General features: G+C 63.5%; 826 protein-coding genes, 4 tRNA genes, 32 pseudogenes and 2 riboswitches (2 of these 864 running past the window's edge). Of the genes and pseudogenes, 385 read left to right on the top strand and 477 right to left on the bottom strand.

Annotated features, from left to right (window positions below; genetic code table 11):
- The 10 genes and pseudogenes from EJ078_RS04790 to EJ078_RS04835 form a co-directional block, all read left to right on the top strand.
- Positions 1-636 carry the 3' portion of a homoserine dehydrogenase gene (locus tag EJ078_RS04790; RefSeq protein ID WP_127403176.1) on the top strand. The gene continues 426 nt to the left of window position 1, outside the view, so the window shows 636 of its 1062 coding nt (coding positions 427-1062); its start codon lies beyond the left edge, outside the window; the stop codon is at positions 634-636.
- Positions 636-2045 (top strand): aldehyde dehydrogenase family protein, encoded by a 1410-nt coding sequence (locus EJ078_RS04795; protein ID WP_127403175.1) that lies wholly within the window; start codon positions 636-638, stop codon positions 2043-2045. Before EJ078_RS04790 ends, EJ078_RS04795 begins: the two co-directional genes overlap by 1 nt.
- 135 nt (positions 2046-2180) lie before the next feature.
- Positions 2181-2960, top strand: coding sequence for an ABC transporter ATP-binding protein (locus EJ078_RS04800; RefSeq protein WP_127215644.1), 780 nt, complete (start codon positions 2181-2183; stop codon positions 2958-2960).
- Between the two features lie 46 nt (positions 2961-3006).
- Positions 3007-3777, top strand: a complete 771-nt coding sequence (locus EJ078_RS04805; protein ID WP_127215643.1) for a transporter substrate-binding domain-containing protein — start codon at positions 3007-3009, stop codon at positions 3775-3777.
- Between the two features lie 161 nt (positions 3778-3938).
- Positions 3939-4661: an ABC transporter permease subunit gene (locus tag EJ078_RS04810; protein WP_067330484.1), complete on the top strand. Its 723-nt coding sequence runs from the start codon at positions 3939-3941 to the stop codon at positions 4659-4661.
- A gap of 10 nt (positions 4662-4671) precedes the next feature.
- Positions 4672-5361 (top strand): ABC transporter permease, encoded by a 690-nt coding sequence (locus tag EJ078_RS04815; protein WP_095800025.1) that lies wholly within the window; start codon positions 4672-4674, stop codon positions 5359-5361.
- Between the two features lie 114 nt (positions 5362-5475).
- A pseudogene (locus tag EJ078_RS04820) lies at positions 5476-6704 on the top strand (aminotransferase class I/II-fold pyridoxal phosphate-dependent enzyme).
- Between the two features lie 22 nt (positions 6705-6726).
- Positions 6727-8136, top strand: a complete 1410-nt coding sequence (locus EJ078_RS04825; protein ID WP_127215642.1) for an aspartate ammonia-lyase — start codon at positions 6727-6729, stop codon at positions 8134-8136.
- Positions 8137-8451: 315 nt separating this feature from the next.
- The gene (locus EJ078_RS30135) at positions 8452-8961 is read left to right on the top strand and encodes a phosphotransferase (RefSeq protein WP_245459114.1); all 510 of its coding nucleotides are present in this window, start codon (positions 8452-8454) and stop codon (positions 8959-8961) included.
- Positions 8958-9400, top strand: a pseudogene (locus tag EJ078_RS04835) (Lrp/AsnC family transcriptional regulator). Before EJ078_RS30135 ends, EJ078_RS04835 begins: the two are co-directional and overlap by 4 nt.
- A 119-nt stretch (positions 9401-9519) precedes the next feature.
- Here EJ078_RS04835 and EJ078_RS04840 read toward each other — a convergent pair.
- Together EJ078_RS04840 and EJ078_RS04845 are read right to left on the bottom strand one after the other, a co-directional pair.
- Positions 9520-10264 (bottom strand): annotated as a pseudogene (locus EJ078_RS04840) (amino acid ABC transporter ATP-binding protein).
- Positions 10261-10691, bottom strand: a pseudogene (locus EJ078_RS04845) (amino acid ABC transporter permease); the annotation flags it as partial. The pseudogenes EJ078_RS04845 and EJ078_RS04840, both read right to left, overlap by 4 nt.
- A gap of 925 nt (positions 10692-11616) precedes the next feature.
- On the opposite strand from EJ078_RS04845, the gene EJ078_RS04850 reads away from it, so the two are divergent.
- From EJ078_RS04850 to EJ078_RS04860, 3 genes are all read left to right on the top strand, one after another.
- Positions 11617-11693: transfer RNA gene (locus EJ078_RS04850), tRNA-Pro, on the top strand.
- Between the two features lie 64 nt (positions 11694-11757).
- Entirely contained in the window at positions 11758-12093 is a 336-nt protein-coding gene (locus tag EJ078_RS04855; RefSeq protein WP_067330472.1) for a hypothetical protein, read from the top strand.
- A gap of 295 nt (positions 12094-12388) precedes the next feature.
- Positions 12389-12655 carry a hypothetical protein gene (locus tag EJ078_RS04860; RefSeq protein ID WP_127215639.1) on the top strand — a complete coding sequence of 89 codons (267 nt, stop codon included), beginning with the start codon at positions 12389-12391 and terminating at the stop codon, positions 12653-12655.
- A gap of 36 nt (positions 12656-12691) precedes the next feature.
- Here the strand turns inward: EJ078_RS04860 and hdaA are convergent, their stop codons facing one another.
- Genes hdaA through EJ078_RS04875 form a run of 3 tightly spaced genes read right to left on the bottom strand, consistent with a single transcriptional unit; the run spans position 12692 to position 15138 of the window.
- Positions 12692-13396: a DnaA regulatory inactivator HdaA gene (hdaA, locus tag EJ078_RS04865; RefSeq protein ID WP_127215638.1), complete on the bottom strand. Its 705-nt coding sequence runs from the start codon at positions 13394-13396 to the stop codon at positions 12692-12694.
- 1 nt (position 13397) lies between these two features.
- Complete coding sequence (locus EJ078_RS04870; protein ID WP_067330460.1) at positions 13398-14609, bottom strand: AI-2E family transporter; 1212 nt, start codon at positions 14607-14609, stop codon at positions 13398-13400.
- Positions 14551-15138: a CDP-alcohol phosphatidyltransferase family protein gene (locus EJ078_RS04875; protein ID WP_127215637.1), complete on the bottom strand. Its 588-nt coding sequence runs from the start codon at positions 15136-15138 to the stop codon at positions 14551-14553. The genes EJ078_RS04870 and EJ078_RS04875 overlap by 59 nt, the downstream gene beginning before the upstream one ends.
- 302 nt (positions 15139-15440) lie before the next feature.
- Here EJ078_RS04875 and purM point away from each other — a divergent pair, with 302 nt between their 5' ends.
- Genes purM through EJ078_RS04890 form a run of 3 tightly spaced genes read left to right on the top strand, consistent with a single transcriptional unit; the run spans position 15441 to position 17750 of the window.
- Positions 15441-16520, top strand: coding sequence for a phosphoribosylformylglycinamidine cyclo-ligase (gene purM / locus EJ078_RS04880; protein WP_067330457.1), 1080 nt, complete (start codon positions 15441-15443; stop codon positions 16518-16520).
- A complete protein-coding gene (gene purN / locus EJ078_RS04885) occupies positions 16517-17224 on the top strand; it encodes a phosphoribosylglycinamide formyltransferase (RefSeq protein WP_066995863.1) in 708 nt (235 codons plus the stop codon). The genes purM and purN overlap by 4 nt, the downstream gene beginning before the upstream one ends.
- A 7-nt stretch (positions 17225-17231) precedes the next feature.
- Positions 17232-17750, top strand: coding sequence for a histidine phosphatase family protein (locus EJ078_RS04890; protein WP_067330453.1), 519 nt, complete (start codon positions 17232-17234; stop codon positions 17748-17750).
- Positions 17751-17872: 122 nt separating this feature from the next.
- Here EJ078_RS04890 and EJ078_RS04895 read toward each other — a convergent pair whose 3' ends face one another.
- From EJ078_RS04895 to EJ078_RS04905, 3 genes are read right to left on the bottom strand one after another with little or no spacing between them, the layout of a single operon-like run.
- Positions 17873-18079 carry a DUF680 domain-containing protein gene (locus tag EJ078_RS04895; RefSeq protein ID WP_067330449.1) on the bottom strand — a complete coding sequence of 69 codons (207 nt, stop codon included), beginning with the start codon at positions 18077-18079 and terminating at the stop codon, positions 17873-17875.
- A 54-nt stretch (positions 18080-18133) separates the two neighbouring features.
- Positions 18134-18340: a DUF680 domain-containing protein gene (locus tag EJ078_RS04900; RefSeq protein ID WP_066995857.1), complete on the bottom strand. Its 207-nt coding sequence runs from the start codon at positions 18338-18340 to the stop codon at positions 18134-18136.
- Positions 18341-18393: 53 nt separating this feature from the next.
- Positions 18394-18639, bottom strand: coding sequence for a DUF680 domain-containing protein (locus tag EJ078_RS04905; RefSeq protein WP_127216815.1), 246 nt, complete (start codon positions 18637-18639; stop codon positions 18394-18396).
- A 484-nt stretch (positions 18640-19123) separates the two neighbouring features.
- Between EJ078_RS04905 and EJ078_RS04910 the strand changes: the two genes are divergently transcribed.
- Together EJ078_RS04910 and EJ078_RS04915 are read left to right on the top strand one after the other, a co-directional pair.
- Positions 19124-19792, top strand: coding sequence for a response regulator (locus EJ078_RS04910; RefSeq protein WP_067330446.1), 669 nt, complete (start codon positions 19124-19126; stop codon positions 19790-19792).
- A gap of 4 nt (positions 19793-19796) precedes the next feature.
- Positions 19797-21194 carry a sensor histidine kinase gene (locus EJ078_RS04915; RefSeq protein ID WP_127216814.1) on the top strand — a complete coding sequence of 466 codons (1398 nt, stop codon included), beginning with the start codon at positions 19797-19799 and terminating at the stop codon, positions 21192-21194.
- Here the strand turns inward: EJ078_RS04915 and EJ078_RS04920 are convergent.
- The 6 genes and pseudogenes from EJ078_RS04920 to EJ078_RS04945 form a co-directional block, all read right to left on the bottom strand.
- The gene (locus tag EJ078_RS04920; RefSeq protein ID WP_067330441.1) at positions 21175-22050 is read right to left on the bottom strand and encodes an ABC transporter permease; all 876 of its coding nucleotides are present in this window, start codon (positions 22048-22050) and stop codon (positions 21175-21177) included. The genes EJ078_RS04915 and EJ078_RS04920 overlap by 20 nt on opposite strands.
- A 13-nt stretch (positions 22051-22063) precedes the next feature.
- Positions 22064-22918, bottom strand: a complete 855-nt coding sequence (locus tag EJ078_RS04925; RefSeq protein WP_067330438.1) for an ABC transporter ATP-binding protein — start codon at positions 22916-22918, stop codon at positions 22064-22066.
- 163 nt (positions 22919-23081) lie between these two features.
- Positions 23082-24068 (bottom strand): ABC transporter substrate-binding protein, encoded by a 987-nt coding sequence (locus tag EJ078_RS04930; protein WP_245459230.1) that lies wholly within the window; start codon positions 24066-24068, stop codon positions 23082-23084.
- A 204-nt stretch (positions 24069-24272) separates the two neighbouring features.
- The gene (dapB, locus tag EJ078_RS04935) at positions 24273-25052 is read right to left on the bottom strand and encodes a 4-hydroxy-tetrahydrodipicolinate reductase (RefSeq protein ID WP_067330434.1); all 780 of its coding nucleotides are present in this window, start codon (positions 25050-25052) and stop codon (positions 24273-24275) included.
- 112 nt (positions 25053-25164) lie between these two features.
- The gene (locus tag EJ078_RS04940; protein WP_095826470.1) at positions 25165-27270 is read right to left on the bottom strand and encodes a molybdopterin oxidoreductase family protein; all 2106 of its coding nucleotides are present in this window, start codon (positions 27268-27270) and stop codon (positions 25165-25167) included.
- A 248-nt stretch (positions 27271-27518) separates the two neighbouring features.
- Positions 27519-29391 (bottom strand): annotated as a pseudogene (locus tag EJ078_RS04945) (ABC-F family ATP-binding cassette domain-containing protein).
- 128 nt (positions 29392-29519) lie between these two features.
- On the opposite strand from EJ078_RS04945, the gene EJ078_RS04950 reads away from it, so the two are divergent.
- Positions 29520-29771 (top strand): hypothetical protein, encoded by a 252-nt coding sequence (locus tag EJ078_RS04950; protein WP_208721090.1) that lies wholly within the window; start codon positions 29520-29522, stop codon positions 29769-29771.
- A gap of 102 nt (positions 29772-29873) precedes the next feature.
- On the opposite strand, the gene EJ078_RS04955 is transcribed toward EJ078_RS04950, so the two are convergent.
- The 6 genes from EJ078_RS04955 to EJ078_RS04975 all read right to left on the bottom strand — a co-directional run bounded on the left by EJ078_RS04955 (position 29874) and on the right by EJ078_RS04975 (position 33077).
- Entirely contained in the window at positions 29874-30020 is a 147-nt protein-coding gene (locus EJ078_RS04955; protein ID WP_208721091.1) for a hypothetical protein, read from the bottom strand.
- Positions 30021-30164: 144 nt separating this feature from the next.
- Positions 30165-30605, bottom strand: a complete 441-nt coding sequence (locus EJ078_RS04960) for a MucR family transcriptional regulator (protein ID WP_066995912.1) — start codon at positions 30603-30605, stop codon at positions 30165-30167.
- 352 nt (positions 30606-30957) lie between these two features.
- Positions 30958-31176 (bottom strand): hypothetical protein, encoded by a 219-nt coding sequence (locus EJ078_RS04965; RefSeq protein WP_067330416.1) that lies wholly within the window; start codon positions 31174-31176, stop codon positions 30958-30960.
- Positions 31157-31576 (bottom strand): hypothetical protein, encoded by a 420-nt coding sequence (locus EJ078_RS30140; protein WP_245459116.1) that lies wholly within the window; start codon positions 31574-31576, stop codon positions 31157-31159. The genes EJ078_RS04965 and EJ078_RS30140 overlap by 20 nt, the downstream gene beginning before the upstream one ends.
- Positions 31504-32244 carry a hypothetical protein gene (locus EJ078_RS04970; protein WP_245459117.1) on the bottom strand — a complete coding sequence of 247 codons (741 nt, stop codon included), beginning with the start codon at positions 32242-32244 and terminating at the stop codon, positions 31504-31506. Before EJ078_RS04970 ends, EJ078_RS30140 begins: the two co-directional genes overlap by 73 nt.
- Complete coding sequence (locus EJ078_RS04975; protein ID WP_066995820.1) at positions 32244-33077, bottom strand: hypothetical protein; 834 nt, start codon at positions 33075-33077, stop codon at positions 32244-32246. Before EJ078_RS04975 ends, EJ078_RS04970 begins: the two co-directional genes overlap by 1 nt.
- Before the next feature lie 110 nt (positions 33078-33187).
- On the opposite strand from EJ078_RS04975, the gene EJ078_RS04980 reads away from it, so the two are divergent.
- Complete coding sequence (locus EJ078_RS04980) at positions 33188-34156, top strand: LysR substrate-binding domain-containing protein (RefSeq protein WP_127216510.1); 969 nt, start codon at positions 33188-33190, stop codon at positions 34154-34156.
- A gap of 250 nt (positions 34157-34406) precedes the next feature.
- Here EJ078_RS04980 and EJ078_RS04985 read toward each other — a convergent pair whose 3' ends face one another.
- Positions 34407-34589: a hypothetical protein gene (locus EJ078_RS04985; protein WP_067330410.1), complete on the bottom strand. Its 183-nt coding sequence runs from the start codon at positions 34587-34589 to the stop codon at positions 34407-34409.
- 125 nt (positions 34590-34714) lie between these two features.
- Between EJ078_RS04985 and EJ078_RS04990 the strand changes: the two genes are divergently transcribed.
- A complete protein-coding gene (locus EJ078_RS04990; RefSeq protein WP_082954124.1) occupies positions 34715-34870 on the top strand; it encodes a hypothetical protein in 156 nt (51 codons plus the stop codon).
- A gap of 161 nt (positions 34871-35031) precedes the next feature.
- A complete protein-coding gene (locus tag EJ078_RS04995; protein WP_127216509.1) occupies positions 35032-37113 on the top strand; it encodes an ATP-dependent helicase in 2082 nt (693 codons plus the stop codon).
- Between the two features lie 82 nt (positions 37114-37195).
- On the opposite strand, the gene EJ078_RS05000 is transcribed toward EJ078_RS04995, so the two are convergent.
- Both EJ078_RS05000 and EJ078_RS30145 read right to left on the bottom strand, forming a co-directional pair.
- Positions 37196-37981: a GGDEF domain-containing protein gene (locus EJ078_RS05000; protein ID WP_095823612.1), complete on the bottom strand. Its 786-nt coding sequence runs from the start codon at positions 37979-37981 to the stop codon at positions 37196-37198.
- Positions 37982-38167: 186 nt separating this feature from the next.
- A complete protein-coding gene (locus tag EJ078_RS30145) occupies positions 38168-38425 on the bottom strand; it encodes a hypothetical protein (protein WP_245457137.1) in 258 nt (85 codons plus the stop codon).
- A gap of 43 nt (positions 38426-38468) precedes the next feature.
- On the opposite strand from EJ078_RS30145, the gene EJ078_RS30150 reads away from it, so the two are divergent.
- On the top strand, positions 38469-38816 hold the full coding sequence (locus EJ078_RS30150; protein WP_245432978.1) for a hypothetical protein: 348 nt from the start codon (positions 38469-38471) through the stop codon (positions 38814-38816).
- Positions 38817-38971: 155 nt separating this feature from the next.
- On the opposite strand, the gene EJ078_RS05010 is transcribed toward EJ078_RS30150, so the two are convergent.
- Positions 38972-39481 carry a DinB family protein gene (locus tag EJ078_RS05010; protein WP_127404130.1) on the bottom strand — a complete coding sequence of 170 codons (510 nt, stop codon included), beginning with the start codon at positions 39479-39481 and terminating at the stop codon, positions 38972-38974.
- Positions 39482-39535: 54 nt separating this feature from the next.
- Between EJ078_RS05010 and EJ078_RS05015 the strand changes: the two genes are divergently transcribed.
- Positions 39536-40228: a glutathione S-transferase family protein gene (locus EJ078_RS05015; protein ID WP_095800044.1), complete on the top strand. Its 693-nt coding sequence runs from the start codon at positions 39536-39538 to the stop codon at positions 40226-40228.
- Between the two features lie 139 nt (positions 40229-40367).
- Here EJ078_RS05015 and EJ078_RS05020 read toward each other — a convergent pair whose 3' ends face one another.
- Entirely contained in the window at positions 40368-40583 is a 216-nt protein-coding gene (locus EJ078_RS05020; protein WP_067330396.1) for a hypothetical protein, read from the bottom strand.
- Positions 40584-40759: 176 nt separating this feature from the next.
- Between EJ078_RS05020 and ndk the strand changes: the two genes are divergently transcribed.
- The gene (ndk, locus tag EJ078_RS05025) at positions 40760-41182 is read left to right on the top strand and encodes a nucleoside-diphosphate kinase (protein WP_095823617.1); all 423 of its coding nucleotides are present in this window, start codon (positions 40760-40762) and stop codon (positions 41180-41182) included.
- A 143-nt stretch (positions 41183-41325) separates the two neighbouring features.
- Here the strand turns inward: ndk and crcB (EJ078_RS05030) are convergent, their stop codons facing one another.
- From crcB (EJ078_RS05030) to EJ078_RS05065, 8 genes are all read right to left on the bottom strand, one after another.
- Positions 41326-41727 carry a fluoride efflux transporter CrcB gene (gene crcB / locus EJ078_RS05030; RefSeq protein ID WP_245457165.1) on the bottom strand — a complete coding sequence of 134 codons (402 nt, stop codon included), beginning with the start codon at positions 41725-41727 and terminating at the stop codon, positions 41326-41328.
- A 32-nt stretch (positions 41728-41759) separates the two neighbouring features.
- Positions 41760-42152: a fluoride efflux transporter CrcB gene (crcB, locus tag EJ078_RS05035; RefSeq protein WP_067330731.1), complete on the bottom strand. Its 393-nt coding sequence runs from the start codon at positions 42150-42152 to the stop codon at positions 41760-41762.
- 97 nt (positions 42153-42249) lie between these two features.
- Positions 42250-42323: riboswitch (Fluoride riboswitch) on the bottom strand.
- Between the two features lie 208 nt (positions 42324-42531).
- On the bottom strand, positions 42532-42948 hold the full coding sequence (locus EJ078_RS05040; RefSeq protein ID WP_095800047.1) for a YbaY family lipoprotein: 417 nt from the start codon (positions 42946-42948) through the stop codon (positions 42532-42534).
- A 219-nt stretch (positions 42949-43167) separates the two neighbouring features.
- The gene (locus EJ078_RS05045) at positions 43168-43647 is read right to left on the bottom strand and encodes a molybdenum cofactor biosynthesis protein MoaE (protein WP_095800048.1); all 480 of its coding nucleotides are present in this window, start codon (positions 43645-43647) and stop codon (positions 43168-43170) included.
- A 1-nt stretch (position 43648) separates the two neighbouring features.
- Positions 43649-43906 (bottom strand): molybdopterin converting factor subunit 1, encoded by a 258-nt coding sequence (gene moaD / locus EJ078_RS05050; protein ID WP_067330385.1) that lies wholly within the window; start codon positions 43904-43906, stop codon positions 43649-43651.
- A gap of 1 nt (position 43907) precedes the next feature.
- Entirely contained in the window at positions 43908-44504 is a 597-nt protein-coding gene (gene pgsA / locus EJ078_RS05055) for a CDP-diacylglycerol--glycerol-3-phosphate 3-phosphatidyltransferase (RefSeq protein WP_067330383.1), read from the bottom strand.
- Between the two features lie 104 nt (positions 44505-44608).
- A complete protein-coding gene (gene uvrC / locus EJ078_RS05060) occupies positions 44609-46693 on the bottom strand; it encodes an excinuclease ABC subunit UvrC (RefSeq protein WP_127847258.1) in 2085 nt (694 codons plus the stop codon).
- Positions 46690-47454: an SDR family oxidoreductase gene (locus EJ078_RS05065; RefSeq protein ID WP_127403671.1), complete on the bottom strand. Its 765-nt coding sequence runs from the start codon at positions 47452-47454 to the stop codon at positions 46690-46692. Before EJ078_RS05065 ends, uvrC begins: the two co-directional genes overlap by 4 nt.
- Positions 47455-47866: 412 nt before the next feature.
- Here EJ078_RS05065 and EJ078_RS05070 point away from each other — a divergent pair, with 412 nt between their 5' ends.
- Positions 47867-48517: an outer membrane protein gene (locus EJ078_RS05070; protein ID WP_127217238.1), complete on the top strand. Its 651-nt coding sequence runs from the start codon at positions 47867-47869 to the stop codon at positions 48515-48517.
- A 93-nt stretch (positions 48518-48610) separates the two neighbouring features.
- Here EJ078_RS05070 and EJ078_RS30655 read toward each other — a convergent pair whose 3' ends face one another.
- The 5 genes from EJ078_RS30655 to EJ078_RS05095 form a co-directional block, all read right to left on the bottom strand.
- Positions 48611-48742, bottom strand: a complete 132-nt coding sequence (locus tag EJ078_RS30655; RefSeq protein ID WP_259979796.1) for a hypothetical protein — start codon at positions 48740-48742, stop codon at positions 48611-48613.
- 58 nt (positions 48743-48800) lie between these two features.
- Entirely contained in the window at positions 48801-49184 is a 384-nt protein-coding gene (locus EJ078_RS05080) for a TfoX/Sxy family protein (RefSeq protein ID WP_127217236.1), read from the bottom strand.
- A 111-nt stretch (positions 49185-49295) separates the two neighbouring features.
- Positions 49296-49892 (bottom strand): glutathione S-transferase, encoded by a 597-nt coding sequence (locus tag EJ078_RS05085; protein ID WP_095800053.1) that lies wholly within the window; start codon positions 49890-49892, stop codon positions 49296-49298.
- A 121-nt stretch (positions 49893-50013) separates the two neighbouring features.
- Complete coding sequence (locus tag EJ078_RS05090; RefSeq protein ID WP_208721092.1) at positions 50014-50472, bottom strand: GNAT family N-acetyltransferase; 459 nt, start codon at positions 50470-50472, stop codon at positions 50014-50016.
- A 248-nt stretch (positions 50473-50720) separates the two neighbouring features.
- Positions 50721-51059, bottom strand: coding sequence for a hypothetical protein (locus EJ078_RS05095; RefSeq protein WP_127403669.1), 339 nt, complete (start codon positions 51057-51059; stop codon positions 50721-50723).
- A 677-nt stretch (positions 51060-51736) separates the two neighbouring features.
- Between EJ078_RS05095 and EJ078_RS05100 the strand changes: the two genes are divergently transcribed.
- Positions 51737-52330, top strand: coding sequence for a TetR/AcrR family transcriptional regulator (locus EJ078_RS05100; RefSeq protein WP_067330364.1), 594 nt, complete (start codon positions 51737-51739; stop codon positions 52328-52330).
- Between the two features lie 20 nt (positions 52331-52350).
- Here the strand turns inward: EJ078_RS05100 and EJ078_RS05105 are convergent, their stop codons facing one another.
- The 5 genes from EJ078_RS05105 to EJ078_RS05125 all read right to left on the bottom strand — a co-directional run bounded on the left by EJ078_RS05105 (position 52351) and on the right by EJ078_RS05125 (position 55337).
- A complete protein-coding gene (locus EJ078_RS05105; protein ID WP_127403668.1) occupies positions 52351-53187 on the bottom strand; it encodes a DMT family transporter in 837 nt (278 codons plus the stop codon).
- Entirely contained in the window at positions 53184-53762 is a 579-nt protein-coding gene (locus EJ078_RS05110) for a TetR/AcrR family transcriptional regulator (RefSeq protein WP_127246191.1), read from the bottom strand. Before EJ078_RS05110 ends, EJ078_RS05105 begins: the two co-directional genes overlap by 4 nt.
- A gap of 201 nt (positions 53763-53963) precedes the next feature.
- Positions 53964-54416: a hypothetical protein gene (locus tag EJ078_RS05115; protein WP_127246192.1), complete on the bottom strand. Its 453-nt coding sequence runs from the start codon at positions 54414-54416 to the stop codon at positions 53964-53966.
- 110 nt (positions 54417-54526) lie between these two features.
- Complete coding sequence (locus tag EJ078_RS05120; protein ID WP_127246193.1) at positions 54527-54889, bottom strand: DoxX family protein; 363 nt, start codon at positions 54887-54889, stop codon at positions 54527-54529.
- Between the two features lie 25 nt (positions 54890-54914).
- On the bottom strand, positions 54915-55337 hold the full coding sequence (locus EJ078_RS05125; protein WP_127217095.1) for a VOC family protein: 423 nt from the start codon (positions 55335-55337) through the stop codon (positions 54915-54917).
- Between the two features lie 181 nt (positions 55338-55518).
- Between EJ078_RS05125 and EJ078_RS05130 the strand changes: the two genes are divergently transcribed.
- Positions 55519-56274: a helix-turn-helix domain-containing protein gene (locus tag EJ078_RS05130; RefSeq protein ID WP_127403667.1), complete on the top strand. Its 756-nt coding sequence runs from the start codon at positions 55519-55521 to the stop codon at positions 56272-56274.
- A 24-nt stretch (positions 56275-56298) separates the two neighbouring features.
- Here the strand turns inward: EJ078_RS05130 and EJ078_RS05135 are convergent, their stop codons facing one another.
- Genes EJ078_RS05135 through EJ078_RS05145 form a run of 3 tightly spaced genes read right to left on the bottom strand, consistent with a single transcriptional unit; the run spans position 56299 to position 58435 of the window.
- Positions 56299-57147, bottom strand: a complete 849-nt coding sequence (locus EJ078_RS05135; RefSeq protein WP_127403666.1) for a 23S rRNA (adenine(2030)-N(6))-methyltransferase RlmJ — start codon at positions 57145-57147, stop codon at positions 56299-56301.
- 7 nt (positions 57148-57154) lie between these two features.
- Entirely contained in the window at positions 57155-57778 is a 624-nt protein-coding gene (locus tag EJ078_RS05140) for a hypothetical protein (protein WP_095823631.1), read from the bottom strand.
- A gap of 12 nt (positions 57779-57790) precedes the next feature.
- Positions 57791-58435: a TetR/AcrR family transcriptional regulator gene (locus EJ078_RS05145; RefSeq protein WP_245457309.1), complete on the bottom strand. Its 645-nt coding sequence runs from the start codon at positions 58433-58435 to the stop codon at positions 57791-57793.
- Positions 58436-58571: 136 nt separating this feature from the next.
- Here EJ078_RS05145 and EJ078_RS05150 point away from each other — a divergent pair, with 136 nt between their 5' ends.
- From EJ078_RS05150 to galE, 3 genes are all read left to right on the top strand, one after another.
- Positions 58572-59039, top strand: a complete 468-nt coding sequence (locus EJ078_RS05150; RefSeq protein WP_095800063.1) for a carboxymuconolactone decarboxylase family protein — start codon at positions 58572-58574, stop codon at positions 59037-59039.
- A 794-nt stretch (positions 59040-59833) separates the two neighbouring features.
- Positions 59834-60895 carry a UDP-glucuronic acid decarboxylase family protein gene (locus EJ078_RS05155; RefSeq protein WP_127324484.1) on the top strand — a complete coding sequence of 354 codons (1062 nt, stop codon included), beginning with the start codon at positions 59834-59836 and terminating at the stop codon, positions 60893-60895.
- Positions 60895-62028: a UDP-glucose 4-epimerase GalE gene (gene galE, locus EJ078_RS05160; RefSeq protein WP_082954143.1), complete on the top strand. Its 1134-nt coding sequence runs from the start codon at positions 60895-60897 to the stop codon at positions 62026-62028. Before EJ078_RS05155 ends, galE begins: the two co-directional genes overlap by 1 nt.
- A 192-nt stretch (positions 62029-62220) precedes the next feature.
- On the opposite strand, the gene EJ078_RS05165 is transcribed toward galE, so the two are convergent.
- Positions 62221-62688, bottom strand: coding sequence for a DUF995 domain-containing protein (locus EJ078_RS05165; protein WP_245457221.1), 468 nt, complete (start codon positions 62686-62688; stop codon positions 62221-62223).
- Positions 62689-63201: 513 nt separating this feature from the next.
- On the opposite strand from EJ078_RS05165, the gene EJ078_RS05170 reads away from it, so the two are divergent.
- Genes EJ078_RS05170 through EJ078_RS05180 form a run of 3 tightly spaced genes read left to right on the top strand, consistent with a single transcriptional unit; the run spans position 63202 to position 66216 of the window.
- Positions 63202-64119, top strand: a complete 918-nt coding sequence (locus EJ078_RS05170; protein ID WP_127216986.1) for a lysylphosphatidylglycerol synthase domain-containing protein — start codon at positions 63202-63204, stop codon at positions 64117-64119.
- Positions 64120-64124: 5 nt separating this feature from the next.
- Complete coding sequence (locus tag EJ078_RS05175; protein WP_066995901.1) at positions 64125-65201, top strand: glycosyltransferase family 2 protein; 1077 nt, start codon at positions 64125-64127, stop codon at positions 65199-65201.
- Between the two features lie 31 nt (positions 65202-65232).
- Positions 65233-66216, top strand: coding sequence for an NAD-dependent epimerase/dehydratase family protein (locus EJ078_RS05180; protein ID WP_127216985.1), 984 nt, complete (start codon positions 65233-65235; stop codon positions 66214-66216).
- Between the two features lie 28 nt (positions 66217-66244).
- On the opposite strand, the gene EJ078_RS05185 is transcribed toward EJ078_RS05180, so the two are convergent.
- The 3 genes from EJ078_RS05185 to EJ078_RS05195 all read right to left on the bottom strand — a co-directional run bounded on the left by EJ078_RS05185 (position 66245) and on the right by EJ078_RS05195 (position 70388).
- Complete coding sequence (locus EJ078_RS05185) at positions 66245-68659, bottom strand: sulfatase-like hydrolase/transferase (RefSeq protein WP_164888307.1); 2415 nt, start codon at positions 68657-68659, stop codon at positions 66245-66247.
- A 334-nt stretch (positions 68660-68993) separates the two neighbouring features.
- On the bottom strand, positions 68994-69734 hold the full coding sequence (locus EJ078_RS05190; RefSeq protein WP_127215831.1) for a sulfotransferase domain-containing protein: 741 nt from the start codon (positions 69732-69734) through the stop codon (positions 68994-68996).
- A gap of 138 nt (positions 69735-69872) precedes the next feature.
- On the bottom strand, positions 69873-70388 hold the full coding sequence (locus tag EJ078_RS05195) for a hypothetical protein (protein ID WP_245299612.1): 516 nt from the start codon (positions 70386-70388) through the stop codon (positions 69873-69875).
- A gap of 231 nt (positions 70389-70619) precedes the next feature.
- On the opposite strand from EJ078_RS05195, the gene EJ078_RS05200 reads away from it, so the two are divergent.
- Complete coding sequence (locus EJ078_RS05200) at positions 70620-73295, top strand: DUF6212 domain-containing protein (protein WP_127215832.1); 2676 nt, start codon at positions 70620-70622, stop codon at positions 73293-73295.
- 237 nt (positions 73296-73532) lie between these two features.
- Positions 73533-73823 (top strand): hypothetical protein, encoded by a 291-nt coding sequence (locus tag EJ078_RS05205; RefSeq protein ID WP_127215833.1) that lies wholly within the window; start codon positions 73533-73535, stop codon positions 73821-73823.
- 33 nt (positions 73824-73856) lie between these two features.
- Here the strand turns inward: EJ078_RS05205 and EJ078_RS05210 are convergent, their stop codons facing one another.
- A complete protein-coding gene (locus EJ078_RS05210; RefSeq protein ID WP_164750494.1) occupies positions 73857-74810 on the bottom strand; it encodes a glycosyltransferase family 2 protein in 954 nt (317 codons plus the stop codon).
- Positions 74811-75067: 257 nt separating this feature from the next.
- On the opposite strand from EJ078_RS05210, the gene EJ078_RS05215 reads away from it, so the two are divergent.
- Both EJ078_RS05215 and EJ078_RS05220 read left to right on the top strand, forming a co-directional pair.
- Complete coding sequence (locus EJ078_RS05215) at positions 75068-78307, top strand: DUF6212 domain-containing protein (RefSeq protein ID WP_127215835.1); 3240 nt, start codon at positions 75068-75070, stop codon at positions 78305-78307.
- A gap of 107 nt (positions 78308-78414) precedes the next feature.
- Positions 78415-79191, top strand: a complete 777-nt coding sequence (locus EJ078_RS05220) for an OmpA family protein (protein WP_127215836.1) — start codon at positions 78415-78417, stop codon at positions 79189-79191.
- 192 nt (positions 79192-79383) lie between these two features.
- Here the strand turns inward: EJ078_RS05220 and EJ078_RS05225 are convergent, their stop codons facing one another.
- Both EJ078_RS05225 and EJ078_RS05230 read right to left on the bottom strand, forming a co-directional pair.
- A complete protein-coding gene (locus tag EJ078_RS05225; RefSeq protein ID WP_066995722.1) occupies positions 79384-79833 on the bottom strand; it encodes a DNA polymerase III subunit chi in 450 nt (149 codons plus the stop codon).
- 7 nt (positions 79834-79840) lie between these two features.
- The gene (locus tag EJ078_RS05230; protein WP_127404188.1) at positions 79841-81367 is read right to left on the bottom strand and encodes a leucyl aminopeptidase; all 1527 of its coding nucleotides are present in this window, start codon (positions 81365-81367) and stop codon (positions 79841-79843) included.
- A 349-nt stretch (positions 81368-81716) separates the two neighbouring features.
- Here EJ078_RS05230 and lptF point away from each other — a divergent pair, with 349 nt between their 5' ends.
- From lptF to rsmA, 6 genes are all read left to right on the top strand, one after another.
- Complete coding sequence (lptF, locus tag EJ078_RS05235; RefSeq protein ID WP_095779171.1) at positions 81717-82916, top strand: LPS export ABC transporter permease LptF; 1200 nt, start codon at positions 81717-81719, stop codon at positions 82914-82916.
- 2 nt (positions 82917-82918) lie between these two features.
- On the top strand, positions 82919-84001 hold the full coding sequence (gene lptG / locus EJ078_RS05240; protein ID WP_127403737.1) for an LPS export ABC transporter permease LptG: 1083 nt from the start codon (positions 82919-82921) through the stop codon (positions 83999-84001).
- Complete coding sequence (locus EJ078_RS05245) at positions 84001-86415, top strand: LPS-assembly protein LptD (RefSeq protein WP_164750553.1); 2415 nt, start codon at positions 84001-84003, stop codon at positions 86413-86415. The genes lptG and EJ078_RS05245 overlap by 1 nt, the downstream gene beginning before the upstream one ends.
- A 206-nt stretch (positions 86416-86621) precedes the next feature.
- Positions 86622-87548 (top strand): peptidylprolyl isomerase, encoded by a 927-nt coding sequence (locus EJ078_RS05250; RefSeq protein WP_127216277.1) that lies wholly within the window; start codon positions 86622-86624, stop codon positions 87546-87548.
- A 78-nt stretch (positions 87549-87626) separates the two neighbouring features.
- Positions 87627-88661: a 4-hydroxythreonine-4-phosphate dehydrogenase PdxA gene (gene pdxA / locus EJ078_RS05255; RefSeq protein WP_127216278.1), complete on the top strand. Its 1035-nt coding sequence runs from the start codon at positions 87627-87629 to the stop codon at positions 88659-88661.
- Positions 88658-89518, top strand: coding sequence for a 16S rRNA (adenine(1518)-N(6)/adenine(1519)-N(6))-dimethyltransferase RsmA (gene rsmA, locus EJ078_RS05260; RefSeq protein ID WP_127216279.1), 861 nt, complete (start codon positions 88658-88660; stop codon positions 89516-89518). Before pdxA ends, rsmA begins: the two co-directional genes overlap by 4 nt.
- A 48-nt stretch (positions 89519-89566) precedes the next feature.
- Here rsmA and gmk read toward each other — a convergent pair whose 3' ends face one another.
- The 8 genes from gmk to fabD form a co-directional block, all read right to left on the bottom strand.
- Positions 89567-90241: a guanylate kinase gene (gmk, locus tag EJ078_RS05265; protein ID WP_127216280.1), complete on the bottom strand. Its 675-nt coding sequence runs from the start codon at positions 90239-90241 to the stop codon at positions 89567-89569.
- Between the two features lie 5 nt (positions 90242-90246).
- Positions 90247-91137, bottom strand: coding sequence for a YicC/YloC family endoribonuclease (locus EJ078_RS05270; RefSeq protein ID WP_127242093.1), 891 nt, complete (start codon positions 91135-91137; stop codon positions 90247-90249).
- Positions 91138-91292: 155 nt separating this feature from the next.
- Positions 91293-92522, bottom strand: a complete 1230-nt coding sequence (gene mltG / locus EJ078_RS05275; protein ID WP_127216282.1) for an endolytic transglycosylase MltG — start codon at positions 92520-92522, stop codon at positions 91293-91295.
- 103 nt (positions 92523-92625) lie between these two features.
- Positions 92626-93888, bottom strand: a complete 1263-nt coding sequence (gene fabF, locus EJ078_RS05280) for a beta-ketoacyl-ACP synthase II (protein WP_067330280.1) — start codon at positions 93886-93888, stop codon at positions 92626-92628.
- A 34-nt stretch (positions 93889-93922) separates the two neighbouring features.
- On the bottom strand, positions 93923-94159 hold the full coding sequence (locus EJ078_RS05285; RefSeq protein WP_006203723.1) for an acyl carrier protein: 237 nt from the start codon (positions 94157-94159) through the stop codon (positions 93923-93925).
- 314 nt (positions 94160-94473) lie between these two features.
- Positions 94474-95211 (bottom strand): 3-oxoacyl-[acyl-carrier-protein] reductase, encoded by a 738-nt coding sequence (gene fabG / locus EJ078_RS05290; RefSeq protein ID WP_095800080.1) that lies wholly within the window; start codon positions 95209-95211, stop codon positions 94474-94476.
- A gap of 10 nt (positions 95212-95221) precedes the next feature.
- Positions 95222-95488, bottom strand: a complete 267-nt coding sequence (locus EJ078_RS05295) for a ribbon-helix-helix protein, CopG family (RefSeq protein WP_127216608.1) — start codon at positions 95486-95488, stop codon at positions 95222-95224.
- A gap of 28 nt (positions 95489-95516) precedes the next feature.
- Positions 95517-96458: an ACP S-malonyltransferase gene (gene fabD, locus EJ078_RS05300; protein WP_095800081.1), complete on the bottom strand. Its 942-nt coding sequence runs from the start codon at positions 96456-96458 to the stop codon at positions 95517-95519.
- Between the two features lie 257 nt (positions 96459-96715).
- Here fabD and EJ078_RS05305 point away from each other — a divergent pair, with 257 nt between their 5' ends.
- From EJ078_RS05305 to EJ078_RS05370, 14 genes are all read left to right on the top strand, one after another.
- Positions 96716-98662, top strand: a complete 1947-nt coding sequence (locus EJ078_RS05305) for an LTA synthase family protein (protein WP_082954121.1) — start codon at positions 96716-96718, stop codon at positions 98660-98662.
- A gap of 358 nt (positions 98663-99020) precedes the next feature.
- Positions 99021-99515, top strand: coding sequence for a 30S ribosomal protein S6 (gene rpsF, locus EJ078_RS05310; protein ID WP_066995640.1), 495 nt, complete (start codon positions 99021-99023; stop codon positions 99513-99515).
- Positions 99515-99763 carry a 30S ribosomal protein S18 gene (gene rpsR, locus EJ078_RS05315; protein ID WP_127403739.1) on the top strand — a complete coding sequence of 83 codons (249 nt, stop codon included), beginning with the start codon at positions 99515-99517 and terminating at the stop codon, positions 99761-99763. The genes rpsF and rpsR overlap by 1 nt, the downstream gene beginning before the upstream one ends.
- A 207-nt stretch (positions 99764-99970) precedes the next feature.
- Complete coding sequence (gene rplI / locus EJ078_RS05320) at positions 99971-100555, top strand: 50S ribosomal protein L9 (RefSeq protein ID WP_095779181.1); 585 nt, start codon at positions 99971-99973, stop codon at positions 100553-100555.
- Between the two features lie 230 nt (positions 100556-100785).
- The gene (locus EJ078_RS05325) at positions 100786-102069 is read left to right on the top strand and encodes a cyclopropane-fatty-acyl-phospholipid synthase family protein (protein ID WP_066995637.1); all 1284 of its coding nucleotides are present in this window, start codon (positions 100786-100788) and stop codon (positions 102067-102069) included.
- Positions 102070-102140: 71 nt separating this feature from the next.
- Positions 102141-102464 carry a YnfA family protein gene (locus tag EJ078_RS05330; RefSeq protein WP_067330256.1) on the top strand — a complete coding sequence of 108 codons (324 nt, stop codon included), beginning with the start codon at positions 102141-102143 and terminating at the stop codon, positions 102462-102464.
- 1 nt (position 102465) lies between these two features.
- The gene (locus tag EJ078_RS05335; RefSeq protein ID WP_128294383.1) at positions 102466-103431 is read left to right on the top strand and encodes a small ribosomal subunit Rsm22 family protein; all 966 of its coding nucleotides are present in this window, start codon (positions 102466-102468) and stop codon (positions 103429-103431) included.
- Positions 103432-103700: 269 nt separating this feature from the next.
- A complete protein-coding gene (locus tag EJ078_RS05340) occupies positions 103701-105191 on the top strand; it encodes a replicative DNA helicase (RefSeq protein ID WP_067330253.1) in 1491 nt (496 codons plus the stop codon).
- 229 nt (positions 105192-105420) lie between these two features.
- Complete coding sequence (radA, locus tag EJ078_RS05345; RefSeq protein WP_127404328.1) at positions 105421-106839, top strand: DNA repair protein RadA; 1419 nt, start codon at positions 105421-105423, stop codon at positions 106837-106839.
- A gap of 27 nt (positions 106840-106866) precedes the next feature.
- A complete protein-coding gene (locus EJ078_RS05350; protein ID WP_127404329.1) occupies positions 106867-107541 on the top strand; it encodes a CvpA family protein in 675 nt (224 codons plus the stop codon).
- A gap of 129 nt (positions 107542-107670) precedes the next feature.
- Positions 107671-109152 (top strand): amidophosphoribosyltransferase, encoded by a 1482-nt coding sequence (purF, locus tag EJ078_RS05355; RefSeq protein WP_095800085.1) that lies wholly within the window; start codon positions 107671-107673, stop codon positions 109150-109152.
- 27 nt (positions 109153-109179) lie between these two features.
- Positions 109180-109923, top strand: coding sequence for an SDR family NAD(P)-dependent oxidoreductase (locus tag EJ078_RS05360; RefSeq protein ID WP_067001369.1), 744 nt, complete (start codon positions 109180-109182; stop codon positions 109921-109923).
- A 76-nt stretch (positions 109924-109999) separates the two neighbouring features.
- The gene (locus EJ078_RS05365) at positions 110000-110641 is read left to right on the top strand and encodes a hypothetical protein (RefSeq protein ID WP_067330239.1); all 642 of its coding nucleotides are present in this window, start codon (positions 110000-110002) and stop codon (positions 110639-110641) included.
- 130 nt (positions 110642-110771) lie between these two features.
- A complete protein-coding gene (locus EJ078_RS05370) occupies positions 110772-110996 on the top strand; it encodes a hypothetical protein (protein ID WP_067001363.1) in 225 nt (74 codons plus the stop codon).
- Positions 110997-111084: 88 nt separating this feature from the next.
- On the opposite strand, the pseudogene EJ078_RS30155 reads toward EJ078_RS05370, so the two are convergent.
- Positions 111085-111183: pseudogene (locus EJ078_RS30155) on the bottom strand (OsmC family peroxiredoxin); the annotation flags it as partial.
- 239 nt (positions 111184-111422) lie between these two features.
- On the opposite strand from EJ078_RS30155, the gene EJ078_RS05375 reads away from it, so the two are divergent.
- The 4 genes from EJ078_RS05375 (at position 111423) to EJ078_RS05390 (ending at position 115514) form a co-directional block, all read left to right on the top strand.
- Complete coding sequence (locus tag EJ078_RS05375; RefSeq protein WP_095800086.1) at positions 111423-111899, top strand: VOC family protein; 477 nt, start codon at positions 111423-111425, stop codon at positions 111897-111899.
- Between the two features lie 119 nt (positions 111900-112018).
- Entirely contained in the window at positions 112019-113521 is a 1503-nt protein-coding gene (locus tag EJ078_RS05380; protein WP_127404310.1) for a peptidase S10, read from the top strand.
- 141 nt (positions 113522-113662) lie between these two features.
- Positions 113663-114559, top strand: coding sequence for a DMT family transporter (locus tag EJ078_RS05385; RefSeq protein WP_127217229.1), 897 nt, complete (start codon positions 113663-113665; stop codon positions 114557-114559).
- Positions 114560-114614: 55 nt separating this feature from the next.
- The gene (locus tag EJ078_RS05390; RefSeq protein ID WP_082954141.1) at positions 114615-115514 is read left to right on the top strand and encodes a DMT family transporter; all 900 of its coding nucleotides are present in this window, start codon (positions 114615-114617) and stop codon (positions 115512-115514) included.
- Between the two features lie 148 nt (positions 115515-115662).
- Here EJ078_RS05390 and EJ078_RS05395 read toward each other — a convergent pair whose 3' ends face one another.
- Positions 115663-116517, bottom strand: coding sequence for a LysR substrate-binding domain-containing protein (locus tag EJ078_RS05395; protein WP_128294474.1), 855 nt, complete (start codon positions 116515-116517; stop codon positions 115663-115665).
- 111 nt (positions 116518-116628) lie between these two features.
- Here EJ078_RS05395 and EJ078_RS05400 point away from each other — a divergent pair, with 111 nt between their 5' ends.
- On the top strand, positions 116629-117036 hold the full coding sequence (locus EJ078_RS05400) for a 4-oxalocrotonate tautomerase family protein (protein ID WP_066997323.1): 408 nt from the start codon (positions 116629-116631) through the stop codon (positions 117034-117036).
- 304 nt (positions 117037-117340) lie between these two features.
- Positions 117341-119563: an AMP-binding protein gene (locus tag EJ078_RS05405; protein WP_127404146.1), complete on the top strand. Its 2223-nt coding sequence runs from the start codon at positions 117341-117343 to the stop codon at positions 119561-119563.
- Between the two features lie 243 nt (positions 119564-119806).
- On the opposite strand, the gene EJ078_RS05410 is transcribed toward EJ078_RS05405, so the two are convergent.
- Both EJ078_RS05410 and EJ078_RS05415 read right to left on the bottom strand, forming a co-directional pair.
- Positions 119807-120550, bottom strand: a complete 744-nt coding sequence (locus EJ078_RS05410) for a phosphatidylcholine/phosphatidylserine synthase (RefSeq protein ID WP_245457363.1) — start codon at positions 120548-120550, stop codon at positions 119807-119809.
- Between the two features lie 75 nt (positions 120551-120625).
- Positions 120626-121363, bottom strand: coding sequence for a phosphatidylserine decarboxylase (locus EJ078_RS05415; protein WP_281058558.1), 738 nt, complete (start codon positions 121361-121363; stop codon positions 120626-120628).
- A 149-nt stretch (positions 121364-121512) separates the two neighbouring features.
- Between EJ078_RS05415 and EJ078_RS05420 the strand changes: the two genes are divergently transcribed.
- Complete coding sequence (locus EJ078_RS05420; RefSeq protein ID WP_245457090.1) at positions 121513-121671, top strand: hypothetical protein; 159 nt, start codon at positions 121513-121515, stop codon at positions 121669-121671.
- Here EJ078_RS05420 and EJ078_RS05425 read toward each other — a convergent pair.
- The 4 genes from EJ078_RS05425 to EJ078_RS05440 all read right to left on the bottom strand — a co-directional run bounded on the left by EJ078_RS05425 (position 121650) and on the right by EJ078_RS05440 (position 126088).
- The gene (locus EJ078_RS05425; RefSeq protein WP_127215985.1) at positions 121650-121991 is read right to left on the bottom strand and encodes an antibiotic biosynthesis monooxygenase; all 342 of its coding nucleotides are present in this window, start codon (positions 121989-121991) and stop codon (positions 121650-121652) included. The two genes, EJ078_RS05420 and EJ078_RS05425, sit on opposite strands and share 22 nt — an antisense overlap.
- A 131-nt stretch (positions 121992-122122) precedes the next feature.
- Positions 122123-124006, bottom strand: coding sequence for an ABC transporter ATP-binding protein/permease (locus EJ078_RS05430; RefSeq protein ID WP_095800092.1), 1884 nt, complete (start codon positions 124004-124006; stop codon positions 122123-122125).
- Between the two features lie 7 nt (positions 124007-124013).
- Positions 124014-124361, bottom strand: a complete 348-nt coding sequence (locus tag EJ078_RS05435; protein ID WP_127215986.1) for a metalloregulator ArsR/SmtB family transcription factor — start codon at positions 124359-124361, stop codon at positions 124014-124016.
- 131 nt (positions 124362-124492) lie between these two features.
- A complete protein-coding gene (locus EJ078_RS05440; protein ID WP_127215987.1) occupies positions 124493-126088 on the bottom strand; it encodes a LysM peptidoglycan-binding domain-containing protein in 1596 nt (531 codons plus the stop codon).
- A gap of 116 nt (positions 126089-126204) precedes the next feature.
- Here EJ078_RS05440 and EJ078_RS05445 point away from each other — a divergent pair, with 116 nt between their 5' ends.
- A complete protein-coding gene (locus tag EJ078_RS05445) occupies positions 126205-126816 on the top strand; it encodes a TIGR00730 family Rossman fold protein (protein WP_066997348.1) in 612 nt (203 codons plus the stop codon).
- Positions 126817-126886: 70 nt separating this feature from the next.
- Here EJ078_RS05445 and EJ078_RS05450 read toward each other — a convergent pair whose 3' ends face one another.
- On the bottom strand, positions 126887-127777 hold the full coding sequence (locus tag EJ078_RS05450; RefSeq protein WP_127215988.1) for a LysR substrate-binding domain-containing protein: 891 nt from the start codon (positions 127775-127777) through the stop codon (positions 126887-126889).
- Positions 127778-127893: 116 nt separating this feature from the next.
- Between EJ078_RS05450 and EJ078_RS05455 the strand changes: the two genes are divergently transcribed.
- Positions 127894-128184 (top strand): muconolactone Delta-isomerase family protein, encoded by a 291-nt coding sequence (locus EJ078_RS05455; RefSeq protein WP_066997354.1) that lies wholly within the window; start codon positions 127894-127896, stop codon positions 128182-128184.
- A gap of 294 nt (positions 128185-128478) precedes the next feature.
- On the opposite strand, the gene EJ078_RS05460 is transcribed toward EJ078_RS05455, so the two are convergent.
- From EJ078_RS05460 to EJ078_RS05470, 3 genes are read right to left on the bottom strand one after another with little or no spacing between them, the layout of a single operon-like run.
- The gene (locus EJ078_RS05460) at positions 128479-131697 is read right to left on the bottom strand and encodes an efflux RND transporter permease subunit (RefSeq protein ID WP_127847270.1); all 3219 of its coding nucleotides are present in this window, start codon (positions 131695-131697) and stop codon (positions 128479-128481) included.
- Positions 131694-134795, bottom strand: coding sequence for a multidrug efflux RND transporter permease subunit (locus EJ078_RS05465; RefSeq protein ID WP_127847295.1), 3102 nt, complete (start codon positions 134793-134795; stop codon positions 131694-131696). The genes EJ078_RS05460 and EJ078_RS05465 overlap by 4 nt, the downstream gene beginning before the upstream one ends.
- Positions 134796-134824: 29 nt before the next feature.
- Positions 134825-136303 carry an efflux RND transporter periplasmic adaptor subunit gene (locus EJ078_RS05470; protein ID WP_245457068.1) on the bottom strand — a complete coding sequence of 493 codons (1479 nt, stop codon included), beginning with the start codon at positions 136301-136303 and terminating at the stop codon, positions 134825-134827.
- Between the two features lie 462 nt (positions 136304-136765).
- Here EJ078_RS05470 and EJ078_RS05475 point away from each other — a divergent pair, with 462 nt between their 5' ends.
- Positions 136766-138118, top strand: a complete 1353-nt coding sequence (locus EJ078_RS05475; protein ID WP_095800098.1) for a hypothetical protein — start codon at positions 136766-136768, stop codon at positions 138116-138118.
- Positions 138119-138329: 211 nt separating this feature from the next.
- A complete protein-coding gene (locus tag EJ078_RS05480) occupies positions 138330-138617 on the top strand; it encodes a hypothetical protein (protein WP_095800099.1) in 288 nt (95 codons plus the stop codon).
- Between the two features lie 382 nt (positions 138618-138999).
- On the opposite strand, the gene EJ078_RS05485 is transcribed toward EJ078_RS05480, so the two are convergent.
- The 9 genes and pseudogenes from EJ078_RS05485 to cysS form a co-directional block, all read right to left on the bottom strand.
- Positions 139000-139686, bottom strand: a complete 687-nt coding sequence (locus tag EJ078_RS05485) for a glutathione S-transferase family protein (RefSeq protein ID WP_127215594.1) — start codon at positions 139684-139686, stop codon at positions 139000-139002.
- Between the two features lie 9 nt (positions 139687-139695).
- Positions 139696-140625: an EamA family transporter RarD gene (gene rarD, locus EJ078_RS05490; protein ID WP_095800101.1), complete on the bottom strand. Its 930-nt coding sequence runs from the start codon at positions 140623-140625 to the stop codon at positions 139696-139698.
- Positions 140626-140707: 82 nt separating this feature from the next.
- Complete coding sequence (gene cimA / locus EJ078_RS05495) at positions 140708-142324, bottom strand: citramalate synthase (RefSeq protein ID WP_127215595.1); 1617 nt, start codon at positions 142322-142324, stop codon at positions 140708-140710.
- Positions 142325-142389: 65 nt separating this feature from the next.
- Positions 142390-143355, bottom strand: coding sequence for a prolyl aminopeptidase (gene pip / locus EJ078_RS05500; protein WP_127215596.1), 966 nt, complete (start codon positions 143353-143355; stop codon positions 142390-142392).
- Positions 143352-143828: a GFA family protein gene (locus EJ078_RS05505; RefSeq protein WP_095800329.1), complete on the bottom strand. Its 477-nt coding sequence runs from the start codon at positions 143826-143828 to the stop codon at positions 143352-143354. The genes pip and EJ078_RS05505 overlap by 4 nt, the downstream gene beginning before the upstream one ends.
- Complete coding sequence (locus tag EJ078_RS05510; protein ID WP_095800104.1) at positions 143825-144316, bottom strand: GFA family protein; 492 nt, start codon at positions 144314-144316, stop codon at positions 143825-143827. The genes EJ078_RS05505 and EJ078_RS05510 overlap by 4 nt, the downstream gene beginning before the upstream one ends.
- An 18-nt stretch (positions 144317-144334) precedes the next feature.
- Positions 144335-144721 (bottom strand): VOC family protein, encoded by a 387-nt coding sequence (locus EJ078_RS05515; protein WP_066997387.1) that lies wholly within the window; start codon positions 144719-144721, stop codon positions 144335-144337.
- Positions 144718-145122, bottom strand: a complete 405-nt coding sequence (locus EJ078_RS05520; RefSeq protein ID WP_127215597.1) for a DUF559 domain-containing protein — start codon at positions 145120-145122, stop codon at positions 144718-144720. The genes EJ078_RS05515 and EJ078_RS05520 overlap by 4 nt, the downstream gene beginning before the upstream one ends.
- 281 nt (positions 145123-145403) lie before the next feature.
- A pseudogene (cysS, locus tag EJ078_RS05525) lies at positions 145404-146854 on the bottom strand (cysteine--tRNA ligase).
- A 388-nt stretch (positions 146855-147242) separates the two neighbouring features.
- On the opposite strand from cysS, the gene EJ078_RS05530 reads away from it, so the two are divergent.
- Positions 147243-147398 carry a hypothetical protein gene (locus EJ078_RS05530; RefSeq protein WP_082953737.1) on the top strand — a complete coding sequence of 52 codons (156 nt, stop codon included), beginning with the start codon at positions 147243-147245 and terminating at the stop codon, positions 147396-147398.
- 99 nt (positions 147399-147497) lie between these two features.
- On the opposite strand, the gene EJ078_RS05535 is transcribed toward EJ078_RS05530, so the two are convergent.
- Complete coding sequence (locus EJ078_RS05535; RefSeq protein ID WP_095800108.1) at positions 147498-148259, bottom strand: SOS response-associated peptidase; 762 nt, start codon at positions 148257-148259, stop codon at positions 147498-147500.
- Positions 148260-148372: 113 nt separating this feature from the next.
- Here EJ078_RS05535 and EJ078_RS05540 point away from each other — a divergent pair, with 113 nt between their 5' ends.
- From EJ078_RS05540 to EJ078_RS05555, 4 genes are all read left to right on the top strand, one after another.
- Positions 148373-148801 (top strand): NUDIX hydrolase, encoded by a 429-nt coding sequence (locus EJ078_RS05540; RefSeq protein ID WP_127215599.1) that lies wholly within the window; start codon positions 148373-148375, stop codon positions 148799-148801.
- Between the two features lie 69 nt (positions 148802-148870).
- Entirely contained in the window at positions 148871-149248 is a 378-nt protein-coding gene (locus tag EJ078_RS05545) for a TIGR02301 family protein (protein ID WP_066998125.1), read from the top strand.
- 338 nt (positions 149249-149586) lie between these two features.
- The gene (locus EJ078_RS05550; protein ID WP_066997401.1) at positions 149587-149844 is read left to right on the top strand and encodes a hypothetical protein; all 258 of its coding nucleotides are present in this window, start codon (positions 149587-149589) and stop codon (positions 149842-149844) included.
- 150 nt (positions 149845-149994) lie between these two features.
- Positions 149995-150789, top strand: coding sequence for a hypothetical protein (locus tag EJ078_RS05555; protein ID WP_095800109.1), 795 nt, complete (start codon positions 149995-149997; stop codon positions 150787-150789).
- 180 nt (positions 150790-150969) lie between these two features.
- Here EJ078_RS05555 and EJ078_RS05560 read toward each other — a convergent pair whose 3' ends face one another.
- Positions 150970-152301 (bottom strand): dihydroorotase, encoded by a 1332-nt coding sequence (locus EJ078_RS05560; protein ID WP_127216101.1) that lies wholly within the window; start codon positions 152299-152301, stop codon positions 150970-150972.
- An 85-nt stretch (positions 152302-152386) separates the two neighbouring features.
- Here EJ078_RS05560 and EJ078_RS05565 point away from each other — a divergent pair, with 85 nt between their 5' ends.
- The 3 genes from EJ078_RS05565 (at position 152387) to EJ078_RS05575 (ending at position 156095) form a co-directional block, all read left to right on the top strand.
- Positions 152387-153250 carry a folate-binding protein YgfZ gene (locus tag EJ078_RS05565; RefSeq protein WP_127216102.1) on the top strand — a complete coding sequence of 288 codons (864 nt, stop codon included), beginning with the start codon at positions 152387-152389 and terminating at the stop codon, positions 153248-153250.
- The gene (locus tag EJ078_RS05570) at positions 153250-153888 is read left to right on the top strand and encodes an HD family hydrolase (protein WP_095781517.1); all 639 of its coding nucleotides are present in this window, start codon (positions 153250-153252) and stop codon (positions 153886-153888) included. The genes EJ078_RS05565 and EJ078_RS05570 overlap by 1 nt, the downstream gene beginning before the upstream one ends.
- Before the next feature lie 65 nt (positions 153889-153953).
- Positions 153954-156095 carry an EAL domain-containing protein gene (locus EJ078_RS05575; protein ID WP_208721093.1) on the top strand — a complete coding sequence of 714 codons (2142 nt, stop codon included), beginning with the start codon at positions 153954-153956 and terminating at the stop codon, positions 156093-156095.
- A 13-nt stretch (positions 156096-156108) separates the two neighbouring features.
- Here the strand turns inward: EJ078_RS05575 and EJ078_RS05580 are convergent, their stop codons facing one another.
- Positions 156109-156999: a fatty acid desaturase family protein gene (locus EJ078_RS05580; RefSeq protein ID WP_127216109.1), complete on the bottom strand. Its 891-nt coding sequence runs from the start codon at positions 156997-156999 to the stop codon at positions 156109-156111.
- Positions 157000-157106: 107 nt separating this feature from the next.
- Here EJ078_RS05580 and EJ078_RS05585 point away from each other — a divergent pair, with 107 nt between their 5' ends.
- Positions 157107-158021 (top strand): LysR substrate-binding domain-containing protein, encoded by a 915-nt coding sequence (locus EJ078_RS05585; protein ID WP_127403688.1) that lies wholly within the window; start codon positions 157107-157109, stop codon positions 158019-158021.
- Positions 158022-158024: 3 nt separating this feature from the next.
- Here the strand turns inward: EJ078_RS05585 and EJ078_RS05590 are convergent, their stop codons facing one another.
- The 5 genes from EJ078_RS05590 to EJ078_RS05610 form a co-directional block, all read right to left on the bottom strand.
- The gene (locus tag EJ078_RS05590) at positions 158025-158297 is read right to left on the bottom strand and encodes a DUF3303 family protein (RefSeq protein ID WP_127216105.1); all 273 of its coding nucleotides are present in this window, start codon (positions 158295-158297) and stop codon (positions 158025-158027) included.
- A gap of 73 nt (positions 158298-158370) precedes the next feature.
- On the bottom strand, positions 158371-159834 hold the full coding sequence (locus EJ078_RS05595; protein ID WP_067321133.1) for a RimK family protein: 1464 nt from the start codon (positions 159832-159834) through the stop codon (positions 158371-158373).
- Between the two features lie 4 nt (positions 159835-159838).
- Complete coding sequence (locus tag EJ078_RS05600) at positions 159839-160936, bottom strand: GNAT family N-acetyltransferase/peptidase C39 family protein (protein WP_127216107.1); 1098 nt, start codon at positions 160934-160936, stop codon at positions 159839-159841.
- A gap of 207 nt (positions 160937-161143) precedes the next feature.
- Positions 161144-161938 (bottom strand): anti-sigma factor, encoded by a 795-nt coding sequence (locus EJ078_RS05605; protein ID WP_127403689.1) that lies wholly within the window; start codon positions 161936-161938, stop codon positions 161144-161146.
- The gene (locus EJ078_RS05610; protein ID WP_066998131.1) at positions 161935-162453 is read right to left on the bottom strand and encodes an RNA polymerase sigma factor; all 519 of its coding nucleotides are present in this window, start codon (positions 162451-162453) and stop codon (positions 161935-161937) included. Before EJ078_RS05610 ends, EJ078_RS05605 begins: the two co-directional genes overlap by 4 nt.
- Positions 162454-162698: 245 nt before the next feature.
- Here EJ078_RS05610 and EJ078_RS05615 point away from each other — a divergent pair, with 245 nt between their 5' ends.
- Both EJ078_RS05615 and EJ078_RS05620 read left to right on the top strand, forming a co-directional pair.
- A complete protein-coding gene (locus EJ078_RS05615; RefSeq protein WP_127216108.1) occupies positions 162699-162944 on the top strand; it encodes a type II toxin-antitoxin system VapB family antitoxin in 246 nt (81 codons plus the stop codon).
- The gene (locus tag EJ078_RS05620; RefSeq protein WP_127403690.1) at positions 162944-163372 is read left to right on the top strand and encodes a type II toxin-antitoxin system VapC family toxin; all 429 of its coding nucleotides are present in this window, start codon (positions 162944-162946) and stop codon (positions 163370-163372) included. The genes EJ078_RS05615 and EJ078_RS05620 overlap by 1 nt, the downstream gene beginning before the upstream one ends.
- A 3-nt stretch (positions 163373-163375) precedes the next feature.
- Here the strand turns inward: EJ078_RS05620 and EJ078_RS05625 are convergent, their stop codons facing one another.
- Positions 163376-166129 (bottom strand): DUF2339 domain-containing protein, encoded by a 2754-nt coding sequence (locus tag EJ078_RS05625; RefSeq protein ID WP_127216724.1) that lies wholly within the window; start codon positions 166127-166129, stop codon positions 163376-163378.
- A gap of 246 nt (positions 166130-166375) precedes the next feature.
- Here EJ078_RS05625 and EJ078_RS05630 point away from each other — a divergent pair, with 246 nt between their 5' ends.
- The gene (locus EJ078_RS05630) at positions 166376-166840 is read left to right on the top strand and encodes an NUDIX domain-containing protein (RefSeq protein WP_127216725.1); all 465 of its coding nucleotides are present in this window, start codon (positions 166376-166378) and stop codon (positions 166838-166840) included.
- Here the strand turns inward: EJ078_RS05630 and recO are convergent.
- Positions 166837-167601, bottom strand: coding sequence for a DNA repair protein RecO (recO, locus tag EJ078_RS05635; RefSeq protein WP_067321116.1), 765 nt, complete (start codon positions 167599-167601; stop codon positions 166837-166839). The two genes, EJ078_RS05630 and recO, sit on opposite strands and share 4 nt — an antisense overlap.
- A 287-nt stretch (positions 167602-167888) precedes the next feature.
- Between recO and EJ078_RS05640 the strand changes: the two genes are divergently transcribed.
- On the top strand, positions 167889-168698 hold the full coding sequence (locus EJ078_RS05640) for a type II CAAX endopeptidase family protein (RefSeq protein WP_127216726.1): 810 nt from the start codon (positions 167889-167891) through the stop codon (positions 168696-168698).
- Between the two features lie 19 nt (positions 168699-168717).
- On the opposite strand, the gene EJ078_RS05645 is transcribed toward EJ078_RS05640, so the two are convergent.
- From EJ078_RS05645 to EJ078_RS05670, 6 genes are all read right to left on the bottom strand, one after another.
- The gene (locus EJ078_RS05645; RefSeq protein WP_128294476.1) at positions 168718-169611 is read right to left on the bottom strand and encodes an aminoglycoside phosphotransferase family protein; all 894 of its coding nucleotides are present in this window, start codon (positions 169609-169611) and stop codon (positions 168718-168720) included.
- A gap of 40 nt (positions 169612-169651) precedes the next feature.
- Positions 169652-170584, bottom strand: coding sequence for a GTPase Era (era, locus tag EJ078_RS05650; RefSeq protein WP_189413605.1), 933 nt, complete (start codon positions 170582-170584; stop codon positions 169652-169654).
- On the bottom strand, positions 170569-171285 hold the full coding sequence (rnc, locus tag EJ078_RS05655; RefSeq protein ID WP_127404052.1) for a ribonuclease III: 717 nt from the start codon (positions 171283-171285) through the stop codon (positions 170569-170571). The genes era and rnc overlap by 16 nt, the downstream gene beginning before the upstream one ends.
- 4 nt (positions 171286-171289) lie before the next feature.
- Positions 171290-172039, bottom strand: a complete 750-nt coding sequence (lepB, locus tag EJ078_RS05660; RefSeq protein WP_127216069.1) for a signal peptidase I — start codon at positions 172037-172039, stop codon at positions 171290-171292.
- Between the two features lie 80 nt (positions 172040-172119).
- Complete coding sequence (gene acpS / locus EJ078_RS05665) at positions 172120-172533, bottom strand: holo-ACP synthase (protein ID WP_067321104.1); 414 nt, start codon at positions 172531-172533, stop codon at positions 172120-172122.
- A complete protein-coding gene (locus tag EJ078_RS05670) occupies positions 172530-173114 on the bottom strand; it encodes a DUF2062 domain-containing protein (protein WP_067321101.1) in 585 nt (194 codons plus the stop codon). Before EJ078_RS05670 ends, acpS begins: the two co-directional genes overlap by 4 nt.
- Positions 173115-173280: 166 nt before the next feature.
- Here EJ078_RS05670 and EJ078_RS30660 point away from each other — a divergent pair, with 166 nt between their 5' ends.
- Positions 173281-173412, top strand: coding sequence for a hypothetical protein (locus tag EJ078_RS30660; RefSeq protein ID WP_259979799.1), 132 nt, complete (start codon positions 173281-173283; stop codon positions 173410-173412).
- On the opposite strand, the gene EJ078_RS05675 is transcribed toward EJ078_RS30660, so the two are convergent.
- The 4 genes from EJ078_RS05675 to rpoZ form a co-directional block, all read right to left on the bottom strand.
- Complete coding sequence (locus EJ078_RS05675) at positions 173393-173773, bottom strand: VOC family protein (protein WP_066997467.1); 381 nt, start codon at positions 173771-173773, stop codon at positions 173393-173395. The two genes, EJ078_RS30660 and EJ078_RS05675, sit on opposite strands and share 20 nt — an antisense overlap.
- 74 nt (positions 173774-173847) lie before the next feature.
- Entirely contained in the window at positions 173848-174426 is a 579-nt protein-coding gene (gene pyrE, locus EJ078_RS05680; protein ID WP_095823682.1) for an orotate phosphoribosyltransferase, read from the bottom strand.
- 114 nt (positions 174427-174540) lie between these two features.
- Positions 174541-176769, bottom strand: a complete 2229-nt coding sequence (locus EJ078_RS05685) for a bifunctional (p)ppGpp synthetase/guanosine-3',5'-bis(diphosphate) 3'-pyrophosphohydrolase (RefSeq protein WP_066997471.1) — start codon at positions 176767-176769, stop codon at positions 174541-174543.
- 125 nt (positions 176770-176894) lie between these two features.
- Positions 176895-177296: a DNA-directed RNA polymerase subunit omega gene (rpoZ, locus tag EJ078_RS05690; RefSeq protein WP_066997473.1), complete on the bottom strand. Its 402-nt coding sequence runs from the start codon at positions 177294-177296 to the stop codon at positions 176895-176897.
- Between the two features lie 297 nt (positions 177297-177593).
- Here rpoZ and EJ078_RS05695 point away from each other — a divergent pair, with 297 nt between their 5' ends.
- Positions 177594-178175 carry an NYN domain-containing protein gene (locus tag EJ078_RS05695; protein ID WP_066997475.1) on the top strand — a complete coding sequence of 194 codons (582 nt, stop codon included), beginning with the start codon at positions 177594-177596 and terminating at the stop codon, positions 178173-178175.
- Positions 178172-178843, top strand: a complete 672-nt coding sequence (locus tag EJ078_RS05700) for a uracil-DNA glycosylase (protein ID WP_164747319.1) — start codon at positions 178172-178174, stop codon at positions 178841-178843. Before EJ078_RS05695 ends, EJ078_RS05700 begins: the two co-directional genes overlap by 4 nt.
- Here the strand turns inward: EJ078_RS05700 and EJ078_RS05705 are convergent.
- From EJ078_RS05705 to dapA, 3 genes are read right to left on the bottom strand one after another with little or no spacing between them, the layout of a single operon-like run.
- Positions 178812-179555 carry a GH25 family lysozyme gene (locus EJ078_RS05705; protein WP_127216070.1) on the bottom strand — a complete coding sequence of 248 codons (744 nt, stop codon included), beginning with the start codon at positions 179553-179555 and terminating at the stop codon, positions 178812-178814. The genes EJ078_RS05700 and EJ078_RS05705 overlap by 32 nt on opposite strands.
- A gap of 43 nt (positions 179556-179598) precedes the next feature.
- Positions 179599-180078, bottom strand: coding sequence for an SsrA-binding protein SmpB (gene smpB, locus EJ078_RS05710; RefSeq protein WP_067321086.1), 480 nt, complete (start codon positions 180076-180078; stop codon positions 179599-179601).
- Positions 180079-180103: 25 nt separating this feature from the next.
- Entirely contained in the window at positions 180104-180985 is an 882-nt protein-coding gene (dapA, locus tag EJ078_RS05715) for a 4-hydroxy-tetrahydrodipicolinate synthase (protein WP_095823685.1), read from the bottom strand.
- Between the two features lie 301 nt (positions 180986-181286).
- On the opposite strand from dapA, the gene EJ078_RS05720 reads away from it, so the two are divergent.
- Both EJ078_RS05720 and EJ078_RS05725 read left to right on the top strand, forming a co-directional pair.
- Positions 181287-183329, top strand: coding sequence for a lytic transglycosylase domain-containing protein (locus EJ078_RS05720; protein ID WP_128294477.1), 2043 nt, complete (start codon positions 181287-181289; stop codon positions 183327-183329).
- A gap of 291 nt (positions 183330-183620) precedes the next feature.
- On the top strand, positions 183621-184508 hold the full coding sequence (locus EJ078_RS05725; protein ID WP_208721094.1) for an alpha/beta hydrolase: 888 nt from the start codon (positions 183621-183623) through the stop codon (positions 184506-184508).
- Positions 184509-184577: 69 nt separating this feature from the next.
- Here the strand turns inward: EJ078_RS05725 and EJ078_RS05730 are convergent, their stop codons facing one another.
- The 4 genes and pseudogenes from EJ078_RS05730 to EJ078_RS05745 form a co-directional block, all read right to left on the bottom strand.
- Positions 184578-185651 (bottom strand): site-specific integrase, encoded by a 1074-nt coding sequence (locus EJ078_RS05730; RefSeq protein ID WP_127216113.1) that lies wholly within the window; start codon positions 185649-185651, stop codon positions 184578-184580.
- Positions 185652-185894: 243 nt separating this feature from the next.
- Positions 185895-187082 (bottom strand): porin, encoded by a 1188-nt coding sequence (locus tag EJ078_RS05735; protein WP_095828820.1) that lies wholly within the window; start codon positions 187080-187082, stop codon positions 185895-185897.
- A 100-nt stretch (positions 187083-187182) separates the two neighbouring features.
- Positions 187183-187424 (bottom strand): annotated as a pseudogene (locus tag EJ078_RS05740) (GIY-YIG nuclease family protein).
- 257 nt (positions 187425-187681) lie between these two features.
- Positions 187682-187772 (bottom strand) — tRNA-Ser (locus EJ078_RS05745).
- A gap of 442 nt (positions 187773-188214) precedes the next feature.
- Between EJ078_RS05745 and EJ078_RS05750 the strand changes: the two genes are divergently transcribed.
- The gene (locus tag EJ078_RS05750) at positions 188215-189408 is read left to right on the top strand and encodes a porin (RefSeq protein WP_095828819.1); all 1194 of its coding nucleotides are present in this window, start codon (positions 188215-188217) and stop codon (positions 189406-189408) included.
- Between the two features lie 269 nt (positions 189409-189677).
- Here the strand turns inward: EJ078_RS05750 and EJ078_RS05755 are convergent, their stop codons facing one another.
- Positions 189678-191360, bottom strand: a complete 1683-nt coding sequence (locus EJ078_RS05755) for a sulfotransferase (protein ID WP_095828818.1) — start codon at positions 191358-191360, stop codon at positions 189678-189680.
- 129 nt (positions 191361-191489) lie between these two features.
- On the opposite strand from EJ078_RS05755, the gene EJ078_RS05760 reads away from it, so the two are divergent.
- The 8 genes and pseudogenes from EJ078_RS05760 to EJ078_RS30165 all read left to right on the top strand — a co-directional run bounded on the left by EJ078_RS05760 (position 191490) and on the right by EJ078_RS30165 (position 199561).
- The gene (locus EJ078_RS05760) at positions 191490-192602 is read left to right on the top strand and encodes a pyridoxal phosphate-dependent aminotransferase (protein ID WP_095827203.1); all 1113 of its coding nucleotides are present in this window, start codon (positions 191490-191492) and stop codon (positions 192600-192602) included.
- A gap of 72 nt (positions 192603-192674) precedes the next feature.
- Positions 192675-192959: an acylphosphatase gene (locus tag EJ078_RS05765; RefSeq protein WP_127216112.1), complete on the top strand. Its 285-nt coding sequence runs from the start codon at positions 192675-192677 to the stop codon at positions 192957-192959.
- Positions 192960-193157: 198 nt separating this feature from the next.
- Positions 193158-194315, top strand: coding sequence for a CAP domain-containing protein (locus EJ078_RS05770; RefSeq protein WP_127216111.1), 1158 nt, complete (start codon positions 193158-193160; stop codon positions 194313-194315).
- Between the two features lie 104 nt (positions 194316-194419).
- Entirely contained in the window at positions 194420-196129 is a 1710-nt protein-coding gene (locus EJ078_RS05775; RefSeq protein WP_127246251.1) for a type I secretion system permease/ATPase, read from the top strand.
- 1 nt (position 196130) lies between these two features.
- On the top strand, positions 196131-197558 hold the full coding sequence (locus tag EJ078_RS05780; protein ID WP_127246252.1) for an HlyD family type I secretion periplasmic adaptor subunit: 1428 nt from the start codon (positions 196131-196133) through the stop codon (positions 197556-197558).
- 132 nt (positions 197559-197690) lie between these two features.
- Positions 197691-198341 carry a TetR/AcrR family transcriptional regulator gene (locus tag EJ078_RS05785; RefSeq protein WP_067321049.1) on the top strand — a complete coding sequence of 217 codons (651 nt, stop codon included), beginning with the start codon at positions 197691-197693 and terminating at the stop codon, positions 198339-198341.
- Positions 198342-198398: 57 nt separating this feature from the next.
- Positions 198399-199003 (top strand): annotated as a pseudogene (locus EJ078_RS30160) (acyl-CoA dehydrogenase family protein); the annotation flags it as partial.
- A gap of 18 nt (positions 199004-199021) precedes the next feature.
- On the top strand, positions 199022-199561 hold the full coding sequence (locus tag EJ078_RS30165; RefSeq protein ID WP_348627314.1) for an acyl-CoA dehydrogenase family protein: 540 nt from the start codon (positions 199022-199024) through the stop codon (positions 199559-199561).
- 17 nt (positions 199562-199578) lie between these two features.
- On the opposite strand, the gene EJ078_RS05795 is transcribed toward EJ078_RS30165, so the two are convergent.
- Positions 199579-199971: a hypothetical protein gene (locus EJ078_RS05795; protein WP_127216774.1), complete on the bottom strand. Its 393-nt coding sequence runs from the start codon at positions 199969-199971 to the stop codon at positions 199579-199581.
- Positions 199972-200215: 244 nt separating this feature from the next.
- Between EJ078_RS05795 and EJ078_RS05800 the strand changes: the two genes are divergently transcribed.
- The 4 genes from EJ078_RS05800 to EJ078_RS05815 all read left to right on the top strand — a co-directional run bounded on the left by EJ078_RS05800 (position 200216) and on the right by EJ078_RS05815 (position 204862).
- Positions 200216-201823 (top strand): carboxyl transferase domain-containing protein, encoded by a 1608-nt coding sequence (locus EJ078_RS05800; protein ID WP_067321039.1) that lies wholly within the window; start codon positions 200216-200218, stop codon positions 201821-201823.
- Positions 201824-201825: 2 nt separating this feature from the next.
- A complete protein-coding gene (locus EJ078_RS05805; RefSeq protein WP_127216773.1) occupies positions 201826-202356 on the top strand; it encodes an O-acetyl-ADP-ribose deacetylase in 531 nt (176 codons plus the stop codon).
- A 120-nt stretch (positions 202357-202476) separates the two neighbouring features.
- Positions 202477-202851, top strand: coding sequence for a hypothetical protein (locus EJ078_RS05810; protein ID WP_164747538.1), 375 nt, complete (start codon positions 202477-202479; stop codon positions 202849-202851).
- A 49-nt stretch (positions 202852-202900) separates the two neighbouring features.
- Positions 202901-204862: an acetyl/propionyl/methylcrotonyl-CoA carboxylase subunit alpha gene (locus tag EJ078_RS05815; RefSeq protein WP_127403697.1), complete on the top strand. Its 1962-nt coding sequence runs from the start codon at positions 202901-202903 to the stop codon at positions 204860-204862.
- Positions 204863-205024: 162 nt separating this feature from the next.
- On the opposite strand, the gene EJ078_RS05820 is transcribed toward EJ078_RS05815, so the two are convergent.
- Positions 205025-206146: an ABC transporter substrate-binding protein gene (locus tag EJ078_RS05820; protein WP_067321025.1), complete on the bottom strand. Its 1122-nt coding sequence runs from the start codon at positions 206144-206146 to the stop codon at positions 205025-205027.
- Positions 206147-206522: 376 nt separating this feature from the next.
- Positions 206523-206789 carry a sel1 repeat family protein gene (locus EJ078_RS05825; RefSeq protein ID WP_066997543.1) on the bottom strand — a complete coding sequence of 89 codons (267 nt, stop codon included), beginning with the start codon at positions 206787-206789 and terminating at the stop codon, positions 206523-206525.
- A 435-nt stretch (positions 206790-207224) separates the two neighbouring features.
- Between EJ078_RS05825 and EJ078_RS05830 the strand changes: the two genes are divergently transcribed.
- The 5 genes from EJ078_RS05830 (at position 207225) to EJ078_RS05850 (ending at position 210890) form a co-directional block, all read left to right on the top strand.
- Positions 207225-207566: a DUF2147 domain-containing protein gene (locus tag EJ078_RS05830; protein WP_127217155.1), complete on the top strand. Its 342-nt coding sequence runs from the start codon at positions 207225-207227 to the stop codon at positions 207564-207566.
- A 207-nt stretch (positions 207567-207773) separates the two neighbouring features.
- The gene (locus EJ078_RS05835) at positions 207774-207926 is read left to right on the top strand and encodes a hypothetical protein (protein ID WP_164747131.1); all 153 of its coding nucleotides are present in this window, start codon (positions 207774-207776) and stop codon (positions 207924-207926) included.
- A 32-nt stretch (positions 207927-207958) separates the two neighbouring features.
- Complete coding sequence (locus tag EJ078_RS05840; protein ID WP_067321018.1) at positions 207959-208153, top strand: hypothetical protein; 195 nt, start codon at positions 207959-207961, stop codon at positions 208151-208153.
- 127 nt (positions 208154-208280) lie between these two features.
- Positions 208281-209741 carry an AMP nucleosidase gene (locus EJ078_RS05845; RefSeq protein ID WP_245459120.1) on the top strand — a complete coding sequence of 487 codons (1461 nt, stop codon included), beginning with the start codon at positions 208281-208283 and terminating at the stop codon, positions 209739-209741.
- A 138-nt stretch (positions 209742-209879) separates the two neighbouring features.
- Positions 209880-210890 carry an endonuclease/exonuclease/phosphatase family protein gene (locus EJ078_RS05850; RefSeq protein WP_127403762.1) on the top strand — a complete coding sequence of 337 codons (1011 nt, stop codon included), beginning with the start codon at positions 209880-209882 and terminating at the stop codon, positions 210888-210890.
- Positions 210891-210934: 44 nt separating this feature from the next.
- Here the strand turns inward: EJ078_RS05850 and EJ078_RS05855 are convergent, their stop codons facing one another.
- Both EJ078_RS05855 and EJ078_RS05860 read right to left on the bottom strand, forming a co-directional pair.
- On the bottom strand, positions 210935-211528 hold the full coding sequence (locus EJ078_RS05855) for a DUF922 domain-containing protein (RefSeq protein ID WP_127215812.1): 594 nt from the start codon (positions 211526-211528) through the stop codon (positions 210935-210937).
- Between the two features lie 168 nt (positions 211529-211696).
- Positions 211697-213376 carry an electron transfer flavoprotein-ubiquinone oxidoreductase gene (locus EJ078_RS05860; protein WP_095823701.1) on the bottom strand — a complete coding sequence of 560 codons (1680 nt, stop codon included), beginning with the start codon at positions 213374-213376 and terminating at the stop codon, positions 211697-211699.
- A 251-nt stretch (positions 213377-213627) separates the two neighbouring features.
- Here EJ078_RS05860 and EJ078_RS05865 point away from each other — a divergent pair, with 251 nt between their 5' ends.
- The 3 genes from EJ078_RS05865 (at position 213628) to EJ078_RS05875 (ending at position 216162) form a co-directional block, all read left to right on the top strand.
- A complete protein-coding gene (locus tag EJ078_RS05865) occupies positions 213628-214266 on the top strand; it encodes a hypothetical protein (RefSeq protein WP_067321008.1) in 639 nt (212 codons plus the stop codon).
- 68 nt (positions 214267-214334) lie between these two features.
- Positions 214335-215258: a uracil-DNA glycosylase gene (locus EJ078_RS05870; RefSeq protein WP_095823702.1), complete on the top strand. Its 924-nt coding sequence runs from the start codon at positions 214335-214337 to the stop codon at positions 215256-215258.
- A 91-nt stretch (positions 215259-215349) separates the two neighbouring features.
- The gene (locus EJ078_RS05875) at positions 215350-216162 is read left to right on the top strand and encodes a helix-turn-helix transcriptional regulator (protein ID WP_095800144.1); all 813 of its coding nucleotides are present in this window, start codon (positions 215350-215352) and stop codon (positions 216160-216162) included.
- A 2-nt stretch (positions 216163-216164) separates the two neighbouring features.
- On the opposite strand, the gene EJ078_RS05880 is transcribed toward EJ078_RS05875, so the two are convergent.
- Positions 216165-217112 (bottom strand): DMT family transporter, encoded by a 948-nt coding sequence (locus EJ078_RS05880; RefSeq protein WP_127215813.1) that lies wholly within the window; start codon positions 217110-217112, stop codon positions 216165-216167.
- Positions 217113-217264: 152 nt separating this feature from the next.
- Between EJ078_RS05880 and pepN the strand changes: the two genes are divergently transcribed.
- Together pepN and EJ078_RS05890 are read left to right on the top strand one after the other, a co-directional pair.
- Positions 217265-219910, top strand: a complete 2646-nt coding sequence (gene pepN / locus EJ078_RS05885) for an aminopeptidase N (protein ID WP_127403760.1) — start codon at positions 217265-217267, stop codon at positions 219908-219910.
- 177 nt (positions 219911-220087) lie between these two features.
- The gene (locus tag EJ078_RS05890) at positions 220088-222409 is read left to right on the top strand and encodes a PAS domain-containing sensor histidine kinase (RefSeq protein WP_127215815.1); all 2322 of its coding nucleotides are present in this window, start codon (positions 220088-220090) and stop codon (positions 222407-222409) included.
- A 48-nt stretch (positions 222410-222457) separates the two neighbouring features.
- On the opposite strand, the gene EJ078_RS05895 is transcribed toward EJ078_RS05890, so the two are convergent.
- The 13 genes and pseudogenes from EJ078_RS05895 to EJ078_RS05955 all read right to left on the bottom strand — a co-directional run bounded on the left by EJ078_RS05895 (position 222458) and on the right by EJ078_RS05955 (position 236910).
- A complete protein-coding gene (locus EJ078_RS05895; RefSeq protein ID WP_189413603.1) occupies positions 222458-225436 on the bottom strand; it encodes a bifunctional [glutamine synthetase] adenylyltransferase/[glutamine synthetase]-adenylyl-L-tyrosine phosphorylase in 2979 nt (992 codons plus the stop codon).
- Positions 225436-226911, bottom strand: coding sequence for a HAMP domain-containing sensor histidine kinase (locus EJ078_RS05900; protein ID WP_067320986.1), 1476 nt, complete (start codon positions 226909-226911; stop codon positions 225436-225438). Before EJ078_RS05900 ends, EJ078_RS05895 begins: the two co-directional genes overlap by 1 nt.
- A gap of 96 nt (positions 226912-227007) precedes the next feature.
- Entirely contained in the window at positions 227008-227682 is a 675-nt protein-coding gene (locus EJ078_RS05905; protein ID WP_066997584.1) for a response regulator transcription factor, read from the bottom strand.
- Between the two features lie 356 nt (positions 227683-228038).
- Complete coding sequence (locus EJ078_RS05910) at positions 228039-229583, bottom strand: Do family serine endopeptidase (RefSeq protein ID WP_067320983.1); 1545 nt, start codon at positions 229581-229583, stop codon at positions 228039-228041.
- A gap of 120 nt (positions 229584-229703) precedes the next feature.
- Positions 229704-230165 carry a cytochrome c-type biogenesis protein gene (locus EJ078_RS05915; protein ID WP_127216812.1) on the bottom strand — a complete coding sequence of 154 codons (462 nt, stop codon included), beginning with the start codon at positions 230163-230165 and terminating at the stop codon, positions 229704-229706.
- The gene (locus EJ078_RS05920; RefSeq protein WP_127403758.1) at positions 230162-232153 is read right to left on the bottom strand and encodes a heme lyase CcmF/NrfE family subunit; all 1992 of its coding nucleotides are present in this window, start codon (positions 232151-232153) and stop codon (positions 230162-230164) included. The genes EJ078_RS05915 and EJ078_RS05920 overlap by 4 nt, the downstream gene beginning before the upstream one ends.
- Positions 232153-232596 (bottom strand): cytochrome c maturation protein CcmE, encoded by a 444-nt coding sequence (ccmE, locus tag EJ078_RS05925; protein ID WP_127246265.1) that lies wholly within the window; start codon positions 232594-232596, stop codon positions 232153-232155. The genes EJ078_RS05920 and ccmE overlap by 1 nt, the downstream gene beginning before the upstream one ends.
- A 3-nt stretch (positions 232597-232599) precedes the next feature.
- A pseudogene (gene ccmI, locus EJ078_RS05930) lies at positions 232600-233735 on the bottom strand (c-type cytochrome biogenesis protein CcmI).
- 116 nt (positions 233736-233851) lie between these two features.
- On the bottom strand, positions 233852-234289 hold the full coding sequence (locus EJ078_RS05935) for a hypothetical protein (RefSeq protein ID WP_127217064.1): 438 nt from the start codon (positions 234287-234289) through the stop codon (positions 233852-233854).
- Complete coding sequence (locus EJ078_RS05940; protein ID WP_156751019.1) at positions 234286-234453, bottom strand: hypothetical protein; 168 nt, start codon at positions 234451-234453, stop codon at positions 234286-234288. The genes EJ078_RS05935 and EJ078_RS05940 overlap by 4 nt, the downstream gene beginning before the upstream one ends.
- Complete coding sequence (locus EJ078_RS05945; RefSeq protein ID WP_127217065.1) at positions 234453-235841, bottom strand: ATP-binding protein; 1389 nt, start codon at positions 235839-235841, stop codon at positions 234453-234455. Before EJ078_RS05945 ends, EJ078_RS05940 begins: the two co-directional genes overlap by 1 nt.
- A 22-nt stretch (positions 235842-235863) precedes the next feature.
- A complete protein-coding gene (locus EJ078_RS05950) occupies positions 235864-236529 on the bottom strand; it encodes a response regulator transcription factor (protein WP_067320964.1) in 666 nt (221 codons plus the stop codon).
- Positions 236530-236610: 81 nt separating this feature from the next.
- On the bottom strand, positions 236611-236910 hold the full coding sequence (locus EJ078_RS05955) for a hypothetical protein (protein WP_095800155.1): 300 nt from the start codon (positions 236908-236910) through the stop codon (positions 236611-236613).
- 232 nt (positions 236911-237142) lie between these two features.
- Between EJ078_RS05955 and EJ078_RS05960 the strand changes: the two genes are divergently transcribed.
- Positions 237143-237529: an ester cyclase gene (locus EJ078_RS05960; protein ID WP_127217066.1), complete on the top strand. Its 387-nt coding sequence runs from the start codon at positions 237143-237145 to the stop codon at positions 237527-237529.
- Between the two features lie 115 nt (positions 237530-237644).
- Here EJ078_RS05960 and EJ078_RS05965 read toward each other — a convergent pair whose 3' ends face one another.
- Entirely contained in the window at positions 237645-238052 is a 408-nt protein-coding gene (locus tag EJ078_RS05965) for a DUF3168 domain-containing protein (RefSeq protein ID WP_095800157.1), read from the bottom strand.
- Positions 238053-238204: 152 nt separating this feature from the next.
- Here EJ078_RS05965 and EJ078_RS05970 point away from each other — a divergent pair, with 152 nt between their 5' ends.
- A complete protein-coding gene (locus tag EJ078_RS05970) occupies positions 238205-238468 on the top strand; it encodes a hypothetical protein (RefSeq protein ID WP_127216247.1) in 264 nt (87 codons plus the stop codon).
- Between the two features lie 36 nt (positions 238469-238504).
- The gene (locus EJ078_RS05975; protein ID WP_127403827.1) at positions 238505-239137 is read left to right on the top strand and encodes an NAD(P)H-binding protein; all 633 of its coding nucleotides are present in this window, start codon (positions 238505-238507) and stop codon (positions 239135-239137) included.
- A gap of 2 nt (positions 239138-239139) precedes the next feature.
- Here the strand turns inward: EJ078_RS05975 and EJ078_RS05980 are convergent, their stop codons facing one another.
- Both EJ078_RS05980 and EJ078_RS05985 read right to left on the bottom strand, forming a co-directional pair.
- Positions 239140-240693, bottom strand: a complete 1554-nt coding sequence (locus EJ078_RS05980) for a trimethylamine methyltransferase family protein (protein ID WP_127216245.1) — start codon at positions 240691-240693, stop codon at positions 239140-239142.
- Between the two features lie 12 nt (positions 240694-240705).
- A complete protein-coding gene (locus EJ078_RS05985) occupies positions 240706-243117 on the bottom strand; it encodes an FAD-dependent oxidoreductase (RefSeq protein WP_127403826.1) in 2412 nt (803 codons plus the stop codon).
- A 113-nt stretch (positions 243118-243230) separates the two neighbouring features.
- Here EJ078_RS05985 and EJ078_RS05990 point away from each other — a divergent pair, with 113 nt between their 5' ends.
- Together EJ078_RS05990 and EJ078_RS05995 are read left to right on the top strand one after the other, a co-directional pair.
- Positions 243231-243869 (top strand): TetR/AcrR family transcriptional regulator, encoded by a 639-nt coding sequence (locus tag EJ078_RS05990; protein WP_127403825.1) that lies wholly within the window; start codon positions 243231-243233, stop codon positions 243867-243869.
- A 168-nt stretch (positions 243870-244037) separates the two neighbouring features.
- Positions 244038-246194 carry a penicillin-binding protein 1A gene (locus tag EJ078_RS05995; protein WP_095800162.1) on the top strand — a complete coding sequence of 719 codons (2157 nt, stop codon included), beginning with the start codon at positions 244038-244040 and terminating at the stop codon, positions 246192-246194.
- A 57-nt stretch (positions 246195-246251) separates the two neighbouring features.
- On the opposite strand, the gene EJ078_RS06000 is transcribed toward EJ078_RS05995, so the two are convergent.
- The gene (locus EJ078_RS06000; protein WP_127403824.1) at positions 246252-247445 is read right to left on the bottom strand and encodes a DUF930 domain-containing protein; all 1194 of its coding nucleotides are present in this window, start codon (positions 247443-247445) and stop codon (positions 246252-246254) included.
- Between the two features lie 272 nt (positions 247446-247717).
- Here EJ078_RS06000 and EJ078_RS06005 point away from each other — a divergent pair, with 272 nt between their 5' ends.
- Together EJ078_RS06005 and EJ078_RS06010 are read left to right on the top strand one after the other, a co-directional pair.
- Positions 247718-248302 (top strand): DUF1214 domain-containing protein, encoded by a 585-nt coding sequence (locus EJ078_RS06005; RefSeq protein ID WP_067320932.1) that lies wholly within the window; start codon positions 247718-247720, stop codon positions 248300-248302.
- Positions 248295-248843 (top strand): DUF1254 domain-containing protein, encoded by a 549-nt coding sequence (locus EJ078_RS06010; protein ID WP_095827182.1) that lies wholly within the window; start codon positions 248295-248297, stop codon positions 248841-248843. Before EJ078_RS06005 ends, EJ078_RS06010 begins: the two co-directional genes overlap by 8 nt.
- A gap of 9 nt (positions 248844-248852) precedes the next feature.
- Here the strand turns inward: EJ078_RS06010 and EJ078_RS06015 are convergent, their stop codons facing one another.
- A complete protein-coding gene (locus EJ078_RS06015) occupies positions 248853-249041 on the bottom strand; it encodes a hypothetical protein (RefSeq protein ID WP_082953733.1) in 189 nt (62 codons plus the stop codon).
- Between the two features lie 187 nt (positions 249042-249228).
- On the opposite strand from EJ078_RS06015, the gene EJ078_RS06020 reads away from it, so the two are divergent.
- Positions 249229-250224, top strand: a complete 996-nt coding sequence (locus tag EJ078_RS06020) for a DUF2336 domain-containing protein (protein ID WP_127403823.1) — start codon at positions 249229-249231, stop codon at positions 250222-250224.
- A 59-nt stretch (positions 250225-250283) separates the two neighbouring features.
- On the opposite strand, the gene EJ078_RS06025 is transcribed toward EJ078_RS06020, so the two are convergent.
- From EJ078_RS06025 to EJ078_RS06035, 3 genes are all read right to left on the bottom strand, one after another.
- Positions 250284-250631: a DUF1491 family protein gene (locus EJ078_RS06025; protein WP_127403822.1), complete on the bottom strand. Its 348-nt coding sequence runs from the start codon at positions 250629-250631 to the stop codon at positions 250284-250286.
- A 68-nt stretch (positions 250632-250699) separates the two neighbouring features.
- Positions 250700-251482 carry a peptidoglycan-binding protein gene (locus tag EJ078_RS06030; protein ID WP_067320921.1) on the bottom strand — a complete coding sequence of 261 codons (783 nt, stop codon included), beginning with the start codon at positions 251480-251482 and terminating at the stop codon, positions 250700-250702.
- Entirely contained in the window at positions 251457-253199 is a 1743-nt protein-coding gene (locus tag EJ078_RS06035; protein ID WP_127403821.1) for a PAS domain-containing sensor histidine kinase, read from the bottom strand. The genes EJ078_RS06030 and EJ078_RS06035 overlap by 26 nt, the downstream gene beginning before the upstream one ends.
- A 531-nt stretch (positions 253200-253730) precedes the next feature.
- Between EJ078_RS06035 and EJ078_RS06040 the strand changes: the two genes are divergently transcribed.
- Entirely contained in the window at positions 253731-254123 is a 393-nt protein-coding gene (locus EJ078_RS06040; RefSeq protein ID WP_127215440.1) for a DUF5330 domain-containing protein, read from the top strand.
- Positions 254124-254234: 111 nt separating this feature from the next.
- Entirely contained in the window at positions 254235-254663 is a 429-nt protein-coding gene (locus EJ078_RS06045; RefSeq protein WP_127215444.1) for a SufE family protein, read from the top strand.
- Positions 254664-254794: 131 nt separating this feature from the next.
- On the opposite strand, the gene EJ078_RS06050 is transcribed toward EJ078_RS06045, so the two are convergent.
- Positions 254795-255223 carry a MucR family transcriptional regulator gene (locus tag EJ078_RS06050; protein WP_067320912.1) on the bottom strand — a complete coding sequence of 143 codons (429 nt, stop codon included), beginning with the start codon at positions 255221-255223 and terminating at the stop codon, positions 254795-254797.
- Positions 255224-255634: 411 nt separating this feature from the next.
- Positions 255635-256003 carry a hypothetical protein gene (locus EJ078_RS06055; RefSeq protein WP_067320909.1) on the bottom strand — a complete coding sequence of 123 codons (369 nt, stop codon included), beginning with the start codon at positions 256001-256003 and terminating at the stop codon, positions 255635-255637.
- A 120-nt stretch (positions 256004-256123) separates the two neighbouring features.
- Here EJ078_RS06055 and EJ078_RS06060 point away from each other — a divergent pair, with 120 nt between their 5' ends.
- Together EJ078_RS06060 and EJ078_RS06065 are read left to right on the top strand one after the other, a co-directional pair.
- Positions 256124-258223, top strand: coding sequence for a S9 family peptidase (locus EJ078_RS06060; RefSeq protein ID WP_127215441.1), 2100 nt, complete (start codon positions 256124-256126; stop codon positions 258221-258223).
- Positions 258224-258323: 100 nt separating this feature from the next.
- On the top strand, positions 258324-258713 hold the full coding sequence (locus EJ078_RS06065; protein ID WP_066998147.1) for an SET domain-containing protein-lysine N-methyltransferase: 390 nt from the start codon (positions 258324-258326) through the stop codon (positions 258711-258713).
- A 25-nt stretch (positions 258714-258738) separates the two neighbouring features.
- Here the strand turns inward: EJ078_RS06065 and EJ078_RS06070 are convergent, their stop codons facing one another.
- The 5 genes from EJ078_RS06070 to EJ078_RS06090 all read right to left on the bottom strand — a co-directional run bounded on the left by EJ078_RS06070 (position 258739) and on the right by EJ078_RS06090 (position 264607).
- Complete coding sequence (locus EJ078_RS06070; protein WP_127215442.1) at positions 258739-261336, bottom strand: AMP-binding protein; 2598 nt, start codon at positions 261334-261336, stop codon at positions 258739-258741.
- A gap of 131 nt (positions 261337-261467) precedes the next feature.
- Positions 261468-262412, bottom strand: coding sequence for a cytochrome c (locus EJ078_RS06075; RefSeq protein ID WP_067320899.1), 945 nt, complete (start codon positions 262410-262412; stop codon positions 261468-261470).
- A gap of 9 nt (positions 262413-262421) precedes the next feature.
- Positions 262422-262859, bottom strand: a complete 438-nt coding sequence (locus EJ078_RS06080; RefSeq protein ID WP_095823731.1) for a cytochrome c — start codon at positions 262857-262859, stop codon at positions 262422-262424.
- Between the two features lie 160 nt (positions 262860-263019).
- Positions 263020-263622 carry a superoxide dismutase gene (locus tag EJ078_RS06085; protein ID WP_066997682.1) on the bottom strand — a complete coding sequence of 201 codons (603 nt, stop codon included), beginning with the start codon at positions 263620-263622 and terminating at the stop codon, positions 263020-263022.
- 106 nt (positions 263623-263728) lie between these two features.
- Positions 263729-264607, bottom strand: a complete 879-nt coding sequence (locus EJ078_RS06090) for a branched-chain amino acid aminotransferase (protein WP_095800175.1) — start codon at positions 264605-264607, stop codon at positions 263729-263731.
- Between the two features lie 251 nt (positions 264608-264858).
- Between EJ078_RS06090 and EJ078_RS06095 the strand changes: the two genes are divergently transcribed.
- Entirely contained in the window at positions 264859-265521 is a 663-nt protein-coding gene (locus EJ078_RS06095) for a haloacid dehalogenase type II (protein ID WP_067320889.1), read from the top strand.
- Between the two features lie 172 nt (positions 265522-265693).
- Positions 265694-266512: a L,D-transpeptidase gene (locus EJ078_RS06100; protein WP_127215443.1), complete on the top strand. Its 819-nt coding sequence runs from the start codon at positions 265694-265696 to the stop codon at positions 266510-266512.
- An 11-nt stretch (positions 266513-266523) separates the two neighbouring features.
- Here EJ078_RS06100 and EJ078_RS06105 read toward each other — a convergent pair whose 3' ends face one another.
- Positions 266524-267951 (bottom strand): PLP-dependent aminotransferase family protein, encoded by a 1428-nt coding sequence (locus EJ078_RS06105; protein WP_127403714.1) that lies wholly within the window; start codon positions 267949-267951, stop codon positions 266524-266526.
- A gap of 77 nt (positions 267952-268028) precedes the next feature.
- Here EJ078_RS06105 and EJ078_RS06110 point away from each other — a divergent pair, with 77 nt between their 5' ends.
- Positions 268029-268652: an FMN-binding negative transcriptional regulator gene (locus EJ078_RS06110; protein ID WP_127216794.1), complete on the top strand. Its 624-nt coding sequence runs from the start codon at positions 268029-268031 to the stop codon at positions 268650-268652.
- Between the two features lie 34 nt (positions 268653-268686).
- A complete protein-coding gene (locus tag EJ078_RS06115; RefSeq protein WP_208721096.1) occupies positions 268687-269337 on the top strand; it encodes a LysE family translocator in 651 nt (216 codons plus the stop codon).
- 21 nt (positions 269338-269358) lie between these two features.
- Here the strand turns inward: EJ078_RS06115 and EJ078_RS06120 are convergent, their stop codons facing one another.
- A complete protein-coding gene (locus EJ078_RS06120) occupies positions 269359-270882 on the bottom strand; it encodes a helicase HerA-like C-terminal domain-containing protein (RefSeq protein ID WP_095800180.1) in 1524 nt (507 codons plus the stop codon).
- 268 nt (positions 270883-271150) lie between these two features.
- On the opposite strand from EJ078_RS06120, the gene EJ078_RS06125 reads away from it, so the two are divergent.
- From EJ078_RS06125 to EJ078_RS06140, 4 genes are all read left to right on the top strand, one after another.
- Positions 271151-272593 carry a methylmalonyl-CoA mutase family protein gene (locus EJ078_RS06125; protein WP_127216792.1) on the top strand — a complete coding sequence of 481 codons (1443 nt, stop codon included), beginning with the start codon at positions 271151-271153 and terminating at the stop codon, positions 272591-272593.
- Positions 272590-274713, top strand: coding sequence for a methylmalonyl-CoA mutase (gene scpA, locus EJ078_RS06130; protein ID WP_127403715.1), 2124 nt, complete (start codon positions 272590-272592; stop codon positions 274711-274713). The genes EJ078_RS06125 and scpA overlap by 4 nt, the downstream gene beginning before the upstream one ends.
- Positions 274714-274917: 204 nt before the next feature.
- Positions 274918-275148: an AbrB/MazE/SpoVT family DNA-binding domain-containing protein gene (locus EJ078_RS06135; RefSeq protein WP_067320863.1), complete on the top strand. Its 231-nt coding sequence runs from the start codon at positions 274918-274920 to the stop codon at positions 275146-275148.
- Positions 275145-275531 carry a type II toxin-antitoxin system death-on-curing family toxin gene (locus EJ078_RS06140; RefSeq protein ID WP_127214773.1) on the top strand — a complete coding sequence of 129 codons (387 nt, stop codon included), beginning with the start codon at positions 275145-275147 and terminating at the stop codon, positions 275529-275531. Before EJ078_RS06135 ends, EJ078_RS06140 begins: the two co-directional genes overlap by 4 nt.
- On the opposite strand, the gene greA is transcribed toward EJ078_RS06140, so the two are convergent.
- The gene (greA, locus tag EJ078_RS06145) at positions 275528-276010 is read right to left on the bottom strand and encodes a transcription elongation factor GreA (RefSeq protein ID WP_066997710.1); all 483 of its coding nucleotides are present in this window, start codon (positions 276008-276010) and stop codon (positions 275528-275530) included. The genes EJ078_RS06140 and greA overlap by 4 nt on opposite strands.
- Positions 276011-276116: 106 nt before the next feature.
- Between greA and EJ078_RS06150 the strand changes: the two genes are divergently transcribed.
- Positions 276117-277493, top strand: coding sequence for a TIGR03808 family TAT-translocated repetitive protein (locus EJ078_RS06150; RefSeq protein WP_127403716.1), 1377 nt, complete (start codon positions 276117-276119; stop codon positions 277491-277493).
- Here EJ078_RS06150 and EJ078_RS06155 read toward each other — a convergent pair.
- Together EJ078_RS06155 and EJ078_RS06160 are read right to left on the bottom strand one after the other, a co-directional pair.
- On the bottom strand, positions 277490-278494 hold the full coding sequence (locus EJ078_RS06155; RefSeq protein ID WP_127214776.1) for an asparaginase: 1005 nt from the start codon (positions 278492-278494) through the stop codon (positions 277490-277492). The two genes, EJ078_RS06150 and EJ078_RS06155, sit on opposite strands and share 4 nt — an antisense overlap.
- A 49-nt stretch (positions 278495-278543) precedes the next feature.
- Positions 278544-279710 (bottom strand): acetyl-CoA acetyltransferase, encoded by a 1167-nt coding sequence (locus EJ078_RS06160; RefSeq protein WP_095781573.1) that lies wholly within the window; start codon positions 279708-279710, stop codon positions 278544-278546.
- A gap of 188 nt (positions 279711-279898) precedes the next feature.
- Here EJ078_RS06160 and betI point away from each other — a divergent pair, with 188 nt between their 5' ends.
- From betI to betB, 5 genes are read left to right on the top strand one after another with little or no spacing between them, the layout of a single operon-like run.
- Positions 279899-280489 (top strand): transcriptional regulator BetI, encoded by a 591-nt coding sequence (gene betI / locus EJ078_RS06165; RefSeq protein WP_127214778.1) that lies wholly within the window; start codon positions 279899-279901, stop codon positions 280487-280489.
- Positions 280486-282015: a choline-sulfatase gene (gene betC / locus EJ078_RS06170; protein WP_127214780.1), complete on the top strand. Its 1530-nt coding sequence runs from the start codon at positions 280486-280488 to the stop codon at positions 282013-282015. The genes betI and betC overlap by 4 nt, the downstream gene beginning before the upstream one ends.
- Positions 282012-283016, top strand: coding sequence for a threonine/serine dehydratase (locus EJ078_RS06175; RefSeq protein WP_164750398.1), 1005 nt, complete (start codon positions 282012-282014; stop codon positions 283014-283016). The genes betC and EJ078_RS06175 overlap by 4 nt, the downstream gene beginning before the upstream one ends.
- The gene (gene betA, locus EJ078_RS06180) at positions 283009-284661 is read left to right on the top strand and encodes a choline dehydrogenase (RefSeq protein ID WP_095830375.1); all 1653 of its coding nucleotides are present in this window, start codon (positions 283009-283011) and stop codon (positions 284659-284661) included. The genes EJ078_RS06175 and betA overlap by 8 nt, the downstream gene beginning before the upstream one ends.
- 54 nt (positions 284662-284715) lie before the next feature.
- Positions 284716-286179: a betaine-aldehyde dehydrogenase gene (gene betB / locus EJ078_RS06185; protein WP_127404009.1), complete on the top strand. Its 1464-nt coding sequence runs from the start codon at positions 284716-284718 to the stop codon at positions 286177-286179.
- Positions 286180-286268: 89 nt separating this feature from the next.
- On the opposite strand, the gene EJ078_RS06190 is transcribed toward betB, so the two are convergent.
- Complete coding sequence (locus tag EJ078_RS06190; RefSeq protein ID WP_127404010.1) at positions 286269-288500, bottom strand: AGE family epimerase/isomerase; 2232 nt, start codon at positions 288498-288500, stop codon at positions 286269-286271.
- A 10-nt stretch (positions 288501-288510) separates the two neighbouring features.
- Positions 288511-290032: pseudogene (locus tag EJ078_RS06195) on the bottom strand (phosphomannomutase/phosphoglucomutase).
- A 200-nt stretch (positions 290033-290232) separates the two neighbouring features.
- On the opposite strand from EJ078_RS06195, the gene EJ078_RS06200 reads away from it, so the two are divergent.
- Positions 290233-290309 (top strand) — tRNA-Pro (locus EJ078_RS06200).
- A gap of 99 nt (positions 290310-290408) precedes the next feature.
- On the opposite strand, the gene EJ078_RS06205 is transcribed toward EJ078_RS06200, so the two are convergent.
- The gene (locus EJ078_RS06205) at positions 290409-290594 is read right to left on the bottom strand and encodes a hypothetical protein (protein ID WP_127335513.1); all 186 of its coding nucleotides are present in this window, start codon (positions 290592-290594) and stop codon (positions 290409-290411) included.
- The gene (locus tag EJ078_RS06210) at positions 290563-290910 is read right to left on the bottom strand and encodes a hypothetical protein (protein ID WP_127214790.1); all 348 of its coding nucleotides are present in this window, start codon (positions 290908-290910) and stop codon (positions 290563-290565) included. Before EJ078_RS06210 ends, EJ078_RS06205 begins: the two co-directional genes overlap by 32 nt.
- A 90-nt stretch (positions 290911-291000) precedes the next feature.
- Between EJ078_RS06210 and EJ078_RS06215 the strand changes: the two genes are divergently transcribed.
- Positions 291001-291225, top strand: a complete 225-nt coding sequence (locus tag EJ078_RS06215) for a hypothetical protein (protein WP_127214792.1) — start codon at positions 291001-291003, stop codon at positions 291223-291225.
- Positions 291226-291740: 515 nt separating this feature from the next.
- Here the strand turns inward: EJ078_RS06215 and EJ078_RS06220 are convergent.
- The gene (locus tag EJ078_RS06220; protein ID WP_208721097.1) at positions 291741-292334 is read right to left on the bottom strand and encodes an SOS response-associated peptidase; all 594 of its coding nucleotides are present in this window, start codon (positions 292332-292334) and stop codon (positions 291741-291743) included.
- An 89-nt stretch (positions 292335-292423) separates the two neighbouring features.
- A complete protein-coding gene (locus EJ078_RS06225) occupies positions 292424-292663 on the bottom strand; it encodes a hypothetical protein (RefSeq protein WP_208721098.1) in 240 nt (79 codons plus the stop codon).
- Between the two features lie 381 nt (positions 292664-293044).
- On the opposite strand from EJ078_RS06225, the gene EJ078_RS06230 reads away from it, so the two are divergent.
- The 6 genes from EJ078_RS06230 (at position 293045) to EJ078_RS30800 (ending at position 298362) form a co-directional block, all read left to right on the top strand.
- The gene (locus EJ078_RS06230) at positions 293045-293290 is read left to right on the top strand and encodes a hypothetical protein (protein ID WP_127214802.1); all 246 of its coding nucleotides are present in this window, start codon (positions 293045-293047) and stop codon (positions 293288-293290) included.
- A gap of 893 nt (positions 293291-294183) precedes the next feature.
- Positions 294184-294372: a DUF3606 domain-containing protein gene (locus tag EJ078_RS06235; protein WP_095780255.1), complete on the top strand. Its 189-nt coding sequence runs from the start codon at positions 294184-294186 to the stop codon at positions 294370-294372.
- Positions 294369-294599, top strand: a complete 231-nt coding sequence (locus EJ078_RS06240; protein ID WP_127335516.1) for a hypothetical protein — start codon at positions 294369-294371, stop codon at positions 294597-294599. The genes EJ078_RS06235 and EJ078_RS06240 overlap by 4 nt, the downstream gene beginning before the upstream one ends.
- Complete coding sequence (locus EJ078_RS06245; protein WP_245456936.1) at positions 294596-295684, top strand: manganese catalase family protein; 1089 nt, start codon at positions 294596-294598, stop codon at positions 295682-295684. Before EJ078_RS06240 ends, EJ078_RS06245 begins: the two co-directional genes overlap by 4 nt.
- 1062 nt (positions 295685-296746) lie before the next feature.
- Positions 296747-296914 (top strand): hypothetical protein, encoded by a 168-nt coding sequence (locus tag EJ078_RS06250; RefSeq protein ID WP_164748491.1) that lies wholly within the window; start codon positions 296747-296749, stop codon positions 296912-296914.
- A 728-nt stretch (positions 296915-297642) separates the two neighbouring features.
- Positions 297643-298362 (top strand): hypothetical protein, encoded by a 720-nt coding sequence (locus tag EJ078_RS30800; protein WP_348627289.1) that lies wholly within the window; start codon positions 297643-297645, stop codon positions 298360-298362.
- A gap of 58 nt (positions 298363-298420) precedes the next feature.
- Here EJ078_RS30800 and EJ078_RS06260 read toward each other — a convergent pair whose 3' ends face one another.
- On the bottom strand, positions 298421-298618 hold the full coding sequence (locus EJ078_RS06260; protein ID WP_127214810.1) for a hypothetical protein: 198 nt from the start codon (positions 298616-298618) through the stop codon (positions 298421-298423).
- A gap of 276 nt (positions 298619-298894) precedes the next feature.
- Here EJ078_RS06260 and EJ078_RS06265 point away from each other — a divergent pair, with 276 nt between their 5' ends.
- A complete protein-coding gene (locus EJ078_RS06265) occupies positions 298895-299077 on the top strand; it encodes a DUF3606 domain-containing protein (RefSeq protein WP_127214812.1) in 183 nt (60 codons plus the stop codon).
- Between the two features lie 315 nt (positions 299078-299392).
- Here EJ078_RS06265 and EJ078_RS06270 read toward each other — a convergent pair whose 3' ends face one another.
- A complete protein-coding gene (locus tag EJ078_RS06270; protein WP_245456938.1) occupies positions 299393-299596 on the bottom strand; it encodes a hypothetical protein in 204 nt (67 codons plus the stop codon).
- A 266-nt stretch (positions 299597-299862) separates the two neighbouring features.
- On the opposite strand from EJ078_RS06270, the gene EJ078_RS06275 reads away from it, so the two are divergent.
- Positions 299863-300615, top strand: a complete 753-nt coding sequence (locus EJ078_RS06275) for a Crp/Fnr family transcriptional regulator (RefSeq protein WP_245459122.1) — start codon at positions 299863-299865, stop codon at positions 300613-300615.
- 6 nt (positions 300616-300621) lie between these two features.
- Here EJ078_RS06275 and EJ078_RS06280 read toward each other — a convergent pair whose 3' ends face one another.
- The 3 genes from EJ078_RS06280 to EJ078_RS06290 form a co-directional block, all read right to left on the bottom strand.
- On the bottom strand, positions 300622-300984 hold the full coding sequence (locus tag EJ078_RS06280) for a hypothetical protein (RefSeq protein WP_127214814.1): 363 nt from the start codon (positions 300982-300984) through the stop codon (positions 300622-300624).
- Between the two features lie 156 nt (positions 300985-301140).
- Positions 301141-301434, bottom strand: a complete 294-nt coding sequence (locus EJ078_RS06285) for a hypothetical protein (RefSeq protein WP_127404070.1) — start codon at positions 301432-301434, stop codon at positions 301141-301143.
- Positions 301435-301540: 106 nt separating this feature from the next.
- A complete protein-coding gene (locus EJ078_RS06290; protein WP_127217546.1) occupies positions 301541-302392 on the bottom strand; it encodes a glycoside hydrolase family 108 protein in 852 nt (283 codons plus the stop codon).
- Positions 302393-302463: 71 nt separating this feature from the next.
- On the opposite strand from EJ078_RS06290, the gene EJ078_RS06295 reads away from it, so the two are divergent.
- Complete coding sequence (locus EJ078_RS06295; protein WP_245459124.1) at positions 302464-302709, top strand: DUF4335 domain-containing protein; 246 nt, start codon at positions 302464-302466, stop codon at positions 302707-302709.
- On the opposite strand, the gene EJ078_RS06300 is transcribed toward EJ078_RS06295, so the two are convergent.
- The 36 genes from EJ078_RS06300 to EJ078_RS06475 all read right to left on the bottom strand — a co-directional run bounded on the left by EJ078_RS06300 (position 302706) and on the right by EJ078_RS06475 (position 333959).
- Complete coding sequence (locus EJ078_RS06300; protein ID WP_127335092.1) at positions 302706-303722, bottom strand: contractile injection system protein, VgrG/Pvc8 family; 1017 nt, start codon at positions 303720-303722, stop codon at positions 302706-302708. The two genes, EJ078_RS06295 and EJ078_RS06300, sit on opposite strands and share 4 nt — an antisense overlap.
- 83 nt (positions 303723-303805) lie before the next feature.
- Entirely contained in the window at positions 303806-304036 is a 231-nt protein-coding gene (locus EJ078_RS06305; protein ID WP_127217002.1) for a tail protein X, read from the bottom strand.
- A gap of 30 nt (positions 304037-304066) precedes the next feature.
- A complete protein-coding gene (locus EJ078_RS06310; RefSeq protein ID WP_095800211.1) occupies positions 304067-304456 on the bottom strand; it encodes a response regulator in 390 nt (129 codons plus the stop codon).
- A 79-nt stretch (positions 304457-304535) separates the two neighbouring features.
- A complete protein-coding gene (locus EJ078_RS06315; RefSeq protein ID WP_208721099.1) occupies positions 304536-304955 on the bottom strand; it encodes a phage tail protein in 420 nt (139 codons plus the stop codon).
- The gene (locus EJ078_RS06320) at positions 304955-306907 is read right to left on the bottom strand and encodes a phage tail tape measure protein (protein ID WP_208721100.1); all 1953 of its coding nucleotides are present in this window, start codon (positions 306905-306907) and stop codon (positions 304955-304957) included. The genes EJ078_RS06315 and EJ078_RS06320 overlap by 1 nt, the downstream gene beginning before the upstream one ends.
- Positions 306907-307287: a phage tail assembly protein gene (locus EJ078_RS06325; RefSeq protein WP_127335094.1), complete on the bottom strand. Its 381-nt coding sequence runs from the start codon at positions 307285-307287 to the stop codon at positions 306907-306909. The genes EJ078_RS06320 and EJ078_RS06325 overlap by 1 nt, the downstream gene beginning before the upstream one ends.
- On the bottom strand, positions 307287-307820 hold the full coding sequence (locus tag EJ078_RS06330) for a phage major tail tube protein (RefSeq protein ID WP_127335095.1): 534 nt from the start codon (positions 307818-307820) through the stop codon (positions 307287-307289). Before EJ078_RS06330 ends, EJ078_RS06325 begins: the two co-directional genes overlap by 1 nt.
- A gap of 131 nt (positions 307821-307951) precedes the next feature.
- The gene (locus tag EJ078_RS06335; protein WP_208721101.1) at positions 307952-309484 is read right to left on the bottom strand and encodes a phage tail protein; all 1533 of its coding nucleotides are present in this window, start codon (positions 309482-309484) and stop codon (positions 307952-307954) included.
- A 74-nt stretch (positions 309485-309558) separates the two neighbouring features.
- A complete protein-coding gene (locus tag EJ078_RS06340) occupies positions 309559-310080 on the bottom strand; it encodes a DUF4376 domain-containing protein (RefSeq protein WP_208721102.1) in 522 nt (173 codons plus the stop codon).
- A 239-nt stretch (positions 310081-310319) separates the two neighbouring features.
- Positions 310320-311063 (bottom strand): hypothetical protein, encoded by a 744-nt coding sequence (locus tag EJ078_RS06345; RefSeq protein ID WP_208721106.1) that lies wholly within the window; start codon positions 311061-311063, stop codon positions 310320-310322.
- A 2-nt stretch (positions 311064-311065) separates the two neighbouring features.
- Positions 311066-312016 (bottom strand): hypothetical protein, encoded by a 951-nt coding sequence (locus tag EJ078_RS06350; RefSeq protein ID WP_127335099.1) that lies wholly within the window; start codon positions 312014-312016, stop codon positions 311066-311068.
- A 101-nt stretch (positions 312017-312117) separates the two neighbouring features.
- A complete protein-coding gene (locus EJ078_RS30170; RefSeq protein WP_348627315.1) occupies positions 312118-314262 on the bottom strand; it encodes a DUF4815 domain-containing protein in 2145 nt (714 codons plus the stop codon).
- Positions 314151-315356 (bottom strand): DUF4815 domain-containing protein, encoded by a 1206-nt coding sequence (locus tag EJ078_RS30665; protein ID WP_208721110.1) that lies wholly within the window; start codon positions 315354-315356, stop codon positions 314151-314153. Before EJ078_RS30665 ends, EJ078_RS30170 begins: the two co-directional genes overlap by 112 nt.
- 6 nt (positions 315357-315362) lie before the next feature.
- A complete protein-coding gene (locus tag EJ078_RS06365; RefSeq protein WP_208721112.1) occupies positions 315363-316490 on the bottom strand; it encodes a phage tail protein in 1128 nt (375 codons plus the stop codon).
- The gene (locus EJ078_RS06370; protein WP_208721114.1) at positions 316487-317350 is read right to left on the bottom strand and encodes a baseplate J/gp47 family protein; all 864 of its coding nucleotides are present in this window, start codon (positions 317348-317350) and stop codon (positions 316487-316489) included. The genes EJ078_RS06365 and EJ078_RS06370 overlap by 4 nt, the downstream gene beginning before the upstream one ends.
- Before the next feature lie 2 nt (positions 317351-317352).
- Complete coding sequence (locus EJ078_RS06375) at positions 317353-317745, bottom strand: GPW/gp25 family protein (protein ID WP_095781607.1); 393 nt, start codon at positions 317743-317745, stop codon at positions 317353-317355.
- Positions 317742-317921, bottom strand: a complete 180-nt coding sequence (locus EJ078_RS06380) for a hypothetical protein (RefSeq protein ID WP_208721116.1) — start codon at positions 317919-317921, stop codon at positions 317742-317744. The genes EJ078_RS06375 and EJ078_RS06380 overlap by 4 nt, the downstream gene beginning before the upstream one ends.
- A gap of 9 nt (positions 317922-317930) precedes the next feature.
- Positions 317931-318476 carry a phage baseplate assembly protein V gene (locus EJ078_RS06385; RefSeq protein WP_127215574.1) on the bottom strand — a complete coding sequence of 182 codons (546 nt, stop codon included), beginning with the start codon at positions 318474-318476 and terminating at the stop codon, positions 317931-317933.
- Complete coding sequence (locus EJ078_RS06390; protein ID WP_208721118.1) at positions 318476-319285, bottom strand: hypothetical protein; 810 nt, start codon at positions 319283-319285, stop codon at positions 318476-318478. Before EJ078_RS06390 ends, EJ078_RS06385 begins: the two co-directional genes overlap by 1 nt.
- Positions 319286-319376: 91 nt before the next feature.
- On the bottom strand, positions 319377-319769 hold the full coding sequence (locus tag EJ078_RS06395) for a hypothetical protein (protein ID WP_208721125.1): 393 nt from the start codon (positions 319767-319769) through the stop codon (positions 319377-319379).
- Positions 319770-319793: 24 nt separating this feature from the next.
- Positions 319794-320030 carry a hypothetical protein gene (locus EJ078_RS06400; protein WP_127246326.1) on the bottom strand — a complete coding sequence of 79 codons (237 nt, stop codon included), beginning with the start codon at positions 320028-320030 and terminating at the stop codon, positions 319794-319796.
- Positions 320031-320083: 53 nt separating this feature from the next.
- Positions 320084-321139: a major capsid protein gene (locus tag EJ078_RS06405; protein ID WP_208721127.1), complete on the bottom strand. Its 1056-nt coding sequence runs from the start codon at positions 321137-321139 to the stop codon at positions 320084-320086.
- Between the two features lie 64 nt (positions 321140-321203).
- Positions 321204-321980, bottom strand: a complete 777-nt coding sequence (locus EJ078_RS06410; protein WP_208721129.1) for a hypothetical protein — start codon at positions 321978-321980, stop codon at positions 321204-321206.
- 46 nt (positions 321981-322026) lie between these two features.
- Complete coding sequence (locus EJ078_RS06415; RefSeq protein ID WP_208721131.1) at positions 322027-323361, bottom strand: S49 family peptidase; 1335 nt, start codon at positions 323359-323361, stop codon at positions 322027-322029.
- Between the two features lie 8 nt (positions 323362-323369).
- Positions 323370-323642, bottom strand: a complete 273-nt coding sequence (locus EJ078_RS06420) for a hypothetical protein (protein ID WP_208721132.1) — start codon at positions 323640-323642, stop codon at positions 323370-323372.
- The gene (locus tag EJ078_RS06425; RefSeq protein ID WP_210212260.1) at positions 323642-325246 is read right to left on the bottom strand and encodes a phage portal protein; all 1605 of its coding nucleotides are present in this window, start codon (positions 325244-325246) and stop codon (positions 323642-323644) included. The genes EJ078_RS06420 and EJ078_RS06425 overlap by 1 nt, the downstream gene beginning before the upstream one ends.
- Entirely contained in the window at positions 325243-327243 is a 2001-nt protein-coding gene (locus EJ078_RS06430; RefSeq protein ID WP_245459125.1) for a terminase gpA endonuclease subunit, read from the bottom strand. The genes EJ078_RS06425 and EJ078_RS06430 overlap by 4 nt, the downstream gene beginning before the upstream one ends.
- A complete protein-coding gene (locus tag EJ078_RS06435) occupies positions 327240-327827 on the bottom strand; it encodes a hypothetical protein (protein ID WP_127335109.1) in 588 nt (195 codons plus the stop codon). The genes EJ078_RS06430 and EJ078_RS06435 overlap by 4 nt, the downstream gene beginning before the upstream one ends.
- Before the next feature lie 154 nt (positions 327828-327981).
- Complete coding sequence (locus EJ078_RS06440; protein ID WP_127215565.1) at positions 327982-328578, bottom strand: phage tail protein; 597 nt, start codon at positions 328576-328578, stop codon at positions 327982-327984.
- Positions 328579-328674: 96 nt separating this feature from the next.
- A complete protein-coding gene (locus tag EJ078_RS06445; RefSeq protein WP_208721137.1) occupies positions 328675-329511 on the bottom strand; it encodes a hypothetical protein in 837 nt (278 codons plus the stop codon).
- Positions 329512-329853: 342 nt separating this feature from the next.
- On the bottom strand, positions 329854-331665 hold the full coding sequence (locus tag EJ078_RS06450) for a phage/plasmid primase, P4 family (protein WP_245459127.1): 1812 nt from the start codon (positions 331663-331665) through the stop codon (positions 329854-329856).
- On the bottom strand, positions 331662-332915 hold the full coding sequence (locus tag EJ078_RS06455; protein WP_208721621.1) for a P4 alpha zinc-binding domain-containing protein: 1254 nt from the start codon (positions 332913-332915) through the stop codon (positions 331662-331664). The genes EJ078_RS06450 and EJ078_RS06455 overlap by 4 nt, the downstream gene beginning before the upstream one ends.
- A gap of 20 nt (positions 332916-332935) precedes the next feature.
- A complete protein-coding gene (locus EJ078_RS06460) occupies positions 332936-333169 on the bottom strand; it encodes a hypothetical protein (protein WP_127847788.1) in 234 nt (77 codons plus the stop codon).
- Positions 333159-333446: a hypothetical protein gene (locus EJ078_RS06465; RefSeq protein ID WP_127323480.1), complete on the bottom strand. Its 288-nt coding sequence runs from the start codon at positions 333444-333446 to the stop codon at positions 333159-333161. The genes EJ078_RS06460 and EJ078_RS06465 overlap by 11 nt, the downstream gene beginning before the upstream one ends.
- Positions 333424-333654, bottom strand: coding sequence for a hypothetical protein (locus EJ078_RS06470; protein WP_208721139.1), 231 nt, complete (start codon positions 333652-333654; stop codon positions 333424-333426). Before EJ078_RS06470 ends, EJ078_RS06465 begins: the two co-directional genes overlap by 23 nt.
- A gap of 56 nt (positions 333655-333710) precedes the next feature.
- On the bottom strand, positions 333711-333959 hold the full coding sequence (locus EJ078_RS06475) for a Cro/CI family transcriptional regulator (RefSeq protein ID WP_208721141.1): 249 nt from the start codon (positions 333957-333959) through the stop codon (positions 333711-333713).
- 81 nt (positions 333960-334040) lie between these two features.
- Here EJ078_RS06475 and EJ078_RS06480 point away from each other — a divergent pair, with 81 nt between their 5' ends.
- Entirely contained in the window at positions 334041-334745 is a 705-nt protein-coding gene (locus tag EJ078_RS06480; protein WP_095800219.1) for a helix-turn-helix domain-containing protein, read from the top strand.
- A 29-nt stretch (positions 334746-334774) separates the two neighbouring features.
- Here the strand turns inward: EJ078_RS06480 and EJ078_RS06485 are convergent, their stop codons facing one another.
- From EJ078_RS06485 to EJ078_RS06500, 4 genes are all read right to left on the bottom strand, one after another.
- A complete protein-coding gene (locus EJ078_RS06485; RefSeq protein WP_208721143.1) occupies positions 334775-337183 on the bottom strand; it encodes an SIR2 family protein in 2409 nt (802 codons plus the stop codon).
- 155 nt (positions 337184-337338) lie between these two features.
- Entirely contained in the window at positions 337339-338004 is a 666-nt protein-coding gene (locus EJ078_RS06490; RefSeq protein ID WP_245459129.1) for a thermonuclease family protein, read from the bottom strand.
- A gap of 333 nt (positions 338005-338337) precedes the next feature.
- Positions 338338-339195 carry a plasmid partitioning protein RepB C-terminal domain-containing protein gene (locus EJ078_RS06495; RefSeq protein ID WP_208721156.1) on the bottom strand — a complete coding sequence of 286 codons (858 nt, stop codon included), beginning with the start codon at positions 339193-339195 and terminating at the stop codon, positions 338338-338340.
- Positions 339192-340757 (bottom strand): recombinase family protein, encoded by a 1566-nt coding sequence (locus EJ078_RS06500; RefSeq protein ID WP_281060662.1) that lies wholly within the window; start codon positions 340755-340757, stop codon positions 339192-339194. The genes EJ078_RS06495 and EJ078_RS06500 overlap by 4 nt, the downstream gene beginning before the upstream one ends.
- Positions 340758-340822: 65 nt before the next feature.
- Here EJ078_RS06500 and EJ078_RS06505 point away from each other — a divergent pair.
- Positions 340823-341076, top strand: a pseudogene (locus EJ078_RS06505) (type II toxin-antitoxin system HicB family antitoxin); the annotation flags it as partial.
- A gap of 182 nt (positions 341077-341258) precedes the next feature.
- Entirely contained in the window at positions 341259-341576 is a 318-nt protein-coding gene (locus EJ078_RS06510) for a YMGG-like glycine zipper-containing protein (protein WP_095800226.1), read from the top strand.
- Positions 341577-341598: 22 nt separating this feature from the next.
- Here EJ078_RS06510 and EJ078_RS06515 read toward each other — a convergent pair whose 3' ends face one another.
- The gene (locus EJ078_RS06515) at positions 341599-343602 is read right to left on the bottom strand and encodes an HWE histidine kinase domain-containing protein (RefSeq protein WP_245459130.1); all 2004 of its coding nucleotides are present in this window, start codon (positions 343600-343602) and stop codon (positions 341599-341601) included.
- Positions 343603-343878: 276 nt separating this feature from the next.
- Between EJ078_RS06515 and EJ078_RS06520 the strand changes: the two genes are divergently transcribed.
- The 5 genes from EJ078_RS06520 to EJ078_RS06540 all read left to right on the top strand — a co-directional run bounded on the left by EJ078_RS06520 (position 343879) and on the right by EJ078_RS06540 (position 349411).
- The gene (locus EJ078_RS06520; protein ID WP_208721159.1) at positions 343879-344493 is read left to right on the top strand and encodes a methyltransferase domain-containing protein; all 615 of its coding nucleotides are present in this window, start codon (positions 343879-343881) and stop codon (positions 344491-344493) included.
- 154 nt (positions 344494-344647) lie between these two features.
- Positions 344648-345892 carry a diguanylate cyclase gene (locus EJ078_RS06525; RefSeq protein ID WP_208721623.1) on the top strand — a complete coding sequence of 415 codons (1245 nt, stop codon included), beginning with the start codon at positions 344648-344650 and terminating at the stop codon, positions 345890-345892.
- 156 nt (positions 345893-346048) lie between these two features.
- Positions 346049-347587, top strand: a complete 1539-nt coding sequence (locus EJ078_RS06530; protein WP_245457140.1) for an ATPase domain-containing protein — start codon at positions 346049-346051, stop codon at positions 347585-347587.
- Between the two features lies 1 nt (position 347588).
- Positions 347589-349043 carry an HWE histidine kinase domain-containing protein gene (locus EJ078_RS06535; protein ID WP_208721161.1) on the top strand — a complete coding sequence of 485 codons (1455 nt, stop codon included), beginning with the start codon at positions 347589-347591 and terminating at the stop codon, positions 349041-349043.
- Positions 349040-349411 (top strand): response regulator, encoded by a 372-nt coding sequence (locus tag EJ078_RS06540; RefSeq protein WP_127216528.1) that lies wholly within the window; start codon positions 349040-349042, stop codon positions 349409-349411. The genes EJ078_RS06535 and EJ078_RS06540 overlap by 4 nt, the downstream gene beginning before the upstream one ends.
- 29 nt (positions 349412-349440) lie before the next feature.
- On the opposite strand, the gene EJ078_RS06545 is transcribed toward EJ078_RS06540, so the two are convergent.
- Together EJ078_RS06545 and EJ078_RS06550 are read right to left on the bottom strand one after the other, a co-directional pair.
- Positions 349441-349800 carry a hypothetical protein gene (locus tag EJ078_RS06545; protein ID WP_208721163.1) on the bottom strand — a complete coding sequence of 120 codons (360 nt, stop codon included), beginning with the start codon at positions 349798-349800 and terminating at the stop codon, positions 349441-349443.
- Positions 349801-349869: 69 nt separating this feature from the next.
- Complete coding sequence (locus tag EJ078_RS06550; protein WP_128370221.1) at positions 349870-350211, bottom strand: hypothetical protein; 342 nt, start codon at positions 350209-350211, stop codon at positions 349870-349872.
- A gap of 152 nt (positions 350212-350363) precedes the next feature.
- Between EJ078_RS06550 and EJ078_RS06555 the strand changes: the two genes are divergently transcribed.
- The 3 genes from EJ078_RS06555 to EJ078_RS06565 all read left to right on the top strand — a co-directional run bounded on the left by EJ078_RS06555 (position 350364) and on the right by EJ078_RS06565 (position 353088).
- Complete coding sequence (locus tag EJ078_RS06555) at positions 350364-350876, top strand: hypothetical protein (RefSeq protein ID WP_127847779.1); 513 nt, start codon at positions 350364-350366, stop codon at positions 350874-350876.
- Positions 350873-351559 carry a hypothetical protein gene (locus tag EJ078_RS06560; protein WP_208721165.1) on the top strand — a complete coding sequence of 229 codons (687 nt, stop codon included), beginning with the start codon at positions 350873-350875 and terminating at the stop codon, positions 351557-351559. The genes EJ078_RS06555 and EJ078_RS06560 overlap by 4 nt, the downstream gene beginning before the upstream one ends.
- 233 nt (positions 351560-351792) lie before the next feature.
- Entirely contained in the window at positions 351793-353088 is a 1296-nt protein-coding gene (locus EJ078_RS06565) for a tyrosine-type recombinase/integrase (protein WP_127216523.1), read from the top strand.
- A 280-nt stretch (positions 353089-353368) separates the two neighbouring features.
- Here EJ078_RS06565 and EJ078_RS06570 read toward each other — a convergent pair whose 3' ends face one another.
- The 6 genes from EJ078_RS06570 to EJ078_RS06595 all read right to left on the bottom strand — a co-directional run bounded on the left by EJ078_RS06570 (position 353369) and on the right by EJ078_RS06595 (position 361109).
- Entirely contained in the window at positions 353369-355159 is a 1791-nt protein-coding gene (locus EJ078_RS06570) for an alpha/beta fold hydrolase (protein ID WP_127847777.1), read from the bottom strand.
- Positions 355156-357693 (bottom strand): glycoside hydrolase family 2 protein, encoded by a 2538-nt coding sequence (locus EJ078_RS06575; protein WP_245459132.1) that lies wholly within the window; start codon positions 357691-357693, stop codon positions 355156-355158. Before EJ078_RS06575 ends, EJ078_RS06570 begins: the two co-directional genes overlap by 4 nt.
- Before the next feature lie 37 nt (positions 357694-357730).
- The gene (locus tag EJ078_RS06580; protein ID WP_127325801.1) at positions 357731-358729 is read right to left on the bottom strand and encodes a DUF1839 family protein; all 999 of its coding nucleotides are present in this window, start codon (positions 358727-358729) and stop codon (positions 357731-357733) included.
- Between the two features lies 1 nt (position 358730).
- The gene (locus EJ078_RS06585) at positions 358731-359654 is read right to left on the bottom strand and encodes an amino acid--[acyl-carrier-protein] ligase (RefSeq protein WP_127214368.1); all 924 of its coding nucleotides are present in this window, start codon (positions 359652-359654) and stop codon (positions 358731-358733) included.
- Position 359655: 1 nt separating this feature from the next.
- Positions 359656-360795, bottom strand: a complete 1140-nt coding sequence (locus EJ078_RS06590; protein WP_127214384.1) for an acyl-CoA dehydrogenase family protein — start codon at positions 360793-360795, stop codon at positions 359656-359658.
- A 68-nt stretch (positions 360796-360863) separates the two neighbouring features.
- A complete protein-coding gene (locus EJ078_RS06595; RefSeq protein WP_066997751.1) occupies positions 360864-361109 on the bottom strand; it encodes an acyl carrier protein in 246 nt (81 codons plus the stop codon).
- 352 nt (positions 361110-361461) lie between these two features.
- Here EJ078_RS06595 and EJ078_RS06600 point away from each other — a divergent pair, with 352 nt between their 5' ends.
- The gene (locus EJ078_RS06600; protein WP_095800237.1) at positions 361462-361785 is read left to right on the top strand and encodes a hypothetical protein; all 324 of its coding nucleotides are present in this window, start codon (positions 361462-361464) and stop codon (positions 361783-361785) included.
- Between the two features lie 27 nt (positions 361786-361812).
- On the opposite strand, the gene EJ078_RS06605 is transcribed toward EJ078_RS06600, so the two are convergent.
- The 4 genes from EJ078_RS06605 to EJ078_RS06620 all read right to left on the bottom strand — a co-directional run bounded on the left by EJ078_RS06605 (position 361813) and on the right by EJ078_RS06620 (position 367254).
- Positions 361813-363429, bottom strand: coding sequence for an ABC transporter ATP-binding protein (locus EJ078_RS06605; RefSeq protein ID WP_095800339.1), 1617 nt, complete (start codon positions 363427-363429; stop codon positions 361813-361815).
- Between the two features lie 17 nt (positions 363430-363446).
- On the bottom strand, positions 363447-364571 hold the full coding sequence (locus EJ078_RS06610) for an ABC transporter permease subunit (protein WP_127214370.1): 1125 nt from the start codon (positions 364569-364571) through the stop codon (positions 363447-363449).
- Entirely contained in the window at positions 364564-365487 is a 924-nt protein-coding gene (locus EJ078_RS06615) for an ABC transporter permease subunit (RefSeq protein ID WP_066997760.1), read from the bottom strand. Before EJ078_RS06615 ends, EJ078_RS06610 begins: the two co-directional genes overlap by 8 nt.
- A gap of 174 nt (positions 365488-365661) precedes the next feature.
- Positions 365662-367254 carry a peptide ABC transporter substrate-binding protein gene (locus EJ078_RS06620; RefSeq protein ID WP_127214372.1) on the bottom strand — a complete coding sequence of 531 codons (1593 nt, stop codon included), beginning with the start codon at positions 367252-367254 and terminating at the stop codon, positions 365662-365664.
- A gap of 292 nt (positions 367255-367546) precedes the next feature.
- On the opposite strand from EJ078_RS06620, the gene EJ078_RS06625 reads away from it, so the two are divergent.
- Positions 367547-367993, top strand: coding sequence for a TadE/TadG family type IV pilus assembly protein (locus tag EJ078_RS06625; RefSeq protein ID WP_082980554.1), 447 nt, complete (start codon positions 367547-367549; stop codon positions 367991-367993).
- A 23-nt stretch (positions 367994-368016) separates the two neighbouring features.
- Positions 368017-369810: a pilus assembly protein TadG-related protein gene (locus EJ078_RS06630; protein ID WP_245459134.1), complete on the top strand. Its 1794-nt coding sequence runs from the start codon at positions 368017-368019 to the stop codon at positions 369808-369810.
- A 6-nt stretch (positions 369811-369816) separates the two neighbouring features.
- On the opposite strand, the gene EJ078_RS06635 is transcribed toward EJ078_RS06630, so the two are convergent.
- The 10 genes from EJ078_RS06635 to EJ078_RS06680 form a co-directional block, all read right to left on the bottom strand.
- The gene (locus tag EJ078_RS06635; protein ID WP_127214376.1) at positions 369817-371460 is read right to left on the bottom strand and encodes an alpha-glucosidase family protein; all 1644 of its coding nucleotides are present in this window, start codon (positions 371458-371460) and stop codon (positions 369817-369819) included.
- Entirely contained in the window at positions 371460-373460 is a 2001-nt protein-coding gene (gene glgX, locus EJ078_RS06640) for a glycogen debranching protein GlgX (RefSeq protein WP_208721167.1), read from the bottom strand. Before glgX ends, EJ078_RS06635 begins: the two co-directional genes overlap by 1 nt.
- A gap of 196 nt (positions 373461-373656) precedes the next feature.
- On the bottom strand, positions 373657-375285 hold the full coding sequence (locus EJ078_RS06645; protein ID WP_095823757.1) for an alpha-D-glucose phosphate-specific phosphoglucomutase: 1629 nt from the start codon (positions 375283-375285) through the stop codon (positions 373657-373659).
- Between the two features lie 3 nt (positions 375286-375288).
- A complete protein-coding gene (gene glgA / locus EJ078_RS06650; protein WP_095800242.1) occupies positions 375289-376734 on the bottom strand; it encodes a glycogen synthase GlgA in 1446 nt (481 codons plus the stop codon).
- Positions 376735-376801: 67 nt separating this feature from the next.
- Positions 376802-378067 (bottom strand): glucose-1-phosphate adenylyltransferase, encoded by a 1266-nt coding sequence (gene glgC / locus EJ078_RS06655; protein ID WP_067327922.1) that lies wholly within the window; start codon positions 378065-378067, stop codon positions 376802-376804.
- A gap of 14 nt (positions 378068-378081) precedes the next feature.
- Positions 378082-380316, bottom strand: coding sequence for a 1,4-alpha-glucan branching protein GlgB (glgB, locus tag EJ078_RS06660; RefSeq protein ID WP_067327921.1), 2235 nt, complete (start codon positions 380314-380316; stop codon positions 378082-378084).
- 114 nt (positions 380317-380430) lie between these two features.
- Positions 380431-382893, bottom strand: coding sequence for a glycogen/starch/alpha-glucan phosphorylase (locus EJ078_RS06665; protein WP_127214380.1), 2463 nt, complete (start codon positions 382891-382893; stop codon positions 380431-380433).
- A gap of 149 nt (positions 382894-383042) precedes the next feature.
- Entirely contained in the window at positions 383043-383825 is a 783-nt protein-coding gene (locus EJ078_RS06670; RefSeq protein ID WP_066997791.1) for an ATP-binding cassette domain-containing protein, read from the bottom strand.
- Between the two features lie 2 nt (positions 383826-383827).
- Positions 383828-384892 carry an ABC transporter permease gene (locus tag EJ078_RS06675; protein ID WP_066997793.1) on the bottom strand — a complete coding sequence of 355 codons (1065 nt, stop codon included), beginning with the start codon at positions 384890-384892 and terminating at the stop codon, positions 383828-383830.
- A gap of 161 nt (positions 384893-385053) precedes the next feature.
- Positions 385054-386088 (bottom strand): sugar ABC transporter substrate-binding protein, encoded by a 1035-nt coding sequence (locus EJ078_RS06680; protein WP_066998169.1) that lies wholly within the window; start codon positions 386086-386088, stop codon positions 385054-385056.
- A 211-nt stretch (positions 386089-386299) separates the two neighbouring features.
- Here EJ078_RS06680 and EJ078_RS06685 point away from each other — a divergent pair, with 211 nt between their 5' ends.
- The 4 genes from EJ078_RS06685 (at position 386300) to EJ078_RS06700 (ending at position 390290) form a co-directional block, all read left to right on the top strand.
- On the top strand, positions 386300-387526 hold the full coding sequence (locus EJ078_RS06685) for an ROK family transcriptional regulator (RefSeq protein ID WP_095781659.1): 1227 nt from the start codon (positions 386300-386302) through the stop codon (positions 387524-387526).
- Positions 387527-387528: 2 nt separating this feature from the next.
- Positions 387529-387975 (top strand): RbsD/FucU domain-containing protein, encoded by a 447-nt coding sequence (locus tag EJ078_RS06690; RefSeq protein ID WP_127214382.1) that lies wholly within the window; start codon positions 387529-387531, stop codon positions 387973-387975.
- A complete protein-coding gene (locus EJ078_RS06695; RefSeq protein WP_127403297.1) occupies positions 387972-388895 on the top strand; it encodes a carbohydrate kinase in 924 nt (307 codons plus the stop codon). The genes EJ078_RS06690 and EJ078_RS06695 overlap by 4 nt, the downstream gene beginning before the upstream one ends.
- Before the next feature lie 252 nt (positions 388896-389147).
- The gene (locus tag EJ078_RS06700) at positions 389148-390290 is read left to right on the top strand and encodes a DegT/DnrJ/EryC1/StrS aminotransferase family protein (protein WP_127216737.1); all 1143 of its coding nucleotides are present in this window, start codon (positions 389148-389150) and stop codon (positions 390288-390290) included.
- Between the two features lie 21 nt (positions 390291-390311).
- On the opposite strand, the gene cysQ is transcribed toward EJ078_RS06700, so the two are convergent.
- The 3 genes from cysQ to cysD are packed head-to-tail and all read right to left on the bottom strand — an operon-like array spanning position 390312 to position 393953.
- Positions 390312-391097 carry a 3'(2'),5'-bisphosphate nucleotidase CysQ gene (gene cysQ / locus EJ078_RS06705; protein ID WP_164757256.1) on the bottom strand — a complete coding sequence of 262 codons (786 nt, stop codon included), beginning with the start codon at positions 391095-391097 and terminating at the stop codon, positions 390312-390314.
- Between the two features lie 10 nt (positions 391098-391107).
- Positions 391108-393045: a sulfate adenylyltransferase subunit CysN gene (gene cysN, locus EJ078_RS06710; RefSeq protein WP_145992680.1), complete on the bottom strand. Its 1938-nt coding sequence runs from the start codon at positions 393043-393045 to the stop codon at positions 391108-391110.
- Positions 393046-393047: 2 nt separating this feature from the next.
- Positions 393048-393953: a sulfate adenylyltransferase subunit CysD gene (gene cysD / locus EJ078_RS06715; RefSeq protein ID WP_066997810.1), complete on the bottom strand. Its 906-nt coding sequence runs from the start codon at positions 393951-393953 to the stop codon at positions 393048-393050.
- A 455-nt stretch (positions 393954-394408) separates the two neighbouring features.
- On the opposite strand from cysD, the gene EJ078_RS06720 reads away from it, so the two are divergent.
- Together EJ078_RS06720 and EJ078_RS06725 are read left to right on the top strand one after the other, a co-directional pair.
- Positions 394409-395698 carry an O-antigen ligase gene (locus EJ078_RS06720; RefSeq protein ID WP_127216740.1) on the top strand — a complete coding sequence of 430 codons (1290 nt, stop codon included), beginning with the start codon at positions 394409-394411 and terminating at the stop codon, positions 395696-395698.
- Positions 395695-396630 (top strand): NAD-dependent epimerase/dehydratase family protein, encoded by a 936-nt coding sequence (locus EJ078_RS06725; RefSeq protein WP_127403307.1) that lies wholly within the window; start codon positions 395695-395697, stop codon positions 396628-396630. Before EJ078_RS06720 ends, EJ078_RS06725 begins: the two co-directional genes overlap by 4 nt.
- Here EJ078_RS06725 and EJ078_RS06730 read toward each other — a convergent pair.
- From EJ078_RS06730 to EJ078_RS06795, 16 genes are all read right to left on the bottom strand, one after another.
- Positions 396618-397112, bottom strand: a complete 495-nt coding sequence (locus EJ078_RS06730; RefSeq protein ID WP_127217553.1) for a sugar transferase — start codon at positions 397110-397112, stop codon at positions 396618-396620. The genes EJ078_RS06725 and EJ078_RS06730 overlap by 13 nt on opposite strands.
- A 45-nt stretch (positions 397113-397157) precedes the next feature.
- Positions 397158-397964 (bottom strand): glycosyltransferase, encoded by an 807-nt coding sequence (locus EJ078_RS06735; protein ID WP_245459135.1) that lies wholly within the window; start codon positions 397962-397964, stop codon positions 397158-397160.
- Between the two features lie 86 nt (positions 397965-398050).
- Positions 398051-400087: a nucleoside-diphosphate sugar epimerase/dehydratase gene (locus tag EJ078_RS06740; protein WP_164750690.1), complete on the bottom strand. Its 2037-nt coding sequence runs from the start codon at positions 400085-400087 to the stop codon at positions 398051-398053.
- A 244-nt stretch (positions 400088-400331) separates the two neighbouring features.
- On the bottom strand, positions 400332-401450 hold the full coding sequence (locus EJ078_RS06745; protein ID WP_127217164.1) for a glycosyltransferase: 1119 nt from the start codon (positions 401448-401450) through the stop codon (positions 400332-400334).
- Complete coding sequence (locus EJ078_RS06750) at positions 401447-402262, bottom strand: glycosyltransferase family 1 protein (protein WP_245459137.1); 816 nt, start codon at positions 402260-402262, stop codon at positions 401447-401449. Before EJ078_RS06750 ends, EJ078_RS06745 begins: the two co-directional genes overlap by 4 nt.
- Complete coding sequence (locus tag EJ078_RS30175) at positions 402259-402654, bottom strand: hypothetical protein (protein WP_245459139.1); 396 nt, start codon at positions 402652-402654, stop codon at positions 402259-402261. The genes EJ078_RS06750 and EJ078_RS30175 overlap by 4 nt, the downstream gene beginning before the upstream one ends.
- A complete protein-coding gene (locus tag EJ078_RS30180) occupies positions 402630-404057 on the bottom strand; it encodes a glycosyltransferase family 4 protein (protein WP_348627316.1) in 1428 nt (475 codons plus the stop codon). The genes EJ078_RS30175 and EJ078_RS30180 overlap by 25 nt, the downstream gene beginning before the upstream one ends.
- Positions 404039-405541, bottom strand: a complete 1503-nt coding sequence (locus EJ078_RS06755) for a glycosyltransferase family 1 protein (protein WP_208721169.1) — start codon at positions 405539-405541, stop codon at positions 404039-404041. Before EJ078_RS06755 ends, EJ078_RS30180 begins: the two co-directional genes overlap by 19 nt.
- A gap of 2 nt (positions 405542-405543) precedes the next feature.
- Positions 405544-406950, bottom strand: coding sequence for an FkbM family methyltransferase (locus tag EJ078_RS06760; protein WP_127216052.1), 1407 nt, complete (start codon positions 406948-406950; stop codon positions 405544-405546).
- On the bottom strand, positions 406950-407810 hold the full coding sequence (locus EJ078_RS06765) for an FkbM family methyltransferase (RefSeq protein WP_127216053.1): 861 nt from the start codon (positions 407808-407810) through the stop codon (positions 406950-406952). The genes EJ078_RS06760 and EJ078_RS06765 overlap by 1 nt, the downstream gene beginning before the upstream one ends.
- A complete protein-coding gene (locus EJ078_RS06770) occupies positions 407807-409042 on the bottom strand; it encodes an ABC transporter ATP-binding protein (protein ID WP_127216054.1) in 1236 nt (411 codons plus the stop codon). Before EJ078_RS06770 ends, EJ078_RS06765 begins: the two co-directional genes overlap by 4 nt.
- Positions 409043-409044: 2 nt before the next feature.
- Entirely contained in the window at positions 409045-409830 is a 786-nt protein-coding gene (locus EJ078_RS06775) for an ABC transporter permease (RefSeq protein ID WP_127216055.1), read from the bottom strand.
- Positions 409831-409855: 25 nt separating this feature from the next.
- On the bottom strand, positions 409856-410800 hold the full coding sequence (locus EJ078_RS06780; RefSeq protein WP_245457096.1) for a GDP-mannose 4,6-dehydratase: 945 nt from the start codon (positions 410798-410800) through the stop codon (positions 409856-409858).
- A gap of 38 nt (positions 410801-410838) precedes the next feature.
- The gene (gene gmd / locus EJ078_RS06785) at positions 410839-411825 is read right to left on the bottom strand and encodes a GDP-mannose 4,6-dehydratase (RefSeq protein WP_127216057.1); all 987 of its coding nucleotides are present in this window, start codon (positions 411823-411825) and stop codon (positions 410839-410841) included.
- 49 nt (positions 411826-411874) lie between these two features.
- On the bottom strand, positions 411875-413290 hold the full coding sequence (locus EJ078_RS06790; RefSeq protein ID WP_206518463.1) for a mannose-1-phosphate guanylyltransferase/mannose-6-phosphate isomerase: 1416 nt from the start codon (positions 413288-413290) through the stop codon (positions 411875-411877).
- 2 nt (positions 413291-413292) lie between these two features.
- Complete coding sequence (locus EJ078_RS06795) at positions 413293-414720, bottom strand: phosphomannomutase (RefSeq protein WP_127404006.1); 1428 nt, start codon at positions 414718-414720, stop codon at positions 413293-413295.
- 465 nt (positions 414721-415185) lie between these two features.
- On the opposite strand from EJ078_RS06795, the gene EJ078_RS06800 reads away from it, so the two are divergent.
- Positions 415186-416556, top strand: coding sequence for an IS1182 family transposase (locus tag EJ078_RS06800; RefSeq protein WP_127217539.1), 1371 nt, complete (start codon positions 415186-415188; stop codon positions 416554-416556).
- A 164-nt stretch (positions 416557-416720) separates the two neighbouring features.
- Here the strand turns inward: EJ078_RS06800 and EJ078_RS06805 are convergent, their stop codons facing one another.
- Positions 416721-417314, bottom strand: coding sequence for a biotin transporter BioY (locus EJ078_RS06805; RefSeq protein WP_127217399.1), 594 nt, complete (start codon positions 417312-417314; stop codon positions 416721-416723).
- A gap of 201 nt (positions 417315-417515) precedes the next feature.
- Here EJ078_RS06805 and EJ078_RS06810 point away from each other — a divergent pair, with 201 nt between their 5' ends.
- Entirely contained in the window at positions 417516-418424 is a 909-nt protein-coding gene (locus EJ078_RS06810) for an MBL fold metallo-hydrolase (protein WP_127217400.1), read from the top strand.
- A 1-nt stretch (position 418425) separates the two neighbouring features.
- Here the strand turns inward: EJ078_RS06810 and EJ078_RS06815 are convergent, their stop codons facing one another.
- Both EJ078_RS06815 and EJ078_RS06820 read right to left on the bottom strand, forming a co-directional pair.
- Positions 418426-419211, bottom strand: coding sequence for a DUF1499 domain-containing protein (locus EJ078_RS06815; protein ID WP_127217401.1), 786 nt, complete (start codon positions 419209-419211; stop codon positions 418426-418428).
- A 79-nt stretch (positions 419212-419290) separates the two neighbouring features.
- Positions 419291-420919 (bottom strand): fatty-acid--CoA ligase, encoded by a 1629-nt coding sequence (locus EJ078_RS06820; RefSeq protein WP_095800263.1) that lies wholly within the window; start codon positions 420917-420919, stop codon positions 419291-419293.
- 196 nt (positions 420920-421115) lie between these two features.
- On the opposite strand from EJ078_RS06820, the gene EJ078_RS06825 reads away from it, so the two are divergent.
- The gene (locus tag EJ078_RS06825) at positions 421116-421472 is read left to right on the top strand and encodes a hypothetical protein (protein ID WP_095813733.1); all 357 of its coding nucleotides are present in this window, start codon (positions 421116-421118) and stop codon (positions 421470-421472) included.
- Between the two features lie 153 nt (positions 421473-421625).
- Positions 421626-422015: a DUF427 domain-containing protein gene (locus tag EJ078_RS06830; protein ID WP_127217211.1), complete on the top strand. Its 390-nt coding sequence runs from the start codon at positions 421626-421628 to the stop codon at positions 422013-422015.
- Between the two features lie 77 nt (positions 422016-422092).
- Here the strand turns inward: EJ078_RS06830 and EJ078_RS06835 are convergent, their stop codons facing one another.
- The 3 genes from EJ078_RS06835 to ppdK all read right to left on the bottom strand — a co-directional run bounded on the left by EJ078_RS06835 (position 422093) and on the right by ppdK (position 426898).
- Entirely contained in the window at positions 422093-422836 is a 744-nt protein-coding gene (locus tag EJ078_RS06835) for a polysaccharide deacetylase family protein (RefSeq protein WP_189413839.1), read from the bottom strand.
- A gap of 152 nt (positions 422837-422988) precedes the next feature.
- The gene (locus EJ078_RS06840; protein WP_245459142.1) at positions 422989-424278 is read right to left on the bottom strand and encodes a glycosyltransferase family 9 protein; all 1290 of its coding nucleotides are present in this window, start codon (positions 424276-424278) and stop codon (positions 422989-422991) included.
- The gene (gene ppdK / locus EJ078_RS06845; RefSeq protein ID WP_127216922.1) at positions 424214-426898 is read right to left on the bottom strand and encodes a pyruvate, phosphate dikinase; all 2685 of its coding nucleotides are present in this window, start codon (positions 426896-426898) and stop codon (positions 424214-424216) included. Before ppdK ends, EJ078_RS06840 begins: the two co-directional genes overlap by 65 nt.
- Positions 426899-427116: 218 nt before the next feature.
- Here ppdK and EJ078_RS06850 point away from each other — a divergent pair, with 218 nt between their 5' ends.
- The 4 genes from EJ078_RS06850 to EJ078_RS06865 all read left to right on the top strand — a co-directional run bounded on the left by EJ078_RS06850 (position 427117) and on the right by EJ078_RS06865 (position 429779).
- Positions 427117-427461: a VOC family protein gene (locus EJ078_RS06850; RefSeq protein WP_127216923.1), complete on the top strand. Its 345-nt coding sequence runs from the start codon at positions 427117-427119 to the stop codon at positions 427459-427461.
- Positions 427462-427632: 171 nt separating this feature from the next.
- A tRNA-Gln gene (locus EJ078_RS06855) sits at positions 427633-427707 on the top strand.
- A 357-nt stretch (positions 427708-428064) separates the two neighbouring features.
- Entirely contained in the window at positions 428065-429012 is a 948-nt protein-coding gene (locus EJ078_RS06860) for an ABC transporter substrate-binding protein (RefSeq protein WP_127216924.1), read from the top strand.
- Between the two features lie 131 nt (positions 429013-429143).
- Positions 429144-429779, top strand: a complete 636-nt coding sequence (locus tag EJ078_RS06865; RefSeq protein ID WP_127216925.1) for a TetR/AcrR family transcriptional regulator — start codon at positions 429144-429146, stop codon at positions 429777-429779.
- Positions 429780-429840: 61 nt separating this feature from the next.
- Here EJ078_RS06865 and EJ078_RS06870 read toward each other — a convergent pair whose 3' ends face one another.
- Genes EJ078_RS06870 through EJ078_RS06880 form a run of 3 tightly spaced genes read right to left on the bottom strand, consistent with a single transcriptional unit; the run spans position 429841 to position 432687 of the window.
- Positions 429841-430512, bottom strand: coding sequence for a 4-carboxy-4-hydroxy-2-oxoadipate aldolase/oxaloacetate decarboxylase (locus EJ078_RS06870; protein ID WP_095800267.1), 672 nt, complete (start codon positions 430510-430512; stop codon positions 429841-429843).
- A 35-nt stretch (positions 430513-430547) separates the two neighbouring features.
- Complete coding sequence (locus EJ078_RS06875) at positions 430548-431570, bottom strand: amidohydrolase family protein (RefSeq protein ID WP_127215283.1); 1023 nt, start codon at positions 431568-431570, stop codon at positions 430548-430550.
- A gap of 19 nt (positions 431571-431589) precedes the next feature.
- Complete coding sequence (locus tag EJ078_RS06880; RefSeq protein WP_164750435.1) at positions 431590-432687, bottom strand: alcohol dehydrogenase catalytic domain-containing protein; 1098 nt, start codon at positions 432685-432687, stop codon at positions 431590-431592.
- A gap of 236 nt (positions 432688-432923) precedes the next feature.
- Here EJ078_RS06880 and EJ078_RS06885 point away from each other — a divergent pair, with 236 nt between their 5' ends.
- Both EJ078_RS06885 and EJ078_RS06890 read left to right on the top strand, forming a co-directional pair.
- A complete protein-coding gene (locus EJ078_RS06885; protein ID WP_066997887.1) occupies positions 432924-433277 on the top strand; it encodes a DoxX family membrane protein in 354 nt (117 codons plus the stop codon).
- Between the two features lie 28 nt (positions 433278-433305).
- The gene (locus EJ078_RS06890; protein WP_066997890.1) at positions 433306-433845 is read left to right on the top strand and encodes a cupin domain-containing protein; all 540 of its coding nucleotides are present in this window, start codon (positions 433306-433308) and stop codon (positions 433843-433845) included.
- Positions 433846-433899: 54 nt separating this feature from the next.
- On the opposite strand, the gene EJ078_RS06895 is transcribed toward EJ078_RS06890, so the two are convergent.
- Entirely contained in the window at positions 433900-434799 is a 900-nt protein-coding gene (locus EJ078_RS06895) for a LysR family transcriptional regulator (protein WP_095823777.1), read from the bottom strand.
- Between the two features lie 107 nt (positions 434800-434906).
- Here EJ078_RS06895 and EJ078_RS06900 point away from each other — a divergent pair, with 107 nt between their 5' ends.
- From EJ078_RS06900 to EJ078_RS06910, 3 genes are all read left to right on the top strand, one after another.
- Positions 434907-436286: an aminomethyltransferase family protein gene (locus EJ078_RS06900; protein WP_208721171.1), complete on the top strand. Its 1380-nt coding sequence runs from the start codon at positions 434907-434909 to the stop codon at positions 436284-436286.
- 156 nt (positions 436287-436442) lie between these two features.
- Positions 436443-437291, top strand: coding sequence for a formyltetrahydrofolate deformylase (gene purU, locus EJ078_RS06905; RefSeq protein WP_067327888.1), 849 nt, complete (start codon positions 436443-436445; stop codon positions 437289-437291).
- A gap of 16 nt (positions 437292-437307) precedes the next feature.
- Positions 437308-438192: a methylenetetrahydrofolate reductase gene (locus tag EJ078_RS06910; protein WP_067327887.1), complete on the top strand. Its 885-nt coding sequence runs from the start codon at positions 437308-437310 to the stop codon at positions 438190-438192.
- 181 nt (positions 438193-438373) lie between these two features.
- Here the strand turns inward: EJ078_RS06910 and EJ078_RS06915 are convergent, their stop codons facing one another.
- Positions 438374-438958 carry a YceI family protein gene (locus EJ078_RS06915; protein WP_067327886.1) on the bottom strand — a complete coding sequence of 195 codons (585 nt, stop codon included), beginning with the start codon at positions 438956-438958 and terminating at the stop codon, positions 438374-438376.
- A 34-nt stretch (positions 438959-438992) separates the two neighbouring features.
- A complete protein-coding gene (locus EJ078_RS06920; protein ID WP_127215281.1) occupies positions 438993-439820 on the bottom strand; it encodes a hypothetical protein in 828 nt (275 codons plus the stop codon).
- Positions 439821-440174: 354 nt separating this feature from the next.
- Between EJ078_RS06920 and EJ078_RS06925 the strand changes: the two genes are divergently transcribed.
- The 7 genes from EJ078_RS06925 (at position 440175) to EJ078_RS06955 (ending at position 446373) form a co-directional block, all read left to right on the top strand.
- Positions 440175-440969, top strand: a complete 795-nt coding sequence (locus tag EJ078_RS06925) for an ABC transporter ATP-binding protein (RefSeq protein ID WP_245322293.1) — start codon at positions 440175-440177, stop codon at positions 440967-440969.
- Entirely contained in the window at positions 440966-441676 is a 711-nt protein-coding gene (locus tag EJ078_RS06930; RefSeq protein WP_095823782.1) for an ABC transporter ATP-binding protein, read from the top strand. Before EJ078_RS06925 ends, EJ078_RS06930 begins: the two co-directional genes overlap by 4 nt.
- Before the next feature lies 1 nt (position 441677).
- Complete coding sequence (locus EJ078_RS06935) at positions 441678-441965, top strand: hypothetical protein (protein WP_067327883.1); 288 nt, start codon at positions 441678-441680, stop codon at positions 441963-441965.
- A complete protein-coding gene (locus tag EJ078_RS06940) occupies positions 441962-442843 on the top strand; it encodes a branched-chain amino acid ABC transporter permease (protein WP_067327882.1) in 882 nt (293 codons plus the stop codon). The genes EJ078_RS06935 and EJ078_RS06940 overlap by 4 nt, the downstream gene beginning before the upstream one ends.
- Positions 442840-443841, top strand: a complete 1002-nt coding sequence (locus EJ078_RS06945; RefSeq protein ID WP_095823784.1) for a branched-chain amino acid ABC transporter permease — start codon at positions 442840-442842, stop codon at positions 443839-443841. The genes EJ078_RS06940 and EJ078_RS06945 overlap by 4 nt, the downstream gene beginning before the upstream one ends.
- 14 nt (positions 443842-443855) lie before the next feature.
- A complete protein-coding gene (locus tag EJ078_RS06950; protein ID WP_245457028.1) occupies positions 443856-445070 on the top strand; it encodes an ABC transporter substrate-binding protein in 1215 nt (404 codons plus the stop codon).
- Between the two features lie 313 nt (positions 445071-445383).
- On the top strand, positions 445384-446373 hold the full coding sequence (locus EJ078_RS06955) for a membrane dipeptidase (RefSeq protein ID WP_127215279.1): 990 nt from the start codon (positions 445384-445386) through the stop codon (positions 446371-446373).
- Positions 446374-446416: 43 nt separating this feature from the next.
- Here the strand turns inward: EJ078_RS06955 and EJ078_RS06960 are convergent, their stop codons facing one another.
- From EJ078_RS06960 to EJ078_RS06985, 6 genes are all read right to left on the bottom strand, one after another.
- Complete coding sequence (locus EJ078_RS06960; RefSeq protein ID WP_245459144.1) at positions 446417-447043, bottom strand: aspartate/glutamate racemase family protein; 627 nt, start codon at positions 447041-447043, stop codon at positions 446417-446419.
- A gap of 108 nt (positions 447044-447151) precedes the next feature.
- Positions 447152-447388: a hypothetical protein gene (locus EJ078_RS06965; protein ID WP_067327877.1), complete on the bottom strand. Its 237-nt coding sequence runs from the start codon at positions 447386-447388 to the stop codon at positions 447152-447154.
- Positions 447389-447643: 255 nt separating this feature from the next.
- Complete coding sequence (locus tag EJ078_RS06970) at positions 447644-448975, bottom strand: HlyD family type I secretion periplasmic adaptor subunit (RefSeq protein WP_127215277.1); 1332 nt, start codon at positions 448973-448975, stop codon at positions 447644-447646.
- Entirely contained in the window at positions 448968-450701 is a 1734-nt protein-coding gene (locus EJ078_RS06975; protein ID WP_164748217.1) for a type I secretion system permease/ATPase, read from the bottom strand. Before EJ078_RS06975 ends, EJ078_RS06970 begins: the two co-directional genes overlap by 8 nt.
- Positions 450702-451290: 589 nt before the next feature.
- Positions 451291-452673 carry a calcium-binding protein gene (locus tag EJ078_RS06980; protein WP_095823789.1) on the bottom strand — a complete coding sequence of 461 codons (1383 nt, stop codon included), beginning with the start codon at positions 452671-452673 and terminating at the stop codon, positions 451291-451293.
- 647 nt (positions 452674-453320) lie between these two features.
- Positions 453321-453599, bottom strand: coding sequence for a hypothetical protein (locus EJ078_RS06985; protein ID WP_127217525.1), 279 nt, complete (start codon positions 453597-453599; stop codon positions 453321-453323).
- A gap of 3 nt (positions 453600-453602) precedes the next feature.
- On the opposite strand from EJ078_RS06985, the gene EJ078_RS06990 reads away from it, so the two are divergent.
- Positions 453603-455315: an HAD family hydrolase gene (locus EJ078_RS06990; protein WP_127323568.1), complete on the top strand. Its 1713-nt coding sequence runs from the start codon at positions 453603-453605 to the stop codon at positions 455313-455315.
- Positions 455316-455344: 29 nt separating this feature from the next.
- Here EJ078_RS06990 and smc read toward each other — a convergent pair whose 3' ends face one another.
- From smc to EJ078_RS07005, 3 genes are all read right to left on the bottom strand, one after another.
- Positions 455345-458803, bottom strand: coding sequence for a chromosome segregation protein SMC (smc, locus tag EJ078_RS06995; RefSeq protein ID WP_127217080.1), 3459 nt, complete (start codon positions 458801-458803; stop codon positions 455345-455347).
- A gap of 60 nt (positions 458804-458863) precedes the next feature.
- The gene (locus tag EJ078_RS07000) at positions 458864-459592 is read right to left on the bottom strand and encodes a DsbA family protein (RefSeq protein ID WP_067327871.1); all 729 of its coding nucleotides are present in this window, start codon (positions 459590-459592) and stop codon (positions 458864-458866) included.
- A 197-nt stretch (positions 459593-459789) separates the two neighbouring features.
- Positions 459790-460290 (bottom strand): DUF721 domain-containing protein, encoded by a 501-nt coding sequence (locus EJ078_RS07005; protein WP_067327870.1) that lies wholly within the window; start codon positions 460288-460290, stop codon positions 459790-459792.
- 31 nt (positions 460291-460321) lie between these two features.
- Here EJ078_RS07005 and mutY point away from each other — a divergent pair, with 31 nt between their 5' ends.
- Entirely contained in the window at positions 460322-461455 is a 1134-nt protein-coding gene (gene mutY / locus EJ078_RS07010) for an A/G-specific adenine glycosylase (protein WP_208721173.1), read from the top strand.
- Positions 461456-461465: 10 nt separating this feature from the next.
- Complete coding sequence (locus tag EJ078_RS07015) at positions 461466-462077, top strand: HAD family phosphatase (RefSeq protein WP_127217407.1); 612 nt, start codon at positions 461466-461468, stop codon at positions 462075-462077.
- Between the two features lie 45 nt (positions 462078-462122).
- On the opposite strand, the gene EJ078_RS07020 is transcribed toward EJ078_RS07015, so the two are convergent.
- Positions 462123-463256 (bottom strand): site-specific DNA-methyltransferase, encoded by a 1134-nt coding sequence (locus EJ078_RS07020; protein WP_127403150.1) that lies wholly within the window; start codon positions 463254-463256, stop codon positions 462123-462125.
- A 175-nt stretch (positions 463257-463431) separates the two neighbouring features.
- Between EJ078_RS07020 and EJ078_RS07025 the strand changes: the two genes are divergently transcribed.
- The gene (locus EJ078_RS07025; protein WP_208721175.1) at positions 463432-464121 is read left to right on the top strand and encodes an HAD family phosphatase; all 690 of its coding nucleotides are present in this window, start codon (positions 463432-463434) and stop codon (positions 464119-464121) included.
- Positions 464122-464151: 30 nt separating this feature from the next.
- Here EJ078_RS07025 and EJ078_RS07030 read toward each other — a convergent pair whose 3' ends face one another.
- Entirely contained in the window at positions 464152-464895 is a 744-nt protein-coding gene (locus EJ078_RS07030) for a hypothetical protein (protein ID WP_127403149.1), read from the bottom strand.
- Between the two features lie 128 nt (positions 464896-465023).
- On the opposite strand from EJ078_RS07030, the gene thrC reads away from it, so the two are divergent.
- From thrC to EJ078_RS07050, 4 genes are read left to right on the top strand one after another with little or no spacing between them, the layout of a single operon-like run.
- Positions 465024-466421 (top strand): threonine synthase, encoded by a 1398-nt coding sequence (gene thrC / locus EJ078_RS07035; RefSeq protein ID WP_127403148.1) that lies wholly within the window; start codon positions 465024-465026, stop codon positions 466419-466421.
- Between the two features lie 14 nt (positions 466422-466435).
- Positions 466436-467728: a pitrilysin family protein gene (locus EJ078_RS07040; protein WP_066997977.1), complete on the top strand. Its 1293-nt coding sequence runs from the start codon at positions 466436-466438 to the stop codon at positions 467726-467728.
- A gap of 16 nt (positions 467729-467744) precedes the next feature.
- Positions 467745-468341 (top strand): GNAT family protein, encoded by a 597-nt coding sequence (locus EJ078_RS07045; protein WP_066997979.1) that lies wholly within the window; start codon positions 467745-467747, stop codon positions 468339-468341.
- A 3-nt stretch (positions 468342-468344) separates the two neighbouring features.
- Positions 468345-471233, top strand: coding sequence for an EAL domain-containing protein (locus tag EJ078_RS07050; protein WP_095830423.1), 2889 nt, complete (start codon positions 468345-468347; stop codon positions 471231-471233).
- A gap of 139 nt (positions 471234-471372) precedes the next feature.
- Here EJ078_RS07050 and EJ078_RS07055 read toward each other — a convergent pair whose 3' ends face one another.
- Entirely contained in the window at positions 471373-471981 is a 609-nt protein-coding gene (locus EJ078_RS07055) for a YqgE/AlgH family protein (protein ID WP_066997984.1), read from the bottom strand.
- Positions 471982-472109: 128 nt separating this feature from the next.
- Between EJ078_RS07055 and EJ078_RS07060 the strand changes: the two genes are divergently transcribed.
- From EJ078_RS07060 to EJ078_RS07070, 3 genes are all read left to right on the top strand, one after another.
- Positions 472110-472916: a protein-disulfide reductase DsbD domain-containing protein gene (locus EJ078_RS07060; RefSeq protein WP_127215059.1), complete on the top strand. Its 807-nt coding sequence runs from the start codon at positions 472110-472112 to the stop codon at positions 472914-472916.
- Positions 472917-473055: 139 nt separating this feature from the next.
- Positions 473056-473538, top strand: a complete 483-nt coding sequence (locus tag EJ078_RS07065; RefSeq protein ID WP_127215060.1) for a peroxiredoxin — start codon at positions 473056-473058, stop codon at positions 473536-473538.
- The gene (locus EJ078_RS07070; protein ID WP_127215061.1) at positions 473538-474014 is read left to right on the top strand and encodes a DUF2938 domain-containing protein; all 477 of its coding nucleotides are present in this window, start codon (positions 473538-473540) and stop codon (positions 474012-474014) included. The genes EJ078_RS07065 and EJ078_RS07070 overlap by 1 nt, the downstream gene beginning before the upstream one ends.
- 15 nt (positions 474015-474029) lie before the next feature.
- Here the strand turns inward: EJ078_RS07070 and rnhA are convergent, their stop codons facing one another.
- The 11 genes and pseudogenes from rnhA to coxB all read right to left on the bottom strand — a co-directional run bounded on the left by rnhA (position 474030) and on the right by coxB (position 483097).
- Positions 474030-474563, bottom strand: coding sequence for a ribonuclease HI (gene rnhA, locus EJ078_RS07075; protein WP_127215062.1), 534 nt, complete (start codon positions 474561-474563; stop codon positions 474030-474032).
- Entirely contained in the window at positions 474560-475522 is a 963-nt protein-coding gene (locus tag EJ078_RS07080; RefSeq protein WP_127215063.1) for a homoserine kinase, read from the bottom strand. The genes rnhA and EJ078_RS07080 overlap by 4 nt, the downstream gene beginning before the upstream one ends.
- Positions 475523-475528: 6 nt before the next feature.
- Positions 475529-476533 carry a 4-hydroxy-3-methylbut-2-enyl diphosphate reductase gene (ispH, locus tag EJ078_RS07085; RefSeq protein ID WP_095781704.1) on the bottom strand — a complete coding sequence of 335 codons (1005 nt, stop codon included), beginning with the start codon at positions 476531-476533 and terminating at the stop codon, positions 475529-475531.
- A 73-nt stretch (positions 476534-476606) separates the two neighbouring features.
- On the bottom strand, positions 476607-477362 hold the full coding sequence (locus EJ078_RS07090) for an SURF1 family protein (RefSeq protein WP_067327858.1): 756 nt from the start codon (positions 477360-477362) through the stop codon (positions 476607-476609).
- Positions 477359-477745 (bottom strand): DUF983 domain-containing protein, encoded by a 387-nt coding sequence (locus EJ078_RS07095; RefSeq protein ID WP_067327857.1) that lies wholly within the window; start codon positions 477743-477745, stop codon positions 477359-477361. The genes EJ078_RS07090 and EJ078_RS07095 overlap by 4 nt, the downstream gene beginning before the upstream one ends.
- Before the next feature lie 82 nt (positions 477746-477827).
- Positions 477828-478709 (bottom strand): cytochrome c oxidase subunit 3, encoded by an 882-nt coding sequence (locus tag EJ078_RS30185; RefSeq protein WP_127215064.1) that lies wholly within the window; start codon positions 478707-478709, stop codon positions 477828-477830.
- A 69-nt stretch (positions 478710-478778) separates the two neighbouring features.
- Positions 478779-479336: pseudogene (locus EJ078_RS30190) on the bottom strand (cytochrome c oxidase assembly protein); the annotation flags it as partial.
- Between the two features lie 7 nt (positions 479337-479343).
- Complete coding sequence (locus EJ078_RS07105) at positions 479344-479526, bottom strand: hypothetical protein (RefSeq protein WP_067327855.1); 183 nt, start codon at positions 479524-479526, stop codon at positions 479344-479346.
- Positions 479523-480467 (bottom strand): heme o synthase, encoded by a 945-nt coding sequence (locus tag EJ078_RS07110; protein WP_127215065.1) that lies wholly within the window; start codon positions 480465-480467, stop codon positions 479523-479525. The genes EJ078_RS07105 and EJ078_RS07110 overlap by 4 nt, the downstream gene beginning before the upstream one ends.
- A 69-nt stretch (positions 480468-480536) precedes the next feature.
- Positions 480537-482186: a cytochrome c oxidase subunit I gene (gene ctaD, locus EJ078_RS07115; protein ID WP_066998019.1), complete on the bottom strand. Its 1650-nt coding sequence runs from the start codon at positions 482184-482186 to the stop codon at positions 480537-480539.
- Between the two features lie 38 nt (positions 482187-482224).
- The gene (gene coxB, locus EJ078_RS07120) at positions 482225-483097 is read right to left on the bottom strand and encodes a cytochrome c oxidase subunit II (RefSeq protein ID WP_245456982.1); all 873 of its coding nucleotides are present in this window, start codon (positions 483095-483097) and stop codon (positions 482225-482227) included.
- Between the two features lie 339 nt (positions 483098-483436).
- Here coxB and EJ078_RS07125 point away from each other — a divergent pair, with 339 nt between their 5' ends.
- The 4 genes from EJ078_RS07125 (at position 483437) to EJ078_RS07140 (ending at position 486719) form a co-directional block, all read left to right on the top strand.
- Complete coding sequence (locus tag EJ078_RS07125) at positions 483437-483970, top strand: invasion associated locus B family protein (RefSeq protein ID WP_066998026.1); 534 nt, start codon at positions 483437-483439, stop codon at positions 483968-483970.
- Positions 483971-484101: 131 nt separating this feature from the next.
- Positions 484102-485514, top strand: a complete 1413-nt coding sequence (tldD, locus tag EJ078_RS07130) for a metalloprotease TldD (RefSeq protein ID WP_067327853.1) — start codon at positions 484102-484104, stop codon at positions 485512-485514.
- Positions 485515-485593: 79 nt separating this feature from the next.
- Positions 485594-485869 carry an AbrB/MazE/SpoVT family DNA-binding domain-containing protein gene (locus tag EJ078_RS07135; protein WP_127215067.1) on the top strand — a complete coding sequence of 92 codons (276 nt, stop codon included), beginning with the start codon at positions 485594-485596 and terminating at the stop codon, positions 485867-485869.
- Positions 485870-486125: 256 nt separating this feature from the next.
- The gene (locus tag EJ078_RS07140) at positions 486126-486719 is read left to right on the top strand and encodes a transglutaminase-like cysteine peptidase (RefSeq protein WP_245456983.1); all 594 of its coding nucleotides are present in this window, start codon (positions 486126-486128) and stop codon (positions 486717-486719) included.
- Positions 486720-486868: 149 nt separating this feature from the next.
- Here EJ078_RS07140 and EJ078_RS07145 read toward each other — a convergent pair whose 3' ends face one another.
- From EJ078_RS07145 to EJ078_RS07155, 3 genes are all read right to left on the bottom strand, one after another.
- The gene (locus EJ078_RS07145) at positions 486869-489547 is read right to left on the bottom strand and encodes a caspase domain-containing protein (protein WP_127403147.1); all 2679 of its coding nucleotides are present in this window, start codon (positions 489545-489547) and stop codon (positions 486869-486871) included.
- Positions 489548-489718: 171 nt separating this feature from the next.
- On the bottom strand, positions 489719-490960 hold the full coding sequence (locus EJ078_RS07150) for a class I SAM-dependent RNA methyltransferase (RefSeq protein ID WP_127215636.1): 1242 nt from the start codon (positions 490958-490960) through the stop codon (positions 489719-489721).
- Positions 490957-491730, bottom strand: a complete 774-nt coding sequence (locus tag EJ078_RS07155; RefSeq protein ID WP_095800299.1) for a TlyA family RNA methyltransferase — start codon at positions 491728-491730, stop codon at positions 490957-490959. The genes EJ078_RS07150 and EJ078_RS07155 overlap by 4 nt, the downstream gene beginning before the upstream one ends.
- Before the next feature lie 114 nt (positions 491731-491844).
- Between EJ078_RS07155 and EJ078_RS07160 the strand changes: the two genes are divergently transcribed.
- Positions 491845-492246, top strand: coding sequence for a GFA family protein (locus EJ078_RS07160; protein ID WP_095823806.1), 402 nt, complete (start codon positions 491845-491847; stop codon positions 492244-492246).
- Here the strand turns inward: EJ078_RS07160 and EJ078_RS07165 are convergent.
- The 6 genes from EJ078_RS07165 to EJ078_RS07190 all read right to left on the bottom strand — a co-directional run bounded on the left by EJ078_RS07165 (position 492243) and on the right by EJ078_RS07190 (position 497293).
- Positions 492243-492527 (bottom strand): hypothetical protein, encoded by a 285-nt coding sequence (locus EJ078_RS07165; RefSeq protein WP_127403146.1) that lies wholly within the window; start codon positions 492525-492527, stop codon positions 492243-492245. The two genes, EJ078_RS07160 and EJ078_RS07165, sit on opposite strands and share 4 nt — an antisense overlap.
- 151 nt (positions 492528-492678) lie before the next feature.
- Positions 492679-494592 (bottom strand): 1-deoxy-D-xylulose-5-phosphate synthase, encoded by a 1914-nt coding sequence (gene dxs, locus EJ078_RS07170; RefSeq protein ID WP_127215634.1) that lies wholly within the window; start codon positions 494590-494592, stop codon positions 492679-492681.
- Between the two features lie 132 nt (positions 494593-494724).
- Positions 494725-495645 carry a pirin family protein gene (locus EJ078_RS07175; RefSeq protein ID WP_095777992.1) on the bottom strand — a complete coding sequence of 307 codons (921 nt, stop codon included), beginning with the start codon at positions 495643-495645 and terminating at the stop codon, positions 494725-494727.
- A gap of 8 nt (positions 495646-495653) precedes the next feature.
- Positions 495654-495920: a DUF2277 domain-containing protein gene (locus EJ078_RS07180; RefSeq protein WP_127215633.1), complete on the bottom strand. Its 267-nt coding sequence runs from the start codon at positions 495918-495920 to the stop codon at positions 495654-495656.
- Between the two features lie 191 nt (positions 495921-496111).
- A complete protein-coding gene (locus tag EJ078_RS07185) occupies positions 496112-496363 on the bottom strand; it encodes an exodeoxyribonuclease VII small subunit (protein ID WP_095778033.1) in 252 nt (83 codons plus the stop codon).
- A 3-nt stretch (positions 496364-496366) separates the two neighbouring features.
- Entirely contained in the window at positions 496367-497293 is a 927-nt protein-coding gene (locus tag EJ078_RS07190; RefSeq protein WP_066998053.1) for a histone deacetylase family protein, read from the bottom strand.
- Between the two features lie 114 nt (positions 497294-497407).
- Positions 497408-497586, top strand: a riboswitch (cobalamin riboswitch).
- Between the two features lie 42 nt (positions 497587-497628).
- Between EJ078_RS07190 and bluB the strand changes: the two genes are divergently transcribed.
- The 3 genes from bluB to EJ078_RS07205 all read left to right on the top strand — a co-directional run bounded on the left by bluB (position 497629) and on the right by EJ078_RS07205 (position 500935).
- Positions 497629-498360 (top strand): 5,6-dimethylbenzimidazole synthase, encoded by a 732-nt coding sequence (gene bluB, locus EJ078_RS07195; RefSeq protein ID WP_127215632.1) that lies wholly within the window; start codon positions 497629-497631, stop codon positions 498358-498360.
- 347 nt (positions 498361-498707) lie between these two features.
- Entirely contained in the window at positions 498708-499889 is a 1182-nt protein-coding gene (locus EJ078_RS07200) for an aminotransferase class V-fold PLP-dependent enzyme (RefSeq protein ID WP_127215631.1), read from the top strand.
- Positions 499890-500080: 191 nt separating this feature from the next.
- Entirely contained in the window at positions 500081-500935 is an 855-nt protein-coding gene (locus EJ078_RS07205) for a D-amino-acid transaminase (RefSeq protein ID WP_127215630.1), read from the top strand.
- 242 nt (positions 500936-501177) lie between these two features.
- Here EJ078_RS07205 and EJ078_RS07210 read toward each other — a convergent pair whose 3' ends face one another.
- Positions 501178-502158: a hypothetical protein gene (locus EJ078_RS07210; RefSeq protein ID WP_095777995.1), complete on the bottom strand. Its 981-nt coding sequence runs from the start codon at positions 502156-502158 to the stop codon at positions 501178-501180.
- 144 nt (positions 502159-502302) lie between these two features.
- Positions 502303-502893: a TetR/AcrR family transcriptional regulator gene (locus tag EJ078_RS07215; protein ID WP_066998060.1), complete on the bottom strand. Its 591-nt coding sequence runs from the start codon at positions 502891-502893 to the stop codon at positions 502303-502305.
- A 121-nt stretch (positions 502894-503014) separates the two neighbouring features.
- Here EJ078_RS07215 and EJ078_RS07220 point away from each other — a divergent pair, with 121 nt between their 5' ends.
- Positions 503015-504238 (top strand): MFS transporter, encoded by a 1224-nt coding sequence (locus EJ078_RS07220; RefSeq protein ID WP_127403145.1) that lies wholly within the window; start codon positions 503015-503017, stop codon positions 504236-504238.
- A gap of 25 nt (positions 504239-504263) precedes the next feature.
- On the opposite strand, the gene EJ078_RS07225 is transcribed toward EJ078_RS07220, so the two are convergent.
- The 3 genes from EJ078_RS07225 to aroC form a co-directional block, all read right to left on the bottom strand.
- Positions 504264-504800, bottom strand: coding sequence for a GNAT family N-acetyltransferase (locus EJ078_RS07225; protein WP_095800306.1), 537 nt, complete (start codon positions 504798-504800; stop codon positions 504264-504266).
- A gap of 31 nt (positions 504801-504831) precedes the next feature.
- Entirely contained in the window at positions 504832-505932 is a 1101-nt protein-coding gene (ribB, locus tag EJ078_RS07230; protein WP_067327840.1) for a 3,4-dihydroxy-2-butanone-4-phosphate synthase, read from the bottom strand.
- Positions 505933-506033: 101 nt separating this feature from the next.
- A complete protein-coding gene (aroC, locus tag EJ078_RS07235) occupies positions 506034-507134 on the bottom strand; it encodes a chorismate synthase (RefSeq protein WP_067327839.1) in 1101 nt (366 codons plus the stop codon).
- Positions 507135-507346: 212 nt separating this feature from the next.
- Between aroC and EJ078_RS07240 the strand changes: the two genes are divergently transcribed.
- Positions 507347-507604: a DUF1344 domain-containing protein gene (locus EJ078_RS07240; protein WP_066998075.1), complete on the top strand. Its 258-nt coding sequence runs from the start codon at positions 507347-507349 to the stop codon at positions 507602-507604.
- A 205-nt stretch (positions 507605-507809) separates the two neighbouring features.
- On the opposite strand, the gene EJ078_RS07245 is transcribed toward EJ078_RS07240, so the two are convergent.
- The 4 genes from EJ078_RS07245 to EJ078_RS07260 all read right to left on the bottom strand — a co-directional run bounded on the left by EJ078_RS07245 (position 507810) and on the right by EJ078_RS07260 (position 510865).
- On the bottom strand, positions 507810-508397 hold the full coding sequence (locus EJ078_RS07245; RefSeq protein WP_095800309.1) for a histidine phosphatase family protein: 588 nt from the start codon (positions 508395-508397) through the stop codon (positions 507810-507812).
- A 51-nt stretch (positions 508398-508448) separates the two neighbouring features.
- On the bottom strand, positions 508449-509267 hold the full coding sequence (gene fabI / locus EJ078_RS07250; RefSeq protein ID WP_059186698.1) for an enoyl-ACP reductase FabI: 819 nt from the start codon (positions 509265-509267) through the stop codon (positions 508449-508451).
- 107 nt (positions 509268-509374) lie between these two features.
- Positions 509375-510301: a DnaJ C-terminal domain-containing protein gene (locus EJ078_RS07255; protein ID WP_066998086.1), complete on the bottom strand. Its 927-nt coding sequence runs from the start codon at positions 510299-510301 to the stop codon at positions 509375-509377.
- Positions 510302-510400: 99 nt separating this feature from the next.
- On the bottom strand, positions 510401-510865 hold the full coding sequence (locus tag EJ078_RS07260) for an RT0821/Lpp0805 family surface protein (protein ID WP_067327836.1): 465 nt from the start codon (positions 510863-510865) through the stop codon (positions 510401-510403).
- 40 nt (positions 510866-510905) lie between these two features.
- Here EJ078_RS07260 and pdxH point away from each other — a divergent pair, with 40 nt between their 5' ends.
- Entirely contained in the window at positions 510906-511523 is a 618-nt protein-coding gene (gene pdxH / locus EJ078_RS07265) for a pyridoxamine 5'-phosphate oxidase (RefSeq protein WP_067327835.1), read from the top strand.
- Between the two features lie 20 nt (positions 511524-511543).
- Here pdxH and EJ078_RS07270 read toward each other — a convergent pair whose 3' ends face one another.
- Together EJ078_RS07270 and EJ078_RS07275 are read right to left on the bottom strand one after the other, a co-directional pair.
- Positions 511544-512296: a crotonase/enoyl-CoA hydratase family protein gene (locus tag EJ078_RS07270; protein ID WP_127215590.1), complete on the bottom strand. Its 753-nt coding sequence runs from the start codon at positions 512294-512296 to the stop codon at positions 511544-511546.
- A gap of 27 nt (positions 512297-512323) precedes the next feature.
- Positions 512324-514090 carry an acyl-CoA dehydrogenase family protein gene (locus EJ078_RS07275; RefSeq protein WP_127215591.1) on the bottom strand — a complete coding sequence of 589 codons (1767 nt, stop codon included), beginning with the start codon at positions 514088-514090 and terminating at the stop codon, positions 512324-512326.
- Between the two features lie 464 nt (positions 514091-514554).
- Here EJ078_RS07275 and EJ078_RS07280 point away from each other — a divergent pair, with 464 nt between their 5' ends.
- On the top strand, positions 514555-515715 hold the full coding sequence (locus EJ078_RS07280) for a glycoside hydrolase family 25 protein (RefSeq protein ID WP_127215592.1): 1161 nt from the start codon (positions 514555-514557) through the stop codon (positions 515713-515715).
- Between the two features lie 12 nt (positions 515716-515727).
- Here the strand turns inward: EJ078_RS07280 and EJ078_RS07285 are convergent, their stop codons facing one another.
- Positions 515728-516570 carry an AraC family transcriptional regulator gene (locus EJ078_RS07285; RefSeq protein ID WP_095801111.1) on the bottom strand — a complete coding sequence of 281 codons (843 nt, stop codon included), beginning with the start codon at positions 516568-516570 and terminating at the stop codon, positions 515728-515730.
- Between the two features lie 251 nt (positions 516571-516821).
- Here EJ078_RS07285 and EJ078_RS07290 point away from each other — a divergent pair, with 251 nt between their 5' ends.
- The 6 genes from EJ078_RS07290 to EJ078_RS07315 all read left to right on the top strand — a co-directional run bounded on the left by EJ078_RS07290 (position 516822) and on the right by EJ078_RS07315 (position 525802).
- Positions 516822-518288 carry an alpha-glucosidase/alpha-galactosidase gene (locus EJ078_RS07290; RefSeq protein WP_095800900.1) on the top strand — a complete coding sequence of 489 codons (1467 nt, stop codon included), beginning with the start codon at positions 516822-516824 and terminating at the stop codon, positions 518286-518288.
- A 108-nt stretch (positions 518289-518396) separates the two neighbouring features.
- Positions 518397-520481, top strand: a complete 2085-nt coding sequence (locus EJ078_RS07295) for an ABC transporter substrate-binding protein (protein WP_127215593.1) — start codon at positions 518397-518399, stop codon at positions 520479-520481.
- A gap of 110 nt (positions 520482-520591) precedes the next feature.
- Positions 520592-521599, top strand: a complete 1008-nt coding sequence (locus EJ078_RS07300; RefSeq protein ID WP_067327828.1) for an ABC transporter permease — start codon at positions 520592-520594, stop codon at positions 521597-521599.
- The gene (locus EJ078_RS07305; RefSeq protein WP_127216578.1) at positions 521600-522733 is read left to right on the top strand and encodes an ABC transporter permease; all 1134 of its coding nucleotides are present in this window, start codon (positions 521600-521602) and stop codon (positions 522731-522733) included. It begins immediately after the preceding gene.
- Positions 522734-522743: 10 nt separating this feature from the next.
- Complete coding sequence (locus EJ078_RS07310; RefSeq protein ID WP_127216577.1) at positions 522744-524414, top strand: ABC transporter ATP-binding protein; 1671 nt, start codon at positions 522744-522746, stop codon at positions 524412-524414.
- Positions 524415-524434: 20 nt separating this feature from the next.
- On the top strand, positions 524435-525802 hold the full coding sequence (locus EJ078_RS07315) for an alpha-glucosidase/alpha-galactosidase (RefSeq protein ID WP_067327825.1): 1368 nt from the start codon (positions 524435-524437) through the stop codon (positions 525800-525802).
- Between the two features lie 102 nt (positions 525803-525904).
- Here EJ078_RS07315 and purD read toward each other — a convergent pair whose 3' ends face one another.
- Positions 525905-527185 (bottom strand): phosphoribosylamine--glycine ligase, encoded by a 1281-nt coding sequence (gene purD, locus EJ078_RS07320; protein ID WP_067327824.1) that lies wholly within the window; start codon positions 527183-527185, stop codon positions 525905-525907.
- A 134-nt stretch (positions 527186-527319) separates the two neighbouring features.
- On the opposite strand from purD, the gene EJ078_RS07325 reads away from it, so the two are divergent.
- Positions 527320-527538: a hypothetical protein gene (locus EJ078_RS07325; RefSeq protein ID WP_067327823.1), complete on the top strand. Its 219-nt coding sequence runs from the start codon at positions 527320-527322 to the stop codon at positions 527536-527538.
- A gap of 51 nt (positions 527539-527589) precedes the next feature.
- Positions 527590-528573 (top strand): 4-hydroxybenzoate octaprenyltransferase, encoded by a 984-nt coding sequence (gene ubiA / locus EJ078_RS07330; protein ID WP_067327822.1) that lies wholly within the window; start codon positions 527590-527592, stop codon positions 528571-528573.
- Between the two features lie 164 nt (positions 528574-528737).
- On the opposite strand, the gene EJ078_RS07335 is transcribed toward ubiA, so the two are convergent.
- The 3 genes from EJ078_RS07335 to EJ078_RS07345 form a co-directional block, all read right to left on the bottom strand.
- Positions 528738-529304 carry a DUF6101 family protein gene (locus EJ078_RS07335; protein WP_067327821.1) on the bottom strand — a complete coding sequence of 189 codons (567 nt, stop codon included), beginning with the start codon at positions 529302-529304 and terminating at the stop codon, positions 528738-528740.
- 185 nt (positions 529305-529489) lie between these two features.
- Positions 529490-530920, bottom strand: a complete 1431-nt coding sequence (locus EJ078_RS07340) for an FAD-binding oxidoreductase (RefSeq protein ID WP_067327820.1) — start codon at positions 530918-530920, stop codon at positions 529490-529492.
- Between the two features lie 79 nt (positions 530921-530999).
- Positions 531000-531962, bottom strand: a complete 963-nt coding sequence (locus EJ078_RS07345; RefSeq protein ID WP_067328019.1) for an L-threonylcarbamoyladenylate synthase — start codon at positions 531960-531962, stop codon at positions 531000-531002.
- A gap of 276 nt (positions 531963-532238) precedes the next feature.
- Here EJ078_RS07345 and EJ078_RS07350 point away from each other — a divergent pair, with 276 nt between their 5' ends.
- Positions 532239-532721, top strand: a complete 483-nt coding sequence (locus EJ078_RS07350; protein WP_189413842.1) for a hypothetical protein — start codon at positions 532239-532241, stop codon at positions 532719-532721.
- Positions 532722-532778: 57 nt separating this feature from the next.
- Here the strand turns inward: EJ078_RS07350 and glyS are convergent, their stop codons facing one another.
- A complete protein-coding gene (gene glyS, locus EJ078_RS07355; protein ID WP_127216090.1) occupies positions 532779-535211 on the bottom strand; it encodes a glycine--tRNA ligase subunit beta in 2433 nt (810 codons plus the stop codon).
- Between the two features lie 69 nt (positions 535212-535280).
- Positions 535281-535682 (bottom strand): DUF559 domain-containing protein, encoded by a 402-nt coding sequence (locus tag EJ078_RS07360; protein ID WP_127216089.1) that lies wholly within the window; start codon positions 535680-535682, stop codon positions 535281-535283.
- 252 nt (positions 535683-535934) lie between these two features.
- Here EJ078_RS07360 and EJ078_RS07365 point away from each other — a divergent pair, with 252 nt between their 5' ends.
- A complete protein-coding gene (locus EJ078_RS07365) occupies positions 535935-536117 on the top strand; it encodes a hypothetical protein (RefSeq protein WP_095823826.1) in 183 nt (60 codons plus the stop codon).
- On the opposite strand, the gene EJ078_RS07370 is transcribed toward EJ078_RS07365, so the two are convergent.
- On the bottom strand, positions 536114-537058 hold the full coding sequence (locus EJ078_RS07370) for a glycine--tRNA ligase subunit alpha (RefSeq protein ID WP_082954005.1): 945 nt from the start codon (positions 537056-537058) through the stop codon (positions 536114-536116). The two genes, EJ078_RS07365 and EJ078_RS07370, sit on opposite strands and share 4 nt — an antisense overlap.
- Positions 537059-537230: 172 nt before the next feature.
- Between EJ078_RS07370 and EJ078_RS07375 the strand changes: the two genes are divergently transcribed.
- On the top strand, positions 537231-537692 hold the full coding sequence (locus tag EJ078_RS07375) for a GNAT family N-acetyltransferase (RefSeq protein ID WP_127216088.1): 462 nt from the start codon (positions 537231-537233) through the stop codon (positions 537690-537692).
- Positions 537693-537741: 49 nt separating this feature from the next.
- Here EJ078_RS07375 and EJ078_RS07380 read toward each other — a convergent pair whose 3' ends face one another.
- The 5 genes from EJ078_RS07380 to EJ078_RS07400 form a co-directional block, all read right to left on the bottom strand.
- Positions 537742-539517: a tetratricopeptide repeat protein gene (locus tag EJ078_RS07380; protein ID WP_127216087.1), complete on the bottom strand. Its 1776-nt coding sequence runs from the start codon at positions 539515-539517 to the stop codon at positions 537742-537744.
- Positions 539518-539703: 186 nt separating this feature from the next.
- On the bottom strand, positions 539704-540120 hold the full coding sequence (locus EJ078_RS07385) for a DUF1284 domain-containing protein (protein WP_127216086.1): 417 nt from the start codon (positions 540118-540120) through the stop codon (positions 539704-539706).
- Positions 540117-540725, bottom strand: coding sequence for a biotin transporter BioY (locus EJ078_RS07390; protein ID WP_095830456.1), 609 nt, complete (start codon positions 540723-540725; stop codon positions 540117-540119). The genes EJ078_RS07385 and EJ078_RS07390 overlap by 4 nt, the downstream gene beginning before the upstream one ends.
- Positions 540726-540923: 198 nt before the next feature.
- Entirely contained in the window at positions 540924-541589 is a 666-nt protein-coding gene (locus tag EJ078_RS07395; RefSeq protein WP_095800918.1) for a GntR family transcriptional regulator, read from the bottom strand.
- Positions 541590-541696: 107 nt separating this feature from the next.
- Positions 541697-542710: a polyprenyl synthetase family protein gene (locus EJ078_RS07400; protein ID WP_095801112.1), complete on the bottom strand. Its 1014-nt coding sequence runs from the start codon at positions 542708-542710 to the stop codon at positions 541697-541699.
- A gap of 162 nt (positions 542711-542872) precedes the next feature.
- Here EJ078_RS07400 and EJ078_RS07405 point away from each other — a divergent pair, with 162 nt between their 5' ends.
- From EJ078_RS07405 to moaB, 6 genes are all read left to right on the top strand, one after another.
- On the top strand, positions 542873-543097 hold the full coding sequence (locus EJ078_RS07405; RefSeq protein WP_066999078.1) for a DUF2007 domain-containing protein: 225 nt from the start codon (positions 542873-542875) through the stop codon (positions 543095-543097).
- Complete coding sequence (locus tag EJ078_RS07410; protein WP_067327811.1) at positions 543097-543891, top strand: methyltransferase; 795 nt, start codon at positions 543097-543099, stop codon at positions 543889-543891. Before EJ078_RS07405 ends, EJ078_RS07410 begins: the two co-directional genes overlap by 1 nt.
- A 108-nt stretch (positions 543892-543999) precedes the next feature.
- On the top strand, positions 544000-544857 hold the full coding sequence (locus EJ078_RS07415) for a S49 family peptidase (RefSeq protein ID WP_067327810.1): 858 nt from the start codon (positions 544000-544002) through the stop codon (positions 544855-544857).
- A gap of 84 nt (positions 544858-544941) precedes the next feature.
- Positions 544942-545127, top strand: a complete 186-nt coding sequence (locus EJ078_RS07420; protein ID WP_066999017.1) for a hypothetical protein — start codon at positions 544942-544944, stop codon at positions 545125-545127.
- 26 nt (positions 545128-545153) lie between these two features.
- On the top strand, positions 545154-546035 hold the full coding sequence (locus EJ078_RS07425) for a 4-(cytidine 5'-diphospho)-2-C-methyl-D-erythritol kinase (protein ID WP_127324102.1): 882 nt from the start codon (positions 545154-545156) through the stop codon (positions 546033-546035).
- Positions 546035-546583, top strand: a complete 549-nt coding sequence (moaB, locus tag EJ078_RS07430) for a molybdenum cofactor biosynthesis protein B (protein ID WP_066999023.1) — start codon at positions 546035-546037, stop codon at positions 546581-546583. Before EJ078_RS07425 ends, moaB begins: the two co-directional genes overlap by 1 nt.
- A gap of 14 nt (positions 546584-546597) precedes the next feature.
- On the opposite strand, the gene EJ078_RS07435 is transcribed toward moaB, so the two are convergent.
- Together EJ078_RS07435 and EJ078_RS07440 are read right to left on the bottom strand one after the other, a co-directional pair.
- Positions 546598-547572 carry a hypothetical protein gene (locus tag EJ078_RS07435; protein WP_095801114.1) on the bottom strand — a complete coding sequence of 325 codons (975 nt, stop codon included), beginning with the start codon at positions 547570-547572 and terminating at the stop codon, positions 546598-546600.
- Between the two features lie 196 nt (positions 547573-547768).
- Positions 547769-548272, bottom strand: coding sequence for a glycosyltransferase (locus tag EJ078_RS07440; protein WP_095800921.1), 504 nt, complete (start codon positions 548270-548272; stop codon positions 547769-547771).
- 148 nt (positions 548273-548420) lie between these two features.
- Here EJ078_RS07440 and EJ078_RS07445 point away from each other — a divergent pair, with 148 nt between their 5' ends.
- Positions 548421-549575 (top strand): PA0069 family radical SAM protein, encoded by a 1155-nt coding sequence (locus tag EJ078_RS07445; RefSeq protein WP_127216654.1) that lies wholly within the window; start codon positions 548421-548423, stop codon positions 549573-549575.
- 253 nt (positions 549576-549828) lie between these two features.
- Positions 549829-550527 (top strand): ribonuclease HII, encoded by a 699-nt coding sequence (locus tag EJ078_RS07450; RefSeq protein ID WP_127216653.1) that lies wholly within the window; start codon positions 549829-549831, stop codon positions 550525-550527.
- Between the two features lie 220 nt (positions 550528-550747).
- On the opposite strand, the gene EJ078_RS07455 is transcribed toward EJ078_RS07450, so the two are convergent.
- From EJ078_RS07455 to EJ078_RS07485, 7 genes are all read right to left on the bottom strand, one after another.
- A complete protein-coding gene (locus EJ078_RS07455) occupies positions 550748-551239 on the bottom strand; it encodes a F0F1 ATP synthase subunit B (RefSeq protein ID WP_066999035.1) in 492 nt (163 codons plus the stop codon).
- Between the two features lie 10 nt (positions 551240-551249).
- Positions 551250-551831 (bottom strand): F0F1 ATP synthase subunit B, encoded by a 582-nt coding sequence (locus EJ078_RS07460; RefSeq protein WP_066999038.1) that lies wholly within the window; start codon positions 551829-551831, stop codon positions 551250-551252.
- Between the two features lie 62 nt (positions 551832-551893).
- Positions 551894-552118 (bottom strand): F0F1 ATP synthase subunit C, encoded by a 225-nt coding sequence (locus EJ078_RS07465; RefSeq protein WP_066999040.1) that lies wholly within the window; start codon positions 552116-552118, stop codon positions 551894-551896.
- Between the two features lie 79 nt (positions 552119-552197).
- Complete coding sequence (locus EJ078_RS07470) at positions 552198-552959, bottom strand: F0F1 ATP synthase subunit A (RefSeq protein ID WP_127216652.1); 762 nt, start codon at positions 552957-552959, stop codon at positions 552198-552200.
- A gap of 65 nt (positions 552960-553024) precedes the next feature.
- On the bottom strand, positions 553025-553417 hold the full coding sequence (locus EJ078_RS07475; protein WP_066999046.1) for an AtpZ/AtpI family protein: 393 nt from the start codon (positions 553415-553417) through the stop codon (positions 553025-553027).
- Positions 553418-553707: 290 nt separating this feature from the next.
- A complete protein-coding gene (locus tag EJ078_RS07480; protein ID WP_127216651.1) occupies positions 553708-554889 on the bottom strand; it encodes a cell wall hydrolase in 1182 nt (393 codons plus the stop codon).
- Positions 554890-555029: 140 nt separating this feature from the next.
- Positions 555030-556304, bottom strand: coding sequence for an MFS transporter (locus EJ078_RS07485; protein WP_127246442.1), 1275 nt, complete (start codon positions 556302-556304; stop codon positions 555030-555032).
- Positions 556305-556422: 118 nt separating this feature from the next.
- Between EJ078_RS07485 and EJ078_RS07490 the strand changes: the two are divergent.
- Positions 556423-557296: pseudogene (locus EJ078_RS07490) on the top strand (LysR substrate-binding domain-containing protein).
- A gap of 108 nt (positions 557297-557404) precedes the next feature.
- Here EJ078_RS07490 and der read toward each other — a convergent pair.
- Positions 557405-558835 carry a ribosome biogenesis GTPase Der gene (gene der / locus EJ078_RS07495; RefSeq protein WP_127246444.1) on the bottom strand — a complete coding sequence of 477 codons (1431 nt, stop codon included), beginning with the start codon at positions 558833-558835 and terminating at the stop codon, positions 557405-557407.
- A gap of 6 nt (positions 558836-558841) precedes the next feature.
- Positions 558842-559507 (bottom strand): tetratricopeptide repeat protein, encoded by a 666-nt coding sequence (locus tag EJ078_RS07500; RefSeq protein ID WP_066999055.1) that lies wholly within the window; start codon positions 559505-559507, stop codon positions 558842-558844.
- Positions 559508-559708: 201 nt separating this feature from the next.
- Here EJ078_RS07500 and EJ078_RS07505 point away from each other — a divergent pair, with 201 nt between their 5' ends.
- On the top strand, positions 559709-560713 hold the full coding sequence (locus EJ078_RS07505) for a polysaccharide deacetylase family protein (protein WP_127216169.1): 1005 nt from the start codon (positions 559709-559711) through the stop codon (positions 560711-560713).
- A 69-nt stretch (positions 560714-560782) separates the two neighbouring features.
- Here the strand turns inward: EJ078_RS07505 and sbmA are convergent, their stop codons facing one another.
- The 3 genes from sbmA to EJ078_RS07520 form a co-directional block, all read right to left on the bottom strand.
- Positions 560783-562042: a peptide antibiotic transporter SbmA gene (gene sbmA, locus EJ078_RS07510; RefSeq protein ID WP_127216170.1), complete on the bottom strand. Its 1260-nt coding sequence runs from the start codon at positions 562040-562042 to the stop codon at positions 560783-560785.
- Between the two features lie 122 nt (positions 562043-562164).
- Positions 562165-563325: a YbfB/YjiJ family MFS transporter gene (locus EJ078_RS07515; RefSeq protein WP_127216171.1), complete on the bottom strand. Its 1161-nt coding sequence runs from the start codon at positions 563323-563325 to the stop codon at positions 562165-562167.
- Positions 563326-563397: 72 nt separating this feature from the next.
- Positions 563398-563595 (bottom strand): hypothetical protein, encoded by a 198-nt coding sequence (locus EJ078_RS07520; RefSeq protein WP_095800927.1) that lies wholly within the window; start codon positions 563593-563595, stop codon positions 563398-563400.
- A 95-nt stretch (positions 563596-563690) separates the two neighbouring features.
- On the opposite strand from EJ078_RS07520, the gene EJ078_RS07525 reads away from it, so the two are divergent.
- The 3 genes from EJ078_RS07525 to EJ078_RS07535 all read left to right on the top strand — a co-directional run bounded on the left by EJ078_RS07525 (position 563691) and on the right by EJ078_RS07535 (position 566372).
- The gene (locus EJ078_RS07525) at positions 563691-564605 is read left to right on the top strand and encodes a LysR substrate-binding domain-containing protein (protein ID WP_127216172.1); all 915 of its coding nucleotides are present in this window, start codon (positions 563691-563693) and stop codon (positions 564603-564605) included.
- A gap of 140 nt (positions 564606-564745) precedes the next feature.
- Entirely contained in the window at positions 564746-566002 is a 1257-nt protein-coding gene (locus tag EJ078_RS07530) for an aminopeptidase (protein ID WP_127847421.1), read from the top strand.
- A gap of 22 nt (positions 566003-566024) precedes the next feature.
- Positions 566025-566372: a DUF488 domain-containing protein gene (locus EJ078_RS07535; RefSeq protein WP_067327797.1), complete on the top strand. Its 348-nt coding sequence runs from the start codon at positions 566025-566027 to the stop codon at positions 566370-566372.
- A gap of 197 nt (positions 566373-566569) precedes the next feature.
- Here EJ078_RS07535 and EJ078_RS07540 read toward each other — a convergent pair.
- From EJ078_RS07540 to EJ078_RS07580, 9 genes and pseudogenes are all read right to left on the bottom strand, one after another.
- Positions 566570-566894 (bottom strand): annotated as a pseudogene (locus EJ078_RS07540) (ArsC family reductase).
- Positions 566895-567090: 196 nt separating this feature from the next.
- The gene (locus tag EJ078_RS07545) at positions 567091-567444 is read right to left on the bottom strand and encodes a nuclear transport factor 2 family protein (protein WP_066988871.1); all 354 of its coding nucleotides are present in this window, start codon (positions 567442-567444) and stop codon (positions 567091-567093) included.
- A gap of 99 nt (positions 567445-567543) precedes the next feature.
- Entirely contained in the window at positions 567544-568521 is a 978-nt protein-coding gene (locus EJ078_RS07550) for a 2-dehydropantoate 2-reductase (protein ID WP_067327795.1), read from the bottom strand.
- On the bottom strand, positions 568521-570050 hold the full coding sequence (locus tag EJ078_RS07555) for an acyl--CoA ligase (RefSeq protein ID WP_067327794.1): 1530 nt from the start codon (positions 570048-570050) through the stop codon (positions 568521-568523). Before EJ078_RS07555 ends, EJ078_RS07550 begins: the two co-directional genes overlap by 1 nt.
- A gap of 50 nt (positions 570051-570100) precedes the next feature.
- On the bottom strand, positions 570101-571687 hold the full coding sequence (gene ggt / locus EJ078_RS07560; protein ID WP_067327793.1) for a gamma-glutamyltransferase: 1587 nt from the start codon (positions 571685-571687) through the stop codon (positions 570101-570103).
- Between the two features lie 24 nt (positions 571688-571711).
- A complete protein-coding gene (locus tag EJ078_RS07565; RefSeq protein WP_067327792.1) occupies positions 571712-572512 on the bottom strand; it encodes an ABC transporter permease in 801 nt (266 codons plus the stop codon).
- Positions 572509-573432, bottom strand: a complete 924-nt coding sequence (locus EJ078_RS07570; RefSeq protein ID WP_067327791.1) for an ABC transporter permease — start codon at positions 573430-573432, stop codon at positions 572509-572511. Before EJ078_RS07570 ends, EJ078_RS07565 begins: the two co-directional genes overlap by 4 nt.
- Positions 573429-574511, bottom strand: coding sequence for an ABC transporter ATP-binding protein (locus EJ078_RS07575; RefSeq protein ID WP_067328014.1), 1083 nt, complete (start codon positions 574509-574511; stop codon positions 573429-573431). Before EJ078_RS07575 ends, EJ078_RS07570 begins: the two co-directional genes overlap by 4 nt.
- A gap of 76 nt (positions 574512-574587) precedes the next feature.
- On the bottom strand, positions 574588-575628 hold the full coding sequence (locus tag EJ078_RS07580) for an ABC transporter substrate-binding protein (protein ID WP_067327790.1): 1041 nt from the start codon (positions 575626-575628) through the stop codon (positions 574588-574590).
- 226 nt (positions 575629-575854) lie between these two features.
- Here EJ078_RS07580 and EJ078_RS07585 point away from each other — a divergent pair, with 226 nt between their 5' ends.
- The gene (locus EJ078_RS07585) at positions 575855-576556 is read left to right on the top strand and encodes a GntR family transcriptional regulator (protein ID WP_066988885.1); all 702 of its coding nucleotides are present in this window, start codon (positions 575855-575857) and stop codon (positions 576554-576556) included.
- A gap of 9 nt (positions 576557-576565) precedes the next feature.
- Here the strand turns inward: EJ078_RS07585 and EJ078_RS07590 are convergent, their stop codons facing one another.
- The 6 genes from EJ078_RS07590 to EJ078_RS07615 form a co-directional block, all read right to left on the bottom strand.
- Complete coding sequence (locus EJ078_RS07590) at positions 576566-577651, bottom strand: ABC transporter ATP-binding protein (protein ID WP_067327789.1); 1086 nt, start codon at positions 577649-577651, stop codon at positions 576566-576568.
- Complete coding sequence (locus EJ078_RS07595; protein ID WP_066988889.1) at positions 577641-578243, bottom strand: cupin domain-containing protein; 603 nt, start codon at positions 578241-578243, stop codon at positions 577641-577643. The genes EJ078_RS07590 and EJ078_RS07595 overlap by 11 nt, the downstream gene beginning before the upstream one ends.
- Positions 578244-578448: 205 nt before the next feature.
- Positions 578449-579519, bottom strand: coding sequence for an ABC transporter substrate-binding protein (locus EJ078_RS07600; protein WP_066988891.1), 1071 nt, complete (start codon positions 579517-579519; stop codon positions 578449-578451).
- 27 nt (positions 579520-579546) lie between these two features.
- Positions 579547-580368 (bottom strand): ABC transporter permease, encoded by an 822-nt coding sequence (locus EJ078_RS07605; RefSeq protein WP_067327787.1) that lies wholly within the window; start codon positions 580366-580368, stop codon positions 579547-579549.
- On the bottom strand, positions 580365-581252 hold the full coding sequence (locus EJ078_RS07610; protein WP_067327786.1) for an ABC transporter permease: 888 nt from the start codon (positions 581250-581252) through the stop codon (positions 580365-580367). Before EJ078_RS07610 ends, EJ078_RS07605 begins: the two co-directional genes overlap by 4 nt.
- Before the next feature lie 96 nt (positions 581253-581348).
- Positions 581349-582632 (bottom strand): FAD-dependent oxidoreductase, encoded by a 1284-nt coding sequence (locus tag EJ078_RS07615; protein WP_208721179.1) that lies wholly within the window; start codon positions 582630-582632, stop codon positions 581349-581351.
- Positions 582633-582828: 196 nt separating this feature from the next.
- Here EJ078_RS07615 and EJ078_RS07620 point away from each other — a divergent pair, with 196 nt between their 5' ends.
- The 5 genes from EJ078_RS07620 (at position 582829) to EJ078_RS07640 (ending at position 588159) form a co-directional block, all read left to right on the top strand.
- On the top strand, positions 582829-583986 hold the full coding sequence (locus EJ078_RS07620; RefSeq protein ID WP_067327784.1) for a fumarylacetoacetate hydrolase family protein: 1158 nt from the start codon (positions 582829-582831) through the stop codon (positions 583984-583986).
- A 271-nt stretch (positions 583987-584257) separates the two neighbouring features.
- Entirely contained in the window at positions 584258-585190 is a 933-nt protein-coding gene (locus EJ078_RS07625) for a substrate-binding domain-containing protein (RefSeq protein WP_067327783.1), read from the top strand.
- A 104-nt stretch (positions 585191-585294) separates the two neighbouring features.
- Complete coding sequence (locus tag EJ078_RS07630; protein WP_095776237.1) at positions 585295-586281, top strand: ABC transporter permease; 987 nt, start codon at positions 585295-585297, stop codon at positions 586279-586281.
- Positions 586282-586286: 5 nt separating this feature from the next.
- Entirely contained in the window at positions 586287-587081 is a 795-nt protein-coding gene (locus EJ078_RS07635; protein WP_095801117.1) for an ATP-binding cassette domain-containing protein, read from the top strand.
- 55 nt (positions 587082-587136) lie between these two features.
- The gene (locus EJ078_RS07640; RefSeq protein WP_095800936.1) at positions 587137-588159 is read left to right on the top strand and encodes a LacI family DNA-binding transcriptional regulator; all 1023 of its coding nucleotides are present in this window, start codon (positions 587137-587139) and stop codon (positions 588157-588159) included.
- 388 nt (positions 588160-588547) lie between these two features.
- On the opposite strand, the gene EJ078_RS07645 is transcribed toward EJ078_RS07640, so the two are convergent.
- A complete protein-coding gene (locus EJ078_RS07645; RefSeq protein ID WP_095823937.1) occupies positions 588548-589129 on the bottom strand; it encodes a TetR/AcrR family transcriptional regulator in 582 nt (193 codons plus the stop codon).
- A 250-nt stretch (positions 589130-589379) separates the two neighbouring features.
- Here EJ078_RS07645 and EJ078_RS07650 point away from each other — a divergent pair, with 250 nt between their 5' ends.
- The 11 genes from EJ078_RS07650 to EJ078_RS07700 all read left to right on the top strand — a co-directional run bounded on the left by EJ078_RS07650 (position 589380) and on the right by EJ078_RS07700 (position 605140).
- On the top strand, positions 589380-589616 hold the full coding sequence (locus EJ078_RS07650) for a hypothetical protein (RefSeq protein WP_095800937.1): 237 nt from the start codon (positions 589380-589382) through the stop codon (positions 589614-589616).
- Positions 589610-592804, top strand: a complete 3195-nt coding sequence (locus EJ078_RS07655) for a multidrug efflux RND transporter permease subunit (protein WP_095800938.1) — start codon at positions 589610-589612, stop codon at positions 592802-592804. Before EJ078_RS07650 ends, EJ078_RS07655 begins: the two co-directional genes overlap by 7 nt.
- A 14-nt stretch (positions 592805-592818) precedes the next feature.
- Positions 592819-593973 (top strand): efflux RND transporter periplasmic adaptor subunit, encoded by a 1155-nt coding sequence (locus EJ078_RS07660; protein WP_127215976.1) that lies wholly within the window; start codon positions 592819-592821, stop codon positions 593971-593973.
- Positions 593974-594134: 161 nt separating this feature from the next.
- Entirely contained in the window at positions 594135-594827 is a 693-nt protein-coding gene (locus EJ078_RS07665) for a GntR family transcriptional regulator (RefSeq protein ID WP_095827052.1), read from the top strand.
- A gap of 27 nt (positions 594828-594854) precedes the next feature.
- Complete coding sequence (locus EJ078_RS07670; RefSeq protein WP_127403330.1) at positions 594855-595958, top strand: mandelate racemase/muconate lactonizing enzyme family protein; 1104 nt, start codon at positions 594855-594857, stop codon at positions 595956-595958.
- A 326-nt stretch (positions 595959-596284) separates the two neighbouring features.
- Positions 596285-597949 (top strand): ABC transporter substrate-binding protein, encoded by a 1665-nt coding sequence (locus EJ078_RS07675; protein ID WP_127216429.1) that lies wholly within the window; start codon positions 596285-596287, stop codon positions 597947-597949.
- Positions 597950-598019: 70 nt separating this feature from the next.
- Entirely contained in the window at positions 598020-598973 is a 954-nt protein-coding gene (locus EJ078_RS07680; protein ID WP_127216430.1) for an ABC transporter permease, read from the top strand.
- Positions 598970-599854: an ABC transporter permease gene (locus tag EJ078_RS07685; RefSeq protein ID WP_095823939.1), complete on the top strand. Its 885-nt coding sequence runs from the start codon at positions 598970-598972 to the stop codon at positions 599852-599854. Before EJ078_RS07680 ends, EJ078_RS07685 begins: the two co-directional genes overlap by 4 nt.
- A complete protein-coding gene (locus tag EJ078_RS07690) occupies positions 599847-601868 on the top strand; it encodes an ABC transporter ATP-binding protein (protein ID WP_245457125.1) in 2022 nt (673 codons plus the stop codon). Before EJ078_RS07685 ends, EJ078_RS07690 begins: the two co-directional genes overlap by 8 nt.
- A 326-nt stretch (positions 601869-602194) precedes the next feature.
- Positions 602195-603517, top strand: coding sequence for a homoserine dehydrogenase (locus EJ078_RS07695; RefSeq protein WP_127216432.1), 1323 nt, complete (start codon positions 602195-602197; stop codon positions 603515-603517).
- 123 nt (positions 603518-603640) lie between these two features.
- A complete protein-coding gene (locus tag EJ078_RS07700; RefSeq protein ID WP_127216433.1) occupies positions 603641-605140 on the top strand; it encodes an FGGY family carbohydrate kinase in 1500 nt (499 codons plus the stop codon).
- Here EJ078_RS07700 and EJ078_RS07705 read toward each other — a convergent pair.
- A complete protein-coding gene (locus tag EJ078_RS07705) occupies positions 605130-606092 on the bottom strand; it encodes a sugar-binding transcriptional regulator (protein ID WP_095800946.1) in 963 nt (320 codons plus the stop codon). The two genes, EJ078_RS07700 and EJ078_RS07705, sit on opposite strands and share 11 nt — an antisense overlap.
- Before the next feature lie 212 nt (positions 606093-606304).
- Between EJ078_RS07705 and EJ078_RS07710 the strand changes: the two genes are divergently transcribed.
- From EJ078_RS07710 to EJ078_RS07805, 20 genes are all read left to right on the top strand, one after another.
- Complete coding sequence (locus EJ078_RS07710; RefSeq protein ID WP_082953999.1) at positions 606305-607318, top strand: ABC transporter permease; 1014 nt, start codon at positions 606305-606307, stop codon at positions 607316-607318.
- A gap of 113 nt (positions 607319-607431) precedes the next feature.
- Positions 607432-608370 (top strand): sugar ABC transporter substrate-binding protein, encoded by a 939-nt coding sequence (locus tag EJ078_RS07715; RefSeq protein WP_127214940.1) that lies wholly within the window; start codon positions 607432-607434, stop codon positions 608368-608370.
- 27 nt (positions 608371-608397) lie between these two features.
- Positions 608398-609906, top strand: a complete 1509-nt coding sequence (locus EJ078_RS07720) for a sugar ABC transporter ATP-binding protein (protein ID WP_095776247.1) — start codon at positions 608398-608400, stop codon at positions 609904-609906.
- A 108-nt stretch (positions 609907-610014) separates the two neighbouring features.
- Entirely contained in the window at positions 610015-610779 is a 765-nt protein-coding gene (locus EJ078_RS07725; RefSeq protein WP_127214939.1) for an SDR family oxidoreductase, read from the top strand.
- Between the two features lie 12 nt (positions 610780-610791).
- Positions 610792-611577 carry a glucose 1-dehydrogenase gene (locus EJ078_RS07730; RefSeq protein WP_067327767.1) on the top strand — a complete coding sequence of 262 codons (786 nt, stop codon included), beginning with the start codon at positions 610792-610794 and terminating at the stop codon, positions 611575-611577.
- Between the two features lie 187 nt (positions 611578-611764).
- A complete protein-coding gene (locus tag EJ078_RS07735) occupies positions 611765-612496 on the top strand; it encodes a helix-turn-helix domain-containing protein (protein WP_067327766.1) in 732 nt (243 codons plus the stop codon).
- Positions 612497-612796: 300 nt separating this feature from the next.
- On the top strand, positions 612797-613084 hold the full coding sequence (locus tag EJ078_RS07740) for a hypothetical protein (RefSeq protein ID WP_066988933.1): 288 nt from the start codon (positions 612797-612799) through the stop codon (positions 613082-613084).
- Between the two features lie 11 nt (positions 613085-613095).
- Positions 613096-613473 (top strand): hypothetical protein, encoded by a 378-nt coding sequence (locus EJ078_RS07745; protein WP_067327765.1) that lies wholly within the window; start codon positions 613096-613098, stop codon positions 613471-613473.
- A gap of 15 nt (positions 613474-613488) precedes the next feature.
- Positions 613489-613650 (top strand): hypothetical protein, encoded by a 162-nt coding sequence (locus EJ078_RS07750; RefSeq protein ID WP_082953998.1) that lies wholly within the window; start codon positions 613489-613491, stop codon positions 613648-613650.
- 14 nt (positions 613651-613664) lie between these two features.
- Positions 613665-615068: an amino acid permease gene (locus tag EJ078_RS07755; protein ID WP_067327764.1), complete on the top strand. Its 1404-nt coding sequence runs from the start codon at positions 613665-613667 to the stop codon at positions 615066-615068.
- A 45-nt stretch (positions 615069-615113) separates the two neighbouring features.
- Complete coding sequence (locus EJ078_RS07760; RefSeq protein WP_127214938.1) at positions 615114-615803, top strand: hypothetical protein; 690 nt, start codon at positions 615114-615116, stop codon at positions 615801-615803.
- Positions 615800-616129: a hypothetical protein gene (locus EJ078_RS07765; protein ID WP_127214936.1), complete on the top strand. Its 330-nt coding sequence runs from the start codon at positions 615800-615802 to the stop codon at positions 616127-616129. The genes EJ078_RS07760 and EJ078_RS07765 overlap by 4 nt, the downstream gene beginning before the upstream one ends.
- Before the next feature lie 84 nt (positions 616130-616213).
- The gene (locus tag EJ078_RS07770) at positions 616214-617110 is read left to right on the top strand and encodes a glutamine amidotransferase family protein (protein ID WP_067327761.1); all 897 of its coding nucleotides are present in this window, start codon (positions 616214-616216) and stop codon (positions 617108-617110) included.
- 4 nt (positions 617111-617114) lie between these two features.
- Positions 617115-617846 (top strand): GXGXG domain-containing protein, encoded by a 732-nt coding sequence (locus tag EJ078_RS07775; RefSeq protein WP_067327760.1) that lies wholly within the window; start codon positions 617115-617117, stop codon positions 617844-617846.
- Between the two features lie 6 nt (positions 617847-617852).
- Entirely contained in the window at positions 617853-619181 is a 1329-nt protein-coding gene (locus EJ078_RS07780; protein ID WP_066988947.1) for an FMN-binding glutamate synthase family protein, read from the top strand.
- A gap of 38 nt (positions 619182-619219) precedes the next feature.
- Positions 619220-620527, top strand: a complete 1308-nt coding sequence (glnT, locus tag EJ078_RS07785; RefSeq protein WP_067327758.1) for a type III glutamate--ammonia ligase — start codon at positions 619220-619222, stop codon at positions 620525-620527.
- A gap of 70 nt (positions 620528-620597) precedes the next feature.
- Positions 620598-621851: a sarcosine oxidase subunit beta family protein gene (locus EJ078_RS07790; RefSeq protein ID WP_127214932.1), complete on the top strand. Its 1254-nt coding sequence runs from the start codon at positions 620598-620600 to the stop codon at positions 621849-621851.
- A 10-nt stretch (positions 621852-621861) separates the two neighbouring features.
- A complete protein-coding gene (locus tag EJ078_RS07795) occupies positions 621862-622137 on the top strand; it encodes a sarcosine oxidase subunit delta (RefSeq protein ID WP_127214930.1) in 276 nt (91 codons plus the stop codon).
- Between the two features lie 234 nt (positions 622138-622371).
- On the top strand, positions 622372-625353 hold the full coding sequence (locus tag EJ078_RS07800; protein ID WP_127214942.1) for a sarcosine oxidase subunit alpha: 2982 nt from the start codon (positions 622372-622374) through the stop codon (positions 625351-625353).
- Positions 625346-625972, top strand: a complete 627-nt coding sequence (locus tag EJ078_RS07805) for a sarcosine oxidase subunit gamma family protein (protein ID WP_095823940.1) — start codon at positions 625346-625348, stop codon at positions 625970-625972. The genes EJ078_RS07800 and EJ078_RS07805 overlap by 8 nt, the downstream gene beginning before the upstream one ends.
- A gap of 102 nt (positions 625973-626074) precedes the next feature.
- Here the strand turns inward: EJ078_RS07805 and EJ078_RS07810 are convergent, their stop codons facing one another.
- The 4 genes from EJ078_RS07810 to EJ078_RS07825 all read right to left on the bottom strand — a co-directional run bounded on the left by EJ078_RS07810 (position 626075) and on the right by EJ078_RS07825 (position 633330).
- Positions 626075-629224 carry an efflux RND transporter permease subunit gene (locus EJ078_RS07810; RefSeq protein WP_127214926.1) on the bottom strand — a complete coding sequence of 1050 codons (3150 nt, stop codon included), beginning with the start codon at positions 629222-629224 and terminating at the stop codon, positions 626075-626077.
- 242 nt (positions 629225-629466) lie between these two features.
- The gene (locus tag EJ078_RS07815) at positions 629467-630633 is read right to left on the bottom strand and encodes an efflux RND transporter periplasmic adaptor subunit (RefSeq protein ID WP_127403863.1); all 1167 of its coding nucleotides are present in this window, start codon (positions 630631-630633) and stop codon (positions 629467-629469) included.
- A gap of 54 nt (positions 630634-630687) precedes the next feature.
- Positions 630688-631293, bottom strand: a complete 606-nt coding sequence (locus EJ078_RS07820; RefSeq protein WP_067327751.1) for a TetR family transcriptional regulator — start codon at positions 631291-631293, stop codon at positions 630688-630690.
- Between the two features lie 396 nt (positions 631294-631689).
- Positions 631690-633330, bottom strand: coding sequence for an acyl-CoA synthetase (locus tag EJ078_RS07825; protein ID WP_127403864.1), 1641 nt, complete (start codon positions 633328-633330; stop codon positions 631690-631692).
- A 202-nt stretch (positions 633331-633532) separates the two neighbouring features.
- Between EJ078_RS07825 and EJ078_RS07830 the strand changes: the two genes are divergently transcribed.
- From EJ078_RS07830 to EJ078_RS07845, 4 genes are all read left to right on the top strand, one after another.
- Positions 633533-634498, top strand: coding sequence for a sugar-binding transcriptional regulator (locus EJ078_RS07830; protein WP_095800960.1), 966 nt, complete (start codon positions 633533-633535; stop codon positions 634496-634498).
- Between the two features lie 84 nt (positions 634499-634582).
- Complete coding sequence (locus tag EJ078_RS07835) at positions 634583-636637, top strand: bifunctional aldolase/short-chain dehydrogenase (RefSeq protein WP_127216824.1); 2055 nt, start codon at positions 634583-634585, stop codon at positions 636635-636637.
- 216 nt (positions 636638-636853) lie between these two features.
- A complete protein-coding gene (locus tag EJ078_RS07840) occupies positions 636854-637468 on the top strand; it encodes a hypothetical protein (RefSeq protein WP_127216823.1) in 615 nt (204 codons plus the stop codon).
- Between the two features lie 18 nt (positions 637469-637486).
- A complete protein-coding gene (locus tag EJ078_RS07845; RefSeq protein ID WP_127216822.1) occupies positions 637487-638563 on the top strand; it encodes a D-alanine--D-alanine ligase family protein in 1077 nt (358 codons plus the stop codon).
- Positions 638564-638623: 60 nt separating this feature from the next.
- On the opposite strand, the gene EJ078_RS07850 is transcribed toward EJ078_RS07845, so the two are convergent.
- The 3 genes from EJ078_RS07850 to EJ078_RS07860 all read right to left on the bottom strand — a co-directional run bounded on the left by EJ078_RS07850 (position 638624) and on the right by EJ078_RS07860 (position 642302).
- Positions 638624-639676, bottom strand: a complete 1053-nt coding sequence (locus tag EJ078_RS07850) for a substrate-binding domain-containing protein (protein WP_067327739.1) — start codon at positions 639674-639676, stop codon at positions 638624-638626.
- A gap of 40 nt (positions 639677-639716) precedes the next feature.
- Positions 639717-640712, bottom strand: a complete 996-nt coding sequence (locus EJ078_RS07855; RefSeq protein ID WP_067327737.1) for an ABC transporter permease — start codon at positions 640710-640712, stop codon at positions 639717-639719.
- 78 nt (positions 640713-640790) lie between these two features.
- A complete protein-coding gene (locus EJ078_RS07860) occupies positions 640791-642302 on the bottom strand; it encodes a sugar ABC transporter ATP-binding protein (protein WP_127403865.1) in 1512 nt (503 codons plus the stop codon).
- A gap of 137 nt (positions 642303-642439) precedes the next feature.
- Between EJ078_RS07860 and mtnK the strand changes: the two genes are divergently transcribed.
- The 5 genes and pseudogenes from mtnK to EJ078_RS07885 all read left to right on the top strand — a co-directional run bounded on the left by mtnK (position 642440) and on the right by EJ078_RS07885 (position 647083).
- Complete coding sequence (gene mtnK / locus EJ078_RS07865; RefSeq protein ID WP_095823874.1) at positions 642440-643708, top strand: S-methyl-5-thioribose kinase; 1269 nt, start codon at positions 642440-642442, stop codon at positions 643706-643708.
- A complete protein-coding gene (gene mtnA / locus EJ078_RS07870) occupies positions 643705-644799 on the top strand; it encodes an S-methyl-5-thioribose-1-phosphate isomerase (RefSeq protein ID WP_127214206.1) in 1095 nt (364 codons plus the stop codon). The genes mtnK and mtnA overlap by 4 nt, the downstream gene beginning before the upstream one ends.
- 7 nt (positions 644800-644806) lie before the next feature.
- A pseudogene (locus EJ078_RS07875) lies at positions 644807-644956 on the top strand (6,7-dimethyl-8-ribityllumazine synthase); the annotation flags it as partial.
- A gap of 159 nt (positions 644957-645115) precedes the next feature.
- Positions 645116-646180 (top strand): class II fructose-bisphosphate aldolase, encoded by a 1065-nt coding sequence (fba, locus tag EJ078_RS07880; protein WP_067327727.1) that lies wholly within the window; start codon positions 645116-645118, stop codon positions 646178-646180.
- Positions 646181-646357: 177 nt separating this feature from the next.
- Complete coding sequence (locus EJ078_RS07885) at positions 646358-647083, top strand: MgtC/SapB family protein (protein WP_127214204.1); 726 nt, start codon at positions 646358-646360, stop codon at positions 647081-647083.
- 23 nt (positions 647084-647106) lie between these two features.
- On the opposite strand, the gene EJ078_RS07890 is transcribed toward EJ078_RS07885, so the two are convergent.
- The 5 genes and pseudogenes from EJ078_RS07890 to EJ078_RS07910 form a co-directional block, all read right to left on the bottom strand.
- The gene (locus tag EJ078_RS07890; protein WP_127214202.1) at positions 647107-648339 is read right to left on the bottom strand and encodes a VWA domain-containing protein; all 1233 of its coding nucleotides are present in this window, start codon (positions 648337-648339) and stop codon (positions 647107-647109) included.
- A gap of 162 nt (positions 648340-648501) precedes the next feature.
- Positions 648502-650589, bottom strand: a pseudogene (locus EJ078_RS07895) (DUF5682 family protein); the annotation flags it as partial.
- Between the two features lie 3 nt (positions 650590-650592).
- On the bottom strand, positions 650593-651672 hold the full coding sequence (locus EJ078_RS07900; RefSeq protein ID WP_095800970.1) for an AAA family ATPase: 1080 nt from the start codon (positions 651670-651672) through the stop codon (positions 650593-650595).
- A gap of 19 nt (positions 651673-651691) precedes the next feature.
- Positions 651692-653137: a DUF5691 domain-containing protein gene (locus EJ078_RS07905; protein WP_127214198.1), complete on the bottom strand. Its 1446-nt coding sequence runs from the start codon at positions 653135-653137 to the stop codon at positions 651692-651694.
- Positions 653134-654522 carry an SWIM zinc finger family protein gene (locus tag EJ078_RS07910; RefSeq protein ID WP_245456889.1) on the bottom strand — a complete coding sequence of 463 codons (1389 nt, stop codon included), beginning with the start codon at positions 654520-654522 and terminating at the stop codon, positions 653134-653136. The genes EJ078_RS07905 and EJ078_RS07910 overlap by 4 nt, the downstream gene beginning before the upstream one ends.
- A 164-nt stretch (positions 654523-654686) precedes the next feature.
- On the opposite strand from EJ078_RS07910, the gene EJ078_RS07915 reads away from it, so the two are divergent.
- Positions 654687-654854, top strand: coding sequence for an IclR family transcriptional regulator C-terminal domain-containing protein (locus tag EJ078_RS07915; protein ID WP_164750371.1), 168 nt, complete (start codon positions 654687-654689; stop codon positions 654852-654854).
- Positions 654855-654991: 137 nt separating this feature from the next.
- Here EJ078_RS07915 and EJ078_RS07920 read toward each other — a convergent pair whose 3' ends face one another.
- Together EJ078_RS07920 and EJ078_RS07925 are read right to left on the bottom strand one after the other, a co-directional pair.
- Complete coding sequence (locus tag EJ078_RS07920; protein ID WP_245456887.1) at positions 654992-655492, bottom strand: VOC family protein; 501 nt, start codon at positions 655490-655492, stop codon at positions 654992-654994.
- 33 nt (positions 655493-655525) lie between these two features.
- Positions 655526-655810 (bottom strand): annotated as a pseudogene (locus EJ078_RS07925) (aldehyde dehydrogenase family protein); the annotation flags it as partial.
- Here EJ078_RS07925 and EJ078_RS07930 point away from each other — a divergent pair.
- The gene (locus EJ078_RS07930; RefSeq protein WP_156751111.1) at positions 655794-655949 is read left to right on the top strand and encodes a hypothetical protein; all 156 of its coding nucleotides are present in this window, start codon (positions 655794-655796) and stop codon (positions 655947-655949) included. The pseudogene EJ078_RS07925 and the gene EJ078_RS07930 overlap by 17 nt on opposite strands.
- On the opposite strand, the gene hpaR is transcribed toward EJ078_RS07930, so the two are convergent.
- Complete coding sequence (gene hpaR / locus EJ078_RS07935) at positions 655935-656339, bottom strand: homoprotocatechuate degradation operon regulator HpaR (protein WP_095800975.1); 405 nt, start codon at positions 656337-656339, stop codon at positions 655935-655937. The genes EJ078_RS07930 and hpaR overlap by 15 nt on opposite strands.
- Positions 656340-656528: 189 nt before the next feature.
- On the opposite strand from hpaR, the pseudogene EJ078_RS07940 reads away from it, so the two are divergent.
- Together EJ078_RS07940 and EJ078_RS07945 are read left to right on the top strand one after the other, a co-directional pair.
- Positions 656529-656783: pseudogene (locus EJ078_RS07940) on the top strand (5-carboxymethyl-2-hydroxymuconate isomerase); the annotation flags it as partial.
- 115 nt (positions 656784-656898) lie between these two features.
- Positions 656899-657159, top strand: a pseudogene (locus EJ078_RS07945) (2-oxo-hepta-3-ene-1,7-dioic acid hydratase); the annotation flags it as partial.
- 235 nt (positions 657160-657394) lie between these two features.
- Here EJ078_RS07945 and EJ078_RS07950 read toward each other — a convergent pair.
- The 3 genes and pseudogenes from EJ078_RS07950 to EJ078_RS07960 all read right to left on the bottom strand — a co-directional run bounded on the left by EJ078_RS07950 (position 657395) and on the right by EJ078_RS07960 (position 659474).
- The gene (locus tag EJ078_RS07950; protein ID WP_127214192.1) at positions 657395-658414 is read right to left on the bottom strand and encodes an isopenicillin N synthase family oxygenase; all 1020 of its coding nucleotides are present in this window, start codon (positions 658412-658414) and stop codon (positions 657395-657397) included.
- Between the two features lie 229 nt (positions 658415-658643).
- Positions 658644-658736, bottom strand: a pseudogene (locus tag EJ078_RS07955) (ABC transporter permease); the annotation flags it as partial.
- Between the two features lie 48 nt (positions 658737-658784).
- Positions 658785-659474 (bottom strand): SDR family NAD(P)-dependent oxidoreductase, encoded by a 690-nt coding sequence (locus tag EJ078_RS07960; protein WP_066988999.1) that lies wholly within the window; start codon positions 659472-659474, stop codon positions 658785-658787.
- A gap of 211 nt (positions 659475-659685) precedes the next feature.
- Here EJ078_RS07960 and EJ078_RS07965 point away from each other — a divergent pair, with 211 nt between their 5' ends.
- A complete protein-coding gene (locus EJ078_RS07965) occupies positions 659686-660801 on the top strand; it encodes an anhydro-N-acetylmuramic acid kinase (RefSeq protein WP_095800978.1) in 1116 nt (371 codons plus the stop codon).
- Here the strand turns inward: EJ078_RS07965 and EJ078_RS07970 are convergent.
- Together EJ078_RS07970 and EJ078_RS07975 are read right to left on the bottom strand one after the other, a co-directional pair.
- Positions 660798-661220 (bottom strand): GNAT family N-acetyltransferase, encoded by a 423-nt coding sequence (locus tag EJ078_RS07970; RefSeq protein ID WP_127214190.1) that lies wholly within the window; start codon positions 661218-661220, stop codon positions 660798-660800. The two genes, EJ078_RS07965 and EJ078_RS07970, sit on opposite strands and share 4 nt — an antisense overlap.
- 59 nt (positions 661221-661279) lie before the next feature.
- A complete protein-coding gene (locus EJ078_RS07975) occupies positions 661280-662461 on the bottom strand; it encodes an MFS transporter (protein WP_127214188.1) in 1182 nt (393 codons plus the stop codon).
- Positions 662462-662509: 48 nt separating this feature from the next.
- Here EJ078_RS07975 and EJ078_RS07980 point away from each other — a divergent pair, with 48 nt between their 5' ends.
- Positions 662510-663049, top strand: a complete 540-nt coding sequence (locus EJ078_RS07980; RefSeq protein ID WP_208721181.1) for an Lrp/AsnC family transcriptional regulator — start codon at positions 662510-662512, stop codon at positions 663047-663049.
- 9 nt (positions 663050-663058) lie between these two features.
- On the opposite strand, the gene EJ078_RS07985 is transcribed toward EJ078_RS07980, so the two are convergent.
- Positions 663059-664345 (bottom strand): D-tagatose-bisphosphate aldolase, class II, non-catalytic subunit, encoded by a 1287-nt coding sequence (locus EJ078_RS07985; protein WP_127214184.1) that lies wholly within the window; start codon positions 664343-664345, stop codon positions 663059-663061.
- Positions 664342-665289 carry a sugar kinase gene (locus tag EJ078_RS07990; RefSeq protein WP_095776665.1) on the bottom strand — a complete coding sequence of 316 codons (948 nt, stop codon included), beginning with the start codon at positions 665287-665289 and terminating at the stop codon, positions 664342-664344. The genes EJ078_RS07985 and EJ078_RS07990 overlap by 4 nt, the downstream gene beginning before the upstream one ends.
- Before the next feature lie 219 nt (positions 665290-665508).
- Here EJ078_RS07990 and EJ078_RS07995 point away from each other — a divergent pair, with 219 nt between their 5' ends.
- Positions 665509-666531, top strand: a complete 1023-nt coding sequence (locus EJ078_RS07995) for a LacI family DNA-binding transcriptional regulator (protein ID WP_127214182.1) — start codon at positions 665509-665511, stop codon at positions 666529-666531.
- Positions 666532-666565: 34 nt separating this feature from the next.
- On the opposite strand, the gene EJ078_RS08000 is transcribed toward EJ078_RS07995, so the two are convergent.
- Complete coding sequence (locus EJ078_RS08000; protein ID WP_127214180.1) at positions 666566-667714, bottom strand: Gfo/Idh/MocA family oxidoreductase; 1149 nt, start codon at positions 667712-667714, stop codon at positions 666566-666568.
- A gap of 184 nt (positions 667715-667898) precedes the next feature.
- Between EJ078_RS08000 and EJ078_RS08005 the strand changes: the two genes are divergently transcribed.
- From EJ078_RS08005 to EJ078_RS08060, 12 genes are all read left to right on the top strand, one after another.
- Entirely contained in the window at positions 667899-668699 is an 801-nt protein-coding gene (locus EJ078_RS08005; protein ID WP_095823888.1) for a class I fructose-bisphosphate aldolase, read from the top strand.
- A 3-nt stretch (positions 668700-668702) separates the two neighbouring features.
- The gene (locus EJ078_RS08010; protein ID WP_127214178.1) at positions 668703-669653 is read left to right on the top strand and encodes a PfkB family carbohydrate kinase; all 951 of its coding nucleotides are present in this window, start codon (positions 668703-668705) and stop codon (positions 669651-669653) included.
- A gap of 89 nt (positions 669654-669742) precedes the next feature.
- Positions 669743-670888, top strand: a complete 1146-nt coding sequence (locus EJ078_RS08015; protein ID WP_095823890.1) for an ABC transporter ATP-binding protein — start codon at positions 669743-669745, stop codon at positions 670886-670888.
- Positions 670889-671008: 120 nt separating this feature from the next.
- Entirely contained in the window at positions 671009-672256 is a 1248-nt protein-coding gene (locus EJ078_RS08020; RefSeq protein WP_095800986.1) for a sugar ABC transporter substrate-binding protein, read from the top strand.
- Between the two features lie 129 nt (positions 672257-672385).
- Complete coding sequence (locus tag EJ078_RS08025) at positions 672386-673282, top strand: sugar ABC transporter permease (protein ID WP_095776286.1); 897 nt, start codon at positions 672386-672388, stop codon at positions 673280-673282.
- A gap of 5 nt (positions 673283-673287) precedes the next feature.
- Entirely contained in the window at positions 673288-674130 is an 843-nt protein-coding gene (locus EJ078_RS08030; protein ID WP_127214174.1) for a carbohydrate ABC transporter permease, read from the top strand.
- A gap of 63 nt (positions 674131-674193) precedes the next feature.
- Entirely contained in the window at positions 674194-675015 is an 822-nt protein-coding gene (locus EJ078_RS08035; protein ID WP_095801123.1) for a sugar phosphate isomerase/epimerase, read from the top strand.
- Between the two features lie 4 nt (positions 675016-675019).
- Positions 675020-676096, top strand: a complete 1077-nt coding sequence (locus tag EJ078_RS08040) for a Gfo/Idh/MocA family oxidoreductase (protein WP_127214172.1) — start codon at positions 675020-675022, stop codon at positions 676094-676096.
- A complete protein-coding gene (locus EJ078_RS08045; protein WP_127214170.1) occupies positions 676096-676914 on the top strand; it encodes a sugar phosphate isomerase/epimerase family protein in 819 nt (272 codons plus the stop codon). The genes EJ078_RS08040 and EJ078_RS08045 overlap by 1 nt, the downstream gene beginning before the upstream one ends.
- Positions 676914-677732, top strand: coding sequence for an alpha/beta hydrolase (locus tag EJ078_RS08050; protein WP_127324612.1), 819 nt, complete (start codon positions 676914-676916; stop codon positions 677730-677732). Before EJ078_RS08045 ends, EJ078_RS08050 begins: the two co-directional genes overlap by 1 nt.
- Complete coding sequence (locus EJ078_RS08055) at positions 677729-678451, top strand: ribulose-phosphate 3-epimerase (RefSeq protein WP_127217252.1); 723 nt, start codon at positions 677729-677731, stop codon at positions 678449-678451. The genes EJ078_RS08050 and EJ078_RS08055 overlap by 4 nt, the downstream gene beginning before the upstream one ends.
- The gene (locus tag EJ078_RS08060) at positions 678451-679509 is read left to right on the top strand and encodes an ROK family protein (protein ID WP_245322303.1); all 1059 of its coding nucleotides are present in this window, start codon (positions 678451-678453) and stop codon (positions 679507-679509) included. The genes EJ078_RS08055 and EJ078_RS08060 overlap by 1 nt, the downstream gene beginning before the upstream one ends.
- Here the strand turns inward: EJ078_RS08060 and EJ078_RS08065 are convergent.
- On the bottom strand, positions 679475-680032 hold the full coding sequence (locus EJ078_RS08065; RefSeq protein WP_245322304.1) for a hypothetical protein: 558 nt from the start codon (positions 680030-680032) through the stop codon (positions 679475-679477). The two genes, EJ078_RS08060 and EJ078_RS08065, sit on opposite strands and share 35 nt — an antisense overlap.
- A gap of 12 nt (positions 680033-680044) precedes the next feature.
- On the bottom strand, positions 680045-680224 hold the full coding sequence (locus tag EJ078_RS08070; RefSeq protein ID WP_245322305.1) for a hypothetical protein: 180 nt from the start codon (positions 680222-680224) through the stop codon (positions 680045-680047).
- An 84-nt stretch (positions 680225-680308) separates the two neighbouring features.
- On the opposite strand from EJ078_RS08070, the gene EJ078_RS08075 reads away from it, so the two are divergent.
- Positions 680309-681265 carry a LysR family transcriptional regulator gene (locus EJ078_RS08075; protein WP_127246505.1) on the top strand — a complete coding sequence of 319 codons (957 nt, stop codon included), beginning with the start codon at positions 680309-680311 and terminating at the stop codon, positions 681263-681265.
- Positions 681266-681299: 34 nt separating this feature from the next.
- On the opposite strand, the gene EJ078_RS08080 is transcribed toward EJ078_RS08075, so the two are convergent.
- From EJ078_RS08080 to tssH, 9 genes are all read right to left on the bottom strand, one after another.
- Complete coding sequence (locus EJ078_RS08080) at positions 681300-682007, bottom strand: GntR family transcriptional regulator (RefSeq protein ID WP_095823898.1); 708 nt, start codon at positions 682005-682007, stop codon at positions 681300-681302.
- Positions 682008-682125: 118 nt separating this feature from the next.
- A complete protein-coding gene (locus EJ078_RS08085; RefSeq protein ID WP_095823899.1) occupies positions 682126-682872 on the bottom strand; it encodes an aspartate/glutamate racemase family protein in 747 nt (248 codons plus the stop codon).
- Between the two features lie 11 nt (positions 682873-682883).
- Positions 682884-683606, bottom strand: a complete 723-nt coding sequence (locus tag EJ078_RS08090; protein WP_066989044.1) for an ABC transporter ATP-binding protein — start codon at positions 683604-683606, stop codon at positions 682884-682886.
- Positions 683603-684382 carry an ABC transporter ATP-binding protein gene (locus EJ078_RS08095; RefSeq protein ID WP_208721183.1) on the bottom strand — a complete coding sequence of 260 codons (780 nt, stop codon included), beginning with the start codon at positions 684380-684382 and terminating at the stop codon, positions 683603-683605. The genes EJ078_RS08090 and EJ078_RS08095 overlap by 4 nt, the downstream gene beginning before the upstream one ends.
- Positions 684383-684385: 3 nt before the next feature.
- Positions 684386-685363 carry a branched-chain amino acid ABC transporter permease gene (locus EJ078_RS08100; RefSeq protein ID WP_127217174.1) on the bottom strand — a complete coding sequence of 326 codons (978 nt, stop codon included), beginning with the start codon at positions 685361-685363 and terminating at the stop codon, positions 684386-684388.
- A 7-nt stretch (positions 685364-685370) separates the two neighbouring features.
- Positions 685371-686237, bottom strand: coding sequence for a branched-chain amino acid ABC transporter permease (locus EJ078_RS08105; protein WP_095800998.1), 867 nt, complete (start codon positions 686235-686237; stop codon positions 685371-685373).
- Positions 686238-686318: 81 nt separating this feature from the next.
- Positions 686319-687521 carry an ABC transporter substrate-binding protein gene (locus EJ078_RS08110; RefSeq protein ID WP_127216884.1) on the bottom strand — a complete coding sequence of 401 codons (1203 nt, stop codon included), beginning with the start codon at positions 687519-687521 and terminating at the stop codon, positions 686319-686321.
- 271 nt (positions 687522-687792) lie between these two features.
- Positions 687793-688086 carry a hypothetical protein gene (locus EJ078_RS08115; RefSeq protein ID WP_245459147.1) on the bottom strand — a complete coding sequence of 98 codons (294 nt, stop codon included), beginning with the start codon at positions 688084-688086 and terminating at the stop codon, positions 687793-687795.
- A 111-nt stretch (positions 688087-688197) separates the two neighbouring features.
- Positions 688198-691038 (bottom strand): type VI secretion system ATPase TssH, encoded by a 2841-nt coding sequence (tssH, locus tag EJ078_RS08120; RefSeq protein ID WP_127216885.1) that lies wholly within the window; start codon positions 691036-691038, stop codon positions 688198-688200.
- A 332-nt stretch (positions 691039-691370) separates the two neighbouring features.
- Here tssH and tssA point away from each other — a divergent pair, with 332 nt between their 5' ends.
- Genes tssA through EJ078_RS08205 form a run of 17 tightly spaced genes read left to right on the top strand, consistent with a single transcriptional unit; the run spans position 691371 to position 711281 of the window.
- Entirely contained in the window at positions 691371-692570 is a 1200-nt protein-coding gene (gene tssA / locus EJ078_RS08125; protein ID WP_067327623.1) for a type VI secretion system protein TssA, read from the top strand.
- Positions 692571-692575: 5 nt separating this feature from the next.
- Positions 692576-693112, top strand: a complete 537-nt coding sequence (gene tssB / locus EJ078_RS08130) for a type VI secretion system contractile sheath small subunit (RefSeq protein ID WP_066989057.1) — start codon at positions 692576-692578, stop codon at positions 693110-693112.
- A 3-nt stretch (positions 693113-693115) separates the two neighbouring features.
- Entirely contained in the window at positions 693116-694621 is a 1506-nt protein-coding gene (tssC, locus tag EJ078_RS08135) for a type VI secretion system contractile sheath large subunit (RefSeq protein ID WP_066989059.1), read from the top strand.
- 59 nt (positions 694622-694680) lie between these two features.
- Positions 694681-695130 (top strand): Hcp family type VI secretion system effector, encoded by a 450-nt coding sequence (locus tag EJ078_RS08140; protein ID WP_170950255.1) that lies wholly within the window; start codon positions 694681-694683, stop codon positions 695128-695130.
- The gene (tssE, locus tag EJ078_RS08145) at positions 695117-695869 is read left to right on the top strand and encodes a type VI secretion system baseplate subunit TssE (RefSeq protein ID WP_067327620.1); all 753 of its coding nucleotides are present in this window, start codon (positions 695117-695119) and stop codon (positions 695867-695869) included. Before EJ078_RS08140 ends, tssE begins: the two co-directional genes overlap by 14 nt.
- 1 nt (position 695870) lies before the next feature.
- On the top strand, positions 695871-697745 hold the full coding sequence (tssF, locus tag EJ078_RS08150; RefSeq protein ID WP_127216831.1) for a type VI secretion system baseplate subunit TssF: 1875 nt from the start codon (positions 695871-695873) through the stop codon (positions 697743-697745).
- Positions 697709-698791: a type VI secretion system baseplate subunit TssG gene (gene tssG / locus EJ078_RS08155; protein WP_127216832.1), complete on the top strand. Its 1083-nt coding sequence runs from the start codon at positions 697709-697711 to the stop codon at positions 698789-698791. Before tssF ends, tssG begins: the two co-directional genes overlap by 37 nt.
- Positions 698788-700236 (top strand): type VI secretion system-associated FHA domain protein TagH, encoded by a 1449-nt coding sequence (gene tagH, locus EJ078_RS08160; RefSeq protein WP_127323903.1) that lies wholly within the window; start codon positions 698788-698790, stop codon positions 700234-700236. The genes tssG and tagH (EJ078_RS08160) overlap by 4 nt, the downstream gene beginning before the upstream one ends.
- 3 nt (positions 700237-700239) lie before the next feature.
- Entirely contained in the window at positions 700240-700692 is a 453-nt protein-coding gene (tssJ, locus tag EJ078_RS08165; RefSeq protein ID WP_066989071.1) for a type VI secretion system lipoprotein TssJ, read from the top strand.
- Between the two features lie 37 nt (positions 700693-700729).
- On the top strand, positions 700730-702064 hold the full coding sequence (gene tssK, locus EJ078_RS08170; RefSeq protein WP_067327608.1) for a type VI secretion system baseplate subunit TssK: 1335 nt from the start codon (positions 700730-700732) through the stop codon (positions 702062-702064).
- A gap of 4 nt (positions 702065-702068) precedes the next feature.
- Positions 702069-703403, top strand: a complete 1335-nt coding sequence (gene tssL, locus EJ078_RS08175; RefSeq protein WP_127216945.1) for a type VI secretion system protein TssL, long form — start codon at positions 702069-702071, stop codon at positions 703401-703403.
- A complete protein-coding gene (gene tssM, locus EJ078_RS08180; RefSeq protein ID WP_127403399.1) occupies positions 703403-706945 on the top strand; it encodes a type VI secretion system membrane subunit TssM in 3543 nt (1180 codons plus the stop codon). Before tssL (EJ078_RS08175) ends, tssM (EJ078_RS08180) begins: the two co-directional genes overlap by 1 nt.
- A complete protein-coding gene (tagF, locus tag EJ078_RS08185; protein ID WP_127215017.1) occupies positions 706927-707466 on the top strand; it encodes a type VI secretion system-associated protein TagF in 540 nt (179 codons plus the stop codon). The genes tssM (EJ078_RS08180) and tagF overlap by 19 nt, the downstream gene beginning before the upstream one ends.
- Positions 707466-708566, top strand: a complete 1101-nt coding sequence (locus EJ078_RS08190; RefSeq protein ID WP_208721191.1) for a DUF2169 domain-containing protein — start codon at positions 707466-707468, stop codon at positions 708564-708566. The genes tagF and EJ078_RS08190 overlap by 1 nt, the downstream gene beginning before the upstream one ends.
- Entirely contained in the window at positions 708563-709585 is a 1023-nt protein-coding gene (locus EJ078_RS08195; RefSeq protein ID WP_127215019.1) for a 3-oxoacyl-ACP synthase, read from the top strand. The genes EJ078_RS08190 and EJ078_RS08195 overlap by 4 nt, the downstream gene beginning before the upstream one ends.
- Positions 709585-710544, top strand: coding sequence for a DUF4150 domain-containing protein (locus EJ078_RS30195; RefSeq protein ID WP_245456962.1), 960 nt, complete (start codon positions 709585-709587; stop codon positions 710542-710544). The genes EJ078_RS08195 and EJ078_RS30195 overlap by 1 nt, the downstream gene beginning before the upstream one ends.
- 11 nt (positions 710545-710555) lie before the next feature.
- A complete protein-coding gene (locus EJ078_RS08205; RefSeq protein WP_208721193.1) occupies positions 710556-711281 on the top strand; it encodes a hypothetical protein in 726 nt (241 codons plus the stop codon).
- 106 nt (positions 711282-711387) lie between these two features.
- Here the strand turns inward: EJ078_RS08205 and EJ078_RS08210 are convergent, their stop codons facing one another.
- Genes EJ078_RS08210 through tssI (EJ078_RS30200) form a run of 4 tightly spaced genes read right to left on the bottom strand, consistent with a single transcriptional unit; the run spans position 711388 to position 714505 of the window.
- Positions 711388-711744, bottom strand: coding sequence for a hypothetical protein (locus tag EJ078_RS08210; RefSeq protein WP_127215021.1), 357 nt, complete (start codon positions 711742-711744; stop codon positions 711388-711390).
- Entirely contained in the window at positions 711744-712169 is a 426-nt protein-coding gene (locus EJ078_RS08215; RefSeq protein ID WP_127215022.1) for a DUF6484 domain-containing protein, read from the bottom strand. Before EJ078_RS08215 ends, EJ078_RS08210 begins: the two co-directional genes overlap by 1 nt.
- Before the next feature lie 9 nt (positions 712170-712178).
- Positions 712179-713873, bottom strand: a complete 1695-nt coding sequence (tssI, locus tag EJ078_RS08220; protein WP_245459148.1) for a type VI secretion system tip protein TssI/VgrG — start codon at positions 713871-713873, stop codon at positions 712179-712181.
- Positions 713795-714505, bottom strand: a complete 711-nt coding sequence (gene tssI / locus EJ078_RS30200) for a type VI secretion system tip protein TssI/VgrG (RefSeq protein ID WP_245459150.1) — start codon at positions 714503-714505, stop codon at positions 713795-713797. The genes tssI (EJ078_RS08220) and tssI (EJ078_RS30200) overlap by 79 nt, the downstream gene beginning before the upstream one ends.
- Positions 714506-714803: 298 nt before the next feature.
- On the opposite strand from tssI (EJ078_RS30200), the gene tagH (EJ078_RS08225) reads away from it, so the two are divergent.
- From tagH (EJ078_RS08225) to EJ078_RS08255, 7 genes are all read left to right on the top strand, one after another.
- Positions 714804-715886: a type VI secretion system-associated FHA domain protein TagH gene (tagH, locus tag EJ078_RS08225; protein WP_127215024.1), complete on the top strand. Its 1083-nt coding sequence runs from the start codon at positions 714804-714806 to the stop codon at positions 715884-715886.
- A 494-nt stretch (positions 715887-716380) separates the two neighbouring features.
- A complete protein-coding gene (gene tssL / locus EJ078_RS08230; RefSeq protein WP_306462662.1) occupies positions 716381-717679 on the top strand; it encodes a type VI secretion system protein TssL, long form in 1299 nt (432 codons plus the stop codon).
- Between the two features lie 25 nt (positions 717680-717704).
- Complete coding sequence (gene tssM / locus EJ078_RS08235; protein ID WP_189413767.1) at positions 717705-721235, top strand: type VI secretion system membrane subunit TssM; 3531 nt, start codon at positions 717705-717707, stop codon at positions 721233-721235.
- Between the two features lie 153 nt (positions 721236-721388).
- Positions 721389-722153, top strand: a complete 765-nt coding sequence (locus tag EJ078_RS08240) for a protein phosphatase 2C domain-containing protein (protein ID WP_095826991.1) — start codon at positions 721389-721391, stop codon at positions 722151-722153.
- 5 nt (positions 722154-722158) lie between these two features.
- On the top strand, positions 722159-724792 hold the full coding sequence (locus tag EJ078_RS08245; protein WP_127215027.1) for a serine/threonine-protein kinase: 2634 nt from the start codon (positions 722159-722161) through the stop codon (positions 724790-724792).
- Between the two features lie 101 nt (positions 724793-724893).
- Positions 724894-725304 (top strand): DUF1036 domain-containing protein, encoded by a 411-nt coding sequence (locus tag EJ078_RS08250; protein WP_127215028.1) that lies wholly within the window; start codon positions 724894-724896, stop codon positions 725302-725304.
- A complete protein-coding gene (locus EJ078_RS08255) occupies positions 725301-727724 on the top strand; it encodes a M23 family metallopeptidase (protein ID WP_127215029.1) in 2424 nt (807 codons plus the stop codon). The genes EJ078_RS08250 and EJ078_RS08255 overlap by 4 nt, the downstream gene beginning before the upstream one ends.
- Positions 727725-727778: 54 nt before the next feature.
- On the opposite strand, the gene EJ078_RS08260 is transcribed toward EJ078_RS08255, so the two are convergent.
- Positions 727779-728312 (bottom strand): OmpA family protein, encoded by a 534-nt coding sequence (locus EJ078_RS08260; protein ID WP_189413772.1) that lies wholly within the window; start codon positions 728310-728312, stop codon positions 727779-727781.
- 174 nt (positions 728313-728486) lie between these two features.
- Here EJ078_RS08260 and EJ078_RS08265 point away from each other — a divergent pair, with 174 nt between their 5' ends.
- Positions 728487-729050 (top strand): hypothetical protein, encoded by a 564-nt coding sequence (locus EJ078_RS08265; protein WP_189413765.1) that lies wholly within the window; start codon positions 728487-728489, stop codon positions 729048-729050.
- Between the two features lie 28 nt (positions 729051-729078).
- On the opposite strand, the gene EJ078_RS08270 is transcribed toward EJ078_RS08265, so the two are convergent.
- The 7 genes from EJ078_RS08270 to EJ078_RS08300 form a co-directional block, all read right to left on the bottom strand.
- Positions 729079-729318, bottom strand: a complete 240-nt coding sequence (locus EJ078_RS08270; RefSeq protein ID WP_245457373.1) for a hypothetical protein — start codon at positions 729316-729318, stop codon at positions 729079-729081.
- A gap of 53 nt (positions 729319-729371) precedes the next feature.
- A complete protein-coding gene (locus EJ078_RS08275) occupies positions 729372-731921 on the bottom strand; it encodes a caspase family protein (RefSeq protein WP_127403484.1) in 2550 nt (849 codons plus the stop codon).
- A 253-nt stretch (positions 731922-732174) separates the two neighbouring features.
- On the bottom strand, positions 732175-733008 hold the full coding sequence (gene fghA / locus EJ078_RS08280; protein WP_067328005.1) for an S-formylglutathione hydrolase: 834 nt from the start codon (positions 733006-733008) through the stop codon (positions 732175-732177).
- Between the two features lie 404 nt (positions 733009-733412).
- Positions 733413-735692: a xanthine dehydrogenase family protein molybdopterin-binding subunit gene (locus EJ078_RS08285; protein WP_127215056.1), complete on the bottom strand. Its 2280-nt coding sequence runs from the start codon at positions 735690-735692 to the stop codon at positions 733413-733415.
- Positions 735693-735694: 2 nt separating this feature from the next.
- Entirely contained in the window at positions 735695-736717 is a 1023-nt protein-coding gene (locus tag EJ078_RS08290; protein ID WP_208721195.1) for a xanthine dehydrogenase family protein subunit M, read from the bottom strand.
- A 2-nt stretch (positions 736718-736719) separates the two neighbouring features.
- Entirely contained in the window at positions 736720-737289 is a 570-nt protein-coding gene (locus tag EJ078_RS08295) for a (2Fe-2S)-binding protein (protein WP_164750409.1), read from the bottom strand.
- A gap of 407 nt (positions 737290-737696) precedes the next feature.
- Positions 737697-737930, bottom strand: coding sequence for a KTSC domain-containing protein (locus EJ078_RS08300; protein WP_306462664.1), 234 nt, complete (start codon positions 737928-737930; stop codon positions 737697-737699).
- 93 nt (positions 737931-738023) lie between these two features.
- Between EJ078_RS08300 and EJ078_RS08305 the strand changes: the two genes are divergently transcribed.
- The gene (locus tag EJ078_RS08305) at positions 738024-738629 is read left to right on the top strand and encodes an alpha-ketoglutarate-dependent dioxygenase AlkB (protein WP_127215057.1); all 606 of its coding nucleotides are present in this window, start codon (positions 738024-738026) and stop codon (positions 738627-738629) included.
- 39 nt (positions 738630-738668) lie between these two features.
- Here EJ078_RS08305 and hydA read toward each other — a convergent pair whose 3' ends face one another.
- Positions 738669-740111: a dihydropyrimidinase gene (gene hydA, locus EJ078_RS08310; protein WP_127215054.1), complete on the bottom strand. Its 1443-nt coding sequence runs from the start codon at positions 740109-740111 to the stop codon at positions 738669-738671.
- 54 nt (positions 740112-740165) lie between these two features.
- Entirely contained in the window at positions 740166-742586 is a 2421-nt protein-coding gene (locus EJ078_RS08315) for an FAD-dependent oxidoreductase (RefSeq protein ID WP_127215053.1), read from the bottom strand.
- A gap of 500 nt (positions 742587-743086) precedes the next feature.
- Between EJ078_RS08315 and EJ078_RS08320 the strand changes: the two genes are divergently transcribed.
- From EJ078_RS08320 to EJ078_RS08365, 10 genes are all read left to right on the top strand, one after another.
- Positions 743087-744760, top strand: a complete 1674-nt coding sequence (locus tag EJ078_RS08320) for an ABC transporter substrate-binding protein (protein WP_127215052.1) — start codon at positions 743087-743089, stop codon at positions 744758-744760.
- A 77-nt stretch (positions 744761-744837) separates the two neighbouring features.
- Complete coding sequence (locus tag EJ078_RS08325; protein ID WP_066989127.1) at positions 744838-745851, top strand: ABC transporter permease; 1014 nt, start codon at positions 744838-744840, stop codon at positions 745849-745851.
- Entirely contained in the window at positions 745848-746729 is an 882-nt protein-coding gene (locus tag EJ078_RS08330; protein WP_245299494.1) for an ABC transporter permease, read from the top strand. The genes EJ078_RS08325 and EJ078_RS08330 overlap by 4 nt, the downstream gene beginning before the upstream one ends.
- Positions 746726-748804 carry an ABC transporter ATP-binding protein gene (locus EJ078_RS08335; protein WP_127403486.1) on the top strand — a complete coding sequence of 693 codons (2079 nt, stop codon included), beginning with the start codon at positions 746726-746728 and terminating at the stop codon, positions 748802-748804. Before EJ078_RS08330 ends, EJ078_RS08335 begins: the two co-directional genes overlap by 4 nt.
- Entirely contained in the window at positions 748801-750051 is a 1251-nt protein-coding gene (locus EJ078_RS08340) for an MFS transporter (protein ID WP_127215051.1), read from the top strand. Before EJ078_RS08335 ends, EJ078_RS08340 begins: the two co-directional genes overlap by 4 nt.
- Positions 750048-750812 (top strand): SDR family oxidoreductase, encoded by a 765-nt coding sequence (locus EJ078_RS08345; RefSeq protein WP_095801030.1) that lies wholly within the window; start codon positions 750048-750050, stop codon positions 750810-750812. The genes EJ078_RS08340 and EJ078_RS08345 overlap by 4 nt, the downstream gene beginning before the upstream one ends.
- A 30-nt stretch (positions 750813-750842) precedes the next feature.
- Positions 750843-751868 (top strand): NAD(P)-dependent oxidoreductase, encoded by a 1026-nt coding sequence (locus EJ078_RS08350; protein WP_127215050.1) that lies wholly within the window; start codon positions 750843-750845, stop codon positions 751866-751868.
- A gap of 11 nt (positions 751869-751879) precedes the next feature.
- Complete coding sequence (locus EJ078_RS08355; RefSeq protein ID WP_095801032.1) at positions 751880-752818, top strand: polysaccharide deacetylase family protein; 939 nt, start codon at positions 751880-751882, stop codon at positions 752816-752818.
- 8 nt (positions 752819-752826) lie between these two features.
- Positions 752827-754161, top strand: coding sequence for a dihydroorotase family protein (locus EJ078_RS08360; RefSeq protein ID WP_127403487.1), 1335 nt, complete (start codon positions 752827-752829; stop codon positions 754159-754161).
- Positions 754162-754171: 10 nt separating this feature from the next.
- Positions 754172-754942: a glucose 1-dehydrogenase gene (locus EJ078_RS08365; protein WP_127217246.1), complete on the top strand. Its 771-nt coding sequence runs from the start codon at positions 754172-754174 to the stop codon at positions 754940-754942.
- Between the two features lie 77 nt (positions 754943-755019).
- Here the strand turns inward: EJ078_RS08365 and EJ078_RS08370 are convergent, their stop codons facing one another.
- From EJ078_RS08370 to EJ078_RS08410, 9 genes are all read right to left on the bottom strand, one after another.
- Complete coding sequence (locus EJ078_RS08370; protein ID WP_164750713.1) at positions 755020-755922, bottom strand: SMP-30/gluconolactonase/LRE family protein; 903 nt, start codon at positions 755920-755922, stop codon at positions 755020-755022.
- Between the two features lie 34 nt (positions 755923-755956).
- Positions 755957-757501 (bottom strand): trimethylamine methyltransferase family protein, encoded by a 1545-nt coding sequence (locus EJ078_RS08375; RefSeq protein ID WP_127403488.1) that lies wholly within the window; start codon positions 757499-757501, stop codon positions 755957-755959.
- Positions 757502-757514: 13 nt separating this feature from the next.
- Complete coding sequence (locus tag EJ078_RS08380; protein WP_095826972.1) at positions 757515-758483, bottom strand: D-2-hydroxyacid dehydrogenase; 969 nt, start codon at positions 758481-758483, stop codon at positions 757515-757517.
- Position 758484: 1 nt separating this feature from the next.
- Positions 758485-759402: a dihydrodipicolinate synthase family protein gene (locus tag EJ078_RS08385; protein WP_208721202.1), complete on the bottom strand. Its 918-nt coding sequence runs from the start codon at positions 759400-759402 to the stop codon at positions 758485-758487.
- Positions 759399-759911 carry a hypothetical protein gene (locus EJ078_RS08390; RefSeq protein WP_164750667.1) on the bottom strand — a complete coding sequence of 171 codons (513 nt, stop codon included), beginning with the start codon at positions 759909-759911 and terminating at the stop codon, positions 759399-759401. Before EJ078_RS08390 ends, EJ078_RS08385 begins: the two co-directional genes overlap by 4 nt.
- 86 nt (positions 759912-759997) lie before the next feature.
- Positions 759998-762847, bottom strand: coding sequence for a 2Fe-2S iron-sulfur cluster-binding protein (locus tag EJ078_RS08395; protein WP_127217047.1), 2850 nt, complete (start codon positions 762845-762847; stop codon positions 759998-760000).
- Positions 762844-763101, bottom strand: a complete 258-nt coding sequence (locus tag EJ078_RS08400; protein WP_127239902.1) for a sarcosine oxidase subunit delta — start codon at positions 763099-763101, stop codon at positions 762844-762846. The genes EJ078_RS08395 and EJ078_RS08400 overlap by 4 nt, the downstream gene beginning before the upstream one ends.
- Before the next feature lie 2 nt (positions 763102-763103).
- Positions 763104-764345, bottom strand: coding sequence for an FAD-dependent oxidoreductase (locus EJ078_RS08405; RefSeq protein ID WP_127217458.1), 1242 nt, complete (start codon positions 764343-764345; stop codon positions 763104-763106).
- On the bottom strand, positions 764335-765735 hold the full coding sequence (locus EJ078_RS08410) for an MmgE/PrpD family protein (protein WP_095801040.1): 1401 nt from the start codon (positions 765733-765735) through the stop codon (positions 764335-764337). The genes EJ078_RS08405 and EJ078_RS08410 overlap by 11 nt, the downstream gene beginning before the upstream one ends.
- A gap of 167 nt (positions 765736-765902) precedes the next feature.
- Between EJ078_RS08410 and EJ078_RS08415 the strand changes: the two genes are divergently transcribed.
- Positions 765903-766796 (top strand): LysR substrate-binding domain-containing protein, encoded by an 894-nt coding sequence (locus tag EJ078_RS08415; RefSeq protein ID WP_095801130.1) that lies wholly within the window; start codon positions 765903-765905, stop codon positions 766794-766796.
- A 52-nt stretch (positions 766797-766848) separates the two neighbouring features.
- On the opposite strand, the pseudogene EJ078_RS08420 reads toward EJ078_RS08415, so the two are convergent.
- Positions 766849-767750: pseudogene (locus EJ078_RS08420) on the bottom strand (GNAT family N-acetyltransferase).
- Positions 767751-768000: 250 nt separating this feature from the next.
- Here EJ078_RS08420 and argE point away from each other — a divergent pair.
- The 6 genes from argE to EJ078_RS08450 all read left to right on the top strand — a co-directional run bounded on the left by argE (position 768001) and on the right by EJ078_RS08450 (position 774582).
- The gene (argE, locus tag EJ078_RS08425; RefSeq protein ID WP_095801041.1) at positions 768001-769125 is read left to right on the top strand and encodes an acetylornithine deacetylase; all 1125 of its coding nucleotides are present in this window, start codon (positions 768001-768003) and stop codon (positions 769123-769125) included.
- Positions 769126-769138: 13 nt separating this feature from the next.
- Positions 769139-770062 (top strand): glyoxylate/hydroxypyruvate reductase A, encoded by a 924-nt coding sequence (locus EJ078_RS08430; protein WP_127214249.1) that lies wholly within the window; start codon positions 769139-769141, stop codon positions 770060-770062.
- A gap of 23 nt (positions 770063-770085) precedes the next feature.
- Positions 770086-770439: a cupin domain-containing protein gene (locus EJ078_RS08435; protein ID WP_067328000.1), complete on the top strand. Its 354-nt coding sequence runs from the start codon at positions 770086-770088 to the stop codon at positions 770437-770439.
- Positions 770440-770588: 149 nt separating this feature from the next.
- On the top strand, positions 770589-772052 hold the full coding sequence (locus EJ078_RS08440) for an aldehyde dehydrogenase family protein (protein ID WP_127847332.1): 1464 nt from the start codon (positions 770589-770591) through the stop codon (positions 772050-772052).
- A gap of 10 nt (positions 772053-772062) precedes the next feature.
- Positions 772063-773106: a tartrate dehydrogenase gene (locus EJ078_RS08445; RefSeq protein WP_095825752.1), complete on the top strand. Its 1044-nt coding sequence runs from the start codon at positions 772063-772065 to the stop codon at positions 773104-773106.
- Positions 773107-773124: 18 nt separating this feature from the next.
- Positions 773125-774582: an NAD-dependent succinate-semialdehyde dehydrogenase gene (locus EJ078_RS08450; protein ID WP_127214251.1), complete on the top strand. Its 1458-nt coding sequence runs from the start codon at positions 773125-773127 to the stop codon at positions 774580-774582.
- Positions 774583-774595: 13 nt separating this feature from the next.
- Here the strand turns inward: EJ078_RS08450 and EJ078_RS08455 are convergent, their stop codons facing one another.
- Complete coding sequence (locus tag EJ078_RS08455; RefSeq protein ID WP_127403590.1) at positions 774596-775870, bottom strand: FAD-binding oxidoreductase; 1275 nt, start codon at positions 775868-775870, stop codon at positions 774596-774598.
- A 16-nt stretch (positions 775871-775886) separates the two neighbouring features.
- On the bottom strand, positions 775887-776555 hold the full coding sequence (locus tag EJ078_RS08460) for a haloacid dehalogenase type II (protein ID WP_067327464.1): 669 nt from the start codon (positions 776553-776555) through the stop codon (positions 775887-775889).
- Between the two features lie 320 nt (positions 776556-776875).
- Here EJ078_RS08460 and EJ078_RS08465 point away from each other — a divergent pair, with 320 nt between their 5' ends.
- From EJ078_RS08465 to EJ078_RS08495, 7 genes and pseudogenes are all read left to right on the top strand, one after another.
- Positions 776876-777715 carry a GNAT family N-acetyltransferase gene (locus EJ078_RS08465; protein ID WP_095801047.1) on the top strand — a complete coding sequence of 280 codons (840 nt, stop codon included), beginning with the start codon at positions 776876-776878 and terminating at the stop codon, positions 777713-777715.
- 14 nt (positions 777716-777729) lie between these two features.
- Positions 777730-779102, top strand: a pseudogene (locus EJ078_RS08470) (aspartate aminotransferase family protein).
- Between the two features lie 238 nt (positions 779103-779340).
- A complete protein-coding gene (locus tag EJ078_RS08475; protein WP_127214255.1) occupies positions 779341-780063 on the top strand; it encodes an HAD-IA family hydrolase in 723 nt (240 codons plus the stop codon).
- A gap of 63 nt (positions 780064-780126) precedes the next feature.
- The gene (locus EJ078_RS08480) at positions 780127-781737 is read left to right on the top strand and encodes an ABC transporter substrate-binding protein (protein ID WP_095776349.1); all 1611 of its coding nucleotides are present in this window, start codon (positions 780127-780129) and stop codon (positions 781735-781737) included.
- 86 nt (positions 781738-781823) lie between these two features.
- The gene (locus EJ078_RS08485; RefSeq protein ID WP_066989177.1) at positions 781824-782774 is read left to right on the top strand and encodes an ABC transporter permease; all 951 of its coding nucleotides are present in this window, start codon (positions 781824-781826) and stop codon (positions 782772-782774) included.
- Positions 782771-783622, top strand: a complete 852-nt coding sequence (locus EJ078_RS08490) for an ABC transporter permease (RefSeq protein ID WP_066989179.1) — start codon at positions 782771-782773, stop codon at positions 783620-783622. Before EJ078_RS08485 ends, EJ078_RS08490 begins: the two co-directional genes overlap by 4 nt.
- Positions 783619-785274 (top strand): ABC transporter ATP-binding protein, encoded by a 1656-nt coding sequence (locus EJ078_RS08495; protein WP_095776350.1) that lies wholly within the window; start codon positions 783619-783621, stop codon positions 785272-785274. Before EJ078_RS08490 ends, EJ078_RS08495 begins: the two co-directional genes overlap by 4 nt.
- Positions 785275-785302: 28 nt before the next feature.
- Here EJ078_RS08495 and EJ078_RS30805 read toward each other — a convergent pair whose 3' ends face one another.
- Positions 785303-786520 (bottom strand): FAD-dependent oxidoreductase, encoded by a 1218-nt coding sequence (locus tag EJ078_RS30805; protein ID WP_311202803.1) that lies wholly within the window; start codon positions 786518-786520, stop codon positions 785303-785305.
- Positions 786415-787356: a hypothetical protein gene (locus EJ078_RS30810; protein ID WP_306462661.1), complete on the bottom strand. Its 942-nt coding sequence runs from the start codon at positions 787354-787356 to the stop codon at positions 786415-786417. Before EJ078_RS30810 ends, EJ078_RS30805 begins: the two co-directional genes overlap by 106 nt.
- A gap of 94 nt (positions 787357-787450) precedes the next feature.
- On the opposite strand from EJ078_RS30810, the gene EJ078_RS08505 reads away from it, so the two are divergent.
- Positions 787451-788392 (top strand): LysR family transcriptional regulator, encoded by a 942-nt coding sequence (locus tag EJ078_RS08505; protein ID WP_067327442.1) that lies wholly within the window; start codon positions 787451-787453, stop codon positions 788390-788392.
- 49 nt (positions 788393-788441) lie between these two features.
- Here EJ078_RS08505 and EJ078_RS08510 read toward each other — a convergent pair whose 3' ends face one another.
- A complete protein-coding gene (locus EJ078_RS08510) occupies positions 788442-788918 on the bottom strand; it encodes an Lrp/AsnC family transcriptional regulator (RefSeq protein ID WP_066989429.1) in 477 nt (158 codons plus the stop codon).
- Between the two features lie 224 nt (positions 788919-789142).
- Between EJ078_RS08510 and EJ078_RS08515 the strand changes: the two genes are divergently transcribed.
- The gene (locus EJ078_RS08515; RefSeq protein ID WP_127214259.1) at positions 789143-790468 is read left to right on the top strand and encodes an FAD-binding oxidoreductase; all 1326 of its coding nucleotides are present in this window, start codon (positions 789143-789145) and stop codon (positions 790466-790468) included.
- Positions 790469-790521: 53 nt separating this feature from the next.
- Here EJ078_RS08515 and EJ078_RS08520 read toward each other — a convergent pair whose 3' ends face one another.
- From EJ078_RS08520 to EJ078_RS08540, 5 genes are all read right to left on the bottom strand, one after another.
- Positions 790522-791889, bottom strand: coding sequence for an FAD/NAD(P)-binding oxidoreductase (locus EJ078_RS08520; RefSeq protein WP_127214261.1), 1368 nt, complete (start codon positions 791887-791889; stop codon positions 790522-790524).
- Positions 791886-792188, bottom strand: a complete 303-nt coding sequence (locus EJ078_RS08525; RefSeq protein ID WP_095801057.1) for a (2Fe-2S)-binding protein — start codon at positions 792186-792188, stop codon at positions 791886-791888. Before EJ078_RS08525 ends, EJ078_RS08520 begins: the two co-directional genes overlap by 4 nt.
- Positions 792185-794170 carry a hydantoinase B/oxoprolinase family protein gene (locus EJ078_RS08530; protein WP_127214263.1) on the bottom strand — a complete coding sequence of 662 codons (1986 nt, stop codon included), beginning with the start codon at positions 794168-794170 and terminating at the stop codon, positions 792185-792187. The genes EJ078_RS08525 and EJ078_RS08530 overlap by 4 nt, the downstream gene beginning before the upstream one ends.
- A 4-nt stretch (positions 794171-794174) precedes the next feature.
- On the bottom strand, positions 794175-796253 hold the full coding sequence (locus EJ078_RS08535) for a hydantoinase/oxoprolinase family protein (RefSeq protein WP_127214265.1): 2079 nt from the start codon (positions 796251-796253) through the stop codon (positions 794175-794177).
- Positions 796254-796340: 87 nt separating this feature from the next.
- Positions 796341-797246, bottom strand: a complete 906-nt coding sequence (locus tag EJ078_RS08540) for a LysR family transcriptional regulator (RefSeq protein WP_127214267.1) — start codon at positions 797244-797246, stop codon at positions 796341-796343.
- Positions 797247-797355: 109 nt separating this feature from the next.
- Between EJ078_RS08540 and EJ078_RS08545 the strand changes: the two genes are divergently transcribed.
- Positions 797356-798474 (top strand): FAD-binding oxidoreductase, encoded by a 1119-nt coding sequence (locus EJ078_RS08545; protein WP_127214269.1) that lies wholly within the window; start codon positions 797356-797358, stop codon positions 798472-798474.
- 360 nt (positions 798475-798834) lie between these two features.
- Here the strand turns inward: EJ078_RS08545 and urtE are convergent, their stop codons facing one another.
- The 20 genes from urtE to EJ078_RS08645 form a co-directional block, all read right to left on the bottom strand.
- Positions 798835-799530 carry an urea ABC transporter ATP-binding subunit UrtE gene (gene urtE / locus EJ078_RS08550; protein WP_067327999.1) on the bottom strand — a complete coding sequence of 232 codons (696 nt, stop codon included), beginning with the start codon at positions 799528-799530 and terminating at the stop codon, positions 798835-798837.
- A gap of 70 nt (positions 799531-799600) precedes the next feature.
- Positions 799601-800347: an urea ABC transporter ATP-binding protein UrtD gene (gene urtD / locus EJ078_RS08555; RefSeq protein ID WP_127214271.1), complete on the bottom strand. Its 747-nt coding sequence runs from the start codon at positions 800345-800347 to the stop codon at positions 799601-799603.
- Positions 800348-800353: 6 nt separating this feature from the next.
- On the bottom strand, positions 800354-801577 hold the full coding sequence (gene urtC, locus EJ078_RS08560; protein ID WP_095830570.1) for an urea ABC transporter permease subunit UrtC: 1224 nt from the start codon (positions 801575-801577) through the stop codon (positions 800354-800356).
- The gene (urtB, locus tag EJ078_RS08565; protein ID WP_127403591.1) at positions 801574-803190 is read right to left on the bottom strand and encodes an urea ABC transporter permease subunit UrtB; all 1617 of its coding nucleotides are present in this window, start codon (positions 803188-803190) and stop codon (positions 801574-801576) included. Before urtB ends, urtC begins: the two co-directional genes overlap by 4 nt.
- 115 nt (positions 803191-803305) lie before the next feature.
- On the bottom strand, positions 803306-804616 hold the full coding sequence (urtA, locus tag EJ078_RS08570) for an urea ABC transporter substrate-binding protein (RefSeq protein ID WP_127215183.1): 1311 nt from the start codon (positions 804614-804616) through the stop codon (positions 803306-803308).
- A gap of 1190 nt (positions 804617-805806) precedes the next feature.
- Positions 805807-807186: a DUF6600 domain-containing protein gene (locus tag EJ078_RS08575; protein ID WP_127403290.1), complete on the bottom strand. Its 1380-nt coding sequence runs from the start codon at positions 807184-807186 to the stop codon at positions 805807-805809.
- A 171-nt stretch (positions 807187-807357) separates the two neighbouring features.
- Entirely contained in the window at positions 807358-807558 is a 201-nt protein-coding gene (locus EJ078_RS08580; protein WP_067327402.1) for a hypothetical protein, read from the bottom strand.
- 705 nt (positions 807559-808263) lie between these two features.
- Complete coding sequence (locus EJ078_RS08585; RefSeq protein ID WP_329609615.1) at positions 808264-808746, bottom strand: transposase; 483 nt, start codon at positions 808744-808746, stop codon at positions 808264-808266.
- Complete coding sequence (locus tag EJ078_RS08590) at positions 808652-810457, bottom strand: EAL domain-containing protein (RefSeq protein ID WP_245459151.1); 1806 nt, start codon at positions 810455-810457, stop codon at positions 808652-808654. Before EJ078_RS08590 ends, EJ078_RS08585 begins: the two co-directional genes overlap by 95 nt.
- 270 nt (positions 810458-810727) lie before the next feature.
- Complete coding sequence (ubiM, locus tag EJ078_RS08595; RefSeq protein ID WP_189350574.1) at positions 810728-811909, bottom strand: 5-demethoxyubiquinol-8 5-hydroxylase UbiM; 1182 nt, start codon at positions 811907-811909, stop codon at positions 810728-810730.
- On the bottom strand, positions 811906-812328 hold the full coding sequence (locus EJ078_RS08600) for a hypothetical protein (protein ID WP_164783627.1): 423 nt from the start codon (positions 812326-812328) through the stop codon (positions 811906-811908). Before EJ078_RS08600 ends, ubiM begins: the two co-directional genes overlap by 4 nt.
- A gap of 543 nt (positions 812329-812871) precedes the next feature.
- Entirely contained in the window at positions 812872-813027 is a 156-nt protein-coding gene (gene ccoS / locus EJ078_RS08605; RefSeq protein WP_084831491.1) for a cbb3-type cytochrome oxidase assembly protein CcoS, read from the bottom strand.
- On the bottom strand, positions 813024-815312 hold the full coding sequence (locus tag EJ078_RS08610; RefSeq protein ID WP_091595777.1) for a cation-translocating P-type ATPase: 2289 nt from the start codon (positions 815310-815312) through the stop codon (positions 813024-813026). Before EJ078_RS08610 ends, ccoS begins: the two co-directional genes overlap by 4 nt.
- A complete protein-coding gene (locus tag EJ078_RS08615) occupies positions 815309-815806 on the bottom strand; it encodes a FixH family protein (RefSeq protein WP_091595779.1) in 498 nt (165 codons plus the stop codon). The genes EJ078_RS08610 and EJ078_RS08615 overlap by 4 nt, the downstream gene beginning before the upstream one ends.
- The gene (gene ccoG, locus EJ078_RS08620; protein WP_029354962.1) at positions 815803-817362 is read right to left on the bottom strand and encodes a cytochrome c oxidase accessory protein CcoG; all 1560 of its coding nucleotides are present in this window, start codon (positions 817360-817362) and stop codon (positions 815803-815805) included. The genes EJ078_RS08615 and ccoG overlap by 4 nt, the downstream gene beginning before the upstream one ends.
- 166 nt (positions 817363-817528) lie before the next feature.
- Positions 817529-818392, bottom strand: coding sequence for a cytochrome-c oxidase, cbb3-type subunit III (gene ccoP / locus EJ078_RS08625; RefSeq protein ID WP_029354960.1), 864 nt, complete (start codon positions 818390-818392; stop codon positions 817529-817531).
- A 2-nt stretch (positions 818393-818394) separates the two neighbouring features.
- A complete protein-coding gene (locus EJ078_RS08630; protein ID WP_024502864.1) occupies positions 818395-818544 on the bottom strand; it encodes a cbb3-type cytochrome c oxidase subunit 3 in 150 nt (49 codons plus the stop codon).
- Between the two features lie 11 nt (positions 818545-818555).
- Positions 818556-819287, bottom strand: coding sequence for a cytochrome-c oxidase, cbb3-type subunit II (ccoO, locus tag EJ078_RS08635; RefSeq protein WP_091595781.1), 732 nt, complete (start codon positions 819285-819287; stop codon positions 818556-818558).
- Entirely contained in the window at positions 819287-820906 is a 1620-nt protein-coding gene (gene ccoN, locus EJ078_RS08640) for a cytochrome-c oxidase, cbb3-type subunit I (protein ID WP_091595783.1), read from the bottom strand. The genes ccoO and ccoN overlap by 1 nt, the downstream gene beginning before the upstream one ends.
- A gap of 499 nt (positions 820907-821405) precedes the next feature.
- A complete protein-coding gene (locus EJ078_RS08645) occupies positions 821406-822149 on the bottom strand; it encodes a Crp/Fnr family transcriptional regulator (protein WP_127323805.1) in 744 nt (247 codons plus the stop codon).
- A 151-nt stretch (positions 822150-822300) separates the two neighbouring features.
- Here EJ078_RS08645 and hemN (EJ078_RS08650) point away from each other — a divergent pair, with 151 nt between their 5' ends.
- Complete coding sequence (gene hemN, locus EJ078_RS08650) at positions 822301-823650, top strand: oxygen-independent coproporphyrinogen III oxidase (protein ID WP_091595897.1); 1350 nt, start codon at positions 822301-822303, stop codon at positions 823648-823650.
- A 236-nt stretch (positions 823651-823886) separates the two neighbouring features.
- Here the strand turns inward: hemN (EJ078_RS08650) and EJ078_RS08655 are convergent, their stop codons facing one another.
- The 13 genes and pseudogenes from EJ078_RS08655 to EJ078_RS08715 form a co-directional block, all read right to left on the bottom strand.
- Positions 823887-824129 carry a DUF2274 domain-containing protein gene (locus EJ078_RS08655; protein ID WP_029354949.1) on the bottom strand — a complete coding sequence of 81 codons (243 nt, stop codon included), beginning with the start codon at positions 824127-824129 and terminating at the stop codon, positions 823887-823889.
- A gap of 12 nt (positions 824130-824141) precedes the next feature.
- Positions 824142-825356 (bottom strand): TrbI/VirB10 family protein, encoded by a 1215-nt coding sequence (locus EJ078_RS08660; RefSeq protein WP_091595787.1) that lies wholly within the window; start codon positions 825354-825356, stop codon positions 824142-824144.
- Positions 825357-825367: 11 nt separating this feature from the next.
- Positions 825368-826380, bottom strand: a pseudogene (trbG, locus tag EJ078_RS08665) (P-type conjugative transfer protein TrbG).
- A gap of 45 nt (positions 826381-826425) precedes the next feature.
- Positions 826426-827112 (bottom strand): annotated as a pseudogene (gene trbF, locus EJ078_RS08670) (conjugal transfer protein TrbF); the annotation flags it as partial.
- Positions 827113-828435, bottom strand: a complete 1323-nt coding sequence (gene trbL / locus EJ078_RS08675) for a P-type conjugative transfer protein TrbL (protein ID WP_091595791.1) — start codon at positions 828433-828435, stop codon at positions 827113-827115. It abuts the pseudogene before it with no gap.
- A 33-nt stretch (positions 828436-828468) separates the two neighbouring features.
- Positions 828469-829194: a P-type conjugative transfer protein TrbJ gene (gene trbJ / locus EJ078_RS08680; RefSeq protein ID WP_091595793.1), complete on the bottom strand. Its 726-nt coding sequence runs from the start codon at positions 829192-829194 to the stop codon at positions 828469-828471.
- Complete coding sequence (gene trbE / locus EJ078_RS08685) at positions 829191-831641, bottom strand: conjugal transfer protein TrbE (protein ID WP_029354937.1); 2451 nt, start codon at positions 831639-831641, stop codon at positions 829191-829193. The genes trbJ and trbE overlap by 4 nt, the downstream gene beginning before the upstream one ends.
- Positions 831635-831907, bottom strand: a complete 273-nt coding sequence (locus EJ078_RS08690) for a VirB3 family type IV secretion system protein (RefSeq protein ID WP_024502852.1) — start codon at positions 831905-831907, stop codon at positions 831635-831637. Before EJ078_RS08690 ends, trbE begins: the two co-directional genes overlap by 7 nt.
- On the bottom strand, positions 831907-832215 hold the full coding sequence (locus EJ078_RS08695; RefSeq protein ID WP_024502851.1) for a TrbC/VirB2 family protein: 309 nt from the start codon (positions 832213-832215) through the stop codon (positions 831907-831909). The genes EJ078_RS08690 and EJ078_RS08695 overlap by 1 nt, the downstream gene beginning before the upstream one ends.
- Before the next feature lie 12 nt (positions 832216-832227).
- The gene (gene trbB, locus EJ078_RS08700) at positions 832228-833196 is read right to left on the bottom strand and encodes a P-type conjugative transfer ATPase TrbB (RefSeq protein WP_091595797.1); all 969 of its coding nucleotides are present in this window, start codon (positions 833194-833196) and stop codon (positions 832228-832230) included.
- Positions 833193-833606: a CopG family transcriptional regulator gene (locus tag EJ078_RS08705; RefSeq protein ID WP_029354930.1), complete on the bottom strand. Its 414-nt coding sequence runs from the start codon at positions 833604-833606 to the stop codon at positions 833193-833195. The genes trbB and EJ078_RS08705 overlap by 4 nt, the downstream gene beginning before the upstream one ends.
- A gap of 116 nt (positions 833607-833722) precedes the next feature.
- Complete coding sequence (locus EJ078_RS08710; protein ID WP_091595898.1) at positions 833723-835753, bottom strand: conjugal transfer protein TraG; 2031 nt, start codon at positions 835751-835753, stop codon at positions 833723-833725.
- 218 nt (positions 835754-835971) lie between these two features.
- Positions 835972-839436 carry a Ulp1 family isopeptidase gene (locus EJ078_RS08715; protein WP_236387764.1) on the bottom strand — a complete coding sequence of 1155 codons (3465 nt, stop codon included), beginning with the start codon at positions 839434-839436 and terminating at the stop codon, positions 835972-835974.
- A 922-nt stretch (positions 839437-840358) separates the two neighbouring features.
- On the opposite strand from EJ078_RS08715, the gene EJ078_RS08720 reads away from it, so the two are divergent.
- From EJ078_RS08720 to EJ078_RS08735, 4 genes are read left to right on the top strand one after another with little or no spacing between them, the layout of a single operon-like run.
- Complete coding sequence (locus tag EJ078_RS08720) at positions 840359-840655, top strand: DUF2604 domain-containing protein (RefSeq protein ID WP_024505654.1); 297 nt, start codon at positions 840359-840361, stop codon at positions 840653-840655.
- Positions 840648-841265: a putative metal-binding protein gene (locus EJ078_RS08725; protein WP_091595799.1), complete on the top strand. Its 618-nt coding sequence runs from the start codon at positions 840648-840650 to the stop codon at positions 841263-841265. The genes EJ078_RS08720 and EJ078_RS08725 overlap by 8 nt, the downstream gene beginning before the upstream one ends.
- Positions 841262-841750, top strand: a complete 489-nt coding sequence (locus tag EJ078_RS08730) for a Mov34/MPN/PAD-1 family protein (protein ID WP_091595801.1) — start codon at positions 841262-841264, stop codon at positions 841748-841750. Before EJ078_RS08725 ends, EJ078_RS08730 begins: the two co-directional genes overlap by 4 nt.
- A gap of 3 nt (positions 841751-841753) precedes the next feature.
- Entirely contained in the window at positions 841754-843313 is a 1560-nt protein-coding gene (locus EJ078_RS08735; RefSeq protein WP_091595803.1) for an E2 ligase fold family C protein, read from the top strand.
- A gap of 214 nt (positions 843314-843527) precedes the next feature.
- On the opposite strand, the pseudogene EJ078_RS08740 reads toward EJ078_RS08735, so the two are convergent.
- The 7 genes and pseudogenes from EJ078_RS08740 to EJ078_RS08770 form a co-directional block, all read right to left on the bottom strand.
- Positions 843528-845995 (bottom strand): annotated as a pseudogene (locus tag EJ078_RS08740) (S8 family peptidase).
- Positions 845996-846012: 17 nt separating this feature from the next.
- Entirely contained in the window at positions 846013-846996 is a 984-nt protein-coding gene (locus tag EJ078_RS08745) for an ATP-binding protein (RefSeq protein WP_127313442.1), read from the bottom strand.
- A 356-nt stretch (positions 846997-847352) separates the two neighbouring features.
- Entirely contained in the window at positions 847353-849323 is a 1971-nt protein-coding gene (gene rlxS / locus EJ078_RS08750) for a relaxase/mobilization nuclease RlxS (protein ID WP_126038545.1), read from the bottom strand.
- Between the two features lie 179 nt (positions 849324-849502).
- Positions 849503-850186, bottom strand: coding sequence for a lytic transglycosylase domain-containing protein (locus EJ078_RS08755; protein WP_024505647.1), 684 nt, complete (start codon positions 850184-850186; stop codon positions 849503-849505).
- Positions 850174-850722, bottom strand: coding sequence for a S26 family signal peptidase (locus EJ078_RS08760; protein ID WP_029354919.1), 549 nt, complete (start codon positions 850720-850722; stop codon positions 850174-850176). Before EJ078_RS08760 ends, EJ078_RS08755 begins: the two co-directional genes overlap by 13 nt.
- On the bottom strand, positions 850719-850988 hold the full coding sequence (locus EJ078_RS08765) for a helix-turn-helix domain-containing protein (protein WP_029354917.1): 270 nt from the start codon (positions 850986-850988) through the stop codon (positions 850719-850721). The genes EJ078_RS08760 and EJ078_RS08765 overlap by 4 nt, the downstream gene beginning before the upstream one ends.
- Positions 850989-851168: 180 nt before the next feature.
- Positions 851169-851492, bottom strand: coding sequence for a DUF736 domain-containing protein (locus EJ078_RS08770; RefSeq protein ID WP_029354915.1), 324 nt, complete (start codon positions 851490-851492; stop codon positions 851169-851171).
- Between the two features lie 1010 nt (positions 851493-852502).
- Here EJ078_RS08770 and EJ078_RS08775 point away from each other — a divergent pair.
- From EJ078_RS08775 to groL, 3 genes and pseudogenes are all read left to right on the top strand, one after another.
- A complete protein-coding gene (locus EJ078_RS08775; RefSeq protein ID WP_126089903.1) occupies positions 852503-852811 on the top strand; it encodes a hypothetical protein in 309 nt (102 codons plus the stop codon).
- A 101-nt stretch (positions 852812-852912) separates the two neighbouring features.
- Positions 852913-853206 (top strand): annotated as a pseudogene (gene groES, locus EJ078_RS08780) (co-chaperone GroES); the annotation flags it as partial.
- A 65-nt stretch (positions 853207-853271) separates the two neighbouring features.
- Complete coding sequence (gene groL, locus EJ078_RS08785; protein ID WP_208721204.1) at positions 853272-854918, top strand: chaperonin GroEL; 1647 nt, start codon at positions 853272-853274, stop codon at positions 854916-854918.
- Between the two features lie 156 nt (positions 854919-855074).
- Here the strand turns inward: groL and EJ078_RS08790 are convergent.
- From EJ078_RS08790 to EJ078_RS30215, 9 genes and pseudogenes are all read right to left on the bottom strand, one after another.
- Positions 855075-855326: pseudogene (locus EJ078_RS08790) on the bottom strand (zincin-like metallopeptidase domain-containing protein); the annotation flags it as partial.
- A gap of 147 nt (positions 855327-855473) precedes the next feature.
- Complete coding sequence (locus tag EJ078_RS08795) at positions 855474-856352, bottom strand: zincin-like metallopeptidase domain-containing protein (protein ID WP_127324849.1); 879 nt, start codon at positions 856350-856352, stop codon at positions 855474-855476.
- A gap of 217 nt (positions 856353-856569) precedes the next feature.
- Entirely contained in the window at positions 856570-858735 is a 2166-nt protein-coding gene (locus EJ078_RS08800) for an integrase (protein ID WP_127324848.1), read from the bottom strand.
- Positions 858732-860519, bottom strand: coding sequence for a hypothetical protein (locus EJ078_RS08805; RefSeq protein ID WP_127324847.1), 1788 nt, complete (start codon positions 860517-860519; stop codon positions 858732-858734). The genes EJ078_RS08800 and EJ078_RS08805 overlap by 4 nt, the downstream gene beginning before the upstream one ends.
- A complete protein-coding gene (locus EJ078_RS08810; RefSeq protein ID WP_127324854.1) occupies positions 860516-861832 on the bottom strand; it encodes a site-specific integrase in 1317 nt (438 codons plus the stop codon). Before EJ078_RS08810 ends, EJ078_RS08805 begins: the two co-directional genes overlap by 4 nt.
- 271 nt (positions 861833-862103) lie before the next feature.
- Positions 862104-862859, bottom strand: a pseudogene (locus EJ078_RS08815) (ArdC-like ssDNA-binding domain-containing protein); the annotation flags it as partial.
- 476 nt (positions 862860-863335) lie between these two features.
- Positions 863336-863530, bottom strand: coding sequence for a hypothetical protein (locus EJ078_RS30205; RefSeq protein ID WP_051695369.1), 195 nt, complete (start codon positions 863528-863530; stop codon positions 863336-863338).
- Positions 863531-863612: 82 nt separating this feature from the next.
- On the bottom strand, positions 863613-863891 hold the full coding sequence (locus tag EJ078_RS30210; RefSeq protein WP_329609616.1) for a thioredoxin domain-containing protein: 279 nt from the start codon (positions 863889-863891) through the stop codon (positions 863613-863615).
- Between the two features lie 856 nt (positions 863892-864747).
- Positions 864748-865719, bottom strand: a pseudogene (locus EJ078_RS30215) (cation:dicarboxylase symporter family transporter); the annotation flags it as partial.
- A gap of 710 nt (positions 865720-866429) precedes the next feature.
- Here EJ078_RS30215 and EJ078_RS08830 point away from each other — a divergent pair.
- Positions 866430-866819: a hypothetical protein gene (locus EJ078_RS08830; protein WP_029354905.1), complete on the top strand. Its 390-nt coding sequence runs from the start codon at positions 866430-866432 to the stop codon at positions 866817-866819.
- 488 nt (positions 866820-867307) lie between these two features.
- Here EJ078_RS08830 and EJ078_RS08835 read toward each other — a convergent pair whose 3' ends face one another.
- Positions 867308-868012 carry a Crp/Fnr family transcriptional regulator gene (locus tag EJ078_RS08835; protein WP_029354903.1) on the bottom strand — a complete coding sequence of 235 codons (705 nt, stop codon included), beginning with the start codon at positions 868010-868012 and terminating at the stop codon, positions 867308-867310.
- A 534-nt stretch (positions 868013-868546) separates the two neighbouring features.
- Between EJ078_RS08835 and EJ078_RS30220 the strand changes: the two genes are divergently transcribed.
- Positions 868547-868795, top strand: coding sequence for a DUF6074 family protein (locus EJ078_RS30220; protein WP_029354901.1), 249 nt, complete (start codon positions 868547-868549; stop codon positions 868793-868795).
- 364 nt (positions 868796-869159) lie between these two features.
- Here EJ078_RS30220 and EJ078_RS08845 read toward each other — a convergent pair whose 3' ends face one another.
- From EJ078_RS08845 to panB, 4 genes and pseudogenes are all read right to left on the bottom strand, one after another.
- Entirely contained in the window at positions 869160-869792 is a 633-nt protein-coding gene (locus EJ078_RS08845; RefSeq protein WP_029354900.1) for an acyl-homoserine-lactone synthase, read from the bottom strand.
- 92 nt (positions 869793-869884) lie between these two features.
- The gene (locus tag EJ078_RS08850; protein ID WP_029354898.1) at positions 869885-870604 is read right to left on the bottom strand and encodes a LuxR family transcriptional regulator; all 720 of its coding nucleotides are present in this window, start codon (positions 870602-870604) and stop codon (positions 869885-869887) included.
- 99 nt (positions 870605-870703) lie between these two features.
- Positions 870704-871612 carry a pantoate--beta-alanine ligase gene (panC, locus tag EJ078_RS08855; protein ID WP_127324114.1) on the bottom strand — a complete coding sequence of 303 codons (909 nt, stop codon included), beginning with the start codon at positions 871610-871612 and terminating at the stop codon, positions 870704-870706.
- Positions 871609-872444, bottom strand: a pseudogene (gene panB / locus EJ078_RS08860) (3-methyl-2-oxobutanoate hydroxymethyltransferase). Before panB ends, panC begins: the two are co-directional and overlap by 4 nt.
- Before the next feature lie 172 nt (positions 872445-872616).
- Between panB and EJ078_RS08865 the strand changes: the two are divergent.
- The 10 genes from EJ078_RS08865 to EJ078_RS08910 all read left to right on the top strand — a co-directional run bounded on the left by EJ078_RS08865 (position 872617) and on the right by EJ078_RS08910 (position 884043).
- Positions 872617-873579, top strand: a complete 963-nt coding sequence (locus EJ078_RS08865; protein ID WP_091595813.1) for a hypothetical protein — start codon at positions 872617-872619, stop codon at positions 873577-873579.
- 62 nt (positions 873580-873641) lie between these two features.
- The gene (gene nadA / locus EJ078_RS08870; protein WP_127324115.1) at positions 873642-874616 is read left to right on the top strand and encodes a quinolinate synthase NadA; all 975 of its coding nucleotides are present in this window, start codon (positions 873642-873644) and stop codon (positions 874614-874616) included.
- Positions 874613-876154 (top strand): L-aspartate oxidase, encoded by a 1542-nt coding sequence (locus tag EJ078_RS08875; RefSeq protein ID WP_029354892.1) that lies wholly within the window; start codon positions 874613-874615, stop codon positions 876152-876154. The genes nadA and EJ078_RS08875 overlap by 4 nt, the downstream gene beginning before the upstream one ends.
- A 4-nt stretch (positions 876155-876158) precedes the next feature.
- On the top strand, positions 876159-877037 hold the full coding sequence (gene nadC / locus EJ078_RS08880; protein WP_091595900.1) for a carboxylating nicotinate-nucleotide diphosphorylase: 879 nt from the start codon (positions 876159-876161) through the stop codon (positions 877035-877037).
- 207 nt (positions 877038-877244) lie between these two features.
- Positions 877245-878213, top strand: a complete 969-nt coding sequence (gene bioB / locus EJ078_RS08885; RefSeq protein WP_236370746.1) for a biotin synthase BioB — start codon at positions 877245-877247, stop codon at positions 878211-878213.
- Positions 878210-879349, top strand: a complete 1140-nt coding sequence (locus tag EJ078_RS08890) for an 8-amino-7-oxononanoate synthase (RefSeq protein ID WP_091595817.1) — start codon at positions 878210-878212, stop codon at positions 879347-879349. Before bioB ends, EJ078_RS08890 begins: the two co-directional genes overlap by 4 nt.
- Positions 879346-879981 carry a dethiobiotin synthase gene (bioD, locus tag EJ078_RS08895; protein ID WP_029354884.1) on the top strand — a complete coding sequence of 212 codons (636 nt, stop codon included), beginning with the start codon at positions 879346-879348 and terminating at the stop codon, positions 879979-879981. Before EJ078_RS08890 ends, bioD begins: the two co-directional genes overlap by 4 nt.
- The gene (locus tag EJ078_RS08900; protein ID WP_091595819.1) at positions 879981-881246 is read left to right on the top strand and encodes an adenosylmethionine--8-amino-7-oxononanoate transaminase; all 1266 of its coding nucleotides are present in this window, start codon (positions 879981-879983) and stop codon (positions 881244-881246) included. Before bioD ends, EJ078_RS08900 begins: the two co-directional genes overlap by 1 nt.
- Positions 881243-882226: a beta-ketoacyl-ACP synthase III gene (locus EJ078_RS08905; RefSeq protein WP_127324116.1), complete on the top strand. Its 984-nt coding sequence runs from the start codon at positions 881243-881245 to the stop codon at positions 882224-882226. Before EJ078_RS08900 ends, EJ078_RS08905 begins: the two co-directional genes overlap by 4 nt.
- A gap of 173 nt (positions 882227-882399) precedes the next feature.
- Complete coding sequence (locus EJ078_RS08910) at positions 882400-884043, top strand: MFS transporter (protein ID WP_029354881.1); 1644 nt, start codon at positions 882400-882402, stop codon at positions 884041-884043.
- Positions 884044-884273: 230 nt separating this feature from the next.
- On the opposite strand, the pseudogene hemN (EJ078_RS08915) reads toward EJ078_RS08910, so the two are convergent.
- Both hemN (EJ078_RS08915) and EJ078_RS08920 read right to left on the bottom strand, forming a co-directional pair.
- Positions 884274-885601 (bottom strand): annotated as a pseudogene (hemN, locus tag EJ078_RS08915) (oxygen-independent coproporphyrinogen III oxidase).
- 495 nt (positions 885602-886096) lie between these two features.
- Entirely contained in the window at positions 886097-886453 is a 357-nt protein-coding gene (locus EJ078_RS08920) for a hypothetical protein (RefSeq protein WP_091595902.1), read from the bottom strand.
- Positions 886454-887135: 682 nt separating this feature from the next.
- Between EJ078_RS08920 and EJ078_RS08925 the strand changes: the two genes are divergently transcribed.
- Positions 887136-888275 carry a porin gene (locus tag EJ078_RS08925; RefSeq protein WP_091595823.1) on the top strand — a complete coding sequence of 380 codons (1140 nt, stop codon included), beginning with the start codon at positions 887136-887138 and terminating at the stop codon, positions 888273-888275.
- A gap of 489 nt (positions 888276-888764) precedes the next feature.
- On the opposite strand, the gene EJ078_RS08930 is transcribed toward EJ078_RS08925, so the two are convergent.
- The 4 genes from EJ078_RS08930 to EJ078_RS08945 form a co-directional block, all read right to left on the bottom strand.
- Entirely contained in the window at positions 888765-890636 is a 1872-nt protein-coding gene (locus EJ078_RS08930) for an acyltransferase family protein (RefSeq protein WP_208721206.1), read from the bottom strand.
- 84 nt (positions 890637-890720) lie between these two features.
- Entirely contained in the window at positions 890721-891284 is a 564-nt protein-coding gene (locus tag EJ078_RS08935; RefSeq protein ID WP_029354878.1) for a CpaD family pilus assembly lipoprotein, read from the bottom strand.
- Positions 891285-891293: 9 nt separating this feature from the next.
- Positions 891294-892715 carry a type II and III secretion system protein family protein gene (locus EJ078_RS08940; RefSeq protein WP_051695798.1) on the bottom strand — a complete coding sequence of 474 codons (1422 nt, stop codon included), beginning with the start codon at positions 892713-892715 and terminating at the stop codon, positions 891294-891296.
- Positions 892716-892786: 71 nt separating this feature from the next.
- On the bottom strand, positions 892787-893473 hold the full coding sequence (locus tag EJ078_RS08945; protein ID WP_029354874.1) for a response regulator transcription factor: 687 nt from the start codon (positions 893471-893473) through the stop codon (positions 892787-892789).
- Positions 893474-894080: 607 nt separating this feature from the next.
- Between EJ078_RS08945 and EJ078_RS08950 the strand changes: the two genes are divergently transcribed.
- Positions 894081-894569, top strand: coding sequence for a hypothetical protein (locus EJ078_RS08950; RefSeq protein WP_164747350.1), 489 nt, complete (start codon positions 894081-894083; stop codon positions 894567-894569).
- Between the two features lie 579 nt (positions 894570-895148).
- On the opposite strand, the gene tdh is transcribed toward EJ078_RS08950, so the two are convergent.
- From tdh to EJ078_RS08985, 7 genes are all read right to left on the bottom strand, one after another.
- Positions 895149-896183 (bottom strand): L-threonine 3-dehydrogenase, encoded by a 1035-nt coding sequence (gene tdh / locus EJ078_RS08955; protein WP_091595827.1) that lies wholly within the window; start codon positions 896181-896183, stop codon positions 895149-895151.
- A gap of 65 nt (positions 896184-896248) precedes the next feature.
- Positions 896249-897343 carry an adenosine kinase gene (locus EJ078_RS08960; RefSeq protein WP_245316490.1) on the bottom strand — a complete coding sequence of 365 codons (1095 nt, stop codon included), beginning with the start codon at positions 897341-897343 and terminating at the stop codon, positions 896249-896251.
- Between the two features lie 19 nt (positions 897344-897362).
- Complete coding sequence (metK, locus tag EJ078_RS08965) at positions 897363-898538, bottom strand: methionine adenosyltransferase (RefSeq protein ID WP_063169265.1); 1176 nt, start codon at positions 898536-898538, stop codon at positions 897363-897365.
- Between the two features lie 57 nt (positions 898539-898595).
- Entirely contained in the window at positions 898596-899933 is a 1338-nt protein-coding gene (gene glyA, locus EJ078_RS08970) for a serine hydroxymethyltransferase (RefSeq protein WP_091595829.1), read from the bottom strand.
- Positions 899934-899970: 37 nt separating this feature from the next.
- Complete coding sequence (locus EJ078_RS30815) at positions 899971-900315, bottom strand: helix-turn-helix domain-containing protein (protein WP_091595831.1); 345 nt, start codon at positions 900313-900315, stop codon at positions 899971-899973.
- A 1056-nt stretch (positions 900316-901371) separates the two neighbouring features.
- Positions 901372-903183 carry an HrpF/NolX family T3SS translocon protein gene (locus EJ078_RS08980; RefSeq protein ID WP_236370748.1) on the bottom strand — a complete coding sequence of 604 codons (1812 nt, stop codon included), beginning with the start codon at positions 903181-903183 and terminating at the stop codon, positions 901372-901374.
- Between the two features lie 427 nt (positions 903184-903610).
- Entirely contained in the window at positions 903611-904309 is a 699-nt protein-coding gene (locus tag EJ078_RS08985; RefSeq protein WP_091595837.1) for a secretin N-terminal domain-containing protein, read from the bottom strand.
- Positions 904310-904495: 186 nt separating this feature from the next.
- On the opposite strand from EJ078_RS08985, the gene EJ078_RS08990 reads away from it, so the two are divergent.
- Both EJ078_RS08990 and sctJ read left to right on the top strand, forming a co-directional pair.
- Positions 904496-905005, top strand: a complete 510-nt coding sequence (locus tag EJ078_RS08990) for a nodulation protein NolB (RefSeq protein WP_029354864.1) — start codon at positions 904496-904498, stop codon at positions 905003-905005.
- Between the two features lie 36 nt (positions 905006-905041).
- A complete protein-coding gene (gene sctJ, locus EJ078_RS08995; RefSeq protein ID WP_281033078.1) occupies positions 905042-905878 on the top strand; it encodes a type III secretion inner membrane ring lipoprotein SctJ in 837 nt (278 codons plus the stop codon).
- A gap of 244 nt (positions 905879-906122) precedes the next feature.
- Here sctJ and EJ078_RS30670 read toward each other — a convergent pair whose 3' ends face one another.
- Positions 906123-906344: a hypothetical protein gene (locus EJ078_RS30670; protein WP_029354860.1), complete on the bottom strand. Its 222-nt coding sequence runs from the start codon at positions 906342-906344 to the stop codon at positions 906123-906125.
- A gap of 170 nt (positions 906345-906514) precedes the next feature.
- On the opposite strand from EJ078_RS30670, the gene sctL reads away from it, so the two are divergent.
- The 8 genes from sctL to EJ078_RS09040 all read left to right on the top strand — a co-directional run.
- Complete coding sequence (sctL, locus tag EJ078_RS09005) at positions 906515-907138, top strand: type III secretion system stator protein SctL (protein ID WP_091595841.1); 624 nt, start codon at positions 906515-906517, stop codon at positions 907136-907138.
- Complete coding sequence (gene sctN / locus EJ078_RS09010) at positions 907135-908493, top strand: type III secretion system ATPase SctN (protein ID WP_024505372.1); 1359 nt, start codon at positions 907135-907137, stop codon at positions 908491-908493. The genes sctL and sctN overlap by 4 nt, the downstream gene beginning before the upstream one ends.
- A complete protein-coding gene (locus EJ078_RS09015; RefSeq protein ID WP_091595843.1) occupies positions 908469-908981 on the top strand; it encodes a hypothetical protein in 513 nt (170 codons plus the stop codon). Before sctN ends, EJ078_RS09015 begins: the two co-directional genes overlap by 25 nt.
- Positions 908982-909070: 89 nt before the next feature.
- The gene (gene sctQ, locus EJ078_RS09020; RefSeq protein WP_187331393.1) at positions 909071-910099 is read left to right on the top strand and encodes a type III secretion system cytoplasmic ring protein SctQ; all 1029 of its coding nucleotides are present in this window, start codon (positions 909071-909073) and stop codon (positions 910097-910099) included.
- Positions 910092-910757, top strand: a complete 666-nt coding sequence (gene sctR, locus EJ078_RS09025; protein ID WP_029354851.1) for a type III secretion system export apparatus subunit SctR — start codon at positions 910092-910094, stop codon at positions 910755-910757. The genes sctQ and sctR overlap by 8 nt, the downstream gene beginning before the upstream one ends.
- A gap of 29 nt (positions 910758-910786) precedes the next feature.
- A complete protein-coding gene (locus EJ078_RS09030) occupies positions 910787-911035 on the top strand; it encodes an EscS/YscS/HrcS family type III secretion system export apparatus protein (protein ID WP_081714428.1) in 249 nt (82 codons plus the stop codon).
- Positions 911036-911043: 8 nt separating this feature from the next.
- On the top strand, positions 911044-911862 hold the full coding sequence (gene sctT, locus EJ078_RS09035; protein WP_091595845.1) for a type III secretion system export apparatus subunit SctT: 819 nt from the start codon (positions 911044-911046) through the stop codon (positions 911860-911862).
- Positions 911859-912892 carry the 5' portion of an EscU/YscU/HrcU family type III secretion system export apparatus switch protein gene (locus tag EJ078_RS09040; RefSeq protein WP_029354843.1) on the top strand. 4 nt of this gene lie beyond the right edge of the window, so the window shows 1034 of its 1038 coding nt (coding positions 1-1034); its start codon is at positions 911859-911861; its stop codon lies beyond the right edge, outside the window. The genes sctT and EJ078_RS09040 overlap by 4 nt, the downstream gene beginning before the upstream one ends.

Consider the following 912892-nt stretch of genomic DNA (forward strand, 5'->3'; position numbering starts at 1 on the left):
GCACCGCACGGCGTGATGTTTGAACATGAGGGGGCTGTCATGAGCGGCACCCCGGTCATTCGTATGGCCCAAAGGACGCTCGTGGGCGCCGGGCTTCATGGTTTCGAAGGGATTCTGAACGGCACCTCGAACTTTGTTCTTGGCCGCATGGAGGGCGGGCTTTCCTTCGCGGAGGCGGTAAAAGAAGCAAAGGACCTCGGTTATGCGGAAGCCGACCCTACTGCCGATGTTGAAGGTCACGATGTCCGGTTGAAAGTCGTCATCCTCGCAAATGAACTACTCGGTGGAAAGCTGACGCCGCAGGACGTGGACTGCAAGGGTATTTCGGGCCTGACCGTGGCCGATATCGACGCGGCGACGCGAGAAGGCTATCGCTGGAAGCTGATCGGCTCGGCCTCGGTTCGCCAGGACGGTGGTATCGCAGCCCGTGTGGGACCGCAGCGCCTTGCGCTCGATCATGCGCTCGCCGCCGTTGGCGGGGCGATCAACGCCATCTCGCTCAAGACAGACCTTCTCGGCGCGGTGACGGTGACCGGACCCGGCGCAGGCAGGGTCGAGACGGCCTATGCGCTCCTCTCGGACATCATCACCATCCATCAGTGCCGCCCTTCCGCCGACAAGAAGGAGGCCGCGTGATGACCGCTGCAAAATTGCGTGTCGCCGATGTGTTCGAGCAGATAGCCGTCAGAAATCCCTATGATGGAACGGTGATCGGCAGCGTCGAAAGCACGGCTGCCAACCAGATTGCGGCGCTCATAAATCGCGCCAAAACCGGAGCTGTCTTGTCGCGAGCGCTGCCGAGACACCAGCGAGCGACTATATTGGAAAAGGCCGCCCGCGCCGTCGAGCGCCAGAACGAGGATTTTGCCCGCTTGATTGTACGGGAAGCCGGCAAAACCATCGTCCAGGCCCGCAAGGAAGCCTCTCGGTGCGTCAACACGCTGAAGCTCTCCGCGGAAGAAGCAAAACGCAACGCCGGTGAGGTCATTCCGTTCGACGCTTACGCCGGTTCCGAGGCGCGTCAAGGCTGGTTCACGCGGGAGCCGCTAGGGATCATCGCAGCGATTACTCCTTACAACGACCCACTCAATCTCGTCGCCCATAAGCTCGGGCCGGCAATCGCTGGCGGCAACGCCGTCTTGCTGAAGCCGTCCGAACTGACCCCGCTTTCGGCGATCCGCCTTGTCGAAACGCTGGTCGAAGCCGGGTTGCCTCAGGAGATCGTCACGGTCGCTGTCGGCGGCGCCGACCTCGGCAGCGCGATCGTCTCGGCGCGCGATGTCCGAATGGTGTCGTTCACCGGAGGTTTTGCGACCGGAGAAGTAATTGCCAGGACAGCAGGGCTGAAGAAGCTCGCGATGGATCTCGGCGGCAATGCACCTGTCGTAGTCCTGGCGGATTGTGACTTCGCCAAGGCGGTCAATGCGTGCGTGTCGGGCGCGTACTGGGCTGCCGGCCAGAATTGCATCGGCACCCAGCGGATTATCATCCAGGCGCCGGTCTATGAGCGGTTCCGTGAAGCGTTCGTGGCTGGTACGCGCAACCTGCTTGCCGGCAATCCAGAGCGCGAGGATACCGACGTCGGCCCGATGATTTCGGAACAGGCGGCCAAACGCGCGGAGACGATGGTCGACGTCGCCATTACGGAGGGAGCAAAGCTCCTGTGCGGGCACTGTCGAGCAGGAACAGTCTATCAGCCAACCGTATTGGAAGGTGTGCCGAAGACATGTCGATTGTGGGTGGAGGAAGTCTTCGCGCCCGTCGTCCTCCTGCAATGCTTCGATACACTCGCCGATGCAATCGTGATGGCGAACGATCCCGAATACAGCCTGCACGCAGGCGTCTTCACCAACAACATCGGCGACGCATTGGATGCCGCTGGGCAGATCGAGGCAGGAGGAGTGATGATCAACGACTCTTCCGACTATCGATTTGATGCCATGCCGTTCGGCGGTTTCAAGTATGGCGCCATGGGGCGTGAAGGCGTTCGCTTTGCCTACGAAGAGATGACACAGCCAAAAGTCATCTGCATCAATCGCGCCTAGGCTGGCTTTTCCGCATAAGAGCTTGGTTGAGCGCTCATCTTCCGCGTATCTGATAACAAATACGCGGGAAGGCCGCATACCGGGCCGGCTACTATCCGGCAAAACCCAATAAGAATTCCTCAGGGAACTACAGGCATGACGAAAAAGGCCCCTCCTGCCTTGCTCGTGGACAATGTCCACAAGAGCTATGCCAACCATGAAGTCCTCAGAGGGATATCGCTGTCGGCTGAGAAGGGCGATGTCATTTCGCTCATCGGGTCTTCGGGGTCAGGCAAAAGCACCTTTCTGCGGTGCATCAACTTTCTCGAGATTCCGGATCGCGGCCGCTTTGTCATCAATGGCGAAGAGGTTCTCATGAAGTCCGGCCAAGGCGGACGGGGGTATCCGGCCAACTGGCGGCAGATCGAGCGTATGCGGACCGGCCTGGCCATGGTGTTCCAGAGTTTCAATCTCTGGCCCCACCTGACGGTGCTCCAGAATGCCATCGAGGCCCCGGTTCATGTGCTGGGGGTGAGCCGCAGCGAGGCGATCGATCGGGCCGACACTTTGCTTGCGAAGGTCGGACTTTATGAGAAACGGCACGCCTATCCGGCCTTCCTGTCGGGCGGCCAACAGCAGCGCGCGTCCATCGCTCGTGCCCTTTGTGTCGACCCGGCCGTGATGCTGTTCGACGAGCCTACTTCCGCCCTGGATCCTGAACTTGTCGGCGAGGTCCTGAAGGTTATCCGAGATCTCGCGGACGAGGGCCGAACGATGCTCCTCGTGACGCATGAGATGAAATTCGCTCGCGACGTCTCCAGTCACGTGATGTTCCTGCATCAGGGGCGCGTCGAAGAAGAAGGGTCGCCGGATCAAGTCTTCGGTGCGCCGATAACTGCCCGTTGCCGAGAATTTACCGGCGCGTTGAGCGGCTGACCCTCCCTGTTTCCAACCTGACGAAAACTCAAGAAAGGGGAATTGAATGAAATTGCTGTCCATCCTGCTGACAGGGGCCGCGCTCGCCCTGTCAATCGCCACTGCGAGTGCCGAAGTTCGCTTTGGCATCATGAACGAAGCCTATCCGCCCTTCTTCACCAAAGACCCCTCCGGCAAGTGGGTCGGCTGGGAAATCGAGCTGATGGATGCTGTCTGCGCCGAGATGAAGGAAACCTGCTCTGTCGTCGACATGTCCTGGGACGGCCTCATTCCAGGGCTTCAGGCGAAAAAATTCGATGTCATCTGGTCGTCGATGTCGATCACCGACGAGCGCAAGCAGACGATCGACTTCACCGACAAATACTACAACACGCCGAGCAAACTAATTGGCGCCAAGGATGGCACGACCGGAGCTTCGCCGGATGATGTTTCGGGAAAGACGATCGGCATCCAGGTGTCGACCATTCAGTCCGAATACTACAAGAAATATTTCGCCGACAAGGCATCGGAAAAAACCTACACGACGCTCGATGAGGCGTTCCAGGATCTTGCCGCTGGCCGGATCGACTACGTCTTCGGCGATTCCATACCGCTGTCGGAACTCCTCAAATCCGACTTCGGCAAGGAATGCTGCAAGGACATGGGAAATGTGAAAGACGATCCGGCCATCCTTGGATTGGGCATCGGCGGTGGACTGAGAAAAGGCGATCAGGCACTGCGCGAGAAGCTCAATGCAGCAATTACGGCTGTCCGAGCAAACGGAAAGTATGCGGAAATCTCGAAGAAGTACTTCGATTTCGACCCGTACGGTGAATGAGTGTGGCTACGGCAGACGACGTAAGCGCATCTGCCGTAGCCCGCTTGTCCGCCGGTTATGTCTCGGGTCATTGGCCGGTGCACCGCCGGCGTTGTTCGCCGGATGCGAAGCATCGCGCTTCGCGGCTCTCGTTCCCGCCCAAAAATCAAGGTTGAACTCAGATGTCGACCTCCCAGTCGATCCTAGAAATGCTTTCCCCCTATCCGCCTGGATGGGGCGGCGTGCTTCTCAAAGGCGCGCTTTCTACCATTTCGATATCGTTGGGTGCTTACCTTCTCGGGATGCTGATTGGTCTTGGCGGGGCTCTTGGCAAACTCAAGGGCAACCCGCCGGTCCTGCTTCTTCTCGACGTCTATACGACTGCGGTTCGGGCCATTCCCGAACTGATCCTGATTATCGGTCTGTACTATGCCGGCACTGACGGTCTGAACCGAATTCTCTCGAGCTTCGGGCTTCCCAATGTCGAGATCAACGGGTTTGTCGCGGCAATCGCAGTGCTCGGAATCGTCCAGGGCGCCTACATGACCGAAGTGTTTCGTGGCGCAATCCTGGCGATTCCTGTTGGACAGATCGAGGCCGCCAGTTCCTTCGGCATGCGCCCATGGTTGAGGTTTCGCCGTATCGCTCTGCCGGCATTGATCCCGAATGCCCTGCCTGGGCTTGCCAACCTCTGGATGTCGGTGACGAAGGACAGTGCGTTGATCGCGGTCGTCGGCTATCAGGAGTTGGCGCTCGCCACGCGGATCGCGGCCGGCAACACGAAGCACTATTTTCTGTTCTTCCTGGTCGCCGCTGCCGTCTATCTCGTCATCACGCTTGTCTCCAACGTCGTCTTCGGCCTCCTCGAGAGCCGCTATCGACGCGGGCAGCCGAAAACCGCTTAGGACGCTCGCGATGAATTTCTCATGGGTATCGTCCTATTGGCCGCTCATTGCCGCAGGCGCGGTTCAGACAGTCCTCCTTCTCGTCATTTCCGTCGGGGTCGGCTTCATTCTGGCGATCGGTCTTGCGCTCGCGCAGGTCAGCGGTCCGCGATGGCTGAAATGGCTTGCCCGTTGCTACTGCACCTGCCTTCGCGGCACGCCACTTTTGATCCAATTGTGGTTGCTCTATTACGGCATCGGTTCGCTGCTGCCGATGATACCAGGGCTGCGCGCGAGCTTCCTCTGGCCGATAGTGCGGGAGGGCTTCTTCTTCGCAGCGCTCAGTTTCACGCTCAACTACGCCGCCTATGAGGCCGAAGTCCTGCGGGGTGCGCTTCTCGCCGTCCCGAAAGGCGAGCTCGAGGCAGGTCGCTCGTTCGGTATGACTTCCTGGACGCTGTTGAGACGGATCTGGCTGCCTCGCGCCATACGTATCGCACTGCCGACGATAGCTGGCGAGGTGGTTCTGCAACTGAAAGCGACACCCCTCGCCTTCACCGTGACAGTGATGGATCTCTACGCCGTCGCGTACAAGGTGAGGCAGGACACCCTGCTCGTTTATGAACCGCTGATGATCGTCACGGTGTTCTACATCTTGCTGACGCTTCTGATCACCCGCACCTTCAGGCTCGTCGAGGCGCAAATCCCGGTTCGCAGCTGAATTATCAGCTCGGCCCCAAGACGATGAAATTCCAGGAATTCTGCAGGAAGGTCTTCCATGTCCTCGAACATCTCTACTCCCTTCGCAACTGACAGTTGGGGCTCGAATGCACGCATGACGCTGTTGCCGCCCGTAAGCGGCGGTGTCGTCCTACGTCGGGAAACCCTGGCGCTCGACGGCGGACTGATCATCGATCCGATCACGAAGGCTATCGCGCCCAACATCTCAATGTCGGTCAACAACATGTTGGTTCCTGGTGACGGCGCCTTTTCCGCGGACGGGGTATCAGACCTGACTGCTCTGCCGTTTCTGTATGCCCGCTGGACCAATCCGACCGTGCGGCAACTCGAGCAGCGCATGGCCGCACTCGAAGGTGCGGAGGATGCGCTCGCAACAGCAACCGGCGTGGCCGCGATCGCAGCCACCTTCCTGACCTTTCTCAAAGGGGGGACCATCTGATCATCAGCGACGTCTGCTATGCCGGCGCCTACGAACTGGCACACCGCATATTGCCCGAGTACGGGATCGAGGTGAGCGCCGTGAACATGTCGGTCATTGGCGACGTTGTCGCAGCCTTCCGACCCAACACGCGGCTCGTCCACTGCGAAAGCCCCTGCAATCCAATCCTGCGCCTGACCGATCTGGCCGAAGTCGCGAAGCTGGCACACGAACGCGGCGCGCTGGTTTCCGTCGATTCCACGCTTGCCACGCCGGTCGCGACCCGCCCGGCCGCACTCGGCATCGATCTCGTCATTCACTCCCTGACCAAGTTCATCAACGGGCACGGCGACGCCTTGGGTGGCGCCGTGTGCGGGCGCAAGGATCTGGTGGAAAAAATCCGCTCTCGTACTGGAGTTTATCTCGGCGCTTCTTTGTCTGCCCAGAATGCCTGGCTCATCATGCGCGGGATCGACACGCTCTTTCCCAGGCTCCGGACCATGTCCGCTTCTGCGATGCAGATCGCCCGTTTTCTCGCCAAGCATCCAAAAATCAGGTCTGTCACCTACCCCGGCCTGGAAAGCCATCCGCAGCGTGCCTTGGCAACACGTCAGATGGATGTATTCGGGGGAGTTCTGACCTTCCAGACCGACGACCCGCAGGCGATGGCAGCCCAACTCGCTGACAGGCTCCGCGTAGCGCACTACGCCTTTTCGCTTGGTCACCAGCGCAGCATCGTTGTCCTTCTCGATACGAACGAAATGATGAAATCGACTTACGGTCTGCGGGGCGCTCAGCTCGACGACTACCGCGCCTTCGCGGGAGACGGCGTCTTTCGCCTTTCCATTGGCCTGGAGTCGGTGGACGACCTGATCGAGGATCTTGACCAGGCGCTGCGTGCCTAAGGCTCTTGCGCGAGGGGATATGATGACCGTTGAGAGGACCGAAACCGATATGCTCGGCGAGCGGGATCTGCCCGCCGACGCGCTGTTCGGCATCCACACGCTGAGGGCAGCGGAGAATTTCGACGTATCCGGAATCCGCCTGCGGGACTTCCCGGAATTCGTTCAATCGCTTGCCATGGTCAAAAAGGCGGCTGCACGAACCAACAAGGAGCTGCAACTACTGGCTCCCGATGTTGCCGATGCAATCGATCGAGCCTGCGATCGACTGATCACCTGCGAGGACCTCACCGACCATTTCCCGATCGACATGATGCAGGGAGGCGCCGGGACCTCGACCAACATGAACGTCAATGAGGTGGTCGCGAACCTGGCGCTTCTGGAGATAGGCAAGGTGCCGGGCGACTACGCCGCGGTTCACCCCAATGACCATGTCAACCTGTCCCAGTCGACTAACGATGTCTATCCGACGGCCATCCGGGTAACGGTGATGCGCGGCTGCGCCGTCGTGCTCGAAGCGCAGCGAAGGCTGCGAGATACCTTTGGCAGAAAGGGTGAGGAATTCGCTAATATCGCCAAGGTCGGACGCACCCAGTTGCAGGACGCGGTTCCAATGTTCCTTGGTCAGGAGTTCGACGCTTTTGCCGAGACCATTGACGAAGACATAATCCAGCTTCGAAAAGCCATGGAACTGATGCGGGAAATGAACCTCGGAGGCACCGCCATCGGCACCGGCTTAAATGCGCCCGAGGGATTCTCAGTCAGCGCCTGCCGTCATCTTTCGGAAATTTCTCGGCTTGAAATGGTTCCGGCACGCAACTTCGTGGAAGCAACGTCCGACACCGGAGCCTTTGTGTCGTTTTCGGGCACGCTGAAGCGGATCGCTGTCAAGCTTTCCAAGATATGTAACGATTTGAGGCTGCTCTCCAGTGGCCCTCGGGCTGGCCTTGGTGAAATCAGATTGCCTCCGCGACAGGCCGGCTCGTCGATCATGCCGGGCAAGGTCAACCCAGTCATTCCCGAGATGATGAACCAGATTGGCTTTCAAATCATTGGCAACGATCTGACGGTGACACTGGCGGCGAGCGCTGGACAATTGCAGTTAAACGCGATGGAGCCCGTGATCGTTCTCAACATCCTGCAATCGATGCGACTTCTGGCGCGCGGCATGGATATCCTGCGCGAACGTTGCGTCGACGGCATCGAGGCGGATGCCGATCGCTGCCGCTTTCTCTATGATCAGTCGCTCATTCTGGCCGCATCGCTCAATCCAGTTGTCGGATATAGCAAGGCTGCACTCTTGGCCAAGGCGGCGCTCGCTTCCGGCACAAGCCTTCGCCAGGCTGCTGAGGCCGATGGCTCGTTCAGCCGTGCACAACTGGATCAGATTTTCGGCGTCGCGCAGTCCTCCTCTGTTGTGCTGAAACGCATTTAACTCCCGAATCGACCATGGCCGTATTTACCCAGCTTTCCGACGATGACCGCGAAGCGATTTCGGTCGCCTACGGCATAGCCCCGCTGACCTCGGTGATTGGCATTGCCGACGGAGATACCGAGACGACCTATCTCTTCCGGTCACAGCGGGGCGAGTACATCGTCACTCTGTTTGAAAACGGCGCTGAGCCGTTCGATCTTGAACGCGCGTTTCGGACCATGGAGTTGTTGTCGGCCGCGTGTGTTCCCTGCCCTAAAACGTTCCGCACCGAAACGGGCGGGGCGACGATCCGTCTTGTCCGGGAAGCTCGTGGCGGTGGTCGGCTTTGTCCAGGGCACGCAATCGGCTTGCGCAAGCCCGGCCCAGTGTTTCGATCTCGGGCGGCGCCTCGCGCAGATCCATCGAACGCTGATGCCTGCCTCTCCCGAAAAGAGGGAGGGACTGCCAAGGGGACCAATCCATGGGGCGCTGTTTCCGGACAATGTGTTTTTTCTCGGCGATTGCGTCAGTGGCATCATCAATTTCAGGCTTCGCCATGACGATGTCCTGATCGCAGAACTGGCAGACGTGTTGGTTCGATGGACGATGCTGAGCAACGGGGCGCTGGATGGGGAGCGCGCGGAGGCAATTCTCAAGGGATATTGCCGCGTCCGCCAGTTGCAAGACAACGAGCGCCAAGCACTGGCGGCCTTTGCTCTCGCTGCGGCTGCGACTTTTATAGCTGTTTCGGAAGGTAGTATTGATCTACGGGTTCGTGCCGAGAACGCGTTCCTATCAGCGCAAAGCCTGTTTGCAGCTAGAGAAACTCCTATTGGTGCCGCATGAAAAGGCTTCTTGACCGGGCAGACGAGCGTATTCTTATGGAACTGACCAGGAACGCGCGTATTTCGCATGCGGACCTGGCCGCGAGGGTCAATCTTTCTCGCAACGCCGTCCGCCAGCGGATTGAACGCCTGGAGCGGGATGGCCTAATTCGGGGATATACGATCGTTGCAGGCGAAGGACGCATCGCGACTTCAACGATTGCGGCACTGATGTTTGTTTATCGCAATGACCGGATGCGGGGGCCGACGTCATTCAAGCACTGCGACGGATCCCAGAGGTCGTCGCCTGCGACGTGATGAGCGGCGAATTCGACCTGGTCGTCCGTGTAGAGGCGACGGAGGCCGATCGCACACGGCAGATCTGGCAGGAGATTTCCGCATTGCCCGGTGTGCGAGACACCCTCACAGCGTTCGCGCTATCGTCGATGATCCGGCGTTGAACCTTTATGGATTCCCCTCCTTAGGCCGTGCGACCGATGGGAGGGATGTCCGACTTGGGGGCCGAGAGCGGGCTGTCCGCTTCTGCAAGAAAGTCGAAAAGCCACCTTCTCCCGGAAGGCTAGTGCTTCAAGATCTGGCTGAGGAACAATTTCGTTCGCTCGTGGCGCGGGTGACTGAAAAACTCGTCGGGCGTGCCCTCTTCGACGATCTGCCCAGCGTCCATGAAAATGACGCGGTCGGCCACTGCACGGGCAAAACCCATCTCATGCGTTACACACACCATGGTCATGCCGTCGCGGGCCAATCCAGTCATGGTCTCCAGCACCTCCGAGACCATTTCCGGGTCGAGGGCAGAGGTCGGTTCGTCGAAAAGCATGACGTCCGGTTTCATGCACAGGCTGCGGGCGATCGCGACACGCTGTTGCTGGCCGCCCGACAGCTGGACCGGGAACTTGTTCGCCTGCTCGGGAATACGGACCCGTTCGAGGAACTGAATAGCGGTCTTGCGTGCTTCCATGGCGGAAACACCTTTGACCCACATTGGCCCGGCCATGCAGTTCATCAACACCGTCATATGCGGAAACAGATTGAAGTGCTGGAACACCATGCCAACATTGGAGCGGACGGCGGCGACGTTCTTCATCTTGCCATGCAGAGCGACGCCGTTGACGACGATATCGCCGCCCTGATGCGCTTCGAGGCGGTTGAAGCAGCGGATCAAGTGTCGACTTGCCCGAGCCGGACGGCCCGCAGATGACGATGCGCTCGCCTTTGTGGACAGTCAGGTTGATGTCCTTCAGCTCGTGGAACTGGCCGTGCCATTTGGAAACTGCCCTGGCTTCAATGATAACCCGCGCGCTCATCGCACTTTGCTCCTGGCGTAGTGCCGTTCGATCCGCGACTGGATCAGCTCGAGGCAGATCGACAGCACCCAATAAATGATGGCGGCCGAGATCAGCATTTCCATGTGCTAGAAGGTCTTCTGGCCGAGCGTTCGTGCCAGGAACATCAGCTCCCAAACGCCGATGACGGAGACCAGCGAAGAATCCTTCAGCATCGAGATGAACTGGTTGCCGGTCGGCGGAATGATGACCGGCAATGCCTGCGGCAGGATGATGCGGCGCATGGTCAAGGCGAAGCCGAACCCATGGAGCGCGAGGCCTCCCATTGGCCCCGATCGATGCTCTGAATGCCGGAGCGGAATATCTCGGTCATGTAGGCGCCGTAGCAGAGCGACAGCGCCAGTATGCCGGCGGGCACGGCATTGATGACGAAGCCGAGCTGCGGCAGCATCTCAGGTTCGGGAGCGGCTCCGCCTTGCACAATCCGCAGATGAGGCGTTGACGGTTCTCGAAACTCAGCTGCTCCCGAGTTCCACCAATTTGCATATTTCCCCGGAGGGGTTGGAGTTGTCTCGTATGGGGATGCAGCGCTGCCTTGCGGGGCGCGGTGCGATGGCCTCATTTCCGAGCACCCCTGACCGCTACACACCGCGATGATGCCCGAAAACTTCCTCGTAGGCCCCCCGTTCCCCGGCTGTATTGGCGACGGGCGAGCCAGCGGGGCCACTAGGAACGCTGGAACTACGTGAGATGGCTGCGTGTGGACAATTGGGTGCAGTCTAGGCTTCGACTGGACGGGTGTCACACTACCGCATGGGAAGAGCGCTCTTTCTGGGAAGTAGACGAGAATGGTTAAGCCGAAGAAAAACGACAAGCCAGTTTCAAGGCAGTTCGAGTCTAACATTAACCGTGACAGCAGCTTGCTGCCGATGCTGATCGGCGGGCTTGTCCTGAATCATTATCGGGGCAACCGTCGTTATGATGTTCGTTTAGTTTCGCATGGGTACCGACGCGAATAGCGGCCGTGACCCACCCGCCATTAGGCCTGCTGATCAATTTGACAGGACTCTGGCCTCGTTACGTGGATGTGTGGTGACGCGAAGCTCAACGGCGGGCGCGGTCGATAGAGATGTTGCTAGGCGCGCATCCGTACGCCGCCGCGTATCTGCGCCTGCCCATCGCCCGCAGCCGACATCGAGACTTATTACATTTTTGACCTTCGGCTCGAAAGCAGGAGGGGGAACGACTGGGCAACACTGTGGGACTTTCCGTGGGACCTTTGCGTGCCGAACTCTGCCAATGTACGCCGTTCGTTCCGCTCTTCCATTTTGGGGCTTGCTCAAAATGGTTCGGAACCCTATGGGGATGCCGTTCGGAGTGTAGCGCAGCCTGGTAGCGCACCTGATTTGGGATCAGGGGGTCGCGTGTTCGAATCACGCCACTCCGACCAGTTTCCTGAACATCTTAGAGCCCGCGCTTCGGGAACCCTGTCGGCCTTCAGAAGTTCTGTTGCCATGGCCGACACTCCAAGGACCCCCACCATCGCCCGCATCTGGCGCGGCCGGACCTTGCCGGAAAAAGCCGACGATTATGAAGCTTACAATTACGAGACCGGCATCAAGCCGCTCATCGAAAAGGCAGTCGGCGTCCAGACATTTCGCGAGGACACGGCGACCCATTCCGAGTTCGTGACGATCTCCTATTGGGAGAGCATCGAGGCAATGGCGCGCTTCACCGGCGGCGGGCCGACCCAGGTCCACCACCTCGACCGCGACGCGGAATTCCTGATCGAGCTGCCGAAGAGCGTGCAAGTGCTGCGCTTGCTCACCAGCCATGGCAAGACGGGCTGAAGGTGTCCAGCATCGAGCAACAGGCCTTGATCTCTGTAGGGAGCCGTCGGCGTGGAACCGAGTAAACCCGCCGGGCGAGTCCCCAACAACCTCGAGCCCGGCGAGCCTACAACCCGATCTGCAATGTGACCGGGACCGGGATCAACCGGCCTCTTCCACACTGCAAGATGGATGCCAGGGAAATGGCTCGAAATGGGACAGCCACGATCGTCCCGCAACTCCGGACGGAAAACCGCTACGCACTTTTCCCGGAGTTGCTCTAGACTCCGGGCAAACGGGGCAAGGGGGACTCTGGATGCCTATTCTCGAGGCGCTGCTGTCGCTGATCGGCCCGGCCTATTTGGCCTATTATGGCTTCGCGGTTCCGGTCGCGGTCGCCTGGGCAATCCTGTGCGCTACTCTGTGGGTCTGGAACAACCGGCCGAGCAAGAGGCAGAATGGCAGCGTCGCCCCGTCGCGGATCGCCAGCCTGGTGCTCTTCGTCTTTGTCGCCGCATGCTACGTGGCGACGCATACGGGGGTCTATCTGCTGGCTCGGCATCTGGCCGGATTATGGGCGTAGAGAGCGCACAATCCCGGAACAGCCTTCCTCGACATCCTAAATATCGAACTCGCCCTGGCCCTCGTCCATGGCGCTGACGGTCTCGGCGGCGAGCGCTCGGGTGATCGGCGTCTTGCGCTCGAGAGCGGCGCGGTCGAGGCGCTCCACGACCCGCATGGCAGTCGCCAGCGAGCGTTCGATGCGCCGCACCAGATATTGCACGACATGCGGCTCCACCTCGACCTGGCGGTCGGCGAAGAGCTTGGTGATAACGCCGGCGAGCAGCAGGTCGTCCGGCTCGTGGATCTCGATGGTCGCAGCCGCTTTCAGCCGCGAGATGAGGTCCGGCAGCACGACGCGCCAGGCAGAGGGAAAGCGCCGCGCCGTCAGAAGCAGCGTGGAGCCGGCGCCGCGCACGGTGTTGATCAGGTGGAACAGGCCTTGCTCGTCGATCGGGAGCTTGTCGATGTCGTCGATCAGCGCGGGGCTCGCGCCAAGCCCGCCAATGTGCTCGCCGATGCTGTCGGGAGCGATGGCGACAGCGTGCGCATGCGCTTGCCAGATCTGGGCAAGATGCGTCTTGCCGGACCCGGGAGGGCCGGCGAGCACCACCACCGGCGCGGGCCAGTCCGGCCAGCGGTCGACCAGTGCTGCGGCCTGCGCATTGGCCCCGGAGACGACGAGCTCGTCGCGCGAGTAGCCGGTACCGTGGCCGAGATCGAGCGGCAGCTGGCGCGGTGGATCGGTTCGTTCGCCAGTCATTTCAGCCACGCGGCTGTGAGCGGCGGCCGCCGCCGCGATCCGCCGGCAAAGGAGGTGCTGGCTCTGTGGCATGGCCGTTGTAAAGCGGCGATTCGAGGTAGCGGGCAATCGCAAAGCGCACCAGCACGGCAATGGCCGCCGAAGCCGGCACCGCAATCAGCAGGCCGACGAAGCCGAACAGCGCACCGAAGGCAAAGAGCGCGAACATCAGCCAAACCGGGTGCAGGCCGACGCTTTTGCCGACCAGCCTCGGCTGCAGGATATTGCCCTCGATGAACTGGCCGACGAAGAACACGCAGACCACCGCCACGATCATCGTCCAATCCGGCCAGAACTGGACGAAGGCGACGCCGACAGCAAGCACCAGCCCGGTCAGCGAGCCCACATAGGGGATGAAGGAGATCAGCCCGGCGAAGAAGCCGATGAGGATGGCGAAGTTCAGCCCCGTCAGCGTCAGGCCGGTAGCGTACATGGCGCCCAGCACAAGGCAGAGCGTGCCCTGCCCGCGCACGAAGCCGGCGGTGGCGGTGTTGATGTCGCGGGCAAGCGCCCTGACCGTCTCGACATAATCTCGCGGCACCCAGCTGTCGACCACGGCCACCATCCGGTCCCAGTCGAGCAGCATGTAGAAGGCAACGACCGGGGTGACGACGAAGAGGCTGACCACCGAAACCAGCGCCACGCCCGAGCTCCAGATCGAGGTGAAGACGGTGGTGAGCAGCCCGAAGCCGGTGGTGAGCAGCGAGTTCAGTCCTTCGCGCAGGCTGGCCGCGTTGACGCCAAAACGCTGCTCCAGCCACTTCGGGTCGAAGCTGGTGATGAGCGACTGCAGGCGGGTGAGATATTCCGGCAGCTTGCGCGCGAAATCGGCCATCTGCGTGGCCAGCACAGGGACCAGAATAACGAAGGCGAGCACCACGACGACGACGAAGGCAATGAGGATCACCACCGTCGCCATCAGCCGGGAGAGGCCGAGCCGCTGCAGCCGATCGGCCACCGGATCGAGAAAATAAGCGAGCACCATGCCGGCGACGAAGGGCAAGAGGATGCCGGAGAAGACATAGAGGAACAGCGCCAGAAGCACGGCAACGATCAGCCAGAATGCGATCTGCCGGCGCAACGCGGTCGAGGCCGCGGCCGTCCAGGCTTCGCCGTCAGGTGTCCGTGCTGGAATTGCCCGACTTGGTGTTGCTCGTCCGGGAGCCTTCGCCATAGCCACTCATATGCCTTAGCCAGGCCACGAGATAGGCCGCGGCCGAAGCCACGGTCAAGACCCCGGAGAGCAATATGAGCGCCGGCCGGAGCGGATAGAGATGCATGGAAAAGGCAAGCTCGCCCAGCACAAGCGCCGCCAGCGCGATCTGCACGGCGGTGTTCACCTTGGAGACCAAGAGCGGCTTCATCTCGACCGGCTGCGCCATCACGCTGGACAAAAGCACCGCGCAGACGATCAGCGCGTCGCGCGAGACCATGGTCACGACAAGCCAGAGCGGCAGTTCCCCGGCATAACCCATGACGACGAAGACCGAGACCAGGAGGAGCTTGTCGGCGACCGGATCGAGATAAGCGCCGAGCCGCGAGAACAACCGGTAGCGGCGAGCGATGAAACCGTCGACGCCGTCGGAGATGCCGGCGACGAGGAAGCCGGTAAAGGCCCAGTCCCAGCGCGCCTGCAGCATGGCCAGCACCACGGCCGGCACCAGCAGCAGCCGCATGATCGTGATCATGTTGGGTATGGTCACGTGATGTCCCATCATGGGTTTTGTTGGAAGATAGTTGATGGAGATGAGAGGCGCACGCAAGGGAGGAGTTGCGGATCTCCCCGCTCGAGGGGGAAGATGGCCGGCAGGCCACAGGGGGTCGCCTCACGTCGATCGCCGACCTCCATCTCTGGCGCACAAGGCGCTGGAGCTCCACGCGAGGCGACCCCCCTCTGTCGCCTCCGGCGACATCTCCCCTCAAGGGGGAGATTGGCTCTCACGCGCCTTGCCCCTCGAAACCATTCATGCGATGAGCCCGCAATGGAAACAGGGATGAGCCGAAGATGAGCAACGGCGACAAGGCCAAGCGCAAGAACGGGCTCACCTATGCCGAGGCAGGCGTCGATATCGATGCCGGCAATCTCATGGTCGAGAAGATCAAGCCGCTCGTGCGCGCGACGCGCCGGCCGGGCGCCGACGGCGAGATCGGCGGCTTCGGCGGCCTGTTCGATTTGAAAGCCGCCGGCTTCACCGATCCGGTGCTGGTCGCGGCCAATGACGGGGTCGGCACCAAGCTCAAGATCGCCATCGATTCCGGCAAGCACGATACGATCGGCATCGACCTCGTCGCCATGTGCGTCAACGATATCGTCGTGCAGGGCGCCGAGCCGCTGTTCTTCCTCGACTATTTCGCCACCGGCAAGCTCGATCCGGACCAGGGCGCGTCCATCGTCGGCGGCATCGCGCAAGGCTGCCGTCAGGCTGGCTGCGCGCTGATCGGCGGCGAGACCGCCGAGATGCCCGGCATGTATCACGACAAGGATTACGACCTTGCCGGTTTTGCCGTGGGCGCGGCCGAGCGCGGCCAGTTGCTGCCCACCGACGACATCGTCGAGGGCGACGTGCTGCTTGGCCTCGCCTCCTCCGGCCTCCACTCCAACGGCTTTTCGCTGGTGCGCCGCATCGTCGACGCCAGCGGGCTTGGCTGGAGCGATCCGGCGCCGTTCAACGATGAGCTCAGCCTCGCCGAAGCGCTGCTCGAGCCGACGCGCATCTATGTGAAGTCGATCCTGAAGGCGATCCGCAACACGCATGGCATCAAGGCGCTGGCTCACATCACCGGCGGCGGTTTTCCGGAAAACATTCCGCGCGTGCTGCCCAAGGATTTCTCCGCCGAGCTCGACCTCGAAGCGATCGACGTACCGCCTGTATTCTCGTGGCTCGCCAGGACCGGCGGCGTGGCGCCGCAAGAAATGATGCGCACCTTCAACTGCGGCATCGGCATGATCCTCGCCGTTGCTTCCGGCCAGGCGGCGCAGGTGGCAGCGGTGCTGCAGGAAGCCGGCGAGACGGTGACGCCGATCGGCCGCATCGTGCCGCGCCGCGACGCCGGCGTCATCTACCGGGGCTCGATCGAACTATGAGCAGGAAACGCACGGTCGTCCTGATCTCGGGCCGCGGCTCCAACATGACGGCGCTGATCGCGGCAGCCAGCGACCCGACCTATCCGACCGAGATCGTCGGCGTCATCTCCGATCGTGCGAACGCCGCGGGCCTCGGCCTCGCGCAGTCGCGCGGCATCGCCACCAAGGTCATTCAGCGCGCCGACCATCCGAGCAAGGACGCACATGACGCTGCGATCGATGCCGCGCTTACCGGCTTCGGCGCCGAGATCGTGGCTCTGGCCGGCTATATGCGCATCCTCGGCCGCGGCCTGGTCGAAAAATGGCAGGGGCGCATGGTCAACATCCACCCTGCCCTTCTGCCTGCCTTCAAGGGGCTGGACACGCATGCGCGCGCCATCCGCGCGGGCGTGCGCATCCATGGCTGCTCCGTGCATTTCGTCACGCCCGAGATGGATGACGGCCCGATCATCGCCCAGGCCGCCGTGCCGGTGATGGTCGGCGACAACGAGGACACTTTAGCCGCGCGGGTGCTGAAGGTGGAGCACCGGCTCTATCCGCTGGCGCTAGGGCTGGTCGCCGAAGGCAAGGCGCGCATGGAAAAGGGCCACACCGTGCTTGCCCATTTCGCCGACGACGCCGACAACGCCACTTCAGTGGTGATGGCGCCCGACCCGCTGCGCGAGGAAACCGACCTCGAACAGCTGGCGCGCATCACGCCGTAGGACTGCCATGGCGACGCCCAGACAACTCCTTGTGCTGCGCCATGCCAAGTCGAGCCGGGACGATCCCAAGCTCGCCGATTTCGACCGTCCGCTCGCCCCGCGCGGGCTGAAGACGGCACCGCTGATCGGGCGCGAGCTTTCGCGGCGCGGCTGGCTGCCGGATCTGGCACTGGTCTCGCCGGCGCTGCGCACCCGCGACACCTGGCGACTCGTCGCCGCCGAATTGCCGAAGCATGGGCCAGCGGAATTCGCCGAGGAGCTCTACGCGGCGGCGCCGGCCGCCATCCTGGCGTGCGTGCGGCAGGCGAAAGCCACCAGCCTGATCGTGATTGGTCACAATCCCGGCCTGCAGAATTTCGTGCTGCGGCTCGCCGGCACCGGATCGGATGAGGGCGTGTTCAAAAAAGTCGAAGCGAAGTTTCCGACGGCGGCACTGGCCCGGTTCACGGTGAAGGAGGATTGGGCGAACCTCGACTTCGGCGGAGCGCGACTGACGCATTTCGTCAGGCCGAAGGATTTGGAATAGAGCGCCTCTGTGCGCAGCCGGGCCTATAGTCACGACACAAGCCGGCCTGCGGATAGCCGGCTCCATAAAAGCAGAGCGGCGGGACAAACCCGCCGCTTTCAGGTCTATCGACGATCGACCGTCTAGTGGTTGCCGAACAGATCGCGGTCGGCGCCCTGGGTAACCGGCTTCTGGACGTTCGCATCAGACTTCTTGACCGAAGCGGTGTACGAGGTATCGACCGAAGCAGCCGGCTGGTGGGCGTTGGCCGAACCGTAGTTGTCGGAACCGGCGAAAGCGGCACCGGTGGCAACGAGAAGGGCAGCGGCGGTAAGAGCGATCTTGGTCATTTCAGTTACTCCAGATTTGAGGGGTGAGTTTGAAGAGGTCGGGCTGGCGGCCGGTTAGTGGTTGCCGAACAGGTCGCGGTCGCTGCCCTGGGTGACGGGCTTCTGGACATTCGCATCAGACTTCTTGACCGAAGCGGTGTACGAGGTGTCGACCGAAGCAGCCGGTTGGTTGGCGTTAGCCGAACCGTAGTTGTCGGAGCCGGCGAAAGCAGCACCAGTGGCAACGAGAAGGGCAGCGGCGGTAAGAGCGATCTTGGTCATTTCAGTTACTCCAGATTTGAGAGTTGTGGTTCTGATCGGTTCGGGACGGAGGCCTAGCGGCCCCAAATGCCCTGGCCGGATTCCGGCTGGTTCTGATCGGGCGTGATCCTGAGATCGTGCTGCTCGAACTTGCGGATCGAACCGGTGATGCTGCGGTCGATGTTGTCGCCCGACCGCGGCGCAACCGACTGGGTGACGGCCGGCTGGTTGACGTTGTCGGAACCGTAATGGTCGCTGCCGGCGAAGGCGCTGCCCGTGGCAACGAGAAGGACCGCGGCGGTAAGAGCAATCTTGTTCATTTTAGGTACTCCAGATTTTCAAAATTCTGTCCGTCAAGTGGCGTGCCGTAATGGAAATTCGCGTCGCTCGGACCACCCCGAGATGGGTCGGTCCTATTGCCATTTCCAATCACGAAGATGTGCAAATCGAACCGTTCGGTTCGACCTTGAAATCGCGTGAACAGCGCGGCTGCCACATTCTTTTGTTTGAATATCAACTACTTGCAGTGTTAGCCGACGAGGTTTCACGGTCTGGACAACGAGCCAGCGTTCACCTGAGTTACACGAACCGTCAACATAAATTGAACCGAACCGTTCGGTTTTATCCATCGCGCGAGCGAATTGGGCCTTCAGGCTGACCGACGGAACCGATTTCAGCCGGCGTTTGCCTTGTCCGCGGATCGAGACTATCGATTGCTTTCAAACTGTCCGTTCGGACCGCCGGGCCGCGCTTGCGAAAGCCCGGCGCCACCCGGATGGAGGCATTGCCGAACAGCGATGGACGATGCGGCTCCTGCTTGTCGAAGACAATCGCGAACTGGCCGATTGGCTGAGCAAGACGCTGCGCCAGGCGAGCTACGTCGTCGACGTGGTACATGACGGCGAGGACGTCGAGCATGCGCTGGCGGCCGGCGACCATGCGCTGATCATCCTCGACCTCGCCCTGCCGCGCATGGGCGGGATGGAGGTGCTGAAGCGGCTGAGGGCACGCGGCAACCCGGTGCCGGTCATCGTGCTCACCGCCAACGCCAGTCTCGACGGCCGGGTGAAGGGCCTCAACGAGGGCGCCGACGACTATCTGGCTAAACCCTTCCAGATCGAGGAACTGGAAGCGCGCATCCGCGTGCAGCTGCGCCGTGCCAACGACCGGACAGCGCCCGTCATCTCCTGCGGCGACCTCGTCTTCGACACCAACACAAGGCTGTTCTCGCTCGGCGGCGCGGCGCTTTCGCTGACGCCGCGCGAACATGCGGTGCTGGAACAGCTGGTAGTCAAGGCGGGGCGCACGGTGAGCAAGGCGGCACTCTCGACGGCGATCTACGACTTCGACACCGACGCCGATCCCAGCGCCATCGAGATCTACGTGCATCGGCTGCGCAAGAAGCTGGAAGGCTCGCGCGTGCAGATCGCCACCTTGCGCGGCCTTGGCTATCTGCTCCGCCATGAAGATTAGGGCCATGAAAATTAGCAGCCTCCGCCTGCAATTGCTGGCCTGGGTGGTGCTGCCGCTGACCGCGCTGGTGACGGTCAATCTGTGGACCAGCCAGCGCAACGCGCTGGCGACGGCAGATCTGGTCACCGACCGGATGCTGGTCGGCTCGGCGCGCGCGATCGCCGAGCGGGTGGCGATGGCCGAAGGCGTGCTCGACGCCACCATTCCGCCGGCGGCGATCGAGATGTTCGACACCGGCGACCGCGACAGCGTCTACTACCGGGTCGAGACCGCCAACGGCCGGCTGCTGACCGGATATCCCGACCTCCCCCAGGCGTCGCAGAGCGGCAGCATCGAGGCTTCCTATCGCGATCGTCGGCTGCGTCTGACAACGCTCAGCCATGCCGTGATCGGCGCCGGCACGGATTCGCCGATCAGGGTCACGGTGGGCGTCACGCTCGCCGGCCATGACGCGATGGTGCAGCGGCTGTGGTTCAGCGCCTTTGCCCAGCAGCTGGCGCTGGTGGCGATCGCCGGCCTCTTCGTGCTGCTTGGCCTGCGCCGCGGGCTGGCGCCGCTGATGCGCCTGCGCGATACGGTGCGCTCGCCGGATCGCAGCGATCTCGACCCGGTCGAGGTGCCGGGCGCGCAAAGCGAGATCCGGCCGCTGATCGACGCGCTCAACGCCTATATGGAGCGCGTGCGGGCGCAGATGGCGGCGCAGCGCCGCTTCATCGCCAATGCCGCGCACCAGCTGCGTACGCCGCTGGCGCTCATGTCGACACAGGCGAGCTATGTGCTGCGCGAAAGCGCCGCCGACCGGCGCGAGGAGGCGCTGGTGGCCCTACAGGCAGGCTCCGGCCGGCTGGCGCGGCTGGCCGAACAGCTGCTCACGCTGTCGCGCGCCGAGCCGGGCAGCAGCCGGCCGCGTGCCGACCGCATCGACCTCACCGAAGCCGCCCGCGAGGTGCTGGAAACACATGCGCCGAAGGCCGTCGAGCGCAACATCGATCTTGGGCTCGAGGAAGCCGGACCTGTTCCCGTCATCGGCGACGGCACCATGCTGCGCGAGATGATCGTCAACCTGGTCGACAACGCGCTGCGATACACGCCAGCCGGCGGCACGGTGACCGTCCAGCTGGCCGCGATCGGTCGCGAGGGCGTGCTGACGGTCACCGACACCGGTCCCGGCATTCCGGCCGAAGAGCGCGAGCAGGTCTTCGAGCGCTTCTACCGCATTGCCGGTGCTGCCGAGGAAGGCAGCGGGCTCGGACTCGCGATCGTACGCGAGGTGGTCGAGAATGCCGGCGGCAGCGTTGCGCTTGGCGGGGCCGCCGGCAGCGGGCTCAGGGTCGAGGTCCGGCTGCCGCTCGCCGCGCCCCAGGACAGGCCGACTGGAGCGGTCAGGCCCCCTGCTCGTTGAACGGCGCCGGACGCCATTTGACGACGTAGTTCTCGAAACGGGTGATGATGAACTCCACCACCAGCGCCATCACCGCCAGGATAATCATGGCGGCGAAGACGCCATTGGCGTTGAACGCGCCCTGGGCGGTCGAGATCAGCAAGCCCATGCCCTGCTTGGCGCCGAGGAACTCGCCGACCACGGCGCCGACCAGCGCGAAGCCAAAGCTGACATGCAGGCTCGCCAGGATCCAGCTCATGGCCGAGGGAATGATGACTGTGGTGGTGATCTGATAGGGTGAGGCGCCGAGGATCTGGGCGTTGGCGATCATCGCCCTGTCGGCCTCGCGCACGCCCTGGAAGGCGTTGGCGAAGACCACGAAGAACACCATGACGACGGCCAGCGCCACCTTGGAGGCCATGCCGAGGCCGAGCGCTATGATGAAGACCGAGCCCAGCACGACGCGCGGCACCGAGTTGGCGATCTTGATGTAGATCGAGAAGACATCCGCCAGGAGCTTGTTGCGGCCAAGGATGATGCCGGCGGCGATGCCGCCGACGGCGCCGATGGCGAAGCCGAGGAAAGTTTCCTCGAGCGTCACATAGATCTGCAGCCAGAGCGGCCCCTGCGAGGTGCCCTCGGTGACCCAGGACCAGATCTGCTCCCAGATGCCGGAGGGGCTTGAGAAGAAGAACGGATCGATGACGCCGAGATCGGCGCCAAGTTCCCAAAGAGCGAGGAAGACGATCAGGATGGCGAGCCGCAGGCCGATGACCAAGGCATGGCGGCGGCGCAGCCGCGCCCTCGCCCGGGCTTCCGCGGCGACGATCGAGGTCGCGCGGGCGGCTTGGTGAGAGGCTGGAGAGATGGCGGTCATGGCAAGTCTCCTTTCAATGGCCGGTCTGCAGGCCGCGGCTCTGGCCGAGCTGCACTTCCTCGCGCAGGTCGTTCCAGATCACCTTGGCGATCTCGATGAATTTCTGATCGTAGCGGATGTCGGCCATGACACGCGGGCGCGGCAGGTCGATGCGGTAGACGCTCTTCACCGTGCCCGGCCCGGCGGTGAGCACATAGACCTTGTCGGCCAGCGCCACCGCCTCCTCGAGATCGTGAGTGACGAAGACGACGGAGGATTTGAGTTCCGACCAGAGGCCGAGCAGCTCGTCCTGCATGGCGGTGCGGGTCTGCATGTCGAGCGCGCTGAACGGCTCGTCCATCAGCAGGATCTTTGGCTGGTTGATGAAGGTTTGCGCTAGCGCGACCCGTTTGCGCATGCCGCCAGAGAGCTGGTGCGGATAGTGTTTCTCGAAACGCGCAAGGCCGACGCGGGCGATCCAGTCGCGCGCCCGGTCATAGGCTTGAGCCTTCGGCGTGCCGCGATAGAGCGGGCCGGCGGCGACGTTGTCGATGACGCTGCGCCACGGAAACAGCGCGTCTGCCTGGAAGACGAAACCGATGTCGCGGCTGATCTCGGTTACGGGATTGCTCATGACGCGGACATTGCCGGTCGTCGGCCTGAGCAGCCCGGTGACGAGGTTAAGCGTCGTCGACTTGCCGCAGCCGGTCGGCCCGACGACGCAGGCGAACTCGCCGCGCGCCACCGTCATGGTGAAATCGCGGATGGCCGTCATCATGTGGCCGTCGGGGGTGACGAAGCGCAGCGTCACATCGTCGATGGCGATCGCGGCATCAGCCGGCGGCGCGGCCGGAGACAATTTCTCGGCCGCCATGGTTTGCAACTGCATGGCACACTCCTGTAGCGATGGTGCGAGGATGACTGGGGCTCGAGCCCATGGGCCCGCCGCGCCTCGGTATCCGGAAAGGCGCCGCTGCCGAATTGATTCAGGCAAGCGGCGCAACTTGTTGTTCTTCAACGACCGAGCCGGCAGGCCCGGCTCCCTGTCGGCGCTACTTGGCGGCGTCGACGAATGCCGTGGTATAGGTCTTCGACAGGTCGATCTGCTTGCCCTGCAGGCTCTTCGAGAAGGTCGACAGCACCTTCAGCACCGTCTCCGGGCCATCGGCGGGCATGCGGCCGTCAGGCGTGAACATCGCCTTGCCGCCGGCCAACCCTTGCACATAGAGGTCCTTGTTGCCGGCGTAATAATCCTTCGGCATCTGGTCCGCGATCTCTTCGGCCGAATGGCTGGCGATATACTTCATCGTCTTGACGAAAGCGTTGGCGAGCTTCTGCGCCTCGTCCTTATGGCTCTCGATCCAGGCGGACTGGACATAGAAGGATGCCGCCGGATAGTCGCCGCCCAGCGCTTCCCTGGTCTTTTCGGGCGTGCGCATATCGACCAGCACGTTGGCCTCGCCGGTCTGAAGCAGCTTGGCGATGGTCGGCTCGGTGGTCATGCCGGCCTGGATCTGGTCCTGCTTGACGGCGGCGATGAAAGTGTTGCCGGCGCCCACCGGCAGCAGCGTGTAGTCGCCCGGCTTCAGGCCGTTGCGCACGGCGAGATACTGCGTCAGGAAATCGGTCGAGGAGCCAAGACCGGTGACGCCGAGCGTGGCGCCCTTGAAGTCGGCCGGCGATTTGATTTCCGGATGCTTGGCCGAAACCAGCTCGACCTCGCCCGGCGCCTGGCTGAACTGGACGATCGACTGGATGTATTTGCCCTTCGACTGCAAGTCGACGGTGTGATCATAGAAGCCGACGACGCCCTGCACGGCACCGGCCAGCAACTCATTCTCGGCCTCGACGCCGGCGCGGGAGTTGACCAGCTCGACATCGAGCCCCTCATCCTTGAAGTAGCCGAGCTGCTGGGTGAGCACGGCCGGCAGGTAGATCTGCTTTTCCATGCCGCCGACGATGATAGTGATCTTGTCGGCAGCCGATGCCGCCGTGGCGCCCGCGGCGACGATGGCAAACGAAAGCGCCGCCGAACGCAAGACGCACTTCGAGATGAAACCGGTCACGTAACTTCCTCCACCTGGGCGGCGTGCCACCAGGCCACGCCGCATTTCCTCCTTGCCGGCCCGCTCCCGGACCGATCCCGCGGCGAACGCCGCAAAAATGTCATGGCATGCCCAAGCTTTCAGCTGGCTTTCAGTCATTTTAGCGGCCGAAAGAGCGAATTCCGCAGCTATCGCTGGTCACGAAGCGGCGAAGCCAAGCACATCGTGCATGCCGTATTCGCCTGGACACTGTCCGGCCACCCAGAGTGCCGCCGCGATGGCGCCGCGAGCAAACATCGAGCGGTCGCCAGCCGAGTGCGAGAGCGTCAGCGCCTCGCCCTCGGCGAGGAAGCTGACGGAATGCTCGCCGATGATGCTGCCGCCGCGCAGCACGGCGAAGCCGATCTCGCCGGCAGGGCGTGTGCCGACAATCCCATTTCGAGCGCGCCGCGCCACTTCGTCCAGCCTGACGCCGCGTCCGCGCGCCGCCGCCTCGCCCAACATCAGCGCCGTTCCGGACGGCGCATCGACCTTGAAACGGTGGTGCGCTTCCAGGATATCGATGTCGCAATCGTCAGCCCCAAGCGCCCGCGCCGCCTGCTCCACCAGCCCGGTCAGCATGTTGAGACCCAGCGAGTAACTGCCGGAGCGCACGATCGCGATCGTCTTCGCCGCGTCGGCGATCGTCTCCAGCTCGGAACCATCTAAGCCGGTGGAGCCGATCACCAGCGCCGGACCGCCGCGCGCCGCGCATGCCTTTGCTAGTTCGACTGACGCCGCCGGCGTGGTAAAGTCGATGACGACGTCGGCAAGCGCCAGCGCCGCGTCGCGCGCGACCAGCCCCTCGCCCGTGCTGCCCGGTCGATGGAAGCGGGCGACAAGCTCCAGCCGCGGATCGACCTGCACCGCCTCCGTCATCTCCCGGCCCATGCGGCCGAGCGCGCCGGCGATGGCTATTTTCAATGGCTGTTGCGGCAAGGGACACCTCGCCCGTCGCTTCGCTCCTTGCTCCGTCCTTGGATGACGAAGCAACGGGCGTTTTCGGCTAATCTCCCGGGCATGTGACCTGCCGAGCTCGCGCCACAGACCATCACAGCGCCCTGAGCCAGACCTTGTTGTCGTGGAGGGCAGCACCGCCATACGGCGCCGGGGCGTCGGCACCGGTCAGCACGTTGATGCCTTCGCCGCGCTCATGCGCACTGTTCGGCCAGATGCCTTCCGCAATCACCACGCCGCGCTTCACGCCGTCGAAGAACCTGGCATGCAGCACCACGTCGCCGCGCCGGTTGCCGATCTCAACGCGGCCGCCGTCCTCGATGCCAAGCGCCGCGGCATCTTCCGGGTGCAGCAAAAGCTCCGGCCTGCCTTCCTTGGCTTTCGACACCGGCGTCTCGGCAAAACTGGAATTGAGGAAGTTGCGCGCCGGCGAAGTTGCCAGCCGGAACGGATGCTCTTCGTCCGCGACCTCGATCAGCTCGACATGGTCGGGGAATTGGGGCAGACGCTCGACCGGTCCGAACAAGCCCATGCTCTTCGGCGGCCGGTTGGGCGCTGACTGCCCGGTCCAATTGGGCCGGAAGTGGAATTTCTTGTCGGCATGGCCGAAGCCGTTGATGAAATGCGCGTCGTCGAAATCGGGTTGCAGGTCGACCCACTTCTGTTCCTTCAGGCTGTCGAAGCTGCCTAGCCCGCGCTTGCCGAGGATGATGTCGATATGTTCTTTCTCGGTCAGGCCAAAGCCCGGCCGGTCGCCGACGCCCAGCCGTTTGCCGAGCTCCTCATTGAGGTAGTGGTTGGTGCGCGGCCCCTCCGGCGGCTCGATCAGCTTGGGGCCGAGCGTGATGTGCTGGTTGCCGCCACCCTTGTAGATGTCGTCATGTTCCAGAAACATCGTCGCCGGCAGCACGACGTCGGCGAGCTTGGCCGTATCGGTCATGAACTGCTCGTGCACGCAGGTGAACAGGTCCTCCCGCAGGAAACCTTTTCTGACCAGCCGCTGCTCGGGCGCGACATTGGCGGGATTGGTGTTCTGGATCAGCATCGCCGTCACCGGCGGACCGCCATAAAGCGCATCCTCGGCACCGGTCAGCACCGGGCCAATGCGCGAATGGTCGAGATAGCGCACCTTCGGGTCGCGCATCGCGGTGCCTTCGAGCACATCCTGATTCAGCTTGAAGATGCCGGAATTGGAGTGAAAGGCGCCGCCTCCCTCATATTGCCAGGCGCCGGTAACCGCCGCGATGCATGAGGCGGCATGCATATTGACCGAGCCGTTGCGCTGGCGCGCAAAACCGTAGCCGAGGCGGAAGTAGGTCTTCTTCGTTGTGCCGACCAGATGCGCGAAGGTCTCGATCTCGGTGACTGTCAGACCCGTGATTGCCGCCGCCCATTCGGGCGTGCGCGTCCTCAGATGTTCTTGCAGCCCGCGCGGATCGTCGGTGTATTTTTCCAGATAGGCGCGGTCGGCCATGCCGTCGCGGAACAAGACATGCATGACCGCGCAAGCCAGCGCGCCGTCGGTGCCGGGTTTGAGCACCAGGCCGAGATCGGCCTGCTTCATGGTGGCGTTGTCGTAGATGTCGATGGCGACGATCTTGGCGCCGCGCTCTTTTCGCGCCCTCGTCGCATGGGTCATGACGTTGACCTGGGTAACAACGGCATTGGTGCCCCAGATCACCACGCAGTCGGACTTCGCCATCTCACGCGGATCGGGGCCGCGCAGAGCGCCCGCTCCCATCATCCAGCCGGTCCAGGCGAGATTGGTGCAGATCGAGCCGAAGAAGCCCGAATATCTCTTCGCGTGCCGCAGCCGCTCGATACCGTCGCGCTGCACCAATCCCATCGTACCGGCGTAAAAATAGGGCCAGACCGTCTCCGAGCCGTATTTCTCTTCGGCCGCGATGAACTTCTCGGCGACGAGGTCGAGCGCCGCTTCCCAACTGGCTTCCTTCCAGGCGCCCTCCCCCTTGCCGCCCGCGCGCACCAGCGGCTTCAGCAGCCGGTCGGGGTGATGGACGCGGTCCGCATATCGCGCGACCTTGGCGCAAACGACTCCTGCCGTGTAGCTGTTCGCTTTCGCGCCGTGGACGCGGCCGATGCGGTTATTGTCGAGCAGCTCCACCTCGAGCGCGCAGGTGGAAGGACAGTCATGCGGACAGGCCGAATGGCCGATCCCGAGCTTGGCGTGCTGGTTCATGCCAGGGTGTGTAGCGGGTTTTGCGGGAGAGGTGTAGGGCCAGATGGGGCTCCTCCTTCTCCCCTTGTGGGAGAAGGTGGCCGAGCGAAGCTCGGTCGGATGAGGGGTGTTGGAAGGATCGCTACGACAAAGAAATGGGCGATCGAAGCCGCCTGTTGTTCGGCGCGTCACTCCATCCAACACCCCTCATCCGTCTCGGCGCTTCGCGCCGATCCACCTTCTCCCACAAGGGGAGAAGGGGAACCGCCCTACTCCGCGATCCCCTCCTCATATTCCGCCGACATCGTCAGCCACTTGTCCTCGTTGAGGGCAAGTGTGTGGGCAAGCTGCGAGCGCTCCTTGGCCAGCCGCGTCGCGGTCGAGGGGTCCTTCTCGTAGATCGCCGGATTGGCGAGCTCGTCCTCGATCAGGTCGATGCGCTTGCGGATGCGGTCCATCAGCGCCTCGGTGGCGCGGATCTCCTTGGCTAGAGGCTCGAGCGCCGAGCGCCGGGCGGCGGCCTCGCGGCGACGGTCGGCCTTGGATGCCCTGTCTGCCTCCTTCTGCTCGCGGCGATTGGAGGAAACGCCGGTGACCAGCGTTTTGTAATCCTCCAGGTCGCCGTCATAAGGATTGACCGCGCCGTCCTTGACCAACCAGAGGCGATCGGCGGTGGCCTCGAGCAGATGCCGGTCGTGCGAGATGAGGATCACCGCGCCTGAAAAATCGTTGAGCGCATGGATCAGCGATTCACGGCTGTCGATGTCGAGGTGGTTGGTGGGCTCGTCGAGGATGAAGAGGTTCGGCCCCTCGAAGGCCGAGAGCCCCATCAGGAGACGCGCCTTCTCGCCACCGGACAGATCTCTCGCCGCGGTATTCATCTTCTCGGTCGAGAGCCCGAACTGCGCAACGCGGGCGCGCACCTTGGCTTCCGGCGCATCGGGCATCAGCCGGCGCACATGCTCATAGGCGCTTTCCTCGGGACGCAGATCGTCGAGCTGGTGCTGCGCGAAGATCGCCACCTTCAGGCCCGGCGCCACCGTCATCGTGCCGGTCTCGGCTTTGAGGCGGCCGGCGAGCATCTTGGCGAACGTCGATTTGCCGTTGCCGTTGGCGCCGAGCAGCGCGATGCGATCGTCGGCATCGATGCGCAGCGTCATCTTCTTCAGCACCGGATTGCCCTCGGTGTAGCCGACATTGACGCCGTTGAGCGCCACGATCGGCGAGGCCACCGTCTTCACCGGCTCGGGGAAGGAGAACGGCCGCACCGTGTCGTTCACCACCGCGGCGATCGGCTTCATCTTCTCCAGCGCCTTCAGCCGCGATTGCGCCTGCCTGGCCTTCGAGGCCTTGGCGCGAAAACGCTCGACGAAGGATTCCATATGCTTGCGCTGCGCTTCCTGCTTGACGCGGCTCTTTTCCTGCAGCTCGCGCTGCTCGGTGAGCTGGCGCTCGAACTGGTCGTAGCCGCCGCGCCAGAAGGTCAGCTTCTTCTGGTCGAGATGGACGATCGAATTGACCGCGCGGTTGAGCAGGTCGCGATCGTGCGAGATGAGCAAAACCGTGTGCGGATACTTTGCGACATAGTTCTCGAGCCAGAGCGTGCCTTCGAGGTCGAGATAGTTGGTCGGCTCGTCGAGCAACAGAAGATCGGGTTCGGAGAACAGCACGGCGGCCAAGGCCACGCGCATGCGCCAGCCGCCGGAGAAGGACGAAGCCGGGCGCTTCTGCGCCGCATCGTCGAAGCCGAGGCCGGCAAGGATGGTGGCGGCGCGGGATTCGGCCGAATGCGCATCGATGTCGGCGAGCCGTGTGTGGATTTCCGCGATGCGGTGCGGATCGGTCGCGGTCTTCTCCTCTTCCAGCAAGGCCTGCCGCTCGACATCGGCTTTCAGCACGATGTCGATCAGCGGCTCCTCGGTGCCCGGCGCTTCCTGTGCGACCTGGCCGATGCGGGTGTTTTTCGGCAGGCTGATCGAGCCGGTCTCGGAGGGGAAATCGCCGGTGATTGCCTTGAACAGTGTCGTCTTGCCGGTGCCATTGCGGCCGACGAGACCGGCCTTGGTGCCGGCAGGTCAGCGAGGCATGATCGAGAAGCAGGCGCCCCGCCATGCGCAGCGAGAGGTCGTTGATGATAAGCATGGGCGGGCTTTTGCACCGGACGTCGGCGCTTCGCAAGAGCCAGGCCTGGAGGACGGCTCGCCGTGTTCCGGGCGCCGGTCCCGAGCCCAATCAGGGAACCAGTTGCCGGCCGAAGCGTTCTGAGCCCCGTGATCCGCTATTTCGCCCTCGCCTTCATCTTCTTCCAGGTCGCCACGACCGCCGCGCTGGCGACGCAGGTGGTGCTGTTTGAGGGCGAGACGGCTGCAGTGCTCCCCTTAACCGACCCGGCAAGCGCGGCGCCGACGCTGCCATCTCCGCCCAAGTGGGGAGATGACCGGCAGGCCAGAGGCGGACGCGACGAAACACCTGCTGATCCAAATTTATCCTGGAAACAATCCCAGACTTCGCCTACGCAATGACCGATAGGCCGGCGGCGCAGCTCCGCTCTGGAATACCGCTCCTCCCGGATTCCGGAAAACCGCTGCGCGGTTGTCTCGGAACCGCCTTGACCATGCGCCTTTTCAGCCGCCGACGATGCCGTCCAGGACCGCGAGGCATCTCAGCCGTCGCGCAGCGACGACCGGCCGGTCGTCATGCTCGACGATGGCGCGCTCGAAATTGTCGAGCGCGTCGAGCGCGGTACGCAGATCGATGGCCGGCAGGTCCAATGAAACAGGACGCGCCGCGCCTTGACCCCCTCGCCGGCATCGGCGCAAGACTGGATGGCCACCCTGCGACGCAACGCGTCGAGCGCGGCAAAGCGGTCGGCCGACGGCGTGGCGCCGTCCGTAGCGGGCAGCATGACCTTCGGCTCAGGCCTTGGCTTTACGCTTGCCCCTGCCGGAATCCGCGGCCGGCTTCCGGCCCAGGCCGGAAGACTTGGCAAGCGCCGAGCGAGTGGCCGAATAACTGGGCGCCACCATGGGATAGTCCGCCGGCAGGCCCCATTTCGCGCGATATTCGTCCGGCGTCAGCCCATGGTCGGTCGACAGGTGCCGCTTCAGCGACTTGAACTTCTTGCCGTCCTCGAGGCAGACGATGTAGTCGGGGAATACCGAACGCTTCGGATTGACGGCCGGCGTCTGCGGCGCGCTTTCCTTCACCGGGGCGCCCCCGGCGAGCTTGCGCACGGAAGCGCTGACGCTGGCGATCAGATCAGGCAGGCCGGATGCCGGAAGCGGGTTGTTGCCCACATAGGCCGAAACAATGTCGGCGGTCAGCTCGATTGCAGTCTTGTCGTCGATATTGGACAATTTTTTCACCTTCTGCTGGCTCTCAAATGACCAGCTGTTTTTAAGACTTTAGTCTAGGTATCTTATTGGACCTGTCCCCCAACGGACGTCCAGAGTCAGTAAACGTGCGAGACTCAATACCGAAGGTATGTTTTCACCGAGGGCCGCGACCGCGCAAGTTAGGAATTCTAATACCTACAACAAACACTTTACAGCACCGAAGCTCTGCACGGGCGAGGAAATGACGCAACAGCACTTCAATTTCTACGAGTAATTCCTGCAAAAATTGGAATTCTGGACGGAAAGCCAATAATTGCGAGCAGCGCTGGCTCTCTGATCAATCGATCATGCCCGATTCGTTAGGGCAAGTCGCTTATTTCGCGGCAACGCCGCGCCGGAGATCGGTCGGGCCGTCGGCCAGAATCTCCAGCACGCGTTTCCAGCGGGCGCAGCGGCCGAAATCCTTCTGCTCGATGGCCTTCTCAGCCTTCATGGCGGCATAGAGCTGCGCCTCGGCGCCGAATTCCTTGACCAGCCAATGCGCCTCCTGTCTGGCCCGGCGTTCGTCGTCGTCAAGCCCGCTCCCTGGCATGTTTCCTGGTACGATCCCTGGCATGGTCTTCAGCCCTCCGGACGTTCGATGCCGACAGCAATGCAACTGCCGATGACAAGGACGGCGCCAGCCATGGCGTCATCGACAGGCTTTCGCCCGACAGCGCCAGCAAAAGCGTGGAAGCGATCGGCGTGAGATACGCCACGACCGCGAGCCGCCCACCCTGATCGAGGCTGAGCGCGCGCGACCAGAATAATAGCCGAGCCCATCGGCCCGGCGCCGAGATAGAGTCCGAGCAGCAGGTCCAAGCCGCCCAGGCGGCGACGCCGTCATGCAGGCACCATGCGAAGGTCAGCGCCACGCCGATCAGGGCCGAAGGCAGCAGAAGCCGATCCGGCGACACGGCAAGGCGGCCGACGGCAAGCGAGTAGAAGGCCATGCAAAGTGCCGAGCCGAAGGCGGCGCAATAACCGACGGGGCTACCTCCGAACCAGGCATGCGCGCCTCGCCGGAGATCACCAGCGCGACGCCGGTGAAGCCCAGCGCGGCGGTCAGTCCAAGCAGCAGCGGCCGTCGCGGGCGGCCGAGCACGATGACGGCGGCGGCGACCATCAGCGGCCAGGTGTAGGCAACGAGATTGGCCTCGATGACCGGCATCGAGGCGAAGGCGATGTATTGCAACGCCATGGTGCCGACCAGGCCGATGAAGCCGACGGCGCAGGCGCGCATGGTTCTCCCCTTATCCCCTTGGGGAACAAGGTGGATCGGCACGGAGCGCCGAGACGGATGAGAGATGTTGGAAGAAACTCCTGCGTCGGCGATCCGTCCGGCCCCCTTGATCACAAGGGGAGAAGGGAAGAACCTGATCAGCGCAAAGACCAGCGCGGCGCCTGAGAACTGCAGGAACTGCACCTCCGATACCGGGTGATTGGCAAGCAGCGTCTTGCCGACGAAAGCGTTAGTCGCCCAGAGCGCCACGGCGCCGAGGGCAAAGGCCAGCGCCACCGGGGGAGCAGCGCTGGAACGGTCGCTGCGCCTTTCGGCGGTGAGCGGGCCAAGGCTCAGCGATGCTGAAGGCGGCTGGCGACCGGCCGGATCGTCAGCCACTACCACGATTCCCTGGCTCCGCCGGAGACCGGATCGACAGCCGGCTTCGGCACGGGATGTTCTTCGGCGTGACGGCGATAGGCCGGCAGCTGGTTCGTCCAGACGTCCTCGGCCAGTTCGTTCACCCAGCCGCGGTCCTGGTCGTTGTCGGCGGCGAGGTAGAACATGCGGTTGTCGTCGACATAGGGCTTCGCCACCGAACGCTGGTTGAGCACCAGGGTGACCCGCGAGCCGAGCTGGATCGGCGCGGTGCGATGGAGCACGCCGAGGAACTGGCCGAGCGTGGCGTAATTCATCTTGTGGTCGATGCGCATGACCCTGTTGCGCGGCAGGTCGCTGCCGGATTCGAGGATGGCACGCCCCGTCTCGGAATCGTCGCAATAGATTTCAAGATGGCCGCCGATCAGAGGATCGCTGATCGAGAGCGGAATGAGTTCCGTCACCGGAACGCCATCGCAGTGCCAGTCGACGGCGCCGTCCTTGGGGTTCATGAAGGTGACGGTCGAGCCGACGATAGACAGCGGATAGGGTTCGAGCTTGGTGCCCATCATGTCGGACAGCCGTTCCAGCCGCAGCTTGTCGTTGAGCAGTTCCTTGATCTCGGGAATGTAGCGGTCCGCGCCGGTGATGAAGGTGAGGTCGAGATGCTTGTGCACGGCGTGGCTGGCCTTGAGCTTGAGCGCCGCCTCCTCGATCGCGGCGAGCAGTTGCGGGTCGTAGCCGTGAAGATACTGGGCGACGCCGAAGCTCGACACTTTCCACGCCGTATCATGACCGATGATGGCTTCACGGCTCATCGCATAGCGCAGTTCGGGGATTGTATGGGCGTTCATTCTACTTCTCCAAGGTGGGGGCAACACTTGGTAAACAGTCGATTGAGCACCCGCCCCTGTAAATTTAGGAATGCTGGTGCTACTTTAAGCATAGCTAAAGGTCGAACCCCGTGCGTCTGCTCAGCCAGGTCAACTTAAACTCGCTGAAAATCGTGGAGAGCGCCGCCAGGCACCGCAACTTCACGCGCGCGGGCGAAGAGCAGTTCATTACCGCCTCAGCCGTCAGCCAGCGGGTGAAGAGCCTGGAGGACCAGCTGCGCTTCAAGATCTTCCAGCGCGGCGGCAACGCGGTGTCGCTGACGCCGGAAGGCGAGACCTACGTGGCGCGCGTGCGCGAGGCGCTGGAGCGGATCGTGGCTGCCAGCATGGAGGCGACCGGCCAATCCCAGGCGCATGTGCTGAAGATCTGCGTCTTGCCGACCTTCGCGGCGCGCTGGCTGTTTCCGCGGCTTGCCACCTTCCAGCGGCAGTATCCGGATATCGAGATGCGGGTCTCGACTTCCTATGCCACGCATGAATTCGCGACCTCCGAATACGATCTCGAGATCCGCTATGGCGACGGCAATTTCCCCGGCCTCAACTCCGTGCTGCTGTTCAAGGAGGACCTGACGCCGGTGTGCAGCCGCAAGCTGTTCCGCGAGGTGCTGGGCGACAAGCCGCTGTCCAAGGTGACGCCGGAGGACCTCAGGCACTTCACCCTGCTCCACTCCGACACCTGCACCCAGAACTGGCAGTCGTGGCTGGCTTTTGCCGGCGCGAGTTTCGTGCTTGGCGAGACCAAGAGCATCTATTTCGATTCCTGCATGATGTCCTACGAGGCGGCCAATGCCGGCATGGGCTTTGCCGTTGCCAACCGCGCCTATATGGCAAGCGACATCCGAGCCGAGCGGCTGGTCGCCCCCTTCGCGGTCCACCATCCCAACACCGCCGGCTGGTATTTCGTCAGCCCCATCAAGGCGCTTGGCGCCCGCAAGGTGGAGCTGTTCAAGCAGTGGATCATGGCCGAAGCGGCGCTGACGCAGCGCCAGTTGGACCTGGAGATCGCCAACGTGCCGCTGGCGCGCGCCGCGATGGCGTGACGCGGCGGCGCAAGCGACGCAAACACACCCCTGAGATTCTCCGATCTTTGAAGGCCGACAAAGCGTTTGGACGGATACCTGTAGCCGGCTAGCGCGATCGCCCCATGACGCGGCGGAGAGACTCAGCTATCTTTGATCCTGCGGCGGGCCTGATTTTCCCGCTTGGCCGGCGCTTTCCAGCTTCCTCCCAAGCAGCGCCGGCCTTCTTCTGCGGCGCCGCCGCTTCGTCTCCCGACAACATCGTCCGCTCTCATTGCTTCGGCGGCGTGCCGGGCTGGTCGCCGCCGGTGGTCGATTGCGGCACCGGGTTCTTGTCGACCTGCGGGTTTTTGTCGACGGTGTCGCTTGGCGCCTTGGTGGGCTGTACGCTGTTGTCGCAGGCGGCGAGCCCGAGCCCTGCCGCGAGAGCCAGCAGCACAGGAAGTTTCTTCATGACGACCTCCTCTCGTTCGCCCCTTTCTTCGAAGCAAACGAGGCGGCGGCGGTTTGGTTGCGCCGTCCGGCGGGAACCAACGCGCCTGTCTCCGGTTGAACCTCGTTAACTCACGAGGAGATGTCATGATCCGTCTGCTGCTCGTCGGCCTGTTCGGCTACACGGCCTATCGCGTCACGATGAGGATCATCGAGGAGGCGTCCGGCGATCTCGCGCCGCCGGACGATCGGCGGTCGCTGCGGCGCCAGTCGGCGGCGATGGGCGTCGAGCCGAAAAGGTAGATCGGCCGTTCTCGCGCTTGTTGGGAAGATGGCCGGCCTATCCAGCACATGCCGGCGCGTACAGCGTCCCCTCTGCCCTGCCGGGCATCGCCCCCCACTTGGCCGCCTTTGGGCGAGATTAGCTGTATTGCGAACAAAGCGGAAACGATGCTTGATGGGCGATGAACATCGCCGCCCGTGATTCGTCCTTCGAAACTCCTGCCTATCTTGCCCGGCTGAACGACGAGCAGCGGCTGGCGGTGGTGCATGGCGACGGCAAGGTGGCCGCGCCGCTGCTGGTGATCGCCGGGGCCGGCTCCGGCAAGACCAGCACGCTGGCGCATCGCGTGGCGCACCTCATCGTCAAGGGCGCCGATCCGCGCCGCATCCTTTTGATGACCTTTTCGCGCCGCGCCGCGGCTGAAATGGCGAAGCGCGTCGAGCGCATCGCCGGCGAGGTGCTGGGCCGCGATGCCGCGATCATCGCCGATGCGCTATCCTGGGCCGGTACTTTCCACGGTATCGGCGCCAGACTCTTGCGCGACTATGCCGAGCAGATCGGCCTCGATCCGGCTTTCACCATCCACGATCGCGAGGATTCGGCCGACCTGATGAACCTTGCCCGGCACGAGCTCGGTTTTTCCAAGACCGAAAGCCGTTTTCCGACCAAAGCCACCTGCCTGCAGATCTATTCGCGGGCGGTGAACGCCCAGGCGCCGCTCGGCGAGGTGCTGGGCTCGGCCTTTCCCTGGTGCTCAGGATGGGCGGAACAGCTGAAGGAGCTGTTCGCGGCATATGTCGAGGCCAAGCAGGCGCAGAACGTGCTCGATTACGACGACCTTTTGCTCTACTGGGCGCAGATGGCGGCCGAGCCGGAGATCGCCGCTCACCTTGGCTCCCGCTTCGACCACGTGCTGGTCGACGAATACCAGGACACCAACCGGCTGCAGGCCTCTATTCTGTTGGCGCTGAAGCCGGACGGCGCGGGCTTGACCGTGGTGGGCGATGACGCACAGTCGATATATTCCTTCCGGGCCGCGGAAGTGCGCAACATTCTCGATTTCCCAAAACAGTTCGCGCAAGGCACCGAGATCGTCATGCTGGAGCGCAATTACCGCTCGACCGAGCCGATCCTAGCCGCCGCCAACAAAGTAATCGGCGAGGCAAGCGAGCGTTTCACCAAGAATCTCTGGACCGAACGCCGGTCGTCGCACAGGCCGCAACTGGTAAGCGTGCGCGACGAGGCTGAGCAGGCCAATTATGTCTGCCAGGCGATCCTTGCCGAGCGCGAGGCCGGCACGGCGCTCAAGGCGCAAGCCGTGCTGTTCCGCGCCTCGCATCACAGCGGGCCGCTGGAGGTGGAGCTCACGCGGCGCAACATCCCCTTCGTCAAATTCGGCGGGCTGAAATTCCTCGATGCCGCGCATGTGAAAGACATGCTGGCGATGCTGCGCTTTGCCGAGAACCCGCGCGACAGGATCGCCGGCTTCCGGGTGCTGCAGTTGATGCCCGGCATCGGGCCTTCGGCCGCCTCACAGATCGTCGAGGCGATGGCGACGTCGCTCGACGAGACGCTCGGCCTTGCACGCTTCCGGCCGCCGCAGCGCGCGGCCGAAGACTGGCCGGTCTTCCTCGACATCTACAGCGGGCTGCGCGCCGGCGCCAAATGGCCGGCGGACCTCGAGCGGGTCAGGCTCTGGTACGAGCCGCATCTGGAGCGCATCCACGAGGACGCGATCACGCGCCGGGCCGACCTGTTGCAGCTCGAGCAGATCGCGTCGGGCTATCCCTCGCGCGAGCGTTTCCTGACCGAGCTGACGCTCGACCCGCCCGACGCCACCAGCGACCAGGCCGGCCCGCCGCATCGCGACGAGGATTACCTGATCCTGTCCACGATCCATTCGGCCAAGGGCCAGGAGTGGAAGAACGTCTTCGTGCTCAACACGGTCGACGGCTGCATCCCGGCCGATCTCGGCGTCGGTACCAAGGAGGATATCGAGGAGGAGCGGCGGCTGCTCTATGTGGCGATGACGCGCGCCAAGGACAGCCTGCACCTGGTGGTGCCGCAGCGCTTTTATCCGCACAATCAGCCGGCCCGCGGCGACCGTCACGTCTATGCCTCGCGCACCCGCTTTATCCCGGCCTCGATGCTTTCGGCTTTCGAACAGTCATCCTGGGCGAGCGCGGCGATCACGGACGACCCGCGCCAAAAGCCGGGCGTCAAGGTCGATCTCGGCGCGCGCATGCGCGGCATGTGGAAATAGACGCCTACCCAAAGGCGGGACGACACTCCTACTCAGCCCCACCGCTGGTGAGGGCGCTCCGTTCCCTGCTGCGCGGGTTCGTTCAGTGGAACGTGCCGGCGGCCTCGCCGGATAGCCTGCTGCGCGGGCTTTCGAAGCTCACCTGGTCGCGTCCGTTCGACTTCGCCTTGTAAAGATGCCTGTCCGCGACCCGAAACATGTGGTGATAGGTGGTGGGCCCGCTGAACGCGACGCCGCCGATGCTGACCGAAAGCGGGCACGGCTGCCCGCCCGGCGCGAACTCGGCCTCGCGGATACGCAGTCTGATCGACTCGGCGACCAGGAAGGAGCGTGTCGCGTCGGCGCCCGGAAGGAAGACCGCGAATTCCTCGCCGCCGATGCGTCCAACGATGTCGGCGCCGTGGAGCTGGCTCCGGATCGTGCTCGCGATCAGCTTCAGCGCCTGATCGCCGCAATCGTGGCCGAGCCGGTCGTTGATCGATTTGAAATGGTCGGCATCGACGATCAGCAGCGCGCCGGCTTCGGCCACCGCGTGGCTGCGGGCCTTGTCGAGATAGGCCTCGACCAGCATCGAGAAAGCGCCGCGGTTGAAGACCGCCGTCAGGCTGTCGGTCGCGGCAATGATGCTGAGCTCCTTCTGGGCGATGGCCAGCTGGCGCATCTTCCACATTAGGAAGAAAAGGAAGGAGCCGCCAAGGATGAGCGGCAGGAACAGGTCGGTGAGCTTGGCCCAGAGCAGCGCTTCGGGTGACAGCGAGGCGAAGTTGAAGGAATCGACGAAGAAGGCCGCGGCAATGAAGAATGCCGTGCCGGCAACGGTGACCAGCGCGACCCTGCCCCAACTGGTGGGGGACAAATCGATGCGCATGGCATTGCTCCCACTACAACTGGCCTATTGTGGAGCGCGAGCGCAAACGAAGTCCTAATATATTGGCTTCAATGGGAATGTGGTTAACCAGGCGTCGAGCGCGCCGCACCGCGATACCAGCTGAAGAAGGCCCGCCGACGCAGCGGCGGGCTTTGCGATTGGCCAGAGGCGCTCGTCAGCGCGCCGTCAACGACGCGAAATCATCAGGCAGAGCGCCCTCAGATCACGATCATAGGTGCCATCGCTGCTGAGCACATCGACGCAGCGCTTCTTCATCCGCGACAACTGGCTGCTCGACATTTGCGCGACGGCGGAGGACAGGTTCGTCGTTCCCGGCGTCGCGCCGACGGTTCCAGGAACGGCGGCGCCAGCGCCGAGGGCGACGCCAGCGCCGTTCGCGCCGCCCGTCGTCACGTTGAGCGCGCTATTGGTGCCGTTGCCCAAAGTCGCATCGGCTCCAGCCCCGTTTGTCCCGCCGATCGATGCCGTGGCCGTGGAACTGCTGCCGCCGATGGTGACGGTTCCGCTGCCTCCGCTTGCGCCGCCGATCGAAACCCTGGCGCTGTTGTTGCTGCCGCCGAAGGATGCATTTCCGTCAGCCCCATTTGGGCCGCCCGCATTGGCGTCGGCTCTGTTGCCGCCTACGGATACGCCGCCGAGGCCGCCGACCCCGACGCTCTGGGCGTTCGCCGGCATGGCAAGAGCAACGACGATTGCACCACTCGCCAATGTGCTGGCGAACCTTTTTACGATACTGGCCATGACACTCTCCCTGTGGTTTTGTATTTCCGCCTTGCATCATTTGTTGCGCTTTTCTAGAGCGCGTAGCTTTTGAGACAAAAATACGCCGAGAGTGCCCTTTCGGTTTCTTTAGCTATTTCGCATATGACGAATCATAGTTTCCAAAACGATGCTTCTGCTTTAAAATATAGACGAAATTGTCGTGTTTTTTAGTTTTCCGGAATCGGCCAACCGGAATCCCTGCAAGCTTCAGGCGTAGGCGCGGCCTTCTTCGGAGCGCTGGAACTGCATCAGGTCAAGCGACACCGAGGGTCTGCCGAGGACGGTAAGGCACATATGCGCCTGGCCGCGATGGTGGGTCTGGTGATTGAAGAGATGGCTGAGCGCCGGCGCCAGCCGCTGCGAAACGGTGCGCATGTCGGTGGTCATATAGGAAAATCGCCCGGTGAGCGCCTTATCGGTCATGCCGCCCATCCAGTCGACGATCCTCCTGTCCTCGGCCTCGCGTGCCAGGCGCAAGCCCGGGAAGGCGCGATAGAGGATCGTCGCAAGGTTTGAGGGCGCGTCCCCCTCGCCCGTAAAGCGCTTCATCCAGACGCGGTCGGTGACGAGCAGGTGATTGAGCGTGGCCAGCGTCGAGCCGAAGAAGGCGCCGACATCGCGGCCGAGTTCCTCTTCGCTGAGATCGGCGGCGGCATCATAGATGCGCGTGTTGGCCCATTGATTGTAGGCCGCAAACATCATGAAATGCTGTTTCATTCTTCCACCCGGCTCGCAACGAATCCCGGCTCTTCGTAACCCGCAGGAACCGTAATGACCATTCTGTTCTATGATCTCGTCGGCCACGACGCAAAACGCCCCTTCAGTCCGCATTGCTGGAAGACGAAGATGGCGCTGGCCCACAAAGGGCTCGATGCCACCAAGGTGCCGACGCGCTTCCTGGAAGTCCCCAAGGTGGAAGGCGGCGCGTCGAAGACGGTGCCGGTGATCCGCGATGGCGAGCGCGTGGTGGCCGATTCCTTCGCCATCGCCCTTTATCTCGACGAAGCCTACCCCGAGCGGCCGACGTTGTTCGGCGGCGAAGGCGGCAAGGCGACGGCGCGCTTCATCGAACGCTGGTCGCAGCTCACCATCCATCCTTACCTCATGACGGTGCTGCTCACCGATCTGCACAGCATGCAGGACGAGGCGAACCGCGCCTATTTCCGCGAGAGCCGCGAGCAGCGGCTCGGCAAGCGGCTCGAAGAGGTGGTGGCCGGCCGCGACGAGGGGCTTGCCGGCTTTCGTGCCTCGCTCGAGCCGCTGCGCTCGATGCTCAGCTATCAGCCTTTCATCGGCGGGACATCGCCGCTGTTTGCCGACTACATCGTGTTCGGGGCGCTGCAATGGGCGCGCGTCGCCTCGCCCTACCAGCTGCTCGAGACGGGCGACGGCGTTGCCGAATGGTTCGAACGCTGCCTCGACCTGCATGGCGGAATCGGCCGGCAGGTCGCCGCGGCGGCGTAAGCGCTAATCTTCCTCTTGTGGGAAGATGTCGCCGAAGGTGACAGAGTGGGCGCCTCAACAGCTGCGGCGCCTACTTGCGAAAGAAGAAGTCGGCGTTTCACGCGCGGCGCCCCGCTCTGTGCTGCCGGCCATCTCCCCCTCAAGGCGGGAATTTTCCGGCTTCATCCTTTTCGACCAGCCTGACGCAGATCGGATCGCCCTCTCCCATGCGGGCGCATTGCCATTCCGGGCCGAAGCCGAAATTCTGCTGTCCGGTTTGTGGAAAGAACAGCAGGACGAAGACGATCACGGCAAGGACCACGGCCATCAAGAAAATGCCGGCGATATCGTCGCGTTTGAGGTAGAGCCGGTTCATCGCCTCCTGCTCCGCTGCCGCGGCGCTCCGGACTGCACGCGAAGCGCGCTCTCAGCCGTCCAATTATCCCGCAAACAGCCGGCCTTGACCAGAAGCCGCCTCCCCTTGGCAAGCCGCCAAGCGGCTTGTATAGAGCCCGCCACTCCAATTTCCATTCCCAGAATAAGGACGACCTAATGGCGATCGAACGCACCTTCTCCATGATCAAGCCGGATGCCACCAAGCGCAATCTGACCGGCGCCATCACCAAGATGCTGGAAGACGCGGGCCTCAGCGTCGTCGCGTCGCGTCGCGTATGGATGAGCCGCCGCGAGGCCGAAGGCTTCTACGCCGTCCACAAGGATCGTCCTTTCTTCGGCGAGCTGGTCGAATTCATGTCGTCGGGCCCGACCGTCGTGCAGGTGCTGGAGGGCGAGAACGCCATCGCCAAGAACCGCGAAGTGATGGGCGCCACCAACCCGGCCAATGCGGCCGAGGGCACCATCCGCAAGGTGCATGCGCTGTCGATCGGCGAAAATTCGGTGCACGGCTCGGACGCGCCGGAGACCGCCGCGCAGGAGATCAGGTATTGGTTCTCCGACACCGAGATCGTCGGCTGAGACGCTTCGGTCCCGGCAAGGCGGGCTCTCGGGCCGCCTTTTTGTTGGAGCGGGCCGGCCGTGCAGGCTTTAGGAACGGGCGATGCCCGCGGCTGCGCCGGAGGCCTCCGAGCCGGCGAGAAGTGCCATGCTCTCCTCCCTGATCACCTGGTGATCGGCAAGCGGTTGAACCTGGTCGCCATGAGATAGCCGAGCCAGGCCGACGCAAGCGACAGCACCACCACACTGACAAGATAGGTCGCCGCAAGGCCGAGGTCGCCCTCGAGAAGCAGGATGAAGGTGTCGAGGCTCATCGACGAAAAGGTGGTGAGACCGCCGCAGAAGCCGCCGGTCACGAACTGGCGGCCGGCCGGGCCGACCATCAAGCGTCCATCCGGCCGGGTCAGCGTGGAAAAGAACATGATGACCCAGGAGCCGACGACGTTGACGAACGCCGTTGCAAGCAGCGCGCTCCAGCCCAGCAGCGAGACGACGACGTAGCCGCATAAAAAGCGCGCCAGCGAACCGATGGCCGCGCCGCAGCCCACCGCCAGATAAAGCCGCATGGCTGTCTGTCTATCGTTTCCAAACATGCGCCCTACCCCGCCATCCGCACGACGGTCCAAAACCCAAAGGCGACGGCAAGCACGCAGAGCGCCGCCGAAGCCACGATGTTGAGAGCGGCGAGCCGCCGCTCGCCGTCGAGCGCGAGGTTGAGCGTCTGCAGGCAGAAGGACGAAACCGTGGTGTAGCCGCCGAACAGCCCGACCACGATCAGGTCGCGCACGAGTTCGGCGGAAAAGATGCCGCCGACGGCCCGCGCCGCGCCTGCGAAGGCGCCGATGGCAAGCGCGCCGGAGACGTTGACCACCAGCGTGCCCCAGGGAAAGGTCTCGCCGACGCTGCGGCCGACAAGGCCCGACAGGAAGAAGCGGGAAACACCGCCGAGGAAGCCGCCGATCAGGACCAGGGCGCAGGCCGCAAGGCTCATCGCTTCTTTGCCTTTCCACAAAGCGATTCCTCGCGGGAATCGCGCCATCAAGACAGGCGTGTGCGAGCGGAAAAAGAAATCCTGCCGCGCGAAAGCACGCCTGGCAGGAGTCATCAGCCCAGATGCGAAAAGCTCGGGCGGTTTCGGGGGAACCCCATCCCCATTTGACGAGGGAAACTAGGTGGTCGCGGGGTCGCGGTCAATCGGGGCCACTATGGTTGCGACGCGCTTCTTCGCGCCCCGTTAACATTTGCCGAATCCGTTATGGTGGCGGACGCGGTGGCGGACGAGAGACCGGAACTCCCGGGGCTGACGCAGAAGCGGCCGCGATCCCTCGTCTCTATGCGTTTCCGGCGTGTCGGAAATTTTGCGAACCAGGCTACGACGTGACCTTCTTCAGCACGATGGTCTGCGGCTTGCCGTCCAGCGGATCGACCTGGTGGCGAGTGTCGGTGAGGAAGATCAGCCGGTCATCGACCGTTATGCGGGCCTGCAGCGCGTAGGCCCTGCCGGGCTGGATTGCCTTGGGATCGAAGCCGATCTCGAATTTGATCGGCACCTGGCCGGCCACGACGATCTTGCGCTGGCCGACGAGCGTCGCCGGCGCGCCGGCCAGCGAGATGTCGGCGAGTTCGACCGAAAGCACGGCATTGGGCGGCAGCGCGATGCGCTCGCGATAGGTCACCTCGCCGGCAATCGTCTTTTCGGCGGCACTGGTGAACTCCGGCACGGCAAGCACGCCGACCACCAGCGGCACAAGGCCGAAGATGAAAAATTCCGCGATCCTGTCCAGCATAAGATTGCTCCCGCCCAGCAAATCAAACCGATTTGCAAGGTCGGGAAGGATTGCGGTCGTTCGATGGCCTTGGGGAGGAAATTTCGCCGGCTTGTCCCTCAGGCGGATTGCCAACCGAAATTGCGAAGAGCAGTTCGGGGCGACCCTCTTCTCCCCAAGGGGAGAAGGTGCTGCGAAGCGCGCCAGATGGGGCGATCGCCAAGGCAATGCCGTCCTGGCTTACTTGTCCGGGGTCTTCCAACGATCCGCGGCTTCGTCGTCGGCTTCCTTGGCCTCGACCCAGCCGCCTTCGGAGCCGTCGGCACGGTGCTCCTTCTTCCAGAAAGGCGCACGCGACTTCAGGTAATCCATCAGGAAATTCGCCGCCTCGAAGGCCGCCTGGCGATGTGCGGAGGCCGCGACCACCAGCACGATGTTTTCGCCCGGCGCGATTTTTCCATGGCGGTGTACGACGGTGAGCCCCTGCAGCGGCCAACGCCCGATGGCCTCAGTGGCGATGCGGCCGATCTCGGCCTCGGCCATGCCGGGATAGTGCTCGAGCTCGAGGGCGGCGAGCGCGCCTTTTTCGTCACGGCAGAGGCCGGAGAAGGTGACCACGGCGCCGATGTCGGCACGGCCTTCGGTCAGCGCGGCAATCTCGGCGGCGACGTCGAAATCCTCCCGCTGGACGCGGATGGCCGGCACGACCGTGCTCGCCATCTCAGCCCCCGGTCATTGGCGGAAACAGCGCGATCTCGCGCGCGCCCGCGATTTTCTCGCGGTGGCCGACATGTTCCTGGTTGATGGCGACGCGAATGACGTCCGGATATTGCAGCGCGTTTTCGTATTCCTCGCCGCGCGACTTCAGCCAGCGCAACAGGTCGGCGACGGTCTCGACGCCGGCGGGCAGTTCGACATGCTCTTCCGGCTTGCCGATCCGCTCGCGCACCCAGGCGAAATAAATGAGCTTGGTCGACATCTCACTCGTCCATGATGTGTTTCAGGCCGGCGCGGAAATAGTCGTAGCCGGTGTAGAGGGTGACAAGTGCCGCGATCCACAACAGCACCAGGCCGATTTGGGTGGTCAGCGGGAAGATCTTGTCGCCGGCCGGGCCGACGAGCAGGAAGGCGATGGCGACCATCTGGATGGTCGTCTTCCATTTGGCGAGTTGCGTCACCGGCACCGAGACCTTCAGCGCGGCCAAATATTCGCGCAGGCCCGAGACAAGAATCTCGCGGCACAGGATGATGATCGCCGCCCATAGCGACCAGCCGGCAATGCCGGCATGGCGGTCGGTGTCGGCGGCGAGCAAGAGCAGGCAGGTGGCGACCAGGAGCTTGTCGGCGATCGGGTCCAGCATCTTGCCGATGTTGGAGGTCTGCTGCCAGGCGCGCGCGAAATAGCCGTCGAAATAGTCGGTGATGGAGGCGAGCAGGAAGATGGCGAGCGCCGACCAGCGGGCAAAGTCGGAGGACTTCAGATGGCCCTCGAGAAAAAAGCACAGCACCACCAGCGGCACCGCGATGATGCGGGCGTAGGTGAGGATGTTCGGCAGGTTGAACGCGCGCTGGGCCATATCTGATCGGGATCTCTCTCCGCCTGCCTACTCAAATCAGAAGCCAATGTGGGGGGTCAACAGGCGAGATTCGATTGGTCAACCCAAAATAGGCGCAAGAATGGTCAGGTGTCATGAAAATGGTTGTAGACCAGCTTCGCCACGTGCTCGGAAATGCCATCGACCTTGACCAGGTCCTCGACCGCGGCGCGGCTGACCGCCTTGGCGGTGCCGAAATGGTGAAGCAGCGCCCGCTTGCGGCCTGGGCCGATGCCGACGATCTCGTCAAGCGGGCTCTTGACCATCTCCTTCTTGCGGCGGGCGCGGTGCGAGCCGATGGCGAAGCGATGCACCTCGTCGCGCAGGCGCTGGACGAAATAGAGCACCGGGTCGCGCACCGGCAGCGTGAAAGAGTCCCTGCCCTTGACGAAGAAGCGCTCGCGCCCGGCGTCGCGGTCCTGGCCCTTGGCGATGCCGATGGCGACGACCCGGTCCTCGATGCCGAGATCGGAGAGGATCTTGCGCACCGCCGTCATCTGGCCCTGGCCGCCGTCAATCAGGATGACGTCCGGCCATGCCGGGAAGCTGCCGTTTCCCTCGACAAGATCCTCGGCCGCATCGTCCTCGGCCTCCGCGCCCGCTCCGATTGAAGGCTGGACGTCGCCATGCTCCCTGAGGAGCCGCGAGAAGCGGCGCTCCATCACCTCGCGCATCATGCCGAAATCGTCTCCGGGCGTGATCTCGGTCGAGCGGATGTTGAACTTTCGGTACTGGTTCTTCACAAAACCTTCCGGCCCGGCGACGATCATGGCGCCGACCGCATTGGTGCCCATGATGTGCGAGTTGTCGTAGACCTCGATGCGCACTGGCGGCCTTGCGAGGCCGAAGGTCTCGGCAAAGCCTTGCAATAGCCGCGCCTGCGTCGACGTTTCCGCCAACCTGCGGCCGAGCGCCTCACGCGCGTTCTGCAGCGCGTGATCGGTGAGATCCTTCTTCTCGCCGCGCTGCGGCACCGAGATCGCTATCCTGCGCCCGGCGCGGGTTGACAGCGCCTCGGCGAGCAGCTCCTGCTCCTGCACCGGCTGGGAAAGAAGCAGCGTACGCGCCGGCAGCTTGTCGTCATAGAACTGCGCGAGGAAGGAGCCCAGCACCTCGGCCGGCTCCAGCGCCGGATCGGCCTTGGGGAAATAGGCGCGGTTGCCCCAGTTCTGGCCGGTGCGGAAGAAGAACACCTGGATGCAGGTCTGGCCGCCTTCCTGGTGGATTGCAAAGACATCCGCCTCCTCCACCGTCTGCGGGTTGATGCCCTGATGCGCCTGCACATGCGATAGCGCCGCGAGGCGATCCCGGTAGATAGCGGCCCGCTCGAAATCGAGCTCTTCGGAGGCTTGTTGCATGGCGGCCGAGATCTCGGTCTTCACCTTCTGGCTGCGGCCGGAGAGAAAGTCCTTCGCCTCGGCAACCAGCTCGGCATAGCCCCGATGCGATATCTCGCCGGTGCAGGGACCGGCGCAACGCTTGATCTGGTAGAGCAGGCAGGGCCGCGTGCGGTTCTCGTAGAAGGAATCCGTGCAGCTTCGCAGCAGGAAGGCGCGCTGCAGCGAATTGATGGTGCGCCCGACCGCGCCGGCGGAAGCGAAGGGCCCAAAATAGTCGCCCTTGCGCGAGCGCGCGCCGCGATGCTTATAGATACCGGGCGAGACATGGTCGCCGGTAAGCAGGATGTAAGGGAACGACTTGTCGTCCCGCATCAGCACGTTGAAGCGGGGCCTCAGCCGCTTGATGAGGTTGGCCTCGAGCAGCAGCGCCTCGATCTCGGTGCGGGTGACGACGAATTCCATCGTCGCCGTCTCGCGCACCATGCGGCCGATGCGGGCGGTGTGGAAGCGCCCCTGCGCATAGTTGGTGACGCGCTTCTTCAGGCTGCGCGCCTTGCCGACATAGAGCACGTCGCCGGCGGCGTTCATCATTCGGTAGACGCCCGGCTGGTTGGGCAGCCGCTTGACCAAAGTCTGGATCACCTCGGCGCCGACCATGCCGTCGGCGTCGCCGGCATGCGGCGTCCAGTCGATCGCGGTGAAAGCGACGTCGGGACCGGCGGCAACCGCCTCCGGCTCGACGATTTCCTCCGACGCCTCGTCCTCGATGTCGAGATCGGGCGGCAAATCATCGGCGGCGCCGAGGGGGCTGTGTTTATGGGCAGGACTCATTCCACCATGCCTGTCACATCGGGCGTCTGCCATGCAAGATGCTGGCCGCCGTCGAGCGCGATCATCTGGCCGGTGACGGAGCGCGCCTCCCAGAGATAGCGGATGGTGGCGCCGAATTCCGGTAATTGTGGGCCGCGCTTCAGAATCAGCCCTTCGACCTGCCTGCCGAAATCTTCGTCGTCCTGGCGCTTGTTCTTCAGTGTCGGGCCGGGGCCGATGGCATTGACGCGAATGCGCGGCCCCAGCGCCTGCGCCAGCATCTGGGTCTGCGTCCACAGGGCCGATTTCGACAGCGCGTAAGAGAAATAGCGCGGCGTCGGCCGCCAGACACGCTGGTCGATGACGTTGACGATCAGTCCCTCCGCGCCTTCCGGCAAGGCCCGAGCAAAGTTCTGCGCCAGCAGCGCCGGCGTCTTCAGATGAATGGCGAAGTGGCGGTCCCAGGCCTGCCAGTCGAAATCCTCGACACGGTCGTCGACGAACAAGGAGGCGTTGTTGACGAGCAGCGTGACCGGGCCAAGGGCAGCTTCGGAGCGGCCGACGAGATCGCCGACGGCTTTCATATCGGTGAGGTCGGCGACGAGCACGGCGGCACGGCCGCCCTGGTTCCTGATGCGGCTGGCCAGCGCCTCGGCCTCGGCTCCGGAACGATTGGCATGGATGGCCACGGCAAAGCCGTGCGCGGCAAGGTCCTCGACGATCGCCTTGCCGATCCTTTTCGCTCCACCCGTCACCAGCACCACGCCAAAGGCTTCTTTCATGTCGTCAATCCTCTATCGGCTTCACGATTCCGGGGAGCCGGCACAATATGACGGGCCAAGCGTTAAATGCCATTTTTACCCGGGGCAGGAATGTGGCGAAGCGGCCCGTACGCACGCTGCCGACCCGGATTGCGGAAGGTTCATAATGCAATATATGTCCCCGAACCCCTTGAACCAAGCGGTGTGCAGCGCAACATGACTAGCGTGCTGACATTCGCTGTTGCGAAGATGCAACGTCATCTTTTGGCCTCATTCGCGCCAGGGAATTACCCAAGTTCAGGTTCGCTTCAGCCGTATTTCAGCACGACATTTGGAACCGTTGAACGCCAGGCCCGTTTATCCCCCCGGACGGGCCGGGGGCATTCATGAACATAAAAAGCCTCGTGTCTTGTGGCTTAAGGAGTAAACAACAATGCAAGCTAATCTCAAGTTTGCGCGGCCGCTGGCGGTTGCGCTCGGGCTCTTCGCCCTCGGTGGTACCGCTTATGCCGCAGACGCCGTCACCGAAGAGCCGCCGGCACCGGCCCCGGTCGCCGAACTCCCCGTCGCTTCCTGGGCCGGCCCCTATGCCGGTATCAGCCTCGGCTACGGCTTCAGCGGCCATGCCGACGCCCGCGACGCCGGCGTCAATGTGAAGACCAAGGGCTTCATCGGCGGCGTCTTCGGCGGCTACCAGTGGCAGCAGGACAACTTCGTCTACGGCGCTGAAGCCGATCTCGGTTACAATGGCGTCAAGGGCGACAGCGCGGGCATCAATGCGAAGGGCGGCCTCGAAGGCTCGCTGCGCGCTCGCCTCGGCTATGCCGTGACCCCGGAAATCCTGCTCTATGGCACCGGCGGTCTCGCCGCCAAGAACCAGAAGATCGACGACGGCGTCAGCAGCGACAGCAAGGCGATGCTGGGCTGGACGGCCGGTGTCGGCACCGACATCAAGATCACCGACAACGTGTTCGGTCGTGTCGAGTACCGCTACACCGACTACGGCGACAAGAATTTCGACAATGTCGGCAACGTCAAGTCGAAGGACAACCGCGTCCTCTTCGGCGTCGGTATGAAGTTCTAAGTCGTCCAAGCCACGACACGGAAAAAGCCGGGCCGCGCGCCCGGCTTTTTTTGTGGTTGGCGTTGCCCCAGGCCGACACGTTTGGCCACGCCTTCAACGCAACCCGGTGGATGGCGCCTGCTGGAAAGCCTCATGGGCTGAAATCGACTGCAGTTGGTCGAGCCAATTCGCGCGCGAGCGCGTGAAGACCTGGGCGTCCGGACGGTAGTCGGCCGGGTCGGTCATGGTCGCGGCGTGAACGTGGATCTCACCGCCGATGTGAAGGATAGGCGGCGCGATCTGTTCAGGCTGGCCGCTTTGCGACCTTGGCCGGTTTGCCCTTCGGCGGCAGTGTCTCGACGAAAGCCAGCGCACGATCGATCCACTCGGCGAGATCTGCCTCGGTTGCAGTGCCTTCCGGCGCGACATGGACATAGCCTTCCATGGAACGCCCGCCCATTTCCATCGGCCGCGCATGGGGCCGTGCGGCTGCGGCCGCGTGCCCGTCCTTGCCGACACGCACAAGCAAACCGCGCTTCGAGGTGCCGACCAGCATATTGCCGTTGATCATGAAGCAGGTGCCGCCGAACATTTTCTGTTCCGTGAAAGCGCGCCGGCCAAGGGCCGCGCGCAGGCGCTCGACCATCGGATCGGGAGTGGTGCTGCTCTTGGTGACTGCCTTCGCCATGCTCAGCCCTCCGCGATTTGCGCGGCATCAGGCAAGCATGGAAGTGGGTCGAGGTTCAAGATGGGCGCGCGAACCGCCAGTCTCCTCGCTCATGGGGGAGATCAGCAGTCCTCACCCCGGCACGCAGCCCTTCAGTTCCGGAAACTTTTCGTCGAAGCGCGCGGCCCAGCGTGTAAGCCGGCCGCGGCCCTTTTCCCACTGGCCGCCGAAACGCAGCGCGAGATAGCCGAGGGTGGCACGCAGCGCCAGCTGGCCGGCGGTGATCTTCTTGGGCAGTTTTGGCGGGTTGGCGTTGAGCAGGTCGAGCGCGGCGGTGATCTTCGCCCACTGACGGTCGAGCCAGGGCTGATAGACCATGGCGTCGGGGCGCGTGCGCCGCTCATAGACCATCGACAGCGCGCAGTCGCAGATGCCGTCGGCCAGCGCCTCCAGCACCTCGGCCTCGAGCCGCTTGTCGGGGTTGCGCGGGAACAGCACGTTCTTCGACAGCCGGTTGAGATGCTGGGTGATCGCCCGGCTGTCGTGGATCGTGCGGCCGTCCTCCAGCACCAGCACCGGGATCTTGCCCAGCGGATTGGCCGAGATCAGCTCCGCCGGCTTGTCCTCCGTCTTGACCGGCACGAGGTCGATGGCGATGCCGGCATAGGCGGCGGCCATGCGGACCTTCGAACTATAGGGAGAGGTGGAGGCGTAGAGCAGCTTCGGCATGGATCGGGTTCCTGATTGTCCGCGCGCACTGTTGACCGAATGCTCTTGCCAGAGCAACGGCCAGCGTCGCCAAAACCTACCGCCAGTTGGCCGCACCTTGTTCGAGCGGCGCGTGCCGCCGCTACTTCAGGGACCGCTCCATCATGATGGTTCGTTCGTCGTCGTGGAAGGAGTCCCGGAGCGCGCGGAAGCCAAGTCTGAAATAAAATCGCTCCGTGGTGACCGAGGACGGCACCGTCAGCACCGTCGCGCCGTTTGCCCGCGCTGCTTCCTTGATCTCCAGCATCAGCCGGCTGCCGACGCCGCGTCCCTGAAATTCAGGATCGACGAACACAGATCGAACCGTTGTTCCGTCCAGCCCCGCGGTACCTACAACTTTGTCGCCGCAAATGGCGACAAAGACTTGGCGCTTCTTGAAAAGTTGCAGCACGGCCGAGGGGCTGAAGCTCTGCTCAACGCGGGCGATGATTTCCGGCCCGTAATCCCTGACGTTGTTTTTCCGCAGAGCGGCAACAATGACCCGGCTTACCGCTTCGGCATCCCCCTCGCCTGCCCGTCGAATTCCAAGCCACAAAGCCATGATCAACCCTTTCTACCTGATCGACGTGCGGCAGCAGCCGACATCGCCCGGACCAGAACGGATCGTGACGATGCGAGCCGGTCGCGCAATAAAAAAGCTCCCGGAAGTTTGCCGGGCGGCAAATTTCCAGGAGCTTTCAGGACAGGCCTTTGCCATCCACTTCGCCCGCTGTCTCGCCGAACTGGCGAGAGGGGCGCCTCGACGGCACCCACCCTCGCCTGTTCAGGCTCGCGAGCGAAGTTACGCGATTACTTCTTGGCCGGCGCCTTCTTGGCAGGCGCTGCCTTCTTCACGGCTGCCGTCGACTTGGCGGCTGCTGCTTTCATCGGCGCCTTGGCGGCGGGCTTGGCCGCTGCCTTCGCTGCCGGCTTCTTGGCGGCGGGCTTCGCTGCCGCCTTCGCGGCGGGCTTGGCTGCCGCCTTCGCGGCCGGCTTCGCCGCAGGCTTTGCCGCTGCCTTGGCCGGAGCCTTGGCGGCTGCCTTCGGTGCCGCTGCCTTCTTCGCTGCTGCAGGTTTCGCGGCAGCCTTCGGTGCCGCTTTCTTTGCCGGCGCTTTCGCCGCCGGCGCCTTGGTTGTCGTCTTTGCCATGCGATGCCCCTTGCGTTTTGCCCAAGGTCGTGAGTGACCCGGCGTGCTCATGCATATCTGACTCGCGGCTATCTAGCCAGCGAAGCAACACAATGAATTTCAGTTATTGAATTTTGGTTACGCAAGACGCGTTGACAAGGGCATCGGCGAAAAAAACGACAGAGAATCTTTGCCCTTCGAAGTGAAAATGCGCCGTCGAGAATTCCCGATGCTCTCTATCGCCGGATCATCCAGACATCTTGATGCTGCGCAGAGCGTAGAATGTGAGCGCATTGCTCATAATGGACAACGCACACCAAACAAAGCACCTCATCTTGTCCAGCGGAAAGATTTACAAGTCAAGGCGGAGCAGAACCGAACCGGCGAAGGGGCAAAGCTTGCGCGGCAAAAAGCGAGCTTACAGCTCACATTCAAAAAACTGCCGCTGGAGAGCTTGATCCGCTCAGGCTCCACTGCAGACGGCGTGAGGACTCCGCCGTTCCATGCTCCTCGCAAGTTCCGGGGGGAGAAAACCGTTGCGCACAGTCCTGGAATTGCTGTTCTTCCTGGTCGCAATTCCGGACGGAAACCGCTTCGCACTTCCTGGAATTGCTCTCAGGCCAAATGTGAGTATCCTGCTTATATTCTCGGGAGGCAGGTTGGGGATGTCTACTCGCATTGCAAAGCCAGCCCCGCGCATGCGCAAGGAGCCGCGCCAGGCGCGCTCGGTCGCCACCGTCGAGGCGATAATCGAAGCAGGTGCCCGCGTTCTAAGCGAGATCGGCTGGGCGGGCTTCAGCACCAACAAGGTGGCCGAGACCGCGGGCGTGAGCATCGGGTCGCTCTATCAATATTTCCCCGACAAGCTTGCGCTGGTCGACGCCATCCGACGCCGCCACTTCGACCATGTGCTGTCCGTCATTCGCGAAGCCGCGGCCGAGGAGAAGCCGCTCAGGCAATTCGCGCGCGAACTGGTGCGCGGCATGATCGCCGCGCACAGCATTCACCCGACGTTGCATCAGGTGCTGCTCGACGAGACGCCGGGCGACCGCGGCTCGCGCGCCGCGCATGCCTCGTTCCAAGCCCGCTATCTCGAGCACTATGCGGCGGCCGTCGCGCAATACCGCCGGCGCCTGAAGAATACCGAGACCGTGGCGCGCGTGCTCTCCTCCGCCGTCGAGGGCGTGATCCACAATGCGGCGCGCCGCAACATGCTCGATGCGCCGGAGCTGCAGAAGCAGCTCGGCGAGCTGATCTGCGCCTATCTGTCCGGCCAGGGCGCGCGAGCGTGACCAGCGCGATACCGACGCCGTCAGGGTCGATAGCCGAGGCAGATCGCGCCCAGCGCGACGACGGCACAGGCTCCGATACGGCGCGGCGTCAACTGCTCGCCGAGGAAGAAGCGGCCGATGAAGGCCGCGAAGACGACGCTGGTCTCGCGGATGGCGGTGATCGGCCCGGCCGGCCCCTGCGCGAAGGCGGCGACCACCGCGCCATAGGCCAGCAGCGCGAATAGGCCGCCGCTCAAGGCCTTGCGTGTTTCCGGCGCACGCAGGTCGACAGTGAGCCTGCCGCGCAGGCCGACGAAAGCCGCCGGCAGCAGGGCACCGTAGATCAGCAGTACCCAGGCGGTGTAGGCGGCGCTGTCGCCGGCGACGCGCACGCCGATCGCGTCGACCGTCGCATAGGCCGCGATGATGACGCCGGTGGCCAACGCGTAGAGGATCGATGTCACTGAGGCCCTGCCCCGCCCGACTGACAGACCCATAATGCCGCAGGCGACCAGCGCGACGCCGATGAGTTCCGGCGCGGCGAGCCGCTGGCCGGCCAGCAGGAAGCCGCCGAGCGCCACCAGCAGCGGCACGCTGCCGCGCACGATCGGATAAACCTGCCCGAGCTCGCCATAGCGGTAGGCGGCAACCAGGAACACGCTGTAGCCGACCTGAAGGACGGCCGATAGCACGACATAGGGCCAGGCAGCCGCAGCCGGCAGCGGATGGAAGAGCGCCAGGACAATAGCAGCGGCAGTGCTCGAGAAGCTCATGACCGTGACCGTCCACAGCCTGTCGACCCCGGTCCGTAGGAAGGCGTTCCAGCTGGCATGCAAAATGGCCGCGGACAGCGCGAGCCCAACGACCGTCGCGTTCATTGGGGGACCCGCGCGCCGGCGAGGATGGCGGAAGCCGCCTTGCGCGCATTGGCGATGGCGGCATCAGCCTCCCCCATCTGGGCCATCAGCGTCGCGCCCTCGATCAGCATCAGCAGCGCCGTGGCGACGCCCTCGGCCCGCTCCGGCGGCATCTCTTCTTCCAGGATGGCGCGCAGGCGCGCCCGCAAACCCTTCTTCTGGCGGCTGGCTGCCTTGAACACCGGATGATCGGGATCGCCGAACTCGGCGAGCGCGTGCGCGAACAGGCAGCCGTGGAAAGCCGGATCGCGAAACCAGCGTTCGTGCCAGTCCAGTATCGTGAAGATCTTCGCTTCCGCCGTGTCCGCCGACGCGGCCAGCCGGTCGAGCTGGCGTTCGAAACGCGCCGCGCGGTGCTCCAGCACCGCGACGATTAGATCGTCCTTCGCCGGGAAGTGGCGGTACATCGTCATCTTGGCGATGTCGGCCTCGGCGATAATGCGGTCGATGCCGGTGGCGTGGAAGCCGTCGCGCTTGAACAGCGAATACGCGGTGTCGACGACATGCTGGCGTTTGGCGGAGGGCGATGAGGGCATTCTGCTGCCTGGTGATGAGACAGGTCTGTCTCTTTTAGGCGACAGTTCGACAGTTGTCAATCGGCGGCCGATTAGCCGATTTGCTTCCGGCGATAGCCGGCAAGCTCACAATATTCGCGATCGGACTGATGCGGTCGGCGGGCCGCACTGAGTGTTCCTGGGGCCTGAAGGCCGCAGGCCGGGGAATGGATCGGCGGCTTCTTACCGAAGCACGCGGCAGCGGCCGTTATAAACCATCCAGCGGTCGAAGCCGGAGACGCAGAACTCGACATTGTCGCCGATCGAGGCGAAGCCCTGGCCTTCCTCGATCAGGTAGAAGATCGAGCGGTCGCGGCCGTCCGACAGGCTGACGGTGGCGCGGCAATAGTGCCGGCCGATCGGCCATCTCTCGCTCGACGGCAGATAACGATGCAGGCGGATGTTATGGAAATCGGTGATCGCGACATCCGGCAGGTGCGGCACATGATGAACCTGATAGCTGAAGCGATCGGTGATCCTGCTCAGCACCCAGGCCTCGGCGCAGACGCTGCCGTCATCCTCGGTTAAAACGGCAAGGTCGGCAGCCTGCGCTGCCTGGGTGAAACCAAGCGATGTGCCAAGCGGCGTCAGAAGCGAAATCAGCGCGGCAAGGGCGGAATGGGCGAAGCGAGTCATGACAGCCTCTCAAGGTCGGTTGCACGCACTGTGCGGATTCGCTTGACGGTGGTCAAGCGGTTGTGAAGACAATGGTTTCCCAAATCATCGTTCCAGATGCGGTCCGGCTGTCAGACGGTTCCCGCCACCAGCAGTCCGCCGACGACGGCCAGGTTGATCAGGAAGGCGCTGCGCAGCACCTGCCGCTCCGGCTCTTCGGACTCCCAGAAGCGCAGCAGCGCGACGTTCGTCGCCAGCGTGAACAGGACAAGCGCGCCGGCGGCGAAAGGCACGGCACGGCCGAGCGCGAGCATCAGGCCGGCGACGACTTCGAGCGCTGAGCCGGCTGCCAGCATGACAGCGGGAGCCGGAAACTTCCGGCTCGCCAGATAGTCGCACATCGCCTTGAATTTCAGGAAGTGCTCGATGCCGGCGAAGACGAACACGCCGCCGATGAGAAGCGCGCCTATCGCCTGAACGGTATCGATCGACATGTCGACCTCCTGCCAGGCTTCCGGGTCAATCCTTCGGGATGAAAGCGGGGTTGTAGACGACTTCCCAGAGATGATCGTCGGGATCCTGGAAATAGCCGGCATAGCCGCCCCAGAAGGTCTTTTGCGCCGGCTTGGCGACGCGCGCGCCGGCCTTGACGGCCTCGGCCATCGCAGCGTCGACCTCGGCCGCGCTCGACACGTTGTGGCCGATGGTGAACTCGGTCGGACTGCGGCTGCTCTGCGGCACGGTGGCGTCGAGGGCGATGCTCGCGCGCTCGAAGATCGCGAATTTCAAGCCGCCGGCAAGCTCGAAGAAGGCGACGGCGCCGTGCTCGAACTCGCGGCCGATGATGCCTTCGGTCGGCAGGCCCAGGCCGTCGCGGTAGAATTTGAGCGACGCCTCCAGATCGTCGACGCCAAGGGTAAAGACGGTGATGCGAGCTTTCATTTCTCTCACTCCCTTCTATATTCGTGACCACATCCGCGACCGGATGCGGCGCGGTGAAGGCGCTGGACGCGCCAAGAGGCTGCATCCGTTTTGCCACGGCGGAAGCGACCCGCATTGAAGATTTCGGCCAAAATGGCCGAAGCGGACCCGCCAGAGCACGCCGAAGCAGATCGGAGAAGATATGGAAGCGGTCCTGGCGCAGACCACCGGCTTCTTTCGGGAACGGCCCGCCCCGGGAGGCCTGGCCGGCGCCTTCTCCGCCGTCTGGGTGCATCGCATGGCGAAGCAGGACGTCCCCCCAATCGTCGTCACGCCGGACGCGACGATCGATCTGCAATGGATCGAAGGTCGCTTCCGCGTGGCCGGACCGGACAAGGAGCCGCAGATCGAGCGCCTTCCCCCCGGGTCGGTGATCATCGGCTTCCGCTTCCGGCCGGGCGCGGCCGCCGGGTGGCTCGGCGTGCCGGCCGGCGAAATCGTCGGCGGGCGGCTGAGCCTCCAGGACTTATGGGGTACGCGTGCCCGCGAACTGTCGGATCGCGTCAAGGCCGCGCCCGACCTCGCCGGCATGGTGCGGCAGCTGGAAAATGAAGTCGGCGCGCATACAGAGGGGCGCGATGCGCTCGATGCGCTGATGGGCAGGGCCTTCGACCTCATTGATGAAGGCCTGTCGCCGGAGATGCCGCTGGTTCCCTGTCTGCTCAACCGCCTCAACATGAGCGAGCGGACGCTGCGCCGGCGTTTCGAGGACGCTTTCGGCTATGGTCCGAAGACGCTCGACCGCATCCTGCGCTTCCACCGCTTCCGGCGCCTGCAGCGACGGCATAGCGATGCCTCGACCGCGCTGCTCGCCATCGAGGCCGGCTACGCCGACCAGGCGCATCTGATCCGCGAAACCCGGCGGCTGACCGGCGTGACACCCTCGGCGCTGGCGTAGGTCAGTCTTCGGCTGGTCCCGGTCTCACTCACCGGCCAGCCATTCGATCGTCCAGCGCGACGGCTGTTCGACGGCAAGCACTCCATGCAAGGCCGGCAGCATCAGCCGCAATTCGGCCTCCAGCGTGAAGGGCGGGTTCACCACCAGAAGGCCGCTGCCGTCGAGGCTCGGTTCGCTCGAGGCAGGCCGGATCTCGAAGCCGATGTCGAGCAGTTTTGGAATGCCAGTCTCCTTCAGCGCGGCGCGGAAGGCGGCGACCGCCTTGCGATCCTTGATCGGATACCAGAGCGCGTAGATGCCGCCCGGCCAGCGCCGGTGCGCTCGGCGCAGGTTCTCGACGAGACGCTGGAACTCGCCCTCCTCCTCGAAGGGCGGATCGACAAGCACGAGCCCGCGCTTTTCCTTCGGCGGCAGATGCGCGCCGAGCGCCAACCAGCCGTCGAGCTCGATCACCCTGGTCTGGATGTCGCCGGCGAAGACGGCTTTGAGCCGCGCAGCGTCCTCGGAATGCAACTCGATCGCCGTAAGCCGATCCTGCTGGCGCAGGAGATGGCGCACGATCAGCGGTGAGCCGGGATAGCGGCGGAGACCGCCGTCGGGATTTTCCAAGCGCACCGCTTCCAGATAGGGCTGAAGCAACGCCGCCGTCCGAGGCTCGAGCGCGGCCTCGGATAGCCGGCCGATGCCGCCCTGCCATTCACCCGTCTTGCCGGCCTCCACCGACGCGAGATCGTAGCGGCCGATGCCGGCGTGAGTGTCGATAACGCGAAAGGCCTTGTCCTTCTGCTTCAGATACTCGACCAGCCGGCTGAGCACCGCGTGCTTGACGACATCGGCGAAATTGCCGGAGTGGTAGGCGTGGCGATAATTCATGCCGCCTTCACCTTTGCGAACCGCCGCGGCCCCAGCGCGGCGGCGGGGGCTGCGAGTTGGGATTCTGCGGCGGCTTGTTGCCGCGCCCAAAGACCAGCGAAAGCACCAGTCCAGCCAAGCCGACTCCCATCAGCGTGTAACCGGCCGGCTGCGCGCGTTCGTCGACCGAGCCGGTGCCCGCACGCAAGATCAGGTCGACGGCGCGCATGTCGATCCCGTCCGCATCGCCCGGACCGACAGTGAAGACGTAAGCGCCCGGCGTGACCGTCTCTATCACACCGGCCTCGTCGCGAAAGATCTTGTCGGGCAGCTGCGGGCTCACCTGGCGTGGATTGTCGGTGTGGTTGAAGGAGAGCGTCGAGGCGAGCGCCGTGCGGCCGCCGCTTGCCGCGGTCAGCGTCAGCACCGTGTGCTGCTGCGAGGCGACGCGCTCGGCACGCGCGGTGAGGTCGACCAGCACGCGAACAGGCGCGTCGCGCGCAGCGAGCCGTACGGTCGCCGGCCGGAAGCGGCCGCCCTCGTAGACGCGCCAGGTGCCGATCGCATGGCCGGAGAAATTGCTCACCGCCCAGGGATAGAAGACCCCGATGGCAGCGCCGGCGATGAGGACAAGAACCGAGAGGAAGCGCATTGAAAGCCCTGGTTAGAGTTTCTTGCGGGCGCGATCGCCACTTTTGGCGGCCTCGTCCCGGGCAGCGTCGCGAATCCGCTCCATCTCGTCCAGAAACATCTCCAGGCCAAGCTCGAAAGTCTTGTCGAAACCGCTTGTGCCAAAATAAGCCGCGGCCGTCACGACACTGGGATAGTCGCGCGCCAATTCTTCGTCGCTGACCGTGGTGACCGCCGACGGCCCCTTGGCGTAGCCGGCGGTCTCGTCGAGGATCGCGCCCATCAGATAATAACCGGCGGCGCGGAACAGACGGGCGCTGAGCTCAGGTCCGAAGCCGCCATCCTCGAACAGGCCGATGATGGCGTTCAACTTGGCGAGGCAGGGCGGCGAGTTCATGCGATAGACGACGATGAACGGCGCGAAGGCCGGATGCTCCGTCGCCACACGCCGGAATTCCTGCATACCGATGCGCGCCCGCTCACGCCAAGGAAGGCTGTCATCGGGGATCACGAGCCCGCTCATCTGGCGATCGACCAGCGCCTCGTAGAGATGCGCCTGCGAGGGAAAGTGATGGTAGATGCTCATCGCCTCGCAGCCGAGCCTGGCGGCGAGCTTGCGCATCGAGAAGCCGGAGAGCCCTTCCCGCTCGATTACCTCAAAGGCCGCGTCCTCGATCATCTCGCGGGACAATTTTCCGCGGGTTCGGATTTTCTTGCTCGGTGAGTCCATGGCGCCGCTTGACAACTTACACTGTAAGGTTCATGTTCCAAATCACCTTACACCGTAAGGCTAACAAAAACCAGAGGAGAACACCATGCCTGTCATTCGCATCATCTCAAGCGCGCACTCCTGCCTTCGCTCCGCCTCGCTGCTCGCCGCTATCGCGTTCACCGCGGCCTTGACCATGCCTGCCGGCGCCGACGACTACGACGCCGCCATCAAGGACATCCAGTCGGCCATTGGGGGCGTGCCCGGCTTCATGAAGCAGTTCCCGAAAGCCGGTCTGCCCGGCGCGTGGGCAGAGGTCAAGGCAATCGAGATCAGCGACAAGACAGCGCTGCCGCCGAAGGTGAAGTCGCTGATCTCGCTGGCGGTCGCGGCGCAAATCCCCTGCAATTATTGTGTTTGGTCGGACACCGAGAACGCCAAACGCGCCGGCGCCACCGACGAGGAGATCCAGGAGGCAGTCGCCTTGGCCGCCTTGACCCGCCACTGGAGCACCATCTTCAACGGCATGCAGGTCGACTTCGCCCAGTTCAAGAAGGAGATGGGCGGAGAATAGGGAGAGGCTATGAGGAGTAGAAACAGGAATGCACGGCGTCCAGTTGTCCAACCTGCGCTGCTCCTTGTGCTCCCCTTTTTGGTGCACCTCAGAGTGGTGGCGATGCCGGGAGGCCATCTCGGCGTGCCGGACAGCACGGCTGCGGAGCCGTCGTCACCACGGCCGCCTAGCCCCGATCAATTCGGAAAGCGCGTTTCGCAGACAGGGCCTGCGGGCTCGCCATATCTACCTGTTGGCGAGCTAAGATATACTTGCGCAATTTTCTAGCCCGAAAGACCGGCCGCAAGAAATGCCAGAGCCCGAGAGACGGCGCCAGACGCGTTCCTTGTTCTTCACCTTGAAGCCTTCCGCCCTAACGCTCGACGAGTTTTGCGAAGACCGCGGCACGCGGTGTTTACCGCGGGAAAACCGGACGGAACCGCCCTTTTTATGACGCAAAAGGCGCGCCTGCCTACGCCTACAGTTAACCAACAGCAAAAGAGTAACGTTAACGAATCCCTAAATTAGTTGACTATGCGGCGCACAGGTATATCTTTCTATACGTTGGGTGTGCAATTTGGGCGAGCAGTCCGCGGTGGTGGCAACCATGTTCGTGGATCGCGACTTAGGGGCAAAGGGACGCTGAGCGGCAGCACATAAAGCCGTACGGCAACGACCCCGCTTACTCAGACAAAACACACGTTTCTGGCGAGTCCGCGCATGCGGAGGGATCGCCATGATTTCACCTGGTCGGGCAACGCTGTTGCCCCGGCCCGGAACGATGATGCGTGGGTGTGTGCGAGTATGAGGTCGCCATGGGTAGGGTCATCAAGGTTCTGAAGCTGGACACCAAGCCGGGACGGAGGCGTGCCGATCAAGGACGCGCGCTGGTCGCCGGCGGAGCAGGATTTCTGGGTTCTCATCTGTGCCAAAGGCTGCTTGCCGATGGATATGAAGTCATCGCGCTGGACAATTTCCACACGGGCAAGCGCTACAACCTGTCAGCGATAGCGCGTGACGCGACTTTCACCTGCATCAGGCACGACATCGTCGAGGAACTGCCGACGGACCTGGCTGTCGACGAGATCTACAATCTCGCCTGCCCGGCTTCTCCGCCGCATTATCAGGCCGATCCGATCCACACCTTCAAGACCAGCGTGCTCGGCTCGATCAACCTTCTGGAGCTCGCGCGGCGACACAACGCCAAGATCTTCCAAGCCTCGACTTCGGAGGTCTATGGCGATCCGCTGGTGCATCCGCAGCCCGAAGGTTACTTCGGCAATGTCAACACGCACGGTCCGCGCTCCTGCTACGACGAGGGCAAGCGCTCGGCCGAGACGCTGTTCTTCGATTACTCACGGACATACGGCATTGATGTCCGCGTCGCGCGCATCTTCAACACCTATGGCCCTCGCATGCGGCCCGACGACGGCCGCGTGGTGTCGAACTTCATCGTCCAGGCGCTGCGCGGCGACGACATCACCGTCTACGGCAGCGGCGCGCAGACGCGCTCCTTCTGCTTCGTCGACGACCTGATCGAAGGCTTCGTGCGCCTGATGAACGCCGCCGTGGCCCCCCAGCACCCGGTCAATCTCGGCAACCCCGTCGAGTTCACCGTCATGGAATTGGCCGAGCTGGTCATCGACTATACGAATTCACGCTCGCGCATCGTGCACCGGCCGCTGCCGGTCGACGACCCCAGGCAGCGCAAGCCCGATATCTCGTTTGCCAGGCAGCATCTCGGCTGGGAGCCGAAGGTTGCGCTGAGCGAAGGCCTCGCCCACACCACTGCCTATTTCGACGCCGTCCTAGGCGGACGCCGGTTCATCGCCCCGCGCAGGGTCCAGGCATCAACCGCCAGGGAGGCAACGGCATGATGACCCGGCGCCCCGTTCTGGTGACGGGTGGCGCCGGCTTCATCGGTAGCCATGCCTGCAAGCTGCTGTCGGCGGCGGGCTACTTGCCGGTGGTCTACGACAATTTGAGCCGCGGCAACGAGAAAGCCGTCGCCTGGGGGCCGCTGGTCGTCGGCGACATCCGCGACCCCGAAGCGTTGCGGCGGGCGATCGAGACTCACAGACCACAGGCGATCATCCATTTCGCCGCCCTTGCCTATGTCGGCGAGTCGGTCAGCGCGCCGGCGGATTACTATGCGACCAATGTCGGCGGCACCATCGCCGTACTGGACGCCGCGCGGGCAAGCGGCATCGACAAGGTGATCTTTTCCTCGAGCTGCGCGACCTATGGCGTGCCGGAAGCATTGCCGGTGAGCGAGGCCTCGCCGCAGAAGCCGATCAGCCCCTATGGCCGCAGCAAGCTGATGGGCGAAGAAATCATCAGGGACTATGCCGCTGCCTATGGAACGAGATACGCGATCCTTCGCTACTTCAACGCCTGCGGCGCCGATCCCGAAGGCGAGCTTGGCGAGTGGCATACACCCGAAACCCACCTCATTCCGAGGGTGCTGATGGCGGCGTCCGGCATGATCGAGGCGATCGAGGTCTTCGGCGCCGATTACGAGACGGCGGACGGCACATGCGTGCGCGACTACATCCACGTCAGCGACCTCGCGCGCGCGCATCTCATGGCATTGATGCATCTCGAGGCCGGCGGCGACAGCCTGTCCGTCAATCTCGGCGCCGGCCGAGGCATCTCGATAAAGGAGATCCTCGAGGCCGTCGGCCGCGTCACCGGCCGGACGGTCCCGGTCGCCTATAAACCGCGCCGGCCCGGCGACCCGGCCGGGCTGTTCGCCGATCCCAGCCTTGCACAAGAGCAGTTGGGCTTTGTGGCGGAACTTTCCGATCTAGACACCATCGTCAGGACGGCAGCGCCCTTCTTCGGGCTCCGACCGGCCCTGAAGCCGAAGGTTTTCAAAGCGTCCGCCGGCGTCTCGCGCGCGAAGCGCGCGCCGCGCGGCATGAACGCCGCGGAAAAACGCCAGCCTGCACGGCTGGCAGTCGTCCCTGTGAGTACTGTGTCGGGGCGTGGGCTCGCTGAGCTGGGTTGACGGCTTGTCTCAGCGAGCCTCTTAGATTTGATACGCCGGGACAATTCCGAGCGGAAACTGCTAGAGCAATTCCAGGACGTGTGCAGCGGTTTTCCGTCCGGAAATTGCGTGAGCAAAGAGATAGAGCGGGTCGGCGTTTCCGTGAAACGGCCAGCCGCTCTAGGCATTTTTCTGGACGTGCGCCAGCAGCGACTAACTCTTGGGATCGACCAACTTGCGGGCCTTTTCGAAATCGACGCTCCTGGTATCGCCCGCCTGAATTTTCTTGAACTCGTCGGCCGAATTGTCCGAAGCGTGCCTGAAGCTGTACCACCGGCCATCCGGATCCCTCCGTTGCTGGACGGTCCCGTTCAGGACGCGATGGCTGAAACAGGTGCGGATGGGCTGTGCCGTATAGGCCGTGGACCGCCAGACGAGCTCCATGCACATCTTGCCATCATTGCTGAGATGCCATGTACCTTCGGCGAAGGACGTTGAACCAGGCTTGGACGTCCAGGCACGCATGCGCCTGTCCTGGGCGAAATAGGCGGCTCCGTCCTCCCAGTTCCAGGTGCGGTCGGCATAGAACAACTGCAACTCAAATGCCGTCGGCGTGGTGCCTGCTTGTGCCGCTGCCGGAGACCCAGCGCCGGCTGCGTGAGCAACGCCGGACAGCGCCACTCCACCGCAGAAGAGCAGAAGCATCAGGTCCGCGCGCCGCGCAGAACGACGGCACCTCACGCTCCGCGCTGGTCTGGACGGCAATATTTTTCGAACTGCAGGAATGATGAGCGATAACATTTCGACGACGCCTTTCGATCTGGCGTCACTACCCAGATTGGGTATTCGATCCCAATGCGCAGCTACCGCCCCCACGTGATATTAACTGCCGCTCGAGGAATGGTGTCAACCTTCCCGTCGCAGCGAGCCAAGATCGCCCGCGGACGGTGATTGCGGCCGCGCCAAAGCTTGTGGATGGGCAAGCCGCTGGTTTATAGGATCGGCCGCTTATGATGGAGCAGAAACGTTGAACGGGCCGGCGACCACGGAAGGGCTCGGAATCTTGGCGCCTCGCCAGGCCATTGGAAGCCGGCAAGGGAGCCGGCGGCCTGGAGCCGTCACCTTCCGTGCGCCCGATTTCGAAATCGAAGCAATTACCCGGAGTGCGGCGGTCGGCGCCATTCGGAGAACTGGTTGAAAAAAGCATTCTCGATAATCGTCACACTGGCGCTGCTGGCCTGGCTTGCGGCAGACTCGCGCTGGAAGATGGTGGGCGACGCCTTCGCCAGCATCACGCCCGGCGCCTTCGCTGCGGTGACGCTGGCGCTGTTCGTCACTTATGTGCTGCGCGCGCTGCGGGTCTGCGACGAGTTCCGCGACGAGGTGAACGGCCGCTTCGGCGCCTGCCTGCGCGTCATCCTGATTCACAACGCCATGATCAACGTGGTGCCGTTCCGCGGCGGCGAGACCGCCTTCCCGCTGCTGTTGCGGCAGGTGTTCGGCATCTCGATCGTGCGCGCCGGCGCTTCGCTCCTGTGGTTCAGGCTGCAGGACGCCTTCGTCGTCGGTGTGCTCGCCTGCCTGGTGTGGCCCGGTCTTCACCCGGCCCTCAGGGCTGCGGCCATCGCGGCGCTGATTGCCGCCGCCTGGTATCTGCCGCGCTGGGCGCGCGCGCCGCATGACTGGGCCGGGCGCGGCAGCATCGTGTCGAAGCTCGGCAAGCTGCGCGATATCTTCACCGAGGCCACGGGGCGCTCCCGCTACGGCTGGTGGTGGACGGTCGCCAACTGGACGCTGAAGCTTGCCGTGCAGGGATGGCTGCTCGCCATGCTGCTCGGCACCTCCTTCCAGACTGCCTTTCCCGGCGCCGTCGGCGCCGAGGCCGCCGCCATCCTGCCGGTGCAGGGTGTCGCCGGTTTCGGTACCTATGAGGCGGGCGCGGCAGCGGCGCTGCTTTATTCCGGCATCGCCATGAAGGACGGGCTGCAGGCGGCGCTGGCGCTGCATCTGTTCATCCTCTGCTCGGCCGTTGCCACCGGTGCGATCGCCTGGCTGTTTCCCTCGAAATCGACGCTGCCGGAGACGCCGGCTACGGGACCCGCAAGGAAATGACCGCCCTGGACATGCTTCCCATTCCTCAGTCGGGGCTGCCTGCCGGTGCCGTCATGCCCGAGCACCAGCTTTCCATCGTCATCCCGATGTATAACGAGGCCGACAACGTCGAGCCGCTGATCGTGCGTATCCACCAGGCGATGGAGAATTACAGCCAGCCCTGGGAAGTGGTGCTGGTGGACGACGGCAGCACCGACGCCACGCCGAATGAAATTCGCCGCCTGGCGGCCGAATACGGTGCGCATGTGCACGCTGTGGAGCTGGTGCGCAACTTCAAGCAGACGGCGGCCATGCAGGCCGGCCTCGACGCTGCCCGCGGCGATGTCATAGCGACGCTCGACGGCGACCTGCAGAACGATCCGTTCGACATACCGCGCATGGTCTATCGACTGCTGACCGAGGACCTCGACCTCGTCGCCGGCTGGCGCAAGAACCGTCAGGAGGGTTTCTGGATGCGCCGGCTGCCGTCACGCATCGCCAACTCGCTGATCGCGCGCGTCACCGGGGTTCGGCTGAAGGACTATGGCTGCAGCCTCAAAGTGTTCCGCGGCAGCGTCATCCGCAGCGTCAGGCTCTATGGCGAAATGCACCGCTTCATCCCGGCCTGGCTGGCGACGGTGACGACGCCGCGCCGCATCGCCCAGGAGGTGGTGACGCATCACGCCCGCATCCACGGCCAGTCGAAATACGGCATCTCGCGCACCTTCCGCGTGGTGCTCGACCTGGTCTTCATGTTCTTCTTCATGCGCTACCGCACCAGGCCCGGCCATTTCTTCGGCGGCATCGGCATCGTGTTCGGCGTGCTCGGCTCGCTGATCCTTGCCTACCTGTTCAGCTTGAAGGTGTTTTTCGGACAGGACATTGGAACGCGCCCGATGCTGTTCACCGGCTTCTTCCTGGTCATCGCCGGCCTGCAGATGGTAACGTCGGGCGTACTCGCCGAGATGCTGTCGCGCGTCTATCTCGAGGCCAATGTTTCGCTCGCCTATGTGGCGCGCCCGCAGCCCGCGCCTGGCGAAGGTGATGGCTGGCGTTGGCCGAGCCCGCCGGCGCAAGCCAAGAAAGCCCCGAGACGGAAATGATCCCGCCCCTGCCCTCATCCGAGGTCCGCGCATGACCATCCTTGTGACCGGAGCCGCCGGCTTCATCGGCAGCCATGTCTGCGAGCGCCTGCTCGCCCGCGGCGACGCCGTTGTCGGCGTCGACAGCATGAACGCCTACTACGACCCGGCATTGAAGGCGGCACGGCTCGCTCGGCTTTCCGGCCGGCACGGATTTTCGTTCCAGCAACTCGACATAGCCGAGCCGGGCGCGCTGGCGGCGACGCTCAAGGGAACGCTGCTGAGCGGCATCGTGCATCTCGGCGCCCAGGCGGGCGTGCGCTATTCGCTCGAAAATCCGCGCGCCTATATCCACGCCAACATCGCCGGCCACCTGGAGGTGCTGGAGCTCTGCCGTGCATCGCCCGAGATCAAGCATCTGGTCTATGCCTCGTCGAGCTCGGTCTATGGCGGCAACACCAAGGTGCCGTTCGTGGAAAGCGACCGCGTCGACAATCCGGTGTCGATCTACGCGGCGACCAAGAAGGCGGACGAGCTGATCAGCTCGACCTATTCGCATCTCTTTGGGCTGCCGCAGACGGGCCTGCGCTTCTTCACCGTCTATGGCCCCTGGGGTCGACCGGACATGGCGGCCTGGATCTTCACCGAGGCGATGCTCTCCGGCAAGCCGATCCGCGTCTTCAACCATGGCGAGATGTGGCGCGATTTCACCTATGTCGACGACGTTGTCGAGGGCGTGATTGCGGTTCTCGACAAGCCGCCGGCGGCCGGCCGCGAGCGCCACCGCATCTACAACATCGGCAACAGCCAGCCGGTGCATCTCGGCCGCTTCATCGAGACGCTGGAAGGGCTGCTCGGCGTGAAGGCCATCCGTGAGGATCTGCCCATGCAGCCCGGCGATGTCGAGAAGACCTTTGCCGACACCAGCGCGCTCGAGCGCGACATCGGCTTCAAGCCGAAAGTGCCGATCGAGGAAGGACTGGCGAAATTCGTCGACTGGTACCGGCGGGAATGGCGGCCGGAGGGCAAGCTGTAAAGCGAAGCGCTGCCGCCGATGCGCTGCCCTACATGCATCCTTCGATAAACGGACCGCTGCCCCATAGCGAGCCGTTGGTATACATGGCGGTTCCGCTGTCGTCGGTGTAGCCATGGGATTGCTCGTCCACGTGCAGCTTGCTGTTGGGCACAAGCTGCCCGTTCACTTTTATGCTCTTGATGAAAAGGTTGCGATCGCCGGGCCGGCCGTCTCCGGCCCACTCGTCGTTGACATAACGAATTTCGATCGTCTTTGGATTGGGCACGCCGCTAAGGTCGATGTGGAACGGTTGCGCCTCGACGGCCGCCTCCGTCAGTTCCGCCACGCGCTGCTCGCCTGTCGAGGCCTTGCTCTCCTTGCCCTGGACGGCGATCTCGCCAAGGCGCTTGCCGTCGGCGAAGACGTCGAAGCGAGGCTGACCCTGGTAGTCGGTGCCGGCCGCGTCGATCTCCAAGCTTGTGGCTGTGCAGTGCCCCGCGTCTCCGGCCGCGTTGGCGACAAGTGTGGCTATGCGCCGCTTTTGCGATTGCACCCAGCCGGCAATCGGCTGCAGCAGCGCCGTTCGATCGCTCGAGCCTTCATTGAATAGGTTCGTCTTTTCGCCGGGATCGGCCTTAAGGTCGTATTCCTCGACCCTGCCGGTGGTAGCATTGAAGATCACCTTTCGATCATTGTCGCGATAACCGAGCAAGGAGCCGGCCCACGGATTGAAGAAGAAGGTCCTGTTTGGCCGTTGCTCGCTGAACAGGCTGCGGCCCTGCCACTGCTCGGGCAAAGGCAGCCCTAGTATGTCCATGATCGTCGGAGCGATATCGATGATGCCGCCGACCGGATGCGCGACTTCGTCATGGAAAAGGTGCTTGTTGATCATGATCAGCGGGATGTGGACGTTCTCGTCGTAAATCGCGGTGGCATGGACGTAGTCGCCATGTTCTCCGAACGCCTCGCCATGATCGCCAAGGACGACAACCAGCGTCGAATCGAGCTTGCCGGACTGCTTCAGTGAATCGAGGATTTCACCGAACGCCGCGTCGCCGACCTTCAGGGCGTTGAGATAGGCATTGAATTTTTCGTCATCGACGTAGCGCACCGGCCCGATGTCTTTGGCGGAAGGCACCATGTTCGAGAACATCGGGCTGCCGGTGATGTACGGATAATGCGTCATGGCCGTGAACATGATGCCGAAGAAGGGCTTCTGCGGATCCTTCCTCATCCAGTCGATGATCATTTGGGCCGTGCAGAGGTCACTGTTATAGTCCATGTTCTTCCACTGCTCGGTACTGAGCTTGAAGGTCGGGGTGGCGCATTTCTGCCCCCGATAGTCCTGGATGACGTCCAGTCCCTTGTTGAGCAGGAACTCGTCCACACGCTGGAAACGGGAATCGGCGCTCCAGAAGAACCCGGTGCGAAAATTATGCTTGGACAGGGCGTTGGAGATCGTCTCCAGCGGCAGGTACGGATATTTGGCAGTCATCCCGTAGAATGAGATGTCGTTGTACATCGAGGTCAGCAGCGAGAAGATCGAATAGTGCGTGGAAGGCGCATGCGCATAGATCTTGTCGAACCGAATGGAATCTCCGGCATAGCTCTTTATGTTTGGCGTGATCGGATACTGGCCGCCAAAGGTCTCAATGTATTTCGACGGCACCGACTCCATCAAGAAAATCAGCACGTTCTTGATCGGATTTGGCGTCGGCGCCTTGAGGCTTGAGGTTTCCGCCGGACGCTCCCCGACGCTGGCGACATCGGGATCATTGCCGCCGGCGCTCATCGCAAAAGTCACCGGCGTCGAACTGAACCACGCCGACTGAGCGAAATACACGATAGGATTGTCGACCTTGGATGCTGGCAGCGACTGAGCGCGCACATGATAGCCGCTGCCGACCAGGGCCGCGCCAACGCACAGAACCACAGCGATGAGAAACCTCTTGCGGCCTGCGGAACTCAGCCGCTGGCACAAACTGCCCGCGGCGTAGCCGAGGGCCAGCACCAGAACGATGGACCCGAAAAGGATCGCGGCATCCCTCACGTTGAGGGCGTCGCCCATCGCGCTCTTGGCGTCGGCATTCTGCAGGAAGTCGCCATAGACCAGCCACTGGAAGGTGAAAGGCTCACCCAGCATCTTGACGAGATTGATGTTGGCAAATCCCCAGCCGAGCGACACCAGGACCACGAGATAGAAAAGGGAGGCGACTGCCGCGGATGCGAGCCGGCTTGACTTTGTAAGGAAGAGCAGGATCAGCGTTGCCGCCGTCACCGATGTGATGAGTATCAGGTCGTAATAGCTTGCCGCCAATCCCATGGGAATGGACGCCAGGCCTCCCTGAAATGTCGTTTGCGGATCGACGATTACGGCCCGGTAGATGCCCAGCAGAAGCCATAACCACAGGCTGGTGCAAATGACGCGCAAGGACGTCCGCGTGAAGCGAAGTTCCTGCGTCAATGCAGGTTTCGTCCTCGATCCCGTCTGGCCGCCCTCGGACCGGCTCGCCGAGCCCATACCGCCGCCGATACTCATGAGATTGCCCACCGCCAGTTTGTGCTCCGGCCAGAAACCACGGCCGGCAGCTTTCAAACCTCGTGCGCAAAATCGGTTCGGGGCAGGAAAGAGTCAACAAAATCAAGTGTGCGTTAACGACGTCTCTTCAGAACTGGTTAACCGCAAACATTGAAAGACGATGGGCTTGCCAAAGCGCCGATCAGCATGGAAGCGGCCAACTTGCGGCAGCGAAGAAGGCTGAGACCGTGTTGCGGGCCGGCCCGGCTTCATTCCGACGTCAGCCGAACGCGTACAGATCGTCCGTCGAGACTGCCCTGAAATAGGTCACGAATTCCCAGTAATTCTCGATGCGGTCGACGAAAGGCCGCTGCGGCGGCTTCAGGATCTCGGTCTCGAAGTGGTCCAGTCGCTGGGAACCGCCGAGATAGGCAATGATTGCATTGCCAACCAGTGGATCGCCGATGTCGCTATAGTGGATCGGGAAATACGGCTGTCGGGTCTCGAACAGCACGGATCTGATCTTTGCGCGAAACAGATTCAGCTCGCGCAGAAACGCGTTGAAACGTTCTATGTCGAAATGCACCTTCTTTCTGGGGCTGTCGGCTGCGAACCGATCGGTGGCATGGACTGTCCATACTCCGGATGCTTCCGCTTCGAGCAGCGAGACGAAGGACGCGATCGGATTCCTGACAAGCCAGAGCTTCTTGACGCTTTCATCTTCCAACACGGGGAGTATGGCCGCGCGCGTCTGGTCGGGAAATATGTGAAAACCGACGAAGCGAGCCGACGGATCGTCGAAGATGCGCGCGGTGAACTGCTCCGGCTCGGCATCTCGCAAATCGACCCGATCGCGCGGCAGATCGATCTTCTCGTGATAGTCATGGCGCAAGCCGACGAAGCTCGGATTGAAGATTTCGCCGTGCAGGACCATCCCGTCATACTGGTTGAGATGGCGATTGAGCGCTTGAGAACCGGTTCGTGGCGAAGCGATCAGCACGAACTTCTGACAAGACTGCATTCACGCCACACCCGTTGGAGTTTGCCCGAACATACACAAACGACCTCTCCGTTCAAATGTGCGCGGCCGCTTGAAACGGCAACGGCGGGCGCCCTGAAGCACCCGCCGTCGTCGGTGTCCCAGCACTTGCTGCGGGGTTCAACCGCCGCGCAGGCGCGTTGGGCTGAGGCTCGCAATGGTCGATCGCTGTTCGGCGGGACAAGTCGGCAGGAACCGGCTCGCATCCGCATAAGTCATGGTGGTGACGGAGTTCTTCAGGCCGCCGCGCTTGGCGATCCAGCCGCGAACCCAGCCAGGGTAGTTCTTCATCATGAAGTCGGCCGCGACCTGGTTGCCGCGCGCCCCGGCGCCATACGGCAGGTGGAAGCCGAACGATGCGTTGCGCGTAACGCAGACCTTGCTCTTGGGCATCGCCAGGTAAAGCGTGCAGGCCGAATCGCACGCACCGTTGAAGCGCACGAAACCGCCGCTGCGGCGCATCTTCAGCATGCGGATGGCATAGTCGATTACATAGCCGCCGCGGTCGCCGCTGATCGTCTTGACGTAGCCCTTGCCAAGATTCATGCGCGGACGCAGCAATTGGTCTGCCGAGCTCGTCGAAATCATCGCGCCCGTCAAGGCGAGCGCAGCGAGAAACTTCAATATCGTTTTCATTCGCGCCTCCTGCTATGCCGTGAACGGTTAGCCGGGACGCGTAAAGATTGGTTATGCCGTGTCGATAAACTTGTAACAATCGCTTGATTGCACAGTCTTTTTAGGAGCCGCTTGATTGCATTGATTTATCAACGCCGCAGAAGGATGATCACTGAAAAGTAAATCCGGCATGGTCAAAGACCAGAGAAGCGTGGAAGCCTTGCCGGTCGATTTGGGTCAGAGGAACGTTCAATGACCGCTGGAAGCAAGCCGAAGCCGGAAGGCGGTCGTCGCCGCATCTGCGTGGTCACGCCTGCGATCCGGCGCGACGCCGATAAAGACGATGCCTCGGCGCCCGGCGAACTTGCAAGGCTCTTCGCCGAAAACGGAGACGACGTCACGCTGCTGTGGGTTGCCGGCCGGGACGTGCCATCCACGGACGAGGTAGCTGCCCGCCGGGCGGAGTTCGGGGCCGCCTCGGTCAAACTGGAGGTTCTCGACCGGTCCGACCAGCTGCTTCCCTCGCTGGCGACGCCCGAAAGCCGCTCCGCTGCGCTGCTGCATTATCTCGAGCGGTGCAGTTACGATCTGGTCTACGCGCCGCTGGAGGGTGGCCTGCCCTACTTCACCCTGCTCGCGGCTGAGACCGATGCCTTCGCCACGCCGCCGATCGTCCTCCTTGCCCGCGCTCCGCAAGAATGGGCGCATGAGGCCGACAAAACATTCATGGGCAGCACAGAGGCGATCGCCACGGCCTACATGGAAAAGTACTGCGCCGAGATGGCCGACAGGACGGTCTGTGCATCCGCCGCCCTGCGCCAATGGATGCTGTCGAGAGGCTGGAAGGTGAGAAAGGCGACGGTGCTGCCGCCACCGCTTCGGGCCGTCCGGACCGAAGCGCCGCAGCCACCCATCGCGAGCAAGGCGCGTGAGCTTGCCGCCCTGGCCGGATCGCGCTTTCGTGACGGGCTGACGCTGCTCTGCGACGCGCTCGACGTCCTCGCGCAATCGGCGCCCGAAGGGCTGACCCTCACCGCGTTCGGTCCATTCGGCAAGATCATGGGCGAGCACAGCGGCGGACTGCTTCTGCGGCGCGCCGAACGTTGGCCGTTCCGGCTCAAGCTGTTGCCGCGCGCGACCCTCGAGGAGAGGCTCGACTACCTCGCACGCAGCGGCGCCTTGGCCGTTGTCCCAAGCCTTGCCGCATCGACCGGCGAGGCCGTTGGCGCATGCACCGCGGCAGGGCTGCCCTTCGTCGCAACCAATGCCGGCGCGAATGCCGAAGCCTGGAAGGCTGAAGCCGGCCAGCCGCCGCTGGTCGAGCCCGACGCGGCGCAATTGGCGGCCGCCATGCTGGCGGCGCTCGAGAAGCCGCCCCGGCCACGGCGGATCGATATGACGGGGCCCGGCCGCAAGGCATGGCTGGATACGCGCCCTCTGCCCGCTGCCCGGAAGCGCATTCGCAAGCGGCCCCAACCGGCGCCCCTGGTTTCGGTGGTGATGGCGCATCGCAACCGGCCGCTCTATCTCAAACAGGCCATCGAAGCGGTCGAGGCGCAAACCTACGGCAATCTTGAACTGGTGCTGGTCGACGACGGAAGCGATCTGGAAGAAGCCAGGCAATTGCTGGATACGTTGGAACCAGGCTTCGGTAAGCGCGGATGGAGGATCCTGCGCCGGCCGCACAAGCATCTTGGCGCCGCCCGCAATGCCGGAGTGCGCGCCGCGCGCGGCGAGTTGGTCCTGTTTGTCGACGACGACAATGCGCTTTTTCCGGAAGCCGTCGAGCATTTCGTCCGTGGCATGGCGGCATCGGGCGCGGACATCTGCACGGCCTTCCAATTGCTCTTCTATGAGGATTTCGTGCCCGAGGACCGGGCCGACGGCCTGATCCAGTATCTGCCGCTTGGCGGCCCCGACGCGCTGGGCCTGATCCACAACGTCTATGGCGACGCCAATGCGATGGTGCGCCGGTCTGTTTTCTCGCAGATCGGATTTTGGCTTGAGGATCCCGGCTATGCCATGCACGACTGGGAGTTCTTCGCGCGGGCGTCACTCGCCGGGCTCAAGCTCAGGCCCATTCCAAAGCCGCTCTACTGGTACCGGTCGAAGCCGGACGGCATGTTCCGCACGTCGAATTGGTACGACAACCGCTTGCCTGTCCTGGAGGCGTTGCGGACGCTGCGATCCGATGACACCCGGCTGATCCACCAAATGGCCATCGCGCAGAACACGGCGCGTTCCGAAGTCAACAGCGCGCGCGAGAACCTGAAATATAAGCCTGCCGATCGCAAATATTTGGCTCTCAGCGACCTCGAGCCGAACGGCGAGGCAGCGATCGAGACGCTCGCCGGCATCGCCGCTTCTGTCGGCCGCCACGATACTGCCACCGCCTTGCTTGGAGACGGTCTCGCCAGGCCGCAGCCAGACGCATCAGGCAGAGCCGTGGCGGCCGGCGCTTCAGGCGCGCTCGCTTACGACGTGCTGAGGAGCGCAAGGCTGCTTACGCCGCGCACTGCAGCGCTGCCGTTGTTGCTGGTGGCGCCCGACGGCGGCGGCGTGTTCCTGCGCCCGCATGCGGAGGGTGCGGTCGCAGCATCGATCGATCATCAATTCCCGCCCTTCTTTCGCAGAATAGAGGCCGCCATCGAACTCGCCCATGCCGAGGCTCCGGCAATCGCGTTCGGCCTGGCGCTCGCCCGCCCGGACCGGCCTATAGACTGGCAGCAGGATGTCGGCGCGCAGACAATCGGCTTTTCCGGCTGGATGACGGTCCGCGACAGATTCGTGCGCCACGCCTTGGCGGCGACGGTCAATGTCAGGCGCAAGATGCCGCTTTCGATCGTGCTCGCGGTGCGCTTCGTGGAAGGACCGAACGGTGCTCCGAGCAACGCCTTCTTTCGGACGCTGACGGTGTTCAGCGACTAAAGCAGGACGTTCGAAATCTGAACTCGACATGCTGCCGGTTCGCCTGTTTTTCGGCGCCGCATTTCTGCGGCCACGACGCGATTCAGCCCCGTCGGCGAGAAATAGCCTTCACAGGCCCAAGCAGCCGCTCAAAGTTAACCATCTCTCAAGCCGATTTCTTCCGATATGGTTGACAAATTGCTAACAAATCAATAGTATCAACAGCCTATGGGGTATGTAGTGGCAAGGGTGGGCGTAATGCGTAAGATACAGTCGCTACTTCTGGGCGGACTCAGTCTGCTCGGGTTGAGCGTCGCGTTTTCGAATGCGGCGCAAGCGCAAATCGAAGTTGCTCCAATCAAGGAAGCCGAGCTCGCCTGCGAGCAGGCCCTCAAGATCGGCACCATCGAGGCGCTAGAGGACTACCTGCATCGTTATCCGAATGCGCCAACGGCCTGCAAAGCGCTTGCTTTGAACAGCTTGTCGCAGTTTGCCGGGGGCGGTGGGAACGGCAATGGCGGGGATGGCGGCGGCCGCTACGGCGGATAATTGCCGGCGGCATTTCGCCAATAGATCGTCAGATCAGCTGGCCGCGGTTTCCTGTAACCGCGGCCAGCCCGTCGCGACGAATTCGGCGTAGCGATCCGAGGTTTTCATCCAGCCGAGTTCCACGAGCTGGGTAGTGTCGCCGCGATAGCGCACGGACCGGTCGTTGCGAAGCGAGAGTTTCGGATTGCGCTCCAAGGCCTCCATATAGGCGGCGCGCTCTTCGAGCGTCTTTTCTTTCAGTTGCGCATTCTCGCCTAGCGAGGATGCCGATTTCTGCTGGAAGCCCCAAACAAATTTGAAGTGCAGCAGCGCGGCGCGGAGTTCGCTGAACCGCACCTTGCTGATGGTGTGCTGCGCCGCGTGATAATGTGTGTCCCTGCTCCACCGCACGATCGGCACCTTGGTCAGGCACGGTGGAAAGGTCTGCTTGAAGCGGCCGCGCCAGAAAACGCGCTCGCGCACCCCGCCGAACATTTGCTCGGGAGGATAAAGTCCATCCCGCGCGCGCAGCCATCCCGGCTCCGGATCGAAATAGGAGGATGCGTGCACCAAAGGGATGCTGCCGTCGTAGCTGCACTCCGCCAACGGTCCGTCCGGGTACATGTCGATCATGGATCCGATCACAGCTTCGGCGCCGGTCGACTCGAGATAATTGAAAAGCCGGCGCAGGCTCACGCGCTCGAGATCGGGATAGACAAGAAGCTCGTCGGCATCGACGGACAGACACCAGTGGCCGGAACCGAACACGCGCATCAATGTGTTGATCCATCGCGGCGGGGTGATGTTCTCGGCGAAATGCGACCCCTCCGTGTGGAAACAATGGCTGTCCGGCTGCTCCAGGACTAGTTCTCGCGTCCCGTCCGTCGAGCCGTTGTCCAGGAAGAAGAACCGGTCGACTCCGAGCCTTCGATAATGTTCGAGAAGATGCGGCAGCAACGTCCTCTCGTTGCGCAGTGCAACGAAGCACAGAATCTCGTCCTTGCGCACGTCAAGCGGCCTATGGTCCAGCCGCTCAAGGTGTTTTGGAGGTCGATGGGCAAGCATGCGAACGCCAATCAATACGGTTTGCGCGAGGAGCCTGGACAGGCTTGCGATGATTATCCCGGTCAGACGATTATCAAAGTGTTATCCACCTGTTGGCAAGACTGCTGCGGCTGAGGATCGAGGGGGACCGATTGAAGGTTGGTTCGAAGACGGGCGCAATCTCTACGCCTAAGCGGCAGTCAAGCCACAAACCCCGCAGGGTGTGTGTCGTTTCCGAAGTCGAGTTCGGCTCTACGGTTACCGCTGATCCAGGGTCGGCGACGTATGCGCTGGCGCAGCACCTGGCGAAAATCGGCGACACAGTCACGCTGCTATGGGTGCCGAGCCCGCTCGGCAGCCAGCCCGACGAGCAGGAGATCGACAGGCTCGCCAAATGGAGCTTCGATAATTTCCTGGTGCGCCTCGAGCTGCTGCCGCGGTCACCCGAATTGCTGCGTGGCCTGGAGTCCAGCGACAAGAATTCCGTAGCCGTCTACCACTACCTCAAACAGAACCCCTTCGATGTCGTCTATTTCGCGCTTGAAGGCGGGCTGGCGCATTTCCCCACCGTCGCCAAGCGCACGGGTGTCTTTGCCGACCCTCCCATCCTCGTGGTGCTCGCGCATGGGCCGCTCATGTGGGATCTGGAGGCTAACGCCAGGGCGATCGAACGCAAGGAGCAGATGACCGTCGCCCATATGGAGAGGACCTCCGCCGAAACCTGCGACCATCTCGTCGTCACAGGCCAGTCCCTGCTCGACTGGATGAACAAGGCGGGGTGGAGACTGCCGGCCAGCCAGCACATCGCGACGCCGTTGGAGCCCGAGGAGTGGCGTTCGAACTTCGCCGTCGATCACTACCGGCCCCGGGAAAAACCGGCCGCCGAGGTGGTTCATTTCTCGGGCACCAAGACGCGAAGCGGACTGACGCTGTTTTGCGACGCACTGGATCGCCTGGCCGAGAATGGCGTGACGGACCTGGCCGTGACCATCGTCGGCGCATTTGGTCATGTGCTCGGCGAGCATTCGGGCGGCATGATCCTGCGGCGCGCCCGGCATTGGCCCTTCAAGCTGAAACTGCTGCCCATCCGGGACGAGCCCGAGATCTTTCGTTACCTGCGGCAAACCCATGCGCTGGTGGCAATAACGCACTCGGCCGCGCAGCTCCCGCTGGATGTGGTGACGTGCCTTGACGAGAAGATCCCGTTCGTCACGACGGACGTCGGCAGCATGCGCGGGCTGCTTCAGCCGGAGTCCGCCGAGGCGGTCATGGTGGAGGCATCCCCCTCCGCGATCGCGGCCAAGATCCAATCCGTGCTCGAGAGCCGCTCGTTCGGTCCGGCAAAACCGTTGCTTGACCGGGAAGCGCGCGAGAAGGCCTGGAGCAAACTGCACGTCAAATTGTGCCGGCATCCGGCCAGAGCCGACGGCCCAAGCCGGAACCGCAGCCGACCGCCGCTGGTATCCATCATCACGGCGCACTACAATCGGGCGCGGCTGTTGCCGCAGGCGATTGCCTCGGTCCGGCGCCAGGACTACCCCAATATCGAACTGATCGTCGTCGATGACGGCAGCACGGATCCGGATGCAATTCGGCTGCTCAATGACATCGAGCCCGAGTTCGAGCAGCGCGGCTGGCGGATCATCTGGCAGAAGAACGGCTTCCTCGGCAAAGCGCGCAACACCGGTATTCGCGCCGCCAAGGGGTCCTTTATCCTGTTCCTGGACGACGACAACGCTCTCTTCCCCAACGCCGTCAGCACGTTTGTGGCCGGCATGCAAAAGTCCGGCGCCGATATCTGCACGACTTTCGCCAAATGGCTCAACGAGCCTTTCGTGCCGCCGGACACCAAGAGCGGCTATATGCTCTACTTTCCGGTCGGCGGTCCGCCGGACATCGCGCTGATTACCAATCCGTATGGCGACGCCAACGCGATGTTCCGGCGCGAGGTGTTCGACAAGGTTGGCTACCTCAACGAGGAGCGCGGCTTTTCGGCGAGCGATTGGGAATTCTTCCTGCGCGCCGATCTCGCGGGTCTGGAAATCGTCACCGTTCCGGAGCCGCTGTACTGGTACCGGTCTTCGCCGGCCGGCATGAACCGCAATGCCGAGTGGCTGAGGAATCGCCGGCCGATCATCGATGTGTTTCGAAAGCACAAGTTCGCGCACACCGACATGTTCGTACAGCTCGGCATCAGCTCGAACACTGCCGATCATGAGAAGGACCTCAACCTCTGGAATCTTGAACTGCGCGTCAAGGACGAACGGTATCTGCGGCTGAGCGCAGCCCCCCCCAACTCCGCGGACGCAGTGCAGTTGCTGGCCGAGATTGCGGCGCGAGAAGGCAGGGCCGACACGGCCATTTCGCTGCTCGCTCACGCCGGACGGTCCGACTTCACGCTGGGCGTCGTCGAACTGCTCAACGCCGCCGCTGAAGAAACAGTGCCGGAACTCCATTCCTCGCTCTACAGCGAGCGCTACCTCCCGGTCGAAGCCCTGCGCCGCGCCTATGTTGGCTCGCATCCGGCTGCCGATGCGGATCTCTTGAGCTATGTCGAGCAGTCGCCGGACCAGCTGTTTGTCCAAGCCACCGCCGGCACCGTCTCAATGGCGCTGCTGAAGGGCGTCTGTCCGGCGGGGACGATCAGCGCCAGCTGCTGGGTCTATCTCGATGAGGCACTGACCGCACCGGCGCAGTTCCAGATCGCGATCGTGGACGCGGAAAACCAGACCTTTGACCAGCTCGCCCGGCTCCTCGAGGATGGCGACGGGAACGGTTGGGCCGATGTCAGCCGCCCGCATGAACCACGCGAGATCGCAACGGGCGTCCACTCGCCTGCTCCCGGCAGACGCGACCTGCTGCTCGCCGTCAGATGCGGCGGCAATCGGCCGGACGCTCGGGTGCTCGGGGGCTTTTCAAGCATTCAGGTCCGAAATGTGGTTTCGACCGGCGGGAAGCACCCGCGTCTCAACGCGCCGCAAGAACGTCAACGCATGCGGCGGCTGACCGGCGAAGAGCTGAAGCGCGCAGCGCTTGTAACGAACTATCCGTCCGAGTTGCCGGCATTGCTGGTCGCCGGGGACAATGGCGGTATCTTTTTGCGGCCGAGCATCCATGGCCCGGTTGTCGCCGCCCTCAATTCGACTTTCCCGACCTTTGCCCGCAGTGTCATCGCTACGGTGGAGATCGCCCACGAGGATGCCTCGCCGTTCGAATTCGCCATGGCGCTGGGCCGGCCGGAAGAAAAACTGGGCTGGAAAAACGACACGCCGGTCGGCGCGCTGGCATTCTCCGGATGGACGCGGATTTCGAAACCTTTCGAGTTGCACGATTTGAAGGTTTCCGTCCGGGAGATCGACCGCAAATGGCTGACCATCTATCTGGCCATCAAACTGCCGCGCGGTTCGAAGCCGATGCCGTCCAACGCCTTTTGGCGCAAATTGCTGCTCGTCTGGGACTGAAGGGCGGGAGCCCGCCAATCGCGCGAACGTGACCTTTCATGGGTGCGATTCAAGAGTGCGAAGTGCGATAAGAACAGATCGGGTCAGTTTGGAAGGGCGCCAAAGAAATGAAAAGTATTGTCGGCCTTGTCCTGGGCCTTTTCATCATTCCCGTCAGCACCGCATTTTTCACAGCCGCCGCCCAGGAGCGCGACGTCGGGCCGAAGTGCACCCAGTGGAACTCGTACCGCGTCCTGTTCAAAAAGGGCGACAGCAAGATTTCCGACGAAACCGCGAAAGGGCTGGCGGCATTCGTCAAGGACGCCGGTCGCGATTGCGGCTACCGGCTCTACGCGACGGCCAGCAAGGAAGGCGCGTACGACAAGGCGGACAGCATTGCCGGCCAAAGGCTGAACGCCACACGCGCGTTTTTGAAAGCGCAGGGCGTCAAGCCCGAAATGGTGCTGGCGCTTTCTCATTGGGTCGACGATCGCGCCAGCGATAGGAACCAGGCGCGGAGCGCTATCCTGTATACCTTGCCGAAGCAAGGGATCTCCTGCCGGCAGTATGAAAAGCGAAGCCCTGCCCAGGTCGCCCTCTTCTTCGACAGCAGATCCTCGGTGATTTCACCCCCGGTCAAACGCGACCTCGAGAAGTTCGCCAACAGCATCAAGGATACGCGTTGCAACGTGGAACTGACGGCATTGGCCGCCAAGGAGATCACGGGCGCCAATGCGGCAAAGACGAACAAGGACCTGGCCAAGCAACGGATCAAGGCGATCATGGACATCATGACCGCGATTGGCATCGACAGCGACCGCCTCATCGATACGAATGTTGAGTATGTCGGCGACAAGAAGCCGAATACCGCCAAAAATCGCATGGCCACCGCATCGCTGATGTAGCGCGCCTGCCGCCGGCGAATGTTACGACTTTTGACGCCACCCGTGCTCGGAGGGGAAATGTCCGTCGAGCAAATCAAGAAGACTTGTCTAGAGGGTCAAGTGCATATCGCCGGCCAAATCCACCGACGGGCGAAGGACCTTCCGCCCAGCACGAAAATCAACAAGGCGACGATCAGCGACCGCTGATTACCCTCACGCCTTGCGCTCCCAGCGACGGTCGGGCGTCTGCTGCCAGTAGGTCACCGCGTGGCCGGCTTCCTTCATCGTCTTCCAGTGGCTGCGCGCGCCTTCGAGCTGCGCCGCGTCGTGGCCGTCGAACAGGAAGACGGCGCGCTCGTAGCCGGAAAGCTCGGGCGGGTGCGCACCATCGACCAGGAAGCGTATCTGGGCAGCGTTGGGGTTGCCCTCCCCCGTGGTGAGCAGGATCGGCTGCTCGGCCGGATAGGCTTCGCGGTCGGTGGCGTGCGCGAGGAAGGAGTCGTCGCGAAACGTCCACAAATGCTGGTCGAGCGCGTCCCGCCGTTCCTCCGTGCCGGTCTGCACGACCGCGCGCCAGCCGCGCTCGACACTGCGCTCGAGCAGGCCCGGCAGGGCTTCCTCAAGCGTCGATTCGGTCAGGTGGTAGAACAGGATGTCGGCCACGACAGCCTTACCCTTCGTAATGGTCGCGTACCAGCCTATCGAGCAGCCGCACGCCAAAGCCGGAGCCCCAGGATTGGTTGATCTCGCTCGCCGGCGCGCCCATCGCGGTGCCGGCGATGTCGAGATGCGCCCAGGGGGTGTCCTTGACGAAACGCTGCAGGAACTGCGCGGCGATGATGGCGCCGCCATAGCGGCCGCCGATGTTCTTCATGTCGGCGTTCTTGGACTCGATCAGCTTGTCGTATTCGGCGCCAAGCGGCATGCGCCACAGCCGCTCCTGCGTCGCTTGGCCGGCGCCGAAAAGCCTGCCGGCCAACTCGTCATTGTTGGAAAACAGGCCGGCATAGTGCTGGCCAAGCGCGACCATGATGGCGCCGGTCAGCGTCGCCAGATTGACCATGAATTTCGGCTTGAAGCGATCGTTGGTGTACCAGAGCGCATCGGCGAGCACCAAGCGGCCTTCTGCGTCGGTGTTCAAGACCTCGATGGTCTGGCCCGACATCGAGGTGACGATGTCGCCCGGGCGTTGCGCATGGCCGTCGACAGCGTTCTCGACCAGGCCGATGACGCCGACGATATTGGCCTTGGCCTTGCGGGCGGCCAACGCACGGATCAGCCCGGTGACCGCGGCGGCTCCGCCCATGTCGCCCTTCATGTCCTCCATGCCGGAGGCCGGCTTCATTGAATTGCCGCCCGTGTCGAAGGTGACGCCCTTGCCGATGAAGGCGATCGGCGCGTCCTTGGCCTTGCCGCCCTTCCATTGCATGACGGCCATGCGGGCGCCGCGCGGCGAGCCCTGCGCGACGCCAAGCAGCGAGCCCATGCCGAGCCTTTTCATCTCCTTCTCGGTGAGGATCTCGACCTCGACCCCGAGCCCTTCCAGTTCCTTCGCGCGAGCGGCGAACTCGACCGGACCGAGCGTATTGGCCGGCTCGTTGACGAGATCGCGCGCAAGCAGCACGCCTTCGATAACCGCCTCTTCCGCGGCGAAGGCCTTTTTGGCGGCGGAAGGGTCGGCGCAGTGGATGGTTATCTTGGCCGGCTTTGCGGTTTCGGCCTTTTTGCTCTCCGCCCCCTTCGCGTCGGATTGGCCGTCTTCCTTGTCCTTCCTGGTCTTGTATTTGTCGAAGCCGTAGCTGCGCAGGAGGATGCCGGCGGCAAGGTGCGCCGCCTGCCTGCCGTCCGGCTGGAGGTCCGGAAGATCGAGGATGACAGCGACTTCCACAGCCTTGCGCAGCGCGGCGGCAACCGCGCCGCCGAGCTTCAGCCAGGCGTAGTCGTCGAGGCTTGCGACCTTGCCGGCGCCGACGGCCACCAGCCGGTCGACAGAGGTTCCCTCCGGTGCCAGCACTTCCACCGAGCTCGCGAACTTGCCGGAGAAATCGGCGACCGGAAACGCGCGCGCCAATGCGCCAGCCGGGTCGCAGGCCTTCGCGGCATCGCCAAGGCCGCCGCCGTCGGCCGCAAGCACGAAGACGCTGCCTTTTTTGGGCGCGGCGAATTTGGCGAAGGCAATCGAAGGTCTCGAAGTCATCAGATCCTGCTTCCGGGGTGAGGCGCCGCGAACCGGCTTTTGAGCGTGCGCGACATTTGGTCGTTTTCGGCCATTTGGCAAGACTTTGGCCGAAATCGCTGTCTATATCGGCGCCGAAACCAACCAAGGATTCGTCGCGGCGGAACGCAAGCTTTATGCCGCAACCTGTTGTTAACCATCAATGTTTCCCATTTCTTATTCATTGACGCGGAGACTCCGCCGCGCCGGGCGCGTGGCGTGGAGAGGACAAACCAGATGAGCCGCCTATGGACGCGGTTGTGCAGGCGTCGGCGGATGACTACGTTGTCGGCGGGCATGATGCCGTTCGGCACAATCGAGAAAAGCCTTCATGAAGGTCGTTGAACGCTACATCATGCGTCGCGCTACGGCGATGTTCCTGGCGGCGCTGGCGTGGACACTGGCGATCGTGTGGACGACGCAGGTGCTCGCCAAGATCGACTTGGTCACCGACAGTGGCCAGTCGGCGTTGACCTTCTTCGAAGTCGCGGCCCTGATCATCCCCTCGATCGTCCCGATCGTGGTGCCGTTCGCGCTGGTGGTCGCGGTGGCGCAGACGCTGAGCGCCATGAACACGGATTCGGAGCTGGCGGTGATCAACGCCGCGGGCGCCTCGCGTTGGGCGATCGCGCGGCCGATCCTTCTGCTGGCGCTGGCGGCCAGCGTCTTTTCCTTTGCCGTCGATAACGGCGTCGATCCCTATGCCAGGCAGAAGAACCGGCAGCTGGTGGCGGCCTCGCGCGCCGACCTTCTGTCACTGATCATCCAGGAAGGCACCTTCCGTAAGATCGACGACGGCCTGTTCCTGCAGATCGGCGAACGGCTCCCCGACAACAAGCTCGGCGGCATCTTCGTCGCCGATTCGCGCGAGGAAGGCGCCAACCTCACCTATTACGCAAAGACCGGCAGCATCGTCGAAAAAGGCGACGAGAAGGTGCTGATGATGAATGACGGCGTCATCAACCGCAAATCGGTGACCGGCGACCTTTCCGTCATCCGTTTCACCTCCTACGCCTTCGACCTGTCGGCCTTCATGTCGGCGGCGAACGAGATCACGCTGCTGCCCAAGGACCGGACGACGCCATACCTGCTCGACCCGGATCCCAACGACAAGATGTACCAGCGCAATCCGGGCAGCTATACGGCCGAGGTCAACCAGCGCTTCTCCGAATGGTCTTATTCGCTGGTCTTCGCGCTGATCGCGCTTGCGGTCGCAGGCGACGCGCGCTCGCACCGCGAGGCGCGCATCCATCCGCTGATCACCGCAATCGCAATTGCCCTTTTCGTCCGCTGGCTTGGCTTCTTCGCCGCCGGCAAGGCCGACAAGGTTTGGTACTACGCTTATATGGTCTACGCCGTTCCGATCGTGGCGTCGGCGGTCTCCGCCTGGTTCATCGTATCGTCGCGGAGCATGGAACTGCCCGCCGCCTGGGCCGACTGGATGACGAATCTCGCCGGCCGCGTCAGCGAGGGCTGGACGGCGCTCAAGCTGTGGCTCGCCCGGCGCGGCACCTCCGGCCAGGGAGCCTGACGATGGGCTGGACGCTGGGCCGCTATTTCTTCTTCCGCTACGTGTCGATCACCATCTGGTTCTTCCTCGGCCTTTTGGCGCTGGTGTTCCTGATTGATTTCACCGAACTCTCGGGCCGCACGACCGGACTGCCGGGCTTCACCTACGGCACCGCCTTCGCTATTTCGGCGCTCAGGATGCCGATGATCATGCTGCAGACGGTGCCTTTCGTCGGGCTGTTTTCGGCGATGGCAACGCTGGTGTCGCTCAACCGCCGCTACGAGCTTGTCATCGCGCGCTCGGCCGGGGTTTCGGCCTGGCAGTTCCTGTTCCCGTGCTGCGTCGGCGCGCTGATGTTCGGCCTGTTGTCGGTCGGCGTGCTCAACCCGATCGCCGCGCACGGCTTTTCCTGGTCGGAGCAGATGGAAAACCAGTTGCGCGCCGGCAAGTCGAATTCCGTCGCGGAGGACACGACGCCCTGGCTGAGGCAAAAGACCAACTCCGGCGACACCATCATCGGCGCCCGGGCCATCCTCAACCAAGGACTGGAGATGGCGGACGCGGTATTCTTCGTCCTCGACCAGCAGGGCAACATCGTCGAGCGCAAGGACGCCGCGCGCGCCTTCCTGCGCGACGGCTACTGGGAATTGCAGGACGTCAAGCTGTTCAAGGACGGCAACATCCGTGCCGAGACCTCCGACCGCGTGGCCACCAACCTCAAGCCGGAATTCGTGCAGGAACGCCTGGCGCGCCCGGAAACCATCCCGTTCTACGATCTGCCGGCAAAGATCGAGGTTGCCCGCTCCTTCGGCCTCAAGGCAAATGCCTTCGCCATGCAGTTTGATTCGCTGGTGGCGCTGCCGTTCCTCCTCGTCGCCATGACGCTGATTGCGGCAACAGTTTCAATGCGATTTGCGCGGATGGGGCAGTCGGCGACGATGATTCTGGGTGGCGTCCTGGCCGGCTTTCTGCTTTATGTCGTTTCGGTACTGGTCAAGGCATTCGGGGTCGCCGGATTCGTGCCTACAATGGTGGCTGCATGGGTTCCGGTTGTCGTGGCTATGTTCTTCGGGGTGACTTTTCTGCTATACAAGGAAGACGGCTAGTGAGGGAGGCTGGTTTGCGCAGCCATAGGCAGGCCGGCCTGGCACGCCTTTATGGGGCGACAGCCTTGGCATGTTTGTTCGCTTGCGTGGTACCGACGGTGCCGGCGCTGGCGCAGACCATCACGGCGAAGCCTGTTCCCTCCGGCACACAGATGCTGCTGGCCGCCGATACGCTCGTCTATGACAACGACAAGCACACGGTGACGGCCGTCGGCGGCGTGCAGATCGACTATGGCGGCAACAAGCTCGTCGCCCAGCGCGTGGTGTACAACCGCGACACCAAGCGCCTCGTCGCCAGCGGCGCCGTCGAGCTCATCAACAGCGACGGCACCAAGATCAATTCCGAGCATATCGACATCACCGACGATTTCGCCGACGGCTTCGTGAACGCGCTGCGCGTCGAGACCGTCGAGAAGGCCTATTTCGCCGCCGAAAGCGCCGAGCGCATGGGCGGCGTGCTGACGACATTCCACAACGGCATCTACACCGCTTGCGAGCCCTGCGAGGACAAGCCCGACTCGGCGCCGACATGGCGCGTCAAGGCGAGAAAGATCATCTGGAACGGCGAGAAGAAGACGGTTCGCTTTGAGAATGCGAATTTCGAGTTCTTCGGCTATCCGCTTGCCTATTTGCCAGCCTTCGAAATCGCCGACCCGACGGTCAAGCGCAAGAGCGGCTTCTTGATCCCCGGCATCGTCTACAACAACAACCTCGGCGTCGGGCTCAAAGTACCCTACTATTTCGCGCTCTCGCCGACCTATGATCTGACCGTCACCGGCAGCGGCTTCACCAAGCAGGGCTTCCTCGGCGAGGCCGAATGGCGTCAGCGCTTCAACAATGGCGAATACAGCCTGAAAATCGCCGGCATCAATCAGCAGGATCCGGACGCCTTCATCGGCACGGGCAATCGCTTTACCGTCGATTCGGGAGAGCCAAACGATCCCAATAAGTTCCGCGGCATGATGGGCACCAAGGGCCAGTTCGCCATCAACGAGCGCTGGAACTTCGGCTGGGACGTGCTGCTGCAGACCGACAAGAATTTTTCGCGCACCTATAACATCGACGGCTACAACGACCTCGTCCACCAGTCGTCGATCTATCTGACGGGCCTGAGCGACCGTAATTATTTCGACGTCAGGGCAATGCGGTTCGAGGTGCAGGAAGACACACTGTCCAGCGACCCGACGGCGCGCTCCGCCAAGCAGCCCTGGGTCCTGCCGTCGTTCGACTACGCCTATATTCCCGACATGTCGGTGGCGGGCGGGCAGTTGTCGCTCAACGTCAATGCGCGGGTCATCAGCCGCGACCGGCTGGACGCGGTGCTGGCCGATCCGCTCGACGACAATTCCATCAACAACGTGCGCGGCCTCGAGGGCCAGTCCAGCCGGTTGACGGCGGAAGCCGAATGGAAGCGCACCTTCACCACCGATGACGGACTACAGCTGACGCCGTTGCTCGCCTTCCGTGGCGACGCCGGCTATGTGTCGACCACATCCGAATCGCTGGCGGCGGTCAACCAGATGGCGGCGAATCTCGGCGAGGATGTCGACATGCGCTCCTCGCTCGCCCGCTACATGGCCACGCTCGGCCTGGAGATGCGCTGGCCGCTCCTGTTCTCGATGTCGAACTCCAGTCATGTCCTGGAGCCGACAGCGCAGATCTTCGTGCGGCCGAACGAGCAATATGTCGGCGGGCTGGCCATTCCGAACGAGGACGCGCAGAGCTTCGTCTTCGACGCCACGACCTTGTTCGAACGCGACAAGTTCTCCGGCTACGATCGCATCGAAGGCGGCACGCGCGCCAATGTCGGCTTCCGCTACTCCGGCGCCTATGGAAACGGCTGGGGCACCAACGCCATCTTCGGCCAGTCCTACCAACTGGGCGGCGAGAACTCCTTCGACGCGCCGGACCTCGTCAATGTCGGCGCCTATTCGGGCCTGCAGACCGCAAAGTCCGACTATGTCGGCCTCATCGGCTTCAACAGCCCGAGCGGCTTCTCCGGCTCGCTCAGCGGCCGGTTCGACGAGCAGACATTCGAGGTCAGGCGCGCGGAGATCAAGGCGGCCTATTCCGGCCTGCCGGTTTCGCTCAGCGCCAAATATGCCTTCATCCAGGCGCAGCCGCTCTACGGCTTCGCCACGGACCGCCACGAGGTCACGCTCGGAGCCTCTACGCACCTGGCCGAGAGCTGGCGGGTCTTCGGCACCGGCACCTACGACCTGGAGACAAGCGTCCTGGTTAAGGACGGCGTCGGCTTCGCCTATAACGATTCCTGCTTCACCTATGTGATGACGTTCTCGCAGACGCGCGATACGGTCACCAAGGAGGTGTCGCAGAATATCGGCTTCAACCTGTCGTTCCGCACGCTCGGCGATTTCGGCTCGTCGACCAGCGGCGTCGACACGATCCAGTAAGCGGAGGCAGCGCCGGTCACGGCGTGCGCCGTCGCTGGCGTGAAGCTTGGTTTGGCGCGTGATCCTTCGAAAGTGGGGCCGATTCTCGGGGTCATGCGCCGGCGACATTGTTTCGCCGCATAGGACGGGCATGGGGTCGACCACGTAGCGCATGCGTTCGGAGGACGTGCGGCGCCGTCGTGGCGGATAGGAATTGGGAAGGTGAGATGAGGAAATACCTGTTTTCGGCAGGATTCGCGCTGCTGCTGGCGGCGACCTCGGTTTCGATCGCGGCAATGACGCCGCCGGCATTCGCCAGCCAGATCAAATATGTCGTCAACAACATACCGATCACCACCGGCGACATCGCCCATCGCGCCGCATTCTTCAAGCTGCAGCGCAAGAAAGGCGACGCGGCCAAGGAAATGATCGACCAGACGCTGCGGCTTGCCGAGGCCAAGCGGCTCGGCATCCGCATCACCGACCAGCAGGTCGACGCCGCCTATCAGCGTTTTGCCTCCAACAACAAGATGCCGCTCGCGAAGCTCGACGCCGTCATGGCGCAGTCGGGCGTCACCAAGGAGCATTTCAAGGAGTTCATCCGCGCGCAGATGGCCTGGAACCAGGCGCTTGGCGCGCGCTACCGCTCCGGCGAGGGTGGCTCGGTGACCGAGCAGGACGCGGTCCGCCGCATGCTCGACAAGGGCGGCTCCAAGCCGAGCGCCACGGAATATATGCTGCAGCAGGTCATCTTCGTGGTGCCTGCTTCCGAGCGCTCGGCCACGCTCGCCAAGCGCAAGCGCGAGGCCGACGCCATGCGTGCCCGCTTCAATGGCTGCAACACCACGCGCGAATTCGCCAAGGGGCTGATCGACGTCACGGTGCGCGATCTCGGCCGCGTGCTGGCGCCGCAATTGCCGTCGGACTGGGCCGAACAGATCAAGGCGACCAAGGTCGGAGGGGCGACGCCGACGCGCGAGACCGAACGCGGCGTCGAGTTCATCGGTATCTGTTCCTCGCGCGAGGTTTCCGATGACAAGGCCGCCCAGATGGTGTTCCAGGCCGAAGGCGGCAGCAACGACAAGGACGCCGACGAGCTCAGCAAGAAATATGTCGAGGAACTGCGCAAGAAGGCCACCATCGTCGAGCGATAGGCCGTTTCGGCGCATGACAGAACAAGGCTCGAGTCACCCGCCCTGCTTCGAAGCAGGTATGGCGCCCCGCGTGACGCCATGAGCGCAGGTAGGACCGATGCGCCGCTGGCGCTCAGCGTCGGCGATCCATCCGGCATCGGGCCCGAGATCGCCATCACCGCCTGGCAGGCGGGCGACAGCGCCGGCGTGCCGCCCTTCTACCTGCTCGCCGACCCTGCCCTGATCAAGGCGCGGGCGCGCGAGATCGGGGCCAACGTGGCGATCATGGAGACCTTGCCGGGGCAAGCGGCACATCACTTTCCCCGCGCACTGCCCGTTGTCCCACTCTACGCCCGGCATCTGGACAGTCCCGGAAAGCCGAATTCGGCCAATGCCGCGGGCACCATCGAAGCGATCGACCGCGCCGTCGCCGACTGCCTCGCCGGCCGCGCCGCCGCAGTGGTCACCTGTCCCATTGCCAAGAAGCCGCTCTACGACACCGGCTTTCGCTTTCCCGGCCACACCGAATACCTGGCGCATCTGGCCTCGCGCCACACCGGCGCCGAGGTGACGCCGGTGATGCTGCTTGCCGGGCCCGAATTACGCACGGTTCCGGTCACCATCCACATCGCGCTTGCCGAGGTGCCGAAGGTTCTGACGAGCGAGCTGATCGTGGCCACAGGACGTATCACCGCGGCCGACCTCGAGAGCCGCTTCGGCATCGCGCGGCCCAGGCTCGCCATAGCCGGGCTCAATCCGCATGCCGGGGAAGGCGGCGCGATGGGCACGGAGGATCTGTCGATTGTCCTGCCTGCGGTCGAGGCGCTTCAGGCCGAGGGCATCGATGCTGTCGGGCCGTTGCCGGCCGACACGATGTTCCATCCGCAGGCACGCGCCGGCTATGACGCAGCCCTTTGCATGTATCACGACCAGGCGCTGATCCCGGCCAAGACGCTGGCCTTCGACGAGGCTGTCAATGTGACGCTCGGCCTGCCCTTCATCCGCACCTCGCCGGACCACGGCACGGCGTTCGACATCGCCGGCAAGGGCATTGCACGCGCCGACAGCCTGATCGCGGCGTTGAGGCTGGCTCGCCGCCTCGCCGACAGCGGCCGCCGGACTGCGGCGGCATGAGGCTCGATTTGACCGGGGGGCGCACGACCATCGACGGATTGCCGCCGCTGCGCGAGGTGATCGAGCGCCACGGTTTGCAGGCGAAGAAGGCGCTCGGTCAGAACTTCCTGCTCGACCTCAATCTGACCAGCAAGATCTCGCGCGCGGCCGGCGACCTCAGCGAGACGACCGTGATCGAGGTCGGGCCCGGCCCCGGCGGGCTGACCCGGGCGCTGCTCTTCAACGGCGCCAAACGCGTGATCGCCGTCGAGCGCGACGAGCGCTGTCTGGAAGCGTTGGCGCAGGTGTCCGGCCATTATCCCGGCCGGCTCGAGGTCATTCCCGGCGATGCGCTGAAGACGGATTTTGCCGCGCTTGCCGGCACGACGGGCGGCAGCCCGGTGAAGATCGCCGCCAACCTGCCCTACAACATCGGCACGGAGCTTCTGATCCGCTGGCTGACGACGGCCGACTGGCCGCCCTTCTACCAATCGATGACGCTGATGTTCCAGCGCGAGGTGGCCGAGCGCATCACAGCAAGCCCGGGCAGCGACGCCTATGGCCGGCTTGGCGTGCTTGCCGGCTGGCGCACCGAGGCAAAGATCGTCTTCGACGTGCCGCCGCAGGCTTTCACTCCGCCGCCGAAGGTCACGTCCTCGGTGGTGCATCTGGTGCCGCGTGCATCTCCCCTGCCCACCGACGGCAAGAGGCTGGGGCGCATCACCGAAGCCGCCTTCGGCCAGCGCCGCAAGATGCTGCGGCAAAGCGTGAAGAGCTTGGGCGGAGAGGCCCTGCTCACCCGCGCCGGCATCGACCCGACGCGCCGGGCCGAGACGCTGAGTGTGGAAGAGTTCGTAAGGTTGACGAACGCGCTGTAGCCCGCCGGCCTTCTTCTCCCCTTGTGGGAGAAGGGGAGGCACTGCCTCTCACTCCGTCTTCTCGTCCAGCAAGCCCGAGATGAAATCGAACAGGCCCGGCCGACGGTCGCGGCGCAGGCGCTCGGCTGTAACGATTGCACGCACCTCGGCAAAGGCGCGGTCGAGATCGTCGTTGACGATGACGAAGTCATATTCCTTCCAGTGCTCGATCTCGACGCGGGCATTCTTCAGCCTGGTCTCGATGACCTGCTCCTGGTCCTCGGCGCGGCGCTTCAGGCGCGCCTTCAACTCCTTCATCGAAGGCGGCAGGATGAAGATCGAGACAATGTCGGCGCGCATCTTCTCCTTAAGCTGCTGGGCGCCCTGCCAGTCGATGTCGAACAGCATGTCGCGGCCTTCGGCAAGTGCTGCCTCGGCCGGCTCGCGCGGCGTCGCATAGAAATTGCCGTGCACCTCGGCCCATTCGAGCAGCGCGTCGGAATCGCGCAGCCGTTCGAACTCGCGCATGGTGCGGAAAAGATAATGGACGCCCTCGATCTCCGAGCCGCGACGCGGCCTGGTGGTGACGGAGACCGACAGCTCCAGGCTCGAATCGCTTTCCAGAAGATTGCGCGCAATCGTCGACTTGCCGGCGCCCGACGGCGACGACAGCACCAGCATCAGCCCGCGGCGGCGGATGCGGGACCCCAGATCCCTGGAGGCCGTAGGCTCCTTGGCAACCATCCCCGTCACTCCAGATTCTGAACCTGCTCGCGAAACTGGTCGACCACCGCCTTGAGCTCCAGCCCGATCGCGGTGACCGCGGCGGCATTCGACTTGGAACACAAGGTATTCGATTCGCGATTGAATTCCTGCGCCAGAAAATCGAGCTTGCGGCCGACGGCGCCGCCGCTGGAAAGCAGCGCGCGGCCTGATGCGACATGCGTCTTCAGCCGGTCGATCTCCTCGCGGATATCGGCCTTGGTGGCGAGGAAGGCCGCTTCCTGATGCAGACGGACCGCGTCGAGATTGGCCGACGCATCCATCAGCAGGCGGACCTGTTCGGTGATGCGCTCGCGGATCGCCGCCGGCTCGCGCGACGGGTCGGCCTCGGCCTTCAGCGTCAGCGCCTCGATGGCGTCGATATGGCCGGACAACAACTTGCGCAGCGCGGCACCTTCGCTCTGCCTTGCCTGCTCCAATCCGGCCAGCGCCATGTCCAGCGCCGACAGGATCGTCGCGTCGAGGGCGGCGCGCTCCTCCTCGGTCTCGACCGTCTCCAGGATGTCGAGCACGCCGCGCAGCGCCAGCAGACCGTCAGCCGTCGCCGGCGCGGTGCCGAACTGCTCCTGGAGGCGCTTGGCCAGTCCCGCCAGGTCCTTCAGGAACGCCTCGTTGACCACCGGCTGCGCCTGCTGGGCGGCGGCGCGCGCGACAGTCAGCGTTGCCTGGAAATTGCCGCGCGCGAAGCGCTTCTGCACGGTCTGCCTTACAGCGGGCTCCAGCCGGTCGAAACCCTGCGGCAGCCTCAGCCTGACCTCGACGCTCTTGCCGTTGACCGATTTGACTTCCCAGGCGATCGACGTGCCGTCGAGCTCAGCGACGGCTCGCGCGAAACCGGTCATGCTCTGCACGTTCATGATGCGTGTCACCCCTTGACGCAGGCCCGGCGCGATTGCCCGAGCATGCGCCCCTAGCAAGACGCCGGACCTCTGGCCAGCGTCGGATGTCCCCTCAAAACATGAATACGGCCCGGCGTCAAAGGAGGCGGGCCAGATCCGGCAATCAGCGCGGCCTACTGGGCCGCGTCGCCATTTTCGCCGCTGGCGCCTGCACTGGCACCGTCGTCGGGAGTGGCCGGCGCCGTCGTCTGGCCGGAGGCCTTGGCCGCCGCATCGGCCTGCTTCTTCTGCACCGCCCGATAGCGGGCGACGTTCTGGTTGTGCTCTTCCAACGTCGCGGCAAAGACATGGCCGCCATTGCCGTCGGCGACGAAATAAAGGTCGTCGGTCTTCGACGGATTGGCCACCGCCTCGAGTGCGGCGCGGCCCGGATTGGCGATCGGCGTCGGCGGCAGGCCCTTGATCAGATAGGTGTTATACGGCGTCTGCTTCTCGATGTCGGACTGATAGATCGGCCTGTCGGCCGGTTTGCCCTTGCCGCCGAACAGGCCGTAGATGATGGTCGGATCCGACTGCAGCCGCATGCCCTTGGCGAGCCGGTTGAGGAAGACCGCGGCCACGCGCGAGCGCTCGTCGCCCCTGCCCGTCTCCTTCTCGACGATCGAGGCCAGGATGACGAAGTCCTCCATATTGGCGATCGGCAGGTCGGGCGCGCGATGCGTCCAGACGTCCTCGACCAGCTTCTTTTGGTCCGCGACCAGCTTGTCGACCATCTGCTGCCGGGTGGCGCCCCGCGTGAAGCGCAGCGTGTCGGTCGCGATGCTGCCCTCGGGCGGCATGGCCGCCGGCATGTCGCCGGTCAGCGCCTCCTGCTCGGCCACGCGCTGCAGCGCCTGCTCAACCGTGAGCCCCTCTGGGATGGTCAGCGAATACATTACCGACTTGCCGCTCTTGAACAGCTCCATGATGTCGCGCATCGAGGCGCGCGGCTTGATGGCGTATTCGCCGGCCTTCAGCGCGGAATCGTTGCCTGTGGCACGCACCCCCAGCCTGAAGATGCGCGCATCGCTGACCAGGCCGCGCCGCTCCAGCTGGTCGGCGATCTCCTGAACGCCGGTGTTCGGCTTGACCATGAAGGTGTCGCCATTGGCCGACGGACCCGGCTCAATGAAGGCCTGCATGCCGAAATAGAGTGCGGCACCCGAGGCAAGCACGACCAGGATGACCAACGAAAGGAAGAAATTCAGGAATACGACGACCTGGCTGCGCGACGCGCGCGAGCGTTTTGACGGCGGCGGCGTGCCAGCCTCGGGGCGCAGCGCCTCGGCGGCTGTCTTGGGCACGATCGGTCCTTGCGCCTGACGCTGTCCGAATTCTCCACCGCCGCCCGGATTTGTATTCATGGCGCCCTACCGTCTGATCTTGCAACGAATCCCCTAGCCGAAGTGTAGGGGCAAATTTGGCAAAAATGACGGCAGGCGGCGGACCTGCCGGTAGGCTGAATGTTCAGCCATCGTAACGTTGGAAGACGAGCGAGGCGTTGGTGCCGCCGAAGCCGAAGGAGTTCGACAGCGCCACATCGATCTGGCGCTGGCGCGGCTTGTTCGGCACGAGATCGATCGCCGTCTCGCGTTCCGGATTGTCGAGGTTGATGGTGGCGGGGGCAATGTTGTCGCGGATTGCGAGGATCGAGAAGATCGCTTCCGCGGCGCCCGCAGCGCCCAGCAGATGACCGATCGACGACTTGGTGGACGACATCGAGATCTTGGAAGCGGCATTGCCGACCAGCCGCTCCACGGCGCCGAGCTCGATCGTGTCGGCCATGGTCGAGGTGCCGTGCGCATTGATGTAGTCGATGTCGGCGGGCGAGAGCTTCGCCCGATTCAGCGCCGCCGCCATGCAGCGGAAGGCGCCGTCGCCGTCCTCGGCCGGGGCGGTGATGTGATAGGCATCGCCGGTCAGGCCGTAGCCGGTGACCTCGGCATAGATCTTGGCGCCGCGCGCCTTGGCGTGCTCGAGCTCCTCCAGGACGACGACGCCGGCGCCCTCGCCCATGACGAAGCCATCGCGGTCGCGGTCATAGGGGCGCGAAGCGATCTCGGGCGCATCGTTGCGCTCGGTGGAGAGCGCGCGGCACGCGGCGAAACCTGCCATCGAAAGCCGGGTGATCGGCGCTTCGGCGCCGCCGGCCACCATGACGTCGGCATCGCCCCAGATGATCAGACGCGCGGCATCGCCGATGGCGTGCGCGCCCGTCGAGCAGGCGGTTACGACAGCATGGTTCGGGCCTTTCAGCCCGTGCCGGATGGAAACCTGGCCGGAGACCAGGTTGATGATCTGTCCGGGGATGAAGAACGGGCTGATGCGGCGCGGGCCGCGCTCCTTCAGGATCATCGCGTTCTCGGCGATGCCGTCGATGCCGCCGATGCCCGAACCGATCAGCACGCCGGTGGCGCACTGGTCCTCATGCGTCTCGGGCTTCCAGCCGGAATCGGCCAGCGCCTCGTCGGCCGCCGCGATGCCGTAGAGGATGAAGTCGCCGATCTTGCGCAGTTCCTTCGGCTCGAGCACGGCCTCGGGATTGAAGGTGCCGTTCGAGCCGTCGCCGCGCGGAATGACGTGGGCGATCTTGCAGGCAAGGTCGTCCACCTCGAATTCGGTGATGCGGCAGGCGGCGCTGCGGCCGGAAAGCAGTTCCTTCCAGCTGTGCTCGACACCCATGCCGAACGGCGAAAGCAGGCCAAGGCCCGTGACGACGACTCGCCTCATCGCAGGTCCTCCCCGGCGATACCCGCGGAAAGCCTCAGGCCGAGGCCTTATCGATATACTTCACGGCATCGCCGACAGTCAGGATGGTCTCGGCGGCGTCGTCTGGAATCTCGACGCCGAACTCTTCTTCGAACGCCATCACGAGTTCGACCGTATCGAGGCTGTCCGCGCCCAGATCGTCGATGAAGCTCGCCTGCTCCGTCACTTTGTCGGCATCGACGCCGAGATGCTCGATGACGATCTTCTTGACGCGCTCTGCGGTGTCACTCATTTGGGGCCTCGTCTTACGTTGTGTTGTCTTCGTTAGCGGGCGGAATGCCGCTAATCAAGCTGAAAGATGGTCTTGTGGGAAACGCAACGCCACAGGACCGGTTTTTGCCCGAACCGCCGGGTTGCCGGCCGCATTACACGAAAAACAGCGGGCGTCCAAGCCGAAATGGCTGTTTTCACAGGCGCCCGGGGCTCGGTCGCCCAGGTGTGTGAGATTCAGCTCAAGCCGAGCCGAAAATGGCGGCTTTCGAGGGCCGGAGCGGAAGCGCAGGAAGCCGCCGTTTGCAGGCCGGCATCACCTGAATCTCAAATACCCTAGATCATCGCCATGCCGCCATTCACGTGGATGGTCTGGCCGGTGACATAAGCCGCCTCATTGGACGCGAGATAGGCGACGGCCGAGGCAACCTCGGCGCTGGTGCCCATGCGCCGGGTGGGAATCGCCGCCATGATGGTTTCTTTCTGCTTGTCGTTGAGCTTGTCGGTCATGGCCGATTCGATGAAACCTGGGGCGACGCAGTTGACGGTGATGTTGCGGGTGGCGATCTCCTGTGCCAGCGACTTGGAAAAGCCGATCATGCCGGCCTTGGAGGCGCAGTAATTGGTCTGGCCGGGATTGCCGGTGACGCCGACCACCGAGGTGATGTTGATGATGCGGCCATGGCGGCGGCGCATCATCGGATGGGTGAGCTCACGAGTGAGCCGGAACACGGCGGTCAGGTTCACCTCGAGCACGGAATCCCAGTCGGCGTCCGACATGCGCACGAATAGGCCGTCCTTGGTGATGCCGGCATTGTTGACCAGGATGTCGACGCCTTCGAGATCGGCCTCCGCCTTATGGCCGAGCGCCTTGACCGCGTCGCGGTTGGTCAGATCCGCCGGGAAGAGCTTTACGCGGTCGCCGAGCTCGCCAGCCAGCGTTTCGAGCTTCTCCACGCGGGTGCCGTGCAGGCCGACGATCGCGCCCTGGCTGTGCAGCACCCTGGCGATCGCCTCGCCGATGCCTCCCGATGCGCCGGTGACGAGCGCCTTACGGCCGGTCAGTTCGAACATTGCTTCAACCTCATTCTTCCGGACGCCCCGCGAGCGACCCTCGTTCCGCATTTGTCATGTTGTCCAGGCCATACCAGAAGTTCTCGGCGCTCACGACCGATTCTTCACAAAGCCTGATCTGCTCCAGCACTTCCGCAGCCAGGTAATAGTCCTCGAGATCTTCGAGTCCACGCTCAACGAAGTCACGCAGGTATTCGGCTTTGCTTCGACCAGTCATCGCCACGAGATCGTCGAGGCGATGCTCGACTTCGGGAGAAAGACGGATGGAAGTAGGAATGCCGCACCTGCCAGCAAGAGTTCCCTGTTTATCCTGAAGTTGCCAGCGCCGCCTCGACTTCCGCCGCCGTGCCGATGGCGCCGGTCGCGATATCGCGGTTGATGCGTCGCGCCAAGCCCGACAGCACCTTGCCGGCGCCAACTTCGTAAAGCGTCGCGACACCTTTGGCGCCGAACCATTCCACCGTCTCGCGCCAGCGCACGCGGGCAACGACCTGCTCGACCAAGCGGCGGGCGATCTCGTCCGGGTCGCTGGTCGGCGTGACCGAAACATTTGAGACGATGGGAACCACTGGCGCGCTTTTCGCGACCCCGGCCAGCGCCTCGCGCATGATATCGGCGGCCGGCGTCATCAATGCCGAGTGAAAAGGTGCCGAGACCTGCAGCATCAACGCCCGCTTGGCACCCCTTTCGGTGCAGAGCTTCGCCGCCAGTTCGACGGCCGCCTTGGCGCCGGAAATCACCAGTTGGCCACCGCCATTGTCGTTGGCGATCTGACAGACAGAGCCTTGTGCCGCTTGGGCGCAGGCGGCTTCCACATCAGCCTGCTCCAGCCCGATGATGGCAGCCATGGCGCCCTCGCCCGCCGGCACCGCCGCCTGCATGGCGTTGCCGCGGGTGCGCAGCAGTCGCGCGGCATCGGCCACCGAAACGAAGCCGGCTGCGGCAAGCGCCGAATATTCGCCGAGGGAATGGCCTGCGACATAAGCCACCTTGTCCTTCAGCGAAAAACCGCGCGATTCCAGCGCCCTTACCGCCGCCAGCGACACCGCCATCAGCGCCGGCTGGGCATTGGCCGTCAGCGTCAGGGTTTCCTCCGGCCCCTCCCAGATCAGCTTCGACAGTTTTTCGCCGAGCGCCTCATCGACTTCCTCGAAGACATGGCGCGCCTCGGGAAAGGCATCGGCGAGGTCCTTGCCCATTCCGACGCCCTGGCTGCCCTGTCCCGGAAAGGTGAATGCGACGGCCATGTTAGCGTCTCCAGCGGCTGGTTTTTCCCTGCCTCTGGCGCAAGGCGGACGGCCAAGTCAAGCCCGCAAGCACCAGTTCAGCGGCTGTTCCAGCCGGGAGAACGGCCGAGTTCCCTGTTCTGAAAGGCTTTTTGGCGATCACACCTGATGAAAACCGCTCACGAATCGTTTGCTGGCTCTTCTTATTTCCGCCACAGGCGCTAGCTTTGTGTGACATTTCGATGACAGTGGCGTGACGCGAGTGGAAGACGCGTGACATGGGCCGGGGAAGCAAAGTGGCTAGGATCAGGAAAGGCGCGGCCAAACCCGCGCCGCAATTTTTGGAAGACGATCCGTCCACGGGCTATCTGCCGGGGCGCAGATGGCCGATTGTCCGCTATGGCCTGGCGACGCTGCTTGCCTCCGCCCTTCTGGTGTTCGCCATCGAATGGATCGTGCGCGGCGACTTCTTCGGCACAGTCGATTTCTTCCTGCAGCCCTTCAAGCCCGGCTGGACCACCATCATCGTTTTTTCGCTGGTGCTGATCGGGCTCGACGCCATTCTCGGCCGCAGCCATCAAAGCCTGATGATCGTCGCGCCGGTGACATTGGCATTGGCCTTTGTCGGTCACCAGAAATCGCACTATCTGGGCGATCCGCTCTACCCGACCGATTTCCTCTATGCCCGCCAGATCATGGCGCTGATGCCGCTTCTGGTGCGCGAGCGCCCCTGGACGGCCGTGCTGCTTGCGGCAGCGATCGTCGCCAGCCTCGCGCTGCTCGTCTATGGCTGGCGGCTCTGGCGCCGGCGTGTGCCGATCCTCAGCCGCAAGGGACGGCTGGCGCGCTTGACGCTTGCCGTGCCGCTGCTCGCCTTCTTCGTCTCGATCATGGACTACGCCACCTTCTCGTGGACGCGCGACAGGCTGCAGATCATCCCGATCATGTGGGACCAGAAGGAGAACTATGCCTCCAACGGCTTCGCGCTCGCCTTCGCGCTCAACGTGCCAATGGCGCATGTCTCGGCCCCGCCCGGCTATTCCGAGAAGACGATGGATGCGATCGCGCGTCCCGGGGTTGCCGCCTCGGTGCCGGACCAGAAGCCCGATATCATCGTGGTGATGAGCGAATCCTTCTGGGATCCGACGGAGCTTCCCGGCGTCAGCATCAAGCCCGACCCGATCCCGACGGTGCGCGCGCTGCGCTCAGGCTCGATGTTCTCGCCGGAATTCGGCGGCATGACCGCCAATATCGAGTTCGAGGCGCTGACCGGCTTCTCCAACGCCTTCCTGCCGGCGGGCTCGATTCCCTATCAGCAATATGTGCGCACGCCGACGCCGTCGCTGGCGACTTTCCTGAAGAGCGAAGGCTATAGGGCGCGCGCCATCCACCCGGGCACCAACTGGTTCTGGAACCGGGGCGCCGTCTACGCCGATTTCGGCTTCAGCGACTTCCGCTCGGAAGAGACGCTGCCGCCGATGGAGAAGCGCGGGCCGCTGGCCTCCGACGCGGCCATGACCGACGAGATCATGCGCGAGGCCGATGCCAGCGACGGGCCGGTATTCCTGTTCGCGGTCAGCCTGCAGAACCACGGGCCCTACGAGCCCTACCGCTATTACAATCCGACACATAGCGTCGACGCGCCGATCAGCACCTGGGCGCGGGAATCGCTGCTCTCCTACGCCGAAGGGTCGGCCGACGCCGATCGCGGCCTGCAGCGCCTGATCGACTGGGCGAAGAAGCGCGAGCGGCCGACCATCATCGCCTTCTTCGGCGACCACTTGCCGCCGCTCGGCCCCGTCTATGTCGAGACCGGCTTCCTCAAGGACAATGTCGCGCCGCGCAAGGAGCCGACGCCCGAGGCGGCGCTCGAGCATCACGACACGCCGCTGATCATCTGGTCGAACCGCTCCGGTCCGGTCGAGAATCTGGGCTCGGTGAGCCCCGCCTTCCTGCCCTATCATATCCTTACAACGGCCGGGATCACCCACCCCTATTACACCGGCTTCCTCGGCGCGCTGCGCGAGCACTACCGGGTGGTTGACCGCAACCTTTTGCTGTCGCCCTCCGGCGAGGCGACGCCCGACTGGGCGCGGCAGAAAAAGATCGATCCGAAGATCAACGATTTCCGGCTGATCCAGTACGATATGATGTTCGGCAAGCGCCGGGTCGCGCCCGACTTCTTCCCCGAGACGGTAGTCCCGCTCGTCGCGCATATGAGCTGAGTGGATCGCCTTCCGACGAAATGGCTGACCTGCGGCCGGCGGGTCAGCCAATTCCCACAAGCGCCGCCAGTCCTGCGACACTGCGGAGCCGCCGACCCTCTCTCCCGCCCTTGCCTTCCTCACGAATTGATGTATAGACGCCGGCAATCTGCCGGTCCTTGCTGGGGGCTGAACGGAGGGCCGTGGCCTTTGAGGGCCACGTCATGAAGCCAGAAGCGCTTTGGGCCTCCCGTGTCTCCGCTCTCGACCGTCTCGTGATGCTCCTTTCTTCCCCGCTCCTTCGCGAACGGGTCAGACAAGTTGCAGAGGCTTAGCCGCGAGGGCCGGTGAGAGAAACGAAGAAAGGCAGAAAAACATAATGGCTCTTTACGAACATGTGTTTCTTGCCCGGCAGGACCTGTCGCAGCAGCAGGTTGATGCGCTTGTCGAACAGTACAAGGGCGTCATCGCCGCCAATGGCGGATCGGTCGGCCGGATCGAGAACTGGGGACTGAAGTCCCTCACCTACCGGGTCAAGAAGAACCGGAAGGCTTACTACACGCTGATGGACATCAACTGCCCGCCAGCCGCGCTCAACGAAATGGAGCGCCAGATGGGCCTGTCGGAAGACGTGCTGCGCTTCCTCACCATCAAGGTCGAGGCGCATGAGGAAGGCCCCTCGGCGATGATGCAGAAGCGCGAAGAGCGCTCCGAGCGCGGCGGCTTCGGCGACCGCGACCGTGGCGACCGTGGCCCGCGTTCGTTCGGCGACCGCGACCGCGGCGACCGTGGCCCGCGCTCGTTCGGCGACCGTGATGGCGGCGACCGTGGTCCGCGCCGCCCGCGCGAAAACGTTGAAGGGGGTGCAGAATAATGGTCGACATCAACCAGATCCCGACCCGGCGTCCGTTCCATCGCCGCCGCAAGACCTGCCCGTTCTCCGGCGCCAACGCTCCGAGGATCGACTACAAGGACGTGCGTCTGCTGCAGCGCTACATTTCCGAGCGCGGCAAGATCGTGCCGTCGCGCATCACCGCCGTCAGCCAGAAGAAGCAGCGCGAGCTCGCCAAGGCGATCAAGCGCGCCCGCTTCCTCGGCCTGCTGCCCTACGTGGTTCGCTAAGCTATTGATGCGGGCGGCTTGCCGCCCGCTTCGGCCCACGGCGACGGGCGCCGCAACGGGCAGGCTCAAATCCCGAGTTGAGGCCATAAACCTCTAACTGCCAAAACAGGCAGGACAGCGACACCGGCGAAGACGCCATTTGCTTCCTGACCTGTTCCCAAAGAATCCGCCGTCATGCGCGATGGCGCCAACCAAAGGAACGAAACCATGGAAGTCATTCTCCTCGAGCGCATTTCCCGCCTCGGCCAGATGGGCGAAACCGTCAAGGTCAAGGATGGGTTCGCCCGCAACTTCCTGCTGCCGCAGGGCAAGGCGCTGCGCGCCAACGAAGCCAACAAGAAGAAGTTCGAGGGCCAGCGCGCCCAGCTCGAAGCCCGCAACCTCGAGCGCAAGTCGGAGGCTGCGCAGATCGCCGAGAAGCTCGACGGCAAGAGCTTCATCGTCGTGCGCTCGGCCGGCGAGACCGGCCAGCTCTACGGCTCGGTGTCGACCCGCGACATCGCCGAACTGCTGACCGCCGAGGGCTTCTCCGTCAGCCGCAACCAGATCGAGCTCAACCAGCCGATCAAGACCATCGGCCTCTCCAACGTGGCGATCGCGCTGCATCCTGAAGTCGAGGTCACGGTGACGCTCAACGTCGCCCGCTCGGCCGATGAGGCGGAGCGCCAGGCCAAGGGCGAGACGCTGACGACGGCCGAAGCCATCTATGGCGAAGACATCAACGACAACGCCCGGCCGGAAAACTTCTTCGATCCGAACGCCGAATTCGAAGGCGGCGAGGACAACGCCTGATCGACAAGGCAGGAGCCGCGCTCCGGCTCCTCCTGCGTCCAGCGCCGACTGGACCAACGCCCGGGTCTTCGACCCGGGCTTTTTTGTGCCAATAGGAACTTTTCTAATCCCCATATCTTGTTGCAGATTACGGCGTAGCGCGTCGATTGGACGCGGGCGATGCGGTGTGGCACTTTCGATTTGGCATTCGGTCCGACTGCCGGATGGTCCGTCTGAGGGGACATTTGGTCATGAACATCCTGTTGAAACACGTTCTCGAACGGCTGGTGCGGACCGGCGACCTCAAAGTGACCGGGCCGAAAGGCACGACGCATAAGTTCGGCGACGGCAGCGGCGAACCGGTACACATCCACATCAAGACCATGCATGCCGAGCGCGCGATCACCTTCGATCCGATGCTGGCCGTGCCCGAAGCCTATATGGATGGCGAACTGGACATCCCCGAGGGCGGCGTCCTCGGGGTGATGCGGATCGCTTTCCAGAACATGGGCAGCGGCGGCATCGACGTGACCTGGTCGAAGGCCATCGAAGGTCTGCGCCATGCCTTCCGCCGCCTGCAGCAGATCAACACGGCGTCGAGATCTCGCCGCAACGTGCAGCGCCACTACGACCTCTCCGGCGAACTCTACAAGCTCTTCCTCGACGAGGACATGCAGTATTCCTGCGCCTATTTCGAACAGCCCGACATGACGCTGGACGAAGCGCAGGTCGCCAAGAAGCGCCACATCGCCGCCAAGCTGAGACTCAAAGCCGGCCAGACGGTGCTCGATATCGGCTCCGGCTGGGGCGGCCTCGGGCTTTATCTCGCCAAGGCCTTCGACGTCGACGTGCAGGGCGTGACGCTATCCACCGAGCAGCAGGGCGTCTCCACCGACCGCGCACATGCACTGGGCCTGCAGGACCGCGCGCATTTCGACCTCAAGGATTATCGCGCGCTCAACGAACGCTTCGACCGCATCGTCTCGGTCGGCATGTTCGAGCATGTCGGCGTCAACCATTACCGGACTTTCTTCGACAAGGCGGCGACGCTGCTCAAGCCCGACGGCGTGATGCTGCTCCACACCATCGGCCGGTCCGGCGTGCCGTGGGCGACCAGCGCCTTCATCCGCAAATACATCTTCCCGGGCGGCTACGTCCCGTCGATGTCGGAAGTGCTGCCGGCGATTGAGAAATCGGGCCTTATCGTCACGGACATCGAGATTCTCAGGCTTCACTACGCCGACACGCTGAAGCATTGGGGCCAGCGCTTTGCCGCCAACCGCGACAAGGCTAAGGCTATCTATGACGAGCGCTTCTGCCGCATGTGGGAGTTCTACCTTGCGGCCTCGGAAGCCGCCTTCCGCTGGCAGGATCTGGTGATCTTCCAGTTCCAGATCGCCAAGAAGAACGACACGCTGCCGATGACGCGCGACTATATGGCCAAATGCGAGAAGGCGCTGGAATTGCGCGACCTCGGCCATCAGGAGCCGGCGACGCCCGCCGTCAAGCCGACCCGCCGCAAGAAGGTGGAATAGAACGGCGGCGATTGCCGCTTGCCATTGCGGCCTGACGCCACGAAAAAGGTCTCGTTCGCGAGGCCTTTTTCATGAACTACCTAATCTACATCGCGGCGGCACTTGCCGAGATCGCCGGCTGCTTTTGCTTCTGGGCCTGGTGGCGGCTGGGGAAGTCGCCGCTCTGGCTGGTGCCAGGTCTGGCGTCGCTGGCATTGTTCGGCTTCCTTTTGGCGCTGGTCGACACGAGCGCCGCCGGTCGCGCTTATGCCGCCTATGGCGGCATCTACATTGCCGCTTCGCTCGGCTGGCTTTGGCTAGCCGAAGGCGTGCGCCCCGACCGTTTCGACCTCGCCGGAGCCGCGCTCTCGATCGTCGGCGCCTCGGTGATCCTGCTCGCGCCAAGAGGAGCCTGAATTGGAACTGCCCACCGCGCTCCGGCAAGGCGTCGACAGCCTGCTCGAAAAAGTACCGCTGCCGGCGCTGAAACAGGCCGCGAGAACGCTTTCGGAACGCTATCGCGCCGAGTTGCGTGACGGCCGCCTGCATATGGGCGAAGACATGGCGGTGAAGGCTTACCTGGCGACCAGGCTGCCCGCCACCTATGCCGCCGTTCGCGCTTGCCTGGACGCGCTGGCGGACGCCCGTCCGGATTTCCAGCCGAAAAGCCTGCTCGATATCGGCGCCGGTCCTGGCACCATGCTTTGGGCCACGGCCGATACCTGGCCCGAGCTCGAACGGGCGGTTCTGGTCGAGGCAAGCGCGGCGGTGCGCAAGGTCGGCCAGTCGCTGGCCGCCGGCGCGATCGCTGCCCGCGCGAGCTGGGTAGCCGGCGACGCCACCATCGATCTCGACGGTCTCGACCCGGCGGACTTGATCAGCGTCGCCTATGTGCTCGACGAGATCGCGCCGGCCTCGCTGCCAAAACTCGTCGACCGGCTCTGGCGATTGACGGCCGACACGCTGCTGATCGTCGAGCCCGGCACGCCGGCCGGCTGGCAGCGTATCCTTGCCGCGCGCCGGCAGCTCATCGAAGCCGGCGCGCATGTCTCGGCGCCCTGCCCGCACGAGGCGCCCTGCCCGCTCGCTCCGCCAGACTGGTGCCATTTCTCGCGCCGCGTCGCGCGTTCGCGGCTGCATCGGCTCGCCAAGGACGCCGACGTGCCGTGGGAGGACGAGAAGTTCATCTACCTCGCCGCCTCACGTCTGCCGGCGCCGGCGCGCGCGTCACGGGTGATCGCGCCGCCAAAGGGCGGTTCGGGCAAAGTCGTGCTCAAGCTCTGCCAGCCCAACGGCCATGCCGGCGAGCGCCTCTCCAGCAGGCGCGACGGCGATGTCTTCAAGGCGGCGAGGCGGGCGGACTGGGGCGACACGCTTGGCTGAGCCGCTTGTGATTCAGGGGCGAGGCTACACGGCGCAGACAAGCTTGCCACGACTGACATAGCCGGCATCGCATTTTCCTGTTTTGTTCTCGTTCGAGGCCCGCTAGGGTTGCGCACTTCGATTCGAGTCAATGACGATTCTTTCCACGGAAAAATTTCGGTTGTGAATCGCGAGCATCGAAGCCGGTTGGAACCTCACTGTTGCAGATAAGTCAGCACCGATTTTTCCAGTTCTGATATCGAGGAAGCGGGATCGAAATCGGGGACATCATGGCTGAAGCAGCGCGCAAGCTCGGCGTGGCGGAGCAACCGCTCTACCGCGAGGCACCGAACAACATCGAGGCCGAGCAGGCGCTGCTTGGCGCAATTCTGGTCAACAACGACGCCTTCTACCGCGTCTCGGATTTCCTCAAGCCCGCGCATTTCTATGAGCCGCTGCACCGCAAGATCTTCGAGGTCGCGGCCGAGCTCATCCGCATGGGCAAGATCGCAACGCCGATCACGCTGAAGACCTTCCTGCCGGCGGAAGAGAAGGTCGGCGACATGACCGTGGCGCAGTATGTCGTGCGGCTCGCCGTCGAGGCGGTCACCGTCGTCAACGCCGCCGATTACGGACGCGCCATCTACGACCTCGCCACCCGCCGGGCGCTGATCACCGTCGGCGAAGACATGGTCAACATCGCCTATGACGCGCCGGTCGACATGTCGCCCTCGGAGCAGATCGAGGACGCCGAGCGGCGCCTGTTCGAGCTCGCGGAGACCGGCCGCTACGACGGCGGCTTCGAGAGCTTCAACGACGCGGTCAAAACCGCCGTCGACATGGCCAACGCCGCCTATATGCGCGACGGCCATCTGTCAGGCATCGCCACGGGGCTGCGCGACCTCGACCGCCGCATGGGCGGCCTGCAGCCTTCCGACCTGATCGTGCTTGCCGGGCGCCCCGGCATGGGCAAGACCTCTCTGGCCACCAACATCGCCTTCAATATCGCCGAGGCCTATCAACCGGCGCAGCAGGCCGACGGCACCTTCAAGGCGGCCAATGGCGGCGTGGTCGGCTTCTTCTCGCTCGAAATGTCGTCGGAACAGCTCGCCACCCGCATCATCTCCGAGCAGACCGAAATCTCGTCATCGAAGATCCGCCGCGGCGAAATCTCCGAGATGGATTTCGAGAAGCTGGTCGCCTGTTCGCAGACGATGCAGAAGATCCCGCTGTTCATCGACCAGACCGGCGGCATCTCGATCGCGCAGCTCTCCGCGCGGGCGCGGCGGCTGAAGCGCCAGCGCGGCCTCGACCTGATCGTCATCGACTATATCCAGCTGATGCAGGGCTCGAGCGCGCGCGCCTCGCAGAACCGCGTGCAGGAAATCACCGAGATCACCACGGGCCTGAAGGCTCTAGCCAAGGAGCTCGGCGTGCCGATCATCGCGCTGTCGCAGCTGTCGCGTCAGGTCGAAAGCCGCGACGACAAGCGGCCGCAGCTCTCGGACCTGCGCGAATCCGGTTCGATCGAGCAGGACGCCGACGTGGTGCTGTTCGTCTACCGCGAGGAATACTACCTCAAGAACCGCGAGCCGAAGCTCGGCACCGACGAATACATCAAGTGGGAAAACGAGATGAACGAGGCGCGCGGCAAGGCCGAGTGCATCGTGGCCAAGCAGCGTCACGGACCGACCGGCACCGTCAGCCTCGCCTTCCATGGCGAATTCACGCGGTTCTCGGACCTGGCCGAGGAGCATCATTTGCCGGAGAGGTTTGAGTAGTTTTTGGCCCACGTCAGCGCTCCATCACACCCCCCTCTGTCCTGCCGGACATCTCCCCCGCAAGGGGGGAGATTGGCTGTTGCCACGACCTTCGCCAATCGCCGCCGTTGCAAGAAGAGCACCGGCGGCCAAGCTGCTGATCTCCCCCCTTGCGGGGGAGATGGCCGGCAGGCCAGAGGGGGTGGGCGGGAACGCCGGCCTTCGAAAATTTGCGATCGGCCCAACGCTAATGGCCAAATCGCGCGTTCAGTTCATCTGTCAGAATTGCGGCTCGGTGCATCAGCGCTGGGCCGGCAAATGCGAGGCCTGCGGCGAGTGGAACACGCTGGTCGAGGAAGGCACCGCGGGCGGCATCGGCTCGGGGCCGGCCAACACCCGCAATGTGCGCAAGGGCCGCGCCGTGGTGCTCACCAGCCTCTCCGGCGACATCGAGGACGCGCCGCGCATCGTCTCCGGCATCGGCGAGCTCGACCGCGCCACCGGCGGCGGCTTCGTGCGCGGCTCCGCCCTTCTGGTCGGCGGCGATCCCGGCATCGGCAAGTCGACGCTGCTGACGCAGGCCGCAGCCGCTTTGGCCTCGAAAGGCCACCGCATCGTCTATGTTTCGGGTGAGGAAGCGGTCGCGCAGATCAGGCTGCGTGCTCAGCGCCTCGGTGTCGCCTCGACGCCGGTCGAACTCGCCGCCGAGACCAATGTCGAGGACATCCTCGCGACAATCGCCGACGGCAAGCGGCCCGATCTGGTGATCCTCGATTCCATCCAGACGCTGTGGACCGATCTTGCCGATTCGGCGCCCGGCACGGTCACCCAGGTGCGCGCGGCCGCCCAGGCGATGATCCGCTATGCGAAATCCACCGGCGCCGCGATCGTGCTCGTCGGCCATGTCACCAAGGAAGGCCAGATCGCCGGCCCTCGCGTCGTCGAGCACATGGTCGACGGCGTGCTCTATTTCGAGGGCGAAGGCAACCACCACTTCCGCATCCTGCGCACGGTGAAGAACCGCTTTGGGCCGACCGACGAGATCGGCGTCTTCGAGATGTCGGACAAGGGCCTGCGCGAGGTCGCCAATCCGTCCGAGCTGTTTCTTGGCGAGCGGCATGCGAAGTCGCCCGGCGCCGCCGTCTTCGCCGGCATGGAAGGCACAAGGCCGGTGCTGGTCGAGATCCAGGCGCTGGTGGCGCCCTCTTCGCTCGGCACGCCGCGCCGCGCCGTCGTCGGCTGGGACGGCGCGCGGCTCTCCATGGTGCTGGCGGTGCTGGAAGCGCATTGCGGCGTCCGCTTCGGCCAGCACGACGTCTATCTCAATGTCGCCGGCGGCTACCGCATCTCGGAACCGGCGGCCGATCTCGCGGTCGCCGCAGCATTGGTTTCGTCGCTCACTGGTCTTGCCCTTCCCGCCGATTGCGTCTATTTCGGCGAAATCAGCCTTTCGGGCGCGGTAAGGCCGGTTGCGCATGCGCAGCAGCGCCTTAAAGAGGCCGAAAAGCTGGGTTTCGGAAGCGCGGTGCTGCCGCTCGGCAGCGAGGAAGTCGTTGGCGGTAATGGGGCCGGGGGAATCGCGGCCGGCGCTTTCCAGCCCACCGAGCTTGCCGACCTGGTGGCGCGCATAGCCGGCTCACGGCGCAGCCGCGCCGACGAGGGGGAGTGATGCAGCTCATGATGTGGGGCGAAAGATATGCCGATTACGCTGCTTGACGGAATTCTCGTCGGCTTCACCCTCGTATCGGCGATGCTTGCCATGGTGCGCGGCTTTTCCCGCGAGGTATTGTCGGTGGTGTCGTGGGTAGCGGCGGCGGCGGCGGCCTTCTTCTTCTACAAGCCGGTCCTGCCCTACGTTCAGCCATATGTCGACAACGACAAGATCGCCATTGCCGCGGCAGCCGGCATCGTCTTTGTCATCGCGCTGATCGTCGTCTCGGTGATCACCATGAAGATCGCCGACTGGATCATCGATTCGCGCATCGGCGCGCTCGATCGCACGCTCGGTTTCCTCTACGGCGCGGCGCGCGGCATCCTGGTCGTCGCGGTGGCGCTATTGTTCTTCAACTGGCTGGCCGGCGCCAAGGCGCCCGCCTGGGTTGCCAATGCCAAGTCGCGGCCGCTGCTCGAGACGATCGGCGCCAAGCTCGAAAGCGTGCTGCCCGAGAACACGGAAGAGCTGGTCAACAAATACACGCGTAAGGGCACGCCCCAGGCCGGCGCGCCGGCGACCACCGACCAGCCCGCGGCCGAACCGCCGGCGACCGGCGACGACAGCGCGACGGCGCCCGACGACAGCGAAGGCGCAGCGCCGGCCGACAATGAGCCGGCTCCCGCCCCGGCTCCCGCCACCCCGGCGCCGGCAAACTGAGGCGCCGGCAAACTGAAACCAGGCCAGTTCCGGCACTGGCCTGGGGCATGTTATGGATGCGGCATCGCATGCGTTGCGTTCGATGAGCGATCGCCTTATATGGCGGTTTTAGCGGAGCTTGAGCCCCAGATGGCAGACTCAACGGCAGACGCAGGCAAAGTCCTTTCCGCCGAGGCCGATGACCATTTCCATGACGAATGCGGCGTGTTCGGCATTTTCGGCCGGCAGGACGCGGCAGCCATCGTCACACTCGGGCTTCACGCGCTCCAGCATCGCGGTCAGGAAGCCGCCGGCATCGTTTCCTATGACGGCACCCAGTTCCACGTCGAGCGTCATGTCGGGCTGATCGGCGACACCTTCACCAAACAGAACGTCATCGATCGCCTGCAGGGCAACCGCGCCATCGGCCACACCCGCTACGCCACCACCGGCGGCGCGGGCCTGCGCAACATCCAGCCCTTCTTCGCCGAGTTGGCCGAAGGCGGCCTTGCCGTCGCCCATAACGGCAACCTCACCAATGCGCTCACCGTCCAGCGCGCATTGCAGAAACAGGGCTCGATCTTCTCCTCCACCTCCGACACCGAGACGCTGCTGCATCTGGTCGCCACCAGCAAGGAGCGCGATTTGAACTCGCGTTTCATCGACGCCGTTCGTCAGGTCGAGGGCGCCTTCTCGCTGGTCGCGATGACGGCCAAGAAGATGATCGGCTGCCGCGATCCGCTCGGCATCCGTCCGCTGGTGCTCGGCGACCTCGACGGCGCCTGGATACTCGCTTCGGAAACCTGCGCCCTCGACATCATCGGCGCTCGTTTCGTGCGCGACATCAAGCCGGGCGAGATGGTGGTCATCACCTCCAAGGGCATCGAGAGCCTGTTCCCATTCGAGCCGCAGAAGACCCGCTTTTGCATCTTCGAATATGTCTATTTCGCGCGGCCGGATTCCTCGGTCGAGGGCCGCAACGTCTATGAGGTCCGCAAGCGCATCGGCGCGGAGCTGGCGCAGGAAAACCCGGTCGAGGCCGACATCGTCGTGCCGGTGCCGGATTCCGGCACGCCGGCCGCGATCGGCTTCAGCCAGGCCGCGGGCATTCCCTTCGAGCTTGGCATCATCCGCAACCACTATGTCGGCCGCACCTTCATCCAGCCGGGCGATTCCATCCGCCACATGGGCGTGAAGCTCAAGCACAACGCCAACCGCCGCATGATCGAGGGCAAGCGCGTGGTGCTGGTCGACGATTCCATCGTGCGCGGCACCACCAGCCAAAAGATCGTGCAGATGGTGCGAGACGCCGGCGCGAAGGAAGTGCATATGCGCATCGCATCGCCGCCGACCAGCGCATCGTGCTTCTACGGCGTCGACACGCCGGAGAAATCGAAGCTTCTGGCATCGCGCATGTCGGTCGAGGAGATGGCCGAGTTCATCCGCGTCGATTCGCTCGGGTTTTTGTCGATCGACGGGCTCTACCGCGCCGTCGGCGAGGCGCGCCGCGACAACGACCAGCCGCAATTCTGCGACGCCTGCTTCACCGGCCAGTACCCTACCCGCCTGCTCGACTTCGAAGGCCACGACAACGTGCGCACGCTGTCGCTGCTGGCGAGCGGCGGGTCGTAAGCCGGTCCACCCCACGGAATCCCTCACATGACCCTCGACCTTTCCGGCCGCGTCGCGGTCGTCACAGGCGCCTCGCGCGGCATCGGTTACTTCATCGCCAGGGAACTGGCTGCCGCCGGCGCGCATGTCGTCGCGGTCGCCCGCACCGTCGGCGGGCTGGAAGAGCTTGACGATGCGATCAAGGCCGACGGCCGCGGACAGGCCACGCTGGTGCCGCTCGACCTCGCCGACATGGCGGGCATCGACCGGCTGGGCGGCGCGATCCACGAGCGCTGGGGAAAGCTCGACATCCTAGTCGCCAATGCCGGTATACTCGGGGTGATCTCGCCGATCGGCCATGTCGAAGCAAAAACCTTCGATAAGGTAATGACCGTCAACGTCACCGCGACCTGGCGCCTGATCCGTTCGGTCGATCCGTTGCTTCGGCTCTCCGACGCCGGACGCGCGATCATCATGTCCTCCAACGCGGCGCACTCGGCGCGCGCCTTCTGGGCGCCCTACGCGGCTTCCAAGGCCGCGGTGGAGACGATGATGCGCTCCTGGGCGCATGAGACCGAGAGCCTGCCGCTTCGGGTCAACGCCGCCGATCCGGGCGCCACCCGCACCGCAATGCGCGCTCAGGCCATGCCGGGCGAGGATCCCGAGACGCTGCCGCATCCGTCCGAGATCGCCAAACGCATCGTGCCGCTGGCAAGCCCGGACTTGAAGGAAACCGGGCTGATCTTCCAGGCCAGGCACAACCGTTTCGTCGCCTATCGGCAACCGGAATAAACCTGCCTCAAGGCGGATGAAACAGGCCTCCGGCTACGTTCTTCGAATGTAGAACATTCGAAACCGGAGGACCGACATGCGCAGACTTCTTCTCGTTGCCGCCACCGCCATTACCGCCGCACTCGCCGCCACGGCAGGCGCGGCCCTGTCGCAAGACGCCAAGATGAGCTTCTTCGTCACCAGCGTCGGCTCCGGCAAGGGCGCCGATCTCGGCGGCCTCAAGGGTGCGGACGCGCATTGCGCCTCGCTGGCAGAAGCGGCCGGCGTCACCGGCAAGACCTGGCACGCCTATCTCTCCTCCAGCGCCGAGGATGCGCGCGACCGCATCGGCAAGGGTCCCTGGTTCAATGCCAAGGGCGAGAAGATCGCCGACGACGTCGCCTCGCTGCACAGCGACGCCAACGCCATCAGCAAGCAGACGGCGCTTACCGAGAAGGGCGAAGTCGTCAACGGCCGCGGCGACAAGCCCAACCGCCACGACGTGCTGACCGGCTCCAAGCCCGATGGCACCAAGATCGCCGACCAGACCTGCGGCGACTGGACGATGAGCGGCGCGGAAGGGGCAGCCATGACGGGCCATCACGACCGAGTCGGCCTCGACGAATCGGCCGCGGCGAAGTCGTGGAATTCCTCACATGCTTCGCGCGGCGGCTGCAGCCAGGAGGCGCTGAGAGGCACGGGCGGCGACGGCCTGTTCTACTGCTTCGCTGTCGAATAAGCGTCCGGCCAGCGGTCGTTCACGGGTCTGTGACCAGGGCGGGGGAGCGTATGCCGCCGCCCTGCTTTCGCCATTTGCTGGGAGTTGCTAGCATCGACCCGACTCCGACATCCAGCAAAGAGGAATTCCCATGGCTGCCACCCCCAGCGTAGCGTTGGTCTGGTATCTTGTGATCGCCGGCCCGCAGGGCGGCATGGCGGTGCTGCCCAGCACCTTCGACACCCGCGAACAGTGCACCAACGCGATTGCCGAATATCAGAAGCAACCGACGCCGCAGGGTTGGGCCGTGCAGTGCGTGCCGAGCGCCTCGCCTTTCACCGACGAAGGGGATGCGGAAGTGCCATCGGCACAGTAGCGCCAGCTGATCTCCCCCTCGTGAGCCCTTGTGAGGAGGAAGTGGCCGGGAAGCGGCCGGAAGGGGTCGTCGCGCGTGGCGCGCCGGCTCCTGTCGCCGAATGGAGTTCCGCCACCGCAAGCGCCTCCACCTTGCAGGCGATTAACTGACCGTCGAGCCTGCCTCTGGCCCCGAGTGTGATCAGCGCCTTGACCTGGTCGAGCCTCCTTCAGCGGTGCCTGCAGATGCGGTGGCGTCCATTTGCATCCCTTCCGCAGTTTTCGGTGCCTTGACAGCACGGAGATGCTGGCGGGACAGCGCGCCTCTGCCCCGCCGGGCATCGGACGACACCGTCGCCGATTTCCAAACTCGAAAGCGAGATACCCTGTCGGGTCGAGCGAAACTCGATCGTCCTTGGGCCGTTGCCAGACAGGAAGGAGATCCAGCATGGCCAAGGTGACCTCGCATCTGTGGTTCGAAAAGGACGCGCGGCAAGCGGTGGAATTCTATGTCGCCACCATTCCCAATTCAGCGATCGGCCGCACGACCGATGTGCCGGCGGACAATCCGAGCGGCCCCGCCGGCAGCGTCAAGATCATCGAATTCGTGCTCGACGACCAGAATTTCGTCGCGCTCGAAGCCGGTCCGCTCGATCCGTTCAACCATTCCTTCTCGATCCTCGTCGAGCTCGATAACCAGGCCGAGATCGACCGCATCTGGAACGCCTTTCTCGGCAATGGCGGCAAGCCCGAGCAATGCGGCTGGCTGAAGGACCGCTGGGGCCTGTCCTGGCAGATCGTGCCAAAAATCCTCGGCGACATGGCCGCACATCCCGACCGCGAACGCGCCAAACGCGCCACCGAGGCGATGCTGGGCATGGTGAAGATCGATGTCGCGGCGCTGGAGCGAGCGTTTGGGGGGTGAAGCTGCCAATCTCCCCCGCGACGGGAGAGATCGAAGTTCCAACGCAGCGCCAAGCCTATCCCCTTTGACTTCGGCCGCCCCGGCCATACCTTTGCGGGGGTCATTCCCGCGGAGGTCGCATGCGTCCCAAGTTGAAGCTCCTGCCCTTCATCCTCCTGGCGCTCACAGCCTTTGCGCAGCCAGTCGGCGCCGAAACACCTGAACGGCCGGCGCCGGCCGGCGGCGTGTTGTCGCTTTTGCCGCCGCCGCAGGTCACCGAGCATTCGATCACCCTTGGCGGGCGCAAGCTCGACTACCAGGCCAAGGCCGGCACGCTGTCGCTGCTTTCCGGCAAGGGCGAGGTCACGGCCGAGATCTTCTACGTCGCCTACACGCAGCAGTCGCCTGCCCCGGCCAAAGAGCGGCCGATCACCTTCGTCTTCAACGGCGGGCCGGGCGCGGCCTCCGCCTACCTGCATCTCGGCGCGATTGGCCCGCGCATCGTTGCGACCGCTGCCGACGGCCAATTCCTGCCGCCGCCACAAAGGCTCATCGACAATCCGGACAGTTGGCTCGACATGACCGATCTCGTCTTCGTCGATCCGGTCGGCACCGGCTACAGCCGCGAAGCGCCGGGCCAGGACACGAAAGGGTTCTGGGGCGTCGACCAGGACGCCAGCTCGGTCGGCGCTTTCATACGGCTCTATCTGGCGCAGAACGGCCGCACCGCTTCACCGCTCTTCCTCGCCGGCGAAAGCTATGGCGGCTTTCGCGCCGCGCTGCTCGCCAGGACGCTGCAGGAGGATGTCGGCTTGAGCCCCTCCGGCATCGTGCTGATCTCGCCGGCGCTGGAGTTCATGCTGGTGCGGCCGGACCAATTCGATCAATTGCATTGGGCGCTCGAACTGCCTTCGCTGGCGGCGGTGCGGCTTCGCGCCGACGGCGTCAGCGGCGAGGCGCTGCGCGACAGACTGGCCGAGGTCGAACGCTATGCGCTTGGCGACTATCTGACGGCTCTCGCCAGCGGGCTGGAGCAAGGCGGCAAGCTCGCCAGCGGGCGCGTGGCGGAAATCACCGGCCTGCCGCTCGATCTCGTCGAGCGCAATTTCGCCCGTGTCCCTACCGGCCTGTTCACCCGCGAGTTCCAGCGCGCCAAGGGCAAGGTGCTCAGCCCTTACGATGCCACGATCAGCACCGCCGATATCTCGCCGGGCAGCGCCCGCATAGAAGGCCCGGACCCGGTGCTTGACCGCAGTGTGCCGGTGCTGACCTCGGCCTTTGTCGCTTACGCCCGTAACGAACTGAATTATCGCACGGATGTCAGCTACCGGCTGCTCAACGGCGAGATCAGTCGCAATTGGGAGTACGGCACCTCGGGGCAAGGCTATGCCGGGGCGATGAACGACCTGCAGCGGGCGCGTTCGCTCAACCCCTCGCTCGGCGTCGTCATAATCAACGGCTATACCGACCTGGTGACGCCCTATCTCGCTTCGCGCTATCTGGTGAACCAGCTTCCCTCACTCGCCGACGCCAAACCGATCCGGCTCGATGTCGTGGAGGGCGGCCACATGATGTACCTCAGGCCCGACGGAAGGCGCGCGCTGAACGAGGCAGCCTCCGAGCTCTACCAGGCGACGCAGTAAGCGCTTCTCGATCGGCCACGAGGGCTCTGCCCCAACGCAAGCGCCGCGCTGGAACAGCGCCGTAGAAGCTTTCGCCCGTATAGCTGGCAGAAGTGGATCCGATGGGGCGGAGCCGCCTCCACGCTGGCAAATCGATACCGCATGGCCGATGTCGTCGTCCTCGAAAGCCGCGAAAGGGTGCTGGCCGGCATCCTGTTCACCGCGGCCGCCTATTTCCTGTTTTCGGCGCAGGACGCCTCGATCAAGCTGTTGGTGGCCGGCATGACGGTGTGGCAGATCATGTTCTTCCGCTCGGTCACCGTCCTTGCCGCCTGCGGCGCGATCGGCGGACGGACGCTGTTCGCCGACACCGCAAACTCGCCCATCGTGCGGCCGATGCTGGTGCGCAGCGCGTTCACGCTCGCGGCCTGGCTCTGCTACTACAACGCGGCACGCTCGCTGCAGCTCGCCGAGCTCACCACCATCTACTACGCCGCGCCGATCATCGTCACCGTGCTTTCAGTGGTGATGCTGGGCGAGACCGTGCCGCTCTTGCGCTGGGCGGCGGTGTTCGTCGGATTCGTTGGCGTCTTCATCGCCTGCGACCCGGCGCGTCTCGGCTTCTCCGTGCCGGTGCTGCTTGTGCTGGCGGCAGCGCTTTTGTGGGGCATCGCCGTGGTGCTCTTGCGCAAGACCGCGATGCAGGAGCGCACGACGATCCAGCTGGTGCTCAACAATTTCTACTTCTTGCTTTTTTCGGCCGTGCCGGCGCTGATCTGGTGGCGCATGCCCGACGCGCCGCAACTCATGCTTCTCATGAGCGTCGGCGCGCTCGGCGGCGTCGCGCAATACATGCTGTTCGAGGGCATGAAACGGGCGCCGGTGTCGATCGTGGCGCCATTCGAATACACGTCGCTGGTCTGGGCGTTTGCGCTGGGCTTCGCCATCTGGGGCGACGTGCCGAGAACCGAAGTTTTCATGGGCGCGGCTTTGATCATCGGCGCCGGCCTGCTGATCGTCGGCAACGAGCGTTTCCGCAAACGGGTCGAGGACTCATGACAGAAGGCTGTCAGCAGGAGCGGCATAGTCTGGTACCATGACGGATACGGTCGACATGCCTGAAAAGCTTGCCAAGGGCACCGCCGACGCCACAGCCGAGCGCATGCTGGGCGTGGTGCTAGTCTCGGCCTCGGCCGTCGCCTTCGCGCTCACCGGCGTGCTGACCAAGTCGATCCATGCCGATCCGCTGACCATCACCTGCTGGCGCGGCTTCTTCGGCTCGATCCTGATTGCTCTCTACGTGCTGTGGCGCCGCCGCCGCTCGGGCGGGCGCGAGAGCCTCAGGCTCGGCTGGCGCGGCTGGCTGCTTGCGGTCGAGGGGGCTGCCGCCAGCATCGCCTTCATCGCGGCGTTCAAATACACCTATGTCGCCAATGTCGCGGTGATCTACGCCACCTCACCCTTCATAGCCGCACTGCTTGCCTTGCTGCTGGTGCGGGAAAAATTCCGGCTGCAGACGATGCTGGCGGCGGCCGTGTCGCTATGCGGCGTCGCCGTCATGGTGGGCGGCGGCTTTGGCAGCGGCCACCTGTTCGGCGACGGGCTGGCGCTTTTGATGACCACCGGCAGCGCGCTCTACATGATCATGGTGCGCGCCTTTCGCGACTCGCCCGTCGTCTGGGCCGGCGCGGTGTCGGCCTTCCTGCTCTTCGTCCTCGGCTGGTTCGTCACCGACCCGGTTGCCGTTTCGACCCGCGATATGGTGCTGCTTGCCACCTTCGGCTGCTCCTTCGCGCTGGCCTCGATCCTGTGGACCGAAGGTTCGCGGCTTATCCCCGCCGCCGAATCCGGCCTGCTCGGCTCGGCCGAAGTGCCGTTCGCCATCCTGTTCGCCTTGCTGTTCCTCGGCGAATTCCCACCGCTGGCCAGCATCGTCGGCGGCGCGATCGTGCTTTGCGCGGTTTTCGCGCATGCCGCACGCGACTGGTCGAGAGCCAAATCGACGCGTTCGTAAATTTTTTTCGCGGTCACGGAACCATCACCCGACTCAGGCATTGTTAGATCGACGGGTCACCCCCCAAGTCCCCCCAAACCCCTCGACCCGTCCGACTAGAAGCCGACCCGCAAAAAGGTCGGCTTTTTCTTTGGGCGTTCCTTGCCGTTCAGGGCGGCAGCGCCAGGCCGGTGCCCAGAAGCTCCGCGAGATCCCGCGCCGGACGAGCCGCCTCGCGGGAGAGCCGGATGGCGAAGCCGGCCATTGGCAGCGGCGGCAGGTCGAGATCGGGGGACGCTTCCACGATACCGGAATGGGCAAGACGCCGGGTGCGCGGCGTCAGCGCGATGCCGGCATTGACCGCGCTGCGCAGGCCGGCAAGGCTGGAGCTGCCGGCAGCGATGCGGTAGCGGCGGCCGGCGGCGTCGAGTGCATTGAGAGCAGCCTCCCTGAAGCCGCAATAGGGATCGAGCAGCGCCAGCGGCACCACGTCTTGCCGCGTCGCCAAGCCTTTTTCCGAGCAGAGCCACAGCATCGGCTCGCTGATCAGGAACGCTTCATCCGGGGAAGGCGCATGGCGCATGGTGATCGCAAGGTCGAGCTGGCCCGCCTGCAAGGCTGACCCGAGCTCCAGGGAGCGGCCGACGCGCAGCTCGATCCTGACGCGCGGATGGCTGGCGGCGAAGGCGCGCAACAGCTCCGGCAGGCCATGATCGGCAAAGTCCTGCGTGGTGCCGATGGCGATGCGGCCGCCGACGCGCGCGCCTTTCAGCGCCAGCCAGGCCTCGGTGTGGACGGCAAGGATGCGCCTGGCGTGTCCGACAAGGTCCTCGCCGGCAGGCGTCAGCCCGCGCCCACGTCCCTGGGGCGCAAGCAGCGGCTCGCCGACGACCTCCTCCAGCCGCTGCATCTGCGCCGTGACGGCGGATGGGGAGCGGCCAACAGCGGACGCCGCCCTGGCCAGGGAGCCGCCATCGACGAAGGCGAGGAAGGTTTTGAGCAGGTCAGGATCGAGAGTTTCCATAATTCGATAATATCGAAGTAATTGTCAAAACAATTCGATTTTTTGACGCATGGCTAGTGGCATGGTCCCTTCATCGGCGGCGCGAAGCCGTCAGAAGCGAAGGAGAGAAAAATGCCGATCATCAATGTCAGCGTCACTGGCGAGCCCGACGCAAAGCGTTCCGCCGCGATCGCGAAGGAGATCACCGAGATTACGGCCACGCATCTGCGCAAGGACCCGACTATCACCGCGGTTGCGGTCAGCTACGTCGATCCGCAGCACTGGTTCGCCGGCGGCAAGTCGCTGGCCGAGCATGGCACGAGCACCTTCTGGCTCGACATCAAGGTGGTGGACGGCACCAACACCAAGCTCGAGCTCGAAGCCTATCTCAAGGCGATTTTCGACGCCTTCGGCCGCCTGCTCGGCGGCGTCCATGAGGAAAGCTACGCGCTGGTGCATGAGGTTCCGGCGGCGGCCTACGGCTTTGGCGGCAAGAGCCAGGAGTTCCGCTTCATCAGCGGGAGACTGAAGGTGGCGTAGCGGCACGCCTTTCCCCGCTCCCCTGTGCGAGACGGTGGGTCGGCGCGCAGCGTCGAGACGGATGAGAGGTTTTGGAAGAAGCACGGCCTGGAAGAATCGATTGCTTTCAGGTACTTACATCTCCAGCGAAGCGATCCGTGCAATACCCTCATCCGTCCGGGCTTCGCTCGGCCACCTTCTCCCGCAAGGGGAGAAGGGAGCGCCCTACCAGCCCCACATTGACCTTGCCCCCACTTCCGCTACCTTCTGCCACCGAAGCGGCCGCGCAAGAGCCGCACCGTGGAGGACGTTGGGAGAGAGCGGCATGATCCTGACATTGGCGCTGCTTGCCGGTCTTGTCTTTGCCTGGCTGCTGATTGGCGTGATCGAAAGGTTCCGGCTCGATCTGCGCTTTACCCAGGCGTTGCTCTACGTGCCGTTCAAGCTCGCCTACCGTATTGCCGACGACCGCATCCGCATTGCCCGCAATGCCCGCACGCCGGTGATCTATGTCGTTTCGCACCAATCGCGCATCGAGCCGGCGCTGATGCTGTCGCTCTTGCCTGACGACACGCTGCACATTCTGGACGAGGCCTCGGCCCGCTCGCCCTGGCTGGAGCCGTGGCGCGAGCTTGCCCGCACCATCGCCTTCAATGCCGAACATCTCTTCGTCAGCCGGCGGCTGGTGCGCGTGCTGAAGGGCAAGGGCCGGCTTGCGGTCTATCTGCCCGACGACGTCGAGCCGGACGTCAAGTCGTTCCGCCTGTTCCGCGCCATCACCCGCATCGCAATGCAGGCCGACGCCCGCATCGTGCCGATCTTCGTAGTCGGTGCGCGCGACCTGCCGATGTCGCTGACGCCGGCCGACAAGGCGCCGCGCCGCTGGTTCCCGCGCCTGTCGCTCAGCGTGCTGGAACCGATGACCGTGGCCGAGCTGGTGGCTCGCAACCCCGACATGGCGTCGAACACCAACGCGCTGTTCGACCGGTTTGCCGAGGCGCGGCTCTACGGCAGCAATCTCGACCGCGGCCTGTTCCTGGCCATGCGCGACGCGGCGGATCGCGTCGGTGCCTCGCATCCGATCATCGAGGACGTGATTTCGGGCGCGCTCAGCTATCGCAAGATGTTCATCGGCGCGCGCGTGCTCGGCCGCCGCTTCGAAGCGGTGACGGCGCCAGGCGAAGCGGTCGGCCTGCTCCTGCCCAATGCCAACGGCGTGGTGCTCTCCTTTGTCGGGCTTATCTCGGCGGCCCGCATCGCGGCGGTGATCAACTACACCGCCGGCCCGGCGAGCGTCACCGCCGCGATCCGCACGGCGGTCATTCGCACAGTGGTCTCTTCTCGCGCGTTCATCGAGAAGGCCGCCATCGACGACATCGTCGCCGCCGTCGAGGCGGGCGGCGCCAAGATGCTGTGGCTGGAGGATGTGCGCGAGAGCGTGACCTTGCTCGACAAGGTCGCGGCGGCGCTTTTCTGGCGTTTTCCGCTGCAGCGGCAGCAGGCGTCGAAACCAGCGGTGATCCTGTTCACCTCGGGCTCGGAAGGAACGCCGAAGGCGGTGGTGCTGTCGCACCGCAACCTTCTCGCCAACGCCATGCAGGCCGAGGCGCGCATCACGATCTCGCCGGCCGATATCCTGCTCAACGTGCTGCCCGTCTTCCATTCGTTCGGGCTGACCGGCGGCACTATCCTGCCGCTGGTAACCGGCGTGAAACTGTTCCTCTATCCCTCGCCGCTGCACTACAAGATCATTCCGGAGATCGCGCGCAAGGTGAAGCCGACCGTCATGTTCGGCACCGACACTTTCCTCGCCAACTATGCCCGCACTGCCAAGGACGGCGATTTCTCCAGCCTGCGTTTCGTTGTTGCCGGCGCTGAAGCGGTAAAGCCCGAGACAAGGCGCACCTACCGTGACCGTTTCCAGGCATCGATCATCGAAGGTTTTGGGCTGACCGAGGCGGCGCCAGTGGTGGCGGTGAACACCGCCATCCACAATCGCGACGGCACGGTCGGCCGGCTGCTGCCGGCGATCCGTATGAAGCTTGAGCCGGTCGAGGGCATCAGCGAGGGCGGCCGGCTTTGGCTCGACGGGCCGAACATGATGATGGGCTACATGACCGCCGACCGCCCCGGCGAGTTGCAGCCGCTCGAGGGCTGGCACGACACCGGCGACATCGTCTCGGTCGACCGCGACGGCTTCATCACCATCCGAGGGCGGGCAAAACGCTTTGCCAAGATCGCCGGCGAGATGGTGTCGCTGGGCGCGGTCGAGATGCTGGTGCAGTCGCTATGGCCGGAACAGCGCCATGCCGCGGTGGCGGTGCCCGATAAGAGGCGCGGCGAGCGCATCGTGCTGGTCACCACGGCCGACGATGCCAATGCCGAAGAGCTGCGCCAGTTCGGCAAGAAGGCGGGCGCGGCCGAGTTGATGGTGCCCAATGACATCATCAAGGTGGAAGAAATCCCGGTGCTGGGTTCCGGCAAGACGGATTACGTGTCGGCGCGGAAGCTGGCGATCGACCGGCTGGGATTGGGGGTAGCGGCCTAGCGCGGTTATTTCCCCCTTGTGGGGGAGAAAGCATTTTCCTGCATTCGCGAGCGGGCTTGTCCCCGAGCAAGTGCTTGGAAAATACCGGAGAAGGGGGTCTCGTAGGGCGCGGAGGCTGCTTCTTGTAGAGCGCCAACTTCTCATGTTAGGCGCTTTCCCCTCTCTTGCGATTTCCAACACTTAGCTTCGCTAAGATGTTGAAATGGCTATTTCCCCCACAACGGGGGAGATAGGGCGCAGTGCTTACCCGATATCGGAAGGCGGCACCTTCTCGCCTTCGCGCATGGCCCGCTTCGAATAGGCCCGCACCGAGAACGGCAGGAAGACGAGGTAGCCGGCGACCGATGCCGTCAGCGTGTACCAGGGATAGGCCATCAACAGCAGGATGTAGAGCACCACGCCGAGGATGACCGGAAGCACTCTGTCTCCCGGCACCTTGACGCTCTTGCCCGAATAGACCGGCAGCCGGCTGACCAAAAGGAAGGCGACGAGCACGGTGAAGCCGGTGGCGACGAAGGCCGCCGGCCGGGTCGGTTCCAGGCCGAGCCGCAGGAAGTAGAGATAACAGGGCAGCATGACCAGCACCGCGCCCGCCGGCGCCGGGACGCCGACGAAATACTCGGTTTGCCAGGCCGGCTGATCGGTGTCGTCGGCCAGCACATTGAAGCGAGCGAGCCGCATGCCGCAGGCGATGGTGAACAGGAGCGCCGCGATCCAGCCCGGCGAGCCGGCGCGGTCGAGCAGGAAGGCATAGAGCACCAGCGCCGGCGCGACGCCGAAATTGACGATATCGGCCAGCGAATCCATCTGCGCGCCGAACTTCGAGGTCGCCTTCAGCATGCGCGCCAAGCGGCCGTCGATGCCGTCGAGGAAAGCGGCGAGCAGCACCATGACCACCGCCGGCTCGAAGCGGTCCTCGAAGGCGAAGCGGATGCCGGAAAGGCCGGCGCAGATCGCAAGAACGGTCACCAGATTGGGCAGCACCATGCGCATCGGGATCTCGCGGATGCGCGGGCCGCCGCTGGCGTGTGCCTCGAACTTCTTGAAAGGCGCGCCCACCGCTCAGGAAATCCTGACCAGCGGGGCGACCGCCGCGCCGCCGAACTCGGCAAGCACCGTCTCGCCGCCTACCGCCGTCTGGCCGACGGCGACGCGCGGCACGGCGTTCGACGGCAGGAAGACGTCGACGCGGGAGCCGAAGCGGATCAGGCCAAAACGCTCGCCGATGCCGATCGAGCCGCCCTGCTCGGCCCAGCAGACGATGCGGCGCGCCACAAGGCCGGCGATCTGCACGGCGGCGATGGTGCCGTTGGGGCTGTCAATGACCAGGCCGTTGCGCTCGTTCTCGGAGCTTGCCTTGTCGAGCTCGGCATTGAGGAATTTGCCGGGACGATGCTCGATCCGCGTGATCCTGCCACGCACCGGCGCGCGGTTGATATGGCAGGAAAAGACATTCATGAACACCGAGATACGGGTCATTTCGCCCGTACCCAGACCAAGCTCGCGCGGCGGCACGGCAGGCCCGACCGCCGAAACCACGCCGTCGGCCGGGCTGACCACCAGCCGGTCGTCGACCGGCGTGACGCGCTCTGGGTCACGGTAAAAATAGATGCACCAGCCGGTGAGGATCAGCCCGAGCCAGAACAGGATCGAGGAGAAATAGCCGAGGAACAGCGTTGCCGCGCCGAAGGCGGCGATAAAGGGATAGCCCTCGCGATGGATCGGAACGAACGTATTCTTGATCGTATCGAGAAGAGTCATAGGGCTTGGGGCGGTCGCTGTTTCAGGTCCGGTCTGAATAGCGGAAAGCCCCCTCCCCGCAACGCAACAATGGGAGAGGCGAATAGCGAGGGACTCATAGCCGTGATTTTAGCGCCGGCCTGTGTCAGGGTGCGCGAGGGCGGTGCGAAATCGACAAGGTCGAGGTCGATCGGGGCTGCTTTGCCTGCATGCTGGGCGGTGCCGACGGCAGGACGCTGTTCATCACCGCCGCCGAATGGCGCGGCTTCGAGAACATGGTCGGCGACGCCCGCACCGGCCAGGTACTGGGCGTCGCCGCGCCTGCACCCGGCGCAGGCTGGCCGTCTTACACCTCCGGCACGCGCTGATAGTGCGCGATATCCGCCTTGACGCCGAGGCGGGCGATCGTTGCCTGAGGGCTGAAGGCGATGCGCTCGTGCGCGGCCTTGACGATCGGCACGACGTTGTCGACCGCGGCCTGGCTTTCCCATTCGACCATGGTGACGATGTTGAATTCGCCGGGGCCGGAGAACTGCTCGAGCAGGAAGTCCTGCACGAAGCCGTCCTGCTGGCGCAGCAATTCGTGCGTCATCCTGACCTTGCCGAGGATCTCGTCGCGCGCTTCCGCCGGCACGACGAATTTGTCGACCCGGAACACGCTGCCAGCGCGTTGATCTTTATTATTCATCGATCGGTCTCCGTTCTTGGAAGGCTTGCTTCGCAGGGGTTCGGAGCCGGTTTGCAAGCTCAAGCTAGGTTGAGGTCAAGGGGATTTTGCGCCGACTTCTCCTTCTCCCCTTGTGGGAGAAGGAAGAGGCGCTAGCTCACCTCCGACGTCCTTCTCCGTACGATCACGCCGAACTCGTCGCTTTCACGCGCAATGCGCAGGCGCTCCTCGGCTTCGGTGGCTTCGCGCTGGCGGTCCCACATCGAGGCATAGAGGCCCTGCTGGCGCAAGAGCGCGGCGTGGGTGCCGCGCTCGGCGATCTGGCCGTCCTTCAGCACGATGATCTCGTCGGCCGAAATCACCGTCGACAGCCGGTGGGCAATCACAAGGGTGGTGCGGCCCTTGCTGACGAGGTCCAGCGCCGCCTGGATCTCCTGCTCGGTCTGGGTGTCCAGCGCCGAGGTCGCCTCGTCCAGCATCAGGATCGGCGGGGCCTTCAGGATCGTGCGGGCGATCGCGACCCGCTGCTTCTCGCCGCCCGACAGTTTCAGGCCGCGCTCGCCGACCATCGAGCGGTAGCCGTCGGGGAGTTTTTCGATGAACGGCCCGATCTGGGCGAGCTCGGCGGCCTTGCGCACCTCCTCCTCGCTGGCGCCGATGCGGCCATAGCGGATGTTGTAGGCGATGGTGTCGTTGAAGAGCACCGTGTCCTGCGGCACCATGCCGAGCACCGCGCGCAGGCTCTCCTGCGTGACGTCGCGGATGTCCTGGCCGTCGATCAGCACCTGGCCGCGCTGCACGTCATAGAAGCGGAACAGAAGCCTGGAGATGGTCGACTTGCCTGCGCCGGAGGGGCCGACGATGGCGACCGTCTTGCCGGCCGGCACCTCGAAGGAGACGCCCTTCAGGATCTTGCGGTTTGAATCATAGGAGAAGTGCACGTCGCGGAACTCGACCTTGCCGGCACTCACCTTCAACGGCCTGGCGTCCGGCTTGTCGACGATCTCCTGAGGCACGTCGAGCAGGTCGAACATGTGCTCGATATCGGTCAAGCCCTGGCGGATTTCGCGATAGATGAAGCCGATGAAGTTGAGCGGCACCGAAAGCTGCATCAGCATGGCGTTGATGAAGACGAAATCGCCGACCGACTGCGTGCCGGCCTGCACCTCCAGCGCCGACATGCACATGACGACGACCGTGCCGAGGCCGAAGATGAGACCCTGGCCGAAGTTAAGCCAGCCGAGCGAGGTCCAGGTCTTGGTGGCGGCGGTTTCATAACGCGCCATCGAGCGGTCGAAGCGCTCGGCTTCCATGCGCTCATTGGTGAAATATTTGACCGTCTCGAAATTCAAGAGCGAGTCGATCGCCTTGGTATTGGCGTCGGTGTCGCTGTCGTTCATGTCGCGGCGGATCGAGATGCGCCAGTCGCTAGCCTTGACCGTGAACCAGACATAGATCCACACGGTGACCGCGACCACGGCGACGTATTTCCAGCCATAGGTGTAGGCGAAAATGCCGGCCGTCAGCGCGAATTCGAGAATGGTAGGCGCCGTGTTCAGCATGACGAAGCGCACGATCGTCTCGATGCCCTTGGTGCCGCGCTCGATGATGCGCGACAGACCGCCGGTGCGGCGCTCAAGATGGAAGCGCAGCGACAGCTGGTGCATGTGGACGAAGGTGCGGAAGGCAAGCTGGCGCACCGCATATTGGCCGACGCGGGCAAACAGCGCGTCGCGCAGCTGGTTGAAGCCGAGCTGGACCAGCCTCAGCACATTATAGGCAATGACCAGCATCACCGGCGCGAGCATGAAGGCGGGCAGCGGCGGCGGCGTCTTCGAGGCGTGGGCTAGCGCATCGGTTGCCCATTTGAAGAAATAGGGGCCGGCGACCAGGGTGACCTTGGCGACGACGAGAAGCAGCGTCGCCCAGGTGACGCGGGCTCTCAGGTCGGCACGGTCGGCCGGCCACATATAGGGCCACAGATTGCGCAGTGTGGTGAGGGTGCCGGTTTCGGCGGAGACGGTCTTGTCGGCCATTTTGTTCTTAGCTTTCTTTCATGCTTTCGCCGCAGCAGGAATCGACCAGGGCCGCGAGCGACGCCGAGACCTCGGCGAGCGTAGCGCGGTCCACCGCGTAGCGTGAACGCTGGCGATCCGCCTCGAAGCGGACGAGCCCTGCTTCGACCAGGATCTTCAGATGCTGCGAAACGGTCGACTGGGCGAGATCGAGATGATCGACCACCTCGCGGCAGGAGCAGCAGCTAGTAGCCGAGAGATGCTTCAGGATCTCGATGCGTGCCGGATGCGACAGTGCCGCGAACCGCGTGGCGATGCCGCGGCTGTCAAGGGCTCGGCTATTGAGGGCGCGGTTGTCGGATAGGGATTCGGTCATCGTTCATCGCCGATAAACGATGGAGGATGGGAGTGCAAGCCAGGCGGATGGGCAGCAGGTGGGAATGTCGAACGCCGGCGGGGCAGCGCCCCTCTGCCCTGCCGGGCACCCCACGAGAGGGGATTGCGCTCTTACTCCGTCTTTGGCGCCGTCATCTGGTCACCCATGGCTTTCATGTCGGCCGGCTCGCCTTCCTTCGACTTGCCGGGGACCTTGAAGACCTGACCGGGCCAGATGCGGTCGGGATTGCGGATCTGATCCTGGTTGGCGAGATAGATGGTCGAGTAGCGCACGCCATGGCCATAGACGCGCCGCGAGATGCGCCAGAGCGTATCGTTGCGGCGGATGATGACGGCTCCATCGACGTGTTCGAGCTTCGGCGCCATGGTTTCAGGCACGTCGGCCGCAGGATTCGCTTCGGCGACCTCGGCCGACGTGTCGGCGGTCGCGGCGGGCTTGCCCGCTTCTTCGGTAGCGGTGGCCGGCGCCGTCGTCTCGGCGGGATTGGCCGCCCCGGACTTCGCCTCCGCGGGCTGGGACCCCGCACCCTGGGCGAGCTTGCTGTCGGCGGGCTTGGTCTGGTTGGGCGCGACGGCGGCAATCGACTCGCCGGGCTCGCGTTCGAACGGGACAGCGGCGCGGGCGACGACCTTGACGCCGTCGTCGGCCAGGCCGTCGACATGAATGGTGTGGTTGCCGACCGGAATGTCGCGCGCCGCCTCGATCAGGAAATGGCCGTCAGGCGAAGTTTTCGCCTCGCCAAGCAGTACATCGTCGGCATAGGCGCGCACCTTGCGGCCGGGATCGGCCCTGCCCGCGACGAAGATCTTGCCGCCGTCGATCTCAACCGCCTCGACGGCGATCTTCGGTTCGTCTGCGGCGGCGTTCTGGGTCGCGGGAGCCGAAGCCTGATCCGTAGCTGCCGGTGCCGTTGCAGCCGGCGCCGCCGCCGGGGCAGACGCCGCCGGCGCGGTTGCGGCCGGGGCCTGCGCGTCCGGGTCGGCTGCCTGACCGGTGGCGGCAGGTGCCGCTGGCTTGGCCGCGGGCTGCGGAATGGTCAGCAATTCGGACGGCTTGCCCGGCTCCTCGACCATCGCCAGCACCTGGCCGGTCGGGCTCTGCGGCACCGAGACGACGGCGGTCTGCGCCGAGGCGACGGCGACGCCGCCAGCGGTCGAGCGCAGCGTGATCGTGTAGTCGCCGGGCTTCAGCGGATCGTCGAGCACAATGGCGAAGGCACCATCGGGACCGGCATCGGTCGAGCCGAGCACCGTGCCGCCGTTCAGGACCTCGACCTTGGCATTGGGCGCCGCGCTGCCGGCGACGACAATCGAGCCATTGCCTTCGACGCGCACGACATCGAAGGTTGGCAGTGTGGGTCCTGCGGCGGCCGGCGCCTGAGCGGCCGGGGCGGATTCCGCCGGGGCCGTCGCGTTGTTGGCAGGCGCCATTGCATTGTTGGCGGGCGCCATCTTGTTGGCCGGCGCCATCGTGTTGTTGGCCGGCGCCATTGTATTGGCCGGGGCTTGCGCCTGCGGTACGCGCGCCTCGGTGGAGGTGCTTGAGGATTCGGCCGGCTTCGTGCCTGCCTGCGGCAGCGACGCGACCTGCGGCGGATTCTGCTTGTTGATGTATGGGTCGAGCGCGCCCGACCCGTAGGCGACCGCCGCGACGACGGCAACGCCGCCCGCCGCGAACAAAAACGCCTTGGAAGAATTGATAGCCATAATCTTTTCTGCCCCTTAGCCACCTAACGCCGGTCTAGCGTGTTTTCACCAAGCTCACAAGAAAAAGCCCGTCCTTGGGCTTGACCGCGCCAACCGTCCCTATCACCAATCATGACATGAACACGATTCGATCCGTCTGCGTCTATTGCGGTTCGTCTCCGGGCCGCGACGAGGCCTATGTCAAGGCCGGCCACCTGCTCGGCCGCTCGCTGGCGAAGTCCGGCCTGCGCCTGATCTATGGCGGCGGCACCAAGGGAATCATGGGCGCCGTCGCAGACGGGGCACTCAAGGCCGGCGGCAAGGTGACCGGCATCATCCCGCGCTTCCTGATCAACAAGGAGGCGACCGAGACCGCTCTCGACAAGCTCGACGAGCTGGTGATCACCGACAACATGCACGAGCGCAAGCACAGGATGTTCGAGAAATCCGACGCCTTCGTGGCGCTGCCGGGCGGCATCGGCACGGTCGAGGAGATCGTCGAGATCATGACCTGGGCGCAACTCGGCCATCACCGCAAGCCGATCGTGTTCGCCAACATCAAGGCCTTCTGGGACCCGATGCTGGCGCTCATCGAGCACATGTCGGGCGAAGGCTTCATCCACACCGCACATAGGGTGAAGCCGCTGGTGGTCAACGACCCCGAGGCCATCGTCGCCGCCATCATGGTGGCGGGCTCGTCGGTCGACGCGCCGACGGAAGGTGTGCAGGCGGTGATCGACAAAATGTAAGGTGAATGGTGAATAGTGCGGATCGCGCGAGCCGAAATCTGTCCACCGCCAGATAGTAACTATTCGCTATTCACCATTCACCGTTCACCGTCCTCCTCAAATCCTCAATCACCGCCCTCCGGTCATTGCGCCGCCAGGCGAGATGGATTTCAACGCTGCGCTTGAACCATGGCAGGTCGCGAAAGACGATGCCGGCCGGCGCAGCGCTTTGCAGGCTTTCCTGTACCGTCGCCAGGCCCAGCCCGGCGCTGACCAGGCCGAGCGAGGTCAAGGGATCGGCCGTCTCGTAGGCGATGTCGGGCACGAAACCGGCCTCCATGCAGGCCGTCAGGAACTGCGCGCGGTTGGTGTCATCGGGTTGGCGCACGACGGTGATCCAGACGCGGGCGTCAAGATGGCGGGGCCTGATGTCGCTCGCATCGACAAGCGGATCGCCTTCGGGGATCGCCAGCACCAGCGGTTCGCGCCGCACCAGCATGCTCTCGATATCCGGATCGCCTTGCGGCGTCGGCGCGTAGACGAATCCGAGGTCGAGCACGCGCTGGCGCAGATCCTCGAACTGCGCGGCCGTGCGGCGGTTTCTCAGTTGCAGATGAAAATCCGGCCGCTCGCGGCGGAATTCCCTGAGCATCGCGGCGATCAGCCCGGCATGCACCGCCCCCTCGACGTAGCCGATGGCGAGGCTGCCGGTCGCGCCGCTTGCAAGCTTGCGGCCGAGCTCCTCCAGCCGCGCGGCATTGACGAGCAGAGCGCGCGCCTCGGCAAGGAAAGCCCTGCCCTCGGCGTTGAGATGGACGCGCTGCTTCGATCGCTCGAAAAGCGTGACGCCGAGTTGCTCCTCGAGGTGCATGATCTGCCGGCTCAAGGGGGACTGCGAGATATGCAACTGCTCGGCGGCGCGGCCGACATTGCCGGCCTCGGCGACGGCGACGAAATAGCGGATCTGCCGCAGGTCGAGCATTCTGCGTCTCTATGATTTAAGTCGTTCAAGGTCTGACCTTTATCCTAATCAGTCTTGGACAGTCTGACCAGCCGGCGCGATATCTTCCGCATCAACCGGCCACAAAGGAGACCGCCATGCAGTTCTTTGCCCTTCTCACCCGCAACACCGAAAAGTTCAGCGATAGCGATTTCGCGCCGCTGCTTCCGGGCGAAGCCGAGCAGCGGCGCACGCTCTATGCGCAAGGCGCCGTGCGCCAGGTCTGGAACCGCGGTGACATCCCCGGCAGCGGCATGATGTTCGAGGCTGCCGACGACAAGGAGGTGCGCGGCCATCTCGCCACCCTGCCGCTGGTCGAGGCCGGAATGATGGACATCGCGGCGATCGTGCCGCTCAATCCCTATCCCGGCTTCGGCCCGAAGCGCTGAGACCGGCATGAAGAGAGGTGCTGCCGCTCACCCGGCAGCACCTATAGACCAAAGATGCGACGCAAAAGGCCCGCTCGCGACGCCCCGGTGTAGCGCTCGGGCAATGGCCGGGTGAGCAGGAACTGGTCGCGCCCTTCGAGGGCGCATCCGATGATGAAGCATCTTGCCAGTTCACCAAGCGATGGCCCAGATCTCACGATCAACCGCCTCGGGTAGCGTTGAGGGAGATGAAGGCGCGCCAGGCCGAACTGTTTCGCTTCGCGCGGTCGAACAGTCCAAGGTCGCGGTGCCCGATCACTCCGCCGGCGCCACTCGCAGCATCGGTCTGCGGGCGCTGAGCCGGTCGAGATAGAGATAGACGACCGGCGTGGTGTAGAGCGTGAGAAGCTGCGAGACGATGAGGCCGCCGACGATCGCGATGCCGAGCGGCTGGCGCAGCTCCGCCCCAGTGCCGGTCTCGAGCGCCAACGGCAATGCGCCGAGCAAAGCCGCAAAGGTCGTCATCATGATCGGCCGGAAGCGCTGGAGGCTCGCCTTGTGGATGGCTTCTCGCGGCGCAAGCCCTTCCTGGCGCTCGGCCTGCAAGGCCCTGTCGATCATCATGATGGCGTTCTTCTTGACGATGCCGATCAACAGGATGATGCCGATCAGCGAGATCACGTCGAATTCCATGCCGGTGACGATGAGCGCGAGCAGCGCGCCGATGCCGGCCGAAGGCAGCGTCGACAGGATGGTGATCGGGTGCACGTAGCTTTCGTAGAGCACGCCGAGCACGACATAGATCGTGGCGAGCGCGGCAGCGATCAGCAGGAGCTCGTTGAGCAGGTTGGAGCGGAAGGCGAGTGCCGTGCCGGCAAGCGAGCCGTGGATCGACACCGGCATTTTCAGCTCCGCCATGGCGCGGTCGATTTCCGCCGAGGCGTCGCCGAGCGTGGCGCCATCGGCAAGGTTGAACGAGATCGTCGTGGCGACGAAGTGGCCCTGGTGGTTGACCGAAAGCGGCGTGGTCGCCGGACCGTAGGTGCTGAAGGCGGCGAGCGGCACCATGGTCTCGGCCGAGGTGCTGACGGCGGCGCCGCTCGAGGCGCTGCCGTGGCCGGTGACGGCGATCGCATTGGTCGCCTGATTCTGCAGCGAGCCCGACAGGCTGCCGGCCAGCGCGTTGGTCTTCTGCGTGCCGCTCGCCGCCGCGCCCGAGGTGCTGACATAGATGCCGTTGAGCGCGCTCGGATCCTGCAGATAGCGCGGCGCGACTTCCATCACCACGTGATATTGGTTGCGGGCGTTGAAGATGGTCGACACCTGGCGCTGGCCGAAGGCGTCGTAAAGCGTGTTGTCGATGCTCGCCGGCGTCAGGCCGAGCCGGGCCGCGCTCTCGCGGTCGACGGTGATGTTGGTTTCGAGCCCGGCCTCGTCGCGATCCGAATTGACGTCGGTTAGCTCCCGCGCCTGTTTCAGCAATTCGACGAGTTTCGGCGCCCATTCGTCGAGATCCGCGGTCGTATCGGCCTGCAGCGTGTATTGATAGGTGGCGAGGCTCTGGCGGCCGCCGACCCTGATCTCCTGGCGCGGGTTGAGGAAGAGCTGCGCGCCGGGCAATTGCCTGAGCTGCGCGCGCAGCCGCCCCAGCACCGCTTGCAGCGGCGCACGATCGCCCTTCGGCTTCAGGTTGACATAGACGAAGCCGGAGTTGGTCTGGCGGCCGCCGATATAGCCGACGACGTTCGCCACCGCCGGGTCGCTCTTCAGGATCGTCTCCAGCCGCTCGAATTTCTGCCGCATCAATTGGAAGGAAATGGCCTGGTCGGCGCGCAGGCCGCCGATCAGCTCGCCGGTGTCCTGCTGCGGGAAGAAGCCCTTCGGCACGATCGTATAGAGGTAGACGTTGAGCGCGACGGCCGCGATCAGGATGATGAGCATCGCCTCGGCATTGTCGAGCGACCAGGCTAGCGAGCGGCCGTAGCCGGCGCGGACGCGCTCGAAGACGCTTTCGCCGAAGCGGGCGAGGATGGAACGGCGCTCCGACCGGACTGCACCCGCGCGCAAAAAATGGGCGCACATCATCGGCGTCACCGTCAGCGACAGCACCAGCGAAATGGCGATGGCCAGCGACAAGGTCATGGCGAATTCCTGGAACAGGCGGCCGAGTATGCCGCCCATCAACAGAATCGGCAGGAACACGGCGACGAGAGAAGCGCTCATCGACAGAACGGTGAAGCCGACCTCCTGAGCGCCGACCAGCGCCGCCCGGCCGCGCGGCACGCCGTCCTCGATGTGGCGCATGATGTTTTCCAGCACCACGATGGCGTCATCGACGACGAAGCCGGTGGCGATGGTGAGCGCCATCAAGGACAGATTGTCGAGCGTGTAGCCGAGCAGATACATTGCCCCGAAGGTGCCGAGGATCGAGACGACCAGCGCCACGCTCGGGATCAGCGCCGCGCGCCAGTCGCGCAAAAAGCAGAACACCACAAAGACGACTAGCAGCACCGCCAGCACCAGCGTCAGCTCGGTGTCGCGCAGCGAGCCGCGGATGGTGAGGCTGCTGTCCGACGCGATGCTGAGGCGCGCATCCGCCGGCACCGAAGCCTGCAGTGTCGGGATCAGCGCGCGCACGCGGTCGACCGTGTCGATGATGTTGGCGTTGGGCTCGCGATAGAGCACCAAAAGCACGGCCGGCACGCCATTGGCGAGGCCGAGATTGCGCACGTCCTCGACCGAGTCCTCGACATCTGCGATGTCGGCGAGGCGCACCGCCGCACTGTTGCGCCAAGCGATCACCAGGTCGCGATAGTCGGCGGCATGGCTCGCCTGGTCGTTGGTGTAGAGCTGGTAGCGGAGCGCGCCGTCCTCCTCGAAGCCCTTCGGACTGCGGGCATTGGCCGAGGCAAGTGCGGCGCGCACATCCTCCAGGCCGATGCCGTAATGGAACAGCGCCCCCGGATTGAGCTCCACCCGAACGGCGGGCAGCGACGAGCCGCCGAGGTCGACATTGCCGACACCCTCGACCTGGGACAGGCGCTGCTGCAGCACGGTCGCGGCGGCATCGTAGAGCTGACCGGGTGTGAGTGTGCGCGAGGTCAGCGCCAGGATCATCACCGGTGCGTCGGCGGGATTGTATTTGCGGTAGGTCGGGTTGCTGCGCAGGTCGGACGGGAGGTCGGCGCGCGCGGCGTTGATGGCGGCTTGAACATCGCGCGCGGCGCCGTTGATGTCCCGATCGAGGTCGAATTGCAGCACAACATTGGTCGAGCCGGTGCCGGAGCGCGACGTCATCTCGGAAACCCCGGCGATCTGGCCGAGATGCCGTTCGAGCGGCGCCGCGACATCGGTCGACATCGTGTCGGGGCTGGCGCCCGGCATCGAAGCCTGCACCGAGATGGTCGGGAAATCCACCTTGGGCAGCGGCGCGACCGGAAGATTGACGTATGCGATCAGGCCCGCCGCCGCCAATCCGATGGCCAGCAGCGTCGTGGCGACCGGCCTGGCGATAAAGGGCGCGGAGAGATTCACGGCGTGAGCCCGCCGGCCGGCGCTCTCGCTTCACGTGCCCCCGACCGCGTCAGTCTATCGAAGGCAAGGTAGATCACCGGCGTGGTGAAGAGCGTCAGCACCTGGCTGACGATCAGCCCGCCAACGATGGTGATGCCGAGCGGCTGGTGCAATTCCGAGCCGGCAAGGCCGCCAAGCAGGAGCGGAAGCGCCCCGAACAGCGCGGCCATCGTCGTCATCAGGATCGGCCGCAACCGCAGCAAGCAGGCTTCGTAAATCGCCTCGCGCGGGTCCAGCCCCTGCAGGCGTTCGGCCTGCAGGGCGAAGTCGATCATCATGATGGCGTTCTTCTTGACGATGCCGACCAAGAGCACGATGCCGATGATGCCGATCACGTCGAGATCGTGGCCGGCGAGCATCAGCGCCACCAGCGCGCCCACGGTTGCCGAGGGCAGCGTCGAGAGGATCGTCAGCGGGTGGATGAAGCTCTCATAGAGCACGCCAAGCACGACATAGACGGTGGCGACTGCCGCAAGCACCAGCAGCAGCTCGTTGGAGAGCGAGCTTTGCAAGGCAAGCGCGGCGCCTTGGAAGCCGGTGACCAGGCCGGCGGGCGGCTGCATGTCATGTTCCGCCTTGCTGATCGCCGCGGTGGCGTCGCCGAGCGAGATGCCGGGCGCGAGATTGAAGGATATGGTCGTGGCCGGGAACTGGGCGAGGTGGTTCACCAGCAGCGGCGCCTGCCGGACACTGATATTGGCGATCGCCGATAGCGGCACCTGGCCGGAACCGGAGGACGGCAGGTACATCGAGCCCAGCGAAGCCGGCGTCTGGCCCACCGAGGGATCGGCTTCAAGGATGACGCGGTATTCGTTCGACTGGGTGAAGATCGTCGAGATGATGCGCTGGCCGAAGGCATCGTAGAGCGCGTTGTCGACGGTCGCTGGCGTAATGCCGAAGCGTGCCGCGGTGGCTCGGTCGATGGTGATGTCGACCGCAAGCCCGCTCTGCTGGCTGTCGCTGGCTACGTCGGCGAGCTCGGGAAGTGCCACCAGCGTATCGGTGAGCTTTGATGTCCACGTCGCCAGCTCGGCCGGATCCGAATCCTGCAGAACGTATTGGTACTGCGACGCGCTGGAGGTGGAGTCCACGCGCAGGTCCTGCACCGGCTGCATGTGCAGCGCGATGCCGGTCACGACGTCGGTCTCCCGAGCCAGCCGCCGGATGATCGCGCTGGCATCGGCCGCGCGCTCGTCGCGCGGCTTGAGATTGATCAGCATGTGGCCGCTGTTGGCGGTCATGTTCTGGCCGTCGACGCCGATGAAGGATGACAGGCTCGCGACATCCGGGTCCTTCAGGATGACATCGGCGAGCGCCTGCTGGTGCGCTGCCATGTCGGCGTAGGAGGCCGAGCCCGCGGCCTCGGTGACCGCCGAAATCGCGCCGGTGTCCTGAACCGGGAAGAAGCCTTTCGGGATGACAACATAGAGATAGACGGTGAGCGCAAGCGTGGCTGCGGCGACCAGCAGCGTCAGCGCCTGACGGTCGAGCACCCACCGCAAGGCGGCGGCATAGCCATTCGCGACAGCGTCGAAGCCGGCCTCGGCGCCGCGCGCCAGCGCGCCCTGCCTGCGTTCGGACGGCGGCTTGAGGAGCCTGGCGCACATCATCGGCACCAGAGTCAGCGAGACGATGGCCGAAATGACGATGGCGATCGCAAGCGTGATGGCGAATTCGTGGAACAGGCGGCCGACGACGTCGCCCATGAACAGAAGCGGGATCAGCACCGCGATCAGCGAGACGGTGAGCGAGATGATGGTGAAGCCGATCTGGGCCGAGCCTTCGAGCGCGGCGGTGACCGGATCGTCACCATGCTCGATGAAGCGCGAGATGTTTTCGATCATGACGATGGCGTCGTCGATGACGAAGCCGGAGGCGATGGTCAGCGCCATCAGCGACAGATTGTCGAGGCTGAAGCCCCAAAGATACATGACCGCGAACGTGCCGATCAGCGACAGCGGCACCGACAGGCTCGGAATGATCGTCGCCGGAATGTTGCGCAGGAACAGGAAGGTGACGAGCACGACCAGAAGCGCCGCCGTCGCCAGCTCGAACTCGACGTCATGGACTGAGGCACGGATGGTGGTCGTGCGGTCGGTCAGCGGCTCGACGGTGACCGCCGCCGGCAAGCCGGCGCGAAGCTGTGGCAGCAGCGCCTTCACCGAGTCGACGACGCGGATGACGTTGGCGCCGGGCTGGCGCTGGATGTTGAGCAGGATCGCCGGCGAGCGGTTTTCCCAAGCGCCCAGCTTCGAGTTCTCCGGCCCCTCTATGATATCGGCGACCTCGCCCAGCCTGACCGGCGCCCCGTTGCGGTAAGCGACGACCATATCCGCATAGGTCTTGGGATCGCTGATCTGGTCGTTGGCGTTGATGGTGTAGGAACGCGCCGGCCCGTCGAAGCTGCCTTTCGGCGTGTTGACGTTGAGCGTGCCGATGGTGGTGCGCAGATCGTCGATGTTGAGCCCCATGGCGGCCAGCGCCTTGAGCTTTACGCGGATGCGCACGGCCGGCCGCTCGCCGCCGGAGATGCTGACCAGCCCGACGCCCGGAAGCTGCGAGATCTTTTGCGCCAGCCGCGTCTCGGCATAGTTCTCGACTTCGGTCAGCGGCAGCGTCTTCGAGGTGATCGCCAGCGTCAGGATCGGCGCGTCGGCCGGATTCACCTTGGCGTAGATCGGCGGCGCCGGCAGGTCGGCGGGCAGAAGGTTGCCGGCCGCGTTGATCGCCGCCTGAACCTCCTGCTCGGCAATATCCAGGCTGAGGTCGAGGCTGAAGCGCAGCGTGATGACCGAGGCGCCGGCCGAACTCCCCGACGACATCTGCTCCAGCCCCGGCATCTGGCCGAACTGGCGCTCCAGGGGCGCGGTGACCGAAGTCGTCATGACCTCCGGGCTGGCGCCGGGATAGAAGGTCTGCACCTGGATCGTCGGGTAGTCGACCTCAGGCAAGGCCGAGAGCGGCAGGAAAAGATAGGCGATCATGCCGACCACCAGGATGGTCGCCATGATCAGCGTGGTGGCCACCGGCCGCAGGATGAAGGGCCGCGACGGGTTCAGCCAGCCGGAGACGAGACCGCTCGGCGTGCTCATTGGGCTTCGCCGGTGTCGCCACCATTTCCGCTGCTACCGCTATTGCCGCTGCCGTCGCGACGATGGTGGCGGTGGTGCTTGCGGCCGGCATCGCCCGATGCGTCCGCGCCGCCGCCTGCCGAGCCTTGGCCCTGGCTGCTCGAGATCGCGGGCGCGTTGCCGGGGTTGACGGCAGACGTATTGCTGGTCGCGGCGGCCCCGCTGCCCCTACCCTCCGCTTGCGGCTGCGCGGGAGATCCAGCGCCGGCGGTCGGCGCGGCGCTGTTGTCAGGCACGGTCACCTTGGCGCCGTCCTTCAGCCGGTCGACGCCATCGACGACCACCTTGGCGCCCGGCGGAAGGCCCGACAGCAATTGCGTGACCGACGCGTCGCCGGGGCCAAGGGAAACGGTCTTCACCGAGACAGTGCTGTCGTCGTTGAGCTGATAGACGAAAGTGCCTGGAGCGCCGTGCTGGATGGCGGCGTTGGGCAGCACCGTCACGCCGGTCAGCGTGCGCACCAGGAGATGCACGTTGACGAACTGGTTGGGATAAAGCCCGCCGTCGGCGTTAGCAAACACGGCGCGCAGCTTCACGGTGCCGGTGGTCGGATCGATCTGGTTGTCGATCGTCTGCAGCGTGCCTTCGGCGATCTGCTTGGTGTCGTTGCGGTCGAACAAGGTGGCCTTGAGCCCGGCATTGCCATGCGTCTGTTCCAGCACTTCGGCGAGGGTGTCTTCGGGCAGCGAGAACAGCACCGAAATCGGCTGCATCTCGGTGATCACCGCAATGCCGGTGCTGTCGGAAGGCGTGACGTAATTGCCCTGATCGACCAGCCTGAGGCCGATGCGGCCGTCGGCAGGTGCAACGATATGGCTGTTGGCGATATTGACCTCGACGGCCTCGATCTGCGCCTGGTCGGACATGACCGTGCCCTCGTCGGATTGCACGGTCGCGCGCTGCAGGTCGACCGCCTGCTGCGTGATGGCGTTGGAGGTCAGCTTCAGATCGCGGTCGAGGTCGAGCCTGGCATCGGTCAGCAGCGCTTGGTCGTGCTTCAATTGGCCCTGCAATTGATGCAGCGAGGCTTGGAGAGTGCGGTCGTCGACCTGGGCAAGAAAATCGCCCTTCTTCACCATTTCCCCTTCGGTGAAGGCGATCGCGGTGATCTGCCCGCTGACCTGCGGGCGCACGGTCACCGTCGACAGCGAGGTCACCGTGCCCAGCGCCTCCAGCGTGATCGGGATGTCGGCCTGCGTCACCGAGGCGACTGCGACCGGCTGCGCGCCGAGATCGCCGCCCCGGAATCGTTGGCCGCCGCGCGCGCCTTGCTGGTGCACCGGTGCTGGATGGAGCCAGAAGGCGACGCCCGCTCCAGCCGCCACCAGCAGCAGCGCGACCATCCAGCCGCGGCGCCGGCGACGCACGACCACCGGCTTGATGTCTGCCATCGGCTCACGGAGCGGCTGTAACCGGCTGGCGACTTCGTCGTCCACTTTGTCACCTATCCATCGAACCGCAAGCGGCCAGGTCGACCACGTCCTTGGCCAGCGTCACTGGCCCAAGACGCAATCCGGCCGGGAACATAACGCCGGAACCTGGCCATGCAATTGCGCCCGACATTAAATTCCCGTAAGAATTGAATGGGTTAGGTTGAAGACCACACTCAAAAATGCGCGCCCGGGCGAACTGTTCGGGGACCGTGCCCCCATCGCGTGAGAGTGACCGGCCGCGCCGCGCCGGCCAATGATGACAAGGCTTTAACGGGGTGAACCCGGCCCGCGCGGCGGACCGCCTTTCGACGGTCGGACGTCGTTCCCGTCCCGGCGCAAAACCGCAGCCTCCGAGCGGGACCCCACTCCAGCCCGCTCGCAAAGATGTGAACGCAGCGACGTGCGAAGCTGCCCTATTCCTCAGCTTTATCGGCAGCGGGCCGGATCGCGATCGAGAGGGAAGCCATGACCTTTGCCCGGCTGCTCGCCTTGCCCCTGCTCAGCCTGTTGGCGCTCGGCCACGCGACCGCGCAAAGTCCGGACGGGGTCACCTCGCATGACGCACAGGTCGAGGATCTGAAAGTCTTCCGCCATGACTTTCTCGAGGTCGACCGATCCTACTCGCAAGCCGCCCGCGCGGAAGCGGAACTTCGCCTGCAGGCCCTGGACGCAGCTGCGGGCTCGATCGATGCGGCGATGTTCACCGTTCATCTCTGCCAGATCGCGGCGCTGGCCGACAATGGTCACACGACCTGCAAGCTGCCGCGCGCCAATGGTGTGGCGATGTCTTTGCTGCCGATCGGCGGCGCCTTCTACGTCATAGCGGCCAGTCCGCAAAACGGCGATCTGCTGGGCAGCCGACTCGCCGGCATCGACGGCCATCCGGCTGCTGAAGTCTCCTCGGCGCTGCGCAGCCTGCATGGCGGCGTGGCGGCATGGCGCGACATCGAGGCGACCGACGCGATCGTCCGGCCCGACCTGCTCCATGCGCTCGGGCTCGCCAATGCCGCCGGTGACGCGACCTTTCGTTTCCAGACGCCCGACGGCCGCATCATCGACCGCAAGCTCAACCCGGAGCCGCAGCGCCGCGACTGGGTGAAGATTTTTCCCAAGGGCCGCGCGCCCTGGCCGCTGCAGGATCAGGAACAGCCGTTCCGCTGGCGCGATGCGCCCGAACTCGATGGCGTCGTCGCCGAGATCAGGCGCAACGTCGACGGCAAGACCGGGAAGATCGCCGATTTCCTGGCTGAGGTCGAAGCCGCCCGGGTCCGCCTCGGCCGCAAGAACCTCGTCCTCGACATGCGCTTCAACACCGGCGGCAACTTGATGCTGACCCGCGATGCGCTCAGTTCCTGGCCGTCCCGCGTCAGCCCACCGGGACGGCTGTTCGTGCTGGAAAGCCCGATTACCTTTTCGGCGGGAATTGTCGACGTCGCCTATCTCAAGCAGGCTGGCGGGGACAGGGTCACACTGGTCGGCGAAGCGCCCGGCGACCGCATGATGTTCTTCGCCGATCAGCAGCAGGTGACGCTGCCGCATTCGGGCGTCGTGCTGCAGTCCGCGACGCAGCGCTATGACCTTCAAAACGGCTGCAAGGCCTACGCCGATTGTTTCGTCGGCATGGCGCAACCGAGTTCCGCCACGGGCACGACGCCCGTGCTTGTCGCCACCATCGACAAAGGCAAGGGCCGCAAGCCGGTTGCGCTCAAGACGCTGGAGCCCGACATTGCCGCGCCATGGTCGATCGACGATCTGCTCAAGGGTCGCGATCCCGGAATGGCGGCCGTTCAGGCGGCGTTGGCGGGACAGCAGGAGTAGGACTGTTCAGTCTCGATGCTTTTATCACTGGCGCCAGCCGCGGGCTGGACTTGCCTTCGCGCAGGCGCCTGCCGGCGCTCGGGTCACGCTCGGCCTCGTCCGGTAGAGCACCGGCTCCTTCCTGGTCACCACCGGCTACAGCCAAGGGAACCGCCGCTTCCTTTCGCTGTTTCATAACAGAAGGGACATTGCCGCTTCCAGGAGATGATGAATGAAACGGCTTCTTCTCGCTTCAGCCATTGTGGCCATGTCCGCCGGCCTTGCGATGGCGCAATCCAGCAGCACCACCAGCGGATCGTCCACGACGACGACCACCACGACAACGACACCCAGCACACAGGACACCGACTCGACCACCACGGGCGCGACCAATTCGGCAAAGGACTGCGCGCCTGGCCAGCAGACCGGCAGCGCGAAGCAGGCAGCTCCCGGACAGCAGGATACCGATGCGAAAACGGCCGCGCCTGGCCAGATGAAAAAGACCACCGAAGGCTGCTAGCGAAGGCCAGCCCGTCCCAGATTGCCAGGGGCGGGCTTTCCCTTTCATGGGCGGCCCATCTTATCTGGTCTGAGCGGCAGCGGCTCGCTCAGACGTGGAGGCTTATCCTAACGGAAGCGATCGGCGATATGGCGGCAAGGCCGCGCGCATCCGCTGCATCATGACGGCGAGCAGCTGCAGGACGAGTCAATGGCGAAGCTGACCGAGCGGTCGAACCAGCTGCTCTACATCCTTCCGTCATGACCGCGGTGCTGCTGCCGATGACCATCATCTCCGGCCTGTTCGGCGTCAAATGGCGGGGGGCTGCCGCTGGTCGACACGGCGCTCGGCGTCGCCGGGATCGTCTACATGGTCGTGCGGCGGCTGGGCCGGGTTTAGCGTCCTATGCGCTTGCGCGCAGATCCTCGACGACCGTACCGGCCGCGCGGACTTCCGCCTCATGGTCCGGCTCGCGCCATGTCTCGGCGAGACCGGCCGCATACCATTCGCGCATGGCAGGCAGATCGAGCAACCGCTTGGGATAAGCAGCGGCGGCGCCCTCGAATGCCAGTCCATAGGACTGTGCCCGGAAAACGACCGGAGCGAAGAAAGCATCGACCGCGGTGAAGTGGTCTCCGGCTAGGAACGGTCCGCCGAAGCGCGCAAGGCCGTCGTTCCACAAGTCGCCCAGGCGGAAGAGATCGTGCTTCAGCGCATCGGACATCGATGCCAGCTTGACGCGCACGCCACAGCTCATCGGGCAGTCATTGCGCAGCGCGGTAAAGCTCGAATGCATTTCGGCGGCGGCGGAGCGCGCCCATGCGCGCGCTTTCGCATCGGCCGGCCAGACGCCTCGATGACGCTCTGCCAGATATTCGACGATCGAGAGCGAATCCCACACCGCCCAGCCATCGTCGACCAGGCAGGGTACGCGGCCATTCGGCGAGAATGACCGGAAGAGGCTGAAACTTGAACCGGTCGGGAACGGCGTCAGCCGCTCCTCGAAGCGAATGTCGAGGGTCCGCATCAGCAGCCAAGGCCGCAGCGACCAGGACGAATAGTTCTTGTTGCCGATATAAAGCTGGTACATTTGCCGCCCTCACCTCGTCGCGGGACCCGCCTGGCGAACCTCGCGCCCTCTGAACATCGACCAGCTGTACATGGCCAGCGCAGTCCAGATAAGGGCGAAAGCTATGGCCTGCGTGGTGCCGAACGGCTCATCGAAGATCAGGACGGCGATCAGGAACACCATCGTCGGCGCGATATATTGCATGATGCCGATGGTGGAGAGGCGCAAAAGCCTGGCGCCGAAGGCAAAGAGCAGAAGCGGCACCGCGGTCACCGGGCCGCAGCCGATCAGCAGCGCGGTGTCGGCGCCGGTGCTGGAGATGAAATGGTCCTGTCCCGCGGCGATCAGGTAGGCAATGTAGCAAAGCGCCGGCACCGACAGCAAAAGAACTTCAAGCAGAAAGCCCTGGCTCGGCCCGATCGGCAGCGTCTTGCGGAAGAAGCCGTAGGCGGCGAAGGAGAAGGCCAATGCCAGCGATACCCAGGGTAATTTGCCGGCCTCGACAGTAAGCACGGTCACCGCAATGGCGGCCAGCGCCACCGCCGCGATCTGCAGCCGGTCGAGCCGTTCGCCGAGGAGAACGGCGCCGACCACCACGCTGACCAGCGGGTTGATATAGTAGCCGAGCGCCGTCTCGACCGTGCGGTCGACTGCGATCGCCCAGACATAGATGCCCCAGTTGACCGAGATGAGCGTCGCCGTCAGCGCCGCCATGGCGAGGCTTTTTGGCGAGCGGATCGCGGCCTTAAAGTCGGCGGTGCGGCCGGCCCAAACCAGCACGGCAGCGGCGATCGGCACCGACCAAACGATCCGGTGCGAGATCACCTCGATCAGAGGCAGGTGCGCCACCGCTTTCATGTAGAAGGGCAACAGCCCCCAGAGGAAATAGGCGCCGAGCGCCAAAAGGAAGCCGCGGCGGGCCTTGGCATCTTGATCGAGATCGGCTGTTGCGGTGACCATGGCCCAACGCTATGGCCCAGCGGATCGTCCAAGACCATCGCAAAATTCTGATGGATCAATGGACTTTTGATGATGGTTCAACCTACTCTGCCGCGACCAGTCCTGCCATCTCGCGGTTCTTCATCAGCTTGTAGATGATTGAATCCATCAGCGCCTGGAAGGAGGCGTCGATGATGTTTTCCGATACGCCGACCGTCCACCAGCGGGCGCCGGTGGAATCGTGCGATTCGATCAGCACTCGGGTGATGGCTTCGGTGCCGCCGTTGAGAATGCGCACCTTGAAGTCGGCGAGCTCGAGGTCGACGATCTCGTTCTGATACTTGCCGAGATCCTTGCGCAGCGCGATGTCGAGCGCGTTGACCGGGCCGTGGCCTTCGGCCACCGACATCTTCTCCTCGCCGTCGACCATCACCTTCACGATCGCCTCGGACACGGTCTTCAGGTTGCCATTGGCATCGAAGCGGCGCTCGACCATGCAGCGGAACGAGGTGACGTTGAAGAACTCCGGCAGGCCGTGCAGCATCTTGCGGGCCAAGAGCTCGAAGGAGGCGTCGGCGCCCTCATAGGCGTAGCCTTCGGCCTCGCGCTCCTTGACGATGGCGATGAGCGCGTCGAGCCGGCTGTCGTCCTTCGGCACGTCGATGCCGCGCCGCTTCAATTCGGCGAGGAAATTGGCCTTGCCGCCCTGGTCGGAGACCATGACACGGCGGCGGTTGCCCACGGCTTCCGGCGGCACATGCTCGTAAGTCGCCGGCTCTTTGGCCAGCGCCGAGGCATGGATACCCGCCTTGGTGGCGAAGGCGGATGAGCCGACATAGGGCGCCTGAGCTTCCGGCGCGCGGTTGAGCAACTCGTCGAAAGCGCGGGAGAGCCGCGAAATGCCGGTCAGTGCTTCGGCCGAAATGCCTGTCTCGAAGCGATCGGCGAAGGCCGGCTTGAGCGCGAGCGTCGGGATGATTGTGACCAGATTGGCGTTGCCGCAGCGCTCACCGATGCCGTTCAGCGTGCCCTGGATCTGGCGCACACCGGCCTCAACGGCGGCAAGGGAATTCGCCACCGCCTGGCCGGTGTCGTCATGGGCATGAATGCCGAGATGGTCGCCAGGGATGCCGCCCGCGATCACCTTCTCGACGATGGCCCGCACTTCCGAAGGCTGCGTGCCGCCATTGGTGTCGCATAGCACCACCCAGCGCGCCCCGGCATCATAGGCCGTCTTGGCGCAGGCCAGCGCGTAAGCCGGATTGGCCTTGAAGCCGTCGAAGAAATGCTCGCAGTCGACCATCGCCTCCTTGCCGGCGGCGGCGGCCGTCTGGACCGAGACTTTTATCGAGTCAAGGTTCTCCTCGTTGGTGCAGCCAAGCGCCACGCGTACGTGATAGTCCCAGCTCTTGGCGACGAAGCAGATCGCGTCCGACTTCGATTGCACCAGCGCCGCCAGCCCCGGATCGTTGGAGGCCGAAACCCCTGCCCGCTTGGTCATGCCGAAGGCGACGAATTTCGCGCTTTCCGTGCGCTTCTGATGGAAGAAGGCGGTGTCGGTCGGGTTGGCACCGGGATAGCCGCCCTCGACATAGTCGATGCCGAATTCGTCGAGCAGCTTGGCGATCGCGATCTTGTCCTCGACGGAAAAGTCGATGCCCGGCGTCTGCTGGCCGTCGCGCAGCGTGGTGTCGAAGAGGTAGAGGCGTTGCTTCATCATGGCTATAGCTCGAAAAGTCGCGATCCTTCGCGCCGGGGGCGCCGTAGAGCACAAAACCTGCATGGTTATTTGCCGGCGTATTTATCCGTCGCCCGAATCAGCCGGTCCAGAATCCCCGGCTCCGAATACGAGTGGCCGGCGCCTTCGATGAGGTGGAAATCCGCCTTCGGCCAGGCCTTGTGCAGGGCCCAGGCATAGCGCGCCGGGCACGGCATGTCGTAGCGGCCGTGGACGATGGTGCCGGGGATGTCCTTCAGCTTCCAGGCATCGCGCAGCAGCTGTCCTTCTTCCAGCCAGCCGGCATGGACGAAATAGTGGTTCTCGATGCGAGCGAAGGCGATGGCATAGTCGTCCTGGCCGAAAGGCGTGCTGGTTTCCGGCTCCGGCAAAAGCGTGATCGTCTCGCCTTCCCACAGACTCCAGGCAAGCGCCGCCTCGACCTTCGCCTTGCGGTCGGTGCCCACCAGCCGCTTGCGGTAGGCGGCCATCATGTCGCCGCGCTCGGCCTCGGGGATCGGCGCCAAAAAACGTTCCCACTTGTCGGGAAACATCTCGGAGACGCCGAACTGATAGTACCATTCGAGCTCGGCGCGGGTGAGCGTATAGATGCCGCGCACGACGAGCTCGCTGACGCGCTCGGGATGCGTTTCGGCATAGGCCAGCGCCAGCGTCGAGCCCCACGAGCCGCCGAACACCAGCCATTTGTCGAAGCCCGCCACCTCGCGCAGGCGTTCGATGTCGGCGACGAGATGCCAGGTGGTGTTGGCTTCCAGCGAGGCGTTGGGCGTCGACTTGCCGCAGCCGCGCTGGTCGAACAGGATGACGTCGTAGAGTTTCGGATCAAACAGCCGCCGGTGTTTCGGCGAGATCGTGCCTCCAGGGCCGCCATGCAGGAACACGGCTGGCTTGGCGCCTTTGGTGCCGCAGCGCTCCCAATAGATGGTGTGGCCATCACCGACATCGAGCATGCCTGTTTCGGACGGCTCGATCTCGGGATAGAGCGTGCGCAAGGAGCTGCTGTGGATCGTCATAGTTTCAGTCCCTGCTGCGGCCAGTTGGCCGTCTCGTGATCGGGATGCTGGAAGGAGATGATCTGCTCCTGCCGTCGATAGTAGTCGGGGTCGTCGTGGACCGGCGCCTCGAAGATCTTCTCCACCCAGGGCAGCCGCACCGCGTAGTTGACCTGGATCTGCGGCGCCAAGTCCGAACGATCGTCGAAGGCACCGATGGCGATCTCCAGCCCGCCCGGCTGGCGGTAGGTGAGCGGCGTGCCGCAGCGGCGGCAGAAGCCGCGATCGATGTTGACCGAGGACTGGAAATAGCTCGGCTCCTCATGGGTCCATTCGATGCCATCCTTCGGCACCGTCACCAGGGCGCCAAAGAAATTGCCGAACTGTTTCTGGCACATGCGGCAATGGCAGATGGACGGGCGCCCGAGCTTGCCGTGGACGCGGAAGCGCACGGCGCCGCACTGGCAGCCGCCGGTTCGAATTTCATCGGTCATGGTTTTTCCTCCGGCGGCCATTGGTCCGTGTCGTGATCGGGATGTTGATAGGAGACGAGCTCGGCGAGATAAGGCGCCGACGAAATATCGCCCATCGTCTCCTCGGAGGGCAGTTTCGAAACGCCGTCGACATAGGGAAGCTTCGCTTCGACGCCCCACTGGATGGTTGGCGCGATGCCGGCCGGGTCGTCGAAGGCGGCGATCGCCAGCGCCACGCCGTCCGGCGCCTCGAAGGTCAGCGGCGTGCCGCATTCGGCGCAGAAGCCGCGCCATGCCGCGCTGGACGAGCGGAAGCGCTTCGGCTCGCCGCGCGTCCAGTCCAGCCTGGCGCCGCGCACCGAGACCAGCGGCAGATAGAAATTGCCGCTCGCCTTCTGGCACATGCGGCAATGGCAGACCGAGGCATCGCCCAGGGCGCCCTCAACGCGGAAACGCACGGCGCCGCACTGGCACCCGCCCGTATAGACCGGCCGGTTATCAAGGCTCATCGATCCCTCCCATCGAGCTCACTCCGGATCATGGCAGACCGCCTCGACATTGTTGCCGTCGGGATCGAAGACGAAGGCGCCGTAATAATTGGGGTGGTAATGCGGACGCAGCCCCGGCCCGCCATTGTCCTTGCCGCCGGCCGCAAGGGCCGCGGCATGGAAGGCGTCGACCTCGGCGCGGCTGCGCGCGGTGAAGGCGACATGCTGATGGTCCTTCGGCTTCTCCTTGCCCGCGCTCAGCCAGAACACCGGCCGGTCGCGGCCATAGCCGCCGACCTTGGCGCCGGCGGTATATTCCTCCGGCACCATGTAGAGCAGCGAAGCGCCAAGCGGCGCCATCGCCTTGTCGTAGAACGCCTTGGACTTTTCGAAATCGGAAACGCTGATGCCGAGATGATCGATCATGGAACGAGCTCCTGCGTTGCGGTCTCCGGCACTTCGGCGCCGGCCAGGCCGGCCGCAATGATGATGTGCTGGCAGACATTGTCGATATCGCGGATCACGTCGTCGTTCCAGAAGCGCAGGATGGTCCAGCCGCTTGCAGCTAGATAGCCACTTCTTGCCTCGTCACGGTTTAAGTGTTCCGCATCGCCATGCTGGCTGCCATCGACCTCGACTATGAGGCGATGGGCCGAGCACGCGAAATCAACGATATAAGGTCCGATCGGCACCTGCCGCCGGAAGCTCATGCCCATCAAGCGGTGGGCACGCAACTCGTTCCAAAGTTTCAGCTCGGCATCCGTCATGGCACGCCGCATGGACTTGGCGTTATTGCGCTGACGGGATGGAACGAGGTCGTGGCCCATAGCTACACGCCCTCACGTTTGCGATTAACGAAATCGCACGCCCGAGCTAATCTCCCCCCTTGCGGGGGAGATGTCCGGCAGGACAGAGGGGGTGCTGTCCCGCCGACGCAGCAACGAGAGAGTGCTGCCCTCCTAGGAAATAGCGGGTGTGTGAGTGGGAAAACTCAAACCCTGGAGTTCCTTCGCACCCCCCTCTGTCTTGCCGGACATCTCCCCCGCAAGGGGGAGATTGGACCTCACCGGCGCCTCCGCCAGTCCTGAAACGATCCCCTGCGCCACCCTCACCGCTTGATCTCCCAGGTCGTCACCCGCTGGCCGGTGAGAGGATCCTTGCCGTCCTTGAGCTGAACGCCCTGCGCCAGAAGCTCGTCGCGGATGCGGTCGCCTTCGGGCCAATTCTTATCGGCGATGAACCTCATACGCCTGGCGATCGCCGCAGCAATCGCTTCCTCGTCCACCTTCGCTGCGCCGACGTCGAAGCCGAGGAAGGCAAGCGCCGCTTTCAGCGAAGCCGCGGCGGCGTTCTCGCCGGCGCCAGTGAACTCCACCGCCTCGCCGGCAAGCTGGGTCAATCGCTGGAAGGCAGCGTAGGTGGCGAGGTCGTCGGACAACGCCTCCAGCACGTCTGCCGGGAGGTCCCTCGCCGCCGCGGGCGCTAGATCGGCCGCACGCTTCCATTTGCGCAGCGTGTTTTCCGCCTCCTCCAGCTTGCGCACGGAAAAGTCGATCGGCTCGCGGTAATGCGTCATCAGCATCGCCAGCCGCAGCACCTCGCCCGGCCACTTCCTGCCGCCGAAAGTCTCGGTCTCCAAGAGCTCATGGATCGAATAGAAATTGCCGAGGCTCTTCGACATTTTCTGGCCCTCGACCTGAAGGAAGCCGTTGTGCATCCAGACATTGGCCATGACTTTGGTGCCGTGGGCGCAGCGCGACTGGGCGATCTCGTTCTCGTGATGCGGGAAGATCAGGTCGAGGCCGCCGCCATGGATGTCGAAGATCTCGCCGAGATAGGCGGCCGACATGGCCGAGCATTCGATGTGCCAGCCCGGACGGCCCCTGCCCCACGGGCTTTCCCAGCCGGGCTCTTCCGGCGTCGAGAGTTTCCATAAAACGAAATCGCCGGGGTTCTTCTTGTGGGCGTCGACCGCGATGCGGGCGCCGGCCTGCTGCTCGTCGAGATTGCGCTTCGAAAGCTCGCCATAATCGGGCATCGAGGCGGTGTCGAAGAGCACCTCGCCCCGGCGACATAGGCGTGGCCGCGCTCGATCAGCTGCGCAATCAGCGACAGCATGTCGGCCTTGCCGTCGGCGCGGGGCGCGACGAATTCGGTCGCCCGCGGCTCGTGGGTCGGCTCCAAACAGCCGAGTGCCGCGACATCTTTGTGGTACTGGTCGGCGGTCTTTTCGGTGACGCGCCGGATCGCGTCGTTCAGCGAAAGCGTCCCGACTTCGATCTCGGCGCCGAAATCGCGCAGGGCGCGCGCATTTATCTTGTCATCGACATCCGTGATGTTGCGCACATACGTGACGTGCTTTTCGCCATAGAGTTGGCGCAGCAAACGGAACAGCACGTCGAAGACGATCGCCGGCCGCGCGTTGCCGATATGGGCAAAGTCGTAGACCGTCGGGCCGCAAACATACATGCGCACGTTTTGCGGATCGATCGGAACGAAACGCTCCTTCGCCCGCGTCAGCGTGTTGTAAAGGCTGAGGCCCTTCGATGCGTCAGACATTCGTGCTCTTCCGATCCCTTATGTTGGACGGAGCCTCCCCGCGCGCGGGCGCAAATCGGGCTCCAGCCTGCTGGCCGGGGCGTTTGTCCAATCTAGGGGAAGATAAGGCGAAAACGTCCGGACCAGCGCGAGGCTAGCCAATAATGCAAATGCCACAAATGGCGAAAGACGTTTTCATGCCCGGCTTTATCGCGTCCGCAGGTGTTGCCGTCAAGTCGCTCAACTCGGGAAAGCTGTCGTTCCATCACAGGTAAAAACGGGCCGAAACATTTTATTAAGCATCTCGGCACAGTGATGAAACATTATCGGACTAGACCGCCAAACGTCACGATTTGGTCCGAATCGACCACCAAACCCAGACACGAAAACGTTACCAGGGAAGAGAACAATGCCTCGAAGTAAGCAAGAACAAAGCCGACCGGCGCAGCAGCCGCTCGCCAGCCACTACCGCGCGATCGGCCCTGCGGCCATCGTCGCAGCCCTTCTTCACACCGCGAAGAAGAAGAAGCCGGCGCAGAAGATCATCTCGCCGCGCGCCGCTTGAAACGGCAGGACCGGCGCAGTCTCCGATGATCGGGGTGCCGGCAATGAGGGCGACGCCAATGCTCGCCCTGGAGATGAAGGCCTCCGCTAGCAGCCTTCGCTAAAACAGGGTCATCTGGTTTTCGTCCGCGCCGGGTTTCTGGCGCCTGACCTTGTCGGGCTGAGGCCCGACCATGCCCCGCTCCTGAATCTCCGGCCCGGTGTTGGCGACCTTGTTGACGAGGTCGGAAACCGGAATCGCCTCGAAGAAATCGGGCTCGGCGGGCTTGAGGAGGTCGAGCACGTCGCGCGGCTCCTGCGTGCGGCAATCCAACCAGCGGGCGAAATCGCGTTCCTCGATCACCACCGGCATGCGGTCGTGGATATGGGCGGTGCCGGCGTTGGCCCGCGTGGTGAGGATCGCGCCGGTGTCCATCTCGGAACCGCCCGGCTCGGCATAGGTCTCGATCAGACCGGCGAAGGCGATCACCCCGCCCCGCCGCGGCTGGATCCAGTAGGGCTGGCCCTTGGCGCTACCCGACTGCTGCCATTCATAAAAGCCGGAGGCCGGCACAAGGGCCCGGCGATGGCGCATGGCGGTCTTGAACGAGGCCTTCTGCAGCACGCCTTCCGAGCGCGCGTTGAAGAGCAGCGGAAATTCCTTCGTATCCTTGACCCAAGTCGGGATCAGGCCCCAGCGCACCAGCATCGCCTGGCGGTCTGGCAGGTTGGAGCCTGGCGCTCTTGGCGGACTGGCGAAAGCCATCAGCACCGGCTGCGTCGGAGCGATATTGTAGCGGGCCGGAAACGCCTCCAGCTCCGCCAGGCCAAGAATGGCGGCGGTCTGGTCCGGCGAGGCGGTCAGGGCAAAGCGTCCGCACATGGATTGGCTCTTCGGTCGGGATCGCCATGAAAGTGGCGATGGAACCGCCGCGCCGCAACCGCTAAAGCTGTCCGGTCCACAACCAAGCCGGCAGCCGGCGCGATTCGCAACGCATGAACAAGGTTCGCAAGATTATCCCGGCAGTCTCCGTCGCCGTCGTGCGCGGCAAGACGGTGCTGCTTGTCAAGCGGGCGCGGCCGCCTTCGCAAGGGCTCTACGCGTATCCCGGCGGCAAGGTCGAGCCGGGCGAGACGCTGGCGCAAGCCGCGGCGCGCGAACTCAAGGAGGAAACGGGGCTCCAGGCGAAGGATTACCACCCGCTGCGCGACATCCATATCGACGGCCGCGCTGAGCACCACGCGGTCGACTATCTGCTGACGGTGTTCGGCGCGGCCTATGTCGGCGGCGAGCCGGCAGCGAGCGATGACGCCGAGACGGCGGCGTTCTACACGCTGGCGGAAATGGCGGCGATGCCGCTGGCGGGCGATGTGTTTGAAGTTGCCGAGGAGTTGCTTGGCCCTGTGCAAGCCGCCGAGCGGTGACCCCAGAATGGCCTTGCAGGCGACAAAATGTTTCGCCACAAAGCCTTGCTCTTCCATCGCAAGGCCCTGATGACCCGCGCCTCCCCCTTTCTCGCCGCAAGCCTCGCCATCAGCATGGCCGTCACGGTGCAGCCGGCGTCGCCGGCCGAGGCGCCGTTCGAGCCCGGGCTGATGCGGCTTGCCGAGGTGCTGGGTTCGCTGCATTTCCTGCGCAATCTCTGCGGCGAGAAAGGCGACCAGTGGCGGCTGGAGATGGAAAAGCTGCTCGAGTCGGAAAATCCCGATCCCAACCGGCGCGCCCGCTTCATCGCCTCCTTCAATCGCGGCTACCGCTCCTTCAGCGGCACCTACACGCAGTGCACGCCTTCGGCCACCGAGGCCATTGCCCGCTACATGAAGGAAGGCGAGACGCTGTCGCGCGATATCGCTTCCCGCTACGGGAATTGAGGACCGGCATCGATCGCGACTATCCACCGACAAATCGCTCCAATGTGGCCGGCCTTATTGTATCAGGCTGCGCCTTGGTGCAATCATCTGTTGCGCTTGTGCAACAATGTTAATGAAACGTTAGTGGACAAATGCGGAATTAACTCAAACTGAAGGTTTTAATGCCGCAAGCTGGTCTAATCGGCTAAGCTCGGTCGGAATTGATCGCAGCCTTGCTCGATATGTAGATTGCGACTGCAGAAATGTCGTATTTACAAGCACTTGTACGAGCAGCGCATGAACTGGCAAGTCAAGCCCGGTGCCTTGCCGGACCGACGCTTGAAAAGGTGGACATCGCAATGGAACATGGCGTCAGCGACATCGACGCGTTGGTCAGGGAAGAAAAGCGCCTGACCGCCGTGGAGAGCCACAGTGAAGCCTGGGCGGAAGGATTGTCGGCCGGCATCGAGCCCGAAATCATCGCCGAGGCTGCGCTGGAAACCGCCTTCGGCGAGATGCTGCGCGCCAATGGTGAGACCTCAGCGCTGGCCCTGCTCGACCGCATGCGCGAAAAGGTGATCTCCGGCGCGTTCGAGCCGGAACGGCTCAGGCACTAGCCCGCCCGCTTTGGCTGCTTTTGACGGCGACGCGCCGTTTCGGCATCATACCCGCCGCCTAGCCATTAGTTTTTCGCAATTCCGGACGGAAACCATTGCACAGTTTTCTGGAATTGCCCTAGCGAGCCCGGAACCATGGAGAGGCAAGGGGTGAGATTTTCGTTGGCAGGCAGGCCGCGCGGGCTGGCCCTCGGCATCTGGATCACTGCTTCCTGCGCCGGGCCATTGGCAATCTGCCTCGCCAGCACGCCTTGCTATGCGCTAAGCGAGATCCAACGCGAGGAGTTGCCTTCGCCGGTCACTCCGTCCACCAGTGACGAAACGACCGCTCCGGGGACCACCGTGCCAATGCCGGCCGCGCCCGGCACCAAACCCTCCGACAACAGCCAGCCGGCCGACGAGACGGACAAGAGCGCGCCCGAAGCGCCAACCGGCAGCGGCGGCATCACCAGCCCGCGCTCCGACCCGGATTCGCCGCCGCCGCCCGTCGTCTACGACCTCGACAAGCTTCCCGAGCCGGTCAAACGCATGCACGGCCTGATCATCGAGGCCTGCAAGAGCGGCGATATCGAGAAACTTCGGCCGCTGATCGGCTCGGGCGAATCCATGACGCAGCTATCGCTCGGCGACATCGAGGGCGACCCGGTCGCTTTCCTCAAGGGACTCTCCGGCGACGGCGACGGCCAAGAGATTCTCGCCATTTTGGAAGAGGTGCTCAGCGCCGGCTATGTCCATGTCGACACCGGCACGCCGCAGGAGCTCTATGTCTGGCCGTATTTCTTCGCGCTGCCGCTCGACAAGCTGGATCCCAGGCAGCGCGTCGAGCTGTTCAAACTCGTCACCGCAAGCGACTATGACGACATGAAGCAGTTCGGCGCCTATATCTTCTATCGCGTCGGCATCACGCCCGCCGGCCAGTGGCTGTTCTTCGTCGCCGGGGATTGAGCCAGAAGCTCATCCCTTGCCAATTTTGGTCTGCGGCCATATGCGGTTTGCCTCCTCTCGCAGAGCCGGAATCGCATCGGCTCCCACCGTCGGCATTTGCAAGAAGAAAATCGACCAGGGCAAGTTCTCGCAGCTGCAGGCACTCATAATGCAGGGCGCGCTTAAGAAATCCAACGTGGCCTAAGCCGCCAGCGCCTCGGAAAACTCCACCGCCCTGCCCTGGCCGGGCGTGACGATCTCGCCGTCCCACATTACCCGGTTGCCGCGCACGATGGTGCCGACCGGCCAGCCGGTGACCTCTTTGCCGTCATAGGGCGTCCAGCCCGCCTTGGAGCCAGCCTGCGCGTTGGTGATGGTCTCGCGGCGCTTCAGGTCTACGACGGTGAAATCGGCGTCGTAGCCGGCGGCAATGCGGCCCTTTCCCGCCATGCCGAAGATGCGCTGCGGACCGTGACTGGAGAGATCGACGAAACGCTGCAAAGTGAGCCGGCCGGCGTTGACATGGTCGAGCATGATCGGCACCAGCGTCTGCACGCCCGTCATGCCCGAAGGCGAGGCAGGATAAGGCTTGGCCTTCTCGGCCAGCGTGTGCGGCGCGTGGTCGGACCCCAGGACATCGACGATCCCTTGCTCGATGCCGTGCCAGACGCCGTCGCGGTGGCGCGCCGCGCGCACCGGCGGGTTCATCTGGATCAGCGTGCCGAGCCGCGCATAATCGTCAGCTGAGAGCGTCAGGTGATGCGGCGTCGCCTCGCATGTAGCGACGTCCTTATGCCGCTCGAGGAAAACGATCTCCTCGGCCGTCGAGATGTGCAGCACATGGATGCGCGCGCGCGTCTGTCTCGCGATGCGCACCAGGCGCTCGGTGCAGCGCAGCGCCGCGATCTCGTCGCGCCAGACAGGATGCGACGAGGGATCGCCCTCGACGCGCAGACCGAGCCGCTCGCGCAGACGGAACTCGTCCTCGGAGTGGAAAGCGGCGCGGCGGCGGGTATTGCGCAGGATGGAGGCGACGCCTTCGTCGTCCTCGACCAGCAGGTCGCCGGTGGACGAGCCCATGAAGACTTTTATGCCGGCAGCTCCTGGCAGGCGTTCGAGCTCGCCGACATCGCCGGCATTGTCGCGCGTGCCGCCAACCCAGAAAGCGAAGTCGCAATGCATGCGGGCGGTGGCGCGCCGCACCTTGTCGGCAAGGGCCGCCTCGCTGGTGGTCAGCGGATTGGTGTTGGGCATCTCGAAGACCGCGGTGACGCCGCCCAAAACCGCGGCGCGAGACCCGGTTTCCAGATCTTCCTTGTGCTCCAGTCCCGGCTCGCGGAAATGCACCTGGCTGTCGACGACGCCGGGCAGGATGTGCAGGCCCGTGCAATCGATCGTCTCGCCGGCCGACGCTTGGCCGAGATCCCCTATCGCGGCAATACGCCCGGCCTTCACGCCGACATCGCGCCGGCCTTCACCGTCATGGTTGACTACCGTGCCGCCTGTCAGGATGAGGTCGAAGGTGGTTGCCATGGACTGGTCCAATCTCTTGCGGGGGGAGTGTGGCCGGCTTACGTAATGACCATCATTTTTGCAAGATCAGGCCGACTTCACGCCCATGCCCTTTGCCCTGCTGAAAGACCGCGCGCTCATTTCCGTGTCAGGCCAGGATGCCGAACATTTTTTGCAAAACATCCTCACCACCGATCTCGATGCGCTCGGCGCCGGCGAGGCAAAGCCCGGCGCGCTGCTTTCGCCGCAAGGCAAGATCCTGTTCGATTTTCTCATCTCTCGCGCCGGCGAGAACGGCTTCCGGCTGGAATGCCGGACCGACATAGCCGATGACTTCGTGCGCCGGCTGATGCTTTACCGGCTGAGGGCAAAGGCCGAGATTGCCAAGCAGGATCAGGCGCTTGTCACGGTTGCATGGGGCGATGATTCAACCGCCTCACTTGCCAATTCAACTTCCCTCGCCGACACGCGCTTCCGCGAGGTGGAGGTCAGGCGCAAATATGAGGGCGCAGTTCAGGACAGCGGCGATGCCGGCGCATGGCAGGCCCTGCGTATCGCCAACGGCATCGCCGAAAGCGGCAGCGACTACCAGCTCGGTGACGCTTTCCCACATGACGTTCTGCTCGACGAGACCGGCGGCGTCGGCTTCAAGAAAGGTTGCTATGTCGGCCAGGAAGTCGTCTCGCGCATGCAGCATCGCGGCACCGCGCGACGCCGCGTGCTGGTCGCCACAGCCGGGGGTTCCCTGCCTGCGACCGGTACCGAGCTCACCGTCGCCGGCCGGCCGGTCGGCACGCTGGGTTCGGTAAGCGGCGGACGCGGCCTCGCCATCGCCCGCATCGACCGCGTCAAGGCAGCGCTCGATGCCCGCGACCCGATCATGGCCGGCGACGTCCCGGTGACGCTCGCCATCCCGGGCTGGGCGAAATTCTCCTTCCCGCAAGACACCGTCAGCGCGGAGGAGGCCTGATGGCGGCCGACAGGGCGGGAGCGCCGCCGCGCGCCTGGCAGCGCATGCTGTCCGGCCGGCGGCTCGACCTGCTCGACCCCTCGCCGCTCGACATCGAGATCGCCGACATCGCGCATGGCCTCGCCCGCGTCGCCCGCTGGAACGGCCAGACCAGCGGCGAGCACGCCTTTTCGGTGGCTCAGCATTCGCTGCTGGTCGAGGCACTCTATGGTGAGCTGGTGCCGGCCGCCTCCGCCGAGGCGCGGCTCGCGGCGCTGCTGCACGACGCGCCCGAATATGTCATCGGCGACATGATCTCCCCCTTCAAATCGGTGATGGGCGGCTCCTACAAGGACTGCGAGCTCAGGCTGCAGCGCGCCATCCATCAACGTTTCTCGCTGCCGGCCGAGCTCGGTTCCACCTTGCGCAAGGACATCAAGCGCGCCGACCAGATCGCCGCCTATTACGAAGCGACGCTGCTTGCCGGCTTCTCGACCGCGGAGGCGACGGAGTATTTCGGCCGGCCGCGCAGCTTTTCCGCCGACCATTTCGACTTCACTCCACGCTCGGTGACCTGGGCGCAGGCGGCATTTCTGAAACGATTCGCGGCGCTGGAAGCTAAACGCCAGCCTTTTCTCGCTGCCAATTCCGTCAAATAAAAGAACGCTAAATTAACCGGCGGCCACGACAGTAAACTGTTCAGTCACGGTCGGCAGGCGCGCTCATGTCCGTTGCTCATGTCAAGGCTGGTTCGGCCGCAGTCAGGCGGAAGGCAACCGGTATTGGCCCGGTTCGACGAATAGCGGAGGAACTTCGCGCACAAAACGAGCGCTTTTCGGCCGCCGTCGAGAACATGTCGCATGGCCTGTGCATGTTCGACGCCGACGAGCGCATGATCATCTGCAACCGAAACTACATCGACCTCTTCCGCCTCGACGCCCAAGTCACGAAGCCCGGCATTCGCTTCTTCGACATCTTGCAGCACAGCGTCGAAATCGGCATCGCCTCGCAAACCGCCGAGCAGCTCTACGCCGTCCGCAAACCCTATATCGACGGCGCCAAGCCCTCGACTTATGAGGAGACGCTGGCGGACGGGCGCATCATCGTCATCTCGCATCGGCCGCTGGCCTCCGGCGGCTGGGTGTCGATCTACGAGGACGTGACCGTGCAGCGGCGCTCCGAAGAGGAACTGAAGGAGCAGCATCGCCGCTTCGACGCCGCTTTGGCCAACATGTCGCAAGGCCTGCTGATGTATGACGCCGACGGCAAGATGATCGTGCGCAATCAGCGCTTTCTCGAGCTCTACAACGTCGCCGCGACAGATTTCCCTTTTGGAACGACACACCGCGACGCGCTCAAACGACTGCTGGAACTCGGCATCTACACCAAGATCGACGTCGACAGCGAAGTCACCAGGACCGAAGCCTGCCTGCGAGCAGGGAAAATGCAGTCGGCTTACCGCTATCTTGCCGACGGCAGGACTTTTCTGGTGGTTCGGCAGCCGATGAGCGGCGGCGGCTGGGTCGTGACCTTCGACGATGTTACCGAGCGTCGCCGCGCCGAAGAGCGCATGACGCATCTTGCGCATCACGACACGCTGACCAACCTGCCCAACCGCTCGATGTTCCGCGAGCGCCTGGACCAGGCATTGAGCGAGGCCAAAGCCGCGCCGGTGGCGATCTTCTCGCTCGACCTCGACCGCTTCAAGGCCGTCAACGATACGTTCGGGCATCCGGCCGGCGACTGGCTGCTGAAAAGGGTGGCCGAGCGCCTGCAGCGCTGCCTGCGCAGCGACAAGGACGTGGTGGCGCGTTTCGGCGGCGACGAATTCGCCATCATTCAATCCAATATCAGAAACGCGGTCGACGCCGAAAAGCTGGCCAAGCGCATTATCGAGGTGATCGGCAAGCCTTATCGCGACAAGGGCCGCGAAATGCATGTCGGGGTGAGCCTCGGCATCGCGCTTTATCCCAGCGACGGGCAGGATGCGGATACGCTGCTCACCAATGCCGACATGGCGCTCTACCGGGGCAAGAGCGAGGGGCGCAACATCTACCGTTTCTTCGAGCCGGGCATGGATGCCATGGTGCGGGAGCGCCTGGCGCTCGAGGCCGACCTCGAAGCTGCACTCCCGAGGCGCGAGTTCGAACTGGATTTCCAGCCGATTCTCGACATCGCCTCCGGTGAGATCGTCGGCGCCGAAGCGCTGATGCGCTGGCGCTCGCCGTCGCGCGGGCTGGTGCCGCCGCAAGACTTCATCGCCGCGGCCGAAGAAACCGGGCTGATCGTGCAGCTCGGCGACTGGGCGCTGCGCAAGGCCTGCGGCGTGGCGGCGGGCTGGCCGCAGGACGTGCGCATGGCGGTCAACGTCTCGGCGGCCCAGATCAAGAGCGGCGGCTTCGCCCGCAGCGTGATTGCGGCGCTCGCCTTTTCCGGCCTGCCAGCAAGCCGGCTGGAACTCGAAATCACCGAAACGGTGATGATGGACGAGAGCGACAGCGTGCTGAGGACGCTCGGGCAATTGCGCGGGCTCGGCGTGCGCATCGCGCTCGACGATTTCGGCACCGGCTATTCTTCGCTCGGTTATCTGCGGCGCTTCCCGGTCGACAAGATCAAGATCGACCGCTCCTTCATCCACGATCTCGACAAGCGCGACACGGCGGCGATCGTGCGCACGGTTATCGGGCTCGGCGCCGAGCTCGGCATCACCGTCACCGCCGAAGGCGTCGAGGCCGAAGCGCAGCTCGACATGCTGCGCAAGGCCGGCTGCGGCGAGGCGCAAGGTTTTCTGATCGGCGCGCCTGCCAGGGCCTCGGAGATGAGCCGCCTGCTGCGCTCGCAGGAAAAGCTTCGCCGATCCGGTTGATGCCAGGCACCGGTCAGCGCAGCGTCTCGAAATATTTCTCGTGGAAGCTCACATAGCCGGGTTCTACCACTTTGAGATGCCGCGCGATCAGCCGATGAAAAGCCGGCAATTGATGGAACGGCACACCCGGATAGGCGTGGTGCTCGGCATGGTAGGGCATGTTCCAGGCGAGCTTGCGCACGAACCAGTTGGTCAGCGTCGTCCTGGTGTTTTCCAGCATATTGGCGACGAAGGGGCAGCGGCCATGCTCGGCCAACAGATAAAGCCTGAGAAAGGGCTGCCCGAGCAGCGCCGGTACGAGCCAGATGTAGAGGAGCACTGTCGCCTTGAGCGAGATCGCAAGCGTCAGCACGACGAGGTAGAAGGCGATCATCGCCCGCGCTTCGGCCTGGACTTTCGGCAAGCCTTTCGACGGCACATAGCTGTCCCGGCAGCGGCCGCTGGCATTTCTGTAGAGCGTCTTGAAATGACCCCACCACACCGGCAGGCCAGACACATGGACGATGTACTGTCGCAAGGTCTCGGGCTTCGGGAAAGCCAGCTCCGGATCGTTCTGCGGGTCCTGAGTGAAGCGATGATGGGCGAAATGGAAATAGCGGAACCAGTCGGCCGGCAGCGCGATCGCCAGGCTGCAGAGCCGCGCGACGGCATCGTTCAGCCACTGCGTTTCGAAGGCCGTCCTATGCACGGTCTCATGCAGCAGCGTGAACAGGAACACGATCAGGATGCCCTGCGGCAGCATCAGAACCGGCCAGTACGGCACCTTGGCCGCGATCAGCGCGCCGAGAGCGACGATGGCGCCGAGATGGACGGCGAATTGGATGATGCCCGGCAGATCGGACTTGCCGGTCAGCCGGCTGCGCTCCTCATTGGTCAGCGAGGCGATGACGTCGCGGTGGTCGATGGTGTGGTCGATGGCGCTCATGAGGCTACCGTACTGCAGAAAGAAAGCTTTCGAAAAACGAGGAATTCTGCAAAATAGATAAGCTTAGCTTATCTTTTCGGGTCGCCATGGTCGCACTTCCCTCCCTGCGCGGACTTCAAGCCTTCGAGGCGGCGGCGCGCAGCGGCAGCTTTGCCGCAGCGGCGGAAGAGCTGTCGATTTCGGCGGCGGCGGTCAGCCAGCTCATCCGCACCGTGGAAGAACAGATGGGCCGCAAGTTGTTCCACCGCGTCAACCGGCGCGTCCTGCTCACCGAAGCCGGCGTCGAGATGTTGCCGAGGCTTACCATGGCCTTCCAGGAAATCGGCAGCGTCGCGCGGGATGTAGGCGGCGATGCGTTCCGGCCGAGGCTCGTCATCTCGGTGCCGCCTTCGATGGCGATGGGCTGGCTTTCCGAACGCCTCGCCGGCTTTGTCGCCAGCCACGGCGCCGCGGATATTTCGCTGAGAGGCGAGGACGACCCTGTGCCGTTCGACCATGAGATGGTCGACATCCGGCTATCCTACGGCCGGCACTATCGCGAGCATCCGACCGAGGAGATCGCCCGGGATGCGGTCTATCCCGTCTGCGCGCCCAGCCTTGCCGGCGCAGCCAAGCCGGAAACTCTCGCCGGCCTGCCGTTGATCCACACCGACTGGGGGCCGACCGGTGCTGCCTTTCCGTCCTGGCGCAACTGGCTCGAGGCGGGGGGCATCGCGCCGGGCCGGTCGGCCCAGCGCGGGCTTTCGGCCAACTCGTCGCGGGCCGCACTCGATCTCGCCATGTCGGGATTGGGCGTGGCGCTGGCGCAAGGCATCTACTGCGCCCGGGCGCTGGAAGACGGCAGGCTGGTCCGGCCGGTTGCCCGAGCGCTGGAATTGCGCCAGCCTTATTGCCTGACGATCCCTGAACGCAGCGCAAGGCGCGATGTGGTGGCGGCGTTTCGCGAGTGGCTGATCGCGGAATGCGTGCGCGCGGTCAGGTCGCCGGCGCTCGGTGCCTAGCAGTCAGAGATGCCCGGCCAGGGCCGCGACCATGTCCTTGCTGGTTGCTACCGGAACGATCTCGAACTCCACCAGATCGGCCCATTCGATGACCCAACGCTGCAGCAGCGTGACGTCATCGGCCTCGACAAGCAGGAAGCAGCGGCTCATGTCGCCTGCGATCCAGCTATGGTGAACGACAAGCGCGTCCGGTTTCAGCCGGCCCCGATTGCGGAACCGCCGGTAGATTTCCTTGCGGTCGCAGCCGCGAAAATCCTCGACAACGAAAAACAGCATCTTGCCCCCATTCAGTTGATTGTCTTAGCCGGATTCAGCGACGCCAGGCGATCCCGTCCGGATGCAAAATGCTTTAGCGACCAGTGCGCTCCAGCCGCTCCAGGAACCATTGCGTAAGCCGCACCCAGAGCTCGTCCTTCTCGCCGGAATCCTCCCAGCCATGGTCGAGATTGGGGTTATCGTTGACCTCGATGACGAAGACGCCGTCCTTGGTTTCCTTGAGGTCGACGCCGTAGAGCCCGTCGCCGATGCAGCGCGCCGCCTTGACCGCCGTCTCGACCACGTGCGGCGGCGTCTGCTTCAGCGTGAAGGTCTTGATGCCGCCCTGATCGGGCTTGCCGTTGGCCTTGTGGTTGACGATCTGCCAGTGTTTTTTGGCCATCAGGTAATGCACGGCAAACAGCGGTTGGCCGCCGAGCACGCCGACGCGCCAATCATATTCGGTGGGGATGAATTTCTGCGCGATGAGGAGGTCGGAATCCTCCAGCCACTCGGTCGCCAGCTTTGTCAGATCGGCAAGGTTCTCGCATTTCTTGACCCCGCGCGAGAAGGATGAGTCCGGGATTTTCAGCACCAGCGGAAAGCCCAGCGTCTGGGCGGCGAGCTCCAGATCGGAGGTGCCGGCAATCATCACCGTCGGCGGTACCGGCACCTTGTTGTAGGTCATCAGCTCGTTGAGATAGACCTTGTTGGTGCAGCGGATCATCGACAGCGGGTCGTCGATCACCGGCATGCCCTCCTGCTGGGCGCGGCGCGCGAAGCGGTAGGTGTGGTTGGAGATGGATGTCGTCTCGCGGATGAACAGCGCGTCGTAATTGGCGAGCTTGGCCAAATCCTTCCTGGTGATCGGCTCGACCTCGACGCCCATCTTCTCCGCGATCCTCGCCCAGTAGCGCAGGGACGAAATCTCCGAAGGCGGCAATTCCTCATGCGGATCGACGAGCGTCGCGAACGTGTAGCGCGCCGGCGTGCGCCCCTTGGTGTCGCGCCACTCGCGGTTGGTGTAGGTCTCCAGGCATTGCAGGAAGACTTCTTCTTGCTCCTCGCTCATGCGCGCGAGCGGCAGGAAGCCGATCTTGCGGATCGAAGCCCATTCGGCGCTGTCCTTGATGTGGACCTCGAGCGCCGGCGCGCGAAACCAGTCGAACAAAAGCTTGGTGAACCGGTCCCAAACTTTCGAGGGCCCGATGCCAAAAAAGACTGCGACCTTCGTCGGAAAGGTTCCGTCGAGATCCTTGCGGCATTTGTTGAGAGCGAGCTCGAGTTCCGGCAACGCATGCTCATAGAGCTTGCGCTCCGACAGATCGATCATGGTCTCGACGGTCGGGATCACTTTGTGGCCGCGCGATCCGGCGAGCAGCGAGGCATAATAGCCGCGGCTCTGATAGCCGTAGTTGTTCGACAGGTTGATCACCTTAGGGCGCTGGCCGCGAAACAGCGCCGGATGCGCGAGATAGTCGCGGTTGGTGATGATCTTGTGCGGCGTCGCCACCTGGTCGAGATCGTTCTGCCTGCCTGTAAGGATGACCCAGGTCATTGTGTCAGCGTTTTCCCAGGTTGATGGCGGCGCGCAACCCGTCGCGGCCGAACTGAGCCATGTTCATGAAGATGCCATAGGGCACGGGAATGTTGGCGGCGTCGAGGATGGTTTCCTGCCTTTCGTCTTCGACCCAAGGATCGTGGATGAGGATATGGTCGCCGTCGTCGCCGATGGCCAGCACCCAATGCGGCACCTTCTTGCCGAACATCAGGAAGCCGCTGATCAACACCAGCACCAGCTTGCCCTCGGCAAGGGCGGCGCGGATGTCGTCGATGCCGAACGGACGGTAATTCACCGGGATGCCGTAAAGTTCCGCTCGCCGGCGGAAGTCGACCTGGGCGAGCTCCATCACCCGGCGCTTTTCCTCGCTGCGCACCGACTGCAGGAACAGCGCGCCGTGAAAGGATACGAAGATCTCGGCGGCGAGCCCGCTTTCATAGCCGGCAACCGCCAGGCCGAAAGGCTCGCAGCCGCCCGGCCCCGACATCATGAATACCGTGGTCGCCTCGCGCCACAGGCGTATTTCCATGACCGGATCGGGCACGAAGCCGGAATCGAAATTGGCCATTGCCATCATCAGGCAGCACGGACCGCAGGTGAACTCGCAGGTCTGCTGGTAAAACGGCACCCCGGTGCTGGTCGGGACATCGCCGCGCAGCGTCTTTTCGTAACGCAGCGCGGTGGCGCCGTCCTCGTAATAGTCGGGCTCGCGGCCGATTTTTCGGTAGCCTGCCTGCTCGTAGATGCCGATGGCGCGCTGATTGTCCTCGCGAACCTCGAGCCGCAGCATCATGCGATCGTGTTCATAAGCCGCCTCTTCGGCCGCGGCCAGCAGTTGGCGGCCGATGCCGAGATTGCCGAAGAACGGACCGACGGCGATGGAATAGAGCCGGGCCACGCCGCTGCCCTTGCGAAACAAGACCACCGCGTAGCCGGCGACATGGCCGTCATTCTCGGCCACCAGCATCTCGGCGGTCTCACGCTCGATCAACTGGCGAAAAGAGCGGCGCGACAGGCGATCGCTTGAGAAAACAGCCTTCTCGATGGCGGCGAGGTCATCGACGTCCGACGCGCGGGCCTTGCGGATCTCGGCAGGCATGCGGGGTTTGGGAGAACCTCGATTGGATTAAAGGAAACGGCCCCGGTCAAAAGCAGCACCCCGGCCGAAGCGCCGGTCTTCATCAAGCGCTATCGCTCCTTGATTAGGGCCGAATTGTGACAGGTTCCGCGGCGGCAGAAAAGCACCACGGCTTTGAACTGAACCACTAATTCGAAACAGCGTAGGCCGTTGAAAACAGCCGCCTCCTCAGCTCGAAATACCGGCCAGAAGCTGGCCATAGGCGCTCTTGGCGACCTCCGACAGACGCTCCGGCGGCAATGTGCCGACGACGGCGCAGCCATAGCCCTTGTCCAGCCAATACACCGCTTCCGGACCGTCAGCCTCGGCCGTATAGGTTCCCTTGGTGGTCTGCGATGATTCGGCGGTGACGAAGAGCGAGATGCGCTCGCCCTTGGCGTCCTCGTAAAGCAACATCGCGGCCTTGCCACGCTCGCCCGCCGGCAACAGCCGGCCGCCGACGAGTGCGAAGCCCTCGGCCGCGAGATCGGGCGCCACCAGCTTCAGCCCTACCCGGTTGGACAGCCAGGTCTGCAGATGGTCCTTGTCGCTTGCCGGCACCTCAACCGCGTGACGCTTCTCGGCGGCGTAGATGAGATGGGCGGAAATCGCCTGCTCCGCGAGTTGGTCGTCGCTCTGACCGCTGCGGCCAATGCCGTCGATGCCGGCGAGATAGCCACCGAACCCGCCGACCATCAGCACGGCTGCCGCCGCCGCCGAAAGCCACCAGCGCGAGCGCCAGGCAGGCGTCCGCGCCGGCGCTTCGCCAAGCACCGCGTGCCGTAGCCTTGCCGGCACCGGTTCGTCCATCACGCCGGCCAGGGCGGCGCGGAGCGCCGCACGGTCGGCTATGTAACGGGCGCTCTTCGCCTTCATTTCGGGATTGGCTTCGAGCCAGGCGTCATAGGCCATGCGCTCCTCGCCCGGCAGCTCGCCATCGAGGGCCATGTGGATATCGCGTTCGGTGAAATCGCGCCGGGTCATCGCTCGACGATCCTTATCGAGCGGCGGCGCGAGGAGTCGTCCAGCAGGCCGCGCAGTTCCTCGCGGCCGCGCGCGATGCGCGACATCAGCGTGCCGGCCGGCACGCCCAGGATGTTGGCGGCCTCGGCATAGGAAAAGCCTTCGATAGCGACCATGACCAATGCCGCGCGCCGATCGGGGCCGATCGCCTGCAGGGCATCCATGATCTCGCGCGAGGCTATGCTTTCGACCTGATCGGCGGGCGCGGCCTGGGCCTCGCCGGCTTCCAGAGGCAACATTGCCGCCTCGCCTCGCCGGTTAACCTTGCGCATCTGGTCGATGAACAGATGATGCATGATCGTAAACAGCCACCTCCTGGGGCTTTCTCCAGTTTGCCAGTTGTCGAGCCGCACAAGCGCCCGCTCGAGGCAGTCCTGGACGAGATCGTCGGCGGAATCGCGGTCGCGCAGCAACGAGCGCGCGTAGCGGCGCAGACGCGGTATCTCGCTCAGGATCGCTGCCTTCTTGTCGTCCATGACCGCTTGTTTCGTGGTCGTCTTCCATTCGATTGAACGCGCCTTCCCGGCGCGGCGCAAGCAGCCAGCACGAAGCGGACCACCCGCTCCGGTACCCAAGCACCTGGATAACGCCGGCGGATGCCGGTTTATTCCCGGCGCGAGCGGAAGCGGAACCAAGGTTGAATACCGGTTCCGGCCATCGTATATTCGTCATTGAATATCTTGCATATTCATCTTAGAATATACGCCGGAGGAATTCGACAATGTCTTTGTATATCCGCGATGACGAGGTTGACGCGCTGGCTCGTCAGCTGCAGTCCGCGATCAAGGCGCCCACGAAGACTGAAGCCGTGCGGATCGCGCTCAAGCGTGAGCTCGAACGGGCACATGCCGTCCTCCCACTAAGCGAGCGCATTAGAAAGTATCAGGACGCAGCGAGGGCGCTCGGTCCGGACGACCCGGACTTCAACATGAAGAAATTCATGGACGAAGGATGGGATGACCTCTGATGTTCCTCGATGCTTCCGCTATCATCGCTATCATATCAGAAGAGCCGGATGCGAACCGCCTTCTTAGGAAAATGGAAGCCGCCGAGAAGCTTTATTTCTCGCCGAGTTCCGCATTCGAGGCGATTGTTGGGATAGCTCGCAGGAAGTCCGTAGCGGAAAACGGCGACCAGCTTCCGACACCACCCGCCCTGATCGAAGGATGTAAAATGATCGTCTTGGGTTTCCTGGCCGAACTCAAGGCCGTTGAGGTCCCGCTGGACACGCGGATCCGAGAACTCGCTGTAAGGGCCGCGCAAGATTATGGTCGATATGTGGGCCACCCAGCCAAACTGAATTTCGGCGACTGCTTCAGCTACGCATGCGCCAAAGCCTATCGCGTACCTCTGCTCTACAAAGGCAACGACTTCTCGCAGACCGATCTGGCCTGACCTTTATTCGGCTCCTAACCTCGCCGCCCTTGTCAGCAGACGCTGATAGAAAAGTCCGATGCCGATCAGCACGGCGCCCAGACCGATGAAGGAGAGTGCGCGCAGCACGCCTTCCAGCTCCGACATGTCGAAGAGGAAGACCTTCAGCACGGCGACCGCTATGAGCACGGCCGAGGCAATGCGCAGCACCTGCGACCTCAGCCAGACGCCGGCGGTCAGCAGCGCCACGCCGATGACCAGCCAGAGCGCCGAATAGGTATAGGTCTCAAGCTGGCCGAGGCCGCTCCACAGGCCGATAAACTCGCCCTTGAACAGGCGCCGGACCGACAGCGTGGCGTAGGCGAAGGCGAGCAGCGAAGCGACCAGCGCCAGCATCGCGGCATACCATCTCGGGCGCCTCTCGCGGACATAAAGCGCCAATGCTCCTGCTGCGACCGCCGGCAGCAGATAGGCGAGCAACAACAGGTTGAAGAACGGGACGGCGCCGGTCGATTCATCCGTCAGCAGCGGGTTCAGCACCACGAAGTGCCGGATGAGGATGAAGGCGACCGAGAGCACGCCGGCGGCCATCGAGCCATAGCGCAACACCGGGCTCGGCGAGCGCAGGTCGATAGCGACCAGTATGGCGCCGGCGCCTAGCGCGATCAGCGTGTAGATCGCCTGCTCGGCAAGGGTGACGGGGCCGGTGTCGATGACGCCGCCATGCATGGCATGGCGCACCAGCATCGCAATCGTGAGCAGGCCGAACAGCGCCGAGGCCGCTTCCATGGCAAGACGCGGCCGTCCGTTGGTGGTGCGCGCGAGTTGCCAGGCGGCGAAGCCGAAGGCGAGCGCCGGAACGCCATAGCCCGGCAAGAGCCAATTGAAGACCGGCGTCGTCGACAGTGCCGCCGCGCCCACGATGGTTGGATCGAAGGCGACGCGGCCGAGCACGGCGACCGCCGCGCCGACCGCGATCCAGCCCAGCACCGGGAAGCTGCGCCAGCGCGTCGCGAGCGCCGGCACGACGGCGGCGGCGCCGAGCAGCACCGTCGTCCAGCTGGAGCCGAAGGCCATGTGCAGCATCAACAAGCCTGCGACGCCGCCGCCGCCGAGCGCGAAGGAGACGGCGGGGCCGCCGCGGAGCGGCGGTTCCTCGGCGCGCGCGATCCACTCGCCGCCGGCGGCAAAGACGAGCACCAGAAGCAGGGCCGGCAGCGCGTAGCCAAAATCGCGGTCGATGTCGCCGAAGGTGAGCCAGAGCGCGGTGAGCACGACCAGCGGCACAATGCCACCCCATGCCGCCCAGGACGCGGCGCGGATGGGCGCAGCAGCCGCAAAGCGGCGCGCGGCCCAGAACCCGACTGCGACGAAGACCAGGGCAAGCGCGATGCCGAGGCGGAAGGTCAGCGTGTCGGATGCGGCCAGCGGCTCGGCGCCCAGGCCGACATCCAGCGCATCGGCGCCGATGGTGGCGGGCGGGATGATGCCGAGATAGATCAGCGCGGTCGCCAGGCCGGCGGCGAAGAGGAGCGGCAAGGCGCGCGGCCGGTAGAGCGCCACTGCCAGCAGCGCGGCGAGCAGCACCGCGCCGTGCGAGGCATAACCCGCCTTGGCAAACACCGGATCGACCGACAGCCCGAGCGCGGTCAGCGCAACGAAGAAGCCGGGCGCGATTGATGGCCAGTCGAAGCCGGGCTCCGCGTCGTCGCGGCCAGCAGTCAAGAAATCGGCTAGCCAGACGAAGGCGAGCACGGCAAGCGAGGCCAGGCTGATGAACAGCACCGTCGAGAGATTCACCTCCGGTGCATTGGTCATGTAGACGATGGTCCAGATGCCGGTGCCGGCAAAGGCTGCCGCCACAAGCGCCTTCCAATCGCGGATGCGGGCGATAGCCGCCGTGGCGGCAAGCACGATCGCCAAATAGACGAACAGCGCCCACGGGTTCGGCGCCTCCGAGGCGACGAGCGCCGGCGTCACCATGGCACCGATGAGGCCGATGCCGGCCAGCGCCAGGCCGTGGACCAGCGAGACGGCAATGGTGGCGACGCCGATCGCGCCGAGCAGCGTGAAGGCGAGCGCCGGGCCGATAAAGCCGTAGATGCCATAGGCTGCATAGACGGTGCCGAACAGGATAAAGGCGCCAGCGCCCGTCAGAATCGCCGGGATGTAGGCGCCGGCAGCCCCCTGCACCGGCACCCGGAAGCCGGTGCGGCGGATGAACTCGGCGCCGGCAAGCAACACAAGACCGAGAACGCCGGCCATGGTCAGTCGCACGCCGGGGCCGAAAATGCCGGCCTCGATCGTGTAGCGGATCAGGAACAGGCCACCCAGCGCCAGCGCGATGCCGCCGACCCAGACCGCCCAACGCGTGCCGAGGGCCGTCTCGACATCGCGGGCGGCCCTTGCAGGTACTGCCGCTTCGGCCGGCGCGGCAGGTTGCGTCAATTGTCCCTCTCCGGCGGGTTCGGACGGACTCCCCTCGCCCGCTTGGGCTGGCGCTTCGGCTTTTGGTTCGTCGGGCGTCGCGGCGGCTGTGGCCTGCGGGGCTGCTTCACCTGCCGACGGCGCGGCCGCTGCGGCAATCACGGCGGTAGCTTCGCCTGCAGCAGCTTCCGCGACCTCGCCAGGCCGGGGCGCGGGCTGCGGGATGCCCGAAAGCACCAAGCTGCGCAGCGCGCCAAGCTCGCGCTCGATCAGTCCGAGGCGCGTTTGCTGGCGTGAAATGATAACGAATAGAGCGATGACGGCGGCAATGGCGATCAGGCCGAAAAACATGGCGGTTTCCCCTCAAAACCGTGCCAGTCGTGGCCGACAAATGCGGCGATGAGACGGCTACCCAATCAGCGCCCTGCCGGCCTGCAAGATCGAGCATGTTTCGGCGCCGATTGCCAGCGACCGCAGGCTTTATCCAACGGCGATACGTCGAAGCGGCTGAGGCTCGGGCCGCAAATTGCCGGCCGCTCGCCGCGGACCACTCGTGCTATCCTCGAACGCTAGCGGGAATTAACAAGAGGATGACCGATGCCGCAACGAAGCGCGGGCCTGCTGATCTTCAAGCAAACCGCCGGTGTGTTCGAGTTCCTGCTGGTCCATCCCGGCGGACCGTTCTGGGCAAGGAAAGATGAACGGGCCTGGTCGATCCCGAAGGGGCTGATCGACGATGGCGAGGACGATCTCGTGGCCGCTCGGCGTGAGGCCGAGGAGGAGCTAGGCGTCGCGATCGACGGCGATTTCCAGCCAGTCGGCAGCTACAAGCAGCCGGGCGGTAAAATCGTGATCGCCTGGAGCGTCGAAGCGGACATCGATGTGAATGCCGTCAGGAGCAACATGTTCACCATGGAATGGCCGCCAAGGTCGGGCGCCATGAAGGAATTTCCCGAAGTGGACAAAGCCGGCTGGTTCTCGCTCCCAGAGGCAGGTCTCAAGATCCTGGAAGGCCAGCGTCCCATCCTCGACGATTTTCTGGAACGACGGCGAGCCGATTAGATCCTCGCCTCATTCGCGGCAATCACCTTCACCGCCACCTGATGCCGGCGCAGCGCCGCGAGGAATCCAGCGCGGGCGTCGGGCGGCTCGATGCCGCGCGGCTCATAGACGTGGCGAGTGAAGAAGAAGCCGGTCAGCCGGAAGGCGTCCTCGAGCGCCGCGGCATCGGCGCGCACGCCGGTGCCGCGCTGCAGGAAGGCCGGCAGCGCCAGCATCTTGTCGTGCCAAGCCGCGCCCGCGGCGCGCGAGACGGCGCGTCCGGATTTCGGCGAGACATAGGCGAGATCCTGCCGTGATCCGGTCGCCGCGCACTGGCTGAGGTCGAGGCCGAAGCCGAGTTCATCCAGGATCAGCAATTCGAAGCGCGCCACCAACTCGCCCGCGGCATCGGCATCGCCCAGATGGGAGATCATCACCGCAAGAGCCTCGTAGAGGCCGCCATGGGCATCGCGTTCGGGCAGAAGCCTGAGATGCGCGGCCATGGTCTGCAGGCCGTAGACGGCGACTGCGCTGTCCATCAGCCGGGCGGCGTTCATCTCGATCGCCTCGGCCTGGAAGATGCCGAGATGCTCGTCGAGACGTGCCCGCCACAAAAGGTCGACGCGATTGCCGGGCTGCAGCACCGGCTGCTGCTTGCGCGAGCGGCCGCCCCGCACCAGGCCGAGATGCCGGCCATGGGCGCGCGTCATCACCTCGAGGATGGCGCTGGTTTCGCCATGCCTGCGGGTGCCGAGAATGATTCCCTCGTCGCGCCATTCCATACGTCGAGCTTTTCACCTGTTGGGCGGCGAAATCAAGATTGCCGCCCGTGACCCATAATCTGTTCCGACAGTGATGGCAGGCAACATCCGCCGCTGCCGCCGCGGCGGCAATATCGGAAAATTCTCAGAAACCGTTCGGGATTTTTCGGCCGCGCCAGCGCCAAATATCGGCGCGTTGACCGGATGAACCGGCGCAGACCGCCGAGCGGCTCGGCTGGCTATTTCCCGAAGCGTCGACCTCTCGGGCAGGCGACCACTCGCTACAATGGCCCGATGAGAGGATCGATATGAGCTCCTTCCTGGGCGTGGTGCGCGGGCACCAGTTGACCATCTTCTTTTCGCTGGCGCTCGGCCTGACATGGCTGGCGTTCATTCCCTTCTATCTGTCGTATGGCGAGAGCATTCCCTGGTTCACCTTCGGACCGGCAATCTCGGGCTTCACCGTCGCGGCACTCGCCGGCGGCTGGGGCGCGGTGAAGACCATCCTCGCCTCGATGGTGAAATGGCGCGTTCGCCCGATCTGGTATCTGGTGGCGGTCGGCCTACCGTTCGGGACACAGCTCGCCTCGATCCTGATCAATCCGTTCCTCGGTTCGGCGGAGCCGTCGTGGGGGAACATTCCTACCTTCTCCGAGGTGGCGCCCATGATCGCGCTCTATGCCGTATTCAGCGGTCCGCTGGGCGAGGAACCCGGCTGGCGCGGCTTCGCGACCCCGCATCTTCTTGGCCGTCGCCCCGCGCTCGCCGGCAGCCTGATCCTCGGCGTAATATGGGCAATCTGGCACTTGCCGCTCGGCCTGCTCGGCGATCTCAGCCTCTACAGCACGATCAACGTGGTGCTGGCCGGGATCGTCTTCACCTGGCTTTACCAGAACACGGGCAGCGTATTGCTGGCCATCCTGATGCATGTCTCACACCAGAACAGCGTACGCTTCCTCGCCAAGGTGTTCGTCGACGGCGACCATATCCAGCAGCAATGGCTCGGCGTCGCGATCTGGGCGGTCATCGCGGTCGCGATCGTTGCCTATTACGGCACGGAAAGCTTTGTACGGCGGCCTGCGAAGCGACTTGCCACTGCATGGATACTCGACCGGTGAGGGCGCCTGCTCGGCGCCGTCATCCCCATTTGCGATGATCGGCGAGCACTTCGTCGATCACCCGGCGCTGCCTCCCGACCTCGGCCTGGTTGGCGTCGTGACCGGCAACGGTGATGAGCGCCTTCCACAGCGTCCAGCCGCGTCCGCGCGCCCAGGTCGCGTCATCGACGGCGATGCGCGCGCGGAATGCCTCGCGGCTCTCGCCCTCGAACAGCGTCCAGGCAATCGCCAGATCGCAGGAGGGATCGCCGACGCCCGACGTGCCGAAGTCGATGACAGCGCTCAGACGGCCGTCCTCGACCAGCAGATTGCCTGAGGCGACATCGCCGTGGAACCAGACGGGCGAGCCGTGCCAGCCGGCAGCAAGCGCCGCCTTCCAGACGGCAGTGGCGGCTTGCGTATCGATCCGGCCTTCAAGCGCAGCGATGGCCTGTCTCGCCTCGCCGTCATAGACGGCCAGCGGGCCGCCGCGATAAAAATTGTGCTGGCCAGGTGCCGGGCCGGCGGTCGGATCAATCCGTTTCAGGGCAACGAGGAACTCAGCCAGCGAGACCGCGAACGCGCGAAGGTCGGCGATGTGCCCGGTTTTCGCCGTCTCGCCTTCGATCCAGCGGTAGACGGACCAGTGCCAGGGATAGCCCGCCGCCGGCTCGCCCATGGCGAGCGGCTCGGGAATCGGCAGCGGCAGAAGCGGCGCGAGCTTGGGCAGCCAGCGATGCTCCTTCTCGACCTGCAGCGCATAGTGAGCAGCACTTGGCAGCCTGACCGCCATCGTGTCGCCGAGATGGAAGGTGCGGTTGTCCCAGCCGCCGAACGCGACCGGCTTCACAGGCAGATGCCGCCATTCGGGAAACTGCGCGTCGACGAGCCGCCGCACGAGAGCGGTGCCGATATCCATCTTCGGGCTGTGCATGTCGTTATCCCAAAACTGCGTCGCTTTTGGGCGACATGGATCAGTTGGGAAACTCCAATCCCATCTCGCGATAGCGCTCGGGGTCGTCGCCCCAGTTCTCGCGCACCTTGACGAACAGGAAAAGATGCACCTTCTGCTCGAGGATCTCGGCGATCTCGGCGCGCGCGGCCTGGCCGATGGCGCGGATCGTCTCGCCCTTGTGGCCAAGCACGATCTTCTTCTGGCTCTCGCGCTCGACATAGATGACCTGCTCGATGCGCACCGAGCCGTCCTTCTTCTCCTCCCACTTCTCGGTCTCGATATGCGAGGAATAGGGAAGCTCCTGATGGAGCCTCAGATAAAGCTTTTCGCGCGTGATCTCGGCCGCGAGCTGGCGCATCGGCAGATCGGAGATCTGGTCTTCCGGATAGTACCAGGGACCGGCTGGAAGGGTCTCGGCAAGATAATCGAGCAGGTCCTTGCAGCCGGAGCCGGTGAGCGCCGAGACCATGAAGGTGCGCTTGAACGGCACTCTTTCGTTCGCTGCCGCGGCCAAAGCAAGCAGCGTCTCCGGCTTGACCCGGTCGACCTTGTTGAGGACGAGCAGCATCGGCTGCTTGACGTCCTTCAGCCGGTCGAGGATCGCGTCGGCGTCGCCTTTGATGCCGCGTTCGGCATCGATCAGCAGCACCACGACATCGGCATCCTTGGCGCCGCCCCAGGCGGTGCTGACCATGGCCGTGTCCAGCCGCCGCCTCGGCTTGAAGATGCCGGGCGTGTCGACGAAGACGATCTGCGCGTTGTCATGCGTGGCGATGCCGCGCACGATGGCTCGCGTGGTCTGCACCTTGTGGGTGACGATCGACACTTTCGCGCCGACCAGCTGGTTGACCAGCGTCGACTTGCCGGCATTGGGCGCGCCAATCAGGGCGACGAAGCCTGAGCGCGTAGGAGGCGTTTCGGAGGTTTCGGTGGCGGTCATGCAGCGCTCCATACGCCTTCGCGCAGCAGCAACGCGGCCGCCGCCGCCTGCTCCGCTTCCCGCTTGGAACGGCCGCTGCCGATCGCCGGCGCGAAAGAGCCGACCTTGACGCTGACGGTGAACAGCGGGTCGTGGTCGGGCCCTTCGCGAGCATCCACCCGGTAGGCCGGCACCGCGCCCGACGCCGCCTGGTGCGCCCACTCCTGCAACTCGGTCTTGGCATCGCGGCGGGCAGCACCGATCGCCTGCGAGCGCGGCTGCCAGTAGCGGTGGATAAACGCGCGGGCGGTCTCAAGGCCACCATCCAGATAAAGCACAGCGATCAGCGACTCCAGCGCGTCGGCACGCAGATTGGTTCGCTTGCGGCCTTCGAGATTGCGCACGTCGGAGCCGGCGCGGATCAGCTCCGGCAGGCCGATCTCCTCGGCGACCTCGGAGAGCGCCTCGGCATTGACCAGCGCGTTGAGGCGGAGCGACAGCTCGCCCTCGGCGGCATCCGGAAAGGCAGCGAGCAGCATGTCGGCCACGACCAGGCCGAGAACGCGGTCGCCCAAAAATTCGAAGCGTTCGTAGTCCACGCCGGCATGCGTCGAACGCGCGCTGGCATGGGTCAGCGCGCGCTGCAGACGCTGGCGGTCGGCGAAGGCGTGGCCGGTGCGCTCGACAAGCGCTTCGGCAAGGGCATCGGCGGTCAAACGCTTGGTCGCCGCCATAACCTTAGTGGACGAGATGGAACAGGCGGCCGGCACGCATCAGCGACGGCCACTTCCAGATTTCCAACGGGCTTGCGCCATCGGCGATCGAGAAGAAGATGACGTTGGCGCGGCCGACGAGGTTCTCGGCCGGCACGAAACCGACGGTGAAGCGGCTGTCGGAGGAATTGTCGCGATTGTCGCCCATCATGAAATAGTGGCCGGGCGGCACATCGAACTCGCGCGTGTTATCGCCGATCGAATTGGGCGTCAGATCGAGCGTGTCATAATTGACGCCGTTGGGCAGCGTCTCGCGATAGACGTCGACGGGACGGTCGACCTCGGTGATGTCGGGGTTGTCGATCTGGCCGACCTTTTCGCGCGGCACCGCGGTGCCGTTGATGAAGAGCTGGCCGTCCTTGACCTGGATCTTGTCGCCGGGCAGGCCGACGACGCGCTTGATGTAGTCGACGGACGGATCCGGCGGGAACTTGAACACGACCACGTCGCCGCGCTTGGGCTCAGAGCCCCAGATGCGGCCGGAGAAAATGTTGGGGCCGAAGGGCAGCGAGTAGCGCGAATAGCCATAGGCCCATTTGGTGACGAACAGATAGTCGCCTTCGAGCAGCGTCGGCCGCATCGAGCCGGAGGGGATGGAGAAGGGCTGGAACAGCAGCGTGCGGATGACAAGCGCGAGCAGCAGAGCCTGGATGATGACGGAAAAGGTTTCCCCAAGCCCGCCGGATTTCTTCTGCGATTTTTCAGCCACGCTCATGTCGTCCTCGATTGTGCGTTGGTTGGTATAGAGTCTCGGCGCGCGCTGGGCAACGTCATGCCGCCCGTGGTCAGATGGAATCAATGTGGCGCTTGTTCGGCGGGCACTGCCTCGATGATCACAAAGGCTTGAGCAAGTGGAAAATCGTCGGTGATAGTGAGGTGGATCAGCGCATGGTGGCCCTTGGGCAGGATTTTTTCCAGCCTGGCGGCAGCGCCGCCGGTGAGCGCCATGGTGGGCGCTCCGCTGGGCAGGTTGACCACGCCCATGTCGCGCCAGAAGACGCCCTCGGCCATGCCGGTGCCAAGCGCCTTGGCGCAGGCCTCCTTGGCGGCGAAGCGCTTGGCGTAGGAAGCGGCACGGGCCGCGCGCTTCTCCGACTTGGCCTGCTCGACCTCGGTGTAGATACGCTGGATAAAGCGCTGGCCGTGCCGTTCCAGGGACTTCTCGATACGTCTGATGTCGATCAGGTCACTGCCGATGCCGATGATCATTCCGCGGGAACTTCCCGTCCGCCCTGCCGGGCCTTCCTGGCTCGCTCGGTCATTCGCCGCTGCCGTTGCGCGCGAAAAGCGGTCATGCCCCACCGCGTGACACCATAGAAGACGAGCCCGAAGACCAAGCCGAGGGGCACCGCGCCGAGAAGCATCGGCTCCAGGATCGGGTGCCACAGCTTGGCGAAGGAAAGCGTGTGCATCATTTCCCCGAGATGCTCCGGCGGCCCATGCCTGGGCAGATGTTCATGCAGGATGAGCTTGCCAGTCTCCCAGGACGCGCCCCAGAGCAGCGGGAAGGACAGCGGATTGCCGAAGAACACCGCACCGAGGGCTGCCGCCACCAGATTGCCGGCGATCACCCAGCAGAGCACGGCGGCGATGATGAAGTGGAAGCCCAGCGGGAAGAAGGAGGCGAAAACGCCTGCCGCGACTCCGGCGGCCACCGAATGGGGCGTCGCTTTCAGCCGCAGAATGCGCTTGGAGAAATACTGAACGGAGCGCGAGAACGAGCGGCGCGGCCATAGGTAAGTACGCACCCGCTCCAGGAGGCCATCAGGCTCTCGGCGTCGAAAAAGCACTCTGTTTCGGTTCCTGGTCCAACACACGCTTCCCTGCCAGCCGGGTCGCGCCAACATTATCTTGCGCTTCACCGGCGCAGGAAGGCAACAAAACTTTGCTATAGCGGCGATTGCCAGACCACGGAACAGCGAAACGTCGCCGCGATGGTCTGCCGCAGGCTCTTACATGAGCGCCATTCTGGCGAAACTGAGGAAGACTGGGCAAAGCATGTTTGGCCATTCGTCCTTGCGCGACCGCGGCGCCGAGGTATCGGACGCGGTCAGCCTGGGCTTTTCAGCTAAGTTCGATATTCGCTGACCTCGACCAGGTTGTCGTCGGGATCCCGGAAATAGACCGACATCATTCTGCCGCGAGCACCGGTGCGCTCGACAGGTCCGACTTCGACCGCCACACCGTTGGCTTCGAGGCTGGCGCGGATGTCGGCAAGAGGCACCGCAGCAATGAGGCAGAAATCGCCGGAGCCCGGCGTCGGCGCCTTCGCCTTCGGCTCAAAGGTGCGAGCGACCTCGTGCAGATTGATCTTCTGCGATCCGAACAGAAGCGCGGTCGGCCGGCTCGGCTCGTCCAGCCGCCCCATGCCCAGCACGCGCTGATAGAAGTCGCAAGTCGCTTCGACAGACCGGACCGTCAGGACGAAATGATCGATGCCGGCTATCATGGGGCCTCTGCGCGCTTCGCTGGCAAAGAGATTCAACCGGCACCCTCAGGTGCTTGTTTTCATTCATCGCCAGGTCAGATATTTCGGCTTCCCGGCTTAACGGCAGGGATGGCGGCAAGTTCCGGCGGCAGGCGGTCGGGCGGGTAGGCCGGCACCTCATATTCGGCGAGCGCAATCAGCGGCACGCCGACATCGGTCTTGCCGGCCGAGCGGTCGATGATGCAGGCGGCCGCCACCACCTCGGCGCCGAGCTGGCGCAGGCAGTCGATGGTCTCGCGAATCGAGAGACCCGTGGTGACGATGTCCTCGACAATGACGACGCGCGATCCCTTTGCGATCTCGAAGCGACGCAGTCGGAACTCGCCCCCTTCCCGCTCGACCCAGACCGCCGGCGCGCCGAGATGGCGCGAGGTCTCGTAGGCCGGGATCAGGCCGCCGATCGCCGGGCCGACGACATAGTCGATCCTGCCCGGCACCGCCTCACGAATCTTCTCGGCCAGCGCCTTGCACAGGCGCTCGGTCTTGTCGGCATGCATGAAGACGCGCGCCTTCTGCAGGAAGATCGGGCTGCGCAGTCCGGACGTCAGGATGAAGTGCCCCTCGAGAACCGCGCCCGCCTCGCGGAAAATGCCCAGCACTTCATCGGTGTTCATTGTTCGCTCCATGCTCTTGGCGAGTGGTGAGTAATGAGTAGTGAATAGAATAGCGATGAGTGAATGGTGAATGGTAGTGATAGGCAACCTAATTCACTATTCACTGTTTACTATTCACCCATTCACACGCCGTGCGTCGCTGACGCTCGAATTATCCTTGAGCTGCGACAGCAGCCGGTTGAGGTGCTTCAGGTCCCAAACCTCGAGGTCGATCAGCATCTCGGTGAAATCGGGCGCGGTGCGCACCATCGACAGCGTGTGGATGTTGGCATCGTTAGACGCGACGACCTGCGCGATGTCGGCGAGCGAGCCCGGCGCATTGATGGCTGTGACCGAGATGCGGGCCGGGAAGCGCTCCTTGGTACGCTCGTCGATGTCCCAGCGCACATCGATCCAGCGCTCGGGCTGGTCGTCGAAAGCCTGCAGGGCCGGCGACTGGATAGGATAAATGGTGATACCGGTTCCTGGCTGAATGATGCCGACGATGCGGTCGCCGGGCACCGCCCCTTCCGGCGCGAAGCGCACCGGCAGGTCGCCGCGCACGCCGCGGATGGGCACCGCACCGTCGCGCTGCTGGTCCTTGCCCTTGCGCGCGGCGCGGCCGGGCATCTGGAACAGCATGCCCGCGGCGTTGCGGATCTTGGACCAGCCTTCCTCGCGCTGCTTGGGCGCCGCGACCGTGACGCGCTCGTCCTTGTAGTCGGGGAAGACTGCTTTCATGACATCGGTCGAGGCAAGCTCGCCGCGGCCGACAGAGGCCAGCACGTCCTCTATATCCTTGCGCGCCAGGCGATGCAGAACCGGCTTCAGGCTTTCCTTGGTGAAGTTCTTGCCGGCGCGCTCGAAGGCGCGTTCGAGGATGCGGGCGCCGAGCCCGGAATATTGCTTGCGGATGGCATTCTTGGTGGCGCGGCGGATGGCGGCGCGCGCCTTGCCGGTGACGACGACCGATTCCCAGGCTGCCGGCGGCACCTGCGCCTTGGAGCGGATGATCTCGACCTCGTCGCCGTTCTTCAACTCCGTCATCAGCGGCATGATGCGGCCGTTGACCTTGGCGCCGACACAGGTGTCGCCGACATCGGTGTGGACGGCATAGGCGAAGTCGATGGGGGTGGCGCCGCGCGGCAGGGCGATCAGCATGCCCTTGGGCGTGAAGCAGAACACCTGGTCCTGGAACAGCTCGAGCTTGGTGTTTTCCAGGAAATCCTCGGGATTGTCGCCCTCGGCCAGTTGCTCGATGGTGCGGCGCAGCCAGGCATAGGCGTTGGTCTCCTTGGAGATCGCGTGCGCTGCGCCGTTCGGCTTGCCGCCGCTGTCCTTGTAGATCGAATGCGCGGCAACGCCGTATTCGGCGATCTTGTTCATCTCGCGGGTGCGGATCTGCAGTTCGACGCGCTGGCGCGAGGGGCCGACAATGGTGGTGTGGATCGAGCGGTAGTCATTCTGCTTCGGCGTCGAGATGTAATCCTTGAAGCGGCCAGGCACCATCGACCAGGTGGTGTGGATGGCACCAAGCGCGCGGTAGCAGTCCTCGACGGTGTCGACGACCACACGGAAGCCGAAGATGTCGGAGAGCTGCTCGAAGGAGAGCGCCTTGGCCTCCATCTTGCGGAACACCGACCAAGGCTTCTTCTGCCGGCTTTTGACGCCGGCTTTGATCGCGTGTTTTTCGAACAGGCCGGACAACGCCTTCTCGATCTCGTCCAGCACGCCCTTGTTGCGCTCGAAGATTTCGGCGAGCCGCGCGGTGACGGCGCGATAGGCTTCCGGATTGATGTAGCGGAACGCGATCTCCTCAAGTTCCTCGCGCATGCCTTGCATGCCCATGCGGCCGGCGAGCGGCGCATAGATATCCATCGTCTCCTCGGCGATGCGCAAGCGCTTGGACTCGGGCATATGGTCGAGCGTGCGCATGTTGTGCAGGCGATCGGCGAGCTTGACCAGCAGAACGCGAATATCCTCGGAGATCGCCAGCAGCAGCTTGCGCAGGTTCTCGGCCTGCTCGGCCTTCTTGGAGACGAGGTCGAGCTTCTTCAGCTTGGTCAGTCCCTCGACCAGCTTGCCCATCTCGGGGCCGAACAATTCATCGATCTCGGCCCTAGTGGCGGTCGTGTCCTCGATCGTGTCGTGCAGCAGGGCAACGGCGATGGTCGCCTCATCCATATGCATCTCGGTGAGGATGGCCGCCACTTCCAGCGGATGCGAGAAATAGGGATCGCCCGAGGCGCGCTTCTGGTGGCCATGCTTTTGCATGGCGTAGACATAGGCCTTGTTGAGCAGCGCCTCGTTGACGTCAGGCTTGTAGCGCTGCACGCGCTCGACAAGCTCATACTGACGCATCATGGGCGAAATCTCGCGGTGATGAAATGATTGATGCGCCGCACCGGCGTGCGACGCATCCCATAGATAGCCACGAAACTGACGATACGGAAGTCCCGGATGCTTGATCCAGGCCCGTGTCCAAGAGCTTAGTAGTCGTCGCTCTTTTCCGGCGGCACCAGACCCTCGATGCCGGCGAGCAGGTCTTCCTCGCTCATGCGGTCGAAGGCGATGTTCTCTTCGGCATCGTCGGTGTCGGCAGCAGCGGTGGCAGCGCCGGTCTGGTCGGCGATGGCCTCGCCCTCGGCCTCCGGCTCGTCGACCTCCACATGCTTCTGCAGCGAGTGGATCAGGTCTTCCTTGAGGTCGTCCGGCGACAGCGTCTCGTCGGCGATCTCGCGCAGCGCAATGACCGGATTCTTGTCATTGTCGCGAGGAACGGTGATCTGCGCGCCCTGGCTGATCTGGCGGGCACGGTGGCCGGCGAGCAGCACGAGCTCGAAACGGTTGTCGACCTTGTCGATGCAATCTTCAACGGTTACGCGGGCCATGGACTGCCCCCTTTCATGCGTGGATTTGATGGAAAACTGGCGGGCTCCATAACAAGGACGCCGCCGAAATACAAGCTTTATGGCGGGCACCGCCGAAGCACGAGCCCCTGCCCGGCTCAATATCGGACTTCGCCTTGCTTACCTGGTGCCGATCACAATTGCTTGCAATGCGCGCCCTGCCCTTGGATATCCATAAATCTGGCGTTATCTCGAAAGGGGCGGGAAGAGGGACCATTATCGGGCCTACCCGTCACGTCCTTTTAGACGACAGAAATTTTTGAAAAGGGATATTTTTCAATGTTCGATCCCCGTGAAAAGATCGCTCTTTTCATCGACGGCGCCAACCTCTACGCCACCTCGCGGGCGCTGGGCTTCGACATAGACTACCGCAAGCTTCTGTCGAGCTTTCAGAAACGCGGCTACCTGCTCAGGGCCTATTACTACACCGCGCTGGTCGAGGATCAGGAATATTCCTCGATCCGGCCGCTGATCGACTGGCTGGACTATAACGGCTTCAAGGTGGTGACCAAGCCAGCCAAGGAGTTCACCGACTCGACCGGCCGGCGCAAGATCAAGGGCAACATGGACATCGAGCTCACCGTCGATGCGCTGGAGCTTGCCGATGTCGTCGACCACTATGTCATCTTCTCCGGCGACGGCGACTTCCGCACGCTGGTCGAGGCGCTGCAGCGGCGTGGCCGCAAGGTTTCGATCATCTCGACCATGGCCTCGCAGCCGCCGATGATCTCCGACGACTTGCGCCGCCAGGCCGACCACTTCATCGACCTCATGACGCTGAAGAACGAAGTCGGCCGCGATCCATCGGAACGGCCGGTCCGCCGGCCTGAGCCTGCTGAAGCCGACGAGGACGATTATTGAGCGCGGCAGCCTTGAGCGCCGCGCCCTCCCCCGAGCCTGACCGCGATTGTCCGCTTTGCCCGCGGCTGCACGACTTCATCGCCGCCTGGCGCCAGCGCGAGCCGGGCTGGTTCAATGCACCGGTGCCGACCTTCCTGCCGCCGGAGGGCGAGGACTCGGTCAGGCTCCTCATCGTCGGGCTGGCGCCCGGCCTGCGCGGCGCCAACCGCACCGGGCGTCCCTTCACCGGCGACTATGCCGGCGACCTGCTCTACGCAACGCTGATCGCTCAAGGGTTGGCGCGCGGGGAATTCAAGGCCAGGCCCGATGACGGGCTGGAGCTCGTCGGCACCGCGATCACCAATGCGGTGCGATGCGTGCCGCCGGAAAACAAGCCGGTCGGCGCCGAGATCGCCACCTGCCGCACCTTCCTCAAACCGACGATCGCGCGCTTTGCCAATCTGCGGGCCATCCTGACGCTGGGCTCGATCGCGCATCAATCGACGGTGCGGGCGCTGGGCGGGCGCGTCGCCACCCTTCCGTTCCGCCACGGCGGACGCCAGCAGGCCGGCGGCATCACGCTGTTCTCCAGCTATCACTGCTCGCGCTACAACACCAACACCGGTGTCCTGACGGAAGCGATGTTCGTCGATGTCTTCAAGGAGATAGCAGCCTTCCTGAAGAGCTAGGGTCCGGCGCCGCGGCAAACAACTCCGACAGCCTCGCCGGCCCGCCCTTCAGCACATTCAGGTCGACGTCGCCGTCGATGCCGTCGACACGGCCTGTGTCGAGATATTGCCAATAGACCCAGTCGTCGTCGTTCAGCGGCCCCCGCACAGAGCGCAGCCAGCGCTGGCGTACCGCGATATGAGCGGCATAGGTCGGTGCCGTCTCATCGGTTATATAGAGAATGCCCGGCTTGCCGTAAGCCGCCTCGACCGGGCCAAGGAATGCCAGCAGTTCGGCGTTCAGCTCGGCGGGCGAAGGGCGTCGCGGACAATTGCCGTGGAACTCGATGTCGACCACCGGCGGCAAGAGCTGCTCGCCGCGCGGCACGACCGATATGAAGTTCCTGGCCTGGTCGGCACCCGGGCGGCAGAAGGTGAAGAAATGATAGGCGCCGACAGCGAGGCCCGCCGCGCGGGCCTGGCGCAAATTCTCAGCAAAGGCATCGTCGACATAGTCACCACCTTCCGTCGCCTTGATGATGGCGAAGACGACATCGTCGGCCGCGACGCGCGGCCAGTCGATCCTGCCCTGGTGATGCGAAACATCGATGCCCCTTATGGGGAATTCGCTGCGATCCGGCGGGAAAGCACGGGGTCGGAAAAAGCCCTCTGCCCATGTGGCAAGCGCCAGAACCACGAAAGCCAGGGCCAGGGCAATCAAGCCGTTCCTCAAGCCTTGGCTCCCTGCTCGCCTTGCCCGCATATCGAAGGTGGCTTTATCCGCGCTCCTTAAGGAGCCGCCCCTTCTCGCGCGACCAGTCGCGCTGCTTTTCGGTCTCGCGCTTGTCGTGCAGCTTCTTGCCGCGGGCGATGGCGAGCAGGAGCTTGGCGCGGCCGCGATCGTTGAAATAGATTTTCAGCGGCACCAGCGTCATGCCTTCGCGCTCCACGCTCTGGGCAAGCTTGGCCATCTCGCGCTTGCTGACGAGCAGCTTACGGCGCCGGCGCGGCTCGTGGTTGAAGCGGTTGGCCTGGAGATATTCCGGCAGATAGGAATTGATCAGCCAGATCTCGCCGCCTTCGGCGGAGGCGTAGCTCTCCTGGATGTTCGCCTGGCCCTGGCGCAGCGACTTGACCTCGGTGCCGGTCAGCACCAAGCCGGTCTCGATCGTGTCGAGCACCTCGTAGGAAAAGCGCGCCTTGCGGTTTTCGGCGACCGTCCTGTTGTTGGGGTCGGCTTTCTTGACTTGATTCATAATGCGGAGAGGTGGCGCCTCATCCCTAATTAATCAAGCCGGCGTGCTTCAGCGCCGCGTCGAGCTTCTCGGCGGTCGAAGCTTCGACCGTCACCAGCGGCGAGCGGACCACGTTCTCGACCTTGCCCAGCTTCGACAGGGCGTATTTGGCGCCGGATACGCCGGGCTCCACGAAAATTGCTTTATGCAGCGGCAGGAGACGATCCTGCAGTTCTAGCGCCTTGGCGCTGTCGCCGGAGAGCGTGGCTTCCTGGAACTCGGCGCAAAGGCGCGGCGCGACATTCGACGTCACCGAGATGCAGCCGACGCCGCCATGCGCATTGAAGCCGAGCGCGGACGCATCCTCACCGGAAAGCTGGATGAAATCCTTGCCGCAGGTCATGCGCTGTTCCGAGACGCGCTCGACCTTGCCGGTCGCATCCTTGACGCCGGCGATGTTCTTGAAGTCGTGGCGCAGCCTGCCCATCGTCTCCGGGGTCATGTCGATCACCGAGCGCGGTGGGATGTTGTAGATGATGATCGGCAGCTTGGTTGCCCTGGCAACGGCTGCGAAATGCTCGTAGAGGCCGCGCTGGGTCGGCTTGTTGTAGTAAGGCGTGACGACCAGGGCTGCATCGGCGCCGGCCTTTTCGGCATACTGCACCAGGCCGACGGCTTCCTCGGTGTTGTTGGAGCCGGCACCGGCCACAACTGGAACCCTGCCCCTGGCGACCTCGATGCAGACCTTGACGACATTGCGGTGCTCGTCATGCGACAACGTCGGCGACTCGCCGGTGGTGCCGACGGGCACGAGGCCCTTGGTGCCCTCGGCGATCTGCCATTCGACAAACGCGCGAAAGGCTTTCTCGTCGAAACGCCCGCTCTTTTCAAACGGTGTCACGAGCGCAGTCAGGGAGCCTCTCAGCATATTGTCCAAACTCCTTGGGACTTTGTTGGTCCAAGCATGTCGTTCTCCCAAAGCCGGGTGCCCACTTTGGGCGACATGCATCAGCGTTTTGTCGATGCGTAAATTCCCGCGCCTTCTAATCGAAAGCGAAGCCGCGCACCATAGTCTCGACACGGTTCAGCGGCAAGCATTGCTGTAGTGCCAGCAAGCGTAATTCGAACGGCCTCGATAACCTTTTGTTTACGAGCCTTTCACGACCTAAGTTTAGGCTCCGGGTCGGCCTCGAAGGCCCTGCCTGCTGACAATGTGCCGGGGTGGAACAATGCCGACAAGTCGGCCTCATCTGTTCGCGCTTTTGAGCGCGGCCGTCGCGCTGATACCGGGTATGGCGATCGGCGGCAGCGTCGACGTGCGCGTGACGGCGGCGATTGCCGCGCCGGGCTCGCCGTCGGCCGCGGACCAGGCGCAGCAGCTTCAGCCTCCGTCCAGCATCGGGCAATTGAAGAGCGGACTCGACGCGCTCGCGGTGAACAACATCGCCGCGGCGCGCAATGCCCGCGACACGTTGCCCTCCACTTCGCTCGACCGGCACATTCTGGCCTGGGCGATCGCGCTCTATGGCGGCGACCAGGTGCCGAGCGGCGAAATCGCCGATGCCGCCAAGATGCTGCCTGGATGGCCGGGCACGATCGCGCTGCGCAGGAACAGCGAGCGCGCGCTCTATCGCGAGAACCCGCCGCCGCAAGTGGTGGTGCGGGCCTTCGGCCGCAGCCAGCCGCTGACGCCGGAAGGCGTGATCATCCTTGCCCGCTCGCAGGTGGCGCTGGGCGATCAAGCGGCGGCGCGCGCGGTGCTGGTGCCCTTCTGGCGCACGGAGAAGCTGGATGCCCAGGACGAAACTTCCATCATCAAGGAATTCGGCACGCTGATCCCTGCGGCCGATCATCGCTATCGCATGGAGCGCATGTTCTATGCCGACCGGCCGTCCTCGGCGCTGCGCGTCGCCGGCATTGCCGGCGCCCAGCAACTGGCGGATGCCTGGGTGGCGGTCGATAAAGGCGAAAAAAACGCGGCGAAACTGTTGAAGGCGGTGCCGGCGGCGCAGCGTTCGGCCGGCTATTTCTTCGCCGAGGCAGAATATCTGCGCAAGCAGCAAAAACTTGCCGATGCCGCGGCAGTCGTGATGAAGGCGCCGACCAATCGCGACGCGCTGGTCGATCCCGATGCCTGGTGGGTGGAGCGGCGCGTTCTTTCGCGCGAGCTGGTCGATCAGGGCGACATAAAGACCGCCTACAAGATTGCCTCCATGCATGCGGCCGAAAGCGCGGCCAGCGCCGCGGAAGCCGAATTCCATGCCGGCTGGTATGCATTGCGCGGTCTCAACGACCCGGCAGCGGCCGCCTCGCATTTTTCACGCATCGCCGAGCTCGCCCAGGGACCGGTGTCGCTGTCGCGCGCCTATTACTGGCTTGGCCGCGCCGCGGAAGTCGGCGGCCCGGGCAGCGCCAAGGACTATTTCACCCGGGCAGCCAGCTACGGCACCACCTTCTACGGCCAGCTTGCCGGCGAGCGTGTGGGCCTCAGAACCTTGAGCATCGTCCATCCCACGCCCAGCGCGGCCGACCGCCAAAGCTTCGAGGGCCGCGAGGCGGTGAAAGCGATCAAGCGGCTGCAGGAGGCAGGGTATGACCGCTATGCCGAGACGCTCTACCGCGACCTCGCGGGGCAGCTGACCAGCCCCGGCGAGCTTGCGCTGCTGGCGGGGCTTGCCGAAAAACAGGGCAACCATTTCATGGCGCTGAAGGTCGGCAAGATCGCCGCCCAGCGCGGCATCGATGTGGGTGCGCTTTCGCATCCGTTGGGTGTCATTCCCGATTCGGCCGATATCTCCGGCTCTGGCAAGGCGCTGGCCTATGCCATCGCCCGCCAGGAGAGCGAGTTCAATGTCGCGGCGATTTCCAGCGCGGGCGCGCGCGGCCTCTTGCAGTTGATGCCGGGTACCGCCAAGCAACTGGCGAAGAAGGCCGGCATGACCTTCTCGCAAACGCGGCTGACGACCGATGCCGGTTACAACGCGACGCTGGGGTCAGCCTTCCTCGGCGAGCAGCTCGACCGCTTCAACGGCTCCTATGTGCTGACCTTCGCCGGGTACAACGCCGGCCCAAACCGGGCCGCCCAGTGGGTGGCGAAATACGGTGATCCGCGCGGCAAGGACGTGGACGCCGTCGTCGACTGGGTCGAGCGGATCCCCTACACGGAAACAAGAAGTTACGTGCAGCGCGTGATGGAGAATTATGAAGCCTACAGGATGCGTATTTCCGGCAAATACGACATCGTCGGGGATCTGGTGAACGGGCGGAGTTGATCGCCGAGGGGCGTATGCAAGCCTCAGGTTGGCGATCCTTCGCGCCCCCTGTCCTGCCGGACAGCCCCCGCACTTGGAGATTGGCAGTTTCGCTGCCGGCTCGTTCATGCCGCTTTGGCGATGGGTAAAAGCTTAGATGACAGTCAATCCCCTTGCGGGGAGATGTCCGACAGAACAGACGATATGCTGTCCCGCCAGCGTGGCAAGGTTGTGTAACGTGCCTTCCCGCGATTTGACCGCGGCCGCCCTCGCCTGTAGCTGTCGGTCACCTCAGCGAGGAGCAGCATCCGGATGGCGAGCGACAGTTTCTCCGACTTCTTCTATGCCGCACCCGATGGGCTGAAACTGCATGCCCGGATTTATGGCGAGGCGAACGGTGGCTGGCCGGTCGTTTGCCTGCCCGGCCTCACCCGCAATGCGCGCGACTTCCATGAGCTCGCGCTTTACCTCTCCGGCAAGGCGAAGACGCCGCGCAAGGTCGTCGCTTTCGACTATCGCGGCCGTGGCCGATCCGACTACGATCCCGACATCAGCCACTACAATGTCGGCGTCGAAGCCGGCGACGTGCTCGCTGGCTTGTCAGCGCTGGGTATCGAAGAGGCTGGCTTCATCGGCACCTCGCGCGGCGGACTGATCATCCATGTGCTCGGCGCGCTGAAGCCGGCCGCCTTGAAAGCCATTGTCCTCAACGATATTGGCCCGGTGATCGAGGCGGAAGGTCTGGCCCATATCCGCTCATATCTCGATCGCGCGCCGAGGCCGAAGACATTCGCCGAGGCGGTCGACACGCAGCGGCGCGTGCATGGTGCCGGCTTCCCTGCGCTCACCGATGCCGACTGGGCGCGTATGGTTGGCGCCATCTGCCGCGACACGGATGCAGGGCTGGTGCCCGATTTCGATCCTGCCCTGGTCGAGACCCTGGCCAATGTCGACTTCAGCAAGCCACTGCCGGATCTTTGGCCACAGTTCAACGCGCTTGCCGCCGTGCCGTTGCTCGCCATACGCGGCGGCAATTCGACGCTTCTCTCCACCGCGACGCTCGAGGAGATGGCAGAGCGTCATCCCGGCATGGAGACGATCACGATGGAAGGCCAGGGACACGCGCCCTTGCTGGAAACCGGCAACCTGCCGAAGAAGATTGCGGATTTCCTCGATCGCGCCGAAGTCAAGTCCACGTAAAGTAAAGCCCGAGACTAACTCCGCCCCTGGCTTGTTTTTGAAATAGATTCCCGGCGCGTGGCGTGCCGCCTATTTGCCCTTCGAGCTCTTGCGGCCTGCCTTCGCCGGCTCCGAGCCGCTCTCCTTGCGGGCGGCTTTGGCGGATGAAGGCGTGGTCAACGGGGACGCAAACACCGAGTTCTCTGCGGGCCACGGCGCCTCTTCGGCACGCGGCTTCTCCAGCACCACGACGCAGCCATCGAGGTCGTTGGTGGCGAGGTGCGCATACCGCATGGTCATCGAAAGCGTCTGGTGACCGAGCCACATTTGCACGCGCCGGATATCGATGCCGCCCTGGACGAGTCGCGAAGCGCAGGTGTGGCGCAGGATATGCGGCACCACCTGCTCATCGGCACCAAGACCGACCTCGGCCTTGGCCTCATTCCAGATGGCGCGGTACTGCGCCTGGGTGAGCTTGGTGAACGGACCCTTCGGTCGGCGCCCTTCTGTGGTCGGCGGCAGCTTGATCACCTCCTTGACCCGTTCGGTCATCGGGATGGTGCGGCTGCGGCCGGATTTGGTGATCCAGAACGAGACGCGGTGCTCCTGGATGTCGTTCCAGATCAGGCCGAGCGCCTCGCCGAGACGGCATCCGGTGTCGACCAGGAAGACGGAAAGCCTGTAAGCATCCTCGCTGCGGCTGCGGATCGCGGCGAACAGCTTTGCCTCTTCGTCCCTTTCGAGGAAACGAATCCGACCCGCCCGCTCCTTCTGGCGGCGAAACTCAGGCAGGCTGTGGATATCTCCCATCTTATGAGCCTTGCGCAGCAACTTGCTGAGGGCAGCCATCTTGCGATTGATGGTTGCATTGCTGTTCCCGCGCTGGCGCAAGGTACCGATAAGACTGTCCAGGGTGTTCTGGTCAAAGGTGCTGAAACGCTCTCCCAGAAGGATCTCGTCTATTTCACCGATGAATGAGCTGACATTGTATTTATGCCGCCCATCATCCCAGAGTATGTCCCGGTATGCTGTAAAGAGCTCACTGACCCTGTACGATTTTACTTCCCGGATCTTGTTGTAGGTGTACCTAAACTTCGAATTCTGAGAAGAAAATACCGCAAAATGACCAGAGGGCTCCCCCTCTTGAATCGCTTCGTTCGACATTTTTAGCCACACCCCCTGTGGTTAAGCGTTCAGCCGTAACCGCTCGGGAGCGTCCTTTCAAGAGTTTTCGAATCTGGCGGCCGACCCCATCCACCGACGGCGGATCCCACAAAGTCGCCCTACAGACCCGATCAGCTTACCGTTTTCACCCCCATCCTTTCGTTGCGTTGATCCAGTCGCGAAACAAAAACGGCCCGGGCGTGGAGACGCCCGGGCCGGATTTCAGATGTAGCAGTCCAGCCCTTAGAAGGAGCGCTGGAAGCGGAGCATGCCGCCGATCGCGTCGTCGCCATCAGTAATACCGGTCCAGTTGTGGTTCGTGCCACGGGTATCGAGCTCGTCGATTTTGCCTGCATTGACATAGTCGACTTCGGCCGTGACCGTCAGGCCCGGGACAATATCGTAAGCGATGTTGGCGGCGATGCCGAGGTTCTCACCTTCGTCATACGAGATCTGGGCGTTGAACGAGGTCTTCTCGTTGAACTTGTAGGTGCCACCGCCCCAGACTGCCCAGTTGCCGTCCCACTGCTTGTAGAAGCCGCGACCGCCAGCTGCGAAGGCATAGGTCGGGTCCGACAGGTTGTCATCGGTGCCGTAGCCGCCGATGATGAACAGCGAGATCGCGTCGTTGACGTTCACGTCCAAACGAATCTTTGTGGCGACTTCTTCATAGTTGCTGTCGTAGGCAACGACGCCGGTGATGGCGCCCCAGCCCTGCGTCCACTTCACGCCGCCGACGACATGCGGAACGTAGCTGTCGATCGTGCCCACGCCGTAGGAACCATCCGTGCCGCCGCCCGCGCCTTCTTCGAGCGAGATCACGGCCGAGAAGCCGTTGCCTGCGTCGAAGTAGTACTGGACGACGTTGGTGTCGAAGTCGCCGTAGGGAACCAGCGTATCCTGGATGACGTTGCCGGCATAACCGATGAACGTGTTGAAGGCCGATTCGTCCTTACCAACGCGCAGGCCACCGAGCTGGATCCAGGCGAAGTTCAGCGAAGTGCCCTTGTTAAAGGCCGGATTGACGGAGCCGTCCGCGCCCAGATCGGCGTTGCGGTTGCCGAAGTTCCAGCGGGTCTCGGTGTAGGTCTTCAACGTGCCGAGCTCGGTCTCCTGGCCGGTCCAGGTCTTCAGCGTGAAGCGAGCATTCTTGTAGAAGGTGTCGTTGCTGCCGCCATCCTCAACATCGGCAGACGTCGCGCCGTCGAACGAGCCGACGTCGCCGACGCCGATGTCGTAACGGACATAGCCGCCGATGCGCAGGCAGGTCTCGGTGCCGGGGATGTAGAAGTAGCCCGAGCCGTACACGTCGCAGATCTTGACGTATTCAGCCGGTTCCGGCTCGGCGACGGTCACCGCGTCGGCGGCGCGGGCGCCCGAAACTGCGATCAGGGCCGCAGCTGAGCCGAGAAGAAGGCTCTTGATGTTCATTTTCTGACCTCCAGTCAGAATCGAACGGCAGCGTCGATTTCACTCGACTGTCACCGGTGTCAGTGCTTTGTTATTGCTGTATTTTTTTGCCGGGTAGCCGCTACCACAGACGTTTGCTGGCGAACGCGTGCCCGGATCCCGATTTGAGATAGCGCTCGAACGAAGTCGCCTTTGCTCGGCTTGAAAGGCCATGTAGGTCACGATTCGCCGCGGCAGAAATTTGGAAGTGTGACTGGACTTTCCTGCGTGATGCTCAGCAATTCGTCGCCGCAGGTCCGATGTTATGCCGATATAGCGCTCGCCGTCCGAAGCCTCGCTCTCAAGCAGATAGACGTACCACACGAACCGGCCCTCCTTCGCCAAGGCTTCGGAGGGCATCCTCTCCGCCATCCTGCTTCGCACGAACGGCTGGGGCCTGTCCTGCGTAGCTCGGAGAGCGAAGCAGGATGCTCGCCGTCCGAAGCCTCGCTCTCAAGCAGATAGACGTACCACACGAACCGGCCCTCCTTCGCCAAGGCTTCGGAGGGCATCCTCTCCGCCATCCTGCTTCGCACGAACGGTTGGGGCTTGTCCTGCGTAGCTCGGAGAGCGAAGCAGGATGGCGGAGAGGATGGGATTCGAACCCACGAGAAGCTTTTGACCTCTACTCCCTTAGCAGGGGAGCGCCTTCGACCACTCGGCCACCTCTCCGTCGCGCCGGTGGATAAAGAAAAGCGCCGGCACAATCAACAAGCCCGCGCCGTAATCGCTGAAAATTCGACGCCGGCAGCAGGATGAGTGTTCCCATGCGGCGATTCCATGGCGATTCCCTGACCACTGACTCGGGCCTCACGCCGCAATTGCGGCCCCTCACTGCCGGATTCGGCCGGGCGGCGGGCCTCATTGGTTAACGAGAGCTTTCGGAGTGAGGCCAAATCGTGTCATTTGTGCAACAACGTCCGGGGATAGCGCCCGGATGGGGCTTCTGCCGATACGATCGTGGTTGAACGCTGCCGCCGCCTGGGTAAAGGTCACGTTCGAAGGAGCGGCGCGGTGCGCATCTTTTTCGGTAAGTGGGGATGGGGCAGGGAACGCTGTCCTTCAGCAAAAAATACCCAGACCCGTTTTTTAACTTTTGACTGGAGGTCAGAAAATGAACATCAAGAGCCTTCTTCTCGGCTCAGCTGCGGCCCTGATCGCAGTTTCCGGTGCTCGCGCCGCCGACGCGGTGACCGTCGCCGAGCCGGAACCGGCTGAATACGTCAAGATCTGCGACGTATACGGCTCGGGCTACTTCTATATCCCCGGCACTGAGACCTGCCTGCGCATTGGCGGCTATGTCCGTTACGACATTGGCCTCGGCGATGTCGGTTCGTTCGATGGCGCGCGCAGCCTCGACGTGCGGAATGGCGGCGACCAGGGTACCTGGTACAAGAACACCCGCTTTACGCTGAAGACCTGGACTGGCCAGGAGACCGAGCTCGGCACGTTGAAGACTTACACCGAGACGCGCATCAACTTCGGCAATTCCAACGGCTATGGCGATTCGGTCACCGCCGGCGGCCAGCCGATCGGCAATCCCGCCGGTAACAAGGGCATCACGCTGAATTTCGCCTGGATCCAGCTCGGCGGCCTGCGCGTCGGCAAGGACGAATCGGCCTTCAACACGTTCATCGGATACGCCGGCAACGTCATCAACGATACGCTGGTTCCCTATGGCGGCTTCGACACCAACGTCGTCCAGTACTACTTTGACGCCGGCAACGGCTTCTCGGCTGTGGTCTCGCTGGAAGAAGGGTCCGGTTCCGCTGGCGGCCCGGTTGTTGATGGGGTTGGCAATTACCTCTACAATGCCGGTTCGGGCAATGACACCATCGACAGCTATGTTCCGCATGTTGTCGGCGGCGTGAAGTATACCCAGGGCTGGGGCGCCATCACGGGCGTCGTCGCCTATGACAGCGCCTGGGATGAATGGGCAGGCAAGGTCCGCTTGGATGTGAACGCGACCAACGAGCTGTCGCTTTTCCTCATGGCCGGCTACGGGTCGGACGACCACATCGACCGAAACTTCTACAAGCAGTGGGGCGGAAACTGGGCAGTCTGGGGCGGCGGCACCTACAAGTTCAACGAGAAGACCTCGTTCAACCTCCAGGCCTCTGCTGATGACGCCAAGAACTACGGCGTCGCAGCCAACGTCGCCTACGACATTGTGCCTGGCTTCACGGTTACGGCCGAGGTCGATTACTTGCACGATGGCAAATTCGGCGACCTGGACGACCGAAACTGGACCAACGCCAATAAGAAGAACAGCGTCGGCGGTATGCTCCGCTTCCAGCGTTCGTTCTAATCAGCAGCGTCCAACTGAAATCGAAACCCGGCGGGCAACTGCCGGGTTTTTTCTTTTCTGCGGGCAGTTCCTCAAAGCACCATTGCGCAGTGCTGCACTCGATAAGATGGCAGAAATCCGCCGTTCACGCCCCGGCTCCTGGTCTCCGCCGTGCCGCTTCCCTCCTTGCTTCGCCAGAGAACGACGAAACAATGAACGTTCTGCCAATCGCCACACGAGCGATTTTGCGGTGTACCTTCCGGCCAGAATTTTTCTAGTAGGAAACTAAATTACAGGTCAACCTCAGCCAAGTTGCCCAAGGCTTCGATCAGCGGTTGGATCTCGCCTTCATAGTTCCTCCAACGCTTGACGGACGACTTGTAGATCGGCTGGCGCACCTGCCAATTGCTATAGGTGTTTACTGAGCCGTCCCTGTCAAAAAAGCGCAAGCACGCATCGTCCCAAGGCAACCCGAGATAATCTATGAGACGGTGCGAGTGCTCCTCTTGATCTTCAATCAAGGTCTCATACCGGTTTTCGAAGATGCGGCCCGGAAGAACCTTGTTCCAGTGCCGCATCAGGCGGTCATATTCTCTGTAGTAGAGCCCCAGTGTCTCAAGATCTGCGCTGTAGTTGTGCGTTTCATTGAACTGCAGCACGAAGCAGGAGATGCAATTGTCGATGGCATCGCGGCGGCAATGAATGATGCGCGCGTTGGAAAACAGAATGCCGATCAGCCCTATCAACTCGAAATTGTGGGGCATCTTGTCGACGATTCGAAGCGCGTCAGGCGCACGCTCACGCAGATAGGCAAGATGCTCCGATGCCAGCGTCTTGGTCAGTTCGGGAGTAATCGCCGCGACCGATTTGCCGACGTCTGTGTCGGAGCTGTATTTGAGGCCTAGCCCATTGGCCATTCGTCTAAGCTTGCTGAGCTCGCCGGCGCCATGAACATCAGGATGGCTGGCGCAAATCTGCTCGGTCAGCGTCGTGCCCGAGCGCGGCATGCCGACGACGAACACAGGCACCTCAGACGGATCGCCGTAAGCGGCCATTGACGCCACCAGTTCGGGTGTGAAGGTCTCGATCACGGCATCGACCAAGCGACGGTAGTTTTCCAGATCGAATTTTAGGCCCCTGACTTGATTCCCTTTCTTGAAGTGGTCCATCGCCTCCTTGTAGCGACGGAGGTCGTTGAGCAGCTTCCCGGCCGCGTGATGGAGCGATGCTGCTCCCTCCGACCCATGGTCCGGATCTCGAAGCTCGGTGAGGATTGCCGCGAGTTCTGGCGGCTCTTCGGTGAATTTGCGCGTGTGTACAAGTGCATTGTAGGCAGCCGGTACCGCGATGCGCCGATCTATTGCCTCTTTCAGATGAACCGCGGCTTCGTCCATACGACCGAGGCTCGCGAGTGCACCCGGCAATCCCAACCGGGCCACAGGATGATCCCGGTCGATCTTGAGTGCCTTCTCAAAGAGCGGCAGCGCCATTTCTCCCTTGTCAAACGCCTTGTAAGCTTCGCCCAGGGCGCAAAGCGCTTCCACCAGATCCGGTTTCAAGGCCAAGGCCTGCTGAAAGTGCCTGATTGCCGGCGTAAACTCGCTGAGCTTCAGGTAGGTCTCACCGAGACTAAGGTGGTAGTAAGGATTTCGTGGCTCCTCTCCGACCGCCCGGGCGAAGTACCGCAAAGCCTTCTCGTTGTCGAATCCGATGCCGAGGGTTCCCAGGATGTAAAAAGCCAGCGGATGGTTTGGGGTACGCGCCAGGACACGAAAGCAGAGTTCCTCCGCCTCAGGCAATTGCTCAGCTTTCTGAAACTCGAGCGCCTGCCTCAACAGCATGTCGTCGGCTTGCACGCGAGACGGACCGGACCTCAGCTGTGCTTTGGGTGCTACGGTTTTCGGCGGTGCCGCCTTAGCCGAGGGTTGAGTTTTCAGGTGCTTTGCCCAGGAAGGCGGCAATCGGTTGCTCATCCTGCGTCGCTAGCAAAAGCGGGCGGGAGAATCTAGTCCGGCTATGGTGCGTCTTCGTTGTTTCTCGCGCAGCTTGCACCCACCCCTCGCCCACGCTACCAAGAAGCTCCTCTCAACCGAGCCCTTGCCATGCGCCCGCGCCCTTCCCTTACGCCGATCGTCGGCGCGCTTCCAACCACGGTGCCGTTTGTCGGGCCGGAGGCGCAAGAGCGCGAGCGCGGGCGGCCTTTCCGCGCCCGCATCGGCGCCAATGAGAGCAGCTTTGGGCCCTCGCCGCGCGTGATTGCCCGCATGGAGAGCGTCGCGCGCGACCAGTGGATGTATTGCGACCCCGACAATTTCGACCTCAAAGTCGCGGCGGCCGCGCATCACAATGTCGGCGTCGAGAACGTGGTGGTCGGCGAAGGCATTGACGGACTGCTCGGCCTTGTGGCGCGCATGTATGTCGCGCCGGGCGACGCGGTGGTGACCTCGCTTGGCGCCTATCCCACCTTCAACTTCCACATCGCCGGCGTCGGCGGCCGGCTGGTGACGGTTCCCTACGCCGACGACAAGGAGGACCTCGACGGACTGCTTGCCGCTGTCGCCAGGGAACGAGCGCCGCTCGTCTATCTCTCCAATCCGGACAATCCGATGGGAAGCTGGTGGGAGGCGCCGGACGTCGTCGGCTTCATCGAGGCGCTGCCGGAAACCACCATGCTGGTGCTGGACGAGGCCTATGGCGAGCTGGGACCGGCATCGGCGCAGCCGCCAATCGACGTCGCGCGGCCGAACGTCGTGCGCATGCGCACCTTCTCCAAGGCGTATGGGCTTGCCGGCATTCGCTGCGGCTATGCGGTGGCCGAACGGGAAGTGATCCGCGACTTCGAAAAGATCCGCAACCACTACGGCGTCAGCCGCATGGCGCAGATCGCCGGGCTCGAGGCGCTGGCCGATCAGGACTATCTGAATTCGGTGGTGGCGCGCGTGGCCGCGGGGCGCCGGCGCATTGCGGCCATCGCCGAGGAAAACGGTCTGAAGCCGCTGCCCTCGGCGACCAATTTCGTCACCATAGACTGCGGCCGCGACGGCGCCTTCGCGCTGAAGGTGATGCAGGCGCTGCTCTCGCGCGACGTCTTCATCCGCAAGCCGATGGCGCCGCGGCTCGACCGCTGCATCCGGGTCAGCGTCGGCCTCGACCATGAGCTCGACATCTTCGCCGAGGAATTGCCTGGCGCGCTGGCGACGGCGCGGGGGAACTAACGGCGATCCACAGCCGTTGCGTTTGCGCGGCGCCGAGCCGGATTCCGTAAGGCTTCGAAGGCGGAGACGAGCATGGTCGAGCAGAATAGAACCGTTCGGGCGCGCATCTCCGGCAAGGTGCAAGGGGTCAGCTACCGGGTTTGGGCGCGGGACGAAGCCGTGCGCCTCGGACTGACGGGCTGGGTGCGAAACGAGCACGACGGTTCGGTCACGGCGCTCATCGCCGGCGCCGACGCAGCGATCGACTCGATGGTCGATCGGCTGTGGCGGGGGCCTAGGGGCGCGACGGTCATCAGGGTCGAGGTCGAAGAACGCACGGACGATAGTGCACCTATCGACTTCAGGATCATCGCCTAGGCAAGTCCGCCGAAATCAGCTTCCATCCACCGATCGGCAAACCGTCCGACATTGCTTCTGGTGCGATACGCACACGATATGTGCGTATATTCCGATTTGTTACTTTAGCGCCGCATGATGAACATATTTGCTCCATAGCCGGAAAGGCGGGTGACGGAGATCAGGGGGCTCACCAAACAGTATCAACGGGGATATCCGATGCCGCAGCACAGTGCCAACGAGCAGTATCTGCTCGAGCTCATCAATGCTGAGCGCGCCAAGACCGGCGCCCAGCCCCTGGCCTTCGACAACGATCTCAGCGAAGCCGCCGAGGGCCACGACAAGTGGATGCTGGCCACCGACACATTCTCCCACACCGGCTCTGGGGGTTCGTCGCCGACGACGCGCATGACGAATGCCGGTTATACGCTGAGCGGCTCATGGGCCACGGGCGAGAACATCGCCTGGGCAACGACCCGCGCGCCGACCGGCTATGTCGACGAGGTCAAGCTTCTCCACACCAATCTGATGAATTCTCCCGGGCACCGGGCCAACATCCTCAATTCCAACTTCCGTGAAGTTGGGCTCGCCTTCGAGGTCGGCGACTACAAGGGCCGCAGCAGCGCCTTCGTCACCGAGGATTTCGCCAAGAGCGGCACGGATCTCTTCCTCACCGGCGTCGCTTTCGACGACAAGGACGGCGACCGTTTCTACGATCCGGGCGAAGGGCTGGGCACCATCACTGTGACCGCCAGGAACTCAGCCGGCCAGACCTTTAAGACCACGACCTCGGCCGCCGGCGGCTATGATCTAGCGCTGAAGCCCGGCACCTATAACGTCACTTTTTCTGGCGCCAATATCGCCACTTCGACGCAGACGGCGACAATCGGCACCAAGAACGTCAAGCGCGACCTGATCGACCCGGCAATGAAATCGGGCACGCTCGCGGCGACGGCATCGGCAGAAGATTCAGGATCCGATTCAGGCCACGCCCCGGCCGCGCCGACCAGCGGACCGAACACGGGCAACGGCACCAAAAACTGGCTCGCCGACTTCTTCGGCAAGCATCCTGTTGGCGACCGGGGCACGCCTGGTCTCACCGACTCCACCGACGCGCCCAAGCATGATGCGGTGGCCTTGGACAGCGACCAATTCTTGTTCCGTCACGCCTCGCACGCCAATCCGGACAACGCGCCGGATCCGTCGGACCATGTCCAGCAGGCTGTGGAACGGGCGGCAGCGGGGCTGCACGACCACCTGCCGGCCGACAATCCGGTCTTTGCCGACGCGGCCGATGCGGCGCAGTCCGCGATCACCAAGATCCTGGCGCAGATTGCCGGCCATTCCGACCATCAAACGACGGAACTCGTCGGCTGATCCATTCACCGCGGGCCGCGCCTCGATCGCGGCCCGCCAACCCGCCTCAAGCCGGGCGCGGTTTTTTCGGGGGTAACCATCTGACACGCTCGCCTTTAGCTGACCTGAAACCTTCCGAGCTTCGCAAGGCGCTCGCCTCCTTCCGCGGCCCGTATGCGGCCGTCGCCGGCCTCAGCGGCCTCATCAACGTGCTGATGCTGTCCGGTTCGCTGTTCATGCTGCAGGTCTATGACCGCGTTCTGCCTAGCCGCAGCGTGCCGACGCTGGTGGCGCTGATCATTCTGGTCGCCGTGCTTTATGCCTTCCAGGGCGTCCTCGAAGCGATCCGTGCGCGCGTGCTGACACGCATCGGCGCCGGCATCGACGAGCTCATCGCCGGCCGCGTCTTCAACTGCCTCGTGCGGCTGCCGCTCAGAACGCCTGATCGCGGCGAAGGCCTGCAGGCGCTACGCGATCTCGACCAGGTCAGCGGCTTCCTTTCCAGCCCCGGCCCGGGTGCGCTGTTCGATCTGCCATGGATGCCGCTCTATGTTGTGATCTGCTTTCTTTTCCATCCCTGGATCGGCGTCGCGGCGCTCATCGGCGCGCTGCTGCTGATCGCGCTGACGGGGCTCACCGATCGCCTGGTCCGCGCCCCGACCAAGGCAATGTCGGGCTTCGGCACAAGGCGCGGCGCGATCGCGCAGGCGAGCGCCCGCAACGCCGAAGTGCTGGCCGCCATGGGCATGGGCGAGAGGCTGGCCGGGCGCTGGAGCCAAGCAAACAACGCCTTCCGCGAGGCGCAGGCGCAGGCGAGCGACCTGACGAGCGGATTGGGTGCGGCTTCGCGCATCATGCGCATGATGCTGCAGTCGATGGTCCTGGCGCTCGGCGCCTATCTGGTCATTTACCAGCAGGCCACGCCCGGCATCATCATCGCCAGTTCAATCCTGACATCGCGGGCGCTGGCGCCGATCGAGCTCGCCACCGCGTATTGGAAGCACTTCCTCAGCGCGCGCCAGAGCTGGCAGAGGCTGGTCGATCTGTTTGCCGCCTTTCCGGTCGACGATGGCGGCATGGAGCTTCCGGCGCCAAACGCGACACTCGCTGTGGAAACCGTCGGGGTGACGGCGCCTGGTGGACGGCGCATCCTGCTGGAGGATATCGACTTTTCGCTCGACGCCGGCTCCGGCATGGGCCTGATCGGCCCGAGCGGCTCCGGAAAATCCTCGCTCGTGCGCGCGCTCGTCGGCGTATGGCCCACGATGCGCGGCAAGATCCGTCTCGACGGCGCTGCAATCGAGCAGTGGCCGGCGCAGGCGCTTGGCCGCCATATCGGCTATCTGCCGCAGGATGTCGAATTGTTCGCCGGTACGGTCGCCCAGAACATCAGCCGCTTCGACGAGAACGCCATGCCGGAGGCGATCATCGAGGCCTCCCAGGCTGCCGGCGTGCACGACATGATCCTGCGCCTGCCCGAAGGCTATCAAACCGAGATCGGCGAGAGCGGCGCGGCACTTTCCGCCGGACAGCGTCAGCGTGTAGGCCTGGCGCGCGCGCTGTTCGGCAATCCGTTCCTCGTCGTGCTCGACGAGCCGAATTCCAACCTCGATGCCGCGGGCGACCAAGCGCTGACGCGTGCCATCGAAGGCATCAAAGCGCGCGGCGGCATCGTCATCGTGGTCGCGCATCGTCCCAGCGCCCTCGCCGCGCTCGACCACTTGCTGGTGCTGAATGGCGGCAGGCAGCAGGCATTCGGGCTGAAGAGCGAGATCGCACGGCAGGCTTTGCAGCCGGTGACGAAACCGCTGCATGCGGTCGGATCGGCGGGCTGAGATGAGGTCGGCAACTCCCGATTTCAAAGCCGATGCGTTGCGCGTGGTGCGCGACATCGTATTGTCCGCCAGGGCGCGCGCGATCGCGCTGCTCGACCGCGGTTCGAAGCCGATCGAAGGTGCTTCGCCCCAGCAGCAGCGCTTGCGTCAGGCCATTCGCAGGAACGTCCGGGCGGGAGCAATCGCAGCGGCGCTGCTTGTCGGCGGGCTCGGCCTTTGGGCGGCATCAAGCAGTCTTGCCGGAGCCGTGGTCGCAGGCGGCCATCTGGTCGTCGGCTCGAACGTGAAGTCCGTCCAGCATCCGCAAGGCGGCGTCGTCGGCGCTCTCAACGTGCAGAACGGCAGCACGGTCGAGGCGGGCGATGTCCTGGTGCGGCTGGACGACACGGTGGCGCGTGCCAATCTCGCCATCGTCGACAACGGTCTCGACGAGCTCTCTGCCCGCCGCGCCCGGCTGATTGCCGAACGCGACGGCGCCCAGGCGGTGCTCTATCCCGAGCAGCTGTCGGGAAACGCGCATGCCCCTCAGATCGGTCATCTCATCGACGGCGAGAACAGGCTGTTCGCGCTGCGGCGGCAGGCGCGCGAGGGCAAGATTTCACAGCTACGCGAGCGCATCGTGCAGTTCCGTCAGGAGATCGCGGGTATCGAGGCCCAGCTCAGGAGCAAGCAGCAGGAGATATCCCTCACCAAGATCGAGCTCGAGGGCATGCGGGACCTCTGGAAAAAGAAGCTGGTGCCGATCTCGCGTCTGGCCGATCGCGAACGCGCCGAGGCAAGGCTCGACGGCGAAAACGGGCAGTTGATCGCCGCCGCCGCGCAGACGCGAGGGCGCATCAGCGAGATGGAACTGGCGATCATCCAGATCGATCAGGACCTGCGCAGCGAAGTGGCGGGCGAACTGAGGGAGATCGACGGCAAGATGAGCGAACTGCGCGAGCGTCAGATCGCGGCCGAGCAAACGCTGAAGCAGATCGATATCCGCGCCCCGCAATCGGGCCGGGTGCATCAGCTGGCCGTGCACACGATCGGCGGCGTGATCGCGCCCGGCGAGGCGATCATGCAGATCGTGCCGAGCGCCGACGCGCTGGTGGTCGAGGCGCGCGTCGCGCCGCAGGACATCGACCAGGTGCGCATCGGACAGAACGCCACGCTTCGCCTTTCGGCCTTCAGCCAGCAGATCACGCCGGAAGTCGAGGGCCAGGTTGACCGTATCTCGCCCGACCTCATCGAGGACCAGAAAGCCGGGGTCGCCTATTACGCGGTGCGCATCGTGCTGACGCAAAGCAGCCTCAAACAGGCGGGATCGCTGGAACTGAAGCCGGGAATGCCGGCGGAGGTGTTCCTGAGAACCGGCGACCGCACAGTTCTTTCCTATCTGCTTAAGCCCCTGACCGATCAGGCGAGCCGCGCTTTCCGCGGCGACTAAGTCGCTCCGCTCTACAGATCCAGCCGAGGCTTGCGTCAGACCGATGGCAGGCCATTGCCCTTCGGCCTGAACACCTTCGCTTGCTTGAATTAATTGGACGTTCGTTTTATTATCTGCTTCGCAGAGGCAAACATGGCACGCACCACGGGCTCAGATGGCGAAAAAACCGAGGCGGCCGTTCGCGAGGCGGCGGTCGGGCTGATCGCGCGGCTCGGCTATGAGGCGATGTCGATGCGCCAGCTGGCGACCGAAGTCGGCGTGCAGGCCGCCGCGCTCTATCGCTATTTTCCCACCAAGGAGGATCTGCTGTTCACGCTGATGCGCGAGCATATGGAAGGCCTGCTCAAGGCCTGGGATGACGCGCGCCCGGCAGCGGCCGATCCGGCGGCGCGGCTCGCCGCCTATGTCGAGAACCACATTGCCTTCCATATCGAGCGGCGCCGCGCCACCCATGTCTCCAACATGGAATTGCGCAGCCTCTCGCATGAGCGGCTGACGCAGATCCTCAAGATGCGCACGGCCTATGAGAAGGAATTGCGCGCGATCCTGCGCGACGGCGCCGACGCCGGCATCTTCGAGATCGACGATGTCGGCCTGACCGCCATGGCGCTGATCCAGATGATGACCGGCGTCATCGTCTGGTTCCGTCCGGGCGAGCGGCTGTCGATCTCTGAAGTCACCACGACATATCTTTCGATGACAAGGCGGCTCGTCGGCGCGAAGATCGGCGCCGGCAGCGCAACGCGTCCCGTCCGACGCGCAAAGGAGGCCGCGGCACTTTGATTTCGCGCATTATCCTTATCGAAGTCGATTTCGGGGTCATGCGCCGGGAGGAACGCCATGTACACCAATACGCTGAACTTCGGGCTTGATGCCGACATCGAGGCGTTGCGCAATACCGTAAGGCGCTTCGCACAAGACAGGATCGCGCCAATCGCGGCCGATATCGACCGCTCCAACGAATTCCCGGCACATCTGTGGGGGAGCTCGGCGAGCTCGGCCTGCTCGGCATCACCGCCGATCCCGAGTTCGGCGGCAGCGGTATGGGCTATCTCGCGCATGTCGTGGCGATGGAGGAGATTTCCCGCGCATCCGCCTCGGTCGGCCTCTCCTACGGCGCGCATTCCAATCTCTGCGTCAACCAGATCAACCGCTGGGCAACGCCGGCACAGAAGGAGAAATACCTCCCTGCGCTCTGCTCGGGCGAAAAGGTCGGCGCGCTGGCGATGTCGGAATCCGGATCAGGCTCGGACGTCGTGTCGCTGCGGCTGCGCGCCGAAAAGCGCAACGACCGCTATGTGCTCAACGGTTCGAAAATGTGGATCACCAACGGACCCGATGCCGAGACCTTGGTGGTCTATGCCAAGACCGATCCGGAGCGCAATTCGCGCGGCATCACCGCCTTCATCATCGAAAAAACCTTTGCCGGGTTTTCGGTGGCCCAAAAACTGGACAAGCTCGGCATGCGCGGCTCGAACACCGGCGAGCTCGTCTTCGAGAATGTCGAGGTGCCGTTCGAGAATGTGCTGCATGAGGAATGGCGCGGCGTCGAGGTGCTGATGTCGGGCCTCGACTATGAGCGCGCCGTGCTCTCCGGCGGGCCGATCGGGCTGATGGCGGCCTGCCTCGACGTGGCGGTGCCTTACGTGCATGAGCGCAAGCAGTTCGGCCAGCCGATCGGCAGTTTTCAGCTGGTGCAGGGCAAGCTTGCCGACATGTATTCGACGATGAACGCGGCGCGCGCCTATGTCTACGCCGTGGCCGGTGCCTGCGACCGCGGCGAGACCACGCGCAAGGACGCCGCCGGCTGCGTGCTCTTCGCGGCCGAAAAGGCGACGCAGATGGCGCTCGATGCCATCCAGCTGCTCGGCGGCAACGGCTATATCAACGATTATCCGACCGGGCGGCTTCTGCGCGACGCCAAGCTCTACGAGATCGGCGCCGGCACCAGCGAGATCCGCCGCTGGCTGATCGGCCGCGAGATCATGGCGGAGGGAGTGTGATGTCTCCCTCCGTCACCTCAGCAGAACGCCTTGGGCAGGTCGTCGGTCGGCTTGGCGACGATCTGATGCTCATCGCGCCACAGAACCTCACGCTGGCGCCGGGACGTGATCGAGCGCACAGGCAAGCCGCCCTCCTCGATCAGCCAGGCGCAATAGCGCGCACGGCTGATGGCTTCCTTGGCGTTCGGGTGGAACCAGCAGACGCCCCAAATCGGCTCACGGCGCTTGAAATGCCGCCCAACCCGGCCAGGAATGGGCAAATGCCGATTGAACCAGTCGAACTGATCCTCCAGTTCGCCATGGATCCAGTCCGGGCAGCCATTCCGGTACAAGTACCAGGACGCATGGAAAAAGCCGCTCTCTACCCGGCTCTTCGGATGGATCAGCGGCGTTACAAACCGCACATACATAGTGACACCCACAGCGCTTGCAGGCGCCGTGTTCCTTTTGCTCGAATCCGGGACGTGGAAGGCCGCCCTTCAGCGGCGTCAGGCCATGGCCGAGGGGAGACATTTGGTGAAACGCATATCGATGCCTTTCATCGTCGCCTCCTGAGGTGTCATTCGTACAAAAGATGCCGCGCTGCGCACGCAGCATCCGGGTGCGGGCTGTTACACTGGTTGCGTTGCGGCATCAAGAGGTGTGAGGAATAACGTGGCCACACTCCAAACCCAAATCTCCCCCTCCTCGGAAAGCTTCCGCGCCAATGCCGAGCGCATGCGGGCGCTGGTCGACGATATCGCCGAGAAGGCGGCGGGCATCGAGCGCGGCGGCTCGGACGAGGCGCGCGAGCGCCACCAAAGCCGCGGCAAGCTGCTGCCGCGCGAAAGATTGGCGCAACTGCTCGACACCGGCTCGCCTTTTCTCGAGGTCGGCCAGTTCGCGGCATGGTCGATGTATGGCGAGGATATTCCGTCGGCCGGCATCATCACCGGCATCGGCCGTGTCGAAGGCCGGGAGGTGATGGTCGTCGTCAACGACGCGACGGTGAAAGGCGGCACCTATTATCCGGTGACGGTGAAGAAGCATCTGCGCGCGCAGGAGATCGCGCTGCAGAACAAGCTGCCTTGCGTCTACCTGGTCGACAGCGGCGGCGCCAACCTGCCCAACCAGGACGAGGTCTTCCCCGACCGTGAGCATTTCGGCCGCATCTTCTACAACCAGGCCAACATGTCGGCAGCCGGCATCCCGCAGATCGCTTGCGTCATGGGCTCCTGCACGGCGGGCGGGGCCTATGTGCCGGCGATGTCGGACGAAACGATCATGGTGCGCAACCAGGCGACCATTTTTCTTGGCGGCCCGCCGCTGGTGAAGGCTGCCACCGGCGAGGACGTCAGCGCCGAGGAGCTCGGCGGCGCCGAGGTCCACACCAGGCTTTCCGGCGTCGCCGACCACTATGCCATGGATGACGAGCACGCGCTGGCCATTTGCCGACGCATCGTCAAGAACCTGAATCGGAACAAGGCCGTAAGCCTGAACTTACAGAAACCAGTATCACCGCTTCACGATCCGCATGAACTCTACGGCATCGTGCCGACTGATTTGCGCCAGCCCTATGACGTTCGCGAGGTGATCGCGCGTCTGGTCGACGGTTCCGAGTTCGACGAGTTCAAGCAGAATTACGGCACCACCTTGGTCACCGGTTTTGCGCATCTGCACGGCATGCCGGTCGGCATCCTCGGCAACAATGGGGTGCTGTTCTCGGAAAGCGCGCTGAAGGGCGCGCATTTCATCGAGCTCTGCTGCCAGCGCGGCATTCCGCTGATCTTCCTGCAGAACATCACCGGCTTCATGGTCGGGCGAAAGTATGAGGCCGGCGGCATCGCCAAGGACGGCGCCAAGCTGGTCACGGCGGTCGCCACGGCACGCGTGCCGAAGCTTACGGTGATCATCGGCGGTTCGTTCGGCGCCGGCAATTACGGCATGTGCGGCCGCGCCTATTCGCCCCGCTTCCTGTGGATGTGGCCGAATGCGCGCATTTCGGTGATGGGCGGCGAGCAGGCGGCGACGGTGCTCGCCATGGTCAAGCGCGAGGGCATCGAGCGCAAGGGCGGTGAGTGGAGCGCCGAAGAGGAAGCGAAATTCAGGAAGCCGATCCTGATGAAATACGAGCATGAGGGTCACCCGCTCTATTCTTCGGCAAGGCTTTGGGACGACGGCATCATCGATCCGGCCAGGACGCGCGAGGTGCTGGCGCTCAGCCTCTCGGCGGCGCTCAATACCGGGGTCGAGGAAACGAAGTTCGGCGTGTTCAGGATGTGACGATGAGCGGCGTCAGCGATAGGATCCGCGTGCATACCGGCGACATCACCAGGCTTAAGGTCGATGCCATCGTCAATGCCGCCAATTCCTCGCTGCTCGGCGGCGGTGGTGTCGACGGCGCTATCCACCGCGCCGCCGGGCCGGAGCTGGTCGCCGAATGCCGCACGCTGAACGGCTGCAGGACCGGGGATGCCAAACTGACGAAAGGCTACCGGCTGCCGGCGCGCTATGTCATTCACACTGTCGGCCCGGTCTGGCACGGCGGGGGCGAGAGCGAGGCGGAGTTGCTCGCCTCCTGCTATCGGCGCTCGCTGGAGATTGCCACCGGTAAGGACTGTCGAACGATAGCATTTCCGGCGATCTCGACCGGCATCTACGGCTATCCGAAAGATCAGGCTACCGAAGTAGCCGTCGGCACGGTTGCTGTTTTTCTAGGCGAATACGCCATCCCCGAGACCGTCACTTTCTGCTGCTTCGACGATCTGACTGCCAGACTATACAGCTCAGCCGTTGCTGCGATTGGGGGAGCCTGAACTTTATGACAAAGACGTTCCACCCGTTCACGAGATCGAGATTCTTGAGTGACCATCTAGCGACGCCGGCAAATATTCGATATTGCTCATCCTGCATTGTCTCATGGGGATGGGGTAAAAATGACACGAGAATATCTGCGGAAAGCATCCGCGTCGATACTTGCAGGAATGCTTATATGCGCCTCGTGCGGCGCTGTCGTCGCCGGGTCGCTGGCTGGAAGCGAGGGGGACAAGCGCTTTCCACCCTACATCCCACGCAATCCCAAGGATCCGTGCAACAGGGCGTACAAGGCCTATCTGGCGGCGAGCGGCCATTCAGCCTACGCGACCACGCCTTATGCCCGGATCATGTCGTCTTATATCATCTGTGGTGGACACCTGAATGCGCCGTCCCAAAAGGTTGCGGAAGAGCTGGCGATGAAATCCTGCCTGGCCACGCGCGCGCACTACAAGGTGACTACGGGCGGCGCCTGCGAGATCGCCGCATCGAAGTAGGCCCGCGCCTGCCGAATTGGCGCTGCCCGTCGCAAACTCGGAAGGCTTCATGTTCGGCAAGATCCTGATCGCCAATCGCGGCGAGATCGCTTGCCGCGTCATCCGCACCGCGCGCAAGCTCGGCGTGCGAACAGTCGCCGTCTATTCGGAGGCCGACGCGCGAGCGCTGCATGTCGAGATGGCCGACGAGGCGGTGCATGTCGGCCCCTCGCCGGTCGGTGACAGCTATCTGCGCGGCGACAGGATCATTGCCGCGGCGCTTGCCACAGGCGCCGAGGCAATCCACCCCGGCTACGGCTTCCTGTCGGAGAACCCCGACTTCGTCGACCAGGTGACGGCGGCGGGCCTCATCTTCATCGGCCCGTCCGCCGCCTCGATCCGCGCCATGGGGCTGAAGGATGCCGCCAAGCGGTTGATGGAAAAGGCCGGCGTTCCGGTGGTGCCCGGCTATCACGGCGAAGCGCAGGAGATTGTGCTGCTTGCCACAAAAGCGCGCGAGATCGGCTACCCGGTGCTGATCAAGGCGCGCGCCGGCGGCGGCGGCAAGGGCATGCGGCGCGTCGACCATCCGGACGACTTCTCCGAGGCGCTGTCCGGAGCGCGGCGCGAGGCCAAGGCTGCCTTCGGCGACGACCGCGTTCTGGTCGAAAAATATGTCGACAAGCCGCGACACATCGAAGTCCAGGTGTTCGGCGACAATTTCGGCAATGTCGTGCATCTTTTCGAGCGCGACTGCTCGGCGCAGCGCCGCCACCAGAAGGTGATCGAGGAGGCGCCCGCCCCCGGCATGACGCTGGCGCTGCGCAAGGCGATGACGGAAGCGGCGGTGAAGGCCGCCAAGGCAATCAGCTATTCGGGCGCCGGCACGATCGAATTCATCGTCGATGCTTCCGAGGCCCTCAAAGCCGACCGCTTCTGGTTCATGGAGATGAACACACGGCTGCAGGTCGAGCATCCCGTCACCGAGATGGTCACCGGCGTCGATCTGGTCGAATGGCAGCTTCGTGTCGCCGCCGGCGAAAAACTGCCGAAGGCGCAGAACGAGATCGCCCTTGCCGGACATGCTTTCGAGGCGCGCATCTACGCCGAGGACGCGGCCAAGGGATTCCTGCCGGCGACGGGCACGCTTTATCATCTCAAATTCCCCGACACGCCGCCGGAGGATGCCGCCATGCGCATCGAGACCGGCGTGCGGGCCGGCGATGCGATCTCGCCCTTCTACGATCCGATGATCGCCAAGCTGGTGGTGCACGCTAGGGACAGAACCACCGCGCTTGGCGCGCTGCGCAAGGCGCTGGCCCGAACCGAAGTTGCCGGCTCGACGGTCAACACCGCCTTCCTTGCAGCACTCGCCGCCGACGCCGATTTCGCGGCGGGCGATATCGACACCGGCCTGATCGGCCGGCATCAGGATGCTCTCGTCGCTGTTCCCCCGCCAAGCGATGAAGCGATCGCCGCGGCGGCGCTGGCAGCGACCGACGCAAGCACGGCGGGTCCGGCCGCCGATCCGTGGTCCTCGCTCGCCGGCTATGCGCATTTCCATACGCTGGCGCGCCGCACCCGGTTGCGTTACGGCGAGGAGAACATCCTGGCCCGGGTATCGGCGCGGCCTGACGGCCGCTTCCAGGTGGCGCTGGAGGCGCCGCATGACGCGATCAACGCGCACGACCTCAGGAGCATGCCGCGCAGCGCGCGCTGGCCGGGCCATGTCACGGTGTTCGAAGGAGCGGTCGGATATACATTCACGGTGCCGGATCCGCTGGCCAAGGCGGATGAGGCCGCGGCCGCGTCGGACAGCCTGCGCGCGCCGATGCCGGGATTGGTCAAGCTGGTGCGCGCGGCAGCGGGCGATACCGTTATCAAGGGCCAGCCGCTCCTAATCCTCGAAGCGATGAAGATGGAGCACACGATCGCCGCACCCCATGATGGGGTGATTGCCGAGATCGCGGCCGAAGGCGCGCAAGTGAGCGACGGCACGGTGCTGGTGCGGTTCGAGGACGCACGGGGCTGAGCTGCCGGTCGCCTTGGATCGGCAACGGGACAAACTGGCTGGGGCGGCAGGACTCCAGGGGGGCGCCGTAGAGCGCCGAACTGGTCTCCAAATCAGTGCCAAGGCACATACGAAAACGGCCGGGACAAATCCCGGCCATTTCCAATCGATCTGCAGAACGAATTACGGCTTGATCGGCGCGTATTTGCCGTCGTGCCACTGGTTGATGTCGTAGCTGGCGTTCTTCAGGTCGCCCTTCTCGTCGAAGATCACGTCGCCGACCACGGTGCTGATCGGCTTGCCGTCCTTCAGCGCCTCGGCGACCTTGGCCGGGTCGTCGGTGCCGGCGCGCTTGACGCCTTCGGCCACCGCCTGGATCACTGCATAGGAGAACAGCGTGAAACCTTCCGGTGTGAAGCCGCCTTGCTTGATCTTGGCCACGGCCTCCTTCGCTTCCGGCTTCGACTGCGGATCCGAGGGGAAGACGAACATTGTGCCTTCACCGGCCGGGCCGGCGATCTGCCAGAATTCCGGCGAGGCGATCGAGTCCGGCATGATCAGCTGGAACTTGACGTTCTGCTCCGCTGCCTGGCGCAGGATCAAGCCGGCCTCCGGATGGTAGCCGCCGAAATAGACGACGTCGGCCTTGAGCTCTTTCAGCTTGGTGACCAAAGCCGAATAGTCCTTCTCGCCGGCATTGATGCCTTCATAGTCGACCTCCTTGAGGCCGCCGGCATTCATGGTCGCCTTGACAGCATCGGCAACGCCCTGACCGTAGGCGCTCTTGTCGTGCAGGACGACGACGTTCTTGCCGGCATATTTCTTGGCGATCCATGGACCGATGAAAGCGCCCTGCGCATCGTCACGCGTGTAGAGGCGCATGATCGTCGGCCAGCCGGCCTTGGCCGCGGCGTCGGTCAGTTCCGGATTCGACGAGGCCGGGCTCATCATCAGGGTGCCGGCTTCGGCGTAGACGGCGGAAGCGGGAATGCTCGAGCCCGAGCAGGCATGGCCGTCGACGAACTTGACGCCGTTGGCAACGATACGGTTGGCGACCGACACGGCCTGCTTCGGATCGCATTGGTCGTCCTGGATGTCGATCTTGATCTTGTTGCCGTTGACACCTCCGGCGGCATTGATGGCATCCGCCGCGGCCTGCGCGCCCTGCTTGAACTGGTCGCCGATGTTGGCGAGCTGCCCGGTCATCGGGCCGACCACCGAAATCGTGATGTCGTCGGCGAAGGCAACCGATGCGCTCATCGTCAGGCCCAATGCGGCCGCGCTCAAAATACCCAATCTTTTCATGACAATAGAACTCCTCCACTTGCGCGCGGCCGTTCCGGCCACGCTTCTTCCAGAGAGCCGGGACAATTTCACCCTTCGCCGGAACTGTCGAGAGCACAATGTATCGGGATTTGGTTCATTCCGACGGGGAGTTCTTGGGCCAAGCCGCCGTTCCCATACAGGCGGAGACTGCGCAAATGCAAAAGCCGCGCCGGCCTTGTCCCGGCCGGTCGCGGCTTTTGCAGTCGAGCTTCCCGGCGCCCCGCGCGCCTGAACCCCGCTTCCCTGTGTTGTCGCACGGCTTGAGTTCGTTGACCTGCCGCGTTCTTGGTCTGGTTAACCGGCCGTCTTTTTGCGGCCTTGTCCCTTAAGAGCTTCCGGCCCTTACCCCGCAAAATCAGTGCATCGTCATCCATTCGCGCGCTTCGCGCAGCGCCTTGGCGATCTCGGCCTTCGACATCGATGCCGACAATTCCGAGCGCAGCTCGGCGGCGCGGAGCGATCCCTTGATCGCGGCGATGTTGAACCATTTGTGGGCGGCAATGACGTCGGTCTCGCAATCGCGGCCGGTCGCATACATCATGCCCAGTTCGAAAAGAATGTCGGCCTGGGCAGTTGCCCCCATGGCGCCGAAGCCGGCTTCAAGCATTTCAAAGCGTGCCATTTCAATCCCCTGTCTGCTCCCGAGAGCTGCCTCCTTCTGTCCCTGGAATTCCCCTGGGCGGGCCGCTCTTTCGATGCTTTCGAGGATGACGGCTCGCCTTGAATCCGTCGTTAAATGGCTTGCTTAATTTGAAGAAAACAAAGGTAAAACAAGAGGTAAACGCGAAGAACCGTTAAGCATAGGAATCCAGCAATTCAGCCGATCTGCGCCAAATTCGTCGAAAATTTGAGGCGCGGGAATCAAGACTTCGCTAACCACGGAAACCGAAGCCTTTTTCGCCATCCGTTCATTTCCAGCGACCGACGCGGCCGAAATCCTTACAAGCTTCCGTCGCGGCACCGCTTTCGTTTTGGCGATGGCTGGATTAGCTTTACGTTTGCGTAAGGGACAGAGAGGCGGAACGAGGCCCGCCGGAACCCTAAAGGGAGGACAAGCATGTTTCGAAAAGTCAGCCTAGCCCTGGCGGCCACCTTGATGATGGCAGGCGCCGCGTCGGCCGACCCGATCGAGGGCAATTGGAAGACGCAGGCCGGATCGACAGCGGCGATCGCCGGCGGCGGGGCGTTTTCCATCACGCTCAAGTCCGGCAAATATGCCGGCAAGACGATCGGCTCCTTCAAGGCGACCGGCGACAACAAGTACACCGGCACAATAACAGACCCGGAAACCGACAAGACCTATTCCGGCAAGGCGACGCTTTCCGGCACCTCGCTAAAGATGAGCGGCTGCGTTCTGGGCGGACTGATCTGCAAGACCCAGACCTGGCACAAGCTCTGACAGTCGAACGGATGACGATGCAAAAACGGGGCCCGGCGCCCCGTTTTCTTTTTGAGCGCCGTTTCTGAGCGCAGCGCTGGACAAGGCACTTCGCAGGCCTTCGGCCGGTCATGACCCCATCAGCCAATTTGAACCGCAGATGAATATCGGTCTCAGAACCGGTTCAGAGGCGTTCGGGCATTCTCCTCGCCATTGAAGGAGAGACCAATGCTTGTCCGCCGCTTCACCATCGTCTGCCTGCTGATGAGCCTGTTCGGCATGTTCTTCGCCATCCTCGTGGCCGAAGCCGGCCGTCCGGCGCGCTCACCGCGAATGGCCGATACCTGCCGGCTGGACTGCATGAACCATTTCGGCCGCTGAAACGACCAATACTCGAAACCGGAACGACCACCATGAACCGCATCGCTGCCTCCACCCTCAAAGCTCTTCGGCTCCTGCCGCGGGCGATGCTCATCCTGATGGTGCTTGCCGCTCCTGTGCTGGCGGTGCCGATGATGCGCGCCGACGCCGGTTCGGTCATCGAGGCGCCAACGCCGAAGAAGGCAGGCATCGGCTTCGTGCTGCTGGTCAGCCTGCAGCGTGGCTGACACGGCCAGAGAAAAATACTCCGCAAGGCGGGCTTCGCGCCCACCTCCCCCTCCCAAGCGCTCTTCCAAATCCCTATATTGGGCCATGGAAAAGCGAATCTACCCCCAAGCCATCGAATCGGTCGTCATGCCGGAGCCTTTCGGCAGGCAGAGTTTTGACGACGCCAAGAAGGCGGTCGCGGCGCTGGAGGCGCTCTACGACCGCAACACCAAATTCCTGCGCGATTCCTTCGCCAAGCTCGCCGCCGGCGGCGACGAGAGCAGGCGCTACCGGGCCTTCTATCCGCAGATCGGCGTCACCACCACCTCGTTCACGCAGATCGACTCGCGCCAGGCCTACGGCCATATGCCGACGCCCGGGCATTTTGCCACCACCATCACCCAGCCAAAGCTGTTCGAGAACTATCTCGTCGAGCAGCTTCGGCTCATCATGCGCAATCACGGCGTCCAGGTCACGGTGTCGGAATCGACGACGCCGATCCCGCTGCATTTCGCCTTCCTGGAGGGCACCTATGTCGATGTCACGGCTGCCGAGCGGATCAGGCGGCCGATCCGCGACCTGTTCGACGTGCCGGATCTCGACGGCACGGACGACCAGATCGCCAACGGCACTTTCGAGGTGGCGTTCGGCGAGCCGAGGCCGCTGGCGCCGTTCACGGCCCAGCGCATCGACTATTCGCTGCACCGCATGACGCACTACACGGCGACCAGCCCGCAGCATTTCCAGAATTTCGTGCTGTTCACCAATTACCAGTTTTACATCGACGAGTTCGTGGCGCGGGCCCGCGAGCTGATGGAGAGCGGCGGCGGCGGTTACAGCGAATTCGTCGAGCCGGGCAACCTCGTGACTCAGGCCGGGGCCGGCGCGGCGAGCGAAGGCACCCCGCCACAGCGCCTGCCGCAAATGCCGGCCTACCACCTGAAGAAGTCGGGCCATGGCGGCATCACCATGGTCAATATCGGCGTCGGCCCGTCCAACGCCAAGACCATCACCGACCATATCGCGGTGCTTCGGCCACATGCCTGGGTGATGCTCGGCCACTGCGCCGGCCTGCGCAATACGCAGGCACTGGGCGACTATGTGCTGGCCCATGCTTATGTGCGCGAGGATCATGTGCTCGACGACGACCTGCCGGTCTGGGTGCCGATCCCGCCGCTGGCCGAGATCCAGGTGGCGCTGCAGGAAGCGGTCGCCGAGGTAACGGGACTTTCCGGCTACGATCTCAAGCGCATTATGCGCACCGGCACCGTCGCCACCATCGACAACCGCAACTGGGAACTGCGTGACCAGCGCGGACCGGTGCAGCGCCTTTCGCAGTCGCGCGCCATTGCGCTCGACATGGAATCGGCGACGATCGCCGCCAACGGCTTCCGCTTCCGCGTGCCCTACGGCACGCTGCTGTGCGTCTCCGACAAGCCTTTGCATGGCGAACTGAAACTGCCCGGCATGGCGACGGAATTCTACAAGCGGCAGGTGGCGCAGCACCTCACCATCGGCATCAGGGCGATGGAGAAGCTGGCCGAAATGCCGATGGAGCGGCTGCATTCGCGCAAGTTGAGAAGCTTCTCCGAGACTGCTTTCCAGTAGCCGAGGCAACTCATCGTCTTGCCCGGGCCGCAATTTTGCCGATAAGCAGGCCTGAGCGAGACTATGTCGCTGCAAAAAGATGCCGGCGACATTCGGCAGAACACGACTGACATGACAACAGGCGGCGCGCGCTCAAACATGACGGCTGGGGTGGCATTCCTGGCGATGACGGCACTCACGGCCGCGCTGCTGGCCGGATTCCTCGGCGCGCTGCATCCAGCCCTCGATTCGTTCTCGCATTTTCGTATTCATCTGAGCGTGCTCACGGCACTGCTGGCGGTGGCGCTGCTTGCCAGTTCCTACCGGCTGCAGGCGGCAGCAGCGCTGCTCTTCGCCCTCGCCTGCCTCGCCACGACGGCCAGCGCGCTGCCCAGGTTGTGGCCGCAGCAGGCGGTCGCCAAACCTGCCGACCGTATCGTCTACAGCCTGCTGCAGATCAATCTTCGCTTCGACAATCCGACGCCCAAGAAGGTGCTGTCGCTGATCGGCCGCACCAACCCTGATGTGATCACCCTCGACGAGCTGTCGGGAATGTGGACTAGAGAGCTCGGCTATATCACCGGCGCCTATCCGTACCGCATCCTCTGCCCCTACCCCAATGGCGTGTTCGGCGTCGCGCTGCTCTCGCGGCGGCCTTTTGCCCCGGGCACGGCGCCGCATTGCGAGCCGCGCGGCGCGATGGCTACCGCCACGATCGATTTCGGCGGCACCGGCGTCGATGTCGCGGCAATCCATTTGAGCTGGCCGTGGCCGCGCGAGCAGTACTGGCAGATCGGCGAGCTGGCGGAGCCGCTTGCCGCGCTCGGCGAAACCGCCATCATGGCCGGCGACTGCAACGCCGCGCCGTGGAGCGCTGCGGTGCGTCGTGTCGCCTCGCTCGGCGGACTGAGCGTGATGCCGTCGGCCGGGCCGACCTGGATCCATCGGAAGCTGCCGGATTTCATCCGGCGCTTCGCCGGCCTGCCGATCGACCAGGTGTTCAGCAAAGGGGCCGTGACGATCCATTCGGCGACGCGGCTGGAAGACGCCGGCTCCGACCACTTGCCGGTGCTGATCGAGTTCTCGTTGCGGTCCGACGGCCGACAGCCCGAGCACGAGCATCAGTCGGCGCTGGCGGCAAACGCACAACTTGGCAACACGGGCGGTTAGCGTCGCATTGCTTCCCGCCGCATCGCCGGTTTCTGCTTGTGCCGCTAAGGCCTGATCAAAGCAGCGACGAGGTGCTCGACATGACCGCCTTCGCGGTGCTCGCGGGCATCGAAGGCATTTTGCCTGGCCTCGTATTCGGCATAGACGGCCTGGATGCGCCGGCGCGCCTCGCTGCGCGCCTTGTAGCAATAGGGGTCGTTAGCGACCCTAAGACCGGTGATCGAGCGATCGGTGACGCGCATCATTTCCCGGGCAATGCGGCCATGGGTTCCCTCGTGGGCGCGCACGCCGGCGAAGAACCGGTTCCAGCGCTTCTTCAATGCAGGCGTGGCTGGCGACGCCAAGCGGGGGAAAGTGTAGAAGAGACTGAGCGTTCCGTTTGCCTGCCGTATCCGGCACGAGCCCTTGTCCTGGATAACCCCAAGCTCCCAGTCGGCCGTATAGGCGGTCTGGGCGATGGCATGCGTCATGAAGCCGTGCTTGGGACCCCTGCTGCCCATCGCCTCGATGAGCGCCGCGCCCGAATTGCCGGCAATGTCATAGGTGCGCGTCTGGACCAGCACCCTGGTGCCGGCCCAAGCCTGCGGCGCGCAGAGCGCGCCGAGAGCGACAAGGCATGTCAGAACCGCCATGCGCATAACCGTCTCCTCCCTATCCTTAGGGAAAGGGAACACAAGCAGGCAGCGGATTCAACAGCCTTGAGGTTGCGCCGTCGCAACCGGTATTGCTCGTAGGTGCCGCCTGTTACCCGGCTCTCGCCAGCCGCAGGATGGCGGCTGGCGAGCCGGCGCGGCCAGACGTGGGGCTCACATGCCTTGGTAGACCGGCCCCTCTCCGCCTTGCGGGGGCACCCAATTGATGTTCCGGTTCGGGTCCTTGATGTCGCAAGTCTTGCAGTGGACGCAGTTCTGCGCGTTGATGACGAAGCGCACGTCCTTGGCGGACGGGTCGGCAGCGGCATTGCCGTCCTTGTCCACCCACTCATAGACGCCGGCCGGGCAGTAGCGGGTCGATGGCCCGGCGAACACGTCGTGCTCGGAACGCTGCTGCAGCGCCATGTCGCCGACGATGAGGTGCACGGGCTCATTTTCCTCATGGTTGGTGTTGGACAAAAACACCGAGGAGAGCCGGTCGAAGGTCAAGACGCCATCCGCCTTCGGATAAGCGATTTTCTGGTGCTTGGAGGCGGGCTCGAGCGTCGCATAGTCGGCCTTGCCGTGCTTCAGCGTGCCGAAGGGCGAGAAGCCGAACAGCGTGTTCAGCCACATGTCGAGACCACCGATGCCGACACCGACGATGGTGCCGAAGCGCGACCACAGCGGCTTGACGTTGCGCACCTTCTTCAGGTCCCTGCCGATGTCGCTGCCGCGCCAGGCGTCTTCATAGGAGGCGAGCTCGTCATTGGCCCGGCCGGCGGCAATGGCGTCCGCGACATGCTCGGCCGCCAGCATGCCCGACAGCACCGCATTGTGCGAGCCCTTGATGCGGGGCACGTTGACGAAGCCGGCCGCGCAGCCCATCAGCACGCCGCCCGGGAATGAAAGCTTCGGCACCGATTGCCAGCCGCCCTCGGTAATGGCGCGCGCGCCATAGCCGATCCGCTTGGCGCCCTCGAAGGTGCCTCTGATCGCCGGATGAGTCTTGAAGCGCTGGAATTCCTCGAAGGGCGAGAGCCAGGGGTTCTTATAGTTCAGATGGACGACGAAGCCGACCGCCACCTGGTTGTCTTCGAGATGGTAGAGGAAGGAGCCGCCGCCGGTTTTCATGTCGAGCGGCCAGCCGAAGGAGTGCTGCACCAGCCCCGGCTTGTGGTTCTCAGGCTTGACCTGCCAGAGTTCCTTGAGACCGATGCCGAACTTGGCGGGCTCGCGGCCGTCGGCAAGCTGGTATTTGTCGATCAGTTGCTTGGCCAAAGAGCCGCGCGCGCCCTCGCCGATCAGCACGTATTTGCCCATCAGCGCCATGCCGGGGGCGTAGGCCGGGCCATGCGTGCCGTCCTTCTCGACGCCCATGTCGCCAGTGATCACGCCGGTCACGGCGCCGGCTTCGTTGTAGACAAGGCTCGCCGCGGCAAAGCCCGGATAAATCTCGACGCCGAGCGCCTCGGCCTTGGTCGCCAGCCAGCGGCAGACATTGCCGAGCGAGACGATGTAGTTGCCGTGATTGTTCATCAGCGGCGGCATCAGGAAGTTGGGCAGGCGGAAGGACCCGGCGGGGCCGAGCACCAGAAAATGATCGTCGGTGACAGGCGTCTTGAAAGGGTGCCCTTCCTCCTCGCGCCAGCCCGGCAAAAGGCGGTCGATGCCGATCGGGTCGACGACGGCGCCGGACAGGATATGGGCGCCGACCTCGCCGCCTTTTTCCAGCACGACGACGGAAAGGTCGGGGTTGAGCTGCTTCAGACGGATCGCCGCGGCAAGGCCGGCCGGACCGGCGCCGACGATGACCACGTCGAATTCCATGCTCTCGCGTTCGATTTCGCTCATCTGCCCCTCGCTGGCTTGCCCTATTCTCGCATTTTGCTGGCTCACGCGCTGCATAGCGCATCAATTCGCGACGCGAAACCGGCGCTGACGTGACAAAGCCGATTTCGACAAAAAGTCGCGGTGTTCCATACGAAACGGCCATCGGACAGGCGACGGCGAAGCATAGGCCAGGGCCATGCATCTGGAAGGCCAGGCCTGTCCGGCACGTTTTTAATTGTTCGACGGCTTGCTTATCGGCAATACTTGGCCCCATGCGCACTCCCGAGCCAATCGGCTTTTCATTGAAGCGCTTACTCTTCACGCTCGGCGTGCTCTGCCGCGCGGTTCTTCCGCTCCTCTTTTCGCTCGGCGCCGCCCAGGCCGATCCGCAAAAAGTCTGGGCGGCCGGCGCCTACTCCTTTTCCGACGAGCTCGGCGGCTTCCGCATCACCGGCGCTTCCGGAATTGGCACCAAGGATGACCCGCTGGTCATCACCGAGGAGCTGAATTCGGCGACGCCAGTGACGCTGACCATCCGCGCGATCCGGCCGATCGAAGCCTTCGGCAGGGCCGGCAACGTGGCCAATGGGGTTATGTACATGCGCATCGACGTGCTCAACAATAGCTCCCTGCCCTGGGTCGAGTTCCAGTTCGAGCTGCAGGAAATCCTCGACCAGCCGAGCGTGTTCGGCGACGGTCTCTCCTTCGACCAGCGCAACAAGAATCCCGACAACATCGTCTCGAGCAACTTCGCCGATTTCGACCGCCAGTTCGAACCCTATGACCGGCTCTTGTTCAAGAACGGCAAGGTCGACCCGCTGAAGACGGCGACGTTCGAGTTCCTGATCACCGACTACACGCCGCGCTGGACATTCTTCCTGGTGCAGGATCCGCGCATACCGACGGGCTGACAGACATTGCGCTGAATGGCGAATTCCCGGCGGTTGCAAATCTTTGCCGCGCGGACGATGGTGGCGCCATGACTGCCGCCTCCCCCAACAACCCGATCGATATCGCAGAGCTGCTGGCCTTCTATGCCAGCGCCGGCGTTGACGAGGCGCTGGAAGACACACCTGTCAACCGCTTCGCCGAGGCCAAGCCGAAGCAAGCCGAGCGCGCGCCGGCGCAGGCCGCAACCGCGCGTGAAAGCATGCCCCTGGAGCGGCCGGCATCGGAGCCCGGATTGGAGGCAGGCCGGGCGGCGGAACGGCCGGCGGCATCGACGGGACTTGACGCAAGCCAAGTGCCCGATGCGCCGCGGCGCCCGACGCTCACCACCGCCACGGTCCCCGACGAGGGGCAGATCAAGCTCGCGCGGCAGCTGGCGGCGAGCGCCTCGACGCTTGACGAACTGCGCCAGCAGATGGCGGCGTTCGACGGCTGCAATCTCAAATTCACCGCCAAGAACCTGGTCTTCGCCGACGGCAACCCGAATGCCGACCTGATGCTCGTCGGCGAGGCGCCGGGCCGCGACGAGGACCTCGAAGGGCTGCCCTTCGTCGGCCGCTCCGGACGGCTGCTCGACAGCATGCTGGCAGCGATCGGCCTCGACCGGACATCGGCCTATATTGCCAACGTCATCCCGTGGCGCCCGCCGGGCAACCGAACGCCGACGCCGCACGAGACCGAGATCTGCCGCCCGTTCATCGAAAGGCAGATCGAGCTGGTCAATCCGAAGGTGCTGGTCAATCTCGGCGGCCCTTCCGCCAAGACGCTGCTCAACACGACCGAGGGCATCCTGCGCCTGCGCGGCAATTGGCGCGTCCACACCACCCAGTCGGGCATTGCCATTCCAGCGATGCCGACGCTGCATCCGGCGTATCTGCTTCGCACGCCTGCACACAAGAAGCTGGCGTGGCGGGATTTTCTCGAGGTGAAGGCGAAACTGAGGGCGTTGGGGTGAAGCACCTCCCCTTCTCCCACAACAAGGGAGAAGGGGAGCGATAACCTCTAAGGTAATTGAATTACTCCCCTCGCCGGCCTACTCATCCCCCATGACAACACCCGACGTCTCCGCCGGCAGCCTCATTCGTGAGTGGCGCACGCGCCGGCGCATGAGCCAGCTCGACCTCGCCATGGAAGCCGATATCTCGCAGCGGCATCTCTCCTTCGTCGAAAGCGGCCGCGCCCAGCCTTCGCGCGAGATGGTGCTGCATCTGGCCGAGCAGCTTGCCATTCCTCTACGCCAGCGCAACCAGCTTTTGCTCGCGGCCGGCTTCGCGCCGAGCTTCAGCGAAAGGCCGCTGACCGATACGACGCTGGCGCCGGCGATGGCTGCGGTCGAGACGGTGCTCAAGGGCCACGAGCCCTTCCCGGCGCTGGCGGTCGACCGGCACTGGAACCTCGTTTGCGCCAACGCGGCGATCGGCCCGTTCCTGGCCGACGTCTCGGAGCCGTGGCTGCTCAAGCCGCCGGTCAATGTGCTGAGGCTCAGCCTGCATCCCGGTGGCGTCGCGCCGCGCATCGTCAACCTCGCGGAATGGCGCGCGCATCTGCTCGAGCGCCTCAAGCACCAGAACGACGCCACCGGCGACTCCATGCTGATCGAGTTGGAGAAGGAATTGCGCGGCTATCCGTCCGGGCTGAGGAGCAGCCGGCCGGCGCCGGTCGAGCCAAGCGGCATCGTCCATCCGCTCAGGCTCGCGCATGGCGATCAGGTGCTGTCCTTCATCAGCACGATCACCGTCTTCGGTACGCCGCTCGACGTGACGCTGTCGGAGCTGGCGATCGAATCCTTCTTCCCCGCCGACGACCAGACGCGGACCGTGCTGGTGCGGCTGGCGAAGGAGCGGACGGCCGCTTCGTAGGCTTACCCCTGCGGCGGCGTCGCCCTTCGGGTTCGCGTGCGCTCGAGGCCAAGTTGCCTTTCGCGCCAGATGATGAAGATGCCGGCGGCAACCACAATCACGCCGCCGATCAGCGTGTTGAGCGACGTCACATCGCCGAACACAAGATAGCCGATGACGACGCCGAGAATCATCGAGCTATATTCGAAAGGCGCCACGACCGAAGCCTCGGCGTGGCGGTAGGCGGCCGTCATCAGGATCTGACCGAGCCCGCCGCAGAAGCCGGCCATGACAAGCAGCGCGGCTTGCATCGGCGTCAGCATCTGCCAGCCGAAAGGCAGGGTGAGCAGCGCCAGCACGCTCGCCGTCGAGGAAAACCACAGCACGATGGTCGCCGTCTTCTCGGTCTGCACGAGATTGCGTACCAGAAGCATGGCGACGGCCGAGATCGCCGCGGCGATCAGCGCCGCCATGACGCCAAGCACCTCCTGGTCGTCGAGCGCCTCGTCGGAATGCAACAGCGTCAGTTCCGGCCAGGAAACGATCAACACGCCGACGAGGCCGAAGGCGACCGCGCTCCAGCGATAGACGCGGATCGTCTCGCCCAGGAAGATCGAAGAGAACACCACGACCAGCAGCGGCTGGGCATAATTCAGCGTGATCGCTTCGGGAAGTGGCAACCTGGTCAGCGCGAAGAAGCCGAGCCCCATAGCGCCGACGCCGACGACGCCGCGCGCGATGTGGTTGAACGGCCGTTTCGTGGTGAATGCGGTGGCGAGCTGGCCCTTGAAGGCCAGAAAGGCGATGATCGGCAAGATGGCAAAGAAGGAGCGGAAGAAGACGATCTGTCCGGCGGGCACGGCGCCGGCCGCCTTGATACAGGTCTGCATGCCGACAAAGACCGCCACGGAGACAATCTTCAGCGCAATGCCGCGCAGCATATTGTGGCCGACGGCATGATCGACGGTCATCTTGCCTCGTGACGATGGTCGGAAAACGAAGCCCAGAAATAGACCTTGGCGCAGTTTTGTCGAGTGACCGTTTGGTGTAAAGAGCGCGGACTTTAGAATTCCCTCACCAGCAAAGCCTACTGCCCACCCGAATTGATAGGAAAAACGACGGAATGCGCACAGATACCGGCCATGTCTTCAAGCTCGAAGACTACCGCCCCAGCGACTATCTCATTCCGCGGACCAGCCTCGATTTCCGTCTGTCTCCGGATGCCACCCGCGTCACTGCCGTGCTCACCGTCGAGCGACGCCAGGGGGTCGCCGCTTCTACGCAGCTGGCACTCGACGGCGACGGGCTGAAGCTGCTCAGCGTTGCCATCGACGGGCAGGTACTCCCGGAAGCCGACTATCAGGCTACGCCCGACCAGCTGATCATTCCGACGCCGCCGGCGGCACGGCGCTTCGAGCTTCGTCTCGAGACCGAGATCGCGCCGTCCAGCAACGAGGCGCTGATGGGCCTTTATCGCTCCAACAATGTCTATTGCACCCAATGCGAGGCGGAGGGGTTTCGCCGCATTACCTATTTCCTCGATCGTCCAGACGTCCTCTCGGTCTACACCGTGCGCATCGAGGCGCCGCACAACGAGGCGCCGCTGCTGCTGTCCAACGGCAACCCCGTAGAAAGCAGGGCGCTCGCGGATGGCCGGCACTATGCCGTCTGGCACGACCCCTTCCCGAAGCCTTCCTATCTCTTTGCGCTGGTGGCTGGCGCGCTCGGCAAGGTCGCGGGAAGCTTCACCACCCTATCCGGCCGCAAGGTCGAGCTCGGCATCTATGTCGAGCCCGGCAAGGAGCGGCTCGCCGGCTACGCGATGGATGCGCTGAAGCGCTCGATGAAATGGGACGAGGAGGTCTTCGGCCGCGAATACGACCTCGACGTCTTCAACATCGTCGCCGTGTCAGACTTCAACATGGGCGCCATGGAGAACAAGGGCCTCAACATCTTCAACGACAAATATGTGCTGGCCGACGAGGAGACGGCGACCGATGCCGATTTCGCCAATATCGAGGCGATCATCGCGCATGAATATTTCCACAATTGGACAGGCAACAGAATCACTTGCCGCGACTGGTTCCAGCTCTGCCTGAAGGAAGGGCTGACGGTTTACCGCGACCACGAATTCTCGGCCGACCAGCGCTCGCGCGCGGTAAAGCGCATCGCCGAGGTGCGCACGCTGCGCGCGCATCAGTTCCCCGAGGACCAGGGACCATTGGCGCATCCGGTCAGGCCGCGCCGCTACCGCGAGATCAACAACTTCTACACGGCAACAGTCTACGAGAAGGGCTCGGAAGTGGTGCGCATGATCCGCACCATCCTCGGAGCGGAAACCTTCCGAGCCGGTATGGACCTCTATTTCGAGCGGCATGACGGCGAAGCGGCGACGATCGAGGACTTCCTCAAAGTGTTCGAGGACGTCTCGGGCCGAGACCTCGGGCAGTTCGCGCTCTGGTACCATCAGGCCGGCACACCGAACCTGACGGTGAGTTCCTCCTACAATGCGGCGGCCAAGGCATTCACGCTGGAGATCGAACAGTCGGTGCCGCCGACGCCGTCGGAAAGCCGCAAGCGACTGATGCATATTCCCCTCGCCTTCGGCCTGGTCGGCGCCGGCGGCAAGCCTGTCGCCTGGACAGCCGTCGATGGCGCCACCGTCGAGGACGGCATCATCCATGTCCGAAAGCGGCGGCACACGGTGCGCTTCTCGGGGGTTTCGGAGCGGCCTTCGGTGTCGCTCAACCGCGGCTTCTCGGCGCCGATCACGCTCTCGGTGCAGCAGAAGGCCGACGACCAGTTCTTCCTGGCCAGCCATGACAGCGATCCTTTCTCGCGCTGGCAGGCCTTCAACACGCTGCTCACCGACGCGCTCATAGCGGCGTTCCGCCAGCTGCTGGGCGGCAAAGAGTCGGCCTTCGACGCAAAGCTCGCCGAGCTTGCCGGAAGCATTGCCCGCGACGAGACGCTGGAGCCGGCCTACCGGGCGCTGGCTCTGTCGCTGCCCGGCGAGGCCGATATTGCGCGCGACATCGGCCAGGGCATCGATCCCGACGCCATTTTCGTCGCCCGCGAGGCGCTGGCGCGGACGATTGCCATGGCGAATCGCGAGATCTTCTCGGCCCTTTACGCCAGCCTGGCCGACAACGGTCCGTTCACGCCCGACTCGGCAAGCGCTGGGCGCCGCGCGCTGCGCAACATCCTGCTCGATTACCTGTCGCTCCTGCCCGATGGCGCGGCGCTTGCCGCGCGGCATTTCAACGCCGCCACCAACATGACCGACCGCGCCGCGGCGCTGACCGTGCTGGCGCACCGTCATGCCGGCTCCGCGCAAGCGGAGGCGGCACTGTCGGCCTTCGAGATGAGATACCGCGGCGATGCGCTGGTGCTCGACAAATGGTTCCAGATCCAGGCCGGAGTGCCGGGACCGCTGACCGTCGAAAACGTGCGCGCGCTGATGCAGCACCCTGCCTTCTCGATCGCAAATCCGAACCGGGTGCGCTCGCTGATCGGCACCTTCTCCAGCGCCAACCAGACCGGCTTCCATCTTTCCGGCGGCCAAGGCTACCGCTTCTTCGCCGAGACCGTGCTGGAGGTCGAGAAGCGCAACCCGCAAGTGGCAGCACGGCTGGCGACGGCGCTCAGGTCCTGGCGCTCGCTGGAACCGGTCCGGCAGAACAAGGCAAGGCAGGCACTGCTGCAGATCGCGAACGCCGACAACCTGTCGGCCGACTTGCGCGACATCGTGGAGCGGACGCTGGTGTGATTAGCAAATCTCCCCCCTCGTGGGGGAGATCAGCAGTTTCGACGAATTTCAATCAACTTTTAATCTTTTTTGGCCGCGCCTCTGGACAAGGCGAATCACCTTTGATTCCTTATTGACGATTCGGACGTGCGGCGTAGCCGGATCGTCAAGTATGCGGCAAATCGGGGAGTGCCATTTATGGCCAAGACGGACGCGTGGGGCGCGCCCGGAGGGAGAGCTTTTGCGCGTCGCGAGGCAAGGAGCGGCGGGCCTGCCGGCAATGCGCGTCTGATCGCCGAACCCGCCTACCAGCGGCTGCTGGCGGCGGAACCGCTGCTGCGCCGCTCCATCCCCGCACTGATCATCATCTTCCTGATCGTCATCGCCGCACTGCGCTTCCTGTCGCTGGTGAACGACCGCGACGAGGTCGAACGCGACGCCAAGTCGGTGCTGGCGTTAGCCGCCGGCCAGATGGCACAGGCGATTACGGCCGACCCGAACGCAGCCGGCGTGAATGCGACGGACCTTCTGGAGAAGACCAGCCGCCAGGGCGCCATGGGTCGCAGCCACGTGCTGGCCATCACCGACGGCGCTTTCAAGATCGTCGCGGTATCGCCATTGTCGACCGGCTGGCAGGGACGCTCGCTGGACAGCCTCGTGCTCGGCGGCCAGCCGCTGTTCATGTTCGGCGACCGCGCCGGCGTTATGGATGTCAGCATCGGCGGCAAGGACTGGTTCGCCGCCGTCAGCCTCACCGGCGACCGCAAGAACGCCGCGGCGGTGCTGGTGCCCAAGGAGGCGGTGTTCGACAGCTGGCGCAAGACGGTGTCGCTCAACGTCACGTTGTTCGTGCTGACGGCCGGCGTGCTGATCGTCATCCTTTACGCCTATTTCGGCCAGGCGGCGCGCGCCCAGGCGGCCGACCGCATCTATCTCGAAGCGCATCAGCGCATCGACATGGCACTGGTGCGCGGCCGCTGCGGGTTGTGGGACTGGGACATGGTGCGCGGCAAGATGTACTGGTCGCGCTCGATGTACGACATGCTGGGCTACGAGCCCTGCGATACGATGCTGTCCTTCGGCGAGGTCGACGAGATCATCCATCCCGACGACGGCGACCTCTTCGAGCTCGCCAATCGCATCGTCGAGCGCGAGATCGACCATATCGACCAGGTGTTTCGCATGCGCCACGCCGACGGGCAGTGGGTGTGGATGCGCGCCCGCGCCCAGGTGATCGACCCGGAAGCGCCCGAGATCCAGCTGATCGGCATCGCCGTCGACGTCACCGAGCAGCGGCATCTCGCGCTGCGCTCGGAAGCGGCGGACATGCGGCTGCGCACGGCGATCGAGAACATCAACGAATCCTTCGTGCTATGGGATGCCGCCGAACGGCTGATCATGTGCAACTCCAAATTCCAGCAGGACAACGGGCTCTCGGACCGCGACGTGATGCCGGGCGCAACCCGCGACATGCTGGAGGAGCGCATGCTCGCCTTCGCCTCGGAGCGCAGGCTGGCCAACGCCAACGGGCCGCATGGCGGTGTGACGCTGGAGCGCCAGCTCGCCGACGGACGCTGGCTGCAGGTCAACGAGCTCAGGACCAGAGACGGCGGCATCGTCTCGGTCGGCTCCGACATCACCCAGATCAAGCTGCATCAGGAAAAGCTGGTCGACAGCGAGCGCCGCCTGATGGCGACCATCCACGATCTTAGCCTCGCCCGCCGGGCCGAGGAGGAACGCGCCAAGGAGCTTGTCGAGCTCAATCGCAAATACATGAAGGAAACCGAGCGCGCCGAGGCCGCCAACCGGGCGAAGTCCGAATTCCTCGCCAATATGTCGCATGAACTGCGCACACCGCTCAACGCCATAATCGGCTTCTCCGAGCTGATGCAGCAAGGCCTGTTCGGACCGCTGGGTTCGGAGCGCTACGAGGAATATGCCAGCGACATCAACGGCAGCGGCAAATACCTGCTCGGCGTCATCAACGACATTCTCGACATGTCGAAGATCGAGGCCGGCCAGTTCTCGCTTGACCGCGAGGAAATCGACCTCTGCCCGCTGATCAGGGAAACGGTTCGCGTCATCTCGCTGCAGGCGGCGGAGAAGTCGATCACGGTAGAGACGCGCATCGCCGATGCGATGCGGCTCTACGCCGACCGCCGCGCGATCAAGCAGATCGCAATCAATCTGCTCTCCAACGCGGTGAAGTTCACCGGACAGGGCGGCAAGATCACGGTCAGGGCGCGCAGCGCCTCAGGCGCGCTGGTGCTCACCATCGAGGACAATGGCTGCGGTATCCCGAAGCAGGCGCTGAGCAAGCTCGGGCGGCCGTTCGAGCAGGTGCAAAACCAGTTCTCCAAGAACCACACCGGTTCCGGCCTGGGCCTCGCCATCTCGCGTTCGCTCGCCGAACTGCAGGGGGGCGCGCTGAAGATTCGCTCCACCGAAGGCGTCGGCACCATCGTTTCGGTGCGCATCCCGCTGAAGAAGGCGCCGCCCATGGTCAAGGTGGCGGCTTAGCTGGCGCGCTGAAATTCGAAACGCCGGCGTCAAGGAATGACGCGTGGATTACCCTCGCGAGATCGACGCTCCTGCGCGAAGCAGAAGGTCGAAATCCTTCCGAATCTTTCGCGACGTCTCCTTGAGATGTGCTTCGAGCACACCGAAATCCGGCAGGTCGGTGGCCGCCAGAAGCAGATCAGAAAGCCCAGGCGGAACATCGTCGCGCTGGAACTCGCCGGTAAGGCAGAGCCTGATCATCTGGGTCAGCGCGAGATAGAGCCTCCAGGCCTCGCAAAGCTCCTGCCGAACATCAGGCGCCGCGTAACCGGGGGCCAGCCGCGCCAGCACTTCCGCCGTCGCGGTTGCCCGCCTACCAGCCTCGACCGCGCCGGTGATGACCGCGACCTGGGCGATGAATTCAAGGTCGATCAGGCCGCCGGGGATCAGCTTGATGTCCCAGAGATCGCGCGGCGGCTTTTCCGTGTCGATCAGCGCCCGCATCTCGGAGGCATCCGCCTTCACCTTGGCGCCGTCGCGCGGCTGGGCAAGAACCGCCGCAACCTCGTCTTCGACCTCGGCGCAAAGCGCTGCGTCACCGCCGATGGCGCGTGCTCGTGCCAGCGCCATATGCTCCCAGGTCCAGGCATCCTGCCGCTGATATTTCTTATAGGCGTCGACATGGGTGGCGACGGGCCCCTTGTTGCCGGAGGGGCGCAAGCGAAGGTCGAGCTCATACAGGACGCCTTCGGCCGTCGGCGCCGAGACGGCGGCGATCAGCCGCTGCGTCATGCGGGTGTAGTAGTGTGAGGGCGCCAGCGGCTTCTCGCCATCGGAGTCTTCCGCATCCGCATCGTGGTCATAAAGCAGGATCAGATCGACATCCGAGCCGGCAGTGAGCTCGCGGCTGCCCAGCTTGCCCATGCCGAGGAGCGCGACCCTGCCCCCGGCAATCCTGCCATGGCGCAACGCGAACTCGGCGATGACTGCGTTGAGCGCCGCTTCGATCGTGAGGTCGGCCAGGTCGGAGAAGGCGCGACCGGCGCGCCCGGGATCGATGGAGCCCGCAAGCAGCCGCACGCCGATCAGGAATTTCTGCTCGGAGGCGAAGATACGCAGCCGGTCAAGCACATCCTCATAGGCGCGGTCGCCCTCGATGAAGGCCGCAAGCCGCGCCGAGAGGTAGGCGCGGTCGGGCAGTTCCGCGAGCAACGCCGGATCGAGCAGACCGTCGAACACATGCGGGCGGCGCGTGATGATGGCGGCGAGCCGCGGAGCGGCGCCCATGATCGTCGCCATCAGCTTGAGCAGTGCCGGATTGGACTGCAAAAGCGAGAAGAGCTGGATGCCAGCCGGCAGGCCGGCGAGGAACTCGTCGAAGCGGATCAGCGCCTCGTCGGCGCGGCGCGTCTGGCCGAAGGCTTTCAGCAGCGCCGGCGTCAGTTCCGTCAGCCGCTCGCGCGCCTCCGCCGACTGGGTGACGCGGTATCGGCCGAAATGCCAGCCGCGAATGACACGGCAGATGTCGCTCGGCCGCTGAAAGCCGAGGCGATGCAAGGTCTGCAGCGTGTCGGGATCGTCGACATCACCGGTGAAGACCAGATTGCCGACGCCGGCCGACAGTTCGGGTGCCGTCTCGAACAGCGCCGCATAATGGCGCTCGACCTGCTGCAGCGAGGCGCGGAAAGCTTCCGCGAATTCCGCCTCGCCGGTGAAGCCGAGCATCAGCGCGATACGCTCCAGTTCCTCGTCCTCTTCCGGCAGGACATGTGTCTGCTCGTCGGCCACCATCTGGACGGCATGCTCGACACGGCGCAGGAACCAGTATTGTCGGGTGAGCGCATCGCGCGCATCGGCGGTGATCCAGCCGCGTGCGGCGAGCGCGTCCAGCATCGGCACCGTTTCGCGGCCCCGCAGTTCCGGGAAGCGGCCGCCGGCAATCAGCTGCTGCGTCTGGACGAAGAACTCGATCTCGCGGATGCCGCCGCGGCCGAGCTTGACGTTATGGCCTTTCACCGCGATCTCGCCGTGGCCCTTGTGGGCATGGATCTGGCGCTTGATCGAATGGACGTCGGCGATCGCGGCGTAATCCATGTATTTCCGCCAGACATAGGGCTGCAATTCCTTGAGGAAGGCCGAGCCCGAGGCAAGGTCTCCGGCCACCGGCCGCGCCTTGATCATGGCGGCGCGCTCCCAGTTCTGGCCGCGGGCCTCATAATAACGAAGCGCCGCCTCGACCGGGATCGCCAGCGGGGTCGAGCCGGGATCGGGGCGCAACCTCAGATCGGTGCGGAAGACATAGCCATGCTCGGTGCGGTCCTGCAGGATGCGCACGAGACGGCGGGTGAGGCGCGAGAACAGCTCCGTCGCATCGAGCGGATCGACCACCGCCGGCGCCTCCGGATCGAAGAAGACGACGAGGTCTATGTCGGAGGAAAAATTCAGCTCATGCGCGCCGAGCTTGCCCATGCCGAGCACAATCCAGCTCGAGCCGCGAGCCGGGTCTTCCGGATGGGGCAGCTTGAGCTTGCCCTGCCCGTGCGCGTCGAGCAGCAGGAAATCGACGGCGGCGCGTGTGCAAGCATCCGCCAGGTCGCTCAGACGGCGCACCGTCAGCGCGGTTTCGGCCTCGCCGGACAGATCGGCCAGCGCGATCAGGAAATGCGCTTCGGCCTTGAACTGCCTGAGTTCCATCATCAGGCTCGATTCCGAAACATTGTCGGCCCGTGCAGCGCGATCGACCGCCTCGCCGATCTCGTTGAGACGCGCTTCGATCGTCTGGTCGAACAGCTTGTCGAGAATGGCCGGACGGCGGCGGGCCGTATCACGCAGGAACGGCGACAGGTCGAAGATGGCGGCGAGCAATTCCTGCAGTGCTCCCTGGCCGGCGAGGAACGCGGCCAGACGCGGAAGGCCGTCTTGCTCGGCCGCGTCAGCGATCTCGGACAATTCCCTCCGGGCATGGTCGCCGCCGAGCGGGCGAAGCGCCAGCGTCGGTCGGAGTTGCCATTCCGTATCGATCTTCTTTTTTGCCATCCTTGCCGCCATCAATGCGTCTCCCGGGCCGGGAAACTCATGACTACGGACAATCCGGGATTGGCGGGCAGAAGATCAAGCCTGCCGTTGTGGAAAGTCATGATCGCCTTGGCGAGGCTAAGGCCCAGGCCCGAGCCCGGCTGCGAACGGCTCTTCTCCAGCCGCACGAAACGCTCGGTGACCCTGGCGCGGTCGGCATCGTCGGGAATGCCAAGGCCATTGTCGGAAACGGCGAGCTTGACCTCGCCGCCGATGCGCTCCAGCGTGACCCGCACCTTCGGGCTCTCGGCGGCGCCGGTCGAGTATTTGATGGCGTTGTCGACGATGTTCGACAGCGCCTGGCCGATCAGCTCGCGATTGCCGTTGATGGTCACCGCTTCCGGCACCGCGGTTTCCAGCACGACGCCCGCCTCTTCCGCCACCGGCTCGTAGAGCTCGACGACATCGCTCACCGTGGCGGCGAGGTCGACCGGGCCGGTTGTCTCGGAGGAATAGCCGGCCTCCAGCCGCGAGATCATCAGGATGGCGTTGAAGGTCTTGATGAGCTGGTCGGACTCGGCGATCGTTCCCTCCAGCGCCTGACGGTAGTCCGTCGTCTTGCGCTTGCCGGCAAGGGTGGCTTCGGCGCGGTTGCGCAGCCTGGTCAGCGGCGTCTTCAGATCGTGAGCGATGTTGTCGGAGACCTGCTTCAGCCCCTCGTTCAGCATGGCGATACGGGCAAGCATCGTGTTGAGGTTTTCGGACAGGCGGTCGAATTCGTCACCGGCGCCGGTCACCGGCAGCCGTCCGCTAAGGTCGCCGCCCATGATGCGGCGACTTGCGTCGGAGACGCTGTCGATGCGTTTCAGCGCGGCGCGCCCGACGAAGAACCAGATCAAGAGGCCGCCGAGCCCCATCATGCCTAGCGCCAGCATCAGCGCGCGGCGGATGACGGCCCGGAAGCGCTCGGGCTCGCCAAGATCGCGGCCGACCAGCAAGATCATCTGATTGGGCAGTCGCAGCACCAGCGCGATAGCGTTGTGGCCTTCTTCGCCTTCCGACCGAGCGCTGCTGTCGCCCGGGGACGGCGCGCTCTGATCGGTGCCACCACCACGCAACCGGTCGAGTTCGCCCTCACCGAAGCGATGGTACGAAAAGGGCTCCGTCGTCCAGCCCTCGGTTTCGATGATTCCCGGCTCCAGGCTCTGCACATTGCCGGTCAGGATCTGGCCGTTGGCGTCGGCGATCAGATAGAGGTTGGCGCCAGGCTGGCGCGAGCGGGCTTCAACCACGCGCACCAGCAACGGCAGGCCGCCATTTTTGTATGCGCGAGCCAAGCCGAGGATCTCGTCATTGATCGTGTCCTGGGTCTGCGCCGTCAGCATGCGCGCCGAGAGCGACGTCATGTAAAAGACGAGCAGCACGGCGCAGAGAGCGAAAAGCAGAAGGTAAAGCGCCGAGAGCCGGGCCGCCGTCGTCTTCATGATGGCCGGCAGGGAAAGAGCCATGTGCGCCTAGATCAGGATGACGATTGGCTGCACGGTAACCCCTTGTTGCAGCATCTTTTCCGAAACGTTCCCTGACTTTCGGTTTGGGATCATGCTCTAGCCGCCTTTCAGCATGTAGCCCGCGCCGCGGATGGTGTGCAGGATCGGTTTGTCGAAACCCTTTTCGATCTTGCCGCGCAGGCGCGAGACATGAACGTCGATGACGTTGGTCTGCGGATCGAAATGATAGTCCCAGACATTTTCCAGCAGCATGGTGCGCGTCACCACCTGGCCGGCGTGGCGCATCAGATATTCCAGCAGGCGGAACTCGCGCGGCTGCAGCGTGATCTCGCGGCCGGCGCGCTTGACCGAATGCGACAGACGGTCGAGCTCGAGATCGCCGACGCGGTAGACGGTCTCGGTTTCCCGGGCGCCGGCGCGACGGTTCAACACCTCGACGCGGGCAAGCAATTCGGAAAAAGCGTAGGGTTTGGTGAGATAATCGTCGCCGCCGGCGCGCAGCCCGGTGACGCGGTCGTCGACCTCGCCCAGCGCCGACAGGATCAGCACCGGCGTGGTGTTGCCGCGCGAGCGGAGCGCTGCGATCACCGACAGCCCGTCGCGGCGCGGCATCATGCGGTCGACCACCATCACGTCATAGTCGCCGGCGTCGGCAAGCGCGAAGCCGGTCTCGCCGTCCCCGGCGACATGGGCGGTGTGGCCCGCCTCGGCGAAGGCTTTCTGCAGGTAGTCCGCAGCCTCGCGGTCGTCTTCCATGACGAGAATCTTCATGGAGCCGTTATACGCGATTTCACTGGAAGGTTGAGGGGCAGCCATGACTCAGCGCCTTTGCGTTCGCCAGCCGCATGTCGTGATCCCAGACCGGTACCCACTTGCGGGCACCGTGCTTGGCAAGCGGCAGCGGGTGATGGGAAACCCGCTGCCGCAGGAGCGAAACACGGTGACTGACTGACGTGCTCGGCCCCATGTTTTCCCGGCGGCGGCTCGGGGGTGTTGAAACCGCCGCAAGGAAAAGTCGCTGAGCAATTCCAGGAAAGGCGTGAAGCGGGTTTCCGTCCGGAATTGCGTCAAACAGAGAGTTAGAGCGGTTCTGCGTTCTCGAGGAGCGATTGAACCGCTCTCTCAGATCAGCCCTTTCCGACCGGCAGCGCGACGAAGCGGTTGCTATCGTCGCGGGTGATCTGCATCAGCACGGCCTTGCGGCCCGACTTGGAGGCATCGGTCATGGCCTTGGAAACGTCGTCGGTAGTGTTCACCTCGTTCGAATTGATCGAGGTGATGACGTCGCCGGGCTGGATGCCGCGGTCGGCCGCATCGCTGTCCGGATCGACATCGGTGACCACCAGGCCCTTGCCGTTTTCCGACTTGGTGACGGTGAGGCCGAGATCGGCAAGCGTATCGGCCTTGGCGGGAGCCGCCTGCTTGTTGCCGTCTTCGTTCGAGGCCTGCTTGTCGCTCGAAGGCAGTGTGCCGAGGTCCACCTTGACCGTCTCGTTCTTGCCGTTGCGCCAGACAGTAACATCAACCGACTTGCCCGGCGCATAAGCGCCGATCATGCGGGCGAGTTCCTTCGGCGAGGCGACGTCCTTGCCGTCGACCTGGGTGATGACATCGCCGGCGACGATGCCTGCCTTCTTGCCGGGACCAGCGTCCTGCGCGCTCGAAACCAGCGCGCCCTTGTCCGACTTCAGGCCGAGCGACTCGGCGATGTCGGAGGTGACCGGCTGGATCTCGACGCCGAGCCAGCCGCGCTGGACGGAGCCGTTCTTCATCAGGTCTTCGACCACCTGCTTGGCGGTCGAGGCCGGAATGTCGAAGGCGATGCCGACACTGCCGCCCGACGGCGAGAAGATGGCGGTGTTGATGCCGATCACCTGGCCGTTGAGGTTGAAGGTCGGACCGCCCGAATTGCCGCGGTTGACCGAGGCGTCGATCTGGATGAAGTCGTCATAGGGGCCGGCGCCGATGTCGCGGCCGCGGGCCGAAACGATGCCTGCGGTGACGGTGCCGCCGAGGCCGAACGGGTTGCCGACCGCCACGACCCAGTCGCCGATGCGGATCTTGGAGTCGTCAGCGAAGTCGACATAGGTGAACTTGCCACCGCCATCGACCTTCAGCACGGCGAGGTCGGTGCGCGGATCGGTGCCGATCAGCTTGGCGTCGAGCTCCTTGCCGTCATTGGTGACGACGGTGAAGTCGGAGCCTTCCGAAACCACGTGATTGTTGGTGACGAGGTAGCCGTCCTCAGAAATGAAGAAGCCCGAACCTTGAGCCACGGGGCGCGGCTCGCCATTGCCGTGGTTGCGGTGGTTGAACCGGGGCATGCCGAACTGGCCGCCCTGATCGCCGAAGCCGCGGAACTCCCTGAAGAAGCGGCGCAGCTGCGGATTATCCGGCAGGTTGTCGAAGCCGTTCTGATCGTCGGAGCCGTCATCGGCCGTCGGCTGGATCTTGGCCTTCACCTTGACGCTGACCACCGCCGGCGAGACGCGCTCGACGACGTCGGCGAAGCTCGGAACCTGCGGAGCCTCGACACGCACAGCATCGGCCAGCACGGGCGCAGTGCCGGTGGCAAGCGCGCCTGCGCCGACAGCACCAATCACGGCCAGGGACGCGACAGCCGCCATCAGGCGCTTGCGGGTGCTTGAATATGAATCGGGGGCAATATTCATGGGTCTCGTTTCCTCTTTCGAAGTGGATGCGCTCAGGAGAGCATCCTCGGAAAAGAGACTTAGTGAGGCGCACATTACGGCGCCATTTCCGATATATGAAAATTTTGTAATGTTGGCGCTTTAATCGCGCAGCAGCTTGTCCAGCGCCGCCTGTTCCTCGGCGCTGAGCGTGCTGCCCGGCGCGCGGCGTGAACGGGTGCTGAGCACGATGAAGATGCCGCCGGCCAGAAGCAAAAGCGCCGGGGTGCCCCACAAAAGCGCGTTGCGCAGGCTGAAGCGCGGCTTCAAGAGAACGAACTCGCCGTAGCGCGACACGATGTAATCCATCACCTGCTGGTCGGTATCGCCGGCGACGAGGCGCTGGCGCACGAGGACGCGCAGGTCGCGGGCCAGATCGGCGTCGGATTCGTCGATCGACTGGTTCTGGCAGACCATGCAGCGCAAGCCTTCGGAAAGCGCGCGTGCGCGAGCCTCCAGCGCCGGATCGGGCAGCACCTCATCGGGCTTCACCGCCTGTGCCGCGCCGGCGAAGACCAACGCCAGCAGGAGGATCAGCGAGGCGAGCGAAAACTTCGCTTTCATGTCGGGCTCGCGGGTAAGGCAGCGGCAGCCGGCTTGCGGCGCCTCGCGGGGGCGCCAACGCGCAGGCGGCGGTCGAGCAGCGACACGGCGGCGCCCGCCATCATCACCAGTCCGCCGCCCCAGATCAGCGTCACCAACGGCTTCCACCACAGGCGCACGACGACCGAGCCGTCCTTGCCCTCATCGCCGAGCGACAGATAGAGCTGGCTCACACCCAGCGTCCTGATGCCGGACTCGGTCGTTACCGTCTGCCGCACCGGATAGAAGCGTTTTGCAGAGGTGATCTCGCCATCGGCATTGCCATCGGCGCCAATCAGCAGGAAGCGGCCGCGCTCCTCGGTGAAGTTTGGGCCTTTCTGAGGAAACAGTCCTTCGAAGCGCAGCGTGTGGCCGGAAAGTTCCACCGTCTCGCCGAGGCGCATGGTGAGAATCTTCTCCGTGCCAAACGAAAGCGTGCCGACGATGCCGAGCAAGGTGAGCCCGAGGCCGAGATGGGCAAGCGCGGTGCCGAAGACCGAGCGCGGCAGGCCGGCAAAGCGTCTCAGCACGTCGGCCGGCGCCACCGAGCCGATGCCCGACTTGACGGCAAGGTCGGTCAGCGCGCCGGCGACAAGCCAGACGGCGAGGCCGACGCCAAGCGCAGCGAAGACCGAGGCGCCATCGATAAACAGGCCGGTGACCAGCATCGCGGCGATCGCCAGCCCGAAGGCCGCCATCAGGCGCTGCGAGGCGGCAAGGACGTCGCCGCGCTTCCAGGCAAGCAGCGGACCAAACGGCACGATGGCGAGCAGCGGCAGCATCAGCGGGCCGAAGGTCAGGTCGAAGAAGGGCGCGCCGACCGAGATCTTGCCGCCGGTGATGGCCTCAAGCGCCAGCGGGTAGAGCGTGCCGACGAGCACCGTCGCGGTCGCCGTGGTCAGGAACAGATTGTTGAGCACGAGCGCGCCTTCGCGCGAGATCGGCTGGAACAGGCCACCTGCGGTCAGGGTGGAAGCGCGCAGCGCAAACAGCGCCAGCGAGCCGCCGATGAACAGCGTCAGGATGCAGAGGATAAAGACGCCGCGCGCCGGATCGGTGGCGAAGGCATGCACGGAAGTCAGCACGCCAGAGCGGACAAGAAAGGTGCCGAGCAGCGACAGCGAGAAGGTGAGGATGGCAAGCAGCAGCGTCCAGATCTTCAGCGCCGAGCGCTTTTCCATGACGATTGCCGAATGGAGGAGCGCCGTGCCGGCGAGCCAGGGCATGAAGGAAGCGTTCTCGACCGGGTCCCAGAACCAGAAGCCGCCCCAGCCAAGCTCGTAATAGGCCCAATAGGAGCCCATGGCGATGCCGCCGGTCAAAAACATCCAGGCGACCAGCGTCCAGGGCCGCACCCAGCGCGCCCAGGAGGCGTCGATGCGGCCTTCGATCAGGGCTGCGACCGAGAAGGAGAAGCAGATCGAGAAACCGACATAGCCGAGATAGAGCAGCGGCGGATGGATGGCGAGGCCGAGGTCCTGCAGGATCGGGTTGAGATCGCGGCCCTGGATCGGCGCCGGGTTCAGCCGGATGAAGGGATTGGACGTCGCCAGGATAAACAGGAAGAAGGCGGCGCCGATCATGCCCTGCACGGCCAGAACATTGGCTTTGAGCGTCGCTGGCAAGTTGGAACCGAAGACAGCGACGAGCGCGCCGAAGAAGGTCAGGATCAGCACCCAGAGCAGCATCGAGCCTTCGTGGTTTCCCCAGGTGCCGGTGATCTTGTAGATCATCGGCTGCAGCGAATGGGAGTTTTCCCAGACGCTCGCCACCGAGAAATCGGAGCCGGCATAGGCGGTGGCAAGAGCGGTGAAGGACAGCGCGGTCAGCGCAAAGCCGGTGACCGCGACCGGGCCGCCGACCGCCATCAGCCGCTGGTTGCCGGTGCGGGCGCCGACCAACGGCACCAGCATCTGCACCAGCGACAGCGCGAAGGCGAGGACGAGCGCGAAATGTCCGGTCTCAACCATTATTGGCTCTTGCTCTCCTGCCACACGCCCTTGGCTTTCAAGCGGTCGGCGACTTCCTTGGGCATATAGCGCTCGTCGTGCTTGGCTAAAACGCTATCGGCAACGAAGACGCCGTCCGGGCCGAAAGCGCCTTCGGTGATGACCCCCTGCTCCTCGCGGAAGAGGTCGGGCAGGATGCCGGTATAAGTGACCTTGACCGATTTCTGCATGTCGGTGACCGAAAAGGCGACGGTCGCGCCCTGACCGCGAACGATGGTGTTTTTTTCGACGAGCCCGCCAAGGCGAATGCGCTGTCCGGGCTGGACGGTTGCGGCGGCGAGGTCGGCGGGCATGTAGAAATACGAAGCCTTCTGGCCGAGCGCGTAGAAGGTAAGACCGGCAGCAGCGCCGAGGAAGGCCAACCCTGCGAGGATCACCGACAATCGCTTCTGCTTGCGCGTCATGGCCTACTCCGTCGCCGTCACGCCGAGGGAGGCGGCAAAGGCGGTGATTTTCTTGGCCTGCTCGCTGTCGGCGCCGAAGACGGCAACCGCGCGGCCGAGCGCGTCGCGCGCCCGGTCGGCCTTGCCGAGCACGACATAGGAACGAATGAGCCGCATCCACCCTTCCTCGTCGCGCGGATTTTGTTTCAGCCGGTCGTCGAGGCTGGCGACCATGGTCTCGATCATTGCCTGCCGGTCCTGCGGCGCCATCTGCCGCGCCGCCTCGACCTGCCCGGCATCCGGGCCGGTCGCCGGCTTGCCTGCCGCCGCCGGCGGCTCGGCCGTTTCGGCGAGCGCCTGCTGGACGGCGCTGCGCCAGGGCGAATCGGGCGCAAGCTGACCGAGCATCTTTTGCCAAGCGGCGGCGGCTTCCGCCTTCCTGCCTTCCTGGGCCAGGCCCATCGCCAGATAGAAATTGGCCTTGGCGTTGGCGGGATCGAGCTTCAAGGCCGCGTCGAAGGCGCCCTGAGCCTCGGCCGTGACGATCCCGCCGGCAGCGTTGGCGATCGCCTCGCCAAGGCCGGCCTGGCGCACGGCGCTGTCGCCGTCGAGGCGGATGGCGTTGCGATAGGCGGTCACCGCGTCGGCGTAGCGCTGCAGGCGCAGATAAACCGGCGCCAGCACGTCCCAGCCCTTGCCGTCCGAGGGATTGGCGGCGAGATGCGCCTCGGCGCGGGCAACCAGCTCGTCGACCGAGGACTCGGCAGGGTTCTTGGCCAGCCGTTCGGCCAGCGGCTGCGAGGGCAGATCCGGCGAGCCGAGTGAGCCGTAAAGCCCCAGCTAACCAGCGGCACCGCCAGCACGGCGGCGGTGGCGACCAGCTTCGCGGCGCGCGCAGGGCGCGGCGCTCGCGCGCTTGCCTGGCTGTGCGAGCCGAGACGCAGAATGCGGCGGCCGATCTCGGCGCGCGCTTCCTCCGCCTCGCCCGGCTGGATGAGACCGCGCGCCATGTCGCGGTCGAGTTCCGAAAGCTGGTCGCGATAGACTTCGAGATCGTGATCGCCGGCGGTCGATGCGGCTTTCGTGCCGCCGGCCAGCGGCAAAAGCACCGCCAGGCTGGCGCCCAGCGTAAGGATTGCAGCTATGACCCAGAACAGCATGGCTATTCCAATAAAGGCAGAGCCCTGCCCTGCCAACACGGACGCCCTGCGACGCTTTGGCGGCAGACGCGCCGGCCGTCCTTGATCAATGTCAAATTGCGCCGATCGTTGCTAATTCAGGTCAGCGGCGTCCAGCTGCCGTCGGCATTGCGGCAGGCGGTGCCGCGCGCCGTGACGCCCGAACCGCTCGTGTAAACGGTGTGGGTGTATTGGCGGCAGTCCTGCGAGCCGACCCGGTAGGGCTGGGCGGCAACGACCTCGCCATAATGGGTCGAGCTGTCGCCGTTCCACGTCACCTTCTGGCCGCTGGCGTTGTATTCCAGCGCCTTGTACTCGGCCTCGAGGCCTTTGCGCTTTTCGGCATCGCTCAGACCCGAACCGATCGAGCCGCCGATGAGCCCGCCATTCATGGCCGCGACGATGCCGGCTCCCACCTTACCGGCGGCCGGCGGCGTGGCGACGGGCGTGACCGGAGAGGTCGGGCCGGTCCTGCCCAGCGTGGTGCAGCCCGACACGGCCATCAGGGCGGAAACGAGCGCAACGCGAATCTTCATGCCAGCAACCGGTTCTCTTGAGCGGGATGGGCTTCTTGGGCGAAAAGCACTTCTGGAGCGAGATGGATCGGGAACCGCGCCAGCGGGAAGGATAGCGAGCCCATAGTATTGATATTTGTCGGAAATTTGGCCGCGAGCGGCCGCACGGAAATCGATAAAAACATTATTGAAGGCTCCGCAATCTTACCACTGCCCTCAAGCCGCCCATGCTGGACCGTTCCAGCGCCAGGGCGCCTCCATACTCGTTGACGAGGTCGGCGACAATGGCCAATCCAAGCCCCGTTCCCGGCTTCGTCTCGTCGAGTCTCTTGCCGCGTTTCAACACTTCCCGCGCGCTGTCCTCGGGAATGCCGGGGCCGTCGTCCTCTATGACGATTTCAAAAAGGTTGGGGCTTCCCGGAACGGCGGCGACCGAGACGGCAACGGCGCTTTTCGCCCATTTCATGGCATTGTCGAGGAGATTGCCGAGCAATTCCTCAAGATCCTCGCGTTCGCCGGCAAAGACGATCCCGGTGGCCGGCGGCGACAGCGAAAGCTGTGTCTGCGGGTTGAGCTTGCGCAGCACGCGCACCATGCGCTCGACCAGCGGCGCCACCGGCGTGCGGAACACGACGCTGTCGCGCTGGGCAGCGACGCGGGCGCGCTGCAGATAATGGTCGACCTGCTTTTGCATCGAGGCAGCCTGCTCGGCGATGAGCTCTCCCTTGGCGCCGCCGAGCGCGCGGCCCTCGTTGATCAGGACGGCAAGCGGCGTCTTCAGGGAATGGGCGAGGTTGCCGACCTGGGTGCGCGAGCGCTCGACGATGCGCCTGTTGTTCTCGATCAGCGCATTGGTCTCGCTGGCCAGAGGCTCGATCTCGGCCGGAAAGCGCCCGTCGAGCCGCTGCGCCGTGCCCTCGCGCACCATCGCCAAAGCATTGCGCACGCGGCGCAAAGGCTGCAAGCCGAAAAGGATGGCGATGGCGTTGATGGCGATCATGCCGACGCCGAACAGCGACAGATAGGTGAGCAGCCGGCGCTGGAAGCTCGCGATCTCCTGCTCGAGCTCGCTGTGATTGCCCATGACGCGGAAGCGCGCGGCGCGGTTCTTGGCATCGAGCACGAACTCGCTCTCGAAAACCTCCAACTCCTCGCCCTTGATGCCCTCGGTCGAATAGCTGCGCTGGAAGTTCGCGTTGAACGGCACCTCGGCGACGCTCGGCGACAGGATCGAGGAGGTCATCGAGGAGGAATGGAGTTCGCCGTGAACGTCTTCGGAGGCCGGCTCGACCGACCAGTACCAGCCGGAATTCGGCTCCGAGAAGCGCAGATCGCCAAGGTCGGGCGAGCCGATGAGCGCGCCATTGTCGGAAATGCCGACGGAGCCGATCAGGTTGAACAGATGCGCCGAAAGCAGACTGTCGAAGCCGCGCTCGCTGGCCTGGCGGTAGAGCGTGGTTATGAGCGTGAAGATGACGACGAGCGTCAGGATCGCCCAAATCGTCGAAAAGGCGATGACGCGGAAGGTCAGCGAGCGCGGCCAGAGCCGCAGCTTTGAAAGCCACGTTCTCATCGTCGGCTTCAGCGGTTCCGCGTCACGCCTCCGGCTCTCGCATGCGATAGCCCATGCCTCGCACGGTTTCGATCATGTCGATGCCCATCTTCTTGCGAAGCCGTCCGACGAACACCTCGATGGTGTTGGAGTCGCGGTCGAAGTCCTGGTCGTAGAGATGTTCGACCAATTCGGTGCGCGATACCACCTCGCCCATATGATGCATCAGATAGGCAAGCAGCCGAAACTCGTGGGAAGTGAGCTTCAGCGGCACGCCGTTGACGTCGGCCTTGGAGGCCTTGGTGTCGAGCCTCAGCGGCCCGCAGGTGAGCTCGGATGAGGCATGGCCGGCGGCGCGGCGGATCAGCGCCCTCACTCTGGCCAGCACCTCCTCGATGTGAAAAGGCTTGGTGACGTAGTCGTCGGCGCCCGCGTCGATACCGGCAACCTTGTCGCTCCAGCGGTCGCGCGCGGTCAGGATCAGCACAGGCATCTTGCGCCCGCCGCGGCGCCAGCGCTCGACGACGCTGATGCCGTCCATCTGCGGCAGGCCGATGTCGAGGACGACGGCGTCGTAAGGCTCGGTGTCGCCGAGGAAATGCCCCTCTTCGCCGTCATAGGCGCGGTCGACGACATAGCCGGCATCGACCAGCGCATCCGTAAGCTGCCGGTTGAGATCCTTGTCATCCTCGACGACGAGCACGCGCATGGTTCGGAGCCTGTTGAAGGGTGGAGGTATAGGCCGATTCCGCCGGCCAGGAAACTCAAGCCTGTTAAAGGGAATTGGGCGTCAGTCCAGCGGCACCACGATCTCGGTACGGCGCGGCCGCTGGCCCTCCTTGCCCGGGACCAGTACCACGATCACGCAGACCTGCTGTCCGCCGCGCGTCGCCTGCGAGGCCTTGGCGAGCGTGCCGCCGTTCTGCGCGGCGATCTGTTGGCCGATTGCATAGCAGTCGTTGGCAGCAAGCACGAGCGGCTGATCGACCGATGGCTCGACGAGCGGCATCGCCGTCGCCTGCGACGCAAAAATCCCGGCTGCGGCAAGCGCCAGCGTCGCGGCGCGAGTAAGGGAGCGGAACGTTTTCATGATCACGGTACTAACGCATTTGTGCTGAACATGAAATGAACGGTGAACGGCCGAAAATCCATGCCCGCCATACCCCCTGCCCGCGAGACGAACAAATGCGAGTCCAACTGCCTGGGCCCATCAGGACCAGCCATGGATTGATAGCCGGAAAATCACGGGCGCGGCTACGGTTTTCGCGGCTTGCATATGCTCTAATTTGCGCCGTGAAGCAGTTGAGGACGGGGAGAATGCCATGAGCCATGACGACCTTGCCAGTCTCTACAAGGACTACATTGCCTGCCTCAACGAACAGGATTGGGACAATCTCGGCCGGTTCATCGGCGACGAGGTGCAGTATAATGGCGAGACGGTGGGGCTTTCGGGCTATCGCCGCATGCTGGAAGGCGATTTTCAGGCCATTCCCGATCTGCGTTTCAACATCGAGCTTCTGGTTTCAGAGCCACCACGCGTGGCGGCCCGCCTGCATTTCGACTGCAGGCCCAAGGGCATGCTGTTCGGCCTAGCGGTGAACGGCAGGCGAGTCACCTTCGCGGAGAACGTCTTTTATGAAATCCAGGACGGGCGGATACGCGAGGTCTGGTCCGTCATCGACAAGGCCGCCATCCAGGGCCAGCTCTAGAGACGTTCATCGCTTCAAGGAAACGCGGAATTGCTCTAACTCTTTGTTTTTCCGCACTTCCGGACGGAAAACAGGTGCGCACTTTCCTGGAATTGCACAAGGAAAAGCTGGTCTCTCAGACACTTTCTTGCGTCAGCGCGCGGAAGCGCAGCAGCCCGTGGTGCACCGCGAGGTCGTCGTCATAGCGCGCCTCGGCGAATTCCAGCGACAGCCGCGTCTGGCCACGCGGGCCGATCGAGAGGGCCGCGCCGTCGAGGCGCGCCTTGATGCTGTCCATGATGAGCCGCGTCTCGGCCTCTCCCTGCGCCTTCGACCAGATGTGGAGCGTGATGAGTTGGTCGTCGTTGTCGTCGGCGCCGGTGTCCAGGTCGAAGGCGCTGGTGCGGCCATAGGTGACGTGCGGAAATGCGGCTTTGGCGTCGGCGCGCTCGAGCAGGCCGGCGCCGCCCAGCAGCGCCGACAGCGACGCATCGGTCTTCAGTCGCAGGAACAAGGCCTGCATCAAATCGCCAGGCGCCGTCATATGTGGTTCCTCTCGCCTGCCTTGTCCTCATCGCAGCGTAGCCGCCTTGCACCCGTTTCGCCAGATCGTCGGACGGCGTCTTGAGGCAATGCCATCAAGCCTTGCCGCTGATCACCGTTGCCTGATCCCTGATCACCACAGTTACGAAACGGATGACGGCGCACAGGCGCCTCATCACCGATCTCGCGGCGATAGACAAGCAAAACCGGGCGGCTGCCGAGAGTTTCGGGGGCGAGCCGCACCATGCGCGGTTCCGTTCGGCGGGCATGCAGGGCATCACGCGTGTCACGATGTGGGGCGACACGGTTTTTGAGGAAGGCGCCGCGCAGGGTCTGGTGGAGCAATGCGACTACGTCTACACAAGGCTGCTGCCCGGCTGGGGCGCCGGTCGCTTTCGCCGCAGGGCGCAAGCCTGACAGACGAGCGGGGCAGACTGGCCAGGGAGGCCGGAGATGAAACTTCTGATCTTTGGCGCCTCGGGCGCGACCGGCCGCGCGCTCGTCTCGGCGGCGCTGGCGGAAGGCCATCTGGTCACCGCCTTCGTCCGCACCCCGCGCAAGCTCGCCATCAGCCACGACCGTCTGAGCGTGATCGTCGGAGACGTCGCCGACTGCAAGGCGGTGGAGGGCGCGATTGCCGGTCACGACGCGGTGTTGAGCTGCCTCGGTGTCGGCGTGCCACTGAAGCACGACGCGGCGGTGATTGCCGGTATCGGCTTCATCGTCGAGGCGATGCAACGGAGCGGGCCAACCCGGCTCATTTATCAGTCCTTCCTCGGCGTCCGCGACAGCCGGCGGCAACTGGGGCCACTGCTCGGCGGCATCGTCGTGCCGCTCGTGCTGCGCCATGAAGCGGCGGATCACGAGGCGAAGGAAAGGCTCATCGCGCAGTCCGGCCTCGACTGGACGATCGTGCGACCGCCAAAGCTCGGCAACGGTCCAGCCATCGGCCGGTTCCGCCACGGCCACGGCATCCGGGCCAGATCCTTGTTGCCGACGCTGGCGCGCGCCGACGTGGCGGCCTTCATGCTCGATCAAGTCAGCGACAAGACCCATTCGCGTACAGCGGTTGCCCTGCTGCCTTGACCTCACGACACCGGTGCCGCGCCGCCCTCTTCGGTGCGACGTGCGATGAAATCGTCGAGCACGCCGGCGGTGGCGGCAGCGGATGCGGGCGGCTGGAAATCGGAAAGAATCCGCTTCCAGATGCCGGTGGCGCGCTCCGTCGCGGTCTTGCCGCCGGATTGCGTCCAGTTGCCGAAATTCGACCAGTCGGCCACCAGCGGTTCGTAAAAGGCGGTGCGGTAGCGGACCATGGTGTGGGCGGCCGAGAAGAAATGGCCGCCGGGCTGCACCTCGGCAATGGCGTCGAAACCAATGGCGTCGGCATCACCCGGTGTCGTGGCGCAAAGCTCGGCGACCGTCTGCAGCGCCTCGATGTCGGTAATCAGCTTTTCGAACGAGACGCTCAAGCCGCCCTCCAGCCAGCCTGCCGCATGGATGCAGACGGTGGCGCCGGCAAGCACCGAGCCCCATAGCGCGAACTGCGTCTCATGCGCCGCCTGCGCGTCGGAGACATTGGCGGCGCTGCCGCCGCCGGAACGCCAAGGCAAGCCGGTGAAGCGCGCGAGCTGGCCGGCGCCCAAGGTCGCCTTGATGTGCTCCGGCGTGCCGAAGGCCGGCGCGCCCGACTTCATGTCGACATTTGAGGAAAACGAGCCATAGACCACCGGAGCGCCGGGGCGCACGATCTGGGCGAGCGTCAGCCCCGCCAGCGCCTCCGCATGCTGCAGGGTCAGCGCGCCGGCGACCGTGATCGGCGCCATGGCGCCCGCTAGGCAGAAGGGCGTGATGATCGACACCTGGCCGAACCTGGCGAAGTCGATGATGCCTTGCGCCATCGGGATATCGAGCTGGCGCGGCGAATTGGTGTTGATGACGGTGTAGCAGTAGGCGCCGTTACGAAATTCCTCCTGCGAGAGGCCGCGCGCCAGCCGGACCATCTCGAAGCTGTCCTCGACCTGCGGTGTGCCGCGGCCGAAGACGAAGGGGAACTTGTCGGACAAGGTGAGCTGCGCGCGGCCGGTGGCAAAGTGGCGAAAGCGCGTGTCGACGTCCTGCGGCTCGATGCAGGGGCCGAGCATATGCAGCACGTCGAAATGCTGCAGCAGCTTCATGAATTCCTCGAAGGCGGCGAGCGTGCCGGGCCGCCTTCCGCGCTCGAGATCGGTAACGTTGGGGGCGCCGGAGCCGGCGAGGAATGTCATGGACCCAAGCTCGAGGATAAGGTCACGGGAGCTGGCGCCGCCATAGGCGGGGATCGAGCGCGGCGCGGACGCCAAGGCTGCCTCGACCATGTCGCGGCCGATCCGCACCATCTGGCTGTCCTCGTCGACCAGGGCGCCGGCCTTGGCAAGAATGGCGCGCGCCTCCGGCAGCAGCACCTTGATGCCGAGTTCTTCCAGCACGCGCAGCGCCGTGTCGTGGATTGCGGCGACCTGATCGTCGGAAAAGACCGGCTGCGGCAGGAAGGGGTTCTTCAGCGAACGATAGTTCGGGCGGCGGCTGGACTCGCTACCGGCCTCGCCGGTGCGTCCGCGCCGGCGTTCGCGCCTCTGATCGCGTGCGGCCTCATCAATCATGCCCAATCCTCCCTATTGCCGCATTGCCTCGCCCTTGGGGTCGTAGGGCGAGGCCGCGATGACGCGCGCCGGCCGTTCGACGCCGACAATGTGGACGGAAAGTTGCGTCCCCTCCCCGGCGAAATCGTCATCGAGCAACGCCAGGGCGACGCTCTTGCCAACCGTGTAGCCGTAGCCGCCGGAAGTGACGAAGCCGACGCGCCGGCCCTTGTGCCAGACAGGCTCGAAACCGCTGGCGTCGGCGTCGACGGCATCGACTTCCAGGGTCACGATCCGCCGGGCGACGCCCGCCTTGTGCTCCTTGAGAGCTGCTTCGCGGCCGACAAAATCGCCCTTGTCGAAGGCGACGAACCGGTCAAGGCCGGTCTGGCCGGGCGTGTAGCCTTGGGTAAACTCGCGCGACCAGATGCCGAAACTCTTCTCCAGCCGCAGCGCGTTGAGCGCGTAGTAGCCGATCTCGGCGAGACCAAGATCTTCGCCGGCGGCGAGCAGCGTCTCGCGCAGCGTCCCGTGCAGGGTGGCCGGGCAATTGATTTCGAAGCCGAGCTCGCCGGCGATCGACAGCCGGGCGACCCGGGCGCGAACCATGCCGATGTCGAACTCGGCGCAGGCCATGAACGGCAGGGTTTTGGCGGAGACGTCCTGGTGCGTGGTGCGTTCGACGACCTTCCTTGCATTCGGCCCGGTCACCAGGAAGCCGGACATCGCGTCCGAGATGTCGTTAACCGAGACGCCGTCCGCCGTGTGCGCCTCGAACCAGCGCATGTGGAATTCGCGCAGGTAATAGGAGCCCATGATCCAGTAGTCGCCGCCGCCCCAGTTGAGCACGGTAAGGTCGCCCTTCAGCCTGCCGTCATGGCCGAGCATCGGGGCAAGCTTCGCGCGCCGAGGCTTCGGCAGTTTGCAGGCAAGCAGCCGGTCGAGCCAGGCCTCGGCGCCGGGACCGGACACGGCGTAGCGCGAGAAGGCCGTGGTGTCGACGAGGCCGGCGGCGCGGCGCACCTGCAGCACCTCATCGCCAACGATGTCGAAGGCGTTGGAGCGTTTCAGCGTCGTCTCCTCGCGAAAACCCATTGGCGCGAAATAGGCCGGGATTTCCAGCCCCCATGAGGCCATCCACTCGGCGCCGGCCGCGCTCATGCCGTCATAGGCGCCGGGCCGCTTCAGCGGCCGGCCCGCCGGCAGCCGCTCGTTGGGGAAGGTCATGACGAAGCGACGGGCGTAGAACTGGCGCGTGGTTTGCCTGAGATACTCGCGGTTGGCGGCGAAGGCGCCGTAGCGGGCGATGTCCATGCCGAAGATGTCGGCCTGCGGCTCGCCGTAGATCATCCATTCGGCCAGCGACTTGCCGACGCCGCCACCCTGGCTGAAGCCGGCCATGACGCCGCAGGCGACCCAGTAGTTCTTCAAGCCACGCACCGGGCCAACCAGCGGATTGCCGTCGGGGGTGAAGGTGAAGGCGCCATTGACCCATTTGCGGATGCCCGCCTTGGCCAGGCAGGGGAAGCGCTGATACGCCTTCGAAAGCTCCGGGCTGATGCGGTCGATGTCCTCGGGGATCAGCTCGATGCCGTAGTCCCAGGGCGCACCGTCCATGTTCCAATGTTTTGGGTTCTGCTCGTAGACACCGAGCAGCACGCCTTTGCGCTCCTGCCGAAGATAGGAGAAGCCGTCGAGATCGACGGCAAGGCCGAGCTCGTTGTCCAGGGCAGTGACCTCCGGAATGTCCTCGGTGACGAAATAATGGTGCTCCATCGGCGTCACCGGCAGGTCGACGCCTGCCATGAGGCCGACCTGCTTGGCCCACAGGCCGCCGGCGTTGACGACATGCTCGGCGACAATCGCGCCCTTCTCTGTAACCACATCCCAGCCGCCGTCCGCGCGCTGCCTGAGCTCGATTACGCGGTTGCGCAGGATCACATCGGCGCCGCGCTTCTTTGCGGCGCCCGCATAGGCGTGCGTCGTGCCGTAAGGGTCGAGATGGCCTTCGTTGGAATCGTAAAGGCCACCCAGCACATCGCTGACATCGACGATCGGGCAGATCTCCTTGATCTCCTCGGGCGTCACCAGGCGGGCCGTCTCGATGCCCACCGACTGGAACACCGCCCAGGCCGATTTCAGCCATTCCCAGCGCTGCGGATCGCTTGCCATGTTGACGCCACCGGTCATGTGCAGCCCGGCATTCTGGCCGGACTCGGCCTCGATCTCGCGGTAGAGCTTGATCGTGTAGTCCTGCAGCGCCGCGACATTGGGATCGGCGTTCAGCGCATGGAAGCCGGCCGCCGCGTGCCAGGTCGAGCCGGCCGTCAACTCGGCGCGCTCGATAAGCGCCACGTCGCTCCAGCCGAAGCGCGTCAGGTGATAGAGCACCGAGGCGCCGACCACGCCTCCCCCGATGACGACTGCCCGGTAATGCGATTTCACGAGCCTCTCCCTCTCGTTGGAGAGCCTTACGATACACGTCCTGTACAGGAGTGTCTAGACACAAGTGTACAGATCGCTTGCGCGCCGCTTCCCGCCATGCCTATTGTGCGGCCATGATCATGACCGCCCCGCAGGCCGAACCGGTTCTCGGCAACATCAAGGTCACGCGCTCGGACTGGATCAATCTGGCGCTTGAGACGCTGGTTTCAGACGGTATCGAGAGCGTGCGCGTGCTCACCCTCGGCCAGAAGCTCGGCGTGTCGCGCTCGAGCTTCTACTGGTATTTCGAAAGCCGGCAGGATCTGCTCGACCAGTTGCTCAAGCATTGGCACGACACCAACACCACTGCGATCGTCGAGCGCGCCCGGCGCCCCGCCGAAACCATCATCATGGGCGTGATGAACGTATTCGAATGCTGGGCCGACGAGCGCCTCTTCGACCCGAGGCTCGATTTCGCCGTGCGCGAATGGGCGAGGCGCTCGGCAGACGTGCGGCAGATGATCGACAAGGCCGACGACGAGCGCCTCAGCGCCATCCGCGACATGTACCGCCGGCACGGCTACGACGACGAGGACGCCTTCATCCGAGCGCGTGTGCTCTACTACATGCAGATCGGCTATTACGTGCTCGACCTCAAGGAACCGGTCGAGGCCCGCGTCAGCCATCTCGCCGCCTATCTGCGCTCCTTCACCGGCCAGGAGCCGACCGAAGCGGATGTGGCGCATTTCATGCGCTTCATCGCGGCGCGCTGATGACTACCCGCCGTTCACGGCCGATTGACCTCCATTCAACAAAGCTTGTGCTGTGGCTTCGCTGCCCTTGTGAGCAGTGATAAAATGGTCGAATAGTTTGGCAGGGTGCCACCTGAAACTGCCCGCATGCTGTTTTCGGGCGAAAGCGCATTGGGGCGGAAGTCTGGAATGCCAACTCCTTCGAAACCACGCAAGAGAAGAGGCCGGATCGCCTCGGCGGCTCTTGCCGTCGATGCGTGGCTCGATTCCTCGCTCTACGAGATCAGCTTCAAAGCGCGCGAATTCTGGGAGGCCGCAACCATCTTTTCCCGCCGCTTCCGCCTGCATGGCTGGCGGCGCGCCATCATCGAGGTGCTGAGTGAAGGGTTCACCATGGGAGCCGGCGGCTTCGTGGTGCTGTTGGCGCTGGCCATGCCGGCGTTTGAGATCACCGCCGGCGATTGGCGCAACCAGGGCGATTTCGCCGTCACCTTCCTCGACCGCTACGGCAACGAGATCGGCCAGCGCGGCATCATTCAGCGCGATTCCGTGCCGGTCGACGAGATGCCGGATATCGTCATCAAGGCGGTGCTGGCGACCGAGGACCGCCGCTTCTTCGATCACTACGGCATCGACGTTCTCGGCCTGTCTCGCGCGATCTTCGAGAATGTGCGCGCCAATTCGGTGGTCCAGGGCGGCTCCAGCATCACCCAGCAGCTGGCCAAGAACCTGTTCCTGTCCAACGAGCGCACCTTGGAGCGCAAGATCAAGGAAGCTTTCCTGTCGCTCTGGCTGGAGGCCAATCTCTCCAAGAAGGAGATCCTCCAGCTCTATCTCGACCGCGCCTATATGGGCGGCGGCACGTTCGGCATCGAGGCGGCGGCGGATTTCTATTTCGGCAAGAGCGTCAAGGACCTGAACCTCGCCGAGGCGGCAATGCTGGCCGGCCTGTTCAAGGCGCCCACCAAATACGCCCCGCACATCAACCTGCCGGCCGCCCGTGCGCGCGCCAATGTGGTGCTCTCCAACCTTGTCGACGCCGGCTTCATGACCGAAGGCCAGGTGCTGCAGGCGCGGCTGCATCCGGCAGATGTCGTCGACCGCGGCGAGCAGAAGAGCCCCGACTATTTCCTCGACTGGGCCTTCGACGAGGTCAAGAAGATCGCCAAGCCCGGCCAACACTCGCTGGTCGCCCATACGACCTTCGACGCCAATATCCAGAAAGCGGCCGAAGAGTCGGTCGAATTCCATCTCCGCCAGTTCGGCAAGGAATACAACGTTACCGAGGGCGCGGTGGTGGTGATCGAGACCAACGGCGCGGTGCGCGCCATTGTCGGCGGCCGCGATTATGGCGCCAGCCAGTTCAACCGCGCCACCAAGGCGCTGCGGCAGACCGGGTCGTCGTTCAAGCCTTATGTCTATGCCACCGCGATGGAGCACGGCTTCACGCCGGACTCGGTGGTTTCCGGCGGCGCCGTCAGTTGGGGCAGTTGGTCGCCACACAATTACAATGGCGGCTCGGCCGGCAACGTCACGCTGCTCACGGCTATCGCCAAGTCGATCAACACCGTGCCGGTGCGGCTCGCCAAGGACTATCTCGGTATCGGGCCGATCAAGGCGATGGCCGAATCCATGGGTGTCGAATCGCCGCTGGAATCGCACAAGACCATGGTGCTCGGCACGTCCCTCATGACGGTGATGGACCAGGCGACAGGCTACAGCGTCTTCGCGCAGAACGGCTTCGTCGGTTCCCGGCACGGCATCACGCAGCTCGTTACCCGCACCGGCGACGTCGTCTATGACTGGGCCAAGGACGCGCCGCCGCCGCACCGTGTGCTGTCGGAAAAAGCTCTGAAATACATGAACACCATGCTGGCCGCGGTGCCGGCGATCGGCACGGCGCGGCGCGCGCAGCTTCCCAACATCGTCGTCGCGGGCAAGACCGGCACCACGCAGTCCTACCGAGACGCCTGGTTCGTCGGTTTCACCGGCAACTACACGGCCGCCGTCTGGCTCGGCAATGACGATTTCACGCCGACCAACAACATGACCGGCGGGTCGCTGCCGGCGATGGTCTGGCAGCGGCTGATGGCCTATGCACACCAGAACATCGATCTGAAGCCGATCCCTGGCCTCGATCATCCCTGGGTCGACCCGGAGGTCGCGGCCAAGGCCGAGGAAGAGGCGAAGAAGGAGGCCGCCGATGCCGCGGCGCAGGCAGAGGCCGAGCGCCCGCCAGTGCTTTCCAGCCGCACCACGCAGACGCTGAGGGCAATGACCAAAGCCTTCCAGGCGGCACCCGCTCTCAACGCACCTACCCTGCCGGAGACGCTGTCCGCGCTTTGAACCTTCGTTCGACGCATGCGCTTGCCCCGAAACCGGTCCCACTTTCGAGTGAAATACTTAGCGGAGACTAGGCAATCTCAGCCCGGCCCATTCGCCGGGTGGGATCTCAGCCCCGACACGGAAGTTGAACGACAAGACCCTTGTCGCATCGGCGTCGACCTCGCACCGGAAGCTTAGGCGGTACCATGTGGTTGCCGTGCTGAAGGCGGCCACCGGAGGGTTAAGAACATTGCCCACCTTCAGCGGAATGGATGGCAGCCATTTGGGAGAATAGGAGGCGCCCTGCAATTCCTCGTTCAAAACGCTGCCGCAAAGGTTGGCAACCCGCTGGTCGCGAGGCACCTCGCTCATAGAGCTTGTGGCCAGCGCATCGCCGGTAGCGCCCTGCGAATAGAGCTTTCGAACACCCGGAAGGCCGGAATAGATCGGCGACGCAGGAACGGCGGCGTTGGTAGAACCTGGCGTTCCGGCGCTCTTGCTTCGGGACTTCGAGACCTTTGCGGGCCTGAACTTCAGCGCATTTGCTTGCTTGGGCTTTTGCTTTTCGGCCGGCGCCGGAAGATCGACTTTACCACCGCTCTTGGCATCCATCGGCGTCGGCGCCGCGGCTGTTTGCTTTTCGGCGGTTGGCGCTCCTGCCTCTTGCTTGGCTGCCTGCTGTTTGTCCGTGTCCTGGGCTGCCTTCTCCTCACTTTGGGCGGGCTCGGCGTCCGTCGCGGCGGTTACCGGCTTCTCGTCAGCCGTGCTGTGATCTGCCGGCTGATCGGCATCGGCCGGCGCGGCGGATTGCTTCTGTGCAGGCTTCGCCACGGCAGGCGGCTTCGTATCGTTGTCCTTGGCCGGCGACGGCGTGTTGTCCCGGTTGCCGGCTCCATCCAGGGATTTCCTGGGGCCGGTATCCTTGTTGCCGTATTGGAAAACGGGCTTTAGCACCGCGATCGGCGGTGGCTTCGGCGGTTGCTTTTCCGGCACTGGAGGCTTTTCGACTTTTTGCTCGGGCGGTTTTTCGGCTTTCGGTTCCGGGGGCTTCTCGGCCTTGAGTTCGTTCGGCTGCGGTGCGGGCGGAGGCTTCGGCTTAGGTTGCTCGGGCGGAGGCACAAGCGCGACATTGACCGGCTGTTCCTCATCCGGCTGTTGGGCGGGCTTGGGCAAGGTATAGACCAGAAACGCTGCGATCAGCGCATGCAGCATCAGCGATGCGGGCAAAGCCCACGCCAAATTCCGACGCCGCTCTCCTGTCTCGCCCTTCATCCCGACCGATGTGGAACGAAATGGCGGCGGCTGCAAGCACAGGCATCGGATCGGCGCCTGACAAGTCAGTGATTGGATGGCCACGTGCAGCGCCGCCGAGAATCAGAAGGGGCGCGGTGCGGACTTGTCCGTGACAGGCCGGTCGCCGACATGGGAACGTCATACTACTGCAGGCCGCAACCACCTGAATATCGCCATGCCCAAGGCAAGCCGGCTTGCCACGAGGCCCCGCGCCGCGATATCCCGGGCAACCTCCTCAGTTCCGGCCTTCCATGCTCAAGACCGTCTCCCTCACGCTGCTTTCGCTTGCCATGGCCATCGGCCTTGGCGGCGGCAGCGTCTGGTACGCGCTCAACGCGCAGGACGGCGTCGGCGCGATCCGCATCGGCCAATGGACAGCTTTTCCTGAAATCGGCACGGAAGGCTCCGACCCCTACTCCAAAGCGCGCGTGGCGCGTGAGGGCGTGCTGGCGCTCGGCCGGGCGGAGGGGTTGTCCTTCGTCGCCGAGCGCGACGCAGCCGGCCAGCCGCTGAAGCGGGAATGCGCCTATTCGATCGAAGGCGGCTACCCGACGGCCCGGTTCTGGACGCTTTATGCCGCCGACCAGTCGCTCGGCGTCATCGACACCGGCAAGGCGAGACAGGCGGCCCTGCAATCCTACGAAGTGCTGCGCCGGCCCGACAATTCGGTCGTCATCTCCGTCGGCGACCGCCCTGCCCCGGGCAACTGGCTGCTGACGGCCGGCTTCGGCAAGATGTATTTCGTGCTGACCTTCTACGACACGCCGATCGCGAGCAGCACCGGGCTTTCCGACGTGACGCTGCCGCGCATTTTGAAGGCGGGCTGCCATGCGTAGCCTGCTGCACGCCCTGGTCCTCGGTCTGCTCGGCGCCGGCATCGTGCATATCGCGGTGCTGTTTTTGGTGCCGGAATTTTCCGAGCGCGATGCCTGGTCGCGGCTGGCAATGGCCTCCGACCTCTACAAGATGACGCGCCTGGACGCGGAGGCCGGCGGTGCACCTGTGGTGAAGTCGGTCGACCCCATGTTCTACGCGGCCGCCTGCCGCTTCAATCTCGCCGACGGGCTGGTGCGGATCCGGGCGCCCGGCAACGTGCCGTTCTGGTCGGCTTCGGTCTATGACCGCAGCGGCCATAACATCTATTCCTTCAACGACCACAATGCGAACAGCGAAAAGCTCGATGCCGTGGTGCTGACACCGGCGCAGATGATCGACGTGCGGCGCGATCTTCCCGAGGACTTGCAGGGCGCGATCTTTGTCGAGGCGCCGATCGAGGAGGGAATCTTTGTCGTCCGCGCCTTCGTGCCGGACGATAGCTGGAAGCCGATCGTGTCGCGCTTTCTCGAACAGAGTGCCTGCGAGCTGCAGGAATACTGAAGAGTCAGCTCAGTGATGCGGCACTAGTGGCCGTGGCGACCCAGGCTTGTCCGGGCCGTCCGGACGCGCCGCGCCGACCTGCGGCTGTGGCTCATAGCGGACGCCGGGGAAGATGATGACAGCCGCTGCCGTGTCGGTGTCGTGGGTTACTCGATTGACGGGTGCCGCTCGCGGCACGAAAGACAAGACCATGCCCATGGTTCGCGTATTCCTCTCGGTTTGACCGGAGCACAACGCAACGCCTCCAAAGTCGATTAAGGCGGGCAGAGGGTTAACGGAGCGCTAACGGATCGCGGCTAATTTGATGTTTGTTCCCTGGAGACGCGAAACCGGCCCGGCCGGAGGCGCGGGGCCGGGTCTGTGTCGAGTATCGGGCGTATCCTCCGTGTCTTCTTCGGATTTCAGGCACATCGCTATCCGGACCGAAGCGGGAAAAGCCGAAAGGCTGTTCCGCGCCGCCGTGTCGGCCTTCTGCTCGCTGACGCGCCCGTCGCGGCGCGAAATCGCCCAACTCGAGGATCTGACGCTGCCGCTGTTCGACGAAGTGTCGGTCGAATCGCGCCGCTATGTCGCCGCCGCCCTTTCCGAATGCGAATATGCGCCGGCCGCGTTGGTGCGGCGGCTGGCCGAGGAGCCGGTCGAGATCGCGGCGCCGCTGCTTACCCGCTCGAACGCGCTGAGCGACATCGACCTCATCGCGCTGATCGGCCGCCATGGCCTGCCGCACGCGCGCGCAATCGCTCGCCGCAAGGAACTCAACGCAACCATCGCCCACCTGATCCGCGCGCTGGAGAAGCCGACGCTGGTCAACACGCGGCCGCCGGAGACGGTCACGAAGATCGCGCCGGTGAAACCGGCCGCTTCCGCAACAGAAGACAACCGCCCGGATCCCGGCGTGTCTGAGGAAAGCGCGCGGCGACGCCTGCGCTCGATGATGCGGCCCGCCGGCGAAAGTGCCGCTGTCAACCTGTTCCTCGGACAGCCGACTTATCTGAAGCTGCGCGAGACGGCGCTGACGGGCAACCTTGCTTTCTTCCAGACGGCGCTTGCCGATGCGCTCGACATCGATTTTGCCACAGCCCGCTCGATCACCGAGCAATCGGGCTACGCAGCGCTGCTTGCGGCGCTCAAGGCGCTCGACCTAAGCGAAGACAGGGCCTTCCTGATCGCGGTCGCGGTCCATCCTGGCGAGTTTCCGCATCCCCAGGCAATCCGTCTGTTCCTCGACCGCTATCGGCTGCTGCATCGCGAGGCAGCGCTCGACAAGGTGCGGGCCTGGAAAGCCGAAACGCTGTCTCGGGCGATCCGCGGCAATGCCATCGAGACAGGGCGCCACGCATCGAACAGCGATGACAAGGCCGCCGGCCGCAAGGCGTCCTGACCCAATTCCAGGGAAGTGCACAGCGTTTCCGTGGCCGGTCGGGACGCGGGCCGCCGCCTCTATTCCGCCTTCACGGACACAAGCTCCGCGACCGGAACGGAGCCGGCCTCGATCTCGACCACCCAGATGTCGGGATCGAATCTCTTTTCCTTTTCCAGCCTTGCATCAAATGCCGAGCTATCGTCGCCAGAATCGAGCAAGGTGAAGAAGCGCTCGTCGGGCTTGGCCGAATCGTAGCTCGTTTGCGGCGCCGGTCCGTACAGAGCCACCTCGCCCAGCCGGCCGCGAGACAACACGAAGACGGCGCCGGCCTCGGTCGCGCCGCGCTTGACCACGGCAGCAAAACCGCCGGCGGTGAAGACACGGCGCAGAAGGGCCGATACCCACAGATCGGTAGTCACGCGCATGGCAGGGTTCCGGATGGCATGCCCGGTTCCTTACAGCATCGGCAATGGAACCGAAAAGCCGGCAGCCCTCAGTTTGTCAGGCCGATCTCGCGCATCTTGGCATAGACCACTTCGTCCGGCTCGCCGGTCTCGGGCAGGCCGAACAGCGCCTGGAATTCCTTGATCGCAGACTTGGTGCGGGCGCCTACGACGCCGTCGAGCTGCATATCGTCATTGCCGAAGGCCTTCAGGCCAGCCTGGATCTTGACGATGCGGGCGTCGGGCGCCTGCGTTGCGCCGCTGGCCTGGGCGGCGACCGGAATGGCCGCTGGTCCGGCGGCCTGGGCCGTCGCCCTATCGGCCGGTCTCGGGGCCGGATGCGGAATGGCCGCAGTCGTTTGCCTGGCGCCAAGCTGATCGAGCAGCGCGCCGTCGACATCGCCGGAGGCGGGCAGCCCGACCTTGAGCTGATAGGCCTGGATGGCCTTGCGCGTGGCTGGGCCCGTGAGGCCGTCGACGGTGCCGTCGTAGAAATTGAGGTCCTTCAATATGCCCTGCACCTGCTGGACGACCGGATCGGGCTTGGGAGCGGGCTGCGCCTGCCGCACGATGTTGATGGTGGTCTCCGGCTCATCCGAGACGGCATGCGGGAAATTCTCGATGCTCCTGGTGGCGAAGAAGGCGCCCGTGTGCGGAAAAGGCTGGTACCAGAGCGCGTTGGCCGAAACGTAGAAGAGCGTCACCAGGAAGGCGGTCGAGCCGCCGACCAGAACCGGATTGCGCGAGATCATCTGGCCGAGCGCCCCAGCGCTCTCGGCAAGCAACCCGCGCTCGGGTTCGACCACTTTAGGCCGTCTTGCGGAGCGAGCCATTGCTGTCCCCATTTGCATCCCCCTTCGGCTTTGCAATCGGCACCGGCAGCACGTCGGCCGGCGCGCCCGAGCGCCGCTTCGGTCCGTTCACCGGCAGGCTGATCGTCACCGTCGTGCCTTCGCCCGGGGCGCTCTCGATCGACATCGTGCCCTCATGCAGCGCCACCAGCCCCTTGACCAGCGACAGGCCGAGCCCGGTTCCCTCGAAGCGGCGCGTATAGCCGTTCTGGATCTGCATGAACGGCTTGCCGAGATTGGCCATATCCTCTTCGGCGATGCCGATGCCGGTGTCGCTCACCCAGAAATGCAGCCGCGAGCCGACCCGCTTGGCGCCGATCACCACGCTGCCGCCGTCAGGCGTGAACTTTAAGGCGTTCGAAACGAGATTGATCAGGATCTGCTGCACGGCGCGGCGATCGGCATTGATCTCGCCGGCGTCAGGCGCGATCTGCGCGCCGAGCGCGATGCTCTTGGCCTCCGCCAGCGGCCGCATCATCGAGCGACACATGTCGGCGGCATCGGCGAAGCGGAACGGCTCGAGCTCGGTGGCATAGGCGCCTGCCTCTATGCGCGAGACATCGAGGATTGAGGTGACGACGGACAAAAGATGCTGGCCGGACTCCCTGACCAGGGCGACATATTCCTTCTGGCGCGGATCGCGGAAGGCGCCGAACATCTCGTGCAGCAGCATGTCGGAGAAGCCGATGATGGCATTGAGCGGCGTGCGCAGCTCGTGGCTGACCACCGCCAGGAAACGCCCCTTGGCCACTTCGGCGGCAGCCGCAGCCTCCCTCGCCGTGGCAAGCTCTTCGCGGAGCGCGGCGACCTCGTCATTCTCACGAAGGACGAAGGTGAAGATGTCCTGCTCTCGCGCGCCGCGCAGCAATTCAAGGCGGAACGGGCGGAAATTGTCGGCCGAGCCGCCACCGTCGCGCGGCAAGCGGATGCGCAGGTCGAGCCGGCGCTTCGGCGCGCCCTCGCGCATGTCCGCGAGCGCGGTGAGATAGGCGACGCGATCGGAAAGATGGACGCGCTCGAACAAGCCCGCGCCGAGCAGAAGCTCCGGCGCCAACTTCAGAATGGAACGCGCCTTGGCCGAAGCGTCGAGCACCTCGCCCTGGCGGCCGACGCGCAGCACGACGGCATCGATCGTCTCTTCGAGACGGTCCACCGCAGGCTCAGCCTGACGCGCGTCGGCGGGATTGGCGAAGGCCGCCGCGCGCGGCAGGAGCGTAAGCGCCCAGGCAAGCGGCAGCAGCCAGTGCCAACCGGCGATCGCGGACTCGCCGAGCGGCAGGAACTGGTTTGCGAAAGGCTGCAGCAGGATGGCGCCGAATGCCGCCAGCGCGCCCGAAATTGCTGCGCGGCGCGACCCGGCGATCCACCAAGACTCGACCGGCAAAGCCACGGCAAGCAGCGCGACCGGCGACGCCAGACCACCCGCCGCGGCAATTGCGCCAGCAAGCGCGAGGCCGCCCGTCGCCACCGAGGCACGGCCGGCGAGCGTCATGCGTCCGGTGGCGGCAACCAGAAGCGCTGCGAACCAGCACAGACCGAAAGCGCCGAAGATCGCAGCCACGGTAACGGCGGCGCCCAGACTTGAGGTGACCAGCGTCACCGCCGCACCCGCGGCGAGGAAGGGAGTGGCGAGCATGACGCCGATGAAGCGGCGCTGGCGCTGGCGCTCAGCCTCGTCCGTGACGGTCGGATGAACCATGCGTTCGCAGCCGGCGGCAACCGCGCCAGGCAGAGGAACGTATCTGGCCGTAATCGAACTCAACGCACTCGGACCCGGTCGTGAATTGCCCTGCTTCTGCAGGTGACTCTTAATTGGATTGAAAGTCGCATCCAGCGTTTAAGGAATGGATAAGGCAGAGAAGGCGAGCGCCCTGCCCGCGGCAAATATCGGGAGGCCGACACCCCAAAGCCCGTCGATCTGCCGCCATGGTAAATGGAGCGTTAGCCACAGCGCGGCTCGCCTGGCTTCCTGAAAACCCAGTGCCGATGCTCGCCCTTTCCAGAATTTTTCTTTTGAAACAGCCGCATAGATGGCTATTTCAAAGTTAATACAGTGGATCAGATTTGAGTTAGATCAATAGCGAAAACCAATCCTTTCCAATTCATCTAAAATTTGAAGAAAATTCGCGGCTTCGGCGCAAGCCACGCTTCGCGCCTTCGTGCCATTGTCATGTCCATAAAAAGAGGTCATGCCGATGGATGCATGATCCGATCACGACGAGGCATCGAGATGGGCTTTCTGATCAGGATGGCTTTCTGGTTTTCGCTGGTGCTCTTGGCGCTGCCGCTCAGCGTCGGCCCCGACGAGGATGGCCGCGAGGCAGTCGGGCCGATCCAGGCGCTGTTTGCGGCGCGCGAGGCGGTCGGCGACATCGCCGGCATCTGCGAGCGCAAGCCGGATGTTTGCGAGACCGGCAAATCGGCCATGCACACCATCACCGTGCGCGCCAAGGAGACAGCCAAGATCGCCGCCGCCATGCTTGATGACCAGCAGTCGGAAAAGACGGCCGCGCCCGCTGCGAAGGCAGCGCAGACGTCTGGCGAGACCACCGGCAGCGTCGCCGAGGACATCGTGCTGCCCGCCAAGGTCAACATTCCGGCGATGCTGACGGCGAAGAAGTGAGATTGCTTTTTCTGGAAATGCTCTAACGCCGCGGGCCCGCCCGACCTCTCGACGCCCGCGGCGTCTTTCTTTTTCCGTGACGTGGCGGCGCCGGGTCACTATATGCGGGCAATGACGACCTCGATCGAAACGATCCGCGACGATTTCTCCCTGCTCGACGAGTGGGAGGACCGCTACCGCTATGTGATCGAGCTGGGCGAGGCGCTGCCTCCGTTTCCCGAGGCGGAACGCACACCGGCCAACAAGGTGCCGGGCTGCGTCAGCCAGGTGTGGCTGACCACCGAGCAGGGAGAAGGCGTCGATCCGGTGGTCAGCTTTCGCGGCGATTCCGACGCCCACATCGTGCGCGGCCTTGTCGCCATCATGCTGGCGCTGTTCTCGGACCGGCCGGCCAGTGAAATCCAGAACACCGATGCGGAAGTGACGCTGAAAGAGCTCGGCCTCGACGAGCATCTGTCGCCGCAGCGCGCCAACGGCCTTCGCTCGATGGTCAAGCGCATCAAGCGCGACGCCGAAGCCGCCTTGAAGCAAACCGCCTGACTCTGCCCCAAGCCCGGCAACAAGCCGCACTGCGGCGGGTTCACCCGTTCGCAGCAAGACATCCCTGAAATACCTCAAAAGCAAAACGGCGCCCCGCGGGCGCCGTCGCTTTTGCCGACTTGCGGAAGCTGCTACCGGCGACCCTTGGGCTTGCGGCCGAGGCCCATCTTCTTGGCCAACTGCGAACGGGCGGCTGCGTAGTTGGGAGCAACCATCGGATAGTTGGCGTCCAGGCCCCACTTCTCGCGGTATTCTTCCGGGGTGAGATTGTAATGTGTCATAAGGTGGCGCTTCAGCGACTTGAACTTCTTGCCGTCTTCGAGACAGACGATGTAGTCGTCATGGACGGAGCGCTTCGGGTTGACGGCCGGCTTCTGCTTCTCGGCCGAAGGCTGCTCCGTCGTGCCGCCGACGCGGCCGAGCGCGGCATGAACGTCGGCAATTAGGTTCGGCAGTTCGCCGACCGGCACCGGGTTGTTGCTGACATAGGCCGCGACGACATCGGCAGTCAGCTCGATTAGCGCGTCCCCATTCCTTGAAGGTGTTTCGACGATATCCATTGTGCTCAGGCCCCAACGAGAGTTTGTTTTCTAGACTGCGCCCTTTTTCTGGATCGGGCATCGCGCGAAATTCATGCAGGCAAGCCCTGCGATTCGCGTCGCGTCATCTTAATGACCCTGTGCTGCAAGTAAGTCAATTCACCTACTGAATTATATTCGGCGATATTCATCAAATATTGCCGATTCAGCTTCAAAAATTCGTGTGCCGTGTAACTTAGCGAGATTTTTCTGGCCGGACCAGTGCAGCCTGACGTGGCGCCAAGCACGCTTTTACACCTCTGGTCGCGTCAAAACAGGTTCTTTATGCTTGGCTAAACTAATGTTTGGCCGCCCGGTGAGCGAAGAATCCTATGGATCATGGCGCGGACATTCATCCTCGCGTCGAACAGCCAAGTCGCCTCGACGAACCTCTCAGTGGGGTTTGATGTACTTGCCGTAGACCCAGCTGGTAACAAAATGACCGTTCTGCGCCGGATCGTGCCAGACCTCGCACCAGCGGTAGCGGATCGCCTGCCGCTGCTTCCAGTGCGGTTGGCCGGCAATGTCGAGCAGATCTATCCCGCCCGTGCAACGGCCGGTCATCTGCAAGACGGTGCCATTCGGATAGGCCGCCTGTCTTTGCGATGTGTTTGACGGATACTTGCGCGCGTTGAGCGTGTCGCCGAACGGCACGCCAGCCACTTGCCAGGCCGCGAACACGGTTGCATGAGACTGGCCGGAAAAGGCCAGGACCGCCGAAGCGACAGCGAAAGCCACGGCGGCTCGAACATAGGATTTCATCTTTTCCCCTTTCGACTTACTTTGTGTAGACCACCTTGAACCCCGCCCTTTGAACCGCTGCTGAGCGACGCGTTCATTCGCCATTCAAGCAAATTTCAGGCAATTCCACAGCGAGACGCAATGACCAGAACCTCCGTCTTCCCGACCGCCATCCCGCCGCGGCCCGAGAAACGCCCCATCTTCGACGTTCATCACGGCATCACCCGCACCGACGACTACGCCTGGATGCGGGCCGCCAACTGGCAGGCGATGTTCAGGGACCCTGCACTGCTCGACGGCGCGATCCGCGCTCATCTCGAGGCCGAGAATGCCTACCAGGCAACGCTGATGGCCGACACGGCCGAGCTGCGCCGCAAATTGTTCGCCGAGATGAAGGGGCGCATCAAGGAGGACGACTCCACCGTGCCGATGAAGGACGGTCCCTACGCCTATGGCTCGTCGTTCAAGCTCGGCGGCGAGCAACCGCGCTACTTCCGCACGCCGCGTGATGGCGGCATTGAGGAGATCCTGCTCGACGGCGATGCGGAAGCCGAAGGCAAGCCCTATTTCCGTCTTGGCGGATTCGACCATTCGGCCGACCATCGCAAGCTGCTCTGGGCTTTCGACGACAAGGGCTCGGAGTTCTTCGCGCTGCGCGTGCGGGACATCGCCAGCGGCAAGGAACTCACCGATCGGATTCCGGATACAGGTGGCGGCGGTGTGTGGAATGCCGGAGACGACGGCTTTTTCTACACCCGCCTCGACGACAGCCACCGCCCGTCAAAAGTGTTCTTCCACGCGCTTGGCGACAATCCGGAGAACGATCGGCTGATTTACGAAGAGACGGATGCCGGCTTCTTCATGGACGTCAGCGGCACGCGTTCCAACGACTGGATCATGATCGGCATCAACGATCATGAAACCTCCGAATACCGGCTTCTGCGCGCCGACGAGCCGTTCGCCGAGCCGAAGCTGGTGGCGGCGCGCGAGACCGGCCTGCAATATGACCTGGAGGAAGGTGGTGACGTCTTTTTCATCCTCACCAATGCCGACGGCGCCAAGGACTTCAAGATCATGACCGCGCCGGTCGAAGATCCGGTGCAGGCCAACTGGAAGGAACTAGTGCCGCACGAGCCCGGCCGGCTGATCCTGTCGGTGCTCGGCTTCAGGCACCACATGGTCAGGCTGGAACGCAAGGAGGGCCTGCCGCGCATCGTGGTGCGCGATCGGGCAAACGGCGAGGAGCACCTCATTGCCTTCGACGAGGAGGCCTTCTCGCTCGGCCTTTCCGGCTCCTACGAATACGACACCGAAGTCATGCGCTTCACCTATTCGTCGATGACGACACCGGCACAGGTGTTCGACTACAACATGCGCAGCCGCGAGCGCGTTCTCTTGAAGACGCAGGAGGTGCCATCGGGCCACGATCCGGAGCATTATGTCACGCGCCGGCTGATGGCGCCGGCTGCCGACGGCGAGCTGGTGCCGATCTCGCTGATCCACCATCGCGATACGCCCCTTGATGGCTCGGCGCCCTGCCTGCTCTACGGCTACGGCTCCTATGGCATCACGGTTCCCGCCGCCTTCAACACCAATTGCCTGTCGCTGGTCGACCGCGGCTTCGTCTACGCCATTGGACATGTGCGCGGCGGCAAGGACAAGGGCTATGGCTGGTATGACGATGGCAAGCGTCGGCACAAGATGAACACCTTCACCGATTTCATCGCCTCAGCGCGCCATCTCGTGGCCGAGCGCTACACGTCGCACGATCGCATCGTCGCGCAGGGCGGCTCGGCCGGCGGCATGCTGATGGGGGCGATCGCCAACATGGCACCCGAAAGCTTCGGCGGCATCGTCGCCGAGGTGCCGTTCGTCGACGTGCTCACCACAATGCTCGACGCCAGCTTGCCGCTGACGCCGCCGGAATGGCCCGAATGGGGCAATCCGATCGCCTCGGCCGAGGACTACGGGACGATCGCGGCCTATTCGCCCTACGACAATGTCGCGGCGCTCGACTATCCGCCGATCCTGGCGCTGGCAGGTCTGACCGACCCACGCGTCACCTATTGGGAGCCGGCCAAATGGGTGGCGCGGCTGCGCGACCGCAAGGCGGGCGACAATCCGGTGCTGTTCAAGATCAACATGGAGTCCGGCCATGCCGGCGCCTCGGGCCGGTTCTCGCGCCTGGAGGAGATCGCGTATATCTACGCCTTTGCGTTGAAAGTGACCGGCAAGGCCTGATTTTTCCCTCGCAATCGCGAGCACCTCGCGCTACGCAATGCGCCTCGTTTTTGGTCGCGGCCGGTTCGGGCCGCGCCATCCGTCATTCGCAGGGTTCGTCATGCTGCTCGTCGACGTCTATCTCGACAAATCGCCCATCCAGGGCATCGGTGTCTTCGCCAAACACCGCATTCCAAAGGGCACGTTGATCTGGAAGCTCGATCCAAGATTCGACCGCCGCATTTCGGTCGACACTTATGAGAACGAAAGCGGCCCGGTGAAGTCCTACCTCGATCGGTACTCCTATCCGGACAGGCGCGACCGGAATTATATCGTCTTCGAAGCGGACGATGCGCGCTACATGAACCATGCCGACGAGCCGAACTGCGACGTCTCCTCGCCGGAGGAAACCTACGCGCTGCGCGACATCGCGCCCGGCGAGGAACTGACCTGCGACTACAACCATTTCTTCGAAAACGGCTTCGATTTTTTGGGCGACCGCCACGCGTAATCGGAGCGACCGCGGTCGAAGCGTCTCACGCCGAGAGCAATTCCGGCAAGCGCTCCATGGCCAATCTGCCGCGCAGGTGTCGAATGGCGGCCAAGGTTTTGCCGGCGATGACGCCTAAAGCGGCGCCGCCGGCGATCGCAAGCAGTTGGAAGCCTGGAGCCGGCAGCCAGCCTGCGACAGGTGCCATCAAAAGCTCCGGGACGAAGCGATGGACCAAGTAGATCGGGAAAGCCGCGACGGCGACCTGCGTAACCGCCCGCCCCACCCCAGCAGGCAGGCGAACACGCGGCAGGTAAAGAAGAGCCGAGAGCGCCGCGAAGATCGTCAAATACTTGACCGTCGTCCCCAGCCAGACCGACTCCCAAAAGGCTAGATACCCCAATACGGCAGTGGCAAATGCGGTCACGAGGAGTTTTCTGGCGGGAGTGTCGGCCAAACCGGCGCACCAGCCGAAGACCGCAAGGTGGAAGACCCAGTAGATCGCGAAGATCTGGCGGCTGCCTAAGTCCACGAACAATGGGACTGCAAAGCGCGCAGCGGCGGCAAACGCCAATAGTCCGATCGAGAAGGCAAAGGGTCGAGCTTGGGCGAGCTTGCGTAGAACCGGAACGGCAAAGGCGAGGGCGAAGACCAACAGCGTCTGCGCATAGGCCTCGATGAACCAGTAGAGATACGGGATCATCTCGTGACGTTCCGGTTCGGCATAGCCGAAGTTGCCGGTAAGGGTCATCGAGGCCCAAGGGATCGCCTGCCAGGCGAGGGAGTAAGCGGCGACTATGAGAAAATAAGGGATCAGGACGCTAATCGCAGGTTTCAGCGCGTGCCGGATCCGACCGGCAAGCAAATGGACCGACTGAAAACGCGCAAGGCTGTAGCCGACAAGCAGCATCATGATGCCGGAGCCGCCCGGGATAGGCCACAGGGTCTCGTGATGCACGACCACCAGCAGGATGGCGAAGGCCCTCAGCACGATATCGACAGGCGTCTCGTTTGCCTGGTCCCGCATGAAAGACCGTTTCGCCGAATAAAGATTTGTCAGGTCTCCAACGCTTAGTCGTTCCCAGCCGTCCGGCAGTTCCAAGCCGAGCCGTTCGAGTTCCAGAGCCAATTGCAAAAAGCGAAGGGAATCTCCGCCGAGGGAGACAAAGCTGTCAGCGCGGCCGACCGGAAGTGGATAGAACACGCGGGCATAGGCTCCAGGCACGCCGCCACGTTCGGAGCGGATTTCGGCCCGTCCCAGCAACATCTCGCGCTGCAGGCAGCCATAGTCGATCTTGCCCGAGGCTAGCCTGGGAAGGTCGACACGCGTCGAAACTCGAACCAGATTGGCGGGCAAGCGGCTGACTTCGGCCAGGATACGCTGTGCCCTGCCTGCCGAGCCGGGGCCGGTCACATAGGCCTGTAGGCCTCGATCGTCGCCGAGCACCGCGGCCGCAATGCCCGCCCGCTCTAGCGCCTGCTCCATGATATCGAAGCCGATCCTGAGGCCGGCAATCTTGGAAAAGCGGCTCTTGCGCCCGACGATGCGGAAGAAACCTTGCTCGTCCTGGACGGCAATATCGCCGGTGTTCAGTGTCTCGACCTCAGCCCCGCGCGCCAGATCACAACGCTGCTCGGCGTAACCCATCATGACGTTCGGGCCGCGATAGACAAGTTCTCCCGGGATGCCCGAGCGGCTGACCGGCTCCCCCTTGTCGTCGACAAGGCCGAGGCTGCCGCCTGGGATCGCGACGCCGATCCGCTCCTCCCGGTCGGACAGGCTCTCCGGCGGCACGAAAGCGATACGCGCCGTCGCCTCGGTTTGACCATACATGACGAAGAAACGCCCGCCCACGGCGCGCAAATGATCCCTGTACAGGCGGATGACGTCGGGGCTGAGCTGTCCACCCGCCACCGTCATCATGCGCAAACCCTTGAGCTTAGCGTCGCGGAAACGCATCCGTTCCAGGAGTTCGTAGGAATACGGGACGCCGGACAGATTGGTGCAGCCACCGTCGGCGATTATCTGGAGGAAATCGCCGTCCATTGCGGAAACACCGGGGAAGAGGATGCTGCCGCCGGCAATCAGATGCGAATTGAGAACCGACAGTCCGTAGGAATAGTGCAGCGGCAGCATGAGAGCGGCCCGGTCGGCGGACGAGAGTTCGAGATAGGTCGTTATCGCGCGCGCATTGGCTTCGAGATTGGCATAGGAGAGCCTGACCGCCTTGGCGGCGCCCGAGCTGCCGGACGTCATCAGCAGCAGCGCGAGATCGGGATGCAGCGGCTCAATGTCCCTCGCGGGCCAGGCTTCCTTCACGAGACGCCAGCGGCCATCGGCTCGGCGATAGGTGAAATCCGGCTGGAAGGCTGCCAGGAAATCGTCCCAGACCCTTTTGTCGCAAGGCGGCAGCATGGCCACCGCATGACCCACCCGCAGGGCTCCAAGATAGGCGACGACCGCATGCTCGGAGGGTTCCGCTGAGATAGCGACGAGCTGCTTTCCCTCATCCCCCAGACGTGTGGCGAAGTGCTGCGCAAGGTCGTCAAGCTCCGCATAAGACAGGCTGCGCCCGTCGGCGAAGAGAAGTGCTGCGCGCTGCTCGCCACGGGCGAATTCAGACACAAGGTCGAGAGAGTGCATGGGCAAGGCTTCGGTTCGCCTGGAAACTGGCCGAAGCGCGTATGATACATGACTATTAAAGTCAACTAATATGGACTTGAGACATCACAGGCAGATCGCATCGATGGTGTCGCGCAGCCGATATGCATCGGTCAGCTCGCCGGCTTGCGCGCCGGATAGCTGTTGGGATGCGGCGGGACGGCCTTCAGATAGGCCGCGATCGCGGCGCGGTCATCGGCCGTCAACTGAGCTATGTTGCGCTGCACGTCGACCATGGCACCGCCGACGGAATCGAAATCCGGCGTGAAGCCGGTTTCGAGATAGTTGGCGATGTCGGCCTCCGACCAGTCCTTCGTGCCGCCCTGCGGGGTGATATTGGGCACCACGCCCGAGCCCTCGGCGGCCACGGCTCCCGCCAGCCATTCGGCCTTCTTGACGCCGCCGGCAAAGTCGCGCGGCGTGTGGCATTCGCCGCAATGCCCGGGGCCCTCGACCAGATAGCGGCCGGCCAGCACCTTGTCGGGCGCGCCCCCGGGCAAGGCAATGACCGGTTCAGGGCTGACATAGAGCCGCTTCCAAAGACCAATGCCGCGACGGATGTTGAAGGGGAAGGAGAGTTTGTGGCCGGGCGCCTTGCCGGCGACCGCCGGCAGCGTCTTCATAAAAGCATAGAGGTCGGCGATATCGGCCGGTTTCATGCGAGCATAAGAGGCATAAGGGAAGGCCGGATAAAAATGCTCGCCGGAGGGCGAAACGCCTTTCAGCATCGCATTGGCGAAGTCCTCCTCGCTCCAGGCGCCGATGCCGTCCTTTTGATCCTGCGAGATGTTGGGCGGTACGAAGGTGCCGAACGGCGTCTTCAGCTCCAGCCCGCCGGCAAGCTCCAGGCGGGCATCACCCTTGGATCCCGGTTTGGCGTGGCAGGATGTGCAGCCGCCGGCAAAGAAGATGCGCTTGCCTTTCGCAGCATCACCGGGGCCAAGCTGCGCGACCGTCGCGGCATCAAGCCTGACGGGCGCTGACAACGCCCAGCCGGCGACCGCGCCGGCGCCGCCCAGCACGATGACGGCGCCGACGAGCTTCTTCAGCCACGCCATATCAGGCGATCAGCCCTTCTTGATCCTGTAGGTCTCATGACAGGTGCCGCAGTCGCCGCCGATGGTGTTGAGCTGCGCCTTGAGCGCATCGACATCGGCCGGCGGCGAAGCCACTGCCGCCTTGACGTCGGCCAGGAACTTGTCCCCGGCCGCCCTGAAGCCTGGCATGTCTTCCCAGATCTTCGGCGCCGCCGTGGTGTCGCCCTTGTCGCTGCCGGCCGGGAAAAGTTTCTCGGCATCGAATTTTTCGGCGTTCGCCTCCAGCGCCTTTAGCGCCGTCAGCACAGCGGCGGCGTCGAAAGCCTCCTCGCCTTTGACGACCTTGGACAACTGGCCGGCGAGCTTGCCGCGTTCCTTCATCAGGGCCTGGCGATCCTTGATCGGGTCGGCATAAGCGGCCGAGCCGGCAAAAGCGAGCAAAGAGATGGCGATGACAAGCTTTCTCATTCAATTGGCTCCATGGTGAAGAGAGTTCGCGACTAGACGTTAACGGGCGATGCAGTGGAATTATTCCCTCCGCGCCGCAACGATTTTCTTGACTGGAATTGCCCTCCTGCGCCGGCAAAAGAAAAGCCCCGGTCATGCCGGGGCTTTTCGGAAGGGTCGATCAAGCTTTCGCCTTCTCGTAGAGTTCCAGGACATAATCCCAGTTGATCAGGCTGTCGACGAAGGCTTCGAGATATTTCGGCCGCGCGTTGCGGTAGTCGATGTAATAGGAGTGCTCCCACACGTCGACGCCGAGGATCGGCGAAGCGCCATGAACCAGCGGGTTCTCGCCATTGGGGGTCTTCGAGATCGCGAGCTTGCCGTCCTTGACCGAAAGCCATGCCCAGCCGGAGCCGAACTGGGTGGTGCCGGCGGCGACGAAGTCCGCCTTGAACTTGTCGTAGCCGCCGAGATCGGCATCGACGGCCTTCTGCAGCGCGCCCGGCAGCTTGTTGCCGCCGCCGCCCTTCTTCATCCATTTCCAGAAATGGATATGGTTGTAGTGCTGGGCGGCATTGTTGAAGAGCCCGGCATTCTTGCCGAAGGACTGTTTCACGACCTCTTCGACCGACAGGTCGCCCATTCCGGCCTCGGCGGCCAGCTTGTTGCCGTTGTCGACATAGGCTTTGTGGTGCTTGTCGTGGTGATACTCCAGCGTCTCCTTCGACATGTAAGGCTGCAAGGCCTCGTAGTCGTAGGGCAAAGCGGGCAACTCAAAAGCCATGGATGGTACTCCCTCAGGAAAAGTCCGGTGAAACTACCGGACTAAGATAGGTCTGGAATGGGTTGGGACAACTCCGGAACGAAGCGCCGAACGCCTTTTTATCCGCTCAGGCGGCGGAAGTCGAATGCGCCCAATCCCAATAGAGCTCGCGCGCCTTCTTGGCGACCGGTCCAGGCTGAATGCTACGGTCCTCGATGCGCGTGATCGGCACTACCTTCGAATGGTTGCCGGTCGAGAAGATCTCGTCCGCCTCGAGGAAATCGCGGATCGACAGCGTCTTCTCGGTGGTCCTGAAACCATAGTCGCCGAGCAGGTTGATCGTGCGCGAGCGGGTGATGCCGGAGAGGAAGGTGCCGTTCGCGGCGGGCGTCATCACATGGCCGTCCTTGACCAGGAAGATGTTGGAGGTGCCAGTCTCGGCGACATTGCCCAGCATATCGAGCACCAGCGCGTTGTCGAAGCCGCGCATCTTGGCCTCGAGGATGGCGCGGCCGTTGTTGGGATAGAGGCAGCCTGCCTTGGCGTTGGTCGGCATGGTCTCGATCGTCGGCCGCCGGAACGGCGAGACGCCGATCGAAAAGCCCGAAGGCGGAATCATCGGCGCTTCGTAGAGGCAGAGACAGAAGCGGGTTGAGGACGGGTCGGCCGGCACGCCCATATAGCCGCCATGCTCGGCCCAGTACATCGGCCTGATATAGACGGCGGTCTTGCCGTCGAATTTCTTCAGGCCGTCCCATGTCAGCCCGACGATCTGCTCCGTCGTCATGGAAGGCTTCAGGCCGAGCGCGATCGCCGAGGCGTTGACGCGCGCGGCGTGACGATCGAGATCGGGCGCCACGCCTTCGAACCAGCGGGCGCCGTCGAAGACGCTGGTGCCCAGCCACATGGCGTGGCTGCGCGGTCCCAGAATGGCAACATTGCCCTCGTACCAGTCGCCGTCCACATAGGTCCATGTCGCGGACTGCGCCGCCGCCGCCAGTGTCATCGTTTGCCGTCCGTATGGATGAGTTCCGGCCTCCATAGGACGACGCTTTGACGGCCGGCGTCAACCGACATCGGAAAAAATCCTTGAGGCCAGAGGCACTTAAAGCACGGCGCACGGAAAGGGATGGGCCATGTGTGTTGGGTTTTTGTGTTATGCGATCCTTTCCGAAAACCGCTGCCCACTTTTGGGCGACATGCATTAACCGCAATCAGCGCTTGCGCGGCAGGGCCGGGCGCCGCAAAACTCTTCCTATGCACCATGCAGCCTATGTCTTCGACGCCTATGGCACGTTGTTCGACGTGCACGCCGCGGTGCGCCGCCATGCGGGCGAGATCGGGCCGGACGGCCAGCTTCTCTCCGAAATCTGGCGCGCCAAGCAGCTCGAATATTCCTGGGTGCGGACGCTGATGGGCGCCTATGCCGATTTCTGGCAACTGACCGAGCAGGCGCTGGACTTCGCGCTGCGCAAGGTGCCGTCGGCCGATCCGGCGCTCAGGGCAAGGCTGCTGGAAGCGTATTGGCGGCTCGACTGCTATCCGGAAGTGCCGGCGGTATTGAAGGCGCTGAAAGCAGCGGGAGCGAAGCTCGCGATCCTGTCCAACGGCTCGCCGGAAATGCTGCGGGCGGCGGTGAAATCGGCCGCCCTCGACCAGATCCTGGACGACGTCTTCTCGGTCGACGAGATCAAGCGCTTCAAGACCGATCCTTCGGTCTACGACATGGTGGTCACTGGCTGGCGGCTCTATCCGGGGGCGGTGTCGTTCCAGTCCTCCAACCGCTGGGACGTCGCGGGCGCCGCCAGGTTCGGCTTCCGCACCGTCTGGATCAATCGCGCCAATCAGCCCGACGAATACCGGGATTTTCCGCCGGGGCTGATCCTGCCCTCGCTCGAAGGCCTTCTGGCAGGCGTTTGAGGGTGCTGTTGCTGCAGCGCAACAGATGTGTCGCGGTCACAGCTTCGCCTTTGTTTGTCCACCCTGAGGCCAGAATTGGAACCGCCTATCACCGCCGACTGTTATTGCAGCTGTCGGCGCCGGCCAGCGGATTCATGCATTCTTGCGAATTCAAGACCTAGAAAAGGCAACCATGTCAGACGCTTCCTTCCGCATCAGCCGCCGTGGCTTCCTCAATCTCACGGCCCTTGGCGCTGCTTCGGCGATTTCCGCCTGCTCCACCACCGGTCCTCGCCCGGCAGCCGTGCAGCCGCCACCGCCGGCCTCCGTCGAGCCGCCGCTCGGCGACTACGCCACCATGTATGGGCCGATGTCCGACAACGGCTTCGACCTGCCGGCCATCCCGGTAAACAAGATCGATCACAGATATTTGCGCCAGATCGTTCCCGATCCGACCGGACAGCGCCCGGGCACCATCGTCGTCGATACCACCAACCACTTCCTCTATCTGGTGCGTGAGGGTGGCCAGGCGATCCGCTACGGCGTCGGTCTCGGCCGCGCCGGCTTCGAATGGTCGGGCGATGCGGTGGTGCAATGGAAGCAGAAGTGGCCGAAATGGACGCCGCCGGACGAGATGGTCGCGCGCCAGCCGGAACTGACGGAATACAGCGCCAAGAACGGCGGTATGCCCGGCGGGCTCAAGAACCCGCTCGGGGCGCGTGCGCTCTACCTCTTCAAAGGCAACCAGGACACGCTCTATCGTCTGCACGGGTCGCCGGAATGGTGGTCGATCGGCAAGTCGGTCTCGTCGGGCTGCGTGCGCCTGATCAACCAGGACATCATCGACCTCTATGACCGCGTGCCCAACAAGACGCCGGTCGTTGTCACAGCAGATGTTGGCCAGCCGATGGCCGATATGCCCGAGCGCCGGGCCATTCCGATCGACAACGGCGTGCCGGACGACTCTGTCCTGCTGGGGCCGGTGCCGCAGGAGAGTGACGAGATCTTTTGATCCGGCGTTCGTCAGCGGTGCTTGGCGAGGATGTCCGCCAGCACCGCAACGCCGCGGCGCAACGCCTCCGCGTCGAGACCAGCATATCCCATGATGAAGCCCGTCGTTTCGGGCCGCCGCTCGGCCGGATCATAGAGCGGCGATACCGGATAGAGGCCGATCCCCGCAGCACGTGCGTCGGCTATGATCGCCGGCTCGCATCCAGAATCGATGCCGTTCAACCAGGCCACGACGTGCAGGCCCGTGTCGGCCCCAGCAACAGTCACCTTTGGCCCGATATGATCGGCCAGCGCCCGCAGCAGGACCTCTCTGCGTTCGGCATTTTTCCTGCGGATGTTGCGGACGTGGCGCTCGTAAGCGCCGCTCGTCAGCAGGTCGGCCAATACGTCCTGCTCCAGCATCGGAGCATGCCGGTCGGTCAGGCGCTTTGCCTCGCTGAAGCCTCGACGCAGGCCGGCGGGGACGACGAGATAACCGAGCCGCAAGGTGGGCGAGAGCGTTTTGGACAGCGTGCCGACATAGATGACCGAGCCTGGATCGAGCGTCTGCAGAGGCGGGATGGGGGCTATGTCGTGGCGGTATTCGCCGTCGTAATCGTCTTCGACGACATAGGCGCCTGATGCCGTGGCCCAGGCCAGGAGGGAATGCCGCCGCGTCGCCGAAAGCACGCCGCCGAGCGGAAACTGGTGCGATGGCGTGACGTAAGCCAGACGGGCCGGCGGCAGCGCATCCGTCCTTAGCCCGTCAGCGTCGACCGCAACTGGCACGGCGACGCCGCCCGCGGCCGTGAAGGCATGGCGGGCCAGCAGATAGCCCGGATTCTCGATCACGAACGGGTCGCCGGAGTCGAGCAGCAGCCGCGCGCAGAGGTCGAGCCCTTGCTGGGAGCCGTTGACGATGGCGATCTGGTCCGGCGCGCAGCTGATGCCGCGTGCGCGCCAGAGATAGGTTTGAAGGGCGCTGCGAAGAGCAAGCGAGCCCTGTGGGTCGCCATAGCGCAACCGTGCGCCGCGCCGCAGAATGGCTTTGTTCGAGGCCCGTCGCCAAGCCAGGACCGGGAAGTCCGCTCCGGACAGGTCGCCATAGCGGAAATCCGCAACCTTGGCCGGCTGCTGTTCCACCGGCGGAGGCAAAGCCAGCAGCCTGCGCGCGAACGTCGAGAGGTTGCGTGGCGAGGCAGCCGCGACTGGGGTCGCCCCTGACCACCGCTCCAGTCCCGGAGCCACAGTGGCACGCGCGCCCTGCCGAATGATCAGATAGCCTTCGGCGTCGAGCTGGTTGTAGGCCGCCGTCACCGTGGTTCGCGACGCGCCCCATTCGGCGGCAAAGGCCCGCGACGACGGCAGCCGATCGCCGGGCCGGTAAACGCCGCTGTGGATTTGCGCCTTGATCGCCGCGATGATCCGGCGCGCCACGCCTTCCTGCTCCAACTGGACCATCGAAAACCTGCAAAACTGGATGTTCCAAGCAAGCCAGCTTTCCTGCATCTTTAAATGCAATGCAAGGAGTTTCCGCCATGTACATTCCGCCCGCCTTCCGCGATGACAACAGGGAGAGCCTCATGGCGACGATCCGCGCAGCACGGCTGGCGACGCTGGTCACCGCCACGGCGGAAGGACCGCAGGCGACGCCATTGCCGCTCTTGCTCAACGAGAGCGAGGGCGAGCATGGAACGATCTACGGCCATGTCGCGAAGGCAAATCCGCAGTGGCGCGCACCGGTGCTGGGCGATGGCCTGGCGATCTTCATGGGCCCCGACGCCTACGTGACGCCGGCCTGGTACCAGACCAAGCAGGAGACCGGAAAGGTAGTGCCGACTTGGAACTACCTGGCCGTTCATGCCTATGGGCCGATCGACTTCTTCGAGGACGCCGACAGGCTGCTCGAGATCGTCACGCGCCTGACCAATCTCCACGAAGGCGGACGCCCCTCGCCTTGGTCCGTATCGGATGCGCCGCCGGATTTCATCCAGGCGCAACTCAAAGGCATTGTCGGCTTGCGCATGCCGATCACGCGGCTCCAAGGCAAGCGCAAGATGAGCCAGAACCGCAACGCGGCCGATCGCGCCGGTGTCGCCACTGGTCTAGCAGCGAGCGACCGGCCTTCGGATCGCGACGTCGCCCAACTGATCCCGTCTTGACATCCGACCCAGTCCAATTGCCAGCGAGCCGCTCATGCCGGACCTGACACAATTCGCCTTGTACTTCGCCGCGGCGCTGCTGCTCGCCATCACGCCCGGACCGGGCATCTTCTATGTCGCCGCGCGCACCCTGGCCGGAGGCCGCGCTGAAGGCATCGCCTCCAGTTTCGGGACAGGCCTGGGCGGCATGGTTCATGTGCTTGCCGGAAGCCTGGGCGTTTCCGCCCTCGTGCTCGCGAGCGCCGAACTCTTTACGGCGCTGAAGCTGATCGGCGCCGTCTACCTCGTCTGGCTCGGCTTGCGCACCTTCCAGTCCGCCCGCCGCGAGGCAAAGACAATGCTGGAAGGTGGCGCGCCGACGCCTGCGGTCGGCGCTGGCCGAGCGTTTCGCGAAGGGGTGCTGGTCGAGGCGTTGAACCCGAAGACGGCCGCCTTCTTCCTGGCCTTCATTCCGCAATTCCTGGATCTCGGCGCCGGCCACGTCGCCTTGCAGTTCATGGTGCTCGGCTTCGTGTCGGTGACGCTCAACACGCTGGCCGATGTCGTGGTAGCATTCGCGGCCGGCCGCATCAGGGATGGCGCGGCAGGCCGGTCCGGCATGATACCTCGGCTCCGGGAGGCGTCCGGCGGCGCGATGATCGCGCTGGGCATCGGCCTTGCCGTAGCCAAGCGCCCTGCCCTCTGATTGCCGCGCCTCAGTTGGGCTCTACCGCCCGCGCGCCAGGCTGCCTAGTATCCCGCGCACTATCGCGCGGCCGACGGAAGAGCCCACCGAACGCACCACCGACTTGATCGCGGCTTCGGCCACTGTCTGACGGTTGGAGGACCGGCGGCCCGACCCTCCCAACACATCGTCGAAGCCCGGAATTGTCCAGCGCGAGCCGCCGGTGCCCGCCTGCTGCGCCTGCGCTTCGGCTTCCTGCGCCTCCCTGGTCTTCTTCTGCAGTATCTCGAAGGCCGAGTCGCGATCGACCGCTTGATCGTACTGCCCGGCGACCGGGCTCTCGGCAAGGACCTTGCGGCGCTCGTCGGGTGTGATCGGCCCGAGCCGCGACGACGGCGGGCGAATCAATGTGCGCTGTACCATGGCCGGCACGCCCTTATCCTCCAGCATCGAGACCAGCGCCTCGCCGGTGGCGAGCTGGGTAATCGCGGTGGCGCAGTCGAAATCCGGGTTGGGCCGGAAGGTGTCGGCCGCCGTCCGCACCGCCTGCTGCTCGCGCGGCGTATAGGCGCGCAACGCGTGCTGCACGCGGTTGCCGAGCTGGGCCAAAACCTTTTCCGGAATGTCGAGCGGGTTCTGGGTGACGAAATAGACGCCGACACCCTTGGAGCGGATCAGCCGCACCACCTGCTCGACGCGATCAACCAGTACCTTCGGCGCGTCCTCGAACAAAAGATGCGCCTCGTCGAAGAAGAAGACCAGCTTCGGCCGCTCGAGATCGCCGACCTCGGGCAGTTCCTCAAACAGCTCCGACATCAGCCAGAGCAGGAAAGTGGCGTAGAGCCTGGGATTCATCATCAGCTTGTCGGCGGCCAGAACACTGATCGCGCCGCGGCCGTCGCGAGTGGTGCGCATCAAATCGGCGATGCGCAGCGCCGGCTCGCCGAAGAAGTTCGCGGCGCCCTGCTGCTCAAGCACCAGAAGCGTGCGCTGGATGGCGCCGACGGAAGGCTTGGTGACATTGCCGTAGCGTGCGCTGAGCTCGTCGGCTCGCTCGGCGATGTTGGCGAGCAGCGCCTGCAGGTCTTTGAGATCAAGCAGCAGCAGGCCCTCTTCGTCAGCGATGCGGAAGGCGATGTTCATGACACCTTCCTGCGCTTCGGTGAGGTTCATCAGCCGCGACAAAAGCAGCGGCCCCATTTCCGAGATGGTGGCACGGATTGGGTGACCCTGCTCGCCGAACAGATCCCAGAAGATGACCGGGTATTCCTGAAACTGATAGGGATCGAGCTTCACCTGCTCTGCACGCTTGACCAGGAAATCCTTGGCCTCGCCCATCATGGCGATGCCGGAAAGGTCGCCCTTGATGTCGGCGCAGAAGACCGGGACGCCGGCATTTGAAAAGCCCTCGGCCAAGACCTGCAGGCTGACCGTCTTGCCGGTGCCTGTGGCGCCGGTAATCAGGCCGTGGCGGTTGCCGTAGCGCAGCAGGAGTTCCTCGGCGCGCTGGTAGGAATCATCAGGCTTGCGGCTGGCGCCGATGAAGATGCTGGTGTGGTCAGCCATATGTCCGGTCTCCGCAATCTCTTCCGCCAAAAACGCCCGGTCTCATGGAGGATAATAACGCGATCGGCGGGCGACAATGCCCACCATCAAATTTGGCGCTATTCGAATTTGACCCTGGCAGCGAAACCACCTTACTTAGCTTGCGGATTTTGCGCATGTTTGGCAATCGGTTAGCGGCTGCCGGAACAACCGCGACGGATGTCGCATTGTGATATGCGGCGGGGGACCATAGACTGGTGGCTGATGCGGCCGATAGACGAGGAGTGCGATGGGCGCCGGCGCCTTGACTAGGGATGTCGACCTTCCAGACCCGGACGCCAAGCGCTGGCTGGCGCTGGCGGAAAAAGCGCTTGCCGGCGGCTCTTTCGAACAGAAGCTTGTTTCGCACACCGATGACGGCATCCGCATCGAGCCGCTCAGCGAGCGTTCGACGACAGCCGAGCCGCTGGTGCGCACCAATCCGAAGTCGCCATGGATCGTCAGCCAGCGCATCGACGATCCCGATATCGCCCGCGCCAGCGCCCAGGCGCTGCAGGACATCGCTGAGGGCGCGACCGGCCTGTCGCTGGTTTTCGAGGGTGCGCCGAATGCCTTCGGCTTTGGCCTGCCGCGAACCGCGGAGGCGCTGGAAACGGTGCTCGACGGCGTGCCGCTCAACCGGGTCCAGGTGCGCATCGATGCGCATCCGTGGAGCCGCGCCGTGGCGGATTGGCTGCTCGCCTTTCTGACCCGGCGCCGCTCCGATCCGGCGAAGCTCAACCTTTCCTTCGGCATCGACCCGGCGGCGATCTTCGCCGGTACCGGACGGCTGCGCACCTCGATCGAGGCGCTGCAGGAGTCAATGCCGCAATCGCTGGCGCATTTCTTCTCGATGGGCGTGCCCGGCGTGCTGCTCGAAGCGGACGGCCGCGTCTTCCACAATGCCGGCGCCACCGAGGCCCAGGAGCTCGGCACGATGATGGCTTCCGCCGTGTCCTATCTCAGGATGTTCGAGAAGGCGCGCCAGCCGCTGGTCTATGCCGCGCCTTATATCGGCTTTGCCCTCAGCGTCGACCAGGACCAGTTCCTGTCGATGGCGAAGGTGAGGGCGTTGCGCAAGCTTTGGGCGTGGATCCAGGAAGCCTGCTCGATCCCGGCCTCGACGGCAAACGTGCACGCCGAGACCTCCTATCGCATGATGGCGATGGCGGATCCGGAAACCAACATCCTGCGCACCGCGGTTGCCGCTTTTGCCGCGGCGACCGGCGGCGCTGATTCCGTCTCGATCCTGCCGCATACCATCGCGCATGGACTGCCGGCCGGTTTTGCGCGCCGCGTCGCCCGCAACGCGCAGCTGATCCTGGCGCATGAGAGCCATCTCCATCACGTGGCCGATCCGGCCAGCGGCTCCGGAGCGGTCGAGGCGCTGACCGACGGTCTTTGCGCGGCGGCCTGGGAAGAATTCCAGCGCATCGAGGCCGAGGGCGGCGTGCTCAACAGCCTGCAGCAGGGCTATATCCAGAACCGTGTGCAGACGGCCGCCGCGAAGCGCAATGTCGCCTATCGGGCCGGTGAACGCGGCATCATCGGCACTACCTTGTTCCGCACCGGCAGCGAGCGCCGCGTCGAGACATTGAAAGCCGAACGCCGGCCCGCGCTGACAGAGGGCGTGGCGACCTGTGAGCCGCTGTTTCCAGTTCGCATCGATCAGTCGATCGGAGCCGGCTCATGATCCCGGATTTCAGCCAGATCGGCTGGTCGGCGCCGCGCCGCGGGCCGGTCGAGCTCAAGGGCCAGCGGATGACGCCGGAAGGCATCGCCGTGAAACACCTCTACACGCAGGGCGACCTCAAGGGCCTGGCCAATCTCGACAGCTACCCGGGCCTGCCGCCCTTCGTGCGCGGCCCCTACCCGACCATGTATGTCCAGCAGCCCTGGACGATCCGGCAATATGCCGGCTTCTCGACGGCGGAGGAATCCAACGCTTTCTACCGGCGCAACCTCGCGGCCGGCCAGAAGGGCCTGTCGGTCGCCTTCGACCTCGCGACCCATCGCGGCTATGACAGCGACCATCCGCGCGTCGCCGGCGATGTCGGCATGGCGGGCGTGGCGATCGATTCCATCCTCGACATGCGCCAGCTGTTCGACGGCATTCCGCTCAACGAGATGACGGTGTCGATGACCATGAACGGCGCCGTGCTGCCGATCATGGCGCTCTATATCGTGGCGGCGGAGGAACAGGGTGTCGCGCAGAAGGACCTCGCCGGGACCATTCAGAACGACATTCTGAAGGAGTTCATGGTCCGCAACACCTACATCTATCCGCCGAAGCCTTCGATGCGGATCGTGTCGGACATCTTCGCCTATACCTCGCGGCACATGCCGAAATTCAATTCGATCTCGATCTCCGGCTATCATATGCAGGAGGCGGGCGCGACGGCCGACCTCGAACTCGCCTACACGATCGCCGACGGCATCGAATATGCGCGCGCCGGCGTCGCCGCGGGTCTCGACATCGACCGGTTCGCGCCGCGCCTTTCCTTCTTCTGGGCGATCGGCATGAACTTCTTCATGGAGGTCGCCAAGCTCAGGGCCGCGCGGCTGCTCTGGTCGAGCCTGATGAAGAAGAATTTTGCGCCGAAGGACGAGCGCTCGCTGTCGCTGCGCACCCATTGCCAGACATCGGGCTGGTCGCTGACGGCGCAGGATCCCTACAACAACATCACCCGCACGATGATCGAGGCGATGGCGGCAACGCAGGGACATACCCAGTCGCTGCACACCAATTCCTTCGACGAGGCGATGGCGCTGCCGACCGACCATTCGGCCCGCATTGCCCGCAACACGCAGCTCATCCTGCAAAAGGAATCCGGCACCACGCGCATGATCGACCCGTGGGGCGGCTCGGCCTATGTCGAGCGGCTGACACATGATCTGGCGGCCCGCGCGCTCGCTCATATCGAGGAGGTCGAAAACCTCGGCGGCATGGCGGCGGCGATCGAGAAAGGCATTCCGAAGCTGCGCATCGAGGAAGCGGCGGCGCGCACCCAGGCACGCATCGATTCCGGCGAGCAGGTGCTGGTCGGCGTCAATGCGCATCGCCCGCAAGCCGACATCGAGGTCGATGTGCTGAAGATCGATAATGCCGAGGTCAAGGCCCGGCAATTGGCGAAGCTGCAGCGGCTCAAAGGCACGCGCGACGTCGCGGCCCTGGAGGATGCGCTAACCGCCCTCACCCGGGCGGCTGAAAGCGGCGAGAACCTGCTCGAATTCGCGATCCGCGCGGCGCGGGCCAATGCGACCGTCGGCGAGATCTCGCTGGCGCTGGAGAAGGTGTTCGGGCGCCATGCAGCCACCGTGCAGACCATCTCCGGCGTCTATCGCGACGCGCTCGGCGACAATCCGGCGGTCGATCGGCTCAAGGACAAGCTCGAAGCCTTCGAGAAGAAGTCCGGTGCAAAGCCGCGCATCCTGGTCGCCAAGATGGGCCAGGACGGCCATGATCGCGGCCAGAAGGTGATCGCCAGCGCCTTTGCCGATCTCGGCTTCGAGGTCACCGTCGGACCGATGTTCCAGACGCCGGAGGAGATCGCAAAGCTGGCGGTGCAGCATGATGTCGACATCATCGGCGCGTCCTCGCTCGCGGCCGGACATCTGACGCTGATCCCCGAGCTCAAGGAGGCGCTGAGGAAGCTCGGCCATGGCGACATGCTGATCGTCGCCGGCGGCGTCATCCCGCCACAGGACTACGATGCGGTGCTGAAGGCGGGAGCGGCCGAAATCTTCCCGCCCGGGACCGTCATCCCGCAAGCGGCGGACAGGCTGATGGACAGGCTGCTGTCGGTCGAGTGAATACCCTGTGTCGGGACTGGTCAAACGCAACTCGTTGCTTAAGGCTTATCCGCACAGCTAATGCGCCAATCGAGAGAGGAAGAGGATCCCGTCCTCAACCCGCTTCTTGATGGCGACCATGTCGGTAGTTCCCAATCGGTTGTTATAATTTCCGTTGCAACAACAGGCCCTCCAGTTATAATTGCCGTTGCAGGACGACCTACCATGAACATCACCATTCGAAAGATTGGCAACTCCGAAGGTCTGATTTTGCCGAAAGAGCTTCTCGACCGGCTAAACCTGAAGGCGGGCGACAACGTCATTGTCGTTCAGGAGGGCCAGGAGCTGCGCTTGCGCCGTCTTGAAGACTCTGCCGAAGAATTCGAGCGTAAGATGAAGATCGCGCGCGAACGGATGAAGAAATACGAGGTTGCCTACCGCGCGCTCGCTAAATGACCGAGCATCATTCGCGAGAATTCGTGGAGGCGATGCACGCTGAGCAGTTGCGCCTCCACGGCGGAGCCTCCGGTATACGCGACCAGGGCATGCTGGAATCTGCCCTCGCCCGCCCCCAACAGAAGGAAGCGTATGGCGAGCCCGATCTTTGTGAACTCGCGGCGGCCTATCTCTTCGGCAGTGCGAAGAACCACCCCTTCGTTGACGGGAACAAGCGCACGGCTTTTGCCGCGGCCGATTTGTTTCTCTATTTCAACGGGTTAAGCGTAGAAGCCGAACAGCAGGATGTTATCCAGTTGGTGATGATGGTCGCCGCAGGCGAAATCGATGAGACCGGAGCCGCGGCGTTTTTCCGCGACCATACAGTCAAGCTCAAGGCCTAGTTCTCGGCCTTGTCCGACAGCTTGACGATCTCCCACTCCTTGCCGTTGACGGCAACGACCTCGCCGACCTTCTTGCCGAACAGGGCCATCGCCATCGGCGAGACATGGGAGATGCTGCCTTTCGACGGGTTGGCCTCGTCCTCGCCGACGATGCGCCAGTGGACCTTCTTGCCGTCGCCGTTTTCCAACGTGACGCCCATGCCGAAGCGGACCACATTGCTGCCGGACTCCGGCACCGAAAGCTCCGCGCTCTCGCGCCGCGCGGTCCAGTAGCGCAGGTCGCGGGACACTATTGCGAGGCGCTCGCGATCGCCGCGTCTTTCGGCCTTGGCCATCTGATCTCGCAATTCGGAGAGATTCTCTTCGATCATCGCGAGTCCCCGCTCCGTTACCAGATTGCGGTGCGGACTGATCGGCCGTTCGCCGACCCCGGCAATGGCGTTTTCACTGTCTTCCTCGCGGGTGAAAGCTCTACTCATAACATGAACTTAAGCTTGGTGAGGCAACTGCACAAGCGGTTTGCCTGCGAGCCTGCCCTGGCACGATTCCTGCGACGGAGCGGTCGAAACGCCAGGACCTGTGCCGATGTTGAACAGACGAACGCTGCTTGCCCACACCACCGGCCTCGCCGCTGCCGGCCTCCTTGCCGGCAAGGCATCGGCGAAGATGCTGCCCGGCATCGAGAAGGCCACGATGCGCGGCTCGATCAACGCCATCGAAATCGGCGCGCAGCCGGGCGCGCTGGACGACCAGAGCAAGGCCTTCGCCAAGATGCTCGGCGACGCCAGCGACCGCGATGCGCCGGTGTTTCTTCCGCCCGGCACCTATCTTGTCTCCAACCTGAAGCTGCCTGCCCGCGTGCGCCTTTCGGGCGTCCCGGGGGCGACCCGCATCGTCTATGGCGGCAACGGCCACCTGATGATGGCGGAACAGGCCGAGCATATCGAACTCAGCGGGCTGGTGCTGGACGGCAGCAACCGCTGGCTGGCCGACTATACGCAAGGGCTGCTCGATCTGCGCCGCGTCGCGCATCTCGCCATCGACAATTGCCAGGTCACAGGCAGCGGCAAGAACGGGCTGGCGCTGGAACATGTTTCAGGCCGCATCGGGCGCTGCGATGTTTCGGGCGCGGCAGACGCCGGCATCTATTCGGTCGAGGCCGGCGGGCTGGAGATCTCGGGCAATACCGTCTCGGATTGCGCCAATGGCGGCATTCTCGTGCATCGCTGGCAGCAGGCGGAAGACGGCACCATCGTCAGCGGCAACCGCGTGCAGCGCATCGGCGCGAGGAGCGGCGGCACCGGCCAGAACGGCAACGGTATCAACGCCTTCCGCGCCGGCAATGTCATTATCTCCGCCAACGTCGTGTCGGACTGCGCCTTCTCGGCGATCCGCGCCAACAGCTCCAGCAATCTGCAGATCACCGGCAACACCTGCTCGCGCTCGGGCGAGACGGGGATTTATTCGGAATTCTCCTTCGAGGGCGCGATCCTCAGCAACAATCTGGTCGACGGTGCCGCCAACGGCATCTCGATCGCAAACTTCAACGAAGGCGGCCGCATGGCCGTGTGCTCGAACAATATCGTGCGCAACCTCTCGACGGTCGGCCCCTACACCGCCGACCCGCCGGGCTTCGGCGTCGGCATCAGCGCCGAGGCCGAAACCTCCGTCTGCGGCAATGTCGTGGAGAACGCGCCCCTCTACGGCATGCAGCTCGGCTGGGGTCCTTATCTGCGCAATGTGGTTGCAACGGGCAACATCATCCGCAAGTCCGGCACGGGCATCGTCGTCAGCGTCGTCGAGGGTTCCGGCAGCGCGGTCATTTCGGACAATATCATCGACGCCGCGCAGAACGGCGCCATCATCGGCCAGCGCTGGGCCAATCCGGTGACGGGCGATCTGGCAAGATCAACCTTTACCGGCTACGCGCATCTGACCGTCGAGCGGAACAAGGTCAGTTAGGCCAGCGCCGCCGTCGGCCGCAGCAAGCCCACCTTGGCGCCGATACGGCTTTCGACCGGCGGATGGGCGAGTTCGGCAAGCTTTGCCGCGAGCGCTTCGTCGCTGCGCAGCAGCTTGGCCAGCACGGCGGCGATTATCACCTCGGAGGCGCGGCTGGCGCCGTCATCGCATTTCAAGGCGATGCCGAGACTGAGCTCGGGCAAGGCCGCGCAATAGACGCCCTCGGCGCCGGTCTTGACGAAGATGCGGCCGGGCGCGGCCCGCATCAGCGCGAGGTCCGCCTTACCGGTGCCGGCCACCAGGAACGGTTCGGCCATGCAGGCCGAGAGCAGGCGCTTCGCCGCCTTGGCGCGTTCGGGCGCAAAGCCCCTGCCCGTCGCCATACGCGCAAAGCCCAGCGCAAAGCTCTTCAGCGGCACGGCATAGGTCGGGATCGAGCAGCCGTCGGTGCCGCAATGGTCGACATCATGCGCGGCGCCGGTCACCGATTGCATCGCGTCGCGCACCATCTCCTGCAGCGCATGGCCGGCCTTGACGTAGCCGCCATGGGCAATGCCGGAATGCACGCAGGTACAGAGGAAACCGGCATGCTTGCCGGAGCAATTGTTGTGGAGCGGGTTGGGCGCGCTGCCGGCGCGGGCCAGCGCGATCGTCGCAACGTGGCTCGACGGCCAGTGCGCGCCGCATTCGAGCGCCGTCTTATCGAGACCGGCCTTGGCGAGCATTGCTTGCGCCAGTTCGACATGCGCCGGCTCGCCTGAATGCGAGGCGCAGGCCAGCGCCAATTCGCGATCGCCGAAGCCGTAGGCGTCGGCAGCACCGGATTCGAGCAGCGGCAGCGCCTGGATCGCCTTCACCGCCGAGCGTGGAAACACCGGTCGCGCCGTATCGCCGATCTCCCAGACAGGCTTGCCGTCGGCGTCGAAGACAGAAACCGCGCCGCGATGAGCGCTTTCGACCACCGCGCCCCGCGTGACTTCGACCAGAACCGGATTTGCCATGCTGCCTCCCGCACGCGCGCGCCGGGCGCCGCTTCAATGCGGGCCGCTTCTACCTGATCCGATCGAGGATGGAAACGTAGTTGGCCACCGCAGCACCGCCCATGTTGAAGATGCCGCCGAGTTTTGCCCCAGGCACCTGAATGCCGCCGGCCTCGCCGGTCAGCTGCATGGCGGTGAGCACATGCATGGAGACGCCGGTGGCTCCGATCGGATGGCCCTTGGCCTTCAGCCCGCCGGACGGGTTGACCGGCAGCCGGCCGTCCTTGGCCGTGACGCCCTCCAGGGCGAGCTTCGCGCCCTCGCCGGGCTCCGCCAGGCCCATCGCCTCGTATTCGATAAGCTCGGCGATGGTGAAGCAGTCATGCGTCTCGACGAAGGAGAGGTCGTCGAGCGTGACGCCGGCCTTCTTCAGCGCCTGGCCCCAAGCCCGCTCGCAGCCCTCGAAGGAAAGGATGTCGCGCTTCGACATCGGCAGGAAATCCTGGACGTGCTCATTGGCGCGGAAGGTCACGGCGCGGCGCATCTTCAGCGCCGTCGCGGTGTCGGTGAGCACGAGCGCGGCGGCGCCATCCGAGACCAGCGAGCAGTCGGTGCGCTTCAGCGGACCGGCGACGAAGGGGTTCTTCTCACTTTCCTGACGGCAGAACTCGTAGCCGAAATCCTTGCGCATTTGGGCATAGGGATTGTCGACGCCGTTTTTGTGGTTCTTGGCGGCAATCATGGCGAGCGCATCCGACTGGTCGCCATAGCGCTGAAAATAGGCCTGCGCGATCTTGCCGAAGACGCCGGCAAAGCCGGCCGGCGTTTCGCCATCCTCGGGCAGGTAGGAGGCTTTCAGCAGGTTCTTGCCGATCTCGGGCCCAGGTGTGGTGGTCATCTGCTCGGCGCCGACCACCAACACGACGCGGGCGGCGTTGGAATCGATGGCGCGGACGCCTTGTCTCACGGCAGCCGAACCGGTGGCGCAGGCATTCTCCACGCGCGTCGCCGGCTTGAAGCGCAGCCGGTCGTCGGCCTGCAGCACCAGGCTCGCGGTGAAATCCTGCGGTGAGAAGCCGGCGTTGAAATGGCCGAGCACGATCTCGTCGACATCGTCAGGGCCGATGCCGGCATGATCGAGCGCGTCCACGGCGACCTTGGTGATCAAGCCCTCCAGCGTCTCGCCTTCGAGCTTGCCGAAACGCGAATGCGCCCAGCCGACGATGCATGCGGTCATGACAGCCTCCATCTGCCGCGCAGCCTAGCACGTCCGGTCGCGGCATGACATTCAATATTGTTCAATAGTGAACCGTTTTCCAGCCGAAGGGATGGGGCCAGAGCGATACGATCGATTGATCCGATGCCGATTTTTTATTGATTGATGCGTCAATAAAAAATAATCTCGCTTCGAACCGGACCCCTCGCATGCCGAAAATCGGAATGGAACCGCTGCGCCGCAAGGCGCTGATCGACGCGACGATCTCGGCAATCGGCGAGCGCGGTTCGCTGGACGTCACCATGTCGGAGATCGCCGGGCGCGCCGGCGTGTCGTCGGCGCTCGCCCATCACTATTTCGGCGCCAAGGACGAGCTGCTCTTCGCCACGATGCGGCACATCCTTGCCGAGCTCAACATCGATACAAGACGAGCGCTTCGCGTCGCCGCGACACCGCGCCAGCGCGTCTCGGCCGTCGTTGCGGTCAGTTTCTCCGACGAGCAGTTCCAGCCGGAGATCATCGCGGCCTGGCTCGCCTTCTATGTCGAGGCGCAGAAATCGACCGAGTTGCGGCGGCTGCTTCGTATCTATGCGCGGCGGCTCAATTCCAACCTGATGAGCGGGCTGACCGGCATTCTGCCGAGGGCCGAAGCGGAGCGCGCTGCGGAAGCGACGGCGGCGCTGATCGACGGACTCTACATTCGGCGCGCGCTGAAGGACGGCGTGCCCGATGCGCAGACAGCGATCGCGCTCGTCGAAGATTATCTCGAAACCAAGCTCAGCGGACGGAGCCTGCCTTGACCACCGAACGACCCAATTTCCTGATCGTCATGGTCGATCAGCTCAACGGCACGCTCTTCCCCGACGGCCCGGCGGATTTCCTGCACGTGCCGCATCTCAAGGCGCTCGCCGCCCGCTCGGCGCGTTTCGCCAACAACTACACCGCCTCGCCGCTTTGCGCGCCCGGCCGGGCCTCGTTCATGAGCGGCCAGCTGCCGTCGCGCACCGGGGTCTATGACAACGCCGCCGAATTCTCCTCCTCGATCCCGACCTTCGCGCATCATCTGCGCTCCGCCGGCTATTACACCTGCCTGTCCGGCAAGATGCATTTCGTCGGACCGGACCAGTTGCACGGCTTCGAGGAGCGGCTGACCACCGATATCTATCCGGCCGATTTCGGCTGGACGCCGGATTACCGCAAGCCCGGCGAGCGCATCGACTGGTGGTATCACAATCTCGGCTCGGTCACCGGCGCCGGCGTTGCCGAGACCACCAACCAGATGGAGTATGACGACGAGGTGGTGTTTCTGGCCGAGCAAAAGCTGTACCAGCTTTCGCGCGAGCAGGACGATGCGGGACATCGGCCCTGGTGCCTTACCGTTTCGCTATCGCACCCGCACGATCCCTATGTCGCGCGCAGGCAGTACTGGGATCTTTACGAGAACTGCCAGACGCTCGATCCCGAAACGCCGTTCATCCCGCATGACGAACAGGACACGCATTCGCAGCGCCTTTACCGGGCAAGCGACTATCAGTCCTTCGAGATCACGTCCGAGCAGGTGCGCCGTTCCCGGCGCGGCTATTTCGCCAACATTTCCTATGTCGACGATAAGCTCGGCGAGCTTCTGGACGTCCTCAAGCGCACTCGCATGCTTGACGACACCATCATCCTGTTCTGCTCGGATCACGGCGACATGCTGGGCGAGCGCGGCCTGTGGTTCAAAATGAGCTTCTTCGAGGGCTCGGCGCGCGTGCCGCTGATGATCGCCGGCAACGGCGTGCCAGCCGGCCTCATCGAGGCGCCCGTCTCCAATCTCGACGTGACGCCGACGCTCTGTGACCTCGCCGGCATTGATATCGCTGCAATCGCGCCGTGGACCGACGGTCAGTCGCTGCTGCCGCTGCTCGGCGGCAAGCCGCGCACCGCACCCGTTGTCATGGAATATGCCGCCGAAGGCTCCTATGCGCCGCTGGCCGCGATCCGCGACGGCAAATACAAATTCGTCCATTGCGAGCTCGACGCGCCGCAGCTGTTCGACCTGGAGGCCGACCCGCTCGAACGGAACAACCTCGCTGAGGATCCGGCGAACGCTGCCCTGGTGGCGGCGTTCATGGAAAAGGTCCGGGCGCGCTGGGACATGGCCGCGTTCGATGCCGCGGTGCGCGAAAGCCAGGCACGCCGCTGGGTCGTCTACCCGGCGCTGCGCAACGGCGCCTATTACCCCTGGGATTTCCAGCCGCTGCAGAAAGCCTCGGAGCGCTACATGCGCAATCACATGAATCTCGACAACCTCGAAGAGAGCAAACGATATCCGCGAGGCGAATGATGGCAGACGTTCTGGTTCCCACCCTCGACCGCCTGAAGCAGGCCTATGCGGTGACCTCGACGGCGACGCAAGTCACGCCGCTGTTGGAGTCGCCCGCACTTGCGAGGGAAGCCGGCGCCGCGCGGGTGTTCGTCAAGCCGGAATCGCTGCAATGGGCGGGGTCCTTCAAGGTGCGCGGCGCCTATTGGCGCCTTAAGCGGCTGTCACCGGACGAAGCGAGGAAGGGCGTGGTCGCCTATTCCTCCGGCAATTTCGCGCAAGGGCTTGCGGCTGCCGGCCAGGCGCTCGGCATTCCCGTCACCATCGTCATGCCGATCGACGCGCCTGCCGCCAAGCGCGACGCGACCGCCGGCTATGGCGCGCGCGTGGTGCTGACCGATCATGGCGAGCGTGCCCGCGAGGAAGTCGCCGCCGCCAAGGCGCGCGAGATCGCCGAGACCGAGCAGCTCACCTTGCTGCATCCCTTCGACGATCCCGAGATCGTCGCCGGCCAGGCAGGGGCCGGGCTGGAAGCGCTCGACCAGTTGGCGGCGAAGAAGGCCCACGCCGACCTGGTGTTCTGCTCGGCCGGCGGCGGCGGCCTGATCGGCGGCGTGTCGCTCGCCTTCCATTATCTGTCGCCGAAAACCGAGATCATCGCCGTCGAGCCGGAAGGCTTCAACGGCATGGGCTCGTCGCTGGCGCATGGCGCCATCGAGACGATGCCGATCGGACCGAGATCGATCTGCGACGGGCTGATGGCGCGCAAGCCAGGCGAGGCGCCCTTCGCGGCGGTGAGTGCTGCCGGGGTTCGCGGCGTCACCGTTGAAGATGCCGCGGTGAGGGGTGCAATGAAGATCGCGTTCGAGCGGCTGAAGCTGGTGCTGGAGCCTTCGGGCGCGGCCTCGCTTGCCGCGCTGCTCGGCGGCAAGGTGGATGTGGCGGGCAAAACCGTTCTTGTGGTGGCTACCGGCGGCAATGTCTCGCTCGCCGACTTTGTGGCGCATATGAACAATGCTTGAAGCGGATTTCGTCATCATCGGATCCGGCTCCGCCGGCTCGGCCATGGCCTACCGGCTGTCGGAAGACGGCAAGCATTCGGTGATCGTCATCGAGTTCGGCGGCACCGATATGGGGCCGCTGATCCAGATGCCGTCGGCGCTGTCGATCCCGCTCAATATGAGCCTTTACGACTGGGGCTTCGCCAGCGAGCCGGAGCCGCATCTCGGCGGCCGCGTGCTCGCCACCCCGCGCGGCAAGGTGATCGGCGGTTCGTCCTCCATCAACGGCATGGTCTATGTTCGCGGCCATGCGCGCGACTTCGACCATTGGGCCGAACAGGGTGCTGCCGGATGGGGCTTCGCCGACGTGCTTCCCTATTTCAAGCGCATGGAGGATTCCGACGGCGGCGAGGACGGCTGGCGCGGTCAGGGCGGCCCGCTGCATGTGCAGCGCGGCACGCGCAAGAACCCGCTTTACGGCGCCTTCCTCGAGGCGGGCAGGCAGGCCGGCTTCGAGCTCACCGACGACTATAACGGATCGAAGCAGGAAGGCTTCGGGCCGATGGAGCAGACCATCTGGCGCGGCCGCCGCTGGTCCGCGGCCAATGCCTATCTGAAGCCGGCGCTCAAACGAAAAAATGTTAGCCTGCTCAAAGGTTTCGCGCGGCGCGTGGTGATCGAGAATCAACGTGCAGTCGGCGTCGAGATCGAAGCTCACAAACAGATTCAGGTCGTTAAGGCGCGACGTGAGGTGATTGTGGCGGCGTCGTCGATCAATTCGCCGAAGATCCTTATGCTGTCCGGCATCGGTCCGGGCGCACATCTGCAGGAAAACGGCATAGAGGTCATTGCCGACCGGCAGGGTGTCGGCCGCAATCTGCAGGACCATCTGGAGCTTTATATCCAGCAGGAAGCGACCAGACCGATCACGCTGAATTCGGTGCTCAACCCGTTCTCCAAGGCAATGATCGGCGCGCAGTGGCTGTTCTTCAAGACCGGCCTCGGCGCCACCAACCATTTCGAGGCGGCGGCCTTCGTGCGTTCGCAGGCCGGTGTCGACTACCCCGATATCCAGTATCACTTCATCCCAGCGGCGGTGCGCTATGACGGCAAGGCGGCGGCGAAGTCGCATGGCTTCCAGGCGCATGTCGGGCCGATGCGGTCGAAGTCGCGCGGCTCGGTGAGCCTGCGCTCGCCCGATCCGAAAGCGAAACCGGTGATCCGCTTCAACTACATGTCGCATCCCGACGACTGGAGCGAGTTCCGCCACTGCATCCGGCTGACGCGCGAGATTTTTGGCCAGAAGGCCTTCGACGGCTTCCGCGGCAAGGAGATTTCGCCGGGCGCCCATGTGCGGACCGACGACGAGCTCGACGCCTTCATCCGCGATCACGCCGAGAGCGCCTATCACCCTTGCGGCACCTGCAGGATGGGCCGCGCCGACGACCTGACCAGCGTCGTCGATCCGGAATGCCGGGTGATCGGCGTCGAGGGGCTGCGCGTTGCCGATTCCTCGATCTTCCCGCGGGTGACCAACGGCAACCTGAACGCGCCGTCGATCATGACCGGCGAGAAGGCGTCCGACCACATCCTTGGCCGCACGCCGCTCGCGCCATCCAACCAGGAACCCTGGATCAATCCGCGCTGGCAGGTGGCAGACAGATAGCGCATGATCCGGCGGGCGCCCTCCCCGCCCCGGCGATTACGAACGGAGAAGACCATGCGCGCCCAGCCAACGGCATCGCACTACGTCAACGGCCGCTACATCGAGGACGAAGGCGGCGCGCCACTGCCGGTGATCTATCCGGCGACGGGCGAGACCATCGCCACGCTGCATTCGGCGACGCCGAACGTGCTGGAGTTGGCGATCGAGGCCGCGCGCGCGGCGCAGCCGGCCTGGGCACGGATGAAGCCGGTCGAGCGCGGCCGCGTCCTGCGCCGCGCCGCTGACATCCTGCGCGCCCGCAATGCCGACCTGGCGCGCATCGAGACCCTGGACACCGGCAAGGCGATCCAGGAGACGCTGGTGGCGGACGCGCCTTCGGCCGCCGATTGCCTCGAATATTTCGCCGGCGCAGTGGCGGCCTTCAACGGCGAGATGATCGATCTCGGCGGACCGTTTGCTTACACAAGGCGCGATCCGCTTGGTGTGTGCGTCGGCATCGGCGCCTGGAACTATCCGATCCAGATCGCCGGCTGGAAGTCGGCGCCGGCTTTAGCCATGGGCAACGCCATGGTGTTCAAGCCGTCGGAGAACACGCCGCTCTCGGCACTGGCGCTGGCCGAAATCTACAGCGAGGCGGGCCTGCCCGACGGGCTGTTCAACGTCGTGCAGGGCTATGGCGATGTCGGCGCCGGACTCGTCGGCCATGATGTCGTGGCCAAGGTCTCGGTGACCGGCTCGGTGCCGACCGGCCGCAAGGTGCTGTCGCTTGCCGGTTCGAAAATGAAGCACGCCACGATGGAGCTCGGCGGCAAGTCGCCGCTGATCGTCTTCGACGATGCCGATCTCGAAAACGCCATCGGCGGCGCCATGCTCGGCAATTTCTATTCGACCGGCCAGATCTGCTCCAACGGCACGCGCGTCTTCGTGCAGAAGGGCCTGCATGACCGCTTCGTCGAGCGGCTGATCGAGCGCACCAAAAAAATCCGCATCGGCGATCCACTCGATCCGGAAACGCAAATGGGGCCGCTGGTCAACAAGGCGCAGCAGGAAAAGGTTGTTTCCTACATCGCCGCCGGCAGAGAGGAGGGTGCGACGCTTGCCTGCGGCGGCAACGTGCCGTCGCTGCAGGGCTTCGAAGGTGGCTTCTTCATCGAACCGACCGTGTTCACCGGCGTGACCGATGGCATGCGCATCGCGTGCGAGGAAATCTTCGGACCGGTGATGAGCGTGCTGAAATTCGATAGCGAGGACGAGGTGATCGAACGCGCCAACAATACCGAATTCGGCCTCGCTGCGGGCGTCTTCACCCGCGACCTGCCCCGCGCCCATCGGGTGATCGCCGAGTTGCAGGCAGGCACCTGCTGGATCAACGCCTACAATCTGACGCCGGTGGAAATGCCCTTCGGCGGCGTCAAGCAGTCCGGCATCGGCCGCGAGAACTCGCTGGCGGCGCTGGCGCATTATTCGCAGCTGAAGGCGGTCTATGTCGAGACGGGGGATGTGGCGAGCCCGTATTGACTTGGCGATTGGCCAAAAGCCCGCAGTGACAGCAATCTCCTCTGCAAGGGTAGAGATTGGCAGCTTCTGCGTTGCCGCCAGTTGCCCCCTCACCCCTTCTCGGCCGTCCCCTCCAGATACTGCGTCAGCGCGCAAACCAGATGGTAGAAGATGCTGGCTGGCACGTCGCTCGCCAATGACCGGCCGCGCTCATCGATTCGGTCAATCCAGAGGCCGAGCGGCGCCGGGTCGATGTGCCAGCGGAACAGGTGGCCGACGCGCGCCTCGATCTCCGGCTTGAGGTCCGGCCCACCCGAGCCGTCGAGCGCGATCGCAGCCTTGATCGCCTCGGCCTGCGGCCAGCTGCGCGAGACCGTGTCGAGCGGAAGGCCCTGGCGCGAGACGGCGCCATAGGCAAGGCCGGTGGCGCGGTTGAGGCCGTTCGCGACAGCCGAGGCATAGAGCTTGCGGGCGAAGCCGGTGAGTTCGGCCTGGCCGCTGCGGGCGGCGAAATCGACGAGCAGCGAGGCCCATTCGAAATGGTGGCCGGGTTCGGTCCATGTTCCTTTCTCGCCCGCCACGGGCTTCCAGCCGTCGTCGAAATACTCGCCCAGCGTCCAGCTTTCGGCATCGAAGAAATGACTGCGGAAGAGATCTATGACGCGCGCCGCGCGGCGCAGGTAGGCACGCTCGCCAGTGGCTCTGTGCCAAGCGAGAAAGGCTTCGAGCAGATGCATGTGCGGGTTGGAGCGACGCTCGCCCTCGCCGTCGGAGGTTTCGAGAAAACCTGTCATGCGGCTGTCCTCGAGATGAGCATCGAGGAAAGCAAAGGTTTCCTCGGCGAGCCGCAACGCATCGGGATGACCCGACATATGCGCGTGCGCAAGCGCCAACAGCACGCAGGAATGGTCGTAGGCATCCTCGACCGGATCGGCGACCGAGCCGTCGATATTGAGCGTGCGCACCCAGCCGCCTTTGTCGGTGCGGCCCCGGCCTGCCATGAAGTCAAGGCCATGAGCGATCAGCCGATCCGCCGGGCCGTCCCAGCCGCGCTCCTTGGCGACGGCGAAGGCATAGATCTGGCGCGCCTGCGTGCGCATGCGTTTCGGCTTCATCAACGGCGCGGTGTCGAAGCCCAGCGCCTCATGGAAGCCGCCATGGCGCTCATCGACACCTGACCTCGACCACAGCGGCAGCGTCTCCTCGAACAGCCAGTGCCGAACGCGGCGCCGCCAGGCGCCGCTCTCGATGACGCGGTCATGCGCCGGCGTGAACCTCGTCTCCAGCCGGCCGGATTTCTCCAGCTGCTCGACGATCTTCTTGACGTGCTGGCTGTGGCTGACCGGCGCCACGAAGGTGGCGTCTGCCGTCGAGACGATGGCCACGTCCTTCATGCCGATGGCCGACAGCAGCCGGCCGTCGCCGCGGATGTAGGAGTTCTCGCAATCGATGGCGACGACATCGCCGAGAATGACGTTACCGTGGCTGTCGGACGGGCCGACATCGAGCAGCGACTGCCACGAACCGAGATCGTTCCAGCGGAATCCGGCCGCCACCATGGCGATGTCCTTGGCCCGCTCCATGATAGCGTAGTCGATCGAGGTCGACGGGATCGCCGAGTAAAGTTCCAGCGGCATGTAGAGCCCGGAAAGATCGTTGGTCGCCGCGTGATAAGCGGCTTCCGTCGCCTGCCAGATCCTGGGCTCGAAGGCGGCGAAGGCATCTCGCATGGCGCCGGCGCGAAACAGGAAAATGCCGGTATTCCAATAGAAGCTGCCGGCGTCGAGATAAGCCCGCGCGGTGGCGAGGTCGGGCTTCTCGACGAAGCGCGAGACGTCGAACACGCCGTCGCGATCGGCCGCGACCTCGATATAGCCATAGCCGATTTCGGGCTGCGTCGGCTTAATCCCGAACACCACCAAGCGACCGGTTCTTGCCGCCGCAGCACCCGCTTCAACGCTCCGCCAGAACTGCCGCGCGGTGGAGATTTCGTGGTCGGAGGGCACCACGAGAACAAGCTCATCGCCAAATTCGGAGAGGGTGCGCAGGCTGGCAAGCGCCACGGCAGCGGCGGTGTTGCGCCCCGTGGGCTCGAACAATGGGCCGCCGCCGGCGAGATCAATGCCGGCAAGATCGGCATGGACGCGGTCGGCATGGCGCTCCGATGCGATGAGAAAGATCGGCGTCTGCCCTTCAGGCCGCGCGGCCAGCCGGCGCAAGGTCTTGGCCAGCATCGAACCGTCGCCGGAAAGGTCGTGGAATTGCTTGGGATTGTCCTCGCGCGACAGGGGCCATAACCGCGAGCCGCCGCTCATGACGAAACTGACGATGCGCTGGCTCATGGCTGCCCTGTCAGAAGGTCTGGTTGTAGGCGCCGACTTCGGGACTGCGGCGCAGCACCGGCGTCGACGGCTTCGAACATCTGCCGGCGCCGCTCGGACGATACCGGGCTCTCCACCACCACGACAAGCTCGGGCTTGTTCGAGGAGGCGCGCACAAGGCCCCAGGTGCCGTCCTCCGCAACGACGCGCACACCGTTGACGGTGATGAGCGTTACGATCTTCTGGCCGGCAAAGTCAGCACCTTCGCGGTGCATCGTCTGAAAATCCGCCACGACGCGGTCGACCACGCCGTACTTCACCTCGTCGGGGCATTGCGATGACATGGTCGGCGTACCGTAGGTCAGCGGCAACGCGCGGCAGAGATCGGCCATCGAGCTCCGCGGATTGCGGTCGAGCATCTGGCAGACGACGATCGCGGTGATCAGCCCGTCGTCATAGCCGCGGCCGATAGGCGGGTTGAAGAAGAAATGCCCGGATTTCTCGAAGCCGGCGACGGCACCCAGCCCGGCAACGCGGCGCTTGATATAGGAATGGCCGGTCTTCCAATAGTCAGTTGTGGCGCCGTTCGCCCTGAGCACATGATCGGTGGCAAAAAGCCCCGTCGACTTGACGTCGACGACGAAGGCCGAGCCCGGATGGAACGATGAAATATCGCGCGCGAGCATAAGCCCGACCTTGTCGGCGAAGATCTCGTTCCCCTCGTTGTCGACGACGCCGCAGCGGTCGCCGTCGCCATCGAAGCCCAGTCCGACATCTGCGCCCGTCTCCAGCACCTTCTCGCTGATGGCACGCAGCATCTGCATGTCCTCGGGATTGGGATTGTAGCGCGGGAACGCATGGTCGAGCTCGACGTCGAGCGGGATCACCTCGCAGCCGACACGCGCCAGCGCTTCCGGCGCGAAGGCGCCAGCCGTGCCGTTGCCGCAGGCGCAAACGACCTTGAGCTTTCTCGAGATGTGTTTGCCCTTGGTAAGATCATCGACATAGAGCTCCCGGAAACCGGAGATGAACTCGTAGGCACCGTCGCCGCGGAGGTCGAAGTCGGCTTCGAGCACGATCTTCTTCAACGCGCCCATCTCTTCCCGACCGAAGGTGAGCGGCCGCGCCGCCCCCATCTTGACGCCGGTCCAGCCATTCTCGTTATGCGAGGCGGTGACCATGGCGACCGAGGGTGTATCGAGCGCGAACTGCGCGAAATAGGCCATGGGGGACAAAGCCAGGCCGATATCCTTCACCCGGGCGCCCGCCGCCATCAGGCCGGAGACCAGCGCCAGCTTGATCGACAGCGAATAGGAGCGGAAATCATGGCCGGTGACGATATCCGGCCCAACGCCCAGGCGCCGGATCAGCGTGCCCAGACCCATACCGAGCGCCTGGACGCCGATCAAATTGAGCTCCGGCGCCTTGGTCGAGCCGGGATGGCCGACCCACCAGCGCGCGTCGTACTCGCGAAAGCCCGACGCCTTGATCAGCGCCGAGGTCTCGAATTCGAAGCTGTTGGGCCGGGCTTCGCCAACAATCGTGAAGGTCAATGGTCGAAACTCCAGAGAGCCGGAATGCCGATTTATAGAGGGCGCGGCTTATCACGAAAGCCTTTAAGCCGGGCTTTATCCGACGGCTAAATCGCATGCCATCCGGGCAAGATTGGTGAAAGCCGAGAAATGCGACACAAGTGCAGCCATTGACGCTTGCAGGATCGGAAAGTGGCGGCTATAAGCCCGCCGTCTGGTCACGGAGTGTAGCGCAGTCTGGTAGCGCACATCGTTCGGGACGATGGGGTCGCAGGTTCAAATCCTGCCACTCCGACCAGAAAAAACAATCAGTTAGCTTCCTCTCGATTTTACCTCCCACCTGATATCCCACCTGAAACTCAGGGTCAGGCCGATGACGGTCGTCGCCCTGCTGGCTTCAGAGGTCAAAGCGTATCGCCCTGCGGCGCTCGGCCGCGAACGTTCCGACCAGCGACTGCAGCTCGCCATCCGGCTCCTCGCTCCCGATCGCGCGCAGCGCGGCTACGCCGGCCTTGATCGACACCGGCCCGGGGTCGGCCGCGAGCAGAGCCTCAAGCGCGCGTTCGAATTGGTCGTTCGTCAATTCGGACCTTCCTCCTTCCAAACCGGCACCGGTTGATCTTAATCGCCACCAGGCGCCGGATGCGCAAGCCGACGCCTTCGCGGCCGGTCGGGACGAAGGCCTCGACATCGAGCATACCGTGGTCGACGCCGTTCTCGCATTTCATGCGGTAGGCGAGCGAGTCGACGTCGACATCGCCGAAGATCTGGATCAGATCCGACGGATGGTAGTTGTGCTGCCGCTTGCAACAGCGGCACCGCACGCGCACCAGGCGCATGGTGTCGTTCAGGCTCGACAGCGGAAAGTCCCGTCGCTTTGGGCCGTAGGTCTCTGGCATGGGAACAAATGAGGAACATTTTCCTTGATCGTCAAGACCGCCTGTGGAATCTTTTAGGTATGTCTCCCAAGTCACACAGAGCAGAATGCCATGCCGACTCGCTATTCGATCGAGACCTGTCCCGACGACGCGAAGGTGCTGCACATGAAACTCAACGAGGCCGCAGAAAATGGGGGCCGTGTGGTCAATGTCATTTGGCAGCCGGAACGTGAAATCACCAACCGTGAATTCCCCGACGACCTGAAGGTCTGGGTCGAATCCGGTTACATCATCATCCTCGAGTATTTCGAACAGGATCCGGCGAATGAGCGATGAGCCGACACGCCCCGGCGAGGCTGTCCAGACACACGAGCGAGGTCCTCTCGGTCATGTCTGCGAGCACCAGGGCTGCGAGAAAGATGCCGGCTGGGGGTTTGCTGCGCCCGAGACAGCCGTCGCACTGGTTTTGTTTCGAGCACCGCGGCGAAGGGGAAGGCTACCTGTAGAGCGGCAAGGATTACAGGTCAGACGCGCCGGGCACCTTTTTTCGCCAATCTGAAACCTAATCAGCGGTCTCGCGTTGCCTCGTCACCTTTCGATATCATGGGAGCGACAATGCAAGGTTTGAAGCGGTCGTGTTGGAAGGAAGACTACGACCTAGACGAGTTTGCGGGCAGGCACGGTCTGACAATCAGACAGGCCGAAATTGTGATCCAGAGCAACGGCCCATCTAAGCACAAATGCGATCTCGCTGCCGCGGCATTCAAGGTCGCGCTCGAACAGTGCAGGCACTTGCGTGAGAAGAGGCGCGAGGCTCCCGGGCATGTCCGCGAACCCTCGGGCGATCTGAACTAATAGCTCTCCGGCCTCACCGTCTCGACCGCGAGCGACCCGGCTGGAAGCGGCAGCAGCAGCTCACGTTCGGGCCTTGTCAGGTTGAGCCAGGCGGACCAGTTCTCCGGCTGAAGAATCACGACCTGACGATTGTGATACAGTGCGACGTCCGGCCCAGGATCTGTCGTCAGCATCGTGAAGCTGGGCGGCTTGTTGCCGGCCGCCTCCCGCCAAAGCCCCGCAATTGCCATGAACGGCCCGCCGTTCAGGGTGAAGCGGTGTTTCGCTTTCGGATATTTCGTTCCCGTGAATTCGAAGAATGCGGAAGCGGGAACCAGGCAGCGCTTGCTGTTGCCAAACTGTCGGCCCTCGGAGCGGAAATTGAAAACCGGCCCGCCTTTGGGACCGGTCGGCGGAAAGCCGAATGTCATCGAGGCCAGCTCGATTGCATCGCCGGCAACGCGCATTATCGGAGCCGGGTCGTTGACGCGGATGTCGTCAGCCTGCGGCAGATCGAGCTCGGTCTGATGGATTGGGATCTTTAGAGCCAGCGACTCCATCAGTCGGCAGTACTCTGCCCAAGCGACATGCTGCTCGTAGTCGTTGCACATACCGGTCTCGCTACAGTCCTGCGCGGTTTCTGATCTCCGAACGAGGGAACCTCCGAGCGGAACGGTTCTTTCAGTGGTACCCAGAGAGGTCAACAAATGTGCGGCGGCATCTTCGCCGCTTTCCTATCCTCCGCTCTTGCCAACAGCCTGGACAGATGCACTTCGTGAAGGTCCTGCATGCGTTCGAAAAGATCGAGCAGTTCGAGCGCCTTGTCAGCAGGCAATTCGAGGCGTTCTAACACGGCTACGCGCTCGCGCTGCTGGGCGATGTGTCGTCTGCCTAGACTAACGTGTCCCCGCACCATCTCAATGTCGTCAGCAAGCGTCATCAGTCGTAACGGCGTAATGATCGACCCGTTCCGCTTCTGAGCGAGACCGATCTGGACGCCTCACGAGATCCAATCCCTTCCTAACTTCCCAACTCGCCGGGCGAGGCTCCCAACAACAACCTCAAGCCCGACGAGCTTACCGGGATCAACCGGCAATGGCTTGGTATGCGAGCCCGGTCCCGGCGAAATTTGGTGTCCCGAAATGGGACCCGTGGTGTTTAAGGGCGATTGCCGGGCCGCCTCTGGAACGACATCGGTACCCTGACGTTATGCGCGATGCTTCTCCACGATCATATCAGCATGTTGCAGCGGCTCGTTCGACACGGCGAGTGGCACATTGCGCGTCAGCGCGAGCGGATTGCCCGATTGAGGAGCCAAAACTTGCCGACGGCGGACGCCCTGAGATTCTTAAGCCTGTTGGAAGAAGTTCACGCCTTCCGGCGAAAACACCTTTCGCGACTGCTGTCGAAGCCGACCGGTTCACAAGCCGGCTCGGTGTTTTCGGCGAAGACGCAGCTGATCTCTATTCCTGAGCCCGTGCTCCGGCTCGGGCTGGAGCTGGAGGAAGCACTTAAAGAAATCTTCAGCGGGTCGGCGGCCAAACCTGCCAAGGGCAGGCTTCACTAGCCGCGGACCCTCTCGCCATTCCTCCGAAGAAGGGCCCGGGTCGCTCAAACGCCTTCTCAAGTTCTCCGAAAACCTGATGGCGAAGGGAGTCAAGACAGCCGTCGGTGATAGACATTCGCCCCTCGATCAGTTCTTGCTGCGTCCAGCCGTTACGGTCATCCAGACCGCCACAAATGGAAGAGCCCGCTCGCGAGGGGAGGTCGAGTGGGCTACGCTGCTTGCTTATCAGACGGCTCGATAGAACTGGGACAACGAACCGTGCCGCGGGGGGCCCAACCGCTTACCGGTCCGGATGTTCCCGTTCGGGACAGAGAAATCGGAGAGACGGCGCTGGGCTCGGCTTAGGACAGGGCGACCCGGCCTGCGTGCGGGGGAGTCGGGGGACGACTTGAGCGGAACAGGCCGGGCCTCTTACCCCGTCACGGGCCGGGGCAGATATAGATTATGTGCCCCTTTGCAGCGACTGACATTAACATTTCTAAGGCTTAGCTAATAAAAAGCCGAGCAGACAGCTCTCAGGGTGCCGGACTGCGGCGTCGGGGACCATAGCTGGCAGGCCGGGCCTTTGGCCCCGTTTGGGCACGGGCAAGTCTGCAGCGCCGCCTTTCGCCGCTGACACCAGGACTTTAAGCGCTAAAAGCCGGTCGCAGCCAACGAGCGTACGCGACGGGCTTCATGTTGCCACCTGACGGCTACACCCCAAAGGGATCGCTGCCTGTAGGTCCAATTCACGATGTCGTGAACAAAACTTCAGCAACTGCTTGGCGACGCGATTGGACGCCCCGATGCATCGAGAGCACTTGTCGATGCTGCTGCGCAGCGCCGAAAGCGGATAGAAGGAACATTCTCGCCTCGTCAGTCTTTCCTTTTAGTCCGGAGAGAGGAGGAGAACCATGGCGGACGACAAAAGCAAACGCGATTCGCGCGATCGCGACCGTGTGTCGGGGGATCAGGAGTATGAGGTCGGCTACTTCGCCAGCAAGTTCGGACTCTCGATCCCTCAGGTCCGCGAGCTGATCGCCAGGCATGGAAATGACCGCGAGACCCTAGAGCGTGAGGCAAAGGCGCTAGGCACTCGATGAGCCGCTACTTCTTCGACACGTTCAACGGCTCAGCTCACGTGACCGATGAAACCGGCGCGGAACTGGATGACATGCAGGCGGTAAGGCGGGAGGCATCGACGGCGTTGGCCGAGATGGCGGCCGAGGTTGTTCCAATCGAAGACCGGCTCGAACTCTTCGTCGATGTTCGGGATGAGGCGGGTGCTCCGGTCCTTAAAGCTCGTGCGATCTTCGAAATGTTCGAGTGAACTGGCTGCATGTTCAAGGCATGACGCTCGCCGCCTCGTCGCGCCAAGGTATGGCATCGCGGTGTCAAGGAACATTCCTGATGCAAAGTGGTTCGGGCGTATCCCAACCCCGGAGAACCCTCATGTTCATGCACAATAAGCGACTGCAATACACCGTCCGTGTGTCGGAGCCGAATCCGAAACTGGCATGCATGATAATGGAGCAATTCGGCGGAGCCGATGGCGAGTTGGCCGCCGCTATGCGCTATTTCACCCAAGGGCTGGGCGAGGATGATGTCGGTCGGAAAGACATGTTGCTCGACATTGCGACCGAAGAACTAAGCCACCTCGAGGTGGTCGGATCTATTGTCACAATGCTGAACAAGGGCCTCAAGGCGCAGCTTGCCGAGGGACAGATGAAGGAAGCCGAGCTGTATTTGATGGTTGGCGCCAGCGGCACAACGGCCAAGGAGTCAATCCTGTTTGGGGGCGGACCCGCATTGTGCGACTCGGCCGGAGTGCCTTGGACCGCCGCTTACATCGATTCTCGCGGCGAGCCAACGGTGGACCTTCGCTCCAACATCGCGGCCGAAGCTCGTGCCAAGATCGTTTACGAGCGACTGATCAACATCACCGATGATCCCGGCGTCAAGGATGCCCTCGGATTTCTGATGACGCGCGAAGTCGCCCACCAAAAGTCCTTCGAGAAAGCGCTGTACGCGATAGAGAACAACTTCCCGACGGGCAAACTGCCGGGCATCGAGAAATATGCCAGCATGTACGTCAACACCTCGCAGGGCGAAGGAGACGCCACGGGACCCTGGAACTCGGGAGGCGAATGGGACCGCATCGACAATCTCGAACAGGTGATGCCCGCCGACGGCGGCGACGGCATGGCGACTGTCAAGCTAAATGCCAAGGACAAGAAGGTCGCGGCCAATATGGCGGAGCGGACACTCTCGGACCCGGCTTCCGATCCGATGACGGGCGCCGATATTGGAGCAGGGCCGGGGGCCGGCCGCACCAAGAATGGTGACATGGGCGGCGCCGCCAACATCCAGGAGGCGCCGGCGCGGGCGGGCGCCGCAGCTCGCAAAACCAGGTAGCCTTTGCATGGAGCCTCAAGAACGTCGTTTCGCGTGCGCAAGAGAAACCGCCTGTCGCGACCGAACAGGCGGTTGCCTGGTTAGCGATTTCGACTACCCAGTCGGGTTCAGAACCGGGACGAGCCAAAGGCGTGCGATGCTTTCCGTGAAAGGACCTTGCCGACTAGCCGGCAGTGATCGGTGCGAGCGTGAGCCCGAGGTGACCGTGGCCGAAGGCATTAGTGCACAGTGCGGTGACCTGGACGAGGCTCGCAGTCCCGACATCGTTTCAACGGTGTCTGTTCATTGGAAAGCTCTTCATAAAGCGTTGCGACCACATTGAAAGAGCCTGCCGGTGTGAGGGCTCTTTTTGTCGGACCTTCTCTGGGGCGTGTAGCCGTTCCAATTGGGGCCGACCTGAGGCTTAGCCGAGAAAGCCGCCGAGCTAGACAAGCGTTCAGCCATAGCCAACGTTGACTTTTTCCCACGCGAATGATCCGAGGCCGCAGGCGCGCTACGCTCTCCGTCGCTTAGAAAGCACTCGTGGCAGGTCAGCTTCGTCGGTGATGCCGTCATCAAAAGCTTGGAGGATTTCCCTAGCCAAATATTCCCGCTGTTCGCGATCCTTCTTGGCTAGTCGTCGCTCGTCGCACAACCGGTTAAACACCCGCTGGTGCATGTCCAGATCAGCGGGCCCGTAGACGCCACTCCAACGCGACAACGACATGAGCGCCGCCCTCGGGAAGGCATCTGCCATTATCTCACAGAACGTCCCAGTGTGGAACGGATTTAAGCCTCAGTCATTAACCAAAGGCAGGAATGTAGCCGTCTCAGTGGCAACCTAAAAAGCCCGTCGCTTACGCTAATTAGCCGCGGCGGGCTTTTCATTCGCTACCACTAAAAACGTGGATGCCTACCACTGAACGGTGGCGCATAAAGCATCTCTGCCCCGCCGCGGTTGGCATCGGGGTAAGAGCCCGGGCTGTGCGCCCAAGGTCTCCTCGACCCCTTCGGCAGGCCGGGCGCCCGTATCTAAGCTATGTGCCACGCCGCCCTCTCTAGCAAGCGCGACAAGTGTAGTTCGTGAAGCTCCTGCATGCTTTCGAGAAGTTCGAGGAATTCGAGCGCCTTGGCGATGGGCAGTTCGAGCCGTTCCAATTCGGCTATGCGCTCCCGCTGCTCAGCGAGGTGCCGTCTACCCAGGCTAACATGCCCGCGCACCATGCGGATGTCATCTGTAAGCGCCATTGATCCTAACGCCATCACGCGCGGGCCGTTCCGGCACTCATCCCGGCAAACAAGAGCCCGCTCGCCTGAGGGGGCCGAACGGGCTCCGGGGGAAATGCCCCCACGCGGCGCGGTGAACCTTGGCCGGGGACACACGCCGCGACACCCAACGAGATGTTGATGGAATTGTTCCCTCCGGCCGATGCGACCTAGTTGGACCAAATGACGATTTTTTCGAGAATAGGAGAGCCCGCTCGGCCCTGGGAAGTCAAACGGGCTCCGGGGGAGGCGTTTTCCCCGCCCGGCGTGGCTTGGGCGGCCCAGCCATAACAGCCGCCAGAACACTCGCCGTGAAGCTCGAACCGGTTGACGGTTAAAAAGTTCCATCAACAACCGTTTGACGAAGAAGCTATCTGTCAGCTTCCTTCCTCGAAGTCCTGCAGGTCGCATGGCGCAGCGTGTGCTCACCGCGAAGGAACAGCACCTGGCTGTCCCGCGTCTATCTCTCTCGCTAGGAGACGCGCCTCTCGAAGTGGAGAGCTCGAGTCGTTGCCGATCAGGTCGATGAGCTCGCGCGCCTGCGCCTCGAGCATACCGGTTCGCGCATGAGAACCGCACTCGAAAACCTTCATCGCCTGGATGCGCTCGTCGTGCTCTTTCTTGCTCTCGGCCCTCAGGTCTCCTCTGGCCGTGGATCCGGATCCGGGCGAAGGTTCCATAACCGGCGGCTAGCTATCGCGGAGACGCCTTAGGTGGTCGGTGTGTTGGCGTTGAGCCGCCTGAAACTCCCGCAACCGGTGTTCGGCTTCGCCTATGGATTGGCCACGCAATTCCATTCTGGCGATCAACGCTCGCTGGTGCGCTATGCGTTCCGCGCCCTCTCGAACGTGGCGCTGCGCCATTTCCAACGGGGTTTCGCGGCGGGGCATTGCAGACTGATCATAGCAGGATTCAGCAGTCCCGTCTTGGCTTCTCCTCGGCAATCCGCGAAACGGCCAGAAGCCCGCCAGCCTGAAGGGCCGAACGGGCTCCGGGGAACGCCACCACATACCCCCAAACGGCGCCTCGCCTGGCAACGCGCACCGCGAGACCGCACCCAATATCCGTCGGTAGGTTCCATTAGAGAAGGCTTGAGAACCTATTTGCCGCGTCAGAGTTGTAGGCGTATGGCCAAGGGCTTGAAGATAGGCGACGAGGTCGCCATCACCGCGAAAGTGGGCCGTCGAGTCACAGAAGACCGGGTCAGCGTATCGATCCCGTCATACGGGCAGCCTCATTCCATCGTCGACCGAACAGCGAAGGTGAAACAGGGTCAGGAAATCGAGCTGCGAGGTGACGTCACCCGGGTGGATGAGGACAAGGTGACAATCGACCTGGGCATTCCCGTCACCTTGAATGCCGACACGGTTAGGCTGGTCACGCCCTACAAGCCGCCGACGCGAAAGACGCCACTCGTTGACAAGCCGACTTGAGCGATCTGTGCTGCCGCGTGGTTGTCCGTCGCCGCCCATGATAGTCGTGTTCCAGAACCTAAGCCAACATGTCTTTGATCACCGCATCAAGCGCCGCAAGATCTTCCAGTGCGGCGATTTCCAACGGATCCGCGGCTTGCTCAGGCGTTTTTGGTTCAGGAACGCCCTCGGCGCCTATCGGCACGTAACTCGCCACAAGGATGTCCCGATACTGCTTGAGCAGGACAATCGCCCGATCAATGGTCTTCTGTTCCATCGCTGCACAGTAGCACAGGTACCGGCCAATGCTCCATCGAGCGGACCTGACCGGATCCCGCCGGCAGCCTTCCGCGAGCGCCCCGCGAAAGAACGGCCCGCCCCTGATGCCATTGGAGCGGGCCTGCGGAGAAGGGGAGGCTCCGCTGGCGGCTCTGCACGGGGATCGGGAGGGAGGTGCGCCGCCGCGCCCCAAACCTCGTTGAATGCAAGGTGTTCCGCGGCCCCGGAACATTTTCTTTGTGATCCGGTTGGTCGAGTTCAGGAGGTATGCGCTATGGCAGACGACAAGAGCAAGCGCGGCGGCGATCGCGACCGGGTATCAGCGGATCAAGAGTACGAGATTGAATACTTCGCCAAGCGGCACCGGATTTCGCCTGGAGCAGTCAGGGAATTGATCCGCCAGCACGGCAACAGCCGCAAAGCCGTGGAGCGCGAGGCCAGAAAGCTACGGCCGTGATCTAGCCTCGCCGATTGTCGGAAATCGGGCGCGGGGCGAGCTTGCGAGCGAGGTCGATCATTTCCATCTGTGCCACCATGTGGCGCCAAGCCAATGCTATGCGCGACTTGCGCCAAGTCATCTGGCATCAAAGGCCCGCACACGAACCGCTTGTGCAGGACGCCTGAAGGATCGGATCGCCCAATCGATCCGTCGACTGGTAGTCCGCCAAACGTACCTCCCGGATGCCGGGCTGCCGGACGGGTCGGAGGACTTGGACAGACGGGGCCCCCTCGGCTTTCCCGAACGGCTTGGCCGCCCGCAAATAACTCACTGCTATCGTCCCAACGGCTTGCGAGAAAGCTCAATCAGCTGTCCTTCATCGGTGACGCCGGCCATATAGCTGGCAATGATCCGCAAAGCGCGGCGCTCTCGCTCCGCTGCAGTTTCCTTTGCGACTGAGCCGCGTTCGAGAATCTGGCAAAGAAATTCAACATCGACAGGTGTGAACGCGCCTTTCGCCAGTCTTGCTGAAGCCATGGCTTTCTCCTCCTGCCAAGCGGGCCCGCCCGACACGCCTGCAGGCGGGCCTTCGACACGACGGCACTTTGGAAGCAGAGGGGAGCATAGCTGTGCCGCCGGGCTCCCAACCTGCGATCCTAAAAGGTGTTCCTTCGTCATGAGCAAAAATCATTCCAAGCGGTCGGACTCGGCCATGGCTAGGGGCTCGAGGCGCAATCAACCTGGGGGTCAAAGAGCCATCCTCACCGCACGGGAACATTGGGGCCCGATAGAGGTTCGGGCTTATGTCGATCAGCTCAGTGTTGCCGGGTTCTTCCTCTGACCTGATTATCCGTAAGCTCCAGATCATCTCTGACCTTACTCAAGCCGACATTGCGATTCTGGAGAGTATCGCGGTTCAGGAGCGCGACTACCAGACAGGAGAGGATATCGTGCGCGAGGGCGACCGACCCTCTCATTCCTTCGCTGTTCTGGACGGCCTGGTGGCATCTGCGAAGTTCACCGGCGAGGGAAAGCGACAGATCACGTCAATCTTTGTTCCGGGAGACATCCCGGATCTCCACGGAATTCATCTTTCGGTTATGGATTGCACCTTCGCACCACTCACGCCCGCCAGAGTGGGGTTCATGCGCCACGATGCGCTGCGCGCGATCTGTGCCAAACACCCCTCCATCGCCAACGTGTTTTGGCGCTCAACGCTGATCGACGCAGCGATATATAGAGAGTGGGTCACCAATGTCGGAAGGCGGGACGCCTATGTTCGCATGGCTCACCTCCTGTGTGAGCTCATCGTCCGTCTCCATGCAGTCGGCCAAATTCAGGACCACGTGGCGGAATTTCCAGTAAGCCAGGCAGTGCTGGGCGACGCAGTGGGGCTATCCACCGTTCACGTCAACCGAGTGCTTCAAGAACTTCGCCGCGATGGCCTCATATCCACCTCGGGCTCGAGGCTCAAAGCGCTCGACTGGAAAGGGCTGGTCCGTGCAGGAGACTTTTACACGACCTACCTGCACCAAAAAAACGTGATGTCACTGTAGGGTCCGTCAGTCTGCCGACGAGCGCACTCGGCCGATCTTATCGCCCTCGATGAAACGGTCTATCCGCTCGTGCAGCGTCGAGACGCTACCCTTCAAGTCGCGGACACCAGTCATCACCTCGTCGCGGAATTCGCGTAGGCCGGCCTTGGTGATGTAGGTCTCGGCAACGTGCAGCTTGTGCGCGGCAAGCTGCTCGGCAAGCAGCGATACCGAGCCGATCGCCATGTCTGCCCTGGCATGTGCGTCGCGCGCATCCTTTTTGACCTCGTCCCGAGCCGATTTGATAGACGCCTCGATGCGCCACCATAGGCCAGCCACCGCGCTGACGACGGCGATCAAGAAGGCAAGGTTCGCATTGAAGTCACTCATTCGCCCCTCCCCAGTTCAGCTCGACGCTCGGCGCTGGCCTTGGTGTGGCGGTCGCATTCCGCCGGCGTGTAAAGGCCGATCGCGCAGCCTGGCGCCATCGTCTTGTCGATCTTATTCTGATCGGTGATCGTCTTGCCCTGCGCGCCGGCGAGGCTGCTACCAATGGCCGAGCGCAGCGCCGGCGCACCGCTGACGGCGGAAGTCGTACACGCCGCCAGTGTCGATGCAGTCGTCAAAAGACATGCGAGCATCAATGCCCTTTGTGATCGCATCTTGATTATCCTTTTCGATCTTGGCGCGGACCTCTTCGGCGCCGCGGTGCTTGATCAGTTCGTAGACGGTGAAAGCGGCGCCGGAGACGAGCGCCGCACTGGCCGCCCAGGCGATAGCGCCCGCAAACAGGCGCGAGGTGCCGAGGCGGCCGACAAGCAGGCTGATGAGAACGCTCATAACAGCAACCAGATCAGGAAGCCGGCGATAACAGCCAGGGTTGCGGCTCCGCCTAAGCGCAGGGCGCGATCGAGGATCACGGCAAAGACCGAGGCGAGGTTTTCCATTACGTCGCCTTCGCCCCGAGAGCCGCGGCGAGGCGCTTCGCCTTGCGGTTCGCATACCAGCGCCAGGCGAGACCGCCGATTGCGAGCAGCGCGCTAGCGACGGCCAAGATGACGACGACCTTGCCGATCCAATCGCTGGTGTAGGAGAACGGCGAAAGCTGGTTCTGGAGATCGTACAGATAGCCGGAGAGGCCAAGCCCGCCGGCACCGGCACCGGTTGCCGCATCGGCCGGTGCGGTCGATGAGGCAGCCTTGGCATCCTCGATAAAGCCTTTCGCCTGGCCGCCGTCGACGAAGCTCGCCGTCCGCGGCGTGAGGCCGGTTGCCCAGGACTGGCCGATCGAGCGGACCTCCGCGACGCGACAAGACCAACCGCGACCGAACACCGGCCACGTCTTCAGGTGCTGCAGGAAGGTCAGGCGCTGATCGCAGATCCGGTCGATCAGGGCATCGCGGTCGTTGCAGGCCTGGACGGCCGCGATCGTGCCGAGCCCCATGACCCCGTCGAGCCGGCCCTTGTAAAGAGGCCCGAGCGCGCGCTGCAGCCAGATGATCGACTGCTTCGGACCGGAGTTCACAGCGCCATCGAAGACGACATAGTCGACCCCGGCGGGCAGCCGGTCACCCTTCACGGCGTCCCAGTATTGGCGATCGTAGATCTCGAAGAGTTCCTGGCTGGTGATGCTCTTCACGGACCGAGGCGCCAGCCCCTTGCTGCTGCGGTAGGCGTCAAAGATCCTTTGGGTCACACCCTTCATCGTGGCGCCACCCGGGTCGGCCGGGTGATTGCTGTAGCCGCCCTCATGCGCGAGCACGCGGGCGAGCGATTCCTGCTCGCGAGATGCGGTCATGATTTTTCCTTTCGCTTGGGAACCTTCCTGCCGGCCGGGGATTGAGGCCGGCGGCAAGGGGGATTTCAGGATTGGATTGTTTCAGGAAGCTTGAGGCGCTGATCGACGCCGGCGGCGCCAACGCGGTGGGAGAGGCGCGTGCGCTTCTCGCTCAACTCAAAGATAAGTCGCAGGGCCTGGCCGAGGCGGTCGACGAGTTCCTGCTCGATATGATGACCCTGGATTTCGTGCTCGAAGCCGAGCGCGAGGCATTTCAAGACTCAGCACGACGGTTGGTGCGTAGGCGGCTGACGATGGTGAAGTTGCTCTCGGCCTAACGGCTGTCCGTTCCGGCCGAACCTTGCGGGTTGCCTAACGAGATCTGCGTGGTGTAGCCGCTGCCGCGGTCGAGCGTATCGGTGATCGAGGCGATTGTGTAGCTGCCGTCGACGCCGGCGCGCAGCTGGATGATGGCAGTGCCTTCCGGCTCGGCCGTCGGCTCGCCCTCGATCGTGATCGAACCGGCGCCCTTCTGCCGCGCGCCGTCGATACGATCGGAATCGGCGCGCGTCTGCGCTGCAGTCGCGTCCGGCTGCATGAAGCGCAGCACGTCCTCCGGCTCGACGTCGTCGCCGGTTTCGACCTCTTCGATCACCTGCCTGGCTCTATGCAAGTCGTACCAGCGGCCTTTCTTCTTCTTGAAGCGCGGCCGGTCGGTCGCCGGCGTCAGGCCGCTTGCCGAAATCACCATGCCGCGGGTGATGACGATGGTCGGCAGCGGCTGGCCTGTCGCCGAAACGCCCTGGTTACGCGGCACGAAGCCAGCCTGCGATCCCTTGATGGCAAACGTCGCGCCGTGCTCGCGCGCAAGCCGGTCGGCGAAGGCGAAGAAGCTTTCATTGTCCTGCGCTTCATATTCCAGCTGCCGGCCGGCAAGCGAGGAATGCACCTTGATCGACAGACCGGCGTCGCCGGCAGCGTCCTCGAGGACCCGTCCGAGCGTTGTCCTTTCCCAATGGCGGTCGGTCGGCTGCTTGACCTTGCCTTTGAGGCTGGCCGAGCGCGCAGTGACCGTCAGAACGCTGCCGGAGCCGCGATCAAGAGACCAGTCGCAGGTGTCGACCTCGCCCTCAAAGCGGCGCATCGCGCCGCCTTCCCAGCCGAGCTCGATCGAGACAGGCGTGCCCGTCTTGGGAAACCGGACCGTCGCATCTTTATCGTCGAGCGTGAACGTCGCCGAATGCGTCGCCTCGGTGCCGCTCTTGGTGATGGACAGCGAGATCAGCAGCGGCACGAAACGGGAGGTGACATCCTGCCCACCGACCACGACGCGGAAATGACCTTTTCTCATTTTGCCTCACGCGCCGCAGGCGCTCCGGCGGGGCGCGGCATAGGCCGCGACGCCCGGTCGGGCTTGCGGGCTTTTGCCCGCTGTCATTCGAAGAGATCGATCACTGGCCTGGGGGCCGCGCCTTCAGCCGCCATTTCCGCCTGTGTCATCACGGTCACGACTAAACCCACGGGAAGCTGCGGACCGGACCTGGCAAGATCCTGGTTAAGGGCGAAGGTCTTCGCCACCATGCCCGAGAAGACCTTGCGATAGTGCCTTGCAAGAAGAGTGGACAGCGTCGTGCCTTCCGCCCTGACGGTGACGGTCTCGGTCATGGGCTCCAATCCAGAATCGTGTCCGAGCGGCTAAGTGTTTTCGCCGGGCGGCTGATCGTTGAGCAGGGTGGCCAGTGCGGTCGTGATCTGCGGCATGAAGAACGGCTTCGCAATCATTACGCTGTTGGGGACGCCTTCGGAAGGCCAATGAACGGCGCTGTCGCCGCTGATGTAGATTACCGGCATGGCAGCATTTACCGCACGGATTTCGCGAGCCAAATCCCAACCTGATTTCCCCGGACCCAGACGAATGTCGGTAATGAGGGCTTTGATCGTCTCAGGCGCCGCATCGAACGCGCTCAATGCAGCTTCGGCACTGGTCAAGCCCGACACGGCAAAGCCAGCTTCCTCCAATGCGGTTTCAATTTCCAAGAGGATGAGAGGTTCGTCCTCAACGACCAGAATCGTGCCGCCGCCCATAAGGTCCCTTCCCTCATTTGGTCTACTACGCTCTCGACAGCGGTTCGGTTCCAAGGAAAGTAATCGTTTTCGCGCGCCTTTAGCCGAGCAGCGAAAACAGCGTTGCGAAGAAATCGCTCGCCGCCGGCGCCGCCGATTTTTGCATCTTGACTGTGATATCGACGATATGGCCGACCCCGTCGCGATCGAGGAATGCGTGCTCGTCGCTGATCGACTGGACGACATAGAAGCCGAACACGCTGCCGTCGCCACGTGTGACCAGCTGCGGCGTGCCGGCGAGCTGCGCGTTGCGCAGGATGTTTAACGTGCCCAAACCGCCAAGCTTCGACGGGATCAGGCGGCCGGAGACGGTGAGCGTTTCCGACCCGACGCCCACATCCTCGAGGGGCGGCCTCGCGCCGACCACCGGCTTTTCCGCATAGTCGTGCGTCGTCTCCCGGCCATGCGTGTCGATGTTGAAGGAGAGATCGCACTCGACCAGACCGATCTTCATCAGCATCAGCGCGGTCCCCCAAAATCGATCGCCTGCCCGCGTGTATCGGCCTGCACCTGCTGGCCGGTCGTCCTGCCACCGAGCGAGCCGACCGGCCGCATCAGATCGGCCCTGGCCGAAGACAGGAAGCCGCTGACGCCGGCGATGAAGGCCGCGGCCGCGCTCTTGCCGAAGGCCGACCCGGCCCCGGCGACGCCGGAGCTGAACGTTTGCGCGGCGTTCTGGCCCGCCTGCGTGCCGCCTTCGGCGATCTTGGCGCCGGCATCCGCGCCGCCGGACTGCAGCCGGCGCTCGAATTCATCGGCGTCGAAGCCGGCGACGTTCGGGCCGATGCCCGGGAGACCTGGTGCCGGCGGCACATAGGCCTGGCCACCCCTGGCAGCCGCATGACGCCCTTCGGCGTACACCTGGAATTGCCGCTCGGCAGGGGTCATCTCTGCCCAGTTCCTCGGACGTGGCGTGGGGATCGGCGTGCTCGAGGCCGGCATGCCGGTGTTCGGCTCGCGCGTCTGGCGATCTTCGAGGATCTTCGTCTGCAGCGCATCGAAGACACTCTTGATCTCGCCGCGGCCGAGCTGCGCCAGCGCATCGCGGAACGCCTTCTCGGCCGGCGCGCCGGTGAAGCGATCGAAGAACCCAAGCTCGGGATGCTGCTTGTTGTAGCGATCCTTGAACTCGCCCATATAGGCCAGCGGATCGCGGCCGCTTGCCCGCAGCGTCTCATAGCCCTTGTCGACGGCCATCATGTCGGACAGACGGCTGTTGACCTTTTCGAGGACCGGGTTGAGTGCCCTGCCGGAGAGGTCGCCAAGCGCCCTCCCCGTTTCCTGAATGTTGTTGATCAGCTGCTGCCAGTTGCCTTCGGCATCGCCGGTGATCTGGGCGAAATCCTTTGCCACGGTGCCGGCCGAGCTGCCGAGCGCGTCGAGGTGCTTCTGCAGCTCCGGCATCTGCGTCAGCAGCGCGCGCATGCCCTGCTGCATCTGGATGTCGGTGAAGATCAGCGGCAGCTTCGACAGGTCGCCCTTGAGCGCCTTCTGCGTCTGCTCGACCAGCGTCTGGATGACGTCGCCGCCCTCCTTTCTGGTGCGGTCGAGTTCCTTGCGGATGTCGATATGATACTTCTTGAAGTTCTTGGCCACCTCGTTGCCATAGGCCTTCTGCAAGATATTCGAGAAATTGGTCGCGGCCTCGGCCGAAGATCCGGTCTGGTTGCGCACGATCTCCAGCATGGCGGCCAGGCGCTTCAGGCCCTCGGTGCCCTTGTAGCCGAGCGCCGCGAAGGCAGGCGCGATCGCCGGCAGCTCCGCCGCCATGTCCTTCAACTCGAACTTGCCGGCCTTGCCCTCGAAAGCGAGGATGTCGAAGGCTTGTTGCATCCTGTCGGCGGTGATGCCGAGCGAATTGGCGAGCGCGTCCGCAGTGAGAGCGATGTCCGACATTTCGGAGCCTGAGGCCTGCGCCGTGCGGGCGACCGACGGCAGGAAGGCCAGCCCCTCCTCGAGCGACCTGCCGGAGGCGATCAGCGTTTCGAGGCCCTGCACCACATTGTCGAACGGCAGCTTCGACTTGTCCGCAAGCTCCTGCAGCACGGCGATCGTCGGCTTGATACTGGTCGCCGGCTTGTCGGCATTGATGACGATGCGCCCGATCGTGCGCTCAAGCTGCGCATAGTCGCGCGCCGTACGGATCGCGACATAACCGGCAGCGGCGGTCGCGACACCGGCTGCCTTGCCGAAGGTGGCCCATTGCGCAAGCCGCTTCTGCCGTTCGGCATCCTGCACAGCCAGAAGCCGCTCCTCGGCCACCTGCGTGCGGGTCAGGCGCGTGTTGTTGCGCGCCAGGTAGACATCGCGTTCGGCGCGCTGCAGCGCGGTCAGGCTGGTCCGCGCCTTTGCAGCCGGGCCCGACACGCGGTCGATCAGGCTGACGATCAGCTCCGCCGACATCCTGGCCATCAGGCGTCATCCTTCGCAGCTGCAAAGACGAACTCCGGCACGAGCTGATGGAAGATTTCCATCAAGGCCTCCGCGTCATTCCAGACGAGCTTCTTGAGCGCCGCCGCCGGCAGGCCGCAGAGCCGGGCGAGCAGATCGCGGTTGCTGATCTCGGCATTCGACCAGTCGTCGATGTCTTCGAGAAACGGCGGCCGCATCCGGATGCGCATGAGGCGTTCACCATTGAGCGTGATCGGGAGCCGCAATGTCAGGGACCGGTAGTCAGCGTCCGCGAGTTCGGTCTCCACCTGTGCCTCGTCGTGTGCGCCCGCACCGATTGCGACGGGCGCAGCTTCGTCGATCCCGGTCATGAATTGCTCGATCGCGTTCTTGTCGACCATTATTCGATCCCGAGCAGCACGCGGGCCTTGCCCAGTTCATCGACGCCGAACTGGCGGCGGCGGGTGGTGAAATAGTCCCAGTAGAACCATTCCTCGTTGTCGACCGAGAGCTCGTAGTGCGTCACCTCGCCGATCTGGTGATCATGGCCGAAAGCCGAGGCGCGGTCGAAGGCGTCGGGCGCGATGCGGCTGACGATGCCGCGGATGACCGTCTTCGCCTGGAAGGCGTCGCCGGTCTGCTTGTTCTTCAAGACGCCGTAGCCGGTGAAGTTCAGCGGCTGGTTGGTGCCGACGCCCATGGCGCGATAGCTCGACTTGGCGAAGCCGGCGAGCTTGAAGGTCGGCTGCAGCGCCTTGATGGCGTTCATGCCGAACTCGACCTCGCCGGGCGCGCCGCCGCCGAGATGGGCAACGGTCACCTGCTCCAGCGTCGGGAGCCCGAGCGACTGGAGCTTGATGTGGTTCGAATCTTCCGGGTCTTGGTCGCCGACGAAGAGGTTGACCTGTTCGAGCAGCAGCAGTTTCTCGGCCATGACTGGCGTTCCTTTTGAGAGGTTTCAGAGTGTACGGGCGAAGCCCGCAAGCCCGACTGGGCGTCGCGGCTCGTGCCGCGCCCCGCCGGAGCCGCAGGCGGCAAAGCCGCCGGTGCGCGGCGTGAGGCAGATCAAGAAACGAGATTTTGGCGAGCCAAAAGCTCGTCGATCGTCGCCTGCAGGGCCGGTGCATAGGGACGGCTGGTCATGGTCAGGCGGCGGAACACCGGCGCTTCCTCGAATTGCGCGTCGATATAGATATGGCCGGAGCGCAGATCCTGCGCGTTGTTCAATTCCGGATCGAAGCGGCACTTGAAGCCGAGGATGTCGCCGTTCGCCTCGGCCTTGGCGAGGATGTCGTGCACGGTGTTGACCACCGACTGGATCGTCTGCGTGGTCAGGTTGAACTTGCCCAGGAACTGGCGCAGCGTGCGCAGGCAGGTCAGCTCGATGAAGTCGCGGCCGCGCACCTTGTGATATTGCTGCCAGATCGTCTGGTCCGACAGATTGTCGGTGCCGATATAGACGAAGCCGCCATCGGCGATGGCGAAGTCGTCGCCGCTGTCGCCGCGCGCGATGATGCCGCCTTGGGCGGCCAGGATTTCCTGTCCTTCCGTCGAGCCGTCGGTGAGCGAGAAGCGATAGTTTTGCTCCGGCCCGACGATGCCGTAAAGCGCCTGGTTGGCCCAGGAGCGGAATGGCCGGCCGTCATTCTCATAGTCGCGGCGCACGGCGACGCCGGCGACACGAGGCGCGGCGGGGCGGGTTACGACATCGCCGGACGCGTCGAGGCGCTTGATGCCGGGCGTCACCGGGATCAGACGGTCGGACGACAGCGTCTCGCGCCACTGTGTGAAGGCGGCAAGGCCGTTCGGCCCATCGACGATCGCCACGGCGAGGATCTTGTTCAGCACCTCGGGCAGCGCCGCGCAGACGGCGTTGGCGAGTTCCTCGACTTCTGCCGTCGAGGTCGGCAGCACCTTGCCGGCGTCGACGCCGCCGCCGCTGAAGGAGACGTTGAGCGGCGCGGACAGGTACGCTCCGGGCGTGTCGATGACGAGCGAAGCCACCTTCTGGGCGTCGGGGCCGATGCCCATGACGGCATGCGCGGTCGGCAGCACCTTGTTCGGATCGGCGCCGCCGCCGGTGAACTCGACGGCCGGAGCGACGGTCATGTTGGACCCTTGTGTCGTCAGCGTCAGGCCGGTCAGCGCGCCGAACTGCTGCGTCGTGTATCCCGGCACCAGGATGAGGCGCGGATAGACGCCGAGATCGGCGCCGGCATTGACGAAAGCGTTGATGCCGGTGCCGGCGACCGACGAGCCGACGATGTTGGCGATGGTGGCGGCGATGTCGGCGCCCTCGGCGACGCGGTTGACCACGAGCTGGGCGGCGACCTGGTAGGGGCCGAGCTGCGCATTGATGCCTTCCACGGCGTCGACGAACAGCGAATCGGGATCGCAGAGCGCGAGCTTGGTCGTGTCGTTCGAATTCAGGCGGACGGCGACACCGGCCGGGAATGCCGCGTCGAAAGCCGCCTGCAGAGCCGTCGGCGCCTTGGCGAAGGGCATGCAGATGCCAACGACGCTCATCAGCGCATTCGACGGCACGGCCGCCTCGTTGGCGTCGCGGCGGATTGTGATCCCGAAGACGGGGTCGGTCATGACAGTCTCTCCTGTGGGTTGAAACAAAAAAGCCCGCGAAGGCGGGCAGCGAAGACAGAGGCCTCCAGTCTGGTCTAAGACGGCCAGCCTGCGTCGATATCGATCCCGTCGAGCGCCGCAAGATTCGCCGCAGCCATAATCTCTTCCGAAAGCGTCCTCGCTCGACTGAAGCACGCCTGTACATGGCGCCCGACGGCGATGCCTATCGCTGTGATGCTGGCCGCATCCAGCGTTACCCAAACACCAGGCTGCGCCTCCCAATCGATCGTGTCGAGTCCGGGGTCGTTCTGGAACAAGGCTACCGCCCCAGTGATCTTGGCTTGGCTGTTGGCGTCGGTGCGAACCGGCGCCCCCCCGACCACGATCCCGCCTGTCTCGACCTGCCAGCGCTTGTCGGCCAAGGCGGCAAGCTTAAGGTCGCGAACGGCGGAAAACGGCAGATCAGCGACGACGTATCCCAAGGTCGCCGTGCTATCCGTGACTTCCCACTCTTCGATCGGCGCGAGCTGCCGCGTTTGCTTGGCCGGATCGAACGTCGGCGGCTGATCCACGAGCTTCAGTCCGAAGCCTGCAGCGACAAGTTCGTCGTCGGTCAAGAGCCGAGCCGTCTCCGGCGTGTCCCCAATCCGCCAACCGGGATGCCCCTTGACCAAACGAGTGCCATCGATAAGTAGAACTAGAAATTGCATGGTTTCTCTCGGGGAAGGGGTGGGGAAATGGCTGGCACAGCAATCCTGATCTTAGCAATCGTGATCGCTCTGATCCTTCTGGCGGGTTTTATAGGGTTTGCTTTCCTGCCACAGACGTATCCCGAAGACGGTTCGGACTAGATGCCTCAAGGCTGAGGCTTGAACGAAACAGCGACGCCGGCGCTGTCCGCGACGGAGCCAGATGCCGTTGCGGTGATCGCCACTCCGGTTGCTGCGGAAGCGTAGGCTTTGTGTGCTCCGGTCACATAGTCGTTGCTGAGCGTATCTCGCTCGAAATCCTCGACAAGCTCGGACCATGCCCACCCATTGCCAGCGGTGAGAGTTCCTCGGCCCATTGCGCAGCCTATAATCACGCCGCCATCGGCAACATCGAGGGATATATTGATCGGGGACGTGGCGTCACTGGCCGTTGTGAGAGGCGTAATGTCAGCGCCCAACAGACTGAACACTCCGAGATCATGGCCACCTGATGCGCCAGCGGTAAGGCTGACCGATGCCGTTCCAGACGAGCCGGTATTGACCACTGCGGCAGCTATGCCTGCGCGGCTCTGCCCGCTCCCCAACTCAACAAGCGGGGTAAGCGCCACCCCCATGACATTGCCGGAAGAGAAGCTGCCGCCGTTGAATTGTCCCCAAGCAACGACCATGACCCGTTGCTGACCGACCTCGGGCAGCGGAACGCCGGAGAAGGTGAAACCCGGATCACCCGCGCCGTGGTAGGCAACCGCGATGTCGGAACTCCACACAGGCTTCCAGATGCCGGCGACATCTGCGAAGCCCTTTCTCACCTTCTGCCAAACACCGGCACGCCTGGTCCATTTGGGGGCGATTGGCTTCCAGATACCGGCGTCCCTCGCAAAAGCGGCCATACCTACACCTGAAACCAAACGTCGCCATCAACGCCACCGCTTGGCGCGGACGTCGAGATCGTCAGCGATCGGCTCGCCATGGTCCCGATGCCGAGAATGGCTTTTGTCTGTGCAATGGATTGCGGGCGGGCGTAGTTGTCGCCGGTTCCGTCCGAAGAGATGCGCCCAAAAAAGCCCGTCACTGCATCGGCACCATTGGCATAGGTCGAGCGGAACAGGCGAGTTGTGATGTCGCCCGAGGCATCGCGTTGCGCGAGAGTGTTCGCGGTCGCGGCCGTTGCGGCGGCCACAAGCCCAAGCAAGGTCCGCATCGCAGCATAGTCGGCGGCTGAGATCAGCGAGCGGCCGTTCGCCGAGGCGTCCGTGATGTCGGCGACGGCAATCGCCAAGGCCGTTTTCAGGCTGGCAGCGCTGATCGCGCCGGAAAGGCCGGCCACCGACGCCACGGCGTCGGTGTTGTCGATTTTCACCCATTTGGTGCCGTCCGAGACGACCCAATCGCCGACCTTCCAGTCGGTGATCCCGCCGACGCTCGTCGCGCCGGCCACGGACACCATGTAGTACCAGCCCTTGTTCCCGGCTGCGGCCGCCGGGATGGTCGGGGTGTTGGTGTTGGCGTTCCAGTCGCCCTGATAATTGAGCGAGCCGAAGAGCGTCGAAGGTAGTTGCGCAGCCGGCACCTTCCCGGTCGCGTCGAGGCTGGCATAGCCGTTCGCGTTGCCCTTTTCCGAGCCGTCCTGCTTGCTGTCGAGCGCGGCCTGCAGGCCGGTCGTGTCGGCGATGACGTGGCTGTGGACCAGCAGCGCGCGCTGCGCGACCGAGACGAGCAGGCCGGCAATGTCGAGGTCGATCGCTGAGAGCGCCGCGATCAGCCGCAGAACGTCGTCCACGAGGTTGTTGCTGCCGTCCGGAAGCTGGTAGTTCCGGTTCGGCGTGGTGTTTTCAACGGCCATTTGGCGGTCCCAGTTTGAAGGTTAAGCCCGCGACCGCGGGCCGGCGATCGTTCGCCGCCCCGCCGGAGCCGCAGGCGGCGCCGGTGCGCGGCGCGAGGCAGTCAAGGCGCAGAGATCGCCCGGAAGTCGTAGGCCATCGGCCGCGCCGCCGGCGTGCCGTTCGACGTAATCCGAAGCCGCCCGACAGGGTTCGCGGTGAAGCCGGCGAGACTGTACTTCCGCTCGACCCAGCCCGCGTCCTGAAGCGGGGTCTGCGTCACCTGCGGAACCGGGGTCCAAACATCGTTGGCGGCGTCAACGTGCAGCGCGATCGTCGCTCCGGTCGGGATCTTGGTCTTAAGGTAGGCCAGGATGTCGACGAGTGTTCCCATGTCGAAGGCGCGCGTCACATAGGTGCCTGTCGTCTGCAGCTCACCCTGGATCGCCAGGATCACCGGGAACACCACGGGCGAGACCTTGGCCGCGCCCGACAACACTGCCCGCACCTGGACGTTGCCGGTGTAGAACGACTGCAGTTCCCACGCCTGGTCGGGATTGAGCAGTGTGATCGAGCCGTCGTCGAGTTCGACCTCGAAATGCATCGCCGCCGCCGCGGTCGGCAGCTCGACCTCGGCGCGGATCAGGAGATCGCTCATGTTGGCGACCGCGAAGGTGCCGACATTGACGGTCTTGGTCGCCGGCGCGAATTTAGCCGCAACCAGCCGGAAGCAGATGTCCTCGTCCTGGTGCGGCGTCCAGGTGACGGCGTTCGACGACGACAGCATGACGCCGACCGAATAGGGCTGCGCGGCGACCGGCTGCTGCAGGTCGGCATCGAAGTCGCCGAGCTTGGCGGTCTTTATCGAATGGTTGCCATCGTTGGTCTTGACGACGAAGGCGTATTCGATGCCGCCGGCGAGCCAGATCGGATAGGGGAAGCGGATCTCGGTCCACTGGCCGATCACCGCTGCGTTCATGTCGTAGAACGCCTGGGCGATGACGTTGACGGTCGGGATGCCGTTGGCGACCTCGACAAGCTCGAGCACAATCGGATTGTCGGGATCGCCGACCAGGCAGACCTTCAGGTTGACGCCGGCGATGTGCCGGCCTTCGGTCAATGTGAAGGTCTGGGCCAGCGGATCCGAACGGCTGCCGCCGTTCCCGCCACCGCCGGTCTGGCCGCCCGTTTCGCGCGGCGCGGTGACAGAGGTCTGCTGCACCGTGGTGGTGACGACGCGACGCAGCGTCTCGACGTCGATCGTGCCCTGGCCGACAAAGATGGCGGCGGCTTTCGAGCCGCCGGCGCCCTGCGCGACCAGTCCCTTTGAGCCCGCCGGCACATTGGCCGGGATGGTGAAGCTGCTGACGATCTGGCCGGAGCCGTCGGCGCCGAGGCCGCCAGGGTTGACGTCGATGCCGTCGAATTCGAGCTTGGTCAGGTTCTCGCCCGCACCGAAGCCTTTGATCGTGAACTGCAGCGGTATCTGGCGCAGATAGGCCAGCGTCTCCTCGCGGGTCGAGCTCTCGATGGTCTCCTTCTGCGTGGTCGTCGTGGTTGTCGTGGTGCGGCCGGCGGTCGACCTCGACGTGGTGATGACAACCGGCGACGACAGAGCCGCCGCGCTGTCGGAGGCCCATTCGGTGGCGCTCTCCGTCCAGTAGTCGACCGGCGGATTGATTGTCATCGACGCCGGCAGGGGCGTGAAATTCTGATAGGGATTGATCTTGGTGCAGCGAGTGGCCAGCGCCTGCTCGACCGCCACTTCTTCCGTCCAGCCGAGCAGCGTCACGCCCGCCAGGTTGATCGAATGGAAGCTGGGGTCGATCGCCAGCCGCAGCAGGCCGCCGAACACAGCCGCGGTCTGCGGCTCGCCCTCGTCACGGTAGCGATCGGAGGTGAAGGGATCGACGAAGACGCCGTTCTTCGAGATCGGCTCGCGGCTGTCGATGTCGCGTTGCAGGCGCTCGAGGGCGATCAGGTCCAGAGCGTCGACCAGGCTGTTATACATCCGGTCGATCTTCGCCATGGTGTAGGCGCGCACGCCGATATTGGTGACGTTCGGCGTGCCGGTCCAGATGTTCTCGACCAGCGCGAGCGGCAGCACGTCGGCCGGCACCGTCGGCGGCAGCGCGTTGGTGCGGCTCGAAACGCCCTTCAGGTAGACTGAATTGCCGTCGCTATCCAAGCCGAGCACGTCGACGCGCGGCAGCTTGAAGTCATAGTCGACCTGGATTTGCCCGCCATTGACGCCGCCGGCGACGGTGATGGTGGTTGGGTGATATCCGTTGCCGAGACGATGCCTAGATAGCGGTATTTGACGGTGTAGCTCGACCCGGTCGCGGGCTCGGCGCCGCCGGCCGCCCAGGACACCAGGTCGCCGGCCTTGGTATAGTCGGCCGGCGTCGCATAGGTCGTCGCGCCTTGCTTCACCTCGAGGATGGCGGTGACGCCGGTGTTGGTGAGCGCGTCCGAGCCGTTCGGCGTGCCGCCACGCACAACGGTCTCGGTCACTTCCTTCTCGACCAGAACTTCGCGGATCGTGGCGATCGGCCCGTGATTGAGGGTGACGATAGTCGGGTTCGTGCCGAAGGTGTGCACCTCGGTCGGGATGCGGAACAGATCGAAGCTTTCCGTCTCACGGTGGCGCAGCGCCGCATAGCGCGTGCGCTTCTGGCCCTTGATGTTGGCGACGCCCTCGGCGATCGAGAAGACCTGGTCGGCGCCATCCTTGCCCAGCGCCGAGACGGAGCAGCCGGAGACGATATAGTTGCCGTTCGCGTCGAAGTCGTAGATCGCGAGCTGCGCGTTGATGCCGGTCAGGTTCGGCGGCGGCGTCTGGTCGATCGCCACACCGTCCTTCAACAGGTAGACCGAATAGAGATCGCCCTCGCCGCCGTCGCCGGAGAAGCCCCAGGCGAGCGCGAACACGACGCGCGCGGCGCCCGCTTCCCCCTCGGACAGCGAGCCCGGCATCAGGCCCAGCAGAGCGGGCTCCTCGAGCTCGGTGACATAAGTTTTGAGCAGGCGCACCCCAATGTGCACGGCACCTGTCATCGGCACGTCTGTCAGCACCGCCGCCGGCGCGTCGAGAACACGGCCTGCCACATAGAGCTTGCCGGCGATCAGCGTGACGGTTTGCGCCGCAACATCGATGATGATGTCGGCGCCTTCGACGCGGTCGCCGTCGCGCGCGACCAGATTGCCGATCGAACGGATCTTCCGCTGAAGGATGGTCTGGGCCTCGACCATCTCGGCCGCCTGACCAATCTTGCCTTCACGGTTGAGCACGCTGTCCCACAGCGGAAACTGCGGTGCGCGGTCATAGGCGCCGGTCAGGTTCGACTCGTGCTCGTAAGCCATTTTGCCTCAGCTGATTTTCAAGAGCGCACGAAAGCGTTCGCGCGAGGTTTTGCCGAGAAGCGCCGGCGCGATATCGAAGCCGCCGACCATGGCGCCACCCGCGATTGCGGCGCCGGGCAGCCAGCGGATACCGGCGGGGTGTGCGCCGACGGGCACGCCGCCGAGCGTGACGCTCCAGGATTGGATGGTCTCGCCCTCGCCTTCGCCGAAATCCATCATGGCTTCGACATAAAGGTTCGGACCGGCGCCGCTTGCCACGACCCAGCTTTGCCCGGCGGCCTGGTAGTACCCGCCGAAGGAAGCGTTGACCGGCCGGTAGACCCGCGCCTTGCGGAAGCCGATCGGCGAGCCGTCCTCACGATAGACGCCGATCCAGCACGACTTGGCGAGCAGCGCGGTGGCGATGATCTGCGCCCGCGACAGAGCGGCGTCCGAGACCCATTTCAGGCCGGGCGTGTTCCAGGGGAACGGCCCCCAGCCGATCGACCCGCCCTCGACCGGCTCGATCCAGGCGCCAAGCGCGGTCAGCTCGGCTTCCGTCAGATCGTGCTGGCCGGCATCGAAGGTGCGGCCGAAGGACCATTTGACGCCGCCGGCGTGGAGGAACACGCCGGAGTTGTCGCCCCAGATGCCGTCGCCCCACCTGGTGTAGGCCCAGTCGTGCTCGCGCACATTGTAGCCGTTCCAGGCGCGGTAGAACTCGGAGCGGACCGGGTCCGACAGGCGCACCACGGCCTCGATCGTGCCGAGATCATCCTCGTCGTCGCGGAAACGGTCGAGCTCAAGTTCATAGAAGTGCCAGCGGGTGCGGCGCACCGGCGCCTCGTAGAAGGTCGAGAAGGCGTAGCCGACCCATGTCAGGCTTTCGGCCACACCCTGCGGCGTGCCTTTCACGCGCTGCCAGCGGAGACCGTATTCGATAACCGAGGCGAGATCGGGAAGATATTGCGTAATCGCGCCGAGCCCGTATTCCACGAGGAGCCAGGGCAGGATCGAGGGCTGCACCGGCGCGAATTTGAAGCCGCGCAGTTCGTCGAAACCGGGCTCAAGCTCCGGCAGCCGGTCGAGCGATTCCGCGAGCGCGCGCTCGAAGGCCGTCGCGTTCTGCGGCAGCAGGTTCTGCCGTTCGCTCACCGGTCGCGGCCCTTGAAGGTGAGCGTCACCGTGCCAAGCTTCACCGCGGCGCCGTCATCCACGGTCGTGTCGGTCACCGGAACGGTCAGCGACACTCTCTGCACGCCCGGCGCCTGCAGCTTGGCTGTCAGCCAGGAGCGCGTGACGTTGAAGCCGAGACCGCCCTCCTCGGCCATCGCCTGCCGAAGCAGGGTTTCGAGACTGTCGAACACTGTGATCGGCGTCGTCGGCAGAAGCCAGATGTCGGCCGCCACATTGACCGTGGCGCTGGTGGCGGAAACCACGGTGACGCGGTCAGAAATGACGCGGACGCTGTTCTTCTGCACCTCGTTGTTCACGCCCGCCAGAAGCGCTGCGTCGGGCTCGCCGAAATTGTCGGTCGCAAGCACGGCGATGCGGATGTCCGGTCCGGTGCCGACGCGATAGACGGCGACATCCTTGACCCGGATGCTGGCCCGGAAGGCGGCGCTTTTGTACCAGTCTTCGGAGCCGGCTGTTGAGCGGCCGGAAATGGCGACCACAGTGCGGGCGCGCAGCCTGGCATCAGTTTCGCCGGTCAGGCGGATGACGTCATAGAACGCAGCCAGGTGATCGAGATCGGCGCCGGCCGCGAAGGCCAGCAGGTTGGCTTTGACCGCGTCGTTGATCGCCGCCCTGTAGAGCACCTCGCGAAAGGCGCCGACCTGCAGCTGGATGTTGCCGGGCTCTCCCTCGAGATCGATGATGCCGGTGACGTCTAGCCCGTAGCTGGTCGCCAGGTCGATGAAGACGGCCTTGATCGCGGCGAGAGCGTCGGCCTCCGACGTGACGGTGATCGCCTGCGGTGTCGGCAATCCCTCGAGCGTGGAAAGATCGAGCATCGCTACCCCGTTACGATCAGTTGGCCGCCGGCCTGACCGAGGCGCAGCGAGACGGTGCCGGCCGGCGTGAAGTCGCCGAGATGGGCGCGCGGCCGGTAAATGCCTTCGATGACCCAGGCGGAAGCGCCGGCGCGGTCGAGTGTCAGCGGCGAGATGCGCGTCGGCGTGAGGCGCGGCTCGAAAAGCAGGATCACGGCCGCGACCGACCACTGGAAGCGGATGACGGTCTGGACGTTGGCGAGCTCGCCGAGCAGCGCCGGGACCGGACTGCCGACATATTCACGCAAGACGCGCTCGAAATAGCGTGTCGTCAGCAGGATCTCGATCGCCTGGATGACGTTGTCCCAGCCGCTCTGCCGCAGCCCGGTCGAGCGGTCCATGCCGAATTGCGTCACTTGCGCTTCCCGCGTCTGCCCTTCGCCGGAGCGTCGCCCGATCCATCAGCCTTCGGCTGCGCCGGCTCGACGACATGGCCGCGCAGCCGCTCATAAGCCGCCTGCGACGGCGTCATTTCGACGGCGGTGCCGGCCACGCCAAGGTGCGGCGCGCGCTTGGTGACAACGAGTTTCATGGGGGCCTCCTAGTCGGCGGCGAATACTTTCGAGGAGCCCTCGACGATCGGCCAAAGGCCGGTCGAAGATCCCGACATGACATGGACGCGATCGCCGATGCGGGCGACCTTCTTGCCCTCGGCCGCGCCGAGGTCGACGCGGGATGCCGACAGTTCCGCGCGGTAGCCGCCGCCGTCGAACAGCATCGTCGCCCCGCCGAAGGTCGACAGGATCCGCGTCCCCGGATCGGACGACGGGGATGCGTTCTGGTCCGAATAGGTCATCGGCAGCGCGACCGCCTGGCGCATGTCGCCATGCGGCGCGACCAGCATCATCTGCTGGCCTTGCGTCGGCGGCCGCCAGGACTTTTCGGTGCCGGCGATCTCGCCCCACGGCCGCAGCGGCGACAGGAATTCGCGGCCATTGGCGTCCGACAGCAAGAGCTGCACGCGCTTGGCGTCGTGATCGACCTTCTTCACCGTGCCGAACCGCAGGTTGCCGGCGACCATGCGCTTTAGCGCGGCGATATCGGCCTGCAGGCCGAGGATGACCTTCACCAGTTCCGTGTCATGCATCAGGCGGACCCGCCGAGATCGGGATCGGGCAGAATATCGTCCGTCAGTTCGGTCTGCTCGCCGTTGATGACGGTGCCGACCTGGTCGAACCCGACGACTTCGCCGGCATCGGGCGGTGCGACGCCCAGCATGGCCGGCACCGCGGCCGTGGTCATCAGGGTCGACTGGATCTTCTGCCAGCTCATCAGGTCGAAGCCCTTGGCGAACTCGCCGCGCATGATGACGACCGCAGACTGGTAGTCCGGGACCGTCGCCAGTTTGGTCAGTGCCGCGTCAATGACGGGAGGCAGCTCGGCGCCCGGAGCGGGATCGCAGACCGGCTCGATCTCAATCTCGACCATGCGGATGGCGTGCTTGCGGCCGCCTTCCGGATCGACGCCGCGAGCGGCCTTCACCGGCCCGATCGCGGCGACAAGCGAGCGGAAGCATTCCGCGAAGGCATTGTTGGGATCGGACAGCACGCGCCGCCACTGCCGGTCGAGCATGTCGAGCGAGAATTCAAGACCGGCATCGGTCGGCGCGATCTCGATCTGGTTGACCGCCTGGCCGTCGGTCGTCTGATAGGTGACGCTCGAGGCAACGATCAGGTCGAGCGCGAAGGTCACGGTGCCGGAGGTGACGAAGAAACCCTCGTTCTGGCCGGCATACTTGCTCTCGTCGATGCGAACGAGGATGACCGGCGCCTGTCGGTCGCTCATGATCGAAGACAGCGCCTCGATCGAGGAATCGGTGACGCCGTCGGCGGCGATGGTGTTGCCGCGCAGCGCCTGCACTGCAAGCATGCGCAGCATGGCGTTGACCAGGCTCATCCGTTCTGTTCTTGGCTCGCCGCGGCTTCGCCGCTCGCTGCGGACGGCCGGGCAAACGTGCCCGACGCGCGGTTGCCGCCTTCGGCGGAGATCACGGCGCCGCCTTCAGGTTCGACAGATAGAACACGATCACCTCGGGCAGGTCATCGACGACGCGCTCGATCGAATAGATCGGCTCGGCCGGGCGGCTGGTGACCTCGCACTGATCGCCGGTCTTCGGCAGCCAGGCCATATCGGCGCGCGGGATCGAAGCGGTGCACAGCCGGCCGGCGTAGCGGGTCGGGGCCATGCCGCGATCGCGGCCGCCGAGGAATTCCAGGTCCGGATCGATGTCGAACCGGCCTTTCAGGCCGAGCATGGCCGGGCGCGACGGATCGTCGGCTACCGACATCTCGCCACGCAGCTTGGCGCGGATGGTGATCAGGTCGCCCATGCGGGAGCGCGTCTCATGGACAAGGCGCGATCGGGCTGCACGAATATCCATGAAAGGCTCCGAAAAGGTGAGGCCTCAGGCCTGGCCGAGGTCCATCTGGCTGGCCTCGTCCGCCTTCACGAGGTCAACCTTGCTGGCTGGGCGCGCGGCACCCTTTGCGACAAGATCGTCGAGCTGCTTCTTGTCGACGTCGATGATTGATCCAGGCGCCTTCACCTCGATTTCTGCGCGCTTGATTGTCTTGCCTTCCAGGCTCTTCTCGCCCGGCGACTTGCACAGGTGAACGGTGCTCAAAGCAACGGCTTTGACCATGATGCTTTCTCCAATGATGTTGAAATGCCGAGAACGATGCCGGACCGGGGCAATCAGCCGAGGACCGTCGCCTTCAGCGTCGCGTTCGGATTGACGGGCACCATCAGCGGCGCCGACTGGGTGAGGATCTGCTCGATCGCCACATCGCCTTCAGGGATGTAGTTGCGCGGGAAGATCGGCAGCGCCTCGAACTGCGCATGCACGTCGACGATCGTGCCGAAGCAGCGATAGCCCTGCACGTTCGGACCGGTCAGCACGACATCCTTGGGCGACATGAACGGAGTGACCGAGCCGTTGACGGTGTAGTAGTCCTTATAGACCCAGACTTCGATACCGCCACCGAGCGTGCCGCCATAGCGGACCTCGCCGGTGCTCATGAGGCCGGTCTTGATCGTCAGGTCGGCATTGCCGCGCCGGGTCAAGTCCATCTCGGCAAGGATCTCGCTGTCGCGTCGCATGACACCCCAGGCATCCGTGCCGACGGTGATGCGGTTCGGCGCGCCGCCGAACTCGGCCGAATGCATCATGTCGGCCCAGCCCTGAATATCGTCCAGGATGGACACGCCGGGATCGCCCCAGCGCGCGCCGGCGCCGAGCACCACGGTGTGTCCGGCTGCTCGACCGAAGTCGACCAGCCGCTGCGGCATGTCCTTGCCTTCGATGACGACCTTGCCGTCGATGACGGCCTTGGCGGCCATCCATTCCCAGAGCCTTTCGACCGCAACGCGATGGAACTGCAGGATGTCGGCTTTGACCGCATCGTAGCGCGCCGCGGGGCTCTGCGAATTGGGACCGAGCAAGGTGCCCGGGCGGCGGGTGAGAGCCCGCAGCGGCGACACCGGATCGCTGGCCTTGACATAACCCGGCTTGAAGCGCTCGACGCGCGCGCCTTCCTCGTAGATCGCCCGGCCCTGAGCCATTGGGGCGACGAATGGCGCGAGCTTCCGCCCCGAACGCGGAATCTTCTCCAGGTCGATATATTCGTCGGTCGATGACATCTGGTTGGGGAAGAGAAGATCGAGCCAGTAGCTCGGCACGATGTCGAGTTCGCGGAACACACCGAGCAGGGTGTGCGTATCCCAAAGTTCGTAGTTGTCGAAATCCGCCATGGTCGTGGCCCTTGTGAAAGATGCGGCCGAGGCCGCGATTGGGTTGAGGCTTTGCGCCCTGCGCTCAGAGCCGCTTGCGGACGAGGATGTTGGTGGGCGCCGGCGCGCTCCGGAAAGCCGCCTCGCGCTTGTCATCCGTGTTGAACGAAACATCCCAATTGAGCGCATCCGGATTGAAATTGCCGGCCCGGTAGATCGCGACGCGCTGAGCGACATCGGTGTCGACCACCGGGGCAGTCGTGATGCCGAGCGGCGCCACACCGATCTGATCCGCCCCGCCGACGAGGGTGGTGTTCGAAAATGCGATGGCCGCGCCGGTCTCGATGGTTGCGATCGCGTTGCCGGGCGCTCCCGCGGTCTTGGCGACGATACCGACGATCCCGGCGGCATCGGACTGAGCGCTGACATCGGGATGGGGCGTGGTGAGCGAACCGTATGCGGTGCCGGCACCAGCTCCGCCATTGATCGCCGCGATCAAATTGCTGGCGGTCTCCGCCGCCGTCGCACCGATCTTGACCTGACCGGCGACAGTGGTCGGCGCAGCTTTCAAGGTATAGACCGTCGCGCCGATGGTGATGGCGTCGTCAACTGCTCCGACACCGGAGAACACCAGCCGGCCGGTCGCCTTGCTGCCGGGCACATGGACAAAAGTCGCCATGGCCAGGGTGTCCGTGGCCGCGAGGCCGACAACCGAGAAAGCCGGCAGCGCTACATCCCCTGCCACGGGAAAGTCCTCGGTGACAGGGTGCGGTATGGCCGAATTGAAGATTTCGGCGGAGGTGAACGTCTCGGATACGTCCCGTGCCGCCATGCCCGGCTGCGCAAAGGGAATGCTGGTCATGATCGACCCTTTCAGGTGAGGAGTTGCGGTTGGATGGTGCGAGGCATCAGCCCTGCCTGGCCGGTGCCCCCGTCGAGGCGCGGTAATTGGCCAGGATCCGGTTGGCCGCTTCCTGCGATGCCGCCGCGGACTTTCCAGCGCCGGGCTGCGCGAGGCCGGCCGCGGCAAGGCGCGATTTCTCATAGACCTCGGCGCCTGCGTCTACCGGGTTGAACGCCGCGACGTTGGCGACGACGAACGCGGCGACATCTTCACCCGTCATGGCAGGCGACCTGGTCGCTAGGTCGAGCGCCGCCGCCATGCGGCCGCCATCTGCCTTGACGCCCTCGGCGCCAAGGGCGGTCGTCAGGCGCTTGTTCTCGGCCGCCACGCCGGAGGCATGACCTTTGGTCTCGGCAGCCGCGACGGCCGCGTCGTGATCGGCTTTCGGAATGCCGGCAACTTCAAAGGCTGCGGGCGCGCCGGTGGTCTCGCTCATGGATGTGCTCCCTTTCTGCGGGGTTGAGCGCCCGCCGTTCGGCGTGGAGGCGCGGGAAAGTTCGGCAAGTACGCTTTCGAACGAACCGACCCGGTCGGCGATGCCGGCGTCGACCGCAGCCTTGCCAATGAACGTGCGCGCTTCCGTCTTGCGCGCGGCGGCGGCGGAGAGCCTGGAGCCCCGGCCTTTGGCCACCGTGGCGAGGAATGCGCCGTAGAAGGCGTCGACTTCGGCCTGCAGGTCGTCGCGGACGGCGTCGGAAAGCGGCTCGAAAGGGTTGGCGTCGACCTTGTGGGCGCCGGCGTGGATGAGCGTCGGCGTGATGCCGTCGCGGTCCAGCTGCCGGCTGAAGTCGGCGTGCAGAAGAACGACGCCGATCGAGCCCGCTATGCCGGTTTCCGTGGTGACGATCTCGTTGGCGCCGGACGCGATGGCGTACATGGCCGAAGCCGCCATGCCGTTGACGACCGCGACGGTCCGCTTCCTTGCGGCAAGATCGCGCACGAGGGCCGCGGTTTCGAAGGCGCCCACGGCTTCGCCGCCTGGCGAATGCATGTCGAGGATGACGGACCTGACAGCCGGGTCGGCAGCTGCCGATTTCAGCTGGAAGCCGATCCCTTCGTAGGAAGTCAGACCGGAGCTGGCACCGACCCAGGCGCCGCGGTTCACCAGGGAGCCGGTGATCGTGATGATGCCAACCCCGTCGCGGGTGACGCGATACGGCACGGCGCGACGGGCGCCGTTCTCGTCCTCGACGACCGATCCCCCCTCGAATCGGGAACTCTCGGGCCCATTGACGCCGAGCCTGCCGGCAAGGACGGAAAGCACCACCTCGGCCTTGTCACGCGTGATCAGCAGCGGCCGGTTCAGCACCCGGTCGGCGATATGGATCAGCGATGTCATGGAAGCTCCTAGCGGATGAACCGCATCGTCTTGGCGTAGCGCGAACGCTTTCCGTTCTTTGCCGAGCAGGCGGCCGCAAGGCGCATCAGTTCGGCGTCGAGCGCCTTGATGTCGGCGCCGGAAAAACGAAGCTGCTCCCGGGTCACCGGGGACTGGATGGAAAGTTCCTCGACATGCTCGCCGGTAAGCGCGCGCAGCTTTACCGCATAGAGCGCCTGATAGAGCGCGCAGGGGTCATCCTGGTCGACGGCAACGCCGTTGATGGTGACGAGGGCCGGCATCAGGCAAGTTCCTTTTTCTTCGATGCCTTCTCGTCCTGGATGACGTCGTCCTTCGCGTCGCCCGGCCCCTGACCGAACGGCGACGGCATGCCCGCCTCGACATAGCGCTTGTGCCAGTAGAGCCGGCGCTCGAAGACCTCCTCCGCGTCGGCCCCGATCTCCGCGCATTCCATGTCAAGCGTCGACGTCCCGTTGAGCAACCGTTCGCTCGCCGCCTTGGCGCTCTTCTGGTCGTCGGCAGTGGCCTTGGCCGGGCCTTGCCACATTGCCCAAAGCACCCTGTCCCGGTTTGCGGAGAAAGCCGCGTAGCCACCCTTGAACGGCAGCCGGCCGGTGCCGATCAGCTCGTCCACCAGATGCTCGAAGCCGATCTGGCAAATCGGCGAAGCGATGCGATCGCGGCGGCGGGTGACAACCGGGTGCAGGGACGCCCCTTCCATTCGGGTCGAGGAATAGGTCGCGCCCTCGTAGTTCATCGTGTAGCTGGCAACGCTGATGCCGATCGCGCGCGCCATGCCGCGCTGCAGCTCGTTGGAAACGGGCAGGAATTGCGGCCCCGGAATGCCGGTCGACATCAGGTCGAGTTTCTCTCCGGGCGCCAAATGCGAGATTTTCGGATCGCTGCCGACCGAGATTTCGCTTTCGGCCGCCTTGTCCATGACGGCAAGGAAATAGTCGCGGAACTGGGCGCGCAGCTCCTTGCCGTCCTGGCTCTCGCCGAGCGCCTCAAGAGCCTCGAAGGCCTCTGCCGAAGGCTTTTCGCTGGTCAGCACCTGGGCAAAGACGGTCTGCAGGATACCGGTCTGGATCGTCACGTCGACCAGCGTCTCCCATTGCAGGTATTCGCGAAACGCCGCGACGAGCCGAGAAATGCCGCGCACGTCGTTGCCGTCGACCGGGTCGAACACATGAGCGACCATCTGGCGCCCTTGCGCGTCAAAGGCCCGATGGTCGCGCTTGACGACGATGCCGGTTTCTTTCTCGGCGAGACGGTAGGCGACAGGACGGCCGTTCGGATCGTGGATAACGCCCTGATACAGCCCCTCGAACTCACTGGTGTCCTGCACCAAAGCGGTAGGCGTCGTCAGGCACATCTTGGTTCCGGACGTGATGCCGTAGCGGCGGCGGACGCCGGCGGACATATAGTCCATCAGCATCAGCGCCTCGCCAAAGACGACGTCATGGCGCAGAGCGATGTCCACCTTTTGCGGCACGATGAATTTGCCCTTAAGGTCGCATTCGCGCGCGTTCCACGCCCAGCGTTTCCACTCGGCCTTCAACAGCTTGATGAAATCGTCCGTCTCCTTCCTGTCATAACCAAGCTTTGCTAGGTCCGGCATCGGATTGAGGATGAGCTCGACTCCGACGGTGTCGGCGATGACCTGGTCGACCGCGCCTCTCAGACGGCCGGAATTCTGGATGATGTCCATGGCAAGGCCGGCCGCGCGGCGCCACGCGGTGCGAACCTCGTCGCGATGATCGCGCAGCGCGGTGCCGCGCGTTGACAGGATCCGCGAACGGCTGTCGCGCAGATACCCGGCATTTGCGGACGGACGAGGAGCGGACGCGCCTTCCCTGCCGAATATCCGCTCCAGCAACTTCATGCGCGCCTTTTCCATTTCTCGCGACGGGCTTGCGAGACCTCGTCCGTCGTCGATTCCGTCGGGTCCGTGGTCTCAGGCTTCGGGGCATGGCGCAGGCCGTGAAGCAGGTCCGGCTCCGAAGCCGGTCTCAGCCGCTCGCGCAGGGCCGCCCAGTCGTCGGCCCTGTTGGTCGACAGCCCGAGCATTTCCGCCATCGCCATGGCGTAAACCTGCGCGTCGAGGCAGTGATTGTCCGGCCGCAGGCGTTTCCATTCCTCATGGAACTTGCCGCGCACGACCTCGGCGACGAAGGCCTCCGCCGTGAGCTGCAGGAAATATTCCTTCGGCAGGAAGTCGCCGAAATGCACGTAGCCCGGCGGATCGGCCGGCTCGCCGGAACGCAGGCCGGGCTTGTGCAGATTGGCGAACAGTTCCGACTTGAGGCCCCATGTGCCGACCGGCCATAGCATCGCGCTGCCGAAACGCTTGCGCTTGCCGCGCTTGGTGACCGACTTCTTGGCCGGGACGCTGATTGCCGGCACACCGCGTCCGCCGACGCCCTTGACAGCATAGGCATTGGGGCGCCGCCGGCACCATTCCAGGACCTGATTGGTGCGGCCGCCGTCGCCGCCGTCCACGGCCAGTGCCTCGATCCGCCGCCAGCTACCGAAAGCGTCGTGGAGCGGCTTGGCGAAGAACTCACCGAGCTTCGTCCAGGCGCCTTCGCCGGCGTTGTCCGTCGCACCCTCGAAGAAGCGGACGCCCAGCACCCAGCATTGCCGGTCCTCGCCAAAGGCAACGACGAGGGTCCAGATGCCATTGTGCTGCACGTCGGCGCCGGCGACGAGAATGAGCCCATCGGCAGGGATCTTCATTTCCGCGAAGGGTTCGCGGCGCTCCATCAGCCGCTCGTATTCCGGCGCGTTGCCCTTCACCTTTGCGGGAAGGCCGTACACCAGATTGAAAATCCCCTTGTCGCCGAGACCGCCGGCCTTGGAGTGGTTGAGTATGTCCTCGGCGATCGCTTCGTAGCTCATCATCAGCGAGATGAAGGCATCGACGTGGAAGCCGGGGTGCCGGTCAGGACCGGTCAGGGTGGCGATGTAGCGTCCATTGCGGACGCCGATGACCCGCTCGGTTTCGGTGATGATGTGCCCGCAATGCGGGCAGACATAGAAGCTCTTGTGCGGATGCAGTCGATCGAGATGGAACCCCTCGTGGGCCTGGACGAACTCTCCGCCACATTCAACGCAGGCAATGTTCCAGAAACGCTGGTCGGAGCGCTTGAAGGAACGGTCGATCCGGCAATGCGCCGGCAGGTCGCCCAGGTCGTCGCCGGTGTCGATCTCCGGCGTCGACAGCTCGAAGATCTTGAAGGCCTTCGTGCGCCGGAAGGCGGTGAAGCGACCGAAAAAGAGCGTTTCCGGATCGTCGCCGCTGACATGGGTCTGCCACTTGGAGACCTCGTCCTTGACGCCGTAGCGCGTCGTCTTGCCCGAGAGATCGGTCGCCACGTTGGCGTTGGCGAGCATCAGCGATCCGCCGGCGAAACGCTTCTCGTAAATGGTCGAGCCCGAGCCGGACCGGCTCACGGCCGGGAAGATCACCTGCTTGCCAGTCTTCGCCTGCCAGGCCTCGATAAGCGGCTGCAGCTTCTGGCTGTTCATGTCCTGCAGGAAGTCGATCGACGGCAGGCCGTAGATGGTGTTGTCCGGCGCCGTGTCGGCGATGTAGAGCGACCAGGCAAGGGCGAGGATCGAGACGCCCGTCTGTTGCGATTTGCGCACCGTCACCAGATTGCAGGGATGCTCGAGCGACAGGCAGTCGGCGATCTCGCCTAGATATGGCGCGTCTTCGAGCGCCCAGAGTTCCCCCTTCTTAGGCCCGTCGACAAGCACGATGTTGTCGGGCAGCCACTCGCGAAAGCGCGCCGGCGGGCGAGGCCTGATCGCCTCCGCAAGCGCCATGCCGGCAAGGCGCAGCGCGCCGGGATGGCCGAGCCCGAAATGGACGCTCACAACTCCTCGTCCTCGAGCACCTCGTCATGCTCCGCGGCTTTCTCGACGATGGCGCCGAGCCGATCGGCGATCTCGGTGTTCAACTCGAAAGCGATGCTGCGCAACAGCACGCGCAGCCCATGGGCGCCTTCTCGCGAAACTGCCAAAGCCATGTCGTCGGCCTTGTTCTGCAGACGGGCGATGCTCGACTGGATCTCACGGCCGCAGACGGTCAGGGCTTCACGCATCCGGTCGGCGCGGACCAGCTGGCCGATATGCTCCTGCCGACGCAGCTTCTCGCGTCCGACTTTGAGCCAAGCTTCTTGCCGAAGCGCTTCGTCGCGCGACGTGCTGGAGTTGGCCGACGGAGCCGACGGCGCGTCCTTGCGAGCGGCCGCAATCTTCTCGGAGCTAGCGAACTCGCCGCGGTAGTGATCGTAGTGCGCCAGCGAAAACCGCATGATCCGGTCGCGAGCGTCGCGCTCGACCGGAAGGTCATGCTCCTCGACCAGTCGCCGCACCAGTTTGGTGACGGCCTGCTTCGTGACGCCATCGCGCGCCGCGATCTCGGCGGGCGTCGCCATCACGGTTTCTTCAGACGGCATCCAGACAACTTCCTTCGAGCCGCTGACAACCCTGACAACCCAACTTTTTCGATGGTGCGACTGGCGGAAATCCAGGGGCGGGTCTGCCCGTTTGAGGTCGAGGGGCGCGGTACGGTCCCTATACCTTGGGTGGCGGCACGGCTGTCTTGCCCAGTTAGTCGAAGAAGCCAGGGAGCATGAAGCTGATCTCGTGCATGACCCTCGGCGGCAGCTCGCGGTTGGCGAAGGCTGTAAACTCTTGAGCCGTGTCGCCCTTGACCATCTCGGCCGGGATGATGACGCCTGAATCCACGAGCGAAACCGGCCTGCCCCACCTGGTCGACGAGCGATCCGGCGCGTAGACGTGGCCGCCCAAGCCCTTGGCGGTGACGCGATTTGGAAACCGACCTGCCTTGGCGAAATCACCGGCATACAGCCGCCGCGCGCCGAAGGGCGAAGCGGTCACGCCAGCCCGCGTCTCGCGCGGCTTGAAGTATTTGAGCGAGACGTCGCCGCCCTGCGTGCGCATGGCATAGGCGAGCTCGCCATAGTTGGCCCGCTCGACCTTGATCGCCCTGCGGATCGTCCGGTACGGCAGGCCCGTCTGGTTCGCGAGCGTCCGCGTCAGCTTGGTGCGCAACCGATCGCCGACATGATTTACGGCTCGCGCAAGCAGCAAGCTGCGCTGCATCTCGCTCAAGCGGCCCAGCGCATTGTCCAGCCGCTTGAGACCAGACAGATCGGCCCACCTGATCGTCAGCAGGCCGTTCACGCTCGTACTCCCAAAATGAAAAACCCCGGTCGCGAGGAGCGCCGGGGCGAGTTCTTTCTTACCGTGATCAGGTCTATGTCAAGTTTCTGCCGCGCGTCAACGGACGGAGGCGGTTTTTTTCGCGCGTTGATCCGCATCGTTGTGTGCCAACCAAACCCCAGGTCTGTCCTCCTCGAGCCATGGCGTCATCGTGCGATCAGAGGACACTAGCCGATGCGCGATCAGCTGCGGCCCGAGCTCGGCCTCGAGCCAGCGCAGCGCCGCGACCCAGATCTGGTAGTCGAGCCGTCCCATGATGTCGCCGCTCGGATCGGTCGAGAACTCGTACTTTCGGTAAGCGCCCTTCGCCGGCCGCTTGAGGCGCTCGTCATAGCCATGCACCTCGATGTCGTAGGTCTGGCCGTTATTGTCCGTAACGCGCTTCATGACGAACCAGGCCGGCTTGCCGCCGCGCTCGGCCAGCCGAACCCTGGCAGGGTCCGCGCCCCAGTCAGGCTCCCGCCCGAGGATCGCGGTTCCGACGACCAGGCTGACAATGCCTTCGCCGCGTTGCTCGTGCGAACGGGCGCGATAGCGCTCAACTGCGCGCGCAACGTACAGTTCGGCCAAACCGTGCGTATCCGGCCAATTCGCCAAGGCATTCCAGCCCTGCGGGATGACGACCTCGCAAGCGGCCAGCGCCGCGACCGCCCGGCCAACGGTCACCGCATCCTCGTGCGGCTCGCCCTGCTCGATCCACAAATTGTCGTAGTCCTTGCGGCCTCCATCGATCAGCGCGCCAAGCTCGCCAAAGCTGGTGATCTTGCCCCAGGAAGAAGCCTGCAACATGCGCCAGGCCGAATGCGGATTTTCCAGACCTTCCACGCCACCCCCCTTCGGCAGCTCATGGACGAAGGCCCAGGTCAACAGCTCTTCTATGTTCACCGTCTTCATGTGCTTTCACTCCTTCGTCCCAATTTTTCTCTTATCGACCCAACTCGCTGCTCTTCGTCCCAAATCGAAAAGCCAACAAAGCGAACAAAAGCAGCAGGATAGCCGGGATGTCGGGACGGGAGGGTCGAAAGGGACGATGAAATCCGCGCCATACATGAAACACCCGCTATGCCTCTTTGTCCTTCGTTTGATCTCATCCGCGCACGGACGAACCGAGAAAAATCGACCCCAGCGTCCCTTGCTTCCTAACCTGCTGCTTTCCCAAACCCTTTCAGTCCGGCTCCCTTCCCCAACTCGCAATCTACCGTCCCTCGCGGCCTTGGCGCCGAAAAGGGGAAAGGGTCAGCCCTCAAAGCCGTATGCCTCCGGCGCGGGCCCAGGGTCGCGACCTGGCGGCCGCACGAACTCGTCCTTGACCCTGATGCCCCGGTAGATCGTCGTGCCGCTTTTCGCCTTCCAGAAGCGCTTCATCGCGCCTTCAGGCGATCGCCATGTCAGCCGGGTGTAGTCGGGAAGCTTGCGCGAGAACGTAGAGGCTTTGAACTCGGCCGCACCCTCGCGGGCTGCCCAGTTGGCGTAGCCGAGATGCAAATCGCCCGGCGAGGTCTCGTCCTCCTCTTTGCCGGTGACGATGCAGGCGTTGCGCAGGAAGGCGCCGATCGGGTCGCTCTCTTCCCGATATTCGCGGGTCGCGGCGAGCACGCTTTCCGGTGGTCGCAACCCATAGTTCAAATAGTCGAGCGTCCCCTGCACCAGCCAGGCGAAGACGCCGTCGGCTTCGGCGCGCAGCTTCTTGGGCAAATCACGATCGATCCTGTCCTTCGAGATCTGGACTTCCCACGGTACGAGGTAGACGCGGCGCCAGATGCCGTCGGAAGTGTCGTCGATGCGCGGCTTGTGGTTGCCCGAAAGCAGGATCTTGAACTGCGGCACCACCTCGAAGAAATCCTGGTGCAGCCGCCGCACCGCGATCTTCTCGCCGCCGGTCAGCGTCTTTATCAGCGCGTCCTTCAGCTTCACGCCCATTTCGGGTTCCGATGCCGCGACCAGCCGCGCCCCGGGCAAACGCGCGAGGTCCGGCGTCGCCTCGTTGCCCCCTCGCCTGGTGTCGCCGGCGAAACTGTCGATCGACAGCGTCACGGCGAAATCGCCGAAGATCGAGCAGAGCAGGTCGACGAAGGTCGACTTGCCGTTGGAACCGGCGCCGTAGAAGAAGACCAGGCATTGCTCGACTGTGAGGCCGAGAAGGCAATAGCCGGCAAAACGCTGCAGGAAGCCCCTGATCTCCGGGTCGGGCTGCACTTCCTTCAGGAAGGCGTCGAACACCGGCGCCGCGGCACCCGGCCGATACTCGGCTTCGCCGCTCTTCGAGATCAGGTCGACGGGGTTGTGAACATCGAGGCGCGCCTGCCACTCGTAGACAGGATCCTGCGGATCCGACTCCTCATGCTCCATCCGCACAAACCGCAGCGTGCCGGAACGGCAGTTGAAGGCGTAGACATCCCTGTTGAGGTCGCCCACCATTCGGGCCACATGCGGCAGCGCCTCCTTCATCATGTTGTCCAGCTTCGACGAACCGGCCGAGCTTTTCGCGTGACGATGCCGTGACGATTTCCTCGCATTGGCACTCTTCCGCGCCTCATCGGCTGCGTCGATGATCTCTTCCAGCTCCATCAGCCGGCCGAGCTTCTCGGCGTCCCAGTCCTTCCTGGCCGGACCTAAGCGCTTGCGCTCCAGGCGCGCGTTCCGGCCCGCCTCCAGGGCCCTCTCCTCATCCTCGGTCGCGCTCAGCAGCGCGGCCTCGGCCGAGATCAATTCCGCGGTCTTCTGCGCCAAGGGCCGGACCACCGACCCGTCTTCGTCCTCTTTCCAGCGCGTGCCGTCGAAACCATGCCAGCCGACGCGCGCCACATGCAGCACGCGCGAGCCGTAGCGGATCAGGAAACGGCGCCCATTGCCGATATCCGTTTCCGGTTCCGAGGCGCAGTCGCTCAGCACCGACTGCTCGTTGGGCTGTTCGGGAAGCTGCCGCCACGTTTCACTCACGCCAAACAAAGGGGATCGGGACTCTATCCCATAGGCGGCCGCCTGGCGCTGAGCTTCCTCAAGCACGGCGGCCACCTGGTCCGGCATGGCGGGCTTCTTGCTGCTCACGCCACCCTCTTCGCGGCTTCGGCAGCCATGGAGGCGAAATCGCAGCCAGGCCGCGGCCAGACGATCGGGATCGCCCTTCCCGGCCGCGCATGCCGGGCACGGGCGCGCGCCATCGCCGCCGCGGTCACAACGCGCTCGGAGTCGCCATCGGCGAGCAGCACGAGCTCGGTGACCTGTTCGCCCACCCACATGGCGTCCTCGGGGTCCTGACCAGGTCGAGGAATCGGGCCGGCAATCATCACCGGTCGCGGCACGCCTTTCGAATCTGGCTTCTTCAATTCTGGATGGGCGAACCGCGAGGCGGGATCGGCCGGGCCGGCAAGATTGCCGAGATCGCCGGCGGCGAAATAGAACGTGTCCTCGCGCCAGCTCTCCCAACAGGCAAAGGCCGCGCCGTTCTCGATCCCCTCCCCGCCGACCCAGCGTGCCGCGGAAGGATCGCCGAAAAGCGGGATAAGCCCTCCCTTCTTCGAGCCGCGCATTTTCTTGGTCGGCAGGGGCTCGCCTGTCGCCGGATCGGTGAGCAGCGGCCGGAACTTCGGCGGCCGCGCCAGATCGATCCAGCTGATGTGGCAGCCGATCGCATCCAGGTCGGCTTTGAGGAAGGGCGCGACCATCGCCGGCCCAGAATGGAGCTCACTCGGCCGACCGCGCTCATCGCTGCCGTGCCAGTAGGCCAGCTCCGATGCGTAGCGCAGCCATTGCGAGGCGCCAATGCGCCCGCAGCCGCGTGCCTCGAGATATTCGGGGACCAGCCGCCCGAACCGGCCGACGCGTGCCGCGGCTTCGTAAATAGACCTGGCCTTTTGCCGTTCGCGCTCGCGATAGTCGACCCGCCGTTCGGCGCGTTCAGCCGCTCGAGCTTCATTCAGCCGCCGGCGTTCTTCGAGACGCCTGCGTCGAGCGTTCGCCGCGTCGGCATTTTCGGTTCCCGCCTGGCTAGGAACCGGTCGGTCGAGCAAAATGGAGCACGCCTCCAGCAAGGCCGCGCGACGATGCAGGTCGAGGCCTTCGCAGTGGGCAGCCATGCCGATGCCATCATTTCCGCCGGCGCCACCGGCCCGGCAGTTCCATTTGTTCTTGGCGGTGTTGAACGCAAAGGTGTCCGTGCCGCCGCAATGCGGGCAAGGCTGCGGGTGCTCGTGCCGGCGGCCGGTGAATTTCAGGCCGAGCCGTTTGGCGGCGGCGTCGATCGAGACGGCGCGCGCCTCCTCGACGAACTGTTCAATGACGAAGCCACCAGACTGCATGCTCAAAACAGCGGCTCCTGTTACTCTTTTCCGATCCCCTCGCCGCCACGCGAGAACGTGCCTTCCTCCGCGGCAAGCGCCCGCAACTGCCGCGCGGATAGCCCCAGCCGCGCCCGCACCTGCTCGAGGCTCTGGCCCATTTCGAACAGCAGCCGCACGCCTTCGGCCTGCATCGGCAAAGGCAGCTTGAAGAGCGTCGCCGCGTCGATGCTGCCGGGTGTTCCGAAGATTGCTTTTGCAGGTCTATCCAGCATCACAGGTGCTCCCTGTTTCAGTGCTCGTCCCGTGAAACATCGCGCCGGCATCAACTGGCGGCGGCAGGTAAAAGGCGCGGAAGGAAAGCTTCAGCCAGTCGCAGACGGCGATGACCTTCGGCGCCGAGACGTTCTGGCCGTTGCAGATGCGGGACAGGTCGGAAGCGCTTACCCCGATGTCGGCGGCGCAAACGCGCCAGCCGCGACCGTCTTCCTCGAGCCTCGCCCGCAAGAGCTTGCCGAGTTCGCGATAGTCATAGGCAGCGAGCCTGACCATGCCTGGCCTCCTTTTTGAGAAACAGCGACGGCTCCTCGCCGATCCAGGCGCAGAGCGCCAGGAACTCGTCGGCGCCCGGATCGCGGCCGCGCGCGGCGCGAAAGACGGCGTCGACCTCGACGTCCGCCTCTCTCGCCACGCGCGTCGGCGACTTGCGGCGATGGATGCGTCGGGCCTCGAGGAAGAGCGCAAAGAGCGTGAAATCCACCGACGCCTTCTGACAATCTCGGCCATTTGCCGGCATTTTGATCGAGGAGGCGCAGCTCATCGCGGCGCCTCCTCGCCATTGCCGGTCATGGCTTGGGAGGATGCGCGACCGTCAACGATATCGGGACCGAAGAGGTCGGGCCGCTGCGCATGGCGCGAGATGCCGGTGGCGCGCTCGATGTCCAGCACGCGTTCGGCCGGCACCCGCTTCCAGGAATAGAAGGCCTGGTGGCGGATGCCCAGATGCGAGGCGAGCGCACCCAATCCGCCAACCTTGGCGGCTGCGATTCTGACGATTTCGATCATGGCCTAATGGTAGGTATTACCTACCTACTCTGTCAACACGCAATCGCTTGCAAAAAAGTAAGCAATAATTACTATGCTGGCATGATCGCGACGATACGCACCGACTCGACGACACTCGGCCAGCGCCTGCGCCAGGCGCGCGAAGCTGCCGGCCTGACGCAGAACGACGTCGCCGATCACTTTGGCATCAAGCGCGTGTCAGTCACGCAATGGGAGGCGGACACCACCCGCCCCTCGATGGAGCGACTGCCCGAACTTGCCGCGCTGCTCAAGACCGATGTCGCCTGGCTGCTCGACGCCTCAGGCGCAGCACCTGTACCGATCGTGCGCGAGCCGAAGCCGAGAGCATCGCGCACGCCGATCATCCCCGGCGACGAGCTGGTCGGCGGCCGCGACCTGCCGATCTATGCCGCCGCCATGGGAGGCGAAGGCCATATGATCGTCACCTTCGAGGCGATCGACTGGGTAAAGCGCCCGGCGGTGCTGCAGAATGTCCGCGGCGGCTACGGCATCCTGGTGCGTGGGGAATCGATGATCCCCGCCTATTGGCCGGGCGACACGGCGCTGGTGAACCCGCATTTGCAGCCGGCACGCGATTCGGACGCCGTGTTCTTCCACACTCCGCCCAAGGAACGCGGCGACGAGGAAGCGATCATCAAGCGCCTGGTCGGCATGAACGACCGCGAGTGGACACTGGAGCAATACCGGCCGGCGAAGACGTTTACCGAGAGCCGCGTGGACTGGCCGATTTGTCATCGGGTGGTGGGTAAGTACAACGCGAGATGAATTAACCGTTCTTCACGAAATAGATTCGTTCACAGTTTGAACTCGAAGTAACGACGTTCGTAGCTCCGTACGGCCTTCGTTGCCTCTTCATCACTCATACGATGGGCTGCCGCCCTAAGCCCTTTAAGGGCCGCGTCGAAAGTGGAACTATCCCGGGTTCTCTTCAGGAGCTCCAGCCCGACTTCGCAATAAGCGGATAGAACATGGCGGTTGTTTTCAAAACGAGCCGCCGAGGCCGATGCCTGTGCCTCTGCCTTCCTAAGAATAACTACCCGATCCTCGTCCATAATTCCCGGAGTGTAGATTGCTCGAGCCAGCAGAAGGATTATGCGATATCTGGCTACGGGACCGTCCGTCCCAAGATCGGACTCGAACACTCGGATTTCAGTTTCCGCAAGATCGAACTTCTCAAGGTCAATCAGGTTGCGAATGAGCCGGTGCCGAGGTATTGGCTCCCCCGGCGCGACCGAGATCAACTTGCGGAGCAGCCGATTCTGTATATCTTTTTCCGAAATGCTAGGCAGACCTGTATCAAGGTTGCACATTTCGTTGATAGAATCGCGCTCTATCCGGTACGACGGCGAAAGATTATCTATAACGCGATCGAAAAGCTCGACCATGGCTGCGGGATCAGAGTACTTGTATTTAGCAACAATGCCCGCGATCACTTTGTGGCGGACTCTCCAGCCATAAACTCCGAACCTCTCAGAAATGTCATATTCAGAAATCACGTCGACGAGATTCGTCAAGGCCGCAGCGACCATTCCAGCAGCAATGCCGGTCAAGCGCAAAATCATCTGCCGGTGTACGCGAATGCCCGCATACTCTAGCGCTGCCACTACCCTATAGATTTCTTGATCGGCGGTGCCCAGCTGCGCGTACTCGCGTAGGATAATGTCGTCGAACTTCTCTTGAGCGAATATGTTGCGAAGGCAAACAAATGCATCAGCTTCGCATTTGTCCGCGAGACGGCGTCTTTTTTCTTGAAAGGAAAATCCCGAGAACGTCCCCTCGACCAGGGGCTTGATGCTATTATCGCTGGAGACGAGCAATATTAACCTGTCAATCTCGTGGTTCGCAAGCTTGCTTAGCACCAGTTCCGACATATTTTTCGATAGGTATGGTGACTTCGTGCGATATTGCCATTGCGATCTTCCGCAGGTCATCAAAATTCGAAGATTCGATAATTTCTGCTCGACAAGTTCTTCCGCAATTTCATTGATCGATGACAGGTGCAAATGGGCCTCATCGACATAGAGGACAGCGTGCCGCTCCATCGCCTGAAGCTTCTGCGCTGCCGAAATCCACTCATCCGCCACAAGCTCAAAATCGGTCTTGTGCTCCCAACAGCGCCAACCTTGCCGTTCAAGTTGAACCGCGACTTGGCGGGCAGCCGTCGTTTTGCCCACTCCGCTAGCGCCTATCATTGCCACGAACTGCTTTGTCCCGGCGGCAAGGGTTGCGGCTATTGTGTTGGCCGCTGTTCGCGTGAAGGTCAGATCGGAGGCGATATCTGCATAAGTAGCTGGCCATCCGTTGAACATCGCAACAGCGTTCGGAGGGAACGCTCCGATTGAATGCTGCACGTCAATGGTAATTGTGCTGAGAATTTGCGAATCCTGCACGGGATCGTCCGATGACGACTCGACGACAGTTGCTGCTGGACCCTTTCTGGTCAACGCAGCCGAAAATTCGTCGATCCCCCCAAAGGCAACCCTAACGCCGCGAGACTCAAACAGTCGGGCGCGCGCTTCGTCTCGTTGATAGAGGACTAGATAAACGGCACCGCCGGCGCCGCTCATCTTGCCTTGTATCGCGAGCACTCGATCTACCACAGATTTTATATCTGGATCGGAGAGGGAGTATCCAATGATAACTAAGTCACCGCCAGCCATGTCGTTCGCGAGCCGGGTAAACAGATATTCCCGATAGTCTGTTGCACGATCATAATCGGCTTGGGTGATTATCATTCGGCTCTTATGGCCGTCCACAAAGTCCTGTCCAATCGTGCCGTGTATCTTGTATATCGGTTGCGCGTCGGGCAGAACATCTTTGGAGAAGTCATAATTTGTAGTGATAACGTGCGCCGGTTGGTTTCGGATTTGATAACTTCTCTCTAGGAGCTCATCATAATTTGTCGTGTATATGCCCCGCCACTTGTAAAGGGGAATATTCAATATTCCGCCAGTTGGATTTGGCCGAGGAAACCGCTGCCGAACGAAGCGGATCAAAGACGCTCGGTCTCGTTCGAGCTCAGCCAGTTCGGCAATCTCGGCCAACGAAAAACCGTTGGCGTCAATCTTGAACTCAGCTGCTATAGCTGTAGCAAGATCGCCAGCACTTGGGGAACCTGACGGAATTGACGACCCTGCACCGAAAAAGAGGACCGTACGTTTTACATCGAGATTCTGAATGAGACGGTCAAGTTCAATTGTCAATTCTTCCCCCTTTACCCCTGCGCAAGCTCGGTCAAGCCAACTGGAATGGCAAGGGTCCGACCGAATATTGGTGTGGACAGTTGAGGCCCGCCGCAATTCGCGACCATGTTGGGCGAGCCTAGGTTCACCGGCAGTTCGATAACGTTTGGGAAATGCTAGCGCTTGGAACGCCGCCAACCTGCAGCAACGGCTTCGCCTTCCGAGCAGAACCACCTTTCCCCTTTGGCTTGGTTGATTATGGTCACGCCGTAGTATTTCTGCCCGGGCACGTGATAGATCCGTTCGCCTTCGGCCGAAATGTTGCCCTTGATGTTGCAGCCGGCGTTGCCGCTGCCCAGCGCGAAGGTTGGTGTCGATGGCGCCCGCACATCGTCGCTGTGCTGCGCCCGCCAGTCCCAAGGCGCCTGGAAGTTGCCAACCCATAGGCCGAGCTTCGCCGACTGCGCCTTGGCCTGCTGCGCCGCATAGGCACCGTCGCTGTATTTCGGCCAGTCCAGCGCCTGCCCACGCTCGACCATCCAGGCGGCCACATCGGTTCCGTCGGCGCGCGTGCAGTCGCCGACAAAGCGCCCGTAGCGGTCCCAGGTCACGAATGCGCATTGCACCGGCCTTGAGGCTGCCAGGAATTTGTCCAGCGCTTCGGCGGAGCGGCGGCCGCAGGGATATTCGAAGCCCTTCACATCGTCGCAATATTGGCGGCTCTCCGGCGCGTCGATGCCGTTGAAGCGCACGCGCTGGCCGTGGATCTCGATCGTGTCGCCGTCGATGACCGAGGCGACGCCGGCGATTGATGCCGGCCTCGGCTTGATGATGTTCTGCATGCTGATTTCCGGAAGCGATCCGCTGTTGTGCATGACGAACTGCGTGAGCAAGGCAGAAAACGCAGCCACCGTCACGAGCACAAGACGAAGCGGCACGCTTGCCCATCGCCTGGCGCGCGAGCGTTTCGCGCCTGCGCGCCGCCCTCGCCACCGGTCAGAGCGATTGTTATATCGAGCCTTGTCCAAGCCCTCTCTCCCCAAGAGAAAGATGCGGCCAGACAATCAGTTAAGCAAGAGCCCCGGATTGCTTCCTGGGATCTGGCGCAGGGCACACGGCTCAGTGCAGCGCCAGCCCGTGATCAAGACAACGAGTTCGACGGCAAGAGGGAGAGCTCAAATCCACGCGCTTCGTTCAGCGATCGGTGCACGTTTCTGAAACCCACTTTCGCGAAAGTCGAGCAATTCCTGATACACCTCAAGGTGCCCGGCAAAATTGCGCGCCATAAACCGCACCAACTTCGGATTGTTCAACAACCTGTCGAAATAACTCGTAACGGCGATCAGGTTGAGCACTGTTGCGCCATGGGTGCTGGCGGCGCTCAGATATTCACGGCTGACCTTGGCCAGGTCGGTTTCCATGGCAGCCAAGCGCGTCGGGGAGATGCCCTCATATTGCTTTCTGCGCGCAAAGGGATCGGTGAGCTGCGATCGTGGTGTGAGCGCGATCAACACTCTCGCCACTCGAAATTGCACCCGCTCCAACGCTAGCATGAGACGCACGATTTCAACCTGCCGGCTCGGCACGACCTCTCGCAACAAGGGGAAAATCTTCAAGGGGGCGCCGAAATCGTTCAGGAGGTCGAGAGCCTCGAGGCAGACACCGCCAACAAGCTGCGGCTCGGCTGTGAAGCACGACGGGCCGTGCTGTTCTTCAGAACGGGAATCGGGTCCGGTTGGCGAAACTCGCGTCAGGATCCAAGGCAGCGTTCCGAGATCATGCGCCTGCAGCAAGGCGCGGAACGCCGCGTTGGCCAGGATCTGACCGGTGGCATTGACGACGACTTCCAGTTGATGCCGCGCTGCGACGGCTTCTCTGATGAAATCCTGCATCCGATCGAATTGGCGTCTATAGGTCCGCAAGAATGCCGGGCCACGCAATGGATTCTGCGGCGCCTGCAAATCGCTCGTAAAACGGGCGGCATGCCGGTTGTTCTCGACGAAGCGACGAAGCTCGGCCCTGGTTACTATCACGTGATCGCCGAAATCGATTCTCGTCTCGCCATCTCCACGACAGGATCGAGCGAAGCGAAGAGGAAGGCATCAAGGCGCACGCCGTTGTTTGCGTTGAGCATGCGAAGGGCGGATTGCGCTTGATGCGCGGGCGCAATGAGGAAGTCACGAACAGTTTGATGATCAGGCTCCATTCTGATCAAAATCGTCACATCTGGCCCAACGAGACCGCGGTTCCAAAATATCCAGCGTGGATAGCCGGTGACGATAATCCGATAGCGCGCGATCCATATCGCGATGGAGAATTCGTCATTGACGCGCAAAAGCTTTGTTTTGGGATCGTACAGTGCCGAACCACCGACCTTGTCAATCTTCGACATCAATTGCTCGACGACTTGCTGCCGGATCTGTTTGAGCCGGTTGCTGACATCGAGTTTCCGATAGTTCGCCGAGGCGTCGTATCCGATCAACTGGTAGGCGGCCTTCATGCTTCCAAATCGGTGCGCGTAAATGGAAGCTGAATGACAGAAGGGGGCGGCGTCTATGATTGGGCTCGACAGCTTCCCCCGCTCTTTCAGGAGCTTGGTCAGATCGGCAAGCAGCTCCTCATCGGGCTTAAGGTAAGCGCGCGCGCGCCTGATAGCTTGCGCACGATCGAAAAGCGCCCGGGTCACGAGCGGCTCGATGACAGCGTCGGCGCGAACAAATGCGCTTGGCGGATTTCTTACCCGGTCGTGCAGAAGCCTATGGGATATTCGATTCCAGACGTTGTTGCCGATGTACTTCTCGCTCGTCAGTATCGTGCCCACGCATGCTTTGGTCCATGGTCGGCCGCGTTCAGTAACCAAGCCGCGAGCGTTTAATGCAGTCGCAATTTCGGCTTCCGTTTTTCCCTTCGTCACGAATTGATTGAACATCCATCTTACGGTGGAGACCTCCTCTTTTGGCCCCGGCACTAGAATGACGCGATCGCTTGCCAGCCCTTTTCGCTCGTTGCGATGAAGCATCGCCTTGGGATTTCCGGAGCCGTCAACAAGAAGGCGCCTGAAGCCATAGCCGGCGGGGCCACCGCCGCTGAAACCCAGTGCGACGATGCGGCTTTGACCGGCGAAGACCCTGTTCGACAGCATGCGGCTGTACTCCGCGGCCATGCTGCGTTTGATTGCCTTCAGGACGTCGGACCCGATGCTCCCATCGTTCACGAACAGCTCGGCGCAGAACTCGATCCGCACTCCGGCCATCTGGCACCGGTATTCATAGGTGGCGCTTTCATCGGTATTCTGGAAGCGCCCCCAACGGCTCACATCGTAGACAACGACGGTTTCGAAATCGGCTCGCCGGCTTTCGACATCTTCCAACAGCCGCCGCAAGCCTGGGCGTCCGACGAGGCTGAGGCCACTTCGCCCGGGATCTTCATAGGTCGCAACAATGTCATAACCCATGACCTTCGCATAATTGCGGATCGCATCTCTCTGGTTGTCGATCGAGTAGATCTGCCTGTCTGTGGACATGCGCAGATACTCGGCCGCACGGATCCTTGGCCTCCCTGGAGGAGGCCTGTCAGACGCCGGAAACTTGTCCATCGCCTTGCACCGTCGTGCGGGTGTTTCTAAGCTAGGGGCCGGCCGCCGCGCGGCAAGAGGAAACGATGCGCCAGTACATCGGGTTGATCCACAAAGAAGACGCCAGCGACTACGGAGTGTCCTTTCCTGACTTCCCCGGCGTCGTTACCGCCGGCGCAAGCCTCGGCGAAGCGCGCACTTAGCCGAACAGGCTCTCGCCTTTCATGTTGGGGGTCTGATTGATGATGGCGAGGCCATCCCAGAACCTAGCTCTCTTGAACAGATCATGGCTGACGCCGACAATCAGGAGCTCGCGACCATCATTGTTCCATTGAGGACCCGCTGAAGGGTTACTGCCGAGAGGGTCGCCTTTGCCGTTTGGCAACCATGGCCTTCAACCACCGGGAAACCCTGACTCATTTCGTGAGCAGGCTCCGCCGCCGTTCCGCCGCAATGCGAGCCCACTTCGGCCAGGTACGCCCCTGTTTTAGTTGGTCTTTGGGGCTTGAAGGAGTTCTGGAGATGATGATCAAGAAGGTTTTTGTGGCGGTGCTGATGACCGCGGCACTTGCCGGATGCGAGACCCAGACCGAGGGCCAGCAGCGTGCCACCACCGGCGCGCTGATCGGCGGCGCCGGCGGCGCACTGGTCGGCCAGGCGATCGGCGGCAACACCAAGTCGACGGTGATTGGCGCGGCAAGCGGCGCGCTGCTCGGCGCCGTCGTCGGCAGCGCCACGACCCCGCAGCGCCGCGGCGAGCAGCTCTGCCGCTATCGGGACCGCTACGGCCAGATCTACACCGCGCCCTGCGACGACCGGTATTACCGCGGCGATTATTGATATCGCCGATCGGCTGATCTCCTTACTTGGGGAGATCAGCCGGCAAGGCTTCGGTCCCCGGTGGAACCGTCCCCTTCCCACGATCGAGGCTCACGCGAAAAGCGCAATGCAGACCTGACTGTTCGTAGTTCAAGGTAACGCCGTCGCCGCCCTCATACTCGAATATCCTGTGCAGCAGCTCCGTGCCGAACCCACGTTTGCCACGGGCAACGGGCGGGCCACCTTTCTCATGCCAATCCAGTTCAAGGAACCGGCTCGTCTCGCCTTCCACGACCTTCCACGAGATCGAGATCGATCCCGTCGAATTCGACAGTGCTCCATATTTGATGGCGTTGGTCGTGAGCTCATGAAGGGCCAGCGCGAGGGAGAGCGCGATATTCGCAGCCAGCCAAACCTCCTCGCCGCAGAGATCGAACCGGGCAAGCGGCGCGTGGGGCTCGATCGACGCCGCGATGAGGGTCTGGAGATCGGCGCCGCTCCAGTTCTCCCGAGTAAGGAGATCGTGCGCCTTGGCCAAAGAGATCAACCGGCTGGAAAGTGCCGCTCCCGCCTGGGCAAGGCTGGTGGCGTTGCGGATGGTCTGCCCCGCTATCGCCTGAACCACGGCCAATGTGTTCTTGACCCGATGGTTCAGCTCCTTGACCAGCAGTTGACGCTGCTCCTCGCCGCGCTTGCGTTCGGAGATGTCGAGACTGATCTGCACCGCGCCGATAATTGAACCTTCCGCGCTGCGGATAGGCCGGGCGCTGGAAAGCAGGTAACGTTGCTCCCCCGATGGCAGCTTGTAGGCGAATTCTTCGCTGTCGGTTTCTTCGCCGCGCATCGCCCTGCTCAGCGGGCGATCCTGCCGGCTGACACTTTGGCCGTCTTTATAGGCCAGCGTGTCGATCACGAGTTCAGGCCTGCCGAAGGTTTTCCGAGACTCTGTCGGCAGCCCCATCAATTCCGCAGCGAACCGATTGCGTATCACCTGGCGGGCCTCCGGGTCATAAGTGAACCAGACCGCTGCGGGCACCGTTTCCAGAACTGTTTCCAACTCGCGCGTGCGTTCCGCGATTGCGCGCCCGGCTTTGATCATCGCCTGTGCAACCGAGTCGAACTCGGCGACAGACGTCGACATGGGGTCGACCTCGCCCCCTGCGCCGAGCGCATCGGCGCGCGCGGCGAGGTCCACTGTGGCCTTGGTGAAGGTTTTACCGACCACGTAGCCCAGAGCCAGCGAAACAAGCAGCGCGGTGAGGCCTGTTGCGCCAATCTGTGCGAGCGACCACCACAGAGGCGCCTGAACATCTGAGAGCGGAACATTGGCGGTGTAGAACCAGTCCGAATACGGCGATCGGTAGTAACCGGCCAGCAGCGTGGTGCCTTCGAAATTGCTGGACCGGAAAGTACCGGAGCGGCCGACGATCTTATTCACATATTCGGGCAGACCCGGCCTGCCGGTCCACTGATCGTGCAGCTTCGATCTCGCAACGTAATTGCCCTCACGATCACCGACACCGACCGTCCACCCTTGCGGTACAGCTGGCAGCATGACGAGGCGAACACGCTCAGTCGGGACCGACATCGAAAGCAGCAGCGGCTGGCCTTTTGAGCCCGAGACTTGTCTGGTGACTGCGATGCGATATTCGTTCGATCCCGGCGCGGCGAACACGTTGCTGACCAGCACGCCAGCAAGATCCAGGTGCTCGCGCTCCTCGGGCGTCAGCGGTTCGGCCGAAGGCTCGGAGCCCTTGGCTGATTGCGTGCTTGCCAAGACGCGGCCAGCGAGATCACGCAGCGTGACTACCTGATCCGTACCCTGGACGAGGCGCCTCGCCTCGTTGGCAAAATCGGGCAGATCACCATTGGCGAGACCAGGAGACTTGGAGAGGCCATCGAGGCTCGTCTTGATGATTGCTAGCTCGCCGTCAACGATCAGCGACACCTGACGAGCAGTCCAAAGCGCCTCCTGCTCGATGCGGTGCTGCTCATGCAGGGCGTAGGCGACGAACAGGTAGGCAGCAAACAGCCAGACCGGCAACACGGCGGCCGCGATTAGTCCAAGCAGATGGGCTCGTGCCGATCGACGAGGCAAACTCGCGTCCCCTGTTTGTCCCAACGTTGCAACCATACCCCCAAGCTGACGAACGACAAGTGTGGATTAGCTCCCGCGCAAATATCGCGACTAGGCAGCGGCTTGGAAGGCGGCTGCACCTCATCGTCAGCGCACGACCCAAAGAGAGGCTGCGTTCGCTCGCGTCATTCTTTTGTACTCTTTGCGATGTAGCACCAGTTGCGGCGGGCTAAGGAGGAGGCCGAAATGACGACGAGCCTTGCCGGCGCGCTGAAGGACCGTGGCAAGCGCGCGGTGAAACGGCTGATCGGCTATGATTCGCGCAACTGGCTGCGCATTCGCCAGATCGAAGCTTTCACGGCCTTCCTCGAAGCGGCCAATCGCAAATCCCGCGACGTCATCGAAATCTCACCCGGCTGGAACCGCTACTGGCGGTCGATGTGCCCGAACTACCGCTCGGTTGATTTCCCCGAGTTCGACATCTGCCGCGACCGCACTGACGAGCAATTTTCCATTGTCATCGCCGACCAGGTGCTCGAGCACGTTCAGCGGCCGCTCGCGGCCGCCGCCAACATCCACGCAATGACCAAGCAAGGCGGCTGGGCGATGGTCGCCACGCCTTTCCTGTTCCGGGTGCATGCACGGCCGCATGATTACAACCGCTGGACGCCGGCGGGATTGAAGCAGGTCATGATCGAGGGCGGCTTCGCAGAAAATGACGTGCAGGTCTTCGGCTGGGGCAACAAGGCCTGCGCGAGGGCGCACATCGGCGGGCCGGTGCGGGCCTACGGCCTGTGGCGGGATCTCAGCAATGACGAGGAGTACCCGGTCATGGTGTGGGCATTCGCAAAAAAGGGATGAGCAGATCGCGGCTCAGGAGCTGATTGCCGTGCGATCGCCGCTGGAAATCAAATCTTCATCTTAACCAAGCATGCTAGCGCGCTCTTAGCGGCCCAATGGGTCAGACGAGTTCGACGATGAAGCATTCTAGAGCTTAGCGGCCGTGTCAGATCCGATGCACCTCGATGGGCATGACAGCCCTGCCCTCGCCGCCGAAGTCGACCGGCTTCTGGCGCGCCGCACGCGCGACATCCGCCTAAAAGGCGAAATAAAGAACCGCTTTCGGGCACGTGTCTGGCCGCAAACGGCGAAAATCATTCGCTCTTGGATGACCTGGGTGGCCTTGCTTGACGTGCTAACCCTGGCGCTCAACATGCTGATGCTGCCAAGGTCTGTCGCGCACTCCATGCTGCTGCCGGGCGCCATCATCCCGCCCGTGGCAGTGGCCGTTGTTTTCGCCTGGCGAAAACCGCAGGCGGCCTGGCTGCAAGGAACCTCCCTGATTGCGGGCATGTTCCTCATCCTGCTGTCCGTCGCATTGGTCGGCGTAAGCGCTGGTGGCGAGTTCTATGAACGGCAATTGAATGTCATGCTGTTCGTTGCCATTACCGCCATCATTATCTTCGGTATCCCGCTGGCCTGGACGGTGGCCATCGCCGGGCTGGCGCTCGGGCTGTATCTCGTGTTTCAGCTGCAGAACCCGGCCATCGGCTTGGGAAGCGCCGTGGCTGCGACACTGTTCTTCGCCAGTGGTATCTTCGCAACCGTCGCCGCGCGACGCATCATGACAATTCTGGCTCAGAAGACTTTCCTGTTTGAGCTTCGCGATCGCCGCCGGGTTGCCGAACTGGCTAAAGCGAACCAGCGGTTGGAAACATTGGCAAGGACCGATCCGCTCACCGGCATCGCCAACCGGCGCTGGATGACGGAAACGCTCGGCCGCATCTGGGGAAGCGACAAACGCTGCCTTGACGGTGCCGCAATGCTCATGTGCGACATCGACCACTTCAAGAAGCTCAACGATCACCTCGGCCATTCCGAAGGCGACCGCTGTCTGGTCGAGGTCGCCCGAATTATCCAGGAAAACGTCAGGCGCGATCACGATCTCCTGGCCCGCTACGGCGGCGAAGAGTTCCTCGTGCTATTGCCTGGGGTGACCGAGGAAGAGGCGACCTCGGTGGCCGAACGCATTCGAAAGAGCATTGAGGCCGCAGCCATTCCCAACCCAGGGTCTCGCGTTCGCCGCGTCACCCTCAGCATTGGAGTAGCGGTTCAGAGCGCGGACCAGGCCATCTCACCGGAGCAGCTACAGCGTCACGCCGACGCAGCGCTCTATCTGGCCAAGCAAGCGGGCCGTAACCAGGTGCAACTCCACACGCCGGAGTCAACCAGGAACCAGACCATTCGGGTCGGACGCTAGCAAGCTTCATTAGCTGACAACAAACGAAGTTGGCGGCCCCGGCCGCCCTTTCGGCCGAGCGGCAGACAGAGGAGCCAGGGGAACCAGAGCTTGGTTTCGCCGTTTTCGGTTGGGCGGGCCAGCGTATCCCGTCGCTTGCATGTGAGGGACGAAGACGTGGCGGCCAATGACATCGCTGAGGGGGAAATCTTCGGAGCGGAGGAGATAGGCACAGAGCGGGTGTCCACAGGCAGCGAAGGCCTCGACGATATCTTGGGCGGCGGACTCGATCCCGACAGGATGTATCTCTACGAAGGCCGCCCCGGCACCGGCAAAACAACCATCGCGCTTCAATTCCTTCTCCAGGGCGTGCAGCTTGGCGAGCGCGTCCTCTACGTCACCCTGTCAGAGACACGTCGTGAGCTGGCGTTGGTCGCCAAGAGGCACGGCTGGACGCTGGACGGAATCGAGGTTTTCGAGTTGGTCCCGCCCGAAACTTCTCTCGATCCCGAACGCGAACTGACGATCCTTCATCCGGCCGAAGTTGAGCTCAGCGAAACAACGAACCTTGTGTTCGAGAAGGTTGCGGCCCTCAATCCCTCGCGAGTCGTCTTCGACAGCCTTTCCGAGTTGCGTCTGCTGGCACAGAACTCGTTGCGGTATCGACGCCAGGTTCTCGCGCTCAAGCACTTTTTCGCCGCGCGCCGCTGCACGGTGGTGCTGCTGGACGACCTCTCATCGGCGGACTCCGATCTGCAACTGCACTCGATCTGCCATGGCGTGATCAACCTCGAACAGCTCGCCTTGGATTATGGGGCCGAGCGCCGTCGCATCCGCGTAATCAAAATGCGCGGTATTCGGTTCCGCGGCGGCTACCATGACTTCACGATCGTCAAGGGCGGGCTCAGGATCTTCCCGCGGCTTATTGCAGCCGAGCACCATACCAAGTTTGCGGGAGATCCCACTCCGACCGGCAACGCAGAACTTGACAAAATGCTCGGCGGTGGGATCGAGCGGGGAACCAATGCCCTCTTCATCGGCGGCGCCGGGGTGGGGAAATCGTCACTGGCTTTGACATTTGCGCTGGCTGCAGCCGACCGTGGCGAGCACGCCGTCTATTTCGCTTTTGATGAGGGACTGGGCACTATAGAGGGGCGAGCGCAAACGTTGGGAATGCCGCTGGAGGAGGCATTGGCCGCCGGAAAAATACGGCTCCAGCAGATCGACCCCGCTGAGCTGTCCCCCGGCGAATTCGCCGCAGGCGTACGGGCGAGCGTCGAGCGCGACGGTGCCCGGATCGTCGTGATCGACAGCTTGAACGGCTACCTCAATGCGATGCCCGATGAGCGCTTCTTGATCCTGCAGATGCACGAGTTGTTGACGTATCTCGGGCAGCAGGGAGTAACGACCATTTTGATACTGGCTCAGCATGGCCTGGTTGGCCCCATGGCTACTCCACTCGACATCAGCTATCTCAGCGACGCGGTGCTTATGCTGCGCTATTTCGAATTCGGCGGCTCGGTCCGACGGGCACTTTCTGTGGTCAAGAAGCGGAGCAGCAATCACGAGCATACGATCCGTGAATTCCAGCTGACGCCGACGGGCATTGCACTCGGTCCGCCGCTGACGCAATTCTCCGGTATTTTCTCGGGCACACCGATCTACAATGGCGATCAGGAGCTACCAACGGTGCGCGTTACCAGGGATCGGGGCTGACATGGACGGCAGCGCCGTCCTTGTGCTGGCTCCCATCGGGCGGGATGGACCGGCAGCAGTGGAAATTCTATCGCGCATCGGAATTGCGGCGATCGTGTGTGCCGACTTTTCCGCTTTGGTCACACGTTTAGGACCGCAATGCCTTGCCGTGATCGCCACGGAAGAAGGCCTGTTTGGCCGAGATATTCCCGCGTTGATCAGTTGGACACAGAACCAGCCGGTCTGGTCAGACCTGCCATTCATCATTCTCACGAGCCATCTGGCCCACCAACGGGCCGCCGCCTGGCGAGCCGATCTTGTTTCATCGCTCGGCAACGTTACGCTGCTGGAACGCCCTGTTGAGGCGATTACTCTGACCAGTTCCACGCGTGCAGCGCTACGCGGGCGTCAACGCCAATATGACCTTCGAAGGCTGCTCAGCGAACTGGAGCATGGAAATGAACGCTTCCGGTTGATCGTGGAAAACGCCCGCGACTATGCGATCATTTTCAGCGATCCGGACGACACCATCACCGACTGGCTGCCGGGCGCGGCCGCTGTGTTCGGCTGGAGCGCAGACGAAATGATTGGCAAGCCAACCTCCTCCATCTTTACGCCCGAGGACCAGGCAAATGGCGTGCCGGAGCATGAACTCAGCCGCGCTCGCTCCGACGGCGTCGCTCCCAATATTCGCTGGCATAAGAGCAAGAGCGGAGGGCGCGTTTTTCTTGACGGCCAGACGGTGGCACTTCGCAATGACGATGGAACTATCCGAGGGTTCTTGAAGATCGGCAAGGACATAACCGAGCGCAAGCGCAATGAGGAGCGCCAGGCGGTGCTGACCGCCGAGCTACAGCATCGCGTCCGCAATGTCCTGGCGACGGTCGCCTCCCTCGTGAAGAGGGGCGACACCGGGGGAACAACGCAGGAGTTTCGAGAACGGCTAAGCGGTCGCATTGCCGCGTTGGCGCGCACCCAGACCCTGCTTACACGCTGGGCCGGAGAAGGTGTCGTTCTGGATAGCATTGTGCGCGACGAACTGCTGGCACAAGCCGCCGATCCCTCGCGAATTTCAATCGAGGGGCCGCACGTCCTGCTCATGCCGAAAGCCGCTGAAGTGCTGACATTGGCAATCCACGAACTCGCCACAAACGCTGCGAAATATGGCGCTATTGGCGCGCCCGGTGGCCAAATCGCCCTGCGTTGGGAGCGCAGAGAGCGAAAAGGCCAAGACTGGCTGCAGTTCCACTGGAAAGAAAGCGGTATGGAGATCTCACCGCGTGGAGACATGCGAAAGGGATTCGGAACAGAGCTGATCACGCGTCGTGTCCCGTTTGAGTTGAAGGGCACGGGCGAGATGCGCCTGACCGCCGGCGGTCTTCATTGCCGCATTGCCCTCCCGCTCAAGCCGAGCGAAAGCGTCCTGCAAACTGACGTGCCCGCTGACCTCCTCAGTGCCAGCAGGAATAGTTCATGAGCGTCGAGCTGCTCGCCGGCCGTACGGTGCTGATCGTCGAAGATGATTTTTACTTGGCCGACGATACCCAGCAAATCCTCGAGAGTGCCGGGGCGTTCGTCTCTGGTCCCGTTAGCAGCCCCCAGGATGCCCTTGCCGCCATTTTGGAAGAAAAGCGACCTGACTGTGCACTGTTGGATGTTAACCTCGGCGGCGGGCCCAGCTTCGAATTGGCCTTCGCTTTGAGGGCGAGGAACATACCTTTTGTCTTCCTGACCGGTTATGACGCGGAGATCATTCCGGAAGAGTTTGCAAGCACTCCATGCCTGCAGAAGCCGGTGGAGCCCGCGAAGCTTCTTGCTGCTGTTGCTGCTCTTCGCTCTATCTAGCCCACCGACGACTATGCCAATCCGCCGCTTCAACACGCAATGGCCAGTTCAGACTCGAGGAGCGGCACCGCCCCGTTGGCGTAGAGGATGACAGCATCCTCGAACTCTCCGGTGGAAGGATCCCCGGTCCGGCTGAACGCAACTACGCCGGCAGAGCTCGCCGCAAGCTTTTCTGCCAGTCGCAGAGCGTGCTCAATGTCCTGGACCTCTGTCGCGTCTCCAGGCGTGATCGCCCCTTTTGGCGTAAGCCTGAAACTCTGAACCACAAAATACGTGAGCAATGCCGCCTCCTTCGCCGCGTCAATCTGACTCAGCCATTGGAACAAAACAAGTACAAACCTGGCGGGCCAGTGCGACAAATCCACAGCCCAGGGCTGCAGAAGTAACATACCTACCTTGACAGAGTAGGTAGGTGATACCTACTGTTTGCCCTTACGAACTGGAGAAGGACGGTGGAATCAGTCACTCAAGCGCAGCAGTCCCGCGATCCTTCCGCTTGGGCCGTACAGCATCAGCACTGCCGCGCAGGCGAGGTCTTCGCTCTTGCCCTCCCATGCCCGGACGGTTTCCTCAATCTTGCCCCGAACGGCCGCGGCAACCGTTGGGTCGTCGAGCTTGACGTCCTCGGCGGCGAGCATCAGCGCCATGGCGCCTTCGTTAATTTCCAGCTTCGGACAGATCTTGGTGCCGGCGATTGCCTGCCCGACATGGGACATAACGGCCAGTTGCCCATCGCTGTAGGCAAAGGCCGAACCGGTCAGGGCAAACAACGAGACGGCAGCTCGCACCAACATTCTCATCCAATACCCCCTGCCCGCAATGCGCGGTTTGAACGCTATCACAAGGACGAAGCCGTCGCGAAGCGGCTCGCTGCCGCTGCTTTCATTGCCGCCACCCTGTTCTGCGCCGCTGTCACGGCCGGCGCGCTCTGATTACCCCAAGGAGACCCGTCTTGCTCGATACAGTCCAACGTTCAAAAGCGCGCCGAGAGTTTCCGGAAGCTCCGGGCGAGGCCCATCCACGCTGCCTGGAAATGGCAGAGGCAATGCGCGATCTGTTTGCTGTTGGCGGTGGCGTTCGGCTTGAAGACTTGGTCGGGGCCGGCTTCACAAGCGCCGAAATCATCGAATTTCAGGACAGCGCCGCACGTCTGGCTTTGCTCGCCAGCACCAAGCAGATCACCATTCGCCCGGATCTGCTTGCGGACATGATTGAGAAGGCCCGGCACGCCGCGCCCAATCGGCCACCGCTGCCAGGCGGCGCGCAGCCTACACAGGGCCTCATCGTGGCCTGGGGCCAGTATTGTGCCGCCCGTGCTGCCCTGCTGCTCGACCCCTGGTCGGGTCAACGCGAGCGCTGCATTTCCGTGCTGTCGGGCTATCTCGACCGGCTGCCGATCTTCCCGGCCATTCGCTCGAGCGTTCTCACCGCCGTCGAAGCAGCCATGCCGCAGGTTCACCAATGAGGCCCGCCAGCAACGCGCCGAGCGCTAGACCCGCCATCATCCCAACCTTCAAGCCGGACGGGTCGGCCTTCGACCTGCTCGAGCCGAAGGCGTCCGACATCAGCTTCGCCGATATGGCCAACACGCTGTCCAAGCTCGCGCGGTTCAATGGTCTCTATCGCTGCCCGGCCTACTCTGTGGCGCAGCACTCGGTGATGGGTGCCGACGCGCTGTTCCGCGAAACCGGCGACGGCGTGGCCGCCGGCTATTTCCTTCTTCATGACGGACATGAATACGCGCTCGGCGACATCACCAGGCCGGCAGTCGACCTGATCCAGCATCACATCGGCCGGCTGGCGACCGACGCAGGATTGGATGCAGATTTCATCGACCGGCTCGCCCACCGCGCGATCGCGTCGGTCAAGCGCAGCATCGACGTTGCGATCTACCAGGCGGCTGAATTGCCCAACATCGATACCGTGCCGGCCTATGGCCGTCAGATCCGCGACATGGACGATCGCATGCTGGTTGCCGAGGCCGCGGCGCTGTTCGGCGCCCAGCCGAACAGCGCTTGCCTGCCGCGCGTTTCGCTGCCTCCGCCAAAGCTTGTCGGCACGATCGAGCCGTGGGGCGCCATGAAAGCGGAGCTAGCCTTCATCGACCGCCTGCAGCGCTATCTCGGTATCGCGGCGCGGGCCTGCTGAACGTGCAGTTTTCGCCATGAACACCAGCGGCAACGGCACTCCATGAACGGGTCCGATGAGTACACGGAAAACGCGCCGCTGCGGCTGGACATCGCGGCTCGGATTGCTTTCCCTGATGGCTCGATGGGCCCGGCCGGTTTGCGCAAGGAGCGCGACCGCGGGCGGCTAGAGACGGAAATCATCGCCGGCAAGGAATACACCACACTCGCAGCAATCGGGAGAATGAGAAAACTATGCCGCGTCCAAGCAAGGGAATTAGACTCGTCTGGCGGTCCGAGAGCCGAAAGGCCGACGGCAGCTTGCGCAGCAAGGCCGGCTGGTACATCGAGGACGCCGGAAGACGGCATCCCACTGGCTGCGGCAAGAGCGAGCTTGTTGAAGCTCAAAGGCAGCTCGCCGACTACATCAGCGAAAAGCATCAGCCGACGCGCCAGCGCAACCGCGACCCGGACCAAGTAAACATCGCCGACGTCATCAACGTCTATGCCGAGGACGTCGTCGCGCTCAATCCGTCGCAGAGCTATCGCAAGGAAGCGGCCGCGCGCCTGCTCGCCATTCTGACATTCTTCACCGGCACGGTCGCCGACATCTCAGGCGCGCTCTGCCGCGAATATGTCAACGGCCCGGCCAAGAAGGGCCGGATCCTGCCTACGGCGGCGATGGCACGCCGGCAGCTCGAGGATCTGCGCGCGGCCATCAATCACTATCACGCCGAAAAATACATCACGGCCGTGCCGAAGATCGTGTTGCCGGCGCGATCCGAGAAGGCCAAGCGCGCGCTGACGCGATCAGAAGCGGCGAGGCTGCTCTGGGCAGCTTGGCAGATGCGGCAGACCTGGAAGGGGCAAGAGAGCGATCGCCGGACGGGCCGGCACGTGGCGCGCTTCATCCTGACCGGGCTCTACACCGGTACGCGATCCGCCGCCATCTGCGGCGCCGCGACACGGCCCACAATGGGGCGTGGCTTCGTCGACCTTGAGCGCGGCGTCTTTTTCAGGCGAGCCGCCGACATGGTCGAGACCAGGAAGCGACAGCCGCCGGTCAGGCTGCCGGACCGGCTGCTGGCGCACATGCGCCGCTGGGCGCGTACCCCGGTTGACATCAAGACCAAGGGACGCGGCAAAAGCCGCACGATCGGCCGCATGATCGCGCACGAATTCATCGTCGAATGGGAAGGCGGGCCGGTTCGATCGGTGCGCAAGGCGTTCAAGTCGGCCTGCGAGATCGCTGGCCTCGGCTGGTACGAGCCGCGGATCGTCAAAGGCATCGAGACACAAGTCTTTGTCACAGATGTCACCCCGCACACGCTGCGCCATACCGCTGCGACATGGCTGATGCAGAACGGGGTCGAGCTTTCCAAGGCCGCGGACTTCTGCGGCATGACGGAAGCCGTGCTGCGCAAGCACTACTACCACCATCACCCCGATTTCCAGGCCGACGCCGCCGCGGCGATCACCGCCAAGGCGCCGGCGCCGCGCCAGAAGAGCAACATCGTCCGATCGGGTGTCTCCCACCTGAAACCCACCTGAAACCCCGGAAACAAACGTGAACAAAGGCCCCAAAAGCGGCCGATCATTAATGGCAAAAGCCCGGAATTCCGGGCTTCTTCTGGCAAGACAGCTTGTTCGGGACGATGGGGTCGCAGGTTCAAATCCTGCCACTCCGACCAGAACGAAATCTCCCGAAAGTCTTTAGTTTCCCTGATTATTCAAACCTTTCGGCTTCGCGCAGAGAACCGTATCGCTGCGTGATGCTTCAAGACGCGACGCGCTTGCCGCATATCAATGCTCAAGCCGAACTGATGATCGCCTACGGCGCCAGGAAGGAAGGGCTTGCCGTCGCGCGCACCGGCTCGGAACGAGCATAACCGTCACGCCTGATGCCGCCATGGTCGATCAGGCGAGCGATCACGGCGCGCCGTGCGTGATACGGCGTCAGCGTGTGGTCGGCATTCGGCAGCGAGACCCTGGTCACGCCGCGAATGCTATCGAGCCGCTCTTCCTCCGAGCCAAAATGGCGGGCGATCTCCTTGAGGCTCAGATCGCCTTCCGAGGTTACGAGGAGGACCCGCACGCCGCGGCCGCATAGGTCGCGCATCCAGCGTTCCACCCGCCGCTGTCCAAGCAGCGCGGCCGGATGCAGCATCGACAATGTGGACTTGATCGCCTCCAGCCCGCGCCGGATGATCAGCCGGGCGCATCGCGAAACGATCCCGCGCCATGCGGGGGCGGCCGGCTCGCGGCTCTCCTGCATGGCGCCAGCGTTCTGCCCGAGCACGGCCTTGGAGGTCTCGTAAGTCTTCCAGACCGCCATCTCCAGCGCGTAGGAACTGTTCCAGGCGAAGCAGAGCGGGTTGATCATGGTCAGCATCCGTACCCGCCGATCGGCCCGCGCGGCGTGAAAAGCCTGAAACGCGCCGGCGCAGGTGCCGACCAGGCCGACCCCGGGGTAGCCGGCTCGCTCCATCCAGTTGATCGCACGACTTACATCATGGCGCGTGCGCCGGTCATAAAGGAACAGGCGCCCTTCCTCGGTCGGATCGCTGAGGCCAAGTCCGGGCAGGTCGACGCGCAGCGAGGCTACGCCTTCCGCCGCCAGGGCTCGCGCCGCTTCCACCGTGCCGCGCGCCCAGCCGACATGCGGCACGCCACCGGCATTGAGGAAGATCACCGGCTCGGCCTCGGTCTGGCGTTCGCGCGGTCGGCAAAGCACACCGCAGATCATCGGCGCCGGTCCGATCAGCACCGGGCTTTCCGTGTAATGCGGACCGTCCAGGATCTGCGACACATCGCGCGGCATGGCCTTTCCCGCTGCCGCTTTGCCGGGCTGGTCGGCGATCCAGGCGGCGCAGCGATCGAGAGCGGCGGCCGGAATCCGGTTGGCGGTCGGGTCGCACATCAAGAGAGGATAGCCATCGAACTCGGCCGTCGCGATCTCCGCAGCGCCCGCCGTGTCGCCGCCGACCTCTTCGGCAGCCAGCGGCTTGCCGTTTGTAAGCACCAGCATCGGCAGGGATGGAAGGCCAGCCGCGGCATGCCGCCAATCGAGCGCCGAGAGATCGGCCAGCGTTTCATGCGAAATTCGGAACCCGGCGGCCTCGCGCCCCTCGGTGAAAACCCCTTCGCCCGCCGAACGGCTGGCCAGCGGCGCGTCGATCATGCGCGACATGGCTGTGACCTCGCGAACATAGGCCTTGCCGGAGGACGGCGGCGCGAGCAGCACGAGACCCGCCACGTCGTCGCGTCCGGCCGCCGCCAGCGGGGCCAGCAGGGCACCAAGCCGGAAGCCGACCAAAATGACGTCCGCCACGCCGCAATCCTGCTTCAGCCGATCGATCGCCGCGCCTATGCTCGCCGTCCACCGTTGCACCTGACCGGGCGTTGAATGATCCTCGGCGGCATTGCCGCAGCCGGGATAGTCGAATTGCAGCGCCGGCAGACCGTTTTCGGCCACCTTGTCAGCCAGAAGCCGCAGGAAACGCCGGCTGCACAGGTCCTCGTGGCCATGGGCCCCGGCGATCACGACACCCCGGCCGCGTCGCCCGGTTCCCCTGCCTTCATGAAGCCAGCCGATCGTGTCGGCGAAGACGACCCCCTTCATGCCACGCTCCCGGCAGGCCGCAACGAACGCATGATCTCCGCCCTGGTCTCTACATTGTCGGCTTGCGGCGCATCGTAGGCCACCTCGCGATCGCCATTCAGCGCCGTCACGACGCCGGCCGGAGTGGCAGAGGCCGGCCCATCCAGGCCAATTTCCTTCACCGCGCCCGGCATCAGGTGGAAGCCGTTCTCGCGCGGGAAGAACAGCCCATCCTTGATGGCGACGTGATAGGCGGCGCGCTTGCAAGCGAGCCGCAGGCGCCAGCCGTCTCTGCCGCGCATCAGCCCTGCCGACAGGCCGACATCGCGTCGCGCGGTCATGACGCCGGGAAGCACATGAAAGGCTTCGGCCAGGATCTCGCCGTCGCGGTCTTCCAGCCTTGCCACGGTTACCTCGTGCCCCGCTGGGCCGAAGCGATAGGCATAAGACAGATCAAAGAAGGCGCCGAGCAGCGAGAATGCCGCAAGCGACTGCGTCCCGCGCGCCTGCAGAGTGACCGGCCGGCGCGCCGCCACCACCGGGGTGACGCCGTCGCGCAGGCAGGCAAGCGATAGCGTCGCCTCGACTGCCCTTGCCGTGTCATTGACGAGATGGACGCTCAGCCCGTTGACGCCCTCATCGCTCAGCGTCAGCCGGAGCGGCGCGAAGGCGCGTCTCAGCGCATGCCAGACCGATTTCGGCCGACCGGCAGAATCGACGACGCCCCACCCTGCTCCCGGGAGCAGATCCTTCCAGAAGAACACCAGCGCGCCCGCCGTCGGGGAGGCCGGTCTGCGCCATTCATCGATCGTGCGCTCAACCACCTCGGCAATGACAGCGCGCGAGAGGTCGAGGTAGCGCGCTGGATCCTCCATGCGCAGCCGGCGAGCGTCGACGCCGAACAGCGTCTCCAGATAATGCTCGCGCACGTCCTCGAAATCCCACGACGCACCTGCATCGCGCGGCACGCCGGCCTTCCAGCGCGGATCGTGGCCGGGCGGAACGGGCAGATGCTCATCGAGCGTCGCCTGTTCCGGCACGTTGGCGAAGGCGAGGCATTCGCTGGCGAAACGCACCTCTGCGCGGCGCGCGTCCTCCAGTGGCCGGCAATAGGCGCCGACGCCATAGTAGTGCGTCGGGCCGCCATCCGCGGCGAAGGGCAGGCTGCCGCCGGAGGGCGAGGAGGACACGAGCGCCAGATCGGGCAGGATCGCCTGCGCGGCCGGACGCACGACATCGTCGAACCAGGGTGTCGGATCCATCGCCACCGGCATGCCGAGCATCGCGGCCTGCTGCGCCACCTCGCTGCCGCCGCACAGCACCGCCAGCGACGGCGAATGCCGAAGCCGCCCCAACAGGTTCTCCACCTCGCCCGACAGCGCCGCCCGCCAGGCCGCGCTCTTCGCCGGATAGTCGAAATTGGCAAGCATCAAGTCCTGCCAGACCAGAATGCCCATCTCATCGCACAGCTCGTGGAAGGCATCGCTTTCATAGGCGAAGGTGCCGCCGACCCGCAGCATGTTGACGCCGGCTTGGCGCGCGAGATCGAGGTCGGGCTCGATTTCGGCTCGCTCGCAGGGCAGTCGCACGGGATCGGAGGGCGTCCAGACCGCGCCGCGGCAGAACACCGGCACGCCGTTGACGACCAGGCGAAAATCGCGTCCGTCAGCACCGCGATCGATCTCGATGCGGCGGAATCCGACTCGGCCCAGCCGGCTGCGCACCGTGCCCAGCGTCGCCATGACTTCGTGCAGCGCCGGCTCGCCATGTCTGTTCGGCCACCATGGGGCGACATCGGCAATGGCCAATTCCGCCGTCAGCCGGGTGGGTGTCTCGAACTTGAGGGGCGCGCGCACTCCGGCACAGCTGACATGCGCCGTTTGCGCATTGTCGAAGGGTTCGGCGAGGGTTATCGCAACGGCAAGATGCCCGGTCGTGCCGTCGAGCCTGGCGCGCATGTCGGCATCGAGGATGCGCTGCCCGCCATTTTCGTGGATCAGCTTGACGGGACGCCACGGCCCGACGACATCGAAGCTCGGGCACCAGCCCGGCATATGGCCGATCAGGGTCGTGCGCACCAGCCGCAGCCGCTGATCGTCGATCATGCGAGGGCGCCAGCGGGCGCGCGGACCGATCGCCGTTTCCAGATGGCGGTCGAGACTGCGAAAGACGATGGCGAGCTGCTCGCCCCCTGAAAGGCTTACCGCAGCCTCATGGCGCTCGAACATCGAGGTCGAGGTGAACAACAGCCGATCGTCAAGCCAGACCTCGGCGACAGTCGCCAGCCCCTCGAACACCAGCCGCACCGGACCGGTCGCGTCGAGCCTGCGGCTGTACCAGACATCGCGGTCGTGCAGCCGGGTTGGCTGCTTGCGGTCCCAGCGGCCATGCTTTTCCAGCGTGGCGGCCGCCGTGCCGGGACAGGCCGCGTCCAGCCATTCGGCATTTGCGTCTATGTCATCCGGCGAAGCCCAGGCACCTGCCGCCGAGATGGCCATCCGCCACCCCCGATCCAGCAATCCGGCAGTGCCGGCGATCGACACCGTGGCGTCCATTCCCCCACCCATCATCAAATGCGCGTCGGCCGGCCCGCTAGGCCGCCTTGGAGGCGACACCGGCCATGCGGGCGTCCAGCACGTTCATCACCGTTTCGTAGGCCTGCGCCATCGGCGCGATTGCTTCGGTCAAGCCGTCGAAGCGCTGCCGCGCCATCGCGCGGGCGAGCTTGAACTGCATGACCTTGGCGCCCTCGGCAATGCTGCCGGCGGCTTGCACCGCCTCTGCCAGGCAGGTTTCGCCGTGCTGCCCCAGCCATTCGAGATGACTGCCAAGAAGTTCGAAATTCGCGCCGACCTGCCGCAGCGTGTTGAAGGCATAGGTGTGGAAATAGGCAGGCGACTTCGTCGCCAGCCTTTCAGCGTGGCGGCCGAACGCGGCCGCATAGGCGGCGAGCGGATTGCGCTTCGGCCGCCGCTTCAGGTGATGCGCGAGCAGCGCCGCCGCGGTCCCGACCGCGTCGCGGGCCGGGCGCGTGGCGTCGAGCTTCACGAATTCCGCGTAAGGAAACAGCGGCAGGTCGCCCGCCGACACACCATCCCATTGGCCGAAGATGCCGTCATAGTCTTGGCCCTCGAGCGCGAAGTAGCCGTCATTGTGGAAGTAGCGCATCTGCCGCGACTCGGGATCGAGCGCATTGATGCCGACTGTGGTCTTGGAGTGGCCGCTGCGGTAGGTGAGGCCTTTGGTGTCGGGCAGGTAGAAGGCATCGACCTCGACCAGCGGCAGCCGGCCGAGCTCGACTTGCGTCAGCACATGCGTCTCCAGCCGGTCGAAGACCGCCAGCTCTTGGATGTCCAGCCCCGCCAGCCTCTGCAGGTCGGCGGTCGGGAACTTGAAGAACGTGAACTGATCACCTTCGAAATCCTGCGCCGCGGTGAAACCGAGCGCCGCGACCGGATCGTGCCCGGTCGCGTGCAGAACCTCGATCAGAAGGTCGACATAGCAGTTGGTCTGCGGCCACCGCCTTTGCGGATCGTGCAGCCAGTGCGGCCGGTAGGTGGCCGGATCGAGGCCGGCGATAGCCCTCAGCATCTCACACGCTCCAGAGCACGTCGCGGACCGCCGCCGGCCAGGCTTCCGTGTCCGGCCCATGGTGGCGGAACAGCGCCAGCGCCACGCGCTCCAGCCCGAAGCCGACGCAGGCCGAATGGCAGAACTCCCCGTCGGCGAACTTCAGGCCCCAGGTCTGGCCAAAATGGTCCTGGTGACAATTGAAGCTCAAGCAGGCGGTCGGCTTCTCGATGCTGGTCACCGGAATCAGCAGCTCGAATTTCAGGCCCTGATCGCGCTGGTTGTTGGCCATCATCCTGCCGCCGCGGCCGAAGAACGGATCGTTGGCAAGATCGACCTCGCAGGGCAGGTCGAGCGACTCGATCATGGCCCTGCCGCGCTTCAGCCAGCTTTCGCGGAACGAGCGCACCTGCTCGGCCGTACCGATCTTGACGAACTCGCGCATGCGGAAGAGCTGCATGCGCGCCGGGTCCTTCGACGGCTCGTGGCGGAAGCAGTAGGAGGAGAGTTCGAAAAGAAGGCCCTGCGCCGGCACCGGGCCGCGCGCAGCTATTGTGGGATAGAGCGGATAGCAGGCGGCGGGTGTCAGCGCGAGGTCCGTCGCCTTCTGCAGCTCCGTCCAGTCTCCGCCGTCAGCCATCATGCCGAGCAGCTGCGCATGCTCCCGCTCGCCGCCCATGAAGGAATGCACGCAGCCGGCAAGCTGCGGAAAGTTTTTCATGTAGCCGCTCTTCTCCAGCGTCGCGCGGCTCATGCCCGGCGGAAAATGGATGCGAGTGGCCTCGTCGGGCGCGCCGAGGCGGGTGACGAGATGCTCGAACTGCTCGATCACGTCCTCGAACGCGCCCGAACGGCCATAAAGGCCGTCGACGCCGGATTCGAACAGGATGCCGTTCTCGAACAGGCTGTCGAGCAGCGACTTGGAGTCGAATGTCTTGGCGTCCATCTCAGCTCCCCAGGCCGGTGTCGAAGCGGCTCATCAGCATGAGCGTCGCGGTATTGGAAAGGATGCGGTCGTTGGAGATCATCACCGGCGCCGAGGTCACGTCGCGCAGGTGCCGGCCGACGCTGAACGGGGTACCGTTCTTGTAGCCAAGAATGCCGTTGACCAGCATGGCGAGACGCACCACGGCGCCGGCCTTCTCGCTGGCCGCGACCTTCAGCGCGTTGATCTCGGCGGCGAAGCCGATCGAAGACAGCGCGTCGTCGTCGCCCGCGGCCGCTTCGAAGCGGTGGATGGCGGCCGCAAGGTGGCCTTTCATCTCCTGCAAAAGGGCGGCCGCTTCGGCAAGCCTCAGCGCGCCCGGCGGCATGGAGTCGGGCTGCTTGCGCGCCGCCGCCTTGACGAAGGCCTGCGCCCGATTGAAGGCGTCGGCGGTGATGCCGAACCAGGTCGCCGCCCAGAAGATGTGCGAGCTGGCCAGCATCGACTGCGCCGCGATCTCGGAGAACGGCTTCGGGAATATCTGCGCCGCGTCACCCGTGGCGACCAGATGAAAGCCGTCGGAGCAGGTGCCGCGCATGCCGAGCGTGTCCCACACCGACGTGCGCTCAAGCGTGCGGTTGCCGTCGGCCGGGATCACCACCATCACCTGATCGGAGCTGGCCGCATCCGGGGCGCGACGCGCCGTGGCGAGGATGGCGTCGGCATAGTTGCCATAGGAGATGACGGTGGCTACCTTGGTCAGCGCGAAGCGCCCGCCGGCGACCTCGACCGCACAGATCGAATTGCGCAAATTGCCGCCGATGCCGGCCTCCGTCGTCGCCGAAGCCATCAGAAGCTGCTCGTCGGCGATGCGCCGCATATAGGCGCGGTGCCAATCGCTGGCGCCTCCGTGAGTGACAAAGCTCGACGTCTTGATCTGATGCATGGCATAGATCATCGCGCTCGAGCCGCAGGCCTGGCCGAGCTGCACGATGAGGTCGGCGATCTGCATCGTGCCGAGCCCCTCGCCGCCATGCTCGATCGGGATCGCCACGCCGAGCAGGCGCTCGCGCTTCAGCGCCTCGATCGTCTCCGCCGGGAAACGCCCCTCCTTGTCGACGGGGTCGGCATGGCCGGCGGCGATCTCGGCGACGCGGCGCATGCGCTCGGTCGCGGCTTCGGGCGCCTCCGCGAGCGAGGCCGCCTCTATCTTTCTCAACACGTTCATGGCTACGCCGCCTTGCGCGTCAACTGCGAAACCGCATCCGCGATGCTGGCCAGCGAAGAGAAGGTGCGCCGCGTCAGCATCGTCTCGGGGAATTCGATGTCGAACTCCTCTTCGAGCGCCAGCATCATCTGCACTGAGGCGAAGGAGGTCAGCCCCGCGTCATAGAGATTGGCGTCGTCGGCGAGCGCGCCGAAATTCAGCGGAATCATCGGATGCTGCTCGAGCAGCGAACGTATCTGGTCGATCATGGAGGCCCCACCCTTGCGTTGTGCAGCCGGCAATATCGCAGACGCAGCGCAACCGTGGCGTTAACGCCGCAGAGCAGTTTCAACCATGCCTAAGGATCGGTAACGGACCGCAATACAATTTTACGGCTCTCGATTCGGAGGGACCTCTGTCCGGGATTTTTTGTGGCTGCGTGTCCGCATCGATATCACGCCACGGCCCCTCCGCCGCCGCCGCGACCTGGCAAAAGCCTGCCGTCAATCAATCGATCAGATAAATGGTCGACAATAGGCCCTCACTTTGGCCTAATGGTTGCCGCGATCCCATTCGAGAGCTGCTGGACGATTTTTGGAACGGCGAGACCGGGGTAAGAGTATGAAGTTCACGCTGCGGGCTCTCTTGCCGTTGACCTTGATCGCAGGCTGCTCGTCGAGTGTTGCGTCGATCAATCCGGCGAAATACCACGGGATGAGCTGCGCCGACCTCAACAGCGCGCTCGGCGACACCGCCACCGATATTTCGCGGACGGCGATCAGCCGCGGCAAGGTCGCCAATACCAGCGTGCCGACTTGGCTGCTCGGCGGCGAGCGCGTAAAGACGGTCGTGGCCAATCGCGATACCGCCAGGATCGAGCGGCTGCAGCAACAGCAGCAGGCGATCATCGCGGCCAGGAAGAGCCGCTGCCCGTCCTCGCAGTGAGCAGGGCGTCGCCGAGCAGCGGAAATCTCAAGCGCTGATGCGGAACCTGGTCGTATCGATCGCCGCCTTCATCAGTGTCTGCGTGTAGGCTTCGCGCGGATTGCCGAAGATCTCCTCGGCCGGCCCTTCCTCGACGATCTTTCCCTGCTTCATGACGATGATGTAGTCGGCCATGGCGCGCACCACTGCGAGGTCGTGGCTGATGAAGAGGTAGGACAGTCCGTGGTCCGACTGCAGCTTGCGCAATAGCTCGACGATCTGCTTCTGCACCGAGCGGTCGAGCGCCGAGGTCGGCTCATCAAGCACCACCACTTTCGGCTTCAGGATCATAGCGCGGGCAATGGCGATCCGCTGGCGCTGGCCGCCGGAGAACTCATGCGGGTAGCGGTTGCGCGCGTTGGGGTCGAGGCCGACCTCGCGCAACGCCTCGACGGCACGCTGGTCGCGCTGTTTGCCCGTCAGCGAAGGCTCGTGCACCAAAAGCCCTTCGGTGATGACCTGGCCAACCGTCATGCGAGGCGACAGCGAGCCGAACGGATCCTGGAAGACGAGCTGCAATTCGCGCCGCAGCGGCCGCATCGCGTGGCGGTCGGCCTCTGAGATGTCGCGGTCGCCAAAGCGGATGACGCCGTCGCTGGGGAGCAGCCGCAGCAGCGCGCGGCCGAGGGTCGATTTGCCGGAGCCGGACTCGCCGACGATGCCGATCGTCTGGTTGCGCTTCAGCCGGATCGATATCTTGTCGACGGCCCGCAGCATCAGCGGCTCGCCGCCGAGAAAGCCACCGCCGATTTTGAAGACGACCTCGACGTTGCGGCCCTCGAGCAACACTGGCGAATTGGCGGGCGCGGCCGCCTTGGTGCCGGTCGGCTCAGCGGCGAGCAGCATCTTGGTGTAGGCGTGCTGCGGATTGGCGAAAAGCGCTTCCGCCTCGCCCTCTTCCACCACCTCGCCCTGGCGCATGACATAGACGCGGTCGGCGAAACGGCGGACGATGCCGAGATCATGGGTGATGAAGACGATCGCCATGCCGAGCTTGCGCTGCAGTTCGGCAAGCAGCATCAGGATCTGCGCCTGAATGGTGACGTCGAGCGCCGTCGTCGGCTCGTCGGCGATCAGGATGTCGGGATCGTTCGCCAAAGCCATAGCGATCATAACGCGCTGGCGCTGGCCGCCCGACATTTCGTGCGGATAGGATTTCATCCGCCGCTCGGGATCGGGGATGTGCACCAGTCTCAACAGCTTCAGCGCCTCTTCACGCGCGGCCTGGGCGCTCAGGCCGCGATGGCGGCGGATCGGCTCGATGAGCTGGTTGCCGATGGTGTAGAGCGGATCGAGCGAGGTCATCGGCTCCTGGAAGATCATGCTGATCTTGCGGCCGCGAACCTTGTTGAGCTCGCTCTTGGTCATCTCCAGCAGGTTGCGGCCGCGGTAATCGACCTGGCCGGTCGCTTCGCCATTGGAGGAAAGCAGGCTCATCGCCGCCATCATCGTCTGGCTCTTGCCGGATCCGGATTCGCCGACGACGGCGACGGTCTCGCCGGCATTGACCTTTATGCTGATGCCCTTCACCGCCTCGACCGTGCCGTCGAGGGTCTGGAAGCGGACGCGCAGGTCCTTGACGCTGAGGATCGTTTCGGAAGCCATGTCAGCGATCCCCATCCTTATCGATCTTTGGGGTCGAGCGCGTCGCGCAGGCCGTCGCCGACAAAGTTCAGCGCGAACAGCGTCGAAACCAGGAAGAAGGCCGGGAACAACAGCAGCCAGTTGGCATAGCCGATGTTCTTGGCACCGACCGAAATCAGCACGCCCCAACTGGTCATCGGCTCCTGCACGCCAAGCCCGAGGAAGGACAGGAAGCTTTCCAGGATGATGACCTGCGGCACCAGCAGCGTCATGTAGATCACCACCGGCCCGAGCAGGTTGGGGATGACGTGGCGCACGAGGATGCCGCGCTGGCCGACGCCCATCGCTTCCGCCGCCTGAACGTATTCTTGCCTGCGGATCGACAGCGCCTGGCCGCGCACGATCCGCGCCATGTCGAGCCACAGCACCGCCCCCACCGCCAGGAACATCAGCACGAAGTTGCGGCCGAAGAACACCACAAGCATGATGACGAAGAAGATGAAGGGCAGCGAGTAAAGCACGTCGACGATGCGCATCATCACCTCGTCGACCCTGCCGCCGGCAAAGCCGGCCGTCGCGCCGTAGATCACGCCGATGACGCCGGCGACGACACCGGCAAGCAGGCCGATCGCGAGCGAAATGCGCCCGGCCATCAGCGTGCGAGACAAGAGATCGCGCCCGGTGTTGTCGGTGCCGAAGAAGAAATATTGCTGCTTGACGGCCGAGCTCATGGTCATTTCGAGCCCATCGGGCGACTTGCTCTCGATCTTCGTGTCGTCGAAGGCGTCGGAGCGGTCGAGATAGCGGATATTGCGGTCGTCGATCGGCTTCTTGGAGGTGACGGTGACGACGACGCGGCTGCCGTCCTGGTGCCACTCCTTGATGTCGACGCGCATGCGTTTGATCGCGTCGCTCAGCGCGCCCTGGATCATGTCGGGTTTCGGATAGGCCAACAGGCTCGGCGGCGTGCGCACATAGTCGCCGTAGATGGTAGTGTATTCATGCGGCACGACCATAGGGCCGAATACGCTGATGACGGCAATGAATGCCAGATAGTAGAGGCTGAACATGGCGGCGCGGTTGCGCTTCAGCCGCGCCCAGGCATTGCCCCAGAGCGAGCGGCCGACGATCGGCTCCGGAGCGGCTACGGCAAGCTCAGTCATAGCGCACCCTCGGATCGACGACCGCATAGAGAAGATCGACGATCAGGTTGAAAACGATGGTGAAGAGCGCGATCACCACCACGGTTCCCATGACCAGCGTGTAGTCGCGGTTGAGCGCGGCGTCGACGAAGTAGCGGCCGACGCCTGGAATGGAGAAGATGGTCTCGACGATGATCGAGCCGGTGAGCAGCGCCGCCGCCGCCGGACCGGTGAAGGAGACGATCGGCAGCACGGCGCCGCGCAGCGCGTGCTTGACCACCACCGACCAGTCGGAGAGGCCGAGCGCGCGGGCGGTGCGGATGTGGTGCGAGCGCAGGCTCTCGATCATCGAGCCGCGCATCAAGCGGGCGACGATGGCGATCTGCGGCAGGGCGAGCGTCAGAACCGGCCCGACCTTGTTGATTAAGGCGCCGTCGCCCCAGCCGCCGATCGGCAACAGCTTCCAGGAAAGGCCGAAGACGAGCTGGATCACCGGCGCGGTGACGAAGGTGGGGATGGTGCTGCCGGCGGTGGCTAGAGCGATCACCGAATAGTCGGCTATTTTATTCTGGTTGAGCGCCGCGATCGTCCCGAGGATCGAGCCCAGCAGCAGCGCCAGCACCAGCGCCGAGGTACCGATCTGCACCGAGATCGGCAGGCCCTTGGCGAAGAGTTCGGTGACGGTGAAATCCGGCAGGTTGTAGCTCGGCCCGAAACTGCCGCGCAAAAGATTGCCGAGATAGTGGAGATATTGCAGCCAGAGCGGATCGTCGAGGCCGAACTGGGCTTCGAGATTGGCCCTGATCTCGGGGCTCAAGCCCCGCTCCTGGTTGAACGGGCCGCCTGGCGCGACGCGGATCAGGAAGAACGCCACCGTCACGATGACGAACAGCGTCGGGATGGCGGTCAATAGCCGCCGGAAGACATAACGCAGCATCGGCGCCCCGCTTCAGCCAGGGCGACGGCTCTCCAGACGAGATCGTGGCGCGCTGGCATCTCTGATCTTCGCACCGCGATCGCCGAAAATCCAATGCGACTTTCGGCCCGGCACGACGACAGACCGCGGCCGCAGCTCCCTAAAAGAGAGCGGCGGCACGGCCAAGGTTCCTTGTCAGTCCTTGGAGATGAAGCGAGACGGATGAATGTCCATCACATTGTCCTCGAAGCCATGCAGCTTGGAGGAAACGATGTCGTGGTAGCTGTAGTAGAGCAGCGGGATCTGGCCGACATCGTCGACGAGGATGCGCTCGGCTGCGGCGAGGTCCTTCATGCGCTCCTCAGGCTTGCCGCCGGCGGCGGCCGCCTTGTCCATGGCGGCTTCATAGGCAGGGCTGTTGTAGTTCGAGTAGTTGTTGCCGCTCGCCTTGCGCGAGATGCCGAGGAAGGTCTCCGGATCCTTGTAGTCGGCGATCCAGGCGGCGCGGGCGACGTCGTAGTTGCCCTTCTGCTCGAGGAAGCCATAGTGGGTCTTGGTGTCGGTGTTGAGCAGCGTCACCTCGACGCCGAGCGGCTTCAGCTGTTCCTGGATGGCGACCGCGGTGTTCTTGTGGTTCTCCGAGGTGTTGTAGCGGATCTCCATCTTCAACGGATGCTCGGGTGTATAGCCAAGCTTTTCCAGCACTTTCTTGGCCGCATCCTCGCGGTCGATCTGAGACATGTCGGCGTATTTGGCCAGTGCCGGCGTGTAGCCGTCGATGCCCGGAGGCACCATCGAATAGCCGGGCAGCATAGAGTTCTGCCAGACCTTCTCGGCGAGGAAGTCGCGATCGATCGCCATCGAGATGGCGTTGCGCAGCTCGACGTTGTCCCAAGGCGCCTTGTCGGTCTTGACCGCATAATAATAGGTGCCGAGATATGGCCCCACACGGATCTGGTCACCGAATTTGGTTTTGAGATCGGCGAGCTGTTCGGTCGGCAGGTCGCCATAGCTATCGAGTTCGCCGGCCTCGAAGCGCTTCATCGCGGACGAGCGATCCTCGGTCGGGATGTAGTTGACCACGTCGAGCTTGACGCTCGCGGCGTCCCAGAACTTCGGGTTCTTGACCAGTTTCATGTGGTCGTTGGGAACCCACTCCGCCAGCGTATAGGCGCCGTTGGAGACCAGCTTGCCCGGTTTGATCCAGTCCGCGCCGAGCTTGTCGATCGAAGCCTTGTTGACCGGATAGGTCGCCTGGTGGGTCAGCATCTCCAGGAAGTAGGGCGTCGGAGCCTTCAGTGTGACTTGCAGGGTGTTGGCGTCGATCGCCTTCACGCCCATATCCTCGGCCTTGCCTTTCTTGGTATTGAAGTCCTCGGCGCCTTTCACCGGATACAGCATTGAGGCGTATTCTGCAGCGGTGGCCGGGTCTTCCAGCCGATGGAACGAATAGACGAAGTCGTCCGCCGTCACCGGGCTGCCATCCGACCAGAGGCCGTCCTTGCGCAGCTTGAAGGTGTAGACAGTGCCGTCGTCGGACACCGTCCAGCTTTCGGCGGCGCCCGGAATGAGGTTCGTCTTCGGGTCATGCATGACGAGGCCCTGGAACAGGTCGCGTATAATATCGGCCTCGTAGACCGTCGACGTCTTGTGCGGATCGACCGTCTCCGCCTCGGCAGCGGATCCGCGATTGTAGACGGTCTCGGCAAAGGCGGGCGTGTAGAAAGCACCGGTCGCCAAAACCATCGTGGTGGCGAACACGGTCGCCTTCAGCAGGTTTTTGAGCATGAAGTCTCTCCCTTGTTGGCGCGGCCCCTCAACCACGCCTTGAGTGTTGACGCCCCGGAACCGTCAACGGGTCCCTTTTGAGCGCGCCGCCGGTTCCCTTCCGGCGGCTGGTGGCGGGAGACTAGACAGAGGAATATCTTATTTCAACTGCCCGCTGCTTGACGTTGAGTGAGCAGCGTTTCGCTAAAACAGCGAACTCTAAAGCTTAGGCGTCCCCGTTCAACTGTGTGCACCTTTCGGTTGTTCCAGCCGTTTTCTGTTTTTGCAAGCAGGTTTTGGCATTCTCCGGCCCATGCTGAAGAACCGAAATTTCCTTGCTCCTTGGTTCCGTTTCCGGGCTGACGCCGCGGGCACGTCTGCGGTCGAATTCGCCATGCTGGCGCCGATCTTCATCCTGCTATTGCTCGGAATGGTTGCATACGGAATCTATTTCGGCGCCAGCCATTCGGTCCAGCAGATCGCCGCCGACGCGGCGCGAACGGCGATCGCCGGCCTCAACCAGACGGAGCGCCAGGCGCTGGTCACCGATTTCATCAGCCATGACGTCGCCGGCTATGCTTTTGTCGACCCGAAAAAGCTGACGGTCGACGCCAAGGACAGTACCGTCGACGGCAGCCAGTTCATCGTCTCAGTCAGCTATGACGCGCGCGACCTGCCGATCTGGAGCCTGTTCCGGACGCTGCCGTTGCCGGGCACCACGATCCAGCGCCAGTCGACGATCCGGGTCGGAGGCATATGATGCGCTACTCCGCGGGGAGAGTGATGGACGCTGCGCGACGGCTGATCGCCGACCGGCGCGCCAATTTCGCGGTTATGACCGCGCTCTGCACGCCAGTGGCGCTGACGCTGACCGCGTTCGCGATCGATGAGGGCTCGCTTTATAACGAACGCCGCGCCGCGCAGTCGATCGTCGACCTCGCCGCGATCACCGCCGCCGCCAACATCAACAAAGCCCAGCAAGCCGTGCTGACGACGCTGAGGGACAACGGAATCACGTCCGTCGCCGTGCAGCAGCAGGGCACCAAAATCGAGCCGACCGGCAGCAAGGCGGTCGTCGAGGTCGTGCCCGGACGCTATTCGGGGGTCAGTTCCATCGCGGCCGGCAGCCGCTTCGAAGCGGGCAAGCTGCCCTACAATGCCGTCCAGGTGTCGATGAAGAAGCTCGGCACGCTCTATTTCGCCGCTTCGGTGATGGCTCCGCCGGTGATCGGCACGACAGCCACCGCAAGCGCCCAGCCCGCAGCAGCATTCTCGGTCGGATCGCGCCTCGCCAGCGTCAATGGCGGCGTCCTCAACGCGCTGCTCGGCGCGCTTCTGGGCGGCAACCTCTCGCTCAGCGTGATGGACTACAATTCGCTGATCTCGGCCGATGTCGACGTGCTCTCCTTCACCGATGCGCTGGCGACGCAGCTGCGTCTGACCGGTGTTACCTATTCGGACGTGCTCGGCTCGAAGGCAACGGTCGGCCAGATCGCCACCGCGATGGCCAACGTGCCCGGGCTCGACCGCACCGCCAAGCTCGCGCTGCAGACTATGGCCTCGAGCGCCACCAACTCGGTCAAGATCCCGCTTAGCCACCTCGTCGACCTCGGCTCGGTGGGCAGTCTGGGGCTCGGACAGAAGCCCGCCGGGCTTTCGGTCAGCGCCAGCGCCATGAGCATGCTGAGCGCAGCCGCGGCGCTCGCCAACGGCACGAACCAGGTTACGGTCGACCTCGGGGCGACGATACCGGGACTGACATCGACGACGCTCCAGGTCGCCATCGGCGAACCCATGCAATCCTTGCCATGGCTGGCGGTGGGAGAATTGGGCACGGTGGTGCGCACGGCGCAGACGCGCATCAAGCTCAATGCCAGCGTCGGGATTGGAAACGGGAACAACGGCAATGGCTTCGGCAACGGCACCGGAAATGGCACAGCCGGCATTAATCTGGGCGGCGGCGTCAAGCTGCTTGCCGTCAACCTGCCGCTCAATATCGAGGTCGCCTATGCCGAAGCCAAGCTGACCGACATCAGCTGCCCGACCGGCCCCTCCAGCATCAAGGTCTCAATCGCCGCGCAGCCGGGCGTCGTCGCGGCCCATCTCGCCGACAGCAACGCCAGCGGCTTCGCAGATTTCGGCAAGCCGCAATCCTTCAGCGACGCCGACATCGCCGACGTCAGCCTCAAGATGCTGCTGATCAACCTCAATCTGCTGCAGATCAAGGGATCGTCGGCCTTCTCGGTCACCAAGATGGCGCCGACGAATCTGACCTTCAGCGCCACCGAGATCGCCAACAAGGCGATCAAGACAGTGTCGACCAAGAACCTGACGCAGTCGCTCACCACCTCGCTGGTGAACAACCTGTCGCTGACGGTCAACGCGCTCGGCCTCGGTCTCGACGCGACCACCCTGCTCGGCACGGTGAAGCCGGCGGTGACGACGCTGCTCAACGGCGTCACCGCGCCGGTCGACAACCTCGTCTACAATGTGCTTGCGGTGCTTGGCGTGCATGTCGGCGAGGCCTATGTGCGGGTCACCGGCGCGACTTGCGGACGCTCGGTGCTGGTCCAGTAGCGACCGTCAGCCAATTCTCCCGACGAAGCACCCCACAGGCGGCAGCGCCAGCGCAGTTTCTCCGAGAACACCGCCAAGAACGCCGGCGACGTCTACGGCAAGAACCGTTATCTCGACATCGCTGATCTCGGCCGGCAGCGTCCAGTTCGCCGGCTCACCGGCGAAGTTGAAGACGCATAGCAAGTTCTCGTTTTCGTGCTGACGGATGAAAGCAAGCACATCGCCCGCCGCCTCTAGGAACCGGATCGAGCCGGCGATCAGCGCCGGATGGCGCTTGCGCAAGGCCAGCATCGAGCGATAGGCGGCAAGGACAGAACCGTCCTCGCCCTCCTGCACATCGACCGCGCGGGCGCGATGCGACGGCGGTACCGGCAGCCAGGGCTTGCCCACGGAGAAGCCACCATTTTCGGCCCCGGCCTCCCACACCATCGGGGTGCGGCAGCCGTCCCTGCCCTTCACGCCCGGCCAAAAACGGATGCCCAGCGGATCGCGCAGGTCCTCATAGGCAAGCTCGGCTTCCTCCAGCCCAAGCTCCTCGCCCTGGTAGAGGCAGATCGAGCCGCGCAGGCAGGACAGCAGCGCGATCGCGAATTTCGCTACCGCATCAGGATTTTCGCCCGGCTGCGTCCAGCGGCTGACATGGCGCATGACGTCGTGGTTGGAGAAGGCCCAGCAGACCCAGCCGTCGGCAACCGCGTTCTCGAACGCCTCGACGCAGCCGCGCACATGGGCGGCCGAAAATTGCGGGCCGAGCAGGTCGAAGGTGTAGCACATCTGCAATTTGTCGCGGCCGGAGGTGTAGGCGGCGAGCGTCTGCAGCGAGCGCTCCTCGTCGCCCACTTCGCCGACGGCGGCACGGTCCGGATATTCGTCGAGCAACGCGCGCAAGCGCTTCAGGAAATCGAGATTCTCGGGGCGCGTCTTGTCGAAGAGATGCTCCTGGAAGGCGTAGGTGGTGGTGGCGACGTTGGTGCCGGCGACGCTTGAAGCCAGCGGCGGGTTGTCGCGCAGCCAGCGGTCGTGGACATAGTAGTTCACGGTATCCAGCCGGAACCCGTCAACGCCGCGCTTCAGCCAGAAGCGCACGGTGTCAAGGACCGCATCCTGCACCTCCGAATTGTGGAAATTCAGATCCGGCTGCGAGGCGAGAAAATTGTGCATGTAGTATTGCCGGCGGGTGGCGTCCCACTCCCAGGCCGGCCCGCCGAACAGCGACTGCCAGTTGTTGGGCGCACTGCCATCCGGCTTGGCGTCGGCCCAGACATACCAGTCCGCCTTGGCGTTGTCACGGCTGGCGCGGCTCTCGACAAACCATTCGTGCTTGTCGGACGAATGCGAGATCACCTGGTCGATGATGAGCTTGAGGCCGAGCCGGTGCGCCTCGGCGACCAGCGCGTCGAAATCCTCCAGTGTGCCGAACATCGGATCGACATCGCGATAGTCCGACACGTCATAGCCCATGTCGGCCATCGGCGACTTGAAGAAGGGCGAGAGCCAGACGGCGTCGACGCCGAGCGAAGCGACATGGGCAAGACGCGACGTTACCCCCTTGAGATCGCCGCTGCCGTCGCCGGTCGTATCCTGGAAGGAGCGCGGATAGATCTGGTAGACCACGCAGCCGCGCCACCATTCGGCATTCCCACCAGCCATTACGAACCCTTCCCGGCGTGGGCGTTTCCGGCCGCCCTGCGCTCGATCATGAAATTGACGGTGCGGCCGGGCAGCGGCCGCGCCAGGTCGATCGCCTGCGTCTCGATCGCCGAACGCCACTCGTAGCCATCTCGCAGCGGCAAGGTGAAGACGCATTGGCGGCGGTCGCCATTGACCATGACGGCAAGGCGACCGCGCTGGCTATCGCCGAGGATCATGACGAGGCGGTGTCGGCCGGGGTCGTTCCAGTCGCTCTCGCCGAGCGGCACGCCGGTTTCGGTCAACCACTCGACGTCGGGGATTTCCATTCCGTCTGCAGCTTTGCCGGTCAGGAAATTCGTGTCGGATAACGGCGGAAAGGCACGGCGCAGTTGCACAAGCGCTGCTGTGTACCGCTCCAGCGCCCGGTCGCGGCCGGCCCAGTCGAGCCAGGTGATGGCGTTGTCCTGCGCATAGGCGTTGTTGTTGCCCTTCTGTGTGCGGCCGAACTCGTCGCCGGCGGTCAGCATGATGGTGCCGCGCGAGGCAAAGAGCGTCGCCAGCAGCGCACGCTGGTCATCGAACCGGGCCTTGGCGATTTCGGCGTCATCGGACTCGCCCTCGACACCGTTGTTCCACGACAGATTGTCATTGTGGCCGTCGCGATTGTGCTCGCCGTTGGCCGCATTGTGCTTCTTCTCATAGGCAACGATGTCGGCCAGCGTCATGCCGTCATGCGCGGCGATGAAATTGACGCTGCGGCTCACCGGCTGGCCCGCCCTGCCGAAGACATCGGAGGAGCCGGCAAGCCGCGTGGCTAAAGCGCCGATCGCGCCCGCGTCGCCGCGCCAAAAGCGCCGGACGTCATCGCGATAGCGGTCGTTCCATTCAAGGTATGGCGGCCGGAAATTGCCGAGCTGGTAGCCGGTCGCGCCAATATCCCATGGCTCGGCGATCAGCACGCGGTCGGCGAGCACGGGGTCGCCGGCGATGGCTTCGAGAAGCGGCGCCTCCGGATCGAACGTGCCGTCAACGCGGCCGAGCACCGGCGCCAGATCGAAGCGGAAGCCGTCGACGCCGGCATGGCGGACGAAATGGCGCAGCGTGTCGAGCACCATCCTCTGCACGACCGGGTGGTCGCAGGCGACGGTGTTGCCGGTGCCGGTGTCATTGGCCAGTCGGCCGTCCGGCATGTGCCGGTAATAGGTCCGGGCGTCGAGGCCGCGCAGCGACAGTGTCGGCCCGAGCCGGTCGCTTTCGCCGGTGTGGTTGAAGACGAGGTCGAGGATCGTGCCGATACCCGCTTCACTCAGCGCCGCGACGGTATCGCGCAATTCGCTCAGGCCGCCCGGTGCCAGGCGGGGATCGAGCGCCATGAAGGTGACGGGGTTGTAGCCCCAGGCATTGTTCAGCCCCAGCGGCGGCAAATGGCGCTCGTCGATCGAGGCCGTGATCGGCATCAACTCGACGGCGGAAACGCTGAGACGCTTCAGATGCTCGACGACAGCCGGATGGGCAAGCGCCGCGATGGTGCCGCGCTGGGCCTCGGGGACGTCCGGATGCAGCATGGTGAAGGAGCGGACGTTGAGTTCGTAAATCAGGCCGCCGGGCCGGAACAGCGGCGGCTGGGGCGGCTGCGGTTTGGGCAGGGAATGAGCAATTGCCTTTGGCATGAGCGAGGACGTGTCGGCGCCTTCATTGCGTTTGGCGGCCAGCCTCCAGTGATATTGGTATGGACGATCGACCTCGACGGCATACGGATCGATGAGAAGCTTGTTCGGATCGAACCAGAGGCCGCGCTCCGGCGCATAGTCGCCGTCGGCGCGAAAACCGTAACGCGTGCCGTTCCCAAGGCCGGGGACAAGGAGTGCATGCACGCCCTCGCCTTCCGGGTTGAGTTCCAGCCGGTCGATCTCGCGCGCGCCGCTATCGTCGAAGAGCGAGACCCAAAGACGTCTGGCCGATGAGGAGCAAACGGCAAAGCGGATGCCTTCGGGAGTGATGCTGGCGCCGAGGGTCATGCGGGCCTCTCCCCTTCTCCCCTTGTGGGAGAACGTGGATCGGCGCGCAGCGCCGAGACGGATGAGGGGCGTTGGAAGGAAAGAGGCGTCGATGTTCTGGACACGGGTTTGCGCCAAGCTGGAGCACCCCTCAACCGTCCGAACTTCGCTCGGCCACCTTCTCCCACAGGGGGAGAAGGGGAAATCCTCACCACTTTCAAGTAATCACGCTCGGCTTGTTGCGACCGGTGTGGCTCTTGATGCCGGCGATGTCGTCGGCGGCGGCGATGAGGTCGGCGAGCGCTTCCTGCGTGTCGAGGTCATGCCTCGCCTTGTCGGGCTCGTAACGCTCGATATAGACGCGCAGCGTGGCGCCGGAAGTGCCGGTGCCGGAGAGCCGGAGCACGACGCGCGAGCCGCCCTCGAACAGGATCCTGATGCCCTGGTTTTTGCTCACCGAGCCGTCGACCGGGTCGTGATAGGCGAAGTCGTCGGCGCTGGCGATCTTCATGCCGCGCACGCTGGTGCCGGGCAGCGAGCCGAGCTTGGCGCGCAATTCGTCGACCAGTGCGTTGGCGCGGTCTGTCTCGACCTCCTCATAGTCGTAGCGCGAGTAATAGTTGCGGCCGTAGCTTTCCCAGTGCTTGGTGACGATGTCCTTGCAGCTCTCGCCCCGCACAGCGAGGATGTTGAGCCACAGAAGCACGGCCCACAGCCCGTCCTTCTCGCGCACATGGTTGGAACCGGTGCCGGCGCTTTCCTCGCCGCAGATCGTCGCCATGCCGGCGTCGAGCAGATTGCCGAAAAACTTCCAGCCGGTCGGCGTCTCGTAGATGCCGACGCCGAGCTTCTCGGCGACGCGATCGGCCGCTCCGCTGGTCGGCATCGAGCGGGCGATGCCCTTCAGGCCTTCCTTGTAGCCGGGCGCCAGATGCGCATTGGCGGCCAGCATCGCCAGAGAATCCGAGGGCGTTACGAAGATGCCCTTGCCGATGATCAGGTTGCGGTCGCCGTCACCGTCGGAAGCGGCGCCGAAATCCGGCGCGTCCGGCCCCATCATCTCGTCATAGAGATGTTTGGCATGGACCAGGTTCGGATCGGGGTGATGGCCGCCGAAATCGGGCAGCGGCTTGAAATTGCGGCAGGTCCCGGCCGGGGCGCCGAGCCTACGCTCGAGGATCTCCTTGGCATAGGGGCCGGTCACCGCGTGCATGGCGTCGAAGCGCATGCGGAAGCCATATTTGAAATTCGCGCGGATGGCGTCGAAGTCGAACAGGCTCTCCATCAGCTCGGCATAGTCCTTGACCGGGTCGAACACCTCGACCGTCATGCCGCCGGCTTGGAAGGTGCCGATCGTGTCGATGTCGACGGTGCCGATGTCGGCGATCTTGAAGCTCGAGATCGTCTTGGACTTTTCGAAGATCGCGTCGGTGATCTTCTCCGGCGCAGGGCCGCCGTTGCCGGCATTGTATTTGATGCCGAAGTCCTCGTGCGGGCCACCCGGATTGTGGCTGGCCGACAGGATGATGCCGCCAAAGGTCTTGTATTTGCGGATGATGTTGGACGCGGCCGGCGTCGACAGGATGCCGCCCTGCCCGACCATCACCTTGCCGAAGCCGTTCGCAGCGGCCATGGCGATGGCCGTCTGGATGACCTCGCGGTTGTAGAAACGGCCGTCGCCGCCGATCACCAGCGTCTTGCCCTGAAAACCTTCCAGCGCGTCGAAGATCGACTGAATGAAGTTCTCGGCATAGTGCTCCTGCTGGAAGACGGGCACCTTCTTGCGCAGGCCGGAGGTGCCGGGCTTCTGGTCGGTATAGGGTTTGGTAGGGACGGTTTTGATCATGCCTCAGGCAGCCCTTTTTGAAAGCAGCAAGCGATAGAGTTCGACATATTTCTCGGCGCTCTTGTCCCAGGAAACGTCGGCCTTCATGCCCTGGCGCTGGATCGAGGCCCAGGCGGCGGGTCTGGCATGCGCCTCAACGAGGCGACGGATGGCGTGCAGGAGGGCGCCGCCATTGTTCGGCGCGAATTGGAAACCGGTGGCAACGCCGGCCGAAAGTGCCGCCTCGTTGGCGTCGATGATGGTGTCCGCGAGGCCGCCGGTGCGGGCGACGACCGGCACGCAGCCATAGCGCAATCCATAGAGCTGGGTCAGGCCGCAGGGCTCGAAGCGTGAAGGGATGACGATGGCGTCGCAACCGCCCTGCATGATGTGGGAGAGCGCCTCGTCATAGCCGATGACGACGCCGACGCGGCCGCGATGCCGCGCGGCCGCGGCGAGCAGCGAGCCTTCGAGGCCGGCATCGCCCGAGCCCAGAACCGCCAGTCGTGCCCCACGCTGAACGACGCCGTCGACCACGGCAGCCAAAATGTCCATGCCCTTCTGCCAGGTCAGACGGCTGACCACGCAGACGATCGGGCTGTCGTCAGGCTCGAGGCTGAAGCGGTCCTCCACGGCCTTGCGGTTCAGGTCGCGCGCTTCCAGCGTCTCGGCCGAATAGTTGGCGACCAGGTGCTTGTCGGTCGCCGGGTTCCAGATGTCGACATCGATGCCATTGACGATGCCGTAGAGGTCGACGGCGCGCATGTTGATCAGGCCGTCGAGGCCCATGCCGAATTCCGGCGAGCGGATTTCCTGCGCGTAGGTCGGGCTCACCGTGGTGATCGCCCAGGCGGCCTGCAGGCCGGCCTTGAGGAAGCCAACGCCGCCATAATATTCGACGCCATCGAGCTGCATCGCCACGCCCGGCAGGCCGAGCTCGCCGAAAATGCCGGAGCCGAACTGTCCCTGAAAAGCAAGATTATGCACGGTGATCAGCGACGGCACGCCGATCGCATTGCCGTAGCGCATGTAGGCGAGCGTCATTGCCGACTGCCAGTCATGGGCATGCACGAGGTCTGGCTGGTAGCCGGAGATCGCGCCGCCGGCGATGTCGCCGCCGACCTGACTCAGCGCCGCGAAGCGCCGCCAGTTGTCGGGCCAGTCGGAGCCGGAGGCGGTACCATAGGGCCCGCCCTGGCGGTCGAAAAGATGCGGCGCGTCGAGCACGAAGAGCTCGAGCTCGCCGATCTTGACGGCGTGAACCGAAGCCTTGCCGCCCTGCAGCAGCGGGTACTGATAGACGGCCTTCTTTTTCTTGAAGGCGTCCATCACCACCGGGTAGCCGGGGATGAGCGTGCGCATCGCCACGCCCTTGCTGGCGAGCGCGATCGGCAGGGCACCGGTCACGTCGGCAAGCCCGCCGGTCTTGATCAGCGGGAAGATTTCGGGCGTGACGGACAGAACCTGCATGCGCCTAAGATCCACGGCTAAAGTGACAGCTTTGTTGATCAGACTGACAACTTGCCGATCAACCCTATCAGGTTGACAGCTTGTTGATCATATCCTGAGTGATCAGGCAGATGCCCTTTTCCGAAACGCGGAAGCGCTTGGCGTCGAGTGCCGCATCCTCGCCGACCACCAGCCCCTCCGGTATGTGGACGCCATGGTCGATGACGACGCGCTTGAGGCGCGCGTTGCGCCCAACCTGAACGTCGGGCAGCATCACCACTTCCTCGAGCTTCGCATAGGAATTGATGCGCGCGCCGGTGAAGATCAGGCTGCGGCGCAGCGATGCGCCGGAAACGATGCAGTCGCCGGACACCAGCGAGGAGATCGCCTCGCCGCGACGGCCGTCCTCGTCATGCACGAATTTGGCCGGCGGCTTCAATTCGGCATAGGTCCAGATCGGCCAATCCCGGTCGTAGAGATCGAGTTCGGGCGTGACATCGGTCAGGTCGATATTGGCTTCCCAATAGGCGTCCACCGTACCGACGTCGCGCCAGTAAGGCTCCGACTCGTGCGAGGAGCGGACGCAGGATTTGGCGAAGCGGTGGGCGATCGCCTTACCGTGCTGGACGATGTAGGGGATGATGTCCTTGCCGAAGTCGCGGCTGGATCCTGGCTCGGCCGCGTCGCGGCGCAACTGCTCCATCAGGAACTTGGTCTTGAAGACATAGATGCCCATCGAGGCCAGCGCATGGTCCGGCTTGTCCGGTATGCCGGGCGGGTCGGCGGGTTTCTCGATGAAGGAGATGATGGTGTCCTTCTTGTCGACATGCATGACGCCGAAGCCGGTCGCCTCCATGCGCGGCACTTCGAGGCAGCCGACGGTGACATCGGCGCCGGCATCGACGTGCTGGCGCAGCATCAGCTCATAATCCATCTTGTAGATGTGGTCGCCGGCTAGGATGACCATGTATTCGGGGCCATAGGCCTCGATGATATCGATGTTCTGGTAGACCGCATCCGCCGTGCCCTCGTACCACTGCGTTTCCGAGACGCGCTGCGAGGCGGGCAGGATGTCGAAGCTCTCGTTTCGTTCGGGGCGCAGGAAGTTCCAGCCACGCTGCAGGTGGCGGATCAGCGAGTGCGCCTTGTATTGGGTGGCGACGCCGAGACGGCGAATGCCGGAGTTGAGCGCATTGGACAGCGCAAAATCGATGATGCGCGTCTTGCCGCCGAAATAGACGGCGGGCTTGGCGCGCCGGTCGGTCAGCTCCTTGAGGCGGCTGCCGCGGCCGCCGGCCAGCACATAGGCCATGGCATCGCGCGCCAGCGGCTGGGTTCTCTTGATCTCTGCCATCGTTTGCCTCCCTCCTAAGCTGTCCGGACCTTTGCTTCGTCCGCGACGAATTCCAGCATGATCGTCGACAGCGGCGGCAAGAGCATCGTCGCCGACGTGCCGCCCCCTTCCCCGCTCGCCACGATCATGCCGCCATTGCCCATGCCGGAGCCGCCATACTCGGCGGCGTCAGTGTTGATGATCTCGCGCCACTCGCCCGCCTTCGGCAGCGGCACGCGATAGTTCTCGCGCGGCACCGGCGTGAAGTTGGAAATGACGGCTATCGGGTTGCCGTCCGGCGCGCTGCGCAGCCAGGCAAAGACCGAATTGTCGCGATCGTCGACGATCAGCCAGGAGAAGCCTTCCGGCTCGCAGTCGCGCGCATGCAGCGCCGGGCGCGAACGATAGAGGTAGTTCAAGTCCCGCACCGCCTGCCGGACGCCGCGGTGCGGGGCGTGCTCCAGCAGATTCCAGTCGAGCGCGCGTTCCTCGCTCCACTCGCGGCGCTGGGCGAATTCCTGGCCCATGAACAGGAGCTTCTTGCCGGGATAACCCCACATGAAGGCGTAGTAAGCGCGCAGCGTGGCGAATTTCTGCCAGTCGTCGCCTGCCATCTTGTGGAGCAGCGTGCCCTTGCCGTGCACGACCTCGTCATGAGAGAGCGGCAGGACGAAATTCTCGGAGAAAGCGTAGACAAGGCCGAAGGTGATGTCGTTGTGATGGTGCTTGCGGTAGATCGGCTCCTTGGAGAAATACTCCAGCGTGTCGTGCATGAAGCCCATGTTCCATTTGAAGCCGAAGCCGAGCCCGCCTTCATGCACCGGCTGCGATACCTTCGGCCATGAGGTCGATTCTTCGGCGATCGTCATCACCCCGGGATGATGGCCGTAAAGCTCCTTGTTCATCTTCTGCAGGAAGCTGACCGCCTGCAAATTCTCGCGCCCGCCTTTCTCGTTGGGGATCCACTCGCCTGACCTGCGCGAATAATCGAGGTAGAGCATCGAGGCGACAGCGTCGACGCGCAAACCGTCGACATGGTATTTTTCGGCCCAGAACAGCGCGTTGTTGACGAGGAACGACACCACCTCGCGGCGGCCGAAATTGTAGATGGCGGTATTCCAGTCGGGGTGAAAACCCTGGCGCGGGTCGGCATGCTCGTAGAGCGCGGTGCCGTCGAACTTCACCAGCCCATGCTCGTCGACGGGGAAATGCGCCGGCACCCAGTCGAGGATGACGCCGACGCCGGCACGATGCGCACCGTCGACGAAGCGGGCGAAGCCATCGGGATCGCCGAAGCGCGCGGTCGGCGCATAAAGGCCGGTCGTCTGGTAGCCCCAGGACGGATCGTAGGGGTGCTCCGAGATCGGAAGGAACTCGATATGGGTGAAGCCGGTTTCGACCACGTAGGGGATCAGCTGCGCGGCGAGCTCGTCCCAGGTGAGGAAGGTGCCGTCATCGCGGCGCTGCCACGAGCCGGCATGGACCTCGTAGATCGAGATCGCCTCGCGCCGCGGATCGGCCTTCTGCCAGAAGCTGCGATGGGCCTCGTCGCCCCATTGATGCGCGATCGGCGGCGCCGTCACCGAAGCGGTCGCCGGGCGCAGCTCGGACTCGAAGGCGAACGGATCGGCCTTGAGGGGCAGGCGCACGCCGTCGGGACCGATGATCTCGAACTTGTAAGGCTGGCCGGCGCCGAGGTCCGGAATGAACAGCTCCCAGATGCCGGTGTCCTTGCGGTCGCGCATGGTGTGCCGGCGGCCGTCCCAGTCGTTGAAGGCGCCAACCACCGAGACGCGCCGGGCATTGGGCGCCCATACCGCGAAATGCACCCCGGTGGCCCCCTCATGCTCGATGATATGGGCGCCGAGCTTGTCGAAGAGCCTCAGGTGTGAGCCCTCCGCCATGTAGTAGTCGTCCATCGGGCCTAGTACCGGGCCGAAGGAATAAGGGTCGGTCAGCCACCAGTCGCCGCCGGCATTCCTCGCGTGATAGCGCAACGGCTGACGCTTGCGGATCGAAAGCTTGCCCTCGAAGAAGCCGGCATCGTTGCTGCGCACGAGTTCCCCGGCTTCCTTGCCGGTGAGCGTATAGGCGGTGACGCATTCGGCATTGGGTACGAAGCAGCGGGCGACTAAGCCCTTGCCGGCCGCGTGCACACCCAGAATTGCAAAGGGATCGCCATGCGTTCCGGCGACAATGGCCGCGACATCGCCGGCTGGCGCCAGTCCGTCCGGCCCGCTTGGTGCAGCGGTCGCGCGCGGCTTCCTCATCAGGCGGCGTCCCTCCCTGGGAACTATTCTGGTTTGTGCATATGTTGGCCAAAACCGCTAGGCACTTTTGGGCGACATGCACGTCCACGTTGTCGGCGGCCTCATGCAATCACATCAGACAGGTACGTTCCAGATTTCTTTCGCGTATTGGCGAATGGTGCGATCGGACGAGAACCAGCCGACGCGGGCGACATTGCGGATGGCGCGCGAGTACCAGTCGGGACTGTTGCGCCAGAGATCGTCGACCTCGCGCTGGCAGGCGGCGTAGGAGTCGAAATCGGCCGCCACCATGAACCAGTCGCTCTGATAAAGGCCGTTCATGAGGTCGCGGTAGCGGTTGGGATCGTCAGGCGAGAAGACGCCGGAGGAGATCGCCGACACCGCCTGCGACAACTCCGGCGAGGACGCGATCACGCCGCGCGGATTGTAGCCGTTGTCGCGGCGTTCGGCGACCTCGGCGGTGGTGAGGCCGAAGATGAAGATGTTGTCGTCGCCGACGCGCTCCTTGATCTCGACATTGGCGCCGTCGAGCGTGCCGATGGTCAAGGCGCCGTTGAGGGCAAACTTCATGTTGCCGGTGCCGGAAGCCTCCATACCGGCGGTCGAGATCTGCTCGGAAAGATCGGCCGCCGGCATCATCACCTCGGCGAGGCTGACATTGTAGTTCGGCACGAACACAACCTTGAGCAGGCCGCGCGTAGAGGGATCGCCGTTGATCACCCGGGCGACGTCGTTGGCCAGTTTGATGATGAGCTTGGCGTTGTGGTAGCTCGGCGCCGCCTTGCCGCCGAAGAATTTAACCCGCGGCATCCAGTCCCGCTCGGGATGCGAGCGGATCTGGTCGTAGAGCGCGATCGCCTCCAGAATGTTGAGCAATTGGCGCTTGTATTCGTGGATGCGCTTGACCTGGATGTCGAACAGCGCTGAAGGATCGAGCTTGATGCCGAGCCGGTCGGCGACCAGGTTTGCAAGCCTCACCTTGTTCTGGCGCTTCACGGCGGCAAACTTCTCGCGGAAAGCGGAGTCGCCGGCAAGAGGATCGAGATCCTTGATCGCTTCGATGTCGTCCATGAAGCGGTTCCCGATCGCTTCGCGGGCAAGCGCGGTCAGGCCGGGATTGCACTGGATCAGCCAGCGCCTGGGCGTGATGCCGTTGGTCTTGTTGTTAATGCGGTCGGGATAGAGCTTGTGGAGATCGGCAAACACCGTCTCCTTCATCAGATCGGTGTGCAGCGCCGAGACGCCGTTGATCGAATGCGAGCCGACGAAAGCGAGATTGCCCATGCGCACGCGGCGGTCGCCATTTTCCTGGATCAGCGAGATGCGGGCGATCTGCTCGCCCGAGAATTTTCCGGTGGCCCGCGCCTCCAGGAGAACCTGGGCATTGATGGCGTAGACGATCTGCATGTGGCGCGGCAACAGACGCTCGAACAGCGGCACCGGCCAGCTTTCCAACGCCTCCGGTAGCAGCGTGTGGTTGGTGTAGGCGAAGGTGCGCTTGGTGATGTCCCAGGCAAGGTCGAAATCCATGCCGTGAACGTCCATCAGAAGCCGCATCAGCTCCGGCACGGCGACGGCCGGATGGGTGTCGTTCAGGTGGATCGCGGCCTTGTCGGGCAACGATCTCAGGTCGCCGTACTGGCTGAGATGCCGCTGGACGATGTCCTGCAGCGAAGCAGTCGAGAAGAAATATTCCTGGCGCAGCCGGAGCTCCTGCCCGGCCATGTGCGAGTCGGCCGGATAGAGAACGCGCGACAGCGCGTCCGCCTTGTTGCTTTCGGCGAGCGCGCCGATGTGGTCGCCGGCATTGAACTTGTCGAGCAGAATCGGGTCGATCGGCATGCCGGACCAGAGCCGCAGCGTGTTGACGCGCTTGGCGCGCCAGCCCGCCACCGGCGTGTCATAAGCGACTGCCAGCACATGCTCATTGGGCCTCCAGACATGGCGCTCCAGGCGGCCGTCCTTTGAGGTGATCGATTCCACGGAGCCGCCGAAGCCGACCTCGAAGGAACGTTCGCGCCGCTCGAACTCCCACGGGTTGCCGTGGTCGAGCCAGGTCTCCGGCAGCTCGACCTGCCAGCCGTCATGGATCTCCTGCCGGAACATGCCATTGGCGTAGCGGATGCCGTAGCCGTGGGCGGGAATATCGACCGTTGCCATGCTTTCCATGAAGCAGGCGGCGAGCCGGCCGAGACCGCCATTGCCGAGGGCTGCGTCCGGTTCAAGGCCGGCGATCAAGTCGAGATCCACGCCGAGCGATGCCAGCGCCTCGCGCATGTTCTCCATCAGGCCGAGATTGGAGAAGGCGTCGCGCATCAGGCGCCCGATGAGGAATTCGAGCGAGAGATAGTAGACGCGCTTTTCCTGCTGGTCGTAGGCTTCCTTGGTCGCCTGGATCCAGTGATCGACGACGCGGTCGCGCACCACCTTGATCGAGGCGGTCAGCCAGTCATATGGCGTTGCGACGGTGGTGTCCTTGCCGACCCGGTACTTGAGCGACATCAGGACTTCCTCGGCGAGCGTCCTGGGATCGGGGTGGTCGAGAGCGGGGGCTTCGATCGTCATGGCGGGTTTCATATCGCCTCTCGTTCGGTTGGCCTGATCATAGCGGCTTTCACCGTTTCTCCTACCCCAGTTTGCCGCGCTGCAGCATATATTGTTAAATCGATTTAGGACGGAGTGTCCATCCGATGCACCTGCGGCCAATTACCATGGTGGGGCGGAGATCAGGCCGCCAGCGCGTCCTCCGGCGGCTTCTTGGCGCCGGTCATGAGCGCGACGGCATCCGACATCGAAATCTGCTTCGGATCGACGACGCATAGACGCCGTCCAAGCCGGTGGATGTGGATGCGATCGGCGACCTCGAAGACATGCGGCATGTTGTGCGAGATGAGCACGATCGGCAGGCCGCGCTTCTTGACGTCGAGGATCAGCTCGAGGACGCGGCGACTTTCCTTGACACCGAGCGCCGCCGTCGGTTCGTCCATGATCACCACCTTCGATCCGAAAGCGGCGGCGCGAGCCACGGCGACGCCTTGGCGCTGGCCGCCCGAAAGCGTCTCCACCGCCTGGCTGATGTTCTGGATGGTCATCAGGCCGAGTTCGGTCAGCTTGTCGCGGGCGCGCTTTTCCATCGCCGGACGATCCAGCATGCGGAACCAGCTGCCGAGCGGACCCGGTTTGCGGATCTCGCGGCCGAGAAACATGTTGTCGGCGATCGACAGCGCCGGCGACAATGCCAGGTTCTGGTAGACGGTCTCGATCCCCGCCTCGCGGGCCTCGATGGGCGATTTGAACTGGACCTGCTTGCCGTCCAGCTCAATCACCCCTTCATCGGGATGCACGGCGCCGGAGATCGCCTTGATGAGCGTCGACTTGCCGGCGCCGTTGTCGCCGATCACGGCCAGGATTTCTCCCGGGTAGAGATCGAAGTCGCAGTTGTTGAGCGCGGTCACGCGGCCGTAGCGCTTGGTCAGACCGCGCGCGGTGAGAACAGCCTGCTGGGTCATGGTTACACCGAAACCTTTCTGATCCACTGGTCGATCGCCACGGCGCCGATAATCAGGACACCGGTGAGCAGCACTTTCCATTGCGGGTCAGCGCCCAGCATGTTGAGGCCCATCGAGACGACGCCGACGATCATGGCGCCGAACAGCGTGCCGAGGATGGAGCCGCGGCCGCCAAAGAGCGAGATGCCCCCGATCACGGTCGCGGTGATCGCTTGCAGATTATAGTCGGTGACGGCGGCGGACGGCGAGATCGAGCCGTTGCGGCCGATCGACACCCAGGCAGCGAAGGCGGCGATCAGACCGGCAAGCGTATAGACGGCCATCAGCACAGACTTGGTCTGGATACCGGAGAGTTTCGCCGCTTCCGGGTCGTCGCCGACGGCATAGACATGGCGGCCCCACGCCGTGTGGTTGAGCACATACCACAAGAGCAGCACCAACAGGACCATGGCGATGACGCCGGCCGTCAGCACGGCGGAGCCGACCCTGAAGCTCAGCGCGAAGAGATGCAGCAGCGGCGCCTGAGCGTCGACATCGGCGTCGCGGATCGTCTCATTGGCCGAGTAGATGAAATTGGTGGCCATGACGATGTTCCAGGTGCCCAGTGTCACGATGAAGGGCGGCAATTTCATATAGGCGACCAACAAGCCGTTGAGCATGCCGCAAACCGCGCCTGCGCCAAGCCCAAGCACCACGGCCAGGATTGTCGGCATGCCATAGGTGATGGCGCAGTTGCCCATGACCACCGCCGAGATGACCATCACCACGCCGATCGAAAGATCGATGCCGGCGGTCAGGATGACCAGCGTCTGGGCAGCGCCCAGGATGCCGACGATGGCGATCTGCTGCAGGATCAGCGTCAGCGTGTAGGACGAAAAGAAGCGGCCGCCGATGGCAACGCCAAAGATGATGACCGACAGCACCAGCACGATCAGCGGCACCGCCGCCGGCGTGGAGTGCAGGAAATGCTGGGCGCGCTTGACGAACGACTTGCCGTGCTCGTCGAAGGCCGCGACGCTGCTGTCGCTGCCCGAAAGTACCTTCTCGAATTCCTGAATCTGAGACATGTATCCTCCCGTATGCGCACAGCCTTCTCATTGCTGCGCGCGCCGTCGACGCCTCTTCCGGTCTGTCGCCAGGATTGTCCGCGCTTGACGAAGGCGCATCGTCCACCCGATGCGGCCGGGGATCAAGCCCCCAGCCGCAAGCTTTGTGAACCGTCAGAGCGTCAGCCCCAGCACTTGGCGAGGCCTTCCTTGGTGTCGATCGACTTGACGCCGTTGGCCGGCTTGTCGGTGACGAGATTGACGCCGGTGTCGAAGAAGTTCTTCCCTTCGGTCGGCTTCGGCTTCGTTCCGTCCTTGGCAAATTTGGCGATCGCCTCGATGCCGAGCGCCGCCATCTGCAGCGGGTACTGCTGCGAGGTGGCGCCGATAACGCCCTCGGCAACCGACTTGACGCCCGGGCAGCCGCCGTCGACCGAAACGATCAGCACCTGCTTTTCCAGACCGACGGCCTTGAGCGCCTGGTAGGCACCGACTGCGGCCGGCTCGTTGATGGTGTGGATGACGTTGATGGTGTTGTCCTTTTGCAGGAGGTTCTCCATCGCCTTGCGGCCGCCTTCCTCGTTGCCGTTGGTCACGTCGTGGCCGACGATGCGCGGATCGTCTTCGTCGCCGATCTTGTTGGGATCCTTCACGTCGATGCCGTAGCCCATCATGAAGCCCTGGTCGCGCAGAACGTCGACGGTCGGCTGGGAAGGAGTGAGGTCGAGGAAGCCGATCTTGGCGTCCTTGGCCTTGTCGCCGAGCGTGGCGGCGGCCCAGGCGCCGATCAGCTTGCCGGCCTCCAGATTGTCGGTGGCGAAGGTCGCATCGGCAGCGTCGATCGGATCGAGCGGCGTGTCGAGGGCGATCACCAGCAGGCCGGCGTCACGCGCCTTCTTCACCGTCGGCACGATGCCCTTGGTGTCAGAGGCGGTGATCAGGATGCCCTTGGCGCCGTCGGCAATGCAGCTCTCGATCGCCGCGACCTGGCTCTCGCTGTCGCCGTCGATCTTGCCGGCATAGGTCTTCAGGTCGACGCCGAGTTCCTTGGCCTTGGCGGTGGCGCCTTCCTTCATCTTCACGAAGAAGGGATTGGTGTCGGTCTTGGTGATCAGGCAGGCGCCGACGCCCGCAGCCGATGCGGACGAGGCGAATGCGAGCAGGCCCAGCCCGGCCGCCGCGAACACGGTGGACTTCAGCAGCGATTTCTTGGTCACGATTTCCTCCCAATGGAACCATTCCGGACGCCGGCCAACCCGGCGCCTCGAGCGCATCCAACCATTTTTCCCAGCGTGGACGCCACCCCAAAAGACACCAGTCCGCATCATCTGTCAATAATTAAATCACTCTTATTTATTATTGACAGACTTGCGCTGTTCACTCATTCTGAACGAAAAGCCAGTGTGGGGAAACGACGGGAGGAACAGGGTGGAGACCGGCATTGCGAGGCACGGTTCGCCCGAGGCTCTGGAGAGCCGGCTGCATCGCGGCACGAACCAGAGCGGCATGCGCGACCACAATGAAAGGCTGGTGCTGTCACTGGTGCGCCAGCATGGCAGCCTCGCCAAATCCGACATCGCGCGCATGACCGGGCTGTCGGCCCAGACGGTATCCGTCATCATGCGGGAGCTGGAAGAGGACAAGCTGCTCGTGCGCCAGGCGCCGCTGCGCGGCAAGATCGGCCAGCCGTCGATCCCGATGGCGCTCAATCCGGAAGGAGCTTTCTTCATCGGTCTCAAGATCGGCCGCCGCAGCGCCGAGCTGGTGCTGATCGACTTCCTCGGCAATGTGCGATCGATGCTGCAGAATTCCTATCGTTATCCGGCGCCGCGCGAGACGGTGGAGTTCGTCGGCGCTGGGATCAAACAAATGCGCGGCGAGCTGACACCGGCGCAGGACAAGCGCATCGCCGGGCTCGGGATCGCCATGCCGTTCGAGCTTTGGAGCTGGGCCGACACAGCCGGCGCGCCGCGCGAGATCATGGACGAATGGCGCCATCGCGACATCCGCGCCGACATCCAGTCCCAATGCGACTTTCCGGTCTATCTGCAGAACGATGCCACGTCCGCTTGCGGGGCAGAGCTCGTCTTCGGCCAGGCAGGCGCGGCGCGCGACTTCGTCTATTTCTATATCGGCGCCTTTGCCGGCGGCGGCATCGTGCTCAACGGCCGCCTGTTCGGCGGGCCGACCGGCAATGCCGGCGCCCTGGGTTCGATGCCGGTGCCCGGGCCGGACGGCAAGCCGACACAGCTTATCGATGTCGCCTCGATCGCCATGCTGGAAAAGGCGCTGAGCGCCAAGGGCATCGACGGCTCCTATCTGTGGACCTCGCCGCAGGAATGGGGCGAGATCGGCGCCGAGCTCGACGACTGGATCGCAAGTGCTGCACAAGCGCTGGCCTATGCGATCGTTGCCGCCTCGTCGGTCATCGATTTCGAGGCCGCGGTGATCGACGGCTGGATGCCGCTCGACGTGCGGCGGAGGCTTGTCGATGCGGTGACGGACGCGATCACCGGTATCGACGCCGAGGGGCTGAAGCTGCCGGTCGTACGCGAAGGAACGGTCGGCATCCATGCGCGGGCGCTTGGCGGCGCCAGCCTGCCGCTTTCCGAACGCTTCCTGATCGGACCGACGACGATTTCCAGGAGTGCCTGACCATGCTGATCGGCATTCCGTCGCTGCTCGGTCCGCAGCTTTTGGCGACGCTCAGGGCCATGGGCCATGGCGACGAGATCGCCATCGTCGACGGCAATTATCCGGCCGAGGAACAGGCGCGCAGGCTGATCCGCGCCGACGGCCATGCCGTCATTTCGGTGCTGGACGCCGTTTTGAGCGTGCTGCCGGTGGATGAGGCGGTGCCGGAGGCCCTGTTCCGCGCCTCGGTCAAAGGCGATCCGGCGCTCGCCGATCCCGTGCATCACGAGATGGAAGCGGTCTGCGCCAAACGCGCGCCGGGCCGCAAGGTGATTGCGCTGGCGGGGGCCGACTTCTATGCACGCGTCAAGGCCGCGCATGCGATCGTCGCGACCAGCGAGCCAAGGCTTTATGCCAACATCATCATCCGTAAGGGCGTGATCCATCCGCCGGAGACCGAGACACAATGATCCTCTGCTGTGGCGAAGCCCTGATCGACATGCTGCCGCGCACGACGGCGGAAGGCGAAGCGGCCTTCGCGCCTTATGTCGGCGGAGCGGTGTTCAACACGGCGGTCGCGCTCGGACGGCTGGGCGCTCCGGCAGGCTTCTTCTCAGGTCTCTCCTCCGACCTGTTCGGCGGCCAGCTCCGCGAGGCGCTGGGAGCCAGCAAGGTGAGCTCGACCTATGCGCACACCTCGCCCAAGCCGACCACGCTCGCCTTCGTGCGGCTCACCGATGGCCAGGCGACCTATACGTTCTACGACGAGAACACCGCCGGGCGCATGCTCGCCATCGAGGACCTGCCGAAGCTCGGCGCCGAGATCGAGGCGATGCTGTTCGGCGCGATCAGCCTGATCTCGGAACCGGCGGGAACGGCCTATGAGGAGTTCATGCGGCGCGAGCACAACAGCCGGGTGATGATGCTCGACCCCAACATCCGGCCCAACTTCATTCCGGACAAGGCCAAGCATCTGAGGCGCATCCGCGAGATGATGGCGATGGCCGACATCGTCAAACTGTCGGACGAAGACCTCAACTGGTTCGACGAAGCGGGCTCGCTCGAGGAGGTCGTGCGCAACTGGCTTGACCGCGGTCCCAGCCTGATCGTCGTCACCCATGGCAGCGAAGGCGCCGTCGGCTACAGCAGGGAGCACAAGGTCACGGTGGTGCCGCGGAAGGTGAAGGTGGTCGACACCGTCGGCGCGGGCGACACCTTCAATGCCGGCATCCTTGCCTCGCTGCACGAGCAGGGTCTGCTCACCAAAGCAGCGATCGGCGGCCTCTCGGAGGAAGCCATCCGCAGCGCGCTGGAGCTTGGCGCCAAGGCGGCCGCCGTGACGGTATCTCGGGCCGGCGCCAACCCGCCATGGGGGCACGAAATCGCCTGATCGGCTGACCGGTCCCGCCGGCGATCCGTGCCCGAGCGATCACTTTATGTTTCGAAGGGCCGGAACAGCGCGACAAGAGCCGCTTCGAATACGCTTGGAAGCCCGGATTTCCGGCTTCTTCTGGCAATGCGCAGGCAAAAAACGGTAACAGGCTGCGACACTTGCGCAATTCGCCCTGGCCATGGGCGGCTTTTTCAGCCGTGGCAAGTCTGGTACCAGCGGGCCGGTTTACTGGCAGCATCTGAGGCCGACATGCAGTTCATCGATCTTGGCGCGCAGCGCGAACGAATCCGCGACCGGCTGAAGGCCGCGATCGACACGGTGGTCGAAGACGGCCGTTACATCCTCGGCCCGCAAGTCGCAGAATTCGAGAACAAGCTCGCGGCTTACGTCGGCGTCAAGCATGTGGTGGCCTGCGCCAACGGCACCGATGCGCTGCTTCTGCCGCTGTTTGCGGCCGGCATCGGTCCGGGCGATGCCGTGTTCGTGCCAAGCTTCACCTTCGCCGCGACGGCCGAAGTGGTGGCGCTCGCCAAGGCCGAGCCTGTCTTCGTTGACGTCGATCCCGACACTTACAACATCGATATCGCCAGCCTCGAGGCGGCGATCGACATGATCAAGAAGCAAGGAAGGCTGAAGCCGAAGGCGATCATCCCGGTCGACCTGTTTGGACTTGCCGCCGGCTACGAGGCGATCATGGCGATCGCAAAGCGCGAGAGCCTGCTGGTGATCGAGGACGCCGCCCAGTCGATGGGCGGCTCGGCCGACGGCACGATGTGCGGCGCCTTCGGCCATGTCGGCTCGACCAGCTTCTATCCGGCCAAGCCGCTCGGCTGCTACGGCGACGGCGGCGCGATGTTCACCAACGATGCTGCGCTCGCCGACAAGCTGCGCTCCTTCGCCTTCCACGGCAAGGGCGAGACGCAGTACGACAACATCCACGTCGGCATCAATTCGCGCCTCGATACGCTGCAGGCGGCGATCCTGATCGAGAAGCTCGCCATCCTCGAGGAAGAGATGGTGGCCCGCCAGGCGGTCGCCGACCGTTACGCCAATGGGCTTGGCGACATCGTCAAAGCATCACGCAATCTCGGCCACGGCCGCTCGGCCTGGGCACAATATGCCATCGAGACGCCGAAGCGCGACGGGTTGAAGGCGCATCTCAGCGAAAAAGGCATCCCGTCGGTCATCTATTACGTGAAGCCGCTGCACGAACAAATCGCCTACCGCGACTATCCGCGTACGCCGACCGGTCTTGCGGTTTCGGAAAAGCTGCCGAAGCAGATCCTCTGTCTGCCGATGCACGCCTACCTCAGCGAAGCCGACCAGGACGAGATCATCGAGACGATCCGCAATTATATCGGCTCCAACTCGGCGCAGGTCGCGGCTGCCTGATCTCGGCCCTTGAGCGGGAGATTAAACCTCCACGCCCTTCCCCGTTGCAATGAAATACGGGTTGGCAAAATCCGTGTCAGTGGCCTGGTTGCGTTTGCCGTAGACGAGCGGCTGGCCGTCCAGCGTGCGGGTCATGCCGCCGGCGGCGCGCAGCACCGCATCGCCAGCGGCCGTGTCCCACTCCATGGTGCGGCCGAAGCGCGGATAAACGTCAGCCTCGGCGGCGGCGAGCAGGCAGAATTTCAGCGACGAGCCTATCGAGACGATTTCGGTGGCGCCGAGATCGCGGATGAAGGCTTCGGTTTCCGGCGTGTTGTGCGAGCGGCTGGCGACGACGGCGAGCGGCGTGCCGCCTGCCCGCACGGTGATTGGCCGACGGCCGGCGATACGATAGTCGCCGTCAACGTCGATCGCTTCCGCCGTCCCCGCCCGACCGGAGAAGAAACGTCCTGTGCAAGGCGCGAACACGACGCCGACTTCCGGCACGCCGTGGCGCACCAGCGCAATGTTGACGGTGAAATCGGTGCGGCGGTTGACGAATTCCTTGGTGCCGTCGAGCGGATCGACGAGGAAGAAGGCACGGTCGAGGTCGGGCGTGGCAATACCCGCCGCAATCTCCTCCTCGGCGACGCAAGGGATGTCCGGATAAGCGGCGCGCAGGCCGGCCAGGATAATCTTTTCGCTTTCGCGATCGGCTTCCGTCACCGGCGAAGAGTCGGACTTGCTGTCGACGGCGCAGCCTTCGTGGAAAACGCGCATCACCGCGCGGCCGGCATCGAGCGCGAGGCGCTCGAACACGCCAAGCATTGCCGCGTCGTCAGATGCCGCCGCCATCGTCATACTGCTCTTCGGCAACGTCGCGCTCCGTCAGCCAGTGTTCCAGGGCTTCCGCCATCTCCTCGGGCGTCCTGCCGAGAGTCTTGAGGTGGATCTCGGGGTGCTCCGGCGTCTCGTAGGGAGAATCGACGCCGGTGAAGTTCTTGATCTCGCCGCTCAACGCGCGGGCGTAAAGGCCCTTCGGGTCGCGGCGGGCGCATTCCTCGAACGGCGTGTCGACGAACACCTCTACGAATTCGCCCTCGCCCATCAACTCGCGCGCCATGCGCCGCTCGGCGCTGAAGGGCGAGATGAACGAGACGATAACGATCAGGCCCGCATCGGCCATCAGCTTGGCCACTTCGGCGACGCGGCGGATGTTTTCGACGCGATCCGCGTCGGTGAAGCCGAGATCGCGATTGAGGCCGTGGCGGACATTGTCGCCGTCGAGGATGTAGGTGTGGCGGCCGGACGCGAACAGCTTCCTCTCGAAAAGATTTGCGATCGTCGACTTGCCGGAACCGGACAGACCGGTGAACCAGAACACCGCCGGGCGCTGGTTCTTGAGGTCAGAGCGGCCGCGCTTGCCGACGTCGAGCGATTGCCAATGGATGTTCTCGGCGCGGCGCAGCGAATGCAGGATCATCCCGGCGCCGACGGTGGCGTTGCTGATGCGGTCGATCAGGATGAAGGCGCCGGTCGTGCGGTTCTCGGCGAAGGGATCGAAGGCGATCGGCGCCCGGGTCGACAGGTTGCACACCCCGACCTCGTTGAGGTCGAGGGACTTCGCCGCTTCATGCGCGAAATCGTTGACGTTGACGCGGTATTTCAGATCGGTGACGGTCGCGCTCACCTGATCGGTTTCGGTGCGCAGGATATAGGACCGGCCGGGCAGCAGCGCCTGCTCGTCGAACCAGACCAGATTCGCGGCGAACTGGTCGGCGACCTGCGGACGTGCGGCCGGCGATACCAGCATGTTGCCGCGCGAAACCTCGACCTCGTCCTCGAGGACGAGCGTGATGGCCTGGCCGGCAACAGCCTGCTCAAGGTCGCCGCCATGCGCGACGATGCGCTTGACCCGGGAGGCCCTACCCGACTTGGCGACCACGACCTCGTCGCCTTTGGAAACGGAACCGGATGCAATGGTTCCGGCAAAGCCGCGAAAATCGAGGTTGGGACGGTTAACATACTGGACGGGAAAGCGGAACGGCAATTCGATCGCCGCCTCGTCGACGGGCACGGTTTCCAGATGCTCGATAAGCGACGGCCCGGAATACCAGGGCGTGCGCTCCGAGCGGCTGGTGACATTGTCGCCGAAGCGCGCCGACATCGGAATCGGCACGATACTGTTGAAGCCCAGGCTTTGCGCGAAGTCGCCGTAGTCGGCGACGATCCGGTCAAACACGGTCTTGTCGAAGCCGACGAGGTCGATCTTGTTGACGGCAAGAACGATGTGGCGGATGCCGAGCAGCGAGGCGATGATCGAATGGCGCCGGGTCTGGCGCAGCACGCCCTGGCGCGCATCGATCAGCACGATGGCGACGTCGGCGGTCGAAGCGCCCGTCGCCATGTTGCGCGTGTATTGCTCATGGCCGGGTGTGTCGGCGACGATGAACTTGCGCTTCGGGGTGGCGAAGAAGCGGTAGGCGACGTCGATTGTGATGCCCTGCTCGCGCTCGGCCTCCAGCCCGTCGACGAGCAGCGCGAAGTCGATGTCGTCGCCGGTGGTGCCGTGCTTGCGAGAATCGTTCTCCAACGCGGCGAGCTGGTCCTCGAAAATCTGCTTGGTATCGGACAGCAGCCGGCCGATCAGCGTCGACTTGCCGTCGTCGACCGAGCCGCACGTGAGAAAGCGCAGCAGCGATTTCTTCTCCTGTGCGGCCATGTAGTCGCGGATCGAATCGGTTGGGGCGAGGCTCTTGGCCAGGATGTGGCGCATGCTCAGAAATACCCCTCGCGCTTCTTCTTTTCCATGGAACCTGCCTCGTCGCGGTCGATGAGGCGGCCCTGGCGCTCGGAGGTGCGGGCGGTCAGCATCTCGCCGACGATGGCTTCGAGCGTGTCGGCATCCGATTCTATGGCGCCCGTCAGCGGATAGCAGCCCAGCGTGCGGAAGCGCACGAGACGGTTCTCGATCTTCTCGCCGGGGCGCAGTTGCATGCGGTCATCGTCCTTCATGATGAGCATGCCGTCGCGTTCGACGACCGGCCGCTCCTTGGCGAAATAGAGCGGCACGATGGGGATGTTCTCCTGCAGGATATACTGCCAGATGTCGAGCTCGGTCCAATTGGACAGGGGAAAGACGCGGATCGATTCACCCGGCGCGATCCGGGTGTTGAAGATCTTCCACATTTCCGGCCGCTGGTTCTTGGGATCCCAGGCATGCTGGGCATTGCGAAAGGAAAAGATGCGTTCCTTGGCGCGCGACTTCTCCTCGTCGCGACGGGCGCCGCCGAAGGCCGCGTCGAAGCCGTATTTGTCGAGCGCCTGGCGCAGCGCCACCGTCTTCATGACATGGGTGTGGGTGTTCGAGCCGTGATCGAAGGGGTTGATGCCGTCGCGCACGCCGTCTTCGTTGACATGGACAAGCAGGTCGAAGCCGAGCTTCTGCGCCATCTGATCGCGAAAGGCGATCATCTCACGGAATTTCCAGGTCGTGTCGACATGCAGGAAGGGAAATGGCGGCTTGGCGGGATAGAAGGCCTTCATCGCCAGATGCATCAGCACCGAGGAATCCTTGCCGACCGAATAGAGCATCACCGGCTTGGCGAAAGAGGCCGCAACCTCACGGAAGATGTGGATGGATTCGGCCTCTAGCCGCTGCAGATGGGTAAGCGCGATATTCATAAGCTATTGAGCGTTCTTTCGTGCCGGCCAGGCCTTGCAGCAGGCGATTGGCGCGGTTTGCTAAAACAGCCCGTCAAGCCCTGGACACTTGTCGCGGGCGTTCTAGCAGATCGCCATCGCCCACAACAATGCAAGACCCGCGCCGGGCACAGCGCTTTGGGAATGAATTTTCCAAGTGAGCTTGATAAGTCGGAAAATTCTCCCAGACAAGCCGAGCAATTGAAAGGGGCCGAACAAACCCATTTGCTTCGATCGGCTAGGTTGACTTCCAAGAGCTTTCGTCCACGCCGCGGATTTTTGGCTGGACATCCTTCGGTCGCCCTATCGCAGATCGGAGCCAGCCGCTATACCGGCGCGGGAACGGGGCGAGGCTCGGCAGAACGGGATCGGTCAAGGCCAATTGTTCGGCACCCCGGCGGGTCTGCGCACAACCTGGAAGATTGCGAAGCAAGGCATTGGACCCGTTTACATCGCTTCGGCGGCATCTCACGCCGACACAGATCAACATCTACTTCTCGATCGTCTGCTTCTTCTCGCCGCCGGTGCTGGGATCGGTGGTCAGCTTCGTTTTCAACGGTGGCGCGCTTTGGTCCGTGTTCCTGCTCGCCATCAAACGGCGGCAGTTCAACATCGACCGGCCGATGCTGGCCATGACGGTGGCGATCTGTGCCTATTGCGCGGCCATCGTCCTTGCTTCGATCGTCAACGGCACGCTGGCGGCGGATCTGCGGTTGTTCCTGCCGCTGATCACTTTCCTCTTCTTTCCGATCTCCTATTCGACCTGGAGCATCACGGAAAAGACCGTGCTTGTGCGCATCGTCGTGCTGGCGAGCGCCGCGGCATGTTTCGGCGCGCTGCTGCTCGCCGTGGTTCAGTATTACTGGCTCGGCACCAGGGCCGAAGGCGGTGCCGGGAATGCCATCGTATTCGCGACGGTGACCTGCCTGGCCGCGGCGATGAGCCTCGCAGGCGCGCTGTCGGGGATCGAGAAGCGCTGGAAGCTGCTGACTCTCGCTGCGCTGTCGGGCAGCTTGGCGGTGCTTTATTCGGGCTCCCGCATCATCTGGCTGGCGCTGCTGCTTGCGGGCATCGCCGTGCTCTCGATCAACCGGCGCCGGCTCAGCGGGTTGAAACTCGCGCGCATTGCGCTGATTGCCGGCGGCGCCTGCCTGCTGCTCGCCGCGATCGCGTTTCCCGTCATTGCCAATCGCGCTGACTTCCTTTTCAGCGACTTGGATGCGCTGACCACCAAGAACGACCATGCGACGGCTCTTGGGCTGCGGGTGGCGATGTGGGAGATCGGCACGAAGGCGTTTCACGAGGCTCCGATTTTCGGACATGGCATCACAGGCAGCCGGGCGCTGATGAAACAGGGTTTTCACGATCAATTCGGCATGGACGCAGGCTACAACCATTACCACAACGGTTTTCTGACCGCGGCGGTGCAGGCCGGTTTGTTAGGGGCGTTCGCCTTGGCGGCGATCTTCGTCGTCGCGGCCTGGAACGCGGCAAGGGCGCTGCGCCGCAGCGCCGGCCCAGCGGAACGGTTCGGCGCAACGATGATCATCGTCACGGTCGTCACCTATCTGATAGGCGGGCTGACCGGTATCCTGGTCGGCCAGGACCTTCTCGATTCGACGCTGATGGTGTTCCTGGTTTCGGGAACCTATCTGGCTTGCGGACGAACGGTGCCGCCGACCGGCAAGAGCGCAGCCATTCCTTCGGCCGCCGGCCGGCGAACATGAAGGTCCTGGTCACCGGGGCGACGGGACTGATCGGACGCCAGGTGACCGGCCGGCTGCGTCAGGCCGGCTTCGACATGCGCATTGCGTCCCGCCGGCCGGAACGACTGCAGGCTGCGGGCGAGGTCTTTGCGCTGCCCGGCGCCGATGCGCCGGACGACGCCTTCCTGGCATTGATGCGCGAGGTGAGCCATGTCGTCCACTGCGCGGCGCTGAACAACGATCGGACTTTCAGCGACGCCGACCACCAGGCCGCCAATGCGACGCTGACCGCGCGGCTGGCCAAGGCCGCGGCTGCAGGTTGCAGCGGGCGCTTCATCTATCTTTCCTCGATCCGGGCCGTGGCGGGTCCCGGCTTCAGCGGCACGATCAACGAGGCGATGGCCCCTGCCCCGCAATGCGCCTATGGCCGCTCCAAGCGGGAAGGCGAGATCAGGATGATCGAGGCTTACGCCGGACGCCCGGATGCCACGGCACTGCGCCTGCCGCCCGTCTATGGCGAGAGCATGAGGGGCAACATGGCAGCGCTGATGCGGCTTGCCGACACCGCCCTGCCGCTGCCGGCCGGCGTGCTGGCGGGTGTGCGCTCTCTGATCGCGTCCGACACCGCGGCGGGCGCGGTGCTGCACCTTGTCAGCCGTCCGGGACCGCTCCACTCGGCCTATGTCGCGGGCAACGCCGCCCCTCTTGCGACGTCCGAAATCATTGCCGCGTTCCGGCGTGGTTTCGGCCGTCCGCCGCGGCTTTTTCCCATGCCTGGGATGCCGCTGCGGCTGGCGGCAAGGCTGCTCGGCAGGCAGGCATCATGGCAAGCCTTGACCGCGACCCAGGTCTGCGATCCGTCACTGCTGGCCGGGGAAGGTTGGATGCCGGAAACCGATACGCTCGGCCGGCTTGAGGAACTGGCGCGAAAGAAAGCCGCTCAGGCCCGGTAGAATGTCCCCAGCAATATTTTGAGGTCGAGGCCGATCGAAGCGGCCTTCAGATAGGCAGCGTCGGTTTCGGCGCAGAGTTTCGGATCGGACATGTCGATGCCCTTGATCTGCGCCAGCCCAGTGATGCCCGGAAGCGCCGAAAGCACGCCCAGCCGCCGCCGGTGGCCGATCAGCTCCGTTTGCGTCGGCAGGCACGGACGGGGACCGACAAGGCTCATCTCGCCCTTGAGCACATTCCAGAGCTGCGGCAGCTCATCGATCTTGGTCGCGCGCAGCACCCTGCCCACCGCGGTGACCGACCCGGCAGGCGCCTCGTGCGTGGGCAAGGACGGAGTGTTGCGATGCATGGTGCGCAGCTTGTGGCAGGCAAAGACAGCGCCGCCGCGCCCGACGCGCGGCTGCGAAAAGATGGCCGGTCCGGACGACGTCGCCCTGACCGCCAGCATGGCGATCAGCACAACAGGCGCCGTAACCGCCAGCATGACGGCCGCGATAGTCAGGTCGAAAGCCCGCTTTGCCGTCACGGCTCAGATCCGTCGCCAAAGAAAGGCAAGGTAGAGGCCGAGCGTGCCCATCAGGGTCTGCCGGTAGACGCCGCTTTTGCCGAGCAGGCTGAAGCGCCTGAGAGCGCTGCCCTTGCGCGCCCTGATGAACAGGCGAAGGCAACGTGCTGCATCCCGTGTAACGAGGTCGCGGTTGGCGGCAAGGCCTCTGAGATTGCTGTCCGTCCAGGTGGCGAACTGGCCCTGGAACAGCCGCCCGAGCCTCGAAAGCCTCGCCTTCCACGAGACGTTGGCGCCGACCAGGTTCGCCCCGTGCTGCCGGTATCTGACCAGCGGCCGCGGCTCGTAGCGGACCTTGCCGCCGGCAGCGGTCACGACGAGATAGGCCCACCAGTCATGGCTGACGAATTCGGTTCTTGCCGATGCCTTCGCCAGGAGGTCGCGCGCCGCGCGGTTGAAGAGCATGGTGTTGCCGCCGGCGATGCTCTGCACCAGGGCGTTGCGGAAGGACATCCAGCGAATGGCGCTCTCCAGCCGGTCCGGCTCCCAGACATCGTCCTGGTCGCAAAAGGCGTAGTAATCGGCATCGACGCGCGGCTCGATGATCATCGAGCGGAAGTTGGCTGCGAAGCCGTTTCGCGGGCCCTGCACCAGCGCAAGGGAGCCCTTGTTCCAGCGGGACCGCCACGCCTCAATGATCGCGAGGGTGGGGTCCGTCGAGCCGTCGTTGGAAACCCAGAGATCGACATGGGGCCATGATTGGTCGAGCAAGGACTGCAACTGATCGCCGATATAGGCGGCGCCATCCCTCGTGCCCATGAGAACGGCCACGCGCTGATCTTTTCCGGTCACTGCTTCAGAACCCGCAGGGCATTCGAACAGGCTTCAATAGCCAATTGCGGGAGGGCGGCACAGGGCTAACTGATCTGTCCGGCCGCTTTCGGCACCGCCCGCTGGGGCGCGCCGCCAATGCCTTGCCCTGCCCGGTTGAGCCCGGCCAGGATCGCGAGGGCCGCGGCCTTGTCCTGGTCCCGTATGGCGGCCACCAGCGCCGGCAGCGCGGCCTCGATCCTCCGCCACTCGACGACGTCGGTCCTGAGGCCGAAGATCTTGGCGATGTCGAGCTTGACGACCTCCTCGCCTTCGCCATGCAGCGCCTCGTGCAGCTTCTCGCCGGGCCTGATGCCGGTGAAGCGGATCGGAATGTCGGTATAGGGGCTTTTGCCGGCCATGCGGATCATGGTTTCGGCGACTTCGAGGATCGGCACGGGCTCGCCCATGTCGAGCATGTAGATGGCATAGTCGTCCCTGCCCTGGCGCCGCTCGGCATCGGCGGCCGACATGATGACGAGATCGACCGCCTCGGCCACTGTCATGAAATAGCGCGTCATGCGCCGGTCGGTGATGGTGACCGGCCCGCCGGCCTCGATCTGCGCCTGGAAGATGGTCGCCACCGAGCCGTTGGAGCCGAAGACGTTGCCGAAGCGCACGGCGATGAATTTGGTGCCGGGACGACGCACAGTTGGGACGCCGGCATGGCGGCCGTTCAGCCCGCCGGCAGGGAAAGGCGACGGCGCGGCGTGCGTTTCATGCAGCGAGGAGACGATCTGCTCGGCCGCGCGCTTGGTGACGCCAAGCACCGAGCTCGGGTCGACGGCCTTGTCGCTGGAAATCAGCAGGAACTGCGGCACCCCGCATTCGGCCGCGACCTCGGCGCAGGCGAGCGTGCCGAAGACATTCGTTTCGATCGCCGCTTCCCAGTTCTCTTCCAGCAGCGGCACATGCTTCAGCGCCGCGGCGTGAAAGATGATGGCGGGTTTGAACTCGCTGACGAGGCGCATCATGTGCGGCCGGTCGGTGACATCGACGATGCGGCTGGCCAGCCGGTCGCGGTCTTTCTCGTCGATGATCTGATCGAGCTGGAAGATGCCGAACTCGGAATTGTCGGCCACCAGCACCGCCTCGGCGCCGAGCTCCAGCGCGCGCTTGACCAGCACACGGCCGATGGAGCCGGCCCCGCCGGTGACCAGCACGCGCTTGCCGCCGACGAAGACGCCGATGCGCGCGATGTCGGTGGCGACCGCCGAACGGCGCATGATGGTTTCCATCTCGACGGCATCGAGAACCAGCTTGCCGCCCTGCCCCAGCTCCGAAAGACCGGAGAACTGGACGACGGCGATGCCGCTGTGGCGGGCGACGCGCACCAGCTCGGCATAGTCCTCGATCTCGCGCTCGACCCCCTTGCCGAAGATCAGAAGGTCGAGGCTTTCCGTGCCCTTGACATACTCTTCCAGCACCTCGACCAGACGCGGCCGCAGCGCCACGACCGGAACGCCCTGGATCTGGGTGCCGAGCGGCGCGCCGGCCTCCGTAGCCATGATGCCGGCGATGGCATATTCGGCCGGCACCGCCGTGCGGGTGAAGCGGACGATCACGTCGGCCTCGCTCAGCCGGCCGATGAACAGCGCCTGCTTGATCGACGCATCGCCGGCGGCGCGGCGCAGGATGCGCCAGGACGCGCCGTCGCGCAGGAAGCGATAGTAGAGCCTGGGTGCCGAAATGATGGTGAAGGAGACCAGAAAGAAGACGATGAACTGGCGCTCGTTGAGACCGGCGACCGGCTGGAAAAAGGAGCGGTAGGCAATCGAGGCCAGATAGAGAACCACCGTCAGGCTGCCGCAGCCCTTCAGGATGTTGAAGAAGTCGGGCGTTGAGGCAAAGCGCCAGACGGTGCTGTAGAGGCCGCAGGTGCGAAACAGGAGATGGGCGAGGAGCACGATGAGCGCCCAGCAGGCCAGCCCGCCGGAGGAGAACGCATCGAAGGAAAGCCGCGACTGCGAGAGCGTGAGGCTGAGCGCCACCGCGATCAGGACCATGACGAGGTCCTGGACCATGATGATGGCGCGCCGCATCTTCGGTCGGAGGCCCGATACGGCTTCTACATAGGTGGTCATAGGGTAGTACTGAACTCCAGGCGCGGGAATACTATCAGAGCGGCGCGGGACAGAACACCGTCCACCCGCGACTCCAGATTGCAAATCCCCAACCCCGTCTCCGGTTATGGCATTAGCGCGGAGTAGGAAGCATCGCCAGAGTTTTTTTGGGCGAGCACCGATCCGCCAAGTGTCATGAACTCAGCGGTAAGTAAAATGACAGACTCTTCGTTGAACCGGGCAGGATGGTGCACGGTCTTGTTGTTCAGCCTTTGCGGCCACCGAGCTGGCGGTAGAGCTCGGCATAGGATTGCCCCATCCTTTCCGCCGTGAACAGGCGAACGTAGCGATCGCGCGCGGCTCGTCCCCAGCTTGCGGCCTCGGTCGGCCAATCGACCAGCCGGTTGATTGCCTCGGCGAGGCGTACCGGGTCCGATGGCGGAACAACGAGCCCGGTCCGGCCGGCTTCATTAACATAGCTTGTGCCCGTTCCGATTTCGCAAGAAATCAACGGTTTGCCGCACATGGCTGCCTCGGCGAGTGAAAGACCGTAAGCTTCGGACCTCTGATTCGACGGGAAAACGAAGCCGAGGCAGGTGCGTAGCAGAGCCATCTTGCGGGGTTCGGCTACCTCGCCAAGGAAAATCACATTATCGCGGCCCAGCGTCTCGGCCTGTTGCCTGAGCTCGCGCTCGACCGGTCCAGAGCCGGCGATGACAATCTTGCACCGCGCCTGGCCGGCGGCATGGATCAGGACATCCAGCCCCTTATAGTAGCGCAGAACGCCGACGAACAGCACGAAAGGCTCCGCGACCGTCGATCGGCACCAGACGTCGTCGGCCGCGCTTGGCGTTGGATAGGCGCCTTCGTCGATGCCGATGGGGATGATCTTCGATTTGGCCCTGAATGTTCTGAGAACCGGACTCGAGTCGAGATAGTTCGGCGATGTCGCCACGATAGCGTCGACAGCCCCGAGGAAGCGCATCATCAAGGGCCGGTAAAAAGGCAGGATAAGCCTCTGTTTGACGATGTCGGAATGATAGGTGACGACAGCCGGCTTGCCGTGGCGGGAGTGAAAATGCACGACGTCCATGAACGGCCATGGAAAGTGGTAGTGGACCAGATCGGCTTGTCTGGCGAGCGTACCGAACTTACGAAAGGCCTCGCGCGAAAATCCGGTGGACGCAAGCTCGAAATCCAGCCTGGCTTTGCGGGCAACATGGCCGTCAAGACGTTGCGTGTTTTCTTCCGGCGTGCTGCTCAACGAGAGCACCTGTGTTTCGACGCCGTGCCGAGCCGTGCTCTCGGCGATGGCATGGATGGTCCGCTCCACCCCACCGAACGTGTCCGGCCAGTATGTCTTGAAGAAATGCAGGACTTTCACGCGTCGGTCTTTCGTCTTTGCCAGATGGCCTGCTCGAAGATCCGTAGCATGTCCCTGGCGTGATTCTCCCAGGTGAATCGCCCGGCATTGTTGCGCGCGCCGGCGGCAATCTGGCTGCGAAACTCAGCATCCATCGAGAGCCGGCCGAATGCCGCGGCGATCGCCGCCGGGTCGTTCGGGTCGACAAGGACGGCATTGTCCCCAGCGACTTCAGGCATCGACGATGTGTTCGACGTCAGCACCGGCTTGCCAAAGGAGTGGGCCTCGACGATCGGCAAGCCGAATCCCTCATAGAGCGAGGGCATCGCCAGGAACAGGCAATTCGCATATAGCGTGGCGAGCACACTGTCGTCGACGAAGCCAGTAAACCTGATATTCGTCTCGAGCCCGCTGCTGCGCACGAGATCGACTAGACCCCTCTGTTTCCATCCCTTGCCACCGACGATGACTAGGTCGCAGCCCGCGCGGGTGCCGGCTGGCAGCAGGCCATAGGCCTTGATCAGATTGGCGAGGTTCTTGCGAGGCTCGAGCGTGCCGACAAAAAGCGCGTAGGGCTTGGTGATCCCGAGCGGCCCCAAGCTCGAACCATCGCCGGGAGCCGGCAGCGTGGCCGTGCCCGGAAAGACTGTCCTGACCCGCGATTTCAGCCAGGGAAATGCGCTTGTCAACGCGCTTGCCGTGGCCGTCGAATCCGCGACCACGACATCGGCGGCCCTCAACGCCGGCTTCATCAGCAGGCGCTCGCCAATGAAGGTCCGGGCACGCATGGTCTCCGGCGCGTGCAGCCAGACGAGGTCGTGGATGGTGATCACGCGTGCGATGCGGCTGTGGAGCCCGAAAGGCAGCCGATGCGAAGGCCCCAGAGAACCTCCACGCGGTCGCGCCGTGTCAGCGACGGCAGCACCGACTGTCCCCAAAAGGTCCTGGCGAGAGGCCCCTTAAAGCCGGCAAGCCGCACGGAAACGCCAGGCGGAATGTCGTAACCCGCGCTGACCGCATCCGGCGCATAGACCGCAACGTCTGCGCCCTGCGCCGCCAGAGCCTTGATCGCATTGTGCACGAATCGGCCGATTCCATCGGTGGCCGATGCGAGGTTTCTGCCATCGATGGCGATTTTCAACGGTTTCTCAGAGCCGAGTTTAGAAGAGAAGAACGTAGGAAGTCGTAGTTGCGTCTGAATTACGCAACTGCTGGCTTTGCCCATTCAGCAAGTCTATGCCCAACACTAACTCCCTGAGCTTTCCAGTCTAACACAATTTCGTTCCGACGTGCATCAGCGCTAGATACCGACGGATCAGCGTCCACGAGAATATCCCCGCTACGAACGTCCACAATCCCATCTTCCCCCAACGCAATTGGACACCCCAACATAGAGAACGTGAAATCACGAGCGTATCGAAATCGACCGATGTCGGAATCGAAAAAGATCGTTTCCACGCGGCGGTCTCGTGTCGGGTCAAGAAGAAGGTCGCGTACGGCCCCTATTAACTCCTGCTTTCTGATGTGATCTTTTCCAACAAGGCCGGAGACATCGATCAGCAGATTGGGCAATCGTGCCATACGGGGAAGCGACTTATCGACGGACTCCGCAAACGTGACGAGGTCTTCCTCGTCACGCGGCGCTTCCGGAATCGCCGCGACGGCTCCAAGGACGTCTTGCATCGACACTCCCTCGTAGACGGATTCAATGAAATCCGAATACATGTCCGCGCATAGGCGGGGTGAATGGCGGATGGCAGCGTAGTCTTGTGCTTGCTTCGCGAGTGTTCTTCGCAAGCCGGCGTCTGCAAACAACCGGTCCAAGGCATCGACAAGATCCTTGTCGATGAATATGTCGTCAAGTTGAATGACCACTTCCGGGTCGATCTCAGCCATCGATCCGTTCGCGTTGATGATCGTCGGCAAGCCTGCGTTCAAGCAATCGAGAATTGCGGCTGAGGTCTCCCCGCGCGAATCTGTCCGTAACTGAACAGCGACATCGGCCGCGGCAAGGTATGTCCGGTATGTCTCTTCGCTTACCCAGCCAGTAATTTCTGCGCGTCGCTTCTTCTGCTTTTTCTCAAGGCGAGCCGCATATTCTGGCCACCCATTAAGACCGACGAATACAAGTTTGCAACGTTCGTCTCCGGACAGGGTAGATGCCGACCAGGCATCCATCAATCGATGGTTAAGCTTTGTCGGCGCCAGTATGCCGAAGCTGCAGACAACGAAGGCATCCTCGTCGATCCCCAGCTCCGCTCGAGCTTTTTGTTTCGACGGGAGTTGCACAGCGGCACGGGCGAGTGGCACGGTCCGCATATTGATTTGGGACGCAGCCCCGTAGTGCTCTCTGATAAGTTTCGCGGAATAGGTCGAATGCACGATCACGCCCGAGGCGTTTTCCACGGTTTTCTGGCTGCAAGGATATTTCAGAACCGCATCGACATTCGTTCGCAAGTGTTCCCAAATAGCGAGATATCCGTGGGAGCGGAAGAGCTCCTGGTTCCAAGCATTCTCCACCCCAGCATGAATCTGCCGATCTTTGTGCAGGCCGCTAAGGAAAAAATCATGGAGGACAACGACGCCGGGAAATCGCTCGAGCAGATCGATCATATGCTCGTGAAACATCGAATTGCCAAAATGATAGAGGATTCGACCGTAGGAGGCGGCGTTTTTTTCGAACCACTGGACGTTGCGGACCGGCACGTTCGCCTGCACCCACGTGTCGGACACGTTTTTTGTGCAACGATCACATCAATGTCGTAGTGGCGCGCAAGTTCGGGAAGCAGTTCGACACTGAAACCTGCAATGCCGCTTCGTTCCGGAGGAAGGGGAGAGAAGTAGGCAAGTTTCGGCCTGGATTTTTCGCTGTGATGGCGCGCTTTCTTTGCAGTTGAGCGATGTAGCTCCTCGATGGCATCCAAGGCACGGGCAGCTGTAGCTTTCCATGAAAACGACTTGACCCTCCGAGAGCCATTTTCAATGAGTTTCGATCGAAAGCCGTCGTCAGAAAGCGCCTTCAACATCTTGGCCGAAATGGAGTCCTCGGAGCGGGGATCGAACATCGCCTCATCCCAACCGATAATCTCCGGAATACTCGACGTGTCCGCACTTATCACTGCTGCGCCACACCGCATCGCCTCCAATACTGGCAGGCCGAATCCTTCATAGGTGGATGAAAAAACGAACAAAGAGCACATATTGTATAGCCCGATAAGGTCGTCTTCGGGGACATATCCAGTCAGCACGAGTTCGTCGCTATCCAGTCCAATGCTGGAGGCAAGATGGGAAAGCATCGTCCTGCTGTCGTCCTGAATACTGCAGACGATGACCAATTGATGAGCTTTGCGCGTGTCCCTGGGTAGCTTCGCAAAAGCTTTTATTAGCCCTTCGATGTTTTTTCGATGGTCTATACCCCCCGTATACATCACGAAGGGTCGAAACAGGCGATATCTTTCCCTGATCCGCTCTATGTCGACCTTAGCCAAGTCGACGACTCTGAAGGAATCATCAACTGCGCTTGATATATTGACGACTCGATCACGCGGCAGGGAGAGCCATCTTATGGCATCACTTCGCGTTGCCTCTGAAATCGCGAGCCATGCATCGGCTCGACGGAGATCATCGAGCTTCCGTTCGTACCAACTCTCGATGGCTCGATTCTGTAAATACGGAAGGCGATGGAGATAAGGGATCAAATCGAAAAGGATGACAGCGGTCGGAATGCGTGTCGTAAGCCGCCCTATGCTTGTGACCGTGCTGCTGTCGAGTCCCTCGAACAGACTTGATACGAGCAGAACATCCGGCTGCAGCTTTGCCAGAAATGCCTCGCGCAGCATTTCCGCAGATGTTCGGAGCCATGGTTTGCCGTCGAAGAGCTCGGAAACATTCTTAGGAGTATGCCAAACCTTAATGTTTTCTTCCGGGAGGATCCCCGCAAATTCGGAACGAATATCCAAGGTTAGTTCGGTGTTGGCACCGTTCAGAGCGAGCAGAATTTCATGATGCCGGCCGCTCTTGATTAGTGCGTGCGCGAGCGCCAGCGTATATCTTCCAATGCCACGCTTGGCGCTCGACCCCTGCGCACCTTGCATGTCGATAACGATGCGCATTGTTATTGATATTCCTTTCGACGAGTTTCAAGCATTTCCAAAATCCGTTTGGATCGGGAACTTATTCGCTTGCTCACCCTTTCGGGAATGACGCCCATAAATACCCCGGCGACGGGAGGGTCGGACGTTGACACTGCCATATTCATCGCCCCGGGATTGTGCTCTATCGCTTGAGTGGCGATGATACCGCGGGAACGGGCGAATGCCTGTAAATGGCCAAGTATCGCAGGATACGCGTGTAGAGATGCAATAGCCCGCCGTTTTAGCGCAGGCCGGGTTAGTACAAGTCGGATCATTCTTGAGAAGACGCCCGCTGCCGCTCGTCTCGGCAGCAGTATCACGCTAATTGCTGCCGCGCGAGCGACCGTCCTGCCTGATTTCACCGCGTGTCCGATCGCTCGATATGGCCAGGTTAGACGCCAAGAGCGACTCCGGTAGACTTCCTCCAGTTGGTCTCGATACCGCTTCGCTTGTACTCGCCATTCTTCAGCTTCCCGCTGCGCATGCCTTTCCAGGCTGGTTACCGCCTCGTGCAAGCGATTCGCTGCAGCCTTCTCGGCAATTCGCGCCGCCTCAAAGTTATGTATATCGGATTCGAGAGTAACAAGCTTGGCATTCAGCGAGGTGACTTCTGCATTCGCCGCTTCCAGCCGCTTTTGTACTTCCGCTTTTTTCTCCTCTATGGCTTCCAATCGCTGCCTCATGGGAGCAAGCAGTCCGGAATTGCTGGAAACGGGAAAAGCGAATTCGTCGAAGATATTCGGGCCAGGCCCGAATGAAACCTTCAACTCTGGATGTTCTTCGCTGACGTAAAAGCGATTCAAGCCATCGAAATAGACGAACTTATAACCGAGCTTTCCGAGATAGGATTGCCATCCCTCATGGCTCTTTTTCGTCGAAAGCGGGAAAGTGCTTTCGACCACAACAATCCAAGGACGTACCTTGGAAGAGCCCCAACTCTTGATAACACCAGCTTCCATACCCTCGACGTCGACCTTGAGCCAGTGAATATCCTTCTCTGCGTGGCGATCCAAAAGATTCTCAAGACTGACAAGCGGCACCGCCCGCTCTTTCATTTCGAATCCGGCTTTCGCATGCCGCCTTGCAATGGCGGCATCGCCGGTACTGAGCCCAGTTCCTGAAAACTCATAGAAAGTTAATAGGCCAGTATCCAGGCCGATTGCTGCTTCGATCACTTCTTCGTCAGGTCGGGCGGCGCGTATTTTAGCAGCATAGAGGGTGGATGGCTCCACGTGCACGCCACGCCAACCCTGTTCGTAAAATGAAAGGCTTACGGAATCTTCTACCGGATCCTGGGCGCCAATATCGATGTAGAACCCGTGCTTTACTGACTTGAGGGCGCGCCACAAAATCACATCTTCGAAGTTTTGTGCGTAGGACGTGATCATCAGCGTTCAGGAAACAATGAAAGAGCGGCTTTGTTCAGCGACACAGGCGGAAGTTCAATGCGCCGATCCTCGGGAAAGAAACTAGCGGTAATCAGTCCATCGCCGCTATATGATTGTTGTACGTCATGCTCCGCCAATATTACGGCTCCGAAATCCAGCAACGCTTCCCTACAATCGGCGTGCGTGGTTCGTGAGCCGGAGATGCTGCTATGGTGCGTCGACACGACCACAAATCGCAGGCTTCGCCGCTCAACCGCCGGTGCCATGGAGCGAATGAACGGCAACTCCGCTCCCTGTACGTCTAGATGCAGCACCTCGATGGTCCGGTCATTCGTCAATCTGGATACCCCGGCCATATCAAGGCAAGGCACCATGCGAAGCTGTCCGTCCGATTCACATCGCAGCTCATGGCTTTCGAGACCGTCACCGCCAACGCAGGCATTGTGAAAGCTGATACGATGTTCGAGCCCGTTCAGGCTCGCATTGTCCCGACCCAGTTGAAGATTGTTCGGGTCTGGTTCAATGCAGATCGCCGACGCACCCGCAATTTCATGCAAATACCACAACGTATAGTAGCACCAGAAGGCACCGAGCTCCACGATCAACGAATTGTGGCGGGCGTAGCGCAGGAGATGGTGGAAAACCAACTCTTCCTGCGGCTCGTGATGGCCTCGCAATGCGCGAATGATTTGCGCCATCCAGTCGCCATGGTATCCGCCCGCCCTAACCCGCACGCCGTTGTGCATCATTTGGACAGGGCCGTTCGGCGTGTCCAGAATGCGTCCCGCGTCTTGTACCTTCGGGACGCTGACACAATCGTTGCAGCTGCTAGTCATTATCGTCCGTTCGAGTTCGTTCACGCAGTAGTCCCCCGAATAACGAACCTCGCGTCAAGTGCGGACGTCCCGATGAAAAACGGGTGAGCAGCATTTATCACATCAAAAACGAGCGCATTATCCTGCCACTCGTAGTTGTTCTCCAGATGTGTATCTGAACTGCACAGCGCCACTGAGAACGAATAGGAGCCTTGGCCCAAAGTACAGGTGAAAGGCAACTGGAATTCAATCTCATCGCCTGCCTTGACGTCCCGAAGGACCTGCCGCGTGTGCCAGGTGTTGGTGCCCCACACGACGTGGCCGGTGCGATCGCGTAGCATAAGGCCCAGCACCAGGGGGGAAACATTCGCCTCTGCCTCCGCCACCAACTTCAGCACCAGGGTTTGTCCCACTTGCGCGACCTTCACTAATTCTTGGCTCTGCACATCGAGAAGTTGCAGCCTTGACGCCTTGACCTGAAAAGTCCCCGACCTGGTGAATGCCCAGCCGTCTTTCTCTCGCCGCTGCTCTACTTTCAGCTTCTCGTTTTCCTTGGCCGCGATCATCGCGTTGTAATAGTCAACCACCTCGTCGGGCTGCCCGTCCTTAATGGCACGCCCCTTGTCCAGCAGGATCACCCTATCGCACAACGCTCGCACGTCGGCCAAACTATGAGTAACGAGGAGAATTGAGGTCCCTTCTGCCTTGAATTGTCGGATACGATCGAAACTTTTATGCTGGAAATAACTATCGCCGACCGAAAGCACCTCGTCGATTATCAGAACTTCCGGACGCCTTGCGGTGGCGAGCGCGAATGCCAAACGTGCCAGCATTCCGCTTGAGTAAACCCGAGTTGGTTGATCGAAAAATTCGCCTATTTCGGCGAAGTCTTCAATCGCGGGCATCATTTGCGCTAACTCCTGCTGCGAAAAGCCCATAAGGCCGCCAGCATGGAAGACATTCTGTCGCCCCGTAAATTCAGGATTGAAGCCTAGCCCGAGTTCGAGAATGGCGCTGATGCGGCCGCCGACATGCACGGTGCCTTCGGTCGGTCGCACGGTGCCGGTGATCAGCTTCAAAAGCGTGCTCTTGCCGGCGCCATTTTGTCCAATCAGTCCGAGCGCTTCACCGGCTGAGAGGGAAAACGAAATGTCCTTGACCGGCCAGAATTCCTCGGTCGGCTTGACAGGTGCGCCGAACCAGCCTGCGAACCTTTTAAGGTTGCTTGCATAGCTCGCGTAGCATTTCGACAGGTAACTGACGGAAAGAACGGTCATCACTATAGCACGTCGATGAGTTCGGGACTTGCCCGGCGAAAGAACACGACCGCCAAAGCCATGCTCACAAGCCCCAGAACCGCCGGCATAATCAGACTATCTGCGCTTGGCCAGCGGTCGAACAGAAGTGCATCCTGATACAGCGCTACCAATGGCGCGAGCGGGTTGAGATTGAACACGGCACCGTATTTCTCCGGCAAGACGTTGGCCGGATAAACAACCGGTGTCAGCCAGTACCAAAGATTCAGCACTATCGTCGTTACCTGGGCAACATCGCGGATGAATACGTTCATCACCCCGAGGATGACGCCAAGCCCAAAACCGATAGCCGCAATCAGCACGATCCCGACCGGCAATAGGATCAATGCGCGGCCTGGCAGATGCCCGAGGAAGATAAAGATGATGAAAAGTGCTAGCAGCAGCAACAGGTGATTGATCAGCGCCGTGCCGCCGACGATGAGCGGCAGGCATAGACGCGGAAAGGCTATCTTCTTCATTACCGGCGCCTGTTCGATGAAGACAGTCATGCTGCGTGTCAGAATGTCGCTGAATAACGTCCAAGCGGCCAGGCCGGATAGAAGATAGATCGGATAAGCTGCCGGGCTTTCCGTATCCGGAAGCCGCGCCTTAAGAAGTTCTGAAAGCACGATCGAGAAGATCACCGCCTGCGCGAGGGGGTGAAGGATGAACCAAAGGCCGCCCAGACGCGACCGCACGAAGCGTCCCCTCAGGTCGCCTTTGATCGAGGAAATGATGAAATGGCGATATTGCCACAGGCTTCGGAACATAGGTTTGACCTTTTGCGCGCGGTCGTCAGCGGGGGCTACATGCCCGACGCCAATACCCCAAAACGTCGGCCAATGTTTGCTCAAACGGCACCAGAGGCGTCCAGTTCAGCTCTGCGCGTGCTTTTGATGCATCACCATAAGCGATAGGGATTTCGTTCGGTCGACGCTTTGCCAGGTCTTCGCGCACTTCGATGTCGATGCCCGACTGTACAATAAATGCGTCTAGGATATCCCGAATTCTGCGGGGTCGTCCCGACGCGATGTTGTAGACGCAGTCGGGCCCGGTCTCGGAGACCCGGATCGCGGCGGTCGCGTAGGCGCGCACGACATCGCGAACGTCGAGGAAATCGCGCTCGGCTTCGAGATTTCCGACATGAATGACAGGCTCGCGCTTGCCCGACAGGATTTCGGCGACTTGGCGTGCGAAATCGGAGACCACATAGGTGTCGGACTGGCCAGGGCCGGTGTGATTGAACGGGCGAAAGCGAATGGCGCGCAGACCCTCATAGGACAACTGGCCTATCATAAGGTCGGCAGCTGCCTTGGTGGCACCGTAGACGTTAACCGGCCGGAGCGGTGCGTTTTCCGTTAGGGGACCAGCCGGGTTCTGGAAAGAGGCTCCGTAGGCTTCCGAGCTGCCAACGTACACGAATCTGGCCTCCGGAGCATGGCCCATCACGGATTCCGCCAAGTTCATCGTTCCCGTGACGTTGACATCCCAGGCATGCCGTGGGGCATTACGTGCATCCGAGGGCGCGGCCACCGCCGCCAAATGGACCAGCGCGGTGGGCTGGATTTCGCGGACGGCGTCGTCGACGGCATCCCGGTCTCGCAGGTCGATCGGGTTTCGTTGCCCTTCGCCATGACCGAACGCGAACACCTTGCAGCCGGCGTGCTCCCGCTCCAGCAACTGCAACAGTGCCGTGCCGACAAACCCGCTGGCTCCGGTTACAAGGATGCGATGCGTCAACGTACCGACCACTCTCGCGAAAAAGTCTTTGCGATCACTCAGCGCCTCGGCGGGCTGGAATGACGTTCCAGATCCGCATCCACCATCTCGCAGATCATCTCTTCCAGCGAGATCGTAGCTTCCCACCCCAGCTTCTGCTTAGCCTTTGCCGGGTTGCCGAGCAGGATCTCGACTTCCGCCGGCCTGAACAGATCCGGATCGATCACAAAGTGGTCGTCCATCTTCAGCCCAACATGCTCAAAGGCGATGCGGCACATGTCACGGACGGTCGTCGTCCTGCCCGTGGCCACCACATAGTCGTCCGGCTGATCCTGTTGCAGCATCAGCCACATGGCGCGGACATAGTCCTTCGAATGGCCCCAGTCGCGCTTGGCGTCGATGTTGCCGAGCCGCAATTCCTTGGCCATGCCTTTCTTGATCCGCGCCACCGCATCCGTAACTTTGCGGGTCACGAATTCAATGCCGCGAAGCGGCGATTCGTGATTGAAGAGGATGCCGCTGGAGGCGTGGATGCCAAAGCTTTCACGATAGTTGACGGTGATCCAGTGCCCGTACAGCTTCGCGACCGCATAGGGAGAGCGGGGGTAGAAAGGCGTAGTTTCCGACTGCATCGGCTCCTGAATGAGGCCGTACATTTCCGATGACGAGGCCTGGTAGAAGCGTGCCTCGGGGATTTCAAGGCGGAGCGCCTCGAGCACATTGGTAACACCCATGCCCGTAACGTTGCCCGTCAGAATCGGCTGCTGCCAAGATGATTTGACGAAGGATTGCGCTGCAAGATTGTAGACTTCGTCCGGTCTGATTTCGCGCATCGTCCGGGCCAGACCGGACAGATCCGTCAGATTTCCGTCCACGATCCGAATGTCTTTCTCGATGCCAAGCCATTTCAGGCGCGTAGTATTAACGTCGGCTGTGCTTGAGCGCCGGGCAAGTCCATGAACTTCGTAACCCTTCGCAAGCAAGAGTTCCGCCAGATAGGCACCGTCTTGCCCGGTGATGCCGGTTATCAAGGCTGTCTTTGTCATCAATGCTCTCGATACTATCTAATGATCCGCTCTGCCAGCCGATGAACCCTCAGGCCCGACCATAAACGTCGTCGAACCGCACGATATCGTCTTCACCAAGATACTCCCCGCTTTGCACTTCGATCATCACAAGCGGAAGGACGCCCGGATTTTCCAGACGATGCTTGTGGCCGCAGGGAATATAGGTGGACTGGTTGATCGTGAGCAGGATTTCGCTCTCGCCATTAACGACCCTGGCAGTTCCGCTCACCACCACCCAGTGCTCGGAGCGATGATGGTGCGCCTGGAGGCTCAGGCGGGCGCCTGGCTTCACTTCAATGCGCTTGATCTTGAAGCGGTGCCCTTCCTCCAGCACGGTATAGGTGCCCCACGGGCGATGCACCGTGCGGTGCAGTGTTGCCGCCTCGTGCCCCTCCGCCTTGAGGCGGTTATAGAGGTCCTTCACTTCCTGTGCTTTGTCCTTGCGCGCGACCAGAAGCGCGTCCGGCGTGTCCACGATCAAGAGATCTGAAACGCCGACAAGACCGACCAGCCGATCTTCGCTATGCACGTAGCAGTTCGCCGCGTCGTGCAGAATTGTTTCGCCGGTGGCGCGGTTGCCCTTGTCGTCGGCCGAAACAAGTTCGGACAGCACCGACCATGAGCCGATGTCCGACCAATCGAAACCGCAGGGCACAAAACCCACGTTCCTTGCCTTCTCCATCACGGCGTAGTCGATAGAAACAGCGGGAACAGCCGCGAAGCTGTCCCTATCCACCTCGACGGTGAGCCGGTCCGTGCCATCCGCTGTCCTGCCTTTCTCGAGGGCTGTGCGCGCACTGGCCAAGATGTCCGGGCACAGGTCCCGCATGGCTTCCAGCATCGAGCGGGCCGTGAAACAGAACATCCCTGAGTTCCAGAAGAAACGGCCGGTAGCGATAAATTGGGCCGCGGTGGCCGCATTCGGTTTTTCCACGAACCGAAGAACTCTATCCCCCTCGGCCTCGACGTAGCCAAAGCCCGTTTCGGGGCGGTCGGGCTTCACGCCGAATGTGACAATCTGACCTGAGGCCGCAAGCGCCGCCGCTCTCGCGACACTCGCGCGGAAGCCGGCCTGATCCAGTATCAGATGATCAGCAGGGAGCACGACTAGGACGGCGTCCGGGTTCTCGTGCGCGACGTGCACTGCCGCGAGCGCAACTGCGGCCGCCGTGTCGCGGCCGAACGGCTCCAGCAGGAATGTGTTCTTCACGCCTGGAGCCGCCACCTCCGCATATTCATCGGCGGTAAGAAACAGCAGGTCGCGGTTGGTGACCGTCACGACATGATCGATGCCTTCGAGCTCCACGGCGCGCGCGTAGGTCTTTCGAATCAACGTCCCGCCCTCCGGCAGCGGGATGAAGGGCTTCGGATGCATTGCGCGGGAAATCGGCCAGAGCCGAGAACCGACGCCGCCGCTTATGATGACAGGGACGATATTGGTCAACGTCAACTCTCTAAGATCTGAGCCCCGGCCAGAGCGAGACTCCAACCGAGCAATTCGTCTGCGCGGGATTCCGCTTTTGCCTCGACGTAGCAGCGCAATTCGGGCGCGTTACCTGACGCACGGAAGTGCACAACTTCTCCGTTAGGGACGGTGATACGCACGCCGTCATGGTTGTCAATATTCCCGATGCCCCCGAGATCCGCGAAGATGTTGTCGGCATAGGCTGCGTCAGCCGCCAACTTGCCAAGAAAGGAGGCGCTATTCTCGCTCGGCACCCCCTCGAGCCGACCGCTTGCGGCGGCAAGAAAGCGAAAGTCGGCCGCTATCTCGGCGAGAGGGCGAACATTCTTTGCGATTACTGCCAGCGTGCAGACAATTGGCAATACCGAATCCCGCGTCTGCAAAGCCGGGAGGCTGCGCCCACCTCGCTCGACGGACGAACCCAGGAGAACCCCGCCATTCGCCTCGAAGCCCACGACACATCTTGCGCCCTGGGCGAGAGCGGTGCCGATACCTTCGACGACATAGGGCGAGCCCACACGTGTGCGGACGACCCTTGCGAAATGACCGCAGCGCTCCAGACCGGAATTGGAACTGACCGGTGTGACAACACAGTCGGCACCCAAGACATTCGCGGTGATTGCACCTACCAGATCGCCGCGCACGAAAGTACCGCTGGCGTCCGCAACGAGCGGCCTATCGCCATCGCCATCGGTGGACACGATCGCGTCGAACGGTTCCGCTGCCGCCCAATCCTTGAGAAGCGCTACATCTTCCTGCCTGAGCGCCTCTGTATCGACCGGAATGAAATGTTCGGCCCTGCCCAGAGGTACCGTTTCAGCCCCCAGTCCGCGAAGAATATCGACGACGACGTCTCTTGCCACGGATGAATGCTGGTAGACGCCGACGCGCAGGCCAGAAAGGCTGCCTTGTTCAAAGAAATCCAGGAAGCGGTCCATGTAGCACTGGAACGGCTCGGCGCCCACCCGCACAGGATCAACTCGCGACAGGAGCGGAACGGGATCCCCGATGGCTGCGTGGATTTCGACGATGTCGCGTTCATCGCGCTTATCGATCTCCCCGTCCGCCCGGTAAAATTTGAGCCCATTTCTGTCGTCGGGAATGTGACTGCCAGTGACCATTATTGCTGGAGCGTTCTCGCCGGTAGCGTAAAGCGCAAGCGCGGGCGTGGGTAATGCTCCACAATCGACCGGCACAAGTCCGGACGCGGCGATCGCTGAATGAACAAGTTGCGCGATCTGGGGACTGGAGGCGCGTAGGTCACGTCCGACAAAAACCTCCGAGCCTTCGTTCAACAAGTTCCGATTCTGGAGCATGCGCAGGAAAGCGACGGTGTAGCTAAATGCCGGCGTACCTCGAAGCTCGCTGACTAGGCCGCGCAGTCCACTGGTACCAAACTTCACAGTCACCCTTTGCGACCCTTTCCGAAGAAATTTGGCTTGGTGCAAGTTAGGCAAACTGACATCGTTTTCGCGCGGGCCGGCCGAGCATTACGGCAGATGCGGAGCATCAGATAACGCATCTCTACAGATCAGGTCACCTGAGCGGCCTTCCGTATATTTCCATTTAATATTAGATACTTCTAACATTATTGGACAGAGGAACGCTCTTCTGCCTTCTGCAAGGATAGCGCCTTTCAAGAAGGTCTCCTTGAATTGCCGAGCCCCCCGGCCCCGCAAGCTGCTCGTGCTTATGTTTCGCGAAGTGGCTTGTCAATCTCTGGCTGAACCTACACACAGCGGGCTTCGCCATTTACACCAGATGCCAGAGAGCGAAGCCTCAACACCGTCGAAATAAAAAGCCGGCGCGTGAGCGCCGGCTCAGACTGCTGACAAACCCCTGGCGTTTGCCGGGGGTTTTTGATTCACTGGGTCATGTTGAAGCGACCCGCCCCTGAACAGACCGCGCTTGAGATGGTGACGTTGGATCAGCTGGTTCCGGCCGATCATCTGTTGCGCAAGATCGATCGATCGATCGACTTCTCGTTCATCCACGGTCTGACGGCGCCATTGTACTGCGCCGACAATGGCCGCCCGCCGCTGGACCCGACCTTGATGTTCAAGGCGCTGTTCATCGGCTACCTGTTCGGAGTGCGCTCGGAGCGGCAATTGGTGCGCGAGATCGAGGTCAATGTCGCCTACCGCTGGTTCCTGCGGCTGAAGCTGACCGACAAGGTGTTCGACGCCTCGACGCTGTCGCAGAACCGTCGTCGGCGCTACCAGGACGAGACGATCGCGCAGGCGATCTTCGACCGCATCGTGGAGCAGGCGATCCTTGCGGGGCTGGTGGACGGGACGGTGCTGTATACCGACAGCACGCACCTGAAGGCCAACGCCAACAAGGGCAAATACGACCTTGCCATGGTCGCCAAGTCGCGTGCCGACTACTGGGGCGAGCTCGACCGCGCCATCGAGACGGAACGGGCGCTGCACGGTCAGAAGCCGCTGAAGCAGAAAGAGCGCAAGCCGCCGGTCAAGCAGACCAAGGTCTCGCGCGCCGATCCGGAGGCCGGCTACATGGTGCGCGAGGGCAAGCCGAAGGGCTTCTTCTATCTCGATCACCGCACGGTGGACGGTCGTTGCGGCATCATCACCGATACCTTCGCCACGCCGGCCAACATGCATGACTCGATCGTCTATCTTGGCCGGCTCGACCGCCAGGTGGAGCGCTTCGGCTTCGTTGTGGCGGCGGCGGGGCTGGATGCCGGCTATGCCACGCCAGGCATCGCCAAGGGGCTGGAGGACAGGAACATCCGGGGCGTCATCGGCTATCGCAACCCGACCCCGCCAAGGCCCGGCAAGATGAGGAAGAGCGCCTTCGTCCATGAACCGGATCGGGACGGCTATCGTTGTCCGCAGGGCCAGTTGCTCACCTACGCCAGCACCGATCGCGGCGGGTATCGTCATTACAGAAGCGATCCGGCCATCTGCCGCGACTGTCCGCTGCTGGCCTCCTGCACCTCAAACGCCAAGGCCGAGCGCACCATCACACGCCATGTCTGGCAGGATCAACGCGAGCGCGTCGATGCCAACCGGCTCACGGCTTGGGGCAAGGCCATCTACCGGCGTCGCAAGGAGACGGTCGAGCGATCCTTCGCCGATGCCAAGCAGCTGTTCGGCCATCGCTACGCCCGCTTCCGAGGGCGAACCCGCGTCGCCTGCCAGTGCCTGATCGCAGCCGCCGCCCAGAACATGAAAAAGATCGCAATCAGCCTCTGGCCAAAGCCCAAACCGGTCCTCGCCTGAGGCCAAATCTGCGTCGGCGGCCTCCTGACATCCGCTCCCGCCACCAATTTCCCAAGCGCAATCAATCTGCAAAACAAAACCCCGCCGAAAATCGACGGGGTTCGTCAGCAGTCTGAGCCGGCGCGTGAGCGCCGGCTTATGGTTGATCTGTTGGAACGGAATTTTCAGGACTGCTTCGGCAGCAGCGCCCAGACCGCCGGCACGAGGCTCGCGGCCAGCGCCACCTTGATCAGGTCGCCGGCGATGAACGGCGCGACGCCGAACTGCCAGGCCTTTTCCGGTCCGATGAGCGCCGCCAGCCAGGCAAAGCCCATCGCCATCATGACGATCTCGGCGGCAAGCATGGCGCCGAACAGCTTGAAGGGGTGGCGGTCCCAGCCGCGGTCGGCGGCCCAGCCGGCGATCGCCGCCATCACCACGAAGCCGGCAAGGTAGCCGCCGGTGGAGCCCAGTATATAAGCGATGCCGAGGCCCTTTTCCGGCGTGCCCTGGAACACCGGCAAACCAAAAGCGCCCTCGGCGAGGTAGAGAAGGAGCGTCGCGACGGCAAGACGCATGCCGAAGGCCGAGGCGATCAGCAGCACCGCAAGCGTCTGCAGCGAGATGTCGACCGGGCCCAACACCACTTTCGTCTTCGCAGACAGGGTGAGCAGGAGGGTTCCTGCAAGCGCCAGAAAGAGCTGGCTGGCAAGCCGGGCCGCGCCCTGGTCGGGCAGAGCGAGAGAAACGAGCGGGCGCATCGTGGTTGCAGTTGCCATGGTCTTCCCCATCGTGGCTGATTTGCTGTGTTTGAGGCGCGTCGCGGAGAAACGAGTTCAGGCGGCGCGCTTCAAGATTTCGTCCTGATGCGTGTCGTTCTCCCAAGACTGCTGCGCAGTTTTGGGCGACATGCATTGATTTTCCTATATTGGCTTCGGCAGGATGCGGCAAACATTTTGCCGCGAGCAGCAGGACCCGGCATGACACTTGAATTCGACGCACGCTTCGATCCTGCCTATGGCCAGGCGGTCACGGTCGCTCCGGACGTCCAGCGCGTCACGGCCAGGAACCCGAGCCCGTTCACCTTCCACGGCACCAACAGCTACCTCGTCGGCCGCGACACGCTGGCAGTGATCGATCCAGGTCCGGACGACGATGAGCATCTCGGAACGCTGCTCACGGCAATAGGCGGCAGGCCGGTCAGCCATATCTTCGTCAGCCATACCCACCGCGATCATTCGCGGCTCGCGGCGCGGCTGAAAGAACGCACGGGCGCTCCCGTGCTCGCCGAGGGCCCGCATCGGCCGGCGCGGCGGCTGCGCATCGGCGAGATCAATCCGCTGGATGCCAGTGCCGATTTGGGCTTCGTGCCCGACATTGCGCTGGCGGACGGCAGCCTTACCCATGGCGACGGCTGGGCGATCCGCACCGTGCTGACGCCAGGGCATACCGCCAACCACGCGGCCTTTGCGCTGGAGGGGACAGGCATCCTGTTTTCGGCCGACCATGTCATGGCCTGGGCCACATCCATCGTGGCGCCGCCCGACGGGGCGATGGCCGACTATATGAAATCGCTCGACCGGCTGATCGAGCGCGACGACCGCCTGCTGTTGCCCGGCCATGGCGGACCGGTGACCGCGCCGCGCAGCTTCATGCGCGGGCTGAAGTCGCATCGCAAGATGCGCGAGCAGGCGATCCTGGAACGCATCCTGAGCGGCGACCGAACCATCAAGGAGATGGTCGCGGCGATCTATCGCGACACCGACCCGCGGCTGCACGGAGCAGCCGGCCTTTCGGTTCTCGCGCATCTCGAGGACCTGGTGGCCCGCGGTCTCGTCGCCAGCGAAGGCGACCCGGCGATCGACGGGATTTTCAGGCCTGCCGGTTGACTCACTCGGCCGGCGCCGCGCCGACCTGGCCGGCGACCTCCTGATCGAGCTCGGCGAGGAAATCGGTGATACGGTCGGCATTGTCGCCCAAGTCATGACGCCCGTAGCGCGAGGCCGAACGCATGTCGACGACGACCGAATCGCCGTCGTCGGCGACGCGGATGGCCACATCTGCCGGCAGGCCGAGCACCAAGCCCCTGGCGACCGCGGTGATCGTCGCCTCGCTCTGGCCGTTGATGTCGGGATAGGGCGCGGTCAGCTGCCAGTCCCGCCGGTCGAGCACGGTCTCGACAGCATCGACCACGGTTTCGAAGGGCAGGTTGTAGCTCCGCCCGCTAACCAGCGGATATGCTTCCGCCTGCAGGCTCTGCTCGCCGGGCGTCGGCGGTGACAGCGCGTTCATGTCGCTCGTCCGGTCGCTGGTGTCGAGCGCCGGCGGGTCGTCGACGTCGGTCGAAATGTCGCGCAGCGGCGGATAGATGGTCGCCCAGTAGGCGGCGACACCGAAAGGCGCAAGCACCAGCACTGCCAGCAGGGCGCCGACGCTGAGATCGCGGCCGCCGCGGTCGCCGAAATTCCACAGCCTCGACAGTGCAATCCCGGCGAGCAGCAGCGCGAGCGCCGCAAGCAGCGCAACGAGCGCCAGCACCCACAGGAAAGGCGGGGTGTCGACAAAGTCGAGCCGGTAGCCGGCAACGACGGTCAGCAAAAGGACGAGCGAGAATGCCCCGATCCGCCGCGACCAGCCGGCCGCCCTCGACGTCTGCCGTTCAGGAATTGTAGCCATCGTCTGCCGCATTACCCCAGTCCGCATCGAGACTTAGAGCTTTTTGCGCCAGCCTTGAAGCCGAAAGATTTAACAATCCTCAATCCGTCGGCAGCCGATACTCCTTGAATTGCTGGCGCAAGGTGGTCTTCTGGATCTTGCCCGTCGCCGTGTGGGGAATCTCGCCGACGAAGGCGACGTCGTCGGGCATCCACCACTTGGCCACCTTGCCGCTCATGAAGGTCAGGATATCGCTCTTGCTCGGCTCCTTGCCCGGCTTGCGCACGACCACCAGCAGGGGGCGCTCGCCCCATTTGGAGTGCGGCACGCCGATGGCGGCCGCCTCCGCCACATCGGGATGGCCGACGGCCAGGTTCTCCAGATCGATGGTGGAGATCCACTCGCCGCCCGATTTGATGACATCCTTGGCGCGGTCGGTGATCTGCATATAGCCGCTGGCGTCGATATGGGCGACGTCGCCGGTGTCGAACCAGCCCTCGGCGTCGAACTGCTCGGCGCCGACGCCGCCGTAATAGGCGCGCGCGACCGCCGGGCCGCGAACTTTCAGTCGCCCGAAGGTCTTGCCGTCCCAGGGCAGCGCGTTGTTCTCGTCGTCTGTCACCTTCATTTCAACGCCGAAGGGCGGGTGGCCCTGCTTGCCCTGGATATCGAGCCTGGCATCGCCGGTCAGCCCTTCATATTCCGGCTTCATGGTGCACAACGTGCCGAGTGGCGACATTTCGGTCATGCCCCAGGCATGCACCACCTCAACCGCGTATTTGTCCTGGAACTTGGCGGTGATGGCGCGCGGGCAGGAGGAACCGCCGATGACGACCTTGTTGAGATAAGGCAGCTTTTTGCCGGTCTCCTCGAGATATTGCAGCAGCATCATCCATACCGTCGGCACAGCGGCGCTGAAAGTTACCTTTTCGGAGTCGAGCAATTCGTAGATCGAGGCGCCATCCATCTTGCAGCCTGGCATCACCAGCTTGGCCCCGATCATCGGCGCGGCCTGACCGAGTCCCCAGGCATTGGCATGGAACATCGGCACGACGGGCAGGACGACGTCGCGCGTCGAAACGCCCATGGCATCGGGCATGGCGGCCATCATGGCGTGCAGCACGTTCGAGCGATGGCTGTAGACGACGCCCTTCGGATCGCCGGTCGTGCCCGACGTGTAGCACATGCCGGCAGCCGTGTTCTCGTCGAATGTCTTCCAGGCGAAGGCGCCGTCGGCCTCGGCAAGCCATTCCTCATAGGCGACAGCGTTCGGCAACGAGGTTTGCGGCATATGCGCCTGGTCGGTCAGCACGATCACCTGCCTGAGCGACCTGACCTGGCCGGCGATCTTTTCCAGCAGCGGCACGAAGGTCAGATCGACGAAGATCGCCTTGTCCTCGGCGTCGTTCATGATCCAGGCGATCTGTTCGGGAAACAGGCGCGGATTGAGCGTGTGGTAGATCGCGCCGATCCCCATGGTGCCGTACCAGGCCTCGATGTGGCGGGCGGTGTTCCAGGCAAGCGTTGCGATGCGGTCGCCGAGCCCGAAGCTGTCACGCTCCAGCCGCTGCGCTACTTTGAGCGCCCGATGACGGATGTCGGCAAAGGTGGTGCGCACGATCGGGCCTTCGATCGAGCGCGACACGACCTCGCGCCCGCCGTGCTGGCGTTCGGCGTGATCGATCAGCTTATGGCAGAGCAGCGGCCATTCCTGCATCAGTCCGAGCATCTCGGCTCCTCCCCTTTTTCGCGCTTTCGCGTCATTGTTTCACGCATTGTGGAATGATCCGGCGGATTGTCCAGCCACCATAAGTCCAAGGCGGTCGGATGGGCGGAATGACCCGTGAAACCCGCCATAATCCGGCCATCGTCGCCGTTAAGGTTCATTAATGGGCTGGGTGAGATTGGCGAATGGAGAGATTCGCATGGACGTGCAGCTCGATGAAAAAGCCCTCGAAAGCACGCTTGCCGAAAGTCTGGACGATCTGACGCCGGACTCCAAAACCGTTTCCGACGATGAATTTGCCGAAGTCGTCGGCGGCGCGCTGGAGGCCGTCGGCGGAACGCTGCTGTTCAAGATGTGCGTCGAGAATGATGGAGAAGGCCAGTATGTCGCCGCCGCAAGCGTCGGCGACGGCGGTAACCGCCAGTTCCTGCTGCTCACGCTGCCGACCGCCGGCGGCGCGCTGAAGGTCGAGACAGCGGCGAGAAGCAGCAATCCGGTCGCCGGCATCGCTGCCGCCTATGCCGGCCTCATGGACGCATTCAAGGCCGCCGCCTGACTGTCGGCGGTTAGAACATTATTTCGCTGCACGCGACGCGTCATCGCGCCGCCTTGCGCGAGGCGTCGGGCCGATCCACCTTTGACGGACGAGAAGCGGTTCCGAACGGAAAAACCGCCACGCACCTTCCTCAAACTGCCGATGAGACCCGTCTTGGACAAGCGTGCCAACCCCGCCCCCGGCTTTCAGCGCAATCCCGACAAGGTGATAACGATCGAGCCTTATCGCGGCACCGTCACGGTCAGCGCCGGCGACGTCGTCATCGCCCGGTCTACCCGGGCCAGGCTCTTGTCGGAACCGCCCTACCCGGCGGTTTTCTATATTCCCTTCGACGATATCGATCTCAGCAAGCTCGCCAGGACCGAGCATTCGACGCATTGTCCCTACAAGGGCAACGCGAGCTATTGGAGCGTGCTGCCGGCCGGCGACAGCGGCAGGGACGCGATGTGGGCCTATGAGCAGCCTTTCGACGAAGTGGTCGAGATCCGCGATCACGGCGCGTTCTATTCGAGCAAGGTGACGGTCGAGACTAAGCCGGAGTGATAGACTGCGGCGGAAAGCATCGCGGATCTCCGAGGTCGCTGAGCCTTCCAGCCGTCGTCATCAACCTCCGCCACGGATCAATCCGTGGTGCCGTCGTTGCCGTCGTCGGCGTCGTCCAGCCGAACGAAGGTCAGGCCCTTCTGCTTCAGGGCGAGCAGGCCCTGGACGACACCCTCGCCCGCGGCATGGGTCGGCTGGTTGATGTGAGCGATGATGACGTCGCCATCCTTGGCAGCGGCGATGCGCCGGGCGGTTTCCTTGGCGCCGAGCAGTGAGCCGCCGTCGCCATTGACGGAAAAGCCCGCGACCTTGAAGCCCAGCTTGCGGATCATGGCGATCGCCGACGGGCTGTATTCGGCGGTGGCGCCGCGAAACCATTTCGGCGGCGGGCCGCCGGCGCTCGCAAGCGCCGCGGCACCCGACTCGACCTCGGCCTGAACGGCATCAGGACTGCCGGCACTGCTGATGCCGTAGATCTTGCGGGGCGTGTCGACCGCCGGGATGTGGCGGCCACCGTGGTTTTCCAGTTCGAACAGATCAGGATGCGCGCGCATGATCCCGACAGCGGCGGCGTTGCGCTTCAGCCAGATGCCGGTGACGAAGATAGTCGCGGGAATTTTGTTTTCTACCAGGGCCGAAAGAATGCGCGTATCGGTCTTCCCGCCGCAGGCGTCCAGCGTGAGCGCGACACGGCCACCGCCGCCTTGCGGCGTCAGATGCAACGTCGGTTCGACCAGCGTCCCGGCATTGCCAGCCGAGACCACGACAAGCGATAGCGCGATCGCGCAAAGAGATTTTTGAAGCAAACCCGTCATTCCCATGCCCGGCCCGTCAAGCCGCTCAACCGCAAGATGGCGTCAACAAGACGCGCATCTAGGCGAAAATCGGAACGGTTCGCATCCGAAAAGCCACCGCGCGACAATTTGCATGGAGAGTAGCTGCAAAAGCTCAACACGCCTTTAGCAGACTTGAGCTAGACCGCCTGCTCAAGCGCCACGTCGGTACGCGCCAAAAGTTCGCGCACCGCCTCGACCACGGAATCCACTTCAAGGCGCCAGACACAGCATGCCTTGCTCGAATCGGTCCGACGGCACAGGTCCCCGCCGACGCAATCGCAGGGCATGGAGGGGCGCAACGAGATGCTGGGGACGCCGACCGGGCCCCATCGAACCGGATTGGTCCGGCCGAACAGACCGACGACCGGAGTGCCGGCTGCGGCCGCCATATGCATCGGGCCGCTCTCATTGCCGAGGAATAACCTGGCCTCCTTGAGCAGCGCCAGCAACGTTTCGAGCGAGAGCGTGCCGACCAGATTGACGACCGGCGTTTTCGCTGCCGCCATGATCTTGTCCGCCGCCTCGTGCTCATCAGGGCCGCCGATCAGCACAGCGTCCAGGCCAGTTTCGGACGATATCCGTTCGATCGCGGCCGCAAAGCGCTCCGGCTGCCAGCGACGCCCGATGAAGCTCGCCCCCGCATGCACCGCCACGAAGGCATTTGGCCGCAAATGATGTTTGCTCAGCAAGGCGAGCGCTTGCGTCGTTTCGAAGGGCAGCGGGCGGATAGCCGGTGCCCTGACGCGCAGGTCGACGCCGAGCACCTCGAGCGGCGACAAATAGCGGAAGAGATAATGTTTTTCGCCGAATCCGTACGGCTTCATCCTGACATTGGCAGGCTGGCGCTCAAGCCAGCGCAGAGGTCGCTCCGTCGGATAGTGGCCGACACGAATCGGGGCACGGACCAATCCGGACACCAGCCGCGAAGTCTTGGAATCGGTGATGTCGATGACCATGTCGAAGCGGTGCCGCCGCAAAGTTCGCACAACCCGGACAAGCTCGCGCCCGCGCTGGAGCGGCGTGCCGCGCATGCCGGCACGGCTAAACGAAACGACCTCCGCTGCGATGCCATGCGCTGTTAGAAATCCAGCAAACCTGGCATCGCACAGGAACACGACCTTCACACCTGGATATTCGAGTTGAAGGTTCTTCGCCAAGGCAGAGGCAAGCACGATGTCGCCTATGAACTTGGTCTGCATGATCAGGATCGATCGGAAAGAGGTGGGGGAAATCTGCAACATCTGTTTCACGCCCCGAGTAATTCGGAACCAGAAACTGCCCAGGGACGATGTCGAGATTGAGAACCAGCGCGCGCACGTTCGCGTGAGTTTCCATACGAAATCGTAAGATGGAGCGCGCCGTTCAGGCGCGCTTTGCTCTTCCCTTCGCGGCCTCCACGGCCGCCTGGGCCGCAGCCAGCCGGGCAATCGGTACACGGTAAGGCGAGCATGACACATAGTCGAGGCCGACCTCTTCGCAGAAGCGGATCGAGGCCGGGTCGCCGCCATGCTCGCCGCAAATGCCGAGCTTGATGTCGGGTCGTGTTCCCTTGCCCTTTTCCGCCGCAATCCGCACCAGTTCGCCGACACCGTCGATGTCCAGCGAAACGAACGGATCCTGTTCGATGATACCTTTCTGCCGGTAGGTTTCAAGGAAGGAGGCCGCATCGTCGCGCGAGATGCCGAAAGTCGTCTGGGTCAGATCGTTGGTGCCGAAGGAGAAGAACTCGGCCGCTTCGGCAATGACATGGGCGCGGATGGCTGCGCGCGGCAGCTCGATCATGGTGCCGGTAAGATAGTCGATCTTGGTGCCGGTCTCCTGCATGACGCTTTGCGCGACGGCATCGATGCGCGCCTTGACGTATTGCAGCTCCTTCACGAGGCCGACCAGCGGCACCATGATTTCGGGCACCACCAGCGCGCCGGCCTTGTGGCCGGCCTGAACCGCCGCCTCGAAAATGGCGCGTGCCTGCATCTCGGCGATCTCGGGATAGGAGACCGCCAGACGGCAGCCGCGATGCCCGAGCATCGGATTGAACTCATGCAGCGCCTCGGTACGCTGCCTGAGCTTGTCCGCCGGCACATTCATGGCGGTCGCGACCTCGGCGAGCTCGGCGTCGGTCTTGGGCAGGAATTCGTGCAACGGCGGGTCCAGCAGGCGGATCGTCACCGGCAAGCCCGCCATGATCTCGAACAGCTCGAGGAAATCCGAACGCTGCATCGGCAGAAGCTTGTCGAGCGCCGAGCGCCTGTCCTTCTCGGTGTCGGCCAGGATCATCTCGCGCATGGCGATAATGCGGTCACCTTCGAAGAACATGTGCTCGGTGCGGCAAAGGCCAATGCCTTCGGCGCCGAAGGAGCGCGCCATGCGCGCGTCGAGCGGCGTCTCGGCATTGGTGCGCACCTTCATGTGGCGCGCGGCATCGGCCCATTCCATGATGGCGGCGAAGTCACCGGACAGCTCCGGCTGCAGCATGGCGACGGCGCCCTTCAGCACCTGGCCGTTGCCGCCGTCGATGGTGATGATGTCACCCTTGCGGAAGGTCTGGCCCATCGAGATCAGCGTGCCGGCCTTGTAGTCGACTCGCAGCGAGCCGGCGCCCGAGACGCAGGGCTTGCCCATGCCGCGCGCCACCACGGCGGCATGACTGGTCATGCCGCCGCGCGTGGTGAGGATGCCTTCGGCGGCATGCATGCCGTGGATGTCCTCCGGGCTGGTCTCGACGCGCACGAGAATGACCTTGCGGCCTTGCGCCTTGGCATCCTCGGCCTCACCGGAGGAGAAGACGATCTCGCCGGTGGCCGCACCCGGCGAGGCCGGCAGGCCGACGCCGATGACGTCGCGCGCCGCCTTGGGATCGATGGTCGGATGCAGGAGCTGGTCGAGCGAGGCCGGATCGATGCGGGCGACCGCCTCCTCTTTCGTGATCAGCCCGTCTTTGGCCATCTCGACGGCAATCCTGAGCGCCGCCTTGGCGGTGCGCTTGCCGGAGCGGGTCTGCAGCATCCACAATTTGCCGCGCTCGATGGTGAATTCGAGGTCCTGCATGTCGCGGTAATGCTTCTCCAGCCGGTCGGAAATATCGACGAAGGCCTGGAAGGCTTCCGGCATCAGTTTCTGCAGCGAGGGCTTGTCGGAGCCCGCAGCGATGCGCGCGGCCTCGGTGATGTTCTGCGGCGTGCGGATGCCGGCCACCACGTCCTCGCCCTGCGCATTGACCAGGAATTCGCCATAGAGCTGCTTTTCGCCGGTCGAGGGATTGCGGGTGAAGGCAACGCCGGTGGCGGAGGTGTCGCCCATATTGCCGAACACCATGGCCTGGACGTTGACCGCCGTGCCCCAGCTTTCCGGGATGTCGTGCAGGCGACGGTAGGTGATGGCGCGGTTGTTCATCCAGCTCGAAAACACGGCGCCGATGGCGCCCCAAAGCTGCTCGCGCGGGTCCTGCGGGAACGGCTTGCCGAGCTCCTCCTCGACCTTGGCCTTGTAGAGCGCGATCACACCCTGCCATTCGATGGCCGTCAGTTCGGTGTCGAGCTCATGGCCGAGGCTCGCCTTCTGGTCCTCGAGAATTTCCTCGAAAACCTCGTGATCGAGGCCCATGACGACGTCGGAATACATCTGGATGAAGCGGCGGTAACTGTCATAGGCAAAGCGGGCATCGCCGGAATCGGCGGCAAGCGCCTCCACCGTCTCGTCGTTGAGGCCGAGATTGAGCACAGTATCCATCATGCCTGGCATCGAAGCGCGGGCGCCGGAGCGCACCGAGACCAGAAGCAGCTTCGACGGATCGCCGAAATTGCGGCCGGTGAGCCTGCCGATATGGTTGAGCGCCGCCAGGACATCCGCTTCAAGCGATGTCGGATAGGTGCGGCCGTTGGCGTAATAGGCATTGCAGACTTCAGTGGTGATGGTGAAGCCCGGCGGCACCGGCAGGCCGAGGCTGCACATCTCGGCAAGGTTGGCGCCCTTGCCGCCGAGCAGGTTGCGATCACCGGCTCGGCCTTCAGCGGCACCGTCGCCGAAGGTGTAAACCCACTTGGTCATGCATGCCCTCCAGGTCCCTTGGAAGATAGACAACACCCGGGCCAAGGCCCCGGTCCCCGCCCTTCCGATCCGAGCGATAAGATGCTGCATTGCGAAAGGCAAGCGCCGGCAAAGCAAGCGCCGCGACTACAATCGATTAAGCAAAAGCTGCGTCAAAAAGACTTGCCGGTGTGAGTTGCGCGAGATAGAACACAACAAGAACAAAGTGGAGTAGCGCGATGAAACTCGAGGGAAAACTCGACTATCTGGAACTTCCGGCCACCGGCGGCACGCTGGACAGCGTCAAATCCTTCTACAGCGCGGCGTTTTCCTGGTCTTTCACCGATTACGGGCCAACTTACTCCGCTTTTGCCGAGGGGCTCGACGGCGGCTTCCAGGCCGATGCGGGCGAAGCGCCCGCCAGACCGCTGCCCGTGCTCTATTCCGAAAACCTGGAGGAGACGCTGGAGGCCGTTGAGAATGCCGGAGGCAGCATCATCAGGCCGATCTTTTCCTTCCCAGGCGGCAGGCGGTTCCACTTCACCGACCCGGCCGGCAACGAGTTGGCCGTGTGGGGCGAATAGCCCGCAATTCCGGTCGCCGGATCGATCTCCCCTCCAGATTACGCCCGAACGCGGCGGCAATCCGCCGGCGCAGACATGCGGCAAGATTACTTTGGATGTTAGCGGTCCAAGCATTGAGCTTTCGACCGGCTCGTCCTATAAGGCCGCGCGCAGCGGGCACCGCCCGGCTGCTGGGGCGTCGCCAAGTGGTAAGGCATCGGTTTTTGGTACCGACATTCCCAGGTTCGAATCCTGGCGCCCCAGCCAACCATTTTTATCTTTTATTCAATGATTTAGCTAAATCGATCAGGTCTTCGTCTAGGGCACTCGGCTAGGGCCTTGGATGCGTGGACCGGCAGCAAGAATCTGGCGTCCGGAACTGGACTTAAGAGAAGCGGCGCCGTTTAGGACCGCTTCGAATTCACGATAGCATGTGCGGTATGGTGCCAAAGGCCGTAGCCCCTGTTGGCCGCTTTTCGCGATCGAGAGCACGCGGAGCAATTGTTCACGGTAGCTCAGTCAGCCGGGCTGCGAGGAAAAAAGCGTGGCCGATTGACATACCGATTGGAATTCCAATACCTATAGTATTTAAACGCCCAGTGCTGAATACGGCGGGAGGAGCCAATGGCCGAAAACACGACAGCTGATCCTTCCACGCCTGCCCAGCTTTGCCTCGCGGGCGGAGCGCAGGGGTTCAATTGGCTTCCGGTCTTCCTTGCAGACGAGTTGGGATTATTCGGCAAGCACGGCATTGCCATCGAATACAAGCGCTTCGGCAGCGTCGACAAGGCAACGGGAGCTGTCCTTGAGGGTGAGGCCGACCTTGCGATTACGCCGCCAGAAGGAGCAGTCGCGGACTTCGTGAACGGTGGAGAACTGCGCATTGTTGCGGCCAATGCAGTGCGGCTGCCGATGTCTCTCGTGGCGCGGCCAGAAATCGCCACCCTGGCGGACCTTCGAGGAAAGAGGATCGGCACGTCCTCGCTCACCGAGGGTACTGCGATCTACACGCAGATTGTGCTGGCTTCCCAAGGACTGCACTACCCCGCCGACTACGAATTCGTGCTTGCGGGTATTCATACCAAACGGTGGGAGGCGCTGCAGGCCGGGCAAGTCGACTGTGCTCCCCAGCCCGCGCCGTGGAACTTCCTGGCCGAGGACCAAGGCTACAAGCTGATCGGCGAGGTCAATGAGTTCATACCCGAGATCCTCTTCACCGCGGTCATCGGCCGATCATCGTGGCTGCAAGCCAATCGAGATGTGGTCATACGCTTCATCAACGCCCTCATTGAGGCCCATGCGATCACCAATGAACCGGCACGGCAGGACGTAACATTGCCGATCTTCCAACGCATCACCACGCCGGAAAGCGCCACCCTGGCCAATCGTGGTCTAGAATACATGCGTGACATGGGCATGTGGCCGGACAAGCTGGCCGTGCCGGCAAACGCGTTGCGCACGACGATCGACCTGATGATCCGCGCGCATTTGCTCGATGAGGCCCTTCGGAGCCAAGCGCTGCACGCCTTCGATGCTTCTTACCTGGACGCCGCTTGCACCACTGTCGGCTGAACCCATCCTGCCGTGCACCAAAGCAATCCCGCAACTGACCCCTCACCTTCGCTTGCCCTTGGAGGTCGACGACCCTAAGTTGCTTGCTCAGATACGCTGGGTATCCCGATACGTTCATTGGATGATCAAAGATGGCGCGACTGACCCGTGAACAAAGCCAAGCCTTGACGCGCGAAAAGCTTTTGGCTTCGGCCAGCGAGATGGTGGCCCGAGACGGCTATTCCGGCGCATCGATCGAGCGGATCGCAGAGGAGGCCGGCTTCTCGAAGGGGGCCTTCTACTCCAATTTCACGAACAAGGAAGACATCTTCCTGCAACTGCTGGAGCGCAACGCCGGCGGAGATGTGGTCGAACTGACCGAAAGGCTTCGCAGCGTTGACGAGCCGAAGGATGTCATCGAATCCATTTGCGAATGGGCCAACCAACGCGCCAAGGACAAGCGCTGGGGAATGCTGGCCATCGACCTGCTGCGCATCGCGCGCCGCGACAACACGCTGGAGGATCGGCACCTGCGCCTGTTCAGGGACCAGTGGGAAGGGCTGGGCAGGCTGTTGTCGGAGAAGCTGTTTCCGTATGGGGATGCGGAACCCCGGCCACTCTATGTCGGCGGTATCGTCCTCGAACTCGTCTATGGCGGCATGTCGAGTTTTATGGACGACAGGGCGCCCGGCGAAATGGTGCGGGTCGCGCTGACGTCGATGCACGAGGCTCATCTTTTTAGGCATAAGAACGGAAAGGCCGTGCGCAAGCGGACTGCAGCGTCCTGACGCGAACTATGCCACGCCACGTTGGAAGGCCGACCGATTCTCCTTCGTGGACGTCGGGTGCCTATTCGTAGAGAAGTCCCTTCAAGCGCAGCCGTTCGCGCATTGAGTTGACGTCTAGGCTGAGCTTGCCTGCAGCGTAGAGGCGACGTTTGTCTTCCTCGGCCGCCTCCCGCTCTCGTGCCGTTCTCGCAACCAACTCGGCATTGGCACGGGGCACCACGCAGACGCCATCATCATCGGCGACGATCACGTCGCCAGGGCAGATGCGGGCACCGGCGCAAATGATCGGAACCTGGCAATCGCACGGCGTCTCCTTTACCGTTCCCTGAGCGAAGATCGCCTTCGACCAGACCGGGAACTTCATCGCTCGCAAAGCAGCCACATCGCGCACGCCGGCATCGATCACGAGGCCTCGGATGCCGAGCGCCATCGCCGATTCAGCCAGAAGGTCGCCGAAAAATCCGTCTTCGCATGGAGAGATCGGAGTCACGACGAGCACATCGCCCGGCCGCGCCTGCTCCAATGCAACATGAATGGTCCAGTTGTCGCCCGGCGCCACCTCGCAGGTAAGCGCATTGCCGCCGATCCTGGCGCCGTCATAGATGGGACGCAGCCGCGAGGCCAGCAGCCCCTTGCGTCCCTGGGCCTCGTGAACGGTTGCCACCCCCAGCGCGCCCAGTGCGTCGCACACTTCGATCGGCGTACGTTCGGTGTTTGTCACGACTTTTGCCATTGATATCTCCAGAGATTCGTGCCGGCCGGACCTCGCTAGCGACCCTGTCGCTTGAGCCTCTCGTCCAGCCGCGGGTAGACTTTGCGCGCATTGCCCTCGAACACCGCCGCGCGGTCGGCTTCGTCGAGGCCCAAAGCATCGATGTAACGGCGCGTGTCGTCGAAGTTGAAGCCGGTCAGCGGGTCAACCGCCTTGACCGCGCCCAGCAGTTCCGAGCCGAAGAGGAGGTGGTCCGGACCGATCACGCGAAACAGCGTGTCGATCCCCGCCTGGTGGTAGACGCAGGTGTCGAAATAGACGTTGCGCATCAGGTGCGTGGCGAGATCCGGCTTTTCCATCATGATTGCCAGCCCGCGATAGCGGCCCCAGTGATAGGGAACCGCGCCGCCGCCGTGGGGAATGATTAGCTTGAGGTCTGGGAAAGCGCGAAACAGGTCGCCCTGGATCAACTGCATGAACACCGTGGTGTCGGCATTGATGTAGTGCGCACCGGTCGTGTGCAGGCAGGCCGAGCACGCGCCCGAGACATGGATCATGGCCGGCACCTGGAGCTCGACCATCCTCTCGAAGAGCGGATACCAGTAGCGGTCATAGATTGGCGGCGCGGACCAGAAGCCGCCGGACGGATCGGGGTTGAGATTGCAGCCGACGAAGCCGAGCTCGTCCACACAGCGCTCGAGTTCAGCCAGCACAGGAGCGAGGTCACCGCTCATCGACTGCGGCAGCTGGCAGACACCGGCAAAGTTCAGCGGGAACAGGTCCACGATGCGCGCAATGAGATCATTGGAGACACGGGACCATTCGGCATTCAGCGCAGCGCTGCCGACATGATGACCCATGCCCGAGGCCCGGGGCGACAAAATTGTAAGGTCCGAGCCGCGCTCCTGCTGAAGACGAAGCTGGTTGTCTTCGACGGTCGCGCGAAGCGTCTCGTCGCTTATGCCGGGATAGACCGGACCTGCGTCCCGCTGGCCCTCGGCAAACGCCACCTGGGCCTTGCGATAGGCATGATGCGCCGGGGGCTCGGTGGTGTAGTGACCGTGGCAGTCGATTATCATGGCATTCTCCAACCGCAGCTCAGGGCTCCAGCACATAGTTGGTGAAGCCACCGTCGCCCGAGGCTACGCCGTTGATCGCCTCATTGATCTGGTCCAGCGGATAGGTGCGGGCTTCCAGCACGGACAGGTCGACCGCGCCAGACCGGACCAGCTCCGCTATCTCGATGCCCTCCGCGGTGCTGAGCCAGGCCGAACCGGTGAGCACCATCGAATTGTCCATCCACCATTTGGTGTTGAACAGCATGTCGGCGCCCGTACCGCCGATGTTCACGATGGTGCCGCCGCGTTTGACGCCCATCATCGCGTCCCTCATGGCGTTGACGTCAGCCACCGCGCCAAGGCTGTCGAGCATGAAATCCGCGCCGGAGTGGTGCTTGGAGCGCACCCAGTCCGCGACCTTGCCGTCCAGGCTGGAAAAAATCTCGATCCGGTTCGGCGCGAGGCGCTTCAGCTTTTCCAGCAATGGCTTGCCGCGCGCGACCGCATAGATGGTGGAAATCCCCATGGCGAGCGCGAACATGGTGGCGCCGACACCCAGCGTCCCGGTCGCGCCGTTGATGATCAGCGACTTGCCCGCAAGGTTGCCCAGCTTCTTGAGCGCCGAATAGGACGTGCCGAGATAGCCCATGCGGGCAGCCTGCGGAAACGTCATATTGTCGGGTATCTTGACGATGGCGCTCTGGGGCGCGCGCATGAATTGAGCGAAGCCGCCGCCGGGATAGCGCTTGTAGATTTCCAGGCTGTTGCGATTGAACCCGAAATATCCGGCGAAGGTGAAGTAGTCGCACTTCATCTGGTTGCCGCTGGCGCAGGCGTGGCAGGCACCGCACGAACGCAACGGATTGACGTAGACACGGTCTCCGGGCTTCAAGGCAACGACCTGCTCGCCCACTTCGTGCACGATGCCGGCGGGGTCAAGGCCAAACGTCGCGGGCTTGGGAGGCAGCGGCTGGTGAGGATACCAGTTCTCCCAGTTGTTCAGCACGTTGGCGAGGTTCGGGACCATACCGCAGGCTTTGACCTCGACCACGACATCTGTTCCGCACGCTCGAGGCTTGGCGATCTCCTCGATCCGCATTGGTTCGTTTACCGCATGCAACCGTGCGGCGCGCATCATCACTGTCACGATGTTCCTCCTCAAATACCGCCAACCGGATCGAGTTGACATTCCGATTGGACTGTGGATACCGTACAGTATCTGGATTGGGAGACGCAAGACCCGATTTGCGGTGCCGGTACCAACCATCGCTGCTGCCCTCGGGCCTACGCTCGATTTCGCAGGGTGGCTGGCGGCCAAAACCGGGCCCGCTCACAACGACTGCAGCCGTCACGCTGCTGGGGAGGAGACGTACAATGCCGTTCGAGTTGCAGCCTCAGGACTGCCTGAGGATCCTATGTGGAGTCTGGTTCCTGCCGCATCTGATCGGGAAGGTCAGGAACTTCGATAAGGCGCCGGTCACATTTGAGAAGGCCGGTCTGAAGCCTGGCAAGGCATTCCTTGTCCTGACAATCGTCCTCGAGGTACTTGCCGCGCTCGGCATGATTTTCAACGTCTATTCGAAAGCAGCAACCGGTTGCGCGATCGTCGTGCTGCTCGGAGCAGCCTACGCAGTGGTGAAGATCAACGGCGCCAAATGGCGCTGGCAGCAGATGGGACCGGAATTCCCGCTTTTTTGGGCGCTCGCTTGCCTCATCTCGGCACTGTGACTTTGAACATCTACCTGGGAGGTTTGATATGCAGGTTCGGCGCATCGTCACTGGCAGGGACAACGCCGGTAAGTCAGTGGTCGTCAGTGACGGTCCCTCCCCTGGGGAAATGGTCCTGCGCCACACGCCAGGTTTCGTATCGTCGCCACAGTGGAAAATCGAGGGGGCGCCAGAGCTGGGGAGCATCGACAACAAGGACCCCATGGAGACGACCGGCACCATGGTCATGCCGGCAGGCGGATCATCGTTCTGGATCATTACTTTCCCTCCCGACAGCGTCTACATGTCATCGGAATGGAACCCCGCGGTAGCTGGTCCCGAACTCATCGAGGCGTCACCTGGCATTGCCGAGCGGATGGAGCCGGACAGCCCTGGCATGCACCAGACCCCGACCGTCGACTACGTCACGGTGGTCAAGGGCAGACTGATCCTGGAACTCGATGACGGCAGGACTGTCGAGCTAAATGCCGGCGACACCGTAGTCCAGCAGGGCACTCGTCACGCATGGCGCAATCCAGGCGACCAGCCGGCGACGATCTCCGTGATCATGCTCGGCGCCACTGTCTGACGCGGCGGTTACCATCCCAGAGACCACACCAGCCTCGGCTGGGCTTCGGACCGCTCAGATCGTTGCCGCCACGTCGGCGAGGATCTGGCGCGTCCACGCATGCAGGCCCGAATAGTGAGAACGCTCGGTCCAATACATGTCGATCTGGATCAGCACCTCGAGAGGGAAAGGTTTTAACGTCAACTTGTCCGAAAGCCGGCGGGCCAGGCGATAGGGAATGGTCGCGACCAGCTCCGTGCCCCGGATCAATGCTTCAAGATTGTCGTGGCTCGGCACGATCACGCTCGGCGTAATCCTGACGTCGATTGCCCGAAGCGCCGCGAAGTACAACGCCTCCCACTGGCCATTGTGGGTCACGGCGATATGCCGCGTCTGCCGGTAGCGATCCATCGTCAGTTCGCCGGCCGCAAGCGGATGGCTGGAATCCATGATGCAAGCGTAGCGGTCGGTGAAGAGTTTACGCCGGTAGTAGATATCGCCGAAAATCGCCACCGGGCCGAGCACGATATCGCAAATGTTTTCCTTGAGCTGCTGCTTGCCGTGCACGGCGGATTCAAAAATGTTGACCGCGATCTGGGGCGCCTGCTGCTGGACCTGGCGCACGAAGGCCGGCATCAGGAACATACGCTCGTGATGGTTACAGGAGATCGTCACGCTGCCCGTGGACGTAGCGGGATCAAAACCTTGCAGAGAGGACAACGCCTGCATGCGCTCGAGGACATCGCGCGCTTCCTGGGCGAGTTGACGGCATTTGTCGGTCGACAGGATCGAGTTGCCCTGCCGAACGAACATCGGGTCGTTGAAGGCCTTTCGAAGCCGCTTGATCGAATAGCTGATCGTCGACTGGTTGACGCCGAGGCGCTCCGACGCCTCTGAAAAGGACCGGCAGTCGTTGACCATGACCAATGCCTGCAAAGCACTCAGGTCGATCTGGGCAAGTTCCTCCGACAGCATGGCGCCTACTCTCTATGCAAAATTTCGATCACCTGTATCGAACCTATTGGGTTGTTAGATGTCCTGCAAGGGCTTAGCCGGAAAGGAGCTGCACAGGAGGATTGAAAATGGCTGCTAATCTCGAACAGAAGATCGCTGACGCTGGAAGCGCCCAAACCATGCTCTGGGAATCGCAGAGCCCGCCGATCGTCAGCACGCCGGTGACGCCGGAATTCACCAACTGGCGCGACGAACAGCTCGCTTGGCGCAGCAACGCCGTGCTCTATGACCAGTCGCACCATCTCGCCGACCTGAACATCCGCGGCAAGGATGCGCTGAAGCTCATCCGCGACACGGCGATCAACAGCGTTGAATACTTTCCCGTCAACGCCGCGAAGCAGTATGTAGCGGTCAACGACGAGGGCCAGCTCATCGGCGACAACATCCTGTTCCGCTATGAGGAAGACGAATTCCAGGCGGTGGGCATTCCGCCGACGATCAACTGGCTTCAGTATCATGCCGAGACCGGCGGTTACGACGTCGAGCTTGTGCGGGACAATCCGTCCTATGCCCGCAAGGGAAATCCGCTGTGCTACCGCTACGAGATCCAGGGACCTGGCGCGTTCAACGTGATCCGGGAACTCATCGGCGGCGAGCCGCCGGATGTGAAGTTCTTCCACGGCACCCGCTTCACGATCGCCGGCAAGATGGTCCGCGCGCTTCGCCACGGCATGGCGGGCGAACCAGGCTTCGAGTTCGTCGGGCCCTGGGCCGATCATGAGGTCGTTCGGGCCGCTCTGCTCGAGGCGGGCAAAAAGCACAACATGATTCAGGTCGGCGGCCGGGCTTACCTGACCAACTCGCTCGAGTCCGGATGGCTTCCGCGCCCGTTGCCGGCGTTCTACTCGGGCAAGAGCACGGCGGGCTTCCGCAAGTGGCTTAGCGCGGACGAGATCGATGCCAATGTGTCTCTAGGCGGAAGCTTCTTTTCCGAAAACATCGAGGACTATTACTTCTCGCCCTACGACGTGGGCTACGGAAAGATCGTCAAATTCTACCACGACTTCATCGGCCGCAAGGCCCTCGAGGCCCAGGTCGCCGACGGCCAGACCACGGCCAACCGCAAGGTGACGCTGCAGTGGAACGGCGACGACGTCGCCAAGGCGTGGGCCTCGATGTACCAGCCAGGTGTCGGAGCGAAGTTCATCAACCTTCCGATCGCCCACTACGCGACCTATCACTACGACCGGGTCGAGGCGCCAAACGGAAGCTTGGCCGGGCGTTCGCTTCATACCGGATACTCGGCCAACTACCGTTCGATGATGTCGATCGCGGTCGTGGATGCGGCAGTGGCAGAGCCTGGCACCGAACTGGTGGTGGTCTGGGGCGAGCCCAAGCCATCCTCCAAGGTGCAGGTTGAAGACCACGTGCAGTTCAAGATCCGCGCCACCGTCCACCCGGCGCCGATCGACGCGCACGCACGCACCAGCTATCGCAAGAACGCCTAAGCCGCACGCCTGAACCGAGGGCGGCATCACGGCCGCCCTCTCCTCACGGCAACCGCACCCGACGACAACAGACTGGCGGGACCTCCTGCCGGTGTCGCCTTGCGACGCGAGAAACCGCCTTGCCCTTCAGCTCGGCCGTCAACCCGGAGACCGGGTATGGAAAAGTCCTATCTGCTTACGCTCCAATGCAAGAACCGGCCGGGCATCGTCGCCGGCGTGGCGAGCCGTTTGGCAGCACATGGCGCCAACATCACCGCGGCCCAGCAATTCGACGACTCCGAGACGGATCGGTTCTTCATGAGGGTAGCGTTCGATTTGCCTTCGCCCCTCGATGATCTCGCCGGGCGTTTTTCCGAGGAGGTCAACCGCTTCGGCCTGCAATGGACATTGCGGCCCCAGAACCTGCCCCGCAAGGTTCTGCTGCTTGTCTCGAAATTCGACCACTGCCTGGTAGACCTGCTTTACCGCCAACGACTGGGCGAGTTGCCCATGCAGGTTGTCGCCATCGTCTCCAACCATCCGCGAGAAGGTCTCAACCTAACCTCCGACGACACCATTCCCTTCCACCACTTCCCGATCAGCCATGAGACCAAGGCCACCCAGGAGGCGAAGATCAAGCGCGTGATCGAAGATAGCGGCGCCGAGCTTATCGTGCTGGCCCGCTATATGCAGATCCTATCCGACGACTTCTCAGCCTATCTCTCCGGCCGCTGCATCAACATCCACCATTCTTTCCTGCCGGGTTTCAAGGGCGCCAAGCCCTATCACCAGGCGCATGAGCGCGGCGTGAAGATGATCGGAGCAACGGCGCACTACGTCACCGAAGACTTGGACGAGGGTCCGATCATCGCCCAGGACGTCGAACATGTGACCCATGCCGACACGCCCGAGGACCTCGTTCGCAAGGGTCGGGACATCGAACGCCGCGTGCTGGCCCGCGCGGTCGCCTTCCACCTTCAGGATCGGGTCTTGCTCAATGGACGCAAGACCGTCGTCTTCGCCTAACAACGGAGCCACGCGCATGGAAAAAGCTGCTATCCGCCCCTCCTCTATCGACGCCTCGATCGAGATGGCGCCAAGCCAGGTGATCGACTCCCCTGACCTGCCGGGCCTTTTCCCGTCGGGGGTCCGGGTCTACATCACCGATATCGGCCTGGCGGACACGCCGACCCTGGTCAAGGCAGCGCGTCGCGTCGCGGACCTTGGCTACACCGCGGTTCCCCATATGGCCGCTCGCCGACTGACCACGCGCCAAGCGCTGGAAACGCGGGTGAAGGCTTTGGCTGAGGAAGCGGGTGTCCGCGACTTGCTCATCATCGGCGGCGACGTGGCTACCCCAGCCGGTTCATTTTCCTCCTCTTTCGAGGTGCTCCAGACTGGTTTCGTTGACAAGTACGGCATCACCGAGGTTGGTATAGCCGGCCATCCGGAAGGCAGTCGCGACTTTGGCGACGAGGCGGCGATTGCAGCGCTCCGGATGAAGAGCGCCTGGGCCGAGCGGACCGGGGCAAAGATGCGTGTCGTCACCCAATTTGGCTTCGACGCGGACAAGTTCATCGCCTGGGCGGACGGCCTGGCGGTTTCCGGGGTGGACCTGCCGATCCATCTTGGCGTGGCCGGTCCTGCCAAGATCACGACCTTGCTAAAATACGCCGCCTTGTGCGGCGTCGGCAATTCGCTGAATTTCTTGAAAAAGCGCAGCGCCTCGCTTGCCGCCCTTGCCACCAGTCACTCGCCGGAGAGCTTCGTCGGCCCGATCGAGCACCATCTGCGGGCAAAGCCGGAGTCGGCAATCGCGCAGCTGCATGTCTTTCCGTTTGGCGGCATCAAGAATACGGCCAGGTGGCTCTACGAGCGTGGCTCGTGGCAAGGCCTCGAAGCCGACGATCGCTCGTCGATCGCTTAAGCGCGCAGCCACCTCCCGAGAGCCGAGCCAGACCATGGCGCGCCGATCGTCGGCGCGCCATGGTCTCTCGTTGCCGCTACATGGGCGAATGTTGCGGCACGATTGCCACGCAGCCTATCAGTCAGCACCGCCGGACATCCGCGAGGACGTCCGGCGCGCTCAGGACAACGCGAAGCCGCCGTCAGCTGCGGCCGCGCCCCTCCGTTTCGATGCGCAGCGTGACCTCGTCCCCGATCAGGGGAAGATTGGCCGTCATGCCGAAGTCGCTGCGCTTCAACTTGGCAGTCGCGCTGAAGCCGGCCTCAAGACTGCCGTCCCACGGGTTCTTGCCCTGGCCGTTGAAGGTCACGTCGAGCGTCACCGGCTTGGTCACACCGGCGATGGTGAGATCGCCCGTGATGGTGCCCTGCTTGTCGCTGGACTTGGTGAATTTGGCGCCGACGAAGGTGATCTCCGGAAACTCGGTGGCATTGAACCAGTCGGCGCCCTGGATGTCGCTGTCGCGCTGGGCATTGTTGGTGGAGATGCTGGACACCTTGACCTTGGCCTGCAGCTTGCTGGCCTCAGGCGCGTCCTTGTCGAAGGTGAATTCCCCGGAGAACTCTTTTGCGACGCCGATGACGTTGGAGAAGCCGAGATGATTGATGAAGAACACTATGCCGGAATGAACCGGATCGATGTCGAACGTGATCGGCTGTGCGGTTGCCGGCCCGATTGGCGCCGTTGCGAGTGCAGCTAGCAAAGCTAGTTTCAGTCTGTAGTTCATTCCATCCTCCTTTGTTGATGCACGAAAAGCGAATTCACAGCGGAAGGCTGAACCCCTTCCGGGCCAGCATGACTGCGACTGCCGCGACGGCCGGCACCAGGCAAAACCCTGCGAAGACGAACGTGGCGAGTGCAGGGGTTTTCTGATCGAGACGATCGAGGATCACGCGGCAGGCCGAAGAGACCAGGAAAAGCAGCAGGAGCACCGCAAGGGCGAGAAGGTCGATCTTGCGGGTGATCAGCGCGACGGTCTGCGCCACAGCCATCATGCCCGCCGCTCCGCCGAGCAAGGATGCCCATCCGAAGCGGTAATTCGGCCGGGACAGGTGCCCAACCACGATGCCGGCGATGCCAAAGGCGACGCCAAGAGACAGTTGCAGGCTGGATGATGAAGCCCCCATGAATGCAATGGGAGCAAAGCCTGCGCTGGCAACCGCGAGCATGATCGCAGGGCGCAGGCCTGATCCCTCATCGGGATAGTCAGCTTCCCGATGAAGTGCATATAGCGCTGCCGCTCCGGCCAGAGCGGCGACAACCAGGTCGAGAGGCTGCGCCAGGGCAATCGTATCGCCGATGTAAGCTGCTGAGGCGACCGGCATTGCCGCCAACAGCAACTGTCCGAGCCTGCGGCTGCCTGTCCATTCCGTCGCCACGCCCAGGATCGATCCAACCGCCGCCAGGTAGAACACCTTGTTGACGGCGCCGACCGGAGGGAAGGAGGGAAGGCGATTGTAGGTCAACCAGTAGGACAGGAAGAAGCCGAGCGGGATCAAGAGATCGTACCAACGGCGATCGACGCGCCCCCATCGCATCAGGCCGCTCAAGGCGAACGACAAAAGGCCGCAAATGGCGACCGCCAGCATAACGGCCTCCTGCGGCGATCGGGCAACGCCAATCACGTCGCATTACCGTTGTTGGCTACAGGATAGCGGGCACACGCTCGCGGCACCTTGCGGCAGGATGAAGTCACACCGTCCTCCCCGGTCTGAGTTCTCCATGACCGGCCCCTTCCGGATACCGGTCAGATTTCAAATACCAAAGCGTATCTCACTAACCTTGTCAATCCGACTGGGCAGCTGGCCGGAACCCGCCTCGCCTTAGTGCAGGTGCACCGGCGAAGTCGGTTGACATACGACTCAGACTTCAAATACTATATGGTATCTAAAGTGGGACAGACGCGGAAGCGCCGGTTCCGCTGACACGCCTGGGAGGAGTGCGTGGCTGTGCAGGAACATATCAAAGCCTATCTGCCGGTGCTCGCGGCGGATGGCGTATCGGTCAGCTTCGGAGGCGTGCAGGCGCTCGACAATGTCTCGCTCGACGTCGGCGATGGCGAGATTTGCGGCTTGATCGGCCCGAATGGCGCGGGCAAGACCACCTTCCTGAATGCCATCACCTGCCTTGCACGCCTTCAACGCGGCACCGTAGAGCTGTCGGGTCGGATAATCTCCAATTCGGCGGTGCGCGACATCATCGGTCTCGGGATCGCTCGGACATTCCAAAATGTCGGCGTATACGGCTCGCTGAGCGTCCTGGAGAACGTCATGCTCGGCGCACACCACAAGATGGGTGGAAAAGTCGCGCGTGCCCTTCTCAATCCCTTCGGTGCGTGGGCCGAGGAGAAGACGGTCCGCCGCAAGGCTGAATCAATTCTGGATGAATTGGGAATGGCCGCATTATCGAGCGTGCGCGCCGACTCCCTGCCCTATCCCTTGCAAAAGCGGATGGAGATCGCACGCGCCCTGGCGGCCGAGCCCAAGCTCCTGTTGCTGGATGAGCCGGCCGGCGGACTGACCCATGGCGAGGTCACCGAATTCGGCGCCCTCGTCAATACGATCCGGCATAGCCGCAGGCTCTCGATCCTCCTGATCGAGCATCACATGGGCTTGGTCATGAGCCTGTGCGACCGGATCCATGTGTTCCACCTGGGTCGAAATCTGGCGTCAGGACGCCCCGAAGAAATCAGGACCAATGAAGCCGTCATCGGCGCCTACCTCGGGAGGAGCACGTGAGACTGCTCGACGTCCGCAATCTCTCGGCCTCCTACGGCAAGGTACGGGCGCTTTTTGACTGCTCGCTCGCAATCGCGCAGAACGAATTCGTCGTCCTGCTCGGCGCCAATGGCGCGGGAAAAACCACTTTGCTGCGCGCCCTTTCGGGCACGATCCGCTCGGCCGGCGAAATCGCCTATAGGGGAAGCGACTTGCAAAAGATGGCGCCGGAACGGCGTCTGCAACGCGGCTTAGCGCAGATTCCCCAGGGCAGAGGCACTTTCACGGAATTCACGGTCGACGAGAATCTGACGCTGGGCGCCACAATCGTCTCCGATGCCCGCCAGGTCCGACAGGACAAGGAGCGGTGGTACGATCGCTTTCCGCGATTGCGCGAACGACGCTCCCAACTGGCCGGCAATCTGAGCGGAGGCGAGCAGCAGATGCTCGCGGTTGCGCGAGCGCTCATGTCGCGGCCAAAACTGCTGCTATGCGACGAGCCGTCATTGGGTCTCGCACCCGTCATCACGCGCGAAATATTCGCGATCTTCAAGGAACTCCGCGACATCGATGGCTTGACGCTCTTGGTCGTGGAGCAGAACGCGGACCTGTCGCTCAAGTTCGCCGACCGCGCCTATGTCATCGAGGCCGGGCATATCGTGGCCGGCGGCTCAGCCGGCGCGATACTTGCAGATGAGCATATCCAGAAATCTTACCTTGGGGACTAACGTGGCGACGTTTTACCAGATCATTGTTTGCGGCATTGCCCCAGGCGGAGTCTACGCCGTGCTGGTCATTGCCCTCGTGCTGGTCTCGCGTCTTACAAGGCGGGCGTCGGCCGACCGCCTCGATGCAGCCTCCTTCATCGACATTCACGATACCGCCGGACTGCCATTCCTGATGGTGGTAACCGCCATTTCCCCGTCCTCAAACGCCAGGGTTCCCTTGGCCAAGGCTCTCGGATCGAAGGCGCGCAGGTCGACGGCCTCGGCGTTGCAGTTGGGAGGCTGGGCTTGACCCTTTTCCTGCAAATCGTCCTCAGCGGTCTTGCCACCGGCGCCATCTATGCGGCTCTTGCCCTTGCACTGGTGTTGATCTTTCGCGCCACCAACGTCGTCAATTTCGGTCAAGGCGAAATGGCGACTTTCTCGGCATACTGCACCTGGCAGCTATGCCTGTGGGGCCTGCCATTGTGGCTTTCGATTGCAATCGGCTTGGCCGGTTCCTTTGTGCTGGGAATCTTGGCGTTTCGGGTCTTCGTCCGCCCGCTCCTGGCAGCACCAGTCGAGGCGACAGTGGTCGTCACGCTCGGCATGTTTGTGCTCTTCCAGGCGATGGTGACGTGGCTCTGGGGCGCCGAGCAGAAGCCGTTCCCCAGCCTTTTTCCCGAAGGCAGCTTCAGCCTCGGTGAGGTACAGGTGCTGGCTTCGTCGGCCGGTACCTTGCTGATCCTCATTGTCCTGGCCGCGGCCATCGCCTCCCTCTTCGCCTTCACAAGGCTTGGGCTCTCCATGCGTGCCGCGGCCTTCGACCGCGTTCGCAGCGTTCTGGTGGGCATCAACGTCGAGCGCATGCTGATGCTCGGCTGGGGTTTCGCCGCGGCGATCGGAATGATCGCGGCGGTGCTGGTCGCGCCACGGCTGTTTTTGAGCCCGACCATGATGACCCCGATCCTATTCTACGGCCTTGCCGCGGCAACCGTTGGCGGCTGGGACAGTCCGCTCGGCGCGATAGCCGGAGGCCTTCTGGTGGGCGTCAGCGAGAGCCTTGGCGCCAACTACATCGGCTTTCTGGGTGCGGACATGCGCATCGCGGTCCCGATCGGGCTCACCCTTTTCGTCCTGCTGGTCAAGCCGGTCGGTCTGTTCGGCTCACAGAAGGTCACCAAGCTATGAGCAACGACATTCGGCGCACGGTCGCGGCAACCGCTGGTTTTGTGCTAGTCGCCGCATTGCTGCCGGCCACTTTGTCAGGCTTCCAGTTGCAGCAGGTGAGCATCGCCATCTCCTATGCGGTCGCCATTCTTGGCCTCAACCTGCTTATGGGGTTTGCCGGGCAGATCTGCCTCGCCCAGGGGACGCTGTTCGGCATCGGCGCCTACGTCACCGCCATCTTGAACGCGACCTATGGCGTCCACCCGTTGGCGACCCTGCCTGCGGCAGCTGTTTTTACCGCGCTGGCCGGTCTCGTCGTCGGACTGCCGGCCCTGCGTCTGCAGGGGCTGCAACTTGCGATCATCACGTTTGGTGTCGCGGCGGCCTTTCCGCAGCTTCTGTTGAAGCTCGGCAGTTGGACGGGCGGAGTCTCCGGCTTGCCGATCGATTCCCTGGAGCCGCCTGCGTTCCTGGCCGATTACTCCGAGCTCTGGCTCTATCTGGTGTCGCTGGGGTGCGCCTGCGTCGCGGCATTCATCGTCTATCTCGTTCTCCTCGGCGACGTCGGCCGCGCGCTCCAGGCGCAACGGGACAGTCCGCAGATCGCGGAGGCTCTCGGCGTCAATCTGACCAAGGCCAAGCTGTGGGCGTTCGCCATCAGCTCTGCGCTCGCCGGACTTGGCGGCGGCGTCTTCGCGATCCTCAATGGCTTCATCAGCCCGCAGTCCTTTCTCGCCCCACTTTCCATCACCATCGTGATCGGGAGCATCGTAGGCGGCTCGACAAGCATTGTCGGCGCCTTCATCGGCGGGCTGTTCATCACCTTCGTCCCGACCTGGACGTCCAGCATCAATCTCGCACTCGGCAACGTCATCTACGCGCTGGCACTAATCGGCATCATGCTTCTGGCGCGCGGAGGGGTTGCCGGTCTGCTGGAGAGACTTGCCGCTGCCTTGACGGCGCGGTCGAACGCCAACGGCAAAGCCGGATCAATCAGCCAATTAGGGAGGAAGTTATGAGACCATGTTTACGCATGCCAAGAATGCTTGTGACGGCGGCAATACTTGCGCTAGCCGTCGGTGTCGCTCCGGCGAAAGCTGACGAGGCACCGGGCATCACCGACAGCACCGTCAAGATCGGCATCACCGGTCCGCTCACCGGTCCCGTCGCCGTCGTCGGCGCGGTCGCAGAAGGCATCCGCGCCCGGATCGAGGCCGCCAATTCCCAGGGCGGCGTCAAGATGTCCGACGGCAAGACCCGCAAGATCGAGCTCGTGATCAAGGACGACATGCTCGATCCGCAGCGAACGCTTGCGAATGTGCGCGAGATGGTGGAGCAGGACAAAGTCTTCGCCCTTGTCGGCACGGCTGCCACGCCGAACAATGTCGCCATCGGACGCTATATCGAACAACGCAAAGTGCCCAATGTCTTCATGTATTCAGGCGTCCACAAGCTGAACGCGCCGCACGAGGAAATAGGGTTCGTCCCGGCCTTCTCGACCGAGGCGGCGTCGTTCGCCACTTATCTGAAGGACAACAAGCCCGAGGCAAAGGTCGCGCTCCTCTATCTCAACACCGAGACCGGCGAAACCTTCATGAAGGCCTTCGACCAGGCCATCGACGGCTCAGGCGTCAAGGTCGTCGATCGGCAACCGGTGACTTCGCAGGATCCGACCGTCGAAACGCAACTGACAGCGCTCAAGGCTTCCGGCGCCGATACGCTGGTGATCATCGCCGCGCCGCAACAAGGCGGTGAAGCAATCCGCTTCCAGGCCGAGAGCGGCTGGAAGCCGCTGACGCTCGTCACCAACCTTTCCTCGGCCTACCCGATCCTGCAGGCGGTGGGGCTCGAGAACGCCAAGGGCATCATCACCTCGAATTTCCTGAAACCGATCGTTAGCCCGGAAAAAACCGGTGATGCGGGTATCGACCAGTATCTGGACGATATCGCCGCGGCCAAGGTCAACTTCGTCTTCGCCAACACGATCGGACAGGTCGGCTACGCGACCGGCGATGCTCTTGTGAAGGCGCTCGAGCACATGAAGAAGCCGACCCGGGCTGAGCTCCTCGACACCGTCTTCAACATGCAGAAGTGGGACGATCCACTGTTGCTGGACGGGATCAAGCTGAACACCAAAGCCGGCTCCGATATTTTCCCGATTGAGGCACTGCAGCTCTATCAGTTCGACGGGCAGAAGTACGTGCCTGTTGGCAAGCTTCTGGATTTCGAGGGCAAGACGGAAGAGTAACGGACGATCGACACAGGTTGCTGCCGGCTGCGAGCGTCCGCGTTTTGCGGGCGCTTTGCTCGCGAGGGCGAATTTCGATTTGTTTGAGCCATTCGTGAGCCGACAAGATCGTCGGCGGTCCTATCTGCAACCCGTTTTTGCCGGAAGTCATTCGGCAGAAAGATGCTGGCGAAGGCCAATTCGGATTCCGTTGCGCGTGACGGCAGTTCCAGCTTCAGGCAGTTTGCACCTGCTCTGCGTACCGGACGCAACTTCCCCATTCTAGCCAATATGGTAGAGATTGGGGCTGGTGCAAATTCCGGTACGAACGGCAATGAACCTTCAAACCAGAGCCCGGTCCATTCTCGATAGCGAAGTCGTCTGGGACGCCCATTCCGGCTTCATGCCGGATCCTGCCGCGGACTTGAACAACCTGCGGATCTGGCGAGACGCCGGTGTCGACTATCTGTCCATCGATGTCGGGTTCGATCTGCTGCCCTGGGAAATGACGGTGACCAATCTCAGCTGCTTCCGCCACTGGATCCTGGCGCGTCCCGCCCACTACGTGCTCGTCTCGTCGGCCGACGAAATCCTCGCTGCCAAGGCGCAAGGCAAGCTGGCGGTCACCTTTGACATCGAAGGCATGAACGCCCTGGACGGCCGGATTGAGATGGTCGAGTTCTACCATGGCCTTGGCGTGCGCCAGATGCTTTTCGCCTATAACCGCAATAACCTTGCCGGCGGCGGATGCCATGACGAAGACCAGGGTCTGACCGCGTTCGGTCGGCAGGTGATCGACGAGATGAACCGCCTCGGCATGTTCGTGGATGTGAGCCACACCGGCTATCGCACCACCATGGACGTGATGGAGTACACGGACCGGCCAGTCATCTTCTCGCACTCCAATCCGAAAGCGCTCTGCGCCCACGGTCGCAACATCACGGACGAGCAGATCAAGGCCTGCGCCCGCACCGGCGGCATCGTCGGCGTTGTCGGGCTCAGTCGTTTCCTTGGCGAGGCGCGCACCGATTCCGAACGGCTGGCCGACCATGTCGAATATCTGATCGATCTCGCTGGCCCACGCCATGTTGGCATCGGCCTCGACCATGCTTTCCCGGTCGAGATCGAAGGCATCGACGACATCATCGCCAGCAATCCGCATTTCTGGCCGAAGAGCGAATATGCGGGAGAAACGACCTATTCGGCACCAGCCCAAATGAAAGAGCTGACCGAGGTTCTGCTTCGTCGCGGTCAGCCGGAAGGAGCGGTCCGCGACGTCATAGGCGGCAACTTCATGCGCCTTGCCCGGGAAATCTGGAAATAACCACCGGAGCAGCTGTCGAGCGCTCCGTGGGACCTTCTTTTGGTCAGGCGGGTTGGTCCGCGCCAAGAAGGACGCGCAGCTTCGCGACGGCCGCATCCGGACTGGTCGATACGGGGATGTTCGTCGCCGCTTTGACCGAATCCCGCGCGCGCGCCATGGAGAACTGTGCCAAGACGATCGCATCGAAATCCTTCAGCTTGGCGGCTTCAGCCGCGATCAGCCGGTTGTGGGTTTCCACGTCTCCTGCACGCACCGCCTCGATCGCGCCCGGCACGAAATAGCTCGTGATGGTGGCAGCTTGGCCCATACGGGCGGCTTCGTCCCGGAACTCCTGCTCCATTCCTTCCCTCGACGGCGGGAAAGTGTAGAGCATTGCGGTGCGACCGCCACGGCGGATCGCCGTCTCAAACATGGCCTCGTTCGGTTTCAGAACCGGAACGTCCAGCTTCGCCGCGGCCTGTTCAATCGCTTGCCCGAACGCCGAGCAGGTGAACAGCACGGCATCGCTTCCGATCGAACGGGCATAGCTGGCCAAGGCCTCGACGCGCCGGACCATGTCGCTCGTCAGGTCAGCGGTTTTGGCGCGGTCCACTGCCAGGCTGTCCTCGAGGATATTGACGGTTTCGGCGCCAGGCCATCCCGCTTCGAACGCCCATCTGATCGGCTCCATCGAGATGGGCGTGGCATGGATCAGGGCAATGCGAGGCTGTGACGTCATTGTGCGAGACCGAATGATAAACGAGGCCGCCCCGAGAGCAAGCGGCGTTGGTACCGATGACTATTTCGGGGCTGCCGCCGCGAAGACCCATACGCTCTCGGCAGGGATCCGCGCCCATACATTGCCCGAGGCAAGCTGCCGCGCGCCGTGCGCCTTGGCGACGAAGTCGCCACGGCGCAGACGGTACTCCCGCTTGTCGCCGAGATAGATGCTGTCGTCGAGATGCATCTCGATGCCGTCCGGGTGCAAGGGACCGCGGTACTTCGAGATCGACACTCTCGCGATGGGCGGGATCATCCCGCTTATCCTTTCGAGGCCAGCTCACCATGGCAAGGAGGGAGGAAGGCGACCGCAGACCCAATAAGTGATCGCCCTTGCCCTCGATCACGTGGCGAGGCAGCCATCACAAAGCCCGTCGCCTCGAGCGCTACGAGCGTGCGACGTTTTGGCCATGAAAACCGAGAACCGTGAGTGGCCGAACCCGGTTGCGCATAATCCGGCGGAAGAGTTCCACTTCGGGTAAGGTTGAAGGCCGCAGGAGGCAGGATCGGGCTATCTTTCCCGAAAGGCGCGCTGGAACGAGTCCACCAGCGGCTTGGTCAGATAGCTCAGAAAGGTTCGCTCGCCGGTTGAAATGAAGGTTTCGACCGGCATGCCTGGGTAGATCTGCTCGGGCTTGACCTGCGGTGGCAGCTTGTCGGCCATCTTAAGCCGCACGGTGTAATAGGGCTGTCCAGTGCTGGGAGTGGTCAGCCGGTCCGCCGAAATGTAGAAGACCTTTCCCGGCACTTTTGGTGTTGTCCGTGCGTTCAGGGCCGTGAACATCATGTTCGCGCCTTGGCCGACTCGGATAGAATCGATGTCTTCAGGCTTGATCTTTGCCTCGACGATAAGTTCCTTCGTCGGCAGAAGCTCCATCGCAGGCTCGCCAGCACGAATGACGCTGCCTTCGGAATTGTACAGAGAGCGGACGATGATGCCGTCCGCCGGGGCACGAATGGTCGTTCGCACCAGGACCGATCGAGCGGCGTTGATTTGTTCCTCAAGGTCGGCCACCTCTACCCGGGCTTTGTTCAGTTCGGTGACAGCATCCTCGACCCGGGTGGTTGTTAGTCTTTCAATCTGCTGGCGCGCTTCCACGATCTGGGTGGCCGCGCTGGCGATTTGCGCCTCCAGCGATCCCTCCTGACCTACCAACTCGGCGGTGCTGCGCAGAAGGTCGGTGTATTCGGAACGATTTGTCAGTCCCTTGTCGAGCAAGTGCTTTTTGCGTTCCGTCTCGGCATTGACGATCGCGAGCTGGTTTGCCGCAGCATCCTTTTGCGCCTTCAAGCCGGCAACAGCTTCCTGAAGGGCTGCCACCCGTTCCCTAAGGATCTCCTGATCTGCGCCATAGCGCGCTAGCCGAGCCCGGAACTCCTTGGTTTGCTCTGCAAAGACGTCATTGAATTCGGACGCGTCTGAGTAGGCGCCTAAATCGCGGGGCAGGACGATTTTCTCCAGGCCATCCCGTTCTGCCTCGAGCCGCGCGATCTCAGCCTTTTGTGCGACCCACTGTTTGAGGACTCGGTTGAGCTGCGACTGCGCCACCGTTGGATCGAGCACGATCAGCGCCTGCCCTCGTAAGACTCTGTCACCCTCTCGAGCTTTGACGCTGCTGACCACGCCACCTTCGAGATGCTGGATCATGACATTCTGTCCAGCTGCTGCAATCACTCCTGGCGCGATCGTTGCTCCGGCAATCGGCGCCATTGCGCCCCAGAATACGAAGCCAAGCAAGAAAACGGACACGCTTGCACACCCCGCGAGCGTGATGCGATCTGTGCGTGTGTCGACGTTGCGCTGCCAGCTATACGTCCTGGCGCCGATAGCTTGGCTAGTCATTAGCGACCTTTATCTCGCCTCGAGCAGATGAGGGGAAAGGCACCACTCCTTCGCGCGACTGAGAGGCTGCGGGCCACCCCGCTTGGGCGCGTCGCTCGACAAGTCTATCGAGCACGCCCTTGGTCAAACCGTAGATCTCGACCTGGCCATTGCGTAGCATCAATACGCGATCGCATTTGGAAGCGAGAGAGGGCCGATGGGTTATGACAAGCACGGTCGTTTTTCGTGAACGCGCCCCGCTAATCGCGCGCTCGAGCGCGGCTTCGCCGTTGGAATCGAGATTTGCATTGGGCTCGTCGAGAACCAGCACCTTGGGATCGCCGTAGAAGGCCCGAGCAAGCCCGATGCGTTGACGCTCGCCACCCGAAAGGCGAACGCCGGTCGGGCCGATCAGCGTCGAGTAGCCATCCCTCTGACCCAGGATGAGCTCATGCACTTGGGCCCGCTGGGCTGCTTGAACCAACTTCTCGCTGGGCGCATTCGGTTCGAACCGCGCGATATTTTGCGCGATGGTTCCCGGGAAGAGTTCCACATCTTGCGGCAGGTAACCAATATGGCGGCCGAGTTGTTCCGGGTCCCAGTTCCGAATATCGCCGCCGTCGATCCGGATCGCCCCAGAGCGGGGCGCGATCGCACCGACGATGAGGCGCGCCAAAGTCGATTTTCCAGCCTGGCTCGGCCCTACGATCGCGACTGTCTCGCCGGCGGCGACCTCAAAGGTCAAGCGCTTGATCAGCGGCAGCGAGCCATCGGCCGCGCCCGGAAGATGATAGACTATTTGCTCCACGCTTAGCGCTCCTTCAGGAGCCGGCAATGCTACGTTCTCCTGGTTGTCGAGCCCGGACCGGAGAGCCGAAAGCCTCTTCCACGCAAGATTGGCGTCGATGATCTGCCGCCAACTCCCAATGATCTGATCAAGAGGTTGCAGAGCGCGCGCCGAAATCATCGAGGACGCAAATATCATACCGGCGGTCATCTCGTTGTGCAGAACCAGATAAGCGCCGGCCCCCAATATCGCGATCTGCAGTGTCGAACGAGTGGTGCGCGATACACCGCCATAAAACGAATTGATGCGAGCGAGCCCATCCGAGGCGTGTAGAGAGCCGGAAAAACGGGTGCCCCAGAATTCTATCGCGTTGGACACCATGCCAAGTGCGCGAACGGTTTCGAAGTTTCGGGCGAAAGCCTGCGCCGAATTCATCGAGGCGTTGAGACTCTCCGCCGCCTCCTTGCCAGGTCGCGAGCTCGCGACCTGGTTCAGCATGGCGATGGCGACCATGAGAACCGCCCCGACGACCGTCACGAGGAAGAGCAGCGGATGGATGAAATAGAGCAGGCCTACGAAGATCGGCCCGAAAGGAAGGTCGAAGAGAAAGAAAATCGTTCTCGAAGCGATGAAGCCTCGCACGGTGGCCAAGTCGCGCAAGGCTTGAACATCGCCGAGGCCAGCGCGAGGGCCACTCATTGCAGCGAGAAAAGACGATGTGCCCAAAGAGACATCCAGTCGCGCCGCGAGCCGGCTTGCGTATACACCCCGCACGACTTCGAGCACGCCGAAGAGCAAGAGCGTCGAAAGCGCAAGCAATGTTAGATAGGTGAGCGTGTCCAAATTGGCGGCGGGCAACACCCGATCATAGACCTGCAGCATGTAGAGAGGCAGAACTAGCACCAGGGTGTTCATCACCGCGGAGAACAGGCCCATTTCGACCACGCTCTTCGACAGCACCCTTCTATTCGTGTAACTGGGCATCCCCGAAATCGTCTCTTTTGGTTAAGCGATCATTTTAGACAATGTTTATATATCATGCCAAGCAGCCGCGCTATCGCTTGCGACCTTTTGACAGCCTAGCCTCACTTTCACCGGAAGTTATCCACCGGGCATCCAGTTCGGCTGGGACGCCAGGAACCACCAATCCAGGATGGCGCTAAGCGTCTGATTCTCAAGCAGAGAATTGAATCGTCCAAACCTCGAAATTGCCCTAGTCAGCCAATCGTTTGCTGGCAGTGAAAATGACGTCTGCGAACGAGGCGGCGTGAAACTCTGGTTGCTACATGTTTTCCAATAATAGCGCCGCCGCCGCAGCAAGCTGGCCGCCGATAATGGTGTCGCCGCCATCGGCCCGATCGGTTTGGAATTGGTGATGGCAGCGCCGACCGCAAAGGCCAGCGCATGCGCATCCGCGGCGATCAATGCGGCCGACGTTTATGGCAACTTGATCGGCGTCCGCCGCCTTTCTGATCGGTGACCGTCGGAACCAGGCACGGCGGGGGGCGCGCCCGCCCCTCGCCATGCCATGGTCCGATCGCATGAACGATCAAACGACGAATACGTCGTGATAGGTCAGTGCCGCTCCGGGCTCCAGGTGGGCGATTTCCACCTGCGGGGCCGATCTCGAGCCGTCGGGATCATAGGACAAGACGCCCGTGGCCCGGTTGTAGAGCAGGTGATCGTTGCTATGGGTGGCGTGTTCTCGCAACTCAAAATACGACGAGTTCACCTGCGTCGGGCTGGACGAGGAACCGGCGCCGAGTTGGGTGAAGACGGCGTTGTCGAGATAGAGCGCGTCATTTACCGCGTCGAAGTCGGTCAGCGTGTCGACATTGCCGGCGCCATAGGCGGTGTCAAACACAAAGGTGTCGTGGCCCGCGCCGCCGGTCAGCACGTCGTTGCCACCCTTGCCCCGCAATGTGTCGTTGCCAGCCAGGCCATCAAAGGTATCGGCCGCGGCAGTGCCGACAAATGTATCGTTCCCGGTCGTTCCGTGGGTCGGGTCCGTCGGCAGGGTCGGAGATGACGGTAGCGGGTCGGTCGGCACGGTCGGAGATGACGGCAGCGGGTCCGTCCCGTCATGGGCTGCATGCCAGGCCGCCTTGGCGTTGGCCCAGTAATCGCGGGCCGCTTGGCCTTGAAGGACCGTCCAGCCGGCGGGCGGCATTGGATAATCCGCCGGCAGTGGCGTGTCGGAGAGGTTGAGATAGTAATTGCCGTGCGACTCGACCGTCTTGTCCCAGGCCCGTTGCACCCGCTCCAAGCCGTTGTGGTCAACGTCGGTGATCGCCACCACGCAGTCGATGAAGCGCAAGCTAGGAACGATATCGTCAGCGCCTGTGCCCTTGTCCAGTTTGAACGGCGAACCGTGCGTCATCTCGCCTTTGCGAAGATACTCTCCCATGCCTAGAAGCATGCCATCCATGGTGACCGTGTTGTCAGACCCATCGACGTCACCGTCGCCAAGGCTCACTCCGGAAAACACGTGGTCGAACAGCGAATCCCGGATGGTGCCGCCGATGACGTCGTCGTCCTCGACCGCGTCGTCTCGTGAGTAGCCGACATAGGTATCCTCGATGAGGAAGGTGCCAGTGCCGCCGACACGGATGCCATCCCAGGGCTTGGTGATCGTCCAGTCGTCGATGACAAAGTTGTGGGCTGAATTCACGCGGACTGCGGCGGAGTTGACGTAAACGTCCTCCCAGGCGCCGGTTTGGGAGACCGTGCCGTTGATCGTGCCGCCCGACGCCACGAGGTTGTCGCCGGGGTTGACGACCGCGAAGGGATAGAGGTTGGTGGAGCTTCCCTGATTGGCGACAATCCACGAGGCTTTGCTGGCATCGATAGTGGTGTCGGCGGGGAGACCGGATGCTTTATATTGGCGGTAGCCGTAGTCACCGCTCAAGACAATGGTATTCGTATCGGCCATTCTTGGCGACCTTTCACACCCCCACCCTTTCTGCCCAACATGCCTGAAGCCCGAATGGCTCGCGGCCAAAAGAGCCCAGGTTAGCGGTATGGAGCAAATCACAAAATTTAAAAAAAGTGTCTCAAAATGTAACAATATATCTCTCGCGGGAATTGGGTGGCGCGGCGATTTCAGCGCGGATTCTCTTCAGTGGTCTCAACGCGGCTTTCGATCCCTTGCCACCTCCAAAACCCACCGGCCTCGCAGGAGCAGTCCATGAGCGGAGACGGTGCGCACGGGTTCCATCGTTGCAAATCATCGAAATCCGGACGATTGGCGAGACGATCAAATTCGTCCGTGAGTTATGGGGCAAGAACGCACGCCGGGATGTCGAGCGCCCGGCAATGAACTGACCGATATTTGCGTCAGCTCGACATCACGCTCTCTCAATATGAAGTGGAAGTCCGTGCTCTGGTCGCGGCGAGCTGTGGGGCAGGTCCCTCGACAATATCGGCCCGACCTCCTATATGCTTCGCGCAAAAGCACGGAGAAAGGGTGTGTCCCGAGAGCGTGACGTGCTTATGTGGCGCGAAGCCGGGAAACTTGCGTTATCTGGCGACTATGAAGGATGGCTTGCCATCGAATGGGAGCTTCGTAGCAGAGGATTCTCACGCGCCAAGCTGTTGTTCGATAACGACCGGGTCCGAAAAAAATTGGATGAGATCTGCAAGAGGGCACAGGAACAACGCGCCGACCCCAAACAGACCTAAAGACCAGAAACGCCCCGCCTTTCCAGAACACAGCCAACCTTTCTCTCTTTCCGATGAGTTGCATTTCTCCACGCCAGGTTTCTCGCCAGGCAGGCGAAAGCGCCGGCCTAAACCTTTTCCGCCGACAGACGTTGTTTGTTCCAGACGGACCGAGCGACCGGCAGCGGAGAGGATCACCCGATGTATTTCATGGCACTGGCCACCGACTACGACGGCACGCTGGCGCATGACGGACTGGTCACCGCCAGCACGCTGTCGGCGCTGAAGAAGCTGAAGAAGTCCGGCCGCAAGCTCATCCTGGTCACCGGCCGCGAACTGCCCGATCTCAAAGAGGTGTTTCCGGAGGTCGGGCTATTCGACAAGGTGGTGGCCGAAAACGGCGCGCTGATCTACACGCCGGCGAGCGAAGAAGAGCAAACAATCTCGCCCTCGCCTTCCGCCGATTTCGTCGACAGACTGAAGAAGCGCGGCGTCAAGCCGCTCTCGGTCGGCCGCTCGATCGTTGCCACCTGGGAGCCGCACCAGGCCACCGTGCTCGACGTCATCAAGGAGCTCGGCCTTGAGCTGGAGATCATCTTTAACAAGGGCGCGGTGATGATCCTGCCCTCAGGCATCAACAAGGCCACCGGACTGGCGGCTGCGCTCAAGGACCTCAGATTGTCGCCGCATAATGTGGTGGGCATCGGCGATGCCGAGAACGACCACGCCTTCCTTAGGGCTTCGGGTTGCAGCATCGCCGTCGCCAACGCATTGCCCGCCGTGAAGGAAACCGCCGACCTCGTCACGAGGGAGGCGCGCGGCAAGGGTGTCGAAGAACTGATCGGCAAGCTGATAAAGCAGGATCATCTGATAGCTCGCAAGCGCTTGCGCGGCGTCCTGCTGGGAACTGCCAACGGCAAGAAGGTCTATCTGTCGCCCGTCGAGACCGTTCTGATCGCCGGAAGCTCCGGTATCGGCAAGTCGACATTGGCCACAGCGCTCACCGAGCGGCTTGCCGAACAGGGATTGCAGTTCTGCATTTTCGATCCCGAGGGCGACTATGACGGACTGGAGGGCGCCGTTCCGTTGGGTGATGGCTCGACTACGCCCAGCAAGGAACAATTGCTGGAGCTGATCGAAAAGCCTGGCACCAATATCGTGGTCAACGGGCTGGCGCTGAAAGTCGACGAGCGGCCCGACTTCTTTGCCGAATTGCTGCCCGGCCTCGGCAGCGTCCGCTACCGCACGGCAAGGCCGCATTGGCTGATCATCGACGAGGCGCATCACCTTCTGCCCAGGCGCCGCGAGGACACGCGCGCGGTGCTGTCGCTCGAGCTGCCGGGCACGGTGCTGATCACCGTGCATCCGGAAGCGATTTCGACCGGGGTCCTGCGCCTGGTGACGGCGGTCATCGCGCTCGGTCCGAAGGCGAAGAGCGTGATCAAGACCTTCTGCAAGGAGGCCGGGCTGGAGGCGCCCAAGAGCATTCCTTCGCCGAAGGGTGACCGGGTTCTGCTGTGGCGGCCGCAGGACGGCAAGAAGCCGTTCACGGTCAAGGCGATCGAACCCCAGCAATCGCTGAAGCGGCACAGCCGCAAATATGCCGAAGGCGAGCTCGACGAGGCCGGCAGTTTCTATTTCACGGGGCCGGAAAAGGCGATGAACCTCAGAGCCCACAACCTGATTATTTTCGCCCAAATGGCGGAAGGCATCGACGACAAGACCTGGGAATATCACCTGCGCGCCGGCGACTATTCCAAATGGTTCCGCCAACAGATCAGGGACAAGGAACTCGCCCGCGAGACGGCAGAGGCCGAGAAGGACAAGCGTCTATCGCCCGAGGACAGCCGCAAGCGCGTGCTGGAGGCCGTGCGCCGGCGTTACACGGCGCCAGCCACGGCACCGGAGAGGTAACTCAGTCGGTTCCGGACGCCAAGCCGCCCTCAACTCGCCTCGCGCATCGCCTCAGCCGCCTGCAGGTCGACCGAGACCAGCTGGCTGACGCCCTGCTCGGCCATGGTGACGCCGAACAGCCGGTCCATGCGCGCCATGGTGATCGGGTTGTGGGTGATGATGACGAAGCGCGTCTCGGTGGTCTTCGACATCTCGTCCATTAGGTTGCAGAAGCGCTCGACATTGTGGTCGTCGAGCGGGGCGTCGACCTCGTCGAGCACGCAGATCGGCGCCGGATTGGTAAGGAAGACGGCAAAAATCAGCGACATGGCGGTGAGCGCCTGCTCGCCGCCGGAGAGCAGCGTCATGGTCTGCGGCTTCTTGCCCGGCGGGCGGGCGAGGATTTCGAGGCCGGCTTCCAGCGGATCTTCGGACTCGATCAGCTGCAATTCGGCCGTGCCGCCGCCGAAAAGATGCGAGAACAGGCGCTGGAAGTGGCCGTTGACCACCTCAAAGGCCGACAGCAGGCGTTCGCGGCCCTCGCGGTTGAGGCTCTGGATCGCCTGGCGCAGTTTTCTGATCGCCTCGATGATGTCCTCGCGCTCGGAAACGATGATTTCCAGGCGGTCCGACAGCTCCCTCTGTTCTTCCTCGGCGCGCAGATTGACGGCCCCGAGCCGCTCGCGCTCGATCTTCAGCCGGTCGAGCTGGCGCTCGACCTCGGCCATGTCCGGCGTCGGATCGTCGGTCTCTAGCCCGGTATGCTTGATGACGAGATGCGGCGGCGTGTTCAACGCTTCCTGGATGCGCGCCTCGACCTCGGCGCGGCGTTCGTCGGCCGCGGTCAGCCGCTCCTCGGCGCGGACGCGGGTCTCGCGCGCTTCGGCAAGCGACTGGATCGCCGCGGTCGCCGCCTTGTCGAGCTCGGCCTGCTTGGTCTCCGCTTCCTGCAGGCGATCGCCGGCGGCCTGGCGCAGCGCCTCGGCCTCGGAAAGCTGACTCAACAGCGCACGGCGCTTGGCGTCGATCTCGTCGGGCGCGTCGGCCAGCCGCTCGCGCTCAGCTTCGGCCTCAGCCTTGCGCTCGCCAAGCGCGGCGATCTGCGTCGAGGCGTTTTCGGCCCGCTCCAGCCAGTTCTTGCGCTCGGTGCCGATCGCGTCGAGCCGGCGCACGCGCGCTTCGGCCTCGCGCCGTAGGCCGTCATGCACGGCGCGCGTATCGGCAAGCGTGGCGCGGTCGCGAGCTACACTGGCGGAGGCCTGCTCGAGCTGGAGCTGCAGGTCGCCGAGATCGGGCGCGTCCCTGAGCATCTCCTCGGCTTCGAGGAAAGCGGCTTGCGTCTCTTCATGGCTGTCGACGATGCGCGCGCGGGCGTCATCCAAGGCAGCACGGCGGCTCGCCAGCTCGCCGCCGGCCTTCTCGGCCTCGGCCAGCGCGTTGCGGGCGGCGTCCAGTGCGTGCTGGGCATCGCGTCCGGCCTGACGCGCGTTGCGCTCGGCCTCGCTCGCCTGGCGCATCGCCTGCTCGGCACGCGCCAGCGCGTCCTCGGCCTCGCGCACGACGCGGGTCGCCTGCACGGCCTCGGCATCGAGCTCCGCCAGGCGGTTCTTCTGCGCCAGCCGCTGCGCGGCAGCGGTCGGCGCATCGGCGCTGGCCGTCAAGCCGTCCCAGCGCCAGAGCGCGCCGTCGCGGCTGACCAGCCGCTGGCCGGGCGCGAGCTGCGCCTGAAGGCGACGCCCATCGGCGGCGTCGGCGATGCCGATCTGCGCCAGGCGGCGGGCAAGCTGCGCCGGCGCGCGCACCACACTCGCCAGGCTCCTCACGCCTTCAGGCAGGGCCGCGTCACCCGGTTGGACCGCGCTCTCGCCCCAATGTACCGGGGCGCTGCGGTCGAGCGGCACCTCGAGGTCCTCGCCGAGCGCGGCGCCAAGTGCCGTCTCGTAGCCGCGCTCGACGCTGATCTGCTCCAGCACCGAAGGAAAGAGATCGCCGCTCGCGGCGTTGAGTATCTTGGCCAGCGTGCGCGCTTCCGTCTCGATGCGCTGCAATTCGGCCTTGGCATCCTGCAGAGGCGGACGGGCGGCACTTTCGGCGGCGCGCGCTTCGGCGACCGCCTGCTCGGCGGCGATGGCGCCTAGCTCGCTCTCTTCCAGCCGGGCAAGCGCGTCCTCGACCAGCAGCCGCTTCTCGGCGGGATCGGGCAGGCCGGAAATGCGCGTCACAATATCGGAGAGCTCGCGATCGACCTCGGCAAGCTGGCGAGCGAAGCGGTCGCGGCGCTCGGCGGTCTCACGCAAAGTGCGCTCGATCTGGTGGCGCGAGGCGGCCGCCTCGGCGCGTTCGGCCGTCAGCGCGGCAAGCCTGGCTTCGCTCTGCGAAAGCGTCGCGCCGGCCTGCTCGAAGGCGGCGCGGGTGGTGGCTTCGCGCTCGGCAGCACCTGCATTGCCCGAATTGAGCTCGGCTTCCTCGGCGCGGAGACGCTCGAGAATGTCGGCATTGTCGCGCACCATCCACTCCTCGCGGGCGATGTCTGCATCGAGCTGTTGAAGGCGCCGCTCCAGCTCCGCCTGGCGCGAGCGGATGCGGCCGGCCTCTTCTTCGATCTGCGTCTTGGCGATCGACAGGCGCTGAAAGGCCGCCGCCGCGGCCGCTTCCGCGTCGCGCAGGTCGGGCAGGCGGTGGGCGGCGATGCCCTGCTCCCTCGCAGCGGCCATCTGGGCTGCGGCGCGGTCACCGACCAGCGTGGTGGCAACGGCAAGCGCCGAACGCGCTTCGCCTTCCTGGGTTTTGGCCAGCGTCCAGCGCAGATGCAGAAGCGTCGCCTCGGCCTTGCGGATGTCGGCCGACAGGTTCTTGAAGCGCGAGGCCTGGCGCGCCTGGCGCTTCAGGCTGTCGATCTGGCTTTCCAACTCGCCGACGACATCGTCAAGCCGTTCGAGGTTTTGTTCGGCCGCCTTCAGCCGAAGCTCCGCCTCGTGCCGGCGCGTGTGCAAGCCGGAGATACCGGCGGCTTCTTCGAGCAGCGCCCGGCGCGCCTGGGGCTTTGCCTGGATCAGCTCGCCGATGCGGCCCTGGCCGACCATGGAGGGCGAGCGAGCGCCGGTCGACTGGTCGGCGAAGAGCAGCTGCACGTCCTTGGCGCGCGCTTCCTTGCCGTTGATGCGATAGAGCGAGCCCGCCTCGCGCTCGATGCGGCGCGACACCTGCAATTCATCGGCGTCGTTGAAGGCGGCGGGTGCCGTGCGGTCCGAATTGTCGAGGAAGAGCGTGACTTCGGCGGTGTTGCGCGCCGGCCGCGCGCCGGAGCCGGAAAAGATCACGTCGTCCATGCCGGACGCGCGCATGTTCTTGTAGGAGCTTTCGCCCATCACCCAGCGCAGCGCCTCGACAAGGTTGGACTTGCCGCAGCCGTTCGGCCCGACAATGCCGGTCAGCCCGCGTTCGATGACGAACTCGCCGGGCTCGACGAAGGACTTGAAACCGAGGAGGCGAAGGCGCGAAAACTTCATTCGCGCCGCTCCGCAAAGACCAATATGCCGAAGCCAAGCAGCTTCGGCGCGGCCTGGACGTCAGAGCAGAGGGTCGATGATGGCCGACATTTCCTCAATCGACATCGCCCCTTTGTAGGTCTTTCCGTTGATGAAGAAGGTCGGCGTCGAGTCGACCTTGAACTCGTCCGCTCCGCGTTTCTGGACTGCTCTCACATCGTCCAGAAGCTTCTGGTCCGTCAAGCAGGCCTCAAATGACTCCTGTGTAAAACCGGCGAGCTTGGAAATCTGCAGCAGCGCTTCCTTGGTGTTGCTGACGCCGACCCAGCTCGGCTGCTGCTTGAACAACACGTCCACCATGGCGAAATAGTTGTCCTTGGCGCAGCGCGCCAGCATGAAGCCGGCCTCGGCGCTCGGGTCGAAGGGGAATTCGCGCAGGATATAGCGCACCTTGCCCGTGTCGATGTATTTCGACTTCAGCTCAGGGAAGGTTGTGTCGTTGAAATGCGCGCAATGCGGGCAGGTCATCGAGGCATATTCGACGATGGTGACCTTGGCGTCGTCCTTGCCGAGCTGCTTGTCGGGCAAAGCGCCGGGCTTGAGCAGTTCCGCCATGTCGACGGTGCCCTGCGCTTCGGGCACCTGAGCGGCCGCGGGCGTGGCAGGCTTGGCTGGCGTCGACGGATTGGCGGGCTTCACATCGGCCGCCTTTGCCTCTTCACCCGAGTCGCTGCACGCGGCAAGCAGCGCCACTGCCGGAACGGCGGCCAGCGTGGTCAGAAGGTTTCTGCGAGACAAAGAGCGGTTCATGCGAATCACCTGATATCGGTTGGATTTTGCAATGCAAGGGCTAGAAAAGGCGAGAGTTGGCGCGAATTAAGGCATCGGCATCCCCAATCCAATCGCCAAATTTTTCGGGCGCGATCACGAATATGCGATATTGACGACAATTTTGCAGCGCGCTCCACGACTTTTCCCGAAACCGCCGGAACTTTCGGGAGACATGCTCAGGGCTTTTTTTGTCCGAGGATGGTCGCGCCGAGCCGCTCGAGCGAAGCGCGCAAGCCATCATCCTCGATCTTGCCGACCGTTCGCGCCAGCTTCGATTTCTCGGCCTCGCTGAGAGGCCGCGGTTGCGGTTTCGGCCGCGCTTTCGCCGAAAGGACCGGCTTCTGCAGGATCTTGATGCGGCCTATGGCGTTGAAACCCAGGAAGGCGTTGACGCGGTTGATGACCTCACCCGCCTCATGCTGAAGATGCAGCGCCGCCATGCCTTCGCAGGCAATGATCAGCACCGCCGGCTCGAACGGATCGTCCTCATGCAGGCGGCGCGGCCACTGGATCTTTTCCGGGCGCGAGTGGCTGGCCAGGCGCGGCCCGGCGATCTCTTCCCAGGACTGCACCAGTCCGATCGAGATGCCGGCGCGCTTCTTCAGGACAGGATCGAGGATCTCGGTCGCGAGATCGCTCACCGGAACGGGATTGCCGAAGGGCCTTTTCCCTGCCATGTGCGTTCTCCGATCCTAACTCACCCGATCAATGGCACCGCAAGACCAGACCCGCAAGGCCGCAGCCGAGAAGTGCGTATCCGGAGATAGCAGCATCGCCGTCCGCCTGCTTGCCTGGTACGACGCGCATCACCGCGACCTGCCCTGGCGCGTGACGCCGAGTGCGTTCTCGCGTGGGACAAAACCCGACCCTTATCGCGTCTGGCTCTCCGAGGTCATGCTGCAGCAGACCACGGTCGAGGCGGTGAAAGCCTATTTCCGGACGTTTGTCGAGAAATGGCCGACCGTCGAGGCGCTGGCGGCAGCGCCGGCCGAGGACGTCATGAAGGCCTGGGCCGGGCTCGGTTATTACTCGAGGGCACGCAATCTCAAAGCCTGCGCCGATCTCGTGGCGCAGCGGGGCGGCCGCTTTCCCGACACCGAGGCGGGATTGAAGGAATTGCCGGGCATCGGCGCCTACACGGCGGCCGCCATCGCGGCGATCGCCTTCGACCGGCCTGCCGCCGTCGTCGACGGCAATGTCGAGCGTGTCATCTCGCGGCTCTATTCGGTGGAGACGCCGCTCAGCGAGGCCAAGCCGGAAATCCGAGCGCTGGTCGAGAAGCTCGTGCCACGTGCAAGGCCCGGCGATTTCGCCCAGGCGATGATGGATCTCCGCGCAACGATCTGCACGCCGCGGCGGCCGCGCTGCATGCTGTGCCCGCTGCGCGAGGATTGCAGCGCGATCCTGTCAGGCGATCCGGAGCGCTTTCCAGTCCGCCTGCCCAAGGGCGACAAGCCGCTCAGGCGCGGTGCTGCCTTTGTCGCTCAACGCGATGACGGCGCCATCCTGCTGCGCAAACGGCCGGACAAGGGGCTGCTCGGCGGCATGACCGAGGTGCCGACCACGGCGTGGACGGCGCGGGCCGACGGCGCTACGACGGCGGACGCAGCGCCCATTTCGGCCGACTGGCGGCGCGCCGGGCGGATCGGCCATGTCTTCACCCATTTCGCGCTCGAACTCGACGTCTTCCATGCCCACATCAGGGGTGATGCGCCCAACGGGCATTTCTGGTCGCTAGCCCACGAAATTCCCGGGGAAGCGCTGCCCACCGTCATGAAAAAGGTAATCGAGGGAGCGATACCGGGCGCAACCAAAAAGCAAGCCCCGCTGCGCCCGCGTTGAAAGGACCGCAATGACTGAAATCCGCCACATCGTGTTCGATATCGGCAAGGTGCTGATCCACTACGATCCGGACCTTCCGTTCAGCCGGCTGATCCCGGATGCCGAGGAGCGGAAATGGTTCTTCGACAATGTCTGCACCAGCGCTTGGAACATCGAGCAGGATCGCGGCCGCACCTGGCAAGACGCCGAGGCGCTGCTGATCGCCGAACACCCCGATCACGCCGAGAACATCCGCAACTTCCGCCGCTGCTGGCACGAGATGGTGCCGCATGCCTATGACGACAGCGTCGCCATCATGGTCGGCCTTATCGACAGGGGCCGCGATGTGACCATGCTGACCAATTTCGCCGCCGACACATTCGCCGAAGCCCGCCGGCGCTTCGACTTTCTCAATCGGCCGCGCGGCGTCACGGTCTCGGGCGAGATCGGCCTGATCAAGCCGGACCAGGCCATCTACGACCGTCACGTCGCATCCTTCGACCTGGAGCCGGCCGCCACACTCTTCATCGACGACAGCCAGAAGAATGTCGACGGCGCCAAGGCCGCCGGCTGGCAGGCGGTGCTGTTCACCGATGCCAAGGCGCTTCAAGCGGATCTTGAACGGCTCGGGATTGCGGCCTGAACTGAATCACTTGCGGCAATCGGTTGAGCTTTCGATTCAAGCGGATCAGCCGCCTGCCCGCTCCATTCCGAGGCGGGCGATGCGGCGCAATTCGTCGATCGGGGTGAGGCCGCCGCTGCGCTCATAGTGCCAGAAGGTCCAGCCGTTGCAGGCGTCCAAACCCTGCACCTCGGCGCCGATCTTGTGGATCGAGCCAGCGCTGTCGCCGATGGCCAGCGTGCCGTCGGCGCGCACCTTGGCCGCCCAGCGCTTCTTGGCGTCGTAAAGTGTGGCGCCCGGCGCCACCAGGCCGGTGTCGATCAGGCTTATGAAGGCGACGCGCGGCTCGGCGCGCTTGCCGGACAGCACGGTGAGGTCGGCCTCATCCAGCGGGCGCACGGCGGCGATGCGCTCATTGGCGGCATCGATGTAGGATTGCTCGCGCTCGATGCCGACGAAGTGACGGCCGAGGCGCTTGGCGACCGCACCCGTGGTGCCCGAGCCGAAGAAGGGATCGAGCACGACATCGCCCGGCTTGGTCGAGGCCATCATGATGCGGGCCAGCAGCGCTTCCGGCTTCTGCGTGGGATGCAGCTTGTTGCCGTTCTCGTCTTTCAGGCGCTCGGCGCCGGTGCAGATCGGGAACAGCCAGTCCGAGCGCATCTGCAAATCGTCATTCGAGGCCTTCAGCGCTTCGTAGTTGAAGGTGTAGCCCTTGGACTTCTGGCCGCGCGAGGCCCAGATCATCGTCTCATGGGCGTTCTGGAAGCGGCGGCCGCGGAAATTCGGCATCGGGTTGGTCTTGCGCCAGACGACGTCGTTCAGGATCCAGAAGCCGAGATCCTGCATCCTGGCACCGACGCGGAAGATGTTGTGGTAGGAGCCAATCACCCAGATCGTGCCATTGGGCTTCAGCACGCGTCGCGCGGCAAGCAGCCAGGCGCGGGTGAAGGCGTCATAGGCCTCAAAACTCTCGAACCGGTCCCAGTCGTCGTCGACGGCGTCCACCTTGGACTGGTCGGGCCGATGCAGGTCGCCGTCGAGTTGCAGGTTGTAAGGCGGATCGGCGAAGATAACGTCGATCGACTTTTCGGGCAGCCTGTCGAGGGCGGCGACGCAGTCGCCTTTGAGGATCGTGTCCAGCCATTCGGACTGCTGGGGAGCGTGGGAAAGCTCGTCGAGAAGACGCACGGCAGACATCAAAACACCCAAAGCACGCGTTACGATTTACTGGCCGTTATGGTTACCGATCAGCGTAAACATTCGGTGAAGGTCGGGCGAGAGCCTGCGCCACTGATTTGCGAACATCGGCCCATTGGTGTATGCCGCGCCGCTTGGGCCAGTCAGGCCATTTTCCTCCCAGCTTCGGATTGCCATGCCCCAGCCAGACCTTGTCATCTTTGATTGCGACGGCGTGCTCGTCGATTCCGAAATCATCGCCGCGCGCGTCGAGGCCGAGCTTCTGACATCGGCCGGATACGAGATTTCGCCGGAGGAGCTTGCCGAGACCTATGCCGGACTGACCTTCAAGGACATCCTGATGCGGGTCGAGGAAAAATCTCACCTTCCCTTCCAAGCCTCGCTCATCGACCGCGCCGAGGAACTCGTCGATCGCAAGCTGCGCAGCGACGTGCGCATCATCGACGGCGCACGCGAGGCGGTGGCGGCGGTGACCACGCCGCGCGCCGTCTGCTCCAATTCGCGCACCGAGCGGATCGAGTTCATGCTTGAAAAGGTGCGCCTGCTGCCCTTCTTCGCCGGCCGCATCTTTTCGGGGCTCGACATCCCCAGCAAGAAGACCAAGCCGGCACCGGACGTGTTCCTCTATGCCGCCGAACAGCTCGGCGCCAACCCGAAGAACACTTTCGTCATCGAGGATTCGGTGCACGGCGTCAGCGGCGCCAGGACGGCGGGCATGCGCGTCATCGGCTTCACCGGCGCGGGGCACAGCTATCCCGGCCATGCCGACTCGCTGACCGAAGCGGGCGCCGAAACCGTCATCCGCCGTTTGGCGGAACTCGGCAGCACGATTGCGGCATTGTCGGAGTGGTCGGAGGACGCTTAACCGCGGAAGCGCGATTGACGGCGAACCAGATCAGTTTGTCGCCGCCGCGGCGACGCGCTTCTTCCTCTTGGCCTTGGACTTGTCCGTCGCTGCCGGCGCGTTCTCGTCATAGCCGGCATAGGCTTGGTAGTCGCGGGCGGTCGGCTCCGGCACTACGACGTTGGTGTCGGTGAAGACGAACTGCGTCGCGGCAGACGGATCGGTGACCTGCACCTGATACTGATGAAGCTGCGAATAGAGCACGTCAGGCCCATGTTGGACCGCGATGCGGATCGGCATCGTCACGGTACCGGGCGTGAACAGCGGTCCCGGCACGACCTTGCCGGCCACCGCGATCTTCATCGTCAGCTGGCCGTTTTCGTGAGTGCAGTCGCGCGTCACGTCGGTGATCGAGGCCTGGTAAATGATCTTGGCGGGATCGCGATTGGGGTCGACGGGTTGACCGTTCGGTCCGGTCTGTGCGGCTGCGGCTGCCTCGGCTTCAGCGTCCGCCGCAGCATCGACTTTCTTTTTCTTCGTCTTGGTGGCGGCGCCCTTGGCATAGGTATTGAAGAAGGCGGTGCCGTCGCGCAGCGTCACTTTCGGGCAGTAGGCGCGCAACTGGCTGGCAAGCACCTTGGGGTCCTGCGGCGGTGGCGGCGCGGTCGGGTCCTTCTTGCTGAAGCCGAAGTTCAAAATGCCATTGTCGCTCGATTGGCAGCCTGCGGCGGCAAGCATAAAGCCGGTGAGCGCCAGACCCGCGACAACACGGCGGTTGACCGAATAAAACCTCATGAACTGCACTTCCCTCTCACAAAGCCGGTGACGTATATCAACGCCGCGGCGAAAATGCGACTGAGCCGGCTCGGAAAATAAACCAATTTGCCGTGGATGACGCGGCCGGCAGCAATGGGTTCTTGACGATGCAATATGTGAGTACCCGCGGGGATGCGCCCGTGCTTGGCTTTTCGGACGCGGTGCTGGCCGGACTGGCGCGCGACGGCGGGCTTTACCTGCCGCGCGAATGGCCGCAGTTCTCGTCCGCCAATATTCGCGCCATGCGCGGCCTCGCCTATCCCGACCTTGCCATCCGCGTCTTGACACCCTTCCTCGGCGGCGAGATAGCCGTACCCGTCTTCGAACGGCTGGTGCGTGAAGCCTACGCGACTTTCCGGCACGATGCGGTCTGCCCGCTGGTGCAGACGGGCAAAAACACCTTCATCCTCGAGCTCTTCCACGGCCCGACGCTGGCCTTCAAGGACGTGGCGATGCAGCTGCTCGCGCGGCTGATGGACCATGTGCTGGCTGAACGGGGCAACCGCGCGACCATCGTCGGCGCCACCTCCGGCGACACCGGAGGCGCGGCAATAGACGCCTTCGCCGGCCGCGACCGCACCGATATCTTCATCCTCTTCCCCAACGGCAAGGTCTCGCCGGTGCAGCAGCGGCAGATGACGACGTCGAGCGCCGCGAATGTGCACGCGCTGTCGATCGAAGGCAATTTCGACGATTGCCAGGGCCTGGTGAAGGATATGTTCAACGACCACGGCTTCCGCGACAGGGTGTCGCTGTCGGGTGTCAATTCGATCAACTGGGCCCGCATCATGGCCCAGATCGTCTATTACTTCTCCTCGGCGCTGTCGCTGGGCTCGCCCGACCGGCCGGTGTCATTCACCGTGCCGACCGGCAATTTCGGCGATATTTTCGCCGGTTATGCCGCCAAGCGAATGGGGCTGCCGGTCGAGCGGCTGATCATCGCCACCAACGACAACGACATATTGGCACGCACGCTTGCAAGCGGCGAATATCGCACCAAGGGCGTGTTCGCCACCACCTCGCCGTCGATGGACATCCAGGTGTCCTCGAACTTCGAGCGCCTGCTGTTCGAGGCGGCGGGCCGGGATGCCGCGACGGTCAGGCGCTACATGAACGGGCTGAAGCAGTCCGGCGCCTTTACCGTCGAAGCGGGCGAAATGGCGAGGATGCGTGCGGAGTTCGACGCCGGCCGCGCCAGCGTCGACGAGGTCGCGGCAACCATTCGCCAGACGCTTGAAGCGAGCAGCTATCTGCTCGATCCGCACACGGCCGCCGCTATGCACGTTGCGGCCGGCTATATGTCGGGCGCCGTGCCCATGGTGGTTCTCGGCACCGCGCATCCGGCCAAATTCCCGGCGGCGGTCGAGGCCGCCAGCGGCGTTACGCCAGCGCTGCCGGCCTGGCTCGCCGGCTTGATGACAGCCGACGAAAAGTACACCATACTTCCATCCGAGCTGAAAATGGTGGAAGAATACGTGAGCCGCCACACGCGGGCGGCCCGTTAGGGAGTAGTTGCCATATGGGTGTTGAGGTAAGCCGTCTGTCGAACGGCCTGACGGTCGCCACCGAAACCCTTCCAAGCCTCGAATCCGTTGCCCTTGGCGCCTGGGTCAAGTCGGGCGCACGCAATGAACGCGACGAAGAGCACGGCATGGCCCATCTGCTCGAACACATGGCTTTCAAGGGAACGAAACGGCGCAGCGCCTTCGAGATCGCCTCGGAAATCGAGAATGTCGGCGGCGAGATCAACGCGGCCACCAGCGTCGAGACGACCTCCTACTACGCCAGGGTGCTTTCCGCCGACGTGCCGCTCGCGGTCGACATCCTGGCCGACATCCTGCAGGAATCGGAGTTCGATCCGGAGGAACTGGAGCGCGAGCAGCATGTGATCCTGCAGGAGATCGGCGCCGCGCACGACACACCCGACGACATCGTCTTCGACCGTTTCACCGAAACCGCCTTCCGCCACCAGACCATCGGCCGCTCGATCCTCGGCACGCCGGAGACGGTCAAATCCTTCACCTCCAGGCAGCTGCACGATTTCATCGAACGGCAATATGGCGCCGAGCGCATGGTGATCGTGGCCGCCGGCGACATCAAGCACGACAATTTCGTGCGCGAGGTGGAAAGACAGCTTGGCGGCTTCCGCGCCAAGGCCACCAGCAACATCCCGCAATATGCGCAGTATGTCGGCGGCGACTTCCGCGAGGACCGCGACCTGATGGATGCGCAGATCGTGCTCGGCTTCGAGGGCCGCGCCTACCATGTGCGCGACTTCTATGCCTCGCAGGTGCTGTCGATGATCCTCGGCGGCGGCATGTCGTCGAGGCTGTTCCAGGAAGTGCGCGAGAAGCGCGGCCTGTGCTATTCGGTCTATGCCTTCCACTGGGGCTTTTCCGACACCGGCATTTTCGGTGTGCATGCGGCGACCGGACAGAGTGATATCGCCAAGCTGGTGCCGGTCATCATCGACGAATTGCAGAAGGCCGGGGAAAGCATCCAGCAGGATGAGCTCGACCGCGCACGCGCGCAATATCGGGCCGGCCTCATCATGTCGGCCGAAAGCCCGGCAAGCCGCGCCTCGCAGATCGCCAGGCAGTTGCTGCTGTTCGGGCGGCCGATCGCCAAGGAGGAGTTGATGGAGCGGCTGGCGGCGCTGACCGTCGAGCGGCTGACCGATCTCTCCTCGCGGCTGTTCTCGACCAAGCCGACGCTGACGGCGGTCGGCCCCGTGGGCACGCTGGCGCCCTACGAGGCGATCCTCGAATCGCTTGCGGGCCCGCAGACGACGGCTCGCAGGCTCGCCGTCTAACCTTCGTTCCAAAGTCGTGTTCGCGCTTCCTTTCTTTCGCCGCGACCTGCCGGCACTGAAGGGCGAAAAAGTCACGTTGCGCGTGCCTTTGACCAACGATTACCGCGAATGGTCGACGCTGCGCGGCGAAAGCCGCGCCTTTCTGGAGCCATGGGAGCCGCGTTGGCAGCCTGACGAGCTCGACCGCACCGCCTGGCGGCTGCGCATCGGCCGCTACCGCGAGGACTATGCGCAAGGCACGGCCATTGCCTTCTTCATCTTCGAGAAGTCGAGCGGCAAGCTCGCCGGCGGCATCACGCTTGGCAACATCCGCCACGGTGTCGCGCAAAGCGGCCACATCGGCTACTGGATCGGCGAGCGCTTCGGCGGCCGTGGACTGATGACCGACGCGGTCAAGGTGGTGTCGCGTTTTGCCTTCGATACGCTGCGGTTGCACCGGATCGAGGCTGCCTGTATTCCCGACAACGCACGGTCGATCCGCGTGCTTGAAAAAGCCGGATTCCGGCGCGAAGGACTTCTCAGATCCTATCTCCGGATCAACGGCATCTGGCAGGATCACTACCTCTACGCCCGGATCGCGGACGATCCGCCGGGTGATGGAACGAAGGGCTGATATGTGACGACTTTTTCGCGAATCGCGTCGCTGTTCGCCCTCATCCTGGCGCTCTTCGTCACGCTTTCAGCGGTTGCGCCGGCATTGGCCGTCGAGCCGATCAAGATTGCCCGCGACGACAAGGCGCTCGACCTTTCGGGCGCAGTCGAGATCTACCGGAACCAGGGCGAGAATTTCCAGGTCTCGACCGCGCCCGGCCCCGACGGCATCGTGCGGCGCATCGAGGTTGAGGCCAATGACGCGCGCTCGACCGGCGACTGGGCGGTGTTCGCGCTCGCCAACACCACCGACCAGCAGCTCGATAGGCTGATCGTCGCGCCGCATTTCCGCCTGGTGAATTCCGGTATTTTCTGGCCCGATCTCGGCTCGACGCGCATCGCGGCGATCACGCCCAGCGAAGGCTTCGCGCTCGACCGCCAGACCAGCCCCGACGCCGATGTGTTCCGAGTGACGCTCAACCCCGGAACGGTCGTCACCTTCATCGCCGAGCTCGCCTCGCCCAAGCTGCCGCAGGTCTATCTGTGGGACCCGGAATCCTACAAGGACTCGGTCAATTCCTACACGCTGTTCCGCGGCATCGTCATCGGCATCGCCGGCCTCTTGGCGCTGTTCCTGACCATCCTGTTCGTCGTCAAGGGAACCTCGATGTTCCCGGCCACCGCCGCGCTTGCCTGGGCGGTGCTCGCCTATATCTGCGTCGATTTCGGCTTCCTCAACAAGGTCATCGAAATCTCGCCCGGCAACGAGCAGATGTGGCGGGCCGGTACCGAGGTGGCGCTGGCGGGTACCTTCGTGGTGTTCCTGTTCGCCTATCTCAACCTCAACCGATGGCACGGCCATTTCAGCTATGGCGCGCTGGTCTGGATCCTCGGGCTGCTGCTGATTGCCGGCGTGGCCATCGTCGATCCGGCGGTCGCCGCCGGCATCGCCCGCATCTCGTTTGCCGCCACCGCGCTCACCGGCCTCGGCCTCATCATCTTCCTCGGAATTCGCGGCTATGACCGCGCGATCATGCTGGTGCCGAGCTGGGTGATGGTGCTGCTCTGGCTATGCGGCTCGTGGATGGCGATCACCGGCATGCTGGACAACGACATCGCCCAGCCGGCGCTCGGCGGCGGTCTGATCCTGATCATCCTGTTGATCGGCTTCACCGTTATGCAGCACGCTTTTGCCGGCGGCGCGCTGCACCAGGGCCTGTTTTCCGACCTCGAGCGCCAGGCGCTTGCAGTCGCCGGCTCGGGCGACATCGTGTGGGACTGGGACGTGCTGCGCGACCGCGTGGTGACCAAGCCCGACATCAGCCTGCAGCTCGGCCTTGCCCCTAACAGCCTTTCGGGCGCCGCCCGCAACTGGCTGCCGGTGCTGCATGCCGACGACCGCGACACCTTCCGCACAACGCTGGACGTGGTGCTGGAGCACCGCCGCGGCCGCGTGGCCCAGAATTTCCGCCTGCGCGGCGCCGACGGGCATTATCATTGGTTCGCGCTGCGCGCCCGCCCCGTAATCGGGTCGGATGGCGAGGTGATCCGCTGTGTCGGCACCATGGTCGACGTGACCGAGCAGAAGAAATCCGAGGAAAGGCTGCTGCACGACGCCGTGCACGACAACCTGACCGGCCTGCCTAACCGCGAGCTGTTCATGAACCGGCTGGAGGCGATCATCTCGATCGCCCGCACCGAGGACAAGGTGCGCCCGACCGTCTTCGTCATCGACATCGACCGTTTCAAGCAGGTCAATGACGGGCTCGGCATTTCGGCCGGCGACACCATCCTGCTGACCATCGCGCGCCGGCTGCACCGGCTCTTGAAGCCCAAGGATTCGCTGTCGCGCTTTGCCGGCGACCAGTTCGCGCTGATGCTGCTGTCGGAACAGGATCCGGCCCGCATCGCCGCCATGGCCGATGCCATCAAGCATGCGATCAACAATCCGATCACCTTTGCCAAGCGCGAGATCGTGCTCACCGCCTCGATCGGCCTGATCACCTGGACGACGGCGCAAACCTCGTCGGAGGACATGGTCAAGGACGCCGAGCTTGCTATGCATCAGGCCAAGCGTTTCGGCGGCGACAGGATCGAGCCGTTCCGGCCGGCCTTTCGCACCGTCGGCACCGACAGGCTGCAGTTCGAATCCGATCTTCGCCGCGCCATCGAGCGGCGCGAATTCACGCTTGCCTACCAGCCGATCGTGCGGCTGGAGGATGGCAGCGTCGCCGGCTTCGAGGCGCTGCTCAGATGGGATCATCCGCGGCGCGGCATGATCCCGCCGGGAGACTTCATCCCTGTGGCTGAGAATTGCGGCCTGATCGTGCAGCTCGGTCTGTTCGCCATGCAGCAGGCGGCCGAGGATCTGGCGGCCTGGCAGAAGCAGATCGGCGACGCGCCGCTGTCGGTTTCGGTCAACCTCTCCAGCCGGCAGCTCATCCGCCGCGACCTGGTCAGCGACGTGCGCTCCGTCATTGCGCGGGCCAACTTGAAGCCGCGCTGCTTCCGGCTCGAACTCACCGAATCGCTGGTGATGGACAATCCCGAGCAGACCGCGCATGTGCTGACCAAGCTCAAGCAGCTCGGCATCGGACTGTCGCTCGACGATTTCGGCACCGGCTATTCATCGCTCTCCTACCTGACGCGCTTCCCCTTCGACACGATCAAGATCGACAAGAGCTTCGTCGACGACGCAACGCCGAAACGTGCGGTGCTGCTCAAGTCCATGGTCAACATGGCCCATGAGCTTGGCCTGTCGGTCGTCGCCGAAGGCATCTCCGACGAGAGCGACGCGCTGGAGCTGCGCCAGATGGGCTGCGAGTATGTCCAGAGCTTCATGTTCGGCGCGCCGATGCCCGGCGAACTGGTGCTGAAGACGCTGAGGGAGCAGTACCCTCTCACGCAGGCTTAGAGGGCGTTGCTTCGGCGCTTACGAACTGCGGCGACCTTCCAACTCGTTATCACCCTAAACGCTCAGAGCGCCGCCATTCTTCAGAGGTGATGACGAAGCTAAGGCGGGTTCGACCAATCCCGCAGGTCGGCAAAGGCGTTTAAGCGTGCCCCGCGGCGGCGCTCAAATGGGCGAGATCGATACCGATCGAGGCAAGGATGCGATCGTATTTGCGCTCGATGTCGGCGTCGAACAGCAGCTCAGGCGTCGCCGGGCAGGTCAGCCAGCCATTCTCGGCGATCTCGCTTTCGAGCTGGCCGGCGCCCCAGCCGGAATAGCCGAGCGCCATCAGCGCATGCCGCGGCCCGCGACCCGTCGAGATGGCGCGCAGGATGTCGACCGTGGCGGTCAGGCAGATGTCGTCGGAGACGTTGAGCGAGGATTCCACGCGATAGTCGCCGGAATGCAGCACAAAGCCGCGGCTGCGGTCGACGGGCCCGCCATTGCGCACGACGAAATCGCGGGCATGCGCCGGCAAGCGGATTGCTTCCTGCTCGTTCACGATGCCAAGCTGCACCAGAAGGTCGGGGAACAGCATCTGCTGCGTTTGATTGATGATCAGGCCCATGGCGCCCTCGTCGCTGTGGGCGCAGATATAGATGACGGAGCGCGTGAAGCGGTCGTCCTTCATGCCGGGCATGGCAATCAGGAACTGATCGTCGAGAAAGCCGCGTCCGGCCGTCTTCTTTTTGTGACGCAACAAGTCCATGGAGCTGAGGGTAACCCGTTTCCGCGGCGCCGAAAAGATGGTCAGGCTGCCCGATGTCACGCAAATATGATACCTGCAGGAACATGAAATCATTGCGCGGCCAAGAACGGGCGATCAAATCACCGGTCATGCGATACCTGAATATTGTGACGCTCGGCGCGGTCGTCGGCCTGGCAGCGGGGCAGCCGGCCGAGGCATCATCCTCGGCCTGGTACAACAGCGAAGGCGGCAAGGTGCGGCTGGTGACCAGCGGCAAGCCGGACGAGGCGGGCAAGATCCACGGCGTGCTCGACATCGCGCTGAAGCCAGGCTGGAAAACCTATTGGCGCGATCCCGGCGACGCCGGTGTGCCGCCGCAGATCGACATCTCGGCCAGCACCAACATCGCAGATGCAAAGCTGTCGTTTCCGCCGCCGCAGCGCCACGACGACGGCTACGGCAAATGGGCCGGCTATGACCGTCCCGTATCGCTGCCGGTGACCTTCACGCTGTCGGCGCCCGACCAGCCGGCGACGATCGATGCCAACGTCTTTCTCGGCATATGCGAGACGATCTGCATTCCGGTGCAGACGCGGCTCAGCCTCGATCCTGCTTCCGATCCGAACAACGCCACCGACGCGGCGCTGGTGAAGACTGCGCTTACAACGCTCCCCGGCCCGGCGCGATCTGATTTCGGCATCCGCGTGCTGCCCGGCGATCACGAGACGCTCATCGTCGAGGCGCATTCGCCCGGCGATGCCGAGTCCGTCGACTTTTTCATCGCGGGGGAGCGCGACTATATGTTCGGCGCGCCGGTGCGCAGCGAGAAGGACGGCAAGCTTGTTTTCACCGTGCCGATCCTCGACCGGCCGTCGGCGACGCCCACGGACGGCGGGCTCTACTACACGCTGACAAGCGCCGAAGGTGCGGTGGACGGATTGCTGCCTTTCCCTTGAGCCAATTCGTCGTGGAGCCGCAATTCGGGATGGAAAACCGCTGGGCACTTTTCCTGGCATTGCTCTGAACGGTTGCGGAATGCGGCCCGGTTCGATATCGCAGGCACAGATCCTTCCCAATCTCCCAAACGAGGAAACCATGACCATTTCGGTTGGCGAAAAACTGCCCGAAGCGATTTTCAAGGTGATGACCGCCGATGGCGCCAAGCCGATGACCAGCGCCGAGATTTTCGCCGGCAAGAAGGTGGTGCTGTTCGGCGTTCCCGGCGCCTTCACGCCAACCTGCAGCAACAATCATCTGCCGGGCTATCTCGAGAACCACGACGCCATCGTGGCGCGCGGCGTCGACACTATCGCGGTCGTCTCGGTCAACGACGTCCATGTCATGGGCGCCTGGGCACGTTTCAGCGGTGGCGAAGGCAAGATCCTCTATCTCGCCGACGGCAGCGGAGACTTCGCCAAGTCGGTCGGACTTGACAATGACCTTTCCGCGAACGGCATGGGGCTGCGCTCGAAGCGCTTTTCGATGATCGTCGATGACAGCAAGGTCGTGGCGCTCAATGTCGAAGCCAAGCCAGGTGTCGACGAGAGCGGGGCGGCCAAGATCCTCGAGCAGCTCTGATGCTCGACATTGTCTGGCGCGCCATCGCGATCGGCATCGGCGCCACGGTCTTCATGGACGTCTGGGCGATTATCCTCAACAAGGCGTTCGGGCTGCCGCGGCCGAATTGGGGCATGGTCGGCCGCTGGGTCCGGCATCTGCCCGAGAAGGTCTTCCATCACGATATCAGTCAGGCCGCGCCGTATACGCATGAAAAGGCGCTGGGCTGGGCATTCCACTATCTCGTCGGAATTCTCTACGGCGTGATCCTGGTCGTGCTGGCGGGAACGGGCTGGCTGGCGGCGCCGACCTTCCTGCCGGCCTTCGTTCTCGGCATCGTCACCGTCGGCGCCGGCTGGTTCCTGCTGGCGCCCGGCATGGGTGCCGGCTGGGCAGCATCCAGGACGCCCAACCCGATGCTGGTGCGCGCGCTCAACCTCGTCTCGCACACGGTCTTCGCCTTCGGCCTGTTCTCCACGGCGCTGGCGATCCGGTAGAGAACGTCAGGCGCGTCAATAGCTCTGGGTCGAGCGTCGGGGCGCGGGCTTCCTGGCCGGAGCACCAGCCTTCTGCGGCGCAGCCGCAACGGGTGCCGGCCGCGCCTGCTTCGGCTTGAACGGCGCCATGCCTTGCCTTGCCAGTTCGTCGGCGCGCTCGTTCTCCGGGTGGCCGGCATGGCCCTTCACCCAGTGCCAGATAACCTTGTGGCGCCTGTTGGCCTCGTCGAGCGCCTGCCAGAGCTCACCGTTCTTGACCGGCTTCCTCTCGCCGGTCTTCCAGCCGTTCTTCTTCCAACCATGGATCCATTTGGAAATGCCGTCCATGACGTATTTGCTGTCGGTATAGAGATCGACCGTGCACGGCTCCTTCAGCGCATCGAGCGCGCTGATGGCGGCAAGCAGCTCCATGCGGTTGTTGGTGGTCTCGGCCTCGCCGCCCGACAGCTCCTTGGTGACGCCGTTATAGCGCAGCACCGCGCCCCAGCCGCCCGGCCCGGGATTGCCCGAGCAGGCGCCGTCGGTGAAGATCTGGATCTGCTTGTTCATGTCAGTCCGTATTCGGATGGAGACTTGATCGCCCGGTGGAAGCGCATGCGGCGGATATATTCGGTCGGATCGCGCTTCATCACCAGCCCGCCGTTGGGAATGGTCAGCCAATCATAGAGCCTGGTCAGCATGAAGCGTAGCGCCGAGCCGCGCGCCAGCATCGGCAGCGCCGCTTTTTCCTCGCCCTCAAGCGGCCTCACCGACTGGTAGCCGGCAAGCAGCGCCGCCCCTTTGGTGAGGTTGAAGGAAAAGTCCTTCTCGAAGCACCAGGCGTTGAGGCAAGTGGCGACATCATAGGCATAGAGGTCGTCGCAGGCGAAATAGAAATCGATCAGCCCCGACAGCTTCTCGCCAAGGAAGAAGACATTGTCCGGGAAGAGATCCGCGTGGATGATGCCTTGTGGCAGGCGGGTCGGCCAGTTGCGCTCAAAATCCAGGAAGTCCGCGTCGACTTCGGCCGCGAGCCCCAGCTCGACCTCGTCGGCGCGGTCGCGCGACGCCGCCCAGAGCTTGCGCCAGCCGTCGATGGCAAGCGCGTTCGGCCGCTTCATCGGGAAATCCCGCCCGGCGAGATGGAGCGCGGCCAACGCCTTGCCGACCTCGCCGCAATGCGCTGCCGTCGGGCGCCTCAGCGACAGGCCCTCGAGGAAGGTGATGATGACCGCCGGGCGCGCGGCGAGCGTGCCGATGACGGTTCCGTCATGCGCGGTGACCGGAAGCGGGCAGGAAATGCCTTTTCGCGCGAGATGGCCCATCAGGCCGAGAAAAAAGGGCAGATCGGCCTTGTCGACGCGCTTCTCGTAGAGCGTCAATATGTAGGAACCGGTGGAAGCATGGACGAGAAAATTCGAGTTCTCGGTCCCTTCGGCGATGCCCTTGTAGGACAGGAGCTCGCCCACCGGATAGGCTTTCAGAAACGCGCTGAGCTCGTTTTCGTTGACGTCGGTGTAGACGGCCATCTGGGTTTACGCGGCTCCGTTGACGAAGGCCATGTCGGCCGCCGTCAGTTCGACATCGCGCAACACCCGCATCACCGGAAAATCCTCCGTTTCCGTGGCCGTGATGGCCAGATCGATGGTGACGTCGAAGCGTTGCCGGAACGCGTCGATGATCTCGTCGACGATGATTTCCGGCGCCGAGGCGCCGGCCGACAGGCCGAGCGTCGAAATCCTGCCGATCTCATTCCACGGAATTTCGGAGGCCCGCTGCACGAGAAGCGACATCGCGGCGCCCGCGCGCTCCGCCACTTCGACAAGACGCCGCGAGTTGGACGAGTTCGGCGCGCCGACGACGAGGAAAAGGTCGGCGCCGGCGGCCGTCTCCTTCACCGCCTCCTGTCGGTTGGTGGTGGCGTAGCAGATGGATTCGGCGGCCGGGGCGTGAAGCTCGGGGAAACGCTCTTGCAGCGCCCGGATGATGCCGGCGGTGTCCTCGACCGACAGCGTCGTCTGGGTGACGAAGCCAAGCGCCGCCGGGTCTGCCGGCACGAAGCTTGCCGCATCCGCCTCCGTCTCGATAAGGGTCACGGCTCCTTCCGGCAACTGGCCCATCGTGCCGATCACTTCCGGATGGCCGGCATGGCCGATCAGGAGCACATGGCGGCCGAGCCGCTGGTGCCGCATCGCCTGCTTGTGCACCTTCGACACCAGCGGACAGGTGGCATCGAGGTAGAACAGGTTGCGCGCCTCGGCGTCGGCCGGCACCGATTTCGGCACCCCATGCGCGGAAAAGACGACCGGCGACTGACGATGCTCGGGCGGGATCTCGGACAATTCCTCGATGAACACCGCGCCCAGGCTCTGCAGCCCCTCGACGACGTAGCGGTTGTGCACGATCTCATGGCGGACATAGACCGGCGCGCCGTATTTCTTCAGCGCCAGCACGACGATCTGAATGGCGCGGTCGACGCCGGCGCAGAAGCCGCGCGGCTGGCAAAGCCTGATCGTCAGCGGTGGCTTTTTTTCAATCATCAAAACGGGCCGGTTCAGTCGGAAAGCTGAAGGCGAAATGAGGCGTGCACCCCTGCCCTGTCAAGAGCGGCGCTCACTCCTCCTTCGCCGGGCGGCGAAGCCTGAGGATCAGCACCGCGGCAAGGGCGGCGGCAAGGCCATACCAGGTGACGGCATATTGCAGGTGGTTGTTCGGCAGATCGATGATGGTGACGCCGCCGACCGGCAGACCGCCGGGGTTAGGAGTCTTGTCGGCATCGATGAAGAAGGGCACCAGCACGGCTCCCGCTGGCAGACCGGCGCTCGAGGCCATGACGTCGCGGTCCTTCCAGTAAAAGATGTTCTTGGCGACGTCGTTGTCGGGCAGCATCATCGAGGGTTTTTCAGGCAGCGGATTGCGAGCAAGCCCGGTCACCGTCACCGTGCCGGCGACCTCGCCCTGCTTCCGCTTGGCCGGATCCTTGAGATCGTAAGGGACGAAGCCGCGGTTGACGAGCACGAAACGGCCGTCGTCGAGCCGCAGGGGCGTGTAGACATTGAAGCCCGTGTCGCCTTCCCAAGTGGCGAAGAAATGCCGTTCGCCCTGGTGCAGGAAAGTGCCGGTTACAGTCACCGGCGTGTAGTCGACATCGTGTGTGGCGGCGAATTCTTTCTCGACATCGGTCAGTGGCAACGGTGCCGCATGGGTGCGCTTGTCGATGGTATCGATCAGCCCTTCCTTCCAGTGCAAGCGCTGGACCTGCCATGTGCCGAGGCCGAGGAGAATGGCGAACAGGACAAGGCCGAGCCCAAGCAGCAGTGCCGAGCGCGGCCGCGAAGCGCCGGCAGTCGAGGAGGTCGCATCGCTCATTGGCCGCTGTCCAGCCTGCCTTCCGCGGCCTTCTTGGAATATTGCAGGGTGATCAGCACGCCCTTGATCAGGCGCAGCGCCGCCAGGCTCAGCACCAGCGCCAGCGGTATCCACAAAATGAAATGCAGCCAGAGCGGCGGGCTCAGCGTCACTTCCATCCACAGCGCCAGGCCGACGACGATGAAGCCGATGATGAGGATGACGAAGACCGCCGGACCGTCGCCGGCATCGGCAAAGGAATAGTCGAGGCCGCAATTGTAGCAGCGCTTGCCGACGGTGAGGAAGCCGGAGAACAGCTTGCCCTCGCCGCAGCGCGGGCAATGGCCGCGCAGCCCGGCCGAGATCGGGTCGACGGGTGGCCAGATTGCCTTGTCCTCGCTCATGTCCGCACCGTAGACCCGTTCGGTCAAAAAGATAAGGCGGCCACGTCGCCGCAGCCGCCTCGTGAACTCAATCCAAAGGGTCTCAGTGGGCTTCGATTACCGCGCCGCTCGAGGCCCAGACATAGATCGCGGTGAACAGGAACAGCCAGACCACGTCGACGAAATGCCAGTACCAGGCGGCCGCCTCGAAGCCGAAATGCTGCTTCGGGGTGAAATCGCCCCGCATCGCCCGGATCAGGCAGACGAGCAGAAAGATGGTGCCGATGATCACGTGGAAGCCGTGGAAGCCGGTCGCCATGAAGAAGGTGGCGCCGTAGATCGAGTCCTTGAAGCCGAACGGAGCGTGCATGTACTCGTAGGCCTGCACCATGGTGAACAGCATGCCGAGGCCGACGGTCAGGACGAGGCCGTTGATCAGGCCCTTGCGGTCGCCGTGCAGCAGCGAGTGGTGCGCCCAGGTCACCGTCGTGCCCGACAGAAGCAGGATGATGGTGTTGTAGAGCGGCAGGTGGAAGGGATCGAGAACCTCCAGGCCTTTTGGCGGCCAAACGCCGCCGGTGAAGGTGGTGCGGGCATATTGCGCGGCCTCGCCCGGGAATAGGCTGGCGTCGAAGAAGGCCCAGAACCAGGCGACGAAGAACATCACCTCGGAGGCGATGAACATGATCATGCCGTAGCGCAGGTGCAGCGACACGACGCGCGTGTGGTGGCCCTCATGCGCTTCCTTGATAGTGTCCGACCACCAGGCGAACATCGTGTAGAGCACGATGATCAGGCCGATGAAAAACAGCCACGGATTGGCGATGTTGTGGCCGAATATTGGGAAGCTGCCGGCCTTCAGATACTGCATCAGGCAAACGCCGCCGACGGCCGTGACCAATGCGCCGATCGAGCCCAGGAAAGGCCAAGGGCTGGGATTGACGAGATGGTAGTCGTGGTTCGGTTTTGTGTGCGCGTCTGCCATATCAACCCCGAGGCTTGCTTCGGAATCTGGAACTTTGTTGCTGCTGCCAGCGGTCGGCGCGGACGACGCGACTGGCTGCTTCTTTTCGACCGGGAACATGGTGTAGGACAGGGTGATGGTCTTCAGGTCCTTCAGTTCCGGCACGTTGACGATGTCTGGATCGACATAGAACACGACCGGCATGTCCAGCGTCTCACCGGGCTTGAGCGTCGTGTCAGTGAAGCAGAAGCACTCCACCTTGTTGAAATAGGCGCCGGCCATTTCCGGCTGCACATTGAAGGAGGCGCGCCCGGTGATGGGGCGATCGAACTTGTTGGTGGCGCTGTAATGCGCCTGCGTGGTCTCGCCGATCTTGATCGTAACCGAGCGCGCGACGGGCTCGAACTGCCACGGAATGCCGTTGGTGTTGGCGTCGAAGCGGATGGTGATATCGCGGTCGAGCACGCGACCGGCATATTGCTTCTCGGCGCGCTGCGTCGTGCCGCCATAGCCGGTGACCTGGCAGAACATCTTGTAGAGCGGGACCGCCGCATAGGCCATGCCGACCATGCCAGTGAAGAAGGCAAGGCAGACCGCCACGACGATGCGGTTGCTGTTCTTCCCGATGGGTCCGGTCTCGCCGCTCATCGCCGCCTCACATCAAATTCGTCGGTATCAGGCCGGAGGCATGGTGGCCGAAGCGCACGATGGTGGCGATGTAGAAGATGATGACGAGCGCGGCCAGCGCGACGCCGATGGCAACGGAGCGGCTGCGTCGCGCCTTCCGCTGGCGTTCGGTCAAGGTGACCAGTTCGAGGTTCTTGTCGGCCACGGTCATGCTCCCCCCATGACGAGGGCACGCCCGACCACGCTGTCGACGAGATAGGCGGCAAAGATTGCGAAGAGATAGAGCAGCGAATAGCCGAACAGCGCCTTGGCCGGCTTCATTGCGCGGTCGGCATCGCTCATGCCCAGCACCTTCCAGGAATACCAGACGAAGCCCAGGCCGAGCAGGACGGAAACCGCGCCATAGGCGGCGGTGGTGTAGCCGAGCAGCCATGGCAACATGCCGACCGGCGCCAGGACTAGCGCGTAGGCAAAGATCTGGCGGCGGGTCGAGGCGTGTCCGGCGACGTTCGGCATCATCGGGATGCCGGCGCGGGCGTAGTCGTCCGACTTGAACAGCGCCAACGCCCAGAAATGCGGCGGCGTCCACAGGAAAATGATCAGGAAAAGAATCAGGCTTTCGAGGCTGACCGATCCGGTCACCGCTGCCCAGCCGATCACCGGCGGGATGGCGCCGGCGGCGCCGCCGATGACGATGTTCTGCGGCGTCCAGCGCTTCAGCCACATCGTGTAGATGACGGCGTAGAAGAAGATGGTGAAGGCAAGAAGCGCCGCCGACAGCCAGTTGATGAGCACGCCCAGCGTCATCACCGACAGCGCGGAGAGCACGAGCCCGAAGCTCAGCGCCTCACCCGGCGTGACGCGCCCGGCCGGCACCGGACGGCTCGCTGTCCTGGTCATCACCGCGTCGATATCGGCGTCGTACCACATGTTGAGCGCGCCCGAGGCGCCGGCGCCGATGGCAATCGCCAGGATCGCGATCACCGCCAGCAGCGGATTGATGGCGACCGGCGCCGCGACCATGCCGACAAAGGCCGTGAAGACGACCAGCGACATCACGCGCGGCTTGAGGAGGGCGAAGAAATCGCCCGCGGTGGCTTCCGACATGCGAAAGCCAACTTCCTCCATCAATTTGTGGTCGGCAAGGGCCATGCGTACTTAAAGTCCATCATTCCGTTGGCCAAGACCGCCGGGCGAGCAGGCGGTCCTGTATCTGCGGCCTTACTTGATCTTCGGCAGCTGTTCCCACTGGTGGAACGGCGGCGGCGACGGCAGCTGCCATTCGAGCGTGGTGGCACCCTCGCCCCACGGATTGGCGCCCGCGACGCGCTTCTTCTGGAAGGCCTCGAACACGCCATAGAGGAAGATCGCAACGCCGACGGCGGCGATGTAGGAGCCGTAGGACGAGATCATGTTCCAGCCGGCAAACGCATCCGGATAGTCGACAGTGCGGCGCGGCATCCCGGCAAGGCCGAGGAAGTGCTGCGGGAAGAAGATCAGGTTGACGCCGACGAAGGTGACCCAGAAGTGGGTGTTGGCGATCACCGGCGAGTACATGTAGCCGGTCATCTTCGGGAACCAGTAGTACCAGCCGGCGAAGATGGCGAACACGGCGCCCAGCGACAGCACGTAGTGGAAGTGGGCGATCACGAAATAGGTGTCGTGCAGCGAGCGGTCGAGGCCGGCATTTGCCAGCTGAACGCCGGTGACGCCACCGATCGTGAACAGGAAGATGAAGCCCAGCGCCCACAGCATCGGCGGCTTGAAGGAGATCGAGCCGCCCCACATCGTGGCGATCCAGGAGAAGATCTTCACGCCCGTCGGAACCGCGATGACCATGGTGGCGAACACGAAATAGCGCTGCGTGTCGAGCGACAGGCCGGTCGTGTACATGTGGTGCGCCCAGACGATGAAGCCGACCGCGCCGATCGCGACCATGGCGTAGGCCATGCCGAGATAGCCGAAGACCGGCTTCTTCGAGAAGGTCGAGACGATATGGCTAACGATGCCGAAGCCCGGCAGGATCAGGATGTACACCTCGGGATGGCCGAAGAACCAGAACAGGTGCTGGAAGAGCAGCGGGTCGCCGCCCTGGTCCGGCACGAAGAAGGCGGTGCCGAAGTTGCGATCGGTGAGCAGCATGGTGATGGCGCCCGCCAGGACCGGCAGCGACAAGAGCAGCAGGAAGGCCGTGATCAGCACCGCCCAGGCGAACAGCGGCATCTTGTGCATGGTCATGCCAGGCGCGCGCATGTTGAAGATGGTGGTGATGAAATTGATCGCACCGAGAATCGACGAGGCGCCGGCGATGTGGAGCGACAGAATCGCAAGGTCCATCGCGGGGCCAGGCTGGCCGGATGTCGAGAGCGGCGGATAGATCGTCCAGCCGCCGCCGACGCCGAAGGCGCCGGGCGCGCTCGGTACGAACATCGAGCCGAGCAGCAGGAGGAAGGCCGGCGGCAGCAGCCAGAAAGAGATGTTGTTCATGCGCGGGAAGGCCATGTCCGGCGCGCCGATCATGATCGGCACCATCCAGTTGGCGAAGCCGCCGATGAGCGCCGGCATCACCATGAAGAAGATCATGATCAGGCCGTGCGCGGCGCCGAAGGCATTGTACATGCTCTTGCCGCCGTCGATGGCGGCATCACCCTGCATGCCGTAGACCATCTGCGCCAGACCGCTGAAGATCTGGATGCCGGGCTCCTGCAGCTCCATGCGGATGGCGACCGAAAGCGCGCCGCCGATAATCCCGGCCATGATCGCGAAGATCAGGTAGAGCGTGCCGATGTCCTTGTGGTTGGTCGAGTAGACCCAGCGGACCCAGCCATGCGGCCTGTGGTCGTGGTGGTCGTGAGCTGCAGCCTCTGCCATATTCCGCTCCGTTCCCTAATTCTTGCTAACCCGCGGCGTCAGTTGCCGGCGGCCGCTACCTTGTTGGTACTATCGATCTCGGCCATCAGCGCCTTGTTGGCGGCGGGCACGTCGGTCTTGGCCGTCTCCAGCCAGGTCTTGAACTGCGCGTCGGAGACGACGCGAACCGCGATCGGCATAAAGGCGTGATCCTTGCCGCAGAGCTGCGAGCACTGGCCGTAATAGAGGCCTTCCTTCTCCGCCTTGAACCAGGTCTCGTTCGTGCGGCCGGGCACGGCATCCATCTTGATGCCGAAGGACGGCACGGCGAAGGAGTGGATGACGTCGGTGGCGGTGATCAGCACGCGGGTCATGGTGTTGACCGGCACCACCAGCTCATTGTCGACGGCGAGCAGGCGCGGATAGAGATTGCGGTCTTCCTTGCCGGCCTTGGCGCGGTCACCGTCCTGAAGGATCGCCGAGTTGAAGGAGAAGCTCTTGTCGACCTGGTATTCGTAGTCCCAATTCCATTGGTTGCCGGTCGCCTTGACGGTCAGCTTGGCTTCTTCCGGCGGGGTATACTGCGCGGTGAGCAGTTGGAACGAGGGGATGGCGATGAGCAGCAGCACGATGACCGGGCCGACGGTCCAGATCACCTCGATCAGCGTGTTGTGGCTGGTCCTGGAAGGAACCGGGTTGGCGCTCGCGCGGAACCGCAGGATGACATAGGCGAGCAGGACCAGCACCAGCAGGGTGATGACCACGATGAATACGAAGGTGTAGTTTCCGAACCATTCGATTTGCCGCATCATGTCGGTCGCAGGCGCCTGGAAGGCGGTTTCCCATGGCCGCGGCTGATCCGCATAGGCGGATGCGCTGGAGAGGAGCGTGCCCGCGGCCGCAGCACCTGCCAGAAGTCTGGCGCTTGCCATGAATTTTCTCATCGCCCTCTCGTCTCCCACTTCCTGCAATCGGATCGCACCAATAACGAACGACGCCGGGATGGGGAATCCCGGTCTGTCCCTAAGGTGGTTCAAACCATACTCTATTTCCCTCCGCAAGGAAGGAGCGGGCGAAACCGTGCGGCATTTTTGCGCGCAGCCCGAAGGGCATCCCCGACCATCGCCGCCCCCGCGCCGGGCGGTCGCAATTCGGGCGAATTTGCTCTGGAAAAGCGCGTAATTGCCGGTATCTGGGCGGGCTGGCGACGGTCTCGTCCTTTACTTGGCCTTGGCGCAGCTTAAAGTGCCGTGATTCGCAATGGAGCCGTTATGACTTCCTGGCTTTCGAGACCCTTGGCGAAGGTTATCTTCCTTGCCGCCTCGCTTAGCGCCAGCGTGGCGAACGCCGCGCCGCCGCAGACCGCGGCGCCGCCCAGCGGCACGGTCAAGTCGACGCATGGCGCGTGGTCGATCATCTGCGACACGCCGGCCGGCGCAACCTCCGAGCAATGCGTGATGATGCAGAACGTCGTCGCCGAGGACCGTCCGGAGATGGGGCTTTCCGTCGTGGTGCTGCGCACCGCCGACAACAAGGCGGAGATCCTGCGGGTGCTGGCACCGCTCGGCGTGCTCCTGCCCAACGGGCTCGGCCTCAATGTCGACGGCAAGGACATCGGCCGCGCCTATTTCGTGCGCTGCTTCCAGGACGGCTGCTACGCGGAAGTGATCCTCGAGAAGCCACTGCTCGACACGCTGAAGAACGGCACGTCGGCCACCTTCATCGTGTTCCAGACGCCGGAGGAAGGCATCGGCATTCCGGTCGATCTGAAGGGATTCGCCGAAGGCTTCTCGGCTCTGCCCTAAGTCCAGCGGCGGCAACGCGGCCGCCAGTCGGCTCGGGGCGATGACGATCGCGTGTGAAGGCCGGCGATTGTCTTGACCTCACTTCGCCCCTACATCGGGGGAATGCGAAACCGCCAGCGGACAGCCCTGCCATGAACAGCCTGATCGGCCAATTCGACATTTCCGACGACCGCGTCAAAGAGATCGTCGCCGATACCATCAAGGGCGCCGACGACGGCGAGTTGTTCCTCGAATACAGCGAGAACGAAGCGCTGATGTTCGACAACGGCCGGCTGAAGACGGCGAATTTCAACACCGACCAGGGTTTCGGGCTGCGCGCCGTCGCCGGCGAGGCGAGCGGCTATGCCCATTCGAGCGACCTGTCGGAAGCCTCGCTGCTGCGCGCCGCCGATGCCGTCTCCGCGGTGAAGGGCGGCTATTCCGGAACGCTTGCCGCAGCGCCCGCGCGCACCAATCGCCATCTTTACGGCGACGAGAATCCCATCCCCTCGCCCAGTTTCGAGGCCAAGGCGAAGCTGTTGCAGGAGATCGACGCCTGGCTGCGCGCCGCCGATCCGCGCGTGCGCCAGGTGACGGCTTCGCTGGCCGCCTCGTGGCAGCATGTCGAGATCGTGCGCGGCGACGGCCAAGTGGTGCGCGATATCCGCCCGCTGGTCAGGATGAACGTCTCGGTGGTGGTCGGCGATGGCGACCGCCAGGAGAGCGGCTCCTACGGAATGGGCGGCCGCAAGAGCTTTGGCGAGTTCCTCACCGAGGAGAGTTGGAAGCACGCCGCGCGCGAGGCGCTGCGACAGGCGCTGGTCAATCTCGAAGCCGTCCCGGCGCCGGCAGGCACATTCGACATCGTGCTTTCCAGCGGCTGGCCGGGCGTGATGCTGCACGAGGCTGTCGGCCATGGCCTCGAGGGCGACTTCAACCGCAAGAAAACATCCGCCTTCGCCGGCCTGATGGGCAGCCAAGTAGCGGCAAAGGGCGTCACCGTCGTCGACGACGGCACGATCGCCGAGCGGCGCGGCTCGCTTACCGTGGACGACGAAGGCACGCCTTCGGCGCGCAATGTGCTGATCGAGGACGGCAAGCTGGTCGGCTACATGCAGGACCGCCAGAATGCGCGGCTGATGGGCATGAAGGCGACCGGCAACGGCCGGCGCGAAGGCTATGCCCACCAGCCGATGCCGCGCATGACCAACACCTACATGACCTCGGGCGATACCGCGCCGGAAGAGATCATCGCCTCGGTCAAGAACGGCATCTATGCCGTCTCCTTCGGCGGCGGCCAGGTCGACATCACCTCAGGCAAGTTCGTGTTTGGCTGCACCGAGGCCTACATGATCGAGGACGGCAAGGTGACGCAGCCGATCAAGGGCGCAATGCTGATCGGCAACGGGCCCGACGCCATGCACCGCGTCACCATGGTCGGCAACGACATGAAACTCGACAACGGCATCGGCATGTGCGGCAAGGCCGGACAGGGCGTGCCGGTCGGGGTCGGCCAGCCGCATCTGAGGATGAACCAGATGACGGTGGGCGGCACTAGGGTTTGAGCACGCTCAATCCGGCAGATTTGAATAGCACTCCGCCGCTTGAGTATCTTACCCGTGTCTTACATGGGGTAAGCTTGCGATAGCTGGTGCCGAAAAACTCATAACCACCGTCTCGACCAAGGGACAAGTGATCCTCCCCAGCGCGATCCGGAAACGGAGGGACTGGGGTGCCGGCACACGTCTGCAGGTCGAAGACACACCAGACGGTGTTCTTCTGAAGCAAGTGCCGGCCTTCACCCCGACGCAACCGGAAGACGTGGTTGGCCTGCTGCCGCACCGCGGCAAGCAGAAGACGCTTGAAGAGATGAACGCGAGTGTCTTTGCCGAAGCGCGGCGGCGCCATGCTCGCAATTGATCCCAACCTTGTCGTCAGATACCTGACGAACGACCATCCTGAACGGTCACCTCGATCCGGCCGGAAAGCTCACACCTAGCTACCCGCCGGAGCGCGAACACAATCGTGTTAGCAGATTATTAATTGTTCAATTGCTTTGGCCGACGCTTCCGACTTAACTATCAGCAGTCTTCTCGTTGCGGTGGTGTTGGCAGTGCTGCGTTCCCCTGGCGTCCTGACCTCTTTATTCCTCCTTGGCCTTTGCTCATTGATCGGTGTGACGTCGCTTTGCGTCGACACGGCGGCGGCGCAGTCGACATTGTTCAAGCGGCCATCGAGTCCGGTCGACCTGCGCTCCGCCACAGTGGGAGGACGTACCAGCGTCCCTTATGGCTGGATCGATTTCTGCCACCGCCGGCCGAATGAGTGCAAAGTGCCTGCCCTGCAGCCGGCGAACGTCAAGCTGACCGCGCAGAACATGCGAACCCTCAAGCGCATAAACCAGAAGGCGAACCGCGCCATCAAGCCCGTCAGCAACTATGATCACTGGGGCACGATGATGGACCACTGGGACTATCCGGTGGACGGCAAGGGCGACTGCAAGATCTACGCGCTCTACAAGCGCAAGCTTCTCATGGAAGCGGGATTTCCCCGCCAGGCGCTGCTGATGACGGTCGTGCGCGACCTGAACAACGAAGGCCACACCATCCTGACCGTGAAGACCGACAAGGGCGATCTCGTGCTCGACAATCTGGTCGACGAAGTCCGGCCCTGGAACGCGACCGGCTATTATTTCCTGAAGCGCCAGTCGCAGCAAAACCCGAATATTTGGGTATCGATCAATCAGCGCGGCGGCACGCCGAAAACCTGACGGATGCCGCCAGGCTCGTACGGCCTGGACAGCCGAGGCATCCCGCTTTGACGGTTGATACGCCCTACAGACCGGCGCCCCCTGCCTTGCACGTTCATGGCCGAAAAATCGGCTCGCAAAGGTAAGGCGCAGGGCTCGACCGCGCCAACCTATTGGTTGCAGGCCGGCTCGCCCTGCTGTCCGCAAGAGAGCTTCTTGTTGGGCTGCGGCTTCTCCCGGGGGACACTCCGCTCTTGCATCTGCGGCCTCGGCTGCGAACGGAATTCCGGGCGAGGCTCCGATCTCTGCCGCCGCAGCACCTGCTCGTTAGGCCTTTCCTGCCTGAACTGGCGCTGCGCATTGTCGTTCGGCCTGTTGACTTTGAAGTTGCGCTGGACGGTGACATCCCGGCCGGCGGAACCTTCTTCGTTCTGCAGCCGGCGCAACGTCCTGCGCCTGTCGTTCCCGCTGGCCGAGCCCTGATTCTCGTCGGAGAACAGGGTCGGACTGTTCCTCCTGAGCCGCTTCTGCACGGCCGGTCCATTGTCGGTTGGCCCACCACTAACGCTCGGCAGTCTGCGGAACTTCTTGCTCTTGGCCAAGCCCTGGTTGTCATCGGAGAACATTTCGGGGGTGTTCTTTCTGAGCCGCTCGCGCACGCTCGGCCGGTTCTCGGCCGGCATCCGGTTGACGGTAGGCAGCTTGCGGACCTTCCTGCCCTTGTCGCTCGCGGCGGCCGAACCTTGTTCGTTCGGTTCGACCACGGACTGGCCTGCGGACAAATCCTTGCGCGTCAGCTTCCTCGGCTTGCCACCGCTCCGTTCGGATAAAGCCTTGGGATTGTTCTGCCTGAACTTCTCCCGCGCGCTCTGCCCGTTGTCGGCCGGCGTGCCGTTGACGGCGGGCAGGTTGCGGAGCTTTTTGCCCCTCTTCCGATCCGTGTCCTGCTTCCCGGTCCGGTCAGGACCGGCATTTCCGATCGCCTCTTGGTTGCCGCCCGAGATGCCTTGCCTGCCGGGTTGCCTCTTCAATTTGTTGCCGCGCAAGTTCTGGCCGTCGGGCGCCGGCTTGCCGTTGACCAGCGGCAGCCTCTTGCCATCGGCTCCAGGCAAAGCGTGATCGGTTGAGAGCTTGCCGGTTCTGGACGAGGTCTCCGGCGAGGTGTCAGGCTGCTGGCGCTGGATAACACGCTGACCAGGCTTCGGCGGCAGGGCGCCCTGTTGCTGCTGATTGGATGTGGCCTGACGGAACTTGGCCGCCCTCTTCTGCAGAAGCGGCGGCAGGGGAACCTTGGCCGCCAGCGCATCGGCGCGGCCACCAACGGCGCCTTCCATCGTTTTCTGGGCTGTACGGCGGTCAAGCTGAACACGGGCGCTCGGCTGCGCGGCCCGATCGATGGTCTCGTTTTTGATCGTCGTGTTGATGGTGTTGATGACCGTCGTGTTGTGGATGTTGTTGAAGATGATGGCGTTCGGCGGCGGCACGACGTGGCGCGGCGGGTTGATGAATACGGGGATCGGCACGAAGACCGGCGTCGGCAGGATGAAGACGTCGACCGGCGGCGGAGGTGGCGGAAGCACGATGAAATCCGGCGGCGGCGGCGGCAGGAAGATCACCGTGATCGGCGGCGGCGGTTCGAAGTCGAAATCGGGATCGTCGAAATAGAGCACCGGACGGTCGATATAGATGATTTCCTCCTCCGGCGGCGGCGGCAAATCATACTCATAGACGGTGAACTCCTCCGGCGGCTCCAGGGCAGCGTCGAACTGTTCGAGCCGCCGTCGCGCGTCCCAGGCATGCGGGCCACGCGGATAGCGCTGCAGATACGACCAATAGGCCTCCGGCGTGTCCTCGAGCCAGGTCTCGCGCCAGGTGATCGCCTCGCGCCGCGCAGCGACAATGGCGCGCACGCGCTCAGCCATCGGATCATGTGGATAGGCGACTAGGAAATCCTCGTAGCCGCGCATCGTGTCGCGGTCGAGAGCCGCGACATAAGCGTCACGAGCGTCGAAATCCTGGATCGCCCTGGTCCGGTTGGAGCGGGATTCGGCCTCCGAAACCTTTGGCGCGGGCGCGTCCGCGGCACGGTCGAAGAAGACAAAAGGCGCGGTGATCTTCGAGGCATGCCACGGCACTTCCGCGCCTTGCGTCATCTCGTTGACGCGCAGCCGCGTGCGGTCGAACACCTCGTCAAGCGACAACCCGCCCTCGCGTATCATTTCGGCGAGCGCCTGGCCATAGGCGCCGTAAGGGCCCTTGCCTTCCGGCGCGACCGTTCCCGGAGCCGCGTTGAACGCAATCAGCATGTTCGGGTCGGGATCGACAAGCGCGAGACCACCGGCCAGGGGCTGGCTCATCTTCGGCAAGGCATTGGGCCGCGCCGCGTCGAGCACGACGATGTTTACCTTCGTCGGCAATCCGGCCAACGACCGGGTGACATCGGAGAGCCGCATCGCCTGAAGCGGCACGTCGGCGGGACTGGCGATCTGGGCATCGACTGGAAGAAAGTAGTTCTCCCCCTCGAACTGCACGCCGTGGCCGGCAAGATAGACGAAGACGATCGCATCGGGACCGGCGGCGGAAACCTTGCCGAGAAAATCGCGCAGCGCGCCGCGCAGCGAGTCCTGATCGACATCGCGCGCGCCGACGACGTCGAACCCTGCCGCCTGCAGGGTCTGCGCGATCAGGCCGGCGTCATTGGCGGCAGTCGCGAGCTCGCCGGACTGATAGGCGCCGTTGCCGATGACGAAGGCGAGACGTTTTTGCTCTTGCGCGAGCGCACCGGTCGCGGACGCGGCGCCAAAAGCGATGAGAACGATGAGGCTGAGGAATTTTAGAAGCGTCTGCATGGCAATGCGCTGTCCGTTATCCGCGATCCGCCATCCGCTTATTTCAGTAACGCCGAAAGAGCAGGAATGTTTCCCTAACAGCGCAAAACTAAGACCTGCAAGAAGGCGGCTTTAGGGCGCAAATTTCGGAAAAGAGAGGCTTCAAGTTTCTTGCGAACCGGCTCTCGCGGACTACCGGCGCCGCTTCGGCTTCTCCAGCAGCGCGACGGCCTCGACATGCGGCGACCACAGGAACTGGTCGATCGGCGTCACGCTCTTCAGTTGATAGCCGCCGTCGATGAGGATGCGCAGATCCCGCGCCAGCGTCGTCGGATTGCAGGAGACGGCCGCGACCAGCGGCACGTCTGAGCGGGCGATCTGCTTGGACTGATCCTCCGCGCCGGCGCGCGGTGGATCGAAGACGAGGCCGTCGAAGCCGCTCAACTCCTTGAAGGTCAGCGGCCTGCGGAAGAGGTCGCGACGCTCGCTGGTCACGCGCTTCAAGCCGCTGGCGAAGCGGAAAGCACGGTCGAGCGCGGCCAGCGCTGGGGCGTCTCCCTCCACGGCATGCACTTCCGACTTCGCCGCCAGCCGGAGCGCGAAGCTGCCGCAGCCGGCGAACAGGTCGGCGATCTTCTTGACACGCGACAGGTGCTGGCAGACGAGACCCGCCATCGTCTGCTCGGCGGCCTCCGTCGCCTGAAGGAAGGCGCCGGGCGGCAGGGCGACGGCGACCGAGCCGAACTGCACCACCGGCTTCTTCGGCTCCACGATCACCTCGCCGTCGATCGAAAGCCTCGCCAGGCCCGCGGCAATCACAAAATTGGAAGCGATGCGGCGCTGGTTTTCGCCGAGCTTGCCCGCGTCATGGACGGCGACATCGAGGCCGGACGCCGTGGCGGTGACGGTCATGTGGAAGGCTTTCGGCGTCGCGCAGACCAGTCCTGCCAGTCTTCGCAAAGGATCGAGCGCATCAACGATTGCCGGCAGCGAGATCGGGCATTCCTCGATAGGAATGATCTCGGAGGAGAGCGCGCGCACGAAACCGAGCAGCATGCCGGCCTCGGTGCGCCGAGCGCTGAAGACGACGCGGCGGCGCGTGTGCGGCGCGCAAGGCACCAGCGCGTCGATCTGACCAGCGATGCCCTTGATCTTGAGCGCCTGCACCACCCGTTCGCGTTTCCACTGCCGGTAGCCGTCGGCCTCGAAATGCTGCAACGCGCAGCCGCCGCATTCGGTGAAGTGGCGGCAGGGCGGATCAACCCTAAGCGGTGAAGTCTCAACAACCGACATCAGCGTCGCGCGGTCCTTCTGGCGCGCGGCGGTGACCGTCTCGCCAGGCAGCGTGAACGGGATGAAGACCTCACCGCCATCGGCACCGGCGATGCCGTCGCCCTGCGAACCGAGCCTTGTGATGGTGAAGCGCGCGCTCATGGCGATGCCGCGTCCTTGATCGCGGCGAGAAGGAACTCGCGGTTGCCGTCGCCGCCCTCGATCGGCGATGGATGCAGCCCAAGCACGCGCCAGCCCGGCATGCCGGCAAGCCAGTCGCGCAAACCGGCGGCGATGCGCTCGGCCTCGCTCGGGTCCTTGAGCAGTCCGCCCTTGCCGATCGCCTCGCGACCCGCCTCGAATTGCGGCTTGACGAGAAGCAGCGCCCTGGCGCCCTCGCCCGCCAAGGCCAGCGCCGGCGGCAGCGCCAGCTTCAGCGAGATGAAGCTGACATCACAGACCAGGAAATCCGGAACGCGGTCGCCAAGATCGGCGGCGGTCAGGTCCCGCGCATTCAGCCCTTCAATGACCGTGACCCGCCGATCGGCGGCAATTTCCGGGTGCATCTGGCCGTGACCGACATCGATCGCCGTGACATGGGTAGCACCACGCTCGAGCAGCACCTGGGTGAAGCCGCCGGTCGAGGCGCCGATATCGAGCGCCTCATGCCCAGAGGGATCGAGGCCGAAATGGTCGAGGCCGGCAATCAGCTTCAGCGCCGCGCGCGACACATAGGCCTGCGCCGGATCGTCGACGGCAACGACACAGTGTGGCGCGACGGGCTGGCCCGGCTTGCGGGCGACTGCGCCGTCGACAGTGACGGTGCCGCGTTCGATCGCGTCGCGGGCGCGGGAACGGCTGGCGAACAGGCCACGTGCGACGAGCAGTTCGTCGAGACGCGGACGCGCGCTGGCGGGCAAAGAGGAACTCATCGGCCTTCATTGGCGAAAGCCGGCGGCGAAGGCAATGGCAGCCCTGTTGAATATGGCGCGGGGCACGGCAGAATGCCGGCGCCGAAAGTCCGCTCACCCGGTCGAGGAAGAGCCATGCTGAAGGGAACCTGCCATTGCGGCGCTGCGCACTGGACGCTGGAAGGCGATCCGGGATCGATCACCGCCTGCAACTGCACCCTTTGCCGCCGCTACGGCACGCTCTGGGCCTATGACTATGTCGACGAGCGCATCCGCATCGCAGGTCCGACGAGCTCCTACAGGAGGGTCGAGGTGGCCGAGCCCGCGCTGGAAATCCTGTTCTGTCCGAAATGCGCCTGTGTGCTCGCCTGGCGCGGGTTGCTTCCCGGCTCGAGCGGCCGCACTCGCATCGCCGTCAATGTCAGGCTGGCCCCGCCGGAGGCGGTCGCCGACCTGCCGATCGAGCATTTCGACGGCCTCGAAACGTTCGACGACCTGCCGCGCGACGGCCGCTGCGTGCGCGATATGTGGTTTTAGAAAATAGTCCGCGAGACCCGGCGCTCGACCGCCGGCATCAGGCCGTCATTGTGGGAGGCCTGCTCGCGCGGCTCAGCAGGAGCCGGCGCCGTCGGCGCGACTTCCTGCGGCACCACCAGTTGGGGAGTCTGCTTGTAGGAGAAGCCGCCGCGGATGTTGCCCATCTTGCCGGCAACGATGTCCATCACCGCCTTTTCGAGGTTGCGGTCGTAACGCGTTCCGGCTGCCACCGGCGCGGCCATGGCACTCAGCAAGGCCATGCCGCAAAGGAACGATTTCATTGTTCTTATCCCCTGCCTAGGACCAGGGTCTTAGCAGGGCGCCCGTTGAAAATCGGCCAAAAGACAAGGTAACCGAACGGCCAAATGAAAACCTAAACAAACAGTTGCAGCCGCAAGCCGACAAACTCAATCGGAGAGGTGAGTTTTCGATTCAGGCGCGCTGCGCCTGCATGCCATGGCCGAGTGCGGCGAAGACCGTCCGCACGATGCCGGTCGTGTCGAGGCCCGCGTCGGCATACATCTTCTCAGGCTTGGCGTGATCGGTGAACTCGTCCGGCAAGACCAGCGGGCGCACCTTGAGGCCGTTTTCCAACAGGCCTTCATGGGCGAGGAAATGCAGCACCTGGCTGGCGAAGCCGCCGACCGCGCCCTCCTCGACCGTCACGAGAACCTCATGCGAGCGCGCCAGGCGGCGGATGAGATCCTCGTCCAGCGGCTTGGCGAAGCGAGCGTCGGCAACGGTGGTCGAAAGGCCCGCGGCGCCGAGCTCCTCGGCGGCCAGCAGGCAATCCTGCAGCCGCGTGCCGAACGAGAGCAGCGCCACCTTGGTGCCTTCCTTGAGAATGCGGCCTTTGCCGATCTCGAGCACTGAGCCGCGCTCCGGCATGTCGACGCCGACGCCGTTGCCCCGCGGATAGCGGAAGGCAATCGGGCCGCGGTCGTAGTCGGCTGCCGTGCGCACCATATGGCGAAGCTCCGCCTCATCGGCGGCGGCCATGACGACGAAGCCAGGCAGCGAGGCGAGGAAGGTCGTGTCGAAGGCGCCGCAGTGCGTGGCGCCGTCGGCGCCGACGAAGCCGGCGCGGTCGATCGGGAAGCGCACCGGCAGTTTCTGGATTGCCACGTCGTGCACCACCTGATCGTAGGCGCGCTGCAGGAAGGTCGAATAGATGGCGGCGAAGGGCTTGTAGCCTTCGGTGGCGAGGCCGGCGGCGAAGGTCACCGCGTGCTGCTCGGCAATGCCGACATCGAAGGTTCGGGCCGGGAACACCTCGCCGAAGAGGTCGAGGCCGGTGCCACTCGGCATCGCGGCGGTGATCGCCACGATTCGTTCGTCCTCGCGCGCCTCCTGGATCAGGCTCTCGGCGAAGACCTTGGTGTAGCTCGGCGCGTTGGCCGGCGCTTTCGCTTGCGCGCCGGTGATGACGTCGAACTTGTTGACGCCGTGATACTTGTCGGCGGCGGCCTCCGCCGGCGCGTAGCCCTTGCCCTTCTGGGTGACGACATGGATCAGAATGGGACCGTCGCCATTATCGCGGACGTTCTTCAGCACCGGGATCAGGTGCTCCAAATTGTGTCCATCGATCGGGCCGATGTGGAAGAATCCCATCTCCTCGAACAGCGTGCCGCCGGTGACGTAACCGCGCGCATGCTCGACCGCGCGGGTGATGGCGCTGTCGGCGCGCTTGCCGAGATAGGAGGTCAGCTTCTTGCCGAAATCGCGCAGGCCGAGATAGGTCTTGCCGGAGGCAAGCCTCGCCAGATAGGCGCTCATCGCGCCGGTCGGCGGGGCGATCGACATGTCGTTGTCGTTGAGGATGACGATCAGGCGGGCATTGAGCGCGCCGGCGTTGTTCATCGCCTCGTAGGCCATCCCGGCGGACATGGCGCCGTCGCCGATGACGGCGATGACATTGTTGCGGCCGCCCGCAAGGTCGCGGCCCATCGCCATGCCGAGGCCGGCCGAAATCGAAGTCGAGGAATGCGCTGCGCCGAAGGGGTCGTATTCGCTCTCTGCGCGCCGGGTGAAGCCGGAGAGACCGCCTTCCTGGCGAAGCGTGCGGATGCGGTCGCGGCGGCCGGTCAGAATCTTGTGCGGGTAGGCCTGGTGGCCAACGTCCCAGATCAGCCGGTCTTCCGGCGTGTTGAAGACATAGTGCAGCGCAACCGTAAGCTCGACGACGCCGAGACCGGCGCCAAGATGGCCGCCGGTGTGCGACACCGCATCGATCAGCTCCGCGCGCAGTTCGGTCGCCAGCTGCGGCAGCTCGCTTTCATCAAGCGTCCGCAAATCCGCGGGGATGCGGACTTTGTCGAGGAGCGGCGTGTCAGGCTTCGGGTTCACTCTGGGACGGCCTGTCAACTTAACCTTGGGTTAACCTTCAAATATGCGCTTTGCTATGCGCGAGATAGGCTGATGGCGCGCCAATGTAAATGCGTGTCAGTGACGCGCCTGGCGCAGAATGTCCATCCTGCGCTAACCTTCCGGCAGCGGAATGAATTCTTCCTCATCGCCAGGAACGATATCGAAGCGGCCCGTCTTCCATTCTTCCTTGGCCTGCTCGATGCGTTCTTTCGAGGACGAAACGAAATTCCACCAGATATAGCGCTTGGAGCCCAGCGACGCTCCGCCGAACAGCATGAAATGCGCGCCGCGCTCGGACGACACGACGATTTCTTCGCCCGGTTTGAACACCAAAAGCCGCTCGGCCGGGAAACGGTCGCCGGCAATCGAAACCTCGCCCTCCAGCGTGTAGATGGCGCGTTCCTCGGCGTCGCCGGGGATTTTGACGCTGGCGCCCGCCGCCAGCCGCAGATCGGCATAGAGCGTTTCCGAGGCGGTCGCGACGGGCGAGCGCAGCCCGGAAAATTCGCCGATGACGACGCGGCCGCTAACGCCCTCGGCATCGATTTCGGGCAGTTGGACGACCGACGTGTTCGCGAACACCGGGGCGATTTCTTCCTTGCTGTCCGGCAGCGCCAGCCAGGTTTGCAGGCCGGAAATCGACATCGGCGCGCCGCGCAATTCCTCGGGCGTGCGCTCGGAATGAACGATGCCGCGGCCGGCGGTCATCAAATTCACGTCGCCCGGCGCGATCACCATTTCGGTGCCGAGCGAGTCGCGATGCCTGATCTTGCCGTCGAACAGATAAGTGACGGTGGAAAGCCCGATATGCGGATGCGGGCGCACGTCGATCGCATGGCCGGCGCGCAGGATGGCCGGACCCATGCGGTCGAAGAAGATGAACGGACCGACCAGCCTGCGCTTCGCCGTCGGCAAGGCGCGGCGAACCTCGAAGCCGCCAATGTCCTTGGCGTTCGGAATGACCATCAACTCGATCTGGTCGCAGGCGAAGGCGTCGCCGGCCTCAGGATCGTTGCCCGGAAAGAAGCTCATGACCGGCGTCAGGCGAAGCGGAGCGCGGATCGGGCCTTCGCCTTGGCGGCCTCATCCTCGCGGTTGCGCGGATGCTGGGTGGTTTCGAGGCTGTCAAGCAGCTCGCGCGCGGCGGCGGCGATCGCCTCGACGGCGTGGTTGAAGGCATGCTCGTTGCGCTTGGACGGCTTGGTCGCGCCGCTCAGCTTGCGAACGAACTGCAGCGCCGCGTCATGGACCTCGTCGTCGGTCGCCGGCGGATCGAAGTTGAACAGGGTCTTGATGTTTCGGCACATGCTTTAACTCCTTACCTGCTTTCTGCCCGAACCGGTCTGACATTGTGCACCGAGGTGTGTTGAGATTCAGGTCAGACCGAGCCGAAAATGGCGGGTTCCGAGAACCGGACCGGAGCGTACTTGAAGGACGTGAGCACCGGAACCGCAGAAAGCCGCGTTTGCAGGCGGCCTCACCTGAATATCAATACACCTCACTCGGCGTCGAGCGGCTCCGTTCCAACCGGCTTGCCGTCGCGCGAGAGCCTGATCTTCTCGACCTTGTCCTCGGCGGCCTTGAGCAAGCGGTCGCAATGAGCCTTCAGCGCCTCGCCGCGCTCGTAGATCTTGATCGACTGGTCGAGCGGAACGTCGCCGCGCTCCAGATCATCGACGATCTTCTCCAGCGCGTCGAGCGCCTGTTCGAAGCTCATCGCCTTGACGTCTTGGTTAGCTTCATCAGCCATCATTCATCCCTTCATCAGCCGCCCGACATGGGCGGCGACCGAAAATGCCAATCCTTGCAGATCGTAACCGCCCTCCAGCAGGCTGACGAGCCGGTTGCCGCTGTGGCGCCCGGCGCGCTCCATCAGCTGGCCGGTCGCCCAGTCGAAATCATCCTCGGTCAGGTTGATCGCGGCCAGCGGATCGCGATGGTGCGCATCGAAACCGGCGGAAATGATGATCAGATCCGGCTGGAAGGCGTCGATCGACGGCAGCACGCGCGACAGGAAGGCGTCGCGGAACGTGTCGCTGCCGGTGCTCGGCGCAAGCGGCGCGTTGACGATGTTGCCGGCGCCGGTCTCGCTCTTGGCACCGGTGCCCGGATAAAGCGGCATCTGGTGGGTCGAGCAATAGAGCACCGACGGATCGTCCCAGAAAATGTCCTGCGTGCCGTTGCCGTGATGCACATCCCAATCGACGATGGCGACGCGCTCGGCCAGATGCTTCTCCTGCGCATAACGGGCGGCGATCGCCGCGGTGTTGAACAGGCAAAAGCCCATCGCGGTCGCTTTTTCGGCGTGATGGCCGGGCGGACGCGCGGCAACGAAGACATTGGCGGCACGGCCCTCGAACACATCGTCGACGGCGGCGTTCGCCGCGCCGATCGCCGTCACCGCGGCCTGCCAGCTTTTCGGGCTGGCGCTGGTGTCGGCATCGATCGAGACGATCCCCGTCTCGGGAATCGCAGCGCGGACACGGCCGACGAAATCCTCCGGATGCGCGTAAAGGATAGTCGCCTCGTCGCCTTCCGGCGCCTCGACGCGGTCGAGGGCCGAAAAAGCCTCGTCGTCGAGCACGCGCTCGATGGCGCGCAAACGGTCGGGCCGCTCGGGGTGGCCGGGCGGCGTGAGGTGTTCCAGGAATACCGGATGAGTGTAAAGACGAGTGGTCATGGCGCCTAATCTAGGCACCTGTCGCACGGATAGCCATGTTTCAGCGCCGAATGATTGGGGAAATCGCGCCCAATCGTGTCGCTGGCGGCATTGGCCCGGCTTCGGCTTCGCGATAAGGTCGCGTCGCTGCCTGGTGCCCGCAACGCGGGAGAATCGGGAACACGGTTGAAATCCGTGGCGTGCCCAACGCTGTGAGGGGGACCGCGCCGGCAAACGCCACTGTCCCAGACGGGAAGGCGCCGGATGCGGGTCGATCCCGAGCCAGAAGACCGGCCCGGCAGACATGGTCATCCGCATGGTCAGGCGGAGGACTGCTTATCGCAAGGGGACAAGCGATGCAGGCACGAACAGCCGCCGCCGGCGGCGATGACTTTGACCAATTGGCGCGCGACGCCGTCTACCGGGCCATGTTCACCCGGCGCGACGTGCGCAGCCATTTCCTTGCCGACGATCTCGACGACAGCGTTTTGGCGCGGCTGCTCACCGCGGCACACCACGCGCCGTCGGTCGGCTACATGCAGCCCTGGAACTTCATCATCATCCGGGACGCCACAAGGCGGCGGCAGGTGCGCGACCTGTTTTTGGCCGCGCGCGAACAGGAACTGCCGGCGATCGAGGCGGACCGGCAGGCGCTCTACCGCAAGCTGAAGCTCGAGGGCATCTGCGAAAGCGCGCTCAACCTGTGCATCACCTGCGACCGCCAGCGCTCGAAGAACTCGCCGCTCGGGCGCTGGCACAATCCGGAGATGGACCTCTACAGCACCGTCTGCGCGGTGCAGAATTTCTGGCTCGCGGCGCGGGCGGAAGGCGTCGGGGTCGGCTGGGTGAGCATCATCGAGCCCGAAGCGCTGAAGCGACTGCTGTCGATCCCCGAGCACGTCACGCCGATCGCCTATCTCTGCGTCGGCCGCGTCTCGGAATTCGCTCCAAGGCCCGACCTCGAAGCGCATGGCTGGGGCAAGCGCCTGCCGCTGCCCGAGCTGGTGATGAGCGAGACCTTTTGCGGCGCCGGCGAGGCGCCGCTCAAATCGGCGATCGCTCGTCTCGGAGAACGATTAAAGCCTTAGAACCGCTCGGCGTTCCATAGACCCGCCCCAACCGCAACGCGCCATCGCGCTTCGCGTTTGCGCAATGGCGCATTGGAAATGCCTGACCGTCGTTGCCCGCTCAGAAAACCGGGGATTGTTCGCGCATCGCTCGACAACGTGACGGTTCTTCCTGGCGTGATTGGGCCGGATCTCCGCACTCGCTTCCTCACGGCTAACCCTGTGCCAAGCGATGTCGTTCTCGGGCTTCAACGTCTGGCGAATTCACCGGCGTTCGCAATTAAATTCTGTCTTCTCATGTGAATAGGCAGATTGAGCTGGGCTACGGCGCTTATTGTCGGGCGATAGATGAGACCCGGCGTGTTCCCATGAATTTTTTTGCAATAGATCGGTCCGCCGAACATGAGGACGAAGCGGAATGGGAGCGCATCCGCGCAAAATACCCGCCGCAAGAACCATTCCTCAACTTGAACAACGCCGCGGTCAGTCCCCCACCGACTGTTGTCGAGGAAGCGACGGTTGACGCCTACCGCTTCATCAGTCGCAATCCCGACTACAATATGTGGAGCAAGCTCGACACAGCACTTCCTCATATCAAACGCGAGCTGGCGGAACTGATCGATTGCAGCCCCGGAGAGATCGCGCTGAACCGGAATTCGTCGGAGGGTCTTTCGACAGCGATCTTCGGAATACCGCTGACTAAGGGCGATCAAGTGCTGATCTCGCCTTGGGACTACCCCAGCGTTCGTGCGGGCTGGCTGCAGCGGCAACAGCGCGAGGGCATCGAGGTTGTAAACTGCACCTTCGACCTCATGGACAGCGACGACGACATCATCGAATCCTATGTTCAGGCGATGACCCCGCGTACCCGCGTCCTGCAGCTGACCCACATGTACCACTGGAACGGGCGTGTCCTGCCGGTGAACCGGCTCTGCGAAATCGCGCGGGAGCGCGACATCATGACTGTCGTCGACGGTGCCCAGACTTTTGCTCAGATGCCGGTCAGCTTCCGCGAACTCGATTGCGATTTTTTTGTCACCAGCCTGCACAAGTGGCTCGGTGCTCCTATCGGCAACGGGATGCTGGTCGTCAGCGAACGCCGGATCGATACCACCTGGCCATTGCTTGCACCTTTCGACCAGCCCGCGGTGCACATAGACAGGTTCGACCATTGGAATCTCGGCACCTACAATTCCGCTGTCCAGGCAGGAATCGCGCCCGCAATTCAATTCCACAAGGCGATCGGCGCGGAACGGATGCATGCGCGACTGCGCGAACTCACCCGATATTGGGTAGGTCTCGTCCAGGACATTCCCGGTTTCAGGCTCCATACGCCGACCGACACGGACAGCCTCGCTGCGATAAGTCTGTTTTCGATCGACAGCATCGACATGCAAGAACTCGAGCGCGACCTTCGCGAGAAACACCAGGTCCACGTGAAATACCGCAAGGTCGAGCACGTCGAGGGTTTGCGGGTTTCGCCACACATTTACATGCTTAAGCGCGATCTTGATGCCTTTGTCGCCGCGCTGCGAAGCGCTGTGGAGTGAACCGACGAATTTTCTCTGGCTGTGCCCGACCTTAGCCGTCTGCTGTCTGGCGAATAGCGTTTTCGCAGTCGAGGGGTGCAGGATGGCAGCGCCGCTATTTGCGCTTAAAGCTGCCCAGGCCTGCACCCTGACAAGAGTTCAATAGTTTCGCTCAAGGCGGTGAGCGTGGTCTGCATTTTTGAGGTCGATCAATGCGCCAAGTCTACGTGAGTGGATCCTATCTACCGGAAAGCGAGGCCCGTATCTCGGTCTTCGATCGGGGCTTCCTGTTCGCCGACGGAGTCTATGAGGTCACGCTCGTTCTTGATGGCAAGCTCGTCGATTTTGCCAGTCACATGGCGCGCCTGCGGCGATCGCTCCGTGAGCTCGATATGCCGTTCTCCCTGACCGAAGCAGATCTTTTGAAGATCCACAGGGAGCTCATTGGACAGAACAATGTATCCGAGGGACTTGTCTATTTGCAGATCACCCGGGGCGCGGCCGACCGCGATTTCATATTTCCTACTCGGGATACGCCCAACACCGTGGTGCTCTTCACACAAGAGAAGGCATTTGTCGAAAATCCGGTCGCCATACGCGGCCAGCACGTCATAACCGTGGAAGATCTCCGGTGGCGGCGCTGCGACATCAAAACGGTGCAACTCCTGTATCCCTCCATGGCCAAAATGCAGGCGAAATCACGCGGCGCCGATGACGCATGGCTAGTGAGGGATGGTTACGTCACGGAAGGCTCTTCCAACAACGCCCATATCGTGACTTCGGATGGGACGATCGTCACGCGGGATCTCTCGAGCGATATCCTGCACGGGATTACCCGGGCAGTCGTTCTGCAGTGCGCAAGTGAACTTCATCTGCGGGTGGAGGAGCGCCCATTCACAGTAGTAGAGACCAGACTTGCGACGGAGGCGTTTTCAACGTCATCATCCGGGCTGGTGAACCCGGTGGTCAGGATGGATGGTGCGCCGATCGGCAACGGGCTGCCGGGCGTAGTCACCCGGCGGTTGCGACAAATTTATCTCGATAGAAGCCGAGCATCGGCGATCTAGCGTTGATCGTCGACGGTGTTCTCTGCGGCGTCAAACCTCGATACGCAACCTGCCGGTGGCGTTACTCAGGGCGCATATAGACCGCGCTAACTCAAGCACTCCTGACGCCAGCCCTGCACGTGAATAGCTCGCCCGAGCACTCGCGGCGCCCAAGTAGCTTGACAAGGCCGCTGCTAGACTGGCGTTCGCGCCAGATGCTGTCGGCGATCCTTCCATTGGCGAGGCATCTTCTCTGACTCTAGTCAAGCGGTCCTTGGCGAATCCCAGCGCGAGCCGCCGAAGGGGCTGAGCGCCTTGTCGCGCAGCTCCCTGAACTTGGACGAGGCTTCGGCCAGGCGCCGGTCCCATTCCGGATTGGGGACCTGGCCCTCGATGGTGGCGAAGTAGACCTGCATCAGCGAAGCGATGGCGAAGGGCTCGATGAAAGCCGCCTTGAAGGCCCAGGCGAAGACGATGGCCAACACGAAGGCCCAGCCGGCAAGCTGGCCCGGCATGGCCCAGAGGATCGCGGCGGCGGGCGCCAGCATCAAAAGAAAGATGACGAAGGAAACACCCCACATGATCACCGCCAGCCAGACGGCGTTCTTGACCATCAACTTGCCGTTCTGCGCGTAGAGCACGACGCCTTGCCTGGCGGTCTCGAAAGGCGAGTTGGAATTGGTGCGGATGTTGTAGCCGAGGATGATCTCGTCGACATAGGTCAGCGACAGGCGGATGACGGTATTGATGAAGCTCACCAGACCGCTTAAGCCTGGAATGGGTAGGAACGCAGCAATGCCGCCGATCAGCCCTGTGATGGCGCGGATGGCGCCTTTCACCAGCTGGTCGACGACGAAAAGGATGTTGGCCTCGGCGAAGCGCTTCGTCACCACTTCGCGCGCATAGGCGATCTGGCCCTGGCCGTCGGGAACGTCCTGCCCGTCGATCAGATGGACCATGACGGCGATATGGCCTGCCTTGAGCACATAGAGAATGTATTCGCGGATCCAGTAGACGGCGATCGAGACCACGCCGAAGCCGACGACCCCACCCCACAAGGCAAAGGACATCGGCCCGTCCGGATCGGTCGAGATGTGGCCGACGCCGTAACCGACGCTGGCGCCGGTGCCGGTCGCCGTTATGTAGGCCACCGTGATGCCGAAATAGACGATGATGCGAAAGACGATGAACGGCCATGTCCGCATCATGATGGACACCGACCGGCCGATGCTGAAGTCCCACATGGCCCCGACCCTCCGCCTCAGAGAATTGGCGGGAGAGGATGCGCTCGCTCCTGCCAAAGTCAATGTCGGAGGGATTTTGAGCGGGGGACAATTGTCTGAGGCAGCGCGGACCCGAGTGATTGCCCGGAACGCCGCGACCGGATGCTATTTGGTTTTCAGGCCTTCCAGCAGCTGCTTGAACGCCGCCACAACCTTCTTCGACGTCGCTTCCGGATCCTTGGCATTGGCGATGCGCTGCGAGGCCTGGCTACTGGCGCCGTTGATGAGCCGCGCTGCGGTCTCGGGGTCGAGATCGGGAACGACGACGCCCTCCTCCTGCAGCTTTGACAGGTGATCGGTCATTGAAGCCGTGCAGGCGCTGGCGTTGGGCCACTGAGCCGGATCGCCGAGCACGGCCGGGCCGTCCCTGAACATGATGCGCTGGATTTCCGGCTCAAGCGCCATCTCGATATAGGTGGTGCATTCGTCGACGAAATGCTGCCAGCGAGTAGGCGCCCGCGAGGCCACCTCGTTCACCCGCGCCGCCATCTCGGCGTCGATCTCGGCGATCACCGCCTGCAGGAGCCCCTTCTTGTCGCCGAAATGATGATAGAGCGCGCCGCGCGTCAGACCCGCCGAAGCGGTGAAATCGTCCATCGAGGCCTCGGCATAGCCGATCGTGCCGAAGGCATGGCGCGCGGCCGCGATCAGCTTGGCGCGCGTCTCGGCGATCATCTCCTTGCGGGGTTTGTGCATGGCTCCTGGTCTTATTCACATACGCGTCGTATGCTAATTGACATACGCGACGTATGAACTATCTGACATTCATACGCTGCGTATGTAATTGCGGCGCCTTCCCTTGTCGAGGAACGGGACCATGCGAAACCCATATTCGGAAATCTTTCGGGCTCCTGGCACGAAGAGCTTCGCCGCGGCAGCCTTCATCGCCCGGCTGCCGATCGCCATGGCGCCGATCGGCATTGTGGCGATGCTGTCACAAACGCATGGCGAGTACTGGCTGGCCGGCGCCGTCTCGGCCACATACGCTTTGGTCAACGCCTTCCTGTCGCCGCAGGTCTCGCGGCTGGTCGACCGCCTCGGCCAGAGCCGGATTGCCGTGCCGACGACACTTGTCTCGGCGCTTGCCTTCGCGACCTTGATCGTCGCGGCCAACCAGCACTGGCCGGTGTGGACCTTGTTCCTATCGTCGCTGCTTGCCGCCTTAATGCCCAGCATCCCGGCGCTGGTCAGGGCGCGCTGGACCGAGATTTTTCGCGACCGCCCCGAGCTCAATACGGCCTTCGCCTTCGAATCGGCCGCGGACGAGCTGGTCTATGTCGCTGGGGCATCGCTGTCGGTGGGCTTGAGCGCCGCGCTATTCCCGGAAGCCGGGATGGTGGTGAGCACCTTGCTGCTCGCCTTCGGCTCGGCGGCATTCCTGCTGCAGCGTTCGACGGAACCGCCCATTCGCCCGGCCGAGGATGGCGCGGCCGGTTCGGCGATCCGCCTGCGGCCGGTGCAGATCATCACCTTTGCGCTGATCTTTGTCGGCGCGACCTTCGCAACCGCGGAAGTCACCACCGTTGCCATTACTGAAGAGCTGGGCCAGCCCGAAGCAGCCAGCCTCGTCATCGGCGTCTATGCACTGGGATCCTTCGTGCTCGGCATCATCGTCGGCGCGCTCAGTTTGCGCACGCCGCTGCAACGCCAACTCGCGATAGCTGTCGCCGTCATCGCGCTCACCACGCTGCCGCTGCTTTTTGCCGACACGGTGCCGACCCTGGCGCTAGCCGTCTTCGTCAGCGGCGTTGCCATCTCGCCGACCTTCATCACCGCCTTTGGCCTGATCGAACGCCACGTGCCGCCGGCAATGCTCACGGAAGGCGTGACCTGGGTGACCACCGGGATCGGCATCGGCATGGCGCTAGGCTCCTTCGCCGCCGGCTGGATGGTCGACACTTTTGGACCGCAGAACGGGTTCTGGGTGTCGGTGGCGGCAGGCTCAGTCGCTTTGGTCACCGTGCTCGCCGGCCAGTGTCGGCTGGCGACGCCGGACTGCGACCCGAATGAATGCGAAGCGGCGATTGCTCCGGCTGGATGATACCGATGCATCCGGCTCTGGCTGGCTATATGTCCTGCTTTTGAACGAACTTCGCCGCCGGGACTGCGTAAAGCCCCGTCGGCGCGCCATGGAGCATGATCTCCCGCTCGAAGACGAAGCCGCATTTCTCCAGCACGCGCCGCGATGCCGGATTGGCGGGACGCGCCAGTGCGATCACCCGATCGGCGCGCAAGGGGCCGAAAGCCGCGTGCAAGGTCCCCCGGACCAGTTCCGTCGCGTAGCCATGCCCCCAGGTCTCGGGATGAAGATGATAGGACAGGTTCAGCCCATCGAAATCGCTCGATAAGGTGACACCGCCGAAGCCGATCAGCCTCTCGTTGGCTTCGACCGCCCAGCGACCAAATCCGTGCCTGTCCCAATGATCGATGTCGCGAGCGAGCCTTGCAGCGCTCTGCTGCGGCGTGTCCGGCGTCGGGTCGGGGCGATGCGCCACCAGTTCGGGGCGCGAAAAAAGATCGGCCAGAAACTCCAGATCCGCCTGTTTGGGCCGGCGCAGCAGCAATCGTTCGGTCTGCTGGCTGACAGGCAATGGCGCGGCCATCGTTTTTCTCCGCCGCCTGTCGGCCGAAACGTCAGAGAATTTCCGTTTTGGCGATGTGAATGCCGAATCCTTCGAGGCCGACATAGTGGCGCTCGCGCGAGGCGATCAGGTTGATCGAGGAAATGCCGAGATCCTTGAGGATCTGCGCTCCGAGCCCGATCTCGCGCCACTCGTTCTCGCGCCGGCGCGCCTCTTCGTGATCCTCGCGGTCGCCGCTTTGTGGCCGCTTGCGCTCCTGATGGGCGACGCCGACCGAGCCTTCGCGCAGGTAGACGATGACGCCACGCTTGCGCTCGCCCATCGCCTTCATGATGTGGTCCAAGCGGTGGCTGGTGCCGAAGACGTCGGTGACGACGTCTTCCGAATGCAGCCGCACCGGCACCTCCTCGCCGTCGCGGATGTCGCCGAAGACGACCGCGACATGGTGCATGGAATCCCAGGGCAGCGTGTAGGTGAAGACCTGCGCCTTGCCGCCGGGCGTCTCGATGTCGGAGCAGGCGACGCGCTCGACCAGCGTTTCCTTGCGCTGGCGATAGGCGATGAGATCGGCGACCGAAACCTGCTTCAGCCCGTGCTGCGCGGCGAAAGCCTGCACCTCAGGTCCACGCTTGACGGTGCCGTCGTCGTTGACCAGTTCGGAGATGACGCCGATCGGCGGCAGCCCGGCGAGTTTGCACAGGTCGACCGCGGCTTCCGTATGGCCCGAGCGCATCAAGACACCGCCTTCGCGCGCGATCAGCGGGAAGATGTGGCCGGGCCGCACGAAGTCGGAGGCACCAACATTGCCATTGGCGAGGTTACGCACGGTGAGCGTGCGGTCGTCCGCCGAAATACCCGTCGTGGTGCCGTGCTTGAAGTCGACGCTGACGGTGAAAGCCGTGGTGTGGGCGGAATCATTGTCGGCCACCATGGGCGCAAGGTTTAGCCTCCTTGCGTCCTCGCGCAGCATCGGCGTGCAGACGATGCCGGAGGTGTTGCGGACGATGAAGGCCATCTTTTCCGGCGTGCAGTGGACGGCGGCAACGATCAGGTCGCCCTCGTTCTCGCGCCCATCATCGTCCATGACGACGACGATCTCGCCGCGCTCGAAAGCGCGGATCGCTTCGACGATCTTCTTCTGGTCGTATGGCATGGACGCTCGCTAGCTCGCTTGGGGAATAGGGCGGTAAGGGAGTAGGGGAACGGAAAAAGTTTGGCGTCGCCGAATGCGACGTAACATACTCACCTACTGCCCTACTGCCTTCCCGTCTGTCCTCTATGGCGCAGATAATGATCCGCGATCGCGCAGGCAACCATGGCCTCGCCGATCGGCACGGCGCGGATGCCGACGCAAGGATCGTGGCGGCCCTTGGTCATGACCTCGACGTCCTTGCCGTCCTTGTCGATCGATTTCCGCGGCGTGAGGATCGAGGAGGTCGGCTTGACGGCGAAGCGGGCGACGATCGCCTGGCCGGTCGAGATGCCGCCGAGGATGCCGCCGGCATTGTTGGACAAAAACACCGGCTTGCTGTCATTGCCGATCCGCATCTCGTCGGCATTCTCTTCGCCGGTGATGCGGGCGGCTTCGAAGCCGTTGCCGATCTCGACGCCCTTGACGGCGTTGATCGACATCAGGCCGGAGGCGATGTCCTGGTCGAGCTTGGCATAGATCGGCGCGCCGAGGCCCGCCGGCACACCTTCGGCGACGATCTCGATCACCGCGCCGACCGACGAGCCGGCCTTGCGAATGCCGTCGAGATAGGCGGCAAAGACCGGAACCGAGGCCGGGTCGGGGGTGAAAAACGGGTTTTCCGCATCGCCGACGAAACTCCAGTTCCAATTGGCGCGATCGATCGACTTTTCACCCATCGAGACCAGCGCGCCGCGCACCACCATGCCCGGCACTACCTTGCGTGCCAGCGCGCCGGCCGCCACTCTGGCTGCCGTCTCGCGCGCCGAGGAGCGGCCGCCGCCGCGATGGTCGCGCAACCCGTATTTGACCTCATAGGTGTAATCGGCATGGCCCGGCCGGTACTGGCGGGCGATCTCGCCGTAATCCTTGGAGCGCTGATCCACATTTTCGATCAGCATCGAGATCGGCGTGCCGGTGGTGATCATCGTCTCGCCGTCCTCGTCGAGGATGAAGCCGGAGAGGATCTTGACCTCGTCCGGCTCGCGGCGCTGGGTGACGAAGCGCGACTGGCCCGGGCGGCGCCGGTCGAGCTCGGCCTGGATGTCCTCGCGCTTGAAGCGGATCCCGGGCGGGCAGCCGTCGACAACGCAGCCAAGAGCGGCGCCATGGCTTTCACCCCAGGTGGTGACGCGGAAAAGATGGCCGAAGGTGTTGTGAGACATGGAAAAAACGCCCTGCCCGGCGCGGACCCGGTTCGCCGGTTCAAGCGTGCCTTCTATTGGCGTTTTCCACAGCGGTCAAACGGTGATCGGATGCATCAATCTGTGATCTGGAGGATTTAGTTTTGACACATTCGGTTGGTTTCTGCTCTCTTCCATCCGCCGTTGAGGATCCGCCGTTGCTCATGCCGGCGCAATGACCAAAGAGGACGACGATGCGTACCCTGATTGGCGCCGCCTGCGCCATGTTGCTCATTTCCACCGCTGCCGCGTTCGCCGGCCAGACCGAAGGCTTGATCAAGAAGGTCGACAAGGACACGCTGACGCTGACGCTGGACGACGGAAAGTCCTACAAGCTCAACGCCGAAACCGATCTCGACGCGCTGAAGCCCGGCATGGATATCGTCCTCGCCTACGACGTGACCAATGGCGAGAATGTCGTGACCGATATGCAGCTGCCGGACAGCGACTAGAATCATCCGCGCCGCGAGGTCTTGGCGGACGGCGCAGTACGTTGTAGCAGTACGTTGGTAGAGGACACCTTTGCCAATGTCCGAGCGCCGAACGCTTCGTCATGCTGGAGCGAAGCAAGGGGCGCAGCGACGCAAACGCAGATTCCCGGATGGCGACGTTCGAGGCCTTCGGCCTGCCTCCAACACACGGCCTGAAACGCAGGCCCTACAGCCACTCCAGGGTGCGGCCCTCGAGCCGTAGCAGGCGGTCCTGCGGTACGTCGAGGCTGGCGGCTTCCTGCTTGGAAATGCCGGTGACGAAGCGGAAGAAGCAGCGCATGATCCCGCCATGGGTGACGCAGACGGTCGGCTGGCGAAGCGCGTCGAACCAGGGTTTTATCCGCTCGAGCAGCATCTCGTAGCTTTCGGCGCCCTCGCCGGGCGGCTGGAAATCCCACTTCGCGGCGCGGCGGCTTTTGGTCGAACCCGGGACACGCTTTTCGAGTTCGGCAAAGGTGAAACCCTGCCAGTCGCCGAAGCTTAGCTCCACCAAGCGCGGATCGGTGCGATAGGCGAGCGGGTCGAGACCCATCGCCGCGCGCATCAGTTCCATCGTCTCACGCGTGCGGCGCATCGGGCTGGCGACAAAATCGAAATCCGCGGCGTTTCCGATAAGGTCCGCCAACCGTCGGCCGTTTTGCGTCGCCTGCTCGCGGCCAAGTTCGTTGATATCGGTATCCGCCTGGCCTTGTAGCCGACCCTCGGCGTTCCACTGCGTCTGGCCGTGGCGCGCGATGTAGACGAGCGGATACATCAGGTCTCCGGAGGTCGGGCCAGGGCCTGGACGATAGACAGGCGGAGAGAACTAGTCCTTGACGGTCGAGATGTCGGGGGCGTCGACCGCCTTCATGCCGACGACATGGTAGCCGGAATCGACGTGATGGACCTCGCCGGTCACGCCGCGCGACAGGTCCGACAGGAAGTAGACGCCGGAATCGCCGACTTCTTCCTGCGTCACCGTCTGCTTGAGCGGCGCGTTGTACTCGTTCCATTTGAGGATGTAGCGGAAGTCGCCGATGCCGGAGGCGGCAAGGGTCTTGATCGGGCCGGCCGAGATGGCGTTGACGCGGATCTTCTTGGCGCCGAGGTCGACGGCGAGATAGCGCACGCTGGCCTCGAGCGCCGCCTTGGCGACGCCCATGACGTTGTAGTGAGGCATAACCTTCTCGGCGCCGTAATAGGTCAGCGTCAGCAGCGAGCCGCCTTCGCTCATCAGCGGCTCGGCGCGCTTGGCGATGGTGGTGAAGGAAAACACCGAAATATCCATGGTGCGCAGGAAATTATCGCGCGTCGTCTCGACATAACGGCCGGTCAGCTCGTCCTTGTCCGAGAAGGCGATGGCATGGACGAGGAAGTCGAGCTTGCCCCAGTGCTTGGCGATGTCGGCAAAGACTGCGTCCAGGCTTTCCGGATCGGTCACGTCGCAATGGCCGGCGACATGCGCGTTGAGTTCCGCCGCCAGCGGCTCGACGCGCTTCTTGAACGCCTCGCCCTGATAGGTCAGCGCGATTTCGGCGCCGTGATCGACGCAAGCCTTGGCGATGCCGAAAGCGATCGACCGATTGTTTGCGACGCCAAGGATGAGGCCTCGCTTACCGGCCATCAGGCCCTGTCCACCCGCCATGTGCGCAATTCTCCGCAAGAATGTCTGCTTTGTGGAGCCCTATCGCACAGGCACAGGGCCCCTTCAAGCGTCGAAAACAGACTGGCTTGAGGAGAAAACCGCTTCGATCAGCCTTTCCGCTTGCGCATCAGGGCTTCGAGATCGGCGTCTCCACCCTCCGGCAGCATCAGCCGCACATGGGCGTAGAGATCGCCATGGCCACCTACTTTTTCCGGCAGGCCCCTGCCCTTCAGGCGCAACACCTTGTCCGAGCTCGACCATGCGGGAACGTTGACCGCGAGCTTGCCGGTCGGCGTCTCGACGGCCACCTTGGCGCCGAGCACCGCGTCGGCGAGTTCGATAGGCAGGTCGACATGCAGGTCGCGGCCCTCGATGCGATAGCGCGGATGGCGGCGAATGTGGATCTTGACCAGCGCGTCGCCCGGCTGGCCGGGCCCCTGCTCGCCCTGACCCTTCAGGCGGATGGTCTGGCCCTCCTCGACATAGGTGGGAAGCTTGACCGCCATCTTGCGGCCGTCAGGGAACATCGCCGTCACCTTCTCCGCGGTGGCGGCCTCTTCGACGGTGATGTCCAGCGTGACATTGAGGTCAGGCGCCTGGACCGGCTGGCGACGGTCGCCACGGCCTGGACCGCGCCCACCCGAAAAGGCCTCGCCGAAGATCTGGCTGAAGATGTCGCTGTTGCCGTCGAAAGGATCGCCGCCCGGACGACCGGTGCGGAATTCGAAATGCGCCCCGCCGGGGCCCTGCTGACGGCGGAATCCGGCAAACGGATCGCCACCGGCCGCGCCCTCGAAGCCCTGGAATCTCGGCTTGCCGTCGGCGTCGATCTCGCCGCGATCGTAAGCTGCGCGGCGCTTCTCGTCGCCGACGATCTCATAGGCCTGGTTGGCGGCCGCAAAACGCTCTTTCGCCTTCGGATCATTCGGATTCTGGTCCGGATGATGCTGCTTGGCGAGCTTGCGGTACGCCGATTTTATTTCCTTGGCCGAGGCGTTCTTGGCAACGCCCAGCACCTCATAGGGGTCGCGCATGCTTCCTGCCTGAAAGAGAGATTGGGTCCACAGTTGCCTTCTATATGCGCTCGCATAGGAAGAAATTCCAGTAGTGCAAGATGCCGATGGCGATTGAAATTAGAGCGCCTTGAACTCCTGCATGCGCCAGCCTCCGGCGTCGGCAATGCAGAGCTCGCCCTGGTACATGGCGACGCCGTCGAAACTTTCCCGCGTCGCGTTGAAGCGTCGGCAGGTCAAGCCGCCATCCTTGAGTTCCACCAGCTCGGTGATCGAGCCACGGGAGCCGGTGCCGGCATTGGCCCATGGCACCGCCTGGCCGCCGAGCTCCTGGATGTCGGCGGAAGACACCGCATTGCCGATCGTGGTCTGGTCCGAGTCGTTGTCGCTGCTTGCCGGCACGGCGGGCGCGGACGGCGCGCTGGAGGTGATGATCGAGCGGTCAACCTCCGCCTTCTCGAGGCTGAAGCCGCCGGCGCCACAGGCCGCGAGCGGAAGCGCCAATGTCAGCAACGCAGCCTTGGCGCTGGCCGAAGCAATAACGCTCCATTGCCCGCTGTCAAAAGCTTGCGCGATACGCGACAATCGGCGAACTCCTCCCGCAACGTTAAAAATTTGGAAAACTATGAACGAAAGCGAGTTAACAAGCGGTGACTTCGCCGAGGCTTTGGAGCCGTTCCGGCTGTTTGCCGAGTGGCTGGACGACGCCGTCAAGAGCGAGATCAACGACCCCAACGGCGTTGCGTTGGCAACCGTCGACGCCGACGGCATGCCGGATGTGCGGATGGTGCTGCTCAAGGGGTTCGACGAACGGGGATTTGTCTTCTACACGAATTTCGAGAGCGCCAAGGGCCGCGAGATTCTTGGCAGCATGAAGGCGGCGATGTGCTTCCACTGGAAATCGCTGCGCCGCCAGGTGCGCGTGCGCGGGCCGGTGGAGATCGTCAGCGACGCCGAGGCCGACGCCTATTATGCGACGCGGCCGCGCGGCAGCCGCATCGGCGCCTGGGCCTCGAAACAGTCGCGGCCGCTGGAAAGCCGCTTCGCGCTGGAAAAGGCGGTGGCCGAATACACGGCGCGCTATGCGATCGGCGAAATCCCCCGGCCGAAACACTGGTCGGGCTTCCGCATCCTGCCGCAGACGATCGAGTTCTGGCACGACCGCCCGTTCCGGCTGCATGACCGCATCGTGTTCTCGAGAAACGACGCCGGCGGCTGGGACAAGACGCGGCTCTACCCCTGAGATCGCCGAGAGCGAAGAGTTCAGCCTTTCTTGCGGGTCATGAAGGCGGTCAACGCCGCGCGCGCCTCGTCGGACTTCAGCCGCTCGCGGAAATGCTCGCTCTCGACCTTGATGCGGGCGACGATTTCCGCGCGCGGCTCACGCATCAGATCGCGGGCAATCTTAAGCGCCTGCGGCGGCTTGGCGGCGATCTCGGCCGCCGCAGCCAGCACCGCGCCTTCCAGTTCGTCTTCCGCGACCACATCGTAGATCAGGCCGGCGGCCTTGGCGCGCTCAGCCGAAAAACCTTCGCCGAGACCGAGCAGCGCGAAGGCGCCCTGGCGGCCGAGGACCTGCGGCGCGAGCAGGCTCGAGCCGGCCTCCGGCACGAGGCCGAGGTCGACGAAGGGCGTGCGGAAGAGCGTGCGCGGCGTGGCGAAGGTCAGGTCGCAGTGCAGATTGAGCGTGGTGCCGATGCCCACCGCTATGCCGTCGACACCCGAAACCATCGGCTTCTCCGCCTTGGCCAGCGCCATCAGGAAATCCCACACCTCGTTGCCGCCCTCGCCGCCGGTGGCGATCACCAGGAAATCCGCAAGGTCGTTGCCGGAAGAAAAGGCACCGGGCACCCCGAGAAAGACATGGACGCGAACGGTCGGATCGGCATCGCCTTCAGAAAGGGCGGCCGACATTTTCGCGTACATGGCACGTGTCAGCGCATTCTTCTTCTCAGGCTGGTTCATGCGGATGATCTGCACGGCGCCCCGGCGCTCGATGAGGATATGGTCGGTCACGATCGGTTCCTTCGGCTGACTGGCTGTTCAGGCGATCAGCGCCTTGCCGGCGGCGGCGAGGCTTTCGGCGCCGTCGATGACGCGCTCCTTGAGCGCGCGCGTCTCGCCTAGGAGGTTTTCGGCAAAGAAGCGGCAAAGCGCGACTCGGCCGCGGTCGGCTAGGCCGCCCTGCGCCAAATAAGCGCCGCCCGCGGCGAGCGAGATCAGGCGCAGATAGGGCGTGGCGCCAGCCATCGCGGCATCCGCCTTGCCGTCGGCCATCAGCCTTTGCAAGAAGCGCGTCGCCTCGTCGAGATCGGCAAGCGCGCGATCGAGATTGTCGGCGGTGCGGCCAAAACCCTCGATGTTGGAGGTGCGCACCGCATCGGCCATCGCTTTCAATTCGCCGATATAGCGATGCACGTGCTCGCCGCCGCCGAGCGGCAGTTTTCGCGAGACGAGGTCGATCGCCTGGATGCCGTTGGTGCCTTCATAGATCGGCGCGATGCGGGCGTCGCGATAGAGCGCCGCCGCGCCCGTCTCCTCAATGAAGCCCATGCCGCCATGCACCTGGATCCCCAGCGAAGCGACCTCGACGCCGACATCGGTCGAAAAGGCTTTTGCCAGCGGCGTCAAGAGATTAGCGCGGTCGCGCCAGTTGGCGGCGGCCTCGCCCTCGGCGACACGGGCACGGTCGATGGCGTGCGCACAGGTATAGGCGATAGCACGCGCGATCTGCGTCAGCGCCCGCATGGTGAGAAGATTGCGCTGCACGTCCGGGTGACGGACGATCGGCGCCATGCCGGACCCTGAATAATCAGATGCCTTGCCCTGCCGGCGCTCATTGGCATAGGCGATCGCCTTCTGCGTGGCGGTTTCGGCCACCGCAACGCCCTGCATGCCCACCGCGAGACGAGCGTTGTTCATCATCGTGAACATGCAGGCCAACCCTTTGTTCTCCTCGCCGACCAGCCAGCCGATGGCGCCGGGCCTCATGCCCTCAAAACCGTCGCCATAGATCATGGTGCAGGTCGGCGATGCATGGATGCCGAGCTTGTGCTCGAGGCCGGAACAGAAGACGTCGTTGCGGGCGCCGAGCGAGCCATCGTCATCGACCAGGAACTTCGGCACCAGGAAGAGCGAGATGCCGCGCGTGCCGGCGGGCGCGTCGGGCAGCCTCGCCAGCACCAGATGCACGATGTTGTCGGTGAAATCGTGCTCGCCATAGGTGATGAATATCTTCTGGCCGAAGATGCGGTAGGTGCCGTCGCCGGCAGGCTCGGCACGGGTGCGCAAAGCGGCGAGGTCCGAGCCGGCCTGCGGCTCGGTCAGGTTCATCGTGCCCATCCACTCGCCCGAGACGAGCTTGGCGAGGTATTTGGCCTTCAGCGCCTCGGAGGCGTGCTTGTCGAGCGCCTCGACCGCGCCCATGGTGAGCGTCGGACCGATGCCGAAGGCCATGGCGGCGGAGTTCCACATTTCGAGCGCGGCGACGCCGAGCATCGTGGGCAGGCCCTGGCCGCCATATTCGGCCGGCCCGGACAGCGCGTTCCAGCCGCCTTCGATCCAGCGCCGGTAAAGCTCCTTCCAGCCCGGCGGCGTGGTGACGGCGGCATCCACAAGCACCGCGCCATGCTCGTCGCCGATCTTGTAGAGCGACGCAACCTCCTCGCTGGCGAAGCGCCCGGCCTCGGCCAGGATCGCGTCGACCAGGTCCTCGCCGAGGTCGCCGAAGGTGCCGGCGTCCAGCGCCGGCTTCAGGCCGGCCACCTGCTTCAGCGTGAAGGCGATGTCCTCGACCGGTGCGCGATACATTGTGCCTGCTTCTCCTCCAGTGCGGCCAACCGTAGTCGCGCAGCCGAAGCGAGGCCATCCATTCTTCGGGCGGCCTACGCCCTTCTTTTTACGTAAACGTCAAACACGCGGATTTTGCAAGCGTAGACTTCGTCATCCACGGGTGGAGCGGGAGCGAAGCGGACGCGTACCACCCGAGGATCGTGTGTGTTGGTCCGGTGTCTGGTTTGAAGTGGGAAGGGGACCCGAGTGGATCCCTGGTCGTACTTGCGGACAGGCCGTGGCATGGCCCGGTCCCTTCCCACCGGTGAACCACCAGAATGGTCGCTGGCGCGTCACAAGAAGCGCGCCGGCCGACGGCACGCTGCCGCAGGAGCCGGGCCCGATCAGTTCGAGATTCAGTCGCTGTTCCGGCGCGCGGGTTGACAGCACTTCCTTAACCATAGCGGTTCAGGATCGTCCTCTGGTCAGTGGGGACACCCTGATTGAAAAAGCCGGCGCGCCCTCTTCGCCGCCTGGCGCTTCTCGCGGCTGCGGTTGCGCTGGGCACGGCGGCAAAGGCCTCGGATTTCTCCGAGCCGTGGAAGAATGCCGACCGCGCGCTGGTGATCGACGCCTACGAATATAACTCCATCGATTGGGCTGAGCTTGCCACCGACAAGCGCATCGTCGGCTTCATCAACAAGGCGTCCGACGGGCTGCCGCCGCCCTATTTCTGCTTCGGCGACGAGACAGAGGAGAAGCTCTGCAAGGCGCTGTGGAAGCGCCATGCGGTGACGCGCGAGCTTTTCCAGACGCGCAAGGTGGTGGCGAAGGCGCTCGGCCTGAAATGGGGCGCCTATCACCTCGCCCGCCCCGGCAATCCGGTCGAGCAGGCCAACAATTTCATCGATTTCGCCGAGCCGGCGCCGGACGATCTCATTGCCCTCGACATCGAGGGCATCGATCCCGCGCAATGGATGTCGCTCGAGGACGCGGAAGAATTCGTGCGCCAGGTGCATCGCCGCCTCGGTCGCTTCCCGGTGCTCTACTCGAACGGCAAGACCGCCCAGTACATCGCCGACAACCGTTACACCTACCGGCTGTTGTCGCGGCTGCCGCTCTGGTATGCGCGCTACAAGCCGGACATCGACGTGCATTTCCCGATGGGCAACTGGCAGGGTTACGCGCTCTGGCAGTTCGCGGCAAAGGCGAATTGCGGCCGCTTCAGCTGCCCCTATCGCGTGCCGGGCACGCCCAACGACATCGACGTCAGCGTCGCGCCGATGAAAGCCGATGCGTTGCGCCAGCAATGGGCCTTTGGCGGCTTGATCGACGTGCCGGCGGATTACCTCGCCTCGATCCCGGTGCCGATCCCGCGCGAAGCGGGCCTCGCCGGCAAGGTCACCATCACCTATGCCGATGTGGCGACGCCGCCGACCATCGAGGAAATGGTCGCGGTGCTCGGCGCGCGCTGGGAGAAATTCCGCGACGGATTCCGAATGCCGGTGGTCAAGACCGTGCCGCAGCGCCCGAGCTTCGGCATCGTGCAATATGTCGCCTGGAAACGGGCCGGACAGCGCACGCCCGAACAGCTCGACGCCGCCTTCGCGGCCGCCGATCCGGTCAGCACTGCATCGACGACGCTCGACCACCGCAGGCAGTAGTCAACGGCAGCGTCAACGATGATTGCCCAGGCTGGCATACATGCCGGTGGTGCGGAACTGTGTGGGCGTGATGCCGTAGCAGCGGCGAAACACCTTGGAAAAGTAGTTCGGGTCGTCGAAACCGCACAGAACAGCGACTTCCTTTACCGGCAGGAAATCGGCCTTGGTCAGCAACTTGGCGGCGCGCTGCAGCCGCTGCTGCAGGACGAATTCGGCCGGCGGCAATCCTTCGCTCTCGGCGAAGCAGCGCGAGAAATGGGCGCGGCTGAGGCCGCTGATTTCGACCAGCTCCGCCACCGGCAGCGGCTTGTCGAGATTGGCGTTGATGTGATCGATGACCGGCTGCATGGCGCTCTGCTTCTCGGCGAAGGCGTGCGAGCCGAAGACATCGTCGTAAAGCGCCATCGCCGCCTCATAGGCGATCGCCGAGGCCGCGCCCGGCGAGGCGGCGCCCTTGATCAGGCGCAGGCTGCAATCGGCAAGGTGATCGATGGTCGCCGGCTGCAGCCGGAACACGGGACCTGAGACGCTGAGGATCGACTTGTGGACGCGGAGCGCCTCCTCGCCGTTCATCGATATCCAGAAATATTCCCAGCGGTCGCCCTTGGCCAGCCAGTAGCGATGGTTGTGCGGCACCAGCACCAACAGCGTATCGTTCGCCTGCAGGCGGTAATTGCGGCTTTCATAGCGCAATTGTCCGGTGCCGCTGATCGTATGCTGGAGCACGGTAAACGGGATCTGGCCGCGCTTTCGCCCGTCCCAGTCGTAAGTCTCGTCCTCGCGCACCTCGTAGCCGGTGCTGGTCGGCATGGCGTGCAGGCGCTGGCGCCCGCGCGGCAGCGAGATCGTGCGCATTAGCTTTCCATTGGCGATCAGATCCTGCAGCACAAAATTACCCTCGAAAGCATAATCCTTCTCTGGCCGCGCCGGCGAATAAGCGCATAATCCGGCTCACTCAAGAACGGGAAAGACCCGCGGTCGAGGAGCGGGCGGGAGGAGAAAGAGCTGGATTTCCGGCTCCACATGGCGAGCGCGCCTGCCGGCGCGCGGCCATATCCTCCCTTGCTGCTCCTTGCCTAACATTCGATTGGATCGAGGTGAAGGTGATGAGCTTCAAAATCGCTATTATTGGCGCCGGCAGCGTCGGCTTCACCAAGAAGCTGTTCACCGACATTCTCTGCGTGCCCGAATTCAAGGACATCGAATTCGCGCTGACCGACATCAGCGAGCACAATCTCGGGATGATCCAGGCGATCCTCGATCGGATCGTGGAAGCAAACGGGCTGCCGACCAAAGTGACGGCGACGACCGACCGCCGCAAGGCGCTGGAAGGCGCGCGCTACATCATCAGCTGCGTGCGCGTCGGCGGTCTCGAAGCCTATGCCGACGACATCCGCATCCCGCTGAAATACGGCATCGACCAATGCGTCGGCGACACGATCTGCGCCGGCGGCATCCTCTACGGCCAGCGCAACATCCCGGTGATCCTCGACTTCTGCAAGGACATCCGCGAGGTCGCCGAGACCGACGCCAAGTTCCTGAACTACGCCAACCCGATGGCGATGAACACCTGGGCCGCGATCGAATACGGCAAGATCGACACGGTCGGGCTCTGCCACGGCGTGCAGCACGGCGCCGAACAGATCGCCGAGGTGCTCGGCGCGAAGTCGCCCAGGGAGCTCGACTATGTCTGCTCCGGCATCAACCACCAGACCTGGTTCATCGAGCTCAGGCTGAACGGCCGCGCGATCGGCAAGGACGAGCTGGTCGCCGCCTTCGAAGCGCATCCGGTCTATTCGAAGCAGGAGAAGCTGCGCATCGACGTGCTGAAGCGCTTCGGCGTGTATTCGACCGAAAGCAACGGGCATCTGTCCGAATACCTGCCCTGGTACCGCAAGCGCCCCGACGAGATCACACGCTGGATCGACATGTCGGACTGGATCCATGGCGAGACCGGCGGCTATCTGCGCTACTCGACCGAGACCCGCAAATGGTTCGAAACCGAGTATCCGCAGTTCCTCGAAGCGGCGTCGAAGCCGATCGACCCGGCGAGGCGCTCCAACGAGCATGCCAGCCACATTCTCGAGGCGCTGGAAACAAACCGCGTCTACCGTGGCCATTTCAACGTCAAGAACAACGGAGTGATCACCAACCTGCCGCAGGACGCCATCATCGAGTCGCCCGGCTTCGTCGATCGCTTCGGCATCAACATGGCCGCCGGCATCACACTGCCCGAGGCATGCGCCGCCACCTGCATGTCCTCGATCAACGTCCAGCGCATGTCGGTGCATGCCGCGATCGCCGGCGACATCGATCTCTTGAAGCTCGCCATGCTGCACGATCCGCTGGTCGGCGCGGTGTCGACGCCGGAGGAGGTCTGGCAGATGGTGGACGAGATGGTCGTCGCCCAGGCCGCCTGGCTGCCGCAATATGCCGACGCCGTGCCGGCGGCAAAGGAGCGGCTTGCGAAGTCGAAGGTCAAGACCCGCGAATGGGCGGGCGCGGCGCGGCGCAACGTCCGCTCGATCGATGAACTGCGCGCCGAAAAGGCGGCACTGAAACAGGCCGGCTGAGATTTCGGGTAGGCGGACCTGCAGGAGGCAGGTCAGCCGAAACGGTCCCCAAAATAAAGATCAAGCGGCGGGCAAGCAGCAGACGTTCAAAACATTTGGGAGGAGACAATGAGGAACTTACACAGAATTGGCATTGCCGCCGGACTGGCGCTCGGCGTTTCTATTCCGGCGCTCACCGCTTTCGCTTCGGAACCGACGATCCCGCCGGAGCCGGCGACATTCCCGGCCGAGGGCAAGATCCATTATGTGGCGCGCGACTCCATCCTGGAGTTCAAGGCGCTGCCCGATTACCACGAGCCGGACTGGGTGACGCAGAAATACGTCAAGACCGGCAAGCTGCCGCCGCTCAAGGACAGGCTGCCCAAGGAACCGCTGGTCTTCAAGACCGCCAACATGCCGGACGGCATCGGCGTCTATGGTGACACGATGCGCCATGTCATCGGCGGCAGGCCGGAAGGCTGGAACTACGCTGCCGGCCAGACGCAAGGCTGGGGCGGCATCGACATCGCGCTTTCCGAATGCCTGACACGCACCGCGCCGCTGTTCCAGGTCGACGCGAAGGACACCGAGCCGCTGCCGAACCTCGCCAGGAGCTGGGAATGGTCGAAAGACGGCCACAAGCTGACCATGCATCTCGTCGAAGGCGCCAAATGGTCGGACGGCGTGCCCTTCAACGCCGACGACGTCATGTTCTACTGGGATGACGAGGTGGTCGACCCCAACGTGTCGCCGCTCAACGGGGCGACGCCCGAAACCTTCGGCGTCGGCACGACGCTCAAGAAGATCGACGACTACACTGTCGAATGGACGTTCAAGGAAGCGTTTCCGAGGCAATATCTCTACGCGATGGCCTACGGCACCTTCTGCCCCGGCCCGGCGCACATTTTGAAGCCGCAGCATCCGAAATATTCGAAGAACACCTACGACCAGTTCAAGAACGCCTTCCCGCCGGAATACATGAACATGCCGGTGATGGGCGCCTGGGTGCCGGTCGAATACCGCCCGGACGACATCATCGTCATGCGGCGCAACCCTTACTATTGGAAGGTCGACGAAAAGGGAAACCAACTGCCTTATCTCAACGAGCTGCAATACAAGCTCTCGACCTGGGCAGATCGCGACGTCCAGGCCGTCGCAGGCTCGGGCGACTTCTCCAATCTCGAGCAGCCCGAGAACTTCGTCGCCTCGCTGAAGCGCGCGGCTGACAAGAACGCGCCGGCACGGCTTGCCTTCGGTCCGCGGCTCATCGGCTACAATCTGCGTATGAATTTTTCCGCCAATGGCTGGGGCAACCCGGACGAGCGCGGCCAAGCGATCCGCGAATTGAACCGCAACGAGGATTTCCGCAAGGCCGTGACCATGGCGATCGACCGCAAGGCGCTCGGCGACTCGCTGGTCAAGGGACCGTTCACCGCCATCTATCCCGGCGGCTTCTCCTCCGGCACCAGCTTCTATGACCGCAAGTCGACGGTTTATTATCCGTTCGATCTCCAAGGGGCCAAGGCCGAGCTCGCCAAGGCCGGTCTCAAGGATACCGACGGCGACGGCTTCGTGAACTTCCCGGCGGGCACCGCCGGCGGCAAGAATGTCGAGATCGTGATGCTGGTCAACAATGACTACACCACCGACAAGAGCCTTGCCGAGGGCGTCGTGGCGCAGATGGAGAAGCTTGGGCTGAGGGTCGTGCTCAACGGGGTCAACGGCACGCAGCGCGACGCGATCCAGTATTCCGGCCGCTTCGACTGGCTGATCCGGCGCAATGACCAGGAGCTCACCTCCGTTGTGCAGAACACGGAGCAACTCGCTCCGGTCGGTCCCAAGACCAGTTGGAACCATCGCGCGCCTGAAAGCGGCGAAGTCGATCTGATGCCGTTCGAGAAGGACCTCGTCGACATCGTGAACAAGTTCGTCACGACGCAGGACAACGACCAGCGCGCCGACCTGATGAAGAAGTTCCAGAAGATCTCGACCGAGCACGTCTATAATGTCGGGCTGACGGAATATCCCGGCGCGCTGATCGTCAACAAGCGCTTCTCCAACATCCCGCAGGGAACGCCGATCTTCATGTTCAACTGGGCCGAGGATTCGATCATCCGCGAACGCGTCTTCGTCGCAGCCGACAAACAGGCGAAATATGAGCTCTTCCCCGACGAGCTTCCCGGCAAGCCCGGAGACAAGGGGCCGATGAACTAGTTAACCTCCGACGAAGAGAACTCCGGTCGCGCCAGCTGGCGCGGCCGGACAAAGCCAAATCTCCGGTAGCGCCCAAGGAGCGACCGGCCAGCAAAGGAAGCCGACCATCCATGTTGCGATTCCTGCTCATGCGCATAGCGTCGGCGCTTCCCGTGCTCGCCATCTTGAGCCTGGTCACCTTCGCCATCATCCAGGCGCCGCCGGGCGACTATGCCGACTACATCAAATCGCAGCTCATCAACCAGGGCGGCGCCTCCTATGCCGAGGCGGATGCACAGGCCCAGGCCTACCGGAAAGAACACGGCCTCGATAAGCCGCTGCCCGTTCAGTATCTCAACTGGATCGGCGGCATCGTCACGCGCGGCGATTTCGGCTACAGCCTCTACTACAACAGGCCGGTGGCGGACGTGGTCGGCGAGCGCCTGCCGCGCACGCTGCTCCTGGCGCTGGTCTGCCACCTGCTCGCCTCGGTGCTGGGCATAAGCTTCGGCATTTGGGCGGCGACCCGCCAGTATTCCTGGATCGACTCGACGCTCTCGGCCATCTCCTTCCTCGGCATGACGGTGCCGCGCTTCCTGATGGCGCTGATCATCGTTTATCTGTTGGTCTTCCAATTCAACGTGTCGGAGATCGGCAGCTTCTTCTCGCCGCAATATGGCGGCGCGCCATGGTCTTGGGCGAAATTCCTCGACCTGGTCAAGCATGTCTGGCCGGTGGTGGCAATCGCGACCTTCGGCGGGCTCGCCTACAATATGCGCGTCATGCGCGGCAACCTGCTCGACACGCTCAACGCACAATATGTCGAGACGGCCAAAGCCAAGGGCCTGACCGGCGGCGCCGTCGTGATGCGCCATGCCGTGCCCAACGCGCTGCATCCATTGGTCATGTATCAAGGCGTGGTGCTGCCCTACATGCTGACCGGCGAGATCGAGACGGCGATCATCTTCGCGCTGCCGACCGTCGGGCCGGCGATCGTGGGCTCGATGGCGGTGGGCGACGTCTATGTGACGGCAACCTTCATGATGGTTCTGTCGGCGACGCTGATCGTCGGCAACATCATCGCCGACATGCTGCTGGTCCTGCTCGACCCCCGCGTGCGCCAGTTTGGGGAGCACTAGATGCTGGCCCGCGATCCCTCACCCCCGCCACCCGCCGAAGGAGCCGCGATTTCGGCCGCGCATGGCAACGAGAGCTACATCGCGCTTGTCTGGCGACGGCTGCAGCGCTCCTGGACCGGCATGGCCGGGCTGTGCCTGGTGGTGCTGCTGCTTCTCATGACCCTTTTCGCGGAATTCCTCGCGCCTCTCGACCCGAAAGCGACCGATATCGCCTTCGCGCCGCCGCAGATGGCTAGCTTTCACGACAAGGACGGCAACTTCGTCGCGCGGCCAAGAATTTACGCGCTGGCCGAATCGACCGACCTCGACCCCGTGACCTTCCAGCCGATCGTCGGCCCCGATTACGATCATCCACGACTGCTCGGCTTCTTCGTCGAGGGCGCGCCCTACAAACTCTTCGGCCTCATCCCGGCGAACCGGCATTTCTTCGGCTCGATGGACGGCCAGCCGGTGCATTTCCTCGGCACCGACAAGTTCGGCCGTGATGTGCTGTCGCGCGCCATCCATGGTTCGCGCGTCTCACTGATGATCGCGCTGACGGTGGTCTTCATCATCACCCTGATCGGAACCAGTGTCGGCATGGTGTCCGGCTATTTCGGCGGCCGGTTCGATGTCTGGATGCAGCGCTTCGTCGAACTGGTGCTCGCCTTCCCGCAACTGCCGCTTTACCTGGCGCTGACGACGCTGATCCCGGTCACCGCGCCGACCAATGTCTTTCTCGCCTTCGTCATCATCGTCATGTCGGCGCTTGGCTGGGCGCAGATGTCGCGCGAGGTACGCGGCAAGACGCTGGCGCTGGCGCGCATCGACTATGTGCGCGCGGCCATGGCGGTGGGCGCCACCGATCGGCGGATCATCATCCAGCACATCTTTCCCAATGTGATGAGCCATGTGATCGTCGCCGTGACGCTGGCGATCCCAACGGTGGTGCTTCTGGAATCCTTCCTCGGCTTCCTCGGCTTCGCGGTGAAGCCGCCGCTGATCTCGTGGGGCCTGATGCTGCAGGACACCGCGACCTATTCGGTCATCGGCACCTATCCGTGGATTCTGTCGCCGGTCGGCTTCGTGCTGATCACGGTCTTTGCCTTCAACGCGTTGGGCGACGGCCTGCGCGATGCCGTCGATCCCTATTGAGGTGGCAGGAATGACGACGATCGCGCTTGCCGAATCCTTCGCTCCCGCCGTCCGGCTCGACCATGACGGACGCCAGGACCAGCCGGTCATCGACGCCCGCAACATCGAAGTCGCCTTCAAGGTCGAGCACGGCATCGTCGAGGCGGTGAAGAACGTCTCGTTCCAGCTCTATCGCGGCGAGACGATCGCGATCGTCGGCGAATCCGGATCCGGCAAATCGGTGACGGCGCGCACCGTCATGGGGCTCTTGTCGCGGCGGGCGACGGTATCGCCGAGGTCAAGCGTCGACTATCTCGGGCAAAATATCCTGAAATTCGCCGAGAGCGCCCGGCGCAAGCTGCGCGGCAATCGCATCTCGATGATCTTCCAGGAGCCGATGAGCTCGCTCAACCCGATCTATTCGGTCGGCAGCCAGATCGTCGAAGCGATCCGGGTGCACCGCAAGGTGAGCCGCAAAGAGGCCTGGGCGCGAGCGCTTCAGCTTTTGCGGCATGTCCAGATTCCCGAACCCGAAGCACGCCTCAAGCAGTATCCGCACCAGCTCTCCGGCGGCCAGCGGCAGCGCGTCATGATCGCCATGGCTTTGGCCAACGAGCCCGATGTACTGATCGCCGACGAGCCAACCACCGCGCTCGACGTCACCGTCCAGGCGCAGATCCTCAACCTGATCCGCAATCTGCAGAAAGAAATGCGGATGGCGGTGGTTCTGATCACGCACGATCTCACCGTCGTGCGCAAGTTCTCCGACTATGTCTATGTCATGCAGCATGGCGAGATGCGCGAGCATAACGTCACCGAGCGGCTCTTCGCCGATCCGCAGCATCCCTACACAAAGCGGCTGCTCGCATCCGAACCACACGGCCGGCCGAAGCCGCTGCCCGATAAGTCCAGCACGATCCTCGAGGCGAACGGCGTGCGCGTCTGCTTCACGCTGCGGCACGGCACGTTCCTTAAGCCGGACTGGCGCGAGCTGGTTGCGGTCGACGATCTCGACCTCAAACTTTGCCGTCACGAGACGCTGGGCCTGGTCGGCGAATCCGGTTCCGGCAAGACCACTTTCGGTCAGGCGCTGCTTCGGCTGCTCGACGCGAGGCGCGGCGAGATCCGCTTCGATGGCCAGCCGATCCAGGATCTCACGCGCGCCGAGATGCGGCCGCTGCGCTCGCGCATGCAGATCGTCTTCCAGGATCCGTTCTCCTCGCTCAACCCGCGCATGACGATCGGCCAGATCATCGAGGAAGGCCTGGTCGTGAACAGGATCGGGGCCACACGGCGCGAGCGGATCGAGCGGGTGCGTGAGGCGCTGGTCAGCGCCGGCATGCCCGGCGATATCCTGTCGCGGTTTCCGCACGAATTTTCGGGCGGCCAGCGGCAGCGCATCGCGATCGCGCGGGCCATCGCACTGGAGCCGGAATTCATCCTGCTCGACGAGCCGACATCGGCGCTCGATCTTTCCGTCCAGGCGCAGATCATCGACCTGCTGCGCAAGCTGCAGGACGAGCGCGGCTTGAGCTATCTCTTCATCTCGCACGACCTCAAGGTGGTGCGGGCGCTCTGCCACCGCGTGATCGTCATGCAGCACGGCAAGATCGTCGAACAGGGGCCCGTAGACGAGGTCCTCACCAGTCCCAAGACCGCCTACACCGAACGGCTCGTCCGGGCCGCTTTCGACGTGGCGTGACCATATTCCGGAGGCTCACAGTGGCAAGAAATCCCAGGATCACCTTCATCGGCGCCGGCTCGACGGTGTTCATGAAGAACATTGTCGGCGACGTGCTGCAGCGCCCGGCGCTGTCGGGCGCGACGATCGCTTTGATGGACATCAACCCGCAGCGGCTGGAAGAGAGCGCCATCGTCGTCAACAAGCTGATCGCGACCCTCGGCGTGAAGGCGAAGGCCGAGACCTATTCCGACCAACGCAAGGCGCTGTCCGGTGCCGATTTCGTCGTCGTCGCCTTCCAGATCGGCGGTTACGAGCCCTGCACCGTCACCGACTTCGAGGTGCCCAAGAGATATGGCCTGCGCCAGACGATCGCCGACACGCTGGGCGTCGGCGGCATCATGCGGGGCCTGAGGACGGTGCCGCATCTGTGGAGGATCTGCGAGGACATGCTCGCCGTCTGCCCCGACGCGATCATGCTGCAATACGTCAACCCAATGGCGATCAACACCTGGGCGATCGCCGCGAAATTCCCCCAGATCAAACAGGTTGGGCTCTGCCATTCGGTGCAGGGCACGGCGATGGAGCTGGCGCACGACCTCGACCTTCCCTATGAGGAGATCCGCTACCGCGCAGCTGGCATCAACCACATGGCGTTTTACCTCAAGTTCGAGCATCGCCAGCCGGACGGCTCCTACCGCGACCTCTATCCCGACCTTGTCCGCGCCTATCGCGAAGGCCGCGCGCCGAAGCCCGGCTGGAACCCGCGCTGCCCCAACAAGGTGCGCTACGAGATGCTGACCCGGCTCGGCTATTTCGTCACCGAAAGCTCGGAGCATTTCGCCGAATACACGCCCTATTTCATCAAGGAAGGTCGCCCCGACCTGATCGAGAAATACGGCATCCCGCTTGACGAATATCCGAAGCGGTGCATCGAGCAGATCGAACGCTGGAAGGGTCAGGCGGAGGCCTACCGCTTGGCCGACCGGATCGAGGTCGAGCAGTCAAAGGAATATGCCTCCTCGATCATGAACTCGGTGTGGACCGGCGAGCCGTCGGTCATCTACGGCAATATCCGCAACAATGGCTGCATCACCTCGCTGCCTTTAGACTGCGCGGCGGAAGTGCCGTGCCTGGTCGATGCTTCCGGCATCCAGCCGACCTATATCGGCGAGCTGCCGCCGCAGCTGACGGCGCTGATCCGCACCAACATCAATGTTCAGGAATTGACGGTGCGGGCGCTGATGAGCGAGAGCCGCGAGCACATCTACCACGCGGCGATGATGGACCCGCACACGGCGGCCGAGCTCGATCTCGATCAGATCTGGTCGCTGGTCGACGACCTGCTTGCAGCGCATGGGGACTGGTTGCCGGCCTGGGCGCGACCAGGCAAGAGCAAGGCTGCCTGATTAGAGCAATTTCAGGAAAAGTGAGAAGCGGTTTTCCGTCCGAAATTGCGTCAAAACAAATAGACGGGAGATTTCGCCGTTTCCGTGAAACGGTGAAATGCCCTATTTGCCGGTCTGCTCGCGCTCGACGGCGCGCCAGCCGATGTCGCGGCGGAAGAAACCCTGCGGCCAGTCGATATGATCGGTCGCCCCGTAGGCCTTTTTTTGTGCCTCCCCGACGGTTGCGCCGGTTGCGGTGACGTTGAGCACGCGGCCGCCATTGGCGACGAGCGCGCCGCCATTGATGGCGGTGCCCGCGTGGAAGATTTCGGCGCCGTCGCTGGCGGCCTCGTCGAGACCGCGGATGACCGAGCCCTTTTCCGGCGTGCCGGGATAGCCCCTCGCCGCCATCACCACGGTCAGGGCCGCGTCGTCGCTCCAGCGGACCGACATGTGCGCGAGCTGGCCGTCGACAGCGGCGTTGAGCAGGACGAGCAGGTCGTCCTTCAGCCGCATCATCAGCACCTGGCATTCGGGATCGCCGAAGCGGGTGTTGTACTCGATCAGCTTGGGGCCTTGGTCGGTGATCATCAAACCGGCGAAGAGGATGCCGGCGAAAGGCGCGCCGAGATTGGCCATGCCGCGCATCGTCGGCTCGATGATCTCGCGCATGGTGCGCTCGGTCATCTCGGGCGTCATCACCGGCGCCGGCGAATAGGCGCCCATGCCGCCGGTGTTCGGACCGGTATCGCCGTCGCCGACGCGCTTATGGTCCTGCGCGGTGCCGAAGGGCAGCGCGGTGGCGCCGTCGCAGAGGCAGAAGAAGCTCGCCTCCTCGCCGGTCAGATATTCCTCGACGACGACCTCGGCGCCGGCGGAGCCAAAAGCGCCGTCGAAACAGGCGTCGAGCGCGGCAAGCGCCTCCTCCAGCTTCATGGCGATGGTGACGCCCTTGCCGGCGGCAAGGCCGTCAGCCTTGATGACGATCGGCGCGCCCATCTTTTCGACATAGGCCTTGGCCGCGGCGAGATCGCCGAAGCGGCCATAGGCTGCGGTCGGGATGTTGAACTTGGCGCAAAGATCCTTGGTAAAGCCCTTCGAGCCTTCGAGCCGCGCCGCCGCCTTGGAGGGGCCGAAGACGCGGATGCCCCAGGCGCGCAAATCATCGGCAATGCCAGCCACCAGCGGCCCTTCCGGACCGACCACGACGAGGTCGATCTTCTTCTCCTGGCAGAAGGCGGCCACAGTGGAGTGGTCGGCGATGTCCAGCTTGACCAGTTCGGCGAAACGGCCGATGCCGGGATTGCCGGGCGAAGCATAGAGCTTCGTCAGCAGCGGCGACGCGGCGATCTTCCAGGCAAGCGCATGTTCGCGGCCGCCGGAGCCGAGAAGAAGAACGTTCATGGCCACCTCTTGCTGATCGTCTCCCCGAACCCGCTATTGGTCCAAGGGCGACGGGTCAAGGCATCTTGGCGTTTCGGGGGGCGATTGCACACGGGAAGATTGCCCACATCAAGACGCAATGAGGCAATTTGCCGATGGGAAACCGATCCCGCCCGGCCCAATCCAAAGTCGACTCAGCTCCGGAAAACGACAGGGAACCAGTCCTCGCGCAACTTCTGGCCGGGCTTGATGTGCTTCCCATGCAGCGCATTGTTCTCGCCCGCGACGCGCGCCTGCGCCTATCGAAGGCGGCACTCGCCTTCATCGAGACAGCGAAAGCATGGTTCGCCAGTCACGATGTTTTCACTGCCTGAGCGACAACGCGGCTGCTTGACGGCGCCCATCGCTGCTGCCACTCCAGCACGATGGAAACCATCCAGTCGAAAGCAGCCCAAGGCCGCGTCGCGGACGCGCCGAGCGGCCATTGGGTTTACCGGGTGCTGCCGCGCTGGCTGTGGCCCTATGCGCAGCTTGCGCGCTGGGACCGGCCGATCGGCTGGCAGCTGCTCTTGTGGCCCTGCTGGTGGTCGGCGGCTCTTGCGGCCAGCGCCTATCCGCGGCCGACGGATCCGCTGCTGACGCTGTTGCCCGCGCCCTGGTACCTGTTCCTGTTTTTCATCGGCGCCGTCGCCATGCGTGGCGCCGGCTGCACCTACAACGACATCGTCGACGAAGACATCGACAACCAGGTCGAGCGCACCCGCTCGCGGCCGCTGCCGGCCGGCAAGGTGAAGCGCCGCCAGGCCTGGGCGTTTCTGATCATCCAGGCGCTGGTCGGGCTCGCAGTGCTTTTGCAGTTCAACAGCTTCGCCATTCCGCTCGGCATCGCCTCGCTGGCCATTGTCGCGATCTACCCGTTCATGAAGCGCATCACCAATTGGCCGCAATTCGTGCTCGGGCTCGCCTTCTCCTGGGGCGCGCTGATGGGCTGGGCGGTCGAGTTCGGCGATCTCGATGGCCCCGCCATCATGCTCTATATCGGCTCGATCCTGTGGGTGATCGGCTACGACACGATCTACGCGCATCAGGACAAGGAAGACGACGCCATCGTCGGCGTGCGCTCGACGGCACGCCTGTTCGGCGACAACACGAAGACCTGGCTCACCGGGCTCTATGGCGGCACGCTTGCCTGCTTCGCCATCGCCTTTGCCTCGGCTCAAGTGCCGATGCCGGCGCTGGCCGGGCTGATTGCCGCCGGCGCGCATATGGCGCGCCAGATCATCCGGCTCGACATCAACGATCCCGATCAGTGCCTGAAGCTGTTCAAGTCGAACAACCAGGTCGGCTGGCTGATTTTTCTGGGGCTGATCGGCGGGGCGTTTTGGGTGGTGCTGAAGCCGCTGGTGTAGCGCCTCTCCTTCTCCCCTTGTCGTGGGAGGGTGGATCGGCGCGCAGTGCCGAGACGGTTGAGGGTGTTTCAGCGGAGTGAGAGCTCGGCGTTTCCTGGAGAACCCCTCATCCGTCGCCTTCGGCGACACCTTCTCCCACAAGGGGGAGAAGGGAAGGGTCGCTGCTATTCGCGCGCGATAATCTCCTCACCGCCGACGACGAGACGCAGGCCGAGATTGCCGGTCCTGCGGCGGGCGAGGAAGCGCGGGCGGCGCATGTTGGAGACACGGCCCTGGCGGCGTTCCTGCGGCGGCAGCGCTTTGATTGCGGCGCCCAGCGATTCCTCCAGCGTGCGGGCGACGCCGTCGGCCTCGATCAGAAGCATCGGCAGGCGATAAGCGTCGGCCCAGGCGCGCCAGTCGGCGGCGACGTCGTCGAGATCGTCGGCGACCAAAAGCGGCACCGACAGCATCGGATCATTGTGCAGAAGTTCCAAAGTCACGGTGACATTGCCGTCCGGATCCTCCATGGCGCGGGCGGCGACACCACGGAAGGCATTGGCGGGCAGCGCGATGATCGCCGGCACGCCGCTCATCTCCAGCGTGCGGCGAATGACGGCGCCGCGCGGGTCGATGGTGAAGGTTACATCGCCATAGTCGTCGCGCGTGGCATAGCTTACCATCTGCGGCAGGCGAAACGGGTCGAGACGCATGTTGCGCCCCGCCCAGACTGGCTTCAGTCCAGTGTTCATTCGAATGCCTTCCTGTTTCTCCTGAGGGCCGTTTTCCGGTTCTCTCCGGGCCGGTTTTTCCGGCCTCGTTATGCGGGAAACATTAGCGCTCGCTTCTTACCGCCGCGCTTAAGAAAGTCAGTTAAATTTTGCTGATCGGAGCCGATGGTTATCGGAATGCGACCAGCCACAAGATGTTGGAAGAATTAGATAACCTTACCGGGATTCATGATGCCGGCCGGGTCGAAGGCCGCCTTCACCCGGCGCATCAGATCGATCGCCATTGGCGGGGCCGTGGCGATCAGCTCGTCGCGCTTCAATTGGCCGATGCCGTGCTCGGCCGAGATCGAGCCGTGGAAGGAACGCACGACATCGTGCACGGCCTTGTTCATCGGGTGGTAGAGCTCAAGGAACGGGTCGTCCTGCCAATCCAGCGGGCGAGAGATGTTGTAGTGAAGATTGCCGTCGCCCATGTGGCCGAAGCAGACGACGCGGGCGCCGGGACAGACAGTCTGGACCACGCCTGCCGCCTTTTCGATGAACTCCGGGATCGAGGCGATCGGCACCGAGATGTCGTGCTTGATCGAGGCGCCCTCCGGCTTCTGGCATTCTGGCAGCGTCTCGCGGAAATTCCAGAAGGCGTCGCCCTGGGCAAGACTTGCCGACACCACCGCATCGCCGACGATACCCTGATCGAGGCCGGCCGAAAGAATCTCCTCGATCAGCGCCTTGCCATCTTCTTCCGAGCGACCTGAAGAGACCTGCATCAGGGCATACCACGGCCAGTCATCCGCCAGCGGTCGGGTGATCCCTTGCCCATGCTTAAGCGTGAAGTCGTAAGGCCGTTTGGCGATCAGCTCGAAAGCCGTGAGCGAAGCACCGGCGCGATCCATCGCCAAGCTGAACAGCGAGAGCGCTGCCTGGGGCGACGACAGGCCGGCGAAGGCAACCTCCCTGCCCTTCGGCTTCGGAAAGAGCTTCAGCACCGCGGCGGTGATGACGCCGAGGGTGCCCTCGGCGCCGACGAAGAGGTTTTTCAGATCGTAGCCGGTGTTGTCCTTCTTCAGCTTGCGCAGATCGTCGAACACTTCGCCGGTCGGCAGCACCACTTCGACGCCGAGGCAAAGCTCGCGCGCATTGCCATAGGCAAGCACGCCGGTGCCCCCGGCGTTGGAAGAGAGATTGCCGCCGATCTGGCAGGAGCCTTGGGCTGCAAGCGACAGCGGGAACAGCCGGTCGGCAGCGTCGGCCGCTTCCTGGAGCGTCTGCAGGATGACGCCGGCCTCGGCGGTGATGGTGTTCGACAGGACATCGATCTCGCGGATGCGGTTCAGCCGCGACAGCGAGAGCACGATGTCGCGGCCGGACTTGTCCGGCACTTGGGCGCCGACCAGCCCGGTGTTGCCGCTCTGCGGCACGACCGGCGTGCCGGTCTCGGTCGCGAGCCGCATGATGCGGCTCACTTCCTCGACGCTGCCTGGCCTCAGCACCAGCGGTGTCCGGCCATGCCAGAGGCCGCGCCGCTCGGCGATGTAGGGCGCGATGTCAGCCTGATCGCGCAGCGCGTATCTGTCGCCGACGATGGCAGCGAAGCGGTCGATGAGGGCAGGATCGAGGTCGAAGGGCTGGTCGTTCATGCGCCCAAACCTAGAGCAATTCCAGGAAAAGTGTGAAGCGGTTTTCCGTCCGGAATTGCGTCAAAACAAAGAGATAGGCTCAGTCGATCTTGTCACGCGGGGCGGCGGCGCGCGCGAGCCGGTCGTTGATCGCCTCGCCCAAGCCGTCGGCCGGGATCGGCTCGACGGCGATCGTGGCCGCGCCGCTGCGGTCGAGCGCCTGCATATAGGCGAACAGATTGGCGGCGGCCTCCCGCAGATCCCCCGCCTCGGAAAGATTGCGCAGCGCCACGGCATCCTGCCAGCCTTCAGCGCGAGCGCGGCCGAAGGCGAGCAGCGCCTCGCCGCTTGCGATCTTGCCGACGTTGAGCCGCATCAATGCGCCGGGCGCGTAATGCGAGGCGAGCATGCCGGGCGCCTGGATGCCGGCAGCACCGCGCATCAGCTTTGCGCCGGCCGCCTCTTCAATGTCCCCGGCAGCGATGCCGCCGGGTCGCAGCAGACGCAGCTTGCCGTCCTCGATCTTGACGATGGTCGATTCCAGGCCGACGGGCGTCGCGCCGCCGTCGACCACCAGCTTGATCTTCCCGCCGAGATCGGCCGACACGGCCTCGGCCGTCGTGGCGCTGATCCTGCCGGAGGAATTGGCGCTCGGCGCCGCGAGCGGCCGGCCCAATCTCGCGATCAGCTCGCCGCCGAAGCCTCTCGGCATGCGCAGCGCGATCGTGTCAAGCCCGGCTGTGACGAGCGGATGGATGCCGTTTTCCGCGCGCTGCGGCAACACCAGCGTCAGCGGACCGGGCCAGAAAGCTTCCGCCAGCTTTGTTGACAATAGATCGAATGTAGCAATGCGGTTTGCCATGGCGAGGTCGGCGACATGGGCGATCAGCGGGTTGAAGCGCGGGCGCCCCTTGGCCTCGAAGATACGCGCCACGGCAGCCCCATTGGTGGCGTCACCTGCCAGTCCGTAAACGGTCTCGGTCGGGATGGCGACAACATCGCCGCCTTCGAGCAGCGCCAGCGCCCTTTCCATCGCCTCGCCGACGCCAAGTATCTCAGCCAAATTCACCACCGATCCTGAACATGCCGGTCCCGTAATACGGCATGGCAGCAGGGGCAAGGGCGCGCATTGGCGATTTATCAATCCCTAAAATGTTAAGTTTCCGCGCAAGTCGGCATCAATTCGCCGACGCTAGGGTGCGGATTTCCGGTTGGTGGGCGGAGAGTTGTCGTGATGCGTATGTCTTGCTTTGATGCAATTGCGAACGGAAAGCTGTTACGTCCCTTTCCTGGAATTGCTCTAGGAGCGGTCGTTATCGGTCTTCTGACGACGAGCGGCTTGGCACAGGCTTCGTCCATCGTCGTGCTCGGCGCGGCGACCTCGACGCCATCCATTGTCAGGCTGGCCGCGATCGAGCCCGGCAAGGCTACACCGTCAGTTGTGGCGCTCGGCGAGCCGGTGCCAGCCGTCACCGATGAGAAAGTGGCCGCGATCCCGGAGAAATCCGGACAGAGGCACGCGCAGCCGCCGACGATCATTCGCGGCGGCATCGTCGGCGGCGCCTCGGCGACGCCCGCGGCGGCTGCCCCGGCCAAGGAGGCCGCGACACCGGCAAACGGCACCGCGCCCGCCGGCACGCCTCCCAACGGCACGGCTGCGGCCACGCCCCCCAACGGCACGGCTCAGGCTGCCGCCAACGGCGATACCAACGCTTCCGAGAACAACCCCGCCACGACGGCAACCGCGTCTGACGGCGAGACCCAACCGGAAGCCCAACCGGAAGCTGCCCCGACGCCGCCGCGGTTCAGCAAGGCGATGTAGGCGCGACGGCCTCCCGCGCCTTATGGAGCATGCAGCTTCCGACCGGCATTCTGGTTGTCAGCCGACGATTTTTGAAAAATCGGCGACCTGGTCGGTGGCGGCGCGGATGCGAGCAAGCAGGGCCAGGCGGTTGGCGCGCACGGCCTGGTCCTCATCATTCACGAGAACCCCTTCAAAGAATGAATCAACTGGTTCACGCAAGACGCTAAGCGTCAGCATGGCGGCGGAAAAATCTTCGTTTTGAATCGCTTGGCCGGCTTCCTTCTCGGCCTGATTCACCGCGGCCGACAGCTTCTTTTCCGCATCCTCGCGGAACAGCGCCGGCTCAACAATCTCGGCGACCCGTGTTTTCTTCTTCTCCTCGGCAGCCAGGATGTTGGCGGCGCGCTTGGTACCGGCAAGCAGGTTCTTGCCATCCTCCGTGTCGAGGAACTTGCCCAGCGCCTCGACGCGGCGAACGATCTGCAGAAGGTCGTCGGACTGCGGCGTGATGACGGCGTCGATAAGATCGTATCGTGCACCGCTCTCGCGGAGATATACCTTGAGGCGGTCATGGAAGAAGCCGAGGAGATCCGAAATTTGTGCGGCATCGCCGGCGAAGCTCGCAAAGGCGTTGGCGAAGACCGATGTCAGTCCGAGGCGAATGCGGTTCTCGATCAGGATCCGGACCACGCCGAGTGCAGCTCTTCTGAGCGCGAACGGATCCTTGCTGCCTGTCGGCTTTTCATCGATCGCCCAGAAGCCTGTCAGCGTGTCGAGCTTGTCGGCCAGCGCGACAGCAACCGACACCGGGTCGGTCGGCACCCGGTCGGACGGGCCTTGCGGCTTGTAGTGCTCCTCGGCGGCCGCGGCCACCGACGGATGCTCGCCCTGGAGCAGCGCATATTTGCAGCCCATGGCGCCCTGCAATTCCGGGAACTCGCCTACCACCTCGGTCTGCAGGTCGGCCTTGGCGAGCACCGCGGCGCGGGCGACGAGCGCGGTAATCTCCCCCCTCGAGGGGGAGATGTCGCCAGAGGCGACAGAGGGAGTCGTCTCGCGTGGAGTGCCAACCTCTTCCCTCTTCGAAAGGCCAGAATGCGTCGCACCAGCCGAAGCAACCCCCTCTGGCCTGCCGGCCATCTCCCCCTCAAGGGGGGAGATCGACTTCGCCACCGTCGGCGCCAATTCTTCGGCCAAGCGCTTGATGCGCGCCACGCGCTGCCCTTGTGTGCCAAGCTTGGCATGGAAGGTGACGTTGAGATGGTCAAGGCGCGCCATGCGCTGGTCGAGCGGCTTCTTCAGATCCAGCTCGAACTTCGCCGCCGACTCTTGCAGCGTGCCGAGGTCGGGCAGATCGCCCTGGTCGGTCTTCCAGAAATAGAGCGCGTCTGAGAGACGCGCCCGCACCACCTTGCCATTGCCGTAGGCGATCTCTTTGCCACCGTCCTTCGCTTCGATATTGGCAACCAGGATGAAGCGATCGGAGAGTGGCGATTGGCCAATCTCCCCCCTTGAGGGGGAGATGCCCGGCAGGGCAGAGGGGGGCGCCTCGCGCTGAGAGGAAGGCGGGACGGCACCCCCCTCTGTCGGCTTCGCCGACATCTCCCCCTCTAGCGGGGAGATCGGGCGCGACGTCACGAAGCATTTCTGATTGGCGCGAATGGTCAGGCGAATGACCTCGGCCGGGATGGTGAGAAAATCCTGCTCGAACTCGCCCATCAGCACGACCGGCCACTCGACCAGGCCGGAGACCTCTTCCAGCAGGCCCTCGTCCTCGACGAGATCGAGGCCGTTGGCGAAGGCGACATTGCGGGCATCGGCCAGGATGATCTCCTTGCGCCGGTCGGCATCAAGCACGACCTTGGCCGCTTCGAGCTTCGCCACATAGTCGTCGAAGCGGCGCACGGTGATCGGGCCCGGTGCATGGAAGCGGTGGCCGTAGGTGACGTTGCCGGAGCGGATGCCGTCGATCTCGAAATCGACCACCACCGGCTCCTCGGTCTCCGGGCCGAAGGTGCAGACGATCGATTGCAGCGGCCGCACCCAGCGCAGCGAGCCGGGCTTGGCCGAGGCCGCGCCCCAGCGCATCGATTTGGGCCAGGGAAAGTTCTTGATGATGCCCGGCACCAGCTCGGCGATGATCTCTTCCGCCGCCCTGCCCGGCTTGGGGATGTGGGCGACGTAGAAGTCGCCCTTCTTGAGATCGGAATGGACATGCGCCTCGGCGATCGATGAAAGGCCGGCCTTGCGCAGAAAACCCTGCACCGCCTGCTCGGGCGCCGTGGTCGAGGGGCCCTTGATCTCCTCGCGAATGTCCTTCGAGCGCGCCGTCAGCCCGCGCACGTCCAGCGCCAGGCGTCGCGGCGTCCAGTATTCGCGCGCCGCCTCATAGGTCAGACCCGCCTCGATCAAGCCGTCGGTCAGCATCTTGCGAAGATCGCCGGCCGCCTTGCGCTGCATGCGCGCGGGGATTTCTTCCGAGCGGAGTTCTAGGAGGAGGTCAGGCATCAGTTAGCTCCTTACCCTCCCCTTGATGGGGAGGGTCGGCGCGCAGCGCCGGGGTGGGGTGGCGGCGTTTCAGCCGCCAGCACCTTCGGCACCATCGCGCAGACCAAGGTGTGATTTTCGTTCTTCCACAGCCGCATAGATTGTATCGAGAACGGAATCCAGTTCGTTTTTTAGCTCGTGGTTCCAGAAGCGGACGACGCGATAGCCCTGGCTCTCAAACCATCTCGTTCGGACTGCATCATGGCACTGCTGGCCATCAAAGCCATGTTGGAAGCCATCCACCTCGATGATCAGCTTCAGCCGATGGGAGATAAAGTCAGGATAGTAACCGCCAACCGACGCTTGTCGACGAAAGTGCGTTCCTTCGACCGGAATACGCCAGAGGTGCCGCCACAGCCTGCGTTCCTCCTCGGTCATTGCCGCGCGCAGCCTTCGTGCGGACTGCAGCTTGAACCGATCAAGTTTTGGCATAGGGAAGCGCCCGTCACCCCCACCCGCCGCTTCGCGGCGACCTCCCCCATCAAGGGGAGGTAGAGGGCGCATAGCAACTCGGCTCGCGCCTGTCACCCTGCCTGCCGGTCGGCAGTTCGAGCTATTTCAGGAAATTTTCAGTTCTTTGTCGGGACGACGCGAGCCCACCCGTCATAAGAACAGACACCCCATGAACCAAACGCAGTGCTGAAGCGACCAACGCTCAGACGGAGAACTATTGGCTGAACGACCATGAAGACGGCATCGAGAATCCTGCAGATCCTGGCACTGAGCGCCTGCTTCGCCGCCCAGATGCATGGCACATTCTCGATGCCGGGCGTGCGACAGGCACTGCGGACGATTGATGCCGCGACAGTCCAGATCACGTTGCCGATGGCAGCCGCCGCCGAGATCGCCAGCGTGACTTTGGGCTAAGTCGCCAGGCCGCCCGCGCGCGTCTGCAGGAACGCCTCTCCGCAAGCCTTGGCAAGGTTGCGCACGCGCAGAATGTAGCTCTGGCGCTCGGTCACGGAAATCACGCCGCGGGCGTCAAGCAGATTGAAGACGTGGCTTGCCTTGATGCACTGGTCATAGGCGGGGAAAACCAGACGATGCATCGACGAATTGTCGTTCGACGCCGGCGCGCCGGCGGCGAGCAGCGCCTTGCACTCGGCTTCGGCGTCCTCGAAATGCCGAAGCAGCATCGCCGTGTTGGCGAATTCGAAATTGTGGCGCGAATATTCCTGCTCGGCCTGCAGGAACACGTCGCCATAGGTGACCTTCTCCGGCCCTTCGCGGCCGTTGAAGTTCAAGTCATAGACATTGTCGACGCCCTGCACATACATGGCGAGGCGCTCCAGCCCATAGGTGAGCTCGCCCGCCACCGGCGCGCATTCGATGCCGCAGACCTGCTGGAAATAGGTGAACTGCGACACTTCCATGCCGTCGCACCAGCACTCCCAGCCGAGGCCCCAGGCACCCAGCGTCGGGCTCTCCCAATCGTCCTCGACGAAGCGGATGTCATGCAGCAGCGGATCGACGCCGATGGCTTCCAGCGAGCCGAGATAGAGTTCCTGCAGGTTCGGCGGGTTCGGCTTCAGGATCACCTGATATTGATAGTAATGCTGCAGCCGGTTCGGGTTCTCGCCGTAGCGGCCGTCCTTCGGCCGGCGCGACGGCTGCACGTAAGCCGCGTTCCAGCGCAACGGGCCGAGCGCGCGCAAGGTGGTGGCGGGGTGGAAGGTGCCGGCGCCGACTTCCATGTCGTAGGGCTGCAGGATGACGCAGCCGTAAGCTGCCCAGTAGTTGTGCAAGGTCAGGATCAGCCCCTGGAAGGAGCGGCTGGGATGCATGTGGGCAGGGATCTCGACGGTCACGGCGGCCTCGGAAAGCGCTGGGAGTGGGCTTTCCCTAGTTGCCGGGCCGGCAAGCGTCAAGGCAGGGCGCCGCATCGAGGAGAGGTTGAACGCTTTGCCGGCGGGTGGCCCATTGCCGGCCGCTCACGCGGGCCGTTTGCTTCGGCGAGCCGCAACGACAAAGGTTCCCGCCATGCTCGGTCAACTCACCGTCCGCCCCGTCACCCAGCAGGATTACGAGCAGTGGCTGCCGCTCTGGGACGGCTACAACGAATTCTACGGCCGCTCGGGCGAGACCGCGCTTGCCGGCGAGATCACCCGGATGACCTGGTCGCGCTTCTTCGACGCTTACGAGCCGGTGCATGCTCTGGTGGCCGAGCGCGACTGCAAGCTTCTCGGCCTCGTCCATTATCTCTACCACCGCTCGACCACCGCGATCGCGCCGAACTGCTATCTGCAGGATCTCTTCACCTCACAAGCCGCGCGCGGCCAAGGCGTCGGCCGGGCGCTGATCGAAGGCGTTTACGAGCGCGCCAAAGCCGCGGGCGCGGGTCGCGTCTACTGGCTGACGCACGAGACCAACCACACCGCCATGCTGCTCTATGACAGGATCGGCGAGCGCTCGGGATTCGTCGTCTACCGCAAGATGTTTTGAAACGTTGCGAGGCCCGAAAGGCCCCGCCAAAACTGCAGAATTGTGCGCCTCAGCCCTTCGGCGCCGCCGGCGGGACCGGTTTCACCTTCGGCGTTTCCTGCGCCGTGTTGGACTCGATCGGCGGCAGGCCCTTCAGCAGCTTCTGCTGCAAGGTGGCGAGCACGTCCGGGTCCGGCTTCAGGTCGCGTGCCTGGGTCCACTGGAAGGTCGCTTCCAGCTTGCGGCCGACGCGCCAATAGGCGTCGCCCAGATGGTCGTTGAGAACCGGATCCTCGGGCTTCAGGGACACGGCTCGCTCCATTTCGCGCACGGCGTCGTCGAAGCGGCCGAGGCGGTAATAGGCCCAGCCAAGCGAGTCGACGATGTAGCCGTCGCTTGGCCTGAGATCCACGGCCTTCTGGATCATCGCCAGGCCTTCCTTGAGGTTCATGTTCATGTCGACCCAGGAATAGCCGAGATAGTTCAGAACCTGCGGCTGGTCGGGCTGCAGCTCCAGCGCCTTGCGGAAATTGGGCTCGGCCTTCGGCCATTCCTTCAGCCGCTCATAGGCGATACCGCGCTGGTAGAAGATGTTCCAGTTGGCGGCGGTCGGCGTCTTCAGCTGTTCAACCGCCTTGTCGTAGAGATTGGCAGCCGAACGGTAGTCCTCCTTGGAGGAGTAGACGCCGCCAAGCGCAAGGTAGCCGCGCATGTCGGTCGGGTGCGCATCGACGTAGCCCTTGAGATGCGCGATGGCTTCGTCGTGACGGTCGATGTCGGCAAGGTTCAGGCCAAGCTGCAGCTCAGAAAGCTCCTTCAATGGCGAGGAGGCCGGAATGCGCCGATAGAGCGCGATCGCGCCTTCGCCGTCCTTCAGCTGCTCGGCGACGGCGGCCAGCTGCACGAGGGCGGCGTCGCTGTCCGGCTTCAGCGCCAGTGCATATTGCAGATAGAGCCTAACGAAAGGCTCGCCGCCGCCACGGTTGAGCGCGGTGGCGAGGTCGAGCAGGATTTCCGAGGCGCCGTCGGCCGGGGTAGCGACCAGGGGCTCGATCTTGTCGCCTTTGCTGATCCTGTCGCGCAGCGTGGTGATTTCGAGCTTGCCAGGCGCGAAGGCTTCGGCCTGGTTCAGCACCGCCATCGCCTTTGTCTTGTCGCCCTTCCGGGCGAGGAACGAGGCATAGGCCTGGGCATTGCGCATCCACGTCTCGGGCGCGGAGCCGCCGGCGGCGGTATCGGCCAGGGTGGCGGCGTAGATCTCATCGGCCTTGGCGGAAAGGCCGGCGGCGTCGGCGATGAGGGCGCGATGGAAGGACTTGAACAGGCCGAACCAGTCCGGACCCTTGAGCTTGTCGATCGAAGCCATCGCCTCGGAGGCATCGCCCGCGCCTTCCTTGGCCCAACCGTCCATGATGCCGGAGAGCAGCCGGTCGAGATCGGATTCGAGCGACAGCTTCAGCCAGTACTGAGCCTTGGCGTAGTCCTTCTTGTGGAAGGAGTCGATGGCAAGCGCCAGACGTGAGAAGCGCTCGACATCGGGAACTTCCTTGAGCTTGTCGGCATAGACCAGCGATTCCTCGAAGCGGCCCTGGGCGACCAGCGCCAGCATGAGGCTCTGCTGCAGTTCGGTGTCATTGGGGGCAAAGGCCAGGGCCTGCTTGTAATAGGCGATGGCATTGTCGAGATCGTTGTCGCTTTCGGCAATATGGGCGGCAAGATAGGCGCCCGAAAAGGACGTGATCTGGACCGGTTGGGAGTTTTCTTTGGCATGGGCAGGCAGCACCGACAGCGCCACACCCGTTAAAAATGCCAGCCTCGTCAGCCAGCGCGCACGTCCTTGCCGCATTGTATCCCTTTCAGCCAGACGCGATCCCCCTTGGCGGACCGCCCACAGAGTCGATGTTTTCCCGACAAAGCATGGCCTTTTTGGGGTCAGGCTTCAATCCGCAGCGAATCACAATGCAATCATCGGGCTTAAAAAATACGGCGTTTGTCCAAAAAGTCCGGCGCGGGAAGCCGCAGACAGCGCCGCCTAAAGACGCGTATCTTGGAATCCGCTGAGGGCAACCGCGCTGCACAGGTCGGACCATTCGCAGCCCGAGCACGCCTGACGCGTCAGGCCGGCGGAAAACGCCTTGCGCATCGGCGCCAGGCTGGAGGCATCCAACACGAGCCGGTCGCCGGCCCGGACGGACCGGCCGAGGAGAGCGCCGACGTCGCGCGCCGCGAGCCCGTCGCGCTCGGCGGCGCCTTCGCCCAGGCAGTGCGGCTCGGGCTCGACCAGCATCGGGGTGCAGATGTCGTCCGGCCCGGACACGATCAGGACCGCCTCGCCGTCGCCCAGCCGCTTCACCACCTTGTCGTAATTGGCGGTGAAGGCGGGCGAGTAGCCTTTGCCGACATAGGTCAGCAGGCAGAGCAGATGGTGGGCGCGCAGCCTGACAGTCATTGCGTCTTTGACGAGCGGTCGCGCGGTTCGGCCCGATAGGTGGAAAAGAGCTTCAGCGTCGCGGCGCCCAGCGCCGACTTCAAGAGGCCGCCGACAATGAAGGGCAGGAAGCCGAAGGTGATGGCCTTCTCGGCGCCGATCATGGCGGCAAGCCAGGCCGTGCCGAGAACCAGGCATAGAAGATTGCCGATGAGCATGGCGGCGAAGGCAAGCATCACCCGATTGCCGTTCCAGCCGCGCTCGGCCAGCCAGCCGACGATCGCACCGACGATCGGGAAGGAGAAGAGATAGCCGCCGGTCGGGCCCATAAAATGCTGCACGCCGGCCGCACCGCCGGCCAGAACCGGGAAGCCGGCGGCACCCTCGACAAGCCAGGCCGCGATGGTGAGCGCGCCGAAGCGCCAGCCATAGAGCGCACCGACCAGCGTCACCGCGAAGGTCTGCATGGTCACCGGAACCGGCACCATCGGCACCTCGATGTAGGACGACAGCGCCAGGAACAGCGAGCCGAGGACGACGGCGCCGAACTGCCAGGCAACGGAGCGGCTGTGCAGTTGGAGCGGGCTGAAGGAAGACTGGCGGGTCGAAACGGCGATGTTTGTCACGGTGAGGTCCCTGGTTGAGTTGAAATTATAGATAATTCCTGCAATCGATCTATTATCGAATCCATATTTTTGCGGAGATGGCAAGCGCTGCCTTGCGGAGGGCAATGAGGCTGAGCCATTCATGGGCAATCGGGGCGCCCAAAACCGACATTTGACTGCCATTGAGCGCAGAAAGGCAGCTGTGTCTGCGTTCTCGCGCTAGCCGACGATGGCGAAGGCGTCGCGAGTCCTGCCGGAAGCGGTCTTGACCGGTTTTTGGCCGATCCATTGCACATGCCGGCCGAGCGTGGCGGCGGCCGATTCCGTGTTGCCTTGCCTCAGCGCGCTCAGGATCGCCCGGTGGTCCTGATCGGTGCGGGTCTCCCATTCGGAGCGCCAGGCGGCGAACAAGAAACGCGCGCTTGCGGCATGCAGGTCGTCGATGGTGGAAAGCAGGCGCGGCATGTTGCAGGGCGTCAAGATCAAGCGGTGGAAGGTGCGATTGGCCTCCTCCCAGGAGCGGACATCGCGGGATTTGTCGCCCGCCTTGGTCGCCTCCTCGGCGCGGTCGAGGATCGCCGGCGTCAGATGCGGCGCGGCGTGGCGCAGCGCCAACACTTCGAGCGCGGCGCGCATCTCGGCCACTTCCCTGACCTCGCCGAGATCGAAAGCGGCCACACGCACGCCGCGGCGCGGCTCGCTGATCGCCAAACCCTGCGCCTCGAGGCGGCGGAAGGCCTCGCGCACCGGCACGTGGCTGGTGCCGAATTCCTCGGCGACATGATCCTGGCGCAGCCGCGATCCGGGCTCGATAGCGCCCGAAATGATGCGGTCCGCCAGTTCCTTGCTGATGCGGACGGCGATCGTGTCCTCTGTGGTGGCCATGTTTTATAGATAATTTGCTGAGCTGCCGTTTGTCGAGACGGCCAGAGCGGAATCACAGGCGCCCGCCCGGCGGACGCCAGGCGATGCCAAGGAGAACCGACAGGCGCTCAGTTGACGCGGCTGATGCAGAAATCGATGACGTCGATCAGCGCCGATTTCTGCGGCGTCGCCTCCAGCGGCGCGAGCGCGTCGCGGGCGATCTCGCCGAAGTGACGGGCGCGGCCAATCGTGTCGGCGATGGCGCCATGGCGGGTCATCAGACCGATCGCCTTTTCGAGCCCGGCATCGTCGGCGACATTTTCCTCGATGGCGCGCTTCCAGAAGGTGCGCTCGGCCTTGGTGCCCCGCCGATAGGCGAGGATCACCGGCAGCGTCACCTTGCCCTCGCGGAAATCGTCGCCGACATTCTTGCCGAGATCCTTGCTGGAGCCGCCATAGTCCAGCGCGTCGTCTATGAGCTGGAAGGCAAGGCCGAGATTCATGCCATAGGAGCGCAGCGCCGCCCGGTCGGTGCGGGAAGCGAGCGCGATCACCGGACCGACCTCGGCGGCGGCCGAGAACAGGGCGGCGGTCTTGGCCTTGATAACGGCGAAGTGCTCGTCCTCGGTGGTCTCCAGATTCTTGGCAGCCGCAAGCTGCATCACCTCGCCCTCGGCGATGATGGAGGCGGCGCTCGACAGGATGTCGAGAGCCTCCAGCGAGCCGACTTCGACCATCATGCGAAAAGCCTGGCCGAGCAGGAAGTCGCCGACCAGCACGCTCGCCTGGTTGCCCCAGATCATGCGCGCCGTCTTCTTGCCGCGGCGAAGCGCGCTCTCGTCGACGACGTCATCGTGGAGCAGCGTCGCGGTGTGCATGAATTCGACTGCGGTGGCGAGCTTGACGTGCCCCTCGCCCGCATAGCCGAACATCTGGGCGGCGGCGAGCGTCAGCATCGGCCGCAGCCGCTTGCCGCCGGACGAGATCAGGTGGTTGGCGACCTCCGGGATCATCTCGACGTCGGAGCCGGCCTTCGACAGGATCAGCTCGTTGACCCGTCCCATGTCGGCTGCCGTCAGGTCGATGAGATCCTGGATGGAAGCAGGTTCCCGCTTGCCTTCGATATTCAGAACGACACCCACCACGATCACTCCCGTCTCATTGACGCGCCCGACAACACCCTGGTCCCGGTGGGACTCTAGGTCGGCACAACCGCGCACGGCAAGAGGCGAATTGGCGCGGTTTGGCTGGCGCTGGGCTGCCCTGGCGTTTACATGAGCGCCGCAACCTGCGATTTTCATTCCATGATCGAGCTTGTCCGCACCAACGACGCCGTCCTCATCTCCTTCGTCGAATCGCTCATGCGCGACGCCGGCATCGCCTGCTTCGTCGCCGACCAGAACATGAGCGTGCTCGACGGATCGATCGGCATCCTGCCCAGGCGCGTCATGGTCGATGCCGAGAAAGCCGATGCCGCGCGGCGCATCCTGAAGGATGCCGGCATCGAGAACGAGATCCGCCGGCAATAATGGCAGCATCAACCGCCCTCGCCCCGGACACGCCGGCCCACACGGTCGACGCCTTCCATCGCGGGCGCTTCTGGCTGGTGCAGCCGCGACAAGGCCACCGTGCCGGCATGGACGCCATGATGCTGGCTGCTGCCGTCCCGTCCGGCTTTTCCGGCCGGCTCGCCGATTTCGGCGCGGGCGCCGGTGCGGCGACGCTCGCCGTGCTGTCGCGCTGCCCTGAGGCACACGCGGTTCTGGTCGAGCGTTCCGAGGAGATGGCGGCCTTTGCCGCCGCCACGCTTGCCCACCCCGGCAACGCGCATCTCGGCGACCGCGCCTCGGTGCTTAAGGCCGACGTCACGCTTGCGGGACGGGCACGGCACGGAGCCGGACTTGCCGACAATTCGTTCGACTTCGTCGTCATGAACCCGCCCTTCAACGCGGCACAAGACCGCGCAACGCCGGACGCGCTGCGCAGAGAAGCGCATGTCGCGGAGGACGGCCTGTTCGAGCGCTGGATCAGAAGTGCGGCCGCCGTCGTCAAGCCGCGCGGCGGACTGGCGGCGATTGCGCGGCCGGAGCAGCTTGTCGCCATCCTGGATGCGATGGAAGGCCGCTTCGGCGATGCCGAGATGCTCTGCGTGCACCCGCGCCCAGACGCGGCGGCGATCCGCATCGTCGTCAGGGCGGTGCTCGGCGCGCGCGGAAAACTGTCGATCCGGCCTCCGCTCACCTTGCACGGCGCATCCGGCAACGAGCCGACGGAGCGGACCGAAATGATCAACAACGGGCTGGCGTCGCTGTTCGGCGATTGATCAGAGGCCGGCGATGCGGCATTGCCGTTGCGCGGCGAATTCCTACATGCCCGGGAGCAAGGATGAGGTCTGACCTTGCTCTAGCATCTCTTGTGGAGACAAGCTTTCGTGAAACGCTTCTTCAACCGCCTGCTGCCGAAATCCTGGCGCTCGACAGTCGTCACCATTCCGGTCATCCGGCTGCATGGCACGATCATGCCCGGCGGCGGCCAGTTCCGGCCAAGCCTGTCGCTCGCCTCGACGGCCGGGCTCATCGAGAAGGCGTTCGGCTTCGACGCGCCGGCGATTGCGATTTCGATCAACTCGCCGGGCGGCTCGCCGGTGCAGTCGCGGCTGATCTTCAAGCGCATCCGCGACTTGGCGGCAGAGAAGGACAGACGAGTGCTCGTCTTCATCGAGGATGTGGCGGCCTCCGGCGGCTACATGATCGCAATCGCCGGCGACGAGATCTTCGCCGACCCTTCCTCGATCGTTGGCTCGATCGGCGTCGTCTCCGCCTCCTTCGGCTTCCCGGAGCTGATGAAGAAGATCGGCATCGAGCGGCGCGTCCACACCGCGGGCCAGAACAAGGCCGTGCTCGACCCCTTCAAGCCGGAAAAGAGGGAAGACGTCGAGCGGCTGAAAGCCTTGCAGCTCGAAGTGCACGAGACCTTCATCGATCTCGTCAAGGAACGGCGCGGCACCAAGCTCAAGGACGACCCGGATCTGTTCACCGGACTGTTCTGGACCGCCAAAAAGGGTCTCGAGCTCGGCCTCGTCGATGCGCTGGGCGACATGCGCAGCGTGCTCAAGACCCGTTTCGGCGAAAAGACGCAGCTCAGGCTGATCACCGCGCCGCGCGGGCTTTTCGGCCGTTTCGGCTTGTTCGGATCGCGTTTTTCGGCGCCGGACATCGCCGCGGCCGCGGCCAGCGGCGTCATCGATGCGGCGGAAGAGCGCGCGCTGTGGGCGCGCTTCGGGCTTTGAAAAAGCCATGATTGCGTCTAGCATGGCCGCTTGACCGACCCATCCGGCCGGCCTTGCCGCGAGAAACGCGGGAGGAGTTGTGAGATGCCGCAGATCATTTTCTTCGTTGTCGTCGGCGCCGCCGCCTATTTCGGTTATCGCGCTTTCGTACGCGAGGCCGAGCGCGTGACGGCCAAGATCCGGCGCACCGAGAAGCAGGCGGCCAACGGCACGATGGGAACGCTGGTCAAGGATCCGAAGACCGGCGAGTACCGTCTGGCTAAGGACTGAACACCATCTCGCCAGCAGCCGACATTCTGGAGGCCGAGGCCAAGTCCCGGACATGGCTTGCGCCTGCCAAGATCAACCTCGCGCTGCACGTCACCGGACGGCGCGCCGACGGTTATCACCTACTCGACAGCCTTGCCGTGTTCACGCGCTTCGGCGACCGGCTCGAGATCGAGCTGGCGCAAGACGATGCGTTCTCGGCGTCTGGTCCCTTCGCCGCCGGCGTGCCAATCGATGGCGACAATCTGGTACTCAAAGCGCGCGACGCGTTGCGGCGGGAAGCCGGCGCGCAACAGGCGCCACCAGTCGCCATCCGGCTGGAGAAGAACCTGCCGGTCGCTTCCGGCGTCGGCGGCGGCTCGAGCGACGCGGCGGCGGCGCTCAACGGCCTTTCGCGCCTCTGGAAGCTCGACATCGGGGAGGCGGGGCTGGCGCGGATCGGGCTGACGCTCGGCGCCGATCTGGCGATGTGCCTCAAGGCAAGGCCGCTCATTGCGCGCGGCATTGGTGATGAAGTGTCGCCGCTGACGGAGTTTCCGGCGCTGGCGCTCATCCTGGTCAACCCGGGCGTGGCCGTTTCGACACCCGAAGTGTTCAAAGCGCTTTCCAAACCTGACAATGAGGCATTGCCGCCGCTGCCCGGCCGCCTCGATTTTCACAGCATGCGCAATTGGCTCGACACGACGCGGAACGATCTCGAACCTGCCGCTCGCGCCATCCAACCGGCGATCGGAGATGCGCTCAAGGCGCTGAAAAAAGCGGGAGCCGCCTTTGCCCGCATGTCGGGCTCCGGCGCTACCTGCTTCGGCCTGTTCGAGACTGGCAATGTCGCCAAGCGCGCGGCGATCGACATCCGCCGCCGCCATCCCAGTTGGTTCGTGGCCGCGACGCGCAGCATGGAGACCGACTGATGGCCAACGAAAGCCGCCCCTTCATCCCGGTGCGCATCGCGGTGCTGACCGTTTCCGACACGCGCAGCCTGGCCGAGGACAAATCCGGGCAGATATTGGCCGACCGCATCGCAGAGGCTGGCCATATACTGGTGGCTCGCGACATCGTCACCGACGACCGCGAGAAGATCCGCGAAAAAGTGCTCGCCTGGTCGAGGGATGAAACGGTGGACGTCGTTATCACCACGGGTGGCACCGGCTTCACCGGCCGCGACGTAACGCCGGAAGCGCTGGAGCCGATTTTCGAAAAGCGCATGGACGGCTTTTCGGAAGTCTTCCACCGGATTTCCTATGACAAGATCGGCACATCGACGATCCAGAGCCGGGCGACCGGCGGCGTCGTCAACGCCACCTTTATCTTCGTGCTGCCGGGCTCGCCCGGCGCGTGCAAGGATGCTTGGGACGGCATCATCAAGGCGCAGCTTGACTACCGGCACATGCCCTGCAACTTCGTCGAGATCATGCCGCGGCTGGACGAGCACCTCAGGCGCCGCGGCAAGCCGGAGTAGCGGCCCCGTCCGGCTCAGCGGATGACCGGCTCGCCGTGGAAGCGACGGCGCGACGGCCGCGAGACGCCGAAGCCGATTTCCATCATCAGCCGCGGCGTATGCGTCGGCACCGTTCCCATATGGAAGCCGAACGGATCCTCGACGAAGCCGAGGCCCGCCTCGCCCGTCAGCGTCGCAGCGCTTTCCGGACCGTAGACGTCCAGCACGTCTTCCGCGGGGTGGCCGACCAGAAGCGTGAGCTGGTGCTTGAGCGCGCGGCGCCTGTGGCTGCCGCGGACATAGACATGCGGGCCGGTGCCGGCGTCGACCGGCACCAGATAGAAGAAGAATTTCAGCATCCGCCAATCGTCGAGATCGAAATGGTATTTGCCGAGCGAGGCGAGATTCTTGTCGGCATCCGAGGCCTTGCCGGTCGGAAAGCTCCACCACACGCGCGTCGTGATCAGTTTCGCCTGGCCGCCGAGATAGTGCTGCGCGACCTCGAGGAGCAGCGGATCCCGCTGGATGGCAAGCGCCGCCGGGCAATCGAGAATGCGTTCGAAATAATGCCCGCTGAGCAGCGAGCGGCCGAAACGCTTCTCCGCCTCGGCATGGTCGCCCGGAATGAATTCGAGACGGCGGTCGAAATTGCCGAAACAGGGCGTGCGTTGCGCAAAAACGGCGATCTCCTCATGGATCGCCGACGGCAGCGTGAACCCCGAAAACAGTCCATCGGAGCGAAGCGCCGCGACCACCGCCTCGCGATCGACGCCGGCAAACATCGTCTCTCCCGCATTGTCGAGCGGGCGAACGCGTCTGGCGCCTAGCCAGTGCATGCGGCGCCCCGGCATGGTGCGCGCCAGCACGAACATCGGCAGCCAGGCCGGATTTTCGCGTAGATCTTTCAGATAGGTCGGGATGCGCACGGCGATGCGCCTGAACAGGCTGCCATTACGAGCGATCGCCTCCAGGCTGGCCGCGCCTGAATTGTCTGGAGTACCAAGGTTCATCGGGTTCCTCGTATGCACGGCGTCCGACGAAGCGCCAGCCGTCTGCCGCTTCATCGTCACCCAATTCCGATTGTCCCGCTTCAAGCAGATGCTAATCCACTGCAGGTTTTTGTGCAATGCACAATAGAATGGGCCGGCAAAGTTCGCGGCCTTTTTCTCTCTTTTTTCGCCTTCTGGAGAGAAGGAGGGCATGCGCTCACTTCGGCGGCGCCACCCAGATTTCGGCATTCAGCCTTCTGGTGGCGAGGCCCCGCGCCAGGGCTTCGGCGCTGCGGGCGCTTTTCGCCAGCACCGTGGCCTGGCGCTTGCTGATGACAAGCCCTTCCTCCAGAGCCCGGTTGCCCGAAAAAACCCGGACCAGAAACGGCGTGCGATTGCCGCGGGCGCGTGAAAAACGCGCCGGCATCGTCTGCCTCGCCGCGTGAGCGACGACGTCGTCGATCCAGCCTTCGGCGAGCCGGGCGCCGGGTTCCAGAAGCAGGAGCCAGTCGCCCTTGGCCTGGCCGATGCCTGTTGCGATGCCGCCGGCGACAAGGTGGCAGCCGGCATGCTCGGCGACGCGATGCGTCTGGTCGGTCGAGCCGGTGTCGCAGACGATGACGTCGCGCACCACGCCCTCGACCGCGCCGCCGATCAGCGAGGCCAGCGTGCGGGCAAGGCCTTCTTCGTCGTTCCTGGTTTCGATGAGGACGCTGAGCATTTTAGCCGAATAGCGGAAAGCGCGGCGCTGCGCCAGTTGCGCGTTCTGAACGAAAAAGTTCTTGCTTTGTTCTCATTGGCAAAATAGGAATAATTTCATGAACAGAGCGATTCGACAGCCTGCCGACAGTCCTTGGGAGAGGGCGAAAATGGAACAGATCGTGCGCGCCGACATTGCCGCTTTCGGAGCAGGCAGAGCCGAGATAGCAAATGCAATGATAGAACAGAGCGGCATGCGCGTGCGGCCGGACCGCAATCGCGGACGCTCCGCGGGCATCAATCCGTCCGGCCGCTTCGAGCCGGTCAGCCGGCATGTGTTCGACGATGGCTGGAACTCGCTGGAGGAACTGCCGCCGTTCAAGACGGAGGTGCAGGTCGAGAAGCCGCGCACCATCATCACGCGCAACGAGTCGCCGGACATTTCCTTCGATCGTTCGATCAATCCCTATCGCGGCTGCGAGCATGGCTGCGTCTATTGCTTTGCCAGGCCAACGCATTCCTTCATGGGCCTGTCGCCGGGGCTCGATTTCGAATCCAAGCTCTTTGCCAAGCCCGATGCGGCGCGAATGCTGGACAGGGAATTGTCGAAGCCCGGCTACCAGCCGCGCACCATCGCCATCGGCACCAACACCGATCCCTACCAGCCGATCGAAAAGCAATACCGGATCATGCGCGAGATCCTGGAGGTGCTGGAGGCGCGTGGCCATCCGGTCGGCATCGTCACCAAGTCGGCACTGGTGACGCGCGATATCGACATCCTGTCGCGCATGGCCGAACGCGGCCTCGCCAAGGTGGCGCTGTCGGTGACGACGCTCGACCGCATGCTGGCGAGAACCATGGAGCCGCGCGCCTCGACGCCGACAAAGCGGCTGGAAGCGATAAGGCAGCTTTCGGATGCCGGCGTCCCCGCCTCGGTGATGGTGGCGCCGATCATTCCCGGCCTCACCGATCCGGAGATGGAGCGCATCCTCGATTCGGCGCGTGCCGCCGGCGCCAGGGAGGCAGGCTATGTCGTGCTGCGTCTGCCGCTCGAGGTGGCGCCGATCTTCAAGGACTGGCTCTTGCGCCATTATCCGGATCGCTACCGGCATGTGATGTCGCTGATCCGCTCGATGCGCGACGGCAAGGACTACGATTCGGAATGGGGCAAGCGCATGAAGGGCGCCGGACCCTATGCCTGGCAGATCGGCCGGCGCTTCGAGATCGCCGCCAAGCGGCTCGGCCTCAATGCCGAGCGGCGGCAGCTTCGGACCGACCAATTCGTCGCAGGCTCCGGCGTCGGCGAGCAGTTGATGCTGCTGTGAAGACAATGCCGGCCGCGAAGGCCGGCGCCAAGGCAACTCGGGAGGCAGAGTTTTGCGCCCGGATTGCGATCCGCTAACCCTCTGTTTTGATGTAACTTCGTACGGAAAGCCCGCTACGCACTTTTGCTGGAATTGCTCAAGAATCCCGTCCGGCCCAGTCCCCGGCCGTGAGACGGTGCCCTCCCGGTCCGACGCCCCATCCGACCCGGAGGGACTTGCGGAGAATCGGAGCCGATGCGAACCTCGCCGCACCATGGCTCGCGCGCGTTCCGATTCTCCGCTTCTCTTCGAAATGGTCGAGAAGCCCGACTTCTCGATTGAAACGAAAGCGATGGCCGAGGGGCTGTGGCCGGTAGCGGGGATGGACGAGGCGGGCCGCGGGCCGCTTGCCGGTCCGGTGGTGGCGGCGGCCGTGGTGCTCAACCCGGCCAACATTCCCGAAGGGCTCGACGATTCCAAGCGCCTCACCCATCTGCAGCGCGAGGCGCTGTTCCTCAAAATCCTGGGCTCGGCGCTCAGCGTCTCGATGGCCTCGATCAGCGCCGAAGGCATCGACAACAGCAACATTCTGAAAGCCAGCCTGGAAGCGATGCGCCGCGCCGCCGCTGGCCTGTCGCTGCCGCCCAAACTGGCGCTGGCGGACGGTCGCGACGTGCCGCCAGGGCTCACCTGCGAGGGCCGGGCGCTGATCAAGGGCGACCAGCGCTCGCAATCTATCGCCGCCGCCTCGATCGTCGCCAAGGTGATGCGCGACCGCATGATGTGCGGCTGCGGCGGCCATCATGAGCATTACGGCTTCGAAATGCATATGGGCTACGCGACGGTCCGCCACCGGACCGCGATCGAGGCGCACGGCCCGGTGGCGCGACTGCACAGGGCGTCGTTCGCGCCGTTCCGGTTGGGCTGCGTCGAGGTGGCGGAAGCGGAAGAGAGCTTCGAGGGAATAGATTAATCTCCTCCTTGAGGAGGAAATGGCCGGCAGGCGGAGGGGGTCGTCGCGCGTGAAGCACCGACGCCCTCTTTAGTCGCACAAGGGGTTGAGCTCTACGCGCAACGACCCCCTCTGTCGCCTTCGGCGACATCTCCCCCTCAAGAGGGGAGATTATTCGCGCCCAAAACAAAAAAGCCGCCCGGTTGCCCAGGCGGCTTCATGTCAGCAACGGCAGAGCCGCTCAGTTCAGCTTGGCCTTCACGTCCTGCAGCGCCGACTTGAACAAATCGGCGCCGGCCTTGGCGTCGACCTTGGCGGCAAGCAGCGCACGGGCGGCCTCGACGGCGATGTCGACGGCGCTGGCACGCACCTCGCCGATCGCTTCGCGCTCGGCCTGGCTGATCTTCTGCTCGGCAAGCGCCGTGCGCCGGGCGACGTAGTCCTCGGTCTTCTTATGCGCCTCGGAAGCAAGGAGCTCGGCCTCGCGCTTGGCGGCGGCGACGATGTCGGCGGCCTCCTTCTCGGCTTCCTTGCGCTTCTGCTGGTATTGGCCGAGCAGCTGCTGGGCCTCTTCGCGCAGGCGGCGCGCTTCCTCGAGTTCGCTGCTGATCTTGGCCGCGCGGGAATCGAGCGACTTTGCGAGCATGCCCGGCACCTTCAGATAGATGACGGCGCCGAGGAAGATGATCAGGGCAATGGTGGCCCAGAGCGTGGCAAGTGATGTGGCGTCCATGATGGCCTCCTCACCGGGTCGCGGATTTGACCGCGGCCGAAATCTCGGCCTTGTCGGTCTTGCCGCCGACCAGCGCCTCGACGATGGCCGACGTGGTGTCCTCGGCGATGGTGCCGACTTCCTTCATCGCCTTGGCCTTGATCGAGGCGATGCTCGCCTCGGCTTCGCCGAGCTTCTTCTCGAGTTCCGCCTCGAGCTTCTTGCGCGTGCTTTCGGCTTCGCTCTTGGCGGCGTCGCTCGCCTGCTGGCCGATCTTGTTGGCGTTGGCCTTAGCTTCCGCCAATTCCTGCTCATAGGCGGCAACGGCAGCGTCCGCCTCGCCCTTCAGCCTGGCGGCGTGGTCGAGATCCTGGGTGATGCGATCGTTGCGGACATCGATGATACCGCCGATGCGCGGCATCACAACCCGCTTCAGGAACAGATAGAAGAGCCCGAAGGTGATGACGAGCCACAGGATCTGCGACGGGAAGGTCTCGGCATTGAACGGCGGGAACGTGCCATGCTCCTCGGCAGGCACGGCGGTGCCCGCATGCGTATCGCCCTCGGCCGTGGCCGGCGCGGATTCTTGCGCAAAGGCAGATGTCACGAACATCTCATTCCCCTGTCCATACGGCGGGGCCGCACCATGCGGCCCCTTTCGTCAGCGCGTGGTTCTTACCTGAAGACCAGCAGCAGCGCGATGAGGAGCGAGAAGATGCCCAGCGCTTCGGTCACGGCGAAGCCGAAGATCAGGCGGCCGAATTGGCCGTCAGCGGCCGACGGGTTGCGGAGCGCACCCGAGAGATAGCTGCCGAAGATGTTGCCGAGGCCGATGCCGGCGCCGCCCATGCCGATGCAGGCGATACCAGCGCCGATAGCAGCTGCTGCAGTTGCGTCCATTTCAAAACTCCTGTGGTTTTCGTAATCGTTGCGGTTGGTACGTTGGGTATGCTGGCGCCGGGGCGCCGGTGAAAATCGATCAGTGGCTCGGGTGCAGAGCGTCGTTCAGATACATGCAGGTCAGCACCGCGAAGACGTAGGCCTGCAGGAAGGCGACCAGCAGTTCCAGCGCCGTCAGGGCAACCGCCATGGCGAGCGGCAGGACCGAGCCGGCGATGCCGACCGCACCCAGCGCGCTGAGGCTGACGACGAAGCCCGAAAACACTTTCAGCGTGATGTGGCCGGCCAGCATGTTGGCGAAAAGACGAACCGAGAGGCTGACCGGACGCGAGACAAAGGAAATGACTTCGATCGCCACCACCAGCGGCATCAGATAGCCAGGCACGCCATGCGGCACGAACAGCTTGAGGAAGTCGAGGCCGTGCTTGGCGAAGCCGTAGACGATGACGGTGCCAATGACCAGGATCGCCAGCGTGAAGGTGACGATGATGTGGCTGGTGACGGTGAAGAAATAAGGGAACAGGCCGATCAGGTTGGCGACCAGCACGAACATGAACAGCGAGAACACCAGCGGGAAGAACTGCATGCCCTGCTTGCCCGCCGCATCGCGCAGCATGTTGCCGACGAACTCATAGGCCATTTCCGAGACCGACTGCAGGCGGCCAGGAATGAGGGCGCGGCTGGCGGTGCTCATGTAGAGGAAAGCGGAAGCGACGGCGATCGTCACGACCATGAACAGAGCGGAGTTGGTGAAAGAAATGTCGTAGCCGCCGATATGAAGCGGGATGATCGGATGGATCTGGAACTGGTGGATCGGATCGACCTGGTCAGCAGCAGCCACTTTAAATCCCCGTCAAAGCCACAACCGGCTTCTTAAGTTTCTTTCGCGCCTTGCGGCGCCTTACTTCAGTCCTTCGGTTCGGGCGGCTTGCCGCCCTGGCCGAATTCCGATGCAAGTCCCGACGAACGCAGGACATTGAGTATACCGGCGCCAAAACCCAGCAGCAGGCCGACGATCAGACCCCAGGGCGCGATTCCCGCCAAGCGGTCGATGATCCAGCCCAGGCCGACACCAACCACCACTCCGGCGATGAACTCGCTGGACAGTTTCAGGGCCTGACCGTAACCGGTCGCAGCTTTCGCTTCGTCTTTCCCCTCGAGCCGGTCCGTGCGTCTTGACGCAAGCGATGCTTCAAGCTCGCGCCGGCGGCGCTCAAGTTCGTCGTCGCGGATGGTGGCTTCTGGCTGCCTGCCGCGGCCGGTTTCTCCGGTTCCGTCTGGCCCGTTTTTGTCGGCCATCGCAACCCCCCTGCCCGGGCAGACGATCACCGTCCGTCCGCTTCTAAAGTCGCCGGCAACATAGTTAGCGGGTCCGCGCCCGTCAAGCCACGGGCCGAACTTCAAAGCGATGTATTTTCCGCTTTCAAATCAATGGCTTATCCGGGTGCGACATCGTGCCCGTCACGCCTGTGCGAGGACTCGGCGCGAATCCGGGCGACAAGCCGCGCTGATCGGTGCGCGCAGCAAACGAGAAAGAGCGTTGCCGCGGGGTGCCGATCAAGCGGCTCAGTTCGAGCCGCCTAAACGGCTCAGCTCCAGCCGCCGCCATAGGTGCGATAGAAGATATGCAGGCCGATCCTGGTCATGCGCTGCATGGCGCGCGCCCAGCCCGGATGGACGTAATTGGCGTAGTAATGCGTCGAGGATCCGACCTCGGGGATGAAGATCTTGCCGGCGGTCACCGCCATGGCGACATCCTGGGCGGTCTTGTACGCGACCGGATCGTTGATGCGCTTCTTCCTGCCGTCACAGGCGAAGGAGAACTGGCAGCGGTTGAACCAGTTGTCGTTCTGGTAGACGACACCGCAGATCGTCTTCGGATAGGCAGGGTTGCGGACGCGGTTTAGGATCACCTGCGCCACCGCGGCCTGGCCGCGCACCGGTTCGCTGCGCGCCTCAAAATAGATGCCCTTGGCGAGGCATTCCTGTTCCGGCTTGGAGAAGACGGCCGCCGGCAGCGGATTCTGCATCCAGGCGTGATCCCCCTTGCCCATTGGCGGAATGAAGCGGCCGTCATTCGGATCGTCCTGCAGCAGAGCCTCAAAGGGCGAGGCCTTGGCATAGTCCGGCGCCGACTGGGCATAGGCGGTGGCGAGGATGTCCGGCTTGTCGTTGTTGACGAGAGCGATGAGAGCCGCCGGCAGATCCGGATCGGGCTTCTTGTCCTCGCGGATGTGGAAGGCCTGGGCGATCTGGATTTCCTTGCCCTTGATGCCGGGCTTGGCGAAAGTCAGCTTCAGGCCGCTGTCCATCGCCGGACGGAGCAGCGAGGAGGTACGCTCGAAGATGGAGCCGGCGCTGAAATTCTTCGGCGGCGCAACGGGCGACACCTGGACGAGGCGGCCCTTCTTGTCGGCGCGCACGACGCGGTCCTCATCGGGCGTAGCGCCGGCGACATTGCCCTTGCCGCGGAGCGCCACCGTGCCGACGCCAGGCAGGTCCACGCCGGAGCCGGAGATCGAGCCCGTGGCGGCCGAATCGACGAACGGCATCTCGGCGGCGTGCACCGAGCCGGCGACGGATTTTTCGACATAGGCATTCCAGCGATGGCTGGGCGACTCCAGCCCGGACACGAGGCTTGCCATATCCTGGTAAGCGACGACGGACGGAAAGCCGACCCAGAAGCCGAGCCCCAGAACCAAAGGAGGAAGGAAGGAACGTTTATTCGCAACGGCGGCGGCGACGAGCCGCGTAAGAACGCGTCGATGCACGGAACTCTCCAGAAACGCTACTGACCCCGGAGAGCCAAAATGAAGCATTAACCTTGATGGGGGGTTAACGGCACCGATCGTGTTTTTTTCATGTTGCAGATAAGCCGGCCTCCGCCAGCTGTGGAAAGCCGGCGAAAACGTCAGGCCGTGCGCAGAAAAATCGGCCATGCGATCGCCGCGCAGATCGCGGCCGCCAGCCACACGCCCGGCCATGCGAAGAGAAGCAGAAGCCAGGGAATGGCGATCGGCACCAGGCAGAAGCCGACAAAGACCAGAGTGTTGGCGAGGCTGAGCGCGGTGCCGACATGGCCGGCACCGGCAAGTGTCGCAAGCTCGGTATAGGCAACGCCATGCCAGGCCGATACGCAGATGCCGGCTACGATCACCATAAGGGGCAGGAGCAACAGCAGCGACGGCTGCCTGGCCGCAGCGATGGCCAGAACCCATAGCACCAGGAAGGCCAGCGCGCTCAGCGCGCTGCAGAACCTCAGGAACGGCCTTCGGTTGCGGTGGCGGTCGGTGTAGCGGCCGCTCCAGACACGCATCACCATGGCGCCCGTCTGCACGGCGGCGAGGGTGGCGCTGGTCACCCATGTGCCCGTGCCGGCAAAGTCGTGCAGGAAGACGGAGGCAAAGGTGAGCACCGCCACCTGCGGGAAGCAGAGCAGGCCGATGGCTGCCGAGATGCGCCAGACCTCGATGTTGCGCAGCGGCGCCGGGCCGGTCGTGACGGCGGCGGCATGCGCGTCGCCTTGCGTCGGCGGTTCGTGCAACCAGCGCCGGGCAAAGCAAGCCGAGAGCGCGGAGAGAGCCGCCAGCAGGCCGAAGACGGCGGCGAAGCCGAAGCCCAAGGCTAGCCACGGCAGGACGAGCGCGCCGAGCCCGCCGCCAAGCGGCACCGCCGTCTGCCTGATGCTCATGGCGAAGCCGCGCTCGTCTTCGCCGAACCAGCCCATGATGGCGCGGCCGCTGGAGCCGTTGACGCTGCCGCCGAGCAGGCCTGCAACGAGCAGGCTGGCCGAAAGCAGCACGACACCGGGAGCGGCTGTTTTCGTCGGCACGACGAGGATTGCCATGGCAAAAAGCCACATGGCGGTCGCGCCGAGCCCGGTCAGCAGCACGCGGCGGTCGCCCCAGCGGTCGGTAAGCACGCCCCAGGGCAGTTCGCTGAGCGCCACGCCGAGGCCGAGCAGACCGAGCGCAGCGCCGAGCGAGGCATTGTCGAGATGGTAACCCTGGCGCATCACCACAGCCGTCGCCGGGATGCCGGAGAAGGTAGCGGAGAAGCCGGCATTGGCGGCGACGCCGATGCCGAGCACTTTCCATCGATGGGTGGGCCCGAAGGCGCGGCCAGCCGAAGCGGCGGCGCCTGCCGCGGGCCGACGGCAATCGTTGCGAGTTACGATGGCGGACATGATCTCGTATTCCCTCTGCGCCGGTCGATCGGTCTTGACCGGTCGGATGTAGCGCCATAGCTTCATCCAGAAAATCAGCAAGTTTTTGATCGATAATCCTGAAAATAAGGACGATCTCATGCGACGCGTCACATTCGACCTCGACGTGCTCAGGACCTTCGTCACCGGCATGGAGCTTGGCAGTTTCGCCAAGGCGGCCGAGCGGCTCGGCCGCTCGACCTCTGCCGTCAGCGCGCAGCTGAAGAAGCTGGAAGAACAGGCGGCGACCCCGGTCTTCCGCAAGGCGGGGCGCGGCCTGGCGCTTACCGAAGCCGGCGAGACGATGCTCAGCTATCCGCGACGTCGAGCTGGAAGGCTGGGTGCGGCTCGGCCTGCAGGAGGACTTCGGCGAGGCCGTGCTGCCGGAGGTGCTCGGCCGGTTTGCCCGTGCGCATCCCAAGATCCGGATCGAAGCGCGGATCGGACGCAGCCATGAGCTCGCCGAGCGCGTCGTCTCAGGCAGCCTCGACATCGCGCTGGCCTGGCACGACGGCACGATCCTGCCCTACAGCCGGCATGTCGCCGAGGTGCAGGCGCGCTGGATCGGCCCGGCGAAACCGATGCAAGCCGGCCACAATGGTGAAGCGCTGCCGCTGGTGTTGTTCGAGGCGCCATGCCTGCTGCGCACCGTGGCGACCGAGACGCTCGACCGCGCCGGCCTCGCCTGGCGCATGGCGTTCTCGAGTCCCAGCCTCGGCGGCATCTGGGCGGCGGTCGCCGCGGGTCTCGGGCTGACGATCCGCACCGATATCGGCCTGCCAGCCACTGTCAGGGCGATCGCGCCGGGCGTGCTCGGGCTGCCGCTCCTGCCGATGATGGCGCTGCATCTGCACCAGAAGGATGCCGAGCTCGATCCGGTGGCGGCACGGCTGGCAGAGATATTGTTGGAGGCGGCGCTGGATACGCTGCCGGAGGGAGCGCGTTTCGGCGAGGGCTTGCCAGCGGTCGCGTAGGATTCCACGCTATTCTTCATCCTCGAGCGGAGCAAGCAGCGAAGCGACACGGCACAGACCCGTGAATGACGACGGGAGGGGCGCTGCCGACCCTTTCCCACAAAGGGCTCAGCGCTTCTTCGCCCGACCTGCGAAAGGATTCTCCGAGGTGCGCAGCGCCATGCGGATCGGCACGCCGGGCATGTCGAAAGCCTCGCGCAGGCTGTTCGAGAGGTAGCGGACATAGGATTGCGGCATCGCGTCCGGGCGCGAGCAGGAGACGACGAAACCCGGCGGCCGGGTTTTTGCCTGCGTGACATATTTGATCTTCAGCCGGCGGCCGGCGACGGCGGGCGGCGGATGATGCGCCAGAATGCCTTCCAGCCAGCGGTTGAGCTTGCCGGTCGAGACGCGGCTGTTCCAGACCTTGTGCGTCTTGATGACGGCGTCCATCAGCCGATCGAGGCCGCGCCCGGTCTCGGCAGAGACCGTCACCGCCTGAATGCCGCGCACTTGGGGAAGCAACCGCTCGGTCTTTTCGCGCAGCTCGGCCAGAAGCTCCTGCGGGTTGTCGATCAGATCCCATTTGTTGAAGGCGATCACCGGCGCGCGGCCCTCGCGAATGATCAGGTCGGCGATTTGCAGGTCCTGCTTCTCGAAGGGGATGGTCGCGTCGAGCACGATGATGACGATCTCGGCGAAGCGGATAGCGCGCAGGCCATCCTGCACCGAAAGCTTCTCGAGCTTTTCCTGGACTTTGGACTTGCGCCGCATGCCGGCGGTGTCGAACAGCTTTATCCGGCGGCCGCGCCAGTCCCAGTCGACCGAGATGGAATCGCGGGTGATGCCGGCCTCGGGTCCGGTCAGCAGCCGCTCCTCGCCGATCAGCGCATTGATCAGCGTCGACTTGCCGGCATTGGGGCGGCCGACCACGGCTATGCGCAGCGGCTTGGTCTCGTCATAGGCCGGCTCGGCGTCGGGGTCGGCGATATCCTCGCCGATAAGCACCTCGCTCACGGCGATCTCATCGCCCGGCTGTTGCGCGTGCTCGCCGAAGGCGCGTTCCTCGCCGAGTGCCGCGATCACCGCATCGCGCAGATCGGGCATGCCTTGGCCATGCTCGGCCGAGACGGGGATCGGCTCGCCGAGGCCGAGTTCCCAGGCTTCCAGCATGCCGCCTTGCGCGCCTCGCGCTTCCGCCTTGTTGGCCACCAGCACCACCGGCTTGCCGGATTTGCGGACCACGTCGGCGAAGGTCCGGTCGTCGGGCATCAGGCCCGACTTGGCATCGACGGTGAAGAAGATCAGGTCGGCCTCGCGGATGGCGATCTCGGTCTGCTGGCGCATGCGGCCGGGCAGCGTCGAGGCCGCCGCATCCTCGAAGCCGGCGGTGTCGATGACGTCGAAGTGAAGATCGTAAAGCTTGGCGGCATGGACGCGACGATCGCGCGTCACGCCCGGCGTGTCGTCGACAAGCGCCAGCTTCTTTCCCACCAGCCGATTGAAAAGAGTCGATTTGCCGACATTAGGCCGGCCGATGATGGCGACTTTGAACGTCATCCGGGGTCACGAAGCGTTGCCCGACCCGCGGATCAGCTCGGACATCAACTGCGCCCGCTGGCGCGCATTGCGCGGGGCGCCGTCATCCGAAGCGATCTGGTCGAACAGTTTCAGCGCATCCGCCGACTTGCCTTCCTTCCAGGCGGCAAGGCCGAGCGCCTCACGCGCCGAGCTGCGCAGCGGATTGGTGTCGGCGGTGAGCGCCTCGACACGGCTGGAGACATCGGCAAACGAGCCGTGATCCACCAGCAGCAGCGCCGCTCTCAATCGCGCCATGTCGCGGATGCCTGCGGGAATGGCGCTGTCGGCCGCGACCGCATCGAAATCCTTGACGGCGGCGTCGACGTCTCCCTTGTCGGCCTTGACGGTCGCGGCCCGCATGCGGGCGAGCAGCGGATAGGCGCCATAGCCATCCTTTTCCAGCTGATCGAGAGCGGCGATCGCCTCGTCGTTCTTGCCGTCATTTGCGAGCTTGAGCGCCTGCGAGAAGGCATCGCCCGACCGGTTGGCGCGGGTCTCGTCCCAGTAGCGGTAGCCGACGAAGGCGGCAGTCGCCACCACGATCAGGATCGCGGCACCGAGCAGGGCCGGACCAAAGCGGTCCCACAGCGCCTGCGCCTGCTCGCGACGAATCTCTTCGTTGACTTCGCGGATAAAACTGTCGTCCGACATCAATCAAAAACCATTGCGGCCCCGGAACGGAGCGCTTCTTGAGCCCCGCGTTTTAGCGAAATTTCGTCGGCATGGAAGAGGGATCGCCGGAAAATCGGCGGAGCTCCCAGTGCCCCACAGGCCTTGCCGGAACGCATCGATGCTACATTTGGGCGATAGACGGCTTTCCTACAGCCCCAAAGGTTGCCCAAAAGGTTGCCAGTGCCACGTTCGTTCCGCGTCCTTGCGTTCAGCCTCGCCTGGCTTGGCTCCGTTGGCACGGGGCTTGCCGATCCGCCGAAACCGATGGCGGCGAAACCAAAGCAGATCGTGCTTATCTCCTTCGACAGCGCACGCGAGATCTCGCAATGGGAGCGCAGCCGCGCGCTGGCAAAGCGCACCGGCGCGCATTTCACGTATTTTCTGTCCTGCGTCTTCCTGCTCTCGCCGAAAACGCGCGCCGAGTACGTCGCGCCCGGCAAGGGTGCAGGCAAATCGAATATCGGCTTCGCCGCCTCGGAGCAGGATGTCGCGGACCGGCTGCAACAGATCCGGCTCGCGGCCGCCGAAGGTCACGACATCGGCAGTCATGCCTGCGGACATTTCGACGGCAAGGGCTGGAGCAAGGCCGACTGGCTGGCCGAGTTCTCAGCGTTCCGCCGCGTCCTCGAAAACGCCTATGCGATCAACGGCATTTCGCCCGAGCCCTCTGGCTGGCGTGAATTCGCCCGCCATGCCGTGATCGGTTTTCGCGCGCCGTACCTCTCGACCGGCAAGGCGCTTTACGAAGCGCTGCCCAAGGCCGGCTTCCAATATGACGCAAGCGGTGTCTCGAACGGCCCTGCCCTGCCGCGCGCAAAGAACGGCACCACCCGCTTTGCATTGCCGCAGATTCCGGAAGGGCCGAAGTCGAAGCGGGTGGTCGCCATGGACTACAACCTCTATGTTCGCCATTCGGGCGGCTTCGAGAAGCCGTCGATGGCGGGCGTGTTCGCCGACCGCGCCTATCGGGCGTTTCGCGCAGCCTTCGATGCGCAATACAACGGCAAACGACTTCCGCTGGGGCTCGGCTTCCACTTCACGCAGATGAATGCCGGCGCCTACTGGAACGCGCTGGAGCGCGTTGCCGGTGAAGTCTGCGTCATGGAGCAGGTCGAATGCATCAGCTTCCGCGACTATATCGAGCGGCAGCGCTCCGGCGATGCACGGGTTGCCGTGGGCGGCTGAGCCGCCCACTTCCAATCTCTTGCCTGGGCGCAATTCCGGACGGAAAGGCGCTCCGCAATTGTTCCGAGTTCAGGCCGGATCCTCCGCGCTCTGCCGCGCGAGATAACGCTGGTCGATGTCCGGCAGCGGCTCGCCTTCCAGCGTCGCCTCGAAGGCGCGCAGGCGCTTGTGCACTGACTGCAGCTCGACGATGGTCGACCAGGAATTCAACAGGAACTGCAGCGAATTCGTCACCTTGCCGAAGGCGTTCGAAATCTGGTTCAGCGCACCGAAGGTGATCTTGTGCGCAACCAGCGAGGGCCCGAGGATCAGCAGCGAGAAGATGTTGTCGGCCTGCAGGTAGGTGTACCGGACGACGTTGAAATAGATGTAGTGGAAATAGAGCCTGAAGTAGTTGCGGCGCACATTGTCGAACAGTTCCGTCGTCGTCGCCGGCTGCGCCCGGTCGGGATGGTCTTCGCCGTAGACGAGTTCCTTGCGATAGGCGGCCTCGACGCGCTGGTTGCGGAACTGGAGGCCCGGCAGCTTGATGCCGGCGAGCATCACCGAGGCCGTGCCGAATATGCACCACCCCAGCGCGGCAACGACCAGGGGCTGCGGCACCGCGCCCAGGATCGGCAACTCGGTGATGTGCGCTTGCAGCTGGATCATCACCGGCAGGAAGGCGATGAGGGTCATGATCGACTGGACGAAGCTCGAGCCCAGGTCCTCCATGATCTGCGAGAAGCGCATCGTATCTTCCTGGATGCGCTGCGAAGCGCCCTCGATGTGGCGCAGCCGGCCCCAGTTCGCCATGAAGTAGTCGTTCATCGCCGTGCGCCAGCGGAAGATCCAGTGGCTGACGATAAAGGCGTTGACCACCTGCACGTTCATGCCGACCAGCGCCAGCCAGGAGAAGTCGGCCAACCCCCTGTAGAACTCGATGTCAGTCGATGGCGTCGTTCCGGACATCAGCCCCTGGACATAATCGAAGAAAGGTCCGTACCAGTTGTTGACGGCGACGCTGACCTGCACGTTGAAATAGATGAAGAAGAGAATGACGGCGGTCATCAGGATCGACCAGTTCTGCCACGGATGCGGAGCATACCAGCTCCAGAACGCGTAGAAGATCGCCACACAGGCCACGAAGTACATGTAGAACCACAAGAACGGCTTCGACCATAGAACCGCGATGCCGATGATGGGCGGCGCATCCGCAGCCGCCGGCGGCATGCCGAGGATGGCGCCCAGCTGTTCGCCGCCGAAGAACCAGAACAGGATCGCCGCAAGGCTCCAGAGGGCGGCCGAGGTGAAGAAAAGCTTCGGCTGCGGGAAGAAGGATACGAACACTGTGGCGGGTTTCCTCGGTCTGACCGCAAATCAGCGGCGTTGCTGTTCGGCGGGCATAAGGTCACACATTACTGGGAAAGAAAATGCCCGGCCCGGCGCTCGGCACCGAACAAGACCACAAATCATGGCGATTTTGGTGCAGCCGACCAGGCAACGACGCCGGAGACCAGCAGAGCGGCAGCCGCCATGATCGAGGCGAGCACATAATTGCCCGAGGCCTGGGCGAGCAAGCCGGCGGCAATCGGACCGATGATCTGGCCGAGGCCGAAGGCGGCGGTCATCACCGCGAAGATGCGGCGCGGCGCCTGCGGCGCAAGCTGCCTTGCTGCCTGCAGGCCGAACGCGGTGATGGCGATGAACGTGCCGCCGAGCAATACGGCAGCCAGAAGCGGCCCGCTGAAACCTTTGACGACGACGCTGGCGATGACGCCGACCACTTCGACCAGGCAGCTCACGGCATAGGCCGTATAAAGCCCGATCCTGCCGGCGAGCTTTTGCCAGAACCAGGTCGAGGGGAAGCCGGCAAGACCGGCGATCATCCAGACCGAGGCCTCGAAGACACGTCCGCCGCCGTCCTGGCGAACGATGGCGACCAGAAAAGTGGCCGTCACCACATAGCCCAAGCCGAACAGCCCATAGGCAAGGATTATCTTCGTCAGCGATCTATCCTTCGGCAACGCCGGTTCAGGCCCATCGACGCCATTGGCGGGCGTGGCGGAGCCCGCGAGGATCGCGACGAGGAGCAGGCCGACAGCGGAAATTGCTCCCGACCATAGCCAGCCCGCGGGCCAGCCGGCATGGGCCGTGACGAGGATGGCCAGCAGCGCCGAGGACGCCGCAATGCCCAGGCCGACACCGCCGAAATGCAGCGCTTGCAGATCGCCGCGGCCTGCCTTTGCAAGATGGCTGAAGACGATCGACGACATGAAAACCATGACGAAGGCGCTGGCCAGGCCGGCGAGAAAACGAATGGCGAGGAAAGCGGCCATCGTCTCGTTCAGTCCCATCAGAGCCGCGAGCACGGCGCTCGCGGCAAGGCTTGCGAACATCAGCAGACGCTCGCGGCCATGCGCCCAGCCGCCGGCCGCGGCGAGCGCGCCAATGAGATAGCCGAGATAGTTAGCGGAAGCGATCCAGCCGGCGTCTGCCGGCGTCAGGTGCAACTCTTCCATCATGCCGGGCAGGATCGGCGTGTAGACGAAGCGGCCGATGCCCATGGCGACGGCGAGAGCCGTCATGCCGGCGAGGGCAAGGCGCAAGGGAGATGGCGAAGCGGCTTTCATTGCAGCGCAGCATAAATGTGTGCACGTGCGAAACAATGCGATTGCGTTGGGCCAGGCCGGCTTGGCCCGCCTTCAGCGGCAAGCCGTCTCGTACACCGTGCGGCCGGCCGTGAGCCGGAACGGCATATCGCCGAGCTCGCGCTCCGACATGGAGTCCAGCACCGGATGCGACAGAGGATCGACCGTCCAGCGGGCAATCTCGCCGTCGTCCTGCCAAGCCTGTCTTGGCTCAGCGCCGGAAAGCCCCTTCAGCAAAGAGAAAATCTTCATCGACCTGCCTCCAAGCCCGGTTTGCCTCGCTAGAATCCGCTTTTCTTCGGCACGTTTCAATTGAGATTTGAGACCAGCAAGTTTAGAAAAACTGGATGACGATCCTGAACCGTGTCCACCTCAATGGCTTGCGTGCCGTCGAAACCGTTGCCCGCGTTGGATCGCTTGCCGCGGCGGCTGCCGAACTCAATGTTTCGGTCAGCGCCGTCAGCCAGCAGATCAAGCGCACGGAAAAACAGCTGGGGCAGGCGCTGTTCGAGCGGACGTCCGGCGGACTCGTGACGACGGAATTTGGCGTCGTTTTCACGGCCCGGCTGAGCGCCGGCTTCCGCGAGCTTGCGCAAGCGGTGGCGTTGGCCGACGAGGCAACGGAATGCACCCTGGTGGTGTCGGTGGCGCCCGCCTTCGCCTCGAAATGGCTGTTGCCCAGGCTGTCGCGGCATTTTGCCCGCCATCCCAACGTGCTCTTGCGCATAGACGCTTCAGGCAGGCTCGCCGATCTCGACCATTCCGATATCGACATTGCGATTCGGATGGGCGACGGCGCTTGGCCGGGAGTAAACGCGGAACTGCTTTTGGCGCAGGAAGTGTTTCCGGTCTGCGTACCAGCGATCGCGGCCAAGCTGAAGTCGATCGAGGACCTGGCGCGGACCTGCGCCATCACCGACGAGCGGGCAATGATCAGCTGGGATAGCTGGTTCAAGGCGGCCGGCGTCGAGCCGGTCACTTTCCAAAAAGGCGCGCGCTTCACCGATCCGATGCTCTGCCTGGAATCTGCAATCGCCGGCCATGGCGTGATGCTCGCCTGGCAATTGCTGACCGCCGATGCGCTGGCCGATGGCCGGCTGGTCGCCCCTTTCGGCGTGCGAGCTGAAAGCGGGCTCGGCTACTGGATGGTGACCTCGGCCACCAAAAGCGAAAGCCGAAAGGTGCGCGACTTCAAGGCCTGGGTCCGCGAGGAGATCGAAGCGACCAAGGCGCAGTTCCGGGCGCTCGACAGCGCCGCCTGAGCTCGTTTGAGCATGATCTTGTCCGAACGCCGCCATGCACTTTTCGCGATCATGCCTGGAGGCCCAGTCGATCGCGGTGGAAAGGCCGGGCGCAGCGGTCTATGTAAGGATCAGACCCCACAATCACGGCAGGCAGGATCATGACCACACATTCGCGCGGCGTCTCGGCAACCATCGACCCGGTGAAGCTCGACAGGCTGGCCGAAGTCGCCGTCAAGGTCGGGCTGCAGCTGCAGCCGGGACAGGACCTGGTGCTGACGTCCTCGATCGCGGCGCTGCCGCTGACCCGGCGCATCGTCGAGCATGCCTATAGGGCCGGCGCCGGGCTGGTGACGCCGATCTTCAACGACGACGAGATCACGCTGGCGCGTTTCCGCTATGGCGCCGACGCCGGCTTCGACCGCGCCGCCGGCTGGCTTTACGAAGGCATGGCGAAAGCCTTCGCCAACAATGCGGCGCGGCTTGCGGTGCGCGGCGAGGATCCGTCTCTGCTGTCGGCGCAGGACCCGGCCAAGGTGGCGCGGGCCAACAAGGCGAATTCGATGGCGTACCAGCCGGCGCTCGAAAAGATCACCGGTTTCGACATCAACTGGAACATCGTCGCATATCCGGATGTTGCCTGGGCTCGCCAAGTGTTCCCGGGCGAGCCCGACGATGTCGCGGTGGTGAGGCTCGCCGACGCGATCTTCTCGGCCTCGCGCGTCGATGTCGAGGATCCGATCGGCAACTGGAAGGCGCACAACGCGGCCTTGGCCGAGCGCACGAAATGGCTGAACGAGCACAATTTCCACGCGCTGCATTTCACCGGACCGGGCACCGACCTCACCGTCGGCCTGGCGGAAGGTCATGAATGGATGGGCGGCGCTTCGACGGCGAAGAACGGCATCACCTGCAATCCGAACATCCCGACCGAGGAAGTCTTCACCACGCCGCATGCGAGGCGCGTCGAAGGCCATGTCTCCTCGACCAAGCCGCTCTCCTACCAGGGCACGCTGATCGACGAGATCTCGGTGCGCTTCGAGGGCGGTCGGATCGTCGAGGCCAAGGCCTCGAAGGGCGAGGACGTTCTGAAGAAGGTGCTGGACACCGACGAGGGCGCGCGCCGGCTCGGCGAAGTGGCGCTGGTGCCGCATTCCTCGCCGATCTCGAAGAGCTGCCTGCTGTTCTTCAACACGCTGTTCGACGAGAACGCCGCCTGCCACATCGCGCTCGGACAGTGCTATTCGAAGTGCTTCGTCAACGGCGGCTCGCTCAGCCAGGACGAGATTGCCGAGCGCGGCGGCAACAAGAGTTTCATCCACATCGACTGGATGATCGGCTCGGACAAGATCGACATCGACGGCGTCGGCAAGGACGGCAGCCGCGTGCCGGTGATGCGCAAGGGCGAGTGGGCCTGAGAGACCCGACGCGGAGACAGCCTTGGACGTGGCGGTAAAGCGCGTCTACGAAGCGCCGGAGAGGAGCGATGGCCAGCGTGTGCTGGTAGACCGCGTCTGGCCGCGCGGCGTCTCCAAGAAGGACGCCGCGCTGGACCTTTGGCTGAAGAAGATCGCGCCGAGCACCGAACTGCGCAAATGGTTCGGGCATGATCTCGAACGATGGCCGGAGTTCCAGAAGCGGTACTGCGCCGAGCTGGACGGCAACGAGGAGGCTGTGGCGCAGCTGCGAGAACTGCTGCGCCACGGCAAGGTGACGCTGCTCTTCGGCGCGCATGACGAGGCGCATAACAATGCGGTGGCGTTGATGGGGTATTTGCGGAGGGAGTAACCTCTCTCTCGTCGTCATCCTCGGGCTTGACCCGAGGATCCATGCCGTGACTGTCACCGAAGGACGCAACGGAGCAGAACTCTTAAACCGCCACAACGCTTTAGCGTCGCGGCATGGAATCCTAGGGTCTGCGCGCGTCGCTTCGCTCGTTGCTCGCCCTAGGATGACGAGGGATAGTGTGCCGCGCCTGCCGAATCCTACTTCACCGCCTCTTCATAAACATCCGGCTTGAAACCAACCAAGATGCGGCCACCCGGGCCGCTTGATGATAGTGGGCTTGGCGAGCATCAGCTTCTTCGCTTTCTTCTCGTCGAGCGCTTCCTTATCCTTCTCCGGCAGTTCGCGAAAAGTCGTGCTGCCCTTGTTGAGCAGTCTCTCCCAGCCGACCTTATCGACCCAGCCATTCAGCCTTTCCGCCTCGATCCCTTCGGCGCGATAGTCATGGAAGCGGTAGGGAAGGTCGCGGCTCTCCAGCCAGACGCGCGCCTTCTTGATCGTGTCGCAGGTGGTGATGCCGTACATGGTGATCGTCAATTCGGACCTCGGGCGGATGGATTGCGAATCTGGCCGAATCCTAGGCTTGCCTTGCCCGCTTTGCCAGCGTGACTACGTGAAGACGATTTGGCGCTCTCCATGGCGGCCGGAATATCATCTTGGCCGCCATGTCTGATTTTCAGATCCTGCAACGAAGATTCGGAATGCCAGACGCCGATCGGCTTCAATAGTAGAAGCGCTCTTCGCTGATCTTGCCGTTCTTGACCGTATAGAGGCCAACCTCATCCATTTTGACGCGTTCGCCGGTAGATTTGGGCGTCACGTCAAAGGTGAAGCGCAAGGCGAACTGGTCGCCATTGACGTAGGGGCCCTCGATCGAGCCGCCGTGAACCTCATGGTTCGCTTCCCACCATTCGCCCTTCTGCTTTACGGCGTCCCTGCCGCTGCAAACGGCCATGGGCCCTTCCATCGCCTCGTAGCTGACGATGTTATCGGCATTGTATTTCGCGGCAGCGCCGCGGTTGTCGCCCTGCTTGAGGAGTTCGGTGAAATGCTTGGCGACTTCGGCAGTGGTCATGATTTCCTCCCGGTTTGGACAGACCCGAGATAGGGAGCGACCTGCCATCGCCGAAGCGTCGGTAGCTGACAAATCGTGTCAGGATCGAATGCCGGTCTGCTAACAGCAGCCGCGCTGGATCGCCAGCCGGCGCACCAGCGCCAGCACGGTGTCGATGGCGGGCGTCGGCTGGCCGGTCAGGCGGCCAAGCTCCTGCACTGCCGTTACCAGCGCGTCGACCTCCATCGGGCGGCCGCGTTCGAGGTCCTGCAACATCGAGGTCTTGTGCTCGCCGACGTCGCCGGCCCCCTTGATGCGCCGGTCGACGGGGATCACGAAGCGCACGCCGAGGAGCTCCCCAATCGCCTGCGCCTCCAGCATCATGGCGCGGGCGACGGCCCGCGTGCCTTCATCGGCGACGATCGCCGCAAGCGTGCTGCCGGTCAGCGCCGAGATCGGGTTGAACGAAAGATTGCCCCAAAGCTTCACCCAGATTTCCGAACGTATGTCCTCGCGGACCGGCGCCTGCAGCCCGGCCTTGACCATCTCGCGCGCCAGCACAGTCACCCGCTCGCTTTTTTCGCCCGAAGGCTCGCCGAGCGAAAAGCGCGTGCCCTCGACATGGCGGATCCGCCCGGGCGCATCGACCTCGACGGCCGGATAGACGACGGAGCCGATGATGCGCTCAGGCCCGATGGTCTCCCAGATCCTTCCGCCGGAATCGACCGCATCAAGCCGCGTGCCTTCGAGCGCGCCGCCGGCCTTGTAGAAGTACCACCAGGGCACGCCGTTCTGCATGGTGACGACGGCTGTCCCCTCGCCCAGCAGCGGTGCAATCTCGCCCAGCGCCGGCGCCAGAGAATGCGCTTTCAGCGCCAGCACCACGTAATCCTGAATGCCGAGTTCTTCGGCCGTGGCCGCTGCTCTCACCCGGGCGATCGTCTCCTTGCCGTCCTCGATGAGGCGTAGGCCATCGGCCTGGATCGCTTCGAGATGCGCGCCGCGCGCGACGATCGACAGATCGACGCGGCCGGCAATCGCCAGCTTGGCGGCGAGATAGCCGCCGATGGCGCCGGCGCCGAAGACTGTAATGCGCATCAGCTCAAACCGAGTTTTGCCGCGAGGCCTATGCGCTGCAATTTGCCGGTGGCGCCCTTCGGGATCTCGTCCAGGATCACCACCTTGCGCGGCACCTTGAAATCGGCGAGCCGAGTCGCGGCAAAGCCGCGAATGTCGGCCTCGCTGGCGCTCTGGCCTTCCCGCAGCACGACAGCGGCAGCCACTTCCTCGCCGAGCTTGTCATGCGGCATGGCGAAGGTGACGACCTGCGCCACCGCCGGATGATCCATCAGCACGCCGTCGACCTCGAGCGGAGAGATCTTTTCGCCGCCGCGATTGATGATCTCCTTCAGCCGGCCGGTGACGCGCAGATAATTGTCCTCGTCCAGCACGCCCTGGTCGCCGGTGTGGAACCAGCCATGCGCGAAGGCGCTGGCGTTGGCGTCCGGATTCTTCTCGTAGCCGGCGGTGACGTTCGGGCCGCGAATGACGATCTCGCCGATCTCGCCGGGCTCGAGCAGCCTTCCATCCGGCGCCATGACGGCCACTTCCGGTCCGGCCGAGGCGCCGACGCTGCCCGGCTTGCGCAGTCCGGGTGGCAGCCGGTTGGACGCCATCTGGTGCGCAGCCTCGGTCATGCCGTACGCCTCGATCACCGGACAGCCGAAAGTCGCCTCCAGCTCTGCCATGACCTGCGCCGGGAGTGAGGCCGACGACGAGCGGATGAAACGCAGCTTCGCTTCGGCCAGTTGCTCGGGATTGCGCGCGGCGCGCGGCAGGATCGCCTGGTGCATCGTCGGCACCGCCGTATACCAGGTTGGCTTCGCTTCGGAGAGCCATTGGAAAAAGCGCAGCGCGTTGAAGCCCGGCGTGCAGAAGACGCTGGCGCCGGCGGCGAGCGAGGATAGCACCGCGGCGATCAGCCCGTGGATGTGAAACAGCGGCATGATGTTGAGGCAGCGGTCGGCCGAGCCCAGGCCCAGCGTGGCGCCGATATGCGCGGCCGAGGCGGCGAGGTTGGCGTGGCTGAGCGGCACCAGCTTCGGCCGCGATGTAGTGCCGGAGGTATGCAGAAGGAGAGCGGTGTCGCTGTCTTCGGCCAAGCCGGAGGCAACCGGCGGCCCGACCGGGCCGCCCTCTATGGTGAAGATGCCGGCCGGCGCGCCTTCAGGCACCGCCAGCCGCAGCACCGCAATGCCGAGGCGTTCGGCAACTTCGACCGAGGGTCCTTGCTCGTCCTTGCCGACAAGGATCGCCTTGACGCCGATGTCGCTGAGATAGAAATCGAGCTCGTCGGCCCGGTAGGCTGGATTGAGCGGCGCTGTGGACGCCGCTGCGGCGACCGCGATGAAGGCCGTTGCCATCTCCGGGCCGTTCGGGAGCACGATGGCAACGCGGTCGCCACGGCCGATGCCGAGCGTGTTGAGCCGGGTCACGGTCTCTTGGATCAGACGCCGCAGCCCGCCATGCGAGAGCACTGTCCGGTCGGGCGCGGCGATGGCTGGCGCATCTTCGGCGCCGGGCGCGAGGCGATGAGCAAGATCAAAGGGTTTTTCGCTTGTTGTCATGGTTCCAGACTATGTTTCGAACGATCGGCCGATGTCCAGCAAAGGGCTGCTCAGTATCCGAGCGCCAAGCCGTCCTTGCGCGGATCGGAGGCGCCGGTCAGCGTGCCTTTTTCCCAATCGATGAGCACCGCCTGCCCGCCGCCGAGCGGATGGTCTGGCTCGACAACACGATGGCCGCGGCGGCGCAGGCCTTCGACCGTATCGGGACGCACGCTTCGCTCGGCTTCCACGACGTCGTGATTGTAAAAGACGCGCGGCGCATCCAAGGCCTGCTGCGGATCCATGCCGAAGTCGATCATGTTGGTCAAAAGATGGACATGGCCGAAGGGCTGATAGCCGCCGCCCATGACGCCGAAGGGCATCACGGCACGGCCGTCCCTCACCATCATGCCCGGCATGATCGTGTGCATCGGCCGCTTGCCCGGCGCTATTGCGTTCGGATGCTTCGGATCGAGCCGGAACGAAGTGCCGCGGTTCTGCAGCACGACGCCGGTCTTCGGACCGACGACGCCGCTGCCAAAGGAATAATAGGTCGAGTTGATGAAGCTCACCGCGTTCCGGTCGCGGTCGACGACGGTGATGTAGACCGTGTCGCTGCCCGGCAAATCGACGCGCGGCAAATGCGTCATGGCGCGTTCCCGGTCGATCTCGGCGCGCAGCCGGTCGGCATAGGCGATGGAGAGGAGTTCCTTCACCGGCACCCGAACGTGATCCTGATCCGCGAGCAGGTTGTCGCGGTCGCGATAGGCCAGCCGGCCGGCCTCGATCTCCAGATGCAGGCGCTCTGCGCCATTCGGTTCAAGCGCGCCGAGATCGAAGCCTGAGAGCACGTTCAGCATCAATAGCGCGGTCAGGCCCTGATTGTTCGGCGGCATCTGGTGGATGTCATGACCGCGATAGGAGGTGCTGACCGGCGTCTTGTAGTCGCCCTTCGTCGCGGCGAAATCGTCCAGCGTATGAAGGCCGCCGAGTTGGCGAAGCCGACCGACGATGTCTTCCGCAACAGCGCCTTCGTAGAAACCGGCGCGGCCGCGCTTAGCGATGATGCGCAGCGTTTCCGCCAGTTCCGGCTGGCGATGCACATCACCGGGCTTTGGCGGCTTGCCGCCCGGGAGGAAAATGCGCGCCGCCACTTCGTCGGCCGACAGGTCGGTTTCCGGATCCTCCCAGTCGAAGGCGACGCGGTCGTGTACGACGTAGCCTTGTTCGGCGTAATGGATGGCGGGAGCGAGCGCTTCGGCTATGCCCTTTCGGCCATGGTCTTCCAACAGCCGACACCAGGCGTCGACGGCGCCGGGAATGGTGACCGCGTGCGCGCCCTGCTTCGGCAGCTCGCTGAAACCTCTCTCCAGATACCAGTCGACCGTAGCGGCCTGGGGCGCGCGGCCGGAGCCGTTGAAGGCGATCACATTGCCTTCTCCCTTCGGGCAGTAGAGCACGAAGCAGTCGCCGCCGATGCCGGTGGATTGCGGCTCGACAACCGCCTGCACGGCCGCGGCGCAGACAGCCGCATCCATGGCGTTGCCGCCGGACCGCAACATGTCGATGGCGGCAAGTGTGGCGAGCGGATGCGAGGTCGCGGCCATGGCTTCGGTGGCGCGGACCGGCGAGCGGCCTGGAAACTGGAAATCACGCATTCTGTTCGAGGTATCCCTGTATTCTCAACGTCCGCGGCCGAAAAGCTGGGCGGCGGACAACAAGACGATCGATAGCACGATCAGGCAAGTCGAAATGGCGGCAATCGTCGGATCGATCTGGTCGCGCAATGCATTGAACATGCGGCGCGTCAGCGTCGTGGTCTCACCGCCCGAGATGAAGAGCGACACCACCACCTCGTCGAAGGAGGTGATGAAGGCAAAGAGCGCGCCCGAGACGATCGAGAAGCGCAACTGCGGCATGGTCACCTGGAAAAAGGCCGCGAAGCGGCCGGCGCCAAGGCTGCGCGCCACCATCTCCTGGTTCATGTCGTAAGAGCGCAGCCCCGACAGGACGGTGAGCACGACCAGCGGCAACGCCTGGACGGTGTGGGCGATGACGAGGCCGGTCAGCGTGTTGTTGAGGCCAATGCGGGCATAGAGAAAGAAAGTGCCGATGCCGATCAGGATGACCGGAATGATCAGCGACGCCGTGAGCAGCGCATTGATGGCGCCGGTCAGCCTGAGCGTGCCGGCGTTGATGGCATAGGCAGCTGCGGTGCCGAGCGGCGTCGCCACGATCGCGGTCATCACCGCCACCTTCACCGAGACGATGGTGGCGTCGCGCCATTCGACGGAACCGAAATAGCTCTCATACCAGCGCAGCGACCATTGCTCGGGCGGGAACTGCAGCAGCGTCGAGCCGGAGAAGGACATGATGACAATAATCACCGAGGGCGCGATCAAAAACAGCATGACGAGGCCGCCCAGCAGATAGAGCCAGAGGCGTTGCCAATGCGTTATAGGCAGGCTGCTTTCGGCGCTCATCGCTGGCTCCAAACGCCGGTGGCGCGCGCGCCGAGCAGCCACTGGAAGAAGCCGAGCAGCGCCAGCGTGACGGCAAGCAGCACGACGCCGAGCGCAGCACCCGCGCCCCAGTTCGAGTAGAGGCTGGTCGCCTGCTCCATGCGCATCGCCCACATGATGACCTTGCCGCCGCCCATCAGCGCCGGCGTGACGAAAAAGCCGAGGCAAAGCACGAAGACGATGACCACGCCGGAGGCGAGGCCCGGCAGCGACAGCGGGAAAAAGATCTGCCGGAAGGTGGCGGCGGGGCTGGCGCCGAGATTCATGCCGGCGCGCAGGCAGTCGACATCGATGGTCTTCATCGAAGCATAGAGCGGTAGCACCAGGAAGGGCAGCATGATGTGGGTCATGCCGATGACGACGCCGGCGAAATTGTTGGCGAGCGGCAGCGGCTGGGCGATCACGCCGAGATCGATCAGCCAATTGTTGATCAGCCCCTTGCGCTGCAGGATGACCAGCCAGGCATAGGTGCGCACCAGCACCGAGGTCCAGAACGGCAGGATGACGAAGATCAGGCAGATCGAGGCGGCGCGGCGCGGCAGTTGCGACAGCATATAGGCCAGCGGGTAGCCGAACAGCACGCAGGCGCCAGTGACAACAAAGGCAACCTTGAAGGTGGTCGCGAAGGTCTTGATGTAGGACGCCTGCTCGAAGAAGCGCGCGTAATTGGCGAGGCTGAGCTGGCCGCTCTCGTCGAACAACGACAACCAGAACAGCCAGCCGATCGGTACGATGATGACGGCGAATACCAGGAACAGCCCGGGCGACAGCAGCGCCAGAAGCCCCAGCGCCTGGCGCCTGGCATCCGAGCGCAATGCCCAGGCGTTGAGTTCCCCGTCCTGCCCGACGGCGTGACCAAGACTGGCGGACCCGACGCTCATTGATCCGACACCAGCACGACGTCCTGGGCATCGATGCCGAGCGCGATCGGCTCGCCCGGCGCCGGCAGCTTCGCCAGCACGTCGCTGCGACAATAGTCGCGCAGCGTCACCTGGCGGCCGTCGCGAAGCGTCGCATAGCAGATGAAGCTGTCGCCCTGATAGATGACATCGCCGACCGTTGCCGGCAGCGCGTTGACGGGACGTGCCTGATCCGCGTCGGCGAGCAGCCGCAATTTCTCCGGCCGCACCACCATCAAGTGCCGACCGGCGGACGGCGCCGGGTCATTCATGCGCAGCTTCCGATCCTCATACCAGACGCTGCCGTTGCGGCATTCGACCGGGATGAAATTGGATTCGCCGATGAAGCCGGCGACGAACTTCGTCTTAGGCCGGGCGTAGAGCACCTCGGGCTGGTCGATCTGCTCGATGCGTCCGGCATTCATGACCGCGATGCGATCGGACATGGTGATCGCCTCGCGCTGGTCATGCGTGACGTAGACCGTCGTCATGCCGAGCCGCCGATGCAGGTTGCGCAATTCGATCTGCATGTGCTCGCGTAAGCCTTTGTCGAGCGCCGACAGCGGCTCGTCCATCAGCACGATGCGCGGCTCGAAGACGATGGCGCGGGCCAAAGCCACGCGCTGGCGCTGGCCGCCCGAAAGCTGGTCGACGCGGCGCTCGCCGAGACCTTTCAGCTGCACCAGGTCCAGCGCCCGCTCGACACGCTCGGCCGTTTCCGCCGCCGATACGCGCCGCTGCTTCAGCGGAAAGGCGATGTTGTGGAAGACGTTCATATGCGGGAACAGCGCATAGTTCTGGAACACCATGCCGATGTTGCGCTTGTGTGGCGGCATGGTGATGATCTCCTCGCCGCCGACCGTGATCGAGCCGGCATTGGCCCGCACAAAGCCGGCCAGGATCATCAGCAGCGTGGTCTTTCCCGACCCCGACGGACCGAGCAGCGTCAGGAATTCACCGGCCGCGACATCGAGGCTGAGATCGCTCAGGATGGAGAGCGCGCCGAAGCGCTTCTCGATACCGTGGATGCCGATGGGAAGCGCTGTCGGCGCAAGAGACAAGAGCATCTCCTTCAACTCCGGATCATTGATAGCGCGGCGGAGCAGCGCCTCGTCGCGCCGCTCCGCCGCGCAGTCGTTATTGCTGGATCAGGTTGTTGAACTTCTCCGTCGCCTCGACGAGGTTGTCGCGCCAGAACTCGGGATCCTGAAGCACCTGCTTCTTGACGTTGTCGGGCGCGGAGTTGATGTCCTTGATGCGCTCCTGCGGGATCTTGCCGGTCTCGAAGGCCTTCTCGTTGGCCGGGCCGTTGTCGACATAGAGCGGCAGATTGGCCTGGAGGTCGGGGCTGACGAACTTGGCCAGCGCTTTCATCGCGAGGTCCTTGTTCTTCGAGCCCTTCGGGATGACCATGCAGTCGGCGGTAAGCACACCCTGGTCGAAGGAGAAGCTGACAGGTGCGCCTTCCTTCCTCAGGGTGCCGGCGCGGCCGTTCCAGATGCTCGCCATATCGACCTCACCGTCCTTGACGAGTTGCATGGCCTGCGCGCCCGAGGTCCACCAAGCGTCGATGTGACCCTTGACCTTATCGACGGATTGCAGCGCGCCGTCGATGTCGACCGGATAGACCTTGTCGATCGGAGTGCCTTTGGCGAGCGCCGCGACGCTCAGTGTCTCCGTCGCCTGGCTGCCGGAGAGCGCCCGCCGGCCCGGGAATTTTTCCACGTCCCAGAAATCGGCCCAGGTCTTCGGTCCCTTGTCGCCGAAAACATCGGTTCGGTAGATCAGCACGACGGACGTGTAAGAGATGCCAACCCAGTCGTCATGGACGAGCTTCGGGTTGATGCCGCTCTTGTCGATGACGTTGTAGTCGAGCTTTTCGAACAGGCCCTCCTTGGAACCGCGCGCGCATTCGTCGGCGCCAAGCTCGGTGATGTCCCATTTCACCGCATTGCCGGTGACCTGCAGGCGCACGTCGTCGAGGCCGTTGGTGGTGTCCTGCTTGATGGTGATGCCGAGCTCCTTGGCCGTCGGATCGAAGAAGGCCTTGGTCTGTGCCTCCTGATAGGTGCCGCCCCATGAGGCGACGGTGATGGTGTCGGCGGCCGAGGCCGGAACGGCGGCCGAGGCCAGCAGGCCGGCTACGGCCAGACCGTGAATGCAAAGTCTCTTCGTCATTTTCGCTTCTCCAACCGGTGTTCCCATTATCGTTGATTTGGTATGCGAATTTGTATACAATTTTGAGTGTAATTCTCCGGAAGCCGATGTCAACATGTGCCGAGCGTATTTTGGGCGGCGATGAGTTGAGGCTTCGGGTCGGGAGCGTTTGACACGGCCCTGTTTCAAGCAGGAGCCAAAAGGCACTAGACTGCGAATCCGTGACTGACCGTTGGAGGCGGGACGCTTGAGCAAGGAGAGAAAGAACACGCTGCGCGATTCGGTGTTCGAGAAGCTGAAGGCGTTGATCATCACCGGCCAGATCCCGCCAGGCGGCCGCGTGACCGAGAACGAGATCGCCGAGCGCCTGAAGGTGAGCCGCACGCCGGTGCGCGAAGCCTTCAACCGTCTCGAGCGCGACGGCCTGGTGATCGGACGTCCGCGCCAGGGCTATATCGTTGCCGAGTTCAACCTGACCATGTTCCGCGAGGCCTTCGACATTCGCGAGCTGCTCGACGGGCGCGCGACCGAGCTGGCGGCGGCGAACGCGACCGCCGCCGACAAGGCGCGGCTGCGCGACATGCTCGCCGAATGCGAACGGCTGGCGGCAATCCCCGACCGCAGCACACGAGAGAAATTTGAGGAGCTGCAGGTCGGCATCGATCTGCACCGGGTGATCGCCGAGATCAGCGGCAACGAGATGCTGCACGGCATGCTTTGCGGCATCCTCGACAAATGCCAGCAATATGTGTGGACCGAGCTTCTGTGGCTGGACGAGTGGAAGCTCACCCGCGAGGAGCATACGGGCATCGTCGACGCGATCTGCGCCGGTGATGTCGCTTTGGCCGGCGAGCGCGCTCGCGCGCATGTGCGCGGCTCGCGCGAGAACATCCTGCGCCTGCTGCAGGCCAAGTCCGATTATCAGGGCTTTTTCGCCAAGGCTTCGTGAGGCCGGCGATCAGTTCGAGAGCACAGGGCAGTTGGCGCCACGCCGCAGGCTGACGTGCGCTACGTCGCCGATGCTGAATCGAAAACCGTCGGCGCGGCGTGGAGCATCGATGACAATTGCAGTCCCCTGCCCCAGTTCGGCGTGAAGGCGCAACGTGCGACCGTGGAAGACGATGCCACTCACCCGCGCCGGCGCGGTGCCTTCGGCGGCCTCGGTGGCCGCCACAAGATCCTCCGGACGAACGCCGATGGTGCGTGCGTCGCCAACAGCCGGTATCTCGCCGGTCTCCGGTATGGCCACCAGCGGCAGCTCGCCGGCGGTAAAGCGCAGCCGCTCGCCGTCGCGCCCGACAAAGCGTGACTGCAGAAGATTCATGGTGCCGATGAAGGAGGCGACGAACCGCGTCGCCGGACGGTCGTAAAGCGTCGCGGGCGGCGCGATCTGCTCGATGCGGCCTTTGTTCATGACGACGATGCGGTCGGAAATCGACAGCGCCTCGGTCTGGTCGTGCGTGACCATGACGAAGGTGGTGCCGAGCCGGGACTGCAGTCGCTTGAGCTCGACCTGCATCTGCTCACGCAGATGCGCGTCGAGCGCCGACAGCGGCTCGTCGAGCAAGAGCACACGCGGCTCGCAGACGATGGCGCGGGCAAGCGCGACGCGCTGGCGCTGACCGCCCGACAGTTCGGAGATGCGGGCGCGCAGCTTGTCGGCTAGGCCGACCATGTCAAGCGCCTGACCGACGCGCTTGGCCTGCTCGGTGCCGGACAGTTTGCGCAGCGAGAGGCCGAAGCCGACATTCGCCGCGACGTCCATATGCGGGAACAGCGCATAGTCCTGAAAGACGGTGTTGACCGGACGGTCGAAGGGCCTCAGACCGGTGATGTCACCGCCTTCGAGCAGCACGTTGCCGCTGGTCGGGCTCTCGAAGCCGGCGATGACGCGCAGGCTCGTCGTCTTGCCGCAGCCTGAGGGGCCGAGCAGGGTCAGGAACTCGCCCGCCGCAATGTCGAGATCGACCGCATCGAGCCCGACCACGCCGCCCGGGAAGACCTTCGAGACGTTCTCTAGACGAACGAGCGCGTCAGGCGCCATCGCGCACCTCGGAGGGTTTTGTCGTGTTGACCCACAGGATCTGGCAGCGCTCGGCGCCCGGATTGCGGAAGGCATGCAGCAGCGTGCTCTTGAAGCCAAAGCTGTCGCCGGCCTTCAGCACATAGGCCGTGGCGTCAACCACCAGCTCGACCTCGCCCGTCATCACGAAGCCGAATTCGTGGCCGGCATGGGCATAAGCTTCGGCGGTGCCGCCGCCGGCCTCGACCGTCACCAGCATTCCGGTGAGTGTGGCGGCGGGCGGCGAGAGCAGCGCCTTGGCGATGCCCTCGGACTTGACCGGGATTGCGCGCCGCTTGTCGGCGCGCACGCAATAGAGGTCGTTGACCGCTTCATCGCCGTCGGCGATCAGGGCCGAGGGCTCGATGTCGAGGGCGGCGGCCAGCGGCCAGATCACCTTGACGCGCAGGGAGGACATGCCGCGCTCGATCTGGCTGAGCGCGCCGATCGATATGCCGGCCTTGGCGGCGAGCTCGGCCAGCGACAGCTTGCGCTCGAGCCTCAGCGCCCGCACGCGCCGGCCGACACGCACGTCGGCATCGTCCTTCGGTTTTGCTTCGTCAACAATGTCCATCAAATAGTCCTTGTTGTCTTTCCACCGGTGCGGCGCAGCGCCGCCAGGCCCCCCTTCCCCCCTTGTGGGAGAAGGTGTCGCCGAAGGCGACGGATGAGGGGTGCTCCAGCGAAGTGAGACGTCGGCGTTCCCTGGATCACCCCTGATCCGTCTCGGCGCTGCGCGCCGGTCCACCTTCTCCCACAAGGGGAGAAGGCAAGTGCGCTCAGCCGCCGGCTTTCACCTTCTCGAACATCTTGGCGACGTCGTCGTTCTGCTTCATCGGTCCGGTGAAGATCGTGCTCTTCAGCATCACGTCGGGATCCGCCGGCAGCTGCAGCTTGTCCAGCTCGTCTTTCGACACGCCGGCGAAGGCGGTCGAAAGCGAGCTGCCATAGCCGTAGGACTGGATGAGGTACTTGCCCGAATCGGCGTCGAGCCGGCTGTTGATGAAGTCATAGGCGAGATCGACGTTCTTGGCGTCCTTCAGCATGACGAAGCCGCAGGCCCAGGTGAGCATGCCTTCCTTCGGCTTCATGAACTCGACCGGCACGCCCTGCTTCTTGAGCGACGTGGCCGACGCGTTCCAGGTCATGGCGGCGACCAACTGGCCGCTGGCCAGCGCCTGCTCGACCGAGGTCATGTCGGTGGTGTAGCTCGACAGCAGTGGCCGCTGCTCGCGCAGTTTCGCCGCGACTTTTTCCATCTGCTCCGGCGTCATGTCGAAGGGGTTCACGCCAGCCAGAAGTGCCGCGACGATCGGCGTGTCATGCACGGCGTCGATGGTCGCCATGCGGCCGGCATATTGCTTGTCCCACAAAAGGTTCCAGCTCGCCTCGGGGTTCTTCACCAGATCGGTCCGGTAGAGGATCGAGGTGTTGCCCCAGTCCCACGGCACCATCCAGACCTTGCCGTCGCCTGCCTGCAAGTCGGGCAGGTTCTTGAACACCGGGAAGATCGAATCCCAATTCTTGATGCGCTTGGTGTCGATCGGCTGCAGCAGGCCTTCCTTGTTCCAGCGCGCCACCTTGTCGTAGCAGGGATGGGCGATGTCGGGCCGGAAGCCGGCCTTGACCTTGGTGAAGGCATCGTCGTCATCGCCGAAGATCGTGGCCTCGACACCATCCGGATGCGCGGTGAGGAAGCTCTTGTTGAAGTCGGGCAGCTCGTAGCCCGACCAGGTGAAATATTGCAGCTTGTCGGCGGCCAAAGCGACGGTCGACGACAGCGCCAGGGCGAGTGCGGCTAGACCCGCGCGGGCCTTGTATCCCGTGATCGATTTCAGGTGGACTGTCATTTTCGTTCTCCTCTTCTTTGTTGTGGTTCAGGCTGGATTGCGGCGCGCGGCGCCGAGGCCGCGATGGCGCAGGATCTCGGCGAGGGTGGCGATGACGAAGGACACGGCCAGGATCACCGTTCCGAGCGCCATCACCGTGGGCAGCGAACGCGGGAAGCGCAGTTGGCTCCAAATGTAGAGCGGCAGCGTCGGCTCGGTGCCGGCGAGGAAGAAGACGACGATGAACTCGTCGAAGGAGGTCAGGAAGGCGAGCATGAAGGCCGACAGCACCGCCGGCAGGCTGAGCGGAAGCATGACGCGCCGGAACGTTGTCCAGTCCGACGCCCCAAGGTCGAGCGCCGCCTCGCGAATGGTCTTTGGGATCGCGGCGAATCGACTGCGCATCACCACCACCGTCGTCGGCAGCGCCACCAGGATATGGCCGAGCACGATTGCAACGCGCGACGGGCCGAGGCCAATGAGATTGACCAGGATCAAGAGCGAGATGCCGACGATGACGCCGGGGATTAGGATCGGCAGCCGGGCTATGGCACTGATCGTAGCCGCGAGCGGCGAGCGGCCGTAGAGGTCCATATAGGAAACGGTGATGCCGCAAAGCGTTGCCCCCGAGGCAGCAACGACACCGATGACGAGACTGTTGGCCAAAGCGCCGGACAGCGCCGGATTGCCGTAGAGGGTCTCGTACCAACCGAGCGTGAAGCCCTGCAGCGGAAACGCCGCCTGGATGGAATCGTTGAAGGAAAACAGCGGGATCAAAAGGATAGGCAGATAGAGGAAGACGAGATAGGCAAGCACATAGAGGCCGAGCCAGCGACCGCCCGCATTTGCCTCTTTGCGCGCCGCGCTCATGTGCGGCTGCCAAACCGGCGGTCGGCGCCGCGCGCGACCAGGACCACGCACAGGATGACCAGCATGACGCAGACCGACAGGGCCGCGCCGAACGGCCAGTCATTGGCCTTGCCGAATTGCGACTGGATCAGCGTGCCGATCATGGTACTGGCCGGGCCGCCGACCATAGCCGGCGTGACATAGTCGCCGACGGTCGGCACGAAGACGACGAGAGCCGCCGCCAGCACCCCCGGCATCGAATTGGGCAGCACGACGCGGCGGAACGACGTGAACGGGCGCGCGCCGAGATCGGAGGCGGCTTCGAGCAGCGATTTCGGGATGGTATCCAGCGCCACGTAGATGGGCAGGATGGCGAAAGGCGCGTAGGCGTGCGCAAGCGTCACCACCACCGCGGCCGGCGTGTTGAGGAAGGCGAGCGTCGGCTCCGACCAGAGGCCGCTTTCGATGAAAGCCGAGTTCAGGACGCCGTTATAGGCAAGCACGATCTTCCAGGCAAAGACGCGCAAAAGGTAGCTGGTCCAGAACGGCAGCGTGACCAGGAAGAGCAGCAGGTTGCGCCGGCGGCCGGCATGGAAGGCGAGGTAGTAGGCGACCGGATATGCAGTAGCGACGGTGGCGAGCGTCACCAGGCCGGCGATGACCAGCGAGCGCAGCGTCACCGTCCAGTAGAGCGGATCGGTGGCCACAGTTACGAAGTTTGCCGCCGTCAGGCCGGCGCCGAGCAGCGAGCCGTCATTGCTCCTGAAGGCAAGGAAGAGCACAAGGCCGAGGGCAAAGAGGATGAGGAAGAAGGTGACCACCCCGCCGGGCAACAGCATGGCAAAGCGGAAAACCGGCGAGATGCGGGTTTCCGGCGATCGTCGCGCTGCAACGATGGTGGACATCTGCTAGCTGCCCATCGGATTTTTGAAATCAGCTAATGATTTTTCATATTCCTGAAACTGTCAAGCTAAATCGGTGATGCGCTGCCGCGTTCAACTTCAGCGCTCGAAGGCATCCAGCATCCGATACCAGGCGATGGTGGCGGCAACGCCGACCTGGCGGAAGGCGTGGAACGGGATCGGCCGGATCGGCGACAGCGGGAAAGGCAATCGACTGACATCGCCGGTCGCGAGGTAATCCGCCATGCGCTTGCCCAGCGCGCTCATCGGTCCGACGCCCCTGCCCTGGCAACCGACCACGGCGAGCAGGCCCTTTTCCGGCTCATGCAGGTGCGGGAGATGATCCGGGGTCATCGCCACACGGCCGAACCAGCGCTTTTCGACGGCGATGCCGGCAAGCGCCGGATAGAGGCGCAGCAGCGCGCGTTCGCAATGCGCCCAATCGGCCGCGCTTGAAGGCAGGGCCATGCGGCCGCGTCCACCCAACACCATCCGGCCATCAGGGCCCTTGCGGTAATAGACCAAGATGCGGCGGGAATCGGAAACGGCTTGCCCGCCGGGCAGGATGCTTGCCGCAAGCTCGGCCGGCAGCGGCGCCGTGGCGATCTGGAAGGAATGCAGAGGCACAATCGTCCGGGCAAGCCCGGGGAGCAGGCCGTCCGTATAGGCGTTGGTGGCGAGCACGACCGCCTTCGCGCGCAGTTCGGCGCCGCCTTGCGTGGAGACCCGCCAGACGCCCGCTTTCTTGGTGAGCCTCACCACCCGCTGCTGTTCGGCGATCCCGACGCCGACGTCCGAGGCGAGGCGGGCAAGCTCGAGCGTGTAGGACAGCGGATCGATGACGCCGGCGCGGCGGTCGAGCCAGCCGCCAAGATAGCCCTTGGCGCCGGTCATCGCGGCGATCTCGGCTCGGTCGAGCAGCTTGACGTCGGCGCCGCGAGCCCGCCATTGCCGATCCCGGTTCGCCGCCGCCTTCAGCGCGGTCTCGGTGTGCGCGGCCTGGATCCAACCGTTCCGCGTGAACGGCACCGCAAGCTTCTCGTCACGGATCACATCGAACACCGCGTCGGCCGTCGAGGCGGCGAAGTCGACCAGGGCCTCGCCGCGCTCCTTGCCAAAGTGCTCGATCAGCCATTCGGGATCATATTTGAGGCCGGGAATGACCTGGCCGCCGTTCAAGCCCGACGCGCCCTGCCCGATCGCGCCGGCATCCAGCACCTGGACGGAAAGACCGGCGCGGGCCGCGTGCAAGGCGGTCGACAGACCCATGATGCCGCCGCCGACGATCACCGCGTCGAGCGTGCCGTCGCTCGACAGCTCGGACTGGAACGCCGGAGCTGTTGGGGGCTTTTGCCAGATCGGATCGGAAAAGGCTGCGGGCAATTGGGTCACCTGAGGCGCTGGAGGCTCGTGAAAATCCTATTGCTGATTTCATGAGCTTGAAAGGGGACCCGATGGGCCAGTCGGCGCTTGGCTATGTGACAGCATGCCATTGGCTCATAACCTCGCCATCGATGGGATAGACGTTTGCATTAAATGCGGGGAAAGTGCCGCGCGACAATCGAGAGGACAGAAGACCATGACCGATTTAACCCGCCTCCCTGGCGACGGCCTTTTCGTCGGCCGCGCCAGGACCAGCGAAGCCTCCCATCCGCTGGTGGTCACGGTGCGCGCAGGCGAGGTCATCGACATCACGTCGAGCGCGGCGCCTACCGTGCGCGACCTCTGCGAGCTGAAGGACCCGGCCGCCTACGTGCGCTCGGCCCGGGCCAAGGCGATCGGCACACTGGAAGACATCGCAGCCAACAGCTTCGAGTCTCAGCGCGACGCCAAGAAGCCGATCCTGCTCTCCCCCGTCGACCTGCAGGCGGTGAAGGCTTCCGGCGTCACCTTCGTCGTCAGCCTGCTCGAGCGCGTCATCGAGGAGCAGGCGCGCGGCTCCGCGGAAAAGGCCGACGCCATCCGCGCCGACATCGCCGGGCTGATCGGCCATGATCTCTCCAAGCTCAAGCCAGGGTCGCCGGAAGCGATGGAGATCAAGGCCAAGCTGATCCAGCGCGGCGCCTGGTCGCAATATCTGGAAGTGGGCATCGGCCCCGATGCCGAGATCTTCACCAAATGCCAGCCGATGGCCTCCGTCGGCTTCGGCGCCGATGTCGGGCTGCATCCGGTCTCCACCTGGAACAATCCGGAGCCGGAGATCGCGATGATCGCCGACAGCTCGGGCCGCATCGTCGGCGCCACGCTCGGCAACGATGTCAATCTGCGCGATGTCGAAGGACGCTCGGCGCTGCTGCTCGGCAAGGCCAAGGACAACAATGCTTCCGCCTCGCTTGGACCTTTCATCCGGCTCTTCGACGAGACCTTTTCCATCGCCGACGTGAAGCGCGCCACGGTGCGGCTAAGCGTCGAGGGCGAGGACGGTTTTTCGCTGGAGGGCGCAAGCTCGATGGCCGAGATCAGCCGCTCGCCGGAAGAGCTGGTCAGAGCCGCGATGGGACCGCATCACCAATACCCGGACGGGCTGGCGCTCTATCTCGGCACCATGTTCGTGCCGTCGAAGGATCGCGGCGAAAAGGGCAAGGGCTTCACCCACAAGGTCGGCGACATCGTCACCATCTCGTCGGAAAAGTTGGGCGCGCTGACCAACCGGGTGCGCCTGTCGCCCGACTGCCCGCCCTGGACCTACGGCGCCAGCCACCTGATGCGCGATCTCGCCAGAGCCGGTCTGATCTAGCAGCGGATCACAACGGCATACGCTTGCTCATCACTGGAGGCTGATGAGCGCAGCGGCGTTTGCCGGGAAAATATCACGGTAACTGATGCAATCTGATGGGATTGCTGATGGCGTGCGGAGCTGTGCCAACATCCATTGACGATCGAGGCTTGCCAGCGGCCGAAAAAGGGAATGCTCTAGAGGCGTCCGGTCGGCGCGGGCAGGAAGATGCGACCCTTGAGGACCGCATCGCGCCTGATGTGGAGGTGGTTTTCAACATGGGAGGAAATCGATGCTTTCGAGGCTGAGACTGTTCGTGCTTGGCTTGATCGCGGCAATCGCCATTCCGGCGATTGCCGAGGCCAAGACCTTCTACTGGATTTCGCATGGCGGGCCGGCCGATCCGGTCTGGACCTACTTCCTGGCCGGTGCCAAGCAATGGGCGACCGACACCGGCAACAAGGTGAACACCTCGTTCCACAATGGCGACGTTGCCTCGCAGCAGGAGGCTGTTCGCGCCGCCATCTCGGCCAAGGCCGACGGCATCGTCACCACCAGCCCCGATCCGGGCAGCCTCGTCGAGATCGTCAAGGAGGCCCGCGCGGCCAACATTCCGATCATCAACTTCAACACGCCCGACCCGAAGGCCAACTTCAACGCCTATGTCGGCGGCGACAACGTCACCTTCGGCAAGCACTGGGCGCAGTATCTGGTCGACAAGGGCCTGGTGAAGAAGGGCGACTTCGTATGGATGCCGGTGGAGGTGCCCGGCGCCACCTATGGCGTGCAGGAAGAGGAAGGCATCAAGAGCGTGTTCGAGCCGCTCGGCATCACCTATGAGGTGACCGAGGCGACGCTCGACCAGGCCGAAGTGATCAACCGCATGGTCGACTATCTCACCGCCCACAAGGGCAAGGTGAAGGCGATCATCGGCCTCGGCGACCTCGTCACAGGCTCGGTCAAGCGCGTCTTCGACCAAGTCGGCGTCAAGCCGGGCGAGATCCCCGTTGTCGGCTGGGGCAACTCGCTCGACACCACCCAGGAAGTGCTGAACGGCTATGTCAACGCCGCGCAGTGGCAGGACCCGCAGGCGACCAGCTACATCGCACTTTCGATGGCGGCGATGGCGTCTGCCGGCATTCCTCCGGGCTTCAACGTCATCACCGGCGCGCTCTATGAAAAGGATACTGCCGGCGTTTATGACAAGATCCTGTCCGGCAAGTAATTGCTGACATTAACGGTCGCGGCTTTCGGGCCGCGATCGCTTCCTGGACCGTCGAGTCCTGACTGATCGCAGCGGGCTCGCCAATCATTCATATCGCGGGCCCAATGGAAAACCGTTCCTTCATCCAAAGTTTCATCGCGCGGCCGGAATTCGGGCCGTTGGTGCTGCTGATCGTCGAACTCGTCATCTTCTGGGGCATCAATCCGGATTTCCTGTCGCCGCAGAACATCTCGAACATCCTCGCCTTCACCGTCGAGCTTGGGCTGATCGCGCTGGCGATGACCTTGCTGATGACGTCGGGCGAATTCGACCTGTCGGTCGGCTCGTTGTTCGGCTTCTCGCCGGTGCTGATGTGGACGCTGTTCAACGGCGGGGTCACCTCGCTGGAGATGGGCTTAGCCATCGCGCTGGTGGTCGCGGCCTTGATCGGGCTTGTCAATGGCTGGTTCGTCACGCAGCTCAAGATCCCGTCCTTCCTGGTCACGCTCGGGATGCTGCTCGTCGTGCGCGGCACCGCGCTTTTCGTCACCGACGGCTTTCCGCAGCGCACCTGGAGCGCCGAAGGCAGCTGGCTTGCGGACATCCTGGTCGGCGACTTCTACATCGGCCCGTTCCGCATCTATGCCTCGCTGTTTTGGTTCATCGGCGCCGCGATCGCGCTCGGTTACGTGCTGACGCAAAGCCGCACCGGCAACTGGATCCAGGCGGCCGGCGGCAATCCCAACGCGGCGCGCGCCCGCGGCGTCAATGTCAGCCGGGTCAAGATCGGCCTGTTCATCCTGTCGGCGGTGATGGCCTCGCTCGCCGGCGTGATCTCGTCGCTGCGCACCTCGGCCGCCAATCCGAACAGCGGCACCGGCTACGAGCTCGAGGTCATCGCCATGGTGGTCATCGGCGGCACGGCGCTGACCGGCGGCCGCGGCACCATTATCGGCACGGTGCTCGGCATCCTGATCCTGCGCGTCATGCGCAACGGCATCGTGCTGATCGGCGTTCCGGGACTTGCCTACAACATCTTCATTGGCGCGATCATCCTCGGGATGATGGCGCTGCACTCATGGCTCGAACGCCGGCACCAGGCAGGGACTTGAAGACGATGGCCGAGCCTCTGATCCGCATGACGAACATCCGCAAGTCCTATGGGCGCGTACAGGCGCTGGTGGACGCCAGCTTCCACGTCAACGAAAAGGAGATCGTCGGCCTGCTCGGCGACAACGGCGCCGGCAAATCGACGCTGATCAAGGTGCTGTCGGGCGCGGTGCCGCTGACCAGCGGCGACATTTTCGTGCGCGGCAAGAAGGTGAATTTCCGCAGCACCAGCGACGCGATCGCTGAAGGCATCGAGACGATCTATCAGGACTCCGCGCTTGTCACGCAGCTGTCGATCGCCCGCAACCTGTTCCTGGGGCGCGAGCCGATCAAACCGCCGCGTTTCCTCAACCGCATGGACCAGGAGGCGATGAACACGGTGGCACGCGACCTGCTCAAGCAGGTCGGCATCTCCAAAAACATCCCGCCGACGACGCCGATCGGCTCACTATCAGGCGGCGAGCGGCAAGCAGTGGCGATCGCGCGCGCCATGCATTTCGACAGCGACCTCATCATCCTCGACGAGCCGACCAACAATCTCGGCGTCGCCGAGACGCAAGGGGTGTTGAGCTTCGTGCGCGGCGCCCGCGATTCCGGCCACTCCTGCATCTTCATCGCCCACAACATCCACCACGTGTTCCAGGTCGTCGACCGCATCGTGGTGATGCGCCGCGGCAAGGTGGTGGCCGATGATATCGATCCGAAGAAGACCACCGTAGCGGACGTCGAACGCGTCATCACCGGCATGTCGGACAAGGAGATCCGCGATGCGATTTCCGACGGCCCGCAGCCGCATGGCTGATTTGGCCTGACCTTGATTTTTAACTGGGGCTCGATCCTATCCCATGACCGGACCCATGAAAGCGACCGTAGCCGACATCGCCAGAAGCTGCGCCCTGTCGACCGCGACGGTCGACCGAGTGCTCAACAACAGGCCGGGCGCAAGCGCGGCCAACCGGCAGCGCGTCTTGGAGGCGGCAAAGCAGCTCGGCTATCTGCCGACGCTCGATCAAGTCGTGCTGCCGTCGAAGCCGGCGCATCTCGAATTCTTCCTGCCGATCGGCAGCAACGCCTTCATGGCCGACCTTGCCCATCATATCGAGGACTTTGCAGGGCGCCTGCCGCTGGTCGCCTCCTGCCGCATCCACAACCTCGCCGGCATATCGCCGGGCGCGCTGCAAGGCGCGATCGAGAACCTCTCGCTCAAGGCCAATGGCGTCGGCGTCATCGCCGTCGACCATCCACGCACGCGCAACATTTTGCGCGAGCTGGTCGAGGCCGGCATCCGGCTGGTCACGCTGGTTTCCGATGTGCCGGCGGCCCCTCGCTCGGCGTATGTCGGCATCGACAACCGGGTTGCCGGACGCACGGCGGCGCTGCTGATGGGCCGCTTCCTTGGCGGCCGGATCGGGCACCTCGCGATGGTCGTTGGCTCGCGCTCCTACCGCGGCCACGAGGAGCGCGAGATGGGTTTCCGCTCGGTGCTCGCAGAAGAGTTCCCCAATCTCACCGTCTCCAGCGCCGTCGAGATCAACGACGAGCCCGACGCCAGCTACAGCGCGACCATGAAGGCCTTGCACAACGAACCGGAACTGCTCGGCATCTACTGCGTCGGCGCCGGACGCTCCGGCGTGGCCAAGGCGTTGCTCGAGGCCAAGCCGCGCAGAAAGCCCGTCTTCATCTGCCATGACCTGACCAGGGAAACGCGCCGCTACCTCGTCGACGATCTCGCCGACGTGGTCATCGACCAGAACGCCCGGCTGATTGCCGAGCAAGCAGTGATCCGCCTGCTCGGCTCGATCGCCTCGTCGGCGCCGTACCTGACCAAGAAATTCATCGAGCCCCGGCTGATCATGAAGGAAAACGTGCCGGTGCAGTAGGCGCGAATGGCATCATGCCGTCGCCTCACTGATTTGTCAGACGATTGATCCGGCAAATCTGCACACCAGCTATGCACGTTTCGCAGTTGCCGAATGGTTGGGCAAATCGTAATCATTGCGGCGTCGGATGTCTTCCTCCTCCCAGACACCGGCGCTGAATGCGGTGCTCCTCCTCCCGCGCCGTATTCGAAATCGAAGCCCGCTGCCTCCTCCTCCCGGCAGCGGGCTTTTTCTTTGCCTGCACTTAGGCGGAGCGCCCCTCACCCGGATATTGCCGAGTCGAATTGCCTTGCAATTCGAGCAATCCGAACTCTCCTGGGGAGAGAGGAGACGGGTCAGCGCCGGCGCTAGCCTGGCCGCGAAGCGGCCGCATCAGGGGAAGCCGCCTTCAGCGTGCCCGGAACGAGGCGATCAGGCTCTCGGCCATGCGCACGAACTGCGCGCTCGGGCCCTCGGCGCCAACGCTCTGCATCGAGACGCGCGCGCCTTCGAGCAACAGCGACAGCGTATCGGCGAGCAACTCGGCCTGGCCGATGCCGGCATCGCGGCAGAGCGCAACCAGCTTCTCGCGCTGGGCTTCCTTCAGTTCCTTGATGACGCGCCGTGCCGGGTGATTGGTCTCGGTGAGCTCGACGGCGGCATTGGCCATGTCGCAGCCGCGACTGTCGGCGCTGAGCAGCTCTGAAGCCTTGCGGACCCAGGCATGCAACTGCGCGAGCTTGTCGCCGGGATGCTCGGCCTCGAACTCGTCCCATATCCTTGAAGCCTTCGCCGCCGTGGCGCGCAGGCATTCGATGATCAGATCGTCCTTGGATTCGAAGTGACGATAGAGCGTCATCTTGTTGGTGCCGGCAGCCTCCGTGATGGCGTCGACGCCGACGCCCTTGATCCCGTGCTTGTGGAACATGTCCTGCGCCGTTTCCAGGATGCGATCCCGGGGGCGGGAACGTTCCGCAACGCCGTCAGTCATCATGCTCTCCTTTCGTCGTTTCCAAAAAACCGAGGTCACCTCTTGACTAGGGTGTTACCGGTCTGTAACTTTCAGATGTTACTTACTGGTAACACCTATATCACTCCCCGTCAAACGACAAGGCCCACCGATAGCCCTGCCAGAGTGAGATAGGACAGAAAACCTGCCTGTCATGCGGCTTCGGCCGGTGAAAACGAGAAAAAAGCGGTCCGTGATCATCCGATGCGGGCCGCAGCAAGGAGCCGCTCCTATGCAAAAGCGCAAAGACCTGACGATCGACGAAGCCATCCGGGATCCGATGATCCGGCTGGTGATGAAGGCTGATGGGGTCGATCCCAACGCCTTCGAACGGATGCTGCGCTCGCGCGCCGCGGAACAGGCGCCGGACGATGTCCTGCCATCCTTTTTGGAGGATTCCGGCTCCGTCCGGGCCCGGCGCCTGCGCCATTTTGCAAAACCGTTCGGCGAGGCATCCGCGTCATGGTGAACTTCTTCATCCACCGCCCGATCTTCGCATCGGCGATCGCCATCATCATGGTGCTCGCCGGTGCGATCGCCTATTTCCTGCTGCCGGTCTCGCAGTTCCCTGACATCACGCCCCCGCAGGTCGTGGTCAGCGCCCATTATCCAGGCGCCAGCGCGCAGGTGGTGGCCGATACGGTCACCACGCCGCTGGAGCAGCAGATCAACGGCGTGCAAGGCATGACCTATATGTCGTCGACGAGCTCGAATGACGGCTCCTCGACCATCACCATCACATTCGACGTCGGCTATCCGCTGAGCACCGCGGCCGTCGACGTCCAGAACCGCGTCTCGCAGGCCGCATCCTCCCTGCCGGCCATCGTCAACCAGGGCGGCGTCACGATCAAGAAGCAGAACCCGAACTTCGTTCTGATCGTCGACCTCACCTCGCCCGACGGCTCGGTCGATCCGGTGGCGCTGAGCAACCTCGCCTATCTCCAGGTCGTCGATCCGCTGAAGCGGCTGCCTGGCGTCGGCGACGTGCAGATCTTCGGTGAACGGCGCTATTCGATGCGCGTCTGGCTCGATCCGGACAAACTGGCCAATCTCGGCATCACCGCCGTCGATGTGCAGAACGCCATTTCCGAGCAGAACGTGCAGGTGGCGGCGGGCAAGATCGGCCAATCGCCGGCGCCGGCCGGCACCGCCTTCGAGATGCAGGTCAATGCGGTCGGCCGTTTGAGCGACCCGAAGGAATTCGGCGACATCGTCGTGCGCGCCAACTCGCAGAACGGCTCGCTCGTGCGTCTGCGCGACGTCGCCCGCATCGAGCTCGGCGCGCTGCAATATTCGTCATCGGCCTTCTTCGGCAAGGACCCGACCGTGGTGCTCGCCGTCTACCAGATGCCCGGCTCCAACGCGCTTGACCTGCAGCAGCGGGTCAAGGACAAGATGCAGGAATTGTCGGCGCGCTTCCCGAAGGGCGTCCACTACGCCATGCACTACGATACGACGCGCTTCGTCTCGGCCTCGATGCATGACGTGCTGATCACGCTCGGCGAAGCGCTGGTGCTGGTGGTGGCTGTCGTCTTTATCTTCCTGCAGAGCTGGCGCACCACCATCATCCCGACCATCGCCATCCCGGTGTCGTTGATCGCGACGCTGGCGGTGATGTACATGCTGGGCTTCTCGCTCAATATGCTCTCGCTGCTCGGCATGGTGCTGGCGATCGGCCTTGTCGTCGACGACGCCATCGTCGTGGTCGAGAACGTCGAGCGACAGCTGGAGGCCGGCCTCAAGCCGCTCGCCGCGACGCGCGCGGCGATGGCCGAAGTGACTGGCCCAATCATCGCCACCACCGCGGTGCTGATGGCGGTGTTCATCCCGGTCGCCTTCATTCCCGGCGTTTCGGGACGGCTCTACAACCAGTTCGCGCTTACCGTTGCGATCTCGGTCGGCATCTCCGCCTTCAACTCGCTGACGCTGAGCCCGGCGCTGAGCGCCGCGTTCCTGCGCCATCGCGGCGAAACGCAGTTCGTGCTGTTCCGCTGGTTCAATGCCGGCTTCGACTGGCTGTCGCATGCCTACGCGCATGGCGTGCGCATTCTGATCCGGCTGCGCTGGGCCATGCTCGGCCTGTTCGCGGCGGGCTTGGTCGCCACCTATTTCGTCTGGCAGAAGCTGCCCTCGACCTTCCTTCCGGTGGAGGACCAGGGTTATTTCTTCGTCGTCATCCAGTTGCCGGACGGCGCTTCGCTGGAGCGCACCGACGCGGTGGCGCAGAAGGCGCGCGACATCCTGCAGAACACGCCCGGCGTCGACATCGTCGGCTCGATCAGCGGCCTGAACTTCCTCACCAGCGCCGCGCAATCGAACTCGGCGGTGGAGTTCGCCATCCTGAAGCCGTGGGACGAACGCGGGCCCGACCAGAACGCATCGAAGCTGGTCGCCGAGGTGCGCAACAAGTTGCTGCAGATACCGGAGGCGTTTGCGCTCTCATTCGATCCACCCTCGATCCCGGGCCTCGGCACGACCGGCGGCTTCGAATTCCAGGTGGAAGACCTTTCGGGCCGCGGCAGCGCCGCGCTCAACGAGGTCACGCAGGCGCTGATCGCGGAAGCACGCAAGCAGCCGGAGCTCAATCCGCAGCAGCTGTTCTCGTCCTTCTCGACCTCGACGCCGCAGTTCAACTACGACCTCGACCGCAGCAAGGCGAAGCTGCTCGGCCTCAACCTGCCCGACGTGTTCAACACGCTGCAGATCTATCTCGGCTCCCTCTACGTCAACGACTTCAACCTTTTCGGCCGCACGTTCCGGGTGACGATCCAGGCCGACAAGGACGCGCGCGGAAACGCGAACGACATCTCGCGCCTCTACGTTCGCAATGCGTCCGGCGGGATGGTGCCGCTGAGCACACTGGGCAAGCTGGTGCCGATCGTCGGTCCCGAGACCGTGCCGCATTACAACAACAATGCATCCGCCCTCATCAACGGCGGCGCGGCGCCAGGCTTCTCGTCCGGACAAGCGGTCGCGGCGATGGAGCGGGCGGCGGCAAACGTGCTGCCGCGGGACTTCGGCTATGAATGGACCGGCATCACCTATCAGGAGCTCCAGGCCGGATCGATCGCCTCGATCGTGTTCGGCCTGGCGATCGTGTTCGTCTTCCTGATCCTGGCGGCGCAGTATGAAAGCTGGGCGATGCCCTTCATGGTGCTGCTCGCCGTGCCGCTCGCCTTGTTCGGCGCCTTCGTCGTGCTCTTGCTGCGCGGCATGCAGATCGACGTCTACTCGCAGATCGGTTTCGTCATGCTGATCGGCCTGGCGGCGAAGAACGCGATCCTGATCGTCGAGTTCGCCCGACGGCGCCGCGAGGAAGGCCTGACCATCGTCGAGGCGGCGATGGAAGCCGCGCGGCTGAGGCTGCGGCCGATCCTGATGACGGCCTTCGCCTTCATCCTCGGCGTGCTGCCGCTGATGTTCGCGACCGGCGCGGGCGCCGCCAGCCGGCAGTCGATCGGCACCACCGTCTTCGGCGGCATGGTGGCGGCGACGATCCTGTCGCTGGTCTTCGTGCCGGTCTTCTACGCGGTGATCGAGAAGCTGCGCGAGCGCGGCGGCGAGAGCGAACCTGCCGCGGGGCCTCAACATGCCCCGCACCAACAAGAGATTGAACCGACCGCCGAGCCCGTCCGGCTCGCCCAGGCGGCCGAATAGGATTGGAGACCAACATGCGTAAATGGAAAATCGCTTTGGGAACGGCGGTCGCGCTGGGCGCAATCTCGGTGGCAAGCGTGCACCTGCTCGACATGGGCAATCTCAGCCTCAGCGCCAGCACTGCGGGCGCGGCACCTGCGCCCAAGGCGTTCGTCATGCCGGTCCCGGTGGTCAACGTCGTCAAGAAGACGCTGCCGATCTATCTCGACTACGCCGCGCGCGTCGAGCCGATCCGCAACATCACCCTGCAGGCGCGCGTGCCGGGCTATCTGCAGGAGCAGACGGCGCAGGACGGCAGCGACGTCAGGCAGGGCGACCTGCTTTACCGGATCGCGCCCGAGGACTACCAGGCAGCGCTCGACCAGGCGAAGGCGCAGGTGCAGCGCGACGCGGCAGCGCTCGAATACGCGCGGTCCAACCTCGGCCGTGGCACCGACCTTGCCAAGGCCGGGTACCTCGCCAAGGACAGCTTCGACCAGCGCACCAGCAACTTGCGCACGGCCGAAGCCGCCCTCGCGGTCGACCAGGCGGCGGTGCGGACGGCCGAGCTCAATCTCGGCTATGCCGAGATCAAGGCACCGTTCTCCGGACGGATCGGCCGCAACCAAGCCTCGGTCGGTACCCTGGTGAGCGTCGCCGGCACGGTTCTCAACACGCTGGTGCAGCTCGACCCGATCTACGTCACCTTCAATCCGAGCGAGACCGACCTCGTAGAGATCGAGCAAGCGAAGGCCAACGGTCCGATCGCGGTCGACGTGCTGTTGCCCGGCGAGACCGAGCCCAGCCAGAAGGGCGAGCTCACCTTCATCGACAACACGATCGATCATTCGACCGGCACGATCACGGCGCGGGCGACGATCGGCAACGCCAAGTTCGCGCTGCTGCCCGGGCAGTATGTGCGCGTCCGGCTGCATGTGAAGGAGCAGCCCAATACGCTGATGGTGCCGCAGGTGGCGCTGGGTTCCAGCCAGCTCGGCAAATACCTGTACGTCCTCGGCAAAGACAACACCGTAGACCAGAAGCTGGTGTCGCTCGGCCCGACCGACGGCGACCTGATTTCCGTCACCTCAGGCATCTCCGAGAGCGACCAGGTGATCACCGGCAATTTGCAGAAGATCGGACCCGGAATGCCGGTTTCTCCCTTGCCGGAAACGAAACCGGCCAGCTGATAATCCCCCATCAGTCCCGGTCCGACGGCGCCCTCGACACCCACATCGAGGGCGCCGTTTTGTTTGCGCGCCTGCAACCGGGAAAAAATCGATAGCCACCCTCTTGTTGGATTGTCGACAATCTGCTTGTCTTACAGTCGGTTCATCCAGGAGTGGCCCACATGTCAAAGCTGGATTTCAGTCCGATCGCGGATACGACGCGCAGGGCCGAGATCGTCGCGCTGCTCAGGCGCGCCATTCTGACCGGCCAGCTGGAGCCTGGGCAGAAGCTCAACGAACTCCGCATTTCCGAGCAGATGCGGGTAAGCCGCGCGCCGCTGCGCGAGGCGATGCGCGAGCTGGTGCAGGAAGGTATCCTGACCAGCATTCCCTATGCCGGAACCTTCGTCGTCGACGTCACCGCCAAGGACATCGTCGACGCCTATTCCCTCAACAAGGTGCTCGACGACTTCGCCATCGAGCTCGCCTGGCCGCAGCGCGACCAGCGCTTCTTCGACGAGCTCGACCGCCGCCATGAAGCGGTGAAGCAGGCGACCCGGGCGCTCGACACCACGCGCCAGATCGAGACGGCGCTGCAGCTGCACGGGCTGGTCTATGAGTGGGCCGACAATTCGGTGCTGCTCGAAACCTGGCAGCGGCTGACCAGCCGGCTGCAAATGTATTTCGCCCTGCACCAGCGTGCGCGGAACGAGCCGGTGCCGGCCGAGGACCTGCACGAAACCTATGTGGCGCTGCTCAAGGGCACGGACATGCGCGCCGCCCAGCGCCATGCCCGCGAGCATATCGACAACGATTTCGAAGCGCTTCTTGCCTATGCGCGCAGCCTCGAAAAGCGCGCATCGAAGGGCGCCTGACAAACCCGCGGACAAACGGATACAAACGTGAAGATCAAGAGCATAAAAGCCTACCATGTCGTGCAGCCCTTCGTGGACGGGCCCTACCGCATGTCCAAGGGCCGGGTCGCCGACTGTTTCGATGCGGTGATCGTCGCCATCACTTCCGACACAGGCGTGACCGGCTGGGGCGAGATGGCGCCGCTCGGCAATTTCTACTCGGCCGCGTTTCCGGCGGGAACGCGCGCGGGCGTGCCGGAGATCGCGCCGCATCTCATCGGCCATGACCCGCGCGGGCTGGCCGGCATCGGCAGGTTGATGGACACGGTGTTCAAGGGCCATCCCTACGTCAAAGCCGCGCTTGACATGGCTTGCTGGGATCTCGCCGCCCGTGCGGCCGACGTGCCGTTGGTAGCGATGCTCGGCGGCCGCGAGAGCGAGACGGCGGAACTTTACCGGGTCGTGACCCACGGCACGGTCGACCAGATGGCGGCACTTGCCAAGCGCATCGTTGCCGAAGGCTACCATCGGCTGCAGGTCAAGGTCGGCGGCAATGTCCGCGACGACATCGAGCGAGTGAGCGCCGTCGCATCAGCCGTGCCGAAGGGCACGGTGATCTTCTGCGACGCCAATGCCGGCTGGACGCCCTACCAGGCGCGCCAGTTCGCCGATGCCACACGCGGCATCGACTACACATTCGAACAGCCCTGCACGACGATCGAGGAGAATATGTCGGTGCGCCGCATGCTCGACAAGCCGATGGTGCTCGACGAATCCGTCACATCGCTGGGCGAGATGCTGGAAATCCATCGCCGTGGCGCGGCCGATGGGCTGACGCTGAAGATCTCGCGCCTCGGCGGCGTGACGCAGACGCGGCTGATCCGCGACGTCGCCGTCGAGCTCGGTTTCATGGTCACCATCGAAGACACCGGCGGCGCGGAGATCGACACCGCCGCGATGGCGCATCTGTCGCTGTCGACACCGGAGGAGCGCCGTCTGCATGCCATCGCCTTCCACGAATGGGTGACGGTGCGCACCGCCTCCAACAAGCCGCCGGTCGCGGGCAGCCGCATGGGCATTCCCGACGGCCCCGGGCTCGGCATCGACGTGGTGCCGGACCTGCTCGGCAAGCCCTTCTTCGAGATCGGCTGAGATGAAGATCGGGAGCAGCGCCGCAACGCCGATCGCGCTAGCAGGCTTTTCGCTGAGCTGAACTGGGAGATCGCCAAAAGGAAAGGAGACCGGCAAATATCGAATCGAGGCGGCCACGATTTCGATCGGGGCCGCACGCCCGAGCTAGGCATGCATCAAGAAAATCTGACTTTTCCGCTTCAACGAGCGGATGGACCGGACCAAACTGCATGTTACAGTTCGTTCGACTGAATTCTTGACGATGGCCGGGACCGGAGAACTCCACGGAACGTCGTCAACCGGAATGCACTCGCCAACCACAAGAACTGGGGAAAGGGTTTAGACCCATGAGCAAGAACTACCGCGTCCTCGACCTCATCCGGCGCAACCGCACGCCGCTCGAAAATCACCTCATCGACGGCCTCATCGACGGCCGCGTCAGCCGCCGCGATTTCGTGCGCCACGGCAGCCTGCTCGGCCTGTCGCTGCCGCTTCTCGGCCGCATCGGCATGGCCGCCGGCTTCGGCGCCGCGCCCTCGCTTGCCCGCGCCCAGGGCGCGCCGGGCGCTACCATCCGCGTCGGCAGCAGCGTGCCGGCCGCCGCGATCGACCCGGTCACCATCGCCGACGCCGGCGGCCTGCTCGTCATGCAGCAGGTAGCCGAATTCCTCTGCGTCGACGGCCCCGACCTGGTGCTCAAGCCGGCACTCGCCGAAAGCTGGAAGCCGAATGCCGATGGCTCGGTGTGGACCTTCACGCTGCGCAAGGGCGTCAAGTTCCACTCAGGCGGCGAGATGAAGGCCGAGGACGTGGTGGCCAGCATCGACCGGCTTGCCGATCCCGCCAACTCCTCCAACGCGCTGTCGGTGTTCAGCGGCATCCTCTCGAAGGGCGCCAGCAAGAAGGTCGACGACTACACGGTGGAATTCCACCTCGACGCGCCGAACGGCAACTTCCCCTACATGCTGTCGTCCGACAACTACAACGCCGTCATCATCCCGGCGAGCTACAAGGGCGATTACGAAAAGAGCTTCGACGGTACCGGGCCGTTCAAGCTGGAGAAGTACACGCCCAAAGTCGGCGCCTCCTTCGTTCGCAATGAGAACTACTGGGGCGAAAAAGCCCTGCCGGAGCGCACCGAATTCACCTTCTTCACCGATATCCAGCCGCAGATCCTGGCGCTGCAGGGCGGCCAGATCGACATCATCAATCAGATGCCGGTGCTGGCGGGCGTCGCCGTCCTCAGCGATCCGAACGTGAACGTCATCAGCCTGAAATCGTCGGCGCATCAGCAACTGCATCTGCGCTGCGACGACGGTCCGATGAAGGACCCGCGGGTACGCCGCGCCATCGCGCTCAGCATCGATCGCAAGAAGTTGGTCGCCGGCCTGATGAAAGGCCGCGCCCAGGAGGGCAATGACAGCCCATTCGCCGGGGTCTATCCGTCGACGGACACCAGCGTGCCGCAGCGCGAGCAGGACATCGCGCAGGCCAAGCAGCTGATGGAAGCGGCCGGCGCCGGCAAGGGGTTCAAAATAACGCTGACCACCGAGCGCTATCTGGAAATCCCCGAATACGCGCAGCTGATCCAGAACTGGGTCAAGGAGATCGGTATCGAGCTCGAGCTCAACATCCTCGACCAGAGCGCCTATTACGGCGATGCCGTGTTCGGCAAATCGAACTGGCTGGATTCGGTGATGGGCATCACCGACTACGGCCACCGCGGCGTGCCGAACGTCTATCTCGCGGCGCCATTGAAGAGCGAGGGCACCTGGAATGCCGCGCATTTCAAGAACAAGGACTATGACCAGCTGGCGACCAGCTATATCGCGGCCCTCGACCTCGAGGCGCAGAAGGCTGCAGCCGGCAAGATCCAGAAGCTGCTGCTCGAGGAAACGCCGGTGATCTTCGGCTATTTCTACGACTATCTGACGGCGACGGCGAAAGGCGTGGCGGGCGTGCAGCCCACCGCGATGTCGCAGCTGTTCCTCGAAAAGGCTTCGAAAGCCTGACGCGAGGGAGCAAGCTTATCCTTGACAGCCGGCTCTCGACGGAGAGCCGGCTCCAATAGGAGTATTCGTCATCCTCGGCTTCCTCGTCCGGCGCCTGGCTCTGTCGCTTGTGACGCTGTTCCTGCTCAGCGTCATGGTGTTCCTGGGCGGCCAGGTGCTGCCCGGCAATGTCGGGCGCGCGATATTGGGGCCGTTTGCCGACCAGCGCGCCGTCGACGCGCTCAACCACTCGCTCGGCGTCGACCGGCCGCTGCTCGTCCAGTACGGAAGCTGGATCTGGAACTTTCTCCATGGCGACATGGGCACGTCCTACATTTTCCGCGCACCGGTGGCGCCCTTCGTCATCGACGCGTTGGGTAATTCGATGAAGCTGGCGCTTGTCGCCTTCGTGCTGGTGGTACCGATCGGCATCCTCGGCGGCGTGATCGCCGCGCTCAACCTCAACCGGCCGCTCGACCGCATCATCAGCCTCGGCGGACTGTCGGTGACGGTGCTGCCCGAGTTCGTCACTGGTATCATCCTGATCCTGATCTTCGGCGTCTGGCTGCGCTGGCTGCCGATCGCGGCGGCCTGGCCGAAGGGTGCCGGCTTCTTCACCCAGCTCTATTATCTCATCCTGCCGTCGCTGCCGCTGTTTCTGGTGCTGTTCGGCTATATCGCTCGCATGGCGCGGTCGGGAATGATCGAGGCGCTCGATTCCGACTATACGCGCACCGCGGTGCTTAAAGGTCTGCCGTGGCGCACGGTGATCTGGCGGCATGTGCTGCGCAACGCGCTATTGCCGACCATCACCGTCATCGCAACCCAGACCGGCTACCTCATCGGCGGCCTTGTCGTGATCGAGACGCTGTTCCGCTACCAAGGCATCGGCTCGCTGATCTTCACCGCCGCGCGCGGCAAGGATTTTCCGATGCTCGAGGCCGGCATCCTCACCATCGGCATCGTCTATGCGGTGGCCACATTGATCGCCGATTTCCTCTATTCGGTGCTCAATCCGCGCATCCGGCTGGGAGCGGAGCAATGAGCGCGACAGACACACCCGCTAACCTGCCAACGCCGGACGCCGCGACACAGCGCAGCCCCTGGGGCGAGGTGCTGCATTCGCTCTTGCGATCGGGAACCTTCCTCACCGGGCTCGGCATCGTCCTGCTCTGGATCGTCTGCGCGCTGTTCGGCGAGCATTTCGTCCCCTACGATCCGCTTGCCGACGACATCATCAACGCGCTGGCGCCACCGTCGGCCGAGCACTGGTTCGGCACCGACCAGATCGGCCGCGATGTCTTCTCGCGGGTCATCGTCGGCTCACGCGATATCCTGATGGTGGCACCTTTGGCCACGATTCTGGCGACCATTGCCGGCACCGCGCTCGGGCTCGTCATCGGCTATTTCCGCGGCATCGTCGACGATATCGTCAGCCGTATCCTCGAAGCCTTCATGGCAATCCCGGTGGTGATCATCGCACTGCTCGCCATCGTCGCGCTCGGCACCTCCAAGATCACCGTGATCGTCGTCATCGGCTTGAGCTTCGCACCGATCATCGCCCGCACGGTGCGCTCGGCGGTGCTGGCCGAACGCGAGCTCGATTATGTCGCGGCGGCAAAGCTTCGCCACGAAGGCGCGCTGCACACGATGTTCGTCGAGATCTTGCCCAACGTGATCCCGCCGATCCTGGTCGAGACGACAGTGCGTCTGGGCTATGCGATCTTCGCCGTCGCCACGCTCTCCTTCATGGGCTTCGGCATCCAGCCGCCCTCGCCCGACTGGGGACTCTCGATATCCAGCAATTACGGCATGATCGGCGGCGGCTTCTGGTGGACGGTGCTGTTCGACGCGCTGGCGATCGCCTCGCTGGTGATCGGGGTCAACCTGGTGGCCGACGGCGTCCATGGAGCGTTCAATGACTGACAGGAACGCGCTCGAGCTCAACGATCTCTCGGTCGCCTATCGCGTCGGGCGCCGCAACCGGGCGGTGCTGCGCAATGTCAGCTTCAAGATCGGCCGCGGCGAGGCCTATGGGCTGGTCGGCGAATCCGGCTGCGGAAAGTCCACCGCGGCGCTGTCCGTGGTCCGCTACCTGCCGCGCAACGGCTCGATCACCGGCGGCTCGATCGCGCTCGACGGCCGGGATGTGATGAAGCTCGATGCCGAGGCGCTCAGACGCGCCCGTGCGGAAAGCGTCTCCATGGTCTATCAGGATCCCGGCAAGGCGCTGAATCCATCACTGCGCATCGGCCGCCAGCTCACCGAGATCTTCGAGCTTGCCGGCATGTCGGGACAGGCGGCGAGCGACAAGGCGATCGCGATGCTCAATCTTGTGCGCATCTCGGATCCGGCCAGTGTCATGCAGCGCTACCCTCACCAGCTTTCCGGCGGCATGCAGCAGCGCGTGGCGATCGCCATGGCCTTGGCCAACGACCCCTCGATGCTGATCCTCGACGAGCCGACGACGGGTCTCGACGCCACGGTCGAAGCCGAAGTGCTCGACCTCATCGCGCAACTGCGCCGCGAGCTTTCGGCCTCAATCCTGTTCATCAGCCACAACCTCGCCGTGGTCTCCAACATGTGCGACCGGGTCGGCGTGCTCTATGCCGGCATGCTGGTCGAGGAAGGCTCGACGAAGGACGTCTTCAACGATCCGCGCCATCCCTACACGGTCGCTTTGCTGCGCTGCCTGCCGCGCGGCGGCCAGCGCAAGGACCAGGGCCGGCTCGACACGATCCCCGGCTTCCTGCCCGGCATCGGCGCCACGATCGTCGGCTGTGCCTTCGCCGACCGCTGCGCGCTGGCGACCGAGCGCTGCCGCACCGAGCCGCCGCCGCTCTATGAGCTTGGAGGCGGCCGGCTGTCGCGCTGCCACTATCACGACAAGGCGCAGTCGCTGCCGCGCGCGACACCCGCCGAGATTGCCGCCGTCGCGCCGAAGCACGCACCGCCCGTGCTGCAGGTCGAGGGGCTGAACAAGACCTATGCCAGCCATGGTCGTGCATTGAGGGCGGTGAAGGACGTTTCAGTCAGCCTCCGGCCCGGCGAGACGCTCGGGTTGGTCGGCGAGTCCGGCAGCGGCAAGACCACCTTCGCGAGGCTGCTGCTCGGCCTCGTGCCGCCGGACGAGGGCGGCAGCATCGAACTGGAGGGCAAGCAGTTGGCGCCGCGGCTTGCCAGCCGCTCGGAGGACCAGGTCAAGGCGGTGCAGATCGTCTTCCAGAATCCGGATTCGGCGCTCAACCGTTCGCATTCGATCCGGCATATCCTCAGCCGCGCTTTGAAGCGGTTGGGCGGGCTCACCGGCAAGTCGCTGGAAGCGCGCCTCGAAGAGCTCGTCCGCTCGGTGCGGCTCACCGACCGGCATCTCGCCGTCAAGCCGCGGCAGCTTTCGGGCGGTCTGAAGCAGCGCGTGGCGATCGCCCGCGCCTTCGCCGGCGATCCGCGCATCGTCGTCTGCGACGAGCCGACCTCGGCGCTCGACGTGTCGGTGCAGGCGGCGATCCTCAACCTCTTGGCCGACCTGCAGTCGAAGCAGGATGTGAGCTACATTTTCATCTCACACGACCTCGGCGTGGTGCGCTATCTGTCCGACAAGATCGCGGTGCTCTATCTCGGCCGCATCATGGAGTTCGGACCGTCGGAAGCGGTGTTTTCCGGCCCGCATCACCCTTACACGGAAGCTCTGTTGTCGGCCGTTCCGAAACTCGACCGGACGGAAAGCTCGCGCATCCGCCTCGACGGCGAAATCCCGAGCGCGGCCAACCCACCCACGGGTTGCGTTTTCCACACGAGATGCCCGCGCAAGATCGGCGCGATCTGCGAGACGCAGGAGCCGGAACTAAGCGAGGCCGAGCCCGGGCACACAATCCGCTGCCATATTCCTTTCGCGGAGTTGGCAAGGCTGCAGAAGCCGAAGGCCGTGGAGCCGGCATAGTCGCCGCCAGCAAACGACAACGCCTGCTGGATTCGCTGCGCCGATGGCTGGCGCAAGGGCGGCAAGCGCGCTGACACCGGCGCGGCCCTCCGTCAGCGACGTCCACGGCGTCCGCCGGGCGGCAAACCTCGTTTCGCCGCATAGGGGTTCCCTCGCGCCTCGATCCTGCCGGATCTCCCCCCCGCCCCGCATCGTCTCGGAGTCTCGTTTTAGCTCATTCCTAAGACGACCGCCGAAATGGCGGGTTGAAATATTTTTCAAACGGTCATAGGAATGTTCAAAGAGTGATCGCGGCGCGGGCGGCGCCAAGGACCGGAGGAAGCGACATGTCCCATCCGCAATTCGCAGCGGAACTCCTGCAGCGCGCTGAGAAACAAGGACCGATCACCATCGGTCTCGCCGGCGCCGGACAGATGGGAACAGATATCGTCGTTCAGGTCGCACTCATGCCGGGCATGCGCATCGGCGCCATTTCGGAGGTCAGGCCGCAGGCGGCGATCGATGCGGCGCTGCTGGCCGGCCATGATCGCTCCGATATTGTGCAGGCGCCCAATGCCCCGGCCATTGATCGCGCCATCGAGGGCGGCAAGATCGCGGTCACCGAGGACCTGCATGCGCTCGCCGCCGCCGGCCGCATCGACGTGATCATCGACGCAACCGGAAATCCCAATGTCGGCACGCTGTTTGCGCTCGAGGTGATGAAGAACGGCAAGCATATCGTCATGCTAAATGTCGAGGCCGACATCACGATCGGCCGATTTCTGAAGGAAGAGGCGCGCAAGGCCGGCGTCGTCTACACAGGTGCGGCGGGCGACGAGCCTGCCTGCACGCTGGAGATCATCGGCTTCGCCAGAAGCCTCGGCTTCAACATCGTTGCCGCCGGCAAGGGCAAGAACAATCCGCTGAAGTTCGACGCCGTGCCGGCCGACTACGAGAAGGAGGCGGCCGAGCGCAACATGAATGCGCGCATGCTGGTCGAGTTCGTCGACGGCTCGAAGACGGCAATCGAGATGGTGGCAATCGCCAACGCGACGGGACTGGTGCCCGACGTGCCGGGCATGCACGGCCCTACCGCGACGCTAGAAGAACTCGCCAGCGTGCTCTGCCCGCGCGAGGATGGCGGCGTGCTTCATCGCAAGGGCGTTGTCGACTATTCGATCGGCAAGGGCGTCGCGCCCGGCGTGTTCTGCATCATCGAAACCAAGCATCCGCGCGTGCTGGAGCGCATGATCGACCTCAAGGTCGGCAAGGGCCCCTATTTCACGATCTTCCGCCCTTATCACCTCACCAGCCTGGAAGTGCCGCTGTCGGCGGCGCGCGCCGTGGTCTACAAGCGCGCCGACATGGAACCGCTCGACCATCCCGTGGCCGAGGCGGTGGCGGTGGCCAAGACCAGTCTCGGCACCGGCCAGTCGCTCGGCATGATCGGCGAGAACGACTACCGCGGCTTCGCCATGACTTGGGAGGACGCGCGCGCCAAGGGCGCGCTGCCGCTCGGGCTTGCCGAACGCGCCAAGGTGGTGAAGCCGGTCAAGGCCGGCGACTTCCTGACCTATGAAAACTGTGTACCCGACGATTCGATGGTGATAACCCAGATCCGCCGTCGTCTCGACCAGTCGGACGGACGGTTCGTAACCAACGCGGCCTAAAGCGCGTCGCGCGGAAACGGATCCAGGCGACGCGCTTTAGGTCCTTGTTTTTATGCATCTCGTTTTCGCAAAACCGCTGCACACTTTTGCGCGACATGCTCTAACCCTCCGGATCCCAGCCTGATGGACGATGTGGTAATCGGGATCGACGCCTCGACAACCGCCGTGAAGGCGATTGCTTTCGCGCGCGACGGCTCGGAGCTTTTCCAGGCACGCGAGACCTATCCGCTTTCCAATCCGGCGCCCGGCCATTTCGAGCAGGACGCCGAGCATTGGTGGGCGGCGCTGCTGTCGGCGCAGCAACAAGTCGCCAAGGCGATCGATGCCTCACGCGTTAAAGCCATCGCAATCGCGCACCAGCGCGAGAGCTTCACGCTGATCGACAACGCCGGCAAGCCGCTCATTCCCGCCATATTGTGGCTCGACGAACGCGCCCGCCGCCAGGTGGCGCGGCTTTCGGAAGAACTCGGCCGCGAGGCGATCCGCGACTGGAGCGGCAAGCCGCCGGACCCGACGCCGGCGCTCTACGCTTTGGCCTGGCTGACGGAGCACCGGCCGCAGGCGCTGGCGGAAGCGGCCGCGGTGGTCGACGTGCACGCGTTCTTCGTCCACCGGCTCACCGGGCGACTGGTCACCAGCACGGCGAGCGCCGATCCGCTCGGCCTGCTGGACATCGCGCATGGCGTCTGGCACCCGAGGCTGGTCGAGGCGGCGGGACTGCGGCCGGAGCAACTGCCGGAGCTCGCAGCCCCTGGCGCGGTCAGCGGCACGTTGTCGGAAAGCATCGCGGCGGCGATCGGCCTGAAGGCCGGCACGCCGGTTATTGCGGGCGCCGGAGACGGCCAGGCGATGGGCCTCGGCATGGGAGTCTACGGGTCCGGCAAAAGCTATCTGTCGTTGGGCTCAGGCGTCGTCAGCGGAAATTATTCCGGCACGGTCACGACGTCGGATGCATTCCGCACGCTGGTTTCGCCGACCGGCTCCGGCTTCATGCTGGAGACGGTGCTGCGTTCCGGCATGCAGTTGGTCGACTGGATCGTGCGCACCACCGGCGCGCCTTCGGCCGCGGTGCTGGAGAAGGCTGCGAAGGATGTCGCGCCAGGCAGCGACGGATTGCTCGTCATGCCCTATTGGGCCGGCGTCATGAGCCCTTACTGGGACGGCTCGGCGCGCGGCGCCATCGTCGGCCTGTCGCTCGATCACGAGCCAAGGCATCTCTTCCGCGCGGTGCTGGAGGGCGTAGCGCTGGAGCAGGCGATCGCCACCGAGGCGATGGAGGAACAGACCGGCAAGGCCGACGCGATGATCGCGGCCGGCGGCGGCACCAATTGCGCACTGCTGATGGAAATCATGGCGAGCGTGCTCGAGCGCCCGCTCTTCGTCTCGCCGGTCAACGAAGCAGCGGCGCTGGGAGCCGCCATGCTCGCGGCCTCGGCAATCGGCTGGTTCGCGTCACCGGAAGAAGCGGCAAAGGCGATGGCGGCACGGCCGGCACGCCAGGTCGATCCTGTCGAGGCGCTTGTTCCGACCTACCGCGCACGCAAAGAAGTCTATCGTGATCTCTATCACGCGACACGCGATATCCACACGCGGCTCGGCGCGATTACCGGAACTACCGGCTAAGCAGCCCCTTGGCCGCGTCTTCGTCGGTGATCAGCACCGAGACCTTCGTATTCGCAAGTGCGGCGCGCATGACGGCGATCTTCTCCCGCCCGCCCGACACCAGGATGGTGGTCGGAATGTCGGAGAGATCCTGCAGCGGGTAGGCGCAGACGCGGCGGTTGACCTCATGGTCAACGATGCGGCCCTCGGCATCGATGAAGTGGCAGAGGATATCGCCGACCGCGCCCGCCGCCTGCAATTCCTCCAATTCGCTGGGCTTGATGAAACCGTAATTGGCGATCGGGCTGTCGTTGGAAAAGGAGCCGACGCTGAGCACGGCGATGTTGGCGCGCCGCGCCCTAAAGACCACATCCTGGACGCTGCGCTGGCTCATGAAGGCATCGCGCTGCTCCGGCCTGTCGGCATAGACGGGCACGGGCAGCAGATAGCATTCGGCGCCGATCTTCTCAGCGAATTCCCAGGCGCTCTCGGTCGGATTGAGCGGCTGCGCATGGGTGAGGCCGCCAAGCATCGAGACCACCGTGGTCCTGGCGATCGGCCGCCTGGGCAATTCGTTGATGGCGAATTTCAGCGTCCTGCCCCAACCCAGTGCGATAACGTCGCCCGCATTGACGTTGTCGGCGAGATAGGCGGCGGCGGCATGGCCGATCATCAGCGGCGCGTTGCTCCTGTCGGCAGCCGACGGCACGACCACCGCCTGGCTGAGGCCGAAGCGCTGCTTCAGGCGTTCCTCCAGCTGCACGCATTCGACGACGCTGTCGCGAATGCGGAACTGGACGACGCCCTCCTCGCGCGCGGCCGACAGAATCCGGTGCACCTTGATACGGCCGACGCCGAGGATCTCCGAGATCCGCTCCTGCGTCAGCCCTTCGACATAATAGTGCCAGGCGGCTCGGGCCTTGAGCTCGGCATCCGGAAAACGCGAGACCTTGTCGTTCTCGATCACCGCCATGCTTTATGCCTCCGTATGCGCTCGACTTCCCTATGGCAAACTGTCGGTTCACGCAAACTGCCGCCGAATGGCTGCGCGGCACTTGACAATTTTCTGATGAACGTTTTAGCTGAACAAAATTGCAGTTCAAAGATAAATTGTTCACAAGGGAGGATGCCTGGTGAACAAGAGCGGAAGGCAAGGCACGCCTGCCCGCTGACGGAGGAGACGAAGTGGCCGTGAGCAACGAGACGAGCGAGTTGAAGGCTGGCACCGGCGCCGCGCAGGCCGCTTCCGGTGCGAAGCTTTCGGCGCTGTTTGCCGGCACGATGGGACCGCTGATCGGGCTGGTGCTGCTGTGCCTGGCGCTGGCGCTGACCACCGACACCTTCCTTACGGTACGCAACATCCTCAACGTGCTCGACCAGGTGACCGTGCTCGGCATCATGGCGATCGGCATGACGCTGGTCATCCTGATCGGCGGCATCGACCTTTCCGTCGGCTCGGTGCTGGCGCTGGCCTCGATGGTGATGGGCTATGTCGCCTATCCCGACTATCTCAATCTCGGCGTCCCGGCGGGCATCGCCGCGGCGCTCGTCGTCGCCGCCCTCTGCGGCCTGGTGTCGGGCCTGCTGGTGACGGTGACGAAACTGCCGCCCTTCATCGCGACGCTTGCCATGATGTCGGTGGCGCGCGGCCTCGCCAACATGATCACCGACGGCTCGCAGATCGTCGGCTTTCCCGACTGGTTCACCAACCTCTCGATCGTGCGCCATTTCGGCTTCCTGTCGGTCACCGTCGGGCTGATGATCGTGCTGGCGATCGTCTTCGCGATCTTCCTCAATTACCGCGCCACCGGCCGCAGCCTCTACGCGATCGGCGGCAGCGCCGAGGTTGCCCGCCTCTCCGGCATTCCGGTGAAGTCGCTGACCAACTGGGTCTACGCAATCTGCGCACTGCTGGCGGGACTGGCCGGCATCGTGCTCGCGGCCCGGCTCGATTCCGTGCAGCCGAGTTCGGGCGTCGGCTACGAGCTCGACACTATCGCCGCGGTGGTGATCGGCGGCGCCAGCCTTTCCGGCGGCATCGGCTCGATCGGCGGCACGGCGATCGGCGTTCTCATCATCGGCGTGCTGCGCAACGGCCTCAACCTGCTCGGCGTGTCGCCCTTCATCCAGCAGGTGGTGATCGGCGTGGTGATCGCGCTGGCGGTTGCCACCGATACCTGGCGGCGGCGCCGCCAATAGGAATTCGCCCGGATGTCCGGGCGGAACGGATCGGTCGATCCGAGACTGGGACTGTCCGGCCGAGGGCGCCGCGATGCGCAGGCTGACAGATTGAACACCAACGGAGGAAAAACATGCTGACCAAACGTTCACTGCTGCTTGCGGCCGCGGCCATCGTCCCGCTGCTCGGCCTGTCCGATGCCGCCTCGGCCAAGGACGCCAAGAAGCTCGGCCTTGCCGTCGCCAATCTGCAGGCGGACTTCTTCAACCAGATCAAGCAGTCGGTCGAAGCCTATGCCAAGGAGAAGGGCATCGAGGTCATCACCGTCGACGCCAAGGGCGATTCGGCCACGCAGGTCAGCCAGGTGCAGGACCTCGTCACCCAGAACATCGACGCGCTGATCTATATCCCGGCCGGCGCCACCGCCGCGACCGTGCCGACCAAGACCGCGAAGGCCGCCGGCATCCCGGTGGTCAATGTCGACCGCAACGCCGACGGCGCGCCCGGCGACACCTTCATCGCCACTGACAGCGTCAACTCGGCCAAGGGCGTGTGCGACTACATCGCCAAGCAGGCCGGCGGCAAGGGCGAGATGGTGATCATCCATGGCCAGAAGGGCACGACGCCGGAAGTCGACCGCTCCAAGGGCTGCGGCGAGGCGCTCAAGGCCTACCCGGATATCAAGGTGGTCGGCGAGCTCTGGAGCGATCAGTGGCACCAGGACGAAGGCTTCAAGCTGGCGCAAGACCTGCTGCAGGCCCATCCGAATGTCTCGATCATCTTCGGCCAGGCCGACGCGCTGGCTCTGGGCGCCGCGCAGGCGGTCAAGGTCGCCAACCCCGACCACCAGGTGTGGATCGCCGGCTTCGACGGCGACGTTGCGGCGCTCAAGGCGCTGAAGGCCGGCGTGTTTGACGTCACCGCGACCCAGCAGACGCAGGGCATGGGCCGGCTAGCCGTCGATTCGGCCATCAAGATCGTGGCGGGCGAGAAGCTGCCGGCCGAGCAACTGCAGGACGCGACCCTGACCACCAAAGACAATGTCTCGCAATTCATCGAGAAGCATCCGTAAGGCGGCAACCGTTGAGAGAGCGCCACGATGTCCACTGAACCTCGCCATAGCGAAGGCCCGCATAACGGGCTCTTCGTCAACGGCCTCTGCAAGAGCTACGGACCGGTGCAGGTCCTGGCCGATGCGAGCTTCGAGGTGCGGCCGGGCGAGGTCGTGGCGCTGCTCGGCGAGAACGGTGCCGGGAAGTCGACGGTGTCCAACATCATCGCCGGTTCGACCAAGCCTGATGCCGGCACCATCATCTGGCGGGGGAAGCCCTATTCCCCCGCCAATCCCGCTGCGGCCATCGAGGCCGGCGTCGGCATGATCCATCAGGAATTGAAGCTGCTGCCGGACCTATCGGTGGCGGAGAATGTCTATGTCGGGCGGCTGCCGATGCGGGGCGGCCGCATCGACCGGGCAACCATGAACGCGAAGGCCTCGGCGCAATTGAAGCGCCTCGGCCTCGACGTCTCGCCGGAGCGCAAGGTGCGCACGCTGCGCGTCGCGGCACAGCAGCAGGTGGAGATCGCCAAGGCGCTGACGCTGAATGCCGAGCTTCTGATCCTCGACGAACCGACCGCCGCGCTCGGCGGCGAGGAGACGGAGCTGCTGTTCAAGCAAATCCGCAAGCTCAAGGCCGAAGGCATGTCCTTCATTTATATCAGCCACCGGCTGGACGAGATCGCTCAGATCGCCGACCGCGTGGTGGTGATGCGCGACGGCCGCATCGTCGCCCGGCACGAGCGCGCCGACATCCCCGTGCGCACGGTCGTCGAGCAGATGGTCGGACGCAGCGTCGAACGCATGTTCCCGAAGCTGTCGGCGCCGGGCACCGAGACAGTGCTCGAAGTCGAGAACCTGTCCTCGCCGGAGCGTAGCTTCAACAATGTTTCGTTCGCGGTGAAATCGGGCGAAATCCTGGGCATCGCCGGGCTGATCGGCGCCGGCCGCACCGAACTGGTCAGGGCGATCGCCGGCGCCGATCCAATCTCGTCCGGCGCGGTGCGGGTGGCGGGCCAGCCTGTTCATCTCAGCGGCCCCGCGGCGGCGATCAGGGCCGGCGTCGTGCTGGTGCCGGAGGACCGCAAGGAACAGGGCGTCGTATTGGAGCAGACGATCGGCGAGAACCTCGCCATCGGCAATTTCGATCATGTCGCACCGAAGGGCTGGGTGTTTCCCAAAGCGGTTCAGAGGTTCGCCGAGGCCGGCATATCGAGGCTCGGCGTCAAGGGTCGGCCGAACCAGGCGGTCTCAAAACTTTCCGGCGGCAACCAGCAGAAGGTGATCATCGCCAAATGGGTGTCGCGGCCGCCCAAGGTGTTCATCCTCGATGAGCCGACGCGCGGCATCGACGTTGGCGCCCGCGCGGCGATCTACGATGTCATCGCCGACCTTGCCCGCTCGGGCATGGCCGTGGTGGTGGTGAGCTCGGATCTCGAGGAGGTGCTGGGGCTTTCGCACCGGGTTCTGGTGCTGAGCCGCGGCCGCCAGCGCGGCATCCTCGATCGCGACGAAGCAAGCAATGTCGCCGTGATGGAACTCGCCACGAGCTGAGGGCACGGCAGATGGGAATAAAGCGCAGCAGGTGATAGCCTCCCAAGCACCGGACCGCGCGGGGCGCCAGCAGGGCTGGCGCCCCTTCTTTCAGGGAGAGGGAGAAAGATGAAACTGTTCGATATTGATGGCGACGTGGCGCTGGTGACGGGCGCCGGCAGCGGCATCGGTCAAGCGATCTCCATCGGTCTGGCGGAAGCCGGCGCCGATGTCGCCTGTTTCGGCCACAGCTCGAAGGGCGGGCTGGAAGACACGGCCGACAAGATCAGGGCGCTCGGCCGCAAGGCGCTGGTGCTGACCGGAACTGTCACATCGCAGAGCGATCTCGCGGCAACGGTCGAACGCGTCGAAAAGGAACTCGGCGCGCTGACGATCGCGGTCAACAATGCCGGCGTCGCCGGTGCCGAACCCGCCGAGACGCTGCCGATGGAGAAGTGGCAGAAGCTCTACGACGTCAATGTCAGCGGCGTGTTCCTGTCCTGCCAGGCCGAGGCGCGCGTCATGCTGCCCCGCCGCAAAGGCTCTATCATCAACATCGCCTCGATGTCCGGCTCGATCGTCAACCGCGGCCTGACGCAGGCGCACTATAATTCGTCCAAGGCGGCGGTGATCCACATGTCGAAGAGCCTCGCCATGGAGTGGGCCGATCGCGGCCTGCGCGTCAATGTGGTGAGCCCCGGCTACACGCTGACGCCGATGAACATGCGGCCGGAGGTCGCCGAGCAGGTCAAGATCTTCGAGCGCGACACGCCGATGGGCCGCATGGCGAGGCCTGAGGAAATGGTCGGGCCGACCGTGTTCCTGGCGAGCCGGGCCGCGAGCTTCGTCACCGGCATCGACCTCATCGTCGATGGCGGCTTCGTCTGCTGGTAGGAGAAAGAAAAAGTGCAGAAGCGTTTCGAAGGAAAGACGGCAATCGTCACAGGCGCCAGCGGCGGCATCGGTGCGGCCATGGCGAGGCGTTTCGCGGCGGAAGGTGCGGCGGTCGTGATCAGCGCCATTGATCCGCGCGTCGACGAGGTCGCCGCCGGCCTGAAGGCTGCGGGCGCGAAGGTCGCCTCGATGCGCATGGACGTGACGAAGAAGGACGAGGTCGAAGCGCTTTACGATCTCGCGGAGAATGAATTCGGTCGGGTCGACATTTCGGTGCAGAACGCCGGCGTCATCACCATCGCCAAAATCGAGGCGATGACGGAATCCGAGTGGGACAAGGTGATGGCGGTGAACACGAAAGGCGTGTTCCTGTGCTGCCAGGAAGCGATCGCGCGCATGCGCAAGCACGGCCAAGGCGGCCGGCTGATCAATACCGCGTCCGGCCAGGCGCGGCAGGGTTTCATCTACACGCCGCATTACGCCGCGTCGAAGTTCGGGGTTGTCGGCATCACGCAGAGCCTGGCCAAGGAAGTGGCCAAGGAAAAGATCACCGTCAACGCCATCTGCCCCGGCATCATCGATACCGACATGTGGGCCTATAACGACACCGCATGGGGCAAGCTGCTCGGCGACTACAAGCCGGGCGAGCTGATGGCGGAATGGGTGAAGAACATCCCGATGGGCCGCGCCGGCAGCGGCGAAGACGTCTCAGGCCTCGTCAGCTTTCTCGCCAGCGATGACGCGGCCTACATCACTGGACAGACCATCAATGTCGACGGCGGCCTGATCATGTCGTGAGAAGGCCTGCGATGCGTTGAGTGACCGCGGCGCCAGCCTCACTGCGACCCAGGCAGCCGGGTCGCGACAGCCGATTTCATCGCAGGTTCTGCGACATAAGACGGCTTGCCGCCGTGATTGCGCTCCTGTATCGCCACCGAATATGTTCACCTCGAGTGAAATAAATCGGCGGAAAGTTGAGGGCGCCATGGCAAAGAAGACGACCGACACCAAGCCTTCCAGCGCTAGCGCCCAAGCCAAGCCGTTGCCGAAGAGCGTCTCGGCGGACGGGCGAACCGTGCGAACCATCCGCGCGCCGCTGACGCAGAATCCGCACGCCGTCCGCGACACGCGCGAGAAAGTGCTGGAGGTGGCGATCGGCCATGAGGTGCGCGCCTTCCGCAAGAAGCTGGGCATCACCGTCGCCGATCTCGCGGCCGCCACCGACATTTCGTTGGGCATGCTGTCGAAGATCGAGAACGGCATCACCTCGCCGTCGCTAACCACGCTGCAGGCGCTGTCGCGGGCGCTCGGCGTGCCGGTCACCGCCTTCTTCCGCCGCTTCGAGGAAGAGCGCGCCGCCGTCTTCGTCAAGGCCGGCGAAGGCGTCGACGTCGAGCGGCGCGGCACACGCGCCGGCCACCAGTACAATCTGCTCGGCCATATCGGCGCCAACACCAGCGGCGTGGTGGTGGAGCCCTATCTGATCACGCTGACCGAGGACTCCGACGTGTTCCCGACCTTCCAGCATGCGGGTATGGAGTTCCTCTATATGCTCGAGGGCGAGGTCGTATACCGGCACGGCAGCAATCTCTATCCGATGAAGCCGGGCGACAGCCTGTTCTTCGACGCCGATGCGCCGCATGGGCCGGAAGAACTGACACAGCTGCCGATGCGCTATCTCTCCATCATCTGCTATCCGCAGAACAGCACGACCTGACCAACCCGAACCCGGACATCGTTCGGTGACGCATTCGTCGAAGGTCCGACCTCGCGAAGCATTTCCGTGGCATTTCCACCAGCTCGTGCCGGCGTTGTGCCGTCCGCGGTAATTTTCCTGCAGGCAAATAGTTTTATCCACAGGCAATCCTGCGGCGGACCCCCAAACCGTTTACCGAACGGAAAACTGGCTTGACAACTTCGCGGTTCGGGCAGAACTTATGAAAAAAATTTCACTCTGTTGAAAGAGTGGACGCCCGGTCGATTGCGGGGCCGGACGTCGAGAAAAGGGGAAAAACCGATGTCCGACCTTAAGCAGCGCATCGAAGCGCTGTACCGTTCCGACGTGCGCGGATCCGTGCTCCTGATCGTCTGCCTTTGGGCGACGATCCTCTTCGTCCTCTTGATGACCTGGGCCTACATCCCCGACAGCGGGATCAAGCTCGTGGTGGTGATCGCCGCGGCCGCGGTGCTGATCTTCAACACCGCCGCCATCCTGGCGATGCTCAACCACTACAAGGAAGACAAGGATTTCATCTACGGCCTCGACATCAAGAACGCCGATGCGTTCCGCAACCGCCAGTCCTGAAGGGAAAAAGCATGTCCCGCTACATTCCGCCGGAGCAGAGCAAGGCCGGTCAGGTCTTCGACATCGCCGTCGTCGTCGTCGCCATTTTCGTGGCGCTTTGGTTGCCGCTGAAACTCGGCCTCGCGGGTGCTGCGAAATCGATCGACGTGCTCGACGCCAAGACCTGGGAAGCGCTCGGCCAGAACGCGACCATGGCCTCGATCTGGGAAAAGCTCGGCTACACGCCGGAGACCGCCCACGACATCATCCAGAACCGCTTCCACTACATCATCGACTGGCCGACGCTGATCATCATGGCGGTGGTGCTGATCGCCTATTTCGTCTTCCTGTTCCGCGCCTCCGATCGCGAATATCGCGAGGTGATCAACGAGAAGTTCGACGGCAAGTAACCCGGGAACACGATCATGTGGATGACAGTCTCTTACGCATGTTGGGGCATCTCGATCCTGCTCGCGCTGTGGATGCTCTACGACTGGTTCAAGGTCGACACGACCTATTCCGAGGAGACGCTGACCTCCTCGCGCGAAGGCGAGCTTGAAGCCGTCTCCGAAAAGCACCGGATCTGAGTGGAGCCTCACCAATGACAGTCGCGGTTGAAACGAGAGAAACGGTGGTCCACGGCGACCGGGTCTCGCTGCTACGCGTGCTCGGCCCCGCCCATGTCTGGGCGCTCGGCGTCGGCATCGTGCTGGTCGGCGAGTTCACCGGCTGGAATTTTGCCGCCGACAAGGGCGGCGCGCTCGCCGCGCTGATCGTCTGCTGGATCGTCGGACTGCTCTACACCTCGGTCGCCATGATCGATTCGGAAGTGACGTCGACGGTCGCCGCCGCCGGCGGCCAGTACGCGCAGGCCAAGCACATCGTCGGGCCACTGATGGCTTTCAACGTCGCGCTGTTCCTGGTCTTTGCCTACACGATGCTCGAAGTCTCGGATGCGATCCTGCTCGGCGACACCATCGTTGCCAAAGCAGGTGTCGAGGGATTGACCCACAATTCCTTCATCGCCGCCACCATCGTCGTGCTGGCATGGCTCAACTATCGCGGCGTGCTGATGACGCTCAACGTCAACTTCGTCATCACGGCGATCGCCTATATCTCGATCGTCATCCTGTTCTTTTCGGTCAGTCCATGGACGCAAGGGGCGGTGCTGAAGCTCAACGAACTGGTCACTCCCGGCAACGCGCTGCCCTATGGCTGGATCGGCGTGATCGCCGCCTTCCAGTTCGGAATCTGGTACTATCTCGGCATCGAGGGCACCACGCAAGCGGCCGAGGAAGTGCGCTCGCCGGCGCGTTCCCTGCCCTATGGCACGATGGCCGGCATGATCACGCTTCTGATCGCCGCCGCCATGACCTGGTATGTCTGCGCCTCGCTGATGCCGTGGGAATATCTCGGCATCACCTATTATCCGCTCTGGGACGCCGGCAAGCTGACCGGCAGCCCGCTGCTCGAGAACCTGCTCTTCATCGCGACGCTGCTTGCAGCCCTTGCCTCGGCCAATGGCTGCATCAATGACGCCGCCCGCGCCTGGTTCTCGCTCGGCCGCGACCGCTACCTGCCGAGCTGGTTCTCGGCGGTGCATCCGAAGTATCGCACGCCCTATCGGTCGATCCTGTTCCTGCTGCCGATCGCGCTGGCCTTCGCCTTCATCGCCGATCTCAACCAGGCGATCACCTTCTCGATCCTGTCGGGCGTGCTGCAATACACCTTCATGAGCATCAACATCATGATGTTCCGCAAGAAGTGGCCGCTCGGCTCGATCCGCCGTGGCTACACGCATCCCTTCCATCCGCTGCCGGCGATCGTGCTGTTCTGCCTGTGCGTGGTGACCTTCTTCGCCATCTTCCTCGGCTTCGGCTCGCAGCTGATCGCGATGATCGCCTTCTACTTCCTGATCTCGCTGTGGTTCCACTTCTACCGCTACAAGTTCGTGCGCCGCGGCGACCAGTTCACCATGCCCTGGCCGAAGCCGCAGGGCTATTGAACGGAAAAAGACCCGCCGCTTGGCGGCGGGTCTTGGCGTATCGAGATGTCTGAGTTGACGTCAGTCTTGTTTGCCGGGGCGATCGTATTTGCGGTCGTCCTTCACCTTGCCTGGCTTGCGCGCTCCAGCCGCAACAGGGCCAGGGCGGCGCTCGCCACCGACGAGGCCGCCGTTCGCGCCGTCATTCGCGACGCGATCGACGTCTCCGACGGCACGGCCGGCGTCGCTACCTGGGCGGGTTCGCACAAGGGCGAGCGAGCGCAGGTGCGTACCATCGTTGACACGCTCGCGACCAGAAAGCTTCCCGCGCGCTGGCTCAGCGTGTCGATCACCGAGCCGGTGGCGGTGCCGGGCGTTTTCGACATGATGATGCGGCCGGGATCGCCGACGAGCTTCTCCAATTTCGACCATCTCGAACACACGCTGCCGAAGACGGCGGCGTTCCCCGACGAGGCGGTGCTGCGGACAGACCGCAAAGGCATCGTCTTCCCGCAGGAGGTGATCGCCGCGCATGCCGGGATATTCGGCGAAAGCCGCGCCAAGGAATTGCTGATCACGCCGAAGGGCGTGCGCATCGTGTGGCTGCTGGCCCAGGCCGATCGGGCGCGCTACGGTGTGTTCCGGCAAGCCGCTTTCGGCGACGCGAGGCTCGATCCGACATTGATCGAAAAACTGCTCGAAGCCGCATCCTCGATTCGCGACGCGATCAACCAGTGCGAAAGGCAGGCCGCATGAGCAACGCCACCGAACCCGCCGCCCGGCCTTCGAACCCTTATTTTGTCCTGGCCTCCGCGATCGTCCTGCCGGGCAGCGGACATGTCATGCTCGGCTTGCCGGCGCGGGGCCTGCAGTTCCTGTTCTTCATGGTGATCCTCGGCTGGGTCACAACCAAGGTGGCGCCGGCGGATGCCAGCTTCATCGGTCGCCATGCCGGCGGGTTCCTGATCTATGCGCTGTCGATCCTCGATGCCTACACGATAGCGCGCGTTCGCCACGCGATATGGGCCCACGGCCATCCCGACGGCGACAACGCTACAGGCGGCGCGAGAACGGAAATATAATCAGAGGAAAATTTCTTTCATGCCATTGAATTCGCGGATTTCATTCGGTACACCATTTGGAAGCCACAAACGTCGGAGGCTGACATGTGCGGAATCGTCGGACTTTTCCTCAAGGACAAGACGCTGGAGCCGAAGCTCGGCGCGATGCTGTCGGAGATGCTTATCTCGCTCAGCGACCGCGGTCCGGACAGCGCCGGCATCGCCATCTATGGCGCGGCGACCGGCAACGAGGCTAAGATCACCGTGCAGTCGCCGAAGCCCGAGCGCGATTTCCGCGGCCTCGACGTCGAGCTCGCCAAGGCGGTCGGCGCGCCGGTGAGCGTCGCGGTGAAGTCGACGCATGCGGTTATCCGCACCACGCCCGACAAGGTCGACGCCGCGCGTGAGGCGCTGCAGTCGCTTCGGCCCGATATCCGCATCATGGGCGCCGGCGAAGCAGTCGAGATCTACAAGGAAGTCGGCCTGCCGGAAGCCGTCGTCGATCGCTTCGACGTGCGCTCGATGACCGGCACGCATGGCATCGGCCACACCCGCATGGCGACGGAGTCGGCGGTCACTACGATGGGCGCGCATCCCTTCTCGACCGGCGCCGACCAGTGCCTGGTGCACAACGGTTCGCTCTCCAACCACAACAATGTCCGCCGCGAGCTGGTGCGTGAAGGCATGACCTTCGAGACGGAGAATGATACGGAAGTGGCGGCCGCCTATCTCTCCAACAGGATGGCGCATGGCAAGAATCTCGGCGAAGCGCTCGAAGGCACGCTCTCCGACCTCGACGGCTTTTTCACCTTCGTCGTCGGGACCAAGAACGGCTTCGGCGTTGTGCGCGATCCGATCGCCTGCAAGCCGGCCGTGATGGCCGAGACCGACCAGTATGTCGCGTTTGGCTCGGAATATCGCGCGCTCACAAAATTGCCCGGCATAGACAATGCGAGGGTCTGGGAGCCGGAGCCCGCAACGGTCTATTTCTGGGAGCATTGAGTTCATGCCTGCAACACCCATGCCGAAGGCGCAGCGCGAGCAAGGCCATGCGAGGGTCTTCGACCTCGCAGAACAGTCGCTGCGCGAGCTGAACCAGGCGCTTCATCAGCTGACCCCCGGCTCGAACGAGACCGCTTGGGAAGTGCTCAACCCGAAAGGCAGCCATTCGGTCGCCGTCGGCGTCGACCAGCCGATCAGCATCGATGTGCGCGGCAGCGTCGGCTATTACTGCGCCGGCATGAATGATGGTGCCGCGATCACCGTGCATGGCTCGGCCGGCCCCGGCGTCGGCGAGAACATGATGTCCGGCTCGATCGTGGTCAAAGGCGATGCCAGCCAGTATGCCGGCGCCACCGGCCGCGGCGGCCTCTTGGTCATCGAGGGCAATGCTTCCTCGCGCTGCGGCATCTCGATGAAGGGCATCGATATCGTCGTGCACGGCAATATCGGCCACATGTCGGCCTTCATGGCGCAGTCCGGTAATCTGGTGGTGCTGGGCGATGCCGGCGACGCCCTGGGCGATTCCATCTATGAGGCGCGGCTCTTCGTGCGCGGCAAGGTCGAAAGCCTGGGTGCCGACTGCATCGCCAAGGAGATGCGGCCCGAGCATATCGAACTGCTGCAGGGCCTGCTCGACAAGGCCGGCGTCACCGACGTCGAAGCTTCGGAGTTCAAGCGCTACGGCTCGGCCCGGAAGCTCTACAATTTCAATATCGACAACGCCGACGCGTATTGAGGCAAGATGACCTACCGCAACCCGCCGACGACGCCACGCAAGTCCGCGACCTTCGACGACTACACGCTTTCCGAAATACGCCGCGCGGCCGCGACCGGCATCTATGACATCCGCGGGGCCGGCGCCAAGCGCAAGCTGCCGCATTTCGACGACCTCCTGTTCCTCGGCGCCTCGATCTCGCGCTATCCGCTTGAAGGCTATAGGGAGCGCTGCGACACCAGCGTGGTGCTGGGCTCGCGCCACGCCAAAAAGCCGATCGAGCTGAAGATCCCGATCACCATCGCCGGCATGAGCTTCGGCTCGCTCTCCGGTCCGGCCAAGGAAGCGCTCGGCCGAGGCGCGACGCTTTCCGGCACCTCGACCACTACCGGCGACGGCGGCATGACCGAGGAAGAGCGCGGCCATTCGAAGACGCTGGTCTACCAATACCTGCCGTCGCGCTACGGCATGAACCCGCGTGACCTGCGCCGTGCCGACGCGATCGAAGTTGTCGTCGGACAGGGCGCCAAGCCCGGCGGCGGCGGCATGCTGCTGGGACAGAAGATCTCCGACCGCGTCGCCGAGATGCGCACGCTGCCCAAGGGCATCGACCAGCGCTCGGCCTCGCGCCATCCCGACTGGACCGGCCCGGACGATCTCGAGATCAAGATCCTGGAGCTGCGCGAGATCACCGACTGGGAGAAGCCGATCTACGTCAAGGTCGGGGGCGCCCGTCCTTATTACGACACCGCGCTTGCGGTGAAGGCCGGCGCCGACGTCGTCGTGGTCGACGGCATGCAGGGCGGCACCGCCGCGACCCAGGAAGTATTCATCGAGAACGTCGGTCAGCCGACGCTCGCCTGCATCAGGCCGGCGGTGCAGGCGCTGCAGGACCTCGGCATGCACCGCAAGGTGCAGCTGATCGTCTCCGGCGGCATCCGCAACGGCGCCGATGTCGCCAAGGCGCTGGCGCTCGGCGTCGACGCGGTGTCGATCGGCACCGCCGCACTCGTGGCGCTTGGCGACAACGACCCGCGCTGGGAGACGGATTACAACGCGCTCGGCACCACGGCCGGCGCCTATGACGACTGGCACGAAGGCAAGGACCCGGCCGGCATCACCACGCAGGATCCCGAGTTGATGAAGCGCGTCGATCCGATCGCCGCCGGTCGGCGGCTCGCCAACTACTTGAAGGTGATGACGCTCGAGGCTCAAACCATTGCCCGCGCCTGCGGCAAGAACAGCCTGCACAATCTCGAGCCCGAGGACCTGGTCGCGCTCAGCATCGAAGCAGCCGCCATGGCCGGCGTGCCGCTTGCCGGCACCAACTGGATACCGGGGAAGAACGGCTTCTAGGACACTTCATCCAGGATCACATAAGCGAGGAAACTATAATGGGGAACGATCTCGCCGCATTCGCCAAGGAGAACGGCGTCAAATACTTCATGATCTCCTACACCGACCTGTTCGGCGGGCAGCGTGCCAAGCTGGTGCCGGCGCAGGCGATCGCCGACATGCAGAAGGACGGCGCCGGATTTGCCGGCTTCGCCACGTGGCTCGATCTCACGCCGGCGCACCCCGACATGCTGGCGGTGCCGGATCCGGATTCGGTGATCCAGCTGCCGTGGAAGCCGGAGGTAGCCTGGGTGGCGGCCACGTGCGTGATGGACGACAAGCTCGTCGACCAGGCGCCGCGCAACACGTTGAAGCGGCTGATCGAAGAGGCCGCCCGCGACGGCATGCATGTCAAGACCGGCATCGAGGCCGAGTTCTTCCTGATCTCGCCGGACGGCAGCGCTATCTCCGACCAGTACGACACGGCGTCGAAACCCTGCTACGACCAGCAAGCGGTGATGCGTCGCTACGACGTGATCGCCGAGATCTGCGACCATATGCTGGCGCTGGGCTGGGGTCCGTACCAGAACGACCATGAGGACGCCAACGGCCAGTTCGAAATGAACTGGACCTTCGATCACGCGCTGGCGACCGCCGACAAGCACTCTTTCTTCAAGTTTATGGTCAAGTCAGTTGCGGAAAACCACGGGCTGCGCGCGACTTTCATGCCCAAGCCCTTCCAGGGCCTGACCGGCAATGGCTGCCATGCGCACATCTCGGTGTGGGACGAGACCGGCAAGACCAATGTCTTCGCCGACAATTCGGAGGAGCTCGGCCTGTCCGCCAAGGGCAGGAACTTCCTCGGCGGCATCATGAAGCATGCTTCGGCACTTGCCGCGATCACCAACCCGACGGTCAATTCCTACAAGCGCATCAACGCGCCGCGCACCATTTCGGGCGCCACCTGGGCGCCGAACACCGTGACCTGGACCGGTAACAACCGTACCCACATGGTGCGCGTGCCGGGACCGGGCCGCTTCGAGCTGCGTCTGCCGGACGGCGCCGCCAATCCCTATTTGCTGCAGGCAGTGATCATCGCTGCTGGCCTCGACGGCATCCGCTCGAAGGCCGATCCCGGCAAGCGCTACGACATCGACATGTACCAGTTCGGTCATACCGTGACGGATGCGCCGAAACTGCCGCTCAACCTGCTCGATGCGCTGCGTGAGTTCGACAAGGACAAATCGCTGAAGGCGGCGCTGGGTGAGGAATTTTCGTCGGCATATCTAAAGCTGAAGCAACAGGAATGGAATTCCTATGCTTCGCACTTCACGCAGTGGGAGCGCGACCACACGCTGGACATCTAAAGCCCGTCGGCCGTGCAATCCGATGCGATAGAGAAGAGTCGGCGTGGGCGAGCGGCCTCGGAATGATTTCATGAAATACTCGATCTTCTCGCTCGCCCGTGCCGCCCTCTCCGGCCACAAGACCTGGAAGCCGACCTGGCGGGATGCGGCTCCGAAGGATCGCTACGACGTGGTGATCATCGGCGGCGGCGGGCACGGGTTGGCGACGGCCTGGTTCCTCGCCAGCGAGTTTGGCATCCGCAACGTCGCCGTGCTGGAGAAGGGCTGGATCGGCTCCGGTAATGCCGGCCGCAACACCACCATCATCCGCTCCAATTACGGCCTGCCCGGCAACACCGGCTTCTACGAACTGTCGATGAAGCTGTGGGAGCGGATGGAGCAGGATTTGAACTACAACGCGATGGTCAGCCAGCGCGGCGTCATCAACCTCTACCATTCCGACGCGCAGCGCGACGCCTTTGCCCGACGCGGCAACACCATGCGCCTCAACGGCATCGATGCCGAGCTGCTCGACCAGGCGGCGCTCAGGAAAATGATGCCGTTCCTGAACTTCGACAATGCGCGCTTCCCGGTGCAGGGCGGGCTGTTGCAGCGGCGCGGCGGCACGGCGCGTCACGATGCCGTGGTCTGGGGCTACGCGCACGCGGCGAGCGAGCTCGGCGTCGACATCATCCAGAACTGCGAAGTCACCGGCTTCATGCGCGACACCAACGGCAAGGTCTCCGGCGTCGAGACCTCGCGCGGCCGGATCGGCGCCGGCAAGGTCGGCATGGCGGTCGCGGGCAGTTCCTCACGCGTCGCGGCGATGGCCGGACTGCGCCTGCCGATCGAGAGCCATGTACTGCAGGCCTTCGTCTCCGAAGCGATCAAGCCGCTCCTGCCCAACGTCATGACCTTCGGCGCCGGGCATTTCTATGTCAGCCAGTCGGACAAGGGCGGACTGGTGTTCGGCGGCGACATCGACGGCTACAACTCCTATGCCCAGCGCGGCAATCTGCCTGTCGTGGAGGATGTTTGCGAAGGCGGCATGGCGCTGATCCCGATGATCGGCCGCGTGCGGCTTCTGCGCCAGTGGGGCGGCATCATGGACATGTCGATGGACGGCTCGCCGATCATCGACAAGAGCCCGGTCGACGGCCTCTATCTCAATGCCGGCTGGTGCTATGGCGGCTTCAAGGCGACGCCTGGCTCCGGCTTCGTCTTTGCTCATCTCATCGCCCGCGATCAATCGCACAAGGAAGCCGCCCGCTTCCGCCTCGACCGGTTCCAGCGCGGCGCCATGATTGACGAGAAGGGCCAGGGCGCCCAACCGAACCTCCATTGAAGACCCGACCATGCGCATAGTCTGTCCCTTCTGCGGCGAACGCGAACTCGGCGAGTTCACCTATCTCGGCGACGCCAAGCCGCAGCGCCCGCCTGCCGATGCCGGTGAAGACGCCGTCTACGACTACGTCTACCTGCGCGACAACATCGCCGGTGTGATAAGCGAGCATTGGTATCACGGCGGCGGCTGCCGGGCCTGGCTGAAGGTCACGCGCAACACGCTGACGCATGAGATTTCTTTGGTTGAGGCCGCCGCCGGCGTTGGAGCGAGGCAGGGTGCGAAATGAGTCTCACGCTCCAGGTCGGCGCCGCCCCTCACCTGCCTGCCGGCATCCTCTCCCCGTATAGTGACGGGGAGAGGGGCGCTCTCGCCAACAGTTTCGCCAATCGCCAGCGTTGCAAGATAAGAGCCGGCATCGGGGCCAGCCCACTTCTCCCCGTCTCTATACGGGGAGAAGTGCCCGGCAGGGCGATGAGGGGCAGCGCTGCCCTTCACCATGATATCGAACCGAGAGGGTGACATCGTGACCTCTCAAGCCAATCGCCTCTCAACTGGCGGCCTTATCGACCGCTCGACGCCGCTGAGCTTCCGCTTCGACGGCAAGACACTCTCCGGCTTCCAGGGCGATACGCTTGCCTCGGCGCTCGTCGCCAACGGCGTCAAGCTGGTCGGCCGCTCGTTCAAATATCACCGCCCGCGCGGCATCCTGACGGCGGGCTCGGAAGAGCCCAACGCGCTGGTCGAGCTGCGCAGTGGCGCGAGGCGCGAGCCGAACACCAAGGCAACGACCGCCGAGCTCTATGAAGGGCTCGAGGCCGCCAGCCAGAACCGCTGGCCGTCGCTCGATTTCGACGTCATGGCGGTCAACCAGCTCTTCGCGCCGATTTTCGTCGCCGGCTTCTACTACAAGACCTTCATGTGGCCGGCGAAATTCTGGGAAGCGATCTACGAACCGGCGATCCGCCGCGCCGCCGGCCTCGGCCGCGCGGCGGGCATTCCCGATCCCGATCGCTATGACAAAGCGTGGGCGCATTGCGACGTGGCGATCGCCGGCTCCGGTCCGGCCGGCCTCGCCGCCGCCCTTGCCGCCGCGCGCTGCGGCGCACGCGTCATCCTGTGCGAGGAGGATTTTGTCCTCGGCGGGCGCTTGCTGGGCGATGGCGGTACGATCGACGGGCTGCCGGCGGCCGAATGGATTGCCCGTTCTCTGGACGAACTCGCGGCGATGCCGGACGTTCGCATCATGACGCGCACGACGCTGTTCGGCGTCTATGACGGCGGTACCTATGGCGCGATCGAGCGCGTCAACGACCATCTACCGGTACCGCCGGAGCATCAGGTGCGGCAGCGGCTTTGGCGTATCGTCGCCAAGCGCTGCGTCGTCGCGGCGGGCGCGATCGAACGTCCCATCGTCTTTGCCGGCAACGATACGCCTGGCGTGATGATGGCGTCCGCCATGCGCAGCTACATCAACCGCTACGCCGCGGCTCCGGCGCGGCGCATTGCGCTGTTCACCAACAATGAGGATGGCTGGCGCACCGTGGAGGCGGCGATCGCAGCCGGACTGCAGGTCGCTGCGGTGATCGATGGGCGGCCAGACGTTTCGCCGGCCCATCGCTCGCTGGCCGGCAAGGGCGGCTTCCCGGTGCTCAACGGCTCCGTCAGCGGCGTCGACGGCGGCAAGAACGGTGTGCGCAAGATTTCCGTGTCGCTCACCGGCGGCGCGCGCGCCGAAGTCGAGGCCGACGGGCTTGCCGTCTCCGGCGGCTGGAACCCGGCGGTCGGCCTCACCTCCTATCATCGCGGCCGGCCGAAATGGCGCGACGATATCGCCGCCTTCGTGCCGGACGGCGCGCCGCCCGGCATGGTGGCGGCAGGCGCGGCGAACGGCGCCTTCGGCCTTGGCGCCGGCCTGCGGGAAGGTTTCGAGGCAGGTGTTGCAGCGGCGCGCGATACGGGACGGAGCGGCAACGCCGGATCGGCGCCCCTCGCCGACGACGAGGCCTTTTCGCTGACGCCGCTCTGGCATGTCGCCGGCAAAGGCAAGGCCTTCGTCGACCAGCAGCATGACGTGACGGCGTCCGATGTCGAGCTGGCGCAGCGCGAGGGTTTCGAGTCGGTCGAGCATCTGAAGCGCTACACGACGCTCGGCATGGCGACCGACCAGGGCAAGACCTCGAATGTCGCCGGCCTCGCCATCATGGCGGCGGTGTCGGGTAAATCCATTCCCGAAACCGGAACGACGATCTACCGGCCGCCTTATGTGCCGGTCGCCATCGGCGCCTTCGCCGGTCACCATCGCGACGAGAATTTCCATGCGACGCGGCTGACGCCGTCGCATCACTGGGCGGCCGAACAGGGCGCGGTGTTCGTCGACACCGGCCTGTGGAAGCGCGCGCAATGGTATCCGTTGCCCGGCGAAAAAGACTGGCTGGAATCGGTGACCCGCGAGGTCAAGGCGGTGCGAAGCGGCGTCGGCTTCTGCGATGTCTCGACGCTGGGCAAGATCGACGTGCACGGCCCGGATGCCGGCGCCTTCCTGGACCGCGTCTATATCAACGCGTTCTCCAGCCTCGCAGTTGGCAAAGCGCGTTATGGACTGATGCTGCGCGAGGACGGTGTCGTCTATGACGACGGCACCACCTCGCGCCTGGCCGAGGACCATTATTTCCTCACAACCACGACCGCCAAGGCTGGGCTGGTGATGCAGCATCTCGAATTCTGCCGCCAGGTCCTATTCCCCGAACTCGACGTGCAGCTGACCTCGGTCTCCGACCAGTGGGCGCAATTCTCCATCGCCGGTCCGAAGACCCGCGATCTGCTGAAGGAGATCGTCGATCCGGCCGAAGACCTGTCGAACGAAGGCTTTCCGTTCATGGGCGCGCGCGAAGTCAAGCTGCGCGGCGGCATCAAGGCGAGGCTGTTCCGGATCTCCTTCTCCGGCGAGATGGCGTTCGAGATTTCGGTGCCGGCGCGCTACGGCGAGGCTCTGGCGCGCAACCTGATGATCGCGGGAAAGCCGTTCGGCGTGACGCCTTACGGCACCGAGGCGCTCGGCGTGATGCGCATCGAAAAAGGCCATGTCGCCGGACCGGAGCTCAACGGCACCACAACGGCTGCCGATCTCGGTCTCGGCAAGATGATGTCGACCAAGAAGGATTTCATCGGCCGCGTCATGGCCGGCCGCGAAGCACTCGTCGCGCCGAACCGGCAGGTGGTCGTCGGCATCAAGCCGACCGACAAGGCGCGCCGCCTGCGCTCCGGCGCACACATCAATCCCAAGGGCCAGACCCCCGGCCCAGACAACGACCAGGGCTATATCACCTCGGTCTGCTTCTCGCCGGTGCTCGACCAGTGGATCGGGCTCGGCCTCTTCGAGCGCGGCCGCGAGCGCATTGGTGAGATCGTGCGCGCTCATGATCCGCTGCGTGGCGAGGAGTACGATGTCGAGCTCTGCAATTCCGTCTTCTACGATCCGGATGGAGGGCGCCAGCGTGGCTGATTTTTCCTGGAACATCCGCAGCCCGCTCGAGCGCGCCCTGGTCGCCGGCCGTTATGGCGCGCCGGGCGAAGCCGGCGTGTCGCTGACCGAGATCCGCAATTTCGACCTCGTTCAGGTGATGGCGCGTCGCGGCAAGGCGGCCGAGACGGTCAATGCCGCGAAGGCTCGCTTCGGCGTCGCCGCACCGGAAACACCCAAGGCGGCCGACACGGCCGACGCGACGCTGATCTGGTCAGGACCGGACCAGTTTCTGGTGCTGTCGAGAGGCGGCGGGCAAAGGATGGAGACCCTTGCCCGCGTGTTTGCCGGTTTGGCCTCGCTTTCCGATCAATCACATGCGCGCGCGTTGATCAGCGTTTCCGGCGACAAGGCGCGCACGATGCTGGCCAAGCTGTCGTCGATCGACCTGCACCCCGAAATATTCCCGGTCGGCACGGCAGCCGCCACCTCGATCGACCATACCAGCGTGACGCTCTGGCGCGGGAAGAACCGACAAGACGGCCAGGCCGTGTTCAACCTCTTGGTATTCGCAACCTTTGCCGAAAGCCTGTGGCATACGATGCTCGACTCGGCCGCGGAGTATGGCGTGACGGTCGCGCATTCCGAGGAATTGGCGTAGGCGCCTCGCCGAGCGCGCCGCGGCGGCGCGAGGCGTTCTTTCGATGCGCATCATCCGCCACCGGCTTTCTCCGATGGCGGATGATTCGAGGTTGCCACCTTCTTATTCCGCAGCCAGCGCCAGCTGCGGTCTTTCGATGCCTTCGACCTGTTCCGGCTCCTGCGCCTGCTCGCCTGTCTTGGCCTTCTTGGGCTCGCGGCCGAAGAACAGGGCATAGCCCGCCGGCAGCACCAGGATGGTGAGCACGGTGGCGACGAGGATGCCGCCCATCATGGCGTAGGCCAGAGGCCCCCAGAAGACGGCGCGCGAGATCGGGATCAGCGCAAGCACCGCGGTCAGCGCCGTCAGCATGATCGGGCGGAAGCGGCGCACCGCAGCGCCGACGATCGCTTCCGATCGATCCATGCCGGCGGCGATGTCCTGGTCGATCTGGTCGACCAGGATGATCGAGTTTCGCATGATGATGCCGAGCAGCGCGATGACGCCGAGGATGGCGACAAAGCCGAAGGGCGCGCCGCTGATCAGAAGGGCTGCCGCGGCACCGATGATGCCGAGCGGGCCGGTGGCCAGCACCAGCATCGACTTGCCGAAATGCTGCAGCTGGACCATCAGCAAGATGACGATGACGGCCAGCATGATCGGTGCCTTGGCGGCGATCGAGGCCTGGCTTTCGGCCGAGTCCTCCGCGCCGCCCTGGATCTCGATCTTGTAGCCGGGGGCAAGGCCGGCGCGCAGGTCCTTCATGTCGTTGTACATCTTGGTGACGACGTCGTTCGACTGCACGCCATCCGGCAACGTGGCGCGCACGCTGATGGTCGGCAGACGGTCGCGCCGCCACTCGATGCCCTGCTCCATCACGGGCACCACTTTCGCCACCTGGGACAGGGGCACGGAGCCGCCGAAGTCGGTCGGGATGTAGACGGAGTCGACCGAGGACAGCAGATGACGGGTCGCCTCCGGCTCGCGGGCGACGATCGAGACCGTCTCTTCGCCGTCGCGGAAATCGTCGAGCGGCGCACCGGACATGGTTGCCTGCAGCATCTGGCGAATGCGCTGCGATGTGACGCCTAGTGCCCGGGCTCGGTCCTGGTCGATCACCAGCTTCATCGCCGGCACCGGCTCCAGCCAGTCGTCATGGACGGCGCCGAGCAGCGGGTTTGCTTCGAACCTTGCCTTCACCTCGTCGGCGATGCGGCGCACCTCCTGGCGATCCGGCCCCATGATGCGCATTTGCACCGGCCAGCCGGTCGGCGGCCCGAGGAACAAACGATCGACCTTGGCGCGGATCGACGGGAAGTCCTTGGCGAGGATGCCTCGCATCTTGACGATCAGCCGCTCGCGCGCCGGCTCATCCTTGGCCATCACCAGAAGCTGGGCAAAGTTCGGATTGCGAAGCTGCTGGTCGAGCGGCAGGAAGAAGCGCGGAGCGCCCTCGCCGATATAGGTAGCGATGAAGCGCTTGTCCTCGTCGTCCATCATCTTCGCTTCGAGAGCCTTGGCTTGGTTCTCGACCTCCTTGATCGATGTACCTTCCGGCAGCCAGAGATCGACCAGGATTTCCGGACGTGACGACTGCGGGAAGAAGTTCTGCGGGATGAACTGGAAGGCCCAGAGGCTGGTGCCGAAAGTGACCAGCGTCATCGCCAGCACGATGATGCGGTGGCGCACGGCCCAGGTGACCGTCGCACGCAGCCGCCGGTAGAAGCCGGTGTCGAAGACGTCGTGGTGGGTGCCGGCGTGCTTGCGCTGCTTCAGGATCATGTAGCCCAGCCAGGGCGTGAAATAGACCGCGACGAACCACGACACGACCAGTGCGATGCCGACGACATAGAACAGCGTGCGCACATATTCGCCCGCGGTGGAGGCCGCGAAGCCGACCGGGATGAAGCCGGCGGTGGTGATCAGCGTGCCGGTCAGCATCGGGAAGGCGGTCGAGGAATAGGCGAAGCTCGCCGCCTCGATCTTGACCAGCCCCTCCTCCAGCTTGCGCTCCATCATCTCGACGACGATCATGGCGTCGTCGACCAGCAGACCGAGCGCGATGATCAGCGCGCCGAGCGAGATGCGCTGCAGGTCGATGCCGATCTCGTACATGATGGCGAAGGTGGCGGCTAAAACCAGCGGGATGGCGATCGCGATCACCAGGCCGGAGCGCCAGCCGATCGACAGGAACGAGACGACGAGAACGATCAGCAACGCTTCGCCGAGCGCCTCCATGAATTCGTTGACGGCATCCTTGACCACCTCCGGCTGGTCGGAGATCTGGTCGACCGCAACGCCATAGGGCAGACCTTCCTCGAAGCGCTTGTAGGTCGCCTCGACATCCTTACCGACGTCCCTGACATTGAAGCCCTTGGCCATGACGACGCCGACCTGGACGCTTTCGTGGCCGTTGAAGCGGTACTTGCGCTCATAAGGGTCCTCGAGGCCGGAAGAGACCGTGGCGATGTCGCCAAGACGCGTCACCTGATTGCCGGCGCGCAGCCTCAGCTCGCGGATATCGGCGGCCTTGGTGACGTCGCCCTCGACCGAGATGCGAACCGAGCGCAAGCCGGTATCGACCGAGCCCGCCGGATCGACGGCGTTCTGCCCTTTCACGGCATTCTGCAGGTCAAGCACCGTCAGGCCGCGCTCGGCGAGCGCCTTGGAGGACACATCGATATAGATCTTCTCGGGCTGGTCGCCGATGATGACGGCCTTTTCGACTCCCGGCGTCGCCAGCAGCATGTCGCGCGCCTGAACGGCGAATTTCTTCAGCTCGGGATAGGTGAAGCCGTCGCCGCTGATCGAATGCAGCGTGATGAAGGTGTCGCCGAACTCGTCGTTGAAATAGGGGCCGAGCAGGCCCTGCGGCAGTTCGTTGGCGATATCGCCGACCTTCTTGCGCACCTGGTAGAAGGCATCCTTCACCTCCTCGGCGTTGGTGTCGCCCTTTACCTGGAGCGTGATGATGGCGCTGCCGGCGCGGGTGTAGGAGCGGACAAAGTCGAGATGCGGCGTCTCCTGCAGCTTGCGCTCGATCTTGTTGACGACCTGGTCTTCCATGTCCTGGATCGAGGCGCCCGGCCAGACTGCCTGCACGACCATGACGCGGAAGGTGAAGTCCGGGTCTTCCTTCTGGCCCATGCGCATCAGGCCGAGCGCGCCGGCCAGGATAATGAGGCCAAACAGGAAGCGCGCGATGCTCGGATGCCCGATCGCCCAGCGCGAGAGGTTGAAGGGACGCTTTTCAGTGCTGCTGTCCGTGGTCATGGCGCAGGTCCAGTTCAATTGGCGGCAAGGCAGCATGCCTTGCGGCTCATGAGTTCTCGGTGGGCTTCCGGGCGGCGAGCACCTCAAGCGGAGAGAGACTCGCAATCGCGCTCGACGCGGCCGTGGTGCGGGGGATACCAATGCAGCGTCTCGTCGATCGGGCGATTTCGCCGCCCGGAACCCATGCCCTGCCCGGCTCGCGGCTCGCGCAGCGAGGTCGGGAAAGGCGTTCTTTCGCCTGGTTAGCGCAGGCTGCTGGTGGCGGCGACGTCATCCTCCGCCGAGGCGGACTGCTGGGCGTCATCGCCGGAAGGCTTCACTTTCAGATTGTCGGTCATGAACTGTGTGCCGGCGGCCACCACCACGTCGCCCTGCTTCAGGCCTTCGGCAACGGCAACGCCATCGGCGGTGAAGTTCGCCACCTTGATCGGGCGCGGATGCACCGTGTCGGACGCGCGGTCGACCGTCCAGACGATGTGCTTGCCGTCCTTCTCAGCCATCGCGGTCAGCGGGATAGACACCAGCTGCGCCTTGCTGCCAACGATCGCCGCGACATTGGCGGTCATGCCGAGCAGCACCCGCGGATCGTTGGGCAGCGACACCCGGACCGCGAAGGTGCGCGACTGCGGGTCGGCGCTGCCGGCCACCTCGCGGACCTTGCCGTCAAGGGTCAGCGCCTCGTCGGACCAGAAGCTCGCCTTGACCTCCTTGCCCGGGCGGAAGCCGGCGATGTCCATTTCCGGCACCGCGATCAGCACTTCCTTCTCACCGTCGACGGCAACCGTCATGACCGGCGTGCCGGCGCCGACCACCTGACCGATATCGGCCGAGATGGCGGTGACGATGCCGGCCTTGCTGGCCTTGAGATCGGTGTAATGGACCTGGTTCTGCGCCTGGGCCAGGGTCGAACGGGCGGCATCGCGCGTCGCCACGGCCTGATCATAGCTCAAAACGGCCTGATCGAGCTGCGACTTAGGCGCGAAGTTCTTGGCATAGAGCTGCTCGGCGCGCTTCCTGGCGAGATCGACGGTCTCGACCTGCCGCTCGGCGGCGTCGAGGCTCGCCTCGGCGCTCTTCACCGACAGCTCGTAGTCGGAGGGGTCGACGCGGGCAAGCACGTCGCCCTCGTTCACATGCTGGCCGATGTCGACGAGACGCTCGGTGACCTTGCCGGCGATGCGGAAGCCGAGATTCATCTCGGTGCGGGCGCGCACTGAACCGGAATAGTCGAGCTGGCGCGTGGTCTCGGCCTCGCCGATCTCGACGACCTTCACCGGCCGGATGACTTCCTGGGCTTCCGCTTTCTTCTCTTGGCTGCAGCCGGTAAGCCCGAGCGCCGCGACAACGACGCCGACGACTGGGAGGCCGGCGGCCGGCAGCCTGCGGAGGATGGAACTGGACAAAGACACCTTAGCACTCCCGAACTGGAGATAAACGTCGACCGGCACCCGGCGGGGCAGCGGCTATTTCAAGGCTCTGATTGCGTAGTCGATGAGGTCGTCCGGCATTGCCCGGTTGGTCTTGGCAAGGCACTGGGCGACCATCTGCGGATGGCATAGGATGACGGTGGAGGCGCCGAAACAGCGCGAGGCGATCACCGGGTCCTGCTTCCTGAACTCGCCGGCCTCTATGCCGTCGCGGATAACGTCGGCGAGCAGGTCGTGGATGCGGTCGACATGCTTGTCGATGACGCCCCAGTCGCGCTCGAGCGCGACGATCACCATCTCATGCACCTTCTGGTCGTCGAGCATGACTTCCAGCGTCATCTTGTACTGGGCGTGAACGTAACGGCGCAGCCGCTCCTCCGCGCTGATCGGCAGGCGCGAAATCTCGTAGGCCATTGCGTAGCTGGCGCCGAGCATGCGGCCGCAGACGGCCTGGTGGATTTCGACCTTGGAGGCGAAGAAGCGGTAGATGTTGGCCGGCGACATGCCGAGATCGCGGGCAATGTCGGCAACGTTGGTCTTGCCGTAGCCGTAATGCCGGAACAGGCGCTCGGCACAGTCGAGAATGCGCGTCACATTCTCCTGTCTGGCGGGGTCGGCCACGATGTTGGCGGGTTCTGACATGGTGCTTTCGATTTACGAGTGACGAATTTCAATTTTCGTCACTCGTAAATCGAAAGCGGCCCGGAGTCAACGCGGAATCGATATACGCGTACAAAATGGTGACAGATGGTGACAGTTGCGAGGGTGGGCGTGGGTCACACTGACGACTAGCCATTGACGCCTGTGACGTCGTCATCCACGGGCGGAGCAAGGAGCGAAGCGACGCGCGCAGACCCGAGGATCCATTCCGTGACCTATGTCAAAGAATACAACGGTATCAATAGGTTACGCCAATATACATCTGACGTCCACCTGCCAGCTATTCTCAACCGCTGGGACATGGCCGCATGGTCACGGAATGGATCCTAGGGTTTCCGCGACGTCGCTTCGCGACTGCTCCACCCTAGGATGACGAACTCAGAGGCCCTTCGCCATTTCCCTCAACCTGAACTTCTGGATCTTCCCCGTAGACGTCTTCGGAATCTCGGCGAACACCACCGCCTTCGGCACTTTGAAGCGGGCGAGCAACACACGGCAATGCTCGATGATCTCGGCCTCGCTCGCAACCTTGCCGGGCTTCAGCTCGACATAGGCGACAGGCACCTCGCCCCATTTCTCGTCTGCGCGGGCAACCACTCCGCAAGAGGCGACGGACGGATGCTTGTAGAGCGCGTCCTCGACCTCAATGGACGAGATGTTCTCGCCGCCCGAGATGATGATGTCCTTGGAGCGGTCCTTGAGCTGGATGTAGCCGTCCGGGTGCATGACACCGAGATCGCCGGAGTGGAACCAGCCGCCGGCAAAGGCCTCGTCGGTGGCCTTGCGGTTCTTCAGGTAGCCCTTCATGACGATGTTGCCGCGGAACATGACCTCGCCGATGGTCTGGCCGTCGGCCGGCGTCTCGACCATCGTCTCGGGGTTCATCACGATCAACCCTTCCAGCGCAGCGTAGCGCACGCCCTGGCGCGCCTTCTTCGCCGTCCTCGGGCGCTTCTCCAGCTCGTCCCACTCATTGTGCCATTCGTTGACGACGGCCGGCCCATAGGTCTCGGTCAGGCCGTAGAGATGGGTGACGGCGAAGCCGGCATCGGCCATGCCGGAAAGCACCGCCTCGGGCGGCGGCGCGGCGGCCGTGTTGAAGGTGACGGCCTGGGCGAACTGGCGCTTATCCTCGTCTTTCGCGTTGATCAGCACCGACATGACGATCGGCGCGCCGCAAAGATGGGTAACGCGGTGGTCGGCGATGGCGTCATAGATCGGCTTTGCCCGTACCCAGCGCAGGCAGACATGGGTGCCGGCTTGCACGGCGAGCGTCCAGGGAAAGCACCAGCCGTTGCAGTGGAACATCGGCAGCGTCCAAAGATAAACGGCGTGCTTGGCCATGCCCGCATGGATGGTGTTGGTGTAGGCCATCAGGGCGGCGCCGCGATGGTGGTAGACGACGCCCTTTGGATTGCCGGTCGTGCCGGAAGTATAGTTGAGCGAGATGGCGTCCCATTCGTCGTCGGGCATCGACCATGCAAAAGCCTCGTCGCCGCCGGCGACGAAGTCCTCATAGTCGAGCGAGCCGATCCGCTCGCCCTTCGGATAGGGCGCATCGGCGGCGTAGTCGGGGTCGTCATAGTCGATGACCAATGGCTTGGCCTTGGCCGATGCCAGCGCCGCCCTGACCACGCCCGAGAACTCGCGGTCGACGATCAGCACCTTGGTGTCGGCATGGTCGAGCTGAAAGGCGATGACGGCGGCATCGAGGCGGGTGTTCAGCGAATGCAGCACCGCCTTCACCATCGGCACGCCGAAATGCGCCTCCAGCATCGGCGGCGTGTTCGACAGCATCACCGTTACCGTATCCCCCTTGCCGATGCCATGCCTCGACAGCGCCGAGGCGAGCTTCAGCGACCGCCGCCAGAAATCGCGATAAGAGATGCGCTGGCTGCCGTGGATAATGGCGACATGGTCGGGATAGGTCTTGGCCGCCCGCTCGAGGTAGGTGAGCGGCGTCAGCGGCTGGTGGTTGGCGGCGTTCCGTTCGAGATCCTGTTCGTAGGGATTGGCCATCCCATCCTCCCCAAAAGTCTTTTCGAGCTTTCTAACCGCAGGCCCGCGATCATGCCATCCCCTGAACGACCGGGAAATGCTATGACATGAGCGCTCGGTAGAAGAGCAGCCCGGAACATGCCGGCGCCGGAGGACGAATAACCCAGCAGGCTGGATTTGACTTTTGTCGAGAGCCGTGACTAATGTCAGCCGAGGAGGCGGCATGGCGATCCGACCGGCAGAACAGCTCATCCACAAGGCCGCCTGGCTTTACTATGCGCATGGCCTTCGCCAGGACGAGGTGGCGAACCAGCTTAAGATTTCGCGCGCATCGGTCGCCATGTATCTTCGCAAGGCGCGCGAGACCGGCATCGTCAACATCTCGACCTCGACGCAGCTTTTCACCGATGATGTCATGGCACGCAGGCTGGAGGACGCCTTCAAGCTCGACGCCGTCTGGATCGCGCCGGAAAACGCCTATGTCGCCGACCCGTCGACCGACATCGCCGTCCTGGCGGCGAGCGTCTTCCTGGAACTGGTGAGTAAAGGCGACCGCATCGGCGTCGCCTGGGGCCGCACGGTCTACACCATCGCCGACATCATGTCCTATGCCGATCTGCAGGACGTCACCGTGGTGCAGCTCTGCGGCAATCTCGGCGCGCCCTATTCCTACCGACCCGATCAGTGCACGATGGAGATCGCGCGGCGGCTGAACGCCAAGGGTCTGAATTTTTACGCGCCGCTGGTGCTGTCCACGGAAGAATTGGCAGAGGGCCTGCGCGCCGAGCCGGTGATCCGCGACCAGCTTGCCGGCATCGGCGACTGCGATCTCGCGCTCTATTCCGTCGGCGCCGTGGACGCCGACAGCCATCTGGTCAAATGCGGCGCGCTGACGCCGGCCGAAATGGCCGCGCTCCGCAAGGAAGGCGCGGCCGGCGTCATCGCCGGACAGATCATCGATGCAAGCGGCGAGGCGCTCGACTGTAGCTACAACCGGCGGGTCATTTCCGCCGAGCTCGCCTCGCTGCGCGCCATCGGGAAGCGGCTGATGGTGGTGCAGGAGGACAGCAAGTTCGAGCCGCTGCTGGCCGCAATCGCCGGCGGCCTCTGCACGCATCTGGTGGTCGGCGCACATATGGCGGGGCGCCTCCTCGATCACGCCGGCGCGGTCAGCAAAAAGGCCTCGTAGGAAACCACCCTCGCCGCGTCTGTCATCAAGACGTCGCGGCTTCCTGTTCATGAGCAGACAAAATACGGAATCGGACGGAACGACATGAAGAACCTTTGGAACGACGCTGACGCGGAAAAGATGGTTGCCGACTACGCCAAGCAGGGCGTCCGCCGCGACCTTGCGCTGCGCGTCTACACGACCCGCCTGCTCGGCGGAGAGCCGCGGCTGGTGCTGCATGGCGGCGGCAATACTTCCTGCAAGACCAAGGCCACCGATCTGGTCGGTGACGAATGGGACGTGCTTTGCGTCAAGGGCAGCGGCTGGGACATGGCCGTCATCGAGCCGCAAGGCTTGCCGGCGGTGAAGATGGGCGCGCTGCTCAAGGCGCGCGCGCTGGACACGCTCTCCGACGAGGACATGGTGGCGCTGCAGCGTTCCAATCTCATCGACCCCGCCTCGCCGAATCCATCGGTCGAGACACTCCTGCACGCCTTTCTGCCGCTTAAATTCGTCGACCATACGCATTCAACCGCGATCCTTGCCATCGTCGACCAGGAGAACAGCAAGGCGCTGGTGAAGACGGTGTTCGGCGACAAAATGGGCTACGTGCCCTACATCAAACCGGGCTTCGAGCTCGCCAAGGTCGCGGCGGACGTTTTTGACGCCGACCCCAGCGTCGAAGGCCTGATCCTCGACAAGCACGGCATCTTCACCTTCGGCGACGATGCCAAGCAGGCCTATGACCGCATGATCCACTATGTGACCATCGCCGAGGACTATATCGCCAAGAACGGCAAGCCGCAGGCGACCAAGGCGGCGCTGCCGGTAAAGCTCGCCAAGGCGAGCGACATCGCGCCGACTCTGCGCGGCGCTGTCGCAGTGGCGCGCGGCGAAGGCCGCTTCGACCGCATGATCAGCGATTTCCGCACCTCGGATGCGATCGTCGATTTCATCAATTCGGCCAGGATCGCCGAGCTGGCCGGACGCGGCGTGTCGACGCCCGATCTTTCGATCCGCATCAAGACCGGACCGATGGCGGTCCCGGCTCCCGACGCCGACAAGCTCGGCGACTACAAGGCCGCCGTCCGCAGCCATGTCGAGGCTTTCGCCAAGGACTACCGCGCCTATTTCGAGACCAACGACGCGCTGGATGACGTCAAGCGCACCATGCTCGACCCGATGCCGCGGCTGACATTGGTGCCGGGCCTCGGCATGTTCGGCCACGGCCGCACGCTGAAGGACGCGAAAATCGCCTCCGATGTCGGCGAGATGTGGATCGAGGCGGTGCGCGGCGCGGAAGCCATCGGCAATTTCCAGCCGCTCTCCAAGGCCGACCTCTTCCCGCTCGAATACTGGTCATTGGAGCAGGCCAAGCTCGCCTCGAACAAGCCGAAGCCGCTGACCGGCCAGGTGGCGTTGATCACCGGCGGCGCCGGGGCGATCGGCGCCGCGACGGCGAAGCTGTTCGCCGCAAACGGTGCGCATGCGGTCATCGTCGATCTCGATCCGGCCAAGGCCGCGGAAGCGGCAAAGGCGGCGGGTAACAATTCGATCGGGGTCGGCGCCGACATCACCAGCCCGGCCGAGGTGCGCGCCGCCTTCGACAAGGCGGTCGCGGTCTATGGCGGCGTCGACATCCTGGTCTCGAATGCAGGCGCGGCCTGGGAAGGCCGGATCGGCGAAATCGACGACGCGCTGCTGCGCAAGAGCTTCGAGCTCAACTTCTTCGCCCACCAGTCGGCGGCGCAGAACGCGGTGCGCATCATGCTCGAACAGGGCACGGGCGGCGTGCTGCTGTTCAACACCTCCAAGCAGGCGGTCAATCCCGGTCCGAAATTCGGCGCCTACGGCCTTCCCAAGGCGGCGACGCTGTTTTTGTCGCGCCAGTATGCCCTGGACTACGGCGCCTACGGCATCCGCTCGAACGCGGTCAACGCCGACCGCATCCGGTCCGGGCTTTTGACCGACGCCATGATTGCCAGCCGCTCGGGCGCGCGCGGTGTCTCGGAAAAGGAATACATGTCCGGCAATCTGCTCGGCCAGGAAGTGACGGCCGACGACGTGGCGCAAGCCTTCCTGCATCAGGCACTGGCCGAACGCACCACGGCCGACGTGACGACGGTGGACGGCGGCAATATTGCCGCGGCGCTGCGCTGAAGAAACAAGGAGATCTCCCTGAGCGGCCCGTCGCTTTCCCCGAACGACGGACCACTCTCTCCGTGTCGCGACCCAGGTCAGGACTGAAGCCCATTTCACGTCTGCTGGAAAACTGCTCCAACCGGTCAAAATCCGCGCAAATCTTTTGCTTATTGCTCGAACAGCTTTAAGGGGGTGCCTTGCCCCTCGCTTGCGGGACACAAAGCTGGAGCCGCTATGCAAACCAGGGAAGTGCCTTATTTCAGCCAGTGGGAATCGCCCGGCATGACTCTGCCGCTGTTGGCGGAGGGACCATCGGCTCTGCACCGCGACCCGCTGTGGCGCAATTCCGGCGCCGAAACGATTGAGGATTATGCACGCTGGGCCGTGAATGTCTGCGGCATGGCCTGCCTGAAGATGATCCTTGCCGCGCGCGGCGAAATTCATCCGACGCTTGAGCTCGCCCGCGCCTGCACGGCCTATGGCGGCTATGTCGTCAATGAAGGCCACGGTACGATCAAGGGGCTGATCTACGAGCCCTTCGTCCGGTTCGTGCGCGAACGTTTCGGCCTGCTCGCCGAGACGATGACGAATGTCGATGCGGCCACGGTGCCCGGTCTGCTTTGCAAGTGGCGCTACTTCATCGCCTCGGTTCATCCAGGCATCCGCTGGCCCGAGCGCGAGCCGCCGTCGAAAGGCGGGCATCTGGTACTGGTGACGGCCGCCTCGCCAGGCGAAATCCGCTTCCACAACCCTTCGGGACACGTCAGGCAGAGCCAGGCGGACGTCACGCTACCGCTCGCCAGTTTCGACCGCTTTTTCGCCCGGCGCGGCATCGCCGTCGGTTTCTGATCCTTGAGCATTGTGGAGATGTCGATGGCCGAAAAAAGACTGCGTATTGGTGTGCTCTTTGGCGGGCGGTCCGCCGAGCATGACGTGTCGGTGCTTTCGGCGAACAATGTCATGGGCGCGCTGGAGCCGGGGAAGTACGATGCCGTTCCGATCTTCGTCACCCGCGAAGGGCAATGGCTGCTCAGCCGCTTCGAGGACGGCGCGCTGGCGACACCGTCGAACGGAGCGGAGGTCTGTCTGGTGCCCGGCGGGCATGGCCGAATGCTGGCCGTTCCGGCCGAAGGGCCGCCTTACGAGTTGCCCGCGATCGACATTCTGTTTCCCGTCCTGCACGGTCTCCATGGCGAGGACGGCGCCGCGCAAGGACTGGCGGAGGTGGCGCGCGTGCCGCTTGCCGGCTGCGGCATTCTCGGTTCGGCCTCGGCGCTCGACAAGGATATCGCCAAGCGGTTACTGAAGGCGGCCGGCCTGCCCACGGCACGGTCCAGCACCATCCTGCCCGAGGCCGCGCCTGGCTTCGCGGAGATCGAGCAGGCGCTCGGACTCCCGGTCTTCATCAAGCCGGCCCGCCAGGGCTCTTCCGTCGGCGTCAGCAAGGTCTCCGACGAAACGGGCTATCAGGCAGCGCTCGCCGAAGGCTTCAGGCACGACGGCAAGCTGCTGGCGGAGGAATTCATCCGCGGCCGCGAGATCGAATGCAGCGTGCTTGAGGACACGGAAGGTGGCCTCTTCGTCTCCCGTCCCGGCGAGATCGTGCCGTCCGAAAGCCACGGCTTCTACAGCTATGACGCCAAATATATCGATAAGGATGGAGCAGCACTTAAGGTGCCCGCCGAACTGCCCGAGACGATCGAAGGCGAGATCCGCGAGACGGCGGCGAAGGCGTTTCGCGCGCTGGGTTGCGACGCGATGGCGCGCGTCGACTTCTTCGTGAGACCGGACATGACGTTCCTGATCAACGAGCTCAACACCATTCCGGGCTTCACCGACATCAGCATGTACGCCAAGGCAATGGCGGCAAGCGACATCAGCTACCCGGAAGTCATCGACCGGCTGGTGGCGCATGGGCTGGCGCGTGCCGCCCGATCTACCTGAGCGACTCCGGCAATAAAAAGAGCGGCCCGAGAGCCGCTCTTCTGCCTTCGGGCGCGTGGCCTACTTCGCGTTGGGGTTCGGCATCCAGGCCGGCATGGCGACATCGGCATGGGCGAACTGCGGCAGCTTGGCCGACAGGTCTTCCATGTTCTTGATGTCCTTGTCGATAAGTTCCTTCTGGGTGATCAGCGTCGGCGGCACGATGACGTTGTGGCCGGGATCCTCGCCGGCGAGCAGCTGCGCCAGCGCGCGCACCGAGACCTGGCCGACGACTGCCGGGTTGGTGGCGGCGGTGGCGGCCCAGGCGCTGTCCGGCTCGCGCATCGCGGCGATGTCGGACGTCGATATGTCGGCTGAGTAGATCTTGATGCCCTTGTTCAGGCCGGCTTCGTCGACGGCGATCTTCACCCCCTTGGCGAACTCGTCGTAAGGCGCGAACATCACCTTGATATCGGGATGCGCCTGCAGCACCGAGCGCGCCTGGTTGGCGACGGAATTGGCGATCGGATTGTCGAGCGTGCCGAACATGGCGACCTCGCTGATGCCGGAATGTTTCTTCTTCACGTCGACCCAGGTTTCGTTGCGGCGGTCGAGCGGGGCGATGCCGGCGACATAGACATAGCCGGCTTTCCAGGCGTCGCCATTGTCCTTGACCGCCTGTTCGAGCGCGAGGCGCGCGAGATCGCGGTCGGACTGCTCGATCTGCGGGATCTTCGGGTTCTCGACATTGACGTCGAAGGCGACGACCTTGATGCCCGCGTCGACGGCGCGCTGGGCGGCGTCCTTCATCGATTCCGTCAGGCCGTGCTGGATGATGATGCCCTGCACGCCGAGCGCGATCGCCTGGTCGACCATGTCGGCCTGGAGCGCTGCGTCCTGGCGGCTGTCCAGCACGCGCAGATCGACGCCGAGCGCGTTGGCCTGCGCCTCGACGCCGGAGAGATAGGCCTGGAAGAAGTCACCGGTGGAGAGATAGCGCACCAGCGCGATCTTGACGCCCGGCTTGTCGAATGGCGCCGGACGGTCCGCCGCCAATGCTGTGCCCTGCATGAGCAGCGCCGCGCCCGCGAGGCCGAGTGCGGCCTTCCCTAAAAGTCTCCTTGTGATGCTCACTTCGTCTTCCTCCGTTTTGTTCTCAATGCCCCGGTCGAAACTATCTCTTGCCCCTGCCGGAAAGGGCGAAGGTGAAGACAAGGGCGACGACGAGAACCGCGCCCTTGACGAAATCCTGCGTGTAGTAAGGGGCGTTCATCATCGTCAGGCCCTGCAGCAGGACGCCGACGAACACCGCGCCGACGGCCGTGCCGAAAGCGTTCGGCTTGGCGGCGCCGAGCACCGCGTAGCCGATAAGCGCCGCCGCTACTGCGTCGAGCAGCAAATTATTACCCGAGGCGATATCGCCGCGTCCAAGCCGGGCAGCGAGCAAAATCCCGCCGATCGAGGCAAAAACTCCCGAAATGACATAGGCCCAGATCTTGTATGCCTTGACAGGCGCGCCGGCCAGTTCGGCGGCGCGTTCGTTGCTGCCGACGGCATACATCATGCGGCCGAAGCGGGTGTATTCGAGGAAGAACCAGATGAGCGCGGCGAGCACGATGAGCACCACCACCGAGACCGGGATCAGGTTCGGAATGAAGAAGTCGATGCGGTGGCGGCCGAGCGCCAGGAAGGCTTCCGAGAACTTGCCGTTGGCGACCGAGCCGTCGGGCATCGTCATGCCGGTGGCGATCGAGCGGCCTTCGGTCGGAATGCGTTGCAGGCCGAGCAGCAGGAACATCATGCCGAGCGTCGCGAGCAGATCCGGCACGCGCATGTAGACGATGAGCCAGCCATTGATGAGGCCGACGACCGCGCCGATCACGAGGCAGGCGATGACGGCGACGACGGCGTTCTGCTCCAGCACAACCATGGCATAGGAAGCCGCCATCATGGCGCTGGTGGCGACCGAGCCAATCGACAGATCGAAGCCGCCGACGACAAGTGTCGCGGTGACGCCGAGTGCCAGCACGCCGGTGATCGCGACCGACTGGAAGATGAAGACGGCGCTTTGCGGCGAGGCGAAGCCGTCGGCGGCGATCGCGAAATAGGCGATCAGCCCGACCAGCAGGATGATGAAACCATAGCGGATGGCATAGTCGCGCAATGTCATCGAACGCCCCCGCGCTGCTGCCCTCTCCGCCAAACTGGAACTCATGCCTGCACTCCAAGTCTCGTCATCCATACGATCTCACGCCGCGCTGGTGAGCGGCCCGCCGGCCACCTCAGCCAGCAGCCGATCGAGATCGATGTCATCGTTCCTGTGCTCGCCGACGATCGCGTGCTCCGACATCACCAGGATGCGGTCGGCAGTCTCCAGGGCCTCGTCGATCTCGGTGACGAAGAGCAGTGTGGCGCGGCCGTCGGCGCTCGCCCTGAGCTTGGTTGCGATGTCGCGCCGAGCCGAGATATCGACGCCCTGGAACGGCTCGTCGAGGATGAACAGGCGCGAGGCCTGCGACATCCAGCGCGCCACCATCACCTTCTGCTGGTTGCCGCCCGAAAGCGCGGAAAGCTCGTCCTTCTCGGAGCGGCAGACGATGCCGAGCTCGTCGATCTGGCGGCGTGCGGCAGCCCGTTCTGCCCGCTTCTTCATGACACCGAAGCCGGACATGCGCTTGAGAAACGGCAGGCTGATGTTGCGTTCGATGTTGAAGCCGCCGACGATGCCGCTCATCGCGCGGTCCTTGGCCACAAGGAAGGCACCGGCAGCGATCGCCTCGCGCGCGGATCCCGGTGCGTAGGGCTTGCCGTCCATATGCATGGTGCCGGCGAGCGGCCTGCGCACGCCGAACAAAGTTTCGGCGAGCGCCGTCTTGCCGACGCCGACCAGGCCGGTGATCGCCACCACCTCCCCGGCGCCGAGCGTCATCGAAATCGGTCTGGCGCCGGGCGCCAGCTGCAGGCCTTGGGCGGTGAAGACCGCGCGCGCCGAGCTTCTGGCAATGACTCGGTCGAGCAGGATCTTGCGGCCGAGCATGGCATTGACCGCGCCCTCATAGTCGAGCGGCTTCCGGTCGAACACGCCGGAGACGACGCCGTCACGGATCGAGACGATGCGGTCTGCCAAGCGCCTGATGTCGGACATGCGATGCGAGATATAGAGGATCGCGACACCCTGCCCGCGCAGCCTGTCGATCAGCGCAAACAGCCGGTCGGCCTCGGCGCTCGACAGCGAGGAGGTCGGCTCGTCGAGGATCAGCACTTTCGGCTGGTGCGCCATGGCGCGGGCAATTGCGACCATCTGACGATCGGCGAGCGAGAGGTCCGCGACTCGTGCCTTAAGATCGAGCGTAAGCCCCATGCGGTCGGCTACGGCCCTGGCTTCGACGCGGACATTGGCGGGCTTGAACAGCAGCGATGCACCCTTGCCGCTCAGCCGGTCGAGGGTCAGGTTGGTGGCGACGTCGAGATCGGCGACAACGCCGTCATTGATGTTCTGATGAACGGTGACGACGCCGGCGCGGATCGCTTCTGCCGGCGAGCCGGGATCGAAGGCCTGGCCGGCGAGCCGCATCGTGCCGCCGCCGCGCGCGCAGACGCCGCTAACGATCTTGACCAGGGTGGATTTGCCGGCGCCGTTGGCGCCCATCAGCACGGTGACCTCGCCCGCGTAGAGATCCAGCGCGATGCCGCCAAGCACCTCGTTCTGGCCGAAGGATTTCCTCAGGCCGTCCACACGGAACACGGCATCTGCGCCCATTCGTTCCTCCCTGATCCATGACGCTATGGGCTCACTCGGCAATTGTCAACACGATTGACAATTGCCAGAGCCCTCCCTAGCTTGGCCCGGCCGCCGTGGCTCCGTTATCGTGGGACACCACGCGCAGGAGGGAGAGGATGACCGGGAAGTTCGAAGCATTGTCGGTGGAGACGCTGCCGCAGCGGCTCGGCGAGACCACGGCGCTTACCGAGCGCATTGGCAAGGACGCCGGCCACTGGAAAGTACGCGAGGTCGGCGACGGCAATCTGAACCTCGTTTTCATCGTCGAGGGCGACCAGGGCGCGGCGGTGGTCAAGCAGGCGCTGCCCTATGTGCGCCTGGTCGGCGACAGCTGGCCGCTGCCTTTGAAGCGCGCTTTCTTCGAGTATCACGCGCTGACGAGGCAACAGCGCCGAGCGCCAGGCTCGGTGCCGGCGATCTATTATTTCGACGAGGACCAGGCGCTTATTGTCATGGAGTATCTGGCGCCGCCCTACATTATCCTGCGTCGCGCGCTGATCGACGGCCGCGAGCTGCCGAACATTGCGCGCGACATCGGCCTGTTCATGGCCCGCACGCTGTTCCGCGGCTCGGACCTCTCAATGCCGACAAAAGAGCGCAAGGCCGATCTCGCGCTGTTCGCCGACAATGTCGAGCTCTGCGACATCACCGAGAACCTGGTGTTCTCCGATCCCTATTTCGACGCCGAGATGAACCGGCACACCAGCCCGCAGCTCGACCGCCTGGTGGCCGAATTGCGCGCCGACCGCGACCTCAAGGTCGAGGCGCAGCGGCTGAAGCACCTATTCGCCGCCAATGCCGAAACACTGCTGCATGGCGACCTGCATTCCGGTTCGATCATGGTGACCGACACCGAGACCCGGATGATCGATCCGGAATTCGCCTTCTACGGCCCGATCGCCTTCGACGTCGGCATGCTGCTCGCCAATTTCTGGATGGCCTTCTTCTCGCAGCGGGGCCATGAGCAGAAAGGTAGCCGGGATTCGATGCGCGCCTACCTGCTTAAGGTCACGGCCGAGAGCTGGGCGGTGTTCCGCGCCGAGTTTTCGCATTTGTGGCGAACCGAGCGCACCGGCATCCTCTACCAGAAGAGCCTGTTCGAGGATCAGGGCGACCTGCTCGGTTCCGAACAGGCGCTCGACCACATGCTTTCCGGCATCTGGACCGACCTGCTCGGCTTCGCCGGCATCGAGGTGCACCGACGTATCCTCGGTCTCGCCCACAATGCCGATTTCGAGACCATTGCCGACGCAGACCTTCGCGCCAAATGTGAAGCAAAGGCGCTGCGCTTCGGCCGCCACATCGCCGTGAACCGGCGTCAGATCCACAGCATCGACGAGGTCAACGCATTGGCCGCGCTGGTCGAACAGGAGAAGAGCCTTTGAACGTCGGCGAACGCCACTATCGTACAATTTGGCTCAGCGACGACAAACGCTCGGTCGAGATCATCGACCAGCGCTGGCTGCCGCATGAGTTTCGCGTCGAGACGATCGGAACGGTTCCCGGCATCGCCACCGCGATCCGCGACATGTGGGTGCGCGGCGCGCCGCTGATCGGCGTCACCGCCGCCTACGGCGTCGCCATCCAGATGACCGACGATCCCTCGGACGAAGCGCTCGACGCGGCGTGGGAGACGCTGCACAAAACGCGACCGACGGCGATCAACCTGCGCTGGGCGCTGGACGAGATGCGGCGTTTTCTGAAGCCGCTGGCGCCGGGAGAGCGCGCCGAGGCCGCCTACCGGCGCGCCGCCGAGATCGCAGACGAGGATGTCGGGCTCAATCGCGCCATCGGCGAGAACGGGCTTGCCATCATCAAGGAGATCGCGGCGAAAAAGAAGCCTGGCGAGGCGGTCAACATTCTCACCCATTGCAATGCCGGTTGGCTGGCGACGGTCGACTACGGCACCGCCACGGCGCCAATCTATCTGGCGACGGAAGCCGGCATTCCGGTCCACGTCTATGTCGACGAGACCAGGCCGCGCAACCAGGGCGCCCAGCTGACCGCCTGGGAAATGGCCGGCCACGGCGTGCCGCACACGCTGATCGTCGATAACGCCGGCGGGCATCTGATGCAGCATGGCGACATCGACATGGTGATCGTCGGCACCGACCGCACGACGGCCAATGGCGACGTCTGCAACAAGATCGGCACCTATCTCAAGGCTTTAGCCGCCGCCGACAACGACGTCCCTTTCTATGTCGCGCTCCCCTCGCCCACCATCGACTGGACGGTCGCCGACGGGCTTGCGGAAATCCCGATCGAGGAGCGCGCGAGTGACGAGGTTTCGCTGGTGTGGGGTAGGACGGCCGACGGCAAGGTCGCGCAGGTGCGCGTCTCGCCCGACGCAACGCCGGCGGCAAACCCCGCCTTCGACGTGACGCCGGCTCGGCTGGTGACAGGGCTGATCACCGAGCGCGGCGTGGCGAAGGCTTCGCGCGAGGCGCTGAAGGCAATGTTTCCCGAGCGCAGCTAATCTTCGCCCGGTGCTCTCGGCCGTGCTCACGCCGCACAACTATCATGAGAGCGCCGAGCACCGCCGCTTCTCCCACGAGCATTTTTTGGTGAAGGGCAAGGAAGCGGCGAAGGCCTGCGTCGAAATCCTTGCCGCGCGCGAGCGGATCGCTGCTTAGACTCGACTCGGGCCGGATTTCAGCCCTGCAACAAGAATTGCGGCCGAAAGGGCTTCAAAAGGTTGCGGTAGGTCAGAAATCCGGCCAGAAGCAACGGGGCCGCCCGCCCGGGCCGGCCTTTTCAAACACGGGCTCGAACCAGATACGGGAGACTATTCGTTGGCTCGCATCACACTGAGACAATTGCTCGACCATGCCGCCGAACAAGGCTATGGCGTGCCTGCCTTCAACATGAACAACATGGAACAGGGCCTCGCCATCATGGAGGCGGCCGAGGAGACCAAGTCGCCGGTCATCCTCCAGGCGAGCCGCGGGGCGCGCGCCTACGCCAACGATGTGGTGCTGGCCAAGCTGATCGACGCGCTGGTCGAGATTCACCCCGACATTCCGGTCTGCATGCATCTCGACCACGGCAACAACGAAGCGACCTGCGTCACCGCGATCCAGTACGGCTTCACCTCGGTGATGATGGACGGTTCGCTGAAGGAAGACGGCAAGTCGCCGGCCGACTACGCCTATAATTCAGGCATCACGCGCCGCGTCGTCGATATGGCGCATTGGGGCGGTGTCTCGGTGGAAGGCGAGATCGGCGTGCTCGGCTCGCTGGAGAGCGGCGGCGGCGAGCAGGAGGACGGCCACGGCGTCGAAGGCGCCATCAGCCACGATCAGTTGCTTACAGACCCGGTGCAAGCCGAGCAGTTCGTGCGCGACACCCATGTCGATGCGCTGGCGGTGGCCATGGGCACCAGCCACGGCGCCTACAAATTCTCGCGCAAGCCGGATGGCGCGGTGCTGGCGATGAACGTGATCGAGGAGATCCATCGCCGCCTGCCCAACATGCATCTGGTCATGCACGGCTCGTCATCGGTGCCGGAGGAGCTGCAGGAGATCATCAACAAATATGGCGGCCAGATGAAGCCGACCTGGGGCGTGCCGGTGGAAGAGATCCAGCGCGGCATCAAGCACGGCGTGCGCAAGATCAACATCGACACCGACAACCGCATGGCTCTGACCGGCGCGATCCGCAAAGTGCTGACCGAGAACCCTTCCGAGTTCGATCCGCGCAAATATCTGACGCCGGCCATGGCGGCGATGAAGAAGCTCTGCAAGGAACGCTTCGAGCAGTTCGGCACAGCCGGCAACGCGCCGAAGATCAAGCCGATCCCGTTGTCGGAAATGGCCAAGCGTTACAAGGCCGGCAGCCTTGACCCGAAGTTCGGCTGAGCCACCTCCTCCCGCGACCGGGTTCCAGCCGGTCGCGGGAGCACGCCCGCCCTCCCACGGCACCAGGCCCGCGGAACCTCACGTCATCGGCATTGGCCAAGGAACCATCCATGGCCGAGCTTAGTTGAACTGTCCTGACGCAATGGAGGGTGCGCCGACCGGCGTCGCCGACGGGAAATGCTCGAGCCGCTCTGCTGCGACATGCCGCTTCATCCGACATGGCCGGATCTCGTTGCGCGGCTGTTGCTGACGCTGGTCGCGGGCTTCCTCATCGGCTTGAATCGCGAAGCGCGCGGCCATTCCGCCGGCCTGCGGACGACCATCCTGGTCGGCCTCGCGGCGTGCGTCGCCATGGTCCAGGCCAACATGCTGCTCGACGTTGCCGGTAAGGGACCGGACTCATTCGTGCGCATGGATGTGCTGCGCTTTGCGCTCGGCGTGCTCACCGGCGTCGGCTTCATCGGCGGCGGCGCCATCCTCAGACGCGGCGATCTCGTCACCGGGGTGACCACCGCCGCCACCATGTGGATCATGACGATGATCGGGCTGGCCTTCGGCGGCGGCCAGTTCGGCCTCGGCGCGATTGCTACAGTATTGACGCTGGTGACGCTGCAGGCCCTGAAATGGGTCGACCTCAAGATCCCGCGCGACCATAAGGCGATCCTTGCGGTCGCATGGCCGAAGACAGCCCCGCCCGACCTCCAGGAGATCGTACGGCCGCTCGGATACGATGCCCGCTTCGTTGGCATGGAGCACGACGCCGACCGCGACCGCTTCGTGTTTTCCTTCCAAGTCAAATGGCGGCAGCCAGATGCAGTCGAGCCGTCAACTGAGGTGCTGGCGCTGGTCGGCCTACACTGCGAGATCGAGCGGTTTGAATTGATCAGCGAGAAAGCGCCCTGATCAGCGTCAGAAGGGTGGCGAACCTATTCGGCTGCGCTTGGCGTTTCCGAATCCGGGCGAACAAGCTTGATGTCCGCTCCCGCCGCCCAGGCGCCGATGTCCTCCCGGCGCAGCGCCGCCGCCATCATGTCGGGAAAGTGGTCCGGCGTGCAGGCGAAGACCGGGACGCCCAACGCCGCGACCGAGCCGGCCATGGAGGAGTCGTAGCCGGGACGGCCCTGGTCGGTGAGCGCCAGGAGCACAACGACATTGACGCCCGACCGCACCAGCGCAGCCAGCCGACGAAGCAGTTCCTGACCGTTGCCGCCTTCGTAGAGGTCTGTGATGAGGACGAAATGCGCCTTGGTCGGCCGCTCGATGCGCTCGGCGCAATAAGCGACCGCCTGGTTGATGTCGGTTCCGCCGCCGAGCTGGACGCCGAACAGCACCTCGACCGGATCGCTGAGCTCGTCGGTCAGATCGACGATCGCGGTGTCAAAGCAGACCAGCTTGGTGCGCACGACCGGCAAGGAGGCCATCACGGCCGCGAAGATCGAGGCGTAGATGACCGAACTTGCCATCGAGCCGGACTGATCGACGCAGAGCGTCACTTCGTCGAGGTCGACCAGCCGACGCTGGCGGCGCATGAAGCCGACGAGCTTTTCCGGCACCACGGTCTTGTGGTCTGGCTGGTAGTGGCGAAGGTTCGCCGCGATAGTGCGCGGCCAGTCGATGTCGCGCTGCCGCGGCCTGTTGGTGCGCCTTGAACGGTCGAGCGCGCCGCGGATCGCCTCGGCGGTTTTCTGCTCGAGACGCTGCATCAGCTTGGCGACGATGTCGGAAATGATCGAGCGGGCAATGTCCTTGGTCTTTTCCGGCATCGCCGAGCGCAACGAGACCAGATCGGCAACGAGATTGACGTCGGCCTCGATCGCCTTGAGGAATTCCGGCTCCATCAGCATCTGCTTCAGGTTCAGGCGCTCGAAGGCGTCCTTCTGCACGACCTGGACCACCTGCTCGGGGAAGAAAGAGCGGATATCGCCCATCCATTGCGCGACGCGCGGCGCCGAACGGCCAAGCCCGCCGCGCCGCTTGCGCGGATCGCCGGCGTCGCCGCTGCCGTCGCCGTAGAGCGCATCGAGGGCTGCCGAAAGCCGCCGGTCCTCCTGCGACAGCGCCGAGGAGGACTCATCGTCGGCGCCGATCGCCAGGCGCCAACGGCGCTCCCGCGTCCCTTCGATCGGATGAAGATCGGGTCCGACCGTTTCATCATCCATGGTTGGGCTCCCCCGTAAGCAGCTTGCCGAGGAGACCAAAATGCCGGCGCCAGGCCTCGCCGCCATCGGTGCCGGCGTCAGTCCGGCGGGCAGGCTCGCCCTGCGGCCGAGCACGGCCTCGATCAGGCGGCGGCGCTCCATGCTGTCGAGATTGGAAAATACGCGGCGCAGCAAAGGCAGATGCGCAACGAAGGCGTCCTCGTCGAGCGATGCCAGCCAGGAATCGACAGCGCCGCGCAGCCCCTCGTCATAGATCAGCCTCTGGCCGGCGCCGCTGAAGAAGCCTTCGAAAAAGGCGGCGGCATCGATGACCGGCGTTCCGGGCGACAGCCGCTTTGCCAAAAGGCCGGCCGTGGCCTCGGCCGAGAGGTGCCCGGCCTCGTAGAGCAGATGTGCGGCGCAGCCAGCAACGAGCGCCGTCGAGCGCGATGAATCGAGCACGGCCGCAAGGCCGTTCCGCCAGGCATCCAGGACATGCTCGTCCGGTTCGACCAGCCTGATCGCCTCGTCGGCCTTGCTCAGCGCCGCCATCAGCGCTGCGGCGGCCTGCGCGTCGAGATCGCGCGCGGCGTAAGGCAGCGCGATCGCGCCTTCGATGACCAACCGCTCCAAGAGGCCGGCAAGGCGCTGCGTCTCGGTTTTGCGCGCTTCGCCATAGCGGATGATGTCGGCAAGTGGGGGCACCGACGCAAGGAGCTCCAGGCATTCGCTGCTATGCGCCGCCTTCTCCTCGAGCGCGGCGAGGCCGGCCGCGGACGCCTCGCTCAAGGCGGCGGTGATCGCGCTTTGCACCAGCGTGGCCAGAGCATCGAGCGTCGAAGCGGCGCCGATCATCTGGACAAGCCGTCCGTTGGCGGCCTTCTCGATGGTCGGTCCGTAAATCAGGTTTTCGACCAGGCGCACGGCGTATTCCGGCTGCCAGGCCAGCAGCCAGCGCTCGCGGAACGTGCCGCGGCTGCGGCCGACATCCGTCAGCCTGCCCCAGTTCACGCCGAGCACGTTCAGCCGGTGCAGAAGCGTCGACCGAAAGAGACCGCTCTCGCTGCGCAGGTCGATGGAGAGCTCGCGCTCCAGTGCTTCAGGCTTGAGCCGCGCGGCCTTCTGGTTGCGCTGCAAATCATCGATCAGCGGCGCGAGCGGCGTGTCGGCTGGAATCTCGCCGACATCGGCGCCGAGCAGCAGCTCGGCCTCGACCATCTTCCACAGCAAGGCCTCGCCGTTGAAGAGCGCCGCGATCGAGGCCTCACGCAGTTCCTCGAAACCCGGTTTCGGGCGCTCGCGTATGGCGGCAAGCGCCCGCGCCAGACGCTCCGCCTCGATCAGCGAGGCGGTCGAAATTATATGGCCCTTGGCCCTGAGAACCGAAGCGATCCGCGCGAGCCACAGCACCGAAGCGTCATCCTGCCCGCGCGTCTGCCACAGGTGCTTGCTCCAGCCCGGCGCGACGACACCGGCGCCATAGTCATAACCCAGCGCCAGCCGCGGTCCGGTCCATGGCGCGAAGGTCATCGTGGTCTTGCGCCGGCCGATGCCCTTGAGCAGTGCCTGGTCGCTCTTTTGCGTATGCGCAGCTTGCAGGGCGGGCACATGCCACGCGCCGCAGACGACGGCCAGCGGCCCGTCGATTTCTTTGCGCGCAGCGGCGATCTCCAGCCGCATATGCGCCTCGCGCATGGCCTCGAATTTGCCAATGGACGTCTCGCCGTCGCGCAGCGTCGTCATCGCGTCGGCGATGGCAGCAAAGATCGGCCCGGGTGCGGGATTCTGCTCAATGATATCGGACCACCAGCTTTCGCCGTCCTCATAGCCGGCGGCGCGCGCTAAAGTGCCGATCGGATCAAGGATCCGTGAGCTTGCTTCGCTCTGCTCTTCGGTGGCCTCCGGTTCGTCCGCATCGGCGTCGGTCGAACCCTCGGGCCCGTGCTCGGCAAGCCGCGCGGCGGACGGCAAGTCGATGAAACGCAGCGCCGCCTTGTTGGCGACAGCCCACAGCGCCGCCTGATATTCGGGAGAGAATTCGGCGAAGGGCCAGAAGCGCGTCGCGGCGGGATCGTCCTCGGGGTAGCAAAGCAGTGCCACCGGCGGCTTCATGTCCGGGCTGGCAAGCAGGGGCAGCAAGGGCGAGGCATCCACCGGCCCCTCGATCAGCACGGCGGCCGGCTGCAATTCCTGCAACGCTCTAACCAGGCTCGCGGCGGAGCCCGGCCCATGATGGCGAATGCCGAAATAGCTGATGCCGCCTTGCGTCATGGCTCAGATGGCCGCGTTGAGCGCCGCGTAATAACCGGCGTAGTCCGGCCGCTTCTTCAGCACCGTCTCCAAATATTCCTCAAGCACGACCTTGTCCTGGACCGGGTCCTTGACGATGGCGCCGACCAGGCTTGGCGCCAGGCCTTCGGCGTGGAGCTTGCCGCCGTCGAACCAGGCCGCCTGGCTGAGGCCGCTGATCATCGTGGCGATCGCCTCGGCGGTGGAGAGCGAGCCCGACGGCGTCTTCAGCGTCACCTTGCCGTCGGCGGTCGCGCCGGAGCGCAGCTCGCGGAAGATGGTCAGCACGCGCGCGATCTCCTCGCCGACATTTTTCGGCACCGGCAGGTCCAGTCCGCCGGCCATCTCGCCGACGCGCCGGGACACGATCGAGACCTCTTCCGCCATGTCCTCCGGCAGCGGCAGCACCACGACATTGAAACGGCGCTTCAGCGCCGAGGAGAGTTCGTTGACGCCCTTGTCGCGATTGTTCGCGGTGGCGATGATGTTGAAACCGCGCTGCGCGTAAATAGAGGTGTTCAGCTCCGGCACCGGCATCATTTTTTCGGACAGCACGGTGATCAGCGTGTCCTGCACGTCGGAGCCCATTCGCGTCAGTTCCTCCAGGCGGCAGAGCTTGCCTTCCTGCATGGCGCGGTAGAGCGGCGTCGGCACCAGCGCCTCCTGGCTCGGCCCCTTTGCCAAGAGCTGCGCATAGTTCCAGCCGTAGCGGATCTGATTCTCATCGGTGCCGGCCGTGCATTGCACGATCAGCGTCGAGTTTCCCATGATGGCGCCGGCGAGATGTTCCGAGACCCAGGATTTTGCCGTTCCCGGCACGCCGAGCAGGAGCAGCGCCCGGTCGGTCGCGAGCGTCGCCACCGCGGTTTCCATCAATTGCCGACGTCCGACATATTTCGGGGTGATAAGCGTGCCGTCGCCCGCCTTGCCACCCATCAGGTAAGTGAGGACGGCCTTGGGCGACAGGCTCCAGCCGGCAGGCTTCTGGCGGTCGTCGTCGCGCGCGAGCGCCTGCAGTTCGGAGGCATAGACCTGCTCGGCCGGAAGGCGGATGGCTGCGTTCATGCGATCTTCTCCGGGTTCATCATCTCTCGGATTGCGAAGGGTTTCCGGCCAGCGCCGCATTGAGCCGCAGCAGGCCGAGGGATGGGGAAGCGGGCGACAGGCCGGCGGCGATCACCTCGTCGATCAATTTTTCCGCCGCCTCCGGATTGGCCAGAAAGCCCAGGGTCTCGAGATATTGCTCGGCGCTTCGTTTCATGACGTCGTTGTCACCCGAGACGGCGGAACGCAGCGCTGGAATCGTCTGTCCTTTTGCGAGGTCGCTCCATGCCAGCCAGCCCGCTTCCGCGCCTTCGACCAGGTTGAGCGCGGCCAGATTTTGCCCATCATCGAGGATCTGCCTGATCAGGACACGCTTCCTGTCGTTGTCCAAACGCGACATGAGCTGGAGGACGAGAAGCGCCAGCCTGCCGCCGGCGGCGGCAAGCAAATCCGCCAAACAGGCGACCGCCGCATCGCTGCCGGACACCGCGGTCATTCGAACGAGAAAGAGATCGGCACCCTCATCGACGCCGAACTGCCATGCGCCAATGAAATCGGGCTCAGTCTTGCCGAATTGGGCGACGAGATCGCCGAAGTAACAGGACGCGAACAGGTCGGCGCGACGCGACTTTTGCGCAGGCGACTTGGGTTTTATCGGCGTGTAGGTGGTGCGGCGGCGGATGAATCCGGATTTGCCTTCCTCAATGAAAGCGGCGAGCTCGGCTATCGGATCTTTCGACGCGCCATCCGCTGGATCGCTACGTTCACCCAACCTTGCCAGGAGCCGGCCGGCCGTTTCGCGCACCTTGCCTGAGCGATCGGCGGACAGGCTCTTTAGAAATGGAATGTCATCGGCACTCAAGCCGAAGCGCATCAGCTCCACGAGCGCAAGCCTGACCTCCGCCGGCTCGCTCGCTCCCTTGGTCTCAATCAACGTCCGCGCCAAGACAGGCATGGTGCGCCGTAATTCGACCAAAGCTGTACGGCGCGCCGCAGGATAAAAATCATCCCAGGTTTCAGCGGTGAGTTGTCCTCGTCGAGACTGCCTGTCGCCATCCGCGCCTGCTTGCCAGTCGACCCAGGGAGCATAGATATCTGGGCTTTCCTGATCCGACGCAGCAGGCATCCAATCCATCGGATGCAGCACGAAGCCTCGGCTGGCGACGAGTGTGGCCACGCGGGTCTTGAGCCTCGCATCAGCGGCGTATTTCAATGCGGCACGCAGCAACGGTCGCAGCCAATCAGGAAGCATCGGCAGCGCGAGCATCGGCAGCGGCGGACGGCGTTTCAAGGTTTTGGGCGCCGCCGGCCGAAGCGCGACATCCAGCGCCTGCGCGGCGATCGCCAAGAGCCGACGTTCCTGCTCGTCCGAGCTGGAGGCAGCCGCGAACTCCTTCCATTCGGCGGGCGCCAATTCGAAAGCGGCGCCGCCCGAAATCCAGTTGTCGCGAAGCCTCGCCAGCCCTGCCTGCTCGAGCTCGTTCATGAGAGATTGAGCCTCCCGATGCTGCTTTGTGAGGCCAGAAGCTCGAGCCTGGCGCCGTTCCACAGCGCTGCCGTGACTGTCAGATCGAGGCCAAGCAAGGTCTGGTTGACGGAGCCGGCGACAGGCAGGGCGATGCCATGCGAATCGTTCGCCGCCTGCCACCAGGCGCCATCCTTCTCGTCCAGCGCGATCGCGCCCGCCGGCAGGAGGATCGGACAGTCGGACAGCCACGGCGCGCCGTCCTGGAAAGCTGCATAGGCGGCCAGCGGATCGCCGGCAGCGTTCGGAGCAAAATCGGGCCAATTGCCGGGCGACGCATCGCCCAGGCGTTCTGCGACCAGTGCGCGAAGCGGAATTCGGGATGGATAGAACACCAGCCTCGCCTTGAAGCGATCCCCCGGCGCGAAGGCGCCGGAGCGGCGCCCGGCCGAGGCCGGGAAGAAGTCCAGGAGGACGGCAAATCTTGGGATTGGGCTTTTCAGATCGAGCAGCCAGGTCGCGTGGCTGACCAGGCCGTCGCGACGGGCCTCGATCTTCTCACCCAGCACCTCCCAGTCGCTCTCGACCTTGACGGCATCCGGATTGGCAAGGATCTGGTCGCGGGTTTCGGATGTCGAGACCAGGCGCTTCAGCTCGGCATCGTCGGGCGCGGCACGCCAGGCCTTGGCGAGCAGCACCAGCTTACCCAGCTCTCGGATAGCGGCGTCCGGCCGCTCTTCGCTGCGCAGCGCCATCAGTTTCGCGGGCAGCTCGTCGATACGCCCGGCCAAAGCGGTCGCCTTGAGATCTACAAGCCGCGCCGCGATGCGGCGGCAGCGCTCGCTGCTGGCGTCGACAAAACCGGCAAGGCCGAGCCGAAGCTGGTCGGCAACCCACTGATCCAATTCGTCGAGCGCTGCCGACACAGCACTTCGCGTGTCCTCGGCGCGCTTGCGCTGCGCCGCCTCGCGGCGTTCGGCGGCCGCGGCGTCTTCTACGGCAGCGCTTTGCTCGGGCCGCAACGCCTCGTCGATGCTTTTGTTTTCCGCGCTTGCCGGCGCCGGCGTCGGCGGCTGGCCCGGCTTGCGGCGCCGCCCGAGCCAGTCATTGACCCATTCCGGCGTCTGGTCGACCCGATCGAAGCTGGCGGGCGCGGTGGCGCCGATCCACATCAGCCCCAGTATGTGCTTGCACGGAAATTTTCGCGATGGACAGGTGCATTTGTAGCCGTGGTCGCGGGTATCGAATGCGACGCGGTAGGGATTCGATCCCGAGCCCTGACATTCGCCCCAGATGAGGCCCAGCTGTTCGTTTGTCTCGAGGCGGGGCCAGTTCGACCGCTTGGTCAGCTTGGCGGCGGCGCCGAGCGAAGCCTGGTCGGGCGCGAGCGCCTCGATTGTTTTCAAATCCAGCTGCAAGCCGCTCCCTCATGACCCCCGAAGCATGATGTCGCGACGATAGATACCTGTTTGCGGCGCGCTGGTGTAGCTCCAGCCGCTGAAAAGTTGGCGCCCTGTCTAACGTTACGTTGCCCTGTTCATCGTCAGGCGCGCGAACCCACCAGGACGGCGTGCACAGCATAAGCGCGGCGATCCTCGGCGCTGACGGCCAGCCGATCGGCACGCTGTCGATCGCCTCCCCTGTCTCGCGCGTCGACGATGCGGTCGCGGCCGCCCAGGGCGAGGCGGCGATCAGGGCGGCGCGGCTCATCTCGGCGCGGCTGACCGGCGAGGCATGACTTATCTCCCCCGTTGCGACGAAGATGGCTAGGTGCTGCCGACGCCGTCCCGATGGCAGCTGGCGTCATCATCTGCCTCCTCCACCAGTCGCTTCGCGTTCCGCAACCGGCGGATTTCGCGGCCGAATTCCTCACCGTCAAACAGCGTCCTGGTAAAATTCGATCGGCAGTCCATCGGGATCGGCGATGAAGGTAAACAGTCGTCCCGTGTAGGGATCTGTTCGGATGGGCTCCACCTCGACGTCTCGCGACCGAAGCAGCTCGGCTGTCGCCTCGACCGAGGCGACCGAGAATGCAATATGCCTTAATCCACAGGCCTCGGGCCTGCTGGGCCGGCTTGGCGGATCAGGGAAACTGAACAGTTCGATCTGGATGGGACCGTGACGCAAATCGCACTTCCAAGACTGCCTTTCGGGGCGCCAGTTTTCGGCCAGAACGACGAAACCGAGCTTGTTCGTGTAGAACTGCTTGGAGGTCTCATAGTCACTGGAGATGATTGCGACATGATGGACAGCCAGGAGCATTAGATTGGCCTCGCGTAAGCGTCGATAACGGCGACCCAGCACAGTCGCATCGGGTATACCTTGGCGCAACCAGGCGCCGACACCGGCCGTGCCGGCTTGGGCGAGCGTCTCCACAAAGTCCGGCCACCCTCCCCTCAAGCGGGAGGGTTATCCGAGCGCTATCCACGCCGTCTTGAGGTCGGTGTACTTCTCGATCGCGTGCAGCGACTTGTCTCTGCCGAAGCCGGACTGCTTGAAGCCGCCGAGCGGTACCGTGATGTCGGCGCCGCCATAGGTGTTGACGTGGACGACGCCGGCATTGATGGCGCGCACCATGCGATGCGCGGTCGAACGCTTCGAGGTGCACACGGCAGAAGCAAGACCATAGACGGTGGCGTTGGCAAAGCGCACCGTCTCTTCCTCGCTTTCGAAGCGCATGACGCCGAGCACCGGCATGCACAATGTGATGTTCGGCCGCGTCGTCGACATCCGCCATGGCAGCGACGAGGCGGCGCTGCTCTATGTCGGGCGCAACTACATGCAGCCCAGCGCACTGGGAGTTTCGGTGGCTAGTCGGTCAGTCTGGCGCTGACTCCGACTCGATCAGGCTTTCCAGCATGTCCAGCAGGCGCTCGTACTGCTCGGCGCCGTAACGCTTCTCGATGGCGTCGTAGATGGCGGTGCGCTCGGGCGCCAGCTCCTCGATCAGCGCCACGCCGGCCGGGCTGATGGCGAGCAGAGCGCGGCGGCCGTCATCCTTGACCTTGTTGCGGGTGATGAATTCGCGCTCGTCCAGTGCTTTGATCATGCGGGTGAGACTGGGCGGCAGGATCGAGGCGCGGTTAGCGAGCTCGGTCGCTTCCAGCGGACCGGTCTCGGCAAGCACGCGCAGCACGCGCCATTGCTGCTCGGTGATGTCGTGGCGAGCAAGCATCGGACGAAAATGCGCCATGATCACTTCGCGGGCGCGAAGCAGAGCCATGGGCAGGGAAGGGCGGGTGCTGGGCGGCAGCAGAGTCAACTCTCCGAAAGTTCCAGTCCAGTACGACTCGCAACAGAAATTAACGCTCGGATCGCAGCTATATCCGCGATTTCTCCGAGAGCGGCAATCCCGTCCCCGACGACCCAGTCGACATGGAGACCAAGCACTTGACATTCGGTCGCCAAGCCCTTGCCCCACATGGGGATCGAATATTCGGCGAATCTCGACGCGAAGTTCGAGATGAGCGAGCTTTGCGCGCTCGTTCACGCATCATCCTCGAGACGCGGCCTGTTCGAGCCCGGCGCCGCGCGGGTGCGCGCCTTCCGTGCAGATCCCTATGCGATCGCGGACCGGCTCCCCGAGAACGGCTTCATCGACATGGATTTCCGCATCGGCAGGGGCCGCAGCGCGGAGGAGAAGAAGCGGACCGGCGAGGCGATCTTCACGGGGGTCATCGCGCGCGTTCTATGTCGACACGCTCGGCCTGCAGGTGAGCGACGAGACCAGCGACGCGATCTATCTGCGCGCGCTTGAGGAGCGCGGCCACCCCAGCCCGCGCGAGGCAGACCTGCGCTGAATCGGCGCCATCGTGTCGCGCAACGGCGAGGTGGAGGAGACGGGGCTCGGCGCCGGCGTGCTCGGTCATCCGGCCAAGGGCATTGTGTGGCTCGCCAACCGGCTTCACCAATACGGCATGCAAATCGAGGCCGGACAGGTGGTGCTGTCGGGCTCCTTCATCCGGCCGGTCGAATGCCGGCATGGCGATCGGATCGTCTCGGATTTCGGGCCCTTTGGTGCGATCCGCATCGCTTTCGCCTGACCGGCCGCGCGAATTTGCAAGCGGCGCGCTGCCCCAAAGAAAAAGGCCGGGCGCGAAAGCGGCCCGGCCAAGAAATGAAGGTCATAACCTTCAGAGGGGAACATTCGCCCGGCGCAATGGGAGGAAAACACCGAGCGATGGCCTCTATTTGGGGCGGTTGCGGTATATTTTCCACGAACTGAATTCCAAAAACTGGCCGAAAGGCGAAAAAATATCGCGCGGGCAGCGGCAAAGCTCAGCCGGCCGCCGCTGCCTTTTCCAGAAGATCGGCATAGTGCTGCCGGGCCACGTCGGGATGCGACCTCAGACGGCTCTTCAGCACATTGGTTCCGACGTTGCGGAAGAGCGGATTGTCGGGATCGCTGGCCGGCCCGCGCGCCTCAGCCGCCAGTTCCTGTGGAAGGTCGAGCAGCGGGATGGTCGCGTCGAGCCGGGCGCTGAAGAAGAACGGCACCGAAATCCGCTCGACGCCTGGCGGCGGTGTGACGACGCGGTGCACGGTTGCTCTCAGATACCCGTTCGAAGCGAGTTCGAGCAGTTCGCCGATGTTGACCACGAGCGTTTGCGGAATCGGATCCACATTCACCCAGCTGCCATCATATTCGACCTGCAGCCCCTTGTTCTCGTCCTGCAGCAGAAGGGTGAGGAAACCGCCATCCTTATGCGCGCCGACGCCCTGGTCGTCACCGGTGGCGTCGCGGCCTGGGTAGCGCACGATCTTCATGCGGTGGTTGGGCTCGCTGCCATAGATCGGGTCGAAGGCGTCCTCCGGCTGATCGAGTGACAGCGCGAAGGCCTTGAGCAGCCGGATGGCTACCTCCGTCGCCTTGGTCTGCCAGGCAAGCAGCGCCGGCTTCAGTTCGGGCAAGGCAGCCGGCCACTGGTTCGGACCTTGCAGCCGGGTCCAGGCCGGCACGCTCGGCCCTTGCGAAATGGTCGCGCGCTCGACGCCGATGTCGAGCTGCTCGCGCCAGTCGGCCTTGCCCCTGGTCAGCTCGCCGGCGGCACGCGTGTAGCCGCGAAATTGCGGCGACTTCACCATCTCGATGGCCAGCTTGTCGGCCTCCGACAAGGCAAAGAAGCGCCGCGCGGCATCGAGCACCGCGTCGATGTCCGGCTGCGTTATGCCGTGGCTGCTGAGATAGAAGAAGCCGACATCGCGAGCGGCGGTGCGCAGATCAAACAAGAAGGTCCGCAGTTCCGACTCGCCCTGCTCCAGTCGGTCGAGATCGAGCACCGGGATTATTCTGGCCATGGACAGCTTCCTCTTGGCGGCAACTCTCTGTTTTTCGCAAGTCCGGACGGAAAACCGATGCGCACTTTCCTGGAATTGCTCGAGCAACCCCGCCGCACGATGACATGCGCGTCATTGCAGGTGAAGAAACGCGCCAACCAATCTCGTTGCAAACGGAGCAAGCCGCCGCTCAATTCCCGGGTTTTCGCGGCAAATTGCGTTCATTCGACTTCCGCTTCTCGCGTTTCGCCTATCCGCGATGATCCAGCCACGCGACCAGCCGGTCACACCACTGGATGCCGCAGACCAGCACGATCAGCACCACCACCGCCGCAACCATGACGCGGTCTCGCGTCGGGGCGCGTTATTGCACGGTTCGTGGAATGGATCGTCAGAACGTCTCGACCCAGGGCCTCAGCTCGACCTCGAAGCTCCAGGCGCTGCGATGCTGGCGGTGGACTGCGAGATAGGTCTCGGCGATCGCGTCCGGCGAGAGGCGGCGATCCGGCCGGTCTGGCTCGGCCGCCTGCCCGGGCGGCTCGATCTGGCCGTCGATGATGAAATGCGCGACATGGATGTTCTTCGGACCTAGCTCGCGCGCCATCGACTGCGCCAGCCCGCGCAGCCCGAATTTCGGCATGGCGAAGCCGGCCGAGCCGGAGAAGCCCTTGAGACTCGCAGTGGCGCCGGTGAACAGGATCGAGCCGGAGCCGCGCGCAACAAGCCGGCGCGCCGCCTGCTGGCCGACGAGGAAGCCGCCATATGCGCCGACGAGCAGGGCCTGCTTGACCGCCTCCGGATCGAGCTCGGCGATCGGGCCGCGCGTGCGGCCGCTGGCGTTGAAGACGGCAATTTCGAGGGAGCCGGCCTTGTCGGCCGCCTCGAACAGCCGCGCGACGGAGGCGGCATCCGACACGTCCGTCTCCACCGCCTGCGCACCCGTCTCCTGAACCAGCGCGGAGAGCTTGTCGACATTGCGGGCGGCCAGCACGACGCGAAAACCTTGCTTGCCGAGGAGCCGCGCCAGCGAAGCGCTGAGGCCAGCTCCAGCGCCGGCGATCACTGCGACATTGGCGGCCATGTCGTTCCTCCTGCGAGTACGCGTTGTTCAGTTGAGGTCGATAATCGCACAAGCTCGCTCCTTCGGCGGCAAGAGGCAAGGACTAGGTTGCTCCGTTTTGGCAGTGCGACACAAAGGCGGTGCACGGTGAGAGGTCCCGGCGCATCCGAAAGACTTGCCTGTCGCGCCGATCCGTCCGACACGTGGTCCAGCGGCGATTCGAGGAACGACCATGGAACCAATCTGGGCCGTCGGCCTGATGACCGGTACGGTGCTTGACGGCAATATCGACGTGGCGCTGATTAAAACCGACGGCGAGCGCATCGCCGACACCGGCACATACACACTGGCCCCCTACCCGCAATCGATCCGCACCCTGCTCGAAGAGACCCTGCGCCAAGCACGCGTCTGGAATTTCGAGGGGCCGGAGCCGACGATTTTTCGCGAGGCGGAGGAGGCGCTGACGCGCGCGCAGTCGGCGGCGGTCAGGGATTTGGTCGAAAGCCAGGGCATGACGATGGCCGATATCGGCGTCGTCGGCTTCCACGGCCAGACGGTGCTGCATCGCGCCCCGCAGCCGCGACGAATCGGCCGCACGCGCCAGCTCGGCGACGGCGAGCTGATGGCCGCCCTGCTTGGCACCAAAGTCGCCTATGACTTCCGCACGGCCGATGTGGCGGCCGGCGGACAAGGCGCGCCGCTCGCTGCCGCGTATCATGCGGCGCTGCTCAAAGAGGCCGACGCCAGCGGCGACACCGCGGTGCTCAATCTGGGCGGCGTCGGCAACATCACCTGGTGGGACGGCAAAGACAACATCGTCGCCTTCGACACCGGGCCGGCCAATGCGCCGGTCAACGATTTCATCAAGGCGAAGGGCCTCGGCGAGATGGATCGCGACGGCAGACTGGCTGCCGCGGGTACGGTCGACGAGGCAAGGCTAGAGCGGCTGCTGCAGCATCCGTATCTGACGAAGCCTTACCCAAAATCGCTTGACCGCTTCGACTTCACCGCGGCCATGGCCGACGGGCTCGGCGCGGAGGACGGCGCGGCGACGCTGACGGCTTTCACCGTCTCGGCGGTCGGCAAGGCGCTCGATCTGTTGCCGCGCCGGCCAAGACGACTGGCGGTCAGCGGCGGCGGCCGCCGCAACCCGACCATGATGGCGATGCTCGGCCAGCGCGCCGGCGTCGAAGTGGTGCAAGCCGAGACGCTCGGCTGGAAGGGCGACGCGGTCGAAGCGGAATGCTTCGCGTTCCTCGCGGTGCGCGTGCTGCGCGGCCTGCCGATCAGCTTTCCGAGCACCACCGGGGTGCCGCAGCCGATGCGCGGTGGAAAGCTCGCGGGTTAAGACAACTTCTTCTGCAGGAAGATGCGGCTGCGGCCGACCGGAAAATCGGCGAGCGTGCCGAACGGCTGGTAGCCCTGGCGCTGATAGACCTTGGCCGCGGCCGGATTGAAAGTGTCGATCCACGCGGCCTGGCAGCCGCGCGCCAGCGCTTCCCGTTCGGCTGCGTCCAGCATGCTCGCGGCGATGTGCCGGCCACGCCAGGTTTCGTCGACCCAGAGCCATTGCACATAGCGCCAGCCCCAGGCGGTGTAACCGGAAATGCCGGCGACGATCGCGCCGGCGTCGTCGCGAACGAAGACGGCGAGCGTCTTCCGGCCCGAGGCACCGACATCGCTGTCGTTGAAGGCGGTCAAGCCCTCGCCGACACGGGCGAGATCCTGCGGCAAGGGCTCGGCGGTGATCTCGAGCGTCATCTTCATGGTGGCTCCGGTGCGGTTCGGAAGCCAGCCTTAGCCAAGGAGCGAAGCGACACGCAAGCCTATTGCCGGGCAGAGCGCCACGCCGCGGCCGATGCCGCCACCAGCATCAGCAAGGCGGCGACCAGGGCGCAGTTGGCGAAGCCGAGGGCGGTGTAGAGCGGGCCGAAACCGGCGGTGCCGACGGTTACGGCGAAATAGGTGACTGCGCTGTTCAGGCCCATGATCGTGCCGCGTCGCGCGGCGTCGAGCGCGGTGAGCCGCATCACCAGAACGTTCAGCCCGAAATGGTTGGCAAGGCCCCAGACGGCGATCGTCGCCATCAGCAGGCCGAAGGTGCCGCTGGCCGAGGCGATCGCCACATAGACGGCGGCGACCAGCAGATAGGCGAAGGGCATGACACGGCGGGCGCCGAGACGGTCGATGACGCCGTCAAGCAGCGCCGCCGCGCCGAAGCCGAGCCCGTAAGCGATCGCCGCCAGCCCGTTGGCGCTGACCGGCTCGCCGAGACCTTCATGGAGATGATCGCCGAGATAGCCGTAGACGCCATAGAAGGCGGTCATGAAGGCGCCGCAGGCGATCAGCAGCGGCAGGATTCCGGGCACAGCCAGCGCGCCGAGCGGCGACGGTGCCGGACCGCTTTTCTTGGTGTCGCGCAGCGAGCTGACCGACAGGCCGGCGACGGCGGCTCCGGCGAGAAGCGCGACAGCGGCGAAGACGGCCCGCCAATGGATCAGATCGGCAAGCACCGCCGACAGCGACACTCCGGCGACCATGGACAGCGTCCAGCCGGTCAGCACGACGCCGATCGTTCCGCTCTCGCGGCCGGGCGGCGCGATCGCTGCGGAGCTGGCGTAGATCGCCGGCATGGCGACGCCAGCAGCGATGCCGGCAACGAGCTGGGCCGCGACCAGCGCCGCCACCGTCGGCGCGAGCGCGCTGCCCACCAGCGCCAGCGCAAGCAACAGCAGTGCGCCCTGCAGCATGCGGCGGGCGCCGATCCGGTCGATATAGCGGGCAAGAAAAAGCGCGCTGGCCGAGGTGCCGAGGCCGAAGGCAGCGGCGGCCGTCATCACCGCCGGCACGCTTGCCGCGAAGGATGCCGCGACGGCGGGCGCTATCGGCCCGAGAACCAGTGAGTTGGAGCCGATGACGGCGATGCAGCCGGTCAGCAGGTAGGCTGCGGCCGGGATCGGTGCACGGGACGCCGCAGTCAGAATCGCTGATTGATCACTGTTCGACATATCTCCATAATGACCGAATTGAATTCAGCATCAATGGAGAATTTCCAAATGGACTCAGCAACAGATGACGTTCAGCGGAACAAGCAGCCAACCCGTGAGGTCGACCCGATCGACCGAAAAATATTAGGCGTTCTGGTCGACGACGCGACCATCAGTTATGCCGAGCTCGGCGATTGTGTCGGCCTGTCGCCGCCGGCGGCGCATGAGCGGGTGAAGCGGCTCAGGCGCAGCGGCGCCATCCGCGCCACCTCGGCGATCATCGATCCGAAGGCGGTGAAGAAGCCGCTGCTCGCCTTCGTGCACATCGATACCAGGGGCTGGGGCAAGACGCCGGAATTGATGGCGATCTCGGAATGCCCGGAAGTGGAAGAGATCCATTCAGTCGCCGGCGACACCTGCATGCTGCTCAAGGTGCGCACCGAGGACACAAGGGCGCTGGAAGGCCTGCTGTCTCGTATCTACGAGACGCCGGGCGTGGTCTCGACGCGCAGCTATGTGGTGCTTTCGACCTATCTCGAACGGCCGGTGCAGCCAGAGATCACGGCCGAATGGCCGGCACCCAAACATATGGCGACGCCTGTCTACTAATTAGCCGGCTTACGGGATCGTGGCGCTGCGATAGATATCGAGGACGCGCGTGACGCTGGCAATCAGAAGCTCATGCGCGGTCGGCGTGATCCGACCGGCGCCGACCTCGGCATCGAGATGGCCGAGATACTGGCTGATCAGGGGGCGTGGAATCTCGCGATCGCCGAGCGCCGCCAGCAGCGCTTCGGTCGCATGCTGCGCATCGGGTGATGGCCAGTAGTAGCGGATGCGGTCGCTGAAGGAGAAATGCCGCTGCAGGCGCTGCTCGTCAGGCGTTCCCGGATAATATTTCTGCCAATTGCCGGGTGAGGCCAGCATGATGCGTTCCATCGCGGTCGGCAAGCTTTCGCGCGAGGGATCGGGCGCGAGCGCGTCGGCGATGTGGCTCAGGCCATAGAGCGCCTCGCGCAATGCGAAGGTGAGCCAGGGGCCGACCTTGAGGATGGCGAAGCCGTCGCGCACGAGCGCGGCCAAAGCTTCCGCCGGCTGATAGTCGGTCGAATGCGCCTCGAAGACGAATTGCGGCTGGCTTTCCAGGGCCGCGACCAGCTTCGTCGCCCTCTCGGGCGCATAGGCGATGATCTCGGCATTGCCGAATTCGACGCCGGGCTGAACGACGACGCCGACAGCCCGGGCAAAAGCGGCATCGAGGCCGAGACGGCAGAAGGCCTGGCGATGGAGCTCGACCGTGCGGAGCGCATCGGCCGGCTCGGTCACATGCATATGGTCGAGCGCTTCCAGCGCGCCGCCCGGAACCGGCACTTCGGTGCCGATGATGTAGACGGGTTTTTCATCACCCGAGCGGGCGACCGCCGCCTCGGCAACCGCCGCAAGCTCGGCCGCGCGCGCGGCAATCGTCTCGTCGGCGAGTGCCACGGAATCGTCGGCACAAGCCATGCTGGTGTCGAGATGCAGCTTGGTGAAGCCGGCGGAGGCATAGGCGTCGATCATCGCCGCCGCCTTGTTCATCGCTTCCGCCGCGGGCAGATGCTTCCACGGATTCGGGCCGAGGTGATCGCCGCCGAGGATCAGCCGGTCGAACGGAAAGCCGGTCCTGCCTGCTTGCGTCTCGACGAAGGCTCGAAAGGCGGCCGGGGTCATGCCGGTATAGCCGCCCTCGTGATTGACCTGGTTGCAGGTCGCCTCGATCAGCACATCGGCGCCATTCCTCGCGCCGTGGCGGAGCGTCGCTTCGATCACCAGCGGGTGCGCCGAACAGATCGAGGCGATGCCGCCCTTCGCGCCTGCCGCGCGGCGAGCGGCGATGCCAGCAAATCTTGCCGTGGCGCCGGTCATGCGCGTGCGGTCGCTTTTGCGATGAAGGCCTCGACGTCGGCGAGCCGGTGAATGCCTTCCATTGGCCCCTTGCGGGTAACGGCGAGCGCGCCGCAGGCATTGGCGATGCGCAGTGCATCGGCGGGCGAGGCACCGCGCAGCCAGAAGGAAACGAAGGCGGCGCCGAAGCAATCGCCGGCGCCGGTCGGATCGACTTCCTCGACCACAAAGCCGGGCATGGCGAGCGTGCCCTTGCGGTCGTGATAAGTGGCGCCATCGGCGCCTTTCTTCAGCACGATGCAGGAGATGCCTCGCCCCAGCAATTCGCGGACCGCGGCCTGTTCGTCGCTGGCGGAGGAGAAAAGGAACAGTTCGTTGCCGCTCGGCAGGAAGACATCTGTCTGCGCGAGCACATGATCGAGCGCCTGACGCGTGCCGGACGCCTGCATGATCTCGCGACGGATGTTCGGATCGAAGGACACCGTGCCGCTCTTGGCCTTCACGGCCGCGATCGCGGCGAGTGCGACGTCGGTGGCGCGATCGGAAAAAAGCGAAGAGCCCATGACATGGACATGATCGGCTCCGGCCAAGAGCCGCTTGGCGGCATCGTCCATTTCCAAAAGGCCGGCGGCGCTGTTCCGGATATTGAAAACAAAATGCCTGGATGCATCGGTCCGGTAGGCGACGAAGGCGGTGCCGGTTGCATGGCCTTCACGGACGGCGATTGCCGAAACGTCGGCGCCGAGCGCGCTGAGCCGGTCGATGTTCAACTGGCCGAAATCGTCCCCGCCGACGGCGCCGATGAGACCCGCAGGCTGGCCGAGCGCCGCCGCTTGGCCGATGAAGATCGCCGGGGCGCCGGACGGAAAGGGGCCGGCCAGCGGACCGGGCTCGAGGAAGCTCTGGCCGATTGATTCCGCCATGATCTCGACGAGGATCTCGCCGGCTGAGACCAGCTTCTTCATCACGTCCTCCCGGCATTCGCCATGCATGGCTTTAGGGCTTGGAATACGGCCCCCTCTTTTTCACGTCAATTAATAAATTTACGCATGGAATAATTTCTCCGGACGCGTTGAAACTTGCGGAGCTTCCTGTAAAGTTTCAACTTGCAGGCGCACGCCGATGCGCCGTATGAGCGCCGGAGCAGCGCCATGGGAGCGAGGTTCCATGCCGCGAGGGTTTGGATGCCGATGACTCACAAGACGATGGAGGAGTTCGCCCGTTCCTGCGGCGTCTCCAGGCCGACCTTGTCGAAATTCTTCGACGATCCGACCAGCGTCAAGCCGGCGACGCGAAAACGCATCGAGGATGCGCTGCGCTCGTCCGACTATCAGCCCAATCTGTTCGCGCGAAACCTCAACCGCAAGCGCACCCGCAGCATCGGCATCGTCGTGCCGACGGTGACCGACCCGTTCTATTCCGAGATGGTCAGCCGCATCGAACTCAGGCTACGCGACGAAGGCTATTGGCCGATCGTCATTTCCTCGCATGGATCGAGCGAACTGGAAGCCGAGGCGACGCGGACGATCTTGTCGTTGAAGGTCTCCGGCGCGCTGATAGCACCGCTCGGCCGGCGCTCGGACCAGCGAGCGATCGAGAAGCTGACGCAGGCGATCCCGATTGTCTATTTCGACACCTATCTCGAAGGCGGCACGCCTTTCGTCGGCAACAACAATGTGCAGAGCATGTCGACCATCGTCGACTATCTCTGCCGCTCGGGCGATGCCCCGGTCTATTTCGATATTCCGCACGTCAATCATAATTCGCTCGAGCGGGTGGAGAGTTATGTCAATGCCATGAAGCGGCTCGGGCAGGAGCCGCTCGTCTTCGGCAATACCGACGACTACACATGGGAGTTCGAACGGATCGGCTACGAACAGACGGAAAAGCTGCTCGGCAATGGCGGCCTGCTGGGCAAGACCATATTGTGCGCCAACGATCGTCTCGCCTTCGGCGTGATGGCGGCCGCCTTCTCGAAAGGGCTGAAGGTGGGCCGCAAGGCGGATTGCGACCTGCGGGTGGCTGCGCATGACGACCATCCGCTCAGCCGCTACACTTGCCCGGCGCTCACCACCATGGCGCAGGATTTCGCGGCGATGGCCGGAAGCAGCGTCGAGACGCTGCTTACCCTGCTCGACGAGGACGGCGCGCCCGTCGCGGCGAAGGTCAATCTCGACGCGACGCTGGTGATGCGCCAGTCGGCCTAGGGATACCGAACTCCCGCTGGGCGATCACGGCGCCTCAGGCAAGCAGGCTCGCCGCCTCGTCTTCGCCGAGCAGCGGCGGCTGGTCGACCGAGCCGACGACGGCGACGGAGTTCCGGCTTTCGCCGGAGGCGAGGATCGCTTCCATGACCTCGAGCACGTGCAGCGCCAGTTCGCCGGACGCGCGGGGTCTGCGCCCTTCCAACAGCGACCGCGCCAAGTCGGCGACGCCGAGCATGCGATAGTTGGCGCGGTCCGGTGCGGCATAGGGCCAGTTGCGCGCGCCGTAGAGCTCGCCTTCGCTCTCGAAATCCTTCCAGTCGGCGCCGTGCGCCGATAGCGAGACCGTGCCGCCAAACGTGTCGGGATCGGGTAGCCTGAGCGAGCCTTCCGTCCCGTGCAGCTCGATCGGATGGTTGGAATGCTTGAAGACGTCCCAGGAGGCGCCGAAGGTGACGGTGGCGCCGCAGTGGAATTCGAGCAGCGACAGGATGTTGGTCGGCGTGCCGACCCTGAAGCTGGTGTTTTTGTAAGGGCCTTCGGCGGTGATCAGGCGCTCGTCCTGACCGCGCGTCGTCATCGCCATGACGCGGGCGACCGGGCCGAGCAGGTTGACCAGCATCGTCAGGTAGTATGGCCCCATGTCGAACACTGGACCGCCGCCCGGCTGATAGTAGAATTGCGGATTGGGATGCCAATGCTCCATGCCGCGCCCCATCATGAAGGCGGTGCCGGTCACGGCGCGGCCGATCGCGCCCTCGTCCATTAGGCGGCGGGCACGCCGCCCGGCTGCGCCGAGGAAGGTGTCTGGAGCCGAGCCCAGCAGCAGATCGCGCTTCGCCGCCTCCGCGACCAGCCGGCGGCCCTCGCCGGCCGAGGTCGCCAGAGGCTTTTCCGTGAAGACGTGCTTGCCCGCGGAAAGCGCCGAATGGGTGATGTCGAAATGCGCCGACGGAACGGTGAGGTTGAGGACGAGATCGACCTCGGGATCGGCCAGCAGAGCATCGACCGGCAGCGCGCGGATACCGTATTCCCTGGCCCGTAGCGCGGCCAAGTCGGCGGAAATATCGGCGCAGGCGCGCAGTTCCACGCCGGCGAAAAGTGCTGCGTTGCGCAAATAGGTCATCGATATGTTGCCGCAACCGATAACGCCGATACCGAGCTTCGCTCCTGACTTTGCTTGCATTTTCCTTCCGACCTCCCAATGCGGCATCGCCCAGCCAACCCGCTGCAACGGCGGCGGACCATGTTCCCTACTCGCTATAGCGCATTTTAAATCTTGACGCGCGTAAAATTTTTATAGAGCATGTGAAAATGCTGGCTCGACATCGGAGGCCGCCAGCTCAAAACGATTGAGGAATTTTGCACTCATGAGCCTAGGAACCAAGGTGCGCCTTGCGCGCCTCTTCTCGCATCCATCCGGGAAGCTTTTTGGCGGCGCGGTCGACCACTTTGTCGGCTACGGCGACGTGCGCAAAGGCGGGCTTGCCGATCTGCCCGGTGCGCTCGCGCGCGTCATGATGGGCAAACCCGACTACGTCAGCATCCAGCCCGGCACCGCGCGCCATCTGTGGCCGCAATATGCGGGCAAAGCGTCTCTGGTGATCCAGGCGGGCTGCTTCACCCCAGACGATCGCATCAGCGAACTGATTGCAACGCCGGAGGATGCGGTGCGCGCCGGGGCCGATGCGTTGGCCGTGGCCATTCCGGTGCGCGGCGCGACCGAGGGTAAGTACATACGCTGGCTGACCGACTCGGTGAATGCGGCGGCACGCTACGGCATGCCGGTGGTGGCGCATATTTACCCGCGCGATTTCGCCGACGGAGCAAAAATCGTCTTCACCCCCGACGAGATCGCCTATGCGGCGCGCATCGGCTACGAGTCCGGCGTCGACGTGATCAAGATAGGCTACACGGGCGATTTCGAGTCGTTCCGAGAGACCGTCCGGACCTGCCCGGTGCCGGTTGTGATCGCGGGTGGTCCGAAGACCGAGACGCTGCTCGGCGCCCTTCAGCAGACGGCGGACGCCATACGTGCCGGCGCGCGCGGTGCCGTGGTCGGTCGCAATCTCTGGGGGCACGGCGATCCGGAGAAGGCGGCACTTGCCTTTCGGAGCGTCATCCATGACGGCCTTTCGGCAGAAGACGCCCTGGCGAAGGCGGGTGCCTGAACGATGCCCACCGTCCCTTCAATCCTCGGCTTCGGCGCTATTGCGATCGACGACATCGTCTATGTCGATCAGCCGTTGTCGGCGGGCAAGGGGAAGGTTCTGCAAACTGCCCGAACTTTCGGCGGAAATGTCGCGACGGCCCTTGCCGCCGTCGCGCGGCTCGGCGGAACCGCCGGGTTCGTCGGATGGCTAGCCAGTGCCGCGGACGACGCCGTGCTGTGCGATCTCGTTGCGAGCGGCGTTGAAACCGCATTCGCGCCGCGCCACCCGCAGGCACGCCCGGTGCGCTCGCGGATCACCGTCGGCTCGGATGGCGAGCGGTTCATCGCGTATGACGACGAAGCGATGCTGGGCACCGCGTCGGACTTTCCGGACGAGGTCCTCAGCCGCGCGGCCGTCCTGATCGTCGATAGTTACGCGATCCGGTCGATGGATGTCGTGGCTCGGGCTCGCGATCTCGGCCTTGCAATCCTCGGCGATATCGAATGGAGCAGCGGCCCAGCCACCGAGAGGCTGATCGGGCTCTGCGACCATCTCATTCTTCCCCTCGGCTTCGCGCGGACTGCCACGGGCGGCCGATCGCCCGCCGAGATGCTCGACGCATTGTGGATGCCGTCGCGGTCCACCGTGGTTCTGACTGACGGCGGCAGGGGCGTCTATTATCGCGGACGCGACGAGGCAGGGCTCTGGCACCTGCCTCCGCACCGGGTTGCCGTCGTCGACTCGACCGGCGCCGGTGACTGCTTTCACGGTGCCTATGCCCATGCATTGACGCGCGGAGCCGAGACCGCAGGCCGGGTCGCATTCGCAGCCGCGGCCGCGGCCCTGTCGATAACGGGGCGTGGCGGGCGCGAGGCGCTGCCGACCGAGGGCCAGGTCACGGAACTCCTGGCATCGACGAACGCCCCGTCGGCAGTCGAACTGAAATCTGCGCAGCTCGATACCGGAACATAGTTGAAACTATCCGAGGAAGATTTCGCAGGGCGACCATAGGCCGACAATAATCATAAAAACGAGCGGCTTAGACTTGTGGAGGGAGGAAGATGGCAGAAGTCATTCTTGAGAATATCTGCAAGACCTACGGGAACAACTTTCATGCAATCGACCAATTGAACTTGTCGGTCGAGGATGGCGAGTTCTTGATTCTCGTCGGGCCGTCCGGCTGCGGCAAATCCACCGCCTTGCGAATGATCGCGGGATTGGAGGACGTGACAAGCGGCAGCCTTCGGATCGGCGGAGTCGACGTGGTCGACATGCCGCCCAAGGACCGGGATATCGCGATGGTCTTCCAGAGCTACGCGCTCTACCCACATATGACGGTGTTCGAAAACATCGCCTTTTCGATGCGGCTGGCAGGCAAGCCGAAGGCCGAACGCAAGAAGCGGGTGGGCGAGATTGCCAAAACCCTTCAGTTGACATCTCTGCTCGACAGCAAACCCGCGAACCTTTCAGGCGGACAGCGTCAACGGGTTGCCATGGGCCGCGCCATGGTGCGCGAGCCGGCCGCCTTCCTCATGGACGAACCCCTTTCCAATCTGGACGCGAAGCTGCGTGTTCAAATGCGCGCCGAAATTACCAGCCTGCAAAAGCAACTCGGCGTCACGACCATATACGTGACCCACGACCAAACCGAGGCGATGACGATGGGGGACAGGGTCGCGGTGTTGAAAGGCGGCGTGCTGCAGCAGGTCGACACTCCCAAGAGACTCTATGAATCGCCGGTAAACGCCTTCGTTGCCGGCTTCATCGGTTCTCCTTCGATGAACCTGTTCGAGGCGACGCTGACGGGCGACGAACTGATGTCCGGCACCTTCGCCATCCGGCTGCAGGACGCAGCCTTCGTGCGCAGGCCGTCCTTGAGGACGTATGCAGGGCGCAAGGTCGTGTTCGGGATCCGACCGGAGGATCTCTATGACAGCAGTCTCGAATCCGGCCGCAGATATCAGACGATCCCGGCAAAGGTGACCTCGATCGAAGAACTCGGGTCCGAACACATCGTTCATCTCAGCATCGATGCGGTGCGGGTGGACTCCGGCGATCCGGACGCGGTGCAGGATTTCGGCATGACCTCGAACGCGGTGGCGAAATTCGAACCGGTCAGCACAGTCCTGCCCGGCTCGGAGATCCGCTTGGCCGTAGACGACGCCAAGCTCCATTTCTTCGATCCCGAAACGCATCTGGCGATCTGAAGATTTGTCGCAGAGCCCGCAGGCAGGAGCGATGCGCCTGCGAAAGTACTCGTAAGAAGACTTCTGAATGAAGCAGACGATTGTCCGCATTGTGCGGTCGATCTTAAGAAGGAGGAGAAAATGACGTTTCGGATACGACCCGCGATGCTGAAAATGGCCGCGGCCGCATGGCTGCTCGGCGCAACCGGCGCCATGGCGGACACGACGCTGGAATTCACGCAGTGGTGGGAGCCAGAGCTGCCCGCAGGCTCCTTGCGCAAAATCATGGACGAGTTCGAGGCTGCAAACCCCGGGATCAAGGTGACGCTGGTCAGCGGCCCCTATGCGACCACGCGAGACCAGATCTCGGTCGGTGCTGCGACCGGAACGCTTAGCGACGTTGTCGGTCTCGATGGCGCCTGGGTGAACAATCTGAATGCGCAAGGTGCGCTTTCCGACATGAACCCGATGATGGATGCGAGCAAGTTCGACAAAGCCCAGGTCGCGGACATCATCAAGGTGGACGGCAAGGCCGTGATGTTCCCGGTCGCTTCGTTCGTCTATCCGGTGTTCGTCAATCTGGACCTCGCCGCCCAGGCAGGCGTGACCAAGCTGCCGTCGACCCGCGCGGAGTTCCTCGAAGCCGCCAAGAAGATGACCCATGCCGACAAGAACCAGTATGGCTGGGTGCTGCCGCTGTCGCTGCAGACGCCGTCCGGCGTTCAGAACGACATGATGTCGTGGGTTTGGGCTTCGGGCCAGTCGATGATGGCGAATGGCAAGCCCGACCTCGAGGGCAAACCGGTGGTGGATATGCTCAGCTTCGTGAAATCGCTCAACGACGCCGGCACCATCTCGCCCGGCATCGCCACCAAGACGGAACAGGAGAAGGTCGAGGAATTCGTCAACGACCGGGTCGGGATGATGATCGACTCGCTCGCGCATGTGAACCTCATTCGCAAACGCAATCCCAAGCTGAACTTCGACCTCATCCCGGTCCCGGTCGTGGAGAACTACAACGGCAAGCGCGGCCTTCCCTATGCCTCCTGGGGTATCGGTATCTCTGCCGGCTCGAAGCACCAGGAGGAGGCCTGGAAGCTCGTCCAATATCTGATGAGTGAAAAGGTGAACGCCAAGCTCGTGTCGCTTGCAAACGCCTTCCCGGGCAACGTCAACGCCAAGCCCGATTTCGTGACGTCCGACAAGGCATTCGCAAAGGCTTTCGAAATCTTCAAGACCGGTTATCTCGCCAACGAGTTCACGGGTCTGCCGGTGGCGGAAGACCTGATGACCCAGTTCGACGTGGAAGCCCAGAAGATGCTTGCCGGCGAGCAGTCTCCGGAACAAGCCGCAGCCAACGCTCAAAAGGGCTGGATGGCGAAATTCTGATCGGCCTGTTCCCCGTTCACTTTCTCGACCGGGTGGCCTGACTTCGGGCAGGCCACCCGGCCACAACGGATCGGTGGACCCGTGTTCCGAAGCTCACCTTCTCTTGAAGGCGTATTTCAAGGTTGGCACATGACCCCGCAGAAGCGCTCCCATCACAGACTGAAACGAGCGGTCGCACCCTATCTCTATCTGTCGCCCTCGCTCCTCATAATCGGTCTTCTGATGCTGCTGCCGATGGTGACGGTGATTGCCTATTCGTTCCAGAACAGCGCGGTGCTGCGCCGTGACCCATCCTTTGCCGGACTGAAACACTACCAGGCGATCTTTGCCGATCCGGTGTTTTGGGCTTCGCTGTGGCACACGCTCTACTTCACTTGCATGAGTGTCGTTTTCCACATGACCATCGGCATGGTCTTCGCACTCATGCTGAACAGCGACCGCATCAATCCGACGCTGCGCAATATTCTGCGCGTGCTCTACATACTGCCTTGGCTGTTCACTGCGGTGATTATCGCCGTGATCTGGCGCCTCCTGCTTGAGCCGAACGGGGTCGTGAACAGCATTCTCATGCAGATGGGCATCATCGGTTCCAAGGTCGAGTGGTTTTCCTCGCCCGAGACCGCGCTGCACGCCGTCACCTTCGCCAATATCTGGGCAGGGTACCCGCTTTTCATGGTCAGCCTGCTCGCAGGCCTGCAGGGCATTCCCAAGGATTTCTACGAGGCCGCCGATATCGACGGCGCCAAGGCCTACCAGAAGCTGATCTTCATCACGATCCCGCAGTTGATGCCGATCATCATCAGCATCTCGCTGCTCGACTTCATCTGGACCATGCAGGTCTTCCCACTAATCTGGATAACGACGGGCGGTGGCCCGATCTACTCGACCGAGGTCCTCAGCACCTACACCTACAAGCTGGCGTTTTCGAGCTACAACCTGTCTCAGGCGTCGGCAAGCGCTGTGGTCATCCTGCTGATCTCGCTTGGCCTGACGCTGTTCTACATCCGTTATCAAAAGGCTCGGTAGTCACCATGAGGAAAAGGCACACGCCGAAAGACAGGCTGATCACCGTCGCGCTCCATGTAGCGCTTGTCGCGGGACTCTTTTTCGCGGCCTTCCCGATCTACTGGATGCTCAGCAGCTCGTTCAAATCGAATACTGAAATCTTTGCCCTGCCACCAACCATCCTGCCGAAGGCCTTCACGCTGGAAGCGTACGCAGCCATCGTTGGCGACCCGGTAAAGCTGCGCTTCTTCTTCAACAGCTACTTCGTAGCGGCAGCGGTGACCGTGCTGACGGTGCTGATCGCCTTGCTGGCGGCCTACGGGTTCAGCCGCTTCAACTTCCGCGGCAAGGGCAGCTTGAACACACTCATCATCAGCACGCAGACGATTCCGCCGATCACGCTTCTCATCCCTTTCTTCGGGCTTGTCGTGTCATATGGCATCTTTGACACCTATGTCGCGCTGATCCTGACTTATCTGGTGTTTACGCTGCCCTACGCGATCCTGCTGATGACGGGATATCTCAACACCTTGCCCCGCGATCTCGATGAAGCGGTGGCTGTCGACGGCGGCACCAGTTGGACAGCGCTTTGGCGGGTCATCGTCCCGATCTCGCTGCCTGGTATCGTGGCGACGTCGGTCTACACCTTCCTGTTATGCTGGAACGAATTTCTCTTTGCGCTGACGCTGACCAAGTCGACGTCCATGCGCACCGTGCCGATCGGCATCCAGCTGTTGATGGGGCAGCACGCCTTCGAATGGAACCAGATGATGGCGATGAGCGTGCTCGGCTCGTTACCGCTTTTGCTCATCTACCTCGTTGCCCAGAGATTCTTCCTCGCAGGCATGACCGCGGGCTCGGTCAAGTAGGACGTCCCTCCCATGAAGACGCAGAGCGACACCAAGGAATGGGCGGTATCAAGGAATGAAAGAATGAACGTGAAAGACCTCAAAGTCGGCTGCCAGACTTTTACCTGGGAGATGCTCGGCGACCGTTTTGGCGGCGGCCCGGACGATCTCATCAAGGCGATTTCCGACGGCGGCTATGCCGGCATCGAGATCACCGACACGATGATCGGTCGCTATGCCGGCAAGCCTGCGGAGTTCGCCGCCGCGTTGAAGGCATCCGGCCTCATGCTGGTCTCGTTCGCCTTCGGCTCGAAGAGCGGCTTCACGCTCAAGGAGAAAATCGGCGAGGACCTCGAAACCGCCGGTCGCTGGATCGACTTCGCCGCCGCCTTTCCGGGAGCGCTGGTGTCGATGGGCTCGGCAACCGTCGTCTCCGACGGCCCGCGCGACCACAAATTCGCCATCGCCGCCGAGGTCTACAACAAGGCCGGCGAACTTGGGCGCAAGGCCGGCGTGCAGGTGGCTGTGCATCCGAGCTCGCATCACAACACGCTGCTCTTCGACCGCGCCGATTATGACCGCATCTTCTCCCTGCTTGACCCATCGCTGGTCGGCTGGGTGCCGGACACCGGACACATCTTGCGCGGCCGTCAGGACATGGCCGATACGCTCACCACCTATCGCGACCGCATTCGCTATGTGCATCTGAAAGACGTCGATGCCAACGGCAGTTGGGCGATGCTCGGCCAGGGTGTCTGCGACACGGCTAAGGTGATCGAGATCGCAAGCGCCGCGCCCAACTTCAACGGCTGGCTGGTGCTGGAGGAGGAATCCGAAACCGCCGCCGCCGATCCGGCTGGCGCGGTGAAGACCAATCGCCAGACCATGCGCGGCTACGGGGCTTGAGGCGATGATCCGCAAACAAGACCGTCGTCTTCGTGTAGGTGTGCTCGGCTGCGGGCCGATCGCGCAGTTCGCGCATCTGGAATCCTGCGTGAAGGCAGCCAATGCCGACCTCTACGCGATCTGCGACGCGGCGCCCGACCTGCTTGCGCGCATGAGCGCCACCTACGAGCCGCAAAAAATGTATGGCGACTATGACGAGATGCTCGCCGACCCCAAGTTGGAGGCGGTGATCGTCGCGACGTCCGACGCCTACCACGTGCCGATGTCGATCAGGGCGCTCGAAGCAGGCAAGCACGTGCTTTGCGAAAAGCCGATCGGCATTTCCGTCGAAGAAGGCGAGAGGCTGGCGGAAGCGGTCAAGCGCTCCGGCAAGGTGCTTCAGGTCGGGCATATGAAGCGCTTCGACCCGGCGCTGGAGGCGGCGCGCGATTTCGTGCGCGACGAGATGGGCGAGATCCTGGCGCTGAAGGCCTGGTATTGCGATTCCACCCATCGCTACACCAATACCGAGGCCGTGCAGCCGCTGCCCGTCACCAGCAAGCTGGCGAGGAAGCCGGCCGGCAATCCGAAGGCGGACCTGAGACAGTATTTCATGCTGGCGCATGGCTCGCATCTGGTCGACACGGCGCGCTTCCTGTGCGGCGACATCACCGCCGTGCGCGCGCGGCTCAACCAACGCTTCGGCGCTTATTGCTGGTTCGTCGAGACGGAGTTCGCCAATGGGGCGCTCGGCCATCTCGACCTGACCGTTGCGGTGCGCATGGACTGGCACGAGGGCTTCCAGCTCTATGGCGAGAACGGCTCGGTGATCGCGAAGACCTTCAATCCCTGGTATTTCCGCGCCAGCGAGGTCGACATTTTTCATGAGAAGGACGCGACGTCGCGCAAGCCGCTCGGCGCCGACGGCCACTTCTTCCGCCGCCAACTGGAAGGCCTCGCCGACACGGTGCTCAACGGCGCGCCGCAGCGCGGCGCTACCGTGGAGGACGGGCTCGCTTCGATCCGCGCCATGGTGGCGATCGCCCGCTCGGTCGAAAGCGGCCAGCGCGTTGAGCTCGCCGGCGTCACCGGAGCGGTCTGATGCAGGTCGGGGTGTTCGCCAAGACTTTTCCAGGCGGCGAGCCGGCCGGCGTGCTCGCCGCCGTTCGCGAAGCGGGCTTCGCAGTCACCCAGTTCAACCTTGCCTGCGCCGGCCTGCCGTCGATGCCGGACGATGTTCCCGACGAAGCGATCCGTACGATCGATGCCGCCGCTACGGCTAGCGGCGTCGGTCTCGTCGCGCTGTCGGGAACCTACAACATGGCGCATCCGGACAGCCGGGTGCGCGATGACGGGCTGCGGCGGCTCGGGGTGGTCATTGAGGCAGCCGCCAGGCTTTCGATCCCGCTGGTGACACTGTGCACCGGAACGCGCAACGCCGAGGACCAATGGGCGCACCACCCCGACAATGCCGATCCCTCGGCTTGGGCCGACATGGCGCGGGAAATGGAGAAGGCGCTTCAGCTCGCCGAGCACCACGGCGTCGATCTCGGCATCGAGCCGGAGCAAGCCAACATCGTCGCCTCCGCCGATGACGCCGCGCGGCTGATTTCCGAAATGGGTTCGAACCGGCTGCGCATCGTGCTCGACCCCGCCAATCTGTTCGAGCGAGCGAATGCCGACGAGGCACGCGGCATCGTTGCCGAAGCGGTCGAGCGCACGGCGGGTCATGTCGCGCTTGCGCACGCCAAGGACCGTTTCGCCGATGGGCGCTTCGCCACGGCCGGACGAGGCGTGGTCGACTTCGACGATTTCGTCGCTCGCCTGAGGGCCACAGGCTTCGACGGGCCGCTGGTGACGCACGGGCTTTCGGCCGAGGAAGCGCCGGGCGTCGCCCGCTTCCTCAAGGGGCTCATGTGATGGGCACGCTGCTGCGCGACGGTGCCACGCTGCATATGACCGACACCGGCGAAGGCCTGGCGGTCGTCTTTCAGCATGGGCTCGGCGGCGGCGAGGCGCAGGTCGCGCAGACTTTCCCCGCAGGCTTCCGGCGCATCACGCTGGAATGCCGCGGGCATGGCGGCTCTGGGCTTGGCAAGCGGCGGCCGTTCTCGTTCGAAATCTTCGCTGACGATGTGCTTGCCGCCGCCGATCGTGCCGGCCTCGACCGCTTCGTTGCCGGCGGCGTCTCGATGGGCGCCGCGATCGCGCTTCGCCTCGCCTGCCGTCATCCGCGGCGCGTCGCCGCCCTGGTCCTGGTGCGGCCGGCATGGACGTTTTCGCCGGCACCGCAGAACATGCGGCCGATCACCGAGGCCGCCGAGCTCATCCTGGAACACGGGGCCGACAAAGGGCGGACGATCTTCGCACGATCGGACACGGCCACGCGGCTCTACCGCGAGGCGCCCGACAATCTGGCCTCGCTGCTCGGCTATTTCGACCGGCCCGACGCCAAGGGGTTCGCGCAAGTGCTCGCCGACATCGCCAGCGACGGTCCAGGCGTTTCCGACCGCGACGTCGCGGCGCTCGACATTCCTGCGCTGGTCGTCGGCAATCCGATGGACGCGGTGCATCCGCTGTCGAGCGCCTACACGCTTGCCGCCGCGATGCCCCACGCGGTCTTCGCCGAGATCACGCCGAAGGCGCGCAACAGCGCCAGACATTTCATCGAACTGCACGAGCAGATCAGTTCCTTCCTCCAGTCCAACTCGAATGCCCGGAGCCTCATTCCGTCATGACCGCCAAACCCGTCTCCGGACCCGCGGCAATAGCCGCACTGCCGCGCAACCGGCTTATCGGCGAATTCTCGCTGTGGTCGGCGGATCTCGCCAATATGGAGCGCGACCTGAAGCGCATCGAAGCCCATGTCGATCTGCACCATATCGACGTGGCGGATGCCCGCTTCACGCCAGGCTTCCTGTTCTTCCCCGACATGGTGGCGCGCATCGCCAAGCTGACGACGAAGCCGATCCACGTCCATCTGATGGTCGAGGCCGAGATCGTCGAGGCTCAGACGCGCCAGTTCATCGAGGCTGGTGCCGATCTCGTAACCATCCATGCCGAGAATGGCGCGGCAGGCTTGCGCGCCGTGAAGCTGGCGCGTGAGCTCGGCGCGGAGGCCGGCGTGGTGCTGCGGCTGGAGACGCCCCTTGAAGCGATCGAGCCGTTCCTGCCACGCGTGGCCTTCGTGACGCTGCTCGGCACCTCGATCGGGGTCAAGGGACAGAGCCTGTCCGAGGAGGCCTGCCCAAGGCTGACCGAGGCTCGCGCGCTGATGAGGAAGGCCGGCCGCGAGGCCGACATCCGGCTCGCAGCCGATGGCGGCATCCGCCATGAGACGGTGCCGCTGCTGCGTGCCGCCGGCGCCGACACGGTGGTGCTGGGCTCGCTCGCTTTCGGCGATCCCGATCTCGCCCAGCGCATGGCCTGGCTGCATGGACTGAAGGCCGCCGCCTGATGAGCACGATCGCCCTTGCCTTCGATCTCGGCGGCACGGAACTGCGCGGCGCGCTGGTCGAGCGCAGCGGCGAAGTCGTTAAGCGCGTCTCGGCGCCGACGCTTGCCGGCGCCGGATCGGAAGCGGTCATCGGCCAGATCATCGCGCTTGCGGACAGGCTGCTTAAAGAACACCCGCAGGCAAAGGTCAGCGGCATCGGCATGTGCGCGCCGGGGCCGCTCGACCCCAAGGCAGGCATCGTCATCGGGCCGCCGACGCTCGCCGGCTGGCACAACGTGCCGCTGATCGACATCCTCAGCCGCCAGTTCGGCTTGCCGGTACGGCTGGAGAACGACGCCAATGCCGCGGCGCTCGGCGAGTGGCGTTTCGGCGCCGGCCGCGGCGCGGGCTCGCTGGTGTTCGTCACCGTCTCGACCGGCATCGGCGGCGGCGTGGTTGCTGATGGCCACATCTACCATGGAAGGCGCGGGCTCGCGGCCGAGATCGGCCACATGACGATCACCGGCGAAGGCGACCGCTGTTTCTGCGGCAACGTCGGCTGCTTCGAGGCCGTTGCTTCCGGCACCGCGCTCGGGCGCCGGGCGACCCGGCTCACCAAGCCAGGCGACGGCTCGGTGCTCAGACGGCTTTCCGACGACGGCGACGTCTCGGCCCGGCATGTCGTGGATGCCGCGCGCGCCGGCGACGCGGCCGCCGGCGAACTGGTCGACACCGAGGCGAAATGGCTGGGCATCGGCTTCACCAATCTCCTGCATCTCTATTCGCCGGACCTGATCGTCATGGGCGGCGGCCTTGCCAACGGCTTCGACCTGCTGGCGCCCGGCATCAGGGCGACGGTCGACGAGCGCGCCATGAAGGCATATCGCGACGTGCCGATCGTGCCGGCCGAGCTCGGCGACCGCGCCGGGCTGGTCGGCGCGGCAAGCCTGATCCTGTGGGAGGGCGAGCCGGGAACGGCGCTGGCGATGGTGCAGAATGAGCAGACGAAGCCCGTCGAAAAGGCCGGCGCTTCGGCCCGATCGATCATCGAACGGATGAAGGAGAGCGAAGGGAACTGAGACCGCTCGCCTTCCTATTGTCCGCGCCCGGCTCGGTCTTGGGCTGAGGTCGCGCCAGAAGATAAAGGGCGGCCACGTGCGTAATCATCAGCAGGGGCACATAGATGATCGGGATCGCGTATGCGGCGCCCAGCTGCCCGGCCTGCTCGGGCAGATGAAGCACGGTGCCGTGATAGTAATCGCCGACGAGGTCGACTATTCCTACCAGATTGAAGGCTGCGACGGACGGCCAGAAGATCGAGGGCCGCCTCACGCCAAGCAGCGCCAGCATGGCCAGCAGCCCGGTCGCGAAATCGCCATAGGCGGCAAAGACGGCGAAGTCCGCCGGGAGGTTCGGGCCAACGACGCCCGGAACCAGGAAGGCCAGCCCGAAGAATCGGAAGCTGTGCAGCGTCGCGATGGCGCGCTGCGCCTCGACGCGGTCCATGAGCCTGAGCCTCGGCCAGATGTAGGCGCCGAAGCAAAGCAGCCACGGGACGTAGCCCAGGAGGAGATGGATGCTGAAGATCGTGGCCGGCGTCATTCTTGTCTCCCGTCAGACATTGGCTGGAACGGCTTCGAATACCGCCGTCAGGATACCGAGACGGCCTTCCAACAGATTGCGTCCAAGATTGGCGGCATAATCCGCGGAACCCGGCCCCATGACGACGCCGAGATTTAGCGAAGGCGGCGGCCCCGACGCCCGCAGCCGCACGCGATCCAAATCGTCCGTCATTGCCACTTCCCTTCAGCCTTCCAATCGACAACACAGATACGACCGCTTTGTGCCGGGAACTATCCGCGATAATCTCCATGGGTCATGAAGCAAAACTTCACAGTCCGGCATGGCGCGCTCGACGGCGTCGAGGCGTTCCTGAGCGTCGCCAGGCATCGCAATTTCCGCAAGGCGGCGGCGGAGCTTGGCGTCACGCCGTCGGCGATCAGCCAGGCGGTGCGGACTTTGGAAGGGCGCATCGGCGCCGCGCTGTTCGTCCGCACGACACGCAGCGTCGGCCTGACCGAAGCCGGCGAGCGTTTTTTCTCGCGCGCCCGGCCAGCCTTCGAGGAATTGATAGCAGCAAGCGAGGTCGCGCGCGAAATCGGCCAGCGGCCGGCTGGACTTTTGCGCCTGTCGGTTCCGCCTGCGGTGGTGCCGACGCTGCTGGAGCCGATGATCGCATCCTTCTGCCAGGCCTATCCCGAGATTGAGCTGGAGATCGTCGCTAGCGGCGAACTGGCGGACCTCGCAGCCGAGGGATTTGACGCCGGTATCCGGCTCGGCGACCTCATCGCGGCCGACATGGTCGCGGTTCGACTGACGCCGTCCTTTCCGATGGTGGTCGTCGGCAGTCCCGGCTATCTACGCCAGCGAACAACGCCGGAGCGCATCGAGGATCTGCGCCACCATGCCTGCCTGCGCCTGCGCCGATCGAACGGTTCGGTCGCGCCGTGGCGCTTCACCAAGGGCAACAAGGCGGTCGAGGCAATCGTTTCCGGGCCGTTCATTGCACACGACTATCCCACGCTGCTTGGCGCTGCGATCCAGGGCGCCGGGCTTGCCCAGGTGCCAAGCCCGATTGCCGCCGCGGCGCTCGCAGACGGGCGCCTCGAAACGCTGCTTTCGGCCTTCGCCGCGACATCGCCGGGTGTCTTCCTCTACTATCCGGAAAAACATCAGGTCCTGCCCAAACTGCGCGCATTCATCGATCACATCAGGTATCGAGGCGGCGCCGAGACCACCCGAAAACGGCCGAGGGGACGGCAGGCTCAGGCTTAACGCATCAGACCGATCGACCGGGCACACGCCTCTCTCAGATGCGGAGCAGATCAGCGAGGCTGTCGGACTTCTCGACCTTGTCGGTGAGATCGAGCCCCGAGAGCAGATCGACCAGATGGCTGTTCATCAGCGCCGCGGCGTCGGCGCTGTCGCCGGCTTCAATGGCGTCGACCAACGCGTGATGGGCATGTTTCTCGCAGGTCGCGTCGCGGCGTTTCCAGTAGAGCGCGATGATCAGCGAGGAATGCGAGACGAGGTCGCGCACGAAGTTGGTGAATACCGAATGCGCCGCGATCTCGGCGATGCCGACATGGAAGCGCGCCGACAGCATGATGGCGTCGCTATCGCGACCGGCATGCAGCGCCTCATGCTCCTTCTCGAGATGCATTCGCAATTGCGCGATGTCGGAGGGTACCGCCGCCTTGGCGGCGAGCGCCGCCACCTTGGGTTCGATCAGCGCCCTCGCCTCGAACACTTCGCGCGCCTCGATCTTCGAAGGCTGCGCGACGAAGGCGCCGCGATTGGGCTCCAGCCGCGCCAGCCGGTCATGCGCAAGGGCCTGCAAGGCGGCGCGGACGACGGTGCGGCTCACTGAATAGATCGATGCCAGCTCGTCCTCGGGCAGCTTGGTGCCCGGAGCGAGACGATGGCTGACGATGGCGTCTCTCAGCCCATAGTAGATCGGCGACCAGCGCGCTGCCGGCTTGTCGTCGCGATCGTCTTCTCTGAGTACCGTCAACATGCTTTCAATGCGCAGGCCCGACGCGGCCCGCTCTGCCCCCAAATCGCCAGCGGCCGGTCCAATCTAATGGCGCTCGCGCCCCGGTCAATCCCGCGGGATCGATCTCCCGGGGCCACGTTCAGCCGGGCGAACCGGCGCCCGGGGGAGACGCCGAAGCGAAGATACCCGCGAAACGCTTGCCTCGCGGGGCGGCATAGCCGCCGATCTTCGATGTCTTCAAGCCGACCTTGAACAGGCTCTCGGCCAGGGTGACGGCGCAGACGACGCCGTCAAGCACCGGAACGCCATGCTCTTGCGACAGGCTGTGCGCAAGGTCGGCCATGCCGGCGCAGCCCAGCACGATCGCCTCGGCGTGATCCTCGCGAATGGCGCGCGCGATCTCGTCCGAGATCCGATGCCTGGCGTTCGAGCCTGGCCGTTCAAGCTCGAGCACGGCGACTTCCGACGAGCGCACTTTGGCGCAGCGCGAGGAAAGACCGTATTTCGCAAGGTTGTGCTCGATGGCGGGGACTGAGCGGGCAAGCGTGGTGACCACGCTGAACTTGCCGGCGACAAGGCTGGCGAGATGGAAGGCCGCCTCGCCGATGCCGATGACCGGCGCTTCGGTCGCGCAGCGCGCGGCGTCGAGCCCGGTATCGTCGAAGCAGGCGATCACATAGGCATCCGCCGCCGGCGCCTTGCTCATCTCGGCAATGATGCCCGGTACGGCGAACACCTCGTCGAAATAGCCCTCGATGCTCGGCGGACCATCGGCCGGATTGACAGCGACGATTTCGGTTCCTGATGAGGCGACGCTTGTCGCCGCCTTGCCGATCTTGCCGGTCATCGAGGCGGTCGTGTTGGGGTTGATGACGAGTATGCGCATTAAAATCAGCCTCAGATCTCGCCGCCGAGATAAAGACGTTTGACCCGGTCGTCGCTCAGCAATTCGGCGGAGTTGCCGCTCAGGGCGACGCTGCCGGTGGTCAGCGCATAGGCGCGCTGCGAAATGCGAAGCGCCATGCGGGAATTCTGCTCGACCAACAGAACGCTGACCTTCTCGTCGCGGTTGATGGCGACAATCGAGCGGGCGATGTCCTGGACAAGTTTTGGCGCGACTCCGAGCGACGGCTCGTCGAGCAGCAAAAGCTTCGGCTTGGCCATCAGCGCGCGGCCGATGACCAGCATTTGCTGTTCGCCGCCGCTCATCGTGCCGGCAGCTTGGGAGAAGCGCTCCTTCAGCCGGGGAAAGCGCCCCAGCACCATCTCCAACGTCGCCGCGATCTCGGCCTTGCTCGAGCGCGTGAAGGCACCCATCAAAAGGTTGTCCCTGACCGTCATATAGGGAAAGACGCGGCGCCCTTCCGGCACCATGGCGATGCCCATCTTGACGATCTCGTCTGGAGCGGCACCGTCGATGCGCTTGCCGCTGTAGTGGATCTCTCCGGACCTTATCCGGTTGAGCCCGGTAATGGCGCGCAGGATCGACGACTTGCCGGCGCCGTTGGCGCCGATCAGCGCGACGGTCTCGCCCTCATTGACCTCGAGCGAGACGCCCTTCAGCGCATATACGTGATCGTAATAGAGTTCGACGCCGGCGAAGTTCAGGATCTGGTTCATAGCCCGATCGCCTCGTCTTCGCTGCCGAGATAGGCTTCGATGACCTTCTCGTTGGCCTGGATTTCCGACGGTGTTCCCTCGGCGATCTTCTGCCCGAAATTGAGCACCACGATGCGGTCCGAGATCTTCATCACGGCCGGCATGTCGTGCTCGACGAGCAGGATGGTAAGGCCGAGATCGCGCAGGCGCCGCACCATCGCCACCATGCGCATCGTCTCCTCGTGATTCATGCCGGCAAAGGGCTCGTCGAGCAGCAGGATCGAGGGATCGGTGGCAAGGCCGACGGCGATGCCCAGCGCCCGCAAATGGCCATGTGGCAGGTTGCGGGCGATCTCACTGGCAAGCGAGGCCAGGCCGAGCAGCGCCAGGATCTCGTCGGCGGACTGGCCGAAAGCCGCTTCGTCGGCCTTGGCCGTGCCGGTGCCGAGAAAGAAGCCGACGAGGCTCGCCTTCGAGCGCAGATGATGCGCGATAATGACGTTGTCGCGCACGCTCATGTTCTTGAAGATCGTCGTTTCCTGGAAGGTGCGCACGACGCCCTTGCGCGCGGCGATATGCGGCGCCATGCCGGAGATGCGTTCACCCTTCAGGCGGACCTCGCCGGACGTTGGCCTGAGGAACGACGAGATCAGCTTGAACAGCGTCGATTTGCCGGCGCCGTTCGGACCAATGACCGAGAGAATCTCCTTCTCGCGCACCGAGAAGGAGACGTTGTTGACCGCGACGAGACCGCCGAAGCGCTTGGTGATGCCGGAAACTTCGAGCATTTCGGCCATGGCTCAAGCCTTCTTCCGGGTCGGAACCGTGAGGCTGAGCAGGCCGTTGGGCAGCACCAGCATCAAAACGATCATCAGGCCGGAATAGATCAGGAGCTGGAATTGGCCGGTCTGGAACAAGAGGTCCCAGCCGAAATAGAGCACCAGCGTGCCGAGCATCGGACCGAACACGTAGCCGAGGCCGCCGAGGAAGCAGTTCAGCATGAAGTTGACGGAATCGGTGACCGTGAAGCTCGACGGATAGATCGACTGCGAGATGGCGGCGAAGATGGCGCCGGCGAGACCGCCGAAGAAGGAGGACACCGCATAGGCGATGACGCGCAGATAGGCGATGTTGACGCCGATCGAGGAGGCGAGTTCCTCGTTCTGCTGCAGCGACTGGCAGAGCTTGCCGATGCGCGAGTTGACCAGCCGATACATCACCGCGAAGCAGCCCACCATCAGCGTGACCGCCAGCAGGTAGAACGCGAGCCGCGAATTCTGCAGCGTGGCGAAGTCCGGGATGATGGTCAGTCCGAAGACCGAGAGCGCGCCGGGCAGCGGGATGCTGACGATGCCCTTGGCGCCGTTGGTGATCGGCAGCGCCAGCGCCAGGAGCCGCACGACCTCGGTCAGAACCAGCGTCACCATGGCGAAATAGACGCCGCGCAGCCGCAGGATCGGCAGACCGATCAGCACGCTCGCGCCGGCGCAGAAGAGACCCGCGACAGGCAGCGTCAGCCAGAACGACCAGCCGTTCATCACCAGTATGGCCGAGACATAGCCGCCCATCAGCGCATAGGCGCCCTGGCCGATATTGATGCGACCGATGTAGAAGGTGAGCCACACGCCGGCGCTGGCGATGCTGAGCAGCGCCACCGAAGTCAGCGTGTAGTAGAGGTCGATGCGGCCGCTGGCCGAGATCGCGGCCGGCACGGCGATGAAGACGATCGCCAGGAAGGCTGCGACCGAAGCGATCTTCATATTGCGATTGCGGGTCATGGCGCGATCAACCCCACGGCTTGCCCATCAGCCCGTTGGGGCGGATCGACAGAAACACCATCAGGGCGGCGAAGATGACGAGATAGGTGACGTCGCCATATTCGCGCAGCGCGGTGAGGCCAACCGATTCCATCATGCCGAGGATGAAGCCGCCGGCGATCGCCCCGCCGACGACGCCGGCGCCGCCGATCATCACCATCAGGAAGGCCTTGATCGAGATCGGGCCGCCAATGCCGGAATTGACGCCGGTGATGGTGACCAGCAGGCCGCCGACAACGCCCGCCAGCATGGCGCCGAGCGCGAAGCCGATCATCGAATAGCGGTCGACCCTGACACCCATCAGCTGGGCCGCGACCCGGTCCTGGGCGAGCGCGCGCATGGCGCGGCCGACCCGGCTGTACTGCATGTAAAGGACAAAGGCGGCGATGAAGACGATGGCCAGAGCGCCAACAACCAGGCGGTCATAAGGCATGATGATGCCGGCCTCGTTGAAGACGCCCTTGACGATCTTGGGAACGCCGCGCTGCTTCTCACCGAACATGAGCAGGATAACGGCGTCGAAGAAGAAGGCCGTGGCCGCGGCGAGTAGCATGGTGCTCTCCTCGCGGTGACTGCGGCGGATGACCGTTCGAAAGAGGAACTTCTCCATCAGCGCGCCGATGACGGCAAGCGTCACACCGGAGGCCAGCAGCGCCACCACGAAAGGCAGGCCGAGTTGGCCGTAGACGGTGTAGGTGATGAACCCGCCCAGAACGTACATCTGCCCGTGGGCGAAATTCAGCACGTTCATCAGGGCGAAGATCAGGGTTAGCCCGAGCGCGATCAGCGCGTACTGGGCGCCGAGATACAATCCGTTGGCGATGACCTGTTCCATGGATCTCTTCGATCTTCCGCGGGGTCCGAGCATCGCCCGGACCCCCGGCATTCGGGAGGAAGTAACCTTAGGAACCCAAACCTAGTCGACGGAGCCGACGAACAGGGTCTGGAAAGCGCCGTCCTTGTATTCGTTGACCACCATCGGCACGGCTAGCTGACGCTTCTGGCCGAAGGAGGTCGCGCCGACATAGCTCAGCTTGGCGTCGCCCTTGAGGAAGGGGTTGGGCGCCGAGAAGGTGTCCATGGTCTTCTTGAATTCGTCGACATTGTTGATAGCGGCCGGATTGGCCTTCATCGTCTCGATGATGTACTCCAAAGCGTAAACCTTGGTATTGGACTCGTCGTTATACTCGCCGAACATCTTGGTGTAGCGGGCGACGAACTCCTTCATCTCGTCGGAAGCGATCTCCGGCGTCGAGGCACCGCCGACGGAGATGAAGCCGTTGGCGTATTCGCCGGCGCCCTCCTCCAGAACCTTGGCGTCCTGCGCCGTCTCGGTCGAGATCAAGCCCTCGAAGCCGAGCTCGCGGGCGGCGCGGATGAGCAGCGGCGCGTTAGCCGGCGCCACGCCGGACAGCACCAGCAGATCGGGCTTCAGCGCGACGATCGGGGTCAGCACCGGCGTGAAGTCGCGGGTGTCATTCTGGTACGTGTCGTTCTGCGCGACGACGTCGAGCCCGAGCGCCTTGGCCGCCTCGACGCCGCTGTCACGCTGGCTGAGCGGGTCGGATTCGTTCGCGGCGACAAAGGCGATCGTCTTCACGCCCTTGTTTTCCTTGAGGTATTTATAGATCGCCGGGCCCGACTGGTAGTTGGCGATCATGCCGAGCACGGCGTTCGAGGCCGGCTTCTGGTAGAGCGCCTTCGGGAAGGCGTAGGGGAAATAGATGATGCCGTTGGCCTCGGCGACAGGGCGCACCGCAGCAGCGCCGTCATCGACATTGGGTCCGACGACATAGTGGATGCCCTCCTGCGCCATCTTCTCCATGCCGGCGATGGCGCGCTTGGGATCCTTCTGGTCGTCGAAGGTGACGATGTTGATGTTGTAGGTGTCGTCGCCGATCTTGACGCCGCCTTTTTCGTTGAGCCAGGCGGCGCGCGTCTGCATCGAGCGCACATTGGACGTGCCCCAGGCGGCGGCGGGACCGCTGGTGACACCAACAAAGCCGATCTTCAGTTCCTTGTTTTCAGCCTGCGCGGACGGGATGCCTATGGCGGCCATGGCCAGGGTCGAGACGGCGCCAAGCCCCAGCGATTTCAAAGTCGAGCGTCGGTTGATCATATCGGTTCCCTTCTGGTTATCGCGCTTTTGTTTTTGCTCATCGGCTGCGCGGATAGCCTATGGGAAGTCGCCTGCGAGAGATTGTCAACAGATTTCTTTGTTATTGTATACAATGTTTCGGCTGAATGTGTGCGACGGCAGAGCGGCCCAACCGCGGGGCAGCCTGAGGACGGGCTGCCCGAACGGCCAGCCACCTCGGCGAACGATCAGTTCGCGGCATGATGAAATGGAGTCGGTCGCGGCTTACCGACGGCCGGGCGCGGGGCAGACCTTATTTTCCGCAATGATGGTCGTTGATTTTGTTCAGCGCATTCGCGTCCGGTCCCGTCCGGTGGTACGAACACGCGCCCGCCGCCGTGGTGACCAGCATGGCGTCATAGTAGCGCGGTCCGCCGAACAGGATGTCGATGAGGTCGCCTTCGGCCGGAACGTAGCGCTCCTGCTCGACCGGGCGCTTGAGCTGCCGGTCGCCGGCGAACGCCACGCCGGACACGCCAATGGCCGTGGCCAGAACGAGAGCGGAGATCGCAAGGTTTTTCGTCATCGGCGGCACCTTTCCGGCCATTTCGGATCAGCAGCATATCCAAAATCGCCAGCGGAGCAAAAGTTCCCAGTCTCTATCTTCAAAATAGCTTGGCCCGATTGGGAGTACACTCCTTCCCCGGAGTTGCTGCGGCTACTCGAAAGAGTAGGTAAAACCTTCCTTGGACGCGCCGACGGTGACCTTCGTCATCTTCGCACCCTCCAGCGAGCGGTTGAGCACGCCGCGACTGAGCTCCGGCAACAGCGTGTTGGTGAGGATGGCGTCGATCATGCGGCCGCCGGACTCGATCTCGGTGCAGCGCGCCTTGACCAGATCCATGACGCCGTCGCCGATGACCAGTTCGGCATCGTTGGTCGCTTTAAGCCGCCGCGCGATCTTGCCGAACTGATGGCGGGCGATTGCCTCGATCATCGAATCCGACAGCGGATAATAGGGTATGGTGACCACCCTACCGAGGAAGGCGGCCGGGAAAACTTTCAGCAGCGGCGTGCGCAGGGCCGCGTCGAGATCGTCGATGCCGGTCCGCACGGTGCCGTTCTTGGTGCGGTCCATGATGACGTCGGAGCCGACATTCGAGGTGAGCAGGATCAGCGTATTCTTGAAATCGATGCGTCGGCCCTCGCTGTCGTCCATCATGCCCTTGTCGAAAACCTGGAAGAAGATCTCGTGGACGTCCGGATGCGCCTTCTCGACCTCGTCGAGCAGGATCACCGAATAGGGTTTTCTGCGCACCGCCTCGGTCAGGATGCCGCCCTTGCCGTAACCGACATAGCCGGGCGGCGCGCCCTTGAGCGTCGAGACGGTATGCGCTTCCTGGAACTCGGACATGTTGATCGAGATCAGGTTCTGCTCGCCGCCATAAAGCGTCTCGGCAAGCGCCAGCGCGGTCTCGGTCTTGCCGACGCCGGAGGGGCCGCAGAGCAGGAATACGCCGACCGGCTTTTCCGGCGCGCCAAGGCCGGCGCGGCTGGTCTGGACACGTTTGGCGATCATCTCCATCGCGTGATCCTGGCCGACCACGCGTTCCGAAAGGGTCGCGGCCAGCCTGAGCGCTTTCTCGGTCTGGCTGGACAGCATCCGTCCGGTCGGGATGCCGGTCCAATCCTGCACCACGGCGGCGACCGCATTGCGATCGACCGAAGGCAGGATCAGCGGCGTCTCGCCCTGCGCCGCGGCAAGCTCCGCCATCAGCTCGCGCAGCCGCGCGAGATCGGCAGACGAACCAGCCGATCCCTCGGCGATCGTCTCTCCGACGACCGCCTCGGGTTCGACCGCCTCGCCCTTCGCCGCCTTGGCTTTCGAGCCCTTGGATTTCGCGGGCTTGGTTTCAGCCGCCTTGCTCTCGGGCGCCTTTGCTTCGGGAGTTTCGGACGCAGCCGGCTCAGCCGCTACGGTTTCCTCCCCGGCCTCCCCCCCCGCCGCATCGAGCGGCACGCCTTCACCGCGTAGTTTAGCGCGCAGGTCAAGAATCTCGGCGACCAGTGCTTTCTCGCGATCCCAGCGCGCCTGGGCGGCGGCTAAGGTGGTCTCGGTTTCCGCCAGCCCGGCATCGACGCGAGCCTGACGGTCGGCGACCTCGATGCCGATCGCCGCCTCGCGGCCGATGATGCCACTCTCGACCTCCAGCGCCTGGCGGCGGCGCAGAATGTCCTCGACCTCGGCTGGCGTCGCATGCTGCGAGACCGCAACGCGCGCGCAAGCCGTGTCGAGCAGGCTGACGGCCTTGTCCGGCAGTTGCCTGGCCGGAATGTAGCGGTGCGAGAGCGCGACCGCCGCCTCGATCGCCTCGTCCAGTATCTGGACCTTGTGGTGCTGCTCCAGGACGCCGGCGACGCCGCGCAGCATCAGCACGGCCACAGCTTCCGACGGCTCCTCGATCTTGACCACCTGGAAGCGGCGCGTCAGCGCCGGGTCCTTCTCGATATGCTGCTTGTATTCGGCCCAGGTCGTGGCGGCAATGGTGCGCAGCTCGCCGCGCGCCAGCGCCGGCTTCAAAAGATTGGCGGCGTCGCCGGTGCCCGCGGCACCGCCGGCGCCGATCAGCGTATGCGCCTCGTCGATGAACAGGATGACCGGCACCTCGGAGGCCTGAACCTCGTCGATGACCGCCTTCAGCCGCTTCTCGAACTCGCCCTTGACGCTGGCGCCCGCCTGCATCAGCCCGACATCGAGCATGCGCACGCTGACATTCTCAAGCGTCGGCGGCACGTCGCCCTGGGCGATGCGGAGCGCAAATCCTTCGACCACCGCCGTCTTGCCGACGCCGGCCTCGCCGGTCAGGATCGGGTTGTTTTGGCGGCGACGCATGAGGATGTCGACGATCTGCCGGATTTCCGGGTCGCGGCCGACGACCGGATCGATCTTGCCGTCGCGGGCGCGCAGCGTGAGGTCGGTCGCGTATTTGGCCAGCGCCGAATCTCCGCCCGCACCGCGCTTCATCGGCTGTTCGGCGGCGGCAGAGGCGGGAGGTGTGCCGGCTTCGAGCGAGCCTTCGGTGACATCGGCGAAACGGGAAACGACGCCGTCGGCATCGATTTTGTCGAATTCGGCGCTGATTTTCGACACCAGGCCTTCCAGTACCGGCGTCCTCAGGCAGGCCAGCAGGATATGGGCGCTGCGCACCTCCTCGACGCCGAACTCCAGCGTCGCCAGGTTCCAGCCTTCCTGGATGGCGTGGAAGATGTGATCGGAGAATTCCTCGACGGAGGTCGCGCCGTAAGGCAGCTTGTCGATGGCCCGGGTCATGTCAGCCGTCAGCCGGCTGACGTCCAACCCGGCATCGCCGATGATCATCTGCACGTCCGAGCGCTCGGACAGCACCAGTTGCTGGATGAAGTGGACGAGCTCCACATAAGGATTGCCGCGCAGCTTGGCCGTGTCGGCCGCGGCCTTGAAGGCGCGCACCCCCGTGGCGTTGAGCTTGGCGACCAGTTCCTTACGCTTGAAGCTCTGCGATGACCGGCGCTGTTCCATTCGAACCTGCTCCCGCAATCTGCCAACCGTACCCTGCCATATAAGCGGCGGCTTGACAAAGCCGTGTGACGGATAAGGCGTTTGGATCCATCCGGGCGGCACTGCCCGGTTACACAAGCTCTGCAATGTCGTGCAAGAAATACCGGATTGCGGTGCGGGCTATGCGAGCCATTTCACATACCCGGCCCGGCAATCGCGCAATGGGTTTTGCTGAAAGAAACGGTCGCGTTTAGCATCCGTTAGTTTTTGAGCAGCTGCTCAATTGTCGTGGCGCGAGGCCGGTGGTAACGTTGCGTCACATAGGGTCTCAGGGCCGCTGGCTGGGGGTTAGTGTGATTGATCTCGCACTCTGGCTGAATCCTCTGAACGGTGAAAATCCGTCGGGAGAGGACTTGCGTAACGACCCGGCCTTTCATGAGCTGGAGCGCCTGACCGAACAGCAGAAAAAGGTCGAATACGAAGGAAACAACAAATCGGAAGTCGATGTTCCGGTCGACTGGTCCGTCGTACTCACCAAGGCGGAGGAGTTGCGGTCGCACGGGCGGGACCTGCGCCTCCTCGTCCTGGTTGTGCGTGCCCTTGCCAACGAAGAACAGCTGGGCGGGCTCGCCGAAGGCCTGACGCTGATCGCCCAAACCTTCGACAGGCATTGGGAAACGATGCATCCGGCACTGCGCTCTGGCGCCACGCCGCGCGAGGCTGCCTTGCGGCGCATCAATGCGCTGATCGACCTGCAAAACAGCCAGGACGGGCTGCTCAAGGATCTGCGCGGCATGGTCTTCTTTGCGCCGCGCACGGTCGGCCCGATCAAGGGAGAGGACCTGGAGAAGGGCAGCCTCGACGAACACGTCATGCTGCAGGAGGCTGCTTCGGGACTGGGCGCGGCGGAAAAGGCGGCGCTGGTGAGCGGCCACAACCAGCTGGTGAACCGGGTGCGCACCGGGTGCAAGGCGCAAGTCGATCAGGCCGGCGAGGCGATGACCTCGCTGCTCGCCGACGCCCGCGCGGTGATCGCCGCTCTCGACGAGGTCGACGCCGCCCTCAACAAGCGCATCGACGGCAATGGCCCCGCCATTCCGGAATTGAGACGCTTCCTGCAGCGATTGCTGACGACGCTGGAGCGGAATTCCGCCGCCGGTGCCGGGGCGAACGGGGCCGCAAAGCCAATCCCGCAGCCGGCGGAACCGGCAGCGCCCGGCCCAAACGGCCATGGTGCCGAAAGGATGGGCGCCGAAGCGAGGGGAGCCGAATCGATGGCAAGTGTCGCAAGCTATGCGGAACCGGGCGCCGGGCTGCCCGACCGGATCACCTCGCGCGACGACGTCGTCAAATGCCTGGATCTCGTCGTCGCCTTTTATGACCGCACCGAGCCGTCGAGCCCGATCCCGCATCTCGCCCGCCGCGTGCGCCGCATGGTGCACATGGATTTCGTGGAACTGATGGAAGATCTCGCCCCATCGGGGCTGAAGGAGTTCCGGCTGCTTGCCGGTGTCCCCGATCCGAAGAAGCCGGCCCAGAAGGATGAAAGGTAACAAGCATGCCAGCAGAGAGCAAAGCGAAGGTCATCGAAAGAAACCGCGCCCCGCGCGTGCAGATCGCCTATGACGTCGAGACCTACGGCAGCCCGACAACGATCGAACTGCCGTTCGTCATGGCCGTGATGGCCGATCTTTCCGGCGCTTCACAGACCAAGGAAGCGGTGAAGTCAGTGCTCGACCGCAACTTCGTCGAGACCGACGCCAACCGCTTCCCGAAGTTCATGGAGGCCATGGGGCCGCGGGTGAAGGCACGAGTAAAGAACACACTCCCGCAAGCCGAGGGCGCCGAGCGGGACGAAGAGCTCGCGATCGATCTCACCTTCTCCAAGATGGGCGATTTCGCGCCGGACAAGATCGCCGAGCAGGTCCCGCAACTGGCCGAGATCCTCAAGATGCGCCGGCAGCTCGAAGAGTTGCTCGGCTTCATGGATGGCCGCGTCGACGCCGAAAAGCGCATCGCGCAGCTTCTGAACAACGAACCGCTGCTGAGTAAGATCGCCGGCCAGGCGATTTCTGAGGGCAAGGGCGAGGAGTAAGTCATGGCTGAACAGCAAAAAACCGCAGCCGCCACCGCCGAGGCGGAAGCGATTGACCTCGGCGAATTCAGCGGCCTCCTGGAAAAGGATTTCAAGGTCAAGAAAGACGACAGCGAGAAGCTGCAGCAGCTGGTGCGCAACCTGGCGCTGGCGGCGCAGTCGCGCTCCGAAACCACCACCATCTCGTCCAATGCGATCAAGTCGATCAAGTCGCTGATCGCCGGCATCGACAAGATGCTGACGACGCAGGTCAACGAGATCCTGCACGCGCCGGAAGTGCGCGAGATGGAAGGCACCTGGCGCGGCCTCTGGTATCTCGTCAACAACACCGAGACGGATACGAAGCTCAAGATCCGGGTGATGAACATCTCCAAGGAACAGCTGGCCGACACGCTGGAAGACTATGAAGGCCAGATGTGGGACCAGAGCCCGATCTTCAAGAAGGTCTATACGGACGAGTATTCGATGCTGGGCGGCGAGCCGATCGGCTGCATTCTCGGCGCCTACGAATTCTCGAACCATCCGCGCGACGTCGGCCTGCTGCGCAACATCTCCGGTGTCTGCGCCTCGGCGCACACGCCCTTCATCGCCGCCGCCTCGCCGCGCCTGTTCCGCATGGACAGCTGGCAGGAACTGCCCAACCCGCAGGACCTGCAGATGATCGTCAACAACCCGGCCTATGCCTCGTGGCAGTCGCTGCGCGAGAGCGAGGACGCCCGCTATATCGGCCTCACCATGCCGCGGGTGCTGGCGCGCCTGCCTTACGGCTCCGAGACCGTTCCGGTGAAGGGTTTCACCTTCGAGGAAGAGGTGGGAGGCGACCACAACAAATATGTCTGGATGAACGCCGCCTTCCCGATGGGCGTCAACATCAACCGCAGCCACAAGCTTTTTGGCTGGGGCACACAGATCCGCGGCGTCGAAAACGGCGGCACGGTGCTCAACCTGCCGGTGCACGCGTTTCCGACCGACGACGGATCGATCGCGATGAAATGCCCGACGGAAGTCGCTATCGACGACCGGCGCGAAGCGGAGCTCGCCAAACTCGGCCTGATGCCGATCCTGCACCGGAAGAACACCGACCTTGCGGCCTTCATCGGCGCCCATTCGCTGCAGGACGACGAGACCCGAGCCGGGCGTCTGGTCGATCCCGACGCGCAGGCCAACGAGCGGCTCAGCGCCAACCTGCCCTACCTGTTCCCGGTCTCGCGCTTCGCCCACTACCTCAAGGCGATCGCGCGCGACAAGATCGGCTCGTTCAAGGAACGCACCGACATGCAGATCTGGTTGACCGAATGGATCAACCGGTACGTGCTGGCCAATCCAGCCTTTGCCGACGACAAGGCGCGCGCCAAGCGCCCGCTCGCCGCGGCCGAGGTCCAGGTCGACAGTGTCGAAGGCCGGCCCGGTTACTACAACGCCCGTTTCTATCTGCGTCCGCACTACCAGCTGGAAGGCATCAATGCCTCGCTCCGGCTGGTGTCCGAACTGCCGTCAGTGAAGGGGTGAAATCGCAAGCATAGTCATCTTGTTTGGTTTGAGAGCGGTGGAGAAAGACAATGCCTTCAATGAAGATCGATGGTTTCCTGAAAGTTCCGGACATCAAGGGTCCCAGCGTGCGCGACGGCCACGAAGATGAGATCGAAGTCCATGGCGTCGACTACAAGATGATCGCGCCTTACGATCCCAACTCGCTCTCGCGCCGCGGGCGCGTATCCTTGGGGATGATCAAGTTCACCAAGCATTACGACAAGGCGTCGCCTTACCTGAAGAAGGCGCTGTTCGACAACAAGGCGCTCGACGAAGTGGTGTTTTCGGCGCGCCGCACCATCGACGGCGAGACCAGCGATTATCTGGTGGTGACGCTCACCGACGCCTCGATCATGGAATACGACATGAAGCAGGCCGATGACGAGGCCGACCTGATCGAGGAAGAAGTGAGCTTCGCCTACAAGAAGATCAAATTCGTCTACGACAAGGACGACGAGATCGAAATGGATGTCTATGTCGGCAAGTGAGGCCAAAAGGCCCGGCGCAAGGGCGCAGCTCGCCGGCAGTTCGCGAGCAAAGCGCGAGGCGGTCCAGCCCTCCCTCTGGGACCGCCTCATCAACGACCTGCCCGGGCTGACGTCGGAGATCGAGGGGCTGCGTCGCCTGCTGGAAGAAGAACTCGGCGCCGAGCGCGTCGAGGCTCTTCTTGCCGGCAGCGCACGCACCATCGATGCCGATGCGGAACTCACCCCCGACCAAAAGCGGCGCCTGCACCGTCTGGTGTTCCAGGCCGAACATCGCGCCGAGATCGAAAGCCGCGGCGTGGTGGTGTCGGCGCGGGTGCTCAGGGAAGCCGTCCGGCGCGACATCGAAGCCTTGTTCAACACCGAGCGCTTCGAGTCCGTTCCGATGCTTTCCGATGCCGAGCACGAACAGCCCCTGGACGAGCTGCCGTCGCTTGCCGACTTTCCGGAGGTGCGCCGCAGCGTCGTGAACTACGGCGTGCCGTCCTTCTCCGGCCGCTCCTCGCGGGACTTCGACCGCGATACCCTGGCGCGCGAGATCCGCGCGGTGCTCGCCACCTTCGAGCCGCGGCTCAAGGAAAGCGCCACGACGGTCAATGTCACCCTTGGCGACAAGAGCGTCGGCCTGAAGATCGAGATCGACGCCGTGCTGATCATGACGCCGACGCCGGAGCGCATGCGGCTGCGCACCACGATCAATCTCGACAACGGCCTGGCGCGAACCGAATTCCGGGAGACCTGAGATGGATCGGGTCTTCGTCGAATATTACGAAGAAGAACTGACCCATATCCGGGCGCTCGCGGCCGAATTCGCCGATATGCATCCGGCAGTCGCCCGCAATCTTTCCCTCGACACCGTTCCCTGCCCGGACCCCTATGTCGAACGGCTGCTCGACGGCGTGGCCTTCCTTGCCGCGCGCACGCGGCTGAAGGTCGACGCCGAGCGCTCGCGCTTCTCGCGCGCCGTGCTCGACGTGCTTTACCCGGACCTGGTCACCCCGGCGCCGGCAACGGCGATGGCGGTGCTGAAACCCGGCCAGCAAGTGCAGTCGATGATCGCCGGTCATACAGTCGCGCGCGGCACACGACTGGTCTCCAGCCTGCATCCGGGGCTGTCGACGCGGTCAACCTTCAGCACCGCGCAAGAGATCACGCTATGGCCGATCGCGATCACCTCCGTCAGCTATTTCCAGGATCGCAGCGCGCTGGCTGCCGCCGGCATCGGCCCAGTCGCCGGCGCGCGCGGCGAGGCAGCGCTGCGCGTCGCGCTTGCGCGCACCGGAAAGGGCAAGCTCAGCGAGCTGTCGCTCGACCGTCTCGATCTCTATTTCGCCGGTCGCACCAAGGCGCCGCTCCTGTTCGACGCGATCTTCGGGGCCTGCTCGGCCGTCGGCGCGCGGGCGGAAGGAAAGACCAATCCGCTATCGGCGTTGCCCGAGCCCGAGATGGTCGGCATCCGCGACGACGAGGCGCTGATGCCGCGCACCCGCCCGACCTTCGAGGGCTACCGCCTGCTGCGCGAATATTTCATGGTCCCCGAACGCTTCCACTATGTGCGGGTCGCCGGCCTGCAGCCGGTGGTGCGCAGATGCGAGGCGGGGATGGAGATCATCTTCCTGTTCCGCCGCCCGGTGCCCGAGCTCGCCGACGTTGCGCCGGCCGATTTCGAGCTCTTCGTGACGCCGCTGATCAATCTCTTCGAGCGCGAATGCAACGTCATCGAGATCGATCCGCGCAGGACAAGGCAAGTGCTGCATGCCGATCGAACCAGAGCGCGCGATTTCGAGATCTTCCGCGTCACCCGAGTGGAGGATGCCGACGCGGAGGGCAGCGAGGCCGAGATTCCCGAGCTTTTCAGCCTGGGGCAGAACCGCGGCAGCGGCTGGGTGTATTCGACCGAGCGGCGCCCTCGCAGGGCCACCGAAGATGAGCGTCGCGACGGCCTGACCCGCACCTCCTACACGGGAGACGACGTTTTCCTCTCGGTGTCGCGCCCGGCCGGCAGCCCGGCCAACCGGCCGCTCAAGCGCCTCGACATCATGGCGCTTTGCACCAATCGCGACCTGCCGATCCTCGACGACACACCGACACTGACGCTAGAGACGGCGGACCCGGTGGAGGCCGTCAGGCTGCTCGGCGCGCTGCGGCCGCCCCAGCCGTCGATCCCGGCGTCGCTGCCGGCGGGCGCCGAAGGCGAATCCCGCGCCGACAATCTTGCCTGGCGGCTGGTGGCGCAGCTCTCGCTCAACTTCTTGAGTCTCGCCAAGGAAGGCCGCGGCGTCGATCCGCTGCACGCGCTGCTCGATCTTTATGCCGACCGCGGCGACCCGAGCCTCGCCCGCAACGTGCATTCGATCACCCGCATCGACTCGCGCCCGGTGATCGAGCGGCTCAAGATCGACGGGCCGATGTGCTTCGGGCGGGGCACGGAAGTGACGCTGCATGTCGACCAGTCGGTGCTGGCGGGGCAAAGCACGCTTTTGCTTTCGGCCCTGCTGGCGCGGCTGTTTGCCCGCCATGCCGGGATAAACGGTTTCGTGCGGACACGCACGCGGCTGCTGCAGAAGCAGGAGGATGTGCCATGGCCGTTGACGCCCGGCAATCGCTACCTGATCTAGCGCGGCCCGCCCTGAGCGAAGCCGTCTCAGACGGAATCGGGGCGTTGTCGGAAAGCTTTGACTTCTTCGAGCTTCTGCGCCGGCTGGAGCAGAGGGGCGGGCTGTTCGGCTATTCCGGCCAGGCCAATCGCGAGCCGGCGCGGCTCGGCCAGCATGTCCGCCTGAGCTTCTCGGCCAGGGACGTGATGAAATTCCAGGAGGCGGGCGAAAAGGCTCCGGCGCGGGTGACCGTCGCCAATCTCGGACTGCTCGGGCCCGAAGGGCCGATGCCGCTGCATCTGACGCGCTGGGTGCTCGACCGGCTGTCGCAGCGCTGGTTCACCGGCACGCAAGCGGAGCAGACCAGCGACACAACCTTCGTCGACTTCGTCAACATCCTGCAGCACCGGATGATCGCGCTTTACTACCGCGCCTGGGCCGACGCACATCCGGCGGTGCAGGTCGAGCGCTCGATCGGCGGACGCGTCCGCGCCATGCTGGAAGCAATGTCGGGGATCGGCCTTCCCGGCACCCAGGATGCCGAACTCGACGCTGTGCGGCTGCGCCAGGCCGGATCGCTGGCCAGCCAGGTCGACGGTCCGGAACGGCTCACCTTGTTTCTTGCCACGGCCTTCAAGGTGCCGGTCGAGATCAAGGAATTCGTCGCTTCCTGGATCACCATACCGGCGGCACTGCAGAGCCGCGTCGGCAAGGCCTATGCGGCGCTCGGGCGCGGGGCGACGATCGGCCCGCGCGTCTTCAGCCGCCAGAGCCGGATCGAGTTGCGCGTCGGCCCGCTCGATCTCGACGACTTCAAGTCCTTCCTGCCTGGAGAGCGGCGCCTCGCCCTCTTCAAGAAAGCGGTGCGCGACATGATCGGCGAAGCGCTGGATGTCGATTTGCGCATCGTGCTTGCGCGCGACGCCGTGCCGCCGCCGAAGATCGGCACCGTCCAGCTCGGCCGAACCTCCTGGCTTGCTCGCCCCGCCGAGAAGGGAGACGCCGACGATCTCAAGCTCCGCACTGTCGTCGGCTGGCGGCCGGAAATGGCGGAGGCGGCCGCATGAGCCTGCTGCTGACGCTGGAACAAGGCCCGCGCTCCCAGGTGGTCAGGCAGACCCGGCTGGACGAAGGCGAGCTGGTGATCGGGCGCAGCGCCGATGCCGGCTGGCAGATCGACGATCCGGACATGTTCGTGTCGCGCGCCCATTGCAAGATCAGCGGCGGCCGCGACGGCTACTTCGTCACCGATACATCGAGCAGCGGGCTGTTCATCGACGATTCCGACAGCCCGCTCGGCACCGGCAGGTCGGCACGGCTGCAAAGCGGCATGCGTTTGAGACTGGGCGACTACGTGCTCTATGTCGAGGTCCAGCCAAGCGCGAGCCAGACTTCGGTCGGTGAGGCCGCCAACCATTCCGCCGCCGCCTGGTCGGCGCCTCAGCAGCGATCTTCGCCCAGCATCGGCGGCGACGATTTCTTTTCGGCCAAGGTCGAGGAGGAGCCGCGGCGGCCGCGGCCGGCCGATCTGCCGGACCCGTTCGAGCAGCCTGTGCCCGGCGCGTATGACCGCGCCTCGAACCAGCGCAGTTCGCCCGCCTTCGACGACCCATTCAGCCTCGACCCGGTGGCGACACCGGCCTCGGACGACGACTCGGCAACTGGCCGGTCCGATCCGTTCGGCTTCGGCGACATGCCCGCGCGCGGCGATACGGCGCAGCCGGCGCCGAAACCGACCGGCTTCGACGACTTCGGCTTCGGCCCAGCCGCGACGCCTGCCTCCGCCAACGGCGCGCATACGGCCCGTCGCAGCGAGCAGCCAGCCGAAAAGCCGCAGGTCGCTCCTCCGCGGAACTTGCCGGCGCGCACGCCCGAGCCGCCTCCTCCGCCGCGCCCGGCTCCCGCGCCCAGGCCGTCCCGTGCAGTTCAGCCTGTGCCCGGCGATATGGCGCTGCGCGCCGCCTTCCTGCGCGGCATGGGGGTCGAGGAGGCCGATTTTCTCGGGCGCGACGCGATCGCCGAGATGGAAAAATTCGGGCGCGAGTACCGGCTGATGCTGGACGGCCTGATGCAGCTTCTGCGCAAGCGCGCCGAGGAAAAGGGCAGCGCGCGCGTTGCCCAGACGGTGGTCGGCGCCTCCGAGGTCAACCCGCTCAAATTCCTGCCGACGGTCGAGGATGTCATCGTCACCATAATCTCGGAGCGCAGCCCCGGCTTCCTCTCCGGCGAGGCGGCGATCGGCGATGCGGTGAAGGATCTCGCGCAGCATCACGTGCGCGCCTGGCGCGGCGTTCAGGCAGCGCTGCGGCGCATGATCGACCGGTTCGATCCGGCGACGATCGAGGAAGAGCTGAAATCCAATTCCGCGATCGGCAACCTGCTTGCGGGCGGCCGCAACGCCAAGCTGTGGGAGCTTTACCAGAAACGCCATCGCGACATCGCCCAAAGCGCGGAATCGAGTTTCCTGGGCGAGATCGGCGCAGACTTCAGGGATGCATACGAAGAGGAGTAGGACATGATCGATCGACGCGAATTCATCGTTGCCCTCGGCGCGACGGGGCTGCTTGCGGCTTGCCAGAGCGGCCCGCCGAAACCATCGGTTATCTCGGTCAACGTGACCGGTGGCGCCGGCATGAATCCGGGACCCGGCGGCGGCGATCGACCGGTGACTGTGCTGGTGATGCGGCTTGCCAGCACCGGCAAGTTCAATTCGGCCGATTATTTTGCGCTGCAGGGCGATGCGGGGTCCGCACTTGGAGCCGACCTTATCGGATCCGATTCGATCTCCGTCGCACCGGGCAAGACGGCGGCCAAGACCATCACGGTCGAACCGAACGCGACGGCGCTCGGCTTCGTCGCGCTGATCCGCGAACCCGGCGGACGCAACTGGCGCACGACCAAGTCGGTGTCGGCGGGATCGAAATTCACCATCAACGTCACGCTAGGCGGCGGCGGTATTTCCGCCTGACGGCGAGACAGAAGTTGGCAGTGCAGAGAGCAGCGGCATGAGCGACGCAAACAGGGTGCTATGGTCCGAGGGGCTCTTCCTGAGAACCCAGCATTTCCAGCAGCAGGACCGGTTCTTCGAGGCGATGGTGCGGGGCGCGCTGCAGGCCGGCCAGCTCCATACGTTCGGCTTCCAGCAGCTAACGCTCGATCAATCGCTGCTCGATGCAGGCCAGGTTTCTATCGTGTCCGCCCGGGGTATTTTCCCCGACGGCACGCCCTTCTCCATCCCGGAAATGATGGACGCGCCGAAACCGCTGCCGGTCACGGCGGATACCGGCGCCGGGCCGGTGCTGGTCGCGCTGCCGCTCGAGCCGCCCGGCGGCGTCGGTTTCGACCCGGCGCATGCCGCGTCGACCGGCGCGCGCTATCACGGCAGGATCGTGTCGGTGCGCGATTCCGTGCAGGGCGGCGCCGACCCGGAAGAGATCGAGATCGCCCGCCCGCAGGCGGTGCTGCTTGCGCCCGGCAAATCGGTCGGCGGCTATACCGCGCTGCCGGTCGCCGACATCAAGGGCGTGCGGGCCGACGGCGGCGTCTCGCTCGACGAGAGCTTCCTGCCGCCGACGCTGATCACGGGCGCGGTTGCCTGGTATCGGCAACTGCTGCAGGAGGTCGTCACCGGTCTCGACCAGATCGCCGAAGCGCATGGCAAGATGGTGATGGGAGGCCCCGGCCGCAGCGTCGAGGACCTGCTGATGCTTCATCTTGCCAATGCGGCCAAGCCGCGGCTCGCCCACATGCTGGCGCAAGATGTCTTCCATCCGGCCGAGCTCTACCTCGAGCTCGCCGGCCTCGCCGGCGAAATGGCGACTTATGGCTCCAGCTCGCGCCGGCTCGGCGAGCTGCCGGCCTATGACCACATGGCGCCCGGCCCTGCCTATATGGCCCTGGCGGACGCCTTGCGCTCGCTGATCCTCAGCCTGCGGTATATCGAGCCGAAATCGCGCGCGCTGCCGGTCATGCGGCATGCCACCAATGTCTGGAAGGTGCGCATCGACAACCCGAAACTTCTGGTGGCCAGCCGCATCGTCATCCGCGTCGGCTCCGAACTGTCGGAAGACGCGCTGCGCAAGATCTTCGTCAACCAGGCCACCGTCGGGTCCGCCGACCAGTTCGAGGGGCTGTGGAAGTCGCGCCTGCCCGGCATTCCGCTGAAGCCGCTGCATTCGCAGCCGCGCGAGATCCCCTATGACGGCGACCGGCTGTGCCTGGAGCTGGACCAGAAGAGCGAGCATTGGGCCTCGCTGCTCGACGCCCCCGGTTTCGTCATCGGCGTTTCCGGCGTGCTGCCAAGCGAGCCGCAGGTCGACTGCTATTCGGTGAACAGGTGAGGCCATGAGCCGGGATGATCCTTTCGGACTGTCGGAGGATCGCGAACGCACGCGCATCAGGCTGACGGGCGCTTCGCCCCGGCCGATGGCGCCGCTGGCGCCGGGCGCGCCGGTGAAGCGCGCGCGCGCCCATCCCAATGTGCTGATCAATAGCTTCGCGCCGCTGCTCGAATTCGCGCCGGAGCTGGAAAGCGCGCTGGCGCCAGAGAACCCGGAAGTGCTGCGCACGCGCCTGCTCGAGGAGCTCGTGCGCGCACGCGACGCCGCGATGGCCGCGGGCTCGTCGCTGGAGCGGGCCGATCAGGCCGCCTGGGCGGTGGCGGCCTTGCTCGACGACCTCGCGCTCAACACGCCCTGGGGCGGCGCCAGCGCCTGGCCACGCCAGCCGTTGGTGGTGATGCTGCGCGGCGACGTCGATGCCGGCACGCAGTTCTTCTCGCGGCTCGACGAACTGGAGAGGCATCCGAACCGCGACCGCGAAATGCTGGAGTTGCAATATTATTGCCTGGCGCTCGGCTTCCGCGGCAAATATCGCGTGCCTGGCCGCGCCGGCGACCGCTCGCTCAATGCCGTTCGCGTGGCGGCGGCGCGCTTCCTGCGCAATGCCGACGCCGAAGATGCGCCGCTGTCGCCGAACTGGAAGGGCGTGATCGCCTCGGACGAGCCGCAGCGCTTCATCGTACCGATCTGGGTGATGGCGCTGGCGGCCGTGGTCATCGCCGCCGCTGCTTATGTCGGCCTGTCGATGGGGCTGAGCAGCCAGGCGGTCGAGCTCTCCGCCCTGGTCCGCGCTTTGCCGCCGCCCTCGCGGGGCGACGTCACCCGCGCCGCGCCCAAGGTCGACGCGCCCGAACCCGAGGCGCCGCAGCCGGAACCGGTCGATTTTGCGCTGCTGCCTGAATTCAAGGCCGAGGCACCGGATGGTCTCAAGCGGGCGCTGAGCGGGACCGAGAGCGTGTCACTGGCCAAGCTCGTCATCCAGTCTTCCAATCCCGAACTGTTCCAGTCGGCGCGGCCAACACTCACGCATGGCTATGAGCCTCTAATCGAATCGATCGCCAAGGTGATCCTCGCCAATCAGGAACTGATCGGGAACGTCACGGTGGTCGGCCACACCGACAATGTGCGCCTGCAGAAATCGAACCCGCTTTCGTCGAACCAGCGGCTGTCGGAAGCGCGCGCCGAGACCATAGCCAATCTTCTGGTGCAGGCCGGCGTGCCGCAGGAGCGCATCCATTCCGAAGGCCGCGCCGAGACCGATCCGGTGGCCGACAACTCGACGCGCGAGGGCCGCGCGCTCAACCGCCGCGTCGAGGTCCTGGTCGAGAAGAGGCTCTGATGTTCATCCTGCGCTTCCTCTGGGCGGTTCTCACTTCGCGCTTCCTTTGGACGCTGATCGGCATCGCGCTGCTTTCCCTGCTGATCTGGGTGTTCGGCCCGATCGTCCAGGTCGGCCCGTATGCGCCGTTCGATTCCGACAATGTGCGCATCGCCATCATCGCCGGGCTGATCATCCTGTGGCTGATCTGGCTGATCATCGCGCAGCGCCGCGCGATCCGCGCCAACCGCATGTTCGTCGCCGAGATCGCCGCGCCCGTGACGGAAAAGCAGCTCACTCCTGGCGAGGAAAGCGTTGCCGCGGTCGGCGCCAAATTCGGCGAGGTGATGGCGGAGCTCAAGCGACGCAAGCTCGGCGGCCGCAAATTCCTGCGCGAGATGCCTTGGTATGTCATCGTCGGACCGCCGGCCACGGGCAAGACCACGGCGCTGCGACAGTCAGGCCTCAACTTCCCGATCGATCTCACCGACGATCTGCAGGGCGTCGGCGGCACGCGCAATTGCGACTGGTTCTTCTCGGAGAATGCGGTGCTGATCGACACCGCCGGCCGTTATGTCCAACAGGAGAGCCAGCCGGATGTCGACGCGACGGAATGGCTGGGTTTCCTCGATCTTCTCAAGAAGCATCGTGGCCGCCGCGCGCTCAACGGCGTCATCGTCGCGCTGTCGATCGATGCGCTTTCGGAAGGGGACGAAGCCATCAAGGCGCATGGCCGCAAGATCCGCCGCCGGCTGGCGGAGCTGAACGACCGCCTCGAAATCCGCCTTCCCGTCTACCTGATGCTGACCAAGGCCGACCTGATCAAGGGGTTCGAGGCCTTCTTCGGCGGTCTCTCGACCGCCGCCCGCGAGCAGGTATGGGGGACGACCTTTCCGCTCGATGCCCGGATCGATGCCAAGACCGTCGAAAGAGAGCTCGCCGCGCTTGCCACGGAGCTGGAGCGGCGGCTGGTGCCGCGTCTGGAGGACGAGGACAAGCTCGGATCGCGCGCGGAAATCTTCCGTTTCCCGGCCCAGCTCGCCAGCCTCTCCGAGCCGATCCAGGTGCTGATCGAGGCGATGTTCGGCGAAAGCCGCTACGAGGAAGCCGCCTGGCTGCGCGGCCTCTATCTGACCTCGGCGACACAGGAAGGCGCGCCGATCGACCGGCTGACGGCGGCGCTGTCCTCCTCCTTCGGGCTGCCGCCGCGTCGCGCGATGCTGGCGCCGCGCGTCGAGAAGCGCAGCTTCTTCCTGCGCAATCTCCTGACCGAGGTCATCTTCAAGGAAGCGGGTCTCGGCACCTTCGACCCGTTAGCGCAGCGCCGCCGCGCCTGGATCTGGCGCGGCGCGGCTGCGGCTTGCGCGCTTGCCGCCCTTCTGGCGGGCGGACTGTTCACCTGGTCCTATCTCGACAATCGCAACGCGATCACCGAGCAGGCCGGCCAGTTCGAGGCGCTGCAGGCGCCGCTGACCGACGTCTCCGCCACGCCGGCTTCGGTGGAGCAGCCGACGATGGATGGGGCGCTGGCCGCGATGGATGCGGTAGCGACGGCGCGCACCGCACCGCCGGATGCTGTCCACAATTTGCTCGGCCCGACCGCTTCGGCCGAGCTCGTGCGCGCCCAGACCGACACTTACGACCACGCGCTGCGCAATGTGCTCGAGCCACACATGGTGGCGCTGCTCGAGGCCACGATGTGGCGACAGATCCGCGATCCGGATTTCATGCTCGGCGCGCTGAAGACCTATCGCATGATGACCGGCCTGTCGCAGATGGACACCGACTTCGTGCAGAACTGGTGGGTGAACAGTCTGCCGGAATTCGCGCCCGCCCCGCCCTTCCCGACCGCCGACGCCGAACAGCACCAGCTTGCCGCGATCCGCCGCATGGCGGTCGACGACAGCTACATCGCCCCGGACAAGGAGCTGGTGGCCGAGGCGCTGAAGACGGTGTGCACCATCTCGCTGCCGGAGCGCGCCTACAAGCAGTTGCTCGCGGATCCGGAAGTGGCAGCCGTCAAGGAATGGGTGCCGGCCAATTTCGCCGGCCCGAACGGCGCCAAAGTGTTCGCGCGCCGCTCCGCCAAGACGCTGCGCGTCGGCGTTCCCGGCGCCTACACCTATGCCGGCTTCCACGACGCCGTTCTCGATCGCGTCGAAGATGTGGCGGCGCAGGCGGCGCTCGATCGCGCGGTATTTGCCGGCGGCTGCTCGGAGAATGCCGAGACCTCGGTCTCGGCGCTGTCCGAGGACATTCTGAAGCTCTACTACGACGACTACATTTCGCAGTGGGACAGCTTCCTGCGCGACATGCGGCTGGCGCCGCTGACCGACCTCAATGTCGCCAGCGAAAATCTCAAGGACCTTTCGAGCGCCGATTCCGCGCTGAAACGCCTCCTCACCGCCGTCGTGCAGGAACTCGATCTCACCCGTTCCGACGAAGCGCCGGCTGACAACAAGAACGGCGCCGCCGCCAAGAGCGGCTCGAAGCTGCTCTCCAAGCTCGGCAAACTCGGCAAGGTGGTGAAGACGGGAGCGAAATTACTGCCGCGCGCGGGCTCGGCCGAGCAGGTCGACATGACCGGCAGCCTGGTGGCCGAACACTTCAAGCCGCTCAAAGGCACGATCGCCGAGGTAGACGGCCAGCCGCCGGCGCTCGACGCAGCCGTGGTGGCGCTGACGGCGCTGTCCAATGTGCTGCAGACCGTGTCGGCCAACCCCGACCCGCAGGACGCCATCAAGAAGCAGGGCGGCCTGGCCGAGCTGACGGGGGCGGTCGCAAGACAGGCGCAGATCCTGCCTTCGCCGATCAACGACTGGCTGGGCGGGATTGCCGGCGACACCAGCGGCCTGTCGCAGAAGGCGGTCACCAACGAGCTCAATGCCATCTGGCGCGCCGACATCCTGCCCTTCTGCCAGGCGGCGCTCAACAACCGCTATCCGTTCAGCCCGGAGAGCGCGGTCGACGTCAATGTGCGCGACTTCCAGCGCCTCTTCGGCCCCGCCGGCCTGATCGACGCCTTCATCAACGACCATCTGATCAACTATGTCGACACCGCCAGCCAGCCGTGGAAATGGCGCGCCGATTTCGGCCTCGACGCGGCCGCGCTGGCGGCGTTCGAGCAGGCACGGCACATCCGCGACGACCTGTTTCCCGGCGGCACCGGCCCGGTGATGAACTTCACGCTGGAGCCAAAGGATCTGTCGCCCAACGTGGCGCGGGTGACGCTCAACCTCGATGGCCAGAACCTCGTCTACTACAACAACGCGACCCGGCCGCAGCCGATGACGTGGCCCGGCAAGGACGGCACCGGCGTGATCTCGCTCGCCTTCCAACCGGTCGACGGCTCGCCCGAGGTGATGCTCAACGAGACCGGCAGCTGGGCGTGGCTGAGGATGCTGCGCGGCGGCAAGTTCGCCGGAACCAACCTTTCCGACGTCTATAGCCTGCGCCTCGGCACGAAAGGCATGTATGCCGATTTCGAGCTCAAGGCGGCCAGCGTCGAGAACCCCTACACACTCGAGATGTTCAAGAAGTTCACATGTCCGCCGCAGATATGAGCACCGGCTTCTACGGCAAGATGCCCGCCACCGGCGATTTCGTGACGCGGCGGCTGCCGGGCGATTTCGTGCGCGTCTGGGACCGCTGGCTGGCGCAGCAGATCGTCCCGCTGTTTGGCCACGATGCGTGGCAGACGGACACTGCCTTGCGCTTTCTCGCCGGCCCCGCCTCGTTCGGCGCCTCGGCCGGCGTCATCGTGCAGAGCGCCGACAAGGTCGGCCGACAGTTCCCGCTCAGCGTAGTCGCACGGCTTGCCGAGGCGCCGCTCAGGCTGGCCTATTCGGATGCCTGGTTCGACCGCATCGAGGAAGCGGCCTTCGCCGCGCAACGGGGCGAACTGACGCCCGACGAACTGGATGCCGCGCTGGGCGCCCTGCCTGCCCCGGCGGTCGATGAGGATGGCGATGTCATCGACGACCTCGTCATGTGGACCGCGCGCACGGATATCTTCGACGTCGACCCGCAGGCGCCGCAAAAGACGGTGGAGCGGATCTTCGCCGCTAGCTGGGAGACCAGCTGATGCAGATCTGGAACCAGCTGGGTTTTCCGCATCAGTTCACCATGGGCATGGACAAGGCCGGACATGAGTGGATCGTGGTCGTGGTGAAGGGCACGTTCGATTTTCCGGAGAAGCCCGGCGGCCTCGTGCAGAAATCTGCGGAGCAAGTTCCGCTGGTCATGGCTGACACGCATACCGGCGCGCCTGGTTACTCAGCGACGCTGTGGGAGACCGACTTTGCTTTCCGCAAGCCGCGCTGCGACGTGATTGCCAATGGCTGCGCCTATGCACCGGGTGGACGCCCGGCGGAACGGGTGCCAGTCGGCATCAAGGTCGGCAACTGGTCAAAGCTTTTCGAAGTGGTCGGCCACCGGGAGTGGCGGGCCATAGGTCCGGTCTTCACCGCAACCGCACCGCAGCCCTTCCTGAAACTACCGATCTCCTACGATTTCGCTTGGGGCGGCGTCGACCGGTTGGACCCCGAGGATCAGCTTCCCGCCAGCTACAAATACAACCCGGTCGGCACCGGCTGGTCTCGCGCCAAGAACCAGCGTTTCATTCCAGGCCTGCGGCTGCCCAACACGCAGGCGGTCGATGAAGAAATCCGCTCCCCCTTCGGCGACTACCAGCCGATGAGCTTCGGGCCGATGGGGCGAGGCTGGCCCGGCCGCATCGAGTATGGCGGCACTTATGACCAGAACTGGATCGACAATGTGTTCCCATTCCTGCCGCAGGATTTCGACGAGCGGTACTTCCAGATGGCGCCGCCTGACCAGCAAATCGATCATCCGCGTGGTGGCGAAGAGGTGGTGTTAGTGAACCTGACGCCGGAAGGGCGCGTAAGCTTCCGGCTGCCCTCGACCGCGCTGCCGATGACGCTGTTCAAGGGCGGCGAGAAGTCATTGGAGGAGAGCGTCCATCCGGACACTGTCCTGCTCGACCCAGAGAACAGTCGCTTCTCGCTCGTATGGCGCGTTTCGCAGCGCATTCACAAGACGATTCTCGATTTTTCGGAATGCTGGGTTGGGCCGCCCACGGAGTCGATGCTGCGTGCGCGTGCGACCGGTAGGGACTATGTCCGTAGTGAGGGGACCGTTCCCGAGGAGGTGGAAGACGCATGAGCATAAGGCTCGACATTGCCTCGGTCGGCATGGTGACAGCGGTCGGTCTCGATGCGCCGTCGGCCTGTGCGGCAATGCGCGCGCGCCTGGATGGCTTCCAAGAGACAAGGTTCGTCGGATCCGGGACCGACTTTCAGATCGGCGCGCCCGTGCCGTTGCCGCGAGACTGGATTGGCGAAAAGCGCATGGCGCACTTGGCCGCGGCCGCGATTTGCGAGGCGTTCGACGCTGTCCCGCAGGCGCGAGGCCAGACCGCACTTATCCTTTGCCTCGCCGAGGAAGATCGCCCGGGCCGTCCGGTCGGCGACAGCTTCAGCTTGCTCCGCAGCGTTTCGGAGATCACGGAAATCGAACCCAGCATTCGCTCGCGCATCGTCGCGCATGGCCGGCCTGCCGGACATATCGCACTTGATCAGGCGCGGAGGATGATTTCGTCCGGTGACGTGCCCTATGTGATGATCGCAGGCGTTGACAGCTACCTGACTGCGCCTACGATCGCTTATTATCTCGGCGAAAATCGTCTGCTTGCCGCCGATAATCCTAATGGCTTCATTCCGGGTGAAGCTGCCGCCGCCGTCCTGTGCACGCGCTCGCGTAGCGATGGGCTTTGCCTCTTCGGACTGGGTTTGGCGCGTGAACCCGCACCGATCTACAATGCCGAGGATCTGCCGTTGCGTGCCGACGGCATGACTTCGGCTTACAGTGCTGCGTTCAAGGAAACCGGCATTGAGATGAACCGGCTCGGCTACCGGATCGCCGACCTTATCGGCGAACAATATTGGTTCAAACAGAGCGCTTTAGCGAGCCTGCGGTTGCTACGCGGGCGTCACGATTTTCAGGACATCTGGTCGCCTGGCGAATCCCTCGGCAATGTCGGCGCAGCCGTGGTTCCACTAATGATCGGCATGGCCTGGACGGCCGCCCGCAAGGGATATGCCGCCGGCAATCCAGTGCTGATCGAGGCATCGAACGATGCCGGTGCCTGCGGGGCGGCAATACTGGCCGCGAGGGCAGCCTGATGACTGTCTACGCGAACGGCCTCGAGGTCGCATGCAAAGCACAAGCCAACAAGGTGATCGCTGCCTTTCCGGACGTCTGCTTCACTCCACCTGAAAATCCCGCAACTCCGCCAGGCGTACCCATTCCCTATCCCTCGTTCGGACTCGATTCCGACACCGACAATGGCACCGGCACCGTCAAGATCGGTGGCCAGACCATCACCCAGAAGAACAAATCGTACTATACCAAGACCAGCGGCACTGAGGCCGGGTGCGCGGCTAAGAAGGGCGTGATCACCTCGGTTAACACTGGCAAGGAGTATGCCGTCGCCTGGTCGGGCGACGTGAAGGCGGATGGCGAACCAGTCAGCCGCATGACTGACCTGTCGACCAACAATCATGCTTCACCGACCGGCAATGCACCGCCTTGGCCGAAGATCGGAAAGTTGAAAGTTGGCAAGCAGTCCTGCACCTCGATCCTGGCAAAGCTCGGCATGAAGGTGCACCGCTATGGCGACGCAAGCAAGGAATGCGCGTCCAACCAGCAATCGGACCACATCCTGCAGAACGCCTGTTTCCAGAATTCGCGCGGCGGCCAAGCCATCAGCACAACGCCCAGCTATACGATGAACGATGCGCCCTGCGTCTGCCTGGAAGACGCCACCGATCCGAACACCGAGCATGGCCGCAAGACAGCCGCTCAGGGCGAATGGGCAAAGGCACAGCGCGCGAAAGGCACGAACCCAACCTACGAGGAAGTTCGAGAAGCCAATATGGAGGCCATGAAAAAGGCCAAGAACATCCCGGACGGACCACGAGGCAAGGAGCACCCCGCCATCGAATGCCTGAGGATGATTTGTGACATTCACTTCAAGGAGATGATGAGCGGACCTGAGAAAAACAAGGACAGCACCGAGGCGCGCGCACCAGCGACCGGAAAGTTCAAACCTACCCCATCGAGCACGGTTCGCAGACGCTAAGGAGAGATAACATGGCTGACTACAGCGTAACGGTAAACGGCACCGTTGCAGCGGATGATGGAACCATTTTCTCCGCCGTCGCGTATTACGACGGAGAGAGTTTCTACTCGTTCGTCATCTCAGAATCCGACGTTGCCAGCGACGACAATCAGACCGATCGAATTTACGAAAAGCCAAGTTGGTTCACCGATATATGGCGTTCCAGTTCCGGTCGTCTCTATGTGTGCGACGACAATGGCGTAGTGCATTCGGGTTCGGGGACTGAATGGACGGAAAGCCAGGTCTCGCCTCGTCACTTGAATACCGTCTGGGGCTTCGACGACAACACCGTCTATGCTGGTGGATCTGAGGGGTTGTCTATCGATGGGACGGCGCACGCTGGTCCGCGGTTAGCCCTGCGCTCGGTAACACCATTCTCTGCATCGCAGGGTCGTCGCCGAGCAACCTTTATGTGTCCGGCGAAGGAGCGCTTCTCTGGCACTATGACGGTAGACAGTGGACTCAGATCCAGTTGCCGACCAACGCAATCTTGGTTGGGCTATTGGTACTGTCGGCGACCGACGCCCTGGTCTCCGGCAGCGCAGGGACCCTATTTCGAGGCGGCGGTCTTGCCTGGACCGATGTTTCGCAACGTGGTCGGGACTTCTACAAGATGGCGTTTTACCGAAAGGCAATACACATTGCCGGTGGCGGTCAAGGCGTGTTCACGTTCGACGGGGTTACGGTTTCCACCCTGAAGCACGGCTTCCCCGTCTATCGGCTGTCATCCAATCGCAAATATCTGACACTGGCGGGAGGCAACTCCGCCATAAGATATGACGGCTCTGAATGGGTCGGGCCCGACTACACCTGACGGCTTGAAGTAGGTTTGGGCTTCGCAGCAAGGTAAGCCCGCACCCTTCCAAGATCGAGATCAACAACCCGCAATACCTCTTTGATAGACAGCATGCGCAGGACGAACAATTCGCCGGCTTCGGGATACTCGGCGTAGCGCTCCTTTGCGATTTCGCGACCGACCTCGCCCGAAATGCGCAGCCCATCAAGGTGTGCTTCCAGACGCTCGATGAGTCGAGCAAGCCGTTCCTCATCCATGTCCGGATTCTTGCCGGGATTGAGCAAGTTGTAGTCGTATACCGTCCAAAGGAACGCGGCCATCTCCGCGTGCTGGCGGACAATCTGGCGAAGGATGGGCGCAGGCATCAGTTCAGATTGACGGAGCCGCCGCGGATGCGGTTGGCGGCACTGGCGTGGCTCGTGACATAGGTGCCGCGGATGGTTATATGCCCATCCTTTTCCATGATGATCGTAGCCTTGCCGCAACGCAGTTCAAGACGGTCATTCGCGGTGATCCGCATTCGCTCTCCGTCTCGGATGATGTGCGGAACATTTGACCGGTGCGCTGGATCGATGATGCGCCCGACAATCAGCGGCCGACCGGGATCTCCGTCCTGAAACAACAGCGCTACCTCCGCGCCGATCATGTCGGAGGTCAGTTCAGCGAGGCTGCGCGCGGCCACCGCTGTCTCCCGAGGGTTTCCCGGGAAGACGACAAGGGGCGCATCCTCGCCGAAGCCCAGGAAGATGCCAATCACCACGCCGTCAATGCGCTCCACGGTCGTCGTCATCAAAGCCCCTCAGTTCTGCTTTATCTCCGAGCCTTTCATGGTGATGTCGCTCGATGCCTTCACATTGATCTTGCCGGACCCGCTGACGGAAATGTCCTTGCCGGAGATATTGATAGTGCCGTCCTTCTTCATCGCGATAGCGGCAAAGCCGCATGTAATGGTGATGGCATCGCCAGCTTCAATGATGAGGGTTTTGCCTACCTTTATGGCTCCGTCCTCACCCACCTGCACGAGACTGCCTTTCGCTATTTTCAAGGCCCGCGAACCGCCGACATCGGTCGCATCGTCCTCAGCTATCTTGGCGTTCCGCCCCTTCCCGATCTCGGAGGCATGCGCCCCACCTATCTTGAAGCTCTGATTTGCGCCAACGTCCACCGATTGATTGGCCGCTACCGTCCAGCTGTCATCGGCACCGATCTGATGACTCTGTGCCGTTCCCACAGTGACAGATCGCGACGCCCCGATCGTGTTCGTCTGCGAGGCGCCCACCGTCCTCGCTTCAGCCGCCCCCACCGTATCGACGCGCGCGGCCCCCACCGTCACCGTCTGCACCAGCCCCACCGTCTGCGAGTGGTTGGCGTCGATATTCTCCGTCGAATTCGCCACGACATGGATGGTCTCATTCGCATGGACCGTTAGCTTACGGTTCGCGCCCACCGTTTCGGTGTCGTTGCTGCCGATGTTGGTGGTCTGGTCGACGCCGATCTTGACCGTCTTGTTGTTGCCGACGTCCTCATCGAGGTTGTGGCCGACGGAGTGCTTGGCGTCATGGTCGATGCGGTCGGACTGGTCGTGCTGGACCAGCTTGTTGCGGTCGTGCTTGATCAGCAGATGGTGGTCTTTCTGCGCCTGGAAATTGACCAGCTCGGAGCCGGCCTTGTCCTCGAACATCAGCTCATTGTAACCGCCGCCGCCCTTCGAGGAATTGGACTTCCAGCCCGATTGCGTCGCATTGCCCGGCAGCCCGTAGGGCGGCATCTGCGACGCGTTGTAGACCCGGCCAGTGATGATCGGCAGGTCCGGGTCGCCTTCGATGAAGTCGACGATCACCTCCTGGCCGATGCGCGGGATCTGGATAAAGCCCCAGCCGCTGCCGGCCCAGGTTTGCGACACCCGCACGAAGCAGGAAGAGTTCTGGTCCTTCTTGCCGAGGCGGTCCCAGTGGAACTGCACCTTCACGCGCGCATACTTGTCGGTGAAGATTTCTTCGCCCGAAGGGCCGACCACCGTCGCCGTCTGCGGACCGCGCATGATCGGTCGCGGCGTGATGCGCGGCGGCCGGTAGGGCAATTTGGTGGGCGCCACGCCGAGCACCACCTTGAAATTCTCGCTATGGGCCTCGTTCTGGGTCCGGTAGCCCGGGTCGAACAGCCGGTATTCGGCGCTGATCACCAGATAGTCCTGGTTCTGGTCGTCGCGCGGAAAGCTTTCCAGCTTGAACTTGCAGCCGGAGAAAAGGCCGCGCACGGTGCCCACCGCCGTGCTGCGCTGGTGCACTGCCTGGAGTTCCTCGCGGCGAATTCCCGCAATCGTGTCGCCTCGCCCGACGTCGAGATGCGCGCCGGGCTGACGGTAGTTCTCGGAAGCGGCCTCCTTGTGGCTGAACGGCTGGGCGGACTTCGCCATCAAATCCGCGCCGGGCTTCTCGAAATCATAGTCGGTGTGTGCATAGGCCCCGGCCGCACCGCGCTGCCGGGAATCCATTCGGTGATGTATTCGACGTCGCGTCGCGAGCCCTGGCCCTCGAAATTGTAGAGCACCTTCTCGTAGCCGGGTGCCGGCTTCAGCTTGCTCATCGCGTCGCAGAGCACCAGGGTATGCTTGCCCTCGTCATGCTCGAAGAAATAGAAGATGCCCTCGTGCTCGAGCAGCCGCTGCACGAAATCCAGATCGCTTTCGTCATACTGGACGCAATATTCGCGCTGCGGGTAAGACCCTTGCAGCCGCTTCTCGAATTTCGCGATGCCGTATTTCGAGAAGATTTTCTCGACGATCTCGACCGCCGTCATATTTTGAAAGATGCGGCAATCGGTGGTGTTGCCGAGGAACCAGAGCCATGGCCTGACCATCGCCTCATAAAAGCCGAGCCTGTCCTCGATGCGGATGAGCTTGAATTCCGACACAAGCCCGCTGAACCAGCGTTTCGGATCGGATTCGCCCTCGACCGAAACGACGCCGCCCAGCATCTTCAGCGGATCGACGTCGTGGCTTTTGGAGACGAAGCCGACCGTATAGGCGAAACAACGGCTGATCTCGTCGCGCCCGACGAGATGGGTGAAGGTCAGCACATCGCCGCCAACGGGCGTCTGCACAACCGTGGCGCGTTCGTTCGGCATGGGTCGTGCCCCTCCTGGACGCGGCCGCCAGTATGATGGATTGAAGCCCCCGCTATGTTAACCGCATCACGTTCGGGAACTTTTCGCACCCACCGCACCGGACCGTTTTCAGCCTAGCACATGTTTGGTGGCGGCCAAACAACAGCTGTGGCTAAACGCCGGTGTGAAACGCTCCTCTCCCGCCGCGCTCGCAAGCTGCTAGAATGCCAGAGCAATTCTCGGAACCGCGCATAGCGGTTTTCCGTTCGGAGTTGCGTGAAAAATAAGCATTTGTTGACCAAGTTCGGCGACGCTTCGGATGTTCATCTCGCTCCAGATCAGCAATGTCGACAGGCTGCCATCCGGCGCCGCCGCGAGCTACGCCGCCCGCGACCGCAGCTTCGAGATCGGGCGCGAGAATTGCGACTGGACGCTTTCGGATCCGGACAAGATCATCTCGGGCCGGCATTGCGAAGTCCGCTTCCAGGCGGGCGGCTTCTGGCTTTACGACATCTCTCGCAACGGCACCTTCGTCAACGGCTCCAGCCAGCGCATGGCCGGTCCGCACCGGCTGGCGCATGGCGATCGGATGCTGATCGGCCGCTATGTCGTTGCGGTCTCAATTGACGAGGAAGGCGCCGCCGCCGGCCACCCGCGAACCCAGCCAGCGTCGACGCAACGCGAGCTGCCGCCATCGACGGGCAGACCGCTGGAGCTCGGCAAAGAGCCCTTCTTCAGTCGGACGGAACAGCGGCCCGGGACGGGAGCGGCATCGACATCTTCGGCGCTGCGGCCGCCCCCAACGCCGGCAAAGCCGGGTGGCCAGCCGGCGGGAACCGATATGCTGCTGCAGGATATCGCGAAGGCGGCCGGCATTTCGCCCGACCTGCTTCAATCGCGCGCTCCGCATGAGGTGGCCGCCGAGATCGGTACCGTGCTGAGGACCACCGTCGAGCAACTGTCGCTGCTGCTCAAGGCGCGCGCGGCGGCCAAGGTGCTGGCCAAGAGCGCCAACCGCACGATGATCGGCGCCGAAAACAACAACCCGCTGAAATTCGTTCCCGGCACCGACGACATACTGGAGATCATGTTCGCCAAACGCCGGACCGGCTATCTCGACGCCGCGCACAGCGTCGAGGACGCCTTCCGGGACCTCAAGACGCATGAATTGGCCACTTACGCCGCCATGCAGGCGGCGCTTTCCAGGCTGCTCGACGACCTGTCGCCGGAGGCCATCGCCAGGAAGCTGCCGCCGGCCTCCTTCTCATCGAAGAAGAGCCAGGCGTGGGATGCCCTCGTCGCCACCTGGCGGACGATGGAGGAGAAGCATGAAAACGGCATGCTCGACGTCTTCCTGGCCTATTTCAGCGAAGCCTATGCCAAGGCCAGCAAGCAGAAGTAGGTGGACCCGGGCTATGTGACGGGTCTCACAGAAGAAAGCGCTGCTTCGAGCATCCTGCTTTCCGATTTCAATCAGCTGCCTGTACGGTTAGGATAGCGTACGGAAGCTTGCCTGGCGGGCAAAGCGGCGTGGCTTGGGGCGTGTGCAGCAATGTCATGTTTCGGCGAGATGAGCCTTTCCATCCGGCCCGCCCCCAAAGCTCGGCTTGAAAAGCCGGCAGCCGACCTCATTTCCCTTCAAGGAAATGTTCGCCGCGCCACGACGGTGGATCGACGATGAGTTCGAAGGACGATCCCTCCCGGCCGGCGGACAAGACCGTCATCCGAGCGCCACGTTCCTCTTCGGCTGGCGCTGAGCCCGCTGCGACACCCGCCAGGGAATCGACGGTTTTCGACCCCGGCGTCGGCCGGCGGATGCCGACAGGCTGGTCCTCCGGAACCGTGGTCGTTCAAAACCCGGTTCCCGGGGCTGCCGCTGCAGCGGCGGCGCCCGCGTTGCAACAGGAAATCCTGCTTAGTGCCGCGGATGGCGTGAATTACGCCGCGGCAAATCCAATCCTCGCGGCCGCGGCGCCCTTGCTGGTGCTGTTCAGCCAGCTGCGGCTGATGCCGGTCGAGCGGCAGGCGGCCCCTTTGGCAGAACACATCACCGAAGCGATCGAGACATTCGAGCGGGAGATGGCGAAAGCCGGCATCGCCGAGGAAGACGCGCGGATTGCTAAATTTGCTCTATGCGAAACCGCCGACGATCTGGTCGGCAACCTGCCCTGGCCGAAGGACGAGGGCTGGATCGGGCACAGCCTGGTGGCGCGGTTCTTCCACACAAAGCCCACCGGGGGAGCCGGTTTCTACGAGGCGCTGAACAATATCCTGGCCCGGCCGGAGGGTCATCACGACCTCCTCGAACTGATGCATGCCTGCCTGTCGCTCGGGTTCGAGGGCCAGTATCGTGGGAGGGTCGGCGAACGGGACGCGCTCGAACGCGTCCGGCGCGACGTCTACGACACGATCCGCTATTTTCAACCGCGCGCCGGGGACGACATCTCGCCCCATTGGCAAGGCATGGCGGCGGCGCTGTCAAAGCCCCGGGCGCGGTTGCCGCTATGGGCGGTCGCGGCCGCCGCGGCGACGCTGGTGACGGCGGCCTTCTTCGGGCTACGGATCCTGATCACCGACGAGGGCGACGCAACAGCCGGCGAATTGCTGGCGCTCAATCCCTCGACGCCGGTCACCATCGAGCGCGCGAGCGTCGCTCCGGTTGCCGAGCCGGCTGTAGCCGCTCCGCCGGAAGCCACCCCGCCGCCTCCTGCCGTTCCCACCGTAACCCAGATCGACGTTCCCACCATCGCCCAGATCGACCGCATCCGCGCCGCGCTCGCCAACGAAATCGCCGGCGGCGGGCTGACGGTCGGCACCAAGGGCAACTTCATCGTGGTCGAAATCAGCAACCAGCTCTTGTTCGCGCCCGGGCAAGCCGAACTGAAGCCGGAGTTCCAGCCCATCGCGGCGGACATCGCCACGGCTCTCAATGCCGAGCCCGGACCGATATGGATCGTCGGCCACACCGACAATGTGAAGCCGAAGAAGTCGAGCCAGTTCAAATCGAACTTCGATCTTTCCGTCGCGCGCGCCAAAGCCGTACAGGCGATGGTGGCGAACGAGCTCAAGGACCCGTCGCGGGTCGCGGTGGACGGCAAGGGCGAGGACGAACCGATCGCCGACAATGCGACGGCGGACGGCCGCGCCAAAAACCGCCGCGTCGACGTGATGATCCCGAAGGAGGAGACGTTGTGAGCGCGCGCGGCGGGGAGCGGCACTGATGCGCTGGGTGCTGCGGCTGTTCAGCCTGCTCGCACTTGCCGGCTTCTCGGCTGCTGTCTGGTATGCGGGGCCGCTTATCCGGTATGCCGATACACGCCCGCTCGGACCGGTCTGGCTCCGGACAACGATCATCGGCGCGGCCGTTGCGCTGCTTGCAATCTTCTACGGCATTCGCTTCTGGCGAGCGCGCAAGGCGCAGAACGCGCTTGAAACGGGCATCGTACGCAGCGGCGACCGCAATGACGATTCAGAGGTGCTCGAGGCGCGTATGAGCGAGGCCATCGCGACCCTGAAGCAGTCGAGCGGCAGGCGCAACTTCCTCTATGAGATCCCGTGGTACATCATCATCGGCCCGCCGGGCGCCGGCAAAACGACGGCGCTGGTCAATTCGGGGCTGAAATTTCCGCTTGCCGGCTCCGGCAATGCCCAGCCGCTGGCCGGAGTCGGCGGCACGCGGTCCTGCGACTGGTGGTTCACCGAGGATGCCGTGCTGATCGATACGGCCGGCCGCTACACGACGCAGGATTCGGATGCCCAGCGCGACAAGGCGAGCTGGCTCGGTTTCCTTGTACTGCTCAAGAAGTACCGCACCCGGCAGCCGATCAACGGCGTGATCCTCGCCATCAGCGTCGCCGATCTGATCGGCTTCGACGACCAGCAGCTCGATGCGCATGTCACCGAGATACGAAGCCGGCTGCGGGAGTTGCACGAGACGCTGAAGATCCAGTTTCCGGTCTACCTGCTCTTCACCAAGGCGGACCTCGTCGCAGGCTTCATGGACTATTTCGGCGATTTCGATGAAGTCCGCCGACGCAAGGTCTGGGGCGCGACGTTCCAGACCACCGACCGCAACAGGAACATGGTCGGCGAAACCTCGGCCGAGTTCGACGCGCTGGCCAGGCAGCTTGCGGGCGAGATCGCCGACCGCCTGCAGGACGAGGCCGATCCGGTGGCGCGCATCGCGATCTTCGGCTTCCCGGCCCAGTTCGTCGCGCTACGAACCCGCGTCGTGCGGTTCGTCACAAGCCTTTTCGATGCCTCGCGGGCCCAGGTGAATGTCAGCCTGCGCGGCCTTTATTTCTCTTCGGGCACGCAGGAAGGAACACCGATCGACCAGGTGCTGGGCGCGATCGGCCGCAATTTCGGCAGCGCTTCGCAGGCGCATCTTTCCGGTACCGGCAAGAGCTTCTTCCTGCATGATCTTCTGGCGAAGGTGATCTTCCCCGAGGCCGGCTGGGTCTCGTTCGACAGGACAGCGGAGCGGCGCGCCAGGCTCGCCAGGTTTGGCAGCCTCGCCGCAATCGCATTGGTAGCTTTTGCAGCGCTCGGCGTGCTGGGCCTCAGCTACTTTGCCAACGAGTCGCTGATCGGCTCCACGAGACAGGCGATGGCGCAGTATCGGGACGGCGCGGATTCGCTGCTCAGGAGCACGACAGTTACCGATGTCGACCTCGAAAACGTCATCGGCCCGCTCGATCAACTGCGCAATCTGCCGGCGGGATATGAGACCGCCGGCCAAACCAAGCCGATCGAGGAGAGTTTCGGGCTCAGCCAGCGGGAGAGGCTTCTGTCGGCGTCCAAATCCGTCTATCGGCAGGCGCTGGAGCGTAGCTTCCGCTCGCGTCTGCTGGTTCAGGCGGAGCGCACGATCCAGGCCAAGATGGCCGACCCGATCGCGCTCTACGAACCGTTGAAGATCTATCTGATGCTGGGCGGCAAGGCGCCCAAGGTCGACGACGAGCTGATCATCTCCTGGATGAAGCAGGATTGGGAGGAAAACCGCTACCCCGGCGAGAACAACCGCGAAGGCCGCGCGCAGCTCGAAAAGCATCTGCGCGCCATGCTGGCGCTCGACGATGCCTACGACCCGGTGTTCGAGCTCAACCAGCCGCTGGTCGAGGCCGCGCAACGATCGCTCGGACGCATGAGCCTTGCCGACCGCGCGTCGGCGCTGATCAGATCGGCGGTCTATGCGGCAAGGCTCCAGGATTTTTCCGTTGCCGCCAAAGCCGGTCCGGAGGCGCAGCTGCTGTTCGAACGCATGGACGGCGCAGAGCTCGCCGACCTTGGCGTTCCCGGCCTCTACACCAAGGCGGGGTTCAACGGTTTCTACCTGCCGCAGCTCTCGCGCATCGCGCAAATGCTGGTCGATGACCAGTGGGTTCTCGGCGGCGGCGGCGAGCAGGGCGGCATCGATCAGGACCTGCCCAGGCTCGGCCCCGAACTCATCGATCGCTACGGCAAGGAGTTCGCCTCCGCCTGGAACGGCGCGCTCGACCAATTGAAATTCAAGGCGATGCTGAAGGACAAGCCGCAATATATCACGCTCTCGGCCGCCGCCTCGCCGGACTCGCCGCTGGACCGGCTGTTCACGGCCATTGCCGATGAAACCGCCCTGACAAAAGACGGCGCCGCCTTCGCAGGCGACACCGGAACGGCGCAGCAGGACCCGGTCGTTATGGCCAAGGGTCTCGCCCGCATCGGTCTGCAGATCGCCGGCGGCAAGTCGCAGAGCCGCGCCGGGGCAAGCTCGTCCGCCACGCAGAATGCCGGCGCCTCCGTCGAGGCGCAGTTCAGGCCGTTCCAAGCGCTGGTGAGCGGCTCCAGCGGTCGCCGCCCGCTCGATGCGCTGACGCAAAACTTCCACGACATCTACCAGAGCGTGAAGCTGGCAGCGGATGTCCCCGCGCAGACGGAGCGCGTCAACGCGAACCTGAAGCTGCAGATTTCGACGATGCGCGCCAATGCCTCGCGCCTGCCCAAGCAGCTCGCGCGCATGGTCGACGCGGCGGCGGACGAGTTCGAAGGCAATGTCGCCGAGACTTCGGTAGCCAACCTCAACCAGATGCTCGACGAGACGGTCACGCGCCCCTGCGAGGAAGCCGTCAACGGCCACTATCCCTTTGCCGGCGACGGCAGCGAGGAAATCTCTCTTGCCGATTTCGCCAAGCTGTTCGCACCGGGCGGCCTGATGGACCGGTTCTTTGCGCAGAACCTGGCGCCGCTGATCGACATGACAGGCCAGGACTGGACCTGGAAGCAGGAGGCCCGCTCCAGCCGCGACCTCGCCAAATCGACCTTGAAGGCGTTCCAGTCGGCGGCGGAAATCCGCAGCGCCTTCTTCCCCTCCGGCGGTTCGGCGCCGTCGGTCTCGATCACCTTCACGCCCTCCTCGCTGAACAGCGAGGTGGATAGCGCGGTGCTCAACATAGATGGGCAGACGGTGCAAAGCACGCAGGCCGGCAATGCGCCGAGCACGGTGACATGGCCGGGCGGCGGCGCTTCCGGATCCGCGAGCCTCAGCCTGACGCCGGAGATGCCCGGCCGCGAGTCCGCCCTCAAATTCGAAGGGCCATGGGCTCTGAAGCGCCTGCTGGACAAGGCGAGCGTCACCAGCAACGGCGCCGGCGCCGAGGCGCGCTTCGTGATCGGCGGACGCGACGTCGCCTACAAGATGGAGAGCGGCTCTGGCGCCAATCCCTTCCTGCTCCCGGCGCTGTCCCGGTTCAGCTGTCCGAAGGCATTCTGAGATGGCGCCGTCATGGTCGATCGGATCGTTCCCGAGCAGCACCGTCTCCCGCCTTCATTTTGATACTCTAAAGTATGCGCTTGTGGCAAACTGGCCTGGGCACGCGGCCCATCGTTCGTCACAGAGGACGCTCGCGAAGCGCTTGGTGGCAAATTGAGCACTGTCGCCCTTTCCATTGAGAGTTTCGGCGTCAGCCACAAAGGCTGTGTGCGCGACCACAACGAAGACAACTATCTGGTCGAGCAACAAGCCGGCCTTTGGGTGGTGGCCGACGGAATGGGCGGCCATGAGGCCGGCGAGGTCGCTTCGGCCAGCATCGTCGACCACCTGGCGACGATCGGCATTGCGAGCTCGGCGCCGGACCTTCGCGCCCGTTTCGAGGACCGGCTGAGCCGCGCCAATGCCGAGATCCGCAACATATCGCGTTCGCGCGGCATCACCATCGGCTCCACCTTCGCCGCCCTGCTCGCCATGGAGGGGCGGTTCGCGGGCCTGTGGGCCGGCGACAGCCGCATCTATCTGGTACGCGGCGGCGCTATCTCGCAGATTTCCAGGGATCATACCGAAGTCCAGGAGCTGCTAGACCGGGGCATGATCAGCGCCGAGGAAGCGCTCACCTGGCCGCGCCGCAATGTGATCACCCACGCCGTCGGGGTCAGCGACGAACTCGAGATCGATTTTCAGCAAGGCGAGCTGATGCCGGGGGATATCTTCGTATTGAGCACCGACGGGCTCACCGCGCATGTCAGCGACGCGGAGATCGAAGGGGCGGTGAAGTCCGCGCCGCCGCAAGCCGCGTGCGAGAAGCTGCTGGAGACGGTGCTGGCGCGCGGCGGAACGGACAATGTCACCATCGTGCTGGTCAGGATCGGCGACGGACGCAACGGACCGCTCGATGCGGATCGGTCCAGGGGCTGAGACAGATGAGCGACGACGACAGGACGCGGATTTCGCCGAACCTCGCAAATACTGGCGTCGGCACGCAGCTCAGCGGCATCTACGAGCTCGACGAGCGCATCGCATCCGGCGGCATGGGCGAAGTCTATCGCGGCCACAATATCCAGACCGGCGACCATGTCGCGATCAAGATAGTGCTGCCCGAGTTCGCGCGCGACCAAACCATTCTGTCGCTGTTCCGCAAGGAAGCCTCGATCCTCAACCATTTGTCGCATGACGCGGTGGTGCGATACCACGTCTTCACCATCGATCCGGGGATCGGCCGCCCCTACCTGGCGATGGAGTTCGTCGACGGCCAGTCGCTGTTCGATGTCATGCGGCGCGGCCCGATGGCGCCACCGGACGTGCGTCGGCTTTGCCATCGCCTCGCCTCGGGCCTGAGCGCCGTGCATCAGGCCGGCGCGGTCCACCGCGACCTTTCGCCCGACAACATCATCCTGCCGGGCGGCCGGGTCGAGCGGGCCAAGATCATCGACTTCGGCATCGCGCGCTCGGCGAATGTCGGCGGCGAGACGCTGATCGGCGGCAAATTCGCCGGCAAATACAATTACGTCTCGCCCGAACAGCTCGGCCTCTATGGCGGCGAGGTCAGCGAGCAATCCGATATCTACAGCCTCGGCCTGGTGCTGGCCGCCGCGCTGCGCGGGAAGCCGCTCGACATGAGCGGCTCGCAATATGAGGTTATCGAGAAGCGCCGCACCGTGCCGGACTTGTCGGACATCGATCCCGATTTCCGCGAACTCATCGAAGCGATGTTGCAGCCGGATCCTCAAGACCGGCCCGCCAGCATGGCCGAGATCGCCAGGGCAACGCGTGACGACGATCTCGACGCGACCTTGCCGCCGCCCGGATCGTTTGCTCCGCGGGAACGATCCGGCTTGCCGCGCGCCGGCTGGACGGCCTTGCCAAACACCAGTCCCCCGGCTTCTGCTGTTCCCGACGAACCGCGTTTCGTTCCGCATGTGCGGCCTGCGCACCTGTCGCAACCGAGGCCGGCGCCGGCGGCGGCTCCGGCCAGTGCGTCAAGCCGACCTGCGGAGCGAAAGCCCTCGCGGATCCCGGCCATAACGGGCGGCGTCGCGGTTCTGGCAGTCCTGGCGGCGGCCGGCGTCTATTTCAGCGGCGCGTTGGTCACTCCGCCCGCCGTTGAAATGCCTGGGCCTCTTACGCCGAAGCCGGCGGCAAAACCCGTCGCGGAAGCGCCCCAGCCGGTAGCGGAGGCACCGACGCCTCAGCCAGAAGCACCGCAACCTCGGCCGCAAGCGCCGGCCGAACCGCAGCCGGAAGAACCGAAGGCGGACAGCTCAGCCACCGTTGAGCCGGCAAAGCCTGCCGCTCCGGCTCTGCCGCAACCGCAAGACACGACACAACCCGTCCAGAAGCAGGCCGAGACTGAGCAGAAGCCGACACAGCCTGCCCTATCGGCTGCGCCGCAACCGCAGGACAAGACCGCCCAGAAACAGGCGCAAGTAGAGACCGGACAGAAATCCGAGCCGACACCGCCTGCCCCTTCAGAGAGCTTGGCCAAAAACAACCAGGCGAAAGCCTCGCAGCCGGCGGAGCCCGAACCGGCTCAGCCGTCGGTCGAGAACTTGCCGGCACCCCTGCCGAAAGCAGCGGAAAACCAAAAGCCGTCGAGCCCGACGGCGGAAGCTGCTGCGGCGCCGGAAGCAAAACCGCCGGCGACGAAACCGAGCGCATCCGACCTCGTCGACGCTCTGTCCAAATTGTCGAAGTCGAAGACGCCGGCGCCGCAAGTTACGGAAAACCAAAATCAGGCGCCGGCTTCGACTGCGCGCCAGCCGGCAGCGCCCGAAGCGGCTACTCAGCCGGCAAGGCCGAAAGTCTCGACCACACAACCGGCACCACTGCCGCAGCCACCGCCGGCCAACAAGCCATCTCAAAATACCGACGTCGCAATCAATCTGCCAAAGCCCCAGGTTCCGCCGCCGCCAAACAAAACCGACGCGTTGGCTCAGCGCGCCTCTTGGGTGCGCGACTTCAGCGGCGGCAATTGCTTCTACGCGACCCTGACATCGGCAACGGGCACATCCGCGGCGATCGAGGGATTCGGAACGGCCGTGCAGCCTTTCGAGCAACTGCTCGGTGCGTTCCAGTCCAGGTTCAACGTCGAGCCGGACATCAGCGTGCGCCTGATTACCCCATCACAATGCGGCGTACCCACCTTCCTGCACCTTCTCGACCGAAGCGAGGCTGAACGACCGCAGCTCATGCTCGACCGGACGTCGGTGCCCGACGGATCACCGATCAGCGGCACGCTGGTGACGCGCGGGGGGCTCATCTCCAGCGTGTTGCTGATCAACCACAATGGCACCGCCTTCAACCTCGACAGCCGCATGGTCGCGCAGCCGGACAGGGCGACCTTCAAGATCGCCATCGATCTCGCCGCTGACGACAAGGCGGCCGGCAAGGCTTTGCCTCAGGTCATCCTGGTGATCACCGGGCCACGGGACGTCCAGGCCGCGATGTTCGCGGGCCCGACCCCCGCCTCGGAAGTGCTGCCCCGGATCCTTAAGGAGATCCAGACGGACGATTCCGGATTTTCGGCCACCGCCAAGTATTTCCGGCTTGGCGGATAGCGCGGACGCCGATGGTTCTCTGCCGCCTGCTCTCTTCCACCCTTTCCCAGTCACGCAAGGAGCGCGGACCGATCCGGCCTGTTGCTGATCGCATCGGCCGCATGAAGCTTGCTGCGCTTGCCGGCATGGCTTTGCTCTCCATGCTATCCGTCAACAAGGCACATGCCGAATTCACCGTCTGCAACCAGACGCTCGACGTCGTCAACCTCGCCGTTGGACAGAAGGTCGACGATGCCGACCAGACCGACGGCTGGTGGACGATCGGCGCCAACCAATGCGTCAACGTCATCCGCGAGGAGCTGACCAACCGCTACATCTACATCTATGCCACGGACGTCTTCGGCCATGCGATCCTCACCGGATCGATCGAGATGTGCATCGACCGGCGCCGCTTCTCGATCCGCGGCATCGACGAATGCTGGCAGCGCGGCCATATCGCGGCGCGCTTCGTTGAGGTCGACACGCAGGAGCAGGTGCGCTGGACCTATTTCCTGAGCGGGAACGGCCCGTGACGCACAGCATCGACACGAGCTTCAAACTGAAGAAGCAGGCGCGCCTTGCCGAGCGCCGACGCAAGCTGTGGCGCTGGATTCTTTCCGGCGTTGCGGCACTCGTCCTCGTCTCGACAGCCACGGGTTTCTACCTCACACGCGATTACTGGTCCTTCGGCGACGAGGACGAGGAACTGCATCCGGTCGAGGGGATGGATGACGTGCCGCCCGACGCTTCGGTCTATGTGCCGGCCATCATCGACCTCGCCGGCGATCCGATGTGGATCACGCTGGCGCCCGATGCCGACACGGCCAAGGGCAAGACCGTCGCGCGCCCGGCCGAGCTCGACAGTTCCGGCGCCTCGCCGCAGATCGAAATCCTGTCCGATGTAATGTTGAGCGCCAGCGAAAAATTCATGACGACGATCCCCTCGACGCAGGAGGATTTCGCCTTCTTCCAGGCGCAGCGGCAGACCGCGCCGAAATCTCCTGCAACGGCGCCGCAGGATCGGCAAGCCGCCCCCCTCGCTCCGGGCGCAGCCGACGACCAGCAAGGCGATCTTGAGAACGACCTTCAGGCCGCACCCGACGAGAGCGAAGCTCCTGCCAGTTCAGCGCCCAAGGCGGATGCCGATGATCCGGAAGCGGGCTGGAGCGAGACCGTCGACCAGGGCGAGGCCGCCCTTCCCGCTTTCAAGAAGACCCAGATCGAGAACAACACGACCGTTGCGACCGTCAGCAGCGAATACCAGCGCTTCGAGGCGACCGAGGACACATTCGTAAAAATCCTCAACGACCGCAGCCTGGACAGCGTCGTCGCCGATGCGCATTTCTCCGCCGACGACGCGAAGCTGGCGGGCGAAGCGCTGAAGACGCTGTTCAACCGTGACGGGCTGGGGGCGGGCTTTGTCGTGGCGATGCGCGGATTCAGGCCGAACCGCGAGACCACCACCATGTCGCTTATGCAGGTCTCGATCTACGCCAGGAATGTCTATGTCGGCACGCTGACGCGCAATGCTGCGGGCGCGTTCGTGTCGGGCGTCGACCCGTGGGTGCGGGAGGACCTTTTCAACTATTCAGGCGCATCCGACGAAGGCGGGCCCAAGCGCCAATATCGCCTGCTCGATGCGATATATTCGACGGCCGCCCGCAACAAGGTTCCGACCAGCGTGATCGGAGAGGCCATCATGTATCTGTCGCGAGGACAGGATCTCGACGCCTTCGCCAGCGAGGACCAGCGGCTGGTGCTGATCTACTCGCAGACGCCGCGCGGCCAGGGCGAAATCTCAGGACGGGTCCTCTATGTCGGCGTTCAGGGCACGGAGAAGACGCTCGACTGTTTCGTCTTCCAGCAGAGCGATGGCCAGTATGCGTGCGTGACGGGCAATGACGAGGTTCGCTCGCTCAGCGTCACCAACGGCATGGTCACGCCGGTGAGCGGGGTGATGACCTCGACGTTCGGCCCGCGCAAACACCCGATCCTGGGCACCGTTCGTATCCATAAAGGCGTCGACTGGGCCGCGCCGGTCGGCACGCCGATCATGGCCGCCTTCGACGGCGAAATCACCTTCCAGGGCGATGGCGGCAGCTATGGCAATCTGGTGAAGATTACTCATGCCAACGGGCGCGAGACGCGCTACGCGCATATGCAGAAATTCGCCATCGCGAGCGGCGTCGGCACCAAGATGAAGGCCGGCGACGTCATCGGCTATATCGGCACCACCGGACTTTCGACCGGCCCGCACCTGCATTTCGAGCTCTACCAGAGCGGCCAGGCGATCGATCCGCTGGGTACGGTCACCACGGTCGCCACCTATGCTTCCGGCGGCGCCGGCGGCGGCTACGGCGATGCTGCCGTCGAGACGCTGACCGACCGCATCGTCCATGTCGAAAGCGGCGGCAAAGCGCGAGCCAAGAACCCGCTCTCCTCGGCGACCGGTGCCGGTCAGTTCATCACCAAGACCTGGATTCGGATGATGAATACCTATCGGCCCGATCTCGCCCGCTCGCTGTCGACCGCCGACCTGCTCGCGCTCCGCTACGATGCCACATTGTCGCGCGAGATGGTGCGTAATCTGGCGCGCGAGGGCGAAGCCTATCTTCGCGCCCGCGGCCACCAGATCACCGCCGGGCGGCTCTATCTCTGCCATTTCCTGGGCATGGAGGGTGCTGCCCAGGTGCTGGCGGCGCCCGGCTCGGCGCAATTGAGCGCAGTGCTCGGCTCCGCCGTGATCCAGGCCAACCCTTTCCTTACCGGCAAGACCACCAGCTACGTCGTCGACTGGGCCGAGCGGAAAATGGGTCAGAAGGTGACCCGCTTGGCGTCGTCCGATCAGAACCAGCAGACGACCACGACCCAGGTCCGACAGACATCGCCGGAGTTCGAGAAATACAAGCAGGCCGTCACGGCTCTGATGAGCTCGATCCAGACCACCCTCTGAGGCCCTGTCGCGCTACCGTCGATCGCTGTTCGCAGCGTGAGTGATTCGTGCGGCTTATTCCGTCCTGATCCGCATCTCGACCCGGCGGTTGACCGGATCGTAGGGATTGGCGACGCGCGGGTGCGACTTGCCGAGACCAATCGCTTCGAGCCGGGTGGCCTGTACGCCGTTCGCAGTCAGGAATGCGGCAACCGATTTCGCCCTGCGCTGCGACAGCTCCTGATTGTAGCGATCCGAACCCGAAGCATCGGTGTGGCCTTCGACAACGAAGCTGAACGAACTCAGCCGGTTGTCTTTCAGCGCCTTGGCGAACTCGTCGAGCTCGGTGCGCGCGGTCTGGTCGAGCTGGGCCGAATCCAGCGCGAAATTGATCATCATGTCGAGCCCGGTTTTGGTGGGGGCCGCGGTCTGGTCGTTCTTGCTCTTGCACTCTTCTTCAGTGCCGACGCAAATGCCGCGCGTCGCGCCGAGATTGCCCGCGCCGGTGAAGAACTTCACGATGTCTTCGGATTTCTGAAGCGGATCAGCGGAAACGTGCGTCGAAAAAAGCACGGCCGCCAATGCAACGGCTGAACTGGCCCACCGCATGACCGTTACTCCCTGTTTGAGCGGATTTCGCTGCGGCGGACGATAGCAAATCTCGCGCCGATTGTCTGTGAACAAACACACGCTGCGTGCGCCCGTCATTTGCTAAAGCTAACGCTTGACCAGCGCCTCCGCCGGGGCTTCAGTATCCCTATTCCTAATAAGGGCGTGGCAGCCATGGCGAGGGGGCTCCAGTTCAGGACGGCGCGGGATCTCTTCAGCGCTTGCCCCGCCATTGCCCGGGACATGAAAGCGGTCCCGACAGACCAGCCCTCGATCGAGTTTTGCCGCGCGCTGCTCGCCGGGCGCGTGCCGGAGGAAGCAATCACCTTCTGCGCCTATCTGCTGCCCGAGCGCCCTGCGATCTGGTGGGCGCATGAGTGCCTAAGCAACCTTGCCGAGCTCCTCGGCGACAAGGATCTCGAATTGCTGGCGCTCGTGGGCGACTGGGTCGGCGAACCCGGCAATCCCGACCATCGCGAGGCGGTGGCCCAGGCCGTGGAGGTGCCGCCCGCGACGCCGGTTTCCTGGATCGCTTTGGCAGCAGGCGGGCGCGACGGCGGCTCGGCCATCGATCAGGCGACAGCCGGATTTCCGACCGCCCATGCCGTCAGCGCGGGGATACTGGCGGGCCTTGCGCGGGTATCGCTCGCGGACCGGTTTGCCGTGCTTTCAGCCTTCGTCGAAATGGGCATCGAGATGGCGGAGATGGAGGCGCAGCAGCAACCGGCCGATGCCTAGGCTTGCGACTGGCCGCCCCTCAATGTTATCAACCCCAGCCGCCACCGCCACCAGCCCCACCGCCCAACGGCGGGGCCACGACAGGCTTGGGCTCCTCTTCAACCGGCTTGGTCACCTTCTTGAAGGCCGCCTTCTTCTGCTTGACGACCGTCGGCGCGGTTGTCGTGCTGGTCACCGTCGGCTGAGGCCGCGCGGCTACCGGCGTCGGCTCGGATTTGGGCAACAGGGACGTGCAGCCCATGAGCGTCGCGAGGACGCCGGATAACATTGTTCCAATGAGTGCTTGCTTCAATGCCCTGCCCACAATTGCCTCCCTGTTGCTCAGAACAAATCCCGGCGCGGATTGGCCTGTTCCCAGACCGCTCGCGCCACCTTGATCAGTTGGTCGTCCATCGAACCGTTCGCGGCGATCTTCGACTTGAGTTCTCCGCGCAACTTCTTGAGCGCGGCCGTTTTCGCCTTCGTTCCAAATTTGGCCAACGTCGCCTTGGCATTCGGCAACTCGTTGCGGAGATCGAGCGCGGCCGCGAAAGCAAGGTAACGTACGGCGAGAGGCTGGTCCGCCTTGTCGCCCCGCTGCAGTTCCAGAGCCGCGCGATCATATGCGGCCGACTGATCACCGCGGTCGGTCGCTACCTCGAAAAGGCGTTGCGCCTCAGCAAGGTCCTGCTGCACACCGACACCGTCCCTGTACATACGCGCCAAGCTGCCGGGAGCGTAGGGTTGGCCGAGATCCATGGATTTCTGGAAGAGTTCGAGCGCGCTCTTGGGATCCTTCTCAACCCCAGTGCCGGCGAGATAATTTCGGCCGAGCAGGTTCATCGAATACATGTCCTGCCGTTCGACGCCCGCTTTGAGGAAGGCCACGGCGCGAGCCGGATCGGCAGGTACGCCGTTACGACCTTCCGTAAAAATCGCGGCGAGGTCGTTCATGGCATAAGTGTGCCCCATCGCCGCCGCTTTGAGCAGCAGGTCCAGGCCCTTGGTGGCATCACGATCGACGCCATAGCCGTTGAACAAAGCGCGACCCCACGAGGTCATTCCATACGGATCGCCCTTGTCGGACGCTGCGGCATAGAAGGTATTGGCCTGCTTGCGATTGACGGGCATTCCCGTTCCCGTGGCGTTGAGATAGCCAAGCTCGAACACCGCCCGGACATGCCCCATGTCGGCAGCCTCCTGGATCGCCTTCTTGGCCTCGTCGACCTTGCCGGCAACAAGCAGCGCACGCCCGAGCTGGTAGCGGAAGCGGGCGACGTCGGGATAGGCTTTCACCGCTGCCCGGCAGACATCCACGGCGTTGCTGCTGATTTCGTTCGGCAGCAGGCCGGGGACGACGCCCTGCAGGTCGAGAGGCTCGCCGGCCTCCCTGTCACAGGCGTCGACGCTTGGCGACAGTTTCATCGTCGCCGGCTTCGACGGCGTGTTGTCGGCCCTTATTTCGAAGCCGACGCTCAGCGGCTTGACGGCGCCGATCTGGGGTTCGTAGCGCAAGTGGTCGACTTCATCGGCCATCAGGCTTGAATCCGGAGACAAGGTCCGGTCCGGCAGCGACAGCGTTCCCGTTGCCGGATAGCTTGCAAGCTTCACGCTGACGGTGGGATCCTTGGTCGGAAAAACGAGCTTCAGCGGCACAGGGCCGACACCGACCGGGACGGTTACGTCACGGTTCTCGATCGCCTCGGCGGCGCCGGTGATGTGAATGCCGCGCTCCAGCACCTGCTGCTCCTGCTCGGCCTCGAGCGAAGCCATGAGCTGCTGCCCTTCGGCCGCGTTCCCGTTCTTGACCCGAAACACCAGGATACCTTGGGATTGACCGCCCCAATTGTCATGCGTGGCATAGGCCAGCATGTCGACCTCTTCCTGCGCGCCGGATCCTTTCGGCACGTCCATCTTAAGACGCGGCAGATCCTTGCCCGCAATCGGCTGGCCGACAGCGACAGGCTTGCCGTCCAGCGTCAGGCGTCCAAGCGCCGGCGGCCTTTCGATGCTGACGGTGACCGCGCCGCCGTCGACATCGACCGGCTCCGGCAGGTCAAGCGCCACCGGTCCGACGCCCGACGGCACGACCTTTTCCAGCACCGGCGGCAGTGCCGGTCGACTGGCGCGGCGCATCAGCACCACCTCGTCGATCAGCGACGAATTCTCCCAAGGAACCTGCTTGCCATCGGTGGCTTTGACCACGTCGCGGCGAACCGCCGCCATCACCGTGCGGATCTCCTGGTTGGGCGCCAGCGCCCGGCGCGAGAAGGCGGACGAGAACGGGCTGAGATCATCCGCTCCGTCATAGGCGACGGCTCCCGGCTCGGTGGCGAAGGCAATCAGCGTGTTCAGCGAGCTCTTCACCTGCGCAAGTCCGGTGCCGCCCGCGGCAATCAGCTGGTCCCGCAACCAATAGTCCTTGCGCGGGAACGGATTGTTGCGGCAGGCATCGAGGATGATCACCTGGATCTTCGATTTCGCCCGCAGCTGCTCCAGTACGTCGTCGAGCTTGATCGCCTGGACCTCGATGTCGGCCGCGGCCTTTAGCGAGGCATCGACCGGGATGAGGAAATTCTCGCCGCCGATCTGAAAACCGTGGCCCGAATAGTAGACGACGGCGAGATCGGCACCGTCCGCCGCGGCGAGATAGTTGCGGAATTGCTCCTCGAACCGAAGCTTGGTGAGATCCTTGGCGACGAACACGTCGAAGCCGGCCAGGCGGAATGTGTTCGACACATCCTCGGCATCCTTGTCCGGGTTCTTGAGAGCCGGGATGTCGCGGTATTCGGAATTGCCGATCACAAAGGCGACCCTGCGCTCCGCATGAGCTTCGAAGGCCGTGAAGCTCACGAGAACCAGGGCTGCAAGGAACGCGCAGCATCGCAGCATGGCAAATCCTTAACTGCTATGACCTGTCGGCCACAGGAACGCAGCTTGCGGCGCCGAGGTCTGTTAAAGAGTTCACAATCTGCCGGGACCAGAGCAGACCGCATGCATAACGACAGCGGGCATGCGTCTCATCCAACCAAGTTCTAAATTACTCCAGAGACCTATTCACCGCAATGACAAGACGCGTTGGATCGCCGGATTTGCGTCGCGGCCATCCAACTTCCGGTTCAGGGCTGCCGGGCGTTTGCGCTGCCTATGCCAGCCGCGCGGCGTGCCACTTCAAATGATCGTCCATGAAGGTCGAGATGAAATTGTAGGAATGATCGTAGCCCTCCTGCATGCGCAGCGTCAGCGCGATGCCTGCCTTTTTGCACGCCTCTTCGAGCAGCCAGGGACGAAGACCATCCTGGAGGAAGCCGTCGGCGCTGCCCTGGTCGACGAGCAGTTCGCCGTAACGATGGCCGTCCTCGATGAGCAGCGTGGCGTCACAGGCGCGCCAGCTCTTTTCGTCTGATCCCAGATATTTTTCCAGCGCCGGCCGCGACCAGCCCGCCGTCGTCGGCTGCACGATCGGCGCGAAGGCCGAGCAGCTCCGGAAGCGCTCAGGGTTCTTTAGCGCGATGGTCAGCGCGCCGTGCCCGCCCATCGAATGGCCGAAGATCGACTGGCGCGACACGTCGACCGGGAAATTGGCGGCGACGAGCGCCGGCAATTCCTCAGTGACGTAGGAGTACATGCGATAGTTCTTCGCGTAGGGCGCTTGCGTGGCATCGACGTAGAAGCCGGCGCCGCAGCCGAACTGCCAATTGTCCTTCTCATCGGGAACGTCCGGACCGCGCGGGCTGGTGTCAGGGCAGACGACGACGAGTCCAAGCTCGGCCGCCAAGCGCCGGTATTCGCCCTTGTCCATGACATTGGCATGGGTGCAGGTGAGCCCCGAGAGATACCACAAAACCGGCAAAGGCCCGTCCTTCGCCTGGGGTGGCACGAAGACGGCAAAGGTCATGTCGCAAGCACAGACTTCCGACGCGTGCGAATAGACGCCCTGGATGCCGCCGTGCGATTTGGACGTGGAAAGGACGTTCATCGGTTCTGCCTTCTCGCCGGGAATGTCCGGCCCGACATAGCTGCCGGACCCGGCGCCCGCAACCTTGCACCTCGCCAAAACGGCGCAGATGCGCGATCGAACGGCGGAAGGGCGGACATTTCGAGCCGCTCTCGTTATGCGTCGCCTCCCAGGCGAGCGTTCGCGTGTTCTAGGGTCGGCAAGAGAACATCCGGGCCGGATCGCAAAAAGAAGTCTTTTCTGTCCTTTGCTTCGCCGAAACCGAAGCGGGGTGCTCGCTGGCAAGCGGGCAGGGAAAATTCGACGGGTTGTGAACGGAAGCTATCCGACGGTGCAATGCGGGTGGGGGTGCTCGCATTGCACCGGCGGCTCGGCAATCAGCGGATTGATGAGCAGATCGCGGTGCGCTGCCGCTCGCCGCATCGTCAAGCGATAAGCTGGTCGATCCTGATCGGCAGATCGCGGATGCGCTTGCCCGTCGCGTGGTAGACCGCGCTGGCAACGGCGGCGGCGGTGCCGACATTGCCGAGTTCGCCCAAGCCTTTGACGCCGGCCGGATTGACGGCGTGGTCTACCTCCGGGACCAGGATCACCTGCAGGTCCCTGATGTCGGCGTTGACCGGCACGAGGTAATCCTGCAGGTCGCGGTTGACGTAGCGGGCATAGCGCCTGTCGACCTCGGTCGCTTCATGCAGCGCCTGGCCGATGCCCCAGATCATGCCGCCCATCAGCTGGCTGCGCGCGGTGCGCGTGTTCATGATGCGGCCGGCCGCGAAAGCGCCGACGATGCGCGGCACACGGATTTCCCGAGTACAGCTGTTGATGCGAACTTCGACGAACTCCGCGCCGAAGGCGTATTTCACCGAGTCCTCGTCCTGATCGCCGCCATGGAATTCCGACTGACCGGCATAGAGTTTCTTCACTGCCTCAGGCGTCGCGCCTTTCGGGGCAAACTCGGCATATTCCTCGATCGCGCCAATTTGCATCGCCTTGAAGACGTCCTCGATCTTCGCGGACGCTCCGCCCCTGGCCGCAAGCTTGCCGCCGTCAAGGTCCAGTTCCTCGTTATGTGAGCCGGCAAGCGGGCCGCCTTCGGCCGTGGCTCCGGCGGAGAGCTTCGCCCGGATGGCGTCGCAAGCCTTCAGAACCGCCGAGCAGACGCTTGCGGTGGAAATCGAACCACCTGAGACCGGGGCCGGAGGCAGGCTGCTGTCGCCCATTTCGACGGTCACCTTGTCGATCGAAACGCCAAGACGTTCCGAGGCCATCTGGGCGGCCACTGTCCGGACGCCGGTGCCGATCTCATGCGAGCCGCATTGCACCCGCACATCGCCATCCGACGTCAGGCGCACGCGCGCCGCGCATGGTGCCACCGCGGTGGGGTAGATGGCGGTGGCGCAGCCCATGCCGATCAGCCAGTCGCCGTCGCGCATCGCGCCGACCTTGGGGTCCCGCTTCGCCCAGCCGAAGGCATTGGCCGCCTGTTCATAGCATTGGATCAGCGAGCGGCTGGAGAAGGGCTTCTTGCCGATCGGTTCCGCCTTCGGCTCATTGATGCGGCGGAACTCGACCGGGTCCATGCCAAGCGCCACCGCCATCTCGTCCATCGCGTTTTCCAGCGCGTAGACGTAAGGTGTCTCGGGCGGCGAACGCATGTAGCCCGGCGTGTTGCGATCTGCCTGGACCAGCGACACATGCGTCAACACCGAGCCGTAGTCGTACATGCGGCCGGTCGCCGAGGTGCCGCCGACAACATAGGGATCAGGGCGCGATGTCACCTCCCATCCTTCGTGCGCGAAAGCGGTGATGCGGCCGTCCTCGCCGGCGCCGATCCGGATGCGGTGGCGGGTTTCGGCCCGGTAAGTCTGTGTGCCGAAAGCCTGCATGCGGCTCGTCACGCAGCGCACGGGACGCCCGAGACGTTTTGCGGCTACTGCGACGATGGCGGTGCGCGGCGTCATCGGTCCTTTTGAGCCGAAGGCGCCGCCGATGAAGGGACTGACGATGCGCACATTGGCCGGATCGATTTTCAATTCTCTCGCAAGTTTGGCCTTCCAGCCGGTGACGTTCTGGGACGGCTCGTGGACGATGAGCTGATCGCCCTGCCAAAATGCCGTCGTGGAGAACAGCTCGATCGGGTTGTGGTGCTGGGTGGGCGTTGAATACCGAGCGTCGATCCTGACCGCGGCGGCTGCATAGGCGGCGTCGAAATCGCCTGCTTTCACATCCTCCTTGAACAGCGGACTCTTGCCGGCGGCGGGAATGGTTTTGGTGCCGGGACTATCGAAACTCGCGGACGGCTTCTCTTCCTCGTAATCGGCGCGGATCAACTGGGCCGCCTCCTCCGCCGCCTCGAATGTCTCGGCAACGGCCAAGGCGATGATCTGGCCGTCGTGGAAAATCGTCCTGTCATGCAGCGGTCCGATCGAGGTCGCGCCGGCGTTGCCGAATTTCGGCTTCTCGACCTTGTCCATGTCGCCATAAGTGACGATGTCGAGAAGGCCGGGCACGGCACGGGCATCGTCCAGGTGAAGCTTCGTCACCCTGCCCTTGGCGATGCTGCTGGTGGCCAGCGCGCCATAGGCTAGGTTTGCCGTCGGCAGGTCTGCCGGATAGTGGGCTTGCCCGGTGACTTTCAGCCGCGCATCGACGCGCGGCAGCGGTTCGCCCATGTTCTCCTTGGGCTTCGGAGCGGCTGGGTCCATGGTCACACCTTCATGTCTCGCGTTTCGAGCAGCGCGCGCACCAGCGTCCGCCTTCCGAGCTCGATCTTGAACGCATTGTGCTGGCGCGGTTCGGCACCGGCAAAGGCAGCGTCCGCCGCCGCACCTGCCGATGCCTCGTCGAGCTTCTTGCCCTGCAGGGCCGCTTCGGCCTCGCCGGCGCGCCACGGCACCGTCGCCAGCCCACCGAGCGCAATCCTTGCCTCGCGGACGCTGTCGCCGTCGAGGTCGAGCGCAACGGCCGCCGAGGCCAGCGCAAAGGCATAAGACTCGCGGTCGCGGATCTTCAGGTAGCGCGAGCGCCGGGCCCACGGTAAGGCAGGCACCTCGATGGCGGTGATGATCTCGTCCGCCGCCAGATCCGTCTCGATATGCGGCGTGTCGCGGGGCAGCCGATGCAGCCTGGCAAAGGGAATTTCGCGCGCTCCGCGAGACCCCTCGGCTCGAATAACGGCATCGAGCGCAATCAGAGCCTGGGCAAAGTCGCCGTGATAGGTGGCAATGCAGGCATCGCTGGCGCCCAGCACCGCGTGCTGGCGGTTGAAGCCTTCCATCGCCGCGCAGCCCGAACCCGGCACCCGCTTGTTGCAGGCCCAGGAGGACTCGCGGAAATATTCGCAGCGCGTTCGCTGCAGCATGTTGCCGGCAAGACTCGCCATGTTGCGGATCTGGCCGCTTGCCGCCAGCCGCAAACTTTCGGCAATGACGGGATAGCGGCGTTTGACTTCGCCATGGTCGGCAGCCTCGCCCATCCGCACCAGGGCGCCGAAGCGCACGCCGTCGTCGGTAACCCTGATCTGCCTCAGCCCTGGCTCTTCGAGCCGGTTGAGGTCCAGCAGCCGGTTGGGCGCCGCCACCCCAAGTTTCATATAGTCTGCAAGATTGGTGCCGCCTGCGATGAACTGCGCGTTCGCCCGTGTCGGCTGGTCGTCCTCGGTGGTAAAGCGGGATGCGATGGCGGCCGCGGTGGAGACATCTGTCGGCCGTTCATAGATGAAGGGGCGCATCGTCAGGTTCCTCTCGCCTGATCGCGCGCCTGGACGACCGCGGCGACGATGTTCGGGTAGGCCGCACAGCGGCAGATATTGCCGCTCATATATTCGCGGATGTCGTCCTCGGAGTTGGCGTGGCCTTCGTTGACGCAGCCGATGGCCGACATGATCTGACCCGGCGTGCAGTAGCCGCATTGGAACGCGTCGTGGTCGATGAAGGCCTGCTGCATCGGATGCAGCTTGCCGTCGCTCGAGGCAAGCCCTTCGACGGTCGTCACCTCCTTGCCGTCGTTCATCACGGCGAAGCTCAAGCAGGAGAGCACGCGCTTTCCGTCCACCAGAACGGTGCAGGCGCCGCACTGCCCATGGTCGCAACCTTTTTTCGTGCCGGTAAGGCCGACATGGTCCCGCAGGGCGTCAAGCAGGCTGGTCCTGGCATCCAGCGAAAGCTCGTAAGGCTGCTTGTTGATGCGCAAGGACACCGCGACCGTTTCCCTCAAGCCGGAACGGGTCGCGGCCGGTTTTTCCGCTCTCGTTGGGGAGCTGAGCAAGGGCGCCGCCGCGGCGGCTGAGACAGTAGCTGTCATGAAGCTTCGCCGGCTGAGGCCGGTCGCGCTTGGCGCAAAAATTCGGGACATGGCTCGCTCCCAGGCTGGCTGTCATCGGGGCTGGCTATGGGGCGCTAACCTCTCAACGGGGGCATTGTTCCGAATTTTGCAGGCGAAGGCCCGGAAGCTCACGCGACTGTGACAGCATCGACGGAAGTCGGAGGCAGAGCACGCCGGGACAGCAGAGGAAAGTTCCGCGCAAGGGGGGTTGACTGCCACGCGGCGGTGCGCACCGGCGCTGCGCAAGCTCGCACAACCGATCGAAAGTCACACCGGTAGATACCAATTCTCCAGTTGTCGAACCGTAGCTGAGCAATAAGGCTAACAGGCCCTGCCCAACGACAGGAGGGGTGGTTTCGAGCAGGGCATGGGAGCGGGGCTCTGGTTCAATGCTGCGGTCCTTGCGCCACCAGATGGAAGCTGTATCGGTCGCGCACGAACTCGTTGAAGAACCGGCCCTTGGACCGAGCAGCCTTGAATGCCGCGTGGGTCTCTGGCTCAACCTGCTCATAGTCATAGCGGTCGCCGCTCGGGACAAACCATACCGAAAGGACGTCGCCGGGTCGTAATAGATGTTCCGGATGGCGGTGGAAGGCATGACGAGCGCCCCGTTGGCCAATGCGTAATTCCCGGAGCTGTCAATGGGTTCCGTCGCACCGGCTGCCGACGGATCAGGGCCTTGCGAGACCTGCCGAATTGCCTATCTGAGGTTTATGCCGTCAACGAAATCGAGCGCCACGGCGCAAGTCCGCCAAGGAGATCTTTTCGGTGTCCCGAACAGCCTGCCGGAAGGATTCCGCTACCGGCCGGAGCTGATCACGCGCAACGAAGAAAGCGCGTTGGTGCGCTGCATCGAAGGCCTGCCGTTCAAGCCCTTCGACTTCCACGGCCATCTAGCCAACAGGCAGGTTGTCGGCTTCGGGCTGCGTTACGACTACGACCGCCGCGAGGTCGTGGAAGCACCGGCCATACCCGACTTCCTGCTGCCGCTTCGCGACAAGGTCGCCGACTTCGCCGGTCGGCCCGCGTCGGAGTTCTCGCAGGTGCTGATCAACGAATACCGGCCTAGCGCGGGCATCGGCTGGCATCGCGACAAGCCCCATTTCGAGCTCGTCGTAGGCGTCTCCCTGCTGGCATCCTGCAGTTTCCGGCTGCGCCGCAGCAACGGTGCGACATGGGACCGGCAGACGATCGAGGTAGAACCGAGATCCGCCTATCTCATGGCCGGTCCGGCGCGCAACGAATGGGAGCACAGCATTCCGCCGGTCGCAGAACACCGCTACTCGGTCACATTTCGGACCTTGCGACCCAAGCTGTAAGTCCGACGTTCTGCCAGGCCGATACTCCAAGTCGCCCAATCAGGGGTCGAGCCATGGCGTGGTGTCCTCCACAGCCGTGCCGGCCTTTGCCGGATCGGACGGACGGCGCGCGACGAAGCCGCCGAAACCAGCTTGCGCCTGCAGCTTTTCGCCCGCGATCAGCGGCTCACCACGCAGCAGCACGGTGATCGGCTTGCCCGTCACCGCCATGCCTTCGTAAGGCGAAAAGTCGACGCGCGAGTGCAGCATTTCGTGGCTGATGGTCCACTTGCGTGCCGGGTCCCAGAGCGCGAGATCCGCGTCCAGGCCGGGGGCGATGCGACCCTTGCGGTGGCCGAGACCGTAGATCGCGGCGGCATTGCGCGAGGTCAGATCCAGATATCGCTGCAGCGAAAGGCGCCCCGTCAGCAGCCCTTCGGAAAACAGCAGCGGCAGCCTGGTTTCCAGGCCCGGAATACCGCTCAATGTCGTGGTGAAACCTGGCTGCGGCGCTTTGCCGATCTTGTCGGCGAAATAATAGGGCGAATGATCGGACGACCAGAGGTCGATGCCGCCGTCCGCCAGCAGCCGCCAGAGATGCTCGCGGGTATGCGGCGTGCGCGGCGGCGGCGAAAAGACGAAGCGGGCGGCGTCCCTGCCTGGGCGGGCGAGGTCCGCGGCACCGAGGAAGATGTATTGCGGGCAGGTTTCGGCCGCGACGTCGACGCCGCGCTGACGCGCCCGCGCGACTTCCTCGGCGGACTGCCGCGACGACACATGGACGATGGTCATGCGGGTGCCGGTCATCTCCGCCAGCGCCAGAGCCCGATGGGTCGCCTCGCGCTCCATGATCTCGCTGTGCGCCACGGCGTGATAGCGCATCTCGGTGCGGCCAAGCTCGATCAGCCGCTGCCGCGTGCGCCGTATGGCGGCATCGTTCTCGGCATGAACCATGACGATCCAGCCGAGCTTCCTCGCCGTATCGAGCACGGTGAAGAACAGGTCGTCGTCGACCGCGAAGCCCTGGTAGGTCATGAAAAGCTTGACCGAAGCAATGCCTTGCCCGGCCAATTGGCTAAGTTGTGCCTCGACGTTGGCGCCGGTCCCCATCGTCACCACCGCATGGAGGCCGTAGTCGATGATGGAACGGCCGGCCGCGCAGCCCATCGCCCGTTCGAGCGCATCCACCGTGGTCATATTTGGACCCGGCATGCCGAAGGGCACGATGCAGGTCGTGCCGCCGAATGCGGCCGAGATGGAGCCCGATTCAAAATCGTCGGCGTTACCGGCCCCGCCCCAAACGGGCTGGTCGAGATGGCAGTGGGCATCGATGCCGCCAGGCATCACCCACAGGCCCGCGGCGTCAATGGTTTGCCCACCTTGCAGGCCTGAATCGATCGCCGCAATGCGGCCGTCATCGATGCCGACGTCGCAATCCCGCCAACCGTCATCCAAAGCGACCCTACCGCCTTTTACGACCAGCTGATGCGAGCGCCGCGCCATTCGTGCCGCTCACGCCGCTGTGCTGTTGCGGGTCACCGGGCAGGCAAGCACCGGTCAGGCCCTCAGCCGCTTGCCATCGGGATCGAAGGGCGGCCTCTCGAGCAACACGGCATTGTGCGGCCGGCCGAGGATCGCGACGGTGACGGCATCGCCGGATTTCACCGAGCCCGCCTTCACATAGCCGAGCGCCAGCGACATGCCGACATGATAGCCGTAGGCGCCAGACGTGACCTGGCCGACCGGCGTGCCATCGGGAAGGAAGATCGGCTCGCCGCCCGTGGCGTCGGCATCCTTCGCCTCGATCGAGATCATGATCAGCTCGTCGCGGGCCGGCTTCGATGCCAGCGCGGCATAGGCGTCGCGGTTGAGGAAGTCGCCCTTATCCATCTTGATCAGGCGGTCGAACTTCACTTCCTGCGGCCAATATTCGGGCGAGTATTCGCGGCCCCAGCTGCCATAGCCCTTCTCCACCCTGAGCGACATCAGCGCGCGCGAGCCGACCGGCCCGCCGCCTTCCTGACGCGCCGCGTCGAGCAGGGCGTTGTAAAGAGCGGTCTGGTCCTTCTCCTCGCAATAGAGCTCCCAGCCGAGATCGCCGGTGAAGGAGACGCGCAGCGCAATGACATCGAGGCCGGCAACGGTGATGCGGCGCGAGGCCATGAAGGGGAACGACGCCGTCGTCAAATCGTCATTGGTCAGGCGCTGCAGCACCGCGCGCGACTTCGGCCCGGCGACGTTGAAGCCGCACATGTCCTCGGTGAGCGAGCGGAACGTCGTGCCCTCCGGCAAGGGCAGCATCTTGAAGAAACGCTGATGATAGCGCTCGGCCATGCCGGAGCCGAAGACGCGATACTCGTCCTCCGCCAGCTTGGTGACGGTAAAGTCGCCGGCGATGCCGCCGCGCTTGCCGATCAGCGGCGTCAGGCAGGATCGTCCGACCCGCGAGGGAATCTTGTTGGCGAAAAGCGCGTTCAGCCAGGCCTCGGCGCCCGGCCCCTTCACCTCGTATTTGGCGAAGTTGGAGATGTCGATGATGCCGACATGGTCGCGCAGCATGCGCGCCTCGCGGCCGACAGGGTGCCACCAGTTCTGCCTGGTGAAGCCGATCGTCTCCTCGCGCGGCTCGCCGTCGATCGAGAACCACAGCGGATGCTCCCAGCCGAAGTTCAGGCCGAACACCGCGCCGTTTTCCTTCTGCATGGAATAGGCCGGCCGTGTGCGCACCGGCCGTCCAGCGGCGCGCTCCTCGTTTGGGAAATGGATCTTGAAGCGATGGCTGTACTGGTCCTGCACGCGCGCCTTGACGAATGCCTTGCCCGCCCAGTGGCCGAAGCGGGCGAGATCCCAGCCGAACATGTCGAGCGTCGGCTCGCCCTCGATCATCCACTCGGCCGCCAGGCGCCCGAGGCCGCCGGATTGCGAAAAGCCCGGAATGATGCCGGCGCAGCAGAAATAGTTGCGCAGCTCCGGCACCGGGCCGAACAGCGCGGCGCTGTCCGGCGACCAGATCATCGGTCCGTTGATCACCCTCTTGACGCCGGCAGCGCCGACCGCCGGCACGCGGGCGATCGCGCGCATCATGTTCTCCTCGATGCGTTCCAGATCGTCCGGGAACAGCTCGTGGCCGAAATCCTGCGGCGTCCCGTCCTCGGCCCAGAATTTCATCGCCCGCTCATAGGCGCCGATCAGCAGGCCGAGGCCCTCCTGACGCAGGTAATATTCGCCATCGCGGTCGGCGACCGAAGGCAGACGCCGGCCCATCGAGGCGATCTCTGGGATGGTCTCGGTGACGAAATACTGGTGCTCGGTCGGTATGAGGGGCAGCGCCAACCCGGCCATCGCGCCGACCTCACGCGCCCACAGTCCGGCGGCGTTCACCACCCATTGCGTGCGGACGTCGCCCTTGGTGGTGCGCACGATCCAGCTGCCGTCCGGCTGCTGCTCCGTTCCGGTCACCGCGGTGAAGCGGTGGATTTCGGCGCCACGCTGGCGCGCGCCGGCCGCGTAGGCGGCCGTCACGCCCGAAGGATCGACATTGCCGCCTTCGGGTTCGTACATGATGCAGCGTATGCCGTCGAAGTCGACGAGCGGGTGCAGCCGCTCGGCCTCCGCGCGGTCGACCTCGTAGAAGTTCATCTTGTAGCGGCGCGCTTTGGCTTCCTGCAGCCGGAGCTGATGTTCACGCGCCTCGGTCTGGGCGAGATAAAGCGATCCCGGCTGGAAGATGCCGCAGCCCTGACCAGTCTCCTTCTCCAGCTCCTTGTAGAGCGCCATGGTGTAATGCTGCAGGCGGCTGATATTGGTCGAGTCGTGCAAGCCGTGAATGTTGGCCGCAGCATGCCAGGTCGAGCCCGAGGTGAGCTCGTCGCGCTCGAACAGCACGACATCGCTCCAGCCGTGCTTGGTCAGATGATAGAGGATCGAGCATCCGATCAGGCCGCCGCCGATCACAACAGCCTGGGCATGAGTCCGCATTTACGTGTTCCTTGTGGCTGTGTGCCGGAGCCGGACGGCCGGGCGACGGGCCGGATAACAACAGGGGTCCGTGCTGGCTCTTGTGCCGACAACATGACCCCACTTTTTCGAACGCCGGCAATGTAGAAAGCTCGGGAAACGACTGTAAAGCCTGCTATTGGGGCTGGCTGCTGCTTTTCGGGGCAGTTAAGAGCAAAAAAAACGAGGTCATAGCCACATCAATCTTCGTTTGTAGGCATAGAGGCCGGGTGTAGCTTTTGGCGGGGAATTGAGCAGCCGCGACCAGCGGCGCCACCAATGGGAGCCACCCGCCATGGACCTGCATTCCGAGCGCGGATACAGACCGGTCAGACCGGCATGCCTCTCGTCGTCCATGCGTCTTGACGGTCCGGCGGCGCGGTCGCGCCGCGGCCTTCAAAACCGGTTCCGCATCAGTCGAAAAGACAGCGCCGAAGCGCCATGTCCGGCACGCGCATCGCGACAACTCGGAGGTTAAGACCTTGGACAAGACATCGCATCCCTATATTCCGACACTGCTCGATCAGCTTAACGACGGCGAGATCAGCCGCAGGGACTTCTTGCGCAAGTCGACGCTGCTCGGGCTTTCGGCCGGCGCGGCCTATGCCATGGCCGGCATCATCGACCCGGCGACGCAAGCGCGTGCCGGCGACCTGCCGAAAGGCGGCAATTTGCGCATCGGCATGCGCTGCATGGAGATCAAGGATCCGCATCTGGCCGACTTCGCCGAAAAATCCAACGTCATCCGCCAGGTCTGCGAATATTTGACCTTTACCGACCGCAACAACATCACTCACCCCTATCTCTTGGAGAAGTGGGACGTCAGCGATGACCTGAAGACCTGGACGCTGCACATCCGCAAGGATGTGAAATGGCGTGACGGCAGGGCGCTTAATGCCGACGACGTGGTCTGGAACCTGAAGCGTGTCAGCGATCCCAAAGTCGGCTCCTCGGTGCTCGGCCTGTTCACCGGCTATCTCGTCGAGGAGTACGATACCGGCGAGAAGGACGACAAGGGCAATCCGAAGAAGTCGAGCCGGCTCTGGTCCGACAAGGCGATCGAGAAGGTCGACGACAGCACGGTGCGGCTGAACCTGTTCTCGCCGCAGATCGCGGTCGCCGAACATCTCTTCCATTATCCGATGTTCATCCTCGATCCGAAGGACAATGGCGCCTTCGGCCCGAGCGCCAACGGCACCGGTCCCTTCGAGATGGTCGAATACACGGTCGGCAAGGGCGCGAAGTACAAGGCGCGGGCCGATTATTGGGGCGGTGCTGCGCATCTCGACACGTTTGAATTCGTCGACCTCGGCGACAATCCCGGCGCCGGCATCGCCGCGATGGCGTCCAAGCAGGTCGATGGCCTGTCGGAAGCCGACGCGGTGCAGATCAATTCGATGAAGGCCTTCCCGCATGTCTCGGTCCACAAGGTCGAGACGACGCAGACCATCGTCATGCGCATGCATCCCGATGTCGAGCAGTTCAAGGACAAGCGCGTGCGCCAGGCCATGCGCCATGCGCTCGACCGCGACAAGATCATCCAGACCGTCCTGCTCGGCGCCGGCACGCCTGCCGAGGACCACCATGTGGCGCCGTCGCACCCCGAATATGCTGCGCTGCCCAAATGGCCGCGCGACGTCGAGAAGGCGAAGAAGCTGATGGCCGACGCCGGCCATGCCGGCGGTTTCGAATTGGATTTGGTGACGCGGCCCGACCCGATCTGGGAGCTTAACACGACACAGGCGATGGCCGAACAGTTGAAGGACATCGGCATCAAGGCCAACATCAAGTCGCTGCCGAGCGCGCAGTACTGGGAAGTGTGGACCAGCGCGCCCTTCAGCCTGACCGCCTGGGGCCACCGCCCGCTCGCCATCATGACGCTCGGCCTCGCCTATCGCTCCAATGCCGCCTGGAATGAATCGCATTTCTCGAACGCCGAATTCGACAAGCTGCTCACCCAGGCCGAGGGCATTCTCGACCCGAAGGAGCGCAGCAAGGTGATGGAGAAGATCGAGCTGATCATGCAGGACGAGGGCCCGATCGTGCAGCCGTTCTGGCGCATCTTCTCGACCGTCATGGACAAGAAGGTGCAGGGCTTCGAACTGCATCCATCACAGTACATCTTCGCCAAGGATTATGCGGTCGCCTCCGCCTAGACCACGCTGCGCCCGGCCGGCGACAGAACGGCCGGGCGTTCCTTTCCACTCGCACCCAGAACGGAAACGTCCGGCTGATGGCAATATTCGTGGCGAAACGGCTGGCGATGATGCTGCTCACCATGGTCGCGGCGTCGTTTCTGGTATTCGCCGTCTGCGAGTTCACCCCGGGCAGCGTCGCGCGCAAATCGCTCGGGCCTTTCGCGACGCAAGAGCAGGTCGATTTCCTGACCAAGAAGCTGAGGGCCGACGATCCGCTGCTGGTGCGCTACGGGCGCTGGGCGGGCGTGCTGCTCGGCATCATTCCGGATCCGCTCCAGGACCCGAGCACCGGGCTCAATTTCAAGGATCCGCGCGGCGCGCAGTATTTCGGCAATTTCGGCTATTCGACGCTGAACAAGCTGCCCGTCAACGACGTCATCTGGAACCGGCTCGGCAATACGGCGATCCTGGCCGGGCTGGCCTTTCTGCTGATCGTGCCGCTGTCGATCGTCTTCGGCATCCTGTCCGGCCTGAAGGAAGGCGGCGTGCTCGACCGGCTCTTGTCGGTGATCTGCATAACCTTCACCTCGATCCCGGAATTCGCGTCGGGCGTGTTTCTGGTCACCCTATTCGTCATTCTCTGGCCCGTGCTGCCGGGCACCAGCCCGCTCGATACAGAGGGCGGCTGGTCCGTTCCCTCGCAGCTCGTGCTGCCGGTGGCGGTGCTCGTCATCTATGATTTCGGCTATGTCGCGCGCATGATCCGCGTGTCCATGATCGGGGTGATGGAAAAGCCCTTCATCCGCACCGCGGTACTGAAGGGAATGAGCACACGCCAGGTCGTCATCGGCCATGCCCTGCGAAACGCGATGATCGCCCCGTTCACGGTGCTGCTCCTGCAGATCAACTTCCTGATCAGCGGCGTGGTGGTGACCGAGCTCGTTTTCGCCTATCCCGGCTTCGGTCGGCTGCTGCTCGATGCCAGCCTCTTCGGCGACATCGCGACCATCGAGGCGGCCACGCTGATCACCGTCGCCATCGCGGTCACGACGCAATTCGTCGGCGATCTCGGTTACATGCTGCTCGATCCACGCATAAGATTGCGATGAGCGCACTGGTCGAGCAAAGAGCTATGGAGGCGACAGCCGTCAAGGCAACGGGCAGGGCACGCCTGAAATGGGCGCGCATCCTGCGCTCGCCTACCGCACTGGTCGGGCTGTTCCTGGTCGGCTTCTGGGTGCTTGCGGCGATCCTCGCACCGGTGCTGCCGCTCTATTCTCCGACCGAGCAGGATGTGATGGCGCTAGCCGACCCGACGCCATCGGCGGCGCATTGGCTCGGCGTCGACATTCTCGGCCGCGATGAGCTGTCTCGCCTGATCTTCGGCGCTCGCACCGTGCTGGTCGTCGCGCCGCTTTCGGTCGCGGTCGCCATGATCGTCGGCATCACGCTCGGCATGATCGCCGGCTATTACGGCGGCTGGATCGATGCCGTGATCAGCCGCCTTTCCGACATCATCCTCGCCTTCCCGGTGCTGGTCCTCTACGTCATCCTGATCGCCAATATCGGGCCATCGATAATCAACATCGTCATCGCCACGACGATCGCCTCGGCGCCAGGAATCGGGCGAATAACGCGCGGGCTGGTACTCGGCCTGAAGGAGCAGGAATACATCGCCGCCGCAAGGCTGCGCGCCGAAAGTACTTTATACATCATGCTTGTCGAGCTGTTGCCCAACTGCCGCGGCATGCTGATCGTCGATGCCTGTCTGCGCATCGGCTACACCATCATCACCATCGGCATTCTCGGCTTCCTTGGCCTTGGCCTGCCGCCGCCCAACCCGGACTGGGGCGGCATGGTCAAGGAAAGCACGACGGTGCTCAACGTCTGGCCTTTGATGTCGGTGCTGCCCTCAATCGCCATCGTCAGCCTGGTTCTGGGTTTCAATCTTTTGGCCGACGGCCTGCGGGAGGCCTGGAAGCCATGACGATGGTCGCCGAGCCAATTTCGATGAAAGGCGAGCGTGCGTCCGGGACGCCGCTCCTCGCTGTCCGAGATCTGCGCATCGAGTTTCGCGGGAAGGCCGAGACGATCGTTGCGGTGCCGAAGCTGTCTTTCGAGGTGAAGCCCGGCGAAAGCTTCGGGCTGGTCGGCGAATCCGGCTGCGGCAAGAGCACCACGGCGATGGCGATCATGGGCTATCTCGGTGCGACAGGCGTGGTCGCCGGCGGCAGTATCCGCTTTGAAGGCGAGGAACTGGTCAACGCACCGGCGCACAAGTTGCGCGCCATACGCGGACGGCGCATCGCCATGGTCTACCAGGACCCGATGAGCGCGCTCAATCCGGTCAAAACGGTCGGCGCGCAGCTTGCCGAGGTGCCGATGCTCCATCTCGGCGCAAGTCGCGTCGAGGCGCTCGACATGGCAGCCGCCATGCTGAAAGACGTGCGCCTGCCCGACGCCGGCGACATGCTGAAGCGCTATCCGCACCAGCTTTCGGGCGGCCAGCAGCAGCGCGTCGTCATCGCCATGGCGCTGCTTGGGCGGCCGTCGCTGCTCCTGCTCGACGAGCCGACCACCGGTCTCGACGTGACGGTGGAGTCGGCGGTGATCGATCTGATCGGCGAGCTGCGCCGTCGCTATGGAACCAGCCTGCTGTTCATCTCGCACAATCTCGGTCTGATCGCCGAAAGCTGCGACCGGGTCGGCATCATGTATTCCGGCGAGCTGGTCGAGGAGGCGCCGACGCGCGAGCTGTTCGGCCGGCCACGCCATCCCTACACGCAAGGGCTGATCGACTGCATTCCCGATATCGGGCACGGCAAGCACAGTCGCACGCTTGCCGCCATTCCGGGCCATATCCCGCTGCCGTCGGAGCGGCCGCGCGGCTGCCTGTTTGGTCCGCGCTGCGCCGGTTTCCGCGCCGGCCTGTGCGACCGGCCCGGCATGACGCTGGAACCGGTCGGCGAGCGGCATGTTGTGCGCTGCGTGCGCTGGCCCGAACTCGAGGTGGCTCATCGCGAGCTTCCGCCGCTATCCGGCGAGAGTGCGGCACCGGCAGCCGAGATCACTTTCTCCGACATCACCAAGTTCTATCACCTCGGTTACCACAAGACGCTGAAGGCCAATGAGGCCGTATCCTTCGAGGCCGGCAAGGCCGAGATCGTCGCGCTGGTCGGCGAATCCGGCTGCGGCAAGTCGACCCTGGCGCGTATCGTCACCGGCCTCGACCGCGCCACTTCGGGCGAAATCCGCATGGCTGGCGAAAACATCGCCGCGATCGAAGCGAGCGCGCGGCCGAAGCCCCTGCTGCAATCGATCCAGATGGTGTTCCAGAACCCGGACTCGACGCTCAATCCGTCGCACAGCGCCGGCTTCTCGATCCGTCGCTCGCTGAAGAAGTTCGGCATCCGCAAGGGCAAGGCGGCCATCGACCAGCGCATGCGCGAGCTGCTGGAGATGGTCCGGCTTTCGCCGGACTTCGCCGCCCGCCGGCCGAGCCAGTTGTCCGGCGGGCAGAAGCAGCGCATCGCCATCGCCCGCGCCTTCGCCTCCGATCCGTCGCTGATCGTCGCCGACGAGCCTGTGTCGGCGCTGGATGTCTCCGTGCAGGCGGCCGTGGTGACGCTGCTGCTCGACATCCAGAAGACCCGGCATGCGACGATGCTGTTCATCAGCCATGACCTGGCGCTGGTGCGCCACGTCGCCGACAAGGTCGTGGTGATGTATCTCGGCAAGGTGATGGAAAAAGGCACCGTCGAGGAGATCTTCGGCGGTGCGACCCATCCGTACACCGAGGCGCTGATCTCGGCGATCCGCAGCACCAAACCGGAAGGGGCAGAGCGCAACCGCATCACGCTGACCGGCGACACGCCGAGCCCCGTCGATGTCCCGCGCGGCTGCCGCTTTGCCAGCCGCTGCCATCGCAAGCTGGGTTCGATCTGCGACAGGGAACCGCCACCGATCCGCAGGATGTCCGCCACGCACGAGATCGCCTGCCACATTCCGGCGGAAGCGCTGGAGAGTCCCAGGCATCCGGACGAGGCGAGCGACCGTTCATGACGAGGCCAGCTTCACTGGGCCGCCTCTGGCGTCAGGCCGAACGGTCGCGCGCCATCCTGTCGATCATGGCGCGCATCTGCCTGGCCGGCACCGGCAGCGCCATGCTGACCACCGCGGTCTCGCTTGCATTGAGCGCGCCGGGAATCGACCCCTCCGAAGTGCAATTGGTGCTGACCGCTTACCCGGTCGGATTTCTCATCGGCTGCCTCGTCGCGCGTCCGCTGGTGTCGCGCGTCGGCCATGAGCGCGCCTTCTTCGCCATAACCGTGCTTGCAAGCCTCGCCGCCGCGGGGTTCGCGCTCACCGATTCCATGCCGGCATGGCTCTGCTTCCGACTGCTCGGCGGCCTTGCCATGGCGGCGATGTTCGTTGTCTGCGAAAGCTGGATCAACCTCTATGCCGACCAGCACAATCGCGGCAGGCTGTTCTCCATCTACATGCTGACGACGGCGGTCGCGGTGCTGTTCGGACAGCTGCTGCTGGAGATCGTCGGCGCGCATTCGCCGCATTTGTTCGCCGTCAGCGCGGCGACGGTGCTCTTGTCGGCGCTTGCACGGTTTGTCTCCAGGCCTTGGCCTGCCCTGCCCGCCGAGCAAACCGAGCCGTCCCTGGCCGATATCCCGGCGCAGGACGAACGCTATGGCGTCGTCCAGTTGCTGCGTCTCGCTCCGGTAACGGTGGTCAGCATCTTCCAGGCAGGCATCACCAACATGAACATTTTCGTGCTGACGCCGATCTACGGCGCCAAGATCGGACTGTCCGCCGCCGCCACTGTCGGCCTGGTGACGACCGTCAGCATTGCCGGCATGCTGGCGCAGACGCCTATCGGATGGCTGTCCGACCGGTTCGACAGGCGCATCATGCTGCTTGTCCAGGGACTGCTTTCCGTGTCGCTATGCGCCTCTATCGCCTGGCTGGGCAGCGGACCGCTACCGCTGCTCTTCCTGCTGTTCTTCCTCTATGGGGCAACCGCGCTCACGGTCTATCCTGTGGCCATCGCCTTCGCCAATTCGCGCATGCACAGCCGGCACATGGTGGCGGCTTCGGGCACGCTGCTTCTGCTCTATTCGGTCGGCAACATCCTGACGCCGGGTCTCGCCGCCGGACTGATGGAGCGTACCGCGCCGCAGGCCATGCTGTTCGTGCTCGGCACCGGCGGCATTCTGGTGGCGGTTGCGGCTTGCATCAATCTGCGGCGGCGCCCGGTCGGTGTCGCGGTTGCGCAGCCGTGCGGAGGCGAGCCGTGAACAGCGCCCTTCCCCACCGTCTGGATGGCAAGTTCGTTCTGATCACGGGCGCCGCGAGCGGCATCGGCGCGGCGATCGCGCGCCGCTGCGCCGACGAGGGAGCCCGTGTCGCCTGCTCGGATCGGGACACAGCATCGACGAAGGCGCTTGCCGCCAGCCTTGGGCCGAATGCTCTGGCTGTCGACTGTGATGTCACCGATCCGGACTCGGTCCAAGATGCTGTCGACGCGACAGCTCAAGCATTCGGCCGGCTGGACGGTCTGGTCCACAACGCCGCGGCTCCCTCGACCGACGGCACCGTCGCCGACCTTGCAGTCGACAAGTGGCGGCTGGAAGTCGACGTCAGCCTGACCGGCGCGTTCCTGATCTCCAAATTCGCGGTGCCGCTGATGGCATCGAGCGGCGGCGGGTCGATCGTCTTCATCGGCTCGCAATTCGCGCGCGTCGCCGTCGGCAAGGCGGTGGCCTATTGCGCGGCGAAGGCGGGGCTTGTGCATTTGGCGAAGGCGATGGCGATCGACCATGCGGATCAGAACATCCGGGTGAACAGCCTGTCGCCCGGAGCGGTCGCGACCGCCCGCCTGCTGCAGCGCTGGTCCAGTCTGGAGGCGGCCGACAAGGGTCTAGGACCTGCGCATCTGCTCGGACGAATTGCCGAGCCCGAAGAGATCGCAGCCGCCTGCGCCTTTCTGCTTTCGTCCGACGCTTCCTTCGTCACCGGCACGGACCTCCTGGTGGATGGCGGCTATGCGGTGCGTTGAATCAATTTCCAGCATAGGAGGCTCCAAGACATGACCCTTCTCGTCACAGGCGGCACCGGCTTCGTCATGAGCGTGGTGGCGCGTGCCTGGCTGGACCGCGACCCTGGCGCGTGCGCCGTCATCCTGGATCGCGCCGGCCTCGACGCCGCGGCCGAAAGGCATTTCGCTCCGGTGCGCGACCGGCTCAAAGTGATCAGCGCGGATATCCTCGATCCGACGGGGTGGTCCGGCGCGCTCGACAACGCGCACGTCACCGCGATCGTACATGGCGCGACCATCACACCGATTTCGCGCGGCAGCGCCTCGGAGGCCAAGCGCCAGCCGGAGGCCGAGGACCCGGCTCGCATCGTCGATATCAACCTGATGGGCACCGTGCGCATGCTCGAATGGGCACGCGCGCGGGCCAACGTCAAGCGCTTCGTCTATGTCAGTTCGGGAGCCATCTATCGGCACAATGGCCCCGACTGGAGCGGCGAGCCGCTGCCGGAGGACGGCTACGTCGCGCCCTTGACGCTTTACGGCATCTCCAAATTCGCCTCCGAGATGGTGACCAACCGCTATGCCGACCTGTTCGGCCTGTCGGCGGTTTCGGTCCGGCTTGCTTCCGTCTACGGCCCGATGGATCGCGCGACCGAGAGCCGCAACTTCCGCCATGTCCCCAACCGTGTTGCGCACATGGCCCTGGCCGGCGAAACGATCCGGCCGAACAGTCTGGAGCCGGTGGGCGACTATCTTGCCTCGACAGATGTCGCTGCCGCGATCCTCGCGCTGCTCGATGCGCCGCGCCTCAATTACCGCCACTACAATATCGGCTCCGGCTCCAGCCAGACCATCGGAGAGATTATCGCCTGGGCAAAGGAGCGCATTCCGGCGCTGAAGGTTGAGGTGACGCCCGGAGAAGACGCCAATATCGTACAGGACGTGTCGCTGAAAGGCGGCATGTGGGGCGCCTACGACATTGCGAGGATCATGCGCGATACGGCATGGCGGCCGCGCCCGGGCAAGGAGGCGTTCCACGCCTATATGGACTGGATTTCGGCCAACGAGACGAAGTGAGAGGGATTGCCATGACAAGCGCTGCCTCACAACCGGTCCAGCCGCGCGACTTCGTCGGCTATGGACCGAACCCGCCCTATGTCACCTGGCCGGGCGGCGCGACAGTCGCGATCAATCTCGTGCTGAACTACGAGGAAGGGTCGGAGTACAACTGGCTGGATGACGGCCGCAACGACAATTGGGGCGAATACAACAACCCCGGCCTTTCACTGCATCGCGACCTCGGCACCGAAACGCATTTCGAATACGGCAGCCGGGCCGGCGTCTGGCGGTTGGCTCGGCTGTTCGACCGCTACGATGTGCCGATCACGGTGTCGGCTTGCGCAGTGGCGCTGGAGAAGAATCCCGCCGTCGCCGAGTGGATGAATGCGCGCGGTCACGACCTGCTCGGTCACGGGCTGCGCTGGACCGATTATCCCGGCATGCCGCGCGAGGAAGAGGAGCGGCAGTTGCACGAAGCGATCGCACTTTACGAGAGGGTGCTTGGCCGGCGGCCGCTCGGCTGGAACTGCCGCTCGTTTCCAAGCGTCAACACCCGCGATCTGCTGGTGCGCGAGGGCGGCTTTCTCTACCACTCCGATCCCTGCAACGACGAGCTGCCCTATTTCGTCGACCATGGCGAGGAGAGAATCCTCGTCGTGCCCTATTCCAAGACGCTCAACGACAGCCGCTTCCTCATCGCGCCGGGTTACAGCAATCCGCGCGACTTCGCCGAGGATTGCCGCTCGGCCATCGATTACATGCTGTGGGAGGCCGAAGGGACGGGCGGACGGATGCTCAACATCTGCGTGCACGCGCGCTGGATGGGCCAGCCGAACCGGGCGTCCGGCCTGCGCGAGGTGATCGAGCACGTGCAAAAGACGCCGGGGGCGATCTTCATGCGGCGCGCCGACATCGCGCGGTACTGGCTGGACAATCACCGGACGTTTGCCGGCAAGCGTGCCGGCTGAACAGCGGAATGTTCGAAACACTCATCACCGGCGCGACGATCGTCAACGCAGATGGCGAAGCCCGCCGCGACATTGCCATCAACGCCGGCAGGATCGCGGCCCTGATCCAGCCAGGAGACGCGGCCGAAGCGCGGAAGGTGATCGACGCAAGCGGCTGTATGCTGCTGCCCGGTCTCGTCGATGGGCACGCGCATCTGCGCGAACCGGGACTGACCCACAAGGAAGACTTCTCGTCGGGCACGCATGCGGCTGCGCTCGGCGGCGTGACGACGGTGCTCGACATGCCGACCGACGAGCCCTGGACGGCGACGGCAGACCAGCTTGCCGAGAAGATGTCGATGGCCGAAGGCAAGCTCAACGTCGATGTCGGCTTCCAGGCTGTTGTCAGCGAGAGGCTGGACGGTCTCGAAAGGCTCGCGGCGCTTGCCCCGGTGTCGTTCGAGCTTTTCACGGCGGATGTCCCAGAGCCGTTTCTTTTTCCGACGGTGGACACCGTTCTTCACGCGCTCAAGCGGATGAGCTCGATCAAGACGATCGTCGGCATCTCGCCCGGCGATCAATCGCTGCTGGTGGGCAGCGCCGGGCGCGTTCATTCTTGCGACATCGCAGCGTTCCGCGAAAGCCGGCCACCACTGGCTGAGGCCAATGGCATCGCGCGGGCGCTGCTGGCGGCGGCCGAGACCGGCGCGCGCGTTCATGTCCGCCAGATCAACTCGGGGCTCGGCGTCGAGACCTGGCGGCGCCTGCGCGATCTTGCCGATGCCAGCGTCGAGACGACACCCCAGAACCTGTTCTTATGCGCGGACGACTACGAAAAGCAAGGCGCGCGACTGAAGGCATCACCGCCGTTCCGGCCGAGGCAAGATGTGCAGCGCCTCCGCGAGGCTGTAGCGGCCGGGCTGATCGACATCATCGCCACCGATCACGCGCCACACAGCCCTGCTGAGAAGGCCGCCGACTATCCGGCTTTCGCGGACATCCCGGGCGGCATGCCCGGACTGCAGACGCTGCTGTCCGTCATGCTCAAGCTCGTCGACGAAGGCCTGATTGGGCTGCGCGACATCGCGCGCCTGTGCGCGGCCAATCCGGCCGACCGGTTCGGGCTTGGCCGGCGCAAGGGCAGGCTGGCCGTCGGCCACGATGCCGACATCCTCATCATCGACCCGACGCGAACCTTTGCCATCCGCGATGCCGACCAGAAGTCAAAGGCCGGCTACACGCCGTTTGACGGCTGGAGCGTTTCAGCCACCTTGCGGCAGGTGTTCCTGCGCGGCGAGGAAATCACGCGTGACGGCGCGCTGGTCAACCCGGGACAAGGCCAAGTGGTGCGGTGGGAAAGCTGAGGCAGGCAAGATGGGTCTTCTGGACGGCAAGGTTGCCATTGTCACCGGCGCGAGCTCCGGCATCGGCCGCGCCATCGCGCAACGCTACGCGCAGGACGGCGCGAAGGTGGTGGTCGCCGATACGCGCGAGGAAGCTATCGAAGGCGAAACAACGGTCCGGCAGATCGAAGCGGCTGGCGGTGAGGCGATCTTCATCTCCACGGACATCGCCGATCAACAGGCCGTCATAACCATGATGCGGCAGGCGGTGGACCGGTTCGGGCGGCTCGATATCCTAGTCAACAACGCCGCGGTCTATACCTCGACCAATCTGCTCCAGACCACGCCGGAGCAATGGGCGAAGGTGATCGACGTCAACGTCACCGGCTTCTTCTACTGCTCGCAACAGGCGGTGCTGCAGATGCTCAGGCAGGAGCCGGTCAACGGCGTACGCGGGCGCATCATCAATATCGCCTCGCAGCACGGTATGGTCGCCTGCCCGGGCGATTTCCCCTATTCGGTCAGCAAGGGCGCGATCGTGCAGATGACGCGCCAGATCGCGGTCGATCACGCCGAGGACCTGATCGTCTGCAATGCGATAGCTCCCGGCAAGATCATCACCGGCAAGCCGGGCATCGCCAACGACCCTGATGCGCTCGACTATTCGCGCCGCCGCACGCCATGGCCGCGGCTTGGCGAGCCGAACGATGTCGCCGGCGCGGCGCTTTTCCTGGCCAGCGACCTTGCGACATACGTCACCGGGATCAACCTGATGGTGGACGGCGGCTGGATGGCCGGCTGAGCGGTCATCGCGCGAAAGCAAAGGCCGGCTGCAAAGCGGCCAGCCTCCTTCCTATCCGACGATCACGACGATCGCAGCTACTTATTCGGCACTTCGTAGACCTTGCCGTGCCAAGGTGCTGCATCGATCTGGTCGAGGGCCATCACGTAAAGTTCCTTTTCATCGGGCCCGAAGGCGAAGTTCGGCATGGACGGCGACGGCACCGAAAGCGTGCGCAAGAGCTTGGCGTCCTTGTCCACCACTATGATCTTGCCCGGCGCGTCGAGGGAGCGCGGGCTCTGGCCGATATACATCTCGCCAGCCTTGTCCATCTTGATGCCGTCCGGCCAGATATGCGGCTGGTTCGGGAACAGATCGTCGAGCCGAAGGAAGACGCGACGGTTGCTCAAGCTGTGATCGGCCCCGACATCGAACTCGATGATGCGGTTGTCCTCGGTTTCGACCAGGTAGAGCATCTTGCCGTCGTTCGACATGACCAGCCCATTGGCATTGTGCAGGTCGCCAGCCACCTTCTTCACGCTGCCGTTCTTGCCGATGTAGTAGGCCGACGCGTCGATCAGCGGACCGCCCTTGCCGGAGCCGGTGAAGTAGATGCCGCCCTCCTTGTCCGGCGCGAAATCATTGGGGCCGCTGAACGGCTTGCCGTCGGTGTCCTTGTCGTAGGCCGGCAGCGTCTTGCCGTCGGCCGAGATGCGGCCGATCGTGTTGTTGTCGTAGCAGGTGACGACGAATTCGCCCGTCGCGGTCGGCAGCACGGCCGAAGGGCCGCAGCCATCCATCTTCCAGAAAATCGCGTTCTTCTTGCCGTCCCAAACGTCCACAGTGCCGCGGCCGTATTCGACGTAGAAGAGCTTGTCCTGGTACCAGATCGGGCCCTCGGCGAACCAAGCGTCGTCATTGATCACCTTGACGTTCGCGGCGTGTGCCGATGCGGTAAGAGCGAGGGCTAACACTGTGCCCAGCAAATGCTGTCTTGTCATGCGCTTCCCCTTTCTTTCGTTGAACTCCAGGCGCTTAGGGCTCGCCGGCGCCGATCTCCTCCTTGCGGCGCGCCACATAGGCGTCCAGCTCCTCGCGGATGGCTGGATCCATAACCGGTTCCTCGTAGTCGCTGAGTGCCTGCTGCCAGAGCTGCGTCGCCCGCTCCAGCGCATCGTGGCCGCCCGCTTCCTGCCAGCTGCCGTAATTTTGCCAATTGGACAGCATCGGCCGGTAGAAGGCGGTCTCGTAGCGCGCCATGGTGTGCTCCGACCCGAAGAAATGTCCGCCGGTCGGCACGGCCTTGATCGCCTCGAAGCCGAGGTCGTCCTCCTCGAACGGCATCGGCCGCAGGAACTCCATCATGTTCTGCAGGATCTCGACGTCGAGGACGAGCTTCTCGTAGGAGGCTGTCAGCCCGCCCTCCAGCCATCCGGCGGCGTGATAGATCAGGTTCGCGCCGCCGAGCACCGCGCCCCAGGTCGCCATCTCGGTCTCATAGGCCGCCTGCAGGTCGACGACATTGGAGGCATTGGCATTGGAGGTGCGGTAGGGAAGGTTATAGCGCCGCGCCAGCTGTCCGGCGACGATGTTGGCCTTGGCGTTCTCCGGCGTGCCGAAGGCAGGCGCGCCGGAACGCATGTCGACATTGGACGTGAAGGCGCCATACATCACCGGCGTGCCGGGATTGACCAGCTGCGTCAGCGTCACGCCGAACAGGGCCTCGGCATTCTGCTGCGCAAGAGCCGCGGCCAGCGTCACCGGGGTCATGGCGCCCATCAGGGTGAAGGGCGTGATCGTCACCGGCTGGCCGTGCTCGGCCATGGCGATCAGGCCTTCGGCCATCGCCTCGTCGAACAGGCGCGGCGAGTTGACGGAAATAATCGTCGTGACCCCCGGCGAATTGCGCAGTGCCTCGATGGTCGTGCCGCGTGCGATCGCCGTCATGGCGATGCTATCCATGGCGCGGCCGCGGCCGATCGCCGTGCAATGGAAGCTCAGATCCGACAGCGTGAGATTGGCGCGATAGGTGTCGAGATGGCGCGAATTCGCCGGCAGCTCCATAGGCGCCACCACCTGGTTGCCGATGATATGGATGGCGTTGAAATGATGCGCGAGGCGGATGAAGTTCTCATAGTCAGCCAGATTGCCCTGCCGGCGGCCGTTGATGCGGTCATGCACATTGGGCGGCCCGGCGACCAGCCCGAACACCAGCGAATTGCCGCCGATGCGGATCTGCTTGTCCGGATTGCGCGAGCTTAGCGAGAAGGACGATGGCGCGTTCCTAAGCGCTTCTCTGACGATACTCTCGTCGATCCGCACCGTGTTCTCGGCCCGATCAACGATGGCGCCCGCGGCCTCGAAGATACCCAGCACCTTCTCGCCCATGACGCGGATGCCGAGTTCGGACATAATACGCATCGAGGTCCGGTGGAGCTTGTCCATCTGCTCCTCGTCGAGGATCTGCATCGGCGCGTAGGGGTTTGTGACGCGCTGCCAGGGCAGTTGCGCAATGCCGCCGCCACTGCGCCCGGCCGCTCTGGTGCGCCGTCCGCCGCTTCGCCTGTCATGCGCTGTCATCGGCCTGTCCTCCTTAATAGCCGCGTCCCGGATCCACCACATTCGCCAAAGGCTCGCCGCGCCGGTAGCGGGCGAGATTCTCGGCAAACATGCGTGCCGACTTCACGTCCCAGCCGTCGTAGACGGACGAGCAATGCGGCGTGACGATCACGTTCTCGTAGCCCCACAGCGGATGCGCCGGCGGCAGCGGCTCGAGGGCGAAGACGTCGAGCGCCGCGCCCTTGATCCGGCCACCGTCGAGCGCCGCAAGGAGCGCCGCCTCGTCGACGACGCCGCCGCGGGAAACGTCGATCAGCACCGCCGAAGGCTTCATCGCCGAGAAGGCTTCGCTGCCCACCATGCCACGTGTGCTTTCGAGCAGCGGCACCGCGCACAAGATGAAATCGGCACGGCCCCACAGGCTGGGCAGGTCGGCCATGCCGTGCACCTCATCGATGTGGTAGGTCGGTTTCGGGCTGGCGCGCACGCCCAGGGTCGTCATGCCGAAGGCCCTGGCCCGGACGGCGACCGCCTGCCCCGTCTTGCCGAGCCCAAGGATCAGAAGCGTCTTGCCCTGGATCGGCTCGACCTTGCCGGCCGTCCACCTCCTGGCAGCCTGCTCGCGTGCGAAGCCGCGCAGGCCGAGCGAGAAGGAAAGCATCGCGCCGAAGACATATTCGGCCATCATGTCGGCAGCGACGCCGGCCGAATTGGTTATCGTCACCCTTGTCGGATCCCAGGGGCGCAGGTGATCCGTGCCGGAGCCGCCGACCGAAACCCAGCGCACGGTCGGGCTCTCGACCAGCGCCGCGCGCGGATAGCGCGATCCCCGGTCGAATTTGATGGTGAACACCACCTCGGCGCCGGTGTCCGCAATCAGGTCGGGAAGCGCCTCGTAGCTGTCGCAGCCGAGCACCCTGAGATCGGGATGGGTTTCCGCCAGCGCCGCAATCGGCCCGTCCGGCGCGTCGCTGCTGACGATGATTGTTGGCCGCGCGGACATTTCAGCCCCGCCTCGGACCAGGAATGTGATCGGCAAGAGGACCCAGCGTCTCGAGCAAAGCCTTGCCTGCCTGCGGGCTGGTGTTCTCATGCGGCGCGCGCAGATTGAGCCAACGCTGGTCGCCGGAGCGCACGGCAAGTGCCGCCTTCATCCCGCCGATCAGACCGGCGGTCTGAACCGCCTTTCGAAATTCCTTTATGGCGGCATCGGCGGCCGAGACGTCGCGGCCGGCGTGCGCGCCGTCATAGACGGCGCGGATAGCCCTGGCGTTGAGGTTGACGGAAGCGGAAATGCAGCCCGCCGCGCCGGCGACCAGGCCTTGGGTAAGCTGGCCCTCGGAACTCGGGAAGACCGAGACGTTGGGCGCCGCCGCGATCACGGCGGCGGTGTTGTCCCAGTTCCCGGCACTGTCCTTGTAGGCGACAACGGTTTCGGGAAATGCCGCGTTGAGCCGCGCCGTCAGCGCCGGCGATACCGGCACCCCGGAATTCTGCGGGATGTGATAGAGGATCAGCTTGAGCTTCGGGCTGGCGACTTTCTCGACCAGTTCCGAATAGTAGCGCGCCTGCCCGTCATCGCCCGCCGCGGTGTAGAAGAACGAAGGCAGCACCATGACGCCGGCGCAGCCGAGTTCCAGGGCATGCCGGCTCAGTTCGAGCGTCTCGGGCAGCGCGGTCAAGCCTGTGCCGGGCATCATCTTATCGGCCGGGATGCCGGCCTCGGCCAGCCACTCCAGGGCTTGCATGCGTTCGCGCGGCGACAGCGACAGCGCCTCGCCGGTCGTCCCAAACGGCGAAAGGTAATGCGCGCCCTGAGCAAGCACCCATTTCGCATGGTTGACCCACAGATCGCGGGCGACGCTGCCGTCTTTGTCGAAGGGCGTCAGGATGGGCGCAATGACGCCTTGTACGCTGTTCATCGATGGTTCTCCCGGGTCGTCGTGTCGCCGTCGGCGAGCTTCGCTGCCGCGTCGACTGTTCTGATAAAGAATGCTGTCGAGGCGATGTCGAAGAAGACGTGGAAGCCTGCCTCGCTGCGCACCAGCACGGCTTCGAGATTCGCGACGCGCGTCTGCGCGATCTCGTCATCGGCAAAACGGCCAGGCCTGAGGTCCAGTGCGCAAAGCCTCGCCATCACCGCTTCTGCCGACTGGCCGGAAAGCCGCATCCAGCTCCAGCCTTCCTCGCGCCAGGACCAATAGCCGCGCGAACCTTTCTCGGCCTGCCAGGCAGCGACGAGCTTTGCGACGGCGCCACCGGCGATATCGTCAATCGCGAGGAAATCTTCGCTGCCTAGACGCAGCAGCCTGACGCCGCCCTGCCTAGCGATGCGATTGACGGGCGGCAAGGCGAGACCTTGCGCTTCGAGCCAGGCTGAACTGCCGGGCCCTTTGATGCCGAAGCGCGATCGGGCCGTCAGATCGGTCACTATCAGTTGCCCATTTGGCAGAACTGCTTCAGCGGCCGAGCCGTCCGGCGACAGGGGAAATGTTCGCATGGCAAGACCGGCCATCTTTACATCTCCTGCCGGACGTTCTGCGGATCGAAAAAGGCGTGACCGACCACCGGCACCTGCACCAATTCGCCGCTGCGACACTTCACCGTGACCTTGCTGCCAGGGGCAGCGTCGTCGATATGGACATAGGCCAGCGCGATTGTGTGGCGAAGCGTTGGCGAGAAGCCAATCGAAGTGATCTGCCCAACCGGGTTGCCGCCGCGCAGCACCAGGCAGGACTCGCCGGGGATGTTGCTTGCACCCTCGAAAGAGAGGCCGACGAGCCGGCGCGTTTCGCCAAGCCTCGTCCGCATCTCGATTGACCGCTTGCCGACGAAGAAGGGCTTCTTCTTCGAAACCGCCCAGCCGAAATCGAGCTCGTTGGGCGTGGTCAGCGCGTCGGTATCCTGGCCGATCAGGATATGCCCCTTTTCAAGCCGCAGCATGCGCGAGGCCTCGAGTCCATAGGGACGCAAGCCATGCGGCTTGCCGGCCTCGGACAAAGCGTCCCACAGCGCGACCGCATAGCTCGAAGGACAGTGCAGCTCGTAGCTCACCTCGCCCGTGAAGCCGATCCGCATCACACGCACCGGCAGGCCGGCCAGCATGCCTTCGCGCCCGTGGAGATAGGGGAAAGCGTCGCGCGAGAAATCGATGTCGCCATCTAGCGCCTGCAAGACCTCACGCGCCTTCGGGCCGGTGACGTTGATGCCGGAAAATGCTGCCGTGACGTTGAGCACGTCGACCTTCAGCCGCCACTGCGCATTCCAGAACAGCATGTCGGCCTGCACGCGGGCGACGGCGCCGGTCGTCGCGGTGACGTAGAACAGGTCATCGGCGAGACGATAGGCGACGCCGTCATCGATAACCGTGCCCATCTCGTTGAGCATCAGGCAGTAGCGGACCCGGCCGACGCGCTGGTTGGCATGCGCCATCGTGTACATCCGATCGAGGAAGGCGCCGGCGTCAGGACCGCGGATCTCCAGCTTGCCCAAAGTCGACACGTCGAGCATGCCGACGCCGTTGCGGACCGCGGCGATCTCTTCGCGGACCAGGCGGTCTATCCGGTCTTCCGGCCCGTAAAAATACGGCCGCCACCAGGCACCGATCGGCTTCATGCGAGCGTTGAGTGCGAGATGGCGCGCATGCAGCGCGGTGCGCCGCTCCAACGGCTCGTGATGGCCGGCGAGCACGCCGAGCTTCTCCGGTCCGGTCGGCGGCCGCGCCGTGGTGATGCCCACCTCGCCAACCCCGCGCCCCGTCGCTTCGGCGACAATCCGCGCCGTGGCGAGCGCCGAATGCCTGCCTTGGCTCGGCCCCATGCCGACGGTGGAAAAGCGCTTCACCAGTTCGAGTTCGCGATAGCCTTCCTTGACCGCATTCCTGAGGTCCTTGACCTGCAGATCCTCATCGAAATCGACGAAGTCGCGACCTTTTGCGTTGCCGGCGAGCGGTTGTGCCCAGGCAGCTGGCTCGGGCTCGTATTCGTTCTGCACGTCAGGAGGATCGCCGTGGCCGAGCCGCTCCAGAGCCTCGCGCGCGGCGCGGCGGCCGTCGGCCATCGCAGACTGCAACCGCGATTTGCCGGCAACGGCGCCTGCCAGCCGGACGGCCGCGCCCACCGGCAGACTGAGCGTCATTCGCGCCGTCGCATCGTCGTAGCCGACCCTCGCTCCCGCATGGCAGGGCAACTGCCAGGCAGGCACCGAGCCGACGGAGACCGCCACGAGATCGCAGTCGATCCAGCGGCTGCCAATGCGGACTCGCGCGACGTGCTTGTTGCCGCGCGTCCCGGAAGCTTCCTCGATCGGGGCGCCTGCGAGGATCCCTATCCCTCTGGCCCGAAGCTCACCGGCGCGGTCGCCGGCATTTGGCCGAGGATCGACGATCGCGGCCAGTTCGACGCCAGCCTCGACCAGATCCAGCGCGCAGTCGTAGCCATCGTCATTGGCGGCCAGCACGACTGCCCGCCGGCCAGGCTGCACCGCGTAATGGCGGAGCAATCGTTGCACGGCGCCGCCGGCCATGATGCCAGGCAGATCGTTGTTGCGGAACACCGCCGGCTGCTCGATGGCGCCTGTCGCCAGGACAACCTCGCGGGCGCGGGTTCGGTAGAGCCGGTTGCCCTGGATCAGCGGCAGCCAATTGTCCTCATACCAGCCGTTGCAGATGGTGCCGGTCATGATGCGCAGATTGGGGAGCTTGGCTGCCTTGGCTGCCAGACTGAACAATATGCCCGGATCGCAGCGGCGATAGGTCAGCGAACCGCCAATTTCGGGATTGTCGTCGCACAACAGCACGTCGGCGCCGGCTTGTGCGGCCGAGATCGCAGCCGATAGACCCGCCGGCCCCGCGCCGACGACCAGCAGGTCGCAGTGAAGATGCGCCTTGTCGAAACTCAGATGCGGCGCCTTGACGTCGACGATCCCGAGCCCCGCCTTGCGACGGATCATCGGCTCCCAGAAGCGGAGCCAGCTGTCCTGTCTCGGACCCATGAAGGTGCGGTAGTAGAAGCCGACCGGCAGGAAACGTCCAAAGCGGTCGATCACCGCATCGCGGTCGTTTTCCAGGGAGCCGTTGACGTTCTGCGCCGTCACCATCATGCCGTCCTGGAGCGGCGTCAGGTCGGCGGGAACATTCGGCTCCGACGGCAATTGCACCAGCGTGTTCGCTTCCGCGCCGGCCATGGTCATGATGCCGCGCGGCCGGTGGTATTTGAACGAGCGCGACAGGACCCACTGGTCCGAGGCCGCCAGCGCGCTGGCGATGCAGTCGCCGGCAAAGCCATGATAAGCCTTGCCTTCGAAGGTGAAGCGGACAGGCCGCGTCCGGTCGAGGCGCGAACCGTATGGCGTGCCAAGCCGCGTCATGGCCGGCTCCCAATGGCGTAGGTGCGGATGATTTCGTTGGTGACGACGTCGCGCTCGGCGAGGAAGAAGAAGTTGCTCGGCACGTGCCGCCAGCACTCGACCACCACACCTTTTCGATTGTCCGCGCGGAAGAGATGCCTTGCCCACTCAGCGTCGGCGGCAGCGTCCGCATCGGGCCTCTGCCGCAGCGGACCGAAGGACTGGAATTCGTCGATGTTGCGCGGGCCGTTCATGGGGCAGTCAAGCAGCTTCATGGTCAGTGGCTCGCCGCCGTGGCGCCCATTTCATTGAGCAGTCGGAACTTCTCGAAGCGCTCCAGCGCAAACGGCTTCAGCAGGTCGGGAACCCGACCCCTGGCGATGGTTTCCGCCATGCGCTTGCCGGCGACCGCAGTCGCCTTGAAGCCCCAGGTGCCCCAGCCGCAATCGAGCCACAGATTGGCGAGAGGGCTGGCGCCCATGATCGGGCTGTAGTCCGGCGTCATGTCGGTGATGCCGGCCCATTGCCGCAGCACCCGCACACCTTGCAGGAAGGGAAAGAGATGCACGGCGCCTTCCGCCAGATGCTCCTTCATGTCCAGCGTCGAGCGGGTCGAATAGAGCTGGTACGGATCCGAGCCGCCACCGATGACGATCTCGCCGCGCGAGGATTGCACCAGATAGGTGTGCAGCGATACGGACGAGACCAGCGTGTGCAGCCAGGGCTTCAGCGGCTGCGTCACCATTGCCTGCAAGGGGTAGCAGCGGATCGGCAGTTCCACGCCGGCCATCATCGCAACATCGTAGTTCATGCCGCCGGCGGCGATGAGCACGGAGCCGCAGGCGACCCGTCCGCGGTTCGTCACCACAGCGCGCACCTGGCCGTTCTCGACCTCAAAACCTTGAACTTCGGTGCGCTGGTGGATTTCGGCGCCCCGGCGCGAGGCCTGCGCCGCGAAGCCCCAGGCAACCGCATCGTGGCGGGCCGTGCCGGCATCGGCATGCCAGAGGCCGCCGAGGATCTCGAGCGCACCGTCGCGATCCATGTTGAGTTCGGGCACCAGCTTCTCGACCTCTTTTGCGTCGATCACCTCGGTGCGCGTGCCCATATGCTTGCCCATCTCGGCGCGCAGATGGAAGGCGCGCAGCGTCGCTTCCGTGTGTGCGAGCGTCAGCTGGCCGCGCTGCGAGAACATGACGTTGAAGTCGAGTTCCTGCGACAGCGCTTCGAAGAGCGAAACGCCTTCCTTGTAGAAGGCGACGCCTTCCTGGGTGATGTAATTGGAGCGGATCGTCGTGGTGTTGCGTGCGGTATTGCCGCCGGCCAGATAGCCTTTTTCGAGCACCGCGATGCTGGCGATACCATGGTATTTCGACAGATAATGCGCGCAGGCCAAGCCATGCCCGCCGCCACCGACGATGACCACGTCATAGGACGGCTTCAGCTCAGGCGTCGCAGGAATGTCGCCCGTCACCGGATAGTCGCGGCTAAGCCCGTATTTGAGAAGCCTAAGCGGCATGGCTGCCCTGGCCGCCAGGAGGATCGTAGACCAGAGCGGTCACCTCGGAAAACCGGTGGTCGGCGTCGGTCAGGCCGAGAATACCGTCCCGGATCGCGGCGGCCCTGGTCGAGCCGAGAACGGGCGACGCAAACTCGATGTACTTGGCGACGATATCGTCTTCGCTGAACGGGGCTTCGGGGCCGCCGCGTGCGTGGACATCTCCGGACTCCAGCTGCCGGCCGTCAACCGTCTCGATCTGCACGTCGGCCCAGCGCCCGGCGGGGAAACGGTCGCTGTGCTTCGCCGCCTCGTTCACCTCGACGCGCTTCAGCAAATCCGCGACGGCGGCATCGCGCAGACCCGAGCCCGAAATGTGCTCCACGCCGATTCGACCATAGTGGATCATCGTGGCCACGGCGAAGGGCAGGCTGTACTGCGCCTTTGATGTCGTGTCCGGCATGCCGGCAAACAGCGTCGCCGCATAGTGGAAGCTGTTGACATGGACTTTGCGTATGTCTTCCGGCCGAAGCCCATGCTGCAGGCAAAGCGCGCGCGTCGCGTCGATCGCCGCGTGGGCCCAGCGGCAGACCGGATACGGTTTTATGTATTGCCGGGTCATCTGCCAGAACAGGCCGAGGTCATCCCAATGTGCCGCGACCTCCGGCGCCTCGACCGTGATCGCCGGCGCGCCGGCGAAACCGGCTTCGGCAAGCACGGCGGCCGACAGGCCGACCAGCGCCCCCATGCCTGAGCCGTCATGCAGCATGGTCGGCGTTGCGATCTCGCGCATCATCTGGCTGCGCGGTCCGTGATACTCGGCGATGCCGAAAGCATGGCGCAGTTGATCGTCGTCAAGCGAAAGCAGGCGGGCCGCGACCGCCGCCACGCCAAGAGAATTCCACGCGCCGGAGGTGTGATAATCGGAGACGGTTGCGTGCAGCGCAATGCCGGCCCGCCCCGCGATCTCATAGCCGACGACGATCGCGGCCAGCGCCTCGGGGCCGGTCAACTCAGGCTTTTCTTCTGCGAGCGCAAGCAGCGCCGGGATAACCGCCACGCCGATGTGCCCCTTGGTCGGCGGGTAACCGTCATGGCCGTCGAGATTGTCGGTCTGGGTCGCCGCCGCGAAGGCGGCGCCGGCCATGCTGGCGCGCCTGCCGTCGAAGATCATCCTCGCCGCGTGCCGGTCGGCGCCGGAACCGTAGAGCATAACCGCGGCATCGCGCGCGATTTGTCCGGCCTGCATCGGGCCGGCGGCGATGGCAATGCCCATCGTGTCGAGGAACTGGAGGGCTGCCGATTTCAGAACGTCGCGCGGGAACGCGCCGGCCGACCTGCGCAGCACGAAGTCGGCAACACGGGCAAATACGGTGGAAGCAGACTCACCTTCCGCCGTCCGCTGGTCCATGGCGCCACCTTTCGCGTCCCGATCGCTCCAAGATAACTACGAATAATTTGGTCTCATGGGCCAGGCACGTAATTAGTTTGGCGCCATCGCACAAAAAAATCGGGGTCAAGGCGATTGCGGAGGCCAACGAAGCCGGTCTAGTTTTCGCTTCGCCAAGGAGCGATCGCATGAAGCCGCCACCCCCACTGAACTATATCCGCTCGTTCGAGTGTTCGGCGCGGCATCTCAGCTTCACCCTCGCTGCCAGCGAGCTCGGCTACACCCAGGCGGCGGTCAGCAATCATGTGCGGGGGCTGGAACACTATCTTGGCCGGCAGCTCTTCGTGCGCTATCCGCGCAGCCTGAAGCTGACCGAAATGGGCGAGGCCTTCCTGCCTACGCTGCGGCAGGCGCTCGACCAGATCGATCACGCCACGGAGGCGATCGTCGCCTCCTCGCGCAACAGGACGGTCGTCATCTCCTGCCCAATGAGCCTGGCCGAAAACTGGCTGGCCGGCTGCATGGCGGCGTTCCGGCAAATCCATCCGGAGATCGAGGTCGTTCTGCACGGCACGATCTGGGAAGACCTCAGCGAGCAGATCGCCGACATCACCATCTCGACCCGCCGCTTCGACGACCGCCCGCCGAGTGGCGTTCCGCTGTGGAACGACCAGCTCGCCATCCTCTGCGCACCCGGCCTGCTGTCCGGCCCGAAAGGGCTGCGCTCGCCGCGCGATATCCTCAACGTCGACTGGATCTTCGTGCATGGCCGCCAAGAATATTGGCAATGCATGGGCGACGCGCTGCAGATCGACATTTCGGATTATGAGAAAGGCATCACCACGAACGCCTCGAACATTGCGCTGGAACTGGCGGCAATGGGCGCGGGCTGCGTCGCCACGCAATATTCGCTGGCGAGAACCTATATCAGCCGCGGGCTTCTGGTGGAGCCTTTCCCCGTGCGAGCCGCCAGTCCATGGACCTATTATCTTTCGGAGAGCCAGCTCTCGAAAGGCAGCGTGGTGAGGACCGTCAGAGGGTGGATCATGGAACGAGCCAACGCCCATGTAGAAGCCGTTTAGGCTGACGGCTCGGCAACCATCCGTCCGGGGGAAGGAAGCAATCCGAAAACAACTACCCGAGGGTCTGACTTGCTAAGGCATAGGTCTTCGGCCTAGCCGAGCCGCCGTCGGAAAAATCGGCGAGGCATTTGCCCTTCGACATGGTCAGCACCGTGTCGAAGACCGGCATTCCGCTGTGCGACAGGAAGGCGGCGAACTCGCCATTGTCCATGTGCGTGTCGATCCTGAGGAAATATCCCGAATGGTCGGCCACGTGCGGCCTGACGACCGCCAGGGCGTCGGGGTCGCTTCCCGCCACCACCGGCCCTATGACATGGCCCCGTCCGAACGGTCGGCAGAGGGCAAAAGCGGTCAGCTTGTTCCCGTCGAAAAGCCCATAGCCGGCCGATTGCCCGAAGAGCTTTTCAACGAGCGCTGTGCGCCTCACGCCAAATCCCGCCGCGTCCAGCGCGATCGCTGCCGCAACATCGCCCGCGTCCAACGTCCGGACGCTACCGTGCGCCTCCGTCGGCCGGCCCGCTGTCGGCACGCGGGCGATGCCCTGGCATTGATAGACGGTCTTCTCCGGCTGGAAATCGAGGGAGAGATAAAGCCGCCGCGCAGCACGGGTTGCATTGAGGCGCAGATCGCGCCCGGGATCCTGTCGAAGATCCGCTTCATCAGCCATTGCGCCGCCCCCTGCGTCTGAAGCCGCGGCGAGGTGATGACCATCCCCAAGGTGGCGAAATTGGCGCCGTGCGGGAACCACATGGCCGAACCGAGAGCCCGGCCGATCTCATCGAGCGCCACGAAGCCTTGGCCCGATTCACGCAGGAATTGCCAATCCTCGGCGCGATGCGGCCATCCCACCGACAGGGAGAGCGCGTGCAACCTCTCCAGGTCGACATCTTGGACGTCGCCGATACGCATGGAGAAGGCATCGATTTTCAAGCTCTCGGACGGCTTCACTTCCATGGCCCTGAAAGAACCCTCAAAAATAAAGAACCCTCAAAAATCAACGGGCGAGCAGACCGCTGCCCCGTGCCCGCCAACGCTAGACAAGCAAACCCCACAGGATTTGCTCGAAAGCCGTGCACCAACGCAAGATTCAACTGAAACACTTCCGCTTTCGGCATGCAATCGCGTGGGAACGCACCCATCCTCTGCGGAAATTCGCCAGCATGCGGCATCGATGCCGGCGAACCCTAACGCCTTGAGGGCTGGAATGGACGTCTTCGACATCCTCGACCGTCTCGTCGCCTTTCCGTCGGTCGCCGGCAAGCCGAACGGCGACATTGCCGGCTGGATCGAGGCTCATCTCACCGAACAAGGCGCGAAGGTCAGCCTGCTCCCAGGGCCAGAGGGCGACCGTTTCAATCTTTTCGCCACCATCGGCCCGGCCGAGGTTCCGGGCTACATCCTATCCGGCCATATGGACGTCGTCCCCGCCGGCGAGCCGCAATGGAGTTCGGCCCCTTTTTCGCTGCGCCGGGAGAGCGAACGGCTCTACGGACGCGGCACCACCGACATGAAGGGGTTTCTCGCCGCCGCGCTCGCCGCCGTGCCTGCGCTTGTGCGGCTGCGCCTCGCCAGACCGATCCACCTCGCCTTCTCCTATGACGAGGAGATCGGGTGCCGGGGCGTGCCGCATTTGATCGCCGGGCTGCCCGAGCTTTGCGCCAAGCCGCTCGGCGTCATCGTCGGCGAGCCGAGCGGCATGCGCGCCGTGCGCGGCCACAAGGGCAAGGCGGCCGCCCGCGTAATCATCAGCGGCCGCTCCGGCCACTCCTCGCGACCGGATCTTGGGCTTAACGCCATCCATGGCATGTCCGATGTGCTGAGCGCCGCCGTGAGTGAAGCGGAGCGGCTGATGCATGGCCCGTCCGACCCAACCTTCGAGCCGGCCTATTCCTCGCTGCAGGCCGGTGTGATCGCAGGCGGCCAGTCGGTCAACATCATCCCCGACAGCTGCACGCTCGACCTGGAGGCGCGCGCAATACCGGGCATCGAACCGGCTGGCTTGCTCACCCCGGTCAAGGCGCGGGCTGAAGCTCTTGCCGCTCAAGGCTATGTTGTTGAATGGAAGCCGATTAGCGCCTATCCGGCGCTGTCGCTGCCGCAAGACTCGGCTCTGGCGGGACTGCTGCGCGAATTGACCGGCGAAGCGCCTTTAGCCGCCGTCAGCTACGGGACGGAGGCCGGGCTTTACCAAGGCTCCGGGCTCGATGCGATCATCTGCGGCCCCGGCGATATCGGGCGCGCCCACAAGCCGGACGAATATATTCTCGCCAGCGAGCTCGCCGCCTGCCAGCAGATGATCGAGGCGCTGGGCGCGCGATGCGCGGCCTGAAGGAGCAGCCGGAATGACATTCCTCTTCAATTCCGACGCGCGGCGTGGCGCGATCTTCGCCGAGGCCTTCGCTAAGGAGTTGCCGGACCTCCCCTTCACGATCGATGCCGCTACGGTCGATCCCGACGCAGTGCGCTACCTGATCACCTGGACGGTGCCGGAGAACCTCGACCGCTACACCAACCTCGAAATCCTGTTCTCCATCGGCGCCGGCGTCGATCAGTTCCGCTTCGACGCGGTGCCCGCGCCGGTGAAGATCGTGCGCATGGTCGAGGAGGGCATCGTGCGCATGATGCAGGAGTATGTGACGCTCGCCGTGCTTGCGCTCCACCGCAACTTGCCGGCCTATCTGGCGCAGCAGCGCGCCGGAGAATGGCGCGACATCCCTCAGCCTCAAGCCGCGTCGCGCCGGATCGGCGTGCTCGGCCTCGGACAGCTTGGCCAAGCCGTCCTCGACCGGCTGAAACCTTTCGGCTTCCAGCTCTCCGGATGGAGCCGCTCCCCGCGGCGGCTTGAAGGGGTGACCTGTTATCATGGCGAGCTTTGGCTGGAGCAGATGCTGGCGGCCAGTGACATACTGATCTGCCTGCTGCCACTGACCGAGGAGACGCGCGGATTTCTGAACGCCGGCCTGTTCGCGAAACTGCCTGACGGGGCGGCTCTCGTTCATACGGGTCGAGGCCCGCAGCTCGATCACGAAGCGCTTGTCGCCGCGCTCGATAGCGGCCATTTGTCGTCGGCGATGATCGACGTGACCGATCCCGAACCGCTGCCCGCGGGACATCCGTTCTGGTCGCATCCGAAGATCATCCTCACTCCGCACATAGCCAGCGTGACCCAACCCGCGACCGCCGCCCAGGCCGTCATCGACAACATCAAGCGCCATCGCGCCGGGCTCGATCCCATCGGGCTCGTCGACCGGTCGCGCGGTTATTGAAACTCAACTGGAAAGGCCATCCTTTGTCCCTGCTCAAGTCCATCGATATCAACCCGAGCTTTTCGCCCCGCGAATCGACCGCGCTGCCGGAGCGGCTCATTGCCGGCAATCCCGCCTTCAAAACCTGGGCGCAGGACGTGGCCAAGGACGACCTTGTCCATACCGGCGTCTGGGAGGCCACGCCCGGCGAAACGCGCTCGATCAAGGGGGAAACCTTCGAGTTCTGCCATATCCTCGCCGGCGTGGTCGAAATCACGCCCGACGCCGGCGAAACGGTGACCTACCGGGCCGGCGACAGCTTCGTCATGAAGCCGGGCTTCACGGGTGTTTGGAAGACCATCGAGACCGTGCGCAAGATCTACGTCACAGTGGGCTAGCGAGCGCCCGCGCAGGCCCTGACCGCCGCGGAAGATTTTGCCGTCTCTTGTCCCCAGCACGCAACATTCGTCGGCGGCGGATCGCCGAACAGCGCATGCTGCGTGTCGGCACGGGCTAGGCTGAGGCCGATGCTGCCGAGTGGTTGCCCATGAGCCTGAGCTTCGATCCCGATACAATCTCGCTTCCCGTCGGCCACTTCATCGATGGAGAGCTGATTTCGGCCGGGGGTGCGATCGAAATGCGCCGTCCGTCCGATGGCAAGTCCTATGCCGCTTGCCCCGTGGCCGGTGCGGACTTGGTGGACCGGGCGGTGGAAAGTGCCAAGGCGGCGCTGAAAGCCAGCAACTGGGGCGGCGTCCGGCCGCGCGAGCGCACCAGGGCGCTCCACGCCTGGGCCGATTTGATGGAAGCGGAAGCCGAAACGCTCGCCAGGATCGAGGCACTGTCCTCGACCCGGCCCGTCGGCCAGCTCGCCGCCGGCGACATCGCCGTGACCGCCGAGCAGATCCGCTTCTTTGCCGAGTTCGCCGATAAGGAAGGCAGCGAACTCGCGCCGACCGACGACGCCAGTTTCGGCATGATCATGAGCGAACCCTATGGCGTCGTAGCCGCGATCACGCCCTGGAATTTTCCGATCTCGATGGCCGGCTGGAAGCTCGGTCCGGCGTTGGCCGCGGGCAATGCAGTCGTGCTAAAGCCGTCCGAAATGACGCCGTTCTCGACCGTCTATTTGGCGCAGCTCGCCGTCAGAGCCGGCCTGCCGGCAGGACTTGTCAACGTGGTGCTCGGCGACGGCCCCACGACCGGCACGGCGTTGACCGGCCATCCCGAGATCGCCAAGGTCAGCTTCACCGGTTCAACCCGCGCCGGCTCGGCGATCATGGAGAACGTCGCCCGCACCGGCATCAGGCCGATGACGCTGGAGCTCGGCGGCAAGAGCCCGCAGCTCGTCTTTGCCGATGCCGATCTCGACAAGGCGGCGGCAGCAATCGCCGGCAGCGTCACCTTCAATGCCGGCCAGGCCTGCGTGGCCGGCACGCGCCTGATCGTCGAGAAGAGTGTGGCCGACAGCCTGACGGCGGCCATCCTTGAGCGAGTGAAGGCGGTGAAGCCCGGCCCGACCTGGGACGAGACCACGCAGTATTCGCCGATCATCTCGGAACGGCAGCGGGGGCGTGTCGACGCCATCGTGCGGGCCGCGCTCGAGGGCGGCGGCGAATGCCTGACGGGCGGCACCTTTATGGACAGCCCCGGCTATTTCTACGAGCCGACGCTGATCGCCAATGTCGACCAGGCCAATCCGGCGATCGTCGAGGAAATCTTCGGCCCGGTCCTAACGGTCCAGACCTTCGAGACCGAAGACGAGGCGCTCGCGCTGTCCAGCCATCCGACCTACGGACTGGCTTCCGGCCTGTTCACCGCGGATCTGTCTCGCACGATCCGTCTCGCGCGCAAGCTGGAAGCGGGCACCGTGTGGGTCAACCGCTACAGCCGCTCGCGCGACCACATTCTGCCGACCGGCGGCTATAAGCGCTCCGGCATCGGCAAGGACCTTGGCCGCGAGGCCTATCTCGCCAACCGCAGGACCAAGAGTGTCCTGATCAGCCTGTGAAGAGATGCCAATGAAGACCCACTCGATCGCCCTGATCCCCGGTGATGGCATCGGTCGCGATGTGACCGCCGCCGCCTGGACGGTGCTGGAAACCGTGGCCAAGCACTCCGGCTTTGCCCTGACCGGAACCGAGTTGCCATGGTCCTGTCGTTTCTTCAAGGAAACCGGCCGCATGATGCCCGAGGACGGCATCGAGACCTTGCGCCGCTTCGACGCCATCCTGCTCGGGGCCGTCGGATGGCCGACGGAGGTGCCGGATTCCGTCTCGCTCCATGGACTTTTGCTGCCGATCCGCAAGGCATTCGTGCAATACGCCAACATCCGGCCGCACCGGCTGCTGCCGGGTGTGAGGGGGCCGCTGCGAGCCGAGAGCTTCGATATTCTGTGCATCCGCGAAAACACCGAAGGCGAATATTCCGGCGCCGGCGGACGTGTGCATCAAGGCACGCTGGACGAGGTCGCGGTGGAAACCTCGATCTTCACCCGGGCCGGGGTCGAGCGCATCCTGCGCTTCGGCTTCGAGCAGGCACGGGCGCGGCGCGGCAGGCTGGCTTCCGTCACCAAGTCCAACGCGCAGAAATATTCGATGGTGTTCTGGGACGAGATCACGCGAAAGCTGGCCGCCGACTATCCGGACGTCGACGTGACCAGCTATCATGTCGACGCACTCGCTGCGCGCATGATCATGGATCCGCAGAGCCTCGACGTGGTCGTCGCTTCCAATCTCTTCGGCGACATACTGACGGATATCGGCGCGGCGATCCAGGGCGGGCTCGGCTACGCAGCTTCCGCCAACATCAACCCCGACCGCTCGGCGCCGTCCATGTTCGAGCCGGTGCACGGCTCCGCGCCCGACATCGCCCACCTCGGCATCGCCAACCCGATCGCCGCCATATGGTCGGGCGCAATGATGCTTGAACATCTGGGCGAAAAGGACGCAGCCGGCCGCGTCATGAACGCGATCGAAGCGACAACGGCGCGAGGGGTGGGAACCACGGCCGGCAAAGATCGTACGGACGCCATCACATCCGCCGTTGTCGCGGCGCTCACCTGATTTGCGAGGTCGTTTTCGATGAAAAGCCTGAAAGACAAAACTCTCTTCCGCGAGGCCGGTCTGATCGGCGGCAGATGGGTCGCGGCAGGTTCCGGCAGAACGGTCGATGTGATCGATCCGGCAACACAGATATCGATCGGCACAGTGCCCGACATGGCCGGCCCGGAGGCCCGCGCGGCCATAGAGGCCGCGGCTTCCGCCTATCGGGATTGGAAAAAGAAGACCCACGCCGAACGCGCCGCCATGCTGGAGGCCTGGCATGGTCTGATGCTTAAGCATCTGGACGATCTCGCACTGATCCTGACCACGGAACAGGGCAAGCCGCTGGACGAGGCCAAAGGCGAGATCCGCTACGGAGCGTCCTTCGTCAAATGGTTCGCCGAGGAGGCGCGCCGGATCAATGGCCACACCATCCCCTCGCCTACATCAGACCGCCGCATCATCGTCCTGAAGGAATCCGTCGGCGTGTGCGGCATCATCACGCCTTGGAACTTTCCCAATGCGATGATCACCCGCAAGGTTGCGCCGGCGCTGGCCGCCGGCTGCACGGTGGTGATCAAGCCCTCCGAGTTCACGCCCTATTCGGCGTTGGCGCTCGGCGTGCTCGCCGAACGCGCGGGTATTCCCGCCGGCGTCATCAACATCGTCACCGGCATGCCGGCCGAGATCGGCAACGAGATCATGGCGAATGAGACCGTGCGCAAGATCTCCTTCACCGGTTCGACCAGGGTCGGCTCGCTGCTGATGCGCGGAGCGGCCGACAGCGTGAAAAGGCTCAGCCTCGAGCTCGGCGGCAACGCGCCCTTCATCGTCTTCGACGACGCCGACCTCGACCTCGCCGTCGAGGGGGCGCTGGCGTCGAAGTTCCGCAATGGCGGCCAGACCTGCGTGTGCGCCAACCGCATTCTCGTCCAGGCCGGAGTCTATGACGCCTTCTCCGCCAAGCTCAGCGCCCGCGTCAATGCGTTGACGGTGGGACCGGGCACGCAGCCCGGTGTCGCCATCGGCCCAATGATCAACATGGCGGCGGTCGAGAAAATCAATCGGCACGTCGAGGACGCGCTTGCCAAAGGCGCGACGATCGTCACCGAGAAGCCGGTGCTGCCGGAGGGTCCTCAATATGTCGCCCCGCTGGTGCTGGCCGGTGCGACAAACGAAATGGAACTCGCCAGCGAGGAGACTTTCGGTCCGGTCGCACCGCTTTTCCGTTTCGAGACGGAAGAGGAAGCGGTCGCGCTTGCCAACGGCACACCTTACGGGCTTGCCTCCTACTTTTACACCGAGAACCTGAAGCGCGCCTGGCGCGTCGGCGAGGCGCTGGAGTTCGGCATGGTGGGTCTGAACACCGGCTCGGTTTCGATGGAGATAGCCCCCTTCGGCGGCGTCAAGCAGTCCGGCCTCGGGCGCGAGGGCGCGCAGGCCGGCATCGAGGAATATCTGGAACTGAAGAGCTTCCACATGGGCGGGCTGGGTTAAACCCCAGCCCCGATCACTGGATCCGGTCGAGCGCCTTGTAGTAGAGACCGACCATCGGCAGGAACCAGGGCTTGCCGGAATAGCCGGGAATGGCGGGCCACTCGAGCCCCTTCATCGGATTGCGGTCCGCGCGACCAAGCATGGCATCGGCCATGATCATCCCCAGATGGGTGGAAAGCTGCGCGCCGTGGCCGGAATAGCCCATCGCGTACCAGACCCCGTCATGATAGCCGGCCCGCGGGAAGCGGTCCTTGGTCATGTCGACCAGCCCGCCCCAGCAATAATCGATCTCGACCCTGGCGAGCTGCGGGAAGATCGCCGCGAGGCTTGCCCGCAATATCTGTCCGCTCTTGGCATCGGAGCGCTGGTCCGATGTCGCCGAGAAGCGTGCGCGGCCACCAAAGATCAGGCGCTTGTCCGGCGCAAGCCGGAAGTAGTTGCCGATGTTCATCGAGGTCACGCATGTCCGGTTGCCGGGCATGGTCCCGGCGATCTCGGCGTCGCTCAGCGGTCGCGTGGCGATGATGAAGCTGCCGACGGAAATGATCCTGCGGCGAAAATAGCCGAAATTCGGCGTGGTGTAGGCGCCGGTCGCCACCAGCACATTGTCGGCGCTGATGCGGCCGCGGGAGGTGGTCAGCTGATGCCGCGTGCCCGACTGCCTATGATCCGTCACCGCCGCATTCTCGTGGATGACGGCGCCATGGCGAACCGCGGCCGTCGCCAGCCCGGCCACGTAGCGGCCCATATGCATCATGGCGCTCTTCTTCGACAGCATCGCGCCATGGAAGGGCGAGCCGATCTCGGATTTGAGATCGTTCGGCGACAGCAGCGCCGTATCCGGATCCACCTCGGCATGGACGGCCTCGAAGTTACGGGCGATCGCTTCGAAATGCTGCGGCTTGGAGGCGAGCTTCAGCTTGCCGGAGCGGCGGAAGTTGCAGTCGATACCCTCCTCGGCGACCAGCGCCTCGATCGTGTCGACGGAATCGTCCAGCGCCCGGTAGAGCGCGATCGCGCGCTCCTTGCCGAGTTCCGCCTTGGCCGAAAGATAGCTGTGGGCGAGGCCGTTGTTCAGGTGCCCGCCATTGCGTCCCGACGCACCCCAGCCGACCCGCTCTGCTTCCAGCACCGCCACCTTGGCGCCGGCCTTCGCCAGTTGGCGGGCGGCGGCGAGGCCGGTGAAGCCGCCGCCGATGATGGCGGCGTCGTAGTGTCCCTCGACCGGGCCTTGCGCCCCGCCGGAAAAAACTGGAGCGGTGTCGTGCCAGTAGGAGACCAGCTTCATTTGCAATCCGTCAGTTTCAAAGCCCGACCACGCCCGGAAGACCGGAAATGTCGGCGATCTCGACATAGCCGTAATAGGGGTTGGCCGGCTCGTGGCCGCGATTGACCCAGACCTTGTTCTTGATCCCGAGATCATGCGCCGACATCAGGTCGTAGCGGAAGGAGGACGAGCAGTGAAGAACATCCTCCGGACCACAGCCCAGCCTATCGAACATGTATTCGAAAGCCTTGAAGCGTGGCTTGTAGGCCTGCGCCTGTTCGGCCGTGTAGACGGCATGGAATGGCGCGCCGAGCTTCTCGACATTGGACATGATCTGCGCGTTCATGGCGTTGGAGAGGATGACCAGCGGAATTTCCTTGGCAACCTTCGCCAGGCCAGCTGGAACGTCCGCGTGGGGTCCCCAGGTCGGGACACGCTCATAGACCATCGTGGCGTCGTCCGGGCTGAAGGCAACGCCGTTGCGCTTGCAGGCGCGCTCGAGCGCGTTGTGGACGACGTCGGCATAGGGCTTCCAGTCGCCCAGGATCTCGTCGAGCCGGTAAGCCGCGAAGTTCTTGATGAACGCCTGCATGCGCGGCTCGTCGAGTCGGCTGCCATAGAGGTCACGCGCCGCCTCCGCCATCTGGAAATTGGTCAACGTGCCGTAGCAGTCGAAGGTGATGTATTTGGGCCTGAAAGAAGCCATATCCGTCGATCTCCGGTGGAAGCACATCCGCGTTGGGACGTCTTTCATCATAGGCCGGCAGGAAGCGACCTACCTGACCGAAAAGCGCCTGCCGAAAGCAGAAAGTTCCGTATCCGCGGTTCCGTTTGGCACGCTGTAGCATCTTGAGCGTCGAAGGATGCCGCCGGTCGAGGCGCTAAACGCATCCAGTTCCATAGGGGCCAGCACAAGATGCGGCGCACGCCCTCAGCAACGGCGAATGATACCGCCGAAGTCGAGACCTTCAGACGATCTGCGGCGCACCGATGATCGAGACTTGGGGTCAGACTGAAAGGTGCGTCATGCAGCAAGGCGAGATCGAACTCCAGGACTTCGGGCCGGATCATATCGAGGGTGCAGTCGCGCTATCTCGGCAGGAGAATTGGCCGCATCGCCCGCAGGATTGGCAGATGGCGCTGCAGCTTTCGAGCGGCGCGGTTGCGCTCGACGACCAGGGCCGGGTCGCCGGGACAATCCTGGTAACGCCTTACGGCGCCGATTGCGCCATGATCAACATGGTGATCGTCGACAGGAACGCGCGAGGCAAAGGGCTCGGGCGCCGGCTCATGGAACAGGCCTTCGCCCTTGCCGGCGACCGTCCGCTGCGGCTCGTCGCCACGACCGACGGCATGCCTCTTTATGAGAAGCTTGGCTTCGTGCCCTCGGGCACGATTCTTCAGCATCAGGGCCAGGTGGCAGCGCTTGAGGCTTCCGACGGTGTGGAAGCCGCGGGCGCGCACCATCTGCCGGAAATCAAGGCCCTGGACCGTGACGCCTACGGCGCCGACCGTGAAGCTTTGATCGATGCGCTGGCCGAGCGGGGTGAATTCGCCGTCATCCGCCGCAGTGGCGTCATCGCGGCCTATGCCGCAATCCGCCCGTTCGGACGCGGCGAGGTGATCGGCCCCGTCATCGCCGGAAATGCAGACGACGCCAAGGCCCTGATCAGCTTTTTCGCCGCGTCTCGCCCTGGCGCTTTCCTGCGCGTGGATACCGAAAGCAGGACCGGCATCGCCGGCTGGCTCGGAGAAATCGGCCTCGCTCATGTCGGCGGCGGCGTCGCTATGGACCGTCCGGCCAAGAATGGGGCCGAACAGGCCAGGCCAAAAGTTTACGCCCTCGCCAACCAGGCGCTCGGATAGTCCGGAGGACAACAATGCTCGCCAATTCCCTGATCGAACTCGACCGCGCCCATCTCATCCATCCGGTCGCCTCATATCGCGGCCATGAGGCGCTCGGCGTGCGGGTGCTGAAATCGGCGAAGGGTGCTACCGTGACCGATGCGTCCGGCCGGCAACTTCTCGACGGCTTCGCCGGACTGTGGTGCGTCAATGCCGGCTATGGTCACGACAGCATCGTCGAGGCGGCGGCCCGGCAGATGCGCGAGTTGCCCTACGCCACCGCCTATTTCGATCTCGGCTCGGAGCCCGCCATCCGGCTCGCCTCGGAGCTGGCCGACCGGGCGCCCGGGGATCTCAATCACGTCTATTTCACTCTCGGGGGATCGGACGCGGTCGACAGCACGATCCGGTTCGTCCGCTACTACTGGAATGCCAGAGGCGAGCCTGAACGCGACCAGTTTATTTCCATTGAGCAGGGTTATCACGGATCGTCGGTGGTCGGCGCGGGCCTGACCGCCCTGCCCGCCTTTCATGCCGGTTTCGGCATTCCGTTCGAATGGCAGCACAAGATCCCCTCGCCCTATCCCTATCGCAATCCGGTTGGCGATGACCCGAACGCGATCATCGCCGCATCGCTCGCCGCGCTGAAGGCGAAGATCGAGGAGGTCGGGCCGGAGCGGGTCGCCGCCTTCTACGCCGAGCCGATCCAGGGCTCGGGTGGCGTTATCGTCCCGCCGAAAGGCTGGATCAAGGCGATGCGCGAGCTCTGCCGTGAATACGGCATCCTCTTCATCGCCGACGAGGTGATCACCGGTTTCGGCCGCACCGGCCCCTGTTTGCCTGCACGGAGGAGGATATCGTTCCCGACTTCATGACCACCGCGAAGGGCCTGACCTCGGGCTATGTGCCAATGGGCGCTGTCTTCATGGCCGATCATGTCTATAACGTCATCGCCGATGGCGCAGGCGCCTCGGCGGTCGGCCACGGCTACACCTATTCCGCCCATCCGGTCAGCGCCGCCGTCGCGCTCGAGGTGCTGAAGCTCTATGAGGAAGGCCTTCTGGAGAACGGCGCCAGGGCCGGCGCGCGCTTGATGGCGGGCTTGTCTGCCTTGAGCGACCATCCATTGGTCGGCGATGTGCGGGGTCGCGGCATGCTTGCCGCCATCGAGCTGGTGGTCGACAAAAAGAAGAAAACGCCGCTTCCGGCCTCGGCCATGCCGGCGCGGCGCGTCTTCGACAGGGCGTGGGACAACGGCCTGATCATCCGCGCCTTCGCGCATGGGGTTCTCGGCTACGCCCCACCGCTCTGCTGCACCGACGGCGACATCGATGCGATCATCGAGCGCACGCGCCGGACGCTGGACCAGACGCTGGACGACGCCGATGTCCGCCGGGCGCTTGCATGAAGGGCGACGCATTTTTCGCATCTCGAAATATCGCCGCGGCAGACGATTTCGCAATTTTGTGCCGCTACCTCGCGCCTTTTCGGCGAATCCAGCGCGGGGGAAGTGCCAGACTGCTTTTTAAGACAAGGCCAGAAAGCCCGGATTTCCGGGCTTTTGAAAAAGGCCGACGCCCCGGACAGCACGGAATTTTGTTCTGTTCAGCATCAGTAATTCGGCCGCGCGCAGAGGAGAGCCAGTCTTGGCCAGGGGCTTTAGCGAATTCAAATACATGACCTTCGATGTGGTCGGCACGCTGATCGACTTCGAAGGCGGCATAACAACCTGCCTGGCCGGGATCGCTGCGGAGGCCGGTGTCTCAATCGACGGCGAAGAAGCGCTGGCCCTTTACCGGCAGGCCCGCTACATGCCCGATGCGAACCTGTTCCCCGACGATCTCGCGCGTGTCTACACAGTCATCGCACCGCGGCTCGGCCTGCCGGCCGAGGAGAAATACGGCGCCCGCCTGCGGGATTCGGCCAGCGTCTGGCGAGGCTTCTCCGACAGCAAGGCGGCGCTGGCCGACCTTGCGACGTCCCATAAGCTGATTGCCATGACCAATGCCCGGCGCTGGGCTCTCGACCATTTCGAGAAGCAGCTCGGATCGCCCTTTTTTGCCACCTTCACCGCCGACGATACCGGCACGGAAAAACCGGATCCCGCCTTTTTCCAGAAGGTCTTCGATTTCGTGGCGTCGCGCGGCGACAGCAAGGACGACATCCTGCACGTCGCACAAAGCCAGCATCACGACATCGGCATATCCCGGGCGCTCGGCATGACCAACTGCTGGATCGAGCGCCGTCATGCCCAGAAGGGCTATGGCGGCACGATCGAGCCCGAGCGCTTCACCGTGCCGGACTACCACTTCACCTCGATGGCCGCGTTTGCGGCGGCCGTGCGGGAGAGCATGAAAGAACGAACCTGAACCCAAGCCCGGAAAAGCCGCAGCAAGACGCGCGTCCTGACCAACCAACGAAAGGGGAATGACATGACCGACAAGATCACCAACTGGACCGGAGCAGACGATGCGATGGTCGAAAACGCCATCCGGCGAGGCGCGAGCCGCCGCGAACTCCTCAAGATGCTGCTGGCCGGCGGCGCCGCGGTTGCCGCGGGCGGCGTTGTGCTTGGCCGTGCCACGCAGGCCGTCGCCGCCACGCCGGTCTCCGGCGGAAACTTCAAGGCGGCCGGCTGGTCGTCATCGACGGCCGACACGCTCGATCCGGCAAAGGCATCGCTCTCCACCGACTATGTCCGGTGTTGCTCGCTCTATAACCGTCTGACCTTCCTCGACAAGGATGGCAAGACGCAGATGGAACTGGCCGAAAGCATCGACAGCAAGGACGCAAAGACCTGGACGGTGAAGCTGCGCAAGGGCGTCACCTTCCACGACGGCAAGGACCTGACGGCCGACGACGTCGTCTTTTCGCTCAAGCGCCATCTCGACAAGTCGGTCGGCTCCAAGGTCGCCAAGATCGCCGCACAGATGACCGGCTTCAAGGCGGTCGACAAATCGACGGTCGAAATCACCCTCGCCGATCCGAATGCCGACCTTCCGACCATCCTGGCGCTGCACCACTTCATGATCGTGGCCGACGGCACCACCGACTTCTCCAAGGGCAACGGCACAGGCGCCTTCGTGCTGCAGACGTTCGAACCGGGCGTCCGTTCGGTCGTCACCAAGAACAAGAACTACTGGAAGTCGGGCAAGCCCTATCTCGACTCCTTCGAATTCATCGCCATCAGCGACGACAGCGCCCGGGTCAACGCCCTGCTTTCCGGCGATATCAATTTTGCTGCCGCGATCAATCCGCGCGCAATGAAGCTGCTGCAGAGCCAGCAGGGTTTCGAACTGTCGAAGACGACCTCGGGGAACTATACGGACCTCAACATCCGGCTCGACATGGATCCGGGCAGCAAGGCCGATTTCGTGACCGGCATGAAATACCTCGTCAACCGCGAGCAGATCGTGAAATCGGCGTTGCGCGGCCTCGGCGAAATCGGCAACGACCAGCCCGTCTCGCCGGCGAACATCTTCCACAATGCGGACCTCAAGCCGAAGGCTTTCGATCCGGACAAGGCGAAGTTCCACTTCAAGAAGGCGGGCCTGCTCGGCCAGTCCATTCCGGTGGTCGCCTCGGACGCCGCGACCTCGTCGATCGACATGGCGGTCATCATCCAGGCCGCCGGCGCGGAAATCGGCATGAAGCTCGACGTTCAGCGGGTCCCATCCGACGGCTACTGGGACAATTACTGGCTCAAGGCGCCTGTCCATTTCGGCAACATCAATCCGCGCCCGACGCCGGACATCCTGTTCTCGCTGCTTTACGCCTCCAACGCGCCCTGGAACGAAAGCCAGTACAAGTCCGAGAAGTTCGACAAGCTGCTCGTCGAGGCGCGCGGCCTGCTCGACCAGGCCAAGCGCAAGGAGATCTACGGGCAGATGCAGACCATGATCTCCGAGGAAGCAGGCACCATCATCCCGGCTTACATCTCCAACGTCGATGCCCTTTCCAGCAAGGTGAAGGGTTTGGAGGCGAACCCGCTCGGTGGCATGATGGGGTACGCAATGGCGGAATACCTCTGGCTCGAAGCCTGAGAGGCGCCTGCAGGGGACCGGTCAGCCGGTCCCCTGCACTGCATTGCGCAAGATTGTTTGGCCGAACGCAACCGCAGGGAGCTTCCATGAAGTCTGGGGTTCTAAACCTCGTGCTGAAGCGGCTGGCGATCGCGATCGTCACCCTTCTGATCGTCCTGTTCGCCGTGTTCTTCGCCACCAGCATGCTGCCGGGCGACACAGCGTCGATCCTGCTTGGCCAGGCGGCGACGCCCGAGGCGGTCGCCGGCCTGCGCGAGGCCATGCATCTCAACGATCCGGCGATCCTGCGCTTCCTGCGTTGGCTTGTCGGTCTGCTCCACGGCGATCTCGGTACCTCCTACGCCAACGAAATGCCGGTCGCGGCCCTGATCGGCGGGCGCTTCGTCAACACCATGAAGCTCGCCGGCATCACCACGCTGATCTCGGTGCCGCTGGCGCTGACGCTCGGCATCACCGCCGCCATGTTGCGCGGCTCCGTCTACGACCGCACCGTCACCGTGCTTTCGATCGGCGTGATCTCCGTGCCGGAATTCATGGTCGCGACCCTCGCCGTCCTGCTCTTTGCCGTTTATCTGAAATGGCTGCCGGCGTTGTCTTCGGTCAACGAGGCGCACTCGCTTGCCGACCTCGTGCGCATCTATTCGATGCCGGTGATTACCCTCACCTTCGTCATCTCGGCCCAAATGATCCGCATGACGCGCGCCGCGGTGATCGAAACGCTCTCAACGCCTTATGTCGAGATGGCGCTTCTCAAAGGCGCCTCGCGCAGCCGCATGGTGCTCAAGCACGCCCTTCCGAACGCGCTTGGGCCGATCGTCAACGCGGTCGCGCTCTCGTTGTCCTATCTGGTCGGCGGCGTCATCATCGTCGAGACGATCTTCAATTATCCCGGCATCGCCAAGCTGATGGTCGATGCGGTCGCGACCCGCGACCTCCCGCTGATCCAGAGCTGCGCGATGATCTTCTGCCTCGGCTATCTCCTGCTCATCACGGCCGCCGACATCGTCGCCATCATGTCCAACCCGAGGCTCAGATGACAGTGGCGCGTGCGGCATCCTCCCGACGGTCCTTCCTGGGCCACAGCTACAACCTCGTTGGCGTCGTGGCCTCGCTGGTCATTCTGGCGTGGACGCTGGTCGCGATCTTCGCGCCCTACATCATTCCCCATCCGATCGGCGATATCGTCGACGACGACTATTTCGGCCCGATGCGCCAGGGCCTGTGGCTCGGCTCGGATTATCTAGGGCGTGACATGCTCTCCAGGGTTCTCATGGGCGCACGCTACACCGTCGGCATATCGCTTGCCGCCGTCTCGATCGCCTGCTTTTCGGGGGTCGTGCTGGGGATGATCGCGGCCGTCACCGGCGGCTGGTTCGATACCTGCCTCAGCCGCTTCCTCGACGCCATGAACTCCATCCCCAGCAAGCTGTTCGGCCTTGTTGTCGTCGCCGCGGTCGGCTCATCGATCCCGGTGCTGATCCTGACGCTCGCCGTCATCTACATCCCGGGCGCCTACCGCTTCGCGCGGGCGCTTGCCGTCAACATCAACACCATGGATTTCATGACCGTCGCCCGCGTCCGCGGCGAGAGCACTATCTATCTCATCGGCTCCGAGATCCTGCCGAACATCATCCGGCCTGTGCTTGCCGACTTCGGCCTGCGCTTCGTCTTCATCGTGCTTTTGCTCTCCGGCCTGTCCTTCCTCGGGCTCGGTCTGCAGCCGCCTTTAGCCGACTGGGGCGCGCTGGTGCGCGAGAACATCGGCGGCCTGCCCTTCGCGGCCCCGGCCGTCATCGTGCCGTCGCTGGCGATCGCCAGCCTGACCATTAGCGTCAACCTCTTAATCGACAACCTGCCGCAGAAGATCAGGGACCGGGACGCATGACCAATCTCGTCGAGGTCAGAAACCTTCGGATCGAGGCAAAGACCGACGCCGGACGTCTGGTCGAAATCATCAAGGGCGTCAGCCTCGACATCGCCGATGGCGAGATCGTCGCCCTGATCGGCGAGAGCGGCTCCGGCAAGACGACGGTGGCGCTCTCCCTCATGGGCTATGCGCGGCCCGGCTGCCGGATTACTGGCGGCGAGATCAATGTCAACGGCAAGAACATGGCTGCGCTTACCGAGCGGGAACGCGCCAGGTTGCGCGGCACCGACATCGCCTATGTTCCGCAAAGCGCCGCCGCCGCCTTCAACCCCTCGTCGACCATCATGGAGCAGGTGATCGAAGTCACGCGCATCCACGGCCTGATGCCACCCGAGCAGGCGCGAAAGCGCGCGGTCGAGCTGTTCCGGGCCTTGTCGCTGCCTGATCCGGACGGGATCGGCGCCCGTTATCCGCACCAGGTTTCAGGCGGGCAACTGCAGCGGCTGGCGGCCGCCATGGCGCTGATCGGCGATCCCAAACTGGTCATTTTCGACGAACCGACGACCGCACTCGACGTGACGACCCAGATCGACGTGCTCAAAGCATTCAAGTCGGTGATGAAGGCGGGCGGCATAGCGGGTGTCTACGTTTCCCACGACCTCGCGGTCGTCGCCCAGATCGCAGATCGCATCGTGGTGCTGAAGGGCGGGGAGGTGCAGGAGACCGGCACGACGGCCGGAATCCTTTCGGCTGCCCAGCATCCCTATACACGGGAATTGCTGGCCGCTTTCGAGCCGAAGTCGAGGCAGATACGCGCCGATGAAGATTCCGGACCAAAACCGCTGCTTCGCATCGACAATCTGATAGCCGGATACGGCCCGGTGAAACGTGACGGGCAGCCGGTTATCCGCGCGGTCGATTCCGTCAGCCTGATCGTGGAGAAGGGCCGCAATCTCGGTGTCATCGGCGAGTCCGGTTGCGGAAAATCGACGCTGGCGCGCGCCATCGCGGGCATTCATCCAGCGGCGACCGGCGATATCGTCTTCGACGGCAAGGCACTGGAGCGCGCCGCCCGGAAACGCACTCGCGACCAACTGCGCGAGATGCAGATCGTGTTCCAGTATGCCGATACCGCGCTCAATCCCGCCAAGCCCATTGAGGACATCATCTCGCGACCGCTGGCCTTCTATCACGGGCTCGACAGGCAGGCGCGCTCGAAGCGTGTCGACGAGTTGCTCGACATGGTGCGCCTGCCGAGGTCGCTGCGCTACCGTCATCCCTCGGAGCTCTCGGGCGGCCAGAAGCAGCGCGTGAACTTCGCGCGCGCGCTGGCGGCCGGTCCGAAGCTCATCATCTGCGACGAAATCACCTCAGCGCTCGACACGGTTGTAGCGTCCGCCGTGATCGAGCTGCTCAAGGAGCTGCAGCGCGAGCTGGGGCTCTCCTATATCTTCATCAGCCACGACCTCTCCGTCGTCGAGGCCATCTGCGACGAGATCATGGTCATGTACAATGGTGAGCGGGTGGAGCAGATCACGCCCGACAAGGTCAAGTCGCCCACGCACCCCTATTCCAAACTTCTGTTCTCCTCCGTGCCGAAGCTCGATCCGACCTGGCTCGACGGCCTCGTCCGCGACCCCGAGCTGGTCAGCCAGTACGGCCACCGCTGACCAAACTGACCGTAGGGGATTCGCCGGACTACAGTTGCGAGCAGAGCCGGTAGGCCTCATAGATTGACGAGTAGATGTCCCTGCTGGCGACCGCGTCTCCAATGCGGTGCAGGACGAAGGATCCTGGAGCTTGGAGCCCTTGCACCCCCTTTGTCGCCACTCCCGTCATGAGCGCGATGTCGGTGACGCCCTCATTGGCGGAGCGGGCACGCAATTCCTGATAGATATCTTCCACAGGTGCCGTGCCGCGCTCGACAATGAGTTGGGCCGCGGTCATTTCCGTTTCTGCACCGGTGAGCTCATGCCGGAACCGAGCGGCGATGCCGTTGCCGTGGCGCGCTGCCTTGATGAGCCGCAGATCGCCGACGACCCGGATGCCGAGTTCGGACGCGAGTTTGCGGAAACTGACCCGGTCCGGATAGGGTGTCTCGATCGCAAGGGTGTCGTCAGCCATGGCCAGGCTGACCGCATGTCCCAGGCGGGCAAGATGCAGGGCACAGGATATGGCGGCCTGGCGTCCAGTCTCATCGTAGATGAGCACATCGGCCTTCGCGGGCATGACCCCGGTCAAGATATCCCAGACGCTGTCGCAATGTTCAGCGCCCTCCAGCCACTCCATGTCCGGGATGCCGCCTGTGGCGACGATAACGGCATCCGGTTTCTCGGCAAGCACTCCATCTGCGTCCGCATAGGTGTTGAGACGGACATCCACGCCCAGGCGCGCGAGCTCTTCGGCGCGCCAGTCGACTATACCGATCAGATCCTTGCGGTCGGAAGCCGAGGCCGCAACGAGCACCTGCCCGCCGAGCCGGGCCCCAGCTTCGAACAAGGTCACGCTGTGCCCGCGCTCGGCGGCGACCCGGGCCGCTTCCATCCCGCCCGGACCACCGCCGACGACGACCACCCGTTTCGGCGTTTCGGTCCGGTCAATGATGTGGCTGACGGTCGTTTCATGGCCGCTGGCGGGGTTGTGAATGCAATGGACCTTCTTGTACAGGCAGTAGGACGCGCCGACGCACGGGCGGATGCGGTCTTCTTCGCCCCTCATCACCTTGTTGACGATATGCGGGTCGGCAATATGCGCTCGAGTCATGCCGACCAGATCGACAAGGTTTGCGCGGATCGCGTGCCGCGCCGTGGCTACGTCCCTGATGGCGGCGGCGTGGATGACCGGCAGCCTGGTTTCCCGCTTGAACTGCCCAACCGACGGCAGAAACGGCGCGCTCCTGATAAACATGCCGGGCATATTCTGCTCGGCCAGCGACAAGTCGGTGTCCATGCGGCCGAAGATGCAGTTGAAGAAATCGACATGGCCTCGCGCTCGAACAGCCGGGCGAAGGCAAGGCCTTCCTCGAAATCCGATCCGTCGTCGACCGCCTCGTCGATCACGAAGCGGATCCCGACGGCGAAGTCGTCGCCCACCGCGCGGCGGATCGCTTCGTGAACCATCAGCCCGAAGCGCGCGCGGTTTTCCAGCGAGCCGCCGAAAGCGTCCGTGCGCCTGTTGGTTCTGCGCGACAGGAATTGGCCGATCAGATGGCCGCCGGTGACGGTCTCGACGCCGTCCAGGCCGCCGTCAACGCAGCGCCTGGCGGCACTGGCGTAGTCCTTGACGATCCTGTCGATGTCCGCGGCGTCCATTTCTTTGGGGAAATTCCGGTTTCGCGTCTCGCGGACGCGTGACGGCGCAACCGGGGGCAACCAGTGACCGGCATAGGCAGTAGCTCGCCGGCCGAGATGCGAGACCTGACACATGACCGTCGCGCCGTGGCGATGAATTCGCTGCGACAGCGATTGGAGATGAGGGATGATGCGATCGCTGGAAAGATCCAGCTGACCGCCGCCCCAGCTCGAATCGGGCGACGTCATCGCCGAGCCGCCGACCATAGTCATCGCCAGGCCGCCGCGCGCCTTCTCTTCATGATAGCGCTGATAGCGCTCGAGCGGCAGGCCACCCTCGTCCAGCATTGAGGCATGACTGGTGCTGACGACGCGGTTGCGCAGCGTTAGACCCTTGAGCCGAAACGGCTGAAGCAGTGGATCGCCGGATGTGCTCCCCGCTTGGAATGCCGCTGCCGGCACATGCTGCTCCGAACCATTCATGAGGGTTATAGTTCGCGATTTGCAGGACCGCAGGAAAGCTTGAAAATTGTTGGGGCGGCTATACGCTTGGCGTATGGCTGGCTTCGCAAAACTCGTTCCATCCGCACGCGGACTCCTCGTTTTCGAGGCCGCTGTCCGTTCAGGAAGTTTCACGGCTGCAGCGCGCGAGTTCAACGTCACGCAACCCTCGATCAGCCGCAGCATCGCTCAGCTGGAGGCCGATCTCGGCGTGGCTCTGTTCACGCGCGGTCCAACGGGATTGTCCCCGACCCCGGAGGGGCGCGCCCTCTATTCGGCTGTACGGGAAGGATTTGACGGCATCGAGGAGGCGATCGGCACGATCAAGCGGAACAGTGCCGCAAAGCCGGTGGTTACCCTTTCGCTCTCGAGCTCTCTCGCTACGCACTGGTTCGTTCCGAGGTTAACGGCGTTCAACACGCGATTTCCCGACGTGGACCTGAGGTTCGAACTCATCGCCGGCGTTCTGCGAGGACCCGCCGAGAATGTCGAGCTTGCCACCAGAATCCTGGCCGACGACGACACCCACTATCACCGCTGGGCCTTCTCGCCGGAAATCATCGTTCCGGTGTGCAGCCCATCCTATCTGTCGCACCACGGCCGCTTGAACCATGACTCGGACGGCGAAGGTCATATCCTGCTTCATCTCACCGACGCCAAGGAGCAGTGGCTGGACGCCTGGGGCAGCGTAGCCCACCGCAAGACCAGCAGGGCGAAATGGCTCGAATTCTCGGACTACGCGGTCGTGCTTCAAGCCGCGATGAACGGAGAAGGCGTGGCGCTCGGCTGGCTCAGCAATGTCTCAAGGGCACTGCTTCAGGCAACGCTCGTTCCGGCCTCGGACAGGCAGATCAACACCGGACGGATCCATGAATTGATTGCACCTCGCTCACGGCCAGTGCGGCCGATCGTCTCCGATATCCGCGCCTGGATGATCGCCGAGATGCAAGCCGAGTTGAAAGCGTTGCGCGCACTATTGCAGCCCGGGGTCCTGTAGCCCGGACCGCAGCAGACAACTGCAGCGCCCGGGCACAGCTACCCGCTGACTACATGGGAAACAGGCTGGGCAGCGGCATGTGCGATTTGACGATCGGCGACTTCAGCACCACGAAGCTGAAATACTTGTCGATGCCGATATCCATATCGGTCAGCCGCTCCATGATCGTCTGGTACTCGCCAATCCCGGCGGTCACGAATTTCATCAGATAGTCGTAACCGCCCGACACGAGGTGGCATTCGATGACCTGATCGATCTTCTCGACGACGGCGAGAAAGCGGGCAAAGTCCACCTGGCGATGGTTCTTCAAGGTGATTTCGGTGAACACGGTCAGTGTCTGGCCGAGCTTGCCGATGTTGACCTGCGCGGAATAGCCCTCGATATAACCTTCCGACTGGAGCTTCTTGACCCGCATCAGGCACGGGCTCGGCGACAGGTGCACCAGTTCGGCCAATTCCACATTGGTGATGCGGCCGTTCTTCTGCAATTCATGCAGAATCTTGATGTCGATCCGATCCAGTTTCACGTCCATCTCCGAAGAACGCAAGCCACAGCACAAAATGCCGCCACTTCTCTAGCCGTGACACTACCACAGCCCGCAGGCCTGTCTATCCGATGGGCCTGCTCTGACACGCAGGGACTCTCGATTTCATTGCGCGCTACGGAATAAAATTCTGCCTGAAGCATAACTGCGGCAGCGGCTGCCTGCGCAACGCGCTAGATTCGAGCCTCAAAGGCAGAGAGAGGACCATGCGCGCGCCGCTGCAACAGATCGAGACATCCGACGAACTGCCGCAATCCGCGGATGCGGTGGTGATCGGCGGCGGCATTGTCGGCGTCTTCGCGGCCTACTACCTGGCTAGGCGCGGCTTGAAGGTCGCGCTTGTCGAAAAAGGACGCATCGGCGCCGAGCAGTCCAGCAGGAACTGGGGATGGTGCCGCCAACAGAACCGCGACGCCCGCGAGCTGCCGATGGCGACGCGCAGCCTCGATCTCTGGGAGCGCTTTGCGGCCGAAAGCGGCCAGGACACCGGCTTTCGCCGCTGCGGCCTGCTCTATCTCAGCAATGACGAGGCGGAACTGGCCGGCTGGGCGCGCTGGCGTGACTTCGCCAGAACAGCGGGCGTCACCACGCACATGCTCGACAGCGCCGAGGCCAGCGGGCGGGGCCGCGCCACCGGCCGTACCTGGAAAGGCGGCGTCTTCTCGCCGACCGACGGCACCGCCGATCCGTCGCAGGCCGCGCCAGCGGTCGCCCGCGCCATCGTCCAGCTTGGCGGCACGGTGCATCAGAATTGCGCCGCGCGCGGTATCGAGACCGAGGGCGGTCGCCTGTGCGGCGTGCTCACGGAAAGCGGTACGATCCGCACGAAGGCGGCGGTTTTGGCCGGTGGCGCCTGGGCGTCCTCCTTTTGCCGTCAGTTCGGCTTCCGCTTCCCGCAGGCCTCGATCCGCTCCTCCATCCTGTCCGTCTCGCCCGGCGCGGGGGGCTTGCCGGATGCGCTACACACGGCAAAAATCTCGGCGACGCGGCGCGGTGACGGCGGCTACACGCTCGCCATAAGCGGCCGCGGACGCGTCGACGTGACGCCGCAGCAGCTGCGCTTCGCTTCGCAGTTCGTCCCCATGTTCCTGAAGCGCTGGCGCAGCCTCGCGCCCGGCGGGTTGCAGGGGGTGCGCTCAGGCCACGAAACGCTCCAACGCTGGCGGCTCGACCGGCCAACGCCGATGGAGCGGATGCGTATCCTCGATCCGATGCCGGATCAGGCGACCATCCGCCTGACCCATGCCCGCGCGCTCGAGCTGCTGCCTGCGCTGCGGCAGACGAAGATCAGCGCGGCCTGGGCGGGCTACATCGACAGCACCCCGGACGGCGTGCCGGCCATCGGCGAGATACACGCCGTTCCAGGCTTCTTCCTGGCTGCCGGATTTTCGGGTCACGGCTTCGGCATCGGACCCGGTGCCGGGCACCTCGTCGCCGATCTTGTCACCGGGTTGGAGCCGATCGTCGATCCGAAATCCTACGATCCGCGGCGTTTCGATGCTTCGGCGTGGGGCAAGGTCGCCGACTTCTAGTTTCAAACGCGACATTCCGACATCGCTTGGCAGGTGAACCCTCCGGATTTGCATCAGCTCTCCCGAAGAAAGGCGCCGATGGGGGCAGGCCGGATGGGGGCCTGCCCGCGAAACCGGCCGACATCCTCGGGCCTACAGCCGGCGTGGGCTGCGATGAGTTCGGCGGCTGCCAACTGGCAATAACGCCCCTGGCAGCGCCCCATGCCGACGCGCGAGAGCGATTTCACCCTGTTGGCCTCGCCGCCGCCGAGAGTCGTGCCCTCGCGCACGGCCCCGGCAGTGACGTTCTCGCAGCGGCAGACGATCGTATCGTCGGGAAGCGCCCTCACCATCGCGCCTGGCCAAGGAAAGGCCTGGGCCAGACCGCGGGCAAAGCGCTCGAGCCGTGCGAGCCTGCGCAGGTCGGCGCCGACGGAGGGCACCGGGCTTCCAAGATCGGCAAGGCACGCCGCCGCGGCAAGGCGCCCGGCGATCTCCGCGCCGTCCGCCCCGAGAGGACGAGCCCCATCACCGGCCAGGTAGATGCCATTGCCGGCCCGTCCCATCCGGTCGGTCTTCGGGAGCCACTGCCGCCATTGCTCGTCATAGGTGAAGGCGCATCCCGCAAGGTCAGTCAGATGAGTCTCCGCCCGCAGGTGCCAGCCGATCCCGATCATGTCGCATGGGGTGACGCGCTCCCGGCCGCCGGCGTCGCGCCAGCGCATCCCGGTGACACCCCGTCCATCGGCCTCGATTTGCAAAGGCGTCACGCCAGCGTGGTAGCGGCGACCAAGCCGCGCCCGCAGGGCCAGCCCGCGCAACGCCACGATTGGTCGGGCGGCAAGTCCCCAGAACCCGCGCATCTGCTGGCGCCAGGAAGAGGTGTCGAGCACCGCCGCCACATCCGCTCCGGCCTTGAGGAGTTGCATGCCAACCAGCGTCAGCAAGGGGCCCGACCCGATAAGCACGATGCGCCGTCCGAGTGCGACGCCCTGCGCTTTGAGCGCGATCTGCGCCGCGCCAAGGCTGTACACGCCGGCGTTCTGCCAGCCAGGGATCGGGGCGACGCGGTCTGAAGCGCCGGTGGCGAGGATCAGGCGGTCGTAGAAGACGACCTCCGCGCCGCCCTCCCCCAGCACATGCAGCCGCCCCTCATGCACTGCGATGACGGAGCTGCGCGCGCAATAAGTGAGCCGCCCTTCATCGGCCATCCGGTCGAAGAGCAAATGCAACGCGCGAGCCTTGTCCGCCTCAGAGCCGTACAGTTGCTCCGGAGTTCGGACGAACCCGGCAGGCGGGCGGCGATAGATCTGCCCACCCGCGCGGTGCCCTTCATCGATCACCACCGGATGGAGCCCGGCGTCGACCAGTGTCGCCGCGGCCCTTATGCCGGCGGGGCCCGCACCTACGATCACGATGCGCGGCGATGAGGGCTCGCTCACGGCCAGTTCTCCGGCGGCGTCGTGTGCAGCCGCATGCCTTCGACGACAAGAGTTGTGCACGCACGCAGGCGCGGTCCCCCTTCTTGCCATACCCAGCAGTCCTGGCAGGCTCCCATCAGGCAGAAACCTGCTCGCGGCTCGGGACCGAACTCGGAACTCCGCAGCGCATGTCCTGAAGCCAGCATTGCCGTCAGCACGGTGTCGCCGTCCAGCGCGTTGCGCGTCTCACCGTCGAGAAGGAATTGCACCTCCTCGCGATCGCGCTCGGCCAGCCGGACGATGCGGCCGACCGTGATCATTCGGCGGCCTCTCGTACCGGCCCCGGACGAGGCAGCTCGGGAAAACGTTCGCAGACCGCCTCGAAGGCCGCTTGGACGCCTTCCGGCCCGGAGCGACCTTTCATGCGGCGAAAAATCTCCGTCTTGGCGAAGAACCGCCAGTGGATCGGCAAGGCGTCCAGCAGAGCGTGGAGCCGGTCATAGGCGGCCGGCGTCCACTGCGCTTCGTAGCTGTCGCGCTCCGGCCCGAAATGGAAATGGCCGACGGACGGAGTGTGCCTCGCGCGCAGCCGCTCCGTCGCGCGCTCGTCGACTTCGCCGCCGCGGATAACGACCCCGTAGTCGCTTTCGGCTGCGGCCGGCGAGAGATAGCCGCGCCGCACATCCTCACCGACCCGCCAGGGCTCGCGCTGAAACGGGTCGCCGCGTCCGCCGCCGCCGGCGGATCGGATCTCGAGCACGTCGCCCGGCTGCAGCACCGCCGTGTCGATGTTGCCCAGCCGCCGCTCGCGGCCGGTGCCCGGATTGACGACCATGTCCGACAGGCCGGCCGCCTTGCCGCCCAGCACGCCCCAGGGACGGAAGAAGCTGCGGTCGCGATTGCGGGCCGTAATCCGGGAGTCGGGGGCAAAGACACGAAAAGCCATCTCGGTCGCCAGCCCGCCGCGCCAGCGGCCCGCACCGCCGCTGTCCTGGGCGAGCCCATATTTCACGAACTCGACCGGCGTCTCGGTCTCGGTGATCTCGATCGGCGTGTTCTTGAGATAGGCAGCATCGGCGCCCGATCCATTGGTGCCATCGCGATGCGGCATCGCGCCGCCGCCACCCACGACGGGGTTGACCGCCGCGATGACGCTCCTGCTGGTGCGCTCATCGATGGTCATGACGTTGACGATGCAGTTGTTGCCGGCCGGCGCCGCCGGCAAGCGCTCCGGCAGCACCTGTGAGAAGGCCCCGAAGATGACCGAGCGCAGCCGGGCGCAGGTGAGCGAGCGCATGCCGACGGCGGCGGGATGGACGGGGTTCAGCACCGAACCTTGCGGCGTGATGCAGGTGAACGGCCGGGTGAGGCCCGCGTTGAGCAGGATTTTCGGGTTGAGCGTGTAGAGCACGTAATAGACGCCGACCAAAAGCATCGTGTGGCGCGGGTCGCCGCCCGAAGGCACGTTGAGCGAGGAGCCGAGCTGCGGATCGGAGCCGGTGAAGTCGAGCACGGCCTCATCGCCTTTGATCGTCAGCGTCAGCTTCAGCCGGCAGGGATTGGCCTCGACCGAATCCTCATCGGCATAGTCGGCGAATTGCCAGGTGCCGTCGGGCATGGCGCGCAGCACGGCCCGCGCCTGCGCCTCGGCATGGTCGAGAAGAGCTGAAACGCCTTCGACGAAGCCGGCCTTGCCGAACTTCTTCACCATCGCCTGGATCTTGCGCTCGCCGGTGTTGAGCGCGCCGACCAGCGCCTTGATGTCGCCGATGTTGAGGTCCGGCTTGCGCACATTGGTGCTCATGATCCTGAGGATCGTCTCGTCGAAGACGCCTTCCCTCACCAGCTTCATCGGCGGAAAGCGGATGCCTTCCTGATGGATTTCGGTGAGCGCGCGGCTGAGCGAAGCCGGCACAGCCCCGCCCATGTCGGTGTTGTGGATGTGCCCTCCCGTCCAGGCGACGATCTCGCCGTCGACGAAGACCGGCTTCCACAAATGCGTGTCGGGTGCGTGCGTGGCGACGTGGCCGGAATAGGGATCGTTGGTGAAGGCGACGTCTCCCGGCCGATAGTCGTTCACCATGGCGATCGCACGGTGATAGGAAAGCCCGGGGTACCATGTGGCGCCGAGCTCCATCGGGACGGCGAAGGTCGCTCCCGAGCGGTCCATCAGCATCACCGTAAAATCCTGCGTCTCCTTGACGAAGGCGGAGTGCGCGGTGCGGTGCAGCGTGTGGGCCATGTTCTCGGCCGCCGCGCGGGCATGGTTAGCCAGAACCTGAAGATTTGTGCGGTCGAACAAGGCGTCACTCCGCGAAAGTCAGTACGAGATTGAGGTGGCGATCGACCCGCGCCTGCGTTCCGGCGGGGAGGGCGAAGGTGGTATCTTCCTGCACTACCACCGCAGGCCCGTGAAACGCGCTGCCCGGCACCAGGGTCTGGCGGTCATGGAGGTCGACGGTCTCGACGGTCAGACCGGTATAGACCGGCACCCGGCGCGCCGGATGGGTCGGGACGTCGATCTCCTCGGTCTCGGGGAAGGAGAGCGCCGGACCTGCGCCTATCGCGGACAGCCGTACATTCACAAGCTCGATCGCGCCGTCCGGATCGTGGAAGTCGTAGAGCTGCTCATGGGTGCGGTGGAATGCCTGCTCGATCGCGGCCGCGTCGCCGTCCGCCAGCCATTGGGGCGAAAGGACAACCTCGATCTCATAGCTCTGGCCGAAGTAGCGCATGTCGCAGGAGAGTGTGAGTTGCGCGGCCGCATCGTGCCCCTGCGCCGCAAGCCAGTCGCGGCCCTCCTGCGCCAGCGCCTCGAAGGCCTCGCGGATTCCGGGAAGCGACGCGCCGGATAGCGGGCTGAAGATGGTGCGGATGAAGTCCCCGCGCAGATCAGCCACCAGCCCACCCAGCGCCGATACCACGCCGGGGCGGCGGGGCGCCATGACGCGCTTGATGCCGAGCTCGCGGGCCAGGAAGGCGCCGAGCATCGGGCCGCCGCCGCCGAATGGCATCAGCGTGAAATCGCGCAGATCGACGCCGGCGCGCGAGGCGAGCTTCTCAACCTCGACGAACATTTCCGACACCGCGATGTCGAGGATCGCCTGCGCGGTCTGCTCGACCGGACGGCCGAGCCGGGCGGCAAGCTCGCCGACCACGCGATGCGCCAGTTGGGTCTCGATCCTGAGCTGGCCATAGGCCATCTCCCTATGGCCGAGCCATCCGCACACCACCATGGCGTCAGTTACCGTCGCCCGCTCGCCGCCACGGCCGTAGCATGCAGGTCCCGGCGTCGAACCGGCCGATTCCGGCCCGACCCGCAGCACTCCTTGCGCGTCGACGCTGGCGATCGAGCCGCCGCCGACGCCGATCGAGCTCACCGATACGGAAGGGATATGGAGCGGAAATTCGCCGATCAGCTCGCCGGTGCCGAACTGCGGCTCGCCGTTTATGATGAGCGCGAAATCGGCCGAGGTCCCGCCGATGTCGAGGGTGAGAACCTTATCCTCGCCGGCCTGACGCGCCAGCCACGAGGCGCCGATGACGCCGGAGGCCGTTCCCGACAGCAGCATATTCACGCAGGCGCGCTTGCCTTCGGCGGCGTTCATCAGCCCACCGTTCGACTTCGTCAGCATCGGCCGGGCCGGCACGCCGCGATGCTTCAGCCGCTCTTCCAGCGCGGTCAGATAGCCAGAGACGCGCGGATGGACATAGGCATTGAGAATGGCGGTCGAGCTGCGCTCGTATTCGCGGATGACCGGCCACACCTCGGCGGAGGTGAAGACGAAGAGGTCGGGCGCCAAGCGCGCGATCGCCGCCTTGACCGAAGCCTCCTGCGCAGCGTTGCGCCAGGAATGAAGGAAGGACACGACGATCCCCTGCGCCCCGTTCGCTTTCGCGGCCGCGACCGCGCTCTCCACCGCCGCCGTGTCGGGCACCTGGGATTCGTTGCCATCGGCCAGCATGCGGGCCGGAATGCCGAAGACCATGTCGCGCGAGATCAGCGGATCCGGCCGCGCGCAGAACAGCGAATACATGTCCGGCATGCGAAGCCGCGCGAGCTCGATCACGTCCTCGAAGCCGGCATTGGTGAACAGCGCCAGCGGCGCGCCCTTGCGCTGGATGATCGTGTTGATACCGACGGTCGTGCCATGCACGAAGCGCGTCATCTGGGTCGGGTCGAAGCCTTCGCGTTCGGCCAGCAAGGTGAGCCCCGTCATCAGCTCGGCACCCGGATCTTCCGGCGTCGTCAGCACCTTCAGCGAAGCGACGCGTCCGGAGTTTGCTTCGAGCGCGCAGAAATCGATGAATGTCCCGCCGATATCGACGCCGACCTTCCAGTCGGCCTTCTTCAGCGCCTCATCCGTCGCAGTGGCTCCATCCATGGTGCGTCCCTTTCCGTCTGCTCGGAAACTCGCACGAGCGGACAGTCACGGTCCAAGATGGATGATGGGCAGGAATATAAGTCGTACTTATACCTTGACGCTATGCTCGCCGACAACGGCGGAGCAGGCCGTGCGGATGTCATCGCGCATCGTTTCGTCGGCCCTCGAAAGGGCTCGTGCGCGGGACGTGAGCAGCGCGATCGGGAATTCCGGGCCGCCCGCCAGCGGCCTGACAGCGAGGCCGGAAAACTGGTGCCACGGCAGCAGCGCGTCGACGAGAGCCACGCCCAGACCAGCCTGGACGAAGCCGACGGCAGAAATCGAAACGTCGATCTCCAGCGACGGTGAAAGCGCCACGCCTTGCGCGCGGGCCGCGTGGGCCAGCTCGTCGGCGGGACGCGTGTTGCCGCGATAGGATATCAGTTCCTGCCCCACGAGATCAGCGAGCGTCAGCTCGGGCTTATTCTGCAGCGCGTGTCCGCGCGGCAGCAGGCAGGCGAAGCCGACGCTGCCGATCACCTCGGCCTCGATATCGGGAGGCAGGCGGTCATCCATGGCCACGCCGAGGCTGGCATCGCCGGCGCGCAGCATGTCTACAATCGCGGCGATCGGCGCGCTATGGGAACGCAGCAGCATGTCGGGATGCTGCGCCCGAAATGCGGTGAAGGCGCGCGGCAATATCGCCATGGCCGGCGGCGGCGAGGCGGCGACCCGCACCAGTCCAGTCCGACCGAGACGCAGATCGGTGGTCTTGCGGCGCAGGCCGTCGAGCCCCGCCGACAGCCTCTCGGCATCGGGAAAGATCTCGAGCGCCTCAGGGGTCGGCCGCAGCCTGCCCTTGACCCGCTCGAACAGCGTGAAGCCGAGCTCGTCCTCAGTGTGGAGCAGTATCTGGCTGAGCGCGGGCTGGGAGATGTTCAGCATTCGCGCCGCGGCGGTCACGGTGCCCGCGCGCATGACGGCGATGAACACTTCGAGCTGCCGGGCCCGCATTCCTACTCCATAGGTAAAACTTATGGCTTTTATCCAAAGCCATCTTTGACGCATTGCCGCGGCGCCGACAAGATGGATCAGGATCAGCCCTCTGCGCTAAGGAACGACAATGGATGTGATCGTGCTGGGCGGCGGCCTGATGGGGACGGCATCCGCCTATTTCCTGGCCAGGCGCGGCGCCCGCGTGACGCTGATCGAGCGCAACCGGATCGGCAGTGGAGCAACCGTCGCCTCCTTCGGCAACATCCGGCGCACGGGGCGTCATCTGTCGCAGCTTCCGCTGGCCCACCGCTCGCTCCGGCTGTGGGGCGAGGCCGAAAAAATGCTGGGGCGCGATGTCGAATTCCGCGCCACCGGTCACGTGCGGCTGATCTTCGATGAAGGCGGTCTCGCCGACATGCGCAGCTATGCCGAGGCGGCGCGTCCCTGGGGACTCGAGCTGGAGCAGCTCAGCCCGCGCGAGATCCGCGCGCGTTTTCCCGGCCTCGGTCCGGACGCGATCGCGGCGTCGTTCTCTGCGCATGACGGCAGCGGCAATCCGCGGCTGATCGCGCCGGCCTTCGCCGAGGCCGCCCGCAAGCTGGGCGCGAAAATCATCGACGAAGCTCGGGTCGAAAAGATCGAGCGGACCGACTCCGGTTTCCTTGTCGCCAGTTCAAAAGGCGCTTTCGCTGCAGAATGCCTGCTCAACACCGCCGGCGCCTGGGGCGCGCGCGTCGCCGCGCTGTTCGGCGAAGAGGTCCCGCTCGATGCCCGCGGTCCACAAATGGGTGTGACCGAGCCACTGCCGCACCGGATCCTGCCGGTGGTCGGCATCTGGACGCGCGACAAGGACTATGGCGCCTATCTGCGTCAGGTCGAGCGTGGCAACATCGTCTTCGGCGGCGCGGCCGAAAGAGTGTCGGTGGACCTCGATCCAGGCCATGCGGCCGCCGACCCCATGCGCCTGCCGACGCAATTGCGGGCCGTCGCGCGGCTGCTGCCGGCGATCGCGCAAGTCGCGGTCATCCGCACCTGGTCGGGCTGCGAAGGCTATGTCCGCGACATGCTGCCGGTCATGGGACGCTCGTCGACGACGCCGGGCCTGTTCCACGCCTTCGGCTTCAGCGGGCACGGCTTCCAGCTCGGTCCGGGTGTCGGCGACGCCATGGCCGAGCTCATCACCACCGGCGACTGCGAAACGGCCCTCGACGATTTTAGGATAGATCGCTTCAATCGCGGAGCCTGACGAGGCGAGTCGATCCCCTGGGCTCAGGCGTCCTTTGACGCGGAAGAAGGGAGCTTTCCATCTGTCCGAATGACGGCTTGTTGGGTGAGCAGAAAGGTCGCTTTCGGATGGCTCAGACTGGAGTTCGCCCCCAGCAAACCGCGGCCGCGGATTGGAACGCGTGGGCGCTGCGCGACAAGCGATTCATAAGTGTCGTTGTACGAGCATTCCCCGATCGGCGATTCTTATCCCATGCTTTGCTCAGCCCTATCGGCTTAATGTCGAACGCAGGATGCCGCGCAGAACATGGCGCGCTTCTACGGACTTTCCATCGAAACGACATTGTTTTGCGGCGCTTCGGCCAAAGGATGACGACTGAACCTAGACAGTAAGGAGCTTGCGTACATCGGGCCTGTCCAGATCCTCGGCGGGGCCGGTATGCACGATCTGGCCGCGATCCATGATGTTGACCTCGTCGGCAAGCTCGCGGCAGAAATCCAGATACTGCTCGACCAGAAGCACCGCGATCCCCGCCTGGTCGCGCAGATAGCGGATGGCGCGGCCGATGTCTTTGATGATTGATGGCTGGATGCCTTCGGTCGGCTCGTCGAGCACGAGCAGCTTCGGCCGCATCACCAGCGCGCGGCCTATGGCGAGCTGCTGCTGCTGGCCGCCGGACAAGTCGCCGGCGCGGCGGCCGAGCGTCTGCTTCAACCCTGGAAACAGCTCGAAGACATGAGCTGGAACGTTGCGGTCGGCGCGCTTCAGCGGTGCGAACCCCGATTCCAGATTTTCGCGCACCGTGAGCAGGGGAAAGATTTCCCTGCCCTGCGGCACGAATGCGATGCCCGACCGGGCGCGGTCATACGCCGCGCTCCGCTCGAGCGCTTTCCCCTCGAAGGCAACACTTCCGCTCGTCAGCCTATGATGGCCGACGATGGATCTCATCAGACTGGTCTTGCCGACGCCGTTGCGGCCGAGTACGCAGGTGATCTTGCCCGCGCCCGCTTTCAGCGAAACGCCGCGCAGCGCCTGGGCGGCACCGTAATGGAGGGTGGCGTTGGAGACTTCGAGCATGGTCAGCCCCTTCTCCAGCACCTGAGGAAGGAAAGGTCGAAACGATGCAACGAGACCCGCCAGATCATGCTCAGCGCCCCAGATAGACTTCGACGACGCGTTCGTCGGCCGAAACGAAATCGAGCGTGCCTTCCGACAGCACCGAGCCCTCGTGCAGGCAGGTGACCTTGACGCCGAGCTCGCGCACGAAATGCATGTCGTGCTCGACGACGACCACCGAATGGTCGCGGGCGATGTCTTTGAGCAGGCGCGCCGTCTCCTCGGTCTCCGCATCGGTCATGCCGGCGACCGGCTCGTCGACGAGGAGCAGCTTCGGGTCTTGTGCCAGCAGCATGCCGATCTCCAGCCACTGCTTCTGGCCATGGCTGAGATTGGCGGCGACCTCCCCGCGCTTGTCGCCGAGGCGGATGATGCCGAGGATGTCGTCGATGCGCCTGGCCCCGGTCGGCGAGCCGCAATGGAAGAGCGCTGGAAAGATCGAGCGCGGCCCCTTCAGCGCCAGCATCAGATTGTCCTCGACGCTGTGGCTCTCGAAGACGGTCGGCTTCTGGAACTTGCGGCCGATGCCCATCATGGCGATCTCGGCTTCGTCATGCCGGGTGAGATCGACCTGACCGTCGAAGAATACCTCGCCCTCGTCCGGCCGCGTCTTGCCGGTGACAATATCCATCATCGTCGTCTTGCCGGCGCCGTTGGGTCCGATGATGGCGCGCATCTCGCCCTTGTCGAGCACCAGCGACAGGTTGTTGATGGCGCGAAAGCCGTCGAAGGAGACCGAGACGCCGTCCAGATAGAGGATGGTGTTCGACTTGCTCATGGTCGCTTACTCCGCCGGCTGCGGTTCGGGGCCGTTGGCCGACCACGCGCCCGGCGTTCTCGCCGCCGAGCGCTCGATCTTCGGCTGCGCTTCCGGCGGGTCGATGCCGGCTTTCGCGGCGAGCGAGGCCGCGCGCAGCGCCCTGGCCTTGCCGCGCCAGCTATCCCACATGCCGACCACGCCCTTGGGCAGGAACAGCGTTACGGCGACGAACAACCCGCCAAGCGCGAATAGCCAGAATTCAGGCAGCACGCCGGTGAACCAGGATTTGCCGGCATTGACCAGGAGCGCGCCGATAATCGGGCCGACGATGGTGCCGCGCCCGCCGACGGCGGTCCAGATCACCACTTCGATCGAATTGGCGGGCTCGAACTCGCCGGGATTAATGATGCCGACCTGCGGCACGTAGAGCGCGCCGGCGATGCCGGCCATGACGGCCGAGACGCTGAAGGCGAAGAGTTTTACATTCTCGGCCCGCCAGCCGAGGAAGCGGGTGCGGCTTTCGGCGTCGCGCACCGCCATCAGCAGCTTGCCGTATTTGGAGCGCACGATCGCCGCGGTGACAAAGACGGCGAACGCCAGCGTCACGGCGCTTGCTGAAAACAGCGCCGCGCGCGTCGCGTCGGCCTGGATGTTGAAGCCGAGTATGTCCTTGAAATCGGTCAGGCCGTTATTGCCTCCGAAACCCATGTCGTTGCGGAAGAAGGCAAGCAGCAGCGCATAGGTCATCGCCTGGGTGATGATCGAGAGATAAACGCCGGTGACGCGGCTGCGGAAGGCGAACCAGCCGAATACGAAGGCAAGCAGGCCCGGCACGGCCAGCACCATCAGCACCGCGAACCAGAAATGGTCGAAGCCGTGCCAGAACCAGGGCAGTTCCTTGTAGTTCAGGAACACCATGAAGTCCGGCAGGATGGGATTGCCATAGACGCCGCGCGAGCCGATCTGACGCATCAGATACATGCCCATCGCATAGCCGCCGAGCCCGAAGAAGGCGCCGTGGCCGAGCGAAAGGATGCCGCAATAGCCCCAGACCAGATCGAGCGCGAGCGCCAGCAGCGCGTAACAGAGATATTTCCCGACCAAAGAGACGATGTAAGGCGGAATGTAGAAAGCGCTTTGAGGCGACACCGCGAGGTTTAGCAGCGGCACGATGGCGGCCGCCGCCAGCAGGACGAGGATGGCGATCGCGATGCGCCGGTCGGCGCCGAAGAAGCGCTGCGTGATCATGCTTCCACCGCCCTGCCCTTCAGCGCGAACAGGCCGCGCGGCCGCTTCTGGATGAACAGGATGATCAGTACCAGCACGACGATCTTGCCAAGCACCGCGCCGGCGTACGGCTCGAGGAACTTGTTGACGATGCCGAGCGAGAAGGCGCCGACCATCGTGCCCCAGAGATTGCCGACGCCACCGAAGACCACGACCATGAAACTGTCGATAATGTAGCCGCGGCCGAGATTGGGCGAGACGTTGTCGATCTGGCTGAGCGCCACGCCGGCGATCCCGGCGATACCGGAGCCGAGCGCGAAAGTCAGCGCGTCGACCCAAGGCGTCCTGATGCCCATGGATGCGGCCATGCGCCGATTGGCGGTGACGGCACGCATCTGCAGGCCCCAGGGCGTTCGCTTCATGACGTAGAGCAGCACACCGAACACCAGCAGCGCGAACACCAGTATCCACAGCCGGTTCCAGGTGATGGCCAATTGACCGATGTCGAACGATCCCGACATCCAGGACGGATTGCCGACCTCCTGGTTCGTCGGGCCGAAGACGGTGCGCACCGCCTGCTGCAGGATCAGCGAGACGCCCCATGTGGCAAGAAGCGTCTCCAGCGGCCGGCCGTAGAGGAAGCGGATGACGCCGCGCTCGATGACGAGGCCGACCAGCGCCGAGACCAGGAAGGCGAGCGGCAGCGCGATGACCAGCGACCAGTCGAAGAGGCTCGGAAACGACGTGCGGATCACCTGCTGGACGACGAAGGTGGTGTAGGCGCCGAGCATCACCATCTCGCCATGCGCCATGTTGATGACGCCCATGACGCCAAAGGTGATGGCGAGACCGATAGCGCCGAGCAGCAGCACCGATCCGAGTGATATGCCGTACCAGATGTTCTGGCCGGCATCCCACAATGCCATCGTCGAATTGATATGGCCGATCGCGGCGGTTGCCAAGTTCTTGACCGCTCCCTGCGCGCCAGCCTCAACGGAGGTCAGCAGGGAAAGCGCATCGCGGTCGCCGCGCGCCGCGATGGCCGAGATGGCGGCGAGCCTGTCGGCTTCCGGCTTGTCGGAAACCAGAACCGACGCCGCGCGCGCCTGCACGAACATCGTCTTGACGGCTGGGTCGGTCTCAGCAGCGATCGCGGCATCGAGCGGTTCGATATTCGCCGCGTCGGGCGTCTTGAACATGGTCGCGGCGGCGGCAAGGCGCACGCTCGCGTCCTTGGCGCGCAGCGTCAGCGTCCCCAGCGCGTCGCGTATGGCGCGGCGAAGACCGTTGTTGACCTTGATCTTGGTGAGATCGGCCTTGGCGGCATCGGCGGACTTGTCGCCGCTGAAAGGATCGAGCAGTTCGACACCGCTCGCCGCGTCCTTGCCGATGAAGACCTGCGAATCGGCTTTGCGAATATAGAGGTTACCGTCGGCGAGCGCCGACAGCGGCCTTTCGACGGCCGGATCGCCGCTGGTCGCGAGCTCGCGCACGATGGCTTCCGTGGCCGAGAAATTAGTCGCTGTAGCGAACTTGGCTATTGCCGCGCGAAGATCGGCCTCGCCTGCCTTCGACGGCAGCAGGCTTGCCATCGTCAGCAGCAGCGTCAAGCCAATCGCGCGCAACAGGATCATCAGCTTCAGCGGATCTCGAACGTTTGAGGTTTCTGCCCGGGCGGGACGCGAAGGCCCGCCCGGGCCGCGGTCTCGGATCGCGGGGCCACGCGGCGACCCGACAGACCTGGGAGGATCAGTTGGTGCCCTTGCCGCCGCACTTGCCGGTGGCGACGTTGAAGTTGCCGCAACTGAGCGGCGCGCGCCAATCGGAGATCAGGTTCTTGGAATCGGGCAGGTAGTCGGACCATTCGTCGCCCATCACAAGGCCGGGCGTTTGCGAGACGGTCTCGAACTGGCCGTCGGCCTGGATCTCGCCGATGAGCACCGGCTTCGTGATATGATGGTTCGGCATCATCGTCGAATAGCCACCGGTCAGGTTCGGCACCGAGACGCCGACCATGGCGTCGATGACCTTGTCCGGATCGGTAGTACCGGCCTTCTCGACTGCCTTCACCCACATGTTGAAGCCGATATAGTGGGCTTCCATAGGGTCGTTGGTCGTGCGCTTGTCGTTCTTTATGAACTTGTGCCAGTCGTCGATGAACTTCTTGTTCTCGGGCGTGTCGACGCTCTCGAAATAGTTCCAGGCGGCGAGGTGGCCGACCAGCGGACCGGTGTCGAGACCGGCCAGTTCTTCCTCGCCGACTGAGAAGGCCATGACTGGAATGTCCTCGGCCTTGATGCCCTGGTTGCCCAGTTCCTTGTAGAACGGCACGTTGGCGTCGCCGTTGACGGTCGAGATCACGGCCGTCTTCTTGCCGGCCGAGCCGAACTTCTTGATCGCCGAGACTTCGGTCTGCCAGTCGGAGAAGCCGAACGGCGTGTAGTTGACCATGATGTCCTCGGCCGGCACGCCCTTCGACTTCAGATAGGCTTCGAGGATCTTGTTGGTGGTGCGCGGGTAGACATAGTCGGTGCCTTCGAGCACCCAGCGCTTCACCGAGCCGCCATCGGCGCTCATCAGGTAGTCGACGGCCGGAATGGCCTGCTGGTTGGGGGCAGCACCCGTGTAAAAGACGTTGCGCTCGCTTTCCTCGCCCTCATACTGGACGGGGTAGAACAGGATGTTGTCGAGCTCCGAGAACACCGGCAACACCGATTTGCGCGACACCGAGGTCCAGCAGCCGAAGACCGCCGCGACCTTGTCCTTGGAGATCAGCTCGCGCGCCTTTTCGGCGAAGAGCGGCCAGTTGGAAGCCGGATCGACGACAACCGCCTCGAGCTTCTTGCCGAGCAGGCCGCCCTTAGCGTTCTGCTCCTCGATCAGCATCAGCATGACGTCCTTCAGCGTCGTCTCCGAAATCGCCATGGTCCCCGAGAGCGAATGGAGGATGCCGACCTTGATCGTGTCGTCGGCCGCTCTGGCGGGAGCCGATATCGACAGGCCGGCAGCGATCACGCCGGCCGAAAACATTTTTGTTATTGTCGAGAAATTGCCCCTCATATTGCACACTCCCAAGCTGGTTGTTTTGCATTGCAACATTGCGGTGCAAGCGACGTGCCAAACCTGACAGTCCAAAGTGCCGGGCAAAAAATCGATCAGTTACAGTTGGTTATAATTTCAACTCAAGTTTTCAACGGCCGCTTCCGCTTCAAGGCGTTGTCAAATTTTGGGCTTCTGCCTCTATTTTAATCGCAATTTTCTATTGCGTGTTTTTAAATCGCCGTTTGCCTTCTGCCGGCCCCGGTAGTCGCACGGCGAGAGATGTTGGGAATTGAAATCTTTGCGCCGCGGGCGGCTAACAAGTGAGGGACCCGGTCCGTCTCGGCGGCGGGCTTTTCCTATCTGGAGCAAATTGTAGACCGCTCGATTGGTGTCGTCGGTGACGCGAACCCATTGGGTCTCGTCTCGCCGGTCCTGTACGTGCCGGCCGGTCACCCATTCAGCGGCTTCTTTAGGTGAGGTGGTCCTCGCGGAGGCAATACTGCATCCGTCCCCGACATCGTTTCAACGGTGTAGCTGGTCACCGGAAAGCTCTTCAATAAAGCGCCGCCAATGCATTGAAAGAGCCCGACGGTGTGAGGGACGGCTCTTTTGTCGGGTCTCCTCTGATCAGTCCGTTCCAATCGGGCCCGATATGCCATCCCGACGCAACAGCGCCGCCCAGCTACCGAACTTCGACAAGGGGCGAAGGTCCCAGGAGTTGTTCACCGGCGGCTTTGTCGAGTGCCGCCGCTCGACAGGCGCGCGACTGGTGAACGAAATAGGGCCGCCTGACGCGTTTTCTGCACCCCACTAAGGCTCACGCGCGGCCTAGCCCGGCTTCTGTGGCAAATGGCAATGGTTCCAACATCGCCCCGCCCGATTTCACATGCCCTTCGCTTCGGCAGCGCAGACCAGCCGTCAGCGTCTCTGGCGATAGCGCGTGAATTTCTCCTCGAGCGCCACGACTGCTTCGTCCTTGCTTCGTTCAGCGCCCGCCCACCGACATGCGCGCGCCGGCCGCCGAACATTGGTCATGACGGTTCAGAACAACGTCCCGGCACTGGGCCCATCCGCCGCCAAGGATCCGACGCTATCGGAGCCGAGGAACGTCGGGGAGAATCGCAGGGACTCGGACTGCAAAGACGAGTGTCGCTGACTCGCCCCGGATAACTCCGGCGGCTGTGCAATCGACTTTCCTTCGCGGCCGTCTAGCAGTTCGCGTCAGTCTGCGGATCGCACGCCTTGTTTTTCTGGCTCCGTGGCTTGGGCTTGGCCGCCTGCTCGGGCTCGGCCTGCTGCTGCTCGGCGGGCTGCTCCTTCGCCTTCGGCTTCTGAGGCTTGGCCGCCTGCTCGGGCTCGGCCTGCTGCTGCTCGGCGGCGGGCTGCTCCTTCGCCTTCCGTTTCTCAGGCTTGGCCGCCTGTTCCGGCTCGGCCTGCTGCTCGGCGGCGGGCTGCTTCTTGGCCTTTCGTTTCTCAGGCTTGGCAGCCTGTTCCGGCTCGGCCTGCTGCTCGGCGGCGGGCTGCGTCTTGGCCTTCGGCTTCTCGGGCTTGGCCGCCTGTTCCGGCTCGGCCTCCTGTTCGGCGGCGGGCTGCTTCTTGCCCTTCGGCTTCTCAGGCTTGGCGGCCTGTTCCGGCTCGGCCTCCTGCTGCTCGGCGGCGGGCTGCTCAGGCTTGGCGGTCTCTTCCGGCTCCGCCCCATCGGCCCTTGCGCCTTCGGTCGGCTTCGATTTACGGCCAGCCTGAACCTGCTTCACCTGCTCGATGTCCTTTAGCTTAGCTGGTTTTGCCTTGGGGTCGGCTTTCACCTCACCTTCGAAGACCGCGACCGTGTCATTTTCCAATTTGCCGGACTGCTCGGGCGCGTCGGTCTTGCTGACCTTGACGGCAGTCACATTCTGGTCCGTCTCCTTTTCGATCACATCAACATCAATGACTTTGTTGACCACCACGTTGTTCTGGATGGTCACGTCGCCGGCCGGCTGGGCCGCCTCGACAATCCGCACAAACTCGGACCTATCACGGATAACAGCGACAGAAACGTCGGCAGCAAGGAATTCGCGGCTAGGGACCACAACCCAGTAATAATCCGGCGTCGTGTCGAAGGTTACCTCGATTGAAATCAAGTCCGGATCACGGCGCGGCGGCAGCGGAGCCCAAATGATGTGCTCCCTGTCACGACGCCAAGTCACCCATGCTGGCGCCCAGCGAGTGCCCGGAACCCAGTACCAGCCGATATCGTCGGCATAGCCCCACCGGCCGTAATGGTACGTCGCCCAGCCGAATGGCTCGTCGGATACCCAGAGCCAGCCATACTCCTCTGTATAGACCCAATGGCCCAAGGTATACGGGCGCCAATCGTCAGGTACATCAACTGGCACGAAAACGGTCGCTCCATGATACGAGACCCAATCGCCATGGGACGACAGGTCTTCGTAGAATGTGCTGATCGAAACCTCGGTGGCGGCCCTTGCCTGCGACACTAGCGAGAATGGTGCAATCGGGTTTGGGATATCAACGACCATAAGCAGACAGGCGGTTACGCCGCCCAGCATCAGCCGTACCGCATTTTGGGCAAGGACGCGTTTCATCCCAGTCTTCCTCCGAAACAGATGCGCCCTTCATCTTGAAAACTCACCGGCAATCGGATTGTTCCGCCTTGCTCCCGCCAGGGCTCGTGGACCTTGCAAATGGTAGCTATGGCGAGCCATTGAACGTAATCGCCTGATGGCCGAACTTCGCGGAAGCGTAAAGTACCGTCATCAGGTTTTGAGGGCTGATTTGCAGAATTTACCTTTAGTTTTCAGCTGCTTGGCGTGGAAAAAGGTACGGTCAGAAGCCCTCTGTGACGTGACGGTACTGTCAAAAATCATCGTGGCAATGTGGGTGAGGTCCGGCAACCGGTACGGCAGCTCCAAACGACGCACACCGATAACCGGCGAAAAATTGCCGGCCAAAACCATCTTTTATCTCAGTGATTTAGATCGAACTCTAGCGCAATTTCAGCGATGTTCGGATGGGCCTGAATCATTCCCACTCAATCATCAATTAAGGCCGTACCTGATTGTTTCAATTACTTAATTTAAGTCACACAACCAGTGAGTACCGTCAAAAATACCGTCAGATTCTTACGCTGTTGAAAAGACTGAAACAATGTGGTCGCTGCCGCGGTATGCACACTTTTGATTGCATCATTTGCGAGCTGCCATTCGGCGAGGTAAAGCTGGAGTTCTCAGAACACAACAAGGACGGTGTTTGCTCATGCTCGACAGCTCTAGGTTCGAGTAGACGCGCGGCTGTATCGGGGGGAATGGGCTGGTAGGAAATGGATGTCGTGCCGCATCACTCTGTCGATCGACCAAGCTTCGCATTGCCTCATCTGCTGCTCGTGGCGATGGCCCCCGATCGGAGATGCGCTATAGGAACACGCGAATTTCGATTCTGCCCTCAACTCTCGGGACCACTCACTCTGAGTAACAACGTCACGCCGATCCCACCTTCCGACGCTATTTTGCGGCAATGCGGCCAGTAAGCGCCGCGCCCGTTCGCGATTTCCTAGTGGTGAAAGTCTGACATTTGGTACCCCACGCGTGGAGCAGCTTAGGCTGAAAGAGCACGTTGCACGACAAATAAACCGCCTATCAGCTAACCACGGACCAGATGGAAGGTCAGCCCCGCAAGGCGGTTTTGGATTTCCCCGAGACCTTGCCCAGTTCCGCTTCCCATAGATCGAAGGGGCTCGCGACAATGGCCACGGACTTTTCCTGACGCAGCGCGGCGCGGCTTCCAGCATCCTTGCCACGAACCTTGTCTCGACCTTCCACAATTCGGTCATGGCGGTGATCGAACCCGTCGCGGCCCTGCGAGATCCCGCTGATGTGCAGGTCGTAGAATTTGCGCCGCAGGTGAGCCCAGCACCCGGCGAGCCGGATTGTTTCATTGCTGCCGGCTTTGTCCCGTGCCTTGACCAGGTTGGTATAGGCCGAGTAGCCATCCACTTGCAGGATACCGCTGAACCCGGCGAGGTGGCGCGCGTGAGCGAATGGCGGATGCCGGTCACAACTCCTGGCGCTCTTTAACTGCCAAACCAAGCGCTTGGCTGAGTGGCACCGCCTTGGAGAACAGGAAGCCCTGAGCGGTTTTGCAGCCAAGCTTGTGCAGAGTTTGCCGATCCGCCTCTGTCTCGACGCCCTCGGCCATGACCTCGATCCCGAGCGTCCGACCAAGATCGATCACGGTTTTGACAAGCAGCCGATCCTCCCGCGATTTGGCTAAACCGCGAATGAAGCCCTGGTCTATTTTCACCTTCCTTATCCGACTGTCCTTGAGCGATGCCAACGTGGAAAAGCCGGTGCCGAAGACATCGAGCGCGATGGAAATGCCGGCATGTGAAAGCCGTCCGAGCTTTTCATCGACCCTGTCCGGGTCCACGGGCGATTCTTCTGTTATCTCAATTTCGAACATCGTTGCAGGGAGGTCCTTTGCCGCCAGACCATTCAGAACCATTTCGTCGATATCGCCGGCCTCCAATTCGCGCGGTGAAACGTTCATCGTCACACGAACATCACGACAGTCAGCTTTCACCAAGGCGTCGATAAAAGCGCAACATTCGGAAAATACAGCTTGAGTTAGCAGCTGGAGCATTCCGGTTTCGCGTGCCGCTGTCATGATTTCGGGCGGAGAGATGGAACCGTGAATCGGATGGGACCACCTTAGCAACCCTTCAAAACCGATCACAGCTTCGGTGTCGAGTCTTACGATTGGCTGGAACCAAGGGCCCAAGCTTCTCGTCTTTATCGCCGAATGAAGATCGCGTTCGATTGACTGGCGGCGTTGCAGTTCCCGGTCGAGCTCGGCATCGAACAGGCAAAATTCGTTCCTGCCACGGCGCTTAGCTGTGTAAAGGGCGATGTCCGCCCGCAACAACATTTCCGTCAGCCCCGGGTTTTTAGCCGAGTATATTCCTATGGATGCCCCGATCCGGACGGAGGCGACGCCAGGATAGGGGCGAGCAAGCTTGGATATGAGATTGGATGCGAGATTGCTGGGAGAAGGCGAATTTCTAAGCGAGGAAAAAACCAGCACGAATTCATCGCCACCGATGCGGGCGAGCGTTGAGCCCTCCGGTGCTTCTTCCTCTATTCGGCGGGCGATCCTGGCAAGCAGCTCGTCACCCGTTCTGTGACCGTAGGTATCGTTGACAGATTTGAACCCATCCAGATCAATCAGCATGGCCACAAAGGGCCCATCAGTGTTCTCAAACTGATCGATTGCATGTTCGAGGCCGCGCCTGTTGAGGAGCGCGGTAAGATGGTCCTCCCTGGAATTGCGCTCCATTTCCGCGGCAAGCCGCTCGGCTTGATGTCTCAGGCGGCTCGCGTCACGGAAGCGCGCTTGTCCAACGAACGAGGCTCGAGCCAGGCCGCCCTCGAAAAGCAGGACGGCAAAAGCCAGAATGTAGTTTTCCAGGGTTCCCTTCGTCAGCAAGCATGCGGCGGCAATGAGGAGTGGCGGTGTGATGAAGTATATCGCTGCCGCAGCATATGAGCTGCCGTACGTGACCGCGCCAGCTGAAATGCCCGCCAGAATTATTAGATGCAGCGATGCTTGAGACGTCGTGTACCCAGCCGTTAGGACGGCAAGGAATGACCAGGTGAATCCCGCCAGAAGAGCAAGCCTGCCAAACCAGCGAAGCCGCAGCCAAACCCGTGTCAGATCATCCTGGACTCCGGGTTCCTTCAGCTGATGACGGGCGAGTGCAAGGCGGGCGGCATTTATCGCATTAACGACCGAAAACCAGGCCGCGCCAGCAAGACCGTTCCCGGAAAGGGCCTGCACGGTCAAAATCAGCCCGGACAGCACAATGCTTATCGGCATTGAGACGAAAAGGCCTGCCCTCAGATCAGCGAGCTGGTCCTGAAGGATTCTCGCCTCCAGCGGATCTTCTTTTTCCAGGGCTGGACGGGTCAGCTTGCTTACTCCTGCTTGTCCGCAGCCTATGCAGCCCCCTGAAGGACGGGTTAATTCTTCAATCGGAGATCAGCGTCGGGAGCAGGATTACTCCGGCGCATGATGCACTCTCTCCCATCGCTCGCCCAGCACATCGCGCAAAATGCAACTGCTGGTGCAGTATCACCGCTGGAGCTCCGCCGAAATCCCATGCCGGACAAGGGGAACATGTTGGGCAAAGCGAAGCCCCAGATGCCTTGCAAGCCGTGCCGCCAGGTGGTCTCTGGAGTAGAGTCCAACCAGTATGTTCGTTGCATGGTAGAGCGGCGCCGCCGACAGGCGCAGCCGCCTTTCGTATATGTGCAGCATGTCGGGGTCGCCAACATTGCGGCCGTCGCGGCACGCAGTCATGATTCCACGGGCGAGTTGCTTCTGGCTGCTGAGACCGATGTTGAATCCGTGAGCGGTCACCGGGTGCATGCCGATGGCAGCGTCGCCGATGAGTGCGGCGCTCGGGGCCCGGAATTTGTGCGCCCAGGTCGTGACCAGCGGATAGGTATGGCGCTTGCTTGCCAAGGTCATTTTTCCAAGGCGCCCTCGACACAGTTTCGTCAACTCCGACAGGAACAAATCGTCATCGAAGGCAAGCAGTCTATAGGCCTCGTTTGAGCGCAATGTGAGCAGCAGCGACGACACGCCCTCCGCGAGGGGCAATATCGCTATCGTCTGATGGTGATCGAACCATTCGATGGCGATCTGGTGGTGGGCGCGCTCGTGCCTCACTCGGCAAATCAGCATCGAGTGGCCAAGCCGGTTGATATCGGCGCCGATGCCCAGCAGATCACGCGTGGCGGACAAACGCGAATCCGCGGCAACAACAAGCCGAGCAGTTAAACGCGCGCCATTAGAGAGCGTTACGACTGCTCCTTCTTGGCTGTTTGTTGCATCGACGACCGAGTGGCCGCACAACAGCCGGGCGCGATCCTGCAAGCGGACGATTTTGAACAGCGCCTCGCGGATCCGGCAATTTGGAACCAAAACCCCCAGCGGTTCTCCAGAGTTGCTGGGAGGATCGAAACGAAGAGCGAATGCGCTCGAGCCGTTGAGCACGCGCGCGCCTTGAATTGCTGATTTGTCCGAAGCCGGGATGACATCCCAGGCGCCGAGCTCGCGAAGGGTTCTGATCGAAGCGTTGGTCAGCGCGATTTCGCGACCATCGAAAGCCGGATTCGCCAGACTATCGAATGTGTTCTGTTCAACAACTGCCACCTTGAGTTCGCTTTGGGCAAGCGACGCAGCGAACGAAAGGCCGACCGGCCCGGCTCCAACGACAACGATGTCAAAATTGTCGTCAGAGCCCATCAGCGTGCCGCCATCCCGTCGGCTATCCTCGTGTAACGGTGGAACTGAGCCGACTGACATCCGCTGAGCTCCGTGCCCGCCGCCAACGCGTATGATGCTCCGCAGCACATTGACATCACGAGGATCTTCGGCGCTGGATCCGAGCCTTGGAACATTTCTACGAAGTCAGCCCAAAGAAGGCTACCTCGCCCACTGGACGAAGCGATCCCGTCTCCATTGCCGTGCCCAGCGATGTGAAGCACGTCGCACTTCGCCTTGTTCGCTTGGACTACAGCCTCACGAAAATGCTTTCGGTCCAAAGCAATGTGGAGCTCCGCGCGGATGTTGACAGTCTTTAGCATCTTCTGTGTGATCGGTCCGTCCGCCCTGTCGGCGAAGTAGTCATTCGCGTTGTGGCAGTCGATGATGTGAACGGCGCTCATGGGATTCTGCCTATTATTATCGTCGTGACGAGTGGATACCACGTGCGGAACACCGTGATCTGCGCTGAGTTTCGGTGACCGCATTGCTGCAAGGCGCAGGGCCGGAAATTGGCATGGATCGGCAATGAAGCATGCAACCCATCAGAGGTGGACGCGTCTGGCCGCGATACATAAGTCATGCATTCTCCTTCGAAGACTGGCCTATAAAGCACCACTGATGCGAATATGACCCTGATCTGGATCAGCCAGGGCACGATCAACCGGCACTGGTAGTTCACGCTCGGGTGATCGATCGCGACGCTCAACTTGTTACCCGTGCGCACAGTGCGAAGCTCGTCCGGCCGCGCGAGGTACTCTCGCGGCATCAGCCGCCTCATACTGGGTGCATGGGAAGGCAGTCCTTCGCACGACAGTGGATTTTCACAAATCAATGTAGTGCCCAGCTTAGGTCAAGCTGGTCATGGAGCATGGACAGCTTGTTCCCGACCGAGCCGGCTCGACTGACGAGCGGGATCCGCGCATCTTATGCACAGCGGATTGAAATCAGCGTCCCGGTTTGTCGTCCCGATCAATTAGTATCCGCTCGGCGGCTCCGTCGAGATCTTCGTATTGACCGCTTCGCAATGCCCAGACGAAGCCGGACAGGCCCAGTGCACCCAGAAAAAGGGCCACTGGTATGAGATAGAGCAAGGTCGTCACGAGGATTGTGCCGAATAGCCGACTGCGGAGCGTCTGACTTTTTGAATAACTTGCACCGTCGCATTCGCCATGAAGCCGTGCAAGCGCAATGCGTTTCCAATAACAAGCAGCGATGAGGCAGACATGGCAATCGCCGCTATCAAAGGCGTGACGTGCCCGAGGATGGCGATTGGTACTGCCACCGCATTGTAGACGATTGCGATTGCGATGTTCTGCCGGATCAGGTTTCCTGCCTTGCGCGAGACGCCCAGGGCGAGCGGCACCGCCAGGAGGCTTTCGCGCAGGAAGACGAAGTCTGCCGCGTTGCGGCCAATGTCGACGGCGGTGGCCGGTGCGATCGAGACATGCGCCGCGCTCAGGGCCGGCGTATCGTTGAGGCCGTCGCCAACCATCAGAACCTTGTGCCCAACTTTCGCGAGGGTTTCGATGCGTTCGAGCTTGCCCGATGGCAGCAGGCACGGAACGAAGTCGTCGATATCCAGCAGCTTTGCCACTTCGGCGCAGGCTGCGGCGGTATCGCCCGACAGCATTTGCATCGACACCCCGGCATCGTTCAATCGCTTGATCGCCGCCGCCGCGTCGGCGCGCAGCGCATTCTCGAAATCGAAGGTCGCGACAATGAACCCGTCTTTTGTCAGGGCCGTTCCACCATAGCCATGTTTGCCTTCACCTCCGGTCCGGGCCTTCCATCCAGCCCATCCGCGTCGACCCAGCCGCCAGGTGCTTCCGGCGACAGTGGCTTCGATCCCGAACCCCGGATGCTCTGTGACGGCATCGAATTTGTGTTGCCCGCCAGGAGCGGCAAAGCCGGTCATGGCCTTTGAAAACGGGTGACGCGAATGCGCGGCCATGTCGGCGGCGATTGCCAGCATGCCCGGATCAATCGAGTCCGCATTGACCAGCCGGGGCTGGCCGAGCGTGAGCGTGCCGGTCTTGTCGAACACGGCAGTATCGATCGCCGCGAGGCGCTCCATGGCCGAACCGTCCTTGACCATGATACCGCTCTCGAAAAGCCGCCGCGCCGCGACCACTTGGACGATCGGCACGGCGAGGCCGAGCGCGCAGGGGCATGTGATGATGAGAACAGCGATGGCGATCGTCATCGCCCGGTGCCAGTCGCCGGTCGCCGCCATCCAGCCCAGGAATGTCACGAAGGCGGTGAGATGAACCAGGGGCGCGTAGAGTGCCGACACGCGATCAGCGATGCGGCGATAGTGCGCGCGACCGCCCTCGGCGGATTCCATCAGCCGAACCATCTCCGCCAGGAACGAATCCTTTGCGGCGGCTGTCGCCTGGATCGTCAGCGGGCCGGTAAGATTGAGCACGCCGGCCTGTACTGCTTCGCCCGGCGCCACGTTTTTCGGCGTGCTTTCGCCTGAGGCCAGCGAGCAGTCGAGATCCGACGTTCCCTGGATGATCTTGCCGTCGACGGGGATCCTCTCACCGGCCGCGATCAACAACCGCATGCCTGGTTCGATCTCGCCGACCGGCAGATAGTCGCGCGCGCCGTCGCCGCGCATCACCATTGCGCCACGCGCGGCCATCTGAGACAGGCCCTTCACGGCAGTCCGGGCACGCTCCCGCATCACATGATCCAGCGTGCGCCCGATCAAAAGGAAGAACAGCAGCGATACCGACGCGTCGAAATAGGCGTGGTCGCCATGATTGATCGTCTCATAGAGGCTCATGGCATAGGCGAGCGAAACACCGACCGCGATGGGCACGTCCATATTCATGCGACCATGGCGCAAAGCATTCCAGGCCGAACGGAAGAAGATTCCGCCGGCGAAGGCGAGGGCAGGAATGGCGATCAGCGCCGAGACCCAGTGAAACAGGTCGCGGGTAGCACCTTCGGCGCCGGACCAGACAGAGACCGAAAGCAGCATGATGTTCCCCGCCGCAAAGCCGGCAACAGCGACAGCGCGGATCAGTTCGGCAAGCGTCTTGTCCTTGTCATCGACCTCGGGTGTGAACAGATGCGCCTCGTAGCCCAGCCTGCCAAGCGCGGCGACGAAGGGTGGCACCTCGTCTCCTCGCCACCGGACCGCGACCCGCTTCGTCGACAGGTTGACGCGCGCGCTTTCGACGTGATCGAGCTTTCCAAGTGCCGCCTCGATCGTCTGGATACAGGCGGCGCAATGAACCGTCGGCACTGAAAGATCGGTCTGCCGAAGATCATCGCCAAGCGATCGGCTCGCCAACCTGATCTCCTGGCTGGATGGCAGGACCGACGTGGCGCCGTTCAGATCCAGCGCCATTTCAGCGCCCGGTGCACAACAGCTCATTGCAGCGCTCCATGAGAAATCATAATCCTGCGGACGTCGCGATAGGGTCGTGTCAGGCCGGCATCGGTGTCGACTTCGACGATCCAGACGCCGTCCTTCGGCATATGCTGGGCGGCGAACTCCTGGCCGGAGGCGAGGGCGAGCGTGACGGACTTGTCCTCTTTCTCGTAGGCGGGATGACGAAACAGCACCTTGACGCCGTGCAGAGGAACCGGCTTGCCTGCAGCGTCGGAGAGGCTGTAGCGGACTTCGCCCCATGCGATGGTCAGCTTGCCGGTCCAACCGAGCGCTGCTTGAGCGCGGCCGGCCTCGGCCTCCTTGTTGAATTGCTGGCTGGCCACATAGGTGTTCTCGACGACGAGGCCGGTCCAACTCGTATTGGCGAGCGTGGCCATGGTCAGGTTGACCGCGATGACCACCCCGAAGAAGGTGAGAATGATGGCCAGCATGTGCCTGCCGGTGAATTCGCGAGGCTTTTGGGCATTGGCGGTCATTTGGCGGCCTCTGGCGCGTTGAATGTGGCGGCGTACTCGTTCGACTCGAAGCTCGCCTTATCCTCGACACGGAACTTGAAGGTCTGTGCCGGGGCGTGGATCTGGTCCGCCGGTTGGCGAACGAAGACCTTCAACGTTTTCAGGCGGTCGGGTTCGACCGGGATGGCGAAAGACCGGCCGGCCGGGATGTCGTCGCCGACGACGACCATGTCGGCACCCTCCAGACCCTGCATGGTGACGACGATTGTCCTTGGCTCAGGGATCATGTTGAGCAGCTTGACGCTATAGCCATTGCGGATGGAGCCATCGGATAGTGTGACGAATTGCGGATTGCGGTCATGCAGCACGTTCAGTTCGAGCCGATCGCGCGTCAGCAGCGAATAGAGCAGGCCCAGCCCGATCAGCGACCACAAGCCCATGTAGACGTAGGTGCGCGGCCGGAAGATCTTGCGAATGTGAAAATGCGCCACCTGATCGGAGAAGGTGCCGACAGCAGTCCTGACCAGCGACGGATTGATTGAACTGGAGCCGCCTGCGGTCGCCAGCATCATGTTGGCGTTGTAGTCGGAGAGCGTCGCGTAGGAGATCAGCCCGCGCTCCTTGCCGAGCTTGTCCATGACGCCGTCGCAGGCGTCGATACACAGCGCGCAGGTAATGCATTCGAGCTGCTGGCCGTCGCGAATGTCGATTCCCATTGGGCAGACCGCGACGCAGGCATTGCAGTCGACGCAGTCGCCGACGGACTGCCCCGAGGCTTGCACCTTCTTGGCGTGGCGCGATCGCGGCTCGCCGCGCCAGTCATTGTAGGTGACGGTGAGCGAATTCTCATCGAGCATGGCTGCCTGGATGCGCGGCCATGGGCACATATAGGTGCAGACCTGTTCGCGCATCAGGCCGCCGAAGGTGTAGGTCGTCGCCGTCAGCACGGCGATGGTGATGTAGGCGACAGGTGCGGCGGTACCGGTGAAAAGCTCGCCCACAAGTGTTGGTGCATCAGCGAAATAGAAAATCCAGGCGCCACCGGTCGCCGCCCCTATGACAAGCCAGATGGCGTGTTTCGAGACCCGCAGCATCAGCTTGCGGGCGGTCCAGGGGCCGGCATCGAGTTTCATGCGGGCGTTGCGGTCCCCCTCAATCGCACGCTCGACGACAAGGAACAGATCGACCCACACGGTCTGCGGACATGCATAGCCGCACCAGGCACGGCCGACAGCAGAGGTAATCAGGAAAAGTCCAACACCGGCCATGACCAGGAGGCCGGCCACATAGAAGAATTCCTGCGGCCAGATCTCGATGAAGAAAAAGTAGAAGCGCCGATTGGTGAGATCGAGCAGCACGGCCTGGTCCGGGGCAAATGGGCCACGATCCCAATGCAGCCACGCAGTCAGGTAATAGATGCCAAGTGTGATCGTCATCACCAGCCATTTGAAGCGGCGAAAGTTGCCCGAGGCGCGCTTCGGAAAGATCTTTTGACGCGCGGCATAAAGGGGCTTGCGGGTTTTGGCGGCATTGACAGTTTCTGTTTCGAGCCGTGTCAACTGCGTCTTGTCACGCACGTGCAACTCCACTTTCCCAGCCAATGTCAGGGGCACCTGTCGAAAAGCCTCGCGGTAGGACAGCCTTGCCGGGTTGTGCAGATCGCATTAGGAATGGTGTCGAGGCCCGGCTCGCGCCGGGCCTCGTCCGCTTGGCAGGGGTGACCGAAGAATAGGGCTTCCATTCCTATTCTCCGCCGCCAAGCGAATGGACATAAACTGCAAGTTCCTTGACCTTGATCTCGCCGAGACGGCCAACCCAGGCCGGCATGACGCCCTGCTTTGGCGCACGAACCTGGGCGGCGATGGCCGTCTCGCCGGACCCGTAAAGCCAGATCGCGTCAGTCAGGTCGGGGGCGCCGAATTCCCTGTTGCCTTTTGCATTGTCGCCGTGACAAGCGACGCAGTTCTCGGCAAAGACCTTGGCGCCGGGTTGGATCAGACTTGCATCGCGGACCTTGCCGGAAAGGCTGGCCACGTAGGCGCTGACTTGTGCGATCTGGTCGGCGGTGATGATGTCGCCGAAGGCCGGCATTTCTGACAGTCGCGTGTCCGGATCGGAAGCAAAGCGGAGGCCGTGCGTGATCGTCTGCTTGATCTGGTCGGGGCTGCCGCCCCAGAGCCAGTCATCGTCATTCAGGTTGGGAAAGCCCTTCGACCCCTGAGCGCCGGAGCCGTGGCATTGCGTACAGTTGACCTTGAACGCGGCAGCCCCGGCAGCGACCGCGAATTCGCGCAAGGCATCGTCGGTCAAGATCTCCGAGACGCTCTTTGCCTGGATGGCTGCAACATACTTGCCCTTGGCGGCCTCGGCCGCGGCAAGGTCGTTCTTGACGTCCTTACGGCTTGAATAGCCGAGCATGCCCTTGGTTGCCGAGGTCAGCATCGGCCATGCCGGGTATGCGGTCGTATAGACGAGCGCCCACGCTATGGTGACGTAGAAGGTAATCACCCACCATCGCGGCAGAGGATTGTTGAGCTCCCTGATGCCGTCCCATTCATGGCCGGTGGTTGAGACGCCGGAGACCTCATCGATGTGCTCGTCGCTCATGATCACTCGTCCTCGAGCGGAATGCGGGCAGCTTCGTCGGCCAGCCTTCGGCTGCCGGGGCGTAGGGCAAAGGCGATGCACCCGACGAAGAACAGCGCCATCGCAACCAGGCCCCAGCTGTCGGCAAACGCCCGCATCAAATTGTAGGTCATCAGCGTTCTCCTCAGCGGTAGCCGGCGGCTTCGTCGTAATTTTTGAAGTCGACCAGTGTGCCAAGCATCTGCAGGTAGGCGAGCAGGGCATCCATTTCGGTGACCTGTTGCGGGTTGCCGTCGAAGTCGCCGATCTTGACTTTGGGGTAACGCGCCTCAAGGCCTGATGTGTCGGCATTGGGATCGGCCTGCGCCGCCAGATCCGCATTGGCGTGCGCGATCATGTCATCGGTGTAAGGGACGGCTACACGCCTGTTGGCGACCAGATGCGTCGAGAAATCCTTCACGTCGATCGGCGTGTCTTTCAGGAACCCATAGCTCGGCATGATCGATTCCGGCACCACCGAGCGCGGGTCGGTAAGATGCGCGACATGCCATGCATTCGAGTAGCGGTCGCCAACTCTGGCGAGATCCGGCCCGGTGCGCTTCGATCCCCACTGGAAGGGGTGATCGTACATGGACTCGGCAGCCAGGCTGTAGTGGCCATAGCGCTCAACTTCGTCGCGGAACGGCCTGATCATCTGGCTATGGCAGAGAAAGCAGCCCTCGCGCATATAGATGTTGCGCCCGACAAGTTCGAGCGGCGAATAGGGGCGCATGCCTTCCACCTTCTCGATCGTATTGTCGAGATAGAAGAGAGGCGCTATCTCGACGATACCGCCGACCGTCACCACGAGCAGCGAGCCAACGAGAAGAAGCGTGGCGTTCTTCTCGATGATTGCGTGTTTGTCCATCAAGCCCATTACCTGGCTCCTGATCGCGCAGGTCGGATGGCGACGGGGCTCGGCATCGGCTCCTCCTCGCGCTGGTGGCCGAGGATGGTCATGGTGATGTTCCAGGCCATGATAAGGGCGCCGGAGAGGTACATGGCCCCACCGATGGCGCGCATGACGTAGTATGGGTGCATGGCAGCGACGGTTTCGGCGAAGGAATAGACCAGGAAGCCCTGCTGGTCGTATTCACGCCACATCAGGCCCTGCATGATGCCTGACACCCACATGACCGAGGCGTAGACGACGATCCCGAGTGTCGCCAGCCAGAAGTGCCAAGTGACGAGCCGCAGCGAGTAGAGCCGGTGACGGTTCCAGAGCTTCGGCACCATGTAGTAGATTGCGCCGAACGAGATCATGCCAACCCAGCCGAGCGCGCCCGAATGGACGTGGCCGATGGTCCAGTCGGTATAATGCGACAGCGAATTGACCGCCCTGATCGCCATGATCGGGCCTTCGAAGGTCGACATGCCATAGAAGGCGACGGCCATCACCATCATGCGGATGATCGGATCGGTGCGCAGCTTGTCCCAGGCGCCGGACAGCGTCATCAGGCCGTTGATCATGCCGCCCCAGGACGGCATCCACAGCATGATCGAGAACGCCATGCCGAGCGTCTGCGCCCAATCTGGCAAGGCGGTGTAGTGCAGGTGATGCGGGCCAGCCCAGATGTAGAGAAAGATGATCGCCCAGAAATGGACGATCGACAGCCGGTACGAATAGACTGGCCGGTTCGCCTGCTTGGGCACGAAATAATACATCATGCCAAGGAAGCCGGCGGTGAGAAAGAAGCCGACCGCGTTGTGGCCGTACCACCATTGGGTCAGCGCGTCCTGGACCCCGGAAAAGGCGGAGTAGCTCTTGGAGCCCAGGAACGAGACTGGCATCGACAGGTTGTTGACCACATGCAGCATCGCGATGGTCACGATGAACGACAGGTAGAACCAGTTGGCGACGTAGATATGCGGTTCCTTGCGCTTCAGGATCGTGCCAAGGAACAGAATGAGGTAGGCGACCCAGACGATGGTCAGCCAGACATCCACATACCATTCGGGTTCGGCGTACTCGCGGCCCTCGGTGATGCCGAGCAGATAGCCGGTCGCGGCCATGACGATGAACAGCTGGTAGCCCCAGAAGACGAACCAGGCGAGATCACCGCCGAAGAGGCGGGCGCGGCAGGTGCGCTGCACGACATACAGAGACGTGCAAAGCAGCGCGTTGCCACCGAAGGCGAAGACGACACCGGATGTATGCAGCGGCCGCAAACGGCCGAAATTGAACCAGGGCTGGATGTTGAGATCGGGATAGGCGAGCTGAAGCGCGATCACCACGCCGACCAGCATCCCGACGACACCCCAGAACACGGTGGCGATCGCGCCGTAGCGGATCGGACCATCCATGTAAGCGGATGGGTCAATCGGAGCTGCTGGCTTGAACTCCGTGTTGCGCAACAGGATCGCAGTGAAACCAGCCACTGCGAAGAACAACACCCACATATGTCGGCGGAAAGGTTCATCCACGCCGAAGCCGGCGGCCACCAGGGCCGCAAAAGCGAACACGCTTAGAAGGACGATCTCTGTGCCGAATTTCATTGCAGATCCCGATCTCGAATCTGGTGGATGCCAAATCCGCAGCGCACTAATTGCGCAGCCGCCGCCCCCTCGCCCTGATCTATGTCAGGCCGCACGATTTTGTGTCGGCGGCGCAATCAGCAGGTGGCGAATGAACGAGGAACGCAGCGCGGGCTCACCCCCTCATGGAAGGCGTTCCCTGGGTTGGGCGGGCGCAGACGCGATCGATTGAGGCGAAAGCTGAGGCTCTGCGACGCGTTGGATGCTATTGCCGATGCCCTGCCAAACGTTGTTCGGATCCCATTGGAAACGAACGCGATCGTTCGGCCGAGCCGTGGCAGCTTAAGGACCGTGCTTCGCCGGTATGTGCCGAAACACACCTGGCGATTGGTCGTCGTCCCTATCAAAGCCCGAAAGCTGTCTGTCTCGACCGTGACGCCGCTTCTTCGAAGGCGCGGCGACATCGCATTAGAAGGCAAGCACGGCCCGCCCCGGAGCCATGCGACATGGGCCTCGCCGCTTAGGGCCGCTCGCGTCCGCCGCCACAGCGCTTCTCCAGACGGCTTATGCTGTCCACCGTCACATGGCGTGCGTTCTCAATCCGAATCACCCCGTCAGCCCGCAATCGCGTCAGTTGGCGGCTCACGGTTTCGTTGGTAATTCCAAGGAAATCAGAGATTTCGGCACGCGTCAGCGGCAGATCGAAGGACGCTGACCTGGAAGCCGCGTCGAGACTGGAATCGATATTCCGGGCCATTATGAGGAGAAAACTCGCCACCTTTTCCGGAGCTGTCTTGCGCCCCAGCGTCACCATCCACTCGCGCGCCTCATCGAGTTCATTCAGCGTCTGTTTGAGCAGGCGATGCTCGAATTCCCGTGACGCCTTCATCATCCGTTCGACGGCCGCTCGCGGAAACGAGCACAGCGTGACTGCTGTTGCCGCTTCCGCATTGATCGAGCTTTCCACCTTGAAAGGACGTCCCAGAAAATTCGGTGCAAACTGGAGACCGACGATCTGCTGGCGCCCATCCGACAGGCTCTTTGATAGCTTTACCACGCCTGAAAGCACGTTCGAGTAGCTGTCGACGTTCTGTGCCTCGCCGGTCAACTCCATTCCTGACTCGATCCGGCGACGCGAGCAAGTCTTGGCGAGCCCAACCAAATTGTCTGGATCGAGCGCACCGCAGACACCGCGACGCCGTGCCTCGCAAGGGAGGCAAAGAACAGGAATGCCGGAAGTATGAATGTCTTGCCGAAAGGTCATGCGTTCGCTTTACCCGATCCTAACTGCCGGCAGGATACCCATCCAGGGTAGAGAAGTCCTGCGGCGGTTTGTCCATGCGCGCGGCTGATCGAGATCAGGGTCTGCTTCAGCGATGCGTGCAGTGTTCGGCGGGCAACACGGTGAACGCGAGATGCAATCGGAAATAGCTGTCAAACTCAGCGAGAACGTCCCACGCTACACAAGCTATCCGACGGCGCCGCATTTCCATTCCGGGGTCGATGCTGCCATTTACCGTGGCTGGTTGGAGGCGCTGGAAAGTGGCGACGAAATCTCGCTGTATTTGCACATTCCTTACTGCGACAAGCTCTGCTGGTTCTGCGCCTGTCACACCAAGCAGACGCACCAATATGAGCCGGTGGCCGCTTATCTGCGCTCGCTGAATGCCGAAATCGTCACGATTGCCGGTCTGGTGAGCGGCAAGGCACATGTCCGTGCAATCCACTTCGGTGGCGGTTCGCCAACGATGCTGAGGCCCGATGACATGGTTGCTCTTGGAGCGGCCTTGCGGGACAGCTTCGACCTTCTCCCGGATGCTACGGTCAGCATCGAAATCGGAACCAACGACATGGACAAGGCGCGCCTTGATGCGCTTGCTCAAATCGGCGTAACGCGGGCGAGCCTCGGCGTGCAGGATTTCGATCCGCAAGTGCAAAAAGCAATTAATCGTGAGCAAAGTTTTTTGCAGACCAAGGCAGTCGTCGACGGGGTTCGTTCGCGGGGCGTTGAATCGGTCAATCTGGACCTGCTCTACGGGCTCCCGAATCAGACACGCGAGACGATCTGTTCCACGGTGGCGCAGGCACTGACCTTGGAACCAGACCGGATGGCTCTGTTCGGCTACGCACATGTGCCCTGGTTCAAGAAGCATCAGACGATGATCGACGAGGCATGGCTGCCGAGTCCCACCGAGCGTTTCGCCCAATCTCAACTCGCGGCGCGGGCAATTGTCGCCAAGGGATATGAGGCAATAGGACTCGATCATTTCGCGAAGCCCGACGATGCGCTGGCCATAGCGGCCCGCGCAGGGGTTTTGCATCGCAATTTTCAGGGCTACACCGAGGATCGCTGCCCGACACTGATCGGACTTGGCCCTTCGTCCATCGGTCGTTTTCGCCAAGGCTACGTGCAGAACATGGCTTCGACTGCCGGGTACGGGCGCATGGTTGCGGATGGCGGGTTGGCTGCCGTCCGGGGCGTTGCCCTTTCCGACGACGATCGCGTCCGTGGCTGGATAATCGAGCGGCTGATGTGTGATTTTGCCTTCTCGGCAGTCGATCTGGTGGAGCGGTTCGGCAAAGCCGGCGAGAAGCTCCTTCATCGCTCGAGGTCCATCGCCCTCCACGATCCTGCCCGAGCGCTTGAATTCGATGGCGACAGTTTCGTCGTACGGGCTGAAAGTCGCCCCTTCGTTCGAACCATCGCGGCCAAGTTCGATACATATTTCAAAGGGGGAACGGCGAGGCACTCGGTGGCGGTCTGAGCAAAGCACAGTGCGCTCGCCGTTTGGTCGATCGCGAACCAGCTGCGTTTCATTTTGACCGCTCATAGGCGACTACCGCATCCAATCGAAAATGCAAACTTAGGCTGTTGCGCGGTATTTCCTTCCACATCCTCTCTTACGCATACCTGCATTCCAAGGTGTTTGATCCTATGCTTCGCGAGGAGCAGGTAGGCCGCGACAGCTAGGCAATGTTCCAGCTGCCTCTAGCGGAGGAGTCACGATTTTTCGGCAAGCTCCGTCGGCAGACCTTCTTTTCGGGCCTTGGCAAAGGCTCGGTCGCCTTCCAGAAACGCCGCCAGCATGAAAGGGATGAGTTCTGCCACGGTTTCAGACTGACGATAGGTCTGACGGTAAAGTGCAGCATACTCCTTGAGTGTTTGGCCCAGCTCCGCGCTGACGGTAATGGTGATCTTCGAAGCTGTTCGGTCTGGAAGCTTTCCAAGTTTCAGGTCAGCCATGGTAACTCCTGCTCAACTCGCGTATGGCCGCAGCACGATGTCCTTGTGCACGATGACGCGCAGTGGCCAACCTGGGCGGACGATGATGGTGGGCTGGATATTGAGGTTTTTTTCGGTGATGCGCTGGCCGGCTCGACTGGCGTTCTGCTGGGCTGATTCCCGGATCGCCTTGACCAGATCGCTCTCGTTTTCGCCGAGGCTGAATTCCGTGCCGACACCGAGCAATGTGGCAAGCGCCACCCCCTTGATCAGCTGCCAGGTGTGGAAATCGACTTTGTCTTCCAGCCCTGCGTAGCCGGCGGTGTCGCTCGCGGGCAGATTGTCGATTTCGACCGACGAGCCGTCGGGCAGCAGAATGCGCTGCCAGACCAGCAGCGCTCGCTTTTGCCCGAACGCGACGACGCTGTCGTAGACGCCGATAAGACGTGAGCCCTGCGGAATCAGCAATATGTTGCCCGTGACCGTGTCGTGCACATTCTCGGTGACTTGCGCGACGACAAGGCCCGGCAAATCGGAATTGATGCCGGTGATCAGGCTGGCGGCAATCACGCTGCCAGCCATCAGTTGATACGGCGAGATCGGCGTCTGCAGCGCATGCGGATTGTAGATCCCGCCAGTGCTCCGCTGGCTGAGGAAATCAAGCTTTCGCTGCTGATTGTTCTGGTCGCCTTCCGCCGGCGCCACCGAGGCTGACGCGCGTGCTGCTTCGGATTGGGGAAGTGCCTCAAATGGATGCTGAGCAGTTTGCACGCTCTCACCGACATCTGTCTGTTGAGCTCGATTTTCGACGCGGAAAAGCACCTGCGATTCACGCGCTTCGATCGCCTGCTGCGCTAGACGCTGCTCCTCGGCCGAGATGTCTTGACCCGGCACGATGCCGAGCTGGCGCTGCCGCTCGAGGATGGGGCGACCGAGGTCGCCCGGCAAAGGTGGCCCAAGGACGGGAGGCTTCGGCTTCATGCCGGAATAGTCATGGGGAAGCGTATCGAGTCCCTCGACGGTTGGTTTGCGCTCAGTGCTGTAGGGATCTTCCGCCTGATCCCTGATGCGAAGGGCCGGCCCCTGGAGCGCCATCATGGCAACGCCGAACACAGCGCCGGATCCGAGCGCTGCGATCGCGATGATCACACCGCGCCTGAACCGCACCACGCGGCGGGGAGAGGCCCGAAGCTGCAGTTCCTCGGGATCCAGTTTCGGCGGGATGCCAGAGCGGGAATTTTCGATCATGAGCCCTCACCTCACCGGCTGGAACGCGAAAAGAGCGAGATCCGCCGTAGCGGTTGCCTGTCGTCAATCCTGCTGATGCGGATCACCTGCTGCTGCTTGGTGCCGAGGCGAAGTTCGGCCGCGGCGAAGAGCCGATCGACGATGTAATAGTTGCCGCGCACGCGATAGTTGACGAGCTCGCTGCTCCCATCTGCGCCGACGATGAAGAGTGGTGGCGCCTCGCCCTGATCTATGCGACGAGGGAACTCAATATAGACCTTGCTGCCGTCGTCGAAGGCTCGCGTCGGTCTCCAGGGCGGTGTGTCGCCACTGATCGAGTAGCGAAAGCGAAGGTTTTCGAGCGCGATATTCGACGCGACCGGTGTAACTGCCTCGGCTTGAGCATTGCGCTGGCGAAGCGCGATGATCTGGTCTTGGCTGTAGGTCCAGGAGATTGCCGCCATTGCTGTCTTCTCGGTGCTTTGAAGCTGCAAATGATAGGTCCGCCGGTCCGTCGTAATGACGACATTGGTGGCAAGACCCGGCGCGAAGGGTTTCACCAGAACATGGGTGCGCTGATTGTCACCGGTGCCGCTTGCGGTATCGCCTATGACCCAGCGCACGGTGTCGCCAGCCGACACGGCGGTTAGTTTCTCGCCCGGCTGCAGAGCGATGTCGGTCACGCGCTCCGGCGCGGCATAGAGCTGATAAAGCGCGCCATCGGTGAAGGGGTAGACTTGCACGGCATTAACATACCCGTACTTGGTGGGTTGCTGGGTCGCGGCTTTGTTGGCATCAGCGACGCGTTCTTCAGGGGGCGCTTGTCCTCGGCCTTGCCGGACTCGGGCTGCAATTGGCCAGGCAGCGGCAGTGGTTTTGGCACCTCGACAATTCTAATCGGCCTCTCCGGCGCCTTCTCGATCGCGGCCGGTTTGAAGTCAGCAGCGTCATAGGAAATCTCAGGCGGCGGCACCTTCTTCGATGCACAAGCGGAAACGACCGCTGCCGACACCGATAGGATCAGCACGGCACGAATCGGTGACATTTTATCTTTCATTGGTGGACTCCGTCGGAGAAAGGGGGGTGGGACGGCGCTGTCGAGCTCGCGTGACCAGTCAATGGCGTTGATGAAGACGCCGAGCGGATTCTTGCGCAGCTGATCCGTATTGCTTGGCGAGCGGATCACGATCGTGAGGATCGCAGTCCAGCGCATCGTGCTGGCAAGGCTTCCGCGCTCAAACACCTGCTCGGTCCATTTGACCTGGAATGAACTTTCGGAGGCCCTGACCACGCTGGTGACCTGTACCGAGACACTGCGCGTTCCGATCTGACCGAAGGGGTCGTTCGCCTTGGCGTATTCGTTGAGGAAGAGCGCTGCGCGATCGCTAGCAAAGTCGTAAGCTGCGAACCAGTTCTGCCGTACCAAAACCGGATCGGTGGAAACGGAACGGACATTCTGGATGAAGCGGCCGAGATGCCAGGCGATCTGAGCATCCGAGGGCTCATAATTCCGGATTGCCGGCGCGACGGCGCGCGTCTCGCCGAAGCCATCGACCTCGACGACGTAAGGCACGACACGGCTTTGCATCGACTGCCATACGAGTCCGCCGGAAAGTCCGGTCGCCAAGGCCAGGCACCCAAGGGCCATGAGCCGCCAGTTCCTGGCCTGCAGTCGAGATGAGCCGATGCGCTCGTCCCACAGCTGGGCGGCTTTTTGATACGGCGTGACCGGTTCGGGTGTTTTGCCGTAACGGTGCACGGGTCGCTTGAAGAGCATCTAGTCATCCTTGTCGTTGAGAGAGGGGTTGGCGCTGCCTCCCGGCCGGTCTCCGTCTCGGACAGCTTGCATGGCAGCGTGGCGATGTGCACGGGCGGTCTGTTCAGAACGTAGGCGCCTTGCCCACGTCGGCGCCGAAACAGTGGCCGAACCGGCAGAGCGCTCGGTCATTGACGCGGTCGGCGTGCCGCCGGTCGCGGTCCACGCGGCATCGCGCCCGGCATCGGCGTTGCGCCCAACACTTGCAGTGGCGGATCGCGCTACGCGTATAGCGGCGCCGCCAGCGGCACTGGTTACACCATGCATTCCAGCAGCCACACCGGAGAGGCCAACGTCGGGCGAGGTTGCGCGCCCGATCTGCCAGGACGTGGAAGCAGCCGATCCCATTGTTGTGCCGGCGCGGATGGCGGCGAGACCGCCGCTGGTTGCCATACGCGCGCCAGAAAATGCCGTGCCTCCAGCAACGAGTGATACACCCGCTGCCGCCGCGGTCGTGCCGAGGGCGGCGCCCGCGCCAAGCTGCGGTGCGCCTGAGACAAGACCCGACGCGATCCCCGGCCCAAAAATGCCAAGGCCAAGCAGTGCCAGTGCGCCCAGTACCTGGGACATGGCAGCGGCCAGATCCGGCTCCTTGCCTTGCAATGCGGAAGCGAACTCCCCGAAGAGCGTGGAGCCGATGCCGACAATGACGGCGAGCACCATCACCTTGATGCCTGACGAGATAACATGGCCGAGCACGCGTTCGGCCAGGAACGCTGAACGGTTCCAAAGTGCGAATGGAACCAAAACAAAACCTGCCAGCGTGGTGAGCTTGAACTCAAGGATGGTGATGAAAAGCTGGATGGAAAGGATGAAGAAGGCGATGATGACCAGGAACCAGGCCATCAGCAGCACGAAGATGGTCAGTGCGTTGCCGAAGATTTCCGGGAAGCCCAGGAGCTGACTGGCTTGGTCAAGCATTGGCCAAGCACCTTCGAAACCGGTCGCGGCAATGCGGCCCGGGCGCAGGAGATTGTCTGCCGACAGATTGCCGGCCGACGCATTAATCCCGAGACCGGCAAAAGAACGATAAATGATATCGGCGAGGTTCTTGAAATTGTTCAGGATGAAGGCGAAGACGCCAACATAGAGCACCTTGCGGACAAGCCGGCCGAGAACGCTGGTCTCCTCGCCGAGCGCCCACGCCAGGCCGGCAAGTGTGATGTCAATGCCGATCAGAATGGTAGTGAGGAAGGCGACGTCGCCCGAGAGCAGACCGAACCCGCTGTCGATGTAGCGGATGAAGGTCTCCATGAAGCGATCGATGACGCCAAGGTCGTTCATGCCGCTGCCTTCCTCGTCGTGATGAACTCGTGATTAATTGCCGGGATAAGCCGAGCCGGTACCCAAGAATCGCTTCGTCATCTCGCGGGCGGCTTCCTCTGACTGGGCCTTGCGGGCGGCATCCTCGGCCTCAGCTCGAAACTGCGTTGCGAGCAGCGTCTGGATCTGCATCTGCTGCTTTGTCGAAAGCGCTATCAGCTGGTTGGTGGCCTGGCTTGCCTGAAGCGCACCGGCCGCCCCTTGGCTGCGGTTGACGAGATCGGCGAGCAGATCGCCGTCGGCGCGGACGTTCTCGACGATTTGCGACTGGACCCCCATGGTCTGGCGGAACGCCTGCATGGCGCTTTGCCAACGCTCGCGCGCAGCACTCGCCACATCGCTGACCTTGATCGTGGCGTCGTAGCTTTCCGGATATTGGCTGCGCCACTGGTCTTGAAGCTTGCCCAGATCAAAGCTGAGGCCACTCGCCTGGTCCATCAAGCCGTCGATGCGATGGAGCGAACCGGTGAGTTGGCCAACGGAAGAGAAATCCAGACGCTGAAGATTGCGCGCCATGTTCTGCAGCATGGTCGCCTGATTCTGCAGCGACTGGATCTGGTTGTTGATCTGCTCCAGGGCGCGCGCGGCCGTCAGCACGTTCTGCGCATAATTGGACGGATCGAACACGATAAGGGCGTAGGCGGGCTGCACATAGTCGGCCATAGGCTTGGCGATCAGGGAAACGGTGATCAGGCCGGAGAGAAGGCGTCGCCGCATCATGCTAATTGCTCCTTGTCTGGTTGAGGGAATTGCTTGAGAAGTTCGCCGGCCCAATCGAGGCCGCGCGCGATCAGGAACTGCGAGGCAAAGCTGCCTTGCCCGTCTTCGGACAGGATCCTGTCGATCAGAGTCTGCGTGGCCGGATCGGAAGCACCGCAAAGCGCAAGAGCGATGGGGCCAAGCCCGAGCTCGAACAGACGGTTGCCGCGGCGCGATTGCAGATAATACTGACGCTTCGGCGTGGCGCGGGCGATCAATTCGATCTGCCGCTCGCTTAAACCGAAGCGTTCGTAGGCTGTGCGCGCCTGGGGTTCCACGGCACGATCATTGGGAAGGAAAATGCGCTGCGGGCAGCTTTCGATGATTGCCGGCGCTATGGCAGAGCCCGCGATATCAGCCAGCGACTGCGTAGCGAAGACAACCGACACGTTCTTCTTTCGCAGCACCTTCAGCCATTCGCGGATGCGGGCGGCGAACAGCGGATTGTCGAGATAGACCCACGCCTCGTCGAGCATGATCAGCGTGGGCCGTCCGTCGAACCGTTCCTCAAGTCGCTGGAACAGATAGGTAAGCACCGGCAGCAAAGCGCCTTGGCTGTGCATCAGCTCCTCGGTCTCGAAACACTGCACATCCGACAAGGCCAGCCCATCATGATCGGCATCGAGCAGGCGGCCGAAGGGACCGTCGAGCGTGTAGGGCATCAATGCGGACTTCAGCGCATTGGATTGAAGCAGGACCGAAAGGCCGGTCAGTGTGCGTTCCTGCGCCGGCGCGGTGGCAAGGCTGGCCAGCGCTGACCAGATAGCCTCCTTCACCTCCGGCGTGACGGTGACGTTCTCGTGGGCAATAAGGCTGGCGATCCATTCGGCCGCCCAGCTTCGGCTAGCCTGGTCGTTGATGCTGCGCAGTGGCTGAAAGGCAAGGGAACCGTCCGCTCCTAGCGCGTGGTGTTCTCCACCCATGGCAAGTGTTGCAGCACGGGCCGAATTGCCTTTGTCGAAGACATAAACCTGGGCGCCGGCATAGCGCCTGAACTGCAGAGCAATCAGAGCAAGCAGAACCGACTTGCCGGCGCCGGTCGGACCAACAGCCAGCATGTGGCCGACATCTTCGACGTGGGTGGAAAGCCGAAACGGTGTCGACCCGCTGGTCTCGGCAACGAGAAGCGGTGGCGCTTCGGTTTGGGTGACTTTCGCGAGATACTCGTTTGTCGCAGGACCGGCCCAAACCGACGACAGCGGCATGAGATGGGCAAGGTTCAAAGTATGAACGAGCGGTTGGCGAACGTTAGCGTAGACATGGCCAGGCAATGAGCCGAGCCAAGCCTCGACCGCATTGACGCCTTCTCGGATCGTGGTGAAACCGATCCCATTGATGATGCGCTCGACCGCGCGAAGCTTCTCTGCAGCGGCTTGGCGATCCTCGCCCCACACCGTCACGGTCGTGGTGAGATAGCCGAAGCTCACATGATCGCCGCCCAATGCCTGAAGGGCTTCGTCGGCATCGAGCGCCTTGTTGTCGGCATCGCTGTCGACAAGCGGGACCGGCTCGTTGGTAATGACCTCGCGTAGGATTGCCACGATCGATTTGCGCTTGGCAAACCACTGCCGGCGCAACCGCGTCAGCGTCTTCGTGGCTTCCGTTTTCTCGAGCGGAATGAAGCGCGTCATCCAGCGATAGGCGAAATCCTGATGATTGAGGGCATCGAGAATCCCGGGCCGGGTGAGGTTCGGAAAGCCGAGGATGGTCAGTGTGCGAAGATGCTGCTCACCCAGCATCGGCTCCAGGCCACCGGCAAGCGGCGCATCGACCAGGATGGCATCCAGATATATCGGCGTTTCCGGGACCATGATAGGATGGCGTCGAGGCGAAATCGTGCCGTGGAGATAGGTCAACGTCTGAGCATCATCGAGGACGCGTACTTCGGGCATGAAGCCCGAGAAGAGATCGAGCACGCGGTTGGTCTCGTCACGGAACCTCGCCAGATCCTGGCGCCAGTCTCTTTCTCCTTGGGAATAATGAGAGTCGACGAGCGCGCTTTCCGCGCGCGCCTGGGCGTCGGGCGGTGGCATAAACACTAAGGTCACATGATAGCGGCTCTCGTAGTGCGCTACCTTCCCCTCGAAAGCAGCGCGGCGTTCTTCGTCGACCAGCCACGACGCGGCGTCAGGAAAATGCGAGTTCGGATAGCCCAGCGCTTCTATGCGCTCGGCCTCAAAGAACAATGCCCAGCCAGAGCCAAGGCGTCTGAGAGCATTGTTCGCCCGGCCGCAAATGCCGACGAGTTCAGCCTCCGTCGCACTTTCGAGATCCGGGCCGCGGAACCGCAACGTCCGCTGAAAGCTGCCGTCCTTGTTGAGCACGATGCCGGGCGCCACCAAGGCAGCCCAGGGTAGATGGTCGGCAAGCCGGTCGGCTTTGCTTCGATATTCCGAAAGGTTCAGCATGCAAGCCACCCCTTCAGACGAAGGTGGCGCACAAGCACGCTGGCGAAGTCCGGATCGCGTCTTGCGGCAAAGACCGCTAACGAGTGGCCCGCGATCCAAAGCACCAGACCAGCAATCCATTGCTGCAAGCCGAAGCCAATGGCCGCGGCCACTGTACCGTTGAGGATCGCCACCGCGCGCGGAGCCCCGCCGAGCAGGATCGGCTCGGTCAGCGCCCGGTGGACCGGTACTGCGAAGCCCTCGATATGCTGCTCCCCGGCGGCCATCAGACGAGCGCCCCACCACCGAAGGAGAAGAAGGAGAGGAAGAAGCTCGATGCCGCGAAGGCGATCGACAGACCGAAGACGATCTGAATCAGGCGCCGAAAACCACCGGCGGTGTCGCCGAAGGCAAGCGTCAGGCCGGTGGTGATAATGATGATCACCGCAACGATCTTGGCGACCGGTCCCTGCACCGACTCCAGGATCTGCTGCAGCGGCTGCTCCCACGGCATGCCGGAGCCGGCCGCATAAACGGGGGCCGTGATAAGAAACGCGAGCGCTGTGGACGAAAGAAAGCGAAGCTTCTTGCGCATGAGGAAGGCCTTTCAAAGCTGCTGGAGTTGCGAAAGCGTGAGCGGGGCAACGGCGTAATCGCCGCTGCCGTCGAGACCGGTGACCTCGGCGATTGCGTCGATGTGGCGCGACGAGCCGCGGCCGGCGATGAAGACGAGCAGGTCGACGGCATCGGCGATGAGGCGGCGGGGAACGGTGACGACTGCTTCCTGTGCGAGCTGCTCGATACGGTAGAGTGCGGAGCGCGCCGAATTGGCGTGAACCGTGGCGATGCCGCCGGGGTGCCCGGTGTTCCATGCCTTCAGCATGTCGAGTGCTTCCGCACCTCTTACTTCGCCGACGATGATGCGGTCGGGCCTGAGCCGCAGCGTTGAGCGCACGAGATCGGCAAGGGTGACCGAGCCCCGCCTCGTTCTCAGGGCAACGCAGTCCCTGGCCGCGCACTGCAGTTCGCGCGTGTCCTCGATGAGGATCACCCGCTCGTCGCATTCTGCGACCTCCGCCAGCAGCGCATTGGCAAGGGTTGTCTTGCCCGAAGACGTGCCGCCGGCGACCAGGATGTTGCGCCGCTCGCGGACTGCCCTCTTGAGCACATCGACCTGCAGCGGCAGCATGATCCGGTCCGCGACATAGTCGGCCAGCGTGTAGAGCTTTGCCGCTGGTTTACGGATGGCAAAGCATGGCGCGAGCACGACCGGCGGCAGCAGACCCTCGAAGCGCTCGCCCGACGGCAGTTCGGCACTGACAATCGGATTGTCCGCGTGCGCCTCGACCCGCACATGGGAGGCGACCAGGCGGATGATGCGTTCCGCCTCGGACGGGTGCAGATGCACGCCCGTATTGACTCGGCCCTCGCCCAGCCGGTCGAGCCGCAGCGCACCGTCGGGATTGACCATCACCTCGATGACGGACGGATCGGCAAGGGCTTCGGTGATTGCCGGACCCAGGGCGGTGCGCAGCATGACACGCCGCCGGTGGTCGGCCTCGGGATGAGAGCTCATCCTTCCCCTCCCCCACCATTGTCTTTGCTAAGCGACCTTTTGCCGGAAGCGATCTGGCGGCCGACCTGCTCAACGAATTTGTCAAAACGCTCCTGGGCAATCGCCTGGGTCGCCCTGTCCGGCACAGGCGTGTGGGCATGAAGCGTGATCGAAAAGCGGATGAAGAGCGCCAGACTCTCCAGGATCACCTCGGCATCGCGCCTGACGTGGGCAAGGTCGCGGGAGAGCCGGTCAAGCCTTACGCCGTAGCGCCGATCGAACTCGTTCTCGCCACGCCGCTCGATGAACGCCTCGACCGCCTTCGCCACGATCGCTGATTTGGTCGTTGACGGATCGCGACTGAGGTTGTCCAGTTTCTCGCTGAGCTCCGGCTCAAGCAGAAACTGATGGCGAATGCGGTGGGGCTTCATGCGGCTCGTTCCGACGGCCCGGCGTTGCGCCGGCGACGGGAGAAGGATCGGCCAGACGCTCAAAATTGCTTATGGCCGTTATCTACGCTGAGATGCGCTCTGCAACTCAGCGGACTTCAGAAGCCGGGAATGACATCCTTGTCGTCGCCCCTGCCCTCGTTGATACCGTAGGCGCGGGCCGCAGTGGAAATCCGATCCATGACACGCTTGTCCGCGAGCGCTTCGCTGTCATCGTCTGCGGGCTTCAACAGATCGGCCTGATCGGGCTCTTGAGAGACAACAACGTCTTCTACGGGCAGGCTTGGATGGCGTTGCTGCTGAACGCCTCCCTCGTCTTCAACTGGCGCGTCGGCGCTTTCGTCGTCCGCAGCAAGTCGGCTATCGACGCTGCACACTTGTCCAGTCCAGCCGTCCGGGCGTGATGCAGGGCAGTCCGCATAGGGACCGTCGCGCAGCACCGGCGCAGGCAGCACCCGGTCTGTGAAATTCTGATCCTGATAATAGCGCAGCTTCTTGGCGCGGATCGGCGGCAACCCAGAAACCAGGACCAATTCGTCTGACGGCGGCAATTGCATCACCTCGCCTGGCGTCAGGAGCGGGCGCGCGGTTTCCTGGCGGCTCACCATGACATGCGAAAGCCAGGGCGCAAGCCGATGGCCCGCATAGTTGCGCATCGACCTAAGTTCGGTTGCGGTGCCGAGGGCATCCGAGATGCGCTTGGCCGTGCGTTCGTCATTGGAGGAAAAGGCAATTCGCACGTGGCAATTGTCGAGAATAGCATTGTTCTCGCCATAGGCCTTTGAAACCTGGTTCAAAGATTGTGCGATCAGATAGGAGCGAATGCCATAACCTGCCATGAAGGCGAGCGCCGTCTCGAAGAAGTCGAGGCGACCGAGCGCCGGAAACTCGTCCAGCATCATGAGCAGTTGATGCTTACGGCTCTTCTTCGGGTCCCCCTCCAGGCGCTCCGTCAACCGCCTGCCGATCTGGTTCAAGATCAGTCGCACCAAAGGCTTGGTGCGCGAGATATCCGAAGGCGGCACGACCAGATAGAGCGACAGCGGTCGCTCTCCATCCACTAGGTCAGCGATGCGCCAGTCGCAGGACGAAGTGGCCGTCGCGACCGTTGGATCACGATAAAGCCCGAGAAAGGACATGGCGGTCGAGAGGACGCCTGAGCGCTCGTTCTCCGACTTGTTCAGGAGTTCGCGAGCCGCCGAGGCCACTACGGGATGGACCTGAGGGTTATGCCCCGTCCCGAGATGGTTTGTCGTCATCATCCGCTGTAGCGTTGCGGCAAACGAGCGTTGCGGGTCCGACAGGAAGGTGGCGACGCGGGCCAGCGTCTTTTCCTCTTCAGCGTAGAGCACGTGCAAAATGGCGCCAACTAGGAGTGAATGGCTGGTCTTCTCCCAGTGGTTCCGTCGCTCCAGCGCGCCCTCGGGATCGACGAGGATGTCGGCGATGTTTTGAACGTCTCGGATCTCATCTGGGCCTTTGCGTACCTCCAGCAGCGGGTTGTAGCGTGCCGATCTCGGGTCGGTCGGATTGAACAGAAGGCAGTACGAGAATTTCGACCGCCAGCCGGAGGTCAACTGCCAATTTTCGCCTTTTATATCATGAATGATGGCAGACCCGGTCCAGGAAAGTAGCGTTGGAACAACCAGCCCCACGCCCTTGCCCGAACGCGTCGGCGCAAATGCCATGACGTGCTCCGGGCCGTCATGGCGCAGATAGCGATCGTTCAGCCTACCGAGGAAAACGCCCGCCGGCCGTAACAACCCTGCCGTCTCGACCTCATGAGTCGTGGCCCACCGTGAAGACCCATAGGTCGTAACCGACCCGCGCTGTCGCGCGCGCAAAAGCGAGCCAGCGATTGCGGCGGCACAGCCCAGGAATCCGCTGGCGCCTGCAAGCGTACCGGCTTTGTCGAAGACCTCCGGCGCATAAGCATCGAAGTGGAACCACCATTCAAACAGCTTCCACGGCTTGTAGATTGGCCAGCCGGCGAAGAGAAACCATGGTGCGCCGAGAGGCGTCTGGTAGGTCAGCATTTGAGCGCACCATTGGGTTGCCGTCCATACGCCGATAATGACAATTGCGCACACAACGGCGATCTGCCCGATCAGTAGCTTCGTAGGTGTCATCGGCTTGGCCCGCTGAACAACGCGACCTAGCATCGCGCGGCGCAGCCGGGACAGGAATGTTCCTCACATACGATTTGGGAGCAATGAACGACTTCCTACGTATCAGGTCGGTCAGCACGCGTGTTGCGCCTTCACGCGACACCATCCGCCACTCCATCCTTTCCATTCACCCTGAGGCCCGGCGCCGCCGACAGTTGCGTGACCGCTCCTCCGCAAAGTTATCTTCTGCGTTCAGGGAGCCACGGCGCCTGGGCTGGCTGATGAACACCGTCCGCTCGCGCATGTGGGGTCGAATTGATTTGTGCCCAAGTGGAGGCAGGCTCGTCTTCCAACAGTTGCCGCAGTTCCCCTGGCTCGAACGCCATCATCGGTGGGGAAGCGGGTTCATCCTCCAACAGTTGCCGCAGTTCCCCTGGCTCGAACGCCATCATCGGTGGGGAAGCGGGTTCATCCTCCAACAGCTGCCGCAGTTCCCCTGGCTGGAACGCCATCATTGGTGGGGAGGCAGGCTCGTCCTCCAACAGTTGCCGCAGTTCCCCTGGCTCGAACGCCATCATTGGTGGGGAGGCAGGTTCGTCCTCCAACAGTTGCCGCAGTTCCCCTGGCTCGAACGCCATCATTGGTGGGGAGGCAGGCTCGTCTTCCAACAGTTGCCGCAGTTCCCCTGGCTCGAATGCCATCATCGGTGGGGAGGCGGGTTCATCCTCCAGCAGCTGCCGCGGCTCTTCCTCGTGCGGCAAGCGCCTCCTTAGCCGGTCTTGCAGCGCCTGCCGATCGGCAACGAGGTTGTCGAGGGGCAGCGGCTCGTGGTCTGGCCGCTGCCCTTTCACCAATCGTTCAACCAGCGCCCACGTGCCCTCCAGGACAAATACGCCGCAATCATAATGGTTCGTCTGTCTGGCCATGGGGGCTGGCGCCAAGGTGGCATTCAGCAGTCCTGCGAGCTGTTTTGCAGGCACGTCGTTATATCCCTCTCGCTGGAGGGAGTCGTAGTGATAGGCGAACCGCCTTTCCGGGTCGCGGCGATCAACGAGCAGCAGCGACCAATGGGTGCCGGGGCTAGTAGCCGTGCCATTATTCACTGGCAAGAACAGGAAGTCGGCTGTGGCGTTGTTTTGATTATAGATGGACTGCAATATGCCTCGAGCGTCTTGCGGCGACGTGTGTCGCAGTAGATGGGATACGGAAGGATCCACCAGCCGAGTCCGGGCAGCGAGCGCCGGATTGATCCCCTGCAGTTGCCCCTCCAGCAAATTGTAATCTCTCTGGATATGGGCGTCGCTCAGCCATTCGGCGGCGCCGAGCACCCGCCCCGTTGCAACGTTGGACGGGGCTGTCGGATCGAGCGCCCCGATCTGAGCCCCAGAGGAACTGGTAGTCAGTGTGGTCACATCAACCAGTGGAAGGCCGCGGTAGGTGCCTGGCAGCCTAGCGGTTGCTGGCGAGGCGGGTTGGGGAGCTCTTGCCGGTGCCGCTGGCCCAGCTTCAGCAGCGGCCCCAACGCGCCTGGTGACTGCGTCTGCCGGATGAGCAGAAAGGACAGTTTCGCGCCCGAGCACAATGCGCGGCAGGATATCCCGGAGGTGAGCCAATGCAGAACTGATACTTAGCCTATTACCATAGGAGACAGCCTTGAAGCTCTCAACATCTTTATCCAGCGATTTGTCGTGAATCCGAGCCGCAATCCCAAGCTTGTTATTTTGACGCAGGTACTGACTAAAATGTCTAAGAAAATTTGTATAGCCGCCCACGGTATCTGGATTCCGTCCGGTCGCAGGCGCTGCCAGGTACTCCTTGGTCGAAGCGGCTCTGTAATTTCTAATGAGCTCGGCATCGTCAGGATAGGGGATCACGACAGGGCGAGCCATAATCTGGGCTCCGCCTGTCGACTTCTTGAGGTAACGCAGTGCGCCAGCCACGGTGGAGGAACCACCCGTACTCTCGTACTCCTTGAGATCCTGATCCAGCGACGAATGGTAAAGCCGAGCAGCAAACCCTGGCTTGTTGTTTTGAAGGAGCCACCGACTAAAGCCGAAAAGAGAATTTACATTGTAAGTGACCGTGTTCGCTTTGGCCTTACCCGCGTGGAATGCTGCCCTCAGCCCTTCGATAGCGGTCGCATCGTTGGAATAGACAGGACGCTTGTCGGCACCGTCGGGGACTACAATTGGACGATCCGGCTGCACTGTCGAGGGCATCGACCCACCACCTCCGGGATGCGGTGCTGGGGTGGATTCGTGCTCATCCCTCTGCCTGACGAGCTGCGCCTCACATTCCGGTGTAGCCACCTTATGAGGATCCTGCATCGGTTCGATCCCCTCCATCTCCTGCTGCAACCAAGCCAAAGCTTGGCGAGCGGCCTGCGCGGCTTCATCAACCGCGGAGGATGTCTCCACACCTCTGGCGGACGCCGGCAGAGCCTGCTCCGCCCGCCGTCGAAAGAGCTCTGGCGAGGCGGATTTCTCCGCCCACAATCTGGGCTGCGTAGCGAGTCCCCGTCCAGATTTATGTGGCACCGCCTCGCTTGGCAGCGGGCTGCTCCTGTCCCGTGCAGCTACCAGCTCCTCCGGGGCGCCCTGGTCGCCGTGGCGCCAGTTCAAGTGAGGGACGGCCTCTCCAAAGTCGGGCGCTTGGTGTTGGTGCGCGGTTGGGGCGAGAGACAATGGTAGATCGGTGCCCTCCTTATAACCTACCGGCAGGAGCTCCTCTGGCCAATCGAATCCCTGCTGTGGTGCGGTATGCTGAGCAGCGTCGCCACGGGGACGAGCCTCCATGCTGACCGCGTTTTCCAGATGATTCCCGAGTATAACGCGCGGCGGGTTCTTGCGGAGATAAACCAGCGCAGATTCGATCGGAGCTCCACCATTAGAGGAGGCGGCCTTGTAGCTCTCAACATCTTTATCCAGCGATTTATCGTAAATGCGACCCGCAATTCCGAGCTTGTCATTTTGACGTAGGTAATGACTGAAATGGTTAAGAGCAGTTGCGTAGCCGCTCGCGGATCTGAAATGTCTGGTGAGCGCGGCGTCGTCAGGATGGGGGTTCAGGACAGCGCGACCCACAATCGGGCCGGCTCCGCCCATCGACTTCATCAATTGACGCAGTGCGCCAGCCACGGTGGAGGAACCACCCCTACTCTCGTACTCCTCGAGATCCTGGCTCAGCGACGGATGGTAAAGCCGAGCAGCAAGCCCTGGCTTGTTGTTTTGAAAGAGCCAACGACTAAAGCCGAAAAGAGAATTTGTGCTGCGAGTGACCGTGTCCGGCCTGGCTTTACCCGCAAGGAGTGCTGACTTCAGCCCTTCGATGGCGGTGGCATCGTTGGAATAAACAGGACGCTTGTCGGCACCGTCGGGGACCACAATTGGACGATCCGGCTGCACTGTCGAGGGCATCGACCCGTCGAGATGCGGTGCTGGGGTGTATTCGTGCTCGTCCCCCTGCATCACAAGTTGCGCCTCCCGTTCCGATGTACCCACCTGATGGGTGGGGAGTTGCATCATCACGCGAGCGCCTGAGTTGCCAACCTCACCTGGTTGCCGCTCAGTGACAGCATGCTGCAGATTGCTTTGGATCCTCTGCCTCTTCGTTGGTCTCAACTCACCTTTACCATGCGAGCCATTGACGAGGACCTCCTCGCCTGGCGCACCCATCAACTCGTCCGCCGCCTGCAGTTCGCCCAAGTGCTGCTCAAAACCGGCTTGGCCGGCCTGTCCGCTTGCTCGTGCGGTACGGCGTGCTGCACCTGCAGCCAAGCTGCCACGATGAATGTCTAGTTTGTACGGGTGCACGCTATCCTCACTTCCACAGATCACATGAGCAACCTACTCAGGCAAGCTTTCGAGAGGCTGACGAGGTCCGCCGCCGCGGAAGGCGAAGGCTGGTTTTCTGCTCAGCGGTTGACGGCCTCGCGTGTTGCGGCCGCGCCGGGTATCACGCCAATCAATCTGAATAGTCGATGCGTCAAACGAACCAGGATGGGATTTTCGTAGCGGGGCTGCTCTACTCACTCTTGTCCTGAGGGCAGAATTCAACCATATCGCCGAGCAACTGGATGCCGATTGGATACCCGATCCGGAAAGCTTCAGCTCCTATGTGACGCGATGATGAGGCCTGGTCTCGCAGCGGCATGCGTTCCGAGAGATGCTGCACCAGGTACGAGGCGACCTTATCCAACAAGGCACCACTTGCGCTGTTTTGTGGAGACGAGCGTCGGCATGCATCCATGCGGGTGCTTGAGTGGTGAAGACTCTGAACGACGGTTCCTATGGCGCTGCCGGCGCAATCAGCTGCTTGGGGACGCGTGACGCAGATCAAAGCTCCCCTTGCCGAGCACGGAGCAGGCGAGTGAGAGAGCAGATGAATAGGCGTGTCGCCAATATTTTCGCATTGCTCTAATCGATTATAGTTGTGAGGAGCAATTTGAGACCATTTACTTGCGGCTCAAGTCACCCATAAAAGAAGGCAAGCACCGATTCGGTAGCTTATCCCCTGTCTTTCGCGTACTCGCGGCCGTGGCGCCGGGTGAACGATTGAAGACCGCCGGTCTCACTCGCAGGTGGGTGCCAGGGCGTGGGGCGGTTGGCAAGCCACAGGAGTAGGACAATGTCGAAGGATTCGGGTAAGGGCGATAATCACGGCGGCGGACCGGGCAAGATCGAGATCACGGTGGTGGTGAACGGCCAGCCCACGCAGGTCGAAGCCAATCCCAACCAGCCGCTTCACGTCATTCGTACCAAAGCCCTTGAGAACACGCAGAATGTCGCCCAACCAGCCGAGAATTGGGAATTCAAGGATGAGGCCGGCAACTTGCTCGACGTCGACAAGAAGCTTGGCGATTTCGGTTTCCCGAATACTGTGACCCTGTTCCTCAGCCTGAAGGCGGGCGTCGCAGGTGCCTAAACCCCAAAGTGTGGATCCGGAGGTCTCCCGAGCGAAGTTTGATCGGGAGATCGGCCGGTTCCGGCCATATGCTGATGTCTATCGGGCTCAGGGCTGCTTCTTGATCGAGGCGACTTTTCCGCGCGCTTTCTTCATTTTCGCCAGCCCCAAGTTAAAGCCACGGGTGGTCAGCGCAGCGAGCGAGGTCGACTTCACCGACTACGACTTAAGACCACCGTCCGTGGTCTTCGTCGATCCGTTTACGCGTGATCCGATTGCCCGGAAAGATCTATACCTGAAAATGCTTAGACGTCCGCCGCTGCCCGGAACGCCGCCGGAGATGATAGGAGCTCTCATCCAGCAGAACGCCGTGCCGCTGACGGACTTCATCCAGGCCAACAGTCCCGAGGACGAACCATTCCTGTGCATGGCGGGCGTCCGGGAATACCACGACAATCCAGCCCATTCAGGTGATCCATGGCTACTTCATCGGGGTTCTGGCGAAGGCTGTTTGGCCTTCATCCTGGACAAGATCATCAAGTACGGAATCGTTCCTATAGAGCAGTTGCAGATTCAACTCCAACCGACAATCGTAGGAATGGTGGTATCCCCTCAGGCGATACAAGAATGACTGGTTTGAGAGATGTAACGATCGTGACTCTCCCGCGCGGCTGCATCTCGACCACGCATGGGCATCTGCGCTCAGTTGGTCGCGAGGGCAATGAGGGGATGGCACTTTGGGTCGGCGTTCAGGAAGACCGGCACTTTGCCGTAACAGAGACGGTTATCCCGGCGCAGCGTCACATTCGAACAAACGATGGCGTTTGCGTGATCGTTGCGGCCGAAGAACTGCACCGGCTCAATGTCTGGCTCTACAAAAGCGGCCTGAAACTCTTGGCCCAGATTCACAGCCATCCGGGCCGCGCCTACCATTCGACGACGGACGACGCTTATGCGGTTGCTACCACGGTTGGGTGTCTGTCGCTGGTGGTGCCGAATTTCGCCCGCGAGCCTTTCGATTTTGCTCGGGTCGCCGCCTATCGGCTTGACGAAAAGGCCAAATGGAATGCGCTCCCTCCCGCGGCACTGTCGCGAATGATCATGATATCGAGTTGAACAATGGCATTCGCTAACTTCATCGATCGCGCCGCCACGGCGGCATCTCAGGTCCTGGCCGATTTTCATCTGGGAGACTTCAAAGCAGCTCTTGAAAAGCAGGTCGTGGCAGTCGCCTTCGACCATCAGGCCGCTTCCTGCGCCGAAGGCCAGGCGACATTAGATCTTGCGGTGAGATTGCTCGCTAGGCTCTACCCGGTTCTGGCGATACTCCCGCTGGACAGCGCGGCGAGCTCTCAAGCCCAAGCGCTGGAGCGCTTGGCAAAGTCGATCAATCCAAAAGTCGGCATCCGGCGTTCCGGCAAGTCTGCCACCGTCTGCGTCGTTGCAGGGGTAACGCGCCCATCACTCCGGTGCCCGATCTTTTTCGTGGGATCGGACGGTTGGGCGGCAAAGCTGTCGCGTACGGACCCGGTGGGCTCTGGCCCAAGTCTGCTGCCTTATGGAGCTGGCGCCGCCAGTTGCTTCGGCGCCGCCAACGTCTTTCGAACTATCTTCGCCGCCCAGTTGACCGGCGCCGAGTTGGACGAAACCATCGACCTCTCGCTATGCAGCTACGACAAGACCAAAGCCGGGGAGGCTGGCCCGATCGACTTTCCAGTCGACCTTGGCGAAACCCACCTCGTTGGGCTCGGTGCGATAGGCCATGGCTCGCTTTGGGCGCTAGCGAGACAACCCGATCTCAAGGGTCGTCTGCATGTAATCGATCACGAAGCGATCGAACTCTCAAACCTGCAGCGCTACGCATTGGCCGGCCAGGCGGAGATTGGTATGTCCAAGGCGGTTCTTGCAGCCACCGCCCTTAGATCGACTGCCCTTGAGGTCGAGGCGCACCCTCTGACGTGGGCAGAATATGTTGCGCGCCGGGGCAATTGGGTCTTCGACCAAGTGGGTGTGGCGCTTGACACCGCCGCCGACCGTCTGGCTGTCCAAGGTGCACTGCCGCGATGGATCGCAAACGCTTGGACGCAGGAGCACGATCTCGGTATCTCCCGGCATGGTTTCGATGACGGCCAGGCTTGCCTTTGTTGCATGTACCTGCCATCCGGAAAATCCAAGGACGAGCACCAGCTGATTGCCGAGGAACTCGGAATACCGGAAGCACACGAGCAGGTGAAAACGCTCCTGCAGACCAATGCCGGAGTTCCCAACGACTTTGTAGTTCGCGTGGCTACAGCGATGGCTGTGCCGTTTGAACCGCTAGCCCCGTTTGTCGGCCAGCCCCTGCGCTCCTTTTATCAGCAGGCTATCTGCGGCGGTCTGGTGTTCCAGCTTAGCGAAGGAAGTCGCCGCGTTCGAACTGTCGTTCCGATGGCCTTTCAGTCGGTGCTTGCCGGGATTATGCTTGCCGCGGATTTGGTCAAACATAGTGCGGGGTTTCCCATGAGCCCGACGACGAGCACTCGGGTGAATCTTCTGCGCCCCCTTGGCTCTCACTTGCACGATCCGAAGGCCAAGGACTCCAGCGGCCGCTGCATCTGTAGCGACGACGATTTCATTGCCGCTTACAGGCGCAAATACGGCGAGCCCGTTGATCAGGTAAGCGATGTCTCGGCCGCCTAAGCAGACGCGCACCTCTCCGTGGACGCAGGGGGCGCGGCTTGTGGGCGTGACCATGGGCGCCATTATGACACGCTTGGCCCGCTCCTTTGCCCGCCTATCGTCCTCCGCGCATGATCCCTGACACCTCCTTGCCGACGTGATGATCCAGCACCAGCCGCCATGGCACCAGAGGCTGGTCAAACCTCCGTTGTTGGCCGGTTTGGACAGTGCTGCATCAGGTCTCGACCGACGTCTCGACAGTCAGGGCTGCTTCGACGGGTGTGAAGATGTCAACATCGACCCCAGGCGCCCGAATCGTCACAATCAGGGCGTACCGAGCCAGAGCGTCGACGCGTTCCAGGTAAGGCTTCTCCTTCCACCAGCCCCCGACCGGGAACACGCCGATCGCGTCACGCTCGGCGAGATCGGCGGCGCTGCCCGACCAGAAATCGGCGTGCAACGAGCCGCGATCGCGGAAGGTGCCGAGCAGCCACTCTTCTCCGCCTCCAGCAGGCGCCCCTTCCTCCTCGTCCCGAGCGGCCTGATTGATGCGGGCTCGGAATTCGTCGACTGTCTCGGTCGCTGACTTTACTCTGAACCGAAGACCATGGGACGCGTAACGATGCCGGCGGGTCCATCCGCGTTCACCGGGGTTGGGTTCGATGAAATAGGACAGCGTGACGCGGAGCTCGACCTGGGCAGCGCCGAGCGCCGCGAGCTGCTCCTTCGGCCAAGGCAGGCGATGCAGCTTCATGTCACGCGTTTTGGCAGCCGCGCCGCCCTCGCGCTGGAAAGGCTGAAGCTCATCTTCAACGATAAGCGTGAGGTCGTTCACCGTTGACAGAAGCGCGCGCCCAAGATCTGGCACGCCATAACCATAGCGCCGCACGAGCGCCTGGATCTCGCCCTTCGCTCCGTTGCACGCATCGATGCGTGCGCGCATCGCCGGAGTCCATTCGGCCGAGTGGACGATCAGGGCGCGAACCGTTTCAGGCCACAGCTCGGGGCGCGCTGATAGAATTAGTCCCGCCATCCGTGCGGCATGGGCCGTTGCCGCGCTCGTATCTCCGAGGGTGGTGAAGTGGCGCAGTTCGGGTCGATAGAAAGTGGTCAATATCTGCAGATCGTCGATCGGCTCGCCAGGCAACACACCGTCATGGGCGAGATTGCCGCCTTCGAAGACGACCTCGGGCTTCACCGGCCACTGCCTGTCCCAAACGACCGAAGTGCGACTGCGCGGCGAGAGCTCGCCGACCGGCGCGATCGGAGCGTAGCCCGCAAAGTCGGTGTCAATGATATCGACCTTTTCTGTGAAAGCGCCGACCGTCAGCGCATTCCAGGCCTGAGAAGGATCATCGACTGCTTCCAGATCGTTGCGCGTCAAATGCTCGGCCGGCATGAGGTCATCGCCGATGTTGCCGGCAGAGAGAACGATCAAGCGTCGCTGTTCCTCTTCGAAACAGAGTTGGTCGATAGCGGCAGACCACGATGTGGGCCTTCCACGCGCCGGACTGGCGCTTGTCACAGCCATTGCGATCGCGCGGCGGCGCTCCGGCGCCTGCACCTCGGCGCGGGCGATCGCTTCCGCGGTGATCGCGCCATAGAGTTCTGGATCGTTTGCCTCGTCTTCTGGCGGAAGGATACGAACACTCTCCAGCCGAAAGGGCAATGGAACTGGATCGCCTCCGACCAGGAGCGGGACCAGATCACCGTACAGGCCGACACCTGCCATTCGCGTCCCGTGGCCGCTCCACGCAGGTGTGTCGTCGCTGCCCCATGCCGGTTTGACGGTGTGCCAGTCTTCAACGGCAAGTGCGGGTTCGATCAACGGGTGGGTGCGACGCACGCCGCTGTCGAGAATGCAGACCGCAATATCGGTTGAGGCGGTCTGACGCGCCCGAGAAGCTCGTCGCTCCAGTCCCTTTGCTCCGCGCCGCCAAGGCCCATGAAGAAGGACGGCGTATCCTTCGCGCGCCGCAGCTCGGCGACGACATCGCTGTGCGCAATCATGCGGTCGAGCATTGCCGTGCTGGCGAGTGCCAGCATGACCACCCGCTCCGGAAACCTGACCGCATGCGTGCGCAAAGTGATGTTCAGGGCTTCGGCAATGTGCTCGAAGTTCTCGCGGCGACCGTCGCGCAGCCAGACTTCCCACCACACCTGCTCGTCAGCGGCCTGGGGGAAGAGGTCGTCGTGGTCGGTAAACAACGATCGTGCAGTCGCCAGCCTGACTGTCTCCATGCGGGAGACGAGCGGCTCGTTGCGCGGTCTGCCGCGGTCAGTGTCAACGTCTCGATACGCCTCGACTTTCCGCAAATAATAGGCTTGCGCGCTTTGCGGCAGGAACACCGACGCTGTGATGGGAGCACCGGGTTGAGTTGGCTCATGGACGGCGACCAGCTCCATGTGCTGGCGACGATCGGCCAACTGGTCGAGGGCCGCCCGTCCGGACATGGGCAGATCGATCTCGAGATAAAAGCCAGGCGTGCCGACCGACAGCTGGGGGTCACGCGCCGCAATCTGCTGGCGTGCACTTTCGACCGCTTGTTCGATGGATTGCGTCAAGGCCGCAGCATGCGACGCCCGATCACGCGCCGGCAGCGGCGGTGCATGTATAAGTTGGTTGGGCCGCCGATAGGCTTCCCGAATGCCGTTGTTGCGAAGGTGGATATGGGCGCGGTCGCGCGGAAAATCGTCTGCCATTATGATCTGTGCTGTCGCTACTCAGACAGCGAAGCCTGCCGGCGTTCCTTCAGAGCGTCGATGAGCGCTTCCGAGGTGATCCGCCCCCCCCGCAATATGATGGTTTTTGCAGCGTCGTCGGCCGCGCGGGTGATCTCGGCCTGCGACAGTCTCTCTGCCTGAGAGATCGCCTCGTTCCAGGCAAGCCCTCTGGTGTCGAAGCGGTCGAGTCGAGCCCGAAGCAGCGCCTCGATAATCGGCCGATCGGGCACGGCGTATTCGATGACATCGTCGAAACGGCGGAACAAAGCTCTGTCGAGCAGCTCGGGATGATTTGTTGCCGCAATAATCAGGCTGTGGCTGTCGTCTTGCTCGAGAAACTGCAGAAACGAATTCAGCACGCGCCGAATCTCGCCAACATCCTGGCGTTCGCCTCGACGCGCGCCGATGGCATCGAATTCGTCAAAGAAGTAGACGCCCCGCGTCGCCTGCATTGCATCAAAAACAAGCCGCAGCTTTCCGGCAGTCTCTCCCATGAACTTGGTGATCAAACCATCGAGGACGATCGTGAAAAGGGGCAGATGAAGCTCCCCGGCCAATGCCGATGCGGTCATCGTCTTGCCTGATCCTGGCGGGCCGACCAGAAGCAGTTTGCGACGGGGAACAAGCCCGTGCTCGCGCAAGCTTGCTTGTTGGCGCTGCTCTCCCAGCACGCGGTGCAGGCGCGAGCGCAGACTGTCCGGCAAAATCATGTCGGTCAGTCGCAGGTCCGGATAGCGCACATGCAGGAGCCCTGCGAGCTCGCCCTTTGGCTGAAAAAGGGGAACCGGCCGACTGCTCTTGGCAATCCGGGCGTCCCTGCTCTTGGCTGCGTCGACCAGATCCTTGAGCTCCTGAGCAAGCTTGCCATGGCCTTGACGTGCCTCATGCGCAGCAAGCTGCATCGCGATAGAGAGGAAACGATCCTCGTCGCCGGCAAAGTGGCTTTTAAGCAGCGTCACGATATGGCGGGCCGTGGTCATGGCTCTCTTCTGGGGTATCCGTTTACTTGGCGAAGCGCATGCAACCTAAACGCTTTCAACGGCGATTTGTATCGCGCAATGGTGTTTTTTCTCTTGTCGATGTTCGCCCGTGGCAACTTCAGCGGTGAACTGTTGCGCCGCGGTCATAGGCCAGCCGGAATAACGCCGGCCAGCAGACAACAGTCCGCATCTTCGAGCGCTCGAAGTCTGGCCACTCACGCAGCGTGTCGGGTCCGAACGCTCCAAAGCCGCCCCGCCTGGCAGGTCCATGCGACCGATTGCGGGCGTGCGGCCATAAGGTCTACGCGGGCTCGCATGGCTGCCCGCGCCGCTGGCTAAAAAAGCTGTACACCATCTCACGAAACACCAGGTCCGCTCCTTTGCCGGCCGACGGTCCATGAAATCCCCTCCCCACTCACGACACCGGAGACCTCCTTGCCCACATGGCGCTCAAGCACCGGCCGCCATGGCACCAGCGTGAACTCGCGCGACTTCTCAACGACGGCATATTTTCCGCTGGCAAGCTCGACGGAGCGGCGGAGCGTACCCTCTACTCGTCCTCCGGATCGCGCTTCGGCATAGGGCAGGCCAAGTTCCTCCGACAGTTGGCCAGCAACACGGTTCAGTTCTCGCTGGCGCAGGATCGAAAGCATGTTGGCTCGATAGACGATCCGATCCTGTTCTTCATGCGCGTGGCCTTGCGCGATCAGCCACTCCCGCCGGCGAGCTTGCGCCTCTCTCACGTCGCAGCCGAAGCCGGATCCGTGCAAAGGCTCGGGTCTATCGGCAACCAGCTCCCGGTCGAGCCAGGTGGCGCCGTTGAAGCTGACCTGTCGCTCCAGCGCCATTGAGGAGAGCTTGTCGACAACGAAAGGCTCGGCCCTGGCCCGCTGGCCCTCATAATTCGCGACGCGATCGAGATGGTCCGGCGCGATGAGCCAGGTGCCGTTCGGCTCTCGCTCAACGCCGCCGGTCGCGCGGCGGATCGCCTCCAGCCGCCGCACATGCGTTCGCGCAAAGCTCTCGGTGGCGGATGGGTCATGCTTCAGGTGGATATCGACGTCGTAACGGCCGCCATTCGCGGCGGCGATTTCGGCGATGGTACGATCGACCCGCCTCGGCTCGGTGTTCCTTGGCGCGACACGCACGATGCAGCCATTAGGCATCGTTTCCATCGCCTCGCCTCTACCGATGTCGATCCAATGGCTCTTACCGTCGACGGCGTCGACGATCATGTAGTGGCGGTCATTGATCTCGTCGGCCAGTCCACGCGCGACAACGCGACCGACGAGAGACTGGACGGGCTCGCCGGCTCGATCGTGGATCACCCAGTCGGCGGCACTGCGTGCAAGCCCCTTGCCGGCCAGTTCGCGGTGGATGGTCTTGATGATGTCGCCGCGTTCGCCGGTGCGGCGCAGCGTGGCTTCGAGCTCATCGTCGAGGCGCCAGGAGCCAGCGCCGACCTCCGCGGCCAGACCCATCCGCTCGAGCTTGCGCAGCCGTCCCTGGTGCAGCGTCTGGCGAATGGCGTCGGGACCGCCCGGCGAGACCAGCCCGTCATCATCACGCATGCTGAGCAGCCGACGGTCGATGCTGGTGAAGCGTTCCTGCTCCATTTCCCGGCGCAGGCGAAGCTCAATCTCGCGGTCGGTTCGCGGACCGAGATCGAGGCTGACCAGCTCGGCCGCCCGCTCGCGGATGCCAGATGAGATATATTCGCGCGCGATGACCAGGTTCTCGCCACGGTCGTCCCTGCCTCGGACGATGATGTGGCTGTGCGGGTGGCCGGTGTTGAAATGATCAACCGCGACCCAGTCGAGCTTCGTGCCGAGGTCTTCCTGCATCTGCGCCATGAGCCGCCGCGTCAGCGCCTTCAGGTCTTCATACTCGATGCCGTCTTCGGCAGCGACGATGAAGCGGAATTGGTGGCGGTCGCCGTCCGCGCGATCGATGAACGCCTTGCCGTCGACGCGGTCGCTGTCGGCGCCGTAGAGCTCGCCAGGCGCACCTTCTCGGGTGACGCCGTCGCGCTGAAGATAGCGTAGATGGGCACGCGCCCCGTCCGCGCCCTTGCCGGCGAGCTTGACGATCCGCGCCTTGACGATCACCCGGCGCTGGCGGAAGGCGGCATACCGGTCGCGCGATTTCAGCAGCGCCGCAGCCGCCCCGCCGCGCCCTGTCCGGCTGCCCGTGAAGCGACCGCCGGGCTGGGGCTGGCCGCCGGCTCGGTTGACGGCTGCCCGGACTTGACCGGCATAGCGTTTGCCTGCCTTCGAGCCGCGCGACCCGATTTTGCCGAGCTTCGGCCTGAACTCGTCATCCTTCATGCGAGCCTCCCAGACATATCAAGCAAAATCAGACACTTACACGTCCAACCCTCTTGGCACCGGCGGCAGCCTCCTGGAAAAACGATGTGCAGACAAAGATTTAACCGCCTCCTGGAGGCGGTACCTTTATCTTGCCTTACGCGCCCAGCCCCGCCAGACGCGCCCCCGTCCGCCCATGGCTAACGCACCGGCTCCTTCGGCTGCGCGCCGTCCTTGCCGAGCGGCACGAAGAGATCGCCGTTTCGCACGCCTGAGTGAACACCGTCATGAATGAAGAACAGCGACCGTCCGAGAGGAGCGATTTGCGCCTTTGGAGCGACAGATTGGCTTTCGAACGCCTCGATGTCGGCCGCCGAAACTCCGGCCGCCTTGAGTTGGTCGAGGTACTCGACGGTCTCTTCTGGCAGCGGTTTGCCACGCTTCAAATGCTCGTCGTAGCGCTCGGGACCGGCATTGTAGGCGCCAAACAGGCCAGGAAATCCGAAGCGGTCATACATGGCGCTGAGATAGGCCGTGCCGGCCAGGATATTGTCGCGCGGATCGTGGGGGTTAGGCCCAAGGCCGTGTTCGACCCGCATCTCCTCATAGGTGCCGGGCATCACCTGCATGAGGCCCATGGCGCCAGCGGGGGAGGTGATGGGGCGGCCGCCGCGCATTGTCTTGCCGCCGCTTTCGGCAGCCATGACGGCATAGATCCAGGCTTGGGGAATATGGAAGCGCCGGCTTGCTTCCGATACCAACGTCTGCCACTTTCGCAGCTGCGGACTTTGGGAGATGGCGACCGGCTCAGCGCCGGTCGAGGCGGAACAGGCGCATGGCGCAATGGCGATCATGCCCAACAAGAGGAGGGTCACTCGGTCCATAGCGGTACGAGCCTCCCGATGACATTTTGAGTGGGAACAGGCCCGAAATAGCGGCTGTCGAAGGAGCGGTTTTTGTCGCTGCCGAGCAGGAAAACCTCGTTATCCCCGAGCGCTCGGCAGCCGTTCCACCATGGCAAAGGTCGGCCTTCGGCGTCGATTTTGAGCCGGCGCGCGACGATGTCGCCGCCGATGATGATGGCGTCATTGAAGGCGCAGACATTATCGTCCGGCAGCGCTGCAAGACGTTTTGCCAGCGGCACATTGCGAGGCAGATAGCTGCGCTCGGCGGCGAGATACGCCGCGTATTCAGGCGGGCGCACGAGCACGAGATCGCCACGCGCCAGCGCTCCCGCAGCGATGCGGTAAAGGCCGATCGGCGCGCTGGCCGAGGCGTTCCAGACCAGCCAAGGGGTGGGCTTTCCCAGCGCCGTGAAGCCCAAAAGACCGAGACCGGCCGCGGCCAAGGCGACCGTCTTACGGGCTCGAACACGCCTCAGGCGGCTGCCGATCAGATGGATGGAAGGGCGCCGCCTCATGAACGGCCTCCCGTGCCGCCCTGGCCGGAACCGGCCTTGCCATCGCCGGCGGTGGAGTGCTGCGGGTGTCCTTTCGACCAATGGTCGAGTTCGTCGATGTGATAGCGGACATAGCGGCCGTGCTTGCGGAATTTCGGGCCGCCGCCCTTGAGCCGCATCTTTTCGAGCGTGCGCTGGGAGAGCCCGATATAGAAGGCGGCTTGGGCTGTGCTGAGAAACGGGCTGCCCTTTTTCGCGCGGGCCGCGCGTTCGTTTTCGTCGTCCATGATGATCCTCGTTTCGCTTCGGACAAGCGAGGGCGAGGATGGGCGAGGGAGATCGTCTCGGGGACGGGCGAAGAGTCGGGGGAGAGTTTTCGCCGCCCTTTAGGGCGGACGGGGTTTGGGTGGAACTCCTGGGAATGAGCCCCGCGCCGGGGCTGCGGCGCGAGGCTCTATCTCGGCCGGTCAGTCGGCCGGGTTCCAGATGATGGCGTAGGTGTCGTGATCGTCCTGGCCGGCGGCGCGGCCGAGATTGGCGTAGAGCTTGCGCGGTCCGAACTCCGGCGCTGCAATCGACAGGCTCACATAATCCTTGCCGGAAGTCTCGCCGGTGCGGATCCAGCCGGCGCCAACTTCGACTCCTTGCGTAAGCACCCGGAAGTCGGGATGGTTGTCGGCGCTCTTGGCCTGGTTGGGGACGATATCGATGTCGGCGCGGACGCTGAGCGTCTTGAGCTGGCCCTTGTAGGCGCCGTTTTCCTGCTTGTTGACGTAACCGATCGCGGTCATTTCGAAGTCTCCTTTTGTGGTTTCGCCGGGGACCATCCCCTGCGATGGCGCACCGTAATGGGCGCGTCAGGACCGCCTGAATCCGACAGGGCCGCAGCGACAGCGAAGGATCCGAGCGGGCAGCTTTTTTGTGAGCGAAGCGGCGCGAGGAAGCCGCCGCAGGCGGCGGGGAAAAAAGCTGATGGCGAGGGTTTCGGGCGGCCGGACCCGCCCATAGGTCGACAAGCCAGCCGCAGGGATGGTCCTTGGAGAGAGCATGGAGACCGCTCGCCAAGTGCGGTCTTTCAGCCAAGCAGGACGCCGGGATGAAACGGCCTGCAAAGATGCTGCGCCCTTATGCCGGATCGAGATCGTGCCAGCGGGTCGGGCGCCAGAGCAGACATCCGGCATGGTGCGATCTATGAAAGCAGGGCTCGCCAGCGGGAATTTGATACGCGAAGGGGCCAAAGCAAGGCTGGATGAGAAGCCGGTGCTACCTGCAGGTCCAGTGTCATGTGGCGGCGCTCGGGAAACCGCTACGCAACGTGACGCGCTCTTATGAGGCGAACAGACCGGCCCCAAAACCGATCGACCGGTGGTCGGCGCGAAACGCGTCATGCCTGTCCGAAAGCTGACAGTGGCAGAAGACGCATGTCGGGTTCCGCACAATTGACCATGCTGGATTTGTGAGGTTTTCAGGGAGAGCCATGCGTTCACTACCCAGTGAGCTTTGGCACGGCATTTGCACTTGAGATGTGGCAACACGGATCGAAGGTTGACTGCATGCACAAGCGCGAGATGAGCAATGCTCTCCTTTCCTGGAGGCTTGGCAGCAGATTCGATTGTGACGTTGCGAGGAGCTTCAGCCGCTCGCGGCGGAAGTGATCTCAAATCTGAAGGCACCGTTGGGACCGCAGCCATCAAACACATCTTTCTCTTTTTCGCAGCTCGTCATCAACGCGATGCGGACTTCTTCGCGTCGACGGCGGCCGAAGGTGGAGAAGGGCTCGACTTGCAAAAAGGAGTTGTCAATGACGTCTTACGTTCGCACCAACAGCCCGGCGCAGGTGCGCTCACTGTCCACCTTTGGCAAGCATCTGCAAAGGAGCGTGCTGACGGCGACGCTGCTTGCCGCGGCTTCGACGGGAAGTGAAGCGCAGCCCTATGTTCGTGCTGACGGCAGCACGACTGACGACTTGGAAGCGGCGCGCGCAAGTTGGCGTCATGACGCCGAATTCAATGGAAATGTGGGGCTCGCAGCCATCAACGCGGATGCGCGTATGCGTTGGGTTCCACCGGGGAGGGGGCCAGAGCTCCTCGCCTGCCCTCGTCCGTCTTGACGAGTGCCCGCTTACAGCCTACCTCACTATCGCGTTAGCACTCGTCCATCGCGAGTGCTAACAAAAACCCCTCAACATCCGCACCAGGGAAAAATCCGAAAATGGCAAAGTCGAAGTTCCGCCCGCTGCATGACCGCGTGGTCGTTCGCCGGGTCGAATCCGAATCCAAGACCGCTGGCGGGATCATCATCCCGGATACGGCAAAGGAAAAGCCGCAGGAAGGCGAGATCATCGCCGTTGGTTCCGGCGCCCGTGACGAAGCCGGCAAGCTCGTCCCACTGGACGTCAAGGCCGGCGATCGCATCCTGTTCGGCAAGTGGTCGGGCACCGAAGTCAAGCTCAATGGCGAAGACCTTCTGATCATGAAGGAATCCGACATCATGGGCATCATCGGCTCATATCAGGCCCTTTCGTCAACTGAATTCCCGGGCTCGATTGAAGCCCCTGCCAGGAGCTAAAAATGGCTGCCAAAGACGTAAAATTCTCCCGTGATGCCCGCGAGCGCATGCTGCGCGGCGTCAACATCCTCGCCGACGCGGTGAAGGTCACGCTCGGCCCCAAGGGCCGCAACGTCGTCATCGACAAGTCGTTCGGCGCCCCGCGCATCACCAAGGACGGCGTCACCGTCGCCAAGGAAATCGAGCTTGAGGACAAGTTCGAGAACATGGGCGCGCAGATGGTCCGCGAAGTTGCTTCGAAGACCAACGACATCGCCGGCGACGGCACCACGACCGCGACCGTTCTGGCGCAGTCGATCGTCCAGGAAGGCCACAAGGCGGTTGCCGCCGGCATGAACCCGATGGACCTGAAGCGCGGCATCGACCTCGCGGTAACCGACGTCGTTGCGACGCTGATCAAGAACGCCAAGAAGATCAAGACCTCCGAAGAGGTTGCCCAGGTCGGCACCATCGCCGGCAACGGCGATGCTTCGGTCGGCAAGATGATCGCCGAAGCAATGCAGAAGGTCGGCAACGAAGGCGTCATCACGGTTGAGGAAGCCAAGACCGCCGAGACCGAACTCGAAGTCGTCGAAGGCATGCAGTTCGACCGCGGCTACCTCTCGCCCTACTTCGTCACCAACGCCGACAAGATGGTTGCCGAGCTCGAGGACGTCTACATCCTCCTGCACGAGAAGAAGCTGTCCAACCTCCAGGCCATGCTGCCGGTTCTCGAAGCCGTCGTGCAGACCTCGAAGCCGCTGCTCATCATCTCGGAAGACGTCGAAGGCGAGGCTCTGGCCACGCTGGTCGTCAACAAGCTGCGTGGCGGCCTGAAGATCGCCGCCGTCAAGGCGCCGGGCTTCGGTGATCGCCGCAAGGCCATGCTGGAAGACATCGCCATCCTCACCGGTGGCCAGGTCATCTCGGAAGACCTCGGCATCAAGCTCGAGAATGTCGGCCTCAACATGCTCGGCCGCGCCAAGAAGGTGTCGATCTCCAAGGAGAACACCACCATCGTCGACGGCGCCGGCAAGAAGGCCGAGATCCAGGGCCGCGTTGCCCAGATCAAGCAGCAGATCGAAGAGACCACTTCGGACTACGACAAGGAGAAGCTGCAGGAACGTCTGGCCAAGCTCGCCGGCGGCGTTGCGGTGATCCGCGTCGGCGGTGCGACGGAAGTCGAAGTCAAGGAAAAGAAGGACCGCGTCGATGACGCCCTCAACGCGACCCGTGCGGCCGTCGAAGAAGGCATCGTTCCCGGCGGCGGCGTCGCACTGCTGCGCGCTTCGCTGACCATCAAGGAAACCGGCGCCAACTCCGACCAGACCGCTGGCATCGCCATCGTGCGTCGCGCGCTGCAGGCTCCGGCCCGTCAGATCGCGGCCAACGCCGGTGCGGAAGCATCGATCGTTGCCGGCAAGATCCTCGAGAACAAGGGTCCGACCTTCGGCTTCAACGCCCAGACCGGCGAATATGGCGACATGATCGCCATGGGTATCGTCGATCCGGTCAAGGTCGTGCGCACCGCTCTCCAGGACGCGGCCTCGGTGGCCGGCCTGCTGGTCACCACCGAAGCCATGATCGCGGAGGCTCCGAAGAAGGAGTCGGCTGGCGGCGGCGGCATGGGTGGCGGCGGCATGGGCGGCATGGGCGGCATGGATTTCTAATCCAGCTCTGGCAGCTTTCGCAACGAGAGGGCGGCAGCAATGCCGCCCTTTTTTGCGAACCTCGGTCCGATAAACGATCGGCGCCAACGCCGGCCATCGGCGTTAGCGCAACCTCAAAGAGAACTGTCGAGTTGGTTGCGCGCGGCTTTTGCGTCATCAGAGGCGCAAGGCGGTCGCGTGTGAGGATTGCGCGCTCCCATGGGCGGTTTCGGCATGTGCCTCGCCTTCGACATCGGCATTGAGGCCAAGCAGGAAATCGGCGGCTTTCGAGGCATGGCTGGCAGCGCGGAAGATGGCGCGGTTGTCCTCGCGCAAAACCGTCAGCCATGAGCCGATGTAGTCGGCATGACGCACGGTCGGCTCGATGCCGAGACTGCTGCAGATGAAGGCTGATGCGATTTCCGCGACATATCCTGACAGTCAAGCCTGACGATCGTGGCTATCGCGGAATCGGAGTTTCAGGCCTCAGCGTTTTGGATCCTCGCGGGCTGGGCGGCAGCCAAGGTGAAAAGGCCATGGCTGCGCGTCGGTGGCGGCCCTAAGGCGACGTGGCGCTCAGCTCGGCGGCTGTCGCGCGTGCATCCAGTCAGCGGCAGCCTGCGCTTTGCTTGCGGCAGTGAAAATCGCCCGCGGGTCGTCCTTCAGCACCGACAGCCAGGATGCCACATAGGCTGCGTGGTCAGGACGGGGATTATGCGCCAGGCCCAGATCGGCTAAAATATAGGCTGCAGCAAGTTCGGCGGTCAGTTCTTCGACTGCCAAAGCCTGGCGGGTGAAGCGTTTGGTGAAGTCTCGATCGAGCCGATGCTTAGAGCCCGTGGCATGCGCGGCCTCGTGGACATAAGTCCCGACGTGAGCGACCGCATCGCGGAAGCGATTGAAGTCCGGCATAAAGATTCGGTCGAGATCGATGCGGTAGTATGCAGCGCTCGCGCCAAAAGTAACTGGGATGCCGAGCGCACTGATGAAGGCATCGGCATGCGGGACTCGTTCAGAGTCAGGCAGGATTGGAGCGGCGGAAGGCGTGAAGCCCTCGACCTGAGAGCTGTTGAAGACCGAGAAGGCGCGCGCGAAGAGGCGTCGCTGGGGGTGCTCATCGTCGCCGACTGCATCATCGTCACTGTGTGCGGCAAACTCCTTCCAGAGCACGACGGTCGTTGCGCGTTCGCCCTTGCGGACCTGGGCGTCAAGCGCCTGCCATTGCCGGTATGTGCCCCAGATGCCGCTTCCAAAGCCGTGAGCCTGAGCTGCGATCCAAAGAGCGAGCGTATTGACGCCGCGATAGGCCTTTCCGGAAGAGATGTTGGTTGGGCGAGCAATCGAGCTTCCATCGTGGTGCCAGGGCATCCGCCATTCGCCGGCGCCGGCCTCGATGGCGGCAATGATCTCGGAGGTGATGCGGGTATAAACGTCGGTGCGGTTTTGCGTGTCCATCGTCGGAACTCCTGTCCCGCCGGGGCCAATCCCCGGCGGCGGAGCAGCCATCTGCGATGGCCTAAGGGCCGACCGCGCACTCGAAGAGCCGCAGCGGAGCGAAGGACGGCGATCAGCCGTTGCGCGGGCGGACCTGACATCGCGCGCTCCGCCGCACGCCGGGGTTGGTCCGACGGGACATCCGATCATTGGGCCGCACGCGAACCGCCACACCGCCTCAGGTCCGACGATCTAAGCCATCAAGAACCGCCTGGATCCGCTGGAGATCCTGCTTCATGATGGTCCGTTGCAAAGGCGACAGACGCTTCTCCTTCAGCAAGGTCTTGGCGTCCTCGGCAGAGCGTGACCAAGCTGGCCGATGGCGTGCGGTGATGCAGGCATTGGGGCAGCGGGTTGGCTGGCAAAGCGCGGTCAGCGGCATCTTGCCGTCGATGTTCGTTGCCTGCTTAAGGCAGGCGGCCGTGCCGGGATCAAAGAAGCAGTCGGCCAGCACTCCGACATGCAATGTCCGCGCGAGGCTCGCTAACATTGTGCGGAGCCGCCCACGATCAGCGATCATGGCCGGAAGCGGACCGAGTTCTGTTGATATGCCGTCGAGTGTCTTTGCTACACGCACTGCGGCGGGCCCGGACAACGTCGCCCCGGCCTGCCGCTCATCGAAATACGTCAACAGGTCATCAAGCTGGCCGAGACTGCGCTGGTTCTGCACCTCCGCACGGAAGCCGGATCGGCTGGAGCCGGCATAGCCCTCGAAGGCGGCGACGGAGGCATGCTTGTACTGGATCATGCCGGCAATTGTGCCGAAGGGACGGTTGGCAATGTGCCATGCAATCGTGCGTCTGAACTGCCGCGTCGTGATCCGCCAAGGCTGATCACCTGGTCCGTTCGGGACCGCCGGCGTATCCGGTGTGCCGAACAGGTTGTTGAGATGGTCGCGGAAGTGGTTGAGTTGGCGGACAATCTCGGCCGAGAGGTGATCCTTGCAAACGGACCTTGCGATAAGAACGGGCCAGAGCGTCGTGAGCCCGCGCGCGGATGCCGCCCGGAAGGACAAACGTTCCAGCACTTCTATCGCCTTGGCTACAGGCTCAATTGTAATCCAATCAGCCGGCTCACCTTGGCTCGACCTGCCCTTGTAGGCAACCGAGCGAACGCGATGACGCATGACCATGCCATCTTGGCTGCGCGTTACGGAAAGGCATCCGCGCTGCATCGCCTGGACCTCGCAGTCCCGCATCCCGGTCAGGTACGCGCAGAGGATATAGGCTGCCGCCTGCAGCATCCGCTCTTCCTCCGCCAGTGTTTTGGCGTCGAAGCGGGGCCGCCATGGCTTGCCGGTCTCCGGTAGAATGGCGATGGGAGTCTCCATTCCACCTGTCTCGAGGCCGAGTTCGAGCAACGCGGCCCTGATCTGGCGAGGTGCGCCGCCGGTCAGCTGAATATGCATCCTTGGCTCGGCCTGGGCGTCGATGCCAATGTGCAGGTGAAGCAGGTGCGAATTGACGGGCGGCGATACGTCTCCTGTCTCTGGGTGCCGCAAAACGGTGCCGTTGTGCGCGCTCTCCCAGATGGGCACGCCACGGCCTTCGCTTCGTAGCTTATCGAAATAGTTCTGAAGACGCCTTCGCTGTCGGCTACGGCGTTCCGTGTATGTGAGAGCCTGATCTGACTGGAGGAGCGCGGCGCAGTGGGCTTCCAATCGCTCCAACTCTGCACGGGCGGCGAAGATGTCTGAGGCGAACTGGGTGATATACCGGCTCGACCAGGCCAGCAATGGCGAGATGATCTCTTCTGGCATGCGTGGCGTGAGGTTCTCGTGAACAAAGCGATAGCCGGCGACCCGGGCGGGCGCCTGGCCGCCCCAGGGCCGGAAGTACAGGCCTCCAGACGGGAGGTAATCGCGAAAGGCATAGAGATCAGCAGGGACTTCCAGGAGGTGGCCGACTATAACCGGCCGGCGAGCACGGTCAGTCTTGAGATGGCGAACGTAGCGATCCAGCAGTTGCTGATCGACACGGCGAAGATCGACAGAACCAAGCTCATCGCGCACGAACTCGAAGAAGCGTCGCGCACGATTGAAAACCTGCCGGATACTGCCGGGAGGAAGCTTCTTGCGGTGACCCGGCATGTCGACGTTGAGCCGGGCATAGAGAAGCTCGCGAAGCGTCTCGCGAACACTCACATCCTCGACGGACCCGAAATGCACGGTGACATGGCACCGCCTGGCGTTCTCGCGAAATACGGCCGGTCCGAGATCCCAGCTCGGATCGCCGTAGCGCGAAAGGGTGTCCCGATCAAAGCCCGGCTTCAACGGAGCGGACGCGAGAACCGGGCGAAGATCGAGTTCCCGGGAGGTGGAGGCTACTGCGGCCAACCTGATCATTGCCGGGCCTCCGGCGGCAGATAGAGGGCGTGCCCTTCCGCCTCGCGGCGAGCTTCGGCAACTACACTCTCCGGGAAAGCAGGTAAGACCTGCTTCGCGATGCGATGATGCGCGCGGCCGAACTTCATGGCCCAGTCCGCGGCGGGGAGACCCGTCCGTTGCTCCTCGATAAACCACAGGAACGCGATGATTGCCGGCAGCTTGCGCGCGGTGATGACGGCGTTGCGGCATTCGAGACAGCCCCAGAACGGTTGCGGACAAGGTGATCCCAGCTCTCCGAAAGGACTGCGATCAAATCCCGAGCACGCAGCGAGCCAAACATCCTGTTCGCCGCCTAGAAGCGCGTCGACATCACTGCTTCCTTCCGAAGCGGTGTGGCTTTGGCGCCAGGAATCCTCGTCGCGAGGCCCCAATATGATTGGGCCGGCGGCCGCGGCGACTTCGGAAAATGCCTCCGCCACGGTGGCCTCATGAAGCGGGCGCAGCGAGGGAATGTCCGCATAGTGTCGAGCGGCAATCTCGGGCGTATGCCCGACCGCAAAGCGGGCCATATGACCCTCGGTCTTCAGATACCAGATCGCCTTGTGGGTTTTGCGCAATCGCGAAAGAACGAGCCGAAGAGGCTGGCCATCGTCATCGACGATCCCATGGCTTCCGGTCCATTGGTCGACGCGTTCATGCGGATGATCGACACCTGCGCGGAGTTGCTTCCGGCCGGTATAGTAATAGAGCCAAAGGCAATCGCTTGGGACGAACTGCCTCGTAAAGGCCGTCACCTCGATCAGCTTGCGAACGAGACCACCCGGTGTTCCGATCCCGCCGTCACGCACACGAATATGTTTGTGCTCAGCACCTCGGGCGCGTCGCTTGATATAGGCTATGTCGATGGTTCCAGGTCCGGGGTTCTGGAGGCAGTCGATCGTCAAAGCCTTGCAACATTCTATCTCCAGGCCGGTCTCCAGTGACAGGAAGGTCAGAAGCGGTGGAATGTCGGTGGCCCGCAGATGATGACGACCGTGGATGTCTTCGGCCAAGGTTGAGACAGGTAGACCGCGACGTGCCCTCATGAAGTACAAGCGATGGAAGGCTCTGTCCCCGCTGCTGAGCGCGCCCGAGGCCACGATCCTGTCGTTCGCTTCGTCGGTCACTCTGCGAAGATTGGAGTCGCCCTCATCATCATCGAGCGACTTCCCGATGCGTCTGAAGATCTTGCCGATGTCGGCGCGGGCCGCATCGCGAAGCTGCCTTGCGACGTACGGACTGTAGGCGTCGCGCGGTTGCGATCGGCCGGCGGATTGTGTGCTGGTATAACTTAGCCGACGCCGTACCCCTTCATCGAGAAGGCCAGGTTGGTCGGCATCAATCGAGCGCAAGGCGAGAATAGCCTTGGCAAGAATGATGTGCCGGTAGATAGGCTTCATCCCGCCGGCTTCGAGGAAATCCTCATATCCGTCGATATCGTCAGCGCGCAGATCGGCGGGCGTTTTTGCCTTCGAGTGCTCGCGCAGATACGCGAAGAACCTAAGACATGCATTTAAATGCCCCTTGATGGTACTCCGCGCCCCCAGCGAACCACCAAGCTCCGCCTGCCGGCGAAGAGCACCGGCAAATGCGATGGCGAGAGGTCGCGGATGCAGGCCGGTAAGGTCAACGTCGATGCTCCCGCCATAGCGCGCCTCGATGTTGAAGCGCAGACCGAGGACCGGATCGCGGGCGTGTGCGGTAGCAATGGCATCGGCTGGTGCAAAACGGACTGGAGCTCCCTTGCGCGGCCGCCCCGTCATAATGAAGTCTCCGATGGAAGCAGTGCGAGCAGTTCCTCGACCGCAGCATCGACGGTATCCGCGCGTGTCGCGATGTGGTCGAGGTAGATGTAGGTCGTTGCTAGACTGGCATGACCAAGGAGCCGTTGGACTTGCTGAAGAGGATCGCCGAGAACTTGCCGGTATCCCTCCATCGGTCCGGCAGGCAACGCCGCATCACGGAGGCGATGCTGAATGAGCATCGCCAGCATATGAACTGCAAAGGAATGGCGGAGCTGATGCGGACTGATGTTGACGTCGAAGCCGAAGGATCTGCACCGCGCGGAAGCACGGGCGAAGATGACTGCCCAGGAGTTCGGCTGTACCGGCAAGCCGACCTCCGAGAGCCATAATACCGCCGGTTCGCTCGGTGTGCCGTCGTCGTTGCAGACAATGATCCGGCCGCGTTCCTCGGGGCTGAGCAGGTCAAGCGCGATGTCGCCGCCGTCACGCAGTCGTAGCCGGGAATTGCTCCGCTCCCGGTGTACGAGGATCGGGCGGTCAAGTGATTGCCACCCCGAACGGCGCTGAAACTTTGCAATAGCATGGGAGCGCTCGACAGCGATATAGGCGCGCATCTGCTCGAGCAGCCGAGCGGGAACGAGTATCTGGCGACCACGATCGCCCTTGGTCAAAGCATCGGGCAGCTCGAGCCAGACCTGACGGCATGGCGGCTGACCAACGACAGCAAGATCGGATGCGAAGAGAAATGAAGCTTCCTCCAGCCGGAGGCCCGTCGTAACCAGGAGATCTGAAAACAGCGCATTGCGAATGCCGTTGCGATCTCGGGCGCCAGGGCGCGTTCCGCCACCAGGCAGTAGCCCTCTCAAGCCAAGATCCCGAAATCTCCGGTAGTCGTCGAGTGTGACGAAGCTGACATCCGCGCGGCGCGCGGCAGGTTCATACGCATCGTTGCGAGCCGAGATCCGCGCTCGCCGGCCAGTATACCCTTGCCTCCACACGGACCGATGCGTGAACGGCGCTTCCGCAATGAGACCCTCCTGGGCGCCCCATCGATACACACGGTCGAGGCAGGCGACGGCACGATTCCAGGAAGCAGCAGAGATGCGTTGGCCGGCCTCCGCACGGCGCCGAACTCGGTGATAGGCAAGGACGTCATGCCGACCCGCCTGCCATACCGTCTTGGCGCAGGCTTCCGAAAGAAAACGGACCCAGACAAGAACGTCATAGCCATAGGCACGAAGAGAATGGTGGGAACGAACGCCGTTGAGAGGCAGGTCGCGGAAGAAGCGATCCAGATCAGGATCGTAGAGTGCCCCATCCCTAAGGATCATGGGAACGTGTGCATCAAGCCCGTCAGCCGATCGGCGCTCCTGAATGGTGATGTTCGAAACCGGCGCTACATTGTCCACAAGTTGTTCAACCTCCCCCGGACCCCCATCCGGGAGCCAGCATCAACGAAGGAGTTCAACTTGCCCGGCGCTATCCAGGCCGGCCTCCGCCAGCTATGTGGGAGCGCTGCGGCCGGCCTGGACAACGCCTCCGTCAGTCCTGTTGCATCGACGCCAGCAAGACACGGAGAGTCGGTGCAGACTGTCAAGATAAGGCGACCAGTTCCTCGCGCGCATAGGTGTTGGACCCGAAGGAGCCGGACAGGTCGCGCGCGAGTCGCGTCGGGTGGCCGGTCCAGTGGCCAAGCTCGTGAAAGCAGGTCCGGTAATAGTCGATCTGGTGGAAGAAAGCCGGCTGCGGCGGCACCTGTATGGTGTCGCTGCCGGGCATGTAGAAGGCGCGCTCGCCGCCGATGCGAAAATCAGCGCCGGTTGCATGAATGAGCGCCTCGGCCTGCGGGACCATCTCGCGCTCAGGCAGAGGCTCGCCGGCGGCATAAAGATGTTCGGGCAGATTATCGCACTGCGCGACATTGAAGACGGTAAAGCGCTTCAGGAAGGGCACCGCCTGCGGTTCGTCGCCATCGGTGTCGGCGCGTTGCTTTTCGTTCTTGGGAACAAAGCGGTCAGCGTGAACGATGGTGGTGCCGTGCTCACCCTTCCTGACATTGCCACCTAGGGAAAGCGCCTGCCGGAAGGTGAGCCAGTTCTGGCTGGGGAAACCGCGATCGATGACCCCGCCCCACAGGATCAGGATATTGATGCCGGAATATCGGCGCTGGGTGGCCGCATTCCGCGGCAGGCCGAGGCCTGTCCTTGCCCTGCCCCACGGCTTGACCCATGGCACGGTGCCGCGCTCCAGTTCGGCAATGATGCGGTCGGTGATTTCCTGATAAAGGCTGGCGCCGGTGCGCCCGCCACTCTCTGCGCCAGCCTGTCGGCTGCCGCAACGTTTGTTGTTTGCACGCATCGTGATGTCCTCCGCTCTTCAATCGCGCCCTCCCCGGAAGCGGGGTGGGCGGCGAAAGCGACCGGAAAGGCCCGACGTCGGAGGCGGACTGCATCCGCAGGACCGGAACGGAGTGGAGGACCCGAAGCGAAAGCGAAGGGTTGCGGGACGCCGCGGCGGGCCTAGAAGGGAGTGCTGCCCGCCCTGCGCCACCGGGGAAGGCCACGATAAAAACGACGCCGGCCGACAGGCCGGCGACCGTCAGCAGCCGAAGGCTGCCCCGCGCCAGGGGGCGAAGCCGCAGGGCCAAGACCGCCTGAGCATGGCGAAGATAAGCGGGCTCGGTTCACGAGCACCCGGCCAGCGCCTTCAGGCGCGGGCGCTCAGGATTGTTGTTGGCGCCCACGGCAGCTGGATGACCGCAACAAGATGCCGAGGAGCAACAGCAAAGCCAGCTGCCACAAACGGCACGCTCCGGCAACAACAGCGTGGCCGATCTACAGATGCTGCCCCGCACGAGAGCCTGCACGCTTTGAGCGCGCATCGGCGAGCAAGCGTTGCAAGCTGGCCATGTCGACCAGGTGGGCGATCACTATATCGCCGACCACCAACGCGGGCGTACGGTCGATGTGCAGACCTTTCGCGAGTGCGCGGACGCGCGCAAGTTCATCTGCGATGGCCGGATCTTGCATTCCCGCTTGAGCTGCTCCACGTCAAGGCCCACACGCGCTGCGATCTTGAGAGTGATCCTTTCAATGATCCAACTGGGGGAAGTCATAAGGGCGCGGTGGAATTCGTCGAACTTTCCCTGTTTTCTCGAGGCGAGTGCGATTGGGAATCCGGTCCCAGGACCGGGAACCGTCTGATCACAAGCTTCAGATTGGGATCATTCTTGAAGGCTTTTTGGTAGTTGAGATCTGCCAGTCTGCAATGCGGACAGTTGTGGTAGTCATTGAATATGACCAGAACGGCATCGCCTTGCGGGTTGCCGGCGATTGGCGAAGGGGGTCGTTGTCGAATGCGCCGCTCCACTTTTGCCTGTCGATCGACCACGCCTGCCGGTGCAGGTTCGCGCTATATTGGCTCGCCAGCACGGCGAGGAGTAAAAGAAGAGCTGCGACAGTGATGGCAGTCGGCTTAGACATGAGTCTCCAATCCATGGACGGCGTGGCAGCAACGGCCCGCCTTTTGGTGTAAAATGCTTTTGATCGAGCCCCGCACTTGCCACAGGGCGCAGTCGCGAGGGCGCACAGCTATAGATGCCGGTGCGCTCTGGCGGTTTCTGGAAAGATGGCCTTGCGCCATCGGGCCCACCCCACCCAGCTGAGCGTCGTTCGCGCGGGCCGGGCAACCGCGACCGCCATTCACCACGCCGGGCGACTGACCGTCCGCCCGGCAGAGCGCTGAAGGGTCCCCGGACCTTCCGGGTTGCCGGCGATTTGGCGAAGCGGGGTCGTTGACGAGTGCGCCGCTCCACTTTTGACTGTCCATTGGCACGACTGCATGGGCGGGGGCGGCCTTTCCCGCGGCGGGTGCGCGCTATTATGGCTCGCCAGCACGGAAAGCAGCACGGCGAGGAGAAAAAGGAGAACCGCGAGAGTGGTGGCCGTTGTCTTAGACATGAGGCTCCAATCCATGGACGGCGTGGCAGCAACGGCCCGCCTTTTCGGTGTAAAATGGGTCGCTTTTGATCGTGCCCCGCAGTTGCTACAGGCGCACAGGTGCGGGTGCGATCTGGCGGTTTCTCAAATACGGCTTTGCGCCATCGGGCCCACCCCAATAGCTGAGCGTCGTTCGCGCGGGGAACTGCGTTCACCACGCCGGGCGACTTGACCGTCCACCGCCAGAGCGCTGAACGGTCCGCTAGTGAGGCGCTCCCCGAATCGTCGTTTATCCCGCTCGCCCCAGACCGGGCGACAGCCAGCGTTGCCGCTACGCTGCGGAGAAATATCGTCAGCGCGTGGCATTCGGACATAAGCTGATCGACGCCAAGAATAAGACCCACGGAGGTGACCGGTGCGGCCGGAACAAGAAAGAGCGTTGCAGCCATTGTGACGAGGCCTGCACCGGTAATGCGGGTTGTTCCGTTCGAAGGGAACAATGCGACGAACAGCATGAGGATCCGGCAGCCGATCGGCAGATCAGTTTTCGTGGTCTGGGCGATGAAGAGGGCGGCGAGCATCATATTCGTGCCGTCCAGATTGAATGGAATGAGACCCACGACCGAATGCGTGGCGCCGGCCTTTTCCATCTTCTCCATGAGCGAGGGCAGCGCGGCCTCCGAGGAGGACGTTGCGAGCAGCAGCTCGTCCTTGATGTATCGGACGAGAGAGAAGATCGAGCGGCCGTTGTAGCGGCAGACCGCGCCGAACAGGACCGAGAAGAACAAGACTTGCAGGATGTCGCCTTCCGCGAAGGCACTGGCAATGGTTGATGGGATGATGTTCATCAGGAAGCTGGTCACGGACTGCTCGTGAGCCGTGGCCACATAGCCCTTAACGGCTTGGACATCGAGCGAGGCCGGATCGATGTTGAGGCCGGCGCCAGGCTGAACGATATTCGCGACAATCAGTCCGACAACGAGTGCAAGTGTCGAGAAGGTGAGGAAATAAACCATCGCCTTGGCGGCAACTCGGCCGACCTTCTGCAGATCGCTCATGCCGGCAATGCCGGTCGCTATTGTCAGGAAGATGACAGGTACGGTGATTATCTTGACGACATCGACGAAGGCATCGCCGAGCGGCTTCAGGCTCTGGCCGGTCTCCAAATGGAAATAGCCGATTGCAGCACCCAGGATTATGGCGGCAAGCATCTGCACGTAGGCCCGGGCAAAATGGCGCTTGCGGGCCGCTGCGTTCGCTATGGGGACTTGTGGAACCAACACCGTTTCTCTCCTTGACCGGATCGGGGTGGGGCTCCTCCTTCTCCCATGCAGTGCTCCGGTCGAACGCTGCGCCCACTTCGGCGCAAGCGATGTGCCAAATAGCAAAGAGGGGAAAACGCGCAGGACCTCTCACGCAGTGCTTGTTCGCTCTCCCGCACTCGCGCTGCGGTTGCCAGTCAACTATGGAAGGGTCCGTTCTTGGGAATTCCAAAGGTCGCTCTTTGCTTCGGCGCAGCTTGGCTGGCTGGAAGGTTCCCTGTTTGCCTTGGGGTCTGGGACCTGCGTCCAGATGGTCAACATTTTCCTGCGCGCCGCACGGGGCTCCAAAGATTCAATCGAGGACGGGCCCTCTTCGAAAACGGCGGCAGCGTTGGTCAAGCCCTTCCACCCTGCTGTCCCACCAAGGGTGTTCAGAAGCTCAGTTCACGATTAAGCGATGGATCAGCGTCATCTGGCGTTTGCGCCATCGCGGCGGCGTTGCAAGGGGTCTGCCAAGGATGAGCAAGCCGCGAGGCAGGGCCCGAGACCTAGACTCCATCCTCATCAACAGCGCTCGGCTCGCGTTAGGAATGTTCGAACCGCAGCACGATCAGGTGGCCACACCGTTGGTCGGAACCGGAACCCGACGAATGATCGTTCGTGACCGACATCTGTGAACAAGCAGTGTGTGTCATTGCAATCACCACCCATTGCGCGCAATTGCCCATATGGCCGTGAATGAACTGGATTTGGTGATTTTCCAGATGGCGGTGGAAAGCGTCCGCTTGCTCTCTTCAAGCTTTGATGAGAAGGCGGCTGAGATAGCCACGAGGAGCCGTGGTAGCCTTCTTTTCGACGTGCGGGTTGACGGTGACCTGGAGGTCCAGCGAGTCGCAGCCATTGGATATCCAGGCGACAAGATCGGTGTGGTGGCATTGGACCGAGAGGGCCTTGTTAGCTGCTGTTGCCTTGTCAATGGCACCTTCTCACCTTTCATTGCACCATTGGAGAACTGGACCAGCATGCCCCTGTCCATGCAGGCCCAGATCGATGTCACAGGCTATGCGAGGCTCCTTCTGGCCGCCCTGCGAAATGCTGGACATATGCTGGGCAGGTAGCATCACCGATGATGTCTGTGATGAGATGGTGCAGACGGCTGGATGAGGCGATCGCTTGCCGGCAGCTTTGGCCGCCAAGCGATCGGTGAGTTCGCAATGCTGGACACGTCCTGTAGACTCTGCCAGTTAAGTTAGCGGACAACCATCTGACGAATGCCCGATCTGACAGTCTGGACGGCGCGGCATGCCCTCCTAGGAATGCAGCCGTGGTTCTACTCCCTCGGCTGTTTTTGCGTCGAAGGCGACGGGCACACCGTGAACGATGGACGTCGCCGCCACCAATTCCTCAACTCGCGATCGGTCGCTTTGCACGCCGGCATAAGCGTTCGAATGGCGCGGATCGCCTGGGCGGTGGAGAGGAACCGGGCCTTGCCTCTGGACAGAACATAGGCTTCGGCGGCTTTTTCACCCGCCTCCCTGAAACTCTGACTGACACGATCTAGGACGGGAGTTCGGCAGCCTTCAAGCCTATGTCCGATACCGGACAATCAGGCAGCGGTGGCCAGGCCGAAATAACGTTGCTCCTCCTCGCCGTAAGCGCCATGCGTGAGTTCCATCAATCCGACGCGGTCGATAATCGTGACCTCGCCGCGCTTGGCACGGACAAGTCCTCGATATTCAAGCATTTGCAGGGCCGTGGTGACCCCGGGACGGCGGGCGCCGAGCATGGTCGCCAGAAATTCATGCGTCAGGTAGATCTTGTCTCCGTCAGAGCGGTCATGGATCATCAGCAACCAGCGGGCCAGCCGTTCCTCGATTTTGGAGTGGCCATTGACCAGTGCCGTCCGGGACGACTGGACAAGGAACGCGTGGGCATAGTCCAGCACTGACGTGCGCAGCGACGGGCTTTCCGCAACCGCAGGACGAATGATTTCAACCGGCAGGCGCCAGCCATTGCCTGCGACCTGGATATAGGTCTCGTTGGAAGAGCTGTCCTGTCCGAGAATGAGGGCAATTCCTGTCATCCCGTCATATCCGATAATGCCGACTTCACATTGCCGTCCGCCGGTCATGGTGGCGACCACCGAGGCGATGCCCCTCTCGGGAAAATATCCATTCCTGATCGGCTGATGCGCGATCTCCAACTGAGCCTTGATGTCCAGTTCGACGCGATGCAGCGATGGTCGCAACAGCGCGAAGTCCTCCGGCGAAAGGGATTTCAGCACCCGGTTGCGAAAAAGGGATTCGGGCAAGGCTCTCTCTCATGCGGGCAAGAGCGCGTACCTCTTACTGTCGGCTGCATCCGAAGTAACTGACGGCCGATGCCAAGCATAGGCTTCGAAACGCGCGATTGCAAAGCCCTGTCGGGGCAGTGCAGCCATGCTAGAAGTCGCGCGGCCTTACGATAGGCGCGGATGACATGATTCCCTTCTGCGGCCACCAAGAACGGCTCGGGCACGCTTTAATCATTCATACACAAGCTCGCAGGAATGTAAGCGGCGGAACAGTCGGGTGATTCGTGCCGCCCTGCCCTTTCAGAAATCAAGTCATTGGACGTCAATTCGGGCTGGAACGCCTCGTCGCGGAACGGCACAGGAAACGCAGCCGGATCAGCAATGGTGGTTCACCTTATGTGCGGTCCGGATGTGCGGTCCGGCGGCTCATCGCCCAATGGCTTGTCGAGGGGAAGTGGAACTCGTCATGTCGCCGCGAACCGTCACCGCGCTAAGCGGCGCTTTTGAAGACGCCGGTGTTTTCTTTGTGGAACTGAAACTGTGAGGTGATTGATGCATGACTCAAACATTTGCGTATTTCCGCTGCATCGGCGACGCACATTGGTCGAAAGTATCGCCCAGGCCCTCGAGACCAAGAACGGCGAGGCGGCGAGTGCGTTCTGGCGCTGTGCTGCCAAGAAAATGCTCATTCAATTGTCCGATGTAGGAATTGCGCCAGAGTTCGCTGCGCAGGAGGTTGGAAGGCTTCTTCATGCGGTCTTGGACGATATGGCCAACCGAACGGTAATGCACATAGCATAGGCTTGGGCGCTGTTGGATCGCGCGTCAGCTCGGGTCCTTATCGGGGGACTGCTCCGACTGGCCGACGGTCCGGCCAAACCGGCATACCGGCAAAGGTTTGAGGTTGGGATCGCTCACGGCGGCCGGTCCAATATTCCAAGGCGATCTCAGAAGCCACATTGGCTTCTTTCCAAGCGGACGGGCGCCACTTTGGCGTGCTCACGCTGGACTGCGGGTTGCGCCTACGGAAATCCGAAGTCCGGCCGCGCGAGTCGATCGACCGGAACAGTCGAATGCTCGTGGGGCCGGGTCCGCTCAGCTTGACGGCGGGCGGTGGCGGCCGTGAGCAGACTTAACCCAGGTCACGGCTGACCATCCGCAGGCGCTATGCCGATTGGACGAGAACTGGTTGCCACAACACCGGCCCGTTCAGGCGTCCCCTCCAGCGGATGCGCAAGAGACTGGCGTAGGAAATCTCGAGGAAGCCGGCGACTGCCTCGGTGTTGCCGACCTGCTGGGGCTGTCCGATACGTGACAACGGCCAGGTCGCGAGACGAAGGATCCTTTCGATGCGCGTATCTGTCACCGTTACGATCCCGGAGAGATTGTTGGCCAAGCCGAATTCGATGATGCCCGCGAAGAGCTCGTAGGTTGCTTGTGCCAGGCCGCCAGCAGCCTTCGGCGCTGTCGCAGGGAGATCGAGCGCGAAACGACTACTCTCCCAGATATCGGCACTCGCAGGGACCACCATCTCATCCAGCAGCGCCGGAAACGTATCGCGCAACATAGTCGGTCCGGTGGTCGGCAAAAGGCGGACGCAGCCGCAAGTTCGCCAATCGGACCCCTTGAGAAGTAGGTAGACGGGGTTCAGGCTGTCAAACGGGTCCGTTTCCATTTCGCCTTCGGTCTGCACTTCCCAATCGAGCCGCTTCTTGAAAACCCGATACCTAAGCCCGTGCATTTCCCTGAGTTCGCTCGCGAACTCGGCGTAGCAGTCGGGTGTTATCAGCTGCATCATTGTCGTCTCCGTGCGGGATGTGTCCACGCAATCGAAGGGCAAAGCCGTCATGAATGCAGCCTGTAGACCTTTACAGCTAGCCTTGGAGAGGATCAGGATCTCGCCCGAGCAGCCATCCGCACTATGGCCTGGTTGATGGTTCGCACGCCAAGCTTCGCCTTGGCGTTTTCCTGATGGAAGGTCACGGTGCGTTTCGAGACACCGAGAATCTGGCTGATATCCCAGGCCGACTTGCCGCACGCCGCCCATTTCAGGCACTCGAACTCCCGCGGGGTGAGCGTTATGCCATCTACCACGCAATCTTCGGCGAGCCTGCGCCGGGCATGGATATGAACGTTGATCGCAACCAACTGCATTGCTTTTTCGTAGCGCGTCAGCGACCTCAAAAGTGGCGGATGCGCCTCGTTGGAGGCGAAGGTCAGTGCGGCGAACCGGCCGCGATGATCATGCATCGACATGGTCAGTCCGCCGCGAATGCCGAACTCAGCTGCTTTTTCCAGGACTTCCTGCTGCGAGGTCGGCAAATAACGGTGATCGCGGTCCACACCCCAGTCGAAGGTATCCCAGCCTCGCAGTCCCCGCAGGATCACGGGATCCACGCTGTGGTAGCGCAGTTGCAGGTAATGTGATGTCCATGATGATGGATAATTCGAGATCAATCGCGGCGTGTCGCCGGAAGCGGATGGGTAGGTGAAATAAGCGAAGAACGGAAAGTCGAACCCGGCTGCGGCGGACGCCATTGCCTCATGGAGATCGACGGCATCGACGCTTGCAGAGAGTTGCTCGACCAAGGTTTCAAATACGCGATGCATCTGCGCTTTGCCTACCTCGCGGAGGTTGCTGGAAGCCGGGCGGAGACGTGGTTCTAAATGATGGCCTGTCCCTGCAGGGCGTACGACGCGCCGCCGTCATCACCGCAATTGCTGTGCTGCTTCCGATTGGAGAGAGCTCCGCGCACCTGACCAACTACCGATGGGTGATATTGCGACGTTATCGATGAGCCGCGTGTCGCCAAGCCAAGCCGCAGCAAGCAAGCGTGCCGGTCGGTCAAGGCTTGCTAACGATTGCAGGTCTGTTTCTCCGCGAAGCTCCAGGTATTCGAGCTCGCGATAGCCGGCAGCCAGAATTGTTGCACGCGCTTCATCAAGCGTAGGCAGGATGGGAGAGCCGCGTGCAAGCCGCTCGGCCGTATCGAGCAGGACCGATGCTAGTTTTGGGGCAATGGCGCGTTGGGCTGGGGAGAGCCGCACGTTATGCGACGATAGCGCAAGACCATCGGCTTCGCGGACTGTCGGACAGGGCACAATAGTGATCGGAATGTCGAGGTCCCGGACCAAGCGCCTGACAAGCTGAAGTTGCTGAAAATCCTTTTCGCCAAAAAAGGCGAAGTCAGCGCCGGCCTGCAGGAAGAGCTTGGCCACGACCGTCGCCACGCCATTGAAATGGCCGGGCCGGAATGCGCCGCACAGGCATTCGCTGATGCCGGACACTGAAACGACCGTGGCGAAGCCCGCCGGGTACATTTCCTCTGCGTCCGGCACATAGAGCAGATGCGTGCCCAGCGGCGCGAGCTTGGCAGCATCTTCGCTTTCCGTCCGAGGATAGGCAATCAGGTCGGCGGGGCTGTTGAACTGCTTGGGGTTTACGAACAGCGTCACGATCACCCGCTCGGCCCTTTCAAGCGCCTTCCGCACAAGGCTCAGATGCCCGTCGTGCAAGGCTCCCATGGTCGGCACAATACCGATCGTGGCACCCGAGCGACGCCATTGCGCAACGACGGCGCGCAGCTCGCTCACAGTTCGAGCGATCGGCACGCTCATGTGAAGTCTCCGGCCTTCAAGGCGTTGACATAGAGATGTTCGACCGCCGGAAAGTGCCGGTTCCGCACATCGGTGGCGTAAGCGGCGATTGCCGCCTCAGCCTGCTCACCGAGCTCGGCATAGCGTTTGACGAACTTCGGCCGAAATGAGGTGAAGAGCCCGAGCATATCGTCGCTCACCAGAATCTGGCCGTCGCAAGCTGGCGAGGCACCGATGCCGATGGTGGGTATGTCGATATCGGCGGTTATCTGCCGTGCAAGCTGCTCCGGTATCTTTTCGAGCACCAAGGAGAAGGCGCCCGCCTCGGTTACCGCCCTGGCGTCGCGCCTGATCCGCTCTGCATCGGCTCCCCGGCCCTGCACACGATAGCCTCCGAACGTGTTTACCGCCTGCGGCGTCAGCCCCACATGGGCCATGACAGGTACGCCGCGCGCGGTAAGGAAGCGGATGGTTTCCGCGATGGTCTCGCCGCCCTCGAGCTTCACCGCTGAACAACCGGTCTCACCCATCACGCGCGCAGCGTTGCCGAAAGCGTGCTCTGGGCTTTCCTCGTAGGAACCGAAGGGCAGGTCGACGACCATCAGCGCGTGTTCAAGGCCGCGGCGAACGGCCTGTCCGTGCATGATCATCATGTCGAGCGTGACGCCCAGCGTCGACGACAGGCCGTGCCCACCATGCCGACGCTGTCGCCGACAAGAACGATGTCGCAGTGGCGATCGAGTAGCCTCGCGACCGGCGTGGTGTAGGCCGTCAAGCATACAAGTGGCGTTTGGCCTTTTCGCAATCGAATATCTGGAGGGTTAATCCCTTTTATCTCACCAGCCGCGCTCAACCGACGCCCCCTTCCCTTACGTTACCAACAGCGGGTGTCGCGTTTGGCATATTTTTGTGCGACTGCGAAGAGCTAAAAACAGTGCTTGAGTAGTACGGTGTTGACGTGCTGGCTGCCAAGGTTACATTCAATCGATTAAGGCGCTCCGTTGGGCCAACCCACTTTCGCAAACATGGATCCTCAGACAAGAAGAACCAAGAAAGGCAAAGCCGCCGTCAAAGCTGACGAAGCCAAAGTGGACCTGACTGCCGTCGTGGTCGCCGTAAACGACAGTGAGCCCTGTGTCCTCACCGTCGGTCATGCGGACACCCTCCCTTCTGGACCTTTTGCGCTTGAGCATCGATCGCTGCAGTCGGGTTTGAGGGGGTGGGTGGAGCAGCAGACCGGCCATGCACTGGGATACATCGAGCAACTCTACACCTTCGCCGATCGCGATCGCATCGGCACTGAGCGCCACCAGCGCGTCATCTCAATCAGCTATCTCGCATTGACCAGGAAGGAACAGGCAACGAACTCGGCCGCGTGCGGCTGGCAAAGTTGGTACGAATATTTTCCCTGGGAGGACCACCGCTTCGGCACGCCGCCTGTGCTGCTCGATAGATTGCGGCCCCGCCTGATTGAGTGGGCCGGCGGCGCCAGCGAGCCGACCACTCAACGCGAGCGCCGGCAGCGCGCTGCGATAGCCTTCGGCTTCGACGACCGCCATTGGAACGAGGAACTCACGCTCCAACGCTACGAGTTGCTCTATGAAGCTGCTCTGATTGAAGAGGCCGGTGGCGGCAGGGACGCGATTGCGGCCGCGGCTGGCAAACCAATGGTCGCTGACCACCGTCGTATTCTGGCAACCGGGATTGCGCGGCTGCGTTCGAAGATCAAATACCGGCCGGTCGTGTTCGAGCTTATGCGGCCTTCCTTCACGCTGCTGCAACTGCAGCGAACCGTGGAAGCTCTGGCTGGCAGGCTCATCAACAAGCCCAACTTCCGGAGACTGGTCGAGCAGCAGGATCTTGTTGAGGAGACTGGGGAGACCTCCCTCGACACGGGCGGCCGACCGGCGAAGCTTTATCGCTTCCGCCATGCCGTTCTCGACGACAGGGCTATCGCCGGGACAAAATTACCGCTGGCGCGGGCTTGACATACTTATAGTCAAGGTAGACATATTCCCTTATTGTCAAACCGAATATAATCGAGGCGCCAATGGCTGGGGCGTTACCTATGGCTGCGTCCCTGTATGAGCGTGTCCGGCGGGTGATCCCTCCCGTTGAATGGCTCGCGTTCGCCGGCGATATTGAAGCCATCTTAGCGCTGAAGCGTGAGCGCAATGCGGTGGTGCTGGCGCACAATTACCAGACGCCCGAAATTTTTCATTGCGTGGCAGACATCGTCGGCGACAGCCTGGCGTTGGCCCACAAGGCGGTGACGGTCGACGCCGACATCATCGTGGTTGCCGGCGTTCATTTCATGGCCGAGACGGCAAAACTGCTCAATCCGAACAAGACCGTGCTCATCCCGGATCTCAGCGCCGGCTGCTCGCTGGCCGAATCGATCACGGCAGACGACGTGCGGCTAATGCGGCTGCGGTATCCGGGGGTCCCCGTTGTTACTTACGTTAACACTTCGGCCGCCGTAAAAGCGGAGTCCGACATCTGCTGCACGTCCGGCAACGCGAAGGCGGTGGTGGAATCGCTTGGCGTGGCGCGTGTGCTGATGCTGCCGGACGAATATCTGGCGAGGAACGTGGCAGCCGATACAGACGTCGAGATCATCGCCTGGAAAGGCCATTGCGAGGTGCATGAGCGCTTCACCGCAGCAGACATTCGGGAACTGCGCGATGCCCATCCAGGCGTCATCGTGCTGGCCCATCCAGAATGCCCACCAGACGTTGTCGCGGAGGCGGAGTTCTCCGGCTCGACCGCAGCGATGTCGGATTATGTCGAGCGGGAGAAACCGACGCGTGTCGTCCTTCTGACCGAATGTTCGATGAGCGACAACGTCGCGGTCGCGCATCCCGACGTCGAGTTCGTTCGCGCATGCAACCTGTGCCCGCACATGAAGCGCATCAACCTGGCCAACATTCGCGCCGCGCTCGAGCAGAACCGGCATGAGGTCCGGATTGATCCCGAAATTGCCGGCCCCGCCCGCCGCGCGGTCGAGCGCATGCTTTCCCTATGAGCCTGGAGGTTCGCGACATCGCCGGGGCGCCGGTCGTCATCGGTGGCGGCATTGCCGGCCTGATGACGGCGCTTCATCTGGCGCCGGAACCGGTCGTGCTTTTGACCAACGCGCCGCTTGGAACCGGAGCCTGCAGTGAGCTTGCCCAGGGCGGTCTTGCGGCAAGTCTCGGCGGCGACGACGGCCCGGATTTTCACCTTTGCGACACGATAGCTGCCGGCGACGGACTCTGCGACGAGGCCACGGTGCGGCGAGTGGTCCGAGCTGCACCCGAAGCGATTAGGACGATCCAAAGGTTCGGCGTCGCCTTCGACCAGCACCCTGACCGCGCGTTGCGACTTGGGCTCGAGGCGGCACACTCGCGACGGCGGATTGTGCATGCAGCCGGCGACGCCACCGGTCGCGAGTTGGTGCGCGTGCTCATCGCCGCGGTTCGGCGTACAGCCTCGATCACCACTATCGAAAATGTGGAGGTCCGCCGGCTGGTCGTGCAGGACGGGTCGGTCATCGCCGTGGTCGCCGCAGGACGAGCCGGCGCGCTCGCTCTGCCCACGCGTCGCGCGGTGCTGGCGACCGGCGGCGTCGGCGGGCTGTTTTGCGACACGACAAACCCCGCTGGCTCATGGGGTCACGGGCTGGCGCTCGCCGCATGGGCGGGGGCGGAACTCGCCGACTTGGAATTCATACAGTTCCATCCAACTGCGCTCGACGGTCCGCGCCGGCCGATGCCGCTGGTGAGCGAAGCCGTGCGTGGCGAAGGCGCGGTGCTCATCGATGAGCGAGGAGAGCGCTTCCTCGCTGACACACCTGGCGGTGAACTTGCGCCTCGCGACGTCGTAGCGCGCGCCATTTGGCACCAGCTTGCCGTTGGACGCCGCGTATTCCTGGATGCACGGCAAAGTCTCGGCCCGAGATTTGGCAAGCGTTTTCCAGGCATCGCCGAATTGTGCCGGAGCGCAGGGGTCGACCCCGCGACCGACCCGATCCCGGTGCGCCCGGCGGCACATTATCACATGGGCGGCGTCGCCGTAGACAGCGCCGGCCGCAGCTCCATCGAGGGATTGTGGGCCTGCGGTGAGGTCGCCTGTACCGGCCTGCACGGCGCCAACCGCCTGGCCAGCAACTCGCTCACCGAAGCGGCGGTCACCGCGAGCTGGGTTGCCGAAAGCGTTGCCGGCACGTCGTATACCCGGCGACCGCGCAGATGCTCCACATTCGTCCCTCCACGACCAGACGCTTCCGCGGTCCGCCCAATTGTCTCCGCCGCCCTGGGTATCATCCGCGACGGCGAGGCAATGCGCGAAGCGGTGGCGACCCTGCTGCCGATCGCAGCTGACAATGTCGCTGCCTCTGGTCCGGCTTTGGTCTCACTGATGATCGCCGTGGCGGCCCTGGGGCGGGAAGAGAGTCGAGGCGCGCACTGTCGGTCCGATTTCCCGCTCCACGATGCCGACGCGCGCCCATCACGGCTGACACTGCACAGCGCAATGCGGGCCGCGGCCGCACTCGATTGCCGGGCTACCATACGGAGCACCTGATGTGATTTCATTCTCCCCCCTCCCCGCGACCCTGATCGAACCGATTGTGCGCGGTGCGCTCCTCGAAGACCTGGGCAGATGCGGCGACCTGACCAGCGATGCGGTTATCCCGCATGATTGCACTGCCACGTTGGTGCTCAGATCGAGGCAGGCGGGCGTCGTTGCCGGGCTCGATCTGGTCTCGTACGCCTTCCTGCTCGTGGAACCGGCGATCAACATCCAGATCTGGCGCCCTGATGGCAGCGATGTCGGGGCCGGGGAAACCATTGCAAGATTGTCCGGACCCGCGCGAGGCCTGCTCACGGCCGAACGCACTGCCCTCAATTTCTTATGCCGGCTGAGCGGCATTGCCACTGCCACAGCGGCGATGGTTGAGGCCGTGCGCGGTCACAAGGCGAGGATCGTATCGACGCGAAAGACGACGCCCGGCCTGCGGGTATTGGAAAAATACGCCGTGCGCGTCGGCGGCGGTGCCAATCACCGCTTCGGCCTCGATGACGGCGTGCTCATAAAGGACAATCACATCGCGATCGCCGGCGATATCCGCACAGCAATAGAGCGGGCGCGCGCCGCCGCAGGGCATATGGTGAAGGTCGAGGTTGAGGTCGACACGCTGAAGCAGCTCGATGCAGCGCTCGCGATTGGTGTTGACGCGGTGCTGCTCGACAATATGTCGGTCGAGGATCTTGCCCGCGCGGTTTCTATAGTGGGTGGCCGTACGATCACCGAGGCTTCCGGTCGGGTGACGCCGAAAACGGCGGCGGCGATTGCGGCGACCGGTGTCGATCTCATCTCCATGGGATGGCTGACGCACAGCGCCCCGATCCTCGACATCGGCCTGGACATGCCGGACCACCAGAACATCTGCAAGCATTTGAACTGAGGATTACGGCATGAGGAGCAACATCAGCTCGGCAGGCGTAGGAAGGCGGTGGAAAGACGTGCCGCAGCTCGCCTTTTAGCGAGTGCGCTCCAAAGCCAAGTCGGACCGAGCTTGCCGGTCGACAGACTCCTGAAGGCGTACCGGACTAGCAACAAAGGTTTGACGATGACGGTTGGAATGAACTCGGAGTTCGACGTGAACCAGACCATGCAATCGGTCGATGGAACGCCTCCGCGATGGAACCGCAAAGAGGCTGAGGCCATCTACGGCATGCCATTCAACGATCTGCTGTTCCTAGCTCAGACGATCCACCGCCAGAACTTCGATCGAAACCGAGTGCAGCTGTCGCGGCTCCTTAGCATCAAGACCGGCGGCTGCCCCGAAGATTGCGGCTATTGCAGCCAGTCTGCGCATTACGAAACCGGGGTGAAGGCGTCGAAGCTGATGAACGTCAAGCATGTCATCGACGAAGCGGCCAAGGCGCGTGATGGCGGCGCAACGCGCTATTGCATGGGCGCAGCGTGGCGAAGTCCCAAGGAGCGCGACATGGACGTTGTGGTCGCCATGATCGAGGGCGTCAAGGCGCTCGGCATGGAGACCTGCATGACGCTCGGCATGCTCGATCTTGAGCAAGCTGCTCGCCTGAAGCAGGCCGGTCTCGACTACTATAACCACAACATCGATACCTCTGAGCGCTACTATGGCGAGGTTATTTCAACCAGGACTTTTGCCGACCGGCTGGAAACGCTTGGGCACGTGCGCGCGGTTGGGATGAAAGTCTGCTGCGGCGGCATCGTCGGGATGGGGGAAGAAAAGACCGATCGCATCGACATGCTGGTCACGCTCGCGAACCTGCCCGAGCCGCCGGAAAGCGTGCCGATCAACATGCTTATTCCCATCGAAGGCACGCCGCTTGCCGCGGCCGACGCCATCGATCCGATCGATTTCGTCCGCATCGTTGCGCTCGCGCGGGTGATGATGCCGAAATCCTGTGTAAGGCTGTCCGCCGGCAGGACGGCGATGAGCGACGAAACGCAGGCGTTGTGCTTCTTTGCCGGCGCTAACTCGATCTTTGTCGGCGACACGCTGCTGACGGCGGACAATCCCGGCGAGGACAAGGATAGCCTTCTGTTCCAGCGTCTCGGCATCGAGCCGATGGAACTCGCCACGCAATGAACGAGGCAATTCTTGCCCGCTATGACGCATCCTTGCGCGGACTGGCGCGCAAGGACCGGTTGCGGACGCTCGCACCGCGCGCCGGTCTCGACTTCTCGTCGAACGACTATCTCGGACTTGCCGCCTCCAAAAGACTTGGCGAAGCGGTTGCGGCGGCGATTGCGCGGGGCACGCCGGTTGGCGCCACCGGGTCGCGGCTGTTGCGCGGCAACGCACCGGAACATGAGCAACTGGAGGCGGACGCCGCGGCATTCTTCGGCGCCGACCGTGCGCTGTTCTTTGGCAGCGGCTACATCGCCAACTTCGCCCTGTTGACCGCGCTGCCGCAGAAAGGCGACCTGCTGGTCCTCGACGAACTCGCCCATGCCAGCATGCATGAGGGCGCGCAGGCCGGGCGCGCCGAGTTCAAGCTGGCCGCGCACAACGACGTCGACGCTGTCGAGGACGCAATCACCCGCTGGCGCGCCGAAGGCGGCACGGGGCGCGTGTGGATCGCCGTCGAAAGCCTTTACAGCATGGATGGCGACCGCGCGCCGATGGAGAGCCTGGTCGCGATGGCCGATCGGCACCAGGCATTCATCGTCGTCGATGAAGCGCATGCCACCGGCATCTGGGGACCGGACGGCCGGGGACTGGCCGCCGCGTGCCAAGGCCGCGACAACATCGTCACGCTCCACTCATGCGGCAAGGCGCTCGGCGCATCCGGTGCACTCGTCACCGGGCCGAGGACACTGTGCGATTATCTCGTCAACCGGTGCCGGCCGTTCATCTACGCCACCGCGCCCTCGCCGCTGATGGCGGTCGCGGCGCGCGAAGCGCTGACTATTCTGTCCGACGAGCCCATGCGCCGCGCTCAGCTGCAGGAACGCGTTGCCTGCGCCGGCCGCCAATTGGCCGAGCGCTGCGGCGTCGTACCCAGCGGCTCGCAGATCCAGCCATTTGTCATCGGCGACGTTGGGCGCACCATGGCGGTGGCGGCGGCCCTGCAGGCACGCGGCTTCGACATACGCGGCATACGTCCGCCGACGGTGCCCGAGGGCACATCGCGCCTGCGCATTTCGCTGACGCTCAACGTCGACGAGACCGACATTTCCGCCATGGTCGAGGCTCTCGTTGAGGTGTTGGCCACAGCATGACCAAACGCATCGTCGTCACCGGAACAGACACCGGAATTGGCAAGACAGTATTTTCGGCCGGACTTGCCGGGCTGCTCGACGGCTTCTACTGGAAGCCGGTGCAATCGGGCCTCGACGAGGAGACTGACAGCGAGGTCGTCGCCCGGCTTTCCGGCTTGCCCGACGGACGCGTGCTGCCCGAAGTCTATCGACTGACGATGCCGCTGTCGCCGCATCGATCAGCCGAAATCGACGGCGTCGCGATCGAGGCCGACGATCTTTCATTTCCGGTCCTGCCGACACCGCTCGTCATCGAAGGCGCCGGCGGGCTGATGGTGCCGCTCAATCGACAGACAAGGTTCATTGACATATTCGAACAATGGCGGCTGCCGGTAATACTGTGCGCCCGCACCGCGCTCGGCACCATCAATCATACGCTGTTGTCGATCGAGGCCCTGAGAGCCCGCTCCATCCCGCTCATCGGCATTGCCTTCATGGGCGAAGAGGTGGCCGATACGCAAAGGACAATCGTGGAATTCGGCGGCGTGCCGCAGCTCGGCAGGCTGCCGCACCTCGGTCCGCTGACGGGTGAAACGTTGAGAGATGCAATGATTTCCGGCTTCGACCTGGCCATGATTGCCGGAGGCGACTGATGGCGCAGTCTCGAGTCTGGCATCCGTTCACGCAGCACGCGCTAGAGCCCTCGATCCCTGAAATCGTGCTGACTGAAGGCGCCTATCTCCACAAGGCCGACGGCTCCCGCATCCTGGATGCGATTTCTTCCTGGTGGGTCGTCACTCATGGCCACCGCCACCCCCGCATCATGAAGGCCATCGAGACGACCGCGTCGAACCTCGACCAGATCATCTTCGCGGGCTTTACCCACGAGCCGGCCGAGCGCCTGGCCGAGGCGCTTGTCGGCCTCGCACCCGCCGGCCTTGACCGGGTGTTCTATTCCGACAGTGGCTCGACCTCAATCGAAGTCGCGCTGAAGATGGCGCTCGGCTATTTCCGCAACATCGGCGCGCCGCGTTCGCGCATCGTCGTCATGGAGCACAGCTATCATGGTGACACGATCGGGGCGATGAGCGTCGGCGCCCGTGGCGTGTTCAACGCCGCCTACGAGCCCTTGCTGTTCGAGGTCGACACCATCCCCTTCCCGGCCGCCGGGCGCGAGCAGGAAACGCTGGATCGGTTCGAGGCACTCTCCCGCGACCGGCGCGCCGCCGCGCTGATCGTCGAGCCGCTCGTGCTCGGCGCCGGCGGCATGCTCATGTATCCGGCCTGGGTTCTGACCGAATTGAAGAGGATCACTGAGGCCGCCGGCACGCTGCTGATCGCCGATGAAGTGATGACCGGCTGGGGGCGCACCGGAACCATGTTCGCCTGCGAACAGGCGTCCGTCTCGCCGGACATCCTGTGCACCTCGAAAGGTCTGACCGGTGGTACCATCCCGCTGGCCGCCACGATCGCCACCGATGCCATCTTCCAGGCTCACTATTCCGAGGATCGCAAGAAGACGTTTTTCCATTCGAGCTCCTACACCGCCAATCCGATTGCATGCGCGGCGGCACTTGCCAATGTCGAGATCTGGCACGACGAGCCGGTGGCCGATCGGATCGCGGCCTTGAGCGAGCGACAGGCCGCCGGGCTTCGACGCTTTCGCGACAACCCTCGCTTCACCGATTGCCGGACAACCGGCACCATCGCGGCACTCGACCTACGCACCGGCTCAGCCGGTTATCTGGCCGAGATCGGGCCAAAACTGCGCGCTTTTTTTCTTGAGCGCGGCCTGCTCGTGCGCCCGCTCGGCAATGTCCTGTACCTTCTGCCGCCCTATTGCATTACCGGCAACGAGTTGGATGGGCTCTATGACGCCATCGAGGAGGCCGGCGAACGCTTCGGCTCAAAGCCATGAGCCGATCATCGCGCATTCTCGGGCTTGGCCATCATGCGCCCGCGCGCAAGGTGGAGAATCCGGAAATCGAAGATCGTCTCGGGCTTGAACCCGGCTGGATCGAGCGGCGCACCGGGATACGGTCGCGCTTCTGGGCAGCGGACGAAGACACGCTGTCGGCCCTTGCCGCGCACGCCGGCGACATGGCGCTGACCAATGCCGGTATCGACCGCGGCGACATCGGCCTGCTGTTGCTCGCTACCTCCACACCCGATCATCTTCTGCCGCCAAGCGCGCCCCTGGTCGCACATCGGCTGGGACTAGGTCGCGCCGGCGCGATCGACCTGACCGGCGCTTGCGCCGGCTTCATCTATGCGCTGATGTTCGCCGACGGGTTCATTCGCCTGCATGGCAAAGCGAGCCTTGTCATTGCCGCCAACATCCTCAGCCGCCGCATCAATCCGGCCGAGCGCGCCAGCGCCGTGCTGTTTGCCGATGCCGCCGGCGCGGTGGTGATCGGTCCGTGCGATGACCCGGATCGAGGCATTCTCGGCGCTTCGGTGGATTCGGACGGCTCGCGTTACGGGCTGATCCAGATTCCTGCCGGTGGAAGCAACAATCCGTTCCATGGCGGCCTCGACCTCGAGCAGACCCGGATGACGATCACCGATGGCCGCGAAGTGTTCGCCAAGGCCGTGGAGATGATGACCGCCTGCTCGAGAGATGCGCTCACTGCTGCCCGACTGAGGCCGCAAGACCTCGATCGTTTCGTGCCGCATCAGGCCAATGCTCGCATTTTCGACGCGGTCGGCAGGAACCTCGGCATCACAGATCACTCGATGGTCAAGACGATCGCCGAATATGGCAACTCTTCCGCCGCGACGATCCCGCTCTCGTTGTCGCTCGCCCATCGGGCGCAGCCGTTTCGGCCTGGCGAGAAAGTCCTCTTGGCGGCAGCGGGTGCGGGTCTCAGCGGCGGCGCGCTTGTCGTGGGAATTTAGCAAAGCAACGCTTGCGCATAGGACTGCTCATGAATGAGACTATGAGAATGGCTCAATACGCAAATAGTCGCCGGCAAGCTCCATAGAGCTGGGTTCCGTGCGGTGCTCCGCGATGTCTAAGTATCGACCCACTTGCTCAAATCGCAGCGCTCATCGAAGGCCAGCAAAACCTCATGCAGAGCGAAAATCCTCAACCGCCCGTTTCAAAGACGCTCGCCCCATTTCGAAACAAGGTGTTTCGCTCAATTTGGACGGCCACCCAGATTTCCAGCCTCGGTTGGCTAGTGCAAACGGTCGCCATCAGTTGGCTTATGGCAACGATTTCAGCGTCCGACCTTATGGTGGCTCTCGTCCAGGCCGCATCCACACTGCCGGTGTTCTTCCTCTCAGTTTTCGCCGGAGCCATTGCCGACAACTTCAGCCGCCGGTGGGTGATGTTTGCGGGACACTGCCTGATAGCATCGGCGTCGATGACGCTGATGATTTCTGTGGGTCTGGGATTTGTCAGTCCTTGGCTGATTCTCGGGTTAGGTTTCCTGGCCGGCTGCGGCTTTGCCTTGAATGATCCGGCCTGGCACGCTTCGGTCGGCGATATCCTTCACAAACGCGACATTCCGGCCGCAGTGACGCTTATGTCCGTCGGATACAACATTGTGCGCAGCGTTGGTCCGGCCTTAGGGGGCGTGATCCTGGCCGTCTTTGGGCCGCTGGCCGCTTTCGCCTTGGCTGCGGTGAGTGATCTGGCGCCTATAAGCGCGATATGGCGCACCAAATGGGAGGTCCGCTCTTCGCCTCTCCCTCGTGAGAGAATGACGACGGCAATTCATGACGGAGTGCGCTTTACGGCGATGTCTTTGGAGATCAGGGCAGCGACCGCCCGAGCAGCTCTTTTCGGATTGGCAAGCATCTCCATTCTGGCGTTGCTCCCTCTCGTCGTCCGGGATCAGTTGAAGAGTGGGCCAATTGTCTACGGTATCTTATTGGCCGGCTTCGGCATGGGTGCTTTCATCGCGGGCATGGGCAACGGCTTCTTGAGGAAGGTCACGTCTCAAAACAGGCTGGTGGCCTTCGCCTCTGTGGCTTGTGCAGTCTGTTGCCTCTCCCTTGCCCTGACATCGTCGGTTCCTGTGGCGGCCATTTCGCTGGCGCTCGGCGGAGCGGGTTGGCTTATCACCTGGACGGGCATTGACGTGTCGGTGCAGTTGGCAAGCCCAAGGTGGGTTGTAGGCCGCACGCTCTCCATTTACTACGCCTTGAGCGCAGGCGGTATGGCTGCTGGCAGCTGGATCTGGGGTTCTGTCGCGCAAAACTATTCCTTGACCTCAGCATTGGAGGGCGCCGCGGGCGCTCTGTTGCTGGTTGCAGCAGCGGGGATCGTGTTGCCGGTCCGTCCCTGGGAAGAAACGGATCAAGAAAGTTCAGTTTTTCATCCGCCGGACGTGGCTCTCGATCTGAAACCCAGAAGTGGCCCTATCGTGGCCAAGGTCGAGTATTTGATATCGGAGGAAAATATCGAGGCCTTTCTGGGCTACATGCGCACGCGGCGACACGTCCAGAGCCGTGCCGGTGCACGAAACTGGACGCTCCAGCGAAATCTGCAAACACCGTCACTTTGGACGGAGACATTCCGCACCCCCACCTGGATGGACTTTCTCCGCCTAAATCATCGACTCACCGCAGCAGATAAGGAAGTCGGCCAGCATCTCCTGTCACTGCATGAAGGAGAGGTGCCTCCGCAGACAGTGCTTTCGATTGAACGAACGACCGAGGCAATTCGTACCCGTACCTCGACAATCTTTTCTCGTCCTCCAAGATGACGCCATCAAGCTGCTATCCAGGGACAGGGTGGATCACCGGTGCTTTGCAGAGCACAGCCTCACGCCGAGAGCAGCGTGCTCCGAGTTGTGCGATCGAGCGCACCCAGGCGAGATGATGATGAACGCGGCGTCAAGTGGAGTCCCCTGCATGCGCTTGCGGAGTCTTCTGCGAGAGCCCATGCCGACGAGCGCCAAACAAGGTCTGATGCCTTCGGAGTCGTGGCCTCAACTCATCGATTCGCGAGAAAAGCATCGAATGCAGCAGCAACGGCGCGAACAACAAAGCGGTGCTCCGGCCGCACGCGGATGAAGCCGTTTTCGACGTCCACGATCCCCTCCTCAGCCAGCGTCACCAAACGCTCAACTGAATCGAGAAAACGAGCTGGTTCGATTTCGTGGGCGGCACAGATGGTCGGCACGTCGGCCTCCAAATCGCACATCAGTCGCTCGATGATTGCTGCGCGCACCCGGTCATCGTCGGTCAGCCGGTGGCCCTTTGATGTCGCCAGACGTCCACTTGCGATGTGCCGGGCGTAAGAATCCCGTGTTACTTCGTTCTGAACGTACCCCTCGCCGACTCGGCCAATAGCCGACGCGCCGAAGCCGATCACGGTTTTGCAAGTATCGGCCGAGTATCCCAGCGAATTACGCCGCAGGCGCCCGGTCTTCTGCGCTAGCGCGAGTTCGTCGTCCGGCAGAGCGAAATGATCGAGCCCGATCTCCCGGTAGCCGGCGCCAACCAGTGTCTCGGCGACAGCTGCAGCCTGTTCGGCGCGAACATCGCCGTCCGGTAGACCTGCCTGCTCGATTAGGCGCTGATTCTTTATCACGGAAGGAATATGCGCGTAGCCGAACACCGCAAACCGGTTGGGGCGCATGGCGACCGCAGCCATCGCGGTCTGGATGCAGGACTGCACAGTCTGTTTCGGGAGACCGAAGATGAGATCGAAGTTGATATGGCCAACGCCATGCCGGCGGAGATTTTCGACGGCAGCGGCCGTCTGCACCTTACTCTGGATCCGATTGATCGCCTTTTGCACATCGGGATCAAAGCTCTGCACGCCGATGCTCGCGCGGTTGACACCGGTAGCTGCCAAGGGTTCGGCCATTTCCGGTGTGAACGTTCGGGGATCGATCTCCACGGCGATCGCAGCAGTTTTGCTGAAAGCGAAGTGGCGGCGTAGAAATTCCATCAGCGCCAAGTGCTCGGCTGGCCCGATAAGGTGAGGCGTTCCGCCGCCGAAATGCACATCGCTCACCGGCAGCCCTTGCCGAACTTGCTCCGACACCAAACTGATCTCCTGACGCAGCACGCCAAATAATTAAGGATCGGGCCGTTGCGACGGGTGACGGCGGTAGGGAAGCCGCAATACCAGCACATGGATCGGCAAAACGGAATGTGGAAATAGAGCGACACCGATTCGTCGGCCGGGAGGCCCCCCAGCCATTCCTCATAATCGTCAGCACCAACCGCCGCAGAGAAGTCTGGCACAGTCGGATAGATGGTATACCAAGGCGGCCGGGGGTCCCGGTACTTTGTCAGGATTGAGGTGTGCAAGGAGCTGTCGTCCCACGTCGCTGATCCATCATTGTTTCGTTGCGCGCTCGTCCTGTCTCTGACCTAAGTCAGTGCGTCCCGCTTTCTCCGCGTTTTCAAGGCGGAGGCGGCGATGTCGCAGTCTCGCTTGGACAGGACGGTATCAACCGAGCGCGCGTGCCATGGTCCGCCTGAGGTGATGGTGCGGTGCCGCATTCAACGTTTGAGTACGTGACGCCGATGCAGTGTGCTTGAGGCGTCTGCGGAAGAACTTTGCAATGCGAAATTCATGTCCGACGCCAAACGTCGCAACGCACCTGTCAAGCCTCGGTCAGACGCCATCCAGGTCCAGCCAGCGGCCTTCCCTGCCGGCCGAAAAACCATACCGGCTTTAGCCACCGAGACGCTCTAAAGCTGACGTCCGCTCATTTGATGAAAGGAAGGCGCCGCTAGGGGGTGCACAAGGCTCCCCAGCTTGACGTCGCTTCGAGCGATGAGCGGCGGTGTGGCTTGTCGTCAAGCGCCGGGCAGCGTGCCCCCTACCGATATCCCGAAAAGATCGACCAAGATCGCCATCCCGACGCCACACGCGGTCTGGATGAGGCCGACCATGAAAATGCGATTGGCGCGTTCGTAGATGGGGCGGCGCAAGGAACTCATGTCGAGCAGCATGGACAGCGCTCTCATCTGCAGTGCGATGCCGAGCAGGATCGGCACTACGGCGAACAGATCGTAGAGTTGCCATGGCAAGGGGTTCGCCGCCCAATGAGTGAGGAAGCCGAGCGAAAAGGCAAGCAGGATACCCACGGCAGTGATTGTGCCGTTGCGGAAAATGGTCTCGATCAGTTCTTCCTTCGGATCGTGCTCGTCCAAGCGGCTTCCTTTCGTTGCTCTTTCCGTCGAGACTAAGTTCTCGAGAATGCTGTTCATCGCCAATTACTCGAGGCGAGCCCTAGGCAACCGTTTCAGGGTGCGATCCCTTCTCGCTATCGGCCGCGCAATGTACCTGCACGGCGAACTTACAGCGGCGAAAAGGTGCTTCGGCCACCATGCGACACATCGGACGTGGACGCCCTCTGTTCCTGGCGCAGCCCTTGCGGACCGCACGCGCGCAGTAATCCTTCTCGGTAGCGCATGAAGCGGCCTCCGTTGCGGTCAGACGGGAAGCCGTCGCTGTTAAACGAGACTGTCACATATCGAACATGGCGAACCGTGTCGCACATTGCTTTTCGCAGTGACCCTCAAAAAAAGTGATTCCAGCGAGACGAAGGCGCGTCGGCCCAATTTTGGTGTCGGCCGCATCTACGCTTCAGGTTGGCATGTCGCTTGCTGCTCTATTCCGAGGCTGCAGCGGTCTGACCGGAGTGTTTCACATATAAACGATAATGAATCTCCTAGCAGAAAACACTATTCTAAGTACATGTGGCTTTTACGCTGGATAACCTCCCATGTCAAGCGCTTTTACGTCCACAAATTGGAGACAACACGCACAAAATTTAGAGTAAAGCTTGCTCTTACGCCTCTATCCTTTTTATTCCTTCATGGAGATCTAGACATGTACATCAAGATTCGTCTTCTCGGCTTAACTGCTCTGATCGCCGCCTCCGTCGTTCGAGCAGCTGGCGCCGAGCGGGAACCGGCTGAGTACATCAAGATCTGCGACGTCCTCGGCTCGGGGTATTTCTATATTCCCAACACCGAGACCTGCCTGCGCATCGGCGGCTATGTCCGTTATGATATCGGCCTGGGTGATGTCCGATCGTATGACAGCGCAAGAACCTCGGATGTGAGAACTGGCGAGGACCAAGGCACTTGGCGAAACAACACACGCTTCACGTTCAAAACTTGGAGCGGCCAGCAGACCGAGCTCGGCGCGTTGACGACCTATACCGAAACCCACGTGAATTTTGGCAATAGCGCTAACTCGCGTGACAGTCCTCAGAACTATGGTTTCAACAGCGGCCTCGCACTGGCTTCTGCCTGGGTCGAGCTGGGGGGCCTGCGAGTTGGCAAGGACGGGTCGGCCTTCGATACGTTTGTAAGCTACGCTGGCAACGTTCTCGATAGTATGCTCGTTCGGTCGGCCGGCTTCGACACCAACGTGGCTCAGTACTACTTCGACGCCGGCAACGGCATTTCGACCGTGATTTCGCTCGAACAAGGATCGGGCTCAGCCGGTACTATCGACAGCTATATTCCGCACGTTGTCGCCGGCTTGAAATACACGCAAGGCTGGGGCTCGATCACCGGCGTCGCGGCTTATGACAGCAACTACGAAGCTTTGGCCGGCAAGATCCGTGTCGACGTCGCTGTCACAAACCAGCTGTCGCTGTTTGGACTGTTCGGCTACGGTTCCAATGGCAGTCTCAACGAGGACTCAAACGGCGCAATCGCCAATCATGTGCGCGGCTCGTACAAAATCTGGAACGGCCAGTGGGCTTTCTGGGCGGGCGCCACCTACGAGTTTGACGAGAAAACTTCGTTCAACTTTCAGGTCTCGAGTGATCAGCTCAAGAATTCTGGTTTGGCTGCAAACGTCGTCTATATGGTCGTTCCTGGCTTCACGGTCACAGCCGAGGTCGATTACGACCGCTACGGCAACTTTGGCGTCGGCCCTGCCGACCCTACCACCGTCAAGGGCACGAGCAAGCCGAACAGCGTCGGCGGCATTCTCCGCTTCCAACGCTCATTTTGAAATCTCTCCAGCCGCGAGCATCTCTGGCAAAGGCACTTGCCTCGACAACGCACGCATAGAGAGCTTCTTTCGCCATCCTTGAAGTCTGCATCGACCGTCCACGGCCCATCGTACCAACTTGAGACTGAAAGGGGTGAGCCCTGTGTAATACAGCCTAGCCCTTGACCTGCCCAATGAACCGGCCAGGGGTGGTCAGTTCAAATTCGGGGCCGTTTAGAGGGCAGTGTGAGGCCGTGTCAGGTAAGTGCCACTGCTATGTCGGGACCGCGACACGCCTGTCGCTGTGGATGGCTGGAATTGCCCTTCGCGGCGCCATTCATTCTCTCAACATTTACGTGATAATGCACGCTTAGTCCGATCCGCGTGGCAGCACCCATCCTAGGTCGCTATCGGGTGGCCTTAAACCTGAACAGCTCCATCGTCGCGGCTGCTGCCGAAGCAGGAGCAATCACAGGGACCCGCACTGGTGCTTGTCAGCCGTCTGACCCGCTACTTCGTCTTAGGAAGAGCATTGTCTTTGCCAAAAGCCGGCCAGTATTTCGAGATTGCCAGTGTGGCGCCGGCTGAAGAGAAATGACCATAGTCGAAATACATAAACTCTCCTCTGTCGGAATAGGGGCAGCGTCCTGCGCTGCACAGGAATTTCAGCGGATCGATGAATGTGGCGCCTTTGGTAAATGAGCGCACACGTTCGTTGATGCCGGGGTCCATCGCCATCGGCCAGGACGTATCGTCCAGATTTTGGCGCTTGGCGAAGAACGCAATTTTCCGGACGTCAGTTGGGAACTGCGGAGACTGGCCGATGACAAACACGCGCACGCCCAGGGCACGAAGCGTATCGATTGTTTGCTGAAGACCGTCGAAGCCTCTGACCTCATAGTCACTCCATTTACCGCTGAGGATAACCGTCTTGATGTCCGCTTCCAAGATGATGTCCAAGGCCTTGCGATTGAACCGGACACAATCAAGACGAGCGTAAGAGTAGTAAGAGAGTATCGGCGGGCAGCCGGCGTACGTATATTTCACGATGTTCGCCTGCAACCGATTTATGTTAGCACCCAGGCCGGAAACATAGTGCGCGGCGAAGGAGTCGCCCCACAAAAAAACCGTTGTTGGAAAACCGCGAGTGCGCGTGCAATCCTCCATATTCCAGCTTTCGATCCGGCTGGTGCCCTCGTTGAAACAGATGCCATTCCTCCAGTCCCCGACGGAAATGCGCCGCTGGACATAGTCCGGAAACCGTTGCGGAAAGCCGTTGCCGAGCGCCCCCGCCGCTCCGCCGGCACAAAGAACAACGATCGCGAGCGCTGAAAAGGCAAAGATAGGCCCCGGGGCGGTGAAGGCCCTCTTCTGTCGAAACGGCTGCTCTACAAACTTCCAGGAGAATGCAGCCAATGCGAGGCTTGCTACCAACATCGCACCGGTCATCAAAGGATCGAGTTTTTGGAACGAAAGATAATGCGCGAACGCATTGAGCGGCCAGTGAACAAGATACAAAGAATACGAGATGAGCCCAATCCAGACCAGCGGCCGGACTTCGAGCATGCGGCTGGCGACCGTCGAGGGGGAATTTTGGCCAACATAGATCAGAAGGGCCGTTCCGATGCATGGATACAAGGCGTTGTAGCCTGGGAACGGGTCGCTCTCCGAAAGCGCGAAGAACCCGATGGCGAGAAGGCCAAATCCGGCCAACCCCACCGACTCCATCAGGAATCTGTTGCCCAACGGCGGGGGGCGTTTGAGCATGAGCAGGGCGCCCAACATGAGTTCCCAGATTCGGGTCGGCAGCAGATAGAATCCGGCGGTGGGCGCCAGCGATGTCGCCATCACCGCCATTACGAAGCTGCAGAGAATTATCGGAAGAAGTGTCGTCAGCCAGCGCTTCCCGATGTAGCGATAGATTAGGAACATCAGGATTGGGGCGAAGATGTAGTACTGCTCCTCTACGGAAAGCGACCAGGTGTGCAACAGTGGTCGAAGCGCGGCATCGATCGAGAAGTAACTTGACGTTTTCCAGAAAAAAACGTTCGACCAGAAGGTCGAGGCAGCTATGATGCTAAGACCGAATTCGCGCAGATCCGATGGCAGAAGAATGAACAATGCGGCAATGCAGGTGAGAAGCATCACAAAGACGAGAGCCGGCAGAATGCGCCGGGCACGGCGCCAGTAGAAGTTGACGATCGAAAATTGGCCGCGTTCAAGGTCATCCAAGAGGCTTCCGCTGATAAGGTAGCCGGAGATGACGAAGAAGATATCAACCCCGCTAAAGCCACCCGGGATCGCCGAAATTCCGAAATGAAAGAGTACGACCGGAAGTACAGCAACAGCCCTAAGGCCCGCGATATCGCGCCTATATTGCATCCAGCGGTTCCTTTGATTTTAGATCAGGACGAGATTGGAAGCTTTCAATCTCCGGTAGGAGTGCTGCCAAGATAAGGGCCGGTATCAGCCACCTTTATCCGTCCCGAACGTTCTGTAAGTGGCAACTGGTACAGAAGCACGATCGCCATCGCCGGACTTGACGGCCTGATTGTCGAGCAGATCGCGCGGATCGTTGACCATCACGGCCAGGTTAAATCCTGTCGAACAACCAAGCGGCTGTTTGAAGGATTCTTCATTGGGTAAGGCACCATATGAGGGACAGACCGGCGGACGGGCGTGATAGACAATCGCCTCAATTCGCACTGAGCCGGCGTCGTGTTGATCGAGCAATTGAATGTTGTCTGCTTCGATTGCCAACTGCCTGGCCTGATGGGCTACCCCTGCGCTGAGCTGGGGCGAACCGCTGATGAGGAGGTGGAGGGCATCGAATCGGCCGCGACTGGCCTTGTTTAGGAAATCACGCAAACGCTGCCGTTCGGAAGCGCGCAGGCTTTGCAACGTCAGGAGGGTGGTCTCCTCTCGGACAAGCATTGATGCCGATGGTTCGACATCAACTGGCGTAGTGCTTGTGCAGCCACTTACGCTTGGTGCCAGAGCGACAAAGAGGACTATAAAACGCAACATCATTGGACGACACTATTCGATGATGAAGCCGAGACCGCCCTGGGCGCTTGGCGCGCCCGCACGGATAGCAGCGCGGTCTCGCGGGGGACTTGCCACGGAATTCGTCGGAGCGCCCCCTCCGTTCAAAGCCGGTGCCGCCCGCTCCGTAGGTGCGCTCATCTGGTTTGGGTTGGAGCCTGGTCTTACAATGTAAGGCGTAACTAGAATGACCAGTTCTGACTCCTCTTTTTGAAACGAGGACGAGCGAAAAAGCGGTCCCAGGATCGGCATTTCTCCGAGCCAGGGAAAGGCCCTGACATCATTGTTGACGTTCCGCCTGATTAGACCGCCGATTGCGAAGCTCTGCCCACTGGCGAGTTCGACGACCGTATCGGCTCGGCGCGTGGAAACTGCCGGCACGGAAATTCCGTTGATTTGCACGGCACCTTGCGTCGACAGTTCACTGACTTCGGGCGTTACGTGAATGTTGATTTGATTGTTGCTGAGAACTGTCGGCACAAATTCCAGACTGACGCCGAAGTGACGGAATTCAACCGATACCTGCCTGTTTTCCTGCAGGACAGGAATGGGAAATTCGCCGCCAGCTAGAAAGCTGGCTTTTTCACCCGACATAGCGGTGAGGTTCGGCTCAGCCAGGACGGAAGCTATATGCTCCTTGGCGAGCGCGTCGAGAACCGCGCTGACGTTGACGACACCGTTGTCGAATCCGATTTCTGCTGTACCGCCACCCTGGGTTGAACCAGATCCAGCGCTTGCACCGCTTCCGCTTAGAACGCCCACTTTGAAATTGCCGATTTGACCGAAGGCGGACAGGTTGACGCCAAGTGACTTCATGGCGCTGCGTGAGACTTCGGCTACGCGCACGCTGAGGTTAACTTGCAGGGATCCAGCGACCTTGATGTTGTTGACGACTTGCGCTCCGTCGCCCAGATATTGCTCAGTGACTCTTTTTGCGGTGTCGGCGACCTCTGCGTCGGGCGCCGTCCCGCTAAGGATTGCGCCGCGCGGCGTATAGTTGACGCGGATGGGATAGTCGCCGACCTGCTCCCGCAACATGGCGCGTAAATCCCCGATCGGTTGCGTGACAACGATACGCAATTCGGCGAGAGGCTCGCCGTTGCCGTCCAAGGCGAATAGGCTGGTCCGCCCCGATTTCTTGCCAAAGACGAAGATTGTTTTGCTCGATGGTGCCTGAAAATCCGCGATCGTCGGGTCAGCAACAAAGATGGTCGTGGCTGGCGCGGGCAGATGAACGGTCTCCCCGAGCGAAGAGGAAAGGGTCAGCGTGGCATTGATGCTATTCGAAGCCGCACGCGGCGCGCCTTTGTCCTGCTTGTTTTGCGCCGCGACACCAAGTGGGAAAGTCACAATAAGCGCGCAGAGGAGATGGCCCAGGTAACGGGGCACTGCAGGTCTCGGAACCTTGATGGCGATCGCCCGCCAATTGAGCGCAGGGCAAGGATGTTGAAGGATCAGCAAAATAGATCTTCTTTCGATTCGACAAACTATGCGGATGACGCGTCAGTCAATTCTAGAATGTAGCCAATGCCACGGATGGTCTTGATCCGTGGCGTTGCACCTGATCTGGTCAGATGTCCACGTAAACGATAGATTCCGACTTCAAGCGCGTTGGCAGACACGTCGTCGTTGAACGAATAGAGGTGATCTTCCAACTGCGCACGGGGCACGATGCGGCCTGCCCGGTTAAGCAGATGCTCTAGAATACAGAGTTCGCGACGTGCGATCATCATTGGGTGCCCAGCAACGAAAACCTGCCGGGCGACCGGATCGAAGTTGAGATTGCCAAATACGAGCCTCAGGTCGGTCATCTGTGACGCCCGGCGCAGAATGGCTCTCATTCTGGCGATAAGCTCATCGGTAGAGACGGGTTTGAGCAGAAAGTCGTCCGCACCACCGTTGAAGATCGCAATTCGCTTATCGAGATCGTTAAGGCTGCTCATAATGACGGCAGGAACTGAATGCCCGTGGGTCCTCAACTGCCTCAGCCAACCCAAGCCATCGCCATCTGGCAGAGCCAATTCCAGCAGGAGAATTTCATAGCTGGCGCAAGAAAATGCACTCGAGGCCAGTTCCAGAGTACCAACGACATCAACGACGAAGCCGCCATCCCCGAGCGCAAGTCGCATGGCGCGCGCAAGATCCGCATGATGATCCACGAGCAGCGTTCGCATTTCATCTCCTATCGAAGAGAGACGCGTCACCGGCGGCCATCTGATCGGAGCACACGGCGCACAACTCGTCGCATCTCTCGGAACAGGTCCGAGTTGGAGGGACATGCAAGTCGCTCGGTGGCAATAGGCGCGGGTGAGGACCAACTGACGGGCTCAAATACGCCGGTCGGCGAACCCACGACGCCAGCAACCCGCGTGCGATTTCTCGTTGCATCATCTCTCCTACGTGCAGCCCCTGCGCTCGCAAGGCAGCGTCGCGGCCCAGAGCCCGATTCCCACAGAGGGTAGGGTTAGCTTTCGAGAAACTGATTGAACAAATCGATTATTTGGATCGAATGCATCCACGGTATGGATGCAGCGCCGCATCTTCAACGACTGCGGCTTCCTGATGGATTGTTGTGTCTGTCGTGCTCTGCTATTTCGCTGTCCTTCAAGGCTGGCGAGTCTGGTGGAACCTGCGCGTCATTGGCTGTGGTAGCTTGATGCTCAAAAATGGAGCGCCCCGCGGAAAGCCGCTCTCAGATTTCCAAAAAGCCTTGCTGGTCCAAAAGAGCACTTCGCATCTCGACACCAAAATGGGCGAGGAAAACTGACGTCTGACAGGGATGTGTATGCAACAGCCGATTTGCGGCACCAGGAAACGACCGCGTTCAGGCTGGAGATCGACGACCAACGGCTCCTCGATTTCCGCATTCAGGCCACGACGATCGACCGCTTTCCAAGCTCTTCCTGTGCGGGCGGATGCCGGCAAACAGCAGCACAGGGTCAGGGAAACCGCGAGCGGGCCTGCTTGATCGCCATGATCACATTGCCGCTGTTGCGCGTGCGGACCGGAATGCATTCGGTCCAGCCGGTGGCAATTTCGGTCAGCACCATCGTCTGCACGAAGCTCCCCGACCAAGACGTGCCCGAATGCGCTCAACAAAGCCGGGCGGCGGATCTTTCCAATCGCCGAGGTGCGGGCTTGCACCGAGCGGCGAACTGCCGAACTCATTCCTGCCCGGCGGCGCTGGCCGCCGCGAGCGACGATGCGGACCTCAGCCGCTCCGAAGCCTCCCACAACACGATGAGCGCCTCGCGGACATCGCTGCCGTAACAGCGGCTGCGGCTCTTGCTCGCAGACGGCCTCTGCTCACGACGGTTCATAAGACGGATCGCGCGCGCTTGCGATAATAGCCGATTACCGCCCCGAACTCATTCAGAATGCGCCGCTTGTCAACGCCGCGATAACGCTCCACGATCGCCGCTTCAGTTCCGACCGTGTCGCCATGCTGAGCCGCGCCATACTTCCCCCGAACCGGAATGGCACGACCTGTCCAATGCGGCTCGTTGCCTTCGTTAATTCGCTGACCGGAAAGGTACCGGAAGTCGTCTAACGCATCTTACCCGCTGAAACGGCGGCAACACCTCGACCTCAATCGCAGATCTTAGGAAATAGACGATCGCGTGGGGCCTGTGAGCATCCGTTCACCGGATTTCCGTCATCGGCTGAGGCGAATTGCCACCATCGACCGTTATCGGATGGGCCGCGATACGTCGCCGTATCATGATTAGGGGGCGCACCTAGCGGAGCCATAGCTCTCCACCCAGCCATGTTCCCCTCGTTGGAAGATGTCCGGCGGACCAGAGGGGTGCTGTCCCGTCAGCTTTTCCTGAAGAGCGGCCAAGGCAATCCCTACCAATCCATCACCACCTTCCCCGAATTGCCGCTCTTCATCGCCTCGAAACCGTCGAGGTAGTCATCGACCCCGATGCGGTGTGTGATCAGGCCCGACACGTCGAGAGGACCCTGCACCAGCGCGATCATCTTGTACCAGGTCTCGAACATCTCGCGGCCGTAGATGCCCTTGAGATGCAGCATCTTGAAGATGACCTTGTTCCAGTCGATCTCGAAGCCGGTCGGCGCAATGCCCAGAATGGCGATCTTGCCGCCATTGTTCATGGTATCGATCATGTCGCGGAAGGCGGGGGCTGCGCCCGACATTTCGAGGCCGACGTCAAACCCCTCGGTCATGCCGAGCGCCGGCATGACGTCGCGCAGCTTTTCCTTCGAGGCGTCGACGACATGCTGGACGCCGAGCTTTTTCGCCAGTGCCAGCCGCACCGGGTTGATGTCAGTGATGACCACTTTGCGCGCACCGACGCATTGGGCGACGAGCGCGCCCATGATGCCGATCGGCCCGGCGCCAGTCACCAGCACGTCCTCGCCGACCAGATCGAAGGACAATGCGGTGTGGACGGCATTGCCCAAGGGATCGAAGATCGCGGCAATCTCATCGGGCACATCGTCGGGGATCGGCACGACATTGTGCTGCGGGATCGCCAGATACTCGCCGAACGCGCCCGGACGGTTGACGCCGACGCCGAGTGTGTTGCGGCACAGATGCCCTCGCCCGGCGCGACAGTTGCGGCAATGGCCGCAGACGATGTGGCCTTCGCCCGATACACGCTGGCCGACCTTGTATTCGGTGACCGCTGCGCCGAAATCGGCAACGGTGCCGACGAATTCATGGCCCGTCACCATCGGCACCGGCACCGTCTTCTGCGCCCACTGGTCCCAATTGTAGATGTGCACGTCGGTGCCGCAGATCGCCGTCTTCTTGATCTTGATCAGCACGTCGTTGGGGCCGATTTCCGGCACCGGCACCTCTTCCATCCAGATGCCCGGTTCGGCCTTGGCCTTCACAAGCGCCTTCATCATGTTCGACATCAGGATTTCCCTATTCCGTGATTGCGCTTCTGGCGAGATAGCCTGCACAACGGGAAGGTAGGCCACTAACTCGTTTGAACGTCCGGAATGGTCAGCCCCGCCTGCTCGGCCTCGCGGCGCAAATTCTGACGGGGCCTGGGGCCGATCTGCTGGATCACCAATCCGGCTGCCAGTGAGCCAAGGTCGCCGCAGGTCTGCAAGTCACGGCCTTGCGTGTAGCCATGCAGGAAGCCGGCGGCATAGAGATCGCCGGCGCCCGTCGTGTCGATCAGCTCCTTGATGGCGGTCGCCTTGATCACCACGGTCTCGTCGCCGCGCACGATCACCGAGCCTTTTTCCGATCGGGTCACGGCGGCGATGCGGCAATCCTTGCGAATCTGCGCCAGCGCTTCGTCGAACGACGCCGTCTGGTAAAGCGATTTGATCTCGTGGCTGTTGGCAAAGACGATGTCGACGGTACCCGAACGCATCAGCTCGAGGAACTCGTCGCGGTAGCGGTCGACGCAGAACGAATCCGACAGGGTCATCGACACTTCGCGGCCTGCCGCGTGCGCCAGCATCGCCGTCTGGCGGATTGCTTCCTTGGCGCGCGGCGGATCCCACAGATAGCCTTCGAAATAGGTGACCTTGGCGCCAGAGGCCTTGTCCGCCTCGACATCCTCAGGCCCGAGCTCGACGCAGGCGCCGAGATAGGTGTTCATCGAGCGCTCGCCGTCGGGCGTGACGAAGATCATCGAGCGCGCCGTCGGCGGTTCACCCTTGAGCGGCGTGGTGTCGAAGGCGACGCCTTGCGCATGGATGTCGTGGGCGTAGATTTCGCCCAGCGCATCGTTGGAGACCTTGCCGAAGAAGGCGGCGCGGCCGCCAAAGCTGGCGACGCCGGCCGCCGTGTTGCCGGCGCTGCCGCCGGAGGCCTCGATCGCCGGACCCATGCGGCTGTAGAGCAGCTCGGCGCGCCTTGTGTCGATGAGGTTCATCGCTCCCTTGATGATGCCGTTGGTCTCGAGGAATGCCTCGTCGCACTGGGCGATGATGTCGACAATGGCATTACCGATGCAGAGCACGTCATAATCCGCATCAAAATCTCCGCCAAAAACCCGAGCCGGCTTCTTGCCATGCCGGCCGGGCGTGGTCTCGCGAGTTGAAATGGGTTGCCGCATGCGCTTGATCCAGCCGCCCTCACGCAGCTGCCGGTCCTGCTTCACGCAGCAAATCGTCAGCTTTGTCCGTCTTCTCCCAGGTGAACTCAGGCTCTTCACGCCCGAAGTGTCCGTATGTCGCCGTCTTGCGGTATATCGGGCGTAAGAGATCAAGCATCTTGATGATGCCTTTCGGTCGGAGATTGAAAACCTCGAGAACAAGGCGCTCGATCCTTTTTTCCTCGATCCTTGCGGTTCCGAAAGTATTGACCATGACAGAAACCGGACTGGCCACGCCGATCGCGTAGGCAAGCTGAACCTCGCAGACCTCCGCAAGGCCGCTGGCAACGATGTTCTTCGCGACATACCGGGCGGCATAGGCCGCCGAGCGGTCAACCTTGGATGGGTCCTTGCCCGAAAAGGCACCGCCGCCGTGACGCCCGGTCCCACCGTAGGAATCGACGATGATCTTCCGTCCTGTGAGGCCGCAGTCGCCGGCAGGCCCACCGACCACGAACCGCCCTGTTGGGTTGACCAGAAATCTGATCCCCGAAGTATCCAGGTGGGCCGGCAGGACCGGTTTTATGATCTCCTCAATGACGCCTTCGCGGACCGTGGCTTGTGAGACCGCTTCGTCATGCTGCGTCGACAGGACTATGGTATCCAGCGCCACCGGGCGGAGCCCTTCGTAGCGTACGGACACTTGAGATTTCACGTCCGGACGCAGCCAGCCAAGCTGTCCCGCTTTCCGGACCTCGGCCTGTCTTTTCGTCAAATGGTGAGCGAGTTGGATCGGCAGGGGCATCAATGTATCCGTCTCGTTGCATGCGAATCCAAACATGATGCCCTGATCCCCTGCCCCCTGCCCGAGATCCTGCCCTCGTCCTTCATCAACGCCCTGGCTTATGTCGGGCGACTGCTCGGTGAGGGCCAGAACGACGGCGCAACGTCGACCATCAAAGCCAATCGCATCATCGTCGTAGCCAATATCGAGTATCGTATCGCGGGCGACTTGGCTGTAATCGATGTGGGCATGGCTGGTGATCTCGCCAGCCACAACGACCATCCCCGTCTTCACCAACACTTCACAGGCGACGCGCGCCTTCGGATCGGTGCGCAGGACCGCATCGAGAATGGCATCGGAGATGTTGTCTGCCATCTTATCGGGGTGTCCCGCGCCGACGGATTCGGAAGAGAACACGAACTGCCTGGTCATAAAAATGCCCTCGCTTCAAGTGCTGGAGTTAGTGAGGAGTTTCTGGATTGGGGTGGCTTATCGGTCGGGGATGCCGGGAACATCGAACGCAGTGCAGAAGTCGGCAACGTCTCTTCGTACGCTCGCATGAACTTCCTGGTCATCGGGCTGGCGGCAGACCGAGTCGATGAAAGCGGCGATCTGCACCATCTCCGTTTCGCGCATGCCCATGGACGTCACCGCTGGCGTCCCTAAGCGGATGCCGCTTGTCAGCGCCGGATGCCGCCGGTCGCCCGGGACCATATTGAAATTCGCAATGATGCCTGCACGCGATAAGCGCTCCGCATAGGCTTTGCCTGACAGCGGCCGGTCCCGAAGATCAAGGATCAGCATGTGATTGTCAGTGCCCCCGGTGACGAGTTCATAACCTCGCTCCAGAAGCGCCTGGGCCAGAGCCTTGGCGTTGTGGACGATCTGCTGACCGTAGACACGAAAGGACGAGTTCGCTGCTTCCTGCAAAGCGACGGCAAGCGCGGCGATAGTATTCATATGCGGTCCGCCTTGCAGAAGAGGGAACACGGCGCGGTCTATACGTTTGGCCAGATTGTGTTTGCTCTTCGGATGATGGAGGGGCTGATAACGGTCTTCATTCCTTGATAAAATGAAGCCACCCCGGGGACCGCGGATCGACTTGTGAGAGGTGCTGGTGACCACATCGCAATGGGGCACGGGGTTCGGATGCACTCCTGCGACAACCAGGCCGCTGATGTGGGCGATGTCAGCCACCAGATACGAGTTCACCTCCGAAGCAATTTCGGCCATTGCCGCGTAGTCAAAAATACGCGGATAAGCAGTTCCGCCGACCCAAATTAGCTTCGGGCGTTCCCGCTTGGCGGTCTCGCGCAAGTGGTCATAGTCAATTTGCTGTGTCTTTTCGTGCAGCCTGTACGGGACGCGCTGATAATCGCTGCCGGAAAAATTGACGGACCAACCGTGAGTCAGATGGCCGCCTTCGGGTAAAGGCAAGCCCATCACTTTGTCACGGGGGCTCAAAAGCGCGCGATAGACAGCCTGGTTGGCTGGCGAGCCTGAATAAGGCTGGACGTTGGCGTGTTCACTGCCAAATAGCGCTTTCAGGCGCTCGATCGCGAGGGTCTCAAGCTCATCGACGATCTCGTTTCCGGCGTAGTAGCGCGCACCGGGGTATCCCTCGGCATACTTGTTGGTGAAAATCGACCCGGTCGCTTCCAACACCGCCGAGGAGGCAAAGTTCTCGGAGGCGATCAGTTTGAGAGTTGTCCGCTCCTGGCGCTCCTGTCTTAGAAGCAGTTCGCGAACGCGGGAGTCGACGGCGGCTAAGTGAGGCCGCCCGTAAGTGTCGGGCTGCGCGATGGCGCCGCCGGCGGAGTTATCCATGGTAGTCGCGCTCCATTTGGACTGATCTATTTCACGATCAAGCAGGCGGTCCCTTCAACCGCGCGTCTTGTATTGCTTCCAGGCGTTGTAGGTCTCTTTTATGATGACCATCATCGTGGGGCAGGAGATCGACCACCAATTGAGCCAGCCCGCCATCCTTGCCTCCTGCTTGCATATGGTACGAAGACTGCGGACGTTGTTCGTTGCAGCAAAGAAAGTTGGCTCTGACCAGCCGCCGGACGTGGCGTCGAACCTGCTCGCGAGGCAGACTGGTAATATCGGCCAGCTCGCCGACGGTTAGATCCGCATGCGCGCAAAGGCCCAGGATTCGAAGGCGATCAAGATGCGCTGCCGTCCTTACGCGATTTACCAGTGTCAACATTGGTTGGCATCAACCCGGACGGGATGCAGCAAGCCGCTAGCCCTTCTATCCCCATCAATCCGCATGAGATCTCTTCTCGTCATTTGCTGTAAATCCGCTGGTATGGATGCTAATGGAAGATGGATCACAGTCCTTTCTACGACTAAGACGCCAGATATTGGGGCTAATGTACCACCTGACAGGAGACTACGCTCACGAACATTATGTGAATTTTTTTTAACGTTGCTGAGAATCAAGGGTGAGGTTTGGCGAATGTCTCGCCGTCGACTGTCGAATCCTGCCCGACGGGATTATGGGGTGCGTAGCCTGCTTGTCCTTTCCACATGACCAGCGACGATGGGGCGAAGGCGGCAGACATAGCTCTGGAGCATGCTGCGGTGTCTTTGGCCTGAAGCCGAGGAAGGCGGACCGTGGCTTCCGCGCCGCTGCCGGGAGCCCCCGAACAGGCCAAGTGGATCAGCCGGGTGTTGCCGTCATAGAGCGTGAGACCCAAAGCTGGCCAGCCGCGCCCTGAGGCTGACGCACCGCTCAGCGTCCACCTTGCTCTCGAAGCCCATCGGCATAGCGCCGATAACGACTTGACCGCGTGCGTGTCGACGAGCGATCGGTGAGCGCAAGGATCGAGGGTGCAGTGCAGGATAATGCTGTTTTAAATCAGCGCTGTTTTCAGCCGACTGCCTTGAGCGTGGGCACAAGGATATAGGCCGCAGGAGATCATCGTCTGGCTGTTCGGGAGGCCGCCCTGGGCGCGCGACAGCCGTTCCTTCGGCTGCGCCAGCTCCGCCACCATCCGCGCCGTGCCTTCCGGAGACCATTCCCGCTGCCGGCCGGCGCCCGTGAAAACCTCGACCCGGCGCACCGGCTCGAGATGGCTGGGCTCAGCGTAACTCTGAAGTCGTCATATACCGAAGCCTTCACAGACTTCGGACATCTCCCTCACAGTCCGATCAAGATGGCGTCAGGAACACCGCTTGCGTTGATGCGGATGAACCCCTGCTTGTGCCACAATGACCCTTATCTCAGCGCGCGAGCCAAAGCTTCCGCGCAAGGCGACGGCTAGGATAAGGCAATGCCGACGAAGGGCACATTGCTTGCCACACTCTGGAATGATGGCATGCTCGGAAGGCCTAGGTTTTGCTCAGGGCCGCCTGCAAGGCGCGCTTGGAGGTTATTCACATAGCCTTCTGCGTAGTCCTGCGCCGTCGAGACCGAAAGATCAATGCCTGCCGCCAAGGCCTCTTCCATCAGGTGCTTTACGAGCCCATTTCGAATGGCCAGCTTGACCTCGGGGCCTGCGATAAGGCCGATCGCCTGCGCGGCCATATTGAGGCCAGCTTCCTCCAGCGCTCGCTTCATATCGCCTCCGTTAATGGCCGTACGCAGGAGATTGGCTGCTTGCGACTCAGCCTCGAGAACCATCGAGGCAAGATCGGCTACTTGTCCGAGGCCCGGAATGAAGCTGAGCAGTCCCACCGCCGTTGCCGCCAAGTCGAGCACTTTCGTCTCGATTTTGAGCACGGAGTCGACGACGTGCATGACGGCCCCGCCGTTCTTTTTGGCTGACTTAATGTCAGGCTGGTCCATCAGGCCCATCTTCATGTCCGCGACGGCATTCTGCTCTTCTGCGGTTTGGGCGCCGTGGGTGATTGGCTGCTGAACGTTGCGGTTCGCAGACGACATGTTTGTGCAAAAATGGGCAAAGTCTTTTTTGCTGATATTGCCGGAATCAACCGTATGCCCGCCGCCAAAGTCGAAGAATTTATGATGGGTCTTATAGCCCGTGATCGAATTGTTCAGGAGGCCAAACAAAAGAGGATCTGAAAGGAGCTGAGAGGCTGCTTCCCGCACTTTCGGATCAAGGCTCTTGTCGTCTTTCATTTTCGCCAGTTTGTCGCGAGTCAGAACACCGCTTCCAAAGAACGTGTCCTGATGGTCCTTGATCATCTCGACCGTATTCAGCTCAGTTTGCGTGAGGCTCATCGACGATGAGGCGACTTGCAGGAAATCCTCTTTGTGCATCTTCCCTTTCGAGCCACCGCACAACTGGTTCCAAGCATCGGGGTGATCGAGGAAATATTGCGCCGCCGCAATGACCTGGGGCGGAAATTTGCCGTTTTTCGATTCGCCGCCGACCATTTTCTTGAACTCATCCAGACTCAGGTCCTTGGACAGATTTTCGGAGTACCGGTAAAACTCCCGCAAGGCATCGCTCAAGGTCATGACCGAAGGCTGCAAACCTCCGCTGCCGTCGGATGGTATGTAGTTCTGCTCGTAGCTTTGCGCTTGGGCTTCCTGAAATGCAGCAACTTGTGGGTGGTGGTTTGAAAATCCGGCCAAGTCCTTGGCGTTGATCTTGCCTCCACAGCGGCCGTCGCCCTGCGAGCCAATCGCATAAAAAAGTCCCGAATCCTGCTGCAGTCCCTTGATCGCCGCTTTCAGATCCGGTGGCGTAGAGGGATCATTGGCTTTCTCGGTCAACGACTTCCAACTAAGCGGGCATTGGTCCTTGTGACGGTTGAGTACCGCAACAATCTGCAACTCAGCCGTGGTCAGCGACCCACCGTTCCACGTGATTCCGGGGCTCGGCCTGGGAGCCGGCTCGATCTTCGGGGTGACGCGGAGCAGATGTTGGGCTTCAGTCGCCTTGGAGCGTTGCGATTGGTCCTCCTTGAGAGCCGCCCTCATATGTGGCGGCAGCAGATCCAGTGGGTGTTGCTCCAAGCCCTTCAATGTCGATTCGACATCCGGTGCCAGATGGCCCAAAGGGTCCTGCCGCAATTTATCCATTGTCGAATCAAGATTCGACGTTGGCAGATCCCCTTGCGCGAAAGAGCCGGGCTTGTTTGCCAGCACACAAGTGGACAGCATCGCTTCGAAGCACGATGCACTTTGCTGATGCTGGGTCGCAAAATGGGAAACTTTCAGGCCCGGCCAACCCCTTGCGGACTGTAGCGAATTTGAGCGGTAGAAAGTTGAAAGATTGCTGGCCGACATTGTGCATCCTCAGACGTGACGTTGAAATCCCCACAAGAGACCCCGACAGAAGATCCCTTGCGTTTCACAAAATTCGACAATTCCAAGCGTCGGCAGGTCACGAATGCGCCTGCCCTGCCTTCAATTGCTGTGTTCCGGGCCGGCTCCAAGGTTCGGTCCAACACAATGGCCGGAGTCACCGCGAGAGCTGCCGGGACTCATCATGAGCGGATTAGCTTTCGAGAAACTGACGAGTTTGCGAAGAGTTCACAAAGGGGTAGCCGCAGTCATGTTCTTCAGAGCTGCGGCAAATCCTCAATGTTCATTTCTTGCCCAGCTCAGGCTTCCCGCCAACGCTATCCTGTTGTGGGATGTCAGAAGAATAAGAAGCATCCGGTCGTCCGTCGCGAACGACCGTAGTGGAGGAGCCGCGAAACAAGATCAGCACTGATTCCTTTGGCGTGGCCGCTATGTGAGTCTGCGCCTGCGCCTCCGCCACCAAGCCGTTAAAGGTCTGCTCCACGAGTGCGACGAAGCGCGGTGGACCGGAAACGAAGACGAGGCCATTGCCTGGCACGGGTTTGACCACATAGCGCTCGTCGGAGATATCAAGCTTGTCGAGAGCCCCCTTGAACGCATCGAAGCGAATCGACGTCATCAAAAGCATTCGAGTTTGCGATTCTTGTGCAGCAGACACATAGAGCACAAGGCCGTCATAGTACCATTGGAGACCGTAAAGGTTCGTCAAGCGGTCGAGGAACGCGCGCGGTGGCAAATCAGGCATACGTCCGCGAATTCGCCCCTTCACCGCAGGACTGATGTTGACCCTGATATTCAGGTTGTTGCCGAATTCCTGCAACGCTGCAGCGAGTTCCTGATCCAGAACCGTGTATCTATAGGGTGTCGCCGGAAGGGACAGCGGGACTGCGTGCGCCGGGTGAATCCCGGTGGACAGAAAAAACCCGGCACAGAGAAGTCTCAAAACATGCAGGGTGACGGGTTGGATAAGCGTTCTCGGCATGTCGCACTGATAAACCAAACGCTGAAATCATCACAAGTGACTAAATTGCCGAAGAGATTTTAGATGTCGAAATGACGCCGCCGTTAGTCAGCTTGTTGTCAGCTTGCCCCCCTAGGAGTGTTGCGCCGACACCGGGTGATGAATGGGCGGGGCCCGCCCGGTCAGAGAGAGCAACCGAGTCCTTACATGATGATGCCTGTCACGTCGATCTCTGCCACTCTAACGGCTGGCCTCCCCAGGGTCGGATCACCGTCGATTGTCGAGCAGGCCCAGTTTGAGCGCGCCTTAGGGCATGCAGCCGACTCGCTGAAAAACAATGCCGCCGCGGAGCCAGCGAGTGCGGCGCCAGTTGCTGCGGCGATGGATGTTCAGCGCGCGGCTGCGCCGACGAGCGGCATGGGCGATCGCGTGTTGCAGACGATTTCCTCCCTATATCCACACAACACTGTTTCCTTCCCCGCGCTCGACCATGACATAGCCCTTTCGAAGGGCGCTCTACCGGGACCGGCGCAGAAGCTTCCCGTCGCAGGTGAGGCGGGAACCGGAATCTCGGGCATTCCTCAACAAGGGCAAGACTTCGAAACGATGATGGCTGGTCTTCGGGATGTTTACAACGGCGTCACCCAGGTGGCGCTTATCTCCAAAGGCGTCAGCGGCGTCACATCATCCGTGAATAAACTTTTGAAGGAAGGCTGAACCGCGCGCATGATTGGCTTGGCCGAGGGCGAAATCATGCGTGGCCTGTCAGGGTGGCGGTCGGTTAGACTTGTCATGCTGCTAGTTCTCGTCGCCCTCAGTGCTTGCAAAACCGACCTCTACACGCAATTGCAAGAGCGTGAGGCAAATGAAATGCTCGCACTTCTTGAAGACAACGGGGTCGCCGCGATCCGGGTGGTCGCCAAGGATGGGACCAGCACGATCCAGGTTGACGAAAAGCTGCTCGCCTTCTCAATCAACCTTCTGAACGCCAAGGGGTTGCCGCGCCAATCCTTCAAGAACCTCGGTGAGATATTCCAAGGATCAGGCCTGATTGCCTCGCCGACCGAGGAGCGTGCCCGTTACGTGTATGCCCTGAGCGAAGAGTTGTCGCGGACGATCAGCGATATCGATGGCGTTTTTTCTGTACGTGTTCACGTCGTGCTGCCGCATAACGACCTTGTGCGAGCCGGCGCCACGCCATCCTCGGCCGCGGTGTTTATCAGGCACGACGCCAAAACAAATGTCGCGGCTCTGCTGCCAAAGATAAAGATGCTGGTAGCCGACAGCATCGAAGGCTTGTCCTACGATAAGGTGGAAGTGGTTTTGGTGCCGGTAGAACGGTCCGCACACGAGCAACGGCCCGATCCGACTGCTGTTTTGCCACAAGCATCAACACCTCTTCCTGCGCCAATTCTGGCGACCGTGACAGGTTTTGCCGCAGCCGTATTCGCAGTGGCCTGTTATCTCTTGGTCAGCGTTGCTACGCGTCGGCGCAAGCAATCAACCGGCGTTTCCAAGGTCGAGGGGCGCCGGGATGCTTCTGCTGTCGAGGCCATTCGCAAAAGAATGCCTGCAATTGGACGTGGGTGACATCTCATTGCCAATGCCTATACAGACCGCCCGACCTGATGGTCCGCACCAATTGCGTTTTCCGGGCGCGAGCGAGCTTGCGGCTTCGGCCCATCCGACCCGTCTAGCGGCGCGTCTTGATCCAGCGTTATCGGCAGAAACGTTAGTGAAGTTGCAGAAGTGTTCCAGACTGCATCCAAGGCTGGCAGAATTGCTGGGCAACTATGACGTGGATCTGAACCACATCGGCTGCAGGCCGGACCTTCTACGCGGGCACGATCCATATCGAGCTGCCCTTCTTGCTGGTAGTATCTGGCATGCCCGTTCGCTGGTCGCGTTTGTCTCTCAGCCTGAGCTTGCCATCCTTGTTAAACGCATCGGCGTGGATGCACACGCATTCGGAATCCGACACCTGCTGCATGCCGTTGAGAACAGACTGATCGCGGACCCAGAAAAACTCGCTCAGCAAATCGAATACGATGGACATGCATGTCTTGGGGCTTGGCTCCAGGACAGTTCAGCGACCGAGCGTAACCGCGTGCTTCTTCGGTTGCCCGAGGGGACTGCCGCGGAGACTCCAGCACCTGAGCATTGGACCGCCGCCGGCCAATTGCTTTCACTTGTACTAGCTCATTTTGAGACAGAGACCCCGGTGAAATGACAGCCGAACTTTCCGAGGGGCCAATAGCGCCGCAGATGCGTCCAATCGGACCACTGATACCCGCGAGCGAGCTCGAAACCTGGCACAGCGCCGCGCAAGCGCTTGCCGCGGCAGAACGGCATCGGCAGCGCGTTCGAAACTGGGCACGCGCCGTTTACCAGCGGGCGTGGGTGCGCGGCCACATGGAGGGCTCGAATGCAGGCACCGAGGAGATGGCAGGGCTGATTGCGGAGACAATCTCCGAAATCGCGCGACGAAAGGCGGCTCTGGAGCAGGAATTGCCGCAGCTCGTGATGGAAATATTGAGCGATCTTATCGGCGCTTTCGATCCGGGCGAGCTACTGGTGAGGGCTGTTCGTCACGCCATAGAGTGTCAATACAGCGGCGCCGAAGTTTGCCTTCATGTTTCTCCCATGCAAGTCGACATGCTTGCACGAGAGTTTGCTCGATGCGACGGCCAGGATGGTCGACCAAGGGTGCGGATCGAGCCCGACCCGACGTTGTCGCCGCAACGGTGCGTGCTGTGGAGCGAGTACGGCAATGTCGACCTGGGACTTGACGCCCAGATGCGCGCGCTGCGCCTTGGTTTCGGGACGCTATGTGAAAAAGGCGAGCTATGAGAAAGCCCGTCCCAGAACATAACGCTGACGCCGACACTCGAGCTCTCGTTCCAGCAATCTCGTCTTTGAGGGCTGCGGCCAAGCGAATTGACACGCGTGCGGTGCGCGGTCGGATCACGCGGGCTATCGGCACACTGGTTCATGCCGTCTTGCCAGATACTCGTATTGGGGAACTTTGCCTCCTAGAGGACCCGCGAACCGGGCTGTCGCTCGAGGCCGAGGTGATCGGCCTGTCGGGTGATGGTGTATTGCTGACACCGATCGGGGACTTGGTGGGCCTATCCAGCCGCGCAGAGGTCGTGGCCACTGGCCGAATGCGTGAGGTGCCCGTCGGCGGCGATTTGCTCGGTCGCGTGATCGACAGTCGTTGCCGCCCATTGGACGGCAAAGGCGAAATCAAGACCGTCGAAACTCGGCCCCTGCATGGCAGAGCCCCCAATCCGATGACGAGGCGCATGATTGAGCGGCCATTCCCGCTTGGGGTCCGTGTCCTCGATGGTCTGCTGACGTGCGGCGAGGGCCAGCGGATCGGGATTTATGGCGAGCCAGGTGGTGGCAAGTCGACGCTGTTGTCACAGATCGTAAAGGGTGCCGCCGCTGACGTCGTCATAGTGGCGCTCATAGGCGAACGTGGACGGGAAGTTCGTGAATTCATCGAAAGGAATCTTGGTGAAGAGGGCCTTCTCCGTACGGTCGTCGTGGTTGAAACCTCCGACCGCTCGGCGGTGGAGCGTGCGCAATGCGCTCCAATGGCGACTGCGCTCGCGGAATATTTTCGCGATCAGGGCCTACGCGTTGCTCTCATGCTGGATTCGCTGACGCGCTTCTGCCGCGCTATGCGCGAAATAGGCCTTGCTGCGGGTGAGCCGCCGACGCGACGGGGCTTTCCTCCTTCCGTTTTTGGCATGCTGCCAGGCCTGCTCGAGCGCGCCGGCATGGGTGAGCGGGGCTCAATCACGGCCTTCTATACGGTGCTTGTAGAGGGTGATGGCACGGGTGATCCAATCGCCGAGGAATCGCGTGGTATTCTCGATGGCCATGTCATCCTCTCACGCGCTATTGCGGCGCGATCGCATTTCCCCGCTATTGATGTGCTGCAGAGTCGCAGCCGCGTCATGGATGCAGTCGTTTCGGGGACACATCGCAAGGCAGCATCCATTTTCCGCGAGCTCCTATCGCGCTATGCCGAGACCGAGTTCTTGATCAATGTTGGCGAATACAAGCCAGGTGGAGATCCCCTGACTGACCGGGCCGTCGCGTCAATCGACGAACTGAGGGAGTTTCTGCGCCAGAGCGAAGATGACGCGTCAGATTTCGAGGAGACGGTCGCATGGATGTCGCGTCTGACCGCGTGAACTGGGTTCAGTCTTCGAGGTTACGGCTTCTGAAGGAAATGCAAGAGCGTCGTGCCCTTGGCGAGCTGTCCAAGAAGGAAGCCCAGCGCGATGTGGCCGCCTCAGCCGTACAAAATGCCGCTAGGGAGCTTGCAATGATACAGCAACATTGTTCAAGAACAGAAGCAGCGCTCTATCAGCATCTGATGTCACTCGACAACTTGTCTAGCGCAGCGCTCGACCGTCACCGCCTTCACACTGAACAGCTTGCCGCTGAGATCACTTCCAGACGGCAGATGCTTGATGATGCCCAAATCGCTCAAGAGGAGGCTGAGATGGCGGCGTCCAGGACGAGGGAGCTATGGGTCATATGTTCGGCGGCAAGGGACAAATGGCAACAAATCGAGGACGACGTGCGGCGCGCCGTCGAGACTCATTCGGAGGCCGCAGCCGAGATCGAGGCCGACGACGAGATACTGCTGAAATATGCGAGGGGGTCGCTTGCCTAAATGCCGCGCAACCGGATCCGACAGTCGCAAGAGGTCGTCCGAATGACACGACCGTGCAGTCTTTGATAGCCGCTGCGGTCACACCCGCCATGTTCGAACCAGTTCTGAAACTGTCCCGCACGGTTGTCTCGTGGCTCAATGATACAGCAGCGCCCCGCACGCCGTTTCAAAGCCGGATCAACGAGGTGCCGCTATCGGTGCGAACGGCAGGGCTTGTCTGGCAGCAGGAACCTGCTGCCATTCCGATGCTTGACTGCGTCTGGAGAGTGGGAGCCGAAACGGTCATCTTGTCGCTGTCGCGCCCGCTCGTAGAGGAGTTCATCACGACAGTGCAGAACGGCTTGGCCTTCCCTTCCGAGCCAACTGCTTCGCTTATTCTCGAACTCGCTCTTGAGCCGCTTGTCACTCGACTGGAGGAGACGACGCGTCTGAACGTGCAACTCGTGCGCGTATGCGAAGCCACGATGCTGGCTCCTCATCTTGAACTCGACATCATTTTCGGCGCGGTCAAGGGCAAGGGCCGTCTATTCCTGTTCACGCCTCTTGACGGCTTAGTACCGCCTGCGTTTCGCGCGCTAGGCGAACTGCTTGCCCAGTTGCCGCGGCAGCTGGGCGGGCTGCCTCCAGAGCTCCCGCTCATTGTTGCAGGAGAGGTCGGCACGCTTCGCCTTCCTGCGGCGCTTCTTCGAAGCGCATGTGTCGGTGATGCATTGTTGCCCGATATTGCGCCGTTCGGCCGCGGCCAGATCACCCTAGCTGTCGGCCAGTTGTGCGCCGGGGCGGATCTTGACGGCGATGAATTAATCTTGCGGGGGCCTTTCCGCCCGCGACCGTGTCCTTTGGAGAATGCGCATATGACACAACCCGGATCGCAACTGGAGCTTACTAAGGATCTCGACGATGTCGAGATCGTGCTTGTCTTTGAATGCGGCCGCTGGCCTATTTCTCTTGGGGAATTAAGAAGTGCCGGCGAAGGGCATATTTTTGAACTTGGATGGCCGATCGACGGCCCGGTCGACATAGTGGCCAATGGTCAGCGTATCGGGCGTGGCGACATTGTCCGCATCGGAGAAGAGCTGGGCATCAGGCTCCGTGGCGGGTTTGCATGCAATGAGTGAAGCTCAGCCGACAATCCTGGCGCTTCTTGCGGTTACCGCCGGACTCGGTCTGCTGGTTTTAGCAGTTGCCACGACAACGGCCTTTGTAAAGGTATCAATTGTTCTTTTCCTCGTCCGCAATGCGCTCGGGACCCAGACCATACCACCCAATGTGGTGCTGTACGCCGCGGCGATGATCCTCACTATGTTCGTTAGTGCGCCCGTTGCTGAGCAGACCTATGACCGCATGTCGGATCCCAAGCTCCACTATCAGACATTCGACGACTGGGTAAGCGCCGCTAAAGCCGGAAGTGAGCCCTTGCGCGAGCATCTCAAGAAATTCACAAATGAAGAGCAGCGGCGATTTTTCCTATCTTCGACAGAAAAGGTCTGGCCAGAGGAAATGCACGCTGCAGCCACGCCTGATGACTTTGCAATACTTGTACCGTCTTTCTTGCTATCAGAATTGAAGCGCGGATTTGAGATAGGATTTCTACTTTATCTGCCTTTTATTGTTATAGATCTGATAGTGACAACTATCTTGATGGCAATGGGTATGTCGATGGTCTCACCAACTGTTATATCTGTCCCGTTCAAGATCTTTTTGTTTGTTGCCATTGATGGTTGGTCAAAATTGATGCATGGGCTTGTGCTGAGTTATACGTTACCGGGAGGCTGATCATCACTGAATCCAGCATCATTACTCTTATGAGCCAATCACTGGTGGTTTTCATGATCTGGATTCTACCGCCGCTCATTGCATCAGTGGTTGTCGGCCTCGTCATCGGCATCCTCCAGGCGGCGACGCAGATCCAGGATGAAAGCTTGCCGCTCACCGTGAAGCTTCTGGTCGTTGTCGCGGTGATTGGGCTGTTTGCTCCTGTGCTAAGCGCCCCGCTCATAGAGCTAGCCGATCAGATCTTCACCGAGTTTCCCGCAATGACACTTAGCTACTAGTCCGCCCCATGGACGCGCCATCGGCCGATATTCAAATTCTGATCCAGACGGCTCTCGAACTCGTCGTTGCGGCAGGTCTTGGGGCAGCCCGCGCGATGGGCATCATGCTGATCTTTCCCGTATTCACACGCTCGCAGATCAGTGGGCTGATCCGGGGCTGTTTGGCTGTTGGCTTCGCACTACCATGCCTGGCACACGTCAGCGGCGGATTGCCGGCGCTGGATTCTGATACACGCCTGATCCAGCTAACCCTGCTCGGATTCAAGGAAGTTTTTGTCGGTGTACTCCTTGGCACTTTTCTTGGCATTCCGCTTTGGGGCCTTCAGGCTGCCGGGGAGCTTATCGACAACCAACGCGGCATCAGCAGCCCGACCGCTTCGGCCGATCCCGCGACGAACAGTCAGGCTTCCGCGATGGGCGTTTTTCTGGGGATCACTGCGATTGCCATATTCGTCGGATCAGGAGGCCTGGAAACTTTGATCAGTGTCCTGTACCGCAGCTACTTGATCTGGCCGGTGTATCAGTTTCACCCGACACTGAGCGGGCCAGGAGCAATGGAGTTGTTGGGGCTTCTCGACCGCATAATGCGCACGGCATTATTGGTATCGGGGCCTGTCGTGTTCTTCCTGATACTGATTGATATATCGATGATGCTGCTGCGTCGCTTTGCCCCGCAATTTAAGGCGAGCCAACTGTCTCCGGCAATCAAGAACATTGTCTTTCCAGTTCTCATGGTCACCTACGCTGCCTATCTGGTGGAGAGCATGAAACTGGAGGTCACACAAGCCAACGGCGCGCTGGAGTGGTTCGACAAATTGCTGCCATGAGCGACACAAGTGAAGAGAAGACACACGCCGCCAGCCCGAAGAAGTTAAGTGAAGCGCGCAAAAAAGGACAGCTGCCACGTAGCTCCGATTTCGTCCGCGCGGTCGGGACTTGCGCTGGGCTCGGCTACCTTTGGCTAAGAGGCAGCGTGATCGAGGACAAATGCCGGGAAGCGCTCCTATTAGCCACCAAGTTGCAGAGCCTACCTTTCGATACCGCGGTGCCGCAGGCATTGGTTGTGCTCGTCCAACTCACCGTCGCGGCTGTTGGCCCGCTGCTTGGAACCCTCGTCGCCGCGGTGATTTTGGCCAGCCTGCTAGCCAATGGTGGATTTGTCTTCTCTCTGGAGCCGATGAAGCTCAGCTTTAAGAAAATTGACCCCTTTGAAGGGCTGAAGCGCTTGGGGTCTGCTCGTTCCATGGTCGAAGTCTGCAAGACCATGTTCAAGGTATTGGTTCTCAGCGCAACCTTTTCCATTGTCCTTCTCGGGATGTGGAAGACAATGGTCCCTCTGCCGATCTGCGGCATGGGCTGTGTTGGCCTCATCTTTATGGAGACAAAATTGCTGATGGGAATTGGCGCCGGCGCACTGCTGGTCGGCGGACTGATCGATCTCCTGCTCCAGCGCGCGTTGTATCTGCGCGAAATGCGCATGACCAATACCGAAGTGACGCGCGAGTCGAAGGATCAGCAAGGAGCGCCAGAGTTGAAAGGTGAACAGCGTCGCATCCGCGAGGAGGCGGCCGACGAGCCTGCGCTTGGCGTGCATCGCGCCACGCTGGTCTTAACAGGAAGGGCGGTCCTGATCGGTCTGCGTTACGTTCGCGGTGAAACCGGGGTGCCGTTCTTAGTTTGCCGTGCCGAAGGTGAGCGCGTTTCACATGTGTTGAGTGAGGCGCGGGCACTACGCCTGACGATCGTCCATGACCATGTCTTAGCGCGTCAGCTGATAAGCACTACAAAACTCGGCCACGCGGTTCCTATGCAATATTTCCAGCCTGTCGCGAAAGCATTCTTTGCCGCAGGCTTGGC

Origin of the sequence: Mesorhizobium sp. M1A.F.Ca.IN.022.06.1.1 (assembly GCF_003952605.1) — a bacterium.
Classification (GTDB): domain Bacteria; phylum Pseudomonadota; class Alphaproteobacteria; order Rhizobiales; family Rhizobiaceae; genus Mesorhizobium.

What these genes read in the sequence shown, in the direction of transcription:
- EJ078_RS04795 (WP_127403175.1), top strand. Translation starts at nt 636, where the DNA reads ATGACCGCTGCAAAATTGCGTGTCGCCGATGTGTTCGAGCAGATAGCC.
- EJ078_RS04800 (WP_127215644.1), top strand. Translation starts at nt 2,181, where the DNA reads ATGACGAAAAAGGCCCCTCCTGCCTTGCTCGTGGACAATGTCCACAAG.
- EJ078_RS04805 (WP_127215643.1), top strand. Translation starts at nt 3,007, where the DNA reads ATGAAATTGCTGTCCATCCTGCTGACAGGGGCCGCGCTCGCCCTGTCA.
- EJ078_RS04810 (WP_067330484.1), top strand. Translation starts at nt 3,939, where the DNA reads ATGTCGACCTCCCAGTCGATCCTAGAAATGCTTTCCCCCTATCCGCCT.
- EJ078_RS04815 (WP_095800025.1), top strand. Translation starts at nt 4,672, where the DNA reads ATGAATTTCTCATGGGTATCGTCCTATTGGCCGCTCATTGCCGCAGGC.
- EJ078_RS04825 (WP_127215642.1), top strand. Translation starts at nt 6,727, where the DNA reads ATGACCGTTGAGAGGACCGAAACCGATATGCTCGGCGAGCGGGATCTG.
- EJ078_RS04855 (WP_067330472.1), top strand. Translation starts at nt 11,758, where the DNA reads ATGGCCGACACTCCAAGGACCCCCACCATCGCCCGCATCTGGCGCGGC.
- EJ078_RS04860 (WP_127215639.1), top strand. Translation starts at nt 12,389, where the DNA reads ATGCCTATTCTCGAGGCGCTGCTGTCGCTGATCGGCCCGGCCTATTTG.
- hdaA (WP_127215638.1), bottom strand. Translation starts at nt 13,396, where the DNA reads ATGACTGGCGAACGAACCGATCCACCGCGCCAGCTGCCGCTCGATCTC.
- EJ078_RS04870 (WP_067330460.1), bottom strand. Translation starts at nt 14,609, where the DNA reads ATGGCGAAGGCTCCCGGACGAGCAACACCAAGTCGGGCAATTCCAGCA.
- purM (WP_067330457.1), top strand. Translation starts at nt 15,441, where the DNA reads ATGAGCAACGGCGACAAGGCCAAGCGCAAGAACGGGCTCACCTATGCC.
- purN (WP_066995863.1), top strand. Translation starts at nt 16,517, where the DNA reads ATGAGCAGGAAACGCACGGTCGTCCTGATCTCGGGCCGCGGCTCCAAC.
- EJ078_RS04890 (WP_067330453.1), top strand. Translation starts at nt 17,232, where the DNA reads ATGGCGACGCCCAGACAACTCCTTGTGCTGCGCCATGCCAAGTCGAGC.
- EJ078_RS04895 (WP_067330449.1), bottom strand. Translation starts at nt 18,079, where the DNA reads ATGACCAAGATCGCTCTTACCGCCGCTGCCCTTCTCGTTGCCACCGGT.
- EJ078_RS04900 (WP_066995857.1), bottom strand. Translation starts at nt 18,340, where the DNA reads ATGACCAAGATCGCTCTTACCGCCGCTGCCCTTCTCGTTGCCACTGGT.
- EJ078_RS04905 (WP_127216815.1), bottom strand. Translation starts at nt 18,639, where the DNA reads ATGAACAAGATTGCTCTTACCGCCGCGGTCCTTCTCGTTGCCACGGGC.
- EJ078_RS04910 (WP_067330446.1), top strand. Translation starts at nt 19,124, where the DNA reads ATGCGGCTCCTGCTTGTCGAAGACAATCGCGAACTGGCCGATTGGCTG.
- EJ078_RS04915 (WP_127216814.1), top strand. Translation starts at nt 19,797, where the DNA reads ATGAAAATTAGCAGCCTCCGCCTGCAATTGCTGGCCTGGGTGGTGCTG.
- EJ078_RS04920 (WP_067330441.1), bottom strand. Translation starts at nt 22,050, where the DNA reads ATGACCGCCATCTCTCCAGCCTCTCACCAAGCCGCCCGCGCGACCTCG.
- EJ078_RS04925 (WP_067330438.1), bottom strand. Translation starts at nt 22,918, where the DNA reads ATGCAGTTGCAAACCATGGCGGCCGAGAAATTGTCTCCGGCCGCGCCG.
- EJ078_RS04940 (WP_095826470.1), bottom strand. Translation starts at nt 27,270, where the DNA reads ATGAACCAGCACGCCAAGCTCGGGATCGGCCATTCGGCCTGTCCGCAT.
- EJ078_RS04965 (WP_067330416.1), bottom strand. Translation starts at nt 31,176, where the DNA reads ATGCCAGGGAGCGGGCTTGACGACGACGAACGCCGGGCCAGACAGGAG.
- EJ078_RS30140 (WP_245459116.1), bottom strand. Translation starts at nt 31,576, where the DNA reads ATGGCCTTCTACTCGCTTGCCGTCGGCCGCCTTGCCGTGTCGCCGGAT.
- EJ078_RS04975 (WP_066995820.1), bottom strand. Translation starts at nt 33,077, where the DNA reads ATGAACGCCCATACAATCCCCGAACTGCGCTATGCGATGAGCCGTGAA.
- EJ078_RS04985 (WP_067330410.1), bottom strand. Translation starts at nt 34,589, where the DNA reads ATGAAGAAACTTCCTGTGCTGCTGGCTCTCGCGGCAGGGCTCGGGCTC.
- EJ078_RS04990 (WP_082954124.1), top strand. Translation starts at nt 34,715, where the DNA reads ATGATCCGTCTGCTGCTCGTCGGCCTGTTCGGCTACACGGCCTATCGC.
- EJ078_RS04995 (WP_127216509.1), top strand. Translation starts at nt 35,032, where the DNA reads ATGAACATCGCCGCCCGTGATTCGTCCTTCGAAACTCCTGCCTATCTT.
- EJ078_RS05000 (WP_095823612.1), bottom strand. Translation starts at nt 37,981, where the DNA reads ATGCGCATCGATTTGTCCCCCACCAGTTGGGGCAGGGTCGCGCTGGTC.
- EJ078_RS05010 (WP_127404130.1), bottom strand. Translation starts at nt 39,481, where the DNA reads ATGAAACAGCATTTCATGATGTTTGCGGCCTACAATCAATGGGCCAAC.
- EJ078_RS05015 (WP_095800044.1), top strand. Translation starts at nt 39,536, where the DNA reads ATGACCATTCTGTTCTATGATCTCGTCGGCCACGACGCAAAACGCCCC.
- EJ078_RS05020 (WP_067330396.1), bottom strand. Translation starts at nt 40,583, where the DNA reads ATGAACCGGCTCTACCTCAAACGCGACGATATCGCCGGCATTTTCTTG.
- ndk (WP_095823617.1), top strand. Translation starts at nt 40,760, where the DNA reads ATGGCGATCGAACGCACCTTCTCCATGATCAAGCCGGATGCCACCAAG.
- crcB (WP_245457165.1), bottom strand. Translation starts at nt 41,727, where the DNA reads ATGCGGCTTTATCTGGCGGTGGGCTGCGGCGCGGCCATCGGTTCGCTG.
- crcB (WP_067330731.1), bottom strand. Translation starts at nt 42,152, where the DNA reads ATGAGCCTTGCGGCCTGCGCCCTGGTCCTGATCGGCGGCTTCCTCGGC.
- EJ078_RS05040 (WP_095800047.1), bottom strand. Translation starts at nt 42,948, where the DNA reads ATGCTGGACAGGATCGCGGAATTTTTCATCTTCGGCCTTGTGCCGCTG.
- EJ078_RS05045 (WP_095800048.1), bottom strand. Translation starts at nt 43,647, where the DNA reads ATGGCGAGCACGGTCGTGCCGGCCATCCGCGTCCAGCGGGAGGATTTC.
- moaD (WP_067330385.1), bottom strand. Translation starts at nt 43,906, where the DNA reads ATGTCGACCAAGCTCATTTATTTCGCCTGGGTGCGCGAGCGGATCGGC.
- pgsA (WP_067330383.1), bottom strand. Translation starts at nt 44,504, where the DNA reads ATGGCCCAGCGCGCGTTCAACCTGCCGAACATCCTCACCTACGCCCGC.
- uvrC (WP_127847258.1), bottom strand. Translation starts at nt 46,693, where the DNA reads ATGAGTCCTGCCCATAAACACAGCCCCCTCGGCGCCGCCGATGATTTG.
- EJ078_RS05065 (WP_127403671.1), bottom strand. Translation starts at nt 47,454, where the DNA reads ATGAAAGAAGCCTTTGGCGTGGTGCTGGTGACGGGTGGAGCGAAAAGG.
- EJ078_RS05070 (WP_127217238.1), top strand. Translation starts at nt 47,867, where the DNA reads ATGCAAGCTAATCTCAAGTTTGCGCGGCCGCTGGCGGTTGCGCTCGGG.
- EJ078_RS30655 (WP_259979796.1), bottom strand. Translation starts at nt 48,742, where the DNA reads ATGACCGACCCGGCCGACTACCGTCCGGACGCCCAGGTCTTCACGCGC.
- EJ078_RS05080 (WP_127217236.1), bottom strand. Translation starts at nt 49,184, where the DNA reads ATGGCGAAGGCAGTCACCAAGAGCAGCACCACTCCCGATCCGATGGTC.
- EJ078_RS05085 (WP_095800053.1), bottom strand. Translation starts at nt 49,892, where the DNA reads ATGCCGAAGCTGCTCTACGCCTCCACCTCTCCCTATAGTTCGAAGGTC.
- EJ078_RS05090 (WP_208721092.1), bottom strand. Translation starts at nt 50,472, where the DNA reads ATGGCTTTGTGGCTTGGAATTCGACGGGCAGGCGAGGGGGATGCCGAA.
- EJ078_RS05095 (WP_127403669.1), bottom strand. Translation starts at nt 51,059, where the DNA reads ATGGCAAAGACGACAACCAAGGCGCCGGCGGCGAAAGCGCCGGCAAAG.
- EJ078_RS05100 (WP_067330364.1), top strand. Translation starts at nt 51,737, where the DNA reads ATGCGCAAGGAGCCGCGCCAGGCGCGCTCGGTCGCCACCGTCGAGGCG.
- EJ078_RS05105 (WP_127403668.1), bottom strand. Translation starts at nt 53,187, where the DNA reads ATGAACGCGACGGTCGTTGGGCTCGCGCTGTCCGCGGCCATTTTGCAT.
- EJ078_RS05110 (WP_127246191.1), bottom strand. Translation starts at nt 53,762, where the DNA reads ATGCCCTCATCGCCCTCCGCCAAACGCCAGCATGTCGTCGACACCGCG.
- EJ078_RS05115 (WP_127246192.1), bottom strand. Translation starts at nt 54,416, where the DNA reads ATGACTCGCTTCGCCCATTCCGCCCTTGCCGCGCTGATTTCGCTTCTG.
- EJ078_RS05120 (WP_127246193.1), bottom strand. Translation starts at nt 54,889, where the DNA reads ATGTCGATCGATACCGTTCAGGCGATAGGCGCGCTTCTCATCGGCGGC.
- EJ078_RS05125 (WP_127217095.1), bottom strand. Translation starts at nt 55,337, where the DNA reads ATGAAAGCTCGCATCACCGTCTTTACCCTTGGCGTCGACGATCTGGAG.
- EJ078_RS05130 (WP_127403667.1), top strand. Translation starts at nt 55,519, where the DNA reads ATGGAAGCGGTCCTGGCGCAGACCACCGGCTTCTTTCGGGAACGGCCC.
- EJ078_RS05135 (WP_127403666.1), bottom strand. Translation starts at nt 57,147, where the DNA reads ATGAATTATCGCCACGCCTACCACTCCGGCAATTTCGCCGATGTCGTC.
- EJ078_RS05140 (WP_095823631.1), bottom strand. Translation starts at nt 57,778, where the DNA reads ATGCGCTTCCTCTCGGTTCTTGTCCTCATCGCCGGCGCTGCCATCGGG.
- EJ078_RS05145 (WP_245457309.1), bottom strand. Translation starts at nt 58,435, where the DNA reads ATGATCGAGGACGCGGCCTTTGAGGTAATCGAGCGGGAAGGGCTCTCC.
- EJ078_RS05150 (WP_095800063.1), top strand. Translation starts at nt 58,572, where the DNA reads ATGCCTGTCATTCGCATCATCTCAAGCGCGCACTCCTGCCTTCGCTCC.
- EJ078_RS05155 (WP_127324484.1), top strand. Translation starts at nt 59,834, where the DNA reads ATGGGTAGGGTCATCAAGGTTCTGAAGCTGGACACCAAGCCGGGACGG.
- galE (WP_082954143.1), top strand. Translation starts at nt 60,895, where the DNA reads ATGACCCGGCGCCCCGTTCTGGTGACGGGTGGCGCCGGCTTCATCGGT.
- EJ078_RS05180 (WP_127216985.1), top strand. Translation starts at nt 65,233, where the DNA reads ATGACCATCCTTGTGACCGGAGCCGCCGGCTTCATCGGCAGCCATGTC.
- EJ078_RS05190 (WP_127215831.1), bottom strand. Translation starts at nt 69,734, where the DNA reads ATGCAGTCTTGTCAGAAGTTCGTGCTGATCGCTTCGCCACGAACCGGT.
- EJ078_RS05195 (WP_245299612.1), bottom strand. Translation starts at nt 70,388, where the DNA reads ATGAAAACGATATTGAAGTTTCTCGCTGCGCTCGCCTTGACGGGCGCG.
- EJ078_RS05200 (WP_127215832.1), top strand. Translation starts at nt 70,620, where the DNA reads ATGACCGCTGGAAGCAAGCCGAAGCCGGAAGGCGGTCGTCGCCGCATC.
- EJ078_RS05205 (WP_127215833.1), top strand. Translation starts at nt 73,533, where the DNA reads ATGCGTAAGATACAGTCGCTACTTCTGGGCGGACTCAGTCTGCTCGGG.
- EJ078_RS05220 (WP_127215836.1), top strand. Translation starts at nt 78,415, where the DNA reads ATGAAAAGTATTGTCGGCCTTGTCCTGGGCCTTTTCATCATTCCCGTC.
- EJ078_RS05230 (WP_127404188.1), bottom strand. Translation starts at nt 81,367, where the DNA reads ATGACTTCGAGACCTTCGATTGCCTTCGCCAAATTCGCCGCGCCCAAA.
- lptF (WP_095779171.1), top strand. Translation starts at nt 81,717, where the DNA reads ATGAAGGTCGTTGAACGCTACATCATGCGTCGCGCTACGGCGATGTTC.
- lptG (WP_127403737.1), top strand. Translation starts at nt 82,919, where the DNA reads ATGGGCTGGACGCTGGGCCGCTATTTCTTCTTCCGCTACGTGTCGATC.
- EJ078_RS05250 (WP_127216277.1), top strand. Translation starts at nt 86,622, where the DNA reads ATGAGGAAATACCTGTTTTCGGCAGGATTCGCGCTGCTGCTGGCGGCG.
- pdxA (WP_127216278.1), top strand. Translation starts at nt 87,627, where the DNA reads ATGAGCGCAGGTAGGACCGATGCGCCGCTGGCGCTCAGCGTCGGCGAT.
- rsmA (WP_127216279.1), top strand. Translation starts at nt 88,658, where the DNA reads ATGAGGCTCGATTTGACCGGGGGGCGCACGACCATCGACGGATTGCCG.
- gmk (WP_127216280.1), bottom strand. Translation starts at nt 90,241, where the DNA reads ATGGTTGCCAAGGAGCCTACGGCCTCCAGGGATCTGGGGTCCCGCATC.
- EJ078_RS05270 (WP_127242093.1), bottom strand. Translation starts at nt 91,137, where the DNA reads ATGAACGTGCAGAGCATGACCGGTTTCGCGCGAGCCGTCGCTGAGCTC.
- mltG (WP_127216282.1), bottom strand. Translation starts at nt 92,522, where the DNA reads ATGAATACAAATCCGGGCGGCGGTGGAGAATTCGGACAGCGTCAGGCG.
- fabF (WP_067330280.1), bottom strand. Translation starts at nt 93,888, where the DNA reads ATGAGGCGAGTCGTCGTCACGGGCCTTGGCCTGCTTTCGCCGTTCGGC.
- EJ078_RS05285 (WP_006203723.1), bottom strand. Translation starts at nt 94,159, where the DNA reads ATGAGTGACACCGCAGAGCGCGTCAAGAAGATCGTCATCGAGCATCTC.
- fabG (WP_095800080.1), bottom strand. Translation starts at nt 95,211, where the DNA reads ATGTTCGAACTGACCGGCCGTAAGGCGCTCGTCACCGGCGCATCGGGA.
- fabD (WP_095800081.1), bottom strand. Translation starts at nt 96,458, where the DNA reads ATGGCCGTCGCATTCACCTTTCCGGGACAGGGCAGCCAGGGCGTCGGA.
- EJ078_RS05305 (WP_082954121.1), top strand. Translation starts at nt 96,716, where the DNA reads ATGGGCCGGGGAAGCAAAGTGGCTAGGATCAGGAAAGGCGCGGCCAAA.
- rpsF (WP_066995640.1), top strand. Translation starts at nt 99,021, where the DNA reads ATGGCTCTTTACGAACATGTGTTTCTTGCCCGGCAGGACCTGTCGCAG.
- rpsR (WP_127403739.1), top strand. Translation starts at nt 99,515, where the DNA reads ATGGTCGACATCAACCAGATCCCGACCCGGCGTCCGTTCCATCGCCGC.
- rplI (WP_095779181.1), top strand. Translation starts at nt 99,971, where the DNA reads ATGGAAGTCATTCTCCTCGAGCGCATTTCCCGCCTCGGCCAGATGGGC.
- EJ078_RS05325 (WP_066995637.1), top strand. Translation starts at nt 100,786, where the DNA reads ATGAACATCCTGTTGAAACACGTTCTCGAACGGCTGGTGCGGACCGGC.
- EJ078_RS05330 (WP_067330256.1), top strand. Translation starts at nt 102,141, where the DNA reads ATGAACTACCTAATCTACATCGCGGCGGCACTTGCCGAGATCGCCGGC.
- EJ078_RS05340 (WP_067330253.1), top strand. Translation starts at nt 103,701, where the DNA reads ATGGCTGAAGCAGCGCGCAAGCTCGGCGTGGCGGAGCAACCGCTCTAC.
- radA (WP_127404328.1), top strand. Translation starts at nt 105,421, where the DNA reads ATGGCCAAATCGCGCGTTCAGTTCATCTGTCAGAATTGCGGCTCGGTG.
- EJ078_RS05350 (WP_127404329.1), top strand. Translation starts at nt 106,867, where the DNA reads ATGCCGATTACGCTGCTTGACGGAATTCTCGTCGGCTTCACCCTCGTA.
- purF (WP_095800085.1), top strand. Translation starts at nt 107,671, where the DNA reads ATGGCAGACTCAACGGCAGACGCAGGCAAAGTCCTTTCCGCCGAGGCC.
- EJ078_RS05360 (WP_067001369.1), top strand. Translation starts at nt 109,180, where the DNA reads ATGACCCTCGACCTTTCCGGCCGCGTCGCGGTCGTCACAGGCGCCTCG.
- EJ078_RS05365 (WP_067330239.1), top strand. Translation starts at nt 110,000, where the DNA reads ATGCGCAGACTTCTTCTCGTTGCCGCCACCGCCATTACCGCCGCACTC.
- EJ078_RS05370 (WP_067001363.1), top strand. Translation starts at nt 110,772, where the DNA reads ATGGCTGCCACCCCCAGCGTAGCGTTGGTCTGGTATCTTGTGATCGCC.
- EJ078_RS05375 (WP_095800086.1), top strand. Translation starts at nt 111,423, where the DNA reads ATGGCCAAGGTGACCTCGCATCTGTGGTTCGAAAAGGACGCGCGGCAA.
- EJ078_RS05380 (WP_127404310.1), top strand. Translation starts at nt 112,019, where the DNA reads ATGCGTCCCAAGTTGAAGCTCCTGCCCTTCATCCTCCTGGCGCTCACA.
- EJ078_RS05385 (WP_127217229.1), top strand. Translation starts at nt 113,663, where the DNA reads ATGGCCGATGTCGTCGTCCTCGAAAGCCGCGAAAGGGTGCTGGCCGGC.
- EJ078_RS05390 (WP_082954141.1), top strand. Translation starts at nt 114,615, where the DNA reads ATGCCTGAAAAGCTTGCCAAGGGCACCGCCGACGCCACAGCCGAGCGC.
- EJ078_RS05395 (WP_128294474.1), bottom strand. Translation starts at nt 116,517, where the DNA reads ATGGAAACTCTCGATCCTGACCTGCTCAAAACCTTCCTCGCCTTCGTC.
- EJ078_RS05400 (WP_066997323.1), top strand. Translation starts at nt 116,629, where the DNA reads ATGCCGATCATCAATGTCAGCGTCACTGGCGAGCCCGACGCAAAGCGT.
- EJ078_RS05405 (WP_127404146.1), top strand. Translation starts at nt 117,341, where the DNA reads ATGATCCTGACATTGGCGCTGCTTGCCGGTCTTGTCTTTGCCTGGCTG.
- EJ078_RS05410 (WP_245457363.1), bottom strand. Translation starts at nt 120,550, where the DNA reads ATGGTGCTGCCCAATCTGGTGACCGTTCTTGCGATCTGCGCCGGCCTT.
- EJ078_RS05420 (WP_245457090.1), top strand. Translation starts at nt 121,513, where the DNA reads ATGCTGGGCGGTGCCGACGGCAGGACGCTGTTCATCACCGCCGCCGAA.
- EJ078_RS05425 (WP_127215985.1), bottom strand. Translation starts at nt 121,991, where the DNA reads ATGAATAATAAAGATCAACGCGCTGGCAGCGTGTTCCGGGTCGACAAA.
- EJ078_RS05430 (WP_095800092.1), bottom strand. Translation starts at nt 124,006, where the DNA reads ATGGCCGACAAGACCGTCTCCGCCGAAACCGGCACCCTCACCACACTG.
- EJ078_RS05435 (WP_127215986.1), bottom strand. Translation starts at nt 124,361, where the DNA reads ATGACCGAATCCCTATCCGACAACCGCGCCCTCAATAGCCGAGCCCTT.
- EJ078_RS05440 (WP_127215987.1), bottom strand. Translation starts at nt 126,088, where the DNA reads ATGGCTATCAATTCTTCCAAGGCGTTTTTGTTCGCGGCGGGCGGCGTT.
- EJ078_RS05445 (WP_066997348.1), top strand. Translation starts at nt 126,205, where the DNA reads ATGAACACGATTCGATCCGTCTGCGTCTATTGCGGTTCGTCTCCGGGC.
- EJ078_RS05450 (WP_127215988.1), bottom strand. Translation starts at nt 127,777, where the DNA reads ATGCTCGACCTGCGGCAGATCCGCTATTTCGTCGCCGTCGCCGAGGCC.
- EJ078_RS05455 (WP_066997354.1), top strand. Translation starts at nt 127,894, where the DNA reads ATGCAGTTCTTTGCCCTTCTCACCCGCAACACCGAAAAGTTCAGCGAT.
- EJ078_RS05475 (WP_095800098.1), top strand. Translation starts at nt 136,766, where the DNA reads ATGACCTTTGCCCGGCTGCTCGCCTTGCCCCTGCTCAGCCTGTTGGCG.
- EJ078_RS05480 (WP_095800099.1), top strand. Translation starts at nt 138,330, where the DNA reads ATGAAACGGCTTCTTCTCGCTTCAGCCATTGTGGCCATGTCCGCCGGC.
- EJ078_RS05485 (WP_127215594.1), bottom strand. Translation starts at nt 139,686, where the DNA reads ATGTACCAGCTTTATATCGGCAACAAGAACTATTCGTCCTGGTCGCTG.
- rarD (WP_095800101.1), bottom strand. Translation starts at nt 140,625, where the DNA reads ATGGTCACCGCAACAGCCGATCTCGATCAAGATGCCAAGGCCCGCCGC.
- cimA (WP_127215595.1), bottom strand. Translation starts at nt 142,324, where the DNA reads ATGATGAAGCAACGCCTCTACCTCTTCGACACCACGCTGCGCGACGGC.
- pip (WP_127215596.1), bottom strand. Translation starts at nt 143,355, where the DNA reads ATGACGATCCACAGCAGCTCCTTGCGCACGCTCTATCCCGAGATCGAG.
- EJ078_RS05505 (WP_095800329.1), bottom strand. Translation starts at nt 143,828, where the DNA reads ATGACCGATGAAATTCGAACCGGCGGCTGCCAGTGCGGCGCCGTGCGC.
- EJ078_RS05510 (WP_095800104.1), bottom strand. Translation starts at nt 144,316, where the DNA reads ATGAGCCTTGATAACCGGCCGGTCTATACGGGCGGGTGCCAGTGCGGC.
- EJ078_RS05515 (WP_066997387.1), bottom strand. Translation starts at nt 144,721, where the DNA reads ATGATCGATCATCTCGGCATCAGCGTTTCCGATTTCGAAAAGTCCAAG.
- EJ078_RS05520 (WP_127215597.1), bottom strand. Translation starts at nt 145,122, where the DNA reads ATGGGCCACGACCTCGTTCCATCCCGTCAGCGCAATAACGCCAAGTCC.
- EJ078_RS05530 (WP_082953737.1), top strand. Translation starts at nt 147,243, where the DNA reads ATGCCTCGAAGTAAGCAAGAACAAAGCCGACCGGCGCAGCAGCCGCTC.
- EJ078_RS05535 (WP_095800108.1), bottom strand. Translation starts at nt 148,259, where the DNA reads ATGTGCGGACGCTTTGCCCTGACCGCCTCGCCGGACCAGACCGCCGCC.
- EJ078_RS05540 (WP_127215599.1), top strand. Translation starts at nt 148,373, where the DNA reads ATGAACAAGGTTCGCAAGATTATCCCGGCAGTCTCCGTCGCCGTCGTG.
- EJ078_RS05545 (WP_066998125.1), top strand. Translation starts at nt 148,871, where the DNA reads ATGACCCGCGCCTCCCCCTTTCTCGCCGCAAGCCTCGCCATCAGCATG.
- EJ078_RS05550 (WP_066997401.1), top strand. Translation starts at nt 149,587, where the DNA reads ATGGAACATGGCGTCAGCGACATCGACGCGTTGGTCAGGGAAGAAAAG.
- EJ078_RS05560 (WP_127216101.1), bottom strand. Translation starts at nt 152,301, where the DNA reads ATGGCAACCACCTTCGACCTCATCCTGACAGGCGGCACGGTAGTCAAC.
- EJ078_RS05565 (WP_127216102.1), top strand. Translation starts at nt 152,387, where the DNA reads ATGCCCTTTGCCCTGCTGAAAGACCGCGCGCTCATTTCCGTGTCAGGC.
- EJ078_RS05570 (WP_095781517.1), top strand. Translation starts at nt 153,250, where the DNA reads ATGGCGGCCGACAGGGCGGGAGCGCCGCCGCGCGCCTGGCAGCGCATG.
- EJ078_RS05575 (WP_208721093.1), top strand. Translation starts at nt 153,954, where the DNA reads ATGTCCGTTGCTCATGTCAAGGCTGGTTCGGCCGCAGTCAGGCGGAAG.
- EJ078_RS05585 (WP_127403688.1), top strand. Translation starts at nt 157,107, where the DNA reads ATGGTCGCACTTCCCTCCCTGCGCGGACTTCAAGCCTTCGAGGCGGCG.
- EJ078_RS05590 (WP_127216105.1), bottom strand. Translation starts at nt 158,297, where the DNA reads ATGCTGTTTTTCGTTGTCGAGGATTTTCGCGGCTGCGACCGCAAGGAA.
- EJ078_RS05595 (WP_067321133.1), bottom strand. Translation starts at nt 159,834, where the DNA reads ATGACCTGGGTCATCCTTACAGGCAGGCAGAACGATCTCGACCAGGTG.
- EJ078_RS05600 (WP_127216107.1), bottom strand. Translation starts at nt 160,936, where the DNA reads ATGCCTGCCGAGATCCGCAAGGCCCGCGCGTCGGACGTCGATGACCTC.
- EJ078_RS05605 (WP_127403689.1), bottom strand. Translation starts at nt 161,938, where the DNA reads ATGACCCGGCGCGATTTCACCGAACGCGATATCCACATGGCCCTCGAT.
- EJ078_RS05610 (WP_066998131.1), bottom strand. Translation starts at nt 162,453, where the DNA reads ATGGACGACAAGAAGGCAGCGATCCTGAGCGAGATACCGCGTCTGCGC.
- EJ078_RS05615 (WP_127216108.1), top strand. Translation starts at nt 162,699, where the DNA reads ATGTCTTTGTATATCCGCGATGACGAGGTTGACGCGCTGGCTCGTCAG.
- EJ078_RS05620 (WP_127403690.1), top strand. Translation starts at nt 162,944, where the DNA reads ATGTTCCTCGATGCTTCCGCTATCATCGCTATCATATCAGAAGAGCCG.
- EJ078_RS05625 (WP_127216724.1), bottom strand. Translation starts at nt 166,129, where the DNA reads ATGTTTTTCGGCCTGATCGCCATTGCCGCCGTCATCGCTCTATTCGTT.
- EJ078_RS05630 (WP_127216725.1), top strand. Translation starts at nt 166,376, where the DNA reads ATGCCGCAACGAAGCGCGGGCCTGCTGATCTTCAAGCAAACCGCCGGT.
- recO (WP_067321116.1), bottom strand. Translation starts at nt 167,601, where the DNA reads ATGGAATGGCGCGACGAGGGAATCATTCTCGGCACCCGCAGGCATGGC.
- EJ078_RS05640 (WP_127216726.1), top strand. Translation starts at nt 167,889, where the DNA reads ATGAGCTCCTTCCTGGGCGTGGTGCGCGGGCACCAGTTGACCATCTTC.
- EJ078_RS05645 (WP_128294476.1), bottom strand. Translation starts at nt 169,611, where the DNA reads ATGCACAGCCCGAAGATGGATATCGGCACCGCTCTCGTGCGGCGGCTC.
- era (WP_189413605.1), bottom strand. Translation starts at nt 170,584, where the DNA reads ATGGAGCGCTGCATGACCGCCACCGAAACCTCCGAAACGCCTCCTACG.
- rnc (WP_127404052.1), bottom strand. Translation starts at nt 171,285, where the DNA reads ATGGCGGCGACCAAGCGTTTGACCGCCGATGCCCTTGCCGAAGCGCTT.
- lepB (WP_127216069.1), bottom strand. Translation starts at nt 172,039, where the DNA reads ATGAGCGTGGCTGAAAAATCGCAGAAGAAATCCGGCGGGCTTGGGGAA.
- acpS (WP_067321104.1), bottom strand. Translation starts at nt 172,533, where the DNA reads ATGATCATCGGCATCGGCAGTGACCTGATCGACATCAGACGTATCGAG.
- EJ078_RS30660 (WP_259979799.1), top strand. Translation starts at nt 173,281, where the DNA reads ATGAGCGCCATTCTGGCGAAACTGAGGAAGACTGGGCAAAGCATGTTT.
- EJ078_RS05675 (WP_066997467.1), bottom strand. Translation starts at nt 173,773, where the DNA reads ATGATAGCCGGCATCGATCATTTCGTCCTGACGGTCCGGTCTGTCGAA.
- pyrE (WP_095823682.1), bottom strand. Translation starts at nt 174,426, where the DNA reads ATGAACACCGATGAAGTGCTGGGCATTTTCCGCGAGGCGGGCGCGGTT.
- EJ078_RS05685 (WP_066997471.1), bottom strand. Translation starts at nt 176,769, where the DNA reads ATGATGCGTCAGTATGAGCTTGTCGAGCGCGTGCAGCGCTACAAGCCT.
- rpoZ (WP_066997473.1), bottom strand. Translation starts at nt 177,296, where the DNA reads ATGGCCCGCGTAACCGTTGAAGATTGCATCGACAAGGTCGACAACCGT.
- EJ078_RS05695 (WP_066997475.1), top strand. Translation starts at nt 177,594, where the DNA reads ATGTTCGATCCCCGTGAAAAGATCGCTCTTTTCATCGACGGCGCCAAC.
- smpB (WP_067321086.1), bottom strand. Translation starts at nt 180,078, where the DNA reads ATGAATCAAGTCAAGAAAGCCGACCCCAACAACAGGACGGTCGCCGAA.
- dapA (WP_095823685.1), bottom strand. Translation starts at nt 180,985, where the DNA reads ATGCTGAGAGGCTCCCTGACTGCGCTCGTGACACCGTTTGAAAAGAGC.
- EJ078_RS05720 (WP_128294477.1), top strand. Translation starts at nt 181,287, where the DNA reads ATGCCGACAAGTCGGCCTCATCTGTTCGCGCTTTTGAGCGCGGCCGTC.
- EJ078_RS05725 (WP_208721094.1), top strand. Translation starts at nt 183,621, where the DNA reads ATGGCGAGCGACAGTTTCTCCGACTTCTTCTATGCCGCACCCGATGGG.
- EJ078_RS05730 (WP_127216113.1), bottom strand. Translation starts at nt 185,651, where the DNA reads ATGTCGAACGAAGCGATTCAAGAGGGGGAGCCCTCTGGTCATTTTGCG.
- EJ078_RS05735 (WP_095828820.1), bottom strand. Translation starts at nt 187,082, where the DNA reads ATGAACATCAAGAGCCTTCTTCTCGGCTCAGCTGCGGCCCTGATCGCA.
- EJ078_RS05750 (WP_095828819.1), top strand. Translation starts at nt 188,215, where the DNA reads ATGAACATCAAGAGCCTTCTTCTCGGCTCAGCTGCGGCCCTGATCGCA.
- EJ078_RS05755 (WP_095828818.1), bottom strand. Translation starts at nt 191,360, where the DNA reads ATGAGCAACCGATTGCCGCCTTCCTGGGCAAAGCACCTGAAAACTCAA.
- EJ078_RS05760 (WP_095827203.1), top strand. Translation starts at nt 191,490, where the DNA reads ATGCGCCCGCGCCCTTCCCTTACGCCGATCGTCGGCGCGCTTCCAACC.
- EJ078_RS05765 (WP_127216112.1), top strand. Translation starts at nt 192,675, where the DNA reads ATGGTCGAGCAGAATAGAACCGTTCGGGCGCGCATCTCCGGCAAGGTG.
- EJ078_RS05770 (WP_127216111.1), top strand. Translation starts at nt 193,158, where the DNA reads ATGCCGCAGCACAGTGCCAACGAGCAGTATCTGCTCGAGCTCATCAAT.
- EJ078_RS05780 (WP_127246252.1), top strand. Translation starts at nt 196,131, where the DNA reads ATGAGGTCGGCAACTCCCGATTTCAAAGCCGATGCGTTGCGCGTGGTG.
- EJ078_RS05785 (WP_067321049.1), top strand. Translation starts at nt 197,691, where the DNA reads ATGGCACGCACCACGGGCTCAGATGGCGAAAAAACCGAGGCGGCCGTT.
- EJ078_RS30165 (WP_348627314.1), top strand. Translation starts at nt 199,022, where the DNA reads ATGCGCGGCTCGAACACCGGCGAGCTCGTCTTCGAGAATGTCGAGGTG.
- EJ078_RS05795 (WP_127216774.1), bottom strand. Translation starts at nt 199,971, where the DNA reads ATGTATGTGCGGTTTGTAACGCCGCTGATCCATCCGAAGAGCCGGGTA.
- EJ078_RS05805 (WP_127216773.1), top strand. Translation starts at nt 201,826, where the DNA reads ATGAGCGGCGTCAGCGATAGGATCCGCGTGCATACCGGCGACATCACC.
- EJ078_RS05810 (WP_164747538.1), top strand. Translation starts at nt 202,477, where the DNA reads ATGACACGAGAATATCTGCGGAAAGCATCCGCGTCGATACTTGCAGGA.
- EJ078_RS05815 (WP_127403697.1), top strand. Translation starts at nt 202,901, where the DNA reads ATGTTCGGCAAGATCCTGATCGCCAATCGCGGCGAGATCGCTTGCCGC.
- EJ078_RS05820 (WP_067321025.1), bottom strand. Translation starts at nt 206,146, where the DNA reads ATGAAAAGATTGGGTATTTTGAGCGCGGCCGCATTGGGCCTGACGATG.
- EJ078_RS05825 (WP_066997543.1), bottom strand. Translation starts at nt 206,789, where the DNA reads ATGGCACGCTTTGAAATGCTTGAAGCCGGCTTCGGCGCCATGGGGGCA.
- EJ078_RS05830 (WP_127217155.1), top strand. Translation starts at nt 207,225, where the DNA reads ATGTTTCGAAAAGTCAGCCTAGCCCTGGCGGCCACCTTGATGATGGCA.
- EJ078_RS05835 (WP_164747131.1), top strand. Translation starts at nt 207,774, where the DNA reads ATGCTTGTCCGCCGCTTCACCATCGTCTGCCTGCTGATGAGCCTGTTC.
- EJ078_RS05840 (WP_067321018.1), top strand. Translation starts at nt 207,959, where the DNA reads ATGAACCGCATCGCTGCCTCCACCCTCAAAGCTCTTCGGCTCCTGCCG.
- EJ078_RS05845 (WP_245459120.1), top strand. Translation starts at nt 208,281, where the DNA reads ATGCCGGAGCCTTTCGGCAGGCAGAGTTTTGACGACGCCAAGAAGGCG.
- EJ078_RS05850 (WP_127403762.1), top strand. Translation starts at nt 209,880, where the DNA reads ATGACGGCTGGGGTGGCATTCCTGGCGATGACGGCACTCACGGCCGCG.
- EJ078_RS05855 (WP_127215812.1), bottom strand. Translation starts at nt 211,528, where the DNA reads ATGCGCATGGCGGTTCTGACATGCCTTGTCGCTCTCGGCGCGCTCTGC.
- EJ078_RS05860 (WP_095823701.1), bottom strand. Translation starts at nt 213,376, where the DNA reads ATGAGCGAAATCGAACGCGAGAGCATGGAATTCGACGTGGTCATCGTC.
- EJ078_RS05865 (WP_067321008.1), top strand. Translation starts at nt 213,628, where the DNA reads ATGCGCACTCCCGAGCCAATCGGCTTTTCATTGAAGCGCTTACTCTTC.
- EJ078_RS05870 (WP_095823702.1), top strand. Translation starts at nt 214,335, where the DNA reads ATGACTGCCGCCTCCCCCAACAACCCGATCGATATCGCAGAGCTGCTG.
- EJ078_RS05875 (WP_095800144.1), top strand. Translation starts at nt 215,350, where the DNA reads ATGACAACACCCGACGTCTCCGCCGGCAGCCTCATTCGTGAGTGGCGC.
- EJ078_RS05880 (WP_127215813.1), bottom strand. Translation starts at nt 217,112, where the DNA reads ATGACCGTCGATCATGCCGTCGGCCACAATATGCTGCGCGGCATTGCG.
- pepN (WP_127403760.1), top strand. Translation starts at nt 217,265, where the DNA reads ATGCGCACAGATACCGGCCATGTCTTCAAGCTCGAAGACTACCGCCCC.
- EJ078_RS05890 (WP_127215815.1), top strand. Translation starts at nt 220,088, where the DNA reads ATGGCCAAGACGGACGCGTGGGGCGCGCCCGGAGGGAGAGCTTTTGCG.
- EJ078_RS05895 (WP_189413603.1), bottom strand. Translation starts at nt 225,436, where the DNA reads ATGGCGGCAAGGATGGCAAAAAAGAAGATCGATACGGAATGGCAACTC.
- EJ078_RS05900 (WP_067320986.1), bottom strand. Translation starts at nt 226,911, where the DNA reads ATGGCTCTTTCCCTGCCGGCCATCATGAAGACGACGGCGGCCCGGCTC.
- EJ078_RS05905 (WP_066997584.1), bottom strand. Translation starts at nt 227,682, where the DNA reads ATGAAGATTCTCGTCATGGAAGACGACCGCGAGGCTGCGGACTACCTG.
- EJ078_RS05910 (WP_067320983.1), bottom strand. Translation starts at nt 229,583, where the DNA reads ATGAATATTGCCCCCGATTCATATTCAAGCACCCGCAAGCGCCTGATG.
- EJ078_RS05915 (WP_127216812.1), bottom strand. Translation starts at nt 230,165, where the DNA reads ATGAAAGCGAAGTTTTCGCTCGCCTCGCTGATCCTCCTGCTGGCGTTG.
- EJ078_RS05920 (WP_127403758.1), bottom strand. Translation starts at nt 232,153, where the DNA reads ATGGTTGAGACCGGACATTTCGCGCTCGTCCTCGCCTTCGCGCTGTCG.
- ccmE (WP_127246265.1), bottom strand. Translation starts at nt 232,596, where the DNA reads ATGACGCGCAAGCAGAAGCGATTGTCGGTGATCCTCGCAGGGTTGGCC.
- EJ078_RS05935 (WP_127217064.1), bottom strand. Translation starts at nt 234,289, where the DNA reads ATGAAGATTCGCGTTGCGCTCGTTTCCGCCCTGATGGCCGTGTCGGGC.
- EJ078_RS05940 (WP_156751019.1), bottom strand. Translation starts at nt 234,453, where the DNA reads ATGTTTTTATCGATTTCCGTGCGGCCGCTCGCGGCCAAATTTCCGACA.
- EJ078_RS05945 (WP_127217065.1), bottom strand. Translation starts at nt 235,841, where the DNA reads ATGAGAACGTGGCTTTCAAAGCTGCGGCTCTGGCCGCGCTCGCTGACC.
- EJ078_RS05950 (WP_067320964.1), bottom strand. Translation starts at nt 236,529, where the DNA reads ATGCGCGTGCTCGTCGTCGAGGATGACAAGGATCTCAACCGGCAGCTT.
- EJ078_RS05955 (WP_095800155.1), bottom strand. Translation starts at nt 236,910, where the DNA reads ATGAAAACGTTCCGCTCCCTTACTCGCGCCGCGACGCTGGCGCTTGCC.
- EJ078_RS05960 (WP_127217066.1), top strand. Translation starts at nt 237,143, where the DNA reads ATGAGCCATGACGACCTTGCCAGTCTCTACAAGGACTACATTGCCTGC.
- EJ078_RS05965 (WP_095800157.1), bottom strand. Translation starts at nt 238,052, where the DNA reads ATGACGGCGCCTGGCGATTTGATGCAGGCCTTGTTCCTGCGACTGAAG.
- EJ078_RS05970 (WP_127216247.1), top strand. Translation starts at nt 238,205, where the DNA reads ATGACGGCGCACAGGCGCCTCATCACCGATCTCGCGGCGATAGACAAG.
- EJ078_RS05975 (WP_127403827.1), top strand. Translation starts at nt 238,505, where the DNA reads ATGAAACTTCTGATCTTTGGCGCCTCGGGCGCGACCGGCCGCGCGCTC.
- EJ078_RS05980 (WP_127216245.1), bottom strand. Translation starts at nt 240,693, where the DNA reads ATGATTGATGAGGCCGCACGCGATCAGAGGCGCGAACGCCGGCGCGGA.
- EJ078_RS05990 (WP_127403825.1), top strand. Translation starts at nt 243,231, where the DNA reads ATGATCATGACCGCCCCGCAGGCCGAACCGGTTCTCGGCAACATCAAG.
- EJ078_RS05995 (WP_095800162.1), top strand. Translation starts at nt 244,038, where the DNA reads ATGCCAACTCCTTCGAAACCACGCAAGAGAAGAGGCCGGATCGCCTCG.
- EJ078_RS06000 (WP_127403824.1), bottom strand. Translation starts at nt 247,445, where the DNA reads ATGAAGGGCGAGACAGGAGAGCGGCGTCGGAATTTGGCGTGGGCTTTG.
- EJ078_RS06005 (WP_067320932.1), top strand. Translation starts at nt 247,718, where the DNA reads ATGCTCAAGACCGTCTCCCTCACGCTGCTTTCGCTTGCCATGGCCATC.
- EJ078_RS06010 (WP_095827182.1), top strand. Translation starts at nt 248,295, where the DNA reads ATGCGTAGCCTGCTGCACGCCCTGGTCCTCGGTCTGCTCGGCGCCGGC.
- EJ078_RS06015 (WP_082953733.1), bottom strand. Translation starts at nt 249,041, where the DNA reads ATGGGCATGGTCTTGTCTTTCGTGCCGCGAGCGGCACCCGTCAATCGA.
- EJ078_RS06025 (WP_127403822.1), bottom strand. Translation starts at nt 250,631, where the DNA reads ATGCGCGTGACTACCGATCTGTGGGTATCGGCCCTTCTGCGCCGTGTC.
- EJ078_RS06030 (WP_067320921.1), bottom strand. Translation starts at nt 251,482, where the DNA reads ATGGCTCGCTCCGCAAGACGGCCTAAAGTGGTCGAACCCGAGCGCGGG.
- EJ078_RS06035 (WP_127403821.1), bottom strand. Translation starts at nt 253,199, where the DNA reads ATGGTTCATCCGACCGTCACGGACGAGGCTGAGCGCCAGCGCCAGCGC.
- EJ078_RS06040 (WP_127215440.1), top strand. Translation starts at nt 253,731, where the DNA reads ATGGGCTTTCTGATCAGGATGGCTTTCTGGTTTTCGCTGGTGCTCTTG.
- EJ078_RS06045 (WP_127215444.1), top strand. Translation starts at nt 254,235, where the DNA reads ATGACGACCTCGATCGAAACGATCCGCGACGATTTCTCCCTGCTCGAC.
- EJ078_RS06050 (WP_067320912.1), bottom strand. Translation starts at nt 255,223, where the DNA reads ATGGATATCGTCGAAACACCTTCAAGGAATGGGGACGCGCTAATCGAG.
- EJ078_RS06055 (WP_067320909.1), bottom strand. Translation starts at nt 256,003, where the DNA reads ATGAAATCCTATGTTCGAGCCGCCGTGGCTTTCGCTGTCGCTTCGGCG.
- EJ078_RS06060 (WP_127215441.1), top strand. Translation starts at nt 256,124, where the DNA reads ATGACCAGAACCTCCGTCTTCCCGACCGCCATCCCGCCGCGGCCCGAG.
- EJ078_RS06065 (WP_066998147.1), top strand. Translation starts at nt 258,324, where the DNA reads ATGCTGCTCGTCGACGTCTATCTCGACAAATCGCCCATCCAGGGCATC.
- EJ078_RS06070 (WP_127215442.1), bottom strand. Translation starts at nt 261,336, where the DNA reads ATGCACTCTCTCGACCTTGTGTCTGAATTCGCCCGTGGCGAGCAGCGC.
- EJ078_RS06075 (WP_067320899.1), bottom strand. Translation starts at nt 262,412, where the DNA reads ATGGCGTGGCTGAAGAAGCTCGTCGGCGCCGTCATCGTGCTGGGCGGC.
- EJ078_RS06080 (WP_095823731.1), bottom strand. Translation starts at nt 262,859, where the DNA reads ATGAGAAAGCTTGTCATCGCCATCTCTTTGCTCGCTTTTGCCGGCTCG.
- EJ078_RS06085 (WP_066997682.1), bottom strand. Translation starts at nt 263,622, where the DNA reads ATGGCTTTTGAGTTGCCCGCTTTGCCCTACGACTACGAGGCCTTGCAG.
- EJ078_RS06090 (WP_095800175.1), bottom strand. Translation starts at nt 264,607, where the DNA reads ATGACACTGGCGGCGGCGGCGCAGTCCGCGACATGGACCTATGTGGAC.
- EJ078_RS06095 (WP_067320889.1), top strand. Translation starts at nt 264,859, where the DNA reads ATGCACCATGCAGCCTATGTCTTCGACGCCTATGGCACGTTGTTCGAC.
- EJ078_RS06100 (WP_127215443.1), top strand. Translation starts at nt 265,694, where the DNA reads ATGTCAGACGCTTCCTTCCGCATCAGCCGCCGTGGCTTCCTCAATCTC.
- EJ078_RS06105 (WP_127403714.1), bottom strand. Translation starts at nt 267,951, where the DNA reads ATGGTCCAGTTGGAGCAGGAAGGCGTGGCGCGCCGGATCATCGCGGCG.
- EJ078_RS06110 (WP_127216794.1), top strand. Translation starts at nt 268,029, where the DNA reads ATGTACATTCCGCCCGCCTTCCGCGATGACAACAGGGAGAGCCTCATG.
- EJ078_RS06115 (WP_208721096.1), top strand. Translation starts at nt 268,687, where the DNA reads ATGCCGGACCTGACACAATTCGCCTTGTACTTCGCCGCGGCGCTGCTG.
- EJ078_RS06120 (WP_095800180.1), bottom strand. Translation starts at nt 270,882, where the DNA reads ATGGCTGACCACACCAGCATCTTCATCGGCGCCAGCCGCAAGCCTGAT.
- EJ078_RS06125 (WP_127216792.1), top strand. Translation starts at nt 271,151, where the DNA reads ATGGGCGCCGGCGCCTTGACTAGGGATGTCGACCTTCCAGACCCGGAC.
- scpA (WP_127403715.1), top strand. Translation starts at nt 272,590, where the DNA reads ATGATCCCGGATTTCAGCCAGATCGGCTGGTCGGCGCCGCGCCGCGGG.
- EJ078_RS06135 (WP_067320863.1), top strand. Translation starts at nt 274,918, where the DNA reads ATGAACATCACCATTCGAAAGATTGGCAACTCCGAAGGTCTGATTTTG.
- EJ078_RS06140 (WP_127214773.1), top strand. Translation starts at nt 275,145, where the DNA reads ATGACCGAGCATCATTCGCGAGAATTCGTGGAGGCGATGCACGCTGAG.
- greA (WP_066997710.1), bottom strand. Translation starts at nt 276,010, where the DNA reads ATGAGTAGAGCTTTCACCCGCGAGGAAGACAGTGAAAACGCCATTGCC.
- EJ078_RS06150 (WP_127403716.1), top strand. Translation starts at nt 276,117, where the DNA reads ATGTTGAACAGACGAACGCTGCTTGCCCACACCACCGGCCTCGCCGCT.
- EJ078_RS06155 (WP_127214776.1), bottom strand. Translation starts at nt 278,494, where the DNA reads ATGGCAAATCCGGTTCTGGTCGAAGTCACGCGGGGCGCGGTGGTCGAA.
- EJ078_RS06160 (WP_095781573.1), bottom strand. Translation starts at nt 279,710, where the DNA reads ATGACCGCATGCATCGTCGGCTGGGCGCATTCGCGTTTCGGCAAGCTC.
- betI (WP_127214778.1), top strand. Translation starts at nt 279,899, where the DNA reads ATGCCGAAAATCGGAATGGAACCGCTGCGCCGCAAGGCGCTGATCGAC.
- EJ078_RS06175 (WP_164750398.1), top strand. Translation starts at nt 282,012, where the DNA reads ATGATGGCAGACGTTCTGGTTCCCACCCTCGACCGCCTGAAGCAGGCC.
- betA (WP_095830375.1), top strand. Translation starts at nt 283,009, where the DNA reads ATGCTTGAAGCGGATTTCGTCATCATCGGATCCGGCTCCGCCGGCTCG.
- betB (WP_127404009.1), top strand. Translation starts at nt 284,716, where the DNA reads ATGCGCGCCCAGCCAACGGCATCGCACTACGTCAACGGCCGCTACATC.
- EJ078_RS06190 (WP_127404010.1), bottom strand. Translation starts at nt 288,500, where the DNA reads ATGAGCCAGCGCATCGTCAGTTTCGTCATGAGCGGCGGCTCGCGGTTA.
- EJ078_RS06210 (WP_127214790.1), bottom strand. Translation starts at nt 290,910, where the DNA reads ATGCCAGAGACCTACGGCCCAAAGCGACGGGACTTTCCGCTGTCGAGC.
- EJ078_RS06215 (WP_127214792.1), top strand. Translation starts at nt 291,001, where the DNA reads ATGCCGACTCGCTATTCGATCGAGACCTGTCCCGACGACGCGAAGGTG.
- EJ078_RS06220 (WP_208721097.1), bottom strand. Translation starts at nt 292,334, where the DNA reads ATGTGCAACGACTACGAGCAGCATGTCGCTTGGGCAGAGTACTGCCGA.
- EJ078_RS06225 (WP_208721098.1), bottom strand. Translation starts at nt 292,663, where the DNA reads ATGACGCTTGCTGACGACATTGAGATGGTGCGGGGACACGTTAGTCTA.
- EJ078_RS06235 (WP_095780255.1), top strand. Translation starts at nt 294,184, where the DNA reads ATGGCGGACGACAAAAGCAAACGCGATTCGCGCGATCGCGACCGTGTG.
- EJ078_RS06240 (WP_127335516.1), top strand. Translation starts at nt 294,369, where the DNA reads ATGAGCCGCTACTTCTTCGACACGTTCAACGGCTCAGCTCACGTGACC.
- EJ078_RS06260 (WP_127214810.1), bottom strand. Translation starts at nt 298,618, where the DNA reads ATGGAACAGAAGACCATTGATCGGGCGATTGTCCTGCTCAAGCAGTAT.
- EJ078_RS06265 (WP_127214812.1), top strand. Translation starts at nt 298,895, where the DNA reads ATGGCAGACGACAAGAGCAAGCGCGGCGGCGATCGCGACCGGGTATCA.
- EJ078_RS06270 (WP_245456938.1), bottom strand. Translation starts at nt 299,596, where the DNA reads ATGGCTTCAGCAAGACTGGCGAAAGGCGCGTTCACACCTGTCGATGTT.
- EJ078_RS06275 (WP_245459122.1), top strand. Translation starts at nt 299,863, where the DNA reads ATGTCGATCAGCTCAGTGTTGCCGGGTTCTTCCTCTGACCTGATTATC.
- EJ078_RS06280 (WP_127214814.1), bottom strand. Translation starts at nt 300,984, where the DNA reads ATGAGTGACTTCAATGCGAACCTTGCCTTCTTGATCGCCGTCGTCAGC.
- EJ078_RS06285 (WP_127404070.1), bottom strand. Translation starts at nt 301,434, where the DNA reads ATGAGCGTTCTCATCAGCCTGCTTGTCGGCCGCCTCGGCACCTCGCGC.
- EJ078_RS06290 (WP_127217546.1), bottom strand. Translation starts at nt 302,392, where the DNA reads ATGACCGCATCTCGCGAGCAGGAATCGCTCGCCCGCGTGCTCGCGCAT.
- EJ078_RS06300 (WP_127335092.1), bottom strand. Translation starts at nt 303,722, where the DNA reads ATGAGAAAAGGTCATTTCCGCGTCGTGGTCGGTGGGCAGGATGTCACC.
- EJ078_RS06305 (WP_127217002.1), bottom strand. Translation starts at nt 304,036, where the DNA reads ATGACCGAGACCGTCACCGTCAGGGCGGAAGGCACGACGCTGTCCACT.
- EJ078_RS06310 (WP_095800211.1), bottom strand. Translation starts at nt 304,456, where the DNA reads ATGGGCGGCGGCACGATTCTGGTCGTTGAGGACGAACCTCTCATCCTC.
- EJ078_RS06315 (WP_208721099.1), bottom strand. Translation starts at nt 304,955, where the DNA reads ATGCTGATGAAGATCGGTCTGGTCGAGTGCGATCTCTCCTTCAACATC.
- EJ078_RS06320 (WP_208721100.1), bottom strand. Translation starts at nt 306,907, where the DNA reads ATGGCCAGGATGTCGGCGGAGCTGATCGTCAGCCTGATCGACCGCGTG.
- EJ078_RS06325 (WP_127335094.1), bottom strand. Translation starts at nt 307,287, where the DNA reads ATGGTCGACAAGAACGCGATCGAGCAATTCATGACCGGGATCGACGAA.
- EJ078_RS06330 (WP_127335095.1), bottom strand. Translation starts at nt 307,820, where the DNA reads ATGGCCGAGAAACTGCTGCTGCTCGAACAGGTCAACCTCTTCGTCGGC.
- EJ078_RS06335 (WP_208721101.1), bottom strand. Translation starts at nt 309,484, where the DNA reads ATGACCGACCCCGTCTTCGGGATCACAATCCGCCGCGACGCCAACGAG.
- EJ078_RS06345 (WP_208721106.1), bottom strand. Translation starts at nt 311,063, where the DNA reads ATGGCCGCTTTTGCGAGGGACGCCGGTATCTGGAAGCCAATCGCCCCC.
- EJ078_RS06350 (WP_127335099.1), bottom strand. Translation starts at nt 312,016, where the DNA reads ATGGCCGTTGAAAACACCACGCCGAACCGGAACTACCAGCTTCCGGAC.
- EJ078_RS30665 (WP_208721110.1), bottom strand. Translation starts at nt 315,356, where the DNA reads ATGGCTTACGAGCACGAGTCGAACCTGACCGGCGCCTATGACCGCGCA.
- EJ078_RS06370 (WP_208721114.1), bottom strand. Translation starts at nt 317,350, where the DNA reads ATGCTCGATCTTTCCACGCTCGAGGGATTGCCGACACCGCAGGCGATC.
- EJ078_RS06380 (WP_208721116.1), bottom strand. Translation starts at nt 317,921, where the DNA reads ATGAAACTCGTTGTCACCAAGCGCGCGCCGCACCTTGGCGTGGCCGGC.
- EJ078_RS06385 (WP_127215574.1), bottom strand. Translation starts at nt 318,476, where the DNA reads ATGCATGACACGGAACTGGTGAAGGTCATCCTCGGCCTGCAGGCCGAT.
- EJ078_RS06390 (WP_208721118.1), bottom strand. Translation starts at nt 319,285, where the DNA reads ATGAGCCTGGTCAACGCCATGCTGCGCATGCTTGCAGTGCAGGCGCTG.
- EJ078_RS06395 (WP_208721125.1), bottom strand. Translation starts at nt 319,769, where the DNA reads ATGGATATTCGTGCAGCCCGATCGCGCCTTGTCCATGAGACGCGCTCC.
- EJ078_RS06400 (WP_127246326.1), bottom strand. Translation starts at nt 320,030, where the DNA reads ATGGTCAAAGCCGTTGCTTTGAGCACCGTTCACCTGTGCAAGTCGCCG.
- EJ078_RS06405 (WP_208721127.1), bottom strand. Translation starts at nt 321,139, where the DNA reads ATGGCGGATTTCGACAACTACGAACTTTGGGATACGCACACCCTGCTC.
- EJ078_RS06410 (WP_208721129.1), bottom strand. Translation starts at nt 321,980, where the DNA reads ATGACCAGCATTCCCTTTGCGCAGCCGGGCATGGCGGCACGGGACGTA.
- EJ078_RS06415 (WP_208721131.1), bottom strand. Translation starts at nt 323,361, where the DNA reads ATGACATCGCTGATCCATATCGCCGACCGGGTGCTGAACCGGCCGCTG.
- EJ078_RS06420 (WP_208721132.1), bottom strand. Translation starts at nt 323,642, where the DNA reads ATGCCGGCCCTCGTCACCATCAACGGCGTTGCCGTCGACCAGGATGAC.
- EJ078_RS06425 (WP_210212260.1), bottom strand. Translation starts at nt 325,246, where the DNA reads ATGAAGTTGCTGGAGCGGATATTCGGCAGGGAAGGCGCGTCCGCTCCT.
- EJ078_RS06435 (WP_127335109.1), bottom strand. Translation starts at nt 327,827, where the DNA reads ATGCCGTCTGAAGAAACCGTGATGGCGACGCCCGCCGAGATCGCGGCG.
- EJ078_RS06445 (WP_208721137.1), bottom strand. Translation starts at nt 329,511, where the DNA reads ATGAAGACGGTGAACATAGAAGAGCTGTTGACCTGGGCCTTCGTCCAT.
- EJ078_RS06455 (WP_208721621.1), bottom strand. Translation starts at nt 332,915, where the DNA reads ATGCAGTCTGGTGGCTTCGTCATTGAACAGTTCGTCGAGGAGGCGCGC.
- EJ078_RS06460 (WP_127847788.1), bottom strand. Translation starts at nt 333,169, where the DNA reads ATGCTGGATAGACCTGCAAAAGCAATCTTCGGAACACCCGGCAGCATC.
- EJ078_RS06465 (WP_127323480.1), bottom strand. Translation starts at nt 333,446, where the DNA reads ATGGTCAGGCTCGCTGCCTATGACTATCGCGAACTCGGCAAGCTCTTG.
- EJ078_RS06475 (WP_208721141.1), bottom strand. Translation starts at nt 333,959, where the DNA reads ATGATCGAAATCGTCAGAATCGCAGCCGCCAAGGTTGGCGGATTGGGT.
- EJ078_RS06480 (WP_095800219.1), top strand. Translation starts at nt 334,041, where the DNA reads ATGATCGCGACGATACGCACCGACTCGACGACACTCGGCCAGCGCCTG.
- EJ078_RS06490 (WP_245459129.1), bottom strand. Translation starts at nt 338,004, where the DNA reads ATGCAGAACATCATCAAGCCGAGGCCGGCATCAATCGCCGGCGTCGCC.
- EJ078_RS06500 (WP_281060662.1), bottom strand. Translation starts at nt 340,757, where the DNA reads ATGGACAAGTTTCCGGCGTCTGACAGGCCTCCTCCAGGGAGGCCAAGG.
- EJ078_RS06510 (WP_095800226.1), top strand. Translation starts at nt 341,259, where the DNA reads ATGATGATCAAGAAGGTTTTTGTGGCGGTGCTGATGACCGCGGCACTT.
- EJ078_RS06520 (WP_208721159.1), top strand. Translation starts at nt 343,879, where the DNA reads ATGACGACGAGCCTTGCCGGCGCGCTGAAGGACCGTGGCAAGCGCGCG.
- EJ078_RS06525 (WP_208721623.1), top strand. Translation starts at nt 344,648, where the DNA reads ATGCACCTCGATGGGCATGACAGCCCTGCCCTCGCCGCCGAAGTCGAC.
- EJ078_RS06535 (WP_208721161.1), top strand. Translation starts at nt 347,589, where the DNA reads ATGGACGGCAGCGCCGTCCTTGTGCTGGCTCCCATCGGGCGGGATGGA.
- EJ078_RS06540 (WP_127216528.1), top strand. Translation starts at nt 349,040, where the DNA reads ATGAGCGTCGAGCTGCTCGCCGGCCGTACGGTGCTGATCGTCGAAGAT.
- EJ078_RS06545 (WP_208721163.1), bottom strand. Translation starts at nt 349,800, where the DNA reads ATGTTACTTCTGCAGCCCTGGGCTGTGGATTTGTCGCACTGGCCCGCC.
- EJ078_RS06550 (WP_128370221.1), bottom strand. Translation starts at nt 350,211, where the DNA reads ATGAGAATGTTGGTGCGAGCTGCCGTCTCGTTGTTTGCCCTGACCGGT.
- EJ078_RS06560 (WP_208721165.1), top strand. Translation starts at nt 350,873, where the DNA reads ATGAGGCCCGCCAGCAACGCGCCGAGCGCTAGACCCGCCATCATCCCA.
- EJ078_RS06565 (WP_127216523.1), top strand. Translation starts at nt 351,793, where the DNA reads ATGCCGCGTCCAAGCAAGGGAATTAGACTCGTCTGGCGGTCCGAGAGC.
- EJ078_RS06570 (WP_127847777.1), bottom strand. Translation starts at nt 355,159, where the DNA reads ATGAAGGGGGTCGTCTTCGCCGACACGATCGGCTGGCTTCATGAAGGC.
- EJ078_RS06575 (WP_245459132.1), bottom strand. Translation starts at nt 357,693, where the DNA reads ATGGACGCCACGGTGTCGATCGCCGGCACTGCCGGATTGCTGGATCGG.
- EJ078_RS06580 (WP_127325801.1), bottom strand. Translation starts at nt 358,729, where the DNA reads ATGCTGAGGGCTATCGCCGGCCTCGATCCGGCCACCTACCGGCCGCAC.
- EJ078_RS06585 (WP_127214368.1), bottom strand. Translation starts at nt 359,654, where the DNA reads ATGGACGCCAAGACATTCGACTCCAAGTCGCTGCTCGACAGCCTGTTC.
- EJ078_RS06590 (WP_127214384.1), bottom strand. Translation starts at nt 360,795, where the DNA reads ATGCGCCGCGTCGCCGAGATCGCCGCCGGCCATGCCGACCCCGTCGAC.
- EJ078_RS06595 (WP_066997751.1), bottom strand. Translation starts at nt 361,109, where the DNA reads ATGATCGACCAGATACGTTCGCTGCTCGAGCAGCATCCGATGATTCCG.
- EJ078_RS06600 (WP_095800237.1), top strand. Translation starts at nt 361,462, where the DNA reads ATGAAGTTCACGCTGCGGGCTCTCTTGCCGTTGACCTTGATCGCAGGC.
- EJ078_RS06605 (WP_095800339.1), bottom strand. Translation starts at nt 363,429, where the DNA reads ATGGCTTCCGAAACGATCCTCAGCGTCAAGGACCTGCGCGTCCGCTTC.
- EJ078_RS06610 (WP_127214370.1), bottom strand. Translation starts at nt 364,571, where the DNA reads ATGACTGAGCTTGCCGTAGCCGCTCCGGAGCCGATCGTCGGCCGCTCG.
- EJ078_RS06615 (WP_066997760.1), bottom strand. Translation starts at nt 365,487, where the DNA reads ATGCTGCGTTATGTCTTCCGGCGGCTATTGACCGCCATCCCGACGCTG.
- EJ078_RS06620 (WP_127214372.1), bottom strand. Translation starts at nt 367,254, where the DNA reads ATGCTCAAAAACCTGCTGAAGGCGACCGTGTTCGCCACCACGATGGTT.
- EJ078_RS06625 (WP_082980554.1), top strand. Translation starts at nt 367,547, where the DNA reads ATGCTGAAGAACCGAAATTTCCTTGCTCCTTGGTTCCGTTTCCGGGCT.
- EJ078_RS06630 (WP_245459134.1), top strand. Translation starts at nt 368,017, where the DNA reads ATGGACGCTGCGCGACGGCTGATCGCCGACCGGCGCGCCAATTTCGCG.
- EJ078_RS06635 (WP_127214376.1), bottom strand. Translation starts at nt 371,460, where the DNA reads ATGGCTGGTGGGAATGCCGAATGGTGGCGCGGCTGCGTGGTCTACCAG.
- glgX (WP_208721167.1), bottom strand. Translation starts at nt 373,460, where the DNA reads ATGACCCTCGGCGCCAGCATCACTCCCGAAGGCATCCGCTTTGCCGTT.
- EJ078_RS06645 (WP_095823757.1), bottom strand. Translation starts at nt 375,285, where the DNA reads ATGATCAAAACCGTCCCTACCAAACCCTATACCGACCAGAAGCCCGGC.
- glgA (WP_095800242.1), bottom strand. Translation starts at nt 376,734, where the DNA reads ATGCAGGTTCTGTCCGTCACGCCCGAAATCTTCCCGCTGATCAAGACC.
- glgC (WP_067327922.1), bottom strand. Translation starts at nt 378,067, where the DNA reads ATGGCAGAGATCAAGAGAACCCAGCCGCTGGCGCGCGATGCCATGGCC.
- glgB (WP_067327921.1), bottom strand. Translation starts at nt 380,316, where the DNA reads ATGAGGAAGCCGCGCGCGACCGCTGCACCAAGCGGGCCGGACGGACTG.
- EJ078_RS06665 (WP_127214380.1), bottom strand. Translation starts at nt 382,893, where the DNA reads ATGAAACCCGCCATGACGATCGAAGCCCCCGCTCTCGACCACCCCGAT.
- EJ078_RS06670 (WP_066997791.1), bottom strand. Translation starts at nt 383,825, where the DNA reads ATGACCCAGCAGGCTGTTCTCACCGCGCGCGGTCTGACCAAGCGCTAC.
- EJ078_RS06675 (WP_066997793.1), bottom strand. Translation starts at nt 384,892, where the DNA reads ATGTCTCAGATTCAGGAATTCGAGAAGGTACTTTCGGGCAGCGACAGC.
- EJ078_RS06690 (WP_127214382.1), top strand. Translation starts at nt 387,529, where the DNA reads ATGCTGATCGGCATTCCGTCGCTGCTCGGTCCGCAGCTTTTGGCGACG.
- EJ078_RS06695 (WP_127403297.1), top strand. Translation starts at nt 387,972, where the DNA reads ATGATCCTCTGCTGTGGCGAAGCCCTGATCGACATGCTGCCGCGCACG.
- EJ078_RS06700 (WP_127216737.1), top strand. Translation starts at nt 389,148, where the DNA reads ATGCAGTTCATCGATCTTGGCGCGCAGCGCGAACGAATCCGCGACCGG.
- cysQ (WP_164757256.1), bottom strand. Translation starts at nt 391,097, where the DNA reads ATGCTTGGCGTGTTCGAGCGCCTCGCGCTCGATGCCGGCCGCGCGGTG.
- cysN (WP_145992680.1), bottom strand. Translation starts at nt 393,045, where the DNA reads ATGCGCCACATCCTGGCCAAGAGCCTCGCCCCAACCGATTCGATCCGC.
- cysD (WP_066997810.1), bottom strand. Translation starts at nt 393,953, where the DNA reads ATGAATATCGCGCTTACCCATCTGCAGCGGCTAGAGGCCGAATCCATC.
- EJ078_RS06725 (WP_127403307.1), top strand. Translation starts at nt 395,695, where the DNA reads ATGAAGGTCCTGGTCACCGGGGCGACGGGACTGATCGGACGCCAGGTG.
- EJ078_RS06730 (WP_127217553.1), bottom strand. Translation starts at nt 397,112, where the DNA reads ATGCTGGCGGTTACGGCGCCTGTTGTGCTGATCGCCATGCTGGCGGTC.
- EJ078_RS06740 (WP_164750690.1), bottom strand. Translation starts at nt 400,087, where the DNA reads ATGACCACCTATGTAGAAGCCGTATCGGGCCTCCGACCGAAGATGCGG.
- EJ078_RS30175 (WP_245459139.1), bottom strand. Translation starts at nt 402,654, where the DNA reads ATGGGCAAAGCCAGCAGTTGCGTAATTCAGACGCAACTACGACTTCCT.
- EJ078_RS30180 (WP_348627316.1), bottom strand. Translation starts at nt 404,057, where the DNA reads ATGTTTCACGAGCATATGATCGATCTGCTCGAGCGATTTCCCGGCGTC.
- EJ078_RS06755 (WP_208721169.1), bottom strand. Translation starts at nt 405,541, where the DNA reads ATGCGCATCGTTATCGACATGCAAGGTGCGCAGGGGTCGAGCGCCAAG.
- EJ078_RS06760 (WP_127216052.1), bottom strand. Translation starts at nt 406,950, where the DNA reads ATGATCACGTCCTACGCACAAAACTTCGAAGATGTGATTTTGTGGCGC.
- EJ078_RS06770 (WP_127216054.1), bottom strand. Translation starts at nt 409,042, where the DNA reads ATGACCGTTCTTTCCGTCAGTTACCTGTCGAAATGCTACGCGAGCTAT.
- EJ078_RS06775 (WP_127216055.1), bottom strand. Translation starts at nt 409,830, where the DNA reads ATGTTCCGAAGCCTGTGGCAATATCGCCATTTCATCATTTCCTCGATC.
- gmd (WP_127216057.1), bottom strand. Translation starts at nt 411,825, where the DNA reads ATGACAAAGACAGCCTTGATAACCGGCATCACCGGGCAAGACGGTGCC.
- EJ078_RS06800 (WP_127217539.1), top strand. Translation starts at nt 415,186, where the DNA reads ATGTTGAAGCGACCCGCCCCTGAACAGACCGCGCTTGAGATGGTGACG.
- EJ078_RS06805 (WP_127217399.1), bottom strand. Translation starts at nt 417,314, where the DNA reads ATGGCAACTGCAACCACGATGCGCCCGCTCGTTTCTCTCGCTCTGCCC.
- EJ078_RS06810 (WP_127217400.1), top strand. Translation starts at nt 417,516, where the DNA reads ATGACACTTGAATTCGACGCACGCTTCGATCCTGCCTATGGCCAGGCG.
- EJ078_RS06815 (WP_127217401.1), bottom strand. Translation starts at nt 419,211, where the DNA reads ATGGCTACAATTCCTGAACGGCAGACGTCGAGGGCGGCCGGCTGGTCG.
- EJ078_RS06820 (WP_095800263.1), bottom strand. Translation starts at nt 420,919, where the DNA reads ATGCTCGGACTGATGCAGGAATGGCCGCTGCTCTGCCATAAGCTGATC.
- EJ078_RS06825 (WP_095813733.1), top strand. Translation starts at nt 421,116, where the DNA reads ATGGACGTGCAGCTCGATGAAAAAGCCCTCGAAAGCACGCTTGCCGAA.
- EJ078_RS06835 (WP_189413839.1), bottom strand. Translation starts at nt 422,836, where the DNA reads ATGGGAATGACGGGTTTGCTTCAAAAATCTCTTTGCGCGATCGCGCTA.
- ppdK (WP_127216922.1), bottom strand. Translation starts at nt 426,898, where the DNA reads ATGACCAAGTGGGTTTACACCTTCGGCGACGGTGCCGCTGAAGGCCGA.
- EJ078_RS06850 (WP_127216923.1), top strand. Translation starts at nt 427,117, where the DNA reads ATGAAACTCGAGGGAAAACTCGACTATCTGGAACTTCCGGCCACCGGC.
- EJ078_RS06860 (WP_127216924.1), top strand. Translation starts at nt 428,065, where the DNA reads ATGGCCGAAAACACGACAGCTGATCCTTCCACGCCTGCCCAGCTTTGC.
- EJ078_RS06865 (WP_127216925.1), top strand. Translation starts at nt 429,144, where the DNA reads ATGGCGCGACTGACCCGTGAACAAAGCCAAGCCTTGACGCGCGAAAAG.
- EJ078_RS06870 (WP_095800267.1), bottom strand. Translation starts at nt 430,512, where the DNA reads ATGGCAAAAGTCGTGACAAACACCGAACGTACGCCGATCGAAGTGTGC.
- EJ078_RS06875 (WP_127215283.1), bottom strand. Translation starts at nt 431,570, where the DNA reads ATGATAATCGACTGCCACGGTCACTACACCACCGAGCCCCCGGCGCAT.
- EJ078_RS06880 (WP_164750435.1), bottom strand. Translation starts at nt 432,687, where the DNA reads ATGATGCGCGCCGCACGGTTGCATGCGGTAAACGAACCAATGCGGATC.
- EJ078_RS06885 (WP_066997887.1), top strand. Translation starts at nt 432,924, where the DNA reads ATGCCGTTCGAGTTGCAGCCTCAGGACTGCCTGAGGATCCTATGTGGA.
- EJ078_RS06890 (WP_066997890.1), top strand. Translation starts at nt 433,306, where the DNA reads ATGCAGGTTCGGCGCATCGTCACTGGCAGGGACAACGCCGGTAAGTCA.
- EJ078_RS06895 (WP_095823777.1), bottom strand. Translation starts at nt 434,799, where the DNA reads ATGCTGTCGGAGGAACTTGCCCAGATCGACCTGAGTGCTTTGCAGGCA.
- EJ078_RS06900 (WP_208721171.1), top strand. Translation starts at nt 434,907, where the DNA reads ATGGCTGCTAATCTCGAACAGAAGATCGCTGACGCTGGAAGCGCCCAA.
- purU (WP_067327888.1), top strand. Translation starts at nt 436,443, where the DNA reads ATGGAAAAGTCCTATCTGCTTACGCTCCAATGCAAGAACCGGCCGGGC.
- EJ078_RS06910 (WP_067327887.1), top strand. Translation starts at nt 437,308, where the DNA reads ATGGAAAAAGCTGCTATCCGCCCCTCCTCTATCGACGCCTCGATCGAG.
- EJ078_RS06915 (WP_067327886.1), bottom strand. Translation starts at nt 438,958, where the DNA reads ATGAACTACAGACTGAAACTAGCTTTGCTAGCTGCACTCGCAACGGCG.
- EJ078_RS06920 (WP_127215281.1), bottom strand. Translation starts at nt 439,820, where the DNA reads ATGCTGGCGGTCGCCATTTGCGGCCTTTTGTCGTTCGCCTTGAGCGGC.
- EJ078_RS06945 (WP_095823784.1), top strand. Translation starts at nt 442,840, where the DNA reads ATGAGCAACGACATTCGGCGCACGGTCGCGGCAACCGCTGGTTTTGTG.
- EJ078_RS06950 (WP_245457028.1), top strand. Translation starts at nt 443,856, where the DNA reads ATGCCAAGAATGCTTGTGACGGCGGCAATACTTGCGCTAGCCGTCGGT.
- EJ078_RS06955 (WP_127215279.1), top strand. Translation starts at nt 445,384, where the DNA reads ATGAACCTTCAAACCAGAGCCCGGTCCATTCTCGATAGCGAAGTCGTC.
- EJ078_RS06960 (WP_245459144.1), bottom strand. Translation starts at nt 447,043, where the DNA reads ATGGAGCCGATCAGATGGGCGTTCGAAGCGGGATGGCCTGGCGCCGAA.
- EJ078_RS06965 (WP_067327877.1), bottom strand. Translation starts at nt 447,388, where the DNA reads ATGATCCCGCCCATCGCGAGAGTGTCGATCTCGAAGTACCGCGGTCCC.
- EJ078_RS06970 (WP_127215277.1), bottom strand. Translation starts at nt 448,975, where the DNA reads ATGACTAGCCAAGCTATCGGCGCCAGGACGTATAGCTGGCAGCGCAAC.
- EJ078_RS06980 (WP_095823789.1), bottom strand. Translation starts at nt 452,673, where the DNA reads ATGGCCGATACGAATACCATTGTCTTGAGCGGTGACTACGGCTACCGC.
- EJ078_RS06990 (WP_127323568.1), top strand. Translation starts at nt 453,603, where the DNA reads ATGTATTTCATGGCACTGGCCACCGACTACGACGGCACGCTGGCGCAT.
- smc (WP_127217080.1), bottom strand. Translation starts at nt 458,803, where the DNA reads ATGAAGTTTTCGCGCCTTCGCCTCCTCGGTTTCAAGTCCTTCGTCGAG.
- EJ078_RS07000 (WP_067327871.1), bottom strand. Translation starts at nt 459,592, where the DNA reads ATGAACCGCTCTTTGTCTCGCAGAAACCTTCTGACCACGCTGGCCGCC.
- EJ078_RS07005 (WP_067327870.1), bottom strand. Translation starts at nt 460,290, where the DNA reads ATGGCAGGGAAAAGGCCCTTCGGCAATCCCGTTCCGGTGAGCGATCTC.
- mutY (WP_208721173.1), top strand. Translation starts at nt 460,322, where the DNA reads ATGGCACCGCAAGACCAGACCCGCAAGGCCGCAGCCGAGAAGTGCGTA.
- EJ078_RS07015 (WP_127217407.1), top strand. Translation starts at nt 461,466, where the DNA reads ATGACTGAAATCCGCCACATCGTGTTCGATATCGGCAAGGTGCTGATC.
- EJ078_RS07020 (WP_127403150.1), bottom strand. Translation starts at nt 463,256, where the DNA reads ATGTCTGCCGTGCGTCTTCTCGACGAGCTTTCCCACGCTCCCCAGCAG.
- EJ078_RS07025 (WP_208721175.1), top strand. Translation starts at nt 463,432, where the DNA reads ATGCCCCAGCCAGACCTTGTCATCTTTGATTGCGACGGCGTGCTCGTC.
- EJ078_RS07030 (WP_127403149.1), bottom strand. Translation starts at nt 464,895, where the DNA reads ATGAGGTTTTATTCGGTCAACCGCCGTGTTGTCGCGGGTCTGGCGCTC.
- thrC (WP_127403148.1), top strand. Translation starts at nt 465,024, where the DNA reads ATGCAATATGTGAGTACCCGCGGGGATGCGCCCGTGCTTGGCTTTTCG.
- EJ078_RS07040 (WP_066997977.1), top strand. Translation starts at nt 466,436, where the DNA reads ATGGGTGTTGAGGTAAGCCGTCTGTCGAACGGCCTGACGGTCGCCACC.
- EJ078_RS07055 (WP_066997984.1), bottom strand. Translation starts at nt 471,981, where the DNA reads ATGGACTTGTTGCGTCACAAAAAGAAGACGGCCGGACGCGGCTTTCTC.
- EJ078_RS07060 (WP_127215059.1), top strand. Translation starts at nt 472,110, where the DNA reads ATGCGATACCTGAATATTGTGACGCTCGGCGCGGTCGTCGGCCTGGCA.
- EJ078_RS07065 (WP_127215060.1), top strand. Translation starts at nt 473,056, where the DNA reads ATGACCATTTCGGTTGGCGAAAAACTGCCCGAAGCGATTTTCAAGGTG.
- EJ078_RS07070 (WP_127215061.1), top strand. Translation starts at nt 473,538, where the DNA reads ATGCTCGACATTGTCTGGCGCGCCATCGCGATCGGCATCGGCGCCACG.
- rnhA (WP_127215062.1), bottom strand. Translation starts at nt 474,563, where the DNA reads ATGAACAAGCAGATCCAGATCTTCACCGACGGCGCCTGCTCGGGCAAT.
- EJ078_RS07080 (WP_127215063.1), bottom strand. Translation starts at nt 475,522, where the DNA reads ATGGCCGTCTACACCGACGTCAACGAAAACGAGCTCAGCGCGTTTCTG.
- ispH (WP_095781704.1), bottom strand. Translation starts at nt 476,533, where the DNA reads ATGATTGAAAAAAAGCCACCGCTGACGATCAGGCTTTGCCAGCCGCGC.
- EJ078_RS07090 (WP_067327858.1), bottom strand. Translation starts at nt 477,362, where the DNA reads ATGAGCGATGCGACCTCCTCGACTGCCGGCGCTTCGCGGCCGCGCTCG.
- EJ078_RS07095 (WP_067327857.1), bottom strand. Translation starts at nt 477,745, where the DNA reads ATGAGCGAGGACAAGGCAATCTGGCCACCCGTCGACCCGATCTCGGCC.
- EJ078_RS30185 (WP_127215064.1), bottom strand. Translation starts at nt 478,709, where the DNA reads ATGGCAGACGCGCACACAAAACCGAACCACGACTACCATCTCGTCAAT.
- EJ078_RS07105 (WP_067327855.1), bottom strand. Translation starts at nt 479,526, where the DNA reads ATGACCGTGGCCGACAAGAACCTCGAACTGGTCACCTTGACCGAACGC.
- EJ078_RS07110 (WP_127215065.1), bottom strand. Translation starts at nt 480,467, where the DNA reads ATGGCCCTTGCCGACCACAAATTGATGGAGGAAGTTGGCTTTCGCATG.
- ctaD (WP_066998019.1), bottom strand. Translation starts at nt 482,186, where the DNA reads ATGGCAGAGGCTGCAGCTCACGACCACCACGACCACAGGCCGCATGGC.
- coxB (WP_245456982.1), bottom strand. Translation starts at nt 483,097, where the DNA reads ATGGCAAGCGCCAGACTTCTGGCAGGTGCTGCGGCCGCGGGCACGCTC.
- EJ078_RS07125 (WP_066998026.1), top strand. Translation starts at nt 483,437, where the DNA reads ATGACTTCCTGGCTTTCGAGACCCTTGGCGAAGGTTATCTTCCTTGCC.
- tldD (WP_067327853.1), top strand. Translation starts at nt 484,102, where the DNA reads ATGAACAGCCTGATCGGCCAATTCGACATTTCCGACGACCGCGTCAAA.
- EJ078_RS07145 (WP_127403147.1), bottom strand. Translation starts at nt 489,547, where the DNA reads ATGCAGACGCTTCTAAAATTCCTCAGCCTCATCGTTCTCATCGCTTTT.
- EJ078_RS07150 (WP_127215636.1), bottom strand. Translation starts at nt 490,960, where the DNA reads ATGAGCGCGCGCTTCACCATCACAAGGCTCGGTTCGCAGGGCGACGGC.
- EJ078_RS07155 (WP_095800299.1), bottom strand. Translation starts at nt 491,730, where the DNA reads ATGAGTTCCTCTTTGCCCGCCAGCGCGCGTCCGCGTCTCGACGAACTG.
- EJ078_RS07160 (WP_095823806.1), top strand. Translation starts at nt 491,845, where the DNA reads ATGCTGAAGGGAACCTGCCATTGCGGCGCTGCGCACTGGACGCTGGAA.
- EJ078_RS07165 (WP_127403146.1), bottom strand. Translation starts at nt 492,527, where the DNA reads ATGAAATCGTTCCTTTGCGGCATGGCCTTGCTGAGTGCCATGGCCGCG.
- EJ078_RS07175 (WP_095777992.1), bottom strand. Translation starts at nt 495,645, where the DNA reads ATGAGCTTCTTTCCGGGCAACGATCCTGAGGCCGGCGACGCCTTCGCC.
- EJ078_RS07180 (WP_127215633.1), bottom strand. Translation starts at nt 495,920, where the DNA reads ATGTGCCGAAACATCAAGACCCTGTTCAACTTCGATCCGCCGGCGACC.
- EJ078_RS07185 (WP_095778033.1), bottom strand. Translation starts at nt 496,363, where the DNA reads ATGGCTGATGAAGCTAACCAAGACGTCAAGGCGATGAGCTTCGAACAG.
- EJ078_RS07190 (WP_066998053.1), bottom strand. Translation starts at nt 497,293, where the DNA reads ATGACCACTCGTCTTTACACTCATCCGGTATTCCTGGAACACCTCACG.
- bluB (WP_127215632.1), top strand. Translation starts at nt 497,629, where the DNA reads ATGCAGGCACGAACAGCCGCCGCCGGCGGCGATGACTTTGACCAATTG.
- EJ078_RS07200 (WP_127215631.1), top strand. Translation starts at nt 498,708, where the DNA reads ATGAATTTTTTTGCAATAGATCGGTCCGCCGAACATGAGGACGAAGCG.
- EJ078_RS07205 (WP_127215630.1), top strand. Translation starts at nt 500,081, where the DNA reads ATGCGCCAAGTCTACGTGAGTGGATCCTATCTACCGGAAAGCGAGGCC.
- EJ078_RS07210 (WP_095777995.1), bottom strand. Translation starts at nt 502,158, where the DNA reads ATGTGGGACTTCAGCATCGGCCGGTCGGTGTCCATCATGATGCGGACA.
- EJ078_RS07215 (WP_066998060.1), bottom strand. Translation starts at nt 502,893, where the DNA reads ATGCACAAACCCCGCAAGGAGATGATCGCCGAGACGCGCGCCAAGCTG.
- EJ078_RS07220 (WP_127403145.1), top strand. Translation starts at nt 503,015, where the DNA reads ATGCGAAACCCATATTCGGAAATCTTTCGGGCTCCTGGCACGAAGAGC.
- EJ078_RS07225 (WP_095800306.1), bottom strand. Translation starts at nt 504,800, where the DNA reads ATGGCCGCGCCATTGCCTGTCAGCCAGCAGACCGAACGATTGCTGCTG.
- ribB (WP_067327840.1), bottom strand. Translation starts at nt 505,932, where the DNA reads ATGCCATACGACCAGAAGAAGATCGTCGAAGCGATCCGCGCTTTCGAG.
- aroC (WP_067327839.1), bottom strand. Translation starts at nt 507,134, where the DNA reads ATGTCTCACAACACCTTCGGCCATCTTTTCCGCGTCACCACCTGGGGT.
- EJ078_RS07240 (WP_066998075.1), top strand. Translation starts at nt 507,347, where the DNA reads ATGCGTACCCTGATTGGCGCCGCCTGCGCCATGTTGCTCATTTCCACC.
- EJ078_RS07245 (WP_095800309.1), bottom strand. Translation starts at nt 508,397, where the DNA reads ATGTATCCGCTCGTCTACATCGCGCGCCACGGCCAGACGCAGTGGAAC.
- fabI (WP_059186698.1), bottom strand. Translation starts at nt 509,267, where the DNA reads ATGGCGGGTGGACAGGGCCTGATGGCCGGTAAGCGAGGCCTCATCCTT.
- EJ078_RS07255 (WP_066998086.1), bottom strand. Translation starts at nt 510,301, where the DNA reads ATGCGCGACCCCTATGAGGTGCTGGGCGTTGCCAAGAACGCCTCGGCC.
- pdxH (WP_067327835.1), top strand. Translation starts at nt 510,906, where the DNA reads ATGAACGAAAGCGAGTTAACAAGCGGTGACTTCGCCGAGGCTTTGGAG.
- EJ078_RS07275 (WP_127215591.1), bottom strand. Translation starts at nt 514,090, where the DNA reads ATGTATCGCGCACCGGTCGAGGACATCGCCTTCACGCTGAAGCAGGTG.
- EJ078_RS07285 (WP_095801111.1), bottom strand. Translation starts at nt 516,570, where the DNA reads ATGCGCACGATCTCGCTGCCGCGCGGGCGCCAGCGCCTGCACGCCATG.
- EJ078_RS07290 (WP_095800900.1), top strand. Translation starts at nt 516,822, where the DNA reads ATGAGCTTCAAAATCGCTATTATTGGCGCCGGCAGCGTCGGCTTCACC.
- EJ078_RS07295 (WP_127215593.1), top strand. Translation starts at nt 518,397, where the DNA reads ATGAGGAACTTACACAGAATTGGCATTGCCGCCGGACTGGCGCTCGGC.
- EJ078_RS07300 (WP_067327828.1), top strand. Translation starts at nt 520,592, where the DNA reads ATGTTGCGATTCCTGCTCATGCGCATAGCGTCGGCGCTTCCCGTGCTC.
- EJ078_RS07305 (WP_127216578.1), top strand. Translation starts at nt 521,600, where the DNA reads ATGCTGGCCCGCGATCCCTCACCCCCGCCACCCGCCGAAGGAGCCGCG.
- EJ078_RS07310 (WP_127216577.1), top strand. Translation starts at nt 522,744, where the DNA reads ATGACGACGATCGCGCTTGCCGAATCCTTCGCTCCCGCCGTCCGGCTC.
- purD (WP_067327824.1), bottom strand. Translation starts at nt 527,185, where the DNA reads ATGAACGTTCTTCTTCTCGGCTCCGGCGGCCGCGAACATGCGCTTGCC.
- EJ078_RS07325 (WP_067327823.1), top strand. Translation starts at nt 527,320, where the DNA reads ATGGGAAACCGATCCCGCCCGGCCCAATCCAAAGTCGACTCAGCTCCG.
- ubiA (WP_067327822.1), top strand. Translation starts at nt 527,590, where the DNA reads ATGGAAACCATCCAGTCGAAAGCAGCCCAAGGCCGCGTCGCGGACGCG.
- EJ078_RS07335 (WP_067327821.1), bottom strand. Translation starts at nt 529,304, where the DNA reads ATGAACACTGGACTGAAGCCAGTCTGGGCGGGGCGCAACATGCGTCTC.
- EJ078_RS07340 (WP_067327820.1), bottom strand. Translation starts at nt 530,920, where the DNA reads ATGAACGACCAGCCCTTCGACCTCGATCCTGCCCTCATCGACCGCTTC.
- glyS (WP_127216090.1), bottom strand. Translation starts at nt 535,211, where the DNA reads ATGCCTGACCTCCTCCTAGAACTCCGCTCGGAAGAAATCCCCGCGCGC.
- EJ078_RS07360 (WP_127216089.1), bottom strand. Translation starts at nt 535,682, where the DNA reads ATGCCAAAACTTGATCGGTTCAAGCTGCAGTCCGCACGAAGGCTGCGC.
- EJ078_RS07365 (WP_095823826.1), top strand. Translation starts at nt 535,935, where the DNA reads ATGAAGACGGCATCGAGAATCCTGCAGATCCTGGCACTGAGCGCCTGC.
- EJ078_RS07375 (WP_127216088.1), top strand. Translation starts at nt 537,231, where the DNA reads ATGCTCGGTCAACTCACCGTCCGCCCCGTCACCCAGCAGGATTACGAG.
- EJ078_RS07380 (WP_127216087.1), bottom strand. Translation starts at nt 539,517, where the DNA reads ATGCGGCAAGGACGTGCGCGCTGGCTGACGAGGCTGGCATTTTTAACG.
- EJ078_RS07385 (WP_127216086.1), bottom strand. Translation starts at nt 540,120, where the DNA reads ATGACTGTCAGGCTGCGCGCCCACCATCTGCTCTGCCTGCTGACCTAT.
- EJ078_RS07395 (WP_095800918.1), bottom strand. Translation starts at nt 541,589, where the DNA reads ATGGCCACCACAGAGGACACGATCGCCGTCCGCATCAGCAAGGAACTG.
- EJ078_RS07405 (WP_066999078.1), top strand. Translation starts at nt 542,873, where the DNA reads ATGATCGAGCTTGTCCGCACCAACGACGCCGTCCTCATCTCCTTCGTC.
- EJ078_RS07410 (WP_067327811.1), top strand. Translation starts at nt 543,097, where the DNA reads ATGGCAGCATCAACCGCCCTCGCCCCGGACACGCCGGCCCACACGGTC.
- EJ078_RS07420 (WP_066999017.1), top strand. Translation starts at nt 544,942, where the DNA reads ATGCCGCAGATCATTTTCTTCGTTGTCGTCGGCGCCGCCGCCTATTTC.
- moaB (WP_066999023.1), top strand. Translation starts at nt 546,035, where the DNA reads ATGGCCAACGAAAGCCGCCCCTTCATCCCGGTGCGCATCGCGGTGCTG.
- EJ078_RS07435 (WP_095801114.1), bottom strand. Translation starts at nt 547,572, where the DNA reads ATGAACCTTGGTACTCCAGACAATTCAGGCGCGGCCAGCCTGGAGGCG.
- EJ078_RS07440 (WP_095800921.1), bottom strand. Translation starts at nt 548,272, where the DNA reads ATGCTCAGCGTCCTCATCGAAACCAGGAACGACGAAGAAGGCCTTGCC.
- EJ078_RS07445 (WP_127216654.1), top strand. Translation starts at nt 548,421, where the DNA reads ATGGAACAGATCGTGCGCGCCGACATTGCCGCTTTCGGAGCAGGCAGA.
- EJ078_RS07450 (WP_127216653.1), top strand. Translation starts at nt 549,829, where the DNA reads ATGGCTCGCGCGCGTTCCGATTCTCCGCTTCTCTTCGAAATGGTCGAG.
- EJ078_RS07455 (WP_066999035.1), bottom strand. Translation starts at nt 551,239, where the DNA reads ATGGACGCCACATCACTTGCCACGCTCTGGGCCACCATTGCCCTGATC.
- EJ078_RS07460 (WP_066999038.1), bottom strand. Translation starts at nt 551,831, where the DNA reads ATGTTCGTGACATCTGCCTTTGCGCAAGAATCCGCGCCGGCCACGGCC.
- EJ078_RS07465 (WP_066999040.1), bottom strand. Translation starts at nt 552,118, where the DNA reads ATGGACGCAACTGCAGCAGCTGCTATCGGCGCTGGTATCGCCTGCATC.
- EJ078_RS07475 (WP_066999046.1), bottom strand. Translation starts at nt 553,417, where the DNA reads ATGGCCGACAAAAACGGGCCAGACGGAACCGGAGAAACCGGCCGCGGC.
- EJ078_RS07485 (WP_127246442.1), bottom strand. Translation starts at nt 556,304, where the DNA reads ATGTCCGCCATCGTAACTCGCAACGATTGCCGTCGGCCCGCGGCAGGC.
- der (WP_127246444.1), bottom strand. Translation starts at nt 558,835, where the DNA reads ATGACGTTCAAAGTCGCCATCATCGGCCGGCCTAATGTCGGCAAATCG.
- EJ078_RS07500 (WP_066999055.1), bottom strand. Translation starts at nt 559,507, where the DNA reads ATGTCGGACGACAGTTTTATCCGCGAAGTCAACGAAGAGATTCGTCGC.
- EJ078_RS07515 (WP_127216171.1), bottom strand. Translation starts at nt 563,325, where the DNA reads ATGAAAGCCGCTTCGCCATCTCCCTTGCGCCTTGCCCTCGCCGGCATG.
- EJ078_RS07520 (WP_095800927.1), bottom strand. Translation starts at nt 563,595, where the DNA reads ATGAAGATTTTCTCTTTGCTGAAGGGGCTTTCCGGCGCTGAGCCAAGA.
- EJ078_RS07525 (WP_127216172.1), top strand. Translation starts at nt 563,691, where the DNA reads ATGACGATCCTGAACCGTGTCCACCTCAATGGCTTGCGTGCCGTCGAA.
- EJ078_RS07530 (WP_127847421.1), top strand. Translation starts at nt 564,746, where the DNA reads ATGACCACACATTCGCGCGGCGTCTCGGCAACCATCGACCCGGTGAAG.
- EJ078_RS07545 (WP_066988871.1), bottom strand. Translation starts at nt 567,444, where the DNA reads ATGACCACTGCCGAAGTCGCCAAGCATTTCACCGAACTCCTCAAGCAG.
- EJ078_RS07550 (WP_067327795.1), bottom strand. Translation starts at nt 568,521, where the DNA reads ATGCGCATTACAGTCTTCGGCGCCGGCGCCATCGGCGGCTATCTCGCC.
- EJ078_RS07555 (WP_067327794.1), bottom strand. Translation starts at nt 570,050, where the DNA reads ATGACAACAAGCGAAAAACCCTTTGATCTTGCTCATCGCCTCGCGCCC.
- ggt (WP_067327793.1), bottom strand. Translation starts at nt 571,687, where the DNA reads ATGCGTGATTTCCAGTTTCCAGGCCGCTCGCCGGTCCGCGCCACCGAA.
- EJ078_RS07565 (WP_067327792.1), bottom strand. Translation starts at nt 572,512, where the DNA reads ATGAGCGCCGAAAGCAGCCTGCCTATAACGCATTGGCAACGCCTCTGG.
- EJ078_RS07570 (WP_067327791.1), bottom strand. Translation starts at nt 573,432, where the DNA reads ATGAGCGTCGGGTCCGCCAGTCTTGGTCACGCCGTCGGGCAGGACGGG.
- EJ078_RS07580 (WP_067327790.1), bottom strand. Translation starts at nt 575,628, where the DNA reads ATGACGAAGAGACTTTGCATTCACGGTCTGGCCGTAGCCGGCCTGCTG.
- EJ078_RS07590 (WP_067327789.1), bottom strand. Translation starts at nt 577,651, where the DNA reads ATGGCGCCTGACGCGCTCGTTCGTCTAGAGAACGTCTCGAAGGTCTTC.
- EJ078_RS07595 (WP_066988889.1), bottom strand. Translation starts at nt 578,243, where the DNA reads ATGGACATTGTTGACGAAGCAAAACCGAAGGACGATGCCGACGTGCGT.
- EJ078_RS07600 (WP_066988891.1), bottom strand. Translation starts at nt 579,519, where the DNA reads ATGACAGTCCACCTGAAATCGATCACGGGATACAAGGCCCGCGCGGGT.
- EJ078_RS07605 (WP_067327787.1), bottom strand. Translation starts at nt 580,368, where the DNA reads ATGAGCGCGGCGCGCAAAGAGGCAAATGCGGGCGGTCGCTGGCTCGGC.
- EJ078_RS07610 (WP_067327786.1), bottom strand. Translation starts at nt 581,252, where the DNA reads ATGTCCACCATCGTTGCAGCGCGACGATCGCCGGAAACCCGCATCTCG.
- EJ078_RS07620 (WP_067327784.1), top strand. Translation starts at nt 582,829, where the DNA reads ATGACCGATTTAACCCGCCTCCCTGGCGACGGCCTTTTCGTCGGCCGC.
- EJ078_RS07625 (WP_067327783.1), top strand. Translation starts at nt 584,258, where the DNA reads ATGCTTTCGAGGCTGAGACTGTTCGTGCTTGGCTTGATCGCGGCAATC.
- EJ078_RS07630 (WP_095776237.1), top strand. Translation starts at nt 585,295, where the DNA reads ATGGAAAACCGTTCCTTCATCCAAAGTTTCATCGCGCGGCCGGAATTC.
- EJ078_RS07635 (WP_095801117.1), top strand. Translation starts at nt 586,287, where the DNA reads ATGGCCGAGCCTCTGATCCGCATGACGAACATCCGCAAGTCCTATGGG.
- EJ078_RS07640 (WP_095800936.1), top strand. Translation starts at nt 587,137, where the DNA reads ATGAAAGCGACCGTAGCCGACATCGCCAGAAGCTGCGCCCTGTCGACC.
- EJ078_RS07645 (WP_095823937.1), bottom strand. Translation starts at nt 589,129, where the DNA reads ATGACTGACGGCGTTGCGGAACGTTCCCGCCCCCGGGATCGCATCCTG.
- EJ078_RS07650 (WP_095800937.1), top strand. Translation starts at nt 589,380, where the DNA reads ATGCAAAAGCGCAAAGACCTGACGATCGACGAAGCCATCCGGGATCCG.
- EJ078_RS07655 (WP_095800938.1), top strand. Translation starts at nt 589,610, where the DNA reads ATGGTGAACTTCTTCATCCACCGCCCGATCTTCGCATCGGCGATCGCC.
- EJ078_RS07660 (WP_127215976.1), top strand. Translation starts at nt 592,819, where the DNA reads ATGCGTAAATGGAAAATCGCTTTGGGAACGGCGGTCGCGCTGGGCGCA.
- EJ078_RS07665 (WP_095827052.1), top strand. Translation starts at nt 594,135, where the DNA reads ATGTCAAAGCTGGATTTCAGTCCGATCGCGGATACGACGCGCAGGGCC.
- EJ078_RS07675 (WP_127216429.1), top strand. Translation starts at nt 596,285, where the DNA reads ATGAGCAAGAACTACCGCGTCCTCGACCTCATCCGGCGCAACCGCACG.
- EJ078_RS07685 (WP_095823939.1), top strand. Translation starts at nt 598,970, where the DNA reads ATGAGCGCGACAGACACACCCGCTAACCTGCCAACGCCGGACGCCGCG.
- EJ078_RS07690 (WP_245457125.1), top strand. Translation starts at nt 599,847, where the DNA reads ATGACTGACAGGAACGCGCTCGAGCTCAACGATCTCTCGGTCGCCTAT.
- EJ078_RS07695 (WP_127216432.1), top strand. Translation starts at nt 602,195, where the DNA reads ATGTCCCATCCGCAATTCGCAGCGGAACTCCTGCAGCGCGCTGAGAAA.
- EJ078_RS07700 (WP_127216433.1), top strand. Translation starts at nt 603,641, where the DNA reads ATGGACGATGTGGTAATCGGGATCGACGCCTCGACAACCGCCGTGAAG.
- EJ078_RS07705 (WP_095800946.1), bottom strand. Translation starts at nt 606,092, where the DNA reads ATGGCGGTGATCGAGAACGACAAGGTCTCGCGTTTTCCGGATGCCGAG.
- EJ078_RS07715 (WP_127214940.1), top strand. Translation starts at nt 607,432, where the DNA reads ATGCTGACCAAACGTTCACTGCTGCTTGCGGCCGCGGCCATCGTCCCG.
- EJ078_RS07720 (WP_095776247.1), top strand. Translation starts at nt 608,398, where the DNA reads ATGTCCACTGAACCTCGCCATAGCGAAGGCCCGCATAACGGGCTCTTC.
- EJ078_RS07725 (WP_127214939.1), top strand. Translation starts at nt 610,015, where the DNA reads ATGAAACTGTTCGATATTGATGGCGACGTGGCGCTGGTGACGGGCGCC.
- EJ078_RS07735 (WP_067327766.1), top strand. Translation starts at nt 611,765, where the DNA reads ATGGCAAAGAAGACGACCGACACCAAGCCTTCCAGCGCTAGCGCCCAA.
- EJ078_RS07740 (WP_066988933.1), top strand. Translation starts at nt 612,797, where the DNA reads ATGTCCGACCTTAAGCAGCGCATCGAAGCGCTGTACCGTTCCGACGTG.
- EJ078_RS07745 (WP_067327765.1), top strand. Translation starts at nt 613,096, where the DNA reads ATGTCCCGCTACATTCCGCCGGAGCAGAGCAAGGCCGGTCAGGTCTTC.
- EJ078_RS07750 (WP_082953998.1), top strand. Translation starts at nt 613,489, where the DNA reads ATGTGGATGACAGTCTCTTACGCATGTTGGGGCATCTCGATCCTGCTC.
- EJ078_RS07755 (WP_067327764.1), top strand. Translation starts at nt 613,665, where the DNA reads ATGACAGTCGCGGTTGAAACGAGAGAAACGGTGGTCCACGGCGACCGG.
- EJ078_RS07760 (WP_127214938.1), top strand. Translation starts at nt 615,114, where the DNA reads ATGTCTGAGTTGACGTCAGTCTTGTTTGCCGGGGCGATCGTATTTGCG.
- EJ078_RS07765 (WP_127214936.1), top strand. Translation starts at nt 615,800, where the DNA reads ATGAGCAACGCCACCGAACCCGCCGCCCGGCCTTCGAACCCTTATTTT.
- EJ078_RS07770 (WP_067327761.1), top strand. Translation starts at nt 616,214, where the DNA reads ATGTGCGGAATCGTCGGACTTTTCCTCAAGGACAAGACGCTGGAGCCG.
- EJ078_RS07775 (WP_067327760.1), top strand. Translation starts at nt 617,115, where the DNA reads ATGCCTGCAACACCCATGCCGAAGGCGCAGCGCGAGCAAGGCCATGCG.
- EJ078_RS07780 (WP_066988947.1), top strand. Translation starts at nt 617,853, where the DNA reads ATGACCTACCGCAACCCGCCGACGACGCCACGCAAGTCCGCGACCTTC.
- glnT (WP_067327758.1), top strand. Translation starts at nt 619,220, where the DNA reads ATGGGGAACGATCTCGCCGCATTCGCCAAGGAGAACGGCGTCAAATAC.
- EJ078_RS07790 (WP_127214932.1), top strand. Translation starts at nt 620,598, where the DNA reads ATGAAATACTCGATCTTCTCGCTCGCCCGTGCCGCCCTCTCCGGCCAC.
- EJ078_RS07795 (WP_127214930.1), top strand. Translation starts at nt 621,862, where the DNA reads ATGCGCATAGTCTGTCCCTTCTGCGGCGAACGCGAACTCGGCGAGTTC.
- EJ078_RS07810 (WP_127214926.1), bottom strand. Translation starts at nt 629,224, where the DNA reads ATGACCACGGACAGCAGCACTGAAAAGCGTCCCTTCAACCTCTCGCGC.
- EJ078_RS07820 (WP_067327751.1), bottom strand. Translation starts at nt 631,293, where the DNA reads ATGTCAGAACCCGCCAACATCGTGGCCGACCCCGCCAGACAGGAGAAT.
- EJ078_RS07825 (WP_127403864.1), bottom strand. Translation starts at nt 633,330, where the DNA reads ATGGCCAATCCCTACGAACAGGATCTCGAACGGAACGCCGCCAACCAC.
- EJ078_RS07830 (WP_095800960.1), top strand. Translation starts at nt 633,533, where the DNA reads ATGGCGATCCGACCGGCAGAACAGCTCATCCACAAGGCCGCCTGGCTT.
- EJ078_RS07835 (WP_127216824.1), top strand. Translation starts at nt 634,583, where the DNA reads ATGAAGAACCTTTGGAACGACGCTGACGCGGAAAAGATGGTTGCCGAC.
- EJ078_RS07840 (WP_127216823.1), top strand. Translation starts at nt 636,854, where the DNA reads ATGCAAACCAGGGAAGTGCCTTATTTCAGCCAGTGGGAATCGCCCGGC.
- EJ078_RS07845 (WP_127216822.1), top strand. Translation starts at nt 637,487, where the DNA reads ATGTCGATGGCCGAAAAAAGACTGCGTATTGGTGTGCTCTTTGGCGGG.
- EJ078_RS07855 (WP_067327737.1), bottom strand. Translation starts at nt 640,712, where the DNA reads ATGACATTGCGCGACTATGCCATCCGCTATGGTTTCATCATCCTGCTG.
- EJ078_RS07860 (WP_127403865.1), bottom strand. Translation starts at nt 642,302, where the DNA reads ATGGGCGCAGATGCCGTGTTCCGTGTGGACGGCCTGAGGAAATCCTTC.
- mtnK (WP_095823874.1), top strand. Translation starts at nt 642,440, where the DNA reads ATGACCGGGAAGTTCGAAGCATTGTCGGTGGAGACGCTGCCGCAGCGG.
- EJ078_RS07885 (WP_127214204.1), top strand. Translation starts at nt 646,358, where the DNA reads ATGCTCGAGCCGCTCTGCTGCGACATGCCGCTTCATCCGACATGGCCG.
- EJ078_RS07890 (WP_127214202.1), bottom strand. Translation starts at nt 648,339, where the DNA reads ATGGATGATGAAACGGTCGGACCCGATCTTCATCCGATCGAAGGGACG.
- EJ078_RS07900 (WP_095800970.1), bottom strand. Translation starts at nt 651,672, where the DNA reads ATGAACGCAGCCATCCGCCTTCCGGCCGAGCAGGTCTATGCCTCCGAA.
- EJ078_RS07905 (WP_127214198.1), bottom strand. Translation starts at nt 653,137, where the DNA reads ATGAACGAGCTCGAGCAGGCAGGGCTGGCGAGGCTTCGCGACAACTGG.
- EJ078_RS07930 (WP_156751111.1), top strand. Translation starts at nt 655,794, where the DNA reads ATGACGCCGAGCACCGGCATGCACAATGTGATGTTCGGCCGCGTCGTC.
- hpaR (WP_095800975.1), bottom strand. Translation starts at nt 656,339, where the DNA reads ATGGCTCTGCTTCGCGCCCGCGAAGTGATCATGGCGCATTTTCGTCCG.
- EJ078_RS07950 (WP_127214192.1), bottom strand. Translation starts at nt 658,414, where the DNA reads ATGGCCAGAATAATCCCGGTGCTCGATCTCGACCGACTGGAGCAGGGC.
- EJ078_RS07960 (WP_066988999.1), bottom strand. Translation starts at nt 659,474, where the DNA reads ATGGCCGCCAATGTCGCAGTGATCGCCGGCGCTGGAGCTGGCCTCAGC.
- EJ078_RS07965 (WP_095800978.1), top strand. Translation starts at nt 659,686, where the DNA reads ATGGAACCAATCTGGGCCGTCGGCCTGATGACCGGTACGGTGCTTGAC.
- EJ078_RS07970 (WP_127214190.1), bottom strand. Translation starts at nt 661,220, where the DNA reads ATGAAGATGACGCTCGAGATCACCGCCGAGCCCTTGCCGCAGGATCTC.
- EJ078_RS07975 (WP_127214188.1), bottom strand. Translation starts at nt 662,461, where the DNA reads ATGTCGAACAGTGATCAATCAGCGATTCTGACTGCGGCGTCCCGTGCA.
- EJ078_RS07980 (WP_208721181.1), top strand. Translation starts at nt 662,510, where the DNA reads ATGGACTCAGCAACAGATGACGTTCAGCGGAACAAGCAGCCAACCCGT.
- EJ078_RS07985 (WP_127214184.1), bottom strand. Translation starts at nt 664,345, where the DNA reads ATGACCGGCGCCACGGCAAGATTTGCTGGCATCGCCGCTCGCCGCGCG.
- EJ078_RS07990 (WP_095776665.1), bottom strand. Translation starts at nt 665,289, where the DNA reads ATGAAGAAGCTGGTCTCAGCCGGCGAGATCCTCGTCGAGATCATGGCG.
- EJ078_RS07995 (WP_127214182.1), top strand. Translation starts at nt 665,509, where the DNA reads ATGCCGATGACTCACAAGACGATGGAGGAGTTCGCCCGTTCCTGCGGC.
- EJ078_RS08000 (WP_127214180.1), bottom strand. Translation starts at nt 667,714, where the DNA reads ATGCAAGCAAAGTCAGGAGCGAAGCTCGGTATCGGCGTTATCGGTTGC.
- EJ078_RS08005 (WP_095823888.1), top strand. Translation starts at nt 667,899, where the DNA reads ATGAGCCTAGGAACCAAGGTGCGCCTTGCGCGCCTCTTCTCGCATCCA.
- EJ078_RS08010 (WP_127214178.1), top strand. Translation starts at nt 668,703, where the DNA reads ATGCCCACCGTCCCTTCAATCCTCGGCTTCGGCGCTATTGCGATCGAC.
- EJ078_RS08015 (WP_095823890.1), top strand. Translation starts at nt 669,743, where the DNA reads ATGGCAGAAGTCATTCTTGAGAATATCTGCAAGACCTACGGGAACAAC.
- EJ078_RS08020 (WP_095800986.1), top strand. Translation starts at nt 671,009, where the DNA reads ATGACGTTTCGGATACGACCCGCGATGCTGAAAATGGCCGCGGCCGCA.
- EJ078_RS08025 (WP_095776286.1), top strand. Translation starts at nt 672,386, where the DNA reads ATGACCCCGCAGAAGCGCTCCCATCACAGACTGAAACGAGCGGTCGCA.
- EJ078_RS08030 (WP_127214174.1), top strand. Translation starts at nt 673,288, where the DNA reads ATGAGGAAAAGGCACACGCCGAAAGACAGGCTGATCACCGTCGCGCTC.
- EJ078_RS08035 (WP_095801123.1), top strand. Translation starts at nt 674,194, where the DNA reads ATGAACGTGAAAGACCTCAAAGTCGGCTGCCAGACTTTTACCTGGGAG.
- EJ078_RS08040 (WP_127214172.1), top strand. Translation starts at nt 675,020, where the DNA reads ATGATCCGCAAACAAGACCGTCGTCTTCGTGTAGGTGTGCTCGGCTGC.
- EJ078_RS08045 (WP_127214170.1), top strand. Translation starts at nt 676,096, where the DNA reads ATGCAGGTCGGGGTGTTCGCCAAGACTTTTCCAGGCGGCGAGCCGGCC.
- EJ078_RS08050 (WP_127324612.1), top strand. Translation starts at nt 676,914, where the DNA reads ATGGGCACGCTGCTGCGCGACGGTGCCACGCTGCATATGACCGACACC.
- EJ078_RS08055 (WP_127217252.1), top strand. Translation starts at nt 677,729, where the DNA reads ATGACCGCCAAACCCGTCTCCGGACCCGCGGCAATAGCCGCACTGCCG.
- EJ078_RS08060 (WP_245322303.1), top strand. Translation starts at nt 678,451, where the DNA reads ATGAGCACGATCGCCCTTGCCTTCGATCTCGGCGGCACGGAACTGCGC.
- EJ078_RS08065 (WP_245322304.1), bottom strand. Translation starts at nt 680,032, where the DNA reads ATGACGCCGGCCACGATCTTCAGCATCCATCTCCTCCTGGGCTACGTC.
- EJ078_RS08070 (WP_245322305.1), bottom strand. Translation starts at nt 680,224, where the DNA reads ATGACGGACGATTTGGATCGCGTGCGGCTGCGGGCGTCGGGGCCGCCG.
- EJ078_RS08075 (WP_127246505.1), top strand. Translation starts at nt 680,309, where the DNA reads ATGAAGCAAAACTTCACAGTCCGGCATGGCGCGCTCGACGGCGTCGAG.
- EJ078_RS08080 (WP_095823898.1), bottom strand. Translation starts at nt 682,007, where the DNA reads ATGTTGACGGTACTCAGAGAAGACGATCGCGACGACAAGCCGGCAGCG.
- EJ078_RS08085 (WP_095823899.1), bottom strand. Translation starts at nt 682,872, where the DNA reads ATGCGCATACTCGTCATCAACCCCAACACGACCGCCTCGATGACCGGC.
- EJ078_RS08090 (WP_066989044.1), bottom strand. Translation starts at nt 683,606, where the DNA reads ATGAACCAGATCCTGAACTTCGCCGGCGTCGAACTCTATTACGATCAC.
- EJ078_RS08095 (WP_208721183.1), bottom strand. Translation starts at nt 684,382, where the DNA reads ATGGCCGAAATGCTCGAAGTTTCCGGCATCACCAAGCGCTTCGGCGGT.
- EJ078_RS08100 (WP_127217174.1), bottom strand. Translation starts at nt 685,363, where the DNA reads ATGACCCGCAATCGCAATATGAAGATCGCTTCGGTCGCAGCCTTCCTG.
- EJ078_RS08105 (WP_095800998.1), bottom strand. Translation starts at nt 686,237, where the DNA reads ATGGAACAGGTCATCGCCAACGGATTGTATCTCGGCGCCCAGTACGCG.
- EJ078_RS08110 (WP_127216884.1), bottom strand. Translation starts at nt 687,521, where the DNA reads ATGATCAACCGACGCTCGACTTTGAAATCGCTGGGGCTTGGCGCCGTC.
- EJ078_RS08115 (WP_245459147.1), bottom strand. Translation starts at nt 688,086, where the DNA reads ATGGCCGGAAAGGTGCCGCCGATGACGAAAAACCTTGCGATCTCCGCT.
- tssH (WP_127216885.1), bottom strand. Translation starts at nt 691,038, where the DNA reads ATGGAACAGCGCCGGTCATCGCAGAGCTTCAAGCGTAAGGAACTGGTC.
- tssB (WP_066989057.1), top strand. Translation starts at nt 692,576, where the DNA reads ATGCCAGCAGAGAGCAAAGCGAAGGTCATCGAAAGAAACCGCGCCCCG.
- tssC (WP_066989059.1), top strand. Translation starts at nt 693,116, where the DNA reads ATGGCTGAACAGCAAAAAACCGCAGCCGCCACCGCCGAGGCGGAAGCG.
- EJ078_RS08140 (WP_170950255.1), top strand. Translation starts at nt 694,681, where the DNA reads ATGAAGATCGATGGTTTCCTGAAAGTTCCGGACATCAAGGGTCCCAGC.
- tssE (WP_067327620.1), top strand. Translation starts at nt 695,117, where the DNA reads ATGTCGGCAAGTGAGGCCAAAAGGCCCGGCGCAAGGGCGCAGCTCGCC.
- tssF (WP_127216831.1), top strand. Translation starts at nt 695,871, where the DNA reads ATGGATCGGGTCTTCGTCGAATATTACGAAGAAGAACTGACCCATATC.
- tssG (WP_127216832.1), top strand. Translation starts at nt 697,709, where the DNA reads ATGGCCGTTGACGCCCGGCAATCGCTACCTGATCTAGCGCGGCCCGCC.
- tagH (WP_127323903.1), top strand. Translation starts at nt 698,788, where the DNA reads ATGAGCCTGCTGCTGACGCTGGAACAAGGCCCGCGCTCCCAGGTGGTC.
- tssJ (WP_066989071.1), top strand. Translation starts at nt 700,240, where the DNA reads ATGATCGATCGACGCGAATTCATCGTTGCCCTCGGCGCGACGGGGCTG.
- tssK (WP_067327608.1), top strand. Translation starts at nt 700,730, where the DNA reads ATGAGCGACGCAAACAGGGTGCTATGGTCCGAGGGGCTCTTCCTGAGA.
- tssL (WP_127216945.1), top strand. Translation starts at nt 702,069, where the DNA reads ATGAGCCGGGATGATCCTTTCGGACTGTCGGAGGATCGCGAACGCACG.
- tssM (WP_127403399.1), top strand. Translation starts at nt 703,403, where the DNA reads ATGTTCATCCTGCGCTTCCTCTGGGCGGTTCTCACTTCGCGCTTCCTT.
- tagF (WP_127215017.1), top strand. Translation starts at nt 706,927, where the DNA reads ATGTCCGCCGCAGATATGAGCACCGGCTTCTACGGCAAGATGCCCGCC.
- EJ078_RS08190 (WP_208721191.1), top strand. Translation starts at nt 707,466, where the DNA reads ATGCAGATCTGGAACCAGCTGGGTTTTCCGCATCAGTTCACCATGGGC.
- EJ078_RS08195 (WP_127215019.1), top strand. Translation starts at nt 708,563, where the DNA reads ATGAGCATAAGGCTCGACATTGCCTCGGTCGGCATGGTGACAGCGGTC.
- EJ078_RS30195 (WP_245456962.1), top strand. Translation starts at nt 709,585, where the DNA reads ATGACTGTCTACGCGAACGGCCTCGAGGTCGCATGCAAAGCACAAGCC.
- EJ078_RS08205 (WP_208721193.1), top strand. Translation starts at nt 710,556, where the DNA reads ATGGCTGACTACAGCGTAACGGTAAACGGCACCGTTGCAGCGGATGAT.
- EJ078_RS08210 (WP_127215021.1), bottom strand. Translation starts at nt 711,744, where the DNA reads ATGCCTGCGCCCATCCTTCGCCAGATTGTCCGCCAGCACGCGGAGATG.
- EJ078_RS08215 (WP_127215022.1), bottom strand. Translation starts at nt 712,169, where the DNA reads ATGACGACGACCGTGGAGCGCATTGACGGCGTGGTGATTGGCATCTTC.
- tssI (WP_245459148.1), bottom strand. Translation starts at nt 713,873, where the DNA reads ATGGATTCCCGGCAGCGCGGTGCGGCCGGGGCCTATGCACACACCGAC.
- tssI (WP_245459150.1), bottom strand. Translation starts at nt 714,505, where the DNA reads ATGCCGAACGAACGCGCCACGGTTGTGCAGACGCCCGTTGGCGGCGAT.
- tagH (WP_127215024.1), top strand. Translation starts at nt 714,804, where the DNA reads ATGTTCATCTCGCTCCAGATCAGCAATGTCGACAGGCTGCCATCCGGC.
- tssM (WP_189413767.1), top strand. Translation starts at nt 717,705, where the DNA reads ATGCGCTGGGTGCTGCGGCTGTTCAGCCTGCTCGCACTTGCCGGCTTC.
- EJ078_RS08245 (WP_127215027.1), top strand. Translation starts at nt 722,159, where the DNA reads ATGAGCGACGACGACAGGACGCGGATTTCGCCGAACCTCGCAAATACT.
- EJ078_RS08250 (WP_127215028.1), top strand. Translation starts at nt 724,894, where the DNA reads ATGAAGCTTGCTGCGCTTGCCGGCATGGCTTTGCTCTCCATGCTATCC.
- EJ078_RS08260 (WP_189413772.1), bottom strand. Translation starts at nt 728,312, where the DNA reads ATGCGGTGGGCCAGTTCAGCCGTTGCATTGGCGGCCGTGCTTTTTTCG.
- EJ078_RS08265 (WP_189413765.1), top strand. Translation starts at nt 728,487, where the DNA reads ATGGCGAGGGGGCTCCAGTTCAGGACGGCGCGGGATCTCTTCAGCGCT.
- EJ078_RS08270 (WP_245457373.1), bottom strand. Translation starts at nt 729,318, where the DNA reads ATGTTATCCGGCGTCCTCGCGACGCTCATGGGCTGCACGTCCCTGTTG.
- EJ078_RS08275 (WP_127403484.1), bottom strand. Translation starts at nt 731,921, where the DNA reads ATGCTGCGATGCTGCGCGTTCCTTGCAGCCCTGGTTCTCGTGAGCTTC.
- fghA (WP_067328005.1), bottom strand. Translation starts at nt 733,008, where the DNA reads ATGAACGTCCTTTCCACGTCCAAATCGCACGGCGGCATCCAGGGCGTC.
- EJ078_RS08285 (WP_127215056.1), bottom strand. Translation starts at nt 735,692, where the DNA reads ATGGACCCAGCCGCTCCGAAGCCCAAGGAGAACATGGGCGAACCGCTG.
- EJ078_RS08290 (WP_208721195.1), bottom strand. Translation starts at nt 736,717, where the DNA reads ATGCGCCCCTTCATCTATGAACGGCCGACAGATGTCTCCACCGCGGCC.
- EJ078_RS08295 (WP_164750409.1), bottom strand. Translation starts at nt 737,289, where the DNA reads ATGACAGCTACTGTCTCAGCCGCCGCGGCGGCGCCCTTGCTCAGCTCC.
- EJ078_RS08305 (WP_127215057.1), top strand. Translation starts at nt 738,024, where the DNA reads ATGCCGTCAACGAAATCGAGCGCCACGGCGCAAGTCCGCCAAGGAGAT.
- hydA (WP_127215054.1), bottom strand. Translation starts at nt 740,111, where the DNA reads ATGGCGCGGCGCTCGCATCAGCTGGTCGTAAAAGGCGGTAGGGTCGCT.
- EJ078_RS08315 (WP_127215053.1), bottom strand. Translation starts at nt 742,586, where the DNA reads ATGCGGACTCATGCCCAGGCTGTTGTGATCGGCGGCGGCCTGATCGGA.
- EJ078_RS08325 (WP_066989127.1), top strand. Translation starts at nt 744,838, where the DNA reads ATGGCAATATTCGTGGCGAAACGGCTGGCGATGATGCTGCTCACCATG.
- EJ078_RS08330 (WP_245299494.1), top strand. Translation starts at nt 745,848, where the DNA reads ATGAGCGCACTGGTCGAGCAAAGAGCTATGGAGGCGACAGCCGTCAAG.
- EJ078_RS08335 (WP_127403486.1), top strand. Translation starts at nt 746,726, where the DNA reads ATGACGATGGTCGCCGAGCCAATTTCGATGAAAGGCGAGCGTGCGTCC.
- EJ078_RS08340 (WP_127215051.1), top strand. Translation starts at nt 748,801, where the DNA reads ATGACGAGGCCAGCTTCACTGGGCCGCCTCTGGCGTCAGGCCGAACGG.
- EJ078_RS08350 (WP_127215050.1), top strand. Translation starts at nt 750,843, where the DNA reads ATGACCCTTCTCGTCACAGGCGGCACCGGCTTCGTCATGAGCGTGGTG.
- EJ078_RS08355 (WP_095801032.1), top strand. Translation starts at nt 751,880, where the DNA reads ATGACAAGCGCTGCCTCACAACCGGTCCAGCCGCGCGACTTCGTCGGC.
- EJ078_RS08360 (WP_127403487.1), top strand. Translation starts at nt 752,827, where the DNA reads ATGTTCGAAACACTCATCACCGGCGCGACGATCGTCAACGCAGATGGC.
- EJ078_RS08365 (WP_127217246.1), top strand. Translation starts at nt 754,172, where the DNA reads ATGGGTCTTCTGGACGGCAAGGTTGCCATTGTCACCGGCGCGAGCTCC.
- EJ078_RS08370 (WP_164750713.1), bottom strand. Translation starts at nt 755,922, where the DNA reads ATGACAAGACAGCATTTGCTGGGCACAGTGTTAGCCCTCGCTCTTACC.
- EJ078_RS08375 (WP_127403488.1), bottom strand. Translation starts at nt 757,501, where the DNA reads ATGACAGCGCATGACAGGCGAAGCGGCGGACGGCGCACCAGAGCGGCC.
- EJ078_RS08380 (WP_095826972.1), bottom strand. Translation starts at nt 758,483, where the DNA reads ATGTCCGCGCGGCCAACAATCATCGTCAGCAGCGACGCGCCGGACGGG.
- EJ078_RS08385 (WP_208721202.1), bottom strand. Translation starts at nt 759,402, where the DNA reads ATGAACAGCGTACAAGGCGTCATTGCGCCCATCCTGACGCCCTTCGAC.
- EJ078_RS08395 (WP_127217047.1), bottom strand. Translation starts at nt 762,847, where the DNA reads ATGACGCGGCTTGGCACGCCATACGGTTCGCGCCTCGACCGGACGCGG.
- EJ078_RS08400 (WP_127239902.1), bottom strand. Translation starts at nt 763,101, where the DNA reads ATGAAGCTGCTTGACTGCCCCATGAACGGCCCGCGCAACATCGACGAA.
- EJ078_RS08405 (WP_127217458.1), bottom strand. Translation starts at nt 764,345, where the DNA reads ATGCCGCTTAGGCTTCTCAAATACGGGCTTAGCCGCGACTATCCGGTG.
- EJ078_RS08410 (WP_095801040.1), bottom strand. Translation starts at nt 765,735, where the DNA reads ATGGACCAGCGGACGGCGGAAGGTGAGTCTGCTTCCACCGTATTTGCC.
- EJ078_RS08415 (WP_095801130.1), top strand. Translation starts at nt 765,903, where the DNA reads ATGAAGCCGCCACCCCCACTGAACTATATCCGCTCGTTCGAGTGTTCG.
- argE (WP_095801041.1), top strand. Translation starts at nt 768,001, where the DNA reads ATGGACGTCTTCGACATCCTCGACCGTCTCGTCGCCTTTCCGTCGGTC.
- EJ078_RS08430 (WP_127214249.1), top strand. Translation starts at nt 769,139, where the DNA reads ATGACATTCCTCTTCAATTCCGACGCGCGGCGTGGCGCGATCTTCGCC.
- EJ078_RS08440 (WP_127847332.1), top strand. Translation starts at nt 770,589, where the DNA reads ATGAGCCTGAGCTTCGATCCCGATACAATCTCGCTTCCCGTCGGCCAC.
- EJ078_RS08445 (WP_095825752.1), top strand. Translation starts at nt 772,063, where the DNA reads ATGAAGACCCACTCGATCGCCCTGATCCCCGGTGATGGCATCGGTCGC.
- EJ078_RS08450 (WP_127214251.1), top strand. Translation starts at nt 773,125, where the DNA reads ATGAAAAGCCTGAAAGACAAAACTCTCTTCCGCGAGGCCGGTCTGATC.
- EJ078_RS08455 (WP_127403590.1), bottom strand. Translation starts at nt 775,870, where the DNA reads ATGAAGCTGGTCTCCTACTGGCACGACACCGCTCCAGTTTTTTCCGGC.
- EJ078_RS08460 (WP_067327464.1), bottom strand. Translation starts at nt 776,555, where the DNA reads ATGGCTTCTTTCAGGCCCAAATACATCACCTTCGACTGCTACGGCACG.
- EJ078_RS08465 (WP_095801047.1), top strand. Translation starts at nt 776,876, where the DNA reads ATGCAGCAAGGCGAGATCGAACTCCAGGACTTCGGGCCGGATCATATC.
- EJ078_RS08480 (WP_095776349.1), top strand. Translation starts at nt 780,127, where the DNA reads ATGACCGACAAGATCACCAACTGGACCGGAGCAGACGATGCGATGGTC.
- EJ078_RS08485 (WP_066989177.1), top strand. Translation starts at nt 781,824, where the DNA reads ATGAAGTCTGGGGTTCTAAACCTCGTGCTGAAGCGGCTGGCGATCGCG.
- EJ078_RS08490 (WP_066989179.1), top strand. Translation starts at nt 782,771, where the DNA reads ATGACAGTGGCGCGTGCGGCATCCTCCCGACGGTCCTTCCTGGGCCAC.
- EJ078_RS08495 (WP_095776350.1), top strand. Translation starts at nt 783,619, where the DNA reads ATGACCAATCTCGTCGAGGTCAGAAACCTTCGGATCGAGGCAAAGACC.
- EJ078_RS30805 (WP_311202803.1), bottom strand. Translation starts at nt 786,520, where the DNA reads ATGCCCGGCATGTTTATCAGGAGCGCGCCGTTTCTGCCGTCGGTTGGG.
- EJ078_RS08505 (WP_067327442.1), top strand. Translation starts at nt 787,451, where the DNA reads ATGGCTGGCTTCGCAAAACTCGTTCCATCCGCACGCGGACTCCTCGTT.
- EJ078_RS08515 (WP_127214259.1), top strand. Translation starts at nt 789,143, where the DNA reads ATGCGCGCGCCGCTGCAACAGATCGAGACATCCGACGAACTGCCGCAA.
- EJ078_RS08525 (WP_095801057.1), bottom strand. Translation starts at nt 792,188, where the DNA reads ATGATCACGGTCGGCCGCATCGTCCGGCTGGCCGAGCGCGATCGCGAG.
- EJ078_RS08535 (WP_127214265.1), bottom strand. Translation starts at nt 796,253, where the DNA reads ATGGATGGAGCCACTGCGACGGATGAGGCGCTGAAGAAGGCCGACTGG.
- EJ078_RS08540 (WP_127214267.1), bottom strand. Translation starts at nt 797,246, where the DNA reads ATGCGGGCCCGGCAGCTCGAAGTGTTCATCGCCGTCATGCGCGCGGGC.
- EJ078_RS08545 (WP_127214269.1), top strand. Translation starts at nt 797,356, where the DNA reads ATGGATGTGATCGTGCTGGGCGGCGGCCTGATGGGGACGGCATCCGCC.
- urtE (WP_067327999.1), bottom strand. Translation starts at nt 799,530, where the DNA reads ATGCTCGAAGTCTCCAACGCCACCCTCCATTACGGTGCCGCCCAGGCG.
- urtD (WP_127214271.1), bottom strand. Translation starts at nt 800,347, where the DNA reads ATGAGCAAGTCGAACACCATCCTCTATCTGGACGGCGTCTCGGTCTCC.
- urtC (WP_095830570.1), bottom strand. Translation starts at nt 801,577, where the DNA reads ATGATCACGCAGCGCTTCTTCGGCGCCGACCGGCGCATCGCGATCGCC.
- urtB (WP_127403591.1), bottom strand. Translation starts at nt 803,190, where the DNA reads ATGATCCTGTTGCGCGCGATTGGCTTGACGCTGCTGCTGACGATGGCA.
- urtA (WP_127215183.1), bottom strand. Translation starts at nt 804,616, where the DNA reads ATGAGGGGCAATTTCTCGACAATAACAAAAATGTTTTCGGCCGGCGTG.
- EJ078_RS08575 (WP_127403290.1), bottom strand. Translation starts at nt 807,186, where the DNA reads ATGAAACGCGTCCTTGCCCAAAATGCGGTACGGCTGATGCTGGGCGGC.
- EJ078_RS08580 (WP_067327402.1), bottom strand. Translation starts at nt 807,558, where the DNA reads ATGGTTTTGGCCGGCAATTTTTCGCCGGTTATCGGTGTGCGTCGTTTG.
- EJ078_RS08600 (WP_164783627.1), bottom strand. Translation starts at nt 812,328, where the DNA reads ATGAGCGCCGTTCACATCATCGACTGCCACAACGCGAATGACTACTTC.
- EJ078_RS08610 (WP_091595777.1), bottom strand. Translation starts at nt 815,312, where the DNA reads ATGAGCTGTTGTGCACCGGGCGCTGAAATGGCGCTGGATCTGAACGGC.
- EJ078_RS08615 (WP_091595779.1), bottom strand. Translation starts at nt 815,806, where the DNA reads ATGACCGCCAATGCCCAAAAGCCTCGCGAATTCACCGGCAGGCACATG.
- ccoP (WP_029354960.1), bottom strand. Translation starts at nt 818,392, where the DNA reads ATGAGCGACGAGCACATCGATGAGGTCTCCGGCGTCTCAACCACCGGC.
- EJ078_RS08630 (WP_024502864.1), bottom strand. Translation starts at nt 818,544, where the DNA reads ATGACCTACAATTTGATGCGGGCGTTTGCCGACAGCTGGGGCCTGGTT.
- ccoO (WP_091595781.1), bottom strand. Translation starts at nt 819,287, where the DNA reads ATGGGCTTGATGGACAAACACGCAATCATCGAGAAGAACGCCACGCTT.
- ccoN (WP_091595783.1), bottom strand. Translation starts at nt 820,906, where the DNA reads ATGAAATTCGGCACAGAGATCGTCCTTCTAAGCGTGTTCGCTTTTGCG.
- EJ078_RS08645 (WP_127323805.1), bottom strand. Translation starts at nt 822,149, where the DNA reads ATGACCTTTCGGCAAGACATTCATACTTCCGGCATTCCTGTTCTTTGC.
- hemN (WP_091595897.1), top strand. Translation starts at nt 822,301, where the DNA reads ATGCAATCGGAAATAGCTGTCAAACTCAGCGAGAACGTCCCACGCTAC.
- EJ078_RS08655 (WP_029354949.1), bottom strand. Translation starts at nt 824,129, where the DNA reads ATGGCTGACCTGAAACTTGGAAAGCTTCCAGACCGAACAGCTTCGAAG.
- EJ078_RS08660 (WP_091595787.1), bottom strand. Translation starts at nt 825,356, where the DNA reads ATGATCGAAAATTCCCGCTCTGGCATCCCGCCGAAACTGGATCCCGAG.
- trbL (WP_091595791.1), bottom strand. Translation starts at nt 828,435, where the DNA reads ATGAACGACCTTGGCGTCATCGATCGCTTCATGGAGACCTTCATCCGC.
- trbJ (WP_091595793.1), bottom strand. Translation starts at nt 829,194, where the DNA reads ATGATGCGGCGACGCCTTCTCTCCGGCCTGATCACCGTTTCCCTGATC.
- trbE (WP_029354937.1), bottom strand. Translation starts at nt 831,641, where the DNA reads ATGCTGAACCTTTCGGAATATCGAAGCAAAGCCGACCGGCTTGCCGAC.
- EJ078_RS08690 (WP_024502852.1), bottom strand. Translation starts at nt 831,907, where the DNA reads ATGGCCGCCGGGGAGCAGCATATCGAGGGCTTCGCAGTACCGGTCCAC.
- EJ078_RS08695 (WP_024502851.1), bottom strand. Translation starts at nt 832,215, where the DNA reads ATGCGCAAGAAGCTTCGCTTTCTTTCGTCCACAGCGCTCGCGTTTCTT.
- trbB (WP_091595797.1), bottom strand. Translation starts at nt 833,196, where the DNA reads ATGAGCTCTCATCCCGAGGCCGACCACCGGCGGCGTGTCATGCTGCGC.
- EJ078_RS08705 (WP_029354930.1), bottom strand. Translation starts at nt 833,606, where the DNA reads ATGAAGCCCCACCGCATTCGCCATCAGTTTCTGCTTGAGCCGGAGCTC.
- EJ078_RS08710 (WP_091595898.1), bottom strand. Translation starts at nt 835,753, where the DNA reads ATGACACCTACGAAGCTACTGATCGGGCAGATCGCCGTTGTGTGCGCA.
- EJ078_RS08720 (WP_024505654.1), top strand. Translation starts at nt 840,359, where the DNA reads ATGTCGAAGGATTCGGGTAAGGGCGATAATCACGGCGGCGGACCGGGC.
- EJ078_RS08730 (WP_091595801.1), top strand. Translation starts at nt 841,262, where the DNA reads ATGACTGGTTTGAGAGATGTAACGATCGTGACTCTCCCGCGCGGCTGC.
- EJ078_RS08735 (WP_091595803.1), top strand. Translation starts at nt 841,754, where the DNA reads ATGGCATTCGCTAACTTCATCGATCGCGCCGCCACGGCGGCATCTCAG.
- EJ078_RS08745 (WP_127313442.1), bottom strand. Translation starts at nt 846,996, where the DNA reads ATGACCACGGCCCGCCATATCGTGACGCTGCTTAAAAGCCACTTTGCC.
- rlxS (WP_126038545.1), bottom strand. Translation starts at nt 849,323, where the DNA reads ATGAAGGATGACGAGTTCAGGCCGAAGCTCGGCAAAATCGGGTCGCGC.
- EJ078_RS08755 (WP_024505647.1), bottom strand. Translation starts at nt 850,186, where the DNA reads ATGGACCGAGTGACCCTCCTCTTGTTGGGCATGATCGCCATTGCGCCA.
- EJ078_RS08760 (WP_029354919.1), bottom strand. Translation starts at nt 850,722, where the DNA reads ATGAGGCGGCGCCCTTCCATCCATCTGATCGGCAGCCGCCTGAGGCGT.
- EJ078_RS08765 (WP_029354917.1), bottom strand. Translation starts at nt 850,988, where the DNA reads ATGGACGACGAAAACGAACGCGCGGCCCGCGCGAAAAAGGGCAGCCCG.
- EJ078_RS08770 (WP_029354915.1), bottom strand. Translation starts at nt 851,492, where the DNA reads ATGACCGCGATCGGTTACGTCAACAAGCAGGAAAACGGCGCCTACAAG.
- EJ078_RS08775 (WP_126089903.1), top strand. Translation starts at nt 852,503, where the DNA reads ATGACGTCTTACGTTCGCACCAACAGCCCGGCGCAGGTGCGCTCACTG.
- groL (WP_208721204.1), top strand. Translation starts at nt 853,272, where the DNA reads ATGGCTGCCAAAGACGTAAAATTCTCCCGTGATGCCCGCGAGCGCATG.
- EJ078_RS08795 (WP_127324849.1), bottom strand. Translation starts at nt 856,352, where the DNA reads ATGGACACGCAAAACCGCACCGACGTTTATACCCGCATCACCTCCGAG.
- EJ078_RS08800 (WP_127324848.1), bottom strand. Translation starts at nt 858,735, where the DNA reads ATGATCAGGTTGGCCGCAGTAGCCTCCACCTCCCGGGAACTCGATCTT.
- EJ078_RS08805 (WP_127324847.1), bottom strand. Translation starts at nt 860,519, where the DNA reads ATGACGGGGCGGCCGCGCAAGGGAGCTCCAGTCCGTTTTGCACCAGCC.
- EJ078_RS08810 (WP_127324854.1), bottom strand. Translation starts at nt 861,832, where the DNA reads ATGATCCTTAGGGATGGGGCACTCTACGATCCTGATCTGGATCGCTTC.
- EJ078_RS30205 (WP_051695369.1), bottom strand. Translation starts at nt 863,530, where the DNA reads ATGCAAGATCCGGCCATCGCAGATGAACTTGCGCGCGTCCGCGCACTC.
- EJ078_RS08830 (WP_029354905.1), top strand. Translation starts at nt 866,430, where the DNA reads ATGGCCGTGAATGAACTGGATTTGGTGATTTTCCAGATGGCGGTGGAA.
- EJ078_RS30220 (WP_029354901.1), top strand. Translation starts at nt 868,547, where the DNA reads ATGCATGACTCAAACATTTGCGTATTTCCGCTGCATCGGCGACGCACA.
- EJ078_RS08845 (WP_029354900.1), bottom strand. Translation starts at nt 869,792, where the DNA reads ATGATGCAGCTGATAACACCCGACTGCTACGCCGAGTTCGCGAGCGAA.
- EJ078_RS08850 (WP_029354898.1), bottom strand. Translation starts at nt 870,604, where the DNA reads ATGCATCGCGTATTTGAAACCTTGGTCGAGCAACTCTCTGCAAGCGTC.
- panC (WP_127324114.1), bottom strand. Translation starts at nt 871,612, where the DNA reads ATGAGCGTGCCGATCGCTCGAACTGTGAGCGAGCTGCGCGCCGTCGTT.
- EJ078_RS08865 (WP_091595813.1), top strand. Translation starts at nt 872,617, where the DNA reads ATGGATCCTCAGACAAGAAGAACCAAGAAAGGCAAAGCCGCCGTCAAA.
- nadA (WP_127324115.1), top strand. Translation starts at nt 873,642, where the DNA reads ATGGCTGGGGCGTTACCTATGGCTGCGTCCCTGTATGAGCGTGTCCGG.
- EJ078_RS08875 (WP_029354892.1), top strand. Translation starts at nt 874,613, where the DNA reads ATGAGCCTGGAGGTTCGCGACATCGCCGGGGCGCCGGTCGTCATCGGT.
- bioB (WP_236370746.1), top strand. Translation starts at nt 877,245, where the DNA reads ATGCAATCGGTCGATGGAACGCCTCCGCGATGGAACCGCAAAGAGGCT.
- EJ078_RS08890 (WP_091595817.1), top strand. Translation starts at nt 878,210, where the DNA reads ATGAACGAGGCAATTCTTGCCCGCTATGACGCATCCTTGCGCGGACTG.
- bioD (WP_029354884.1), top strand. Translation starts at nt 879,346, where the DNA reads ATGACCAAACGCATCGTCGTCACCGGAACAGACACCGGAATTGGCAAG.
- EJ078_RS08900 (WP_091595819.1), top strand. Translation starts at nt 879,981, where the DNA reads ATGGCGCAGTCTCGAGTCTGGCATCCGTTCACGCAGCACGCGCTAGAG.
- EJ078_RS08905 (WP_127324116.1), top strand. Translation starts at nt 881,243, where the DNA reads ATGAGCCGATCATCGCGCATTCTCGGGCTTGGCCATCATGCGCCCGCG.
- EJ078_RS08910 (WP_029354881.1), top strand. Translation starts at nt 882,400, where the DNA reads ATGCAGAGCGAAAATCCTCAACCGCCCGTTTCAAAGACGCTCGCCCCA.
- EJ078_RS08925 (WP_091595823.1), top strand. Translation starts at nt 887,136, where the DNA reads ATGTACATCAAGATTCGTCTTCTCGGCTTAACTGCTCTGATCGCCGCC.
- EJ078_RS08930 (WP_208721206.1), bottom strand. Translation starts at nt 890,636, where the DNA reads ATGCAATATAGGCGCGATATCGCGGGCCTTAGGGCTGTTGCTGTACTT.
- EJ078_RS08935 (WP_029354878.1), bottom strand. Translation starts at nt 891,284, where the DNA reads ATGATGTTGCGTTTTATAGTCCTCTTTGTCGCTCTGGCACCAAGCGTA.
- EJ078_RS08945 (WP_029354874.1), bottom strand. Translation starts at nt 893,473, where the DNA reads ATGCGAACGCTGCTCGTGGATCATCATGCGGATCTTGCGCGCGCCATG.
- tdh (WP_091595827.1), bottom strand. Translation starts at nt 896,183, where the DNA reads ATGTCGAACATGATGAAGGCGCTTGTGAAGGCCAAGGCCGAACCGGGC.
- EJ078_RS08960 (WP_245316490.1), bottom strand. Translation starts at nt 897,343, where the DNA reads ATGCGGCAACCCATTTCAACTCGCGAGACCACGCCCGGCCGGCATGGC.
- metK (WP_063169265.1), bottom strand. Translation starts at nt 898,538, where the DNA reads ATGACCAGGCAGTTCGTGTTCTCTTCCGAATCCGTCGGCGCGGGACAC.
- glyA (WP_091595829.1), bottom strand. Translation starts at nt 899,933, where the DNA reads ATGGATAACTCCGCCGGCGGCGCCATCGCGCAGCCCGACACTTACGGG.
- EJ078_RS30815 (WP_091595831.1), bottom strand. Translation starts at nt 900,315, where the DNA reads ATGTTGACACTGGTAAATCGCGTAAGGACGGCAGCGCATCTTGATCGC.
- EJ078_RS08980 (WP_236370748.1), bottom strand. Translation starts at nt 903,183, where the DNA reads ATGCTGTCCACTTGTGTGCTGGCAAACAAGCCCGGCTCTTTCGCGCAA.
- EJ078_RS08985 (WP_091595837.1), bottom strand. Translation starts at nt 904,309, where the DNA reads ATGCCGAGAACGCTTATCCAACCCGTCACCCTGCATGTTTTGAGACTT.
- EJ078_RS08990 (WP_029354864.1), top strand. Translation starts at nt 904,496, where the DNA reads ATGATGATGCCTGTCACGTCGATCTCTGCCACTCTAACGGCTGGCCTC.
- sctJ (WP_281033078.1), top strand. Translation starts at nt 905,042, where the DNA reads ATGCGTGGCCTGTCAGGGTGGCGGTCGGTTAGACTTGTCATGCTGCTA.
- EJ078_RS30670 (WP_029354860.1), bottom strand. Translation starts at nt 906,344, where the DNA reads ATGTCCATCGTATTCGATTTGCTGAGCGAGTTTTTCTGGGTCCGCGAT.
- sctL (WP_091595841.1), top strand. Translation starts at nt 906,515, where the DNA reads ATGACAGCCGAACTTTCCGAGGGGCCAATAGCGCCGCAGATGCGTCCA.
- sctN (WP_024505372.1), top strand. Translation starts at nt 907,135, where the DNA reads ATGAGAAAGCCCGTCCCAGAACATAACGCTGACGCCGACACTCGAGCT.
- EJ078_RS09015 (WP_091595843.1), top strand. Translation starts at nt 908,469, where the DNA reads ATGGATGTCGCGTCTGACCGCGTGAACTGGGTTCAGTCTTCGAGGTTA.
- sctQ (WP_187331393.1), top strand. Translation starts at nt 909,071, where the DNA reads ATGTTCGAACCAGTTCTGAAACTGTCCCGCACGGTTGTCTCGTGGCTC.
- sctR (WP_029354851.1), top strand. Translation starts at nt 910,092, where the DNA reads ATGAGTGAAGCTCAGCCGACAATCCTGGCGCTTCTTGCGGTTACCGCC.
- EJ078_RS09030 (WP_081714428.1), top strand. Translation starts at nt 910,787, where the DNA reads ATGAGCCAATCACTGGTGGTTTTCATGATCTGGATTCTACCGCCGCTC.
- sctT (WP_091595845.1), top strand. Translation starts at nt 911,044, where the DNA reads ATGGACGCGCCATCGGCCGATATTCAAATTCTGATCCAGACGGCTCTC.